Origin of the sequence: Microbacterium pygmaeum (assembly GCF_900100885.1) — a bacterium.
Taxonomy (GTDB): domain Bacteria; phylum Actinomycetota; class Actinomycetes; order Actinomycetales; family Microbacteriaceae; genus Microbacterium; species Microbacterium pygmaeum.
Genome location: NZ_LT629692.1, coordinates 2,389,691 through 3,306,925, shown reverse-complemented (window position 1 = coordinate 3,306,925; position 917,235 = coordinate 2,389,691). Strand labels below are relative to the sequence as shown.

The window sequence follows — 917,235 nt, the reverse complement described above, 5'->3', positions numbered from 1 at the left end:
CGAGACCGACGCGGACAACATCAAGCCGATCGTGTTCGACACGTCGCAGGCGGCATTCCTCGCCGGGTATGCGTCGGCGTCGTACTCGACCGACAAGTCCAAGAAGGTCGGCACGTTCGGCGGCATGAACTTCCCGACCGTCTCGATCTTCATGGACGGCTTCGCCCAGGGCGTGGCGTACTGGAACGAGCAGAAGAGCGACACCGTCGAGGTGCTCGGCTGGGACACCGCCGCTCAGGACGGCGTCTTCACCGGCGCGTTCACGGCCAACCAGGACGCGATCAACGCCGCGCAGGGTCTGGTCGACCAGGGCGTCGACGTGCTGCTGCCCGTCGGCGGTCCGATCTACCAGAGCGCCGCATCGGTGATCCGCGACTCCGGTCGTGACATCGCCCTCGTCGGCGTCGACGCCGACGTCTACGAGACCGACCCGACGGTGGCCGACCTGCTGCTGACCTCGATCCGCAAGGCGATCGACGTCGGTGTGGAGGAAGCCGTCACCGCCGCAGGCCAGGGCGAGTTCGACAACACCCCGTTCGTCGGCACCCTCGAGAACGAAGGCGTCGGGCTCGCACCGTTCCACGACTTCGAGTCGAAGATCTCGCCCGACCTCCAGGGTGAGCTCGACGAGATCCAGGCGGGCATCATCGACGGCTCGATCGTCGTCACGTCCTACCTCGCGGGCTGAGTCCCCTCGGAACGGGGAGGCTGGGGAACCAGCCTCCCCGTTCCTGTTCGTCCGTCCGCCCACTTACTAGGATCTGGAGCATGAAGCTCGAACTCCGCGGTATCACCAAGCGGTTCGGCAGCCTCGTCGCCAACGACCACATCGACCTGGTGGTCGAGCCGGGGGAGATCCACTGCCTCCTGGGTGAGAACGGCGCCGGCAAGTCGACGCTGATGAACGTCCTGTACGGGCTCTACCGAGCCGACGACGGCGTCATCCTGCTCGACGATCAGGTGCAGAACTTCCAGGGCCCCGGCGACGCCATGCGCGCCGGCATCGGCATGGTCCACCAGCACTTCATGCTGATCCCCGTCTTCACGGTCGCCGAGAACGTCATGCTCGGCCACGAGTCGACCAAGGCCGGCGGCATCCTCGATCTGGATGCCGCCCGTACGCGCGTTCGCGAGATCTCCGCGCGCTTCGGGTTCGACGTCGACCCCGACGCGCTCGTCGAGGATCTCCCGGTCGGCGTGCAGCAGCGCGTCGAGATCATCAAGGCGCTCTCGCGGGATGCCCGGGTGCTCGTCTTCGACGAGCCCACCGCGGTCCTGACCCCCCAGGAGACCGACGAGCTGATGGCGATCATGCGCCAGCTCAAGGAATCCGGCACGTCGATCGTATTCATCACCCACAAGCTGCGCGAGGTCCGCGAAGTCGCTGACCGCATCACGGTGATCCGCCTCGGCAAGGTCGTCGGCGAGGCATCGCCCGGAGCCACGAACGCCGAGCTCGCCGAACTCATGGTCGGTCGCGCCGTCGAGCTGACCGTCCACAAGGATGCGCCGACGCTCGGTGAGCGCGCCCTCATCGTCGAGGGACTCACCGTCATCGACGCGAAGGATCAGATCGTCGTCAACGACGTCAGCTTCGACGTGCGCGCGGGCGAAGTCGTCGCGATCGCCGGCGTGCAGGGCAACGGCCAGACGGAGCTCACCGAGGCGCTCGTCGGGCTGGAGCAGCGCGTCCAGGGGTCGGTCCGCCTCGGCGGCGAGGAACTGGTCGGCGCGAGCGTGCGGCGGATCCTCGACGAGGGCGTCGGATTCGTTCCCGAGGACCGCAAGGAGGACGGCCTGGTCGGTCCGATGACGATCGCGGAGAACCTCGTGCTGGACCGGACGGACGGTCCGCCGTTCGTGCGCGGTGGCGGGCTGCGCCTCGGCTACATCGCCGACTTCGCGCGGGAGAAGTTCACCGAGTTCGACGTACGAGCCCCCGGCATCGAGTCGCCAGTCGGGACGCTGTCGGGAGGGAACCAGCAGAAGGTGGTGCTGGCCCGCGAGCTGAGCCGCGATCTGTCGCTGCTCGTCGCCGCGCAGCCGACCCGCGGTGTCGATGTGGGATCGATCGAGTTCATCCACAAGCGCATCATCGAGACGCGTGACTCGGGCATCCCGGTCATCGTGGTCTCCACAGAACTCGACGAGGTCACCGCGCTCGCCGACCGCATCATCGTGATGTACCGCGGCCGCATCATCGGCATCGTGCCCGGCGACACCCCGCGCGGTGTGCTGGGTCTCATGATGGCCGGCGAGACACCCACCGAGGGGGTCGCCGCGTGAGCGAGAACCTGACCGGCGGCGCTGCCATCACCCCGCTGGCCGGCGCCACCACGCCCGCGGCGCCGGTGACGCCCACCCCCGGGGTCCCCGAGAACTCGAAGTGGCACGACACGTTCCTGCGGATCACCCAGGGGAACGCACTCATCTCGGTGCTGGCCGTCGTGCTGGCGCTGATCGTCGGCGGCATCATGATCGCCTTCACCGATGAAGGCGTCCAGCAGGCCGCCGGCTACTTCTTCGCGCGTCCCTGGGACACGATCGTGGCGATCTGGGAGGCGGTCTCCGGCGCCTACATCGCCCTCTTCCGCGGCTCAATCTACAACTTCGGCGCGGACAGCTTCGCGCGCGGCATCCGTCCGCTGACCGAGACGCTCACCTTCGCCACACCCCTGATCGCGGCGGGACTGGGCGTCTCGCTCGCGTTCCGGATCGGCATGTTCAACATCGGCGGCCGCGGTCAGATGCTGATGGCCTCCGCTGCCGCCGGGTGGGTCGCGTTCTCGCTCGATCTGCCGTGGGGCATCCACATGATCGTGGCGCTGATCGCGGGACTGGTCGCCGGCGCGCTGTGGGCCGGCATCGCCGGTGCCCTGAAGGCATGGACCGGCGCGCACGAGGTGATCGTGACGATCATGCTGAACTACATCGCGTTCTACCTCATCTCCTGGATGCTGCGCACGCCAGGCCTGCTGCAGGCGCCCGGGTCGAGCAACCCGAAGACTCCCGCGATGAAGGACACCGCAGTCTTCCCGGAGCTGCTCGGACCCCAGTACAACCTGCACTTCGGCTTTCTCCTGGTGATCCTCGCCACGGTCGTCGTCTGGTGGATCCTGAGCAGATCGAGCCTCGGGTTCAAGTTCCGCGCGGTGGGCGAGAATCCGAAGGCCGCGCGCGTCGCGGGCATCAACGTCAAGAGCATGTACATCATCGGGATGCTGATCGCCGGCGCCCTGGTGGGCCTGGCGGGCGTCAACCAGGTGCTCGGCACGATCACGACCGGGTTCTCCGCCGACATCGACGCCGGGATCGGATTCGATGCGATCACCGTGGCGCTGCTCGGCCGCTCGACGCCGTGGGGCACCTTCGCCGCCGGCATCCTGTTCGGCGCCTTCAAAGCCGGCGGTTTCGGGATGCAGGCGGCGGAAGGGATTCCGATCGAGATCGTCACGGTCGTCCAGGCGCTGATCGTGCTGTTCATCGCGGCTCCGCCGCTGGTGCGCACCATCTTCTTCCTGCCCTCGCCGGAACGCGATCAGCGGCGCCGTGAGAAGGCCAGGCAGAAGGCGCTCAAGGCCGAGGCTGGGACGGTGGCGAAATGACGACTCCCGTGAGTACCGTCGACGGCGCTCTGGCGCCCGAGGCTCCGCTGAAGGCAGAGGTCCGCAGCTGGAAGGCGCCGATCGCGCTCGCCGTGTTCACCGCGCTGTACGCGCTGCTGATCGTCGCCGCGCCGCGCGGCGGCGAGACCACGTTCCGCATCTCGACCGCGGCCGACGCGCTGCAGCTGCCGGAGTGGACGGTCTCGGTCGGCACGTCCACCTGGATCGTCTTCGGGCTGCTGGTGGTGCTGACGCTGGGCGCCGTGGCGTTCGTGCGACAGTTCCGTCAGACTCCGCTGTGGCTGATCGCCGCGTTCATCGTCTTCGCGATCTTCGGCTTCCTCGCGTGGGCAGGTGCCGGAAAGAACATCCCCGTCGCCGGTCTGCTCGCGGGCGCCGTCGGTCTTGCGATACCCCTCATCTACGGCGCGCTCGGCGGCGTGATCGGCGAGCGGGCGGGTGTCGTGAACATCGCCATCGAGGGCCAGCTGCTGGCCGGCGCCTTCACCGCCGCCGTGGTCGCGTCGCTGACCCGCCAACCGATCCTGGGGCTGCTGGCGGCTGCGGTGGCCGGCATGCTGGTCGCCTTCATCCTGGCCGCGTTCGCGATCAAGTACGTCGTCGACCAGGTCATCGTCGGCGTGGTGCTCAACGTGCTCGTGGCGGGTCTGACCAGCTTCCTGTACTCCCAGGTGCTCCAGCCCAACGCCGCGACGCTGAACTCGCCGCCGCGCTTCGACCGCCTGCCGATCCCGTTCCTGAGCGAGATCCCGATCCTCGGGCCGGTGCTGTTCCGGCAGACGATCATCGTGTACCTGATGTACATCGCCGTCGCCCTGGTCTGGTTCGGAATGTTCCGCACCCGCTGGGGTCTTCGCCTGCGCGCCGTCGGCGAGCACCCGCAGGCAGCCGACACCGTCGGCATCAAGGTCAACCCGACCCGGTTCTGGAACCTGCTCCTCGCCGGCGCCATCGCCGGCATCGGGGGCACCGTGTTCACCATCGGCAACGGCATCGCCTTCAACAAGGAGATGACCGCCGGTGCCGGCTTCATCGCACTCGCCGCGGTCATCTTCGGCCAGTGGGATCCGATCAAGGCCACCCTGGCCGCGCTCCTGTTCGGGTTCGCCTCGAGCCTGCAGAACACCCTCAGCGTCATCGGATCACCGGTGCCGAGCGAGTTCATGCTGATGCTGCCGTACCTGGTCACGATCTTCGTGGTGGCCGGGGTCGTCGGCAAGTCTCGAGCGCCCGCCGCCGACGGCCAGCCGTACATCAAGGGATGACCGACGCGCCCGCGTGCAGGCGAGCCGCGGCATCCGTTCTCCCACGACACCTCCCGGAGGATCCACTGTGACCGACATCGACTGGGATGAGCTGCGCGCGGCCGCGACCGCGGCCAAGGAGCTCGCCTATGTTCCCTACTCCCGCTTCAAGGTGGGCGCGGCCGCGCTGGTCTCCGACGGGCGGATCGTGTCCGGCTGCAACATCGAGAACGCGTCGTACGGGGTGACCCTCTGCGCGGAGTGCTCGCTGGTGAGTGACCTGTTCATGTCCGGCGGCGGGAAGCTCGTCGCGTTCGTGTGCGTCGACGGTCAGGGCGCCACCCTGATGCCGTGCGGGCGCTGCCGTCAGCTCCTGTACGAACACGCGATTCCCGGGATGCTGCTGGAGACCGTGTCCGGCATCCGGACGATCGACGAGGTCCTCCCGGACGCGTTCGGGCCCCGCGATCTCGAAGAGGCCGCACGATGAGCACCGGGCAGCCCGAGGCGCACGACGCCGTCGATGTCATCCGCACCAAGCGCGACGGCGGCGAGGTGCCCGAAGAGGCGCTGCGCTGGATGATCGACGCGTATACGCGCGGCTACGTCGCCGACTCGCAGATGGCCGCCTTCGCGATGGCGGTGCTGCTGAACGGCATGACGCGCACCGAGATCCGGGTGATGACCGACGCGATGATCGCCTCGGGGGAGCGGATGAGCTTCTCGGGCCTCGGCAAGCCGACGGTGGACAAGCATTCCACCGGTGGGGTCGGTGACAAGATCACGCTGCCGCTGGCGCCGCTGGTCGCATCGTTCGGCGTGGCCGTCCCGCAGCTTTCCGGCCGCGGTCTCGGCCACACCGGCGGCACGCTCGACAAGCTGGAGTCGATTCCGGGGTGGACGGCGAGCCTGTCCAACGAGGAGCTGCACGAGCAGCTTCGCGACGTCGGCGCGGTCATCTGCGCCGCGGGCTCCGGGCTTGCTCCCGCCGACAAGAAGCTCTACGCGCTGCGCGATGTCACCGGAACGGTCGAGGCGATCCCGCTGATCGCCTCGAGCATCATGTCCAAGAAGATCGCCGAGGGCACCGACTCGCTGGTGCTGGACGTGAAGTTCGGCTCCGGGGCGTTCATGCAGGACATCGACAGGGCCCGCGAACTCGCACGCACGATGGTCGAGCTCGGCACCGATTCGGGGGTGGCCACGACGGCGCTCCTCACCGACATGAATACCCCGCTGGGCCTTGCGATCGGGAACGCCAACGAGGTCCGCGAGTCGGTCGAGGTGCTCGCCGGCGGCGGCCCGGCCGATGTCGTCGAGCTCACCGTCGCGCTGGCTCGCGAGATGCTCACCCTGGCCGGTCAGCCGGACGCCGACATCGAGGCGGCGCTGCGCGACGGCCGTGCGATGGACAGCTGGCGGGCGATGATCCGTGCGCAGGACGGGGATCCGGATGCCGCACTGCCGACGCCCCACGAGACGCACGTCGTGACGGCGGGCGAAGCCGGACACGTCACGCGCATGGACGCCCTGCCGTTCGGCATCGCCGCATGGCGGCTCGGGGCGGGCCGCGCGCGCGCCGAGGACTCGGTGGTGCATTCGGCCGGCATCGACCTGCACGTCAAGCCCGGAGACCGGGTTGCCGCCGGGCAGCCCCTGTTCACGCTGCTCGGTCACGACGAATCGCGATTCCAGCGCGCCCTGGCCGCGCTGGAGGGCGCGTGGGCGATCGGGCAGGATGCCCCGGAGGCGACGTCGCTCGTCCGGGAGCGGATCATCGACTGACCCGGTGCGGCGGATGCCCGTCGCGCGTCGCGCCGCGGCATCCGATTCCCTTCTTCCCGTCTTCTTCTGTCTGCTGATCCCGTCTTCTTCTGTCTGCTGATCTGCGCCAGACTGGAAGCCCACCCCGCCGCTTGAAACCCCGTCCTCGGACGAGTCCTAGGAGAATGACCATGCCCATCGATCAGCACGGTGACACCACGCTCGAAGGCGTCTCGATCCGCGGTCTTCCCAAGGTCTCGCTGCACGACCACCTCGACGGCGGCGTGCGCCCGCAGACCATCATCGAGCTCGGTGACGCGATCGGCCTGGAGGTTCCCGCGGCCGAGGCCGGTGAGCTGGCGGACTGGTTCGCCGAGCGCAGCGACTCCGGCTCGCTCGTCGAGTACCTGAAGACCTTCGATCTGACGACCGCGGTCATGCAGACCGCCGAAGGACTCACGCGCGTCGCGCGCGAATTCGTCGAGGACCTCGCCGCCGACGGCGTGATCTACGGCGAGGTGCGCTGGGCGCCCGAGCAGCACCTCGGTACCGGCCTGTCGCTGGAGGAGGTCGTCGAGGCCGTGCAGTCCGGCATCGAGGAGGGCGAGGAGGCCGCTGAGGAGAACGGGCGCGACATCCGCGTCGGCCAGCTGATCACCGCGATGCGCCATACCGACCGTTCGCTGGAGATCGCCGAACTCGCGGTCGCCTGGCGCGGTCGCGGTGCCGTCGGCTTCGACATCGCCGGCCCCGAGGACGGCTTCCCGCCCTCGCGGCACAAGGTCGCGTTCGACTACCTCGCCTCGGAGTTCTTCCCCGCCACCGTGCACGCCGGCGAGGCCGCGGGACTGGACTCGATCCGCTCCGCGCTGATCGATGGCCGCGCGCTGCGCCTGGGGCACGGGGTGCGCATCGCAGAGGACCTCGATGTCGTCTCGCGCGCCGGCGACGAGGTGCTGGTGGAGTTCGGCGAGCTGGCCCGATGGGTCCGCGACCGCGAGATCCCGCTCGAACTCTCGCCGTCCTCGAACCTGCAGACCGGCGCGATCGAGCGCTGGGGCACCGAGATGGCCGATCACCCGTTCGACCTGCTGTATCAGCTGGGCTTCTCAGTCACAGTGAACGTCGACAACCGGACGATGAGCCGCACCTCGCTGACGCGCGAACTGGCGCTGCTGGCCGAGGTGTTCGAGTACGACCTCGATGACCTCGAGACCTTCCAGCTGAACGCCGCCGCAGGGGCGTTCCTGCCGATCGAGGAGCGCGAGGAGCTCATCGAGCTGATCGCCGAGGGCTTCGAGCGGTAGGCGCTGCGCCGGCACGCTCGCGCAGCGCGCGAGAACAGGAGATCAGGGCGGGACAGGACGATCCGGTCGCCGGGGTCCTGTTCTCGCCGGATCTCCTGTGTCCGCGCGGATGCTGCGCCGCCGGGGGGCCTCCGGCGCCGCCGCGCGCCTGGCGCTCAGCGCCGTGCGACCCCCGGATGCGTGCGGAGATACTCCTCGAACGCCTCGCGACTGGTCCGGGTCGGGGTGTAGCCGAAGTCGCGCTTCAGCGCATCGTCCGGTGAGGTGTCCAGGGCGATCCCGAGCATGATGAGCCCGAGCACGACGTTGAGGATGATGAGCGTGTTCGGGTTGAAGTTCAGGACCACGTCGTCGATGTTCATGCGCGCACCGCCGTGGGCTCACCCGCGCGCAGGGCATCGGTGGCGGCGCGTACCTCGCGACGGTAGGCGTCCTTGTTGACGTAGTACGACATGCGCTCGAGTCCGAGATAGTGGTAGCCGCCCGTGAGGTCGGGCCAGGGCCTGTCCTGCACCCGGCGGCGGAACGCGGCAGCGGCCTGCGGGCGATGCTCGAGTGCGGCGAGGTACTGCGCGATGAGCTCGCCCTGTTCGTAGCGGCCCTGCCATCCGATTCCGGATGCCTCGATCATGCCCATCACGTAGAGCCCGTTGAACGACGGCGGGAAGACGTTGAGATACAGGCTCGGTGCGAAGCCGCGCCAGTTCAGCGCGCCGCGCTCCACGAAGGGATAGTCCAACGTGTACCCGGTGGCCAGCAGCACCAGGTCGTACTCCGCGCTGGACCCGTCGCGGAAGTGCACGGTGCGACCGTCGAACCGGTCGATGTCCGGCCGCATCGTGATGTCGCCCTGGCCGAGATGGTTCAGCACGAGCGTGTTCACGATCGGGTGGGATTCGTAGATCCTGTAGTCGGGTTTCGGGAAGCCGAACCGCACCGGGTCGCCCGTGAACGCCTGCAGCACCCGCGTGTCGATGAACTGCTTGATGCGTGGGGGCAGCGGCCTGCCCTGGTTGAGGGTGTCCGACGGGCGACCGAACAGATAGCGCGGCACGAAGTAGTAGCCGCGGCGCACGCTCAGATCGATGGATGCCGCGTGGTGCACGGCGTCGACGGCGATGTCGCAGCCGGAATTGCCGGCACCGATGATCAGCACGCGTCTGCCGGTGAGCTGCTCGGCCGACTTGTAGGCGCTGGTGTGCAGCAGTTCGCCGGTGAACTCGCCCCGGAACTGCGGGATGTTGGGCTCGGCGAGCGTGCCGTTGGCGAGGATCACTCCCGCGTAGGCGCGTTCCATCGGGCCGTCCGGACTGTCGGCCCGCAGCATCCATCCGCCGCCGTCGGTGGGTGTCAGCGCGGTGACCTTCGTCTCGAATCGGAAGTGCTCGGTGAGCCCGAAGTGATCGGCGAAGTCGCGGAAGTAGCGGATGAGCGTGCGGTGGCTCGGGTAGTCCGCGGTCGTGTCCATCGGGAACTCGGTGAACTCGGTCGTCGTGCGCGACGAGATCAGGTGCGCCGATTCGTACATCGTCGACCGGGGATTCTCGATGTCCCACAGCCCACCGACGCCGCGCGAGGCCTCGTAGCCGTCGAACACGATGCCGGCCTTCTGCAGGGCCCGTGCTGCCGAGAGTCCCGACGGACCCGCGCCGATCACGGCATATCGTTGCTCGCGCATCCTTCTCCCAGACGTCCCGTCGCGAGCACCGATGCTCGGACGACCCCTCGATGTTAGTCGCTGTTAACTGAGATGCCGAAACCCGCGTTCTCAGAAGAAGAGTGCCAGCACCCCACGGATCAGCACCACCGTTGCGCCGGCCCACGCGATGGCGAGCATGGCCAGTCGGGCGACGCGCGGCGGCACGAAGCGGGTCAGCAGCGTGCCGACGATGATGCCTCCTGCGGTCGCAGCGATGAGAAGCCAGATGTCGGATGCCGGTGAGACCGGCAATCCGCGCAGCGCGACCGACATCACACTGAACGTGGCGAAGATCACCTGGACGCTGGCGGCGAACCGCGTCTGGTCCCACTTCGACCCGACGGCGTAGGCGGCCAGAGGCGGTCCGGACAGGCCGCTGGCGACGTGCATGAATCCGGCGGACGCGCCGGCGACGATCGCCCCGGAGCGCCCGGTCAGCGCGGCGCTGAGCGCCGGGATCCATCCGGCGATCAGCGCGAAGTACGCCATCGCGGCGATGAGCAGCAGCAGTGCGGGCTCGGGAAGCACCCGCACCAGGAGCGCGCCGAACGGAGCGGCGAGCAGTCCAGGCCAGATCAGCCACCACGCCCGCCGCCACTGCACGCGACGCCACACCAGCGGGACGGCGGTCAGCGATGCGACCAGCGCCAGCAGCACCCCGATCGTGACGCCCTCGACCGGTCCGTACAGGAGCACGATCGGCCCGATCAGCACGAGGACGAATCCGAGGCCGGTGATGCGCTGGATTCCCGCGGCGACGAACGCGGTGACGCAGGCGAGCGCGACGACCGTCTCCGGCGCGATCATGCGCCGCTCCGAGCCGGGCTGCCCGCGGTCACTGCGACTGCGGGACGGTCTCGAGCAGGAAGGGTCCGAGGACGTCGGTGATCTGGGCGCGGATCTCGGTGTCCGGGATCGTCGCCTCGCCGTCGCCGGCTTGCGGGCCGTACGCGCCGAAGCCGGCGTGGTTGCCGCCCTCGATGACGACGAACTCAGCGTCGGCGGGGAGGAGGTGCTTCGCGTCGTCGATCTTCTGCGGAGTGGACAGGCCGTCCTGGCTGCCCGAGATGCTGAGCGCCGGCAGCTCGGTCCCCGACAGGTCGTTCGCGCAGTAGCTGCCGAACAGGACGAGGCCGTCGGCATCCTCGGCGAGCTGGCATGCCTTGACGCCCCCGAGGGAGTGCCCGCCGACCGACCAGGCGTCGATGCCGGGCACCAGATCGGTGAAGGCCGACAGCGGCCTCAGATCGAAGAACGCCAGGTTCAGCGTCGGCTTCGTGATGACGACCGTCACACCGTCGTCGACCACGCCGGCCAGCGTCGCCGCGTAGGCGAGCGGATCGACCTTCGCTCCCGGGATGAAGACCAGCCCCGTGTCGCCTGCGCCCGCGGTGGGTGCCATCACCCAGGCGCCGCCTGCGTCGGTCAGGCTGATCGACGGATCGGCCCGCACGGCCGCGAGGTCATCGGGATCGGCCGCCATCACGCCGATATTCGCGTACAGCAGGAATCCGACGACCGCGAGGAGGATCAGCGCGCCGAGCGAGCCGAACACCCAGGCGAGGATGCGGCGGAGTCTGCGCCGCTTCGGAGGTGCGACGGGTGCGGCATCCGCTCGCTCGCCGTCTGATGCTGCGCGGTCACTCACCCCGCAAGGCTATGCGAGCTCGGCCTGCCTCGCGCGCACGATCGCCTCGACCCGCGGGAAGAGCGGATGCTCCGGCTCCAGCCCGGTCACCGAGGCGGTGAAGGATGCCGCGTCCTGCTCGCGCAGCAGCCGCTGCAGGTCGACCGACTGCGCGTCCTCCTGGTCGTCGAACTCCAGCGCTGCGCCCATGGCACCGACCAGTCCGTCCACGGCGAGCCCCTGTTCGGCGGCTTCGGCGGCAGGGCCGACGAAGCGCTCGTGCCGCGAGAGCTTGCGCAGAGGCTGACGGCCGACGCGCCAGACGGTGTCGGGCAGCGCAGGGTTGCGGAATCGGCGGAGGATCGTCTCGCGGTATTGCGTCAGCTCGTCGGCATCCAGCCCGTGCTTGGCCACGAGCAGGGCGGAGGTCTCCTCGAGTGCAGCGGCGACATGGGCTGCGATGTCGTCGTCGGCCAGTGCATCGGAGATCCTCTCGACGCCCGCGCGGGCGCCGAGATATGCGGTCGCGGCGTGGCCGGTGTTGACCGTGAAGAGCTTCCGCTCGATGTACGGCGCGAGGTCGTCGACGAAGTGCGCACCGGGGATCGAGGGCGGGTCGTCCCCGAACGGGGGGCGCTCGATGGCCCACTCGTAGAACGGCTCGACGGTCACGTCGACACCCGCGCCCTCGGGCTGGCCGGGCACGATCCGGTCGACGGCGGTGTTCGCGAACACCGCACGAGCGGCCAGGGCGTCCCACGCGTCGCCGGCGAGCTGCTGGACCTCGTCGCGCAGCAGGTCGGTGGCGTTGATCGCGTTCTCGCACGCCATGATCTGCAGCGGGGGGGAGGCGGGGTCGCGCAGGGCGAGGCCCGCGACGATGTGCGGTGCGACGAACTTGAGGATCGTGGGGCCGACCGCGGTCGTGACGACGTTGGCGCCGGCGATCTCCTCGATGACCTCGTCGGGGTGCGTGGCGCTGTTGATCGCGCGGAAGCCGGTCACGACGGTATCCCCGCCGCCCTCGCCGACCGCGTGCACGGTGTATTCGTGCACGGCGTTGATCGCGTCGACGAGCGGGGCCGCGACGTCGGAGAAGACCAGCTCGTAGCCCCCCTCGTGCAGGAGCAGGCCCACGAACCCACGTCCGATGTTGCCGGCGCCGAAGTGGACGGCCTTCATCACACGCCCGCGGCCGAGACGAGCGCGTACAGCTCTTCCGGGGTCTGCGCCTTCTTCAGCTTCGCGACGTCGTCCTCGTCGGAGAAGAGGATCGCGATCTGCGAGAGGATCTCGAGGTGCTCATCGCCCTTGCCGGCGATGCCGACGACGAAGGTCACCGGCTCGCCGCCCCAGTCCACGCCGCCGTCGTAGCGGACGACCGAGAGGGCGGAGTCCAGGATCGTGTGCTTGGTCTCATTGGTGCCGTGCGGAATCGCCAGCTCGTTGCCCATGTACGTCGAGACGGTCTCCTCGCGCTGCTGCATCGCGTCGAAGTAGGCGCTGGTGACCGCGCCGGCCGATTCGAGGATGTCGGCGGCCTCTTTCATGGCCTCCTCGCGGGTCGCGCTGCCGGAGTGGATGCGGACCTGGCCGACGCTCAGTACGTCACGGGACATGGTGTGCTCTTTCTCTTGGGGACTGCAGGGTTCACGCCGCGGACGCGGAGAGCCGTGGGGCCGGGGGCATCGCGCCACCCGTCCCCACGGCGATCTCAGCGCCTAGACACCATCCTGATGCTGGTCGCGCACCAGGTCCACGACTTCCTCGTACTTCGGCGAGTTCATGAAGTTGTCTACCGACACGTGCACCGCGTTGGGCGCCTGCTGGCGCGCCCGGGCGGTCAGCTGGTTCTGCGTGATGATCAGGTCGGCCGAGCCGTCGAGGTTCGCGATCGCCTTGTTGACGACCGTCACATCCTCGATGCCCGCCTTCTTGATCTTGTTGCGCAGGACGCTCGCGCCCATCGCGGAGGAGCCCATGCCGGCGTCGCAGGCGAACACGATGTTCTTGATCTCACGCTCGGTCATCACGGCCGGCTCGATGCCGCCGCCGGCCGAGGTCGCCGCCCCGCCGCGCAGGTTGCTCAGCGCATCGGAGGACTTGCCCTTGGCGGCCTCGGTCTGGGTGATGGCCGCACCGAACGCGTCATCGGTGGCCGCCATCGTCTCCAGGTCTCGCTTGCGCGAGGCCCGCAGGATGATCGCCGCGATGACGAACGTCACGCCCGCCGAGAGGATCACCGAGAGAATCACCGCGAAGTACGACCCGCTGGCCGTCTGGGCGAGCACCGCGATGATGCTGCCCGGGGCAGCGGGTGCTCGCAGCGCTCCGCCCAGGAGCATGTTCGTCGTGACGCCCGTCATGCCGCCGCCGATCAGGGCGAGGATGACCATCGGCTTCATCAGCGCGTACGGGAAGTACACCTCGTGGATGCCGCCGACGAACTGGATCAGGGCCGCGCCGGGAGCCGAGGCGCGTGCGGCGCCCAGGCCGAAGAACGCGAAGGCCAGCAGCAGACCCAGGCCGGGTCCGGGGTTGGCCTCCAGCAGGAAGAGGATCGAGGATCCGTCCTCGGTCGCCTGCTGGATGCCCAGGGGCGTCAGCACACCGTGGTTGATGGCGTTGTTCAGGAACAGGACCTTCGCCGGTTCGATGATGATGCTCGTCAGGGGCAGCAGGTTCGCCGAGACGAGCCAGTCCACCGCGTTGCTGAGGATCTGCATGAGACCGTTGACCAGCCATGCGATCGGGTAGAACCCGACGACGGCCATCACGAAGCCCCAGATGCCGGCCGAGAACATGTTCACGAGCATCTCGAAGCCGGCCTTGATCTTGCCGTCCCACAGCGAGTCGAGCCACTTCATCGTGTAGGCCGCCAGCGGGGCCATGATCATCGCGCCGATGAACATGTGCACCTGCCCGAGCTGCGAAGCGCCCTCTGGCAGGGCGGCGTTGAAGTCGGCGATCAGCTTGTCGGAGCCGGCGATCGCGCCCATCACCGCGATCGAGGCGACGACGCCGCCGCGGACACCGTAGACGATCGTGCCGCCCGTGTAGGCGATGATGATCGGCAGCAGGTAGTGGATGAACGGCCCGACGATCGTCGCCAGGTCGGCGTTGGGGGTCCAGCCGACCTCGATGAAGAACGCGGTGAAGATTCCCCACGCGATGAGCGCGGGGATGTTCGGCATGATCATGCCGGACAGATACGTGCCGAAGCGCTGGACTCCGACTCGGACGGAACTGGTGCCCTTGGGGGGCGCTGACGCCGTTGTCATGGCTGTGTCTCCTTCATTTCGGGTGCGGCGGCTCGCGCCGCGTCTCGGGCGGATGCCGCGTCATTGGCGGCGAGGGCGGCGGCGGCGATGGCTCGCGCGTCGTCGATGGTGTACTGCAGGAGCGATGCTCGGACATCGGCGAGGGCCGTCGGAGCCATCGACAGGCTGGTGGCGCCGAGGCCCACCAGGACCACGGCCAGCAGCGGGTCGGCCGCCGCCTCGCCGCAGATGCCGACCGGTTTGCCGAGCGTGCGCCCGGCGTCACCGACTTCGCGGATCAGGCGCAGCACGGCCGGATGCCACGGGTCCTGGAACGCCGCGACCGAGCCGAGGAGCCGGTCGGCGGCCAGGGTGTACTGCGTCAGGTCGTTCGTGCCGATCGAGGCGAAGTCCGCGTCGATGAGGATCCGGTCCGCCAGGAGCGCCGAAGAGGGCACCTCGACCATGACGCCCGCGGTCTTGATGCCGTAATCGCGGGCGAGTGCGGTGAAGTACGCGGTCTCCTCGACCGTCGCCACCATGGGCGCCATCACCCACAGGTCGGCGTCGGTCGCGGCATCCGCTTCGGCGAGTGCCGTCAGCTGCTCGCGCAGGATGTCCTCGCTCGCGCGGAGGGCGCGGATGCCGCGCAGCCCGAGCGCCGGATTCTCCTCGTGCGCGTCGTTGAGGAAGGCCAGGGGCTTGTCGGCACCGGCATCGAGCACGCGGACGACGACCTTCTTGCCCGGGAAGGCTGCCAGCAGCTGCGTGTACGACTCGCGCTGCTGCTCGACGGTCGGGGCCTGGCTGGAGCTCAGGAACAGGAACTCGGTGCGGAACAGTCCGACCCCCTCGGCCCCCAGCGTGACGGCCTCGGCCGCTCCCTCGGGCTTGCCGAGATTGGCCAGCAGCGGCACCGGGGTGCCGTCCGCGAGCGCCCCGTCGGTGATGGGCGCCGAGGCCGCCGACGCGCGGGCATCGGCGCGGTGCTGGGCCTGCTCGAGCTCGTCGGCGGTCGGCTGGGTCGTCACGACGCCCTTGGCGGCATCGACGATCACGGTCTCACCGTCTGTGAGGGAGCCGGCATCGACCGCGCCGACCACGGCGACGATCGACTTCTCGCGCGCCAGGATCGCCGTGTGCGAGGTCGGGCCGCCCTCGGTCGTGATCAGCGCGAGGACCTTGTCGAGGTCCAGGAGCGCCGTGTCGGCGGGAGCGAGATCCTTCGCGACCAGGACGAACGGATGCCCGGGATCGGGCACGCCCGGCGCGGGGACACCCCGCAGGTTGGCGATGACCCGCTGGGCGACGTCGTCGAGGTCTGCGGCGCGCTCGCCGAGATAGCCGCCCATGGCCGTCAGCGTGTCGCGGAACGACGCGAACGCATCGAAGACGGCCCACTCGCCGGTCTTGCCGTCGGCCAGCCGTGTCTGGATCTCATCGGCCAGGCTCGGATCCTCGGCCATCATGGCCTGCGCCTCGAGCACGTCGCGGGCAGCGCCGCCGGCCTGTGCGCCGCGCTCCTCGAGTTCGCGCGCGACGGCGGCGACGGAGGCGGTGACCCTGGCATGCTCCTCGTCGGCGCTGCGCTCGCTCGGGGAGTCCGCTGGGGCGGGCAGGGGCTCTGCCATGCGCGCGATCGGGCCCTGGGCGATGCCGAGTCCGATCCCTACTCCGCGAAGTTCGGTCATGAGATGTGCTCCGTGGTCATGGTCTACTCCGCGTCGTGGTCGGTGGTGAGCAGTTCGCTCAGCGTGTCGATGGTCGCCTCGGCGTTCTCGCCGTCGGCGATCAGCGTGACGTAGTCGCCCTGCTCGATGCCCAGCGCGATCACGCCCAGGATGCTCGCGGCGTTGACGGGCTTGCCGGACCCCTTGGTGATCGTGATTGCCAGACCGGAGTCCTTCGCCGCCTGCGCGAACATCTTCGCCGGCCGCGCGTGCAGGCCGTGGGCGGACCCGATCCGCACTGTTCGGGTGATGCTGGGCATCTCAGTTCCTCTCCAGAGTTCGTTCCTCGGCCGGTCCGACCGCCTCGCGGACCAGGGCCAGCGTCCGGCTGCCGTCCAGATCCGTGAAGATGTCGGCGGGCAGCAGCACCACGGTCGTGCCGCGGGCTGCGGCGTCCCGCTGAATGCGGTCCATCGCATGGGCGAGGTGTGGTCCCACCAGCACGACGTCCGCGGCATCGAGGTCGATCGGGAGCGACAGCTCGGTACCGGCGAAGGCGGAATACGGCAGACCCGCATCGTGCGCCGCATGGCGCACACGCTGAGCGACGAAGGTGCTGGACGCACCGGCACCGCACACTACGAGGATCTGCATCGACCCGCCTCCATGAGCCCATTCTTGTGAGAATGCTGGGAGCCGACAACCAGTGATCTTTCCGCGGGGGCGGAAAGGGGTTCGGGCACCGGCATCGGGTTCTTCGCGCGTGGTTGACTGAAGCACACACGTTCGCGAAGGAGCCCCCAGTGACCAGAGCGAGGCAGGATCGCCTCCTCGCGCTCCTGACGCGCGACGGGGAGTGGGTGACCGCAGGCGCACTGGCCGACAGCCTGGGTGTCACGCCGCGCAGCATCCGCTCGTATGTCACCGCCCTCAACGGGCGTGTGCCGACCGGGTCGGCCGTCGATTCGGGCCCGCAGGGATACCGGGCGGGTACCGAGGCCTCGGCAGCGCTGAAGGCGAACGGGGGAGCGGATGCGGCGACCCCCCGGGACCGGCTGCACACGCTCGTGCGCTCGCTGCTGGCCGCGGACGACGGAATCGACGTGTTCGAGACCGCCGACACGCTGCACGTGAGTCCGGCGACCCTGGATGCCGACCTCGCCCGGGTGCGCAGTCTCCTGGGCGGCACGGAGCTCACCCTGGAGCGCTCGGCGGCGCGGGCCCGGCTGCGCGGAACCGAGATGGCCCAGCGACGCCTGCTGAGCAAGCTCGCTCATGACGAGATGGATGCCGGTTCGTTCGACCTCGTCGCCCTCCGGCGCACGCTCGGCGAGGGGTCGGTCGGCGCCGCGGCGTTCGGGCCCTTCAAGACCGACCTGGTCGCCGAACTCGGCGCCCTGGGTTACTTCGTCAACGAGTACGGCATCGCCGACGTCGTGATGCACATCGCCATCGCCGCCGACCGCGTCGCGCACGATCGCGGGCTGGACGGGGCGGGCGGCGAGGTACGGCCGGCGCAGGTCGAGGTCGCCGCGATCCTCGAGCGCCTCGCCGAGAAGCACCTCGGCGTTCGCCTGGGCACCGGCGACCTGCAGCACCTGTCGACGCTGGTCCTCACACGCGTGGTGGCCCCGGGCACCGCCGCGCCGGGCGAGCACGCTCGGTCACGGCTGGACCCGGCGGTCGAGGGCGCCGTGCGACAGGTCGTCGAGACCGCCGCGGCGGAGTTCCTCGTCGACATCGCGCACGAGGACTTCGTGCTGCGCCTGGCGCTGCACGTGCAGAACCTGCTGCACCGCTCGAAGGAGCAGGCGTGGTCGCGCAACCCGCTGACCAAGTCGCTGAAGTCGAGCTACCCGATGATCTTCGAGGTCGCGGTCTTCATCGCGAGCGGCCTGCAGCAGCGTCTGGGCATCCCGCTGCTGGACGATGAGATCGCCTACATCGCCATGCACGTCGGCGGGCGTCTGGAGCGCAGCAGGCGGTCGGATCAGCTGCTGACCGCGACGATCGTGTGCCCCGGCTATTACGAGCTGCACGAGCTGCTGCGCTCATCGGTGGACCGCTCGCTCGGCCAGGCCATCGAGGTCGTCGGAGTGGAGACGCGGGTGGACCCGGACTGGGCATCGATCGACACCGATCTCGTGCTCACCACGATCGACCCGGCGATCGCGGGGGATCGGATCGTGCGCATCCAGCCATTCCTCACCGACGCCGACGTCGATCGCGTGCAGACCGCGGCGGCGCGGATCCGGCGGGCGAGGCGGCTCGCACGCCTGCGCACCGAGATCGAGGGGTACTTCATGCCCGCCGCGTTCGTGCGGGGCTTGGACGGCGAGGCCGGAGAAGCGGCGGTGATCCGCACCCTCGGCGGACCCCTCGTCGCGGACGGCGTCATCGAGGAGGACTATCTGGAGCGTGCGATCCAGCGCGAGCAGCTTTCCTCGACAGCGTTCACCGACGCCCTGGCGGTGCCGCACGCGATGGGCATGACCGCGACGCGGACGGCGATCGCGATCGGGATCGCGGACCCCTCGATCCCGTGGGGCGAGGGCCGGGTGCAGGTCGTCGCACTCGTGGCGTTCTCCGAGACCGACCGCGAGGCGTTCCAGACGGTGTTCGAGCAGTTCGTCGAGGTGTTCTCCGAGCGCGAGAGCGTGCAGCGGATCGTGCGCCGCGGCACTGATTTCCCGTCGTTCCTGGACGAGCTCGTCGCGGTGATCGACGGCTGAGCCGCGGCATCCGCTCTTCGTCGTCAGTTTGGGCTCGGTTCGACCGTCTTCCCGCGTCTGGGGCGCTTTTCGACCGTCTTCCCGCGTCTGGGGCGCTTTTCGACCGTTAAGTCGACGTTCGGGGCGTGCGTTTTCGTTTGGGGCGCATATCGTGCGCCCCGACAACACAATGGCGCCCCGAACCAGCCATTACTGGACGGATGCCGCACACCGACGTGGTCAGTGGAGCGCGAATCGCGGTCGGGCGATACCGACGGCCCGCAGATGTCACTCGGATGGTCGGATGCCGAAAGCGGCGAGCCGCTCGGCAAGAGCAGCGGGCGTGCGCACGTGCGGCCACCCCCACCGGACGTACCGCCACTGCGTCGTTCCGCGTATCCAGTCCTCGCGCTGCTTCTCGCGGTCGAAGAGCTCCGCGCTGGTCCGGCCGTCCACGAGCCGGCCGTCGACGTACTTGATCTGGCCGTCGAACTCGCCGAAGGCGCGCTCCGCGACGAGGCCGAAATCCACGTAGTAGTCGCTGTTTCGCGGACCGGCGACGTGCACCTGGAGGTCGACATCGCGGAAGCGCAACTCGTACAACCGGACACGGCTCACGCTCTCTCCGGGCAACTGAGCGCGGCCATCTGCGAACTCGAGAGCGCGCATGGCGCGCGTCTTGCCGTGCGCCGAGCGCGCGGCGATCGCGCGAGCAGATTCGATGAACTCCGCGGCGCGGTCAGCGAGGTACGTGCCGTTCCGCGGCACGGCTACGCGGCGCAGCGCTGCATCCGCGACCGTCACAGACTGTTCGAATGCTGCGGTGCGGGAGATGTCTGCAACGGTGCGTTCAAGACTCGTGCACAGCATGCCGTCGACCTCGACGACGTCCTCGAGATCGAGAACGCCGCGGTGACGGACGACACCGACGGCAGCGCCGGGCCGCTCGGGTGCGACGATCACATGGACGCGATCCTGTGCTGCTCGAAGCAGCGGCAGACCGTGTCGGGCGGCGGCGGTCTCGTGCGAGAAGATCGGCCGGGTCGTCGATGCCTGCATGAGCGCGTTCGCCTGCGCCAGGATCCGCGCCTCAGCTTTGGCGGCTGCCCACGATTCACCGCGAGCGTAGTACCCGGGACGGACTCGAACCAATGTGCCGCTGGCCAGTGCTGTCCTCACGCGGCGCCCCGAATAGCCCGCGGCGAGAAGATCGTCGAGTCGATGAATCGGGATCGCATCCATGTCGCCACGATCGCGTCGTTGCGCGTTCGTTCGGGGCGCATCCGGCCGGTTCGGGGATACTCGATCATGCGCTGCCGGATGTGGAGGGATCGACGGTCCGCGGCGGGCGGGTCTGCCTCCGCCCGTCACGGCGAGTGTTCGACATTCCGTTCCGGGGCGAGTTTCATCCGTCGGGGCGCTTTTTCTGCGCCCCGGAGAGACGAACACGCCCCAACCCCGCGCCGGCTCTGCGAAAACGATGGAGCCTCGGCGAGGAGCGCAGAGGGATCGGGGTCACCCGCGCCGCAGGCGCTCCTCGAGCCCCAGCCGCACGGCGGGCCACTCCGAGTGGATGATCGAGAAGACGACGGTGTCGCGGAGCGTCCCGTCCGGCCCGACCCGGTGATTGCGCAGCACGCCGTCCTGCTTGGCGCCCAGTCGCGCGATCGCCGCGCGCGACTGCCGGTTGTGCCAGTGCGTCCGGAACTCGACCGCGATGGCGTCGCACCGCTCGAACGCGTGGCCGAGGAGGAGGAGCTTGGATGCCGTGTTCACAGCGCTGCGCTGCGCCTCGACCCCGATCCAGGTGTACCCGATCTCGACGTGCCGATTCGGCTGATCGATGTTGCAGAACGTCGTCAGCCCCACGACGCGACCCGTATCCAGCCGGCGCACCGACCAAGGGTTCATCACGCCCTGATCGCGCCAGGCGAGCCGTTGCGCGATGTCGGCGGGCACCCCCTCGGCCATCGGCACCGACGTGTACCAGGCGTGCTCGAGCCCGATGGTCGCGGCTGCGAGATCATCGGCGTGATCGGCCGACAGCGGCTCCAGCCGGACGAACGCGTTCTCGAGGGTGACCGGGTCGCGCAGCAGCATGCCCCGAGCCTAATCAGTGCGCGTCCTCAGCCGATCTCCTCCAGCAGCCGGCGTGCGCCCTCGCCGATGTTCTCCACGCGCCGCTTCGCGTCGTCCGCGCTGTCGCCGCGCACGTCGAGGTAGATCTTCAGCTTCGGCTCCGTTCCGCTGGGCCGCACGATCATGCGCGATCCATCCGACAGCCAGAGGCGCAGCACGTCGCCGGGCGGCAGGTCGTCGACGCCCTGGAGGAGGTCGTCGATCCGCTCGACGGCGATGCCGCCGATGGATGCCGGTGGGCGCTGGCGCATCGCGGCCATGATGTGCGCGATCTTGGAGACGTCGCTGACGCGCACCGAGATCTGGTCGCTCGCGAAGAATCCGAAGGTCGCGTCGAACTCCGCCGAGAGTCGGGCGAGGCTCATGCCGCGTCCGCGCGCCTCGGCCACCATGCCGAGCATCGCGATCGCGGCCGAGATGCCGTCCTTGTCCCGCACGATGTCGGGGTTCACGAGGTAGCCGAGCGCCTCCTCGAACCCGAAGACGATGCCCGGCGCGCGCGAGATCCACTTGAAGCCCGTCAGCGTGTTGTGGAAGTCGAGCCCGTAGTGATCGGCCACCGATTTCAGCCCGGGCGACGAGACGAGGGAACAGGCGAGCGAGGCTCCCGGCTCGAAGCCGGCGTCGCTGACCGCCTGGGCGGCGCGCCAGCCCAGCAGCAACCCGATCTGATTGCCGGTCAGCCGGCGCCACCCGCCGTGGGCATGCGGGTCCGGGACTGCGACGGCGAGGCGGTCGGCATCGGGATCGTTCGCGATCACCAGGTCGGCGTTCGCGTTGCGGGCGGTCTCGAAGGCGAGATCCATCGCCCCCGGTTCCTCGGGGTTCGGGAACGCGACCGTCGGGAACGACCCGTCCGGATGGATCTGCTGCTCGACGGCGATGGGACGCGGGTAGCCCGCGGCATCCAGGATCCGGGCGAAGGTCTCCCAGCCCACCCCGTGCATGGCCGTGTACACCCAGCGCAGCCCCGCCGAGCCCTCCGGCGCCGGGGCGATCGCGGCCGTCGCCTCGACATAGGCGTCCACGACGGATTCCGGCGCGATCTCGTAACCGAGCGAGCGCGGCAGCGCTCCGACGGATCCGCCGTCGGCGACCCGCTGGATGTGCGCCGCGATCTCGGTATCGGCGGGCGAGACGATCTGCGCGCCCTGATCTGCGCCCCCGAGATACACCTTGTATCCGTTGTCGTTGGGCGGGTTGTGGCTGGCGGTGACCATGACGCCGGCGGATGCCGCGAGGTGGCGCACCGCGAAGGCCAGCACCGGTGTCGGCAGCAGGCGGGGGAGCAGGATCGCCCGCAGGCCAGCGCCGGCGAAGATCTCGGCCGAGTCGCGCGCGAAGACATCCGAGTTGCGCCGCCCGTCGTAGCCGATCACCACGCTGGGGGTGCCGGCGTCGGCCGACCGCTCGAGCAGGAACGCCGCGAGCCCGGCGGCTGCCTGGGCCACCAGCACCCGGTTCATCCGGTTGCTGCCCGCGCCCAGCTCACCGCGCAGGCCGGCGGTGCCGAACGCGAGACGCGAACCGAATCGGTCGTCGAGCTGAGCGAGGGCGCCGGGGTCTGCGGCATCCGCCCCCTCGATCAGATCGCGCAGCTCCGCGCGGGTCTGCCCGTCGGGATCCTGCGCGAGCCACGCTCGCGCCGCCTCGAGAGGCCCGCTCACATCGCCCCGATCACGCGTGCCAGCAGGGACGAGATCACGGGCTCGGCCTCGCGACCCGCCTCGATGACCTCCTGGTGGCTGAGCGGGGTGGTCTGGATGCCTGCGGCCATGTTCGTGATGAGGGACATGCCCAGCACCTCCATGCCCGCCTGGCGGGCGGCGATCGCCTCGAGGGCGGTCGACATGCCGACGATGTGGCCGCCGATGATCTTCGCCATCTGCACCTCGGCGGGCGTCTCGTACTGCGGGCCGCGGAACTGGCAGTAGACGCCCTCATCCAGCGACGGGTCGATCGAGCGCGCAAGATCGCGCAGGCGCATCGAGTACAGATCGGTCAGGTCGATGAAGGTCGCGCCCTCGAGCGGCGACGCGCCGGTGAGGTTGATGTGGTCGCTGATCAGCACCGGCGTGCCGGGCTTCCACGTGTGCCGGATGCCGCCGGCCCCGTTGGTCAGCACCATGGTGCGCGCACCCGTCGCCGCGGCGGTGCGGACGCTGTGCACGACGCGGCGCGGTCCGTGGCCTTCGTAGAAGTGCGTGCGCGCGCCGATCACCAGCACGCGCTTGCCGCGCGGTGTCAGCACGCTGCGAAGCGTGCCGACGTGGCCCTCCAGGGCCGGCGCGCTGAACCCGGTGACCTCCGTCGCAGGGAATGACGCGGTCGTCTCGCCCACGAGCTCCGCGGACTTGCCCCAGCCGCTGCCCAGCGTCAGCGCGATGTCGTGCCGGGGCACGCCGGTCAGCCGCGCGATGTCGTCCGCGGCCTGCGCGGCGATCTCGAACGGGTCTGCAGCGGGGTCGTCCAGGGGGTTGATGGCGTGTGACATGCCCCCACTCTAGGAACCCGGCGGTGCCGGGGCCAGACGGCCCCGGATGGACGTGTCGTGTCGGGCCGCGCGTGCTGGGAGGATGGAGGCATGTCCTTGAGCTTCGAGAACACCCAGCGCGTCGCGATCATCGGTGGCGGCCCCGGAGGCTACGAGGCTGCGCTCGCAGCCGCCCAGCTCGGGGCGGAGGTCACCGTCGTCGAGCGCGCCGGCATCGGCGGTTCGGCGGTCATCACCGACGTTGTTCCCTCGAAGACACTGATCGCCACCGCGGACGCCGCCGTGGCGATCTCGCAGGCGGGCGATCTGGGCGTGCAGCTGTTCGCGCGCGGCAAGGACGGCAAACCGCTCAAGCCCGAGATCGCGATCAACATGGCGGCCGTGAACAAGCGGCTGCTCTCGCTCGCGCGGCAGCAGTCGGATGACATGCGCGCCTCGCTCGTCGACGCCGGCGTGCGCATCATCGCCGGTCACGGACGCCTCGACAGCGACAACGCGGTCGTCGTCTCGACCGGACCCGGCGGGACGGACTTCGACCGGGTCGAGGCCGACACGCTGCTGATCTCGGTGGGCGCATCGCCGCGCGAGCTGCCGAGCGCGAAGCCGGACGGGCAGCGGATCCTCACCTGGACCCAGCTCTACGACATGGCGGCGCTGCCTGAGCACCTCATCGTCGTCGGCTCCGGCGTCACCGGCGCCGAGTTCGCCTCGGCGTACATGAACCTCGGCGCCAAGGTGACACTGATCTCCAGCCGCGATCAGGTCCTGCCGGGGGAGGACACGGATGCCGCAGCCGTGCTGGAGAAGGTCTTCAAGCGCGGCGGCATGACGGTGCTCTCCAAGTCGCGCGCCGACAAGGTCGTGCGCGACGGCGACGGTGTCGTGGTCACCCTGTCCGACGGCCGCACCGTCGAGGGCAGCCACTGCCTGCTCGCCGTCGGATCGATCCCGAACACCGCCGGCATGGGGCTGGAGGAGGCGGGCGTGCAGATGACCGAGTCCGGCCACATCCAGGTAAACCGCGTCGCGCGCACCTCCGTGCCGAACATCTACGCAGCGGGCGACTGCACGACGTTCGTTCCGCTGGCCTCCGTCGCCTCGATGCAGGGCCGGACCGCCGTCTTCCACGCCCTCGGCGACGTCGTGATCCCGCTGGAACGACGCCGGATCACCTCGAACATCTTCACCGCTCCCGAGATCGCGACCGTCGGGTGGCAGGAGAAGGACATCACCGACGGGCTCATCAACGGCGTCGTGAAGAAGCTGCCGCTGGCCTCGAACCCCCGCGCGAAGATGATGGGCATCAAGGACGGCTTCGTCAAGCTGATCGCCCGTCAGGGCAGCGGAACCGTGATCGGCGGCGTGATCGTCGGCCCTCGGGCATCCGAGCTGATCTATCCGATCGCGATCGCGGTCGAGCGTCGACTGACCGTCGACCAGGTCTCGCGCGTGTTCGCGGTCTACCCGTCGTTGTCGGGGAGCATCACGGATGCCGCGCGGGCGATGCACGTCGTGGACCACACGGTCTACGGGGCGTAGCGCGGCGAGTGACCCGGGCGGCCACGGGTGTGGGGGCGCTGGGGCGCCGGCGTGAGGCGCGATTCTGCGTTCGGGTCGCCGACCTGACGGGTTTGGGGCGCCGTGCTGCGTTTGGGGCGTGCGAATCACGCCCCAACGGAACAATCGCGCCCCAAACCCCTTGAGGGTTTCGACGCTTCGAGGTTCCGGGTTCCGCCCGGCGGCTCAGCTGATCAGCAGCAGCTGGTGACCCGCGGGGACCGTGGTCCCGGCATCCGCATTGATCGACCCGATGACGCCGTCCTTGTGCGCCTGGATGGGCTGCTCCATCTTCATCGCCTCGAGCACGACCACCAGGTCGCCCTTGACGACGGACTGCCCCTCCTCCACCGCGATCTTGACGATGGTCGCCTGCATCGGAGACTTGACCGCGTCTCCGGATGCTCCGGCCATCGCGGTCGAGGCGTGCGAGCGCCGCGAGGGCGGCACCGCTGCGGGCCTGCCGGCGGACCCCGGTGAGCTCACGATGCGATCGGGCAGGCTCACCTCGAGGCGCTTGCCGCTGACCTCGACGACGACGGTGTGGCGAGCCTCATCGGGGCGCGGGGCCTCCAGTTCGCCGTCCCACGGCGGGATGTCATTGACGAACTCGGTCTCGATCCAGCGCGTGTACGCGCCGAAGACGCCGTCCTCGGCGGTGAAGGCCGGATCGCGCACCACCTTGCGGTGGAACGGGAGGACCGTCGGGAGGCCGGCGACCTCGAACTCGTCCAGGGCGCGACGCGCGCGCTCGAGCGCCTCGGCGCGGTCGCGGCCGGTGACGATGATCTTCCCGAGGAGGGAGTCGAACGCCCCGCTGACCGTATCGCCCGCGGTGACACCCGAATCCAGTCGGATGCCGGGGCCGCCGAACGTCTTGAAGACGTGGATGGGTCCGGGCTGGGGGAGGAATCCGCGACCGGGGTCCTCCCCGTTGACGCGGAACTCGATCGAGTGGCCGACCGGCGCCGGATCGGCGTAGTCGATGAGCCCGCCTTCGGCGATGCGCAGCTGTTCGCGCACGAGATCGATCCCGGTCACCTCTTCGGAGACCGGATGCTCCACCTGCAGGCGCGTGTTGACCTCGAGGAACGAGATCGTGCCGTCGGCGCCGATCAGGAACTCGCACGTCCCGGCGCCGATGTAGCCGACCTCGCGGAGGATCGCCTTGGACGCCTCGTAGAGGGTGCGGTTCTGCTCCTCGCTGAGGAAGGGCGCCGGTGCCTCTTCGACCAGCTTCTGGTGACGACGCTGCAGCGAGCAGTCGCGCGTGGAGATGACCACGACGTTGCCGGCCGAATCGGCCAGGCACTGCGTCTCGACATGGCGCGGCTTGTCGAGGTACTTCTCGACGAAGCACTCGCCCCGGCCGAACGCGCTGACCGCTTCGCGGGTGGCGGACTCGAACAGCTCGGGGATCTCGTCGAACTCGCGGGCGACCTTCAGGCCGCGGCCGCCGCCGCCGTAGGCGGCCTTGATCGCGATCGGCAGGCCGAACTCGCGGGCGAAGGCGACGACCTCGTCGGCGCCGTCGACCGGGCCAGGCGTGCCCGGAGCAAGCGGAGCGCCGACCTTCTCGGCCACGTGACGTGCGGTGACCTTATCGCCGAGGGCTTCGATCGCCTCGGGGGTCGGACCGATCCAGATCAGGCCCGCCTCGATCACTGCGCGCGCGAAGGCGGCGTTTTCGGCGAGGAATCCGTAGCCCGGATGCACGGCGTCGGCGCCGGAGCGGCGGGCGACGGAGAGGATCTTGTCGATCGAGAGGTAGGTGTCGGCGCTGGTGGTGCCCTCCAGCGCGTAGGCCTCGTCGGCGAGGCGCGCGTGCATCGCGTCGCGGTCCTGGTCGGCGTAGACGGCGACCGACAGTTTGCCGGCGTCGCGAGCGGCGCGGATGACTCGTACGGCGATCTCGCCGCGATTGGCGATCAGAACTTTCGCGATATGAGGCATGAGTGCCAGCCTATCGACGGCTCCATCCTCGCCTTTGGGTGCACCGCACAAGAAAGGCCCGGGATCGTGTGGGGGAGTCTACGAGACCTGCCGCGCGACTCGAAGACCCGCCGCGCGGATGCGCGGACGTCCACACACCCGAATCAGGCGCGGTTCCACAGGTCGGTCCAGGCGACGCCCAGTTCGCCGGCCAGGCGACGCACCGTGGACAGCGACATCCCCACCACCGTCGACGGGTCGCCCTCGACCCGGTCGATGAACGCGCCGCCGAGGCTGTCGATCGTGAATGCTCCCGCCACTTCCAGCGGCTCCCCGGATGCCACGTACGCGTCGATCTCCGCGTCCGTCACGTCGGCGGCGAAGCGGACGGATGCCTCGGCCACCGCGAACCGTTCGTCCACGACGCAGCCGGAGCGGACGAGGAACACGCTGTGCCCGGAGTGCAGCACACCCGTGCGGCCGCGCATGTCCCGCCAGCGCGCGATCGCCGCGTCCGGGGTGTGGGGCTTGCCCAGGATCCGGCCGTTCAGTTCGAACATCGAGTCTCCGCCGACGACGAGACCAGCGAAGTCCGGATCGGTCCCGGCGATCCGTTGCGCGACGTCGGCGGCCTTGCGTCGGGCGAGCAGCAGGACATGCTCGTCGGCGCTCAGCGTGCGAGCCTCGACCCGCTCGACCTCGGCGATCACGGCCTCCTCGTCGACGTCCGGCGATCGGGTCACCGGCTCGATGCCGGCCTGGCGCAGCAGCATCAGGCGTGCGGGAGAGGTGGAGGCGAGGCAGACCTGCATGCGCTCCACGCTAGCTGCGGCGGAGCGCCTCGGCTGTGGAATGCTCGCAGGATGGATGCTTCGACACGCTCAGCAACCGGTGGCTCCGGCTCAGCAACCGGGGGCTCCGGTTCAGCGGCACCGGAACCGGGCGCCGAGATCGACCTCGACATCACGACCGTCGCGCACGGCGGCGTCTTCGTCGGCCGTCACGGCGCGCCGGCCGTCGACGGTCGTGGGGGCAGGGTCGTGTTCGTCCCCGTTGCGATCCCCGGCGAGCGGGTGCGGGTGCGCCTGAGCGATGTGGGCAAGACGTCGTTCTGGCGCGGCGAGGTGCTCGAGGTCCTCGACCAGTCTCCGCACCGTCAGCCGCACGTGTGGCGACAGGCGGACGTGGGCGTCGCACCCGAGCGGCGACCCGGAGGCGCGGACTTCGGCCACATCCGCCTCGCGCACCAGCGCGAGCTGAAGCTGCAGGTCCTCGGCGAGGCGCTGCAGCGATTCGGCGGCATCCAGCTGCCCCTGGACATCGCGGCGGCGGGTCCCGATGAGACAGACGACGGCACCGGCTGGCGCACGCGTGTCGGACTGCACGTCGACGCCGACGGCCGGGTCGGTCCGTTCGCGGCCCGCAGCCACACGGTGATCGAGGTCGAGGACTACCCGCTGTCCACGGACGCCGTCGCGCAGGCGAGTCTCCGCGCCGGCGGTGCAGGGCCGGGCCGGATCGATCTCGTACAGGCCGCCGACGGCGGGGTGCGGGTGATCGCGCGCTCCGACTCGGCCAAGACCGCCCCGCCGGAGGCACGCGAAGTGATCCGCGAGCGTGTCGGCGAGCGCGAGTTCCGCGTCGACGCGGGCGGCTTCTGGCAGGTCCACCGCCTCGCCGCGACCGCCCTGGACGCCGCCGTGCGCGGCGCGATCGCCGGCCTCGGCGAGACCGGCACGCCCCTGGATGCCGATGCCTGGCACCTGGACCTCTACGGCGGAGTGGGGCTCTTCGCCGCCGCGATCGCCGATCTCGGCGGGGTCCGGGTCACCACCGTCGAGTCCGATCCGCGAGCCACCGAGCACGCGGGCGAGAACCTCGCCGAATGGGTGGGCGCCCGCGCCGAGACCAGCCGCGTCGACCGCTACCTCACCCGGCTGAACGCCGAAGCCACGCCCCGCGAGCGCGACCGACTCGCCCAGGGGCTGGTCGTGCTGGATCCGCCGCGGGCGGGCGCCGGCGCCGACGTGGTGCGCGGGGTCGCCGCTCTCGGCCCATCGGCGGTCGTCTACGTCGCCTGCGATCCGGTCGCCCTGGCCCGTGACGTGGGCACGTTCCGGGAGGAGGGGTACGAGCTGCGGACGGTACGCGCCCTGGACCTGTTCCCCAACTCGCATCACGTCGAAGCCGTCGCGACCTTCGTCCGATGACCGGATGCCGCATCGGGGCGCGCCCCGCCCGGTTAGGCTGAGCACCATGACACGGGTGGCGCTGATCGATGATCACGAGTCCGTGCGTCTCGGGCTGGAAGCGGCGTGCGCGCGTGCGCGCAAAGACGTCGTCTTCTCCGGGAGCAACGTCGCCGCCTATGTGAACTGGCGCATCGCGAGCAATGCGGCGCCCGCCGACGTCGTCGTGCTGGATCTCACCCTCGGCGACGGCACCACCGTCACTGAGAACGTCCGGCGCATCGTGCTGGATGGCTCCAGCGTGATCATCCACAGCGTCGCCGATCGGCCGGCCGCCGTCCGCGAAGCGCTGTCGGCCGGTGCTGCCGGAGTGGTGAGCAAGGCCTCGCGCATCGACGACGTCATCGTCGCCATCCGCACCGTCGCCAATGGAGAGCCGCTCAACAACGTCGAATGGGCCAGCGCAGTCGAGGGCGACCGCGCCTTCGCCGACGCGCAGCTGTCGGCCCGTGAGCGGGACGTGCTGCGCCTGTACGCCGCGGGACTTCCGCTGAAGGTCGTCGCCGACCGACTCGGCGTCGCCTATTCGACGGCCAAGGAGAACATCACCAGGGTGCGCGTCAAGTACGTCGAGGTGGGCAGACCCGCGCCGACCAAGGTCGACCTGCTGCGCCGCGCGATGGAGGACGGCATCCTCGCCCGCCCGGCGACGGAAGTGGATGCCGGTGGTAACGGCGCCTGAGAGCACGCGGGTCGTCCTCGACCGCGCGTGGGGCCACATCCCCCAGACCGGCGAGACCACCGCCGGACTCGGCTCGTTCACGCGGCTGCGCATCGAGCGCATCATCTCGCTGGTGGTCGGCTCCGGAAGCCTGGTCCTCGGTGCGCAGGCGTTCCTGACCGCGATCGGTCAGGACCAGGAGAACCCCGGCTGGCATCTTCCGCTCATGGTCCTGGTGTTCGCGCCCCTGCTGGCGATGATCATCGCCTGCGGCATCGGCCGTCTCTACGGCATCCTCGCCGGCGTTTTCGCCCTGTCGTACCTGGCGGCGCTGATCCTCTGGCCCTTCGCGACCGCCGGACTGGACGCCGACCCGGCGAGCTCGCCGTGGATCTGGTACCTGGTCTCGGTCGCCACCGTGGCCAGCGTCCTGTCCTTCCCCCTGCCCCTCCAAGTCGCCTGGACGGCTGCGATCCCCGTGATCTACGGCGTGGTCCGGCTGATCCAGGGGGGCTGGGGCAGCGAATTCTGGTTCTCCGTCGCCCTCGAGGTGTCCTTCGCCCTCATCCTCGGCGGGATCGTCGTGACCCTCGGGTGGGTGTTCCGTGCGGCAGCAGCCAACGTCGATGAGACGCGGGCGCGTGCGGTCGACTCGTACGCCCGGGCGGCGGCGGCCGACGCCGCGGAGCAGGAGCGCATCGCCGTGGCCGCGCTCATGCACGACAGCGTGCTGGCCGCGCTGATCGCCGCCGAACGCGCCGATTCGCCCCGCGAGCGGACGCTCGCCGTGGCGATGGCACGCGAGGCGCTCACCCGCCTGGCCAACACCGAGCAGGGTGCCGAGGAGGGCAGCGACGAACCGCGCGAACCCGGTGAGATCGCCGACGAGATCGAGCGCGCGGCTCTCGAGCTCGGCGTCACCGTGATCGTCGAGCGCACGATCGACCCGGAGGCGCCGGCCATTCCGGGCCGGGTCGCCCGCGCGCTGGTGCTCGCGGCCACGCAGGCCATCGCCAACGCGGCCCAGCACGCCGCCGGCGCCGGCCTCGAGGTCAGCGTCCACGGCAGCGTCACGCCGCCGGTACTGAGGATCGCCGTACGCGACGCGGGCGCCGGGTTCGACATCGACCGGGTCCCGCACGATCGCCTCGGCATCCGCGCCTCGATCTTCGCCCGCGTCGCGGCGGTCGGGGGCACGAGTGTGATCGACTCCGACCACGATGGCACGACCGTGCGCCTCGAGTGGACGGCGGCGACGTGAGGATCAGCGTCCGCACCATCCTGGTCGCGCTCGGCGTGGCGTTCACGGTGTACATGGTCGCGCGCGGATTCGCCTGGACGTCGCCGGTGCCGCAGCCGCTGATCGTGGTCGCCGGTATCGTCTTCTACTTCCTGACGACGATGATCTGCATCTTCTGGGAGCCGCGGCGCAGTCCCGACGCGCCCGGCGAGGCCGACGGCGAGCACCCGCACGGCGGCGTCGACGATCTGCTCGCCGTGCGCACCACCGAGCCCGATCGCCTGCCGGTGTGGGCCGGCGTCCTCGCGCTCGCCACCGCCGTCATCGTCCCGAGTGCGATCGCCGTCGCGGTCGGTCCCGAGTCGTGGACCGCCCCGTTCGCGACCTGGTACCTGGGCGGCATCGGCCTGCTGATGCTGGTCGTCGTCGTGCGCCGGCGCCCCTGGGTGGCCTGGAGCGGCATCGCCGCCCTCACGATCGCGTCCATGGTGTGGATGGGCCCGATGAACGCCCTGGCGCTCGGCCTGGTCGGATCCATCGTCTGGGTCGCTGTGGGGCAGCTCACGCTGGTGGCGATGGACCGGGCGGCACGCGACACCGCCGAACTGGCCCAGCTGCAGCGCGCCGCGTCGGTGTGGCAGGCTTCGCAGACCGGGCGGCAGCGCGAGCGGCGCATCCAGGTGCAGCGGGCACTGACGGTCGCAGGCCCCGTGCTCTCGCGAACCGTCGCCAGTGGCGGCATGCTCACGGCGGACGAGAAGCTGCAGGCTCGTCTGGCCGAAGGGCGCCTCCGTGACGAGATGCGCGGTCCGCGTCTGCTGGATGACGATGTCCGCTCGGAACTGGAGCGCGCGCGTCGGCGCGGAGCGACCGTCACCGTGCTCGACGAGGGCGGACTGGAGGGAACCGACGACGAGTCGCTCTCGATCATCCGTCGTGAGCTGGCCGCGACGCTGCGCACCGCCGGCTCGGACCGTCTCTACATCCGTACGTCGCCGCACGATCGGGTCGCGGTCACCGTGGTGGGCAGATCGGGCTCCGAGCCCGGGCTGTCCGAAGAAGACGCCGTGGACCTCTGGCGCGAGATCACCCACCCCGGTACGGACTGACCACCGCGGCACAGCATCCGTTCTCCGGATGCACCGCATCACACGCGTGCTGAGGAGATTTTCGCTCCCCGGCCCGGCGGGGGAGGGTTGCCGGGACCGGGAAGCGAAGAAGATGGAGGCGAGGGGCGGCGAAGCCGCCCGCCCCTCGCCGGCGGACAGTTACCCGAAAACCGTCCGCGTGGCCGAACCTGAGCTCTCCACGAATGGTGAGCAGGACGGCCGAACGCATGAAAGCGTTCCAGCCCTCCAAGTATGAGAGGCCATGAGGGAGGTGTATGTAGGTATTTCGGGGGACACGCATTCAGAAGGATACAATCCTGGAATCGTGGAAACCGGCTCGGATCAGCCGAACCGGCCCCACCCGATGTCGCGGCGGAGAGGCTGTCGGAGCGCACGCTGCGACACCGACCATGCCGAGCGTCCCGATGTCTCATCGACCGTCGCCTGAGCGCTCTCGTCGGCGTACGCCTCGGTGACGACGGCGATCAGCGCGGCGAGTTCCTCCGCAATGGGCGTCCCGCGCTGCACGTCGACGGTGAGGTCGACGGTGTGCTCGTCCGCTGCCCCGCCGCTCATCGCGTCGTGCTCACAGTGGGATGTTCCCGTGCTTCTTCGGCGGCAGGCTGGCCCGCTTGCCGCGCAGCGCCCGCAGGGCCTTCGCGATCGAGACGCGGGTCTGGGCCGGCTCGATGATGCCGTCCAGTTCGCCGCGCTCGGCCGCCAGGAAGGGGGATGCCACGTCGTAGGTGTACTCGTTCGCCAGGCGCGTCCGCACGGCGGCCACGTCTTCGCCGGCCTCTTCGGCCTTCTTGATCTCGCCCCGGTACAGGATGTTCACGGCGCCCTGGCCGCCCATGACCGCGATCTCTGCGGTCGGCCACGCGAGGTTCACGTCGGCCCCGAGCTGTTTGGAGCCCATCACGATGTACGCGCCGCCGTAGGCCTTGCGCAGGATCACCGTGACCAGGGGAACGGTGGCCTCGGCGTAGGCGTACAGGAGCTTGGCGCCGCGGCGGATGACGCCCTCCCATTCCTGGTCCGTGCCGGGCAGGTAGCCCGGCACGTCGACCAGGGTGAGGATCGGCACCGAGAACGCGTCGCAGAACCGCACGAAGCGACTGGCCTTCTCGCCGGCCTGGATGTTCAGCGTTCCGGCCATCTGCGAGGGCTGGTTCGCGATGATGCCGACGGTGCGGCCCTCGACGCGGCCGAACCCGATGACGATGTTCGGCGCGAACAGCGGCTGGACTTCGAGGAAGTCTCCGGCGTCGACGATGTGGGAGATGACCTGATGGATGTCGTAGGGCTGGTTGGGCGAGTCGGGGACAACGGTGTTGAGGAACCGGTCGGCATCGGTGGTCTCGAACTCGAACCCGGTCTCGTACACCGGCAGTTCCGCCATGTTGTTGTCCGGGAGGAATCCGAGCAGCGTCCGGGCGTAGTCGATCGCGTCGTCCTCGTCTTCGGCGAGGTAGTGGGCGACCCCGGAGCGGGTGTTGTGCGTGTACGCGCCGCCGAGCTCCTCCATGCCGACGTCCTCGCCGGTGACGGTCTTGATGACGTCGGGCCCGGTGACGAACATCTGGCTGGTCTTGTCGACCATGATGACGAAGTCGGTGAGCGCGGGAGAGTAGACGGCGCCACCTGCGGCCGGTCCCATGATGATCGAGATCTGCGGGATCACGCCCGAGGCCTGCGTGTTCAGCCGGAAGATCTCGCCGTACTTGCCGAGGGCGACCACACCCTCCTGGATGCGGGCGCCGCCCGAATCGAGGATGCCGATGCACGGCATCCCGCCGCGCAGTGCGAACTCCATGATCTTGATGATCTTCTCGCCGGCCACTTCGCCCAGCGATCCGCCGAAGGTCGAGAAGTCCTGCGAGTACACGGCGACCGTCCGCCCGTGGATCGTGCCGACGCCCGTGACGACCGAGTCGCCGTAGGGCCGCGAGCGATCCATGCCGAACGCGGTGGTGCGGTGACGGACGTACTCGTCGAATTCCACGAAGCTGCCGGGGTCGACCAGCAGCTCGATGCGCTCGCGCGCCGTGCCCTTGCCCTTCGCGTGCTGCTTGTCCTGGGCGGTCTTCTCGGCGTCGAGCACGGCCTCCTGGTAGCGCGCGCGCAGATCGGTGATCTTGCCTGCGGTGGTGGAGAGGTCGGGCTGATCGGTCACGCGTTCCACCTTATCGGCGGGCATCGGGGAACCGTTGGAGGGTTCGCACAACGGCGTGCGGCATCCGCTGTTCTCTTGAGCGGATGTCGGGGCTCATCCGCCCTCGCGACCGCGTATGTCTCATCGTCAGGCGAGGACTTTCCGCCCAGACGAGGAAGCTTTCTGCGCAATTGTCCTCGCCTGGGCCGGGAGTCCTCGTCTCACCGTCCGTCACCTGAGAAGGTGAAGACCCTGCGCGATCGCGGCACGGATCTCGGCCTCCACCCGCGGCCAGGCGAACATGACGTCCTCGTACGAATACCGGAGCACCGTATAGCCCAGCAGTCGCAGAGCCCGGTCGTGCGCGATGTCAGCTCGCCGCTGCCTGCGATCACTGTGGTGTTCGAACCCGTCGATCTGGATGACCAGACGCGATCCGATGAGGCCGTCCACACGGCGCCCGGCCACGACCGCCTGCTGCTGCACGATGATGCCGATCCGGCGCAGTCGGCCGACGTAGTAGGTTTCGAGCCCCGAGTCGGACAGCATCCCGACTTCGACCGCGAGTCGGCGCATCATCGGGCTCTTCCACTGCACAGCGCGCAAATGCTCCACTGTCACGAACCCCTTGCGAACCGCCGACTCCCAGGTTGTGAGGGCATCGGCCGCATCGAGGCATCGCGCGACGTTCGCGAGCACATTCTCCAACGGGTCGATCAGCGTGCGCGGGTCGCAGGCCGTGACGCCGATGGTTCGGTGCACGCGGGCATCCCGGCATCCGGCGCTCGAATGCGGCGGGAGCGAGATGTGCGCGCAGCCATCGGGCTCCGACACCCAGATGCCGAGCGCTCGAGCGGCGGTCACGCAGGTGACTCGGCCACCCGCTGCGGCCGCGATCTTCACCGCACCCTGGGCGTCCGCACGCACGATCCACGTTCGTCGAAAGAGAAGAAGACCTTCGTTTCGGACCGCGGTTCGGATCGCGTCAGGGCTCCACCGGCGCTCCACCAGATCGTGACGGTGGATGTAGCCGTGCGGGTGCAGCAATGGGCCGATGAACATCGACCCAGCATTTCTCCGACGGGCGGGTGAGCGGCCCTGCGGTGAGCGACACGTGGAGTTCGCCGCTGCCGAGCACGCTGGGGAGGAGCGGGCGCCCCGCCTGTGCCGCGTTGCACCGAGGACAATCCGTCGATACGAGGAGCTTCCCCGGCGGAAGGTGCTCGTGCGGGCCGATTCTCCTCGGGTGAGCACGCGAGGGCGCCGCATGTGGCTCCGGTCGGGACGGAAGCGGGAAGGTGAGGGTTGCACGCACGGAGAGCGGATGCCGGTGCTCATCGTGCCTGGAGAACGGGCCGCGCGCCCGCGTAGGGTGAGCGCATGCCGATCCCGATCGAGGGCTATCCTCTCGCCGCCGCCGTTTCTCCGCGCCTGCAGGTGGTGGAGTCCACGGACTCCACCAATGCCGATCTCGTCCGCTCCGTCGAGGGCGCTCCCGAGGCGTGGCCGCACCTGTCCGTGCTGCTCACCACGGATCAGCGAGCGGGTCGGGGCCGGCTCGATCGCAGCTGGACGACGCCGCCCGGTACCGCGCTCGCCGTCTCGACGGTCATCGACGCGCAGGCCGTGCCGCCGGCCTCGCGCGGGTGGATCCCTCTGGTTGCGGGTGTCGCGATGACCCGCGCCGTGCTCGAGCAGCTGCGCGGCTCGGGCCACAGCGCGACGCTGAAGTGGCCGAACGACGTGCTGCTGGACGGCGCGAAGCTCTGCGGGATCTTGGCGGAGGTCGTGCCGGGGCATCCGGACCTGGTCGTCGTGGGCGCCGGCGTGAACACCCGCATGACCCGCGCCGACCTGCCGATCGAGACGGCCACCTCCTTCGCCGCGGTGGGCCGCGACGTCGATGACGACCGCCTCCTGGCCGACTACCTCCGCGCGCTCGACGAGCAGGTGCGTGCGCTCGGCGGGGCAGGAGGGGATGCCGCGGCCGCCGGCATCGTCGGCGAGATCGAGGCCCTCTGCTCCACGCTCGGAAGCGACGTCGTCGTCTCATTGCCCGACGGCCGCAGGCTCGAGGGTCGCGCGCAGCGCATCGATCCGGATGGCCGGCTCGTCGTGGTGGCCGGGGACGGCGAGACCGCGGTGTCGGCCGGCGACGTCGTGCACGTCCGCTGAGTCGCGCAGCGTCACACACGGGGTGTCCACGCCTGTCCTGTCGGCCGGGACCCTCACAATGGAGGCATGACCCAGCCGACGACGTACGGGGGCAGGCCGCAGATGCCGGCTCCCGGAGCGCCGACGCCCGAGCTGCGCGTGGCTCGCTTCCGGGCGCATGCCCGTCGATTGAGCTGGTCGGTGCTGGTGCTGGTCGCGGTGGCTGCCGCCGTCGGATTCTTCTACGGGAATCTGCCCGCGCCGTTCGAGAACTGGATGCTGCTGACCGCCGCGGGCGTGTTGGTGCTGTTCCTCGTGGTGCTGCCCTACGCGGCGTGGTGGGCGCATGTCTATACGATCACCACTCGGCGCGTCATCGAGCGGTCAGGCCTGTTCGCTCCCCGCCGCCAGGAGCTCGGTCACATGCGCGGCTACACGATCCAGATGCGCCGCGGGATCCTCCAGCGGATGTGGGGTGCGGGGACACTGGTGCTCTCGGACGGCATCGACCAGCCCATGCGGCTGACCAACATCCCGCGCGCCGCGCTCGTGCACGAAGTGCTCGTGGACCAGGTCGAGGTCAACCAGATCCTCGCCCATCGTGATGCGCAGTCGTTCCCCGGCGCACCGCCGGAGGGTCCGCCGGCTCTGCCCGCGAGCTGAGCCATCCGCTTCGGGCCGATCCTGCCGACGCGGGTGCGCGAAGATGGGAGGACGGCCACAGAAGGAGCGAGCATGGTGTTGCGTGTCGGAGTCGTCGGCGGAGGACAGCTGGCGCGGATGATGATCGCGCCGGCGACGGAGATCGGCGTCGAGATCCGCGTGCTCGCCGAAGACGAGGGGATGTCCGCGGCGCTGGCCGCCACCGCCGTCGGCGACTACCACGATGCCGAGACCGTCCTGGCGTTCGCGCGCGACGTCGATGTCATCACGTTCGACCACGAGCACGTGCCCCAGGATGTGCTCCGCGCGCTCGTCGGTGCAGGGATCGCCGTGCACCCCGGGCCTGATGCGCTGCTGTTCGCGCAGGACAAGCTGCAGATGCGGGCTCGGCTGCAGGAGCTCGGGATGCCGCAGCCGGAGTGGGCGGCCGTCAGCGACGTCACGGAGCTGCAGGACTTCATCGACGCGCACGGCGGCCGCGCCGTTGTGAAGACCCCGCGCGGGGGATACGACGGCAAGGGCGTCCGCGTGGTGTCCTCCGGTGTCGAAGCAGAGGACTGGTTCTCCTCGCTCGCCGAAGACGCCCGCGGCGGCGCCCTCCTGGCCGAAGAGCTCGTGGACTTCTCGCGCGAGCTCGCGCAGCAGGTCGCGCGCCGGCCGTCCGGCGAGGTGCGGGCGTATCCGGTCGTGGAGACCGTGCAGCGCGACGGCGTCTGCGCCGAGGTGATCGCGCCGGCACCGCACACCGGTGACCGATTGCAGACCGTCGCCGCGCAGATCGGCGTCGGCATCGCCGAGGGGCTGGGCGTGACCGGGATGCTCGCCGTCGAGCTGTTCGAGACGACCGATGAACGCGTCTTGGTGAACGAACTCGCCATGCGGCCGCACAACAGCGGTCATTGGAGTCAGGACGGCGCGGTCACGAGCCAGTTCGAGCAGCACCTGCGGGCGGTGCTGGACCTCCCGCTCGGCGACGCCGAGCCGACCGCGCCATGGTCGGTGATGATCAACATCCTCGGCGGACCCGCCGAGGGCGGTCTCGACGAGCGGTTCGCGAACGCCATGGCGCAGCATCCGTCCGCGAAGATCCACACGTACGGCAAGGCTCCGCGGCCCGGCCGGAAGGTCGGTCACGTGAACGTCGTGGGTGAGGATCTCGACGAGGTCGCCTACCAGGCGCGTGCCGCGGCGGGGCTGTTCGGCGGCTGACCCGCGCGTGCCGTTGCGGGGTTCTTCCAGACTCCCGGCCTAGCCTGGACGGGTGACTGTGCCCGCCTCGAGTTCTGTGCCGCTGCACTCCTCCGACGAGCCGGTGGTCGGCGTCGTCATGGGCTCCGATTCGGACTGGCGGGTGCTCAGCGACGCCTCGCAGGTGCTCACCGATTTCGGCGTCCCGCACGAGGTCGAGGTCGTCTCGGCACACCGCACACCCGACAAGCTCCTTCGCTACGGCCGTGAAGCGCGCGGCCGCGGCCTGCGTGCGATCATCGCAGGCGCCGGGGGTGCGGCCCACCTGCCCGGCATGCTCGCCTCGCTCACCGGCCTCCCGGTCATCGGCGTCCCGGTGCAGCTGGCCACGCTCGACGGACTCGACTCGCTGCTGAGCATCGTCCAGATGCCCGCAGGAATCCCCGTGGCCACCGTCTCGATCAACGGCGCCAAGAACGCCGGCCTGCTCGCCGTGCGCATCCTCGGGGCAGCCGATCCGCAGCTCGCCGCACAGCTCGACGACTTCGCGAAGGACCTCGAATCGCAGGTCGAGGAGAAGAACCGCCGTCTGAAGGACTCCCTGTGAGCGTCGCGAGTCCGCCGCGTTCGGCGCCGGCGCGATCGACCCCCCGAGGGGTCGTCGAAGACCGCCCGATGCGCTACCCGGACACCTCCTCGCGTGCGGTCATGACCAGGCGCGGCTGGTGGCTGGTCCTGCTCAACTTCCTCATCCCCGGTTCGGCGCAGGCCGTGGCCGGCAGCCGCCGACTCGCCCGCGTCGGGCTCGGTGCGACACTCGTGATGTGGGCGCTCGTCGTGCTCGGCATCCTGGTCGCCCTCCTCTGGCCCACGGCCGCGTTCTCGCTGGTGACCGGCGCCTGGCTGCCCGACTGGCTGGCTCTGCTGCGGCCGGTCCCGCTCCTGCTGATCCAGGGACTCCTGCTGGCGTACGCCGTCCTGTGGATCGTGCTCACCATCGACACGCTGCGCCTGATCCGCCTGGTCAGAACCGGCGGAGGCGCGCGCTTCGGCATCGCGGCCGCCGCCGTCGCGCTCCTCGTCGTCGCCAGCGGAACCGCGGCGTACGCCGCCAACGTCGCAGGATCGGCTCGGAGCACGCTCGGCGACATCTTCGTCGCGACGGGACCGGCGATCCCCCCGTCGGACGGGTACTACAACATCCTGCTGCTCGGCGCCGACAGCGGCGAGGGCCGAGACTCGATGCGGTTCGACAGCATCTCGGTCGTGTCGGTCAACGCCGAGACCGGCGCGACGACCATCACCGGCATCCCTCGCGACATGCCCAACTTCCCCTTCGCGCCGGGTCCCATGCAGGACCGGTATCCCAACGGCCACGAGGGCTACGCCGATGACACGTGCGGGTGGGGGAGCGGCGTCAACCAGCTGCGCACCGAGGTCGAGGTCTGCCAGGACGGCAATCTGCTCTATCCCGACGCCGTCGCCAACAGCTCGGAGCCGGGCATCGAGGCGACCAAGGACGCCGCAGAAGGCATTCTCGGCATCGACATCCCGTACTACGTCTTCGTCGACATGCACGGCTTCGCCTCGCTCATCGATGCGCTCGGTGGCGTGGACATCACCGTCGCGGAGCGGCTGCCCAAGGGCGGCGGGCCGCAGTACGACGGCCAACCCGCCGAGGAATGGGCGATCGGCTGGATCGAGGCCGGGCCCCAGCACATGGACGGCGACACCGCCCAGTGGTACGCCCGCTCGCGGTACACCACCAGCGATTTCGACCGCATGGAGCGCCAGCGCCAGCTGCAGCAGGCGATCCTCGCGCAGTTCACACCGCAGACCGTGCTGACCAGGTTCCAGGATGTCGCGTCGGCCGGTGCCGACCTCATCCAGACCGATCTGCCGCAGTCGCTGCTGCCGTATCTGGCCGACCTCGCGCTCAAGGCCAAGGAGCAGCCGGTGACGACCATCGAGCTGACGCCGGCAAACGGCATCGACGAGTGGGAGCCGGACTACGCCTACATCCAGCAGCTCGTGAACACCACGCTGCATCCGCCCACACCGACGCCCACCCCGGAAGGCTGAGCCATGACGGCTACGCTGCGGGTGATGCTCGATCAGCTCGTCGCACCGAGCGAGCCCGATCTGGCCGAGGCGACGAGGGAACTGACCAGAGGCCTCATCGCCGCCACCCCGGCCGGTTGCGAGGTCGAGGGCATCGCGCCTGCCGGGCCCGCGGATCGCTCGCCGGAGGTCCCGGGCCTGGCGGGACTCCGGCGCACTGCGCTGGCCCGTCGTGAGCTGGCCGCTGCGCTGCAGCTCGGCGTGGCCACAGGAATCGGCGGCGGGATGATCCACTCGCCGACCCTGCTCGCTCCGCTCGTCCGCCATGACCGGGTGCACGATCACGACCAGACCGTCGTCACGGTCTGGGACCTGAGCCCCTGGGAGTCGCCCGGCGAATGGCCGAAGTCGGTGGTCGCGTGGCACAAGGCGATGCTTAAGCGCGCCGCCAAACACGCGGATGCCGTCGTCGTCCCCACGCACTCGCTCGCCGTGCGTCTCGGGGAGATCGCGCCGCGCCTCGGCGAGCGGATCCGCGTGATCGCCGGAGCGGCGCCGTCAGGCCTGACCATCCCGTCCGACGAGGTCGGCCGCCGTCGTCATCTCGACCTTCCCGAGGGATACGTGCTGCTGGCAGGGCGGACCGCGCCCACCGACGGCCTCGCGGTCGGCTTGTCGGCCGTGGCGCGCTCGGGGGTCGACCTACCGGTCGTGGTCATCGACGCAGGCGAGGGAGAAGAGCCGGCCATCGCAGATCTGGCCGCGGCTGCGGGAGTGCCGGAGCGGATGCTGCACGTGCGCGGCACGCTCGACATCGCCGATCGCGCGGCAGTGTTCGGGGGCGCGGTCACATTCGTGGCGCCGGCGCAGCGGATGTCGTTCCCCTGGCGGGTGCTGGACGCGCTGGCGCTGGGCGTGCCTGTGGTAGCGGCTTCGTCGCGCGTTCACGATGAGGTGATCGTCGACGGCGGGATGCTGGTGAACGGTGATCCAGAGGGTCTGGCGGCGGCTCTCGACGAGGCGCTCGGATCGGCTGCCGGCGTCGAGCGACTCGGCGTTCTCGCCGCCGATCGTGGACGGGCCTTCTCGTGGCGTGAGGCCGGCGACCGGATCTGGCAGCTGCACGCGGAGTTGTGAAGCCCGCGTTGGATCTTCCTGCGTGATCCCGATGACGGGCGTGTCGCAGCCGGATCTCCTTCGATTCACACACCACATCGGCAACACTGGTCACATGATGGCCGCCCCCACGTTCGGTGTACGAACGCGCCGTGCGCGCTTCATCGTCCTCTCTGCAGTGTTCGCCCTCGTTCTCGGGCTGATCAGCGCCACCCCTACGGCGACCCCTCCGGCGGATGCCGCGACTGGCGCGGTTGCTGCGGGTGTGGGGGACCAGATCAAGACGGCCGACCTGTCCCAGTTCCAGGCGGGCAACATCATGTCCGACGCAGTGTTCTTCAACAGCGGCACGATGAGCGCGGCGCAGATCCAGTCGTTCCTCGAGGCCCGCGTTCCGCGCTGCGATGCGGGCTACACCTGCCTGAAGGACTGGTACGACACCTCGCGGACGGTTGCAGCCGACGCCATGTGCGGGGCCTACTCCGGCGGAGTGCGCGAGCGGGCGTCGACCATCATCTACAAGGTGGCCCAAGCCTGCGGCATCAACCCGCAGGTCATCCTCGCCACGCTCGAGAAGGAGCAGGGCCTGGTCACCCACGTGTGGCCGAGCGACTGGCGCTATGAACGCGCGATGGGGCAGGGGTGCCCCGACACGGCCGAGTGCGATACCCGTTACTTGGGCTTCTTCAACCAGGTCTACGGGGCTGCCTGGCAGTTCAAGCGCTACGCGAACCCGGCAGGCACCAGCCAGTACTTCACTTGGTACGCCCCAGGTCAGACGTGGAACGTGCGCTACCACCCGGACGCCTCATGCGGCTCGTCGCCGGTGTACATCCAGAACCAGGCGACCGCGAACCTGTACTACTACACGCCGTATCAGCCGAACGGTGCGTCGCTGCGTGCCGGGTACGGCGAGGGCGACGGCTGTTCGAGTTACGGCAACCGGAACTTCTATCAGCGGTTCACCGACTGGTTCGGCTCCACGCAGGTTCCCGCGAACGCGAACAATCCATTCGGCAATATCGAAGTGGTCCGCGCCGCGCCCGGTGAGTTCGAAGTCGGCGGGTGGGTCATCGATCCTGACACGTCCGCGCCGATTTCGGTCCACGTCTACGTCGGAGCGCAGGGGACCGCAGTCGGGGCTGAGATCGAGCGGCCTGATGTCGCGGCGGCGTATCCGAAATCGGGGAGTAAGCACGGCTTCTCGGCCAAGGTGCCCGCGATCGGCAGCGGTCCAACGGATGTTTGCATCTATGCGATCAATTCGGGTCCGGGAGCCAACGTCCTCCTCGGGTGCCGGACGATAGCCGGGATGAGCGGCTCGCCGTTCGGCTACCTGGAATCGGTGACTCCTAGCGCGACTGGTCTGGCGGTTTCGGGCTGGGCGATCGATCCTGACTCCGTCTCTCCGACGGCGGTGCATGTCTATGTCGATGGAACCGGAGTGGCGGTTCTGGCGGATGGAGCCCGTCCCGACCTGCAGCCTCACTACCCCCAATACGGGACCGCCCATGGTTTCAGTACGACTGTGACCGCCGGACCGGGAGCGCACACCGTGTGTGCGTATGCGATCAATATCGCCGCCGGAGGGAACGTGCAGTTGGGATGTTCAGAGGTGGTCGTTCCCAGCTCAACCGATCTTGCTCGTCCGCCGATCGGCAACTTCGAGGCGCTGAGCGTCACGGGCAGCACTGCGACGGCGGCGGGGTGGGCCATCGATCCGGATACGACAGCTTCGATCCCGGTCCATATCTACGTCGGTGCGACGGGGGGAGCATACACGGCGGACAAAGATCGCCCAGATGTCGCTCGCGCCTATCCCGCCAGCGGGGCTGCCCACGGATTCGCCGAACAATTGACGCTGCCCGTGGGCAGAAGTGAAATTTGCGTATATGCCATCAACACGGGCGCGGGTGGCCACACGCTGCTCGGCTGCCGGACCGCGAACGTGGTCGCGCCGGCATCCGACCCGGGCCGCGCACCGATCGGGAACTTCGAGGGCGTGGCAGCCGGCCCGGGCGGTGCGTCCGTCACCGGCTGGGCGCTAGATCCAGATACCGCTGACCCCATCTCGATCCACATCTACGTCGACCAGTCCAGCGCGGCGTACACGGCGGACGACGGCCGAGCGGATGTCGCCGGCGCGTACGGGCTCGGCGACCGGCACGGCTTCAATGAGTTCGTGGCGATGTCTCCGGGTTCCCACCAGGTGTGCGTGTACGCGATCAACAATGCAGCCGGCGGGCATGTGCTGCTCGGATGCCGCACCGCGCTGGTTCCCTAGCCGCGGCGACCGCTCCACCGTTCAACGTCCGATTGCGGGATCCGTGTCACGGCGCCTGCGGTCGGCCAAGCGCCTCGCCACCAGCCGCGCGAGCCGGTGAGTGGCCCGTTCGACGATCAGATAGAAGACCCATCCGGCCGCCAGCGACAGCGGGATGCCGACGACCGGCGCGATCCAGGACATGTCGCCCGGTGCGATGACAGCGAGCGTCACCAGGATCGGCTCGTGAACGAGATATAGGCTGAACGAGATCATGCCGGCCGCGCGGAGTGCGCGGGAGGTGAGCAGTCGTTGAGCGCGCGGAAGGCAGACTGCGACGAGGACGAGGAGCACGGCGCCGAGGGCGACCGCGACACTGCCTGCTGGCTTGACCGCGGGCGAAAGGATCGAGCCCGGCCACCACTGGAATATCAGCAGCAGGACAGCGCCGGCCGCGATCGCGAGCTGAGCGAGCAGACTCCCGCCCGACTGATCGAAGCGAGCCGAGACGGAACGAAGTCGGTCGAGGTTGACGGCGATGAGTGCGCCGAGACCGAAGAAGGGGAGGAAGCGCAGCGCGGTGACGCCTGTCGTCTCCCCGATCAGGATGAGGGCGAGCATGATGCCGCCGATGATCTGCCACTGCCGACGGCCCAATCGGAGCGCGAGCCACAGGTAGAGGGGCAGTAGCAGGGAGAACAGCACCTCCCACTGCAGGGACCAGAGCGGACTGTTGAGCCACGTGGTGCCGTTCAAAAGGAACGCATTCTTCGCAGCGTTCGCGAGCGTGGGCGCCTCATTGTGCATCTGGATCCATGGGCTGTCTGCGGAATCGGTCCTCCTCGGCCATACCCGGGCGAGCAGAAGCGCGAACCCGACGGCGAAGACCACCGGCAGATACAGACGGATAAGGCGACTCGGGTAGTACGCGCGCCACGGCAGAGCTCTGCCTCGCACGGCAGGCAGGGTCAGCACGACGCCGCTCAACACGAAGAACACCAACACCGCCTCGGGCCCGGCCCAGACCGCGTGCAGCGGCGTGAATGCAAAGGCTGCGACGTAGGCGGGGAATGGTTCCGCCCAGTAGACAGCTGCGAAACCGGACATCGTCAACAGCGCATGGTGCAGGAGTACGACCAGCGCGGCGGCGCCGCGCAGACCATCGAGACTCGATATCCGCGATCCTGTCGCGGGCGTGCTCACGTCGGCGTACTCACATAGCGCGCCAGCTCATCCAACGCTGGAACAGTCACAAACCCGGTGGCGGTGATCTTCGCGAGATCCAGCACGCTGTTGGCAGGGCGCGGTGCGACCGGCCCGGACGCGGCGCCGAAGTAGTCAGCTGTGGAAACGCCGCGGACACGCGAGGGGTCATGCGAGCTGAGCCGGAAGACCTCCCTTGCGACCTCGGCCCAGGATGTCGCTGGTCCCGCGCCTGTGAGGTTGTACGTCCCGTATGGCGACCGCGATTCGAGCAGATGACGGATTCCTCGGGCGATGCTCTCCGTGAAAGTGAGCCGCCCGATCTGGTCGTCAACGACGTTCGGATTCACCCCGCGCTGGGCGAGGGACGCCATCGTACGAACGAAATTCGTCCCATCTCCGATGACCCATGACGTCCGCACGACGTAGTGTCTGGAAACCGAAGCGACGATGGCATCGGCCGCTGCCTTGGTCTGCCCATACACCCCCAGGGGTGAAAAAACGTCGTCCTCGCGATAGGGACGGTCCAGGGCGCCGTCGAAGACGTAATCGCTGGAGACGTGGACAAGCACGATGCCGTGCTCGGAACAAATCCTGGCGAGCGCTGATACGGCTAGCACGTTGGACGCCCATGCATCGGGCCGGCCGGCCGGAGTCTCGGCCAGATCCACTGCGGTGTACGCCGCCGCGTTGATGACGGCGCCATAGTCCCGCCACCGACGTTTCGAAGCGAGATCGTCTGCGGTCAGATCGAAGTCTTCTCGTGTCGCGTACTCGATCGCGGCAGACTCGCCCCACTCGGCGCGCAGCGCGCGTCCCAACTGGCCGGCGGCGCCCAATACCAGCGTCTTGCGGGGTGGCATCGGCTCGACATCGGAAAGGCGAGGGTGCGCGAGGTCCTTCGGTGATATCTCCACGGAGTCCAGAGATATGGGCCAGTCGATCGCCGCCGTCTCATCCGCCAGATTCAGAAATGTGTACGTCGCTTCGGGGGACCAGTGGTCGTTGACCAGGTATGTGTAAGCCGTGTCGGGATCGAGGGTCTGATAGGAGTTGCCAACCCCGCGCGGAACGAAGATCGCGCGCGACGGATCGATCTCCGCGGTGAAGACCCTGCCGAACGTGGCGCCCTCCCGCAGATCGACCCACGCGCCGAAGATTCGGCCGGTCGCGACCGACACCCATTTGTCCCAGGGTTCGGCGTGGATGCCACGCGTCGTGCCCACGGCGTCGTTGAATGACACATTGTTCTGCACAGGTCCGAAGTCCGGCAATCCTGCGGCCGTCATCTTGTCCCGCTGCCAGTTCTCTTTGAACCAGCCACGGCTGTCGCCGTGCACCGGCAACTCCCAAAGAACCAATCCCGGGATCGCAGTCTCGGTGAGAGCCAGGGGCTTGCCGAAGTCCGTCACTACTGGCCTTTCGACGCGTAGAACGCTTCGACGCCGTCTTTGGCCGGAGCCCACCATGGCTCGTTGTCGCGATACCAGCGGATCGTATCTGCCAGGCCCGCCTCGAAGTCCCGGAAGCGCGGGCTCCAGCCGAGCTCGTTGCGCAGTCTCGCGGAATCGATCGCATAGCGCAGATCGTGCCCGGCCCTGTCCGTGACGAGGTCGTAGGAATCAGGTCGAAGTCCGAACTGCTCGAGTATCAGCTCGACGACGGTCCGATTATTCTTCTCCCCGTCTGCGCCGATCAGGTACGTCTCGCCTATCCGGCCCTTCTCCAGAATCGTGAGAACCGCGGAGGAGTGATCGTCGGCGTGGATCCAGTCGCGAACGTTCTCCCCCGTGCCGTAGAGCTTCGGACGAATGCCTCGGATGACGTTCGTGATCTGCCTGGGGATGAATTTCTCGACGTGCTGAAAGGGACCGTAGTTGTTTGAGCAGTTCGAGATCGTCGCCTGCACGCCGAACGAGCGGACCCACGCCCGGACGAGCAGGTCGCTGCCTGCCTTAGTCGAGGAGTACGGGCTTGAAGGGTTGTAAGGAGTATCTTCGGTGAACCGCTGAGGGTCGTCGAGTTCGAGGTCGCCGTACACTTCATCCGTCGAGATGTGGTGAAGTCGCGTCCCGTGCTTGCGCGCCGCCTCGAGAAGAGTGAAGGTCCCCAGGACGTTGGTGTCCAAGAATGGTCGCGGATCATTCAGTGAATTGTCGTTATGTGACTCAGCGGCGTAATGGACCACCGCGTCGGCATCGGCGAACAGACGGTCGACGAGTTCTGCGTCCACGATGTCGCCCTGCACGAAATCGACGCGTTCTGGAGGCAGTCCATCGAGAGATGCGCGGTTTCCTGCGTATGTGAGCTTGTCCAAGACCGTGATGTGGTCGTCGGTGTTCTGCACGACATGATGGACGAAGTTGGAGCCGATGAAGCCGGCACCTCCGGTGACGACAAGTCTGCGCATCGCTCCAGAATAGTGGTCGGCGAGGGCCGCTCCAATTTGTCGCTTCCGACGGCATGCCCGAGACTGAGGGCTATGCGCGGCATCATTCTGGCGGGGGGCACCGGTTCCCGGTTGCATCCGATCACCCTCGGGATCTCGAAGCAGTTGGTGCCGGTTTATGACAAGCCGATGATCTACTACCCACTGTCGACGCTGATTCTTGCCGGCATCCGCGACATTCTGATCATCACAACGCCTCAGGACTCGTCGCAGTTCCAGAGACTACTGGGCGACGGATCGCGATTCGGAATTTCGCTGACGTATAGGTCGCAGCCCTCGCCCGACGGCCTCGCTCAGGCATTCATTCTGGGCGAGGAGCACATCGGGTCGGATTCGGTGGCACTCGTCCTCGGTGACAACATCTTCTACGGTCAGGGCATGGGCACCCGCCTGCGCCGGTACACCCAACTCCAGGGCGGCGTCGTCTTCGGCTATTGGGTGGACGATCCGACGGCGTACGGCGTCGTCGAATTCGACCCCGAAGGCAGGGTCGTCTCACTGGAGGAGAAGCCCACCGCACCGAAGAGCAATTACGCGGTGCCCGGGCTGTACTTCTATGACAACGACGTGATCGATATCGCCAAGAACCTGCGTCCCTCTCCGCGAGGCGAGTTGGAGATCACTGACGTGAATCGCGAGTACCTCTCGCGTGGCGCGCTCCAAGTGGAGCTTCTTCCGCGGGGCACCGCATGGCTGGACACCGGAACCTTCGACTCGTTGAGCGAGGCCACCGACTTCATCCGAACGGTGGAGAAGCGACAGGGACTCTCCATCGGCTGTCCCGAAGAAGTGGCGTGGAGGATGGGGTTCCTCAGCGACGAGGAGCTGCGCGAGCGAGCCGAACCGCTCGTCAAGAGCGGTTACGGCGCCTACCTCCTCAAAGCGCTCGCCCAGGGATCGCACACTCCCGCGCTCTAGAATCGACCCAGCCGCGACGAGCGATCGCGCCGTGCCGAGTAGTGAACGACGGTGGAGAGTACTCAGCGATGACAGGCGTCCTGGAAAGCCCGGCTCATGCGATGCCGCCAGCAGCGTTCCCATCTGACGGACGGCGGCTGGTGGTCTACGTCGTCTTCGATCGACGCGGTGAGGTCGACGACTACATCCCGGTCGCCCTCGCCGGGTTGCGTGATGGCGCGACCCGTGTCCTGGTGGTAATCAACGGGCCGTTGAGCAATGCCGGCCGGGCCGCACTCGAGCCGTTCTCGGACGAGATCCTCGTTCGCGAGAATGTCGGATTCGACATCTGGGCTCACAAAGAGGCGCTCGATCATATAGGGGAGGGGATCTCAGAGTTCGACGAGGTCGTGCTGACCAACGACACCTGGTTCGGTCCAGTAAGACCGTTCGGTCCCGTGCTCGCCAGAATGGGCGATCGGGCGGTCCATTTCTGGGGACTCACCGATCACGCACGCGAGGAGCCCAATCCCTTCACCGGCGACGGCGTGCTTCACTATCACCTTCAGTCTTTCTGGATCGCCGTTCGCCGCGAGATGTTCCTGTCGGATGCGTGGACAGCGTATTGGCGGGACCTGCCCTCGATGCCGTCGTATTTCGATGCGGTGCTGAAGCACGAAGCGATGTTCACCAATCACTTCACCGAGCTTGGCTACTCAGTGGATGTCGCGTTCCCCTCGGCCGAGTACCCGACGGATCATCCCGCCCTGTTCAACCCGGACCTCCTGCTCGAGGACGGCTGCCCCGTCGTGAAGCGTCGGCCATTTTTCCACTACCCCCCGTTCTTGGACCGCCATGCGGTGATCGGCCGACAGATCCTCCGTCGCATCTCGGGTTCCGGCTTTCCGATGGCCGTGATCTGGCAGAACCTCGCGCGCAACGTGGCTCCGAGGATCCTCAACGCGGACGCCGGCATGCTCGAGGTGCTGCCGGACGTGGATGTCGGGTACGATTCGGCTCGCCCGTTCCGTATTCTCGTCATCGCCCACATAACCAGGATCGACGCACTTCCCGGCATCTTCGATCGGATGTCTCATCTGCCGGCACCGTATGACGTGGTGCTCACGGCCGTCGCTCCGATCGCTGAACTTCTGCGGGATGCAGTTGTCCAAGCGCGGCCCTCTGGAGCGGCAGTAATCGAGGTGCGGGAAGGCGGCAGTGACGGAGGCTCTGACATGAGTGCGTTCCTGACGGCTTGCCACAACGTGTTCGAGCCCCCCCGCTACGACCTCGTCGTCAAGGTGCACACGCGTCTCCCCGGGGACCGGACCGGCAACGAGCGCAGATACTTCGAGCGGTGGGAGCTCGACAATGTCCTCGGAAGCCCGGGATACGCGCGCAACGCCCTTGCGCTCTTCCAGCGCGAGAGCGGACTGGGCATGGTCTTTCCGCCAACCATTCATATCGGCTACGGGAATATGGGAGGCGCGTGGGAGGGGCTGCGCGATTCCGCAGTCTGGGCCAACGAACGCATGGGCGTCAAGGTGCCCATGGACGGCGCGTCTCCTCTCGCCCCCTTCGGAGGCATGTTCATCGCGCGTCCCGATGCGCTTCGCCTGATGCTGGCACAGGACTGGGCTGCCATTGCGGCGAAGCGATCCATGCCACCGGGAGATCTCGCGCGTCTTCAGGAGCGTCTGTTCGTCGGAGCCGCCGGCGAACGCGGGTATCACGTGCGCACCATTATCGGCGCCGAGCATGCCGGGATCAGTCACAACTCGCTGGAGTACAAGATCGATCAAATGGCCTCTACGACGCCCGGATACCCAGTGGAGCAGATCCAGTTCCTTCATAGCATGGGCAACGTGGGCCGAGGGCGCGCCATCGACTACCTATGGATGTATCTGCGCCGAAACCGACCACGTGCTGTGCGTCTGCTTCATCCGGTGGGGCGGATCATCGCAGGAGTGCGTCGCAGGTTCCGCGCCTTACGCGGCCGGCACGCCACTGAGGGATCACGTCGATGACGGCGACATCGTCGGGAATGGTGTTTCCGTCCGCTGGTAAGCGGCTGCTCATCTATGTCGTGTGGGATCGACGCGGTCAGGTCGACGATTTCATTCCGGTTGCTCTGGCGGGTCTGCGCCAGCATGCGGAGACGGTGCTGGTGGTGGTGAACGGCGCGTTGTCGGCGGAAGGGCGAGCCAAGCTGGCGCCAGTGTCTGATGAGATCCTGGTCCGCACCAACACGGGGTTCGACATCGGCGCTCACCGTGATGCTCTGCGACATGTCGGCGAGCGGATCGCGCAGTTCGACGAGGTGGTCCTCACCAACGACACCTGGTTCGGGCCGATCCGGCCTTGGTCGCCTGTGCTGGCACGGATGAATTCGCGGGCGGTCCACTTCTGGGGACTGACGGACCACGCGAGAGAGTCTCCTAATCCCTTCACAGGCGAGGGGATCCTGCCCTATCACCTGCAGTCGTACTGGATCGCGGTACGTCGCGAGATGTTCTTATCGGAGGCGTGGCGGGACTACTGGCGCGATCTGCCCGCGATGGACGGCTATTTCGACGCCGTACTCAAACACGAGGTCGTGTTCACCGAGCACTTCGCCGAACTCGGCTTCACTCACGCTGCGGCCTTCCCACTGAGCGATTACGACACCGAGAATCCGTCGTTGTTCAATGCCGAGCAGCTGATCGACGACGGCTGCCCCATACTCAAGCGACGTCCGTTCTTCCACTGGCCACCGTTCTTGGACGTCCACGCTGTCGTCGGTCGCTGGACGCTCGCAAAGGTCGCGTCGCACGGATTCCCGATGGAGGTGATCTGGCAGAATCTCGCGCGCAACGTGCCACCGAAGATCCTCAATGCGGATGCCGGCATGTTGGAGGTGCTTCCCGACGTCGATGTCGCCTACGACCAGAATCGTCCGATGAGCATCGTGGTCATCGCGCACATCTTCTATGACGAGATGACCGACGAGATCCTCGACCGCGCAGACGGTCTGCCGGGACCGTACGACCTCGTCGTGACCACGCCGGACCCGGAGCGCGCCGCTCGCATCGAAGCGATCATCGCGCGTCGCCGCGGAGCGAGCGACGGACGAAGCGAGGTGCGAATCGTCGAATCGAATGACGGGCGCGATCAGAGCGCCTTCCTGATCGGTTGCCGCGATCTGCTGCTCGGCCATGCGTACGATCTGGTCGTGAAGCTCCACTCGAAAAAGACACCGCAGGACGGGTTCAACGTCGGTCGTCACTTCAAGGAACAGCAATTCGACAATCTCCTGCGAAATCCGGGCTACATCGCAAACCTGATGGCCCTTTTCCAGCGAGAGGAAGGTCTGGGCATCGTCTACCCGCCGATGATCCACATCGGTTATCCGACTCTGGGGCGGGCGTGGTGGGCGAACAAGCCGAATTTTGAGCGCGTGGCCGACGAATTGGGGATTCGGGTGCCGCTGGACGACGTCTCGCCGCTCGCGCCGTACGGATCGATGTTCATCGCGCGACCTCAGGCGCTGCGGCTGCTCGCGCAGCATCCCTGGACCTACGAACAGTTCGGCGGCGAGGATGCGTATCGTGACGGCGGCCTTGCCCACGTTCTGGAGCGCATGCCCTCGTACGCCGCCGGTGAATCGGGCTACCACACGCGTACCGTCTCGACGTTCGACTACATGTCGATCAGTCACACCGCGCTGGAGTTCAAGCTGGACGAGATGTCCTTCACCATACCCGGCAACGCATACGAGAAGATCGACTTCCTCCGCCACTCCGGCTGGGTCGGAACAGGATCGGCGCGCGACATCTGGCGGATGTACCGGCGGCGCAACAACCCGGCGATCGTGGAGAGAGCAGTCGCTGTAGTAGAACCGCTCCGCCGTATCGCCCGACGCCTGCGCGGAATGCTCCGCCGCGACTGACCGTACGGCGGGCGCGCAGGCTCGCCCCGGTATAGTTTGATGGTTCTTCGGAAGAGTGAGGGTTTTGGGAACTTCGGCACGATTCGCACGGCTGGCAGCCGAGCCCTTCTCGACCATCGACAGCAGAGGTCTGCGCACGCGCGGGCGAGCCGGCAAGATCGGTGAGATCTTCGACCGTCGGCACCTGCTCGACCTCCTGATCCGGCGAGACCTCCAGGCCCGCTATCGCGACAGCTTTCTCGGATTCCTGTGGACCGTGATCCGTCCGTTGATCCAGTTCCTCATGTATTTCATCGTGCTCGGACAGTTTCTGCGCGCCGCTGAGGGAATCGATGATTTCGCGATCTACCTGTTCTCCGGACTCACCCTCTTCACGTTCTTCAACGACATGGTCTCCGGCTCGACGAGTTCGCTGATCTTGAACAGCGGGCTCGTGAAGAAGATCTATCTGCCGCGCGAGATCTTCCCGCTAGCCAGCATCGGGGGCGCCGCGTTCATGTTCGCTGTGCAGCTGATCGTGCTTTTTGTCGCTGCATTGATCTTCCAGGCGCTGCCCGGTCCCGCCATGATGCTCTGGTTCTTCCCCTCCGTGCTCCTTATGCTCATCTACGGGATCGCATTCGGTCTCCTCCTCTCGGCGGTGAACGTCTACCTGCGCGACATTCAGTACCTCACCGAGGTCGTGCTGATGCTCGCCATGTGGGGGTCCCCGATCGTGTACTCGTGGGGAATGGTCGTCGACGTGTTCTACCGCTTCGACCTGCCTGCGTGGCTGCTCGAGGTCTACGCGGCGAACCCGCTCACCCTGGCGGTCCTGGGTTTCCATAAGGCCTTTTGGGGAGCCGGCACCCCCGCTGACTATCCGCCGGACCTCGGCCTCCGCATGGCGATCGCCGGAGCGGTCGGTTTGGTGATCCTCTGGATCTCGCACCGGGTGTTCACGCGCCTCCAGGGCAACTTCGCGCAGGAGCTGTGATGCAGAGGCATGAGACCACAGGCCCGGAGATCGTCCGGCTCGACGCAGTGACCAAGGTGTTCACCATCCGGCGGGACAACAGTCTGAAAGACCGCATCGTGCACTTTGGCCGACTCGGTCAGGCTTATCGGCAGGAGTTCGTCGCGGTTGACGACGCGTCGCTGTCCATCACTGCCGGAACGACGGTCGGTCTGCTCGGGGCGAATGGATCGGGGAAAAGCACTCTACTCAAACTCATCGGCGGCATTCTGGCGCCCACGAAAGGCACCGTTCACACGCGAGGGCGGATGGCTGCTTTGCTTGAGCTGGGCGCCGGGTTCCATCCCGACCTCAGCGGCCGCGAGAATGTCCACCTCAACGCCTCAATCCTCGGCCTCTCGCGCAGCGAGATCGAGGCGCAGTTCGACGCGATCGTCGAGTTCAGCGGCGTCGGCGAGTTCATCGAGACGGCCGTCAAGTTCTACTCGTCGGGCATGTACGTCCGGCTTGCGTTCGCGGTGGCTGTACACACCGATCCAGACATCCTCCTCGTGGACGAGGTGCTCGCCGTCGGCGATGAGGCGTTCCAGCGCAAGTGCATGGATCGCATCCAGCAATTCCGCGCGGAAGGCCGCACCATTATTCTCGTAAGTCACTCTGCGCAGCAGGTGGCAGAGCTCTGCGATCGAGGAATCGTTCTAGAGGACGGAAAAGTCGTCTATGACGGCGAGACCAACGGCGCGATCAGCGCACTGCGTGACGCGCTCGATGGGAGACGTGTCGGTGAGCCGCGCGGCGATGAGACAGTGCACCCGATCCAGGTGAAGTCCATCGAGCTGCTCAGCCGGGACGGGGTGGCCACGACCGAGTACGTCGTGGGGGATCCGCTCACCATTCGGATCAACGTCGATGCGCTCCGACCCATGGAACGCTGGGCGGTCGGCTTCAGCATCGATACACCCCTGGGGCACATGGTGCTGGCCTCTAATACGGATCTGCTCGAACACAGGCTGGAGCCGATTTCGGAGCCCACGAGCGTCGACCTGACTATCGCTGCCCTCAATCTCGGCGCCGGGCAGTACTACGTGAACGCCAATGCGGCGGGCATCAGCGAGCCCAGTAGTCATGGCTTGCAACAGGGTGCTCGCTTCACGGTTGTGAACGATGAGCACACGGTCGGCACTGTGGCGGCACGGGTCTCTGTCGCAGAGTCACCCGACCGAAGTTGACGGATCGACCCCTCGAAGGGCTGCATCAAGCAGCGTTCGGGCACGCGCATCGAAGGAGTGGTCGGTGCGAATCCGATCGGAGATCGTGCGCAGTTCGGCCTCATCAGGGAACAGTGCATCGAGGTCACCCTGCATAAGCTCGACGAGTTCACCTACCGACCCGTAGGTGCGCACCGCTCCGCCGAAGGTCTCGGCGATCCCTTCGACGTGATCGCTGATGGCTCGCCCGCCGGCAGCAACGACGTCGTACAGGCGATTCGATATGAAGCCCGCATCCCGCATGGCCGGCCAGTGATCGTTCAACACGACCGCCGCTGACCCGTAGAGCTCCGGGAGTTCGCTGTTGGCGATTCCGGTCGCGATGATCGAGCGGGCAGGTATCCAGCCTCGCCAATCCGGTCCGTAGACGCGCACCGGGATGCCCGCGGCGATCGGCTCCAAAACGGAGGGTCGTGGAATCCCGCGCGCGGTCCCGACGAATACGATGTCCTTCGTTCGCCTTCCGGTTAACGGGCGGAACCGATGCGCATCGGTGCATTGCAAGAGCGTTTCGATGGGACGACTGAATCGGTGGCTGGCCGATCGCGCCCACTCGTGCGATCCCGCGTAGACGACATCGAAGTTCCGGACCTCGTCCGCCGTGATCTGGTCGGGATGACTGATGATCCAGAGGATCGAAAATGCGTTCGGTTGGGGCGAGAACGGCTCCGGGCCTCTGAGAGCCACGACGACGTCGTCGAGGTAGACGGTCGGGCGTTGTCGGGCGTCGTAGGCGTCGATAACCACCTCCTGCCCGAGTCGTCTCAGCGCGTCGGCGAGTCCACGCGCGAAATGCGTGTCCCCCCACGCCTCGCCGACGCGCCCCGGCGGTGCCACGATCTTCAGCGCCCAGCGCAGCGAAGACACCTCGGAGCCGTCGGGAAGCCGCACTAAGGACCGCCGACGGCTCAGCGTCGGACGGCGCCCGTCCCATCCGAGCACATCGAAGCCGAGCGGGGACAGGATCCCGGCCAGATCCGTGTCGGGCGCATCCGTCGGCTCCGGTTCGGACTTGTGCGCAGGGGCACGAGATATCAGATCGAGCCGTGTGGTGGACGGTGCGGTCGACGACGTCACCGGTCTTGCGAACGTCGTTCCCGCCGTGCCGATCACCTCGATGGAGGAGCCGAGGCGACCCGCGTCCTCGATGGGATGACCGGCGAGAAGATGCGCAGTCCGGGATCCGTGCGCGATGATCCCGGCGGAGGCGATCGTCCCGTCCAACGCGACCCACAGCGGGGCGACCTGCCCATGGACAGCTGATTCCGCAAGATCGATAAGGGTCTGTGCGGATACATCGGCGCGTTCGCCCCGCACGACGACCACAGCGCTTGCGGGTGCACGTGCTGCCACGCGGTCGACGATGTCCTCCGTGTCGAGGACTACCTGGAAGCGAGGGAGTCGCAAGGACATCAGGGAGGCGGCGACCCACGCATCCGTCGCTTCATCGGCGACAGCGATGACGACGTCTGCTTCGGCGAGGTGTGACATCTCCATCGCTGCGACGAGCGGGCGCCCCGGCTCTTCATCGCGAGCGATCCGACTCAGCAGGACAATGTTCGCGATCGCCGGATGCAGATCTGCCCGATCTGGTCGGCTCGACCGCTCCGCTGCGGAGATTGCTACCCGATGCACCTCAGCCCACCTGTGTATTTCGGGGTGATCGGTAGTACCGAGGTCGATCCGACCGCTCGCTCGCGCACCGCGCCACGCATGTCCTAATGGGCCTCCGCGTGCATCGACGGAATCCGGGAATGCGCGCGCGTACGCGACCGAGTCCCAGATGACGCTCGTAACGATTCGATCGACATCGCCGACGGCGTACGCATACAGCGCGGGCACCCGATCGGCGTCGGCGAGCTGTGTCGAGACGAGTTCCTCCATGAAGAGCGGATTCAGGCTCATGCCAGTACGGAAGCCGCCGCGGACGTACGCCTGCACTGCCGCTCGAGCGGTGAGTCGGGTGCCCTGAGCCGCGACGAAATCCACATCGACGATGTGGGCGCGCAGGATGGCACGAGCCCACCAACATCGATCGACGAAGTCGAGGAGGGGGCGCAGGCGCGGGGATTCGCGTGCCTTTCGCCAGAGGGCGCGGACGCGGCGGAGCACCCTTAAGATTGTAGGCGGGCGCGGGGTTGACCCGCTGAATGATAGGTTCGGGCCCCAGTGCTTCTGGAGGAGGAACCGCGTGCCAGAGAGCCTTGCTCGCGTCGGAATCGTCGTCCGCACAAAGAACCGGCCCGGGCTGTTGACCCGTGCCCTGGACGACATCGCTGCTCAGGACTACGCCGATTGGGCCGTCCTCATCGTGAACGACGGTGGCGACGGTGGGACTGTGGATGCTGCCGTCGCCGCCCTCGCACCGGAGGTGCGCGGGCGGATCCAGGTGAATCACAATCCGACGTCGCTCGGGAGGTCAGCCGCGGCCAACCAAGGTGTGACCGGGCTTGGCACGGAATTCGTCGTACTCCACGACGATGACGACCTCTGGCATCCGGCGTTTCTCGCGCGCACTGTCGGGTGGCTGGACGCACACCCGGCGGACATCGGCGTCGCAGCGAGAACCGAGATCGTCTACGAAGAGCAGCGGGCGGACGGAGGATTTGCCGAGGTCGGGCGGGCACCCTTCTGGTCGGATGTGCACGAGATCCTGTACTCGGACCTTCTCGCCGTCAACCGATTCGTGCCGATCGCGTACCTCTATCGTCGCAAGCTGCACGATGAAGTCGGTCTCTACCGAGAGGACATCCATGCAGCTGAGGACTGGGAGTTCAACCTCCGAACGGCCATCGGCCACAGTATCGGGTTCCTGGACGGGCCACCCCTGGCGTTCTGGATGCAGCGCATCGGCGTTGACGGAGCACTCGGCAACAGCATGTTCACCCTGGCGCACGACCACGTCGCTTTCGATCGGCTGATTCGCGACGAGGCGCTCCGCGAGTACGCTGCGGCCCACGGACCAGGTCTCGCGCTCTACCTGACCGACTACATCGACGGCGCTGTCCGCGACGCAGTACGCGACGTGCTTCGTGAGGAATTGGGCCGCGAGCTGGACAAGCGTCCCTCAGACCTGCAGCGGATCGCTCGGCGGCTTCGCGGGTGGGTTCCGCGACGCCGCACCGCCGGTTCCTGACCGCAGGTTCTCAGTCGGTGGGGTCGGCGAACCGCCCCGGCCCCGTTCAACCGAATCGTCGGAGGAAATGTCAGCGCCCCCTGCATCCCGCGCACCGGCCGTCACGCCGGCTCGCCAACTGACGAAGCACAACAATGCCAGCGCGCCAGCAAAAGAGATGGAACCGACAACCCACACGACTCCGGCCGGCGGGATGTTGGTCCACCACCACTCAGACTGATAACCCGGGTCGATGGCCATGTCGTCGAGGCCAGTCGTGTACCGACGGATATTCGTGTGCAACGCGACCGAGCCCGCCACTGCGAGCAACGCCGCGGCGATTGCCAGTCGAGGACCACGCCACCACCGCCAGCCTCCGTCAGCAGCTGAAACCGCCGCGAGGAAGAGAACGAGAAGCGGAAGGATGTAGCGCGGCTGGATCTGCTCGCCGACGACCGCATTCGAGCGCGCGAGAAGAACGAACGGCACGAGCCACAGCGCCCCGCCCGCGATCCCGATGGCGAGCCATCGACGGAGGCTCACGGATCGGGTGCCCACGAAGATGACGCCTCCGGCGACGACGAGCGAGAAGAACTCGACCACGGACGGCAACGGCGTGTCCAGCCAGCCGAGTGACCATCCGCCCAGAGCGCCGCTCCACAGGGAAGGAATGTTGAGAAGGTTCGCGACGAGGTCGCCGACGGTGAGCGGCTCGGTGATGCCCGGGAGACCGGAGATGAGCGCGCCACCCTGACTCGCCGAAAGGTACAGGACGAGCGAGAGCACACAGATCAGGACTGCGGTCACCGCCGGGATCAAGAGTCGTCTCTGCAGACGAGCGCCCATCACCGCGACGACGAGAATCGCCAGCACGGTGTATGCAGCGGCATCCGCTCGGGCGCCTGCACCGATCAGCGCGCCTGCAAGCGCCAGCGCAGAGAGAACCCAGCGCCGGCGGCCTGTGGATTCAACGGCGCCCAGGAGAGAGGCGAATACCGTCACCGCGGAGAGGAATGCCCACGACGATGGGTTCACCGACGGAATGATGAACAGTCCGAGGGGTACGCTCGCTCCCAGCGCAGCCGCGACGGGCACCGCCCGAAGGCGTCGCGGGAGGGCCCAGAACACCGCGGTGATCACTCCAACCGCAAGAGCGGAGTTGAAGATGCGCATCAGGAGCACAGAGGTCTGCACGTCGTTTGACGCGAACAGACCCATTGTCGCGTAGAAGACCGCCGGATATTGACCGGTGTTCAGACGTTCGGTTTCCACGAGGCTCACCAGCGACGGATCCCAGCAGTCAGCGCTCTGGTCCGGGTGGAAAGCGAAGCAGCTCGCGTTTGTGAGCGATGCCGGGACGACACGTGTCAACGGATCGTCCGTCAACTCGCACATCCCGGGCTTCTCGCCCAGACCGCACCAGATCGACGGCATGTGGAAATCGTCGTCGGGACTCGCCCCCAACGGCGACGCGAATGCCCAAGCGACGAGTGTGAGCAGGAGCAGGAACGGAACGGCGATCCAGGCGATCCGGTGGCCGACGGCGGTCTTCCGGGTGGTCATCCCTGAATCCTAATCGGCGGCTCTCGCTGGCTCTGCATCGCCGACTGCGCGTCGATCGAGCGCGGTCACAGCCGGTCGACGACGCGTGCCGTGACGGGGCCTGCGCACGTGCACGGTAGCCTGGACGAATGCCCGCCGTCGATGCCGAAAGGATTCTCGTGATCGTTCCCGCATGGAACGAGGCGGCGAACGTCGGGACCACCATCCGCGAAATTCTTGCATGCGACGAGCCGTACGACGTGGTCGTTGTCGATGACGGCTCGACCGATCAGACCGGCGCGCAGGCGCGCGCTGCAGGTGCCCGAGTTCTGCCGCTCGCATTCAACATCGGCGTCGGCGGAGCGATGCGGACCGGCTTCACGTATGCGCAGCGGCACGGCTACCAATACGCGATACAGGTCGACGCGGATGGTCAGCACAATCCCGAGGACATCGCCAGAGTGCTGGACGGTCTCGCGACCGCAGACATCTCGATCGGTGCGCGGTTCGCCGACGTCGGAGACTACGCGGTCGGCGGACCTCGCAGGTGGGCGATGATCTTCCTCGCGAGCGTGGTGAGTCGTGTGGCCAGGACGAGGCTCACAGATGTGACGAGCGGCTTCCGCGCGGCGAACCGTCGAGCCATCGATCAGTATGTCCGTTACTACCCCGCTGAGTATCTCGGCGATACGGTCGATTCCCTGGTGAGTGCCCTGCACGCGGGCCTCACCGTCGTGCAAGTGCCGGTGGCGATGCGAGAACGGGTCCATGGCAAGCCGAGTCAGAACCCTCTCGGCGCGAGCGTCTATCTGCTCCGTTCGGTTTTCGCACTCTCCCTGGCTCTCTTGCGCGGAACTCGTCGGGCGAACGAGGCCTCCGCATGATCGTCGCCGCGGGCATCATCTTCGCCCTCCTGGTCCTGGCCCTCATCGTGGGCCTTCTCCTGCGGCGGAGCCTGCGCGAGAAGTATGCGGTGCTGTGGATCGTCATCGGACTGGCGATCCTGATCCTCGCTCTTTTCCCTTCACTCCTGGTCGGGCTTTCAAACCTCTTTGGCGTCGCCGTTCCGTCCAATCTCATCTTCGCGCTCGCGATCGTGCTGCTGGTCGGGGTAGCACTACACCTGTCGTGGGAGTTGTCGCACGCTGAGGACGAAGTGCGTCGGCTCGCGGAAGACGTCGCGATTCTGCGCGCGGACCTGGAGGACATCCGAGCGGCCGCGGCCGCATCGGGAGTTGGCCCAGAGCACGGATCTACGGAAGAGGAACGGGGCGCAGTCGCGGATGACGAGCGCGACTGAGTCCGCCAAGCGAGGTCTCGTAGCGGTCCTCCTGGCGACAGCGGTCGCCGGTGTGGTCGGTTACGCCATCCAGCTTCTCGCCCCTCGGATGTTGCCCACGGCAGACTCGTACGTCGCGTTCTCGGTCTACTGGGCGACGCTGTACCTCTGCGGCTCGGCGCTGACCGGAATCCAGCAGGAAGTGACGCGAGCTGCGCACCCGGCGGAGCCCGCGCATCGGCCACCTGCGTTGCGGAACGCCACCGTCGTCTTCGCCGGCATCCTGGCTGTCGCCGCAGTCGTGATCGGGATCGTTTTCTCGTCGCAGCTGACTACCGTACCGATGCTCAGCCTCGTCGGGAGCCTGACGATCGGCCTGATCGGATACCTCTTCATGGTGGTGCTATCCGGCGTGATGTACGGCCTTCAAGTGTGGCGAGGCGTAGCCATGATCACCATCGTGGACGCGCTGGTTCGAGCGGTTCTGGTGGTCACCGGGTTCGCGCTACACCTGTCACCTGGCTGGATCGTTCTGCTGGTCTCTGCGCCATTCATCATCGCGTTCGGCGCGACGTGGCTCACGGTTCGCCGGCGCATCGTCGGCAGGTTCCAGCTCGATGTAGGGTATCAGGACCTGGCGTTCAACACTCTGCGCACGATGGGTGCGGCAGCGGCGACCGGCCTGCTCGTATCAGGACTGCCCGTCCTGCTCAAGGTGACTTCACCGGCCGTTCCGGCGCCGGAACTCGCCGCTCACGTTCTGGCAATCACAATCACCCGAGCGCCCATCGTCATCCCGCTCCTGGCCCTCCAGAGCTACATGATCTCGGTCTTGCGCCACGCTGGAGACACGCTCCTGCGTCGCCTCGCGATTCTCGTGGCGGTGGCCGCGGCCGTGGTCGGCGTGCTGTCGCTCGTCGCGCTCTGGATCGGGCCCCCTCTCATCGCGGCGATCTCCGACGGCCGCTATACCATCACCGCCGGAATGGCTGGGGCTATCGTGGCGAGTGCGGGTCTGGTCGGGCTGATGAGTGTCGCAGGGCCAGCCCTGCTCGTGCGCTCGCATCACGGCTTCTACGCCGCGGGGTGGATCATCGCCGCAATCGTCACAGTCCTACTGCTTCTTCTACCGCTTCCCTTCGATCAGCGTCTGACGACAGCGCTCTTGGGCGGCCCCCTTGCCGGTCTCGCGGTACAGACTTACGGTTTGCTCACGCGTGTGCGCGCGGATACGCGCGGCGCACAATCCTGAAGACCTGCTCGTTCGGCGGCGGCCTCAGTCGTCGATCGTGTCGGCGATCGTCTGCGAAAACGGGATCCGCGGCGCCCAGCCGAGGTCGTCGCGCAGACGGGTCGCGTCGCCGACGATTCGCGCCGGATCGGCGGCGCGGATCCGGCTAGCGTCGACTTCGAGCGGCGGTACGGGAATGCCGACGGCGTCGCAAAGCTTCGATAAGAGCTCTCGTCCCGTGCGGGCAACTCCCGACGCGACGTTGTAGAGAGTGTGCGGGAGATGGTCGGCTGCCGCCAGCGCGAGGTATGCACGCGCCACATCCCGGACATCCGTGTAGTCGCGGGCCGTAGACAGGTTGCCGACGTGGAGCGGCTGACCTGACCCGAGGTCACGGAGTTGCCGAAGCAGGTCGGGAACGAGGAATCCCGGTCCCTGACCAGGTCCAATGTGATTGAAGGGACGGGCGATCACGCTGTTCAGCCCGCGCGCTCGGTAGTAGGCGAACTGATTCTCGACGAGGACTTTGCTCACGACGTACGGCGAGCTGAAGGCGACGTCGTCGTTCTCGCTCGTCGCGACACGCTGGCCGTCGTTGGCATACACCGCCCCCGTGCTGACTCCCACGACCCGACCGGTTGCTCGCTGCGCAAGCCGGGCCTCGCACATCGTCGTGATCATCGCGCTATTGCCCGCGAGGTAGTCCTGAGGGCGGTCGAAGGATGCTCCCACTGCAGCGAGACCCGCGAGATGTACGACGACAGCATCGCTTGGGGCATCCGCGGGCCATCGCTCACGCAGATCGGCGCTCGCATACCCGCTCAGGTTCGCGCCGAGTGATCTGTCGGGAGACTTCGTTCGCGAGACGCCGAAGACTTCAAAGCCGGCGTCGGCGCCGAGCCGCGCGAGGTGGCGACCGACGAAGCCGTCGACGCCGGTGACGATCAGTCGACGTGTCATGCGGACGCGCGCTGGGCCTCCGCCAGGCGCAGATCGTGGGCAACCATGCGCCTCACCAGTCCGGGGAAGTCGACCGCGCGCCTCCACCCGAGGACATCCTCCGCCTTGGTGGGATCACCGAGCAGGATGTCGACTTCTGCCGGACGCATGTAGGCGGGGTTCTGAACGACGTACGGGCGCCAGTCGTCGATGCCGATCTCGGCGAAGGCGAGCGTGAGGAACTCTTCGATGGAGTGCGTCTCACCGGTGGCGAGCACGAAATCGTCCGGCACGTCGTGCTGCAGCATCCGCCACATACCCTCGACGAAATCTCCCGCGTACCCCCAGTCTCGCTTGGGCCACAGATCACCCAGCTCGATATTGGACTGCATTCCCAACTTGATGCGGGCGACCGCGTGGGTGATTTTGCGGGTGACGAACTCTACGCCGCGGCGTTCGCCTTCATGATTGAAAAGGATGCCGCACGAGACGAACATGCCGTAGCTTTCGCGATAGTTCTTGGCGATCCAGTGGCCGTAAAGCTTTGCCACGCCGTACGGGCTGCGCGGATGGAAGAGCGAGTTCTCGTTGTAGCCGGCTCCGGGACGGTTGTAGTCCAAACCCCCGAACATCTCAGACGTAGACGCCTGGTACACCTTCGTCGACTCCGAGCGACCGGTGATGCGGACGGCTTCGAGGACGTTGAGTACGCCCTTCGCGGTGACGTCGGCCGTCAGCGTCGGATTCTTGAAGGAATACCCCACATGGCTGATCGCGGCCAGGTTGTACAGCTCGTGGGGATCGGATGTCTCCACGGCGCGTACGAGGGACGTGGGATCGATCAGATCGCCCTCGATGAGACGCACGTACGGCATCTCGCTCTCGACCTCGACGCGGCGAGGGTTGTTCTGCCCACGCATGAGCCCGTACACCTCGTACCCTTTGCCATGGAGCAGTTCGGCGAGATGTCCGCCGTCCTGGCCCGTGATGCCGGTGATCAGTGCGCGTCGCGCGTCAGTCATAGTGCCTCCAGTCAGTGCCCTGAACATCCTAGTCGGCGCTGTCCGGGAGCCCCGGAGAGCGCCGAGCGCCGGTGTCAGGGCGCGATGGGCGCGGCGGCATCCAGCCGCCGCATCGCTTCGACGCAACGACGGATCAGCAGAACGGTGGCCGCCCCCTCGGTCAGCGCATAGCCGGTCGCGGCTCCGATTGGTCCGAGGACGATTCCGAGACCGATCATCGCCGGTACCCCGATTGCCGTGGCCACGAGTGTGGCTCGCAGCACAGCCCGCGATTCGCCGGCCGGGAACAGCACATGCCGGGTCATCGAAGTCCGCAACGAGAACAGTGCGAACGTGACTCCGAGGGCGATGAGCACCCCGGTGGTGGCCTGGGCCTGGGCGCCGAACAGAATCAGGCTCGCCCACGAGCCGAAGACCGCGAGCAGAATTCCGCCGAGCAGCCCGAACCCTCCGTGCGCGGCGAGCGCCTGTCTCATCCTGCGCCGGCGATGGGGTCCGTGGGCCTCGCCGATCCATGCCTGCAGCGCGTTCGCCAGAGTCATCGGAAGGAACTGCCCGAGCTTGAGCATCTTGTCGGCGGATGCGAATCCCGCCGCTTCGATCGGAGTCGCCGTGACGTTCACGAGCGGCGCAGGCACGCTCGAGTACGCGCTGAGAGCAACGTCGTTGAGAGCGACGGGGAACCCCGCGCGAAACATTCGGGACAACTCGCGAGCTCGCGGCCACGGAGCGGGGTAACGCGCGAGCACGCGTACCGTGAACAGGCCGGTTCCGATGAGTGTGACCGCGATACCCGCCATCGGGTACAGCTCGACGATCCCGATGTGGGCGATCACGAAAGCCGCGACGATCGTGACCAAAAGGCGCGGAAGCGCATCGAAGAAGATGATCGAGCGGGGGTCTCCCGTTCCTGCGGCGAACCAGGCGAAGGATAGGGCGATGAGCGCGCCTTGAAGTCCCATCAGAACCGAGAGCCACTCAGAACCAGGGGAGGCGATCAGCCAGCAGATGACGCCCATGATCGGCAGTGCAGCCAAGGCGATCGTGAGTCGCACCACGATCGATTCTCGGTAGATCGACCCGCGGTGCGCATCGTCCTTCGCGATCGATACCAATGCCGGGCCGATTGAGGCCCAGCCGTAGCCGATGGTGATCGCCGCCACCGTCCCCACGGCTTCCCCGGCGATCGCGCTCGACCAGCCCGAGGGACCTGCGGTACGCGAAACGATCGGCAGAACGAGCAGCGGAGAGATCGCGGCGATGGCGGGCACCAGCGTGAACCCCGCCAGGCGCTTCCACAACGGCGACGGGTCAGGCACGACGGCGCTCCGTGAGCGCTGCGGCCTGGGTGAGAACCGCAGCCGTGCGACGTGCGGACTCTTCCCACGTGAAGCGCTCCGACCAGTCGCGACCTTGAGCGCGACGGTCCGCATCGGGCGCCGCATCGAGTGCTTCCGTGATCGCTCGCCCGAATGCGGCAGGCGACGCCGCATCCGCGTAGCGCGCTGCGGTTCCCCCGACCTCGCGCAAGACCGGGACGTCGTTGGCGAGCACGACGCAGCCGCGCCGCATCGCGTCGACCACTGGCAGGCCGAAACCCTCGGACAGCGACGGGCATGTATAGAGATCTGCGACGGCGTACAGCGACTCCAGTTGATCCGCGCTCACCCACCCGGGCAGGCGCACGTCGTCGGTGAGGCGAAGGTCGCGAGTCAGCGGTACGAGCGGATCGTCGCGCCGACCGCCGGTGATCACCAGAAGGGGGCGCCGCTCGGGTCGGATCGTCGCTAGCGCCCGCACGAGGCCATCGAAATTCTTATGGGGGAGTCTGTTTCCGGTGCTGAGTACCAGGGGCCGTCCCGGAGCGATCCCGAGCGGCGCGAGTTGCGCCCAAGGGGCCTCCGGCGCGACGCCGTTTCGAGTGCCGTGCGGGATCACAGACATCGCGCTCGCCGGCACGCCGATGTGCGACTCCAACGCGGCTGCCGCAGCGTGCGAGCCGGTGATGACGGCGTCGGCGGTCCTGACCGACCGTTCCATCAACATCGAGCTCGGCCACGCGAGGATGCCGGCAAGGCCCGAGCCGCGAGCTTCGTGATAGATCACATCATGAGCCGTGATCACCCTCGCAGCCGGTGCCCGGCTGATCGGACCGAAGTTCGCGGGCGACCAGATCACATCGATGTCGAGTGCGCGTGCGGCTCTGTTCACCGCGACGAGCTCACCCGCCGCCCACGTCACGCGATCAGCGCCCACCCACCTGACAGCACGAACCTCGCCTGGAAAGAAGCCGCCGACCCGCTCCAGAGCCGTCCGATTCGCCAGCGCGACGAATTGCGCATCGGGGAGGAACTTTGGGAGACGTGTGACGATCTCCCGGGTGTACGTCTCGGTGCCGCCCCTCGCGCCGGTGAACCCGAGCAGATCGACGAGGACTCTCGGCGGCATGCGTCAGCTCTCGATGACTGCGCTTGCGCGCGTATCTCGCCGCGGTATGGTCAGCACGCCCGAGAAGAAGCTCATCATCATCGTCTGGAATCCGAGCATGATCGCCAGCGCGCTCGGCAGCGCGATCCGGACAGCCTCTGCGGCGTTCTGTTGCCCGAAATCGATGTTGCCCCATCGGAACACCTGCACGATGGCGATGACGATACCCAACACGAACAGTCCCAGGCCGATGAGCAGACCACGTTCGGCGGTCCACTTCGCGACGATGGACCGGAAGCGCGGGCTCGTCGGCAGGAATCCTTCCTGCGTTGCATAGAGCTTCGTCAACCAGAAGAACAGCAGTGATTGGTAGCCGATGACGCAAAGCGCGCTCGCGTAGACCATCGTCGTCACGTCGAAGCCGACGACGCCGATCTGGATCCCGCCGAACGCCAGCACGGCCACGGCGACCGAGCCCAGCAGGAACGCGACAAGTCCGGGATACACGAACAACCAGCGTGGCGCGAAGAGGAAGAGGAACCTGAGATGGCGCCAGCCGTCATGCCAGCTGCGGAGATGCGGTGGACGCGAGCGGCCGTCCTTCTTCAGGGTCGTCGGCACCTCTTCGATCCGGTATCGAGCCAGGGACGCCTTCACCACCATCTCCGAGGCGAACTCCATGCCCGTCGTCTGCAGGTCGAGCTCGCGCATGCGGGCCGCGTTGAAGCCCCGGAGCCCACAGTGGAAGTCGCGCACATTCGGTCGGAAGAACAACTGGCCGATCGTTGAGAGCACTGGGTTTCCGAGGTACTTGTGCAGCGGTGGCATGGCGCCGGGTGCGATGCCACCCTTGAATCGGTTGCCCATCACCAGGTCAGCTCCGGCACGCAGCCGCTCGACGAATGGCTCGAGGTTCTCGAAATCGTAGCTGTCGTCGGCGTCGGCCATGATGATGTACGTGCCGCGGGCGGTTTCGATGCCGTTGATGAGCGCGGCGCCGTAACCGCGCTGGGGCGCATGGGAGACCCTCGCGCCGAGGCTCGTCGCGATCTCCCGAGAACCGTCGGTGCTGCCATTGTCGGAGACGAGCACTTCACCGGTGACTCCCGAGCGCGCGAGGAAGCCCTGCGCCTTGGTGATGCACACGGCGAGCGTCTCGGCCTCGTTCAGGCAGGGCATGAGGATCGTCAGCTCGACGGTACGGTCGGGTTCTGGATTGTTCACGAGGGACTTTCTTCTTCGATGCCGCCGCGAGCACGCGGGTCGGGCGAGTGCGGTGTCGTTTCGTCGAGCGATGCGAGTATGGCACTCACGGTGCGATCCACCGTTCGCGTGCGCACGGCTTCTTCGTACCACTGGCGCGTCGTGTCTCGCAGCGGATCGCCGCCGCCCACTGCGCGGACGATCGCATCTCCCAGGGCAGGGGTGCCAGCATCGGGCGCGAGGAAACCGTTGACCCCGGGCGCGATCAGTTCGGTGGCGGCGTTCCCGCTCCCTTCGACCAGAACGACGGGGGTGCCATGTGCAGACGCTTCGACGACGACCAGGCCGTATCCTTCGCGCCGCGACGGGTTGACCAGACACGCGGCATTGGCCATCAGTTCCTCCAGTCGCTCCTCGGAGACGAAGCCGGGCAGGTCGGCCCAGCTCGTGCCGTCGGCGCGCGCGACAGCGTCACGAACAGCGTCGGACGTCGGACCCGTCCCCAGAATCACCAGACGAAGATCCGGCAAGGATCGGCGGGCGTGCGCCACGGCCGCCGGCAGCTTGTCGACCTGCTTGTCTGGAATGTGCCGCCCGGCGTAGAGAACGTATGGGGGGGCGCCGGGAGATGGGACGAACTCCGCACATGCGGAATCCTCGATCAGCCCGGGGCTGATGAGGAGCTCACCGCGGTAGCGTTCCGTGCGCAGCTGACGGGCGGTCAGTTGGGAATGGCATGTCGCTGTATCCGTGAGGGCGATTGCGGCCCGTTGGAGGAGCCAGGCGACGGTTCCCGTCAGCGGACCTGCGTACTCCGCCCACTGGTTTCGTCCCCAGACCTCGAGGTAGTCCACGACGACGCGAACACCCGAGCGCGCGAGCGCTGCCCGAACCGCGAACACATTGAGCACGGGAAGGCCACTGACGATGACCGCGTCATACTCCTTCCGCCGTCGGCGCAGGCTCTTGAACAGAGCCCAGGCGAAGGCGAGAGCAGCGGCGGTCCGCCGCACGCCGTTCGGACCGTACAGTCGAAGGCGGCCCGTCACCGGCACCACATGGAACGGCTCGCCCACCGGTCGGTCATCCCATTGAACCGTGGTCAGGTAGTCGACGGATCTGCCTGATCGCTGCAATCGCTCGGCGTACGCCCGATAGAGTCGTTCACCGCCACCCGTCGTGTAGGGGTAGAGACAGTCGTATGCGACCGCGATGCGCTGGACGGCGGGCACGGTCAGCAGCCTTCGACGCGGAACAACCTTGCGGCCGGACCCTCGGAATCGACGAGGACGAGCGAGCGCGAGGGGACGAGGTCGTTGAGTCCGGTGTGATCGAGGCCGGAGTCGGGGCTGTTGAAGACGTTCTGCGTTCCGAAGTCCAGGACGTAATCCACACCGAGGCGACTGAGAGCGGCGCACACCCGCGGGTCGTCCTCGATCTCGCGAAGGTGCTCGTCCAAGAAGACCTCATCGTCACTGCGGGTGCCGAAGATATGGCGCTCGACCACATTCCGATCGGACAGGGCGTATGCGAGCGAGGTACCGGTCCACGGATTGCCCAGGATCACGGCACTCTGGGGTGTGTTGGTGTCCAGTCGCGCGAGCAAGGCGGCTTCGTCGCTGGTCACGAGCGCGGAGCTCGGCGTGTACGCGTAGGAACCCCGGGCATCCTGCGCGGTGCGGGTGACGTTCGGGCCGACACCGACGCCGAAGAGTGCGAGCGCGGCGATCGTCGCGATCAGGCCCGACACGAGCCGCGGAGTGGACCAACGACGCAGCACACCTCGCACGAAGTCGACAAGGACGACCGCTCCGAAGGTCGCGACGGGGATCGCGGCGAAGGGGAGGAGGGCGGCCAACCGGAACGAATCGTTGTACCAGGGGTTGGTGACGAGCTCGCGGAGGGGATTCTCCGTTCCGGCGCCGGAAGCCAGCACGAACATGAAGGCGGCGACGGCGAAGGGGATGCCGATGATCAGACGGACGGGACGTCGAGCCAGCGTGAGGATGCCGAGCAGAAGCAGTACCGAAATGGCGATCGTGATCGGATATCCGCGCGGGCTCGCGAGAATGGCTTCACCGAAGGCTTGCGCGGTGCTCTGCCACGGGCCCCAGCGTGACATCTCGAATCCGGTGCGTGAGTACTGCCAAAGTCCCGCCCCGACGGCGACCACCCCGACTGCGACGGCGGCGCCGGTCACCCAGACACGGCGTGCGCGCTCGATCAGCGCCGTACGCAAGACGGCATACAGCGTGATGACGGCGCCGATGGCGAAGAGCGCCAGGAACGCGTTCGGATGTCCAAGGCCGATTGCGGCGCACACGACCAGAAGGAGGACCGCCTCGCGGACGCGAGCAGCGGCTGTTCGCGCGCGGAGCAGCAGCACGAGCGCCGCCACCCCGGCGCCGAGGTTGGCGTAGCCCATAGCGTTCGGGTACAGCACGCCGAAGTAGAAAAGCAGGATGGGGAAAGCCCCGAACCCGGTCGAGAGGGCAGCCGATGCCGCGAGGGCCGCAGCTCGCTCCCGGAACAGGACTGCTGCCAGCGCCATGGCGGACGCAGGCCACACGAGTGCGCCGACCGCGATGTTCGTCGCATTGACCGCGGTGGGGATGTCGACCCCGGTGAGACTCGCGCTCAGCGTCACGAAGCTCTGCCACGCGTTCGGGTAGAAGCCGATATCCGAGGTGGCGCCGATCGTGAGCGCAGACGAACTGCCGGCGTCGAGCGCGAAGCGGATCGAGTTCAGATGGATGATGCTGTCGAAGGTCTGCGAGATGGTGTCGGGTCCACCGAACACGTAGATCAGCTGCAGCGCCACGACCGTGCCAGCCAGCAGCAGCCCGCCGGCGGCCGCGATGATCCGGCGGGGGTGCGGACGATCGACCGGGTCGGGACCGACCCAGCGGCGCAGACCGAAAGCCGCACCGGCGGCCAGGAGAGTCACGAGCGCTACCGGAAGCAGCGTCCACGGGAGTCGGAGGACCGGCGCCGCGTTGGCCGCCACGGCCACGATGGCGGTCGAGATCGCCGGCGCCAACAAGTATGGCGTGATCGCGCGAACGTTCCATCCGACGAGTCGGACGATCAAGCCCGGAACGATGAAAAGAAGTGCGGAGACGGCGAATGGCGCAACAGCGACCAGCCAGTCCGCGCTCATACACACTCTCTTTCTTCGGGGCAGCAGTCAGCAATCGTATCCGAGGCGCCTGGGGGCTCCCCGAGCCCCGCACCCTCCGCCTTCCAGTTCGCTTACACCTGCCCGGCCGGTGCACGCGGATACCATGGCCCGGTGACTGTGGTGATCAACGGGAGGTTCCTGCTCAACTCCTTCGGCGGCGCCCGCCGATTCGCGATCGAACTCGCGGAGGGGCTCTCCCGACTCCGAGGGGATGTCGTACTGGTGACCCCGTCCCTTCCGGACGATGTGCGTGTTCCGGACGTCCCGCATGAAAGCATCGGGCGACTCAGCGGTCCGGCATGGGAGCAGATCGAACTTCCGTCGTGGCTTCACCGGCGCGGCGTCCCGCTGTTGGTGAATCCGGCCACCATCGCGCCGATCCTCTATCGAAGACAGATCACCGTTCTGCACGACATCGCCCCTGCGCTCCGCCCGAAGGATTTCGCGACCCTCTTCCGTGCGCAGTGGCAACTTGCGGTGCGGTTCGGGATGCTGCGCAAAGGGCAACGGGTCGTCACGATTAGTGAAGCCTCCCGGCGAGAGATCGCGGAGCAGTTCCGCGTCGATCCCGCGAGGATCGACGTCGTCTATCCCGGAGCGGACAGTTTCGATCGCGACGACCTCGTGACAGCCCCGTTGTCGTCGGCGAACACGGGCTTTCTGGTCTTCGGCCGCCACGGTGCGGGCAAGAACATCAGGACCGTGATCGATGCGGTCGGACAAATGTCCGAGGGGAGCGGCTCGACCGTGCAGATGATCGGGCAGCTCGACCCCGCCCTGCGGCCGTACGCGCAGGAGCGGAAGGTCCCGGCCGATAGAATCCAGTGGCGTGGGCCGCTCTCGGACGAACAGCTCGCGGAAGCGTATCGGTCGGCGACCGCGTTCATCTGGCCGTCGCTGCACGAGGGGTTCGGGTTGCCGCCCGTGGAGGCGCAGAGCCTCGGCCTGCCTGTCATCGCGTCGGATGTCCCTGTCAATCGCGAGGTGCTCGGCGATGCGGCACTGTACTTCTCCGCGACAGACGCAGGTGCGCTCGCCACGGCAATGACCGCGCTTGCAGCCGATCCCGATGCCCGGGCGGCCCTGGCCGACCTCGGTCGGCAGAACGCCGCACGGTACACCTGGGAGCGGACCGTGTCAGGGTGGAATCGCCTGATCGAGCTCAGCGGAGGGTGACTCGCGGGGTGCGGCCGTCGCGACACGCAGCGAACCGACCATAGAGGAGAATCGTTCTCGTGCATCTTGGACTCGTCGTCACGACACTGGGGCGGATCGACCCGCTGCGATCTCTCTTGGATTCCTTGACAGGGCAACTCGAGGGGGGCGACCACGTCGTCCTGGTAGCCCAGGGACGACAGGAAGAGGTCCGAGCGCTGGTGGAGGAGTTCGCCTCTCGTGGCGTGCCTGTGACGACCACGGAATCGGCTCGAGGCGCCTCGCTCGGGCGGAACACGGGTGTGGCTGCATTGCCCACCGGTGATCTCGTCGTCAATTTCCCCAACGACACGTCGGTGTTCCCGCCGGGAATGCTGGCACGCATCCGCGCCGGCGTCGATGCGCCTGGCTTCCTCGCGGGCGGCTTCGCGTCCTGGGACGAGCGAGGGCCGAAGACGCAGATGCCCCCCGCAGGAACCACCTTGGACCGGTGGAACGTTTGGTCTGTCATCGAGATGGGGATTCTCCTGCGCCGGTCGATCTTCGAGGAGGTCGGCGGTTTCGACGAGTCGATCGGGCCGGGCAGCAGCACGCCCTGGCAGGTGGCCGAGGGCACCGACCTGCTGCTTCGCATCATCCACCGGCGTCCCGAGGTCGCCGAGCGGTTCACGTGGTTCCCCGCCGACGTGCATGTCGAGGGCATCTCAACTGCTTTCGGCCTGACCAGCACGGAACGCCGTCGGAAGATGCGCGCGTACGGCCGCGGGACTGGTCATGCCATGGTGACGCACCGCTACCCGCTGTGGTGGCGTGCGGCCTTCACACTCGCCGGCCTGTTCTACGGGGTGCGAAACCCGAAACCGATCACGCTCGCCGATGGCTGGCCGATGTTCCTCGGGCGTTTCGAGGGCGCGATCGGACGCACTTTGGGTCAGCGCCGGATGGTATCCGCGACACGCTGAGACCGCCGCGTCGGTCGTTGCGCGCACCCATCCGAACAGCCGTGGCGGCGCGCACCCCGATGTTAGGCTGATCGGATGTCGTCAAGGATCCTCATCACCGGCGGCGCCGGGTTCATCGGCTCCCATCTATCGGAGAGGCTCCTGGCAGAAGGCAACGAGGTCATCTGCGTCGACAACTTCTTCACCGGTGCCCGGGCGAACATCGAGCACCTTTTCGGCAATCCGCGCTTCGAGGTGCTCCGTCACGACGTGACCTTCCCGTTGTACGTGGAGGTGGACCAGATCTACAACCTGGCCTGCCCGGCCTCTCCTGTGCACTACCAGCACGACCCGGTGCAGACCACGAAGACGAGCGTGGTCGGTGCCATCAACATGCTGGGGCTGGCGAAGCGCCTTCGCGTGCCGATCCTGCAGGCCTCGACATCGGAGGTCTACGGCGACCCGGCCGTGCACCCGCAGACCGAAGAGTACTGGGGCAATGTGAATCCCATCGGCCCGCGCTCGTGCTACGACGAGGGCAAGCGCGCCGCGGAGACGCTCTTCTTCGACTATCGCCGCCAGCACGATCTGGACATCAAGGTGATCCGGATCTTCAACACCTATGGTCCGCGAATGCATCCCAACGACGGACGCGTCGTCTCCAACTTCATCGTGCAGGCGCTTCGCGGCGAGCCCATCACGATGTACGGCGACGGCTCTCAGACCCGATCGTTCTGCTACGTCGACGACCTGGTCGACGGCATGGTCCGACTGATGGGCACCGGTCACGACGTGACAGGGCCGATCAACGTCGGCAACCCCGGTGAGTTCACCATGCTCGAGCTGGCGCAGGCGGTCTTGGAGATCACCGGCAGTCGGTCGTCGATCGAATACCGTCCGCTGCCGCAGGACGATCCGAGGCAGCGGCAGCCCGACATCACTCGAGCGCGCCGCGAACTCGGGTGGGAGCCGACCGTCGCCCTCGCCAGCGGGCTCCAGTCGACTGTGGACTATTTCCGTCACGCTCTGGCAGCCTGACACCGCCGTCCTCACGAAAGCACGGATATGGATCTTCTCATCGTCGGCTCCGGGTTCTTCGGCCTCACGATCGCGGAGCGAGCGGCGTCCTCGGGGCGCAAGGTCGTCGTCATCGATCGCCGCCACCACATCGGCGGGAACGCGTACAGCGAAGACGAGCCGGAGACCGGCATCGAAGTGCATCGATACGGCGCGCATCTGTTCCACACGTCGAATCCGACGGTGTGGGAGTACGTGAACCGATTCACGACCTTCACCGGCTACCAGCATCGGGTGTACACCAATCACCGGGGAGTGGTGTTCCCGCTGCCGATCAACCTCGGCACCATCAATCAGTTCTTCGCGGCCGCCTATTCGCCAGACGAGGCGAAAGTGCTCATCCACGAGCTTGCCGGCGAATTCGACGTGAAGAGTGCTGTCAACCTCGAAGAGAAGGCGATCGCCCTCATCGGTCGTCCACTCTACGAGGCGTTCATCCGCGACTACACCGCGAAACAATGGCAGACGGACCCGAAGAACCTCCCCGCCGAGGTGATCAGTCGTCTCCCGGTGCGATACAACTACGACAACCGATACTTCAACGACACCTGGGAAGGCCTTCCCACGCAGGGTTACACGGCGTGGATCGAGCGGATGGCAGATCATCCCAACATCGACGTGTGCCTGGGAACCGACTTCTTCGACGAATCGCAGCCACTTCACAAAGCGGCGACTGTCGGGGAGGTGCCCATCGTCTACACCGGACCGATCGACCGATACTTCGACGACAGCGAAGGTGCGCTCGCGTGGCGAACCCTCGACTTCGACCAGGAGATCCTCCCAGTCGGAGATTTCCAGGGGACGCCCGTGATGAACTACGCCGACGCGGATGTCCCGTTCACTCGCATTCACGAGTTCAAGCATTTCCACCCCGAACGCGCCGATCGCTACCCGACCGACAAGACCGTGATCATGCGTGAGTTCTCGCGCTTCGCCGAGCACGAGGACGAGCCCTACTACCCGGTGAACACCGCCGACGATCGGGCCCGGCTGCTCGCGTACCGCGAGCTCGCAAAGGGTGAGAAGGACGTTCTGTTCGGGGGGCGTCTCGGCACGTATCAATACCTCGACATGCACATGGCGATCGGCTCCGCGCTGTCCATGTGGAACAATCAGATCGCCTGAATGCGTCGTGGAGTCAGGCCGACGAGCCGGCTCTGGTCGCGCCATCCAGCATCGGCAGGATGCCCTGCACAGTCTTCTCGATCGTCCGCGTGCGGACTGCTTCCTCGTACCACTCGCGAGTCCGGTGACGGAGTTCCTCACCGCCCTGCAGAACTGACATGATGGCGGCGCCGAGAGCGCCCGGCGCCGTGGAGGCAGCGACGAATCCGTTGACGCCCTCCGCGATCAGCTCGGTCGACGCATTATTCTCGTCGGAGACCAACACGACCGGTGTGCCCCAGGCTGCTGCTTCGACGACCACGAGACCGTAGCCCTCTCTGCGCGATGGATTCGCCAAGCACGCGGCTGTCGAGAACAGGTGGCGGAGTTCCTCCTCGTCCACGAATCCGGGCAGGCTCACCCAATCGCGATCCCCGACTGCCTCGAGGATCGTGTCAGTGTGCGATCCCCGGCCGAGGATGACAAGTTCCAGATCGGGAATGGTGCGTCGCACCTCTTCCACCGCAGCGGGGAGGAACTCGATCTGCTTGTCGGCGATGTGGCGCCCCGCGTACAACACGAACGGCGGCCGACTCGCGGCCGTTAAGGCTCCCGGGTTGCCGATTCCGTCGATGAGGCCGGGGCTGATGGCGAGAGGTCCACGGTAACCCTCCCCCCGAAGTCGGCGAGCTGTGAGCTGTGCGTGGCACGTTGCCGCGGGAGTGATCCATATCGCTGCACGCTGGAGCAACCACGCGATGAAACCTGTGATGCGGCCGGCGTACTCGATCCATTTCGGGCGGTCCCAGACTTCCAGGTAGTCGACGACCACGCGGGTTCCGGACCCGAGGAGCGCGGCTCTCGCCGCGAAGACATTCAGAACGGGGGTCGAACTCACGATGACCGATCCATAGCTACGGCGACTGCGCACCAACGTTCGGAACAGCCCCCACGTGTAATGGACGGCGGCCTGCCACCGCCGCACTCCAGCCTCATCGTAGAGACGGAGCGGAGCAGACACGGCCACGAGACGGATGTTCTGCGGCTCCGCCTCGCTGCTCGGCTGATCTGATGTCAGGTAATCGACGTCCCGACCTGTCCGGGCGAGCTCTTCAGCCAACCCGCGGTAGTACCGTTCGCCTCCGCCCTTTGATTGGGGGTAGACCAGATCGAATGCGACGGCCACCGTCTTGGACCGAGTTCGATGAGATGACTGCACGTGCGATCCCTCCTCCGGACACCAGCCCACCATGCTAGCCGACGATTTCGGCGCGTTTCTGCGCCGGCATCTTTCCGCGCGACGTGATGCGTCGTGCGCGGATCGGCTGAGGCTGGGGCATCATCGAAGCATGACGATCAGCAACGAGGCCGACGACGGTGTTGGCTCCTATGTCGCATGGAAGGGGTGGGGTGAGAAGTTCGGAACCCTGTCGCGCGGGGATGCGATCTATTTCCAGCGGGAGCTGCGTGAGGCGGTCCGCGGCCGCGCGGTCAGGCGTGTGCTCGAAGTCGGATACGGCAACGGTGTCTTCCTCGGATTCGCGAGGTCTCAGGGCTGGTCCGTGACCGGAACGGAGTTGCAGCCGGAGCTGATCGAGGTCGCCCTGGCGGCGGGTTTTGACGCACGCCCCGCGGGCGACCTGGATGCGCTCGCCGACGGTGAGTACGATCTGATCGTCGCTTTCGACGTCTTCGAGCACATTCCCCCTGACGTCAGCATCGAGTTCCTGCGCGGCTTGACACGGAAACTGCGCGACGGGGGACGCATCCTTCTTCGTTTTCCGAATGCCGATTCGTGGATCGGGAACCCGTTCCAGAACGGCGATGTGACGCATGTCAATGCGATCGGCGGATACAAGATGGGGCAATACGCCGTCGAATGTGGACTCGATGTCGTGCGCTTTCGTGCAGAGACGCGTCGCGGGTTCGAAACCTCCTTCGCTCACGGTGTCTACAAGTACACGGGCGGGGTCTTGGCCAAGGTCGTCGGAGGCGCCCTGAAGGCTCTCTACTTTCCGACGATGCCCGTGGTGATGTCGACATCCAACGTGGTTTGCGTGCTTCGGCGATCGGCTGATGCTGCGTGAATGGCCGCGAAGGAACGACGCGGAGTCCGTACGCGGGTCGCGCCATTAGGCTCGATCCGTGACAACAGCGGCCGTCGGCGCCCTCGGCTCGCCGCAGCGTTATGTGCACTCGCTCTGGCTGCTGTCGTCGCGTGATCTGCGCGTGCGCTACGCCACCAGCGCCCTAGGGTACCTGTGGTCGGTTCTCGACCCGTTGGTGATGAGCCTCATCTATTGGTTTGTATTCACGCAGGTTTTCCAGCGGACCGTCGGCCACGAGCCGTACATCGTCTTTCTGATCACGGCGTTGCTGCCGTGGGTGTGGTTCAATGCGGCAGTCTCGGACTTCACTCGAGCATTCAGCAAAGATGCGCGACTAATCAGATCGACGGCGATTCCACGATCCATCTGGGTGAATCGCATCGTTCTGAGCAAGGGGATCGAGTTCCTGTGTTCGATTCCGGTCCTGATCGGGTTCGCAATCGTCGCCGGTGCCCCGGTGGGTTGGGGGCTGCTGTGGTTTCCAGTTGCCGTGCTCCTTCAGACCGTTCTCCTCGTCGGTCTCGGACTGCTCGTGGCGCCGCTATGCGTGCTGTACACAGATCTGGAGCGGACTACCAAGCTCATCCTTCGAGTGCTCTTCTACGCCTCGCCGATCATCTACAGCGTGAGTGATCTACCAGGCGCATTCGAGCAGCTTGCCGCCTTCAATCCGCTGTCGGGGATATTCACCCTTTACCGCATCGGCTTCTTCCCCGAAGTGTGGGATACGCTCAGCGTGGTACTCGCTGCGGTGATGAGCTTCGCCTTCTTGGCCTTGGGGGCGTTCGTCTTCCGCCGTCTTGAGCGGCCCGTCCTGAAAGAGCTGTGATGGCTGACTTTGCGATCGCGGTCCGCGGCCTCGGAGTTCGGTTCCGCCGCAACCGACGGGGAAGGCGAAGCTTCAAGGACCTCTTCAGTGGATCCTCTCGGCGATCCCGTCCCGACGAATTCTGGGCATTGCGCGACGTATCCTTCGATGTTCGGCCCGGGGAGTCGATCGGCGTCGTGGGCCGCAACGGGCAGGGTAAATCGACGTTGCTCAAGCTTGTCGCCCGAGTCCTGCTCGCTGATGAGGGAGTTGTCGAAGTGCGCGGCGGCGTGGCTCCACTCATCGAGATCACCGGCGGCTTCGTCGGTGATCTGACGGTTCGAGAGAACGTCCGTCTCACCGCGGGTCTGCACGGCATGTCCAAGAGCGAGGTCGCTCGTCGATTCGACGGGATCATCGATTTCGCAGAACTGAATAGCTTCGTCGACACTCCGTACAAGCATCTCTCGAACGGGATGAAGGTGAGGCTGGCGTTCGCGGTCGTGTCCCAGCTGGAGGAGCCGATCCTTCTGGTCGATGAGGTCCTCGCGGTGGGCGACAAGGCGTTCCGGGACAAGTGCTACCGGAGAATCGATGAGTTGCTGGCTGCGGGACGGACGCTGTTCTTCGTGAGTCACAGCGAGAAGGACCTGCGCCGCTTCTGCACCCGGGGGTTGTATCTGGACGGAGGGCGCCTGGCGATGGACGGTTCGATCGGCGATGTGCTCGATCGATACAACGCGGACTACAACGCGGGTGACGGATCGTGACCGCGCCGTTCTGGCTCACCCCGGCGGCCTATCTCATCCCAGCTCATTTTCCGACATCTGCCTGGTGGACCCATGCACCGTTCGCATCATGGTTGGTCGACGCGCTCCGACCGATGGTCGTTGTCGAGTTGGGCACCCACTACGGGTACTCCGCGTTCGCCTTTGCTGAAGCCGGGAAGCGTCTGGACGTCCCGATGACGGTGTACGCGCTGGACACCTGGCGAGGCGACGATCACGCCGGCTTTTATGAAGACGACGTGTTCGACTACGTCCGGACGACGGCGCGGGAGGACTACGCAGATCGGGTTCAACTGTTCCGCGGCTACTTCAGCGAATCGCGGGCCCGATTCGCGAAGTCATCCGTAGACCTGCTGCACATCGATGGTCGACACGCGTACGAGGATGTCCTCGAGGATTTCACCGAATGGGTGGACACGGTGCGCGACGGCGGCATCGTCCTCTTCCACGACATAGCCGAGCGCGACAACGGCTTCGGAGTGTGGCGGTTGTGGGAGGAGGTGTCCGTTCCGGGGCGATCGTTCGCATTCGATCACGGTCATGGTCTCGGGGTGCTGAGCATCGGAAAGCCGCAGCCAGCCCTTCGTGCGCTCTTCGAGGCGGATGCGGCGACCGCAGCGGGCATCCGCGCCGATTTCGCGCATCTCGGCGACGTGTGCGCCAAGCAGGGCTGGCTTCTCTCTCTGCCGGTGGAACTCGAACAGGTCCGCGAGGTTGTTCGGGCGCAGGCGGAGAACGGTCAGCGCCAGCATGACCTGATTGAAGATCTGCATGCGCGACTCGGCCTTGAAACGGAGCATGTCGCGGCGCTTATGACGAGCACGAGTTGGCGCGTCACCGGCCCGCTGCGCACGCTCGGCAGGTTGTTGCGGCGCGGCTGACTGCACCTGGAGTCAGCCGCCGACACCCTCCAGCGCCGGCATCGGCCGCCACGAGGCATCGCGAGCGATCTTGCCGCCGTCGCGCAGCCCGCGCAACAGGTTGGAGGTCCCACGGACGGTCCGCTCCACGAAGAAGAGCCTGATCAGCTCTTTGCCGAATGTCAGTGCGGTGCCCGCGCCGAACAGGACCGGGTTGTACACATGCAGCGCCCGGTAGTAGTTCTTGATGTGCGCGCGGTTGCGCATGATGTAGTAGCGATACGCGTTGCTAGAGGCGTTCATGTGGCGGATGCCCATGTCCCATTGCTTGATCTCGCGGGTTCGTCGAAGCACGAACTCGTCGACGATGACCGAGGTCGTCTTGCGTGACGCCAACCAGCCGTACAACTGATCGTCCCAGTAGATGAAGAAGCGGGGATCGGGCAGCCCGATCTGACCGACGATGTCGCGGTGGATGAACATCCCCTCGAAGCACCCGGAGTTCATCGGCTTGAAACCCGATTCGTCGAAGCCTGCCGGCGCGAACGGGATAGGAATGGCAAGAGGTTCGGCGACGCGGTACTGCCAGTAGAACTCGCTGCCGTCGAAGTCGTAGCGGCGGCCTTGGATGCTCTTGAACCGTGGCGTCCAGTGACCCATCCGCTCCAGGCCATCGGGGATGATCTCGACGTCGTCGTCCATCAGCCAGATCCAGGTGGATCCGAGCTCATATGCGACCTTCATACCCTCGCTGAATCCGCCGGAGCCGCCGGTGTTCGTTTCGAGTCGACGATAGACGAGCTGGGTGCCCAGCTTCTCGCGGTACGACTCGACGAGTTCGGTGGTGTCGTCCGTCGAGGCGTTGTCGACGATCACCACGTGCCCGGGCTTGGGATCCATGAGCGCGATGCTCTCGAGCAGTCGGGTCAGGAGACCGGAGCGGTTGAACGTCACGATTGCGATCGTCGCGGTCGACGGATCGAATGTGCTGGGCCGGGCATCTGCGGGGCTCCGCGTAGGACTCATCGGTTCGCCTCGAAGGTCTTCTCCCACGCTTCCAACGACGTCAGGTCGGCGTGAGCACTTCGGTAGCGGCGCGCCAGCTTCGACCAGTCTCGGCGGAGTCGGCGGTGCAGGATCACGCTGTCCCGAAGCAGTCGACGGTATTTCGCCCGGTCTCGCGTATAGATGTTCTTCCCCGAGCCGTCGGCCGCGCTGACCAGAGCGGAGTCGAACAGGGGGACGCGCCACCAGTGCGCGTCGTTCTTCCCGAATTCGACTTCGGGTCGAGCGACGTTCTCCGCCTTCGGCGCGTGCAGCCAGTGCGCGATGAGCGTGGTGAAGGTGAACAACCGCAGGCGCAGGCCCGTCGGGCTGTCCAGTGCGTGGGGGGAGAGCCGCTTGAAGACCTGACGCCCATGCCGCGATCGCAACGGCACGCCGGTGTCCTTCTGGACCCGCGTCTCCGGGTAGTCCTTCGCCATCGCGCGCGCAGCAGGCATGGCCGTGGCCAAGTTCGCGCGCATGTGAGACGGCCCGGAGAGGATGTCCCGAAGCGCTTTGTGTCGCAGCGCCACCGGGTAGTACTGCATCATCATGAGGTGCTTCAGGTCGACCCTGCGGCTGTGTCGCAGCAGGGTGCCGCCGTCGGGGATCGACGAGTGCAGAAGAGCGGCCACGATGCGGTTGCGAGCGTGGAAGTACGCCTGCCAGTCGATCGAATCGTCTTTCCCCACCCAGGACACATGCCAGAGTGCGACCCCAGGCATCGAGACCGTGGGGAATCCCGCTTCCCGCGCGCGGATGCAGAATTCCGCATCGTCCCATTTGATGAAGGCGGGAAGTGCGAGACCGACTTCACGGATCACGTCGAGGGGGATGAGGCACATCCACCAGCCGTTGTAGTCAGCGTCCAGCCGCATGTGCAGCATGGGCGATTGGCGCAGATTCGCGACGCTGAAGTCGTGCGGCAGCTTCTCCTGATAGAGGGCGCGCCACATGAAAGGCGACTCGTCGATGACTTCCGCCCACGCGTGCAGCTTCGGTCGATCGAGGAGGTCGAACATGTGTGCTCCGACGATTGTGGGCACCGTGGCGTATCGTCCGAACACGATCGACCTGCGTACGGATTCCGGCTCCAGCCGTACGTCATCATCCAGCAGTTGCACGAAGTCGCTCTCCGGTCGTGCGAGGGATTCCGTCATGGCGCGGGCGAAACCCCCTGAGCCGCCGAAGTTCGGCTGGGTGATGATCTGGAGCGTGTCACCGAGGGACTCGGCGACCTGGTCGAACTCCGGCTGGGCGTCGACGCGCCGATCCCCCTGATCGATGAGGAAGATGCGATCGATCAGCTCCAGGACATCCGCCGAGTCGGCGAGGCTCATCAGAGTCCAGATGCAGTAGTCCGGCTTGTTGTAGGTGGTGATCCCGATCGAGGCCTTGCCGTCGCGGACGGGCTCCTGCTCGGTCGTCCACTCTGCGCCGTCGAACTGCGCCGTCTGCTCGTCGGCGACGATATCGAACCAGATGAACCCGCCGTCGCTGTACTGGTCGAGCGTGAGCGCGAACTGCGAGACGGCGCTGCCGTCGACCTCTCGCGTCTCGATCCGCTGGCGGACGCCGGAGCCGTTCGACCGATAAACGAGGATGGTCGCCGCGCCGGTGGTGCGCACTGTGAGCATCACCTCGCGGACACGAGTCCAGTGCTGCCAATAGGAGGCGGGGAAGGCGTTGAAGTAGGTTCCGAACGAGACCCGACGACCGGCGATGATGCGCGCTGTGTTGCGACCGAGGATGTTGCTCAGTTGTGCGCGATTGGACACACGCACCGGTTCGTCGTCGATGACCGACCAGGTCTCGGGATCCACGTACAGCGGAAGCAGATCGGGGTCGCGGTCGGTGGGGAAGACGACGTTCTGGAGGATATGGGGCACGAGGAGACTTCCGTAGACGGGCGGGCGCCGAGGCGTCGGGCCGAGAAGGAAAGTCTACCGTGGCCCGCCCGGCTCTTCCTGGGCGCGCGGCAGGTCGGGCTCGACATCGATCGCGTCGATCCGCTCTCGCCATGACCGGGAGTGGCCGGCGCGCACGGCGCACAGCACGAGCAGCATCCAGCCGAAGCCGAACAGCGAGAAGCTCTCGAACATCGAGTCGATGAGCAGGGTGACCAGGATCAGGGGGGTCCACGCGTAGATCACCGAGCGTCGCTCGCTGGCATCCACCCACGACCGCACGAGTGCGACGCCGGCCAGCCCCAGGAACAGCAGGAGGCCGATCCAGCCCAGCTGCAGCAGCACGTCGAAGTACGAGTTCAGGCCGGTCGCATGAGTCGTCTTCAGCGCGTAGTTGATCGCGCTGAAGGGGAACTCGCCGGTGTTCCACGGACCGAACCAGCCCCAGCCCTGCACGGGCCGGGAGCGCAGATACTCGGTCATCTCGTTCCACAGGTTCACGCGCATCGAGAAATCGGTGCCGGCACCGAGGAAGGCGATGATCGGATGCCGCGCGAGCGAGCCCACCAGGACGCCGACGACCACCACGCCGCCGAGCACGTACTGCAGCGCGGTGCGCCGCTCAGGGCGTGCATGCCGCACCAGCGCGAGGGCGCCGACCGCGGCGCCGACCCCGATCGCCAGGACGACGACGGTGGGGGAGTCGCTGAGGGCCGCAAGTCCTCCGGCGAGGATGACCGAGAATACCGACAGCCCCGGGCGCACCGACTGCGTCCGGTATTCGATGAGGAACGTGATCAACGCGATCACCGCGACGAAGCCCAGCATGTTGCGGGTGCCGAAGATGCCCTGGATCGGGCCGAACTGGGCGATGTTCGCCTGGATGCCCAGGAAGCGGAGCGGGGTGTCCAGGACGATGCCGGCGAGGACCTCGAGGCCGAGTGAGATCGACAGCAGCCATCGCAGCACGTCCGCCAGTGCCCGAACGGTCTGCAGCGTGTCGCGGATGTGGCCGAGGGTGACGGCGAGGAAGGCGAGCGCGGCGGTGGAGACCCAGCTCCACACCGAGCCGGACGGGTCGAGACTCCAGAAGGCGCTCGCCAGGGCCCACCCGACGAACAGCACCAGCGAGGTCGGCACGAGCCGGACCAGCGAGATCTCGCGCCGCCGGGCGACCAGGATCGCCAGGCCGATCAGGCACAGGCCGACGATGATCGAGACGTACGTGACCCGGCCGGTCATGCGCTCGATCGCGAACCCGGACAGCACCGCGCCGAGCACGGTCAAGCTGTACGCACGCGCCAGGGCGGCGGAGGAGAGCAGGATCATCGCGCGCGAGCGGTGCACACCGCCGGAGGCGTCGGTCACGGCCCCGGCGGCGGCGTCTCGCCGCGCTCGATGGCGATGCGCTGCTCGGCCGCGCCCTCGCCGACGTGCGGGGACTGCTTGATCTTGAACGCCAGGAGGACCACGAACAGCCAGCCCCACAGCAGCAGCGGGTTCGATTCGGCCAGCCCCTGGACGAGAAGGATCGCCCCGACGAGCGTCGGCAGCAGCGTCAGCGGAGAGTAGGGGCGGTCGTCGCGAAGATCCCAGCGCGGGCGGTCGACGGCGAAGAACCAGGACCGCCAGATGAACGCGAAGTACACGCCCGCCATCAGGATGACGCCGATGATCCCCAGCTGCAGATACACGTCGAACCACATGTTGTGCGCCTGCATGACGGTCTGGCCGTGGTCGATGATCCAGCCGTCGAAGGCCGGGTCGGTCGTGATCCAGGGCGTGGAGAAGCCCCAGCCCACGACCGGGTGCTCGGCGGCCCGCGCGAGGACCTGCTCCCAGATGGCCTCGCGGCCGGTGAGGTCGGCGCTGCGACCGAGCGCCGTGAAGATCGCGCCGCGGGCCAGCCACACGGCGAGCGCTCCGCCGATCCCGACGACGGCATAGGCGATGTAGTACCTGGTCCGGGCTCCGGGTCGTCGCGCGCGGCGCATCATCAGGACCGTGCCGAGTACCAGCAGGACCGCCACCGCCGCGACGTATGCCGTCGCCGACGCTGCGCGGTAGAACAGGTAGGCCGCCAGGACGATCCACGCCCCGAGCAGGAACCGGTTGGAGGAGCGTGCGACGAAGCGGATCGCGAAGACGACGATCGCCAGCAGCGCGATCGGGCCGAGCAGATTGGCGTTGCCGAGGATGCCCTGGATGCGGCCGCCGTCGAAGAGGTTGTCGCGCGACCAATAGACGATCGGGTCCATCTTCTCGGTCGGTCGGACGAAGCCCGGCAGGATCGGTCCCTGCACGAAGACGGAGACCCACAGTTCGAAGACGAGCGAGAGCCCGATGACCCACTTGAGGGCGGATGCGATCGTGCGCACGATCTCGCGCCAGCTGAGCACGCTGCCGATGAAGAGCGCCTGCACGGTCGTGATGACCAGGAGCAGCAGGGTGAGCGCCGTCGCCTCCCGCCAGGCCGACCACAGGAACGACGCGGCCGCCCAGGCGACGTAGGCGAAGGTGAACCAGGGGAGACGGCGCCACTGCACCGGCGGGCGAACCGCGAACCAGAGCCCCACCGACAGCACGCCGCCGGCGATCGTGATGACGGCTGTCACGGTGTTGCCGAAGGCGTTGATCCACGCGGTGCCCGACAGGGCCATGAACAGCACGAAGATGCACCAGCCGCGCAGGAGCAGATGGCCGGTCTTCTCGCGGACCGGTGCTGCCGGCGGAGCCGACGCCGGGTGCTTGGTGTGGACGGCCATCGTGAACTCAGAGTACCGGGCGCGCCCTGCCTAGACTGAGGCCATGCTGGTGGCCCTCTCCAATGTTCCGCGGGATTACGACTGGGGGTCAGCGACATTGCTGCCCGAACTCCAGGGCCGGGCCCCGTCGGGCGCGCCGGAGGCGGAGGTGTGGTTCGGCGATCACCCCGGCAGCCCCGCGATGACCTCGGACGGTCGTCCGCTGAACGTCTGGCTCGAGGATGAGGCGGCGGGCTTCGGCATCCCCCCTCGGCTGCCCTACCTGCTCAAGCTGCTCGCGGCCGGTTCATCGCTGTCGATCCAGTCGCACCCCTCGCGTGCCGAAGCGGCGGCCGGCTTCGCCCGCGAAGAAGCGGCAGGGATCGATCGGGATGCCGCGGACCGCACGTACCGCGACGAGAACCACAAACCCGAGCTCATCGTCGCGGTGAGCGACACCTTCACGGCGCTCGCCGGCCTCCGGGATCTCGCCGCGACCCGCCGCCTCCTCGGGACACTCGGTGCCGCCGGCGCCGCGGTCGCGGCTCGGCTTCCTCAGGAGGACGAGGACCCGGGGGCGCAGGGCGATGCGATGCGCGAGACGATCGCCTGGCTGCTGTCGGGGGACGCCGGGGCCGAGATCGACGCGATCGTGGCCGCGGGGGAGGCGGCGGAATCCGACGAGTTCGCGGCGGAGCTCGCGCTGCTGCGCACCTTGGGCAAGGCGTACCCCGACGACCCGGGAGTGGTCATCGCATTGCTGATGAACCTCATCGTCCTGACGCGCGGCGAGGGACTGTTCGTCCCGGCCGGCGTGCTGCACGCCTATCAGGCCGGGCTCGGCGTGGAGATCATGGCCGCCAGTGACAACGTGCTGCGCGGAGGGCTCACTCCCAAGCACATCAACGTCGGTGAGCTGGTCCGCCTGCTCGATCCCGCTCCGGGCCTGCCGCCCGTCCTGCGGCCGTCGCCGCAGGACGGTGCCGCCGCGTTCGAGGTGGATGTGCCGGACTTCGCGCTGACGCATGCGATCGTTCCGGCGGGGCGCCCCGTGAGCGTGGCCGTCGGCGGCCCGGCGATCGTCCTCGGGACCGCGGGCGCGGTCACCGTCCGTGGCGCCGAAACCGGGGAGTCGATCACGTTGGAGCCCGGCGAAGCAGTCTTCGTCACCCCGGACGAGCACGCAGTCCGCCTCGATGGCCACGGCGAGGCGTTCGTGGCGGAGCCCGGCGCCGAGGCGTGACCGCGTCAGCATCGCGTTCGTGACGTTGTCGTGATCGACCGCGACACGCCGACGGCGCGTCTAAACGTTCAAGCGCGGGGTGAGGCTTTACGATCTGCGACTTGACCTCGGCGAACTACACCGGTGTAATTACTCGTACACGCGAACCGGCGTGGGGGGTTGTTTCAAGGGGTGGGAGAACGAGATGACGGGTTACCGTTCCGGCGTTCCCGACAATTGGTTCGTCGATCCGGTTCAGCTGGGTGTGCCGGGGGTGCGTCGTCCGCTCGAAGGCGACGACGGCAACCCGCTCGGCTGGCAGACCGACGCGCTGTGCGCGCAGACCGATCCGGAAGCCTTCTTCCCGGAAAAGGGCGGCTCCACGCGCGACGCGAAGCGCATCTGCACCACGTGCGACGTGCGCGACCAGTGCCTGGAATACGCGCTGCAGAACGACGAGCGCTTCGGCATCTGGGGCGGCCTCAGCGAGCGCGAACGCCGCAAGCTGAAGCGACGCGCGGGCTGATCCGCCAGCGCGCCGGAATCTCGCGGGTTCCGCCGCCGACGGCGCGTACGCCCGGGTGCCGCGCGACCCGCGTTTAGGCTGAACGCCTATGCCCGCCAGAGTTCACGCCATCCTCGTGGTGCGCCCCGACGGGCGCACACCGGCGGCGCACCATCTGCGGCGCACGCTCGCCGCGCTGGCCGAGCAGTCCCAGCCGCTGGATGCCCTCACGATCGTCACGTGCGGCGAGGACTCCGGTGTGACCGAGGTCGCCCGCTCGTCCACGGCGGAATCCGTCATCGCCGCCCCGGCCGGCACCTCGTACGCGGCGGCGACCGCCATGGCGACCCTGCGCCTGACCGGCGATGCGGTGTGGCTCCTCGCGCAGGACACTGCGCCCGAACCCGAGGCTCTGGCCCGCCTGGTCGGCGCGCTGGAACTGGCGCCCTCGGTGGCGTTCGTCGCGCCGAAGCTCGTCCGCTGGGCCGACCGGACCGAGATCGTCTCGCTGGGGGTGAGCATGACCGGCTTCGGCCGCTCGGTGGGCCTGGCCGACGACGAGCTCGACCAGGGTCAGCACGACGCGCAGGAAGACGTACTGGGATCGGATGTGCGCGGCATCCTGGTCCGAGCGGATGCCTGGCGGACCCTGTCCGGAATCGACCGAGGCCTCTCGGGTGCCGACGAAGGACTCGACCTCGGCGTGCGCGCCCGCCTCGCCGGGTCGCGGGTGCTGCTCGCCCCGACCGCGCTGATCGCTGTGTCCGGCGACGGCGTCGCCGGGCTGCCCGCGCCGCTCACGCCCGCTCGGCGTCGTCGCCGCGGTTTCGCGTCCCGCCGCGCGCAGCTGCACCGCTGGCTGTCCTACGCCCCCGCCTTCGCCGTTCCCCTGCATTGGCTCTCGATCCTGCCGATCGCCGTCTGGCGGACCCTGCTGCAGATCGTCCGCAAGCAGCCCGGCCTGGTCGGGCCCGAGTGGGGCGCAGCCGCGGTCGGGCTGGTGAGCCTCGGCGCCGTGGCGCGCACGCGCCGTGGCATCCGCTCCTCCCGCTCCGCGCCGTGGTCGCTGATCTCCCCGCTGCGTGTGTCGGCGCGGGAGATGCGCGAACGGCTCGATGACGATGCGGATGCCACGGCGGCGCCGCGCCGCGGGGAGCTGAAGTTCTTCATCGGCGGCGGAGCCTGGCTCGTCCTGGGTGCCGCAGTCGTCTCGGTCGCCGCGTTCCCCGCGCTGACCGCCTGGTCGGTCCTCGGCGGCGGCGCCCTGCAGCCGCTCTCCACGAGCCTCGGGCAGCTGTGGTCCAACGCCCTGTACGGACTGCGCACGGTCGGACTCGAGAGCATCGGCCCGGCGGATCCGTTCTCGAGCCTGCTCGCCGTGATCGGCAGTCTCTCACCCGCCGAGCCGTCACGGGCGCTGGTCGTGCTGTGGCTCCTGGCACTTCCGCTGGCCGCACTGGGTGGGTGGTTCGCCGCCACCCGCGTGACCGATCGCCCCCTGCTGCGCATCGCCGGGGGAGTCGTGTGGGCTCTGGCCCCGACCCTGCTGGTCGCGCTCACCGCGGGGCGGCCGGCGGCCGTGATGCTCCACCTGCTGCTGCCCTGGCTGTTCTACGCCGGATCAGTGGCGCGCAGGTCGTGGGTGGCAGCGGGCGCGGCATCCCTGCTCCTGGTCGCAGTCCTGGCATGCGCGCCCTCGCTGGCTCCTGCGCTCGCGTTGATCTGGGTCGGCATGGTCGTGCTCGTCCTGTCGATGCGTGCGGGACGCGGGCTCTCCCACCTGATCTGGCTGATCATCCCGTCCGCCCTGTTGGCGGCGCCCCTGGTCTGGTACCAGGTGCGGGCCGGGAACGTGTGGGGGCTGCTCGCGGATCCGGGAGCGGTGTGGGCGGGACCGCAGGTGGCGGCGGATGCCGCGGGTCGTGCGCTGCTGGCAGCGGGCTTCCCGACCGCCGACCTCGCGGGCTGGGTGGGATTCGTCCCCGGCCTGCCGACATGGTGGGTGCCGCTCCTGGCCGCACCCGTCGCATTGCTCGCGCTGGTCGCCCCGCTGACGCAGCGATGGGCGTCCGGAATCGCGCTGCTGGTGATCGCCGCCCTCGGCATCGCCACCGCGTTCGGCGCCGTCGGGTTCGCGGTCGTCTTCACGCAGTCGCAGGCCGTGGCGATCTGGCCCGGGACGGGTTTGAGTCTGGCCTGGCTCGGTGCCCTCGGCGGAGCCCTCGCCGCCCTCGACGCGGGATTGGCGCCGCGGATGGCCGCGGTGCGGAGTCTCGCGACGGTCGTCGTGCTCCTCGCCGTCGTCGTGCTGTCCGTGCCGGCGCTCACCGCGACGGCACGCCACGCGGACGTGCTCACGAACGGTCCAGTGAGCACGCTGCCCGCGTACGTGGCCGCGGAGGGGAAGGATGATCCCGAGGTCGGGACGATCGTGCTCACGCCGCAGAACGAGGGCGGCGTGTCGGCGCGCGTCGTGTGGGGCGGCAGCGAAACATTGGACGGCCAGGCGACGATGCTGACCACGCGCATCACCGCGTCGGCGCAGGACGAGCAGGTGGCGATGCTCGCGGCGGACCTCGTCACCTCCGCCGCCGAGGACGTCGTCGCGGAACTGGCCGAGAACGGACTGAGCTTCGTCCTGCTCGCGCCGTCGGGCGAGCCGGAGACCGACAACGCCCGGGCCTTCCGGCTGGCGGCGGCCACCGCGCTGGATCAGCGCTCCGGGCTGGATGCGGTGGGGGAGACCGCCAAGGGCGAGCTGTGGCGCGTCACCCAGGAGGTCCAGGCTCGGCCGGCCGAGCCGAAGGCCGCGCACGACCTGGGCCGCGGGCTCGCGCTTGCCCAGCTCGTTGCCGTCGGGATCGCGCTGCTGCTGGCGGTTCCGACCGCAGCCTCGCGGCGTCAGGCCCGGCGCACCTCGCGCGTGGTCGGTCCGTACTGGCAGGAGGGCCGATGAGCGATCGCCGACTCTTCCGATGGGCCACGACCAGCGCGCGGCTGCTGGCCGGCACCCTCGTGCTGATCCTGTTCGTGGTCGGCGTCGTGACCGCGGTCTCGGTTCCGTGGCCGGGCGTGGTCCACGCGCCGGTTGCGATCGCCGCGACGCCGGCGCCCTCCGACAGCGTCGTCGTGTGCGACGGCGGACTGCTCGCAGTCGGTCGCGAACTCGATTCCACCGGTCGACTGGTGACGGCGGCCGCCCAGACCGTCACCGGCGGCGTGCCGGCCGGCCGCGCGGAGCCGATCTCGGAGACGCTCGGCACCGTCATCGTCGATGGGCTGTCGGCCCCGCAGGCGCTGATCGCGCAGCCGCAGGATCGAACGAGGACGGATGTCGCCGCATCGGGCTCCACGACGGTCGTCGCCGACGACCTCGGCGGCTTCGCGGCATCGGCCTGCCGTCCGCCTCTGATGGAGTCATGGCTGGTCGGCGGGTCGGCGGCGACAGGGGCGGCCGACCTCGTGGTGCTGGCCAACCCGGGTGACGTGCCGGCGACCGTGCAGCTCACGGTCTACGGATCGGGGGAACCGCAGGTTCCGGCCGGCGGCACCGATCTGGTCGTCCCCGCACGAGGGCAGATCATCGTGCCCCTGGCCGGGCTCATCCTCGGCGAGGAGAGCCCCGTGGTGCGTGTCACGGCCACCGGCGCACCGGTGCAGGCGTCGTTGCAGACGAGCATCACGCGCACCCTGGTGCCCGGCGGCGTTGACCAGGTCGGTGCCATCGCGATGCCCGGCTTCGAGCAGATCATCCCCGGGGTCGCGGTCACCGAGATCCCGGCCACGGCGGGGACCACGCAGACCACGACCGTGCTGCGGATGCTCGCACCCGCGTCGCCCGGCACGGCGACGGTCACAGTCACCCCGGTCGGTGCGAGCGCTCCGATCACCACGACGTCGGTGCCGCTGGCCGCGGGCGCCCCGACCGAGGTCGAACTGACCGGCCTGCCGACCGGCAGCTACACCGTCGCGGTGACCGCGGAGGCCGCGATCGTCGCAGCCGTGTGGCAGACGACCGGGTTCGCCGAAGGCGCGGACTTCGCCTGGTACACCTCGGCCCCGTCGGTGGACGTGCCGAGCCTGTTCGCCGCGCCGACCGGCCCCGCCCCGGTGCTCACCCTGGCCAATCCGACCGGAGAAGCGCTCGCCGTCACGGTGACCTCCACCGATGGGGCGACCTCCGAAGCGGTGACCGTCCCCGCGGGTACCAGCACCGCGGTCCGGCTGTCAGCCGGTGCGGTGTACTCGCTCGAGCCGGCCGGCCCGGGCATCCGCGCATCCCTCTCGCTCACCGGAGACGGCGCGCTCGCCGGCTTCCCGGTGTGGTCGGCCGACGCGGTCGCGGCCGAGATCACCGTCTATCCCTGAGGCGACTTCAGAACCGGAAGCGTTCGGGACCGAGGTCCCAGGGATCGCGCCCCAGGTACTCGGCGGCCGCTCGGAAGACGCAGCTCTCGATCATCATGCGCCGATGCAGTTCATCGTTGCGGTGCAGGTGACTCAGCCGTTCGATGGGCAGGCGGTACAGGATGATGCGCTTCTCAGCGGCCAGCGTCGTCCAGCGGGGGATGCCGTCCTCGTCGCTGGCTGCGGGCATGTCGCCGACCTCGAAGCTCACATCGCGAAGCTCCGGCCACGCCGAGCGAAGGAACTCGGCGGCGGTGCCCACCGCGAGATCGAACCGCTCGGCGCGGGTCTCCAGCGGCGGCAGCGGCGGGCGCACCACCGGGCTTCGGCCTTCCCGACCATGGCGGCCGTGCCGGGCAGGGCGGCGCGTGGGGGTCGAGGTCTGCCTGCTCTTGCGCCACGCCATGCGCTCATCCTAGGCGCGCGAGGGTCTGGTCGCGGGTGCTCGCGGCGCGGCATCCGCTCGGTGTCCGCTGCGGTGGATAGCGTGGCATCGATGCAAGACAGACTCTGCTCCAAAGTGGCATGCGCGCGTGAAGCGGTGTCGACCCTGACGTACGACTACGGCGACCAGATGGCGGCGATCGGCCCGCTCGGTGCCGCCGGTGATCGTCATGCGCACGATCTGTGCGCGATCCACACCGACCGCCTGTCGGTTCCGCGCGGGTGGGTCGTCGTCCGTCACGAGACGATCTCGCCGCGCTGAGCACGCGATCGGTGCCGATCGGTGAGAGAATCGCCTAATGAGCTCTGACGTCAGCGCACCCGCCCGCCTCGAGTATTCCGTCGCCGACCTGTCCCTCGCAGAAGCCGGTCGACACCAGATCCGCCTCGCCGAGAACGAGATGCCCGGCCTGATGTCGCTGCGCGAGGAGTTCGGCCCCACCCAGCCGCTGCGCGGCGCCCGCATCGCCGGCTCGCTGCACATGACCGTGCAGACCGCCGTCCTCATCGAGACGCTGGTCGCCCTCGGCGCACAGGTGCGCTGGGCCAGCTGCAACATCTTCTCCACCCAGGACGAGGCGGCCGCCGCGATCGCCGTCGGCCCGACCGGCACCGTCGAGAACCCTTCGGGCGTGCCCGTGTTCGCCTGGAAGGGCGAGACGCTCGAGGAGTACTGGGCGTGCGCCGATCGCATCTTCGACTGGTCGGCCGAAGGCTTCGACGGTCCGAACCTGATCCTGGACGACGGCGGCGATGCGACACTGCTGGTGCACAAGGGCGTCGAATTCGAGCTCGCGGGCGCCGTGCCCGACGCCTCGGAGAGCGACTCCGCGGAGTACCGCGTCATCCTCGACCTCCTCCGCGGAAGCCTCGCCCGCGACCCGCAGCGGTTCACGCGCATGGCCGCGGAGCTGATCGGCGTGACCGAGGAGACCACGACGGGCGTCCACCGCCTGTACGAACTCGCAGCCGCCGGCAAGCTGCTCTTCCCCGGCATCAACGTCAACGACTCGGTCACCAAGTCGAAGTTCGACAACACCTACGGCATCCGTCACTCGCTCCCCGACGGCCTGAACCGCGCCACCGACGTGCTGATCGGCGGCAAGGTCGCCTTCGTCGTCGGCTACGGCGATGTCGGCAAGGGGTCGGCCGAGGCGCTGCGGGGCCAGGGCGCGCGTGTCATCGTGAGCGAGATCGATCCGATCAACGCGCTCCAGGCGGCCATGGACGGCTTCCAGGTGACCACCCTGGAGTCCGTGCTCGACCAGGTCGACATCCTGATCACCGGCACCGGCAACACCCGGGTCGTGACCCTCGATCACCTGATGGGCCTGAAGCACCTGGCGATCGTGGGCAACGTCGGCCACTTCGACGACGAGATCGACATGGCCGCGCTCGAGTCGCTGCCGGGCGCCGAGCGCGTGGAGATCAAGCCGCAGGTGCACGAATGGCGCCTGCCGAACGGCCGCAGCATCCTGGTCCTCAGTGAAGGCCGCTTGATGAACCTCGGCAACGCGACCGGACACCCGTCGTTCGTGATGAGCGCCTCCTTCACCAACCAGGTGCTCGCGCAGATCGAGCTGTTCACGAAGCGCGACCAATACCCGACCGGCGTGTACGTGCTGCCCAAGGCGCTCGACGAGAAGGTCGCCCGCCTGCACCTGGACGCGCTCGGCGTGAAGCTGACCGTGCTCTCCGACGAGCAGGCCGCCTACCTCGGCGTGCCGGTCGAGGGTCCGTACAAGCTCGACCACTACCGCTACTGATCGGCCGTCGGTCCGCCGACCCGCTCAGCGGGTCGGGAGACCGTGCCGGCCGGCGGTGGTGTCCGTGAGTGCGCGGACGCGCTGATCCTCCTGTTGCAGCGCGCGCAGCTCGCGGTCCCGGCGCACTGCGACGACACCGAGCAGGAACAGTTCCGGATCGACCCGGGGGACCGGGAAGACGTGAGCTGAGGCTTCGCCGGCGAGGGATGCCGCGACCCGCGCCCTCGCGGCCGGCTGCATGCCCGCCGCGGTCTGCGTGAACTGCGCCAGCCGGCGCGACAGCCGGTCGGGCAGCCGCGCGACGTCGGCGACGGCGGCCCATTCTGCCAGCGGAGGGGGAACGCCCGGACTCAGCGGTGGCAGGGCAGGTGTGCGGGTGCGTTCCGAGTAGGTGCCGGCCATCAGGTCGCCCAGCCGCTGCGATCGCGGAGTGAAGGCCCCGACCAGAGCGGCGACGGCGCCGACGGTGAACCAGATCTCGAAGACGCCGACGAGCGCGCGGATGAAGGCCTGGCGGAATCCGGATGCCCCGCCGTCGGCGCGCACGATCCGGCCCCCGACCGCCAGCTTGCCGAGACTGCGGCCGTGCGTGAGGGTCTCCACAGCGGTGGGCAGGACCACCATCACCGTCACCAGGACGACGATCGTCAGGATCGGCAGGGTCAGGACATCGAGGAGGCTCTGACCGATCAGCCACGAGGCGACCAGCGCGAACAGGAAGAACACGGCGATGCCCACGAGCACGTCGATGAACACGCCGAGGGCGCGCAGGAAGAAGCCGATCGGCTGCACGTCGAGCGCGACCGCCTCGCCGGTCAGCACCTCGTCCTGATGGATCTCGACCAGCCGCGGCTGTGCACCGGGGCCGGCGGCGGGGTTGCCGGAAAGGACCATGGGTACAGTTAATCAAATGGACCTCGATGCCCTGGCCGCCGCTCGGCGCCAGGAGTGGGCGCGGCTGGACGAGCTGAGCCGCACGCGGCGCCCGAACGGCGAACAGGTCGACGAACTGGTGACGCGCTACCGCGCGGCATCCGCGGACCTCGCCGAGATCAAGACGTCGGCCGGGCGCACCACGCAGGGCGATCACGTGTCGACGATCCTCGCTCGCGCGCGGCTCAAGCTCACCGGTGCTCCGGAGAACGTCGCCCGGCTCATCCCGCGCTTCTTCGCCTTGCAGCTGCCCGCCGCCTTGTACCGCGTCCGGTGGACCACCCTCGTGATCGCCGTCGTCTTCATCGCGATCGTGGCGGTGGTGGGGTTCTGGGTGTCCGGCGACCCGGCGCTGGTCGCCTCGCTCGGTGATCAGGCGCAGCTGGAGTCGTACGCGCAGGACGAGTTCACCGACTACTACAGCGAGAACCCGGCCGCCGTCTTCGCCGGAACGGTGTGGACCAACAATGCGTGGATCGCCGCGCAATGCGTGCTGTTCGGCATCACCGGCATCTGGCCGGTGATGGTGCTCGTCCAGAACGCCGTGGGCCTGGGCACCGCTGCTGCGGTCATGCTGGCCTTCGGGCGCGGTGACGTCTTCGTGCTCTACATCCTTCCGCACGGCCTCCTGGAGATGACGAGCATCTTCGTGGCGGGGGCTGCCGGGCTGCACATCTTCTGGGCGTGGGTGGCTCCGGGAGCGCGGTCGCGCGGCGAGGCGCTCGCCTCGGCGGGCCGCAGTCTCGCCACGGTCGCTGTCGGCCTCATCCTCGCGCTCGCGCTCTCCGGCGTGATCGAGGGCTTCGTGACCGCGCAACCCTGGCCGTGGCCGGTCAAGATCGGCATCGGTGCCGCCGCGCTCGCGGCCTTCCTCGTCTACATGATCGTGGTCGGCGGGCGCGCGTACCGTCGCGGCGAGACCGGCGACCTCACCGAGTACGAGGCCGGGACGCCCACCCTCGTGGCCGGCTGAGTCGCGGCATCCGGTCGCTGTCCCCGCTCCGCGTTCCCGTCCCCGCGCTCGGCGTCAAGCCGGGGCATCTCGTCGAGACCGGGGTTCGCGAACCCCGGTCTCGACGGGACTCCCCGGTCTCGGCGAGCCTCCCCGATCTCGGCGAGCCTCCCCGATCTCGGCGAGACTCCGCGGTCTCGGCGGGACTCCGCGGTCTCGGCGGGACTCCGCGGTCTCGGCGGGACTCCGCGGTCTCGGCGGGACTCCGCGGTCTCGGCGGGCCTCCGCGGTCTCGACGAGGTCCGGTGGTCCGGTGAATCCGCGAGCCGCGCATCGGCGCCTCAGCGAGGCCGGGACACAAGGAAGGGGCCGGCCGCCGCGGCGACCGACCCCTCCCGCAACGCGTGCGCTACCGCTTCTTGGCCGTTCCGTCGAACAGCGCACGGTACGAGAAGCCGGCGATCAATCCACCGACGATCGGGAACACCAGGAACACCCACAGCTGGCTGAGGGCGAGTCCGCCGCCGTAGACCGCCGTGGCGATCGAGCGCGCCGGGTTCACCGAGGCGTTGTCGATCGGGATGATCGCGAGGTGGATCAGCACCAGCGTCAGACCGATCGCCAGTCCGGCGAAGTTCGAGCCTCGGGTCGCGTGGGTGACGCCCAGGATCACGAGCACGAACAGCGCCGTGAACAGTACCTCGACGATGATCGCCGCGCCGAGACCGAAGCCGCCGGGCGAAGCCTCGCCGAAGCCGTTGCTGGCGAAGCCGCCGTCCTGCGCGTCGCCGAGCCACCCGTCCGGACCGAACAGGCCGATCAGCACGATGAGGGTCGTGGCGATCAGGCCGCCGACGATCTGGGCGATGATGTACGGCAGCACGCCCTTCCAGGGGAAGCGTCCGGCTGCGGCCAGGCCCAGGGTCACGGCCGGGTTGAAGTGGCCGCCCGAGATCGGACCGAACGCGTACGCGCCGGCGATGACGGTGATGCCGACGGCCAGCGAGACGCCGACGAAGCCCACGCCGAGCGAGGTTCCGTTGTCGCTCGTGCCGAAGTTGGCGGCGAACAGGGCGGTGCTGATGACGCCGAGGACCAGCAGCAGCGTGCCGAAGGCCTCGGCGACGAGGGTGGCCGCGGTCGACGGACCGTCCGGCTCCTGCGGCGGGGTGTGGTCGAGGTCGGTCGGCTCGACGGGCTTGTCAGGACGCGGGTCGCTCATGACCGAGTCTCCTTCGCGGTTGGGGGCGGCGGGATGGCCGTCGTCGCCGAGCATAGGGCATGTACAGACAGTTCCCAGGTAAGGGATGCGGCCCGCCGACACGCCGGGTAATCCGCCGTTCTGCGACGCAGAACTCAGAGGCGCCCGGCGGCCTTCAGCGCGAGGTAGCGATCCGCGATGCGGGGCGGCAGCTGTTCGGCGGAGTCCGCGAGCGCCTCCGCGCCGGCACGACTGATGGCGGCGGCGACCTGGGCGGCATCGAGGGCATCCCGCTCCAGAGCGGCTTCGCGGTACACCTCGGCGGCCGTCGGGCGTTGCCCGTTTCCGATGCGGTCGGCAGGGTCGGCAGTCTCGGCGTCGGTGACGGTGCCCACCAGCACGTGAGCCCGGTGGGTGAGCGCCGGCAGCGAGCCGAGGAAGCCGCGCGCCGCCTCGGTCGCATCCTGCGCGGTCAGCAGCACCACCAGCGACGGGCGCGATGTGAGTCGGCGGACCTCGGCGAACGCGGCGTCCCAGTCGGTGTCGATGAGCTGCGGCTGCACCGGAGCCATCGCGTCCACGAGCGCGGGAAGCAGCGCGGGCCCGTCGATCCGGGTCACCCGCGCACGGGTCACCCGGTCGAACATCAGCAGGTGCGTGTGGTCGCCGGCACGCGTGGCCAGCGCGGCCAGCAGCAGCGCCGCCTCCATCGCCGCGTCCAGCCGAACGCCGTCGCCGACGCGCGCCGCGGCGGTGCGTCCGGTGTCGATGACGATCACGACGTGCCGGTCGCGTTCCGGTCGCCAGGTGCGCAGCATCGTCGTATTCGCCCGGGCGGTCGCCCGCCAGTCGATCGATCGCACGTCGTCGCCCCGCACGTACTCCCTGAGGCTGTCGAACTCGGTGCCCTGTCCGCGCATCTGCACGCTGGTGTTGCCGTCCAATTCGCGCAGTCGCGCCAGGCGCGAGGGCAGGTGACGGCGGGCGGCGAACGGAGGCAGCACGCGGACCGCGCCGGATGCCTCGACGCGACGCTGCCGGCCCGCGAGACCGATCGGGCCGGCCGAGCGAACGACGACGAACTCGGAGCGCAGCTCGCCGCGGCGACGGGGAAGGAGCGAGGTCACGAGCGTGCGAGCTTCGCCCGCGGGGATGTCGATCGCCGGGCGCGCCGCCGGTGCACCGGCGGTCGGCTGCCATGCGTCGCGCACGAAGCCGCGGATCCGCCGGTCGGATGCGTTTCGCAGCGTCAGCGACCCCTGCACCGGCTCGCCCAGCCGGCTGCGCGCCGGCAGCAGCCGGCGGACGGCGATGCCCCGCGGGTCCGGCGCGAGCGCGGCATCGGCGAGCGCGGCGATCAGGCACAGCACGATCCAGCCCCCGGCGATCAGCCACGCGTCGATGCCCGCGATGGCGAGCAGGACCACGGGCAGCGCGCCGACGGCGACGAGCAGCGGGAGCCGGCCGGTGACGTACACGACTAGATGGGTACGCGGGTCTGCTGCAGCACCGAACCGAGGACCGCATCCACCGAGACGCCCTCCAGCTCCGCGTCGGGCCGCAGCCGGATGCGGTGGCGCCATGTCGGGATGAGCATCGTCTGCACGTGGTCCGGGGTGATCGCCGGCGATCCGCCGAGCCACGCCCACGCCTTGGCTGCGGCCAGGAGGGCGGTGCTCGCGCGCGGACTCACACCCAGCTGCACCGAGGGACTCCGCCGGGTCGCCTGCGCGAGATCCACGACGTAGCCCAGCACATCGTCGGCGACGGTGACGGATGCCGCGGCGCGTTGCGCCGCGCGGATCTCTTCCGCGCTGGCCGCTCGCTGCACGCCGGCGGCGGCGAGGTCACGGGGGTCGAAGCCGTTCGCGTGACGGCGCAGGACCGCCAGTTCCGCATCACGGGGCGGAATGTCCACGATCAGCTTGAGGAGGAAGCGGTCCAGCTGTGCCTCCGGGAGCGTGTACGTGCCCTCGTGCTCGATCGGATTCTGCGTCGCGGCCACGAGGAACGGATCGGGCAACGGGCGCGTGACGCCGTCGGTGGAGACCTGCCGCTCCTCCATCGCCTCCAGCAGTGCCGATTGCGTCTTGGGCGGCGTGCGATTGATCTCGTCGGCGAGGACGACGTTGGTGAAGACCGGTCCCTCCCGGAACTCGAACTCGCCGGTGCGCGCGTCGTACACGAGCGAGCCGGAGACGTCGCCGGGCATGAGGTCGGGCGTGAACTGGATGCGCTTGGTGTCCAGGCCCAGAGCGGTGCTGAAGGTGCGGACCAGGAGCGTCTTGGCGACGCCCGGCACGCCCTCCAGCAGCACGTGGCCGCCGGCCAGGAGCGCGATCAGCAGGCCGGTGACGGTGCCGTCCTGACCGACGACGGCTTTGCCGACCTCGATGCGGACGCGGTTCATGGCCTCGCGCAGCGCGGCGTCGGTCGAGCCTTCGGGGCCGGGGCCGGGGGAGCGGCCGGGGTCGGGCATGCTCGGATCGGTCATTCGGGAGTCCTTTCGGGTCGTACCGCGGCGCGGACCGCGTTCTCGAGTGCGCGCAGGCGGGAGCTGAGAGAGAGCAGGTCGGCGTCGGTGCTGGGCAGCTCGGTGATCAGCACGCCGTGCACGGTGCCGCGGTCGGCGCCTGATCGGGATGCCGCAGCATCCGCGATCTCGTCCGCAGACGCGGCCGCGCCGAGGCCGAGCAGGCGGGCCAGCCGGCCGAGCGCGCCGATGCGCAACTGGTCGGCGGCATGCAGCGGGTCTCGGGCCTCGGCGTAAAGGCGCGCCCGGCCCTCGGCCGTCTCGGAGCCGCGGACCGTCACGGGCAGCCGCTCGCTGACCAGCGGACCGAACCGGCGGCCGCGCCAGATCGCCGCAGCCAGGGCCGCGACCAGCAGCAGGACGATCACGGGGCTGACCCACGGCGGGGTCAGCTCGCCCAGCGTCCGATCCCCGGCGGCCAGATCGCTGTCAGCCAGCCCCGGCATGTACCAGACGAGGGTCGGGCTGCCGCCGAGGAGATTCACCGCGAGGGCGGCGTTGCCGTTGCGCGCGAGGTTCCCATTCGTGAACAGCTCGCGCGCATCGACGGCCACCGCCGTTCCCGAACCGTGTGGGGCCGACAGCAGCCCCCAGCCGTCGTCGACCGGGTAGCACGCCTGCATGCCCTCCTCAGGGGAGAACAGCGCACCCGGCGCGACACTCCCGGCACGCACGGCGGCGCGCACGTCGCAGTCCGGCCTCGCCGCGCCCCCGGTATTGAATCCCTGGGCGATGCCGCCACCCAGGACGACGCGGAGGGTCCGTGATCGCGGATCGAGCACAACCACGTCTGCGGCAGCGTCCGTCACCGTCTCCAGCGCCTCGTCCGACAGTGCCGGGGCGTCGGTGAGGGCCAGTGTCGCCGGACCACCGGCGAGGGCGTTCTCGGCGGCTGCGCGGTCACGCACGACGACGACATCGATGCCGTGCTCGCCGAGGATCTGCACGAGCGCCCTGGAACCGTTCGCGCCCGCCGACTCGGGATCGAGCACATCGCGCTGGGTCCACTGCCCGATCCCCGCGAGCAACGAGCCGGCCGTGCCGACGCCGATCAGCACGAGGGCGATCGCGATCCATGCGGCGATCCGGCGGCGGCGATCCGGCCGCGGTGTCGACGTGTCGCCGGAGTGCACGCCGACCGCCTCGGAGGTGGTGCTCACGACGTCGCCTCCGCTGGGGCTGACGCGCGCGGACGGGCGGCGACCGCTGCGTCGTCGACGCCGGCGACCGTCGCGTAGAGCGCGGCCGTCCCGGGCCGTCGCAGGTAGCGCACATCGTCGAAGGCGGCTGCGGCCGACTCGAGCCGATCCGCGATCGCGGGCATCGCGGCGGCGGCCGCCCGCGCGAAGGCGTGGACGGTGGCGCCGGGGGGAGTCTCGACGATCCCGCGCTCGTCGAGCCCTCGCGCCAGCGCCCGGAAGCGCAGGATGATCGCGGCATCCCACTCGCCCGATGCTGCACGGGATGCCGCATCACAGCGCAGTTCGGCGGCAGTGCGCTGTTCGGCAGCGCCGAAGACGATGGCGCTCTCTCGCGCCCGGCGGGTCACCTGGGGCCGGCCCCAGATCAGGAACGCCGCGACGATGACCAGAACGATCACGACGGCGGCGATGACCGCGACCCACGGCCCCCATCCGCCGGAGAGCTCGGTGCCGAACAGCCGACCGAGGAAGTCGCCGATCGCCTGCGCGATGCGGTCGATCGGCGTGGGCTGCGCTTCCGCGTAGGCGGGCTTGCTCAATTCGCGCTCGGCCCACTCGCGCGCCTCATCGCCGTCCGGCGTCAGGGGCGGGACGGCGTCGGCGAGGAGCGCGACCCACGCGCCGCGTGCGGCTAGGACCACGGCGAGTCGGGATCGACGGGTTCGGCGGGCGTCCCCGGGGCGGTCCAGTGCTCGGACGAGGGTTGCTCGTCCGCCGGCGGCGTCGCGGCGGCGGGTGCCGTCACGGGCCGTGTCGGGGCCGGCGGCTGCGGCGCGGCGAAGGGCGGCGCGTCGCGGTATCCCGAAGGAGGGGCGTCCTGCGGCGCGGGGTACCGCGGCGCGGGATACTGCTGCGCCGGGTACGGCGCCGTCGCTGGGTGTTGCGGCGGCGGGCCGGAGGGACCGGGCGCGTACGGCGGGTATCCGGGTGGGGGGTAGCCATACGCGGGCGCGGGAGCCCGCGGGGCGATCGTGCGACCGATGTTCTGGCGGTACGGGTCAGGGAGCCCGACGGCACCGTCGTCGCGGCGCTCGACGTAGCCGAGCAGGTCGAGATCCAGCCCCTCGCGCCGCATGCGGCAGTCGATGTAGATCAGCGCGGTGGCCGTGGCCTGCACCACCACCGCGACCGACTGGATGAGCAGGGTCACGATCTGGGTGAGCACGACCGCGATGAGGATTCCGATGATGGCGGCCGGCTCCGGATCGCCGGTCGGGCTGATGATCGTGGTCAGCCCCGAGGTGAGGAACGAGAACGGGATGCTGATGACCTGGCTGATCCCGCCGAACACCAGCGAGATCAGCACGATGACCCCGAGCGCCGCCCAGAAGCGCCCGCGGATGAGCGTCCACGACCGGACGATCGCGCCGCGGATGGTGGCGTGCTCCAGGATGATCGTGGAGCCGACCAGCAGCAGCTTGGTCGACAGCCACAGCCACAGCGGAATCGCCGCCAGGATCACGAAGACGGTCAGGCCGATCGCCAGCGGGAGTGCGGCGACGCCGATCACGAACAGGACTGCGGCCACGATGGCGATCGCCAGCAGCGCCGCGAACGACAGCAGGAACGCGTACCCGATCAATCGCCAGGCGACCGGCTTGACCTGCTGCCACAACGCGCGCAGTGTCAGCTTCTCGGCGACCGCGGCATGGGCCACCTCAGTGACCACGACGGCCTGCACGATCACTCCGAGGGCGCCGGCGGCAAGACCCAGCACGAGACCGGTGATCGCCGTGATCGCGATCGATCCCGCCATCACGGCTTCGAACTCGTCGGTTCCCGGTCGCAGGGTGTCCAGACGCGTGAAAGAGGCGATGGCCGCGCCGCCGACGGCCAGGAGCACGAGCACGTACGCGGCCGTCTGCACGCCGAGCGCGAAGCCGAGGAGCACCCGCGGGTTGTGACGAAGAGCCGAGAACGAGCGGCCGAGGATCGTGCCGAACGTCAACGGGTGCAGGGGGATGATCCCGGGCCGGGATGCCGGCGTCCAGGCCGGATAGGCGGTCACGGATGCCCCTCCTCGTGCGGTCGTCGGGCAGGTCGGGCTGTTCCCATCGTGTCATACCCCTCATGCGCGCCGGCGGCACGGACAGCCGCCGCACTGGGGACGTTAGGCCTGCGCACAGCCGCCGTCGACTACTCTGTGGGGAGCACTGGGGTCGGCGCGCGAACGGCCATGCCCCGGCACGAACACGGAGGACGAAACGCGCGAGATGACATCACGCATCCTGGTGGTCGACGACGACACCGCTCTGGCCGAGATGATCGGCATCGTGCTGCGCACCGAGGGATTCGAGACGGTGTTCTGTGCGGACGGAGTGAAGGCTGTCGATGTCTGGCGCGCGGAGCGGCCCGACCTGATCCTGCTCGACCTGATGCTCCCCGGCATGGACGGCATCGAGATCTGCAACCAGGTGCGCGCCGAATCGGGCGTCCCCATCATCATGCTGACCGCGCGCACCGACACCGCGGACGTGGTCAAGGGTCTGGAATCAGGTGCCGACGACTACATCGTCAAACCCTTCAACCCGAAGGAGCTCGTCGCCCGCATCCGCACCCGCCTCCGCCCGGCCTCGCAGCCGGCCGGTGACGTGCTGCGCATCGGCGACCTCACCGTCGACGTGGCCGCGCACGAGGTGCGCCGCGACGAGGAGCCCATCGCCCTGACGCCGCTGGAGTTCGAGTTGCTCGTGGCACTGGCCTCCAAACCGCAGCAGGTGTTCTCGCGCGAGATGCTGCTCGAGCAGGTGTGGGGCTACCACTACAAGGCCGACACGCGTCTCGTGAACGTGCACGTGCAGCGCCTGCGCGCCAAGGTCGAGCTCGATCCCGACAACCCCAAGATCGTCACCACGGTGCGCGGCGTCGGCTACCGCGCCGGCGCGGTCGTCTAGGTCGACCCATGGCGCCGGCCAGCGCGCCGACCGCGGCAACCCGCGTCGCACTGCACACGCTGCGAGACTGGCGCTCGTGGCCGGACAGTCTGGCGAGCCTCTGGCGCCGTTCGCTGCGATTCCGCACCATCCTGATCACGCTGGCCCTCACCGCCCTCGCGATCGTCGTCGCCTGCATCTGGATGGCGCTGGCGATCCAGAACGACCTCTTCCAGGCGCGCAAGGACCAGGTGCTCGCCGACTCGCAGCGTGCAACCGAAGCAGCCCAGGGCATCCTGGACGCCGCAGCCCCGCAGGGCGACAGCGCCCGTCTGCAGAGCCTCATGAACCTGGTCGGCACGGAGCTGACCCAGCAGTCCACGAGCGACCTCATCCGCACGTTCCGTATCGACCGGTCCACGTCGCAGATCGCTCCGCAGGACATCACCACAGGTCTGGGCGAGGACATCATCTCCGACGAGCTGCGCGACACGGTGCGCGCCGACGACACGCGCCAGTGGTGGCAGTCGGTGTCGCTGCCCACTGAGGACGGCGATGTACCAGGGATCGTGGTGGGCCAGCAGCTGAACGTCCCCGACGTCGGCGGCTACGAGCTGTACCTCGCCTACGACCTGGACAGCGCGTCGCAGACCCTCGGCTTCGTCCACACGACCCTGTGGGTCGTGGGCATCGGGCTCGTACTGCTGATCGGAGCGATCTCGTGGTTCGTGCTGCGCTCGGTCACCACCCCGATCGGCGAGGCGGCCGACACCAGCGCGAAGCTCGCCGCGGGCGAGCTCGGCGTCCGACTGCCGGTGCGCGGAGAGGATGAACTGGCGACGCTCGGCCGCTCGTTCAATGCGATGGCCGACAGCATCGAATCGCAGATCAAGGAGCTCGCCGACCTCTCGCTCGTGCAGCAGCGATTCGTCTCGGACGTCTCGCACGAGCTGCGCACGCCGCTGACGACGATCCGGCTGGCCGCCGACATGATCAACGATCAGCGCGCCGACTTCGACCCGTCGACCGCCCGCGCAGCAGAGTTGCTGAACGCCCAGGTGCAGCGGTTCGAGACGCTGCTGACCGACCTGCTCGAGATCAGCCGGTACGACGCCGGTTCGGTGCAGCTCGAACTCGAGCCGACCAGTCTCGCTCACCTCGCCGCCGACGTCATCGGCTCGATGCAGCAGCTGGCCGAGCAGCACGGCACCGACGTGCGGCTGGTGGCTCCCGGCGGCTACTCGCCCGTCGAGATGGACCCGCGACGCATCCGGCGCATCGTCCGCAACCTGCTCGGCAACGCCATCGAGCACGGCGAAGGCCGCCCGATCGTCGTGACCGTCGACAGCGACCAGCAGGCTGTCGCCCTCGGCGTGCGCGACTACGGCCTGGGGATCAAGCCGGACGACCTGGAGCGGGTCTTCGACCGGTTCTGGCGCGCGGACCCCTCGCGGACCCGCACGATCGGCGGCACCGGGCTGGGGCTGTCGATCGCCCTCGGCGACGCACGACTGCACGGCGGTGAGCTCGCGCTCTGGTCCGAGGTCGGCCGCGGATCGCATTTCGTGCTCACCCTGCCGCGCGATCTCGCGTCCGAGCGGACCGGGACGCGGCTGACCGCGCCGTCGCCGATTCCCGCCGACCCCGGCGATGACGCGGTCGCAGCAATCGATGCGCTCGGTCTCACCCAGCCCATCGAGGTGATCGACGTCGCCGCCGCGCGTGCCGCGAGCCGCGATGCCGAGCGAGCGGGAGGCGGCTCGTGAGCGCTCGCCGCGGCATCCTCTCCTCAATCCTCGTCGTGGCCGCCCTCGTCCTCAGCGCCTGTGCCGGGCTGCCGACGGGCGGTCCGGTCAACGAGGGACGCGAAGCGGGGACGGATGCCGGCACACCCGACTTCTCGTTCGTGCCCGACCGCCCTCAGCCCGGCTCGTCACCGGAGCAGATCGTCGAGGGCTTCATACGGGCCGGTTCCGGCCCCGGCCCCGGCGCCGACTGGGAGACCGCACGGCTGTTCCTCGCACCCTCCATCCGCGAGACCTGGCTGCCCGAGGCGAGCGTCACGGTCGACCTGCTGGGCGACCGGCAGTATGCCGCGCCGACCACGGGCGCGGTCTCGCTGTCGCTCGTCAGCGTCGCCACGATCGATGCCGCCGGATCCTACGAGCCCTCCGACGCCGTCGAGACCACGCTCGGGTTCGAGCTGGCCCAGCAGGACGACGGCGAATGGCGCATCACCGAGGCGCCGGATGGCATCGTGCTGGATCGCGACAACTTCGCGAGGGTCTTCCACCGCTACTCGCTGATGTACTTCGATCCGACCTGGCAGTACCTCGTGCCCGACGTGCGCTGGTTCGCCGCGACGAACTCCGCAGCCCGCATCACCGCCGCGCTGGTGGACGGCTCGCCCAGCAGCTGGCTGGCTGAATCCGTGCTCAACGCCTTCCCGGAGAGCGTCGAGGCCCAGCCCTCAGTGCCGATCGAATCCGGGATCGCCCAGGTCCAGCTCAGCGCCAACGCCCTGAACCTCGATCAGGCCACGCTGAACCGCATGCAGACGCAGCTGACGGCGAGCCTGGCCACCGCCTCCGTCGCCGGCGCGCAGATGTCGGTGGCCTCCGCGCCGCTGACCGCCGAACCGGTCTCGACGCGCTCGACGCGCGTCACGGGGCCGCCGCTGGTGGAGACGACCGACGGCTTCGGGTTCCTCTCCGGTGACGAGCTCACCCCGATCGCCGGTCTCAGCGACACGATGACCAGCCTCGCGCCGCGTCCCGTCTCGATTCAGGTGTCGGCGCAGCGCGACCTCGCCGCGGTGCGCCTCGCCGACGGATCGGTGGCACGGGTCACGGCGGACGGCGATGTCACGATCGTCGACGCCCGCCCTGGTCTGGTGGATCCCAGCGTCGACGCACAGGGATTCGTCTGGAGCGTTCCGCGCGACCGGCCGACCGACGTCGAGGTGTTCTCCGGAACGGACCGCCTCCTTGTCGCGGCGGCGTGGCCCGGCGCGACGCAGATCACGGCGATGGCGGTCTCCCGCGACGGCACCCGTGTGGCCGCGCTCGTGCAGTCGGGGGGAACCCCCTCCGTCTGGATCGCGGGGATCGTCCGCGACGCGGAGAACCAGCCCCTGCGACTGGGCGCGCCGATCGTGCTCGGCGCCGTCGCGGAGACCGGAACGGGCATCGCGTGGGTCGATGACACCACCGTCGCGGTGCTCTCGGTCACTCCGGAGAACTCGATGGTGACCGAGCAGCTCGTCGGCGGGCCGTCCACGTCGACGGACGCGCCAGGGGCGGTCGCGATCGCGGGCGCCACCTCGGTCTCGACGGTGCGGTTGCGCGCCGACGACGGGTCGCTGTACGTCAAGCGCGGATCCAACTGGGCGCGGACGGCCATCGGCATCCTGGTCCTGTCCACGCAGCAGGGCTCGCCGGGGTGATCGGGCGCAGTTCCCTCCCCAGCCCGCCGGCTGCCGCGTCGATAAACGGATGCCGGGACTCGGCGCCGCCGCTGTGCGCGAGCGCGCCACGGTGGGCGGTATGGATGACGGCGCGTGGCTTCGCTCGACGATCCGCGGTGCGCTCTACGAGGCGCTGGCGCTGGTGTTCCCCGTCTGGTGCGCGGGGTGCGACGAACCGGATGTCGTGCTCTGCGAGACCTGCGTCGCGGCGCTGCGACCGGTGCCCACACGGCGCATGCCGACGATCGAGGGCGTGCCGGTCTGGAGCGGCCTGCGCTTCGACGGCGTCACGGCACGGGTGATCCGCGCGGTGAAGGAGGAGGGGCGCACAGCGCTCGCGCGGAATCTGGCGCCGGCGCTGCGCGCCGCCGTCGAGGCGGCCGGCTCCGCGGCATCCGCTCGCCCTTCCGACCGCATCACGATCGTTCCCCTGCCGACCTCGCGCGCCGCCTACCGACGCCGCGGGTACCGGGTCGTCGAGCTCATCGCCGCCCGTGCCGGGCTCGAGTGCCGACGCCTTCTCGTGCCGGCCCGAGGGACCGCCGATCAGCGGGGTCTGGGCATCGCGCAGCGGCGGGACAATGTCGCTTCCGCCCTGCGGTCCAGGGACGCCACGGGGCTGCGGATCCTCGTCATCGACGACGTCGTGACGACCGGGGCGACCCTCGCCGAGGCCGCGCGCGCCCTGCGGGCGGCGGGCGCCGAGGTGGTCGGGGCGGCGACCGTCGCGGCCACGCCCCGCTATCTCAACGAGAGGTGAACCATTCGAAACTCACAGGTGACAGGGTCGGTGTCGCGGGATAGCGTGGGGACGACAAGGCGACTCATGGTCCGCCCTTGACCGGGTGGACCGGAACAAGGAGGCAGGGATGGAAACCAGCATCGTCGGCGTCGGAGTGGGAATCACAGATCGGTTCCGCTCAGTGGTCGAAGACAAGGCTGCTCGCATCGATAACCTCGCCCCACGCGCGCAACGCGTGGATGTCAAGGTGACCCATCGTGCCTATCACAACGGCCGCGTCGAAGACGAGACCGTCGAGCTCACGCTCACCGGCAAAGGACCGCTCGTGCGGGCCGAGGCGACCGACGGCGACAAGTTCGCTGCGCTCGACATGGCCGTCGACAAGCTGTGCGAACAGCTCCGGCGCGCGAAGGACAAGCGCGTCGACGCGCGCAACCACCCCCGCGGTGCGAAGTTCGAGAAGGAGAGCGGGGAGATCTCCGGGATCGATGTGCAGCCGGCATCCGAAGAGGTGATGCGGGCCGTCGCCACCGGCGAGATCCCGATCATCACCGGCAACGAGGACGAAGCGGACTACACGCCGGTCGTCATCCGGACGAAGGAGTTCGACCCGGAGTGGATGTCCGTCGAGGAGGCCGTGGATCGGATGGAGCTCGTCGGACACGACTTCTTCCTCTTCATCGACGCGCGCACCGACCACCCGAGCGTCGTGTACCGGCGCAAGGGCTGGGACTACGGTGTCATCTCGCTGACCACGCAGAACGCGCCCGTCGTGGTGGCCTGACCTGCAACGTCGAAGGCGCGGCTCCCCGAGGGGGACCGCGCCTTCGGCGTTCGTGCGTCAGCTAGTCGAACATGTCGCCGAGCAGGCCGCCGATGACCAGGCCGCCGAGGATGCCGCCCATCGCGTCGCCCATCCCGCCACCGCGCCGGCCGCCGCCCTGCGGACCGCCCCAGCCCGGATCCTGCGGGCGTGACGAGTCGATGTCGCGCTGCGCCAGCTGCAGCGCCTCGCTGGCGAGCGCACCGGCGCGGCGGGCGAGGCCCATCGCCTCTTCGCGGGTGTCCTCGTCGGCGACCATGGGCTCGGCATCGGTCCGGGTCCGCTCGGCTTCGGCCAGGCGGGTACGTGCATCGGCGCCGATCCAGCCGCGGTGTCCGGCGATCACGTTGCGGGCGACGGCGATCTGGCGGTCGGCATCGTCAAGGGAGTGCCGTACGTGCGGGATCGAGGGGATGGGGCGCGCCTCGCGTTCGCGGGCGACCGCGATCGCGGCATCCAGCCCGCTATTGGCCTCGCGCAGCTGCGAGAGCTCCGCGAACGGATCCGCCTTCGCGCCGGCGGGCGAGAGCGCGCGAAGCGCAGCCTCCAGAACGGTCACCGCGGAGGCGACGGCAGGCACGGCGGGTGCCTGGCGGGCCGCGACGAGGTCGCCGCGCGAGTCGGCGATCACATCGGCCAGCGTGGATTCGGCGCGAAGCGCCTCGATCTCGAAGTCCTCGATGCCGTCGATGATCGCCCCGGCGCGGCGCACGGCCTCGGTCGCCGTCTCGAGCGCGAGGTTGGCCTCTTCGGCGCGTTTGGCCTCGCGCCTGCGCGTCGAGACGTCGGCGCTGTGCGTGGCGAAGACGAGCAGCTGCTCCGCCTCATCGGCACCGGAGGCGACCTGGCGCACGGCCTCCTCGCTGTAGCGCTGCGAGAGCCGCTCCAGCGTGCTGCGGGCATGGGGGAGCCGTTCGCCGAGGGTCACCGTGTCTGCCCGCACCTGCTCGAGGATCTCCGGCGCGCGCCGGACACGCTCGATGTCCTTCTCGAGCGTCGCGGTGCGATCATCCAGCAGGTCATCGGCCCACTCGCACAGCTGGAGGATGCGGGTGTTGCGGGTGCGCAGCTCTTCGGGGGTGTCCGGGATCTCGTCGTGGTTCAGCTGGTGCAGCTGGAACGCCTCGCCGAGGTGATGGCGGACGGCGGCCAGTGCCGTGCGCAGCTCGGTCGTCGGTCCCTCGCCGAGTTCGGCGATCGCGAACTCCAGCTCGTCGGTGGTGGTGCGCACCCGCTCGTCCACCGACACGAGTGCGCGCTGCGCCTCCCGTGCGAGGTCGGCGTCCTGCGCATCCTGTGCCGCCTGCTCTTCGCGCTTCCGTCTGCCCCACAGTCCAGCCATGCTTCGATCCTAGGTTCGCGCGGCTGACCGTTCGCTCGGGTTCGCGGCCAGCGGAGCGGGTTGGGCCGCTCCGCCGTCGCGAATCGTCCGTCGCGAGCTCCTGGTCGGCCGGTTGGCGACAGGGGAGCGGGCCGGCCGGGGGAGGAGAGCGGATGCCGCTGGTCAGCTGTCGTACGAGCCCTTGTGCCGGGGCTTTCGGGGCGGACGGTCGTCGGAGGAACGCCGGGCGGGGCCGCCTGAGTCGGGCCGCAGCTCGATGAGCTTGCCCGAGATGCGGGTATCGGCCAAGCGCTCCAGGGTGCCTGCGGGCAGATCCGCCGGGAGCTCGACGAGCGAGAAATCGGGACGGATCTGGATCGCCCCGAAGTCGCCCCGGCTGAGGCCGCCCTCGTTGGCGAGGGCGCCGACGATCTGACGGGGCTCGACGCGGTGGCGCTTGCCGACGGCGATCCGGTAGGTCGTCAGGCGTCCGTTGTTCGGGCGCTGACGGCGCGCCGGGCGCTCGCCGCGTTCGTCGCGATCGAACCGGCCCGGACGATCGCCGCGATCGGGGCGGTCTTCGAACTCGCGCTTGGGGCGGACCGGCTCCGGCTCCAGAAGCAGCGGCGACTCGCCCTGGGCGACGACGGCCAGGGCGGCGGCGACGTCGACCTCGGGCACGTCGTGGTTGCGCACGTAGTGGGCGATGACGTCGCGGAACCCGTCGATGCGCTCGGTCTGCCCGAGCGCGGCGGTGATGCGGTCATCGAATCGCGCGAGGCGCGTGACATTCACATCGTCGGCGGTCGGCAGCTGCATGAGGGTGAGCGGCTGACGCGTGGCGCGCTCGATCGCGTTGACGAGACCGCGCTCGCGCGGGGTGACGAAGCTGATCGCGTCGCCGGAGCGTCCCGCGCGCCCGGTGCGGCCGATGCGGTGCACGTACGACTCGGTGTCGGTCGGGATGTCGAAATTGACCACGTGCGAGATGCGCTCGACGTCCAGGCCGCGGGCTGCGACGTCGGTGGCGACGAGGATGTCGAGTTTGCCGGACTTGAGCTGGTGGACGGTGCGCTCGCGTTGCACCTGTGCGATGTCGCCGTTGATCGCCGCAGCCGAGTAGCCCCGGGCCCGCAGCTTCTCCGCGATCTCCTCAGTGGCGCTCTTGGTGCGGGCGAAGACGATCATCCCCTCGAAGTTCTCCACCTCGAGGATCCGGGTCAGGGCGTCGATCTTCTGCTGGTACGACACGATCAGGTAGCGCTGCGAGATCGTCGCCGAGGTCGTGGTCTTGGTCTTGACCGTGATCTCTTCCGGGTCGTGCAGGTACTGCTGCGAGATGCGCCGGATCGCCGCGGGCATCGTCGCCGAGAACAGCGCGACCTGCTTCGTGGAGGGCGTGTCCTTGAGGATCGTCTCGACGTCTTCGGCGAAGCCCATCTTCAGCATCTCGTCGGCTTCATCCAGGACGAGGTATTTGAGCTCCGACAGGTCCAGCGTGCCCTTGTCGAGGTGGTCCATGATGCGACCGGGAGTCCCGACGATGACGTGCACGCCGCGACGGAGCGCCGACAGCTGCACGCCGTAGCCCTGACCGCCGTAGACGGGCAGCACATGGACGCCCTTGACGTGCGACGCGTACTTCTCGAACGCTTCGCACACCTGCAGCGCGAGCTCGCGGGTCGGTGCCAGCACGAGCGCCTGCGGGGTCTTCTGCGAGACGTCCAGACGGTCCAGGATCGGCAGCGCGAAGGCCGCCGTCTTCCCGGTGCCGGTCTGGGCGAGACCCACGACGTCGCGGCCGGCCAACAGCGTCGGAATCGTCGCCGCCTGGATGGCGGAGGGGGTCTCGTAGCCGACATCGCTGAGTGCCTTGAGCACTGCGTCGCCCAGCCCCAGGTCGGAGAACGTCATCGGGGCGGGCTCGGCGGGAGCCTCGACCTCGACGGAGACATCGTCAGTGGACACAGTTCAGGGTAGTCCTCGTCACCGGATCTCGTGACGGGCGGAGGCGGTGCCGACGGGGCGCGGTGGCCGGCCGCGCTTGGGCCGCTCGGCGGTCGGCTCCAGTTCCAATGCATGATCCGGATGCTGCGCCAGCACGCTCTCGGCATGTTCGAGCCACCTCACCTCGGCCTCGGCCGCGAAGACGAGCGAGTCGGCCACGAGGACGGATGCCACGGCCTCCGCGCTCCCGGGCGCGCCCGCCTCGTCGCGGGCGCGTCGCGCCTGCGCGAGGCGAGCGGCCGAGGCGTCGCGTTGCGCGCGCACCAGCGCCCGGCCGTCCACCCCTGGAAGGGTCGCCGCCACCGCGATCTTGATCGCGAGTTCGTCCCGTGGCGGAGCGGAACGCAGGACCGGGTGCTCCAGCCAGCCGGCGAGGTCGGCGCGACCGGCATCCGTGATCTCGTAATAGACGTGCCCCTGCGCATCGCTTTCGCCCTTCGCGACGAGCCCGTCGCGCTCGAGCCGGTCCAGGGTGCTGTAGATCTGGCCGACATTCAGCGGCCACGTCCCGCCGGTGCGCCGGTCGAACTCCGTTCGCAGCTGATAGCCGTAGCAGGCGCCCCGGCTGAGGATCGCCAGCAGGCTCTGTCGCACCGACATCGTGAGCTCCTCGCATCCATACCGGGTATTGATTACCGAGTATGGCATCCATGCATCCAGCCCACTCCAAGGTCACAGACCGGTAACATGAGCGGGTATGCCTGTGCGCCGTTGTGCCGGGCGGCACCGGCGCCGGCGGCGCCGCACCCGACAGATGGAGATCTTCCGTGGCCAACGCTCTCGAGAAACTGCTTCGCGCCGGAGAGGGACGCATCCTCCGCCGGCTGCAGCAGGTCGTGAAGGCGGTCAATGCCCTCGAAGAGGACTACTCGCACCTCACCGATGAGGAACTGCGCAACGAGACCGCCGAGCTGCGCGCCCGCTTCGAGGCCGGCGCCACGCTCGACCAGCTGATGCCCGAGGCGTTCGCCGCCGTCCGCGAGGCCGCCAAGCGCACCCTCGGTCAGCGCGCCTACGACGTCCAGATCATGGGCGGCGCGGCCCTGCACCTGGGCAACATCGCCGAGATGAAGACCGGTGAGGGCAAGACCCTGACCGGTGCATTCCCGGTCTACCTGAACGCGATCGCCGGCAAGGGCGTGCACGTGATCACCGTGAACGACTACCTGGCCTCGTACCAGTCCGAGCTGATGGGCCGCATCTTCCGCGCGCTGGGCATGACGACGGGCACGATCGTCGCCGGGCAGACCCCCGAGATCCGCCGCCAGCAGTACGAGGCCGACCTCACCTACGGTACGAACAACGAGTTCGGGTTCGACTACCTGCGCGACAACATGGCCTGGCGCAAGGAGGATCTCGTCCAGCGCGGTCACTTCTTCGCGATCGTCGACGAGGTCGACTCGATCCTCATCGACGAGGCGCGCACGCCGCTGATCATCTCCGGACCGTCCTCGGGCGAGGCGAACCGCTGGTTCGTCGAATTCGCCAAGATCGCAAAGACCCTCGACGCGGGCGTGGACTACGAGGTCGACGAGAAGAAGCGCACCATCGGCGTGCTCGAGCCCGGCATAGAAAAGGTCGAGGACTACCTCGGCATCGACAACCTGTACGAGTCGGCGAACACACCGCTCATCTCGTTCCTGAACAATTCGATCAAGGCGCTGGCGCTGTTCAAGCGCGACACCGACTACGTCGTCATGAACGACGAGGTCATGATCGTCGACGAGCACACCGGGCGCATCCTGGTCGGCCGCCGCTACAACGAGGGCATCCACCAGGCCATCGAGGCGAAGGAGGCCGTGCCGGTCAAGGCCGAGAACCAGACGCTGGCCACCGTCACGCTGCAGAACTACTTCCGCCTCTACGAGAAGCTCGCCGGCATGACCGGTACCGCCGAGACCGAGGCGGCCGAGTTCATGTCCACCTATCAGCTGGGTGTCGTTCCGATCCCGACGAACAAGCCGATGATCCGCAAGGACCAGTCCGACCTCGTCTACAAGAACGAGCAGGCCAAGTTCGATCAGGTCGTGGAAGACATCGCCAAGCGGCACGCGACCGGGCAGCCCGTGCTGGTCGGCACCGTCAGCGTCGAGAAGAGCGAGTACCTCTCCCGGCTCCTGGCCAAGAAGGGCATCAAGCACGAGGTCCTCAACGCGAAGAACCACGCGCGCGAGGCCGAGATCGTCGCCCGTGCCGGCCGGCTCGGCTCGGTCACCGTCGCGACGAACATGGCCGGCCGCGGCACCGACATCATGCTCGGCGGCAACGCGGAGTTCCTCGCCGTCTCGGAGATGAAGGCCAAGGGCCTCGACCCGGTGGAGACGCCGGACGAGTACGAGGCCGAGTGGGATGCCGTGTACGAAGGCACCCGCGACACGGTCGCCGAAGAGGCGGGCAAGGTCGTCGCCGCCGGGGGGCTCTACGTCCTCGGCACCGAGCGGCACGAGTCTCGTCGCATCGACAACCAGCTGCGCGGACGCTCCGGCAGGCAGGGCGACCCGGGCGAGAGCCGCTTCTACCTCTCGCTGACCGATGACCTCATGCGCCTGTTCCAGTCCGGCGCAGCCGAGGCGATCCTGGCCCGCACGAACTTCCCCGACGACGTCGCGATCGAATCGACGATGGTCAGCCGCGCGATCAAGAGCGCGCAGTCGCAGGTCGAGGCGCGCAACGCCGAGATCCGCAAGAACGTCCTCAAGTACGACGATGTCCTGAACCGTCAGCGCGAGGCGATCTACTCCGATCGCCGCCACATCCTGCAGGGCGATGACATCGCGGACCGCGTGCAGCACTTCATCGAAGACGCCATCAACGCCGTCATCGACGACCACACCTCGACCGGTCACACCGAGAGCTGGGACTTCGACGCCCTCTGGACCGAGCTGAAGACGCTCTACCCGGTGTCGGTCACGATCGACGAGGTCGTCGCCGAGGCGGGTACCAGGGGCCGCATCACTCCGGACGGTCTCAAGCGCGAGATCCGGTCGGACGCGATGATCGCCTACGGCGCGCGCGAGGAGACGCTCGGGGCCGCGGCCACGCGCGAGCTCGAGCGCCGCGTCGTCCTGCAGGTGCTCGACCGCCGCTGGCGCGACCACCTGTACGAGATGGACTACCTCAAGGACGGCATCGGCCTGCGCGCGATGGCCCAGCGCGACCCGCTGATCGAATACCAGCGCGAGGGCTTCCAGATGTTCCAGTCGATGATGGGGCAGATCAAGGAGGAGTCGGTCGGCTACCTCTACAACCTCGAGGTGGAGGTCCGTCGCCCTGCCGAAGGCGAGGGCGAAGTCGTCGCCGAGGTCGAGGCGAAGGGTCTGGGCGCGGCACCGGTCGAGGGTCAGCGTCTCCAGTATTCGGCGGCCAACGACGCCGGCGAGGTCGAGGTGCGCAACGACCGCGGGCAGGTGCAGCAGGCGGCGACCAGTCGCGTGCGGCAGGCTGCGGCGGCAGCATCCGCCGCGTCTGCACCGGCCGCTCCCGTGGCCGAAGCTCCGCGCGGAGCGTTCGGACAGCGGACCGACGCCGCGGCACCGGCTCCGCAGAACCGCGCCGAGCGCCGCGCCGCCGACAAGCGCAAGTAGCCCGACCCCCGGCCGCCCGGCCACAGGGCCAGCGGAGGTCGATTGGCTCGCTTCGGCCGGGGATATCCTGAACCGATGAGTCCCCTCCGTCACCTCGACCAGTCGAGCAAGCTCCGAGACGTCCTCTACGAGATCCGCGGCCAGGCGCTCGTGGAGGCGGACCGCCTCGAGAACGAGGGTCACACGATCCTCAAGCTCAACACGGGCAACCCCGCAGTCTTCGGCTTCGAGGCCCCCTTCCAGATCGTGCGCGACATGATCGAGGCGATTCCGCACGCGCATGGCTACAGCGACAGCCGCGGCATCATCTCGGCCCGCCGGGCCGTCGTCTACCGCTACGAGCAGGACCCCACCTTCCCGCCGTTCGGCCCCGACGACGTGTACCTCGGCAACGGGGTCTCCGAGCTGATCACGATGACGATGCAGGCGCTGCTGGACGAAGGCGACGAAGTCCTGATCCCCGCTCCGGACTATCCGCTGTGGACTGCCATGACCAGCCTCGGCGGCGGAACACCGCTGCACTATCGCTGCGACGAGTTGAACGGCTGGCAGCCCGACCTCGAGGACATCCGCGCGCAGATCACTCCGCGCACGAAGGCGATCGTCGTGATCAACCCGAACAACCCCACGGGCGCCGTCTACCCCCGTGAGGTGCTCGAGGGGATCGCCCAGATCGCCCGCGAGCACTCGCTGCTGATCCTCGCCGACGAGATCTACGACCGTATCCTCTTCGACGACGCCGTCCACGTGCCGATGGCTTCGGTCGCACCGGACCTGCTGTGCCTCACCTTCAACGGGCTGTCCAAGACCTATCGGGTCGCGGGCTACCGATCGGGGTGGATGGTCATCACCGGTCCGAAGGATCATGCCCGCGGCTTCCTGGAGGGAATCCAGCTGCTCGCCTCCACCCGCCTGTGCCCGAACGTCCCCGCCCAGCACGCCGTCCAGGCCGCGCTGTCGGGCGTGCAGTCGATCGACGCGCTGATCGGTCCGGCCGGCAGGCTGCTCGAGCAGCGGGATGCCGCGTGGCAGAGCCTCGAGGCGATCCCCGGCGTCAGCTGCGTCAAGCCCGAGGGTGCGCTCTATGCGTTCCCGCGCCTGGATCCCGACGTCTACGAGATCCACGACGACGCGAAGCTCGTCTACGACTTCCTGGTCGCCGAGCATGTGCTCCTGGTGCAGGGCACCGGCTTCAACTGGCCGACGCCCGACCATCTGAGGATCGTCACCCTGCCCGAGGCTCGCGTGCTCACCGAAGCTGTGGAACGCCTGGGCAATTTCCTCTCGTCCTACCGCCAGTAGCGGCTCGTCAAGCCCCTTCAGCACCGGCGGGCGCCGATCGTACGGTGAGCGCATGGCTATCGAACTGAATCAGCCCGCGCTCACGCATGCGCGGGCGCTGGTGCGCGAAGGCAAGGTCGTCACCGACGACCGCGACGACTGGTCGGAGGCCGCTCCGACCGCCGACGAGGAGAACGCGTTCATCGAACGCGAAGGGTGGACCGCCTACTCGCACTGGCATATGGGCATCGACAAGTCCGAGAACGCGGAGACGAAGGGACGCTACTCGTTCCCGTTCGGCGACTTCCGCAGGGTGCATCGCGCGGGCGTCATCGCGGGTGAGAGCAGGGCGGGTCAGTTCGACCACATCGAGATCCGCGACGCACTGAAGAAGCTGCTGGAGCTGATCGACGGCGAGTGACGCCTCGCCAGTGCCTCTGCGGCCGTGGTCGGCGAAGGCTCAGAGCAGGGCGAGGAAGGTGGTGCGCCACCGTCCGTCGAGGCCCTCCAGGCGCATCGTGACGGCGCGGGTGCGCGATGGCGTCTCGACGATGGACACCGCTTCCACGACGCCGTCGGCAGGGAACGAGCAGCGCACCGATCGGATCACGTGGACGGGGCGACGAGCGGGGACGCCGCGTGCGCTGCGGGCGCGCGTGGCGAGATTCGCCCGGGCCAGCAGACCTCGGTACGCGTCTTCGGTGAGCCAGCGCGCGACCTGCTCCGGTTCGCGGACGCCGGCGAAGATCTCCAGGACACCACGGGTGATGTTGCGTACGAACACATCGGGATCGGGCAGGTCGGCCGAAGGAGTGCGCTGCGGAGCGAAGAACTCCGAGAGTTCGCTGGCGTCGTGGGGAGACATGTTCGCCGATCGTCGTGGTGCTGAATCTTGGCGAGAAGTACAGCACACGGCGAACTCACAGGAAAGGTCGCGCAGGCGGCTGTGGATAACTTCTCATCGATTCATCATGTTCGGCCTAACCTCGCCGGATGCGCTGGGACAGGTTCTTCGACGACCTCGAGGATCAGCTCGCTTCGGAGTGGGAGGCCGAGCGCGCCGCGCTGGACACGGAGGCCGAGCGCCTGCGACTTTCGCGAGTCGCGCTGCGCGATCGGCTGCACGCCCTCATCGCGCGGGACCGCGATGCGCCGACCCCGTCGTTCGAATTCTCCGACGGCACGAGGCTCGCCGCAGAGGTCACCGGGGTGGGCGCCGACTGGGTGGCCGTGGAGACCCCGGCCGCCCGCGGCGGTGCGCTTCTGGTACCGCTCGGCGCGATCGTGGAGATCGGGATGCCGCACGCCGACGTGCTGCGCACCGCACGCCCCGGACCTGCGCCCTCGAGCCTCGTCGATCGGATGACGCTCGGCTTCCTGGTGCGCGACCTCGTCCGGCGCCGCGTCGCGGTCGCGATCGCGCTGAGAACCGGTCGGGTGCTCTCCGGCACGATCGACCGCGCCGGGGCGGACCACCTCGACATCGCCCTGCACGATCCCGGCACGCCACGACGGGCGGATCTGGTCACCGGGCACCGCGTGGTGCCGTTCGGCTCCATCTCCTGGATCCGCCTCGAAGCCGGCGTCGCGATCGGCTGAGGCCGACTCGTCCCGAGCGGAGCTCTCAGTCCGCCTGGGGGAGGACGCCGGTGCCCCACAGTTCGGGGAAGCTCGCCTCGTTCGACTGCCGCCACAGGGCGATGCGCCGGGCTTCTTCGGCCTGCTCGTCGAGGTACTCGGCGATGCTCGCCTCCTCGACCCTCCACCGCGCCGGCGAACCGACGCGCAGGCCCCGCAGCCGGCGATGCTCGACCAGGCTCATCACCTCGTCCACGGTGACGCCGAGGATCTCGGCGACCTGGGCGGGAGCCAGCAGGCGCACGTCGGACGTCGGGGAGTCGGGCATGGCCCCATTATCGCCACGGACCATCGGACCGCCTGCATCCGCGTGGGCGCTGTGGATAACCTCCGAGGCATTTTCGTGCGCTGCGTCACGATGGTCTCATGACAGCTCTTGAGCCGGTCCGCGCACGACCGCGCGCGTTCTGGGCGGACATGCGGTTCTTCCTCGGAATCGTCCTGGTGGCGGCATCGGTGGCGGGCGTCTGGTTCGTGGTCTCGGCATCCCGCCAGACCGTCCCGGTCTTCGCCGCCGCACGCACCATCGTTCCCGGCGAGGCCGTCTCCGGGGACGACGTGCGCGTCGTCGATGTCGCACTCGGCCAGGTCGGCGGTGCCTACCTCGATGCCGACGCGCTGACCGACGGTCTGGTCGCGGTGCGCACGATCGAATCGGGGGAGCTCGTGCCGCAGAGCGCGGTCGGCGACGCCGCGGCCGCCCATACCACCAGCGTTGTGCTGCGCAGCGCGGTCGACGTGCCGGGCTCGGTCGAGGCCGGCACCGTGGTCGAGGTCTGGGCGGCACCCCAGATCGAGGGCGGATACGACGAGCCGCGGATCCTGGTCGCCGATGCCACGGTGGTCTCGGTCACCCGGGACGATTCGATGATCGGCGCCGGCTCGGCCGCCCTCGAGCTGGTGATCGCGCGATCGGAGGTGGCCGCGATGCTCGCCGCGATGGCGGACGAGGCGGCACTTTCGGTCGTTCCCACTACGGGAGCGACCAGGTGAACGTGCTCGTCGCCGTCGATGCACCCGTCGGTGACGATCTCGCGGCGGGGCTGCGGCGCGAGGGCATCGCGGTGGTCGGCGTCGTCGAGGCATCCGCTCTGCTCCTCCTGGCCGACGACGGCGCCCTCGGCGAGGAGGCGGAGCGCATCGCCGCCGCGCTCACCTCAGCCGACACCGTCGTCCTCGGCACCACCAGACGCACCCTCACTGCGTCGGTCGTCGCGCTGTGCGACCGCTCCGCAGTGCGGATCATCGCGCTGTGCGAACGCAGCGAGGACGAGCGGATCGCAGCCGCCTTCGGCGTGGACCCGGCGCTCGCGCTCGATGTCCAGCCGTGGCGGCTCGCCGAGGTGATCGCCTCGCCGGGCAGAGACGGCGTGCCGTCGAGCCGAGCGGATGCCGGTGCGCCCCCGACGCCGGCTGCCGCCGTCGCGTCATCGCCGAAGGTGATCGCAGTGTGGGGGCCCGGCGGTGCGCCTGGCCGCTCCACGATCGCCATCGAGCTCGCCGTGGAACTCGCGCGGGGCGGGCGCCACGTCGGTCTGGTCGATGCGGACTCGCACGCGCCCTCGATCGCGCTGCTGCTGGGCATGGCCGACGAGGCTCCTGGCTTCGCCGCGGCATGCCGGCAGGCGGAGCTCGGCGGCCTCGACGCGCGTGAGCTGACGCGCATCAGCGCGCCGCTCTCCCGAACCGGCGTCGACGTCCTCACCGGGATCAACCGGCCCTCACGATGGCCGGAACTCACCGCGGCACGCGTGGCCGCGGCGCTCACGTCCTGCCGGGACTGGGCCGACTACACCGTGGTCGACGTGGCGGCCCCGCTGGAGCGCGACGAGGAGATCGTCAGCGACCTGGACGGACCGCGCCGCAACGCCGCCACGCTGGCCGCCCTGCAGACGGCCGATCTCGTCGTCGCGGTGGCGGGCGCGGATCCGCTCGGTGTGTCGCGTTTTCTGCGCGCATACCCGGAACTGCGGGCGACGATCGGTGCGACGCCGGTGGCGGTGCTGGCCAACCGGCTCCGGCCCGGGGCGCTGGGCATCGACGCCCGCGGTCAGGTGCGGCGCACCCTGGACCGCTTCGGCGGAATCGATGCCGTGTCGTTCGTGCCGTCCGATCCGCGGAGTGCGGATGCCGCACTGCTGGCCGCCCGCCCGATCGCCGAGGTCTCGCCGCGGTCCCCGATCGCCCTGGGGGTGCGGCGCTTCGTCGGAGAGTCCGTCGCGCCGACCGTCGAACTGCGCACCCGCTCGCGGCGTGCCCTTCGTGTCGGGCGCACCGCCGCCTGACGACGTCGCGCGGACGCGCCGGAGCCGGCGTGCGGGGCCGGCGTGCGAGAGGACGACGTGCACGAGGAGGGCGTCGTCGACCCTACGCTTGGAGGGTGTCGACGCTCTCCGATCTCGTGTACGCCCAGGGCCGCTCCAGCGAAGCCGAGGTGGAATGGCTGCACCGTCTCGCCGGCGACGGCCAGCTGCTGGCAGACCTGGCGTTCGCCGACATCGTGATCTGGGTGCCCACCGACGATGACACGTTCATCGCGGTCGCCCACACCCGGCCCGGCGGCGCGGCGACCCTCTTCTACCGCGACATCGTCGGCGACCGCGTGCGTCCGCAGTGGCGGACGCAGGTTCGCGAGGCGTTCCAGTCCGGCCGGATCGTCGACTCCGCCTCGCCGGACTGGTTCGAGGAGACCCCGACTCGGGTCCGGGCCGTCCCGATCGTCCGGACGCACGGCCAGGATCCGGCGATGACGATCGGCGTGCTGACCCGCCACACCAATCTCGGAGAGACGCGCACCCCCTCGCGTCAGCAGATCACCTTCAACGACTGCGCCGACGATCTGTTCGGGATGGTGGCGTCAGGGGAGTTCCCCAATCTGGACGCTCCCACTGCACCGCGTCGTGGCGCGCCCCGCGCCTCTGACGGCCTGATCCGTCTCGACGTCAACGGCGTCACGACCTTCGCCAGCCCGAACGCGCTGTCCGCCTTCAACCGGATGGGCTTCGATGACGAGTTGGAGGGCGAGTCCCTCGTCGAGGTGACCACGCGCATTCTTCCCGAGAAGCGGCAGTTCGACGAGTCGCTGCCGCTCGTGGTGAGCGGTCGGGCGCCGTGGCGCGCCGACATCGAGGCGCGCGGGGTCTCCGTGTCGCTTCGGACGATCCCGCTCCGCGATCACGGCACCCGCATCGGTGCGATCGTGCTGTGCCGCGACGTGACCGAGATCCGCCACCAGGAGCAGGAGCTCATCACCAAGGACGCGACGATCCGCGAGATCCACCATCGGGTGAAGAACAACCTGCAGACCGTGGCGTCCCTGTTGCGCATCCAGGCGCGCCGATCGCACTCCGACGAGGCGCGCGATGCGCTCACCCAGGCGATGCGACGGGTGGCCGCGATCGCCGTGGTCCACGACACCCTGTCCGAAGGACTCGCGCAGAACGTCGACTTCGACAACGTGTTCGACAGGGTGCTCAAGCTCGTCGCCGAGGTGGCGGCCGCGCCGAACACCCGCGCCCGTACCCACTCCACAGGAACCTTCGGCACCCTGCCGAGCGAGTACGCCACGCCGTTGGCGCTCGCGCTGACCGAACTGGTCACCAACGCGGTGGAGCACGGGCTGGCGGGGCAGGAGGGCGACGTCGAGATCATCGCCGAGCGCAGCGAAGACCGGCTCGAGGTGCGCGTGCGCGACACCGGAACCGGTCTGCCGGAGGGTCAGGTCGGTCGCGGACTGGGCACGCAGATCGTCCGCACCCTGATCCAGGGCGAATTGGGCGGCACCATCGACTGGCACACGATCATGGGCAGCGGCACCGAAGTCACGATCGACATCCCGATGCGCTACATCGAGCGCGCGCCGAACTGAGGTCGTCCTCCGACTTTCCGCGTCCTGTGTGAGGCGGCCTCGCTCGTCGCCGCTACGAGGCTCGTCGGGCGCGGGCGGCGCGGCGCTTCAGCGCACGACGCTCGTCCTCGGACAATCCGCCCCACACGCCCGAGTCCTGGCCGGTCTCGAGGGCATACTGCAGGCAGACTTCGGTCACGGTGCAGCGAGCGCAGACCGACTTGGCCTTCTCGATCTGCTCGACAGCGGGTCCGGTGTTCCCCACGGGGAAGAACAGTTCGGGATCGACTGTCAGGCATGCTGACTTGTCGCGCCAGTCCATGGTGGTGCTCCTTGATGCGGTTCGGGGATGCGGGGCCGGGATACGGGTCCGATACCCTGTGGGAGATGCGAGATTGCTCGCCCCACCTCGCTGTGGGAGCACACGGCTTTGTTAATGGTCCCATAGCGCAGGGTGAACATCAAGGGTTCAGCCGCGGGTTGTGTGCGCCATTGCTGGGCATTCCCCGTGTGGGCTGGAGGATTCGCACAATGAAAACCGTGCAGCGTAAGGAATTCTGAGCAATGCAGACAGTACCGATCGATGCATCCGACGCTGGGCGTCCTTCTGCTATGGCCATCGTCGCCGCGATCCTGGTCGGTCTCGAGGGTCTCGGCATCGTCGCTCTGACGATCTGGCAGATCGGCGCGCTTCTGGCCGGCGACACCGAGTCGCTGACGAGCGCACTGGCGCTGTTGGTGCTGAGCGGTCTGGGCGCCACGGCCGTGCTCGCGTTCGCGGTCGCGATCTGGCGCGGCCAGTCGTGGGGCCGGTCCGGTGGTGTGGTGACGCAGCTGCTGATCCTGGCGGTCGCGATCGGTGCGGTCACCGGTGCGTACGCCCACCCGGCGACCGGGGTGGCCCTGGCCGTACCCGCGCTCGTCGCCCTCGTGCTACTGATCCTCGCGATCCGGTCGGCCGGCGGGGCGGCACGGACCGGCAGCGAGGCTCCGCCGGAGTGAGCTCGCCCGGTCTCAGACGCCGATCAGCTGGCGCACGCGCGCCACGTGACCGGTGGCCTTCACGTTGTACAGCGCCTGCTCGATGACGCCGTCGGCGTCGATCACGAACGTCGATCGCAGCACGCCCTCGACGGCCTTGCCGTAGTTCATCTTCTCGCCCCAGGCGCCGTACGCGTCATGGACGGCGTGGTCCGGATCGCTCAGGAGGTCGTAGGTCAGCCCGTCGCGCTCGCGGAAGCGGCGGAGCTTCTCGGGCGCGTCCCGCGAGATGCCGAGGATCGTGTATCCGGCCGCCTGCAGCGGCGCGAGGCTGTCGCGGAAGTCGCACGCCTCGGTCGTGCATCCGGGAGTCATCGCCTCGGGATAGAAGAACAGGACGACACCACCGCCGCGCAGGTCGGAGAGGGTGACCTCGCGGTCGTCCTGGTCGACGAGGGTGAAATCGGGTGCGGGGGAGCCGGGCTCGAGTCGCGCGTCAGTCATTGCTCCAGCGTACGGCTCGCGATCAGTCGAACTGATGCGCGCTCTTGTCCGCGAAGGTCTGCAGCAGCCGCTGGAGCGAGTCGAGCCGTTCGGCACCCCGCTCGCCGAGGCGTCCTTCGGCGGCGGCCTCGATGATCGCGCAGTCCGGTGCATCCGCCAGGTGGGTGCAGCCGCGCGGACAGTCTTCGGCGATCAGGGCGAGTTCGGTGAAGGCGCCGAGGATGTTGGCCGGATCCACGTGGCCGAGCCCGAAGGAGCGCACGCCCGGGGTGTCGATGACCCAGCCGCTGCCGCCCTCGCCGGTGTAGCGGTACGAGATCGTCGAGGACGACGTGTGGCGTCCGCGTCCGGTGACGACGTTCACGTGCCCGGTGGCGCGCATCGCGCTCGGCACCAGGGCGTTCACCAGCGTGGACTTGCCCACCCCGGAGTGTCCGACGAACACCGTCGAGTGCCCGATCAGTGCTGCACCGATGCGCTCCACGGGCATCTCGGCCTGCGCGGAGGTGAACACCTCCAGATCGAGACCCTCGAAATGACGGAGGAACTCGGACGGATCGGCGAGGTCGGTCTTGGTCACGACCAGAAGCGGACGGATGCCGGCATCCAGCGCCGCCACCAGGTAGCGGTCGACGAGCCTGGCGCGGGGCTCCGGATCGGCAGCGGCGACGACGACCAGCATCTGATCGGCGTTGGCGACGATGACCCGTTCGACCTGGTCGGTGTCATCCGCGCTGCGGCGCAGGAGCGAGGTGCGCTCCTCGATGCCGACGATGCGGGCGAGCGTCCCCTCGTCGCCGGAGGTGTCGCCCACGATCCGCGCCCGGTCGCCGGTGACGATCGGCACCTTCCGCAGTTCGCGCGCACGCGTCGCGAGCACCCGATGCTCGTCGGGGAGGTCTTCGTCGACGAGGGCCGTGTAACGGCCGCGGTCGACGCCCAGGACGCGGGCGATCTCCGCGTCAGCGTGCGCGGGGCGTCGCTTGGTCCGCGGGCGGTTGGCCTTCGGGTTGGGGCGCGACCGGACCTCGATGTCATCGAAGTCGTCGTCGTCATCGTCGTCTGCGTCGAGCCAGCTCACCGTGGGGTCACCGGTCGGATTCAGGATGCCACGTCGTGCAGCGGCTGCGAGTGCGCACCGTCATCGCCGGGGCCGTCGCCACCGAGCATCGCGTGCCACAGTTCGGGGAACTGCGGCATCGTCTTGGCGGTCGTGCCGATGTCGTCGATCTCGACGTCGGGGACGCGCAGACCGATGAGCGCGCCCGTGGTGGCCATCCGGTGGTCGTGGTGTGCGTGCCAGGTGCCGCCGTGCAGGTCGCGCGGAACGATCCGGATGCCGTCGGCCAGTTCATGAGCCTCGCCGCCGAGCCCCCGCAGTTCGCCGATCAGCGCGGCGATGCGATCGGTCTCGTGGCCGCGGATGTGCCCGATGCCGTACAGGGTCGTGGGGGCGTCGGCGAACGCCGCCAGCGCGAAGATCGTCGGGGTCAGTTCTCCCGCCGCAGACAGGTCGAGGTCGACGCCGGCGATGGACGCGCCGGCGGTGACGGTGAGCGCGCCGCCGCGGCGCACGACGCGGGCGCCCATCAAGGACAGGATGTCGGTGAGCATCGCGCCCGGCTGGGTCGAGTGCGCCGGCCAGCCGGTCACCGAGACCGATCCGCCCGCGATCATCGCCGCCCCGAGGAACGGTGCGGCGTTGGAGAGGTCCGGCTCGATCGCCACGTCCTTGGCCCGCACACCGCCGGCGGGCACCACCCACTCGCCCGGTGCGGGTCGCTCGACGTGCACCCCGCGGTGGGCGAGCGACTCGATCGTCATGTCGATGTGCGGCATGCTCGGCAGCCGTTCGCCCGCGTGGATGAGGTGCAGCCCCACATCGAAGCGGGGGGCTGCCAGCAGCAGGCCCGAGACGAACTGGCTCGACGCGCTGGCATCGACGACCACTTCGCCACCGCGCACGTGGCCGTGTCCGCGGACGATGAAGGGAAGCGCCCACGTGCCGCCGTCGTCGATGTCGACGCCGACGTCGCGGAGCGCCTTGATCATCGCGCCCATCGGCCGATGCAGGGCGCTCTCGTGGGCGGTGAGGGTGACATCGCCACGCACGAATCCGGCGATGCCGGCCACGAACCGCATGACGGTGCCCGCTTGTCCGCAGTCGACCCTGGTCCCGCCCTGCAGCGGCCACACCGGCGTGATCAGGAGGTCGTCGCCGTAGGCGCCCGAGCCCGGCTCCGTCTCGATGCCCACCCCGAGCGCCTGCAGGGCCTCGATCATCCGGGCGGAGTCCTCGGAGTGCAGCGGCGCGGTCAGCCGGCCGGGTCCGTCGGCGATCGCCGCCAGGATCAGCTCGCGGTTCGTCAGCGATTTCGACCCCGGGACGGTGACGGTGGCCCGCAGCGCGCCCTCGGCGACGGGCGCACGCCAACGGCCGCGCGTGGTCGGCGCAGAATCGCGGGAATACCGATCGGCAGTCATCGGGTTCTACCCTACTGAACCCCTCAGAACACGCAGCAGAACGGAGCCGGATGATCGCCACCTTGGATCGACCGCAGGTGGGCGTTCTCGCCGACGGCCGGGTCGTTGCGCACGAGCGCCGCGAGGCCGTGGCGTGGGACCCCGCCGAAGTAGACTGGCGCGTGATGAACGATCAGGCGGATGCCGGGGCCGACGCTCGCGACCAATTCGAGACGCAGGCGCTGCCCTTCATGGACCAGCTGTACGCGGCGGCCATGCGGATGACGCGCAATCCGGCGGATGCCGCCGACCTCGTGCAGGAGACGTTCGTCAAGGCGTTCGCATCGTGGGCGAGCTTCACGCAGGGCACGAACCTCAAGGCCTGGCTGTATCGCATCCTGACGAACACCTACATCAACATCTATCGCAAGAAGCAGCGCGAGCCCTACCAGGGCACGATCGACGAGCTGGAGGACTGGCAGCTCGGCGGCGCGGAATCGACCACGGCGACGAGCAGTCGTTCGGCCGAAGCCGAGGCCATCGATCACATGCCGGCATCCGTCGTCAAAGACGCGTTGCAGGCGATACCGGAGGATTTCCGGTTGGCCGTCTACCTCGCAGACGTCGAGGGATTCGCCTACCAGGAGATCGCAGACATCATGAAGACACCCATCGGCACGGTCATGAGCCGTCTGCATCGCGGCAGACGGATGCTTCGTGAACTGCTGGCGGACTATGCGGCCGAGCGCGGGATCAGCGCTGCCGCCACAAGGAGCAACACATGACCGACTGCGGCTGTGAGAAGGCGCAACGCGACCTCGAAGAGTACCTGCGGAACGAGGTGTGCAAGACGTCGCAGACCGACATCGCCGAGCACCTCGCGACCTGCGCGACCTGTCAGGACGAGGCGCACGTCGCCCGTACCCTGACCGAGGTGGTCGCGCGGGCGTGCAAGGAGTCGGCTCCCGAGGAGCTGCGCGACCAGGTGCTCGAGCGCCTGCGGGCGGTCCAGGCCACGCACTGACCGCGTCCCGCCTCGATCAGCGGGCCGGTGGCGCGAACAGCGTCAGCGCTCCCCGGGCGACGTCGATCTCCAGGGGGAGGGCGCCGATCGGGTCGCCGTCGGCATAGGCGGTGACATCGGGCGCCGCGAGGCGGATGCGGCGCACGCGGTAGGTCGACACCTCGTCGATGCTCGTGTGCGTGCCCCGGTACACACGGGGGAGCAGTCGCAGCAGCCGGATCCGCCCGGCCGGCCGGACGAGCGTGACATCCAGGACGCCGTCGCCGGGATCGGCATCAGGGCAGATGGGGATGCCGCCGCCGTACGTGCCGCCGTTGCCGACCGTCGCCATCACGAGGTCGCCGGCGATGCGCTCCGGCGAGCCGTCCTCCCGCACGAGGTCGATCTCGTACGGGATGCCCCGCAGCCGCAGGAACTCGATCAGGATGGCGATGTTGTAGCGCGAGCCGCCCCGAGGCCAGCGCATGGCATTGGCGCGGTCGTTGACGCGTGAGTCGAAGCCGCTGGCCAGCACGCTGCCGAAGTACTCCGTCGTCCCGTCGGTCCGCGTGACGCGCGCCAGGTCGATCGCGCGGGTGCCGCCGTCGGCGATCGCATCGGCGGCCGCGGCCACATCGAGCTCCTTCAGCCCGACCGCGGCGGCCAGATCGTTGCCTGTCCCGGCCGGGATGATGCCGAGGGGGATGCCGGTCCCGGCGAGCTCCTGGATCGCGAGGTGGACCGTGCCGTCGCCGCCGGCGACCACAACCGCGTCCGTACCGAGGTCGATCGCCGTGCGCAGCAGGTCGGTCGATTCGGCCGCGCTGCCGCCGCTGAGGATCGTGGTGCGGATGCCTCGTGACCGCAGCCGCTCGGCCGCTTCCGGTGCCGCGCGGGTGTGCGCTCCGGCGCGCGCTGCCGGGTTCGTCAGAACTGTGACGTTCACGAATCCTCCCGGGCGCGGATGAGCGCGCCCGGGTTCATGATGCCCTGTGGATCCAGCGTGATCTTGACGGCGCGCAGGACCGCGATGCCGAGCGGGCCGATCTCGGTCTCCAGGTACGGCTGGTGGTCGCGCCCGACGGCATGGTGGTGGGTGATCGTCGCGCCCGCGTCCAGCATCGCGCGCGAGGCGGCGGCCTTGGCCCCCGCCCACTGTCCGGCAGGGTCGTCGGTGAGCGCCGCGATGACGGTGAAGTACAGCGATGCGCCGGCGGGGTAGACGTGCGAGATGTGGCACATGACGATGGGCTTCGTCCCGCCCGCGCTGAGGGTGTCGACCAGCGCCGAGGTGACGGCCGCCTTGACCTCGGGCAGCGCCGCCCACGTGGCGGCGGTCTCCAGCGTCTCGGCGAGGACGCCGGCGTCCAGCAGCGTGTCGCGCAGAGCGGGGGAGGCGAACCGGCCGCGCTCCCACGACTGCGCTGGATCCTCGCCTCGCGATTTCGCGCCGTGCGCGCGGAAGATCTCATCGGTACGGCTCCGGGTGTGGTCGGCTTCGCCGGCATCCGCCCCCTCGAACGTGCCCACGGCCAGCGCGCCGCGCATCCGGGTCAGGTGACCGCCCATGGCCGCGTTCACTCGGGTCTCGGATTCGTCGCTCAGCCGGAGGACGGTGGGACGGATGCCGCGTTGCGTCAGTGCTCGCAGCGCCGCCGCGCCGGCGGCGAAGTCTGGGAAGCTCCACGCGCCGTACGCGGTCGAGGCGGGGAGGGGCCGGATGCGCACCGTGACCTCGGTGAGGACGCCGAACGCGCCCTCCGAGCCGAGGAACAGCTCGCGCAGGTCGGGTCCCGCGGCGCTCGCCGGCGCACGACCCAGGTCGAGCTCGCCGACCGGAGTCGCGACGCGCAGGGCATGGACGAGCTCGTCGAATCGTCCGTACCCGCGGGAGGCCTGGCCGCTGGACCGCGTCGCGGCGTAGCCGCCGAGCGAGGCGAATTCGAAGCTCTGCGGGAAGTGGCCCAGGGTGAATCCGCGTGCCCCGAGCAGCTCTTCGGCCTGCGGGCCGGTCGTCCCCGCGCCGAACCTCGCCAGCAGCGAGGTCTCGTCCAGGCTCCACAGCGCGGCCGTGCGGACGAGATCGAGCGAGATCACGGCGCGGTGGGTGCCGGCATCCGGCTCCACGCCGCCGACGACGCTGGTGCCGCCGCCGAACGGCACGACGGCGATGCCACGGGCGCTGCACAGCGACAGGACCGCGACGATCTCGTCGTGCGTTGCGGGGGTGACGATGGCGTCGGGAGCGGCCTGGATGTCCTCCAGTCGCCGCTCGAGCAGGTCCGGGGTGCTCTTTCCGCCGAGGTGCAGGGCTCGCTCGGCGTCTTCGCGCGTCACGTGTCCGGCGCCGACGACTCCGGCCAGCGCCTCCGTGTCATCGTCGGACAGCCGAGACGGCGTGAGGGAAGCCGATGACACCGGCCGGCGCGGCACCGGATGAGTTTTGCCCTGCAGGAGCGTGGTCACGAGCGTCCTGGCGCCCGCGGGCAGCCGGGCATCCCGGGTGCCGTCGCCCCAGGCATCCCACTCCATCCTCGGGCGCACGGTCGGGCGGGCGAGGGGCTCCGGCGCAGGCATGGCGACAGTATGACACATTCTGTATGGTTGTCACATGACGGAATCCGCTCGTTCCGCGTCTGTTCCGGCGCCTCCGCTGACCGACACCGCGCATGCCATCCTCGACGCAGCGTTCGCGGAAGTGCTGGCGCACGGCATCCGCCGCACGAGCATCTCCGACATCGCGCGGCGGTGTGGCATCGCCCGTCAGACCCTGTACCGCTACTGGCCGGATGCGCAGGCCGTCTTCGCCGCGCTCGTGACCCGCGAACTGGTCGCCGCCCTGCCCGCCGAGACCGCCGCGCCCCGGTCGCTGACGGAGCTGGCCGCAACACTGGTCGGCACCGCCGACCGCATCCGTCGTATGCCGCTGATCGTGCGGCTGCGCGACACCGATCCCGAACTGCTGTCGCGATATCTCCTGGACCGGCTCGGCACGAGCCAGTACGTCGTGCACGCCGAGCTCGCCCGGCTGGTCGCCGGAGGGCAGAGCGCGGGCTTCGTCCGGCCCGGCGAGCCCACGCGCCTCGCGGCGATGCTGCTGCTGATCACGCAGTCCGCCGTGGTGTCCGCACCGCTCGTGGACGAGTGGCTGGACGATTCCGACTGGGCGGACGAGCTCGGCTCGGCGCTGTCCGGCTACCTGCGTCCGGATCCTTCATGACCGTGACGATCGTCGGGCGGACGCCCTGCTCATCCGCGCTGTCGGCCGCCCGCCGCAGCCGGGATCTCGCCGCACTCGGCGACCGACCCGACATCGACCTGCTCGTGGTCGGCGGCGGAGTGACCGGCGCGGGCATCGCGCTGGATGCCGCGGCCCGGGGACTCCGCACCGTCCTGGTGGAGCGTCACGACCTCGCATTCGGCACGAGCAGGTGGAGCTCGAAGCTGGCTCACGGCGGCCTGCGCTACCTCGCATCCGGCCAGTTCGCCATCGCCCACGAGAGCGCCGCCGAGCGCCATCTGCTGCTCACGAGAATCGCTCCGCACCTCACCCGCCCCCTCGCGCAGGTCATGCCGCTGTACGCTCCAGGACACATGGCACGAGGGGCATATGTCGGGCTGGGATACGGGCTCGGCGATGGCTTGCGCAGATTCGTCGGGACGCCCGACGCCGTCCTGTCCGCACCGAGTGCGATCGGCTCCGCCACGACGAGACAGTTCGTCCCGGCCGTCCGCACCGAATCGCTGCGCGGGGGTCTGCGCGGCTGGGACGGGCAGCTGATCGACGATGCGCGCCTGGTCATCGCGATCGCCCGCACGGCGGCGGGATACGGCGCGTCGATCCTGACCCGGGTGGAGGCCCTCGACCTCGCCGGCGACGCGGCCACGCTGCGCGACACGCTGACCGGCGAGACCCTCGCCGTCCGCTCGAGGGTCGTCCTCAACGCCACCGGCGTCTGGGCGAGCGATCTCGCTGCGGACGTCCACCTGCGCCCGAGCCGCGGCACGCACCTCGTGGTCGACACCGACCGGCTCGGCGGCTCCGATGTGTCGCTCACGGTGCCGGTGGAAGGCTCCACGAGTCGCTTCGTCTTCACCGTCCCGTCGATGCACGGGCGCACCTACATCGGCCTGACCGACGTGCCGGCGGACGGAGCCATCCCCGACGTTCCTTACGCCACGGATGCCGAGATCGACATGCTCCTGGCGACGATGAACACGGTCCTCGCCGAACCTCTCCGGCAGGCCGACGTCCTCGCGACGTTCGCGGGCCTGCGGCCGCTGCTGACGGACGCGGGAGGCGCGCAGGATGCCACGAGCGACGTGTCCCGCCGGCATGCGATCCTCGAGTCAGCCACCGGCGTGCTGACGGTGGTCGGCGGCAAGCTGACGACCTACCGGCGGATGGCCCAGGACGGAGTGGATGAAGCCGTGCGTCGACGCCTCGGTCCCGGCATCCCTCCGAGCTCCACCCGTACGCTGCCGCTGGTGGGTGCATGGCCCCGGCATCGGATCGCGGAGATCCCCGCCTCGCCTCGATACGTGCGGCGGTACGGCGCCGAGGCGCCGTTCGTCGCAGCCCTTCCGGGAGGGATGAGGGCCGCGAGGGGCGTCACAGCGCAGGAGCTGCGGTGGGGAGTGCTCGTGGAGGGCGCGCTCACCGTCGGCGATCTGCTGGACCGGCGCACCCGTCTGGGCCTCGTGGACGCCGACCGTGCCGAGTCGGTGGAGGCCGCAGCATCCGCCTTCGGCGAGTCCGGACCGGTCGCTAGCCTGGAGTGATGTCGACGCATTCCTGGATCACCCTCCCGCTCGATGCGACCTCGCGGGAGAGCCTCGCCGCCAGCGGGCTCGAGTACCGCGGCGTGGAGGTCGGGAGCGCGGAGTTCGTCCCGTTCATCCGGGCCATCGCTCGAGGCTTCCTCGATGAGGATCCGACCGACGAGCAGGTGGAAGGGTCGCGCGAGCGCGTCATCGATCGGCGCCTGACCGGCGTCTACGACCCGCGAGCGGCCGACCCTGCAGTGCCGGTCGCGACCATCGACTCGTGGGAGACGCCGCTGAGCCTCCCGGGGCGCCGCACGATCCCGATGTGGGCGATCAGCGGCGTCACGGTGTCGCCGACCCGGCGCCGCCGGGGCATCGCCACGGCGATGCTCGAGGGCGAGCTGCGCACAGCGTCCGCCGCCGGCTACGCCATCGCCGGCCTGACCGTCACCGAGGCGACGATCTACGGGCGGTTCGGCTTCGCTCCGGCGGTGTACTCCACCGACTGGTCGATCGACACCCGCCGTGCGCGCTGGATCGGTCCGTCCGGGTCGGGCCGGCTGGACGCGGTGGATCGAGAGCGCCTCCTGGCCGAGCTCGCGGCCGTGCACGAGCGGGTGCGGTCGGCCAACCCCGGCGACGTCGCCGGCTGGACCGGCCTGTGGCGGCGGATCGCGGGCCTCGCGCCCGGCGGAGAGCAGCGCAAGATCCGCGGTGTGATCCACTCCGATGACGACGGGACGGTGCGCGGCGTGATGGCGTACTCGATCAAGGAGGGCGAGCACGACTTCACGCGAGGCGAGCTCACCGTCTCGCTGCTCGTCGCCGACGGGCCCGACGCCTATCGTGCGCTCTGGCGCTTCGCGCTCGAGCACGACCTGATCGCGACGGTGCACGCGCCGCTGCGGTCGACCGACGAGCCGCTGCGGTGGATGATCGCCGATCAGCGCGGCGCGACGGTGACCACCCGCGAACACGGCTGGCTGCGGATCCTCGATGTGCCGGCGGTGCTCGCGGCGCGCGAGTACTCCGCGCCCGCGTCCCTCGTCCTGCGGGTCACCGACCCGCTGGGGTTCGCCGACGGGAGCTGGCGGCTCGAGGTCGGATCCGACGGCGCCGCAGAGGTGGCGCCGGTGGCGGACGCCGCGCCCGAGGTCACGCTCAGCGTGCAGGATCTCAGCGCGATCGTGCTGGGGGGCGTGCGGGTGTCGACGCTCGCCGCCGCCGGCCGCGTGCAGGCATCCGCTTCGGCGCTGCGCGTGCTCGAGCGGAGCTTCGCGTCGGCCGACACCCCGTTCCTCAGCCTCTGGTACTGACGCTGTCGTCGCTGTCGGCGCTGTCGGCGCTGGCAGTTGCCCGACGGCATCTGGCCGTCGCAGCGGGCGCGGATGTCATCGCCGGTGGGCAGACTGCCACCGTGAGCATCAACGCCGAGGCGGTCGCCGCGGAGACCGACGGACACCGTGGAACGATCGGGGTCGTGCAGGGCACCGCCCTGTACATCGCCGCGGTCCTGGGGACCGGACTCCTGGTGCTCCCGGGGATCGCCGCCGAGGCCGCCGGACCCGCCTCGATCGTCTCGGTCCTGATCGTCCTGGTGCTCTCGATTCCGCTCGCGGGCACGTTCGGTGCGCTCGCGGCCCGATACCCCGACCCCGGCGGCGTGGCCAGTTACGTGCGGCGTGCGCTCGGGCCGACCGCGTCGCGCATGACCGGGTACTGGTTCTTCTTCGGCGTCTGCGCCGGCGGCCCGGTGGTGGCCGTCCTGGGCGCCGAGTACATCGCCGCCGTGGCCGGGATCGCCCGGGCCGGCATCCCGATCCTCGCCCTGACCATCCTCGCGCTCGGGCTGACCGCCAATCTGTTCGGCGTCCGCATCGCCGGGTGGGTGCAGTTCGTGCTGACCGGGCTGCTGCTGGCCGTCGTCGTCGGGGTCGTGGCGTTCGCCCTGCCCGCGGTGCGAACCGAGAACTTCACGCCGTTCCTGCCCTCCGGCTGGGGCGGTGTCGGCACCGCGGTGCTGCTGTTCGTCTGGGCCTTCGCGGGGTGGGAGGTGGGGACGCACATCTCGGGGGAGTTTCGCGAACCGCGCCGCGTCATCCCGATCGCGACGGCGATCGCGCTCGTGCTCACCGGCGCGTCCTACCAGCTGCTCCAGATCGCGACCGTCGGGGTCGTCGGCGCGACCGCCGGAGACGACGCGGTGCCGCTGCTGACCCTCGCCTCGGCGGTCGCGCCGGGGATCGGCCCGGTCGCCGTGGCGATCGTCGCCGGCATCGTGTCGCTCGGCGTCCTGAACGCCTACCTCGCGGCGTTCGGGAAGCTCGGTGCGTCTCTGGGCCGCAACGGCGATCTGCCGCGGTGGTTCCAGCGGGGCGCGGACCCGGGGACGGTGCCGCGACGCGCGCTGCTGCTCACGCTCGCGGTGATCCTGGTCTACTTCGCCTTCATGGTGTGGACGGACTTCGACCTGCAACCGTTCATCCTCATCCATACCAGCAACATGGTCGCGATCTACGCCGCGGGCATGCTCGCGGCGGTGATGATCCTGCCACGACGGACGACTGGCTGGTGGATGGCGATCGTGGCCGCCGTGCTCTCGGCGGGTCTGCTGATCCTGGCAGGAAGCAACCTGCTGCCGAGCCTGATCCTCGCCGCCATCGCGGTCGGGGTGACCGGATGGCGGCGTTGGCGGATGCGGCGCGCGCGATCTAGAGGGTGAGCGCCTTCTTGAGTATCTCGGCCTGCTCCTTGGCGTGCACCTTCGGCGAACCGGTCGCCGTCGAGGCGGCCGCGGAGCGCGAGATGCGGCGGATGGTCCGGCCGTGCAGGTGCTTGACGACCTCGAGGGCGATGAAGGGCCAGGCGCCCTGGTTCTCCGGCTCGTCCTGCACGAAGCACAGCTCGGCATCAGGGTAGCTGTCCAGCACCGCGTTGAGCTGCTCGATGGGCGCAGGGTAGAACTGCTCCAGCCGGACCAGGGCGATCTGGTCGGTGGGGTTCTTCTCCATCTCGGCCTTCAGGTCCCAGTGGATCTTGCCGGCGTGCAGGAGGACCCGCTTGACGGCGCTCTTGTCGAGGCTGCGGCCGTCATCGAGCACGGGCTCGAAGGTGCCCGTGAGGAAATCGTCGACCGGAGAGGTCGCACCACGCAGGCGCAGCATGGCCTTGGGCGTGAACACGATCATCGGGCGGCGCGGGCGCGCGTATGCCTGACGGCGCAGCAGGTGGAAGTACGACGCGGGCGTGGAGGGACGCGCCACGATCATGTTGTCCTGCGCGCACATCTGCAGGTAGCGCTCCATGCGTGCCGACGAGTGGTCCGGCCCCTGGCCTTCGTAGCCGTGGGGGAGCAGAAGCACGACGCTGGACTGCTGCGCCCACTTCTGCTCGGCCGAGGAGATGAACTCGTCGATGACCGACTGGGCGCCGTTGGCGAAGTCGCCGAACTGGGCCTCCCACAGGACGAGGGCGTCCGGCCGCTCGAACGAGTAGCCGTACTCGAACGCCATCGCGGCGTATTCGCTCAAGAGCGAGTCGTACACCCAGAAGCGTCCCTGGTTCTGCCCCAGGTTCGCCAGCGGGATCCACTCCTGGCCGTTCGCGCGGTCGTGCAGCACGGAGTGGCGCTGCACGAACGTGCCGCGCCGGGAGTCCTGACCGGCCAGGCGCACGGGCGTGCCTTCGACCAGCAGTGAGCCGAAGGCGAGCAGCTCGGCGAAGGCCCAGTCGATGCTGCCGTTGCGGCTCATGTCGAGGCGCTTCTCGAGCAGCTGCTGCAGCTTCGTGTGCACCGTGAAGCCCTCGGGCTTGTTCACGAACGCGTCGCCGATCAGGTGGACGACCTCGCGGGAGACGCCCGTGGTCTCGGGGGATCCGACGGCCGGTTCGACCTCGGCATCCGTCACCACCGGCGTCGTGCCCGTCTCGGCCGCGTGCGTCTCCGCGAACGCGACCTCGAGACCATCCTGGAAGTCGCGCTTGGCCTGCTCGTACTCCTCCTCGGTGATGTCGCCACGGCCGACGAGGGCTTCGACGTACAGGCGTCGCACGGAGCGCTTCGCCTCGATGAGGTTGGTCATGAGGGGCTGGGTCATCGAGGGGTCATCGCCCTCGTTGTGCCCGCGCCGGCGGTAGCAGACGAGGTCGATGACGACGTCGCGGTGCCAGCGCTCGCGGTACGCGAACGCGAGCTGCGAGACGCGGACGACGGCCTCGGGGTCATCGCCGTTCACGTGGAAGACCGGCGCCTGGATGGTCTTGGCGACATCGGTCGCGTAGACCGACGTGCGCGCATCACCCGGAACGGTCGTGAAGCCGACCTGGTTGTTGACGACCACGTGGATCGTGCCGCCGGTGCGGTAGCCCCGCAGCTGCGACATCTGGAGCGTCTCGACGACCACGCCCTGTCCGGCGAACGCCGCGTCGCCGTGGATCAGGATCGGCAGCCACGAGTACGTCCCGATCGGCTTGCGGTCCTGCTTGGCGCGCACGATGCCCTCGAGGACACCGTCGACGGTCTCCAGGTGCGAGGGGTTGGCCGCGAGGTAGACCGGCAGCTCCTCGCCGCGGTCGTCGACGAAGGTGCCCTCGGTCCCGAGGTGGTACTTGACGTCACCCGAGCCGCTCTTGCTGCCGATGGCGATCGAGCCCTCGAACTCGCGGAACACCTGGCCGTAGGTCTTGCCGCCGATGTTGGTGAGCACGTTCAGCCGGCCGCGGTGGGCCATGCCGATCGCGGCGCCGTCGAGATTGGCCTCGGCCGCGCCCTGCAGGATCTCATCCAGCAGCGGGATGAGCGACTCGCCGCCCTCCAGGCTGAAGCGCTTCTGCCCGACGTACTTGGTCTGCAGGAATGTCTCGAACGCCTCCGCCTCGTTCAGCTTGCTGAGGATGCGCAGCTGCTCGTCGTGGCCGGGCTTCTGGTACTTCAGCTCGACGTGCTCCTGGAACCACTTGCGCTGCTCGGGATCCTGGATGTGCATGTACTCGATGCCGATCGTGCGGCAGTACGAGTCGCGGAGCACGCCGAGGATGTCGCGCAGCTTCATGGTGCGCTTGCCCCCGAACCCGCCGGTGACGAACTCGCGGTCGAGGTCCCAGAAGGTCAGCCCGTGGTTCTCGATCTCCAGGTCGGGGTGCGTGCGCTGCACGTACTCGAGGGGGTCGATGTCGGCCATCAGGTGACCGCGGACGCGGAACGAGTTGATGAGCTCCTGGACGCGCGCCTGCTTGTCCACGCGCTCGGCGAGGTCGACGTTGATGTCGGCGGCCCAGTGGATGGGCGCGTACGGGATGCGCAGGCCCGCGAAGATGTCGTCGTAGAACCCGCGCTGTCCGATGAGCAGCTCGTGCACCTTCTTGAGGAACTCGCCCGAGCCTGCGCCCTGGATGACGCGGTGGTCATAGGTGCTGGTGAGGGTGATCGTCTTGCCGATCGCCAACTCGTTGAGGGTCTTCTCGCTGGAGCCCTGGAACTCGGCCGGGTACTCGAGGGCGCCGGCGCCGACGATGCAGCCCTGCCCCTTCATCAGACGGGGCACCGAGTGCACGGTGCCGATGCCGCCCGGGTTGGTGAGCGAGATCGTGGTGCCCTGGAAGTCGTCGGCGGTCAGCTTGTTGGCACGAGCGCGCACGACGAGGTCCTCGTAGGAGACGAGGTACTCGCTGAAGGTCAGGGTGTCGGCGCGCTTGATGCTGGGCACCATCAGCGCGCGGGTGCCGTCGGGCTTGGGCAGGTCGATCGCGATGCCCAGGTTGATGTGGGCGGGGGCGACGACCGACGGCTTGCCGTCGATCTCGGCGTAGAAGACGTTCTGGCTCGGGAACTCCTTCAGCGCCTGGATCAGCGCCCACCCGATCAGGTGCGTGAAGCTGATCTTGCCGCCGCGGGTGCGCGACATGTGGTTGTTGATGACGATGCGGTTGTCGATCATCAGCTTCGCCGGGATCGTGCGCACGCTCGTCGCAGTGGGCACCGTCAGAGAGGCATCCATGTTCGCGGCGAGCGACTTGGTCATGCCCTTGAGGACGGTGACCTTATCGGCCTCGGGGTTGGGAGCGCCGGCCGAGGGCGCAGCCTTCGGCGCCTGTGCCGGGATCGGCTGCGGCGCGGCCGGCTTGGTGGTCGTGCGGGCGACCGGCTGCGCGCCGATCACCGGGATCGGCGCGGTCAGCGTCGGAGGCTCGGATGCCGCGACCTTCGGCGCGGCGGCTTCCGAGGTCTGCGCTGCCGGCGGGGCTGCGGCCGGGGGAGCTGTGGGGGCGGCTGCTGCCGGAGCTGGTGCTGCTGCCGGAGCTGGTGCTGCTGCCGAAGCTGCGTCCGCGGGAGCCGGCGTGGCTGCCGCAGGCGGTGTGGAATCGGCCGGCGCTGCGTCGGGACTCACGCCCTCTTCGGTGTTGACGGGGTGGTAGGCCTCGAGAATCGGCCACCACGCCTTGTCGACCGAGTTGCGGTCTGCTTTGAATTGCTCGAAGAGTTCATCGACGAGCCATTCGTTGGCTCCGAACTCCCCTTCGCTCGAAACCCCGACGCCCGTGACCTGGCTCGACACGCTCGATCGCCTGCTTTCATCAAGACTGCGGAAACGTGCGGGGCATCCTGGCCCACACGCACGACTGTTAAGCCTAACCCCAGTCTGCCCGCCCGATCTCTGAGAACCAAAGGCGAGGACGACTCGTTTGCGCATCGATTCGCGCTCAGGAACAGTCACTACCCTTTCGGATATGGAGTTCTACGGAGATCAGCCCGACGTCGACCTGACCTATTCGGATGTCTTCCTCGTGCCGCGGCGCTCCGAGATCACCAGCCGGCTGGACGTCGACCTGTCTCCCGGTGACGGCACGACGGCGACGATCCCGCTCGTCTCGGCGAACATGAACTCCGTCACCGGCGCGCGACTGGCCGCCACGCTGGCGCGCCGCGGCGGGCTCGGCGTACTGCCGCAGGACATGCCGCTGCAGGAGCTGGATGCCGCGATCCGCTGGGTCAAGGACCAGCCCGTGCGATGGGACACGCCCATCGTCCTGCCGCCGTCGGCGACGGTGGCCGAGGCCGCCCGCCTGCTGCCGGCGACCGAGGGCCACGGGATCGTGGTGTCGGATGCCGCGCCCTCGGCGCTCGCGATCGACGACGTGCTCGGAGTGGTGCCCGCCACGCGATTGGGCACGGCGCTGCCGGATGCCCGTCTCGGCGACCTCGCCCGAGGCCGCACGGCATCGATCGATGCGGACGACGTGGACAGCGCCCGGCATGCCTTCGACCTGATCGTGGGTGCCGACGCCGAAACGGTGTGCGTCCTGCACCACGGATTCGTCGTGGGCACCCTGTCCCGACGGAGCGCGCTGCGCAGCACCCTGTACCGTCCGGCGGTCGATGCGTCCGGACGGCTGAGCGTTGCTGCGGCCGTGGGCATCAACGGCGATGTCGCCGCGAAGGCGCGTGCGCTGGCCGCCGCGGGCGTCGATGTGCTCGTCGTGGACACAGCCCACGGCCACCAGGGGGGGATGCTGCGGGCACTGCGCACCGTGTCCGAGCTCGGGCTCGGGATTCCGATCGCCGCGGGCAACATCGTCACCGCCGACGGCGTCCACGACCTGGTCACCGCCGGCGCGACGATCCTCAAGGTCGGGGTCGGACCCGGCGCGATGTGCACCACACGAATGATGACCGCGGTCGGCCGCCCGCAGTTCTCCGCCGTCCTCGAGACGGCCGAGGCGGCCCGCCTCATGGGCGCGCACGTCTGGGCGGACGGTGGCGTGCGCTACCCCCGGGACGTCGCCCTCGCCCTGGCGGCGGGCGCGGCATCCGTCATGATCGGCTCCTGGTTCGCCGGGACGATCGAGGCACCCGGCGAACTCGAGGTCGATGCATCCGGCCGGCTGTACAAGGAGTCGTGGGGGATGGCCTCGACCAAGGCCGTCCACGACCGCTTCGGCCGGCTGGAGCCCTACGAGCTGGCCCGCAAGGAGCTGTTCGCCGAGGGCATCTCGTCGTCGAAGATCTACCTCGACCCGCTGCGCCCCGGGCTCGAGGATCTGATCGACATGATCACGTCCGGCGTGCGGTCCTCGTTCACCTACGCGGGGGCGACCTCGGTCGCGGAGTTCCAGGATCGCGCGCGCGTGGGACTGCAGTCGGCGGCGGGGTATGAGGAGGGCAAGGCGCTCCCGGTCAGCTGGTGAGCGCGGGGGCGCCGTGCGCGCCGCGGCGCGGCATCCGCCCCCCTCAACCCCGTCTGCGCGGCATCCGCCCCCCTCAACCCCGTCTGCGCGGCACTTTCCTGTTGCCGCGCCACAGATCTGCGCCGCTGAAACAGGAAACAGCAGCGTCGACGTAGTTCTCACGGCCAGGCGGCGTCCTCTGCACAGGGGGCGGTGGGACGCCCGCTGTCCACCGAACCCGCGGATCAGCGGCGCCGTGCGTCACCAGCGCTCAATCTGGGCGGATGGTTCCGCGCACCGAGCACCCCGTGATCGTCCATCGTCGACGCGAGAGGGAGGGCGAGCCGGTCAACGACCGTCGCCTCCGCCGGCTCGTCGATGAGGGAAGCGTCGTGCGCATCGTCGCGGGCTCGTACGTCCACCGGCAGGATTGGGAGGCGCTGAAGCCCCGGGACCGGCACTACCTGCGCGTCCTCGAAGCGACCGCTCGCGCCCGCGGTCAGCTGATCGTCAGCCACCACGCGGCAGCCGCAGTGTGGGGGATCGACACCCTGGGACCCTGGCCGACACTGGTGGAAGTCCGAACCGACCGCGCGCGCGGCGGCAGGTCCTCCGGAGCGTTTCGTCGCCGAGCGCTCGGCACGAAGGACGTCGAACTCGTGCCGTGGCGGTCGCACTGGATCACCAGCCCGGCACAGACGGCCATCGACCTGGCGGCCGACCTGCCCTTCACAGAGGGCGTCGTCGTCTTCGACCAGGCGCTCTGGGCGAAGCGAGTGGGAGGTCCACTGACTCGGCTCGATGCGATCAGGACGCTGACGTCGAGCACGTCGATCACGCGCGGTGGGGCGAAGGTCGCCCGGGCGACGGCGTTCGCGACAGCGCTCTCCGATTCGGTGCGCGAGAGCCACAGTCGAGTCCTGATCGATCGGCTCGGGTTTCCGACGCCGGTGCTGCAGCAGCGCTTCGATCTGCCCAGCGGACGAATCGCGTACCCGGATTTCTTCTTCGCCGAGCACGATCACGCGGCCGAGTACGACGGCGTCGGCAAGTATCTGGACCCGCGGATCCTGCGGGGCCGGACGCCTCAGGAAGCGCTCCTCGAGGAGAAGGATCGCGCTGATGAACTCCTGCGGATCGTCAGCCGTCTGTCCCGGTGGCGCACACCCGCACTGCACGACCCGCGCCTGCTGTACGACATCCTGTCGGCCGCCGGACTGCCGAGCAGCCGCCCGAGGCCGCGGCTGGGGCAGTTCCGCGTCTGAGGAGGCGGCGCGGCTGGGGCAGTTCCGCGTCTGAGGAGGCGGCGCTGCTGTTTCCTGCCCGCGCTGCAGCGATTCGCGGCGCGTAAGCAGGAAACAACCGCGCGAGCGAGCGTGGTGGGGAGGACCAGGGGGAGTGGTAGGGACAGGGAGCGGATGCTGCGGCGCGCCGCGCGCGGTGAGGCCGAGGCCCCGGAGCCGCGGCCCAGCCGGCCTGCCGTAGACTTGCCGGCACGATGGACGACCCCCCCAGTAGACCCAGGCCCCACCGACCCGCACCCGCCGCCGCACTCGATGCACAGGCTGGGGGTGATGCCTGATGGACTACATCTTGCTGGGCGTGGGGCTCCTGCTCACAGTCGGGACCGGCCTGTTCGTCGCGAGCGAGTTCGCGCTCGTCAACCTCGACCGCGCCGACCTCGAAGCGCGCCGCGACGCGGGCGAAAGCCGCCTGTCGATGACGATCAGCGCACTGCGGATCACCTCGACGCACCTCTCGAGCGCGCAACTCGGCATCACGCTGACTACGCTGCTCACCGGGTACGCGATGGAACCGGCGATCTCGAACCTGCTGCGTCCCGTCTTCACGGCGTGGGGGTGGCCCGATGGCGTCGTGACGCCGCTGGCCACCATCATCGCGGTGACGCTGGCGACGATCCTGTCGATGATCCTCGGCGAGCTGATCCCGAAGAACTTCGCGCTCGCCGTACCTCGGCAGACCGCCAAGCTCGTGATCCCGTTCCAGACCGCGTTCACGACGGTCTTCAAGCCGGCGATCATCGTGCTCAACGGCAGCGCGAACGGCGTGCTTCGCCTGATCGGCATCGAGCCGAAGGAGGAGCTCTCCGGCGCCCGCACCGCGGAGGAGCTCTCCAGTCTCGTGCGCCGCTCGGCGATCGCGGGCGTACTCGAAGAGGACACCGCGTCGCTGCTGGATCGCAGCCTCACCTTCGCCCGCCTGAGCGCGGCCGATGTGATGACGCCGCGTCCCAGCATCCACGCCCTCGCCGCAGACGACTCGGCCGAAGAGGTCATCCAGCTCGCCCGTCGCACCGGCCACAGCCGCTTCCCGGTCTACGAGGACTCGATGGACGACATCATCGGCATCGTGCACCTCAAGGCCGCCGTCGGCGTGCCCCGCGACCGTCGTGAGGACGTCCCCGCCGCCGCACTCGCGACCGAGCCGCTGCGCGTCCCCGAGGCCGTGCACCTGGACACCCTCATGTCCGAGCTGCGGGCACGCGGCTACCAGATGGCCGTGGTCGTCGACGAGTACGGCGGAACAGCCGGCGTCGTCACCCTCGAAGACCTCGTCGAGGAGATCGTGGGCGAGGTGCTCGACGAGCACGACCGGCGCCGCGCCGGCATCGTGCGCTCCGATGAGGCGATCGTCTTCCCCGGCGAACTGCGCCCCGACGAGCTGCGCGATCGCACCGGCATCCGCATTCCGGAAGGCGACGTGTACGACACCATCGGCGGCTACATCATGAGCGTGCTCGAGCGCATCCCGGCATCCGGCGACACCCTCGACATCGAGGACGGCACCCTCGAGGTGCTGCGCATGGACGGACGACGCGTCGACCGCGTCCGGTTCGTGCACACCCCGATGCCCGACGAAGCGCAGGACGCGACCGCGGGAGGTGAGCGGCGATGAGCGACTGGGCAGGAATCGCATGGCTGGTCGTGCTGCTGGCCTTCAATGCCTTCTTCGTCGGCGCCGAGTTCGCCGTCATCTCCGCGCGCCGATCGCAGATCGAGCCGCTCGCCGAGCGCGGGTCGCGCTCAGCGAAGACGGCCCTCTATGCGATGGAGCACGCGACGCTCATGCTCGCCACGAGTCAGCTCGGCATCACGATCTGCTCGTTGCTGATCCTGAACGTCTCCGAGCCGGCGATCCACCACCTGCTCGCCGGGCCGCTCGGCCTGACCGGGCTCGAAGAGGGCACGGTGGACATCATCGCGTTCGTGGTGGCGCTGCTGCTGGTCTCGTACCTGCACGTCGTGTTCGGCGAGATGGTCCCCAAGAACCTCGCGTTCTCGGTTCCCGACCGCGCGGTGCTGATGCTCGCCACGCCGCTGGTGTGGGTCTCGAAGCTCTTCCACCCGGTGATCGTCACCCTGAACTGGATCGCCAACCACGCGGTCCGGCTGTTCGGCGTCGAGCCGAAGGATGAGGCGGCCTCGACCTTCACCCTCGAAGAGGTCACGACGATCGTCAACCAGTCGCGCATCGAGGGCGTCCTGGACGACGCGGCCGGCACGGTGTCCGCCGCGCTGGAATTCACCGACAAGAAGGCCAAGGACATCGCTGTGCCGCTCTCGCAGCTGGTGACCCTTCCGGAGTCGGTGACCCCGCACAAGATCGAGCGCTCCGTCGCCAAGCACGGCTTCTCCCGATACGTGATCGTGGACGACGCGGGCGTGCCGCTGGGCTACGTGCATCTCAAGGACATCCTGCGGGCGGCGGAGGGTCCGGATGCTGCGGCCGACGTGGTCCAGCCGATTCCGGCCAAGCGCATCCACCAGATGGTCCCGGTGCTGGAGAGCACCGACCTCGAGGACGCGCTGGCGCTGATGCGCCGGGCGGGCCGCCACCTCGCGCGCGTGCGCAACGAGGCTGGGGAGACGACTGCGGTGCTCTTCCTCGAGGACATCATCGAAGAGCTGATCGGCGAAGTGCAGGACGCGACGCGCCGCCGCGGCTGATCCGCGCCGCGTCCGGCCCGAGGAGGGTCAGGCCGGACGCGCGCGGACGTACTGCTTCGGCCAGTAGTCGATGTCGGCGCCCAGCTCGCCGGAGGCGCGGAGCGCGAAGTGCGGGTCACGGAGCCACTCCCTGCCCGCCATGATCGCGTCCGCGTCGCCGGAGGCGAGGATCGCCTCGGCCTGCGCCGCATCCGTGATCAGTCCGACGGCGCTGACCGGCACGCCGGCGCCGCGGCGCACCTGCGCGGCGAAGTCGACCTGGTACCCCGGGCCGACGACGATCTGCTGCGAGGCCACGAGACCACCGCTGGAGATGTCCACAAGATCGGCCCCCCGCGCGGCGACCTCGCGGGCGATCATGGTCGTCTCCTCGAGGTCCCAGCCGCCCGGCGCCCAGTCCGATGCCGAGAAGCGCACCAGGAGCGGCGCATCGGGTGCGGCATCCCTCACCGCGTCGACGACGCGCAGCAGCAGTCGGGCGCGGTTCTCCAGGGATCCGCCGTACTCGTCGTCGCGGGAGTTCGACAGCGGCGAGAGGAACTGGTGCAGGAGGTAGCCGTGCGCGGCATGGATCTCGAGGACCTCGAAGCCGGCCTCGATCGCACGCCCGGCGGCTGCGGCGAAATCCGCGACGAGGCGGTCGATGGCCGACGCGTCCATGGCGACGGGCTCGGCGAACCCGTCGAACGCGATCGCCGATGGTGCGACGGGCTGCCATCCGCCCTCGTCCGACGGGACCGACCCCCGGCGCCCGGAGAACGGCGACCACGTCGAGGCCTTTCGCCCCGCGTGGGCCAGCTGCACGCCCGCGAGCGCTCCGCGGGCCCGGATCGCCGCCGTGATCGGCGCCCACGCGTCGCGCTGCGCGTCGTTGTAGAGCCCGGTGTCCTCGGGCGAGATGCGCCCCTCGGACGAGACCGCCGTCGCCTCCGCGATCACGATGCCCGCACCGCCGGAGGCGAACTGCGCGAGGTGGGTGTGATGCCACTCCTGGGGGACCCCGTCGACGGCGCTGTACTGGCACATCGGGGCGACCCACAGCCGGTTCCGCGCGGTCAGTCGGCCAAGGGCGAGGGGAGAGAAGAGGAGGGACAAGGAGGAACTCCAACGCGGGTAGGGTGTCGCCATGGCGGGCGAGCGGGGAGACGACGAGGTCGAAACGTGGACGGCGCAGGACGCGGCTCGCGCACTCCGGATCCCAACGGACGCCGACGACAAGTATTCCCGTGGGGTCGTCGGGCTGCGAACCGGATCGGAAGCGTTCCCGGGTGCCGCGGTCCTCGGCGTCGAGGCCGCCTGGCGAGCAGGAGCGGGGATGGTCCGCTATCTGGGGCCGGAGCGGCCTCGCGATCTGGTGCTGCAGCGGCGACCCGAAACGGTGACAGCGGACGGACGGGTGCAGACCTGGGTGATCGGCTCGGGGACATCCGCTGCGGATCGGTCCGCCGATGAGACGACGGCGCTGCGGGCACTGCTCGCGGGGGACGTGCCGGTCGTCGTCGACGCCGGCGCCCTCGATCTGGCTGCCGGCGCGCGGGCGCCGCTGGTCGTGACGCCGCACGCCGGGGAGTTCGCCCGCCTGCGGGAGCAACTCGGACTTGCTCCGATCGACCTGAAGGACACGAGCACGGATGCCGCTGCCGCCGTCGCCGAGACGTCGGCGGGCCTCGGCGGCGTGGTGCTGCTCAAGGGCGCCCGCACGCTCGTCGCGACCCCGACGGGGCAGGTCCGCGCCGTGTCGGAGGGGACTCCCTGGCTGGCCGCTGCCGGCACCGGCGACGTGCTCGCGGGCGCGCTGGGCGCTCTCGTGGCCGCACGCGCCGCCGACGGCGCCGTCACCCTCGACGCGCTCGCCGAGCTGGCCGCGACCGCGGCATGGCTCCATGGCGCCGCAGCGCGGGTCGCCACCGGGCAGTCGAGCCCTGGCGAGACCGCATCGGGTGCGAAGCTCGACGGTCCCGGTCGGCCGATCGTCGCGCTGGAGGTCGCGCACGCGCTGCCGGTCGTGCTCGGCGCTCTGCTCGCGCTGCGCTGAGGCGTGCGCGCTGGGCGCTGAGCCGCCTGGCAAACCGGCCGGCCGGCTGCGCAGCAGACCGCTGCGCACGGAACGGGACGCCCACCGGCGCGCCGTAGACTCGACGGGTGTCGAGACGGGGCTTGCTGTGGATCGCGTTCGTCGTCGTGCACGTCCTCGTGGCGATCCTGGGATTCGTCCTCCCCAACGGTCCGATGGGCGATGTCACCAACGTCTACGACCCCTGGTCCAGGGCCGCGCTGGCCGGGCACGGGATCGTCGGCATCACCGAGACCTGGGTGTATCCGCAGCTCGCGCTCGTGCCGATGGTCCTAGCCCAGACGTTCACCTTCATCGCCGGCTACGAGGTGGCCTGGGCCATCTTCATCACGATCTGCGACGCACTGGTCTTCGCGATGCTGGTCGGCCGCGCCCGCTCGACCGGACGATGGACTGCGGCGTGGTTCTGGCTGGCCTTCACGGCGCTGCTCGGACCCGTCGGCATGTACCGGCTCGACGGACTCACCGCGGCGATCGCGATCGCGGGCTGCCTGTGGCTGGTCGGACGCCCCCTGCTCGGCTCGATCCTGCTGGCCGTCGCGACGTGGATCAAGGTCTGGCCCGCGGCCATGATCGGGGCGGCGGTCATCGCCCTGCGGCGCCGGCTCACCGTGCTCGGGGGCGCGCTGATCGTCTCGGCGGCGACGCTCGCGGTCGTCTTCGCCGCCGGAGGCGCCCGCCACGCGTTCGGCTTCATCACCGACCAGGCCGACCGCGGGCTCCAGGTCGAAGCGCCGGTGAGCACCTTCTACCTGTGGGGCGCGGTGCTGGGCATCCCCGGCTCACGGATCGTCTACAACGAGGACCTCCTCACCTTCGAGGTGGTGGGCCCGCACGTGCAGACCGTGATCGACGTCATGACGCCCGTCCTCGTGATCGCGGTGGCCGCGATCGCCGGACTCGGCGCGTACCGCGCCTGGCGCGGAGCCCGGTTCGTGACACTCTTCCCGCCGCTCGCGCTCGCGCTGGTGCTCGCCCTGATCGTCTTCAACAAGGTGGGCTCGCCCCAATACGTCAGCTGGATCATCGCCCCGCTCGTGGTCGGGCTGGTGATCGACCGGCACCGATGGTGGGGGCCCGCCTCGCTGGCGCTGGGCATCGCGCTGCTCACGCAGCTCGTGTATCCGATCACCTACTACCTGATGCTCGCAGCGTGGCCGGTGCCCTCTGCGCTGCTGACCCTGCGCAACATCCTCTTCGTCGTCCTGCTCGTGTGGGTCGTCATCCGCCTGGCGCGGGTGCCCGCGCACGCGCGCACCGCCGTCCCGGCCGAGCGCGTCGCCGCGCCCGCCTGAGCGCACATCCAGAACCGAGGTCCGCATGCTCGTCGCCTTCTCCGTCGCTCCGAGCGGCACACCGCAGTCCGGCATCGATGCTGCGGCGGACGGTTCGGTCCACGATGCGGTCGCGGCAGCCGTACGCGTCGTCCGCGAGTCCGGCCTTCCGCATCGCACCACCTCGATGTTCACCGAGATCGAGGGGGAGTGGGATGAGGTCTTCGACGTCGTCAAGCGTGCGACCGAGGCCGTCCTGCCGTTCGGGTCGCGAGTCTCACTCGTACTGAAGGCCGACATCCGGCCCGGCCGCACCGGCGAGTTGGACGGCAAGATCGAGCGCCTGGAGCAGGCTCTGGGCGAGACGCCGGACGACCCGATCGACGTCTTCTGAGGTGGGGGCACGTCCGCCACGCGGGCGTCCCGATTCCGCTTCGAATCGATTCGACAGGATGCTGTCGCGCGCGCTACCATGACGGCGTGACCTCCTCGACTCTGACGAGGGGTGCGGCGATGGGGGCGCTCCTTTCTCTCGCCATCGGCAGCTTCGGCATCGGCATGACCGAGTTCGTCGTCATGGGCCTGCTCCCGAACATCGCGCAGGATCTGATGCCGGCCCAGTGGGCGACCAACCCCGAGGGCGCGATCGCGCAGGCGGGGACGCTCATCAGCCTCTACGCGCTGGGCGTCGTCGTGGGCGCGCCGACGATCGCAGCATCCGTCGCCCGGTTCCCACGCCACCGGGTCATGATCGTGCTCGCCCTCGCGCTGACCCTGTTTAACGCCCTCACCTTCGTCGCGCCGACCTTCGAGCTGGTCGCCGCCTCCCGGTTCCTGGCCGGCCTCCCGCACGGAGCGTACTTCGGCATCGGCGCGCTGGTGGCCGCCGACGTCCTCGGACCAGGCAAGCGCGCCAAGGGCGTCGCATTCGTGCTGACCGGCCTGACGATCGCGAACGTCGTCGGCGTCCCGTTGGGAACCCTCCTCGGACAGCAGCTCGGGTGGCGCGCCGCCTTCGTCGTCGTGGCCGCGATCTTCGCCGCCGCGACGATCTGCATCGGCTTCTTCGTGCCGCAGCACCCGGGCGATCCGGTCCGCACCCTCCGGGCCGAACTCGCGGTCTTCCGGATCGGGCAGGTGTGGCTGACCCTCGGCGTCGGCGCGATCGGCTTCGGCGGATTCTTCGCGGTCTACAGCTACGTCGCGCCGATGATCACCGAGATCACCGGCTCGCCGGAGTGGGTGGTGCCGATCATCCTCATCCTGATGGGGCTCGGCATGACCGTCGGCAACATCGTCGGCGGCTACCTCGCCGATCTCGACCTGAAGCGGACGATGGTCTACGGGCTGATCGCGCTCGCCGTGGTGCTGGGTGCCCTGGCGTTGACGGTGCAATGGCTGCTCGTGCTCGGGTTCTTCGTCTTCGCCACGGGCCTCGTCTCATCGGCGCTGAGTCCGGCGATCCAGACGCGGCTCATGGACGTCGCCGGCGACAACCAGTCGATCGCCGCCGCGCTGAACCACTCGTCCCTGAACCTCGGCAACAGCCTCGGTGCGTTCCTGGGCGGTGCGGTCATCGCGCTCGGCTGGGGGTTCGTGGCACCAGCCTGGGCCGGCGTGGCACTGGCGCTGGGCGGGCTCGCGATCGCCCTGATCAGCTTCCGGATCGAGCGTCGCTCGACGCCGGCCCGTGAGCTGGTCACCGCGTCCTGACCCGGGCCTAGAGTGAGCGGGTGACCGACGACGCTCGCCCACTGGAGCCCGAGACGATCGCTGCCCGCACCCAACGGCAATTCGTGAGCGCCGCCGCGCGGTATCGGCCGCGCACCCCGGCCGACGCGACCGATCCCGCGGTTCCCGTGGCAGCGACCGTGGTGCTGGTGCGGGACGGTGCCGACGGACCCGAGGTGCTGCTGCTCGAGCGCCCCGACCGAGGATCGTTCGCCGGCGCGTGGGTCTTCCCCGGAGGCAAGCTCGAGGCATCCGACGGCGCGGATCTCGGCGCCGATGCGACCGAGGAGGATCGGGCGCGGTATGCCGCGGTGCGCGAGACGTCCGAGGAGACCGGACTGGAACTGACGGTCGCCGGCCTGCAGAGCCTCTCTCGATGGGATCCGCCGCCCGGCATCGCGCTGCGGATCCGAACGTGGTTCTTCCTCGCGTCCGCGCCGGCCGGGGCGCTGGCCCTGCAGCCCGACGAGGCGGTCGACGCGATGTGGACGCGACCGGCGGATGCGCTCTCCCGGCACGGCGATGGAGCGCTGGCGCTGTATCCGCCGACGTGGGTCACTCTGGCCGAGCTGGCCGGTCATCGCGACGTCGAGTCGCTGCTGGCAGCGGTGCGCCTGCGCGGAACGCAGAGCTTCGAGTCCGTCCTGCGAACCGCCCCGAACGGCCCGGTCTTCCTCTGGGAGGGGGACGCCGAATGGGCGGAGGGCGCCGACGGCGACGCATCCGCTCGGCACCGCCTCGAGATCGGCGCGCTGCCCTGGGTCTACATCCGCAGCAGCTGAGCGGTCAGGATGCCAGCAGGCGGCGAAGGTGCTTTCCGACCGCCGGGGTCTCGATGAGGAACCCGTCGTGGCCGAAGTCGCTGGAGAGGACCACGGCCCCGTCGTCGATCGTGGTGCGGATGCCGCGGGCGATCCGGTGCTGCCCGTCCACCGGGAACAGGCGGTCGCTGTCGATGCCGAGCACGAGGGCCCGGGCGGTGACCAGGCCCAGCGCGTCCTCGATGCCGCCGCGGTCGCGACCGACGTCGTGGGAGTTCATCGCCTCGACGAGGGTCAGATAGCTGTTGGCGTCGAAACGGCGGGTGAACCGGTTGCCGTGGAAGTCGATGTAGGACTCGACCGCGAACCGCCCGCCGTGCCCGAGTGGGCTCACCCCCGACTGCCAGGAACGCTGGAACCGCTGGTTCAACTCGGTGGGGGATCGGTAGTTCAGCAGCGCCATGCGCCGTGCCAGCGCGAGGCCGCGGTGCGGACCGTCGCCGTCGCCCGCGTCGTAGTAGTCGCCGCCGTGGAAGCGGGGGTCGATCTGGATCGCCTCGAGCTGGACCGAGTTCAGCGCGATCTGGTCGGCGGTGTTCGCGGGGGGCGCCGACAGGACGGCCACCCGCTCGAGGCGCTCCGGGTGGCCGACCGCCCACTCCAGGGCGTGCATGCCCCCCATCGACCCGCCGACCACGGCCGCCCAGACGTCGATGCCGAGCGCGTCGGCCAGGCGCACCTGCGCGGCGACCTGGTCGCGGATCGTCAGATACGGGAACCGCGATGCCCACTCGTACCCGTCGGGGCCGATGCTCGCGGGGCCGGTCGAGCCCTGGCATCCGCCCAGCATGTTGGGGGCGACCACGAACCACTCGTCGGTGTCGATGGCGGCACCGGGCCCGACGATGTCACCCCACCAGCCCTCGGTGGCGTGCCCCGGGCCGGCGGTGCCTCGCACGTGGCTGTCGCCGGTCAGGGCGTGCAGGACCAGGATCGCGTTGTCCCGCGCGGGCGACAGCTCGCCCCACGTCTCGTAGGCGAGGCGGTAGGCCGGAAGTTCCCTGCCCCCCTCGGTGCGGAACGCGCCGAAGGCTGCGAAGTGGCGCTCGCCCAGCGGATCGCCGTCGCGCCAGGCGCCGGTGGCGGGCGGGCGTCCGAGCAGCAGGCGCGCGTCGGCCTCCGTGATCGGCGCGCTGGGCACCGTGTCTTCGGAGGTCTGCCAGTCCATGCGTCTCATTCTCCCGTGCCGATGCGGGCCGGAACGGCGTGTTACGGGACCGGCGCGTGCACAACGCAGGAGAAACCGGCGGTTCGGCCCGCTGAGAGCCCGGAAGACGGCGATGTTCCTGAGTTCGGCACGCCGGTCAGCGCCGGAAGGGCGTCACCTCGTAGAGCGCGCCGTGCTGACCGGCGAAGGCGACGGCGCGGCCGTCGACCGTCTGCACGAAGCGGTGCGAGCTGTCGGCCCCGGATGGCACCTGGGCGTCGATCTCCGGGAGCGTGCCCTTCGTCTCGTTCGAGAGCCACACCACGGTCCGACCGATCTCCCGTGGGAGCGCCGCGATGAGATCGGCGAACCGCCGGCGCTGTCCGTCGTCGAGGTACAGGAGCACCGCACTGTGGAAGATCACGAGGGTCGCGTCTCGGGGCGCGTCGGCTGCGACGTCCGCAAGCCGCTCCAGCAGGTCGCCGCGCACGATCTCGGGCGGGTCCTCGGCGACGATCGCGGCGGCCGCCCGTAGACGTGAAACCCTCGCGTCGTGTGCGCTCCCCGGCCAGATGAGTGTCTCCAGCCAGCCGATCTGATCCGGGTCGGACGCGTCGATGGGGTTCAGGTCGATCCCGCGGCGCCAGAGGACCTCTGGCATGCGGACGGGGGCGGATGCGGCATCGTCGAGCGCACATGCGAGGGTGACGGTGCTGGCCCCGGCATCCGGGTCCACCCTGATGTCGGCGCCCGGCGCGGAGTAGTCGACGCTGTACCGATCGGGATACAGGCACAGCCCTGCGGCGGTCCCCACCTCCAGCAGCGCCACCGGACCCTCGACGCGAGAGAGGACCGGCAGCAGCGTGGCGCAGCGGCCCGGTTCGTTGGTCTGCGTGGTGCGTGCCAGCGCCGTGGCGAGGACGCGCTCGCGGTGCTGCAGCAGCCAGGTGCGCCACGTCTCATACGGCGCGAGTGGAGCACCCTCCCACCGGGCGGCGGCGAAGATCAGGTTGGGCTGCTGCTTGGCACGAGGGAGCGGATGCAGGATCTCGAGAACCTCGGGATCCCCGGCGATCCCCGTCGCCCAGTCCTCGTACAGCGGCGAGGTGTCATGCGCCCACCGGCGGCCGAAGTCGTCGTACACCGCCGCGATGCTCTGCTCCACAGGCTCACCATACGTCGCTGCGCAACGCGGTGTCGGCCGGTCGCCGTACACTCGCGCGCATGGACGTCACCGCGTATCTGCTCGACTCCGATCCCGCCATCCGCTGGCAGGTGATGCGCGATCTGACGGATGCCGATGCCGACGTCGTCGCCGCCGAGCGCGCCCGGGTCGCGACGGAGGGCTGGGGGGCGCGGCTCCTGGCCGAGCAGGCCGAAGACGGGCGATGGGACGCGGGCACGTATCGCCCTGGCTGGGTGGATGACGAGAAGCCGTTCTACGACGCATGGACGGCGACCCACCCGTCACTCGAACTGCTGCGCGCCCTCGGTCCGGATCCGGCGGCCCCCGAGGTGGTCAGGGCGATCGATCGCGTGCGCGAGCACGTCCGCTGGGACCACGCCGGACAGCCGTACTTCGACGGCGAGGTCGAGCCGTGCATCAACGGCGGCGCTCTCGCGGTCGCGGCCTTCTTCGGCCAGGACGCCGCGCCGATCGTCGAGACGCTGCTGGCCGGTCAGCTGAGCGACGGCGGCTGGAACTGCTGGGACGAGGACGGCACGAGCCGCTCGTCGTTCCACTCGACGCTCAGCGCCCTGGAGGGGCTGCTCGAATGGGAGCGCGCCGGGCAGGCGTCCGAGCGGGTGCGCGCGGCGCGCCTGCGCGGCGAGGAGTACTTGCTGGAGCGCCGGCTCCTGTGGCGCCGCTCCGACGGGGAGATCGTCGATCCGCGGTTCGCGATGCCGTCGTTCCCGACGCGCTGGTACTACGACGTGCTGCGGGCGCTGGACTACTTCCGCATCGCCCGCCCCGCGGGCGACGCGCGGTGCGCGGACGCCGTGGAGCTGCTGCGCGGCAAGATGCTGCCGTTCGGCATGTGGAAGCTCGAGCTGAGTCACCAGGGGGCGACCCACTTCGAGTTCGAGGGCGAAGGCGAGGGGTTCCCGAGCAGGTGGATCACCCTCCGGGCCCTCCGGGTCCTCCGCTGGGCGGACGCGGCGCAAATCTGATCGCGCGCCGCGGAGGGTGTGCAGAGCGGATGCCCCGGCCCGCGCACCCGAGGGTGCGTCGGATCGGGGCATCCGGACCGCTGCACCGGATCAGGCGCGGGCAGCCTCGCTGACGCGACGCGCCGCGGCCAGCGCCTGCTCGAGATCTGCCTTGAGGTCGTCGATGTTCTCCAGGCCCAGTGAGAGGCGCACGAGGCCCGGCGTGACACCAGTGGTGAGCTGCTGCTCGGGGGTCAGCTGCGAGTGCGTCGTCGAGGCCGGGTGGATGACCAGCGACCGCACGTCGCCGATGTTGGCCAGGTGGCTGAACAGCCTCAGCGTGTTGACGAACTCGCGGCCGGCCTCCACACCGCCCTTGAGCTCGAATGACAGCACCGCACCGACGCCCTTGGGCGCGTACTTGTTGGCGGTTGCGTACCAGGGACTCGTGGGCAGGCCCGAGTAGTTGACCGACGCGACGTCGGACTGGTTCTCGAGCCACTCGGCGATCTCCTGCGCGTTCTGCACATGACGCTCGATGCGCAGCGACAGGGTCTCGATCCCCTGGATGAGCAGCCAGGCGCTCTGCGGCGCGATCGCGGCACCCAGGTCGCGCAGCAGCTGCACGCGCGCCTTGATGATGTAGGCGAGCGGGTCGCCGACCGCTGCCGTGTACGAAGCACCGTGGTAGGACGGGTCGGGAACGGTCAGGCCCGGGAACTTGTCGACGTTCTTGGACCACTCGAACGTGCCGCCGTCGACGATGACGCCGCCGATCACGGTGCCGTGGCCGCCGAGGAACTTCGTGGCCGAGTGGACGACGATGTCGGCGCCGAATTCGAACGGCTTGATCAGATAGGGCGTGGCGATCGTGTTGTCCACGATCAGCGGGATGCCGTTGGCGTGGGCCACGCCTGCGACCAGCTCGATGTCGAGGATGTTGATCTTCGGGTTGCCGATGGTCTCGGCGAAGAACAGCTTCGTGTTGGGGCGGACAGCGGCGGCCCACTCCTCGGCGTCGTCCTGGTTCTCGACGAAGGTCACGTCGATGCCGAGCTTCTTCAGCGTGTACTTGAAGAGGTTGTACGTTCCGCCGTAGATCGAGCTCGACGAGACGATGTGATCGCCTGCCTCGGCGATGTTCAGCACCGCGAACGTCTCGGCTGCCTGACCGCTGGCCACCAGGAGGGCGCCGGTGCCCCCTTCGAGCGCGGCGACGCGCTCTTCGACGACGGCCTGGGTCGGGTTCTGGATGCGGGTGTAGATGTTGCCGAACTCAGCCAGCGCGAAGAGATTCGCGGCGTGGTCGGTGTTGTCGAAGACGTATGAGGTCGTCTGGTAGATCGGCGTGGCGCGGGCCTTCGTCACCGGGTCCGGCGCGGCGCCGGAGTGGATCTGCTTGGTCTCGAAGCGCCAGTTCTCGGGTGCGGACATGTGCGTACTCCTGCGGGTGGGAAGTCGGGTCGTGTGGTTCCGACACTAGGCAGGGGGTGATCCGTCGACAACGGATGGGACATGTGACGTAATACGCGGGGGAGCGGTCTCGGGCCGTCGCAGCTGCGCGAGGTGGGTAGCGTTGAGACATGGGAACACGACGCGCTGTGGTGACGGGAGCAAGTTCGGGAATCGGTGAGGCGTCGGTCCGGGCGCTGCGCGCGACCGGCTGGGACGTGGTCGGCGTCGCCCGCCGCGCCGATCGGCTGGAGACGCTCGAGAAGGAGACCGGCGCCGTGGCGTTCGCCGCCGACCTCACCCGGCAGGAGGACGTCGACGCGCTCGCCGAGTATCTCGCGGAGACCGGCGACGTGCACGCGCTCATCCAGGTCGCCGGCGGAGCCCGTGGCACCGATCGCATCGAGGACGGGGACCCCGCCGACTGGCAGTGGATGTTCGACATCAACGTCCTCTCGGCCCAGCGCCTGGTCGCCGCGCTCCTGCCGCAGCTGCGGCAGGCGGCGACCGCTGACGGCCACGCCGATCTGCTGTTCGTGACCTCCACCGCTGCAGACACGCCGTATCCCGGCGGCGGCGGATACAACGCCGCGAAGGCCGGCGAGGCGATGATCGCGCACGTGCTCCGGCTCGAGCTGAACGGCGAGCCGATCCGGGTCATCGAGGTCGCGCCGGGGATGGTCCAGACCGAGGAGTTCACCCTCAACCGTCTCGGCGGCGACCGCGATGCGGCGGACCGCGTCTACGAGGGTGTCCAAGACCCGCTGACGGCCGGCGATGTCGCCGATGTCGTCGCGTATTCGCTCAATCTGCCCGGCCACGTCAACCTCGACCTGATCACGATGCGACCGGTCGCGCAGTCGGCACAGCATCTGCTCGCCCGCGGTCCCCTGCGCGTCCGGGGAGGCCTGCAGTGAGCGCCGAGACGGACGCCGAGACGGCCGGGAATCCCGAGCGCGAACACCTGACTTGGGAGCAGTTCGGCGAAGCCTCCCGCGATCTCGCCCGCGCCGTGCTGGCCGACGGGTTCGAGCCCGACGTGGTCGTCGCGATCGCGCGGGGCGGCCTGCTGCCGGCCGGCGCGATCGCGTACGCGCTCGGCGTGAAGAGCTGCGGGGCGCTGAACGTCGAGTTCTACACCGGCGTCGGCACGGTGCTGGACGCGCCGGAGGTGCTGCCGCCCGCGCTGGACATCGACTACCTGGGCGGCAGGCGCATCCTGCTGGTGGACGACGTGGCCGACAGCGGGCGCACGCTCGCGCTCGCCGTCGCACTGCTCCAGGCGCGCGCGGTCGACGTGCGCTCGGTCACGATCTACACCAAGCCGGGCTCGATCGCGCTGCCCGACTACTCATGGCGCGAGACCTCGCTGTGGATCGACTTCCCCTGGTCCTGGCAGGGCCCGGTGGGGCTCGAGGATGCGGCGGAGCGGCCGGCGGGACGTGACTGAGCGGTGGCGCTCACACTCGACGAGATGGCCGCCGCGGGCCTGATCGATCCGGGCTGGGCGGCAGCCCTCGCGCCGGTCGCACCGGATATCGCCGCGCTGGGCGAGCGTCTGCGGACCGAAGTCGCCGAAGGTCGCTCCTACCTGCCGGCAGGCGACCGGGTGCTGCGTGCATTCCAGCGACCGATCGGCGAGGTCAAGGTGCTGATCGTCGGCCAGGACCCGTACCCGACGCCCGGGCATCCGATCGGTCTGTCCTTCGCCGTCGAACGGCACGTGCGTCCGCTCCCTCGGAGCCTGGCCAACATATACCGCGAGCTCGACGCCGATCTGGGCATCGCACCGGCGCCGCACGGCGACCTGTCGGCGTGGAGCGATCAGGGCGTGCTGCTGCTGAACCGTGTGCTCACCGTCCGGCCGGGAGCACCCGCCTCCCACCGGGGGTGGGGCTGGGAGAAGGTCACCGAGCACGCCATCCGCGAACTGGTCGCGCGCGAGCAGCCGCTCGTCGCGATCCTCTGGGGGAAGGATGCCGCGGGCCTGAAGCCCCTCCTCGGGCGAACGCCGATCGTCGAATCGGTGCATCCCTCGCCCCTGTCGGCCAGCCGCGGATTCTTCGGGTCGCGCCCGTTCTCGCGGGCCGACGACCTGCTGGCGAAGCAGGGGGCGACCCCGATCGACTGGCGCCTCGACGGCTGAGCGCACGCGAGCCGTAGGGTTGGAGCATGCTGGAGGAGGAGTACGACCGCGACCGGAGGCGTCTGCCGCGGCACCTGCGCAAGGCACCCCCACCGGAGCCCGCGTTCTCGTACGAGATCCGGCCCGTGCAGGCCGCCGACATCCCGGACATCCGAGAGATCTACAACTACTACGTGACCAACTCCGTGGTCACCTTCGACGAGAAGAAGTGGACGATCGCGCAATGGCGTGACAAGGCGGCCTTCCTCGAGAAGCGCAAGCTGCCGTTCCTGGTCGCGCAGTCACCGTCGGGGCAGATCCTCGGCTACGCACTGGTGCAGCCGATGTCCAGCAAGTCGGCGTATCGGTTCAGTGTCGAGAACTCGATCTATCTGGGTCACGCCGCTGCGGGCAAAGGACTCGGCCGTGCCCTCCTGGAGGCGCTCATCGCGGCGTGCGAGCAGGCGGGGATCCGCGAGATCGTCGCCGTCGTGAGCGACAAGGGCGCAGAGGCCTCGGTCGCACTCCACGAGAAGCTCGGGTTCGTCGAGGTGGGCCGCATGGGAAGGGTCGGATTCAAGTTCGGCCGCTGGCTGGGCACGATCTACCTGCAGAAGCACCTCAAGCCGGTCAAGAAGTCCCGACTCTTCGGCCGTTGACCGACCGGACCGCGTCGATCAACTCGCGCCATGGTCCCTGCACCTCCGGGTCGGCCAGTGCGGCCTCGCGCTCGTCGTCGCCCAGGCGCGCGTCCACGTGCCACATGTAGCGGTCCGCGCCGGTCGGAGCGATCGGCCGCGTCGGATCGGCGGCGTCCCACGGACACTCGTCGATGAGGGCGATCCAGTGCGGGGCGTCGGAGCTCTCCGGCTGCGCGCGCCATGTGCGCTTGAGCCCGGCGATGCCCCCGGTGCGTGTCACCGTGATCGCCACCGCGAGCACCACCCGTCGCCGATCCTGCTGCTCGGATCCGGCGTCGGGGTTCGTCGGGTCAGGTCGAGAATCGTCCATCCGCGTCCACGCCGACGTTCGTCCAGCCCTTCCGGACGGCGTCGACCTCCTCAGATCCTTCACCGTACTCCGCCTCCGCCGCCGCGAGGGTGGCGCGAGCGAACGCGGCGAAGTCCGAGGTGGGGCTGAGCGTCCCCGAGGTGAGCGTGCGGTACCAGATGAGTCCCGCGCGCTCCCACGCGCTGCCGCCCAGTTCGGTCGCGATCAGGTAGAAGGCGTGATTCGGGATGCCGGAGTTGATGTGCACCCCGCCGTTGTCGTCGCTGGTCTGGACGTAGCGGTCCATGTGCGCGGGCTGCGGATCGCGACCGAGCACGTCGTCGTCGTAGGCGGTTCCCGGCGCTTTCATCGAGCGCAGCGCCTCGCCCTGGACCTCGGCGGTGAAGATGCCTTCGCCGATGAGCCAGCTGGCCTCGCTGGCGCCCTGCCCTCGGGAGTGCTGGTCGGCGAGGGCACCGAACACATCGGAGAGCGACTCGTTGAGCGCGCCGGACTGACCCTGGTACACCAGGCCCCCCTCGTGCTCGGTCACCCCGTGCGCGAGTTCATGCGCGATGACGCTCAGCGATCCGGTGAACCCCGCGAAGATCTCGCCGTCGCCATCGCCGAAGACCATGCGCTCGCCGTTCCAGAACGCGTTGTCGTAGTCGCGGCCGTAGTGCACGGTGGCCAGCAGCGGACCACCCGCGCCGTCGATGCCGCTGCGGCCGAAGGCGTCCCAGAAGAACTCGAACGTGGCGCCCAGCCCGTCGAAGGCTTCGTCGACCGCGTCGTCTCCGGTGGCCGGATCGTCTTCGGCGCGCACCAGGACTCCGGGGAGCTCTTCTCCGCCCTGCGCGTCTGAGATCGCGCGATCCGGCGCCGGCGCCGATTCGACGACGAGCGTTCCCGGCTCTTCGACCGACAGGCGCAGGCGCGTGCGCGGCTCCTGATGCTCCCGCGGCGCCGCGAGCGTCGCGCGGGCGGCGTCTGCGGCTTTGGCCCAGGTTGGCTCTTGCACCGCCGCGATCCGTGCCAGCAGGTAGGGGGGAACGATCGCGTGCGTCATGATCCGAGGCTAACCCCGCCCCACGACAGTCGCGCCGCCCATCACGGTCTGGTCGGCGGATGCTCGATGACCGGGATCGAGGCGAGCAGCCGCCGGGTGTAGGCGGCCTGCGGCTGCAGGAGCACCTTCTCGGTCGGCCCCTCCTCGACGATGCGTCCGTCCTTCATCACGAGCACCTCGTCGCAGAGGTTCTGCACCACGCCGATGTCGTGCGAAACCAGGACGAGGGTCAGCTCGTCCTTCTGCCGGAGTTCGGCCAGCAGTTCGAGGATCTGCGCGCGCACGGTCACATCCAGCGCCGACAGCGGCTCGTCGCCGACCAGGAGCCGTGGGCGATGCACGACCGCGCGCGCGATCGCGATGCGCTGTCGCTGACCGCCGGAGAACTCGTGCGGGAAGCGGCTCGCCATCTCGGGTTCCAGACCCACGTCCTGGAGCACCTCGCGGACGCGGGCTCGACGATCACCCTCTGTCCCGAGCGCCCAGAGGGGCTCGCCGATCACCCGCCCGACGCTCATCCGCGGGTCCAGCGACGCGTATGGGTCCTGGAAGACGATCCCGGTCCGGCGGCGCAGCCAGTGCAGGGAGCGCGCCGATGCCCGTGGATCCACCGGGCGGCCGTCGAACTCGATGGTTCCCGCCGTCGGGGTGTCCAGTGCGAGCAGGAGGCGCACCAGGGTCGACTTGCCGGACCCCGATTCACCGATGATGCCGACGGCCGAGCCTGCCCGCACGTCGAGGTCGGCATCCTCCAGGGCCGTCGTGAACGGCCGGCGCTGGAACAGACCGGTCCGGGGCGCGGGGTAGCGGCGGGTCAGCCCACGGGCGCGCAGGAGGACTGGAGCATCGGCCGGCCGTTGTCGGTTCACGACATGCCTCCGATCTGCGATGCGGGTCCTGGGCGCCAGAGCGTGGCTGTGGCATCCCGCAGCAGCCCCTGGGTGACCGGCGACCGCGGTGCCGACAGGAGCTCTGCGACGGGTGCGCTCTCGACGACGTGCCCGTCTTCGAGCACCACGGCGTGCGTGGCGATCTGCGACAGGACGGCAAGATCGTGGGTGATGAACACCAGCGACATCCCGTCGCTTTCCACGAGCGAGCGCATCAGCTCCAGGATCTCGGCCTGGATCGTCACGTCCAGGGCGGTGGTCGGCTCATCGGCGATCAGCAGGTGCGGCCGGCACGCGAGAGCCATGGCGATCGCGGCCCGCTGCCGCTGACCCCCGGAGAGCTGGTGCGGGTAGCGGCGCACGATCTTCTCGGGTTCGGGCAACGCGACGCGCGTCGCCTCGGCGATCGCGCGCTGCCGCGCCTGCTCGCGCGAGACCGGCTCGTGGATCCGGATGGATTCGGCGATCTGCCGCCCGATCGTGCGGATCGGGTTGAGCGCCGTCCGCGGCTCCTGGAAGACGATGCCGATCTCATCACCGCGCAGTCGGGCGAGCTCCCGATCTGGGAGGCCGATGAGCTCTCGGCCGTTCCAGCGCACGCTGCCTCCGGCATCCGCCTCCTCGGGGAGAAGTCCCAGGATCGCGAGCGCCGTCAGCGACTTGCCGGATCCGGATTCTCCGATCAGCCCCACACGGGCGCCGTCGGGCACGGTGAACGTGACGCCGTCCACGACCCGGCGGCCGGCGATGTCGACGGTCAGATCCGCCACCTCGAGGCTCACGAGACCACCTCCGGCACGTGCCGGATCGCGCCTCGCGGCGGATGCAGCGGGTCACGGCCGCGCGACAGCGTCGGGTCCGTCGCCTCACGGAGGGCATCGCCCAGCAGGTTCAGACCGAGCACCGTGAAGGTGATCGCGAGCCCCGGCCAGACGACCGACAGCGGGTAGACCGTGAGGTACTGCTGCAGCTGGGCCAGAAGCAGGCCCCAGGACGGCTCCGTGACGGGGGCGCCGAGCCCCAGATAGGACAATCCCGCCTCCGCCAGAACAGCGACAGCCATGCCCCACGACAACTGCACGATGAACACCGGCGCGACGTTGGGCAGCAGATGCCGCCACAGGTTCTGCAGGGGGGACAGACCTGCTGCCTTGCCGGCGAGCACGAAGTCGCTCTGCAGCACCCGGCGCAGCTCCGGCCGCGTGACGCGCGCGATGTTGACCCCGAAGCCGATCCCCACCGCCCAGATCACCACCCACAGCGACCCGCCCCAGACCGCGCTGATCATCATCGCGATGATCAGGACCGGGAAGGCGATGAGGATGTCCACGAGCACCGCCACCGATTCGCGCAGCCACCGTGCCGTCAGCGCTCCGAGGGCCGCGAGGGCGACGCCGATCACGGTCGCGATCGCCCCGGCGCCGATCGCGACCAGCACGGTCGTGCGGGAACCGGCGATGAGCAGACTCAGGATGTCGCGACCCGACCCGTCGGTGCCGAGTACGTGCGGCCAGCCCGGTGACGCCCACCGGCCGGGGATGTCGGTCTGCTGCGGATCGAACGGCGTCCACAGCAGCGAGACGATCGCCGTGAGCAGCACGACCGCGACGACGATCAGGCCGAACCGCCCGGTCGAAAGGCGCCATAGCCGGCTGAGCCAGGATCCGCGCGCGCTCATGCCGCCTCCCGCTGCCGGGGATCCACAAGCCGGTGCACGAGGTCGACCAGGAAGCCGACGACCAGGACGAAGCCGGTCAGGACCAGCAGCTCGCCCTGCACCATGGGCAGATCGCGACCTCGCACGTCCTCCACCAGCATCCGTCCGATCCCCGGCAGGGTGAACAGCTGCTCGATGACGACCGCGCCGACGATGATGCCGGCGATCTGCAGGCCCAGCACCGTGATCACCGACAGTGCGACGTTGGGCAGACCGTGCCGAAGGAGCGCTGCGTTGCGAGTGAGGCCCTTCGCGGCGGCGGTGCGGACGTAGTCCTGCCCGATCGCCTGCATGGTGGCGCTGCGGACGAAGCGCATGAGCATCGCGCCCTCGACGATCCCGATCGTCAGTGCGGGCAGCAGGAGCGACCGCAGCGCCGCGGCGGGGTCCTGCCAGCCCGACCGCGGGAAGCCCTGCGCGGGGAGCCAGCCGAGCCAGATCGCGAAGACGACCACCAGCATCATCCCCGCCCACACCACCGGCACGGCGGCGAGCGTCTGCGATCCGACGCTGAGCGCCGTTCCGCCTGCGCGGCCTCGGCGCATCGCCGACAGGACGCCGAAGGGGATGCTGAACAGCAGCGCGATCGACAGGGAGAGGATCCCCAGTGGCACCGTGACCTGCGCCTTCTCGGCCAGCTCGCTCGCCACGGTCGAGCCCGTCAGGAGCGAGGAGCCGAGGTCGCCGCGGAACACCCCGCCGATCCAGTCGAGATACTGCACGGGCAGCGGCTGGTCGAGCCCCAGCCGCGCACGGATCGCCGCGATCTGCTCCGGCGTGCTGTTGGTGCCGGCGATCAGCTGGGCGATGTCGCCGGGCAGCACCCGGAGGGTGAGGAAGATCAGCACGCTGGCTACGAGCAGCCCCAGCAGAAGCAGGGCGAACCGGGTCAGCGTGTAGCGGATCACCCGTCGCTCTTGGCCAGCTCGGCGAGGTTGAGGCGCTCGTTGACGTTGATCGAGGGCATACCCGTGATGTTAGTGCCGACCGCCACGACGGAGGCGCCGTTGTACAGCCAGTCACCGCCGGCGTCCTCGGAGACGATGCGCGCCGCCTGGGCGAGCAGATCCGCGGCCTCGGCCTCGTCGGTGGCCGCGAGCGACTCAGCGTACAGGCGCTGCACCTCCGGGTTGTCGTAGGTGAAGTAGTAGTCGGGGTTCGCCCAGTTCTCGAAATCGTGCGCCTCAGTGTGCAGGACGAAGCTCAGGTCGTAGTCCTTGTTCACGTAGACGTCGTTGAGCCACGTCGGGAAGTCGACCGAGTTGACCTGCAGAGTGATGCCGACCTCGTTGAGGTCGGAGACCAGGATCTGCGGGATCGTGGTGTCGTAGAAGCTCGGGATCGTGAGGGTCAGGGTGAGGTCCTCGACGCCCGCCTGCGCCAGCAGCGCCTGAGCCGCCTCGGGGTCGTACGGAGCGACGTCCGACAGGTCCTCGTAGCCGGGGTCCAGTGACGGGATCGGGCCGTACAGCGTCTCGCCCGAGGCGAGGGCCTCGACGAATGCGTCGTGGTCGATCGACTGGCGGATCGCCTGCCGCACGCGCTGGTCCGCCAGAGGACCCGAGGCCTGGTTGAAGGCCAGCGTGCCCTTGTCCGTGGACTGGCCGAGCACGAGCGCGAAGTCGCCGGTCGCCTCGACCTGCTCCTTCAGGTTCGCGTCGAAGCCGGTGACCGCATCGACTTCGCCCGCCAGGGCGGCGTTGAGGGCGGCCTGGTTGTCGGGGATGTAGTCGAAGACGACCTCGGCGACCTTCGCCTCGTCTCCCCAGTAGGCGTCGTTGCGGGCGAACGTGATCGAATCGCCCTGGCGCCATGAGGACAGCGTGAACGGTCCGGTGCCGTTGGTCTTGGTCTTGTAGTCGACCGTGTCGTCCTGCTTGAGGATCAGACCCGCACGACCCGTGAGGTTCCACAGGAAGCTGGAGTCGGGCTGGGTGAGGGTGAGGGTGATGTCCTGCCCGTCCGCCGTGATCGAGGCGACGTTGGCGAGCCGGGCGGAGTCCGCCCACTCCGGGGTGTCCTTCCGCGTCTGCAGCGACCACACGACATCCTGCGGGGTGAGTTCCTGACCGTCGTGGAAGGTGACGCCCTCGCGGAGGGTGAACGTGTAGGTGAGGCCGTCATCGGATACCGTCCAGTCCTCGGCGAGGGCCGGGACGATGTCCTGCTCGGGAGTGCGCGAGACCAGTCCCTGGTAGATGTTGTCGACCAGGATCTGATCGAGGGCGGCGCCTGCCGTCTCGCGGATGTCGAGGTTGCCCGGCTCCAGGACCAGGCGGATCACCGCCGACGCGTCCGCGTCCGGTGCTGCCGTGGTGGTCGGAGCGGGCGCGGAGCCGCCGGTGCAGGCGGTGAGCAGCAGTGCTCCCGCGGCGAGCAGAGCGGTGGCGGCCAGGGTGGTGCGGCGGAACATGGAGGTCCTTTCGGCGAAGCATCCGTTGCTGACCGGACGCCACAGGCGACGGGGCGGGACTCAGGTCGGTCCGAGAGACCAGCCTAGATAACTCGACGACCGGGAACGGCCGGTACTACTCGGAACGAAACACAAGCGTTAATCGTTTCCGGCTCGCTCGCGAAGCAGATCCGCCAGCTCGACCGGCGATTCCTCCTGCACGTTGTGACCGGAGGGGACCACGAGGACGGATGCCGCTGGCAGGCGTTCTTGGAACTGCGCGGCGTTCTCGTCGGTCACATAGCCGGACTCGCCGCGGATCAGCGTGAGTGGCGCGAGGACGGCGGCGAGGTCGTCCCAGCCGGTCTCGGACAGCACGGCCGAGACCGGGTCCGCGTCGGAGGGGACGGCCGCCACAGGAGCGGTGGCGTTCGCCATGGCGGCGGCCAGGTGGGCGAAGTGGTGCTTCCACTCGACCCGCCCGTCCGGCCGGACCCGGGAGTTCAGGTACACCCCGCGCTCGGCCGCGGCCCGTGTGCCGCCCAGGCCGAACGCGAGTGCGCGATCGACCAGTTCGTCGCGGCTCGACCAATCGGTGGGCCCGGCGAAGAACTCGCGGATCTGGGTCGGGCCCGCATTCGGGTCGACACCTGGCGTGATGTCGATCACGACGAGCTCGCGCACGAGATCCGGACGCGAGGCGGCCACCGCCGCCGCGGTGAGCCCGCCCAGCGACTGGCCGACCAGTAGCTGGGGCCGGTCGGTCCAGGCATCCATCCCCGCCGCGACGTCCGGCGCGAGCACGCGCGCGACGTACGCGAGATCGTCGCGCCAGGACGAGTCGCCGTGCCCGGGAAGGTCGATCGCCAGCGCCGGCAGTCCGAGCGCGAGGATCGTCGTGTCCCACGTGTGCGCGTTCAGGCCGGCGCCGTGCAGGAACGTCACCGCCGGCCCTCCGGTCCCCGAGCCGCTCCCTCCGTGCCCCGGGCCTGTCGGGGGGTCGTACCGCAGCGCGCTGAGCGAGCGGCCATCCGCCAGCGTCAGGGTCAACCGCTCACCCAGGGGGAGCGGCCCTGCGATGCCGGCGTCCGCGGCCTGGGCGGGGAGGAAGGAGAATTCGTCGAAGGGGTCGCTCACCCTGCCATTGTGCCGTCCGCCGGATCTTCGGCGGCGTGCGATCGGTAGCATGACGACATGAGCGAAGAACGCCGGGTGCACCTGTCGAAGTCGGCGCCGGAGGCCTATAAGGCCCTCGCCGCGTTCTCCAAGTCGGTCGGCGCGATCGCCGTCGCCAACGGCATCGATGACCGCCTCAAGGAGCTCGTGCAGATCCACACGTCGCAGCTCAACGGCTGCGCGTACTGCGTGCGCGTCCACGTGGAGCGCGCCGCGAAGGCAGGGATCTCCGCGGACACGATCGCGCAGCTGCCGGTGTGGCGCGAATCAGGGGTGTTCTCCGAACGCGAGCGCGCCGGCCTCGAACTGGCCGAGGCCTTCACGTACATCCACGAGGGCGGCATCGCGCAGGAGGTCTACGAGGAGGTCGGCGGCATCCTCAGTGAGGACGAATACGTGGGTCTGAGCTGGATCCTCGTGGCGATCAACGCCTTCAACCGGGTCGCGATCGCCGGTCGGTACAGCGTGCCGCCGCGTGACGACCTTGCGAACGAGGATCAGGACGCCGCATCCGGTGCGGCCTGGTGAGTGCCCACTGACAGGTTCTGCCAAGGTTAGGCAACCCTTCGCCGGGGTATAGTGGGATCGTCATGAGCACCTCCCAGATCCCGGCTGCACCCCGCGTCGAGCACAACGACTCCGCGTGTCGCGCGAGCCGTCACACCCGCGTGCAGCATCTGATCACCGCCGACGAGTCGTCGTTGCCCGACCTGCAGGCGCTGCTCGCGACGCTGCCGATCTGCTCCACCGGCCGGGTGTTCGTCGAGGTCCCGGACGCGTCGTGGTTCGCACCCGAGCAGGAGCTCGTGACCGTGCCGGCTCGTATGGTGCTCACCTGGCTCGATCGTTCGGCGCGCAGCGGAGAGCCCGGAAGCGGTCGAAGCTGCGCCCCCGGCCAAGCACTCTCCCGCGCCGTCTCGGCGTGGGCCGACGAGATGCTCTGCGAGCAGGAGGACCACACGCGCATCTTCCTCCTCGGCGGCTACCTCGGAACCGCAGACATCGTCGACCACTTGACGACGCGCAACGGTGTCGCCGCGACTGAGATCCACACGCCAGCCGCGTACAACCTCGCCACCGCGAACTGACACCGGCGCCACGCGCGTCGCTGCGGGCGACCGCCGCGGCGTCGCTACACTCGCGGCATGTCGAGTGCACAGGAGGCCGCCGTGCGGTCGCTCGTCCATCCGCGCGACCTGCGGATGCCGACGTGGGTGATCGTATGGCTCACGATCTCGGCGATCATCCAGACCTACGACGCCTGCTACGTGCTGCTGGGTCCGCTCTCGCACGCGGGCGGGCCGCTGTCAGGCATGTGGCCGGGACACGTGTTCTACGGCACGTTCGACCACCGCTACGCGGACTTCGACTCGTTCGGAAGCGCGCAGAGCTGGGCGAACCTGCTGGAGGTCGTGGTCATCGTGTGGGCGCTCGCCCACGCGAAACGATGGTCCGGCGTCGTCGTCGGCCTGATCGTCACCGTCGCGACATTCTGGAAGACCGTGATCTACTTCCTCGTCGAGATCTCCAGCGGTCTGGAGATGACGCGGCAGTCGCTCGAGCGCGGCGACCTGCTGGGCTTCCTCATGGTCGCGGTGCTGCCGAATCTGTTCTGGATCGGCTTCCCGATCGCGGTCGTGATCACCCTCGGGCGCCAGGTGATGCGGGTCGGGCGAGCGGCCGGATCGGGCGAGCTGCGCCCGCCCGCGGCATCCGTCTGACTCAGCGCGCCCCGCGCGGGACGTAATTGCCGTCTTCGAGCCCGGCCTCGATCTCGAAGCGATTACGCAGCGGGTCCCGGCCCGACAGCGCGTACAGCAGCGGCATGAGCAGGCCGTACCGGCGCCACTGGCGAGCGTGTACGGCCTCGTGCCGCAGCACGCGGTCGGTCACGGGCGCGTCGCCCGTCAGATAGCAGTCGCCGACGCACACACCGCCGCGGGAGAACGCCCACCCGGGCAGACCGCGGAACACCCAGAGGCCCTCGCGATGCTCGACGGCGCCGGTGCTCCAGATCGAGCCCCAGACCCAGCCGACCGTCCGGCCGTACCAGAAGCCGACGCGGCTGACCGGCGAATCCAGCAGGATGCCGGGGATGAATCGGTCGATGCGCCGCCCGCGGGTGACGGAGCGGTCCGCCCGCTCCCGCCATCCCGCCGGAGGGGTGGGGATCGGGCTCACGCGAGTGCTCCGACGACCCGCAGGATCGCGCCGAGGTCGTCGACGGCGGCCTCGGCCGATGCTGGGGAGAACTCGGTGAGCGAGGCTCCTGCCAGCGGCAGTCTGCCCCGGACGGCACGGATCGCGGCGACCAGCTCGGCCGGAGTGAGACCGAAGGGCACCGGATGCGTCAGCGCGCCGATCTCGCCCGGGTCCAGGACATCGAGGTCGACGTGGATGTAGACCCGCGCAGCACCGGTCGCCGCCACCGCCTCGGCGAGCACTTCCGGATCGGCGAGCTCGGCCGGCGGCAGGACGCGGATGCCGGTGGCGCTGATGTACAGCTCCTCTTCGAGGTCCAGTTCACGGGTTCCGGCCAGGATGAGGCGATCGGCGCTGACTCGGCCGGTCGGAACGACCATGCCGTCCACCCCGTCGCCCAGGATCGCGCGCAGCACCATGCCGTGGAACGCGCCGGACGGCGAGGTGTCGGTCGTGTTCAGGTCGGCGTGCGCGTCGAACCAGACCACCGCCAGATCCTCGGCCGCGACGGCGGCCACGCCTGCCAGGGCGACACCGCAGTCTCCGCCCACCACGATCGCCGGGTCATCGCCGAGGCCGATGGCCTCTTCGATGGCGGCGCGCACCCGCGTCAGGGAGCTCAGGCGGCGGATGCCGGAGCCGAGGCTCTCGCCGGCTTCGGCGGGCACGTCGAGGATCGTGGTGGCCGACCGCGGCAGGTCTCCCGCGATCGCGAGCGCGCCGTCGATCAGCTGCATCGCGCGCGAGGACGATGATCCCTGCCATTGGGGGGCGACGACGAAGCGGGTCATGCGCCCATCCTGCCGCACCGGACACCCGCCGCACGGCGGGAGGGCCCCGCGTCCGCTGAACGCGGAATCGGGCGCTGCTCCGGCAGGAGCAGCGCCCGATCCGAGGGGAGGTGCCGACTACGGCGTGTACGGCGCCGTCGAGGCGTCGATCGCCGCCTGCGGTGTCGTGGAGCCGGTCTTCAGCGCAGCCAGGCGCGCCTCGACCTCGGTCAGCTCGCCGAGGTCCTCGAGGCTGTTGAACTGCGCATCCAGGCTCGACGCGGCAAGCTCCTGCTTGCCGGCGGCGAGAGCCTCCTGGCGGCGGATCTTGTCCTCGAAACGACCGAGCTCGCTGGTCGGATCCATCACGTCGATCGACTTCACCGCGTCGACGACCTTGTTCTGCGCTTCGGCCGTCTTCGCGCGGGCCAGCAGCTCCGCGCGCTTGGTCTTCAGCTGCTCGAGCTTGGTCTTCATGCCGTTGAGGCCGTCTTTGAGCTGGTCGACGACCTGCGTCTGGGCGGCGATCTGCGGCGCGGTGGCCTTCGCCTGGCTCTCCTCGCTGATCTGACGCTGCAGCGCGATCTTGGCCAGGTTGTCGAACTTGTCGGCGTCCGGGGTGTTGCCCGCCTTGCGCAGCTCGTCGGCCTTGCGGCTGGCTGCGAGGGCCTTGTTGCCCCATTCGTTGGCGGCCTGGACGTCCTCGGCGTGGTCGCGCTCGAGCAGGCGCAGGTTGCCGATCGTCTCGGCGATCGCCGATTCGGCGTCGGCGATGTTGTTCGAGAAGTCGCGCACGAGCTGGTCGAGCATCTTCTCCGGGTCCTCTGCCGAGTCGAGCATCGCGTTGACGTTCGCCTTGAGCAGCGTGGAGATACGACCGAAGATGGACTGCTTTGCCATCGGTGTTTCCTTCCTATCGATGGGTATTGAACGTACCGGTGTGGTCTAAGAATGCGCCTGGGAAGTGGACGGGAGGTTGACCCGGATCAGAATCGACCACCCCCTCGACGCGCGCGTGTGCCGCCGCCGCCGAAGCTGCCGGGGCTGATCCGCCCGCCGCCTGAGGACCTGCTGCCGCCGCCGCCGAACATGCCGCCGAAGCCGCCGGACGAACCCCCCGAGGACCTGCCGCCGCCGCCGAGCATGGAGTTGATCACGATTCCGCCGAGCACTGCGCCCAGCATCCCGCCGCCGTTGTTCCCGCCGCCACTGCTGCCGCCGCCGAACATGCCACCCATCCCGCCGCCGCCGGAGAAGGCGCCGACGTCGTTCTGGGCGTACTGGATCGCCTGTGCGGCCAGCTGGTTGGCGCGCTGAGCATACTGCAGCGCCTGCTCGGGGTTGACGGTCTGCAGCTGCTGGGCCTGGACGAGCGAGGCGCCCGCTTCGGCCAGACGGGTCCGCGCCTCGGCGCCGATCGCGCCGCGGCGCGCGGTCACGTAGTCCTCGGCGGCGGAAACCTGCGCCTGGGCCTGCATCATCTGCTGACCGAGCATCTGCTGTGCGCGCTGCGCCTGGGCCGCGGCATCCCGCACCCCGGCGACGACGCCGTCGATCTGCGCGTTGGCCGCCTCCAGCGCCTGCAGAGTGACCAGCGGGCGCTTCGTGGACCCGGCGAGGTTCGCCTTGGCCGCGTCGACCTGGGTGCGCGCGCCCGCGATCGCCGCGGCGACGGTGCCCTGCGGGTCGGGAAGAGCGGATGCCGCGGCGATGTCACCCTCGAGTTCGGTGATCAGGGCGGCGGCGCTGCGTTCGCCTTCGGCCAGATCGGCACCGAGCTTGTCGATCGCGTCCTCGAGGAGGGTCGCCTGTCCCACGGCCTCCTCCGCGGCGCGGATGCTGACGGCCGCCTCGCCGACGTTGCCCGCGGCGATCGCGGCGGAGGCGGCGCTCAGCTGCTCGTCGGCGAACGCGATGCGCTGGCGCGCCTGCTGAGGATTGTCGGCCACGGTCGCGAGGGCTTCGGAGGCGTACCTGGTCGAGAGCGTCTGCAGCGATGCCGTGGCCGCATCGATGGATGCCGCGGCCTCGCCGCGCCGCTGCTGGATCCGCGCCAGTGACTCGGGCGCGTTCTGTTCGAGCTTGCGCAGCTCGTCGAAGTCGGCGGCCTTCTCGTCCAGGCCGGCGTTGGCCTCTTCGCAGAGCCGGATGATCTGCGCGTTCCAGGAGCGCGTCTGCTGCTCGCTGTCGGGCACCGAGTCATCGAGCTGCTGCTTGAGGGTGAAGGCCTGATTGAGGTTCTCGCGCGCCGTCTGCAGCGCCGTCTCGAATTCGACGGTCACCGCATCGCCGAATTGCGCGTTCGCGAATCCGAGTTCCTGCTCGCTGGTCTTGACCGCGTCGTCGGTCTGGATCAGCGCGGTGGATGCCCTGCGGGCGAGCTCTTCGGTGCTGAGCTGCTCGACCGCCGGACCCTGCGCGGACCCGCCGCCGGCGCTCGCCCGCTTCCTGCGTCGGGAGCGGACGATGAGCCAGATGACGATGCCGGCGATCGCGGCGATCACGAGGAAGACGATGAGCCCCGGAACGAACCCGCCCCCGCCACCGCCGCCGTCTCCTCCGACGGTGCCGCCGCCCAGCGCGGTCTGGAACCCATCGGCCGCGGCGGTCACCGCGCCCGCGTAGTCGCCGTCGCGCAGCGGCGGCACCAGCGTCGCTTCGATGTCGGCGACCTGCTGCTCGGTCAACGGTCCCGCCGAATCGGCCGAGATGTAGTACTGGCGGGACTCTGTGGCTACGGCCAGCACGTACTGCGAGACCCCGAGTCCGTTGTCCTCCGCGACGGTGTTGGCCCACTGCTCGCTGCTGGACGGATTCGTGAACTCGTCGACGGAGACCACGAACAGATCCACGCCCGTCGACTCGTACAGGTCGGTGAGCCGCTGCTCGGCGGCCGAGATGTCGCCGCTGGAGAGCACGCCGGCGTCATCGACGACGTAGCCGGATCCGAGGTCCACCGGATCCGTGGCCGATGCCGCGGTCGCCACGCCTCCGAAGAGGACGGCGAGGGTCGCCGTGAGCGCCACTGCCCATCGCGCACGCATCGTGTTCCCCCCTCGCGGTCCGAACTCGGGCCGCGAACCTCGAGTCTATTCACGCGCGGGTATGCGGCGGTAGTCCGCGGCATACGTGCCGGCCGGGCGGGTCCTGCCGGCGGCGACGGACGGCGCCGGTAACGTATCGGACTCGGAGGAACATGGACGATCGGTATTCGGCGGACGTGCTGGCGGCGGGCTGGCGCGAGCGCGGTTCGCGAGCGCTCCCGCGCGTGGCCGCTGAGCGCGACCTCGTGGTCGAGGTCGCCGCGGACGGCTTCTGCGGGGCCGTCATCGCCGTCACCTCCGGCATGGTGGAGCTCGAAGACCGACACGAGCGCCGGCGGCTGTTCCCGTTGGGTCCGGGGTTCCTCGTGGACGGAGCCGATGTCGTCCTCATCGCCCCCGCTGCGGCGGTCGCGGCCGCCCCCAAGCGGACCGCGTCGGGATCCTTCGCGGCGCCGGACTCGCGTGCCCGGGTCGCGCGGGCCAGCCGCATCCTCGTCGAAGGCCGACACGACGCCGAACTCGTGGAGAAGGTCTGGGGCGATGACCTCCGGGCGGAGGGCGTGGTCGTCGAGTACCTCAAGGGTGTCGATCTGCTGCCGGCGATGCTCGACGAGGAGCCGCCGTCGGCACAGCGACGCTACGGGGTGCTCGTGGACCACCTCGTTCCCGGGTCCAAGGAGTCCCGGCTCGCCGAGCAGGTGATGCGCGGCCCGCACGGCGCGCACCTGAAGATCGTCGGGCATCCGTACGTCGATGTCTGGCAGTGCGTCACGCCGCGCGCCATGGGCATCGCGAGCTGGCCGGTCGTCCCGCGTGGGATCGACATCAAGGTCGGCATCTGTCGCGCGTTCGGCTGGCCGGCCGAGAGCCAGACCGACATCGCGCGTGCGTGGCAGCGGATCCTCGCCCGCGTGCACTCGTACCGCGACCTCGAGCCGTCGCTCCTCGGTCGGGTGGAGGAGCTCATCGATTGGGTGACGTGAGGCTCGTTACCCTGAGAGGGTGACCGAGTCTCCCGCCTACCGCGACCGTCCCGTGTCCTTCGTCCGCCGCAGCGGCCGGATGACCGACGGCCAGGAGCGCGCCTGGAGCCAGCTCGCGTCCAGGTATGTGATCGATGTCCCGAGGGGGGCCGCGATCACCAGCATCCGCCCCGATTCCGCCATCGACCCCGAGACGGTGTGGGGGCGCTCCGCGCCGCTGTATGTCGAGATCGGCTCCGGCCAGGGGCACGCGATCGTGCACGCCGCGGCATCCCGTCCGGAGATCGACTTCCTGGCCGTCGAGGTGTTCCGGGCGGGCCTGGCGCGCACGATGCTCGACGCCGAGAAGGGCGCGATCGACAACCTGCGGCTGGCCGAGGCCAACGCCCCCGAGGTCCTCCAGCATCTGCTGCCCGAGGCATCCGTCGACGAGCTGTGGATCTTCTTCCCCGATCCGTGGCACAAGTCCAAGCACACCAAACGGCGCCTCGTCACCGACGAGTTCGCGACGCTCGCTGCGGCCGTCCTGCGTGACGGCGGCGTGCTGCGGCTCGCGACCGACTGGGAGCACTACGCACGCCAGATGCGCGAGGTGCTCGACGGCGCGGGCCAGTTCGAGCGCGACTTCGCTGGGGAGTGGGCCGAGCGCTACGACGGGCGCACGCTGACCGCCTTCGAACGCAAGGGGTCGCGGGCCGGCCGCGAGATCCGCGACCTGTCGTACCGTCGCCGAGAACGCCCATGAGTTCGAGCGGCGACGGGTCCCCCTCGCCTGAGCCGGCGGGGGAGCCAGCGGCGCCGGAACCCAGTGCTGCCACACCCGTCGACCGCGACCGCTGGCGGGTGCTGCGGCCGCTCGCGCACCGCGATTTCCGCGTGCTGTTCCTCGCCGTCGTGCTCTCGATCTTCGCCGCGGGAATGTGGGCCGTCGTCATGGTCTACGCGGTGATCGCCGCCGGCGGCGGTCCGCTGCAGCTCTCGGTCGTCGCGGCTGCGAACGCCGTCGGGCTCCTGCTCTGGGCGATCCCGGGCGGCATCGTGGCCGACCGCGTCTCGCGCCGCATGATCGTGCGGGTCGTCGCGCTCAGCGACTGCCTCGCCGTCACCTCGGTCGTCGTGGTCGGCGCGTTCACCACGGTCGGCATTCCGCAGCTGACGATCGTCGCCTTCGTGCTCGGATCCAGCGCCGGGTTCTTCTTCCCCGCGTACAGCGCGATCCTGCCGCGACTGCTCCCACCGGGGCAGCTGCTCGCGGCCAACGGGCTGGAGGGGGCGATCCGTCCCGCGCTCCAGCAGGCGGCCGGCCCCGCGGTCGCCGGCCTGCTGCTGGCCGCGATCCTCCCGGCCCAGGCCGCGATCCTGATCGCCCTCGCCTACGGAGCCGCGTTCGTCCTGCTGCTGTTCCTGGGCCCGGAGCCCGCCGCGCCGAGTTCCGAAGAGGTCGGGGAGGGCGAGGATCCTGCCGGTGAGCACGGTGCCAAGAGCGTGCTGAAGGATCTGCGCGAAGCGGTCGCATTCACGGTGCGAACGCCGTGGCTCCTGTGGACGCTGCTGTACGCGACGCTGTGGGTGCTCGTCGCCGTCGGACCGGAAGAGGTGCTTCTGCCGTTCCTGATCCGTGACCGGATCGGCGAGGACCCGCGGCTGTTCGGCTTCCTGCTGGCCGTCTACGGCCTCGGCGGTGTGCTCGGTTCGATCTTCGTATCCTCGCGCAGGCTTCCACGCCGGTATCTGACGACCATGAACCTCGTGTGGGGCCTCAGCACCCTGCCGTTCATCGTCGTCGGCTTCACCGACCAGTACTGGGCGCTGCTGGTCTCGCTCTTCCTGATCGGCTTCGGCTTCAGCTACGGGAACGTCATCTGGGGCACCCTGCTGCAGCGACGAGTGCCGCGCCACATGCTGGGGCGCATCTCGAGCCTGGACTTCTTCGTCTCCCTCGCCCTGATGCCCCTGTCGATGGCCCTCGCCGGGCCGCTGGCCGAGATCCTGTCGCTGCAGGTCATCTTCACCGCAGCAGGCGTGCTCACCCTCGCGTTCGGGATCATCGCGATCTTCGCTGCCCGGATGCCGCAGGACGAGATCGCCCATCCCCTGGACGGCTGAGCATCTCCTCGCGGTGTCACTTCGTGCAGCATCCTCGCCCGCGAGGGCGCGTCGGCTGCCACCTCGTGGCGCCGGCTTGCCAGCGGGGTGGCAGTTCGTGCGGCATCCCCGAGGCTGAGCACGCAGCAACTGCCACCCGGCTGCGGCAGGATGACAGGATGCCCTCCCATCCAGCCCTCGTCCTGGGCGCCCGCCCGACCGTGTCGCTCGGGCTGATCCCCGCGGCGCTGATCTGCCTGGCCGCACCGGCGTTCTTCGTCGTGCGGATCCCGTGGCTGGGATGGGCGCTGCTCGCGGCGGGAATGGTCGTGGCGTGGCTGGTGCGGGGGAGTGTGGATGCTGCGGCCGCACGCGCGCGGGCGCTCGACACCGCAGCATCCGACCCAGGACGACGCGTCCCGAGTCTGGTCCGCGACCTGTCCCTGATCGCGATCGGAATGCTCATCGTGAGCGCGATCCCGCTCAAGGCCGAGCTGGACAACCTGGCGTTCGTGCGCTTCGGACTCGCACTGGGCGGTGCCGTGGCCGTGCCGTACGTCCTGTCGCGCTTCGTGTACCGCGATTACGCGATCCGCTTCCCGTGGCGAGGGGGCGGACGGTGGACCCGCTTCCAGTGGACCTGGCTGATCGCCGTGCTGGCGCTGGGCTGGCTGATCCTGCCGTTCTACTTCATCACCTCGGGCGTCTACACGAACTGGCCGGTCGTGGACACCCCGGACATGATCGCGCGCCTGTTCGTGGGCGTGGGCTCGGTGGGGATCTGGGACGAGCTGTTCTTCATCTGCGTCGTGTTCACCCTGCTGCGCCGTCACTTCCCCGACTGGCAGGCGAACCTGCTGCAGACGATCGTGTTCGTCTCGTTCCTGTGGGAGCTGGGCTACCAGGCATGGGGCCCGCTGCTGACGATCCCGTTCGCGCTCGTCCAGGCGTACATCTTCAAGCGCACGCGCTCGCTGACCTACGTCGTGACCGTCCACCTGCTCTTCGACGCCGTCGTCTTCCTGGTCCTGGTGCACGCGCACAACCCCGGGATCCTGGACGGCATCTTCCTCGTCTGAGCCGGCTGCCCAGGCGCTGCACAGCCCGCTCCGGTATCGTGGAACGCGGATCCCGAACCGGATCCCCGGACGACGGATCAGTACCCGGTGAGCGACAAGACTGGCCATGGAGGCGAGTCCCATGTCGTGGGTCATCCTGGTTGCATCCGGAATCCTCGAGGCCGTCTGGGCCACTGCGCTCGGCAAGTCCGAGGGGTTCACGAAGCTCTGGCCGAGCGTGATCTTCGGTGCCGCGCTGCTGTTGAGCATGGGCGGGCTCGCCTGGGCCATGCGCGACATCTCGACCGGTACGGCGTACGCCGTCTGGGTCGGGATCGGTGCAGCCCTGACCGTGGCGTACGCGATGGTCACCGGCGCCGAGCCGTTCTCGATCGTGCGGATGCTGCTGATCCTGGGACTGGTCGGATGCGTCGTCGGGCTCAAGCTCGTCGGACACGAGTAGCGGTTCGGGATGCCGCATCCCTCACGTTCAGGCTGAGCCTGAGGTGACGTGCCGGTGAACTCTTGACGACGATCAGGTGCTGAGTATCTTTGGTCTCGCAAGGGAAAACGGAGACAGGACGAACCCGAAAGGGATCGGGAAACAGAAACCGAACATGCACCGATGATCGCCCCGAGGCTCCGGCCCCGGGGCGATCTTCATCGGTGGTCCGCAGCCCGACGCGGCGGACGGCGGCGCAAGTTACGCTCGCCCCATGCCCGCGCAGTTCGCCACCGTCGCACAGTTCCTCGACGCCCAGCCGCCCGAGCGTCGCGCCGGCGTCGAGTGGCTGCGCGCGCTGGTGCTCGAGGCCGAACCGGGGCTGGTCGAGATCGTCAAGTGGAACTCGCCCGACTACACGCTGGACGGCGTCGACCGCCTCACGATCCTCGCAGCCGGCAGGGGCCTGGCGCGACTCATCCTGCACTTCGGGACCGACCGTGCGGAGGTCAAGAGCGCCGCGCCGACGTTCGCGTCCGATCCCGAGGGACTGCTGACCTGGCATTCCGATATCCGCGCCAGCCTGGCGGTGCCGCCTCTCGAGCAGCGCGGCAGGTCGCGGGACGCGATCATCGCGGTCATCCGCGCGTGGCTCGTCCAGCCGTGATCGCGGCGGGCAGCAGGCCGGTCCGACCTACCAGATGGTGCCGCCGCCGACGGAGATGCCGCCCCAGGTGAGCGCGATGAAGATGGCGGCGAACACGACCGGCGCGATGCCCTTGCCGCTGCGCGCGAGGCCCTTGAGCAGTGCGATGACGGCGAAGATCGCGGCGACGATCGACAGGCCGCCGCCCAGGATCAGCCCGATGAACAGCGGAATGGGCATCAGCACGAGTCCGGCCAGACCGAACCAGAACGCGGCCCAGGCAGTCGGATTGGAGCGACGCTCGACAGAGGAGGACATGCGTCGATTATCTCGTGCCGGAAGGCGGCGGCCATCACCCCTTGGGGAAGTGCCGCCAGACGCCTTCTGTGACCACACGCACCTCGCCGTCGGCCACCCGGATGGCCGTCTGGTCATCGATCGCGTACGCCGGGTGGTCCAAGGCCGCCGCCCATTGCTCAGCTGCGGCGAGGGAGTTGCCCGGTGCGCCGTCGAGCGTGAGGTGCGGGCAGATCGAGAAGTCGACGACTCCCAGCGCGCGGTCATCGCCCGAAGGCGCCGTCCACCCGACGAACTCCGCTCCGATCTGCGGCGTCATCACCATGCTGCCCGCGCTCATCCCCACCCACACCGTGTCCGCCAGCGCCGGGAGCATGGCGGCGAGCCCCGATTCACGCATCCAGTGACCGAGGTAGAGCGCATCCCCGCCCGCGGCAAGCAGCACATCGGTCTCGCCTACCAGTGGCTTCCACCGCTCGTCGTCGATGCTCGGGAGTGCGGTCAGCTCCAGTACTCCCACCGATCTCCATCCCAGATCGACCATCGGGTGCTCCGACCTCCCGCTGATGAATTCCCATGCTGACGTACCGGGTCCGAGCCAGGGGTGACCGTACTGGGCGGTCGGGATGCACAGCGCGTCGGCCTCGCCGATCGGCTTGCCGAGGAGGTCTTCAAGCGAACGCCGGATGGTGGCGTTGCTGATGCCCGCCGACGTGAGGAGCAGCTTCATCGCGACTTTCCCGCGGCGGCCCGTACCCCCGCGATTCCTCGACCACCGTACGCCGTGCGCGTTCGGGGGCGCGCAGGCGCGGTCGGCGGGCATATGCTCCCGCCATGAACAGGCAGATCATCCGCACGGACAACGCGCCGAGCTCCCCGCTCTACAGCCAGGGTGTCCGGGCGGGCTCGACGATCTACGTATCGGGAACGGTGGGGATCGATCCGGCGACCGGCGCATTGGCCGGGTCGTCGATTCAGGATCAGACTCGGCAGGCGTTGCGCAACTGCGAAGCGATCCTGCATGCCGGCGACGCAACGCTGGCCGATGTGGCCTTGGTCACCGTCCTGCTCGCGCACCCGGATGACTTCGCCGGAATGAACGAAGCGTACGCGGAGGTCTTCGGCCAGATCCTCCCTGCTCGCGCGGTCGCCCGGCTCGGGCCCGACCTGGGCGGCATCCGAGTGTCGGTGATGATGACGGCGCATACGGACGGCTGACCGGGACACGCGATCGCGCAGCGTCCTACGCCGCCTTGCGCAGGCCGAGCATCTCGGCGTGGGTCTGCTGAACCGTCAGTCTCTTGAGCACGTGGGTCAGATTGCGTGCCGTCAGATCGGAGGGTGGCGTCAGCGGGATGCCTTGGGCAGGATGGTTCGTGACCGGACTCGCCGCTTGATCGGACCCCACATGAATCACAAGCCCGCCTCCCCTTCGATCGAAGCCCAGCACGCCGCTGCGTATGACTCGCTGCCATTCGGCGACACCCGCGACTTCGACGACACGGAACGGGGCCTCATTGCTGAGCTGACCCCGAACGTGGTGACCAACGGGGCCGGCACGGTCGTCTGGGACAACGACAGTTACGCGTTCCTGCAGGGTGACGCACCGACCACGGTCCACCCCAGCCTGTGGCGGCAGTCGCAACTGTCGGCCCGCGCTGGTCTGTTCAAGGTCGTGGAGGGCATCTACCAGCTCCGCGGTATCGACCTGTCGAACATGACGATCGTCGAGGGCGACACGGGCATCATCGTCATCGACACACTGCTGTCCGCCGAGACCGCCGCCGCGGCCCTGGCGCTGTACCGGGAGCACCGTGGTGACCGGAAGGTGCATGCAGTCATCCACACGCACAGTCACGCCGACCATTTCGGAGGCATCTTCGGCGTCACCTCGCAAGCAGAGGTCGACGCCGGGGATGTGCAGATCATCGCCCCGTCCGGGTTCGTCGAGCACGCCGTGTCCGAGAACGTGTACGCCGGCACGGCGATGAACCGCCGCGCAGCCTACATGTACGGTGCCGCTCTGGAGCGCGGACCGCAGGGGCAGGTCGGTGCCGGGCTGGGGCAGACGATCTCCACCGGCGAAGTGGGGCTGATCGCCCCCACCCTCACGATCAAGACGACCGGTGAGATGCACACCATCGACGGCATCGACATCGAATTCCAGATGGCACCGGGTACGGAGGCGCCATCGGAGATGCACTTCTACTTCCCGAAGTACCGGGCGCTGTGCATGGCCGAGAATGCCACCCACAACCTGCACAATCTGCTCACCCTCCGCGGCGCGGTGGTCCGCGATCCGCACGAGTGGGCGCAATACCTCACCGAAGCGATCGCCCGCTTCGGAGACCGCACCGACGCGGTGTTCGCCTCTCACCATTGGCCGACCTGGGGGCAGGAGCGGATCGTCGAATTCCTCTCTCAGCAGCGCGACATGTACGCGTACCTGCACGACCAGACCCTCCGGTTCGTGAACCGCGGATACACCGCGGCGGAAGCGGCCGAAGCGTTCGTCATGCCTCCCGCGCTGGAACAGGCATGGAACACCCGCGGCTACTACGGGTCCGTCAACCACAACGTCAAGGCGATCGTGCAGCGCTACCTCGGCTGGTTCGACGGAAACCCGGCACGGTTGTGGCCGCACCCGCCGGCCGAACTCGCGCAGCGGTACGTCGACCTCGCCGGCGGCATAGACAACGTCGTCACCGCCGCCCAGACAGCGTTCGATGCAGGAGATTTCCGGTGGGCGGCGACATTGCTCGACCACGCTGTCTTCGTCGACGAACACCATCACGCCGCGCGGGCGCTGTACGCAGACACCCTCGAACAACTCGCGTACGGATCGGAGAACGGTACCTGGCGGGACTTCTTCCTCTCCGGCGCAACCGAACTGCGCGGCGCGAACTTCGGCACCCCGACCAAGACGAACGCACCCTCTGTTCTCGCGCAGCTCACGCCGGAGATGGTGCTGGACGCGATCGCGATCAAGATCGACGGACCCAACGCGTGGGACCTGGATCTTGCGTTCGCGATCGACCTCACCGACCTGGACCGTCGCTTCCGGGTCACCCTGCGCAACGGGGTCCTGGTGTACCTCGAAGACGGGGAGGGCGAGGTCGATCTGACCCTGTCGCTGACGAAGCTGCGGCTTCTCGCGCTCATCGGCGGCGACAGCACCTCGGAGGGTGTGAACATGACAGGCGATGAGAGCGTGCTGCAGAAGCTGGTCTCGGTCATCGACCCCGGCGACGACTCCTTCGCGATCGTCACTCCCTGAGCCGCATCATGTCGCGTACCCAGTGCAGAGGGAGAAGGTTTGTCGCGGCGGCCACCGCCACTCTCTTGATCGGGGCGGGCGCGGTCGCGGTGGATGTGTCGCTCGCGTAACCCGCACACGCCGCCTACCCGGACACGTTCGACCCGTTCGCCATGAACGGAGGGTTCACCGTGTACGCGCGCGAAAACGCGCTCCTGCTGAATCAGGAGACCGAGGGAAGCATCGCCGTCGGCGACACGGCGACCGTCCAAGGATCCAGCGGAACGTACACGATCATTCACGTCGCGGCCGGGCCCGGGGACTACACACTTCCCGCCGAGCCGCCCGCCGGAGGAACCGGCAACGGCAGCATCAGGTGAGCTACACGACCGAGCGCTCCGGGCGACACTCGCAGACGGCGCAGGTTCCGTCGGTGACGAGCTCATGACCGCCGATCGAGCAGTCCCAGCCGAGGCCGGGAACCGTGCTCTGGCGGGCCTCCGGTGCCACTCTGGCGCGCGCATGCGCCGCAGGGTTCCTCGGTGCCCGGTTGGGTGTTTGCGGCAGAGGGGGGAGTCCGCGTCATGCATGACGTCTGGCGTGATCTTCGACCCGTGGGCAGAAGAGTGGGATGGAGCGGACTCCGTGGCACAGACAAGCGCGATTCGGATGTTGTCACGAGAAAGGGACCGCAAGGTCTGAAAGACCCGCGATCCCTTGTCCCGATTGGTGCCCCCGACTGGAATCGAACCAGCGACCTTTGGTACCGGAAACCAACGCTCTATCCCCTGAGCTACGGAGGCGTACCGGTCGAGATTACACCAGGCGAGGGATCCTCCTCGCCCGGTCAGGGTCCTGTGAGGTCTGATTCGGCTGGGGCGTCGGCGGCGACCTGCGTGCCGTCCGCGCCGTCCGTCATCGCATCCAGGGACTCCGCCAGGCGCGTCGCCAGGTACTGGTGGCCGACCGTCGACGGGTGGTCGCGGCCGATACCGGTGTCGATGACCTGGGCGTAGTTGTCCGCGTCGATCCACCCTTCGGCGATCGGCGAGATGTACCACCAGCCGCGCTCGGCGGCGAGGGACGAGAGGTCGGCGTCGATGCGGGCGGTCGCCTCCTCGACGGGGAGGATCTGCGGCGCCGGGCCCAGGATGACGATGGCGGCGTTCGGGTAAAGGGCGGCCAGCTGATCCCAGGCGGCAGTCACGGCGGCGCGATAGCCGTCCGCCGGCAGCCGGCGGTCGTTGATCGACCCCTCGACGATGATCAGATCGGGATCCAGCGCCGGGTCCAGCGCGGCGATGCGCTCGCCGTACGAGCCGCCGTCCAACCCCGGTTTGAGGTAGCCGCTGCCGCGCACACCGTCGACGATCGCGTTCCAGCCCAGCCGATCGCCGATCACGTAGGCGTAGCCCAGCGTGGGCAGCGAGGCCGCTGAGCCGTAGGTCCACGAGTCGCCGAAGATCAGCACCGTCGGGTCCTCGGGTATCGCCAACGACACCGGGGCGATCACGGCGGGAGCGGCATCGGCTGCGGCGGCGACCGGGGCGGCGGGCACCGGCATCCACATCCGCACTCCGACGACGCCGGCGACCGCAAGCACGGCGAGCGCGACAGCCGCGAAAAGCCACGTCCGGCCTGCGCGCCGAGCGCGCGCGGGCAGCGGCTCGGGGTGTGCGTGCGGCGAGGTCACAGGGCGAGGATAAGCGAAGAAATCGCGTCCGCCGAATGCACGTGCACGAGGGGTCATTCCGGCGTGCGAGGATACTTCGGTGCAACGCGTCGTGACCGCAGAATTGGACCTCGAACTGGGGTCGTCCGTCGACCTCATCTTCCAGGTCACGGCCGCTCAGCAGGTGCCCGTGGTGAGCGAGCAATTGACCTTCACGCAGGGCGAGCGCGTCTACACGCCGACCGAGATCGTCGACCAGTCCGGCAGCCGCCTGCACCGCCTCACGGGCGAGGCCGGCCGGCTCGAGGTGCGCTACGAGGCGACCGTCGAGGGGCAGACCGCCCTGAGCCGCACGAGCGACCTCGAGGCGATCACGTATCTGCGTCCGAGCCGGTACTGCCAGTCCGACGAGGTGTTCTCGCAGGCGCGGCGTCAGTTCCGCGGCCTGAGCGGTCACGACCTGATCGCGGCGGTTTCGGAGTTCGTCGCCACGAGCACGACCTACACGCCCGGCCTCAGCCAGGGCACCGACAGCGCCGTCACCACGTTGATGACCGGTCAGGGCGTCTGCCGCGACTACGCCCACGTCGTGATCGCGCTCCTTCGGGCGATGGACATGCCCGCGCGCTATGCCGCGTGCTTCGCGCCGGGCCTGCAGCCGATGGATTTCCACGCTGTCGCCGAGGCCTATCACGACGGCGCCTGGTACGTCATCGACGCGACGCGCCTGGCCAACCGCCGGTCGCTGGTGCGCATCGCGACGGGGCGGGATGCCGCGGACTGCGCGTTCCTCAGCTACCACGGCGGCCACGTGAGCCTTTCGCACATGCGCGTGGATGCCTGGGTCATGCCCGAGGCCGCCTCCGAAGCCGGCTTCGAGGGCGACGGCCGCGTCGAAGCGCTGTGGGATGCGGCATCCGATCCCGCCGACCCGACCGCGGATGACTTCACCTCCCTCATCCAGCTCGGCTGAGCCGATCAGACGGCGGAGCAGTCCAGGGAGCGTCCGGGCGGCGACCGTAGACTGGTGCGGTTATGAATCCTGACGCCCTCTCCGAAGCCCTGCTCGCCGTGATCACCCCGCTGGCCGAGGCTCGACGTGCGGGCTCGACCGGGGGCCTGACGGCGGCCGACCTGGTGCTTGACCGTCCGAAGAACCGCGACCACGGCGACTGGGCCTCCAACGCGGCGCTCAAGCTCGGCAAGGCGGTCGGCGCGAACCCCCGGGAGTTCGCCGCCGAGATCGCCGAGGCGCTGGCCGCGACACCGGGCATCGCGAACGTCGAGGTCGCCGGACCGGGCTTCATCAACATCCGATTGGATGCTGCGGCCGCCGGCGCGCTCGCTCGGACGATCGTCGAAGCCGGCGCCGCCTTCGGCACGAACGACTCGCAGCGCGGCAACACCATCAACGTGGAGTTCGTCAGCGCCAACCCCACCGGCCCGCTGCACATCGGACACACCCGGTGGGCTGCCCTCGGCGACTCCATCGCCCGGCTCCTGGCAGCCAGCGGCGCGACCGTCGCCCGGGAGTTCTACATCAACGACGCGGGCGCGCAGATGGAGCGGTTCGGCCGGTCTGTCGTCGCGGCGATGCACGGCGAGCCGACGCCGGACGACGGGTACGGCGGGTCGTACATCCAGGCGCTCGCGTCGCGCGTCATCGCCGAGCGGCCCGGCATCGTCTCGCTGGATCGCGACGAGCAGACCCGGATCGCCACCGACCTCGCCTACGGCTTCCAGCTCGGCGAGCTGCAGGCGTCACTGGTCGCGTTCCGGGTGAACTTCGACGTGTGGTTCTCCGAGCGCACGCTGCACGCCGCCGGCGCCGACGGCACGCCGAGCCTGGTCGACGAGGCCGTGGAACGCCTGCGGGCCCAGGGTCATGTCTTCGACGAGGGCGATGCGGTGTGGGTGCGCACGACCGACTTCGGTGACGACAAGGATCGCGTGATCCGTCGCTCCAACGGCGAATACACCTACTTCGCTGCCGACGCCGCTTACTACCTGAACAAGGGCGACCGGGGCTTCGCGCACAAGATCTACCTGCTCGGAGCCGACCACCATGGCTACGTGCACCGGCTGAAGGCGCTCGCCGGCGCCGCGGGCGATGATCCCGAGAAGGACATCGAGGTGCTGATCGGACAGCTCGTCTCGATCAACGGCGCCCGGCTGTCCAAGCGCGCCGGCAACATCATCGAGATGGACGACCTGCGCGAGTGGCTGGGCACGGACGCGCTGAGGTACTCGCTCGCCCGGTATCCGGCGGATTCGCCCCTCACGCTGGACCCCGAGCTGTTGCGCAAGCGCACCAACGACAACCCGGTGTTCTACGTCCAGTACGCGCACGCGCGCACCCACAACGTGGCGCGCAACGCCGCGGCATCCGGCGTCGACCGCTCCGCATTCGCGCCCGAGCTGCTCGATCATGAGACGGAATCGGCGCTCCTGGGGGCGCTGCAGGAGTTCCCGCGCATCGTCGGGTTCGCCGCCGAGGTGCGCGAGCCGCACCGCGTCGCCCGCTACCTCGAGGAGCTCGCAGGTCTCTACCACCGCTGGTACGACAGCTGCCGGGTGATCCCGCTCGGCGACGGGCCCATCGAGGCGGTGCACCGGACACGGCTGTGGCTCAACGACGCCACAGGCCAGGTGCTGCGCAACGGCCTGGACCTGCTGGGCGTCGACGCACCAAAACGGATGTAGGAGCGCCATGACCACGGCAGACGCCCAGCCCACCCAGCCGCTTCCGGACTGGCAGCGGCCTGCCGAGCCGCAACGGCGTCGGCGCCGCGTGTGGCCGTGGATCGTGGCCCTCGTGATCGTAGTGGGTCTCGCGGTGGCCGCCTGGTTCGCCGGCGAGGCGGTCGCCCGGAACGTCGTCGAGACGACGATCCGCCAGCAGGTGATCACGCAGCTGTCGCTGCCCGCCGACCAGGATGTGGCGGTCACCGTCGAAGGCGCGGTGCTGCCGCAGCTGATCGGCGGCGCGCTGCGGGATGTCACGGTCGCCTCGGACGACGTCGTGCTCGGTGAACTGTCCGGAGATGTGACCGTGCACGCCACCGGCATCCCGATCCGCGGCGACGCAGCCGCAGAATCGGCCACCGCGTCCGTGCGTCTGGACGAGGCACAGCTGCGCGCCCTCCTGGCGACCGTCGACGGGCTGCCCGCCGAGACCGTCGGCATCGCCGCTCCCGACATCACCGCTGATCTGGACCTGGAGATCTTCGGCGCCCAGATCCCGGTCGGCGTCGCGCTGACTCCCACCGCTGTGGACGGCGACATCGTGCTGACGCCCGCATCCCTTCAGCTGGCCGGTGCGACGATCACAGCCGACGAGCTGCGGGACCGCTTCGGCCGCGTCGCCGACCTGGTCGTGAAGGACTACACGGTCTGCATCGCGCAGTACATCCCCGCCGGGGTCACGCTGACCGGACTCACCGTGCAGGGCGGTGAGGTGGTGGCCGACCTCGACGTCGACGGCGCGATCATCACCGACCCGACCCTGCAGGCCAACGGCACCTGCGCCTGAGCCCCTCTTCGGCGTGCCCTAGACTTCACACACTGCCCGGCACGTGAGTTCCCGGCCGCGGCATCGCACTTCGGGCTCCGACCCGAAGCCGTCGCGCCGAAGCCTCCACCGATTGGTTCCACCTGTGTCCGCCGCCCCGACCGCCCGCACCCTCATCCCCTCGTGGCTGAGCGTCCCGGCTGACGCGAACGAGCTCGTCGCCGGCGTGTGGCCCGTCTCCGCAGAGCGCGACGCGCAGGGCGTGCTGGCCGTCGGGGGAGTCGCCGCGACAGAACTCCAGGAGCGCTTCGGCACCCCGCTCTACGTCCTGGACGAGAACGAGGTGCGCACGCACGCGCGTCGCACGCTCGAGGCCTTCCGCGCCGCCGCCACGCAGCACGGCGTCCAGGCGCGGGTGTACTACGCCGGCAAGGCGCTCCTGTGCACCGAGGTCGTCCGCTGGGTCACCGAGGAGGGACTGGCCGTCGACGTGTGCTCGGGCGGCGAGCTCGCCGTCGCGCTGGCCGCCGGCGCGGATCCTGCCCGCCTCGGCTTCCACGGCAACAACAAGAGCGTCGCCGAGCTCGAGCGCGCCGTCGAGATCGGCATCGGGTCGATCGTCCTGGACAGCTGGAACGAGCTCGACCGTCTCGCCCGCATCGTCGCGGGCCGCCCGCAGCCGCAGGCCGTGCTGGTGCGCGTGAACAGCGGCGTGCACGCCGAGACGCACGACTTCCTGGCGACGGCGCACGAAGACCAGAAGTTCGGATTCCCGCTGGAGGATGCCGCGGCCGTCGTCGCGCGCATCCGCGAGATCCCCGAGCTGCTGTTCACCGGCCTGCACTGCCACATCGGCTCGCAGATCTTCGGCACGGCAGGCTTCGAAGAATCGGCGGCGCGTCTGGTCGAGGTGCACGCCGGGCTGCGAGCCGGAGGCGAAGTCCCGGTGCTGAACCTCGGCGGCGGCTTCGGCATCGCCTACACGAGTGTCGACGACCCGACGCCGATCGAGCAGCTCGCCGCCGGCATCGCGGCCGCCGTGGCGCGCGAGTGCTCGGCGCGCGGCATCCCGATGCCTCACCTCGCCTTCGAACCCGGTCGCGCCATCGTGGGGCAGGCGGGCATCACCCTGTACGAAGTCGGCACGACCAAGCAGGTCTCGGCCGGCGAGGGCGTGGAGCGCCGGTACGTCAGCGTCGACGGCGGCATGAACGACAACGTCAGGCCCGCCCTCTACGGCGCCCAGTACACCGCGCGCATCGCCTCGCGCACCAGCACCGCGGACCCGGCCCTCGTCCGCGTGGTCGGCAAGCACTGCGAATCCGGTGACATCGTGGTGGATGCCGACTATCTGCCCGGCGACGTGCGGCCAGGTGACCTGCTGGCCGTTCCGGCGACCGGCGCCTACTGCTTCTCGCTGGCGAGCAACTACAACTACCTGACCCGCCCGCCCCTGGTCGCCGTCTGCGACGGACGGGCTCGCGTGATCGTGCGCGGCGAGACCATCGACGACCTCCTCGCGCGCGACATCGGAGCCGACAGCGCCGCGCGACCCGAACACACGGAAAGAGCCGACATGCCAGCACTGACCCAGCGGAGCGAGTCGAAGTGATCGATCACCGCCGATTGAGAGTCGCCCTCCTGGGCGCAGGGGCCGTGGGCTCACAGGTCGCCGCGCTGCTGCGCAAGCACGGCGACGAGCTCGCCGACCGCGCAGGCGCCTCGCTCGAGCTCGTCGGGATCGCGGTGCGCGACCTCGACGCACCGCGCGAGACCGATCTGCCCAAAGAGCTGTTCACCACCGACGCCGAGCAGCTCATCCTGGGCGCCGACATCGTGATCGAGCTCATGGGCGGCATCGAGCCCGCCAAGACGTACGTGCTGCAGGCGATCAACTCCGGCGCCGACGTCGTCACCGCGAACAAGGCGCTGCTGGCCACGCACGGCCCGGAGATCTTCGATGCGGCCGATCAGGTGGGCGCGCAGGTGTACTACGAGGCGGCCGCCGCCGGTGCGATCCCGATCATCCGACCGCTGCGCGACTCGCTCGCCGGCGACCGCATCCGGCGGATCATGGGCATCGTCAACGGCACCACGAACTACATCCTCGACCGGATGGACACCGAGGGCGCGGACTTCGGCGAGGTGCTCGCCGACGCGCAGCGACTCGGATACGCCGAGGCCGACCCCACCGCCGACGTGGAAGGCTACGACGCCGCACAGAAGGCGGCCATCCTGGCGAGCCTCGCCTTCCATACGACGGTTCCGCTGGATGCCGTGCACCGGGAGGGCATCACCGCGATCGACAAGGCGATGATCGATTCGGCCCGTCACGCCGGCTACGTCATCAAGCTGCTCGCCGTCTGCGAGCGACTCACCGATGACCCCCAGGAGTCGATCTCGGTGCGCGTCTACCCGGCGCTGATCAGCCGCGAACACCCGCTCGCCAGCGTCCACGGCGCGAACAACGCCGTGTTCGTCGAGGCTGAAGCCGCGGGCAACCTGATGTTCTACGGCGCCGGCGCCGGGGGAGTGCAGACCGCCTCGGCGGTCCTCGGCGATGTGGTCTCGGCCGCTCGCCGGCACGTCGCCGGCGGCGTGGGGGTTGGCGAGTCGACCCTCGCGAATCTCCCGGTCGTCCCGGTCGGGCGGGTCACGACGCGGTACCAGATCACGCTGGAAGTCGATGACCAGCCGGGCGTGCTGGCCACGGTGGCCGGGATCCTCAGCGACGGCCGCGTCTCGATCGCGACCGTGGAGCAGACCGTCATCCCCGGCGCATCGACCGGCTCCGAATCCGAAACCATCGCGGTGGCGCGCCTCGTCATCGGAACACACAGAGCACGAGAGCAGGACCTCAGCGAGACCGTCGATCGGCTCGCCGCGAGCGGCGTCGTCGAACGCGTCGTCTCGGTCCTGCGCGTGGAAGGAGACTGACATGGCACACGTCTGGCGCGGAGTCCTGCGCGAGTATGCGGATCGACTCGGAGTGACGGATGCCTCCACCGTCGTCACCCTCGGCGAGGGCGGCACACCACTGCTGCCGGCCCCATCGCTGTCACGGCGCACCGGCGCCGAGGTCTGGGTGAAGTTCGAGGGCATGAACCCCACCGGCTCCTTCAAGGACCGCGGCATGACCGTCGCGCTCTCGCGCGCGGTCGAGCACGGTGCGAAGGCGGTCATCTGCGCATCGACCGGCAACACCTCGGCATCCGCCGCCGCGTATGCCGCGCACGCCGGCATCACCGCCGCCGTCCTCGTCCCCGAGGGCAAGATCGCGATGGGCAAGCTCAGCCAGGCCGTCATCCACAACGGCCAGCTCATCCAGATCCGCGGCAACTTCGACGACTGCCTCGAGATCGCCCGCGAACTCGCCGACTCGTACCCGGTGCACCTCGTGAACTCGGTGAACCCCGACCGCATCGAGGGTCAGAAGACGGCGGCGTACGAGGTCGTCGAGGTGCTCGGCGACGCTCCCGACTTCCACTTCATCCCGGTGGGCAACGCCGGCAACTACACGGCGTACTCGCGGGGCTACCGCGAAGAGGCCGAGCGCGGCGTCGCCACCCGGGTGCCGCGCATGTTCGGCTTCCAGGCCGAGGGCTCCGCACCGCTCGTACGCGGCGAGATCGTCAAGAACCCCGAGACGGTGGCCAGCGCCATCCGCATCGGCAACCCGGCATCGTGGGAGCTCGCACTCGAGGCGCGCGACGCCACGGACGGCTGGTTCGGCGCCATCGACGACGAGCGGATCCTCGCCGCGCAGAAGCTGCTCGCCGGTGAGGTGGGCATCTTCGTCGAGCCCGCATCTGCGATCAGCGTCGCAGGGCTCCTCGACCGCGCGGAGGCCGGGATCATCCCCGCAGGTTCCCGCGTCGTGCTCACGGTCACCGGCCACGGCCTGAAGGACCCGCAGTGGGCACTGCGCAACGCCGACGGCTCCACGGTCGAGCCGACCGTGGTGGACGCGACCACGTCGGAGGTCGCCTCCGTGCTCGGTCTGCAGCCCTCGGCATGATCGGCCGGTCGGTCGCCGTCCGCGTTCCCGCGACGAGCGCGAACCTCGGCCCGGGCTTCGACACCCTCGGCCTCGCGCTCAGCGTGTACGACGAGCTGACGGTGACCGCACTGCCGGAGGGCGAGCTGGAGATCCTCGTCAGCGGCGAGGGGGCCGAGGCCGTTCCGCGCGATGCGAGCAACCTCGTCGTGCGCGCGATCGCCTACGCCTTCGCCGCGGTCGAACGCCCGCTTCCCGGTCTGCGGCTGGAGGCGCGCAACGTCATCCCGCACGGGCGAGGCCTCGGTTCCTCCGGCGCCGCGGTCGTCTCCGGCCTGCTCGCGGCGAAGGGACTGCTCGAGGGCGAGGCCGACTTCTCCGCCGATGCGCTGCTCCGCCTCGCGACCGAGATGGAGGGGCACCCGGACAACGTCGCGCCCGCGCTGTTCGGTGGACTCACGATCGCCTGGGTCGATGAGACCGGCCCGCAGCACAAGAAGCTCCTCGTGCACCGTGGCGTGTCCCCGTTGGTGTTCGTGCCCGAATTCACGATGTCCACGAGCGTCGCGCGCAGCCTGCAGCCGCTGCAGGTGCCGCGAGAGGACGCGGTCTTCAACGTGTCCCGCTCGGCGCTGTTGATCGCCGCGCTGATGCAGAGCCCGGAGCTGCTCCTGGCGGCGACCGAGGACAAGCTCCACCAGAACTATCGCGCGCAGGCCATGCCGGAGACCGACGCGCTGGTGCGAGCGCTGCGCGCGCAGGGCTTCGCCGCGGTCGTCTCCGGAGCGGGGCCGAGCGTGCTCGTGCTGGCGGACGGGCCGGGAAGGCGCCTGGAGGCCGCGGAGCTGGTCGCACAGGCGACGGACACTCCGTGGGAGTCGCTGATGCTGGCCGTCGACTTCAAGGGTGGTACAGTGAGAGGCACTGGAGGGTTCCACGTAATGACGTGAATCTGGCCTCCGATCGCAATCTGCGAAACCCTGCACGACCCCCCGCACCCCGGTCAGAATGACGACCGGATCCTGAGCTTGTCGAAGGGCGGCGTGGTCCGACGTCCGTTGTGGCGTGCGTCGCGTGCAGTGAGAATCATCCACACGTTTACAAGGGAGAACTCGTGGAGTCCATCTCCGAGATCCAGACCACCGACGCCGAGACCGAAGAGCGCACCGAAGCGCCCGACGGCACGGAGAACGTCACCGCCACGGCTGAGAACGCCGACAACGAGCCGAGCGCGACCGTGAGCGACGCTCCGGTCGCGCAGGAGGCGCCCGTCGCCGAGGAGCAGGCCGCCGAAGCCCCCGTCGTCGAGCAGACTGCAGCCGACGCTCCGGTCGCGGAGGAGGCTGCCGCCGAGGCGACCGCCGACGCTCCGGTCGCGGAGGAGGCCGCCGCCGAGGCGCCCGCCGACGCTCCGGTCGACGCGACACCCGCGGCCGAGGCCGCCCCCGTGGAGGCGGCACCCGCGACAGCACCGCGCAAGCGCGCGCCGCGACGAGCCAAGAGCACGGATGCTGCGGCCAAGGCCGCTGCGGCGCCTGCCGTTGAGGCATCCGCCGATGCGCCCGCCGCCGAGTCGACCGAAACCCCCGACGCCGCGAAGGTCGAGACGCCCGCCGCATCGGCGCCCACCGATGCTGCGCCCACCGACGCTGCGCCCACTGATGCTGCGCCCACCGACGCTGCGCCCACTGATGCTGCGCCCACCGCTCCCGAGCCGGCTGCCGACGCTGCGTCGTCCGAGAGCGCGTCGTCCGAGGCGTCCGACTCCGCTGAGTCGACCGAGTCCGGCGAACAGGGCGAGGGCGACCAAGCCGAGGGCGCCACCGACGAATCGCCGTCGCGCAGCAGCCGCAGCCGCAGCCGCAGTCGCAGCCGCAACCGCAACGCGGGCGGCCAGAACAACCAGGCCGGTCAGGGCAACTCGAACAGCCAGGGCGGCCAGAACCAGCCGGCAGCCGGCAACCAGGGGCAGAACGCCCAGGCGCAGCCGCAGGCCGCCGAGACCGACGACGAGTCGGGTTCGAACAACCGCAACCGCCAGCGCAACAAGCGTCGCGGTCCGGTGGGCGCCGACGAGTTCGACACCGAGATCGGCGACGACGACATCCTCATCCCGATCGCGGGCATCCTCGACGTCTTGGACAACTACGCGTTCGTCCGCACCACCGGCTACCTGCCCGGCACCAGCGATGTGTACGTGTCGCTCGGCCAGGTCAAGAAGTACAACCTCCGCAAGGGCGACGCCGTGGTCGGCGCGATCAAGCAGCCGCGCGAGGGCGAGCAGTCCAGCCGCCAGAAGTACAACGCGCTCGTGAAGGTCGACTCGGTCAACGGCCTGTCCGTCGAGGACGCCGCGGACCGCGTCGAGTTCGGCAAGCTGACGCCGCTGTACCCGCAGGAGCGCCTCCGTCTCGAGACGGCTCCGGAGAAGCTGACCCAGCGCATCATCGACCTGGTCGCCCCGATCGGCAAGGGCCAGCGCGGCCTCATCGTCGCGCCGCCCAAGGCCGGCAAGACGATCGTGCTGCAGCAGATCGCCAACGCGATCGCGACGAACAACCCCGAGGTCCACCTCATGGTCGTGCTCGTCGACGAGCGCCCGGAAGAAGTCACCGACATGCAGCGGACGGTCAAGGGCGAGGTCATCGCGTCGACCTTCGACCGCCCCGCCGAGGACCACACGACGGTCGCCGAGCTCGCCATCGAGCGCGCCAAGCGTCTGGTGGAGCTCGGCCGCGATGTCGTCGTCCTGCTGGATTCGATCACCCGCCTCGGCCGTGCGTACAACATCACCGCCCCCACATCGGGTCGCGTGCTCACCGGCGGCGTCGACGCTTCCGCGCTGTACCCGCCGAAGCGATTCTTCGGCGCCGCGCGCAACATCGAGAACGGCGGATCGCTCACGATCCTCGCCACCGCGCTCGTGGAGACCGGATCCAAGATGGACGAGGTCATCTTCGAGGAGTTCAAGGGCACCGGCAACAGCGAACTGCGCCTGTCGCGTCAGCTCGCCGACAAGCGCATCTTCCCGGCTGTCGACGTGAACGCGTCGAGCACCCGCCGTGAGGAGATGCTGCTGTCGGCCGACGAGGTCAAGATCACCTGGAAGCTGCGTCGCGCCCTCGCGGGGCTCGACCCGCAGCAGGCCCTGGAGGTCGTCCTCGGCAAGCTCAAGGAGACCTCGTCCAACGTCGAGTTCCTCGTGCAGATGCAGAAGTCGATCCCGACGCCCACCGGCGGCGGACACAGCCACGGGCACGAGAACAGCATCCGCTGACCGAGCCGTTCGGAGCATCCATGTTCGAATCGGTCAAGACCCTTCTCGAAGAGCACAAAGCCGTCCAGGAGGAGCTCTCCGATCCGGCGGTGCATGCCGACGCCGGCCGCGCGAGACGCGTCAACCGCCGGTACGCCGAGTTGTCGCGGATCGTCGCGGCCTACGACACGTGGGTCGCGGCATCCGATGATCTGGAGGCCGCCCGCGAACTGGCCAAGGAGGACGACGCGTTCGCCGAGGAGGTGCCCGCCCTCGAGGCGCGGGTGGCCGAGACGCAGGAGAAGCTGCGGCGCCTGCTGATCCCGCGCGACCCGGATGACGCGCGCGACGTGATCATGGAGATCAAGGGCGGCGAGGGCGGTGCGGAGAGTGCGCTGTTCGCCGCGGACCTGCTGCGCATGTACCTGCAGTACGCCGCCTCGAAGGGCTGGAAGACCGAGCTGCTCGAGCGCAACGAGTCCGACCTCGGCGGATACAAGGACGTCCAGGTCGCGATCAAGGGGTCATCCACCGATCCCGCGCAAGGCGTCTGGGCGCACCTCAAGTACGAGGGCGGTGTGCACCGCGTCCAGCGAGTGCCGGCGACCGAATCGCAGGGCCGCATCCACACCTCGACGACCGGCGTGCTGGTCTTCCCCGAGGTGGACGAGCCCGACGAGGTGCAGATCAACCCGAACGACCTGAAGATCGACGTCTTCCGCTCATCCGGACCGGGCGGCCAGTCGGTGAACACGACCGACTCGGCGGTGCGCATCACGCACCTGCCGACCGGCATCGTCGTCTCGATGCAGAACGAGAAGTCGCAGCTGCAGAACCGCGAGGCCGGCATGCGGGTGCTGCGTGCGCGGATCCTCGCCAAGCAGCAGGAAGAGCTGGATGCCGCGTCCTCCGCGGCTCGCAAGTCGCAGATCCGCGGCATGGACCGCTCCGAGCGGATCCGCACGTACAACTTCCCGGAGAACCGGATCGCCGATCACCGCACCGGCTACAAGGCGTACAACCTCGACCAGGTGATGGACGGCGCCCTGGAGCCCATCATCGAGTCGTGCATCGCCGCAGACGAGGAGGAGCGCCTGGCTTCTCTCGGCGCCGACTCCTGACGCACCGCGCTGCCGCTGCCGCCACCGCCGGGCCCGGAAGGCAGCGGCGGGGCGTTACGATGACGGGCATGGCCGAGATCACCGACGATCGGGGAACTCGGATCGATTACGTCGTCGAGGGCGCCGGGGTGCCGGCGCTGGTCCTCCACGGGGCGTACTCGACGCGCGATGAGATCATGCCGGTGACCGGGCCGATCCTCGAAGGCCGCGGCATGCGCGGCGTCTACCCCGACCTGCCGGGGATGGGGGAGTCGGCCGGCTCCTCGGCCCGCACGAGCGACGAGGTGCTGGACGCGCTCGACGCGGTCATCGCCGCCGAGATCCGCGACGAGCCGTTCGTCGTGATCGGGCATTCGTTCGGCGGCCATCTCGCCAGAGGCGTCGCTGCGCGGCATCCGGATCGGGTGCGCGGACTCGCGCTCCTCTCGCCGTTCGTCGACGACTTCGAGCCGGCACCGGCCCGCGTCGTCGAGGACGACGGCGGGATCGATGCGCTCGACGAGTCCGTGCGCGCCGACTACCTCGGCTACTTCGTGGTGCGCACGGCAGCCACCCGCGATCGATTCGAACGGTTCGTGCGATCCTCGCTCGGCCGATACGACGGCGATGTGGTCGACCGGATCATGAACGCGTCGACCCTGACACCCGACCCTGACCACGCGCCGTTCGCCGGCCCCGCCGTGGTCGCCGTGGGCCGCGACGACGGCCTGATCGGGTGGCGCGCGCAGCGGCGGCTGGGCGACATCCACCCTCGGGCGACGTTCGTCGTCGTCGACGGTGCAGGGCACGCGCTCGTCCACGAGCGCCCGCACCTGGTGCGCACCGTGCTGAACGACTGGCTCGACCGGGTCGAACGCGTTGAAACCGTCGACCGGGTCGGAGAGCGCCACGGCGAGCACCTCAGGGCCGAGCGCCCCCGCCGCTAGGCTCCAGACGTGATCACGTTCCTCATCCGCGCCGCCATCTTCGTCTTCTCGGCGGCCCTCGGCCTGATCGTGGCCGACTGGATCCTGCCCGGCTTCCACATCGACTGGAGCGACTGGTGGGGCTTCGTCCTGGCGGTGGTGATCTTCGCCGTCATCCAGAGCGTGCTGGCACCGTGGGTGTTCAAGCTGACGCGGCGACACGCAGCACCGCTCCTGGGCGGCATCGGCATCATCTCGACGTTCGTCGCCATCCTGGTCGTCGTGCTCATCCCGAACGCGGGGATCGGCATCTCGAACGTGCTCGCATGGGTGCTCGCGCCCGTGATCGTCTGGATCATCACGGCGCTGGCGACCTGGCTGCTGCCGATGGTCTTCCTCAAGAAGGACGTCGCGCAGCGCCGCGCCGGCTGAGTCGTCTCAGGCGATCAGATCGAGTAGTCCGGCAGCGAGTAATCGGGGACGCTCAGCAGCGCCCGGGTGTCCTCGCCCGCGCCGCGCGTGCGCGCCTTCGCGGGAACCCCGACGAGGATGCTGTCGGGTGCGGCATCCTTCGTGACCACCGCGTTCGCGCCGATGACCGAGCCCGCGCCGATCGTGATCGGTCCGAGGACCTTCGCGCCGGCCCCGACGGCGACACCGTCGCCGAGCGTGGGGTGCCGCTTGCCGCCCTCCCGCTGCCGGCCGCCCAGCGTGACGCCGTGGTAGAGCATCACGTCGTCGCCGACCTCCGCGGTCTCGCCGATCACGACACCCATCCCGTGGTCGATGAAGAACCGCCGGCCGATGGTGGCTCCGGGGTGGATCTCGATGCCGGTGAGCCAGCGGGTCAGCTGCGAACCGGCCCTTGCAGCCAGGCGGAACCCGCGCTGCCACAGCCAATGGTCGACGCGGTGCGCCCAGATGGCGTGCAGCCCCGGATACAGCAGCGCGATCTCGACGCCGTTGCGCGCCGCCGGATCACGCAAACGAGCAGCTGAGACATCCTCGCGGATCCGTCCCCACATCCCCACGCTCACTCCTCGCGGAGGTGTTCGTACAGCGCGGTGCTCAGGTAGCGCTCGCCTGCAGAGGGCACGATGACGACGATCGTCTTCCCGGCGTTCTCCGGGCGGGCGGCGACCTGCAGCGCGGCCCAGATGGCGGCCCCGCTGGACATCCCCACCAGGATGCCCTCGGTCGTCGCGGTCTCGCGGCCGACACGGATCGCATCGTCGAACTCCACCGGGATGACCTCGTCGATCACGCTGCGGTCCAGGATCGCCGGCACGAAGTTGGGTCCGATGCCCTGGATCTTGTGGGGGCCGGGGTGGCCCTCGCTCAGGACCGGGGAGTCCTTCGGTTCGACGGCGATGATCTGCACGTCGGGGTTGCGTTCCTTCAGCACCTGTCCCACGCCGGTGATGGTGCCGCCGGTACCGACGCCCGCGATGAAGATGTCGACCTTGCCGTCGGTGTCCCGCCAGATCTCCTCGGCGGTCGTCTTGCGGTGGATCGCCGGGTTCGCCTCGTTCTCGAACTGACGCGCCCAGATGGCACCCGGAGTGTCTGCGACGATCTGCTTCGCGATGTTGACCGCCTCCGCCATGCCCTTCGTCGGATCGGTCAGGACGAGCTCGGCGCCGAAGGCCTTGAGCAGGATGCGCCGTTCCTTCGACATCGAGGCCGGCATCGTGAGGATCACCCGGTACCCTCGCGCGGCGCCGACCATGGCCAGGGCGATGCCGGTGTTGCCACTGGTGGACTCGACGATGGTGCCGCCGGGCTGCAGTTCGCCGGATGCCTCGGCCGCGTCGACGATCGCGATGCCCAGACGGTCTTTGACGCTGGAGACGGGGTTGTAGAACTCGAGCTTGACCAGCACGTCGGCGCCGAGTCCCTCGGTCAGCCGGTTCAAGCGCACCAGCGGAGTGTTGCCGAATGCGGACGTGATGTCGGAGTGGATGCCGGACATGCGGGAGGCCTTTCGCGCGGGCGGTCGGGACGGGCACAAGCCTAAAGGAGTCGATCCTGTGTCGGCGCCCTGTGACGACGGCCGTAGGCTGAGTGCCGCGATGCCTGAGACTCCCCCCGCTCCACTGCTGCTCGCCGACGCTCTCCGCCGTGCCGTCGAGGTGCTGGCGCGCGCCGGCGTGCCGGATGCCGACGTCGACGCCGAGCTGCTCGCCGCGCACGTCGTGGGCGGCGGGAGGGGATCGGTGCAGGCGGCGGCGATCCGCGGAGCGGAGATCACCGAGGCGGATGCCGCGGCCTTCGACGCCCTCGTCGCACGTCGCGTCACCCGCGAGCCGCTGCAGCACCTCACCGGCCTCGCGCCGTTCCGTCACCTCGAGCTTCGGGTCGGCCCCGGCGTGTTCGTCCCCCGTCCCGAGACGGAGATGGTGGCGCAGCTGGCCATCGACGCGCTCGCCGCCGCGGCATCCCCCGCTCCGATCGGCGTGGACCTGGGCACCGGATCCGGCGCGATTGCACTGGCCATGGCGACCGAGGTCCCGCACGCGCGTGTGTTCGCCGCGGAGAACTCCGTCGAGGCCTTCGTGTGGACGAAGGAGAACTTCGAGCGTCTCGCGCCGGAGAGCGCCCGGCTGGCGTTCATCGATCTGGCGCACGCCTTCCCCGAGCTGGAGGGCACCGTGTCGGTGGTCGTCTCCAACCCGCCGTACGTTCCGGATGCCGCGATCCCGCGCGACCCGGAGGTCCGGTTCTTCGACCCGCCGGTCGCGCTGTACGGGGGAGCGGACGGGCTGGATGTCGTGCGGGTACTGAGCGCAGTTGCGCTTCGGCTCGCGCATCCCGGCGGGACCCTCGTTCTCGAGCACGGCGAGTGGCAGGGCGCCGCGATCCGTGACCTGCTCACGGCCGACGGCTGGCGGGCGGCCTCCACGCATCCCGATCTGACGATGCGCGATCGCGCGACCACGGCGATCCGGCCCTGAGCCCGCCGCGCCGCGACGCGCCGGTGTGTCGCGACGCGCGGGCGGCACAGGACGCTCGGAGGCGCCCGGCCTAGAATGAGCGGGACATGTCCTCCCTCTTCGACTGCCGAGACGAGGCGCAGCTGCTTCCCGGCATGCGTCAGGCGCGCCAGGCCATCGGCCGCGGTGAGCTCGTCGTGCTCCCCACCGACACGGTCTACGGCGTGGCCGCGGACGCGTTCAGCGCGAGCGCCGTGCAGCGGCTCCTCGATGCGAAGGGACGCGGACGACAGTCCCCGCCACCGGTCCTGGTCGCCGGGATCACGACGCTTCGTGCCCTCGTGGCCGAGGTCCCCGAGCCCGTCGAAAGGCTGGTGGAGGCGTTCTGGCCGGGCGGGCTGACCATCGTGCTGCCGTCCCAGCCCTCGCTCTCCTGGGATCTGGGCGAGACCCACGGCACGGTCGCGGTGCGCATGCCGGCGCACCGGATCGCCCTCGAACTGCTGGAGGAGACCGGCCCACTGGCGGTCTCCAGTGCGAACCTGACCGGTCACGCCGCGGCGATCCGCGCATGGGAGGCCAAGGACATGCTCGGCGACAGCGTGTCGGTCTACCTCGACGGCGGTCCCTCGGACACGGGCATCGCCTCGACCATCGTCGATGCGACGAGCCTGGTGGGCGGTACCGATCCGCTGGTCCGGGTCCTCCGGGAGGGCGCCGTCGATCGGGCGCGCCTGCGCGAGGTGCTCGGCGACCTGCTCGAGCCGGATCCGGATCGCGACCAGGTGGGCGCCGACGGGGCTGCATGAAGCAGTATCTGTTCACCGTCCTGTTCACCGCCGCGATCACCCTCGCCCTGTCGTGGGGGGTGTGGCGCCTCAGCCTCAAGTACAAGCTGTACCCCGGCATCCGGGAACGCGATGTGCACAAGACCCCGACGCCGCGTCTGGGGGGGATCGCGATGTTCCTCGGCGTGGTCGCCGCCTTCGCCGTCTCGTCCCAGAACCCGTACTTCGCGATCTTCTGGGTCGATCCCGCGCCGGTCTACGCGATCCTCGCGGCGACGCTGCTGATCGTCATCGTCGGCGTCGCCGATGACCTGTGGGACCTCGACTGGATGATCAAGCTCGGCGCGCAGTTCCTCGCCGCGGGCATCATCGCGTGGTTCGGCCAGCTGCAGATCTTCGCGCTGCCGATCGGAGGCCTGTCGATCTGGTCCAGCTGGGTGAGCTTCACGCTGACCGTGTTCTCGATCGTCGTGGTGATGAACGCCGTCAACTTCATCGACGGCCTGGACGGACTCGTCGCCGGCGTGTGCCTGATCGCCAACGGCGTGTTCTTCGCGTACTCGTACATCCTCGTGCGCGACACCGGGTCGAGCACCTACTTCAACCTGGCATCCTTCATCGCCGCGGTGCTGATCGGCGCGTGCATCGGCTTCCTGCCGTTGAACTGGAGCCCCGCGAAGCTGTTCATGGGGGATTCCGGCGCGCTGATGCTGGGCCTGCTGATGGCGTGCTCGGCGATCGCCATCACCGGCCAGCTCAACCCCGCGGTCCTCAACCCCGACGAGTTCGGCCGGTCGCAGCTGCTGGGTGCCTTCATCCCGATCCTTCTGCCGATCGTGGTGGTCCTGCTGCCCCTGCTGGACTTCGGGCTCGCGGTGGTTCGTCGTATGGGGGCGGGCAAGTCGCCCTTCTCGCCGGACCGCAAGCACCTGCATCACCGGATGCTGGACATGGGCCACACGGACCGCGACGCCGTCCTCATCTTCTACGCGTGGACGGCCGTGGTGAGCCTGGCAGTCCTGCTGATGTACGTCGGCACGCAGGAGGAGTGGCCGGGAGACTATCTCCTCGGCGTCGCCTTCGGCGGCGTCGGCATCATCGCCTGCCTGGTCCTGACCTTCCTCCCGCTGCGGCGACGCGGCGGGTCCACCCCGACCACCCCTGTCCTGGAGGACGCCCGATGAACGCCCAGCCCATCTCGAGCACCCCGATCCTGCGGACCACGCTGATCTGGTCGGGTGCCGTCACGGCAGTCCTCGCGGTGGCGGGAGCGGTCATCGGCTTCCTCGTCGATGGCGGTACCGGACTGGTCAGCGCGCTGATCGGCGTGCTCATCGCCGCGGTGTTCCTGGCGATCACCGGAGCCAGCATCCTGATCGCCAACCGCTGGTACGCAGACCCGCTGTACGTCCCGGTGTTCTTCGGGATCGTCCTGGGCGGCTGGATCCTCAAGCTCGTCGTCTTCATCGTCGCCCTGCTGGTGCTGCGCGGCCAGCCGTGGATCGACTCCACGATCTTCTTCGTCGCCGTCGTCGTCAGCGTGCTGGCCTCACTGGTCGTGGATGTCGTCGTGCTGCTGCGGATGCGCGTGCCGCACGTCAGCGACGCATCGCTGCCCAGCGAAGTGCTCGAGGACGAGGCCCCGGTCTCTCGACGTCGAGACATCGGCGGTTCCTGAACGGATTTCAGGAGCCCCCGAGTTTGCTAGGGTAGACATGCGCCCGCCCGCTCACTCGTGAGCGCTTGCGGAGTGACTCTCACCGACCATCGTCGCGACGACTCGTCTCGTTGCCCCGAAGCTGGAGCCAGCGCTGTTTATTGAAGCCGCGAGCCTGATCGCCATTGCCGCCGAATCGGACGATAGCGGATTCCACCCGCCCTCGATCGAGGAATTCTTCCCCGACCCCGTCCTCTTCGAGGGGACGATGTTCGCGATCACGCGCATCAACCTGATCCAGATGCTGGCGACGGTCGTGCTCATCGTGATCTTCATCATCGGAACGCGCCGGATGAAGCTGGTGCCCAGCCGCGGTCAGAGCATCGTCGAGATGGGACTGGACTTCGTCCGGGTCAACATCGCGCACGACCTGCTCGGCAAGAAGGACGGCAACCGCTTCCTGCCCATCCTGACGACGATGTTCTTCATGATCCTGTTCATGAACCTGACGGGCATCATCCCCGGGCTGAACATCGCCGGTACGAGTGTGATCGCCGTTCCGCTCCTGCTGGCGGTGGTGGCATATGTCACCTTCATCTACGCCGGCATCAAGAAGAGCCCAGCGAACTTCTTCAAGAACTCGCTGATGCCTCCGGGCCTGCCCTGGTTCCTGTACATCCTGATCATCCCGCTCGAGTTCCTCTCGACCTTCATCATCCGCCCGGTCACACTCACGCTCCGACTGCTGATGAACATGATCGTCGGCCACCTCATGCTGGTGCTGTTCTTCGCAGCCACGCAGTTCTTCATCTTCGGCCTCGGCGGCTGGTGGTCGCTGCTGGGCGTCGGGACGCTCGCGTTCGGTTTCGTCTTCACCCTGTTCGAACTCCTGGTGGCCTTCCTCCAGGCGTATGTCTTCGCAATCCTGACGGCGGTCTACATCCAGCTCGCCATCGCAGAAGAGCACTAGCGGGCCGGCGCCAGCCGCCCACAACGAAAGGAAAAAACCCGTGGATGCAACTACGGTTCTCGCCGAAGTCACCGGAAGCATTGCGACGGTCGGCTACGGCCTCGCCGCCATCGGCCCGGCCATCGGCGTCGGCATCGTCGTCGGCAAGACCATCGAGGGCGTGGCGCGTCAGCCCGAGCTCGCCGGTCGACTGCAGGTTCTGATGTTCATCGGTATCGCCTTCACCGAGGCGCTGGCGTTCATCGGCATCGCCACCGGCTTCATCTTCGGCTTCTAGCCATCCGCTCACGAGGTAAGGAGACAGGATGCTGAGCGCTCTTGTCACATACGCCGCCGAGGAGGCGGAGGCCGCGTCGAACCCGCTGCTGCCTGCGATCTACGACATCGTCTGGTCGGCTGTCTGCTTCATCGTGATCCTCCTGGTGTTCTGGAAGGTCGTGCTGCCCAAGATGCAGACGCTCCTCGACCAGCGCGCTGCCGCGATCGAGGGCAACATCGCCAAGGCCGACGAGGCCCAGCGCAAGGCCGAGGCCGCGCTGGAGGAGTACACGGCCCAGCTCGCCGAGGCTCGCAAGGAAGCCGGCGAGATCCGTGAGGCCGCCCGCGAGGACGGCAAGAAGATCGTCGCCGAGGCCAAGGACTCCGCTTCCTCGGAGGCGGCCCGCATCACGGCGACCGCGCACTCGCAGATCGAGGCGGAGCGTCAGACGGCGTTCGTCTCGCTGCGTTCCGAGGTCGGCACGCTGGCGCTCGACCTCGCCGGTGGAGTGATCGGCGAGACCCTCTCCGACGACGCGAAGGCCCAGGCGGTCGTGGACCGCTTCCTCGCCGAGCTCGAGGCGTCCGAGGCGCAGGCTCCGAAGGCGTCCAAGTAATGGGCAGCGCAACCACTCAGGCCACTGCGGCGGTCACGACGGCGCTGGCCGCCGTGACTTCGATCGACATCGACACCGCACGCGAGCTGTTCGCAGCGTCCCGCGCCGTCGGCGACTCGTCGCAGCTGAGCGGTGCGCTGGCCGATTCGTCCGCGCCCGACCAGGCTCGCGCCGATGTCGTGACGGCGATCTTCGGGGGGTCGTTCCAGCCTGCGACGGTGTCGCTCCTGTCGACGATCGTCGCGCAGCGCTGGTCGTCGGCTGACGACCTGGTGGACGCCATCGAGGAGCTCGCGATCCGGGCGGCGGCCATCGCCGAGCCCGACGCCGATGTGGAAGGCGACCTGTTCGGGTTCTCCCGGCTCGTCGCCGACAACCCCGAGTTGGAGCTCGCCCTCGGCAGTCGCCTCGGCGACGAGTCCGCCAAGGGTGCGCTGGTGATCTCGCTCCTTCAGGGTCGCGCGAGCGAATCGGCGATCCTGATCGCCTCGTCGCTCGTGCAGCAGCAGCGCGAGCGGCGCGCCCGTCAGCTGGTCATCCGCGCGATGGACCTCGTCGCCGATCAGCGTGGCCGGACGGTCGCCACCGTCGTCAGCGCGACGGTGCTCAGCCAGGCCCAGCTGCAGCGACTCGCCGGCGTGCTGTCGGCGCGCTACGGCACCACGGTGTCGCTGAACACGGTTGTGGACCCCACGGTCGTCGGCGGACTGCGTGTGCAGATCGCGGACGACGTGATCGACGCCAGCGTGTCCGCGCGATTGGCCGATCTCCGCCAGCGATTGGCTGGCTGACAGATTTCCCGCGCCGTCCCGATCCCGGGACGGCACGGAGACTCGGGACCGCGGTCCCACCGAGATGTATTGAAAGCAAAGGGAAGACCATGGCAGAACTCACAATCAGCCCTGACGCCATCCGCGACGCGCTGAAGGATTTCGTCGCGGCTTACGAGCCCACCGGCGCGGCGGCGACCGAGGTCGGCACCGTCATCGATGCCGCGGACGGCATCGCGCACGTCGAGGGCCTCCCCGGCGTGATGGCGAACGAGCTCGTCCTCTTCGCGGACGGCACGCAGGGCCTGGCACTGAACCTCGACGAGCACGAGATCGGTGTCGTCGTGCTCGGCGAGTTCTCGGGCATCGAGGCCGGCCAGCGCGTCACCCGCACCGGCGAGGTGCTCTCGGTCGCCGTCGGCGACGGCTACCTCGGTCGCGTCGTGGACCCGCTCGGCAACCCGATCGACGGCCTCGGCGAGGTCGCGACCACCGGCCGCCGCGCCCTCGAGCTGCAGGCGCCCGGCGTCATGCAGCGCAAGTCGGTCCACGAACCGCTGCAGACCGGCATCAAGGCCATCGACGCGATGATCCCCGTCGGCCGCGGCCAGCGTCAGCTGATCATCGGCGACCGCCAGACCGGCAAGACGGCGATCGCGATCGACACGATCATCAACCAGAAGGCCAACTGGGACTCCGGCGACACGAACAAGCAGGTCCGCTGCATCTATGTCGCCATCGGTCAGAAGGGCTCCACGATCGCCGCCGTCAAGGGCGCGCTCGAGGACGCCGGTGCCATGGAGTACACGACGATCGTCGCGGCTCCGGCATCCGACCCCGCCGGCTTCAAGTACCTCGCCCCGTACACCGGCTCGGCCATCGGCCAGCACTGGATGTACGACGGCAAGCACGTCCTGATCATCTTCGACGACCTCACCAAGCAGGCCGAGGCCTACCGCGCCGTGTCGCTCCTGCTGCGCCGCCCGCCGGGCCGCGAGGCATACCCGGGTGACGTCTTCTACCTGCACTCGCGTCTGCTGGAGCGCTGCGCCAAGCTCTCCGACGAGCTCGGTGCGGGTTCGATGACGGGTCTGCCGATCATCGAGACGAAGGCCAACGACGTCTCCGCCTACATCCCGACCAACGTGATCTCGATCACCGACGGTCAGATCTTCCTCCAGTCCGACCTGTTCAACGCCAACCAGCGTCCAGCCGTCGACGTGGGCATCTCGGTCTCGCGAGTCGGCGGTGACGCACAGGTGAAGTCGATCAAGAAGGTCTCCGGAACGTTGAAGCTGGAGCTGGCGCAGTACCGCTCGCTCGAGGCGTTCGCGATGTTCGCGAGCGACCTGGATGCGGCATCCCGCCGTCAGCTCTCCCGCGGCGCGCGCCTGACCGAGCTGCTCAAGCAGCCCCAGTACTCGCCGTACCCCGTCGAGGAGCAGGTCGTCTCGATCTGGGCCGGAACGAACGGCAAGCTGGACTCGATCGAGGTCGAGGACGTGCTGTCCTTCGAGCGCGAGCTGCTGGACTACCTCCGTCGCAACACGACGATCCTCGACACGCTGCGAGACACGAACGTCCTGGACGATGCGACCGCCGCCGAGCTCGGCAAGGTCACCGACGACTTCATCCTCGAGTTCCGCTCGGGCAAGGGTCAGTCGATCGGCAAGCCGGGCCACGAGGAGGTCGCCGCGGCGGCCGCCGAGGACGTCAACCAGGAGAAGATCGTCAAGGGTCGCCGCTAAGCGGTTCCCCGACCTCTGATACCGGACAAGGACAATGGGCGCACAACTACGGGTCTACAAGCAGAAGATCAACACTGCTCAGACGACCAAGAAGATCACGAAGGCGATGGAGCTCATCGCGGCTTCGCGCATCCAGAAGGCGATGGCGCGTGTGCGTGCGGCGTCGCCCTTCGCGCGCGCCGTCACCCGCGCCGTCTCCGCCGTCTCGACGCACTCCAACGTCGAGCACCCGCTCACGAAGGAGCGCGAGGTCATCAGCCGCTCGGCTGTCGTGATCTTCGCCTCCGACCGCGGGCTGGCGGGTGCCTTCAACTCGCAGATCCTGCGTGAAGGCGTCGAGCTGGCCGAGCTGCTGCGGCAGCAGGGCAAGGAGCCGGTGTTCTACCTCGTCGGTCGCAAGGCGGTGGGGTACTTCCAGTTCCGTCGTATCGCGAGCGCGGCCGAGTGGACGGGTGACACCGACACCCCGCACTTCCACACTGCCGAGGAGATCGCGACCGTCCTCCTGGACGCCTACGACCGCGGCGGCCAGGACGGCGGAGTGGATGAGATCAACCTCGTCTACAACCGCTTCGTCAGCATGATGACCCAGAGCCCGGAGACCGTGCGTCTGCTGCCGCTCGAGGTCGTCGAGGCGTCCGAGTCCACCGGCCCCGCGCAGGTGTATCCGCTGTACGAGTTCGAGCCCGATGCGGGTGTCGTGCTGGACGCGCTGCTGCCGGTGTACATCCAGAGCCGCGTGTTCAACGCGCTCCTGCAGTCCTCGGCGGCCAAGCACGCGGCCACCCAGAAGGCGATGAAGTCGGCCAGCGACAACGCCGACAAGCTCATCACCACCTACACACGCCTGCGCAACAACGCGCGTCAGGCCGAGATCACGCAGCAGATCGCCGAGATCGTCGGCGGCGCCGACGCCCTGTCGTCGACCAAGTAGACCTGAGATCGAAAGAGACAAGATCATGACAATCACCGCCAGCCCCGCGGACACCGCAGCGACGACGGAGAAGCTCAGCGTCGGTCGCGTCGCCCGCGTCACCGGGCCCGTCGTCGACATCGAGTTCCCCCACGACGCACTGCCCGACATCTACAACGCGCTCAAGACCACCATCACCATCGATGGCGAGTCGACCGAGATCACGCTCGAGGTCGCGCAGCACCTCGGCGACGACCTCGTCCGTGCCATCGCGCTCAAGCCCACCGACGGCGTCGTGCGCGGCCAGGAGGTGCGCGACACCGGAGACCAGATCACCGTTCCGGTCGGCGATGTCACCAAGGGCAAGGTCTTCAACGTGATCGGCGAGGTACTCAACGCCACGCCGGGTGAGACCGTCGAGATCACCGAGCGCTGGCCCATCCACCGCAAGGCCCCGAACTTCGATCAGCTGGAGTCCAAGACCCAGATGTTCGAGACCGGCATCAAGGTCATCGACCTGCTCACCCCGTATGTGCTGGGTGGGAAGATCGGCCTGTTCGGCGGCGCCGGTGTCGGCAAGACCGTGCTCATCCAGGAGATGATCCAGCGCGTCGCGCAGGACCACGGCGGTGTGTCGGTGTTCGCCGGTGTCGGCGAGCGCACCCGTGAGGGCAACGACCTCATCCACGAGATGGAAGAGGCGGGCGTCTTCGACAAGACCGCGCTCGTGTTCGGCCAGATGGACGAGCCGCCCGGAACGCGTCTTCGCGTCGCACTCTCGGCCCTGACCATGGCCGAGTACTTCCGCGACGTGCAGAAGCAGGACGTGCTGCTGTTCATCGACAACATCTTCCGCTTCACGCAGGCCGGCTCCGAGGTCTCCACGCTGCTGGGCCGCATGCCGTCCGCGGTGGGCTACCAGCCGAACCTCGCCGACGAGATGGGCGTGCTCCAGGAGCGCATCACCTCGACGCGCGGTCACTCGATCACCTCCCTGCAGGCGATCTACGTCCCCGCCGACGACTACACCGACCCTGCTCCGGCCACGACGTTCGCCCACCTGGACGCCACCACCGAGCTGAGCCGCGAGATCGCGTCGAAGGGCCTCTACCCGGCCGTCGACCCGCTGACCTCGACCAGCCGCATCCTGGACCCCCGCTACATCGGCGAGGACCACTACCGTGTGGCGACGGCTGTCAAGCAGATCCTCCAGAAGAACAAGGAACTGCAGGAGATCATCGCCATCCTCGGTGTCGACGAACTCTCCGAAGAGGACAAGATCGTCGTGTCGCGTGCACGGCGCATCCAGCAGTTCCTCTCGCAGAACACCTATATGGCCAAGAAGTTCACCGGCGTCGAGGGCTCCACCGTCCCGATCAAGGAGACGATCGAGTCGTTCGACGCGATCGTCAAGGGCGACTACGACCATGTGGCAGAGCAGGCGTTCTTCAACGTCGGCGGCATCAACGACGTCGAAGAGCGCTGGGCGCAGATCCAGAAGGAGAACGGCTGACATGCCGCTCAAGGTGAGTCTCGTCTCCGCAGACGCGGAGATCTGGTCGGGTGAGGCGTCGCTGGTCATCGCCAAGACCGTCGAGGGCGAGATCGGCTTCATGCCCGGGCACGAGCCGGTGCTCGCGATCCTCGCCGAGGGCCAGGTGCGCATCACCCAGACGAGCGGAACCAAGATCCTCGCCAACGCGCAGGACGGCTTCCTCTCGATGGAGAGCGACGAGCTGACCATCGTCGCGGGTAACGCCGCGCTGATCGCCTAGCGAAACACCCGCCGAATGCACCGTGGATCCGTTCCACGGTGCATTCGCACGTCAGGACGGAGTGACCCGGATGCTGGTCCTTCTGCCGCCCTCGGAGACGAAGCGTGCCGGCGGGCGCCGCACGCCCTTGGCCGTCGACGCGCTCTGCCTCCCCGGCCTCACCGCCTCGCGGGAGCGGGTGATCGACGCGCTGGTGGCACTGTCGGCCGATGAGGAGCAGGCGGCTCGCGTGCTCAAGCTCAGCGTCGCGCAACGGGGCCAGATCGCCGTCAACGCCGCTCTCCGCGACGGCCCCACCCTCCCGGCGATCGACCGCTACACCGGTGTGCTGTACGACGCGCTGGATGCGGCATCCCTCTCCGCGGCCGCTCGCCGGTGGCTGGGCGGCTCCGTCCTCATCCACTCCGCGCCCTTCGGTCCGGTCGGTGCACTGGACCGCATCCCGGAGTACCGACTGGGAGCGGGCGTCTCCCTCCCCGGGCTGGCGTCACTGCGGACCATGTGGGCGGATGCCGTCACGTCGGCGATCGCTGCGACAGGACCGTCTTTCGTGCTCGACCTGCGCTCGGAGGCGTACGTGGCGCTGGGACCGCTGCCGAGCGGGATCCCCGCCACCTATGTGCGTGTGGTGAGTGAAGGGGCCGACGGTGCTGTCCGCGCACTCAATCATTTCAACAAGCACGCCAAGGGCACGCTGGTTCGCCGGCTCGCGGAGACCCGTCCGCGGATCGGTTCGCTCCGGTCGCTGCGGGCGTGGGCCGATGCCGAAGCGATGACGCTCCGACCGGGAGCGGCGGGCGAGCTGGACCTCGTCGTCTAGCGCCGCGTGTTCTCCGCGGTTCGCTCGGTGTTCTCGGCGATCGCGATCAGTGCGACGACCGCCTCGATGACGAAGCGCAGGATGACGATCGCGAGGAACGTCACGATCGGCACGATGATGACGGTGGCCACCAGCAGGGCGATGCCGCCCCCCGGGTTCCAGAACAGCAGGGAGATCGCGTTGACCAGACCCGTGACGAAGTACACGATGAATCCGATCGCGATCGCGATGAGCCCGACCAGGTAGAACACGCTCGCGAGGCGCCGGGTGATGAAGGTGCGGAACGAGAGGTCGAACAGCGCGCGGAAGAAGCCGCGGCCGACGTCGTCTATCTCTCCGCCCAGCGAGGTCGGGACACCGGTGTTGTCCGGATCCGTCGAGGGGTTGTATGGCGCGCCGCCGCCGCCGGCCGGCTGTGCCCCACGGGCCGCCTCATCGGCCGGAAGCGTGGGCAGTGGCGGGGGCGATGCGGGGGGAGTGGTGGGGGGAATCGGGTCGCTCATCGGGGTCCTTCCGCACGGCCGGGGGTCTTCGGCAACACTATCGATCGGCGACGCGCCCGGCGAGTATGTCGGAATCGACTGACACGCGACCGTGCCGTCGATAGCATGTGCAACGTGAGGCAGGTGTCTCGCCGGTGCTCGCGTGCCGCTCGTTCGTTCTGTGGGAAGGACGTACATGTCTGACTACTCCGATTACGGAACCGGCTACGCGTTGGCGTGGCTGTTCGTGATCCTTCCGGTTGTGCTGATCTTCGCCGTCATCGGCTATGTGCTGACGTCGTGGTTCCTCATGAAGATCTTCGAAAAGGCCGGCGTGCAGGGAAAGTGGCGCGCGTGGGTGCCGATCTACAACACCCTGATCTTCGTCAAGCTGGGAGATCTGAACCCGTGGTGGCTCCTGATCCTCTGGGTTGCCGGCGGTGTCCTGTCGTGGGTGCCGGTGCTGGGCAACCTGATCCTCCTGGCGGCATTCGTCTACACGTTGCTGGCGGCATGGCGGGTCGGGCTGAAGCTGCAGAAGGAAGCCGTCTGGCTGATCCTGTACTTCTTCCTGAGCATCGTCTGGCTCGGCATCAACGCATTCGACAAGTCGCGGTGGAACACGGCCGTCCCGGCAGCGCCATGGGCGGGCAACTTCCTGGCCGACAACACCGTGTGGAGCGGCATCCCGGCCCAGGCCCCGTCAGGCGGGTACCCGGCCAACCCGGTGACGCAGCCTCCGGCAGGTGGCTACCCGCCCCCGGCGGGTTACCAGCCGCCGGCCCCTCCCGCCGGTTACGAGCCGCCGGCACCGCCCGCGGGCTACACCCCTCCGCCGGCACCGCCGGCCGCTGCCCCGCCCGTCCCTCCGGCTGCAACGCCGCCGGCACCGCCCGCGGCGGCTCCGTCCGCTCCTGAGCCTCCGGCACCGCCGGCAGCCCCCGAGCCGCCGACCGCACCGCCGACCGCCCCTCCCGCCGCTCCCGACGAGCCGCGGCCGTAGTCAGCATTCGACGAGCCCCCACCCGAACCGGGTGGGGGCTCGTTGCCGTTAGCGTGGAGGGGTGACCATCACCGACAGCAATGTCCCCATCCGTCGCGTCGGAGCATCCGGCCTGCTCGTCTCGGCCGTCGGCCTCGGCTGCAACAACTTCGGGCGCACGGACACCCGGACACAGACGCAATCGGGGACGAACGATGTGATCGACGCCGCGCTCGATGCGGGGGTCACGTTCCTCGACACCGCCGACATGTACGGTGCGGAGCCCGGTCTGAGCGAGACGCTGATGGGCGTGGCGTTGCAGGGCCGGCGCGAGCGTGTCGTGCTGGCGACGAAGTTCGGCCACCCCGGTCGTGACATGGGATATCCCGTCTCCGCGTCGAAGGGGTCGCGTGCGTACATCCGCGTCGCCGTGGAGGCGTCGCTGCGGCGGCTGCAGACAGAGTGGATCGACCTCTACCAGCTGCACGTCCCCGACCCGGCGACGCCCATCGAGGAGACGATGGCGACGCTCGATGACCTCGTCACCGAAGGCAAGATCCGCTATTACGGACACTCGAACCTGGCCGGATGGCAGATCGCCGAGGCGGAGCTGCTCGCCGGTGGACGGGGTGTACGGTTCATCTCCGCGCAGAACCATTACAGCCTGCTGGCGCGCGCCGCCGAGCGCGAGGTGCTGCCCGCCGTCGAGCGCTTCGGTCTCGGCTTCTTCCCGTTCTTCCCGCTGCACAACGGTCTGCTCACCGGCAAATTCACCCGTGAAGGGGGCCCGGAGGGAAGCCGCATCATGACCGCGCGCCCGCACGTGTGGCGGGATGCCCCCTGGGACGCCATCGAGCGCTTCCAGTCGTTCTGCGATGAGCGTGAGATCTCGATGCTGGAGGCGACGTTCGGATGGCTGCTGTCCAGGCCCGCACTCTCCAGTGTCATCGCCGGTGCCACCAGCCCAGAGCAGATCCGCAGCAACGCTGCCGCCGCTGCGGCATGGACGCCGACGGCAGAGGACCTGGCGACGATCGACGAGATGTTCCCGCTCGTGGAGGACCCGGCATCGCGCGTCTGAGCGCACGTTCGCTCTGAGCGAACAACCGCTCGGACCGTCAGTCACGTCGCCTCGCGTACCGTCGGCCCGAGGAGCGGCGGGCGATTCCACTAGTATGTGAGCACGTCGACGAGACCAGCCGGTCGCCTCGGCGCCGCAACGGCCGACGGGGAGGACAGGGCGTGCCCGACGGATCGACCCACTCGCATGCCCTCTCTGTCGCGGGTCAGGACATCTCACTGACCTGGTCCGGATCGACCCACACCGGCCGTCGCCGCGAGGTCAACCAGGACGCATTCCTGACGATCTTCCCGCTGTTCGTGGTGGCCGACGGGATGGGTGGTCACATCGGCGGCGAGATCGCCAGCGCGAGCACCGTCGATCGGCTCCGCATCGTCGCGGACGGCGGGTCGGTGAGCGCGAAGACGATCGAGAAGGCGCTCTCGCGCGCCGTGAAGGACATCGCCGGCCACGTGGACACCACCGATGACGGGACGGGGACCACGCTGACCGGCGTCTACCTGGAGACCACCGGCGGCACACCCCATTGGGTCACCCTGAACATCGGCGACTCCCGCGTCTACCTCTCCCGGGACGGCGCGATCGCGCAGATCACGACCGATCATTCGGTGGTGCAGGAGCTGATCGCCTCGGGCAGGCTCAGCCCTGAAGAGGCCGAGAACCATCCGTACGGCAATGTGATCACTCGCGCCGTGGGCCCGAGCGAAAGCGTCTCGCCCGACTACGTCCGCCTCGACGTGGTGGATGGCGACCGGTTCGTCATCTGCTCCGACGGGCTGACCAAGGAACTCACCGACTACGGCATCCAGCACTTCCTCACCGAGAACGACGATCCGGCCGACGCGGTCGAGGCGATGATGGAGGCGGCGCTCGAGAACGGCGGCCGCGACAACATCACGATCATCGTCCTGGACGTCGCCGTCGACTCCTCCCCAGCCGCCGGCTGACACGCGGCATCCACCGCCCGCGGATCCGAGCGGCACGCGCGCCCTGCGCGGCGCTGAACTGGACACGTGACAGCACGCTCTCCCGGCCCGTCGGCCCCGGCATCCGCACGTCTGCTCCCCGACTTGCGAGCGGACGCCCCGCTCGAATTGCCGCCCGCCTGGACGCCGCCCGCGCGGCAGGGAGTTCCGCTGCTCGCTTCGGTCGTGCCGGTGCTGGGAGCGGTCGCCTTGTGGGCCGTCACCGGCTCGGTGCTGTCGCTCTGGCTGGCGGCGCTGGGCCCGCTGATCGCCGTGGCCACCATGGCGGATGCGGCGCGTGCCGCGCGTCGCGATCGGCGGCGCGCCGACCGGACCGCCTTCCTCGCCCGCGAGCGGGTGGTGCGCGCGATCGATGACCGGCACGCCGAGGAGCGGGATCGTCGCTGGTCGCGGCATCCCGACGTCGCCGGCTTCCTCGCCCGGGAGGGCGAGATCTGGCGCGCCGTACCGGACCGGGCCGACGCGCTGGTGGTGGGCTCCGGCTCGCAGCCGAGCGGTCTGCGCGTGACCGGCGGTGGAGACGAGCCCGCGTCCGTCGAGGTCCGCGATCGCGCGGCGACGCTGGAGCGCGCACCGGCGATCGTCTCGCCCTCGGCCGGCGTCGCGGTGGTGGGGGATGCCGTGCTCGGGTCGGCGGTGGTGCGAGCACTCGTCCTGCAGGTGTGTCTCGCCCGCCCACCGGGAGCGATCACGATCACGGGCGCGCTGCGCGGCGAGAACGCGTGGGCGGAGCGGCTGCCCCACCGCGCTCGCAGTCGGAGCAGCGCGGGGGTGGCGAGCACCGTCCTGGTTCTCGTCGGTCCGGACGAAGAGGTGCCCGACCGGGCCGACATCGCGATCGTGCGCGTCGACCCGGGCACCCCGCCCCCGGCGCGTTGCCGCGTCGTGCTGACCGTCCGCTCGCCCGCGCGTGCGGTGCTGGACGTCGACGGCGACATCAGCGAACTCAGCATCGAGGCCGTCGGTGCGGGTCAGGCAGCCGCGATCGCCGACGAGCTCGCCGAGCGCGCCGGCCGCACGGTCGTATCGCGGCGCAGCGACGAGCCGGTCGATCTGTCGAGCCTGCTCGACAGCGCCCCGGCACCCGCTCGCGGCGCTCTGCCGGCCGTGATCGGCACCGAATCCGGTGAGCCGCGCGTCGTCGACCTCGTCGGCGACGGACCGCACGCGATCGTGGCCGGGGTCACCGGCTCGGGCAAGAGCGAACTGCTCATCTCCTGGGTGCTCAGCCTGTGTGCCGGCCATTCCACCCGCCAGGTCAGCTTCCTGCTCGCGGATTTCAAGGGCGGGACGGCCTTCGACTCGCTGGCCACGCTGCCGAACGTCACGGGCGTGCTCACCGACCTCGACGGCGCGGGGGCCCGCCGCGCCATCGAGAGCCTGCGGGCCGAGGTGCGCTGGCGGGAGGCAGAACTCGCGCGCTGCGGCGCCCGTGACATCCTCGATCCGCGGGTGGAACTGCCGCGACTGGTCATCGTCGTGGACGAGTTCGCCGCCCTCCTCGGCGACCACCCGGAACTGCACGCGGTGTTCTCGGACGTCGCCGCCCGCGGTCGTGCGCTCGGCGTGCATCTCGTGCTGGGTACGCAGAGACCGTCGGGCGTCATGCGCGAGAGCCTGCTGGCCAACTGCCCGCTGCGCATCAGTCTCCGGGTGAATGATCCCGCCGACAGTCGCGTGGTCCTCGGTACGTCCGAGGCGGCGGAGCTGCCAGGTGGCGCGGACGGTCGAGGTGTCGCCCTGATGCGCACCGCCGCCGACGTCATCCCGCGCCGGGTGCGCATCGCACTGTCGCATCGTGACGACATCGAACGCATCGTGCAGCGAGCCGGCGGTCCGCCGCCGCGCCGGCCGTGGTTGCCGGAGCTGCCGACGCGCGTGCACCTCGAGGAGCTGATCCCTTCCCCGACTGCGTCGGAGGCGGAGGCCCTCGTGCTCGGGCTCGCCGACGAGCCGGAGAATCAGCGGCAGCTGCCCGCCGTCGTGCGGATCGAGGATCGAGGGCTGCTGGTGATCGGCGGCGCGGGCAGCGGCAGATCGACCGCGCTGCGAACCCTCGCCGCACAGGCGCCGAGTGGTGCGGTGTGGATCCCCGCCGACGGCGAGGGCGCGTGGGACGCGGTCGCGGACCTGGTCCGCAACCCGCCCGCGCGAGGGAGCGTCGTGCTGATCGACGACCTCGATGCGCTGATGGCACGGATGCCGCATGACTACGCGCTGGAGCTGGCCGACCGGCTCGACCGGGTGATGCGCACGACCGGGGAGGCGGGCTACCTCGTGGTCGCCGCTGTCCAGCGGCTCAGCGGCAGCGCTGCGCGCCTGGCCGACCTGCTCCCGCGCCGGCTGGTGCTCGCCGCGGCATCCCGCGCCGACTACATCGCCGCCGGAGGCGACCCCCATCACCACGTGCCGGGTGACGGCGCCGGGAGGGGGCGCCTGGCCGGCCGAGCGGTGCAGGTGGCGATCAGCGACGACCTGCCTCTCGTGGGTCCGCCGCCCTCGAGCGCGTGGGTTCCGCTTCGACCCCTGAGCGGGTTCGTCGCACGACGTTCGCCGACGACCCGGGCGAGCCTGGCCGACTGGGAGGCGCACGGTGTTCGTGTGCTTTCGGTGGACGACTTCGTCGCGCAGGCGGGCTGGCCGGACGACGATCGCGTCGTCGTGTTCGGCGACCCGGAGGAGTGGCAGCGCTCCTGGCGGGCGCTGACGAGCGTGCGCACCGAGACCGATCTCGTCATCGATGCCGCCTGCGCGCCCGAATGGCGCATGCTCAGCGGCGAACGGAGCCTGCCGCCGTACTGCGAGCCGGGGCGGGCACGCGCCTGGCTGATCAGCGCCGGCGCATCCCCGGAGCGGATCCAGTTGCCGACCGGCACTGCCCCCTCGGCCTCGCGCGCTTGACCGTATGTCGTCCGTCACCGTACGTTCAGCATGTGGCAACCACTCCGATAGACCTTGCCCGACCCGACGGAAAAGGTCTCGCAGCCGGCACGCTCGGTCTGTGGGGCTCGACGGTGATCGGCCTCGCCTCCACCGCACCGGTGTATTCGCTCGTCGCGACCCTCGGGTTCGTCGTGCTGGCCGTGGGGGCCCAGGCGCCGATCGCATTCGTCATCGCGTTCATCCCGATGCTGTTCATCGCGTTCGCCTACCGCGAGCTGAACACCGCGGTGCCCGACTGCGGCACGACGTTCACGTGGGGGACCAAGGCCTTCGGCCCCTGGGTCGGCTGGTTGGGTGGCTGGGGTGTCGCCGTGGCCGGCATGGTGGTTCTCGCCAACCTCGCCCAGATCGCAGGCATCTACTTCTGGGCGCTGATCGACGGCATCATCAGGTCCTCGGAAGACGCACTGCTCTCGGACAACGTCCCCCTCGTGACGGCCACGGGCGTGTTCTTCATCGCCCTGATGACCTGGGTCAGCTGGCGCGGGGTGGAGATCGGCGAGCGGATCCAGAACATCCTGCTCGGCATCCAGTACCTCGCACTGGCCATCTTCGTGGTGGCCGCGCTCTGGCAGTTCTTCGCCGGGACCGCGCCGAACCCGACCCCGTTCGACTGGTCGTGGTTCAACCCGCTGGCCTTCACCGATTGGGGTGGCTTCACCCAGGCGATCCTGCTCGCCCTGTTCATCTACTGGGGCTGGGACACGTGCCTCGCCTTGAACGAGGAGACGCGCGGCCCGAAGCGCATCCCTGGACGCGCAGCACTGCTGACCACGGTCATCCTGCTGGTCACCTACGTCGGCGTCACCGTTGCGGCGATGATGTACGCCGGCCTCGGCGACACCGGCACCGGGCTGGGCAACGAGGCCAACGCCGACGACTTCTTCCTCGCCATCAAAGACGGGCTCCTCGGCCCGATCGGCTGGGTGCTGGTCGTCTCGGTGATGATCTCGGCCATCTCCTCCACGCAGACCACCATCCTCCCGACGGCACGCGGAACCCTCGCGATGGCCGCATACAAGGCGCTTCCCCGGCGCTTCGCCACCGTCCACCCGCGCTACAAGACGCCGTCGTTCTCCACTCTCGTCATGGGGATAGTCGCCTCGGTGTACTACGTCGGCATGACGCTCATCAGCGACAACATCCTGCAAGACTCGATCCTCTCGCTGGGGCTCGCCATCGCGTTCTACTACGGCATCACCGGCTACGCGTGCGTCTGGTATTTCCGTAAGGAACTGTTCAACTCGACGCGCAACTTCTTCTACCGGTTCCTGCTCCCGCTGCTGGGCGCTCTGATGCTCACGTACGCGTTCGTGCAGTCGGCGATCGACATGTACGACGTCGACTACGGCTACACGGTGCTGCTGGGCATCGGCGGAACATTCGTGCTGGGCATCGGATCGCTCGCGTTCGGCGTGCTGCTGATGTTCCTGTGGTTCTTCTTCCCACGGGCGAAGCCATTCTTCCGCGGCGAGAGCCTCAACCGCGACACCGAGGTCCTCGTGCCGGATGAGCCTGCCGAGTACAGCCGCTCGATCGACGGCGGGCTCAGCTGAGAAGAGCCTCCGCGAGCGGCGCGGCCGCCAGGCCGTGCGCGGTGGCGACGCCGGCGTTGATCACCGATCCGCCATGGGTGTTCAGACCCGCCGCCAGCGCGGCATCCGCTCCGAGCGCATCCCGCCAGCCGCGGCGGGAGATCTGGCGGATGTAGGGGAGTGTCGCGTTGGTGAGCGCCGACGTGGAGGTGTTCGGAACGGCGCCGGGCATGTTCGCGACGCAGTAGAAGACGCTGCCGTGCACGAGGAACGTCGGATCGGCGTGTGTGGTCGGGTGCGTGTCCTCGAAGCACCCGCCCTGATCGACGGCGATGTCCACGAGCACGCTGCCGGGGCGCATCCGTGACACCATCTCGTTCGTGACGAGCTTCGGGGCCTTGGCGCCCGGGATCAGCACCGAGCCGATGACGAGGTCGGAGTCCACCACCGCGCGATCGAGGTCGAGGGGATTGGATGCCGCGGTCTTGACGCGTCCCTGGAAGTGGTCGTCGAGGAAACGCAGTCGCTGGATGTTCGTGTCGAAGATCGTGACGTCCGCGCCCATGCCCGCGGCGATCACGGCCGAGTTTGCTCCGGCGACCCCCCCGCCGATCACCGTCACGCGCGCGGGCCGCGTCCCGGGGACCCCTGACATCAGGAGGCCCAGGCCGCCGGCGGAGCGCATCAGCGTCGATGCTCCGACGATCGGCGCCAGGCGCCCGGCGACCTCGCTCATCGGAGCGAGCAGTGGCAGTCCGCCACCGGCGAGCTGCACGGTCTCGTACGCGATCGCGGTCACGCGATCGGCGACGAGGCGATCGGTGAGCGGCCGGTCGGCGGCCAGGTGCAGGTAGGTGAACAGGACGAGATCGTCACGGAAGAACGGGTACTCGCTCGCGATCGGCTCCTTGACCTTGAGCAGCAGTTCGGCGCGTGCCCAGACCTCGGCCGCGTCGGCGAGCATCATCGCACCGGCCGCCTCGTACTCCGCGTCGGGCATCGACGAGCCGGTGCCCGCGCCGCGCTGCACGAACACCTCGTGCCCGGCGGCGACCAGATCGTGCACCCCCGCGGGGGTCAACGCCACGCGGTACTCGTTGTTCTTCACTTCCGTGGGGACGCTGATCCTCATCGATCGATCCTTTCCGCTCCTTGTGGGAGCTGCTTAGAAGGCGGGGCGGATCGCCCCGACCACCTGCCCGCCGCCGGATATCGACAGCGGAAGCTTCGAGACCGCGTCGGCCACGTCGGCAGAAGCCAGCGCGTTCGCGCGTTCGAGCAGGCGCAGCGCGACGACAGTGGCCGCGCGTCCGCTCCCGTCGAGCATCTTGAGCGCGACCGTCGTTCCATCCGGGGCGACCATCACCATGACGCCTTCGGCGCCGCCTTTCGCGAAGACGCCGAGTCGCTCGATCACGACAGTGTCGGGCCTGCCGGGGCCGTCAATGGTCCACGGGTGCTCGCGCACCGCGCGCACCAGTGTCCCGGCCGAGCGGTGCAACGCGAAGGGGGACCGCTCCGACGCGGTGCCGACCCGATGGATCGCCTTGGCGAGGCCGGCCAGACTCATCGCGTAGACGGGGGCGCCGCACCCGTCCACCGCAGTGTCGGTGAATCGCTCGCCGACCAGTCGCTCGGCCACTTCGCGGATGTGCAGCTGCAGCGGATGCTGCGGGTCGAGGTAGCCGGCCGGATCCCAGGCGTTGGTGACGCACGTGAGGAGCATCGCGGCGTGCTTTCCGGAGCAGTTCATCCGGATGCGGGCGGGCTGTGCGCCGTCGCGGACCATCTCGTCGCGGGTCGGCTGGTCGCCCGCCCATGCGGCCGGGCATCCGAGCGCGTCTTCGCCGACACCCGCGGTGCCGAGGATGTCGCGAACGACCGCGACGTGGCGATCCGTGCCCGAGTGGCTCGCGGTGGCCAGCGCGAGCCGTTCGCCATCGAGCGGGGCGCCCGCCGAAAGGCAGGCGAGCGCCTGCAGCGGCTTCAGGCTCGATCGCGGCAGGATCGGCGATCCGGTGTCGCCGAGCGTCGCCGTGATGATGCCGTCCGGGGCGAGGACGATTGCCGCGCCGGCGTGCCGTGACTCCACGAACCCGCTTCGCTCGACGACGGCCAGCTCCACGGCATCGGCGACGGGGAAGGTCTGCGGCACCTCGACAGCCTACCGCCGGAGGACCGCCGGGCCGTCGGCCGTGCGTGCCAGACTGGGCGGATGATCGGCGAGCACACCTACCGGCTGCACGCCTCCTGGACCGGGGACCGCGGCACCGGGACGAGCGGCTACCGTGATTACGACCGGGCGGTCACGATCCGGATCGACGGCAAACCCGACCTTCACGCATCGTCCGACAAGCCGTTCCGAGGCGATCCGACGCGCTGGAACCCCGAGGATCTCCTCCTGGCCGCGCTCAGCGAATGCCACCTGCTGTCGTATCTGCATGCCTGCGTGCAGGCGGGCGTGGTGGTGACCTCCTACGACGACGACGCGACGGGGGTGATGGTCGAAGACGGGCGGGGCGGCGGAGCCTTCCGCGAGGTCGTGCTGCACCCGGTGGTGACCGTGGCCGAGACCTCGATGCTCGAGGCAGCAGCCGCAGCCCACGCGCAGGCCCACGAGTGGTGCTTCATCGCGAACTCGGTCAACTTCCCGGTGCGCCACGAGCCGACGATCAGCGTCGCTCGTGCGGCAGCACCTGCCTGATCCGTTCGATCGGCGTCGCGGCGGGGACCTCGTTGTACGTGCCGGCCAGCTCCTGACCGGACAGCGCGTGAATCGCCGCCATGATGTCGTCGGTGGCGAGCCGCCGTGCTCGGCCGGACTCGGCCGGGCCGTGCGCTGACACGTCCAGCGGTTCGCCGAACTTCACGGTGACGCGGTGCTTCATCGACGGCATCCGCGCTCCCACCGGCATCACTTCGGCCGTGCCCAGGAGTCCGACCGGAACGACCGGCGCCCCGGTCTGCAGGGCGAGGAATGCCGCACCGGTCCGGCCCTTGTACAGCCGGCCGTCCAGCGACCTCGTGCCTTCGGGATACAGCGCGACCGCACTGCCCTCGTCCAGGAGCCGGCGCTGCTGATCGAGGGCATCCAGCGCAGCCTGTCCAGCTCCGCGCTGGACGGGAATGGCGCCGATCGCCGTGAAGAACTCGCGGGACATCCAGCCGGAGAACCCCTCGCCGTCGAAGTAGCTCGACTTCGCGAGGAAATGCACCGGCCGGGGGGCGGCTACCGGGATGGCGATGGAGTCGATGAACGACAGGTGGTTGCTCGCGAAGATCACCGGGCCGGTGGTGGGCACGTGCGCGCGTCCCTCGATGTGCGGGCGGTAGATCATCCGCGCCAGTGGCGTGATCACGAAACGCCCGAGGGCATAGGTCGCGCCCATCCGGCGGACCTCGGGTTCGCCGGGGATGACCTCGTCCGCCGGCGTGTCGGGTCGCTCCTCGGATGTCACCCGTCGAGGGTACTCCCGAATCCATGCGCCTCCCGGCATGCCCCGGATCCACCGCTGTGCACGTTCTCAGCCGGAACAAAGGCTGCGTGCGAGAAGATGGAGGGTCCCGTCCGTTGACTTTGAGGTTTCCCGTGCGCATTCGCCCGATCGCCGTCCTGTCCGCCGCTGCCGTGTCGGCGGTCCTTCTCGCGGGCTGCTCCGGCGGCGCCGCCCCGGACGCCTCTCCGACCTCGACCACTCCCGTCGTCGACCTGTGCAGCGCGGCAGCCCCGAGCGGAGCCGCCTCGGACGCGGTCACGGTCGAAGGGGAGTTCGGCACGGAGTCCACCGCGACCTTCACCACGCCGCTGGAGATTCCCGAACTGCAGACGACCGTCATCACCGAGGGCAGCGGGGATCCGGTCGAGGCCGGCCAGCTGGTCACCTACGCGCTGACCGCGTTCAGCGCCGACACCGGCGAGAAGCTCGGGTCGCTCGGCTACGGTGACAACCCCGTGCTGCCGGCCCAGATCTCGCCCGACAACCCCATCGGACAGGTGCTCGGCTGCGCGACACCCGGCACCCGCGTCGTGGCGACCTTCCCGCCGAGCGATCCGAACGCCGGCGAGGTGTACATCTTCGATCTCATCGACGTCGTGCCCGACGCCGCCTGGGGCGAGCCGCAGGAGCCGGTGGACGGCATGCCGGCCGTGACCCTCGCCGACGACGGCGCCCCGACCATCGAGCTGCCGGGCGGCGACGCGCCGACCGCGGTCCAGCTGGAGACCCTGAAGAAGGGCGACGGCCCGACGGTCGCCGCCGGCGACACCGTGCTCGTCCAGTACACGGGCGTGAAGTGGTCCGACGGCAGTGTCTTCGACTCCAGCTGGGAGAAGGGCACGCCCGCGTCGTTCCAGACCACCGGCGTCGTCGACGGTTTCCGTCAGGCGCTGGAGGGCCAGACCGTCGGCTCGCAGGTCGTCGTGGTGATCCCCCCCGAGTTCGGGTACGGCGAGGGTGAGATCAACGACGCCGATCTGAAGGGCGAGACCCTCGTCTTCGTCGTGGACATCCTCGGCGTCCAGCACGCAGCCGTTCAGTAGCCCGCACGCGCATCCTCCACGCGCCGCACCCGCCGCTAGGCTGACGGGATGCGGCGCGTGGTGATTCTGGGCTCGACCGGTTCGATCGGCACGCAGGCGCTGGAGGTCATCCGCGCCAACCCCCGCCGGTTCGACGTCGTCGGTCTCGCCGCTGGGACCGACCGCGCGACGCTCGCCGAGCAGGCCGCGGCGTTCCAGGTCGAGCACACCGCGCTCGGTGCCATCGAGGCCGAACACCTCGTCCGCGATGTCGAGGCCGACGTCGTCCTGAACGGCATCACCGGATCCGTCGGTCTCGGGCCGACGCTTGCCGCCCTGGAGTGCGGACGAACCCTCGCGCTCGCCAACAAGGAATCGCTCATCGTCGGAGGCGACCTCGTCACCGCGATCGCACGGCCCGGTCAGATCGTGCCGGTCGACTCCGAGCATTCGGCCATCGCCCAGGCGCTGCGCGCGGGTGAGCGCACCGAGGTGCGGCGGCTGGTGCTCACCGCGTCCGGCGGGCCGTTCCGGGGGCGCTCCCGTGCATCGCTGGCCGAGGTCACCCCAGCCGAGGCGCTGGCTCACCCGACGTGGGACATGGGCCGTGTCGTCACCACCAACTCCGCGACCCTGGTCAACAAGGGCCTCGAAGTCATCGAGGCACACCTCCTGTTCGACGTGGCCTACGCCGACATCGACGTCGTCGTGCACCCGCAGTCGGTCGTGCACTCCATGGTCGAGTTCGTCGACGGGTCGACGATCGCACAGGCATCACCGCCCGACATGCGCCTGCCCATCTCGCTCGGACTGGACTGGCCGAACCGGGTGGGAGGCGTGGGCACGCCTCTCGATTGGACGGTTGCGGCATCCTGGACCTTCGAACCACTCGATGACGACGCCTTCCCCGCAATGCGATTGGCCAAGCGCGTCGGTCGCGCCGGAGGCACCTACCCGGCGGTGTTCAACGCCGCCAACGAGCAGGCTGTGGACGCCTTCCACGACGGACGCCTGCCCTTCACCGGGATCGTCGACCTGATCGAGCGCGTCGTCGACGCGCACGAGCCGCCGCAGGCGCTGACGCGCGAGTCGCTGGCCGAGACGGAAGGCTGGGCTCGGGATGCTGCGGACCGCGCGATCGCGCAGGTCTGATGTGCGGCGGCGTTCGGGCCGATAGGCCGGATTAGTCCGGATAGGGCACTGGCCAGTGCGGCTCGGGCACGGGCCAGCCGGCGTCACGGAGCGCGCGCCGGGCCAGTTCGCGCGCGGAGTACGGCGTGCGTACGCCACGGATGTCGCGATAGTCCTGATGACCCGGCCCCGCCCAGAGGATCGCGTCGCCGTCTCCGACAAGCGCGACCGCCTCCACGATCGCCCGTTCCGGCGGCGAGTACTCGTGGATCTCCGCGTCCGGACGTGCTCTGCGGGCTCCCTCGATGAGCGTGGCGCGGATGGAGGCGATGTCCTCGAAACGAGGATGATGATCGGTGACGACCAGGATGTCGCTGCCCTCGACGGCGGTGCGGCCCATGTCGTGTCGCTTCGTCGCGTCGCGGTCGCCGTCGGCGCCGAACAGCATCAGCACCCGGCCCGGTGTCACACGGCGGATCGCAGCGAGCGTCTTCTCGAATGCATCGGGGGAGTGACCGAAATCTACGTACACGGCGGGGCCACGGTCGCCGGAGACCAGCTGTGTCCGGCCGGGCAGGTAGGCATCGATGCGGCCGCCGTCCAGCGCGGCGACCAGTGCGTCCCACGCGTATCCGCCCTCGAGGATCATCACGATCGCAAGGCCGGCGTTCGCCGCCATGTGACGCCCGATCACCGGAACCACCGTCGTGAGCGATCGTCCGTCGCGCGCGATGAGGCGGAATTCGGTGCCTCCAGGCCGCTCGTCGAGGATCTCCACGATCCAGTCCGCCTGGCCCGCACTCGCCGGATCCGCCGCGATGGCGGGCGTTCCGATGGTCACGGAGGGCACTTCGCAGCGCTGCACGACCTCCGGGGCGAAGGACGAGTCGAGGCAGATGACCGCACGGCGCGCCCGGTCGGGTCTGAACAGCGGCAGCTTCGCCTCGAAGTACTCGCGCATGTCGGCGTAGTCGTCGAGGTGGTCGTGGGAGAGGTTCGTGAAGCCGGCGACATCGAACACGATGCCGTCCACGCGCCGCCGGCTGAGCGCCTGCGCGCTCACCTCCACAGCAACGGCCTCGACGCCCCGTTCCCGCATGAGTGCGAGCAGCGCGTGCATCTCGTACGCCTCGGGCGTGGTGAGGCGCGACACGATGGTGTGCCCCGCGATGTGGCGCTCCGCAGTCGAGGACAGACCGGTGACCGCGCCGAGCTGACCGAGGATCCCTTCCAGCAGGTGGGAGACGCTGGTCTTGCCGTTCGTGCCGGTGGTGCCGAACAGGATCGGCAGGGAATCGTCGCGGCCGGTGCTGTAGACCCACGCCGAGAGCTCGCCGAGGATGCCGCGCGGGTCATCGACGACGAGCACCGGCAGTCCGGTCGATTCGGCGACATCGGCGCCGGCGGCATCGGTGACCACCGCGACCGCACCTTTCTCCGCCGCGGTCGCGGCGAATTCCGCGCCGTGCCGGTTCACGCCCTGGACGGCGACGAACACGTCGCCCGGGAGCAGATCGGCTGTGGCCAGCGTGATCCCGGTGAGCTCGGTTCCGGTCAGCTGTCCGCGGGTCTCCCGCGCGAACCGCGCCGCGAGCGCCTCCAGTGAGTGCGCCGGCGGTGAGTCCGGTCGCAGCACGGGGGGCAGGTTGGGTGAGGGGTCGATCGCCATGGCGCATCCATCTTCTCATCCGGTCCCGGCGGCGCCGCGTACGCGGCCCGACCGCGCGGATGGTGCGTCGACACCATCCGCGCGATCGGCTCGGGTCAGTTCCGGGGGAGCATCCGGGACCGTGTGCGGCGCAGCGCGATGATCGCGACAGCGAGCGCGGCGACGCCGAGCGCGAGCCCGGCCGCGCCCAGGACGATCGGGGTCGGATCGGCGGCGGATGCGTCGACGGTCGCCGCCTGGCCGGCGGTGTCATCCGCGGACTCGTCGTGAGCGGCCGGCGCCCCGCCGCGATGGTCCCCCATCGTCGAGGCGGCGACGAGGACGGTCGGCGCAGGGGCATCCAGATCGTGCGGATCCTCACCCTCCTCGGCGATCTGCGTCCATTCCGTCTTCCCGTCCACGCACGTCTGGACGACCGGGAACGCGACCGTGTCGCCTGCGACGTCCTCGCTGAAGTTCACCTGGATGGTGACGGTCGCCCGCAGGCCGGATTCGACGGGAGCGTCGGCGGTGAAGACGATCTGATCAGGGATCCCCTCATTGCCTCCCAGGCGTTGGATCGACCACCCGGGCTCGATCTGCGGCGCGATCGAGGCGACGCCGTCGGGCACGTCGATGGTGAGCGAGCTCGTCGGCGACTGTTCACAGCCGTGGCTGAAGGCGAACGTGAGGACCGCGGAGTCGCCCGCGGACGCCTCGTCGGGGCTGACGGTCACATGGGCGGAGGCGGCCAGGGGCGCGGCCAGCACGAGGCCGGCGGCCAGGGCGAGGCCGGCGCTGACGGTGCCGGTGCGCCTCGCGCGGCGGGCAGGGGTTGTTTCAGTGGTGGTCATGTCTCATCTCTCGTTCGGCCGGCGCGCTGCGGACGCAGCGCGCGACGGCATACGCACCGGCGATGGCCGGGTGCGCGCAGAAGCGCCGGCGCGGATGCGCGGGCGCTAGGAGGTCGCGAGAGAGACGGGTGGTCCGCGCCGGAGGATGACTTCGGACAGCCGCGTCAGCGGCACGCGAACCGGAACGGATGCCGCGGGCCGAGGCATCCCCATGCCTTCGGGCGGCACGATCTCGCGCGTGCGCGCCGCGAGGACGTCGACGACGAGACGCAGCAGCGTCCGCGCGGCGCGCTCGCCGCGATGGAGGATCACGATCGATACGATCGCGGCGATCACGTGGGCCAGGAGCATGAGCGGGCCCACGGTCGCGCCCATCGACGGGGCCGCCGACGACAGAGCCGACTGCGTATGGTCGTGCGCCATCGATGTGACCGAGCCGGTCGGCGACATGCCGGCCACGACGCTGAACGCGGCGTGGAAGGCGATCTGGCTCAGCGCCACCGCGATGGCCAATCGCCAGCGGGCGAGTCTGGTTCCGACGATCGCGGTGGCCATGGGAGCAGCGAGCAGGACGACGGCGGCGATGACAGGGAACGACGGGGCGGTTCCGCCGCCGAGGGTGTGGGAGACGGCGGCAAGAAACGTCGCGACAGCCGCTGCGGTGACGCCGCGGACGGCGCGCAGCGATCGAGCGGTCACGGGTCCTCCGGGTCGGGCGCGGGCAGTCCGTCCAGCCTATCCGCCGCCGTGTCCGAGGGCTGTGGGAGTGTTGCGACGTGGGGGAGCAGGAGACGAGACCGCGACCGACGGAGGTCGCCGATGAGCGCACGCTGCGCCGCTGGTACTGGCTGAAGTCTGAGCTCACGACGATGGCCCGTGCGGCGGGATTGCCCACCGGCGGCGGCAAGATCGAGCTGCGAGAGCGGATCGCGGCGCACCTGGCCGGGCGCGGACGTCAGCCGGTGCAGCGGATCGCCCGGAAGGACGCGCTGCCTGCCCACCTCGCCGGCAGCACCCTCCTCGAGCCGGGTCAGCGGTGCACGCAGTCCCTGCGACTCTGGCTGCGGGGTCGGATCGGTCCGTCGTTCCGATTCGATGCGACGATGCGCGATGCCGTCGCCGCGGGCGGGATCACGCTGGATCAGCTGGCGGGGCTGTGGGGTGAGCCGCGGCGCTCGGACGCCGAGCCGGCCGAGCAGTTCGAGCTCAATCGCTTCTCGCGGCGCTGGCACGCCGACCACCCGGGTGGCGCGCACGTCGACATGCTCCGCGCCTGGAGGGCGCATCGGGCGCTGCCGCGCGACTGAGCGGCACGCGATCAGTCGGTCGGCGGCCGGCGCAGCTGCTTGAGGTCGGTACGGCGACGCTTTGCTTCGAGCCGTCGCTTCTTCGCGCCGCGGCTCGGCGCGGTCGGTCGCCGGACAGGAGCCGGCGGTCTGAGCGCGTCGGCCACGATGGCGGCAAGACGCGCTCGCGCCGCGTCGCGGTTGCGCAGCTGAGAGCGATGCTCGGATGCTGCGATCACGATGACGCCGTCCACGAGGCGCCCGCGCAGACGATCGAGGAGACGCTCGCGCTGCGACGGGGAGAGGATGTTCGAGCCCGCGGCATCCCACAGCAGTTCCACTCGGGAGTCGGCGGTGTTGACCCCCTGGCCGCCCGGACCGGACGATCGTGAGAACCGCCAGGACAGCTCCGCCTCGGGGATGATGATCCCCGGCGCGACCCGGAGACCCGGGCGGTGCGGAGCGGCCATGTGCCCCATTCTGCTCTTCCCGCTCTCGGCAGTGCGTTCCCGGCGTGCTGCCCCCAGCACTCCGGGCTGATTCAAAGCACGGCGGGGGTAGCGTGTGCGTGTGAGCGTTCTCGCATTCGTCATCGGCGTCGTCCTGCTGGTCGTAGGACTCGCCGTCTCGATCGCGCTCCACGAGCTCGGGCACCTCGTCCCCGCCAAGAAGTTCGGCGTCCGTGTCGGCCAGTACATGATCGGCTTCGGGCCGACGATCTGGTCGCGTCGCATCGGCTCGACCGAATACGGCTTCAAGGCGATCCCGCTCGGCGGCTACATCTCGATGGCGGGGATGTACCCGCCGTCACCGAAGGACACCGCGCGTGCCGTGCCCGGGCGGCAGCGCGCCGGGCGGGCCGGCGGCGGCTTCTTCGCCACGATGGTGCAGGATGCGCGTGCCGCCAACGACGAGACGCTGCTGACCGACGAGGACGAGCACGTCTTCTACAAGCTCCCGGTCTTCAAGCGCGTCGTGATCATGCTCGGCGGACCGGTGATGAATCTGCTGTTCGCGATCGTGCTGTTCGCGATCCTGCTCTCCGGCATCGGCGTGCAGACGGCGACCACCACCGTCTCCAGCGTCAGCGAGTGCATCATCCCGGCGGATGCAGGGCGCACCGAGTGCGGCGCCGACGACCCGGTCGCCCCGGCCGCAGCCGCGGGCATGCAGCCGGGCGATGTCGTCGTCGCGGTGAACGGTCGGCCCGTCGAGACGTTCGCCGAGGTGTTCGAGGTCATCCAGAACTCACCCGCCCAGCAGATCAGCCTCGTCGTGGAACGCGACGGCTCGCCGCGAACACTGACCATGACGCCCATCGCGGTTCCCCGCGCGGTCACCGATGATGCCGGGCGCGTGGTCACCGACGCCAACGGCGCGCCAGTGACCGAGCAGGTCGGAATCGTCGGGATGCGTCAGGAGGTCGAGTATCTCCGGCAGCCGATCTGGGCCGGTCCCGCCGCGGCGATCGAGAATGTCGGCGCGGTGAGTGGGATCATCTGGCAGCTCCCGGTCAAGGTCTACGAGACCGGCGTCAGCCTGTTCACCGGCGGCGAGCGCGACCCGAACGGACCGCTCAGCGTCGTGGGCGCGGGCCGCCTGTCCGGCGAGGTCGCAGCATCCGATGCCCCCATCCTCAATCGCGTCGCGGGCTTCCTCGGACTGCTCGCCTCCCTCAATGTCGCCCTGTTCGTGTTCAACCTCGTCCCGCTGCTGCCGCTGGACGGCGGTCACATCGTGGTCGCGCTGTGGGACGGCATCAAGCGGACCTGGGCGAAGGTCTTCCGCCGCCCGCCTCCGAAGCCTGTCGATGCGACGAAGCTGGTGCCCGTGACGTTCGTGGTGGTGATCGCGCTCATCGGAATGGGCGCGATCCTGATCCTCGCCGACATCTTCAATCCGCTGACGATCCTCTGAATCCGAGGAATTCCCGCCGGTCGTGTCGAAAACGGGCTTGTCCGTTCGCTGCAGGGATGAAACGGTTCCCCTGACGAAAGGACTCGCCGTGAAGTACGTCATCATGTTCGCCAGTACGCCAGAGCTGGATTCCGCCGTGCCGCCCGAACGCGCGGAGGAGGTCTACCGCCAGGTCTACGTCTGGTTCGAGGAGCACGGCGACAAGTTCGCCGACTCGGGCGCTGAACTGCAGCCGGTCACCACGGCCACCACCGTCAAGAACGCCGGCGCCGCGCCGGTCGTCGTCGACGGCCCGTTCTCCGAGGCGAAGGAGGTCATCGGCGGCTTCAGCGTCCTGGATGTCGCCGACCTCGATGAGGCCATCGCGGTGGTGAAGACGTGGCCGATGCTGCAGCTGCCCGGCAACTCGGTCGAGATCCGGCCGATGGTCGTGGACTACAGCCAGTTCGAGGCGTGAACGAGGCGGATGCCGCGGCCGAGCCGCACCGGGAAGCCGGCCGGTCGCCGGCCGCGGCATCCGATCTGCTCCTCAGCCGCGTCGTGCGTGAGGAGTACGCGCGCATCGTCGCCGCGCTCACCGCGTGGATCGGCGACCTCGACATCGCCGAAGACGCGGTCGCCGGTGCGGTGGAGGAGGCGCTGCGCACCTGGCGGGTGCGCGGTCTTCCGCCGAATCCCGGTGCCTGGCTCACCGTGGCCGCCCGCCACGATGCTCTGGACCGACTGCGGCGGGAAGCACGCTTCCGCTCGAAGCTGGCGCTCCTGGCCGAGCCTGCGACGATCCAGCCTCCCGACGAGCCGTCGGAGCCGGACGAGCGGATCGCCATGCTCTTCGGCTGCTGCCACCCGGCGCTCTCACCCGAGGCGCAGCTCGCGCTGACGCTCCGTGTGATCTGCGGTCTGACGACGGCGCAGATCGCGCGCGCGACGCTGAGCACCGACGCGGCCGTTGCCCAGCGGATCGTCCGTGCCAAGCGCAAGGTCGGCGCAGCCGGCATCCCGATCCGCATCCCCGAGCCCGCCGAGCGCGCTCCGCGCCTGGACATCGTGCTGACCGTGGTCTCGGTCATGTACACCGAGGCGCAGCTGCCCATCGGAGGAGGTGCCGCCGCCGACCGCGACCTCGCAGACGACGCGCTCTGGCTCGCCCGAGTGCTGGCGCGCGCCCTGCCGCGCGAGGCGGAGGCGCAGGGAATGCTCGCGCTCCTCCTGCTGCACCGAGCTCGGGAGACCGCTCGGGCGGTCGGCGGCGAACTCGTGCTGCTGGCCGATCAGGACCGCCGGAAGTGGGACGCCGCCCTCGTCGCTGAGGGCAGGGCAGCGCTCGATGCCGCGGCGGCGCTGCGCAGGCCAGGGCGCTGGCAGCTGCAGGCGGCGATCGCCGCCTGCCATGCGGATGCCGCGAGACCGGACGACACCGATTGGCTGCAGGTGCTGACCCTGTACGACCTGCTGCTGACCTACGACCGCTCGCCCATCGTGCGACTGAACCGGGCGGTCGCGCTCGCCGAGATCGAAGGTCCTGGCGCTGCGCTCACCGAGGTCGACGCGCTGGCAGCGGAGCTGTCCGCCTATCACCTCTTCCACGCGGTGCGCGGACACCTGCTCGGCAGGCTCGGACGGGAGGGGGAAGCGATGGATGCCGCCACGCGCGCGCGGGAGCTGACCGCGAACGACGCCGAGCGTCGACTCCTCGCGGCTCGTGAGCGCCGCTGAGTCGTCGCGCCGGCCGAGTGGGCCGCCGTCTCAGGCGTCGACCGGAGCCAATGCGAGCCAGACCAGCCGCTCGAGCGTCGTCATCCCGTCGCGCGACAGGATCGATTCCAGGTGCCCCTGCACCGACGCGAACCCGGGCCCTCGCAGAGCGTAGACGTCGCCCGAGAGCTGGTCGGCGGCGACCTCAGCCTCGCCGACCGCGGTCGTGCCCGGCTCGACCCGCGCGGTGAAGGTGTTGTAGAAGCCGATGGATGCCGGCGTGCCGAAGACGTCCACGGTCTTCTGAAGTCCCTGATGGGGTGCATCCAGCGGTGCCAGGGCGATCCCGAACGAGTCGGCGAGGATCTGGTGGCTCAGGCACACTGCCAGCAGCGGCCGGCCGGTGGCTCGCCGACGCGCGACGACATCGCGCATCCGACGGAGCCTCGCGCTGCCCGGCTCCCGCGGATCGCCCGGTCCGGGCCCGGAGACGACGAGGTCGGCCTCGACGAGCTGGTCGTCGGTCACGGCGCTCCAGTGCACGATCTGCGCGTCCAGCCCGAGGTGGCGCAGCTGGTGGGCGAGCATCGTTGTGAAGCGATCCTCCGCATCGACGACGATCGCGGAGCGACCGGCGAAGGGCCCCTCTCCGGCGGTGGCCTGCGGGTTGAGCCAGAATGCGGCGAGCCGGGCGTTGCGGGAGGAGAGCAGAGCCGCGATGTCGGGATCGTCTCCGAGCGAGACCGGGATCGCCGGGGCGTCCGGGTCCGGTGCGGGAGCGTCGCGGGGGATGGCGCCGATCGCCCCGAGTACGCCCGCCGCCTTGCCGTGCGTCTCGTTGACCTCGCCCATCGGGTCGGAGTGACGCACCAGGGTGGCCCCGACCGGCACCCGCAGCGTGCCGTCGACCAGATACGCGGTGCGGATCAGGATCGGTGCGTCCAGATCGTGCGTCACGCCGTCGGCCGATGTCGTCTCAGCACCGGCCTGAGACCGCGGCGTGAACAGCGCGGCGACACCGGAGTAGTAGCCGCGCGGAGCCTGCTCGTGCCGGGCGATCACCGTGCAGGCGTTCTGCATCGGCGATCCGGTGACGGTCGGTGCGAACATCGTCTCGCGGAGGATGTCGCGCGGGTCGAGTCTGCTGCGACCGCGCAGCACGTATTCGGTGTGCGTGAGGCGCGACATCTCCTTCAGGTGCGGGCCGGTGATGCGTCCGCCGTCCGAGCAGACGGCGCTCATCATCTTCAGCTCCTCGTCGACGACCATGAACAGCTCTTCGGTCTCCTTGGTCGACCGCAGGAACTCGGTGAGGGTCTGCGCGGTGGCGCCACCGGCGGGATGGCGGAAGGTGCCCGAGATCGGGTTCATCGTCACGACGCCGTCGCAGGCGCTCACGTGGGCCTCCGGGCTCGCGCCCACGGCGATGTGTCCCGGGGTGACGACGGCGAACGTCCAGTAGGCGCCGCGCTCGTGCTCGAGGAGTGCCCGGAACCAGGTCAGCGCCGCGGTGACCCCTGGCGCCTCGACGGTGGCGGTGAAGTCGCGGCGGATCACGAAGTTCGCTCCCTCGCCACGCCCGATCTCGTCGGCGATGACGCGGCGCACGATGTCGGCGTAGTCCTCGTCGGCGATGTCGAAACCGGCGTCCTGCAGCGGCACCGGGCTCGCCGGGAGCGCGGCGAGCACCTCGGCGCGCGGGAGCGCGATGTGATCGGTCACCACCAGGCAGCGCAGGGGAGCGCCGTCGTCGTGGCACACGAAACCGCGCTCGCGCACCTGCCGGTACGGGACGAGGGCGAGAACCTCGCGGGGGGCGCCCGAGGCATCCGTCAGCGGAATGTCCGCGAGGAGGTCGACGTCCACGACCTCACCCGTGAGCAGCTCGACGGTGCTGGGGTCGCGGGCGATCAGCGCGAACGGCACGTCGCCGTCCAGCACGGCGCCGAGGGGTGAGGATGACGGGGTCATCGCCGGCCTTTCATCGGGTCAGGCGGTCGCTCAATGCAGAAAGACCGCCCTCGGGCGGTCTTTCGAGTTTCAGGGAACGCGAACACACCGCCTCAACGGGCGGGCCACCAGCTGCGGTTCGCGTGCATGCCGTGACGTTACCACACGGCCGGAATGCCCTCCGGCGTCGAAAATGCTCGAGCCCGCCGCTGGGGTTCAGTAGTCTGACGCCCATGAGCGACGACCAACTCCGTGACCGCGCCCTGCACAGCCTCAAGGCCAAACGAGGCTTCTACTCCCTGTTGATCACCTGGGTGGTGCTCTCGGCACTGTTCACCGTGATCTGGCTTCTGACCGGCGGACCCTCCTCCGGAGGCTTCTGGCCGGTCTGGCCCATCGCCGGAATCGGCATCGCGGTCGTCTTCTCCGCCGTGAGCGCGTTCGGCGGCGGATCGGGCACTCCCAGCGAGGCGCAGATCCAGAGCGAGATGGATCGCCTCAAGGGTTCCTGAACGACGGTCTCCCGTCGCGCCCGCGCTCAGGTGCGCGGCGTAGGCTGGATCACGTGCCAGCTGTGAATCTCGGGATGCCCAAGGTCCCCGAAACCCTCGCTCCCCGCCGCAAGTCCCGGCAGATCAAAGTGGGCAAGGTGCTCGTCGGCGGCAACGCCCCGATCAGCGTGCAGTCGATGTGCACGACGCCGACCACGAACATCAACGCGACGCTGCAGCAGATCGCCGAGCTCACGGCGTCCGGTTGCGAGATCGTGCGCGTCGCCGTGCCCTCGCAGGACGATGCGGACGTGCTGCACATCATCGCCAAGAAGAGCCAGATCCCGGTGATCGCCGACATACATTTCCAGCCGAAGTACGTCTTCCAGGCCATCGACGCCGGTTGCGCCGCGGTCCGCGTGAACCCCGGCAACATCCGCAAGTTCGACGATCAGGTCGGCGCGATCGCAAGAGCCGCCTCGGATGCCGGTGTCTCGCTGCGCATCGGAGTCAACGCGGGCTCGCTCGACCCGCGTCTGCTGGAGAAGTACGGCAAGGCCACTCCCGAGGCGCTCGCCGAGAGCGCCCGCTGGGAGGCGAGTCTGTTCGAGGAGCATGACTTCCACGACTTCAAGATCTCCGTCAAGCACAACGACCCGGTGATCATGGTGAAGGCCTACCGCCTTCTCGCCGAGATGGGGGATTGGCCGCTGCACCTCGGCGTGACCGAGGCCGGCCCCGCCTTCCAGGGCACCATCAAGAGCGCGACGGCGTTCGGCATCCTGCTCGGCGAGGGGATCGGCGACACCATCCGAGTCTCCCTGTCGGCCCCGCCGGCCGAAGAGGTCAAGGTCGGCCACCAGATCCTGCAGTCGCTGAACCTCCGCGAACGCAAGCTCGAGATCGTGTCGTGCCCGTCGTGCGGCCGCGCGCAGGTGGATGTCTACACGCTGGCCGACAACGTGACCGAGGGGCTCAAGGACGTGACCGTCCCACTCCGGGTCGCCGTCATGGGTTGCGTCGTCAACGGCCCCGGCGAGGCGCGCGAAGCCGATCTCGGGGTCGCATCCGGTAACGGCAAGGGGCAGATCTTCGTGAAGGGCCAGGTCGTCAAGACCGTTCCCGAGTCCGAGATCGTGGCGACCCTCATCGAGGAGGCGCGCCGGATCGCCGACGAGATGGGTCCCGAGGCCACGATCGGGACGGCGCAGGTCGTCACGAGCTGACGCGCGCCGGGCGCGGCATCCGCTCGCCTCGCGCTGACATGCGTCCAGCGGCGGCATCCGTCACGCCTCGCGCCGGCGTCGCGTCGCCCCCGCGACGCTCCGCTGTGGCGTGAACGCCTCCGATGTTCGGAGGATTTCGCGTGCGTAGGAGGATTCCGAGCGAATCATCCGACGTTCGTCACATCCTCCGACGCACGTGCCTCGGCGGGGACGCGTACTGCGCTCGGCTCAGCGCGAAATGCAATATCCAAAATATTGAGATAGCGTGACGGCGAACCCGCAGCCGCGACGATGAAGGAACCTCCATGCCGATCACCGACTTCGAGCGCTACCCGCTCACCTTCGGACCGAGCCCGATCCACCACCTGCCGCGTCTGACGCAGCACCTCGGCGGCGCGCAGATCTGGGCCAAGCGCGAAGACGTGAACAGCGGTCTCGCCTTCGGCGGCAACAAGACCCGCAAGCTCGAGTACCTCATCCCGGAGGCGCTCGCCCAGGGCGCCGACACCCTCGTCTCGATCGGCGGATACCAGTCCAACCACACCCGTCAGGTCGCTGCGGTCGCGGCGAAGCTGGGGCTCAAGGCACGCCTCGTCCAGGAGAACTGGGTCGAATGGCCGGACCCGCTGAGCGACCGAGTGGGCAACATCCAGCTCTCGCGGATCATGGGTGCGAAGGTCACCCTCGACTCCGCGGGCTTCGACATCGGCATCCGCTCCAGCTGGCAGCAGGCGATCGACGAGGTGATCGCGGACGGCGGCACGCCCTACGCCATCCCGGCCGGTGCCTCCGATCACCGCCTGGGCGGACTCGGCTTCGCCAACTGGACGTACGAGGTGCAGCAGCAGGAGCGCGAGCTCGGCGTCTTCTTCGACACGATCATCGTCTGCACCGTCACCGGCTCGACGCACGCCGGCATGATCGCCGGCTTCGCCGGCCAGGACCGCCCCCGCCGGGTCATCGGCATCGACGCATCGGCGACGATCGACAAGACCCGCGCCCAGGTCGAGCGCATCGCCCGCAACACCGCCGAGCTGATCGGCCTCGGGCGCGACCTGCGCGAGGACGAGATCACGATCCTCGAGGGCTGGGCGGGCGACCTGTACGGCATCCCGGTCGAATCCACGCTCGATGCGATCCGCCTGGGCGGCTCACTCGAGGCGATGATCACCGACCCCGTCTACGAGGGCAAGTCACTGGCCGGCCTCATCGATCTGGTGACCTCCAGAGAGATCCCCGCGACGAGCAACGTCCTGTACGCGCACCTCGGCGGTCAGCTCGCACTCAACGCGTACAGCGGGCTGTTCCGCTGACCCGCGCCGTCAGGAGATCGTTCCGCCCGCGATCCGCGCATGGTGCGTCGAGCGGATGCTGGTGAGCAGCGCGATCTCGATCGCCATGACGATCGCATCCAGAGGAAGGGACGGCGCGCCGCCGGGCGCGTGCTCGCTCGACCACGGCACGTGCACGAATCCGGCGCGCACCTCCGGCGTCGCGGCGGTCGCGGCCATCGCCGCGTAGAAGACCTGGTTGCACACGAAGCTCCCCGCCGAATGCGACAGCTCGGCGGGGATGCCGGCCGTGCGGATGTCCCGCGCGATCGCCTTCACCGGCAGGGTCGAGAAGTAGGCCGCCGGGCCGCCGCGCAGCACCGGCTCGTCGATCGGCCGCCGGTCCGCGTTGTCGGGGATCCGCGCGTCGACGAGGTTCACGGCGACGCGCTCGGGTGTGACCGCGGAGCGGTCGCCGGCCAGACCGGTCGCGATCACGAGATCGGGCTGATGCTCCTCGAGGAGGGAGCGCAGGGCTGCAGGGGCGTCCGCGAACGTGACCGGAAGCACGGCGGTGATCAGCTCGCCCGGGCCGCGCCACCTCGCGGCAACCCGCCGTACGGCCAGGCCAGAAGGGTTCACCGCGTCCGTGCCGAACGGTTCGAATCCGGTCAGGAGTGCTCTGGTCACCGGCCCAGGCTACGTGCGTATCCTCGGAGGGGGCTCAGCATCCTGGACGAGCACACCGTGGCGTGGCTCTATCTCACCGGCAGCGGCGTGGAGACCATCGCGCACCTCACCGAGAACGGTCGGGTGTGCCTGATGTTCTGCTCGTTCGATGCGCGGCCGCGCATCGTGCGGCTGCACGGCTCGGGCCGGGTGCTCATGCAGGGCGACGAGCTGTTCGAGCGCGTCGCCGCCGAGCATCCGGGCCACCTCGGCGCCAGAGCGGTGATCGTGGTGGATGTGGACCGCGTCGCCGACGCCTGCGGCTGGGGCGTCCCTGTGATGGAGTTCGTCGCCGACCGCGACATCATGCGGCCGTGGGCGCAGGAGAAGGGTGCGGACGGGCTCGATCGATACCGGGCGCAGAAGAACTCGGCATCGATCGACTGGCTGCCAGCTCTGGCGACGGCCGGGCCGCGGCATCCGTAAGCTTGATCCTCGTGGTCACACGTCTCTCTACGTTCTTCCTCCGCACCCTTCGCGAAGACCCGGCTGATGCCGAGGTCGCGTCGCATCGGTGGCTCGTCCGCGCCGGTTACATCCGCCGCCAGGCACCGGGGATCTTCGCGTGGCTGCCGCTGGGTCTGCGGGTGAAGGCGAAGATCGAGGCGATCATCCGCGAAGAGATGGCAGGCGCCGGGGCGTACGAGGTGCACTTCCCCGCGCTGGTGCCCCGCGACCCGTATGAGCAATCCGGCCGCTGGGAGACCTATGGCAACGGCATCTTCCGCCTGAAGGACCGGAAGGACGCCGACTACCTGCTCGCGCCGACGCACGAGGAGCTCTTCACGCTCCTCGTGAAGGATCTCTACTCGTCGTACAAAGATCTGCCGCTGGCGATCTATCAGATCCAGGACAAGTACCGCGACGAAGCCCGCCCGCGAGCGGGGCTGCTGCGCGGCCGCGAGTTCACGATGAAGGACGCGTACTCGTTCGACTCCACGGATGAGGGGCTGGATGCCTCATATCAGGCGCAGCGCGACGCGTACGAGCGCATCTTCACGCGGCTCGGTCTCGAATACGTCATCGTCGCCGCCGACAACGGTCTCATGGGCGGGGCGCGCAGCGAGGAGTTCCTGCACCCGACGCCGATCGGCGAAGACACCTTCGTGCGCTCATCCGGCGGCTTCGCCGCGAACGTCGAGGCCTTCACGACCGTCGTGCCCGACGCGATCCCGTTCGATGGACTCCCTGCACCCGTGGTCTTCGACTCACCGAACACGCCGACGATCGCCACACTCGTCGATCACGCGAACGCTTCGCTCGATGCTCCCGCCGACGGCGAGTGGACTGCTGCGCACACGCTGAAGAACGTCGTGCTCGCGCTCACCCACGTCGACGGCACGCGTGAGCTGGTCATCGTCGGCATCCCCGGTGACCGCGACATCGACGACAAGCGCGCCGAGGTCGCCTTTGCGCCCGCTGCCGTGGAGGCGGCGACCGCCGAGGACTTCGAGCGCAACCCACTGCTGGTCAAGGGCTACATCGGCCCCTGGTCGGAGACCGGCGCGATCCTCGGGGAGGAGTCGGCCACCGGCATCCGCTTCCTGCTGGATCCTCGCGTCGTCGACGGCACGTCGTGGATCACCGGCGCGAACATCGATCAGAAGCACGTGCACTCGCTCGTCGCCGGTCGTGACTTCTCGACCGACGGCTACGTCGAGGTCGCAAACGTGCGCGCAGGCGACCCCGCTCCGGACGGCTCGGGGCCTGTCGAGCTCGCCCGCGGCATGGAGATCGGGCACGTCTTCCAGCTCGGGCGCTTCTTCGCCGAGACGCTGGGACTGAAGGTCCTCGACGAGAACGGCAAGCTCGTCACCGTGACGATGGGCTCGTACGGCATCGGCGTGACCCGGATCCTGGCGATCATCGCGGAGCTGAACAACGACGCGAAGGGTCTCATGTGGCCCCCCTCCGTCGCGCCGTTCGACGTGCACGTGGTGGCTGCCGGTAAGGACGCCACCGTGTTCGAGGTCGCCGAGAAGCTGGCGGCTGATCTCGAGGCGGCCGGTGTCGACGTGCTCTACGACGATCGGCCCAAGGTCTCGCCGGGCGTCAAGTTCGGCGATGCGGAGATCATCGGAGTCCCGAAGATCGTCATCGTGGGCCGCGGTGCTGTGGACGGACAGGTAGAGCTGTGGGACCGCCGTACCGGCGACCGGGAGACGGTTCCGATCGCCGACGCGCTCGCGCAGTTGACCGCGCGCTGAGCGGAGCCCTCAGCAGGACACGCGGCCGTGGCGCATCATGTCGTCGGGCGTGTCCTTGGTGATGAGCGCCTTGAGCATGCCTGCGGCGGCGACGATCTTGCCGTGCCGCGGCTCCCAGAACTCGCACACCTTCGGCGTGACCTTCAACAGGACGACGCCGGGTGTGTCCAAGCCGTCCTCGAACCAGATGTCGAGATCGGTCGTGTAGAGCTCCTTCATCTTCGCCTCGTCCCGCACAACGCTGCCGCGGCCGGCGATCGAGACGAAGCGGTATCCCTTGGCGTCGAGGTAGGACAGACCCACGTCGTGGTCGGGGTCGGCCTGCGCTTCGGCGACCTTCTTGGTGTCTTCCAGCGTGAAGAACCAGATGTCGCCGTCGTCGTCCATCTGGCGCGTGCTCATCGGGCGGCTGACGAGGTTCCCGGCCGCGTCCTGGGTGGTCATCATCGTGAAGTCGATGTCTTCGACGAGCTCCTTCACGCGCGCGATCGCCTCGGTGCCGGTCACTTCTTCGGGGGTGGTTTCAGTCATGACCCGAGCCTGCTCGCCGCGATGCGGGCGCACCAGGGCATTGACAGGGCGGATGCTGCGGCTTAGCGGATCCGAGGCCTGCTCAGAGCCGGGCGAACCGCGCACGGAAGAAGCAGAACACGCCGTAGGCGATGAGCCCGACACCCACAGCCCCGGCCAGCCACGGACCGTACGGGAGGGCCAGCAGTGCGGTCATCGCCCCGTCCAGACCGCCGGCCGCGGCGGGATCGACCTTGACGGAGGCGACCAGCAGCAGGATGCCCACGATCACCAGCGCGATGCCCTTCGCGATGAAGCCGACGATGCCGAGCGTCTTGACGGCCGGGCCGATGCCCCCGGCCGGGATGGACATCTTCTTCTCGAAGCTGCGCAGGAACCCCATCACGATGAAGGACACGCCGCCGATGCCGACGCCGAGCCCGATCAGGCCCAGCACGATCGGCCCGCCGGGAATCGACAGGACGCCGCGGCTGACATCCTCGGTCGACTGCTCGCTGTCCACACGCGCGCCGAGGGCGACGACCGCTGCGATCAGGCCCAGCGCGACGAAGACGACCGCCTGACCCCACTCCGATATGCGCCTGCCCCACTTGGATCCCTGCCGCTTGGCCGTCTCCACGGTGCCGTCCGACGACGTCGAAGCCGGGGCGCTGACCAGGACGCCTTCGAAGAGGTGCCAGAGGCCCAGCGCCCACAGTGCGATGGCGAGCACCCAGAGCAGCACGAACCCGAACGGCGCAGCCGCGATGGCATTGAGCGCCCCGGCCTGGTCGCTCTCCCCGTCGCCGCCGAACGCGAGCACCAGCGTGATCACACCGATGAGGATGTGCACGAGGCCGTTCGCGGCGTAGCCGGCGCGGGCCACCGCCCGCAACGGCGTGCTCGACTCGGCCTTCCGGGCGACCTTCTTGACGTCACTGGACACGGACAGAGCCTAGGGCCGCCTCTCGACGCGCGGAACGGTCTTGACGCCCGCCCGGGGCGCAGCAGTTCCCAGCATCTGCGGAAGCGGCATCCGGTACCTTGGAAGGATGCCTGCGCGGGACGCGCCGGCGACACATCTGAATAGGGAGAACACAGTGGACATCGATCTGTCACTGCTGCGCACGATCGAGCGCGAGAAGGAGATCCCCTTCGACGAACTCGTGCGGATCATCGAGCAGGCGATTCTGACCGCCTACGCCAAGCACACCACCGCGACCGGCGAGCTGCCCGAGGGCGCTCGCGCTCACCTGGATCGCAAGACCGGTCACGTGGCGATCTTCCTCCCGATGCGCGATGACGAAGGCGCGATCATCGGCGAGGAGGAGACGACTCCCGACGACTTCGGCCGCATCGCGGCCTTCGCCGCCAAACAGGTCATCAGCCAGCGCCTGCGCGACATCGCCGACGACGCCGTGCTGGGGGAGTTCCGCGGGAAAGAGGGCGACATCGTCGCCGGCGTCGTGCAACAGGGTCCCAACCCGCGCATGGTCCACGTCGACCTCGGCTCGGTCGAGGCCATCCTTCCGCCGGAGGAGCAGGTGGCCGGGGAGAGCTACCCCCACGGCTCGCGTCTGCGGGTCTACGTGACCTCGGTCTCCAAGGGCACGAAGGGTCCGCAGATCACCGTCTCGCGCACCCACCCGGGCCTGGTACGGAAGCTGTTCGCGCTCGAGGTCCCCGAGATCCAGTCCGGACTCGTCGAGATCGTCTCCCTCGCCCGCGAGGCCGGTCACCGCACGAAGATCGCGGTGAAGGCCAACGACCCGACGATCAACGCGAAGGGCGCCTGCATCGGCGAACTCGGCCGGCGCGTCCGCGCGGTCACCGAGGAGCTCAGCGGCGAGAAGATCGACATCGTTGACTACGACCCGGAGCTGGCCAGGTTCGTCGCGAACGCGCTGTCGCCCGCCAAGGTGACCTCGAGCTTCATCCTGGACGCGTCCATCAAGGCCGTCCGCGCGCTGGTGCCCGACTACCAGTTGTCGCTGGCGATCGGCAAAGAGGGGCAGAACGCCCGACTGGCGGCGAAGCTGACCGGCGCGAAGATCGACATCCAGCCGGACAGTGTCCTCGAGGGCTGAGTCCGCAGGACACCGCACCGCAGGCGGACACCCAGCGCGGAGGTGTAAGATCGTTCCTGTACGAACGTGTGTCGGATGCCGCACGCGTGCCCCCCGGTCCTCACTCCTGCGAGTGGTGGCCGTCGGATCTTCGCTCGTCGCAGACGAGCGGGCTTCGATGCCGGGACGGGGCGCGTGGGTGCACGAGACGCATGCATGCGTGGATGCCGCACTCCGGCGTCGCGCTTTCGTGCGGGCATTGCGTGTGTCAGGTCCTCTGGATACGCAGACCTTCGAGAAACGGCTGAACGGCTATGGAAACAAAGTGAACGGCTCGAAATGAGACCCGTCCGCGACTGAGGTCTGCCCTGCCTGGGTAGACCAACCCAGACAGGAGAATTGTGGCTGCCAAACCACGCGTACACGAGATCGCATCCGAACTCGGTGTAGACAGCAAGATCGCTCTTGCAAAGCTCAAGGAGCTCGGCGAATTCGTCAAGAGCCCCTCATCGACCATCGAGCCCCCGGTGGCTCGGAAGCTGCGCGCCGCCCTCGAGGCGGATGGCGCAGGCAAGGCCGCGGCTGCTTCGGCTCCCGCGGCGTCCGCCGCCAAGGCACCGGCACGTGCCGGTGCTGCACGCCCCGGAGCCGCCCGTCCGGGCGCGCCGCGCCCGAGTGCGCCGTCCGCGACCCCTGCGGCACCGGCTCCGGCCCCGGCCGCGGCGCCCGCCCCCGCGGCATCCGCTCCCGCCACCCCGGCACCGACGGCTCCGGCCGCTCCGGCATCGTCCACCCCGGCTCCCGCAGCCCCGGCCGCGCCTTCGGCTGATGCCGCTCCCGCGGCTCGTCCGGCCGCGCCCGGCGGCCCGCGCCCAGGCAACAACCCGTTCTCGAGCGCGCAGGGCATGGGACAGCGTCCCGCCGGCCCGCGCCCGGGCAACAACCCGTTCGCCAGCGCGCAGGGCATGGGTCAGCGCCCGAGCCCGACTCCCGGCAACATCCCCCGTCCCCAGGCTCCGCGCCCCGGCGCGCCGCGTCCGGGTGCTCCCGGTGCGCGTCCCGGCGGTCCGGGGCGTCCCGGCGGCGCCGGTCGGCCGGGCGCCCCGTTCCAGCAGCGTCCCGGCGGTCCCGGTCGTCCGGGCGGTGCAGGTGGCGGCTTCCAGCGCCCCGGTGGCGCTCCCGGCGGTGCACCCGGTGGCGGCTTCGCCGCGCGTCCTGGTGGAGCCGGCGGTCGTGGCCGTGGCCCGGGCGGCGGCACCGCGGGTGCCTTCGGCAAGGGCGGCGGCAAGTCCAAGCAGCGCAAGTCGCGTCGGGCGAAGCGTCAAGAGTTCGAGATGAGGGATGCGCCGGTCGTCGGTGGCGTCAACGTCTCGCGCGGAAACGGCGAGATCATCCGCATGCGCCGCGGCGCGTCGATCTCGGACTTCGCCGACAAGATCGAGACGCTGACCGGCTACACCGTGCAGCCCGGAACGCTCGTGACCATCCTGTTCAACCTGGGCGAGATGGCCACAGCGACCGAGTCGCTGGACGAGGCCACCTTCGAGGTGCTGGGCGCCGAGCTCGGCTACAAGATCCAGATGGTCTCGCCCGAGGACGAGGACAAGGAGCTCCTGGAGGGCTTCGGTCTCGACCTCGGCGCGGAACTGGAGAACGAGAACGAGGAAGACCTCGAGATCCGTCCGCCGGTCGTGACCGTCATGGGCCACGTCGACCACGGTAAGACCCGACTGCTGGATGCCATCCGCCAGACCAACGTGGTCGCAGGCGAAGCCGGCGGTATCACGCAGCACATCGGTGCGTACCAGGTCTGGACCGAGCACGAGGGCATCGAGCGCGCGATCACCTTCATCGACACCCCGGGTCACGAGGCGTTCACCGCCATGCGTGCTCGCGGTGCGCAGGTGACCGACATCGCGATCCTGGTGGTCGCCGCCGACGACGGCATCATGCCGCAGACGGTGGAGGCGCTCAACCACGCCCAGGCGGCCGGTGTGCCGATCGTGGTCGCGGTGAACAAGGTCGACAAGCCCGACGCCAACCCGGCCAAGGTCCGTCAGCAGCTGACCGAATACGGTCTGGTCGCCGAGGAGTACGGCGGAGACGTCCAGTTCGTGGACGTGTCGGCTCGTGCCGGCACGAACATCCAGGAGCTGCTGGATGCCGTCCTGCTGACCGCCGACGCGGGCCTGGACCTCACGGCCAACCCGAACAAGGCTGCCCGTGGTGTCGCGATCGAGGCCAAGCTCGACAAGGGCCGCGGATCGGTGGCCACCGTGCTCATCCAGTCCGGAACGCTCCGGGTCGGAGATGCGATCGTCGCCGGAACGGCGTACGGCCGTGTCCGTGCGATGGCGGACGAGAACGGCGACGCCGTGCTCGAGGCCTACCCGTCGCGTCCCGTCCAGGTGCAGGGACTCAACTCGGTGCCGCGTGCCGGTGACACCTTCATCGTCACCGAGGAGGACCGTCTCGCCCGTCAGATCGCCGAGAAGCGTGAAGCGGCGGAGCGCAACGCGCAGCTGGCCAAGGCCCGCAAGCGCATCTCGCTCGAGGACTTCACCCGTGCGCTCGAAGAGGGCAAGGTCGAATCCCTCAACCTCATCATCAAGGGCGACGTGTCCGGTGCCGTCGAGGCGCTGGAGGAGTCGCTCCTCAAGATCGAGGTCGACGATTCGGTGCAGCTGCGGATCATCCACCGCGGTGTCGGTGCGATCACCGAGTCCGACGTGAACCTGGCGACGATCGACAACGCGATCATCATCGGCTTCAACGTCCGCCCCGACACGAAGGCGCGCGAGCGCGCCTCCCGCGAAGGTGTGGACACCCGGTTCTACTCGGTCATCTACAACGCGATCGACGACGTCGAGCAGTCTCTCAAGGGCATGCTCAAGCCGGAGTTCGAAGAGGTGCAGTCGGGTGTGGCCGAGATCCGCGAGGTGTTCCGCTCCTCGAAGTTCGGCAACATCGCCGGTGTCATCGTCCGCTCGGGCACGATCACTCGAAACGCCAAGGCGCGGGTCATCCGCGACGGCGTCGTGGTCGCCGACGGCCTGGCCATCGAGTCGCTGCGTCGGTTCAAGGACGACGTCACCGAGGTGCGCACGGACTACGAAGCCGGTATCGGCCTCGGCAAGTTCAACGACATCCAGATCGGCGACGAGATCGAGACCATCGAGATGGTCGAGAAGCCTCGAGGCTGATCACCTGCGGGGGGCGCCTTCGGGCGTCCCCCGCACCAGTACCACCAGGGAGAGAACATGGCCGGCGAACGGCAAGCCCGCGTCGCGGATCGCATCCGCGTCGTCCTCGCGGAACGTCTCGAGAAGGGCCTGCGCGACCCGCGGCTCGGCTTCGTGACGATCACCGACGTCAAGGTGACCGGCGATCTGCAGCACGCGTCGGTGTTCTACACGGTCATGGGCGATGAGGCGCTTCGCGCCGACACCGCCGCCGCCCTCAAGTCGGCGACCGGCATGCTGCGCAGTGAGGTCGGCAAGAACCTCAACACCCGGCTCACCCCGACGCTGGAGTTCTTCCTGGACGCCATCCCGGAGAACGCCGATCACATCGCGGCGCTTCTTCGCGAAGCGCGCGAGCGCGATGAGGCCGTCGCGGGCCTGGCGGCATCGGCGCAGTACGCCGGGGACGCCGACCCGTACGTGAAGCCCCGCGACCTCGATGAGGCCGACGCCGACGACGAGGGCACCGACGAGGCTGACGCCGACGACGAGGACACCGACGAGGCTGATGCCGACGAGGCCCCCCGCGCCGGTTAGTTCCGTCGGAGGATTTCACGAGTGTCGGAGGATTCGCCGCGGATCCTCCGACATTCGTGCGTTCCTCCGACGAAGCGGAAGGCTCACGCGCGGGGGAGTCGGACAAACGCGCCGTCGAGGTCGATGAGACCGTCGTCGGCGAGGGTCGCGAGCGCGCGGTCGCGCTGATGACTGTCCGGCCAGTCCGGCAGGACGGTGTCCGTCCGGATGCCGTCGGCCCCGGCATCCCGCAGTCGTCTCAGCACCGCACCCCGCGCCTGCCGGTCGCTGCCCTCGTACCGCGCCTGCCTGCGTCGGTCATCACCGGTGTCGGGGTAGCCGGCAGCCCGCCAGGCGCACGCATGCGCGATCGGGCATGCGTCGCATTTCGGCGCTCGTGCAGTGCACACCGTCGCGCCGAGTTCCATCGTGGCCGCGTTCAGCACCGCCGCCTCTGCGTCGTCCGGGGGCAGGAGCGCGTCCATCGCGGCCAGGTCCCGGCGACCCGGGGGGCCGGGCTGGGCGCGTCCGGCCACGGCGCGCGCGATCACCCGGCGCGTGTTCGTGTCGACCACGGGATGCCGGTCGCCGTAGGCGAACACGGCGACCGCTCGCGCGGTGTAGTCGCCGATCCCGCTCAGCGCGAGCAGCGCCTCGACGTCCCTGGGCACGACCCCGTCGTGCCGGTCGCGGATCTGGGCCGCCGCGCGGTGCAACCAGATCGCGCGCCGGGGGTAGCCCAGGTTCGCCCACAGGCGCACGGCCTCGGCAGGGGAGTCGGCCGCGAGCGCGGCCGGATCCGGCCACCGCCTGAGCCACTCGTCCAGGCGCGGGATGACGCGACTCACCTGCGTCTGCTGGAGCATGAACTCGCTGACGAGGACTCCCCACGCGCCGAATCCCGGATGCCGCCACGGCAGGTCTCGGGCATTCGTGCGGTACCACCCGATCAACGGAGTCGCGAGATCGGGCATGCGGATCAGCCTATGCGGGCGACCGTAGGCTAGGACGGTGCGACTGCCCACGACCCCCGCCACCTCTCTGCTGCGCGACCTGCGTTCCGAGGTCCGGCAGAACAACCGCGGCGGGCGCGTGATCCTCGCCGTGGACGGTGTCGACGGCGCGGGCAAGTCGACCTTCGCCGACGCGTTCGCAGAGGTGGTCGCCGAGGACGGCTCCGCGGTGTACCGCGCTTCGCTCGATGACTTCCACCGTCCGCGCGCCGAGCGATACGCCCGCGGCCGCCGCTCGCCCGAGGGCTTCTATCTCGATTCCTACGACTACGCGACCTTCCGGCGCGTGCTGATCGACCCGTTCCGCGACGGCGCGCAGACCGGCGGGGCCACCGGATTCCAGCTGGCCGCGTTCGACCTGCAGCGCGATTCCCCAGTCGAAGCGGCGTGGGTGACCGCTCCGCGCGACGCGGTGCTGATTGTGGACGGCATCTTCGCGAACCGTCCAGAGCTGCGGGGCGTCTGGAACTGGTCGGTCTGGCTCGAGGTCCCCGAGGAGATCGCGTTCGCGCGGATGGCGCTGCGCGACGGCACCGATCCGGATCCGGCTGCCGAGACGAACGCCCGGTACCGCGACGGCCAGGCGCTGTACTTCCGGGAGGCCAGGCCTCGCGCCGAGGCATCCGTCATCGTCGACAACGCCGACCTCGCGCACCCTCGCCGCGTCTTCCTGGACTACTGCTGATGACGGCCGGAGTGCTGCTGGTCGACAAGCCGAGTGGGATGACCAGCCACGACGTCGTGGCGCGCGCGCGACGGGCGCTGGGGACGCGCAAGATCGGTCACGCCGGCACGCTGGACCCGATGGCGACCGGCCTGCTCGTGCTCGGCGTGGACGGCGCGACGCGGCTCCTGACATATGTGGTGGGCCTGGACAAGACGTACGAGGCGACGATCCGGCTCGGAGCGATCACCGACACCGACGACGCCGACGGAGAGATCCAGACGAGGACGGATGCTGCGGCCGTGAGCCTCGCGGCTGTGGCCGCTCGGATCTCCGAGCTCACCGGCACCATCTCGCAGGTGCCCAGCCGCGTGTCGGCGATCAAGGTCGCCGGCAGGCGCGCGTACGATCTGGCCCGGGCAGGCGAAGAGGTCGAGCTCGCGGCACGCGAGGTCACCGTCTCGCGATTCGACGTGCGGGGGCATCGCCGCCCGTCGGCAGGTTCAGGGACCGGGTCTGACGGATCAGGGACCGGGGAGCCTCTCGCGGAGTTCCTCGACCTGGACGTCGTGGTCGACTGCACCAGCGGCACCTACATCCGCGCGCTGGCGCGCGATCTCGGCGCCGCGTTGGGTGTCGGCGGCCATCTGACCGCCCTGCGCCGTACGCGGATCGGGCCGTTCGCCGTCGCCGGTGCGGCGACTCTGGAGGACCTGGCGACCCATCCGCTGCTGTCGCCGGGTGAGGCGGCATCGGCGGTGCTGGGTGTCGTCTCCGTCTCCGCCGACGAGGCGCGCGACCTCCGGCACGGCAAGCGTCTGGCGGGGGCCGCTGCGCGGTTGGATCCGGATCAGCGGAACCGGCCGGCCGCCGCCATCGATGCCGACGGTGTCCTGGTCGGCATCGTCGAGCGGCGCGGCGAGGACATCAAGAGCGCCATGAACATGCCGCAGGAGGTCGCTTCGTGATCCTGTGGTTCACGCTTGTGCAGGTGATCGTCGCCGCAGCGGCGGGCCTGCTGTGCATCATCCTCGGACTCGCCGGCCGTCGCCCCAGCGATCTCAGCGTGGGCGGCCTGGCGCTGCTCGAACTGCTGCTGATCGCGCAGATCGTCGTGGCCGTCGTCGCGCCGCTCGTCGGCAACCCGCCGACGGGAAGTCTGCTGGAGTTCTGGGTCTACCTCGTCTCGGCCGCCCTGCTTCCGCCGGCCTCGGTCGCCTGGGCGCTGCTGGAACGCAGTCGCTGGAGCACCGTGATCATGGGCATCGCCGCGCTCGCGGTGGCCATCATGGTCTGGCGGATGTTCGCGATCTGGACCGTCCAGATCGCCTGAGTCCCACGCTCGGGACGGGGGCGGTCCGGGCTCGGCGGCGCCGCGGGGGCGCGGCATCCGGCCTATCATTGACGAGCTATGTCGACTCCTTCCCGCACACGGATGACCGGTATCGGACGTGTCCTCGTCGTCGTCTACGCGATCATGGCCCTGGCCGCCACCGGGCGCTCGTTCGTGCAGATCGCGCAGCGGTTCGACGAGGCTCCCCTGGCCTACACGCTCTCCGCGCTGAGCGCCGTGGTGTACATCATCGCCACGCTCGCCCTCGTCTTCGCCGGGTCGAAGGGCTGGTACCTCACGGCCTGGATCGCGATCTGCTTCGAACTGGCCGGCGTGCTGATCATCGGGACACTGAGCCTGGTCCTGCCCGACCTGTTCGCCCACCCGACCGTCTGGTCGTGGTTCGGCATGGGGTACCTGTTCGTTCCGCTCGTCCTGCCGTTCTTCGGCATCTGGTGGCTGATGACCCACCGGCCAGCCGATGCGGGTGCGGGAACCACCGCCGTGCGGGCCGAGAGAACCGTGGCCCCGTGATCGTCTTCCGCGACCCCGCGGAGATCCCCGCCGGGTTCGGGCCCTCGGTCGTGGCCATCGGCAAGTTCGACGGCGTGCATTCCGGTCACCGGGCCGTCATCGACCGCGCCCGTGTCGAGGCTGCGACGGGCCGAGCGCGCGTCGTCGCCGTCACGTTCGACCGCAACCCCCTCGCTGTCCTCCGCCCCGAGATCTGCCCGGTGAGCCTGATCGGCGTGACCCAGAAGCTGCAGCTGCTCGCCGAGACGGGCATCGACGCGACGCTGATGCTCCACTTCGACGAAGCGCTCGCCGATCTGACCGCGCGGGAATTCGTCCAGCACGTCCTGGTCGAAGCGCTCGGTGCGCGCATCGTGCTGGTCGGCGGCGATTTCCGGTTCGGCCGCGGCGGCGCAGGCAACCCGGAGGTCCTGCGCGAGCTGGGTACGGAATTCGGCTTCGACGTGGACGTCATCGATGATGTCCGTGCGATCGAGGCGGGTCGCCGGGTGTCCTCCACCTGGATCAGAGAACTGCTCACCGCGGGCGATGTGAGCGCGGCGGCGAAACTCCTCGGCCGACCCGCCTCCGTGTGGGGCGAGGTCGTGCACGGACTCAAGCGCGGCCGCGAGCTGGGCTTCCCAACGGCGAACCTCTCACCCCAGCTCGAGGGCTTCGTCCCCGCCGACGGCGTCTACGCCGGCTGGCTCATCGACGAGGGATCCGCCGACGGACTGCGCTCGGGGGTGCGATACTCGGCGGCCATCTCGGTCGGCCTGAATCCCACGTTCGACGACATCGAGGTGCGCCAGGTGGAGGCGTACGTCCTGGACGAGACCGATCTCGACCTGTACGGGCACCGCGTCGAGATCCAGTTCGTGGACCGCATCCGCGGGATGGTCGCCTTCGAGGGCGTCGAGCGGCTGATCGAGCAGATGTCCGACGACGTGCGCAGCGTGCGGAGGGCCCTCACATGACGACCGAGCGGACGGCGCCGAGGCGACCGGTGCGGATGTTCCGACGCGTGGTGGTCACCGTCATCATCGCCTCGTTCGGGTTGGCGGCGCTGGGCGGCATCATCGTGCTGCTGGGCGGCTCGCTCGGCCCTGAGGCCGGACGAGTGGTGGGAACCACGGCCGTCGTCGGGGCGTTCAGCGTCGCGGTCCTGTGCTGCGCGGCGCTGGTCGGGAGGCGGGCGCAGATCTTCGGGATGATCGGCGCGGCGATCGCCGTCCTCGCGGCCATCGGCGTGGTCTGGATGACCTGGTACGACGGCGACTACGGGGATCTGTGGGTCGCCCTCTCGCGTCTCGTGTGGACGGGCGTCGCGCTGTCGGCGGCGTTCGCATTCGCCTCGCTTCTGCTGCTCCTGGCGGATCGGCAACAGGCCGTCGTGCGGATCGGACTCGGGGTCACGCTGCTGCTGTTCGCGGTCGTCCTGGCCATGACCGTGTACGTCATCTGGTGGTCCGACACGATCGAGGGCGACGCGTTCGGACGATTCCTCGGAGTCTTCGCGATCCTCGCCGCGCTCGGCGCGGTCATCGTGCCGGTGATCTCGCTGCTGCTTCGCGCTCCTCGGCCGCGAGCGAGCCTGTCGGACGCCTCAAGCGCGCGCCTGGAGGCCGAAGCCGCCCGCCGAGGGATGACGCCCGACGCATTCGTGGAGCTCCTGCTGGCGCCTCGCGGTACGCCCGTCACCGGGAACGATCCCGTAGACCCTGCGTGAGGCAGCGCCTACGATCGAGGCGTGGATGCCGCATCGCTGATCCTCCTCGCCGACGCCGCGGTGTCGGCCAAGCCGGTGAACCTCTGGGGTGCGCTGGGCTGCGCGGTCGCCTACTCCGCGGCGCTCCTCGCGACCCTCGACGCGTTCGCCGACCTCATCCTTGCCAGGGACGACGCCCCTGCCGGTGGGCTGACCCCCGGGGTAGGCTTGAAGTTCGGATCGAAGCTGGCCGCCGCCGCGATCGCGGTGATCTCGGCGGGCCTCGTGCTGGCGCTGGACTCGAACTGGTTCGCGTTCACCGCCTTGACGATCGCCTTCGCGGTGGTCGTCGGAATCGGCGTGATCGTGCTCCTGCGCCACCAGCGGATGGCCGAGCGAAGGAATCCACGCGCGAGCGAGTGAGCTTCCGGCTCACCCGATCCACACATCGAAGCAGAGAGGGAGAGCGATGAGCCGAACCGAGGTGCAGACGCTGCCCGAACGCGCCGTCGAGCTGCTGGGCGGGCAGCCCGACGACACCACCCTGCGGCGCTACCTGCACGGGCTGCCCGGCGTGGACGCCGTCGGCCTCGAGCAGCGGGCAGCGGCGCTCGGCACGCGTTCGATCAAGACCACCTCCAAGGCCTGGGCCCTGGACAAGATCATCGAACTCATCGACCTCACGACGCTGGAGGGCGCGGACACCCCGGGGAAGGTGCGCTCGCTGGTTGCCAAGGCGCTGATCCCGGATGCCGCCGACCCGACCTGCCCACGGGTGGCGGCGGTCTGCGTGTACGGCGACATGGTGCCCTTCGCGGTCCTGGCCCTCGGCGACGCGCACGGCGACCCGGATGCCGGGCTCGTCTCCGTCGCGGCGGTGGCCACCGCCTTCCCGAGCGGCCGCGCGTCGCTGGAGATCAAGCTGGCCGACACCGCGGAGGCGGTCGCTGCAGGTGCCGACGAGATCGACATGGTGATCGACCGCGGCGCCTTCCTGGCCGGCCGGTACGGGCTGGTGTTCGACCAGATCGCCCGCGTCAAGCAGGCGTGCCGTCGGGCGGACGGGACCTCCGCCTCGCTCAAGGTGATCCTGGAGACCGGCGAGCTGACCACGTACGACAACATCAAACGGGCGTCATGGCTCGCGATCCTCGCCGGCGGCGACTTCATCAAGACCTCGACCGGCAAGGTGCAGCCTGCGGCAACCCTGCCGACGACGCTGCTGATGCTCGAGGTGGTCCGGGACTGGTACCGCGCGACCGGCGAGAAGATCGGGGTAAAGCCGGCCGGTGGCATCCGCACCTCGAAGGATGCGATCAAGTATCTCGTCACCGTCGCCGAGACGGTGGGCGAGGAGTGGCTGCAGCCCCACCTGTTCCGCTACGGCGCATCGAGCCTGCTGAACGACGTGCTGCTGCAGCGGCAGAAGCTGCGCTCGGGTCATTACTCCGGCGCCGACTACGTGACCATTGACTGATGCTTCGACAGGCTCAGCAACCGAAGGAGCACAGATGAGCTTTCTCGAATACGCACCCGCGCCCGAGTCGCGGAGCATCCTGCGTCTGCGGGACTCGTACGGACTGTTCATCGACGGCGACTTCGTCGAGGGCACCGGTGAGAGCTTCGCCACGATCTCTCCCGCCGACGAGTCGCACATCGCGACCATCTCCGCCGCGAGCGAGGCCGATGTCGACCGCGCCGTGACTGCGGCTCGCCGCGCCTACGATCGCAGCTGGTCGCGGATGTCCGGCCGCGATCGCGGCAAGTACCTGTTCCGCATCGCGCGCCTCGTTCAGGAACGCGCCCGCGAACTGGCGGTCGCCGAGAGCCTCGACAACGGCAAGCCCATCAAGGAGAGCCGCGACGTGGACGTGCCGCTGGTGGCCGCCTGGTTCTTCTACTACGCCGGCTGGGCGGACAAGCTCGACTACGCCGGCCTCGGCGCCGCACCGCGTGCCCTCGGCGTCGCCGGGCAGGTCATCCCGTGGAACTTCCCCCTGCTCATGCTGGCCTGGAAGATCGCACCCGCCCTCGCGGCGGGCAACACGGTGGTTCTCAAGCCGGCCGAGACCACGCCCCTGTCCGCTCTCATCTTCGCCGAGATCCTGCAGCAGGCCGACCTCCCACCCGGGGTGGTCAACATCGTCACCGGCGCGGGGCCGACCGGCGCCGCCCTCGTCTCGCACCCCGGCATCGACAAGGTCGCCTTCACCGGATCGACGGGGGTCGGTCGTGCGATCGCGAAGGAGGTCGCGGGTTCCGGGAAGAAGCTGACCCTGGAGCTCGGCGGCAAGGCCGCCAACATCGTGTTCGATGACGCGCCGATCGATCAGGCGATCGAGGGCATCGTCAACGGCATCTTCTTCAACCAGGGGCACGTGTGCTGCGCAGGCAGCCGGTTGCTGGTGCAGGAGAACATCCACGACGAGGTCGTCGACCGCCTCAAGGAACGTCTCTCCACGTTGCGGCTGGGCGACCCGCTCGACAAGAACAGCGACATCGGCGCGATCAACTCCCGGGCCCAGCTGGACCGCATCCGCGCGCTGTCGAAGATCGGGGAGGAAGAGGGGGCCGAGCGCTGGAGCGCCGACTGCGTCATCCCCGAGAACGGCTTCTGGTTCGCGCCCACGATCTTCACGAACGTGCAGGCCAGTCACCGCATCGCGAGGGACGAGATCTTCGGCCCGGTGCTGTCGGTGCTCACCTTCCGCACCCCGGCCGAAGCGATCGCCAAGGCGAACAACACCCCCTACGGGCTCTCCGCCGGCATCTGGAGCGACAAGGGCAGCCGCATCCTCGCTGTCGCGGACAAGCTGCGGGCGGGCGTGGTCTGGGCGAACACGTTCAACCGGTTCGACCCGGCCTCGCCGTTCGGCGGGTACAAGGAATCCGGCTACGGCCGTGAGGGCGGCCGCCACGGGCTGGCGGCGTACCTGGCATCCGCCGCATCCGCTCCGGCTCTGTCCGCGCGCACTCCGCGCGCCTCGCGAAAGGCGGTGGCGAAGTGACCCGCCTCGCAGTCCCCAAGACGTACAAGCTCTACATCGGCGGTGCGTTCCCGCGCAGCGAGTCCGGACGCACGTATGAGGTGTCGGCCGTCAAGGGCGGTTTCGTCGCGAACGTCGCCCAGGCCTCCCGCAAGGACGCCCGCGATGCCGTCGTCGCGGCGCGCGGTGCGGTGAAGGGGTGGTCCGCGGCGACGGCGTACAACCGCGGTCAGGTCCTCTACCGGATCGCCGAGCTGCTGGAAGGACGCCGAGCTCAGTTCATCGAGGAGATCACCACCCTCGAGGGTGCGAGCGCGGCGGTCGCCGGTGCGCAGGTCGACGAGGCCATCGACCGATGGATCTGGTACGCGGGCTGGACGGACAAGCACGCGCAGGTCGCCGGCAATGCCAACCCCGTGGCCGGCCCCTACTTCAACATCTCGGTGCCCGAGCCGACCGGCGTCGTGGCGGTGATCGCACCGCAGGACTCGTCACTGCTGGGACTCGTCTCGGCGATCGCGCCGCCACTGGTCACCGGGAACACGGTGGTGGTCGTCGCCAGCCAGTCCCTGCCCCTCTCCGCGATCAGCCTCGCCGAGGTGCTGGCCACCTCGGACGTGCCGGGGGGAGTCGTCAACGTCTTGACCGGCTCGCCTGCGGAGATCGCACCGTGGCTCGCCTCGCACGCCGACGTGAACGCGCTGGACCTCGTCGGAGCGAGCGGACTGGACTGGATCGATCTGCAGATCGCCGCGGCCGACACCCTCAAGCGCGTGCTGCCGCCGGAGGAGGGTGCGGATGCCGCGGCTCCGTCGCTCGAGCGGATCAGCGCGTTCACCGAGACCAAGACGGTGTGGCACACCAAGAGCATGATCTGACACCGCGCGGTTCGGTAACGAATGCGTAACGGCGCATGTATGGTGGATCCACACGTCGAGGACGACGTGGGTTTCCCGGAGGACATGCCCGATGCCCGACCCCTCGCCGGCCGATCGCTCGCCCGATCGGCTGCATGCGCTGCTGATCGTCTGCGTGCTCGCCGCGGCGAGCATCGTCATCGCCTTCGTGGGTGCCACGCCCGCGCGGGTGAGCGCGACCGAGCTGTGGGGCCAGACCCGCACGCCGGGTGACGAGGCGTTCATCGCCAGCCACCGTGGCGGCGGCGCGACGGCGCCGGAGAACACGCTGCCGGCGATCTCTGCGGCACTGGCGTCCGGATTCGACTACGTCGAGGTCGATGTCGCACTCACGCTCGACCGTCAGCCGGTCCTGATGCACGACACGACCGTCGATCGCACGACGGACGGCCACGGTCGGCTCGCAGAGCTCACGCTGGCCGAGGTCGCAGCGCTCGATGCCGGGGCGTGGTTCGACCCGTCGTTCGCGGGCACCCGGGTGCCGACGTTCGCGGAGTTCCTGGAGGTACTGGCCGATTCGGGGCATCGCGCGATCGTTGAGCTCAAGGGCCTCTGGGACGAGCCGGCGGTGGCGGCGCTCGTGGCGGACGTGACCTCGCGCGATCTGGAGCGCAGCGTCGCGATGGCCAGCTTCGATGCGCGCACGCTCGCCCTGGCGCGCTCTGCCTCGCCGGTGGTGTCCCGTCTCGTGATCGTCCGGCATCTGCCCGTCGATGTCGTGCGGGCGCTGCGCGAGACGGACGTCCGCGGCATCATCGTCGACCGCCGGGCGGTGCTGGAGCGGCCGGACGTCGTCTCCGAGTTGCACGCCGCGGGCATCAGGGTGGTCGTCCACACCCTCAACAGCGACAAGCAGTGGGACGAGGTGACCGCCCTCGGGGTGGACGGGATCGTCACCGACGATCCCGCCACGCTGTCCGAGTGGCAGCGTTCCGTCGCGGGCGAGAGGTAGGTTCGGGAGGTATCGATCCCGACCTCGGAGGTGTCGTGGCACCGGCATCCTTGCCCGTTCTCGTTCGCACGCGCGCAGCGGCGACGCTCGCCGCGCTGGCACTGCTGACCGTCGGCATCGTCGGCTGCCAACCCGAGCCGTCGGCGACCCCGTCGCCCACCGCGTCCGCCACCTCGACGCCGGGTCCGTCGACGGCGTCGCCGTCGCCGATCGAGAGCGAACTGCCCGACGCCTCGTTCTCACTGCCGACCTCGTGCGAGCAGCTCTACTCGCCGGCGATGCTGGCCTCGCTGAACGCGCAGAACCCGCCGATGAACGATCCCGGCGTGACCATGACCGCGTCGCAGAACGTCGCCGCCCTCGAACTGCTCGCCTCCGGCATCCCCACCATCCGATGCTCGTGGGGGCAGCCCAGCGAGACCGGACTCGCCACGAACGTCTCGGTGATCGACGCCGCCCAGTCGCAGGCGCTGCTGGACGCGCTCGCCGTGGCCGGCTTCGCCTGCGAGCCGCTCGCCGACGGCACCGTGTGCCGGACGGAGCAGACGGTCATCGATCAGGACGACGAGATGGTGACGATCGGCGAGGTGCACTACGTCCGCGGCGACGGGTGGGTGTCCACCGCCACGATCGATTTCTCGCCCGACGGCTATACCGAAGACATCGTCGCGACCCTCTGGGGCTGAGACGGGCCTTATTCGGCTAGACTGAACGGGAGGATCGTCATCGACATCGTCGCCGCAGCTCGCTGAAGCGAGTACCCGCTGCCGGAGAAGAAGACATCCGTTCCGCGCTCGTGACGGCCGCAAGCCGCCCGCGGAAGCACGCCCACCGCACCGGTCCGCCGGTACCCGCCGGAACACCCGGCACACACGCTCAGGAGGAGCATGCCGACCACGGCATCGACAGCGCAACGGCGCCGGAAGCCGTCCTCGTCGCGCCGCGACGACGAAGCGCCGATCATCCCCATCCTCGCCCGCAAGGTGCGCGAGGTGGAGGCCAAGGCCCAACGCGGGAAGCTCGGGCCGACGAACCGCGTCAAGTTCCAGGTGATCGCCTTCCTGGTGCGCGAAGAGCGCGCCCGTGTGAAGGCCGACAACGCGGTCACCGACGCCGCCCGTGCAGAGCTGCTCAAACGGCTCGACGGCGTCGCCACGATCCTCGCCAAGACCGCTGCGCGCGACACGTCGCTGATCCAGCTGCTCGAGGTCGATCAGGCCGCGTCTCCGGTCGCTCGGCGCATGCGTCGCGACTGGCTGCTCGAATCGGGCGCGGAGCTCGCCCCCGATGAGCTGATCATCACGGACACGAAGCCCACCGCCGCCACGGTGGTGCCGGCAGCGTTGGCCGAACGACAGGTGGTCCCGCCCACGATCGAGGCGCGGCAGATGGCCAACCCGTTCCTGGCTCCCGACCTGGCAGCGCACGCCCCGAAGGAGACGCCGCGGCGTCGCCTGGACGGCTGGGAGCTCATGGGCCCGCTGTACAAGGCCTTCGAGACCGGTGCCGGCGGCGCCAGCGCCTCGATGGACCTGCCGCCCGTGCCCGAGTTCGACCGTCTCTCGCCCAAGGGGCTGGAGATCATGGTGCACCAGTCCCGGTTCCTGGAAGCGGTTCGCGAGGGCCACCGCACGTTCCTCCTGGCCGATGAGCCGGGCCTGGGCAAGACGGCGGAGTCTGTGCTCGCGGCATCCGTCGCCGATGCCTACCCGTTGCTGGCCGTGGTGCCCAACGTCGTCAAGATGAACTGGGCACGCGAGGTCGAGCGGTGGACTCCGCAGCGGCGCGCGACCGTGATCTCGGGCGACGGTGAGGATGTCGACGCCTTCGCGGACGTCTTCATCGTCAACTACGAGATCCTCGACCGGCACCTGTCCTGGCTCAGCTCGATCGGGCTGAAGGGCATCGTCGTCGACGAGGCGCACTTCATCAAGAACCTCTCCTCGCAGCGCTCGCAGAACGTGCTGGCGCTCGGAGCGCGTATCCGCGAGCAGGTCCGCAACCCTCTGCTGCTCGCCCTGACCGGAACTCCGCTGATCAACGACGTCGAGGATTTCGACGCCATCTGGCGCTTCCTCGGCTGGACGACGGGCGAGAAGCCCGCCGCCGACCTCATGTCGCGCCTGGACGCGACCGGACTGACGCCGGCCGACAAGGCGTTCTACCCCGAGGCGCGGGACGCGGTGATCTCGATGGGGATCGTCCGCCGCAAGAAGAAGGACGTCGCCGCCGACCTGCCCGACAAGCTGATCGCCGATCTGCCCGTCGAGCTGGACGACGAGTTCGGCCGTTCGATCCGCGCCGCCGAGCGCGAGTTGGGATCGCGCCTGGCCGATCGCTACCGCCGCATCATCGACGCGCGCGGCGACCGTGGTCTCGCACCCGGCGAGGTGGACGCCGACATCGTCCGGCTGGTCGCGCAGAACGAGCTCGAAGAGTCCAAGGCCGCAGGCACCGGCTCGGAGAACGTCTTCACGATGGTCCGCAGGATCGGTCAGGCCAAGGCGCTGCTGGCCGCCGACTACGCCGTGCAGCTGCAGCGCTCGGTCGGCAAGGTCGTCTTCTTCGCGAAGCACATCGACGTGATGGATGCGGCGGAGGCCCACTTCGCCTCCGCCGGCCTCCGGACGGTGTCGCTGCGCGGCGATCAGACCACGACCGCCCGTCAGCAGGCGATCGACGACTTCAACAACGATCCGGGCGTCGGCATCGCGGTGTGCTCGCTCACGGCGGCGGGCGTCGGCGTGAACATGCAGGCCGCCTCCAACGTGGTGCTCGCCGAGCTGTCGTGGACGGCCGCCGAGCAGACGCAGGCGATCGACCGCGTGCACCGCATCGGCCAGGACGAGCCGGTCACCGCCTGGCGCATCATCGCCGCGCACACGATCGACACGAAGATCGCGGAGCTCATCGACTCGAAGCAGGGACTCGCCGCGCGGGCCTTGGACGGCGAGGCCGTCGACCCCCAGTCCAGCGATTCGGTGCAGCTCTCCGCGCTCATGCATCTGGTGCGTCAGGCGCTCGGCGCGGACTGACCCGGCGCGCTTCCGGGCCGGGTCGCTCGCGGGGTTCGGCGGCGGTAGTGTCGGATGCGGCACCGTCGCCGGCCCGAGTTCCCGACAGCAAGGACCACAGCATGAAGATCGGAATCCTCACCAGCGGCGGCGACTGCCCGGGTCTGAACGCCGTGATCCGAGGCGTCGTGCTGAAGGGCACGACGACGTACGATCTGGAATTCGTCGGCATCCGCGACGGCTGGCGCGGGGTCGTCGACGCCGACTTCTTCCCGCTGACCCGCCATGAGGTCAAGGGCCTGTCGAAGGTGGGCGGCACGATCCTCGGCACCTCGCGCACCAACCCGTACGAGGGACCCCGCGGCGGCGCGGAGAACATCTCCAAGACGCTCTACGGCCACCGCATCGACGGGATCGTCGCGATCGGCGGCGAGGGAACGCTGGCTGCTGCCGACCGGCTGGCCAAAGACGGCATCAACGTCATCGGCGTCCCCAAGACGATCGACAACGACCTGCGCGCCACCGACTACTCGTTCGGCTTCGACACCGCCGTGAACATCGCCACCGACGCGATGGATCGCCTCCGCACGACGGGCGACTCCCACCAGCGCTGCATGGTCGCCGAGGTCATGGGGCGCCACGTCGGGTGGATCGCCCTCCACGCCGGCATCGCCGCGGGCGCCCACGTGATCTGCATCCCCGAGGTGCCGCTCTCGATCGACGAGATCTGCGACCAGGTCACCCGTGCGCACGACCGGGGCCGCGCCCCGCTGGTGGTCGTCTCCGAGGGCTTCACCCTGACCGGCATGGACGAGGCCTTCAGCGACAAGGGTCTGGACGCCTTCAACCGCCCGCGCCTCGGCGGCATCAGCGAGGTGCTCGCACCCGAGATCGAGCGCCGCACCGGTATCGAGACCCGCGCCACCGTCCTCGGCCACATCCAGCGCGGCGGTTCGCCGTCCGCGTTCGACCGGGTGCTGGCCACCCGCCTCGGCCTGCACACCGCCGACGCGATCGTCGAGGGCGCCTGGGGCCAGATGGTCTCGCTCAAGGGCACCGACATCGTGCGGGTGCCCTTCGCCGAGGCGCTGGGCGAGCTCAACACCGTCCCGCTCTATCGCTACGAAGAGGCCGCCGCGCTCTTCGGCTGACGCGCGCGCCGGGCGCGGCATCCGCTTGTGTCCTGCTGTGCGCACAGGAGAACGCGCCGCGACAGGACGATCGCGCCGGAATTGTCCTGTCCTCGCCCGATCGCCTGCAGCGGCGTGGCGGGCGAGCCGATCCTCCACACGCGGTCGTCCGCCCGAGCTCTCCCCACTCCACGGATCCGATCGACCGCGGGCCGCGCGGCTCAGGCACCGTGGTGGCATGCGGACGGTTGATGATCTCATCGGATGGCTGGGATCCAGCGGCGGCATCGCCCGAACGGCGGATGCCATCGCCGCGGGCTTCACTCCGCACGCGATGCGCTCCGCTGTCGATCGCGGGTCGGTCGAACGCGTGCGGCGATCGTGGCTGGCCCTGCCGGGCTGCGCTCCGGATCTTCGCCGCGCGGCGGAGGCGGGCGGTCGGCTGACGTGCCTGACGCAGGCGCGGCGCCTTGGACTGTGGACACCCGAACACGCCGAACTGCATCTCGCAGTCGCCTCGACAGCGTCGCGTAACGCGGCTGAGGGGGTGCGACTGCACTGGTCGCAGGGTCCGTCACCGATCGCAGTGGGAGTGCTCGAGGATCCGATCGTGAACGTGCTCTCCCACGTCGCGCGCTGCGTCGCCGTTGACGAGGCGCTTCCCGTGTGGGAGTCGGCGATCCGCAGGAAGCTCGTGGCGGCTGAGGTCCTCGAGCGAGTCGAGTGGAAGAGCACGCCGGCGCGACGACTGGCGGAGATGGCCTCGACGCAGTCGGACTCCGGCATCGAGACGAGATTCCTGCTGCTGATGCGTTCGATCGGCGTCGCGGTCCGTCAGCAGGTCTGGATCGACGGGCACCCCGTCGACGGGCTGATCGGGGAGTGTCTCGCGGTGCAGCTGGACGGCTTCGAACATCACCGCGCGAAGGACCGACGTCGCGACCTGCGGGCGGATGCGCGGCTCGTTCTGCGCGGGTACAGCGTTCTGCGGTTCGACTACGTGCAGGTCATGTTCCAGCCGGACTCCGTGATCGGCATCATCTCGGCCGCGATCGCGCAGGGGCAACATCGGCGGCACGGCGGCAGGCGCCGCGCCTGAACGCAGGAGATCGCGCCGGGACAGGACGTTTTCACGAGGATGGTCCTGTTCCCGCCCGATCTCCTGTCCTGCGGTGGTGGGCTGCGGCGGGCCGAGCCAGGCGCCCGGCGCGCGGGGGCGGCGCGGCGGCGGGTCAGACCTCGGCCACGCCCAGCACGTCGAGCAGCCACGCCAGCTCGAAGGCGCGCTCGCGCCACGCGTTGTAGCGCCCGCTGACCCCGCCGTGCCCGGCGACCATCTCGCACTTCAGCAGTGCATCGGCGCCGACCTCGCGCAGGCGCGCGACCCACTTCGCCGGCTCGACGTACAGCACGCGAGTGTCGTTGAGCGAGGTGACGGCGAGGATCTTCGGGTACGGAGCATCCGTCCGCACGTTCTCGTAGGGCGAGTACGACTTCATGTAGGCGTAGACGTCGGCGTTGTGCAGCGGGTCGCCCCACTCGTCCCACTCGATGACGGTGAGCGGCAGCGACGGGTCGAGGATCGTGGTCAGCGCATCGACGAAGGGCACATCGGCCAGGATGCCGGCGAACAGCTCGGGGGCGAGGTTCGCCACGGCGCCCATGAGCAGCCCGCCCGCCGAACCGCCCTCGGCGACCATCCGGTCGGCGGTCGTGTACCCGGAGTCGATCAGGTGCAGCGCGCAGTCGACGAAGTCCGTGAACGTGTTGCGCTTGTGCAGCAGCTTCCCGTCCTCGTACCACTGCCTGCCCATCTCGCCGCCGCCGCGCACGTGGGCCACCGCGAAGATCACGCCGCGATCCAGCGCCGAGAGGCGCGCCACCGAGAAGCCCGGCTCGATCGAGTGCTCGTAGGAGCCGTAGCCGTACAGGTGCACCGGTCGCGGTGCGGCGCCGGCGTCGCCGAACGAGCGCTTCCAGACCAGCGAGATCGGGATCTGCGTTCCGTCCTGCGCGGTCGCCCAGACGCGTTCCTGCGCGTACTCCGACGGCTCGTAGCCGCCCAGCACGGGCTGCCGCTTGCGCAGGTGCAGCTCGGACGTGGCGACCTCGTAGTCGTAGACCGTGCCCGGGGTGACGAACGACCCGTAGCCGACGCGGATCAGCGGAGGCGCCCACTCCGGGTTGCCGCCGGCGCCGACCGAATACAGCGGCTCGTCGAATTCGAGCTCGCGGATCGTCCCATCGGCGTAGTCGAGCATCCCGAGACGCGCGAGGCCGCCGCTGCGGTAGCCGACGACGCCCCAGTCGCGGAAGGTCGAGACGCCGAGCAGTCGTTCGCCGGGCCGGTGCGGGAGCACGACCTCCCGAGGCCCGGAGGGGTCGGATGCCGCGACCCGCACGAGCTCGAAATCGAGGGCACCGTCGTTGTGCAGGATGTAGAGGACGTCCTCGCCGTCGATGACGGCGTGGTCCGAGTCGTATTCGATCCCTTCGGTGCGAGGCCACACGACGCGCGGCGTGGAGCGCAGGTCCGCGGCATCCACGATCCACTCCTCGGACGTGATCGATGACCCGACGCCGATCATCAGGTACTTGTCGCTGCGCGTGAAGCCCGCGCCGACCCAGAACCGCTCATCGGGCTCGTGGAACAGCCTCTCGTCAGCGCTGACGGCCGTGCCCAGCTCGTGCAGCCAGACGGTGTCGGGTCGCCAGGCGTCGTCGACGGTCGTGTACACGATGAACCGGCCGTCGGGGGAGAAGCCGGCACCGGCGAAGGTGTCCGGGATCTCGTCCGGCAGCGTCTCGCCCGTGACGAGATCGCGGACGCGGATCGTGTAGCGCTCGTCGCCGGCGACGTCGATGCCGAACAGCATCCGGTTGCCGTCATTGCTCACCTCGAAGCTGCCCAGCGAGAAGAACTCGTGCCCTTCGGCTTCGACGTTCCCGTCGAGCAGGATCTGCTCGCCGATCACATCCGCCGCGACCGACAGATCGGGCGGCGTCCAGTCGTCGGGCGAGGCCAGCGGTGCGCGGCACTGGATGCCGTACTGCTGCCCCTCGACGGTGCGGCCGTAGTACCACCAGTCGCCGCGGCGGGTCGGCACCGACAGGTCGGTCTCGAGCGTGCGGTCCTTGATCTCGGTGAAGATCTTCTCGCGAAGTCCGGCGAGGTGCGCGGTGCGCTGCTCGGTGTAGGCGTTCTCCGCCTCGAGGTGGGCCACGACGGCGGCATCCTCTTTGGCGCGGAACCACTCGTAGCCGTCCTCGACGTCGTCGCCGTGATGACTGCGGACGATGGGGGTCCGGGTGGCGACGGGAGGGGTGCGGGGTGCGGCGTCGGTACTCACCGTTCCACGGTAGTCGACCTCGTCGGGCGCGAGCCCCGACCGCTCAGCCCGGCGGCGCCGGACTGCGGGAGCTGTCGGGCTGGGCGGTCGGCAGCCGGTCGGGGATGCCGCGGGAGAGCATCAGCGACAGCAGTGCCAGCGCGATCAGCGCGAACAGCGCCGTCCGCAGGGACGAGAGCTGCGACTCGGTGTACGCCGCCTGAAGGGTGGCCGCCTCCGTGTCGCTGAGGCCCGCCTCGAGGGCGAGCTCGGGCACGCTCGCGGCCGGGATGATGGCGACTCCGCCCTGCGTGGCTTCGCTGACGGCGATGCGCGCCTTGTCGGACAGGTCCGCGGTGGCGATGCCGGAGGCGAATGACGTCGCCAGCGCCCCGATCAGGACCGAGCCGATCAGCGCCGTGCCCAGGGACGAGCCGAGGTTCTGGAACACACCCTGCAGGCCGCCCACTTCGCTGGTGTCATCGGCCGTGACCGCGGACATGTTCACGTTGCCCAGCTGCGACGCCAGAAGTCCCAGTGCCGCACCGGCGGAGAACATGCCCGCGCCGAACGCGATGCCGGTCAGCTCGGGGTCGATGGCGGCTAGCAGGACCACCGAGCCGGCGACGAGGATCCACTGACCCGTCAGCACGATCCGCCGGGGCGACCAGCGGCGGGACAGCCGTGTGCCGACGATGGAGAACAGGATCAGCGAGATGGAGAGCGGGAAGATGCGGATGCCGGTCTGCAGGGCGTCCAGCCCGAGCGTCATCTGCAGGTACACCGGGATCATGAAGAACAACCCGGCGGTGATCGCGTACTGTCCGCCGAGCACGCTCAGCCCGCTGCGCAGCTGTCGGATCGAGAGCAGCTCCACATGCACGAGGGGCTCGCGCCCCCGTGCGACCAGTCGGCGCTGCCGGGCGAAGAAGAGCCACAGCAACGCCGCGCCGGCGACCATGAGCCACGCGGACAGCGACACCCCGAGCGGCGCGATCGGTGTGCCGAACAGCTCGGGGGAGTGCAGCGGCACGATCCACCCCCAGGTCTTGCTCTGCAGCATGCCCGAAACGAGGGCGACGAGGCCGGCTGCCGAGAACACAACGCTGAGCAGGTCGATCCGGATGCTGCGGCGAGCCGAGGTCTCGCCGATCAGGCGTGCCGTGAGCACCACGCCGATCATGATGACGACCTCGCCGACGAAGACGTACCGCCAGCTGAGGTAGGTCGTCATGAAGCCGCCGATGAGGGGGCCGGCTGCCACGGCTGCGCCGGAGACGGCGCCGATGATCGCGAATGCCGTGATGCGGTCTCGGCCCGTGTAGTTGTCGGCGATGAGCGCGGCCACCGCGGGGATGACCAGCACCGCGCCCACACCCTCGATGACCGACCACCCGAGGAACAGGACGCCCATGTTCGGGCTGAGCGCCGTGATCAGCGAGCCCAGGCCGTAGACGAGCGACCCGATCACGAGCGCGCGCCGGCGCCCCCAGATGTCGCCGAGCTTCGCGCCCAGCAGCATGAACGCGGCCATCGTGAGCGTGTAGAACGTTATGGCCGTCTGCATCGCCGTGACGCTGCTGTCCAGATCGTCCACCACCGTCGAGATGGAGACGTTCATGACCGTGCCGTCCAGCACCATCACGAACTGGGCGGCGCCCAGGATGATCACGACGAGCCACTTCTTCATATCCACCTCGGATCGGTCGGCGGGCGTGCGCGCTCAGTCAATCCCCGAGCGCGCCGCTTCCGCGTCACCCTCGCAGGTCGAGATCGTCCTCGAGTTCGGCGGAGTTGACCGCGCGCGGAGGCGGTGTAAGGATTCTTTCTGGCCGGTTGCCGGTGCCTGAACAGTCAGTGAACTCTTCGTTCACGCGCCGATCCCGTCGGCACCTCCATTTCTTTCACTCCACACGGAAAGCAAAAGGTGGAAGCCGCAACCCTCATCGTCGTGCTGATCATCGTGCTGTCGCTGTTCTTCGATTTCACGAACGGGTTCCACGACACCGCCAACGCCATGGCCACCCCGATCGCGACGGGTGCACTCAAGCCGAAGGTGGCGGTGCTGCTGGCGGCGGTGCTGAATCTCTTCGGCGCGTTCCTGTCGACGGAGGTCTCCAAGACCATCTCGCACGGCATCATCCGCGAGGACCAGATCACGCCGCAGGTGTTCCTGCCGCTGATCTTCGCCGGTCTGATCGGCGCGATCACCTGGAACATGCTCACCTGGCTGCTCGGGCTGCCCTCGAGCTCCTCGCACGCGCTGTTCGGCGGGCTGATCGGCGCGACGATCGTCGGCGCGGGGTGGATGGCGATCGACTACGGCGTCGTGATCGGAAAGGTCATCCTGCCCGCAGTGCTGGCCCCGCTCACCGCGGGGATCATCGCGTTCGCGGCGACCAGGCTCGCATACGCGATGACACGCCGGTACGACGCCAAGCCCGACGGCCGTGCGGGGTTCCGGTGGGGGCAGATCTTCACCTCTTCGCTGGTCGCGCTCGCCCACGGCACCAACGACGCGCAGAAGACGATGGGCGTGATCACGCTGACCCTCATCGTGGCGGGCGTGCAGACCAGCGCGCACACCGAGCCGCAGCTCTGGGTGATCTTCGCCTGCGCCATCACCATCGCCCTCGGCACGTACATGGGCGGCTGGCGCATCATCCGCACCCTCGGCAAGGGTCTGACCGATGTGAAGCCCGCGCAGGGATTCTCGGCGGAGACCTCGACCGCCTCGACGATCCTCGCCTCCAGCGCGCTCGGCTTCGCGCTGTCCACCACTCAGGTGGCATCCGGCTCGGTGATCGGCTCGGGACTCGGTCGCCGCGGAGCGACGGTGCGCTGGAACACCGTCGGGCGCATCATGATCGGCTGGCTTCTGACACTGCCCGCTTCCGGCGCCGTCGGTGCGCTCGCCGCCGTGATGGTCGCCTGGCTCGGCGGCTGGGGCATCGTGGTGGACACCATCGTCGCGGTGGCCGTCATCCTCACCATCTTCCTGCTCTCCCGGCGCGATTCCGTCACAGCGGCCAATGCGATGAGCGAGGTCGCCGAGTCGGGCACGGCGGTGAAGGTGAAGCGCAATCCGCCTCCCACGCGGCGCCAGCGTGCACTGGCCCGCGCCGAGGAACGCCGACAGAAGGAGGAGTCGAAATGACACTCGACATCGACTGGCTCGCCTTCCTCCAGGTGTTCCTCGCCGCACTCGTGGCCTCGGTCCTGGTCGTGGGGTTCTACTCCCTCGGTCTGCGCCTTCTGGTCCGGGCGGGCCGGGTTCCGGTGGTCGCCCCGGCGGAGTTCACCGACGCGATCACCGTCATCTCCGCCAAGGACTCCCAGCGCGCCGCCAAAGCTGCGGCGAAATCGGCGAAGAAGAGTCCGCTGACCGCCGGTCAGCGCCAGGTGGCGGCGATCGGCGCGTACATCTCGTTCGGGATGTGCGGGCTCGCCGTCCTGGGGGGCCTCCTGCTGATCGTGCTCGGCTGAGCCGCGTCCGCGACCCTCGCTAGGGTGGAGGCATGGTCCCCGGATCCGTGCAGTTCGGCCAATACGCGCCGGCTCGGCGAACGATCGTGCACCTCAGCGACACCCACCTGCTGGCCGGCGACGTCCAGCTCGGCGGACGCTACGACACGGCGGCGAACCTGCGAAGGACGCTCGAGTCCGTCGAGGATCTCGGCATCCGGCCCGACGCGCTGGTGTTCACCGGTGACCTGACGGATCTCGGGGAGCCGGACGCGTACTCGTCACTCCGCGCGGCCGTCGAACCCGTCGCCGAGCGCCTGGGCGCGCCGATCGTCTGGGTCGCAGGCAATCACGACGAGCGGCCGGCCCTGCGTCGCGACCTGCTCGGGCTCGATGCCACCGAGGAGCCTGTCACGGGCGTATGGGATCTCGGCGGCCTTCGCATGATCGCGCTGGACACGACGGTTCCGGGCTGGCACCACGGCGATTTCGACGCCGGTCAGCTGCTGTGGCTGCGCGGCATCCTCGCCACCCCCGCTCCACTCGGGACCATCCTCGCGATGCACCACCCGCCGCTGCCGTCGCACCTGCCGCTGTTCGACATCCTGGAACTGCGCGACCAGGGGCGGCTGGCGGAGATCCTGGCGGGCAGCGACGTGCGCGCGATCCTCGCCGGCCATCTGCACTATTCCACGAGCGGCACCTTCGCCGGAATCCCCGTCAGCGTCTCGGCGGCGACCTGCTACACGATGGATCTGGCCCGTCCACCGGCCGAGGTCAACGGGATGGATGCCGGGCAGTCGTTCCACCTCGTGCACGTCTACGACGGCACTGTGACCTCCTCGGTGGTGCCGGTGGTCGATGCGGCCACCGGCGACTACTTCTCCGCAGCGTGGGTCGCCAGGATGGCCGCGCTCAGCCCGACCGAGCGTCTGGAGGCGTTCTCCCGCAAGCCCGGTCGGTGAAATCTGCGGATCGTTTGACTTCGAGCGCGCTCGAAGTCCTACCGTGGGCTCATGACCCTCATCTCCGTCGGCGTCGCCATCTCCGAGGCTGCAGCCGCCACCGGACTGTCCACCCACACCCTGCGCTACTACGAGCGCGCGGGCTTGATGCTCGATCCGATCGATCGGGCATCCTCGACCCACCGCCGCTACACCGAATCCGACATCGGGTGGGTGCAGTTCCTCACCCGCCTCCGCTCCACCGGCATGCCCATCGCGACCGTCCGCGAATACACCGATCTGGTCCGTCGTGGTGACGAGACGATCGACGCGCGCCGCGAGCTGCTGGTCCGCCACCGCATCGCGGTGCTCCGTCGGCTCGAGGAGACCACCGCGAGCCTGGCTGCCATCGACATCAAGATCGCCCTTTACGAGCAGAAAGCCACCTCAGCATGAAGCACATCACTCTCGGCGCCGCCGGACCCGTCATCGGCCGCATCGGCCTCGGACTCATGGGAATGAGCGCGTTCTACACCGGCGCCGCCCAGGACGACGAAGGCTCGATCCGAACGATCCACCGCGCGCTCGAACTCGGCGTCACCTTCCTGGACACCGCAGAGTTCTACGGCCCGTATCTGAACGAGGAGCTCCTCGCTCGCGCGATCGCGGGTCGGCGCGACGAAGTGGTGATCGCCACGAAGTTCGGCACGATCCTGCACCGCGGCGACGGGGAGCGCGGATTGGACGGCAGCCCGGCGAACGTGCGGCTCTCCGTCGAGGGGTCGCTCCAGCGCCTCGGAACCGACTACATCGACCTGTACTACCAGCACCGGATGGACCCGGGGACTCCGATCGAGGAGACGGTCGGCGCGCTCGCCGAGCTCATCGCCGAGGGGAAGATCCGGCACTACGGACTGTCGGAGGCGGCTCCCGCGACCATCCGCCGCGCCCACGCGGTGCACCCGGTGACCGCGGTGCAGACCGAGTACTCGCTCTGGAGCCGCGATCCCGAAGCGCAGATCCTGCCGACGGTCCGCGAACTGGGCATCGGGTTCGTGCCGTACTCGCCGCTCGGGCGCGGTTTCCTCACGGGAGCGATCCGTTCGCTCGATCAGCTGGACGACTCGGATTTCCGCAAGGCCAACCCGCGCTTCGCCGACGGCAACCTCGATGCGAATCTGGCGATCGTCGACCAGGTGACCGCTGTCGCCCGAGAGGTCGAGGCGACACCCGCGCAGGTCGCCCTCGCCTGGCTGCTGGCGCAGGGCGATGACATCGCCCCCATCCCGGGGACGCGCCGGATCGTCGCGTTGGAGGAGAACGTCGGCGCCGATGCTGTCCAGCTCACCGCGGACCAGCTCGCGACGCTGGACACGCTCGAGCCGGCAGCGGGCGATCGCTACGCCGACATGACGCCCCTCAACCGCTGATCTGGTGAGTCGCGGACTGTGCGCCACGGCGTACAGTCCGCGACTCGGGTTTGTCCACGGTGGAGGGATGCCGCGGGAGGACGCGCGAGTAGTGTCGAGGGATCCCCTCACCTCGCCGTGACCGACCCACAAGGACTCCCACATGGCTCTGGACGCAATGACGCGCACACGCACCGAAACCGATTCACTCGGATCCCTGGAGATCCCGGCCGACGCGTACTGGGGGATCCACACCGCCCGCGCGCTGGAGAACTTCCCGGTCAGCAAGCGGCCCATCTCGGTCTACAAGGACCTGGTTCGCGCGCTCGCGATGGTCAAGCAGGCATCGGCCCGTGCGAATCGGGAGATCGGCGCCCTGTCGGCCGAAAAGGCCGAGCTCATCGATCGCGCCTCGCAGCTGGTCATCGACGGCGAGTACCACGATCAGTTCATCGTCGGCGTCGTGCAGGGCGGCGCCGGCACCTCGACCAACATGAACGCGAACGAGGTCATCACCAACATCGCGCTCGAACTCGCCGGGCGCCCCAAGGGCGATTACGCGTTCCTCTCGCCCATCGACGACACCAACCGGAGCCAGTCGACCAACGACGTCTACCCGACCGCGGTCAAGGTCGGCCTGAGCCTGGACCTGTTGACCCTTCTGGACGAGCTCGACCTGCTGCGCAAGTCGTTCCTCGCGAAGGCGGTGGAGTTCCACGACATCCTCAAGGTGGGTCGAACCCAGCTGCAGGATGCCGTGCCCATGACGCTCGGCCAGGAATTCCATGGATTCGCCACGACGCTGGGCTACGACCATCAGCGCCTCACCGAGAACGCCTACCTGCTGTACGAGATCAACATGGGCGCGACGGCGATCGGCACCGGGATCACCGCTCACCCCACCTACGGTGCCGCGGTCCTGCGGCACCTGCGGGAGATCACGGGACTGGATCTCGCGATGGCCGACGATCTGGTCGAAGCGACCAGCGACACCGGGTCGTTCATGTCGTTCTCCTCGTCGCTCAAGCGCAACGCGATCAAGCTGTCGAAGATCTGCAACGACCTGCGCCTGCTCTCCTCCGGTCCGCAGGCGGGGTTCGGCGAGATCAACCTGCCGCCGCGGCAGGCAGGGTCCAGCATCATGCCCGGCAAGGTCAACCCCGTGATCCCCGAGGTGGTCAACCAGGTCGCCTTCGCCGTCGCCGGGGCCGACCTGACGGTCACCATGGCGGTGGAGGCCGGCCAGCTCCAGCTGAACGCGTTCGAGCCGATCATCGCCCACTCGATCTTCCAGTCGATCACCTGGATGCGCCGCGGGATGCACACGCTGCGCGTGAACTGCATCGACGGCATCACCGCCAACCGGGAGCGGCTCGGCGCGATGGTCGGCGCATCGGTGGGCGTCGTCACGGCGCTCACCCCGTTCATCGGCTACGCCGAATCCGCGGCCCTGGCCAAGACCGCCCTGTTGACCGGTCGCAACGTGGCGGACCTGGTCGTCGAGGCCGGGCTGATGTCGCGCGACGAGGTCCTCAAGCAGCTCTCACCGGCGCGCCTGTCCGGGCTGGAGGCGATCACGGCCGCGATCCCCATCGTGCAGGCGGCCGAGAACCTGGTCGTCGCCCGCGAGGACACCGACGACATCTGAGGCGGTTCCCGTTGCCGCCGGTCGCCGGTGGCCGCTAGCGTCGTGATCACGCCCTGACGAGAGGACTGATCGTGACCGATCCCCAGAACCCCGCCGCACCCGTACCGCCGCCCGCCTCGGGCGCACCCGTGCCGCCGCCCGCGTACGACGCTCCGCCCGCCGCGCCCGAGGCCTATCCGTCCGCGCCGCCGGCGCCCTACGGCGCCCCGGCCGCTCCCACGATCCCGGGCAAGACACTGGGCATCGTGGCCCTGATCGTCGCGATCTTCGCGAACGTGATCGGCCTGATCCTCGGCATCGTCGCCCTCGTGCAGAGCAAGAAGGCGGGCTACAAGAACGGCCCCGCCGTCGCCGCGATCATCGTCGGCGCCGTGCTGTTCGTGATCGGCATCATCGTCACGATCATCGTGGTCGGTGCGCTCGTGGCAGCCGGCGGATTCGCGAGCGAAGCCCTGCGCGCCTGCGAGGCTGTGGACTTCTCCGGCGTGGTCACCGTGCAGGGCGTCTCCGTGGACTGCTCGACGATCCAGACCACCCCCTGATCTGATCGACGTCGATGCGTGCCTCGCCGCCTCCGCGGCGAGGCACGCGTCGTTCGTGGCGGCTCAGCCGAGGATCCGGCAGTGCGTGGTGAGCGCGCCGATGCCGTCGATGCCGACCGTGACCGTCGAGCGGTCCCGCAGGAAGATCTGCGGATCGCGCGAATAGCCGGCGCCACCGGGGCTCCCGGTGGAGATCAGCGTGCCCGGCAGCAAGGTCGCCGCTCGCGACAGATGCGCGATCAGTGTCGCCACCGGACGCACCATCTGCGCGGTGGAGGCGTCCTGCAGCGTGTGGCCGTCCAGGACGGTCCAGATGTGCAGATGCTGCGGGTCGGGGATCTCGTCGGCGGTGACGACGAACGGGCCTGTCGGAGTGAAGCCGTCGAACGACTTGCACCGCGACCACTGCGCCTCGGAGTACTGGATGTCGCGCGCGGTGATGTCGTTGACCACGGTGTAGCCCCACACATGATCGAGCGCGTCTTCGGGGGAGACGTCCTTCGCCGGTGTGCCGATGATCACGCCGAGCTCCGCCTCGTAGTCGATGGACTCGCTGAGCGCGCGCGGCCACGATGTCGTCGCCTCGTGGGCGCTGAGCGAGTTGGGCCACAGGACGAAGACCGTCGGCGTGGAGTCGGTCTTCAGACCCAGCTCGCTCGAGTGCGCGGCGTAGTTCAGCCCGATCGCCAGGATGACGGGAGGAGTCAGCACGGCCGAGGCGAAAAAGAAGTCCGAGAGCGGATGCCACGACCGGGCGGCGTCGGACGTGTCGGAGGCATCCCGGACCCGCTGCAGGAGATCGTCGCCACCGGCGATCAGCTGTTCGAGCACGCGCGGAGCTCCGGCGAACAGCTCGTCGACGAACAGGGCGGACTCGTCGCGGACGAGGACCAGACGCGGCTCATCCGACCTCGCAGAGGTCACGTGGGCGAAGCGCATCCCTTCACGCTACCCGGATGCGGCGTTCCGTGCGTCGCGCGCCCCTAGGCTGTGCGCATGACGAGTGATCCCGGGTTCGCGTCGGCCCTCGCACAGCCTCGCCAGGCCCAGGGAGCGCCGATCGCCGCCGCGGCGGCGTCGCCGGCTCCGCTGCCGGTGCCTCCACGTGCCGGCCGCACCGCACCCATCTGGATGGCAGGCGTCCTGGTCCTGGTCCTGGTCGGCCTGGTGGGCTACTTCCTGAACGCCATCGGGCCGGGCGCCTCGATCATCGGCATGGTGCTCGCGCTGATCCCGCTGGCGGGCGTGCTGATCGCGGTCGGCATCGTCGACCGCTGGGAACCGGAACCGCGAAGCCTGCTCATCATCGCCGTCGCGTGGGGGGCGATCGCCGCCGTCGGCATCGCCCTGGGCGTCGACCTCGCCATCGCGATCGCGTTCGGGGTGGACGACTCGCCGATGCGCGACGCGTTCACCGCGGTGGTGCAGGCGCCGATCGTCGAGGAGTTCGCCAAGGGACTCGGGGTCTATCTGATCTTCCTGACCGCCCGCCGCGCGTTCGACGGGCCGATCGACGGCATCGTGTACGGCGCCCTCGTCGGTGCGGGGTTCGCCTTCACCGAGAACATCCAGTACTTCGCGATCAGCTTCCTGGAAGGCGGGATCGCCGACACCTCCGCGACGTTCTTCGTGCGCGGCATCCTCTCGCCGTTCGCCCACGTCATGTTCACGAGCGTGACCGGCTTCGCCCTCGGCCTCGCCGCGCGACGGGGAGCCTCGGCGGGGCGCGCGGTCGGACCATGGCTGCTCGGCATGGTCGGGGCGATCGCACTCCACGCGATCTGGAACGGGTCGGCGGTCTTCGGCGACTTCTTCGGGCTCTACCTGGTGCTCCAGGTGCCGCTGTTCGTCGGCTTCATCCTCGGCATCATCGCGCTGCGGCGCGAGGAGGCGCGGGTCACTCGTGCACGCCTGGCGGACTACGCGGCGGCGGGGTGGTTCACGCCACAGGAGGTGGACATGCTGGCCACACCGGCGGGGCGGAGAGCCGGCCTGCGTTGGGCGCGCAGCGTCGGGGGCGATCGCACCGACGTGATGAAGAGGTTCATCACCGACGCCACCGCTCTGGCCGCCGCCCGGCAGCGTGCGATCACCGGCCGCGACCCCAAGGCGCGCGAGGACGAGGCGGTCCTGCTGACGCGGACCACGGCGGCGCGAGCAGAGATCTTCGCCGGTTGAGAACTCAGCGCCCGGAGTCGCGGCAATGCCTGCGTAGCTTCCGGGCGCTGAGTCGGCCTGTCCCCAGGATGCCCAGGGCGGTGCGGTGTGTCAAGCCTCGACCGCCTCGGGAGGGCTCGCGTTGACCCGGCACGCCGCCTCGGGTTGGATGGACTCATGACTGAGAACCGCACGAAGCCCGAGTTCGACGCTCCGCAGGGTCCGGCTCCCACCGAGCTCGTCATCCGCGACCTGATCGTCGGAGACGGTGATGAGGCGAAGCCCGGCGACACCGTGACCGTGCACTACGCCGGTGTCGAGTACGAGAGCGGCGAGGAGTTCGATTCCTCCTGGGGCCGCGGGGAGAGCATCCAGTTCCCGCTGCGCGGCCTCATCCAGGGCTGGCAGGATGGCATCCCCGGTATGAAGGTCGGCGGTCGCCGCGAACTCGTGATCCCGCCCGCGCTGGCGTACGGCCCTCCCGGCGGACACTTCCTCGGCGGCAAGACGCTCATCTTCATCATCGACCTGCTGAAGGTCGGCTGAGTCCTCCCGTCACTCGGAGAAGGGGCGGATGCTGCGGCATCCGCCCCTTCTCTTGTGCCGTCCATCCATCGTTCTGGGGGATTTTTCCTATTCATGGGAATAGATCGTCACGGCGTTCGCGTTGGACACCGAGAACCCGCCGCTCCGCCGGCCCCCTCACACGAAGGATCACCATGACTGACACGACCACGATCGACGTTCCCGGCTACAAGGCCGGCACCTGGGTGCTCGACCCCGCGCACAGCGAGGTGGGCTTCGTCGTGCGCCACATGATGATCTCGAAGGTCCGCGGACACTTCGACATCAAGAGCGCGACGCTCACCGCTCCGGAGAACCCGCTGGAGGCGAGCCTGACGGCACAGGTCGACGCGACCTCGCTGTCCACCAAGGACGAGGGCCGCGACGCCCACCTGCGCTCGGCCGACTTCTTCGACGTCGAGAACTACCCGACGATCGACTTCGTCTCCACCGGCGTGCGCATCGAGAAGGGCGAATTCCTCGTCGACGGCGATCTCACGATCCACGGCACCACCAAGCCGGTCACGTTCGACGTCGACTTCGGCGGCTTCGGTTCCGACCCGTGGGGCAACTACAAGGCCGGCGCGACCGCCAAGACGGTCATCAACCGCGAAGACTTCGGCCTCACCTGGAACGCCGCGCTCGAGACCGGCGGCGTGCTCGTCGGCAAGGACGTCACCATCGAGCTCGACCTGCAGGGTGCGCACCAGGCCTGAGCGCGCCGAGACGAAGAGGGGGCGGATGCTGCGGCATCCGCCCCCTCGTCGTCTCAGGGCGCCGCGACCGGGGCCCGGCGGCGCAACCGGATGCGGTTCTGCGCGAGCAGGATCCCGAGGAACACCACGAGCGCTCCGACCGGCTCGTTCCAGCTGAGGGCCTCGCCGAGGATGATGGTGCCCAGCGCCACGCCGACGACCGGCGTGATGTAGGTGACCGTCGAGGCCCGCGTCGGGCCCCACGCACGAAGCGCGTTCTGGTTCCAGATATAGGCGACGCCGGTACCGAGGCAGCCCAGCAGCAGGACGCTGCCGACGATCCACGGATCCAGGATGACGGGCTGGAGGACGAGCACGGGAGTGAGGACGATCATGATGGCCGCGGCGATCCCGATGTTCAGGAACGAGAACACCAGCGCGCTCATGCCGGTGTTCGAGACGAACCTGCGCATGTACGCGAGGCTGAAGCCGTAGCAGGCCGTCGCGCCGAGGATCGCGAACTGGGCGACCAGGCTCTGGCTGAGATCCAGCCCCTGCCAGGGGGCGATGATCACCATCACGCCGAGGATCCCGACGAGGATGCCGGCGATCTGCACCGGCCTGAGCTTCTCGACGCGGAAGAACACCCCTGCCATCACGGCCGTCATGATCGGCGTCGTGGCGTTGTAGATGCTGGTAAGGCCCGAGGTCACGTGCTGCTGCGCCCACGAGAACAGCAGGAACGGCACGACGCAGAACGTCACGGCGAGCACCGTCATGTGCAGCCAGATCTTCAGCCGGCGGGGGAGGACGTCTCGGCGTACCAGCACGAAGAGCCCGAGCGTGAGCCCGCCGAGCACCAGACGGGACCAGGCGACCTGCCCCGGCGAGATCCCACCCAGGGCGACCTTCATGAACAGGAAGCTCGAGCCCCAGATCACTCCGCACAGGACGAACTGGATGGTGACCGAGACCGACGACGGTACGCGATCGATCGCGGCGGGCGGTGAGGTCTGGGGCACGCGGCGACTCTAGTCGCGGGTGCGGGCCCGCTGAGGTGATCTGCGATGCCGCGTCCGAAATCCGCCGATGCTCGTCGGTCCGACTGCGCCGATCACGGCTCGGGGAACTCCGAATCGTACGCGCGGAACCGTGGGCTCAGGCGCACCAGCACCCCGACCAGTCCGATGATCAGGAAGCCGCCCAGCAGCGGCGGGAACCACAGGGCGGTGAGTGTTGCGAGGGTGCCGACGTAGAGGGCGCCGAGGCGTGGTCCGCCGGCCACGACGACGATGAACACGCCCTGGAGGCGCCCGCGGATCGCGTCGGGCACGGCGGCCTGCATCATCGTGTTGCGGAAGATCGAGCTGATGTTGTCTGCGGCTCCGGAGACGGCGAGCATCAGCGCGGCGACGACGATGAGGGGGATGTTCGGTGTCACCTCGTCCACGGTCGCCGGCGCGAACCACCCGAGTGCGGCGGCGGCCAGCACGAGCCCGAACGCGGCGATCGCAGCGCCGTAGAGGAGGATGGCCCGCTCGATGGCCAGTCCGTGCCGACGGACGCGACCGGTCGGCCCCGAGAACAGGCTCGAGAAGAAGGCGCCGACGGCGACCGATGCGGTGAGGATGCCGGTGGTGATGGGTCCTCCGCCGAGGAGTACCGCTCCGACGGCGGGCAGCAGCGCCAGCGGCTGGCCGAAGGTCATCGCGATGATGTCGAGGATGAACTGGAGGCGGATGTTCGAGGCCCGCTTCAGGAACCGCCAGCCGTCGCGGAGGGACTCCAGGCCCGGGCGCACGATCACGCCCTCTGGCTTGATGCTCGGGAGCGTCCAGAGCCCGAGGAACAGCGAGGTCATCAGGACCACGTCGACGGAGTAGGTCCAGGCGTACCCGGCCACTGCGACCAGCACCCCGGCCAGCGCCGGACCGACCATCACCATGATCCCGAAAGTGATGCCGTTGAGGGCCGACGCGGCGGGCAGCAGTTCGCGGGGGATGAGGCGGGGCACGATCGCCTGGCGGGTGGCCAGGACCACGGTGTTCGCGGCGGAGTTGACGATGCTGAGGGCGTACAGCCACCACACCGTCTCCAACTGGCCCCAGGCCAGGGCGGCGAGCAGGACCGTGGATGCGAAGGTGATCGTCGCGGCGATGAGCGCGACCCGGCGGCGATCGAACGCGTCGGCGAGCATTCCTCCGTAGAGCCCGGCGAAGACCATCGGCAGCAGACCGGCCACGGCGATCATCGACACCGCGAAGGTCGAGCGGGTCAGGTCGTACATGTGCAGCATGATGGCGACGAGGGTCAGCTGGCCACCGAGGCCGGCCAACGTCGAGCCTATCCACATGCGCGTGAACGCCGGGGATGCCCGGAACGGGCTCAGGTCGATGAAGTGATCGCGCCTGAGGCGCGCCATCACGAGCGGTACCGCTGGAGGAGCATCCTCCGAGGCTATCTCCCGGCAGGAGCCGATTATCCGCAGCGGAAGGCTGCTGGTAGACTCTTCAGGTTGCCGTTCGATCGGCCGCGGATAAAGAGAGCTCGCACATCAGGTGCCGGGCGCCGCGCAATGACCAGGAAGGGGATCCCATCTATGCCACTCGAATCTGACGCGAAGAAGGCGATCATCGAAGAGTACGCGACGCACCCCGGTGACACCGGATCCCCCGAGGTGCAGGTCGCGATGCTGACGCAGCGCATCAAGGACCTCACAGAGCACCTGAAGGAGCACAAGCACGACCACCACTCGCGTCGTGGTCTGTTCCTGATGGTCGGTCAGCGCCGTCGTCTGCTCGGCTACCTCCAGGACATCGACATCAACCGTTACCGGTCGTTGATCGAGCGTCTGGGGCTCCGCCGCTGAGGCACCGCCACCCGGCGTATATCGCACTTCTCGAAGGCCGTCCCACGGTGTGGGGCGGCCTTCGACGTGCCGGGCGCGGCCGGGAGGATCAGGCGGATGCCGCGCGTGCCGCGACCAGGTCGGCGTGGTGGATCGCGGCCACGTCCGGGTGGGCGCGCAGCCGCGACTTCAGCGCATTCTCGCCGTACAGCGCGTGGATCGGGTTCCCCGGATCCTGTGTGACGCCCTTCGCCTCGGCGGCGAGATCCGCGGGCAACTCGATCAGCGGCAGGCGCTTGTCCAGCGCGGGATTGAAGAAGAACGGGACCGAGATGCGGTCATCGGGGAACTTCGGCGAGATCACGCGGTGGTTCGTCGCGATCAGATAGCCCTGGGTTGCGTACTCGAGCAGTTCGCCGATGTTCACCACGAAGGCGCCGGGTACCGGGGGAGCATCGACCCACTCTCCGTCGCGCTGCACCTGGAGGCCGCCCTTGCCCGGCTCGACCCAGAGCAGCGTGAGCACGCCGGAATCCTTGTGCGCGCCGACGCCCTGCTGCGGGGTCGGGTCCTCCTTGCCCGGATACCGGACGATCTTGATGAGCGTGGACGGTTCGCCGAAGTGCTCGTCGAAGTAGTTCTCCGGCGCTCCGAGCGACAGCGCCCAGGCGCGCAGCAGCTTGCGGGCCACACCGGAGAGGTGGTCGTGCCACTCGGCGACGACGTCCTGCAGCTCCGGCTGGGCCTGCGGCCACAGGTTGGGCCCGATGAGCCGGAAGAAGTCGGCGGCTTCCGGGTCGTCGATCGCCGCGCGCTCGGGCCCGATGTCGATCTGCTCCCGCCAGTCGACCTTGCCCTGCGTGCGCTCGCCCCCGACCCGCGTGTACCCGCGGAAGTGCGGGCTGTTCACGTTCTCGATGGCGAGCTTGTCCGCTTCGGGCAGCGCGAAGAAGTCGCGCGCGGCGCGATGCAGGCGCGTCTCCAGCTCCGGCGAGATGCCGGTGCCGGTGAGGTAGAAGAATCCGACGTCGTGGGTGGCCGCACGCAGCTGGTCGCGGAAGTCCGCGGCCGCCTCCGGCCCGTCGTCGAGCAGCGAGAGATCCAGGATCGGCAGGTTGAGGTCGCTCATTCGGCGAGCCTAGGCAGTGCCGTGGCATCCGCCGCCTTTGTTGCACTGGATTACCGCACCGGTCGCAGCACTCGATTTTCGACGCCCGGGAACAGGAGGTAAGGTGAGGCTTAGTGAGGTTCGCCTAACCATCGGCCCGATGTCGCGGCGAGGCAGTCGGCACCGGCCTCGCTCCTCCCGACCCGAATCGAACCGTGCTCGCTACTTTCCTCATCGGCCTGCGTGAAGGCCTCGAAGCCGCGCTTGTCGTCGGCATCCTGATCGCTTACCTCACGCGCGTCGGTCGTCGCGACGTCCTCCCGCGACTGTGGAGCGGTGTGGGGCTGGCAGCGGGGCTTGCGCTCGTCATCGGCGCGGTGCTCACGTTCGGCGCGTACAGCCTCACCTTCGAGGCGCAGGAGCTGATCGGCGGCGGGCTCTCGGTGCTCGCGGTCGCGATGGTGACGTGGATGATCTTCTGGATGCAGAAGGCCGGCCGCACGCTGAAGAAGTCGCTCGAGGGCGAGGTCGATCGCGCGCTGGCCGCCGGGACGCTGTGGGGCATCGTCCTCATCGGGTTCGTGTCCGTGGCCCGCGAGGGCATCGAGACCACCCTGCTGCTGTGGTCGATGGTGCAGTCCTTCGGCGACGCGCCCGGCGCACTCCTGGGCGCGCTGCTCGGACTGGTCACCGCGGTGGCGCTCGGCTGGCTGCTGGCACGGGGGATGCTGCGGCTCGACCTGCGCGTCTTCTTCACCTGGACGGGAGCGCTGCTGATCATCGTCGCAGCGGGCGTCCTGGCCTACGGCATCCACGACCTGCAGGAGGCCGGCGCGCTGCCCGGCCCCTTCGCCTCGCTCGCGCCGGTCGACCCGGTCACGGGGGCCGTCGCCATCGGGATCGGCGCCTTCCCGTTCGGCTGGGCCTTCGACCTGAGCGCCTCGATCCCGCCCGGCAGTCCACTCGCCGCGATCCTGCAGGCGACCGTCGGCTTCATGCCGCAGATGTCGTGGCTGCAGGTCATCGGATGGGCGCTGTACGTCGCGATCGTCGGCGGCATCTTCGCCGCGAAGGCGCTGCGCCACCGGCCGCCGCGGCCGGCACCCGCTCCGGCGGTCTCCCCCAGCACAGATCACGGCACATCTCCCTCTCCAATCACCTCCCAAGGAGCACCATGACCACCAAGCGGATCCTCGCCGCCCTCGCCACGGCATCCGCCGCTGCGCTCGTCCTGAGCGGGTGCGTCGCCAAGACCGACGTCGCCGCTTCCGATGCGCTGGCCGTCACCTCCACCGACGGCACGTGCGAGGTCTCCTCGGGCACGGCGACCAGCGGGACGCTGGCCTTCGATGTGACCAACGAGGGTGCCGACGTGACCGAGTTCTACCTCCTCGCCGAAGACGGCCTGCGGATCGTCGGCGAAGTCGAGAACATCGCACCCGGCGCTTCGCGCACCCTGACCGTCGTCGCCCAGCCGGGTGAGTACTTCACCCTCTGCAAGCCCGGCATGCTGGGCGAAGGCGTCGGTCGCACGGCGTTCACGGTGAACGGCGACGCCGTCGCCATCGACGGGGAGGACGCCGAGCTCAAGCAGCAGGCGGTCTACCTCTACGCGGCGTTCGTCAAGGACCAGGTCGAGAACCTCGTGCCGCAGGTCGACGCGCTCGTCACCGCCTACGAATCCGGGGACGACGCGGCGGCGCAGGCGCTGTTCCCGCAGGTGCGCGCGTACTACGAGCGCATCGAGCCGGTGGCCGAGGCGCTGGGCGACCTCGACCCGAAGATCGACTACCGCGAGGTCGACGCCGTCGCCGAGGGCCTGGACTGGACCGGCTTCCACCGCATCGAGAAGGATCTGTGGGTTCCCGCGCAGGACGCGCTGAACGCCGACGGCGAGACGCCCGCATGGCGGGAGTGGACGCCATCGACGCCGGACGAGCGCGCCGCCTTCGGTGATCAGCTGATCTCGGATGTCGCCGAGCTCGACGAGTACGTGCACTCCGACGAGTTCCAGGCGGCCCTCGACGAGCAGGGTGTCGCGGGTCTGTCCAACGGCGCGATCGCGCTGCTGGACGAGGTCGCCACGGGCAAGATCACCGGCGAGGAGGACTGGTGGTCGGGAACCGACCTCTGGGACTTCGCAGCCAACGTCGAAGGATCGAAGATGGCGTTCTCCCTGGTCCGGGACTTCGCGGAGTCCAAGGGCGAGGACGGCGCCGCGCTGGTCGAGGAGATCGACGCCGGCTACGCGGCACTGGACGAGTCGCTTGCCACCCACGGCTCGCTGGCGGACGGGTTCATCTTCTACCCTGAGCTCACCGACGCCGACAAGCGCGAGCTCACCGATCTCATCAACGCACTGGCCGAGCCGCTGTCCCAGCTCACGGTGACCGTTCTGGAGTGAGATGACCGACCCTTCTGAGGCGTCCGAGGGCGTTTCGCGCCGCGGGCTGCTCGGCCTCGCGCTCGGCGCCGGTGCCGCCGGCATCGCGCTCGGAGCGGGGGCGGGCGCGGCAGCCGGCGTCGCCGTCGGGCGCTCGCGGGAGCGTGAGGGCGCGGCATCCGCCTACGCCTTCTTCGGGGAGCACCAGGCCGGCATCACCACCCCGGTGCAGCAGCACCTGCACTTCGCGTCGTTCGACATGATGGCGCGCACCGACCGCGACGACCTGATCTCCCTGCTGCAGGACTGGTCGTATGCCGCGTCGCGGATGACCCAGGGCCTCGAGGTGAGCGCGACCGGCGCCGTGCTCGGTTCGCCGCAGGCGCCGCCGGATGACACGGGCGAGGCGCTCGGATTGCCGGCAGCGGGACTCACGATCACGATCGGCTTCGGACCGACGCTCTTCGAACTCGACGGGACCGATCGCTACGGAATCGCGGCGCAGCGCCCGGATGGCCTGCGGAAGCTGCCCGCCTTCCTCGGCGACGACCTCGACCCTGGCGCGAGCAACGGGGATCTGTGCATCCAGGCGTGCGCGGATGACCCGCAGGTTGCGGTCCACGCCATCCGCAATCTGAGCCGCATCGCGTTCGGCCGGGCCACGATCCGCTGGTCCCAGCTCGGTTTCGGCCGGACGTCGAAGACGACGGCCGCCCAAGCCACGCCCCGGAACCTGTTCGGGTTCAAGGACGGCACGGCGAACATCCTCTCCGATGATGCGGCCGCCCTCGACGAGTACGTGTGGGCCGCGGCATCCGATTCCCCGGCCTGGCTCGCCGGCGGTTCGTACCTGGTCGCGCGCAAGATCGGCATGATCATCGAGTCTTGGGATCGCGTGCGACTCGCGGAGCAGGACGCGATCATCGGCCGGGACAAGGGCGAGGGCGCGCCGCTCTCCGGCGGGGACGAATTCACCGAGCCCGATTTCGCCAGGACGGATGCAGCGGGCACGCCCCTCATCTCCGCCACGAGCCACGTGCGGCTGGCGCATCCGGAGTTCAACGGCGGCATCCGGATCCTCCGTCGCGGCTACAACTTCGTCGACGGCAACACCGACCTCGGTCGGCTCGATGCCGGCCTCTTCTTCCTGTCGTACCAGCGCTCGCCCGAGCAGTTCGTCACGCTCCAGCGCGCGCTGTCGACCGACACGATGAACGAGTACATCCGGCACATCGGGTCGGGGATCTGGGCGATCCCGCCGGGGGCGATCGCCGGCTCGTTCGTCGGCGCAGGGCTGTTCGCCTGATCCTCCGACGATCGGATCGCGGAGAGCGCGCGGAAGGCTCAGCCGTTCTGCCGCGGATCGGCGTGCGCGCGCGGCGGACGCGGAACCTCGCGCGGGCGTCGCGACCCGGTGGGGTCGGATCGCCTGCCCTCGCGTCCGGCGAGCGTCGGGTCGGCGAACAGCCATCCCGGCCGCGGCTCGACCAGGGGCCGGAACACGCGGCGCACCGGCGTGGTCGCCAGGCCGAGCGCGATCAGCACCGACGCGACGATCACCACCGGCAGCCACAGCCACGTCGGCTCGGCATCGCGCAGGATCCCGGTCTCGCGGAACGGGTACAGCACGAAGGAATGCAGGAGGTAGACGTACATCGTGTACTGGCCGAAGTGCGTCCACCAGTGGGTGCGGCGAGGCAGCAGTGCGAAGAACGCGAAGCTCAGGACGAGCGCGACCGCGATCAGCGCGAGCCGCACGCTCCCGGCCCACCACTCCGTGCCGCCGAGCGAGGAGTAGTTCTCGTCGTAGAACAGCCACTCGCGCAGGTTCATCGCGCGCCAGTCGTCCACGAAGAACCAGGCTGCCCAGCCGGCGATCCCGAGCAGGGCGACCGAGACGACGGGCACCCACCACGCGCGAGAGCGCAGCAGTCGCAGCCGGTCGACGATGTCGTGCTCCCGCAGCCACCAGCCGAGGGTGAAGAACGGCAGCAGCCCCAGGGTGCGCGACAGGGACAGCGTGGAGTCGATGTTGGCCACGTACCCGGCGCCGATCGAGATCAGCACCGTCCACAGCAGCGGCCACCTCAGCAGCGCCAGGTAGGGCAGCACCAGCCGGAAGATCCCAAGGGCCAGCAGGAACCACAGCGTCCAGGACGGCTCAGTGAGGTTCGGATTCGCGCTGCCCTCGACGATCCACTTGGTGAGGGTCCACAGACCCTCGAAGATGAGATAGGGCAGCAGGATGTCGGTCACCACGCGGGCCATCTGGCGCCGGCTCGGTGCGTCCGACTTGGAGAAGTATCCGGAGATGATCGCGAACGCGGGCATGTGGAACGCGTAGATCACCAGGTACAGCGCGAGGGCGATGTCGGAGTCGTACGTGAGCCGCTGGACGGCATGGCCCAGCACCACGAGCACGATGCACGCGAAGCGGGCGTTGTCCCAGAAAGGCACTCTGGCCTTGGTGCGTGCCGCCTTGACGGACCCGGTCGGCGTGCGAGCGCCCCGGTCGGAGGCGGCAGGGATGGCGGATGCCGCGGGGCTGGCGTGATCGGTCATGATGGCGAACGCCACCCTATCCTGGGGAGCGCGCGATGATGCGCTCCGAGGAGACCCGAATGCCCGACGCCCCCGCTGTTTCCGTCTCCACCGGCGCCCTGCGCGGATCACGCAGCGACGGGGTCGATCGCTACCTCGGCATCCCGTATGCGGCGCCGCCCTTCGGCCCGCGGCGATTCGAGATCCCGCAACCCCCGGATCCGTGGGAGCACGAGCGCGATGCGACCCGGTTCGGGCCGACCGCGCCGCAGGCGCCCTACGCGAGAGCGCTGCGCCGGTACCTGCCGAGCGTGGAGATCGCGGGGGAGGACATCCTCACGGTGAACGTCTGGACCCCCGCAGACCGGTCGGCCGAGGACCGACTGCCGGTGCTGGTGTTCGTCCACGGCGGCGCGCTCACCCGCGGCGCGGCGGCGCTGCCGTCCTACGACGGCACGACGTTCGCCCGGCACGGGATCGTGTTCGTGTCGGTCCAGTACCGCCTCGGGCAGGAGGGCTTCGCCGTGCTGGAGGACGTGCCGCACAATCTCGGTGTGCTCGATCAGCAGGCGGCGCTGCGGTGGGTGCGGCGTGAGATCCGCGCCTTCGGCGGCGACGCGCGTCAGGTGACCGTGATGGGCCACTCCGCGGGCGCGGCAACGCTGGCCGCCCTCCTCGCGCTCCCGCACGCGGGCGAGCTCTTCGACCGTGCGATCCTGCAGAGCGGTCCGCTCAGCGCGCAGGCGCCGGCCAAGGCCGCCAGGATGACGCGCGCGATCGCTCGCCGCCTCGGGCTGGCGGCAACGCGCGCGGGGTTCGCGTCGGCGAGCCCGGCCGGACTGGCCGAGGCCCAGGCGCAGGTCTCGGCGTCCGGCTCGCTGCCCGGGTGCCGGTCCGGATCGTCCGTGCGCACCGCGCCAGGCGGCCCGAGGCGACTCCTGGTGAGGTGCTCGGCGAGGTCATGTCCGACATGCTGCTGCGGGGTCCGCTCACCCGGTTCGCGGACAGCCGAGCGGATGCGGCGGCGCCGACGTTCGTGTACGAGTTCCGCTGGCAGAGCCCCGTGGACGGCCTCGGAGCCGCGCACGGCATGGAACTGGGCTTCGTCTTCGACAGGCTGGGTTCGCCCGACGCGCTGGCGATGGGAGGCCCCGACGCACCGCAGGCCCTCGCCGATGCGATGCACTCCGCCTGGGTGGGATTCGTCCGCACCGGCGATCCAGGATGGCCGCGCTGGTCGACCAACCGGCCGGTCCAGGCGTTCGACGGCGACGGAGGCCGCATCGACTACGCGCCGCGGGCCGACGAGCTGGTCGGGCTGCGATCGCGGTAGTGTCGGCGTCGCGATGACGACGATGGACGAAGCGCTGCAGCGGGATCAGGCGATCCTCGACGTCGATTGGCACGTGTTTCCGGAGGGGACCGAGCGCGATCTGTTCGCGGCGCCGAGCGGCCTCTTGGCACGCGTGCGACTCGGGGATCCGGACGCACCTCGGGTGGTGCTCGTCTCGGGGGTCGCGGGCTCCAAAGAGGACTTCGTGCGCCTGTTCCCGCTCTTCCGCGACGCGGGCTACCGGGTCGAGTCGTACGACCTGGCAGGGCATTACGAGTCCGTCGACGCAGGACCGCAGAATCTGGATCCGCCCGGTGAGCACTACGACTACCGGCTCTTCGTCGACGACCTGATCGCGATCCTTGAAGACGGCAGCGCGCCGGTGCATGTGCTCGGATACAGCTTCGCCGGCCTGGTGGCCGAATTGGCCATGGTGCAGCGGCCTGAGCTGTTCGCCAGCCTCACGCTGATGGCCGCGCCGCCGGCGACCGGCCAGGTCTTCCGCGGTGTGAAGCACATCGGCCCGATCTCCGATATGCCGCCGCACCGCGCGGCCGGACTGATCCTGTGGGGGATCCGCTACAACCTGAACCGTACGCCGCCGCAGCGGATCGCCTTCGTGCGCGAGCGCCTCGCGGTGACGCTCCGCCCCGCGATCGATGACGTCGTCGGTCTCATGATGACGATGCCCGACATCGCCGACGACATCGCCGGCCTCGGCATCCCGATCCTCATCGCCGTCGGCGAGCAGGACCTGTGGCCGACCGCGCAGCACCGGGATTACGCACAGCGCATCGGCGCTCGGGTGGCGGTGTACGCGACGGGTCACGCACCGTGCGAGACCGCCCCGCACCAGCTCGCGCGCGACATGCTGCGGATGTTCGGGGGTCGCTGATCGGGGTGGGTGAGCGATGAGCGCGACCGGGAATAGATTGGCGCTGCACGTGTTCTACAGATTACATTCATCTGAATAGAACTGGATGCTCAGGCATCCCGAAGCGGAGAACGATCGTGGACGAGACCAACACCTGGACCGGAATGCAGTTCGGCATCTTCACGGTGAGCGACATCACCGAGGATCCGACGACCGGTCGGACCCTGAGTGAAGCGGAGAAGATCCGCAACACCATCACGATGGCCAAGCACGCCGAAGAGGTCGGCCTCGACGTCTTCGCGCTCGGCGAGCACCACAACCCGCCGTTCTGGTCGTCCTCACCGACCACCACCCTCGCGTTCATCGCAGCCCAGACCGAGCGACTGCTGCTCTCGACCGCGACGACGCTCATCACGACGAACGACCCGGTGAAGATCGCCGAGGACTTCGCCATGCTGCAGCATGTGTCGGACGGCCGCACCGACCTCATGCTCGGCCGCGGCAACACCGGACCCGTGTACCCGTGGTTCGGTCAGGACATCCGGCAGGGGCTGCCGCTCGCCATCGAGCACTACAACCTGCTGCACCGCCTGTGGCGCGAGGACGTCGTGGACTGGGAGGGCAAGTTCCGCACCCCGCTGCAGGGCTTCACCTCGACGCCGCGGCCGCTTGATGACGTGCCGCCGTTCGTGTGGCACGGCTCGATCCGCACGCCCGAGGTGGCCGAGCAGGCCGCGTACTACGGCGACGGGTTCTTCGCGAACAACATCTTCTGGCCCTCCGAGCACTACCAGCGCCTGATCACGCTGTACCGCCAGCGCTTCGCGCACTACGGCCACGGCACCCCCGAGCAGGCGATCGTGGGTCTGGGCGGCCAGGTGTTCATGCGCGCCAATTCTCAGGACGCCGTCCGCGAGTTCCGTCCGTACTTCGACAACGCCCCCGTCTACGGGCACGGGCCGTCGCTGGAGGACTTCAGCCAGATGACCCCGCTCACCGTCGGCTCGCCGCAGGAGGTCATCGACCGCTATGCCGGCATGCGCGACATCTTCGGCGACTACCAGCGGCAGCTGTTCCTGATGGATCACGCCGGCCTTCCGCTGAAGACCGTCCTCGAGCAGCTGGACATCCTGGGCGGCGAGGTCGTCCCGGTGCTGCGCAAGGAGCTCGCGAAGAACCGTCCGGCCGACGTACCGGATGCTCCGACGCACGCCAACCTCGTCGCCGCCAAGTACGGCGATCAGGCTCCGCGCCAGAGCGTTCCCAACCCGAACCGTGGTGACAACCTCACGGGCACCTCGCCCTACGTCGACACCCCCGCCAAGGCCGGTTCGGCGTTCGGTGCCGCAGCGACCCGGACGGGAGTCTGAGATGACCGCACGTCGCATCGCCGTGATCTCGGCCGGACTCTCCAACCCGTCCTCCACCCGGCTGCTGGCCGACCGGCTCAGCAGCGCCACGGTGACCGCCCTTCGCCAGGCTCAGGGTCCGTTGGAGGCCGGGAAGGAGACCGACACCGAGGTGGACGTGTTCGAGCTGCGCGACTACGCGCACGACATCACGAACAACCTCCTCACCGGATTCGCCCCGCCCGCCCTGGAGACGATGATCAACGCCGTCGTCTCGGCCGACGCCGTGATCGCCGTCACGCCGATCTTCTCCACGAGCTACTCGGGGCTGTTCAAGTCATTCATCGACATCCTCGACCCCGATGCGCTGGCTGGAAAGCCCGTGCTCATCGGGGCGAACGCCGGGACGGCGCGCCACTCGTTGGCGATCGACTACGCGATCCGGCCCCTGTTCACGTATCTGCACGCCGAGCCGGTCTCGACGGGAGTCTTCGCGGCATCCAGTGACTGGGGCGCCTCCGGTGACCAGGTCGCGCCGCTCGGCGAGCGGATCGAGCGCGGCGCGCGGGAACTGGCGGAGGCCATGTCGCGACGTGCGCCCGTGCAGACCGACGACCCGTTCGATCCGGCGAACTACCTGGGCGAGGGCCGCTCGTTCGGCCACCTCCTCGGCGGTCTCGCGGGGGAGTAGCCCGCCGGCGCTGATAGCGTCGGATGCACGGAGCCCGTTCGGCCCCCGCGACGGGAAGAAGACGGCATGTCCTCGCAGGCTCCACTGACCTTGGGCGTGCTCGGCGCCTCGCTCAAGCCGGCGGAGCGCCGAGTCCCGATCCATCCCGGGCATCTCGAGCGGATCCCCGACGATCTGCGCAGGTCGATCCTGCTCGAGACCGGGTATGCGCTGCGCTTCGGCATCTCCGACGACGAGCTGCGCCCGCTGGTCGGCGGGGTCCTGGACCGGGGCGCAGTCATCGCGGCGGCCGATGTGCTGCTGCTGCCCAAACCCCAGCATCAGGACCTCCGCGCGATGCGCGACGGGCAGGTGCTGTGGGGGTGGCCGCATCTCGTGCAGGACGAGGTGATGACCCAGTTCGCCCTGGACAAGCGCCTGTCGGTCATCGCCTTCGAGGCGATGAACCACTGGGGCAGCGACGGCACGTTCGGGCTCCACGTCTTCCACAAGAACAACGAGATCGCCGGCTACTGCTCGGTGATGCACGCGCTGCAACTGTGCGGCTCCACCGGCGACTACGGCCGACGGCTCACCGCCGTGGTGATCGGCTTCGGCGCGACGGCGCGCGGCGCGGTGACCGCGCTGCGCGCGCACGGCGTGCACGAGGTGCGCGTGCTCACCAACCGCGACACGGCATCGGTGGCCGCCCCCATCCATGCCACGCAGATGTTCCAGTTCGACCACGACGGCCCGTACGTGAGCGAGGTGATCACCGAGGACGGCCGCGTTCCGCTCGCGCCGTTCCTGGCCGAGAGCGACATCGTCGTGAACTGCACGCTGCAGGATCCGAACAATCCGCTGGTGTACCTCAAGTCGTCCGATCTCGAGGCGTTCCGGCCCGGCAGCCTCATCGTGGACGTCTCCTGCGACGAGGGGATGGGCTTCGAGTGGGCGGTCCCGACGAGCTTCGCGGATCCGATGTTCACCGTCGGCGGCAGCATCAACTACTACGCCGTCGATCACAGTCCGTCCTACCTGTGGAACTCGGCGAGCTGGGAGATCAGCGATGCGCTGCTCAGCTTCCTGCCCACCGTGCTGGCCGGCCCCACGGCGTGGACGCAGAACGAGACGATCGCCCGTGCGATCGAGGTGAGCGACGGGATCGTCCGCAACCCCGCCATCCTCCAGTTCCAGAACCGGAGCGCCGAACCGCCGTACGCCGCGGTCTAAAGGCGGATCTCGGCTGCCACGGTCAGCTCGCGCCATTCCCGCGCGCGGGCCGCAGCCGGCAGGACATCGGCGGCCACCAGCGGGCCGAGGTCCACGCCGGCAAGCGCCGCGATGTCGGCGATCGGCGCCTGGAACGTGCGGAAACCGCCCAGCACCGGAGACAGCGTCGCCGTCGCGCTCGCCGCGTCGATCAGCGCGGACTGATCCAGGACGAAACCGGCGGCCGCGAGGATCTCGTCGTCGGTGGACACCCACGCGGCGACCTTCCAGAACCGACCCGGGATGCGGATGCCGCGGTACGGCGGATCGGCCTGGTCCAGCACCGGCGCGGTGAACACGCTGATGCGCACGTCCTCGGCATCCGCGAATCGAAGGACGTGATCCTCCAATCCCAGCCACAGGTCCTTCGACTGGTTGAACGCCGCCGCCTGCGGTGCCGCGTTGGGGTAGAAGAACGTCGCCTCCGTAGCCGCCCGCGCCTGCGCCGTGGTGCCCCAACCCGGATCCCTGCGGCGCACCAGGTGGCCCCGGTCCAGATCGTTCTTCGCGTAGACGTCCGGTCCGGCCTGCACCGTCACCGGGATCCGGGGGTCCAGTTCCCAGTCACCGGTGCGGGCCAGATCCACCAGGGTTGCGCCGTCGATGTTCACGCCGGTCGAGACGGCGAGGCGCCGCGACGTGTCCAGCAGCACGGAGAAGTGCGGATACGTCAGCAGCGCGGTGGGGCGGGCATCCCCGGCACGCGGCAGCGGAACGTGCAGCCCGAGGAACGCTTCGTCGTATCCGTCCATGTACCCAGCCTTTCAGTCCCGGACGACATCCCGCTCCGCCGGCGGGCGCGGGCGTCGCCAGCGCCGGGCCAGGACGGCATCGAGGAGCAGCCCTGCGAGCAGGGCGACGACGATCGAGACGACGACGGCCAGCAGCGGCGAGCCGGGAAGCAGATGGGCCACGACCGCGCCGATGAAGGCCTGATAGAGCGCCCAGACCACGGCCGCTCCGGCCGCGAAGAGGACGTAGCGCGGGGCCGGCACGCGACTCGCCCCTGCCGTCAGGTTGACAGCGAGACGCCCGAACGGAATGAACCGCGCGCTGAAGAGCACCGCGGCGGTGCTGCGATCCAGCCGCGTGCGCGCCCAGCCGAACGCCGCGACCACCCGCGGCCGGCGCATCCACGCCCAGCGGTCCAATCCGGTGCGGCGTCCGATCAGATAGCAGATCACGTCTCCGCTGAGAGCAGCGGCGGCTGCGACGGCGACCACTCCGACCAGCGACGGCTGTCCCTGAGCGACGGAAAGCGCCGCGAACGCGGTCACGGCCGTCTCGCCGGGGATGATGACCAGGAACGCGTCGCCCAGCACCAGCAGGAACAGCACGGGCAGCGCCCACACGCTGCTCGCGAGCTGGGCCAGCATCTCCTCCACCACCCGTCCTGGGTAGCATCCGTGGATGAACGGCGACGAAACGGCGCACGTCCGGTGACGCGGGCGGGTGCATCCGGTGAACTCTGGACGAAGGGCGCCCTTCCGCGGCATCCGCTCGTCGCTGGACCCTCACCCTGGGAACGTGAGAGTCGCGTTGCTTGCAGAATCGTTCCTCCCGCACATGAACGGCGTGACGGGATCGGTGCTCCACGTGCTCCGGCATCTGGAGCGACAAGGCCACCAGACGCTGGTGATCGCCCCCAAGGCCGGCGAGGTGACCGCCGACCTGCACGGAGCGCGCACCGCGCTCCTGCGCTCGGTCCCGCTGCCCTCCTACCCGCAGGTGCGCGTCGTCTTCGCGCGTGTCGCCCGCCTGGCCACGCTGCTGCGAGCGTTCGATGCGGACGTGCTGCACCTCGCGTCGCCGTTCGTCCTGGGCTGGCAGGGCGTCGTCGTGGCCGATGCGCTGTGCATCCCGTCGGTCGCCGTGTACCAGACCGACGTGATCGCCTACGCGCAGAAATACGGCATTCCGCAGGCGAGCGCGTTCGCGGCATCGCACACCGCGCGCCTGCACCGCCGCGCCACCCTCACCCTGGCTCCCTCGACGTCGGCGATCCAGCAGCTCGAAGGCCTCGGCGTCGACCGCCTCCGTCGCTGGGGTCGCGGCGTGGACGCCGAACGGTTCCGCCCGGAGCGACGCAGCGAGCACTGGAGGGGTCGGGTCGCCGCCGGCGGCGAGACCATCGTCGGCTACGTCGGACGCCTCGCCCCCGAGAAGCAGGTCGAGGATCTGATCGCGCTGCGCGACCTGCCGGGCGTGCGCCTCGTGATCGTGGGCGACGGCCCGTCCCGAAGCGCGCTCGAGAGGGCGCTTCCCGGCGCCGTCTTCACCGGTCACCTGTCCGGGACGGAACTGGCGGAGACGCTGGCGAGCTTCGACGTGTTCGTCCATCCCGGCGAGAGCGAGACGTTCGGCCAGACGATCCAGGAGGCGCTGGCAAGCGGCGTCCCGGTGGTGGCCACCGGGCGAGGCGGCCCGGTCGACCTCGTCCGCAGCAGCGTCGACGGCTGGCTCTACCGACCGGGCGACGTCGCGGACCTCCGCGCTCGGGTGTCCGACCTGGTGGGCGACCCGTCCAAGCGGCGCGCGTTCTCCGCCGCCGCCCGGGCTTCCGTGAAGGACCGCACGTGGGAGGCGCTGGGCGACCAGCTCGTGGGCCATTACGAGGAGGCGCGGATGCTGCGGCCCATCGACGACGCGATGCTCGCGCGCTCGGTCACCCGACCGGCGGCCCCCTCGATCGCCGAGGCCGGCCCGGCACCTCGATGGAAGCGCTTCGTGGCGCTGGGGGACTCGCTGACCGAAGGGCTCTCCGACAGTTCGCGCATGCCGGCGGGGGAGTACCGCGGCTGGGCCGATCGTCTCGCGCAGCTGCTGGCCCACGGCAACGGCGGCAGCTCGCCGTTCCGGTACGCGAACCTCGCCATCCGCAGCAAGCGGATCCATCACCTGCTCACCGAGCAGCTGCCGGCTGCGCTGCAGATGCGGCCGGATCTCGTCTCGGTGTTCATGGGCGCCAACGACCTCGTCGGGCGTGGCGCCGATCCCCGGGCGCTCGCGCGAGAGCTCGAGGTGGGAGTGCGCAGCCTCCGGGATGCCGGCTGCGACGTCCTGCTGGTCACGCCGTTCCTCCCGCGTCGTCGTGCGGCGGTGCTGTTCGCGCGCACGTTCGCCGAGTTCAACTCGGAGCTGCGCCGCGTCGCGGCGGACACCGGCGCGCGCCTGCTCGATCTGGAGGCTCACCCGGAGATCGGCCACATCGACATGTGGGGCGCCGATCGCGTGCATCTGCGCTCCCGCGGGCATCGGTTCCTGGCTTACCGTGCGGCCGAAGCCCTCGGCGTGCCGCACGCCGAGGCGCTGGCCGATCTGGACGCGACGCTGCACATCGACGACGACGAGGCCGCAGGACCCGGCTGGCTGCGCGAGCACGCGGTGCCCTGGGTGTGGCGCCGCCTGCACGGGCGCACCGCCGGTGACGGGCGTTCCGCGAAGCACGCGGACTACGTGCTCATCGAACGCCCCGGCTCGACGCGCTCGGTTCCGGCGCCGAGCTGATTCAGAGCGCCCGCCAGCGGTACTCGGTCTCGGGTCTGCCCGGCGTCCCGTAGCGGGGCGCCCGCAGCACCAGCCCGGTCTCCGCGAGATGCTCCAGGTAGCGCCGGACCGCGACCCGCGACATCCCGAGCTCCTCCGCCGCCTCGGCCGCCGACAGCGCGCCCGCTGCGCGGACGCCCTCGCTCACACGATCGAGGGTCTCCGCCGACAGTCCTTTGGGCAACGGAGCGGATGCCGCGGGCCGCAGCGCGCCGAACATCGCATCGATCTCGGACTGAGTGGCAGGACCCGACGCCTCCCGCGCGCGCCGCCGATAGGCCTCGTACTGCATCAGTCGCTCACGGAACACCGCGAACGGAAACGGCTTGACCAGATACTGCGCGACCCCGAGGCCCACCATCTGACGGACGACGTCGGCGTCCCGTACCCCGGTCACCGCGATCACGTCGACGTCGGCGGCGCGGGCGCGCACGTGCCGCAGGACATCCAGGCCGGACCCGTCGGGCATCGTGACATCGAGCAGCACGAGGTCGATGCCGCCCGCGGGCGGGCGCTCGAGGATCGCCGAGACCGCCGCTCGGGCCCCGGTGCATTCGGCCGTCACCCGGAAGCCCTCGAGGCGCTCGATGTAGTTGCGGTGCAGCTCGAGGGTGAGCGCATCGTCGTCGACCAGCAGGACGGAGATCATCCGCGCCGCCCCGGCAGGATCGCTCGGAAGGTCGTCGGATCGGGGGAGTGGTCGATCGACCCGCCCGCGTCCTCGACGATTCCCCGCACGAGGGCCAGACCGACGCCGCGGCCGTCGGCTCCCGCCGGCTTCGTCGAGAATCCGTGCTCGAAGATGCGCTCGTGAAGTTCCAGGGGAACGCCCTCCCCCGAGTCGGACACCGTCACCGCCAGCGCGCCGCCCGATGCGGATGTGAAGATCACACGGACCCAGCGCGGCTCCGCGCCCGCGGCGGCCGCATCGACAGCGTTGTCGATCAGGTTGCCGACCACCGAGACCGCGTCGACCGGGCTCAGCGTGCTGCGCGGCGCGGCCGGATCGATCTCGGCGGTCCACTGCACGCCCCGCTCCCGCGCCTGGGCCGCTTTGCCCAGCAGCAGCGCCCCAACCGTGGGGTCGCCGTCGCGCCGCGCGGCCACCTGATCGACCAGCACCTGACTCTGACGCGATGTCTCGGTCAGGATCCCGATCGCCTCGGCCGTGCGACCGAGCTCGAGGAGTGCCACCGCCGTGTGCATGCGATTGCCGTGCTCATGGGTCTGCGCGCGCAGCGCCTCGCCGAGCGTGCGCACCGACTCGTACGACGACACCGCGTCGCGCACGGCGCTCGCCGGGAGGTCGCCGGCGATCCGACGGGTGAATCGTCCCGCGAACCACGCCGCGGCGATGCCGAACGCGGCGAGGGCGATCGCCACGGCGATCACGAACGGCAGCTGACCGACGACGCCGGAGCCGACGCTGCCGAGGGTGATCCCGGCGGAGACCAATGCCACCACGGCGCCGTCGGAGGTGACCGGCACCACCGAGCGCAGCGACGGTCCGAGCGTCCCGATCGCCTCCTCCGTCAGTTCCCGGCCCGCCAGCCCCGGTTCGATCGTGCCGAGGTAGGGCCTGCCGATCTGTGCAGGATCGGCATGGGTGAGGCGGATCCCGTCCGTCGTCATGATGGTCACGAAGTCGATCGGGGTCTGGGCCATGATCCGCTCGGCGACCGGCTGCAGCAGCGCTGTGGCCGCAGCATCCGATCCGGCCGTCACGGCCGTGACCACCTCGGGCATCTCGGCGATCGTGCGCGCGACGGCGAGCGTCACCGTCTCGGCCTCGGCGCGCTCGGTGGCCTGGGCCTGGAACGCCAGCAGCGCCGCGAGCAGGCAGGTGATGACCACGACGGCACCGAGGAAGGCGAGGAAGACGCGCGAGGCCGCACTCCCACCACCGCTGCCGGCCATCCGCTCCTCGCCTTCGATCCGCGTCGAGACCAATACGACCACAACCCCGGCCGCCCGGCACCCGTCGCCCACAGTAATCCCAGGACGGTCCGCGACCTGCGGTCCGAGAACAGCGAAGTTTCGATCCCTTCGGAGGCGATGATGGCTCAGATCCCCAGAACACAATCGTTCGCACTGCCCGGCTTCAACTGGCGGCGCGGCAAGACGTCGTGGGACAGGCACACCTGGCTCTACATCGCGGTGATCATCGCGGTGGTCGCCGGAGCCACGATCGGCCTGATCTGGCCGGATTTCGCCGTGGCACTGGAGCCGATCGGAAAGGGATTCGTCGCCCTGATCAAGATGATGATCGCTCCGATCATCTTCTGCACGATCGTCGTCGGGGTGGGATCGATCGCCAAGGCAGCCACGGTCGGCAAGATCGGCGGGCTCGCGCTGCTGTACTTCATGATCATGACCACCTTCGCGCTGGCGATCGGGCTTGTCGTGGGCAACCTCATCCACCCCGGTGAGGGCCTCAACATGACGAACTCGACCTACGACGCCGGCGCGACGGAGGCCAAGACGACGCAGGAGTTCATCCTCGGCATCATCCCGACGACCTTCTTCTCGGCGTTCACGGGTGAGAGCGTCCTGCAGGTGCTGTTCATCGCGCTCCTGGTCGGCTTCGCGCTGCAGAAGATGGGAGCCAAGGGCGAGCCCATCATGAACGCGGTGAAGCATCTGCAGGCGCTGGTCTTCCGCATCCTGGGCATGATCCTGTGGCTCGCGCCGCTCGGCGCGTTCGGGGCGATCGCCGCGGTGGTTGGCAAGACCGGGTTCGCGGCCATCGTGAGTCTTGGCGTGCTGATGATCGCGTTCTACATCACCTGCGCGCTGTTCGTCTTCGGGATCCTCGGCACGCTCCTGTACGCCGTCGCGCGGGTCAACATCTTCAGCCTCATGAAGTACCTGGCCCGCGAGTACCTGCTCATCGTGGGCACCTCGTCCTCCGAGTCGGCGCTGCCGCGCCTGATCGCCAAGATGGAGCACCTCGGCGTCTCCAAGCCGGTGGTGGGCATCACAGTGCCGACCGGCTACTCGTTCAACCTCGACGGCACGGCGATCTACCTCACGATGGCCTCGCTGTTCATCGCGGCCGGGATGGGCATGCCGATGTCGATCGGCGAGCAGATCGGACTGCTGCTGTTCATGGTCATCGCCTCCAAGGGAGCCGCGGGCGTCACCGGCGCGGGCCTTGCGACCCTCGCCGGCGGACTGCAGGCCTACCGCCCGGACCTCGTCGACGGAGTCGGCGTCATCGTCGGGATCGACCGCTTCATGTCCGAGGGGCGGGCCGTGACCAACTTCACCGGCAACGCGGTCGCGACGATCCTCATCGGCACCTGGACGAAGGAGATCGACAAGACGCAGGTGAACCGCGTCCTGGCCGGAGGCGACCCCTTCGACGAGTCGACGCTGTCGGGTGACGGCCACGACGGGATGTCCTCGGCGAAGGATGCCGTCGGGACGCAGGGCCTCGAAGAGGCCGTCGTCGCCGAGGAGCAGGCTGCGCGGGACCGCTCGCGCGAACGAGCGGGCGCCCTCAGCTCCTGACGTCCCCGGACAGCACGAAGCCCGCCTGCAGCGCAGGCGGGCTTCGTGGCGTCGTGGCTACTCAGCGCCCTCGGGCGGCAGATCGTCGGCCTCGACGTCTGCCCCGAGGGGCTCGGCGTCCGCGTCGGATCCGTCCAGGTCGGGCAGCTCGTCCGCCTCCTGGGAGATCTCCTGAAACGTGGGATCGAAGACCATCTCGGCTCCTCTCAGCCGCTCTTGCGACGGAACTCGCGCTTGGTCTGCGCGGCACCGTGCGCACCGTGGATCGACGAATCGCCGTCGAGGTGCGCCTCGCCCTCGCGGTGTTTCGCGTTCTTCTTGTCGAGCGCCTCTTTGAACTTGCGCTTCATGTCATCGGACGCTGCGGCGTCCGCTTCGTCATCGGTGCTCATGCCTCCACCCTAGATCCGGCGCGACCGCCCGGTACAGGCGGGACGGGGGACAGGGCGGATGCACGGATCACCCTGGTAGGCTCTGAAAGGTTGCCCCTGTGGCATCCGCTCAATTCAAAACTGAGCTCACGGAGCAGGCCGGCAGGAAGCTGGTCCCCTGTGGTGGTCTCCTCGTCGCATCGGCGCCGGGTGGGTTTCTACTGGTGGCCAGCGCTGGCAACATCCGCGCGATACGTTCGCGCGCGCCGATACCTGCCTGTTCCTGCTCCTTCGCACGCTCGCGCGTCACACGGACTCGCGAGCATAAACAAAGAAGGAGAGACCTCTTGGAAGGTCCTGAAATCACCGCAGCGGAAGCCGTTCTCGACAACGGCCGCTTCGGCACCCGCACCATCCGCTTCGAAACCGGCCGTCTCGCGCAGCAGGCGCAGGGCGCCGTCGCCGCCTACCTCGACGAGGAGACGATGCTCCTCTCGGCCACCAGCGCCGGGAAGCACCCGCGTGAAGGCTTCGACTTCTTCCCGCTGACCGTCGACGTGGAAGAGCGCTCGTACGCCGCAGGCAAGATCCCCGGCTCGTTCTTCCGCCGCGAGGGTCGCCCCTCGACCGAGGCGATCCTGGTGTGCCGTCTGATCGACCGCCCCCTGCGCCCGTCGTTCGTCGACGGCCTCCGCAACGAGGTCCAGATCGTCGTCACCGTCCTCTCGATCGCACCCGGCGAGTTCTACGACGCGCTGGCCATCAACGCCGCGTCGCTTTCGACCCAGATCTCCGGCCTGCCGTTCTCCGGCCCGATCGCCGGCGTCCGCCTCGCGCTCATCCCCGGCCACGGCGAGAACGCCGACCAGTGGATCGCGTTCCCGACTGTCACGCAGCTCGAAGAGGCCGTGTTCGACCTCATCGTCGCCGGTCGCGTCATCACGGATGCCGCAGGCAACGAAGACGTCGCGATCATGATGGTCGAGGCCGAGGCCACCGAAGGCTCCTGGAACCTGATCAAGGGCGGCGCCGTCAAGCCGAACGAGCAGGTCGTCGCCGAAGGCCTCGAGGCCTCGAAGCCCTTCATCAAGCAGCTGGTCGCCGCGCAGAACGTCGTCGCGAACACCGCGGCGAAGGAGATCAAGGAATTCCCGGTCTTCCTGCCCTACAGCCAGCAGACCTACGACTTCGTCGCCGGCCGCGCCTACGACAAGCTCGTCCCGATCTACCAGATCGCCGACAAGCAGGAGCGTCAGAACGCCGATGACGAGCTGAAGGACGCCGTCAAGGCGGAGCTGCTCGCCGCCGTCGAGTCGGGCGAACTGCCCGCCGTCGCCACGCTGGAGTTCTCGGCCGCCTACAAGTCGGTCACCAAGGTGATCGTCCGCGGTCGCATCCTCTCCGAGGGCGTCCGCATGGACGGCCGGGGCCTGGCCGACATCCGACCGCTCGACGCCGAGGTGCAGGTCATCCCGCGCGTCCACGGCTCGGCGATCTTCCAGCGCGGCGAGACCCAGATCCTGGGTGTCACCACGCTGAACATGCTCAAGATGGAGCAGCAGATCGACTCGCTGTCGCCGGTCACGCACAAGCGCTACATGCACCACTACAACTTCCCGCCGTATTCGACCGGTGAGACCGGCCGCGTCGGCAGCCCGAAGCGTCGCGAGATCGGCCACGGCTTCCTGGCCGAGCGCGCGCTCGTGCCGGTGCTGCCCAGCCGCGAGGAGTTCCCGTACGCGATCCGTCAGGTGTCCGAGGCGCTCGGCTCCAACGGCTCGACGTCGATGGGCTCGGTGTGCGCGTCGACCCTGTCACTGCTGAACGCGGGTGTGCCGCTGCGCGCGCCCGTCGCCGGTATCGCGATGGGTCTGGTCTCGGACGAGGTCGACGGCCAGACGCGCTACGCCGCACTGACCGACATCCTGGGCGCCGAGGACGCGCTCGGCGACATGGACTTCAAGGTCGCCGGGACGAGCGAGTTCGTCACCGCCATCCAGCTCGACACGAAGCTCGACGGCATCCCGTCGTCCGTGCTCACCGCCGCGCTGCAGCAGGCCCATGAGGCCCGCCTGACGATCCTCGGCGTGCTCAACGCCGCGATCGACAGCCCGGACGAGATGGCTCCGACCGCGCCCCGCGTGATCAGCGTCCAGATCCCGGTCGACAAGATCGGCGAGCTGATCGGCCCCAAGGGCAAGACGATCAACGCCATCCAGGACGAGACCGGCGCGCAGATCTCGATCGAGGAGGACGGCACCGTCTACATCGGCGCGACCGACGGCCCCTCGGCAGAGGCAGCCCGTGCCCAGGTCAACGCGATCGCCAACCCCACCAACCCGGAGGTCGGCGAGCAGTTCCTCGGCACCGTGGTGAAGCTGGCGACCTTCGGTGCCTTCATCTCGCTGCTGCCCGGCAAGGACGGACTGCTGCACGTCAGCGAGGTCCGCAAGCTCGCCGGTGGCAAGCGCGTGGAGAACGTCGAGGACGTGCTCAACGTGGGTCAGAAGATCCTCGTGAAGATCACGAAGATCGATGACCGCGGCAAGCTGTCGCTCGAGCCGGTCCTCGAGGAGCCCGCCGACCAGGAGGGCCGCGCCGCGGCCAGCCCCGGTCCTCAGGACCCCGCAGAGGGCCCGGTCGAAGGCTGATCTCCGTCTGATCGTGCGGCGCGCGCCCGCGCGCGGCGCAATCCGGATGCCCGCTTCCTCGTCGAGGGAGCGGGCATTCGTGCGTGACGCGGGCCGACCATCGCGTGGGGCGCCGCGTCGGGGTGGCACTCGTCGTGGGCTGCGGGCTGCGGAGGCGGCGTGTTGTGTCACCTCGGGCGCGGGGCGCCGCCTGCAGGTGTCAGTTGTGGTGGCTTGCGACCCGCGGATCCCGCAGTTGCTGCCACCTCGGTCGCGCAGCGGCGCGCAGAGGCGTCAGTCGTGATGCAAGCGTTATGGAATATTTACCGACAGGTCGCCTGAATGACCGGGCGCGTCGGCGGCCTGGCTTACCCTTTGAGTACACGCCGGGGGGCGTGCATACGAGTTCACGGGGCGTGGCGACACGTCGGCGTGAGGGGGTGGGACATGGCTGTTTTCGGCGTACGCTCGGCCGTCTCCTCGGAGAGCCTGCCTCCCGTCCCGCTCGCCGGTGACGTCCACCCGTCGGCGCCGATCCCCGTGCAGGGTCCGTCTGTCGGCTCGAACGTCCGCGTCGATCTCGGTGAGAGCGGCTCGAAGGTCTTCCCGCTCATCCTCGGCGGCGCCGAGTTCGGGTGGAACGTCGACCTCGAATCCAGCCACGAGATCCTCGACGCGTACGTCGAACGTGGCGGAAACGCGGTGCACACCGCGGACAGCTTCGCGGGCGGGCGCAGCGAGCACATCATCGGCCAGTGGCTGCACTCCCGCGGCCTGCGCGATGACGTGACCCTCGCCGTCCGCGTGGGCGGCCACCCCGACAACCCCGGCCTGGGGCCGGTCAACCTGGTCCGCGCGGTGGAGGCCTCGCTCACGCGCCTGCGCACCGATCGCATCGATGTGCTGTATCTGGATGCCGCGGGCCGCGGTGCTCCCGAGCTGGAGGACACGCTGGCCACCGCCGAGTGGCTGGTCGAATCCGGCAAGGCCCGTGCGCTGGGGGCTGCGGGCTTCACGGCGGCGCAACTCGTCGAGGCCCGCATCCTGGCCTCGGCCGGCTACCCGCGGATCACCGTCCTGGACGTGCCGTTCAACGTCCTGCGCCGGCACGAATTCGATTCCGATCTGCGACTGGTCGCCGGCGCGCAGGCCATGGCCGTCACGCCGTCGCACGCGCTCGAGCACGGGTTCCTCGCCGGACGACAGCGGACCCGCAGTCGCGGTGGGCTGTCGGTGCGGGGGGCCCAGATCGCGGCGAACCTCAACCGGCGCGGCAGCCGCACGCTTCGGGCCCTCGATGCCGTCGGCACCGAACTCGGCGTTCCGGATGCGGCAGTCGCGGTCGCCTGGCTGCTCGCACAGAAGCTCGTCACCGCGCCGATCATCAACGCGTTCGCGCCGCAGCACGTGGAAGAGCTCGTCCAGGGCGTCGGCGTGCGACTCAGCCGCAGCCAGCTCGCCGACATCGCCCGAGCGGCGGAGTAGATCACGACGACGGCAGGCTCCGGCATGCCGCGACGGGTGTGACGTAGGGTTGAACCGTGCCTCGAGCACGTGATTTCCTCCGACGAAGTGAGCTGGCGTGACGCACTACATCTACCTCGTGCGGCACGGAGAACATCAGGACGCCGAGCACGGTCTGGTCGATGGTCCGCTCTCGCCTCGAGGTCGTCGCCAGGCCGCCCTGCTGGCCGATCGGCTGTCGGGGGTGCCCTTCGACGCCGTTTGGCACTCGCCGCTCGAGCGCGCCAGCCAGACGGCTCGCGCGGTCGCGGAACGGATGCCGTCGGTCACGCCGATCCCCTCGGCGCTGCTGTTCGACTGCGTGCCGACCGGCATGACCGAGGAGACGCCGGCGGTGTACGAGCCGTTCTTCGGAAGCATCACAGAGGCTGAGATCGAGGCCGGTCGCGCGCAGATGGCCGATGCGGTCAGTGAGCACCTCGTGCGCAAGAGCGGAGACGTGCACGAACTGCTGATCACCCACAACTTCGTCATCAGCTGGTTCGTACGCGAGGTCATGGGCGCACCTGAGTGGCGCTGGATGACGCTCAATCAGGCCCACTGCGGCCTGACGGTGATCTCGCAGCGGCAGGGGCGTCCGTGGACGCTGCTGGCCCACAACGACCTCGCGCATCTGCCGGTCGAGCTGCGGACCGGGCTGCCCGAGATCTACCCCGTCTGAACAGGGCGCCGGCTCAACCGGCGACGAGGGGTTTGCGATACCAGCGCGTCGCGTTCGGGTTGTCGTTGTAGGGTTCGGTCGCCGAGAACCCGGATGCCGCGTACAGGCCACCCGCCGCCTCCAGGCTGTGATGGGTGTCCAGGACGAGCTCGACGGCGCCGAACGCACGCGCCCGTCGCTCGAGGTCATCCAGCAGCAGACGACCCCACCCGCGCCCGCGGGTCTCCGGGCGCAGGTACAGGTGCTTGACCTCGTAGCGCACGCCGTCCGGCCCGTCGGCGACCCGCCTGATGCCCCCGCAGCCCACCGCCGTCGCCTCGTCGTCCAGCAGCAGGAGGAAGACGCCTGCCGGCGGCACGAACGACGCCGGGTCGGGGAAGGTGATCGCGTACGGCCGATTGAGGTGCGCGAAGCCGATCTCGCGAAGCGCGAAGTACTCGGTCAGGAGCGCATGCGCTTCGGGGGAGTCGACGGGCTCCGGACGCAGGATGACCATCCGACCAGCCTACGATGGGGGCATGACGACACGCGTGGCCCTCGTCGGCGGGACCGGCAAACTGGGCGGCATCATCCGCGACGTCGTCGACGCGGACGACGAGTTCGAGCTCGTCGCGGTGCTCTCCTCCTCTTCGTCGCTGACCGATCTCGACGGCGCAGACCTCGTCGTCGACGCGTCCACTCCCGCCGTCTCGATCGATGTCGTGCGCGCCGCCGTGGAGCGGGGAATCAACGTCCTGGTCGGCACGTCGGGGTGGTCCGCGGAGCGGATCGCGCTGATCCGGCCCCTCCTGCAGGCCGCCGGGACGGGTGCGGTCTTCATCCCCAACTTCTCCCTCGGATCGGTGATCGGCACTGCCCTCGCCGCGGCCGCCGCCCCGTACTTCCCGTCGATCGAGATCGTCGAGGCTCACCGCGAGACGAAGGTCGACTCGCCCAGCGGCACCGCCGTGCGCACCGCGGAGGTCATCGCGGCCGCTCGAGCGGAGGTCGGTCCCGTCGAATCGCCGCACGTCGATCAGCGCGCGCGGGGGCAGCAGGTCGCGAGCGTGCCGATCCACTCGCTTCGCCGCCCCGGCGTCATCGCCCGCCAGGACGTGGTCCTCTCCGGCGCTGGGGAGTCGCTCACGATCACCCACGACACGATCGAGCCCGCCCTGGCGTACGGCCCCGGCATCCGTCTCGCGCTCCGCGCGGCACGCGACGCGACCGGTCTCGTCATCGGCCTGGACAGCTTCGTCGACATCGGCATCCGTCATCGCCGTGCGACGGACGCGGACCGCCGGGTCGACGAGGGCGGGGTTCCCAGTCAGGTCGCACGCGTCACCGGAGCATGAGCTCCCGCATCCTCGTCGTCGTGATGGCGGCGGTCCTGGCGCTGTACATCGCGCTCGTCGCGCAGCGCGCCTTCCTCCTGCTGGTCTCAGGGGAGCCGGTGCTCATCGCCATGGGCGCGGCGCTGGTCGTGCTGCCGCTCATCGCCGGATGGGCGCTCGGGCGCGAGCTGTGGTTCGGCTTCCGCGCCGAGCGCATCGCGCGTTGCCTCGAGATCGAGGGCGGACTTCCCGAGGAGGTCGTCACGGTGCGACCGAGCGGACGGGTGATGCGCGAGGACGGGGACGCGGTCTTCCCGGCCTTCCGCGCGGACGTCGAGCAGCACCCCGACGACTGGCGCGCCTGGTACCGCCTGGCGCTCGCCTACGACGCGGCCGGCGACCGGCGTCGCGCGCGGTCGTCGGTCCGGCAGTCGATCCGGCTCGAGGCCGCCGAGCGACGCGGTCGCCGCGGCGCGCCGCCCCGCGGCTAGGGCGCCGACGGTTCCTCGAGCGCCGTGACCGCGGCATCCACCGCCTGCTCGACCGTGGTGTGCTGGAAACGGAAGCCGGTGGATTCCAGCACGTTCGGCAGCACCGCCGCGTCCGTGGTCAACAGGCCCTCAGTGGCGTCCGGGCCGAGCACCAGCTTCAGCGCGAACACCGGTGCGCGCAGCAGATATGGGCGGTTCATCCGCACTGCGAGCGCGAACCCGAGGTCGTTCGCACTGGCGACGACCGGTCCCGAGAGGTTCACCGGGCCGGCGATCTCCGAGTCGATGACGTGCCGGATGGCGCGCACCTCGTCTTCCAGCGAGATCCAAGGCCACTTCTGCGTGCCGGATCCGATCGGCCCGCTGACCCCGAATCGCGTCAGCAGCAGAAGCGGTTTGAGTACGCCGTCCGGGTGCACGATCGGTGCCGTCCGCAGCAGCGCGACACGCGCGCGCTCACCCGCCGCTGAAGCCGCCCGTTCCCACTCGCCGCAGAGGTCGGCCAGGAACGTGTCGCCCTGCGGCGCGGTCTCGTCCAGCAGCGCACCCGGCGCCGAACCGTAGTAGCCGACCGCCGACGCGGAGACGAACGCAGGCGCATCGTCGCCGAGTTCGCGCACGGCGGTGGCCAGCGCACGCGTCGGTGCGATCCGCGACCGGAGCAGCGTGTTCTTGTACCGCGGCGTCCACGGGAATCGACCGATCGAAGCGCCGTTGAGTCCGACCACCGCGTCGGCGCCGGCGAGCACGCCGGGGTCGAGCGCACGCGAATCCGCGAGCCACTGCACCTCGTCCGGCGTCTCGGGCGGGCGCCGGACCAGTGTCGTGACCGCGACGCCGTCGGCGCGCAGGCTGGCGGCGAGCGCGATGCCGATCAGGCCCGATGCGCCGGCGAGGACGACCCTTCGGCCGGCCGCCGAAGCCGTCTCGGGGGAATCAGGCAAGCGTGGCCTCGAGCGTGATCTCGATGCCGGCGAGCGCCTTCGAGACCGGGCAGTTCGCCTTCGCATCGGCGGCGATGCGGTCGAAGTCGTCGCTGTCCAGGCCCGGGACCGTTGCGTTGACGTTCAGGTGGCTGCCGCTGATCCCGGTGCCGGGCGTGAAGGTGACCGATGCCGTGGTCTCGATCGACTCCGGAGGTGTGCCGTTCTCGCCCAGGGCGTGCGAGAGGGCCATGCTGAAGCATGACGCGTGCGCGGCGGCGATGAGCTCCTCCGGTGTCGTCACGGAGGTCGAGCCTTCGCTGCGGGCCTTCCAGTCGATCGGGAATGTGCCGATGCCCGACGAGCGGAATGCGACCGTCCCCGAGCCGTCGGCGAGGGCGCCCTTCCACTCGGTGGTGGCTTCACTGGTGACGCTCATTCGGGGCCTCCCGTTCGACGAGGCCCGCGGGTCGGGCCTCTCGCGGTCAGCCTATCCGCGGGCAGAAGCGATCGCGACGGGTTGACAGGTCGCTCGGAACCCGCGATCAGGCGGCGGCCGGGCGGCCTCGGCCGACGATCCCGGCGCGCTGGAGCACGAGGTACAGCTGGCAGCCCAGGCACAGGCCGAACACGGCGTTCAGGAACGCGGCGATGAACGCGGCGGCGGCGGCGATCGGCAGCGCCCACGGCACGCCGGTCAGCTGCAGGAGGAGGCCGATGCTGACCACGACGAGGCCGACGCCCTGGGCGAAACGCGGCGGGCGCGGATCCTCCAGGTCGGAGGGCGGGCCCAACCGCGGCTGGATCAGCTTCCGGTACAGGACTCCCCACGGCGCGCTCCGCGGGGACAGGACGCTCCACAGGAACAGCGCCCAGATGATCACCAGCAAGAGGAACGCGGGGTCGAGGATGCGCTGGGCGATCGTGGTGGCGGGCAGGACGAAGCCGGCTCCACCGGTGACGGAGCCCGCGCCGTCCTCCGGGACGACGCCGATGCGTCCGAGCGATGCCCAGCGTGCCGTGGAGAGGCCGGCGAGGCCGAGGAAGACGTCGATCAGGAGCAGCAGCGCGGTGATCCCGGCGGCGAACCGCGGTCCGCGCGGATCGATGCCCCGTGGCCGGGCTGCGGCATCGGCTCGCTCAGACAACCGCGGTCTCCGCGCTCAGTCGGTTCAGCTCGAGCTCGAGCACCTCGCGATTGGGGATGCCGCCGAACCGGGTCTGGATCGCGCCGTCGCTGTCCAGCACCAGCGTGGTCGGCGTCTGGAGGATGTGGAAGTGCTTCGCGATGTCCGGACGATTGGTGAGGTCGACATCCAGGTGCCGGACGCCCTCGTGGGAGTCGGCCACCTCGGCGAGCGTTCGGTGGACGCCGGGACAGCGCGCACACAGCTCAGTGCTGAACTGCAGGAGCGTCGCGGTCTCGCCGAGCGAGTCGGCACCGAGCCGCGTGGGCTCGACGACTTCGTGCGGGATGTGACGACGTGGGCGGCCCTGACGCCACTGGAGGAAGACGCCCAGGCCCACGGTGACCGCGAGAAGCACGGCCAGGCCGATGCATGCGTTCAGAAGCGTCACAACAGATGAGCGTAACTGCTTGCGCCTGAATGCAGGCGGGATGCCGTCATATGACGCGCGGATGAGGCATCCGGCGCGCGTCGGCCACCGGCATCCGATCCGGCGATACGATCGGTGCGATGTCTGCGACCCTTCCGACGCCCTACGAAGACCTGCTGCGCGACGTGCTCGAACACGGTGCGGTCAAGACCGACCGGACCGGCACGGGAACACGCAGCGTCTTCGGCCGCCAGCTCCGGTTCGATCTGTCGCAGGGTTTCCCGCTCGTGACGACGAAGCGCGTGCACCTCAAGTCGATCGTGTACGAGCTGCTGTGGTTCCTGCGCGGCGAATCCAACGTCGCGTGGCTGCAGGAGCACGGCGTGACCATCTGGGACGAATGGGCCGACGCCGAGGGCGAACTCGGACCCGTCTACGGCGTGCAGTGGCGCTCCTGGCCGACGCCGTCGGGGGAGACCATCGACCAGATCGCCGGCGTGATCGACGAGATCCGCCGGAATCCGGACTCGCGCCGGCTGATCGTCTCCGCATGGAACCCCGCCGACATCCCGGATATGGCGCTCGCCCCGTGTCACGCGCTCTTCCAGTTCTATGTGGCTGACGGCAGGCTGTCCTGTCAGCTCTACCAGCGCAGCGCCGACCTCTTCCTCGGTGTGCCGTTCAACATCGCCTCCTACGCGCTGCTGACCCACATGGTCGCGCAGCAGACCGGCCTCGATGTCGGCGACTTCGTCTGGACCGGCGGCGACTGCCACATCTACGACAACCACCTCGAACAGGTCGCCACGCAGCTCGAGCGCGAGCCCTTCGCGCCGCCGAGGCTGCGCATCGCGCGCACGCCCGATTCGATCTTCGACTACGAGTTCGACGACTTCGTGATCGAGGACTACCAGCATCACCCCGCGATCCGCGGCGCAGTCGCGGTATGACCCGGTCGCCGATCGACGCGCGGATCGGTCTGATCTGGGCGCAGGCCGAGGGCGGCGTGATCGGGCGCGACGGCGGCATGCCCTGGCACGTGCCCGAAGACCTCGCGCACTTCAAGGCGATCACCCTCGGCTCGCCGGTGGTCATGGGGCGCGCGACCTGGGACTCGCTCGGTGCCGAGTATCGTCCGCTGCCGGGCAGGCGCAACATCGTCGTCACCCGGCAGGCCGATTGGTCGGCACCCGGTGCCGAGGCCACGCACTCGATCGAGCAGGCCCTCCTGCTGGCTGCGCGCGACCGGCCGGAGACCATCTGGGTCATCGGCGGAGGTGCGATCTTCGGCGAGGTCCTCGATCGTGCGGACGTCCTGGAGGTGACACAGCTGCAGCACCCCGGAGGCTTCGCCGCAGAAGACGGCGACGTGCGCGCACCGCGGATCGATCCGGCCGTCTTCGCGTCGAGCCCGATGGAGCCCGGCGACGGGTGGGACACGTCGCGTTCCGGCATCCGCTACCGGTTCGTGCGATACGAGCGGATGCCGCCCGCCTAGGCTCGTCGGCATGGCCAGAACCGCAGTGATCACCGGAGCCAGCTCCGGACTCGGAGCCGAGTACGCCCGTCAGCTGGCGGCGCGCGGGACCGATCTCGTGCTCGTCGCCCGCGATAAGGACGCGCTGGAGATGCTCGCCCGCTCGATCCAGGATCGGTGGCGCGTGGACGTCGAGGTCCTCACGGCGGATCTGCTCGCCCGACGGACCCTCGAAAAGGTCGTGCGACGCCTGACCGATCCCGATCGGCCGATCGACATGCTCGTCAACAACGCCGGTTTCGGGCTGGCGCTCGAGTTCGAGCGGAACGACATCGAGGACGAGGTGCGCCACCTCGATCTGCACATTGAAGTGCCGATGCGGCTCACCCACGCGGTGCTCGAGCCGATGCTGCGCCGGGGCAGCGGCCGGATCGTGAACGTGGCCTCGGTCGCGGGCTTCATTCCGAGATCGACGTACGGCGCCTGCAAAGGATGGCTGATCAGCTTCAGCCGGTGGGCGAACGGGCGCTACGCGCCGCGCGGCGTCACGGTGACGGCGGTCTGCCCGGGCTTCACGCACACGAACTTCCACGAGCGGATGGGGCTGGCGCCGGGTCAGGAAGGCGTGCCCGACTGGATGTGGCTGCAGGCCCGCGACGTCGTCTCCGATTCGCTGCGCGACATCGCGCGCGGCAAGGCGGTCTCGGTCCCGTCGCTCCGGTACCGCCTGATCGTCGCCCTCATCCGATTCGTGCCTGCCGGGATCCTGGCCGGCGTCGGCACGCGCGGTCGCTGACCGGCGGCGTCCGCGCCGAGCCGATAGCCTGAGAGCATGACGCACACGGGCAACCCCTTCGGCCAGGTTCTGGTCGCGCTCGTCACCCCGATGACGGCCGACGGCGAGGTCGATTGGCCCGCGGTCGAGAAGCACATCGACGACGTCATCACCGACGGAGCCGACGGCATCGTGGTCACGGGCACCACCGGTGAGACCAGCACCCTGACCGACGCGGAGAAGATCCGCCTCGTCGAGGTCGGCAAGGACGTGGCGGCAGCGCGCGCCAAGATCATCACCGGCGGCGGATCCAACGAGACCGCGCACGCGATCGAGCTCTACAAGGCCAGTGAGAAGGTCGGCGCCGACGGCATCATGATCGTCACGCCGTACTACAACAAGCCGACCCAGGCCGGGGTCCTCACGCACTTCCGCCTCGTCGCCGATGCGACCGATCTGCCGGTCATCCTCTACGACATTCCAGGGCGCACCGGCGTGCCGATCCAGTACGAGACGATCCTGCGCATCGCCAAGCACCCCAACGTGCTGGCGATCAAGGACGCGAAGGGCGACTTCAGCGAAGTCAGCCGGGTCCTCAATCAGACCGACCTGATGTACTTCTCGGGCGACGACGCGAACGTGCTGCCGCACCTCTCGATCGGCGCAACGGGCCTGATCGGGGTGACCGCGAACATCGCTGCGCAGCCGTACCGCGTGATCGTCGATGCCGTGAACCGGGGCGATCTGACCGCCGCGACCACCGCGCACCGGCAGCTCGAGCCGCTCGTACGCGCCGTCATGACCCACGTGCCGGGCACCGTCTCGGCCAAGTACATCCTCCACGGGCTCGGGCGCATCGGCAGCCCTCGGGTGCGCCTGCCCCTCGTGGGCCCGGAGGAGTGGGAAGCGGCCAAGATCGAGGACGAGCTCGCGCTGGTGCGCGACGTGCCCGGCGTGGACTTCTCCAACTTCCGTCCCGACCGCAACGCCGCCGCTGGCGGCGCCCTCCCCAAGGTCTCAGGAACGACACGATGATGCGGCGCGCCCGCCACTGAGCGGAGCGCGCGCGAATGCGGATGCCGAGGCATCCGGAGGAAGGTGACTGATGTCCAGCACCGTGTACGACGCGCCCACGCTCGAGCCCGGCACCCTGCGGGTGACACCCCTGGGTGGTCTCGGTGAGGTCGGCCGCAACATGACCGTCTTCGAGTACGACGGGAAGCTCCTGATCGTCGACTGCGGCGTGCTCTTCCCCGAGGAGCACCAGCCCGGTGTCGACCTGATCCTGCCGGACTTCGAGCCGATCAAGAACCGGCTCGACGACGTGGTCGGCATCGTGCTCACGCACGGCCACGAGGACCACATCGGTGCCGTGCCCTACCTGCTCAAGCTCAAGCAGGACATCCCCCTGATCGGCTCCGGGCTGACCCTCGCGCTCATCGAGGCGAAGCTCAAAGAGCACCGCATCAAGGCGTACACGCTGACGGTCGCCGAAGGGCAGCACGAGAAGCTCGGCCCGTTCGACCTCGAATTCATCGCGGTGAACCACTCCATCCCCGACGCGCTCGCCGTCGCGATCCGCACGCCCGCCGGCCTCGTGCTCGCGACCGGCGACTTCAAGATGGATCAGCTGCCGCTAGATGGCCGCCTCACCGACCTGCGCGCCTTCGCGCGACTGGGTGAAGAGGGCGTGGACCTGTTCCTCGTCGACTCCACGAACGCGGACGTCCCCGGATTCACCCCGCTCGAGCGCAGCATCGGGCCCGTGCTCGACCAGGTGATCGGCAAAGCTCCGCGGCGCGTGATCGTCGCGAGCTTCTCCAGCCACGTGCACCGGGTGCAGCAGGTGCTGGATGCTGCGGCGGCGCACGGTCGCCGTGTCGCCCTGCTCGGGCGCAGCATGGTCCGAAACATGACGATCGCCGAGGACCTCGGCTACCTGCATGTTCCGGACGGCGTGCTCATCGACTACAAGAAGGCCCAGAACCTCCCGGACGACCAGATCGTCTACATGTCGACCGGCTCGCAGGGCGAGCCCATGGCGGTGCTTTCCCGCATGGCCAACCACGAGCACGCGATCGAGGTGGGGGAGGGCGACACGGTGATCCTCGCCTCGAGCCTGATCCCGGGCAACGAGAACGCCGTGTACCGCGTCATCGACGGGCTCACCAAGCTCGGCGCGACCGTGGTCCACAAGGGCAACGCGAAGGTCCACGTCTCGGGACACGCCGCCGCGGGCGAGCTGCTCTACTGCTACAACATCCTCAAGCCGAAGAACGTGCTGCCGGTCCACGGCGAGTACCGGCATCTGATCGCCAACGCGAAGCTCGCCCAGGACACCGGCGTCCCCGAGGGGAACACGATCATCGGGGAGAACGGCACCATCATCGACCTGAAGAACGGCGTCGCGAGCGTGGTGGGTCAGCTCGACCTCGGGTTCGTCTACGTCGACGGCTCCACGGTGGGCGAGATCACCGAAGCCGACCTGAAGGATCGACGGATCCTCGGCGAGGAGGGCTTCATCTCGGTGATCGTCGTCGTGGACGCCGCGACCGGCCGGATCATCACCGGCCCGGAGATCCACGCCCGCGGCTTCGCCGAGGACGACACGGTCTTCGACAGTGTGAAGCCCAAGATCGCCGCCGCGCTCGCGGAGTCCGCCCAGGCGGGAGTCCGCGACACGCACGCGCTGTCGCAGGTCGTCCGACGCGTGATCGGACGCTGGGTCAACCAGCAGCTGCGCCGCCGCCCGATGATCGTCCCGCTGGTCATCGAGGCCTAGCTGTATTTCCCCGTGACGTTGTGAACGGGTGAGGTAGGCGAAGACCTCCGGGAAGGATGTGGGTTACCACACTCGCATCCTGACCACGGAGGTCTTCGTGACTCACGCTAACGCGCCCTTGACGCCGATGGGGCGTCGTCGTTTGGTTGTTCTCGTCGTGGATCGGGGCTGGTCGTTGCGGCGGGCGGCGGAGCGGTTCCAGTGCTCGCCGGCGACGGCGAAGCGATGGGTGGACCGGTATCGGGCCGGTCTGCCGTTGACGGATCGCAGCTCGCGCCCCACGTCGTCGCCGAACCGGTTGCCGCGGAAGACGGAGCGGCGGATCGTGTCGTTACGGTTCACCCGCCGCTGGGGTCCGCACCGGATCGCGTATCACCTGCGACTGCACCGCTCGACGGTCGGCCGGGTGCTCGACCGGTATCGGATGCCGAAGCTCGTGACCGTCGACCAAGCCATCGGCCTCTCCGTCCGCAAGCCACCGCCGAAACGCTACGAGGTGGCAGCACCGGGCCAGCTGGTGCACGTGGACGTGAAGAAGCAGGGCCGGATCCCTGACGGCGGCGGGTGGCGGGCCCACGGGCGTGGATCAACGCAAGACCGCCACGCCGGGGTCGCGAGAGATCGTGCCGCTCGCCAAGGCGCTGCGGGCTCCCGCGGTTACCGATACTTGCACCACGCCGTCGACGACCACTCGAGGGTCGCGTACTCGGAGATCCTCGACGACGAACGCAAGGAGACCGCCGCCGCGTTCTGGATCCGTGCGAACGCGTTCTTCGCCGACCTCGGCGTGACCGTCACCGCCGTGATGACAGACAACGGCGCCTGCTACCGATCGCACGCGTTCGCGGCCGCGCTGGGCGCGAACGTGAAACATAAGTGGACCAAGCCCTATCGGCCGCAGACCAACGGGAAAGTCGAGCGCTTCAACCGCACCCTCGCCACCGAATGGGCCTACGCGAAGCCCTATACCGGCGAGACCGAACGAGAAGCCGCTTACGAGACCTGGCTGCATCACTACAATCACCACAGACCCCACACCGGCATCGGCGGAAAGACCCCCTCAGAACGCGTTCACAACGTCACGGGGAAATACACCTAGCACCCGCCCGGTAAAATCCGGGCATGGCAACCTTTCGCATCCGCCCGGCCGCACAGGCCGACGGAGCCTTCCTCGGCGACATGGTCGTCGAGGCCGCGAACTGGGGGCCTGGCGCCTACCGCCCGAAGCATCAGGTCCTGACCGCCTCGGAGCACAGCCGGTACGTCGCGGGCTGGATGCGTCCGAGCGACGCCGGCCACGTCGCGCTGGATGCGGCCGGTGAGCCGATCGGCGCCGCCTGGTACCGCCTCCTTCCGCGCAGCGACCCGGGCTTCGGCTACGTCGGCACCGGCGTGCCCGAACTCATCATCGGCGTCCGACCGATCTGGCGTGCCCACGGCGTCGGCAGAGCGCTGCTGCAGGCGCTCGCCCAGCAGGCGCGGACCGAGGGCTACGCACGGCTGAGCCTGAGCGTCGAACGCGGCAACTTCGCCGCGACGCTCTACCGCAGCGAGGGATTCGCCGTGACCCAGAGCGGAATCGGCCGCGACACCATGGTCAAGCGCCTCCGCTGAGATCGTCAGGGGCGGATGCCTCGGCCGCGTCGCTCCGGTGCATTCGGCGCGATCCGACGTAGCGTAAAGGCATGGCCAGGAGCTCAAGCCCGACCAAGAATGGTCGCGCGCCCGCGAACGCGTCATCTTCGCGCGCCAAGAAGCCCGCCCCCACCCCGAAGCGATACGTCGGCGAGGACGAGAAGCCGCCCCTGATCGTGCGGGCCTGGATGGGGCTGGCCCACGGCACCGGCGGGCTCTTCCGGGCCTTCGGTCCCGAGACGCTCGAGAAGGACCAGCGTCGTGACGGGCTGCCGTTCCTGATCGTGCTGCTGGCGATCGCCGGCGCGGTCAATGAGTGGTTCTTCATCGGCAACGAGGTCGCGCAGAACATCAGCGCGTACACCGCCGGCGGCCTCGTCGGCCGCGTGGCATTCGTGCTGCCCGTCCTCCTGCTGCTGCTGGCCGGATGGCTCTTCCGCCACCCGGCATCGGTCCACGACAACGGACGCATCGGGATCGGCTTCACCCTGTTCATCCTGGCCATCGCGGGATACTGCCACATCGGCGGCGGTCGGCCGCAGCCGAACGAGGGGCTTCCCGCGCTCAGCGATGCCGGGGGCGTCTTCGGCTGGATGATCGGCGAACCGCTCGCGCTGCTGATCACCGACGTCGGCGCGGGCGTGGTGCTGGGCCTGCTGAGCATCCTGAGCGTCCTGATCCTGACCAAGACGCCCCCGAACCGCATCGGCCGTCGCCTCGGCGACCTGTACGCGTGGATGTTCGACGCCGAGCGACCGCAGCGGCCGGAGCCCGCCGCCGGGGCGGATGACACCGATGACGCGGACGCCGATCCGTCACTGCCCTGGTGGCGACGGAACAAGACCGGCCGTGAGAAGGACGTCGACGACGGCATCGGCTCGCAGGATCTCACCGAGCTGCTCACGCCGGGCTCCTCCCATGGCGGGTTCGAACAGGCCATCGAGCCGCTTCAGCCCGTCCCCCCGCGACCCGCGCCGCCGGTGCCCGTCGCGCCCAGCCCCGACGCGCTCACCGAGGTCTTCGATCCGCAGTTGCTCGCCGGGCGACCGGGTGGCAGGTCGGACACGGGACTCCGCGACGATGACACCGGACCCGTGGATGACGGCGTGCTGCCGGGTCTGTCCGGGCTCGGCGGCGACGGTGCTCGCAGCACACCGAGCACGCCGTATCGTCTGCCGTCGGTGAATGCGCTCGCCGCAGGCACACCGCACAAGGCCCGCTCGGAGGCCAACGACAGCGTCGTGGCGGCGATCACGAGCGTGCTGCAGCAGTTCCAGGTCGACGCCCGCGTCACCGGCTTCTCCCGCGGCCCGACGGTCACGCAGTACGAGATCGAGGTCGGCCACGGTGTCAAGGTCGAGCGCATCACCGCTTTGACCAACAACATCGCCTATGCCGTGGCATCCAACGAAGTGCGCATCCTCGCCCCCATCCCGGGAAAGAGCGCGATCGGCGTCGAGATCCCGAATGCAGACCGTGAGATCGTCACGCTCGGCGATGTGCTGCGCTCGCCCGCTGCGCAGGCCGCGACGCACCCGATGACCATCGGCGTCGGCAAGGACGTCGGCGGCGGCTACGTCATCGCCAACCTCGCGAAGATGCCGCACCTGCTGGTGGCGGGCTCGACCGGCTCGGGCAAGTCCAGCTTCGTGAACTCCATGATCACGAGCCTGCTCATGCAGGCCAAGCCCGCCGATGTGCGGATGGTCCTGATCGACCCGAAGCGCGTCGAGCTGACTTCCTACGCGGGCGTGCCGCACCTGATCACTCCCATCATCACGAACCCCAAGAAGGCGGCGGAAGCGCTGCAGTGGGTCGTGAAGGAGATGGACATGCGGTACGACGACCTCGCGTCGTTCGGCTATCGCCACATCGACGACTTCAACCGCGCGGTCGTCGCGGGCGAGGTCGTCCTGCCCCCCGGCAGTGAACGGGTGCTCAAGCCCTACCCCTACCTCCTGGTCGTCGTCGACGAGCTCGCCGACCTCATGATGGTCGCACCGCGCGACGTCGAGGACTCGATCGTGCGCATCACGCAGCTCGCGCGAGCCAGCGGCATCCACCTGGTTCTTGCCACCCAGCGACCGAGCGTCGACGTCGTCACCGGCCTGATCAAGGCCAACGTCCCCTCGCGGCTCGCGTTCGCCGTGACGAGCGTCACCGACTCGCGGGTCATCCTCGACCAGCCCGGCGCCGACCGCCTGATCGGCCAGGGTGACGGCCTGTTCCTGCCGATGGGCACCTCCAAGGCGATCCGCGTCCAGGGCGCATGGGTCAGCGAGGAGGAGATCGAGCGCGTCGTCAAGCACGTCACCGCCCAGGCGCGTCCCGAGTACCGCGAGGTCGCCGTCGCCGCCGAGAAGAAGGAAGTCGACGCCGACATCGGCGATGACCTCGAACTGCTGCTGGCGGCGGCCGAGCAGATCGTCTCGACGCAGTTCGGCTCGACCTCCATGCTCCAGCGGAAGCTGCGCGTCGGCTTCGCGAAGGCCGGCCGCCTGATGGATCTCCTCGAGTCGCGCGAGATCGTCGGGCCCTCCGAGGGCTCGAAGGCACGCGATGTGCTGGTCACCGTCGAGCAGCTTCCCGATGTGCTCGCGCGTCTGCGCGGCGGCGATGCACCCGCGGCGGCACCGGACCCGATCGACCAGCAGTTCGAGGGATATCCCGTCGTGGAGGCCGATGACGCGCCCGATGAGGACGCCTGGGGCCTGACGGGGCGCGACTGATGGCGGTTCCGCGGCAGCTGCCCAACACGATCACGATCGTGCGCATCCTGTGCGCGCCGGTCTTCCTGTGGATGCTGCTGGCCGACGGCGGGGCCGACGGCGCACTGCGATGGTGGGCCGCCGTGCTCTTCATCGTCGCGATCGCGACGGACGGCATCGACGGCTGGATCGCCCGGAGGTACGAGATCGTCACCGAGCTCGGCAAGCTGCTCGATCCGATCGCGGACAAGGTGCTCACCGGCTTCGCCTTCATCGGCCTGTCGATCCTCGGCGAGCTGCCCTGGTGGATCACGATCATCGTCCTGATCCGCGAGGTCGGCATCACGGTCCACCGGCTGGTGGTGGCAAGCGATCACGTGGTGGCGGCCGCCTGGATGGGAAAGCTCAAGACGCTCGCCCAGGCCGTCGCGCTGTCGCTGGCGCTGCTGCCGCTGTGGACGCTGGTCGGCGACTGGATCTTCTGGGTCAACGGCGTGACGATGACGATCGCTGTGGCGCTGACGATCGCGAGCGGCATCGACTACGTGATCACCGAGGTGCGCGGAGCGCGCCGGGCGAAGCCGGCGCAGTGACGGATGCCGCCGACACCGCAGCCCGCACCCTGCTGGCGCTGCTGTCCGAGCGGGGCGAGACGCTCGCCGTAGCCGAGTCTCTCACCGGTGGCCAGGTGCTCTCGACGCTGGTGGCCGTGCCCGGGGCTTCGGCCGTCCTGCGCGGCGGTGTGGTGGCGTACGCGACCGCACTGAAGCAGAGCGTGCTCGGGGTGGATGCCGAGCTGCTGGCGTTGCACGGAGCGGTGCATCCGGATGTCGCGCGCCAGATGGCGGACGGCGTGCGCGTGCTCGCCGGCGCCGACGTCGGGATCGCCACGACCGGCGTCGCCGGTCCTGAACCACAGGACGGAAGAGCGGTGGGCACTGTCTTCATCGGCATCTCGGCGGGGTCGGTCGTGCACGTCGAAGCGCTCTGTCTTCGCGGCTCGCGCGGCGAGATCCGCACCGAATCGACCCGGCGCGCCCTCGAGTCGGCGCTCGCGGTCGTCGCGGACGAGTCGTCGCGACGGTGATCCTCAGGGGCCGGAATAGGCGGTGTTTCGTGTCGGTTACATTCGGCGATTCCCACCCATTCCCCAGCCCACGGGATTAGATTGACCACATCCGGTGTTGTACTGTTATCCACCCCGGACAAGCGGAATCAGAAGTGAGGAGGGGGCCCACATGATCCTGGTACGTCAAGAAATCGGCGAAGTCCTTCGTGACTTCCGGCAGCAGAAGGGCCGCACCCTCCGACAGGTCGCCAGCCGCGCGAGCGTCGCGCTGGGGTACCTGAGCGAGGTCGAACGCGGTCAGAAGGAGGCCTCGAGCGAGATCCTCGCATCGGTGGCCGAGGCGCTCGATGTGCCCATTTCGACGATCATGCGCGAGGTCGGCGACCGCATCTCGGTGCTCGAGGGCATCCAGACCTTCCCCGATGTCGTTCCCGACGACCTGATGGCGTCGGTCGACGCCGAGCTCTCGCTTCGCTGACGCGCCCTCGTCTCTGGATCCATGCGTCGCAGTGAGCTCGAACGCGCCATCTCGGACGAGTTCGGCGCGCGCGCGGAGTCGCTGACGGTCGACCTGGTGTTGTCGTCGCTCGGTGAGCGGACGGTCGCGCAGGCGATGGATGCGGGCATCGCGCCGCGCGAGATCTGGCTCGCGCTGTGCGCGGCGACGGACGTGCCCGAAGACCGGCGCTACGGCGTCGGACGGCTCGAATCGAAGCGCCGGTGAGCGGCGTGTCATCGAACGTGCGTTCGATTCCCGCATAGGCTCCTGCACAGAGGTGTCGACAGCCTGTCTGTCCACGGGAACGGGAGAAGCACCGGCCGATGTCGGAGCCCATCCCTAGCGTGAACAGCGTCGAACGACACCACACGCCTTGTCGCAGTGTCCCCACCATCCGGCGCGGAGCGCGACAGCCTACAGGCGACGGAACGCGAGTATAAGGAGCACGTCATGCCCTCACCCGAGAACCGCGAGAAGGCCCTCGAATCGGCCCTCGCCCAGATCGACCGGCAGTTCGGAAAGGGCTCGGTGATGCGACTGGGCAGCGACGAGCGCGCGCCCGTCGAGGTCATTCCGACGGGCTCCATCGCGCTGGATGTCGCCCTCGGCATCGGCGGTCTGCCGCGCGGTCGTATCGTCGAGATCTACGGTCCGGAATCCTCCGGTAAGACCACGCTCACCCTCCACGCGATCGCCAACGCCCAGAAGCAGGGTGGTATCGCCGCGTTCATCGACGCCGAGCACGCGCTCGACCCCGACTACGCCGCCAAGCTCGGCGTCGACATCGACCAGCTCCTCGTCTCGCAGCCCGACACCGGGGAGCAGGCCCTCGAGATCGCCGACATGCTCATCCGCTCGGGCTCGATCGATCTGATCGTCATCGACTCGGTCGCAGCGCTGGTGCCCAAGGCCGAGATCGAGGGCGAGATGGGTGATTCGCACGTCGGCCTGCAGGCCCGCCTCATGTCGCAGGCGCTGCGCAAGCTCACCGGTGGCCTGAACACCACCAACACGACGATGATCTTCATCAACCAGCTGCGCGAGAAGATCGGCGTGTTCTTCGGCTCACCCGAGACCACCGCCGGCGGCAAGGCACTGAAGTTCTACGCCTCGGTGCGTTTGGACATCCGCCGCATCGAGACGATGAAGGACGGTACCGACGCGGTCGGAAACCGCACCCGGGTCAAGGTCGTCAAGAACAAGATGGCGCCGCCGTTCAAGCAGGCCGAGTTCGACATCCTGTACGGCACCGGCATCTCGCGCGAGGGCAGCCTGATCGACTTCGGCGTCGAGCATGAGATCGTCAAGAAGTCCGGCTCCTGGTACACCTACGACGGGGAGCAGCTGGGACAGGGGAAGGAGAACGCCCGCGCCTTCCTGATCAAGAACACCGACGTCGCGGCCGAGATCGAATCGAAGATCAAATCGAAGCTCGGCATCGGCGCACCGAAGCTGGCTGCGATCGAGGGCGACGAGCTCGCCGCGAAGCGGCCGGCATAACGATGCCGCCTCGTGAGGACGACGGGGGCGGGCGCGACTCGGGTCTCGCCCCCGTCATCCCCCTCTTCGGCGGCGCAGCCCCCGTAGAGCCCGCGGTTGTTGCGCCGGCGTGGAACGCCACATGGGCAGACGACGCGGGCGGCGATGACGCCCACGACGGCGTCGATGCAGCCGACGAGGCGGGCGCCGAAGACGGCGCCGCGGTCGAGCGCGAGATCGCAGAACGCCATCTGCTGCGGAAGCTGCGAACCCGGTCGCTTTCGATCCGTGAGGCGCGCGTCGTCGTCTCGGATCGCGCTCTCACCCCGGATGACGTCGAGGCGGTGCTCGAGGACTTCGTCCGACGCGGGTACCTGGATGACAAGGCTCTGGCCGAGCAGCTCGTCCACTCCGGTGTCGACCGGAAGGGTCAGGGTCGTCAGGTGATCGCGCAGACGCTCGCGAAACGCGGCGTCCCGCGTGATGTCGCCGATGCCGTGATCGCGGAACTCCCCGACGACGACGCCGAACGGGCGCTCGAATTCGCGCGGACGAAAGCGCGGTCGATGGCCGGTCTCGATTCCGAGACGGCTCTGCGTCGCCTGGCGGGTCAACTCGCGCGACGGGGGTACGGCGGCTCCACCGCGTTCACCGCCGCGCGCGCGGCACTCGGGGAGGTGTCGCGCGGGTCGGGCGGACGCGCGCCGGCGTCGAAGGTCACGTTCCGGGACAGTTGAACTCCTTCCGCCCAAGCGCGTCTGGAGGCCGAACGTCGTGACAGACTCTGTGAACCGAGCACACGGAGTTCTATGGCGATCGACGTCGAGGGTCTGACCAAGCGCTACCGCGCCGTGACGGCCGTCGACGACCTCAGTTTCAGCGTGCCGGACGGTGTCGCGTTCGCTTTCCTGGGCGCTAACGGCGCCGGCAAGTCCACCACGATCAACTGCCTGACCACCGTGCTGCCGTTCGACGCGGGGTCCGTGCGCGTCGCCGGGCATGACGTGATCCGGGACGGCGAGCGCGTGCGCGGACGCATCGGCGTCGTCTTCCAGGACTCGGTCCTCGACCCGATGCTGACGGTCCGCGAGAACCTGAGGCTGCGTGCCACGATCGCGCGGGTGTCGAGGAAGCGCGCCGACACCCGTATCGCAGAGCTCGCGGAGATGATCTCGCTCGGCGCTTTCCTGGACCGGCGATACGGCAAGCTCTCCGGTGGGCAGCGTCGGCGGGTCGACATCGCCCGCGCGCTGGTCCACGAGCCGGACATCATCTTCCTCGACGAGCCCACCGCGGGCCTGGATCCCGCGAGCCGGGCCGTGGTGTGGAGCACCATCCACGGCCTGCGCGAGCAGACGGGACTCACCGTCTTCCTGACCACCCACTACATGGAGGAGACCGAAGAGGTCGACCGGGTGTGCATCATCGATCGAGGACGAATCGTCGCAGATGGAACGCCGGCCGATCTGCGCGCCGCCCACAGCACCAGCGTGCTCACCATCACCTCAGCGGACCCCGCTGCTCTGCTCCGCCTCGCTCAGCGGCTCGGCGGCTCCGCCCGCACCGCCGGTGAGCAGGTCGTCATCGACGTGGGTGACGCCGAGCTCGCCCGCCTGATCCTCGCGGAGCATGGCACCCTCGTCCGGGACTTCGAGTTCCGTCACGGCCGCATGGACGATGTGTTCCTGGCACTCACCGGCAGATCGGGTGAGGATGCCACCGCGGCAGAAGGCGAGCGGGTGGGGCCGTGAACGTGGTCGGGTCGATCGTCCGCCGCAATCTGCGGCTGTTCTTCCGCGACCGGATGAACGTCTTCTTCTCGTTGCTGGGCGCCATCATCCTGTTCGTCCTCTACACGCTGTTCCTCGCCCGACTCCAGATCGACGGCCTCTCCGACACGTTCCCGGACGCGACGGAGGCGCAGATCCGTGCGTTCGTGGACACCTGGATGTTCGCCGGCATCGTGATGCTCTCCACGATCACCACGGGGCTGGGTGCGCTGGCCACTCTCGTCGACGACGGCGAGAGCGGTCGGTTCCGCGACTTCCTGGTCTCTCCGATCGCGCGCTGGCAGCTCGTGCTGGGCTACCTCACGGCTGCCGTCATCGTCGCCGTCGTGATGTCGATGATCGTCCTGGTGATCAGCATCCTGTATCTGGGGATCGTCGACGGCACCTGGCTGAGTGCGACCACGATCGTGCAGATCGCCGGGATCACCGTGCTGTGCTGTGCGGGCTTCACGGCGCTCTCGGCGCTGGTGGTGTCGTTCATCCGCACCAACGCGGCCTTCTCCGGGTTCGCCACCGTGATCGGGACCGTTCTCGGATTCGTGGCCGGCGCGTACATCCCGGTGGGATCCCTCCCCGTCGCGGTGGCCAGCACGATCAACGCCCTGCCGTTCGCGCAGGGCGCGATGCTGCTGCGCCGCGAGTTCACCGCCGGAACCCTCGCCGAGATGGTCGGCACGAACGCCGACGCGGCGCAGGCGATCCGCGAGTTCTACGGCATCGACGCGTATATCGGCGACCTCATCGTTCCGGCGAGCATCGCATTCGGCGTCCTGCTCGCGATGGCGGTCGGTTTCACCCTTCTCTCGGCGGGACGCATCCGCGCGCGGATCCGCTGATCCGCGGCGTCCGCGCTCAGCCGGTCATCGAGCGGCGGCTCGTAGAATGGCGTCATCATGACCACCACCCCCTCCGCCGCGCCGACGCTCATCGCACCGTCTCCGGCCGCCCGCACCGCCGACGGTCGCGTACGCACGTATGAAGTGCGCACCTTCGGCTGCCAGATGAACGTCCACGATTCCGAGCGGCTCTCCGGATCGCTGGAGAGCGCGGGCTACGTGCCGGCCGCTGCGGACCAGGACGCCGATGTCATCGTCATCAACACCTGCGCGGTGCGCGACAACGCCGCCGGCAAGCTCTACGGCACCCTGGGGCACCTGAAGTCCCGCAAGGACGTCCACGACGGCATGCAGATCGCCGTCGGCGGCTGCATGGCGCAGATGGACAAGCAGGCGGTACTGGACAAGGCGCCGTGGGTGGACGTCGTCTTCGGCACCCACAACATGGGCTCGCTTCCGAGCATGCTCGAGCGTGCACGCCACAACGGCGAGGCGGAGCTGGAGATCCTCGAGGCGCTGGAGATCTTTCCTTCCACGCTTCCGACGAAACGGGACGCGGTCTACAGCGGATGGGTGTCGATCTCGGTCGGTTGCAACAACACCTGCACGTTCTGCATCGTGCCGAGCCTGCGCGGCAAGGAGAAGGACCGCCGACCGGGCGACATCCTCAACGAGATCCGGCTGCTGGTGGACGACGGCGCGATCGAGGTGACGCTGCTCGGACAGAACGTGAATTCCTACGGCGTCGAGTTCGGCGATCGTCAGGCCTTCGGCAAGCTGCTGCGGGCGGCGGGTGAGATCGACGGACTGGAGCGCATCCGCTTCACCAGTCCGCACCCGGCTGCCTTCACCGACGATGTCATCGACGCGATGGCCGAGACCCCCGCCGTCATGCCGCAGCTGCACATGCCGCTGCAGTCCGGCAGCGACCGGATCCTGAAGGCGATGCGCCGTTCGTACCGGAGCGAGCGATTCCTCGGCATTCTGGACCGCGTTCGCGCTCGCATCCCGAACGCCGCGATCACCACCGACATCATCGTCGGATTCCCCGGCGAGACCGAGGAGGACTTCGAGGACACGATGCGCGTCGTCGAGCAGGCACGGTTCGCGAGCGCCTTCACCTTCCAGTACTCCGTGCGCGAGGGAACCCCGGCGGCCACCATGGGCGACCAGGTGCCCAAGGCGGTCGTGCAGGAGCGCTACAACCGCCTCATCGCGCTCCAGGAGCGCATCTCCTTGGCGGAGAACCAGGCACAGGTGGGTCGTGAGGTGCAACTGCTCGTCTCGATGGGTGAAGGCAAGAAGGATGCCGCCACCCACCGACTCACCGGCCGTGCCGAAGACAACCGGCTGGTGCATTTCGAGCTTCCGGCGGAGTCGGGCCGTCCGCGTCCCGGGGACGTGGTGACGGTCACGATCACCCACGCGGCGCCGTTCCACCTCCTCGCGGACGACCCGACCGGCGCGCCGCTGCGCATCCGTCGCACCCGCGCGGGCGACGCGTGGGAGCGATCGCTGGCCGACTCGTGCGCCGTGCCGGCTCCGGCAGGCGAGGCGGGCGCGCCGCGCGCGGTGTCGCTGGGACTTCCCAGCCTGCGCGTCGGAGTGTGAGCTCGCCACGACAGACCGGTCCGCGACTGTTCGCGGTGATCGGGGCCACCGGCACCGGCAAGACCGACTTCGCGCTCGACCTCGCTCAAGCCCTTGTCAGGCGCGGAGAGCGAGCCGAGATCGTCAACGCCGACGCGATGCAGTTCTATCGCGGCATGGACATCGGGACGGCCAAGCTGCCTGCGGCTGAGCGGCGCGGCATCCCGCACCATCTGCTCGACGAACTGGAGGCGAGCCAGGACGCCACGGTCGCCTGGTACCAGCCCGTCGCTCGCGCCGCGATCACCGACATCCTGAGCCGGGGAGCGCACGCGATCCTGGTCGGCGGATCCGGGCTGTACGTCTCGAGCGTGCTGTACGACTTCCGGTTCCCGCCGCGCGACACCGCAGTGCGGAAGCGGCTGGAGGCCGAGCTCGAACAGGTCGGCCCCGGCGTCCTCTACGAGCGACTTCGGAACGCCGATCCCGCCACGGCAGCACGTGTCGATCCTCGCAACGGGCGGCGCGTCGTGCGTGCCCTGGAGATCCTCGAGATGGGCGAGGCGACCCACGGCGCCGCCCTTCCCGACGAGCCGGTTCTCTGGCGGGAGGCGACCATCATCGGTCTCGCCGTGGACCGCGCGGATCTCATCCCACGGCTCGACGCGCGAGTGGAGCGGATGTGGGCGGACGGGCTCGTCGCGGAAGTGGACGACCTGCGCACGAATGGGGGCGCGCTCGGGGCGACCGCGCGACGCGCAATCGGTTACGCCCAGGCGCTCGCTCAGCTGGAAGGGCAGCTCACCGAGGCGGAGGCCGTCGCGCAGACGCAGGCGCTCACCCGACGGTACGCGCGTCGTCAGGTGTCGTGGTTCCGTCGCTATCCGGACGTGATCTGGGTGGCCGGTGAGCACGAGGACGCGATCCATCGGATACTGGGTACGTGACCAGCATCCGTGCCTTCGCCCTCCGCGACACCGAATCCGTCATCGCCCTGTGGCAGTCCACCGGCCTCACCCGCTCGTGGAACAACCCGCATCTGGACATCCAGCGCAAGCTCACCGTTCAGCCCGAGCTGTTCCTGGTGGCCGTGGACGCGGATGACATCGTCGGCACCGTGATGGCCGGGTACGACGGTCACCGCGGATGGCTGTACTACCTGGCATCCGATCCCGCCCGACGCGGACAGGGGATCGGGCGCATGCTCGTGACGGCGGCAGAGAATGCGCTGCTGGAGCTCGGATGCCCGAAGGTGCAGCTGATGGTCCGGCCCGACAACGAGGACGTGCTCGGCTTCTACGACAGCCTCGGCTACGAACGCTTCCAGACCACCGCGACCGGCAAGCGGCTGATCTCGGACTGATCTGCTGGCCTCTAGGCTGGATGCATGCCGCAGACCATCGCCTTCACGAAGGGTCACGGCACCGGCAACGACTTCGTCGTGATCGCCGACCCCGATGGGGAGCTCGACCTTTCGGACGACCAGATCGCCGTGCTGTGCGACCGCCGGTTCGGCATCGGTGCCGACGGTGTGCTCCGGGTGGTGCGCTCGGCCGCGATCGGCGAGGGGGTCACAGCCGCCGCCGGCGCCGAATGGTTCATGGACTACCGCAATGCCGACGGGTCGAAGGCCGAGATGTGCGGCAACGGCATCCGTGTCTTCGCGAGGTATCTGACCGAGACCGGTCTGGCGGTTCTCGAGACGGACGGCTCACTCCCGATCGGCACGCGCGCCGGGATCAAGACCCTCACCCGTGACGCGCGCGGTTTCGAGGTCGACCTGGGCTCGTGGCTGGTCGAACCGGACGACGTGCTCGTCCGTGCGCGCGGACTCGAGGTGCCGCGCCCGGGGCTCGGCATCGACGTCGGCAACCCGCACGTGGTGGTCGCCCTGTCGGGCACTGACGAGCTCGACGGGCTCGACCTCGCGGTGCGTCCGCAGATGCACCCCGAACCTGCGGCGGGCGCCAACATCGAGTTCGTCGTGCCCCGCGATCCGCTGGTGCTGGACGGCGTCGGCGGCATCCGCATGCGCGTGTTCGAGCGCGGTGTGGGCGAGACGCTCAGCTGCGGGACGGGTGTCGCCGCGGCGGCGCTGGCGGTGCGGCACTGGGCTGGCCCCGCCGCGCCGGACTCCTGGACGGTCGACGTTCCGGGCGGAACGCTCGGCGTCCGCGTCCAGCGCGTGGGGGACGAGCCGCATGTGCTGCTGTCCGGCCCGGCGACGCTCGTCTACTCCGGCGAGGTCGCGCTGGCCTGACCGCTCCGGCGCACACCGGTCGCGTGCTCAGAGCGTGGCGACCGGCTCGGTCGGCGGAGAACCGTGCTTGCGGACCTTCAGCACGCGGAACCCGCGGCCGGTCGCAGCCCGATGCACGCTGTAGCCGTGCGGGAACGATGCAGCGAGCCAGCGCTGCAGCGAGTCCGACCCGAGATTGCGCTGGACGACCAGCCAGGCGTCGCTTCGCTCGCCCAGCCGCGGAATCCACCGCTCGAGCAATCCGTGCAGTTCGTGCTTGCCGACGCGGATGGGCGGGTTCGAGCGGATCGTGCGGAACGTGATGTCGTCGGGAACATCATCGGGCAGCGCGGCGTTGACATTGGTGAGGCCGAGCGCATCGCTGTTGCGCCGCACGAGGTCCAGCGCACGTTCGTTCACATCCACCGCCCAGACGGTGGCATGCGGAGCGGCGGTCGCCAATGACAACGCGATCGGGCCCCAGCCCGATCCCAGATCGAGCAGATGCCCGCCAGGCGGCGGCGGGGGAGTGTTGGCCAGCAGGACTGCCGTTCCCGAGTCGATGTGGTCGGGGCTGAACACGCCGCCGGCCGTCGTCACCTCGACATCGCGACCGCTGAGTGACACGCGGATGCGGCGCAGATTCTCCGGACTTGCCGGCGACGCACTGAAGTAGTGGTCGCTCCCCATGGGAGCGAGCGTAGCGGAGGAGCGCTTCGGCGGGGGAGGCTAGAGTTTACGGATGCTTCGCCGGGGCGCGTGAAACCCCCTGACGAAGCTCGAAGCAAAGGAAGACATGACCGACACCACCACACCGATCAGCACCGACGAGACACCGGTCGACCCGGTGGACCGGGTGCTCTCGCGCGCCGACGCGCACTCCGGTGTGCGCGTGTTCGGCGCGGCCCAGGCGCTCCAGGACGAGGCCACCGCCTTCGGCGGGTCCACGGACGGCGAGCAGTGGGACCGCGAAGAGCGGGCCGCGTTGCGCCGTGTTCCCGGGCTGTCCACCGAACTCGAGGACGTCACCGAGGTCGAGTACCGGCAGCTGCGCCTCGAGAACGTGATCCTCGTCGGCGTGCACCCCCAGGGCGAGCAGTCCGACGCCGAGAACTCGCTGCGTGAACTCGCAGCGCTCGCCGAGACGGCGGGCGCTGTCGTCCTGGACGGCGTGCTGCAGCGGCGCCCGCACCCGGACCCGGCGACCTACCTCGGTCGCGGAAAGGCGCAGGAGCTCAAGGACCTCGTCGCGGCGCTCGGCGCCGACACCGTGATCGCCGACACCGAGCTGGCGCCCAGCCAGCGGCGCGCCCTCGAAGACGTGGTCAAGGTCAAGGTCATCGACCGGACCACCGTGATCCTGGACATCTTCAGCCAGCACGCCAAGAGTCGCGAGGGCAAGGCGCAGGTCGAGCTTGCGCAGCTCGAGTACCTCCTGCCGCGCCTGCGTGGCTGGGGCGACTCGATGAGCCGCCAGGCCGGTGGCCAGGTCGGCGCCGGCGGGGCCGGAATGGGTTCGCGCGGTCCCGGTGAGACCAAGATCGAGCTCGATCGCCGGCGCATCCGCACGAAGATGGCGATCCTGCGTCGCCAGATCCGCGATTTCGCACCCGCGCGCGACGCCAAGCGCGCCGAGCGCAAGCGGAACACGATCCCCTCCGTTGCGATCGCCGGCTACACCAACGCCGGCAAGTCGAGCCTGCTCAACCGCCTCACCAGCGCGGGCGTGCTCGTCGAGAACGCGCTGTTCGCAACGCTGGATGCCACGGTGCGCCGTGCCGAGGCATCCGATGGTCGCATCTATACGCTCACCGACACGGTCGGATTCGTCCGCAACCTGCCCCACCAGCTCGTCGAGGCGTTCCGCTCGACTCTCGAAGAGGTCGGCGACTCGGACGTCATCCTGCACGTCGTGGACGCCGCGCACCCGGATCCCGCGTCCCAGCTGCAGACCGTTCGCGATGTGATCGGCGATGTCGGTGCGCGCGACATCACCGAGATCGTCGTGTTCAACAAGGCCGACCTGGTCGACGAGGACACGCGGATGGTGCTGCGCGGACTCGAGCCCAGGGCGCTGTTCGCCTCGTCACGCACCGGCGAGGGCATCGAAGAGCTCCGCTCGGCGCTGGAGGCGGCGCTGCCTCTTCCGGCGGTCGAGGTGCACGCCGTGGTGCCGTACGACCGCGGCGACCTCGTCTCGGCCGTGCACGAGACCGGGCACATCATCTCCGAGGCGCATGAAGAGGACGGCACCGCGTTGCACGCCCACGTGTCCGAGCGTCTCGCTGCCGAGCTGGCGCCGTTCGTCAGCTGAGGTCGATGGGGGCGACTCCCGGCGTCGGGAAGCCGAACACCGCACCGAGGAAGGCCAGCTCGCTCTCCAGCGCGTGCACGATGTTCTCCGCTCGTCGGAAACCGTGCCCCTCGCCGGCGTAGACGATGTAGGCGTGCGGGATGCCGCGATCGACCAGCGCGTCGCGGATCGCCTCGGACTGCGCGGGAGGCACCACCGGATCGTCTGCGCCCTGCAGCAGCAGCAGCGGCACGCGGAAGCGCTCCGGGTGTGTCAAGGGGGATCGCTCGCGATACAGCGCCTCCGCCTCTGGGAGCGGTCCGATGAGACCGTCGAGGTAGTGCGCCTCGAAGTCGTGCGTGTCCGCCGCCAGCGCGCGGGCGTCGCCCACGCCGTACCGCGAGATGCCGGCGGCGAAGACGTCGGTGTTCGCAAGCGCCGCCAGCACGGTCCAGCCGCCCGCAGAACCGCCGGCGACGGTCATCCGCGCCGGATCGGCAAGACCTTCGGCGGCGATCCCGGCGGCGGCGGCGGCGACGTCTTCGACGTCGACGATGCCCCACTGACCGCGAAGACGCTCGCGGTAGGCCCGGCCGTACCCGCTGGATCCGCCGTAATTGACATCGAGGACGCCGATGCCGCGGCTGGTGAAGTAGGCGATCCGAGCGGATGCCGCGCCGCCGCGATGCGTCGTCGGCCCCCCGTGCACGTACACGAGGTAGGGCGGAAGCTCGCCGTGCGGCGGGTGGGCCGTCGGGTTGGTCGGGGGGAAGTCGAACGCGTGAACCGGTCCGCGAGGGCCGTCCACGACGACGGGGCGGGCGGAGGGCAACCACTCCGGCCCCCAGGGCGATGTGCCCCCACGGACGGTCCGAACGTCGGCGGCACCGGCCAGGTCGATCTCCCAGAGCCCCGCAGGCGCGTCTGCGGGCGCGCCTGAGATGAGCACCCGAGAGCCCGAGGCATCCTCGATGAGCAGTTCCGACACGGGAGGCACGGGCAGCACGTGAGCGCCTTGCGCGTCCAGACGCACCAGGGCGTCGTCGCCCTGGGTGCGCACGGCGACGATCGTGTCGTCCTCCAGCAGCGCGAACCAGCGTGATCCGAGCACCCAGACCGGACCGCCGGTGTCCGCCTGGGCGGGCGCGATCGGCTCCGCGGGCGCGATCGGCTTCGCGTCGGCATCGACGCGCCGTCGCCAGAGATTCCATCGTCCGCTGACATCGTCGGCGAACACGAGGCTGCTCGCGTCGGCCCACACCGGCTGCACCGGCGAGGATCCCGCGCCCGCGATCACTTCCCACTCCGACACCGTGCCGTCGTGAATCCGGCCCACGCGAAGCTCAGAACGATCCCAAGGCATGTCGGGATGGTTCCACGCGATCCATGCCAGCATCGTCCCGTCGGGCGAGAGGGCGGGATGGGCGAGGAAGTCGCTGCCTCCGACCAGCGAGGTGATGCCGGCGCCGTCCAGCGCGATCGAGACGATGTCCCGCAGCGGCGTCGTGCCCTCGGCGTCCGTCTCGCGGATCGCGAGGACCCGGCCGTACTGTGCGCTCAAGCCACCGAACCGCATCCGGCCATCGCCCGGCGTCAGGGGAGTCGGCGTCCTGTCAGGGGAGAGGCTCCAGATGCGCTGATCGGTCTTCTCGACGAACAGCAGGTCGCCCGCATCGGTCGCCGTCCACGATCCGCCGCCGTACTCGTTCACGCGGGACCGCGCGCTCCATGGGTTCGGCAGCACCTCATGAACGGTGCCGTCAGCCGCGCACCGGCGCACTGTGGTGCGGCCGCCCTCGTCGGGGACGCCCTCGCCCCACCAGATCTCGTCGCCGACGTAGCGCGCGCCGTCGATGCGCGGCGAAGCGGCCGAGACCTCCGCAGCCGTCAACGGTGAAGGCCAGGAGCCGAAGGGAATGGAGTCGGTCATGACTCCACCGTAGATCGCGGTGTCAGGTCCTCGCTGTGGCGATCTCCGTGCGAAGGATCTCCGCGCCCGCGCTGAGTGCGCTCAGCTTGCCCAGCGCGACCTCCCTGGACAGCGGCGCCATCCCGCAGTTCGTACTCGGGACGAGCTTGTCCGCGTCGACGAACTGCAGGGCGTTGCGGAGCGTGTCCGCGACTTCCTCCGGGGTCTCGATCTCGTCGCTGGCCACATCGATCGCCCCGAGCATCACCTTCTTGCCACGGATGAGTTCGATCAGCTCGAGGGGGACATGAGAATGATGGGACTCCAGCGAGACGATGTCGATGCTCGATCGCTGCAGGAGCGGAAACGTCTTCTCGTACTGCCGCCACTCCGACCCGAGGGTCGCCTTCCAGTCGGTATTGGCTTTGATGCCGTAGCCGTAGCAGATGTGCACGACGGTCTCGGCGCGCAGTCCTTCGGCCGCTCTCTCCAACGCGGCCACGCCCCAGTCCTGCACCTCATCGAAGAAGACGTTGAACGCGGGCTCGTCGAACTGGATGATGTCCACCCCGGCCGCCTCGAGCTCTCTCGCCTCCTGGTTGAGGATCGTCGCGAACTCCCACGCGAGCTTCTCGCGACTTCTGTAGTGGCGGTCCGAAAGCGTGTCGATCATCGTCATGGGTCCGGGCAGCGCCCACTTGATCGGCTGATCGGTCTGCTGGCGCAGGAATCTCGCATCCTCGACGAACACGGACTTCTCGCGGCTCACGGCCCCGACCACGGTCGGCACGCTCGCGTCGTATCGATCTCGGATCCGAATGGTCTCGCGCTGGTCGAAATCGACGCCGGTGAGGTGCTCGATGAACGTCGTGACGAAGTGCTGGCGGGACTGCTCACCGTCGCTGACGATGTCGATGCCGCGGCGGCCCTGCTCCTGGACGGCGATTCGCAATGCGTCCTGCTTGCCCTCGATCAGCGCATCGCCCTGCAGCTTCCACGGAGACCAGAGGGTTTCCGGCTCTGCGAGCCATGACGGCTTCGGCAGGCTGCCGACGATGGCGGTCGGCAGGAGGGTGACGGTCGACGATCCTGCGCGGGTCATCCGACGAGGACCGGGTACTCGGCGGCCCACCGCTGCAGCAGCTCACCGTGCGGCTTCACGAAGTGCTCCTCCGTGTACTTGCCCTGCTTCGCTGCGAGCTGATTGCGCTCGACGCGGTCGTAGGCGATCTGCGTGCGCGAGAAGTCCTGCTGCTCGAGGCTCGGCCGGTAGATGCTCGCGGCCGCGGAATTCGCGTTGTAGATCTCCGGGCGATAGATCTTCTGGAACGTCTCCATGGTGCTGATCGTGCCGATGAGCTGCAGGTTGGTGTAATCGCCGAGCAGATCGCCGCGGAAATAGAAGGCGAGCGGCGCCAGGCTGCCCGGCGGCATGAAGTACCGAACCTGCAACCCCATCTTGCCGAAGTACTCATCGGTCAGGGAATAGTCGTCCTGCTGATACTCGACGCCGAGGATCGGGTGGTGGTTCGCGGTGCGACGATACTCCTTGCTCGTCGAGACGCTGATGCAGATCACGGGCGACGTCGAGAACCGCTCCCGGTAGGCGCCAGAGTCAAGGAAGTGCTGAAACAGCTTGCCGTGCAGACTGCCGAAGTCATCGGGCACGGTGAACGTTCCTGCTGCCTCGGTGGCCGCGGGGAGCAGCACGCTGAAGTCGAAATCGCGGAGGTACGACGAGAAGTTGTTCCCCACGATCCCGTGGTGACGTGTCTCGGTCCGCTGGTCGAGGACCTGGATGTCGAGCACCTCGAGCAGCGGGAACTCCTGGTCCTCGCCGCCCGCGGCGAACTGCAGTTCGACCGTGACGATCTCCAGCTCGACGCTGTACCGGTCCCGGTTCGGGTTGTCCCAGTGCGCGAGGCCGTTGAATCGGTTGTCGATCATCGTCAGCGCGTTGCGAAGATTCTCCCGGCGGTGTTCGCCTCGGGCCAGATTGGCGAAGTTCGTGGTGATGCGGGAACTGTCCGACGGCGAGTAGTCCTCGTCGAAGGGTGTGGTGGTGATGCTGAACGTGAAATCGTTCGCCATGAGCGGCCTATCCGAGAGTCGGTCGGCCGGGCTCGGCCTTGCGGAATGCAGTAGAACCATCGTGCCGGGATCGGATGATCATCAACAAACTCGGGCCGACTATGCATCGCTATAGGCTCAGCCTATGGGCAGGCGACCGAGCGCGATCACACTCCAGCAGCTCCACTACTTCATCGAGGTCGCTGCCGAGGGCTCCATCAGCGCCGCCGCCGACCTGCTCTACGTCGCGCAGCCGACCATGTCCGCGGCGATGAAGGACCTCGAGGTGCGGGTGGGCCGTGCCCTCCTCGTCCGCTCTGCGCGGGGGGTGACGCTCACGGACGAGGGTGCGGAGTTCCTCGGGTATGCCAGGCAGGTCACCGAGCAGGTCGCGCTCCTCGAGCAGCGTTACCTCGGCCGGCCGCCGTCACGCCGCCTTCTCGGCGTCTCGGCACAGCACTACTCGTTCGTCGTCGACGCGTTCGTCCGGATGGTCAGAGGCAGTGAGGCCGCCGAGTACGAGTTCTCCCTGCGTGAGACGCGCACCTGGGACATCATCGAGGATGTCCGGACGCTTCGCAGCGAGATCGGCATCCTCTACCGGAACGACTTCAACAGGAACGTCATCGACAAACTGCTCCGCGACTTCGGGCTCGCGTTCCGCCCGCTCTTCCTCGCCGAGCCGCACATCTTCATCTCCCGGAAGAACCCGCTCGCCTCTCGGGATCGCGTCACGCTCGCCGATCTCGCCGACCTGCCGCGGTTCACCTTCGACCAGGGAGCGAACAACTCGTTCTACTTCGCCGAGGAGATCCTCTCGACCCTCTCGAGCAGGCGGGAGATCCGGGTCTCCGACCGCGCCACCATCTTCAACCTCATGATCGGCCTCGACGGCTACACGATCTCGACGGGCATCATCAGCGACGACCTGGACCCGGAGATCGTCGCCATCCCGCTCGAGGCCGACGAACGCATCGAGATCGGCTGGATCGGCCACTCGGGGATCCCGCTCACCCAGCAGGCGCAGCGGTACCTCGACGAGCTCCGGGCCGTCGTGGCGGAGTTCGGCGTGGAGCTGCTCGGCTAGCTATCCCTTCGAGATCTGCGGACCGGATGCCACGGTCTGCTCGGTCTCGGCATCGACGACGATTCCCACGTCCTCCTCGGAGACGGCCTCGTCCTCGCGGATCTGCAGCACTTCGAGGATCCATCCGACCAGCAGTGCGACGACGAGCACGAGCGCGACGTCGCCGATGGACAGCGGACGCAGGGCGAACAGCCACACCACCGCCGCCACGCCGATGAGCACGCGCACCAGCAGTCGATGCCGGCCGAGCCAGGCGCCGAACGCACCCGTGTCCAGTCCGCGCGAGCGCAGCTGCGTTCGCGCCGATGCGTTCAGACCGTCGGTGGCGGTGCGGATGCCGCGTGCCGGGCGAGAGCGCCCTATCAGCCATCCGATGACGGCGACGACGATCCCCAGGACGAGCAGGACGAGCGCCGTCTGCGTCATCGCACCGACGATCTGCCCGTAGATGACCTCCAGCGCTGCGGGCGACAGATCGAGATTCCCCGCGACGACGCCGATCGCCGCCGAGCCGATCGTGGTCGAGGTCGCCAACAGCGCGGCGCCGATCGCCAGACCGAGGCCGGCGCCGAGGACCGCGCTGCTGCGTCGCCGCGCGATGAGGATGCCGAGCCCGAACAGCGCCAGCGTGATCACCGGCAACCACCAGCCCATCGTCGCGGCGACCGCGTAGCCGGTGCGGATCATCGCGAGGTTCTCACCCTCGCCGATGATGACGACGCGGTCGACAGTCGGGATCAGCTGGGCGACGCCGAGTCCCCGATCGGTGAGATTCTGCTTGACGCGCTCGACGATCGCGCCCACTTGGATTCCCACCCCGTCGGGCGTGCGCACGATCAGCCCGCCGCCGTCCGAGGTCGCGGCGGCGGTGAGCGCGCGGTGGGCCGCCCGCGTGGTCGTGGCCCACACGTCGGAGAAGGCGTCGGAGACCACAACCCGCGTGACGGTTCCCTCCACGAGGTTCTGGAGGCCGTTCGCGGCCGGCGCCTCGAGCAGGGTCAGCGCGTCCGCCGCTCGCGGCGGCAGGCCCAGGTCTGCGATGCCGTCGAACACGTTCGAGGTCAGCTGCTGGAAATCAACCTGCTCGGTGATCGCGCTCATCGCCTCGTCGACGATCATGCCCTGCACTGCCGGGTCGTCCACCAGCGGGGCCATGGTGCTCACGAAGGCGTCCTCGTCGACCAGCTCGACGCGCGCCCACGCGGCGACGATGGAGACCGGCACCAGGACCGTGGCGATCACGATCACCACGGCGGACAGGAGCGACCGCCACCACCCGCGACGTGACGTCGGAACCGCCTTCGCCTCGACCGGCGCCTGGACACCGGTGGTTCTCAACGCCTCATTCTCGGCGCGCAGCGCAGCAAGCTCAGCCCGCAGCCCGTCGGTGTCGGTGTCGGCCATGACGCATCCCCTTCGAACGGATGATCCTCATCATGGCCCAGAGGGCGTTCCCGCATCCCACCCCGATCGGGTGATCTTGCGGGTGACCGTTCTCAGACGGCTCGCAGCACCGCCACGACTTTGCCGAGCACCACGGCGTCGTCGCCGAGGATCGGTTCGAACGCCGAGTTGCGGGGGAGCAGCCAGGTGTGACCGTCGCGCTGACGGAAGGTCTTGACCGTCGCCTCCTCGTCGAGCATGGCCGCGACGATGTCGCCGTTCTCCGCGGTCTGCTGCTGGCGCACGACCACCCAGTCGCCGTCGCAGATGGCCGCATCGATCATCGACTCGCCGGACACCTTCAGCATGAACAGGTCGCCCTTGCCCACAAGTTGGCGCGGAAGCGGGAAGATCTCCTCCACGTGCTGCTCGGCGGTGATCGGCACGCCCGCGGCGATGCGGCCGACCAGAGGCACCATCGCCGCGTCCCCGACTGCCGGAGCGCTGTCCGCCGGGTTCTCCGTCGACGTGCCGGGAAGGTCGATCAGCACCTCCATCGCGCGGGTCTTGCCGGGATCGCGGCGCAGGTACCCGCTCAGCTCGAGCTGGTTGAGCTGATGGGTGACGCTGGAGAGCGACTTGAGGTCCACGGCGTCGCCGATCTCGCGCATGCTCGGCGGATAGCCGTGCCGGGCGATGGAGCGCTGGATGACTTCGAGGATGGCCAGCTGCTTGTCGCTGAGGCTCTTGCGCCGACGCGTCTGCGGCTTGTCCCGACCGGTCGTGTCGGTCATGGTGCCGGCTCCTATCCGCCCTCGCATGGGCATCGGTCTTCGAATGTCGGAGGCCCGTGATGTGGTGTTCCTATCGAAACCGTATCCGGTTTCGGTCGGTGTTCCCGGGAGTCCGCGCGCGTGTCGCCTTCGAAACATCCGCTCCGAAACCCTCGGTTGACAACCGAGAATATCGAATATAGCTTCGGAAGAGAGATTCGCATCCGCCGCTCCCGGCCGAGCGAAGGATGCGAATCTCTCCCCGCACAAGGAGGACGACATGACCGCCATCACGACCGACGCGTTCACCCGCTCGCCGTCGACTCGTCTGCGTCTGACCATTCGTGGGCGTCGTACGCTGGCGACCCTCGCCGCCCTCCCCGCCGTCATCGCGCTCGGCATCGCCGTCGTCAGCGGCGGCGCCGCGCTGGCATCTCGCGACGAGGCCGCGCCCGCCGGTCAGTTCAGCTCAGTCGTGGTCGGTGCCGGCGATTCGCTCTGGTCGATCGCCGAGGACGTGGCTCCCGCTGCCGACCCGCGCGACGTCGTCGACGCGATCGTCCGCCTGAATGCACTGCAGGGCGCCGAGATCTCGGCCGGCCAGGTACTGGCCGTTCCCGGCGAGTACGCCACCCCGTAGCAGCGCGGCGGCCGTTGAGACGAGGCGCCGCGCCCGCCGTCTACCATGGGGGAGGTGAGTGCGAGCCTCGACGACCTGCCCATCCGTGACGATCTTCGGGGGATGACGCCCTATGGCGCCCCGCAGGCGATGCTGCCGATCACGCTGAATGTCAACGAGAACACTCACCCGGTTCCCCAAGAGGTCGCAGACGACATCCTCGACGCAGTTGCGCTCGCCCTGCGGGATGTCAACCGCTACCCGGATCGTGAGTTCACCGCCCTTCGCGAGGGATTCGCCGAGTACCTCGGCTACGGCTTGACCCGCGATCAGCTCTGGGCTGCCAACGGCTCCAACGAGGTGCTGCAGCATGTGCTGCAGGCCTTCGGCGGACCGGGGCGCTCGGCGTTCGGCTTTTCGCCGACCTACTCGATGTATCCCTTGCTCGCGCGCGCCACCGGCGCGAGCTGGATCGCCGGCCACCGGGACCAGGACTTCAGCGTCGACGCCGACAGCGCAGCCGCGCAAGTCGAAGCAGCCGATCCCGATGTCGTGTTCCTGTGCGCGCCGAACAATCCCACCGGAACCCCGATGTCCATCGACGTGATCGAAGCCGTCTACGACGCGGCATCCGGCATCGTCGTCGTCGACGAGGCGTACCAGGAGTTCGCGCCGCGCGATGAGGGATCTGCCCTCATGCTGCTGCCGGGACGGGAACGCCTGGTCGTGTCTCGAACCATGAGCAAGGCCTTCGCTTTCGCCGGAGCGCGCGTGGGGTACCTCGCCGCCGACCCGGCAGTCATCGACGCGCTGCGCCTCGTGCGCCTCCCGTACCACCTGAGCGCGCTCACCCAGGCGGCCGCGACCGCGGCGCTGACCCACGCCGACACCATGCTCCGGATGGTCGATGAGATCGTCGCGCAGCGCGATCGCATCTCCGCCACGGTGGAAGCACTCGGGTACGACGCGTACGAGTCCTGGACGAATTTCGTGCTGTTCGGCGGGGTCGAGGACTCGGCTCGGACCTGGCAGGCCCTGTACGACGCGGGTGTCCTCATCCGCGATGTCGGAATACCGCACCACTTGCGCGTGACCGCGGGCACGGAGGCTGAGACGACCGCCTTCCTGGACGCGCTCGCGTCGATAGGATCGGGCTCATGACCCGCTCCGACGCCGCCCGCACCGCCTCGCTGCGTCGCTCCACGAGCGAGTCCACGGTGGAACTCGAACTCGACCTCGACGGCACCGGTCGCAGTCACATCGACACCACCGTCCCGTTCTTCGATCACCTGCTGACCGCGTTCGCCAAGCATTCGCTCACCGACCTCACCGTTCGGGCATCCGGTGACACGGAGATCGACGCGCACCACACCGTGGAGGATGTCGCGATCGTGCTCGGGCAGGCGATCCGCGAGGCGCTCGGCGACAAGGCCGGGATCTCGCGGTACGGCGATGCCCTCGTCCCGCTGGACGAGGCGCTTGCGCAGGCGGTGGTCGACATCAGCGGGCGTCCGTACCTCGTGCACGGCGGCGAGCCCGCCGGATACGAGTTCCACCTCATCGGCGGACACTTCACCGGCTCCCTCGTGCGCCACACATTCGAGGCGATCTCCTTCCACGCGGGGATGACGGTCCACGTGACCGTTCTCGCCGGGCGCGACCCGCACCACATCGCCGAGGCCGAGTACAAGGCGTTCGCACGCGCGTTCCGGCAGGCGAAGGCTCTGGATGCGCTGGTGGAGGGCGTGCCGAGTACGAAGGGCGCGCTGTGACGCACGCCGACATCGACGACGGCACCACCCCCGACACCAATGCCGGCTTCGAAACCGGCGACCGGCCGCTCGTCGCCGTCCTGGACTACGGGTCCGGCAACGTCCACTCCGCGGTGAAGGCGCTCATCGCCGCCGGCGCGGATGCCAGGCTCACTTCTGATCGAGGACTCGTCGCCGACGCCGACGGGCTCGTCGTTCCGGGGGTCGGCGCCTTCCGGGCGGTCATGGACGCGTTGCGCGAGAGCCGCGGAGACCAGCTCATCGAGCGGCGGCTGGCGGGCGGCCGGCCGGTGCTGGGGATCTGCGTGGGCATGCAGGTGCTCTTCGAGCGCGGGGTGGAACGCGGCGTGGACACCGAGGGGCTCGGGGAATGGCCGGGCGTCGTGACCGAACTGGATGCCCCGGTGCTGCCGCACATGGGATGGGACACCGTCTCTGCTCCGCCGGAGTCGCGTCTGTTCCGCGGACTGGAGGCGGAGCGCTTCTACTTCGTGCACTCGTTCGCCGCGCAGAACTGGCTGCTGGACGTGCAGCCGCCGTTTCCCGACGCGCAGCTGACCTGGTGCGACTACGGCGGCCCGTTCTTGGCGGCCGTGGAGAACGGCCCGCTCTCGGCGACGCAGTTCCACCCGGAGAAGTCCGGGGATGCCGGCATCCGGCTGCTGTCCAATTGGATCGGCGGGCTCGGTCGGGCTAACCTCTGAACTCGTGCCATCCGCCGCAGCCCACTGCTCCGGCCGCGTCTCGCACGAGGAGCCATGAACGATTTCGCGTCCACGCCTGAGCTGATCCTGCTGCCCGCCGTCGATGTCGCGGGGGGCAAGGCCGTGCGTCTGACCCAGGGCGAGGCCGGAACGGAGACCAACTACGGCGACCCCGTGGATGCGGCTCTGGAATGGACCCGTCAGGGCGCGGACTGGATCCACCTCGTGGACCTCGACGCCGCATTCGGCCGCGGGAACAACGCGGCGATCCTGCGCAAGGTGATCAAGCAGGTCAAGGGCGTCCAGGTCGAACTCTCCGGCGGCATCCGCGACGACCGCACGCTCGAGGACGCGCTGGAGAGCGGCGCGACGCGGATCAACCTCGGCACGGCTGCCCTGGAGAACCCCGAGTGGGCGGCGGATGTCATCGGACGATACGGCGATGCGATCGCCGTGGGCCTGGACGTTCGCGGCACGACCCTCGCCGCGCGCGGCTGGACGCGCGACGGCGGGGACCTGTGGACCGTGCTGGAGCGGCTGGAGGACGCCGGCTGCAGCCGCTACGTCGTCACCGACGTCACGAAGGACGGCACGCTCAAGGGGCCGAACGTCGAGCTGCTGCGCGAGCTCACCTCCCGCACGACGAAGCCCGTGGTCGCCTCGGGTGGCGTGTCGAGTCTGGATGACATCGCCGCGTTGCGAGACCTCGTCCCGCTTGGCGTCGAGGGCGCGATCGTCGGCAAGGCGCTCTATGCGGGCGCGTTCACGCTCGCAGAGGCCCTGGATGTCGCCGGACACTGATCCGCACGATCCGCACGGCGTCCACTCGGACGCCGATGCCATCCACACCCCGTCCGCAGACTCCGCCGGCGTGCCGTGGGAGGGGCGGCGATTCGAACCGAACCCCCACTCCGGAGACGACGGGTCGGCCGATCCAGCGCTGCTCGCCGCGCTCACCGCCTTCCGCTCCGGTTCCGGGGATCCGGTCGAGGTCATCGATGCGTACCGTGCGGCGCGGCTCCTGATCCCGCTGGTCGCGGAAAAGGGCCAGGAGGGCGTTTCGGCCTCCGGCCTGCGCGTCGACAAGACGCAGGAACTCTCGATCGTGACCGTCGCCGCTCCCGACGGGCGACGGGTGCTGCCGGTGTTCACCTCCATGGCGGCGATGACGCAGTGGGATGCCACGGCTCGCCCGGTCCCCGCCGACGGCGTGCGCACCGCGGTCGCGGCGGCAGCCGATGACACCGACCTCATCGTGGTCGATCCGGGCTCAGAAACCGAGTTCGTCGTGCGGCGACCCGCCGTCTGGGCGATCGCGCAGCAGCAGCGCTGGGAGCCGAGCTTCCGATCTCCCGAGGTCTTCACCGGCCTGCAGGAGAGCATCGGCGGCGAACTGGCCGTGCTCGACCTCGCGGTCGAGGCGGGTGACCCGCAGTCCCGCGGCCGCGGACCCGAACTCATCGTCCGCTTGGAGCTCATCCACGGCCTGGAGCAGTCCGAGCTGGACGCGGTCCTCGCGCGACTGGCCCGCAAGTGGGCTGCCGATGACCGGATCGCGGTCCTGGTCGACTCGCTCACCGTGAAGCTGATCCGCTCCGCCTGAGCGCCGAGCGCGTTGCGCTGAGCCTCGCGGAGGCGGAGGATCGTGGCGTCCGGTTCGGTCGGATCGCGGAGGTGGCGCATGGCGGAGGACGAATACCGCGACGTGCTGGATGCCGCGCATCGGCGCGCGCAGTCGTGGCTGGACACCGTCGCCGAGCGCCCGATCCATCCACAGCTCGATGTGGACGGCATCCTCGACCGCATCGACCGGGGATGGAGTCGGACCGGCGTCGATGCGACGGCGGTCGTCGATGAACTGGCGGACATCGTCGAACCGGGGCTGATGGCGCTGGCATCGCCCCGCTTCTACGGATTCGTCATCGGCGGCGTGTATCCCGCATCGCTCGGGGCGGACTGGCTCGTCTCCGCATGGGATCAGAACACCGGGTCGCGGCAGCCGACGCCGGGGACGGCTGCCGTCGAGGAGGTCGCGGCCGAATGGCTGCTCGAGGCGCTCGGCCTTCCGGCGGGCAGCGGGGTCGGGTTCGTCACCGGGGCCACGAGCGCCAACATGTCCTGCCTCGTCGCCGCCCGCGACGCGGTGCTGCGGGTGCGCGGCCATGACCCGGTCGCCGGCCTGCAGGCTGCGCCGACGATCCGGTTTCTGGCCGGCGACGGCGTGCACACCTCGGTCGTGCTGGCCGGACGCATGGTGGGACTCGGAACCCCGACGACCGTCGGCGGCGACAGCGAGGGACGCATCGACGTGGATGGTCTCGAGCGCGCGCTCGCCGGGCACGATGGACCCGCCATCGTGGCGCTGCAGGCGGGCGACGTGCACTCCGGGGCCTTCGACGACTTCGCCGCCGCCATCGACGTCGCCCGAGCGGCGGATGCGTGGGTGCACGTCGACGGCGCCTTCGGCCTGTGGGCGGCCGCCAGCTCGAAGCTGCGGCACCTCGTGACGGGAATGGACCGCGCCGACTCGTGGGCCACCGATGCGCACAAGACGCTCAATGTCCCGTATGACTGCGGCGTGGCGATCGTCCGCGACGAGGGTGCGATGGCGGCCGCACTCGGCGCGCACGCTGCGTACCTGCCCGCCGTCGCGGAGGTGTCCGACCCCTACGACCACACTCCCGAGCTTTCGCGCCGGGCGCGCGGCGTGCCGGTGTGGGCGGCACTCCGTTCTCTCGGGCGCGACGGTGTCGTCGAGCTGGTGGACGGGCTCGTCGACGCCGCCGCCGGCCTCGCCGCAGGATTCCGCCGAGTTCCCGGGCTGGCGGTGGTGAACGACGTCGTCTTCACACAGGTGTGCGTCACGGCGGGGGATGGCGCGCTCACCGCAGCCCTGGGGGACTGGCTGCGTGCCGAGGGCACTGCGTGGGCGTCGTCATCGACGTGGCGCGGACGCACCGTCATCCGATTCGCGGTCAGCAACCGGGGGACCGACGCGGAGGCGGTCCGGCGCACGGTCGATGCCGTCCGCCGCGGAGCGGCGGCGCTGGGCATCAGTGGCTAGGTGACAGGTCCCGTCCATTTTTCGCCCGGACCGGAACCGATGGGGTCCTCGATGACGGAGGCCTCGCGGAACGCCAGTTGCAGCGAGCGCAGGCCGTCGCGGAGCGAGCGGGCGTGCATATCGCTGATCTCCGGCGCGGCGGCCGTGATGAGCCCGGCCAGGGCGTTGATGAGCTTGCGCGCCTCGTCGAGGTCGAGCTCGGTGTCCGGATCGTCGGCCAAGCCCACCTTCACGGCGGCGGCACTCATCAGATGCACGGCGGCGGTGGTGATCACCTCGACGGCCGGCACATCCGCGATGTCGCGGCTCGCCGCTGCGGCCGCGCGCTCCTGCGCCTCCCAGCGCGCCTGACGATCGGCATCCGCGGCCAGCTGCCCGGCTCGCAGGTCATCGTCGCCGTCTCGAATCGTGTCCACGTGTCACTCTCTGCTAGACTGTGCCGGGCTCCGAAGCGTCGTGCTTCGGAACGAAAGAGGATCACATCCCACCCGCGCTTGCCGCTCCAGGCTACCGGGTAACGCACTCCGCCCCGACCGCTTGCGGTCTGGGGTAGCCATCGGCGGAACGCATGCGTGCAGACTCCGACGGATACCGGGTGAACAGCCGGCGCTCGGGCGCCGTGCGGGTGGAATCGAGTCTCTCTTCCGCCCGCGATGCATCCCGCTTCGCGGTGGCCGACACCCGCACGAAGAGGAGTTCCGCATCAGCGATCCCCGCACCAATGACCGCATCCGTGTGCCCGAGGTCCGCCTCGTCGGCCCGAACGGAGAGCAGGTCGGCGTCGTACGCATCGAGGTTGCCTTGCGTCTGGCGCAGGATGCCGATCTCGACCTTGTCGAGGTGGCTCCGAACTCGAAGCCGCCCGTCGTCAAGATCATGGACTACGGGAAGTTCAAGTACGAAGCAGCGCAGAAGGCCAAGGAGGCCCGGCGCAATCAGGCGAACACCATCCTCAAAGAGGTGCGTTTCCGCCTGAAGATCGAAGCACACGACTACACCACCAAGCTCAAGCGCGCCGAGGGCTTCCTCAAGGCCGGAGACAAGGTCAAGGCCATGATCCTGTTCCGCGGTCGCGAGCAGTCCCGTCCCGAACAGGGCGTGCGCCTGCTCCGCAAGTTCGCCGAGGATGTCGCCGAATTCGGCACCGTGGAATCCAACCCCACGATCGATGGACGGAACATGGTCATGGTGGTCGCCCCCCACAAGAACAAGTCCGAGGTCAAGACCGAGCAGAACGCCCAGCGCGCTGCGAACAAGGAAGCGGCTCGCTCCGCGACCCACGGCGGACCGGAATCCGCGGACGAGCCTGCCACGGCCGACGCCGAGTAGGTCCCACGAACTCCCGCCACGCGGGAATCCCACCACGAAGCCCGCAAGGGCGACACACCGAAGGAACGAGAGATGCCGAAGCAGAAGACCCATTCGGGTGCCAAGAAGCGGTTCAAGATCACCGGCAGCGGAAAGCTGATGAAGCAGCAGGCCGGCATGCGCCACAACCTGGAGGGCAAGGCGAGCAAGCGCACGCGTCGCCTCAACCAGGACCAGGTCCTGTCCAAGGCTGACACCAAGCAGGCGAAGAAGCTTCTCGGCCGCTGAGCGCGCGTCGAATCACGTTAGGAAACATGAGAAATGGCTAGAGTCAAGCGGGCCGTAAACGCCCACAAGAAGCGTCGCGTCATCCTGGAGCGTGCCTCCGGTTACCGCGGACAGCGTTCGCGTCTGTACCGCAAGGCCAAGGAGCAGGTCACCCACTCCCTCGTCTACGCGTACCGCGACCGTCGCAAGCGCAAGGGCGATTTCCGCCGTCTGTGGATCCAGCGCATCAACGCCGCGAGCCGTCAGAACGGCCTCACGTACAACCGCCTGATCCAGGGCCTCGGCCTCGCCGGTGTCCAGGTCGACCGTCGCATGCTCGCCGAGCTCGCGGTCAACGAGCCGGCGACGTTCGCGTCACTGGTGGCGACGGCGAAGGCGGCGCTGCCCAGCGACGTCAACGCGCCGAAGTCCGCCTGATCGGTCCGCAGGCAGCGCGCGAGAGCGCGTCGAGACAGAGCGTCCTCCTTCGGGAGGGCGCTCTGTCGTTTCATGCACCGCGGTGCATGCGTCGCGCCTCTACACTGATCGTGTGCTCGAGAACCCGCGTTCGCCGCGCGTGCGCGCCGTCGCGAAGCTGACCAAGCGCAGCGCGCGTCAGGAAACCGGACTCTTCCTGCTGGAAGGTCCGCAGGCGGCGCGGGAAGCCCTGCTCTATCGGGCCGACACGGTCGTGGAGATCTTCGCGACGCCGACGGCCATCGAGCGGCACACGGACCTGCGCGACCTCGCGCGGGATGCCGGGCTGGAGGTGATCTTCACCACCGAGGCCGTTCTGGACGCGATGGCCGACACCGTCACACCGCAGGGCATCGTCGCCGTCGCGCGCCAGACCCCGGCATCCATCCGCGATGTCTTCTCCGGGTCCCCACGACTCATCGCGATCTGCGAGGAGGTTCGCGACCCCGGCAACCTCGGCACCATCATCCGCGCCGCCGACGCGACCGGCGCCGATGCGGTGATCCTCACCGGTCGCACGGTCGACCCGTACAACCCGAAGGTCGTACGCGCCACGACCGGATCACTGTTCCACCTCCCCATCGTCGTCGGGGTCGAGCTCGCCGCCGTCGTCGAGCGTGCCAGGGCCGGCGGCATCCGCGTCGTCGCCGCCGATGTCGCCGGGGACGACTTCCTGGCCTCCCGTGCGCTGCTGGCCGAGCCCACCGCATGGCTCTTCGGCAACGAGGCGCGAGGCCTGGAGCAAGAGGCCATCGCGCTCGCAGATGTATCGCTGCGCCTGCCCATCTACGGCAGTGCGGAGTCGCTGAACCTCGCCACGGCGGCCAGCGTCTGCCTGTACGAGACAGCCTTCGCGCAACGCTCGGAGCGCTCGATCTGATCGATTCCGGTCCTGTTACAGTCCGGTAAAGGTCGCGCGCCACACCTCCCGGCCGCACATCGCGTCGCCCTAGTGTGGGGGCATGGCGACACCGGAGACACCTGCAACGACGCCGCGGACATCGAACATCGACGTCCGTCGGGGTGATCCACTCGTCGTGATCACCGACGTCCAGAAGCACTACGGCGAGTTCCAGGCCCTGAAGGACATCGACCTCACCGTGCATCGCGGCGAGGTCGTGGTCGTGATCGGTCCGTCAGGCTCCGGCAAGTCCACGCTGTGTCGGACGATCAACCGCCTCGAGACCATCACGTCCGGCACGATCACGATCGACGGCAAGGAGCTGCCCAAGGAGGGCAAGGGTCTTGCCGAGCTCCGCGCCGACGTCGGCATGGTCTTCCAGTCGTTCAACCTCTTCGCCCACCTCACGATCCTCGAGAACGTCACGCTCGGCCCGATCAAGGTCCGCAAGATGAAGAAGGCGGATGCCGAGCGCGAGGCCAAAGTGCTGCTCGATCGCGTCGGCGTCGGCCACCAGGCGGCGAAGCTTCCGGCACAACTGAGCGGCGGCCAGCAGCAGCGCGTCGCGATCGCCCGCGCACTGGCGATGAACCCCAAGGTGATGCTCTTCGACGAGCCGACATCGGCGCTGGACCCCGAGATGATCAACGAGGTCCTCGATGTGATGATCGGCCTCGCGCAGGACGGCATGACGATGATCGTCGTCACGCATGAGATGGGCTTCGCGCGAAAGGCCGCAGACCGGGTCGTCTTCATGGCCGACGGCGAGATCCTCGAAGACCAGAAGCCGGACGACTTCTTCACCAACCCCACGACCGACCGGGCGAAGGACTTCCTCTCGAAGCTCATCACCCACTGATCCGAAAGACACAGCCCACACAGCAGCAGCACGCATCAACCACTCCGAACGACCCGAACGTCGGATACGAAACGCACCTGAATACACGCAACACAAGGAGAATCACATGCGAAAGTCACGAATTCTCGCGGGAGCCGCCTTGGCGGCCGCCGCCATCCTCACCCTCTCGGCTTGCAACAGCGGGACACCCGGCGCCGCGCCGAGCGCGTCCAGCGGCGAAGAGGAGGGCACCTGGTTCGAGGTGGCCACTGACACCACGCTCGAAGGCAGCCCGACGTTCGACACGATCACCGAGAACGGCAAAGTCCGTATCGGTGTGAAGGAGGACCAGCCGGGTCTCGGGTACCTCGACCAGGCCACGGGTGAGCGCTCCGGCTTCGACGTCGACATCTCCCGCTGGATCGCCGCTTCGCTCGGATACGACGAGGAGGACATCGAGTTCGTCGCGATCCCGTCGGCGAACCGCGAGCAGGCGATCGTGAACGGCGACATCGACTACTACGTCGGCACGTATTCGATCACGGACAAGCGCAAGGAGCAGATCGACTTCGCCGGCCCGTACTTCATCACCGGTCAGGGTCTGCTGGTAGCCGCCGACAACGAGGACATCACGGACGTCGACACGCTCGACGGCGCGGTCGTCTGCTCGGCAACCGGTTCGACCTCGATCCAGCGAATCAAGGACGAGCATCCCGAAGCGACCACGACCGAGTTCGACACGTACTCGCAGTGCGTCGAGCAGCTCAAGTCGGGCCAGGTGGACGCGATCACGACCGACCAGGCGATCCTGATCGGCTACGCAGCGCAGGATCCCGACAACCTGAAGGTCGTCGGCGACGTCTTCAGCGAAGAGCGCTACGGCGTCGGCATTCAGAAGGGCGACACGGTTTTCGTCGACTACGTGAACGCACTGTTCACCGACGGTGGCGACATCTGGACGGCCATCTTCGAGAAGAACCTCGGTGCCTCGGGCATCGAGGTCGAGCAGCCCACGGTCGACTGACCCGGTTCCGGGGCGGCGTGCGCAGTGCACGCCGCCCCGGCGCCTCCACCGCACGCGAACCGAGGAGCAACCGGGCGTGAACGTTCTGACCGACTACCCCGACCTGTGGGGTGAGGCACTGCTCGGCACGCTCGTGCTGTTCTTCGGCGGTGGCCTCATCGCCATCGTGCTCGGCCTGATCATCGGTGCGATGCGAGTCTCGCCGATTCCGATTGCCCGCGCGGTGGGAACGGTCTACGTCAACACGATCCGAAACACCCCGCTCACCCTGATCTTCTTCTTCTTCGCGTTCGGCATCCCGCTCCTGGTCGATTTCCGCGTCAACTTCCTGGTGCTCGCGGTCTGGGCGCTTGGGATCTATACGGCCACCTACGTCGCCGAGACGATTCGATCCGGCATCAACACGGTCCCTGTCGGTCAGGCCGAAGCGGCGAGAGCCCTCGGTTTGACGTTCGGACAAGTCATGGGCTCGGTCGTGCTCCCGCAGGCGGCCCGGTCGGTCATCCCGCCGATGATGAGCGTGTTCATCGCCCTCCTGAAGAACACCACCGTCGCGGCAGGGTTCTCGGTGGTCAACCTGGGCAACATCCGCGCCGAGATGAGCGAGAACGGCGAGAACCAGCTCGTCGTGCTCCTGTGGGTCATGGCGGTGTTCGTCGCCATGGTGCTGCTGCTCGCATGGCTGCAGCGCGGCATCGAGAACAAGTGGAGGGTTGCGCGATGACCTCGGTGCTGTACGACGTCCCTGGCCCGCGCGCGATCACCCGCAACCGCATCCTCGGTGTGATCACCGTCCTGGTGGTCGCCGGCGTGCTCGGCTTCATCATCTGGCGCTTCGCCGTCACGGGTCAGTTCTCCGCGTCGAAGTGGCAGGCCTTCAGCTACACACTGGTCTGGCAGAATTTCGCGTTGGCGACCTTGCGGACCCTCGCCGCTTTCGCCGCTGCGGCCGTCGGCGCCTTGATCCTCGGCTTCGTGCTCGCCATCGGTCGGCTCTCCGATCACGCCTGGGTGCGGATCCCGGTGACCGCGATCATCGAGGTGTTCCGCGCGGTCCCCGTCCTGATCCTGATGCTGCTCTTGTACTACGGTCTGCCCGTGGTCGGCATCAAGCTCGGCACCTACCTCTCCGTCGTGATCGCGTTGATCGTCTACAACGGGTCGGTGCTGGCTGAGGTCATCCGGGCCGGCGTGGAGTCTCTGCCGAAGGGGCAGCGCGAAGCCGGTTACGCCATCGGGCTGCGCAAGTCGGGCGTGATGCAGCTGATCCTGCTTCCGCAGGCGATCCGCGCCATGATGCCGGTGATCATCGCCCAGCTGGTGGTGACGCTGAAGGACACGGCACTCGGGTTCATCATCACCTATCCGGAACTGCTCGACTACGCCAAGGATCTCGGTTCATCCGCGACCCTCGATTCCCCGCTGATCCAGGCCGGCATCGTCGCGGGCGCGATCTACATCAGCCTGTGCCTGCTGCTCTCGCTGCTCGCGAGCCGCATCGAAGCCCGCACGCGCCGGTCACCGAAGGTGCTCGCGCCAGCCGGCGCCCAGCCGCTCCAGGACGGCGTCACCGACACCGAGCTCATCGTGGCTCAGCGCGACGAGGGCTAACCGGTCGTCCGAGGTCACCAGTGGCGCTCGGTAGACTCGTCTCTCGTGTCTGACAGTCCCGAAATCACGCCCGAATCGGTCGAGTCCGCCGTCGCGGCGGCGCTCGAGGCGATCGCCTCGGCATCCGGCACGGCCGAGCTGAAGGCGGCTCGTTCCGCGCACTCCGCCGAAGGCTCGCCCCTGGCGACGTTGAACGCGCAGCTGCGAAACGTGGCTCCGGAGAAGAAGGCCGAATTCGGCAAGCTCGTCGGGCAGGCGCGCGGGCGGGTGAACCAGGCGCTCACCGCACGCGAGGCAGCGCTCGTCGAGGCCGAGACGGCGGCCAGACTCGAGGCGGAGCGCATCGACATCACCGCGCTGGCGACCCGCGCGCGGGTCGGGGCGCGGCATCCGATCTCGCTCCTTCAGGAGCAGATCGCCGACATCTTCGTCGGCATGGGCTGGGAGATCGCGGAAGGCCCCGAGCTCGAGCACGAATGGTTCAACTTCGACGCGCTGAACTTCGACGTCGACCACCCTGCGCGCCAGATGCAGGACACGTTCTTCGTCGATCCGGTCGACCGGCACCTCGTCCTGCGCACACACACGAGCCCCGTGCAGGTTCGATCGATGCTGGAGCGCGACCTGCCGATCTACGTGCTGTGCCCCGGGCGGGTGTACCGCACCGACGAGTTCGACGCCACGCACCTCCCGGTCTTCACGCAGTTCGAGGGTCTCGTCATCGACAAGGGCATCACGATGGCCCACCTGAAGGGCACGCTCGACCACGCTGCGCGCGTCCTGTTCGGTCCCGAGGCCAAGACGCGATTCCGCGCGAACTTCTTCCCCTTCACGGAGCCCTCCGCGGAGCTGGACCTCTGGCACCCGACCTTCAAGGGCGGCGCTCGGTGGATCGAATGGGGCGGCTGCGGAATGGTGAACCCGAACGTTCTGCGTGCCGCGGGCATCGATCCGGAGCAGTATTCGGGCTTCGCGTTCGGGATGGGCATCGAGCGCACGCTGATGTTCCGCAGCGATGTGCAGGACATGCGCGACATGGCTGAGGGCGATGTCCGCTTCAGCGAGCAGTTCGGGATGGTGGTCTGATGCGGGTTCCGCTGTCGTGGTTGCGCGAGTACGTAGACGTGCCGACGGATGCCACGCCCGAAGACGTCCTGGCGGCTCTGGTGCGAGTGGGCTTCGAGGAGGAGGACGTCTTCCGCTTCGAGCTGACCGGCCCGATCGTGGTGGGCGAGGTCCTCGAGTTCGTCGAGGAGCCGCAGTCCAACGGCAAGACCATCCGCTGGTGCCAGGTGCGGGTCGCCCCCGACGGCGAGCCGGCGGCCGACGGCGGCCCCGCGGTGCACGGGATCGTGTGCGGGGCGGGCAACTTCTTCGCCGGTGACAAGGTCGTCGTGACGCTGCCCGGATCGGTCCTGCCCGGACCGTTCCCGATCGCCGCGCGCAAGACCTATGGGCACGTCTCGGACGGCATGATCGCCTCCGCGAAGGAGCTCGGCCTGGGGGAGGAGCACAACGGCATCCTCCGGTTGGTCGAGCTCGGCATCGACGCGCCTGTCGGGACCGATGCGATCGCCCTGCTCGGCCTGGACGACGTGGCCGTCGACATCAACGTCACGCCCGACCGCGGCTACGCGCTGTCGATCCGGGGCGTCGCGCGCGAGTACTCCCACGCGACCGGCGCGCGGTTCCGCGACCCCGCCGCGAAGGCGTGGGGCGAAGTCAACCTGCACGACTCGGACGCCTTCCGGGTGTCGGTCGCCGACGCGGCGCCCATCCGCGGTCGCGTCGGAGCCAGCGAGTTCGTCGCCCGCATCGTCCGCGACGTCGATCCGACTCGGCCGACCCCGTCCTGGATGGTGGCGCGGTTGACGCTTGCGGGGATCCGCTCGCTCGGCATCCTCATCGACATCACCAACTACGTCATGCTCGAGCTCGGCCAGCCCATCCACGGCTACGATCTGGACGCCCTGAAGGGCGCCATCACGGTCCGCCGCGCCGCGGCCGGTGAGAAGCTCGAGACCCTCGACGGCAAGGTGCGCACGCTCGACCCTGAGGATCTGCTGATCACCGACGAGTCCGGTCCGATCGGCCTGGCCGGCGTCATGGGCGGCGGCACGACCGAGATGTCGGCGTCGACCCGCAATGTGCTGATCGAGGCGGCGACGTTCGATCCGGTCTCGATCGCGCGCACGGCGCGCCGGCACAAGCTGCCGTCCGAGGCGTCCCGCCGGTTCGAGCGCGGTGTCGACCCGGCGATCCCGTTCGTCGCTGCGGCCCGGGTCGCCGATCTCCTGGTCCAGTACGCCGGCGGCACCGACACGCGCTCCGGCGGCGCGCTCCTGCAGCCGTTCAGCACGCCGGGCATCGACCTGCCGAAGGCGTTCGTCCCCGCGCTCATCGGCGTCGCGTACACGGAGGGCGAGATCGTCGCGGCGCTCGAGATGATCGGATGCCTCGTCTCGGCCCGCGAGGCCGACTGGGCGGTCTCTCCGCCGACGTGGCGCCCGGACCTGATCGACAAGTGGACGCTCGCCGAGGAGGTCGCCCGGATCGAGGGGTACGACCGCATCCCCTCCCTGCTGCCCACCCCTCCGTCGGGGCGCGGGCTCACCCCCGCCCAGCAGGGGCGCCGGCGCGTTGCGAACGCGCTCGCCGCGGCGGGTCTGGTCGAGACGCCGTCCTTCCCGTTCACCACCGAAGAGCAGAACGCGCTGCACGGCTCGGCATCGGGAGATCCGCTCCCCAGCGTTCACCTCGCGAATCCGCTCGACGGTCAGTCGCCGTTCCTGCGGCGTTCTCTCCTGCCCGGACTGCTCCAGGTCGCGCATCGCAACGTGGCGCGCGGCATGACCGACCTGGCGCTGTTCGAGACCGGCGCCGTCTTCCTTCCCGCGCCCGGGGTGCGGTACGGAACGTCCTTCGTGCCGCCGCTGGCGGTCCGTCCGGATGCCGCGACCCTGGCCGAGCTGGATGACTCGATCCCTCCGCAGCATCGTCATGTGGCTGTGCTGTTCGGCGGGAACCTCGTCCCGAAGCAGCCGGGCGAAACTGCGGTGGCAGCCGATCTGACCGCCGTGCTGGACGCCGTCCGCACGATCGCGTCGGCCGCCGGCGTCGTCATCGACATCGAGCAGACCCAGCGTGCTGCGCTGCACCCCGGTCGAGCCGGCAGACTCACCGTCGGCGACATCGAGGTGGGATACGTCGGCGAGCTCCTGCCGGCTGTGGCCGAGGCATCCGATCTTCCCGGTCGCATCGTCGTCGCGGAGCTCGACCTCGACCTCTTGCTGCGCTCGGCCGGCGAGAAGGTCGTCGCCGCGTCGCTGTCCGGGTATCCCGCCGCCACGCAGGACGTCTCTCTGGTCGTCAGCGCCGATGTGCCGGCCGCCGCGGTGCGCGCCGCGCTCGTGGATGGCGCAGGCGAACTGCTGGAGTCGCTGCGGATGGTCGACGACTATCGCGGCGCGGGCGTGCCCGAGGGGTCCAAGAGCCTGACGTTCGCCCTGCGGTTCCGCGCGCCGGACCGGACGCTGACGGCGGGCGAGGCGAGCGATGCGAAGCTGACCGGCGTCGCGGTCGCGGCCGAGCGCTTCGGCGCGACGCTGCGCGAGTAGCCTGCGGCCCGGTCATCCTCGGCCAGTCCCTGATCCGGTGGAAGGATCGTGTCAGCGCGAGCCCCACTGCCACATCGGGCGATCCAGCATGCCCTGATCGGCGATGCGCGTGCCCGCTGGAGTCGACTCCAGACGATGGCTCAGCGCGCCCGCCCGATCCAGCGCTGCCGCCAACGCGACCGAGTGCGTGACCACCAGCACCTGAGTGGCTTCGGATGCTGCGGCGATCAGCTCCCCGAGCGGCCCGATGAGGTCGGGGTGCAGGCTCGACTCCGGCTCGTTCAGGACGATGAGCGGACCCGGTTCGGCCGGAAGGAGCGCAGCGCACAGCAGCAGGTACCGCAGGGTGCCGTCCGAGAGCTCGGTCGCCTCGAGTGGTCGCAGCATCCCCGGCTGATGCATCGTCAGCCGCAGCTGGTTGTCGGAGCCGATGACCTCGACGCGCGACCCGGGGAACGCCCGATCGACCTCGCGGGAAAGCGGCGCTCCACGTCCGGACTCCGAGATCGTCGCCCACGTCGCCGCGAGTGTCGTGCCCTCGTGATCGAGGACCGGCGTGCGGGTGCCCACCTGCGGCGATCGCAGGGGAGCGGCATGGTCGGTGCGGAAGTGATCGTAGAACCGCCAGCCGGACAGCGTCCGCCGAAGCGCCAGCAACTCCGGTCCGGTGTCACCCTCGGCGAGGTCGGTCAGGATCGTCTCGTACGCCATGAGGGGCTGGGACAGGACGCGCCACGAGGTGTCCCGCACGCGCGCGACGCCGCGCATCCGGTCCAGAAGCAGGGTCGACGGCTTGGCGAACGGTCCTGCGAAGATCTGTTCGCGTTTGATCTCCGGATCGCGCGCGAAGAGCGTCGGCTGGACGACCTGCGGCTGACCGAGATCGATCAGGTAGCCCAGCTCGTCGCTCGCGAAGCCGAGCAGCAGCGCGTGCGGGTTCTTCCGCACAGTGCCCTGCACGACGGCCTCACCCGTCGGCGACTCCGGCCCCGCCCACAGCACGGACGGAAGCCCTCCTTCGCGAGCGACCGCCTCGACGATCGCGCCGCGCGCGGTCGACGCCAGCAACCGCAGCGCACGGTACAGATTCGACTTGCCAGAGCCGTTGTGGCCGGTCACGACCGTCAGCGCGCCGAGCGGCACCGCGACGTCGCGCAGCGACCGGTAGCCGGCAACGGCGACGGTGGTGAGCATCGTCCCATCCTTTCAGGCTCCGGCGATCCGCCGAGGGCGGAACGGATGCTGCGGCCGGGCGGATCTGATGGGATGACAGTCATGACCCACGTCCTGATCCTCGGCGGAACGGGCTGGGTCAGCGGCCGCATCGCACGAGGCGTTCCGCGCTGCCGGCGGACAGCTACGTCCGATCGACGAGACGCTGAGCCGGGTCATGGCTGACGAGCGCACGCGTGGGCTCGATCGCGAACGCGCGAACGGGCTGACCCGCGACGAGGAGATCCGGCTTCTCCGAGACTTCCTCTGAGCAGCGTCCGACCCGCCACGATTTGCGGCCCTCCTGCGCCAGGAGCTATCGTCGGCGCATGCCTTCGACCGTGCTCCCGCGTTCCCCGCGGTTCTCGAGCCCGTCGAGGACCGTGTCGGGAGTCGTTCCCGCGCGCCGACGCCACCTCCGTCTGAACACCAGCGACCGCCGACGCTAGGCGACGCCGCGCACCTGCCGAGCAGGGGAGCCGTGGACGTCGCCGTCCTCGGCCCACGACCCCAGACTCTAAGGTGGAATCCATGACATATTCGGTCGCCGTCTCCGGCGCATCCGGCTATGCGGGCGGTGAGATCCTCCGGATCCTCGCCGCACATCCCGACGTCGAGATCCGCACCGTCACCGCGCACTCCAACGCGGGACAGCCGCTCATCCAGCATCAGCCGCACCTCCGGTCGCTTCGCCACCTCACCCTGCGCGAGACGACGCCCGAGGTCCTCGCCGGTCACGACATCGTGTTCCTCGCCCTGCCGCACGGGCAGTCCGGGCAGTTCACCGATGCGCTCGCCGGCACACCGCTGGTCATCGACGCCGGCGCCGACCACCGGCTCGAATCGGTCACCGATTGGAATCGGTTCTACGGGGGCGAATTCCACGATCCGTGGGCCTACGGCGTGCCCGAGCTGCTCGTCGACGGCGTGAAGCAGCGGGCCCGGCTCGTCGGGGCGACCCGCATCGCCGCGCCCGGCTGCAATGCCAGCACGGTCAGTCTGAGCCTCGCGCCAGGGGTCGCCGCGGGTGTGATCGACGCCGGCGATATCGTCACGGTGCTCGCCGTGGGGCCGAGCGGTGCGGGCAAGAGCCTGAAGACGAACCTGCTTGCGAGCGAGATCCTCGGCAGTGCGAACCCCTATGCGGTGGGCGGAACGCACCGTCACATCCCCGAGATCAGGCAGGCGCTGACCGCCGCGGGGGCCGGTGACGGCATCCGCATCTCGTTCACTCCGGTCCTGGTCCCCATGGCGCGCGGCATCCTCGCCACGAGCACGGCTCCCATCGCGCGCGGTGCGACGGACGCGCAGATCCGGGCCGCGTGGGAGGACGCCTACGGCGACGAGACGTTCGTCCAGCTGCTCGCGCCGGGGGAGTTCCCGCGCACCGCCGACGTCCTCGGCGCCAACACCGCCCTGATGGGGCTCGCCATCGACCGCGACGCCGATCGGGTGGTCGTCGTCACCGCCGTCGACAACCTCGTCAAGGGGACCGCGGGCGCGGCGGTCCAATCCATGAACATCGCGCTGGGCCTGCCGGAAGGCACAGCGCTGAGCACCGACGGAGTCTCTCCATGAGCGTGACTGCAGCACGGGGATTCGACGCGGCCGGCGTCGCGGCCGGCCTCAAATCCAGTGGGAATCCCGACGTCGCGGTCGTCGTCAACCGCGGCCCCCTGAAGGTCGGCGCTGCGGTGTTCACCTCGAACCGTGCCAAGGCGAATCCCATCCTCTGGTCGCAGCAGGCGATCCAGGACGGCGTCGTCGAGGCGATCGTCCTCAACTCCGGGGGAGCGAACTGCTTCACAGGGAGCTTCGGTTTCCAGACGACGCATCAGACCGCCGAGCGGGCCGCGGAACTGCTCGGGGTGAGCGCGGGCGACGTGCTGGTGTGCTCGACCGGGCTGATCGGCACCGGCGACGAGGTGTTCCGCGGCAAGGTGCTGGCGGGCACCGAACAGGGGATCGGCGCGCTCTCGCCGGACGGTGGCGAGGCTGCATCCCTCGCCATCATGACGACCGATTCCCGCCCGAAGCGGTCCGTGATCTCCCGAAACGGGTGGAGCATCGGCGGCATGGCGAAGGGCGCCGGGATGCTGGCACCGGGCCTGGCCACGATGCTGGTCGTCCTCACCACGGACGCCGTCCTCGATGCCCGGCAGGCTGATGTCGCGCTGCGCTCCGCGACGCGGGTGAGCTTCGATCGCCTCGACTCGGACGGATGCATGTCGACCAACGATCAGGTGACCCTGATGGTCAGTGGGGCGTCGGGGGTGACTCCGGCCCCGGACGACTTCGCCGCTGCGCTCGCCGAGGTGTGCAGCGACCTCGCGCGTCAGCTCCAGGGTGACGCCGAAGGCGCCAGCCACGACATCACGATCGAGGTCGTGCACGCGGCATCCGAGTCGGACGCGGTCGACGTTGGCCGCTCGGTCGCCCGCAACAATCTCTTCAAAGCCGCCATCTTCGGCAACGACCCCAACTGGGGACGCGTGCTCGCCGCGATCGGGACGACCGACGCGGAGTTCGACCCGTACGACGTCGACGTCTGGATGAACGGCGTGCGGGTGTGCAGCCAGGGCGGGCCCGATGCATCTCGCGACGACGTCGACCTCACCCCGCGTGCCACCCACCTGGTCATCGACCTTCGCGTCGGAGATGCCGCGGCGTCCATCCTCACCAACGACCTCACCCACGACTACGTCCACGAGAACAGCGCATACGCGACATGAACATCGACCTGCAGGACACCGACCCCGCCGAGGCGAGCGGGAAAGCGGCGACGCTCGTCGAATCGCTGCCGTGGCTGCGACGCTTCAGCGAGCAGATCGTCGTCGTCAAGTACGGCGGGAACGCGATGGTCAGCGACGAGCTGCAGGATGCCTTCGCCGCCGACATCGCCTATCTGCGCTACGTCGGCGTCAAGCCGGTCGTGGTGCACGGCGGAGGTCCGCAGATCTCGTCGATGCTCGATCGTCTCGACATCCCGAGCGAGTTCAAGGGCGGCTACCGGGTCACCAGCACCGAGGCGATCTCGGTCGTGCGGATGGTGCTCACGGGCCAGATAAATCCGCAGCTCGTCGCCAAGATCAATGCCCACGGCCCGCACGCCGCCGGTCTCTCCGGTGAGGATGCGGGACTCTTCGGCGGCCGCCGGCGCGGTGTCGTCGTGAACGGCGTGGAGCACGACCTCGGCCGGGTCGGCGATGTCGTCGAGGTCGATCCGCAGCCCGTGCTGGATCAGCTGGCAGCCGGCCGCATCCCCGTCGTCTCGAGCATCGCGCCGGACCTGGATCACCCGGGGCACTCCCTCAACGTCAACGCCGATGCCGCCGCAGCAGCGCTCGCGGTGGCCCTCGGCGCGGCCAAACTCGTCGTGCTGACGGACGTCCCCGGTCTGTACGCCGACTGGCCCAACCGCGACTCCCTCGTCTCGCACCTGACCGCCCCAGAGCTGCGCGCGATGCTGCCGCGGCTCGAGTCGGGGATGATCCCGAAGATGCAGGCATGTCTGGACGCCGTTGAGGGCGGCGTCCAGACGGCCGCGATCATCGACGGGCGCGTGCCGCACTCGGTCCTCGTGGAGATCTTCACCAGCAACGGAATCGGAACAGAGGTGGTGCTCGGATGAGTTGGCAGGACGACGCGAGCCGTGATCTCGTGCGCAGCTTCGGCGACCGGATGGCGATGTTCGTCCGCGGCGAAGGGGCCTATCTGTGGGATGCCGACGGGCGCCGCTACCTCGATTTCCTCGCGGGTATCGCGGTGAACTCGCTGGGGCATGCCCACCCGGTCTTCGTCGAGGCGATCGCGACCCAGGCTGCGACCCTGGCGCACGTCTCCAATTACTTCGCCACGCCGCCGCAGCTCGCACTCGCCTCGCGGCTGAAGCGTCTCGCCGGCACCGGCGACGAGGGGCGCGTGTATTTCGGCAACTCGGGAGCCGAGGCGAACGAGGCTGCGTTCAAGCTCGCCCGGCTGCACGGCGCCGCGGGCGACGGCGTCGCCGCTCGTCCCCGCATCCTCGCACTGCGGGACGCGTTCCACGGCCGCACGATGGGCACGCTCGCACTCACCGGCAAGCCGTATATGCAGGAGCCCTTCCTCCCGATGGTTCCCGGTGTCGAGTTCATCGACTCCACGATCGATGCCCTCGAGGCTGCGCTGGACGATCGCGTCGCCGCGCTGTTCGTCGAGCCGATCAAGGGCGAGGCCGGAGTGATCGATCTCCCCGAGGGATACCTGACAGCCGCGCGCGAGCTCACCCGGAAACGCGGCGCTCTGCTGATCATCGACGAGATCCAGACCGGCGCGGGTCGCACCGGTGAGTGGTTCGCCTTCCAGCACGCGGGCATCGCACCGGATGCGATCACGGTGGCCAAGGGGATCGGCGGCGGCTTCCCGATCGGCGCACTGATCACCTTCGGCTCGGCGAGCAACCTGTTCTACCCGGGCACGCACGGCTCGACGTTCGGCGGCAACGCGCTCGGCACGGCTGTGGCAGGTGCCGTCCTGGAGGAGATCGAGAGCGCAGGTCTCGTCGCCAACGCGGCCGAGCGCGGCCGGCAGCTGCGTGCCGCGATCGATGGACTGGACTCGCCGTTGGTGAGCGGATGCCGCGGCCAGGGCCTTCTCGTCGGCGTCGGCCTGCATCATCCGGTCGCCAAAGCGGTCGTCGCCGCCGCGCAGGAGCACGGACTCATCATCAACGCGCCCAACGACGAGACCATCCGGCTCGTCCCCGCGCTCACCATCGGCGACGTCGAGATCGACGAGTTCGTCGAGCTGTTCGGCGCGGCGCTGCGCACCGTCGAGGACGCGCTCGTTCTCGACCCTTCTGAGGAGATCTCCGCATGACCCGTCACCTGCTGCGCGATGACGACCTGACCGCCGCCGAGCAGTCCGAGATCCTCGACCTGGCCGTGGTCCTGAAGAAGGACCGCTGGGGGGACAAGTCGCTGGCCGGGCCGCAGACCGTGGCGGTGATCTTCGACAAGTCTTCGACGCGGACCCGGGTCTCGTTCGCGGTGGGCATCGCCGACCTGGGGGGCACGCCGCTGATCATCTCGACGGCGAACAGCCAGCTCGGCGGCAAGGAGACGCCCTCCGACACGGCCCGCGTGCTCGAGCGCCAGGTTGCGGCGATCGTCTGGCGCACCTACGCGCAGGCGGGCCTCGAGGAGATGGCGGCAGGCACGCGGGTGCCCGTCGTCAATGCGCTCAGCGACGACTTCCACCCGTGCCAGCTGCTCGCGGACCTGCTGACGATCCGCGAGCACAAGGGCGAGCTGAAGGGCCTCACCCTCGCCTTCTTCGGCGACGGGCGCTCCAACATGGCGCACTCGTACATGCTCGCCGGGGTGACGGCCGGCATGCACGTGCGCGTCGCCGCACCCGAGTCGTACTCGCCGCGCGAAGACGTCGTCGCCGATGCCGACCGCCGTGCCGCAGAGACCGGCGGCTCGCTGACGCTCTACACGGACGCCAACGAAGCCGCGGCCGGTGCCGACGTGATCGTCACGGACACCTGGGTGTCGATGGGCAAGGAGGAGGAGAAGCTGGCACGGCTGCGCGACCTCGGCGAGTACAAGGTGACCCGCGAACTCATGAGCCTCGCCCGGCCTGACGCGATCTTCATCCACTGCCTGCCCGCCGACCGCGGCTACGAGGTGGAGGCCGAAGTCATCGACGGTCCGCAGAGCGTCGTGTGGGATGAGGCGGAGAACCGTCTCCACGCCCAGAAGGCGCTCCTGGTGTGGCTGCTGCGCCAGGAGTGACGGCCGGCTGGCTGCCCACCCGGTGGGACCGGCTGAACGGCCCGCAACGGATCGCGGGCGTCGATCTCGCGCGCGGGATGGCGGTGATCGGCATGCTGGCCGCCCATCTGCTGTGGATCGGCGACTTCTCGTTCGCCGACCCCGGATCTTGGGTGGCCGTCGTGGACGGCCGATCGTCGATCCTCTTCGCGACGCTCGCCGGTGTCTCGATCGGGCTGGTGACCGGCGGTCGCACTCCGCTTCCGCCGGCGCAGCGCAGGACGGCACGTCTCCGCCTGGCAGTGCGGGCGGCACTGCTGTGGGTGCTGGGTCTTCTGCTCATCGCGACGGGTGTGCCGGTGTACGTGATCCTGCCTGCCTACGCGATCCTGTTCCTGCTGGCCACCCTGCTCATCTCGCTGCCCGCTCGCACGCTGCTGATCCTCGCCGCGGCACTGGCGCTGGTCATGCCATTCGTGCAGGTGCTGCTGGACGAGCTCCCGATCTGGCAAGCGCCGCTGTCGCCACTGCTGGGCTACGCGGTGGGCTGGCACTACCCGTTCCCGGTCTGGATCGCGTTCCTCGCCGCCGGTCTCGGTGTCGCACGAGCCGGCATCCGGCGCACCGATGTGCAGGTGCGGATGCTGGCTGCCGGCGCCGGCCTCGCCGTCCTCGCCTACGGCGCCGAAGCCCTGACGGGCGCCGGCCCTCAAGGCGAGTCGGCCTCCTTCTGGGGTGCGGTGTGGACCGCTCGTCCGCATTCGAGCGGGGTCCTGGAGGTCATCGGCTCCGGGGGCTTCGCCCTCGCGGTGATCGCGCTGTGCCTGCTCGTGTGCCGCACAGCTGTGCGGTGGGTGGTGCTCCCGTTGCGGGCTGTCGGTGCGATGCCGCTGACCGCCTACACCGCGCAGCTCCTCGTCTGGGCGATCGCGGCGATCGTCCTGTTCGGCCAGACCGGCGATCTGGCAGCATTCCGCGACATCGAGCCGTTCTGGCCGATCACGCTCGGCATCGTCATCGGTGCGACGGCATGGGCGCTGCTGGTCGGGCGGGGGCCGCTCGAGTGGATCGTCGAGCGCGCCTCCACGCTCGCGGTGCCGGCTGTGCCGCCCGCGGGCACCCGTCCGCCTGCTCGCTAGGCTTGTCTGGTGAGCGATCAGAAACCGTCCGGTACCAACGAGGGCGCGCTGTGGGGCGCCCGATTCGCCTCGGGTCCGTCGCCGGAACTGGCCGCGTTGAGCCGCTCGACGCACTTCGATTGGCAGCTGGCGCTGTACGACATCGCCGGTTCGCACGCGCACGCCAAGGCACTCGCCTCAGCGGGCTACCTCTCCGGCGACGAGGCCGCGGCCATGCACGCCGGGCTGGATGAACTGGCCGCACGCATCGCGGAGGGCACGCTCGTGGCCGCCGAAGGCGACGAAGATGTCCACGGAGCATTGGAGAGCGCCCTCATCGGCGTGCTCGGAGCGGAGCTGGGCGGCAAACTGCGCGCCGGCCGCAGCCGCAACGACCAGATCGCGACGCTGGTGCGGATGTATCTGCTCGATCACGCGCGCACCATCGCGCGCGACCTCCTCCGGGTCATCGACGCCCTCGTCGCGCAGGCCGAGGCCCACCCGGACGCGATCATGCCGGGACGCACCCACCTCCAGCATGCGCAACCCGTCCTACTCGCCCATCACCTGCAGGCGCACGGCTGGCCGCTCGTGCGCGATCTGGAGCGGTTGCGTGACTGGTCGGTGCGGGCATCCGTCTCGCCATACGGCGGGGGAGCCCTCGCCGGTTCGACGCTCGGACTCGATCCGCAGCTCGTCGCGAGCGAACTGGGGCTCGCTCGCCCGTCGGAGAACTCGCTCGACGGGACCGCCGCCCGAGACGTGGTCGCGGAGTTCGCGTTCATCGCGGCGTTGATCGGCATCGATCTCTCCCGCTTCGCCGAGGAGATCATCATCTGGAACACCCGGGAGTTCGGCTTCGTCACCCTCGACGACGGCTATTCGACGGGCTCGAGCATCATGCCGCAGAAGAAGAATCCCGACATCGCCGAACTCGCCCGAGGCAAGGCCGGGCGGTTGATCGGCAATCTGACCGGGCTGCTCGCGACGCTCAAAGGCCTCCCGCTCGCCTACAACCGCGACCTGCAGGAGGACAAGGAGCCGGTCTTCGATTCGGTCCAGACGCTCGAAGTCGTCCTGCCGGCCTTCGCCGGGATGATCGCGACGCTGCGCTTCGACACCGAGCGGATGGCGGCACTCGCGCCGCAGGGATTCAGCCTCGCGACCGACGTCGCGGAGTGGCTGGTCAAGCAGGGGGTCCCGTTCCGCGACGCCCATGAGATCTCCGGAGCCCTGGTCACGCTGTGCGAGCAGCGCGGCATCGAACTGTCCGATGTCAGCGACGAGATGCTCGCCGGTGTCTCGGACGAGCTCACGCCGGATGTGCGCGAGGTGCTCTCGATCGAGGGGTCGGTCGCATCGCGTGACGGCGTCGGTGGGACCGCTCCGACGCGCGTCCTCGAGCAGCGGAGCGAGCTGATCACCCGTGCCCAGGCAGCGGCACATGCGCTCGGGCTGTAAGCACGAGCTTATGAATCGAAAGTATAAGCAATACACTTATTTTCTGGATTTATAAGCTAGACTCTCGGCATGACGATCGCCGTGATCTCGGACATCGTCGGCTCGCGCCGACTCGTCGACCGAAGCGCGTCGCAGCGCGTGCTGGATGACACGATCGCGCGCATCGAGGCGGATCTGCCGCTTGCCGCGCGGCCCTTCCACCCCACGGTCGCGGATGAGGAACAGGCGGCGTACGACGACCTGCCTGCCGCGCTGGCGTCGCTGCTCCTGCTTCAACTCGCCCTGCCCGACGGCATCGAATGCCGGTTCGGCATCGGCATCGGCGAAGTGCGCGCCGTCACGACCGGCACCGGAACGATCGAGGACGGCTCCGGATGGTGGGCGGCGCGGGCGGCGATCGACACCGTGCACGCGAAGCAGCAGCGCGCCGCGCCGAGCGCACGCACCTGGGTTGTCGCCGCCGAAGGGGAGGATGCCGGTATGCACAGCGCCGCGCTTCTGGCCAACGCCTACCTTCTGGCCCGCGACGAACTGGTCGGCGCGATGAACGAGCGCACGCGACGACTGGCCTACGGACGCTGCCTCGGGGTCACGCAGCGCGAACTCGCCGACGGTGAAGGCATCACACAACCCGCGGTCTCGCAAGCGTTGACCGGCGCAGGCGCCGGAGCTGTCGTCGAAGGCTTTGTCGCGCTGCGGACGGCGGTGCGGAGGTGATCGTCGCGGGGCTCATCCTGCTCAGTGTGGGCTCGGCCGACCTCATCCGTCAGTTCGTCCCGCCCGCGCGGCGATGGATCGGTCTGCTCGTCGCAGCCGTGGCGATCCTCGCGCTCGGAGCATTCTCGGACGCGATCCTCGCCGCGCTGCTGAGCGTAGGACTCGCGGCGGCGTGGATGTGGCTGATGCCTTCCGGCGCGCCGGCACGTGCCGCGTTCTGGCCGGCGGCCGCCCTGGCTGCGCTCTGCGCCGGACTGGTCGCGCTGCTCGGTGCGCGTACGGCGCCCGGTCTGATCGGCGGGGTGTGGCACCTCCCCTCGCCGATCGGCGACGTTCCCTTCGACCTCGCCGTCCTCGCGGTCGGCACCGTCGCGCTGCTGCTCGAATCGGCCAACGTCATCGTGCGCGCGGCGCTGGACGTGGAGATGCCGGCGCCGTTCGCGAGGACGACTGCGCCTGCGCCGCCCACCGACGCGGCGGATGCCGACTCCGGGGGGGATGACGGTGACGATGCCGGCCGACGAGACGCGGTGCCGCTCGCGATCGAACCCGAGCTGAAGGGCGGCCGGCTCATCGGGCCACTGGAGCGGGTGATCGTCTTCGCGATGATGCTCTCCGGTGCGTACGTCCTGGTGGCAGCCGTCTTCGCCGCGAAAGGCATCGTCCGCTTCCCCGAGATCTCGCGTGACGACGGCAGCGGCAGCCGCGCCGAGTATTTCCTGGTCGGCAGCATGGTCAGCTGGGGACTCGCCCTGGCCGGCGCGCTGCTGGTGTGGTGGGCCGCAGCGGCCTGACATCGTGAATGCCCCTTGCCCAGGCATCCGCGCCCTGCCAGCGTTGACGCATGGCGAAAATGGAGCATTTCGAGATCCCGGTCGACGACATCGCGCGGGCGCAGGCGTTCTACTCGACGGTCCTCGGCTACGCGTACGAACCGTGGGGCGACGAGATGGGCATGCTCAAACAGCCCGACGACGAAGGCGTGAACGGCGACCTGCACATCCGCGGACCGGTGCCGCATCCCACCGTCGTGTTCACCGTCGAGCGCATCGAGGATGTCGTGGCGCTGGCGCAGGCCAACGGCGGCGGCCTGATCGGCCAGATCGAGCCGATGGGCGAAACCGCCCGGTATGCGTACATCAAGGACTCCGAGGGCAACATCATCGGCGTCTACGACGAGATCGCGGCGGCCTGAGCGGCCCCGGCACCGGGGGCATCCTTGCCCGCTGGTAGCCTGGAACGCGTGTCATCCCCCGCCGTGAGCGCGACCGCGCCCGCCAACGATCCGACGTTCGAGAACGTCTGGGACGAGATCGTCTGGCGTGGCCTCGTGCATGTATCCACCGACCAGGAGGCGCTGCGCGCGCTGCTCGCAGGGGCTCCGATCACGTACTACTGCGGCTTCGATCCGACCGCTCCGAGTCTGCATCTGGGCAACCTCGTGCAGCTGCTCCTCATGCGCCGACTGCAACTGGCCGGTCACAAGCCGCTGGGTCTGGTGGGCGGATCGACCGGACTGATCGGCGACCCGCGCCCTACCGCCGAGCGCACGCTCAACACCCGCGAGACGGTCGCTGAGTGGGTGGGCTCCCTTCGTGCGCAGGTGGAGCGCTTCCTCAGTTTCGACGGGGAGAACGCGGCGCGCATGGTCAACAACCTCGACTGGACCGCGCCGATGAGCGCGATCGACTTCCTGCGCGAGATCGGCAAGCACTACCGCGTCGGGACGATGCTGAAGAAGGACGCGGTCAGCGCGCGCCTGAACTCCGAAGAGGGCATCAGCTACACCGAGTTCAGCTACCAGATCCTCCAAGGGCTGGACTACCGCGAGCTGTTCCTGCAGTACGGCTGCGTGCTGCAGACCGGCGGCAGCGATCAGTGGGGCAACCTCACCAGCGGCGTGGACCTGATCCACAAGTCCGAAGGCGCGGCGGTCCACGCGATCGGAACACCGCTGATCACCAACAGCGATGGCTCGAAATTCGGCAAGAGCGAGGGCAACGCCATCTGGCTGGACCCCGCAATGTGCAGTCCGTACGCGTTCTACCAGTTCTGGCTCAACAGCGACGACGCGGATGTCGTACAGCGGCTGAGGGTGTTCACCTTCCTCACGCGCGATGAGATCGACGAGTACGAGCGACTCGTCGCGGCGGAGCCGTTCCGTCGTGAGGCTCAGAAGAGGCTGGCGCGCGAGGTGACGACGTTCGTGCACGGGACGGATGCCACGGCCGCCGTGATCGCCGCATCCGAGGCGCTGTTCGGCCAGGGTGATCTGCTGTCGCTCGATGCGGAGACCCTCGCCAGCGCGCTGCGGGAGCTGCCCCACGCGGAACTGCCGATCGGCACGAGCGTCACCCAGGCGCTCGTCGAGACGGGCCTGGTCACCAGTCTCAGCGAGGCGCGACGAGCGATCGGCCAGGGCGGGGTCTCGCTGGACGGCGTCAAGGTCCACGACGAAGCGGTGGTCATCGACGGTGCGCTGCCCGGTCGCGTGTCGGTGCTCCGCCGCGGCAAGAAGACCCTGGCCGGACTCTTCGTCCGCTGAGCGGGTCGCGTGCCGTTCACCCCCAGCCATGCGGTGGTCGCGCTGCCGTTCCTGCGCACGCCGTTGGTGCCGGCGGCGATAGCGATCGGCGCGATGACACCTGATCTGCCGCTGTTCGTGCGGTTCGGCGTCCCGCCCTATGCGGTGACGCATGACCTCGTCGCCCTGCCGCTGACACTCGCCCTCGCTCTGCTGCTGCTGTCGGTGTGGCGCTGCATGCTGCGACCGGCCGCTCGAGAACTCGCGCCGGTCGGCCTCGCGCGAAGGCTGCCGGTCGCGTGGGACGGCGGGCCGCGCGCGAATCTGCGCGAGACGTTCCCTTCGATGGCGGGCGTGCTCCTGCTGCTCGCCTCGCTGGCGATCGGCGTCGCGTCGCACATCCTGTGGGATCTGTTCACGCACGAAGACCGATGGGGGAGCGAGGCTCTGCCGATCCTCGCCGAGAAGTGGGGGCCTCTCCCCGGCTTCAGGTGGCTGCAGCACGGCTCGAGCCTGATCGGCCTCGTCGTCCTCGGGGTGTGGGCGATCGTCTGGCTGCGTGATCGGGCGGACGTTGGATCCGTCGACCGGATCCTTCCGGGGTGGGCGCGGTGGTCGTGGTGGGCATCGCTGCCGCTGATCCTCATCGGTGGGTGGGTCTACGGCCTGGTCGCGTACGGCGCGCTGGACGCGGACTGGACTGCCGCGCATCTCGCCTACCGGGTGCTGCCGAGGGCGTGCACGATCTGGGGCATCCTGACGCTGTGTCTTTGCCTCGCCGTGCAGGTCATGCGCGTCGCGCGACGCCGCGCATGACTGTGCTCAGCCGTCTTTCCGCGGAAATCCGGCGCGACACGCCCGGGCGACGGGCCGGATTTGCCCAACTGCCAGATGGCACGTAACTTATTACTTGTTCGCCCCACAGGGAAGCGGAGAGGCCGAGAGCCTTACCCCCCTCAAGCGGAGAACCACCCCCCATCTGAAGAACACTCATTGAGTGTTCGCGACCTTCGGGTCTACGATGGAGGTTCCCACTCCTCGAACCTGTCGAAGAGTGCTGTTCACAGACGCTTGATCGTCACGAACAGCCGATTTGACAGGCTGACGGAGAGGGAATAAGATAGAGAAGTTGCCTAGCGAGCCGGCTGAAATGCCGAGACGCAGGGCCGCCGATCTAGCTTCGTGAGATGCCGTCACTGACAGCTGCACTCGTCATCATGTCGAGAAACGCCGATTTGACAGCTGCAACACGATGCATAAGATAGAGAAGTTGCCCTGCCGGGCCGGCTGAGAAGCTGGAAGCAGGAGCATCCGATCCTTGAGAACTCAACAGCGTGCACTTGTCAAATGCCAAAAAACCTCGCGGTCAGCTCTGCTGATCGATGAGATTCTTTTGAGATTAAACGGATATGTCAGTAATGACATCCGATCGTCAGATCAAACTCGCTCGGCCGAACCCATTCCGGTTCTATCGCAGCAAAATTCTTTTACGGAGAGTTTGATCCTGGCTCAGGATGAACGCTGGCGGCGTGCTTAACACATGCAAGTCGAACGGTGAAAGAGAGCTTGCTCTCTAGATCAGTGGCGAACGGGTGAGTAACACGTGAGCAATCTGCCCTTGACTCTGGGATAAGCGTTGGAAACGACGTCTAATACCGGATACGAGCTGTGAAGGCATCTTCAACAGCTGGAAAGAACTTCGGTCAAGGATGAGCTCGCGGCCTATCAGCTAGTTGGTGAGGTAATGGCTCACCAAGGCGTCGACGGGTAGCCGGCCTGAGAGGGTGACCGGCCACACTGGGACTGAGACACGGCCCAGACTCCTACGGGAGGCAGCAGTGGGGAATATTGCACAATGGGCGCAAGCCTGATGCAGCAACGCCGCGTGAGGGACGACGGCCTTCGGGTTGTAAACCTCTTTTAGCAGGGAAGAAGCGAAAGTGACGGTACCTGCAGAAAAAGCACCGGCTAACTACGTGCCAGCAGCCGCGGTAATACGTAGGGTGCAAGCGTTATCCGGAATTATTGGGCGTAAAGAGCTCGTAGGCGGTTTGTCGCGTCTGCTGTGAAACCCCGAGGCTCAACCTCGGGCCTGCAGTGGGTACGGGCAGACTAGAGTGCGGTAGGGGAGATTGGAATTCCTGGTGTAGCGGTGGAATGCGCAGATATCAGGAGGAACACCGATGGCGAAGGCAGATCTCTGGGCCGTAACTGACGCTGAGGAGCGAAAGGGTGGGGAGCAAACAGGCTTAGATACCCTGGTAGTCCACCCCGTAAACGTTGGGAACTAGTTGTGGGGTCCATTCCACGGATTCCGTGACGCAGCTAACGCATTAAGTTCCCCGCCTGGGGAGTACGGCCGCAAGGCTAAAACTCAAAGGAATTGACGGGGACCCGCACAAGCGGCGGAGCATGCGGATTAATTCGATGCAACGCGAAGAACCTTACCAAGGCTTGACATATACGAGAACGGGCCAGAAATGGTCAACTCTTTGGACACTCGTAAACAGGTGGTGCATGGTTGTCGTCAGCTCGTGTCGTGAGATGTTGGGTTAAGTCCCGCAACGAGCGCAACCCTCGTTCTATGTTGCCAGCACGTAATGGTGGGAACTCATGGGATACTGCCGGGGTCAACTCGGAGGAAGGTGGGGATGACGTCAAATCATCATGCCCCTTATGTCTTGGGCTTCACGCATGCTACAATGGCCGGTACAAAGGGCTGCAATACCGTAAGGTGGAGCGAATCCCAAAAAGCCGGTCCCAGTTCGGATTGAGGTCTGCAACTCGACCTCATGAAGTCGGAGTCGCTAGTAATCGCAGATCAGCAACGCTGCGGTGAATACGTTCCCGGGTCTTGTACACACCGCCCGTCAAGTCATGAAAGTCGGTAACACCTGAAGCCGGTGGCCCAACCCTTGTGGAGGGAGCCGTCGAAGGTGGGATCGGTAATTAGGACTAAGTCGTAACAAGGTAGCCGTACCGGAAGGTGCGGCTGGATCACCTCCTTTCTAAGGAGCATCTGGCACTCTTCGGAGTGTCCAGGCGCCGGATTCGAGACACACGTTCTCGACCGGTAGCTCATGGGTGGAACATTAGACAAGGTGCGAAGGAAGAAGTTCCTCACTGAGTACGCTGCTTGCAGCTGGAAACGTGGAGTTCGTCGGAGAACGCACATGCACGCTGTTGGGTCCTGAGGGACCGGATGCGCTTTTGGGCGCGACCAACCTCAGGACCTTTTCCTATGCCGGCAGCGCCGGTTGCGGGGAAGGTACCGCCCGTACTTTGAGAACTACACAGTGGACGCGAGCATCTTCGAGACGATCTTCGATCGTCTCGTAATAGATGATCTTAAAGATCATTAGTCAATTTCATGTGGACGAAAGTCCATGTCGATTCTGATAAAACTCATGTGATTTCAAGTCTTTAAGAGCAAACGGTGAATGCCTTGGCATCTGGAGCCGAAGAAGGACGTAGCAATCTGCGATAAGCCTCGGGGAGTGGATAAGCACACTTTGATCCGAGGGTGTCCGAATGGGGAAACCCCGCTGGGCGGCGTGCCGACCCAGTGACTCCCGCCTGAATATATAGGGCGGGTAGAGGGAACGTGGGGAAGTGAAACATCTCAGTACCCACAGGAAGAGAAAGCAACCGCGATTCCGTTAGTAGTGGCGAGCGAAACCGGAACAGGCTAAACCGAGTACGTGTGATATCCGGCAGGAGTTGCGTATTCGGGGTTGTGGGACTTTTCAGGCTGCTCTGCCGAGCAGCCGGCGTTACAAGAGGGTATAGACGAATGGCTTTGAACGGCCAGTCATAGAGGGTGCGAACCCCGTAGTCGAAATGCCCCCCTTGGCGCGAAGAGTATCCCAAGTAGCACGGGGCCCGAGAAATCCCGTGTGAATCTGTCAGGACCACCTGATAAGCCTAAATACTCCCAGATGACCGATAGCGGACAAGTACCGTGAGGGAAAGGTGAAAAGTACCCCGGGAGGGGAGTGAAATAGTACCTGAAACCGTTTGCTTACAAACCGTTGGAGCCTCCTTAGTAGGGGTGACAGCGTGCCTTTTGAAGAATGAGCCTGCGAGTTAGCGATATGTGGCGAGGTTAACCCGAGTGGGGTAGCCGTAGCGAAAGCGAGTCTGAATAGGGCGATTCAGTCGCATGTCCTAGACCCGAAGCGAAGTGATCTATCCATGGCCAGGTTGAAGCGAAGGTAAGACTTCGTGGAGGACCGAACCCACTTAGGTTGAAAACTGAGGGGATGAGCTGTGGATAGGGGTGAAAGGCCAATCAAACTTCGTGATAGCTGGTTCTCTCCGAAATGCATTTAGGTGCAGCGTTGCGTGTTTCTTGCCGGAGGTAGAGCTACTGGATGGCCGATGGGCCCTACAAGGTTACTGACGTCAGCCAAACTCCGAATGCCGGTAAGTGAGAGCGCAGCAGTGAGACTGTGGGGGATAAGCTTCATAGTCGAGAGGGAAACAACCCAGACCACCAACTAAGGTCCCAAAGCGCGTGCTAAGTGGGAAAGGATGTGGAGTTGCCTTGACAACCAGGAGGTTGGCTTAGAAGCAGCCACCCTTGAAAGAGTGCGTAATAGCTCACTGGTCAAGTGATTCCGCGCCGACAATGTAACGGGGCTCAAGCACGCCACCGAAGTTGTGGCATTGACATTATTGGTAGGCCTTCGTGGTCCAGCCGTGTTGATGGGTAGGAGAGCGTCGTGTGGCCAGCGAAGCGGCGGTGTGAACCAGCCGTGGAGGCTACACGAGTGAGAATGCAGGCATGAGTAGCGAAAGACGTGTGAGAAACACGTCCTCCGAAAGACCAAGGGTTCCAGGGTCAAGCTAATCTTCCCTGGGTAAGTCGGGACCTAAGGCGAGGCCGACAGGCGTAGTCGATGGACAACGGGTTGATATTCCCGTACCGGCGAAGAACCGCCCAAACCAATCCAGTAATGCTAAGTGTCTGAATCCCACTGACGGATCCCTTCGGGGTGAAGCGTTGGGCCTAGCACACGACCCTATGCTGAGGCGGTTAGCGTATTAACAGGTGTGACGCAGGAAGGTAGCCCAAGCCAGGCGATGGTTGTCCTGGTGCAAGTGCGTAGGCCGAGTGATAGGCAAATCCGTCACTCATACAGGCTGAGACACGATGCGGATAAAAAGTGGGTGATCCTATGCTGCCAAGAAAAGCATCGACGCGAGGTTCTAGCTGCCCGTACCCCAAACCGACTCAGGTGGTCAGGTAGAGAATACCAAGGAGATCGAGAGAATCGTGGTTAAGGAACTCGGCAAAATGCCCCCGTAACTTCGGGAGAAGGGGGGCCTTCGGCGTATAGGGATTTACTCCCAAAAGCGTTTGGAGGCCGCAGAGACTAGTGGGTAGCGACTGTTTACTAAAAACACAGGTCCGTGCCAAGTCGCAAGACGATGTATACGGACTGACGCCTGCCCGGTGCTGGAAGGTTAAGAGGACCGGTTAGCCGCAAGGCGAAGCTGAGAATTTAAGCCCCAGTAAACGGCGGTGGTAACTATAACCATCCTAAGGTAGCGAAATTCCTTGTCGGGTAAGTTCCGACCTGCACGAATGGCGTAACGACTTCCCAACTGTCTCAACCGCGAACTCGGCGAAATTGCATTACGAGTAAAGATGCTCGTTACGCGCAGCAGGACGGAAAGACCCCGTGACCTTTACTATAGTTTGGTATTGGTGTTCGGTGTGGCTTGTGTAGGATAGGTGGGAGACTTTGAAGCATGGACGCCAGTTCATGTGGAGTCATTGTTGAAATACCACTCTGGTCACTCTGGATATCTAACTTAGAACCGTAATCCGGTTCAGGGACAGTGCCTGATGGGTAGTTTAACTGGGGCGGTTGCCTCCCAAAAAGTAACGGAGGCGCCCAAAGGTTCCCTCAACCTGGTTGGCAATCAGGTGGCGAGTGTAAGTGCACAAGGGAGCTTGACTGTGAGACTGACAGGTCGAGCAGGGACGAAAGTCGGGACTAGTGATCCGGCAGTGGCTTGTGGAAGCGCTGTCGCTCAACGGATAAAAGGTACCTCGGGGATAACAGGCTGATCTTGCCCAAGAGTCCATATCGACGGCATGGTTTGGCACCTCGATGTCGGCTCGTCGCATCCTGGGGCTGGAGTAGGTCCCAAGGGTTGGGCTGTTCGCCCATTAAAGCGGTACGCGAGCTGGGTTTAGAACGTCGTGAGACAGTTCGGTCCCTATCCGCTGCGCGCGCAGGAAATTTGAGAGGATCTGACCCTAGTACGAGAGGACCGGGTTGGACGAACCTCTGGTGTGTCAGTTGTTCCGCCAGGAGCACCGCTGATTAGCTACGTTCGGGATGGATAACCGCTGAAAGCATCTAAGCGGGAAGCCGGCCTCAAGATGAGATTTCCATGCCTTCGGGCGAGAGGCTCCCAGCCAGATTACTGGGTTGATAGGCGAGATGTGGAAGCGTGGCAACACGTGCAGCTGACTCGTACTAATAAGCCGATGACTTGATAACACACCGTTTTTGGTGCTTGCGTCCACTGAGTGGTTCTCGATGTACGGTCGAGAACCGCATGAACTGTCCAACGAGGCAGTCGCTGTTTAGAACAGCATTCATGCTTTTGAACGATGAAACATCAATAGTGTTTCGGCGGCCATAGCGTGAGGGAAACGCCCGGTTACATTCCGAACCCGGAAGCTAAGCCTCACAGCGCCGATGGTACTGCAGGGGGGACCCTGTGGGAGAGTAGGACACCGCCGGACTTCTTTCGTGAAATGGCCACCCATTGCTGGGTGGCCATTTCTCGTTAACGAACACCAGAACAGAGACTGCCGAGAGGACCGACATGGCTGATGACGACCAGCGCGACGACAAAGCGCGGGATTCGCGTCCGAAGCGTGACGGAGATCGGCGGCAGCCTCCGCCGCGTGATGGTGAGCGGAGAAGCTCCCCGCCTCGCGACGGGGCGAAGAAGCCATATGTGCCGCGTGATGGTGAGCGGAAGTCGTACCCGCCCCGCGACGGCGCGAAGAGGCCGTATGCGCCGCGTGAAGGTGAGCGGAAAAGCTATCCACCGCGTGATGGTGAGCGGAAGTCGTACCCGCCCCGCGATGGCTCGAAGAGGCCGTATGCGCCGCGCGAAGGTGAGCGGAAAAGCTTTCCGCCTCGCGACGGTGCGAAGAAGCCGTACGCGCCGCGTGATGGTGAGCGGAAGCCGTACCCGCCCCGCGATGGCTCGAAGAGGCCGTATGCGCCGCGCGAAGGTGAGCGGAAGAGCTATCCACCGCGCGACGGCGAGCGGAGGCCGTTTCAGCCCCGCGAAGGCAGCAATCGGCCGCAGCGTGCCGGCGCGGGGCGTGAAGACCGCTCCGACCGGCAGTCGCGTCCTGAGGAGCTGCGCTCGGTCCGTCCGCAGTTCGACGAGCCGTTCGTGCCCGAGGAAGTGGTGGCGAGCGATCTGCATCCCGCCGCACGCAACCAGCTGAAGACCCTGAGTAAAGAGAACGCCGACGCGGTCGCTCGTCACCTGGCGATGGCAGCCGAGGTCATCGACGAGGACCCGCAGTTGGCTCACCGCCATGCGCTTGCGGCCGCACGTCGCGCCGGGCGCATCGCCGTGGTCCGCGAGACGGCGGCGATCACCGCATACGCGATCGGCGACTACGCTCTCGCGCTCCGCGAACTGCGTACGTATCGACGCATCTCCGGCAGCGACGACCAGATCGCGCTGATGGTGGACAGCGAACGTGGTGTCGGGCGGCCCGACCGCGCGCTCGAGGTCGGCCGCGGGGTCGATCGGGCATCGTTGACGCCCGGAGTCCGCGCCGAGCTGGCCATCGCCATGTCCGGCGCCCGTCTGGACCTCGGCGAGACGGAGCGGGCGCTGCAGGAGCTGGAGATCCCCGAGATGGACCCGGACCGCGCGTTCGAGTGGAGCCCTTCGCTGTTCGCAGCGCGTGCCACCGTTTTGGACGAGCTTGGCCGGGAAGACGAGGCCCGTCAGTGGCGCGAGCGGGCGGACATCGCCGCGGACGCGCTGGATGCCGCGCAAGGCGGCGACGATCTCGAGGTCATCATGGTCGAAGAAGTGCTCGAGCAGTATGTGGCCGAGGATCCAGCGGCGACAGACGAGGCGAAGCCCGACGAGGCGGCGGATTCCGAGGACCACGCCTGATGGCGCTGTTCGGCCGCCGGGGCGCTGAGCCGACCCCGCTCGAGGGTGTCGACGTCGTCCTCGCGGATCTCGACGGCGTCGTCTATGCCGGCGCCGGTGCCCTTCCGCACGCGGTGGAGAGTCTGCTGCGCGCACGGAACGGCCGTCGCCTCGGCTACATCACCAACAACGCGTCGCGTACGGATGCTTCCGTCGCCGGGCACCTCAGCGAGCTGGGCCTGCCCGCCGCGGCATCCGATGTCGTCACGAGCCCCCAGGCGGCCATGCGGCTGCTGAGCGCACGGTTGACCCGCGGCGCGACGGTGCTCGTCGTCGGCGGAGAGGGACTGGTCAGCGAGGTCGAGAAGGCCGGCTTCGTCGTGACCAGGAGCGCGGATGACCATCCCGATGCGGTCGTCCAGGGCTTCGCGCCGGAGGTCGGCTGGTCGCAGCTGGCCGAAGCCGCATACGCGCTGAAGCTGCCGGAGGATGAGGGGGGGATCCCCTGGATCGCCACCAACACGGACTGGACGATCCCGCAGGCCCGTGGCATCGCCCCGGGCAACGGAACACTGGTGTCCGCGGTGCACACCGCCGTCGGTCGCCTCGCGACGGTCGCAGGCAAGCCGGAGGTGCCGATCTTCGAAGAAGCCGTGGCCAGGTTCGGGGCGGTGCGTCCGCTGTTCCTCGGCGACCGCCTGGACACCGACATCCTCGGCGCGAATCGTGCCGGCATCCCCTCGGCCCTCGTGCTGACCGGAATCGACCGACCGAAGCACGTCCTCGCCGCTCCGTCGGGATCCCAGCCGACCTTCATCCTCGGCGATCTGCGCGAGTTGCACGAGCCCTATCCTGAGGCGCGGGTCCAGGACGGCGTCGTCTCGGTCGGCGACGCTCGCGTGCGGATCGACGGGCCGGACGTGCAGATCCTGGCGGAGGGAGATCGTCCGATCGATCTCGTCCGGGCCGGGGCGACGGCGATCTGGAACTCCGGCCGCGCCATCTTCGGGTTCCGAGTTCCCGAGCGCCTCTACGCCGATCCGTTCTTCCGGCCCTGACGCTCCGGGGCGATCCGCGCTCCGCCACGTATCCTGAGGGAATGGACCAGCACGCGCCGGAGGAGCAGGAGCAGGACGACCTGCTCTCGACGCTCGAGGTGATCGAAGACCAGCCGCTGAGCACCCGCGCGGCGGCCTACGAGTCGTTGCACGACACCCTCGCCCGTCGACTGGAGTCCGCCCCCACGGGTTCTGCAACGCGTCCATGACCATGCGCCTCGACGCAGCCGTGGCGATCCGCGGGCTGGCCAGGTCGCGGACGCATGCGGCATCCCTGATCTCCGAGGGCCTCGTGAGCGTCAACGGCCGCCCCGTCGTGAAAGCATCGGCCCAGGTGGGCGACGACGCGCAGATCGAGGTCTCGGCGACGGACCACTACGTCAGTCGGGCGGCCCATAAGCTGATCACCGGCCTGGACGCGTTCGGCGTGGAAGTGGGCGGACGGATCGCGTTGGACATCGGTGCCTCCACGGGCGGGTTCACACAGGTCCTGCGAGAGCGCGGCGCCGAGCCGGTGATCGCGGTCGATGTCGGCCACGGACAACTCGCGCCTGCGGTCGCCCTGGACCGCGGCGTGATCTCGATCGAGGGCTTCAACGTCCGCTACATGACCCCCGAGTCGCTCGGCGAAGCGAGCGGCATCCGCGCTGCGCCCCAGATCGTGACCGGTGACCTCTCGTTCATCTCTCTCACGCACGTGCTGCCCGCAGTGCGTGCGGTCGTCTCCGACGACGCGGATCTGGTCCTGCTGGTCAAGCCGCAGTTCGAAGTTGGCCGCACCGCCGTCAAGGGCGGACTCGTGACCGATGACGCCGCTCGTGCCGACGCCGTCGCCGGCGTCCTCTGGTCGGCGTGGGATCTGGGGCTCGGCACCCTCGGCGTCATCGAATCGCCCATCGCCGGCATGCACGGCAATCGGGAGTTCGTCGCCCACCTGGCGCCGGGCCGTGGCAGCAATCCGACAGAATGGATGAGCACCGTGAACCGACTGGCGGGGAGCACATGACCGACACGCAGCGCAGCATCCTCGTCGTCGTGCACGCCCGCCGCGATGACACCGTCGCTGCCGCACGCCGGGTCGTGACCGCGCTTCGCGGTGCCGGCGCGCGACCGGTGCTGTCGGTGGACGACCGCGACGAGCTCGGTGAAGCACTCGAGCAGCTCGGCGAGGTCGGCATCCTCGGAGTCGACGTCGCTGTCGACGAGATCGAGCTGGCCATCGTCCTCGGCGGCGATGGCACGATCCTGCGCGCGGCGGAGCTGGTGCGTGAAGGAACCGCGGCGGTCCTCGGCATCAACATGGGGCACGTGGGCTTCCTCGCCGAGATCGAGCGCGACGACATGGACGAGGCGGTTCGCCGCGCGATCGCCCACGACTATGTCGTCGAGGAGCGTCTCGCGCTGCAGGTGAGGGTGAAGGATGCCTCGGACGAGGTGATCTTCGACACGTGGGCGCTGAACGAGGCGACCGTCGAGAAGGCCAGCCGCGAGAAGATGCTGGAGGTCGTCATCGAGATCGACGGCCGTCCGCTCTCGTCGTTCGGCTGCGACGGCGTGGTCGTCTCCACCCCGACCGGCTCCACCGCCTACAACTTCTCAGCCGGCGGCCCCGTGATCTGGCCGACGGTCCAGGCGATCGCGGTGGTGCCGCTGTCTGCGCACGCCCTCTTCGCCAAGCCGCTCGTCGTCGGCCCCGAGCATGCCGTGGCGATCGAGGTGCTGGAGCGCACGAACGGCACCGGCATCCTCTGGTGCGACGGGCGTCGGTCGCACGAGCTCCCCCCGGGAGCGCGCGTGGTCGTGCGCCGCTCCGAACGCCCCGTGCGCCTCGCGCGCCTGCACCCTGCCGCGTTCACCGACCGCCTTGTGCGCAAGTTCCGCCTTCCCGTCGAGGGGTGGCGGGGTCCGGCGCAGACCGTGACGGGCACCATCGGGCCGCTCGCGTGATCGAGGAGATGCGGCTGCGCGATCTCGGTGTCATCGCGGAGGCAACCCTCACGATCGGTCCGGGCTTCACCGCGATCACCGGCGAAACCGGTGCCGGAAAGACGATGGTGGTGACCGGCCTCGGACTCCTCCTCGGCCAACGAGCGGATTCCGGCGCGGTGCGAGCGGGCGCCCCGCAGGCCTCGGTCGACGGCGTCTGGATCGTTCCGGAGTCGGGTCCGGTCGTCGAGCGCGTGCACGAGGCGGGCGGCGACGTCGAACCACTGGGCGACGGCCGCGCGGAGCTCCTGGTCGGGCGCTCCGTCACCAGCGAGGGGCGCAGCCGGGCCAGCGTCGGCGGACGTGCGGCTCCGGCCGGGGTCCTGGCCGACCTCGCCGACCAGCTGGTCGTCGTGCACGGGCAGTCCGACCAGCTCCGACTGCGCTCTGGGGCGGCGCAGCGCGACGCGCTGGATCGGTCCGGCGGCGCGTCGATCGCGGCGGCATCCACTGCGTATCAGGACGCGTATGCCCGCGCGCGATCGGTCGCGCGGGAACTCGACGTGCTCACCGGCGATCGCGATGTCCGCGCCGCCGAAGCCGAACACCTGCGATCGGCGATCGCCGAGATCGAGCAGGTTGCGCCGACACCCGGTGAGGACGCCGAGCTGTCGCAGCGCGCCGAGCGCCTCGCCAACGCGGAGGACCTGCGCAGTGCGGCGGCAATCGCTCACACCGCGCTCTCCGGCGACGGCGATGAACCGGATGTCGGCGTGCTGCTGGCGGAAACCCGCCGCGCGCTGGAGCGGGTGCATGATCCGGCGCTGGAAGCACTGGCGGCGGAGACGGCGGACCTCGGCTATCGGGTCGCCGATCTCGCGCAGAGCCTCGCCACCTACCTCGCGGACCTGGACGAGACCGGGCCGCACGAACTGGCGGCCGTCGAAGAGCGCCGCGCCGCGCTGGGTGATCTGGCGCGCACGCACGGCTCGCTCGAGGCGGCCCTCGCGCTCCTGGAGACGGGATCTGCACGGCTGGCAGAACTCGAGGACGACGACGACCGGATCACCCGGCTCGCGGCAGAGCGGGATGCCGCGGCATCCGCCCTCGATTCCGCCGCCGCGGCGCTCACCGCTGCCCGGACGACCGAAGCCGAGCGACTCGGCGCTGCGGTGACCGAAGAGCTGCGCGCGCTCGCGATGCCCGACGCCCGCGTCGTCATCCAGGTGACGCCGGGGACCGAGTCGGCCGCGGGGCGCGACGACGTCGCGATCCTGCTGGCGCCGCATCCGGGTTCCGAACCTCGCGCGGTCGCCAAAGGTGCGTCCGGCGGTGAGCTCAGTCGCGTCATGCTCGCGATCGAGGTGGTGATCGCCGCGACGGATCCCGTTCCCACCTTCGTCTTCGACGAGGTGGACGCCGGTATCGGCGGCGCCGCGGCGATCGAGGTCGGCCGCCGCCTGGCCCGCCTGGCCCGGTCATCGCAGGTGATCGCGGTCACCCACCTGGCCCAGGTCGCCGCGTTCGCCGGCAATCACCTCTCCGTCGTGAAGGCCAGCGACGGGTCGGTCACCGCGTCCGACGTGCGTGTGCTGGAAGGCGCCGACCGCGAAGCCGAGATGGCTCGACTCCTGTCCGGCATGCCGGATTCGGAAGCCGCGCTCACCCATGCCCGAGAGCTGCTGGGCCTTCGGACCCAGCCGGACTGATAGGATAAAAGCCCGTGGCGGAAACTCATACGGCAGGTATTTCGGACGGCTCGACTTCCAACGGCATCACCAAGCACATCTTCGTGACGGGTGGTGTCGTTTCGTCATTGGGGAAGGGCCTGACCGCCGCGAGCCTGGGCAATCTGCTCACGGCCCGGGGGCTTCGGGTGGTGATGCAGAAGCTCGACCCGTACCTCAACGTCGACCCGGGCACGATGAACCCGTTCCAGCACGGCGAAGTCTTCGTCACCGACGACGGAGCCGAGACGGATCTCGACATCGGCCACTACGAGCGCTTCCTCGATATCGATCTGAGTCAGGCGGCCAACGTCACGACCGGCCAGATCTACTCGCAGGTCATCGCCCGCGAGCGCCGAGGCGAGTACCTGGGCGACACCGTGCAGGTCATCCCGCACATCACCGACGAGATCAAGCGCCGGATGCGCCTGCAGGCCAGCGAGGAACCGCGTCCCGACGTCATCATCACCGAGATCGGCGGCACCGTCGGCGACATCGAGTCGCAGCCGTTCATCGAGTCCGCACGTCAGATCCGCCACGAGTTGGGACGAGCGAACGTCTTCTTCGTGCACGTTTCGCTCGTGCCGTTCATGGGCGCCTCGGGGGAGCAGAAGACCAAGCCCACCCAGCACTCGGTGGCCACGCTCCGCTCGATCGGCATCCAGCCCGACGCACTCGTGCTGCGCAGCGACCGGCCCGTCACCGAGTCCAACAAGCGCAAGATCGCCCTCATGTGCGACGTCGATGAGGCTGCGGTCGTCAACGCCGTGGATGTGCCCAGCATCTACGACATCCCGACGATGCTGCACGAGCAGGGTCTGGACGAGTACATCGTCCGAACCCTGGGCCTCGCGCAGGCGGCCGATGTCGACTGGTCGCGCTGGGATCGTGTGCTGCAGGCGGTCCACAACCCGAAGCACGAGGTCAGCATCGGCCTCGTCGGCAAGTACATCGATCTGCCCGACGCGTACCTGTCGGTGACCGAGGCCCTCAAGGCGGGTGGCTTCGCCCACGAGACCCACCTGACCATCACCTGGATCCCGTCCGATCTGTGCGAGACACCGGACGGTGCGGCCAAAGCGCTCGGCGGCCTGGACGGCATCGTTGTGCCCGGTGGCTTCGGCATCCGCGGGATCGAGGGGAAGCTCGGAGCACTGAGGTTCGCCCGCGAGCAGGGGATCCCGACGCTGGGACTGTGTCTGGGACTGCAGTGCATGGTGATCGAGTACGCCCGCCACGTCGCGGGCATCGAGGACGCGTCTTCGAGCGAGTTCGATCCCGACACCGCCAACCCGGTCATCGCGACGATGGCCGAGCAGGTCGACATCCTCGCCGGAGGCGACCTCGGCGGCACGATGCGCCTCGGGCTGTACCCGGCCGACCTGGCCGAGGGCTCCATCGCTGCAGAGGTGTACGGATCGACGCGCGCCGTGGAGCGGCACCGTCACCGCTATGAGGTCAACAACCGGTACCGGGAGCAGATCGCGGACGCCGGGCTCGTCTTCTCCGGACTCTCACCCGACCGCAACCTGGTCGAATACGTCGAACTGCCGCGCGACGTGCATCCGTACTACATCGCCACGCAGGCGCATCCGGAACTGCGATCCCGGCCCACCGACCCGCACCCGCTGTTCCGCGGCCTCGTGGGCGCGGCCCTGGAGCGCCATCGCGCCAGCGAACTGTTCGATGACGTCGAGAATGACTGACCTGCGCGACGAACCCGTCGCCTTCGAGGTCCTGGACAGCGAGCTCGTCTACCGGGGGCGGGTGTGGGACGTCCGCAGCGACACCGTCCGCTATCGCGACGGCGAGATCGTCCGTCAGTACGTCGACCACCCGGGTGCGGCGGCGATCGTCGCGATGGACGAGGACGAACGGGTGCTCCTGATCCAGCAGTACCGGCATCCGATCCGCCACCGTGACTGGGAGATCCCCGCGGGTCTGCTCGATGTCGCCGAGGAGAGCCCGCTGGAGACGGCGCGTCGCGAACTCGCGGAGGAGGTCGACCTGGAGGCCGCGGACTGGATGCCGCTGGTCAGCATCTTCACGACGCCCGGCGGGAACGATGAGGTGGTCCACTTGTTCCTCGCGCGCGGGCTGTCACCACGCGCCGACGTGCACGCCCGGTCCGAGGAGGAGGCCGACATCCGGATCGAATGGGTGGCGCTGACGGATGCCGTCACCGGCGTCATGGAGGGCCGGCTGCGCAACGGCATCCTGGCCACCGGCGTGCTTGCCGCCGCGGAGCATCTGCGCCGATCCCGCGCCTGACATGCGGCTGGATCGAGCGGTCGACGCATACCTGCGGCACATCTCGGTCGAACGCGGCCTGTCCGCTCACACGGTCTCGGCGTACCGACGCGACCTGGACGGCTACGTGCAGTGGCTTCGCGCGCAGGGGATCCAGGACACCACCGAGATCACGGTGGAACTGGTCACCGGATTCGCGGCCGAGCGGGCATCCGCCGAGCCGCCGCCCGCGGCATCCAGCCTCGCGCGTCTGCAGTCATCCGTCCGCGGACTGCATCGCTTCCTCACGCGTGAGGGGATCGAGACCGAGGATCCCTCCGGCCGCCTTCGTCCGCCGAAGGCCCCCCAGCGACTGCCGAAGGCGCTGACGATCACGCAGGTCGAGCAGCTGCTGGATTCGTCAGGACCACCGCCGGGGACGGATGCGCCCACCGAGCTCATCGGGCTCCGCGACCGGGCCCTGCTCGAGCTGCTGTACGCCACCGGCGCACGCGTTTCAGAGGTCGTCCAGCTCGATGTCGACGACCTCGCGCACGGCGACGTCGTGCGTGTGCGCGGCAAAGGCTCCAAGGAGCGCATCATCCCGGTGGGGTCATTCGCCCGCATCGCGCTGGAGGCGTACCTCACCCGCGCGCGCCCGCAGCTGTCCCGCCGCGGGCGCGCGACGCCCCGTCTGTTCCTCGGCGCGCGCGGCGCACCCCTGTCCCGCCAGAGCGCGTGGCTGATCATCCAGCAGGCCGCCGAACGGGCGCAGCTCAGCGCCCACGTCTCTCCGCACACGCTGCGTCACTCCTTCGCCACCCATCTGCTTCAGGGCGGGGCAGACGTCCGCGTGGTGCAGGAGCTGCTGGGCCATGCCTCCGTCGCCACGACCCAGATCTACACCCACGTCTCGGTGGACGCCCTCCGCGACGTCTACGCCACGTCGCATCCGCGAGCGCGCTGAGCGCTTACCGGGCTCGCGGTTGCGCCGTGACTAGAATCGGTGCACAGCATGGGAAAGTCAGGAGTGTCGGTGGCGGGCAGCAAGCGGGGCGCGACGAAGACCTCTGACGACGGCACCGTCCTGGGTCCGACGGGGCGTCCGTACCACGGCTTCCCTACGCCGCCGCCGCTGGACGGTCACGGGCCGGCGCGCATCATCTCGCTCTGCAACCAGAAGGGCGGCGTCGGCAAGACGACGACGACCATCAACCTCGCCGCCGCGCTCGCCGTCTACGGCCGGAAGGTCCTTGCGGTCGATTTCGACCCGCAGGGCGCGCTCTCCGCGGGTCTGGGCATCCAGACCCACGATGTGCCCACGATCTACGACCTCCTCCTGGACACCAAGCGCGATCCGAAGGAGGTCATCGTCTCCACCTCCGTGGAGGGGCTGGACATCCTGCCGGCGAACATCGATCTCTCAGCCGCCGAGGTGCATCTGGTCAACGAGGTCGCCCGCGAGACGATCCTCGCCCGGGTGCTCCGGAAGGTCGCCCCCGATTACGACGTCATCCTGATCGACTGCCAGCCGTCGCTGGGGCTGCTGACCGTCAACGCGCTCACCGCCAGCCACGGCGTGGTGATTCCGCTGGAATGCGAGTTCTTCGCGCTGCGGGGCGTCGCGCTGCTGATCGAGACGATCGACAAGGTCCGCGATCGGCTCAACCCCACCATCGAATTGGACGGGGTGCTGGCCACGATGTACGACCCGCGCACCCTGCACTCGCGCGAGGTGCTCGAGCGCGTCGTCGAGGCGTTCGGGGACGATGTGCTCGAGACGGTGATCGGCCGGACGGTGAAGTTCCCGGACGCGTCGGTCTCGGGCATGCCCATCACGGAATTCGCGCCCGAGCACGCGGCCGCGCAGGCATATCTGCGACTGGCGCGAGAGCTGGTCGCTCGTGGTGCCGTCGCCTGAGCCGTCCCAGGATCCGTTCCGCGTCTCGCTCGGCGTCTTCGACGGACCGTTCGATCTGCTGCTGACACTGCTGTCCAAGCACGAGCTGGACATCACCGAGGTCTCCCTCAGCGCGGTGACACAAGAGTTCATCGCGTACCTGCGCGAACTCGATCCGGACGAGGAGATGGAGCAGGCTTCCGAGTTCCTGGTGGTGGCCGCCACCCTGCTGGACATGAAGGTCGCCGGGCTCCTCCCGCAGGGCGAGCTGGTGGATGCGGAATCCGTCGCGCTGCTCGAGGCCCGCGACCTGCTCTTCGCGCGCCTGCTGCAGTATCGCGCCTTCAAAGAGGTGTCCGCCTGGTTCGCACGGGGACTCCAGGCCGAAGACCGCCGGCACGCGCGGTCGGTGCGGCTCGACGAGCGTTACCGCCAGGCCGTCCCCGAACTGGTGTGGACGCTCTCACTCGACGACTTCGCCGCGCTCGCGATCCTCGCGATGACACCGCGGGAGGTTCCGCACGTGGGCCTGGATCACCTGCACGCGCCGCTCGTGAGCATCCGCGAGCAGGCGGCGATCGTCGTCACGATGCTGCGGGGCGCGGGATCCCTCAGCTTCCGGGAGCTCGTCGCCGGCGCGACCCAACCCGGTGTCGTGGTCGCGCGGTTCCTGTCGGTGCTGGAGCTGTACCGCCACGCGGCGCTGTCGTTCGAGCAGCTCGAGCCGCTCGGTGAACTGACGCTGCGCTGGACCGCCCACCGGTGGTCTGATGAGAATCTCGCGAGTTTGGGAGCCGACTATGACCGATGATGTGGCCAGACGGCTGGAGGCGATCCTGTTGATCGTCGAAGAGCCCCAGAGCCTGGTGAGCCTGGCGACGGCGGTCGGCGCACCCGTGGCAGCGGTGCGGCAGGCGATCGAAGGCTTGGTGGATGACTATGACGGGCGGAGTGGGGGACCCCGTCGCGGGTTCGAGTTGCGCGAGGTCGGCGGAGGCTGGCGGCTCTACGTGCGTGCCGAGCACGACGACGTGGTCACCGAGTTCGTGAACACGCAGGCGCCGTCACGGCTCTCCCAGGCTGCGCTGGAGACGCTGGCCGTCATCGCCTACAAGCAGCCGGTGACGCGTGGCCAGGTGGCGGCCATCCGCGCGGTCAACGTCGATTCCGTCGTTCGGACGCTGCTGGCCCGTGGCCTCATCACCGAAGCCTTCACGGACGCTGAGACCGGCGCCATCAACTACGCCACCACCGACGCCCTGCTGGTCAACCTGGGGATCAACTCGCTGGATGAGCTGCCGCACATCTCGCCGCTGCTGGATGACGGCGCCGACGGTTTCGAGGAGGTGCTGCGCGGATGAGCCCCTCCACGAACGCACAGGACGGCTGGGGCGGGCAGCGACCGGCGGACGGGGTGCGCCTGCAGAAGGTGCTCGCCGCAGCCGGGGTGGCCTCGCGCCGCGTCGTCGAGGACATGATCGTCGCCGGCCGCATCCGCGTGAACGGTGAGGTGGTCACGGAGCTGGGGACGCGGATCGACCCCGAGCGCGACCTCGTCGACGTCGACGGCACCGCCGTCCAGCTCGATGCCTCGAAACGGTACGTGGTCCTCAACAAGCCGCGTGGTGTCGTCAGCTCGATGCGCGATGAGCACGGCCGGCCCGATCTTCGCGAGTTCACCGACGCGTGGGAGGAGCGGCTCTACAACGTCGGGCGATTGGATGCCGACACCAGCGGCCTGCTCGTGCTGACCAACGACGGGGAGCTCGCCCACGTGCTGGCGCACCCCTCGTTCGGCGTGACCAAGGTCTACGTCGCCAAGGTGGAGGGGCGCGTGTCGGCCCAGACCATCGCGACGCTCACCCGCGGCGTCGAGCTGGAGGACGGGGTCATCGCGGCGGACAAGGCGCGGCTGCTCTCCTCCTCGGACGGCGGGGGAGGGTCGCTGGTGGAGCTGACCCTGCACTCCGGGCGCAACCGCATCGTGCGGCGCATGATGGCGGCGGTCGGACATCCTGTGATCGAGCTCGTCCGTCGGCAATTCGGCCCGCTGCACCTGGGAACCCTCCCAGTGGGGCGGGCTCGCGAGTTGACTAAGGTGGAGCGAGGCGATCTGCTGACTCTCGCGCGCGGCGCGACGGACGAGTCACCGCCCGCGACCGATCCCGGTCTTTTCCCGCAGGAGAACGAGTGAGCGAATCCACCGACACGCGCGCGCGTCCGGCGAACCCGCTCGCCGCACGCGTGCACGGTCCGGTGCGCATCGTCGGCGCCGGGCTCCTCGGATCCAGCGTCGGTCACGCGTTGAGCGCCCGGGGCATCGACGTCATCCTCGATGACAGCTCGCCGTCGCAGCTGCGGCTGGCCATCGACTACGGCGCTGGTCGTGCAGCGCGCTCCGACGACGCGCCGGCACTCGTGGTCGTCGCCGTGCCGCCGGACGTGACCGCCGACGTCGTCGAGCGCGAACTTGCGATGTACCCGGACGCGGTCGTCACCGATGTGGCCAGCGTGAAGCTCGAGCCGTTGCGGACCCTGCGGGAACGCGGCATCGACCTGACGCACTACATCGGCTCGCATCCGATGGCAGGTCGCGAACGCGGCGGCGCGATCTCCGCGCGTGCGGACATCTTCGTCGGGCGGCCGTGGGTGGTCTGCCGCGACGAGGAGACCTCTGCGGCGGACCTGGCGCTGGTCGAGGCGCTCGCCCTGGACGTGGGTGCCACACCGATCGAGATGACACCGGAGGACCACGACCGCTCCGTCGCCCTCGTCTCGCACGTGCCGCAGCTGGTGGCGAGCCTGCTGGCCGGTCGCTTCCTCGACGCCCAGGACGCCTCGCTGCGCCTGGCCGGTCAAGGGGTGCGAGACACGACGCGCATCGCGGCATCCGCTCCGGAACTGTGGGTCCAGATCCTCGGTGCGAACGCCGAACCCGTCGTCGACGTGCTCGACGCGCTCGCGGTCGATCTGAGCGCCGTCGCCGACGCTCTGCGCGCACCCGAGGCGCCAGGGTCGCGTCGGGCGGTTGCCGATACCATCCGCCGCGGGAACGACGGTGTCGAGCGTCTGCCCGGCAAGCACGGGCAGAATCGTCGATTCGACCAGTTCGTCGTCATGGTGGATGACACTCCCGGCCAGCTCGGGCGTCTGTTCGGCGACTTCGGCGAACTCGAGGTGAACGTCGAAGATCTGCGACTCGAGCACTCTCCGGGCGCGCAGTTCGGCCTCGCTGAGGTCAGCGTCGACCCCACTGCGCTCCGCCGAGCCGTCGAGGGACTCCAGGAACGCGGCTGGAAGATTGCGAGCACCACCAATGACTAGCGATTCGACGGAAGCCGGAAGCGGGATGCCGCGACGCGACGTGACCGTGGTGGCCATCGACGGCCCCGCCGGCAGCGGCAAGTCCAGCGTCGCCACCCAGGTCGCGCGCCGGCTCGGTTTCGGTTACCTCGACACCGGTGCCGCCTACCGCGCGCTCGCCTGGCATGCCCTGGACCACGGTATCGACACATCGGATTCGACTGCAGTGCTCGATGTCAGCGGCGACTTCGACTACACGATCTCGTTGGACCCCGACGACAATCGGGTGCGCGTCGGGGATGTCGATGTCACCGCGGCGATCCGCGAGCCGCGCGTGACCGACGCCGTGAGCGGCATCGCCCGGGTGCCGGCCGTGCGCCAAACACTCACCGCGCTGTTCCGCTCGCTGGTCTCGGAGTCCGACCGACCTGGCGTCGTCGTCGAGGGCCGCGACATCACCACCGTCGTCGCGCCGGACGCGCCGGTGCGCATCCTGCTGACCGCCGACCCGGCCGTGCGGGCGGCGCGGCGCAGTTCCGAACTCGTCGACCAGGACGCCTCAGTGGTGGCCGCCGCGCTGCACCGCCGCGACGCATCCGATTCCTCGGTCGTGGACTTCCTCACCGCCGCACCCGGCGTCACGGTCGTCGATTCGACCGACCTCGATTTCACACAGACCGTCGATGCCGTCCTGGACGTCGTCCGAACGGCTCTTTCCACACAGACAGGAGCGCATCATGGGCGCTGAAGACGAGTACGAGGGCGGCGACGACAACATCGCCGAGAACCTCGCCAACCTCGACGAGGAACTGGCCGAGCAGCGCGCTGCGACCCTGCGCGCCAGCCTCGCCGACTACGAGCTCGATGAGGAAGACGCGGATCTGCTCGAGGGACTCACGCTCGGCGAGGACGGCATCGAGTACTTCCCCGCGCTGCCGGTCGTCGCGATCGTGGGGCGTCCGAACGTCGGCAAGTCCGCACTCGTGAACCGCATCCTCGGCCGGCGCGAGGCAGTCGTCGAGGACACGCCGGGCGTGACCCGCGACCGCGTCACGTACAAGGCAGAGTGGATGGATCGCCGCTTCACGGTCGTCGACACGGGCGGGTGGGAGCCTGATGCCCGCGGTATCGACGCCTCGGTCGCCGCCCAGGCGGAGATCGCGATCGACCTGTGCGATGTCGTGCTGTTCGTCGTCGACGCGATGGTGGGGGCGACCTCCACCGACGAGCACGTCGTTCGCCTGCTGCGCAAGAGCGGCAAGCCGGTCTTCCTCGTCGCCAACAAGATCGACGACGCCCGCCACGAACCCGAAGCCGCCGCGCTGTGGAGCCTGGGTCTGGGCAATCCGTACCCGGTCTCAGCGATCCACGGTCGCGGAGTCGCCGACCTCCTCGACGAGGTCATGAAAGTCCTCCCGGAGATCTCCGCCGTCGCAGGACACGAGGTCGGCGGTCCGCGACGGGTCGCCATCCTCGGCCGCCCGAACGTCGGCAAGTCCTCGCTGCTGAACAAGGCCGCCGGCGAGGAGCGCGTCGTCGTCAACGATCTGGCAGGCACCACACGCGACCCGGTCGACGAACTGGTCGAGCTGGGCGGCAGACTGTGGCGATTCGTCGACACCGCCGGCATCCGCCGTCGGGTCCACCTGCAGCAGGGTGCCGACTTCTACGCGAGCCTTCGCACATCGGCCGCGCTGGAGAAGGCGGAGGTGGCTGTCGTCGTCCTCGACGTCAGCGAGTCGCTGAGCGAGCAGGACGTGCGGATCATCGACCTGGTGATCGAATCCGGTCGCGCGCTCGTCCTCGCCTTCAACAAATGGGACCGCCTCAACGACGTCGATCTCGAGAACGCCGACCGCCGTCGCTACCTCGAGCGCGAGATCGAGCAGGACCTCGCCCACGTCGCATGGGCGCCGCGCGTCAACATCTCCGCGCGCACCGGCCGTCACCTCGATCGGCTGGTCCCCGCGCTGGAGACCGCACTCGAGTCGTGGGACACCCGCATCCCGACGGGGAAGTTCAACGCGTTCCTGGCCGAGCTGGTCGCCGAGCACCCGCATCCGCTGCGGGGCGGTAAGCAGCCGCGCATCCTGTTCGGAACGCAGGCCTCCACGCGTCCGCCGACGTTCGTGCTGTTCACGACCGGGTTCCTCGACCCGGGCTACCGCCGCTTCATCCAGCGTCGCCTGCGGGAGATCTGGGGCTTCGAAGGAACCCCGATCATCACGAACATGCGCGTGCGCGAGAAGCGCCAGCGCGCCTAGCCGATCGCCGGCTTGGCGGGCGGCCGCACCATTGCGGTGTGATCGGGCGCGGCGAAACCGAACTGCTCGTACAGGCCGTGCGCGTCTGCGGTGAAGAGCACCCAGCGGAAATCCCGACCGGGACCGTCATCGATCATGAGCGACATAAGCCGCTTGCCGAGGCTGTGCCCCCGGTGCGCGTCGAGGACGAACACGTCCGCGAGATAGGCGAAGCCGACCCCGTCCGAGGTGGCCCTCGCGAACCCCACCTGTTCGCCTGTGTCGGACCGGTATGCCCCCACGATGCGCCACGACGAGTCGATCTGCGCATCGATATCGGCGCGGGAGCGCCAGCGACCCCAGTAGGCATCCGTGGACAGCCATCCCCAGATGACGTCGCGTTGCAGGCGCGCGGGAGCGTCGTCGAGCTCGCAATCCATTCCGTCATTCTGCGGGAATCCGGCGAGATCGCGGGGTCCGGCGGGCATGCCGATCGCACATGCGTGGCTGCGGCACCACGCCGGTGTGACAGGCTGGCAGGGTGACGATCGAGCCCCCCGCACCAGGTGAGTCGCGCCGCCCGAGCGGGCCGCGCGACCCCGGTGACGCCTGGGTGGTCGCACCGGGCGGGGAGCGGTACTGGGGGCGCTTCGGCGCCGCGGGGCTGCTCGCCCTCGACCCCGAGCGCGGCGTGCTGCTGCAGCATCGCGTGTCGTGGTCGCACTTCGGCGACACGTGGGCGCTGCCCGGCGGAGCGCGGCACGAGGGCGAGTCGGCAACGGCGGGCGCGCTGCGCGAAGCGGCGGAGGAGGCGGGAGTTCCGGATGCCGCGGTCCGACCGCGTCTGATGAGTGTCCTCGACCTCGGCTACTGGTCCTATGCCACCCTCGTCGCCGACGTGATCCGCCCGTTCGAGCCCACCATCAGCGATCCCGAGAGCCGCGAGCTGGCATGGGTGCCGATCGACGAGGTCGAGTCCAAGCCGCTGCATCCGGGCTTCGCCGCGTCGTGGGCTCAGCTCCGCTCCACGCTGGGGCTCCGGCCGGCGATCGTCGTTGACGCGGCGAACGTGGTCGGCTCGGTCCCCGACGGATGGTGGAAGGACCGCGCCGGCGCGGCGGCGAGCCTCGTCGGGAGGATCACGGCGCTGGCGGCGATCGGCGTGCCGGGAGAGCTGCTCGGGCTCGGCGAGGACACGTGGTTCCCGGAGTGGATCGTCGTGGTCGAAGGCGGCGCGCGAGGCGTCGCCTCCACCGCCGGTGTGCAGGTCGCGGATGCACCGGGGTCCGGCGACGACACGATCGTGACCGAGGTCCGGCGGCTCGTCACAGGCGACCGGCGGGTCTGCGTCGTCTCCAGCGACCGGGAGCTCGGCCGCCGGGTCACCGAGGCGGGCGCAACCGTGCACGGCACCCGGTGGCTGCGGGATCAGCTGTCCTGATCGCGGCCGCGCAGCTTCTCGAGGTCGCGGCGCTCCCGCTTGGTGGGGCGGCCGGCACCCCGGTCGCGGAACGGCACCATCGCCCGTTCCTCGCGCGGCGGTGGAGGCGGCGTCTGGTCATCGACAGCCGCCGCGGCCGGGACCGCGCCGACGCGCTTGGAGATCGTCTGGCGTACCACGAGGATCCGGTCGAATCCGGCGATCCGCACGCGCAGCTCGTCGCCGATCCGCACCGGCTGGGCGGCCTTCGCGCGCTCGCCGTTGACCCGCACATGGCCGGCCCGACACGCCGTGGTCGCAGCGGAGCGGGTCTTGTAGACCCGGACCGCCCACAGCCACGCATCGACACGCACCGCAGCATCCGTCATCGCCTCGTCCCTCCCTCCCGCACCGTCATAATCGTCCCATGACCGATGTGCTCTCCCGCCTGGGCCTGCGACGCATGCAACCGCGCGATCTGGCCGAGCGCCATCGCGTCGCGACCCCGCTGGAGCTGTTGTTCGACCTCGTCTTCGTCGTCGCCGTCTCGCAGGCCTCGCAGAACCTGCACCACCTGATCAGCGAGGATCACGTCGGGCAGGGGGTGCTCGCCTATCTGATGGTCTTCTTCGCGATCTGGTGGGCGTGGATGAACTTCACGTGGTTCGCCTCAGCGTTCGACACGGACGATTGGCTGTACCGTCTGCTGACGATCGTGCAGATGGCGGGCGTGCTGGTGCTGGCGGCCGGCATCCACGCGGCGATGGTGGAGTTCGACTTCCTCGTCGTCACGTGGGGGTATGTGATCATGCGGCTCGCCATGGTGGCGCAGTGGTTGCGGGCTGCGGCATCCGATCGGGCCGCTCGGTCCACCGCGCTGCGCTTCGCGATCGGCATCGCCCTCGTGCAGGTCCTGTGGGTGGCGCGCCTGTACCTGCTCGACGGCTCCGCCGCGTTCTGGACGTTCTTCGTCCTCGTCGCAGCGGAGCTCGCCGTGCCGGTGTGGGCGGAGTCCGGCGGCCGGACGCCCTGGCATCCGCACCACATCGCGGAGAGGTTCGGGCTGTTCACCCTGCTGCTGCTCGGCGAGAGTCTGCTCGCGTCGGCCAACGCGATGTTCGATGCGCTCGCCGAGGGTGAGCACGTTCCCGAGCTGCTGGGTCTTTCCGCCTCTGGTCTGGCGGTGACCGCCGGGATCTGGTGGCTGTACTTCGCCCGAGAGCAGCACGGACGCCTCGGAAGTCTCACCTCGGGATTCCGCTTCGGCTATCTGCACTACGTCATCTTCGCCGCGGCCGGCGCGGTGTCGGCGGGAGTCGAGGTCGAGATCGACGAGATCACCGGACACACGGAGGTCTCGCACGCGATCGCCGGTCTCGCGCTCACCCTGCCGATCGCCCTGTTCGCACTCAGCGCCTGGGCGATCCTGCTGCGGCCGAGCGTCGCCCGATGGACCTCCGCTGCGGTGGTGGCGGGCGCGGTGCTGATCGGGCTCGCGGGACTTCTGCCCGCGGGGGAGTATGTGGTCGCCGCCGTCCTGCTTGCGGCGATGGTGATCGTCATCGAGGTCGACGCCTCGCGAGCCGACCGGCCTGAATCAGCGCGCCCGGAAGTCTGAGCGGTTCACGTCGATCGCGACGACGACGCGGTCGGGCTTGGGTCGCGCGACTTCGCGGAAGCCATGCCGCTCGAAGGTCGACAGCACGCCGTGGTAGAGATCGTTGGACGGATGCTTGCCCACCGAGGTGTCGATGGGGTATCCCTCGATCGACCGGGCGCCGTGCTCGCGTGCGAACGAGATCGCGGCATCGAGGAGCTCGCCCTGCACTCCCTGTCCGCGGTACTCGCGGCGGGTGACGAAACAGGTGATGGCCCAGACATCCGGATCCTCGAACTCGCCCTGCATGCCGGGTGCGATCGCCTGCGTCCGGGCGAGCCGCGGCTGGGTCGATCTGGGTCCGACCCGGACCCAGCCGGCCGGGACGCCGTCGACATACGCGATGAGGGCGGGCGCCGGCGCCCGGCGGACCTCGTCCTGCAGCCGTTCGCGCCGTTCCTCCGTGCTGAGGCCCTGGAACTCGGCGTTCGGCATCATCCACCACTGGCACTGACAGCTCGCGCCGTCGCCGCCGCCGGTCAGCGCGTGCTCGGCGTCATCGAAGCGATCTGCAGCCGCGGGGGCGATGGTGATCTGGGTCATCCGTCGACGGTACCCGCGGGTTCGGACGCGCGGAAGGGGAGCGGGTGCCGGCGGCATCCGTTCGCGGTGGCATCCGTTCGCGGTCGCATCCGTTCGGGGTGGCATCCGTTCGCGGTGGCATCCGTTCGCGGTGGTTCCGGCGAGCGGGTAGGATAGGGGAGTTGTCCGCTCGCGGGCAGCGGGATGTGGCGCAGCTTGGTAGCGCACCTGACTGGGGGTCAGGGGGTCGCAGGTTCAAATCCTGTCATCCCGACAAGAACAAGAAGGTCTCGGAAACTTGCGGGTTTCCGAGGCCTTTTGCACCGAAGACATCCATAGCGCTCACGCGATCCCAGGCGATCAGCGCAATCAGGTCGTAGACGGTGATCGACACCGCACTCCCGATCCGCAGTTGTGCGGGCAGCACCCGATGTCGACCACCCTAAGCAAAGGCACCCAGTGGCGCGCCGAAGATGAGCGCCAGTTGAAGGAGAGTCAACAGCGCGAGCAGAACGGTGAGCGCAAGGGCGAAGGGCACGCAACCCAAGGTATCCCGCCGCCAGGACGGTCCCAATGCGCCCTGGAGTGCCGCAGAGGGTGGGTCGCCGTGAGGGCGTGGCGCCATCGGTGTGAGCCCGTGCCGTCTCCCATTGGTCTCTCGTGACCGCGTATTCCACGGCGCCGAGTTCGCTGCCGTCGCGGCCGTCGTCATCGTCGTACAAGGTCCGGACGTACTGGAGTCCGGCTGAGGCCATCGTTGCCCGGGAACGTGCGTTCGCCATCATGGTGAGCAAAAGCGCGTTGGATGTCGAGTTCCCGAAAGGAGTGACGCACCATCTCGCGTGCGCCCTCTGTGGCCAGCTCTTTCCCCAGATGTCGCCGCAGCAGCCGGTACCCCAGCTCGGCCTGCCCGGGAAGGAGGTCTTTCCTCGCCCCAAGCCGTCAGGCTGCAACAACGCATCGCGTCGAGGATCCAGGTGCGGGACGCGGTGTTGGCGAGCAAACGCGCCGACCAAGCAATTGCGGACTCGAAGGCCCCCGACGACGAAAGCACTTCCGGATGCTGATCGCCCCGCTGCTGCATGACACCCGACCCGATTGCAGTCGTGGTGCAGGATCGCTCACCGAACCGCTGATCGTCCTTCCGCTCGTGCGTCGGCTAATTGGTGAGGAAGAGAACGCTGATGAGCATGGCGATGATGAAGGTGCTGAACGCGAAACCGATGTAGGTCTGCCCGGTGACGACCGAGCGTGCGCGGGTGGTCAGGATGTTGACGTCTGAGGAGGAGAAGGTCGTGGCGAGTTGGGCCGCGAGGTAATAGTAGTCGGCGAAGACGGGCTGGTCGCCGTGCTCGCCAGGAAATTCGAGGGACTTTTCTTGAGTGTTCAGGCGTGCGTAGTGCACCGCATACGCGGTCACGGTGACGAGCCAGGCGGTGATCACGACGGCGAAGCTGAGTGTGTTCGCGAGTGGGCTGTCCAGCAGTCCGGGGAGCACGAGGACGAGGGTGACGGCAATGACGGCGAGGACGGCCCATTGGGCCGCGGTGGCGGGGATCGCGAGACTACGGCTTGGTGAGTTCGTTGCGGCGAGCCAGCTGCGGAGGGTTTCGGAGTCCACCCTGCCGAACGTGGCCTGGGTGAGGATCAGGAACCCGAGGGAGTAGGCGATCCAGAATACGAAGGCGGTGAGGGCGACGGTATCGGCCGTGAATCGGAGCGTCGCGAAAACCGCATACCCGACGAGCGCGAGCACGGACACGACGGCAGCGATGGCGAGGGCGACAAGATTGCGTGCTCCCTCGCTACTGAGGCGCGGTGCGGGACGGGCATCTGACATGACGGAATCGTAGTAGTAGGCCGCCTCCCATCACGCGTCAGCATGCGGGCAGCAGGCTGTTGTGCAGGAGCGCCCGGAAACTCCGGCTGCCTGCCGAGGGCGGTCGTCAGGTGGTTGATCCTCTGCGCCGTCGGGCCAGCAGCACAATCAGCAGGATGGTCGCGGCGACCAGCAGAACTCCGTCGACGATGACGAGGATCACCATCGGGGACACGCCGTCTGCGACATCCGGGAACGCGACTGTCGCTGACTTGTCGGGCACATCGGCGGCAGCAGAGCTCTCTCCGACTGCGATGGTCACCGTGCCCTCCGCCAGCCCCGTGTAGGTTGCGGTCGCCGTTGCACCCGGAGGGGGAGCGGTGTAGTTGGCACTCCGCTCAGCCGGCGGGTGCCTTCCAGATGAATCCGTCAGGGTCGGCGAAGTCGCCGGCGGTGCTGCCGATCGAGAGCCGGTGCGATCCGTTGCCGTCCGCGGGGATGCCAGCGGTCTTGGCAAGCGCGGCACGGTTGTTGAGGGTGAGCGCCACGGTGCCGGTCTCGAGCTCGACGTACTTCCGGCCGTAGCTCTTGCTGACCGTGAACCCGCGGTCAGCGTAGAACTGTCTGCTCGCGGTGACGTCGGTGACGCCGAGTTGCAGCACGAACTCGTCAATCTCGCGTGTGGCAGGCCCGGCGACCTTCTTCGATGACGATGCGACCGTCCAGATCGTGCCGTCCGGGGCTTGAACGATCCCGCCGTAGCCCCAGAGCGATTTCGCGGGTGATTTCAGCACCGTTGCTCCCGCGACCGTGGCGCTGTCGATCACGTTGCGGACAGTGGCGGGCTGAGACACCACCAGCGAGAGCGTGAACTGCCGGAATCCAGAGCTCGGCTCCTGAGCGCCCCGCACCCGCACCCGGTCGCTCACGTCGAATGCCGCAGCGTAGAACGCCTCAGCCTCAGCGACGTCATCGACCTCTATGGTGACGAACTCGATCGTGTGCATGGCCACATTTTAGAAAGGTTCGACGGCGGTCGACTCTCGAGTCTTGATCGATCGATCGTGGCAGCCATCCTGACCCGAACATCCCAGCATACCGATATATCGGCGGCAGCTGCAGGCAGAACGGCAGTTGCGCAGATGAATGGCGCCGCCCCCGACGTAAACTGTCCCGCGCTATGACCGCTGAAGAGTCGCCCGAACCGCGCGCAGAACACTTCGCTCCCGTGAATGCACGAGGAGCCGTGCTGGGTGACGAGGTGTACTCGATACTCGGTCGTGCGATCCTCGACGGGACGCTCCAGCCGGGCGAGCGGCTGCGCGACGTCGATCTCGCAGAACGACTCCAGGTGTCGCGGACTCCGGTCCGGGAAGCGCTCCAGCGCCTGGAGCGGTTCGGGCTCGTGGAGGTGTCGGCAAACCGATGGACGCGGGTCGCCACTCCCAGCGAGAACGCGCTGCGCGACACCACCGAGTTCATGGCGTTCGTGGTCGGCGGCGCGTTCCGCACAGCGCTCTCGCGGTGCTCCGAAGAGCAACTCTCGCTGATCCTTGAAGCTGCGGACGCCGTCATCGCCGCATCTGATGCCCAAGACGCTCCCGGCATCATGGCCGGCACCGTGATGTTCTTTCAGCAGGTCATTCGCGCCACCGGCAATACTGTGTTCATCTCGATCATGCGGGAGTCAGGTCTCGCCCTGCAGCGCAACCTGAGGGGCTGGACTCCCGACATCGAAGACGCCGCCAGTCGAAGCAACTCGTACCGCCGCCTGCGCGAAGCTGTAGCAGCACGCGATGGCGCTGCCGCGCAGCACGAACTTCTCGCGATCAATCTCCTCGGCTGAGCCGGGCCACGGGCACGCTGAGACAGGACGAATCGCGGGTGGTGAGAAGAATCGTGGACACGCAGGTGTTGATCGTCGGGGCCGGCCCGACAGGACTGGCTTTGGCCGGCGAGCTGCGACGGCGGGGTGTCGACTGCGCGCTGATCGATTCGCTCGATGCCGCGCTTTCGTGGGACCGCGCAACCATCGTCCACCCGCGCCCATTCCGGAGCCTTGGGCTGTGCTCGACACGACGCTGTCTGGCTGGCCGCACGGGCACGACGCGAACTTCGCCTTCCTGGACAGGGACTCGGTGATCCTCACGCCGCTGCCCGGGGACCGGTGGCGGGCGTACATCCGGCCGACCTCGGAAGACTCCGATTTGGTCGCGGATGCGACTCGCATCGTGGAGCGGTACGCGCCGGGGGTATCGCTTGTCGGTGTCGACAACCCGACCCGGTTCCATTGCCACACGAAGGTGGCGGCTCGCTATCGCGAAGGACGGGCGCTCCTGGCCGGCGACGCCGCATGTCTGTTCGCCGTCGCAGGGCCACGGCATGAATACCGGCATCCGTGATTCGTTCAACCTTGCCTGGAAGCTCGCGATGGTTTGCAAGGGCGACGCCGACGCGCGTCTCCTGGACAGTTACGAGGCGGAACGTCGGCCGGTGGCTTTGATGGTCACCGCTTCCGGCGATGACTTCGATACGATGCAGACGCTGATCGCGGACGAAGACCGGGCGGAGAGGGATGCCGCGATCCGTGCTACCTTCGCGGATCCAGACGGCCGGCGCAACGAGATCCTGGCAGAGGCGGAACTCAACATCTCGTACGAGAACTCGGTGATCGTTACGGGGCCTTCCTCTGGGCTCCGTGCTGGTCAGCGACTGCCGGCTGAGGTCGGCCTCGCGCACATGACCGAGCGGAGCACCCGACACATTCTGCTCGTGCTCGGCCGCTCCGCCGATCGGGTCTCCGAGGTCCGCGACGCAATCGCGAAGACCTACCCGGGTGCTTTCGACTCTGTCGTCACAGTCACCACCGACCACGATGCGTTGATGACCGGCGTCTTGCGCCCCGATGCCACCGAGCCGATTACCGCGGAGGACGTGACCATCCTGGTCGTAAGACCAGACGGTTACATCGGCCACCGTTCCGACGGCTCCGACATCGGACAGGTCGGCGAGTATCTTGAGCTGATCCGTTCTGGTGGGCCGCGCCCGCACACGTGAGCGCGACGCGATCGCCAGACGGGTCCCCATCATCCTGCTCACTTGCGTCCCCACAGCGTCAGGGCGACTCGGTGGCACCTATTCAGTGCTGTCGAGGATGAGTCGAGCTGCTTCGCGCGGCACGTCCCATTGCGGAAAGTGACCGCACCGCTCGAACCAGTGCAGTACGGCGTCGGGGAACAGCTCTATTGCGCGAGCGGCCTGTTTCGGTACGGTCACCAAGTCGCGCCGTCCCCACCCGATCGTGACCCGGCCGGGCGGTGTGCCGGCCGGGGCGCCTTGTTGGGTGGGTCCTTTCGTGAGGGCGTCCATCGCGGCCCCGGTCGCTGGGGAATCGGCCAGTCCGCGCACGTCCGGCAACACGGTCTCTTTCGAGAGCGCCCAGGGGCGGGCCGACAACTGCGCCAGCAGCAGCGTCCTTCCGACGGGGCTGCTCAGCAGGGCCGGCAGCATCCCTCGCAGTGCTCGGACCAGAGCGATCGAAGGCCGCAGCGTGGCACCGAAGACGACGAGCTCGCGGTGGCTCCAGAAGCCGCCCGGGTCCAGCGCCACGGTGTCGCCGCCGACTCCCCGTCGCGCGAGCTCGAGCACGATTCGGCCACCCATGGACTGGCCGACGGTCGAGACCCCGTCCAGCCCCTGATCGCGGATGAAGTCCGCGACGGAGTCGGTCAGTGCGGCGATCGATACCTCGCCGCTCAACGGTGGTGTCTCACCGAACCCTGGGAGGTCGACAGCGATGACCTCGCGGCGCTCGGCCAGTCCGTCCAGGATCGGGGCCCAGGATCGCCACCCTGCGCCCAGACCGTGTACGAGCAGGAGGGGCCTGCCACTTCCGCGTCGAATATGGGTGAGCGTCACCCCGGCAACGCTAACCCACGCAGGTACTGGCAGAGGTTGATCGCCGCAAGCGGCTATAGTGACGCCGTTTCACGCGTGACTCGGGGCGGTGCCGCCGCTGAGCAGTACGGTGTGCACATGTTCGCGTCAGACGGTCGTGTCGATCACTGGTTGCGCCGCGGCGTCAACATCGGCGGTGTCTTTGATGACCGGAACTCCGAGCCGGCTGTATGGAGCCAGCGTGATCATGAACTCACGGCGATCGCCTCGGTGGGGTTCACCCACGTGCGTGTACCGGTGAGATGGTGGGGACACGCTGGCAGCACGCCGCCCTACCGAATCGATCCCATCTTCGCCACGGAAGTGGACCGCACGATTGATCGGGCGCTGCACTCTGGGCTGGGTGTCGTGCTGTCCATGCATCACGCCGACGGGGTGATGTCGGCCGAGCCTGCGCAGGTGGCCCGCGTCCTCGCGCTCTGGGCGCAGGTCGCTGCGCGCTACGCGGACCGGCGACCAGGGCTGGCGTTCGATCTGCTGAACGAACCTCGCGACGCGCTGACACCCGATCGATGGAACGACATCCTGCCACTGATTCTGGGCGCGGTGCGCGAGATCGATCGGACTCGCCTGGTCATCATCGGTGGCGCGCAGATGGGAACCCTTGCAGGACTCGTCGGCATTGAGCCGCCGGCTGATGACGCGCTGGTCCTGAGCCTGCACTACTACGAGCCCTTCGCGTTCACACACCAGGCGGCCCCCTGGGAGTCCGAATCAGCGGGATGGGCCGGCACGCGGTGGGGGACGGCGTCCGACCGGCAGGCGGTCACCGCCGATCTCGAAGCCGCTGCCCGGCGAGCTCGCGACCTTGAACTGCCGCTTTACGTCGGTGAGTTCGGGACATTCCACGCCGCTGACGAGCACGACCGGGGGGCATGGACAGCCTGGGTGCGTCACGAGCTGGAGCGGCTGAACCTCCCGTGGGCGTACTGGGACTTCGCCACCGATTTCGGCCTCTACGACCGCGAACGTCAGCACTGGCGTTCTCATCTCCTTCAGTCATTGATCGGGCCGCAGCGTCGTCCCACGGGCGAGGATCTCTGCGGACTTGGTTAGGGAATCCATGAGCGCAGCCATCGGGTCACCACAGCTCGGTCAGCCAGACGGAGCCGATGGAGCTCAACGCGACGATGCCCGGACTCTGGTTGCCATAACGCTTCACCACGCCACAGCGGCGCTTATCGTGCGCGCATGGACGATCCCGACCCCTGACGATCCTCCTCCGCCGCCACGTTCGACTGCCTCACTCGGCCGTGGTGGTCTCGGTTCGGCGTACTGGGACGCGTCGGCTCGGGACGATCAGTGTTCGACCTCCACCCACTCACTGATGCAGGGGGCCGCAGAGTAACCGCCGTTGAACTCTGCCTGTGCGATGCGACCGCCCCCGACCTGCTCACGGAATTCGAGTCCGAACTGTCCGTCGCGCACCTCGCCCGTGAACACTCCGAGGTCGGCGCCGTCCTTGTCGTCCCGGATGGAGACGACAACCGACCCCCATGGCCCTTCGCCGGTCTCTTCGACCTCCACGCGGCCGCGCGCGTACCCGTGTCCGACGGTCAGGTCGACGAAACGCGTGCGTCGGCCCGCGACGACATCGACATTCGCTCCGCCGGTGGTGTCGCCGTGGCATCCTTCGCCCGTATCCGCCACTCCGGTGAGTCGCAGCCGGTTCGGTGTCTCCCACGAGATCGACCGCCGCTCCTTCGTGATCGTGGCCACGGACGGATCCCCGATCATCGACTCCGTCCAGAACCGCACATCGCGCTCCTCGCCGGGCTGCAGCACGACCCAGGCGTGCTCGAGGTACGTGCGTGCCAGGCGGTCGGTCTGGCGCACCACCACGCGGCATCGGGCCTCGACCGGATGCGGATTGGTGACCTTGACGACACCGGTCTCGCGCGTGGACGGCGATCCTGACGCCGAGACCATGCGGGTGTGATTGGACTGCGCTTCGTTGTTGTCGCGGGTGATCTCATCCGGCAGTGCCGTCACACGCGCGAAGACGCAGTAGTGGGGTCGAACCGTGAGGAACGGGATGAGCGACAGCGCGGGCGGTCGCCACACATCGGGTGAGGTGACGTCGATCTGGGCGCCGGCGGCGAGGCTCGCGACCGTCACCGACCCGAGCGGTCGCTCGGCCCCTCCGCCGAGCGTGAAGTCCTTGACGCCGAACGTGATCTCGATGTTGTTCGCCGTGTCGCGACCTTTGTTGTGCAGCGTTGCGACGAGCCAATTGTCATGGCCCTCCCATGGCACGTCCCGAAGTGCCGCATCCTGCAGGTTGCGGAAGTTCTCCACGCGCAGATCGGGACTCTTCCAGCCGGTGCTCTGCCCCCACGGACTGAAGGCGGGGTCGGGTTTGGCGTCGGCGTATCGCAGGTGCACCCGTGCCATGTCGTTCCCGGCCTGCGTGACCTCGAGACGGAAGTCGTTCGGGTACGCCGGGTCGGAGGTGTCGCGTTCCTCGTAGTCGTCGTTCAGGGCGAATGTTCCGGCGTCGGCATCCGCGTCGTCGCGTAGGAGCGTGAGCGGCCGACGATTGGTGGGTGGCGTATCGCCCGAGACGTAGTCGGTGCCCACGACGACGAAGTCCTCCGCGATCGTCTGGTCGCTCATGGCGCCCGCGTTGCGCCGCCGGTACTCGAAGTAGTAGTTGCGCCCGTCGGCGATCCTCAGCTCGACGGCCTGGCGACGACCGGCCGGCGCAGGACCGCCGCGTCCGGCGGGGTGCAGGTCGATCGATTCGTCCACGTATCCGGTGACGCCTACCGACAGGGTCCTCACTTCGGCTGCGGGCACCCACCCCAGCTGCATGCGCTCGGCCGGGGAGAGTTCCGGCGACCCGCCTTCGTTCCCCATGAGGTCCCAGCCGCCCGGGTCGCGGGTCTGGAACTGCGCGTCGTGTGCGGCCGCGTCGAAGTACGCATCGTGCAGGCCGAAATTGTGGCCGAGCTCGTGCGCGACCGTCTCGGCGATCGTGCGGCCATTGCTGATCGCCGTCCATGTGGTCGGCATCGTGAGCGCCTGGATCGTGCGGCTGCGCGGGATGGCTATCGAGAACCCGAGGAAGGGGTAGACGTCCTCCCCGACGACGTAGCTCAGCTGGTAGCCGCCGGGACGAGTCCCGTAGGGCCACTGGTGCCGGCCGGGGAAGCCGGACATCACGTTGGCGGGGATCGAGCGCAGCACGAAGACGATCGAGTCGACCGCGTCGAGATCCAGCAGCAGCGGCTGCCCGGCTGCCGCGAGGTCGCGGTTCTGCCGCACGATCTCCGCGACCGCGGCCCGGCTGAAGTTCGGCAGGCCGTCGCCCTGGGTTCTCCCCGTGGTCATGTCCGGCGTGACATAGGTGTCCCAGGCGTTCGGCAGGCGGATCGGAGTCAGGATGCCTGCTTCCACGAGGTTCAGCTTGTTGCTCGAGGTCGCTGCGTAGTACAGGCGGGTCGATTCGACCACGCCGCCTCGGACGACACCGGTGAAGACCTCGTCGCGGAGCGATTGGGTCAGCGTTGCCGCATCCGTGGCCGAGAGCGTCGTCTGGTCGCTGGTTTCCACGACCACGATCGCGACGCGCCAGTTGCCGACACGCGGTCGCACGTTCATGTTCTGCGGCACGTACGGGTCGCCGCCTCCCCACGCCGCATCGGGTGCCTCGTTGTCCGACGGCCCGACCAGCGACAGTGCCGGACCATCCGGCCCCGCCCAGGTGTCGACGACGGCGAACGGCTGCGTGCCCAGCACATCTCCTGTGTTCGCATCGAGCGCCAACAGGGTGAAGTCGCCGACCGTGCCACCGAGCGCCATGACAACGTGCGGGGCGTCAGGATCGAACGAAGCATCCCGGGATGCCGAGACCAGGCCCCCATGCGGGGGATCCACCACGAACGCGAGGTCGTCGAACGCGACAGGGCCCCGCGGCTTCACGTCCACCCGCGTCCACGAGGCGAGGTAGTGCTCGGCGGCGAGGGACAGCTCGACACCGGAAGCCTCGACGACGGGCACCACGTCGATGTCGCTGCCGAAGCCTGCGATGAGCCCGGCGGCGCCCGAGGCCAACCCCCATACGGGTGCGGGAAGGGTCGCGAGCGTCTGACCGACGGCGGGAGCTGCCGGGTTCCGGAGCTCGATCCGACCGTCGGCGAAGCCGATCGCGATGCGAGGGTTTCCTGGTGCGACGCTCGACAGTCGCGTCGCGCCGGGGAGTGTAGCCAGCGACTGCGGTGGAACGCCGGGGCGGAGCACCGACAAGCGCCTGGAGCCGATGGGGCCTGCGAGCACGAGGGTTGCGATCTCGCTTGGGTGCGCGATCGCGTCGACGGTCGCGGCCGGTGCGCTGCCTTCGTCCGCCGCCGCTCCCGAGGCCGGATCGATCGACCACAACCTCGCTCGTCGACCACCGGTGACGGCCTTGACGGAGCCGGTCGCGGAGGTCGTTGCGACCGTCGCCCCGGCGACCGAGGCGAGCGGATCCACGGCTCCTGCGGAGAAGACTTCAAGCCTGTCAGCTGTGGAGACCAGCACGATGCCGGACGCGTCGGACGGATGCGGCGTGATGTCGGTCACGCTTCGTCGGCGTTTCACATCCGCCAGGCGCGTGCCGTCGGCCGCGCTGCGGACGACCGTCCACCCGCGGATGCCGGATCGCTCCAGGTGTGCGAGGGAGCCGTCGCCGAGAACCGCGAGGGCGAGACCACTGCTGATGCCGGTGATGAGTGCCATGTACCGAGGAGGCCTGCTGCGGGTCGGTGATACAGGGGAGCCAGCCCGGCACCAATCCCGCTCCTCGCAGGGAAACAGTCGGTCGCGCTGGGACCTGGTGAGTCGTCTCCGCGATCACGCCTGGTCGTGGACGTCGCCCCACGCCGCGATGTCCACACCGTGGTTGTCCGGTGACGCGAACGTCCACCAATCCGGTGCGTTGGCGTCGTCAGCGAGCCGCCCGCCCGCACGGAGAACTGCGGCCACACGCTCTTGCGCACGATCATTCGGCACGGCCACGTCGATGTGGGTGCGTCCGCGTCCTGGCGCGGCGATTTCATCGAACCACATTCGCGGTCCGCGGCGGAGCGGGTCGACGATGAATCCGCCGAGCGATTCGTACCCGAGCGCCGCAGCCCAGAAGTCCCGGGTGCTGACGCCCTCCGCTTGAGCGATGGCTATCTGGATCGTGTGCAGGTGAGACGGGTCGGGTGCGAGCCCGAGTTCTGCCGCGATGTCGGAGACGCGCCGCGCGAGCTCGACATCGGCGGTGTCCAGTCGCCCGCGCGGTGTTGACGCGGTGCGAACGACCACGGCTTCGGGTCGTAAGTCGATGTCCGGCTCGCGACCGAGCGAGGCCGCCGCGACCGCAATGCGTCGGATGAACTCCACGCCTGTTGCGAACGAGTTGGTGGGAAAGACGGTCTGCGCACCTCCGTAGAGGACGTGCCAGCCGGCTGTTCCCGCTTCGGCGTGAAACTGCTTTGCGCTGATCGGTTCGGCCATGAGTTTCCTCCATCCACCATCCTGCGGACCACGTCACATCGCTGACGCGAATCACAGTAGCGACCGGTTGCGACATGCGTTCGTGACCAGGTCTCCTCGGCGGCCTGCCTCTCGGCGCAACCGGTGGCGATGTCGTCGGCGACGGCTGACGGACCCCTGACGCGACGAGACGCTCAGTCGATGAGACGTCTTTCGGGCCTACTCCGGGCGAGATCGCTGAATTCCAACCGCCCCACACGCTGGTCTATCACTGGTGGGACGCTGCCAAGTCAGGAAAGCTGAAACTCGAGGGCTGGCCGGCGTACCGGCTCGAAACGGGTGACGGTGAGCTTACACACGTGCATCACCATGCCGAACTGCCGACGTGAACTGGAGATCGCAGCGCCTCTCGCTGACGGGCGCCGGGGGCAATGGACGCCGATCTGGGTCGTGGTGTCGGCCGGTGCTGTCTTCGTCCGCACGTGGTTGCGTCGGGACACGGGCTGGTACGGGCGGTCGGTCGCTTCGAGGCGTGCGTTCGTTCGGATGTCAGCATCCACCCTCCGTCTCGAGCGACTCTTCACCTGAGGCGGTCTGCCGCGCTGACCGACGCGTCCCGGGTCCGCACAATCGACTCTGGTGAGGCGAAAAGCCGTCCGATCCTCGGCGGAGTATCGTGATCCCGTGACCCTCCAGCCGCGCGTCACGGTCGTCATCCCGTGCCGAGACGATGCGGATTTCCTCGTCCACTGCCTCGCGGCGCTCGCCGCCCAGGAGCGACCTGCCGACCGGGTCATCGTGGTCGACAACGGCAGCAGCGACGCCTCCGTCGACATCGCCCGCCGATTCGGCGCGACCGTCGTCACCGAGCGCGTCATCGGCATCTGGCCAGCCGCGGCGCGCGGTTACGACGAAGCCCTCGAGGACGCCGATATCATCGCGCGCCTCGACGCAGACTCGCGTCCCCACCCGGACTGGATCGCCCGCCTCACCCGCGCCTTCGTCGCCGAGCCGACGCTCGGCGTTCTCACCGGCGGTGCCGAGTTCTACGGATCGAGCCCGCTGGTGAACTATCTCGGCGAACGCTGGTACATCGGCGGCGGTCACTACTGGATCAAGAAGTTCCTCGGCATCCCGCTCGTCTACGGGTCGAACTTCGCCATGCGAGCGGCGGTGTGGCGGCGAGTGCGCACCCGGGTCGATCGCACGAATGCCGGCATCCACGACGATCTCGATCTCACCATCCGGCTGCGCCCGTCGGACGGCGTGCGCTACGACGAAGAGTTGCGGATGCCGGTCTCCGCACGGCCTCTGGTGACCCAGCGGGGTCTGTGGCGGCGCGTCTGGCGGGTCGTGCCGACCTTCGCCGCCAGCTGGCCCGAGGGCGCGGCATGGCGGCGGCGCGACGACGACCAGGCGACCCGGCGGGACGAGTGGATCCCGGAGGGCGACGACCTCACGCCCGGCGACCTCGCTCCCGGATACGGGAACTGAGCGATCCAGTCCGACTTGCGGCGCGACGCGCCTCACCGGACGATGGGGGAGTGATGACCGACGGGGAGGTCAGCGGCGCGCCGAGGTCAGGCACCCGCGCCTCGCGCACGCGGCGTGCGGTCTGGATCACGCTCGCGGTCGTCGTGCTCGTGACGGCGGGGATCGTGACCGCGCTGCTGCTGCGACCGGCCGTTCCCGCGGCATCCGAGCCCACTCCGTCGCCCTCTCGCAGCGCGGGTCCCACGCCTCCGCCGACACCGACACCCACCCCGACGCCGACCGGGTTCCCCGCCAACAGCACCGTCTACGATCTCGCCGCGCTCTCGCAGATCGACGTGTTCGCCGTGAACGCGGGGCTCCCGATCGATGACGACCCGTTCGGGGCCTTGACCGGGGAAGCCGCCACGTCGATCGGTGACGGGGCTCCGGTCTTCGGCGATCCGGTCGGCCAACCGGTCGGCTTCCTTCCCCGCGAGTACACGTTCGGCGGGACGACGGCCCCGATCATCGAGCGCCAGGAGCACTGGGTGAAGGTGCTGCTGGTGGGTCGGCAGTCCGTCCCTTCGCAGGGGAATCCGGCCCAGGTCATGGGATGGCTGCGCACGAAGGACGTGGCGATCGCGCCGCTGGATGCGCTCGTCGAGGTCGATCTCACTGCGCGCACGATAGACATCGTCCGCGCAGGCGTCCCCGAACGGATCGCGACTGATTTCGCGTCCGGGACCTCGGACACCCCCACGCCCCTCGGCCGCACGTACGTGATGACCACGCTCGTGGAACCGTCGTTCGGCTACACCCGCGGCTACCCGCTCGTCTATCTCGCAGTGCAGTCGCCCACCCTCGACGGGTTCGGCGGTGCCGACGTCGCCGTCACCGCATTCCACTACCACGACGAGCGATCCGGCTCGATCTCCAACGGCTGTCTCCGCGTGGACCCCGCGGCGATCGAGGCGCTCGCCGCCCTGCCGGCGGGGACGCCGGTGATCGTCCGGCCGTAGGTCACTGTGGGGCGGTCGGCAACCCCCGGCGTGCGGCCTGGGATCGATGTCATGCTGGATCGCGGCCGAACGCCGGCCGTTTCGGAGGGATGAATCATGCAGCAGCGACCGCTCGGACACACCGGACGCGAAGTCTCGGCGATCGGCCTCGGCACGTGGCAGCTCGGCGCCGACTGGGGTGCGGTCAGCGAGGATGACGCGATCGCCGTGCTCGCGGCATCGGCCGACCGCGGCGTCACGCTCTTCGACACTGCCGACGTCTACGGCGACGGTCGCAGTGAGCGCCTCATCGGACGTTTCCTGAAGGATCGGTCCGGCGCCGCGATCACGGTGGCGACCAAGATGGGGCGGCGGATGGAGCAGGTCGCCGCCAACTACACGCCTGAGAACTTCCGGGCGTGGACCGAACGGTCCCGCCGCAACCTCGGTGTCGACACGCTCGACCTCGTCCAACTGCACTGCCCGCCCTCCGGCGTGATCGAAGACGATGCCACCTACGACGCGCTCGACGAGCTCGTCGCGGATGGTGCGATCGCCGCGTACGGCGTCTCCGTGGAGACGTGCGATCAGGCGCTCGCCGCCATCTCCCACCCCCACGTCACGAACGTGCAGATCATCTTCAACCCCTTCCGCCTCAAGCCGCTGGACGAGGTGCTGCCCGCCGCCGAGGCGGCCGGGGTCGCGATCTTCGCGCGCGTGCCGCTGGCGTCGGGGATGCTGTCCGGGAAGTACACCACCGCGACCACCTTCGCCGCCGACGACCACCGATCGTTCAACCGACACGGTGAGGCGTTCGACAAGGGGGAGACCTTCTCCGGCGTGGACTACCAGGTCGGCCTCGCCGCCGCCGCCGAGCTGAGTGCCGCGCTCCCGAGCGGAGTCTCACTCCCCGCAGCGACCCTGGCCTGGATCGCGTCGCGGGCGGGTGTGACGACCGTCATCCCAGGGGCGCGCAACGTCGCTCAGGCGGAGTCCAACGCGGATGCTGCGGAGCTGCTGAACGCCGGGCTCGACCTGGACGCGTTCGACGCCGTCGTCCGCGACGTCTACGACTCGCGCCTGCGCGCGGCCATCCACCCGCAGTGGTGACCACGGGCTCATGATCCTCGAGTTCGACAGCGAGGTGTTCCGCTGGGACGCCCGGCCGGACGCCGTCTGGTTCCTCACCTCGGTGCCGCTGGAACTGAGTGGTGACATCCGCGAGATCCCGAGACCGCATCGCGGATTCGGGGCGGTGCGCGTGCGGGTGAGCGTCGGCGGTTCGGAGTGGTCGACCTCGATCTTCCCGTCGTCGGACGGCACGTACGCGCTCCCGCTCAAGAAGGCGGTGATGAAGGCCGAATCGCTGGACGAAGGCGGTCCGGTCCATGTGCGTCTGCACATCCTGGACGGCTGAGCAGGCGGTTATCCACAGATCATCCAGGAACGGATGCCACCGCCCGCGCCGCGCGTAGGCTCGGGCGTCATGTCGGCCGTCGAAACTGCATCGTCGGCCCTCGCCGTGCTGGCCTTCCTCTATCTGGCCGTGATCAGCGTCGTCCTCTGGGTCATCGACGCGGGCACGCATCGACTGCCCAACCGCATCGTGCTGCCCGGCTATGCCGTGGGCGTCGGACTGCTCGGCATCGCGACGGCGCTCGGCGGCGATCCGCAGCGACTCGGCCGAGCCCTGCTCGGCATGGGTGCGCTGTTCGCCGGGTACTTCATCCTGCGGATGGCCAGCCCGACCTCGATCGGCGGCGGCGACGTCAAACTCGCGGGGCTCCTCGGTCTCTACCTCGGATGGCTCGGCTGGAGCGGCCTGGTGATCGCGACGGCGGCGGCCTTCCTCATCGGAGGTGTGCACGCGCTCGTGCTGCTGGCGCGCCGCCGTGCCACCCGCAGCACCCGCATCCCGTTCGGTCCCGCGATGATCGGTGGAGCCTGGCTCGCGATCGTCCTGAGCGTGCTGCCCCTCGGCTCGTTGACGGTCGTGTCGGCGTAGCGTCCATCTGTGCCGGAGAGACTGTCAAGTCCCTCGGCCGGAAACACGGGCCGGATACTCTGGCGCCATGGCAGACCTCATCGCGCGCGTCATCGCGTGGACGCTGGCCCGCAGACCCGTCCGCGCGTTCCTGCTCTACAGCGAGCACCGCGGACCGATGCTCGCCGACAGTGTGACGTATCGCACGCTGTTCAGTGTCTTCGCCGGCGTGCTGCTCGGTTTCTCGATCGCCGGACTGTTCCTGGCCGGGAACCCCGCCGCCCTGCAAGCGCTGGTCGATGCCGTCGACTCCGCGATCCCAGGCTTGTTCTCCCAGAACGGCGAGGGCGGAATCATCGATCCCGCCTCCATCCAGGCGCCGGCCGGTCTCACGGTCGCCACCGTCCTGTCCCTCGTGGGTCTGCTGGGTGCGGCGATCGGGGCGATCGGCTCCCTGCGGGCGGCGTTCCGGGTCATCGGCGACCGCGTGCACGACGATGTCTTCTTCCTCTGGGTTCTGCTGCGCAACCTCCTGATCGCCCTCGCGATCGGCGCGGCGTTCGTGGCATCCGCCGCCATCACCTTCCTGGCCAACGCGGGTATCGGCGCGCTCAGGGACGTGCTCGGCTTCTCGGACCGCGACCTGTTTCCGGTGATCGGCGCGCGTCTCGTCTCCGTCGTCATCGTGTTCGCGCTCGACGCGCTCGCGATCGCGCTTCTGTTCCGGACGCTGTCCGGCGTGCGTGCCTCCGCCCGGGCGCTGTGGACCGGCTCCCTCCTCGGCGCGGTCGGCCTGATCGCGCTGCAACAGCTGTCCAGCCTGTTCGTCTCGGGCGCCGGGTCGAACCCGCTCCTGGCCTCGTTCGCCTCCCTGATCGCGCTGCTGCTGTGGATCAACCTCTCGGCGCAGGTGATCCTGATCGCCGGCGCATACATCATCACCTCGGTGGACGAGGAGTCCGACCGAGTGCGGGCGCGTCACGGAGCCTCGACGTTCGCGCAGCGCCGGGTGCAGCGCGCCGAAGATGGCGTCCGAGTGGCCACTGAAGAGCTGACCCACGCTCGGGCCGACGAGGAGAAGGAGCGCTCGGCAGCGCTGAAAAGATGACGGTGCTGTAAACGATCGGTTCCAGAGTGCGGCCCGATGTGCGGATCGGCACCGCCGGTAGGTAGTTTCGTTGCATGCCCCTGGAGCACACCCCCACGACCGCAGCACCTGCATCCGCCGCGCCCGTCGCGACGCATCCGTTGGCGGTCGCGCCCGTCACCGGGCCGCCGTCCTCGGTGGACGGCTTCGTGCGCGAGTTCCTCAACAACCTGAACTACGAGCAGGGTGTGGCGCTGTCCAGTTCCAGCCCGAACGATCGCTACCTGGCGCTGGCGTACACGGTGCGCGACTACCTCATGGCTCGGTGGCTCGAGGATCAGCGCCGTCAGCGCGAAGTGCAGGCGAAGGGCGTCTGCTATCTCTCGGCTGAATACCTTCTCGGTCGTCAGCTGGACAACAACCTGCTGGCCGCCCGGCTGACCGACATCGCGACCGAGGCGATGGCCGCATGCGGCATCGACATCGACGATCTGCGCCAGCTCGAGGTCGAGCCCGGCCTCGGCAACGGCGGCCTCGGACGTCTGGCGGCATGCTTCATCGATTCGCTCGCGACGATGAGCGTCCCCAGCACCGGCTACGGACTGCGCTACGAATACGGCATCTTCCGGCAGACCTTCGTCGACGGCGAGCAGATCGAGCAGCCCGATGCGTGGCTCACCCTCGGATCGCCCTGGGAGTTCCCCCACCCCGAGGCGGCGCAGACGATCGGGTTCGGCGGGTACACCGAGAAGTACGACGACGAGGGCGTGGCGCGCTCGCGGTGGGTGCCGGGCTGGACGGTCCAGGCGGTGCCCTACAACTACATGGTGCCCGGGTACCACAACGGCCGCGTCAACACGTTGCGGCTGTGGAGCGCGGTCGCCTCCAGCGCGTTCGATCTGCGCATCTTCAACGCCGGCGACTACGCCGAGGCTGTGCGGGCGCAGACCTTCGCCGAGAACATCTCCAAAGTGCTCTACCCCGAGGACTCCACCCCCCAGGGCAAGGAGCTTCGCCTGCAGCAGCAGTACTTCTTCGTCGCGGCATCCATCCACGACTTCCTCGAGCACTCGCTCTCGCCCGACTTCGATCTGGCGAATCTTCCCGACCGCGTCATCTTCCAGCTCAACGACACGCATCCGGTGATCGCCGTTCCCGAGCTCATGCGTGTCCTGGTCGATGAGAAGGGCATGAAGTGGGATGCCGCGTGGGCGATCACCCAGCAGTGCTTCGCGTACACCTGCCACACGCTGCTGCCGGAAGCGCTGGAGATGTGGTCGGTCGACCTGCTCGGTCGTCTGCTGCCCCGCCACCTCGAGATCATCTATCGCATCAACGACGAGTTCCTCGCGGCCGTGCGCGAGCGCTTCGGCGACGATGAGATGCGCATCCGCAACATGTCGATCATCGCCGACTTCCCGGAGCGGTCGGTGCGGATGGCGTTCCTGGCGACAGTGGCCGGCGCGAAGGTCAACGGCGTCGCCGAACTGCACTCGCAGCTGCTGCGCGAGAAGGTCCTGCCCGATTTCGACGAGTTCTATCCCGGCAAGTTCACCAACGTCACCAACGGCGTGACGCCGCGTCGCTTCGTCCGCCTCGCCAATCCGGGGCTTGCCTCACTCATCACCGAAGCGCTCGGTGCCGGATGGACCGTCGATCTGGAACGACTCCGCGGACTGGAGGCCTTCGCGGAGGACCCGGAGTTCCGGGCGAAGTTCGCCGAGGTCAAGGCGGCCAACAAGCGCCGGCTGAGCGACGTGCTGCGCACCCGCGACGGGTTCGAGGTCAGCGACGGCCACATGCTGGATGTGATGGTCAAGCGGCTGCACGAGTACAAGCGGCAGATGCTGAAGGTGCTGCACATCGTGACGCTGTACGAAGGCATCGCGTCCGGTCGCGTCGCCGCAGCGGATGTACAGCCGAGGACCTTCATCTTCGGCGCCAAGGCCGCGCCGGGCTACGTGATGGCCAAGCGCATCATCCACCTCATCAACGCGGTCGGCTCGGTCGTCAACGCGGACCCTCGGGTCGAGGGCCGGCTGCAGGTGCTGTTCCCGCCGAACTACAACGTCACACTGGCCGAGCGCGTCATCCCCGCTGCTGACCTGTCCGAGCAGATCTCGCTGGCCGGCAAGGAGGCTTCCGGTACGGGCAACATGAAATTCGCCCTGAGCGGTGCGCTCACCATCGGCACCGACGACGGTGCCAACGTCGAGATCCGCCAGCTCGTCGGCGACGACAACTTCTTCCTGTTCGGCATGACCGAGCCCGAGGTCGAGGCGCTCTGGGCGAAGGGCTACAAGCCGAGCGACTTCTACCAGGCCGACGAGGGGCTGCGTCGTGCGATCGACCTGATCGCCTCCGGCGCGTTCTCGGGCGGCGACCGGTCCACGTTCGAGCCGATCGTGTCGAATCTGCTCTACGACGACCGCTTCATGGTGCTGGCCGACTACGCGTCGTACATCGCCGCACAGGCTCGCGTCGACGCGGCATACGCCGATCAGGATGCCTGGACCCGGTCGTCCATCCTCAACGTCGCCCGGTCGGGATTCTTCTCCTCGGACCGATCGATCCGCGACTACATCGACCGGATCTGGCACACGCCGCCGGTCCTGTAGGCCGGGCTCGGCCGGTCAGCGGGCGTAGCGTTCCACGAATGTCCGGAGGATCCGGCTCGGGTGCGAGACCGCAGCGCTGCGGACCGCCGCCAGCGTCAGATCCAGCTCGTCGGCCGCGAAGTAGCCGTGCTCGGCGTACGCGTGGATGCGCGTGGTGATGCCGTCGACGTCGAGCTCCGGGTGGAACTGCGTGGCGTAGACGTTCCGGCGGACGCGGAACATCTGCACAGGGCAGGTCGGCGACGATGCCAGGAGCGTCGCAGTGGGCGGCAGCGTGGTGATCGCCTCCTTGTGACCGACGAACGCGCCGAAGGTATGCGGGAGGCCTGCCAGCAGGGGATCCGCCGCACCCTCGTCGGTGAGCGTGACCGGCACGACGCTGATCGGCTCGGAGTGGGTGCGGTCGATGAGCGCGCCGAGGTAGGTCCCCACCGTCCCGACGCCGTAGCAGGCGCCCAGGAACGGAAAGTCGCGATGCACGACGTCGCGCAGCAGTGCGGCGAACTCCGCCTCGACGCGATGCTGCACCGTCGACTTCCGCTCGGCCGGATCCGAGGCGTTGAAGGGTCCGCCGCCCACGAAGATGCCGGACAGGTCCTCGAGGAGGAGCGCCGGCATCGGGCCCGCTTCGAGGCGGACGCGGATCAGCTCGTCCTCGGTGAGACCGGTGTAGCGCAGGAACAGCGCGTACTCCTCGTCGGCGGGCTGATCTTCGGCGCGCGTCGCGAGCAGGACGAAAGGCTTCACCCGTTCACGATACCCGCGTGCGGAGCCCCCTCCGCGGCGGCGATCTGCGGCAGGATCGGTGCATGACCGACATCCGCTCGCGCACCTTCGACTGGTCCGATCCCGCCGCCGCCCTCGAACAGGCGCGCAGTGCCGGGACGGGGCTGGAGGCCCTCCAGGCCATGATCGACGGCGAGATCCCGCCACCGCCGATCGCGAACCTGATGGGGTTCACGCTCATCGAGGTCAGCGAGGGCGTGGCGGTCTTCGAGTGCGAGCCGGCCGAATTCCACTACAACCCGATCGGCGCCGTGCACGGCGGGCTGGCCTGCACCCTGCTGGATTCGGCGCTCGGCTGTGCTGGCCACACGACCCTGCCGGCGGGAGTCGGCTACACGTCGGTGGACCTGAGCGTGCGATACCTGCGGCCCATCACCCATGCCTCCGGTGTGCTCCGGGCCACCGGCAGGGTGGTCAAGCCAGGTAGACGCGTCATCTTCACCGACGGGGAGCTCACGGATGCCGCGGGCCGAGTCGTCGCGACTGCAACCAGTTCTCTGCTGGTCCTCGCCCCTCCTGCCTCGCCTTCGGAACGTTCGTCCCGCCCGGGACTAGGCTGAGAGCATGGCTATTGCACGTCTGCACGGCGGTCCGCTCGACGGACAGCTCCTCCCGCTCGAAGACTCCGAACTGGATCGACTGATCGTTCCTTATAGCGAGACGCAGGTGGTCTACGAGCGCAAGGGCGACCTCGAGAAGACCGGTGAGAATGACGGACCCACCGAGGCCGAGTTCTGGTTCGTCGAGTCCGAAGACGACATCGACCCCAACCCCGACGGTCGAGACGACTGACCCTCGTGGCCGCCGGCGCTGACTCATCGCGCTCGGTCGAGGTCGAGCGGAAGTTCGACGCGGACGATGGGACGCCGCTGCCGGACTGGTCTGCGGTGCCCGGAGTGGCGCGCACTGATGCCGCGGAGATCCGCGAACTCGACGCGGCGTATCTCGACACCGGCGAGCTGCACCTGGCGCGCGCCGGGTACGCGCTTCGCAGGCGGACCGGTGGGCCCGACGAAGGATGGCACCTGAAGGGTCCGCGCGTCGGCGACGGCCGCGTCGAGCTCGGCTGGCCGCTCGGCGAGAAGGATCGGGTGCCCGACGGCGCCCTCGCGGAGATTGCAGCGGTGACGGATGCCGGGCTCGCCCCGCTCGCCCGCATCGAGAATCTCCGCACGGCGTATGCGCTGCGCTCCGCTGACGGCACGCTGGTCGCCGAGTTCGTCGACGATCGCGTGCGGGCCACCGATGCGCGCAGCGGTATCGTCCGCACATGGCGCGAATGGGAGATCGAACTCGGACCCGCCGGCCCGGCGGGCGCCGACCGAGCGGAGTTCTTCCGCGCGATCGAGGCCGCCGTGGTGTCGGCGGGCGGCCGACCCGCGGCATCCGATTCGAAACTGGCGCGCGCGCTCGGCTACTGAGGGCGCTGCGCTCGCGTGATCCCTACAGGTTGATCATGTGACCGGCGAGGCCGTGGAAGGCCTCCTGCACGGCTTCGGACAGCGTCGGGTGCGTGTGCACATTGCGTGCCGCCTCGAGCGCGGTCAGGTCCCACTTCTGCGCCAGCGTGAGCTCCGGCAGCAGTTCGGAGACGTCGGGGCCGATCAGGTGGCCGCCGAGCAGTTCGAGGTGCTCGCCGTCGGCGATGAGCTTGACGAAGCCGATCGGCTCGCCCAGGCCGTTCGCCTTGCCGTTGGCGCTGAACGGGAACTTCGCGACCTTCACGTCGTGACCCGCGTCGCGAGCCTGCTGCTCGGTGAGCCCGAATGATGCGACCTGCGGCGAGCAGAACGTTGCGCGCGGCATCATCCGGTAATCGCCCAGCGTCATCGTCTCGGCCTTGGCGATGGTCTCGGCGGCGACGACCCCCTGCGCCTCGGCCACATGCGCGAGCTGCAGCTTCGCGGTGACGTCGCCGATCGCATAGATGTGCGGCACGTTCGTGCGCATGTGGTCGTCGATGTCGATCGCACCGCGCTCGGTGAGCTTCACGCCGGTGGTCTCCAGACCGAAGCCCTCGACATTCGCGGCGAAGCCGATCGACATCAGCACCTTGTCGGCCTCGATGGAGGCCTGCGCGCCGTCCTTGGGCGTGTAGGTGACGGTGACCTTCTCGCCGTTGTCGACGACCGTGTCCACCTTGGTGGAGGTGAGGATGTCGACGCCGTACTTCTTGTACTGCCGCGCGATCTCCTTCGAGACATCCGCATCCTCGTTGGGCAGCGCGCGATCGAGGAACTCGATGATCGTGACCTTCACGCCGTAGTTGGTCATGATGAAGCCGAACTCCATGCCGATCGCGCCGGCACCGACGATGACGATCGACTCGGGCAGGCCGCGGGTCATGATCTGCTCTTCGTAAGTGACGACGTTCTCGCTGAGGGTCACGCCCGGCAGGAGCCGCACCTTCGAACCGGTGGCGATGATCGAGTTGTCGAACGTCACCTCTTCGGTCGAGCCGTCCGACTTGGTCACGGTGATGGCGTTGGGGCCCGTGAACGTGCCGCGCCCCTCGTACTCGGTGACCTTGTTCTTCTTCATGAGGTAGTGGATGCCCTTGACATGCGTCTCGGACACCTTCCGGCTCCGATCCCAGGCCACGCCGAAGTCGAAGGACACCTCACCCGAGATGCCGAAGAGGTCGGCCTGATCGTGGAAGACGTGCGCCAGGTCGGCGTTGCGCAGCAGCGCCTTCGAGGGGATGCAGCCCACGTTGAGGCACACACCGCCCCAGTACTTTTCTTCGATGATCGCCACCGACAGTCCGAGCTGAGCTCCGCGAACCGCCGCGACATAACCGCCGGGCCCGGCACCGAGAATGACGAGATCGTAATGAGGCATGCCTCAAGCCTATCGCTCGGTCGGAGGCTCGGAACCGCTCCGGGAACCGCTCCCGGTGGCGTCCGGCGTGCCCGTCGGACGGCTGGTTCCGGCCGGGTCGCCGAGGGCGTTCGCGCGGTTCTCGGCGAGGGCGCGCTGCTGTCGTGCGCGTGAGACGAGCAGGTAGACGATGCCGCCGGCGACCGCGACCAGCACGATGCCGCCCACCACCCACGGCCAGGCCTGCGCGGTGGTCGTGTCCTCAGCCGGCACCGGGGCGACCGGGGGAGCGGTCGAGGCCTGTTCACTCGGAGTGCTCACCGGCGCTGGCGATGCGGTGGGCGTCTCGGTCGGCGTCGGCGTCGGGGTCGCGGCGCCGGACACCGTGAAGGAGTACTGCCCCGAGATGGGGTGCCCGTCGCTGGAGACGACTTTCCACAGCACGGTGATCGCTCCGGATGCCTCGCCCGTCAGCGCCTGCGTGAGCACATTGCTCTGCGCGACGGGCGCGCCGTCGGCGAGCGTCGTGCCCGCGGCATCCGTCACCTGCACTTCGGAAGCACCGGCATCGGTGGCGATCTCGCCGCTGAAGGTCAGCGTGAGCTGGGTGGGCAGCGCGTCCAGCGTCGCGTCCGCCGCCGGATCGGCGGAGACGAGCTCGTCGTGCGCGCTGGCGGGGGAGGCGACGAGGAGGCCGCCCGCCGAAAGGAGCAGCGCCGCCACCGCGGCCGCGGCGGCACGCGCGAACGGGCGTCGGGGAGAAGTCGTTGTCGTAGGCATCCTTCCCAGGCTACGCCCGCCGACGGGGAGTGACGTGGGGGGTCGCGCGGAGTAGCGTCGCAGACGGCGGCACGAACGCCGCTGCCGAATCGATCGAGATCTCAAGGAGCGGAACGTGGACGCGATGATGATGAAGGACATGATGTCCCGGACATCGATGCCCGGGATGGACACGATGGACATGTCGCTGATGCAGGCGTGCCTGGATGCCTGTTCCGCCTGCGAACAGGCCTGCACCGTGTGTGCGACGCAGATGATGGACTGTTCGCCGGCGTGCATGACCTGCGCAGACATGTGCAACACCATGATGCGGACGATGCTGCGGATGCAGGGCACGACGCCTGCGGCGATGATGGCGATGCTCGACGCGTGCATCGCGATGTGTCAGGTGTGCATGGACGAATGCATGGAGCACGCGGACATGAGCGAGGTCTGCAAGATGTGCGCTCAGTCGTGCCAGGCCTGCGTGGACGCCTGCATGGCGATGAGGAACAGCATGATGGCCGCCTGACGCCTCGACGGGCCCGGACGCGTCAGTCGGCGAGGACGTTGAACCGCCGGGCGCCGACAGCCAGGACGTGATAGCGCGCGTGGACAGCGACAGGCGTGCCCGCGGCGAGGTCTTCGGCCGCACCCGCGCCGCTCCACAGTTCCTGACGCACGTCGCCCAGGACGGACCGGACGACGACGGTGCCGGTCCGCGGATCGGCGGACTCGACGATCGCATCGACCCAGTCTGACGGGGTCGCGGCCGCCAGCCGCGTCTGGATCAGATGCAGGGCGTGCCCGGGAGCGAAGGACGAGCAGACAGCACCGTGCACGCACATGCACGCCGAACGCTCACGCACCTGGAGGGGCGGAAGGTGGCGGTGCGGGGTCGACACGATGGTCTCCTGTCAGTAGGTTCGATACCCGCCAGGCTAGGCGTGCGCGGTCGGCGGGTCATCCCGAGTGACACACGCAGAAACATTGCGCAATGCCCCGACGAGGTCGGGATGCGTCCTCTCGAGGACTCGCCGATCGGATACGCTGGGCAACGAAGGAGGAACACCGTGGACGACGATCGCCGACCCGAGCCGGACGAGATCCGGCGGGCATCCGGTGCGAATGCCGACGCGGGGAACGAATTCGGTTCCTCCGACACGACGCAGACGTTCGGCCACGACTCCGACCTCTCCTTCGTCCCCTTCGGAAGCGACCTGAGCGAGGCCGAACTCGATGCGATCGAGGCGCTTCCGTCCGGAGCCGCACTGCTCATCGTCCGCTCCGGACCGACCGCGGGTGCCCGCTACCTCCTGGACACGGATGTGACGACGGTGGGCCGTCACCCCGAAGCCGACATCTTCTTCGACGACGTGACCGTGTCGCGCCGTCACGCCGAGATCACCCGTGCCGATGCGGCGTTCGAACTGGTCGACCAGCGCTCGCTCAACGGCACGTACGTCAACGGCGAGCGGGTCGATCGCTCCGCGCTGACCAACGGCTCCGAGGTCCGGGTGGGCAAGTTCCGCCTCAACTTCTTCGTCTCTCCTGCCGACCTGTCGCAGGCGGCGGGCGGCTGATGCCGGCAACGTCGGCCCGCGAACGTTCATCGTCCGCGGGACTCCTCAGCATTGGTCAGGTCCTCGCGCGGCTCTCGCCGGAGTTCCCGAACCTGACCTCCAGCAAGCTGCGCTTCCTCGAGGTGCAGGGCATCGTCACGCCGACGCGCACCGAGTCCGGGTACCGCAAATTCTCGCCCACCGACCTCGAACGGCTGCGCCTGGCCCTCACGCTGCAGCGCGATCACTACCTGCCCCTCGTCGTCATCCGCGAATACCTCTCCGACGTGGACGCGGGGCGCGATCCTGCTCCGCCGACCGCCGTCCCGCCGCCGTCGATCGTGCCGGCTCCGCGCCGCTACCGCCGCGAGGAGCTGCTGTCCGCCTCCGGCGCAGCGCCGCAGCTTCTCAACGACGCCATCAGCACCGGGGTCCTGGCCGGTTCCGACGCCTACAACGACCAGGCCGTCGCCATCCTGCGCGCCCTCGTCGCCCTCGATCGACACGGGATCGAGCCGCGTCACGTGCGCAGTCTCCGCCAGAGCGCGGAACGCGACGTCGCGCTGATCGAGTCTGCACTGTCCTCGCTCCTGCGCCGCACCGACACCGCCTCGCGTGCGAGGGCGAGTGAGCTCGCTCCGGAACTGGCCAAGCGCCTCGACGAGGTGCGGGCACTGTTCGCCCGGGCGGCGATGGACCGCATGCTCTCCTGAGCGCGACACGCCGAGCCCGGCGAAGCGGATGTCGTTGCCCGATGCCTCGGGCTCATCTAGCGTTGAGATATCCGAGACCCGAAGGAGGATGCGCATGACCGGCCATGACGCGACCGATACCCCCGGGTTCCAGAACGACCTGCTGTTCACCGACGGGCTGCCTCAGATGGATGACGAGGTCGGCTATCGCGGCGCGGTGGCCGCACGCGCTGCCGGGATCACCTACCGACAGCTGGACTACTGGGCGCGCACTGAGCTGGTCGAGCCCACGGTGCGCGGCGCCAGCGGATCCGGATCCCAGCGTCTGTACGGGTTCCGCGACATCCTCGTGCTGAAGCTGGTCAAACGACTGCTGGACACCGGCATCTCCCTGCAGCAGATCCGCACCGCTGTGGAGCAGCTGCGGGCATCCGGCATCCGCGACCTCGCCGGCACCACCCTGATGAGCGACGGCGCATCGGTCTACCTCTGCACGTCCAACGATGAAGTGATCGACCTCGTCAGCCGCGGCCAGGGCGTCTTCGGGATCGCGGTCGGCAAGGTGCTGCATGAGGTGGAGTCGACCCTCGTCGACTTCGACGCGCAGGCGCCGGACACCCTGGACGAGCTGTCGGCTCGCCGCGCCGCGCGCACCGCCTGAACCGACACCGCCTGAATCGGCACGCGTGCACTGCTGCGGTTGAACCGCAGCGCGGATCAACCGGTGGTCGTGGTGCTGGTCGGAATGCGGCCTGTCCGCATGACCCGGTCCAGGAGCGCGTCGAAGTCGGCGGCCAGCTCCTGCGCCGAATCGCCCGGCCAGATGTGCAGCGGCTTGGCCGCACCCTGCGCCTGCTGCAGCGACGTGCGCTCGGGCAGCTGTGGCGAGAGCACCAAGGGGCCGAACATGTCACGGAGCTCCTTGATGCGGAACTGGTGCTCGATCGACTGCGGGCGGACGCGGTTGACGACGATACCGAGGGGCTGCAGGCGTGGAGACAGACCGCGACGGATCTCTTCGATGGCGCGCAGCGCCCGGTCGGCGGCGGCCACCGAGAACAGGCCGGGCTCGGTCACCACGATGACGCGATCGGAGGCCGCCCACGCGGTGCGGGTGAGGGCGTTGAGGGACGGCGCGCAGTCGATCAGCACGAGGTCGTAGTCGGCCTCGATGGTGGCGAGGGCCTCTTCCATCTTCCAGACGTCGCGCACGCTCGGGTGCGGTCCGTCGAAGTTGATCGCGGACGGGCTGCCGATCATCACATCGATGGTGCCCGGGTGCACCTTCGCCCAGCCGCTGGAGGTGATCGCCTGACGGACCACCTTCTCCTTGGGGTTGGCCAGGACGTCGGCGACGTTGAGCCGCCCCGCGACCTGGATGTCCATGCCGGTGGAGACGTCGGACTGCGGGTCGAGATCCACCACGAGAGTCCGAACTCCCCGCGCAAATGCAGCGGAGGCGAGTCCCAGAGTCACGGTTGTCTTGCCGACCCCGCCCTTGAGCGAGCTGACGGAGAGTACGTGCACAAGCGACTACGTTACCGTCCCCTAGGCTGAGAGCACACTCAGCCCGAATCTTGGCAGCCGCAGTGAGGTGTGCATGTTCCGAAAGATCCTGGTCGCCAACAGAGGCGAAATCGCCATCCGCGCGTTCCGCGCGGCGTACGAACTCGGGGCGCGCACGGTCGCGGTGTACCCGTTCGAGGACCGCGGTTCGATCCATCGTCAGAAGGCCGACGAGTCGTACGTGATCGGCGAGCAGGGCCATCCCGTCCGCGCCTACCTCGACGTCGATGAGATCATCCGCGTGGCGCTGGCTTCCGGCGCGGATGCGATCTACCCCGGCTACGGCTTCCTGTCCGAGAACCCCGAACTGGCTGCGAAGGCGGCGGAGAACGGCATCACCTTCATCGGCCCCCCGTCGCGAGCGCTGGAGATGGCCGGCAACAAGGTGACTGCCAAGCACCACGCTGTCGCCGCTGGCGTGCCGGTGCTGCGCTCCACCGAGGCGTCCGAGGACGTCGACGAGCTCGTCGCGCAGGCCGCCGACATCGGATTCCCGATCTTCGTCAAGGCGGTCGCCGGCGGCGGCGGCCGCGGCATGCGCCGCGTGGAGGAGCCGGCGGCGCTGCCGCCCGCCATCGCTGAGGCCATGCGCGAAGCCGGTGCGGCCTTCGGCGACGCCCGCGTCTTCCTGGAGCAGGCGGTGGTGCGTCCTCGGCACATCGAGGTCCAGATCCTCGCCGATGCGACCGGTCACACGGTTCATCTGTTCGAGCGCGACTGTTCGGTGCAGCGCCGGCACCAGAAGGTCATCGAGATCGCCCCGGCGCCGAACATCTCCGACGAGCTGCGGACCGCTCTGCATCGCGACGCGGTCGCCTTCGCCGAGTCGATCGGCTACGTCAACGCCGGCACTGTCGAGTTCCTGGTCGACACCGCCGGCGATCGCGCCGGCGAGCACGTCTTCATCGAGATGAACCCGCGCATCCAGGTGGAGCACACCGTGACCGAGGAGGTCACGGACGTCGATCTCGTCCAGTCGCAGATCCGCATCGCGGCGGGCGAGTCCCTTGCCGACCTCGGGCTCCAGCAGGAGAACATCGTGCTGCGGGGCGCTGCCCTGCAGTGCCGCATCACGACGGAGGACCCGTCGCAGGGATTCCGGCCCGACACCGGGCGCATCACCACCTATCGGTCGCCCGGCGGAGCAGGCATCCGACTCGACGGCGGCACCACCGCCGCGGGCTCGCAGATCAGCCCGCATTTCGACTCGATGCTCGCCAAGCTCACCTGCCGCGCACGCGACTTCCCGTCGGCCGTCGCCCGCGCCAAGCGCGCCCTCGCGGAATTCCGCATCCGCGGCGTCGCGACCAATATCCCGTTCCTGCGCGCCGTGCTGGATGACCCGGCGTTCGTCGAGGGCGATCTGAGCACCGCATTCATCGAAGAGCGTCCGCAGCTGCTGACGGTGAACGCATCGCGCGACCGGGCGACGAAGCTTCTGAACTGGCTGGGTGATGTCACCGTCAACCGCCCGTACGGCGAGAAGCCCGTGTCGGTCTCGCCCGGAAGCAAGCTGCCCGCGATCGATCTGTCGGTCCCACCGCCGGCGGGAAATCTGCAGCGACTGCGCGATCTCGGCCCGGCCGGCTTCGCCCGGTCCCTGCGCGAGCAGGTCCCGCTCGCCGTGACCGAGACCACGTACCGCGACGCCCACCAGTCGCTGCTGGCCACCCGCGTGCGCACCCGCGACCTCGTCCGCGTCGGACCCCACGTGGCGCGGATGACCCCCGGCCTGCTCTCCGTCGAAGCGTGGGGCGGGGCGACCTACGACGTCGCACTGCGCTTCCTCGCCGAGGATCCGTGGGAGCGGCTGGCTGCGGTCCGGGAGGCGATCCCGAACATTCCGATCCAGATGCTGCTGCGCGGGCGCAACACCGTCGGCTACACACCCCGGCCGGACGCGGTCGCGCACGCCTTCGTGCGCGAGGCGGCGTCGACGGGCGTCGACATCTTCCGCATCTTCGACGCCCTCAACGACGTCTCCCAGATGCGCACGGCGATCGACGCGGTCCTGGAGACGGGGACGGCCGTGGCCGAAGTGGCCGTCTGCTACACCGCGGACCTGCTCGACCCCGCCGAGACGCTGTACACGCTGGACTACTACCTCCGGCTGGCCGACCAGATCGTCGACGCGGGAGCGCACGTCCTCGCCATCAAGGACATGGCGGGTCTCCTGCGTCCGGCGGCTGCCGCGAAGCTCGTCACCGCCCTCCGCGAGCGTTTCGACCTGCCCGTCCATCTGCACACGCACGACACCGCGGGCGGCCAGCTGGCGACGCTGCTCGCCGCGAGCGCGGCTAAGGTGGATGCGGTGGATGCCGCGGCTGCGCCGCTCTCCGGCACGACCAGTCAGCCGTCGCTGTCGGCACTGATCGCGGCGCTGGCCCACACCGACCGGGACACCGGCATCAGCCTCGATGCGGTCAGCGACCTGGAGCCGTACTGGGAGGGTGTGCGTCACCTGTACAGCCCGTTCGAGTCCGGTCTGCCGGGCCCCACGGGCCGCGTGTACCACCACGAGATCCCCGGCGGTCAGCTCTCCAACCTTCGCCAGCAGGCGATCGCCCTCGGGATGGCCGACGAGTTCGAGCGCATCGAGGACATGTACGCCGCGGCCGACCGGATCCTCGGGCGCATCCCGAAGGTCACGCCGTCCTCGAAGGTGGTCGGCGACCTCGCGCTCGCCCTTGTCGCCGCGAACGCCGACCCGGCCGATTTCGCCGAGAACCCGCAGAACTACGACATCCCGGATTCGGTCGTCGGCTTCATGGCGGGCGAACTGGGCGATCTGCCCGGAGGCTGGCCCGAGCCGTTCCGGACGAAGGTCCTCGCCGGACGCCAGATCTCGATCGAGGTCCCGGCGCTGACCGCCGAGGAGCAGGACGGTCTGGCAGGCGACGCGGCCACCCGTCGCCGGACCCTGAACCGCCTGCTGTTCCCGGGACCGGCCAAGGACTTCGAGAGCAACCGCGAAGCCTACGGCGACCTGTCGGCGCTCGGCACCCCCGACTACCTCTACGGTTTGCAGCCCGGCGAGGAGCACATCGCCGAGATCGACCCGGGAGTCCAGCTGTACGTCGGACTCGAGGCGATCGGTGAGGCCGACGCCAAGGGGATCCGCACCGTCATGACGACGCTGAACGGGCAGCTCCGACCGGTCTACGTCCGCGATCGCAGTATCAAGGTCGACACGCGCCAGGCCGAGCGCGCCGACACCTCCAAACCCGGTCAGATCGCCGCGCCGTTCTCCGGCGTGGTCACCCTGAAGGCGGCCCTCGGCGACACCGTCACGGCGGGCCAGCCGGTCGCCTCCATCGAGGCGATGAAGATGGAGGCGGCCATCACCGCCCCCGTCGACGGGGTCGTCGAGCGCCTCGCGATCGGAGCCACCCAGCAGGTCGATGCCGGTGACCTTTTGGTCGTGATCCGCCCGGCGCGTTAGCCTGGAGGGTGCGCGGACGCCGCGTGAGCCTCGAAACGTCTTGGAGATACCCGCAGTGACGCCCGATCGGACCGACCAGACGACACCCGACGACCCGGAGAACGTCGATCTCGGCGTGCTCTCCGACAGCGGGAGTCTCGACACGTCGGGCATCGGAATCCTCGGCGGTCAGACCGAGCAGGTCAGTGTGTCGCTGCCCGGCGGCAACGACGAGGACTTCGACGATGACGACGTCATCGGCGATGAGGTCGCGTTCGAGGCCGTCGAGATCGAAGCCGTCGCCGGCTCCGTGGATGACGGCGCGGACGTCGCCGTGCTCGAGGAATGGAACGTCGAGGACGAGCCGCTCGACGCGACGACCGCCGATGACGCCGACGCCCGCAGCCTGGATGTCGAGCCCATCACCGCGGACATCTTGATCGAGGCGGACGCCGCCATCGACGATGCCGCTCGAGCCGAGGCATCCGTCGTCGATGCCCTCCCCGTCGAACCGATCGCCGCCGAAGCGCCGCTGCCCGATGCATCCGTCCCCGCAACAGCTGCCGTCGCCACCGCCGCCGCGGTGCCCATCACCGGCTCGACCCCCACCACGCGGCGCGCAGCGCAGCACGCCGAGGGAGCCGATCGTCCCGATCGCGCGCGCGCGGTCGAGCGCGTCGTGCCCCGCTCGGACGTCACCATGACCTCCAAGCGGCTCGGCGAGTTCGAGGGTGGACGCGAAACCGCCGACCTGCTCACGGCGGACCGTCTGCTCGATCCGCACCAGATCGTCCGCCCCGAGCCCGAGGGAGCGTGGCAGCACTTCGTCTACTCGATCTCCGGGCGACGGATCAACCTCGGCGACGGCAAACGCGCCAAGGCACGCAAAGAACTCGACCGCCGGATCGCGGCACCGCTGAACGGCGGCGCCCGCTTCGTGCCGGTGCTCTCGCGCAAGGGCGGCGTGGGCAAGACGACGATCACGACGCTCCTCGGCATGGCGCTGGCCGACGCCCGGGACGACCGCATCATCGCGGTCGATGCGAACCCCGACCGCGGCACCCTCGCCGAGCGCATCGCCCGCTCCAGCGGGAAGACCGTCCGCGACCTGGTGAAGGTGCGCGCCGAGGTCACCGGCTACAACGACATCTCGGACATCGTCGCTCGCGACGAGACGCGCCTGGATGTGCTGGCATCGGACACCGACCCGCGGGTGTCCGAGGCGTTCAACGACCGCGACTACCACGACGTCGCGAGTCTGGCCGCGCACTACTATTCGATCGTGCTCACCGACACCGGCACGGGCATCGTCCACTCCGTCATGGGTGCGACCCTCGACCTGGCCGATCAGATCGTCATCGTCGCCGGGCTCAGCGTCGACGAGGCGCGGCTCGCCTCCGAGACGCTGACGTGGCTGGAGACGAACGGCTACGCAACGCAGGTCCGCAACGCCGTCATCGTCCTGAACACGGCCCGACCCGGCACCCCGCTCGTGCAGCTGGACGAGCTCGAGTCGCACTTCCGTTCGCGGGCGCGCTCCGTCGTGCGCATGCCGTACGACCCGCACATCGCCGCAGGAAGCGCCATCTCGTTCCGCGAGCTGCAGCCGGCGACCCGGCAGGCGGCGCGGGAACTGGCAGCGACCGTCGTCGAGGGGCTTCGCAGCCTCGCCTCGGCTGCGTAGCCGCCCGCCATGAGCGTCCGCGCGATTCGTGTGTTCGGAGACCCAGTGCTGCGCGCCAAGAGTGCGCCGATCGACGAGATCGACGACGGCGTCCGCGCCCTCGTCCGCGATCTCGTCGAGACCGTCGAGCTGCCCGGCCGTGCCGGCGTCGCGGCGCCGCAGATCGGCGTCGGGCTGCGCGCCTTCAGCTACAACGTCGACGGCGAGATCGGGTATGTGCTCAACCCCGAGCTCGTCGAGGTGTCCGGCGAACCCGAGCTGGTCGGGGAGGGATGCCTCTCCGTGCCCGGTCTGTGGCATGACGCGCTGCGGTATCCGCACGCCGTGGTCGTCGGCATCGACGTCGACGGCAACGAGGTGCGGCTCGAGGGCGACGGCCTGATGGCGCAGGCGCTGCAGCACGAGACGGATCATCTCGACGGGAAGCTGTACCTGGACAGGCTTCCCGCCGAGACGAGACGGATCGCGATGCGCGAGATCCGCGAATCCGCGTGGTTCTAGGCGCTACTTCAGCGACACGTTGGTGGTGCTGACCGGCACTTCGTAGATCGCGGTGACCTCGTCGGAGAAGTCGTCCATGATCACGTTGCGCTTGATGCTCATCTTCGGCGTCAGGTGACCGCTCGCCTCGGTCCATTCGATCGGCAGGATCGTGAACTTGCGGATGGACTCCGCCCGCGAGACGTGCTTGTTGGCGATGTCGACCGCCCGCTGGACTTCGGCGTGCACCGCGGGATTCTTGGCGGCGTCGGCCAGTGACATGTCGGCGGACAGCCCGTTGTTCGCGAGCCACGTCGGCAGCATCTCGCTGTCCAGGGTGATGAGCGCACCGATGAACGGCCTCTGATCGCCGACGACGACGACCTGGCCGACGATCGGGTTGGCCCGGATCGGATCTTCCAGGGTCGCGGGTGCGACGTTCTTGCCGCCCGCCGTGACGAGGATCTCCTTCTTGCGCCCCGTGATCGTGAGGAAGCCCTCGGAGTCGAACGTGCCGATGTCGCCGGTCTTGAACCAGTCGCCGTCGAAGGTGGCAGCGGTCGCCTCGGGGTTGCGCCAGTACTCCTTGAACACGTTGACGCCGCGCACCTGGATCTCGCCGTCGTCGGCGAGGCGGATGCCGACACCCGGCAGCGCCGGGCCCACGGTGCCGATCTTCGACTTGGTCGCGAGGTTCACCGTCGCCGGGGCGGTCGTCTCCGTCAGGCCGTAGCCCTCGAGGATCGTGACGCCCAGGCTGTGGAAGAAGTGGCCGAGTCGCGGGCCGAGGGGAGCGGAGCCCGAGACGGCGTAGACCACGTTGCCGCCCATCGCGGTGCGCAGCTTGCTGTAGACGAGACGGTCGAACAGTGCGAATTTGATCTTCATGCCGAACGGGATCTTCCCGCCGTCCTGCAGGAGCTTCGAGTGCTCGATGGCGGTGTGCGCGGCGGCCCGGAAGATCTTCCCCTTGCCGCCCGCTTCGGCCTTCTGCTCGGCCGAGTTGTAGACCTTCTCGAAGACGCGCGGCACGGCAAGCAGGAACGTCGGCTTGAAGGAGCCGAGAGCGGGGAGCAGCTGCTTGGTGTCCGGCTGGTGTCCGGTCTTCACCCCGGCGTGGATGTCGAGGATCGAGATGAACCGAGCGAAGATGTGCGCAGTCGTGATGAACAGGAGCGTGGACGCGCCCGGCGTCTCGACGACCTCGCGCAGCGCCTTCGAGGAGTTGCGGATCAGCTCCACGAAGTTGCTGTGCGTCAGCACGCATCCCTTCGGACGACCGGTCGAGCCCGAGGTGTAGATGAGCGTCGCGATGTCGGCACCGTTGGCGAGATTGCGGCGCCGCTCGATCTCCTCGTCCGAGACGTCCTTGCCCTGGGCGACCAGCTTGTCGAGGTCGCCGCGGTGCATGTCCCAGACGGAGCGGATCAGCGGCAGCTCGGAGCGGACCTCATCCAGTCGCGCGGAGTGGTCGGGCAGTTCCGAGATCACGGCGATCGCGCCGGAGTCGGTGATGTTCCACGCGATCTGGGCGGGGGAACTGGTCTCGTAGATGGGGACCATCACGGCGCCGGCGAAGAAGATCGCGAAATCCACGAGCGTCCAGTCGTAGGTCGTGCGGGCGATGAAGCCGACCTTGTCGCCGGGTTCGATCCCGGCGGCGACCAGGCCCTTGGCAAGAGCGATCACCTGCCGGTGGAATTCGGCGGCGGTGATGTCGCGCCAGCCGTCGCCGTCCGGGACGGCGAACAGGGCGAGTTGCGGGGTCGCCTTGACGCGCTCGACGAGCAGGTCGGTGACATTCGCCTGCGGGTCGGCGGGGACGATGGCGGGGACTTCGAATTGAACCACGGCAGCTCCTTCGGTACCGGTTGCATTCTCGGGTGGAATCCCTTCGAGTGTATCCGAGGCGGTCTGGGGCCTTTCCGGCGCCCGCCACCGCTCGGCAGGGGAGCGGACCCGCGCCGTGGATAGACTGCAAGACGCCGTCGCCCGAGCGCCGGCCGGGAAGGGGATGCGGTGCTGAACGTCGGTATCGACATCGGGGGCACGAAGATCGCCGGTGGCGTCGTCGATGCCGAAGGGCGCATCGTCGAGAAGCTCCGGGTGGACACGCCCACCGACACCCGCGCGCTGGCGGACGCGGTCATCGACATGACGCGGCACCTGAGCGCCGCGCACGACGTCGCCGGAGTCGGCGTGGCCGCTGCCGGATTCATCGACCGTGAACGGGCGTCCGTCATCCACGCACCGAACATCGCGTGGCGCAACGAGCCGCTCAAGGCGAGCCTCGAGGCCGGCATCGACATGCCGGTGATCATCGAGAACGACGCGAACGCGGCGGGCTGGGCGGAATTCCGCTTCGGCGCCGGCCGCGGGGTCGATGACATGGTCATGCTCACGATGGGCACCGGTGTCGGCGGGGCTGTGATCGCGAACGGCCTGCTGTATCGAGGCGGGCACGGCATCGCGGCCGAACTCGGTCATCTGCGCTTCATCCGCGACGGGATCCCGTGCGGATGCGGCCAGAGCGGATGCCTCGAGCAGTACGCCTCCGGACGCGCGCTGCAACGCGAGGCCAACGCGATCGCCGACGGCGAGGCCGACGGCATCGGTGCCGGCCTGGCGGCGGTGCGCACGCAGAAGGGCACGTTGTCCGGCCCGGCGATCTCACGGCTGGTGCTTGCCGGCGACCCCGGCGCCACCGAGGCGCTGCTGCGCGTCGCGACTGCGCTCGGCGAAGCATGCGGCGGCTTCCAGGCGGTTCTCGACCCCGAGCTGTTCGTCATCGGCGGGGGAGTCGCACAGCTCGGCGAGGATCTGCTCGGCCCCGTCCGGATCGCCTACGAGACCTCGTTGCCCGGCTACGGCGATCGTCCGGTCGCGCAATTCGCCATCGCCCAGCTGGGCAACGATGCCGGGCTCATCGGCGCGGCCGATCTGGCGACGGTGCGGCCGGGTGGGGAGTACTGACGGATGTTCTACTGGCTGATGAAATACATCGTGATCGGTCCGATCGTGAAGGCGATCTTCCGCCCGTGGATCGTCGGTCGCAAGAACGTCCCCGCCGACGGTGCCGCGATCCTCGCGAGCAATCACCTGTCGGTCTCGGACTCGGTGTTCCTGCCGCTGATGATAGACCGGCCGATGTCCTTCCTCGCCAAGAGCGACTACTTCACCGGCAAGGGGCTCAAGGGCTGGGCCACCCGGATGTTCATGAAGGCGACCGGTCAGATCCCGATCGACCGCACCGGCGGAAAGGCCTCGGAAGCATCGCTGAACACCGGCCTGCAGGTGCTCGGCCGGGGCGACCTGCTCGGCATCTACCCCGAGGGCACCCGCAGCCCGGACGGCAACCTGTACCGCGGCCGCACCGGAATCGCGCGCATGGCGCTCGAGGCGCACGTGCCGGTGATCCCGGTGGTGATGGTGGACACCGATGCCATCATGCCGATCGGCCGCAGCATCCCTCGCGTCGGCCGGGTCGGCATGGTCATCGGCGAGCCTCTGGACTTCTCCCGCTTCGCCGGCATGGAGGGCGACCGCTACATTCTGCGCTCGGTCACCGACGAGATCATGGTCGCGCTGCAGCGCCTCGGCGAGCAGCGCTACGACGACGTCTACGCGTCCACGGTCAAGAACCGGGCAGCGTCCGCCGCCGCATCGGCCGCGCCGATCGAAGCCGTCGGCGCCGCGCCGGTCACCCCGCCGGCGGCCTGACACACGCGACGGGGGTACGCGCCGCGCGGCTAGACTGAGCGGATGCCTCAGCAGCCGGACACCCTCGACCACTGGCGTACCCTCCCCATCAAGCAGCAGCCCACCTGGTACGACGCCGAGGCGGTCGCCGAGGTCTCCGCCGAGATCGCGACGCTGCCGCCGCTGGTCTTCGCGGGCGAGGTCGACAATCTTCGCGAGAGGCTCGCGCGCGCGGCATCCGGCAACGCCTTCCTCCTGCAGGGCGGCGACTGCGCCGAGACCTTCGCCGGTGCCACCGCCGAGCAGATCCGCAACCGCATCAAGACCGTGCTGCAGATGGCGGTCGTCCTGACCTACGGCGCTTCGATGCCGGTCGTGAAGATGGGCCGCATGGCGGGGCAGTTCGCCAAACCCCGCTCCTCGGACACCGAGACACGCGGCGACGTGACGCTCCCGGCCTACCGCGGCGACATCGTCAACGGATTCGATTTCACCGAGGCCTCGCGTCGCGCCGACCCGGCGCGACTGCTCAAGGGCTACCACACGGCCGCGTCGACGATCAATCTCATCCGCGCGTTCACCCAGGGCGGCTTCGCCGACCTGCGCGAGGTGCACAGCTGGAATCAGGGCTTTGCCAAGAACCCGGCCAACCAGGCGTACGAGCGTCTCGCCGGTGAGATCGACCGCGCCATCAAGTTCATGGAGGCCGCCGGAGCGAACTTCGACGAACTGCGCGGTGTGGAGTTCTACACCGGCCACGAGGGTCTGCTCATGGACTACGAGCGTCCGATGACCCGCATCGACTCACGCACCGGCACGCCGTACAACACCTCGGCGCATTTTCTGTGGATCGGGGAGCGCACGCGCGAACTCGACGGGGCGCACGTGGACTACTTCTCCAAGATCCGCAACCCGATCGGTGTGAAGCTCGGCCCGTCGACGACCCCGGACGACGCACTCGCCCTGATCGACAAGCTCGACCCGGAGCGCGAGCCCGGGCGCCTGACGTTCATCACGCGGATGGGAGCGGGCAAGATCCGCGACGCACTGCCGCCCCTGCTGGCCGCCGTCCGCGACTCCGGGGCGACGCCCCTGTGGGTGACCGACCCGATGCACGGCAACGGGATCACGACGCCCACCGGCTACAAGACGCGTCGGTTCGACGACGTCGTGGACGAGGTCCGCGGATTCTTCGACGCGCACCGCGCGGTCGGCACGCATCCCGGCGGCATCCACGTCGAACTCACCGGCGATGACGTCACCGAGTGCCTCGGCGGCTCGGAGATGATCGACGAGGCCACCCTCGCGACCCGCTACGAGAGCCTGTGCGACCCGCGCCTGAACCACATGCAGAGCCTGGAGCTGGCGTTCCTGGTGGCCGAGGAGCTCGAGAAGCGCTGACCGCGCCGGGTCCGGCATCCGGACCCCGCGGGCGCTGTCGTACCCCGCTCGCGCCGCCTTCGTACGCGAGGCGCCACCGCCCGCCCGTCGCGCGCGACGCGCCTCGCGCCCGCGACGCGCCTCCGCGCACCGGCGAGGCGTCTCGCGCCCGCGAGACCTCGCAAATGTCTCGATCGGCGACGCGTTTCGCGTCGTTCGTAAAGTCTCGCGGGCCGGCGGGCGAGCGCTGTGGAAAGATCCGCCGCGGGCGCCGGGGAACCGCGATCATCGGGTCGTGGCCCGTCGTCCGCTTCCGCACTCTCTCACCGTCGGCCCGTTCCGGGCCGCCGAGGCGGCGGAGGCGGGCATCTCACGGCGCAGGCTCCGCGCCGACGACGTCGGGCACCCCCACCACGGCCTCTACCTGCCGTATGCCGAGGACGCGGACCTGCGTTCGCGGTGCGAGACCTTCGCGCAGCTTCTCGGTCCTGATCGCTGGTTCAGCCACCTGACGGCTGCGCGCATCTGGGGGATTCCATTGCCGACGCGCTGGAGCGCGAGCGAACCTCTCCACGTCATCGCGATCCGCGAGGCGGCGCCGACGCGGCGCCCGAACGTCGTGGGCTGGGAGACGAGGCGCACCGACATCGATCGGACGGTGCTCGGGCTGATCCCGCTCATCGCGCCGGCCGAGGTGTGGTGCCAACTCGCCGTGCCCGGCGCCACCGGCACGGATGCCGAGACCGGCCGCAAACGCAATCTGAGTCTGCCGCGGCTCGTGGCTGCCGCCGACTTCCTGCTGACCGGTCCGTATGTCCGCCGCGCGCGCCTGCCGCTGTGCACTCGTGAGGATCTGCAGAGCGCACTGCGCTGCAATCGCGGAGCCCGCGGCACGAAGGCCCTGACGATCGCGCTCGAGCTCGCCCGCGCGGGAGCGCATTCGCCGAAAGAGACTGCACTGCGTCTCGGGCTGATGGCGTGCGGTCTGCCCGAGCCGGACGTGCAGGTCCCGGTCATGACCGCGTCGGGGCTTCGCCACGCCGACCTCGGCTACCCCGACGCGAGGGTCGTGCTGGAGTACCAGGGCGATCATCATCGGTCGGATCGGAAGCAGTGGCTGGACGATCTGCATCGGGTGCAGTTGATGCAGGATGCCGGATACCACGTCATCCAAGTGGGTGCACACGATCTCGTGCCGGACTGTTCGGACCTCGCCGCCCGCGTTCGGCGAGCGCTCGCGGGCCAGTACTTCAGGCTCGAGTCTCGGTGAGCCCGCGAGACTTCACGATTGTGCGATTCGAGCCCGCAGAACGTGACATCTGCGAAGTCTCGCGGGAGGGCGGAAGGGCGGGAGGGAGGTGGAGGGCGTGAGGGAGGGCGGGAGGCAGGGCGGCGAGCCGGAAGGGCGTGAGGGCGGCGAGCCGGGAGGGCGGCGAGCCGGCCTTCGAGCAGGGCGAGGGCTCAGAAGGTCGACGTGATCGTCAGAGCGATCGTCGCTCCGGCGGGCGCCATGTCGCCCGGCTTCGGGCTCGTGTCCGTGACGCGGGTCAGGGCATCGACGATGGCGTTCCAGAACGGGCTGTACGAGATCGTGAACCCAGCGGCCTCGAGCGTCTGGCGGGCCTCCGCGAGCGTTCCGCCGACGACATCGGGGACTTCAAACAGCTCGGGACCCTGCGACACGATGAGCTGCACGGTGTCACCCGGACGCCACGCCCCACCGCCGTCGCGTTCCGCGATCCCGAGGACGCGGCCCTCGGGAACGTCGTCGTCGAAGACGAAGTTGCTGTCCGGGTTCACACTCAGATCCCTGTCATTCAGGGCGCCGGTGGCGTCTGACTCACTCAAACCGGCGACGTCGGGCACGCTGCCGACAGAGACGACCAGCGTCAGGGTGTCACCCTGGAGGATGCTGCAGCCGGCGCTGCAGTCGACCGCGTCGCCCCCAGCACGCGGCGCCGCTGTCGCGGCGATCACCGTATCGGCCGAGACCTCGTCGGAGAACTCCGGTACGTCCTCGGCGACCGTGATCTGCGACGCCTCGGCGATGCCGCGTGCGTCCGCCGCCCCGCGGCCGGCGAGGGATTCCAACTGCACCGGCTGCGGACCCTGCGAGACCATCACCCGCACGGCTGCGTCCTTGTCCAGTCGTCCGCCCGGGCCGGGATCGGTCTCCACGACGAGTCCCGGCTGCACGTCGAGGCTGTACGTCGGCACCTCTTCGGCGAGGAGCGACCGCTCGGCGAGCAGCTGCTGGGCCTCGGCGAAGGTGCGGCCGGCCAGCTCGGGCACGGCCACCTGCGAACCCGGACCCGACCCGAACCACCATCCCGCGCCGCCGGCCAGCGCCGTCAGCAGCAGGACGAGGCCCACCAGCCACGCCCCTCGTGCGGTGCGCTTCTTGGTCACCGCGCGCAAGCGCGTCGCATTGTCAGTGTCGTCGACGGCCGCCGTCGGACCGGTGAGCGCCGCCGGCAGCACCTGGGTCAGATCGCCGGAAGCGCCCTTGCCCTGCTCGTCGCGGATGATGCTCGTGGAGACCGTCCGTGCGACCTGCGGCGCGATGCCGAGTTCGTGTTCGATCTCGCGCAGCCGGTCGAGCATCTGGCGGGCATCGAGGGGCCGGTCGTCGGGGTTCTTCTCGGTCGCCCACAGCACGAGCTCGTCCAGCGGCTCGGGCACACCCGGGTTCTTCACGCTGGGTCGGGGCACCGAATCCGTCGCGTGCTGGAACGCGATCTGCATCGGCTGTTCGCCCTTATACGGCTGCTCGCCGGTGAGCATCTCGTAGAGCATGATGCCCAGGGCGTAGATGTCGCTGCGGGCGTCGGCGGTTCCGCGCGTCACGAGTTCCGGAGCCAGATAGGCGATCGTGCCCAGCAGCTGCGCGCCCGTCGCCGTGTTGGCGGTGGTGGCACGCGCCAGGCCGAAGTCGCCGATCTTGATTCGTCCGTCCTCGGCGAGCAGCACGTTCTCGGGCTTGACGTCGCGGTGGACGATACCGGCACGGTGCGCGGCGGCGAGGCCAGAGAGGATCGCGTCCATGATCGTGATGGTCTGGGGGATCGTCAGCCGCCGCTGCTCGCGCATGAGCTCGCGGAGCGTGATCCCCGGCAGGTACTCCATCACCATGTAGGCCATGTCGCCGTCCTGGCCCTGGTCGAACACGTTGACCACGTGTGGATCGGCCAGTCGGGCGGCGGCGCGAGCCTCCTGGATGAACCGGCTCTGGAACACGGTGTCATCGCTCAGGTGCCCGTGCATGACCTTGAGCGCGATGCGGCGCTCCAGACGCAGGTCGGTGGCGACGTACACGGTCGCCATGCCGCCGCGCGCGATGCGCGCGCGGACCCGGTATCGGCCGTCGACGAGACGGCCGATCAGCGGGTCGGCCTGCTGACTCGTGCTCACGATCCGAGTCTAGGTTCGTGTGCCTGTGAGGCCGGGGAGCGCCTCACCGGCGTGCGGATCAGCCGTGCGCGGCGAGCCACGCGTACGCGGGCTGTTCCCACGCGGCATACCGGTCCGGGTACGCCGAGATCTGCACCGCCTGGGCCGCATCGGCGAACGACATGCTCTCCCAGCCCGGGATATCCAGCAGGCCGAGTGTGCTGTAGCCGTTGGGGTCGGACGCCCCGCCGAAGAACGCACGCGTCGAGCGGATCGGGTCGCGCACCTCTTCCTCAGTGCCCCAGCCCGTGCTCGGTCGCTGCTGGAACAGGCCGAGCGAGTCGCGGTCGCCCCAGTCGAGGTTGCGCAGCCATGACTCCTGCATCGCGGTGCCCAGAGCGATCGCGATCCCGCGGTCCGGCACGCCCAGTTCGCGTCCGACCGCGATGATGAGCTGCGCGTTGCCGATCTGTTCGGCATCGAGGGGATCGGATGCCGGGGGTGCCGGCGCCTGACTGGCGGCGAGCTCGAAGCTCGGAGCCCCCGGGATCGTCAGGACTTCGCCCGGATAGATGATCGAGGACCAGTTGAGCGCGTTCGCCGTCAGGACCGCGTCGACGCTCTGGCCGCACGCGGCCGCGATCGAGCTGATCGTGTCACCGGCGCTCACGGTGTGCGATCCGCCGGCGGTGACCGGTAGTGCGACCTCCGCCGGCGGGGCGGCCGGGGCGGTGATGGCCTCTGCCGGCGCGCTCGCTCCCGGGATGGCGATCGTCTGCCCCGGGTAGATGATCGAGGACCAGCTCAGTCCGTTCGCCGCGAACACGGCATCGACGGTCGTCCCGTGTGCGGCGGCGATCGAGGTGATCGTGTCGCCGGCGACGACGGTGTAGCCGGACGATGCCTCGGTCGGCACCCGGAGGGCGACGGCGCGCGGACCGAGGACCGCGGGGGATGGATCGACCGACGCCGGAACGCGCAGCATCCGCTCGCCGATCGCATCGTGGGTGCCTGCCACCGAGGCTTGGCCCGCATGCGCGGGAGTAGCGCTCAGCAGCAGCGTCAGCGAGCCGGCGACGGCTGCGGGGATGCTGCCGGCCAGGGCGCGGCGATAGGCGGTGGCGCCTCGGTCAGGACTCGTTCGCAAGAGATTTCCCCCCTCTTCAGACCCCGCTACCGTGTCACGGAAGTGCACAGGTGTCAACGCAAGTGACTGGTGTGACCAATGTGAACGCCGTGAAACCATCGCGCTGACCGCTCCGCGACGCAAGTGTCGGAGAGCGGGCATGAGGTGGGATAGTTGCTGATGTGACTGCAGACGATGCGACCACTGACGGCTCCCGCACCGAGACCGACTGGCTGACCCTTCCGGAACTGGCCGAGGTGCTGCACGAACCTCTCGGCCGCGTGCGGCGCCTGCTGGATGACTCCCACCTCGTCGGCTCGCGCAGGGATGGCACCTTTAAGGTCCCTGCGATCTTCCTCGTCGACGACGAACCGCTGGTGTCGCTGCGGGGCACGCTGATCGTGTTGCACGACGCCGGCTTCTCCGCAGACGAGTCCATCGACTGGCTGCTCGGGCACGAAGACCTGATCGGCGGCCCGCCCATCGAGGCGCTGCGCGCCGGCCGCAAGAGCGAAGTCCGACGGGTGGCGCAGGCTCTGGCCTGACCCTCAGGTGGCGCGGACCGTCGCCGCGCGAGCGAGATCGCGCAGTTCGCCGACAGCGGCGTTGCCCAAGCGTGCGCCCGAGAGTGAGCGCTCTGCACGACGCGAGTAGTCCTGGATCAGCTCCTCGACGCGCTCCAGCGCTCCGGTGTCGATGATGGCGCGCTGCAGGGAGGCGATCTGCGAGGGTTCGAGCTCCGGGTCGCCGATCAGCTCGTCGACGGTGCGGCGCGCTCCGCGGTCGAGACGCTCGCGGGTGAAGGCGACCAGCACGGTCCGCTTGCCCTCGCGCAGATCGTCGCCCGAGGGCTTGCCGGTGACCGCCTCGTCGCCGAAGACGCCGAGGACGTCGTCGCGCAGTTGGAAGGCCATTCCCACGTGGTGTCCGAATTCGGTCAACGCGTTCAGTTGAGCGTCGTCGGCCCCCGCCAGTGCGGCGCCGATCAACAGCGGCTGCTGGATGCTGTAGCGCGCCGATTTCAGTGAAGCCACGCGCAGCGCGCGTTCGGCGTGCGTGTCATCCGGCTGGGTGGAGAACGCCGACTCCTCGGCGATGTCCAGGAACTGGCCGATCGTCACCTCGCGGCGCATGGTCGCGTACTGCAGACGGGCGGCGCGGGCGCGAGCGGGGGATGCTGCATCCAGACCGTCTTCGAGAAGGTCGTCGCTCCACGCGACGAGTAGGTCGCCGAGGAGGATCGCGCCGGAGCGACCGAACGCCGAGGCGTCACCGGTCCACCGGCTCTCCACGTGTGCGGCCTCCATCCCGCGGTGCGCGGCCGGGCGGCCGCGCCGCGTGTCGGAGTTGTCGATCACGTCGTCATGGACGAGGGCCGCGGCGTGGAAGATCTCCAGCGCGGCGGAGGCGGCGACCACGGCGGCCGGCGGTTCGCCGGCGGACCCGACAGCTTCCTCCACTGCCCTCCACCCCGCGACGCAGAAACGTGCGCGGAGGCGCTTGCCGCCGCCGACTGCCTCGATCCCGGACTGCGTGAACAGCTCTGCTTCGGCGCCGAATTCAGCGGCGGCATCACGCTGAGCAGAAAGGAACATGTCCAGTCGCTGAGAAACCGCCAATACGGCACCCTCGGACTGTGACACGGGCCTAGCCTAGTGATCTACGGCACGCGTAGAATCATGTGATCCGAGCAAGCAGAGGGGGATGCATGCCACTGTCCGAACAGGAGCAGCGTCTGCTCGATGAGATGGAACGCCATCTCATGCGCAATGACGCCGATGTGGTGAGCGCGCCGACCGATGGTCGAACGCTGAGCTATCGAAACATCGTGTACGGCACCGTCCTCGTCCTCGTCGGCCTCGGCGGCCTCATCGTCGGCGTGTCGACACAGCTGATCGTCGTCGGCGTCCTCGGCTTCGTCGTCATGCTGGGCGGCGTAGTCCTGGCAGTGACGCCCACACGCGGTATTCCCCGTACGCCCGTCGACACCGGCAGGCCGGCACCGAAGACCGCGTCCAGTCCGTCGTTCATGGATCGCATGAACGACCGCTGGGATCGGAGGCAGGAGGGGCCCTAAGCGTCCCGCCCGCCGTACCAGAGCACCGACCTTCGGGTCGGTGCTTTTTTATGTCCCGGGGCGCTCGCGGGTTACGAAGTGGAGGAAAGTGGAGTAAAGTGGCGGCTATCCCGTCGGGGGCCGGACGAAGGGGGTGGTGGCCGATGCTGCTGGGCACGCACACTCCCAAGCTCGATGACAAAGGCCGCGTCATCCTCCCCGCCAAGTTCCGCGATGATCTGGGCGACGGCATCGTCATCACCCGTGGCCAGGAGCGATGCCTGTACGTCTTCAGCGCCGACGAGTTCGAGCGCATCCACGAGCGGATCCGCGAGACCCCGCTGAGCAACAAGCAGGCACGCGACTTCCTGCGCATGTTCCTCTCGGGTGCGAGCGCCGAGACGCCCGACAGCCAGAACCGGATCACCATCCCGCCGACGCTGCGCACCTATGCCGGCCTCGAGAAGGAACTCGTCGTCACCGGTGTCGGCGCCCACGCCGAGATCTGGAACGCCGACGCGTGGAGCGCCTACGCCGAGGGCAACGAGGAAAGCTACGCCGAGCTCGAGCAGGAGGTGATCCCGGGCCTGTTCTGAGCCCCCGACCCTGACTCCCAGCCGCTCACCCCTGGCGCACTTCCCCGGTGCCAGGTAGGAGCGGATGGGGATCAGGATCTGGGGACACCGCCCGCACATCATGAGCCTCGGCGATATCCACACCCCGGTTCTGCTCGAGCGCTGCGTCGAGCTCCTCGCCCCTGCGCTCACGCGCGAAGGAGCGGTCCTCGTCGATGCGACGCTCGGGATGGGCGGCCACTCCGAGGCGCTTCTGAAGCGCTTCCCGGAGGTGAACCTCGTCGGCCTCGATCGCGACCAGGACGCGCTGCGCATCGCGGGCGAACGGCTGGCCGGCTTCGGTGATCGCGTGCACCTCGTCCACACGGTCTACGACGGCATCGACGCGGCGCTCAAGGAGAGCGGGTTCGACGCGGCCGACGGCATCCTGTTCGATCTCGGCGTCTCGTCGCTGCAGCTGGATGTCGCAGACCGGGGATTCGCGTACTCGCAGGATGCGCCGCTGGACATGCGCATGGATCAGACGACCGGCCCGATGGCCTCCTATGTGCTGGCCACGTACAGCGAAGGCGAGCTTCGCCGCATCTTCGAACGATATGGCGAAGAGAAGCTCTCCGGGCGGTATGCGCGGGCGATCATCCGGTCACGTGACGAAGTGCCGATCGAGCGCTCCGGCCAGCTCGTGGACATCCTGGTCGCTGCCACGCCGTACGCCGCGCAGCGTGCGGGGCACCCGGCCAAGCGCGTCTTCCAGGCACTGCGCATCGAAGTCAACGGCGAGCTCAGCGTGCTCGAGCGGGCCATCCCGGCGGCGCTGGAGAGGCTGCCGGTCGGCGGACGCATCGTCGTGATGTCATACCAGTCGCTGGAGGACCGGATCGTCAAGCGCGAACTCGCCCGCGCGACCGCGTCCACTTCCCCCGCGGGACTCCCGGTCGAACTGCCGGAGCACGCACCGCGCTTCCGGCTGCTGGTCAAAGGCGCCGAACTCGCCTCAGACGAGGAACGCGCGCGCAACCCGCGCGCCACACCGGTGCGACTGCGCGCCGCCGAGCGAGTGAGGGATGCCGCGTGAGCACACTGAGTACGGCTGCCGCGTCGAGCGTCGGCGCGCCGATTCGCCGGGAGGTGACCGGGCGTCGCCTCCGCGTCGTCGAGGAGCCCGCCCGACGTCGCCGGCCGCGTCTGATGTACGGCATCGTGGCGCTCTTGGGAGCCCTGCTGATCGGTGCCGCGCAGATGGCCCTGTCGATCGTCACGACACAGGGCTCGTACGAGCTGTCGACGCTGACGCAGCAGCAGCGGGAGCTCTCATGGCAGAAGCAGATCCTGTACGACGAGGTCGCCGGCCTCAGCTCACCGCAATACCTCGCCGCCAACGCGTCGGCACTGGGCATGGTGATCGAGGAATCGCCGAGCTACCTCCGCCTCAGCGACGGCGCGCTGCTGGGCCCGGGCTCGGCCGCAGCCGGTGCGTCGTCGGTCGACGCGATCGGACGCTCGACGGTCCCGAACGCGCTCATCACCGACACTCCGCTGGTCACCGCGCCGAAGGCGACCATCGAAGGCGCGCCGGTGCAGACGCCGGCCGGAGCAACGGGCGACGGAGTCGCGAACACACCGCCGCCGCTCACCGACGGACTGCCCACCCCGAGCACACACTGATCACATGACCACGAGAAGCACCCGAAGCCCTCGCCGTCGTACCGTCGTCGCCCTCGCCGTCGTGCTCGCGGTGCTCGCCGGCTTCATCGTGCGGCTCGTGGACATCCAGGTCGTCAACGCCGACGAGCACATCGCCGATTCGATGGAGGTCGCCCTCGGCGACGGCCGCACGCTGTACGGCACCCGCGGCACGATCGTCGACGAGACAGGCCAGACCCTCGCGGGCAGCGTCCTGCAGTACGACTGCCAGCTCGACCCGCTCCTGATCACGCAGATCGACGCGGACATCATCGCCGAGAAGTCCACCGCAGAGCCGTGGTCCACCGTGTCGCCGAAGATCGCCGCGATCACCGGCCAGGCCGTCCAGGAGGTGCAGAAGATCGTCGGTGACGCACTGGCGACCGACTCGGGATCGCGGTACGCCATGCTGGCGCGCGGACTGACCACTGAGCAGTATCGCGCCCTGGCGGACCTCGACCATCCGTACCTGGTCTGCGTGCAGCATCCGGCACGCACGTACCCCGACGGCGCGGTCGGCGGCAACCTCGTCGGATTCATGGGCGTCGACGGCGAACCGCTCGCCGGACTCGAGGAGAGTCAGAACGACTGCCTCACCTCGACGAACGGATCGATGACCTTCGAGAAGGGCCGCGACGGCGTCATCATCCCGGGCACCGAGGTGAACACGCCGGCGGTGGACGGTGGCACGCTGCAGCTGACCATCAACCGCGACCTGCAGTGGTACCTGCAGCAGCTCATCGGCGAGCAGGTCCAGGACACGGCCGCCCAGCGCGGCACGATCACGGTCGTCGAGGTCAAGACGGGCAAGATCCGAGCCGCGGCCGAGTATCCCTCCGTCGACCCCAACAACGTGGATGCCTCGGAGCCGCAGAACCGGTGGAGCCACATCTTCGCCGACACCTTCGAGCCCGGCTCGACCTTCAAGGGCCTGACGGCCGCGAGCGTGATCGATGCGGGCGGGCAGAGCCCGTCGTCCACGGTCATCGCCTCCGGCGACGAGACCTTCCCCAACGGGGCTCGGGTCACCGACTCGTTCCCGCACGACCTGTACGAGTACACACTGGCCGGCGTCCTCATCGACTCCTCGAACGCAGGCATCTCGAAGTTCAGCGAGCGGATCAGCGCCCAGACGCGCTACGACTACCTCAAGAAGTTCGGCATCGGCACCGGCAGCGCCGTGGGGCTGACCGGCGAGTCTCAGGGGTACCTCGTCGATTCGTCGGAGTGGGACAACCAGCAGCTGTACAACACCTCGTTCGGCCAGGGCCTGACCACCACCGTGCCTGAACTGGTCGGCGCCTACGACGCGATCGCCAACGGCGGGGTCAAGATGCCCCTGTCCATCGTCGAGTCGTGCACGAAAGCCGACGGCACGGTGGTCACCCCGACGCTGCCCGAACCGGCCCAGGTCATCAGTGCGCAGACCTCGGCGCAGATGCGCGAGATGCTGGAGAACGTGGCCCTGCAGGCCAGCTACGCAGACGACGTCGCCGTCCCCGGCTACCGCATCGCGACCAAGACCGGAACCGGTGAGAAGACCGACGGCGCGGGCGGCTACAAGGCGGGCGTGTACTTCACGACGCTGATCGGCTTCGCGCCGGCGGACGACCCGCAGTACATCGTTGCCGTGACCCTCGACGAGCCGACTACGGTAACCTCGTCCTCGGCCAACGTGCCGGCATTCCAGAAGGCGATGACCCAGGTCCTGAAGACCTACCGGGTCATGCCCGCGACGACGGCTCCGGTGCTGCTCCCGAAGTTCGGCTGAGCCCGCCGGTCGGAATCCGAGCACCTCGACTCAGAGCCAGAACCAGTGCCAGCGCCAGATCCGGCCGGAGAACCCGATGATCGCCCTTTCCCTTGCTCAGATCACCCATGTGCTGGGCGGTCGGCTGCACACCGCCGGCGACGACACCGATGAAACCGTCGTCTCCGGCACGGTCGACACCGATTCGCGCCTGATCGGCCCGGGCGACATCTTCGTCGCCAAGCCGGGCGAGGAGACCGACGGTCACCTCTTCGTGGATGCGGCCGTCGCATCCGGAGCCGCGCTGGCGATCGTGGAACGCGAAGTACCGGCATCCGTCAGTCAGATCGTCGTGGCCGATGCCGTCGCCGCCCTCGCCGATCTTGCTCGCGAGGTGGTGGGCACGGTGCGGGGTGCCGGCGCGTTGCGCATCGTGGGGATCACCGGTTCCAACGGAAAGACGACGACGAAGAACCTGGTCGCCCGCATCCTGGAAGCCGAGGGCGAGACGGTGGCGCCGCGCGCGTCGTTCAACAACGCCGTCGGCGCGCCGTTGACGATGCTCCGCGTCACCGAGGGGAGCCGCTACCTGGTGAGCGAGTTCGGCGCGAGCGCCCCGGGCGAGATCGCCCGCCTCGCCGGCCTGGTCGAGCCCGACCTGGGCGTGGTGCTCATGGTCGGCATGGCGCACGCCGGCGGCTTCGGCGGGATCGAAGCCACCTTCGCCGCGAAGTCCGAGCTCGTGCGCGCACTCCGGACGGGCGGCACCGCGGTGCTCAACATCGATGACCCCCGCGTGGCGGCGATGGCACCGATCGCGGCCGAGCGCGGTGTGGATGTCATGTGGTTCGGCCGTGGTCCCGACGCCCAGGTGCGCGCCGACGACGTGGCGGTGACGGCCTCCGGCACCCGCTGCATCGTCAGCGTGGGCGGCGAATCGCTGCCGATGCACCTGCAGGTCCTGGGCGAGCACCACGTCATGAACGCGCTCGCGGCGATCGCGGTCGCGGTGCGCCTCGGCGTGCCGCTCGCGGCGTGCGTCGAGCGGCTGGAGTCCGTCGAACTCGCCGAACGCTGGCGGATGCAGCCGCTCGGCTCGGACCGGGTGCGGATCATCAACGACGCCTACAACGCGAGCCCCGACTCCATGGCGGCGGCGCTGCGGACACTCGCGCAGATCACCGGCCCAGGGGAGCGCACCGTCGCCGTGCTCGGCGCGATGAGCGAACTGGGCGAGTACGCCGATGAGGAGCACGATCGGGTCGGACTGCTCGCGGTCCGCCTGGGCATCCAGCGCATCGTGGTGATCGGGGCACCCGCCCGCCGGATGTTCCTGGAGGCCATGGCGCAGGGCTCGTGGGACAACGAGGCGATCTTCTTCGAGACGGCGGACGAGGCCTTCGACTACCTGGTGGGTGAACTGCGCGACGGTGACCGCGTGCTGGTCAAATCGTCCAACTCCGCGGGTCTGCGGTTCCTCGGCGATCGTCTGGGAGAATCGTTCTCGTGAGATCACTCCTGACGGCGGCGGCGATCTCCCTGGCATTCACGCTGTTCCTCACGCCGGTCTTCCTGCGGCTGTTCCGCAGATGGGGATGGGGGCAGGTGATCCGCACCCCCGAGGACGTGCACAACCCGAGTCACGAAGCCAAGCGCGGCACGCCGACCATGGGCGGCACGATCTTCATCCTCGGGACGATCGTCGGCTACCTCGTCGGCTGCTACACCGGGAACAATCCGCCGACGATCTCGGGCTGGCTGGTCATCTGGATGATGGTCGGCTTCGGCGCCGTCGGCTTCATCGACGACTTCATGAAGGTGCGCAGTCAGCGCAGCCTCGGTCTGAGCGGCTGGCGCAAGATCGTCGGGCAGATCATCGTGGTGGTGCCCTTCGCGACGGTGGCACTCAGCTTCCCCAACGCGTGGGGGCAGACCCCGGCATCGGCGTACATCTCCGTCTTCCGCGATGTGCCCTGGCTGTGGCTGTTCGCGCTCGGTCCGATCATCGGCTGGCTCGTCTACATCGCCTGGGTCACCTTCATCGGCGTCGCCTGGTCCAACAGCACGAACGTGACCGACGGGCTCGACGGCCTGGCCGCGGGCGTCGGGATCTTCGTGACCGGCGCGTACAGCCTCGTGGTGTTCTGGCAGTTCAACCAGAGCTGTCAGGCGCCGGACATCCTCGCCGACACACCGCTGGCCTGTTACCCCACCCGCGATCCCTTCGACCTCGCGATCGTCTCGGCGGCTTTTGCGGCAGCGCTGGTCGGATTCCTCTGGTGGAATGCGCCCAAGGCGAATGTGTTCATGGGCGACGTGGGCTCGATGGCGATCGGCGGCGTGATCGCCGCGATGTCGATCCTCTCGCGCACCGAGATCCTCGGCGTCCTCATCGCCGGCGCGTTCATCATCGGCCCGGGCTCGGTCATCCTGCAGCGCATGTACTTCAAGGTGACCCGTGGCAAACGGCTGTTCCTGATGAGCCCGTTCCATCACCATCTGGAGATGCGCGGCTGGTCGGAGATCTCGATCGTCGTGCGCATGTGGATCATCGCCGGCCTGCTCGCCGTCACCGGTGTCGGGCTGTTCTACGTCGAATGGCTCTCCCGGGCATGAGCGGCGAGCGCCTGGATTCGCTGACCAGCTGGTACGCCGACTGGAAGGGCCTGCGCGTGGCCGTGCTCGGGCTGTCGGTCACCGGATTCTCCGTCGCGGACACGCTCGCCGAACTCGGCGCCGACGTGCTCGTCCTCTCCGAATCGGCAGACCCCGAGTACGCCCGGCTGCTGCCGGTGATCGGGGTCCGCTCCTGGATCGGGCCCCTCGATGTGGTCCCGTCCGAACTGAGCGACTTCGCACCTGCGGTGGTCATCGCCTCGCCGGGGTTCTCACCGCGGCATCCGATCATCGACTGGACGCTCCGAAGCCGCATCGCCCTGTGGGGAGATGTGGAGCTGGCGTGGCGTGTGCGGGACAAGATCGTCCGCTCGGACGGCTCGCCGGCCGAGTGGATGCTGGTGACCGGCACGAACGGCAAGACCACGACGACCCGCTTGACGGCGACGATGCTCGTCGCGGGCGGCCTGCGTGCGGCTCCGGTCGGCAACATCGGCGTCCCGATTCTGGACGCGGTTCGCGATCCGGCCGGTTTCGACGCGCTCGTGGTGGAGCTCTCGAGCCACCAGCTCTGGTACCTGGGACAGCAGACCGGCCCGCAGCCGGTCTCGCCGTACGCCAGCGTGTGCCTGAACCTCGCGGACGACCACCTCGAATGGCACGGATCGTTCGAGGCGTATCGCGACGCCAAGGCGCACGTCTACGACCGCACCCGGATCGCCTGCGTCTACAACAAGGCGGACGCGGCGACCCGCGCGATGGTCGAGGACGCCGAGGTCGTCGAGGGGGCGCGCGCCATCGGGTTCGACCTGGGCGTGCCCGGACCCAGCGATCTCGGAGTGGTGGACGGGATCCTCGTCGACCGCGCGTTCCTTGAGGACCGCGCCACGACCGCCCTCGAACTGACGACGGTCGACCGGCTGGCCGAACGTGGGCTCGCCGCCCCGCACATGGTCGCCAACGTGCTCGCGGCGTCCGCGCTCGCGCGGTCGCTCGGCGTGGACCCGGCGGCCGTCGGCACCGCGATCCGGACGTTCCGGCTGGACCCGCACCGCATCGAGGTCGTCGAGGTCGTGGAGGGCGTCACGTGGGTCGATGACTCGAAGGCGACGAACCCTCACGCCGCGGCATCCTCCCTCGCCGCCTACCCCGGTGCGGTCTGGATCGTCGGCGGCCTGCTGAAGGGCGTGGACATCTCCGACCTCGTCTCGGGGCGCGGGTCCGGCGCGAAGGCGGCCATCGTCATCGGCCTCGAGCGCGACCACGTCGTCTCGGCGTTCTCACGACACGCGCCGCAGGTCCCGGTCTTCGAGGTCGACGCCGATGAGACTGAAGAGGTCATGGCGCTGGTGGTCGAACTGGCCGCCGGGATCGCACGTGACGGGGACGTCGTACTGCTCGCCCCCGCCGCCGCATCCTTCGATCAGTTCACCTCCTACGCCGACCGCGGCAGGCGATTCGCCGATGCGGTGCGGAAGCGGATCGTGAGGGGGACCGGTGCCGAGCACGACCCAGACTCCGAGTCGTCCGGCCGCGAACCCGCCTGATTCCGCCGGCGGCCGCGGCCTTGCTGCGCGCGTCTCGCTCGGCCGAGTCTTCGCGCCGGTACCGAGCGAGTTCCTGCTCATCGCCTCCACGGCGCTGCTGCTGACCGGATTCGGTCTGGTGATGGTCCTGTCCGCGACCTCTGCCACGGCGACCGCCGCCGGGGAGGCGCCGTACGACGCGGCGATCAAGCAGGCGGTGTTCGCTGTGCTCGGCATCCCGCTGATGTTCGTCGCCAGCCGCATGCCGATCTCGCTCTGGAAACGGCTCGCGTGGCCGGCGCTCATCGTGGCCGTCCTCCTCCAGCTGCTCGTCTTCGTCCCCGGACTGGGTGTGGAAGCCCACGGCAACCGGAACTGGATCCTCATCGCGGGCATCCAGTTCCAGCCCGCCGAGTTCCTCAAGCTCGGTCTCGCGCTGTGGATGGGCTACGTGCTCTACCGCAAGCAGACGCTGCTGGGTCTGTGGCGCCACGTGTTCATCCCGGTCGTCCCCGTCGGCATCCTGGTGATCGGCACCGTGCTGGCCGGCCGCGACCTGGGAACGACGATGATCCTGGTCCTGGTGATCCTCGGCGCCCTGTTCTTCTCGGGCGTCAAGCTGCGGATCTTCATCCTGCCGGCCCTCGGCGCGGTGGTTGCGATGTTCCTGTTCGCCGTCACCAGCCCGGACCGGATGCGCCGCATCATGAGCTTCCTGGACGCGGACTGTCTCGCCGACTACGTCAACAGCTGCTACCAGCCGCTGCACGGCATGTGGGCGCTGGCCGGCGGCGGCATCTTCGGTCTGGGGCTGGGCAACTCCAAGGAGAAGTACGACTGGCTCCCCGCTGCGCCCAACGACTACATCTTCGCGATCGTGGGGGAGGAGCTCGGCCTGATCGGCTGCGCCGTCGTCCTCGCCCTGTTCGCGCTGTTCGCCGTGGGCGCCTTCCATGTGATCCGCAAGACCGACGACCCGTTCGTGCGCATCGTCTCGGGCGCCATCACGATCTGGATCGTCGGGCAGGCGCTCATCAACATCGGCGTCGTGCTGCGGCTGTTCCCGGTGCTGGGCGTTCCGCTGCCGTTCATGTCGCAGGGCGGCACGTCGCTGCTGTCGGTGCTGCTCGCCTCGGGTGTGCTGCTGTCGTTCGCCCGATCGTTGCCGGTCAAGACCGCCATGATGCCGAGTGCGAAGGGTCGCAGTACCGCCCGTTAGGGTCGAGGAGTGACGACCTACCTCCTCGCCGGCGGCGGCACGGCCGGCCATGTCAACCCGCTGCTCGCGGTGGCTGACGCGTTGCGCGCCCGGAATCCCGACGCGGAGATCCTGGTCCTGGGCACGCGCGAGGGGCTGGAGGCGCGGCTGGTGCCGGAGCGCGGCTACGAGCTGCTGTTCGTCGACAAGGTGCCCTTCCCGCGGCGTCCCGATCGGGCGGCCGCGACATTCCCTGCGCGGTTCCGGCGCGCGGTCGCGCAGGTGCGCGCACACCTCCGCGAACGCGCCGTGGATGTCGTGGTGGGCTTCGGCGGATACGCATCCGCGCCCGCCTACATCGCCGCGCGGCGCGCGCGGGTGCCCGTCGTCGTGCACGAGGCCAATGCGAAGCCGGGGATGGCCAACGCCCTCGGCGCACGTCGTGCCGCGCAGGTCGGGGTGGCGTTCGCGGGCACGCGGCTGAAGGGCTCGCAGGTGGTGGGGATGCCACTCCGGCGGGAGATCGTCGATCTCGAGCCCGGTACCTTGCGCGCCGCGGCTGCGGAGCATTTCGGACTCGACGCCGGCACGCCCACGCTGCTGGTCTTCGGCGGGTCGCTCGGCGCGCAGCGACTGAACGAGGCGTTCGGCGGTGCGTGGCGCGACATCCTGGCGGCAGGCTGGCAGCTGCTGCACGTGACCGGCGAGCGGTCCGATCTTCCTGATCCGGGCGTTGCGGGGTACGCCGTGCTGCGGTACGTCGACCGGATGGATCTGGCCTTCGCGCTCGCGGATCTCATCGTCTCCCGCGCCGGTGCGGCCACCGTCAGCGAGATCAGCGCCCTGGGGATCCCCGCGGTCTACGTCCCATATGCCGTCGGCAATGGAGAGCAGGCCCTCAACGCAGCGTCGGCCATTCGTGCGGGGGCCGCGATCCTGATTCCGGATGCCGCGTTCACCGCCGATCGCGTGCGCGCCGAGGTGGTCCCGCTGCTGAACGACGCGGAGCGGCGGATCTCGATGCGACAGGCCGCGGCATCCGCCGGCACTCGCAATGGAACCGAGAACGTCGTCGCGATGATCGACGCCGCGCTGGCGTCGCGCGGATAGACAGCACGGGCGCGCCGGGTCTGCGGCATCCTTCGTCCAACTTAGGATGAACGGGTCATGATCAGACCCGACCTGAGCCTTCCCATCCCCGCGACGATCGAGTCGGCGCACTTCATCGGCATCGGCGGATCCGGCATGTCGGGCCTGGCTCGGATGTTCCTCGAGCGGGGCATCCGCGTGTCCGGCTCCGATCGCGCTGACAGCCCGTCCTTGCGGGCGCTGGCCGATGCCGGCGCCACCGTGTACGTCGGCCATGACGCCGCACATCTGGGCGACGCAGACACCGTAGTGCACACCGGTGCCATCTGGCCGGAGAACCCCGAGTTCGTGCTGGCCAAGGAGCGCGGACTGGCGGTCATCCACCGGTCGCAGGCGCTGTTCTGGCTGATCGGCGGCCGCCGACTGGTCTCCGTGGCCGGGGCCCACGGCAAGACGACCTCGACGGGGATGATCGTCACCGCCCTGCAGGCCATGGATGCGCATCCGACGTTCGTCAACGGCGGCGTGATCGCTCAGCTCGGCGTCTCCAGCGGCACCGGCGATGACGAGCTGTTCGTCATCGAAGCTGACGAGTCGGACGGCACCTTCCTGCTCTACGACACCTCCATCGCCCTCATCACGAATGTCGACCCCGATCATCTGGACCACTACGGGTCCCGCGATGCCTTCGACGATGCATTCGCCCGCTTCGCGAACGAGGCGCGTGAGGCCGTCGTGATCTCCTCCGACGATGCCGGCGCCCGCGCGGTGCGCGAGCGGATCTCGCATCCGAACGTCGTCACATTCGGTGAGGCCGCCGAGGCCGACCTGCGGGTCTCGGGCGTGCGCACGGACGGCGCCGTCGAATTCTCGCTCACCCACGGCGGGAGCACCGTCCGGGTGCGCCTGGCGGTGCCCGGCCACCACAACGCGATCAATGCCGCCGGCGCCGTGGCCGTGCTGCTCGCCCTCGGACACGGATTCGAGGATGCCGCTCGCGCCGTGGCGGGCTTCGAGGGGACCGTGCGCCGATTCGAGCTGCACGGGGTCCGGCGCGGTGTCAGCGTCTACGACGACTATGCGCACCACCCCACCGAGGTGGCGGCGGCGCTCACCGCCGCGCGCACGGTGGTCGGGACCGGTCGGATCATCGCGATCCAGCAGCCGCACACCTACTCGCGCACTCAGCTGATGTACCGCGAATTCGCTGACGTGCTCGAGACGCTGGCCGATCACACGGTGATGCTCGACGTGTACGGCGCACGGGAGGACCCGGTCCCCGGCGTCACGGGCGAACTGGTCAGCTCCGCATTCGCCGACCCGTCGCACGTGCATTTCGTCGCCGACTGGCAGGAGGCCGCCGACTACACCGCGACGGTCGCCAGGGACGGCGACTTCGTCATCACCCTCGGCTGCGGGAACGTGAACCTCCTCATCCCGCAGGTCCTCGACGCGCTCGCCGGCACGCCCGACGAACCCGCTGCGGGAGCGTAGCGCCGGATGCGTCGTCCGCCGCCTCTGCCGCCGGCTGCGCCACCGGCCGCGCAGCCGACCTCAGGCGCGCCGTCGCGGACCCGAGCCTCCGACCTGCCGGACCAGGAGCAGGCGTCGTCTCCGATCGCGCCGGTGATCCCGTTGTCTGCGACACCGGGATCGGATGCCTCGAACCGGCCCATCGCAGGCGAGCCGTTCCCTCCGGCCGACGACAATCCGGTGCGCCTCCGGGAGGTCTGGTCGGCCGCCCGGGCGCGACGCAAGGCGCTGCGCGCCGAGATGCGCCGGTTCACGGGCCGCCAGCGGCGCCGCCGCGCGCTCTGGCTCGGCGCAGTGACCGCCGTCGTGCTGCTCGTGCTGGGGACGCTGGGCGCCGCGTACAGTCCGCTGTTCGCCGTCGAAGACGTCCGCATCATCGGCGCGCAGCAGCTGGACACCGGCGCCGTGCAGGAGGCGCTGGCCGGCCAGGTCGGCACGCCGTTGCCACTGGTCGACGAGAGTGAGGTCAAGGCTGCGCTCGTCGCCTTCCCGCTCATCGAGTCGTACTCGCTCGAGGCGCGCCCGCCCCACGAGCTGATCGTCAGGATCGTCGAGCGCACGCCGGTCGGCGTGATCCAGACAGCGGCCGGCTTCAGCCTCGTCGATGCCGCGGGGGTCGTGCTCTCCACGACGCAGACGCCTGCGGCGGGCAGACCGCTGCTGAGCGTCGAGGGCGGCACGGGCTCACGCGCATTCGAGTCCGTCGGGCGGGTGATCCGCTCGCTCCCGGAGTCGATCCTCACCCAGGTGACCGCCGTGACCGCGACCACTCCCGACGATGTCACGCTGAGTCTTGGCGGCTCGAACGCCTCGATCGTATGGGGGAGCGCCGAGGATTCCGCGTACAAGGCCGTGGTGCTCGCCACCGCGATGGCTGCCCGGCCCCCGGCATCCGTCAGCGTGTACGACGTCTCCTCGCCCAACGCCATCGTCGTCCGCTGAGGCGAGTTCGACGGGGGATGTCGCGACACGCCCACCGGCATCCGTTCGGCGGCCTCGCCTCCGCTTACTTTCAGTGGAGGAAATGCATACCGGGCAATTGTTTTAACTTCTAGTTGAAGTTGAAACTTCGCTCCCGGTTCGCAGAGCCCCTTTTCGACAGGTGCAGCACATACGGAGGCCGGCATGAGCCAGAACCAGAACTACCTCGCGGTGATCAAGGTCGTCGGCGTCGGCGGGGGCGGCGTCAACGCCGTCAACCGCATGATCGACCTCGGTCTGCGAGGCGTGGAATTCATCGCGATCAACACCGACGCCCAAGCGCTGCTGATGAGCGACGCCGACGTCAAGCTCGACGTCGGACGCGAGCTCACCCGCGGACTCGGCGCAGGCGCCGACCCCGAGGTCGGCCGCCGCGCCGCAGAGGACCACGCGGAGGAGATCGAAGAGGCGCTCCGCGGCGCCGACATGGTGTTCGTCACCGCCGGCGAGGGCGGCGGCACCGGCACCGGTGGCGCGCCCGTCGTCGCGAAGATCGCGAAGTCGATCGGCGCCCTGACCATCGGTGTGGTGACCAAGCCGTTCTCATTCGAGGGTCGTCGTCGCCAGAGCCAGGCAGAGACCGGCGTGCAGAAGCTGAAGGAAGAAGTCGACACGCTCATCGTCGTGCCGAACGACCGCCTGCTGGAGATCAGCGACCGCGGTATCTCGATGATCGAGGCGTTCGCCACGGCCGACCAGGTGCTCCTGGCCGGTGTGCAGGGCATCACCGACCTGATCACGACCCCCGGCCTCATCAACCTCGACTTCGCCGACGTGAAGTCGGTGATGCAGGGTGCCGGCTCCGCGCTCATGGGCATCGGGTCCGCGCGCGGCGCCGATCGAGCCATTAAGGCGGCTGAGCTCGCGGTGGAATCGCCCCTCCTCGAGGCGAGCATCGAAGGTGCCCACGGCGTGCTGCTGTCGATTCAGGGCGGCTCCAACCTCGGCATCTTCGAGATCAACGACGCCGCGCAGCTGGTGAAGGAGGCCGCGCATCCCGAGGCCAACATCATCTTCGGAACGGTGATCGACGACACGCTCGGCGATGAGGTCCGCGTCACGGTCATCGCAGCCGGCTTCGACAACGGCGAACCCACGCTCCGGCTGGACCCGGTCACGGCCTCGCGCGTCCTTCCTGCAGCCCCCGTCGTTCCCGCGACATCCGCCGAGGACGCCGCCAAAGAAGAGCCGGTGCGCGAGAGCGCGCCGGTCCCGGTGGGTGCCGCCGTCCCGGATTCGAGCTACGACTCGGCCTTCGGCGACGACGACCTCGATATCCCCGACTTCCTCAAGTAGGCCCATCGCGGCTGCAGCACCACCGGAGGATCGTGGAGCTCGAAGATCGACTCGCGGGTGTCGACGCGCGGATCGCGGATGCCGCCCGCGCGGCAGGACGCGACCCGCAGGAGATCACCCGGATCGTGGTGACGAAGTTCCACCCGGCCCGGCTGGTGGAGGATCTCTACCGACTGGGCGTGCGCGACGTGGGTGAGAACCGGCAGCAGGAGCTCAGCGAGAAGTCCCTCACGATCGGAGATCGCGAGGGACTTCGCTGGCATTTCATCGGCCAGGCGCAGACGAATAAGGCCAAAGCGATCCGCGCAGCGGCTGCGGCCGTGCATTCCGTGGACCGACCCAAGATCGCCGACGCCCTGGATGCCGCGGGCGGATCGGACGACCCGCCGCTGGATGTCCTGCTGCAGGTCAACCTGACCGCGGACCCCGGACGCGGGGGAGTGGCGGAGCGCGAACTGGAAGGGCTGGCAACGCACGTCGCCGGATGCCGCACGCTGCGCATGCGGGGCGTGATGGCGGTCGCGCCCCTGGACGAAGACCCCGCGGCGGCGTTCGAGCGCCTGGCCGCGTGTGCCGCGGTCGTGCGCTCGGTGGATCCGGCGGCGACGTGGATCTCAGCGGGGATGACGGCCGACTTCCCCCAAGCCATCGCCGCAGGCGCGACACACCTGCGGATCGGCTCGGCAATCACGGGGCAGAGGCCCCCGCACGGTTAACCTCGGAACAGACGAGCACAGACGGAGGATGCGATGTCGAACCCGCTGAAGAAGACCATGGTGTACCTGGGCCTCGCCGACGAGGAAGAGGTCTACGAGGAGCCCGCGCCACAGCCGCGCGGCCGTAAGACGGAGGCAACCATCGAAAAGGCAGCACCCATCACGCCGATCCACCGGCCCGCCATCGTGCGTCAGCCGGCAGCGGGAGCGATCAGCGAGATCCTCACTGTGCACCCGAAGCAGTACCGCGACGCACAGGTGATCGCGGAGAACTTCCGCGACGGCATCCCGGTGATCATCAACCTCTCGCAGATGAGCGATGCGGACGCCCGTCGCCTCGTCGACTTCGCCAGCGGTCTGTCGCTCGGCCTGTACGGACGCATCGAGCGGGTGACCAGCAAGGTCTTCCTGCTCTCGCCCGAGAACGTCGCCGTCTCCGGCGATGGCGCTGTGGCGCACGCGGACCCGGAGTCCGTGCCGTTCGCACAGTCGTGATGCCGTAGCGTTTCCTTTGTGAATATCGTCGGCACCATTGCCGCGATCCTCAACGCACTCATCCTTCTCTTCGTCCTGGTGCTGCTCGTGCGCCTGGTGCTGGACTGGATACCGTTCTTCAATCGCGAGTGGCGGCCGAAGGGTGCGGGGTTGGTCGCCGCAGAACTCGTGTACACCGTGACGGATCCCCCGATCCGGCTCTTCCGTCGCCTGATCCCGCCGTTGCGAGTGGGCGGCATCGCCATCGACTTCGGGTTCACGCTGACGATGCTGGTCTGCTTCGTCCTGCTCGCCATCACGCGAACCCTCGCCGGCTGACCCTTGCCGACACACTCGCCACCGCCTTCGACACGCTCGACGGCCGCGGCTATGCTTGCCTGGTACGACCGTCGGTAATCGGCGGCGCGGCCCCCGAGATCGGCCAGCGACCAGACGCTCGAAAGAGGAACCACCATGGCATTGACCCCCGATGACGTCGTCACGAAGCAGTTCCAGCACGTCCGCTTCAAGGAGGGTTTCGACCCGGACGAGGTCGATGACTTCCTCGACGAGGTCGTGGTCGCCTGGCGCGCGACGATCGCAGAATCCGACGAGCTGAAGGCGAAGCTCGCGGCGTACGAGTCCGGCTCGACACCGGCGCCCGCAGCGGCCGAGACCAGCGAAGAGCCCGTTGCCGCGGCTCCGGCTCCCGCGCCCGTTTCGACCCCCGCTCCCGAGTCCGGCGCTGCACCGGTTGCTGCCAGTGCCGGCATCATCGAGCTCGCTCAGCGCGTGCACGACGAGCACGTCGCAGAGGGCATCGCCCAGCGCGACAAGCTCGTCTCGGAAGCGCAGACGCAGGCTGCGTCCATCGTCGCCGAAGCCGAGGCCAAGGGGCGCGACGAGATCGCGCGCCTGGACAAGGAGCGCGCGACGCTGGAGAACCGCATCACGGAACTGCGTCAGTTCGAGCGCGACTACCGCTCACAGCTGCGCGGGTACATCGAGGGTCAGCTGCGCGACCTCGAGACCTCGGCCACGGCATCCGGTTCGACACCGGTGTCGGCCATCGGCCTCTAGGCCGGCCCTTTGCCAGGCCGAGCCCCCCTTCCCAAGGCGGCGGCCGGCATCACCATCGCGATCCTCGCGCTGGTGGTGCTGGCCGCCGACCAGTTCTCCAAGTACCTCGCGCTGGAGAACCTGCCGTTGCAGGAGACGGTGCCGGTCCTCGGCGACTTCCTGAGTCTGTACCTCGTGAAGAACCCTGGCGCCGCGTTCTCGTTCGGCGCCGGAGCGACGTGGATCTTCACGATCGCCCTCGCGCTCGTCGCGTGCGTCATCGTCTGGCTGGCCGCGACCAGAGTGCGGTCCCGCCTCTGGGCGGTCGTGCTGGGGCTGCTGCTCGGCGGCGTCCTGGGCAATCTGACGGACCGGCTCCTCCGCGAACCCGGCTTCGGGGTCGGCCACGTGATCGACTTCATCAACACGCCGTGGATGTGGTTCTGGACCAGCCCGGCCATCTACAACGTGGCCGACATCTTCATCGTCTGCGACATGATCCTCGTCGCGCTGCTGGTCCTGATCGGAGTTCACATGGACGGAACACGCGAACCACGTCGCGCTCGCGACGAGGATGAGACGCTCCTCGGCGCGGGCGACGAGGTTCCTCCCGGAGGGCCCGTGGCCGGATTCGGGAGCGAGTTCCCGACCGCGGACCCCAGCGCCGGCATCCCTGTCGACGAGCGCGGACTGCCCCCGCTCTCGGAGAGCCAGCAGCGCGCAGTCGAGCGCGAAGCCGATCTCGAAGCGGACCAGCGCCGCCACGACTCCTGACATGCCCTCGCGGCTGCTGCCGGTCCCTGAAGGGCTCGAGGGCTCGCGGATCGATCAGGCTCTGGCGAAGATGCTCGGATTCTCGAGGACCTTCGCGGCGGAGGTCGCCGAAGCAGGCGGCGTCATCGTCGACGGTCGACCGGTGGGCAAGTCTGACCGCGTGACGGCCGGGTCGATCCTGGACATCACCTGGACCGACAAGCAGGAGCCGACGATCGTGCCGATCGAGGTGCCGGGCCTGGGAATCGTCTACGACGACGACGACATCATCGTGGTCGACAAGCCCGCCGGCGTCGCCGCCCACCCGTCTCTCGGCTGGGAGGGACCAACCGTGCTGGGCGCATTGGCGGCGGGCGGGTTCCGGGTCGCGACCACGGGCGCCGCCGAACGGCAGGGCATCGTGCATCGACTCGACGTGGGCACGAGCGGTCTCATGGTCGTCGCCAAGAGCGAGCGAGCGTACACGGCGCTGAAGTCGGCGTTCAAGGAGCGCGAGGTGGAGAAGATCTATCACGCCGTGGTGCAGGGACACCCCGATCCGCTCAACGGCACCATCGATGCACCGATCGGCAGGCATCCTTCGCACTCGTGGAAGTTCGCCGTGACGCCTGACGGCAAGGATTCGGTCACGCACTACGAGACGCTCGAAGCGTTTCCTCGGGCCGCGCTGCTGGAGATCCATCTGGAGACCGGTCGAACGCATCAGATCCGCGTGCACATGGCAGCCCACCGGCATCCGTGCGTGGGCGATCCCCTCTACGGCGCCGACCCGACGCTGTCGGCGCGACTCGGCCTGACCCGGCAGTGGCTGCACGCGCGCCGGCTCTCCTTCGCGCATCCGGGCAGCGGCGACCGGGTGACGTTCACTTCGGAGTACCCCGAAGACCTCGCGCACGCCCTTGAGCTCCTCCGCACCTCCTAGCGCCGTGTCCGTCGCCGATGGCACAGTATCGGCATGGACATCGAGGTGAGACCTGCCACCACCTTCGCCGACGTCAAGACGATGGTCGGCCCGAAGAAACCGGACTCCGATGTCTGCTGGTGTCTGAGCTACCGTCTCCCGTCGAAGGAGAACCTCGCGCTGCATCGCCAGGCACGCGGGCGCAAGGTGTCCGCGCTCATGAGGAAAGGGCCGCCGGGCGTCCTGGCATACGACGGCGACGACGAGGTCGTCGGCTGGGCCGGAGTACATCCCCGAGCCGACACGTCCTTCGCGACCAACCGCCGGATCCCGCACGTCGATGACCTGGACGTATGGTCGGTGTGGTGCATCCGTGTGCGTCCCGGGCATCGCGGCAAAGGCATCTCGCGCGCGCTCCTGATGGCGCCGTGCAGTTCGCCCGCGACAACCACGCGCCGGCGATCGAGGGGTATCCCGTCGACAACGGCGGCGCGAGAGTCGATCTCACGATGGCGTACGTCGGCACGCGCCGGCTGTTCGAGAAGGCGGGCTTCACGAAGGCCTCCGACACGGATTCGGTGCTGAGCGGGTTCCCGCGCGTGCTGATGCGGCTCGACCTGCGCTGATCGCTACCTGTCGCCGCCCTCGAAGGCGGACGGCCCGTCGGCCAGTGCGCGGCGGATGCGGCTGCGCATGTCGGCTTCTATTTCGAGATCGTCGAGCGCGTCCAACTCCACCCAGGCGAGGTCGGTCATCTCACCGTCCACCGGAATCGGCTCTCCGGAGACCCAGGTGCAGCGGAACGTGAAATCCAGATAGTCGGTCTGGTCGCCGTTGTCGTAGGTGATGCGGGGGATGACGTGGATCCACGCGAGGCGATCCACCCGGATCACGATGCCGGCCTCTTCGAGCGCCTCCCGCGCCGCGGCGTCGGCCGGCTCCTCTCGGGGATCGATGATGCCGGTGATCGGGGTGAGCGCCCCGTTGTCGGATCGCCTCCCGAGCAGGATCCGCCCCTCGCGGAGGATGACGGCGGTGGTGCCCATCAGCCACAGCGGCGCGTGGCCGACGGCGCGACGAAGCTCCAGGACGAAGTCGGGGGTCGGCATGATCCGAGCCTATGCGCGATCCTGCACAGCCTTCGTCGGGGGCCGAACGTAGACTCTTCTGGTGGCAGCCGACTCCTTCGTTCACCTTCACGTACACAGTGAATATTCGATGCTGGACGGGGCGGCACGGGTCAAGCCGCTGATCGAGGAGGCTGCATCGCAGGGGATGCCGGCGATCGCCGTCACCGACCACGGGAACACGTTCGGGGCGTTCGACTTCTACAAGACGGCCACCGACGCAGGGCTCAAGCCGATCATCGGCATGGAGGCCTACGTCACGCCGGGCACTCATCGAGCCGACAAAGCCCGGGTGCGCTGGGGGAGTCCCGACCAGAACGACGACGACGTCTCGGGCTCGGGCGCGTACACGCACATGACGCTGCTCGCCGAGAGCAACGAAGGACTGCACAACCTCTTCCGGATGTCCTCGTACGCCTCGCTGGAGGGCTACTACTTCAAGCCGCGTCTCGATCGGGAACTCCTGCAGACCTATTCGAAGGGGGTCATCGCCACGACCGGCTGCGTCGGCGGCGAGGTGCAGACCCGACTGCGACTGGGCCAGTACGACGCGGCGAAAGCGGCCGCGGCGGAGTTCCGCGACATCTTCGGCAAAGACAACTTCTACGCCGAGGTCATGGATCACGGCATCGACATCGAACGTCGCACGATGAACGACCTGATGCGGTTGGCGAAGGAGCTCGATCTGCCGCTGGTCGCCACCAACGATCTGCATTACACGCATCAGCACGACGCGAAGAGCCACGCGGCGCTGCTGTGCGTGCAGTCGGGCTCGACGCTGGACGATCCGAAGCGATTCAAGTTCGAGGGCGAGGAGTTCTACCTCAAGACCCCCGCCCAGATGCGCCACATCTTCCGCGACAATCCGGAGGCGTGCGACAACACGCTCGCGATCGCCGAGCGCGTCGACATCCGCTTCGACACCAGCGCGAATTACATGCCGCGCTATCCCGTGCCGGCCGGCGAGACCGAGCAGAGCTGGTTCGTCCAGGAGGTGGAGCGCGGGCTGCAGGTGCGGTACCCGGCCGGCATCCCCGACGAGGTCCGCGCGCGGGCGAACTACGAGACCGACGTCATCGTCCAGATGGGATTCCCCGGCTACTTCCTCGTCGTCGCGGACTTCATCAACTGGGCCAAGGAGAACGGCATCCGCGTCGGCCCGGGGCGCGGTTCGGGTGCGGGGTCCATGGCAGCGTACGCGATGCGGATCACCGACCTCGACCCGCTGCAGCACGGACTCCTCTTCGAGCGCTTCCTGAACCCCGACCGCGTCTCGATGCCCGACTTCGACATCGACTTCGACGACCGGCGCCGCGGTGAGGTCATCCAGTACGTGACGCAGAAGTACGGCGACGAGCGAGTGGCGCAGATCGTCACGTACGGCACGATCAAGGCCAAGCAGGCACTGAAGGATGCCGGCCGGGTGCTCGGTTTCCCGTTCAGCATGGGGGAGAAGCTCACCAAGGCGATGCCGCCCGCCGTCATGGGCAAGGACATGCCGCTGGAGGGCATGTTCGACAAGGACCACCCGCGCTTCAAGGAGGCATCCGAGTTCCGCGCGCTCATCGAGACCGATCCCGAGGCCAAGACCGTCTTCGACACCGCCGTCGGGCTGGAGAACCTCAAGCGCCAGTGGGGCGTCCACGCCGCCGGCGTCATCATGTCCAGCGAGCCGCTGATCGACATCATCCCGATCATGAAGCGCGAGCAGGACGGGCAGATCGTCACGCAGTTCGACTATCCCGCGTGCGAGTCGCTCGGCCTCATCAAGATGGACTTCCTGGGGCTGCGCAACCTCACGATCATCGACGATGCGCTGGACAACATCGCCGCGAACCGCGACGAGAAGCTGGTGCTCGAAGACCTCGCCCTTGACGACATCGCCTCGTACGAGCTGCTCGCCCGAGGTGACACGCTGGGCGTCTTCCAACTCGACGGCGGGCCGATGCGGAGTCTGCTGCGGCTGATGAAGCCCGATAACTTCGAAGACATCTCGGCCGTCCTGGCCCTCTACCGCCCAGGCCCGATGGGCGTGAACTCGCATACGAACTATGCGCTGCGAAAGAACGGCCTGCAGCCGATCGACCCGATCCACCCCGAGCTGGCCGAGCCGCTCTCGGACGTCCTGGACACCACCTACGGCCTGATCGTCTATCAGGAGCAGGTGATGGCCGCCGCCCAGAAGCTGGCCGGCTTCTCCCTCGGCCAGGCAGACATCCTCCGCCGCGCCATGGGCAAGAAGAAGAAGTCCGAGCTGGACAAGCAGCAGGCGGACTTCTTCGGCGGCATGACCGCCAACGGCTACAGCCCGCAGGCCCAGGAGGCGCTGTGGAAGGTTCTGGAGTCCTTCGCCGACTACGCCTTCAACAAAGCGCACACGGCGGCCTACGGTCTGATCGCGTACTGGACGGCGTACCTGAAGGCGCATTATCCGGCCGAGTACATGGCCGCGCTGCTGACCAGCGTCGGCGACTCGAAGGACAAGATGGCCGTCTACCTCAACGAGTGCCGCCGGATGGGCATCAGGGTCCTCCCGCCCGACGTCGGTGAGTCGATCCGCTACTTCGCCGCCGTCGGCGAAGACATCCGTTTCGGCCTGGGAGCGGTGCGCAATGTCGGCGCGAACGTCGTCGACGGCATCGTGACCTCGCGAAGCGAAGCGCCGTTCGAGTCCTTCCACGACTTCCTGGGCAAGGTGCCGCTGCATGTGGCCAACAAGCGCACCGTCGAGTCGCTGATCAAGGCCGGCGCCTTCGACTCCCTGGGGTCGACCCGTCGCGCGCTCATCGAGATCCACGAAGATGCGACCGAGGCGGCCGTCGAGACCAAGCGCAAGGCCGCCACCGGCGCGATCGGCTTCGACTTCGACAGCCTGTACGACCAGGCCGAGGAGGTCATGCCGGCGAAGGTGCCCGATCGCCCCGAGTGGACCAAGAAGGACAAGCTGGCGTTCGAGCGCGAGATGCTCGGCCTCTACGTGTCCGACCACCCACTCGCCGGGCTCGAGATCGCCCTGGCGAAGCACGCATCCATCTCGATCCACGACCTCCTCGCCTCGGAAGACCTTGCGGACGGCGATCAGGTGACGGTCGCGGGCCTGGTGACCAGCGTCCAGCACCGGGTCGCGAAATCCAGCGGCAACCCGTACGGCATGATCACCGTCGAGGACTTCAACGGCGAGGTCACCGTGATGTTCATGGGCAAGACGTACACCGAGTTCCAGTCGAGCCTGCAGGCCGACTCGATCCTGGTCGTGCGCGGTCGCATCTCGCGCCGCGACGACGGGATGAATCTGCACGCGGTCTCGGCGCTGACGCCCGACCTCGGGTCGATCGACGCATCGGGTCCGCTCGTCCTCGTGCTGCCGGAGCGGCGGGCCAGCCAGGCCACCGTCGAAGAGCTGCTGCAGACCCTGCACCGGCACAAGGGCGAGACGGAGGTCACGGTGAAGCTGCACAGCGGCTCCGTGGCGAAGGTGTTCGAAGTGCCGCATCCGGTCCGGGTGACCGCCGATCTGTACGGCGAATTGAAGGGCCTCCTCGGCCCGCAGTGTCTCGGCTGAGGCATCCCTCCATCTCATCGCCATCTCATGACCCGCCGGTAGTATCGGCACGACGTGCGCCGCGGATCGCGGCAGGAAAGGAACATCGTGACCGACAACGTGAACGAGACCTCATCGATCGATCGCGACGCACCGGAAGAGGTGGCAGCGGACGAGTTCTCGGCCGCAGAGCCCGTCGAGACGGCCGCGCACGACGGTGAGCCGGCGCAGTACGGCGTCGGCCCGTTCTCGATTCGCGAGGTCATCCTCGGCGGGGTGTGGCTGGTCGCATTCGTCGTCTCCTTCTTCTCGGTCGCCAGCCAGCAGGCGATGGCGCAGCTGCTGTTCGGCGGGTCCGTCTGGACCAACGGTCTGGATTGGATCCTCACGATCGGCGTGCCCACGATCGCCGTGTTCCTGATCGTGCTGCGCCGGTTCTCTCCCGACGGCATCCGCAGGGTCGGCTCGCTCGGCATCGACCAGTTCGCCTCCGTGGCCTTCTCGGTCTCCGCGGTGGTCTGGCTGACGCTCCTGTGGCGCAACGTCGCCGTCGCGATCGAGTCGAACGTCTGGATCTACGGCTGGGTGGTGTGGCTGGAGTTCTTCCTCATGCTGGCCGGCGTCGTGCTGACCGTCTTCGCTCCCGTGATCCCCGGCCTCGCCGAGGACTTCAGCGGCCGGCGCGAGGTCGTCGCGCACCGCAGCGCCCGGCCCATCCGCGCCGTGGCGGCACGTCCGCCGCGCGAACCTCGGCCGGCCGCGGCTGCCGCCGCAGCGGCGTCGGAGGAGTACCCGACGGATGCCTACGCGACGAACGCATACGCTGCCGACTCGGGCTGGGCGCAGCACCAGGACGCCGTGCCCGCCTCCGCGTCGCAGGATGCCTGGGCGCCGACGGAGTCGGTCGGGGTCGTCGACGATGAGCCCGTGACGGAGTCGCGCCATCAGGCGTTCTGGGCGCTCGTTCCCGAGGAGCGCGACATCGTCGACGATCGCGATGTGCCGATCTTCCGCATCGGTCCCTCCGCCTGGGCCCTCGTGCTCGAGGACCGCGGCGAGGTCTTCGTCGTCCGCCACGAAGACGGCCGGATCGGCTACCTGCACGATGTCTCCGGAGTCACGCGCGGCTGAGCGCGCCGCGCCCGCGATAGCGTAGACGGATGCTCCGCACGATCGATCTGCGTGGTCGCGCGCTGACCCCCGCCGAACTGCTGTCCGCGGTCCCGCGCGCCACGGCCGCACGCGAGGAAGCCCTGGCGACCGCCGAACGGCTCGTCGACGACGTCGCCACGCGTGGCGAGGGCGCTCTTCGCGAACAGGCTGCGCAGTTCGACGGCGCCTCGGAGCACGACATCCGTGTTCCGCGCGAGCACCTCGACGACGCCGTCGCCCAGCTCGACCCCGCCGTACGCGCCGCATTGCTGGAGGCGATCTCCCGCGTCCGCGAAGCCTCTGCGGCGCAGGTTCCGCCGGCGATCGTCACCAGGCTCGCTCCCGGTGCGATCGTGCGTCAGCGCTGGCAGCCGGTCCGTCGTGTCGGCCTGTACGTGCCGGGTGGCAAGGCCGTGTACCCGTCGAGCGTGGTGATGAACGTGGTCCCGGCGCAGGTCGCCGGCGTCGGTGAGATCGCTCTGGCATCACCCCCGCAACGACAGTTCGGCGGCCGGGTGCACCCCGTAATCCTCGCCGCGGCGAGTCTGCTGGGCATCCATGAGGTCTACGCGATGGGCGGCGCCGGCGCGATCGGCGCGCTCGCGCACGGGGTGCCGTCCATCGGGCTCGCACCCGTGGATGTCGTCACCGGGCCGGGGAACAACTTCGTCGCGGCAGCCAAGCGTGTCGTCGGGGGACTGGTCGGAACGGATTCCGAAGCCGGCGCGACAGAGATCCTCATCGTCGCCGACGAGAGCGCCGACGCCGATCTCGTCGCGGCTGACCTGATCAGCCAGGCCGAGCACGACGAGCAGGCCTCCGCGGTCCTGGTGACGACCTCGGCCGACCTGGCGGATCGGGTGCGCGAGCGCCTTGCGCCGCGAGCCGCCCAGACCCACCACGCCGCGCGCGTCGCCGCTGCGCTGTCGGGGACGCAGTCGGCCATCGTGCTGGTGGACGACCTTCCGACGGCGACCGCGTTCAGCAACGCCTACGCGCCCGAGCACCTCGAGCTGCATCTGGTCGACCCGAATCCCGATGCCTTCGTGCACGCCGGCGCGATCTTCGTCGGAGCGGACTCGCCGGTCAGCCTCGGCGACTACCTCGCCGGGAGCAATCACGTGCTGCCGACCGGGGGGCAGGCGCGCTATGCCGCAGGGCTGTCCGCGGCGACCTTCCTGCGCCCGCAGCAGATCATCGAGTACGACCGGTCGGCGCTGGCCGAGGTCCGCGATGCGATCGTGACGCTCGCCGACGCCGAGGCGCTGCCGGCTCACGGCGAAGCGGTGCTCGCCCGCTTCGCTGCGGAGCAGGCTCCACAGCCGACCGACGCCGACGCCGACGTCGTGGCGTAGTCTTTCCTCGCCATGCATTGCCCGTTCTGCCGTCACCCCGACTCACGCGTGATCGATTCGCGGACCAGTGACGACGGTCTCAGCATCCGCCGGCGTCGTCAGTGTCCTCAGTGCGGCGGGCGGTTCACAACGGTGGAGACGGCGAGCCTGAACGTCATCAAGCGATCGGGCGTGATCGAGCCGTTCAGCCGCGAGAAGGTCATGTCCGGCGTGCGCAAGGCCTGCCAGGGTCGCCCGGTGACCGAAGGCGACCTCGCCGTCCTCGCGCAGAAGGTCGAAGAAGCAGTGCGGCAGACCGGGTCGTCGCAGGTGGACACGAACGAGATCGGGCTCGCGATCCTCGGACCGCTCCGCGACCTGGACGAGGTCGCGTATCTGCGATTCGCGAGCGTCTACCAGGCGTTCGACTCGCTCGAGGATTTCGAATCGGCGATCGGGCAGCTGCGCGTGGACCACGGCCACGGGCCGCGAACGGACTGATCGAGCCGATACCCTGGACGGAATGTATCCGCTCATGTTCCGCACCGTGCTCGCGCGCATGGACCCCGAGACCGCCCACCACGCGGCGATGGTGGTCATCCGGATGCTGGGGTTCGCGCCGCTGGCGGCGATCGCACGCTCGGTGACCAGGCCCGATCCGGCGCTTCGCACCGAGGCGCTCGGCCTCACGTTCGACTCGCCGTTCGGGGTCGCGGCAGGCTTCGACAAGAACGTCTCCGGTGCGCAGGGACTCTGGGCGCTGGGATTCGGGCATGTCGAGGTCGGAACGGTCACCGCGATCGCGCAGAACGGCAACCCGCGGCCACGGCTGTTCCGCCTGGTGCCGGATCGCGCGGTGATCAACCGCATGGGATTCAACAACGCCGGTGCGCAGGCCGCCGCGAAGCGGCTGCAGAAGCTCCGTCGCCGTCACCGTCGCGCCGTCCTCGGCGTGAACATCGGCAAGTCGCGGGTGATCGACGTCGCCGATGCGACCGCCGACTACGTCCGGAGCGCGAAGCTCCTCGCCCCGCTGGCGGATTATCTCGTCGTGAACGTCTCATCCCCGAACACGCCTGGGCTGCGCGGCCTGCAGGCTGTGGAGACGCTCCGCCCCCTGCTCGAGGCGGTGCGGGATGCCGCGGGCGCGACGCCCGCGCTGGTGAAGATCGCCCCGGACCTGCCGGACGACGAGATCGAGGCGATCGCCCGCCTCGCCGTGGAGCTGGGACTGTCCGGACTCCTCGCCACGAACACGACGATCTCGCGCGACGGCCTGCGCACGGCACCGCCCGTCATCGCGGCCGCCGGCGACGGGGGACTCTCCGGTGCGCCGCTGGCTGCCCGCGCGCTGGAGGTGCTGCGGATCGTGCGCGCCGCGGTCCCCGCGGATTTCGTCGTGATCTCGGTCGGCGGTGTGGAGACCGCGGCGGACGTGCGAGCACGCTTGGACGCGGGCGCGACCCTCGTGCAGGGATACACGGCGTTCCTCTACCGCGGCCCGCTCTGGGCGCGCCAGATCAACCGAGGGCTGGCGCAGGGGCGTTAGGCGGGGTGTTGCCCGCGCTTTACCTGCGGCTTCGGGAGCCGCATGAAGCGCATCTGGATGATCCGCATCGCGCCGTACCAGCCGAGACCCTTCTCGACCCTGTCCTCGCCGAACTTCTTCTTCGCCGCCTGCTTGATGCGGATCGCCGAGATGATCATGTCGCCGATGACGAACAGGATGAAGATCCACAGCCCGATGAACGAGTAGTACTGGATCGCGGGGAGCGGCACGAAGGTCGCGAGGATCACCAGCACCATCGCAGGCATCACGGCCTCGCCCAGGTGCCAGCCCGAGTCGATGAAATCGCGGACGAACTTGCGCTGCGGACCCTTGTCGCGGACGGGAAGGTACTTGTCCTCGCCCGCCGCCATGCCCAGGCGCGCCTTCTCGCGCTGCGCGGCCAGTTCCGACTTGTTGCGCGCCTTCGCCTCCTTGGTGTCGGCGACCAGGGGCCGACGTCGAGCAGCCTCCTGCTCGGCCCTGGTGGGGGTCGGGCGACCCTTCGTGGGCGGGGTGAGCGGCACGCCGTTCAGCACCGTTCCCTCGGAAGGAGCATCGTTGGATGCGGGAGCTGCAGGAGTCTTGGCCACGGGAGGTCCTCGGAGTTTCAATCGGGAAGCACCTTAAGATTACCCGCATGACCTCTGAGCTGACCCGAAAGGATGCCGTGCGCGAAGCCGCGGCATCCGGCATCCCCGCCGCCCTGGCCGATCTGGGCGCCCTCGTCCGCATCCCCTCGATCGCGTTCCCCGGGTTCGACGGTGCCGAAGTCCAGCGCAGCGCCGAAGCCGTCGCCGCCCTCGTCGAGGGTCTGGAACTGTTCGACAGCGTGCAGATCACCCGCGCGGACATCCCCGGAACCGACGAGGCCGGCCAGCCGGCGGTGCTGGCCGCACGCGCTGCGCGCAACGGTCGACCGACGATCCTGCTCTACGCGCACCATGACGTGCAGCCGGCCGGCGATGAATCGCTCTGGGAGTCTGCGCCGTTCGAGCCCACCGTCCGCGACGGCCGACTGTACGGTCGCGGCGCTGCCGATGACAAGGCCGGCGTCATGGCGCACATCGGCGCGCTCCGGACGATCAAGGAGGCGCTGGGCGCGGACTTCGACCTCGGGGTCACGCTCTTCATCGAGGGTGAGGAGGAGGCCGGTTCGCGCTCGTTCGCGCAGTTCCTCGCCGACAACGCCGAGGCCTTGCGTGCGGATGTGATCGTCGTCGCCGACTCCGGCAACTGGGACGCCCGCACCCCCGCCCTCACGGTCTCACTTCGTGGCAACACGCGCTTCACGGTGAAGATCCGCACACTCGATCATGCATCGCACTCCGGCATGTTCGGGGGAGCGGTGCCGGACGCCCTGATGGCGACGGTGAAGCTGCTCGCAACGCTGTGGGACGAGGACGGCGCGGTCGCGGTCGCAGGACTGACCGAGCGGGATGCCGCGACGCCGGAGTACTCCGAGGAGACACTGCGCGACGAGGCCGGCCTCCCTTCCGGCGTCAGCCCGATCGGACGGGGCGCGATCCTCAGCCGGATCTGGAACAAGCCGTCGATCACCGTGACCGGCATCGATGCGCCGAGCGTCGCGAACGCGTCGAACACGCTCAGCCCCGAGATCACCGTGGTCATCAGCGCTCGCGTCGCACCGGGTCAGCCCGCTCGCGAAGCGTACGCGGCCATCGAAGGGCATCTGCGCGCGCACGCACCGTTCGGTGCCGAGCTGACCTTCCTCGATCAGGACTACGGCGACGCGTTCCTCGTCGACACCGGCGGCTGGGCGGTGGGAACCGCACTGGAGGCGATGCACGAGGGATACGGCGTGGAGCCGGTCCAGATCGGCGTCGGCGGGTCGATCCCGTTCATCGCGGACCTGGTACGCGATTTCCCCTCCGCGCAGATCCTGGTGACCGGCGTTGAGGATCCGCACTCGCGCGCTCACAGCCCGAACGAGTCCCTGCATCTGGACACCTTCCGACACGCCGTGCTCACCGAGGCGCTGCTGCTGGAGAAGCTGGACGCACGCACGACCGACTCCTGATCGCGGGAAGGACGCCCCGCGCCGTTCCGAGCCGTCTCCAAGCCGGCAGGCGTAGAATCGAGCCATCACGCCGCGTCCGCGGCCCGTACCGAGGAGTGCCATGACCGACACTGCACTGTCGAGCGACCTGTCCGTTCGCGCCCACGGCGTGGAACTGACCGATGCCGCCGCGCTGAAGGTGAAGACCCTGCTCGGGCAGGAGGGCCGCGACGATCTGCGTCTGCGCGTCGCCGTCCAGCCCGGTGGATGCAGCGGCCTGATCTACCAGCTCTACTTCGATGAGCGCTTCCTCGACGGTGACAAGGCGGTGGATTTCGACGGCGTCGAGGTCATCGTCGACGACATGAGCGTTCCGTATCTGGACGGCGCGAAGATCGACTTCAAGGACACGATCTCCGAGCAGGGGTTCACGATCGACAACCCCAACGCCGCCGGCAGCTGCGCTTGTGGAGACAGCTTCCACTGAGCGCTCAGCGCGCGTTCCGACGAAATCTTTTCTGCCGGGTCCGGCCCGCTCACCGAGCGGCCGGGCCCGGTTTTTTCGCGCCGATTTCCGGTCCTGATCCTGAGCGGTTGGCCTGAATCCCTAGGGAGGTTGCCCTAGACTGAGGATGTCTGAATCACGTCCGGAAAGGTGCATTGTGCCCTCGAATCGAGTGCCCTCGAAACGCCGCCTCCGTTGGGCAGCACTGCCGCTCGGGGCCGCTGCGGCCGTCGCGCTCGCGAGCTGCTCTTCGACGGAGCTGCACGGCTTCCTCCCCGGCTTCGAGGACGCTGACGCCGTCCCCGCGACCAACCACACCGACATGATCGCAGGGCTCTGGGTCAACTCCTGGATCGTCCTGCTCGCGGTCGGCGTCATCACGTGGGGTCTCATGCTGTGGGCCGCCATTGCCTACCGCCGCCGCAAGGGCCAGTCGGGACTCCCGGTTCAGCTGCGCTACAACATGCCGATCGAGATCTTCTACACGATCGTGCCGCTGATCCTGGTGATCGGGTTCTTCGCCTTCACCGCACGCGACCAGACGATCCTCGAGACGCAGTACGACGACCCGGACGTGTCGATCGTGGCGATCGGCAAGCAGTGGGCGTGGGACTTCCAGTACGACGGCGAGGACGAGGACAACGCCGACGCCGTGTGGACGATGGGCGTCCAGGCGCAGCCGGGCGAGAACGGCGATGTCGACCAGGCGAAGCTGCCCACCCTGTATCTGCCCGTCGACAAGACGGTCAAGATCAAGCTGCAATCGCGCGATGTCATCCACTCGTTCTGGATCATCGACTTCCTTTACAAGAAGGACATGTACATCGGCAAGGACAACTTCTGGTCCTTCACGCCGACCCGCGAGGGCACGTACGCCGGCAAGTGCGCCGAGTTGTGCGGCGAGTACCACTCCGCGATGCTCTTCAACGTCAAGGTCGTCAGCGACGCCGAGTACGAGGACTACCTCGACACGCTCCGCGATGCCGGTCAGACCGGTGACATCAACGACGCATACGACCGGCTGGGCAACTACCCGGGCACCGGCGCTCAAGAGCGCCAGGAAGGCGACTGACCATGGCGACCACACTTCCTCTGCAGGAGACCTCGCCCGGTCGTCCGACGACTCTCCCGCCCCGTCAGGCCGCGCTGCTGAGCTCTTCGCGCGTCGAGCAGAAGGGCAACATCGTCGTCAAGTGGATCACCTCCACTGACCACAAGACGATCGGGTACATGTACCTGATCGCGTCGGTGATCTTCTTCATGCTCGGCGGCGTGATGGCCCTCATCATCCGGGCCGAGCTGTTCGAGCCGGGCATGCAGATCATCCCGACCAAGGAGCAGTACAACCAGCTGTTCACGATGCACGGCACGATCATGCTGCTGATGTTCGCGACGCCGCTGTTCGCCGGATTCGCCAACGTGATCATGCCGCTGCAGATCGGCGCGCCGGACGTCGCGTTCCCGCGGCTCAACGCCTTCGCCTTCTGGCTGTTCCTCTTCGGCTCGACGATCGCGGTCGCCGGCTTCCTCACCCCGCAGGGTGCCGCCGCCTTCGGCTGGTTCGCCTACCAACCGTTGGCCAACGCGAGCTTCTCGCCGGGTATCGGCGGGAACATGTGGATGCTCGGCCTCGGCATGAGTGGTTTCGGCACGATCCTCGGTGCCGTCAACTTCATCACGACGATCATCACGATGCGCGCCCCGGGTATGACCATGTGGCGGATGTCGATCTTCTCCTGGAACACGCTGATCACCAGCATCCTGGTCCTGATGGCCTTCCCGGTGCTCGCCGCCGCCATTCTCGCCGCCGCGGCCGACCGTGTCCTCGGTGCGCACATCTACGACCCGGCCAACGGCGGCGTGCTTCTCTGGCAGCACCTGTTCTGGTTCTTCGGGCACCCGGAGGTCTACATCATCGCGCTGCCGTTCTTCGGCATCGTCTCCGAGATCTTCCCGGTCTTCAGCCGGAAGCCGATCTTCGGATACAAGACCCTCGTGTACGCGACGATCGCCATCGCGGCGCTGTCGGTCGCGGTGTGGGCGCACCACATGTACGTGACCGGCGCGGTCCTGCTGCCGTTCTTCGCCCTGATGACGATGCTCATCGCGGTGCCCACCGGCGTGAAGATCTTCAACTGGATCGGCACGCTCTGGCGAGGCTCGGTGACGTTCGAGACCCCGATGATGTTCGCCCTCGGCTTCCTGGTGTCCTTCGTCTTCGGCGGTCTGACCGGCGTGATCCTGGCATCCCCGCCGCTGGACTTCGCGTTGTCCGACTCGTACTTCGTCGTCGCGCACTTCCACTACGTCGTGTTCGGCACCGTCGTGTTCGCGATGTTCGCGGGCTTCTACTTCTGGTGGCCGAAGTTCACCGGCCGCATGCTGAACGAGCGGCTGGGCTACGTCCACTTCTGGATGCTGTTCATCGGCTTCCACATGACCTTCCTGATCCAGCACTGGCTTGGCGTGGACGGCATGGTTCGCCGCTACGCCGACTACTCGGCTGCGGACGGCTGGACCTGGCAGAACCAGGTGTCCACGATCGGTGCCATGATCCTGGGCGCGTCGATGATCCCGTTCCTGTTCAACGTGTGGATCACGGCACGCAAGGCGCCGAAGGTCACGGTCAACGACCCGTGGGGTTACGGGGCATCGCTGGAGTGGGCGACCTCCTGCCCGCCGCCGCGCCACAACTTCACGTCGATCCCGCGGATCCGCAGCGAGCGACCCGCCTTCGACCTGAACCACCCGGAAGCCGGCATCCCGGTCGGCGTGGGTCCTGCGAAGGACGCCCCCGACGCGCCTGTCGTGGACGCCGAGACGGCGGAGGTCAAGTAGATGCGCGCCAACACCGGACTGTGGTGGCTGCTCACCGGGTTCTTCTTCCTGATGTTTCTCGTCTACACGACCTGGAACCTCGTCTCCCACTGGGACACGAACGCCACCGGTGGTCAGCAGCTGTCGGAGACGATCGTGCTGTCGATCGAATGGGTCGGCTCCGTCGCGCTGCTGTTCACCGCCCTGATGGGTGCCCTGATCGCGTTCTACATCGGTCGTGTGCACAAGGCGCAGGGCGGCGAACTGCCCGAGGACATCCTGACCTCCGACATCGACGACGGTGACCCCGAGCTCGGCGAGTTCAGCCCGTGGTCGTGGTGGCCGATCGTGCTCGCCGCCTCGGCGGCGGTGGCGATGATGGGCCTCGCCATCGGGACGTGGATGCTCCCCATCGGTATCGCCATCTTCGCCGTCGCCATCGTCGGCTGGGTGTACGAGTACTACCGGGGCTACTTCGCCCGCTGATCGGGCGGTCGGGATGACCCCTCCGCTCCGGCTCCACGGCGCTGCCGTCTGGGCCGTCGGCGAGCATCGGCTCGTCAACCAGGACGCCGCCTTCACGGCGACCTGGGGTGCCGCGGTAGCCGACGGCGTCGGCGGCGGGCCCTCGGGAGATCTGGCGTCGGCCACGCTCATCCACCGGCTGGTCGCGGGGCGTGGGGCGATGCCGGATGCCGCGAGCCTGGCCGTCCGGATCCGCGAGGCGAACTGGGACCTGCGCGCTCACACGGAGCGCGACAGCTCGCTGGTGGGAATGGCGACCACCTTCACCGGAATCTTCGTCTCCGATGCCGGCGGGCTGCTGCTCGCGCACACCGGTGACTCGCGAGGATATCTGCTTCGTGCGGGCCGGCTCACCCGGGAAACACGCGACGACTCATACGTGCAGGCCCTGATCGATCACGGCCTTCTCGCGCCGGAAGCGGCGGCATCCCACCCCCGCCGCAACATCATCACGGCGTCGCTGTCCGGCCGGGAGCAGGATGCGGTATCCGTCGTCGACCGCGTCGCGGTCGACGGTGATCGTTGGCTCCTGTGCAGCGATGGGCTGACGGACTACCTTCCCGAGGGCGAGATCGCGGCGCTGCTGGCCGCAGCGGCCGGCCCGGAGGTGGCGGCGGCCTCGCTGGTCGGTCTGGCCCTCCAGGCGGGTACGCGGGACAACGTCACCGCGGTGGTCTGCGATGTGCGCTCCGCCGGTGCGGAGACCGCGATCTCGCAGCGAGCGAGCTTCTACGGTGCCGCAGCGACCCGCTTCTGCGAAGAGCTGGAGACTGCGTGATCAGCCTGCGACGGCAGCGCGCACGACCATGACCTGCGGGTCGAATGTGCGCTCAGCGGCGCCCTCGTCCGACTCGGTGGGCTGTCCTTCACGGATCCAGTACTCGTATCCGCCGATCATCTCCTTGACCGCGTAGCCCAGCTTTGCGAACTCGAGGGCACCTCGGGCGCCCCCGTTGCAGCCCGGACTCCAGCAGTAGACGACGACGGGGGTGGAGGGGTCGAGCTCTTGCGGTGCACGCTCCGCGATCTGCTGGTGCGGCATGTGGATCGCCCCGCTGATGCGGCCCTGAGCCCAGGCCTCGTCGCCGCGGACGTCGACCAGTACGAACGCCTCTCCGCCCTTCTGAGCGGCGTAGACATCGGAGGCGTCGGTCTCGTGGGCGAGCTTGGCGGAGAAGTAGGCGAGCGCGTCGGTCATTCCTCCACGCTACGACGAACGCCCGGCCTCCCTCCTGCGAGGAAGCGCCAGGCGCCGTCGGAATACTGCCGAGTCAGCTCGAGGGCTTGTCGTCCTTACCGGTCCTGCCGGACTCCGGGATGATCACGTTCGAGGGACGCACCGCCGTCTCCGAGCTGTGTCCGTCATCGAGTGGGACGTGGGGCGCATCGGGCACGCCCGCGCGCTCGTGTGCTCCCTGCAGCTCCGCGTCCTCTTCGGTGGCGATGTGCTCCAGCTCGTGGTGCTGGTGTGCGAGCGCCGCATCGAGTTCGGGCTGCGTGACAGGGGAGAGGCGATCCTCGAAGAACCACCGCGAGATCGACGCGCGGATGTTCTCGTGCCATGGGATGCGACCGCGCGAGTTCGGGCGAACGACCAGCGGCTCGTAGTTCTCGTTGTCGACCAGCTTCCACCGCTCGTACTCGTCGACGGGCTGGTGGACCTCGATGTACTCGCCGCCGGGGAGGCGGACGATACGGCCCGACTCGTAGCCGTGCAGAGCGATCTCACGGTCCTTCTTCTGCAGCGCGATGCAGATGCGCTTGGTGACGAAGTACGCGATGACCGGGCCGAGGATCAGCAGCGCCTGGAGCGTGTGGATGACACCCTCCATCGTCACGTAGAAGTGCGTGGCGATGATGTCGGAGGATGCCGCGGCCCACAGCACGGCGTAGAAGGTGACACCGGCCGCGCCGATCGCGGTTCGGGTCGCGGCGTTTCGGGGGCGCTGCGCGATGTGGTGCTCGCGCTTGTCTCCGGTGACCCACGCTTCGATGAAGGGGTAGATCAGGACGAGGACGATGAACAGGCCGAGGCCGCCGAGCGGGATCAGGATGTTCCACGACCAGGTGTGGCCGAGGAACACGCTCTCCAGGTGGGGCGGCACCAGGCGGAGGGCGCCGTCGGCGAAGCCGATGTACCAGTCCGGCTGCGTACCGGCCGAGACCGGCGACGGGTCGTAGGGCCCGTAGTTCCAGATCGGGTTGATCGTGAACAGCGAGGCGATGAGCACGATCACACCGAAGGTGATGAACAGGAAGCCGCCCATCTTCGACATGTAGACCGGCATCATCGGGTAGCCGACGACGTTGCTGTTCTTGCGGCCCGGGCCGGCGAACTGCGTGTGCTTGTTGATCACCATCAGCATGAGGTGCAGCACCAGCAGGGCGACAAGGATCGCGGGGAGCAGGAGGATGTGCAGCGTGTAGAGGCGTCCGACGATCGCGGTCCCAGGGAATTCTCCACCGAACAGCAGGAATGAGATCCAGGTGCCGATCACCGGGATGCCCTTGACCATGCCGTCGATGATGCGCAGGCCGTTGCCGGAGAGCAGGTCGTCGGGGAGGGAGTAGCCGGTGAATCCTTCACCCATCGCGAGGATGAACAGGATGAAGCCGATCACCCAGTTCAGCTCACGGGGCTTGCGGAACGCACCGGTGAAGAAGATACGCAGCATGTGCACGCCGATGCCGGCGATGAACACGAGGGCGGCCCAGTGGTGGATCTGGCGGACGAGGAGCCCACCGCGGATGTCGAACGACAGCCGGAGGGACGAATCCAGCGCGGCCGACATCTCCACACCGCGCATCGGGATGAACGCGCCGGTGTAGTGGGTCGGAACCATCGAGGCCTGGAAGAAGAACGTCAGGAACGTTCCCGAGAGCAGGACGACGACGAAGCTCCACAGCGCGATCTCACCGAGCATGAACGACCAGTGGTCCGGGAAGATCTTCCGGCCGAGCTCTTTGACCATGCCGGAGAGGCTGGTGCGCTCGTCGATGTAGTTCGCCGTCGCGCCGAGGAAGCGGCCGCCCAGGGGGTTGCCGTTCTTGCCCGCCGGGATGGTGACCAGGTCCTCCTTGACGGCGGGTTCCTGGGTGAGGTTTTCAGTGGGGTGAGTCGAGGTGCTCAATGGCGCTCCCAGAAGCTCGGACCGACGGGCTCGGTGAAGTCGCTGCGCGCGATGAGGTAGCCCTCGTCGTCGATCGTGATCGGAAGCTGCGGCAGCGGACGGGCGGCGGGGCCGAAGATGACGGCGGCGCCGTTTGCCACGTCGAACTGCGACTGGTGGCATGGGCAGAGCAGGTGGTGCGTCTGCTGCTCGTACAGAGCGACAGGGCAGCCGACGTGCGTGCAGACCTTGGAGTAGGCGACGATGCCGTCGTACGACCAGTCGGCGCGCTCGGGCGTCTCGGTGATCTGCTCGGGCAGCATCCGCATCAGCAGGACGATCGCCTTGGCCTTCTCCTCGAGGTACCCCTCCTCGTGACCGAGTTCGGCCAGGGCGGCGGGGATCACGTGCACGGCCGAGCCGAGGGTGACATCCGCAGCGCGGATGGGCGTTCCCTCGGGGTCGTGGGCCAGGCGCATCCCCTCTTCCCACATCGTGTGGCTGAGGAGGAAGACCGGGTTTCCGGCGTTGGGGCGCTCGGGGGTGTCCTGCGGCGCGAGACCGCGGAACAGCACGATCCCCGGGGCGACCGAGGCGATGACGGCGGCGATCAGTGAGTTGCGGATCATCACGCGGCGGCCGAAGCCGGACTCCTCGTTCGCGTCGGCGAACGCCTGCACCGCGGAGGCGCGGGTCGTGTCACGACCGCGCGTGGCGTGACGGGGCTCGCTGAACTCCTTGTCGGACATCACGGCCTTGGACCAGTGGATGGCGCCGATGCCGATCGCCAGCAGTGCCAGGCCGATGCCGAGCCCGATGAAGAGGTTGTTGTTGCGGATGTCGACGATCTGGCCGCTCTCGATCGGGAAGATCATGTAGGCCGCGATGGCCCAGATGCTCGCGGCGACCGAGAGGTAGAACAGCGTGTACACCGTGCGGACCGCGCGCTTCATGACCGCGGGGTCCTTGTCCGTCATGCGCTGACGGTGCGGCGGGAGCTCCGGGGTCAGCACCGGGTCCGGGACCGCGACGGCGAGCCCGGGCGAGGGCTTCCAGGAAGCCCTTTCATGCTCGAGCGGGTCGTCCTCGTGTGCCATGGGGTGCTCCTCGTGCGTGTCTGTGCTCGTGCGTGGGGGGATCAGTTGGACTTCGCCGTGATCCACACGGTGAGTCCGATGAGGGAGCCGATCCCGAAGATCCAGATGAAGAGGCCCTCGGAGACGGGGCCGAGCGAGCCGAGCGAGAATCCGCCCGGTGACTCGTTCTGCTGCAGATACAGCAGCGACGAGATGATGTCGCGCTTGTCCTCGGCCGTGAGGGTCAGGTTGTTGAAGACCGGCATGTTCTGCGGGCCGGTGACCATGGCCGCGTACATGTGCAGGGCGCTCGTGCCGCCCAGCGACGGGGCGTACTTGCCTTCGGTGAGGGCGCCGCCGGCAGCGGCGACGTTGTGGCACATGGCGCAGTTGATGCGGAACAGCTCGGCGCCCCGGGCGACATCGCCTTCTCCGTCGAGGATCTCCTCGTCGGGGTAGGTCGGGCCGGGCGCCATCGACTGCACGTACGAGGCCATCGCCTTGATCTGGTCCTCGGTGAACTGCACCGGCTTCTGCGGGGCCTGCGGGGCCTGCGCCTGCAGGGGCATGCGGCCGGTGGCGACCTGGAACTCGACGGACAGCTCGCCCACGCCGTACAGCGAGGGGCCGGTGTCGCTGCCTTGGAGGTCGAGTCCGTGACAGGTCGCGCAGTTGGCCTGGAACAGCTTCTTGCCGTCTTCGACGGTGAGCGCCGAGGCGACGGTGTCGTCGGAGCCCGCCGCCATCGCGGCGGAGGCGCCGGCGTATACGCCGCCTGTGATCAGGAGGCCGATGCCGATGAGGGCGGCCGCTGCCCAGGGGCTACGGCGTCCGGATGAGCGGCGCTTGGTCTCGCGTGCCATTTCGGGTTCAGCTCCGCTTCTATTTCAGGAAGTAGATGACGAGGAACAGGGCGATCCAGACGACGTCCACGAAGTGCCAGTAGTACGACACGACGATCGAGGTGGTCATCTCCTTGCGCCCGAAGTTCTTGACGGCATAGGCGCGTCCGATCACGAGCAGGAAGGCGATCAGGCCTCCGGTCACGTGCAGGGCGTGGAAGCCGGTGGTGAGGTAGAACGCCGATGCGTAGGAGTTCGCATTGATCGGCATGCCCTCGGCGACCAGCTGGGCGTACTCCCACACCTGGCCGGAGACGAAGATCGCGCCCAGCGCGAAGGTCAGGAAGAACCACTCGACCATGCCCCAGCGCTGCCAGAACGAGTTCGACTTGACCGTGTACGGCTGGAACCGCTCGGCGGCGAAGACGCCCATCTGGCACGTGACGGAGGACAGCACGAGGATGATCGTGTTGACCGTCGCGTAGGGGATGTTCAGGAGCGAAGACTCCTGTGCCCACAGTTCGGGGGAGGTGCTGCGAAGGGTGAAGTAGATCGCGAACAGACCCGCGAAGAACATCACCTCGCTGCCCAGCCACACGATCGTTCCGACAGCGACCGGATCGGGACGCTTGACGGAGCGCATGGCCTGAGAGTAGGTCGCTGGCGTGGTCGTCACGCTCCCCATTATGGCCGATCTTTGGGCAGGGAGTTTCGCATCCGGGACAGCGATTCGGCAACGATTCGACTTAGGTCCGCCTAAGAGGAAGCCCCGAGTCTGCTGAGAGCTGCCGCCTCCCGCAAGTAGGCTCGACGGCATGGCAGAGCTCTCCACCTGGCCCGATGTGCTGACCACGCTGCTGGAGCGTCGTGACCTGAGCGTGTCGGAGTCCACGTGGGCCATGCGCCAGATCATGGCGGGGTCGGCGACGCCCTCTCAGCTGGCCGGATTCCTGGTCGCGCTCCGGGCCAAAGGCGAGACCGTGGATGAGATCGTGGGCTTCCGCGACGCCATCCTGGAGGCCGCGCTCCCGCTCCCGGTGGATGCCAACGTGCTCGACATCGTCGGCACCGGCGGCGATCGGTTCGGCACGGTGAACGTGTCCACCATGGCGGCCGTGGTGGCCGCGGCATCCGGGATCCCCGTCGTCAAGCACGGCAACAAGGCGGCCAGCTCCGCGTCGGGATCCTCCGACGTGCTCTCGGCGCTGGGGCTGGACCTGACGATCACTCCCGACCAGGTCGCCGAGACGCTCTCCCGGGCCGGGATCACGTTCGCCTTCGCCTCGGCCTTCCACCCCGGGTTCCGCCATGCCGGCCCGACCAGAGCCGAACTCGGCGTGCCGACGGTCTTCAATTTCCTCGGACCGCTGTGCAATCCCGCCCGCGCCGAGGCCAACGCGGTCGGCGTCGCGCACCTGGACCGCGTTCCCCTCATCACCGGCGTGTTCCGCACGCGCGGTGCGACGGCGCTGGTCTTCCGCGGCGACGACGGGCTGGACGAGCTGACCACCACCGGGCACAGCCGGGTGTGGGAGGTCAGCCGCGGCGACATCCACGAGCACGACCTCGATCCCCGGGACCTCGGCATCCCGCTCGCCGACATCGACGACCTTCTGGGTGGTGCCCCGGACCACAACGCAGCGATCGTGCACCGGGTGCTGAGCGGCGAAGCGGGCCCCGTCCGGGACATCGTGCTGCTCAACGCCGCGGCCGGCATCGTCTCGTTCCGGCTGTCGCAGGACGCCGGCCAGGTGCAGCGGCCGATCCTGGAGCGCCTGGCCGAGGGGAAGGATGCCGCGGCCGCGGCGATCGACAGCGGTGCTGCCGCCCGCAAGCTCGAGGACTGGGTCCAGACCACCCGATCGTTCGGATGAGCGTCCTTTCCACGGCCGTCGTGCGGCGATAGCGTGAAGCCCATGGGCTGCGGCACGGTGACGAGGTGAACCCGCACGACGCGCTCACCGAGATCGCGACGCTCCTCGAACGCGAACGGTCCTCGCGGTACAAGTCGAAGGCGTTCCGGACCGCAGCGGACACCATCGAAGGGCTCAGCGACGCACAGCTGCGCGACACCGCCGCGCTGAAGCGGCGCAAGGGCATCGGCGACTCGACGTTCGCCGTCATCCAGGAGGCGCTGGCGGGAGGGGTTCCGTCGTATCTCGTCGATCTTCGTGAACGCGCAGGCGTGCAGCGCGAGTCGACGCTGCGGGGGCTCCTGCGCGGCGATCTGCACAGCCACAGTGAGTGGTCTGATGGGCTGACCTCGATCGATCTCATGGTCGAGGCAGCCCGGAATCTGAAGCACGAATACCTGGCGCTGACCGACCATTCGCCCCGGCTCCGAGTGGCCAACGGCCTGTCGCCGGAGCGGCTGCGCGAGCAGCTGTCGATCGTTGCAGACCTCAGCGGCGACGGCTTCACGCTGCTGTCGGGCATCGAGGTCGACATCCTCGAGGACGGCACGCTGGATCAGGAGCCGGATCTCCTCGACGAGCTGGACGTGGTGGTGGCCTCGGCGCATTCCAAACTGCGCATGGAGCACGGCCCGATGACGCGCCGGCTGGTGCGGGCGGTCTCCGACCGCCGCGTGGACGTCCTCGGCCACGTGACCGGCCGGCTCGTCGAGGGCTCGCGCGGGACCCGCCCGCAGTCGAGCTTCGACCCGCGCGCCGTGTTCGCCGCGTGTGCGGACGCGGGAGTGGCGGTGGAGATCAATTCCCGCCCCGAACGGCAGGACCCGCCCGACGAGCTGATCGCGATCGCCCTGGAACTCGGATGCCTGTTCTCGATCGATTCGGACGCGCATGCGCCCGGCCAGCTCTCGTTGATCGACTACGGGGCCGAGCGGGCCGAGCGCTCCGGCGTGCCGCCGGAGCGCATCGTCACCACCTGGCCGCTGGAGCGGCTGCGGGAGTGGACCGGGCGCCGCTCAGGCTCCTGAGGCACCGGCCGCGTTCGCACGCAGGACTTCGAGCCGGGCCCGGTACTCGACCTCGTCGATGTCGCCCTTGGCGAACCGCTCGGCGAGCGTCGTCTCGGCCTGACGGGCGGGAGCCGTCCGCCCGTACGGTCCGTAGCCGTTCTGCGCCGCCGAGCGCCGCCACCGGCGTCCGAAGATGGCGAACAGCGTTCCGAACAGCAGGACCCAGAACAAGGGGATCAGCAGGAACCACCACCCGAAGCCCGGACCCCACGGGCCGAAGTGGGTCGGGGCGTGTGCGGCCGCCGCTGCGGTGAGGGCGGAGATGGTCGTGGACATGTGCTTCCTCTCGGTTCCCCGTCGCCGCGCAGCCCGCGGCGGATCGGATGCTCCGAGTCCACACGTGGCGGGGCGTCGGCGAATCCGACCGGCGGACGAACCCGGCTGCTCCCGCCGGAGTACCGCGGTGATCGGCGCTACTGCCAGCCGGGAGCGACCAGTCCGGACTCGTACGCGGTCACGACCAGCTGCACGCGGTCGCGGGCGTGCAGCTTCTGCATGATGCGCGAGACGTGCGTCTTGGCGGTGAGCGGCGAGAGGAACAGCTGCGCGCCGATCTCGTCGTTCGTGAGCCCGTGACCCACCAGCCGCAGGACCTCGGTCTCGCGCTCGGTGAGCCCAGCCATGCGGGCCGGGTCGTGCTCGTCGCGAAGGCCTGCGGCCGCGCGCTCGAGGAGGCGCCGCGTGATCCCCGGGGAGAGCAGGGCATCGCCGGCGGCGACCACGCGCACCGCGCGGATCAGCTCGACGGGTTCGGTGTCCTTCACGAGGAATCCGCTCGCGCCGGCCCGGATCGCCCGCGCGACGTATTCGTCCAGCTCGAAGGTCGTGACGATGATGACCCGCACATCCCGGAGGGAGGGGTCGGCCGCGATCTGCTCGGTCGTCCAGAGTCCGTCGCCGTCCGGCGTCCGGATGTCCAGCAGCGCCACATCCACGTTCTTCCGCCGGATCGCCTCCAGCAGCGCCTGCCCGCCGGAGGCCTCGGCCACGACGTCGATGTCGGGCTCGGAGGCCAGCAGCGCACGGAATCCGGCGCGCACCAGCTGGTGGTCGTCGGCGATGGCGACGCGGATCACGCGGCGCCGGCCCACGGCAGTCGAGCGATGACCGTCGTTCCACCGGTGGTACCGGAGGACAGCGAGACCTCGCCGCCGGCGAGCTGTGCACGCTCGCGCATGCCGCGGATGCCCGCACCCTCGAAGCCGCCCGACGCGGTGCCGGTGCCGTCGTCGTCGACGGTGACCACGAGCGCATCGTCCTCGCCCTCGGCGCGCCGCTCGAGCGTCACCGCTGCTCTGGTCGCACCGGAATGGCGGACCACGTTCGTGAGCGACTCCTGGGCGATGCGGTACGCCGCGGTCTGCACCGCGCTCGGAGGCAGTGCCCCCGCGAGTCGGTCGTGAAGGGTCACCGTCAGCCCGAGTGCCGACCGCTGGTCGACGAGCCGGCCGAGATCGGCCAGCTGCGGCTGCGGGGTGAGCGGCGCGGTGCGCGGGGAGGCGTCGTCGCCGCGGAGGAATGAGAGCACACCGCGGACCTCGTCCAGTCCGGTCGCGCTGAGGCCGCGGATGCTGGCGAGTGCCTCGCGCGCGCGCTCCGGCTCGCGGTCGAACAGGTGCAGTCCAACGCCGGACTGCACGGCGATCTGGCTGAGGGAGTGGGCCAGCACGTCGTGCAGTTCGCGCGCGATCCGGGCGCGCTCGTCCTGTTCGGCGGCCCGCCGGCGCTCGACGAGTTGCGCGCGATGCGCTCTGCCACGCTCGAGGCGTCGTCGCACGCCCTCGCCGACCGCGAAGCACAGCGCGAGCGCGAGCGTGGTCAGGGCGACCCGCAGGGGGTGCACGCGGACATCGAGCACGCCGGCGGTCACGATCGCGGCCAGCCAGGCCGAGCCGACCGAGACGAGCGCCCAGGCGCGGGCGCCGCGGATGATCGCGCCGACGATGGCGAACGCCAGAGCGAGGAACGGCGGGCTCGCGTCGGGCGGCACGAACAGATCCGCGAGGGTCAGGGCGGACACGACGGCGACGGTCGGACCGGGCCAGCGGCGCGCGCCGAGAAGGGCGAAAGCGGATGCCGCGGCCAGCGCGACACTGCCCGCGGCGAACCGCGGTGGCACGCCCTGCCACGCGCAGATCGCGATGGTCCCGACGACCTGGACCAGCAGCGCGAGGAAGACCGGAACGAGGAGGGTCACCGCGGGCGGTGGCCGGAAACGCGACCCGGATTCTTCCCAGAGCTCTCCCGGCATGCGCTCGATCGTACGCCGGGCACCCTGGGCGTTTCGTCCGCCCGGGGGAGTGGGCGGAGCGCTCGGATACTCCCTTGGGAGTATGCCGGTCAGCGGGCGCCTGCCGCTCCCAGCGCGTCGATGATGCGCGTCATCGCCGTCCCCAGCGCCCACCGGTCGGCCAGGGCCGCGGCATCCGCTCGGGTCTTGTCGTCGGGTGCTCGGACGCGGGAGTCGACCTCGCCGAGGTCGAGGTCCTTCGCGACGGCCACCACGGTCGGTGCAACCTCGAGGTAGGGCAGTGCGGTGGTGATCTTGGACTGCAGACCCGCCGACATCCCCTCGCCGGCTTCGGCGGCCGCGATGATGCCGGCCAGGTCGCCATGCGCCGCCAGGAGCGTCGCTGCGGTCTTCTCGCCGATGCCGGCGACGCCGGGCAATCCGTCCGACGCGTCGCCGCGCAGGGTGGCGAAGTCGGCGTACTGCGTGGGCAGCACCCCGTACTTGCCGACGACGGTCGCGTCGGTGACCACTTCGAGGTTGCTCATCCCTCGGGCGGTGTAGACGATCCGCACGTCGCGGGAGTCATCGACCAGCTGGAACAGGTCACGATCTCCGGTGACGACGTCCACGGGGAGGGTCGCGAGGGTGGCGAGCGTGCCGATCACGTCGTCGGCCTCATGCTCGGCGGCGCCGATGATCGGGATGCGCAGCGCGTCGAGCGTCTGCCGGATGATCGGCACCTGCACTTCCAGCGGGTCGGGGACGACCTCGACGTCGGGACCGGCGGCCACGACTTCGGCGACGCGATGCGTCTTGTAGGTCGGGATCAGATCGACGCGCCACTGCGGACGCCAGTCGTCATCCCAGCAGGCGATCAGGTGGGTCGGCTCGTACATCGTCACGAGCTTGGTGATGATGTCCAGGAAGCCGCGGACGGCGTTGACCGGTGTGCCGTCGGGGGCGCGCACCGTGTCCGGTACGCCATAGAACGCGCGGAAGTACAGCGAAGCGCTGTCCAGGAGCATCAGTCGATCGGCCATGACGCCAGAGTATCGACAGCGCGCGACGCGATGCGGGTGGTCGGTGCCAGACTCGGCGCATGACCTTCGCGAACATCGGCAGTCTGGGCACCGTTCCGGGAAAGCGAGACGAGTTGGTGACGCTGCTCACGCGGCCGAGCGCGGAACTGGCCGCGATCGGATGCCTGCTCTACGAGGTCGGCGTCTCCGACGATGAGCCGGACACGGTCTTCGTGGCCGAGCTGTGGGAATCGGCCGATGCGCATCGCGCGTCGCTGGATCTGCCGTCGGTGCAGGCGGCGATCGCCGAGGCGCGACCCCTGCTGTCCGGCGTGATGGGCGGCACGCGGTTCGAGGTCGTCGGCTCGCCGTTGCGCTGAGCCCGGTTCAGCAGCCTGGACCTGTTGGATACTCGATGCAGGTCTTGTCCACGAGCGCAGTGCGCACCTCGACGACCCGGACGTCGTAGCCGCCCGTCGTGGACTCGACGAAGCCCGCGACCGGGCGCCAGCCGGTTCCGAAGTCGACCGCGGCGCTGTAGAGCACGGTCACCGCGACGACGTAGGTTCCCCGCGCGGCGTAGGCGTGACTCGTCGAAGTCGGCGTGAACTGCGCCTGACCGAGGTCTGCCCAGGACGCACCGCCGCTCGGCGCCTGTTGCGACGTGCCGTCGCCGTAGTCGAAGCGGAACGCGACGGGGGTGAAACCGACGACGACGTCGTGATCGAGCAGGCGGCCGGGGATGGACTGTGCGGATGCCGCGGCCACGACATTCGTCGGCATGCCGACCACTCCCACGCCGGCGGGCTCACCGCGGAGCGTCGGGCGTGCGGGGACGAACGACACGAGGTCGGCCAACGTGACGTCGGGAAGACCCACCACCGTGTAGTCGAGGTCGCAGCGGTCGAAGAAGCAGTCTTCTTGAGGCGCTGGTGCGCTGACGTCGTCGGCGCCCTCGTTCTGGTCGTCGCTGAACTCGCTGCCGGGATTGGTGATGCCGGCGCCGATGTCGATCTGGGAGCCGGAGTTCCCTACTTCGCACTGAGTCCAAGCAGACTCGAGACCGCAGCCGTTGGCGGCTACTGCTGACGGGACAAGGCCAGCAACTGCGAGCACGACGGCGAAGATCAACCGCACGTTGAGTCGTCCTTTGCCTCGCTGGAGGCGATCGCCAGTCCGCTCGGCGTGGCGCTGGTATTGAAGGTCACTATTGCCGCCTGGCGATCCTTCCGAGTTGATGGAACGACGGATTGTCCGTCAGCGTCCGTGACCATCACAGCCGTTACATCGAGACATAGCTCGGCCGTTACGGTCGCCGCCGCTTTGCTCGGAGAGAAGTCGGTTGGAGTGAAGTTGTCGAATTCGCTCACGCCCGTGACTGTCCACTGGTCCGCGTGCATCTGTGTGAACGTCTTGCGCGCGCCGGCGTTCGCCTCGCCCGTCGTCCAGGCGTAGACGGGCTCGAACGTCTCGGGATCACTCAGGTCCACCTGGTTCAGCGCGTCGACATAGGCGCGATACGTCTCCTCGGCGGCCGCGAACGCCTCGTCCTCAGTCGCGAAGCCAGCGGGCGTGGGCGTCGGCGCGGGCTGAGGCGTGCATCCGCTCAGCGCAGCCGATGCCAGCACCAGCGCCACGGTCAACGGGAGCAGCCGGGGAATCACGCCACAACGGTAGCCGTGAACACGCGGTGTCCGCCGAACTTATCCACACCGTTCGAGGCGGCGCTGTCATACTGTCCGCGTGAAAACCTCGAAGCTCCTCGTCGCCTCTGCCGTCTTCGCGCTCTCCGCCGGGCTCAGTCTCGGCTTGGGCGGCTGCGCCCAGGGCGATACGCCCGTGATCGCGCCCGTCACGATGGACGCCAACGACCTGCAGGGGGCGACCGTCGACCTCGTCGTCGGCCAGGTCCTGAACATCAACACCGGCGACCTGGCAGTGGACAGCTACACCGGCGAGGTCGAAGACGGCTCGGTCGCCGAGTTCGTCGCCGGCCGCGAGGAGGGCGGTACGACGTACAACCCGGGCGTGACCGCGCTCGCCGAAGGCTCCACCACCGTCGTGATGACCAACTCCGACGGCGGCATCCAGCCGCTCGAGTTCACCGTCGAGGTCTCGGCGAAGTAGTCCCGCTACGCCGGCTCGCGGAGCGCCTCGTGGATGCGGCGGAGGTCCTCCAGCAGCGAGCCGATCAGGACCCAGTGGTCCGCCGACGGTGCGTGGATCGCCAACGGTGCAGTCAGGGCGGGAGGCTCGGGGTCCAGCGGCTGGCTGGCGGCCGCGGCATCCGCTCGGTGCACACCCAACCGCACGTCGTGCGCGGCCCGTCGAAGCTGCTCGGCGATCGCGCGCACCGCGGGTTCCTGCGGGATGGTCGCGTCGTAGTGGTCGTACAGCGCACGGGTCATGCCGATCGTCTGGGTCACGATGGGTCCGATTCGATCCAGCAGCCCTTGCGTCGCCTCGAGGCGTTCGCGATGCGCGCGACTGCGCGGATTGAGCATGAGGGACTCGGTGGCCACGTCGATCGCCGCGTCCGCGGCATCCCGCATCGGCCTCATCAGGCGCGCCTGCACCATCAGTTCCTCCAGCTGTCCACTCGACTGGGGCGTCTGCAGTGCCGTCGCGAGCCTCTCCAGTGAATCGGCCAGCTCGTCGCCGAGCGCCAGGGCGGACGTCCGCGCCGGTGTCACCGACACCGGCGGAACCAGTGCGAGGTTGATCAGGATGCCGATGACGGCGCCGATGAGGGTCTCGAGCACCCGGTCCAGCGCATACGACGGGGTCGCCGTTCCGAGCGAGAGAACCAGAAGGGCGCTGATCGCGACCTGGTTCGAGGTCCCCGGCGTCATCCGCAACGCCCATGCGATCAGCAGCGCGATCACTGTCGCGACCAGGATCACCCAGGTGGATCCGCCAAGCGCGATCCCCAGGAGCGAGGCGATGACGACGCCCATGATGACGCCGACCGTGCGCTCGAACGCCTTGGTGAGCGTCTGGTTCAGGCTCGGCTGCACGATCAGCAGCGCGGCGATCGCGGCGAACACGGGCGGAGGCCCGGGAATCAGCCAGCCCGCGACCAGCCACGCGGCGACCGTCGCGATCGCCGACTTCGCCACCTGCAGAAGCGGCGCGCGCTGCGCGGACCGGACGCCTGTGCTCACTCGCATGTTCCGAGCGTAGGCCGACCTCCCGCAGGCCCCGCTAGCGTTGAACCATGACCACTCAGATCGAAAAGGCACAGACCCTGGCCGCCCTGCACGCGGCTCCCGAGATCCTCAGCGTCGTCAACGTCTGGGACGTCGTCTCGGCCAAGACCATCGCCGCCCTTCCGGGGACGAAGGCCCTTGCCACGGCCGGCCACTCCATCGCGGCGACCTTCGGATACGAGGACGGCGAGAACATCCCGCTCGAGCTGATGCTGGACATGGTGCGACGCATCGCCGAGTCCACCGACCTGCCCGTCTCGGCCGATCTCGATTCCGGTTTCGGAAACCCCGGCGAGACGGCACGCAAGGCGATCGCCGCCGGCGCAGTCGGCGCCAACATGGAGGACCGACTGCGTCCGCTCTCGGACTCGGTCGCCGCCGTGGCAGCGGTCATCGCCGCCGGTGAGGCCGAAGGCGTTCCCTTCGTCCTCAACGCCCGCACGGATGCGTTCGTCCGTGCCGGGGACCGCCCGCTGGAGGAATCGATCGCCGACGCCATCACCCGCGGACGCGCCTACCTCGACGCCGGCGCGGACATCGTGTTCGTTCCGGGGATCCTTGATGCCGATGTCACCCGGCAGCTGGTCGAGGGCATCGGCGAGCGCAAGATCAGCGTCATCGGCCTGCCCGGGTCGCTCTCGTCACGCGAATACCAGGACCTCGGCGTGGCACGCATGTCCTACGGGCCGATGACGCAGCGTGTCGCGCTCACCGCGCTGCAGGACGTGGCATCCGAGCTGTACGGCGGCGGCGTCATCCCCGCGTCGACACGCGCGCTCAACTGAGCCGAAGGGAATCGGCCCGCTCGGCACGGTGTTGACACGCGCGTGGAGCCCGTACCCGTCGACGTCGCGGTGATCGGCGCTGGCCAGGCGGGCCTGTCGGCCGGCTATCACCTGCAGCGTCGGGGATACGTGCCGCTCGCGCGTGCAGCCGCCGGGGAGCCGGCGTTCGTCGTCCTCGATGCGAACGCCGGCCCGGGCGGTGCATGGCAGCACCGCTGGCGTTCGCTGCGCATGGCGACGGTGAACGGCATCCACGAGCTGCCCGGCTTCGCCGTGCCGCCGGCGGATCCGGACGCGTCGAGCCGCGATGTGCTGCCGCCGTACTTCGCGGCGTACGAGCAGCGCTTCGACCTGGACGTGCGCAGGCCGGTGAAGGTGAGCGCGGTGCGCCGCGCCGATGACGACCCGCGCGGACGCCTGATCGTCCAGAGCGATGCCGGCAGCTGGGCCGCCCGGTACGTGATCAACGCCACCGGCACCTGGACGCGGCCGTTCTGGCCGCATTATCCGGGGCAGCAGCGGTTCCGCGGTCGTCAGCTCCACGTCGCCGACTACGTCTCGGCCGACGAGTTCGCCGGCGAGCGGGTCGTGATCGTCGGCGCGGGGATCTCGGCGATCCAGCTGCTCGATGAGATCTCCCGGGTCGCCCGGACCTTCTGGGTGACCCGTCGCGAGCCGGACTGGTCGGACGAGGCATTCGACATCCCCGCGCGCGTCGCGGCGATCGCCGGTGTCGAGGAACGGGTCCGGCGTGGCCTGCCGCCCGGCAGCGTGATCGCGGTCACCGGCATGCACTGGACGCCCTGGGCGCGCGCGGCGCAGGAGCGCGGAGTGCTGGTGCGGCATCCGATGTTCACGGCGATCGAAGAGGACGGCGTGCGGATGCCGGACGGTTCGTTCGTGCCGGCGGATGCCATCCTGTGGGCCACCGGCTTCCGGGCGGCCGTGGACCACCTCGCCCCGTTGCGGCTGCGGACCCGCGAGGGCGGGTACCGGGTGTCGGACGGGCGGTCGATCGACGAGCCGCGCCTGTTCCTCATCGGCTACGGGCCGTCCCAGTCCACGATCGGCGCCAATCGCGCCGGCCGGGCTGCGGTCGCCGCAATCGTGGCCGAGCGGACCCCTGTGGTTGTCTGAGTGACGTGACGTGACGTTCGGATCGGCAGCTTCCTCCGGCGCGCGCGCCGACGACCGCTGCCCCTGCGGGAGCGGGGCGCTGTTCAGCGGATGCTGCGCGCCGGTTCTCGCCGGCGGCGCTGCGACGACGCCCGAACAGCTGATGCGGTCGCGGTACACGGCGTTCGTGCTGGGGGACGCCGATCACCTCGAACGCACCTGGCATCCGCGCACCCGCCCCGAGCGCGTGCAGATCGATCCGGGTCTGACGTGGACCGGCTTGCAGATCGACCGCTCGACGGGCGGGGCCGCTGGGAGGCGGCCGGCACGGTCGAGTTCCGCGCGTCGTGGGTGACGCGCTCGGGGGAGCGCGGCGTCCTGCGCGAGACCAGCCGGTTCGAACGGCGCGGCGGTCGCTGGCTCTACCTCGACGGCGAGGTCTTCTGACCGCCCTGAGACCGGCGATCGCGCGTAGCGTGGACGCATGTCGCGACCACAGCCCGATCCCGTCGCCCCCGGCCAGGAGTCGGTCTGGGACTACCCGCGACCGCCGCGGATCGAGCGGGTGGACCGCACCGTGGCGATCGACCTCGGCGGAGTGCGCATCGTCGAGACCGGTGATGTCGTCCGGGTCCTGGAGACGAGCCACCCGCCCGTCTACTACCTGCGGATCTCCGACTTCCGCGCGGGTTCCCTCACTGCCGCTTCCGGCAGCTCGTTCTGCGAGTTCAAGGGGTCTGCCCGCTACCTCGATGTGCACGGCGGCGATCAGACCGCTCCCGGTGCCGCGTGGAATTACCCGAATCCCTCGCACGGCTACGGTCTGCTGGCCGATCGGGTGGCGGTCTATGCCGCCCGGATGCAGCAGTGCAGCGTGGACGGTGAGATCGTCGCGCCGCAGCCCGGCGGCTTCTACGGCGGATGGGTGACGGCCGACCTCGCCGGCCCCTTCAAGGGCGTGCCGGGTTCGATGGGGTGGTGAGCGCAGGCTCAGCGGGGCGGTGAGTCTGTTCCGGATGCCGCATCCGGGTCGGTCTCGTCGGGCTCCTCATCGTCCGGTCCGTCGTCCTCGGCCGCCTCGGCATCCTCCAGCAGCTGACCGAGCGCGGCGTCGAACTCATCGCCGCGCGGCACCGCCGTCAACGCGGGCTCGGCGGCCAGCGTGAGGTCGATCAGCTCGCGCAGCAGCCCGCCGAGGCTCGTCGATGCGAGGAGGTGCAGCTGGTCCAGTTCGCCCAGGGGAGCGATCGCCGAGAGCTGCCAGCTGGATTCCAGCGGATCGTCGGAGAGTTCGATGTCGGGGTCCCAGCGGACATCGGAGAATTCCGCTGCGCGCGAGAGCACCCGCCGCACGATGCGCTCCGCCTCGTCGCGCAGGGGAGTCAGGGCGTCGTCCCAGACGAGCGGCGGCAGCTCGCGCACCGCCGCCGTCGGATACGGCTCGTCGTCGAGCCACTCGCGCACCTCCACCCGCGTCCCGCCGACGGCGATCACGTGGATGTCGCTCTCGCCGGCCATCACGTTGGTGATGCGCGCCATCGTGCCGATTCCGAAGCGCTGGTCGCCGCCGCCGGCCTCGCTGCCGCGTTCGATCAGCACCACGGCGAACTGCGGGTCCTCGTCGTCCAGCAGTCGGCCGAGCATGATCAGGTAACGCTCTTCGAAGATCCGCAGCGCCAGTGGCGTATGCGGGAAGAGCACGGTACCGAGGGGGAACATCGCGACGTCCGCCATGCCTCCAGTCAACCAGCGATCGACCGGCGGAGGGTCTGCGGGACGGATGTCGGACACCGCCGTTACCGATCGGGTCGAGGCGATCCCGTCCCTCGCGGAGTTGGAGGCCGTCTGCCGCGAGCTGGACGGCCTGGGAGCTCGCGCATGGATCAGCGTCACGGTCGCGGGCGGCGCGCTGCGGACCGGGGAGTCGCTGCGGGACGCCTTCGCGATCGCGGCATCCGTCCCCGAGGTGCTGGCGGTCGGGGTCGACTGCTGTGCGGTCTCGGAGATCACCGACATCGCCGGCAGGCTGGCGGCGACCCGGGGCGCCTCGCCGGCCCCTAGCCTGGACTGACGAACCAAGGAGCACCCATGTCACGGATTCTGATCATCGGCGGTCACGGAAAGATCGCGCTGCTGCTGGCGCCACTGCTCGTGGAACGCGGCGATGACGTGTCCTCGGTGATCCGCAACCCCGATCACACTGCGGATGTCGCCGCGACGGGCGCGACCCCCATCGTGGCCGATGTGCAACAGCTCGACGAGGCAGGGCTCGCAGACGTCATCGCCGGTCACGACACCGTGATCTGGTCGGCGGGGGCAGGTGGCGGCAGCCCGGAGCGGACGTACGCCGTCGACCGCGACGCCGCGATCCGATCGATGGATGCCGCCGCGACGGCGGGTGCACGGCGCTACGTGATGGTGTCCTACTTCGGGGCCGGACGCGACCACGGCGTCCCGCCCGAGAATCCCTTCTTCGCATACGCCGAGGCGAAGGCGGCCGCCGACGAGCATCTGGAAGCGACCGCGCTGGAGTGGACCATCCTGGCCCCCAGCACCCTGACGCTGGATCCGCCGACCGGCCGGATCGATGTGGCGGCGCTCGAGTCCGAGTCGGTGGGACGTGCCGACGTCGCCCTGGTCATCGCTGCCGCGCTCAACACCTCCGCGACCGTCGGGCGCACCATCCGCTTCAACTCCGGCGACGTCTCGATCGCCGACGCCCTCGCGTGAGCATCGACCCCGCCCGCGGGATCACCCTCCGCGCCGCGGAGCTGAACGCCCGCCTGCGGTCGCTCGAGGAGCAGCTCGCCGCGATCCGGAACGCGCGCAGCGACGCGACGGCCGACGACGAGCACGATCCGGAGGGGTCGACGCTGTCCTCCGAGTGGTCCGGCGTCGAGGGGCAGCGCGCCGACGTCGCGCGAGAGCTTGCGGGCCTGGGCACGGCGCTGGAGAGAGTGGCCGCGGGCACCTACGGGATCTGCGCGTCGTGCGGTCGGCCGATTCCGCCCGCGCGGCTGGAGCTGCTGCCGGGCGCCACGCTCTGCGTGCCGTGTGCGAGCGGTCGCTGAGCCGCAGGCTCGTTCCGTCCGGAGCACGGTCCGTCAGGGGAACGCGAGCACGTCATCGCCCCAGCCGGCGCGCAGCGCCGCGTCCAGGTCCGCGGCGACGCGATCCTCGGTCTCGATGACGAGGGTCTCGCGCGCCGCCGGCTCGTAGGGGGGCCAGGGCGGTGCATCCGCGGCATCAGGTGCTCGTCCGTGCGCGAATGCCGTCCATCGCGTGCGCACGCGCGCGGAGATCCGCTCCGCGGTGCGCCGCCCGCCCAGCCAGAACGTCGGGTCCTTGCGTGCCGTGGAGAAGTTGCCCCACACGTAGGGCAGCTCGGCGCCGTGCGTGGCGCCCAGCCCGATCAGATCGAGGGAGCGGGTCGCGTGGTCGAAGCGGTAAAGCCAGACCGGCGCCGCCGCGGAATGACCCTCGGCGATCCACAGCGACGGGAGGCGGAAGGCGATGTCGCGCGCGATGCCGAGGCCGAGCAGCCTCTGACGCACGCCCTCATAGCCGGCCAGCACGTCGTCGCGGGCGGGCAGCTGCACGTCGGGATTCTCCGCGCGCATATCCGCGAACATGCGCTCGATGTCGGCCCGGGTGACGGGCATCAGCGGACTCTTCATGTACCGGAAGAACGACGCCTCGTCGCGGTTCGTGCCGATCATCAGCGGCACCGGCAGACCGCGTCCCGACTTCAGCACGGTGACCGGCGCCTCGGGGACCAGGTCGCCGTCGACGATCGGGGCGAATGCGAGCGTGCCCGGCGCCTCGGTGGGGACCGCGGAGTACACGGCCATGCCGGCCCGGACGATATCGGAGATGGATAGGTCACGGACGGATGCCGCGTCCGTGCCCGCCTCGCGGAGGAACTGCTCTGCGACCTGCCGGGATCTCGCCGTCCCGTACATGCTGGTCGCCGGCGAGGATTCGGCGATCGCGCGGGAGAACAGGCCGTCCGCGCTCGGGGTCGCCAGCAGCGTCGTCACCAGCCCGCCCCCTGCAGACTCGCCGAACACGGTGACCCGGTCGGGATCGCCGCCGAAACCGGCGATGTGCGCCTGGACCCACCGCAGCGACAGCAGGATGTCCTTCAGCGCGAGGTTGCCGTCGAACCGACGTTCCGGCGTGCTGAAGGACGACAGGTCGAGGAAGCCCAGCGCGCCGATCCGATAGTTGACCGTGACGACGACGACATCGCCGTCGGTCACGAGCCGGCGGGCGTCGTACATCGGCTGGCTCGACGAGCCGAACGTGTACGCGCCCCCGTGCACCCACACCATGACCGGGCGCTGCCCGTCGACGCCGGCGGGACGCCAGACGTTCAGGAACAGGCAGTCCTCGTCCTGAACCGCGTCGGGGCCGAGGTTCAGCGCGGGGTTGGTCAGCTGCGGCGCCACCGGTCCGAAGCGCGTGGCGTCCACCGGGCCGGCGCCGTCTTCGGCCGGCAACGGATCGCGCCAGCGACGCTCGCCCACGGGCGGCTCGGCGTAGCGGATGCCGCGGAACACGTCCACACCGTCCAGCGATGTTCCATGCACCGTCGCCGCGCCGAGCGGGGCGGTGGGGGAGGCCTCGGTCATGGTCTCAGCGTAGGGCCGGGCATAATGCACTCGCCCCGCGCGTTCTGGTACCCTTGAACGTCACTCGTGTGGCTCTACAGCCATGCCCGCATGACTCGCAATCAATCCACCCGCTTCGGTTCGGAGCATCCGTTCGCCCTCGTGCGGCCGGCCGGACCTGGCCCGACACCAATCCAACAAGGACAACCCACTACATGACTATCGCAACGGCCGCCCCGGCCACCAAGCAGGTCGCGATCAACGACATCGGATCTGCTGAAGACATCCTTGCGGCGATCGAACTGACGCTCAAGTCCTTCAACGACGGAGACCTCATCGAGGGTGTCGTCGTGAAGATCGATCGCGACGAGGTGCTCCTCGACGTGGGCTACAAGACCGAGGGCGTCATCCCCTCGCGCGAGCTCTCCATCAAGCACGACGTCGACCCCAATGAGGTCGTCAAGGTCGGCGATGAGGTCGAAGCCCTCGTTCTCCAGAAGGAGGACAAGGAAGGTCGCCTCATCCTGTCCAAGAAGCGCGCACAGTACGAGCGCGCCTGGGGCGATGTGGAGAAGATCAAGGAGACCGACGGCGTCGTCACCGGCTCCGTCATCGAGGTCGTCAAGGGTGGACTCATCGTCGACATCGGCCTGCGCGGCTTCCTGCCCGCGTCGCTGATCGAACTGCGTCGCGTCCGCGACCTGACCCCGTACCTCGGCCAGGAGATCGAGGCGAAGATCCTCGAGCTGGACAAGAACCGCAACAACGTCGTGCTCTCGCGCCGCGCACTGCTAGAGCAGACGCAGTCCGAGTCGCGCACCACGTTCCTGAACAACCTGCACAAGGGTCAGGTCCGCAAGGGAACGGTCTCCTCGATCGTCAACTTCGGTGCGTTCGTGGACCTGGGCGGCGTGGACGGCCTCGTGCACGTCTCCGAGCTATCCTGGAAGCACATCGAGCACGCGTCCGAGGTCGTGGAGGTCGGCCAGGAGGTCACCGTCGAGATCCTCGAGGTCGACCTCGACCGCGAGCGCGTCTCGCTCTCGCTCAAGGCGACGCAGGAGGACCCGTGGCAGGTCTTCGCCCGGACCCACGCCATCGGCCAGGTCACCCCGGGTAAGGTCACCAAGCTCGTCCCGTTCGGCGCGTTCGTGCGCGTCGCGGACGGCATCGAGGGCCTCGTGCACATCTCGGAGCTCTCCGGCAAGCACGTCGAGCTCGCCGAGCAGGTCGTCTCGGTCGGCGAAGAAGTGTTCGTCAAGGTCATCGACATCGACCTGGAGCGTCGTCGCATCTCGCTGTCGCTCAAGCAGGCCAACGAGTCGGTCGACCCCAACGGCACCGAGTTCGACCCGGCGCTGTACGGCATGGTCACGGAGTACGACGAGAACGGCGAGTACAAGTACCCCGAGGGCTTCGACGTCGAGACGCAGGCGTGGACCGAGGGCTCGGATGCTCAGCGCGAAGCGTGGGAGCAGGAGTACGCCGCTGCTCAGGCTCGCTGGGAGCAGCACAAGGCTGCCGTCGCCAAGGCCCTCGAGGCCGAGGCGAACGCACCGACCGAGACGAGCTCGGCTTCGAGCTCGTTCACCTCGGACAACAGCTCGATCGGCACCCTCGCCGACGACGAGGCGCTCGCCGCGCTTCGCGAGAAGCTGTCGGGTCGCTGATCTGAAGATCTGAAACCGTCGAACGGGCCGTCACCTCCGGGTGGCGGCCCGTTCGCTTCGCGTTCCGAGCGATGCTCGGAGCGGGGCCGCGCGTCGGCCTCCGGCATCCGTTAGCGTCACGGTATGGCAGTCCCTGACGCGCGCGCGGCAGAATCGGCTCGCGCGCCGCGGGCGAGCGCGCCATGGGCGCTGGAGCGCCGCGGCGACCGCACGCGCGAGCGCGCCGCGATCCTCAACCAGGTGCTCCTGTGCGCCGTTGTCTTCGTCCTCTTCATCCTGGTCGGCGTCGGACCCTTCTCCGGTGACGTGCTGCTGTTCCTTGCCGGAGTGGTGCTCATCTTCCTCATCACCGGGGCCACCTTCGTCATCCCGTGGAACCGCCTCGCGGTGGGCTGGCTGGCCCTCATACCGCTGCTGGACATGCTGGCGATCGGCGTGATGCGCCTCGCAACGCCCGGCGGCGCGGTGGGGCTACTGTGGATCTTCCCGACGATGTGGCTGGCGGCGGGGTTCGGGATGCTGGGCTTGTCGGCCGTCGTCGTGGTCGTCGGCGTCGATCTCCTCACCGCGCAGCAGTTCACCGACGGGATGCTGCTCCTGACGGTCGTGCTGATCGCGGTCGGCGTCACGAGCTATCTGAGCGCCGGCCGTGCCGCCGCCCAGCGCACCCTGCTCGGCAAGCAGGCGTTTCTGCTGCGCCGGGTCATCGAGCGCACTCGCCGGCAGGAGCAGGAGGTCACCGAAGTGCTGGACGCGGTGGACTTCGGCGTGATCCGCATCGCTGCGGACGGAGACATCGCGGTCACCAACGATGCGCACGGTCGGCTGCAGCGTGCGCGGCGGAGCGCCGAGGACGCGGATGCCGAGACCACCGCCTTCCGGGACGACGGCGTCACCCCGCTTCCCGATGACGAGCTGCCGCTCCAGCGCGCGCTGCGCGGCGAGGCCTTCGAGGGGCAGGTCGTCTGGTTCGGTGCGGAACCGGGACCGCGTCAGGCACTCAGCGTCACTGTGCGCCGGCTGACCGATCCCTCGGGCACGGACGCGGGGGCGGTGCTGGTCTCCCGCGACGTGACGGCGGAGCTGAGCGCGCTCCGCGCCCGCGACGAGCTCGTGGCCTCGGTCACGCACGAGCTGCGCACGCCCCTGACCTCCATCCTCGGCTATCTTGATCTCGCGATCGAGGACCCGGAGACGACCGAGCAGGTCCGCGCCAATCTCGACATCGCCGAGCGCAACGCCGAGCGGCTGCTGGCGATCGTCGGCGACATCCTCGCCGCATCCAGTGCGGCCTCCGTCGTGCAGGCGTCGCTGGAGCCGGGGATCCTGGACGCGCGCGATGTGGTCCTGGCCGCCGCGGAGGCGCTGGCCCCTCGAGCGGCAGCGCGGGCGATCTCCGTCGACACGTCGGCGCTTCAATCTGCGCCCGTGTGGGCGGACGCGCTGCGTCTTCGTCAGGTCGTGGACAACCTGGCCTCCAACGCGGTCGCCTACAACCGGGACGGCGGCACGGTGTTCTTGGAATCGCGCACCGATGGCCTCTCGAGCTGGATCGTGGTGCGCGACACGGGCGTCGGGATGAACGACGACGAGCTCGCCGGGCTGTTCCAGCGCTTCTACCGCGCGAACCCCGCGCGCCGGGCCGGAACCGGCCTCGGCCTCGCGATCAGTCGCGACATCGTCCGCGCTCACGGCGGGGAGATCACCGTGGACAGCTCGCCGGGGATCGGATCGACGTTCACCGTCAAACTCCCCACGACCTCGACCGGAAGGCCGCCGTCATGATCCTCGATGTCCTGAGCGTGCAGGCGATCACCGCGCTGGTGGTCAATGTGAGCGGCATCCTGTTTATCACCGAGACGCTGCTGCGCCGCGACGAAGGCGCCGGACGCGTCTGGTCACTGGGCTTCCTCGCCGCGATGCTCACGACACTCGCCTACGTGGTGTGGGCGCAGTACCCCGATGCATGGTGGCCGATCGCGATCGGCAACGCCACCTTCGTGGCGGGCACCGGCTGCATGTGGCTCGGATGCCGTCGGTTCAACGGCCGTCGCATGCTCTGGTCATCGGTGTTGGTCGCCGCCGCGGCGCTGGCGGCCTTCGGGGCCGTTTGGGGCGCCGGAGCCGATGGCGGTGATTGGGCGGGCGCACTGTGGATGTTCGTCCCGCTCGTCGCCTTCTCCGGCGCCGGCGCATTCGAGTGCATGCGCGGATCGATGCGCATCTCCGGCACAGCCTGGGTCCTCGGGGGAGTGCTCGCCCTCGAGTCCGTCTTCTTCGTGGTCCGCACGGCGATCTTCCTGGCCGCCGGAGCCGACAGTGAGGTGTTCGGGGCGCTGGTGGGCACGATCCCGACGAGCTTTCTGACGGTGATCCTGACGATCGTGGCGGTCGTGGCCACCTCGGTGCTGCGGGCAACGCGGACGCCCGTCCGCGGATATCTGCGCACGCCCGGCTTCGGGCCGGAGCCGGAGGGGTTCCTGGAGCGTGGCAGCTTCGACGCAGCGCTCACCGCGCTGTGCGGGCGTGCCGAGCGCCGCTCGGAGCTCGTCGCGGTGACGGCCGTGCGGATCGACGACCTCGACCAGATCTCCGGCGCGTTCGGCAGCGACGTCGCCCGTGATATCTCCGACACCTGGCGCACCGGAGTCCGCCTCCACGCGCCGTCCAACGCGTTCATCGCGGAGGACGGGCCGACCGGCCTGCTCCTGGCCACATTGACCACGTCGGCCAGCGAGGCGCGGCGCCAGGCCGCGGTCATCTACCGCGGACTGTTCGATGACCTCGGTCTCGTGGACGGCGGCGTGATCCCGGTCCTCGGGATCGGCGTCGCGCTCAGTGACGTGACCGGCTACGAGGCGTCGAGGCTCTCGCGCGTGGCTCGGGATGCCGCTATGCGGGCGGCCGTCAGCATCGAGAGCTCGGTGCTGATCGGCGGTGCCGACTAGCGGCATCCGATCTCAGGCCGCCGTCAGACGGTAGCCGACCCCGCGTACGGTCTCGATCCAGCGCGGGCTGGTGGGCGACTCGCCGAGCTTGCGACGCAGGTTCGCGACGTGCACCTCGATCGCACGGGCATCGCTGTCGCTGACGTACTCCGTCCCGGTATACACCTCGCCGCGCAGCATCATGGCCAGATCCGACTTCGCCCGCACACGTCGGCCCGACCGGAGCAGGTCGGCCAGGATGTCGAACTCGCTCCGCGTGAGCTCGAGATCGGCGCCGTCGACGGTGACCATCCGCATCTCGGGATTGAGCCGCACGCCCTGGTGGGCGAGCCAGACCTCAGCATCAGCAGGAGTCCCGTCGGGCTCGTCGCGTACCGGAGCGGCGTCGATGTGGTGCCGCGGTCGCCGCAGCATCGCGTCGATGCGTGCGCGCAGCTCCCTGGGGCGGAATGGTTTGGCGACGTAGTCGTCGGCACCCGACTCCAGTCCCTGCAGGGCGTCGATCTCCTCGGTGCGGGCGCTGAGCATGATGATGTAGGTCGTGCTGACCGTGCGGATCCGCTTGGCGGTCTCGAAACCGTCCATGCCGGGCATGTTCACGTCGAGTGTGGTGACCAGCGGCTGATGCTCGCGCACCAGTTCCAGGCCGTCTTCGCCGGTACCCGCCCCGTGGACGGTGAAGCCGGCCTGGGCGAGCACGGCGGACAGCAGCGAACGGATGTCCGCCTCGTCTTCGATGACGACCGCGACGCGCTCCTCTTCCACCGATTCACCCTCCGCGCCGGGCTCGACGCTCGCCGCCGCCTGGACGTCGGTCAGGATATCCCACAACGAGTCGGGGTTCGGGAGATCGGGGTCTGTCACCGAGGACCGGCCGGGGGCAGCGCGCGCGAGCGCGGAGGTGGTGCCGAGGTGACGAGCGCCCCCACGCTCGTCACCTCGCCGGTCCGGGAGCGAGCCTCGGCACCGCGCGGATCCACGCGATGCCACCGGCGGCAGGCGACGTGACCGATGGACGACGAGTATTCGCGTCCACCCACCATCGCAGTCCTCCCCAGGTGCCGCCCGAGTGGTCTCACTCCCTTTCGGGTGAATCCGACGCTACCCGGGCACCCGCAAGCGATCCGCAAAGGATCCTCAGGATGACCTCAGGTTCTCAGCCGGAATGACCCCCGATCGTGACGACGAGAGGACCCGGCTCTGGCATCCTCGGTGTATGCCCCTGATCGCTCTCACCGGAGGAATCGCGTCCGGCAAGTCCACGATCGCCCGGCGCCTCGCCGAACACGGCGCCGTGATCGTCGACGCCGACCAGATCGTCCGCGACGTGCAGGGTCCGGGTTCGCCGGTCCTCGCCGCGATCGCCGCGGAGTTCGGGGGCGACGTCATCCTCGCGGACGGCTCGCTGGATCGCGCCGGTCTCGGGTCACGCGTGTTCGGCGACGCCGACGCAGTGAAGCGCCTCAATGCGATCGTGCATCCGGCCGTCCGCGAAGAATCGAAGCGACGGTTCGAGGCGGCCGCCGGAGCCGACCCCGATGCGATCGTCGTGTACGACGTTCCGCTGCTGGCAGAGGCGCGCCTCGCGGACCCGTGGGAGCTCATCGTGGTCGCGCACGCGCCTGCAGAGGTGCGGATGCAGCGTCTCGTCGCGCTGCGCGGCCTGAGCCATGACGACGCCGCCGCGCGGATCGCGTCCCAGGTTCCCGACGAGCGTCGTCTGGCGCTGGCCGATGTCGTCGTCGACACCGGCGGCGCGCTGCAGGACACGCTCCGGCAGGCCGACGAGCTCTGGCGTGCCCTGCCGCGGCTGATCGCCGAGCGCCGCTCGCGCTGATCGGTGAACCCCTGGTCGGGGGTCCGTCTCCGGCGTACCCTGGTTGCCCACCGTGGGAGATGCGAGATGGACAAGTTCTCGGGGCAGAGGATCCGGGGCGCGCGCTCGTGAATACGAGCAGATCGCCCACTACATCTATCTGCTGGACGTGCTGCCGAGCAGCATCGTCGAGGCGGCGCACATCACGGTGTTCGGCGGCCTTGCGGCCGCGCAGTGCGAGGACCTGCTGGAGCAGCTTCGGCCCTTCCTCCCCGACGACGAGCGCGAGTCGGCCTCGGCAGAGCCCGACGTGCTCGCCGGATTCATCCGGAGCGCGGAGGTGCGCCGCACCGCGGCGGATGCTGCACCGGTCGCGGACCCGCGTGCCGCGATGACCCGCGCGGGTGTGCTCGGCCCCGTCGCATCCGCCTTCCTGACCGTCGACGGCGTGCGGTCGTACTTCTCGGTCGGAGTCGGATCTGTCGCGATCGACGAACAGCCGTTGTGGGTGCAGGAGCTGGTCGGTCACTAGTCGGCGCCGCTCGACGCGGGACGCATGCATCAGCGCCCGGGTGCGGGATCAGCAGGCATCTGGCCCTAGGCATGAGGTGATCCGCCGGCGGCGAACGACGGCCCGCGGTGTCGGTGGCCCCGCCTAACCTGGACTGATGCAGACGACACGTTCCGTGCGGCCGTTCGAGGTCGTCAGCGAATACGTCCCCTCGGGTGACCAGCCGCAGGCGATCGCCGATCTCGCCGCACGCATCAACGCGGGCGAGACCGATGTCGTCCTGCTCGGCGCGACCGGAACCGGCAAGTCGGCGACGACCGCGTGGCTGATCGAGCAGGTCCAGCGGCCCACCCTCGTCCTCGCGCACAACAAGACGCTCGCCGCCCAGCTGGCCAACGAGTTCCGCGATCTCATGCCGAACAACGCAGTCGAGTACTTCGTCTCGTATTACGACTACTACCAGCCCGAGGCCTACGTCCCTCAGACGGACACGTTCATCGAGAAGGACTCCTCGGTCAACGCCGAGGTCGAGCGGCTCCGCCACTCCACGACCAATTCGCTGCTGTCGCGCCGCGACGTGATCGTGGTGAGCACGGTCTCGTGCATCTACGGCCTCGGCTCGCCGGAGGAGTACCTCCGCGCGATGGTGGCGCTGCAGGTGGGGGAGCGGTACGACCGCGATGCGCTGATCCGCAAGTTCATCGCCATGCAGTACAACCGCAACGACGTCGACTTCTCGCGCGGCAACTTCAGGGTCCGCGGCGACACGATCGAGATCATCCCGGTGTACGAGGAGTACGCGATCCGCATCGAGCTGTTCGGCGACGAGATCGAGGCGCTGTACATGCTGCATCCGCTCACCGGCGACGTGGTCCAGCGCCTCGAATCGGTGCCGATCTTCCCGGCGACGCATTACGCGGCCGGCACCGAGACCGTGCAGCGGGCGATCGGCACGATCGAGCACGAACTGGGGGAACGGCTCAAGGAGCTCGAGTCCCAGAACAAACTGCTCGAAGCGCAGCGGCTGCGGATGCGCACGACCTTCGATCTCGAGATGCTGCAGCAGCTCGGCTTCTGCTCGGGGATCGAGAACTATTCGCGTCACCTCGACGGCCGCATGCCAGGTGAGGCCCCGCACTGCCTGCTGGACTTCTTCCCCGACGACTTCCTCGTCGTGATCGACGAGTCCCACGCGACCGTGCCGCAGATCGGGGCGATGTACGAGGGGGATGCCTCGCGCAAGCGCACCCTCGTCGAGCACGGGTTCCGGCTGCCCAGCGCCATGGACAATCGCCCGCTGCGGTGGGACGAGTTCAAGAACCGCGTCGGGCAGACCGTGTACCTGTCGGCGACGCCCGGGCGGTACGAGATGGGCATCGCCGACGGTGTCGTCGAGCAGATCATCCGTCCCACGGGCCTGGTCGACCCGCAGATCGTGGTCAAGCCGTCGAAAGGCCAGATCGACGATCTCCTCGAAGAGATCAGGGTTCGCGCCGAGCGGGACGAGCGCGTGCTGGTCACGACACTCACGAAGAAGATGGCCGAGGAGCTCACCGACTTCCTCGGCGAGCACGGCGTGCGCGTCCGCTACCTGCACTCCGATGTCGACACGCTCCGGCGCGTCGAGCTGCTGACCGAGCTGCGCGCCGGCGTCTACGACGTGCTCGTCGGAATCAACCTTCTGCGCGAGGGTCTCGACCTCCCCGAGGTGTCGCTGGTCGCCATCCTCGACGCCGACAAGGAAGGCTTCCTCCGCTCGGGCACGTCGCTGATCCAGACGATCGGGCGAGCGGCGCGAAACGTCTCGGGCGAGGTGCACATGTACGCCGACACGATCACGGACTCGATGAAGGCCGCGATCGGCGAGACCGACCGCCGACGCGAGAAGCAGGTCGCGTACAACCTCGAGAACGGCATCGACCCGACCCCGCTGCGCAAGAAGATCGCCGACATCACCGACGCGCTGGCCCGCGAGGGCGCCGACACGGCGGCGATGATGTCCAAGCGCGACGCCGCGAAGCTGAAGTCCGGCAAGGGGAAGTCGCCGACGCCCCGGCTGCGTCGGGAGGGGATCGCCGCCGAGGGAGCCGAGCAGCTCGAGTCCACCATCGCCGATCTCACCGATCAGATGCTGGCGGCCGCCGCAGAGCTCAAGTTCGAGTTGGCAGGACGCCTGCGCGATGAGGTGCAGGACATGAAGAAGGAGCTGCGGGCGATGGAGCGGGCAGGGCACGCCTGAGCGCGGCGCCCGGCGGGGCGTCACCTCGCGACGCCGTGACGTGCCTGCCAGGCCGCCTGGGTGGCCGGGCGGCTATGGGCAGTGCATGAGCGGCTTCGGGCCGGTCCGGTCGAAGGTGTGGGCCGTCATCGCAGCGCCGCACAGCGGGCACGCCCGCGCGGCACGCTCCTGGACCGTCGGCGGGGGAGTCGTCTCGTAGGGTCCGACCGCCGCGGGTCCGGCTGCGCGGATGAGCTTCGCGTTGATCCACTGGTACCACCCGCCGGCGGCGCGCACGCGATCGCGGAGCGTCGTGCCATCCTTCGTCATGATTCTTAGTGTACTAACAATTCGTGTAGGTAGGATCTTCTCGTGACCGCTCGTGACCAGGATCTGCTCGCCCTCGAGAATCAGCTCTGCTTCGCGGTCGTGACCGCCGCGCGCAACGTGGTCTCGATCTACCGTCCGGTGCTCGAACCGCTCGGGCTGACGCATCCGCAATATCTCGTGATGCTCGCGCTGTGGGAACGTGCCCCGCGATCCCTGGGCGAGTTGGCGGATCAGCTGGCCATGGAGCCCGCGACGCTCTCGCCGCTCGTGAAGCGGCTGGAGAGTGCCGGGAGGGTCAGTCGCCGGCGAAGCGCGGAGGACGAGCGGGTACTCGACATCGACCTCACACCGGCCGGCCGCGACCTGCGCGAGCGGGCGGAGGAGGTGCCGGGGCAGATCATGGAACGGGTGGGCATGGATGCCTCGGAGGTTGCGGGGCTCCGCGACGCGCTGGTTCGGTTCACGCACGTTCGATGAACACTTTCTCATCTTCGTTGCGCGTTCTCGGCTGACTCATAGGCTCGGATGCGACGGGACGTCGCCGATGGTGGCGCGCCCCTCGGCGTTGCATCCCCCTTCGGTCCGCACTACAGAGGAAGCCCCATGCGCTCTCGCTCCGATGAACTCCCGTCCCGTTCCATCCGCTCCGCGCGATGGCGTCGCCTCGGCGTCGTGGCTGCGACGATCGCCGCCCTCGGCGCCAGCGTCCTGGTCGCGCCGGCCGCGCAGGCGGAGCCGACGAAGATCCAGATCCTCGCGACCAACGACTTCCACGGCCGCATCCTCGCCGATGGAACGCAGGCGGGCGCAGCGGTGCTCTCCGGCGCCGTCAAGCAGCTGCGGGGCGAGACGCCGAACACGGTGTTCGCCGCCGCGGGCGACCTGATCGGCGCATCGACGTTCGAATCGTTCATCCAGTCCGACAAGCCGACGATCGACGCGCTCAACGAGGCGGGGCTCGAGGTGTCGGCGGTGGGCAACCACGAGCTGGATCAGGGATACGACGATCTCGTGAACCGCGTGATGGCGCCGTACGATGCGACGACCAACCCGTACGGCGGTGCGCAGTGGCAGTACATCGCGGCGAACCTGAAGCTGACGGGGACGCAGGATCCCGCCGTTCCGCCGACCTGGATCAAGGAGTTCGGCGACGTGAAGGTCGGCTTCGTGGGAGCGGTGACCGAGGAGCTTCCCTCTCTCGTGAGCCCCGGTGGCATCACCGAGATCGATGTCGCCGGCATCGTGCAGTCGGTCAACACCGAAGCGGCGGCGCTCGTGGACCAGGGCGCCGACCTCGTCGTGATGCTCGTCCACGAAGGTGCGCCGTCGACCGACTGCGCGACCATGGACGATTCCGGCAAGTGGGCCGACATCGTCAACAACGTCTCGCCCGACGTGGACGCGATCGTCTCCGGTCACACCCACCTGGCGTACGACTGCTCCTTCCCGGTCGACGAGTGGGCGACGGAGGGCCGAGCCATCACGGAGCGACCGGTCGTCTCGGCCGGTCAGTACGGGACCAACCTCAACCAGCTGATCTTCGAGGTCGACGGCGCGACCGGAGCGGTGACATCCTCGTCCCACAAGATCCTCGCCCTCGCCGGGAACTACCCGGCGGATCCCGCGGTGACCCCCATCGTCACGAAGGCGGCAGCCGAAGCCGATGTGCTCGGCGCTGTGCCGCTCGGCGAGGTCGCCGGCGCGTTCAACCGTGCCCGGCTGAGCAGCGGAGCGGAGAACCGCGGCGGGGAATCCACCCTGGGCAACAAGGTCGCCGAGGTCCAGCGCTGGGCGACGTCGGCCCCCGAGTCCGGCGGAGCGCAGATCGCGTTCATGAACCCGGGCGGCCTGCGACAGGACATGGTGGGCACCGATCCGGGCGATGGCTCGTACCCCCGGACGCTGACGTACAAGCAGGCGGCCGTCGTGCAGCCGTTCGCCAACACCCTCGTGAACCTGCAGCTCACCGGTGCGCAGATCAAGACCGTGCTCGAGCAGCAGTGGCAGCGCGACACGTTCAATTCGCTGCCGACGCGTCCGTTCCTGCGCCTCGGTGTCTCGGACGGGTTCGAGTACACCTATACGCAGAAGATCGTGACGGAACAGGCGGCAGACAACCCGAGCACGCCGGCCGACGAGTCCGCGACGCCGTACCAGGCGCCGGAGGGCACGATCACCGGCATGTGGCTGAACGGCGAGCCGATCGACGAGGCGGCCATCTACTCGGTGACGGTCAACTCGTTCCTCTCCACCGGAGGCGACAACTTCCGCGAGTTGGCGAACGGGGCGAACAAGCGCGACACGGGCAAGATCGACCTCGCCGCGATGGTGGACTACATGGACGAGTTCGCCTCGACCGCACCGCTTCCGGTCGACTACTCGCAGCACGCCGTGGAGGTCACCTTCCCCGACCCGGCCCCCACGGCCTACGAGCCCTCGGGCACGGTCGCATTCGGCGTGAAGTCGTGGGCGATGTCCACCGCGGCGGACGTGAAGGACACGGAGATCTCCGTCTCGCTCGGCGGACAGGTGCTGGGCACGTTCCCGGTGGACAACACCATCGGCACCGCGGTGTACGACGACTACGGCACGGCGGCGATCTCGGTCGCGCTGCCGGCGGACGTGCCCTCGGGCGCTGCCGAGCTGGTGCTCACCGGCGCCGCCACGGGCACCGAGGTAACCGTGCCGATCACGGTCTTCGAAAAGGAGAAGTCATACACGATCGGCTTCCCGAGCAAGCTGCTGGCCCGCCAGAGCGCGACGATCCAGTACACCGTCGTCGTCGCGTCGGCTGCCGGTGCGGGCTCGGGCGAGGTCACCGTGTTCGACGGCGCGACCGCCATCGCGACGACGACGGTGACGAACGGGACCGCGAAGGTGACGCTGCCCCCGCTCGGGAAGGGCGTGCACCGGCTGTGGGCGTCCTTCGCCGGCAACGATCAGCTGAAGCCCTCGGACAGCCCGAAGATCCCGGTGCTGATCTGGTAGCAGACTGACGAACGAACGGATGCCGCGGGGCGACGCCCCGCGGCATCCGTCGTTCACGCTCGTGGCGAAACCGGGGCCCGTGCGGTCACCGACCCAGCCTCGTGTCGGAGGCCCCACGTACACTTGAGAGGTGCCCATCGTTCCTGTCGCCGCGCCCGGAAACACCAGTGGAACGCTGAGCGTTCGGGGCGCTCGCGTCCACAATCTGAAGAACGTCGATCTCGACATCCCCCGTGATTCCCTGGTGGTCTTCACCGGTCTGTCCGGGTCGGGGAAGTCCAGTCTCGCGTTCGACACGATCTTCGCGGAGGGCCAGCGCCGCTACGTCGAGTCGCTCAGCGCGTACGCGCGGCAATTCCTCGGGCAGGTGGATCGTCCCGACGTCGACTTCATCGAAGGGCTCAGCCCCGCGGTCTCCATCGACCAGAAGTCGACCAACCGAAACCCGCGGTCCACGGTCGGCACCATCACCGAGATCTACGACTACATGCGTCTGCTGTGGGCGCGCATCGGCGTGCCGCATTGCCCGGTGTGCGGCGAGATCATCCAGCGCCAGACGGTGCAGCAGATCGCCGACCAGCTCGTGGAGTTGCCGGAGCGGACCCGCTATCAGATCGTCGCGCCCGTCGTCTCGCAGAAGAAGGGCGAGTTCGTCGACCTCTTCAAGGAGCTCTCGGCGAAGGGGTACGCGCGTGCCGTCGTCGACGGCGAACTGATCCAGCTCGCCGAGCCCCCGGTCCTGAAGAAGAGCTACAAGCACGACATCGCCGTCGTCGTCGACCGGCTGGTGGCCGGACCCGACACGCTCGGGCGCGTCACCGACTCCGTCGAGACCGCGCTGGGGCTCGCCGACGGCATCATGCAGATCAACTTCGTCGATGAGGAGGGCGACGCGGCGTGGCAGTCCTTCTCGGAGAAGCTCGCCTGCCCCAACGGGCATCCGCTTCAGCTGACCGAGATCGAGCCGCGGACCTTCTCGTTCAACGCACCGTTCGGCGCGTGCCCGGCGTGCTCGGGACTGGGCACGCGTATGTCGGTGGACGTCGACCTGATGCTGGGCGACGAGGACCTGTCGATCCGCGAGGGCGTCCTGATCCCGTGGACGACGCAGGGCAAGGGACTCTTCCAGTACTACGAGCGGCTCCTCGAGGGCCTCGCCGCCGACCTGAAGTTCTCTCTCGACACGCCGTGGCGCGATCTCCGGCTCGATGTGCAGGAGGCGGTGCTCCGCGGCGAGAACTACAAGGTCACCGTGAAGTGGAAGAACCGGTACGGGCGCGAGATGCGCTACTCGTCCGGCTTCGAAGGCGTCGTGCCCTACATCGAGCGGCAGTACATGCAGGCCGAGTCCGACACGCAGCGGGTGCGCTGGTCGGACTACCTCCGCGAGGTGCCGTGCCCGGTGTGCCACGGGGATCGCCTCAAGCCCGAGGTGCTCGCCGTCATGGTGCACGGACACTCGATCGCCGAGGCGGCGAAGCTCAGCCTGGGCGACGCGCGCGCGTACTTCGCACAGCTGACCCTCACCGACCGCGAGGCCACGATCGCGGCGCAGGTGCTGCGCGAGATCCGGGTACGCCTGGACTTCCTCATCCAGGTCGGTCTGAACTATCTGAGTCTCAGCAGGGCGGCCGCGACCCTCTCCGGTGGCGAGGCGCAGCGCATCCGGCTGGCGACGCAGATCGGCTCGGGCCTGACAGGTGTCCTCTACGTCCTCGACGAGCCGTCGATCGGCCTGCACCAGCGCGACAACCGGCGTCTGATCCAGACGCTGGTCACCCTCCGCGATCTGGGCAACACGCTGATCGTCGTCGAACACGACGAGGAGACGATCCACGCGGCCGACTGGGTCGTCGACATCGGCCCCGGTGCCGGGGTCAACGGAGGGTCGGTCGTGCACTCCGGGCCCCTGGCGTCCCTCCTCGAGGACACATCTTCGCTCACCGCCGACTACCTGTCGGGTCGTCGCGAGATCGAGACGCCCCGCAAGCGGCGGAAGATCGATCGGTCGCGGATGATCTCGGTCGTTGGTGCGCGCGAGAACAACCTGCGCAACGTGACGGCCGACTTCCCACTCGGGGTGCTGACAGCCGTGACCGGGGTCAGCGGCTCGGGCAAGTCGTCGCTGGTGAACGGCATCCTCTATCAGGTGCTCGCGACCAGGCTCAACGGCGCGCGTCGCGTCGCGGGCAAGCACACGCGCGTGACCGGGCTGGACAACCTCGACAAGGTCGTCCACGTCGACCAGGCGCCGATCGGCCGGACGCCTCGCTCGAACCCCGCCACCTACACGGGCGTGTTCGACCGCATCCGCACGCTCTTCAGCGAGACCCCGGAGGCGAAGGTCCGCGGCTATCAGCCCGGCCGGTTCAGCTTCAACGTCAAGGGCGGCCGGTGCGAGGCCTGTTCCGGCGACGGCACGATCAAGATCGAGATGAACTTCCTGCCGGATGTCTACGTGGACTGCGAGGTGTGCCACGGCAAGCGCTACAACCGCGACACCCTCGCCGTGCACTACAAGGGCAAGAACATCGCCGAGGTGCTCGAGCTGCCGATCTCCGAAGCCGCCGACTTCTTCGAACCCATCCAGGCGATCCACCGGTATCTGAAGACACTGGTCGATGTGGGACTGGGCTACGTGCGACTCGGCCAGTCGGCCACGACGCTCTCCGGCGGCGAGGCGCAGCGGGTGAAGCTCGCGACGGAGCTGCAGCGCCGGAGCAACGGCCGCAGCATCTACGTGCTCGACGAGCCGACGACCGGTCTGCACTTCGAGGACGTCAGCAAGCTGCTCGAGGTCCTGAACGGTCTGGTGGACAAGGGCAACACGGTGATCGTCATCGAGCACAACCTCGATGTGATCAAGTCCGCGGACTGGATCATCGACCTCGGCCCGGAAGGCGGGTCCGGCGGCGGCGAAATCGTGGCCGTCGGGACGCCCGAGCAGGTCGCCCGGTCGGAGAAGAGCTTCACCGGCGCCTTCCTCGCCGAGGTCCTGGAGAGCCCGGCCCAGCGCCGCAAGGCCGGCTGAAGGCCGGCCGTACAGCGTCATGGCCCAGCAGCTCTCCTACAAGCCGCGGGCGGGTGAGATCCCGACCAACCCCGGCGTCTACCGCTTCCGCGACGCCGCGGGACGGGTCCTCTACGTGGGCAAGGCGAAGAACCTGCGCGCGCGGCTTTCGAACTACTTCGCGCCCCTGCACACGCTGCACGAGCGCACGCGCCGGATGGTGACCACGGCCGCATCGGTCGAATGGACCGTCGTGGCCAGCGACGTCGACTCCCTCCAGCTGGAGTACATGTGGATCAAGGAGTTCGATCCGCCGTTCAACGTCCGCTACAAGGACGACAAGTCCTACCCGTTCATGGCGATCACGCTCGGCGACGAAGCGCCTCGAGTGATCGTCACGCGCAACCGGCGGATCCCCGGGGCGAAGTACTTCGGCCCGTACCCCAAGGTGTGGGCCGTGCACGACACGATCGATCTGATGATCAAGGTCTTCCCGATCCGCACGTGCAGCGACGCTTCGTACCGCAAGGCGATGGTGACGGGGCGGCCGTGCTTCCCCGGGCAGATCGGCCGCTGCGGTGGCCCCTGCTCGATGCGGGTGACGATCGAGGAGCACCGAGCCATCGTCGACGACTTCGTCGCGTTCATGGCCGGCGGTGACCAGCGGTTCGCCAAGGAGCTGAACGCACGGATGCGCGAGGCATCCGCGGCGATGGACTACGAGTCCGCGGCGGTGTACCGCGACCGCCTGGTCTCGATCGACGCCGTCTTGTCCAAGAGCGCACTGGTGCTGGCTCCGGACACCGACGCCGACCTGTTCGGCATCGCGGAAGACGAACTGGCCGCGACCGTCCAGCACTTCGTGATCCGCGGTGGCCGGGTGCGCGGTGTCCGCGCCACCACCATCGAGAAGGAGCTCGACATCACCGGCGGCGACCTCGTCGATCAGGTGCTCCAGCGCGCGTACGGCGATGCTCCCGTCGCGGATATCCCGCGCCAGGTGCTGGTGCCCGAACTCCCCGACGATGCGGCAGACCTCGAGGAATGGCTCCGGGATCGCCGTGGCAAGCAGGTGACGATCCAGGTCGCGCAGCGTGGTCGCAAGGCCGAGCTGATGAAGACGGCGTCCCTCAACGCACAGCAGGCGCTCATCGTGCACAAGACGCGTCGCACCAGCGACTACGTCGCACGCACGCAGGCGCTCACGGATCTGCAGGAAGCGCTGGGCCTGGCCGAAGCGCCGCTGCGGATCGAGTGCTACGACGTGTCGCACCTCGGGGGCACCAACGTGGTCGCTTCGATGGTCGTCTTCGAGGACGGTCTGCCGCGCAAAGACCAGTACCGCTCGTTCGGCGTCGCCGAGACCACGGACGACACCGACTCGCTGCACCAGGTCCTGATGCGTCGCCTCGCGTACCTCGACCGCCCGGAGGAGCAGGACGAACCCGTGCCTGATCCCACCGACGACGCAACGGTGGCGACGACCCGCAAGCGGCCTCGGTTCGCATACCCGCCGCAGCTCCTGGTCGTCGACGGCGGCAAGCCGCAGGTCGCCGCCGCCGCACGAGCGCTCGCGGACGCCGGCCACGAGGAGATCGCGCTGTGCGGCATCGCGAAGCGGCTGGAGGAGGTGTGGCTGCCGGGGGAGGAGTACCCCGTGATCCTGCCGCGCACCAGCGAGGCGCTCTACCTCCTGCAGCGACTGCGCGACGAGGCGCACCGCTTCGCGATCACGCATCAGCGCCGTCGTCGACGGCGCGACATCTCGAGCGTGCTCGCTGAGGTCCCCGGCCTCGGACAGGCACGCATCCGTGCACTCCTGCGGCACTTCGGCTCCGTCGCCGCGCTCAAGAAGGCGAGCCAGGAGGAGATCTCAGAGCTGCCGGGCATCGGGCCGAAGCTGGCGGCCGCGGTCTACGCCCATCTCTCGGATGACTAGGCTGAAACCCGGACGACGGGGGTGGTCATGACCGACGCTGAGGACAGCGCTGCGGCGACGAGCGATCCCACCGGTGAGGTGCTGATCGTCACCGGGATGTCCGGTGCCGGCCGCTCGACCGCGGCCGACGCGCTCGAAGATCTCGGCTGGTACGTGGTGGACAACCTGCCGCCGCAGATGCTGCGCCCCCTCCTGGACCTGACCGCACTGGCGGCCAGCGCGCTCCCGCGGGTGGCGGTCGTGGTCGACGTCCGCGGACGCGATCTGTTCGCCGAGCTGCCGGAGATCACGCGCGCGCTCCGCCGTGGCCGGCCGGTGCGGGTGATGTTCCTCGACGCATCCGACGAGGTCCTCGTGCGCCGATTCGAGGCGGTCCGACGCCCGCATCCGCTGCAGGGCGACGGGACGATCCTGGACGGGATACGGCTCGAGCGCGACCGTCTGGCGGTCGTGCGCGAGAGCGCCGATGTCATCGTCGACACATCGAACTTCAACATCCACCAGCTCGCCTCGCAGGTGGTCGAGATGTTCTCCGCGGAGAACGCCGCCAAGCACACGGTCACGTTGATGAGCTTCGGCTTCAAGTACGGACTTCCCCCGGACGCCGATTCAGTGGCCGACATGCGGTTCCTCCCCAACCCGTTCTGGAACGACGAGCTGCGCGCTCTGACCGGCGAGGACCCGGCGGTTCGCGAGTACGTGCTCGCCCAACAGGGCGCTGCGGAATTCATCGACGCGTACGCGGCGGCGCTCACGCCGGTTCTGGACGGCTACCAGCGCGAGAACAAGCGACATTCGGTGATCGCCGTCGGCTGCACCGGCGGCAAGCACCGCTCGGTCGTGATGGCCCGGGAACTGGCCGATCGGCTCTCGAGCCTTCCCGGCGTCGCCGTCCGTGTGAAACATCGCGATCTGGGTCGCGAGTAGGCTGGACCCTCGTTCCCCTCGCCGGGGATTCGTTCCGCAGGTCGACTGCAGAACGCACGAAACACGCAAGGAGATCCGTGTCGCTGACCGCCGACGTGAAGGCCGAACTGACCTCCGTACGCGACCCGAGTCCCACAGCTCGGGTGGCGGAGCTGACGGCGTTGCTGCGGTTCTCGGGAGGTCTGCACTCGATCGCCAACCGGGTCGCCGTCGAGGCGGAACTGGACTCGGACATCCTGGCCCGACGCGTCGCCCGCGACGTGATGGAGATCTACGGGGTCCGCCCGGAACTGGTGCACGTGCAGGGCTCGGGCGCCCGGAACGGCAGCCACTACGCCGTCCGGATCATCGACGGCGGCGAGACCCTCGCACGTCAGACGGGTCTGCTCGATCAGCGTCGTCGTCCGGTGCGCGGTCTGCCGAACAAGCTCACCACCGGCTCACGCTCCGACCTGGCAGCGATCTGGCGTGGCGCATTCCTGGCCGCAGGCACGCTCAGCGAGCCCGGTCGATCCGCGGCGCTGGAGATCACCTGCCCCGCGCCCGAGGCGGCGATGGCGCTGGTCGGCGCCGCGCACCGTCTCGGCATCCCGGCCAAGGCCCGGGAGGTTCGTGGGGTCCCGCGGGTGGTCGTCCGCGAGGGCGAGGCGATCCGCGCCGCCCTGGCCCAGATGGGCGCACAGCGAGCAGCTGGGGAATGGGACCAGCTGCGTCAACGTCGCGAAGTCCGCGCCGGCGTGAACCGCCTGGTGAACTTCGACGACGCCAACCTCCGTCGCTCGGCGCAGGCCGCTGTGGCCGCGTGCGCGCGAGTGGAGCGGGCACTGGAGATCCTGGGCGAGGACGTTCCCGAACATCTGCGCGAAGCGGGCGAACTGCGTCTGGCCCACCGCGATGCGAGCCTGGACGAACTCGGCCACCACGCCGACCCTCCGCTGACCAAGGATGCCGTCGCAGGGCGCATCCGTCGGCTGCTGGCGATGGCCGACAAGAAGGCCGAGGTGGAGGGCATCCCCGACACCGAAGCGGCCGTTCCGGTGGGCGCCGAAGACTGATCCATCGGGAAGCAACCCCGTGCTGGCGGTGTTGCTCGTCGATAGGATGAAAAGGTCATTCTCGCTGCCCGAGAACCTCGGCGCAGCGCCGACAGGAAGAAGAGAATATGGCGATCTACACGCTCCCCGACCTCCCGTACGACTACGCGGCACTCGAGCCGCACATCAGCGGCAAGATCATGCAGCTGCACCATGACAAGCACCACCAGGCGTACGTGACGGGGGCGAACACGGCGCTCGAGCAGCTCGCCGAGGCCCGCGACAGCGGCAACCTGGCGAATGTGAACAAGCTGGAGAAGGACCTCGCGTTCAACCTCGGCGGCCACGTCAACCACTCCATCTTCTGGACCAACCTGTCGCCGGAGGGCGGGGGTGCGCCCGAGGGCGAGCTGGCTGCGGCGATCGACGAGTTCTTCGGCAGCTTCGAGAAGTTCCAGGCCCACTTCACGGCCGCCGCGACCGGCATCCAGGGCTCCGGATGGGCGGTGCTCAGCTGGGACCCGATCGGCTCGCAGCTGCTCATCCAGCAGCTGTTCGATCAGCAGTCCAACACCGCGCAGGGCACGGTGCCGATCTTCCAGCTCGACATGTGGGAGCACGCCTTCTACCTGGACTACCTGAACGTCAAGGCCGACTACGTCAAGGCAGTCTGGAACATCGCGAACTGGGAGAACGTTCAGAGCCGCTTCACCACGGCCCGCGAGAAGACGACGGGCCTGCTGGTACTGTCGTAACAAGCGTGGGCGTCCCGGCGGACAGCTCCGCCGGGACGCCGTTGTCCATCTCTGCACCGCAACAATCGCGCACTCGCGCACGACACATCTCAGGAGAAAATCCGTGGCTGTCAAGATCGGAATCAACGGCTTCGGCCGCATCGGACGCAACTACCTCCGCGCGGCTCTCGCGCAGGGTGCGGACCTCGACATCGTGGCGGTGAACGACCTCACCGACAACAAGACCCTCGCTCACCTGCTCAAGTACGACTCGGTCGGCGGTCCGCTGGCCGAAGAGGTCACCTACGACGAGGACTCGATCACCGTCGGCGGCAAGAAGATCAAGGTCTTCGAAGAGCGCGACCCCGCGAACCTCCCCTGGGGCGAGCTCGGTGTCGACATCGTCATCGAGTCGACCGGCCGCTTCACCAAGGCCGAGGATGCCAAGAAGCACGTCGCCGGCGGCGCCAAGAAGGTCCTGATCTCGGCTCCGGCCACCGGTGACGACGTGACCGTCGTCATGGGCGTGAACGAGGGCGACTACAACCCCGAGACCGACGTCATCATCTCCAACGCGTCGTGCACCACGAACTGCCTCGCCCCGCTGGCCAAGGTCTTCAACGACGCGTTCGGCATCGAGCGCGGCTTCATGATGACCGCACACGCGTACACGGCCGACCAGAATCTGCAGGACGGCCCGCACAGCGATCTGCGCCGCGCCCGTGCAGCCGCGATCAACATCGTTCCGGCCTCGACCGGAGCTGCGAAGGCGATCGGCCACGTGCTGCCAGAACTGAACGGCAAGCTCAGCGGCTCCTCGTACCGCGTCCCGGTTCCCACCGGCTCCATCGTCGACCTCACCATCGTGACGCCCACCGAGGGACTCACGGTCGACCAGGTCAACGCGGCCTACCAGGCTGCGGCTGCGGACGGGCGTCTGGCCGGCTACCTCCAGTACACGGAGGACCCGATCGTCTCCAGCGACATCCAGGGAAACCCGCACTCGTCGATCTTCGACTCGGAGCTGACCAACGTCAGCGGCAACCTGGTCAAGGTCTCCGCCTGGTACGACAACGAGTGGGGCTACTCCAACCGTCTGGTCGATCTCACCGAGTACGTGGCTGAGAGCCTGTAGAGGCCCTCGGCGGTCATCATGGCTCTGCGCACCCTCGAATCGCTGGGGTCGCTCGCAGGCAAGCGCGTCATCGTCCGCTGTGATCTGAACGTCCCCCTGAAGGACGGTCAGATCACGGACGACGGCCGCGTGCGTGCGTCGCTGCCCACCCTCAACGCCCTCATCCAGCAGGGCGCCCGCGTGGTCGTCTGCTCGCACCTCGGCCGCCCCGACGGTGCGCCGGATCCGAAGTACAGCCTCGCCCCGGTCGCACAGCGCCTGTCCGAGCTGCTCGGCACTCCGGTCGCGTTCGCCCGTGACACGGTGGGGGAGTCCGCCGCCGAGGCGGTCGCATCCCTGGAAGACGGGGACGTCGCGGTGATCGAGAACCTGCGCTTCAACCCGGGCGAGACCTCGAAGGACGACGCGGAGCGCGCTGCGTTCGCCGCACAGCTCGCCGAGCTCGGCGACGTCCTCGTCTCCGACGGCTTCGGTGTCGTGCACCGCAAACAGGCGAGCGTGTACGACCTCGCCGAGATCCTGCCGTCCGCGGCCGGACTGCTGATCGAGGCCGAGCTGGACGTCCTGGACCGTCTGACCGAGAAACCCGAGCGTCCGTACACGGTCGTCCTCGGCGGCTCGAAGGTCAGCGACAAGCTCGGCGTGATCTCCCACCTGCTGCCGCGCGTGGATCGTCTGCTGGTCGGCGGCGGCATGCTCTTCACGTTCCTCGCGGCCGAGGGCGACAAGGTCGGCGCGAGTCTCCTCGAGGCCGACCAGCTGGACACCGTTCGCGAATACATCCAGCGGGCCAAGGACTCGGGCGTGGAGATCGTCCTGCCCACCGACGTCGTCGTGGCCTCGAAGTTCGGCGCGGACGCGGAGCACCTGGTGACCCCCGCCGACGCCATCGAAGAGACGCCGTTCGGCGCGTCGGGTCTGGGCCTGGACATCGGACCGGACACCGCGGCGCGGTTCGCCGAGGTGATCCGCAGCAGCAAGACCGTGTTCTGGAACGGCCCCATGGGCGTGTTCGAACTCGCACCTTTCGCGGCCGGAACGAAGGCCGTCGCGCAGGCCCTCACCGAGGTCGACGGACTCAGCGTCGTCGGCGGCGGCGACTCGGCGGCAGCGGTGCGTCAACTCGGCTTCAGCGACGATCGGTTCGGACACATCTCGACGGGCGGCGGAGCAAGCCTGGAGTTCCTCGAGGGCAAGAAGCTCCCCGGACTGGAGGTCCTCGGATGGTCGTAGGCAGGGTTCCGCTGATCGCGGGCAACTGGAAGATGAACCTGGACCACCTCCAGGCGGTGGCGTTCGTGCAGAAGCTGCACTGGGCGCTGAAGGACGCCAAGCACGAGGTCGGCTCGGTCGAGGTCGCCGTGTTCCCGCCGTTCACCGACATCCGCACGGTTCAGACGCTGATCGATGCGGACAAGATCGCGTTCTCACTCGGCGCCCAGGACCTGTCCACGCACGACGCAGGCGCGTACACCGGCGAGATCTCGGGCGCGTTCCTGTCCAAGCTGAACTGCGGCTACGTGATCATCGGTCACTCCGAGCGCCGCGAGTACCACGATGAAACTGACGAGGTCGTCGCCGCGAAGGTCCAGGCGGCGCTGCGTCACGAGCTGGTGCCCGTGATCTGCGTCGGCGAGACGCTGGAGCAGCGCGAGGAGTCCGGACCCACCGCCGTCTCCGTCGGCCAACTCGAAGTCGCCCTGGAGGGCGTGCCGTCCGGCGCCGACATCGTCGTGGCCTACGAGCCGGTGTGGGCGATCGGCACCGGTCAGGTGGCCTCGCCCGAGCAGGCGCAGGAGGTGTGCGCCGCGTTGCGCACCGTCATCGCCGAGAAGCTGGGACAGGATGCCGCGGACCGCACGCGCGTCCTCTACGGCGGCTCCGTGAAATCGGGCAACGTCGCGAGCTTCATGCGCGAGCCCGACGTCGACGGCGCACTGGTGGGTGGTGCGAGCCTCGTCGTCGACGAGTTCGCGGCGATCATCCGCTATCAGAAGCATGTCGGCGTCTGACCGCGCTTATACTGGGAGATCGTGCGCCCCTCCGGCGCGGTGAAAGGCGTAGATCTGTGCAGATCCTCGAGTTCGTCCTGCAGGTGCTCCTGGGCATCACCAGCCTGCTGCTGACCCTCCTCATCCTGCTCCACAAAGGCCGCGGTGGGGGCCTGTCCGACATGTTCGGTGGCGGCATGACCTCCGCACTCGGCTCGTCCGGGCTCGCAGAGCGCAACCTCAACCGGTTCACGGTGATCCTCGCGCTCGCCTGGTTCGTGTCGATCGTCGCGCTCGGCCTGATCACGAAGTTCCAGGGTCTCTGATGGCAACCGGAGGCAACGCGATCCGCGGCACTCGTGTCGGTGCCGGGCCGATGGGCGAGCAGGACCACGGATTCCACGCCGAGCGCATCGCAGTCTCGTACTGGGATGCGTTGGGCAACGAGACGGTGCGCTACTTCGCCGCGGGCATCCCCGACGAGGAGATCCCCGACACGATCGATTCACCGCACTCCGGGCTCCCAGCCGGGCGCGACCAGCAGAACCCGCCTGCGCTGGCCAAGGCCGAGCCGTACAAGACCCACCTCGCGTACGTGAAGGAACGGCGCACTGAGGAAGAGGCCGAGACCCTGCTGGACGACGCCCTCAAGCAGCTGCGGGAGCGCCGCGGGCTCGAGTGACCGAGAACTGAGAAAAGCGGATGCCGCGGCATCCGCTTTTCCCGTTCGTAGCCGCGATCTCGTTGCGCGCCCGAACGGCTCAGTATTCCCCGTCGATGAGCTCCGGCGGGACCTGCGCCGCGGCCGCATCGTCGACGAAGAAGACGGTGCGCTTGCGACCCTTCGCGCCGGCTGCCGGCACTGTCGCGTAGCTGGCGCCCGCGAGGGCGAGCCCGAGGGGCGCCGCCTTGTCGGCGCCGGCCAGCACGAGCCAGACCCGCTTCGACCCGTTGATCACGGGCCGCGTCAGTGTGATGCGATCCGGCGGTGGCTTCGGTGAGTCGCGCACGGCGACCGCCGCGCGATCGGTGACCAGGATCTCGGGTCGGTCCGGGAAGAGCGAGGCGATGTGGCCATCCGGCCCGACGCCGAGGAAGCAGATGTCGAACGAGGGCCACGGCGTGCCGTCGACCTGTGGATGCTGCGCCAACTCGGCCGCGTACCGCGCGGCCGCGGCATCCAGATCGATCCCGTCATCGCTGGCCGCGATGGCGTGCGTGTGCGCACCCGGGAGGGCATCCAGCAGTGCCTCGCGCGCCTGCTTCTCGTTGCGCTCCGCGTCGCCGCGTGCGACGAACCGGTCATCACTCCACCAGAAGTGCACGCGTGACCAGTCGACGCGGTCGCGGCGGGGGTGCGCGGCGATCGCGGCGAGCACCGCCGCGGCCATCCACCCACCGGTGAGGGAGACGTGCATGTCATTGCCCGCAGCGGTTCGCTTGGCGACCCTGTGCAGAAACCGAACGGCGACCGAGTCCGCCAGAGCAGCGGGATCCGAACTGATCACGACCCGCTTCTCGATGGTGAACTCAGCCATGCGTCTCCTGCGTCGCCGGTGGGCCCAAGAGCTCCCAGCCCTCGGTGATCACTCGACCATACAGGACGTCCGGATCGAGTCGCCGGAGCTCCTCCGCGAGGCATTCGCGCAGGGTGCGGCGCGGGAATGCGAGGTCGTGGACGGGCTGGCCGGGCTGGGTCAGCACCGCGACCGCAGGACTCGGACGCTCCAGGCGCACCTCTCCGCTGTCGCGGACGAGCGTCACGGACTTGATGCCGTGCGGCCACTCCTCAGCGTCCAGGTAGCCCCAGTCCACGGGGACGTCCAGGGCGAGGCGCAGCCACGCCGCCAGCAGCGCCGTCGACGGGGAGTCGGAGGCGCCGCGGACGCGGACGGAGCGGACTGGCTCGTAGGGCGGCTGGTCGAGGATCGCGGCGAGCTGCTCGCGCCAGCGCGTCAGCCGCGTCCAGGCCAGATCGGTGTCACCGGGGGAGTACTGGTCGCCGAGCCCCGCGACCCACGCGGAGGGGTCGGCCTTGGTCGCCGCGTCGGTGATCCGCCGCTGGGCGATCTTGCCGATCGAGGTCTTCGCAGGGTTCTTCGGCGTCTTGTTCGGCCACCACACCACGACGGGAGCGTCGGGCAGCAGCAGCCCGGTGACCAGGCTCTCGAGATTCGAGTCGCCCGCCTGACCGTAGACGCGCAGCGTGACGACCTCACTGGCACCCGCGTCGCCGCCGACGCGGATCTGCGCGTCCAGCCGGGCATCCTCGGTGTCCTTCGTGTCGAGCATCACGACGATGACGCGCATCGGGTGCTCGCGCGAGGCGTCGTTCGCCGCTTCGATGACCTCTTCCATGGCGCCTTCGCGCGTCAGGATGATCAGGGTGAGCACACGGCCGAGCGCGACCGCGCCGCCTTCTTCGCGCACGCTGACCAGCGCGCGCGAGATCTTGCTGACGTTCGTGTCGGGCAGATCGACGATCATGGACGCCTCCAGGTGCGGCCGTCGCGGGCGAGCATCTCGTCCGCCGACGCCGGGCCCCACGACCCGGGTGAATACTGTTCCAGGGGTCCGCCCTGCTGCGTCCAGAACTCCTCGATCGGATCGAGGATCTTCCAGGAGAGCTCGACCTCCTCATGCCGGGGGAACAGGGGCGGGTCGCCGAGGAGCACGTCCAGGATGAGGCGTTCGTAGGCCTCGGGGCTGGCCTCGGTGAAGGCGTGGCCGTAGCCGAAGTCCATCGTGACGTCCCGCACCTGCGCGCCGGCACCGGGCACCTTCGAGCCGAAGCGGATCGTGACACCCTCATCCGGCTGCACGCGGATCACGAGGGCGTTCTGGCCCTGACCCGAAGTCTGGTTCCGCGAGAACAGCAGCTCGGGTGCCCGCTTGAACACGACGGCGATCTCGGTGACGCGGCGGCCGAGGCGCTTCCCGGTGCGCAGATAGAACGGAACGCCCGCCCAGCGGCGGGTGTTGATCTCGAGCGTGATGGCCGCATACGTCTCAGTCGTGGACTTCGGGTTCATCCCGTCCTCCTCGAGGAAGCCGAGGACTTTCTCGCCGCCCTGCCATCCGCCGGCGTACTGACCTCGCGCGGTCGAGCGCGCGAGGTCCTCAGGGAGGGTGACGGCGGCCAGGACCTTCTCCTTCTCCGCCCGGAGGTTGGCCGCATCGAACGAGATCGGCTCTTCCATCGCGGTGAGGGCGAGCAGCTGCAAGAGGTGGTTCTGGATGACGTCGCGCGCCGCACCGATGCCGTCGTAGTAGCCGGCACGACCGCCGACGCCGATGTCCTCAGCCATCGTGATCTGCACGTGATCGACGTAATTGCGGTTCCAGATCGGCTCGTACAGCTCGTTGGCGAAGCGCAGCGCCAGGATGTTCTGCACCGTCTCCTTGCCGAGGTAGTGATCGATGCGGAAGATCGAATCCGTCGGGAACGCCGAGCGCAGCGCGTCGTTGAGTTCCCGGGCCGAGTCGAGGTCGTGGCCGAAGGGCTTCTCGATCACCACGCGCCGCCAGCGATCGGGCTGATCGGCCGTCTCATCCACCAGACCGGAGTTCTTCAGCTGCTCCGCGACGATCGCGAAGTCCTTCGGCGGGATCGACAGGTAGTACGCATGGTTGCCCATGGTCCCGCGTTCGACGTCGAGCTTCTCCACGGTCTCGCGGAGTCGCTTGAACGCGTCGAGGTCGCCGAACTCGCCGGAGACGAAGCGGATGCCCTGCAGCAGCTGCTGCCAGGTCTCGTCGCGGAACTCCGTCCGGGAGTGCTGCTGGACGGCCTCCTTGACGACCTCGGCGAAATCCTGATCCTCCCAGTCGCGGCGTGCGAATCCGACCAGCGCGAATCCGGGCGGCAACAGGCCGCGGTTGGCCAAGTCGTAGACGGCGGGCATGAGCTTCTTGCGGGAGAGGTCTCCCGTGACACCGAAGATGACCAGGGCGCTCGGACCGGCGATGCGGTTGAGGCGGTGATCCTCCGGGTCGCGCAGCGGATTGTGCCCCCGCGAGATCTCGACGGTCATATGATGGCGGCTCCTATTGGGCGGCTTCGAAGAGCGTGAGCACCTCGGCCTGGGGATCGGTGAGCGTGAGGGTGACCACGGGGCGTCCGTGCCCGTCCGCGAGGACGGCGGCATCGCCGGCGGCCTGCGCGTCGATGAGCTGCCCGAAGGTGAACGGTCGACCGGGGATCTCGAGGTCGATGTCGGTGCGCTCGAGGATCTGCAGGAAGACGCCCACTGCCGGGCCGCCCTTATGGAACTGTCCTGTCGAGTGGAGGAAGCGCGGACCCCACCCGAACGTGGCGGGGCGTCCCGAATCGGCGGCGACGAGCTCGCGCAGGCCCTGCAGCTGCGGCAGGCGCAGCCGGTCGACGTACGCCTGGACCGACACGTACCCGTCGGCGGGAAGCCGCGACCACAGTGCGTCCAGGACCCCGGCGACCGTGCCGTCGGCGGCCAGTGCCGGATCCGACACGCGCACCTCGACGCCGTCGAGGACGAACGCCGGCGCGGTGGGCTCCGGACGCGCCTCGAGCAGACCGCGCGTGGCGACCTTCGCCGATTCGACGTCGGGCTGGTCGAATGGGTCGATCCCCAGCATCCGCCCCGCGATGGCCGTCGCATACTCCCACACCACCAGCTGGGCGCCGAGCGAGCCGCTGATCAGCACCTCGCCCTCGTGGTGCTCGAAGAGGTGGAAACGGGCGGCCTCGTCGACCAGGCGCACGATCTGCAGATCAGCCGGCTTGGTCTCCAGCTCGGGGGAGACGGGCAGGAGGACGACGGGCAGGATGCCGGTGCCGTCCTTGCCGGTGGACTCGGCGACGAGCTGCTCGATCCAGTCGGGCAGCCCGATGATGTGCGTGCCGTCGGTGACCAGGCCGAGCTTGTCGCGGCGCGGTGCGCCGCCGGCGATCGCCGCCGCCAGCACCAGCGCCGGGTTCTCCGGGCTGTCGATCGCCACTTCGAGCAGGGTCGCGTCGGCTTCGTCGAGGAGTTCCGAGATGTCGACGCCGGCCAGGCCCGTGGGAACCAGGCCGAAGGCCGTGAGGGCGGAATAGCGGCCGCCGACCGTCGGGTCGGCGTTGAACACCCGGTATCCGTCCGCCCGGGCCGAGGCATCCAGCGGCGAGCCCGGGTCGGTGACGACGACGATGCGCTCAGCGGGGTCGATGCCGAGGTCCCGGAAAGCGGCCTCGAAGGCGCGCTTGGCCGAGTCGGTCTCGACCGTGGAACCGGACTTCGACGAGACCACCAGGACGGTCTGCTCGAGGCCGCCGGCCTCGGGGTCGCCGTCCAATGCCGCCAGCACCTGACCTGGTGCGGTCGAATCGAGGATCACGAGGGGAATACCGGAGGTCTGCGCGATCACCTCCGGGGCGAGCGAGGAACCGCCCATGCCCGCCAGGACGATGCGGGTCAGACCCCGGGCGACGAGATCGGCGCGCAGCGCCTCGATCTCGGGGACCAGTGGGCGCGACACCGACACCGCCTGCACCCAGCCCAGCCGCTGCGCGGCCTCCGCCTCTGCCGCCTCGCCCCACAGGGACGAGTCGCCGGCCGTGATGCCGGATGCCACGAGGTCGGCGATCAGGCCGGGAAGCGTCTCGTGGACCACCGCCTTCACGTGGCCGGTGAGATGGATGTCGAAGCTCATCGAGCGCTCTCCGCTGCCTTCGCAGCCTCGAGCGCGTTGGCCACGGTCTCCTGCAGCTCGTGCCAGGACGCGATGAACTTCTCCACGCCTTCGTCCTCGAGCACCTGGGTGACATCGGCGAAGTCGACGCCCGCGTCGCGCAGGCTGTCGAAGTACGCGTGCGCCTCGGCGTACCGGCCGGTGACCTGGTCGCCCTCGACGACGGCGTGGTCGAAGGTGGCCTCGAGCGTCTTCTCGGGCATCGTGTTCACAGTGCCGGGCGCGTCGAGCTCGGTCACGTAGAGCGTGTCCGGCAGCGCCGGATCCTTGACGCCGGTCGAGGCCCACAGCGGGCGCTGCACGTTCGCGCCCTTGGCGACGAGGTCCTGGGCGCGCTGTTCGGCGAACTTCTGCTCGAACAGCTCGTAGGCCAGGCGGGCGTTCTCCACGCCGGAGCGGCTCTTGAGCTTCTCCGCGTCGCCGCCGAGCACGGTCAGGCGCTTGTCGACCTCGGTGTCCACGCGGGAGACGAAGAACGAGGCGACCGAGTGGATGTCGGCGAGGTCGTGGCCTGCCGCGGCCGCCTGCTCGAGGCCGGCGAGGTACGCGTCGATGACCTCGGCGTAGCGCTCCAGACTGAAGATGAGAGTCACGTTCACCGAGATGCCGGAGCCGATGACCTCGGTGATCGCGGGGAGCCCGGCCTTGGTGGCGGGGATCTTGATCAACACGTTGGGGCGGTCCACGCGAGCGGCGAGGTCCTTCGCCTGCGCGATGGTGGCCTCGGTGTCGTGCGCGAGATCGGGCGAGACCTCGATCGACACACGGCCGTCCACGCCCTTCGTCTCGTCGTAGACGGGGCGGAACACGTCGGATGCCGCGCGGACGTCGTCGGTGGTGATCTCGAAGATCGCCTCGTCGGCCGTGGCGCCCTTGCCGGCGAGGACCGCGACCTGACCCTCGTACGCTTCGCCCTTGCTGAGCGCGCCGGCGAAGATCGTCGGGTTGGTCGTGACGCCGCTGACGTTGCGCGTCGCGATCAGGTCGGCGAGGTTCCCGGAGATGATGCGCTGGCGGGAGAGGTCGTCCAGCCAGATGCTGACGCCGTCGGCGACCAGCTGTGCGGTGGGGGTGCTCATGCGTTGTTCTCCTTGATCGTCGCGTGTGCGGCCTCGACGACGGCCTCGGCGGTGATGCCGAACTTCTCGAACAGGGTCTTGTAGTCGGCCGATGCACCGAAGTGCTCGATCGAGACGGTGCGGCCCTTGCCGCCGACCAGGTGCAGCCACGGCATCGCGATGCCGGCTTCGACCGACACGCGGGCGGTGACGGATGCCGGCAGCACCGACTCGCGGTACGCCGCGTCCTGCTGGTCGAACCACTCGAGGCTCGGCGCGGACACCACGCGTGCTCCGATGCCGTCCGCGGCGAGCGTCTCGCGCGCGGCGACGGCCAGCTGCACCTCGGAGCCGGTGGCGATCAGGATCACGTCGGTGGTGCCGGTCGGCGACTCCGCGAGCACGTACGCACCGCGGGCTGCGAGGTCCGCCGAGGCGAACGCCTCACCGGATGCTTCGCCGTTCCCGCGCTCGAACACGGGGATGTTCTGCCGGGTCAACGCGATGCCGGACGGGCCGGCATGCCGGCGGAGCATCTCCAGCCACACCACGGCCGTCTCGGCGGCGTCACCGGGACGGACCACGGTGAAGTTGGGGATGGCCCGGAGCGTGGCCAGCTGCTCGATCGGCTGGTGTGTGGGGCCGTCTTCTCCAAGCGCGACCGAGTCGTGGGTCCACACGAAGATCGACGGGATGTTCATGAGGGCCGCGAGGCGCACCGGCGGGCGCATGTAGTCGCTGAAGATCAGGAACGTCCCGCCGAAGGGCCGGGTGGGTCCGTGCAGCTTGATGCCGTTGACGATCGCGCCCATCGCGTGCTCGCGGATGCCGAAGTGCAGGACGCGCCCGTACGGGTCACCAGACCATTCGTGGGTGGACCACTCGGCTGGGATGAACGACTTCGCGTCCTTGATGGTGGTCAGGTTCGACTCGGCGAGGTCGGCGGAACCGCCCCAGAGTTCGGGCAGCTCGGCCGCGAGCGCATTGATGACGGTGCCGGATGCCGCGCGCGTGGAGACGTCCTTGCCCGCTTCGAAGACCGGAAGCGCATCGGCGATGCCCTCGGGGAGCTCCTTGGCCTCGAGCCGGTCCAGAAGCGCCTTGCGGTCCGGGTTGGCCGTAGCCCATGCATCGAAGTCCTTCTGCCAGGCCGCGTGCGCCTCTGCGCCGCGCTGGACGAGCTCGCGCGTGCGGGTCAGGACGTTCTCATCGACCACGAAGGTCTGCTCGGGGTCGAATCCCAGCACTTCCTTTGTGGCCTTGAGCTCATCGGCGCCGAGCGCTGATCCGTGGATCTTCCCGGTGTTCTGCTTGCCGGGGGAGGGCCAGCCGATGATCGTCTTGAGGATGATGATCGACGGCTTCCAGGTCTCACCCTGCGCTGCCTCGATGGCTGCGTGCAGCTCGGCCACGTCCTCGACGTACTGACCGGTCTTCTTCCAGTCGACGGTCTGCACGTGCCAGCCGTAGGCCTCGTAGCGCTTGGCGACGTCCTCGGTGAAGGCGACGTTCGTGTCGTCCTCGATGGAGATCTGGTTGGAATCGTAGAAGGCGATGAGGTTGCCCAGTTCCTGGTGGCCTGCGAGGGAGGACGCCTCGGAGGTCACACCCTCCTGCAGGTCGCCGTCACCGGCGATCACGTAGATGCGGTGATCGAACGGGGATGTACCGGGCGCGGCATCCGGATCGAAGAGTCCGCGCTCGTAGCGGGCCGCATAGGCGAAGCCCACCGCGGAGGCGAGGCCCTGACCGAGCGGCCCCGTGGTGATCTCCACGCCGTCGGTGTGGCCGTACTCCGGGTGACCGGGCGTCTTGGAGCCCCACGTGCGCAGCGCCTTGAGGTCGTCCAGCTCGAGGCCGAAGCCGCCCAGGTACAGCTGCACGTACTGCGTGAGCGACGAGTGGCCGGCGGAGAGGATGAACCTGTCCCGGCCCAGCCAATGGGTGTCCGAAGGATCGTGGCGCAGCACCCGCTGGTAGAGCAGGTAGGCCAGCGGAGCGAGGCTCATCGCCGTACCGGGATGGCCGTTGCCGACCTTCTCCACCGCATCCGCCGCGAGCACCCGCGCGGTGTCCACCGCGCGCCGATCGATTTCATCCCAACGCAGATCCGACACCGGGCCGCCTTTCTCAGAGGGAGTGCACCCGAAGACATGGACCGCGTCACCGTTCGGGAGCAGTCCGCGCAGGGCGCGCGTGTCCTCTCAGCATAGCGAAGCCGTCCTCTTCGCCGACCATGGTTGACCTCGTATGACGGTGCGTGGATGATCACCCCGGACCCCTCCGGCGAACCGGGAGAGCCGGCCCGATGCCATAGACTCGGAAGGCTGTCGGAATGCTGAAACGGGGGGCGATGGACACCACGATGAGCTCGGGGGTCGGCTCGCTCGCGGCAGACGCGACACGACCGCGTTCGCTCGGCCGGACGATCCGCGCCTACGTCGCGCTGACCAAGCCGCGCGTGCTGGAGCTGCTGCTGGTCACGACGGTGCCGGTGATGATCCTGGCGCAGGGCGGCTTCCCGAACGTCTGGCTGGTCTTGGCGACCGTCGTCGGCGGCTCCCTCAGCGCCGGCTCCGCCGCGGCGTTCAACATGTACCTCGACCGCGACATCGACGCGCACATGCAGCGGACCGTGAACCGGCCGCTGGTGACCGGCGAGGTCTCACCGCGCGGCGCGCTTCTCTTCGCGTGGACGCTCGCCGCAGCATCCACCATCTGGCTGGCCCTGACCACCAACTGGCTCGCCGCGGCCCTCTCCGCCGGCGCCATCTTCTTCTACGTCGTGATCTACACGATGATCCTCAAGCGTCGCACCGAGCAGAACATCGTCTGGGGCGGCATCGCGGGATGCTTCCCGGTGCTGATCGGCTGGACGGCCGTGACGGGTTCGCTCGCCTGGCCGCCGGTCATCCTGTTCGCGCTGGTGTTCCTGTGGACGCCGCCGCACTACTGGCCGCTGTCGATGAAGTACAAGGACCAGTACGAGGAAGTGCACGTGCCGATGCTGGGCGCGACGCGCAACGGCTCGCAGGTCGGCCTGCAGGTCATCCTGTACGCGTGGGCGACCGTGGCGTGCTCGCTGCTGCTCATCCCGGTGGCCGGCATGGGGCTGGTGTACTCGGTCTCGGCGATCGTGTTCGGCGGCTGGTTCATCTACGAATCGCACCGGCTGTACACGCGGGCGGTACGCGGCACCGAACCGCGTCCGATGCGCGTGTTCCACGCTTCGATCACCTACCTCACGCTCCTGTTCGTCGCGATCGCGGTGGACCCCCTGCTTCCCTTCTGACCGGAGCGGCAGTCCTCCGCACGCTCAGTCGGGCCGTGGGAACTGCGCCCGCAGCGCCGTCTCCTCGGCGTCGATCGCCTGCAGCGCGGCGACGATGGCGGGTTCCTGGAAGCGTCCCTCGATCCGTGCTCGCAGCACCGCGGCGCGCTCGGCCTCCAGCATGGCGCTGCGCAGCCGCAGCTTGGCCTCCAGCTGGGGGATCGACGCATCGGGGCCGTACTCGTCCAGCGTCTCGCCGAGGAAGCCGGCGTCGCCGCGCAGCAGGTCGGCGACATGCTGCTCGTCGGGGGTGACCTCCTCCTCGTCGAGGCGGTCGATACCCGCCTGCCGCGCCTCGACCATGAGCAGCCGGCGCTCGGTGAGCTCTTGCGTGAAGCTCGGTGCCGGGAGCTTGAGGCGGCGGATGATCCACGGCAGGGCGAGGCCGCCGACGAGGCTCGCGACGACCACCACGAATGCCAGGAACTGCAGATAACTGCGCGAGGGGGTCTCCGGCGGGAGCAGGAAGACGGCGGCGAGCGTGACGACTCCGCGGACACCCGCTGAGGCGACCGCGACGCCGCTACCCCACGCCCAGCCGCGCTCCCGCAGCCGGGCGGGCCCCTTGCGGTAGAGCAGGGTGGTCGCCATGACCCAGGCGAACCGGGACGCGACAAGCGCGAGCAGGATGCCGGCGCAGATCACCACCGTCTGCCACAGCCCTGGACCCGTGGTCATCGCGCCCGCCAGGATGCCGCGCAGGTTGAGGCCGATGAACAGGAACACCGCGTTCTCGAGGAGGAACTGGATGGTGCGCCAGTTCAGCCGTTCCGCGACACGCGCCTCCGCCGAAGCGACCCACGGCGCCCTGAAGCCGAGGTAGAGACCGGCGATGACGACCGCCAGCACACCGGAGCCGTGCAGGAACTGCCCGATGAGGAACGCGGCGAACGGGGTGACCAGCGTCAGGGAGGTGTCCAGCACGGCGGAATGCAGGCGCGACCGGACCAGCGAGACGACCCACCCGACCGCGAGGCCGACCGCCATGCCGACCACGACCGCGAGGACGAAGTCGAGGGCGACTTCGGTGGGTTCGACGACGCTGATGATCGCCGCGATGGCCGCGTTGAGGGCGACCAGCGCCGTCGCATCGTTCAGCAGGCTCTCGCCCTCGAGGATCGTCACCACGCGCCGGGGCAGCTTCAGGCGCCCCGCGATGGCGGTGACGGCGATCGCGTCGGTCGGTGCGATCACCGCCGCGAAGGCGAAGGCTGCGGCGACGGTGATCGCCGGGACGAGCAGAAGCGTGGCGAATCCGACGGTGACCACGGTGAAGGCGACGAGCCCGACCGACAGCAGAAGGATGCTATCGCGCCGGGCGCGGATGTCCACGAGGGAGGTGCGGATCGCCGCCGCGAACAGGAGCGGGGGCAGGATGCCGTACAGGATCAGGTCGGGTTCGACCTGGATCTGCGGCACGGCGGGGACGAAGGAGACCGCCCCGCCGACGATGACCAGCGCCACCGGCGCCGACCAGCCGATGCGACCCACCAGACCGGTGACGACGACGGTCGTGAGCACGAACGCCACGATCCAGCTGATCGTCGCAACGGCATCCACGCAGTCAGTATCCCGGCTGAGGGCGGGCACGGCCACTCAGGTGGCCGGCCCGCCCCCGGGGGCCCGGATCGTTCGCGGGGGAGGCTCAGCGCTGCGGCGCAGCCTCCGAGTCGGCGGCGGCGGTCCGCGCGGTGGAGGTCGGCTCGGCGGGAACCGGCTCGGCGGCGGTCTGCTCGGCGGCGGTCGGCTCGGCGGGAGCCGGCTCGGCGAAGGCGACGACGGGCTCGGCCGCGGCTGCGGGCTCGACGGCGACGGGTTCGGACACGATGTCGTCGTGGGCGGTGTCGTTCGCGTCGCTCCAGGCGATGGTCTCGACGACCGCGACGCCGGGGGCGGGCAGCAGCGAGCGGACAGCGCCCAGCACGAGCGCGAGGGCGAGCCCGATCAGACCCGTCGCCATCAGGATGCCGCCGACGATCGCCCAGACCTGACCGACGTAGACCTCCAGGCCGGTGGCGGTGCCGTCGGTGAGCGTGGCGCTCATGACGCCGAGCTTGTCGGTGGTCAGCCACAGGCCGAATCCGATCGCGGCGAGCGATCCGGCGATCAGGATCCAGAACGGGATGCTGCGGACGAGACTGGGGCGTGCGGACATGGAGGGCTCCTCAGAGGGGGGACGGGGATTCGGGCACGACGGCGCGAGATGGGATTCAGCTTGTCCGACGAGACCGAGCCCGTCGTGTGCGGTTGCAATGAGTTGGCTATGAGTCGGTTGGCGTCTTCAGATGCAGCACGACCGCGGTCATCGCCGCCACCAGGAGCACGGCCAGCACCATATGGATGTTCACCAGCACGATCGGCAGGCCGGTGCGCGCCTGCCAGAGCCCGACCGCGACCTGCGCGACTTCGACAGCCAGCAGCAGCCCGGTCCACAACGGCAGCCGCAACGCCGCAGGCATCCGCCAAGAGGCCGCGAACAGGACCAGCGTGACCGCGAGCAGCGCGTACGCCGGCCAGGAGTGGACGTGCTGCATGAATTCCGGGTTCAGCCCGTTCCGCTTCGCGCCGCCGTCACCGGCGTGCGGGCCCGACCCCGTCACCAGGATGCCGACCACGACCGTGATCGTCACCAGGAGCGTCGTCAGGTGCGTCGAGACGGCGTACCAGACCGGCACTGCCCGCTTCCGGGGTCCTGGTACGGCGTACGCGCGGAAGACGAGGACGGCCGAGAGGGCGACCAGCACGACCGAGGCGAAGTAGTGCAGGCCGACGACGTACGGGTTGAGATTCGTCAGGACCGTGATGCCGCCGATGATGGCCTGCAGCGGGACATAGAGGCCGATTGCGAGGGCGAGCCAGAACAGATCGCGTCGCTGCCGCCGCATCCGCACCACGAACAGGAAGGTGACGATCGCCACGATCACGAGGACGAACGTGAGCAGGCGGTTGCCGAATTCGATGACGCCGTGGATGCCCATCTCAGGCGTGTTCACCAGAGATCCGGGCGTGCATGTGGGCCAGGTCGGGCATCCGAGACCCGAGCCGGTCAGACGGACCAGGCCGCCGGTGCCGACGATCCCGATCTGCACGACCAGGGTCGCCCATGCGGCCGCGATCACCCGACGGTCCACGCTCGACGGCAGCTGACGCCACGCCCAGCGGAACCACCCCAGGAGCGCGTTCCACAACCGCTGGAGCGCGCCGGGGCGCAGGTCGGTACGGGGGTCCGCGGACATCGCGTCTCGCCTCCTGGGAATGACCTCCGGGGACGTGCCCGGAGGGGGTCCACGCTCCCCGGGACGGGGCGGAACCTGTAGAATCAAGGGGTTCGGTATGCGGCGCAGTCGCGCTATTCGCATCACTGACAGTGTAGGCGCGCAGGACGGCGCCACTTGAGAGGGCCCACCAGCGACGTTCCCCCCCTAGTGTTTTCACGCATGAACGCATGAACGCACGACGGGATCCGGAATGCCGGGGCGGATGACACCGTTGCGGTCCTAGAGGAGAGTGTGACCATGTCTGATGTGCTCATCGATCGACCCGAACTCGAAAGCCTCGGCCAGTACGAATTCGGCTGGCACGACGAGGACGCTGCCGGCGCCACGGCGCAGCGCGGCCTGAGTGAGGCCGTCGTCCGGGGGATCTCGACGCTCAAGAGCGAACCCGAGTGGATGCTCAAGGCGCGTCTGAAGGGCCTGCAGCTGTTCGAGCGCAAGCCGATGCCCACATGGGGTGCCGACCTGAGCGAGATCGACTTCGACAACATCAAGTACTTCGTACGCTCCACCGAGAAGCAGGCTGGTTCCTGGGAGGAGCTTCCCGAGGAGATCCGCAACACCTACGAGCGCCTGGGCATCCCGGAGGCGGAGCGTCAGCGTCTGGTCTCCGGTGTGGCCGCGCAGTACGAGTCCGAGGTCGTCTACCACCAGATCAACGAGCAGCTCGAGGCGCAGGGTGTCATCTTCATGGACACCGACACCGCGCTGCGGGAACACCCCGAATTCTTCACGGAGTACTTCGGCACCGTCATCCCGTCCGGCGACAACAAGTTCGCGGCGCTAAACACGGCGGTGTGGTCCGGTGGGTCGTTCGTCTACGTGCCGCCCGGCGTCCATGTGGAGATCCCGCTACAGGCCTACTTCCGCATCAACACCGAGAACATGGGTCAGTTCGAGCGGACGCTGATCATCGCCGACGAGGGCTCGTACGTGCACTACATCGAGGGCTGCACGGCGCCGATCTACAAGAGCGATTCGCTGCACTCGGCCGTGGTCGAGATCATCGTCAAGAAGAACGCACGCGTCCGGTACACGACGATTCAGAACTGGTCGAACAACGTCTACAACCTCGTCACCAAGCGGGCCATCGCCCACGAGGGCGCGACGATGGAGTGGATCGACGGCAACATCGGCTCGAAGGTCACGATGAAGTATCCGTCGATCTTCCTGGTCGGCGAGCACGCCAAGGGCGAGACGCTCTCCGTCGCATTCGCCGGTCCCGGTCAGCACCAGGACGCCGGCGCCAAGATGATCCACATGGCGCCCTACACGCAGTCCTCGATCGTGTCGAAGTCGATCGCTCGCGGCGGTGGCCGCGCCGGCTATCGCGGTGAAGTCCGGGTCGAGGCGAACGCGCACCACTCGGCCAACACCGTTCGGTGCGATGCGCTGCTGGTGGACTCGATCTCACGATCGGACACCTACCCGTCGATCGACATCCGGGTTGATGACGTCCAGCTCGGCCACGAGGCGACGGTCTCGAAGGTCAGCGAGGAGCAGCTGTTCTACCTGATGAGCCGTGGCATGCCCGAGGACGAGGCGATGGCGATGATCGTGCGCGGATTCATCGAGCCGATCGCGCGGGAACTTCCCATGGAGTACGCCATGGAGCTCAACAAGCTCATCGAGATGGGCATGGAAGGATCGGTCGGCTAGATGACGGCGACCACTCAGGCACCCGCAACGGTGCCCTCTACGAACGTGCCTCCCACGAACGTCCCGGGTTCGACGCCGCACAGCGACGGCGGCTGGGCCCCCATCCAGACCCGCTCGGAGCGGTTGACCTCGTACGACCCGACGGCATTCGCCGTTCCCACCGGCCGCGAGGTCAACTGGAAGCACACCCCGATGGACCGGATCGCAGCGCTGCTGCGCAACGAGGCCGGACCGCACGGGGTCATCGAGGTTTCCGTCGATGCACCGGCCGAGGTCGAGCAGCTGTTCCTGCGCGCAGGCGATGCCCCGCGCGGCGAGGTGTTCGCACCCGAAGACCTGCCGGCCGCGATCGCCTGGGTGCAGGAGGACGAAGCCCCCCTGCTGCGCATCCCGCAGGACGTCGAACTCGACGAGCCGGTCATCATCCACCTGGACGGCACCGGTGGCCTCGCCCATGCGCACGTCATCCTCGAGGCCATGCCGAACTCGCGCGCGACCGTCGTGCTGCGTCACGCAGGCTCGGCGCAGCACTCGCAGAACGTCGAGATCATCGTCCGCGACGGCGCTCGACTGACCGTCGTCTCGGTGCAGCGCTGGGACGACGACGCCGTGCACCTGTCCTCCCATCAGGCCCGGGTCGACCGGGACGCGCTGCTGACCCACGTCGTCGTCAGCCTCGGCGGAGGCGTCGTGCGGGTGAACCCGTCCGTCGAGCTCGCCGGTGCCGGCGCCGAAGGCCGCCTCCTCGGACTGTCGTTCTCCGATGCCGGCCAGCACCTGGAGAGCCAGGTCTACCTCCACCACAAGGGGCCGGAGACCCGCGGCGACGTGCTCTACAAGGGCGCGCTGCAAGGTGTGGGCGCGCGCAGCGTCTGGATCGGCGATGTGCTGATCGGCCCGGATGCCGTGGGTACCGACTCCTACGAAGCCAACCGCAATCTCGTCCTGACGGACGGCGCGCGGGCTGAGTCGATCCCGAACCTCGAGATCGAGACCGGAGACATCCGAGGTGCCGGCCACGCCAGCGCGACCGGACGCTTCGACGACGAGCAGCTGTTCTATTTGCAGTCCCGCGGCATCAGCGAGGAAGAGGCGCGCCGTCTCGTCGTGATCGGATTCCTCAGCGACATCGTCCAGCGGATCGGCATCCCCTCGCTTGAGGCCGAGCTGCACACCGCCATCGAGGCGGAGCTGCTGGAAGGATCCGTGCAGTGACCGCGACCCGCGTGTGCGCACTGAGCGAGCTCGAGCAGGATTCCGCCATCCGTGTGGAGGTGGAGGGCGTCGCTATGGCTGTCGTCCTCGACTCCGCGGGCGAGGTCCACGCCATCGGCGACGTCTGCACGCACGGCGACATCTCCCTCGCCGAGGGATTCGTCGACGGCGACACCCTCGAGTGCTGGGCGCACGGCTCCGCGTTCTCCCTGCGCACCGGCCAGCCACTCAATCTCCCCGCGTACGAGCCGGTCCCGGTCTTCGCGGTCACCATCGACGGCGACGATGTGCTCATCGACCCCGCCGTGAAAAAAGCAGTCTGACGAAAGAAGCCACCATGTCTGTCCTCGAGATCCGCGACCTGCACGTGACGGTCGAGACGGATGCCGGCACCACACCGATCCTCAACGGTGTGACCCTGACCATCCGCAAGGGTGAGACCCACGCCATCATGGGTCCCAACGGCTCCGGCAAGTCCACCCTCGCCTACACGATCGCCGGTCACCCCAAGTACACCGTCACCGGCGGCACCATCACGCTGGACGGCGAAGACGTGCTCGCCATGACCGTGGACGAGCGCGCGCGCGCCGGCCTGTTCCTCGCGATGCAGTACCCGGTGGAGATCCCCGGCGTGACGGTGACGAACTTCCTGCGCACCGCCAAGACCGCGATCGACGGCGAAGCGCCCGCGATCCGCTCCTGGACCAAGGACGTCAAGCACTCCATGAAGAACCTCCGCATGGACCCCAAGTTCGCCCAGCGCAATGTCAACGAGGGATTCTCCGGCGGTGAGAAGAAGCGGCACGAGATCCTCCAGCTCGAGCTGCTCAAGCCGCAGATCGCCGTGCTCGACGAGACCGACTCGGGTCTGGACGTCGACGCGCTGAAGATCGTCTCGGAGGGCGTGAACCGCGCAAAGGCCGACACCGATCTCGGGGTGCTGCTGATCACCCACTACACGCGCATCCTGCGCTACATCCACCCCGACTTCGTGCACGTCATGGTCGCGGGCAAGATCGTCGAAGAGGGCGGACCCGAACTGTCAGTCCGCCTCGAGGACGAGGGGTACGACCGGTTCCTGGACGCGTCGACGAGCTCCGAGGCCGACATCGAAGTGGACGCGTAGGATCACCCTATGACCGCGACGCTCGCACCCGAGAAGTACGACGAGGTCCAAGAAGCCCTGAAGGACGTCATGGACCCCGAACTGGGGATCAACGTCGTCGACCTCGGACTGATCTACGATCTGGGCTGGGACGACGAGAACGACGCCCTGGTGATCCACATGACGCTGACCAGCGCAGGATGCCCTCTGACCGACGTGCTGGAGGAGCAGACCGCCCAGGCGCTGGACGAGGTCGTGGAACGATTCCGCATCAACTGGGTGTGGATGCCGCCGTGGGGTCCGGAGCGGATCACCGACGACGGTCGCGACATGATGCGCGCTCTCGGCTTCGCCATCTGAGCCGGACTACCCCGCATGACGGGCGCAATGAGATCTCCGCGGCCCGTCGATAGGCTCGTCCGATGAGCGTCACCCCCCTGCAGGCACTGCCCCTCGAACTGCTGCGACAGCGCTCCAGCACGAAATGGCGCAAGTACCCGGAAGAGGTGCTGCCGTTCTTCGTCGCTGAGACCGACTACGAGCTGGCGCCCCCGATCACCGAGGCCCTGACACGTGCCGTCCGTCTGGGCGACACCGGGTACACGCCGCCGGATCCGGGCGTCCGCGAGGCGTTCGCGGGCTTCGCAGCGCGCCGATTCGGGTGGGATGTCGACCCGGCACACATCTTCTGGACCGGCGACGTCATGATGGGTGTCGTCGAGATCCTGCGCCGGGTGATCGAGCCCGGCGAGCGCGTCGTGGTGATGACTCCCGTGTACCCGCCGTTCTTCGACACCGTCGAGGAGGCCGGCGGGGTCATCGAGCGCGTCCCGCTCGCTCGCACCGATCGCGGCTGGGGGATCGATCTGACCGGTGTCGAGGCCGCGCTCCGTGCCGGCGCGCGAGCGGTGCTGTTGTGCAATCCGCACAATCCGACCGGAACCGTGCACGCGCGCGAGAGTCTCGCCGCACTGGCGCTTCTCGTCGAGCGGTTCGATGCGATGGTGATCAGCGACGAGATCCACGGGCCGCTGACCTATGCGCCGGGGGGCTTCACGCCCTACCTCACCGCCTCGGCCGCAGCGGCGGCGCGCGGCTACGCGGTGACCAGCGCCAGCAAGACCTTCAACCTGGCGGGGCTGAAGTGCGCGGTCATGATCGCGGGCGGCGCGACGCAAGCGCGAGTGCTCAAGGCCCTGCCGGCCGAGGTGGAATGGCGGACCGGGCTCTTCGGCGCGCTCGCCAACGTGGCGGCCTACTCTGCGGACAGCGATGCGTGGCTGGACAGCCTGATGGCCGCGCTCGCACAGAACCGCGCGCTGCTGGGGGAGCTGTTGCGCGAGCACCTGCCGCTCGCGCGATACCGGGCTCCGGATGCCGGATTCCTGGCGTGGGTGGACGTGTCCGCGTACGGATGGGGCGACAACCCAGCGCCCCATCTGCGGCGCGAGGCGAAGGTCGCGCTGCACCACGGCCCGCTGTTCGGCGTCGAGGGCAAAGGTCACGTCCGCATCAACTTCGGCTGCGCACCCGAGGTCCTCCGCGAGGGGATCGAGCGCATCGGCGCGCTCGTGTCGTGAGCGGAGCGTCCACGCCGGCCCCTCCTTCGCAGAGCGTCTGGGGGCCGCAGTACGTGTGGGTGACCGTCGGTGCTGTGGCGCTCATCTTCCTCGCTGCGATCCAGTCCCTCGCCGTGACCACTGTGATGCCGATCGTGAGCGCCGATATGGACGGCGAGGCCCTCTACGCCGTCGCGTTCGCCGGGACCCTGGCCACGAGCGTGATCGGAATGGTCGCCGTCGGGGCGTGGAGCGATCGGTCCGGACCCAAGGCGCCGTTGTACGCGGCAGTCGGCCTGTTCGTGGTCGGCCTCCTCGTGGCCGGATTCGCCACGACCATGCCGACCCTCGTCGTCGGGCGGCTGATCCAGGGCCTCGGGACCGGCGGGCAGACCGTGGCCCTCTACGTGGTGGTCGCGCGCGTCTACCCGTCGGCGATCCACGGCCGGGTGTTCGCAGCGTTCTCCGCCGCGTGGGTGATCCCCTCGCTGATCGGGCCGTTCCTCGCGGGGGCGGTCACCGAGTATCTGCACTGGCGGTGGGTCTTCCTCGGCGTCGCGGTGCTCAGCCTGGCGGCATTCGCGATGGTCGCGCTGCGTCTGCACGGCCTCCCGCTGCACACCGAAGCGCCACTGCGCGGACGCGTCGCGGGGCGCCTGCTGTGCGCGGTCGCCGTGGCGGCAGGCGCGCTCGCGCTGAGCCTCGCCGGCGAGCTCGGCGGCTTCGCCTGGGCCGTGGTCGCGGCATCCGCACTCGTCATCGGCCTGGCCGCGCGTCCGCTGCTCCCGCCGCGGACCCTGCTCGCCGCGCGCGGACTCGCCAGCGTGGTCCTGATGCGCGCGCTCATCGCCGGAGCGCTGTTCGGTGCCGAGATCTACGTCCCCTACCTGCTCATCGAGGACTACGGGTTCTCGCCCACGTGGGCAGGACTCGGGCTCACCGCCGCCGCACTCGCGTGGGCTGCCGCCGCCGAGGTCCAGGGACGCGTCGGGGAGCGGCTGGGGAACGTCCGGATCACCCTGATCGGGCTCGCGCAGCTGCTGTTGGCCGTGACCGTCGCGGCGGCGACGGCGGCGTGGCACCTGCCCGCTGCGGTGCTCATCCTGGGGTGGATGTTCGCCGGGAGCGGGATGGGGCTGATGTACCCTCGGCTCACGGTGCTGACCCTGGCGTACTCGACGCCGCAGAACCAGGGCTTCAATTCATCAGCGCTGTCGATCTCGGACTCGATCGGCGCGGCGACCACCATCGCGGTGATGGGGCTCGTGTTCACGACGCTGCAGGGGACGGATGCGGCATTCCCTGCGGTCTTCGCGATCGCCGGCGTCCTCTCGCTGCTGGCGCTGATCCCCGGTCTGCGGCTGGGCGCCGCGCGCTCACGTCGAATTGGAGCCTGAGCAAGGGCAGGCTACCCTAATCTGCATGACCTCGACCGAGACCGTCGTCCGGCCCGCATACCGCCCGTACCGCGTCGGCGTGTCGCATGTGCAGCAGCTGACGCCCCACTTCGTGCGCGTCACCTTCACCGGCGATGAGCTCGTCCACTTCGGCACTGCCGGCCTGGATCAGCGGATCAAAGTCGTCCTCCCGCATGACGACGGATCGTTCACCGACTTCGGTCAGGACGAAGCGGCCGGCGACTGGTACGACCGCTGGCGCGCTCTGCCCACCGAGGAGCGCAACGTCTTCCGCACCTACACCGTGCGGCGGGTCGATGCCGGAGCGGGCCGGGTCACCGTCGACTTCGTCGTCCATCACGACGCTGGACCCGCCGGCGAGTGGGCCGCTGCAGTGACGGTCGGCGATGAGCTGATCCTCGTGGGCCCCGACAGCAGGAGCGAACACTCCGCGGGCGGCATCGACTGGCACCCCGGTGACGCCGACCGTCTGCTCCTGGTCGGCGATGAGACGGCCGCGCCGGCCATCTGCGCAATCCTCGAGTCGCTGGACGCCGGTCTCGATGTCGACGCGTTCATCGAGGTGCCCACCGCGGCCGATACGCTCGACCCGGCGGCGCCGGAGTCCTTCCGGGTGCGCTGGCTCGCCCGCGACGACGCCCCGCACGGATCCCGCCTGATCGAGGCGGTGACCCGGTGGTCCGAGCAGCACGCGAGCGTCCTCGAACGGGCCGCGGCGCCCAGGCCACAGGAACTGGAGGAGATCGACGTCGACCGCGAACTGCTCTGGGACAGCCCTGACACGGGCGAGGGCGAGTTCTACGCATGGATGGCGGGCGAATCCGCGACCATCAAGCAGCTCCGACGACTGCTGGTCAGCGTCTGCGGTGTCGATCGCAAGCGCGTGGCGTTCATGGGGTACTGGCGGCTGGGTCAGTCCGAGCGCACCGAATGACCCGATCGTCGCGTCTGCGGTTCGGACTCGTCCTGATCGGGATGCTGGCGCTGCTCGTGATCACCGTGGCCCTCAGCCTCGGTGTGGGCGCACGGCCGGTCGCGCCGGCTGTCGTGATCGACGCGCTGCTGCGGCCGGACCCGGACAACGCCGATCACATCGTCGTGCTCACCCAGCGGGTGCCGCGAACGGTGATCGGCATCGTCGCCGGCGGCGCGCTGGCGCTGGCCGGAACCGTTATGCAGGGGCTCACCCGCAATCCGCTCGCGGATCCGGGTCTGCTCGGTGTGAATGCCGGTGCGTCTGTCGCGGTGCTGGGCGCGATCACGCTGCTGGGCATCGCCAGCCCGCGCGGCTTCATCTGGTTCGCGTTCGCCGGTGCGGCCGTCGCCGCGGTCGTGGTCGCGTTGATCGGGGCTCGTGGGCCGGACGGCGGGAATCCGGCGAAGCTCGCACTGACCGGCGCGGCCGTGACCGCCGGGCTCACCGCTGTCACGACGCTCATCCTGACGACCCAGACTGTCGCGCTGGATGTCTACCGGTACTGGGCAGTCGGCGGGCTCGCCGCGCGGGGCCTCGACTCGGTGGCGACGGTGGGCATCCCTGTGCTCATCGGCGTGCTCCTCGCGCTGCTGTGCGGCCGAGGCCTGGACCTGATCGCGCTCGGAGAGGACACGGCCAGCGGCCTGGGTCACGACGTCGGCCGCACACGGGCGGTGGGGATCCTCGCGACCGTGCTGCTGTGCGGCGGTGCGACCGCGATCGCCGGACCGATCGTGTTCCTCGGCCTCCTCGTCCCGCATGCACTGCGCGCCGTCGTCGGCAGCGACTACCGACGCCTCCTGGTCCTGGCCGTCCCGGCCGGGGCGAGCGTGCTGCTGCTCGCGGATGTCCTCGGACGCGTCATCGCGCTGCCCGGCGAAGTGCAGGCCGGAATCGTCGTCGCCTTCGTCGGTGCGCCGGTGCTCATCGGACTGGTGTCCCGTCGACGGCAGATGGTGCTGTGAGCGTCGTGGAGCTGGTCGCGCTCGCGTCCGTCCCGCCCGCCGTCGACGCCGTGCGACGTCGGGCCCGGCGCCGCAAGACGATCGTGCTCTCCTGTGCGATCGCGGTCGCTGTAGTGCTCGCGGTGCTCGCGCTGTCGCTCGGCGACTACCCGCTCTCGCCCGCCCAGCTGTGGCAGACGATGTGGGGCGGCGGGTCGCGCGCGGAGAGCTACGTGCTGTTCCAGGTGAGGATGCCGCGGCTGATGATGGCGCTGGTGGCCGGCGCTGCGCTCGGCGTCGCCGGTGCGCTGCTGCAGGGGCTGCTCGGCAATCCGCTGGCCAGCCCCGATCTGCTGGGCATATCGGGCGGCAGCGGCGTGGCGGCCGTTTTCGCGCTCGTCGTGATCGGGACCACCGGACCCCTGCTCGCCGTCGCGGCGTTCGCCGGCGGCATGGCAGTTGCGGCGCTCCTGCTGCTGGCCGGGCGCGCGCAGCTGGACGCCGGCTACCGGCTGATCCTCGCGGGTGTCGGCCTGTCCTTCCTGTGCATCGCCGTGATCGACTTCCTGATGGTGCGCGCGAAGATCGAGCAGACCGAGATGGCGCTGCTCTGGCTCACCGGCAGCCTGTCATCGACGCCGTGGTGGCAGGTCGCCACAGTGGCGGCAGTGCTGCTTCTGGTCACGCCCGCTCTCGTCGCGTCCGCACGGTGGCTGCCCCTCATCCAGCTCGGGTCGCCTGCAGCCACTGGCCTGGGGGTTCGGCCCGTGCGCGTCCGCGTGATCGTCGTCCTGTCAGCGGTGCTCCTCACCGCGGTGACGTGCGCGTTCGTCGGGCCGATCTCCTTCATCGCGCTGTGCGCGCCGGCGATCGCCCGCCCGCTGCTGGGCGGCGCCGCGATCGGTCTGGGCACCAGCGCGGTGATCGGCGCGTCCCTGCTGGCTGCCAGCGACCTGGTCGCACAGTTCGCCATTCCGGGCCTCCAACTCCCGGTCGGCGTCGTGACCGGCGCTGTCGGCGCGGTGTTCCTGCTCTGGCTCCTGGCCTCATCGAAAGGACGTCACCTGTGACCGTCGATTCCGCACTGCGCACGCTCCCGCGCCTGAGCGCACGGAAGCTGCATGCCGGCTATCCGGGCCGCCGAGTCATCGAGGACCTCGATCTGGAGATCACTCCCGGCCGGATCACGATGATCATCGGCGCCAACGCCTGCGGGAAATCGACGCTGCTCGGAGTGCTCGCGCGCCTGCGCGCGCCACTTGGCGGCACGGTGGAGCTCGATGACGTGGACGTCTCGACCATCGCCCGCCGCCGGTTCGCGCGGACGGTGGGGTTGCTGCCGCAGCATCCGACCGCTCCGGACGGACTCTCCGTCGCCGACCTCGTCTCGCGAGGCAGGCATCCGCATCGAGGCGTCTTTCAGCGCTGGAACGCGGCCGACGCCGCTCACGTCGACGAGGCGATGGCGTGGACGGGCGTCACCGAATTGGCCGACCGGCCCGTCGGCGACCTGTCCGGAGGGCAGCGCCAGCGAGTCTGGATCGCGATGGCGCTGGCGCAGGATCCGCAGATCCTGCTGCTGGACGAGCCGACGACGTTCCTGGACCTGAGCCACCAGATCGAGGTGCTCGATCTGCTGCGCGAGCTGAATCGCAGCCGAGGCACCACGATCGTGGTCGTCCTACACGATCTCAATCTGGCGGCGCGGTACGCCGACGAGCTCGTGGTGATGTCGCAGGGGCGCATCGTCACCCAGGGCGCGCCACGAGATGTGCTGACCTCGCAGGTCGTCGCCGAGGCGTTCGCGCTCGAGGCGCTCGTGATGCCCGACCCGCTGACCCAGACCCCGCTGGTCATCCCGGTACCCGGCGGCGCGCACGCGGCGGCCGACCGGGGCTGAAGCACCGAGCCCATTCACCCACCGACCCCACCACCTGTTCATCACCTGGAGAAAGGACCCACAGACATGATCCGCACGCACACGAGGTTGCTCCTGGCCCTGGCCGCCACCGGGGTCGCAGCGCTGTCCCTTGCCGGCTGCGCCGGCACCGGCACCCCGACATCGACGGCCAGCGCGGGAGGGGACGCGGCGGCGTTCCCCGTGACGATCGCATCGGCGCTCGGCGATACGGTGATCGAGTCGGCGCCGGAACGCATCGCAACCTGGGGGTGGGGTGCCACCGATGCCGTACTGGCCCTGGGCGTGGCGCCGGTGGCCATCCCGTCCGACGACTACTCCGGCGGCGATGACCGGATGCCGCCGTGGATCTCCGATGCCATCGAGGAGCTCGGCGGCGATGCACCGGTCATCCTCGACTCATCGGCGGCCGAGATCTCTGTGGAAGAACTGCTGGCGGCTGATCCGGATGTGCTGCTGGCACCCTACTCGGGTATCACCCAGGACGAGTACGACGCGGTCACCGCGGCGGGCATCCCGGTCGTCGCCTACCCTGACGCTCCGTGGACGACGCCGTGGCGCGACGTCATCTCGATCACCGGCGAGTCGCTCGGCCTGGTCGATGAGGCCGACGCGCTGCTGGACGAGCTGGATCAGACCGTCGCCGAGGCCGCTGCCGCGCACCCGGAGTTCGCCGGCACGTCGATCGCCTACATCGACGACGACGTGGACACCTTCTACATGTACCTGCCGGCCGATTCCCGTGTCGAGATCCTCGAAGACCTCGGCTTCGCCACGCCCGAGAGCGTCACCGCCCTCGACGCCGGTGAGGGGACCTTCTACACGACCGTCAGCTACGAGAACCTCGACAAGATCGATGCCGATGTGATCCTCACGCAGGCCGAGGAACAGGCTACCCTCGACGAGTTCCTCGGCTCCGACCGGGGCCAGCTGATCCCTGCCGTGAAGAAGGGCGCCGTGGCTGACGTGGTCGGCGCCGAGAACGCGAGCGCCGTCTCGCCCACCGCCCTCACACTGCCCTGGCTGCTGCCGACGCTGGTCGACAAGCTCGCCGCGGCGACCGCGGTCGCGCAGGGCTGAGACCCGGACCCGCAGCGGATTGCGCTGCACCGAGAACGCCCCGACCGGCCGGTCGGGGCGTTCTCGGTGCGGCGCTCAGTTCTTGTGTGCGTCCGCGCGGCGCACGAGCGCCCAGGTGGCGGGCACCAGCATCGCCGCGAAGGCCGCCTTGATGATTCCGGGGACGATGAACGGCAGCACCCCGGCCGCCAGCACGGAGGCCACCGTGACGTCCTGCCCGAGCACCGCGGACAGGATGAACGCCATGTAGGGCACGCCGATCACGAAAGGGATGATGCTCGCGGCCACGAAGCCGATGAAGGCCAGGGCGGGCTTGCGGTCCCAGGCGCGCTGGGCGAACCACCCGGCGACGAACGCCGCCGGGATGAAGCCGAGGATGAATCCGAAGGACGGCGACAGGACGTAGAGGGGACCGGCGATCGGGCCCGCGAAGATCGGAAGACCGGCCAGACCCAGCAGCAGGTAGGTCGTCAGGCTCGCTGCGCCGCGCGCCGCGCCCAGTGCCGCGCCGACCACGATGACGCCGAGGGTCTGCCCCGTGATCGGGATCGGGCCGATGAAGAACGACACCTTCGCCAGGAGCGCCACGACCGCCACCCCAGCCAGCACCAGCGCCGCATCGACGGCGAAGGCGCGTGCCCGCGTGGACGGGCGGGCGATCAGGTCGGCCAGGACTCGGCGGCCGGGAACGGGAAGGGCAGGACTCGGGGCGGCGGTGAGGGACATGGATCTCCTTCGGCGAGCGGCCCGCGGGAAGGGAGGGTGGGCCTCCCGACTTATACTAGGAGGCTTGGGCAGTCGCCCACTCTCACCTTCTCCACCGACGAAACGGACATTCGCTGTGCTCGCCGTGCACGACCTCGAGATCCGCGTGGGTGCCCGCGTACTCATGGCGGACGTCTCGTTCCGCGTCTCACCGGGTGACAAGGTGGGGCTCGTCGGCCGCAATGGTGCCGGCAAGACCACGCTCACCAAGGTGCTCGCCGGTGATCTGCTGCCGGCTCACGGGCGCGTCGACACGAGCGGAGAGCTCGGCTACCTGCCGCAGGACCCGCGCTCGGGCGATCCGTCGATGCTCGCGCGCACACGCATCCTCGATGCTCGTGGTCTCGGCACGCTCGCGATCGAGATGAACGACGCCGCGCAGGCGATGGGTGACGGCGACGAGAAGATCGCGGCGAAGGCGATGAAGCGCTACGCGCACCTCACGGAACGCTTCGAGGCGCTCGGCGGCTACACCGCCGAGGCGGAGGCGGCGACGATCTCGCACAACCTCTCGCTGCCCGATCGACTCCTCGATCAGCCTCTCAGCACATTGTCCGGTGGTCAGCGGCGGCGCATCGAGCTCGCCCGCATCCTGTTCAGCGACGCCGACTCGATGATCCTCGACGAGCCGACCAACCACCTGGACGCCGACAGCGTCGTGTGGCTGCGCGAATTCCTGAAGAACTACAAGGGCGGGCTGATCGTGATCAGCCACGACGTCGAGCTCGTCGGCGAAACCGTCAATCGCGTGTTCTACCTCGATGCGAACCGCCAGGTCATCGACGTCTACAACATGAACTGGAAGAACTACCTGCGCCAGCGGGTGGCCGACGAGGAGCGCCGCAAGAAGGAGCGCGTCAACGTCGAGAAGAAGGCCACCCAACTGCAGCTGCAGGCCGCCCGCTTCGGTGCCAAGGCATCCAAGGCCGCCGCGGCGCATCAGATGGTCGCGCGTGCCGAGAAGATGCTGTCCGGTCTCGACGATGTGCGGCAGGAGGAGCGCGTCGCCAAGCTGCGCTTCCCGAAGCCGGCGCCGTGCGGGAAGACGCCGCTCATGGCGACCGGGCTGTCGAAGTCGTACGGGTCGCTGGAGATCTTCACGGACGTCGACCTGGCGATCGACCGGGGATCGAAGGTCGTGATCCTCGGATTCAACGGCGCGGGCAAGACCACGCTGCTGCGGATCCTCGCGGGCGTCGACGACCCCGATACGGGTCAGCTCGAACCCGGTCACGGACTCAAGATCGGCTACTACGCGCAGGAGCACGAGAACCTCGACGTCAACCGCTCCGTCCTGGAGAACATGATGTCCGCCGCGCCGGACATCACCGCCACCGAGGCGCGCAAGGTGCTCGGCTCGTTCCTGTTCACCGGCGATGACGTGCTCAAGCCGGCGGGCGTCCTCTCCGGCGGCGAGAAGACCCGTCTGTCCCTGGCGACGCTGGTGGTCTCCAGCGCGAACATGCTGCTGCTGGACGAGCCGACCAACAACCTGGATCCCGCTTCGCGCGAAGAGATCCTCGGCGCGCTCGCGCACTACGAGGGCGCCGTCGTCCTCGTCTCCCATGATGAGGGCGCTGTCATGGCGCTCAACCCGGAGCGGGTGCTGATCCTGCCGGACGGCGTCGAGGACATCTGGAACCGCGAATACCAGGACTTGATCACGCTCGCGTGACCAGCCTCGCTCAGCGGCCGGCGTTGTCGAGGATCGCGTCCTCGTCGCTCATGTCGCGATCGCGCGGGCGCGGCGGTCTGCGCAGCGACCGCGGAACATCGTCGGATGACGGGGGCGGAGGACCGGCCTCATCGCGCTCCAGCGCGTCCTCCCGATCCTCCCGGCGGTACTTCAGCTCGGTGCGGATGATGTAGCCGATGAAGACGAAGCCCATGATGGCGAACAGGATCCACTGGATCGCGTAGGAGAGGTGTGGTCCCGGGTCCTCGGAGGGAGACTCCAGGGCGGTCGGCCTGGCGGTCGGCGCGGGATCCTCGGAGACCAGGATCCCGAAGGCGCTCTGCTCGAGACGCTCCCCGGCTGCCGGTTCGATGACATCGGCGATGAGCGGCAGGTTGATGGAGGGCACCTGCCCGTCGTCGGCTGAGCGACCGGATGAGGGCAGCTGTTCACCGGGCCGCACGCGTGCGATCACGGTGACCTGACCGTCCGGGGCGCCGGGGATGGCATCCGGAGCTCGCTGCTGCTCGCCCGGCGCGACCCAGCCTCGGTCGATCAGCAGCACGCGACCGTCGTCGAGCTGGAACGGCACGAGGACCTCGAACGCCGCGGTCCCGCCGTGCGCGCGGTTGCGCACGAGCAGCTGTTGGTCATTCAGGTATCGACCGGAGACTTCGACGGGCTGCCACTGATCGGCGGGGGTGAGCGTGGAGCCGGGTGGAATCAGATCATCCAGCGCCATGGGCGCGGCGTCGTAGTTGGCCTCGACCAGGGCGAGCTGTTCGGAGCGCTCCGCGTTGCGGGTGAACTGCCAGTTCGACAGGAACCCGCAGGCGATCGCGAACACGACGGCCACCGCTGCATACGCCGTCCAGCGCACCGCCGCCGGCGCCGCTGCGCGACTCACGACGGCTCCGGTGTGGGATGGAGCGGCGCGACCGACACGGGGAACTCGCGCGCGGCCAGGTAGTCGCGCAGGAATTCGCGGTGTTCATCGCACGCGGCCCACACCTTCCGCCGATCCTCTGCGTGGATGCGCGGATTGCGCCACTCGATCCGCCAGTGCGCCTCCGCGCGGCAGCCGGCGCGGGAGCACTTCGCATCGAGGTCGACCCCGGTCACCGCACATCCTCGTCGGAGCCCGGCGGATTCGTCTGATCGGGAGTGCGGGGGATCGAGCGGGTCTCCTGGATCTGGATGACCGGCGGTGTCCGATCCGGTGCTCGCTCGGCGGCGACCGGACCGGCGGTCAGTGCCCGCTCCGGGTTCTCGGCGTCCTTGCGGTGCACGTCCTCCCCGACGTTCGCGAGCACGACGGCGACGTACGGCAGCACGATCGCCCCCGCCGCGAAGAGCCAGGTGTACCAGCCGTACGGGGTGATGAGGACCATCAGCACGAAGCACGCGATGCGGATCGCCATCATGATCAGATAGCGCCTCGATCGAGCCCCCGCGTCGTCCTGCGGCGCGCGTGGGAGCGATGTCGCGGACGGTGGGATCGACGAACTCTTCACGGTGCATCAAGCGTACGCCGGGTCTGGTGGGCGCGACCCGTTTCCAGCCGTTGCGTCAGCTGCTGTAGCGAGCGCCCTGCGAGGCCGCGTACGCGACGAACGAGAAGAACACGATGGCGCCGACGACGAACAACGCCAGGCCCACGTAGCCGACGATCAGACCGGCCAGTGCCATGCCCCGTCCCTTCTCGCCACTCGTGGCGAGTTGGCGCAGCGAGATGTGCCCCATGATCACGCCGGCGAGGGATCCGATGAACGGCAGGATCCAGATGAAGCCGACGATCGAGGCGACCATCGAGACGACCGCGAGCACGTTCGTCTTCGGTCCGGCGTACGCGCCGTAGTACGCCGGAGCGGCGCCGTAGGGCTGCTGGGGCGCGCCGTATGGCTGCTGCGGGCTGCCAGAGGACCGGGGAGCGGCTCCGTACGGCTGCGGTGCGCCGACGGGTTGCGCGGGTGCGCCGTAGGCGGGCGGAGCGCCATAGGGCGCAGGCGTCGGCGTGGACGACGGGGCGCCCGGGTAGCCTGCCGGCGGTGCACCGTAGGGCGGTGCGGGAGTGTCGGTCGGGGTGGCGTCCGGATTGGTGTCGCTCACGGGGGATCCTTTCGTGGAACTGACTTCAGCGTCCCAGTGGCCGCGAGGCGTGTCAAACCGCCGCGCGGGGCTCCTCGGGGCCGCCGCTAGGGTGGGATCGATCATCGAACGAGCAGGAGTGCACCATGTCCACCGATCGCGTCGTCCTCGTCACCGGCGGAAACCGCGGCATCGGCCGTGCCATCGCCGAGCGCTTCGTGGCGCTGGGATACCGGGTGGCGGTCACCGCGCGCTCGGGAGAGGGCCCCGAGGGCACGCTCACCGTGCGAGCGGACGTCACGGATGCCGCGGCCGTCGACACCGCCTTCAGCCAGGTGGAGGCGGAGCTGGGTCCGGTCGGGATCGTCGTGGCGAACGCCGGCATCACGAAGGACACGCTCCTGCTGCGGATGAGCGAAGAGGACTTCGACAGCGTGATCGCCACCAACCTCGGCGGTGCGTTCCGCGTCGTCAAGCGTGCATCGAAGGGCATGCTCAAGGCGCGGTGGGGACGGGTCATCCTCATCTCCAGCGTGGTGGGGCTGTACGGTTCGGCCGGGCAGATCAATTACGCCGCCTCCAAGAGCGGGCTCGTCGGCTTCGCCCGATCGCTCACCCGCGAGCTCGGAGCGCGTGGGATCACTGCGAACGTCGTGGCGCCTGGCTTCATCGAGACGGATATGACCTCCGACCTGCCGGCCGATCTGCAGGCGGATTACAAGCGGAACATCCCCGCCGGCAGGTTCGCGACGACCGACGAAGTTGCGGGTGTCGTGGCCTGGATGGCCTCCGACGACGCCGCCTACATCTCAGGCGCGGTCATCCCGGTAGACGGTGGCCTCGGCATGGGGCACTGACCGGCCGACAGGTTCAGGCGCCGGCGCGCTCCGCCGCGGCGAGGATGCCCGCTGCCACGTCGTCGGGCACGGAGAACTGCGGCCAATGGCCGGAGGTGAGCTCCTGGATCTCCAGGTGCTGGAGCGCAGCCAGCTCCGCGGCCCAATCCGGCGCCGCCGAGATGATGCGGCGGATCTCGTCCGCGGGGACCGTGCCGGTCAGCATCGTCGCCGGAACCTCGCGCCGCCGATCGTCGGTCAGACGAATGGGATCGGTGGGCACTCTGGCCGGCACCGACAGGGTGCGTGCGCCCCGCGCGGCTCGCGTGGCCTCGTCGAGATCGCCCACCTCGGCGTCCTCGAAGGAATCCCAGCCTGGGAACGGCACCACACCGTCGACGACCGGGAACTCCCAGATCGATCCACCGGCGCCGGGAGGGAACGTGTCGACGAACACCACACCGGCGACCCGCTCGGGTCTGGCATCCACCGCGCCGTAGGCGACATTGCCACCGCCGCTGTGACCGACCACCAGGACGGGTCCGGAGGTTCGATCGATCTCCGCCACCGCCGCGGCGACCCAGTCGGCGATGCCGATCTCGGCGGATTCCGGAGCGGGGACGCCGACGCCCGGCATCGTCAGCGGATGCACCGAGTGGCCTGCAGCTTCGAGGGCGGGGACCACCGCGTCCCATGACGCCGCGTCGAGCCAGAGACCGGGGATCAGGATGATGTTCATGCCGCGAGGCTACCCGGGGCCGCAGACACCGTCCGCCTCCGCATCAGGGAAGCAGCGCACGCACCTCGCGAAGGTCCACCCGACCGATGACCAGATCGGCATGTTCCCGCACCGTCGGCTTGGCGTTGAAGGCCAGGCCGAGCCCGGCGACGGCCATCATGCGCAGGTCGTTTGCGCCGTCGCCGATCGCGATGGTCCGAGACATCGGCAGCGCGAGCTCGTCCGCCCACTCCCTGAGCGCTGCGGCCTTGCCGTCGGCGTCGACGATGGCACCCTCGACCGTGCCGGCCAGGGCGTCGCCCTCGACGGCGAGACGGTTCGCCCGCCACACGTCCACGCCGAGGTCGGGGGCCACGGTGTCGAGGATCTCGTGGAATCCGCCGGAGACGACTGCGACCCTGCCACCGCGTTCGTGCACCGCTGCGGTGAGCTCCCTGACGCCCGGCGTCGGCTCCACATGAGCACGCACGCGCGCCAGCGCAGCGACCGGCACACCCCGCAGCGCGGCCACGCGCGAGCGCAGACTCGTCGCGAAGTCGACCTCGCCGCGCATGGCGGCCTCGGTCGCCGCCGCCACCTCCGCCCCGCGGCCGGCTTCGTCGGCCATCAGCTCGATGACCTCGTTGCGGATCAGGGTGGAATCGGCGTCGAGGACGACGAGGAAGCGCGCGACCGGCTCAGGCATCCCTCAACGCTAGCGGCGCAGCATCCGCTTCCCGCATTCGCGAAGGCGCTCAGCCGTCGACGTGGATTCCCTTTCCGACGACCGTGATGCCGGTCTCGGTCACGGTGAAGCCGCGTGCGAGGTCGCGATCGCGGTCGACGCCCACGGTGGCCCCGTCCGAGAGGACGACGTTCTTGTCCAGGATCGCTCGATGGATGCGGGCGCCCTGACCCACGCGGACGTGGTCGAAGATCACCGAATCCGTGATCGTCGAGCCCCCGCCGGCAAGTGCCCAGGGTCCGATGACGCTCCGCTCGAGGTGCGTCCCGGACAGCACGGATCCGAGCGAGACGATCGAGTCGATCGAGTTGCCGATGCGGCCGACCGAGTCGCGCACGAACTTCGCGGGCGGCGAGTTGACCGCCTGGGAGTGGATGGGCCAATCCATGTTGTAGAGGTTGAAGATCGGCAGCGTCGAGATCAGGTCCATGTGCGCGTCGAAGAACGACTCGATCGTGCCGACGTCCCGCCAATACGAACGGTCGCGATCGGTGGAACCAGGGACGTCGTTGCGCTTCATGTCGTAGACGCCCGCCTCACCCCGATTCACGAAATACGGCACGATGTCGCCACCCATGTCGTGGTTCGAGGTAGCCAGCTCGCCGTCGGATTCGACCGCCTCGATGAGGGCGTCGGCGTCGAAGATGTAGTTGCCCATCGAGGCGAGCACTTCGCCCGGCGAGTCGGTCAGACCCGTGGGGGATTGGGGCTTCTCCAGGAACTGGTTGATGCGCGACGGGTCCTTCGTGTCGACGTCGATGACGCCGAACTGATTGGCCAGCGAGATCGGCTGGCGGATGCCGGCGACCGTCGCCCGGGCACCGGATTCGATGTGCGCATCCAGCATCTGCCGGAAGTCCATCCGGTAGACGTGGTCGGCGCCGATCACGACGACGATATCGGGCTTCTCGTCGCTGATGAGGTTGAGGCTCTGCAGGATGGCGTCGGCCGAACCCGAGAACCACCGCTTGCCGAGTCGCTGCTGAGCGGGGACCGACGCCACGTAGGAATCCAGCAGCGGCGACATGCGCCACGTCTGCGAGATGTGACGGTCGAGGCTGTGCGACTTGTACTGCGTCAGCACCACCAGCTGTCTGAGGCCGGAATTGATCAGGTTCGAAATCGCGAAGTCGATCAGTCGGTACTGCCCCCCGAAGGGGACGGCGGGCTTGGCTCGGTCCGCGGTGAGGGGCATGAGGCGCTTGCCCTCCCCACCGGCGAGGATGATTCCGAACACCTTCGGCGCTGCTGGCATGGCACCACCCTAGGCCGCACCGGCACCGGGGACTAGCGTATTGACATGCGCGTCGACATCATCACGAAGGAGTATCCGCCCGAGGTCTACGGCGGTGCAGGAGTCCACGTGACGGAGTTGGTCAAGGCGCTGCGCGAATCGATCGAGGTGCGTGTCCGCGCCTTCGGCGCAGAGCGCGACCAGGACGCCACGACCTCCTACGGCGTGCCGGTCGAGCTGGCCGGCGCGAACGGCGCGATCCAGACCCTCGGGACCGACCTGGAGATCGTTGCGGACGTCGCGGGCGCCGACGTCGTGCACAGTCACACCTGGTACGCGAACTTCGCGGGCCACCTCGCGTCCCTCCTGCACGGCATCCCGCACATCGTCACCGCGCACAGCCTGGAGCCCCTCCGGCCCTGGAAGGCCGAACAGCTCGGCGGTGGATACGCGGTCTCCAGCTACATCGAGAAGACCGCGTACGAGGGTGCTGCCGCGATCGTCGCCGTGAGCGGCGGCATGCGCGCAGACATCCTCCGCTCCTACCCGGACCTGGATCCCGCCAAGGTGCGGGTCATCTACAACGGCATCGACGTGGAGGCGTGGCATCCGGTCGACGATCCGGCCGTGCTGTCCGAATACGGCATCGACCCCGCGCGCCCGTCGGTGGTCTTCGTCGGGCGCATCACACGACAGAAAGGGCTGCCGTATCTGCTGCGCGCGGTCGCGAAGCTGCCGCCGGAGGTGCAGATCGTGCTCTGCGCGGGGGCGCCGGACACCCCGCAGATCCTGGCCGAGGTCGAGGGTCTCGTCCGCGACCTGCAGCGCACCCGCGACGGCGTCGTCTGGATCGACAAGCTGCTGCCGCGGCACGAACTGTGCGCGATCCTCTCCGCTGCGACCACCTTCGTCTGCCCATCTGTGTACGAGCCGCTCGGCATCGTGAACCTCGAGGCGATGGCCTGTGGCGCGGCCGTCGTCGGCACCGCCACCGGGGGGATCCCCGAGGTGGTCGCGGACGGCGTGACCGGCCGGCTCGTGCCGATCGAGCAGGCGCAGGACGGGACCGGCACCCCAGTCGATCCGGAGCGCTTCGTCGATGATCTCGCACGGGTACTGACCGAGGTGGTCGGCGATCGCGAGCGCGCCGCCGCCTACGGCGCGGCCGGGCGCGAGCGCGCGCGGAACGATTTCAGCTGGAGCGCGATCGCCGACGCCACGACCGCGCTCTACGCGGAGGTCTCGGGTATCGGCCGATAGGCTGGATCCATGCCGCAGGTGCTCGAATTCTCCGACGTCGTCGTCCGCCGAAACGCCCGAGACATCGTCGACCACCTCGACTGGTCGGTCGATGACGACGAGCGCTGGGTGATCCTGGGCCCCAACGGCGCCGGCAAGACGACGCTCCTGCAGCTTGCCGACACGCTGCTGCACCCGACCTCCGGCACGGTGACGATCCTGGGCGAGCGCCTCGGACGCACCGACGTGTTCGAGCTGCGGCCGCGCATCGGCTTCGCGTCCTCGGCGATGGCCAAGCGGGTCCCGGCGGATGAGACCGTGCTCAACGTCGTGCTGACCGCGGCGTTCTCGGTGCTCGGGCGCTGGAACGAGGACTACGAGGACATCGACGAGCGCCGCGCACTGCGGGTCCTGGCCGAGTGGCGTCTGGATCATCTGGCCGACCGCACGTTCGGCACCCTCTCGGACGGTGAGCAGAAGCGCGTCCAGATCGCCCGCGCCGTGATGACGGATCCCGAGCTGCTGCTGCTGGACGAGCCGACCGCGAGCCTCGATCTCGGCGCGCGGGAAGAGCTGCTGACGCTGCTGGGCGGGTACGCCCGGGTGACGACGACACCGGCGATGATCATGGTGACCCATCACGTCGAGGAGATCCCGGTCGGATTCACCCACGTGCTGCTCATCCGCGACGGCGCGATCGTGGCCGCCGGGCCGATCGGCGAGACCCTGACGGCCGAGGCGCTGACCGAGACGTTCGGGGTGCAGATCGCCCTTTCCGAGGAGGCGGGGCGCTACGCCGCCCGCGCCGCTTCGTAACCGCCCATCGTCTGGTAATATCGATCCTTGGTGCCTCGGCGCCCTCAGACTTTGACGCCCTGGCAAAATCCAGGGCACCTTCTCTCAAAGGACTTCCCATGAAGACTGACATCCACCCGACGTATCAGGCCGTCGTATTCCGCGACCTCGGTTCGGGCGAGACCTTCCTCACCCGTTCGACCGTGACCTCCGACAAGACCGTCGAACTCGACGGCGTCGAGTACCCCGTCATCGATGTGGAGATCTCGTCGGCGTCGCACCCGTTCTACACCGGCAAGCAGCGCATCATGGACTCGGCCGGACGCGTCGAGAAGTTCAACCAGCGCTTCAAGGGCTTCGGCGGCTCCGGCAGCTGATCTGATCGCATCGAAAGGCCCCGCTCCGGCGGGGCCTTTCGCGTTGCGGGGCGGAGCCTGCGTCCCCCGCGGGTCAGCGCACCGGCCAGCCGCCGTCCAGCCGCTCCTCGGGATCGAGCCTGCCGATGCGGATGAAGTATTCGGTCAAGGACGCCGCCTGCGCCCGCGCCCACGCGATCTGGCGGGTGTGGAGTTCGTCCACACGGGGTGGAAGCATGCCGGCGAACCGCTGAGCGAGCGCCTGGGCGACACGCCCCGCCGCCACCGCATCGGCAGAGGCGTGGTGCGCGTCGTCCAATCGGACGGCGTAATGCTCGGCGACCGCCGCCAGGGTCCGCTTGCCGCGACGGTATCGGTCATAGGTCTTATCGAGGATCAGCGGATCGATGACCGGTGACGGTGCGCGCAGCGGCGCGATGCCGTGACGCTGCGCCTCGCAGGAGAGCAGCGAGAAGTCGTAGGCGGCGTTGTACGCCACGATCGGGATGCCGGCATCCAAGAGTGACCTCAGCACGTCGACGATCTGCTCCACGACGTCGGCGGCGGGTTCTCCGACCGCACGCGCGTGTTCGGTCGTGATGCCGTGGATGGCCGCGGCCGAATCGGGGATCTCGACCCCCGGGTCGGCGACCCAATCCCGCGCGAGGATGACGGACCCCTTCGCGTCCAGAAGACCGACGTGCGCCGTCACGATGCGGTCGGAGGTCACATCCACCCCCGTCGTCTCCAGGTCGAAGACGCCGATCACCCGCGTCCACCCCGGCGGACCTGGAGGCGCGTCATCGGCGGGGGCGGGGGAGTCGGTGGCCTGCATGCGGTTCACGGTATGCACCGGTTCCGACATCGCCCTCAGCGAAGGCGCCAGCGCCGACTCGTAGACTTCAGGGGTGCCCGTTCCCCACCCGACCGCCCCCGTCGCCGCACTGCGGCCCGTGCGGCGCGAGGCCGCCGTCGCCGGCGGGACGACGGTGTTCTGGGAATACGGGCCCGCGGACGCGCCCGAGACGATCGTCGCGGTGCACGGCTTCCGCGGTGACCACCACGGCCTCGAGCCGGTCGTGGCGCTGCTGCCGGGCATCCGGATCATCTCGCCCGACCTGCCCGGCTTCGGCGAGACCGCGCCCCTGCCCGGCCGCGCCCATGATCTGGAGGCCTACGCGTCATGGCTGACGGAGTTCGTCTCCGTCGTGACTCCAGGCGCCATCGTCCTCGGGCACTCGTTCGGGTCGATCGTCTCCGCCGCCGCGGTGGCCGGCGGCCTGCAGACGCCGCGACTCGTACTGGTCAATCCGATCGGTGCTCCGGCGCTGGAGGGTCCGCGCGGCATCATGACGCGACTCGCGATCTTCTACTACTGGGCAGGTGCCCGTCTGCCGGACAAGCTCGGCACCGCCGTGCTCCGAAACGGCCTGGTGGTGCGCGTGATGAGCGTCACGATGGCCAAGACCGGCGACAAGGCGCTGCGCCGATTCATCCATGACCAGCACGACACGTACTTCGCGGGCTTCGCCGATCGCGACGTGCTGCACGACGCGTTCGTGACCAGCGTCTCGCACGACGTGAGCGAGTACGCCGCGTCGATTCGGGTCCCGACCCTGCTGATCGCCGCCGACAAGGACGACATCACCCCGATCGAGGCCGAGCGCCGCCTGGCGCGGCTGTTCCCGGAGGCGCGCCTCGTCGAGATCGCGGATGTGGGCCACCTGATCCACTACGAGAAGCCGGCCGAGGCGGCTGCGGCGATCACGCGCTTTCTCGAGCCTTCCGCAACCGATACGCATTGACGTTCATGCGGTTGCCGCAGTTGCCGGTGTCGCAGTAGCGCTTGGAGCCGTTCTTCGAGTAGTCGATGTAGACCGACTCGCAGTCATCGGCCGAGCACACGCGCACCCGGTCGTACTCGTCGGCGCGGATCACGTCGACGAACGCCATGGCCGCTTCGACGAGGATGCGCGTGGAGAGCGGCGCGTCGTCCGAGGTGGCGTGGATGTGCCAGTCGTACCCGTCGTGGATGACCAGGCGGGGGAGGGCGGAGCCGTCGCGGAGCATCTCGTTCACCAGCGGCACCGCGCCGACCCGATCGACGTCCCACAGCTGCCTGAGGCGGGATCGGATGCCGCGTACGGCTGCGACCTCGTCCGCATCGCGCTTCATCACCCCCGTGTAGGGGTTGACGACGAGGTAGTCATCGAGGTCGGCGGGCGTCTGCAGCGTGTCCTGCCCATCGAAACCCGGAAGGGTGTTGACCAGGTGGATGGCGGCATCCAGTGCCTGCTTCGTGTCATGAATGAAGACCATGTTGACTCCTGACCGGCCGAGGGCCTATCGTCACTAGTGTACGCACGTTTGACTCCTGACAGTCTGGTCCCGCCATGGCCGCTCCCACCGCCTCGATCCCGCTCGTCCTCTCGCCGGCGAGGCGTCGGGTGAGCACGTCCGGGCTGATTCTCGCAGTGGCATCCGCGCTGGCGTTCTCCTCGAGCGGTCCGTTCGTGAAGCCGCTGCTGGAGGCCGGCTGGTCGCTCGGCGCAGCGCTCCTGGTGCGGATGGGCGTCGCGGGGCTCCTCCTGTCGCCGGCGTTCTTCCTGGCGCTGCGTCGGCAGCCGGGTTTCGTGCGCCGGCATTGGAGGCTGCTGCTGGGGTTCGGCCTCATGCCGGTGCTCGGCTGCCAGCTCTTCTTCTTCTCGGCCATGCAGCGGATGCCGGTGGCCGTCGCGCTGCTGATCCAGTACCTCGCTCCCGTGCTGCTCGTGGTCTTCGTCTGGCTGCGCACCCGCAGACGGCCCTCGGCGCTGGTGCTGTGGGGCTCGGCGGTGGCCATGGTGGGACTCGTCCTGGTCGTGGACATCTCCGGCGCATCGTTCGATCTCCTGGGAACGGTCGTGGCCCTGTGCGCGGCGCTGTGCGTGTGCGCGTATTTCGTGATCTCCGAGCGGGCCGGCGATGACCTGCCGCCGCTCGCCCTGGCGGCGGGCGGGCTGCTCATCGGAGCGACGGCGATGGGCATCCTGTGCCTCACCGGCATCATGCCCTTCGTCGCCCCCGATGTCTCGGTCGTGCTCGCCGGCGTCGAGGTGCCCTGGTTCGTGCCGATGCTGTGGGTGGCCGCGATCGCGACGACACTCGGATACGCCTTCGGAGTGATGGCGGTGCCGCGCATCGGGTCGAGGGTCGCCTCGTTCGTCGGGTTGTCCGAAGTGCTCTTCGCCCTGGGGTTCGCGTGGATGTTCCTGGCCGAGGTCCCCGCGCCGATCCAGTTCGCCGGCGGCGCGCTGATCCTCGTGGGCGTCATCCTGGTGCGCGCCGATGCGCGGTCCGACGTCGAGGACGCGGTCAGTCCCGCCGCGCCAGTGCCATGAGCGGCGCGACGCGGTAGCCGATCACCTCGCCCATCACCAACGAGGTCTCGGTGCGCTCCACGCCCTCGATCGCCAGGATGCGGGCATCGGTGTCGAACAGGTGCCGGGTGTCGCGGCACGCCACGCGGACGAGCAGATCCACCTGACCGCTCAGGCCGTGCGCCTGGACGATCTCCGGCACGAGCTCGAGTTCGGCGGTGATGCGCGGAATGTCGGCCTGACGCACCATCACGCTGATGAAGGCTTCGATCGGGAAGCCCAGGGCGGTCGAGGAGATCGCCCGTTCGTAGGAGAGGAAGACGCCGGAGCGCTCCAGCCGCGCCATGCGCGCCTGCACCGTGTTGCGCGACAGGCCGAGCCGCTCGGCCAGCGCCACCACCGTCGCCCTCGGGTCGGCGGCGAGCGCGGCGAGGAGCTCGAGGTCGACGTGATCGAGGGTGCTCATAGTGCGAAAGAATAGCACGCGTCATTGCACCCCACCTTGTCAACATGCTCAAGAGAACTTCGCTTACTTGAGCTAGGTGCAAGACGGACGTAGTGTCGGCAGCGTCCGGCGGAGTTGCCGGCGTTTCCGGCGGAGCATCCCACGAAGATCCCGTCGAGAAGGGATGACGACGATGCACACCCTGAGCCCGACCACAGAGCCGGCAACCGACATCGATGATGTCGCCCGCCTCATCAGCCCGGACGGCGTCCGGATCGCCGACGCCGACCTCGATCCGTGGATCGCCGACATCGATGCCGGGAAGCTGCGCGGCCTGTACCGCGACATGACGATCGTCCGTCGCATCGACACCGAGGGCGTCGCACTGCAGCGCCAGGGGCAGCTCGGGCTGTGGGCTCCGTGCCAGGGCCAGGAGGCCACGCAGGTCGGCACCGCACGAGCGTTCCGCTCCGACGACTTCGTCTTCCCGAGTTACCGCGAGATCGGTGTGAGCTTCGTGCGCGGCGCGGCGCCGGCGGATTTCGTGCTGGCGTGGCGCGGTGAATCCCATTCCACCTACGATCCCTATCAACTGGGCCTCGCCACCCCGCAGATCATCATCGGCGCCCAGGCGCTCCACGCCGTCGGCTACGCGATGGGCATCCAGCGTGACGGGCAGGACGAGGTGGCCGCCGCATACTTCGGCGACGGCGCCACAAGCCAGGGCGATGTCAACGAGGCGCTGGTCTTCGCGTCGTCCTTCCGGGCCCCGGTCGTCTTCGTGTGCACGAACAATCAGTGGGCGATCTCGGAGCCGGTCACGGTGCAGGCCAGGTTTCCGATCGCGGGCCGCGCGCCGGGCTTCGGCATTCCGAGCATGCGCGTCGACGGCAACGATGTCCTCGCGTGCCTCGCGGCCATGCGGTGGGCCGTCGACCACGCACGTTCCGGCCGAGGGCCGGCCTTCCTCGAGGCGGTGACCTATCGCATGGGGCCGCACACCACCTCCGATGATCCCACGCGGTACCGGAACGCGGATGAACTCGCACGGTGGCGCGAACGCGACCCGCTGACACGGGTCGAGGCCCTGCTCCGGTCGCGCGACGAGTTCCCCGACGAGTTCGCGAAGGACGTCGCCGTCGAGGCCGACCGCTGGGGCGCCGAGGTCCGCTCGGCGACGCTCTCGGCAGTGTCGCGACCGCCGATCGAGGTCTTCGATCACGTCTACGCCGAACCGCACACGAGCCTCGACCGGCAGCGGGCCGATTACGCCGCCTACCTCGAGGGCTTCGCGGGCGAGGTGGCGCGATGACGCAGCTCACGATGGGCAGAGCGCTCAACGAGGGGCTCCGCCGGGCGATGGCCGACGACCCGCGGGTGCTGCTGATGGGGGAGGACATCGGAAAGCTCGGTGGCGTCTTCCGCATCACCGACGGTCTCCTGGACGAGTTCGGCGCCGCCCGGGTGATCGACACCCCCCTCGCCGAGTCGGGCATCGTGGGCACCGCGGTCGGACTCGCCTTCCGCGGCTTCCGGCCGGTGGTCGAGATCCAGTTCGACGGGTTCGTGTACCCGGCGTTCGATCAGATCGTGTGCCAAGTGGCGAAGCTGCACTACCGCACCCGCGGCAACGTCACCATGCCGATCACGATCCGCATCCCGTGGGCGGGTGGCGTCGGCGCCGCCGAGCATCATTCCGAGTCGCCCGAGGCCTATTTCGTGCACACATCCGGCCTGCGTGTGGTCGCCGTCTCCAATCCTCAGGACGCCTTCGTCCTGCTGCGTCAGGCGATCGCCTCCGACGACCCCGTCGTCTTCTTCGAGCCGAAGCGGCTGTACCACCAGAAGGGCGAGGTCGATCTGAACGCTGATCTGGCGGATGCCCCGCCGATGGGTGTCGCGCGGGTCGCCCGCGAGGGCAGCGACGTGACGCTGCTCACCTACGGCGCGCAGGTGACGACCGCCCTGGATGCCGCGATCGCGGCGGAGGACGAGGGCATCTCGATCGAGGTCATCGACCTGCGGTCGCTGTCGCCCGTGGACTACCGTACGGTCGCGGCATCCGTCCGGAAGACGGGCAGGGTCGTGGTGACCCATGAGGCCGCGCGCGAGGCGGGCGTCGGCGCCGAACTGGTCGCGAGCGTGACCGAGCAGTGCTTCCACTTCCTCGAGTCGCCGCCGGTCCGCGTCACCGGACACGACATCCCCTACCCGCCGGCGAAGCTGGAGAAGCACCACCTGCCGGACCTGGATCGGATCCTCGACGCAGTGGATCGCGTGCTGGACCGGCCGAACTCGCTGTCGGAGGTGCAGGCATGATCGAGGATTTCCGACTGCCCGACCTGGGTGAAGGTCTGCCCGAGGCCGAGCTGGTGCAATGGCTGGTCGCTGAGGGCGACACGGTCGCGCTCAATCAGACCATCGCCGAGGTCGAGACCGCCAAGGCCGTCGTCGAGCTGCCGTCGCCGCACGCCGGCATCGTGCGCACTCTGCACGCGGCGGCCGGTGACGTGGTCGCCGTGGGCGCCGTCCTCATCTCCTACGAACTCGCCGGCGACGTCGCGCCTGCTGCCGCGCCGAAGGCGAGCGTCGCGGTCGAGGTCGTCGACGACGGCGCGGAGAAGGAGCCGCCCAACCTGGTCGGGTACGGCGCCGGACCGCGGTCATCGGGCCGCCCGCAGCGCCGCGCACGGGTCGGCGCGGGCGCGCGCTCGGCCGCGGGTGAGGTCGCCGTCCTCGACAGCCTCGTGATCGACGATGCCCCGCACGACGCGAACCCCTCCGCTGAACCCGCAGACGTGCTGCTCGAGCGGCCGCGATCGACACCACCGGTGCGCAAACTCGCGAAAGAGCTCGGCGTGGATCTCGCCCTCGTGTCGCCGTCAGGTCCCACGGGGCTGATCACGCGTGCCGACGTCGAAGGCTACGCGCAGCGGATCGGCGGCGCCGACGCCGGTCTCCCCGGAACCCCTGATCCGCGAAATCCGCCCGTGACTGCCCCGATCGAGGCGGACGGACGCGGGCGTGAGACGCGGACCCCGATCCGCGGTGTCCGCAAGCACACCGCGGACGCGATGGTGCGCAGCGCCTTCACCGCGCCGCATGTGACGACCTTCCTCACCGTCGATGTGACTGCGACGAGCGAGCTCATCGCCTCGCTCCGCGCCGACCGTGCGCTCGCCGATCACCGCATCGGCGTGATGGCGGTCGCCGCCAAAGCCGTCTGCCTCGCGCTCGGAGCCAACCCGAGCCTGAATTCGCGATGGGATGCCGAGGCCGCCGAGATCGTGCAGTACTCCTTCGTCAACCTGGGCGTCGCGGCTGCCACCGAGCGTGGTCTGGTGGTGCCGAACATCCGCGACGCGCAGGAGCTCACCCTGCTCGAACTGGCCGACGCGATCGGCCTCCTCGCCACGACGGCACGGTCGGGCAGGACCTCGCCGGCCGAGATGAGCGGCGGGACGTTCTCGATCACGAACGTCGGCGTGTTCGGTGTGGACGCCGGAACCCCGATCCTCAATCCCGGCGAAGCCGGCATCCTCGCGCTCGGCGCGGTCCGCAGGCAACCCTGGGAGCACCTCGGTCAGATCGCGCTTCGCGATGTGATGACGCTGAGTCTGTCGTTCGATCATCGGCTCGTGGACGGCGAGCAGGGAGCGCGCTTCCTCCGGGATGTCGCCGACGTGCTGCGCGAGCCAGGGAGGGCGATGCTCCTGCGCTGACGCCGCCGTGGGCGGCCTCCGGCGCAGACGGGTCAAGCCTTCTTCGGATAGAAGAGGCCGAGCCCGTGCTTGTGCAGCTGCGTGTACGCCTCCTTGAACGTCAGCGGCTCGGGATCGTTCGCCTCGCCGTACTTGGCCAGCAGCAGACCGACCAGACCTCGCCCCGGCGGACTCAGCTGCTTGTCCTTGTGCGGGTGCGCGTTGATGTCGATCTCCTCGTCGGCCTGCGGATTCGACGGCACGTACATCGGGTGCACGACCGGCCATGTGCGCGGGTCGCGCGGCTTCTGCAGGTTGACCACGGGGAAGAGGTCGTTGGCCCCGGCGTCGCGACGCGTCAGCGGCCGCAGTCCATGGAGGCGGGAGAGCGTCGCGATGACCGAGCCGTGATGCATCTCGTCGTGGATGATGGTGCCCGCCCGCGTGTACGCGGACACTGCGATCGCCGGCACGCGAAGCCCCAGTCGGTCGAAGGCGAATCCCATCTCTCCGGGCCGGGCATCCGCGGTCGGCGGGGTCGCCGACGGGGGAGCGACGTGATCGTAGGTGCCGCCGTGCTCATCGAAGGTGATCAGCAGGAGCGTGTTCATCGCGTTGGAGCCGTCTGGCTTGTCGCTCAGCTTGATCGCCTCGTACACGCTCGCGACGAGACGCTCGCCCGCGCGGACGTCGGAGACCGCCGAGTCGGTGATGACCTGCCCGTCCACCGTGCTGGTGCGGAACGTGCCGAACGGCGGATGGAAGTCGTTGTGGTTGTAGACCATCCGCGGCTCGATGAACGCATACGCGGGGAGCTTCCCGGCACGGGCGTCCTCGTAGAACTCCGACATGTGCCCGAAGTGCTCGGTGCGCCAGTACTTCTCCAGGGACGGCGCCATCTGGACTCCGGTGAGGGAGACCAGCTGCAGTTCGTCGAAGTAGACCTTCCACGAGATGCCCGCCTCCTCGAGACGGTTGAAGATCGTCGGGACGGCGTCGGCGTCCAGCCACTTGTCGTAGCCGCCCCCGTGCTTGTTCGTCACGAACCCGTGCGAGGTGGACGCGTGGAAGAACGCGCGGTTGCAGTAGGTCTGCGACGGCACCGCGGCGAACCACGCGTCGAAGACCGCGAACTCCTTCGCGAGCGTGGACAGGACAGGCAGCTGCTCGGGGGAGAAGCCGCCCATGATCTGGGACGCCTCGGCGAGCGTCGGTCCTTCGGACGGATTCTCGCGGACGATGTTGTTGACGTAGTCCAGGACGAACCCGTCGTTGGTGGGGTCGGTTCCCGCGGCGGGCGCGTTGTAGGGCTCGGCCATGTTGCCGGTCTGCCTGCTCGCATTCGTGGCGGGCAGCACCGTGCCGAACAGCTGCGTGTTGACGTGGGGGAACTCCTCACCCGGGTCCGGGTTGGGCTGTCCCATCACCACGTCGGTCGGGCCTTCGTAGACGTGCGCCGCGATCCGCTCGCCGGTGGGCGCCACATTCGAGTAGTCGCCGAAGGCCAGGCCGTCGAAGGTCTCGCCGTCGGGGATGTTCTCCGGGGTGTACAACCAGCCGAGCAGGTTGTCGAACGAGCGGTTCTCGCCCATCAGCACGACGACGTGGTCGAATCCTGGAACCGAGCGCGGGTTCAGCGCACCGTAATCCTGCGCGCCCTCGTTGTAGCCGAGCGTGTGCCCGATCGACGAGCCGGCCGCGGCACCGACACCGCCGCCCACCACGAGTCCGGCCGCGGCCAGGCCGCCGACCTTGAGGAAATCGCGCCGCGAGCTGCGCGCATCCGCGTCGGGAATCGGATCGATGGGCGGGGAGGCGGGCTCGGCGCGCTCCGAGTCTTTCGCGCCGCCCCCTGAGGCATTCTTCGACATGATCGCTCAGCCTAGAACAGCGGGGATCCTCAGGCGCGGAGGGCGGCCAGCGCCATCGATTCCAGGATGCCGCGCACGGCGCTCTCCAGCGGCGCCGCGCGCAGCGCCCGCACGCTGTGCGGCGTGGAGTTGATCAGGCCGAAGCAGGCGTGTGCGCGCACGCGCAGCTCCGACTCCGTTCGTTCGGCGTGCAGGTCCGCCAGGACCTCCAGCCACAGTTCGACGTACTCGCGCTGCAGGCGCCGCACGGTGTGCCGGTCCGAGTCGTTGAGACTGGCGAGGTCGCGGTCCTGCACGCGGATCACATCGGCGTCGGTGAGCGCGAAATCGACGTGGAAGCGCACCAGGCCGGCGAGCCGCCCGTCGGCCGTGCTGTTCTCGGCGAGGACCGCGCGCCCTCCGGAGAGGAGCTTCTCGCTGACCCGCACGAGGATCGCGCCCAGCAGCGCCTGCTTGTTCGCGAAGTGACGGTAGACGGCGGGGCCGCTGACACCGACGGCGGCCCCGATCTCCTCCAGACTCACGCCGCTGAACCCGCGTTCGGCGAACAGACGCGCCGCCTCGCGCAGGATCGCCGATTGGCGGTCGGCCTTCGCGCGCTCGCGGTCCGTGACGCCGCTTGTCATTTCAGTTAATCCTCGCTAACCTGAAGTCTCAGTTAGTGAACACTAACCAATCCCATCGCGGCGGGACAACCGACGTGATCCGATCGTGACGTCGACGGAGATGACATGCCCGCTGCGACCGAGTTCCGTGCCCGAGCGCTGCAGTCGCAGTGGGGATCCGGCGCGACCAGTGCCACGCACGACGGACAGTCGGCGCTCGCGGCCGAACTGCGATCCCGTTTGGCCGAAGCCGCGCGAGGCGGCCCTGCTTCCAGTCGTGAGCGCCATATCTCGCGGGGCAAGCTCCTGCCCCGCGAGCGCATCACCCGTCTGCTGGACGAGGGAAGTCCGTTCCTGGAGATCGCGCCGCTCGCGGCGGAGGGACTGTATGGAGGAGAGGCCCCGGGTGCCGGCGTCATCGCGGGGATCGGGATGGTGGACGGGCGTCACGTGATGGTGGTCTGCAACGACGCCACCGTGAAGGGCGGCACATACTTCCCGCTGACGGTGAAGAAGCACCTGCGCGCTCAGGAGATCGCGATGGAGAACCGGCTGCCCTGCATATACCTCGTCGACTCGGGCGGCGCGTTCCTGCCGATGCAGGACGAGGTGTTCCCGGACCGCGACCACTTCGGGCGGATCTTCTTCAACCAGGCGCGGATGTCGGCCGAGCGCATCCCCCAGATCGCCGCCGTACTCGGCTCCTGCACGGCCGGCGGAGCCTACGTGCCGGCGATGAGCGATGAGACGGTCATCGTCCGCAATCAGGGCACGATCTTCCTCGGCGGACCACCCCTGGTGAAGGCGGCCATCGGCGAGATCGTCACCGCTGAGGAGCTCGGCGGAGGCGAGCTGCACGCAACCCGGTCCGGCGTCGTGGACCACCTCGCCGAGGACGACGAGCACGCTCTCGAGATCGTGCGCGACATCGTCTCGACCCTGCCGCCGTCGGCGCCGCCGGTTTGGGACGTCCGGGAGTCGGTTCCTCCCGCCGTCGACCCCGCCGACCTGTACGGCGTCGTCCCGATCGACGTGAACCAGCCGTACGATGTCCGCGAGGTGATCGCCCGGCTCGTGGACGCCAGCGAGTTCCACGAGTTCAAGCGCGATTTCGGCGAGACCCTGGTCACCGGCTTCTCGCGCATCCATGGTCACCCGGTGGGCATCGTCGCCAACAACGGCGTCCTGTTCAGCGAATCCGCCCAGAAGGGCGCCCACTTCATCGAGCTGTGCGATCAGCGCGGCATCCCGCTCCTGTTCCTCCAGAACATCTCGGGATTCATGGTGGGCAGGGATGCCGAGGCCGGCGGCATCGCGAAGGACGGCGCCAAGATGGTGACCGCCGTCGCGACCACTCGGGTGCCCAAGCTCACGGTCGTGATCGGTGGATCCTTCGGCGCCGGAAACTACTCCATGTGCGGGCGCGCCTACTCGCCCCGGTTCCTGTGGACCTGGCCGGCGAGCCGCATCTCGGTGATGGGCGGTCCGCAGGCGGCCTCGGTGCTCTCGACCGTGAAGCGGGATCAGCTGGAGGCGAGGGACGAGGAATGGTCCGCCGCCGATCAGGCCGCATTCGAAGCGCCGATCCGAGCACAGTACGAGGAGCAGGGCGACCCCTACTACGCCACCGCGCGACTGTGGGACGACGGCATCCTCGACCCCGCCGACACGCGGAACGTGCTGGGACTCGCACTCGACGTCGTCTCCCGCGTTCCGCTCCCCGAACCGCGCTTCGGCGTCTTCCGGATGTGATCCGCGTGGACTCGCCCCTCTTCGATACCGTCCTGGTCGCCAACCGCGGTGAGATCGCACGCCGTGTCATCCGGACGCTGCGAGCACGCGGCATCCGCTCGATCGCGGTGTACAGCGATGCAGATGCGGCCGCGCCGCACGTGCGGGAGGCGGACGCCGCATATCGCATCGGTCCCGCGCCGGTGGCGGAGTCGTATCTGAACGCCGACGCGATCCTCGCCGCGGCGCGCCACAGCAGCGCGCAGGCGATCCACCCCGGCTACGGATTCCTCTCCGAGAACACCGCCTTCGCCCGTGCGTGCGCCGCTGCGGGGATCGTCTTCATCGGCCCAGGGGAACGGGCGCTGGAGATCATGGGCGACAAGATACGCTCCAAGGCCCACGTGGCCGCGTACGGGGTGCCGACCGTGCCGGGCATCGACGCGACGGGGATGACCGACGCCGACGTGGCCGCTGCGGCGTCAGGCGTCGGCTATCCGCTCCTGATCAAGCCGTCGGCCGGCGGCGGTGGCAAGGGAATGCAGATCGTGCGTGCCGTGGAGGACCTCGTCCCGGCCCTGGCCACCGCCCGGCGCATCGCGAGCGCCGCATTCGGCGATGACACACTGCTGCTCGAGCGCCTCATCGAGCGCCCTCGGCACATCGAAGTCCAGGTGATGGGCGGCGTCGACGGCACGGTCATCCACCTCGGTGAGCGCGAGTGCACACTGCAGCGCCGCCATCAGAAGGTGATCGAGGAGGCGCCGTCGCCGATCGTCGACGCCGTCGCACGGGAGCGCCTCGGCGCCGCCGCCTGCGCCGCGGCCGCCAGTGTCGATTACCGCGGGGCGGGCACCGTCGAATTCCTCGTCGCGGCCGACCGGCCGGACGAGTTCTTCTTCATCGAGATGAACACGCGGCTGCAGGTGGAGCACCCGGTCACCGAACTGGTGACCGGGCTGGACCTGGTCGAGCTGCAGCTGCGCGTCGCCGCGGGACGGCCGCTCGGGCTCACCCAGCGCGATGTGACGCTGCGCGGCTCGGCCATCGAGGCCCGGGTGTACGCCGAGACGCCGGCACGCGGCTTCCTCCCGGCCACCGGCGAGGTGCTCGAGTGGCGCGCACCCGAAGACGTGCGGGTGGATGCCGCCGTCGAAACCGGATCGGCAGTCACGGCGGACTACGACCCGATGATCGGCAAGGTCATCGCATGGGGTGCCGATCGCGCGGAGGCGCTCGCCCGGCTGGATGCCGCGCTCGGTGCAACGATCCTGCTGGGCGTGGACACCAACATCGGCTTCCTGCGCGAACTCCTTTCTGCGCCGGACGTGCGCGCGGGCGACCTGGACACGGGCCTGATCGACCGGATGCCGCCGTTCGGCGCACCGGTGCCCACCGACGCTGCGCTGCGCGCCGCGGCATCCGCCCGGACGAACCACCGTCGCGACGAGATTCCCCGTGACCCGGCCGGAGCCGGTGCACCGAGCGCGCTGTGGCGCTCTGGAGCAGGGTGGCGCGCCGGCGGCGCGCCGGTACCCCCGAGTGCACGCTTCGAGACCGACGACGGTGCGGTGCTCGCGACGGCGGAGGCGCCGAGCGCTCCCGGCGACGCGCTCACCGCGATCGACGCCGACGGGTTCGTCTGGGTCCACGCCGACGGCGCCACCCACCGGCTGCGACCCCTCACCCGCCGTGCCGCGATGGAACGGCGCCTCGCTGCCCGCGGGGCTCGGCTCGCGGCGACGGACCCGGTGCTGCGCGCCTCGATGCCCGGCGCTGTGGTCGCCGTCCACGTGCCGCCGGGAGCCGCGGTGTCGGCGGGGGAGCGGATCCTGACGATCGAGGCAATGAAGATGGAGCACCCGGTGGTCGCGCCGCACGACGGCATCGTCACGCTGGAGGTCGCCGTCGGCGACCAGGTCCGCCGCGACCAGCCGGTCGCCCACGTCACACCGTCCCACGAGGAGGAATCATGACCGGAGATCTCAGCTACGACCTGAGCGACGACGAGCAGGAGCTTGCCGCGCTGGTGCGCCAGTTCGCCGACGAAGTGGTCGCGCCCGGATCGTACGAGGCCGATCGCACGAAGACCCTGCCGCTGGATGTCGTCGCGCAGATGGGCGAGATGGGGCTGTTCGGGCTGCCCTTCCCCGAGGAGCTCGGAGGTCAGGGCGGCGACTATTTCGCGCTGTGCCTCGCGATCGAGGCGCTCGGGCGCGTGGACCAGTCGATCGCGATCACGCTCGAGGCCGGGGTGAGCCTCGGCGCGATGCCGGTCTTCCGCTTCGGCACCGACGCGCAGAAGGCGCAGCTGCTCCCGGACCTGCTGGCCGGCCGTGCCCTGGCCGGCTTCGGATTGACCGAGCCCGAGGCCGGCTCGGATGCCGGAGCCACCCGCACCACTGCCCGCCTCGAGGACGCTGAGTGGGTGGTCAACGGCGCCAAGCAGTTCATCACCAACTCCGGCACCGACATCACCAGGTTCGTCACCGTCACTGCCGTCACCGGCGAGCGGGACGGACGCAAGGAGATCTCCACGATCATCGTCCCGAACGGCACGCCGGGCTTCACGGTCGAGCCGGCGTACGACAAGGTCGGCTGGCACGCCTCGGACACGCATCCGCTCACGTTCCAGGACGCGCGGGTGCCCGAGGCGAACCTGCTCGGTGAGCGCGGTCGTGGGTTCGCGAACTTCCTGCACATCCTCGACGAGGGCAGGATCGCCATCGCGGCGCTGTCGACGGGCGCGGCGGAGGGATGCCTGGAGGCCGCGATCGACTACGCCGGAACGCGCACCGTGTTCGGCGAGCACCTCTCGAGCCGGCAGAGCATCCAGTTCATGATCGCCCGCATGCAGCTGCGCGTGCACAACGCCCGGCTGGCCTGGCACCACGCGGCGCGCCTGCGCGATGCCGGCAGGCCCTTCAAGGTCGAGGCGGCGATCGCCAAGCTCACGGCCAGCGACGCCGCCATGGACAACGCGCGCGACGCGACGCAGATCTTCGGCGGCAACGGCTTCATGAACGAGTATCCGGTGGCGCGCCACTACCGCGACTCGAAGATCCTCGAGATCGGCGAGGGCACCAGCGAGGTGCAGCTGCTGGTGATCTCCCGAGCGCTCGGGGTAGCGTGAGCGCCGTGGCGGACATCGTGCAGCGCGGGCTCTACGCCGACGAACTGGTCGTCGGCGCCCGCTATGCCCACCGGCCGGGCCGCACCGCGACCGAGGCCGACAACGTCGTGTTCTCGTCGATCACGATGAACACGCAGGCACTGCACCTGGACGCCGCGTTCTCGGCCACCCAGCCGTTCGGTCAGCGCCTGATGAATTCGATGTGGACGCTCGCGACGATGGTCGGCGCTTCGGTGACCCAGATCACCCAGGGCACCCTGGTCGCCCAGCTCGGACTGACGGACGTCTCGTTCCCGGCACCGCTGTTCCACGGGGACACGCTCTACACCGACACCGAGATCCTCGAGGTGCGCCGGTCCGGCTCGCGTCCTGGTCAGGGGGTGGTGACCATGCGGCACACCGGTCGGAACCAGGACGAGGTGGTCGTGGCCACCGCGACCCGCGTTGCACTGATGTGGATGCGGCCGGAGGAGGAGTCATGAGCGCGTTCGACCTGGGCCCCGCGATCCTGTTCTGCCCCGCCGACCGCCCGGAGCGCTTCGCCAAGGCCTTGGAGCGCGCGGACGCGGTGATCCTCGATCTGGAGGACGCGGTCTCCTCCTCCGGCAAGACCGCGGCCCGCGGCGCGGTGATCGAATCCGAGCTCGACCCCGATCGGGTCATCGTGCGCGTGAACGCGCCGGGAACCGAGGCCTTCGTCTCGGACCTCGCGACACTGTCGCAGACGGACTACCGCACGGTCATGGTGGCCAAGGCCGAGAGCGCCAAGTCGTTGAAGGCGATCGACCGCCGGTTCCGCATCGTCCCGCTGTGCGAGACGGCGCGCGGCGTGGCCGCGGCCGAGAAGCTCGCGGGGCACGCGCAGGTGATCGCGCTGATGTGGGGGGCCGAGGATCTCGTCGCGAGCCTGGGTGGCACCTCCAGCCGCAAGCCGAACGGACGCTATCGCGATGTCGCCCGCGTCGCGCGGTCACGCGTCCTGCTGGCCGCCGGCGCGCACGGCAAAGCCGCGATCGACGCCGTCCACCTCGACATCCACGACACGAAGCGTCTGGCGATCGAGGCTGCCGATGCAGCTGCATCCGGCTTCTCCGCCACCGCCTGCATCCACCCCGGCCAGGTGGCCGTCATCCGCGACGCGTATCGTCCGCAGCCCGCAGCCGTGTCGTGGGCGAGGTCGGTGCTGGCGACGGCGGCCTACGAGCGAGGCGTGTTCACGTTCGAAGGCCGGATGGTCGACGAGCCGGTGCTGCGCCATGCCCGTGCGCTGCTGCGCAGGGCCGACGCCTGAGACTCACTCCGTGGTCGCGTCTCGCTCGGCGACGATCGCCTCGGTGATCCTGCCGATCAGCTCGTAGGGGATCGGCCCGGAGTGCGGGAAGACGACAGAGTCCTTCTCCGCGCGATAGGGAGCGACCTCGCCTTCCAGGGGATCCGGCAGCGTCGGAACCGGATACAGCCCGATGTGCTTCTTCCACCCGGCGAAGTGCAGCGCGTATCGGCCGCCGAGCATCACGGCCGGCATGCCGTATCGGATCCGCTCTTCGGCCGAATCCGATCCGTGGGCATGCCGGACGGCCGTTTCGATGACCTCCCGGATCCGGGTGAGCCGCTCGGCGATGTCCGGCGGGAACCCCGCGATGTATTCGTCGATGCTCGTCGGCGCTGCCATGACGCCGAGCCTAGGCGGTGGCGCCGGCGTACGACAGGAGCTGGAGGCGCTCGCGCTCGAAGAGCATCGAGTGCGCGGAGCCGTTCGCCAGACGGGCGCCCACCGGCGGCAGCTCGCCGGCGGTGGCGTGCCGGATCAGCTCGCGGATGAGCGCGCCGTGCGTGACGACGAGAACGGATGCCGCGCCCGGCGCGGTATCTCGACGGGCATCGCGCACCACCTCGGTCAGGGCGGCCAGCCCGCGTGCGCGCAGCGCCGGCCAGGCTTCGGCGCCCGGAACCTCGGCGGTGTGCCAGTCGCCCCACCGGCGGAAGAACTCCGCCGAATCGAGGCCCTCGGCTTCGCCGTATGAACGCTCGCGGAGTCCCGGATACCGCCGCGGTGCAGGCAGATCCAGTTCCGCGGCGATGATTCCGGCGGTCTCTGAGGCCCGCACGAGATCACTGGAGACGATGATCACGGGGGAGGAGGGATCGAGCTGGTCGCGCAGCGTCGCGGCCGTCTCGCGCGCCTGCGCCCGGCCCGTGTCGTTGAGCGGGATGTCGGTGGATCCCTGGATCCGTCGATCCCGGTTCCAGTCGGTCTCGCCGTGGCGGATCAGCGTCAGGATCGTCATGCTTCGAGCGTACGGGGCCGATGCAGAGGCACCGCTCAGCGCAGGTCGTCGGCGAAGGCCTGCAGCACGTCGCTGGCGCCGGCGTCGATCTTCACGCTGGCGCGCGCATCGCCGCGGGTCTGTCCGCGATTGATGATGACGATCGGGAGCCTGCGTCGGCGGGCGCGTTCGAGAAGGCGGATGCCGGAATTGACCACCAGCGAGGACCCGGCGATCACCAGCGCGTCGCTGGTCCGCACCAGCTGCTCGGCTTCGCGGAACTTCTCGGCCGGGATGAACTCGCCGAAGAAGACGACGTCGGGTTTGAGCATCCCACCGCACACCGTGCACTCCGGGATCACGAAACCGGTCGTGCTCTCGGGCCGCACGTCGCCGTCCGGCCCCAGCGGCACGTTCTCCGGCACGGTGATCCACGGGTTCGCCGCCTCGACGCGCGCCGCGAGGTCGCGGCGGTCGAAGACCTGGCCGCAATGCATGCAGAAGACCCGGCGCATCGTGCCGTGCAGTTCCACCACGCGGCGGCTGCCGGCGCGGACGTGCAGACCGTCCACGTTCTGGGTGATGACGCCGGACGCGGTTCCGCGTGCCTCCATCGCGGCCAACGCGCGGTGGCCCGCGTTCGGCTCGGCCGCGGCGAACGCCTTCCAGCCGAGGTGGCTGCCGACCCAGTATCGGCGGCGCGCGTCATCGCTGGCGAGGAACTGCTCGACGGTCATCGGCGTGCGCACCGGGGCGCCCTTGCCGCGGTAATCGGGGATGCCGGAGTCGGTGGACACCCCGGCGCCGGTGAGGATCGCCAGCCGCCGCCCGCGGAGGGCGGACAGTGCGGCGGCGATCGCGTCGGCCGTCGCGGCATCGAGGTCGGTCACGGTCGTCATGCGATCACCCCCTCGCGGTCGAGCCGAAGGCGCGTCCCGCTCAGAGTGTAAGCCGCGCGCTTTACCAGGATGTTACGACCGCCTCGACCTGCGAGAGTGGACGGCGACCATCCGGTCGGCACTGGAGGTGCGGTGGACGTTCTCGAGATCGGCGATCCGGCGGATCCGCGCCTGGCGGACTACCGCGACCTGACCGACGTGGCGCTGCGGCGCATCCTGGAGCCGGCGGGCGGCCTCTACATCGCCGAGTCCGCAAAGGTGATCGCGCGTGCGCTCGCCGCCGGTCACACTCCGCGTTCCGTGCTCGTCCAGTCCAAGTGGCTGGGCGAGGTCGAGGCTGTGCTGGGCGGCCGCGAGACTGTCGTCTACGTCGTCGATGCGGACATCGCCGAATCGCTCACCGGGTTCGCCGTCCACCGCGGAGCGCTGGCAGCCATGCACCGACCCGTTCTGCCCACGGTGCAGGAGGTGATCCAGCGGGCTCGGCTCGTGATGATCCTCGAGGACATCATGGATCACACGAACGTCGGTGCGGTCTTCCGCAGCGCTGCCGCCCTCGGCGTGGACGCGGTGCTGATCTCGCCGCGCTGCGCCGACCCGCTGTACCGCCGGAGCGTGCGGGTGAGCATGGGCACTGTCTTCCAGGTGCCGTGGACCCGGCTGCCGGAATGGCGCGAGGCGAGCGGCATCCTCCACGACGCGCACTTCCACCTCGCGGCGCTGGCGCTGACCGAGGACGCCGTTCCGCTGGACGTGTTCGCCGCGCGCCGTCCCGAGCGGGTCGCACTGCTGCTCGGCGCCGAAGGCGACGGGCTGAGCCGTCGTGCGCTCGCCGCGGCGGACACGGTGGTGACCATCCCGATGGCGGGCGGGGTCGACTCACTCAACGTCGCCGCGGCCAGCGCTGTGGCGATCTGGGCCCTGCGCTCGGGCGCAGCCGCGTGACCTAGACGCCCTCACCGCGCGGTGCCGCGGCATCCCTCCCCGGCGCCAGCGTGATCACCGGCAGCGGTTCGGGGCGCTTCGCGGTGACCTTGTCGCCGGAGGACTCGTGGCGCACGCGGCGAAGCACCCACGGCACGAAGTGCGAGCGGGCCCAGACGAAGTCGCCGGCACGCGCGGTGCGCCAGGTCGTCGTCGGCAGCGGATCGGGCTGCATCGCCTGCAGATCGTTTGGGACGTTGAGCGTGCGCAGCACCATCCGGGCCACCTCGTGGTGGCCGAGGGAGTTGTAGTGCAGTCGGTCCACGTCGAAGAACCGCATGTCCTGCACTTCCTTCAGCGCCCACTGGTCGGCGACGATGCAGTCGTAGCGTTCGGCGATCGCGCGGATGTTCTCGTTGTAGATCGCGACTTTGCCGCGGAACGGCCGGAACACCGGGGTGAAGTTCGTGTCGATGCCGGTGAAGACGACGATCGTCGCCCCCGAGCCGGTCAGGCGCACCACGGCGTCCTCGAAGCGGCTCGCGATCTCGTCCGGATCGGTGCCGGGGCGGATGACGTCGTTCCCGCCCGCCGAGAAGGTGATCAGGTCGGGCTTGAGAGCCAGTGCCGGTTCGATCTGATCGGCGATGATCTGGGCGATCAGCTTGCCGCGCACCGCCAGGTTGGCATACGCGAAGTCATCGACCTGCTGGGAGAGCACCTCGGCGACGCGATCGGCCCAGCCGCGATGACCGCCGGGCGACCCGGGCTCGGGGTCGCCGATGCCCTCGGTGAAGGAGTCGCCGAGGGCGACATAGCGCCGCCACGGGTGCGGACCGATGTTCGTGGTGGCGGCGGGGGACTCGTCGTAGTCGGGCATGGCATCTTCCTTGCATCGAAACATCCCGAGGCTATCGCGCCGCGATGTCGCATCGCTCGTCTATCGTTGGTCCTCGTTGTGCGTACGGCGGAGGGGGTGGGATGAACGACGAGATCGTGATGGATTCCGCCTCGCAGGGCACCGCCTCCCCGGACATCGCCTCGCAGGAGCCGCACATCGGCAGCTTCGCCGCGGAGCACCTCTCGCCGTCCTACCCGGCACGCGCGCCGTGGGGAACCGCGCAGCGCCTGCGCGCGTGGCAGGCCGATGCCCTGGATCTCTACTTCGGCATGGACGGGCCCGACGGGGTCGGCGGCGGGCCGCGCGACTTCCTGGCCGCGGCGACGCCGGGCGCCGGCAAGACGACCTTCGCGCTGCGACTGGCCAGTGAGCTCATGCGGCGGCGGATCATCACGCGCATCGTCGTGGTCGCCCCGACCGAGCACCTGAAGACCCAGTGGGCCGACGCCGCGGCACGCGTCTCGATCCGTCTGGATCCCGAGTTCAGCAATCGGCACGGGATGCCCGCACGCCAGTACCACGGCGTCGCGGTGACCTACGCGCAAGTGGCGGTCAAGGCATCCGTCCATCAGCGCCTCATCATGGACGCCCGCACGCTCGTGATCCTCGACGAGGTGCATCACGGCGGTGACGCGCTGAGCTGGGGCGACGCGCTCCGCGAGGCGTATGCGCGGGCGACGCGTCGCCTGCTGCTGTCGGGGACGCCGTTCCGCAGCGACACCGCTCCGATCCCGTTCGTCGAATACCACCCCGACGAGCACGGGATCCGCCTTTCGCGCACCGACTACAACTACAGCTACCGGCGGGCACTGGAAGACGGTGTCGTGCGCCCCGTGATGTTCCTGGTGTACGCGGGGCAGATGCGCTGGCGCACCAAGACCGGCGACGAGATGGAAGCCCAGCTCGGGCAGGACAACACGAAGGACGTCACGTCGCAGGCCTGGCGCACCGCGCTGGATCCCGAGGGGAACTGGATCCCCGCGGTGCTGCGCTCGGCCGATCGGCGGCTGACCGAGGTGCGCGAGCAGGTGCCGGACGCGGGCGGCCTCGTGATCGCCACCGATCAGACGGCGGCGCGGGCGTACGCCGCGATCCTCCACGATCTCACGGGCGAGGCGCCCACCGTCGTCCTGTCCGACGAGGCGGAATCGTCCTCGCGCATCGAGGCATTCTCCAGCGGCACCGGCCGGTGGATGGTCGCCGTGCGCATGGTGTCCGAGGGTGTGGACGTTCCGCGGCTGGTGGTGGGCGTCTACGCGACCTCGGCCTCGACGCCGCTGTTCTTCGCGCAGGCCATCGGCCGATTCGTGCGCGCCCGGCGACGCGGTGAGACCGCGAGCGTGTTCCTCCCGAACGTCCCGCAGCTGCTCGCGCTCGCGCACGAGCTGGAGCGGCAGCGCGATCACGCGCTGGACCGCGAGAGCGACGGCGACGAGTGGAACGCCGAAGAGGATCTCATCGATGCCGCGGAGCGGGAGGACAAGGCATTCGACGCGCTCACGCAGGAATTCACCTATCAGGCGCTCGGCTCGGTCGCCCACTTCGACCGGGTGCTGTTCGACGGCCAGGAGTTCGGACAGCTCGCCGTTCCCGGCACACCCGAGGAGGAGGAGTTCCTCGGCCTGCCCGGCCTCCTCGAGCCGGAGCACGTGCACGAGCTCCTCATGCAGCGTCAGGTCAAGCAGAGCCGGCACCGGACTGCGCGCGAGACTCGGGAGGCCCAGAACGCGACCGGAGACGTCGAACCGGCGCTGCCGCAGGCGCTGCACCGCACCCTCAAGGAGCAGCGTCAGCTGCTGAACAGCCTGGTCGGGCTCTACGCGCGCCAGACCGGTGAGGCGCACGGGCTCGTGCACGCCGAGCTGCGGCGCATCTGCGGCGGTCCTGCGGTCTCGCACGCGACCGTCGCCCAGCTGCAGTCCCGCATCGACGTGCTGCGCGCGCGGGTGCGTTCCTAGGTCGGCGCAGCCCTCCGTCCTCAAGCGGCGCTCCGTCGCTCGGACCGGAGGGTGCGGTTCGGAGGCCCGAAATGCTGACAATCCCGAGCCCGGGCGGCGTGCCCGCGGCGCGCCGCGGATACCGTTGACGGGTTCCGCATCGACGTCCTGGAGGCACGCGTGACCGCGCCCGCACAGCCCACCGCCCGCGACCGGCGACGCTGGGAGCGATACCTGGTCAACGAGCGCGCCGAGGCGCGCGTCTACCGGCAGCTCGCCGCCCGCCGCGAGGGGGAGGAGCGGGAGATCCTGACCGCGCTCGCCGACGCGGAAGGCCGCCACGAGGCGCACTGGCTGCATCTGCTCGGCGGCGAGCCCGCGCGGCTTCCCCGACCGGACGCCGGCACCGTGGTGCTGGCGTGGATGGCGCGCCGCTTCGGCTCGATCTTCGTCCTGGCGCTCGCGCAGAACGCCGAGGCGCGCTCGCCCTACGAGAGCGATCCCTTCGCGACGCCCGCCATGGCCGCCGACGAGAAGATCCACCACGAGGTCGTCCGCGGGCTGGCCGCGCGCGGTCGCCGGCGACTGTCCGGCACCTTCCGGGCGGCGGTCTTCGGCGCCAATGACGGGCTGGTGTCGAACCTGGCCCTCATCCTGGGCATCGGCGCGACCGGCGTGGCGCCGCAGTTCGTCCTCTTCAGCGGGATCGCGGGGCTGCTGGCCGGCGCCCTGTCGATGGGCGCCGGAGAATTCGTCTCGGTCCGCTCGCAGCGCGAGCTGCTGGAGGCGACCGAGCCCAACGACTACGCGGACGATGCCCTGCCGCACCTCGATCTCGATGCCAACGAACTCGCCCTCGTGTATCGGACGAGAGGGATGCCCCAGCCCGAGGCCCTCGAACGCGCACGGCTCGTCGTGACCGCCGCGCAGGGCGGGGCGGCGCCGGTCCCGCGCAGCGCCGATCGCGCCGCCGAGGACGACGTCGTGGGCAGCGCGTGGAGCGCAGCCCTCTCGAGCTTCCTGTTCTTCGCGTCGGGTGCGATAATCCCCGTCCTGCCCTGGATCTTCGGGCTCTCCGGGCTCGCGGCGGTGGTGACGGCGCTCCTCCTCGTGGGCATGGCGCTCATGGCCACCGGCGCGATGGTGGGCCTGCTCTCCGGCGGTCCGCCGCTTCGTCGGGCGCTGCGTCAGCTGCTGATCGGCTACGGCGCAGCCGCGGTCACCTACGTGCTCGGATGGGTGTTCGGCGTCTCGGTCGGGTAGTCGCCACGATTCTGTGCGAGGCGGTGAACGTGATAATGTCGATCTTCGGTTGGCGACAACCCACACCCATGCGCGGGTGGCGGAATAGGTAGACGCGCTAGCTTGAGGTGCTAGTGCCCGTATAGGGCGTGGGGGTTCAAGTCCCCCCTCGCGCACACAGAGACGAAGGGTCCCGAAAGGGGCCCTTTCGTCGTTCCAGGGACCACCCCGTGAAACGAAACGGCAACCTCGGCCGGGTAGGTTTGAGGAATGCCCTCGCACGATTCAGAGCTGCCGGAAGTCGTCCGGATCGCCCGTGATCTGATCCGGTTCGACACCTCGAACTTCGGCGGCGGCGACGCCCGCGGCGAGCGGGAGGCCGCCGAGTACGTCGCGGACTACCTCCGCGAACTGGGGCTCGAGCCGGAGTTCTACGAGCCGATCCCGCGCCGGACCAACGTCATGGCGCGCGTTGCGGGACGCAACGCCGACAAGCCCGCACTGGTCCTGCACGGACACCTGGATGTGGTTCCGGCGATGGCGCAGGACTGGTCGGTCGATCCGTTCGCGGGTGAGATCAGGGACGGGATGCTGTGGGGCCGCGGTGCCGTGGATATGAAGGACATGGACGCCATGATCCTGACCTCCGTCGCGGAGATCCTCCGCGCCGGTGAGCGACCCGAGCGCGACCTCATCCTGGTGTTCTTCGCCGACGAGGAGAACGGCGGTGTGGAGGGCTCGCACCTCGTGGTGCAGGATCGTCCGGAGTGGTTCGCGGGTGCGACCGAGGCGATCAGCGAGGTCGGCGGATATTCGATCGTGGTCGGCGACCGCCGCGCATACCTGCTGCAGGTGGGGGAGAAGGCGCTGATCTGGATCCGGCTGCGCGCACGGGGCCGTGCCGGGCACGGCAGCCGCGTGCACCCCGACAACGCGGTGACCCGCCTGGCCGAGGCGGTCGCGGCGCTGGGACGCACCGAGTGGCCGATCCGGCTGACCGCGACCACTGAGGCGATGCTCGCCGGACTGGCCGAGCTCAGCGGCTCCGACGCCGATCCCGACGATCTGGCGCGGACGACGGGTCCCGCCGAGGGCTTCATCCGCTCGACGCTGCGGACCACCTCCAATCCCACCGGGCTGACCGCCGGCTACAAGCACAACGTGATCCCGGATGCAGCGGAGGCGCTCATCGACGTGCGCACGCTCCCGGGCGCCGAGGACGCCGCGCTCGAGGACATCCGCCGGATCATCGGCGACGACGTCGAGATCGAGATCGTCGTCCGCGACATCGGCCTGGAGGTGCCCTTCGAGGGGGATCTCGTGGACGCGATGGTCGCCGCACTCGATCGCGAGGACCCCGGCGTCCCGGTGATCCCGTACCTGATGGGCGGGGGGACCGACAACAAGGCCCTCGCCGGGCTGGGCATCACCGGCTACGGCTTCGCGCCACTTCGCCTGCCGGAGGACCTGGACTTCACGGGCATGTTCCACGGCGTCGACGAGCGCGTACCGGTGGAGGCCCTGGTCTTCGGCCAGCGCGTGCTCACCGACCTGCTTCGCACCTACTGACCTCGTTTCCCCACGCTACGAAAGGCCCCCATGCTCTTCCTGGAGGCGATCTTCCTCGGATTCATCCAGGGACTCACCGAGTTCCTGCCGATCTCATCCAGCGCGCACCTGCGTATCGTCGGCGAGTTCCTGCCCAGTGCCCAGGATCCGGGTGCCGCGTTCACCGCGATCACCCAGATCGGGACCGAGGCGGCGGTGGTGGTCTTCTTCTGGCGGGACATCGTCCGCATCATCTCCCGCTGGTTCCAGGCGCTGGTGGGCAGGATCCCGCGCAACGACCCGGACGCGAAGATGGGCTGGCTGATCATCATCGGCAGCATCCCGATCGTGGTGCTGGGGCTGCTGTTCCAGGACCAGATCGAGACGACGTTCCGCTCGCTGTGGCTGATCGCCGGCATGCTCATCCTCTTCGGAGTCCTGCTGGGCATCGCCGATCACGTCGGAGCGAAGAAGCGCAAGCTCAACGACATCAACGTCCCGCAGGGCATCGTCTACGGGCTCGCGCAGTCGCTCGCGCTGATCCCCGGCGTCTCACGCTCCGGCGGCACGATCACCGCGGGGCTGTTCATGGGCTTCGAACGCGCCGCCGCGGCCCGCTACGCCTTCCTCCTCGCGATTCCTGCGGTCTTCGGCAGCGGCTTCTACCAGCTGTTCAAGAGCTGGAACGAGCCGGCCCTGTTCGGCCTCGCGGAAACGGCGGTCGCGACGGTGGTCGCGTTCGGCGTCGCGCTGGCGGTGATCGCGTTCTTCATGAGCTGGATCTCCAAGCACAGCTTCCTGCCGTTCGTGGTGTACCGCGTCGCGCTGGGTTCGCTGCTGCTGGTGCTGCTGAGCGCCGGCGTCATCCAGGCGTACTGATCGGCTACGAGCGGCGCGGGTCGTCGCGGCCGGGCTTGCTCGGCCCGTCGCCGCCGCGGCGGAGATACCGTTCGAACTCCTGGGCGATCGCGTCCCCGGACGCCTCGGGCGAGTCCCAGGTGTCGCGGGTGCGCTCAAGCTGCTTGATGTACTCCGTCATCTCCTCGTCGTCGGCCGCGGCCGCGTCGATGGAGGCCTCCCAGGCGACGGCCTCCGTGCCGAGTTCGCCGCGGGGCACGTCGGCGCCGGTGAGCTCCGCCAGCCGGTCCAGGAGCGCCAGGGTCGCCTTCGGCGACGGGGTGTGCCCGGCGACGTAGTGCGGAACGCTGGCCCAGAGGCCCGCGGAGGGGATGCCCGCCGTCTCGATCGCGTGCGAGAGCACGCTCAGGATGCCGACCGGTCCTTCGTAGGTGCTGCGCTCGAGATCGAGCGTCGTCCGCAGGTGCTCGCTGTCGCTCCCGGCGAACACCGAGATCGGCCGGGTGTGCGGCACGTCCGACATCATCGACCCGAGCGAGACGAATCCCGAGATGTCCTCGCGGAGAGCCACGTCGACCAGTTCGGACGAGAAGGCCTGCCAGGCGCGCGCGGGTTCCACTCCGGTCAGCAGCCACAGCTGCGTGTCGCCGATCGGAGCGGCGGGCTTGAGGATCGTCGCCTCCGGCCAGCGCAGCGAGCGCCGCCCGTCGGCATCGGCCACCATCTGGGGGCGCGTGTACTGGTAATCGAAGTACAGTTCGGGGTCGACGGAGAAGACCGGTTCGTACGACCCCGCCTCGCGCAGATGCGACACGGCGGCGGATGCGGCCTCGCCGGCGTCATTCCATCCGTCGAACGCTGCCACGAGCACCTTGCGACCCAGTCCGTCCACACGACCCCCTCTGCCCGCGGTGCGGGCTGCATCCAGAATATGCTCCGTGCGCTGCGGCCGGGTCCCGTCCACGACGGCGAGCCCCGAACCCCGCGACTAGGCTGGGTCAGTGAGTTCGAGCAGCCTGGCGGCGGTCCTGTGGGACATGGACGGAACGCTCGTGGACACCGAACCGTACTGGATGGCGGCCGAGACGCCGCTGGTGGAGCGCTTCGGCGGTACGTGGTCGCACGAACAGGCGCTGAGCCTGGTCGGCCGGGGTCTGGAGGACTCGGCGCGCATCTTCCAGCAGGCAGGCGTGCAGATGGCGATCCACGACATCGTCGACCATCTCACCGACGCGGTGATGGGCCAGCTCGCCACTGACGGGGTGCCCTTCCGGCCGGGTGCCCGTGACCTGCTGCGCTCGCTGCGAGACGCCGGGATCAAGACCGGCCTGGTGACCATGTCGCTGCGCCGGATGGCCGACACCGTGGTGGATCTCATCGACTTCGACGCGTTCGACGTGGTGATCGCCGGCGACGACGCCACGCGACCGAAGCCCTTCCCGGACCCCTACCTGCAGGCGTGTGCCGCGCTCGGGGTCGCGGCGCAGGACACGGTCGCGATCGAGGACTCACCGACCGGGGTCCGCTCGGCCGTGGCATCCGGCGCCGCCGTCATCGGCGTCCCGCTGATGGTCTCGATCGCGGGCGCTGGCGCCCATGCCGTCTGGCCGACGCTGGAGGGCACATCGGCCGCCGATCTGCGGGCGTTCCATTCGACCCACCGTGCCGCGGCGCATCCGTCGCGAGAGAGCCGAGCATGAATTCATCACGCCCGAGCGGTCCGTTCCGGATCGGCGATCGCGTGCAGCTGACCGGACCCAAGGGCCGGCTGCACACCATCACGCTGCGCGAGGACGGCGAGCTGCACACCCATCACGGAGTGCTGCGACACACCGCACTGATCGGGCAGCCGGACGGCATCGTCGTGGCCAACAGCGGTGGTCACGAATACCTCGCGCTGCGTCCTCTGCTGCGCGACTTCGTCATGTCGATGCCGCGCGGCGCGGCAATCATCTATCCGAAGGACGCCGCGCAGATCATCGCGCAGGCCGATGTCTTCCCGGGAGCCGTCGTGGTCGAGGCGGGCGTCGGCTCCGGCGCCCTGGCGATGTGGCTGCTCCGTGCGATCGGCGAGCACGGACGCCTCATCTCATTCGAGCGACGGGCCGAGTTCGCCGATGTCGCGCGTGCCAACGTGGAGACGTTCCTCGGCGAGACGCCGGCCAACTGGGACGTGGTCGTCGGCGACCTCGTGGAGGAGCTGCCGTCGGCCGTGGCCCCGGCATCCGTCGATCGGGTCGTTCTGGACATGCTCGCCCCGTGGGAGTGCATCGACGCGGTCGCCGATGCCCTCACTCCCGGCGGCGTCGTGCTGTGCTACATCGCCACGGCCACGCAGCTCAGCCGTGTCGCCGAGTTCATCCGCGGCACGGGGCTGTTCACCGATCCGGATGCCAGCGAGACGATGGTCCGCGGGTGGCACGTCGAAGGGCTCGCCGTCCGGCCGGATCATCGCATGGTCGCCCACACCGGATTCCTCCTCACGGCGAGGCGGCTCGCCCCCGGTGCGGTGCTCCCGGAGCTCAAGCGCCGCGCATCCAAGTCCAGCTACGGCGACGAGGACGTCGAGCTGTGGACTCCGGGCGCCGTCGGCGACCGACAGATCACCGACAAGAACCTCCGCAAGCGCGTACGCGAGGCCGAGCGCGCGGCCGATGGCGCACGCCGGGCTGCGCACGGGTCAAGCGCCGAGGGCGACACCGCCTAAACTGTTGCGGTGCGCAAGATCCCCGCTTCATTCGCGGTCCTCGGCCTCCTGGGACTCGCCCTCGTCGGCTGCTCCTCGGCCGGCGGAACCGCCGCCGACTGCCCGCGGCCCGCGGCGTCCGCCTCCACCGCGCTCGGCGCGGTAGAGGTCACCGGAGCCACCGACGAACTGCCCGACGTGCAGATCCGCACCCCGTTCCACGTCACAGCCGCCTCCTTCCAGGACCTCGCCGCAGGCGAAGGCCCCGCGATCGTCACCGACGACCAGCTCGTCGTCCTCGACATCGCCGTGCTCAGCGGCGCGACAGGGGATGAGCTCGTCGCAACGCCGTACGACGGCGACCTGTCCCGGGTCTTCCCGGTCTCGACCTGGCTGCAGACCTTCCCCGGCATCGACGGCGTCCTGGACTGCGCAGCGGCCGGCTCCCGGATCGTCGTCGCCCTCGCACCGGAGGACATCGACACCGCGACCGCCGCCAGCATCGGCCTGGCCGAGGACGACTCGGCGGTCGCCGTCATCGACGTCCGCAAGGTCTACCTGCCCGCCGCCGACGGCGCGCCGCAGTTCAACAGCGGCGCCGGGCTCCCCACCGTGGTGCGGGCACCCGACGGCCGTCCCGGCATCATCGTCCCCGATGCGGATCCGCCGAAGGACGTGGCCGTGCAGACCCTGCTCAAGGGCGACGGCCCCGAGGTGACCGGCGAGGATCCGGTACGCGTGCACTACACCGGCCTCACCTGGGCGGACCGCACCGTGTTCGACACCACCTGGGACGGCGAGCCGGCATCCCTCACCCTCGATGCCGTTGTTCCCGGCTTCGCCGAGGCGCTGCAGGGGCAGACCGTCGGGTCGCAGGTGCTCGTCGTCGTCCCGCCGGACCAGGGCTACGGGAGCGAAGGCTCCGGGTCCGTTCCGCCGGATTCGACCCTGGTGTTCGTCGTGGACATCCTTGGGATCGACCAGGCACCGGCGCAGTAGTCGACCCGGTCCGCGTCGCGCCGTGGCCGCCGGATCCGCCGCCTAGGATAAAGGGCGTGCCCGCGAACACTTCTGCGAAGAACGCTCCCGAGGAGCGGCTCGTCAACCTGGTCGTCGCGCTCATCGCGACCGACCAGGGGCTGACGAAGGACACCATCCTCGGCTCGGTCGCGGGCTATCGCGAGCAGAGCGAGAGCGGCGCATCCAAGGACGCGCTCGAGAAGATGTTCGAACGCGACAAGGAGAGCCTGCGGCGCCTGGGCGTGCCCATCGAGACCATCGGCGACTGGGCCGACCCCGACGACCTGCGCGAGGCCCGCTACCGGATCCCGATGGCCGAATACGCGCTGCCCGCGGACATCAGCTTCACGCCGGCCGAACTCGCGCTGCTCAATCTCGCCGGAGGCGTCTGGAGCGAGAGCTCGATGTCGACCGAGGCCCGCAGCGGGCTGCGGAAGATCCGGGCCCTCGGCATCCCGGTCGACGAGCCGATCATCGGCTACTCGCCCCGGATCAGCCTGCGCGAGGCATCCTTCCCGCAGATCCAGCAGGCCATCGAGTCGTCGCGGATCGTCAGCTTCCTCTACCTGAAGCCGGGTGAGGATGCACCGCGGGAGCGGCGGATCCGGCCGCTCGCACTCGTCGAGTACGAGGGGCGCTGGCACGTCTTCGGCATCGACGTGAAGGCGCAGGCCGAGCGCACGTTCCTGCTCACGCGCATCGTCGGCGACGTCCAGGTGACGCGGGAATCGTTCGACGCGTCACTGCGCGATGGTGCGGGGGAGCGGGCACTGGCGGGCTTGGATGCCGTCGCCGCCGGCAATCGCGCACTCCTGGAGGTCAATCCCGGCACTGAGGCCGCGCTGCGACTCAGCCGGCGCGCCAGCCCCGCAGAACAGGGGATCCATGTCCCGTTCGTCGACATCCACGTGTTCGCCGACGAACTCGCCTCGTACGGGCCCGAAGTGCGCGTGGTGGAGCCTGGCGAGCTTCGCGAACAGGTGATCGAACGTCTGCAGCGAGTGCGGGACGCGCACGGGGTCGCGGTATGAGCGCCGCGCGCAAGCCCCTCGTGGCCACCGACCGGGCAGCCCTCATGCTCCAGCTCGTGCCCTACCTGATCGGCAAGGGCGAGGTCTCCATCGCCGAGGCGGCCGATGAATTCGACGTGACGGCCGATCAGATGCGCGCCATGGTCGAGACCCTGACGGTGATCGGCCTGCCCGGAGACGGCGGGTACTGGCAGATGGCGAACGATCTCTTCGACATCGACTGGGACCTGCTCGATGAGCGCGACATCATCGTGATCACCAACTCGGTCGCCCTCGAGCGCGCCCCCAAGCTCACGGCGCGCGAGGCCGCCGCCCTGCTCACCGGTCTGCAGATGGCGCGCGCGATCCCCGGAGTCGGCGACACCGACCTGTTCGCGGGACTGCTGGCCAAACTCTCCCGCGGCGCGTCGAGCACGCCGGCCGACGTCATCCTGGCGCCGGTCTCGGTCGATCGCGTCCGCGACGTCGTCGCCGATGCCCTGCGTCGCCGCGTCGCGGTGTCGTTCACCTACAAGGCTCCGGATGCCGCGCCCACGACGCGCACCGTGGACCCGGTGAAGGTTCAGATCGCCACCGGCGAGTGGTACCTGCAGGGCTGGTGCCACCTGCGGGAGGCGATGCGCACGTTCCACCTCGATCGGGTGAGCGACATCGAGCTGACCGAGATCCCCATCGAGCACGGAGAGGATCGCGTGCCGGGGTGGTTCGAATCGGACGGTGGCGAGATCGTGACCCGCATCCGCCTCCCGGAGGCGGTCGTGCCGCTGCTGGGCGACTACCTGGATCGCGCGACGACCGAGGTCGTCGATGGGCAGGTGATCGCCTCGATGCGCGTCGCCGACGAGTTCAGCGTGCGACGGCTCGCTGCGCGGCGCGGTGGCGCCGTCGAGGTGCTCGAGCCTGACGCGGCCCGCGCGGCGACGGCGGCCTGGGCCGAAGCAGGACTCGCGCAGTACCGCTGAGCGAATTCTGGGCGAACCGCTCGGTGCGAGTCAGACTCACGCCGCAGGCTCGGGTTACACTGAACGTACGAACCGGAAGGACTCGACATGCTGCAAGGTCTCACAGGATGGCATTTCCTGATCATCCTCGCGGTCATCCTTTTGCTGTTCGGTGCAGCGAAGCTGCCCGCACTCGCCAAGAGCATGGGCCAGTCCGCCCGTGTCTTCAAGGGTGAGATGAAGGCGATGAAGGACGAAGACACGACCGCGGGGAAGACGGACGCGGTGGAGGCTCCCGCAAGCGGGGCGACGGTCAGTTCGAACGTCGCCGACGCGAGCAGGACCGCTGATCCCAAACCCTGACGCGCGCGTGGCGACAGCAGGATCGACGCGCGTCGACGGCTCCAGCGCGCCTCGCCCCGAGAAGCGGATGTCGCTCGGCCAGCATCTGGTCGAGCTGCGCAAACGCCTCATATGGGCGGCGCTGGCGCTGATCGTCGGCATGGTGGTGGCCTTCTTCATCACCGACTGGGTCATCTGGCTCATCACCGGACCGATCCGTCAGATCGCCGAAGCCGAAGGTGACGCGGCCAAGGTCGAGCTGATGTTCAGCACCGTCACCGGTGCGTTCGACCTGCGTCTGCGGATGTCGTTCGCCATCGGTCTGATGATCTCGGCGCCGGTCTGGCTGTGGCAGATCTGGGCATTCGTGATGCCCGGTCTCACCCGCAAGGAGATCCGCTACACCGTCGGCTTCGTCGCCGCCGCCGTGCCGCTCTTCTTCGCCGGCTGCTATGTCGGACTGCTGGTCATGCCGCACGTCATCGAGATCATGAACTCCTTCGTCCCCGACGGCGGCGCGTCCTTCTTCGACGCGAGCTACTACTACGACTTCGTCTTCAAGCTCCTGATCGTCGTCGGCGTCTCGTTCGTGCTCCCGGTCTTCCTCGTCGCGCTCAATCTGGCGGGGGTCATGAGCGGCAAGGCGATCCTGAAGGGCTGGCGGGTCGCGGTGATCGTCGCGGTGGTCTTCTCGGCGCTGGCGACGCCCGCCGCCGACATCGTGAGCATGCTGATGCTGGCCGGGATGCTGATCGTGCTGTTCTTCGCGGCGGCCGGCCTGTCCCTGCTCTTCGATCGGCGACGGGCCAAGCGCAACGCCGACATCCTGCCGCCGGGAGCCGTCGCGTGAGCGCGGCCCGCGGGTGAGCGGGGCGAGCCCGGCAGAGCGCTACGCGCGGGCATCGCAGGATCGCAGCCACCCTCTCACGACCGACTTCGCGGCATCGCAGCGGTTCGAGCTGGATCCGTTCCAGATCGCCGGATGTCACGCGCTCGAAGAGGATCGCAGCGTCCTGGTCGCCGCGCCCACCGGCGCCGGCAAGACGATCGTCGGAGAGTTCGCCATCCATCTGGCGATGCGCGAGACGGGTGACAAGGCGTTCTATACGACGCCGATCAAGGCGCTGTCGAACCAGAAGTTCCGCGAGCTGCAAAACGTCTACGGCCCTGAGAACGTCGGGCTGCTCACCGGCGACACGACCATCAACGGCAACGCGCGCATCGTCGTGATGACGACCGAAGTGCTCCGCAACATGCTCTACGCCGACTCGGCGGCCCTGCGCGGTCTGCGATTCGTCGTGATGGACGAGGTGCACTACCTCGCCGACCGGTTCCGCGGCGCCGTGTGGGAGGAGATCATCATCCACCTCCCGCAGAGCGTGCGGCTGGTCTCGCTGAGCGCGACCGTCTCCAACGCTGAGGAGTTCGGCGATTGGCTGGACACGGTGCGCGGCGACACCGAGGTGATCGTCTCGGAGATCCGGCCCGTCCCGCTGGAACAGCACGTCCTGGTGCGCGGCGACCTGCTGCCGCTGTTCGACGACCGCGCCGGTATCGCCACCGCGCAGGTGAACCAGGAGCTCATGCGCATCCGGTCGTTCAAAGGCCCCGCGTTCGAGAACAACCGCCGAGCGCAGTCGATGCGCAGCGCGTCGGCCCAGAACGGCGGGCGGTACGAGGCGGGCGGCCGGTACCAGGGGTTCGGGCGACGACCGAACAAGGGCGGCCAGCGGCCGGTGCGATCGGCCAACGTGCACAAGATCGAGCGGATGGACCGGCCCGATGTCGTCACGCTCCTCGAGCGCTCCAACCTGCTGCCGGCCATCTTCTTCATCTTCAGCCGCGTGGGCTGCGATGCGGCCGTTCAGCAGGTGCGGCGTTCCGGGGTGCGGCTGACTTCGCCCGAGGAGCGCGCCGAGATCCGTGCGATCGTCGATGAGCGCACGCGGACGCTCCGGGACGAGGATCTCGCGGTCCTCGGATACTACGAATGGGTCGACAACCTGGAGCGGGGCGTCGCGTCGCATCACGCAGGGCTCCTGCCGGCCTTCAAGGAGGTCGTCGAAGACCTCTTCAAACGCAAGCTCGTCAAGGTCGTCTTCGCGACCGAGACGCTCGCGCTCGGCATCAACATGCCAGCCCGGACGGTCGTGCTGGAGAAGCTCGAGAAGTTCAACGGCGAGGCCCGCGTGGCGATCACGTCGGGGGAGTACACCCAGTTGACCGGCCGCGCGGGCCGTCGCGGAATCGACGTCGAAGGTCACGCCGTGATCCAGTGGACCGAGGGACTGGACCCGCAGCAGGTCGCTGCGCTCGCCTCGCGGCGCACATACCCCCTGAACTCGAGCTTCCGGCCGACCTACAACATGGCCGTCAACCTGATCGATCAGTTCGGGCGCCCCCGGTCGCGCGAGATCCTGGAATCCTCGTTCGCGCAGTTCCAGGCCGATCGCGCGGTCGTGGGCATCGCCCGTCAGGTGCGCGAGGCGGAGGAGTCCCTCGCGGGGTATGCGAAGGCGATGACCTGCGACCGCGGCGACTTCACGGAGTACTCCGAGATCCGGCGTGACCTCAGCGATGCCGAGAAGCTCAACCGGAAGGACGCCACGGCGTCGCGCGCGATCCGCGACGCACGGCAGCGCGAGATCGGCGGGCTCCGTCGGCGGATGCAGCGGCATCCGTGCCACACGTGTCCTGACCGTGAACAGCATGCCCGCTGGGCCGAGCGGTACTGGAAGCTCAAGCGCACCGTCGACAAGATGCGCTCGTCGATCCAGGCCCGCACCGGCACGGTCGCGCGCATCTTCGACCGGGTGGTGGATGTCCTCACCGAACTGGACTACGTCGCCGTCGACGAGGAGGGCACCACCACGCTGACGCCGGCCGGCCGGCGCATGCGGCGGATCTACGGCGAACGCGATCTGCTGGTCGCGGAGGCGCTGCGTCGCGGATTGTGGAATGACCTGGATGCCGCCTCTCTGGCCGCTCTCACATGCAGCCTCGTCTACGAACCGCGCAGGGACGAGGGGCAGAACGAGCACGGGATGCCGCGCGGTGCGTTCCGCACCGCCCTCAGCGAGACCCAGACACTCTGGCAGCGCCTCGACGACCTCGAGCACGACAACCATCTGCCCGGCACCGAGCCCGTGGCGATCGGACTCGCGCAGGCGATGCACTCCTGGGCGCGCGGCGTCGCGCTGGACCGGGTCCTGATCGAAGCCGACATGGCGGCCGGTGACTTCGTCCGGGTGGCCAAGCAGACGATCGACCTCCTCGATCAGCTCTCGATCGTGGCCGACAATCCGCTTGCGACGACGGCGCGCAAGGCGCTGGACGCGGTGCGTCGCGGCATCGTCGCATACAGCTCGGTCTGATTCCCGCCGCCTAGGCTGGTCTGATGCCCCTCGCCGCTGCTCCGCGACCGCTGCTGCCGCTGTGGGCAGCGGCGGCGACCTCGATCGCCGGCGGACTGATCCTCACGCTGGCCTTCCCCGCGCTCGGCTGGTGGCCCATGGCGTTCCCCGCCGTCGTCTTGGCCCTTCTCGGGCTGATCGGACGCGGGATCTGGGCATCGGTGCTCGTCGGGTTCGCCTTCGGCGCGTCGTTCTTCTTCGTCAACCTGTTCTTCACCGCGCGATATCTGGGGCCGGTGCCGTGGGTGGCGCTCTCGATGCTGGAGGCGCTGCTGACCGCGGTGGGCGCGATCCTGCTGACGCTCGCCTACCGGTGGGTGCCGCGCGTGCTGCCCGGCCTCTGGTGGCGGCTCCTGCTGCTTCCCGCGCTGGTGGCGGGACTGTGGACCCTTCGAGAGCAGGTCGTCGGCTCCTGGCCCTACGGCGGCTTTCCGTGGGGGCGGATCGGCATCACGCAGGCGGCCGGCCCCCTCGCGCATCTCGCCTCGTGGGTCGGTGTATCGGGGCTCACATTCCTCATGGTGTTCGTCTGCGCGGCGGCCATCGAGTACGTGCGGGCCGGCAGCTTCCGCGTCTGGGTCTCTGCGGTCCCCACTGTCGTCGCAGCACTGCTGCTCGTCGCGGTCCCGCAGTTCCCGACGACCCAGGGCGGCTCCATCCGGGTCGGGTCCGTCCAGGGGAACGGGCCGGCAGGCTACTTCGACGAGCGCACGCAGAACGCGGTCCTGGAGGCTCAGCTCGCCGCGACCGAGCCGTTGTTCGGGGAGAGAATGGACGTGCTCCTCTGGCCCGAGGGCGGGGTGGACTCAGACCCGACGGACAACGATGCGACCGCGGCGGTCCTGGATGTGGTCGCCGAGCGCGTGGACGCGCCGCTGCTGGTGGCCGCCGTGACCGCTCGCGCCGACGAGTACTTCAACTCCGCGCTGCTGTGGCAGGACGGCGGCGTCTCGCAGAGCTACGACAAGCGGCATCCGGTCCCGTTCGGCGAATACGTGCCCGACCGCGCATTCTGGGAGCCTTTCGCCCCGGATCTGATCGGCCTGATCGGGCGCGAGTACACGCCGGGGACGACGGTGCCGTACTTCGACCTCGATGGTGTGGGCGTCGGGCTCGCGATCTGCTTCGATGTGATCTACGACGACGTCATCTGGGACGGCGCCGACGCCGGCGCACAGGTGTACATGTTCCAGACCAACAACGCCGACTTCCGCGGCACCGATGAGAACCTCCAGCAGCTGGCCTTCGCGCGGATGCGCGCGATCGAGACCGGTCGCTCGGTCGTGAACCTCTCCACTGTGGGCACGAGCCAGGTCATCGCGGCGGACGGCACGACGATCGACGGGCTGCCGGCCGACGTCGCCGGTCACATGCTGACCGACGTGCCGCTGCACACCGGGCTGACCCCGGCCGTCATCGCCGGCCCGTGGATCAAGGCGATCCTGGGATGGGGGGGGTCTTCTCGCGCTCGTCGGGCTGGGCGTCACCGTGGTGCTGCGTCGCCCTCGGCACACGAAGATGCCGGCCCCTGATGGGACCGGCATCGAGGTGTAGGGCTCAGGCGCTGAGCTTGCCGACCACCACGTCCTCGCCCGCGCCGCGGCGCGAACGGACGTAGGCGAGACGCTCCTCCAGGAGCTCTTCGAGCTCGGGAAGCGTGCGGCGCTCCAGGAGCATGTCCCAGTGCGTGCGCGGGATCTTGTCCTCGCTGTGGTCGACGGTCGCCGTGCCGTCGCCGATCCGCAGCAGAGCCTCGGCGCCGCAGGTACGGCATTCCCAGGCCTCGGGGATCTCGGCGTCAGCCGCGAATGTCATAGTGGTGTCGCGAGCACATGCGGTACACCGGTAGGTGTGCTGGGCACGCTCGTGGAAAACGACGCCCTCTTCGCTCTGTAGGCTCTGGGCACCGAGTCGAATGCCGCGCAAGCTGCGGTCTGCCATTGTGTGGTCCTCTCGTCGCTGTACAGGTATAGCGCTGGGACCTGTGCGGATCATCCGAACGGCGGCCCGTCCGGCCTCATTCACAGACGATGCTCAGCGGCGCTGTCCACCGCTCAAAGCGCGTTCACGAACCGGGAGCGCGCCCGCCGAGCACCCCGAGGGCAACGTCCGCGCGGTCGGTGACGATGCCGTCGACGCCCAGGCCGACGAGGCGCTCCATGTCCGGGGGGTCGTTGACGGTCCACACATGCACCTCGACCCGGGTGCGGTGCGCGGCGCTGATCAGGCGAGGGGTCACGACCCTCAGCCGGCCCTGCCGCTCGGGTACCTGCAGCGCATCGATCCCGTCGAGCACCCGCCGGACGAGCGGCGCCGAGCGAACTGCGAGGGCGCCGAGCAGTCGTCCGATGGTGCCGCTTCCTGCCGACGTGGCGGGCCGGATGGCGGCCCCCGCAGCGAGTGCCGCCGAGAGGGCGGCGCGCCGGCGGGCATCGGAGAAGCTGGTCACCAGCACCCGGTGCGCGTGCGGAGCGACCAGGCGGCCGACATCGTCAGCTGCTCCCGCGGCTTTCACATCGAGGTTGAAGCGGGTCTCCGGAAACGAGTCCAGTGCCTGCGCGAGGGTGATCAGACCCCCGCGCTCGGCCATGAGCAGCTCCAGCTCCCGCGTGGCCACCTCCGACACAAGACGGCGGTCACCCGTCACGCGGGACAGGTCAGGATCGTGGAAGAGCACCACCGTGCCGTCGGCAGTGAGGTGGCAGTCCGATTCGACGTACACCGCGCCGGCCGCGTGGGCAGCCGACACCGCGGCGAAGGAATTCTCTGCGATGCCGTGCGCGTCGTCGTGCGGCGTCACCAGTCCACGATGGGCGAGGACCCGCGGCGTCGGCGTGCCCTCGAACCAGGGATGCGTCACGCCTGGGGCGGCTCGGCCGGCGTCTGCGCCGGAGCGACCGGGACAGGCGCATGGGCGACCCGCGACGCAGGAGCCTCGGGTTCGGTCGTCCGGTTCGCCAGATCGCCGACACTGCCCGCGAACGCGGTGCTCATGCCCTTCAGCGCCTCGGTGAATTCGCTCGGGATGATCCACAGCTTGCTCGAGGCGCTGTCGGCGATCTTCGGGAGGGTCTGCAGATACTGGTACGCCAGCAGCTTGTCATCGGGATTGCCGAGATGGATGGCACTGAAGACCGTCTGGATGGCCTCGGCCTCACCCTGTGCGCGGAGCACGGCCGCGGCTTTGTCGCCCTCGGCACGCAGGATCTCCGCCTGGCGAGCGCCCTCGGCGGTGAGGATCGCGGACTGCTTGGTGCCCTCGGCCGTCAGGATGAGGGCACGGCGGTCCCGCTCGGCCCTCATCTGCTTCTCCATGGAGTCCTGGATGCTCACCGGCGGATCGATGGCCTTCAGCTCGACCCGCCCGACGCGGATGCCCCACTTGCCGGTCGCCTCGTCCAGGACGATGCGCAGCTGGCCGTTGATCTCGTCGCGGCTGGTCAGCGCCTCTTCGAGGTTGAGACCACCGACGACGTTTCGGAGAGTCGTCGTGGTCAGTTGCTCCACAGCGCCGAGGTAGTTGCGGATCTCGTACGTGGCGGCCCGCGGGTCGGTGACCTGGAAGTAGATGACGGTGTCGATCGAGACGACCAGGTTGTCCTCGGTGATCACCGGCTGCGGCGGGAACGACACGACCTGCTCGCGCATGTCGATGAGCGGGCGGACCCGGTCGATGAACGGCACCAGCAGGTTCAGGCCCGGCATCAGCGTCTTGTGATAGCGGCCGAGGCGCTCGACGACGCCCGCCGTGGCCTGCGGGATGATGCGGATGGACCGGATGATCACGACCAGCACGAAGATGAAGACGGCGGCGGCCAGCAGCCACCCGATCGCGGTGGGGATGAAGCTTTCGGGGGTCATGCGCGTGGACCTTCCAGGTCTGCGGGGCGGACGTAGGCGGTGGCGCCGTCGATGCGGCTCACCCGGATGACGGTGCCGGGTTCGAGCTCGTCCGCCGCGTCGCCGCGCGCGGTCCAGGTGTCGCCGTTGGACAGCTTCACCTCGCCGGCGTGCGCAGACACGGTGGACAGCACGCGTCCGCTCAGGCCGATCAGGGCGGCGACGTTGGTCGGGGTAGGATCCTCGCCGCGTCTGAGCCGCGCAAGCAGCGGCGGCCGCAGGAACAGGACGAGGACGGCCGCGACGGCGGCGGCGATGATGATCTGGAGCCAGATCGGCGCGCCGATCAGATCGGACCCGAGGCCGGCGAGCCCGCCGATGCTGAGCATCAGGAAGGTGAAATCGAGGCTGAGCATCTCGATCACCAGGAAGACCAGGATCAGCACCAGCCATCCGATCCATGCGAATTGTTCGATCGTCTGGATGAGCTCCACAGTGTGCCTCCTGTCCTTCCAACGTAACACGCGGGCAACCGGGTGGATCCGGACGGCAGGGTCCCCCGGACGCTCGATTGATAGTGTCGGGAGATGCCCTCGCGACCCGCGCAGGAGGCCCCCCGCATCACCAGGAGTTCCCAGTGACCGAACATCTCACCCCGCTCCCCGCCGGCTCTCTGAGCGGCCGCACCGCCCTGGTGACGGGCTCATCGCGCGGCATCGGCGCCGACACGGTGCGATACTTCGCCCAGGCCGGCGCGAACGTCGTGATCAACTTCCGCAACAAAGCGCCGCGGGCCGAGAAGCTGGCCTCCGAGCTGCGCGGGCTCGGCGTCGATGTGCTGGTGGTGGGCGCCGATCTGACCGACCCCGAGTCGGTCCAGGCGATGTTCTCCGAGGTCGAGCGCACGTTCGGCTCGCTGGATGTGCTCGTGCTGAACGCCTCCGGCGGCATGGAGTCGGGGATGGGCGAGGAGTACGCGCTGCAGCTCAATCGCGACGCGCAGGTCAGCGTGCTGCAGACCGCCGTTCCGCTCCTGGGCGCCGGCAGTCGTGTCGTGTTCGTCACGAGCCACCAGGCCCACTTCATCCGGACCACCCCGACGATGCCCGAGTACGAACCGGTCGCGCGTTCCAAACGCGCCGGGGAGGACGCGCTGCGCGAGCTGATCCCGTCACTGGAGGAGCAGGGGATCGGCTTCGTCGTGGTCTCCGGCGACATGATCGAGGGGACGATCACCGCGACCCTGCTCGAACGCGCGAATCCGGGCGCCATCGCCTCGCGGCGTGAAGAGGCGGGAAGGCTCTACAACGTCGGCGAGTTCGCAGCCGAGGTCGCTCGCGCGGCCGTGGACGACGTTCCTGCCGACAACACCCGCCTGGTGGGCGACACCGGATCCTTCGCGGGGGAGTGAGCATGGGTCCTCGCGACATCGAGAAGCTTGTCTCGGTCGGCCGGCCGGTCATCGCCTCTGACGGATCCTTCGCCGTCTACGCGACCTCCCGGCCGGACCTGATCGCAAACCGCAACGTCGGGCAGCTCTGGCGGGTCGAACTGCCGGGCGGCACGCCGCGGCGGCTGACGCGAGGAGCGGCGGATGCCGCACCCCGGCTGGATCCCGAGGGTTCCACGGTCGCCTTCCTCCGCCAGGACGCCAAGGGCAAGGCGCAGGTGTTCGTCGTCGCCGCCGGCGGCGGCGAGCCGGTGCAGGTCACGGACGCGCCGCTGGGCGTGTCGGAGTTCGCGTGGTCACCAGACGGCCGCACCCTTGCCTACACCGCCCGGATCCCCGAGCCCGGCCGGTACGGCAGCATCGAGAAGCTGGACGCCGCAGCCGAGGCGCCGCGGCACATCACCGGCATCCGCTGGCACTCCAACGGACTCGGCTACCTCGGCGACCGGCCCGCGCAGCTGTTCACCGTCCCGGTGCCCGCCACGGATGCCGAGCCGTTCTACGAGCCGGCCGCGGCGGTTCCGGCCGACGGTGAGACCCCACCGGCACCGCGGCTCGTGCATGCCGATGCGGTCGCGCTGACGGACGGCACCGCGTCGCACTTCGGCGTCGAGTTCGCCGGTGACGAGGTGCTCGCCGTCGCGGAGGACATCGAGTCCGATCGCCGCGACCTGCGCTCCGTCCTCCGCGGGTTCCGCACGGACGGCTCCGGTGCCCGCGAGGTCCTCGGCCGGTCGGCGGGTCTTTCCATCGTCGAGGTGGCCGTCGCGGACGACGGCACGATCGCGCTGCTGGCCAGCGACGTCGGCGCGGGAGGCGTGGACTTCGTCGCCGGCAATCCCGCGCTGTGGATCCTGGAGCCGGGCGCTGAGCGGCCGCGCCGACTCACCGATCCGGAGTCCATCGACCTCGGCGAGGTCGGCAGCCACATCACCCCGGTCGAGACGGACTTCCTGGTGCAGGACCGCACGCGCGGCCGCGTCCGGCTGTTGCGGGTCTCCCGATCCGGCAGCGTCGAGGAGGTCCTCGGCGGCGATGTGGAGGTCACCGGGCACGCCGCCGCGGGCGGGATCGTCGTGGCGGCCATCGCCACCGCGGCGTCCGCCGGCGAGTTCTCCGTCGTCGAGTCCGGCACAGCGCGCACACTGACGGCCTTCGCATCGGACGTGGGCCGGATCGCTCCCGCGCGGGAGCTGACGATCGCGGGGCGCGACGGCTATCCCGTGCACGGCTGGGTCGCCAGACCTGCCGGCGATGGGCCGTTCCCCGCTATCCTGCAGATCCACGGGGGGCCGTATGCCAGCTACGGCATACATCTGTTCGACGAGACGCAGGTGCTCGTGGATGCGGGGTACGCCGTGGTCTACGCGAACCCGCGCGGTTCAGCGGGATACGGTCGCGAACACGGCCGGAGCATCCGCGGCGCGATGGGCACCGTCGACTTCCACGACGTGATCGACTTCCTGGAGGGCGCGATCGCGGCCGACGCCGCGTTGGACGGCGAGCGCGTGGGCATCATGGGCGGATCGTACGGCGGGTACCTGACGGCGTGGGTGATCGCGCACGACCACCGGTTCGCCGGCGCGATCGTGGAACGCGGCTTCCTCGACCCGATCTCGTTCCAGGGCACCAGTGACATCGGCTCGTTCTTCGGCGATGAATACGTCGGGATCGACCCGGCGGCGATGGCGGCCCAGAGTCCGCTGGCGGTCGTCGGCGATGTGACGACGCCGACCTTCGTGATCCACTCGGAGCTCGATTTCCGATGCCCGCTCGAGCAGGCGACGCGCTACTACTCGGCGCTCAAGCGGCAGGGGACCGAGGCCGAGCTGCTGATCTTCCCGGGCGAGGACCACGAACTGACTCGCTCCGGCCAGCCACGGCATCGAGTGCAGCGCTTCGATGCGGTGCTCGACTGGTGGGATCGACACCTGCCGGTCCGCTGAGCGGACGCGCGAAGGCGCCCCGATTCCTCGGGGCGCCTTCGTGCGTGGGCGGGCTAGAGGTCGTTCTTGCCGAAGCTGAAGGCCCGGACGATCTGGATGATGCCCAGGACGATGATGCCGATGCCGATCAGCCACCACAGCACTGCGGCACCCCAGATCGGGGAGAACAGCAGCACGATGCCGGCGATGATACTGATGATCGCGAAGATGACCGTCCAGGTCTTGGAGGCCGCCGAGCCGAGCGTGGACAGCGACACGATGCCTTCCACGATCCACATGATGCCCACGAGGATCCCCAGGAACAGGGCCAGCCATGCGGTGGTGGCACCGAGGTTCAAGAACGCCACGATGCCGGCGATGATGAAGAGGATGCCGAGCGCGATGTGACCGACGCGCGACCAGCCGCCCTTGGTCTTGGAGAAGATGCCCAGGGCCGCGTAGACCAGTCCGGCGGCGATCGCGTAGATCGCGATGATGGCGGTGACGACCATGGCCGTCTTGCCGGGCCAGACCAGGATGAGGATTCCGACGATGACGGCGAGCACGCCGCCGATGCCGAGGGCCGTGCGGATCCCGTTGACGGCGGATTTATCCGCCGCTGCGTATTCGGTAGACATGAGGGGTTCCCTTCCTGGGAGTTACCTGAGAGGTGCGCTCACATTGTAGACCCGCCACGGCGGGGTGCGAGGGGAGGGGAGTGGCCGTGTCGTGGCATCCGATTCTGCGTTCGCACGTCCCTTCACCCAAGCAGGATCGTGGCCAGCAGCAGGATCGGAACGCATCCGAGCGTCGTGAGGAAGACCGTGTCGCGCGAGACGGTCTCACCGATGCCGTAGCGCTGCGAGTAGTTGAAGACGTTCTGCGCCGTCGGCAGTGCCGCCAGCACCACGACGATGAGCACCTCGTGCGCGGAGAGCCCGAAGACGAACTGCGCCAGCACCCAGGCCAGAACGGGCATGACGATCAGCTTCAGTCCGGAAGCCAGCAGGATGTCCCTGCGCCGGCCGGATGGCCCGAGGACCCGCTGACCGTGCAGCGAGATGCCGTAGCTGATGAGCATGACGGGCACGCACGCGTTTGCGATCAGCTGCGCCGGATCCGCGATGATCGGCGGCAGCTCCCATCCGCTGACCGACACCAGGGTTCCCAGCACCGATCCGATCACGATCGGGTTGGAGATCGCCCGCCCGATCGAGCGCCAGACCGAGGTCTGCCCTGACGTCGCCGCCTCGAGGATCGTCATCGAGATCGGGGTGAAGATCAGCAGCTGCATCAGGATCACGGGCGCAGGGTACGCGGCGCTGCCCAGCAGATACAGGGACAGCGGGATGCCGATGTTGTTCGAGTTGACCTGCCCCGCCGAGAGCGCGCCGATCGTCGTCTCCCCGAGCGAGCGGCGCCACACGACGCGTGCGAACACGGCATAGATCAGAAACACGGTGAGCGCAGCGATCGCCGAAACGGGCAGCAGAGCGGAGAAGAGGGTTCGCACGTCAGCCTGGCTGAGTACGACGAACAGCAGGAAGGGAGAGAGCACGAAGAACGTCAGGCGCGCGAGCACCGGGCGTGCGTGGACGCCCAGCAGGTCGATACGACCCAGGATGTAGCCGACGAGGATGGCGATTCCGACCACCGCGAAGCCGGTCAGCGCATCGAGCATCCTCCGAGCCTATCGACGGCATCACCCGCGACGAGTCATACGGCTCTCGTCGTCGTCGTCGTCGCCGCAGCGGCAGAGCGGATGCCTTGATCTCATGTGACCGGTCGCCTTCTTGCCGATAATGCACATTATGTCAGATCACTCTTGAGTAGGCCATCCGAATCGAGGACGCGAACTGACCGCATCCACTCCTACGCTCCCCTGAGAGCCATCGACACAAGGAGCGAACCATGACCGATGTTCCCGCACCCGCCACCCTGTACGCCCAGATCCCGTACCGCGATGCGTCCGCTGCGCTGCGCTGGCTGGAACGCGCATTCGGTGTCGTCACCGTCGCGGAATGGCCGGACGATCTCGGCGGCATCCAGCATGCGGAGATCAGACTCGGCGACGCGTGTGCCACGGTGTTCACCGATCGCGCCGGATACGCACGTCCGGAGCCGCGAGGCGAGTCGGTCGGTTTCGGTCTCGTGCTCACCTTGGCGTCACCGGCGCAGGTCGACGAGATCTTCCGTTCGGCGGTGGCGGCCGGCGCGGGCGTCGTCTTCGAACCGGCAGACACCGAATGGGGCAACTACCGCTTCAGGGTCCGCGATCTCGAGGGTTACGAGTGGACCTTCGGGACCTACCGTCCGGGGGAAGCTCAGCAGTGGTGACCGGGGGTCGTCATCGCGCGCGGGCTGCGAGCATCTCCCGCTGCCCTTCGTCGATGAAACGCACCCAATCCCATCCCGCTTCAGGAGCGCTCAGTCGCGGATCGTCGCTGTCCGTGCCGTCACGCAGCGTGAGGACGTAGGCGCGATCGCGGTCGATCCGCTCGCGCAGCTCGTCGAGGCGACCGATCGAACCGTGACCCGGCACGACGACATCGACCTGCTCGGCGATGCCGTCCAACAGCGTCAGCGCGGCGAGATAGTCCTCGATGGGGTCCGCGCCCCGCGGGTCGAGCATCGGCACCAGGACGTCGGAGAGCATGTCGCCGGCGACGAGGACCCGCCGATCCTCGATCAGGAGCGCCGCGTGTCCGGGTGCGTGCGCCCGATGCTCGATGATCCGCACGGCCGGCCCGGCCCACGGAACCCGATCAGCGTCGTCGGGAAGCCCGGTGATCTCCCCCAGCATGTCCATCGGGATGTCATCCGCGAACTCCGGCGGCAGACCCTCGGCCACCTCCTCCTCCCAATCCGGACGTGCCAGGACGGCTCGGATGGATGCCGCACACCGCGCGGTGCCGTACCGGGGCGCGCTCCCGAGATCGGTGTGCCAGAGCACGTGGTCCCAATCCGGGTGCGTGGAGAAGCCGATGACGATCGACGTGCGTTCATCGTGCAGCGTTCGAGCGATGTCCGCCATCTCGCTTCGGGTGATGCCTGCATCGATGAGCAGCGCACCAGCCACGCCGTCGACGATGACCGCATTGCTGCGGATGCATTCGCTCTCGTGCACGCGCACGCCCGGCGCGATCCGGGTGAGCATCCTCAGGCCGCCTTCGCGTCGTGGATGGCGTAGCGATGCAGGGTGACCCCGCGCTCGAACGCGCGCTGTTCGAGCAGCTCGAGGTCGATCTGTCGGTCGTGATCGTCGAAAAGCGGTCTGCCGAAGCCGAGGATGGCAGGGTGCGTGACAAGGAGCAGCTCGTCCAGCAGCCCGGCTCGCAGGAGCTGTGTCGCCAGCGTCGCTCCCCCGACGCCGAGCACGCCGTCCGTCTCGGCGCGCAGCGCCGCCAGCTCCTCGAGCGCGTCGTCGCCGCCGATCACGCGCGTATTGTGATCGGCGCTCGTGCGTGTGCGCGAGACGAGCACCTTCGGCTTCGACGTCCAGATCTCGCCGTACTCGCGGATGAAGTCCGGCGCCGAGCGGTCATCCCCGGCGCGGGGCCAGTACTCCTCCATGATCTCGTAGAAGATCCGCCCGTGCACGATCACCGCCGTCTCGAGCGCCTGAGCGTTGAACGCGCGGTGCAGCTCCTCGCCGATGCGCATCCACTCCCCTGCGCCGTTGTCGCCGGGAACCTGCTCGATCATGAGATCGAGCGAGACGTTCATCGAGTACACGAACCGACCCACGGCGCATCCTTCCGTCGATAGTGCTTGCGGTTTGCAACCACTATAGTGAGTGGGTCGCACGTGTCAAGGGAGGAATCGTGGAGCCGATCGATCCAGATCCGATCAGCGCCGCCGTCGATGTGCTCGGCGACCGATGGACGCTGCTGGTGCTCAGAGACATCGCCCTCTCGGATCGCCGGCATTTCCGTGCGCTGCTGACGGGATCGGCCGAGGGCATCGCCTCGAACATCCTCGCCGATCGGCTCAAACGGCTGCTCGATGCCGGTCTCCTCGCGCGCGGCGGCACGGTGGTCCGCGGGCAGCGCGCACGGTTCCACCTGACGGAGGCGGGCATCCAGACGGTGCCGATCCTGCTGGCACTGGGACGGTGGGGTGACCAGTGGCGACCCGGCCCCTCCGCACACGCCGCGCAACCGGAACCCGATGATCCGGGTGGCGAGCGGCGTATGGCCCAGCTGCGGATCCGCCACCGGGAGGACGCCGGAGGCGCGTCTGACACACTGGGCGGATGATCCCGCCCGACCCGCTCTGGCATGAGGTGCGAGCCGGTGCGGTGCGGATGCTGGTCAGCGACCGGCATCCGGTCGCCGTCCTGCAGCGGACCGGTTCCCCGGATCTGATGGTCTCCTGGCCGGACCTCGACGTGGGTCTGCGCCAGCCCGGAACGACGGTGTTCCGAGCGCCGACCGGCGCCTGGGTGCTCTACCGCCCACGCGAGGCGCAGGACGAGCAGATCGCACCGGGGCGGAACGCCGCGCTGCACATCGCCGCGGACGGGGCCGTGACCCGATTCGACGACATCGAGGACACGCTGCCCGCCGGCGTCACATCGCACGGCCTCTGGCTGCATGCGTCCGGCGGTTCACCCGACCCGCGGGACGGTGCCGCCTGGCTGGCGCCGGACGACGTCGTCGTCCTGCGTCCGGACGGCACCCGGGGCGCCGTCCGGGTGGAGCGTCGCATCGCCTTCCTCTTCGAGGATGACGAGGGCCGGATGCTCCTGGTGCACACGGCTCCGCCGGCCGCAGTCCGGCGGTTCGGCGGCACGTCGTACACGTACGAGTACGCGAGCGTTCCGCTGCCCCCTGGCCCGCTGCCGCCGCGGATCGTGGTCGACGCTGCCGACGCCTCGGCTGTCCCCGATGACGAACTGATGGCGAGGATCCGCCCACTGATCAATCGCGAGGTCCGCGGGATTCTTGGGGACGCGTCGGTGGATCTCCACGAGGACCTCGCGACGATCGCGCTCCCGCCCGTGGACGCCGCGCGCGACGGCATTCTGGACGTCTGAGTCGTCACGGGAGCGCGGCTAGGCTGGGGGAACCCCTGCCCGCCGACCCGGATACCCGTGACCGCTCCCGTCCTGCACTCACCGCCGTGGCGTGCGTGGACCATCTGGGGGGTCGGGGTCGCCGCCTATGTCCTCGCGGTGACGAACCGGACGTCCCTCGCGGCCGTCGGGGTCGACACCGCCGACCGGTTCCAGGTCGACGCGTCGACGCTGTCGATGTTCGCCGTGCTGCAGCTCGGCGTCTACGGGTTCATGCAGATACCCGTCGGCGTCTGGCTCGATCGCGTCGGTGCGCGGCCGATCATCACGATCGGCATGGTGCTGATGGCGGCCGGTCAGCTGGTGATCGCCTTCTCCCCCAATGTGGGCGTCGCAATCGCCGCCCGCATGCTTCTGGGTGCGGGCGATGCGATGGTCTTCCCGAGCGTGCTGCGCCTGATCGCCACCTGGTTCCCCGCGCAGCGCGGGCCGGTCATGGTGCAGTTCACCGGGATCTTCGGCCAGCTCGGCCAGATCGTCGCGATCATCCCGGTGGCGGCACTCCTGCACGCGACCACGTGGTCGATCACCTTCGGCAGCATCGCCGGGCTCGGCGTGCTGTTCGCCGTGCTGGTCTTCGCGGTGATCCGCAATCACCCGCCGGAGCGGACGACCGATGTGAGCGTCGACACGCAGACGGGTGCGATCCGCGTCGTCACCTCGGCGGTCGACAACCGCGTCGGCATCCGGGCCGCGTGGTCGCATCCGGGCACCCGGCTGGCCTTCTGGTCGCATTTCACGACGCCGTTCGCGGGCACGGCGTTCATCATGCTGTGGGGCATCCCCTTCCTCACGGCCGGAGAGGGTCGCACGCAGGCCGAGGCCGCGGTGATCACGACGCTGCTCGTCCTCTCCGGGATCGTGCTCGGCCCCATCATCGGCATGCTGTCATCGCGGTTGCCCCATCTGCGTTCGCGCGCGCTGGTGCTCCCGACGGTGGCGGTGCAGATGGTCGCGTGGCTGATCGTCATCGCGTGGCCGGGCCCGGCGCCCCTGTGGCTCTTGATCGTGCTCGTGGTCGCGCTCGCGACCGGCGGGCCCGCGTCGATGATCGCCTTCGACCACGCGCGTACCCACAACCCCAGTCACCGGCTCAGCACGGCGACCGGCATCACGAACGCGGGCGGGTTCATCGCCGGGCTTCTCGCGATCTTCTTCATCGGTCTCGCGCTGGACCTGCAGGGCGCCGGAACGCCGGACACGTTCAGTCTCGAGGCATTCCGGCTCGCCTTCCTCACCCAGATCCCGCTGTGGCTGGTGGGCGGGACGTTCATCGTGATCGAGCGCAAGCGCACACGGATCCGGCTCGGGCTGGACCAGCCGCGTCGTCCCCGCGGAACGTGATCGGGATGCGGCGGCTCACGCTGAAGTCGGCGCGGTCCTGGCTGATCGTCGATTCGGTCCCGGATGTGGTCTCGACCAGGTCGAAGAGGACGGGCGATCCGGCATACGCGTCGGGGTTGTCGGTGAGGGTCATCGCCAGACGGCGCGTCGGGTCGACCTCCGTGTACTCCCCCGCCCAGTGGATCCGGTTCCCGTCGGGCAGCACCATGACCGCACGGAAGTCGCCGTCCACGCATCCCCCGCTGCCAGCGTCGGAGGTCGAGGCTACCGTGACGGCATGACACGTCTGATCTATCTGACGGCGACCACGCTCGACGGCTATCTCGCCGATGACGATGACTCGCTGTCGTGGCTGTTCGTCGTCCCCGGCGCAGATGACGCCGAAACCGGCGTCTCGGCGTTCCTCGAGGGGGTCGGGGCCCTCATCATGGGCTCGACCACGTACGAGTGGATCCTCGAGCACGAGAAGCTCCTCGAACATCCCGAGAAATGGTTCTATCCGGACCAGGCGAGCTTTGTGATGAGCTCGCGGACGCTGCCGGAGGTGCCGGGCGCCGACATCCGATTCCGCGACGGAGAGGTGACAGCTGTCTGGGACGAGCTCCGCGCGGCGGCCGGCGAGGGCGACATCTGGGTCGTGGGCGGGGGCGACCTGGTCGGACAGTTCGCCGACGCCGGGCTGCTGGATGAGATCCGGGTCTCCGTGGCCCCGGTCACCCTCGGCTCCGGTCGGCCGCTGCTGCCGCGTCGCATCGAATCGGACCGCCTGCACCTGGAGCACGTGCGGCAATCGGGTCAGTTCGCCGAGCTCGTCTACTCGGTCGACTGAGGGGCGACCGCGCTCCACTCCGCGAACTTCGGCTCGCGTCCGTCTCCGGAGGACGTGCCCGTCAGTCGACGCTTCACCCACGGTCCGAGGTGCTCCTGGTAGTAGGTGGACGCGCGCATGCGAGCGGCCTCCGGCAGGAGCGGGAGCGACCACCAGGCGGCGGGCGGTTCCATCCCGAGCGCGGTCAGGACGCGGGCGGCGACACGGTGATGGCCGCGCGAGTTCATGTGCAGCCGGTCCTCAGCCCAGTAGGTGGGAGTCGACAGCTCGCGATCCGGCCAATTGAAGGCGCGGATGATGTCGGGGCGATCGGCGATGCGCGCTGACACCGCCGCCGAGAGCAGATCGCCGCGCCGTTGCACGAGGCGACTGAGCGGCAGCTGCGCCGACGGGTTCGCGCCGGAGAGCAGGATCAGCTGCACGCCCTCGGCATCGCAGCGCTGGATCACCCGGTCGAACGCTGCGACCACCGACGAGATCGACGTGCGCGGCCGGATCATGTCGTTGCCGCCGCCGTTGAACGACAGATGCGTGGGTCCGAGGGCGAGCGCCTTCTCGAGCTGCTCGTCGACGATGGGCCAGGCGAGCTTGCCGCGGATGGCGAGGTTCGCGTACTCGACCCTGTCGCCCGAGGCGTCCGACCAGCCTTGCGCGACCAGATCCGCCCACCCGCGCACGTGGCCATCGGGAAGCTCGTCGCCGACCCCCTCGGTGAAGGAATCGCCGATCGCGACGTAACGGACGGTGCTCACTCCCCCACCCTACGATCCTCAGCGATCGTCCAACGCCCGCCCGCGACGGTCTGCCAGCCCCCAGGCGGCGACTGCAGCGACGGCGAAGAACGCGGCGAAGACGATGAACAGCACCGGTGCTCCGCCTGCGGCGAGCAGGACGGGCACGGTCAGCGGCGCGACGATGGATGCGATGCGTCCGACACCGGCAGCCCAGCCCGATCCGGTCGCGCGAAGCGAGGTCGGGTACATCTCCGGCGTGACGGCGTAGAGGGCGCCCCACGCTCCGAGATTGAAGAACGACAGCGCCATGCCGGTGGCGATCACCATGGTCTCGCCGGTGGAGGTGCCGAAGAGCACGGCCGAGACGGCTGAGCCGGCGAGGAAGACCGACAAGGTCACCCGCCGACCCCACACCTCGATCAGCCACGCTGCTGCCGCGTAGCCCGGGAGCTGCGCGAGCGTGATGATCAGCGTGAAGCCGAAGGATCGGACGAGGTCGTACCCCTGCGAGACGAGGATCGACGGGATCCAGATGAACGCGCCGTAATACGAGAAGTTCACGCAGAACCAGACCAGCCATAGACACGCCGTCCGGAGCCGGAATTCCGCCGACCACAGGGCGCGCAGCCGATCACGGACGCTCATCGCGACGGGCGGCGGCACGTCGGTCGTCGCCACGGCGGCGGGAGGCTCGGCGACCCCCGCCGCACGCTCGAACGATCGTACGACCGCATCGGCCTCGTCATTGCGCCCGCGGCGAGCCAGCCAGCGCGCGGACTCCGGCAGTCCCCAGCGCACGATCAGGGCGTAGGCGGCCGGTATGGCCCCGAGCGCGAACGCCCACCGCCAGCCGTCGGAGGAGCTCGGGATCACGAGGTAGCCGATCAGCGCGGCAGCAGTCCAGCCGATCGCCCAGAACGCCTCCAGGATCACGATGAGTCGACCGCGCATCCGCGCCGGCGCGAACTCGCTCACGTAGGTCGAGGCGACCGGCAGCTCGGCGCCGAGCCCGAGTCCGACGAGGAATCGGAGCACCAGCAGCGCGGCGAGCCCGCCGACCAGCGCGCTGGCACCCGTGGCGACGCCGTAGACGAGCAGCGTGACGGCGAACACCTGTCGGCGGCCGAATCGGTCTGCGAGCAGTCCGCCGACGCTGGCCCCGATCGCCATCCCGACGAAGCCGATGGATGCGATCCAAGCCGTCTGCCCGGGCTCCAGACTCCACTGCTGGGCGAGGACCGCGATCACGAACGAGATCAGCCCGACGTCCATGGCATCCAGCGCCCAGCCCAAGCCTGAGCCGGTCAGGACACGCAGGTGCCGGCGGGTGAACGGCAGGTCGTCGAGGCGTGCGCCCAACGATGAAGCGCGGGTTGCGGCATCCGTCATGGGGTCATCGTACGGTCGCTCACGAGAGCATGTCGCGCACGAGCGGCTGCACCTGCGTGCCGTACAGCTCGATGGAGCGCATCATCTTCTCGTGCGAGAGCGTGCCTGTCGAGAACTTCATGTCGAAGCGCGAGACCCCCAGCGTCCGCACCGTGTCGGCGATCTTCCGGGCAACGGTCTCGGGCGACCCGGCGTAGATCGCGCCCTCCGGTCCGACGTCGTGCTGGAACCGCATGCGCGAGTACGGCGGCCACCCGCGCTCCCGGCCGATCGTGTTGTTCATGGTCTCGAACCCTGCGTACGCCTCCTCCCACGCCTGCTGGTCCGTGTCGGCGATATGACCCGGCGAGTGGACGCCCACCGGGAGGTCGGAGCGCCCGAACGAATCCAGCGACCGATGGTACAGGTCGACGAACGGACGGAATCGTCCGGCCGGACCGCCGATGATCGCGAGCATGAGCCCGTACCCGTACCTCGCCGCGCGGACGACGGACTCCGGGGTCCCACCGACGCCGACCCACGCCTGCAACCCGTTCGCGGTCTTCGGATACACGTCCGCGGCGTCCAGCGGCGCCCGCAGCGTGCCGTTCCAGGTGACCGGCTTCTCGAGCAGCAGCTGTGAGAACAGGTCGAGCTTCTCCTCGAACAGGGTCTCGTAGTCGCGCAGGTCGTAGCCGAAGAGCGGGAACGACTCGATGAATGACCCGCGGACGAGAATCACCTCGGCCCGGCCGTTCGAGACCGCGTCCAGCGTCGCGAAGCGCTCGTAGACGCGGACCGGGTCGTCGGAGGACAGCACGGTGACGGCAGTCCCCAGATGGATGCCGGTGGTGCGCGCTGCAGCGGCGGCAAGGACGATCTCGGGACTCGAGATCGCGAATTCCGGCCGGTGGTGCTCCCCCACCCCGAAGAACGCGAGTCCGACCTCGTCGGCCAGCACTGCTTCATCGACGACGTTGCGGATCGTCTCCGCATCGCTGAGCCGGCGCCCCTCCGAGTCGAGGGTGATGTCGCCGAACGTGTCGAGACCGAAGCCGACGGTGTTGTGGGTCGCAGAGGTCATCGCGAGTCCTTTCCATTCACATGCATATGAACCCGGGAGGACCGCCCGGCATTCCGTCGACGAGCGCGAGACCAGTGACGGGGAGGTTGCGCGACTGCTGTCGCGCAACCTCCCCGATGACACCTGAGCCGTCGGAGGTCAGCGCGTGAGCGCCGTCCGCAGCGTGTCCAGGCCGACTCCGCCCATGTCCAGCGCCCGCTTGTGGAACCGCTTGATGTCGAAGCCCTCGCCCTCGGCGGCTTTGACGTCGTCGCGCACCTGCTCCCAGATCCGCTGACCGACCTTGTACGCCGGTGCTTGACCGGGCCAGCCGAGGTAGCGGTTCACCTCGAACTGGACGAATTCGTCGGACATGTTGACGTTGCGCCGCATGAACTCCAGCGCGTAGTCGGCGTCCCACGTGCCCTGTCCGTCGGGCCGGGGCTTCTCCAGGTGCACGCCGATGTCCAGCACGACGCGCGCGGCGCGCATGCGCTGACCGTCGAGCATCCCGAGCCGGTCCGCCGGGTCGTCGAGGTAGCCGAGCTGCTCCATCAGCCGCTCCGCGTAGAGCGCCCACCCCTCGGCGTGGCCGGATGTGCCCGCCAGGAGGCGGCGCCACGAGTTGAGCTCGCGACGGTTGTACACGGCTTGACCGATCTGCAGGTGATGACCCGGCACGCCCTCGTGGTAGACGGTGGTGAGCTCCCGCCACGTGTCGAACTCGGTCACGCCCTCGGGCACCGACCACCACATGCGGCCGGGTCGCGAGAAGTCATCGGTCGGCCCGGTGTAGTAGATGCCGCCTTCCTTCGTCGGTGCGATCATGCACTGCAGGCGGCGGATGGGCTCGGGGATGTCGAAGTGGGATCGCCCGAGCTCCTCGACGGCGCGGTCGCTGGTCTCCTGCATCCAGCGCTGGAGCGCATCCGTGCCGTGCAGCTTGCGCGACGGATCCTCCTCCAAGAACGCGATGGCCTCCTCGACCGACGCACCGGGCCGGATCTGGTCGGCGATCGACTCCTGCTCGGCGACCATGCGCGCGAGCTCTTCGACGCCCCACTCGTAGGTCTCGTCGAGATCGATCGTCGCCCCGAGGAACCGGCGTGACTGCAGCGCGTACAGCTCGCGACCGACCGCGTCCTTGTCGCCGGCCAGCGGTGCCAACTCGGCACCCAGGAACTGTGCGAGCTCGTCATAGGCCACTCGGGCGGCATTCGCGTTGTCGGCGAGATCGCGTGCCAGCGATGCGGGCAGCTGACCCTCCTCGGGCGCCGCATCGCCGGCGAACGTCGCGAAGAAGCCGCCGTCACTCGTGTACCGAGCGATCTGGGTGATGACTTCGCGCACCTGCCGGTCGGCCGGGAGCAGACCCTTGTCCGCGCCCGCGCGCAGTGTCGCGATATACCCGTCCACAGCGCCGGAGACGGCCTTCAGGCGAGTCGAGATGACGCTCCAGTCCTCGGCGGTATCGGTCGGCATGAGGTCGAAGACCGAGCGGATCTCCTGAGCGGGAGAGGCGATGACGTTCAGGTCGCGAAGGTGCCACTGCGCCTCGTGCAGATCCAGCTCGAGCCGCAGCTCGCGACTGAGGTCTTCCTGCGTGACGACGTCGACGTCGTCGACGGGGGTGGCCGCCTCGAGCGCACTCAGCGTGCTGCGCGCTTCGTCGATGAGCCGATCGCGGCCCTCGGGTGAGAAGTCCTCGAACCTGTCGTTGAATTCGGATCGGCCGATGTAGGTCGCCAGTGTCGGCAGGTTCTCGGCAAGGGTGTCGACCCAGGCATCAGCGATCGTGTCGATCTGCGTGGGTGTGCGTGCTGCTTCTGTCATGCCCTCGAGCCTAGGCACCGCGGCCCGCGACGGCCACCCGGCTCAGTGCGCTGCTTCGTCCCAATCGCCGCCGCGGCCGATCTGGACATCCAGCGGAACGGAGAGCGCCGCGGCATCCCCCATCCGCTCCCGGACGATGCGCTCGGCGGCGTCCCATTCGCCGTCGGCGACCTCCACGACGAGTTCGTCGTGGATCTGCATGAGCACGCGCGAATGCAGCTGCTCGGCCGCGAACTCGCGATGGATCCGGAACAGCGCGATCTTCATGATGTCGGCCGCGCTGCCCTGGATGGGCGCGTTGAGCGCGGCGCGCTCCGCATTCTCGCGGAGCACCCGATTCGGGCTCGTGAGGTCCGGGAACGGGCGCCGCCGTCCGAAGATCGTCGCGGTGTATCCGTCGATCCGCGCCTGCTCGACGGAGGACCGCAGGTAGTCGCGCACCGCCCCGAACCTGTTGAAGTACTCCATCATCAGCTGCTTTGCCTCGGCCTGCTCGATCCGCAGCTGCTTGGAGAGGCCGAACGCGGAAAGACCGTAGACCAGGCCGTAGGACATCGCCTTCACCTTCGTGCGCATCGCGTTGGTGACGTCGGCGGGGTCGACGCCGAACACACGCGCTCCGACGAAGCGGTGCAGGTCCTCCCCCGAGTTGAACGCCTCGATCAGCCCCGGATCCTCGGACAGGTGCGCCATGATGCGCATCTCGATCTGCGAGTAGTCGGCCGTCAGCAGCGTGTCGTAACCGGCCCCGACCTCGAAGGCCGCGCGGATGCGACGGCTCTCCTGCGTGCGCACCGGGATGTTCTGCAGGTTGGGATCGGTGCTGGAGAGGCGGCCGGTCTGGCTGCCGGTCTGCACGTAGGTGGTGTGCACGCGCTCGTCCGCGTCGATCGCGGTGTCGAGGGATTCGATGATCTGCCGCAGCTTGGTGGCCTCGCGATGCTGGAGCAGCTGGTCCAGGAACGGGTGCGGCGCCTGCTCCTGCAGATCGGCCAGCACCGCGGCATCCGTGGAGTATCCAGTCTTGGTCTTGCGGGTCTTCGGAAGCTGCAGCTCCTCGAACAGCACCTCCTGCAGCTGCTTCGGGGATCCGAGGTTGACCTCACGGCCGATCGTCGCGTACGCCTCCTGCGCGATGCCGTCGGCACGCTCGGCCAGCTCGACGGAGAACGCCGAGAGCTTGGCGTGCGAGACCGTGACACCCGCGAGCTCCATCTCGGCGAGGGTGACCAGCGTGGGCAGTTCAATGTCGAGCAGGACCGCGGAGACGGCCGGCTCCATCTCGCCGCGGAGCGCCTCGGTGACCCGCAGCGTGTACCAGGAGAGCTGGCCGGGAGTCGCACCCTCGGTCTCCGGGACGAGCTGGGTCGGATCGGCCTCGGGCAGCTTCTCATCCAGGAAGCGGTCGACGAGGTCGGCGAGCGTCTTGTCCGGAAAGCTCGGGCGCAGCAGCCATCCGGCGACGATCGTGTCGAACGCGAGACCGCCGACCGTCGCCCCCGCGCGTGCAAGGGCTTTGAGCTGGGGCTTGGCATCGCTGAAGATCTTGGGCGCATCGCCGGACAGCCATGGCTGGATGGATGCTGCGGTCTCCGCGCTCCAGTCCGATTCCACAGCCGCGGCCGCAGTGGCCAGTCCGATCCGACGAGGCAGACCGCCCTCGATCGTGATGGTCACCCCGACTTCACCGGACGACCTCTCCAGCCACGACGCCAGGTCGGCGGGCGCGAGTTCGGCGGCGACGGGCGCGTCGACGGCGGCGGCGGAGGCGACGGCCGCCATCTGCTGCTCGATGCCGGCCAGTTCCGCCACACGCGGGATGAGGGTCTTGAACTCGAGGCGCGAGAAGATGTCGCGGACGCCCTGGGCGTCCATCGGCTGGACCTCCAGATCGTCGATCGTCAGGGGCAGCTCCACGTCGCGCAGCAGCCGGTTCAGGGTCCGGTTGCGCCGCACGTCGTCGAGGTGCTCCCGCAGGTTGTTGCCGACGACGCCGGTCACCTTGTCGGCGTTCTCCAGCAGAGCGTCCAGGGATCCGAACTGCGTGATCCACTTCACCGCGGTCTTCTCGCCGACCTTCGGCACCCCGGGCAGGTTGTCGCTGGTCTCGCCGACGAGCGCGGCGATGTCGGGGTACTGCTCCGGCGGCACCCCGTAGCGGTCGATCACCGCCTGGCGGTCGTAGCGCTTCAGCTGGGAGACGCCCTGCACATTCGGATACAGCAGTGTGATGTCCTCGTTCACGAGCTGGATCGTGTCGCGGTCGCCCGAGCAGACCAGGACGTCGAACCCCTGCTCGGCCCCCTGGGTGGCAAGGGTCGCGAGGATGTCGTCGGCCTCGAAGTCCTCCTTCTGCAGGACCTGGATGCTCATGGCGGCGAGGCAGTCCTGCAGGAGCGGGATCTGGCCCTTGAACTCGGAGGGTGACTCGGACCGATTCGCCTTGTACTCGGTGTACTCGCGGGTGCGGAATGACTGGCGGGAGGTGTCGAACGCGACGGCGAGGTGCGTCGGCTTCTCGGCCTTGATGAGGTTGATGAGCATCGAGAGGAACCCGTAGATGCCGTTCGTGTGCTGCCCGTCCTTCGTGGAGAAGTTGTCGACGGGGAGGGCGAAGAACGCACGGTACGCGAGCGAATGGCCGTCGACGACGAGGAGGGTAGGCTTTGCGGAGTCCGTCACCCTGCCACTTTAGTCAGGCCTTCCGACAGCCGAGAGCGAGTCCGATGAGCGCGTCCTCCCCCGCCGAGATCAACGGATTGGACTGGGCCAGCGCTCGTGGAATGGGCGCCCTCGCCGAGAAGATGGGGATGCAGTTCCTCGAATTCTCGGTGCAACGCTGCGTCGCCACTCTTCCGGTGGAGGGGAACACACAGCCGGTGGGTCTGATGCACGGCGGCGCGTACGTCGTCCTCGGCGAGTCGCTCGGATCGATGGCCGCGAACCTGCATGCGGGCCCTGGGCGCCTCGCGGTCGGCGTCGACATCAATGCCACCCACACCCGGTCGGCCACATCCGGGATCGTCACCGGTGTGTGCACTCCGGTGCACCTCGGTCGCAGCATGACCGTGCACGAGATCGCGGTATCCGACGATCAGGGCAGACGGCTCTCCACCATCCGGATCACCAACATGATCAAGGATGTCCCCGCCGCGTCGTGACGCGAGGGACGCGGGTCGGACCGTGTCAGGACTTCTTGGGCGCCAGCTGCTCGATGATCGCCTTGGCGACGTCCTGCATCGTGAGGCGACGGTCCATCGATGCCTTCTGGATCCAGCGGAAGGCTTCGGGCTCGCTGAGCCCCATCTTCTCGTTGAGCAGGCCCTTGGCCCGATCGACGAGCTTGCGGGTCTCGAATCGCTCGACCATGTCGGCGACCTCGGCCTCGAGCGTGATGATCTGCTCGTAGCGCGCGAGGGCGATCTCGATCGCCGGCAGCAGGTCGTTCGGGGTGAAGGGCTTGACGACGTACGCGAGCGCGCCCGCCTCGCTCGCGCGCTCCACGAGCTCCTTCTGGCTGAATGCGGTGAGCAGGACGACCGGGGCGATGTGGTTCTTGCTCAGCTTCTCGGCCGCGGAGATGCCGTCGAGCTGGGGCATCTTGACGTCCATGATGACCAGGTCGGGGCGGAGATCGGTCGCCAACTGGACAGCGGTCTCACCGTCACCCGCCTCGCCGACGACATCGAAGCCGTTGTCGCGCAGGATCTCGACGATGTCGAGTCGGATCAGCGACTCGTCCTCGGCGACGACCACGCGTCGGGGTGTTGTCGCCGGGACACCGGCCGCCTGCTCTTGCTCAGTCACCCTTGAATCCTACGGGATCGCCGGCGCTTCGCCCGCAGTCGGCCGGATCGGTGGATAGCCGCGCGGTCGCAGGAGGACCGCTTGATCCTGCGGTATGGTCGTTCGCGGACGTGCCGGGCCGGTGTGGCGGAATGGCAGACGCGGAGCACTCAAAATGCTTTGTCCGAAAGGGCGTGTGGGTTCGAGTCCCACCACCGGCACCTGCGAAGGGCCGTCCCGCCAGGGGCGGCCCTTCCTCATGTCGCCGGCTCGCTCGTCTACGCGCCGAAGTACTGGTTTCCGAGCGCCTTGCTCTTGAGCGCGTCGAACTCCCCCTGGCTGATGGTCCCGGCATCCAACAGCTCCTTGGCGCGGGCGATGTCCTCGGAGGGGCTGGCCGACGCGGCGGGGTGGTAGTCGTCGGCCTCGGCGACGATGCCCCGGCGGGAGGAGGCACGCTCGGCCATTCCCTTATGACGGGCGATCACGTAGACGATCGCCGTCAGGAACGGCACGAAGACCAGGAAGATCACCCACACGGCCTTCAGCCAGCCGCTCAGCTGATGGTCGCGGAACAGGTCGCTGATGATCAGCACCACGACGAAGATGTACGCCGTGAAGGAGAAGATCCACAGCAGGAACCAGAAGAAGTCGGCGAAGCCCATAGGGCTCAACCTACTCGCGCGACTGGTAGATCGGTGCCTTGCCGTGCACCGCGTCGCCGATCTTGTGGATGCGGATGTCATTGGTGGATCCGATGATCCCAGGAGGGGACCCGGAGATGACCACGACCTTGTCGCCGACCTTGGCCAGATCGTTCGCGAGGAAGAAGTCGTCGACCTGGATGAACATGCGGTCCGTGTGGGCGACGTGCTCGACGAGCGTGGACTGCACTCCCCAGGTCAGCGCCATCCGGCGGCGGATCGCCGGCTCGGGCGTGAAGCCGATCATGGGGATGCGCGGACGCAGTCGGGACATGCGGCGCGCGGTGTCACCGGACTCGGTGAAGATGCAGAGGAACTTCGCGTCGACGAACTCCGCGACCTCGAGCGCGGCGAGGGTGATCGCGCCACCCTGCGTGCGGGGTTTGGTGGTCAGCGGCTGGATGCGCTCCAGGCCGTGCTCCTCGGTCGAATCGACGATGCGGGCCATGGTCTCCACGACGACGACCGGGTACTTTCCGACGCTCGTCTCGCCCGAGAGCATCACCGCGTCCGCCCCGTCGAGGACGGCGTTGGCGACGTCGCTGGTCTCGGCGCGGGTCGGAACGGGGTTCTCGATCATGGACTCGAGCATCTGCGTGGCGACGATGACCGGCTTTGCCATGCGGCGGCACAGCTCGACGGCGCGCTTCTGGACGATCGGCACGGCCTCCAGCGGCAGTTCGACGCCGAGGTCGCCGCGCGCGACCATGATGCCGTCGAACGCGTCGATGATCTCCTCGAGATTCTCGACCGCCTGCGGCTTCTCGATCTTCGCGATGACCGGGACGCGGCGGCCTTCCTCGGCCATGATCACGTGCACGCGCTGCACGTCCTTCGCGCTGCGCACGAACGAGAGCGCGATGATGTCTGCGCCGATCTGCAGGCCCCAGCGGAGGTCGGCCTCGTCCTTCTCGGACAGGGCAGGGACGTTCACGGCCACGCCGGGGAGGTTGATGCCCTTGTTGTTGGAGACGGCGCCGGCCACGATGACCTTCGTGGTGACGACGTTGCCGGAGACCTCGGTGACCTGCACGCGGACCTTGCCGTCGTCGATCAGGAGGTAGTCGCCGGGGTTCACGTCCGCGGGCAGCCCCTTGAACGTCGTGGAGACGATCTCCTTCGTGCCCTGGATGTCATCGGTGGTGATCTTGAAGATGTCGTCGACCGCGAGCTCGTGCGGTCCGTCGGCGAACTTGCCCAGCCGGATCTTCGGACCCTGGAGGTCGACCAGGACGGCCACGGGACGACCGGCGTCGTCGGCTGCCTTGCGCACATTCGCGAAATTGGCCTCGTGCACGCTGTAATCGCCGTGGCTGAGGTTCATGCGGGCGACATCGACACCCGCATCGATGATCGCGCGGACCATCTCGTAGGAGGAAGTTGCGGGGCCCAGCGTGGCAACGATTTTGGCGCGTCTCATCCGTGTGTACTCCGGGTTGATGGGGGGTGTTCGGCTGGCAGAGAGCCGGGGCAAGCCTACGCGGGCAACAGCCCGATCGCGACATCGGAGGGACGCACCGGCGCAGGCAGTGCGGTCTCGCCCATGAGGTATTCGTCGACCTTCGCGGCCGCCGCACGGCCCTCGGCGATGGCCCAGACGATGAGGGACTGGCCGCGTCCGGCGTCGCCGGCCACGAACACCCCCTGAGCGGTGGACTGGTAGTCCTCTTCGCGCTCGACGTTGCCACGACCGGTGAACTGCGCCCCCAGCTGCTCCTCCAGGAGCGTCCGCTCGGGTCCCGTGAAGCCCATGGCGATCAGCACCAGGTCGGCGGGGATCTCGCGTTCGGTGCCGCTTCTGGGCACGCGCCGGCCGTCGAGGAACTCGGTCTCGGCCACCCGCAGTGCACGAACCTCTCCCCCGCCGTTCCCCAGGAATTCGACCGTGGAGGCGAGGTAGGAGCGCTCTCCGCCCTCTTCGTGGGCGGAGGCGATCTCGAACACCGTCGGCGACATCGGCCACGGCTGGTGCTCGGGGCGCTCGCCCGGAGGCTGCTTGCCGATCGCGAGGTTGGTCACGCTCAAGGCGCCCTGGCGGTGCGCGGTGCCGATGCAGTCGGCGCCGGTGTCACCGCCTCCGATGACGACGACGTGCTTGCCCTCGGCGGTGATCTGATTGGGCACCGCGTCGCCGGCTGTCGCCTTGTTGGATTCGACCAGGTACTCCATCGCGAAGTGGACGCCGTCCAGATCACGACCGGGGATCGGCAGCTCGCGCGGGACGGTCGCTCCGGTGGCGACGACCACGGCGTCATAGCGCGCCCGCAGGTCGCTCCACGTGATGTCCTTGCCGATCTCGACGCCGGCGCGGAAGCGCGTGCCTTCATCCTGCATCTGACGGAGCCGGTACTCGATGTGGCGCTTCTCCATCTTGAAATCGGGGATGCCGTAGCGCAGAAGCCCGCCGATGCGGTCATCCCGCTCGTACACGGCGACGGTGTGGCCGGCGCGGGTGAGCTGCTGTGCGGCGGCGAGGCCTGCGGGACCGGACCCGACGACGGCGACGGTCTTACCGGTCAGGCGCCCCGGCGGCTCAGGTTCGACCCAGCCGTTGCCGAAAGCCTCGTCGATGATCGAGACCTCGATCTGCTTGATCGTGACAGCCGGCTGGTTGATCCCCAGGACGCACGAGCTCTCGCACGGCGCTGGGCACAGCCGCCCGGTGAACTCCGGGAAGTTGTTGGTCGCGTGCAGTCTCTCGATGGCCGAGCGGCCCTCGCCGCGCCAGGTGAGGTCGTTCCACTCCGGGATGAGGTTGCCCAGCGGGCAGCCTTTGTGGCAGAACGGGATGCCGCAGTCCATGCAGCGGCCCGCCTGCCGGCGGAGCACGGCGGTGTCGCCGGGCTCGTAGACCTCTTTCCAGTCCATGATCCGGACCGGGACGGGGCGACGAGCCGGCAGCTCGCGCTCCGTCACCTTCAGGAAGCCCTTCGGGTCAGCCACCGGTCACCTCCAGGATGCGGGTCCAGACGACATCGCCGTCGGGGTCCAGGCCGTCCGCGACCGCCTCCTGGCGGGTCAGCAGGACGGCGGCGTAGTCGCGCGGCATGACCCGCACGAAGTTGTCCAGTTCGTCGTCGAAGTGCTTCAGAAGGGATGCCGCGAGCGTGGATCCGGTCTGCTCCCGGTGCTCGGTGAGCAGATCGCGCAGCATCTCGGCATCGCCGGCGCCGAGGGCACCGAGTTCCAGTTCGCCCGAGGCGAGGGCTTCACGGTTGACCAGCGCGTGATCCAGCTTGTAGATGTAGGCGCTGCCGCCGGACATGCCGGCGCCGAGGTTGCGTCCGGTGGCGCCGAGGATGACGGCGAGGCCGCCGGTCATGTACTCCAGCGCGTGATCTCCCACACCTTCCACGACCGCGGTGGCACCCGAGTTGCGCACGAAGAACCGCTCCCCCACCACCCCGCGCAGGAACATCGTGCCCTGCGTCGCGCCGTAGCCGATGACGTTCCCGGCGATCACGTTCTGCGACGCGTCGAAGGAGGCGTCGCGCGGCGGCCGGATCACGATCTGACCTCCGGAGAGCCCCTTGCCGACGTAGTCGTTCGAATCGCCCTCGAGGCGCAGCGTGATGCCGGCGGGCACGAAGGCACCGAAGGACTGGCCGGCCGAGCCGGTCAGGTTGATCACGACCGATCCGGACGGGAGGCCGTTCTCGCCGCGGGCGAGCGTGACGTGGTGCCCGAGCATCGTGCCGACCGCGCGCTCGGTGTTGCGGATCGGCAGGTCGAAGCTGATCGACCCGCCGTGCGCGATGACGTCGCGAGCGGCCTCGATGATCGGCACGTCGAAGTGGTGCTCCAGTTCGTGCTCCTGCGGGCGCATGTTGCGTCGCGCCTCGTCCTCGGCGAACACGGGCCCTTCCAGGATCGGCGCGAGGTCGAGTCCCGAGGCCTTCCAGTGGTCGACCGCGCCGTTGATGTCGAGGAATTCGGCACGGCCGATCGCCTCGTCCAACGAGCGGAATCCGAGTTCGGCGAGGTACTCGCGCACCTCTTCGGCGATGAACTCCATGAAGTTGACGACGAACTCTGGCTTGCCCGCGAAGCGCTCACGCAACGCCGGGTTCTGCGTCGCGACGCCCACCGGGCAGGTGTCGAGGTGGCACACCCGCATCATGATGCAGCCCGAGACGACCAGCGGCGCGGTCGCGAAGCCGAACTCCTCGGCGCCCAGCAGCGCGCCGATGACCACGTCGCGCCCGGTCTTGAGCTGGCCGTCGACCTGCACGACCACCCGGTCGCGCATGCCGTTGAGCATGAGGGTCTGCTGCGTCTCGGCCAGGCCCAGCTCCCACGGGGTGCCGGCGTGCTTGAGCGAGTTGAGCGGGCTCGCGCCGGTGCCGCCGTCGTGGCCGGAGACCAGGATGACGTCGGCCAGGGCCTTCGCCGTGCCCGCGGCGACCGCGCCGATGCCTGACTGGCTCACGAGCTTGGCGTGCACCCGGGCACTCGGGTTGGCGCGCTTGAGGTCGAAGATGAGCTGCTTGAGGTCTTCGATCGAGTAGATGTCGTGGTGCGGCGGCGGCGAGATGAGACCGACACCGGCCGTGGCGTGGCGCGTGCGCGCGATCCACGGATACACCTTCGTCTTCATCAGCTGGCCGCCCTCGCCGGGCTTGGCGCCCTGGGCGAGCTTGATCTGGATGTCGTCGGCCTGCGTCAGGTACAGGCTCGTGACGCCGAAGCGGCCCGAGGCGACCTGCTTGATCGCGCTGCGCCGCTCGGGGTCGAGGAGCCGGTCGACGTCCTCGCCGCCCTCGCCGGTGTTGGACTTGCCGCCGATGCGGTTCATCGCGATCGCCAGTGTCTCGTGCGCCTCCTTGGAGATGGAGCCGTAGCTCATCGCCCCCGTGGAGAACCGCTTGACGATCGATGCCACCGATTCGACTTCGTCGAGGGGCACGGGCTTGCGCAGGCCCGCGCGCAGACCGAACAGCCCGCGCAGCGTCTTCAGCTCGGCGGCCTGGTCGTCCACGAGCTTCGTGTACTCGCGGAAGATGTCGTAGCGGCGCGTGCGCGTGGCGTGCTGGAGCCGGAACACGGTGTCGGGATTGAACAGGTGCGGGGAGCCGTCCCGCCGCCACTGGTACTCGCCGCCGGTCCACAGGCGCTCGTGGGCGCGGGCTGCGGCATCCTCCGGATACGCGTACTCGTGCCGGGCGGCGTTCTCGGCGGTGATGACATCGATGCCGATGCCGCCGAGCTTGGTCTCGGTACCGGTGAAGTAGGCATCGACGAACGACTGCGAGAGGCCGATCGCCTCGAACACCTGCGCCCCGGCGTACGAGGACACCGTCGAGATGCCCATCTTCGACATGATCTTCAGCACGCCCTTGCCGAGCGCGTAGATCAGGTTCTTGACGGCCTTCTGCGGCGTGATGCCAGTGATGTACCCGGCGCGGACGAGGTACTCGACGGTCTCCATCGCCAGGTACGGGTTGACCGCCGACGCGCCGTAGCCGATCAGCGTCGCGACGTGGTGCACTTCGCGGACGTCGCCCGCCTCGACGACCAGACCGACCTTCATGCGGGTTTCCCGCCGGATGAGGTGGTGGTGCACGGCGGCCAACATCAGCAGCGACGGGATGGGAGCGAGGTCCTTGTTGGAGTCGCGGTCGCTGAGCACGATGAACTCGGCGCCGTCCTCGATCGCCTCGTCCACCTCGGTGCACATCTGGGCGATGCGCTTCTGCATGCCCTTGTGGCCCGCTTCGACCCGGTACAGGCCGCGGATCGTCACCGATGAGCGCCCTGGAAGGGCGGTGTCGATGTGCTGGATCTTGGCGAGCTCGTCGTTGTCGATGACCGGGAAGTCCAGCGTGACCGTGCGCGTGTGGTCGATGCCGGTCGACAGGAGGTTGCGCTCCGGCCCGAGCCCGAGCGCGAGCGAGGTGACGACCTCCTCGCGGATGGAATCCAGCGGCGGGTTGGTCACCTGCGCGAACTGCTGGGTGAAGTAGTCGAACAGCAGTCGTGGTCGGTCGCTGAGGACCGCGACGGGCGTGTCACTGCCCATGGCACCCAGCGGCTCGGCGCCGTTCTGGCCCATCGGGGTCAGCAGGATGCGCACTTCCTCCTCGGTGTACCCGAAGGTGCGCTGGCGGCGGGTGATCGACGCGATGGGATGGACGATGTGCTCGCGTTCGGGGAGATCCGCGAGGCGCACGCGCCCGGCATCCAGCCATTCCTGCCACGGCTCCATGCCGGCCAGGGATGCCTTGATCTCCTCGTCCTCGACGATGCGACGCTCCGCGGTGTCGACCAGGAACATCCGACCGGGCCGGAGGCGGCCGCGGCGCTTGATGCGCTCGGGCGCGAAGTCCAGCACGCCGGTCTCACTGCCGATGACCACGAGGCCGTCGGTGGTCTCCGTCCACCGGCCGGGGCGCAGCCCGTTGCGGTCGAGGGTGGCCCCGACGAGCGTGCCATCGGTGAAGATCAGGGCGGCCGGACCGTCCCAGGGCTCCATCTGGATGGAGTGGTAGTCGTAGAAGGCGCGGAGGTCCGGCGCGATGTCGGCCTGCTTCTCGTAGGCCTCCGGGACCATCATCATGATCGCGTGGGGCAGGCTCCGGCCGGTGAGCGTGAGCAGCTCCAGCACCTCGTCGAAGGAAGCCGAGTCGCTGGCGCCTTCGGTGCAGATCGGCAGCAGCGGCCGGATGTCGCCGAGCAGCTCGGACTCCAGCTGCGACTGGCGCGCGCGCATCCAGTTGCGGTTGCCGTTGACGGTGTTGATCTCGCCGTTGTGCGCGAGCATCCGAAGGGGCTGCGCCAGCGGCCAGGACGGGAACGTGTTCGTCGAGTATCGCGAGTGCACGACTGCCAGTTCGGAGGCGAAGCGCTCGTCCTGCAGATCGGGGTAGAACGGCTCGAGCTGGAGGGTGGTGACCATCCCCTTGTAGCCGAGCGTGCGCGAGGACAGGGAGACGACGTACGCGTCCAGCTCGGTGCGCGCGCGCTTGCGCAACCGGTAGACGCGGCGGTCCAGTGCGATGCCGGACAGCGCAGGCGCGTCTCCGACGGCGGGCCGCGACACGAAGACCTGCTCGAAGACGGGCCGTGCGTTGAACGCGAGCTTTCCGAGATGCTCGTCGACGGTGGGGACCTCACGCCATCCCAGGACGACGAGGTTCTCACTCGCGGCGATCTCGGCGATCCCCGCCTTCTGCGCGGCGCGCTGCTCGTCGTCGCGGGGCAGGAAGACCATGCCGGCGGCGTACTCCCCGACCGGCGGCAGATCGAACTCGACGACGGCGCGCAGGAACGCATCGGGCATCTGCGTGAGGATGCCGGCGCCGTCGCCGGTGCCCGCATCGGAGCCGATCGCACCGCGGTGCTCGAGGTTTCGCAGCGCCGTCAGCGCCAGGTCGATGATGTCGTGCCCGGCCTCGCCGCGGAGTGTGGCGACCATCGCCAGGCCGCACGCGTCCTTCTCGAAGGCAGGGTTGTACATCCCCTGCTTCGGGGGAAGGGCGCCCGGCTCGTATCGGGGCCCGCTGCGGCGGGGGCTCGCTGCCATTCCAACCGTCCTCACTCTGATGCTCAAGATGGGACGACGTCGGCCCTGAAGTGCAGAAGTTCGCGCCTCCGCTCGGGGGCGGATGCTACTTCGTGGTGGCGACTGTGCTTGTGGCGGTGTCTTCGGCGACTTCGTCCGTCGGTGGTTCGCTGACGTCGACGTAGTCGTGCTCCTGCGATTGTACCGTGCCCTTCGGCGTCCACTCGCGGCCGGGCTGGTACGGCGACGGTTCGATCCCCGGGTGGCGGCGCTTCTGCACGAAGAAGATCACGAGTCCGAGCACGACGCCGAAGATCGCCGCCCAGACGTTGCTGCGCAGACCCAGGATCACTTCGCTCGGATCGATCCGGATCGACTCCCACACGATGCGGCCGGCGCTGTACCAGATGAGGTAGATGGCGAAGAGACGTCCCCACTGCAGCAGGAAGCGACGGCTGAGCCACAGCAGGACGATCACGCCCGCCGTGTTCCAGATCACTTCGTACAGGAACGTCGGGTGGAACAGCGTGTCCGGTGCCAGGCCCGGAGGGAACGCGGAGTTGTCGCTGTCGATCTCCAGACCCCACGGCAGATCGGTCGGCAGACCGAACAGCTCCTGGTTGAACCAGTTGCCGAACCGCCCCATCGCCTGAGCGAGGAGGAGTCCGGGTGCGAGGGCGTCGGCGAAGGTCCAGAAGCGGATGCCGGTCCATCGGCAGCCCAGGTAGGCGCCGATCGCCCCGCCGATGAGGGCGCCGTAGATGGCGATCCCGCCCTCCCAGATGCGGAAGATCGCCCAGATGTCGGTGCCCGGACCGAAGTAGAAGCCGGGGTGGGTGACCACGTGATAGATGCGCGCGCCGATGATGGCGAGCGGAACGGCGATCAGGGCGATGTCGATGACGACCCACGGCTCGGCACCGCGCCTGTTGAGGCGGTTGTTGGTCAGCAGCGTGGCGGCGATGATCCCGGCGATGATGCACAGCGCATAGAAGTGGATGCGCAGCGGCCCGATGTCGAAGTAGCTGACCGTCGGGCTGGGGATGCTGGCGAGCACGCCGTTCAGCGCGCTCGGAAGGGCGAACGTCATGCGTACGAGTCTAGGCGCGCGTGTGCGTGCCGTCGGACAGTGTCCGCGCGGTCTCTGCCAGTCCCTGCGGGCCACCGTCCCGCAGGGCGCGCACCAGCGCCGTGCCCACGATCGCGCCGTCGGCGTATTCGAGGACGCCCGCGACCTGGCCGGCCGTGGAGATCCCGATTCCCACGCACGCGCGGAGGTCCTCGGCGCCGGGGCGGGACCGCATGCGCTCGACGAGGCGGCGCGCCGCGGCATCCAGCTCCGTGCGCTCCCCGGTGATGCCCATCGTGGAGACCGTGTAGACGAAGCCCGTCGAGGCGCCGATGATCATGTCCAGGCGCTCGTCGGTCGAGGTCGGCGCCGCGAGGAAGACGCGGTCCAGGCCCGTGCGCTCGCTGGCCGCGATCCACTCGGTGGCCGAGTCGGGCGTGATGTCGGGAGTGATCAGACCCGCGCCCCCTGCAGCCAGCAGATCGTCGGCGAACCGGTCGACGCCGTACTGCAGTACCGGGTTCCAGTACGTCATCACCAGCACCGGCACCTCGACGCGCCGGGTGATCTCGCGGACGGCCGGGAAGATGTCGCGCAGGCGGAACCCGGCAGCCAGCGCCGTCTGCGTCGCCTCCTGGATCACGGTGCCGTCCATGACCGGATCCGAGTACGGGGGTCCGAGTTCGAGGATGTCGGCGCCGTTCTCGGCCAGTGCGACCGCCGCCTCGATGCTCGACTGCAGGTCGGGGAACCCGAGCGGCAGGTAGCCGACGAACGCACCGCGTCCGGCCGCCTTGGCGGCATCGATCGCCGCGGCGACCCGGGAGCCGGTCGGTGCGCTCACAGCTCGGTCCCCTCGCCCTTGGCCTCGTCGGCCGGTGCGGGCACGAGGACCGGGGATCCGTCGGCGACGGCTCCCTCGTCGTAGAGCTCGAAGTAGCGTGCCGCGGTGTCCATGTCCTTGTCGCCGCGCCCCGACAGGCACACCGCGAGGATCGCGTCGGGACCGAGCTCCCGGCCGATCCGCAGCGCGCCGGCCAGCGCGTGCGCGGATTCGATCGCGGGGATGATGCCCTCGGTGCGCGAGAGCAGACGCAACGCCTGCATCGCCTCGTCGTCGGTGGCCGGAATGTACTCGGCGCGGCCGATCGAGGCCAGCCAGGAGTGCTCCGGACCGACGCCCGGGTAGTCCAGACCGGCGGAGATCGAGTGCGATTCGATGGTCTGGCCGTCCTCGTCCTGCAGCACGTAGGTCTTGGCCCCGTGCAGCACGCCGGGTCGGCCGCGCTCGATGGATGCCGCGTGGCGCTCGGTGTCGACGCCGTCGCCGGCCGCCTCCACGCCGTACAGACGGACGCCCGCGTCGTCGAGGAAGGCGTCGAACATGCCGATCGCGTTCGAACCGCCGCCGACGCAGGCCAGGACCGCGTCGGGGAGTCGCCCCGCGACCTCCAGCAGCTGGGCGCGAGCCTCCTCGCCGATGATCTTCTGGAAGTCGCGCACCATGGCGGGGAACGGATGGGGACCCGCCGCCGTGCCGAAGATGTAGTTGGTGGTCTCGACGCTGGCCACCCAGTCGCGGTACGCCTCGTTGATGGCGTCCTTCAGGGTGCGGGAGCCGGTCGTGACCGGGATCACTTCGGCACCCAGCAGCCGCATCCGTGCGACGTTCAGGGCCTGGCGTTCGGTGTCGACCTCGCCCATGTAGATCGTGCAGTCCAGGCCGAACAGCGCCGCGGCCGTCGCCGTCGCGACGCCGTGCTGACCGGCCCCGGTCTCGGCGATGACGCGGGTCTTGCCCAGGCGCGTGGTCAGCAGCGCCTGGCCCAGCACGTTGTTGATCTTGTGCGACCCGGTGTGGTTGAGGTCTTCGCGTTTGAGGAAGACCCGCGCCCCCCCGGCGTGCTCGGCGAAACGAGGCACCTCGGTGATCGCGGACGGGCGTCCGGCGTACGAGTGCAGGAGCGCTGCGAGCTCGGACTGGAAGGCGGGGTCTGCGATCGCCTCCTCGTAGACGGCGGTGAGCTCGTCGATGGCGGCGATGAGCGATTCGGGCATGTACCGACCGCCGAATTCGCCGAAGTAGGGACCGGGCTGCTCGCGCAGGCTCATCTCGTCGTGCTCCCCTTGCTCGATGCAGGCATGGAACCGGCCTCCAGGAATGCGGTCAGGGTGGCGACCGGGTCGCCCGTGACCAGTGCTTCGCCGATCAGGACCACATCGGCCCCTGCGGCACGGTAGTGCGCGACGTCGGCGGGTTCCAGAACGGCCGACTCGGCGACCTTGACGACGCCGGCGGGGATGCGATCGGACAGCCGTCCGAACAGGTCCCGATCCAGCGCGAACGTCGAGAGGTCGCGGGCGTTCACCCCGATCAGGCGGGCGTCGATCCCCAGCGCACGATCGACCTCGGCCGCCGAGTGCGTCTCGACGAGCGGTGTCATCCCGAGCTCGCGCGTGAGGGTGTGCAGCCGGTCGAGCACGTCCTGTTCGAGCGCGGCGACGATGAGAAGGACGAGGTCCGCACCGGCGGCGCGCGCCTCGAGCACCTGGTACTCCGTCGCGATGAAGTCCTTGCGCAGCACCGGAACGCCGACCTCGGTGCGAACGGCCTCGAGATCGGCGAGGCTTCCCTTGAAACGCCGTCCCTCGGTGAGTACCGAGATCGCCGACGCGCCGCCCTGCTCGTACAGGCGCGCCTGCAGCGCCGGATCGGGGATGTCGGCCAGGTCACCGCGCGACGGGCTCGCGCGCTTCACTTCGGCGATGATCTTCACACGATCGGCGGGCGCGAGGGCGACCAGCGCATCGCGGGCGGCGGGTCGGACGAGCGCTGCCTTCTCGACAGCCGCCAGATCCCGTACCGCCTCGCGCGCCTGCGCATCCTCCACCGCGCCGGCCGTCAGGTCGGCGAGCATGCTCAATGCTCTTTCGGCGTGTACTTCGTGCCGTTGACGCCGTATCCCGCCCTGGACATGCCCCAGCCCACGAGCGCGCCGACCAGGACCAGTCCCGCGGAGGCCCACACCAGCCAGGGCACGTCGAACCAGTACGCGAGGGTGCCGATCGTGAACGCTGCCAGCATGATCACGACAGCAGTCCATGCGGCCGGGGAATGTCCGTGTCCGGGGTCGCCTGCGGTGTTGCTCATGAATTTCCTCCGGGATTGCGCGGGTGCGCCAAGTCTAGCGGGGTCCGGCGGACGGATCCGCTGTCGGGTCCGCACCGCGGGAGAGGTCGTCCCACGAGTCGACGGCGTCGAACCGCCGGGAACCCGATGCGGCGGCATCCGTCTGCGTCCGGCCGGCGGATGTCGCCCTGGCGCCGTCGGGCGTATCGGACTCGTACTTGCGGCCGCTCCCCCGCCACGTCGCCGCGGTGGCGAGCGTGAAGATCCCCGCGGCGACCAGCAGCACGCATGCCAGCAGCGTGATGAACGGCCACGGTGTCGTCGTGATGGACAGCACCAGGTCGGCGACGGCGTCGGCTCCGGTGATGCCCGTGGCCGTCGTGACGCGGGAGGCCACCGCTGCGACCGGGGCGGTGAAGGCGACGACCGCTGTGAGATAGCCGAGCAGTGCGCCGACCAGGACGGTCAGGACGCCGAAGGCGAACCGGAGGATGGGCCCGACGATCGACAGTGCCGCGCCGAGCGCGAGGACGGCGAGGCTGAGGGGCGCGAGGATCGGGACGGCGTCGGCGCCGGCGACGAGGAGCAGGTGGTCGGCTCCGTCGTCCAGGACGACGTCGAGCCAGGTCTGCGTCGAGGAGATCACGCCGAGGGCGCCCGCGACCAGGATCGCCAGGACCGCGAGCAGTCGCGCCCGCGCTCTCATCCGCGGACGATCTCGTCGTCGCCGACGACCGGGTCGAGATCGTCCGCGTCGAAGCACGTCCGCGTGCCGGTGTGGCAGGCCGGCCCGGTCTGGTGGACCTGGACGAGGATCGCGTCACCGTCGCAGTCCAGTCGCGCGGCGTGCACCTGCTGGATGTTGCCGGACGTGTCGCCCTTGCGCCAGTACTCCTGCCGCGAGCGCGACCAGAAGGTGACGCGACCGCTGGTCAGGGTGCGACGCAGCGCCTCAGCGTCCATCCACCCGAGCATCAGGACCTCGCGAGTGTCCCACTGCTGGATGATCGCGGCGACGAGTCCGTCCGCGTTGAACGCCACGCGTGCGATGCGCTCGGTGATCGTCTGGTTCGTCATGTCCGCACCGGTATCCCATCGGCTTCCATGGCCGCTTTGACCGCGCCGATCGTCAGGGAACCGGAGTGGAAGACGCTCGCGGCCAGCACGGCGTCGGCGCCCGCCGCCACCGCGGGGGCGAAGTGCGCGGCGCTGCCGGCCCCGCCGGAGGCGATCACCGGAACGCTGGAGATCTCCCGCATCAAGGCGATCAGCTCCAGATCGAATCCCGCCTTGGTGCCGTCGGCGTCGATCGAGTTGACCAGGAGCTCACCGGCTCCGCGCTCGATCGCCTCGCGCGCCCAGTCCAGCGCGTCGAGTGTCGTCTCGGTCCGGCCGCCGTGCGTGGTCACCACGAAACCCGAGTGCGAAGCCGACCGTTTGACATCGAGCGAGAGCACCAGCACCTGGGCGCCGAAGCGATCGGCGATCTCGTCGATCAGGGCGGGGCGGGCGATCGCGGCCGAGTTGACGCCGACCTTGTCCGCTCCCACCCCCTGGAGGCGTGCGACATCCTCCGCCGAGCGGATGCCGCCGCCGACCGTGAGGGGGATGAACACCTGCTCCGCCGTGCGCTGGACCACGTCATACGTCGTCGAGCGTTCGTCGACCGTCGCGGTGACGTCGAGGAAGGTGAGCTCGTCCGCGCCCTGGGCGAAGTACTCGCGCGCGAGTTCCACTGGGTCGCCCATGTCACGGAGGTTCTCGAAGTTGACGCCCTTCACGACCCGGCCGGCGGCCACATCCAGGCACGGGATCACCCTGCACACGAGCGCCATCTCAGAGCCTGGCGTTGTGGATCGCCGTGACCAGGATCGCCCGTGCGCCGATGGCGTACAGCGCATCCATGACCTGGTTGACGCCGGCGCGGGCCACCATCACCCGGACGGCCACCCAGTCCGGGTCCCGCAGCGGCGAGATCGTCGGTGATTCGATGCCGCCCGCGATCGCGACGGCCTCATCGACCAGGTTCGCCGGCAGGTCGTAGTCGACCATCACGTATCGCCGGGCGACCATGACCCCGCGCAGGCGACGAAGCAGCGTCTCGGCGCCGTCCGCGTCGCCCGGACCGGTGATCAGCACGGCCTCGGACTGCAGGATGACGGGCCCGAAGACCTCCAGGCCGGCCTGCTTCAGCGTCGTCCCGGTCTCGACCACGTCTGCGACGGCGTCGGCGACGCCCAGGCGCACCGCGGATTCGACCGCACCGTCCAGTGGGACCAGGTCCACCGCGATGCCGTGCTGGTCCAGGAACCCGTCCACCAGGCCCGGGTAGGACGTGGCGATGCGGACGCCTTCCAGGTCGGCGAGCTCCGTGAAGCTGCCGGCCGGGGCGGCGAAGCGGAACGTCGAGCCGGCGAAGCCGAGCGCCTCGATCTCACGAGCCCCCGGCATCCGGGCATCCAGCAGCAGGTCGCGGCCGGTGATGCCGACATCGAGAGCACCGGAGCCGACGTAGGTGGCGATGTCCTTCGGGCGCAGGTAGAAGAACTCGACCTCGTTGGCCGGGTCGATGACGTGCAGGTCCTTGGGGTCGCGGCGGCCGATGTAGCCGGCCTCGGAGAGCATGTCCTGGGCGGTCTCGGCGAGCGAGCCCTTATTCGGCACGGCGATTCGCAGCATGGGTGCGGGGCTTTCGGTATCGGAGCGGGAAGAGGGTGACGGCTCAGAGATGTCGGTAGACATCCTCGAGCGTGAGCCCTTTCGCGAGCATCAGCACCTGCAGGTGGTACAGCAGCTGCGAGATCTCCTCGGCCGCGGCATCCGTCGACTCGTACTCGGCCGCCATCCAGACCTCGGCGGCCTCCTCGACGATCTTCTTCCCGATCGCGTGGACGCCGGCATCCAGCTGCGCCACGGTGCCCGACCCCTCGGGTCGCTCGGTCGCCTTGGCGGCCAGCTCGGCGTACAGGGTGTCGAACGTCTTCACGGATCCAGGTTACCGCCCGCAGGCGAGGCTCCCGGTCAGTGCACGAGGATGCTCAAGCCGATCACGAGCGAGCCGAGCAGCGTCGTGGAGATCACGCCGGCGACCCGCCACGGCCACGTGCTGCCGTTGCGCGCCGCGTTCAGGTAGCCGATGAGGGCGAGCATCAGGATGCCGCTGCCCAGCGCCAAGTAGTACGCCGTGTACTCCTCGACCCATCCGAGGACGGCGGTGCCCAGCAGCGCCGCGGGGATCAGCATGGCGATGAGCATCCCGGACGCGTGCTGCATGGCAGTGCGGATCGCCCGGCCGAGCGGTTCGCGCTGGACGGCGCCGCGACTGGCCACGACACCGGCGTAGATGTGCGCGAGCCAGAACACCACGACGGTGCCGAGCAGGAAGATCAGCACATCCAGATCGGTCTCGTCGTTCCAGCCGACGGCGATCACGGCGGTGACCAGCACGATGCCGTACACCCCGTGCTCGCCGTTGTAGGCACCCAGGGCGCGGCGCGCTCCGGCGCCGCCGACCGCGCGGATGCGGCCGGTGGCGGTGGAAAGGGGCGGTTTCAGCGAGGTCACGACGGCTCCCGACCTATCGGTGCGAATGACGGAGTGCGCTGGCGCGCAGCCCCTCGATCGCGGAGCCGGGATCCGCGGCGCCGAACACCGCGGAGCCTGCGACGAACGTGTCGGCCCCGGACTCGGCGGCGAGCGCGATCGTGGACTCGCCGATGCCGCCATCGACCTGGAGCCACACCTGGGATCCGCGCCGGTGCGCCTCGTCGGCGAGACGGCGCAGCTTCGGCATCGTCTCGGGCATGAACGACTGACCGCCGAATCCCGGCTCGACGGTCATCACGAGGATCTGATCGAACTCGTCGAGGACCTCGAACAGGTTCTCAACCGCGGTCGCGGGCTTGATGGCGATCCCCGCTCGCGCCCCGATCGCCCGCAGGCGGCGTGCCAGTGCGACCGGTTCCGTCGCCGCCTCGAGGTGGAACGTGACCGATGCCGCCCCGAACTCGGCGTACTCCGGCGCCCAGCGCTCCGGCTCGTCGATCATGAGGTGCACATCCAGCGGCACGGGACTGGTCGCCTGGATGCGCTCGGCCATCTGCGGACCGAAGGTCAGGTTGGGCACGAAGTGGTTGTCCATCACGTCGACGTGCACGAAATCGGCGTTGCCGATCCGCGCGAGCTCGGCCTGCATGTTGGCGAAGTCGGCGGCCAGCACGCTCGGGTTGATCCGCACCGTGCGCTGCTCGGTTCCGGTGGGGTCGGCGAGGTACTCCTGAGGGGTGGGCACAGCTCATTATCGTGCAGGGCGCCCCCGGTCATCGAAATGGATATCGTCGAGCCGTGGACCCCATCACGATGCTGCTCGAGGCGGCCCTGGACGACATCCGACCGCGGACGTCCGGGGCTCCGGCCGGCTATATCCCCGAACTGGCCGATGCCGATCCGGACCGGCTCGCGCTCGCCGTCGTCGGACCCCGTGGACGCGTCATCACCGCCGGCGACGATCACGTCGAGTTCACGATCCAGTCGATGTCCAAGCCGTTCGTGCTGGCTCTCGCCCTTCAGACGATGGGCCGCGACTCGGTCTTCGGCAGGGTCGGCGCCGAGCCGAGCGGCGAGCCGTTCAACGCGATCAGTCTCGAGCCGGGGACCGGGCGGCCGGCCAATCCGATGGTCAACGCCGGCGCGATCGCGACGACGGCGCTCATCGCCGGCGAGGACATCGATCAGCGGACCGCCCGCGTGATCGAGATGATGTCGGCCTTCGCCGGCCGCTCGCTCTGGGTCGACGAGGCCGTCTACCGCTCGAAGTCGGCCACCGGCGACCGCAACCGCGCCCTCGCCCACCTGCTGAAGTCGTACGGCCACATCGCCGGCCGGGTGGACGATGTCGTCGAGAGCTACTTCCGGCAGTGCTCGGTGCTGGTGACGGTGCGCGATCTGGCGGTGATGGCGGCCACCCTCGCGTTCGGCGGCCGCAACCCGGTCACCGGCGACCGCGTGGTCGATGAGCGGGTGGCCCGCGACGTGACTTCGATCATGGCCAGCTGCGGGATGTACGACTTCTCCGGCGAATGGCTGCTGCGCGTCGGGCTCCCGGCCAAGAGCGGGGTCAGCGGCGGGGTGCTGGCCGTTGCGCCATCGCAGTTCGGCGTCGCCGCCTTCAGCCCGCGACTGGACGAGCACGGCAACTCTGTCAGGGCCAGTGCCGTCGTCGAGATGCTTTCGGAGCGGTTCGGGATGCATCTCCTCGAGCCGCACGAGAGCATCGCCGAACCCGGCGTGGTGATCGAGGCATCGCCTGGCGGACCGATCGTGCGGCTCAGCGGCGAACTGGGCTTCGCTGGCGCGGAGCGGGCGCTCTCCCTCCTCAAGGAGATCGCCGCATCGGTGCCGGACGGGGCGGAGGTGGTGGTGGATGCCACGGCCCTCGCGCGCACGCATCCGGCGGCGATCACCGTGATGCGCGACGAATTCGCGCAACTCGCTCCGAGGTTCCGCCTGCTCGAGTAGCGCTCAGCGCCTGCGCAGGAGGGAGATCGACATGGCGTCGGTGTTGTGCCGGTGCGGCCAGAGCTGCGCCCGGCCGGAGCCGTCGGACTGCACGGGCAGGTCCGGGTCGGCGACGGACAGTCCGCTCACCACGCCGCGCGCGTCGAGCTCTTCCAGCGCATCGCCGAACTCGCGCCGCACCTCGTTGAGGACCCCCGTGGTCTCGGCCAGGTGCGGCGAGCACGTCACGTAGGCCACGATGCCCCCGGGACGCAGGCCCCGGATGGCCGAGCCCAGCAGCTCGCCCTGCAACTGGGTGAGCTCCGGCACATCGGCCGGTGATTTGCGCCAGCGCGCCTCGGGACGACGACGCAGCGCTCCCAGTCCGGTGCACGGCGCGTCCACGAGGATGCGGTCGTACTGCGCGACCCCCGGACGGACGCGGCCGTCCTCCTCGGACACGGGGACATCGAGCGGAACGCCCGCGATCGCCCGCCGCACGAGTCCGGCCCGAGCCGGTGACACCTCGTTCGCCTCGAGCCGCGCGCCGGACTCGAGTGCTTCGGCTGCCAGGATCGCGGTCTTGCCGCCGGGTCCGGCGCACAGGTCGAGCCAGCGCTCGCCCTCGCGGATCGACACCGCGCGCGTCAGTGCGAGAGCGGCCAGCTGCGAGCCCTCGTCCTGGACGCGCAGCGTGCCGCCGGACTCGCGGACCAGGCGCTCCGGGTCGCCGCCGCCGAGCCGGAAGCCGACGGGCGAGTAGGGCGTTCGGCGCGCGTCCTCCGGCGCGTGGGCGATGCCGGGCAGGGCGGCCATGGTGACGCGCGGCGATGCGTTGTCGGCCGTCAGCAGCGCCTCCAGTTCGGCGGCACGGCCCTCGGCGGCCAGCGCCCGCCGGAAGGCCCGCACGACCCACACCGGGTGCGAGAAGACCAGGCCGAGCCGCTCATCGTCCGATCGCGCGCTCTCGGCGACACGGGTCATCCACTCCCCCGGAGTGTCGCGGGAGACACGGCGAAGCACGGCGTTCGCGAAACCCGCCGCGCCGCGGCTGCCGACGCTGCGCGCCAGCTCGACCGACTCGTTGACGGCGGCGTGCGAGGCGACGCGGGTGGACAGCAGCTGGTGCACGCCCAGGCGCAGCGCATCCAGGACGCCGGGATCGATCTCGGCGACAGGGCGATCTGCGGCCAGGGCGATGATCGCATCGTAGGTCCCCTGTCGGCGCAGCGTCCCATAGGTCAGTTCGGTTGCCAGTCCCGCGTCGGCGGTGTCCAGACCGGCGCGCGAGATCGCCGTCGGCAGGAGCAGGTTGGCGTAGGCGTCCGACTCGTTGACGGCTCGGATCGTCTCGAAGGCGACGCGTCGCGAGTCCTGCGCGACGCTCATGCCTGAGCCCGCGTCGGAGCTGCGGTCGGTTCGTCGCCGCCCGCCGGCAGCGCAGGGACGCGGCGCCCGCGCCACCAGTCGGCGGCCCGCATCGCGCCCTTGCCCGCCGGCTGCACGGTCTCCAGGACGATCGGCTCGCTCGCGGTCCCCACCAGCACCTGCTTCCCGTGCAGTGCGAGGCGTCCGGGATCCACGCGCGGCGCATCCGCCGGCGGCAGGGCGATCCCGACGATCTTCACGCGCTGCCCGTCGAAGACGGTGTGCGCTCCGGGCTCCGGCGTGACGCCCCGGACCCGGTCCACGACGGCGCGCTGCAGGGCGTTCCACGTGAGGAGCCCATCGGCGTCGGTGAGCTTCGGGGCGAGGGTGGCCTCCCCGACCTGCGGGGCGGCCGTGGCGGTGCCGGCCGCGAGCGCATCGACGACCTCGGCGAGCAGCTGGGCGCCCTCGTCGGCCAGCGCCTGGAGGACCTCACCCGCGGTGGCCGCTCGCGGCACGACGTACTCGCGCTGCGCGTACACATCGCCGGCATCCAGCTCCGCGACGAGCTGGAAGACGCTCGCGCCGGTGACCCGGTCCCCCGCGATCAGTGCGTGCTGCACCGGGGCCGCGCCGCGCCAGCGGGGCAGGAGCGAGAAATGCAGGTTGATCCACCCGAGCGCGGGCGTCGAGAGCAGCGGCTCCCGCACCAGCCCCCCGTAGGCGACGATCACGCCGAGGTCGGGACGCAGTGCGGCGATGCGCTCGGTCGCGTCGGCGTTGAGTCGATTGGTCTTGATCGCCTCGAGACCGAGCTCTTCGGCGGCCATGGCGACCGGCGAGGGCGTCAGGACCCGCTTGCGCCCGATCGGCGCATCCGTGCGGGTGAGGACCGCGGCGATCTGATGAGCGGATGCCGCCAGCAGGCGCAACGAGGGGACAGCCGGTTCGGGCGTTCCGGCGAAGACGAGTCGCATGACGTTCCTCACAGGTCGAGGTCGGGCACGTCCACCCGCACTCTGAGTGTATTGCGGACAGGGGGCGGACGACCTTTGACGTTCTTGCGCGCGCGCAGCGCGTCGGCGATGAGGGCGGCGCGCAGGTGCTCGGCGACCGAGGCACCGAGTCCGTAGTCGAAGCGGAGCAGGGCGCGCGAGGTGCTCTCGGTGGTCGTGGGGCCCAGGACCGCCAGATCATCCAGCGCCGGGACGGCGTCGCGGACGCTCGCCAGCGCGAGGTTCACCGCGCCGAGGCTTCCCTCGAGGGCCGCGACCCGCACGGTCGGCGGCATCCGCAGCGGCGCGCGGTCGGCGAGCTCGGCGCGTGCGTAGGCCGGCTGCGTCCACGTGGCCAGCGCGCGGGCGACCGGACCGGTCACTCCGACGAGGTGCACCGGAGCGCCGGGGGCCGCCAATGCGGCGGCGTTGGACCACCAGCGCAGGCAGGACTCACCGATGCGCAGATCCTCGGCCAGCAGCATCCGATCTCCGTCCAGGAGCACCACGGCCCGATAGCCGCTCTCGGCGATCGGCTCGGCGCCCCGCGTGGCGACGACGAGCGCCGGCCGATCGTCGACGGTCGCGACCGGATGCTCGCCGTCGGCGACGATGATGCGCACGCCGGGGAACGCGCGGCCCAGTTCGTCGGCGGTGCGCTCGGTGCCGGACGACGCCATCCGGAGGCGTTCCGAGGTGCACCGCGGGCACGTCCATCCGGTGGCGGCACGGCCGCACCACGCGCAGGTCGGCACGGCGCCGCGTCGTGTCGCGTGCAGCGGCCCGCCGCAGTGCGCGCACCGCGCGGGCGCCCGGCAATCCGCGCACACCAGCACCGGTGCGTAGCCGGGTCGCGCGACCTGCACGAGCACCGGCCCTGCTCGCAGTGCTTCACGGGCTGCGGCGAAGGCGGCGGAGGGGACGCGGGCGCCGCGGCTCTCCCCCTCCTTGGTCGCGCTGAGCACGACGCGCGGCGAGACGCGCTTGGCTGCGGAGACGTCGTGCACCCAGCCGATGCCGACCAGACGCTCCACATCGGTGGTCCGGGTGTGCCCGGCGAAGATCAGCGCGCATCCGTCGAGCTCCTGCCGCAGCAGTGCGGCATCGCGCGCGTGCACCCCGGGACTCAGGGGCTCGGCCAGCAGCGGGTCGCCGTCGTCCCAGACGGCCAGGAGCGCGGGATCGTGCACCGGCGCGTACACCGCGGAGCGGTTCCCGAGGACGATGCACGGCGCCGGGGCGAGCATGCGCAGGTAGGCCGAGTAGCGGGCGGGCGAACTCTGCCGGGCATCCACCCGGATGACCGCGTCCGCAGGTGCGCGAGCGTCCAGCGCGGCCTCGAGCTGCGACTGATCCCGGTGGTCTGGCACGACCAGGATCGTGCTTCGACCGGCAGCCAGGGTGCGCACCGCCGCTGCGGCGAGCAGCACCGCCCAGGCGCCCACCGTCGAGCCGTTCTCGAGCCGGATCGTCCGCGGCGGCGCATCGAAGGCACCCCTGCCGGCGGCGTCGATGCAATGGGTCAGCCCCTCGTCGCCGGCCAGCATCGATGCCGCCCACGCGGCATGCTCGGCCCCGACCTGCGGCGCCTCGAGGACCGGGCGCGCCAGCCAGGTCTTCTCGGCGCGCACCATCCGCTTCGGGATCGCCAGGCGGAGGATGTCGGTCGCCGAGCCCGCGGCACGGTCGGCGGCGCGCCGCGCGAGTGCGTACAGCTTCGGTGTCAGCACGCGGATCGGCGAGCTGACCGCGTCGATCTCCGAGAGCGGCCGGTCGCCGGCATCCGCCTCGTCCGTCTCGACGACGTACGCGTCGAGCATGCGGCCCGCGCTGCGCAGCGGCACGCGGACGCGGATGCCGGGAACGATCTCATCGGCGAGCGCGTCGGGGATCGCGTAGTCGAAGAGACGATCCAGTTGTGGCAGTGGCGAGTCGATCAGCACCCGCGCGATCCGTCGTACGCTCACCTCGATAGGCGGCGCCGACCGATCACAGCCCGGCAGCTGCGCGCAGGTCGTCGACGCGGTCGGTGCGCTCCCACGTGAAGTCGGGCAGCTCGCGGCCGAAGTGCCCGTATGCGGCCGTCTGCGCGTAGATCGGACGCAGCAGGTCGAGCTGATCGATGATCGCCTTCGGGCGCAGATCGAACACGTCGAGCAGGGCGCGGGTGATCACCTCGTCCGAGACGTGCCCGGTGCCGAAGGACTCCACGTAGAGTCCGACCGGCTGTGCGCGGCCGATGGCGTACGCGACCTGCACCTCGAGTCGGTCGGCGAGACCGGCGGCCACGGCGTTCTTGGCCACCCAGCGCATCGCGTACGCGGCCGAGCGGTCGACCTTCGACGGGTCCTTGCCACTGAATGCGCCGCCGCCGTGGCGTGAGGCACCGCCGTAGGTGTCGATGATGATCTTGCGGCCGGTCAGGCCGGCGTCGCCCTTCGGGCCGCCGATCACGAACGGCCCTGCCGGATTGATGATCGAGCGCGCGTCGCCGATCTCGAGTCCGGTCTCGGCGAGGATCGGGGCGATGACCTCGGCATCGACGGCTGCGCGCAGCGCTGCCAGCGAGATGTCGGGGTCGTGCTGCGTGGAGAGCACCACCGTCTCGATGGTCCGCGGGACGGTGCCGTCGTAGCCGATGGTGACCTGGGTCTTGCCGTCGGGACGCAGGAACGGAAGCGCGCCGCTGCGACGCGCCTCGGTCAGTCGCTCCGCGATGCGGTGGGCGGTCCAGATCGCGATCGGCATGAGCTGCGGTGTCTCGTTCGTCGCGTACCCGAACATGATGCCCTGGTCGCCTGCGCCCTGGGCATCCAGCGGGTCGACCGAGCCCTCTTCGCGGTGCTCGAGCGCGGTGTCCACGCCGGTGGCGATGTCGCTGGACTGTTCGCCGATGGAGACGCTCACGCCGCAGGAGTCGCCGTCGAATCCGGTGTCGCTGGAGGTGTAGCCGATGCGGTTGACCACCTGGCGCACCGTGGTGGGGATGTCCACGTAGCCCTCGGTGCGCACCTCGCCGGCAACGTGCACCAGGCCGGTCGTGACCAACGTCTCGACCGCCACCCGGCTGTTCTTGTCGACTGCGAGCAGCGCATCGAGGATGCTGTCCGAGATCTGATCGCAGATCTTGTCGGGGTGACCCTCGGTCACGGACTCAGAGGTGAACAGACGCAGTTCGGTCATCGATGCTCCAGGTGGATGCCCCATCGGTGCCGGGGATGGCCCTCGGGTGCGAGTCGGTACAAGTATGCCGCCGGCGACCGACACGGTCGCCGGCGGCGTCTCACAGTGTCACGTCAGGACGCAGACGGTCGTCTCCGGCCTGATGCGGTCACGATTCGAGCGAGCGCAGACGCAGCTTGTCCTCGTGGATCTCGTGCATCGCGATCGTGAGGGGCTTGTCCTCGACGGTCGAATCCACCAGCGGTCCGACGTTGTCGAAGAGGTTCCCCTCGTGCAGGTCGGAGTAGTAGTCGTTGATCTGACGCGCCCGCTTGGATGCGTAGATGACCAGCTGGTACTTCGAGTCGACTTTGCCGAGCAGGCTGTCGATGGGGGGATCGATGATTCCGTTGTTCGTTCCGGCCATGCGAAACCTCCTGGTTTGTCGTGCGACGGATGTCGGTGGAAAGGATCGGCGCCGCCGGGCGCGCGAATGTCAGCGCGAAGGCACCTGCACCGATTCTACGACCTCGCGGGCGGCGGAGGCGACGTCCTCGTTCACGACGCGGAAATCGAACTCGTGCTGGGCGGCCAATTCGCGCTTCGCGGTGCGAAGTCGCCGTGCCCGTTCCTCGGCTCCCTCGGTGCCGCGGCCGACGAGTCGCTGGACGAGTTCGTCCCAGCTCGGCGGCAGGAGGAAGACCAGCGTCGCGGACGGTTCGGCCGCCCGCACTTGGCGGGCACCCTGCAGATCGATCTCGAGCAGGACGGTTCGACCGGCCTGCAGCGCCGCCTCGATGGGCCCGCGAGGGGTGCCGTAACGGTACTTGTTGTGCACCGTCGCGTGCTCCAGCAGCTGGTCGGTCTCGATCAGCCGGTCGAACTCCGCATCGTCCACGAAGTAGTAGTGCTCGCCGTCGATCTCGCCCGGCCGCGCGGGACGGGTCGTCGCCGAGACCGACAGCAGGATCTCCGGATGATGCTCCTTGATGTAGCCGGCGACCGTGCCCTTGCCCACCGCGGTCGGCCCCGCCAGCACGACGAGTCTGCTGCGTCCGCCGCGCGCGCGCTGCGGGGGGAATCGCGCATCGAGGAAGCGCCGCAGGACGGCGCGCTGGCGCGCGCCGAGTCCGCCGAGGCGTTTGACCGGGGAGATCGAGAGCTCCTCGAGGATCCGGTCGCGCTTCCCCTCGCCGATCGCCGGCAGGCTGGTCAGGAACTCGGGCACCCGCATCGTGCCGGCCGGCGACGTCGGGTCGGCCAGGGCGCGCTCGAACAGCTGCTGCGGCTCGATGACGCGCATGGAGACGTCGCGCTTGAGGGATGCGCGTGCCCGGCGCGCGGCGACCGCTTTGCGCGAGGCCGCCACGCGGTCGACCTCCGGCGGGGTGCGTGCCGGCGAACCGGCGGCGCCGGGCGGAGTTTCCTCTGGCGCGTCCGCGTGCTCAGCCATCGAGGCTCTCCCGGTACAGATCCGCGCGTTGCCGGATGCGTGCGGCGATGTCCCCGGGGCCGGCGGAGAGGATGCTGCGGCTCTCGCTGGCCACCACATTGGCGGCGACGTAGCCGAAGCGCCGTTTCAGATCTGCGGGAGCCGCGCCCTGCGCGCCGAATCCCGGAGCCAGGATCGGGGTGCCCGCCAGCACGATGTCGCTGAGTCCGAACGCGGCACGATCGACCGTCGCGCCCACGACCACGCCGATGGACCCGAGTGCGCCGGGCAGGCCCACGTTGTACCAGCCGGCATCGCGGGCGACCCGCTCCGCGACCCGCTGACCCTCGTCGGCGGCGGCATCCACGGTGAGTGCGGTCTGCACCGGCAGCGCCTCGGGGTTGCTCGTCGCCGCCAGGATGAAGGCGCCCTTGTCCAGGCGCAGCGCGGTGGTGAGCGTCTTCTGCAGGGAGTCCGGCCCGAGGTAGGGGCTCAAGGTGACCGCGTCCGCTTCCAACGGCGAGCCTGGGTGCAGCCAGGCTGCGGTGTACCCCTCCATGGTGGTGCCGATGTCGCCGCGCTTCGCGTCGGCGATCACGACGAGACCGGCGGCGCGCGCGGCGGACAGCACGTCCTCGAGGGCCGCGAACCCTGCGGACCCGAAGCGCTCGAAGAACGACACCTGGGGCTTGACGACGCCAACACGGCCCGCAGCGGCCTCGACGACCCGCAGGCCGAACTCGCGGGTGCCTGCGGCCCCGGCATCCAGTCCCCATGCCTCGAGCAGACTCGCGTGCGGATCGATCCCGACGCACAGCGGGCCGTGCTCCGCGAGCGCATCGCGCAGGCGCTGACCGAACGTCGTCACAGGCGCGCCTTCCGCTCGATGGCGTACTCCTGCAGGCTCTTCACGTCGTACCCGGCGCGGACCGCGTCCATCGCGCTGACGGCGGCGCCCAGGACGGCGATGGTGGTGAACAGCGCCTTGTCCGCGGCGACCGCCGCCGCCCGGATCTCGTACCCGTCCGCACGCGCCGACCGGCCGCTCGGCGTGTTCACGACGATGTCGATCTCGCCCGCGTTGATCAGGTCGACGATGTTGGTCGCACCGGATTCCTGCGTCGCGCTGTACTTGTTGACGATCTGCACGGCGATGCCGTTGCGCGCGAGGATCTCCGCGGTGCCCTCGGTCGCCACGAGGGTGAAGCCCAGCTCCTGCAGGCGGTGCGCCGGGAGGATGACGGCCCGCTTGTCGCTGTCGGCCACGGAGATGAACACCGTGCCGGACAGCGGCATGCCGCCGTAGGCGGCCTCCTGGCTCTTGGCGAACGCACGCGGGAAGTCGCGGTCGATGCCCATCACCTCGCCGGTGGAGCGCATCTCGGGCCCCAGGACCGAATCGACCGTCTGACCGTCCTTGGTGCGGAACCGCTTGAAGGGCAGGACGGCCTCCTTCACCGAGACCGGGGAGTCCAGCGGGACGCGCGAGCCGTCGACGAGCGGGAGGAGTCCCTCGTCCTTGAGCTCGGCGATGGTCGAGCCGGCCATGATGCGGGCCGCGGCCTTGGCCAGCGGGATGCCGAGGGCCTTCGACACGAACGGCACCGTGCGGCTGGCGCGCGGGTTCGCCTCGATGACATGGAGTACTCCGGCGCTGATCGCGAACTGCACGTTGATGAGCCCCTGCACCCCGACCCCCTCGGCGATCGCCAGGGTCGCGTCGCGGACGCGGTCGATCTCGGAACGGCCGAGCGAGATCGGCGGCAGGGTGCACGCCGAGTCGCCGGAGTGGATGCCGGCCTCCTCGATGTGCTCCATGACGCCGCCGATGTACAGCTCGGATCCGTCGTACAGCGCGTCGACGTCGAGTTCGACGGCATCGTCCAGGAAGCGGTCGACCAAGAGCGGCATACCGGGTCCGATGATCACCTCGCCGGCGGTGCGGACGAAGTACTCGCGCAGACTGGCGGTGTCGTAGACGATCTCCATGCCGCGACCGCCGAGGACGAAGCTGGGGCGCACCAGCACCGGGTAGCCGATGTCCTCGGCCACCACGACCGCACCGTCCGCGTCGATCGCGGTGCCGTGGCGGGGGGCGATCAGGCCCGCGGCGTCGAGGATGTCGCTGAACAGCTGCCGCTCCTCGGCCAGGTCGATCGCCTCGGGGCTCGTGCCCAGAATGCGGTAGCCCGCCTCCTGGATTCCCTTGGCCAGCCCCAGCGGCGTCTGCCCGCCGAGCTGGCAGATCACGCCGAGGATCTGCCCCGACTGCGCCTCGGCGTGCAGGACCTCCAGGACGTCCTCCAGCGTGAGCGGCTCGAAGTACAGCCGGTCGCTGGTGTCGTAGTCGGTCGAGACGGTCTCTGGATTGCAGTTGACCATGACGGTCTCGTAGCCGGCCGCGGACAGGGCGAACGAGGCGTGCACGCACGAGTAGTCGAATTCGACCCCCTGGCCGATGCGGTTGGGGCCGGAGCCGATGATGACGATCTTCGTCCGCTCCGACGGCGCGACCTCGGTTTCGAAGTCGTAGCTGGAGTAGTGGTACGGCGTCAGAGCGGGGAATTCACCGGCGCACGTGTCGACCGTCTTGTAGACCGGGCGGAGCCCGAACGCGTGGCGGATCGCGCGCACCTCGGTTTCGGGGATGCCGCGCAGCTGCCCCAGCTGCACGTCGCTGAAGCCGTGCTCCTTCGCGAGACGCAGCGTCGCGGCATCCAGCTCCTGAGCGGTCCGCACGAGCTCGGCGACCTCGTTGATCAGCACGATCTGGTCGAGGAACCACGGGTCGATCCCGGTCGCCTCGAACGCCTCCGGGACGGTGGCGCCGGCGCGCAGCGCCTGCTGCACGACGACGATGCGCCCGTCGGTGGGGACGGCGGCGATCTCCAGCAGCTCGTGGACCGAGCGCGCTTCAGGACCCCAGTGGAAGCTCGACCCGCGCTTCTCCAGCGAGCGCAGCGCCTTCTGCAGCGCGGTGGAGTAGTTGCGCCCGATCGCCATCGCCTCGCCCACCGACTTCATGGTGGTCGTGAGCGTCGTGTCGGCGGCCGGGAACTTCTCGAAGTTGAAGCGGGGCACCTTGACCACGACGTAGTCCAGGGTCGGCTCGAAGCTGGCCGGGGTCACCTTCGTGATGTCGTTGGGGATCTCGTCGAGGCGATAGCCGATCGCGAGCTTGGCGGCGATCTTGGCGATCGGGAAGCCGGTGGCCTTGCTGGCCAGAGCCGAGGAGCGCGAGACGCGCGGGTTCATCTCGATGACGATGATGCGACCGGTCGCCGGGTCGACGGCGAACTGGATGTTGCAGCCGCCGGTGTCCACGCCGACGGCGCGGATGATGTCGATGCCGATGTCGCGGAGCTTCTGGTACTCGCGGTCGGTCAGCGTGAGGGCGGGTGCGACGGTGATCGAGTCGCCGGTGTGGACCCCGACCGGGTCCACGTTCTCGATGGAGCAGACGACGACGGTGTTGTCGGCCGTGTCGCGCATCAGCTCGAGCTCGTACTCCTTCCAGCCGAGGATCGACTCCTCCAGGAGCACCTCGGTGGTGGGCGAATCGCGCAGCCCCGCCCCGGCGATGCGGCGCAGGTCGCGCTCGTCGTACGCGAAGCCGGAGCCGAGTCCGCCCATCGTGAAGCTCGGACGCACGACGAGCGGATAGCCGAGCTCGTCGGCGGCGGCCAGGCATTCCTCGATCGTGTGGGCGATGCGGGATGCCGCGACATCGGCCCCCGCGTCCAGGACGAGCTGCTTGAAGATCTGCCGGTCCTCGCCCTTGTTGATCGCCTCGAAGTTGGCGCCGATCAGCTCGATGTCGTACTTCTCGAGGATCCCGTGGTTGTGCAGGTCGATGGCGGCGTTCAGCGCCGTCTGACCGCCCAGGGTCGGCAGGATCGCGTCGGGTCGCTCCTTGGCGATGATGGTCTCGATGACCTGCCAGGTGATCGGCTCGATGTACGTCGCGTCGGCGAAGTCCGGATCGGTCATGATCGTCGCGGGGTTCGAGTTCACGAGGATGACGCGCACGCCTTCCTCGCGCAGCACCCGGCACGCCTGGGTTCCGGAGTAGTCGAACTCGCAGGCCTGGCCGATGACGATCGGGCCGGAGCCGATGACCAGGACGCTGGTGATGTCGTCGCGCTTAGGCATTCTTACGGTTCTCCTGGGTGGCGATGACCATGTCGCGGAATCGGTCGAACAGGTAGTTGGCGTCGTGGGGTCCGGCGGCGGCCTCGGGGTGGTACTGCACGGAGAAGGCCGGGATGTCCAGGGCGCGCAGGCCCTCCACGACATCGTCGTTGAGGCCGACGTGGCTCACCTCGATGCGGCCGTAACCGTTCGGGCTGTCGAACTCGCCCTCCAGAGGCGCCTCGACGGCGAAGCCGTGGTTGTGCGCCGTGATCTCCACCCGACCGGTGGTCTTGTCCAGCACCGGCTGGTTGATGCCGCGGTGCCCGAACGGGAGCTTGTAGGTGCCCAGCCCCAGCGCGCGGCCGAGCAGCTGGTTGCCGAAGCAGATGCCGAAGAAGGGCAGGCCGCCATCGAGGACGCCGCGCAGCAGCTGGACGTGATCTCCGGATGCCGCGGGGTCGCCGGGGCCGTTGGAGTAGAAGACCGCGACCGGGTCGATGGCGCGCAGCTGCTCGATCGTGACATCCTGCGGGAGCACGTGGACATCGAAGCCGCGGGCGGCGAGGTTGTCGATCGTGGCCTGCTTCACGCCGAGGTCGAGCACGGCGAGGTTCCCGATGCGCTCGCCGGCGGCAGCGGCTGCCGGGGTGACCTCGGTCGCTGCCACCGACACCTCGGCGGACAGGTTCAGCCCGGACATCTGGGGCGCCTGCTGCACGATCGCCAGCTGCTGGTCGGGGCTCAGGTCCGCGGCCTCCCCGGAGAAGATCCCGCCCCGCATGCTGCCCGCCGAGCGGATGTGCCGCGTGACCGAGCGCGTGTCGATGCCGCTGATGCCGATGATCCCGTCGCTGACCAGCGCGTCATCGAGTGATTCGTCGGCCCGCCAGTTCGAGACCACGCGGGACGGGTCGCGCACGATGTAGCCCGCCACCCAGATGCGACGCGACTCGGGGTCCTCGTCGTTCATCCCGGTGTTGCCGATGTGCGGTGCAGTCTGCAGGACGATCTGGCCGGCGTAGGAGGGATCCGTCAGGGTCTCCTGGTAGCCGGTCATACCGGTGGCGAAGACCACCTCGCCCAGCGTGGTGCCCAGGGCGCCGTATGCGCGCCCGACATGGCGGGTGCCGTCCTCGAGCACGAGGACCGCGGGTTCGGGAGTGTGCAGGGCAGTCATGCGTCCGTTCCTGTCGAAGGCGTGAGGATGATGCCGATCGCGTCGGCGAGCGAGCGGGACGACCCGGTCTGCGCTCGAAAGTAGGTATCGACGACCGTGCTGTCGTCGGGACGCCACGAGAGCTTGACGAGCCCGTCGCGCTCGACCACGCGGTCGATGGCGACGGTCGCCAGGCCGACGCTCTGGATGCGGTCCCGCGCGATGAGCATCCGTGGCTGGCCGGTCAGATCGAGCGCGACCCCGGCGGTGGTGACGCTGATCCCGACGCGGGAGCGGAACCCGAGGCCGCGCATCGCGAGGCGCTCGAGCGGCTGGCCGTGCCGGGTCGTGGCCACGTACAGCGCATCCCACGTGCTGAGCACCTCGGTGTCCGGGGGAAGCTCCGCGTACGGTGCGGGCAGGCCGGCATCGCGCCGGGTCCGTCGCAGCCACGCCCAGACGGCGAGTGCGATGAGGGCGACGACGATGGCGATCATGATCGCGAGCAGCATCTCGCGCGTCATGTCGTCTCCCCGCGCTCCAAGAGGCGGCCGTCCGCGACCGTGGGCCGGCCGCGATGGATCGTCCAGACGACGCGCCCGGGCAGTTCGGTGCCCAGGTACGGCGAGTTCGCGCTGCGCCCGTGCAGGTCCTCGCGTCCGAAGACGCTCGACGCGGTCGGATCGTAGAGCGTGAGCTCTGCCGGCTGCCCCGCCTCCAGTGGCGTGCCGTGGCCGCTCAGCCGGCCGATCTCGGCCGGCGTACGCGAGAGCACGCGGGCGACATCGGCCCAGGTCAGCATGCCGGTGTCCACGACCGCCTTCTGGACGACGTGGACGGCACTCTCCAGGCCCACCATGCCGTTGGCTGCCGCGGGCCATTCGCAAGTCTTGTTCTCGGACGGGTGGGGTGCGTGGTCGGTCGCGACGATGTCGATGGTGCCGTCGGCGAGTCCCTCGCGGACGGCCAGAACGTCCTCTTCCCGACGCAGCGGCGGATTCACCTTGTACCGGGCGTCGTACCCGCGCACGAGCTCTTCGGTCAGGAGCAGATGGTGCGGGGTCACCTCCGCCGTGACGGCGATCCCGCGCTTCTTCGCCCAGCGGATGATGTCGACGGATCCCGCCGTGGACAGGTGGCAGACGTGCAGGCGTGAGCCGACGTGCTGCGCGAGAAGCACGTCGCGGGCGATGATCGACTCCTCGGCGACGGCGGGCCAGCCCGCGAGACCGAGTTCCGCCGAGACGGCCCCCTCGTTCATCTGGGCGCCCTCGGTCAGACGCGGATCCTGCGCATGCTGGGCGATGACGCCGTCGAACGCCTTGACGTACTCCAGCGCCCGGCGCATGATCAGCGGATCCCAGACGCAGAAGCCGTCGTCGCTGAACACGCGGACCTTCGCCCGGGATGAGGCCATCGCCCCGAGCTCCGCGAGACGCTCGCCCTTCTGGCCGATGGTGACCGCGCCGATGGGCTGCACCGTCGCGTAGCCGGCCGCCTCGCCGAGCGCGAGCTCCTGCTCCACCACGCCGGCGGTGTCGGCGACCGGCGAGGTGTTGGGCATCGCGAACACGGCGGTGAATCCGCCTGCGGCCGCGGCGCGGGTTCCGGTGAGGACCGTCTCGGACACCTCGTAGCCCGGCTCGCGCAGATGCGTGTGCAGGTCGACGAGGCCGGGCAGAGCGACCAGCCCGTCGGCGTCGATGCGCGTCGCACCCGAGCGCGACAGGGCGGTGCCGACTTCCGTGATGCGGCCGCCCTCGACGACCAGATCGGCGGCCGTGCCGCCTTCGATGCGGGCTCCGGTGATCAGGAGGACCTGGTTCATCGTGCTCCTCCTTCGTCGCTGCCCGTGGTGGCCTGTTCGCTCTGCTCCCCTGCCAGCAGCAGGTACAGCACGGCCATACGCACCGACACGCCATTGGCCACCTGCTCGAGGACGGTCGAGCGGGCCGAGTCGGCCGCCTCCGATGAGATCTCGAGTCCGCGATTCATCGGCCCGGGGTGCATGACCATCGTATCGGCGGAGAGCCGCCTCAACCGCTCGGGGTCCAGCCCCCAACGGCGGGCGTACTCGCGCTCGCTCGGGAAGTAGGCGGCGCCCATGCGCTCCAGCTGGATGCGCAGCATCATGAGGGCGTCCGGATCCGCGGCGATCGCCTCGTCGAGGTCGTACAGCACTCGCACCGGCCAGCCCGTGACGTTCTGCGGGACCAGGGTGGGCGGAGCGACGAGGGTGACGTCGGCGCCGAGGGTGTTCAGGAGCCAGACGTTCGAGCGGGCGACCCGCGAGTGCAGCACGTCGCCGACGATGGTCACGCGGAGCCCGTCCAGGTCCTTCCCGCGGCTGGCGGCCCCGTGCCGCCGACGGCGCATCGTGAAGGCGTCCAGCAGGGCCTGGGTGGGATGTTCGTGCGTTCCGTCGCCGGCGTTGATCACGCCCGCGGAGATCCATCCGCTCGAGGCGAGCGTCCGCGGGGCGCCGGAGGCGCCGTGACGGATCACGACGGCGTCCGCTCCCATCGCCTGGAGGGTCTGCGCAGTGTCCTGGAGGCTCTCGCCCTTGGAGACGCTCGAGCCCTTCGCAGCGAAGTTGATGACGTCCGCGCTCAGCCGCTTGGCCGCCGCTTCGAATGAGATGCGCGTACGGGTGGAGTCCTCGAAGAAGAGGTTCACGACCGTCCGGCCGCGCAGCGTGGGCAGCTTCTTGATCTCGCGGGACTGGGTGTCCGCCATGTCCTCCGCGACATCGAGGATCTCGATCGCGTCGCTGCGCGAGAGGGTCTTGGTCTCGAGCAGGTGCCTCACGAGTCGGTCCCTCCGATCGTGACGAACTCCTCGCCGTCGACCTCTGCGAGGCGCACGTTCACCCGCTCGTCGGCGGCGCTGGGCAGGTTCTTGCCGACGAAGTCCGGGCGGATCGGGAGCTCGCGGTGACCCCGGTCGATGAGGGTCGCCAGCCGCACGATCGCGGGGCGCCCGATGTCCTGCAGCGCGTCCAGCGCAGCACGGATGCTGCGTCCGGAGAACAGCACGTCGTCGACGAGGATGACCACTTTCCCGTCGATGCCGCCTGCGGGGATGCTGGTGCGCTGGGGCGCTCGGGTGGGGTTGCGGTGCAGGTCGTCGCGGTACATCGTCACGTCGATGGACCCCACCGGCACCGACGTGCCGCTGAACTCGCCGATCAGGCTCGCGATGCGCCGGCCGAGGGTGACGCCACGGGTCGGGATGCCGAGGAGGACCAGGTTCTCGGGACCTTTGTTGGACTCCAGGATCTCGTGGGAGATCCGAGTCAGGGCCCGGGCGATGTCGGCCTCATGCAGCACGGTCCGCGTGCTCATCCGCCGCTCCCTTCTCCGCCTCACAGGACGGGATTAAAGGTTGCTTGGTGCTCTCAGTCTAGACGGGCGCGACGGCCTCGCGGAAAAGCGCGTCCTCGATGTGGTGGGAGCGGATCGGGTGGCCCTGGGTCGTCAGGCACTTGCCGGAGGCGAGATCCCACTTCCAGTCGTGCAGGCTGCAGGTCAGGACGCCGTCCTCGATCTTGCCGGTCTTGGTCAGGTCGGCGCGCAGGTGCGGGCAGCGGCGCTGGACGACCCACTCGCCCAGCTGCGCGTCCTCGGTCTGGTCGGACTGCTCGGCGTACCAGTTCTCGACGTATTCGATCCGGTCGCGCGAGAGGCACTTCAGGAACGTCGTGAGGAACTCGTTGAACTTGCCGCTGCGCCCCACCTCGAACTGCATCGAGAGGAAGATCGAGTTCGACCAGTCGATCTCGTGGTCGGCGATGTTGGTGGAGACGAGGTCGGCGGGGATCGTGTACCAGTAGATGCACTCCTCCCCCGTGTACTCGCGGACCTTCGCCTTCGGGAAGTCGACCACCATGTCCAGCTCGCCGATCCGGAACCGCACATTGCCTCCGACGCCGTTGCGGATCGTACGGGCGCGTCGCAGCAGCGGCTCCCACCACTCCCTGATCGCCTCGAGCATCTCGGCCGGCGGCAGCACCGCGGCGCGGGTCGCCTCTTCCGTGACGATCTCGTCCTGGCGGGAATCGCGCTGCTCGGCGAGGTAGGTCCACTTGTCGTCGTACATCCGGTCGATCTCGGCCTCGGTGTACAGGGACTGCGTCACGCTGAGCTGGCCGCGGGCGATCTCCACCACGGTCCCCGCGACGAATTCGTAGCCCTTCTGATCGGGTCGCTCCTGCGCCATGTGCGCGAGGAACTGCCGCGAGTCGGTGAAGATCGAATCGTCCTCGAGGCCGAAACCGTTGTAGCGGAACAGCTCTTCGCGAAGGAACATCGGCGGACCCGCCATGGGGAAGACGTGCTCCGCGTCGACCTTCTCGATGTAGTACATCGCGCGCTTGTTCTGCGCGTCGCGCTTGAGCTTGGCGAAGTTCTGCTTTGCCGCGTGCGGCAGGTCGTACACCATGGGCCACCAGATCGCCCCGGATGTCTGCGTGAAGTACGCCTCCGGCTTGGAGAACCCGAGGAGCTTCTCGAGGTCGAGGGGGTGGGAGTCGTTCTGGTTCAGGATGCTGGCGGTGCCGTCGTCGACGCTGAGCGAGGAGTCGCCGATGGGTCCGTCGCTCGGCGCGCGCAGCGGCGTGATCATCAGCTTCAGGTCGCCGAATTCGAGGGGAACTCCCGCCTGGGTGTGGATGATGTTGTCGTAGCCGATTCGCCGCAGGTCCTGCTCGAGGTCGTCCGTCGGGTACTCGGGCAGCAGGACCCGGATGTCCTTGGGTACGTGACGCTGCATCAGTGCGGGATCGAAGTGATCGCGATGGCGGTGCGAGACGTACAGGAAGTCGGCGTTGCCGAAGCGCTCCCAGTCCAGGCCGCGGTTGTCGGGGAAGGGGAACCACGAGCCGAAGAAGGACGGCCCGATCACGGGGTCGCACAGGATGCTGCCGCCGAGGGTCTCGATGAACATGCCGGCATGGCCCAATCCAGTGATGCGCATGGTGCTCCCTTCCCTTCCGAGTTTACGTGAGGGGTGGCGGCGACTCGGTCGGACGAGCCGGACTCAGCCGTCCAGCAGTGCGCGGATGTCCTCGGCGGTGAGCGTCCCCGCGAATGCGCCGCCGTCATCCAGCACGGCCTGGAAGAGCCGGGACTTGCGCTGCTGCAGCGCCATGACCTTCTCCTCGATGGTGCCGGTGGCGATCATCCGGTAGACCATCACCGCCCGCGTCTGTCCGATGCGGTGCGCGCGGTCGACCGCCTGCGCTTCGGCAGCCGGGTTCCACCACGGGTCGAGCAGGAACACATAGTCCGCCTCGGTCAGGGTCAGCCCGAACCCGCCCGCCTTCAAGCTGATCAGGAAGACCGGAGCCTCGCCGCCTCGGAAGCCGTCGATGACGCGCTGCCTGTGACGGGTCGACCCGTCCAGCAAGACGTGGGCGAGTCCTTCGCGCTCGAGCCGGGCGCCGACCTGGCCCAGGAACGACGTGAACTGGCTGAACACCAGGGCACGGTGGCCTTCGGCGGCCACTTCCCGAAGATGCTCGACCAGGGCATCGAGCTTGCTCGAGGCGATGTCGGCGTGGTCCGGATCGACCAGTGCCGGCGAGAGGCTCAGCATGCGAAGCAGCGTGAGGGAGCGGAAGACGATGAACCGGTTGCGGTCCAGGTCATCCAGCAGGCCCAGCACCTTCTGCCGTTCGCGCTGCAGGACCGCGTCGTAGAGCGCACGATGGGCGGGCTGCATTTCGATGTGCAGCAGCTGCTCCTGCTTGGCGGGGAGGTCGGCCGCCACGCTCTCCTTGGTGCGGCGCAGGACGAGCGGCCGGATGCGACTGCGCAGCCGTTCGAGCCGTTTCGCCCGGAACGGGCCGCCCTCCTCGTTCTCGGGGACCTTTCCCTTCTCGATCGGACCGACGTACTCCTCGCGGAAGCGGCGCGCGGAGGCGAAGAGCCCGGGCGCGGTCAGCGACAGCAACGACCAGAGATCGGTGAGGCTGTTCTCAAGAGGGGTCCCGGTGATCGCGTACGTCACGTCTGCGCGGACGGCACGGGCGGCGCGATGCAGCTTGGTCTGCGCGTTCTTGACGAACTGCGCTTCATCCAGCACCAGGCCGGCCCACTCCACGTCTGCGAATTCGCCCTCAGCCAGCCGCAGCAGCGCGTAGGAGGTCACGACGAGGTCGGCTGTCCCGGCGATGTCTGCGACGGACGCGTCGCGCTTCGCGCGGGTGGCGTCGATTCCGGCGACACGCAGGCCGGGAACGAACCGCGCCGACTCCTCCGCCCATGTGCCGGTGACCGAGGTGGGCGCGATGACCAGGAACGGGCGGCGCTCGCCGTTGTCGCGGGCGTGGGCGATCAGCGCCAGCATCTGCAGGGTCTTGCCGAGGCCCATGTCGTCGGCGAGGATGCCGCCGAGCCGGTGCCGCCAGAGGAACGCGAGCCAGTCGAACCCGCTCTGCTGGTAGGGGCGCAGTTCAGCCCCGAGGCCCGCAGGTGGCGGTGTCGGATCGATGCGCTCGACATCGCGCAGCCCCTCGGCGGTGGTCCGCCAGGTCACCGCCGGCAGCGCTTCGTCTGCGAGGTCCTCGAAATCGGACCACAGTGCGCTCTGGTAGCGGCTGATCCGAGGACCGGTCTCCCACTCGGTCAGCTCGGCGGCCTCCGAGACGAGCTCGCGAAGGCGGTCCAGCGCGGGGTGGGCGAGTGAGAAATAGGCGCCGTCCGAGAGCAGGATCTTCTTCCGGCCGCGGCTGAGTGCGGTGAACAGCGGCGTGAACGGGATCCTGCGACCGTCGATGGTCACCAGGACGCCGAGGTCGAACCAGTCCGGATCCGTGCTCTCCACGGTCGAGACGGTGATCTCGGGGATGCCGGTGAGTTCGCGGTACCGCGGGCGGGTGCCGACCGTCTCCAGGCGCACTCCGTGCCGCTGCAGTGCCGGGATCACCCGCGCCGAGAACTCGGCGGCGGCGACGTCGCGGAGGATGCCGCGCTGCGCCGGCACCGCCTCGCCCGTTCGCGGCCAGACGGCCTCGATCCGCGTCCATTCGGCGGCCTCCGCAGCCAGGTCGCGCTCCGGCGGCGCATCGGCGACGTCGTCTGCCTCGAACCCCGCAGCGCCTGCGTAGTCCCACCGGAAGACGTACTCGACCCCGGCGCCCGGGCGGAATTCGACGGACAGCACCGGCACAGGCGGAACCGCCGACGGGATCTCAATGCCGCCCGTCGTGTTCACCTCGCTCTGACGAGCGATCGCCGATGGGATGGTGCGCAGGAACTCTCCGGCGTCGGCGGCGGGGACCTCGATGCGCCCGCGCGCGCGGAGCAGCGCGAGAACGGGCGAGCTCACCTCGAGCGGCGCGAGTGTCAGATCGATCCGATCCCCCACGATGGCGAAGGCGTAGATGCCGGACCTCGAGATCGGGCGGACGGATGCCGCATCCACGGTCTCTGCGTCGACGCGCACCACCGCCGAGACCCGGAGGCCCCCGGCATCCGTCTCCTCGTCGGCGCGGCCGATCTGCACACTGGCCGCCGCGTGCTGCGCGAGACGCAGGCTCAGGAAGTCCTGCGTCGGAACGAGTGGGATGCCGACCGATCCGGCGGCGCGCAGATGCGGCCAGAGGAGGCCCGATGCGACGGTGTCGAGGGTGAGCCATTCGCCGGTGTCGACGAACGCGCCGAGCGCGAAGACGTCGCGCGCGATGCTGTGGAACTCGGCGAACCACCTGACCTGCTCCGGGGGGAAGGCCTCTCCCGACCGGCGCACGGCGTCCCACGACGCGTGTCCTTTGATCCACTTCCCGGTCTGCGGGCTGCGCATCAGCGGACGCATCCCGATCGAGAGGTCATCCTGCGTGCCGTTCAAAGACTGCGGTGTCACGGCGAACGTGCGCCGCGTCTCCCATCGGACGGCGGCAGCGGACTGCCGCTGACGCAGCTCGAAGCCGAGCGCCAGGGCGCCGCTCGAGTGCTCCCTGCTCGGTTGCGACTCGACGAGCGACCGCCATGCCGGCGCCGTCGGTCGGGCGGAGCTGTGCGATCGCGTTGCGGCGTCACCGGCAGTCAGCACGGACCTGGACCGGGTTTCCGATTCCGCGACCGCATGGCACGCCAGGAGGCTGGCGACCACATGCTTGCAGCCGGTGCGCATCGGGCAGCTGCAGGTGGTGAGCAGAATCGGCTGGGCCGTGCGTGCGAGGTCGAGCCGGATGGAGCAGGTGTAGCTGTGCGCGTCGCTTCCGCTGACCCGGCCGAGGATCTCGCTGCGCTCGGGTTCCCAGCGCACCGCCTGCACGGCACCGCGGCGGAAGTACGCCAGGCCGCGCTCGAAGCCGCCACCGTCCGCGGCGCGGCGGATGGCGTCCACATTCACATGCGGCGTCACCATCGCATCCATCCTTGCCGAGCGCGAACCCTCCGGGTGATTCGACCGGCGCGCCGGCGCCGTGCGATCAGGACGAGCGCGCGATGCGCCCGAGCACGCCGTTGACGAACGCTCCGGAGTCGTCGGTGGAGAATTCCTTGGCGAGCTCGACGGCCTCGTCGATCGCGACGCCGGTCGGGACCTCGTCATTGTAGAGGATCTCCCAGACGGCCATCCGCAGCAGGGCGCGATCGACGGCGGGCATCCGTGCCAGCGACCAGTCCTTCGCGAACGTCGTGATCTGCTCGTCGATCTCGTCGCGGTTGTCGATGACGCCGTCGACGATCTCGCGCGCATAGAGCCACGAGGTTTCGCGGGAGGGTTCCGCGGCGGCCCGCTTCGCTTCGGCAGCGAGCGTGGTGCCCAGGTCGTCGCCGCGGATGTCGGACTGGAAGAGGATGTCGAGCGCGCGTTTGCGCGCCTTCGTGCGAGCGCTCAAAGGTCAGTTCACGCGACCGAGGTAGTCGCCCGTGCGGGTGTCGACCTTGACCTTCGTGCCGGTCTCGAGGAACAGCGGCACCTGGATCTCGTAGCCGGTCTCCACTGTGGCGGGCTTGGTGCCCGCCGATGAGCGATCCCCCTGCAGGCCGGGCTCGGTGTAGGTGATCTCCAGCACGACCGATGCGGGCAGTTCGACGTACAGCGGATTGCCGTTGTTGAGGGCGATCTGGACCTGCTGGTTCTCCAGGAGGAAGTTGGCGGCCTCGCCGACGACGGTGGCGGGGACGGTCAGCTGGTCGTAGTCGGCGACGTCCATGAAGACGAAGCCTTCACCGTCGTTGTAAAGGTAGGTGAAGTCGCGGCGGTCGACGTTCTCGATCTCGATCTTCGCGCCCGCATTGTAGGTGCGATCCACGGTCTTGCCGGAGACCACGTTCTTCAGCTTGGTGCGCACGAAGGCGCCGCCCTTGCCGGGCTTGACGTGCTGGAACTCGATGACGTTCCACAGCTGGCCGTCGATGCTGAGGACGACGCCGTTGCGGATGTCTGCGGTGGATGCCATGGCTGGAGAGTCCGTTTCGTGAGGAAGACTGCGGGGCGTTGCGCGGCCCGACGTTCGATTCTACGGGATGCCTCGCGCGCGGCCCGGATCTCAGCCCTCCGCGCGCCCGGTGATGACCTCCAGAAGGCGGATCACCGCGGTGCGATAGCCGCTCACGCCCTCGCCGATCACGTGCACGACGGCGATGTCCTTGACGTACGAGAGGTGCCGGAACTCCTCGCGCGCGAGCACGTCGGAGATGTGCACCTCCGCCACGGGCAGTGCGACGCCGGACAGCGCATCGCGCAGGACGACGGAGGTGTGCGTCAGCCCGCCGGGGTTGATCACGATGCCCGCGCAGTCCTCGCGGGCGGCGTGGATGGCATCCAGCAGCACGCCCTCGTGATTGCTCTGGACGCTGCGCACCTCGAAGCCGAACTCGGCCGCCGTCCGCGCGGTGAGCGCCTCGACGTCGTGCAGCGTCTGCGAACCGTAGATCTCCGGCTCCCGCGTGCCGAGCAGATTGAGGTTCGGACCGTTCACGAGGAGCAGGCGGCGGGGTGTCGTCACGCTCGGCACCATACCAGCGAGCTCAGCCGGCCACTTCCTGGTACGCGGCGAACAGGAGCGACTCGTCGGGCGCCTGCAGCACGGTGGGTCGCGCCAGGTCATCGAGGACGATGAAGCGCAGCATCCCGCCACGGCTCTTCTTGTCGCGCTGCATGGTCGCCAGCAGCTGCGGCCACCCGCCCGGCCGATAGGTCGTGGGCAGTCCGAGGAGCTCGAGGATGCCGCGGTGGCGCTGGGCCACGGCATCCGGAAGGCGCCCGGCCAGGCGGGACAGCTCGGCGGCGAACACCATGCCGACCGAGATGGCGGCGCCGTGACGCCAGCGGTATCGCTCGGCGTGCTCGATCGCGTGGCCGAGGGTGTGCCCGTAGTTCAGCACTTCGCGCAGGCCCGCTTCGCGCAGGTCCTCTCCCACCACCCGCGCCTTCATCTCGATGGCCAGCTCGATGCACCGGCGGAACGCGTCCGTCCTCGGATCGGTCGCCGCCACCGGATCGGCCTCGATCAGGTCGAGGATCTCCGGATACCAGATGAAGCCGGCCTTGACCACTTCGGCGAAGCCGGCGACCCGCTCGTTGGGCGACAGGGTCTCCAGCGTGTCCAGGTCGCAGACGACCGCGCGCGGCGGCCAGAACGCGCCCACGAGGTTCTTGCCCTCGGCGGTGTTGATGCCGGTCTTGCCGCCCACGGCCGCATCCACCATCCCGAGGACGGTGGTGGGGACCTGGACCAGCTGAACGCCGCGCAGCCAGGTCGCTGCGACGAAGCCGGCGAGGTCGGTGACCGCTCCCCCGCCGAAGCCGACGACCGCATCGGTACGGGTGAAGTCGGCTTGACCCATGACCTGCCAGCAGAACGCGGCGACCTCGACGCGCTTGCCCTGTTCGGCGTCGGGGATCTCTGCAAGCAGCACCTCGCGGGTCCCGTCGGCCATCAGGAGAGCGCGCAGCGCGCCGGCCTCGGTCGCCAGCGTGGGCGGGTGCACCACGAGGACCTTGCGCACCGAGGGCGCCAGGGCATCGCCGACGTGGGGAAGGATGCCGCGACCCACCGTGATGTCGTAGGGCGAATCGCCCGCCACCGAGATGATCGTGTGCTCGCTCACGCGCTGGCCTCCGGAGTAGGTCGGGAATCGGTCGTGACGTCGTTCTCGCGCGCCCAGCGCGCGATGGCGGCCGCCACCGCCGAGACGTGGCCGATCGAGGAATCGAAGGTGATGTCGGCGACTTCGTCGTACAGTGCTCGGCGCTGGGCGTAGATCTGCTCCCAGCGCGCGACCGCGTCGCCGCCGGACAGCAGCGGACGGTTGGCGCCGCCGATGCGCGCCTTGACGATCTCGGGCGCGACGGTCAGCAGCACCACCCGGTGGTGCGCGAGGTCGGCACGCGTGTGCGGATCCAGTACCGCGCCGCCGCCGAGGGCGACCACGCCGCCTGCGGCCAGCGCGGCGACCACGGCGGATCGCTCGAGGGAGCGGAAATGCTCCTCGCCCTGCGCGGCGAACAGGGCCGGGATCGGTCCGTGCTCGCGGACGATCATCGTGTCCGTGTCGGTGAACGCGACTCCGAGCTCGCGCGCGACCTTTCTGCCGATGCTGCTCTTGCCCGCCCCCATCGGGCCGACGAAGACCAGTGCCGCCCGATCAGGCGAGGTCATGGGACAGCAGCGCCGCCTCGGATGCGGGTGCGGTGCGCAGCGTGTCCGGGATCTGCTCCAGGTAGGACGTGAGGTTGCGGCGCGTCTCGCCGATGCTGTCGCCGCCGAACTTCTCCAGCATCGAGTTCGCCAGGACGATCGCCACCATCGCCTCGGCGACGACCCCGGCTGCGGGGACGGCGCACACGTCGGAGCGCTGGTGGTGCGCCGATGCGGTGTCGCCGGTGGCGACGTCGACGGTGCGCAGCGAATGCGGGACGGTGGCGATCGGCTTCATACCCGCCCGCACGCGAAGGGCGGTCCCCGTGGACATGCCGCCCTCGGTTCCGCCTGCACGGTCGCTGCCGCGCGTGATGCCGTCGTCGGTGGCGAACAGCTCGTCGTGCGCCGCGGAACCGCGGCGCCGGGTGGTCTCGAAGCCGTCGCCGACCTCGACGCCCTTGATGGCCTGGATGCTCATCAGCGCCTGCGCCAGCTGTCCGTCCAGACGCCGGTCCCAGTGCACGTGCGAGCCGAGCCCAGGCGGCAGGCCGTACGCCAGGACCTCGACGATGCCGCCGAGGGTGTCGCCGTCCCGGCGTGCTGCATCCACCTCGTCGACCATGCGCGCCGAGGTGGCCGCATCGAAGCAGCGCAGCGGATCCGCATCCAGCGCGTCGACGTCATCGGGGGTCGGCAGTGCGGCTCCGTCCGGAACGCGGACCGGCCCGATCGAGAGCGTGTGGCTGACCAGACGGATGCCGAGTTCACCGAGGAACGCGCGCGCGAGGGCGCCGAGCGCGACGCGGGCGGCGGTCTCGCGCGCGCTGGCGCGCTCCAGAATCGGGCGCGACTCGTCGAACGCGTACTTCTGCATGCCGACCAGGTCGGCGTGCCCGGGGCGCGGACGGGTGAGCGCGGCACCGCGGCCGCGGGACTTCTCGGTGAGTTCGACGGGCTCGGGGCTCATCACCTCGACCCATTTGGGCCACTCGGTGTTGCCGATGCGCAGGGCGATGGGGCTGCCCATCGACAGACCGTGGCGCACACCGCCCGAGATCGCGAGGTCGTCCTCCTCGAACTTCATCCGTGATCCGCGCCCGTAGCCGAGCTTGCGGCGGGCGAGGTCGGCACGGATGCCGCCGAGGGAGATGGGGACGCCGGAGGGCAGGCCCTCCATGATGGCGACGAGTTCGGGGCCGTGCGATTCGCCGGCCGTGAGCACGCGGAGCATTCCCCTAGTCTCCCATGACGGTTCGGCGCATCGCGGCGACCACCGCTTCCTCATCCGGCAGCGCCTGGTCGGGGTCGCCTGCCACGAAGACGCGGATCTGACGGACGGCCTGGTGCAGCAGCATCCCGACTCCCGGCACCGACGGGCCGGCGACCCGTTCCCAGGCCGCGCCGATCAACGTGGCCCCGTGCCCGTAGACCACGTCCAGCAGCACGCCGCCGTCCACCGCCAGAGCGTCGGCGGTGCCGGCGAGGGTGTCGGCGTCAGCGGGGAGGGTGCAGATCGTCGCATCCACCGCGTCGTACCGGGTTCCGGCGAACTGCTCCTGGCGCACGGACACGCCGAGCGTCCGGCCGAGCTCGGTGAGTGGGAGGACGGCCTCGCGGCGCCGCGCGAGCACGCCGACCTCACGGGCGCCGAGGTCGGCCAGCGCCACCAGGGCCGAGGTCGCCGTCGCCCCCGCGCCCAGGATGCGCGCGCGGGAGATCGCGTGCACTCCGCCGTCGCGCAGCACGTCGACGATGCCGCCGACGTCGGTGTTGAACCCGTGAGGCCCGTCCTCGGTCAGCAGCAGCGTGTTCACGGCGCCGGTCGCCTCGGCCGCGGCATCCTTCGTCATCGACGCGGCGAACGCGACTGGCTTCAGGGGCATCGTCAGCGAGAGTCCTCGCCACTGCTCCCCCAGGCTCGCCAGCGCCGAGGCGAACCCCGCGGCGCCGACCTGGCGGCGTCCGTAGGTCCAGTCCAGTCCGAGCACGCCGTACGCCGCGGCGTGCAGCTGCGGCGAGCGACTGTGGGCGATCGGGTCGCCCCACACCTCAAGTCGGGTTCCGGGCGAGATCAGCATCCGGCGTCGGGGTTGTCGGTGCACCACGCCTGCCACTGCGCGACGGCCGCGTTGTGGTCGTCGATGTTCGTCGTGAAGACCGTCTCACCGGTGTTCAGGTTCACCGTGACGAAGTAGAGCCAGTCGCCGTCGGCCGGATGCATGGCCGCATCGATCGCCAGGTCGCCCGGATTGGCGATCGGCCCGATGGGCAGCCCGGTGTTGTAGTACGTGTTCCACGGGTTCGGATCATCCAGCGCCTCCTGCGAGGTGCTGACCGTGCCGTCGTGCATCTCGCCGTAGCCGTACTGGGCGGTGGAATCCATCTGCAGCTTGCCGAAGGTCTCCTGGTTCTCGGGGTCGAGGCGGTTCTCGATCACCCGCGACACCTTGTAGAAGTCATCCTCGAAGCGGGCTTCGCGCTGGATGATCGAGGCGACGGTCAGGATGCGCTCCCGGTCCTCGACGGGGACGCCTGCGGTGTCGAGGGACTGCACCGTGCGATCGACCATGGTCTGGATCATCTGCGTTGGAGTCACGCCGGGGTCGAACGTGTACGTCGCCGGGAAGAGCCACCCCTCCAGCGTCGAGGCGGGAACCCCGTACGCCGCCGGGTCCGCGACGGCGGACTGGAACTCCTCGAGGGGGATGCCGGTGCCCTCGGCGAGCCGCTCGAGTGTCCCGTCGACGGTGAAGCCCTCGGGGATCTGCGCGGTGTTCTCCCGTTTGTTCGCCGGATTCAGCAGCGCTTCGAGCGCGGCCTCCGAGGTCATCTGGTACTGCAGTGCGTAGGCGCCCGGCTGGAAGGTCGGGTTCTGACCGGTGTCGATCAGGTAGTCGTAGAACGCATCGGATGTCTTGGTGACACCGGAGTCGTAGAGCCGCTGCGAGATGGGCGAGCCGGTGTCGCCGTCCTCGATCGTGACGAGGACCTCGCCATTGGCCATACCGGCTTCGAAATCCTTCGGCTCCTCCCAGCCCATGAACTCCCGGATCTTGTCCTCGTAGGTGTTCCACACCCACAGTCCCCCTGCAGCCATGCCGCCCAGGAGCACGAGCACGACGGCCAGCGCGATCCACCCGCCGATCCGGCGCTTGCGCCGGTCGGGCGGTGGCGGAAGTTCACCGAGGTGGTCGGTGGTCTGAGCCCCGGTGAACAAATCGTCGAGCGTCGCCGTGGCGACGGACCGGGCCGGGGTGCGCAGCGGCTCAGGCGCAGCCGCGCCGGTCGGGAAGGCGACCTGCGGCGGTGCCGACGCGCGGGGTGCGGCGACCGGGGCGGGATCGGACGGTGCCGCGGAAGCGGCGGCAGCTTCCCGGGCGGCGCGGCGCGACAGCGGCGTGGCCGAGCCGGACGACGCCTGGCCCTCGTCTACGGGTCGTCGTTCCCGGGCACGCGGATCGGGGAGCTTGCCGAACAGATCCGCGAACGGATCATCGAACGGCGACGGCGAATCGGGCATGTCAGGCGGGCTCCTGGGCCGGGGGGACGGGGATTCCGGGCGGTCGGCCGGTGTTCTTCTCGACATCGAGCGCCTGCTGAAGCAGGACCACCGCGGCGACCTGGTCAACAATGCTACGAGAGGAACGCTGTGTTCTGCCCGAATCGCGCAGAGCGGCATGTGCGGAGACCGTGCTCAGACGCTCGTCGACGAGACGGACGGGGACGGCGGATGCCGCGGCGACGGCTGCCGCGAAGGCCCGCGCGTCGGTCGTGGAGGCCGTGTCCTCGCCTCGCATGTTCAGCGGGAGTCCGACGAGGATCTCGGTCGGGTCGTACTCCACGCACAGCTCGAGAATCCGCGCCACGGCATGCTCGTTGCGGGCGACCGTCTCCACGGGAGTCGCCAGCAGACCGTCGGGATCGCATTTCGCGACGCCCACGCGCGCCGCGCCGACATCGATCCCGAGGCGCACGCCTCGACGGAATCCACTCACGCGGAGAGCGCATCCTTCACCGCGGCCAGCGCGCTCGGCAGCGCCGACGCATCCGTCCCGCCGCCCTGTGCCACATCGTCGCGTCCGCCGCCGCCGCCGCCGAGCACGCCCGCGGCGATCTTGGCGAGCGCACCGGCCTTCGCGCCTGCGGACCGCGCGGCCTCGTTCGTCGCGACGATCACGACCGCACGTCCGCCGACGTCCGCGCCGAGCGCCACGACGCCCGCGTCGCCGCCGAGTCGGTCGCGTACCTGCAGCGCGAGCGTGCGGACGTCGTCGGCGGATGCCGCCGACCCGAGCGATTCGGCCACGACCCGCTGCCGGCCGACCGTCGTGGCAGCGGCAAGGAGCGCAGGGGCACGGTCGCCGAGTGCTTTCGACTCGAACGCCGCGATCTTCTTCTCGGCGGCCTTGAGGTTGGCGGTCAGCTCCGCGATCCGCGCGGGCAGCTGGTCGCGCGGCGTCTTCAGCGTCGAGGTGAGCTGCGAGACGATCGCACGCTCGGCGGCAAGCGAGCGGAACGCGTCCAACCCGACGAGTGCCTCCACGCGTCGGTTGGACGCGCCGACGGAGGACTCGCCGACGAGGTTGATCAACCCGATCTCGGCACTGCGTCCGACATGCGTCCCGCCGCAGAGCTCGCGCGACCAGGGGCCGCCGATGTCGACCATCCGCACGACCTCGCCGTACTTCTCACCGAACAGGGCCTGCGCACCGAGGGCTTTGGCCTCATCCAGCGCGAGGACGCGGGTGGTGACCTCGAGGTTGTCGCGGATCGCGTTGTTGGAGATCTCCTCGATCTCGCTCTTGGTCGCCTCGGAGAGCGCCTGACCCCACGAGAAGTCGAAGCGCATGTAGCCGGCACGGTTGAGCGAGCCGGCCTGGGTCGCGGAGGAGCCGAGCGTGTCGCGGAGCGCCGCGTGGATCAGGTGCGTCGCCGAGTGCGCCTGCTGCGCGGCGCGGCGGTTCACGGCGTCCACGACGGTGGTCGCGGGCGCATCGACCGAGACCTCGCCCGTGGTCACCTCGACGGTGTGGCTGATCAGTCCGGCGACCGGCTTCTGCACGTCCAGGACATCCAGTTCATAGCCCGGGCCGACGATGACGCCCTTGTCGGCGACCTGACCGCCGGACTCGGCGTACAGCGCCGTCTCCGCGAGGATGACCTCGGCGATCTGCCCAGCGGTCGCGCGGTCCACCGGCACCCCGTCGACGAGGATCCCGAGGATCGTGGATTCGGTCTCCAGGTCGGTGTATCCCGTGAACACCGTCTCGCCCTTGGCGCGCAGGTCGCGATAGACGCTGGTGTCGGCGAGCTGGCGCTTCCGCGAGCGGGCGTCGGCCTTGGCACGCGTGCGCTGCTCGAGCATGAGGGTGTCGAACGCGGCGCGGTCCACGGTCAGACCCGCCTCTTCGGCGATCTCCAGTGTGAGCTCGATCGGGAAGCCGTACGTGTCGTGCAGCAGGAACACCTCGTTACCGGGCAGCGTCGTGCCGCCGGCGTCCTTCGTGCTGGCCAGCGAGTCATCCAGGAGCGCGGAGCCAGCCGCCAGGGTGCGCAGGAACGTCGCCTCCTCGGCGAGGGCGTACTGCTCGATGCGCGGGTAGTCCGCCTCCACGACCGGGTACGCCGACTTCATCGCGTCGCGGGATGCGGCGAACAGCTGGCCGAACGTGGGTCCGTCGACGCCCAGCAGGCGCATCGAGCGGATGGCGCGGCGCATCAGACGGCGCAGGATGTAGCCGCGGCCGTCGTTGGCAGGGGTCACCCCGTCGGCGAGCAGCATGAGCGAAGAGCGCACGTGGTCGGCGATGACCCGGAAGCGGATGTCGTCCTCGTGGTCGGCGCCGTACGTGCGGCCGGAGAGCTCGACGGCCTTGTCGAGCACTGGGCGCACCTGATCGGTCTCGTACATGTTGTCGACGCCCTGCTTGATGAACGCGATGCGCTCGAGGCCCATGCCGGTGTCGATGTTCTTGTGGGGCAGCTCGCCGACGATGTCGAAGTCGTACTTCGAGGTGACGTTCGTGATCTCGTACTGCATGAAGACGAGATTCCAGATCTCGACGTAACGATCGTCATCGGTCGCCGGTCCGCCGTCGATGCCGTACGCGGGCCCGCGGTCGAAGAAGATCTCGCTGCAGGGACCCGCCGGCCCGGGAAGGCCAGTGCTCCAGTAGTTGGTGTCCTTGCCGAGTCGCTGGATGCGATCCTCGGGGAGCGTCGTGAGCTTCAGCCAGAGGTCGTGCGCCTCGTCGTCTTCCTCGTAGACCGTGACCCACAGGTCCTTCGGGTCGAATCCGAGGCCGCCGTCCTCATACGGAGTGGTCAGCAGCTCCCAGGCGAAGCCGATCGCGCCCTCTTTGAAGTAGTCGCCGAAGGACCAGTTGCCCAGCATCTGGAAGAACGTGCCGTGGCGCGGGGTGTGCCCGACCTCTTCGATGTCGTTGGTGCGGATGCACTTCTGCACGTCCGCTGCGCGTGCGTACGGAGCGGGCACGTCGCCGCTGAGGTACGGGATGAACGGCACCATCCCGGCCACCGTGAACAGGAGGGCCGGGTCATCGGTCACGAGCGATGCGGATGGCACGATCACGTGGCCGCGCTTCTCGAAAAAGTCCAGGTAGCGCTGCGCGATCTCTGCGGTCTTCATGCGTTTGTCCTCGGGTGAGCAGGCGAGCACACCCGCACTCGGCGGGTGCCCGGCGGGCTGGGTCAGTCGGTGAGCTTCTTCGCAGCGGTCGCGGCGGAATCGACCGCGTCGGAGACGGCGTCCGTCGCCTTGCCGGCGACCGCGGATGCCGCATCCACCGCACCGGAGGCCGTGCTCTTGAGGCTGTCGACGGCGTCGCCGGCAGCATCCTTGGCCGTGCCGTAGGCGTCGCCTGCGGCATCCTTCACTCCGTCGACGATGCCGGAGATGCGCGCTTCCTGCTCGCGGTATGCATCGCCGATGCGGTCCGTGAATTCGGTGATGCGGGCGTCGACCTCTGCCAGGACCTCATGGCCACGGGGATCCTTGTTCATCAGGTGCGCCGCGACGAAGCCGCCGATCACGCCGAACAGGAACCACAGCAGATTTCTCATGTCACCACTCCTCGTCCGCACGGCGCGGCCCCGTCCATCGTAGGGCTTAACACCGAAGGGCGCCGGGTTGCCCCGGCGCCCTTCTGAGAGGTGATCGTTCTTGCGCGGTGTCTCGATTCGGCGCTGACGCGCCTCCTCGACAACCGCCTGCGGCGCGCTATCGCGCGGCGTAGTACTCGACGACGAGCTGGACGTCACCGGTGACCGGGACCTCAGCGCGCTTCGGGCGACGCACGAGACGTGCGTGCAGCTTGTCGAGCTCGACCTCGAGGTAGCCGGGAACGGGGGGCAGCACCTCGGCGTGACCGCCGGCGGCTGCGACCTGGAAGGGCTCGGTGCCCTCGCTCTTGGCCTTGACATGGATGAGCTGACCCGGCTTCACGCGGAACGACGGGCGGTCGACGGTCTGACCGTCCACCAGGATGTGGCGGTGCACGACGAGCTGACGTGCCTGTGCGGTCGTGCGGGCGAAGCCGGCGCGCAGGACGAGCGCGTCCAGACGCATCTCGAGCAGCTCGACCAGGTTCTCACCGGTCAGGCCCTGGGTGCGGCGGGCTTCGTTGAACGTGTTGCGCATCTGCTTCTCGCGGATGCCGTACTGCTCGCGCAGACGCTGCTTCTCACGGAGGCGGACCGCGTAGTCGCTGTCCTGCTTGCGCTTGGTGCGGCCGTGCTCGCCCGGAGCGTACGGACGCTTCTCGAGGTACTTCGCGGCCTTCGGCGTCAGCGGGATGCCGAGCGCGCGGGAGAGGCGGACCTTGCGGCGGTCCTGGGACTTCGTGGGCACTGGTGTGTCCTTCCAAAACGACATGGCCGCGTCTTTCGCGGCTCATGGACGTATCTCCGGCCCTTCCTGATCGGCGCGCACGTCGGGGCGCACCGGAGGTGTGATGGGGGAAGGAGATACCCGAAAACGATGTTTCGAGCCGATCTAGCTTAGCAGGTCGGCGTCCGGAGTCCGTCCGGGCGAGGGCGCCCGATCCAGCGCCTCCGCGAGATCGATCATCCCGACCGGGTAGAAGGGCGGCTTCTGCGCCCGCAGATCGGCCAGGGGAACCCAGCGCGCGATCGTGTGGTTGTCCAGCACCGGCAGCCCCCCACTCAGCGCAAGCGCATCGAGCGCGGCGCTGCGCACCAGGAAGACGTGGACGACTTCGTGGCCCTTGGCCCAGCCGGAATCGAAGATGTTCTCCGTGACGGCCAGCGGCACGGCCTCATCGACTTCGATTCCCAGCTCCTCCAGGAACTCCCGGCGCACGGCGGCAGCCGCGGTCTCGCCGAACTCCACGCCGCCGCCGAGCGCCCGGGCGAACGGTTCGTGCCGCTCGGTCGCCGGATAGATCTCGACCAGGGCGTGGCCCTCGCGCACGACGAGGCCCACGGCGATGTTGCGGATCCGATCGACAGGCGGCATCGGCTCAACGCCCCCCGAGGATGCGTCGGATCTTGTCCAGGCGAGCCTGCACGTCGCGCTCGGCGCCGTGATTGGTGGGCTCGTAGTAGCGCCTGCCGACCAGATCGTCAGGCAGGTACTGCTGCGCCGACACGCCGATGTCGGAGTCGTGCGGGTAGATGTAGCCCTTGCCGTGGCCGAGCCGTTTGGCGCCCGGGTAATGCGCGTCGCGCAGGTGCGCCGGCACGCGCCCGAAGCCACCCGCCCGCACATCGGCGATGGCCTTGTCGATCGCGAGATAGGCCGCATTGGATTTCGCGGTGGTGGCGAGGTAGGCGGTGGCCTCGGCCAGAGGGATGCGTCCCTCGGGCATGCCGATGAAGGCGACGGCGTCCGCGGCGGCGACGGCGATGACGAGCGCCTGGGGGTCGGCGAGCCCGATGTCCTCCGCAGCCGAGATCACGAGCCGACGGGCGATGAACCGCGGATCCTCCCCCGCCTCGACCATGCGGGCCAGATAGTGCAGCGATGCATCCACGTCCGAGCCGCGGATCGATTTGATGAAGGCGCTGATGACGTCGTAGTGCTCGTCGCCCTGACGGTCGTAGCGCAGCAGCGCCCGATCGACCGCGTTCGCGACGTCGTCCGCAGTGATGGTGGGCGCGTCGACCGCCTCGTCGGCGTCCGCTGCGGGCTCGGCCAGTGATGCGGCGGCCTCCAGTGCGGTCAGCGCGCGACGCGCATCGCCGGAGGCGAGTCGGACGAGCGCCGCGCGCGCATCGGCATCGAGCGTGACCGAGCCCCCGAGTCCGCGGGAGTCCGCGACGGCTCGGTCGATCAGGAGCCCGAGGTCGTCATCGGTCAGCGACTGGAGGGTGAGCAGCAGCGACCGCGAGAGCAGCGGCGAGATGACCGAGAACGACGGATTCTCGGTGGTCGCCGCGATCAGCACGATCCAGCCGTTTTCCACCCCGGGCAGCAGCGCGTCCTGCTGGGCTTTGGTGAACCGGTGGATCTCGTCCAGGAAGAGGATCGTGGAGTGATCGTAGAGATCGCGTTGGGTCAGCGCCTCCTGCATGACCTCGCGGACGTCCTTGACACCGGCGGTGACTGCGGACAGCTCCACGAAGCGGCGACCGGAGGATCGTGCGATGGCCTGCGCGAGAGTGGTCTTTCCCGTGCCGGGCGGACCCCACAGGATGACGGAGGTCGCGGCGCCGGTGGAGACGTCGGGACGGGCGAGCAGGACCAGGGGGGAACCCGGGCGAAGCAGGTGCGATTGGCCGGCGACCTCGTCGAGCGACGTGGGTCGCATGCGCACTGCGAGCGGCGTCTGCCCCTGGAACAGTGCGGTCGGAGTCACGGATCCAGGCTACCCGCGGCCCCGGACGCGGCGGCCCGTCAGGCGAGGTCCGCGCTCGCCCCGCATTTGGGTGGCCCCCGGAGCGCACCGTAAGATCGACCAGCCCCGGCAGCGACCGGGCATCGAGGAGGCCCGGTGGCCAGCGGCGGCAAGCAGCGCGATACGGCGCAGGCGCGGGAACGTGCTCGGGTCTACCAAGCCCGGCAGGCCTTCCACGACGGTGTGGCCCGGCGACGCACGCGGGACAACCTCATCGCGGGCATCGGCGGCGGGCTGCTGATCCTCGCCGTGATCGGTGGACAGACCGCCTACTTCCTCGCCGGTCCTGGCGCACCTGCGCCGAGCCCCACGAGCTCGGTCAGCCCCGCCCCGACGTCCACACCGGTCCCGACCGAGACCCCGGCACCGTCGCCGACCCCCACCGCGACGCAGTGAGGCGGCGGGCGCGAACTCCCGCCCGTTGCCCGGACCGCGCCGCATACTAGGCTTGGGAGCCGTCCATTCCCCCGCAGGCGGCTCAGCCGCGATGAGGTGCATCCCGTGACTGCAGCAGCAGACTCCACTCCCGAAACCCCCGCCGACGACACCGCGCAGAGCGCGGCCGAGACCGAGCCGGCGGCTGCGCCGGCATCCGCTCCGGTTCCCGCGCCGTCCGCGATCGCGCGCCCCGTCCCGCGTCCGATGCCGCGCCCCGCGGCTGTCGCGCCGGTCGCTCCGCGCTCAGCCGAGCCCGTGCATCCGGCACCCGCTGCTGCCGGCGAGCCGTGGGGTCGGGTCACCGAGGACGGCACCGTCTCGGTGCGCGAAGCCGACGGGTGGCGTGAAGTCGGCCAGTACCCAGACGGGACCCCGGACGAGGCGCTCGCCTACTTCGAGCGCAAGTACGCCGATCTGGCCAGCGAGGTCGCACTCCTGGAGGCGCGGCACCGCCGGGGCGGCGCGCCCGCTGCAGATCTGCGTTCGACGGCACGCGCGCTGTCCGACAAGCTGCAGGGGGCTGCCGCCGTCGGCGACCTCGCGAGCCTGGAGGCTCGCGTGAGTGCACTGACCGAGGAGCTCTCCGCAGCGACCGAGACCGAAGCCGCCGCCGCCCGCGAGGCAGTCGACGCGGCCGTGGTCGCGCGCACCGCCCTCGTCGAACAGGCCGAAGCCCTCGCCGCGAAGGACCCCCGCTCCGTTCAGTGGAAGCAGGCATCCGCCGATCTGGCTTCGCTGTTCGACCAGTGGCAGGCCCAGCAGCAGAGCGGACCCCGTCTGCCGAAGGCGACAGGGCAGAAGCTCTGGAAGCGCTTCCGCGACGCGCGCGCGACCGTCGACAAGCACCGCCGCGAGTTCTACTCGGAACTCGACGAAGCGCACAAGGCCGTCCGCGACCAGAAATCGCGGCTCGTGGAGCGCGCAGAGGCGCTCGCCCCGAGGGGTGAGGAGGGGATCGGCGCGTACCGTGAGCTCCTCGACCAGTGGAAGACCGCCGGCCGGGCCGGCAAGAAGGCCGACGACGCACTCTGGGCGCGTTTCAAAGCTGCCGGAGACGCCCTGTACTCAGCCCGCGGAGAGCGCGAGGCGGCGGACGCCGAGGAATCGCGCGAGAAGATCGTGGCCAAGCGCGAGCTTCTCGTCGAGGCGCGCACGATCGGCGACGAGCCGGACATCGCCAAGGCCCGCGCAGCACTGACGAACATCCAGCGTCAGTGGGACGACATCGGACGCATCTTCCCCCGCGATCAGGAGCGGACCCTCGACGACGAACTGCGCAAGATCGAGCAGGCGCTGCGCGGTCGCGAGGAGACCGACTGGAAGCGCAACAACCCGGAGACCAAGGCGCGCGCCAACGACATGACGCGGCAGCTGATGGACGCGATCCAGAAGCTCGAGGACGAACTGGCTGCAGCGACGAAGTCGGGCAATGCGTCGGCCATCGCCAAGGCCACCGAGGCGCTGGACGCGCGTCGCGCCTGGCTGAACGCCCTCGGCGGGTCCTGATCCTCGGTCGCTCGTCGCCGGATTCTCCACAGAATCCGGCGACGAGCCCGCATCGCCGACACGCTGCGGCACAGTGGCTGGCATGTCGTCTCCGTTCCTGTACTTCGCCGGTGCACGGCTCTCTCAGGCCGAGCTCAGCGCGGCGCGCCTGGACGGACACGTGGTCGAACTCGGCGAGGCGTACATCCCCGCCGACGCGGTCGAGACGCGCGAACTGCGGGCCGGCTCGCTTCGAGAGCTGCTCGGGGAGAAGTTGGCCGCCACGCACCTGAGCGCCGCGTGGGTGCACGGTGCGCTGCACGATCCTCCGCAGCGCCACACCGTGCAGCGTGCCGTCGCCCGGCGCCTGCACCATGTGATGGGACAGCGCCTGCTCTACCGTGACGGCGCCGTCGAGCCGAGCGACCTGGTCGTCATCGGGAGCGTTCTGGTCACCACGCCGGTGCGCACGATGGCCGACCTGTCACGTGTCGATGACGTCGAGCATGCCCATGCCGCTCGGCAGCTCGCATCGAGCATGCCGGGCTGCGCTCTCGAGGCGATCCGGTGGCTGGAGGATCGTGGGGCCGTGCCGTACAAGCGGCCTGCCGTGCGATTCCTGCGGGGGCTGATCTGAGCTCGGTCGTCAGGACGAGGTGACCCGGTAGACGTCGTAGACGGCGTCGATCCGGCGTACCGCGTTGAGGACGCGCTCGAGGTGGACGATGTCGCCCATCTCGAACACGAAGCGGCTCAGGGCCAGCCGGTCATTCGTGGTCGAGACCGTCGCGGAGAGGATGTTGACGTGATGTTCGCTGAGCACGCGCGTGACATCGCTGAGCAGCCCCGAGCGATCCAGCGCCTCGATCTGGATCTGCACGAGGAAGATGCTCTTGGTGGTCGGTGCCCACTCGACCTCGATGAGTCGTTCGGCATCGTCCATCAGCGACTTCACGTTCGTGCAGTCCGTGCGGTGCACCGACACGCCGCTGCCCCGCGTGACGAAGCCGACGATGTCATCTCCCGGCACCGGTGTGCAGCATTTCGCGAGCTTCACCAGGATGTCCGGCGCGCCGCGCACGAGCACACCCGAATCCCCGTCGCGGGGCCTGCGGGAGCGTCCGACCTGCGGCAGATCGATCGGCCCGGTCGAGGTGTCGTTGGCCGCAACGAGCGCGGTGACCTTCTCGATAACGGACTGCGTCGAGACGTGGCCTTCACCGACCGCGGCGTACAGCGCGGAGACGTCCTCGTACTTGAGCTGCTGGGCCACGTCGGTGAACGAGTCCTGGCTCATCAGACGCTGCAGCGGCAGGTTCTGACGGCGCATCGCGCGCGCGATCGCCTCCTTCCCCTGCTCCACGGCCTCTTCGCGGCGCTCCTTCGTGAACCACCCGCGGATCTTGCTGCGCGCCCGCGTGCTGGCCACGAAGGTGAGCCAGTCCTGGCTGGGTCCGGCATCCGGATTCTTCGAGGTGAACACTTCCACGACGTCGCCGCTGGTGAGCACGGTCTCCAACGGCACCAGCCGGCCGTTCACCTTCGAGCCCATCGTGCGGTGGCCCACCTCGGTGTGCACGGCGTAGGCGAAATCGACCGGCGTAGCGCCGGTGGGCAGCCCGATGACACGGCCCTTCGGCGTGAACACGTAGACCTCTTTGGCGCCGATCTCGAAGCGCAGCGAATCCAGGAACTCGCCGGGGTCGGCGGTCTCCGCCTGCCAGTCGGAGATGTGCGCGAGCCAGGCCATGTCGGCGTCCACGGACTTCGGGTCGGCCTTGCCACCGGCCATCCGCTCCTTGTACTTCCAGTGCGCGGCCACACCGTACTCGGCCTGCTGGTGCATCTCGTTCGTGCGGATCTGGATCTCGACGGTGCGTCCGCCTGGACCGATCACCGTGGTGTGCAGCGACTGGTAGAGGTTGAACTTGGGCGTCGCGATGTAGTCCTTGAACCGGCCAGGAATCGGCGTCCACCGTGCGTGGATGGCGCCGAGGACCGCATAGCAGTCGCGGACGCTCCCCACGAGGATCCGGATGCCGATGAGGTCGTAGATGTCGTCGAACTCACGGCCGCGCACGACCATCTTCTGGTACACGGAGTACAGCTGCTTCGGGCGGCCGAGCACCCGGCCGCGGATGCGCAGGTCGCGCAGATCCCCGTCGACGGCGTCGATGACGTTGTGCACGTACTGCTCGCGCTGCGGGGTGCGCTGCTTGACCAGGCTCTCGATCTCGACGTACAGCTTCGGATGCAGCACCGCGAAGGAGAGGTCCTCGAGCTCCGACTTGATGGTCTGGATGCCGAGTCGGTGCGCGAGCGGGGCGTAGATCTCGAGCGTCTCGGTCGCCTTCTTCTGCGCCTTCTCGGGCGGCACGAACCCCCAGGTTCGCGCGTTGTGCAGGCGGTCGGCGAGTTTGATCAGGAGGACGCGGATGTCGCGCGACATCGCCACGATCATCTTGCGGACGGTCTCGGCCTGCGCGCTCTCGCCGTACTTGACCTTGTCGAGCTTGGTGACGCCGTCCACCAGCATGGCCACTTCGTCGCCGAACGCCGCCGTGAGGGTGTCGAGCGGGTATCCGGTGTCCTCGACGGTGTCGTGCAGCAGCGCTGCCGCGATCGCCTTGGGCCCGAGCCCCAGATCGGCGAGGATCTGCGCCACCGCGAGCGGATGCGTGATGTACGGCTCACCGCTCTGGCGCGTCTGGCCGTCGTGGGCTTCGGAGGCGACGGTGTAGGCCCGCTCGATGATCGAGAGGTCGCCCTTGGGGTGATGCGTGCGCACCGTCCGCAGCAGCTGCTCGACATCGTCGCGCCGCGCGGAACGCGAGAAGATGCGCGGGACGAGCCTGCGCAGAGACGATGACTGCGCGGGGGGCGCGGTTTCGGTCATCCCGGTCCTCCCCCTCAGCTGGATCCGTTCATCTTACGCCCGCGGCGACGGCCCTCCCGCCGCTGGGAGTGCCGTCGCCGTCGGACGGTGCGGCGATCGCCGAGCGCTACGCGGGCACTCCCGCGCGCTCCCGCGCAGTGAGGACGCGCGCGTCGCGCGCCTTGATGCCGGACTCGTTCTCGCGCAGCAGCGAGTACAGCGGCGAGGCGACGAACAGGGTCGAGTACGCCGCCACGATCGTTCCGACGAAGATCGACAGGGAGAGGTCGGTGAGGGTCTGCGCGCCCACCCACACGAGTCCGATGAACAGGATCGCGCCGGTCGGCAGCACCGCGACGACGGTCGTGTTGATCGAGCGGATGAGGGTCTGGTTCACGGCGAGGTTGACGGATTCGCCGAACGTGCGCCCTGAGACCTCGCCGTCCTCATGCGTGTTCTCCCGGATCTTGTCGAAGACCACCGTGGTGTCGTACAGCGCGTACGACAGGATCGTCAGGAAACCGATCACGGCAGCAGGTGAGATCTCGAAGCCGCACAGCGCGTACACCCCGATGGTGATCACCAGGACATCGACCAGGCCGATGATCGCCGAGACGGACATCTTCCAGGTGCGGAAGTACAGCGCCAGGATCAGGAAGGTCAGCGCGAGGAAGATCGCGAGTCCCCACAGCGACTGGCGCGTCACATCCTCGCCCCAGCTGGGCCCGATGAACGAGGAGGTGACCTCGCTCGCCGGGACGCCGTACGCCTCCGCGAGGGCGGCGCTGACGGCCTGCGTCTCGTCGGTGGTGAGCTGATCGGTCTGCACCCGAACGGCGGTCGTGCCCACGGTGCTGATCTTCGTCGTCGCATCCGGGACCACCGACTGGACGGCGTCGGTGGCGACGAGCTGGTCCGGGTCGGTCACCCCCGACACCACGAACTGGGATCCGCCGGTGAACTCGATCGAGAACTGGATCGGGCGGAACAGCGGCACCAGGGCGGCGGCGATCACGAAGATCGCGGCGATGATGAACCACAAGCGCCGACGGCCCACGAAGGGGAAGGACGTCTTGCCGGAGTAGAGGTCGTTGCCGAACTGGCTCATGCGGCCCATCAGCGGGTCCCCTCCGTGTCGTCCGCAGACGGTTCGGCTCCTGCGGAGCCGCCGCTGGTCTTCTTCGCGGCCGCGAGCTCGGCCTGCTTGCGCTCGGCGATGGTCTGCCGTCGCTCCGCCTCACCGCGGGACTTCGCCGTGCGCCGCCCCGCCGCCGTCGCAGTGGTGATCGCCGGAGCGCGGAACTGCGCGCGACCGCGATACACGGCGCCGAGCGCATCCGGATCCAGTCCGGAGAGCGGATGCCCCGATCCGAAGAACTTCGTGCGCGCGAGCAGCTGCATCACCGGGTGGGTGAACAGGATGAAGATGAGCACGTCGATCGCCGTGGTGAGCCCCAGCGTGAAGGCGAAGCCCTTCACGGTGGCGTCGGCGAGGATGTACAGGACGATCGCGGCGAGGATGTTGATCGACTTCGAGATGTAGATCGTGCGCTTGGCACGACCCCAGCCGTCCTCGACGGCTCCGGTGATCGACTTGCCGTCTCGCAGCTCGTCTCGAATCCGCTCGAAGTACACGATGAACGAGTCCGCCGTAAATCCGATGGTCACGATCAGGCCCGCGACGCCGGCGAGTGACAGGCGGAAGCCCATGCGCCAGGCCAGGATGCACAGCGTGATGTAGGTGAGCACGCCCATCACCGCCAGCGAGGCGATGATCACGAAGCCGAGCGCGCGGTACACGATCAGCGAGTAGATCGCCACGAGCGCCAGACCGATCAGGCCCGCGATGAGGCCGATCTGCAGCTGCTGGGACCCGAGGGTCGCCGAGATCGTGTCGGAGCTGACGACCTGGAAGCTGAGCGGCAGTGCGCCGTACTTGAGCTGATCGGCGAGGGCCTTGGCGGTGTCCTGCGTGAAGCTGCCGGTGATGCTCGGATCGCCCCCGAGGATCACCGCGTTCATCGACGGTGCCGAAAGGACCGAGCCGTCCAGCACGAAGGCGAACTGGTTCAGCGGCGGGTCTGCGCCGAACAGGCGCTGGCTGATCTCGCCGAACGTCTTCGTCCCGGCGTCGTCGAACTTGAGGTTGACCGACCACTGACCGTTGGTCTGCTGGAGGCCGAACGTCGCGTCGTCGATCGACGTGCCGTCCAGCTCGACCGGCCCGAGGATGTACTTGGCCGATCCGTCGGCCTCGCAGGTGATGAGCGGCTGATCCTTCGGCGCGTTCGCCGGGTCGTTCGCCGGGTCGGCGCAGTCGTAGACCGAGAACTGCGCGAGCAGCGCCGGCGTGATCCAGGACGGGTCGCTGCCGTTGGTCGGCGAGGCAGTCGGGGTCGACGGGAGCGACGGGTCGGGCGTCGGGTACGGGGTCTGCTTGCCGTCATCGCCCACGTAGGACGTTGCCGGGTTGCCGGTGTAGAGCACGGCGCGCAGCTGGAGCTGCGCCGAGGCCTCGATCCGCTGACGGGTGGCCTCGTCGGCCTGCCCCGGGATCTGCACGACGATGTTCTTGCCACCCTCGGTGGTCACATCCGCCTCGCCGACACCGGAGGCGTCGACACGCTGGCGGATGATCGTGACCGCCTGGTTCATCTGATCGGTGGTCGGATCCGCGCCGTCCGAGGTCTGCGCCTCGAGGATGATCTGCGTCCCGCCCTGCAGGTCGAGGGCGAGCTCGGGGCTCCACGAGCTTCCTTTGAACACGTAGACGCCGAGGGCGTTGATACCGAACAGGAGGGCGGTGATGACCAGCAGGCCGGTCAGCGCTCGCCAGGCATGCCGGACGGGGGTGGATGTCGCCACGAGGGGTCAGCTTTCTGGAACGCCCGGAGAGGGCGGGCGGTTCAGGCCTGGGGCTTTGAGCCGGTGTCGGAGTCGGGTTCGGTCGCCGACTTCTTCTGCTCTTCCGCACGAGCGTGGTCGTCGCTGATGGAGGAGATGTACCCGCCGGCCACGCCCTCGACGTACTCTTCGTGGCTCTCCTCGGCCTCGATGAACTCGTCTTCGGTGACGGTCCCCTCGGTCGGGTTGACGACCCGCAGGATCGCCTGGCTGTGCACGCGGATCTCCACGCCCGGAGCGATCTCGACGACGGCCGGCTGGTCGAGGTTGTCCGGGTCGAACTCAACGATGGTGCCGTACAGGCCCCCCTGCATCAGGACCTCCGCGCCGGGGATGGTCTGTCGGGCCTTCGACTCCTGCTCCGCCTTCTGCTTCTGCATGCGACGGCGCGAGCTCCAGAACATGAAGATCAGCAGCACGACGAGCAGGATGATGAGGCCGTAGTTGGCGAAGAACGACGCGAAGTCCATGGAGGTGAGATCACCTTTCAGATGTGGCACGTCGTGGCGACGCTGCCGTGCAAGAGGGAGTGAGGCGAGAGCCTTCAGCGATTATAGGTCATCGAATCTGAGCGCCGACTCGGCGTGGGCGACGCCCAGATGCGCGTATGCCTCGGGCATCGCGATGCGACCTCGCGGGGTCCGGCCCATGAATCCGATCCGCACCAGATAGGGCTCGACGACCGATTCGATGGTCTCGGGCTCCTCGCCGACGGCGACGGCGAGTGTGCTCAGCCCGACCGGTCCCCCGCGGAATCTGCGGACCAGTGCATCCAGGACGGCGCGGTCGAGGCGGTCCAAGCCGATCGAGTCGACATCGTACAGGTCCAGCGCGGCATCCACCGTTGCGGTGTCGCCGTCGCCGCCGCGCACGATGATGAAATCGCGCACTCGGCGTAGGAGACGATTGGCGATGCGCGGGGTGCCTCGTGAGCGGCGCGCGATCTCCGCCCGGGACGGCCGGGGCAGGTCGACGCCGAGCATGATCGCCGAGCGCTCGATGACGCGTTCCAGCTCCTCGGGTTCGTAGTACTCGAGGTGCGCCGTGAAGCCGAACCGGTCGCGGAGCGGGTTGGGCAGCAGCCCCGAGCGGGTGGTCGCGCCCACCAGGGTGAACGGGGCGAGATCCAGCGGGATGCTCGTGGCGCCCGCGCCCTTGCCGACCATGATGTCGATGCGGAAGTCCTCCATCGCGAGGTAGAGCATCTCCTCGGCCGAGCGCGCCATCCGGTGCACCTCGTCGATGAACAGCACTTCACCGGAGGTCAGGCTCGACAGGAGGGCGGCCAGGTCGCCGGCGTGCTGGATCGCGGGACCGCTGGACAGACGCAGCGGGCGGCCGCTCTCGTGGGCGACGATCATCGCCAGCGTGGTCTTGCCCAGGCCCGGCGGGCCGGAGAGCAGGATGTGATCTGCCGGCCGCTGCTGGATCCGCGCGGCATCCAGCAGCAGCTGCAGTTGGCCGCGGACCTTCTGCTGGCCGACGAACTCCGCGAGCGAGGTGGGGCGCAGGGCGCCCTCGATCGCGAGTTCGGTGTCGTCGACCGGTTCGTCGGCGTCCCGGATCTCATCCACCGGCATGCTCCTTGCGAGCAGGTCCGAGCGCTGCCAGCGTCAGCCGCAGCAGCGAGGGGACGGAGGAACGGTCTGCGTCGGATGCGTCTTCGAGCACGGATGCCACGGCCTCGGTCGCTGCACGGTCGTTCCATCCGAGGCCGACGAGGGCCTGTGCGACCTGGGTGGCCACGTCCGGCGCGACACCGGCGCGCGGTCTCCCGGGCGAAGCGGGGGGCGCCAGTTTGCCGGTGAGCTGCACGACGATCAGCTTCGCGGTCTTCGGCCCGATGCCGCTCACGCGGCGGAACGGCGCGTCATCGTCGGCGGCGACGGCCTGGGCGATCTGGGAGACGCCGAGTGAGGAGAGCACACCCAGGGCGGATTTGGGTCCGACGCCGGTGACGCCGAGGAGCTGGGTGAACACCACCAGCTCCTCTCTGGTCTCGAACCCGAACAGCGACAGGGCGTCCTCGCGGACGATGAGGTGCGTGTGCAGGAAGACCTGCTCGTCGGGGTCGGTCGCTGCGGCGAGGTGCGGTGCGACCGCGACGGCGAGCCCGACACCGCCGACCTCGACCACGATCTGATCGCCGTCGACATGCAGTGCGCGACCGCGCAGTGAAGAGATCATGAGCCGAGCCTAGAACTGCGTTCGCAGTTTTGTTCGATCGACACGCTCCGGCGGGCGCACTGCAGGCGCCTATCGGCGGGCGAGGCGCTCCGCATCGGCCCAGGCGCGCTGCGCCGGGGTCAGGGCACCAGCGGCCGGCGATACCGCGGCTCCCCCGCGCCAGGCGTGGCAGAGGGCCAGCGCGAGCGCGTCGGCCGCATCGGCGGGTTGTGGAAGCGCGTCGAGGCGCAGGATGCGCGCGACCATCGTCTGCACCTGTCGCTTGTCGGCGGCGCCGTAGCCGGTGACCGCCGCCTTGACCTCGGTGGGCGTGTGCGTGCTGGCCGCCAGCCCGCGCTCGCCCGCGATCAGCAGCGCGATGCCGCTGGCCTGCGCAGTGCCCATGACCGACTGCCGGTTGTGCTGGGAGAAGACCCGCTCGACCGCGACGACGCTGGGCTCGTGCTCGTCGATCACGGCACGGATGCCGGCCGCGATCGTGGCCAGACGACGTTCGATGGGCTCGCCCGGATCGGAGCGGATCACGCCGACGTGCACGAGCGTGGCCGATCGGTTGGACGCGACGTCCACGACGCCGACGCCGCACCGGGTCAGGCCGGGGTCGATTCCGAGAACGCGCAACGCAGCTGCCACTCCCCCACGGTAGGCGTCACCGCCGCCGCGAGAGCGTGCGGCGCGCCCTCGCGGGCGACACCGGCGACGAGCTCGCGTCAGTCCTCGTTCTCCTCGAGCTCGGCCTGGACCTCGGCGGTCAGGTCGAAGTTGCTGTAGACGTTCTGCACGTCGTCGCTGTCCTCGAGCGCGTCGATCAGCCGGAAGACCTTGCGCGCGGTGTCCGCGTCGACTTCGACCTTGAGCCCCGGGACGAACTCGACATCGGCCGACTCGTAGTCGATGCCGGCATCCTGCAGCGCCGAGCGGACCGAGACGAGGTCGCTGGCCTCGGTGATCACGCCGAAGCCGTCGCCGTGCGGCTCGATCTCCTCGGCACCGGCTTCGAGGACGGCGAGCATCACGTCATCCTCTGATGCGCTCTCGCCCGAGACGACGATCACGCCCTTGCGATGGAAGTTGTACGAGACGCTGCCCGGGTCGGCCATCGTGCCGCCGTTGCGCGTCATGGCCGTTCGCACCTCGGCTGCGGCGCGGTTCTTGTTGTCGGTGAGGCACTCGATCAGCAGGGCGACGCCGTTCGGGCCGTAGCCCTCGTACATGATCGTCTGGTAATCGACGGACTCGCCTGTGAGTCCCGCGCCGCGCTTGACCGCACGGTCGATGTTGTCGTTGGGGACCGAGGTCTTCTTGGCCTTCTGGATGGCATCGACCAGGGTCGGGTTCCCCGAGAGGTCGGCGCCGCCGATCTTGGCCGCGACTTCGATGTTCTTGATGAGCTTGGCGAACGACTTGGCGCGGCGGGAGTCGATGACCGCCTTCTTGTGCTTCGTCGTCGCCCACTTGGAGTGGCCGGACATGCGCTCCAGTTTACGCGGGGAGCGGCGGCGCGCTCACATCCATGTCAGCTCACGATCTTCTGGAGCGTCCGCAGATTGCGGTTGGTCGTGGACTCCCGGTACGTCTTCTTGGACAGGAGCCGCCCGAACGGCGTGTCGACCGTCGTGCCCTTGACCGGATGCCAGTACACGACGCCGGTCCCGCGAGCCACCGGATCCGCGTCTGGATCGAGTTCGGGTGCCGCGGCGAGGATCTCGATGAGGACCGCCTCGTCGGATGCGAACACCACGTAGGGCTGTCTCGAGGCATCCGCGGCGTCGAACGGGAACGCCTCGACCGCCTGAGCGACCGCCGCCCTGGTCACCAGCACGATCCACGCGTCGTAGCCGAACCGATCTCGCAGCGCCTTCTCGATCTTCGTCTTGAGCGCAGGCGCGGCGGCGGTACTGGAGAAGACCACGTTGCCGCTGGCCAGGACCGTGCGCACGTCCGTGAATCCCAGCTGGTCGAAGAGGTCGCGCAGATCGGCGGAGCGAACGGTGATGCCGTTCACGTTCACGCCGCGAAGCAGCGCAACCCACGTCGTCATGGCGCCATGGAATCAGACCGCGCGCACCATGTCGAGGAACAACTCGTGGAAGCGGCGCTCGCCGGTGACCTCCGGGTGGAACGACGTGCCCAGCATCCGGGCGGTGCGCACCGCGACGACTCGCCCGTCGTCCAGGCTCGCGAGCGCCTCGACACCCTCGCCCACATCACGCACGAGCGGTGCCCGGATGAAGATCGCGTGGACGGGCGGTGCGCCGAGGGCGGGCACGTGCAGATCGGTCTCGAACGAATCGACCTGGCTGCCGAAGGCGTTCCGCTGCACCGTCACGTCCAGGCCGCCGAACGTCTGCTGACCTTCGATGCCGTCGGTGATCCGGTCGGCGAGCAGGATCAGCCCGGCGCAGGTGCCGTACACGGGCAGGCCGGACTCGATGGCGCCGCGGATCGGCCGCTGCATCCCGAACGCGCGCGAGAGTTTGTCGATGACGCTGGATTCTCCGCCCGGCAGGACGAGGCCGTCCACCTGGTCGAGTTCCTCGGGGCGTCGGACGAGGACGACGTCGGCACCGAGGTCGCGCAGCACCGAGGCGTGCTCGCGGACGTCGCCCTGCAGGGCGAGCACTCCGACCCGAGGGCTACCAGCCACGCTCGGCGAGGCGGTGCGGGGCGGGCAGGTCGCTCACGTTGATGCCGACCATCGCCTCGCCGAGCCCGCGCGAGACCTGGGCGATCACGGCGGCGTCGTCGAAGAATGTCGTGGCCTTCACGATCGCGGCGGCGCGCTCAGCCGGGTTGCCGGACTTGAAGATCCCCGAGCCCACGAACACGCCGTCGGCACCGAGCTGCATCATCATCGCGGCATCGGCCGGAGTGGCGACGCCGCCTGCGACGAACAGCACCACCGGCAGCTTCCCGGTCTCGGCGATCTCGGCGACCAGGTCGTAGGGGGCCTGCAGCTCTTTGGCCGCGACGTACAGCTCGTCCTTGGTCATCGAGCGCAGCACGTTGATCTCGCTGGAGATCTTGCGGATGTGCTTGGTGGCCTCAGAGACATCTCCGGTGCCGGCCTCGCCTTTGGACCGGATCATCGCGGCGCCCTCGTTGATGCGCCGGAGCGCCTCGCCGAGATTGGTCGCGCCGCAGACGAAGGGGACGGTGAAGCCCCACTTGTCGATGTGGTTGACGTAGTCGGCGGGTGAGAGCACTTCGGACTCGTCGATGTAGTCGACACCGAGCTCCTGCAGCACCTGCGCCTCGACGAAGTGCCCGATCCTGGCCTTGGCCATCACCGGGATCGAGACGGCCTCGATGATGCCGTCGATCATGTCGGGGTCGCTCATGCGCGACACCCCGCCCTGCGCGCGGATGTCTGCGGGGACGCGCTCGAGTGCCATCACCGCGACGGCGCCGGCGTCCTCGGCGATCTTGGCCTGCTCGACGGTGACGACGTCCATGATGACGCCGCCCTTGAGCATCTCTGCCAGGCCGCGCTTGACGCGACCGGTTCCGGTGTCCACTGTGCTCACGAGAGGCTTCCTTCCAACGACGTCTTTTGACCTAGGCCAAACGCTAGCATGTACCACCATAGGCTCGAGGGCGGGAGCGTCAGGCATGGAGCTGGAGATCAGCGGTCGCTCCGCGGCGGAGATCGCGAGCAGTCTGCGAACGCTCGTCGAGCGCGGGATGCTGCCGCCGGGCGGATCCCTGCCCTCCGTGCGCGCCCTCGCCGACCGGCTCGGCGTGAATCGGAACACGGTCGTGGCCGCCTACGGCGAACTGGCGCGTGCGGGGGTGGTGGAAAGCCGCGGTCGCGGCGGCACCCGGGTCCTCGATCGCGCGGAGGTCGCCCAGGAGGGCTTCGCGGCAGACACGGTGTTGCGCGACGTCGGGACCGGAAACCCCGACCCCGATCTGATCCCGGGTTTCCTCCCCGCACTCACCGCGATGGCCGGGCGCCCCGTGCTCTACGGCGAGCCTGTGATCGATCCGGGGCTGGAGCGGTGGGCGACCGCGTGGATGAGCGAGGACCTCGCCCCCTCGGCACCGGCTAGGCTCACGATCACCAGCGGCGCGGGAGACGCGGTCGAGCGCCTGTTCGCGGATGTCCTCACCCGTGGCGACGCCGTCGCGCTGGAAGACCCGTGCTTCCTGACGAGCATCCACACGGTGCGTCTGGGCGGGTACCGGCCGGTGCCGGTCCCGGTCGACGATCAGGGGATGACCGTCGACGGGCTCAGAGCCGCGCTCCAGCAGGGGGTGCGGGCCGTCCTGTGCACGCCGCGCGCGCAGAACCCCACGGGGGCGAGCCTGTCCGCGGATCGCGCCGAAGCCCTCCGCGACCTGCTGCGCGAGCATCCGTACGTGCTGGTCATCGAAGACGACCACTTCTCGATGCTCTCGCGCGCTCCCTTGCACTCCCTGATCGGGCCGGAGCACCGCCGCTGGGCGCTCATCCGGTCGGTCTCGAAGTTCCTCGGACCCGACATGTGCCTGGCGGTCACCGCATCCGATCCCGACACGGCCGACCGCCTCGCGACGCGGCTGACACCCGGCACCACGTGGGTGAGCCATCTGCTGCAGCGGCTGACGCACACCCTGGTGGCCGACCCGGCGGTGACCGAGGGCATCGCCCGCGCATCCGCCCATTACGCCGAGCGCAATGCCTCCTTCGCCGACCGACTCACCGCGCACGGCGTCCCCACGCGCGCTGGTGACGGGTTGAACCTCTGGGTGGCGCTGCCCGTGCCGGCGCGCGCGGTGACGCAGCAGCTCATGCGTCGGGGGTGGCTGGCGCGCAGCGGCGATGAGTTCGTGCTCTCGGACGCGTCTTCGGCTCGGCGGCTTCGTCTGACCGTGCACGATCTCGACGATACTGAGGCCGAGCAGCTCGCAGCCGACATCGCAGCCGCGGTGCGGGCTGTGCGCGGCCGGCCCGTGCGGGCCGAGGTGGGATGATCGAGCGGTGAAGATCCTCTCCATCCAGTCCGCGGTCGCCTACGGCCATGTCGGCAACTCCGCAGCGGTGTTCCCGCTGCAGCGGATCGGCGTGGAGGTGCTGCCGGTGTACACGGTCAACTTCTCCAACCACACCGGCTACGGCGCCTGGCGTGGCCCGATGATCAGTCCGGACGACGTGCGCGACGTGATCACCGGCATCGGCGAGCGCGGCGTCTTCCCCGAGATCGACGTGGTGCTCTCCGGCTATCAGGGCGGCGAGGGGATCGCCCAGGTGATCCTGGAGGCGGTGGCGCAGGTGAAGGCCGCGAATCCGGCCGCCGTGTACGCCTGCGATCCGGTGATGGGCAATGCGAAATCCGGATGCTTCGTCGCGCCGGCGATCCCGGTGCTGCTGCGGGATCGGGTCATTCCCGCCGCCGACATCATCACACCGAACCAGTTCGAGCTGGGCTATCTCACCGGCACCGAGCCGGACACGCTCGAATCCACGCTCGCCTCGGCCGACGCCGCGCGTGCGATGGGACCGAGCACGGTCCTGGTGACCAGCGTCGAGCGTCCGGATCGCGAAGCGGGCACCATCGAGATGCTCGTGGTCACAGGTGAGGGCGCGTGGATCGTGCAGACCCCCCTGCTGCCGATGAAGGCCAATGGGTCCGGCGACGTGACCGCGGCGCTGTTCACCGCCCACTTCGTCTCCAGCGGCGACGCGGCCGATGCGCTGGCGCGCACCGTGTCGAGCGTCTACGACCTGCTGGAGCTCACCTACGAGTCGGGTGAGCGCGAACTGCAGCTCGTCGAGGCGCAGGAGTCCTACGCGCGACCGCGCATGCAGTTCGCCCCGCGGCGCGTGCGCTGAACTCAGGCGGGCCAGGCGTCCGCGATCGCGATCCGGACGTCCCCCAGCAGCTGCGGCAGCGCCTTGGTCTTGGCGATGATCGGGAAGAAGTTCGCGTCCGATGCCCACCGCGGCACGATGTGCTGGTGCAGGTGTCCGTCGACGCCGGCTCCGGCGATGGCGCCCTGGTTCATGCCGATGTTGAATCCGTCGCACCGCGACACCGTGCGCAGCACCCGCATCGCGGTCTGGGTGAGCGCGCCGATCTCGGCGACCTCCTCCGCGGTTGCTTCGTCGTACGTCGAGATGTGGCGGTACGGGCACACCAGCAGGTGTCCGGAGTTGTACGGGAACAGGTTCAGCAGCACATAGGCGCTCCGACCGCGCGCAACGATCAGGCCGTCTTCGTCGGACTTGTCCGGCGCCGCGCAGAACGGGCAGACATCGCGCAGCGGTTGCGGACCTGCCGCGATGTACGCCATCCGGTGCGGGGTCCACAGACGCTGGAACTCGTCGGGCACGCCCGGGAGGGTCGCGGCGTCCTCGAGCGGCCGGTCCGCGGCATCCGTCACGCGAAGTCCTCCGCCGTGCTCACCAGCGCATGCGAATCGATGGCGGAACGGATGCGGCGCACGGCGTCCGCGATCGGCACGCCGTTCTCCTGGCTTCCGTCACGGAATCGGAACGAGACCGTGCCGGCCGCGCGGTCCTGCTCCCCCACGATCAGGATGAGCGGCACCTTGCCGGTCGTATGGGTGCGGATCTTCTTCTGCATGCGCTCGTCCGAGTGATCGACCTCGGCGCGCACCTCCTCGGCGCGCAGCGCCTGGATGACCTCGTCGAGGTAGTCGCCGTACTGCTCCGCCACCGGCACACCCACGACCTGCACCGGCGAGAGCCACACCGGGAAGTCGCCGGCATAGTGCTCCAGGAGGATGGCGAAGAAACGCTCGATCGAACCCATCAGGGCACGGTGGATCATGACGGGGCGCTTCTTCTGGCCGTCGCGATCGGTGAACTCCAGGTCGAACCGTTCGGGCAGGTTGAAATCCAGCTGCACGGTCGACAGCTGCCACGTGCGGCCGATCGCGTCCTTCACCTTGAGATCGATCTTCGGTCCGTAGAAGGCGGCCTCACCAGGCACTTCGGTGAGCTTCAGTCCGCTGGCCAGCGCCACTCGACGCAGGGCATCGGTCGCCTCGGCCCAGTGCTCCTCGTCGCCGATCCACTTCGACTTCTCGTCGTCGCGCATCGACAGTTCCAACTCGAAGTCGCTGAGCCCGAAGTCGCGCAGCAGGGACAGCACGAACTCCAACACCTCGGAGACTTCGCCCTCCAGCTGCTCGGGGGTCACGAACAGGTGCGCGTCGTCCTGGGTGAACCCGCGCACGCGGGTGAGTCCGTGCAGGGCTCCGGAAAGCTCGTTGCGGTAGACGGTGCCGTTCTCGGCCAGCCGCATCGGCAGATCGCGGTAGCTGCGGGCGCGCTCGCGGTAGATCAGGATGTGCATCGGGCAGTTCATCGGCTTGAGGTAGTAGTCGACGCCCTGCTTGGTGATCTCGCCGCTCTCGTCGCGCTCCTCGTCCATGCGGATCGGCGGGAACATGCCCTCGGCGTAGGTGACGAGGTGATTCGACTCGATGAACAGGTCGCGCTTGGTGATATGCGGGGTGTACACGTAGGTGTAGCCGGCGGCGCGGTGACGGCGCAGCGCATGCTGCTCCATCTCCTGGCGCACGATCCCGCCGCGCGGGTGCCAGACCGACAGGCCGGAGCCGATCTCCTCCGGGAACGAGAACAGATCCAGCTCCTTGCCCAGACGCCGGTGGTCGCGTTTGGCCGCCTCGGCAAGGCGCTCCTGGTACGCGCGCAACGCATCCTTCGAGGGCCACGCGGTGCCGTAGATGCGCTGCAGCTGCGGATTCTTCTCACTCCCCCGCCAGTACGCGGCGGCGATGCGGGTGAGGTCCCATCCGTTGCCGATCAGCCGGGTGCTCGGCAGGTGCGGCCCGCGGCAGAGGTCCTTCCAGACCGTCTCGCCGTCACGGTTCACGTTGTCGTAGATCGTGAGCTCTCCCGCGCCGACCTCGACGGAAGCGCCCTCCGCCGCTTCTTTCGAACCGCCCTTCAGCCCGATGAGCTCGAGCTTGAACGGCTCCGCTGCCAGCTCGGCCCGCGCCTCTTCGTCTGTCACTACGCGGCGGACGAACCGCTGACCCTCGCGGATGATGCGCTGCATCTCCTTGTCGATGGCCTTGAGGTCCTCCGGGGTGAACGACTCCTCCACCGCGAAGTCGTAGTAGAAGCCGTCGGTGATGGGCGGACCGATGCCGAGGTTGGCCTGCGGGTTGATGCGCTGCACGGCCTGGGCGAGCACGTGTGCGGCGGAGTGGCGCAGGATCTGCAGGCCGTCGTCGCTGTCGATGGTGACCGGCTCGACGACATCGGACTCATCGACGGTCGTCGCGAGGTCTTTCAGCTCGCCGTTCACACGGAGGGCGACGACGCTGCGGTCGGGGAAGAGGCGGAAACCGTCGGCGGGGTAGGACGCGTCCGACGGGAGGGTGACGTCAGTCAAGGAACTCTCCAGAAGATGGCTCGGATGGGAGGCTGCTCAGCTTCGGGCGCATGCGCACCCTGCCCGCTCAGGCGCCGAGCGTTCGCGTGGCTGTCACCGCGACGGCGGTCGCGGTCGACGGCAGGCGTGGTTCCATGCCGCCAGTCTAGTTCGCGGTCGGCGCTCGCCGCGTGGAGGCTGCGCCTCGCAACGCCCCGGTGGGCGGCGCACGATGATGGATGCTGTGAAGCTCGCGGTCATCGGCGTGGTCCTGCTCGTCGCCGGGGGCGTCGCGGTCACCACCGGCGCGCTGCCCGTCGCAGAGGCCGCGGGGATCATCGAGCGCGTCTGGCCCATCCTGCTGTTCGTCGTCGCGGTCACGATCACCGCCGAGCTGGCATCCACGGCCGGCGTGTTCGACGTCGCAGCATCCGCCCTCGCCCGCTTCGGTCGGGGACGGACGTGGTCGCTGTGGCTGCTGGTGGTCCTGCTGGCCGTCCTCGCCACGGCGTTCCTGTCGCTGGATACGACCGCCGTCCTGCTGACCCCCGTCGTGGTCGTCGTCGCTCGGGCCCATCGCCTCGACCCGCTGCCGTTCGCCTTCACCACCGTCTGGCTGGCCAACACGGCCTCGCTCGTGCTGCCGGTGTCGAATCTGACCAATCTGCTCGCGGTGCATCGGCTCGGCGGTGCCGACACGGCGTTCTTCGTCGCCCTGCTCGGGCCCTCCGCGCTCGTCGCGATCCTCGTTCCCGTCGGGATCCTCGGGCTCGTGCACAGACGCGCCCTGCGCGGTCGCTACGAGGCGGCGCCGCCCCCGCGGGTCGAGGATCGAGTCCTGCTGGTCGCGGCGTCGGTGATCGTCCTCGCGCTCCTGCCGCTCCTGGTGTCGGGCGTCGCCGTGTGGATCCCCGCCGTGGTCGCATCCGTCGTGCTGGGCGGATTCTTCGTCTGGCGGTCGCCGCGCACCCTTCGGTTCGCGCTCGTGCCCTGGCAGCTGCTGGTGTTCGCGTCCGGGCTCTTCCTCGCGGTCGGAGCCGTCCAAGCGCTCGGCTCCGGCGCGATCCTCGACGTGGTGGCCGGCCGCGGCGAGGACCTGATCTCCCTCTGGCAGCTCGCCGCGGCGGGCATGGTCGGCGCGAACGCGATCGACAACCTCCCCGCCTATCTCGCTCTGGAACCGACCGCCGAGACTCCCCTGCGCCTGGCAGCGCTGCTGATCGGCGTGAACGCCGGGTCGCTGATCACGCCGTGGGCGTCCCTGGCGACGCTGCTGTGGCACCAGAGGCTCGTGTCGGTCGGTGTCGAGGTGCCGTGGCGGCGCTCCATGCTGCTGGGTGTGATCGCCGCTCCCGCCACGGTGGGCCTGGCGGTTCTGCCGCTCGCGATGCGCTGAGCCGGATGCGCCCGGTCACAGGTGCTTGAGGGCCTCGCGGCGGCTCAGGGGACTCAGCGGATGACTGTCGGCGTAGGCGAGCACCCAGTCGGGATCCACCCGTGCATATTCGCGCAGTGCCCAGCCGATCGCCTTGCGCAGGAAGAACTCCGGGTCCGCGATGCTGGGCTCGATCAGCTCCGCGAGGAGCGCGGCGTCCACGCGGTCGCGACGGCCGAGCTGGGACAGGATCGCTATCCGCCGCACCCAGAGATCGTCGTCCGCACTCCATACGCGCACGATCGCGGCGGCCTCGGCCGGAAATCGATCGTGCAGGTCGGCCATGCGATGCGCCAGCTCATCGGTGTAGTCCCACCACTGCCCCGTGCGGACCATGTGCACGATGAGCCCGACCGCGTCCGGATCGGCGGATGCCGGCGCCAGCCCCAGGAGCGCCATCGCCGCGTACCGCTCCTCGCGGTACTCGGCTGCGTCCCAGAGCTTGCGCGCGGCGGCGCGCAGGATGGCGGCTTCCGTCGTGGTGCTCGCCGCCGTCCGGGCGATCCGGCGGGCCTGCGGAACCGGCACGCCCAAGAAGGGCATCTCGGACTTCATGTACGCCTGCTGACCGGGAGCACGCGCGTCGTCAGCCCGGGCCCGGAGTCCTGCTCGGACAGCCGCGGTGAGCTCCCTCGTGCGCTTGTCCCCCATGCGTATCACGCTACTGCGCGACGGCTCGGGCATAGTGGGCGCATGCGAGAACTCTCCGCCGCCGACCTCGGCATGCTGCTGTCGGTGTTCGCCGTGCTGCTGATCGCGTTCGGGATCGATTTCCACGTGTCCAGGCGCTCGGCCCGCCAGCACCGTGGACGCGCCCTGTTCTTCGTCGGTGTCAGCCTGGTCGGCGAGGCGATGACGGCGCTGGCACTGGTGCTGACGTGGATCGCACTGTGGAGCCCCGCAGCGTGGGAGCAGATCGATGACCTCCTCGTCTTCATCCCCGGGTCGATCGCGGTGTTGTGTGCCGTGGTCCTGACCGGCGAGAAGACGGTCGGTCGTGTGCTGGCGGTCCGCGGCCACGGCGATGGGTCGACTTCCGACCGTTGAGACGTCCGGCCTCTGTCGGGCCCGCGCGAACGGGTGGACAATGTCGCACATGATCGAGGCGTCGCCTCCTGTCCCACCGGAGCCGGCGGATCAGCCGCTGTCCGGTGATCCGTCCGCCACCGATGCCGTCCTCGCCCGGCGCGCGCAGATCCTCGCGACCGAGCATTGGGGGCTGCTGGCTGCCCGCAGCACAGCGCAGAGCGAGGTGCTGACCCGCATCACGATCTTCCTCACCCTCGTCTCGGCGGGACTCGTCACGATCGGCCTTCTCGGCCAGGCATCGGGATTCCGCGACTGGTTCACCCCGGCCGTCCTCGGGATCCTCGCGTTCCTGTGCCTGATCGGCTTCATGACCGTCGTCCGGGTGATGAATGTCGGCGAGGAGGACATGATGTACGTCGTCGCGATGAACCGGCTGCGCGGCGCCTACGTCGACCTCGACCCGGCGATCGAGCGCTACTTCCTGGCATCCGTCACCGATGACGAAGAGGGCATGATGCGCACCTACTCGTTCCTGCGCCGCCGGGGCAGCAGCGTCTTCATCGGCAGTTCGGTGATGCTGCTGTTCGTGGTCGACGCCTGCGTCTTCGGCTTCTTCACCGGCGCCGTGGTCGCTGCGCTCGGCGGATCGATCGGATGGGCGGTGATCGCCGGGGTCGTCATCGGCCTGGGGTTGATCGCGGGGCTCGGGTGGTACGCGCTGGCGACCTTCGCAGGCACATGGCGGCGCTACATCCCGCTCAGGGCATCGACCGGACCGCCCGCGTTCTGGCGACCGTGATGCGATTCAGCGCGCGTGCGGCGTGCTCACGAGTGCGCGCGGGGGTGCGGACGACGCATCGGCAGGCGGTACATCACGGCGCCGACCGCGAGAGCGATCACGAGGATCGCCTGCTCGCCGACCCATGCTCCGGCGGTGCGCGCTGTGGTGGCTGCTGAATTCGTCATCGACATCACTCTCGAGTCTGCGGAGGTCGCCGAGGTGTCGACCTGATCCGTCACAGGGGGTTCGGAGAGCGGGCGTCATCGGATTGCACGATGACAGAGCGATCGCAACGTGCGTGGAAACGCAGAAAACCCCCGGGATTCCGGGGGTTTCAGTGTGCGCGATACTGGGATCGAACCAGTGACCTCTTCCGTGTCAGGGAAGCGCGCTACCGCTGCGCCAATCGCGCCCGTTCGGGCTATTCAGTTATGCAGGCGAGGTGGCGACGGGATTCGAACCCGTGTAAACGGCTTTGCAGGCCGGTGCCTAGCCGCTCGGCCACGCCACCGTGTGGATTGACCCCACGTGCTGGACTCCTCCGGAAAGGAACTCTGCACTCGAGCGGATGACGAGACTCGAACTCGCGACCCCAACCTTGGCAAGGTTGTGCGCTACCAACTGCGCTACATCCGCGTTCCCGGATCGCCCCGGGCACTCGTACGACTTTAGCCGATGATTTCGGACTCGCCAAACCAACACGGCCCGCGCGTGTCACGCCCGCGCCGGTTCGCTGGAACATCCGCCATCCGGTAACATCGGAACCCGGCCCGACAGGGTCATGGGCGATTGGCGCAGTTGGTAGCGCGCTTCCTTCACACGGAAGAGGTCGTCGGTTCGAGTCCGGCATCGCCCACCCCGCAGCTCCTCCTCAGCGTCAAAGCCAGCCCTGTTCCTCGGCCATCAGGGTCGCCTGCTGGCGCGTGCGGACGGCGAGTTTCGCGAGGATCGCCGAGACGTGATTTCGCACCGTTCCCGGCGCGAGCGAGAGGGTCCGCGCGATCTGGCCGGTCGTCTCCCCCCGGCGGCCCGCGCGCAGAACATCCAGTTCGCGATCCGTCAGCGGGCTGCGCCGGTCACTGAGCGCATCGGCTGCCACCTCCGGGTCGACGTACCGGGCGCCGGAGGCCACGCGACGGATCACGGCGGCCACCTCGTCGGCGCCGCGGGATTTCGGCAGGAACCCCGCGACTCCTGACGCGAGCGCCCTCCGCAGCACTCCTGGGCGCGCATGGCGTGTCACGACGACGCATCGGGTGGGGAGCACCCTTCGCAGTCGCTCGGCGACTTCGACGCCGTCCAAGCCCGGCATCTCGAGGTCGAGCAGGCAGACATCCGGCTTGACGCGCAGGGCCTCTGCGACAGCCGCCTCGCCGTCTGTGCATTCCGCGACGACCTCGATGTCCTCCTCCATCGCGAGGAGCGCGGCCAGCGCCGAGCGGATCATCACCTCGTCGTCGGCGATCAGCACCCGGATCACGGCGCGTCCTCCGGTCCCAGCGGAATCGTCATAACGACGGTGAACTCCTGCTTGTCCGAACGCACGTCCAGCACTCCACCGGCATCGGCGGCGCGACGGCGGAGGCCGTCCAGTCCCGAGCCGCCCTGGTCTGCGGGATGCTCGCCGCCGGCGTCGTTGGAGATCGCATACCGCCACCCTTCCGCCGTGCGGGTCAGGGACAGACGGGCCCAGGTGCCCGCGCCGTGTCGCAGCACGTTCGTGGTCGTCTCTCGGATGACCGGACCGAGAACGGATGCCGGTGCCTTCGCGGCATCCGGATCCACGGTCAATTCGGCCGACGTCCCGGCCGCCCGCAGCAGATCCACGGCGTTGGCCAGCTCGTCACCGAGCGGCACCGAGCGGAAGCGCAGCACCAGGTCCCGGGTGCCCTGCCGCGCCTCGTCGACACTGATCCGGCTCGCCCGCAGCTGCTCCAGTGCGGCCGGTGGATCCCGTTCCATCAGACGTTCGGCGAGCTCGAGCTGCAGGGCGATCACCTGGAGATGATGGCCCTGCAGGTCGTGGACGTCGGTGGCCACGCGCAGACGCTCCTGGGTGGCGGCCAGACGCGCCTCCGAAGCACGCGCACGGTCCAGGGTCAGCAGCACATCCCACCACCAGAGCGAGACGACGGTCATCGCCGGCAACAGTGCGGTGTACGCCGCCGGGAACCACCAGTTCGGCGCATCCGGATCGATGCTCAAGGCGATCGCGCCCATGCGCCCGTCGATGAAAGCGAGCAGGCCCAGCACCACGGTGACCGCCAGGACGATCCGCAGTCGCACCCCCGGCTGCCAGTTCAGCAGCACGAGCGACTGGAGCACCGGCAGGACCGCGATGACCCAGACCCCGGTGACCACCCCCGCTGCGACGCCGTACGCGACGGCGACCAGGAGCGGCGCGATCAGTCGCCGCCAGTGGGCCAGCGCGGCGGTTCCCTCGACCCGATGCCGGTAGTCCAGGAGGAGGGGCACGGTTGAGGCCGACCACACGAGCCCGCCGACCGTGACGACGGCGAGGGTCGCATCGCGACGGTCGACCTCGAGGAGAGCGGCGGCCCACAGCCCGACGATGACCACCTCGAAGAAGAGGATGGCCGTCACCGTGTACCACCAGGTCGCCGAGACCCCCCGATCGAGACGACGAGTCCCCCGCCTGGCGGCAGAGTCCTGCCCGGCAGGATCGGGAGCACGAGGAGTCACCCGTCCACCATATGGCGGTGACAATTGTCACCTTTCGGACGTGCGAACCGCCCGCACCGCGATGACACCGGACACTTCCGGTGCGGGATGCCGGCCGATGAACTGGATGCATCGCGAGCGGCTCCCACATCCGGTGGCCGTCGCTGATCCCCAGGAGGAAGACATGACCCCCGTCGAATGGTTCCAGAGCGTCGTCGCACAGGTGCCGGAGCTGGTGCAGCCGTTGATCGTCGCGCTCGCCGGCGCGGTGCCCTTCATCGAGGGGGAGGGTGCGGTGGCCATCGGCATCATCGGCGGCATCAACCCGATCGTGGCTGCCGGCGCGGCGATGGCCGGAAACTTCCTCTGCGTCGCGGTCCTCGTGCTGCTCAGCTCGCGGGCGCGCACGGCGGTGGTCTCGCGGACGCGTCAGCGCTCCGCGGTGCCGGCAACTGGCGGGCCGTCCATGGAATCGGGTGAGGGACCGGCCGCCGACCGGCTCGCGGGTGCGCCGGATGCTGCCGCCTCACCGCGTTCGCAGAAGTTCCAGCGCGCCTTCGAGCGGTATGGAGTCCCCGGGGTCAGCCTGCTCGGCCCGCTCCTGCTTCCCACCCAGTTCACCGCGACGATGCTGGCCGCCGCGGGCATCGGCAGGGCTCGCATCCTGGTATGGCAGGCTGTCGCGATCATCGGCTGGACCACCCTGGTCGCACTGCTGATCTCGGGCGTGCTCAACGCCGTCGGCTGACCGGTACGGGCGGCCGGGTCGGGGGGTCTGGCCCTGCGATCCGGCCGCCGCAGGCGCGGACGCGTCAGTTCCCGACGGCCCAGCCGTACCGCCGATGCAGCGCGTCCGCGACGCGTACGAATCGGTCCGGATCCAGAGCGGACGCCTCGCGCCGCATGCCCTTGGCATGCACGCTGTACACCTGTTCGATGTCGACCCAGGAGGGTCGCCCTTGCGCGTCCCACGGCCCGCTCCCGATCGCGAGGAAGTCGCGCTGTCCGTCGTGCGCCTTGCTGGTCAGCCGGACCGCGAACACCCGGGAGTCATCCTGCCGGCCGACGACGAGCACCGGCCGGTCCTTGCCGCGTCCGTCGTTCTCCGCGTAGGGGACCCACGTCCAGACGATCTCGCCGGCGTCCGGATCGCCGTCCGGATGCGGCGCGTACGAGAGCCGCAGGCCGTCGCGTCGCGGTGGAGCGATCTCCACCGTCGCGGTGTCGCCGCCCCGCGCCGGAGCCGTCTGATCGGACGGCGGGCGTGCGGGCGCGACAGTTGCGGCGGTGCTCGCGCCGGCGCCACTGGAGAACAGTCGCGCGATCGCGCCCAGGAATCCGGATGTTCGGGTCACATCAGCGACCCTAGCGAACGGGCCCGCCATGCAGCGCGGAAGGGGCGCCGCGACCGAAGTCGCGACGCCCCTTCCGAGGACCGATTGCTGAGATCAGGCCTTGACGTCGGCGAGGACGTAGCCCTCTTCGCCGTGCACGACGGTGTCGATGCCGGCGATCTCGTCTTCGTTCTTCACGCGGAAGCCGATCGTCTTCTCGATCGCGAAGCCGATGACGTAGGCCAGCACGAAGGAGTAGACCAGGACCGAGACGGCGGCGATCGCCTGGACGAGCAGCTGCGTGCCGTCGCCCGAGAAGAACAGGCCGGTGCCGTTGGCCAGGAACCCGAGGTACAGGGTTCCGATCAGACCGCCGACGAGGTGGATGCCCACGACGTCCAGCGAGTCGTCGAAGCCGAGCTTGAACTTCAGCTCGATCGCCAGGGCGCAGACCGCGCCGGCGATGATGCCGAGCACGATGGCCCAGAACGGGGTCAGCGAACCACAGGCCGGGGTGATCGCGACAAGACCCGCGACGGCACCGGACGCGGCGCCGACCGAGGTGGGCTTGCCGTCCTTGATCTTCTCGACGACCAGCCAGGCGAGCAGCGCCGCGGCGGGAGCGGCGATCGTGTTGACGAAGGCGATGGCCGCGGTGTTGTCGGCCGCGAGCTCCGACCCGGCGTTGAAGCCGAACCAGCCGAACCACAGCAGACCGGCACCGAGGAGCACGAACGGCGGGTTGTGAGGGACGTGGACGCCCTTCTGGAAGCCCACGCGACGGCCGAGCACCAGAGCCAGGGCGAGCGCTGCCGCACCGGCGTTGATGTGCACGGCCGTGCCACCGGCGAAGTCGATCGCACCCACGCCGAAGAACTCCTGCATGCCGTAGGTGATCCAGCCGCCGTAGGCGAAGCTGCCGTCCTCGGCCAGGCCGAAGTTGAAGACCCAGCTGGCGACCGGGAAGTAGACGATCGTCGCCCAGATGCCGGCGAAGATCATCCACGAGCCGAACTTGGCGCGGTCGGCGATGGCGCCGGACACGAGTGCGACCGTGATGATCGCGAAGGTGGCCTGGAAGGCGACGAAGGCCAGCGGCGGGTAGGCCGCGCCCTCGGGCGTCTCGAGCAGGCTCTGGAGCCCCAGTGCCGACCAGTCGATCGCCCATGGGAAGACGACGCCATCAGACGAGGGGAAAGCGATCGCGTAGCCGTAGAGAACCCACAGCACGCCGATGAGACCCATGGCGCCGAAGCTGAGCATCATCATGCTGATGACGCTCTTGGCCTTCACGAGTCCGCCGTAGAAGAACGCGAGTCCGGGGGTCATCAGCAGCACGAGCGCCGCGGCTATCAGGATGAATGCGGTGTTGCCTTGATCCATCTCGGGAGAAACCTCTCTGCAGGGACGCAGGTGTAGCGTCGGGTGGTCCCAGTGTCGCCACAGTGGGTTTCCACCGGCCTGCATCCTGCGTTTCGCGGATGTTACGGACCGCGCCGGCAGGTAAACATCAGGTTTCGCGCAGACCTGATTCAGCCGCGAGTCGGATGTCGATCAGTCGAGAGTCGACGCGACCAGCCGCGAGATCGCCCTCAGATACTTCTTGCGATATCCGCCGGCGAGCATCTCCTCGGGGAAGACCAGGTCCAGGGTGGCGCCCGTCGCTCGGATCGGCAGCTGCGCGTCGTACACCCGGTCGATGAAGGCGACGAACCGCAGTGCGGCGGACTGATCGGTCAACGGGGCGACGTCGCGGAGCCCGACGAGCGAGAGGCCTTCGATCAGCCGGATGTATCGCGACGGGTGCACGCTCGCGAGGTGGGTGACGAGGGTACTGAAGTCGTCGTCCGAGACGAGACCCGTGGTCGCGGCATCCGTCACCGTCCGCTCGTACTCGGCGGGCGCCAGCACTGCCGCGTGACCGTCCAGCGCACGATGCCGGTAGTCGGTGCCGTCGATGCGCAGGGTCTGGAAGCTCGCGGACATCGCGTGGATCTCGCGGAGGAAGTCCTGGGCCGCGAAACGGCCCTCGCCGAGGGCATTCGGAGGCGTGTTGGAGGTCGCCGCCAACCGGGTGCCGGATGCCACCAGCTCCCCCAACAGCCTGGTCATCACCATGGTGTCGCCCGGATCGTCGAGCTCGAACTCGTCGATGCACAGCAGATCCGCGCCACGGAACAGTGCGACGGTGTTCTGGTAGCCGAGGGCGCCCACGAGGGCGGTGTACTCGATGAACGAGCCGAAGTACTTCCGCCGGGCCGGGAGCGCGTGGTAGACGGAGGCGAGCAGGTGGGTCTTGCCGACGCCGAAGCCGCCGTCGAGGTACACGCCCGGCTTCATCTCCGGGGCCTTCTTCGCTCGCCGGAACAGCCCGCCGCGTGCTGCCGGCGCACCGACGCCGCAGAACGCCATGAGCGTGTCCTTCGCCTCCTGCTGCGACGGGTACGCGGCATCCGCCCGATACGACTCGAACGTCGCGTCGGCGAACTGCGGGGGCGGAACGAGCGAGGCGACAATGTCCGCACCGGAGATCTGCGGGGTGCGCTCGCTCAGGTGGACGATTCCCGTGCGGGTCGCAGTCGATGTCATGCGTTCGATCCTGTGTCGGCGTCTTACGGAATGGATGCGCGTCCCCACGCGGGAATCTAGGGTCGGGGAGACGGGTTCAACCCTACGCCCGTCCACAGTCCGCCCCGACCCGAGGAGCATCCGGTGCCCGTCGACAACGACACGTCATCTTCCAAGTTCGCCGACTACGCCCAGCCCGGTCGACTCGTCACCGGCGAATGGCTGCAGACGCACCTCGGTTCCCCCGGCCTGGTCGTCGTCGAATCAGACGAGGACGTGCTGCTGTACGAGACCGGCCACATCCCGGGTGCCGTGAAAGTCGACTGGCACACCGAGCTGAACGACCCCGTGGTCCGCGACTACGTCGACGGTGCGGGCTTCGCCGCACTGCTGAGTGCCAAAGGCATCTCGCGCGATGACACGGTCATCATCTACGGCGACAAGAACAACTGGTGGGCCGCCTACGCGCTATGGGTGTTCTCGCTGTTCGGCCACGAGGACGTGCGTCTGCTCGATGGCGGCCGGGACAAGTGGATCGCCGAGGGGCGTCCCCTGACGACGGATGCCTCGAACCGCCCCGCTTCGGCCTACCCGGTGATCGAGCGCGACGACAGCACGCTGCGCGCGTACAAGGAGGACGTCCTCGCACATCTGGGCAAGCCGCTGATCGATGTCCGCTCCCCCGAGGAGTACAACGGCTCGCGCACCACCGCGCCCGCGTATCCCGAAGAGGGCGCGCTGCGCGCAGGGCACATTCCCACCGCGTCGAACGTGCCCTGGGCCAAGGCCGTTGCGGAGGACGGCGGATTCAAGCCGCGCGCCGAGCTCGAAGCCATCTACCGCGACGAGGTGGGACTGAAGGACGGCGACGACATCGTCGCGTACTGCCGGATCGGCGAACGCTCCAGCCACACCTGGTTCGTCCTGCAGCACCTGCTGGGCTTCTCGAACGTGCGCAACTATGACGGCTCGTGGACAGAGTGGGGCAGCGCGGTGCGCGTCCCGATCGTGACCGGTGCCGAGCCAGGAGACGTGCCCGCCTGATCCGGGGACATCGTGGCGTGGGAGGATTGCAGTGATGACCGACGACACCCTTCCCGCGACGCTGGCCGAGATCCGCGACGAGTTCCTCGAGCTGTCGGAGCCCGAGCGACTCCAGCTGCTGCTGGAGTTCTCCAACGAACTGCCGGCCATTCCGGCGGCGTACGACGGGCATCCCGAACTGTGCGAACGTGTGGTGGAGTGCCAGTCGCCGGTCTACATCGTCGTCGACGTGGATGCCGAGGGCATCGTCGCGATGCACGCGACCGCGCCGAAGGAAGCGCCCACGACCCGTGGGTTCGCCAGCATCCTGGTGCAGGGCCTGAGCGGCCTGACCGCCGACGAGGTCTTGGCGATCCCGGACGACTACCCGCAGAGCATCGGCCTCACCCGCGCCGTGTCCCCGCTGCGGATCGCGGGCATGACGGGCATGCTCGGCCGAGCCAAGCGGCAGGTGCGCGCGAAGCGCTGATCAGTCGGCGTCAGCCGCCTCTGGCGAGGGCAGCACATTCTGCAGCACCCACTGTCGGATGCTCTGGCTCCAGCGCTCCTGGTCGTAGTTCCAGAGCTTCGTGTGACGTGCGACGTCGAACACCTGCAGCTCGACGAGGTCGGGGCGCGCCACGACCAGATCGTGCGACGCGTCGGACGGCACGAATCCGTCGTCGTCGCTGTGCAGGATGAGGATAGGATGCCGCAGCTCCGCCGCCCTGGCGACGACGTCGAGCCTGTCGAAGGGGATCGCCGCTCCCGCTCCGGTGACCGGGGTGGCCCATTCGGACTGCAGCGCGCCGATCGCAAGCCCGGTGACGGGCGCAGGCAGGTGCAGCAGCTTGGCCTGATAGGCCAGCACGATGCGCCAATCCACGACCGGCGACTCCAGCACCAGCCCCACGATCGCATCACGGTGCGCCGAGGTGAGCTCCAGTTGCAGCGCGATCGCCCCGCCCATCGACCAGCCCATCAGGATCACGCGCCCGGCTCCGCGGCGCCGCGCGAATCCGACCGCGGCGTCGACGTCGCGCCATTCGGTGGCGCCCAGCGCGTACGTGCCGCTTCTGCTGCGCGGTGCCTCGCCGTCGTTGCGGTACGACACCACCAGGCTCGTGATGCCGAGCCCGTGGAAGACCGGGACCGCCCGCAGCGTCTCGGCCCGGGTCGTACCTCGGCCGTGGACCTGGATGACCCACACGTCGCTCCCCTCGGCTGGGAACAGCCACGCCGGGCAAGGCCCGACACTGGAGCCGATCAGTTCCGAGGTGAACGGAAGATGCAGCTGCTCGGGACGATCGAAGTACCACCCGCTGAAGGCCGCCTCGGGGGCCAGCCGCGCGTTGCCGTCGACCTCGGTGAGCAGCTTGCGCTTCACACTCGTGGCGTCCTCGGCCAGGACCGAGCCGAGCTTGAGGTAGCTCTCCGAGCCGCTGGTGAACAGGCCGTATCGGCCGGGGAGGCGGGTGTCGGGAGTGCTCTCGAGCGTGATGGTCTGCGCCGCGGTGTCCAACGAGAGGATGCGCGTATCGGCGACCCGGGCCGCGGGCGTGACCACGCGCCGAGCCATCCGGACCGACACGAATGCCATCGCCGAGGTCGCCAGCGTCAGGCCCGTGCCGAGCATGACGAGCGCGGTTCGGATACCGGTGACCAGAGCGGGAGATGCGCTGCCCATCGCGGCGCGCCTGGAGAGGACCATCGAGGCCCCACTCTAGTCTTTCCGCGTGGCTGACCTTCGTCCCCCGACTTCGCCGCCGTCGTTCGACCGCGCAGCGGCGGACATCCGAGCGGCCGGGTTCCGAGCCGACCTCTCGGTGCGGGAGATCCCCGCGCCGGCGGGTCTCGCTCCGGAATCGATCGCGCTCGCGGGTGACGTGCGACCCGAGTTCGAGGGCGTCGACTCCCCGTTCGGCACCGGACGGTTCATTCTCCTGCACGACGCCGACGAACCGGACTCCTGGGGCGGAGCCTGGCGGATCGTCTGCTTCGCCCAAGCCCCGCTGGAGCCGGACATCGGCGTGGACCCGCTCCTGGCCGACGTGGCCTGGTCGTGGCTGGTCGATGCCCTCGATTCCCGCCGTGCCGGCTACCACGCGGCATCCGGCACTGCCACCAAGACCCTCTCCAAAGGATTCGGATCGCTCGCCGCCGAGGGCGACGGCGCCCAGATCGAACTGCGCGCCTCCTGGTCTCCGGCAGGCGCGATCGGTGCGCATGTGCAAGCCTGGGCTGAGTTGGTGTGCATGCTCGCCGGGCTGCCACCCGGCTCAGAGGAGATAGCGGTGTTCGGTTCACGCAGGTCAGCACGTGGTTGAGTCCACTTCTCCCGAGTCTTCTCCCGCCCCGCTCCAGGAGTATCTGGTCATCACGGATGCCGCCGGGCTCGCCCACGCCGTCGACCTGCTCGTCGCCGGCACCGGACCGATCGCCGTCGACGTCGAGCGCGCGTCGGGCTTCCGATACTCGCAGCGCGCGTACCTGATTCAGATCTCCCGTCGCGAGTCCGGCGTGTTCCTGTTCGACCCGCCCGCCGTCGGCGACTTCGCGTCCCTGCAGGAGGCGATCGGCGGCGAGGAGTGGGTGCTCCACGCCGCCAGCCAGGACCTTCCGTCGCTGCGTGAACTCGGGCTCGAGCCGACGAGCATGTTCGACACCGAGCTGGCGGCGCGCCTGCTCGGGCACGAGCGCGTGGGGCTGGGCGCCGTCGTCGAGGACACGCTGGGCGTCACCCTCGCCAAGGCGCATTCGGCATCGGACTGGTCGACCCGTCCGCTGCCGCAGTCCTGGCTCGAGTACGCCGCGCTGGATGTCGAATACCTCGTCGAAGTCCGCGACGTGCTCGCCGCCGAACTCATCGCGCAGGGCAAGACCGAGTTCGCGGACGAGGAGTTCCGCGCCGTCCTGGAGCGTCAGCCCAAGCCGGCGCGCGAGGAGCCGTGGCGGCGCCTCAGCGGCCTGCACACCGTCCGCGGCCGGAAGTCGCTGGCGATCGCCCGCGCGCTGTGGACGGCGCGCGAGGACTTCGCACGCGCCGAGGACGTCTCGCCGGGGCGGCTCGTTCCCGATCGTGCCCTGGTCGCTGCGGTGCTGGCCGATCCCAAGAGCAAGCAGGAGCTCGCCGCTGTCAAGGAGTTCAACGGGCGGGCCAGCAGGAGCCAGCTTGATCGCTGGTGGGCCGCGTTCGAGGCCGGACGCGCGGCGACCGAGCTCCCCCTGGAACGTGCGCCCGGCGGCGACTCGATCCCGCCGGCCCGCGCGTGGCCGGACCGCAACCCGGAGGCCGATGCACGGCTCAAGGCCGCGCGACCGCTGGTGGAGGCGCGCGCGCAGGAGCTGACGATGCCGACGGAGAACCTCCTCACTCCCGAGCTGCTTCGCCGGGTCGCCTGGACGCCTCCGCAGCCGGCCACGGCCGAGACGATCGGCTCGGCGCTGGCGGAACTCGGAGCGCGCGACTGGCAGATTGCGCAAACTGCACAGCTGATCGCCAATGCCTTTGTGCATTCCGTGCAAAGCGAGGACGACGCGCCCGACACTGCTTCGTAGGTTCGACCTAAGCGATTCTCGGGCCTCCGAGCCCGCTCCTAGGCTGGGCTCATACCCAACCTTGGAGGCAGAGTGGCCGAGCATTCGGACGTCTTCTTCGTCGATGGCATGCGCACCCCGTTCGGGCGCGCCGGCGAAAAAGGCCAGTACTGGAACACCCGATCCGATGACCTCGCGGTCAAGGCGACGATCGGTCTCATGGAGCGGAACCCGAAGGTGCCCGCCGACCGGATCGATGACTACGCACTTGCGGCGACATCGCAGACCGGCGATCAGGGGCTGACCCTCGGGCGCTCCGTCGCCCTCCTGTCCGGGCTGCCGCAGACCGTCCCGGGCTTCGCGATCGACCGCATGTGCGCGGGGGCGATGACCAGCGTCACCACCATGGCGAGCGCCATCGGCATCGGCATGTACGACCTCGCGCTCGCCGGCGGGGTGGAGCACATGGGCCGCCACCCGCTGGACGGCAGCAACGTCGACCCGAACCCCCGGTTCGTCTCGGAGAAGCTCGTCAGCGCAGACGCCCTGAACATGGGGCTGACGGCGGAGCGCATCCACGACCGCTTCCCCGAGCTGACGAAGGAGCGCGCCGACCGCTACGGCATGCTCAGCCAGCACAAGGCGCAGGCGGCGTACGACGCCGGGCGCTTCCAGCCCGACCTGGTGCCGGTCGCCATCAAGGGCGCCGACGGCGACTGGGGCCTGGCGACCGAAGACGAGGGCCGCCGGCCTGAGACCACCATGGAGGGTCTGGCGACGCTCAAGACGCCGTTCCGTCCGCACGGGCGCGTGACGGCCGGCACCTCCTCGCCGCTAACGGACGGCGCGACGGTCAGCCTGCTGGCCGGCTCGGGCGCGGTCAAGGAGTTCGGACTCGCGCCGAAGATGAAGCTCGTCTCGTTCGCCTTCGCCGGCGTGCAGCCCGAGATCATGGGGATCGGCCCGATCCCTTCGACGGAGAAGGCGCTCCGCAAGGCCGGTCTCACGATCGCCGACATCGGGCTGTTCGAGCTCAACGAGGCCTTCGCAATCCAGGTCATCTCGCTGCTGGATCACTTCGGCATCGCCGATGACGACCCACGCGTCAACCAGTGGGGCGGCGCGATCGCGCTCGGACACCCGCTGGCGGCATCCGGTGTGCGCCTGATGATCCAGCTCGCCGCGCAGTTCGCCGAGCGCCCTGACGTCCGCTACGGTCTGACCGCCATGTGCGTCGGCCTCGGCCAGGGCGGCTCGGTCATCTGGGAGAACCCGCACTACAACGGAAAGAAGTAGGACTCCTCGATGACGAACTACGAACAGGTCGACTTCTCCCCCATCCTCGCCGAGACCTTCGGCGAGGTGGTCACGCACTCCCCAGTGCGTGATGTCCGCCTCGCATCCGGGAAAGTGCTCGCACTGGTCACGCTCGACAACGGTCGCGATCACACCCGCCCGAACACGCTCGGACCGGCGACCCTCCAGGAGCTGAACACCACGCTCGACACGTTGAAGGCCCGCGCAGCCGCCGGCGAGATCCAGGCCGTCGGCATCACGGGAAAGCAGTACATCCTCGCCGCCGGCGCCGACCTCAGCGACATCAGCAAAGTCGGTTCGAAGCAGAACGCGAAGCTGGTGGCCCAGTTCGGCCACCACGTTCTGGGCAAGCTGGGCGAGCTGGGCGTGCCGTCGTTCACATTCGTCAACGGGCTGGCGCTCGGCGGCGGCCTCGAGATCGCGCTGAACTCGACGTACCGGACGGTCGATGCCTCGGCGGCCGCGATCGCCCTGCCGGAGGTGTTCCTCGGCCTGATCCCCGGGTGGGGCGGCGCGTACCTGCTGCCGAACCTCATCGGCATCGAGAACGCGCTCGAGGTCGTCATCTCGAATCCGCTGAAGCAGAACCGGATGCTCAGGCCCCAGCAGGCGTTCGACTACGGCATCGTCGACGCGATCTTCCCGGCCTCGACGTTTCTGGAGAACTCTCTGGCGTGGGCGGACGCGGTCCTGGGCGGCAGGAAGGTCGACCGGAAGAACGAGCCGGGCAAGATCGAGCGACTCACGAAGTGGCCCATCGCCGTCAAGATGGCCCGCGGCATGCTCGAAAGCCGCATCGGCACCGTCCCGAAGTCGCCGTACGCGGCGCTGGACCTGCTCGACAAGGCGAAGGGCGGCACGAAGGCCGAGGGCTTCGCGCGTGAGGACGAGGCGCTGGCCGACCTCGTCACGGGCGACCAGTTCGCAGCATCCATGTACGCCTTCGATCTCGTCCAGAAGCGCGCGAAGCGCCCCGTCGGCGCCCCCGACAAGTCGCTCGCCCGCAAGGTGACGAAGGTCGGGATCATCGGCGCGGGCCTCATGGCGAGCCAGTTCGCGCTGCTGTTCGTGCGCAAGCTGCAGGTGCCCGTCCTGATCACCGATCTCGACCAGGCGCGCGTGGACAAGGGCGTGGCGCACATCCACGAGGAGATCGGCAAGCTGGAGGCCAAGGGCCGCCTGGATGGGGACGCGGCCAACCGCCTGCGTGCGCTCATCCATGGCACCACCGACAAGAGCGCGTACGCCGACTGCGACTTCGTCATCGAGGCCGTCTTCGAAGAGGTTGGCGTCAAGCAGCAGGTGTTCGGCGAGATCGAGAAGTTCATCGCGGAGGATGCCATCCTCGCCACGAACACGTCCTCGCTGTCGGTCGAGGAGATCGGCGCGAAGCTCGCGCACCCCGAGCGCCTCGTGGGCTTCCACTTCTTCAACCCGGTGGCGGTCATGCCGCTGATCGAGATCGTGAAGACGCCTTCGACGACGGACGCCGCGCTCTCGACCGCCTTCGTGGTCGCCCGCGGTCTCGGCAAGAACGCGGTGCTCACCGCGGACGCGCCCGGATTCGTCGTCAACCGGCTGCTGGCGAAGGTGATGGGTGAAGCTGCGCGCGCAGTGTACGAGGGCACTCCGCTGCTCACCGTCGAAAAGGCGTTCGCTCCGCTCGGGCTGCCCATGTCGCCGTTCCAGCTGATCGATCTGGTCGGATGGAAGGTCGCCGCACACGTGCAGGACACGATGGCAACGGCGTTCCCGGACCGCTTCTACGCGTCCGAGAACTTCCACCAGCTGGCCGAACTCGACCAGGTCGTCGAGAAGGACAAGGGGGGCCGGGTCACCGGCTGGACCAAGTCCGCCGAGAAGGTGCTCAAGGGCGCCGTCGGCACGGACGCCGCCACGGAGGCGGAGATCCTCCGCCGTGTGCAGGACGGACTCGCCCATGAGATCCAGCTCATGCTGGACCAGGGCGTCGTCCCCGAGGTGGAGGACATCGACCTGTGCCTCATCCTCGGCGCAGGATGGCCGTTCATCGACGGCGGCGCCTCGCCGTACCTCGATCGCGAGGGAGCCTCGGAGCGCGTGTTCGGCGGCACGTTCCACGATCCGCTGATCCGGGGCATCGCCGGCTGACGCGATTCGACCCGCGTGACCGCAACAGGTGATCCCGCCGATGCAGGACGATTTCGCAGGAAATCTCCTGTGCCGGCGGGATCACCTGTTCTCGTAGACCCGGGAGCGTCTAGGAGCGCCGCTCGTCGGCCCATTCGGTGATCGACGGCAGCTCACTGCTCGCGGCGCCGCGCGCCACAGGGATTCGCGTGCCCAGCACCTGCGAGACGATGTCCTGCGCGATCTTGGCGGGCGTCAGTCCGGCGTCTTCGAGGATCTGCTCGCGCGTCGCATGGTCGATGAACGCGTCCGGCAGGCCCAGCTCGTCCACGGCGGTGTCCACGCCCGCCTCGCGCAGCACCTGGCGCACGCGCGTGCCGATCCCCCCGACGCGGATGCCGTCCTCGATCGTGATGACGAGGCGGTGGGATGCCGCGAGCTCGACGATCGACGGCTGCACAGGCACCACCCAGCGAGGGTCAACGACGGTCGCCCCGATCCCCTGTGCGCGCAGTCGATCGGCCACGTCGACCGCGATGTGCGCCATCGGCCCGATCCCGAGGATCAGCACGTCCGAGGCGCCGGAGCGCACCAGCACGTCCACGCCGTCGCGCAGGCGCTCGATCGCCGGGAGATCCGGCGAGACCGCGCCTTTCGGGAATCGCAGCACGGTCGGCGCATCATCGACGGCGACCGCTTCGCGCAGCTCCTCCCGAAGACGCTCCCCGTCTCGCGGAACCGCGATCCGGATGTTCGGGACGAGCTGGAGCATGGCCAGATCCCAGATGCCATGATGACTCGGCCCATCGGGGCCGGTGACGCCTGCCCGATCGAGCACGAAGGTGACGCCGGCGCGGTGCAGGGCGACATCCATCATGACCTGATCGAAGGCCCGGTTCATGAACGTCGCGTAGATCGCCACCACCGGGTGCAGGCCGCCGAAGGCGAGGCCCGCCGCCGAGGCCACGGCGTGCTGCTCGGCGATGCCGACGTCGTAGACGCGGTCCGGGAAGCGCTGCGCGAACGGCAGGAGGCCGGTCGGGCGCAGCATGGCGGCGGTGATGCCGATGATGTCCTCGCGCGCCTCGCCGATCGCCAGCAGTTCGGCCGCGAAGGCGTCGGTCCACGCCAGAGAGGTCGAACTGGAGACCGGGTGACCCGAGATCGGATCGATGCGGCCGACCGCATGGAACTGGTCGGCTTCGTCATCCAGGGCGGGCTGATAACCGCGGCCCTTCTCCGTGATCGCGTGCACGATCACGGGTGCGCCGAAGCCCTTGGCCAGTTCCAGCGTCTCGATCAGCACCGGCAGGTCGTGGCCGTCCACCGGACCGAGGTATTTGATGTCGAGGTTGGAATACAGCGCCGCGTTGTTGGTGAAGCGGGAGAGGAACCCGTGCGTGCCCCCGCGCACGCCGCGGTACAGCGCGCGGGCGGCGGGTCCGAGCCTGCGGAAGAGGGTGTCGGAGCCCTCGTGGAGGTTGCGGTACGCGTCGGCGGTGCGCACCCGGTTCAGGTAGCGGGCCATGCCGCCGATCGTGGGCGCGTACGAGCGTCCGTTGTCGTTGACGATGATGACCAGGTTGCGGTCGTTGTCGTCGGAGATGTTGTTCAGCGCCTCCCACGTCATACCGCCGGTGAGTGATCCGTCGCCCACCACGGCGACGACGTGACGATCCTTGCGGCCCGTGCGGGTGAGCGCGCGCGAGACGCCGTCCGCCCAGCTCAGCGAACTGGACGCATGGGAGGACTCCACCACGTCGTGCGGGCTCTCGGAGCGCTGCGGATAGCCGGCGAGCCCGCCTCGGGAACGCAGTCCCGAGAAGTCCTGGCGGCCGGTGAGCAGCTTGTGGACGTAGGACTGATGGCCGGTGTCGAAGATCATCGGGTCGTTCGGCGAGTCGAACACCCGGTGCATGGCCAGCGTCAGCTCCACCACTCCCAGATTGGGTCCGAGGTGGCCGCCGGTGCGCGAGACGTTCTCGATGAGGAATGCACGGATCTCATCGGCCAGTTCGACCAGTTGCTCCTGGGACAGGGCGTCGAGATCGCGCGGTCCTGAAATGGACGACAGCAACGACATTCCGCCTCCTTCTCGGGCCCGGACGAGCGGATCCAGTCTACCCGTGGGTGGTACGACGGAGGGGTCGGGCACGGGCCCGACCCCTCGGGCGATGCGCTCAGACGAGGGAACGCAGCACGTACTGCAGAATGCCGCCGTTGCGGTAGTAGTCCGCCTCACCCGGCGTGTCGATGCGCACGATCGCGTCGAACTCCACCGTCTGCTTGCCCTCGGCGGAGAACTCGCTCGGCTCGGCGGTGACCCGGACCGTCTTGGGCGTCACGCCCTCATTGAGCGCCTCGAGGCCGCTGATCGAGACGATCTCGGTGCCGTCCAGTCCGAGCGAACCCCAGCTCTCGCCCGTGGGGAACTGCAGCGGGACGACGCCCATGCCGATCAGGTTGGAGCGGTGGATCCGCTCGAAGCTCTCGGTGATGACCGCCTTCACGCCGAGCAGGCTGGTGCCCTTGGCCGCCCAGTCGCGCGATGACCCGGAGCCGTACTCCTTGCCGCCGAAGATGACGAGGGGCACGCCCTGCTCCTGGTAGTTCATGGATGCGTCGTAGATGAAGGACTGCGGGCCGCCCTCCTGCGTGAAGTCGCGGGTCAAACCGCCCTCGACCTCGGCGCCGTCGTTGACGGAGCGGACCAGCTGGTTCTTCAGCCGGATGTTCGCGAACGTGCCGCGGATCATGACCTCGTGGTTGCCGCGGCGTGAGCCGTAGGAGTTGAAGTCCTTGCGGTCGACGCCGTGGTCGGCGAGATACTGGCCGGCGGGGCTGTCCGCCTTGATGTTGCCGGCCGGGCTGATGTGATCGGTGGTGACCGAGTCCAGCAGCGTCGCCATCACGCGGGCCCCGACGATGTCGGTCACCGGAGTGAGCTCCATCGTCATGCCGTCGAAGTACGGGGGCTTGCGCACGTAGGTGGAGTCCTCGTCCCACTCGAACACATCGCCGGTCGGCGTCGGGAGCGTCTTCCAACGCTCGTCACCCTCGAAGACGCTCGCATACTGGTGCGTGAACATCTCCTTGTTGATCGACGAGTCGATCGTGGACTGCACCTCCGCAGCATCCGGCCAGATGTCCCGGAGGAAGACGTCGTTCCCCTCGCGGTCCTTTCCGAGGGCGTCCGTCTCGAAATCGAAGTTCATCGAGCCGGCGAGCGAGTAGGCGATCACCAGCGGCGGGCTGGCCAGGTAGTTCATCTTCACGTCGGGGTTGATGCGCCCCTCGAAGTTGCGGTTTCCCGAGAGCACCGCGGTCACGGCCAGATCGTTCTCGTTGATCGCAGCCGAGACCTCCTCGATGAGGGGGCCGGAGTTTCCGATGCAGGTCGTGCAGCCGTAGCCGACCGTGTAGAAGCCGAGGTCCTCCAGGTCCTGGGTGAGACCGGCCTTCTCGTAGTAGTCGGTGACCACCTTCGAGCCGGGCGCGAGGGTGGTCTTGACCCACGGCTTGGCCTTCAGACCCTTCTTGACCGCGTTCCGGGCGAGCAGGCCGGCGGCCAGCATGACCGAGGGGTTGGAGGTGTTCGTGCACGACGTGATCGCCGCGATCGTGACGGCCCCGTGGTCCAGGGTGAACGCCGCGCCGTCCGCGAGGGTCACGGGAGTCGGCTTGGACACGCGCTGCGGCGGGTGGGAGTGGTGGACGTGGAAGTGCTCGCTCGAGTCGGACTCCGGTGTGTTCGCCGGCGGATCGGATGCCGGGAAGGACTCGGCGATCTCGAGGTCGACCAGGTCGTGCTCGACATCGGCGTAGTTCATCAGGTCGGCCTCGAACTGCTCCTTCGAGCGGGACAGTTCGATGCGGTCCTGCGGGCGCTTGGGACCGGCGATCGAGGGGACGACCGTGGAGAGGTCGAGCTCCATGTACTCGCTGAAGACCGGCTCGACGGATGCGTCGTGCCACAGCTTCTGCTCCTTCGCGTACGCCTCGACCAGGGCGAGCTGCTGCTCGTCACGGCCGGTGAGGCGCAGGTAGTCGACCGTGACGCTGTCGATCGGGAACATGGCCGCGGTGGAGCCGAACTCCGGGCTCATGTTGCCGATCGTGGCACGGTTCGCGAGCGGGACGGACGCGACGCCCTCTCCGTAGAACTCGACGAACTTGCCCACCACGCCGTGCTTGCGCAGCATGTCGGTGATCGTCAGCACGACATCGGTCGCGGTGACGCCGGTCGGGATCGCACCGGAGAGCTTGAAGCCGACGACCTTCGGGATCAGCATCGAGACCGGCTGGCCGAGCATCGCGGCCTCGGCCTCGATGCCGCCCACACCCCAGCCCAGGACGCCCAGGCCGTTGACCATCGTGGTGTGCGAGTCGGTGCCGACGCAGGTGTCGGGGTAGGCGCGAAGCACTCCGCCGACGGAGCGGTCGTAGATGACCTTCGCGAGGTGCTCGATGTTGACCTGGTGGACGATGCCGGTTCCCGGCGGGACGACCTTGAAGTCATCGAACGCCGTCTGGCCCCAACGCAGGAACTGGTACCGCTCGCCGTTGCGCTCGTACTCGATCTCGACGTTGCGCTCGAGGGCGTTCTCGGTGCCGAACAGGTCGGCGATCACGGAGTGGTCGATGACCATCTCGGCGGGCGAGAGGGGGTTGATCTTCTTCGCGTCGCCGCCGAGGGCTGCGACCGCCTCGCGCATCGTGGCGAGGTCGACGATGCACGGCACTCCGGTGAAGTCCTGCATCACGACGCGTGCGGGGGTGAACTGGATTTCGGTGTCCGGCTCGGCCGCGGCATCCCACGATCCGAGCGCCTCGATCTGCGCCTTCGTGACGTTCGCACCGTCTTCGGTGCGAAGCAGGTTCTCGAGCAGGACCTTGAGGCTGAACGGCAGCTTCTCGTATCCGGGCACCGTGTCGATGCGGAAGATCTCGTAGTCGGTGCTGCCGACCGTCAGGGTGCTCTTGGCACCGAAGCTGTCAACCGTGGACACGCGTGTCTCCTTCGTCGGCGGCGGAGCGGGCTGCACGCCCGTCACTCCCCATCTTCCCCGTCACCGGCCGCAGTGGCTAGTGAGGTCAGCCTTACCGTTTCGGCGGCCGAATTTATCTTGATGTCAAGATAAATGTATCACTCCGACGGCGGCTCGGCGGCCTTCGTCTGCGGCGGGTACAGCGCGCGGACGGCGAGCCAGGTGACGGCGACCAGCGGCGCGAACAGCGGCAGGCCCATCACGAGTTTGAGCGTTCCGAGTGCGGTGACGTCGCCTGCGAAGTACAGCGGCAGCTGCACGATCAGGCGGGCGGCGAACAACGCCGCCCAGGCGATCGCGAGCCAGAAGAAGACGCGCCGCTTGCGCCTGTCGCGCCGCCACGCCGTGCCCTCCCCCATCAGGAATCCGACGGTCAGGCCGATCAGCGACCAGCCGATCAGTGCGGAGACGAGGAAGGCCGAGCCGTAGGCGATGTTGGTGATGAAGCCGGGGATGAAGTTGTTGCTGGCGTCTCCGGTGAACGCGGCGAACGCGGCAGCCACGGCCGCGGCGATCAGACCGCCGAGGGCGGCATTGACCGGCTGGCGCGCGATCAGCCTCGCGATGGTGAAGATCGCAGCGATCCCGAGTGAGAGGCCCAGCGACAGCCAGAGATCGCCATCGCCGGTCGCCGGGTCGATCGTGACCGTATAGACGACGATGAAGATCAGCCCGGGCAGGACCGACTCCAGGATGCCTCGCCAGCCGCCCATCGCGTGCCAGACGACGTGACCGGTCGACTGCCCCGACGACGGGTCGAGGCCCGCGCGCTTGGCCGCACTGCCGAGGGCCGCTCCGACGAGTTCCGATGCCGACGGCGGGGTGAGCTCCGGTCTCGGCGAGTCGTTCTGCGGCGGGTCGGGCTCGGCGGGCGCGGGCCCGGTCACGCGGTGCCCGGGGTCGCGGGCATCTTCAGCGGAATGAGGTCGCGCGGGGGCATCGGGGTGCCGCCGCGGACGACGACGATCGAGCGGAACAGATCCTCGACCTGTGCCGCGGCCTCGACGTCTCCTGTGGCCGCGCCGCCGATCACGCCGCGCAGGAACCAGCGCGGCCCGTCGACGCCGACGAAGCGGGCGAGTCGCTTGCCCGCAGCGCCGTCCGCGCCGGCGATGACCGGGACCTCGGCGAGCAGCTCCGGCCCCAGCGGCCCCTCGCGCTCTTCGACACGGCCGCCCTGCTGGCGGATCTGCGCGCGGATCTGGTCGCGGGTCTCCGCCCACAGGCCTGTCGTGCGCGGAGCGGCGAACGGCTGCACCTGCAGCGTCGAGTCCGCGTAGTCCAGGCCGACCGCCACGATGCGCTTGGTCTGCTCCTCCACCTCGAGGCGCAGATTCAGCCCCTCGCGCGGCAGGATCTTGATGCCGCCCAGGTCGATGTAGGGGCGCACCGGGTTGGCTTCGGTCTCATCGAAGGGGCCGGTCGTGGCCCGATCGCCGACCGCGGAGCCGCCGTCTGCGGCCGCACTGCTCGACGCGTCCGCGCCCGTGGTGTCGGTCATGCCTGAACTCCGTCCTTCTGGTACCCCGTAGAGCCGAATCCGCCTTCACCGCGGACGCTGTCCGGCAGCTCGTCCACCGGGATGAAGTTCGCCCGCGGCACGGGCAGCACGATGAGTTGCGCGATCCGGTCGCCGATGCCGATCTCGTAGGCGTGGTCGCGGTCGGTGTTCAGCAGTGTCACCTTGATCTCGCCCCGATACCCGGCATCGACGGTGCCCGGCGCGTTGACGACGGTGATGCCGTGCTTGGTCGCCAGCCCGCTGCGGGGAACCACGAATCCGAGGTGCCCGTCGGGCAGCGCGATGCGCACTCCCGTTCCGACGAGCGCCCGCTGGCCCGGCTCGAGCCGGATCGCCTCGGCCGAGACGAGGTCGGCGCCCGCATCACCCGGGTGCGCGTACACCGGGACATCGGGCGCGATAATGAGGACGTCCACGGTTTCAGCCACGCAACGAGGGTAATGCAGAACACGTGATGAAGAGCATCGAGCGCAGCCGCCCCGGTACCGACGCGGTCTTGTACCGCGAACGCCTCGCGCCCTCGCTGTGGGTGATCGTCGGCGCGGCCGTCGTGGCGCCGATGGCCGCGCTCGTGTTCGCGCCCCTGGACACCACGCTCGCCCTGCTGGTGGGCATCGTGGTGGGGATCGCCTTCGTCGGACTGCTGATCGCCGCGTCGCCGCTCGTGCAGATCCGCGACGGGATGTTCATCGCCGGCCGCGCCCACATCCCGGTCCAGCTGCTGGGAGAGGCGGAGCCGCTCGTCGGCGACGAAGCGCGCCACGCGCGCGGGGCAGGTCTGCACCCGCGGTCGTGGCACCTCATCCGAGGCGGGATCGACGGCGCCGTGATCGTGCCGGTGCTGGATCCGGAGGATCCGACGCCCACGTGGGTCATCTCGACCCGGACGCCGGATCGGCTGAGCGCGGCTCTGCGCCGCGCCAGGACTCAGGCCGCGCACTCCTTGCAGATCGGCCCCGCCGCGTCCTCGTGATCCAGCTGCGAGCGGTGCTTCACCAGGAAGCAGCTGACGCAGGTGAATTCGTCCTCCTGAGCGGGCAGTACGACGACGTCCAGCTCCAGGTCGGAAAGGTCCGCACCCGGCAGCTCGAACCCCGAGGGGTTGTCCGCGTCCTCCACGTCGACCGAGCCGGACAGCTTGTCGGGAACGCGTTCCTTCAGCGCCTCGATCGACTCGCTGTCGTCTTCGGTCTTGCGGGGGGCGTCGTAATCCGTGGCCATGCGTAAACGTCTCAACTTCCGGGGAATCACACTGATGTGTCGGCCCTGTCGGGCGGCGATAGTTTGCACGACCCCGCCTCTTTTCGCAAATGCGTCGTCGGCTGTCGGTGCGTGCGTTCCGCTGAAACTCGCGGCACGCCCTGGATATTCCCGCGCATGGCCGGACGCTGTGTAACCATGGGCGCACACCGCAGGATCGGAGGGGCGTTTCGCATGGAACAGCTCAAAGTCATCGGGACCGAAGACGACGTGCTCGTTCTGGCGACCGAATCGGGTGAGCGCTTCTCGCTCGCCGTCAACGACGTGCTGCGTATCGAGCTCCGCAAGGCTCGGCGGGAGCGCGACGGGGATGCCGATGCGGCACGCCCGTCACCGCGCGAGATCCAATCGCACATCCGCGCCGGGCTGTCCGCGCAGGAGGTCGCCGAACTGCTCGGCGCCCGCGTCGAGGACGTCGCGCGGTTCGAGGGTCCGGTGCTGGCCGAGCGGGAGCACATCGTCGGCCAGGCCCTGGCGGTACCGGTGCTCCTCGGAGCCGAACTCGACCACGATGTGCACCCGACCTTCGGTGGTGCCGTCCGCGCGAAGCTCGCCGAGGCGGGCGCATCGGGCGAGCGGTGGACGAGCTGGAAGGAAGCCACGGGCTGGGTCATCAAGCTCGAGTTCGCGTCGAAAGACGTCGACCACGACGCCCGCTGGGGCTTCGATCCGCGACGCAGCACCTTGTCGCCGCTGAACGCCGACGCCATTCAGCTCTCACGCCAGGGATCCCTCCCGGAGGGTCTGATCCCCCGCCTGCGCGCCCTCGACGTCGCACCGGCCAAGGACGACACCCGCTTCGACAGCGGCGCGTTCGGACCTCGTCGCCTGCCGGAGGCGGACCTCGACGCTCCTGAACTGCACGAACCGGTGGCGCCGGCCGTGCAGCAGGCGGCGATCAAGCGCGCGGACCCGGCGACGGTGACCTCGTCTGAGACGGCCGACCTGCTCGAGGCGCTGCGGCGCCGTCGCGGTCAGCGTGAGCCGCTGCCCGGCGCCGATGAGGTCGCAGCATCGCGGTCCCACGCGCCGGTCGCCCTGTTCGACGCGCTCGAACCCGGCTATGACGAGACCGCGCCCGCGGAGGACAGCAGGCAGGAGGCCGAGCAGTCGGCGGTCGCGGAGGCCGCCGGTCGCCGGAAGGGCCGGACCTCGATGCCGTCGTGGGACGAGATCGTGTTCGGAGCCCGCACCGAGGATTGAACCTCAGGCGAACGCGCCGAGGCGGATGAGTGGCACGATGCGCTCCTGATCCGTCAGCGATCCGTGCTGGCCGACCATCCGCTGGGCGCCCTTGTCCTCGAGCCGATCGTCGTAGTACGCGATGCCGCTGCGTGCCGCCACCACGACATCGCCGATCCGCTCGCGCACCTCCGGATCGACCGGACCGAACAGGTCGGCCGCGATCGCCTCGTCGCGAGCGAGCACCCATGCGCGCCCGGACTCCGATTCGCGCCAGCGCTCCAGCGTTCTGTGCGCCTGCCCCGGTTCGCTGTAGAGGTGCAGCATGCGAGGTTCGCCGCCGAGGAGTCGCACACCCTCGAGGAGGTCGCCGCCGCCGCGCAGCAGCACATGCCGGTGCCGGGGGATGTCGATCATCCCGTGATCGGCCGTGACGACGGCGCCGGTACCAGGCGCCAGACGATCCGAGAGCGTGCGCGCGGCAGCATCCACCCGTTCCAGGGCTGCCACCCATTCGTCCGACTCCCATCCGCGCTTGTGGCCGATCGCGTCGAGGTCGGGCGTGTACACGTAGATGAACGAACCCGGATGCCGCGCCGCGACGTCCGCCGCGATCTCCACGCGCTCGGAGATGTCCGCGGCCGCGATGAATTCGGCGCCGCGCATCGTCGCATCGGTGAACCCGGTGCCGGCGTATTCGGCCTTGGAGACGACGAAGGACCGTCGACCCTCGGCGGCCAGGCGCTGCGTCCAGGGCTGCGCGCGCTGCCACCCGGCCGGCAGCTCGCCGGCATCCCACCCGCGGAGCTGATTGACGACGTCATCAGTGCCGGGAACGCGCGCGCGATAGCCGACGATGCCGCTGCGGCCGGGCGCTTCGCCGGTCAGTAGAGCGGTGAGGGCCGAGGCAGTCGTGGAGGGGAACACCGTCCGCACCACGTCGCGCTTGGACCCCGCAGCCGACAGGAACCGCGCATGACCCGCGCGGGCGCGGAGGTTCATCGCGCCGAGGCTGTCGACCACCAGGACGATCGCACTGGATGCCGGGGCGAACCAGTCCGAGGTGCCGTCCAGGGCCGCGATCATCTGCGCCGCGACACCGGTGAGGCTCCGGGCCTGCGGCGGGTCCGCGGGTAGGCTGAGGGTCATCGGGGCAGTCTCGCATATCGGCGGACGCCCCTCGCCGATCGCCAGTCGCCGTTCCCGAGGCCAGAGACCAGACCGTCATGCCCGCATCCCGCACCGAGCCCCCCGCACCCGACGCGCCGGAGCGCATCGAAGACGTCGACGTCTCCTCCGAGATGCAGGGGTCCTTCCTCGAGTACGCCTACTCGGTGATCTACTCGCGGGCCCTTCCCGACGCCCGGGACGGCATGAAGCCGGTGCAGCGGCGCATCCTGTACACGATGGCCGACATGGGCCTTCGGCCGGACCGCGGTCATGTCAAGAGCGCCCGCGTCGTCGGCGAGGTGATGGGCAAGCTGCACCCGCACGGCGACGCGCCAATCTACGACGCCCTCGTGCGGCTCGCCCAGGCGTTCTCGCTGCGCGTGCCGCTGGTGGACGGGCACGGCAACTTCGGCTCGCTCGATGACGGCCCGGCCGCCCCGCGGTACACCGAGGCCCGCCTCGCGCCCGCCGCGCTGGCGCTGACGGAGAACCTCGACGAGGACGTCGTCGACTTCATCCCCAACTACGACGGACAGTTCCAGCAGCCCGCCGTCCTGCCGGCCGCCTATCCGAACCTGCTCGTCAACGGCGCCACCGGCATCGCGGTGGGCATGGCCACCAACATGGCGCCGCACAACCTGATCGAGGTCGTCTCGGCCGCCGTGCATCTGCTGGCCCACCAGGATGCCACCGCGGAAGAGCTGATGGACTTCGTGCCCGGCCCGGACTTCCCGACCGGGGGCATCGTGCTCGGCCTCGAAGGAGTCAAGGACGCGTACACAAAGGGTCGCGGAGCGTTCAAGATCCGCGGCAAGGTCGCGGTCGAAGCGCTCGGTCCCCGGCGGACCGGCCTCGTGGTCACCGAGCTGCCGTACCAGGTCGGGCCCGAGCGGGTCATCGAGAAGATCAAGGACGCCGTCCAGTCCAAGAAGCTCACCGGCATCGCCGACGTGACCGATCTCACCGACCGCAACCACGGGCTGCGCCTCGTGATCGGGATCAAGACGGGCTTCGACCCGCAGGCCGTCCTCGAACAGCTCTACCGCCTCACCCCGCTCGAGGACTCGTTCAGCATCAACAACGTCGCCCTCGTCGACGGGCAGCCCCAGACCCTCGGCCTGAAAGAGCTGCTGCAGGTCTACCTCGACCACCGCATCCAGGTCGTCACGCGCCGCAGCCGCTTCCGGCTGGCCCGCCGCGAGGAGCGCCTCCACCTCGTACAGGGTCTGCTGATCGCCATCCTCGACATCGACGAGGTCATTCAGGTCATCCGCACCTCCGAGGACAGCGAGCAGGCGCGCGCGCGGCTGCGGGACGTCTTCGACCTCAGCGAGGTGCAGGCGGAGTACATCCTCGAGCTGCGGCTGCGGCGGCTGACGAAGTTCTCGCGCATCGAGCTCGAATCCGAGCGCGATGCGCTGCTGGCCGAGATCGCAGCGCTGCGCGAACTCCTCGGCAGCGAGGCGCTCATCCGGGCGCAGGTCGCGCGGGAGCTCGAGGCCGCCTCGGACGCGTACGGGACACCGCGGCGCACGATGCTCATGAACGGCAAGCCCGCGGCCCCGCGACCGACGCGCGGGGCGCCCGCCCCGGATCTGCAGATCGCGGACGCACCGACCGTCGTCGTGCTCTCCACGACGGGTCGCGCGGTGCGCGTCGACCTCGCCGAGGGACAGGAGCTGACCGCTCCCCCGCGCCGGAGCAAGCACGACGCGATCCTCGCCACTGCTGTCTCGACGGCCCGTGGCGACCTGGGCGCGCTGACCAGCGCCGGCCGTGTGGTGCGCTTCTCCCCGGTCGACCTGCCCTCGGTGCCGCCGGCCTCAGTTCAGCTGGCCGCCGGGGTGCCGCTTCGCGATTACCTCGGCATCACCGACAAGAAGGAGCGCGTGCTCGCGCTCGTCCGGTTCGACGACGACACACCCGTCGCGCTCGGCACCCGCCAGGGGGTCGTGAAGCGGATCGTGCCGACCGCACTGGCCACACGGCCGGAGGTCGAGGCGATCGGCCTGAAACCCGGCGATGAGGTGGTGGGGGCAGCATCCGCCCCCGACGAGACCGAACTCGTCTTCGTCACCAGCGATGCCCAGCTGCTGCGTTTCGCCGCCTCCTCGGTTCGTCCGCAGGGCGGCCCAGCCGGCGGGATGGCGGGAATCAACGTGTCGGCGGGGGCTGCCGTCATCTTCTTCGGGGTCGTCTCCGACGCCGACGCGGTCGCGATCAGCATCTCGGGAGCCGAGGGCGTCCTGCCCGGAACCGATGCCGGGCGGATCAAGGCGTCGCGGTTCGACGAGTTCCCGGCCAAGGGTCGCGCGACCGGCGGCGTGCGATCGCACGCCTTCCTCAAGGGCGAAGACCGGCTGAGCGTGGCATGGGTCGGCCCTCGCGGCGCACTGGCGGTCGGGCCGGACGGCTCGGTCCGCGCGCTGCCGGAGGCGACGGCGAAGCGGGATGCCTCGGGCCAGCCGCTCGACGCGGTCATCGGCTCGATCGGGCGCACTCTGGCGTGAGCCGCGCCGCCCTCAGGCGTCGATGGACTCGCGCGAGAGGCGATCCGACGAGTCGACGATGAATTCGCGACGCGGGGCAACCTCGTTGCCCATCAGCAGCTCGAAGACCGCGCCGGCGGCCTCGGCATCCTCGAGGCGGACACGTCGCAGCAGCCGGCCGGAGCGGTCCATCGTGGTCTCGGCCAGCTGATCGGCATCCATCTCGCCGAGCCCCTTGTACCGCTGGACCGGCTCCTGCCACCGCCTGCCGGTCTTCGTGAGCTTGGACAGGAGTGCGTGCAGTTCCTGTTCGCTGTAGGTGTACACCGTCTCGTTCGGCTTCGTGCCGGGGTTCATGACGATGACCCGGTGCAGCGGCGGAACGGCGGCGAACACCCGGCCCTCCTCGATGAGCGGCCTCATGTAGCGGAAGAACAGGGTGAGCAGCAGCGTACGGATGTGCGCGCCGTCGACGTCGGCGTCGCTCATGATGATGACCTTGCCGTACCGCGCCTGCGTGATGTCGAACGTTCGCCCCGAGCCGGAGCCGATGGTCTGGATGATCGAGGCGCACTCGGCGTTGGAGAGCATGTCGGAGACCGACGATTTCTGCACGTTCAGGATCTTGCCGCGGATCGGCAGCAGTGCCTGATACTCGCTGTTGCGCGCGTCCTTCGCGGTGCCCAGCGCAGAGTTGCCCTCGACGATGAACAGCTCGGACTGCTCCACGTCGGACGAGCGGCAGTCCACCAGCTTCACAGGGAGCGACGAGGACTCCAGCGCGTTCTTGCGTCGCTGAGTCTCCTTGTGGGTGCGCGCGGAGATGCGGGCCTTCATCTCGGAGACGACCTTGTCCAGAAGGAGCGACGTCTGCGCTTTGTCGTCTCGCTTCGACGAGGTGAAACGAGCCGTCAGCTCGCGCGTGAGCACGTTCGCGACGATCTGCCGCACTGCCGGCGTGCCGAGGATCTCCTTCGTCTGCCCTTCGAACTGCGGCTCGGCGACGCGGACCGTCAGCACCGCGGTGAGCCCGGCGAGGATGTCGTCCTTCTCGAGCTTGTCGCTGCCCATCTTGAGCCTGCGGGCGTTCTGGTCGGCCTGGGAGCGCAGCACCTTCATCAGCCCCTGCTCGAACCCCTGCTGGTGGGTGCCGCCCTTGGGCGTGGCGATGATGTTGACATACGAGCGCATCACCGTGTCGTAGCCGGTCCCCCAGCGCAGGGCCACGTCGACGAAGCACTCGCGCTGCACGTCGGTGGGGACCATCGCGCCCGTCGGCTGCAGTACCGGCACCGTCTCCGTGAACGTCCCCGTACCGGACAGCCGCCACGTGTCGGTGATCCCCTCGTCGGGCGCCAGGAAGTCGGCGTACTCCGAGATGCCGCCGTCGTAGCGATAGCTCGTCTCGACCGGTGCGCCGGAGGCGTTGACGGTCGAAGGACGCTCGTCGCGGATGACGATCTCCAGACCCGGGACCAGGAACGCGGTCTGCCGGGCTCGCTGTTCCAGCTCGTCGAGGTGGAACGTGGCGTCCTTCGTGAAGATCTGCCGGTCGGCCCAATACCGGATGCGCGTGCCGGTCACGCCCTTCGCGGCGCGGCCGACGACCCTCAGTTCCGAGCTCTTGTCGAAGGGAGTGAAGGCGGCGTCGATGCTCGGGCCGGAGAACACGCCGGGCTCACCACGGTGGAAGGACATTGCCCACGTCTTGCCGCCGCGGTCGACTTCGACGTCGAGTCGCTCGGAGAGCGCGTTGACCACCGAGGCGCCCACGCCGTGCAGACCGCCGGATGCCGCGTAGGATCCGCCGCCGAACTTCCCGCCGGCGTGGAGCTTGGTGAAGACGACCTCCACGCCGGACAGACCGGTGCGCGGTTCGATGTCGACGGGGATCCCGCGCGCGCGGTCTCGTACCTCGACGCTGCCGTCAGGATGCAGGATGATGTCGATCCGCGACCCGTGGCCGCCCAGCGCCTCGTCGACGGAGTTGTCGATGATTTCCCACAGGCAGTGCATCACGCCGCGGGAGTCGGTCGAGCCGATGTACATGCCCGGTCGTTTGCGGACCGCTTCGAGGCCTTCGAGCACCTGAAGGTGGTGGGCGGAATACTCGGCGGTCACAATCCTCAAGAGTATCCGCCGTGCTGCGGGCGCCCAGGCACAGACACGGCGCGTTCGGGCCGCGTACGCGCTGAGCGAAATGTGACCGCTTCGCGGCATTCTCGAAACATTCGCGTGGTTGTATGTGATGCACCGGCAAGCCGGGGATTCGAAACTCGAGCGACGCACACGAGGAGGCACCGTCATGACCACGACAACGACACCTACCGAGCCGGCCGCCGTCCTCGAGTACCGCCTCACGGCGATCGATCGCTGCGATTCCTGCGGCGCTCAGGCGTACATCGCCGCCGAGGTGAACGGCAGCGAGCTGCTGTTCTGCGCGCATCACGGTCGCAAGTACGAGGCGAAGCTCCGCTCGATCGCCAGCAGCTGGCACGACGAGACCGCACGCTTGCTCGAATCGGTCTGACCCGCTCAGCCGCGTCAGCCGCCGAGGTACGTCCTCGGGATGAGGGGCGAGACCCGCACCAGGATCTCCTCGCCGACGGTGCCGATCGCCTCGGCGAGGTCGGTCGCCGAGCGCCCTCCGGCTCCGAAGACGACGATCTCCTCACCCGCCGCGCTGCCCGCCCACGCCGTCACCGTCGAGTGCGCCTCGTCGATCCGATCGATCGGCAGCGCGTCCGTCGCGTGGCGCAGGCTCGCGCGGCGCGCGAGCGAGGACGGGAGGCCGTGCAGCGACCCGACGCCGATCACCGCGCGGGCATCGTCGACCCGGGTCACGGGCGCGATCAGCGAGCCGACCGGACGAACGCCGAGGGCGGTCTCCGACTCGCCGTGCGCTGAGCGCACGCCATAGCAGAACGCTCCGACGCGAACCAGGTCATAGCGGAACTGGGCTCTGGCGAACGACGCGGCGCTGGCGGCGAGATGTCTGACCTCGATCGCGAATCCGGCCCTCTCGGCGGCTGAGACCGCCTCCTCGAAGACCGCACGGGCCTCGTCGTCGGTCTCGTCACTGGCCTCCGCGATGTGGCTCCACACTCCGACGACGCGGATGGCACCCTCGGCCTGCAGTTCGACGGATCGTTCGAGGACCGACGGCCACTGCTCGGGCCGGATGCCGTTGCGATGCAGTCCCGTGTCGATCTTGAGGTGTACACGCGCGACCGCGCCGACCGTCCGCGCGACCGACGCGATGTCCTCCAGGAAGCCTGCGTCGCCGACACCCAGATCCACGTGCGCGTCCAGGGCGGCCGCGATCTCCTCGCGTCCGACGGTGAGCCATGAGAAGATGCGGGCGCCCTCCCCGACGACACCTCTGGTGACCAGCGCGTCGTGCACGTCGAAGGCGCCGAACCATCGGACGCCCTCGGCCGAGGCGCGGGAGACGACGGCTTCGAGGCCGTGCCCGTAGGCGTCGTCCTTGACGATGAGCATCATCTCGGCGGGCGCCACCCGCGCGCGCACCGCGGCGATGTTCGCCGCCAGGACGCCCAGGTCGACCTCGAGCCGAAGACCGGTCACGACACGTACTCCCGTTCTGCGCGCTGCCCGACCGCGGTCACCAGTTCAGCCGGTGTCAGCCCGCTGGCGCGGGCCCACTCGGTCACCCGCGGTTCGTCATCGCCGCCGCCGAAGAACACCGCCGCCTCACCCGCGACGACCGCGGCGGCGCGGGGTGCGGATCCGACATCCACGACGCACACGTCCATCGCGACGCGTCCGACGATCGGATGCCGGCGCCCACCGATCGACACGCTCGCACTGTTCCCGAGCGAACGGAGGACCCCCTGCGCATAGCCGCCGGTCACCAGTGCGACATCGGTGTCGTGCGCCGCGCGGTGCGTGTACCCGTAGGAGACGCCCTCCCCCGCCAGCAGCGGCTTGATGCTCAGCACGCGGCCGCGAAGGCTCATCACCGGCGTGAAGCCCGTGGAGATGCCGTACACGGCGTCCGGCGCGTCGGCAGTGCCGGCCTGCACGAGCGATGACGCGGGGACCGAGCGTTCGAGCGCCGCGCCGCCGCCCTCATCGACCAGGAGCGCCGTCGCGCCGGCATCCAGTGCGAGTGGAGCCACCCGCGCGATGCCGTGGCCCCAGGCATCCGCTCGGACGTCGATGATCCCGGTCGCGCCGGTGGAGAGCACGGCGCGCAGGTTCAGGCGGAGGGCGGCGAGGTCGATGCGCGCGATCGGCGCTGTGCGCGGGATGGGCGGCCCGGACGCGGTGCGTCGAGGGATGCCGGAGGTCACGCCATCTAGACTATCCGGGGTCCTTCATCCCCCATCCCGGAGCGTTCATGCCTTCTCGCGGCCTCGGCCTCGCCCCTCGTCTGCACTATCTCGCCGACCGGGCGCGACGCATCAACGTCGGCTCCGTGCTCGAGCGTGCGAAGGAGACGGCGGCACAGCACGGGCGCTCCACGCCGGTGATCGTGGCCGACATGCTGTGGTCCGCGGGGTTTCGTCAGGTCGGATTCCAGGACTACGTCGACTACGACTTCGCGATCCTGAACCGCGCCGAACGAGCCACCTACATGACGCATCCGGTCTCGAACGAGCTGTCGCAGAAGTACGACCACCCCGACTTCCGCCACCTGTTCCAGGACAAGGTCGAGTTCGACCGCGTGTTCAGCGACTTCCTGTGCCGCGAGTGGATGGTCGTGGAGCCGGGCAACGCGGACGCCGTCCGCGAGTTCACGGTGCGACAGGGCACGATCGTGACCAAGGAGCCGGTCGGTCAGGCCGGTACGGGCGTGCACCGCTACCATGCGGCCGACATCGCCGACTGGGACGAGTTCCACCGTGGACTGCTCGCCCGCGGCGAGCTGCTGATCGAAGAGGTCATCGTCCAGCACGAGGACCTCGCGGCCGTCTGCCCGGGTACCGTCAACACGACCCGCGTGACGGCGTTCTTCGACGGCGAGAAGACGCACATCCTCGCCATAGCGCAGAAGTTCGGGCGCGGCGCGGTCAGCGACCAGATGACTTTCGGCGGTTTCTACACGATGCTCGACGACGACGGCCACGCCGTCGGTCCCGGGTACGATTCGCACAGTCACGTGCACGTGCGGCACCCGGATTCCGGATTCGTGATCGCCGACTTCCAGCTGCCGATGATCGATCAGGTCAAGGAGTTCGTCGATCGGGTCGCACGCGTCGTGCCACAGGTCCAGTACGTCGGCTGGGACATCGTGGTCACCCCGGACGGCCCGGTTCTCGTCGAGGGCAACTGGGGCGCCGGGGTCTACGAGAACAAGCCGAGCGTCACCGGCGTCCGCACGGGACACAAGCCGCGCTATCGCGCGGCGATCGGGTTCTAAGCCGACCGCACCACTCCCAGCGGCGTCGACTCGTGGCCCTGGCCGAGCGGGTTGTCCTTCAGGATCGCGACGAGCTGCTTCTCGCGAGCCCGGTCGACCGTCGAGCCCAGGATGTTGCCCCCGAGGTCGTTGATGTCCACGACCGCCACTTCCGCGATGCCGCCGAGCAGCTGCTTCAGATGCCGCGCGACCTCACGAGGGCGCTCCGGGCCGAGCACGACCGCCTTGTTGTAGGGCGGAATGGTGCCGTCGGTCGGCCCGTCGATCGCGCGGGCCTTGTCGCCGGCGATCCGGTAGAAATCGCCCTTGCGTCCCAACGCCTTCGTCACGGCCGAGACGGCGGCGGCGAAGAGGATACGCGGCGTGCCGCATTCGCGCAGCGCCATCTCCATCGTCTCGGGCATGCCGAGTCCGATGCCGTGCGGCGTGCGGGTGACGTACTTCGACAGGAACAGCGCGAGCCGGCGCGGGGTGATCTCCTCGACGAGGTACGACCGGCCCTGCGTGATCGCGACGATCTTCTCCGTCACGAAAAAGAGGTCACCCGGTTGCACGACATCGCTCGCGTACTCGCGGATGAAGGCGTCGAGGTCGTCGCCCGGCAGCACCACCCGCGTACGGATGGGGATGCGCGAGTACGATGCCCCGTCGATCTGAACGGTCAGCGCCTTGCCGGCGTTGGCCTCTGCCATCACAGGAGCCCTGTCTTCACTCGAGGTAGTCGCGCAGCGACTGCGAGCGGGACGGGTGGCGCAGCTTGGCCATGGTCTTGGACTCGATCTGACGGATCCGCTCGCGCGTGACGCCGAACGTGTCGCCGATCTGGTCGAGCGTCTTGGGCTGCCCGTCGCCGAGGCCGAAGCGCATGCGGATCACGCCCGCCTCACGCTCTGACAGCGAGTCCAGCAGCGACTCGAGCTGACGCTGCAGCATCGTGAAGCCGACGGCGTCGGCCGGCACGACCGCCTCGGTGTCCTCGATGAGGTCGCCGAACTCGCTGTCGCCGTCCTCGCCGAGCGGGGTGTGGAGCGAGATCGGCTCGCGGCCGTACTTCTGGACCTCGATGACCTTCTCGGGCGTCATGTCCAGCTCGCGGCTGAGCTCCTCGGGCGTGGGCTCGCGGCCCAGGTCCTGCAGCATCTGGCGCTGGACGCGCGCGAGCTTGTTGATGACCTCGACCATGTGGACCGGGATGCGGATCGTGCGGGCCTGGTCGGCCATGGCGCGGGTGATGGCCTGACGGATCCACCACGTGGCGTACGTCGAGAACTTGAAGCCCTTCGTGTAGTCGAACTTCTCGACGGCACGGATGAGGCCCAGATTGCCCTCCTGGATGAGATCCAGGAACTGCATGCCGCGGCCGGTGTAGCGCTTGGCGAGTGAGACCACCAGGCGGAGGTTGGCACCGAGGAGGTGCGACTTGGCACGCTGACCGTCGCGGGCGACCCACTGCAGGTCCAGTCCCATCTGGTTCGACTTCTCCGCCGGCGACATGTGCGAGAGCTTCTCTTCGGCGAACAGACCCGCCTCGATGCGCATCGCGAGCTCGACCTCTTCGGCCGCGTTCAGCAGCGGCACTTTGCCGATCTGCTTCAGGTAGTCCTTGACCGGGTCGGCCGTGGCACCCGTGATCATCGTCGAGTAGACCGGGACATCGTCCTCATCGGAGGACGAGATCACGATGGCGCCGGTCGGCAGCGGCTCGGAGAACGCCGGCTTGGTCTCGGCCTCCTCCTCGTCGTCGTCCTCGGAGTCGGATGCCTCTGCGTCGGCCTCGCCGGCGGTGGCGGTCTTGGCCGCGCCGCGCTTGGTGGTGGCCGGCTTCTCCTCCGTGTCGGTGTCGTCGTCCAGCTCGACGACATCATCGATCTCCACGACGTCATCCTCGAGGTCGGCGTCATCCCCCGGCTCGTCGTCCTTCGCGGTCGCCTTGCTCGCCTTGGACGTCGTCGCCTTCGCGGCGGCAGGCTTCTTGGCTGCGGGAGCCTTCGGCGCCGCAGCGCGCTTGGCTGCGGTGGTCTTGGGGGCAGCGGTCTTGGAGGCCGACTTCGTCGTCGCCTTCTCGGCTGTGTTCGTCGGGAGCGAGACGGCCTCGGTGACCTTCTCGCTGCTCGCGGTCTTCGCGCCTGGAGTCACGGTTCGCCTTTCACCGGCGGACGCGTGTCTGACGTTCCCCGGTCGATTTCGGACACTAGTAAGACCCTTGTCAAGTCCGTACTCCGCGAAGAACGTTCACGGATCCGGTTGACAACGGGTCAGGTCATCTATTGTCGCACACTTGCCGGAGGGATCCGACTCGCACGATCGACACGTTCTTGTCAACAGCGAAATGGCGCAGGTCATTCCGACCGGTCAGGAACCGCGCTTGTCGTCGTCGCTCGTCGGCCCGGTCGCAAGGAATCGTTCGAGCTCGGCGGCGAGCTCGTCGGCACTGGGCAGGTCACCGGTGTGGACCATCGCCGTCGCGGAGGTGGAACCGGCCATATAGGAGTCGTAACGCTCCTCCAGCCCTTGCAGCATCCGCGACAATTCGTCGCTGCCGGAGACCTGGTCGTCGACCTTCAGGATGTATTCGCGGTTCTCGTCACGCAGCACGTCACCGGCGAAGACGAGTCCGGTGGCAGCGCTCAGGCTGTCCAGCCCCGCCAGCGCCGCTGCCGGATACTCCGTGTCACCCAGGTAATGCGGGACCAGCAGAACGAAGCCGGCCACGCGGGCGCCCACCTCGGCGAACCGGTACTCGAGCAGGTGGCCGGCGGTCGCCGGGACCTGGGTGTGAGGCTGCCAGACGGAATGCGCCTCGGTGAGGTCGTGCCGGGTACCGCTGACGGTCGTGCCGATCGGCCGGGTGTGCGGCACCGGCATCGGGATGGCGTGCACCCAGGTCACGGAATCCACGTCGTACGCGGCGGCGAAATCGAGGACCGCGGCGGTGAACGCGTCCCACGCGAAGTCGGGTTCGTACCCGGCGAGCAGGACGAACGGCTGCCCGAGCGAGTCGTGCGCCAGCGAGAGCTCCAGCCGCGGAGGGCGGTACGCGGTGAGGTGATCCTGGTCGAAGGAGATGAGCGGCCGACGGGCACGGTAATCCAACAGGACGTCGTTGGAGAAGATCGCCAGCGGCACGGGGTCCAGATCGTCGCGGAAGTACTCGACGAGACGGCTCACCGCATTGCCGGCGTCGGTGAATCCCGTCAGCGCGATGACCATCGGCAGCCCGCGCGGGACCGGCGGCGCGGAGACCGCTCGTTCGTACAGCGGGGCGAAGGAAGCCATACCTCCATCGTACGAGCAGGCATGATCTCGCAGGCCCTCCGGCCGCGCGTCCGCGTCCCGCTGACAGCGAACGCGTCCGCGGCGCCCGAACCTAGGATGGAGGGCATGTCGTTTCCCGACCTTCAGTTCAGCACCGCACCGATCCGAGAATCCGACGCCGACGCCATCCTGCTCGCGGTCCCCGCGCTGGATCGCGACGATTCGCCCGCATTGGCGGACTGGCCGGGATTGCGCGAAGCCCTCCTCGGGGTCGGGTTCACCGGATCGCCGGCGTCGTTCCAGCGGATCTTCGCGCCCGAGAGCACCGCACTGCCGCTGGCCGTCGTCGGCCTCGGCAGCGACCCGAGCGCGTCGGTAGTGCGGGAGGCTGTGGGCACCGGCATCCGCTCGCTCACCGGATTCGAGACCGTGGCCGTCGCGGTGCTCGGCGACGCCGACTTCTCGCGGCCGGCCGCGGAGGGCGCCACACTCGGCGGGTACCGCTTCGACGGGTACAAGACCGAGCAGCCCAAGCCGCGCGCCTCGCGCGTCGTGATCCATGCCGGCGACGCACCGGATGACGCCGACGTCGCAGCCGTGCGCGCCGAGGCCGCTGCCGTCGCGCTGGTCAAGGACCTCGTCACGATTCCGGCGGAGTGGCTCGGACCCGCCGACTTCGCCGATCGCGCGCGGGAAGCCGTCGACGGTCTGGCCGTGACCGTGGAGATCCTCGACGAAGAGCAGCTCGCCGCCGGCGGGTACGGAGGAATCGTCGGGGTCGGGCAGGGCTCCGACCGCCCGCCGCGACTCGTGCGCCTGGACTACGCGCCGGAGGGCGCCGCGCGTCACGTCGCCCTGGTGGGCAAGGGCATCACCTTCGACACCGGCGGACTCTCGCTGAAGCCGGCCGCCGGCATGGTCGGCATGAAGTACGACATGTGCGGAGCCGCCACAGCTCTCGCGGTCCTGCGGGCCATCGCGACGCTCGGGCTGCCGGTACGGGTCACGGCGTTCCTCTGCGTGGCGGACAACATGCCGTCGGGTCGCGCCACCCGGCCAGGCGATGTCCTGCGGATGCTGGACGGGACGACCGTGGAAGTCCTCAACACCGACGCCGAAGGCCGCCTGGTGCTCGCCGACGGCCTCGTCGCCGCCAGTCGCGAGCAGCCGGATGTCATCGTCGATGTCGCGACGCTCACCGGCGCCATCACGATCGCACTCGGCACCCGGCACACCGGCGTCATGGGCGATGACACCGCAGTCGCCGACTACCTGACCGCGGCATCCGACGTCGGCGAACTCGCCTGGCAGCTGCCGCTCCCGGCGCACATGGTCGACGAACTCGACTCCCCCATCGCCGACCTGCAGAACGCGAAGATCGGCGATCCGGCGGGCGGTTCGATGTTCGCGGGGCTGTTCCTGCGCCACTTCGTCGGCCGCACAGGCGACGGGGCGGACGCCCCCCGCATCCCCTGGGTGCACCTGGACATCGCCGGTGTCGGCATGAACAAGGGCGGCGGCTACGGCTTCACCGACAAAGGGGCGACGGGCGCGACCGTCCGGTCGCTGATCCGATTCGTCGGCGCCGGACAGGAGGAGACCCGATGACCGAGGTCCGGTTCGACGTGGTCGTGCTCGGTGGAGGCAGCGGCGGATATGCCGCCGCGCTGCGCGCCGCAGAGCTCGGCAAGACCGTCGCCATCATCGAGAAGGACAAGGTCGGCGGAACCTGCCTGCACCGCGGCTGCATCCCCACCAAGGCGCTGCTGCACGCCGCGGAAGTCGCCGATTCTGCGCGCGACGCCTCGTCGATCGGTGTCCGGGCGACGCTGGAGGGAATCGACCCCGACGGGGTGCGGGCCTACCGCGAAGGAATCGTCGCCAAGAAGTACAAAGGGCTGGAGGGCCTGATCAAGGCGCGCGGCATCACCGTCATCTCCGGCACCGGCCGTCTGGAGGCGGGGCCGGCCGTGCGCGTGGGCGAGGACCTCTACCGCGGCACGGATGTGATCCTCGCCACCGGCTCGTACAGCCGGTCGCTGCCGGGACTGGAGATCGGCGGGCGGGTCCTGACCAGCGAGCACGCGCTCGAGCTCGCCGAGATCCCGTCGTCGGTCGTGATCCTCGGGGGCGGAGTGATCGGCGTGGAATTCGCCAGCGTCTGGCGCTCCTTCGGGGCCGACGTCACCATCGTCGAGGCGCTCGATCATCTCGTCCCGAACGAGGACCTCTCCTCGAGCAAGACCCTCGAGCGGGCATTCCGCAAGCGCGGCATCGCCTTCTCCCTGGGTGTGCGGTTCGCATCCGTCGATCAGACAGCGGACGGCGTCACTGTGACCCTGGAGGACGGGAAGACCTTCGCAGCGGAGTACCTGCTGGTCGCCGTCGGCCGCGGTCCGGTGACCGAGGGTCTGGGATACGAGGAGAGCGGGATCGCGCTGGAGCGGGGCTTCGTCCCCACCGATGAGCGGCTTCGCACGACTGCCGAGCACGTCTGGGCGGTCGGCGACATCGTGCCCGGACTGCAGCTGGCCCACCGCGGCTTCCAGCAGGGCATCTTCGTCGCCGAGGAGATCGCCGGGCGTTCTCCGGTGCTGGTCCCCGACGCCCAGATCCCCAAGGTGACCTACAGCCACCCAGAGGTGGCATCCGTGGGTATCACCGAAGCGCAGGCGATCCAGGCCCACGGGGCCGAAGCCGTCGTCTCGTACGAGTACAACCTCGCCGGCAACGGCAAGAGCGAGATCCTCGGCACGTCCGGCATCGTCAAGGTGGTCCGCAGCAAGAACGGCCCGGTGCTGGGCGTCCACATGGTCGGCGACCGGGTCGGCGAACTCATCACCGAGGGTCAGCTGGCGGTCGGATGGGAAGCGCATCCGGAAGACATCGCGCCATTCATCCACGCACACCCCACGCAGAGCGAAGCGCTCGGCGAGGCATTCCTGGCGCTCGCGGGCAAGCCGCTGCACGCGCTCTGATACACGCCGCGCGGGCGACACCGCCGCCGCGCGGCATCACTAAGCTAGAAACGACATCGGCATCTTGAAGGAGTCATGCACATGAGCACTTCCGTCGTCCTCCCCGCGCTCGGCGAGAGCGTCACCGAGGGAACGGTCACCCGCTGGCTCAAGCAGGTGGGCGACAGCATCGAGGCCGATGAGGGACTGCTGGAGATCTCGACCGACAAGGTCGACACCGAGATCCCCTCCCCGATCAGCGGGGTGCTCGAAGAGATCCTGGTCCAGGAAGACGAGACCGTCGAGGTCGGCGCCGTCCTCGCCAAGATCGGGGACGGCAGCAGCGCACCCGCGGGCGGCGAAGCGCCTGCCGCCGAGCCGGCCGCCGCTGAGGCGGCTCCCGCCGCTGAGCCCGCTCCCGCCGCTGAGCCCGCACCGGCCGAGCCCGCACCCGCCGCTGAAGCCGAGCCGGCGCCCGCCGTCCAGGCGGCTCCCGCTTCGAGCGAGGGCAAGGACGTCGTCCTCCCCGAGCTGGGAGAGAGCGTGACCGAGGGTACGGTCACCCGCTGGCTCAAGAGCCTCGGCGACACGGTCGCCGTGGATGACGCCCTCCTGGAGATCTCGACCGACAAGGTCGACACCGAGATCCCCTCGCCGTTCGCCGGCACGCTGCAGCAGATCTTCGTGCAGGAGGATGAGACCGTCGCCGTCGGCTCGCCGCTTGCCCGCATCGGCGAGGGTGCTGCTCCCGCTGCCGAGCCCGCTCCAGCTGCTCCCGAGCCCGCCGCCGAAGCGGCTCCGGCCGAGGCTGCACCCGCAGCCGCTCCGGCTCCTGCAGCCGTTGCCGCGCCCGCCCCGGCTGCCGCGCCCGCGCCTGCCCCGGCTGCCGCGCCCGCTCCGGCTGCAGCGCCCGCCGCGGCTGCAGCGCCCGCCCCGGCTCCGACTCCGGCCGCCCCGGCGCCTGGGCTCTCGTCCGACGACTCGGACGGCGTCTCCTACGTCACCCCCTTGGTCCGCCGGCTCGCCCAGCAGCAGGGTGTCGACCTTGCGAGCGTCACCGGCACCGGTGTCGGCGGCCGCATCCGCAAGGAAGATGTCCTCAAGGCCGCTGAGGCCGCGTCGGCGCCCGCCCCCGCGTCGGCTCCGGCGGAAGCCGCCGCGCCGGCAGCAGTGGAGATCTCGCCCCTGCGCGGGACGACGCAGCCGATGTCGCGTCTGCGCAAGGTGCTCGCAGAGCGCGCGGTGGCATCGATGCAGGCCACGGCGCAGCTCACCACGGTCGTCGAGGTGGACGTGACGAAGCTCGCGTCGTACCGTGATGCCGTCAAGGGCGACTTCCAGGCGAAGACCGGCGACAAGCTCTCGTTCCTGCCCTTCTTCGCGCTGGCTGCGGCCGAGGCGCTCCAGTCGAACCCGGTGATCAACTCCACGGTCGACGGCACGAACATCGTCTACCCGGCGTCGGAGAACCTCTCCATCGCCGTGGACACCGAGCGCGGGCTGCTCACTCCGGTCCTGCGCGATGCGGCATCGAAGAACATCGCCGAGATCGCCCATGAGATCGCCGACCTGGCCGCACGGACGCGCGACAACAAGCTCAAGCCGGACGAGCTCGGCGGAGGAACGTTCACTCTGACCAACACCGGCTCGCGCGGTGCGCTGTTCGACACGCCCGTCGTCTTCCTGCCGCAGTCCGCGATCCTGGGCACCGGCGTGGTCGTCAAGCGCCCTGGGCTGGTCTCGGTCGACGGCAAGGACGCGATCGCGATCCGCTCGTACGTGTACCTCGCGCTCTCGTACGACCACCGGGTGATCGACGGTGCTGACGCCGCCCGTTTCCTCGGCTCGGTCAAGAAGCGTCTCGAGGACGCCGCCTTCTCGGGACAGCTCGGTATCTGAGCCTCACTGCTGCGCGACGTCGTGGACGTCGCGCAGCAGCCAGCGCTCTTCGATCCGCACGACAACGACGAGTTGTGGCGGGCTCGCGGGCTCGACGGCGTCCGCCCGCAACACCGCGACTCCCCCGAACTCGTCCAGCAAGGTCAGCGTGCGCTCCGCCGCAGACAGGTCGATCGTTCCCGGCGCCAGCGTCCGGTCGGGCGACTCCTGCACGTCGGCCAAGCACGCAGCATCCGCCCCGCATCCGCTCCGCCTGACCAGCAGACGGTCGGTGACCGCGACCAGGTCGGCCGCGTCGGAAACCTCAGGAACCGGCGCGGCGCTGGACTCGCCCTTCGAAGTTCCCGTCGCCGGATCGTCGACCGCAGTCGCACTGTCAGCCGCTGTTGGGGACGGGACGATGGATGCCCCGTCGGCCGTGGCCGGACCGTCGCCGCCCGTGGGCCAGAGCAGGCCACCCACCAGGACGACGGCGGCGACCGCCGCCGCGGCGATCCACGGGGTGCGGCGCCCGCCCGGCCGCTTGCTGCGCAGCGCGCGCCATGCGCTCGTGGTCGCCCGCGACACGATGTCGGCCCACTCGGCGTCGACGTGTCGAGCGAGTCCGGTCGCCCAGTGCGCGCGGGGCGCGGGCTCGACCGGCAGTGCAGGGTCCTCCCGGTATGCCGCGACAGACCGCGCCGCGCGCGACCCGAACACCGTCGTGCCCAGGGGGCGCGGGTTCTCGGCGGCGAAGAAGCCGGCCTCCAGCCGGTCGGCCTCTCGGCCGAGTGCGTCGGTAGCGAGCGCATCCACGGCCTGCGCGACGGCGTCGGCGAGCACGGGGACGGCATCGGCGATCGAGTTCAGCAGTGCCGCAGTCGCCTCGACGGCACGCTCGTCGGAGGCCTCGACGGCCAGCATCGGGCGACCCGCGTCGGTGAGCCACCACGCGCCGCGGAGGTCGCCGGGCTCGCAGACGGCGAGGGCCTCCGTCGCACCGCGCAGGAGGCTCACCGCGAGGTTGACCGCCTCGCCAGGTGTCAGCGCGGAGCCGCCGCGTCGCCGTCGCGCCAGGAAGTCCGCGACGCGCTCCGGCATCACCGGCAGCAGGAGGTCGTGGCCGGCGGTCTTGCGGATGACATCGAGCGGACGCACCACGTGGCCCGACTCGCTCGCCTTCCAGCCGACCCAGTCCGAGCTGAGCGCCGCCGCATCGACGATGACGCCGGTCGTCTGGTCGGCCGTGGCGACGAGGAGTCCCGGCCATGGCGACTCAGCTGCCCCCGCGACACGTCGGATCACGCGATAGCCGCTGCGCCGCCCGTCGTCGCTGTTCACGCCTCCACTCTCCGCCGCTCGCCGCCGATCGCTCGATGTCGATGCTTGCCTGTGCACAGTTCCCGTATTGGAACGGTTGGGGAGGAACAGATGCCGCGGGCGCGGAAAGGTAGGCTGGATGCATGGCAGCACGCAGTACCGCGCCCGAGAAGCGTCCGGGCTTCTTCTCGCAGATCCGCACCCTCTTCACGTTCACCCGCAAGGCGTACCCGTGGCTGCCCTGGCTGCTGGTCGGCATCTTCGTCGTGGGTATCGGCCTCGGCGTCGGCTTCGGTCTCCTGATTCCGCCGTTCGCGATCTGGAGCCTCGTGCTCTGGGGCATCACGGGCCTCATGCTCGGCATCCTCGCCTCGTTGATGACGATGACGCGTCTGTCGACGAAGGCGATGTACAAGCAGATCGATGGGATGCCGGGGGCCGCCGGACATGTGATGTCGACATCCCTCGGTCGCAACTGGCAGTCCAGCGAGATGCCGGTCGGGGTGAACCCGAAGACGCAGGAGGCGGTGTACCGCGCCATCGGCCGCGGCGGGATCGTCATCGTCGGCGAGGGCGCTCGCGGGCGGCTGACCCGTCTGGTCAACGACGAGCGGTCGAAGGCGCAGCGGGTCGCGACCGGTGTGCCGGTCCACGTCATCTACGTCGGCCACGGCGAGGACGAGGTCCCGATCGGGAAGCTCGCATCCACGGTCAAGTCCTTCCCGAAGAAGATCGACCGCGCCACGATGGCGGCCGTCATCAAGCGCCTCGATTCCGTGTCGCAGTCCCTGGCATCCCTGCCGATCCCCAAGGGCATCGATCCCACGAAGGCGCGCGCGCCCCGACCTCGCTGAGGTCAGGACCGGATGAGGACCGTCCCGGCGGCCTTGTCGTGGACGCCTCGGTTGTCCGCATCCCAGATGACGGCTGGGATGACCAGCGCCAGCAGCACGCTGCGCACGATCGGGCGCCACAGGCCTGTCCACCCGCCGGTCACCCGCTGGACGCGCATGCCCAGGAGTCGATGACCGGGGCTGCCGCCGATCGTCGGGATGAACAGCGACTGCACGATCACGAAGATCAACGTCGTCGCCAGCGCGTCGTACGAGAAGAACGCAATCGAGATCAGCACCGCGCAAGCCCAGTCGATGATGATCGCCCAGACGCGTCGACCGATCGGGGCGAGACTTCCCGGGCCGGTCTGCGGCAACCCGAGCCGTTCTCCGGGGTAGGCGCCGGGGGCGAGCTCATCTGGCATGTCTCCAGCCTAACCAGCGGCGCGTAACATGCCGGAAACAAAGGTGTCACTGCCGGGCAATGCCCTCCGGCTAGCGTTGCAGGCAAGCCTGTGCAACGGGCGGCAGTTCCCGAATGCCCTACCTCTGGAGCCTCAATGTTCAAAGATTCATCCGAGGTGCTGAAGTTCATCAAGGACGAGGACGTGAAGTTCCTCGACATCCGGTTCACGGATCTCCCTGGTGTCCAGCAGCATTTCAACATCCCCGCATCGACCGTCGACGAAGAGTTCTTCACCGTCGGTCAGCTCTTCGACGGCTCCTCCATCCGAGGCTTCGCGAACATCCACGAGTCCGACATGCAGCTCATCCCGGATGTCACCACCGCGTACCTGGATCAGTTCCGCGAGGCGAAGACGCTCATCATGATCTTCGACATCTACAACCCGCGCAACGGCGAGATCTACCACAAGGACCCGCGTCAGGTCGCCAAGAAGGCCGAGAAGTATCTCGCCTCCACCGGCATCGCCGACACCGCGTTCTTCGCCCCAGAGGCCGAGTTCTACATCTTCGACGATGTGCGCTACTCGGTCACCCAGAACTCCAGCTTCTACAGCGTCGACTCCGAAGAGGGCGCATGGAACACCGGCCGCGAGGAAGAAGGCGGGAACCTCGCCAACAAGACCCCGTACAAGGGCGGCTACTTCCCGGTCAGCCCGGTAGACAAGACTGCGGACCTGCGCGATGACATCACCCTCAAGCTGATCGAGGCGGGCTTCACGCTCGAGCGCTCCCATCACGAGGTGGGCACCGGCGGTCAGCAGGAGATCAACTACCGCTTCGACACGATGGTGCACTCGGCGGATGACATCCTGAAGTTCAAGTACATCGTCAAGAACACCGCCGAGCAGTGGGGCAAGGTCGCGACCTTCATGCCCAAGCCGCTGTTCGGCGACAACGGCTCCGGCATGCACACGCACCAGTCGCTGTGGCTCGACGGCTCGCCGCTCTTCTACGACGAGAAGGGCTACGGCGGTCTGTCCGACACGGCGCGCTGGTACATCGGCGGCCTGCTCGCCCACGCTCCGGCGGTGCTCGCGTTCACCAACCCGACGATCAACTCGTACAAGCGCCTGGTCAAGGGCTACGAGGCGCCGGTCAACCTGGTGTACTCGGCCGGCAACCGCTCGGCTGCCATCCGCATCCCGATCACGGGTTCCAACCCGAAGGCGAAGCGGATAGAGTTCCGCGCGCCGGATGCCTCGGGCAACCCGTATCTCGCGTTCGCCGCGCAGATGATGGCGGGTCTGGACGGCATCCTGAACCGCATCGAGCCGCACGAGCCCGTCGACAAGGACCTGTACGAGCTTCCCCCCGAGGAGGCCAAGAACATCCCCCAGGTTCCCAACTCGCTGCTGGACTCGCTTGAGGCGCTGCGCGCCGACAACGAGTTCCTGACGCGCGGGAACGTGTTCACGCCCGAGCTCATCGAGACGTGGATCGAGTACAAGATCGAGAACGAGATCAAGCCGATCGCTGCGCGCCCGCACCCGTTCGAGTACGAGCTGTACTTCGGCGTCTAGGCGTCAGAACAGACGAAGGGTCCTCCGCGTTCTCGCGGAGGACCCTTCGTTCGTGACGGGCAGGTGGCTCAACCCTGCTGATGGATCATCCGTCCGACGAGAACGCTGACGGGGAGCGAGAGCAAGGTCCACGCGGCGACGACCGCCGAGACCAGGATGACGATGTCCATTGGGGACACTCCTTCGAGCCGCAGGGGGCGCCGATGCACCCTGGTGCGCGCAATCGTATGGCCGCAGCGACCCGGACGACCGCGCTTTTGCGGCCGACACGATGAGAATGTCCTCATGTGGGCCGAACGTGTTCGGCCGCGAGCACGTCGTCAGCCGTAGAAGAGCTTCTCGAAGATTCGTCGCGCTCGTCGGGTCGTCCCGAGATAGTCCTCTTCCACGGCGGTGGCAGAGCGCGGCGGATAGTCCAGGAGCCGTCCGATGCCGTCAAGCTGTCGACGATCGGTCGGCAGGACGTCGCTGGTGTGACCGGACAGCAGGGTGTTGGCCGATCGCAGCCGGCTGGCCAGGCGCCAGGCGGCGCAGAGGCGCTCGCTCTCGAGGTCTGTCACGTACCCGGCTGCCTGCGCGGCCTCGAGCGCGCGCATGGTCGAGGTCGTCCGCATGCCCTCCACGGAGCGGCCGTGCTCGAGCTGGAGGACCTGTACGAGCCATTCGACGTCGCTGAGCGAGCCGGGCCCCAGCTTGAGGTGCCGTGTGCGATCCACCCCCTGCGGCAGGCGTTCGTTCTCGACCCGTGCCTTGATCCGCTTGATCTCGCGGAGGCCCTGCGGGTCGACGGTCGCCGGGAAGCGGACGTCGTCGGCCAGCGCCATGAATGCTTTGATGAGTTTGACGCTGCCCGCGACCCCGCGTGCGCGCAGGAGCGCCTGAGCCTCCCAGGACAGCGACCAGCGACGGTAGTACTCGGCGTAGGCGTCGAGCGATCGGGCGAGCGGCCCGTTGCGGCCCTCAGGTCGCAGATCGGCATCGAGATCCAGCGGGAGTCGATGGTCCTCGGAGTGTCGGCGCAGTTCGGAGACGACCCGCAGGGACAGTTCATGCGCGCGCTGCGGCTCGACGCCGTTCGGGTTGTAGACGTACATCACGTCCGCGTCGGAGCCGAACCCGAGCTCGGCACCGCCGAATCGGCCCATCGCGATGACGGCGAAATCCAGCGCGCTGTCCTCAGGCGGCACGACATCGCGCCAGACGGCCCGCAGGGTCGCCTGAATCGTGACCTCGGTGATCGTGGTGAGGGCGCCGGCGACCTCCTCGATGCTCAGCACGCCCAGCACGGCCCCCATGGCAGTGCGAAGCAGCTCACGGCGGCGCAGCGCCCGCACCGACCGCATGGCGTCCTCGATGGTGTCGTGGCGCGTCTGGATCGCCCGCGCCTCCTCCTGCATGGCGCGTCCGGTCCGCGGTCGCAGCTGCTCGTCCGAATCCAGCCAGACAGCGGATTCCGGGATCCACTCCATCAGCTCGCCGATGTAGCGCGATCCGGACAGGACGCGGGTGAGGCTCTCGGCCGCCGCGGACGAATCGCGCAGCATCCGCAGGAACCAGGGGCTGTTGCCGAGCCGCTCGCTGATGCGTCGGAACGCGAGCAGCCCGTAGTCGGGATCGACCCCGTCCGCGAACCAGCGGATCATGATCGGCATCAGGTGCCGCTGGATCGTCGCCTTCCGGCTGAGGCCGCTCGTGAGTGCGGCGATATGCCGGAGAGCGCCGGCGGGATCCCGGAACCCGATCGCCGCCAGTCGGTCATGGGCCTGGGCCTGGGAGAGGACGCGCTCCTCTTCGGGAAGGGCGGCCACCGCCGAAAGCAGCGGCCGGTAGAACAGTCGAACGTGGATGTCGCGCACTTCGCGCTTCACGCTCTCCCACAGCTCCCAGATGCCGTCGGCGGTGTCGGCGAGGCGCGATGCCCGTGCGAGCACGCGCAGCCCTTCGGGGGTCCGCGGCATCAGGTGCGTGCGAGCCAGTCCCTCCAGCTGCAGGCGATGCTCCAGCAGTCGCAGGATGCGGTAGTCACGCGCGAACGCCGCGGCGTCCGTGCGGCCGATGTAGCCGGCCGCGACGAGCGCGTCCAGCGCGTCGAGCGTGCTGCGCTGACGGATCCCGTCATCGGTGAGGCCGTGCACGAGCTGCAGCAGCTGGACGGTGAATTCGATGTCCCGGATGCCGCCAGGGCCGAGCTTGAGCTGGTAGGCGACGTCACCGGATGGAATGTGCTCGGTGACCCGCTCGCGCATGCGCTGGACGCTGTCGACGAAATTCTCGCGAGCGGCGCTCGTCCAGATCTTCGGCTGCACCGCATCGACGTACGCCTCGCCGAGGGCCGCGTCGCCTGCGATGGGTCGCGCCTTCAGCAGCGCCTGGAACTCCCAGCTCTTGGCCCACCGGTCGTAGTAGGCCAAGTGCGAGTCCAGCGAGCGGACCAGCGCTCCCTGCTTGCCCTCGGGCCGGAGGTTCGCATCGACCTCCCACAGCGGCGGCTCGATCTCCACCCCCGAGATGCCCCGCATCATCTGCACGGCCAGGCGAGTCGCGATGTCGATGACGCGGCTCTCCCCCAGCTGCCCGAGAACGTCCTCGTCCGCACCGCCGACGAAGATCACGTCGACGTCGCTGACATAGTTCAGTTCGCGGGCGCCGGTCTTGCCCATGCCGATCACGGCCAGCTTCGTCGCGGCGACCGAGTCCCGAGGGAAGAGCCCCGCTCCGGCGATTCCCGTCGAGATGCGTGTGCGCGCGACCGCGAGTGAGGCCTCCAGCGCGGCGCCGGCGGCATCGGCCAGACGCGCCGACACGGCGCGCACCGCCTCGACGGGATCGGCGCTCAGCAGGTCGTAGGCGGCGATCTGCGCGACGTACCGCCGGTACCGCACGCGCAGTGCCACCCAGGCCGACTCATCGCCGCGGTCGGCGAAACCGTCCACCGCGCCTACGGCGTCCAGGAGCCCGTCGGTCAGCTCGCCGGAGGACGGCAGGCCGGAGCCGACGCTCTGCAGGTGAACGAGCTCTTCCGGATGCCGGAAGAAGAAGTCCGCCAGCCCGCTCGATGCGCCGAAGATGCCCCAGGCTGCGCGCCGGCCCTGCTCGTGCTCGAGGACGGACCGCATCGCATCCGCATTGCGCCGCGCGACGCGGACGATCCCGGTCAGGGCCGCATCCGGATCCGCGGCGATCCCCGCCTGCGCGGTCAGGACCTCCCGATCGATGCCGACCGCGATCTCCAGCTCCGCCAGCTCGGTCTCGGCTTCGGCGAGCCGGCCGAAGCCGAGCCGCGCGAGCTCGGTGAGGGCCGAGGACCGTTCGCTGGTGGACATGCGCGAGCGGGTCAGAGCATCTCGAGGTTGCTCTTCAGCTCGAACGGCGTGACCTGGGAGCGGTATTCCTGCCATTCGCGGCGCTTGTTCAGGAGCACGTAGTTGAAGACCTGCTCACCGAGCGTCTCGGCGACGAGTTCGGACTCCTCCATGTACTCCAGGGCGTGGTCCAGGCTCGCCGGAAGCGGCGCGTATCCGAGCGCGCGCCGCTCGCTGTCGGTGAGCGACCAGACGTTGTCCTCGGCCTCGGGAGGCAGCTCGTAGCCCTCTTCGATTCCCTTCAGCCCGGCGGCCAGCATCAGCGCGTAGGCGAGATACGGGTTGGCGGCGGAATCCAGCGCGCGGTACTCGACCCGTGAGGACTGCCCCTTGTTGGGCTTGTACAGCGGAACGCGCACGAGCGCTGAGCGGTTGTTGTGTCCCCAGGTGATGAAGCTGGGCGCCTCATCTCCACCCCACAGGCGCTTGTACGAGTTGACGAACTGGTTGGTGACGGCCGAGATCTCGCCCGCGTGACGCAGCAGACCGGCGATGAACTGCCGGCCGACCTTGGAGAGCTGGTAGGTCGCGCCCTCCTCGTAGAAGGCGTTCGTGTCGCCCTCGAACAGCGACATGTGCGTGTGCATACCGCTGCCGGGCTTTCCGCTGAGGGGCTTGGGCATGAAGGTCGCGTAGACGCCCTGCTCGATCGCGACCTCTTTGATGACGGTGCGGAACGTCATGATGTTGTCGGCAGTGGCCAGCGCGTCGGCGTAGCGCAGATCGATCTCGTTCTGCCCTGGGCCGCCCTCGTGGTGGCTGTACTCGACCGAGATGCCCAGATCTTCCAGCATCCGCACCGACCGACGTCGGAAATCATGTGCCGTGCCGCCCGGAACGTTGTCGAAGTACCCCGCCGAGTCCACCGGCTCCGGGCCATCGGCGCCGAAGGAGGAGGATTTCAGGAGGTAGAACTCGATCTCGGGGTGCGTGTAGAACGTGAAGCCGGCATCGGCCGCCTTGGCCAGGGCGCGCTTGAGCACGTGGCGCGGGTCGGCGACGGCAGGCTGGCCGTCCGGGGTGGTGATGTCGCAGAACATGCGGGCGGTGGGGTCGATCTCCCCGCGCCACGGCAGGATCTGGAAGGTCGTCGGGTCGGGGTGGGCCAGCAGATCCGACTCGTACGAGCGGGTGAGGCCCTCGATGGCGGAGCCGTCGAATCCGAGGCCCTCTGCGAAGGCGCCCTCCACCTCGGCCGGCGCGATCGCCACCGACTTCAGCGTGCCGACCACGTCCGTGAACCAGAGGCGGACGAACTTGACACCCCGCTCCTCGATCGTGCGCAGTACGAAGTCACGCTGCTTGTCCATCGAATCCCCTCAGATGCCGGCTGCGGAAGCCGGGCTAGTTGTCGCCGTCGGTGCCGTCTGCGGAGCTCTTCGGCTTCGAACTGCTCCAGTCGTCGTCGCGCGACTCCTCCTCAGCCCACGCCTTGGAGCGCTCACGCAGCAGTGCGGGGGCCTTGGCCGCCTCCTCCGCCGTCTCGAACGGCCCGGCGCGATCGATCGCCGGAGACTCGAATCCCTTCTCCACCTCACCGGTGGACAGGTTGTACCAGTACTTCTCGCTGTCCTTCGTCACGCGCACTCCTCGCACCTCGAGCTCATTCCGGCCTGCGCTCTCGATCCTACTGATCGCTCGCGATGTCCTGGATAGGCTGGGCGCATGGCAACGGAGATCACACGTGCCGTCGGTGTGGACATCGGCGGCACCGGCATCAAGGCAGCGATCGTCGATCTGGCGGAGGGAACCCTGCTCAGCGACCGGATCAAGGTCGCCACCCCTGCAGGAGCGCAGCCGAAAGACGTCCTGGCAGCGGTGCAGGAAGTGCTCGGCCGGCTCGAGATCGACGATGCCAGCGTGCCGCTGGGGGTGGCATTCCCGGCGATCGTCAAGGACGGCCGCACGCTGTCGGCCGCCAACGTCTCCGACAAGTGGATCGGCTTCGAGGCGGAGAAGTTCTTCGAGAAGGGTCTCGGCCGCGACATCCATTTCGCCAACGACGCCGATGTCGCCGGCATCGCGGAGGTCCGCTTCGGTGCGGCCAAGGACGTCAACGGCCTCACGATCCTCACGACGCTTGGCACCGGCATCGGCTCGGCACTGATCTACAACGGTGTGCTCGTGCCCAATTCCGAGCTCGGGCACGTCCAGCGCGCCAAGCACGGCAAGGATGCCGAGGCCTTCGCCGCCTACTCGGCGATGGAGCGCGAGAGCCTCAGCTGGGAGGACTGGGCGGCACGGCTGCAGTGGTACTACAGCTACATCGAGTTCCTGTTCAGCCCTGACCTGTTCGTCGTGGGCGGCGGCGTGTCCAAGCACTCCGACAAGTTCCTGCACCTGCTGGATCTGCGCACGCCCATCGTTCCCGCAGTGCACCGCAACAACGCGGGCATCATCGGGGCCGCGGCGCTCGCGCTCGGCTAGCTCTCGAGAAAGGGCGAATGGGCCGGCCTGTACGCCGGGTTCTGTCCGGGGGCGCGAGCCCCGTGGACGGTCATCTCTCTCGGCGACACGTTGCCGTGCCGCTCCAGCGGCCTACCCGAGGACTCGGCGAGCCGCGTCAGCATCCTCTGTCTGGCCTTGCTCCGGGCGAGGTTTACCTTGCGAATCGTGTCACCACGATCCCGGTGGTCTCTTACACCGCCGTTTCACCCTTACCGCGGCCGACCCTTCGACAAGCTCGGGGTCCGTCGCGGCGGTCTGTTCTCTGTGGCACTGTCTCGCGGATCACTCCGGGTGGGTGTTACCCACCGCCCTGCCCTATGGAGCCCGGACGTTCCTCGGCGCGAAGCGGAGAACCGCTCGCGACGCGACCGTCCAGCCGACCCATTCGCGCTGCCCACTCTAGCCGCGCGCGCTGAGGGTCCGCCGGACGCTCAGCCCTTGTCCGCGATCCGGGAGACCCGAAGATCGAGGGGGAAGTCGATCGGGAAGTCGCCGAAGAGCAGGCGGCCGGCCGTCGCGGCGGCATCCCGCACCGCGTCGGCGGCGCGCTCCGCGTGCGCCGCCGGAACGTGCACGATCACCTCGTCGTGGAGGAAGAACGCCAGATGAGGTCGTGTCGCGAACACCGGGCCGGAGCGGGATGCTGCATCGGCTGCCCCGACCTCCGGCAACGCAGCCAAGCGCCCGCGCAGGTCGGCCATCCAGGCCAGCGCCCATTCGGCGGCGGTGCCCTGGACGATGAAATTGCGCGTGAAGCGACCGCGATCGCGCGCCCAGCGCCGGGCTCTCGTCTCGTCGGCGGCGGCGGCATCCGGCTCGCTTGCGCGTGCCTGCACTGCCTGCCACTCCGGCGGCGGCGGGGGACTCCGGCGGCCGAGCCACGTGCTGACGACGCCCCCTCCCTCGCCCGTCGCGGCGGCGGCATCCACGAGCCCCATCGCCCGCGGGAACGTGCGCCGCAGCCGTGGGACCAGGCGCCCGCTGTCGCCGGTCGTCGCACCGTACATCGCGCCGAGCATCGCGATCTTGGCGTCAGCGCGGGACGGGACGGCTCCGGTCTCGACGATGCCGGCGTAGAGGTCGCGTCCGCGCGCCGCGGCGGCCAGGGCGGTGTCGGCGGACATCGCGGCGAGCACCCGCGGTTCCAGCTGCGCCACGTCGGCGGTCACGAGCAGCCAGCCGGGATCGGCGCGCACCGCGCCGCGCAGCTGACGCGGCAGCTGCAGCGCCCCGCCGCCTGATGACGCCCAGCGACCGGTGACGACACCGCCCGGCATATACACCGGGCGGAAGCGCCCGTCGTGCACCCATTCGTCCAGCCACGCCCAGCCGTTGGCCGATTGCAGTCGGGAGAGCTTCTTGTACTCCAGGAGAGGCTCGATGACCGGATGCCGGTGCTCCGACAGCTCCCACTTGCTCGTGGAATCGACCATCACCCCGACGCGGTGGAGGGCCCTGAGCAGCTTCGGCGGAGAATCCAGACTGGCGCTCGGATCGGACAGCGCGATCCGCACGCGTCGGGCTGCGTCTTCGAGCTTGGCCGGCACCCCGTCGGCGTCTCTCTCGCCGAGGACGTCGGTGAGGATCTCGTCGTGGGCGGCCTCGTCCCACGGCAGGCCGGCCGCACGCAGTTCTGCGGCGACCAGGGCCCCCGCGGACTCCGCGGCGACCAGGAGCCTGATCGCCCCCGGATTCTCGGCGGCCTCGACGGCGGCGCGCTGGCGGCGGAACTCCGTCAGGACATCCTCGATGTCCTCCGGCAGCGACGGACGGGTCGCAGCCGCCTCGATCTCGAAGAGGGCCGGCGCCGTCGCCGGGACCTCCACGGCCGCGGCATCCCACGCCCGCGACATGCTCGGGTCACCCGGGGCACCGTCGCCGCCCGGAGTGCGCAGGATCGCATGGCACAACCGGAGGTCGTGGCAGCGTGCGACCCGGACGCCCTCGGCGAGCAGATCTGCGTACCAGGTCGGTGTGTCGCTCCACACCCACCGGAGCGAGGGCGACTCACGGCGCCGCACCCACGCGGCCACCTCGGGCGGAGCGAGATCGACACGCGTCGTCTCGTCTGCCTTCGCATCGAGGGCGACAGCGACGATCCGGTCGCCGAGACGCCCGAGCGCGATCCAGTGTGCCGGGTCAGTCGCGCCGGGCTGCGAGATCTCGGACGAAGCTCTCACGGCGATCCATCGATTCGTTGGCCGCGGCATCCGCCCTCGCGTTGGCGAGCCGCGGAACCCACTCGAAGGTGACCGCGCGCCCCGCGATGAGGGCGGCGGCCCGGTCGGCGAGCACGCGCATGTCGGGATGCTTGATCTTCCAGCGCCCGGACATCTGCTCCACGACCAGCTTGGAGTCCATGCGGACGCGCACCGCCGCGCCGGGGTCGAGGTTCAGCGCGTGCGTCAAGCCGGCGAGCATCCCGCGATACTCCGCGACATTGTTCGTGGCGGTCCCGACGTATTCGCCGATCTCGGCGAGGACGGCACCCGTCCCGGCATCGAGCACCACGGCTCCCCCGGCGGCGACCCCCGGGTTTCCACGCGAGCCGCCGTCCGCCTCGACGATCAGCTCGGAGGTCACAGACCGGACTCCTCCGTGCGGACCAGGATGCAACCGCACTCGGCGCAGGTGACCACGGCGTCCTCTGCTGCGAGACGGATCGCCTGCAGATCGGTACCGGCCAGCACCATGCGGCAGCCTTCGCAGGTGCCGCGGCGGAGCAGAGCCGCGCCGGAGCTGCGCTGCGCGACCCGGTCGTAGAGGGCGAGCAGGTCTGCCGGCACGCGCGCCGCGACGGCGACCCGGTCGCGCGTGGCCGCCTCGAACGCCGCGCTCGCCTCGGCGACCACGCGCTTGGCTTCCGCGCTCAGCGTGGAACCCTCGCCGTTGGTCTCTTCGATGACCGCCTGCTGTGCGGCGACGGCCGAATCCGCCTCCTCGAGCTGCTCCATGATGGCAAGCTCGGCGTCCTCGAGGTCGCTCTTGCGTCGTGCGAGCGAGCCGAGCTCGCTCTCGAGACCCTGGGCCTCCTTGACGTTGCTGGTGTGCGCGAGGCGCTCCGCGTCGCGCTCCCGCCGGGCGTCGACGACGGCGACGTCGGACTCGATGCGGGACAGATCCGCCTTGAGGTCGTCCCTCGTGCCGAGCAGACCGGTCAGCGCGGCGCTGAGCTCCTGACGACGGGCGATCAGCTGCTGCACCCGCGCAGCCTGCGGAGGGTTGCGGCGGAGCGTGTCGGAGGCACGGATGCGGGTGTCGAGTTCAGCGACATCCAGGAGCAGGCGCTGATCGGAGGGGCTGGCATTCACGTGGGCCCTGCCGGGATCGAACCGACGACATCCACGGTGTAAACGTGGCGCTCTACCAGCTGAGCTAAAGGCCCTTCGCGCTCAGTCTACGATCTGCCGTGACGCATCTCACCCGACGGCGGACTCGCTAGGCTGGAGGGCGGTGCGTTGTGCTCGGCGAACAAAGCCCACATCGTTTCATACGCGAATCCCTGGCACGATCTGCCAGACGACGAAAGGTCTCCCGTGACTGTCCACGATCAGGATCCGTACTCCCAGGGCACCACCGACAGTGATCCCGACGAGACCTCGGAGTGGCAGGAATCGCTCGAGCAGCTCGTCGCCGCGAAGGGTCACGGCCGCGGCCGCGAGATCATGCTCAGCCTCCTGAAGCGCTCGAAGGACCTGCACCTGAACGTGCCGATGGTCCCGACGACCGACTACATCAACACCATCGCACCCGAGAACGAGCCCGATTTCCCCGGTGACGAGGAGATCGAGCGCCGCTACCGGGCCTGGATCCGCTGGAACGCGGCCGTCACCGTGCACCGCGCACAGCGACCGGGCATCGGCGTCGGCGGACACATCTCCACGTACGCGTCATCGGCGGCGCTGTACGAGGTCGGGTTCAACCACTTCTTCCGAGGCCGCGACTCCGCCTCCGGCGGCGACCAGATCTTCGTACAGGGGCACGCATCGCCCGGCACCTACGCCCGTGCGTTCCTCGAGGGACGCCTGACCGAGGCGCAGCTGGATGGATTCCGCCAGGAGAAGTCCGCTGCGCCGAACGGCATCCCCTCCTACCCGCACCCTCGGCTGATGCCGGAGTTCTGGCAGTTCCCGACCGTGTCGATGGGTCTGGGCCCGATCAACGCCATCTACCAGGCGATGACCAACAAGTACCTCACCAACCGGGGCATCAAGGACGTCGCGGACTCGCACGTCTGGGCGTTCCTCGGCGACGGCGAGATGGACGAGGTCGAAAGCCGCGGGCAGCTCCAGGTGGCCGCCAATGAGGGCCTGGACAACCTCACCTTCGTCATCAACGCGAACCTTCAGCGCCTCGACGGCCCGGTCCGCGGAAACGGCAAGATCATCCAGGAGCTGGAGAGCTTCTTCCGCGGCGCCGGCTGGAACGTCATCAAGGTCGTTTGGGGCCGGGAGTGGGATGATCTGCTCGCCCGCGACACCGATGGTGCGCTCCTGAACCTCATGAACGTGACGCCGGACGGCGATTACCAGACGTTCAAGACCGAGAACGGCGCCTACGTCCGCGAGAACTTCTTCGGCCGCGACGAGCGCACCCTCGCGCTGGTCAAGGACTACAGCGACGACAAGATCTGGGGTCTCAAGCGCGGCGGACACGACTACCGCAAGGTCTACGCGGCCTACAAGGCGGCCATCGAGCACAAGGGCCAGCCCACCGTCATCATCGCCAAGACGATCAAGGGCTACGGCCTCGGCCCGCACTTCGAGGGTCGTAACGCCACGCACCAGATGAAGAAGATGACCCTGGATGACCTGAAGGCCTTCCGCGACGTGATGCACATCCCCATCACGGACGGGCAGCTGGAGGAGAACCCGTACCTGCCGCCGTACTACAACCCGGGCCAGCAGGACGAGACGATCCAGTACCTCATGGAGCGCCGTCGCGCCCTCGGCGGCTTCGTCCCCGAGCGCCGGTCGACCCACGTCGGCCTGACGCTGCCCGACGACTCGGCCTACTCGCAGCCGAAGAAGGGCTCGGGCACGCAGGAGATCGCCACGACCATGGCGTTCGTCCGCCTCCTGAAGGACCTGCTGCGAGCCAAGGACTTCGGTCACCGGATCGTGCCGATCATCCCGGACGAGGCGCGGACGTTCGGTATGGACGCGTTCTTCCCGACCGCGAAGATCTACAACCCCAACGGGCAGCATTACACATCGGTCGACCGCGAACTGCTGCTGGCGTACAAGGAGAGCCCGCAGGGCCAGATCCTGCACGTCGGCATCAATGAGGCCGGCGCCCTCGCCGCATTCACCGGCGTCGGGACGGCCTACTCGACGCACGGCGAACCGCTCATCCCGGTCTACATCTTCTACTCGATGTTCGGCTTCCAGCGCACCGGAGACGCGCAGTGGGCGGCAGGCGACCAGATGGCGCGCGGATTCATCATCGGTGCGACCGCCGGCCGTACCACGCTCACCGGTGAGGGGCTGCAGCACGCCGATGGCCACTCGCACCTCCTCGCATCCACGAACCCGGCGACGGTGTCGTACGACCCGGCGTTCGGGTACGAGATCGCGCACATCGTGCGGGCTGGTCTGGACCGCATGTACGGCGGGCAGCACCCGGACCCGAACGTCATGTACTACCTCACGGTGTACAACGAGCCCCTGGTCCAGCCGGCCGAGCCGGCCGGTGTCGACGTCGACGGCATCGTCCGCGGCATCCATCACATCTCGGCGGATTCCAGCGGCGGGCCGCGCGCCCAGCTGCTCGCGTCGGGGGTCGGGGTGCCGTGGGCGCTCGAGGCGCAGAAGCTCCTCCGCGAGGATTGGGGTGTGAGCGCCGACGTGTGGTCGGTGACGTCCTGGACCGAGTTGCGCCGCGACGGTCTGGAGACCGACGAGCACAACTTCCTGCACCCGAACGAGGAGCCCCGCACGGCGTACCTGTCTCAGAAGCTGCAGGCGGCAGAGGGCCCGGTCATCGCGGTGAGCGACTACATGCATGCCGTTCAGGATCAGATCCGTCCGTGGGTCCCGCAGCGGTTCGCGACGCTCGGCGCAGACGGGTTCGGCTTCTCGGACACCCGCGCCGCAGCGCGTCGGTTCTTCAAGATCGACGGTCCGTCGATGGTCGTGCGCACGCTCCAGGCGCTGGCCGAAGAGGGGGCGGTGGACCGCTCGCTGGCCGCGCAGGCCATCGAGAAGTACCGCCTGCACGATGTCAGCGCCGGTACGAGCGGCAATGCGGGCGGCGAGAGCTGATCCGAGGCATGACCGGTCGTCCCTCCTCGATGGACAAGACGGAGACGCTCACCTGGCTGCGACGCATCTCGGGTGATCTGGCGACCGCGACGATCAAGCGGCTCGAGGACTCGCTCCCCTGGTATGCCGAGATGCCACCGGCCCGCCGCTCCGCGGTCGGCCTGGTGGCGCAGGCCGGCATCTCGTCGTTCATCCAGTGGTACGACGATCCGAAATCCACGCCGTGGATCGCGGCCGACATCTTCGCCGCCGCGCCACGCGAGCTGCTGCGCAGCGTCAGCCTCACCCAGACGCTCCAGCTGATCCGGGTGACCGTCGAGGTGACGGAGGAGCGCGTCGCAGGCAAGGGCGACGACCTCCGCGAGGGCATCCTGCTGTACTCGCGGGAAGTCGCGTTCGCCGCGGCGGACGTCTACGCCCGTGCGGCGGAGGCCAGAGGGCTGTGGGATGCCCGCCTCGAAGCGCTGGTAGTGGACTCGATCCTCACCGGCGAGACCGATGAGGAGCTTCCGAGCCGGATCGCCGCGCTCGGCTGGCACGGTCACGGCGAGGTGGCGGTGCTGGTGGGCACCACCCCTCCGCAGCTGGATGTGGATCAGCTCCGCCGGACGGCTCGGAAGCTCGGCGTGGACGTGCTCATCGGCGTCCAGGGTTCGCGCCTGGTGCTGGTGCTCGGCCGCGCCGAGCTGCCCGGCCGCGCCGACGACGACCCGGAACTGCCCTTCCCCGAGATCGCCAGAAGGCTGGAGCCGGGTTTCGGCGCCGGCCTCCTCGTGCTCGGGCCGGCCGTGCCTGCCCTGGTCGATGCCAGCCAGAGCGCTCGCGCGTCCCTCGCAGGCTTCGCCGTCGCGAAGGCGTGGCGTGGCGCGCCGCGCCCCGTCGAGGCCGACGATCTGCTGCCCGAGCGGGCGCTGGCCGGCGATCCGCTCGCCAAGCAGACGCTCGTCGAGCGGATCTACCGCCCGCTGCAGGCCCACAGCGCCGACCTGGTGACAACGCTGTGGAGCTATCTCGACAACGGACGCTCGCTCGAGGCCACCGCGCGCGAGCTCTTCGTGCACCCGAATACCGTGCGCTACCGGTTGAAGCGGGTCTCGGACGTCATCGGCTGGGACGCGACCGGCCCCCGCGAGGCGCTCATCCTCCAGACCGCGCTGATCCTCGGTTCCATCGGCACCGACACGACGCGGCGTCGCCCGCCGGCGCTGCGCCGTCCGTGAGGCGGTTCCGCGGATCGGGTGCCCTGTGCGCCTCGCACAAAGGTTCCCGGAATTCTTGTGACAGGATCGCCAGGGGCTCCCGTCGGTTCCTTGACAGGATGGAACGGTGATGATCGCCGTCTTCCCCGGGCAGGGCTCGCAGTCCCCCGGGTTCCTCTCCCCCTGGCTCGAGCTCGACGGCGCGCGTGAGGCGATGGGTCGGTACTCCGACTGGGCCGGCGTCGACCTGGTCGCTGCGGGCACCGAATGGGACGCCGAGCGGATCCGCGATACGCAGGTCGCACAGCCGCTGATCGTCGCGGCCAGCCTCCTCTCCTGGAACGCGCTGGCCGGCCGTGACGGCATCGACGGCTTCGCGGGGCACTCCGTCGGCGAGTTCGCCGCCGCCGCGGCATCCGGCATCCTCTCCGAGCAGGACGCGCTCACCCTGGTCGGACTCCGCGGACGCGCGATGGCCGAGGCCGCCGCCGCGGAGCAGACCGGGATGAGCGCGATCATCGGCGGCGATCAGGACGCGGTGGTCGACGCGCTCTCCGCGCTCGATCTCACCCCCGCCAACTACAACGGCGGTGGTCAACTGGTCGCGGCCGGCGCGCTTCCGGCCTTGGCGAAGCTGGCCGCGGAGCCCCCGGCCGGCACGCGTGTGATCCCGCTGCAGGTCGCCGGCGCCTTCCACACCCGCTACATGACTCCCGCCGTCGCCGCGCTCCGCGACGCCGCCGGTTCGGTGTCCGTCCAGGACCCGCAGCGGACCGTGTGGACCAACCGCGACGGCTCGGTCGTCGATTCCGGTGCGCGCTACCTGGACCTGCTCGTGGACCAGGTCGCCTCGCCGGTGCGATGGGACCTGTGCATGCAGAGCTTCGCGGCGGCCGACGTCACGGGTATCGTCGAGTTCTCCCCCGCGGGGACCCTGACCGGGCTCGCCAAGCGCGCGCTCCGGGGCACCCCGACGGTGGCAGTGAAGACACCGGACGACCTCGCGGCGGCCACCGCGCTGCTTCGCAGCGTCGAAGCCGCAGACGCGGCCGCCGCAACGACAGGAGACGACGCATGAGCCCCCAGCTCGTCCAGCCCACCGGGCCCGCGCACACACGCATCTACTCCTACGGCGCAGCCCGCGGAGAGATCGCCGTCCCCAACTCGGATCTCATCGAGGCGATCGACTCCAGCGACGAGTGGATCCGCCAGCGCACCGGGATCATCACGCGGACGCGCGCGGTCGAGGAGACCACCGTCATCGAGCTGTCGACGGATGCGGCGGCCGAGGCGATCGCGAAGTCCGGCCTGACGCCGGACCAGATCGACGTCGTCATCGTCGCGACGATCAGCAATCCGAAGCAGACGCCGTCGGTCTCGGCGATCGTCGCAGACCGCATCGGCGCGAACCCGGCCGCCGCATTCGACCTGAATGCGGCGTGCGCAGGCTTCTCGTATGCCGTCGCGCAGGCCGATGCCCTGATCCGCGGTGGCGCAGCGCACTATGCGGTCGTGGTGGGCGCCGAGAAGCTCAGCGATGTCGTGGACCCCACCGACCGGAGCATCTCGTTCCTGCTCGGCGACGGCGCCGGCGCCGTCGTGATCGGACCCAGCGACACGCCCGGCATCGGACCGACGATCTGGGGCTCCGACGGCTCCAAGGCCGATGCGGTCGGGATGAACGCGACCCTGAACGACTTCCGGTACGGACGCGCGGCATGGCCGACGCTCCGCCAGGAAGGACCGGCCGTCTTCCGCTGGGCGGTGTGGGAGATGGTCAAGGTTGCTCGTCAGGCGCTCGAGGCCGCCGGCGTCGAGGCATCCGATCTGGCCGCCTTCGTCCCGCACCAGGCCAACATGCGCATCATCGACGAGTTCGCCAAGCAGCTCGGCCTCCCCGACACGGTGATCATCGGGCGCGACATCGAGACCACCGGCAACACGTCGGCCGCGTCCATCCCGCTGGCGACACACCGACTGCTCGCGGAGCACCCGGAGCTGAGCGGCGGCCTCGCGCTGCAGATCGGTTTCGGCGCGGGCCTCGTCTTCGGCGCGCAGGTCGTCGTCCTTCCCTGACCCGTCGGGTCGCCGACTCTAGACTGAAGTCGGTCCCGCATCCGGGGCCGGCGAACCCAGAAAAACAAGGAGAACCCCATGGCATTCACGAACGAAGAGGTCCTTGCCGGACTCGCCGAGCTGATCACGGACGAGACCGGGATCTCGGCCGATGAGGTGGCACTGGAGAAGTCGTTCACCGACGACCTCGACATCGACTCGATCTCGATGATGACGATCGTCGTCAACGCCGAGGAGAAGTTCGGCGTCACCATCCCCGACGACGAAGTGAAGAACCTGAAGACCGTCGGCGACGCCGTCACCTTCATCACGTCGAACCAGGCCTGACCACCTGACGGGGCCCGGCCCCGATCCCGCGGCCTGCTGACGAACGTCACGGTGGGGGCGCGAGCCCCCACCGGCAACTTGATCGAGGACCACCACATGAGTACCCCACGCATCGTCGTCACCGGAATCGGGGCGTCGTCGCCGATCGGTGCCACGGCACCCGAGAGCTGGACGGCCCTGCTGGAAGGCGTCTCCGGCGCCCGCACGCTGGAGCACGACTGGGTCTCCAAGTACGAACTGCCAGTGACCTTCGCGGCCGAGGCGCTGGCCCGGCCGGACACGGTGCTGGAGCGACCCGAGGCCAAACGCCTCGACCCGGCGTCCCAGTTCGCCCTCGTGGCTGCGCGGGAGGCGTGGGCGGATGCGGGGACTCCCGACGTCGCCCCGGAGCGGCTCGGCGTCGACTTCGCGACCGGCATCGGCGGCGTGTGGACGCTGCTGGATGCCTGGGACACGCTGCGCGAGAAGGGTCCGCGGCGCGTCATGCCGATGACCGTCCCGATGCTGATGCCCAACGCGGCCGCGGCGGCGGTCTCGATGCACCTCGGCGCACGCGCGTACGCACGCACCGTGGCATCCGCCTGCGCCTCCAGCACCGAAGCGATCGTGAACGCGCTGGAGCACCTGCGCCTCGGCTTGGCCGACGTCGTCATCGCCGGCGGCACCGAGTCCGCGATCCACCCGATCACCGTCGCCTCGTTCGCCTCTATGCAGGCGCTGTCACGCCGCAATGACGACCCGAGCCACGCCTCCCGGCCATACAGCGTCGATCGCGACGGCTTCGTGATGGGCGAGGGCGCTGCGGCGCTCGTGCTCGAGACCGAGGAGCACGCGCTCGCGCGCGGCGCCACGATCTACGCGGTCGTGGCAGGCGGCGGAGTGACGGCCGATTCGTACCACATCACCGCTCCGGAGCCCGAGGGCCTCGGCGCCTCGCGGGCAGTGCGTCTCGCGCTGGAGCAGGCCGGCGCGTCGGTCGACGACGTGACGCACATCAATGCGCACGCCACCTCGACCCCGACCGGTGACATCGCGGAGTACCGCGCGCTGCTGAGCGTGTTCGGCGATCGCATCCACGACATCCCCGTGTCGGCGACCAAGGGCTCCACCGGTCACCTGCTGGGCGGCACCGGTGCGCTGGAGGCGATCTTCACGATCCTCGCCCTCCGCGACCGTCAGGCGCCGCCGACGATCAACCTCACCACCCAGGACCCCGACATTCCGTTGCGGATCTCGGGCGAGCCGATCGCCCTCGGAGACGGACCTCAGCTCGCGATCAGCAACTCGTTCGGCTTCGGCGGGCACAACGCCGTCGTCGCGTTCGCCTCCGCCTAGCCGCTCCTGGACACGAAGATGCCCCCGGGAGATCCCGGGGGCATCTGTCGGTCGGACTGATTCGCGTTCGCGGTATCCGGGTTGCCTCACCGACGACCGGTAATGACGCCTCAGCCCACGCTGTCCTCACCCGACCTTGTGGAGCCAGACCACGGTCGCGTCGTCGCTGGCGTGACGGAAGGGCTCGAGCTCCTCGTCCCACGCTCCGCCCAGAGCGACCTGCAGTTCGTGATGGAGTTCGACCGCATCGCCGGCCGCCAGTTCCATGGCGTAGCGGATGCGGTCCTCACCGATGACGATGTTGCCGGCGGAGTCGGTCTGCGCGTAGTGGATGCCCAGGCCCGGCGTGTGCAGCCAGCGGCCGCCGTCGCTGCGCGGAGTCGGATCCTCGCTGACTTCGAACCTGAGGTGCTCCCAGCCGCGGATGGCGGTGGCCAGCGCCGCGCCGGTGCCGGCGGGACCCTCCCAGTAGTATTCCGCGCGCCGACTGCCGGCCAGGACCGGCTGTTCCGTCCACTCGAAATTCACTGCACGCCCCAGGGCGCGCCCGACCGCCCACTCGAGGTGCGGGCAGAGTGCTCGTGGCGCGGAGTGGATGAAGATCACTCCACGCGCTTGTGGCGTCGCCATCAGTTCTCCGTTTCGTCAGGTGCGTCTTCCCCTACGACCTGATGCGGATTGCTGCGGCGATGTTCGGTTGTGTGGCAATTATCGCCCACTCCGGGTGCGAATGACAAGCGTGTGATTCAGCGAACCCGGAATGCACGACCTGAGTAGGGCGGGTGGGACTTGAACCCACGATCGTCGGGTTATGAGCCCGCTGCCTTGACCAGCTTGGCCACCGCCCCTCGTGCTTCGAGCCTACCGTCCGGCAGCGCGCGATCCGAGCGCGAGAGGGGCGCTTGTGCGTCGCGCATCAGGCGTCGGGATCGGTGCGGTCCGGCTTGCCCTGGCGCGAGGGCCGGGTGGGCGGATCGGGCCACACCTTCGAGACGGCCTCGGTGATCCGGATGGATCCGGTGCTGGGCGTGGCGGTGGTGGACTCGGCGCCGGCGGCTCCGTCACTCCCCCGCGGGATCGGCAGCTCCTGGCTGTCGCTGAGAATCTGCGGGTGGTACCGGGCCAGCTGGAAGACGCCCCACACGGCGACCGCGCCGACGGCTGCGAAGGCGATGTAGACCCAGAGGGGCGCCCCCGCGGCCTCGTTGAGGACGATGAGCCCGATCAGGATCGCCACGATCGGATCGATGACGGTCAAACCCGCGATGACGAGGTCCGGCGGGCCGGACGAGTACGCCGTCTGGACGAAGTACGCGCCGAAGGCGGCGCTCAACAGGAGCCCCACAAGGCACAGCACGGTCAGCCAATCGAAGTCGCCGGTCTGCACACGTGTGATGACGACCTTGGCGAGGGTGGCGACGAAGCCGTAGATCACTCCGGCGGCGGTGATGTAGAACAGCGCTCCCATGCGCTGACGTCGCCAGAACCAGAGGCCGCCGAAGAGGATCAGGACGACGGCGAGCAGGATCACGATCGTGATCAGCTGTCCGTTCGAGACGGGGGTGTCCGTGGCGAACAGCGCCGCGATCGTGACGAAGACGAAGATGCCGCCCACGCACGCGCCGATCGCGATGAGCGAGCGCTTCGTCGGCTTGTGACCGCTGATGCGGGCGTTGAGCAGCGTCGTGATGACCAGCGCGATCGCGCCGAGCGGCTGCACGACGATCAGCGGTGCGAACGCCAGTGCACCCAGCTGGCAGATGATCGCCAGGGCCAGCATCACAGTGCCGATCACCCACGACGGCCGCCGCAGCAGCTGCCACAGCTGACCGCCGGTGAGGCCGCCCGAACCGCCGCCCCCGCTGAGCTTCTCGACCTTCGTCACGCCGCGATGCTGGTACTGCGCGCCGAAGGACATGAAGATGGCGCCCAGCAGCGCGAGCGGTATGCCGATCAGCAAGCCGGGGTTCTGAAACACGCCGACGAGCGTGTCCCCGACGTCTTCGATCTCATTCGCGCTGAACAACACGTACCGACACTAACCGCCGCATGGGGTGGATAGGCTCAAGGCGTGGCCGTTCTGCCGATACGCATCATGGGTGACCCGGTGCTGCATGCTCCCGCCGCCCGCGTGGACGAGATCACCGACGAGATCCGCACTCTGGTGGCGGACATGTTCGAGACGATGGACACCGCACCGGGCGTCGGGCTGGCGGGACCCCAGGTCGGGGTCGCGCTCCGCCTCTACACGTACAGCTACCAGGACGATGACGGATCGCCGTGGCGCGGCGTCATCATTAACCCCGAGCTGTGGATGCACCCGCTGGTCCCCGGCGATCCCGATCCGGATGATGAGTCGGAAGGGTGCCTCTCCTTTCCCGGGGAGCGGTTCCCCCTGCGTCGCTCCGAGCGTGTGATCGTCACCGGCACCGACCTCGACGGCGGCGATGTCCGGATCGAGGTCGACGGCTGGCGTGCGCGGATCATGCAGCACGAGTTCGACCACCTCGACGGCATCCTGTACGTCGACCGGCTGCCCGACGGCGACTGGAAGACCGTGCAGAAGATCGCGCGCAAACGCGGCTGGGGTCGGCCGGGTGCGTCATGGATGCCGGGCGTGGACGACATCGACGCGTGAGGTCGCAGCATCCGCCGTGCGATCCGGGGGAATGAAGAAGGGCCCCGGAGTGGAGTCCAGGGCCCTTCGCTCCCCGGCTTGGACTCGAACCAAGAACCTGCCGGTTAACAGCCGGCTGCTCTGCCAATTGAGCTACCGAGGAAAACGTGCCCGCCGGAGCGGGCAACCCGAACAGCTTAGCAAAGAGCGCGGGGTGCTCGTGACCTCAGGAGGCAATCAATCGGTGATCCGCCTCGACGCCCGGAGTCCACAGCAGATCGCTCGTGCCGTGCCCGTAGGCGATCGCGTGCCCGCTGCGCATCACCAGCACATCGGCGCCCAGATCGCGAACGACCTCGGGCTCGTTGGTGACGACGAGGCTCGACATCCCGTACTCCTCGCGACGCCGCGAGATGGCGGCGCGGGCTGCCCGGCGAACTTCCACGTCCATGTTCGAGAACGGCTCGTCGGCGATGAAGATGCGCGGCTGGAGCACGAGGGCACGGGCGAAGGCGACACGCTGGCGCATCCCCGCGCTCAGTTCGTAGGGGTACTTCGCCGCCGCGCCCAGCGGCAGCATGAGTTCGTCCAGCAGCGTCGCGACCCGCACCGAGAGCGCCCGCTGGTTCACACGGCGGTCGCGACTGGTGATCGGCTGCCCGATCACCTCCGACACGGTCATGCGGGCGGGCAGGGTCGCTCCGGCCGACTGCGGCAGGTGGCCGGTCAGATAGGTGTGGGTGCGGTGCGCTCGCCCTGGTCGTCGGACCGGGATCCCCTCGACGTGTGCGGCGCCGCCCACGACCGCGAGCCCCGGTTCGTCGGCGCCGGCCAGGATCGCCAGCAGGCTCGACTTCCCGGCCCCGGTCGGGCCCATGATCGCCAGCGTCGCGCCGTGTCCGAGGACGAACGACACGCCGTCGACGACGCGGGCATCCGGCCCTCCTCGCGCCGCCCGGCCGATCGACAGGTCGTCGCAGCGGATGGCGACATCGGCCTCTCGTCGGCGTGACATGTGCTCATCCTGCCGTGTCGATGCCCGCGACACCAGTTCGGCTCACTGATCGTCGATGAGCCGGCGCCGCTGCACCTCGAGATCGCGCATGCGCACGTTCAGCGCTCGGGCCTCTTCCGACTCGGGTCGCACGCGCTGGATCGCGCCGCGCAGCTCCGCCTTCTCGCGGTCGAGCTCGCGCGTCACGATCCGTCGGGCGAGATCGGTGGAGGATGCCACGGCGTGCACGTCATCGCGTGCCGGGAAATCGCCGGTGAGCAGTTCCGCGGCGAGCGAGCGGTACGGCTCGCGGACCGCGTTGACCGCATCGGTGGACCAGCCCGGCCTGCTCATGTCGGCGCCGACGATACTCTGGCGGACCGCCTCGAGGGCCGGGTGGCGCAGCGGGATGGCCACCGCGCGTGCGACCAGCTCCGGGTCGAGGCGATGCGCGAACTGGAGGAAGCCCATCAGCGCCTGACGTTCCATGTCCGAGGATCTCGGCAGCGAGGCGATGCTGACCCGCGCCGGCGCCTCGTGGGACGCCTGGTCGGCAGACCCTGGAGCGGGTTCGCGGGCAGCGGGGGTGTTCGCACCGCTGCGCACCGCCCGCTCGACGGCCGCGTGGACCTCGGGGAGGTCGAGGCCGAGCCGGCGCGCGAGCACGCGCTCGTAGCCCGGGCGCAGCGCCGGATCCCGGATGTCGGCGACGATCGGCGCCGCCGAGCGGAGTCCTCCGGCGCGCCCCTCGACCGTGGACAGGTCGAAGCCGGCCAGCCGCTGGTCGATGACGAACTCGAACATCGGGACCTTGGTCTCCATCAGCGCCCGGACGGCGCCGTCGCCGCGCTGCAGCCGCAGATCGCACGGATCGAGCCCGCCGGGCGCCACCGCGACATACGTCTGCGCCGCGAACCGCTTCTCGTCGGCGAAGGCCCGCAGGGCCGCCTTCTGCCCCGCGGCATCCGGATCGAACGTGAACACCACTTCGCCCGCTGCCGAGTCATCGCCCATCACGCGCCGCAGGACCGTGATGTGATCGGAGCCGAAGGCCGTTCCGCAGCTGGCGATCGCGGTCGTGATGCCCGCGAGGTGACAGGCCATCACGTCGGTGTAGCCCTCCACGACCACCACCCGGTGATCGCGGGAGATGTCGCGCTTGGCGAGGTCGAGACCGTAGAGCACCTGCGCCTTGCGGTAGATCGGCGTCTCGGGGGTGTTGAGGTACTTCGGACCCTGGTCGTCGTCGTGGAGCTTGCGCGCCCCGAAGCCGATCACCTGACCGGTGACGTCGCGGATCGGCCACACCGCGCGCCCCCGGAAGCGGTCGTAGACACCGCGCTGGCCCTGAGAGACCAGCCCAGCGGCGCTCAGATCCTCATCGCTGAAGCCCTGCGACTTCAGCGCATCCCGCATGTTCGACCAGCCCTTGGGGGCGTAGCCGACACCGAAGTTGGCGGCTGCGCCGGCGTCGAACCCGCGTTCACCGAGGAACCGCCGCGCGATGTCGGCCTCGGCGCTGGCCAGCTGCCCGCGGAAGTACTCCGCGGCGGCGGCGTTCGCCGCATACAGACGCGTGCGCCCGCTGGTCTCCGGGGCCGCTCCCCCGTCTTCGTAGTGCAGCGCGTAGCCGATGCGTCCGGCGAGCCGTTCGACCGCCTCGGTGAACGAGACGTGATCCATCGCGCGCAGGAACGAGTACACGTCGCCGGATTCGCCGCAGCCGAAGCAGTGGTAGAAGCCGACCTGCGGGCGCACATGGAAGCTCGGGCTGCGTTCGTCGTGGAAGGGGCACAGCCCCTTCAACGAGCCGACGCCGGCGGACTTCAAGGCCACCCGTTCGCCGATGATGTCGCCGATGTTGGTCCGCGCCTTCACCTCGTCGACATCGGCCTGCAGGATCTTCGGCATCAGGATCCCGCCTTCGCCGCCGGCGCCGGCGTTCCGGGTGCCCAGACGCCGAGCGAGGCCGCATCGACCTCCCCGACCAGTCGGCCGTGCCACGCGATCGCGTACTGGTCGGTGAGGCTGGCCACCTGATCCACGACGGCGCGGCGGCGTGCGGCATCCGTCGTCGCGGTGGCGAAGTCCTGCCCGTACATCGCGTCCAGGTGCTCCGGTCGTTCGGCGAGCGCCGACGCGAGCCGAGCGAGCACGCGCCGCTGCTCCTTGTAGATGCTCTTGCGCCCGTCGATCGAGACGACGACCGCGCCGATGATGCCCTTGAGCACCGCCATCTCGGCCTCCACGACGCGGGGCACGACGACGTGCGCGCGGTAGCGGGTGAGGACCTCGGCGCTGTACGCCTCACGCGTCGCGGCGGTCGCCGCCCGCGCGAAGCGGCCGATCAGGTCGGACGTGAGGTTCTTCAGGCGCGCGTGCGCGGCGCGCGTGCCGTCGAACGAGTCGATCCATTCCGGCAGCCGCATGAGCCGGAACAGGGCGTCCTCGAGCTCATCGCGCGAGTAGTCGAATCCGACCCAGGACTGGATGGCGCTCAGCAGCGACGAGTGCTCGGCGGTCGCGGCCAGCCGAGCCGGATCCAGGTAGCCGTTGACGATCGCATCCTCGAAATCGTGCACGGAGTAGGCGATGTCGTCGGAGAGGTCCATGACCTCCGCCTCGATGCACCGCACGCGTCCCGGCGCTGCATCCCGCATCCACCGGAACACGTCCTCGTCACCGGGGTAGACGCCGAACTTGAGCCGGCCTCCGGGGTCGGGGAGCGGCTGCTCGGCCGTCCACGGGTACTTGCATGTCGCGTCGAGGCTGGCCCGGGTGAGGTTCAGACCGAAGCTCCGGTCGTCCTCGTCGATCACCTTCGGCTCGAGTCTGGTGAGGATGCGCAGCGTCTGCGCGTTCCCTTCGAAGCCGCCGATGTCGGCGGCCCAGTCGTTGAGCGCGCGTTCGCCGTTGTGCCCGAACGGCGGATGCCCGAGGTCATGGCTGAGGCATGCCGTGTCCACGACGTCGGGAGACAGCCGGAGCGCCGTTGCGAGCTCGCGTCCGACCTGGGCGACCTCGAGCGAGTGCGTCAGCCGGTTCCGGGCGAAATCGGCCGGGCTCGCGGGTGAGAGCACCTGCGTCTTGGCGGCGAGTCGGCGCAGCGCCGCGGAATGCAGCACACGGGCGCGGTCCCGCGCGAAGTCGTCCCGCGCCGAGCCGTGCCGCTCACCGGAGAAGCGCGCGGCATCGATGTCGTCGTACCCTTCGGGCCGCTCGGAGGTGGCCTGCAGCGCTCCGTCAGCCGCCACTGTGGTCGAGTTCCGCGTCGGCGAGGGTGAGGGATGCCTCGGCACCCAGATCGCGGGTCTGCAGCCATCCGTCGGGCAGCGCGGGGCGCTTCGGCGTGCCGGCGCGCCCGCGCTGGCCTTCGGCCGCGGCGCCGGGGTAGGCGGCGTCGAGTTCGAGCGTGGACAGCAGATCGTCGATTTCGGCGAGGCTCGAGACGGTCGCCAGTGCGGCGCGCGTCTCGCCCCCGACCGGGTAGCCCTTGAAGTACCAGGCGACGTGCTTGCGGATGTCGCGGCAGCCGCGGCCCTCGTCTTCGAAGAACTCCACGAGCAGCTGCGCGTGCCGGCGGAACGCCGCCGCGACGAAGCCGAGGGTGGCATCGACCGGATCGCCCGCGACGGCTGCCGGGGTGCCGAGCTCCCGCGCCAGATCACCGAACAGCCAGGGCCGCCCGAGGCATCCGCGTCCGACGACGACGCCGTCGCAGCCGGTCTCTGCCATCATGCGCCGCGCGTCCTCCGCCGACCAGATGTCACCGTTGCCGAGCACCGGCACACTCGTCACGGCCTCTTTGAGCGCGGCGATCGCCGACCAGTCGGCCTGGCCCGAGTAGAACTCGGCGGCCGTGCGGGCGTGCAGCGCGACGGCGGCGACGCCGGCATCCTCCGCGATGCGCCCGGCATCAAGGTACGTGAGGTGGTCGCCGTCGATGCCCTTGCGCATCTTCACCGTGAGCGGCACATGCTCTGCAGCGCGCGCCGCGCGCGAGACGATGTCGCGGAACAGGCCGAGCTTCCACGGAAGCGCGGCGCCGCCGCCCTTGCGCGTGACCTTCGGGACCGGGCAGCCGAAGTTGAGGTCGATGTGATCCGCGCGGTCCTCCTGCACGAGGACGCGCACGGCGTTCTCGACGGTCGCAGGATCCACGCCGTACAGCTGGATCGAGCGCGGCGTCTCGGACTCGTGGTGGGTGATCAGACGCATCGTGGTGGCGTTGCGCTCGACCAGCGCCCGCGAGGTGATCATCTCGCTGACATAGAGCCCCGCCCCGTATTCGCGACAGAGGCGGCGGAACGCCGTGTTCGTGATGCCCGCCATGGGCGCGAGCACGACGGGTGCATCGAGCGTGAGGGGTCCGATGCGCAGGGTGGGCGCAGGGGCGATGGCGGAGGTCACGGTTCCATTCTCCCAGACCGTCGGCCGCGGCCGTCCTGTTCCGGCATAACCTGTGGGTATGACCGACGCGCAGACCGAATCCCCCAATGTCCGCGACATCCCGTTCACGACGGCGGAGGGCGCGCAGGCGACGATCGCCGACTACGGCGACAAGGTCGTCCTGGTCGTCAACGTCGCCTCACGCTGCGGTCTGGCCCCGCAGTACGAGCAGCTCGAGGAGCTGAAGAAGACTTACGGCGACCGCGGCTTCGACGTCCTCGCGTTCCCGAGCAATCAGTTCCTCCAGGAGCTGTCGAAGATGGACGACATCCTCGAATACTGCTCGACCACCTGGGGGGTCACCTTCCCTGTACTGGAGAAGGTGCGCGTCAACGGCAAGAAGGCAGCGCCCCTGTATCAGGAGCTCACCAAGGCGGCGGACGCCAACGGCAAGGCCGGTCGCGTCGAGTGGAACTTCGAGAAGTTCCTCGTACTGCCCGACGGCGAGGTGAAGCGGTTCCGGCCCAAGACCAAGCCGGACGATCCGGAGATCGTGGCCCTCATCGAGCAGAACCTGCCCGCCTGAGGTTCAGACCTCGGCTGGTGCGGCCTCGCGGTGCTCGGCCCACACCTGGCGGACGATCTGCGCGAACGCGTCTGCGGGCTGGGCGCCCGAGACGCCGTACTTGCCGTCGATCACGAAGAACGGCACGCCGTTGATCCCGTACGCCTGAGCCTGCGCCTGATCGGCGCGGACCGCGTCGAGGTAGCGCTCCGACCGCAGCGCCTCGCGGGCGTCGTCGACGTCGAGGCCGGCCTCCTCCGCGAGCGAGACCAGCTCGTCCTCGCGACCGAGGTGACGGCCCTCGGTGAAGTAGGCGGACATCAGACGCTCGGCCAGCTCGGCCTGCCTCCCGTGCGCCTTGGCGTAGTGCAGCAGCTCGTGGGCCTTGACGGTGTTGGTGTGCTTCAGCAGATCGAAGCGGTACTCCAGCCCAGCCCCTCTGGCGACGCCGGTGACGTTGTCGAGCATCTGGCGCACCTGCGCGCGCTCCATGCCCTTATGGGTGGCCAGGAAATCCAGCTCGTCGCCCTCGAAGTCGACGGGTGTGTCCGGTGAGAGTTCGAACGAGTGGAAGGTCACCTCGACCGTCGGTGCGTCCTCGTCCTCGGATGCCGCGGACAGACCGCTCTCCAGGTTCCGCTTGCCGATGTAGCACCAGGGGCAGGCGATGTCACTCCACACGTCGATCTTGATCGCATCCGTCATATCGCCTGCAACGGGCCGGAGGCGGCCGGTATTCCTCGCTGCGCCTCAGAGCGCGGGGAGTTCGGGCGTGTCCACCGCTCCCCCGAATCGGCGGTCGCGATCGAGGTAGAGGCGGATCGCCTGCCAGAGATCCCGGCGGGTGAAATCCGGCCACAGCGTGTCGAGGAAGACGAATTCGGCGTACGCCGACTCCCACAGCAGGAAGTTCGAGGAGCGCTGCTCTCCGCTGGAGCGCACGAACAGGTCGACGTCGGGCATGTCCGGCTGGTAGAGCCGCCGGCGGATCAGCTTCTCCGACACCGCGGAGGGCCTGACCCGCCCGGCGGCGATGTCCTCCCCGATTGAGCGCATCGCATCCACCAGCTCGACGCGCCCGCCGTAGTTGACGCACATCGTGAGGGTGAGGACGTCGTTGCCGGCCGTGAGCTGCTCGGCGTACTGCAGCTCCTTGATGACCGAGCCCCAGAGGCGGGGCTTGCGCCCCGACCACCGCACACGGACACCCCACTCGTTCAGCTGATCGCGCCGTCGGTGCAGCACGTCGCGGTTGAATCCCATCAGGAAGCGCACCTCGTCGGGGGACCTCGACCAGTTCTCGGTCGAGAACGCGTAGACGCTCAGGTGCGTGACGCCGGCCTGGATGGCACCGGCGACGACATCCAGCAGCGCCGCCTCGCCGGCCTTGTGCCCTTCGACCCGCGACAGCCCGCGCTTGTTCGCCCAGCGGCCGTTCCCGTCCATCACGATCGCGACGTGGGCGGGGACGGAGCCTCGGGGGAACGCGGGCGGGTACAGCCCGGTCCAGTCGATCGGCCGATAGGCCACTGCGTCGCGGTGCGTGAACGGCTTGGGACTCACGTGGCCGCCTCGACGTGCTGGAGGGAGCGGATGCCGCGCTCCAGATGCCACTGCGCGTATGCGGCGATCAGCCCGGAGGCGGATCCTCGGGTCGCCGCCGAGGCGACGTCGGCGAACTGCCAGTCGCCCTCCATCAACGCGGTCAGCATGCCGGCGGTCGCCTGATCGACGCGGGCGGCGCCGACGGGCGCGCAGTCGCGGCAGATCATGCCGCCCAGCTGTGCGACGAACGTGTCGTGCGGACCCGCGGCACCGCAGCGTGCGCAGTCGGCGAGTCCCGGCGCCCAGCCGGAGAGGGCCATCGCGCGCAGGAGATAGGAATCCAGGATGCTGCGGGGCACGTGCTCACCGCGAGCCAGCGCCCGCAGGCCGCCGACCAGCAGCAGATACTGTTGCGGCGTGGCCTCGGCCTCATTCAGCCGGTCGGCCGCCTCGACCATGGCGTTCGCGGACGTGTACCGGTCGTAGTGCACCGCGATGTCCGCACCGTAGGCGCCGAGCGACTCGGCCTGCTGCACGATGTCGAGCGAGCGCCCCTGGTACAGCAGCACGTCCGCGACCATGAACGGCTCCAGCCGGGCGCCGAATCGGGAGGAGGTGCGCCGGACGCCCTTGGCCACGGCGCGCACCTTGCCGTGCGTGCGGCTCAGCATGGTGACGATCCGATCCGCCTCGCCCAGCTTGTGGGTGCGCAGGATCACGACCTCGTCGCGGTAGGTGGGCACTCCCCAATTATGGACGCCCGGGTCGCTGCCGGCTCCGTGCCGTGCCGCACCCGACAATGAGAGCGTGGACCAGTCAGCCTTCGTCATCCCGCTCTGGGCGGACCTCACCGCCGTCGGACTCGGCGGCGTGCAGGGTGCGCTGTTCGCCTCCGGCTTCCAGGGGCAGCGACGTCTCGACCTGCTCGGCGTGGCGATCATCGGCATCGTCGTGGGAATGGGCGGCGGGATCATCCGCGACATGCTGCTGAACCAGCCGCTGGGGACCCTGCAGAGCAACTGGTACCTGATCACCGCGACCGGCGCCGCGCTCCTCGGGATGCTCCTGGCTGCGCCGCTGAGAAGGCTGAACGGTCTCATCGTCGGCCTCGATGCGATCGTGATCGGGCTGTTCGGTGCGTTCGGGACGAGCAAGGCGCTCGCGATTGGTCTGCCGCTCGTGCCTGCCGTGTTCGTCGGCGTGTGCTCGGCGGTGGGCGGCGGCATCCTGCGCGACGTGTTCATGGGCCTGCCGGTCGCGATCATGCACGTGGGCTCGCTCTACGCCGTGGCGGCCGCAGGCGGATGCCTGGTCCTGGCGAGTCTCAACGCGTTCGGCGTGCCGCTGGTGCTCGCAGCGATCATCGGGGTGGTCGTGACTGCGGTGATCCGTGTGCTCGCCGTGGTCTTCGATCTATCGCTGCCGGAACAGCGGATGCTGTACCGGCGCCGGGTCGCCGCCGAGACGGGCGCGATGCCGATCGTGAGGCCCTGAGCATCCCGAAGGGACTCAGTGCGCGAACGCGTGCGTGAGACCCTCCGTCGGCATGGGCGATTCCAGCGCGTCGAGGTAGGCGACCGCATCCTGGATGTCCAGCACCAGGCTCTCGGCGAGGTTGCGGCTCAGGCCGTTGCGCACGACGATGCGCTGCACCACCACATCCGTCAGGTTGTCGGGCATCGGGTACGCGGGGATGAGCCAGCCCTTCAGCCGCAGCCGCTCGGAGAGGTGGTAGAGGTTCCACTTGTCGGTGTGGCCTTTGGTCAGCTGCCATGCGAAGACGGGGATGTCGGTGCCGTCGTTCCAGAGGTCGAATGCCGGCATCCGCCCGATCTCCCCGGCCAGATACACCGCGACGTCCTGAGAGGCCTTCTGCACCTTGTAGTACCCGTCCCATCCGAGCCGCAGGAACAGGTAGTACTGCAGCAGCACCTGCGCCCCCGGGCGGGAGAAGTTCAGGGCGAAGCTCGGCATGTGACCGCCGAGGTAGGTCACGTCGAAGACGAGCTCCTTCGGCAGGTCCGACACGGTGCGCCAGACCACCCAGCCGAGTCCCGGGTACACGAGACCGTACTTGTGCGCCGAGGTGCTGATCGAGGCGACACGCTCCACGCGGAAGTCCCACGGCAGGTCGGGCTGCAGGAACGGGGCGATCATGCCGCCGGAGGCGCCGTCGACGTGGATGGGGATGTCCAGGCCCGTCTCGGCCTGGATGCGATCCAGGGCGGCGGCGATCTCGGCGACCGGCTCGTACACGCCGGTGTAGGTCACGCCCATGATGGCCACCACCCCGATCGTGTTCTCGTCGACGTAGTTCTCCAGTTCGAAGCCGTCGAGGCACTTGTGCTCGTCGGTGATCGGCACATAGCGCGGTTCGACGTCCCAGTAGTTGCAGAACTTCTCCCAGCACACCTGCACCGCGCTGGAGAGGATCAGGTTGGGCTTCTCGGTCGACTTCCCCGCGGCACGCCTGGCCAGCTGCCAGCGGCGCTTGAGTGCGAGTCCGCCGAGCATGCAGGCCTCGGACGAGCCGATCGTCGAGGTCCCGATCGCCAGCTCGGCATCGGGAGCGTTCCACAGCGTTGCGATCATCTTCCAGCAGCGCGTCTCGATCGCCGCCGTCTGCGGGTACTCGTCCTTGTCCACCATGTTCTTGTCGGCCGTCTCGGCGTACAGTCGGTCGGCGTGCGGGTCCATCCACGTGCCCACGAAGGTCGCGAGGTTCAGGCGCGAGTTGCCGTCGAGCATGGCCTCGTCGTGCACCACCTGGTACGCCGTCTCGGGGAGCGACTCCCCCGCAGGCAGGGCGTTGAGCGGGAAGTCCGTCGCCTCGCCCTCGCGCGCGAACAGCGGATTGAGCTGATTCTGGTCGCCGATGCCGGTGAAAGCGTGTCGACGTTCGCTGCGGCGGATGTGCTCGTCGGGGGTGGTCATGGCCTCATGGTAGGGGCCTCGTCGACGCCGGACTTCATACTCCGTGGGTGAGGTTGCCTCCGTGCACGCCCGTATCCTCGGAGCATGGCGCCGTCCCGCAGCATCCGGCTCCGACGCGAGGCGTGGGGATTCGCCGTCGGATCGCTGTTCTTCGCCACGGGGGCGATCCCGTTCTACGCGCAGGCCGCCGGTGGCGTCGTGACGAACCTCACCTTCTTCGTGGGCGCGATCTTCTTCACGCTCGCCGCATTCATCCAACTCGCGCTCAGCGGACGCCGCCCGCCGCGGTCGGACACGAATCGCGCCGATCGCGCGGACTGGTGGGCCTCGGCCGTGCAATTCGCCGGCACGATCTTCTTCAACATCAGCACGACCGAGGCGCTGATCACCGCAGCGAACGATCAGACCCGGGTCGGAGACGGATGGCGACCCGATGCGTTCGGGTCCATCTGCTTCCTGGTGGCCAGCGCATTCGCGGTCGTCGCGACCACCGAGCGGGACGGCCTGTGGGATCCGAGCGCGCGCAGCTGGCGCTGCACCTGGCTGAACATGGCGGGCTCGGTGTTCTTCGGCATCTCGGCCGTCGGCGCGTACACGATCCCGGAGAGCGGCAGCCTGATCAGCCTGTTCTGGGCGAATCTCGGGACGCTCCTGGGCGCGCTGTGCTTCCTGACGGCCGCGCTGCTCAGCCGGCGCGACATCCCTGCGGACGCCGCGCCGGCCGGCACGCGGCACACGATCGGCTAGACCCCGGCCAGCTCGGCAGCGGTCTGCCGGGTGCGGATCGCCCGGTTCACACACGACACGATCGCCTTGAGCGAGGCTGTGGAGATGTCACCGTCGATGCCGACGCCCCACAGTCGCTCGCCCTCGACATTGAGCTCGACGTAGGCGGCCGCCTGCGCGTCGCCACCGGCGCTGAGCGTGTGCTCGACGTAGTCGTAGAGCTGCACCTCGAAGCCGCGTTCGCTCATGATGCTCAGGAACGCCGCGATCGGGCCGTTGCCATGACCGGATGCCTCGACCCGCTCGTCTCCGTCGCGCAGCGACACCTCGAGTGCGACGTCACCGGCCAGATCGCTCTGCGTACGGGTGGAGAACAGTTCGAACCGGCCCCATCGCTCTTCGGCCACCGCGGCGGGCAGGTACTCGTCGGTGAAGATGCGCCAGATCTGGTCGCTGGTGACCTCGCCGCCTTCGGCGTCGGTCTTGGCCTGCACCACCCCCGAGAACTCGATCTGGAGCTTGCGCGGGAGATCCAGGGCGTGGTCGCTCTTGAGCAGGTAGGCGACGCCGCCCTTGCCGGACTGCGAGTTCACCCGGATCACCGCTTCGTAGGAGCGCCCCAGGTCCTTCGGGTCGATCGGGAGGTACGGCACGGCCCACTCGAGCTCGTCGACCGACACGCCTTCTTCGGCGGCGCGGTCATCCATCGCCTCGAAGCCCTTCTTGATCGCGTCCTGATGCGAGCCGCTGAAGGCGGTGAAGACGAGGTCGCCGGCCCAGGGGCTGCGCTCGTGCACCGGCAGCTGGTTGCAGTACTCGGCGGTGCGCTTGACCTGATCGATGTCGCTGAAATCGATCTGCGGGTCGATCCCCTGCGTGAGCAGGTTGATGCCGAGCGCCACGATGTCCACGTTGCCGGTGCGCTCGCCGTTGCCGAAGAGGCAGCCCTCGATGCGGTCGGCCCCGGCCATGTAGCCGAGTTCGGCGGCCGCGATGGCGGTGCCGCGGTCGTTGTGCGGGTGCAGGGACAGGATGATGTTCTCGCGGTGCGCGAGGCGTCTGCTCATCCACTCGATCGAGTCGGCGTACACGTTGGGTGTTGCCATCTCGACGGTCGCCGGCAGGTTGATGATCACCTTGCGCTCCGGCGTCGGCTCGAAGATCTCGATGACCTGGTTGCAGATGTCCACCGCGAATTCGAGCTCGGTCCCGGTGTAGCTCTCCGGCGAGTACTCGTAGTAGACGGTCGTCTGCGGGATGCGCTGCTCGAACTTCCGGCAGAGGCGTGCGCCCTCCAGGGCGATGTCGATGATGCCCTGCCTGTCGGTGCGGAACACGACCTCGCGCTGCAGGATGCTCGTGGAGTTGTAGAGGTGCACGATCGCCTGCTTGGCGCCGGCGATCGACTCGTACGTCCGCTCGATCAGGTGCTCGCGCGCCTGCGTCAGGACCTGGATCGTGACGTCGTCGGGGATGAGGTCGTCCTCGATGAGCTGGCGGACGAAGTCGAAGTCGGTCTGGCTCGCGCTCGGGAAGCCGACCTCGATCTCCTTGTAGCCCATGCCGACGAGCAGTTCGAACATGATGCGCTTGCGCTCGGGGCTCATCGGGTCGATGAGGGCCTGGTTGCCGTCGCGGAGATCGACCGCGCACCATCTGGGAGCGGCCGTGATCCGGGCATCCGGCCACGTGCGGTCCGGCAGATGCACGGCGATCTGCTCGGAGTACGGCCGGTACTTGTGGACCGGCATGCCTGAGGTCTTCTGGGTGTTCTTCATGATGTCGCTTGTCTCTCGTCAGATGAGGGGGGCCGACACGAAGCTCCGCGACGAGGAGGGCCCTAGATCGAGGACTCGTCGCGGCGGCTAAGAAGGAGCCGGCCGAAGCGCATGGAGCCAGGTTACACCCGTGCCCGCGACCGCGCGAACCGGCCTCAGAAGCCCAGGCGGCCCAGCTGCTTCGGATCCCGCTGCCATTCCTTGGCCACGCGCACGTGCAGTTTCAGGAAGACGTTCGTGCCGACCAGCGGCTCGATGCCGGCGCGGGCGCGACGCCCGACGTCGGCGAGCCTCGAGCCCTTGTGACCGATGATGATCGCTTTCTGGCTGTCGCGCTCCACCACGATGTTGGCGTGGATGTCGGTCATCGAACCGGTCTCGCGCGTGGCCATGTCCTCGATCGTGACAGCGATCGAGTGCGGGAGTTCGTCTCTCACGCCCTCCAGCGCCGCCTCGCGGATGATCTCGGCGATGCGGTCCTCGAGCGACTCGTCGGTGACCACGCCCTCCTCGTACAGCGCGGGACCGGTCGGCATCAGGCTCAGCAGCTCGGACGTGAGGACGTCCAGCTGCTCGTGGGTCAGCGCAGACAGCGGAATCACGGCGTCCCAGTCCTCGCGGAGCGCGTCGACTTCCAGCAGCCGTTCGGTGACCTGCTCGCGGGATGCCGCGTCCGTCTTCGTCACGATGGCGACCTTCTTCGCGCGACGGTAGCCGTCCAGCGATTCCGCGATCCGCCGGTCGCCGGGGCCGACCTTCTCGGTGGCCGGCACGCAGAGTCCGATGACATCGACATCGCCGAGCACCTGCTCGACGAGATGGTTCAGACGCTCTCCGAGGAGGGTGCGCGGGCGATGGATGCCCGGTGTGTCCACGATCACCAGCTGGCCTTCGGGACGGTTCAGGATGCCGCGGATCGCGCGCCTGGTCGTCTGCGGCTTGTCGCTGGTGATCGCGACCTTCTCGCCGACGAGCGCGTTCGTGAGCGTCGACTTGCCGACGTTGGGCCTGCCGACGAAGGTGACGAAGCCGGATCGATGCTCCGGGGACTCGGTGGGCATCAGTCGCCTCTCCTGGAGCCGCTCCTGGCGACTCGGATCTCACCCGTGCGCGGTGCGCGGGTGGTCGTCGCTTCCTCGGTCTGCGGCGCGGCATCGCTTCGCTCGACGAACACCGTCGCCAGGCCACGGCCCCGGCCGCGAGAGGCACCACCGGTCATCACCAGGCCCTCGTACTCGGCGGTCGATCCCGGCTGCGGCACGCGACCCAGCGCCTTGCCGAGGAGTCCGCCGACCGAATCGACGTCCTCGTCCTCGAGTTCGAGGCCGAAGAGGTCGCCGACCTCGTCCAGACCGAGCCGTGCGCTGACACGGAAGCGTCCGGGCTCGAGCTCCACGACCTCGTCGGCGCGGGGATCGTACTCATCGGCGATCTCGCCGACTAGCTCCTCGATCAGGTCCTCGAGGGTGATCAGACCGGACACCCCGCCGTACTCGTCGATGACGAGGCAGACGTGCACGGCGTCGCGCTTCATCTGCTGGAGCAGCGTCTCCGCCTTCATCGATTCGGGCACGAACACCGCCGGCCGCGCGATGCGGGTGATCGGCGCGTCGCGCCAGCCGTCCTCGTCGCGGAAGCCGAACTGCACGAGGTCCTTCAGGTAGAGCACCCCGACGACGTCGTCGGCGTCATCGTCGACGATCGGGATCCGCGAGACGCCGTTGTCGAGGAAGATCGACATCGCGGCGCGCGTCGACGACGAGGCATCCACCGTCACCATGTCGGTCCGCGGCACCATCACCGCCCGCACGAACGTATCCGTGAAGTCGAACACCGAGTGGATCAGCTCACGATCGTCCTCTTCGATGAGCTCGTTCTCGGCGGCCTCGTCGATGATGCTGAGCAGCTGCTCCTCGGAGGCGAAGGACGACCCGCGTGCCACGCCGGGGGTGACGCGGTTGCCGAGTGCCACCAGGCCGTGCGCCAGCGGGCCGAGGAAGATCCGGACACCTCGGATGACCGGAGCCGCCCCGCGCAGCAGCCCCTTCGCGTGCTGGCGTCCGACGGTGCGGGGGCTCGCGCCGACCACGACGAACGAGATCCCGGTCATCAGGACCGCGGCGGCCAGCATCGCCCACCAGATGCTGTCGAACAGGATGGTGAAGGCGACGGTGACCAGCACCGCGGCCGCCGTTTCGGCGAGGATGCGGATGAACACGACCGCGTTCGCATGCGCTTCGGGATCGTCGGCGATCTTGCGCAGCGACGCGGCGTTGCGCCCGCCCATCGCGAGATCGGCGAGGTCGCCGCGCGAGGTGACGCCCAGCGCCGCGTCGATCGCAGCCATCAGGCCGCCGAAGGCGATCAGCAGGACCGCGGCGACCAGGAGCAGCGCCGCGGTCATGCGCGATTTCGACGGCGTTCGGCCACGTGGAAGCTCATGATGAGCTCGGTCTGCAGACCGAACATCTCGCGCTTCTCCTCCGGTTCGGCGTGGTCGAAGCCGAGGAGATGCAGGAGGCCGTGCGTGGTGAGCAGGATCAGCTCGTCCATCGTCGAGTGCTTGGCGGCGACGGCCTGGGTCTCGGCGACCTGCGGGCACAGCACGATGTCGCCGAGCAGACCCGCGGGGGTCGGCATGTCCTCGGTGCCCGGGCGGAGCTCGTCCATCGGAAAGCTGAGCACGTCCGTCGGGCCCGGCTCGTCCATCCACTGCACGTGCAGGGCCTCCATCGCGCCCTCGTCCACGAGCAGGATCGCCACATCGGCGTCCGCGCTCACGTGCAGCTCGGCGAGGTTGTGCTCCATCAGGCGGAGCAGGACGGTCTCGTCCGCCGCGAACCCGGACTCATTGCTGATCTCGATCGTCATGAGCGTCCTCGTTTCGGCAGATGATCACGGGGATTCTGCGGCCGTGACGCGCCTCGCCGATCTGCGCGATTGGCGAACTCGGCCGCCTCGTCGCGCTCGCGCCGGCCGGCCAGGCGTCGCTCGTCGAACTCCGTGTAGGCATCGACGATGCGCCCGACGAGCGTGTGGCGCACGACGTCCTCGCTGGTCAGGTAGGCGAAATGGATGTCCTCGATGTTGCCGAGGACACGCGTCACGAGGCGGAGTCCCGACGCGCCCTGGGGCAGGTCGATCTGGGTGATGTCGCCGGTGACCACCATGCGCGTCCCGAAGCCCAGCCGGGTCAGGAACATCTTCATCTGCTCGGGGGTGGTGTTCTGCGCCTCATCGAGCACGACGAACGAGTCGTTGAGGGTGCGGCCGCGCATGTACGCCAGGGGCGCGACTTCGATCGTGCCGCTGGCCATCAGCTTGGGGACCAGCTCGGGATCCATCATCTCGTTGAGGGCGTCGTACAGTGGGCGCAGGTACGGATCGATCTTGTCGGTGAGGGTTCCCGGAAGGAAGCCGAGCCGTTCACCGGCCTCCACCGCCGGGCGGGTCAGGATGATGCGGCTGACCTCCTTGCGCTGCAGCGCCTGGACGGCCTTGGCCATCGCGAGGTACGTCTTGCCGGTGCCGGCCGGTCCGATGCCGAACACGATCGTGTTCTCCTCGATCGCATCGACGTACGCCTTCTGTCCGAGCGTCTTCGGGCGGATGACTTTGCCTCGCGAGGAGAGGATGGCCTCGCCGAGCACCTCGGAGGGCCGCGGACCGCCCTCGCTGCGCAGGATCTTGTTGGAGGAGGACACGTCGGACGGGCCGAGATTCTGGCCCGCCTTCGTCATCGCCAGCAGCTCGTCGACGAGCACCCGGGCGGCGGCGACGTCGGCCGCGCTCCCGGAGAGGGTGATCTCGTTCCCCCGGACGTGGACGTCCACGCCGGGATGCTCCTTCTCGACCACGCGCAGCAGACGGTCCTGCGGACCGAGCAGCTGCACCATGGCGACGCCGTCGGCGTACACGCGTTCGACGACGGCGCCGCCTGGGGCGGAAGAGGGATCGGATGCCGCGGAGGCGCCGGGTCGCTCAGGCACCGAGGCTCGCCTCCGTCAGCTCGCCGGCGAGGACGTGGGCGTGCACGTGGAAGACCGTCTGCCCGGCACCGGCGCCGGTGTTGAAGACGAGTCGGAAGTCCCCGTCCGCGTGTTCCGCCGCGACGGTGTTCGCGAGCCCGACGACCTCGGCCAGCAGGCTCGGGTCGCCGGCGGCGAGTTCGACCACGTTGCGGTACTCCCCCGTCTTGGGGATCACGAGCAGATGCACCGGCGCCTTGGGCGCGATGTCGCGGATGGCGAAGACGTTCTCGGTCTCGGCGATGATCTCCGAGGGGATCTCGCCGTCCAGGATGCGGGTGAAGATCGAGGGCTCGCTCATCGGGCCAGTCTATCGACGAGCGCTCACCAGCGGCCCAGGGCGGCGCTGGCGATCGCCACCGCCGCGGGACCGGCGGTGGAGGTGCGAAGCACGGTGTCGCCGAGTCGGGCCGCGGTGGCACCGGCGCCGGCGAGCGCCGCGAGCTCGTCCGGCGTGATCCCGCCCTCCGGGCCGATCACCAGGACGACCTCTTCGGCTGCGGTCAGATCGAGTGCGGTGAGGGCCTCGGTCGCCGTGGGCTCCAGGACGAGCATCCGGGATGCGGCGGCCCGTGCGGTCAGCGCTTTCGTGGACACCAGTGGTGACACGTCCGGCAGCCACGCCCGGTGGGCCTGCTTGGCGGCCTCGCGCACGATGCCCGCCCACCGCGCTCGGCCCTTGTCGGCTTTGGCCGCGTCCCAGCGGGAGACGCTGCGCGCAGCCTGCCACGGGATGATCTCATCGACGCCGAGTTCGGTCGCGGCCTGGACGGCCAACTCGTCCCGATCGCCCTTGGCGAGGGCCTGCACCAGCACGAGCCGAGGAGACGGTGGCGGAACGTCGGCCCTGCCGGTGACGCGGACCACGACCTCGCGCGGGCCGACCGCCGTGCACTCGCCGGTCAGCCAGGTGCCCCGCCCGTCCCCCACGGTGACCTCCTCGCCGACGCGCACGCGACGCACGGTCGCCGCGTGGTGCGCCTCCGTCCCGGTGAGCACGACATCGTCGCCGACGCTCGCCGATGCCGGGTGGTCCAGGAGGAAGTGCAGGGGCATCTCAGCTGTTCCGGAAGCGGTCCCGCAGCTTCGCGAACAGTCCCTGGTGGAACTCCGCGAGGCGCGGCGCGGGGGCCTTCGTGCGCTTGGCGAAGTCTTCGATGAGCGCACGCTCCCGAGCATCCAGCCGGGTCGGGGTGACCACGTGCACGCCGACGCGGAGGTCTCCGCGCTGCGTGCCGCGCAGCGGCGTGATGCCGCGGTTCTTGATGGTCAGCACATCACCGCCCTGCACGCCGGCGCGCAGTTCGAGGTCGACGGGGCCGTCCAGTGACTCGATCGTCGTGGTCGTGCCGAGGATCGCGTCCGACATCGATACCTCGAGGGTCGCCAGGAGATCGTCGCCGTCGCGGCTGAACTCCTCGTGCGGCGACACGGTGACCTCGATGTAGAGGTCGCCGTTCGGTCCGCCGGCCGGTCCGACCTCGCCGGAACCGGGCAGCTGCAGGCGCAGGCCGGTCTCGACGCCGGCCGGGATGTCGATCGAGACGGTGCGGCGAGCGCGCACGCGCCCCTGCCCCTGGCAGGTCGCGCACGGGTACGGGATCGTGGTGCCGTAGCCCTGGCACGAACCGCACGGCTGGCTGGTGACGACGTTGCCCAGGAGGCTGCGCACCGTCCGCTGGACGTTTCCGGCGCCGTGGCAGATGTCGCAGGTGACCGGCGAGGTGCCCGGCTGGCAGCACGATCCCTGACACGTCTCGCACAGCACGGCCGTGTCGACGTCGAGGTCCCGATGGACGCCGAACACGACGTCCTTGAGATCGAGGGTGACGCGCACGAGCGCGTCCTGTCCGCGCTCGCGCCGCGACCGCGGGCGTCCCGCCCGTTGTCCGCCGGCGGCGCCGAAGAACGTCTCGAAGATGTCGCCGAAGCCGCCGAAGCCGCCCTGCCCGCCGGCCCCGCCGAACGGGGAATCGCCGCCCATGTCGTAGCGGGCGCGCTGATCCGGATCGCTCAGGACGTCGTACGCGTGCGTGACGAGCTTGAAGCGCTCCGAGGCATCCTCACCGGGATTGACATCCGGGTGCAGTTGACGCGCGAGACGTCGATACGCCTTCTTGATCTCTTCGGAACTCGCGTCGCGAGCGACGCCGAGGACCTCGTAGTGGTCAGCCACAAATCGCCTTCCTGCCCGCGTCGAGCGCGGGATCGTGTGAACACGGATGCCGCGTCAGCGGGCACTCTCGTCGTCGTCGAGCATCCGGGTGAGATAGCGCGCGACGGCACGGACCGCCGCGAAGTTGGTGGGATAGTCCATCCGGGTGGGGCCGAGCAGCCCAACGCGCGCCCGCGAGCCCGTCGCGTCGTAGTCGCTGGCCAGAACCGTTGCCTCGCCGAGCCCGAAGGCGTCGTTCTCGCGCCCGATGCTGGAGGCGAGTCCTTGATCGTCGGCGACCATCTCGCCCATGAGCTTGAGCAGGGTGACCTGCTCCTCGATGGCCTCCAGCAGCGGGTAGATGCTGCCGCGGAAGTCCGATTCGCGGCGGGCGAGGTTGGCCGATCCCGCCATGACGAGGCGGTCCTGACGGAACTCCTCGAGCTCTTCGGCCACGATCCGAGCGATGATCGCCGTGGCCGCCTCGCGCGCCGACGGCGTGCGCTCCTCGGAGCCGAGGTGCTCCTGGACGCGCTGCACCCCCTCGCGGACGGGCAGGCCGACCAGCAGCGCGGCGATGTCGGCGCGCATCCGCGCCAGGTCGTCCTCGTCGAACTCCTCGCGGACGATCGCCAGGCGCTGGGAGACGCGTCCGGTGTCGGTGACGACGATCACCAGCATCCGGCCGCCGCCCAGTTGGACGAGCTCGACGTGGGAGACGTTCGCGCGCGCGAACGACGGGTACTGCACGATCGCGACCTGGCCGGTCAGCTGGGTCAGGGCCCGCACGGTGCGGGCCAGGACGTCGTCCAGATCGGAGGGACCGTCCAGGAACGCCGCGATCGCCGTGCGCTGGGCGGGTGAGAGCGGCCGGACCTCGGCGAGGTGGTCGACGAACACGCGATACCCCTTGTCGGTGGGCACGCGACCCGACGAGGTGTGCGGCGCGGCGATCAGCTCTTCATCCTCGAGGAGTGCCATGTCGTTGCGGATCGTGGCGGCGGAGACCCCGAACGCGTGGCGTTCGACGATCGCCTTGCTGCCGACCGGCTCGCGCGTGTCGACGAAGTCCTGCACGATCGCCCGCAGGACCTGCAGACCCCGATCGGTGACCATCTCGCCTCCTCCGCGCATCGAACCGTTGGCACTCTCACGAACTGAGTGCCAATTCTACCGGATCGGCTCGGACACGGCCGGAGGACGCTCAGTCGGTGAGTGCCCGCACGACCGCATCGGCGAGGAGTCGTCCGCGGAGCGTCAGGACGACGCGACCGCGAACCGCCTCGGCGCCCTCGATCAACCCGTCGGCGATGAGCGCTGCGACCGCGTGCCGCCCTGACCCGAGGAGTTCCGCGGTGGGCAGCCCCTCGCGAATCCGTGTGCGCAGCAGCACGCTCTCGAGCGTGCGCGCGGCCTGGTCGGGCCGCTCGCGCGCGGCACCGGGCGACTCGCCGGCGGCGAGCCGCTGCGCGTAGGCGGCGGGGTGCTTGACGTTCCAGAAGCGCAAGCCGGCGATGTGGCTGTGCGCTCCGGGGCCGTACCCCCACCAGTCGCTGCCCTGCCAGTAGGCGAGGTTGTGCTGCGATCGCTGCGCGGGCGTGCGCGCCCAGTTCGACACCTCATACCAGTCGTAGCCGGCCTCCCCGAGGAGCCCGTCGGCCAGCTCGTACATGTCGGCCTGCAGGTCGTCGTCGGGTGCGGGCACCTCCCCCCGCGAGATCTGGCGGGCGAGCCTCGTGCCCTGCTCGATGATCAGCGCGTAGGCGGAGACGTGATCCGGCGCGAGGCTGATCGCCGTCTCCAGCGATGCTCGCCAGTCGTCGAGGGACTCCCCCGGCGCTCCGTAGATCAGATCGAGGCTCACATCCAGGCCCGCAGTCCGCGCCGCGGCCACCGCGGTGCGGACGTTCGCGGGATCGTGGGTGCGATCCAGGGCCGCCAGGACGTGCGGCACTGCCGACTGCATGCCGATCGACAGGCGGGTGACGCCGGATGCCGCGAGCTCGGCCGCCACCTCATCGGTGACGGTGTCCGGGTTCGCCTCGACGGTGATCTCCGCGCCGACCGCGATCCCGAAGGTCGAGCGGATCCCCTCGAGCATGCGGGCGAGGTCGCCGGCCGGCAGCAGCGTCGGGGTTCCGCCGCCGAAGAACACCGTCCGTGCCGGTCGAAGCGGGCCCGCGACCGACAGGACCCTCCGTGAGAGAGCCACCTCCTGGAGGAGAGTGTCGGCGTACTGGTCCTGTCTGGTGCCACGCAACTCGGTCGCCGTGTACGTGTTGAAGTCGCAGTATCCGCATCGCACGCGGCAGAACGGCACGTGCAGGTAGACGCCGAAGGGTGTCGCCTGGTCGACGGCCACGTCGAGGGAACCGTCGGCCGGTGCGGGCTCGCCGAGCGGGAGTGCGGAGCCCATCAGCGCGTGCTCAAGCCGGCGTCGTGTACAGCGGCGAGATGGCGCGCAGGTAGCGGGTGAACAGCTCTCGTCTGCGTCGACGGACCAGGCCCGGGAAGACGCGGTAGAGAAATGCGGTCGGCGCGTCGAAGGCGCGGACGGTGAACCAGACCTCGTCGTTCTCGTACCACTCGATCATGAACGACTCCTCCCCGCTGACCACGGACCCGCCGACGGTGCCGAGGGCGAAGCCGATGCGACGCGGCTCCTCGACGGCGAAGATCACCCGCAATTCGGCATCAGCCCGCAGTCCTCGCACTCGCCCGGCGACGTGCACCGTGGTTCCCGCTCCGACGTACGGGGTGCCGTCGGAATCGAATCGCTGATCGGCCTCGAGCTTGCTCGGTGCGAGCGGATTGCCCTCCGCGTCGAAGCTGACGCCGGAGTACATCGGACCCGATGCCGGGCGCACGTCGCTGAGCTCCAGTCCCGCGCCGCGCAGGGCGGACCACGACAGCAGTGCGTCTCCAGCCGTGCGGAATCGCGACTCGCCGCTGCCCAGACGCCAGGATTCCTGAGCCGGCAGGCTGCGCTCCGGCGGGTACTGCATCAGATCGGGCGCCTGCGTCGCTCCGACAGCGGCGTAGTCGACCGTCTCGTCCCTGAACGTCCCGCGGCGCATGAGAACCAGCCTACTTGGCGTCCTTTTTCTCGGTATCCCCGGACAGCGCGGCGATGAACGCCTCCTGGGGCACTTCCACGCGGCCGACCATCTTCATGCGCTTCTTGCCCTCCTTCTGCTTCTCCAGCAGCTTGCGCTTGCGGGTGATGTCGCCGCCGTAGCATTTGGCCAAGACGTCCTTGCGCATCGCGCGGATCGACTCGCGCGCGATGATCCGGGCACCGATGGCAGCCTGGATCGGCACCTCGAACTGCTGCCGCGGAATCAGCTTCTTGAGGCGCTCCGTCATGAGCACCCCGTAGGCGTAGGCCTTATCGCGGTGCACGATCGCGCTGAACGCATCGACCGGCTCGCCCTGCAGCAGGATGTCGACCTTGACGAGATCGGCCTCCTGGTCGCCGCTGGGCTCGTAGTCCAGCGATGCGTAGCCGGCGGTCTTGGACTTCAGGTTGTCGAAGAAGTCGAAGACGATCTCGCCGAGCGGCATCGTGTAGCGGATCTCGACCCGGTCCTCGCCGAGATACTCCATCCCCAGCAGGGTGCCGCGCCGGGACTGGCACAGCTCCATGATCGTGCCGACGTAGTCCTTGGGCGCGAGGATCGCGGCCTTGACCATCGGCTCGGTGACGCTGGCGATCTTCGTCCCGGAGGGGAACTCACTCGGATTGGTCACCGTGAAGCTCTTGCGGTCGTCGGTCGTGACCTCGTACGTCACCGACGGCGCGGTCGAGATGAGGTCCAGGCCGAACTCGCGCTCCAGACGCTCCGTCACGATCTCCAGGTGCAGCAGACCGAGGAACCCGCAGCGGAAGCCGAACCCGAGCGCCACCGAGGTCTCCGGCTCGTAGTTCAGTGAGGCATCCGACAGCTTGAGCTTGTCCAGCGCCTCGCGCAGCACCGGGTAGTCGCTGCCGTCGATGGGATACAGACCCGAGAACACCATCGGCTTCGGATCGGTGTAGCCGGGCAGCGCCTCCTTCGAGGGCTTCGCGGCACTGGTGACCGTATCGCCGACCTTGGACTGGCGGACGTCCTTCACGCCGGTGATGAGGTAGCCGACCTCGCCGACGCCGAGGCCCTTGGTCGGTGTGGGCTCCGGCGAGGAGACGCCGATCTCGAGCAGGTCGTGCACGGCGCGGGTGGACATCATCTGGATCCGCTCGCGCGGGCTGAGGGTGCCGTCGATCATGCGGACGTACGTGATGACCCCGCGGTAGGAGTCGTAGACCGAGTCGAAGATCATCGCCCGCGTGGGCGCGGCAGGGTCGCCCTGCGGCGGAGGGATCTGCGCCACGACCTGGTCGAGGAGCTCTTCGACGCCCATGCCGGTCTTGCCGCTGACCCGCAGCACGTCCTCCGGCTTGCCGCCGATGAGGCTCGCGAGTTCGCGGCTGTACTTGTCGGGGTCGGCGGCCGGCAGGTCGATCTTGTTCAGCACGGGGATGATGTGCAGATCGTTCTCGAGCGCCAGGTAGAGGTTGGCCAGGGTCTGCGCCTCGATGCCCTGCGCGGCATCCACCAGCAGGATCGCGCCTTCGCACGCAGCGAGCGACCTGCTCACCTCGTAGGTGAAGTCGACGTGGCCGGGCGTGTCGATCATGTTCAGCGCGTAGGTGTTCGCCGTCCCTGCGCTCACCGAAGGGCCCGCCCACGGCATCCGCACCGCCTGGCTCTTGATCGTGATGCCCCGCTCGCGCTCGATGTCCATGCGATCCAGGTACTGCGCGCGCATATCGCGGTCGGAGACGACGCCGGTGATCTGCAGCATGCGGTCGGCCAGGGTCGACTTGCCGTGGTCGATGTGGGCGATGATGCAGAAGTTGCGGATCTGCTCGGGCGGTGTCGCGGACGGCTCGAGGGGCGTGAGGGCGCGGGGTGACATATCCGGTCGATTCTACGGGCCATATCCTGGGCGAATGGTCGTGCAGGTGGTCATGGTGCACGGCATCCGGACGTCCGCGAGCATGTGGCGCGCGCAGGTCGAGTATCTGCGTGCACGCGGAGCCGGAGTCGTCGCCGTCGATCTGCCCGGGCACGGCAGCCGGATGCGCGAGACATTCACGCTCGCCTCGGCGTTGCAGACGATCGATGAGGCGGTGCGGGATGCCGCGACCCGAGGGCCCGTGGTTCTGGCCGGCCATTCCATGGGCGGGCTCCTGTGCATCGAGTACGCCGGTGGTCGGGAGCCTCCGCCGGTGGACGCGTTCATCGCGGCATCCTGCACATCGATCCCGCGCGGCGCCGGGCTGCACGCCTACCGCGCGCTCACGCGCGGATTCGACGCCCTCCCCGATCGCGGCATGTGGCTCACGGATCGGATGCTCGACCGCATCCTCCCCGACGAGACGCGTCCGGACTTCGGGGCGGGCGGCTACGCCCTGGACGCGCAGCACGTCGCCCTGCGCAGCCTCTCCGCCCTCGACCTGCTCACCGCGCTGCGCCGCATCGAGGTGCCGCTGTGGTTCGTGAACGGGCAATTCGACCAGCTGCGGGTCAACGAGCGCCTCTTCCTCCGGGTGGCCCGGCATGCCGAGCTGATCGTGGTGCCCCGGACCACGCACCACGTGACCGTGATGCGCCCTCGCGTCTTCAACGCGGTCCTCGGCGTGGCACTGGCGACCGTGGGCGGCCGCCAGGCGGGGCAGCCGCGCGATTCCTGATAGACTCGGTGATTGGCTTGCGTGTGGATCGCCTCCGCACGACCGCCGGATGACAGCCCTCTTCTGTTCGCCGGCACTTCATATCAACCACTCCGAACGAAAGACCGACGACAACCGTGGCAAACATCAAGTCGCAGATCAAGCGCAACAAGACCAACGAGAAGGCCAACGAGCGGAACAAGGCCGTCAAGAGCGAGCTGCGCACCGAGGTGCGTCGCACCCGCGAGGCCATCGCCGCGGGCGACAAGGCCGCTGCGGAGGCGTCGCTCGCGAAGGCGACCAAGAAGCTCGACAAGGCCGTCAGCAAGGGCGTCATCCACGAGAACCAGGCCGCGAACCGCAAGTCGGCCATCGCGAAGCAGGTCGCGGCGCTCTGAGCACCGACGCTTCGGAAGCCCGTCCCGAAAGGGACGGGCTTTCGTGTTTCCTAGCCGCCGAACGGCGCTTTGGTGGCGATCACGGTGATCAGTCGCTCGAGCGCGAACACGCTGTCGCGCGAACCGCCCTTCACATCGACGTCCGCTCGCGCAGCCGCCTGGATCGCCATCCCCAGCGTCGCGTCCGACCACCCGACCAGATCTCGGCGCGCACGGTCGACCTGCCAGTCCTTGAGCCCGAGGCGGGCCGCGAGCGCGCCGGAGGACTCCCGATGCCCGGCCACCCGGGCCATGGTGCGCAGCTTCGATGCGATTGCGGCCACCAGCGGCACCGGGTCGGCACCCGAGGAGAGCGCGTGGCGCAGCGCGATCAGCGCATCGCCGTAGCGCCCCGCGATCGCGGTGTCGGCCACAGTGAACGCCGAGGTCTCGACCCGACCGCCGTAATACCGCTCCACCGTCTGCTCGCCGATGTCGCCGGGCACGTCGGAGATCAGCTGCTGGCAGGCCGCCGCGAGTTCGGTCAGATCGTCGGCGAAGGCGGAGACGAGCGTGCGCAGCGCGGCCGGTGCGATGCGCTTGCGTGCGGTGGAGAACTCCCCCGCGGCGAAGTCGAAGCGATCGGAATCGCGCTTGATGGCGGGGCAGGCGATCTCGACTCCCCCGCCCTCCCCTGCGCGGATCGCGTCGAGGAGCTTCTTGCCGCGCACACTCGCGCCGGTATGGCGCAGCACCACGGTGGCACCCTCCTGCGGGTGCGAGAGGTAGGACACCGCCTCGGTCAGGAACGTGTCGGAGCACTTCTCGACGCCACTGACCCGCACGAGCCGCGGCTCGCCGAACAATGACGGCGCCGTGACGCCCAAGAGGGTGCCGGCGGCATAGTCGTCGGCTCGGACGTCGGAGACTTCGAGGCTGGGGTCCTCGGCACGCAAGTACTCGCGCAGGCCCGCGGTCGCGCGCTCGGCGCAGACTTCCTCCGGGCCCGAGATCAGCACGATCGGCGCCGGCTGCGGCGCGCGCCAGGACAGCTGTGGAATCGCGGAGCGCGTCTTGGCGGGCGTGCGTCGCGCGGTCGTGGCCATCCCGTCAGCCTATCGATCGCCTCCGACCCGATCGTCCGCAGCACCCTGCTCGGACTGCTCCGTCGAGACGTTCTCCCGTTCGCGCCAGAGGGCGACGCCGTCGGCGGCGCGCCACACCGCGATCATGCCCTCGCGGTCCGTCCGTGCGATGCGGGCGCCCGCTGCCGACAGCAGCGCGAGTGTTTCGTCCCGAGGGTGCCCGTAGTCGTTGTCGGTGCCGACGGTGATCAGCGCGATCGAGGGATCGATGTCCTGGTAGAACCGTGGATCCTGATCCGCACTGCCGTGATGCGCGACCTTGACGAGGTCGTATGACGGCTCGAGGATCGCGGCGGCACCGAGTGCGCGCTGGGGTGAGGCGGACAGGTCGCCGAGGAAGAGTGATGACGGGATGCCGCCTCCGCCGACCTCGACGATCACACTGGCATCGTTCCCGGCGGGGAAGGCCCCGCTGCGGGGCGGCGGCCACACCACCCGCCAGCGCGCGGTGCCCACGGTGCCGCGCAACCCGCTGGATGCTGCCCGCACCTCGGCTCCGGCTGTCGTGAACGCGTGCAGGAGGGATCCGGCGGCGTCGTCGGGCGCTGGGCCGTGCAGCACCGCATCGGCGCGGCCGATGACAGCGGCGGCTCCCCCGACGTGGTCCAGATCGAAGTGGGTGAGCACCAGCAGGTCTATCCGCTCGATGCCGGCGCGCGCCAGACACGCGGACAGCACCGCGGGATCGGGTCCGGTGTCGATCAGCGCGACCGCCCCTGAGGAACGCAGGAGCACGGCGTCGCCCTGGCCGACATCGCACGCCAGGATCGCCCACTCCGGCGGCAGCGTCCAGCGGCCGGCCACCGACGAGAGCGCCGCACCGCCCAGACCGCCACCGACGACGACGGCGACGATCGTGCCGGCGGTGAGGCGCAGCATCCGTTTCCGCCCGCGGCCGCCCGCCGGCAGCACCAGCAGGATGCCGACCGCGCCGCCGAGACCGGCCAGCGCGATGGCGCCGGCGGGTCCCTCCAGCCAAGCGAGCTGCGCGCCGGGCAGTGCGTTGAAGGTCGCGGCGGTCCCCGCGATCCACGCGGCGGGCAGCCACGCGATCGCCGTCAACCCGGACTGCAGCCACGGCAGCGGTGCGGCCAGGCACGCCGCCAATCCCAGAACGGTGGCGAGCGGCGCCGCAGGTGCGGCCAGGAGGTTGGCCAGGACGCCGTACACGGGCACGGACGGAGTCAGCAGGATCAGGAGCGGTCCGCAGGCCAGTTGCGCGGCGATCGGCACGGCCAGGGCCACCGCGAGCGCGCGCGGCATGCGCCTGGTCATCCCGTCGGCAAGCGGGCGCGCGAGCAGCAGGAGCGATGCGGTCGCGACCGTCGACAGGGCGAAGCCGAGGGAGCCGGACAGCCAGGGGTCGAAGACCAGGAGTGCTGCCACGGCGAGCGCCAGGATCGCCATGCCCACCCCGGTGCGTCCGAGCAGCACACCGAGCATCGCCACGCCGGCCATCGCAGCGGCGCGCACGACACTGGGCTCCGGTGTGACGAGGACGACGAACCCCGCGAGCGCCCCGAGCCCGACCATCACCCGCAGACGACGCGAGGCGCCCAGAACGGCCGCTGCGGCGAATGCCAGGCCGACCACGAGCGCGCAGTTCGCACCGGAGACCGCCGTCAGATGCGACAGCGACGCGTTCTTCATCGAAGCGTCGAGCTCCGCGGTCACCGCCGATGTGTCGCCGACCGCGAGTCCAGGGATGAGTCCCGCTCCGGGCGAGGGCAGGCCGGCGGTGGAGGCGACCAGCCGATCCCGCAGCGCGCCTGCAACAGCCAGGACGCCGAAGGCGGGTTCCTGGACCTGCAGGCCGCGAGCGGCCGATACGGACAGCACGGCTCGATTCCCGGCGGGCGCTGCACGTGCGGTGCCGTCGGCTGTCACGACCGCTCCCACCTCCAGCCGATCCCAGTGATCGACGTCCTCGCGCTGAACGCGGACGACGGTCTCGAGGCGGACGTCCTCGCCGACGGTGCCCGTCGCGATGCGGGTCGCAAGGGCGTCGAACGCGTAGTCGCCGCTCATCCGCCGCTCGACCTTGCCGGTCACGATCGCCGTGACGGTGACCGCGCGACCGCCCTCGAGCGCGAGCGATGCGGCCTCGGTGCGGCCGGGCTCGGCCAGCGCGACGTGCGAGGCGGACGCCGCGGCCGCCAGCAGGCCGAGGATCAGCACGACCCGCCACGTCGACCTTCGCCGGCGGCGGCGCCTGTATGCGCCGAACGCGGACGCCACGATCGCCACCAGCCCGGCGGTCCACAGCGTGGCGGCGATCGGGACCGCGAGGACCGGAGCCGAGGTCACGGGAAGCGCCACCGCCCAGCACGCGCCGGCGACCGGGATCAGCCGCAGTCGGAGGTGGCGCGGAGCTGACATCGCTGCTCAGATGCTGACGAGGTCGCGGAGCGATTCGAGCATCTTGTCGCCGATACCCGGAACAGCCAGGAGGTCTTCGACGCTGGTGAAACGGCCGTTGGCCTCGCGCCAGTCGATGATGCGCTGCGCGAGCGCGGGACCGATGCGGGGCAGCGTATCGAGCGCGCCGGCGTCTGCCGTGTTCAGATTCACGCGGCCGTCGCCCGCGGCCGGGGCGGCGGCCGGCCCTCCCACCGGCTCCTGACCGATCAGCGGGACGACCAGCTGCTCCCCGTCGCTGAGGATCCGGGCGAGATTCACCGCCTGCTCATCCGCTCCCGGCGCGAAGCCGCCCGCCGCGGCGACGGCGTCGACGACCCGATCACCCTCGTGCAGCAGGTACAGCCCGGGGCCGGTCACCGCACCCGACACATGGACGTACAGGCCGGTCCGTGTCGCGTCGCGGCCTCCACCGTCGGCATCGTCCACAGTGGAATCGGATGAGTGCGAAGTCGTCACCGTCTCCATCGGAGCGGCTGTCCCGCGGAGGATGCCGATGCCCACGGTGACGGTGAGCGCCAGGATCGCAACCACGATCGCAGCGCCCAGGCCGATCCGAGCGCGGGGGCTCGCCTCCGCGACAGATCCGTCGCTTGCTCCTCCGGCACGCGCAGTCACACGCCGACGCTAAGCGTCACCGCGCGCGGCGCGAGCGCTGCCGTGGGAAGGCGTGGACGCGCTCGTGGCCCGGTGGCCTGGGGAGGAGGCCCCATGGGGGCGATCAGTGCGTGCTGAAGCTGACGACCTTCGGAGGCCGTACGACCACGCGCGTGACGGCCCGGTCGCCGAGAGCCCGTTGCACACGCACGTCGGCGCGGGCCAGAGCCTCGAGCTCGGCCGAGTCGATCCGCGCGGACACCTCGAGGGTCGCCCGCACCTTCCCGTCGATCTGCACCACGGTCGTGACGGTGTCCTCGATCAGCAGCGTCGGGTCGGGCTGACGCCATGGGACCAGACCCACGAATCCGTCGTAGCCGAGCACCTCCCACATCTCCTCGGCGGTGTGCGGCGCGAACAGATCCAGGATCATCGCCGTCGCCTCAGCGGCCTCGCGCACCGCCGGGTCGCTGCGTCCGGCGCCGGAGTCGATGCTCTTGCGCGTCGCGTTGACCAGCTCCATGAGCCGCGCCACCACGACGTTGAACTTGGTCTGCTCCACGAGTCCGGGGGCATCGGCCAGCAGCCGGTGCGTCACACGGCGCAGCGCCGGATCGCCCTCGGCCCAGACGACGTCCGGCGAGCTGTCCACGTCCTTCGCGACGCGCCACGCGCGGGCGAGGAACTTCTGGGCGCCGGTGGTGGACACATCCTCCCAGTTGATGTCGTCCTCGACGGGGCCGGCGAAGACCATGCCGGTGCGCACCGCGTCCGCGCCGGGGTCCAGCATGCTGGCGGAGAACTCCACCAGGTTGCCCTTGCTCTTGGACATCTTGGATCCGCCGAGCAGGACCATGCCCTGGTTGATCAGGCTCGAGAAGGGCTCGGTGAAATCGATCAGTCCCGCGTCGAAGAGGACCTTCGTGATGAACCGTGCGTACAGGAGGTGGAGGATCGCATGCTCGACCCCGCCGATGTAGGAGTCCACCGGCGCCCACTTGCCGGCTTCTCGACCGGAGAACGCCTGGGTGGGGTCGCCCGGAGCGAGGAAGCGGAGGAAGTACCACGAACTGTCCACGAACGTGTCCATCGTGTCGGGGTCGCGAAGCGCCGGCTCACCCGTCTCGGGGTCGACCGTCTGCATCCACTCGGTCGCCCCGCCGAGGGGCGAGGTGCCCTTGGGCGCGAGGTCCAGCCCCTGCGCATCAGGCAGCGTCAACGGCAGCTGGTCCTCCGGCACCAGGACGGTCCGGCCGTCCTCGGTGTGGATCACGGGGATCGGCGTTCCCCAGAAGCGCTGGCGGGAGATCAGCCAGTCGCGCAGCCGATACGACTTCGTCGCCCGGCCCGCACCCAGCGCCTCGAGCTGCTCGACCATGCGCGTGATCGCATTGCGCTTGGACAGCCCGTCCAGAGCGCCGGAGTTGATCATCCGGCCCTCGCCGGTGAGGGCGATGCCGGTGGCGGCCGGGTCGAGCTCGTTCACCGAGGAATCGTCGGTGCCGGGGTCGATCGGCACGCCGTGCTCGTCGAGTTCGATGATGGGGATGGCGCCGGTGACCGGCGCAGTGGTGTCGACGACGATCTTGACGGGAAGATCGAAGGCGCGGGCGAAATCGAGGTCGCGCTGGTCGTGGGCGGGAACGGCCATGACCGCGCCGTGCCCGTAGTCGGCCAGCACGTAGTCGGCCGCCCAGATCGGCAGTCGCTCCCCGTTGATGGGATTGATCGCGTAGCGCTCCAGGAACACGCCGGTCTTGGGCCGGTCCGTGGTCTGCCGCTCGATGTCGGTCTCGCGCTGGACCCTCTCCAGGTAGTCCTGGAATCGCATGCGCACGTCGGGTGTCGAGCCCGCCGCCAGTTCGGCAGCCAGGTCGCTGTCGGGGGCGACCACGAAGAAGGTCGCGCCATGGAGGGTGTCGGGGCGCGTGGAGAACACCGTCACGGTGCCCTCGCGTCCCTCGATCTCGAAGTCGATGTCGGCGCCGACGGAGCGGCCGATCCAGTTGCGCTGCATGCGGATGACCTTCGACGGCCAGAAGCCCTCGAGCTGGTTCAGGTCATCGAGCAGCCGGTCGGCGTAGTCGGTGATCTTGAAGTACCACTGCGTGAGCTTCTTCTTGACGACCTCGGCTCCGCACCGCTCGCAGTGCCCGTCGACGACCTGCTCGTTGGCGAGGACGGTCAGATCGTTCGGGCACCAGTTGACCGGGCTCTCCTTGCGGTAGGCGAGGCCGCGTTCGTACAGCAGCTGGAACAGCCACTGGTTCCAGCGGTAGTACTCGGGATCGCTCGTGTGCAGGATGCGCGACCAGTCGTACGAGGACCCGTACTCGCGGAAGCTGCGCTTGTGCTGGTCGATGTTCGCGTAGGTCCACTCGCGGGGATCCGCCCCGCGCTGGATCGCGGCGTTCTCCGCCGGCAGACCGAACGAGTCCCACCCGATCGGGTTGAGGACGTTGTATCCGCGGTGCCGCCAGAAGCGGGCGACGACATCGACGTACGCGTAGTTCTCCGCGTGACCCATGTGGAGGTCCCCGGAGGGATACGGGAACATGCCGAGCACGTACTTGCGCGGTCGCTTGTCCTCATCGCCCCCCGCGCGGAAGGGATCCGACTCCGCCCAGCGTGCCTGCCACTTCTGCTGGATCGCATACGCGTCGTAGCCGCCGTCGCCGGGCGCTGCGGTTTCGGGCGGAGATGTCTGACTCACGAGGGGGTACCAATCCTGGGGTTCGGGCGCGCAGAACGCGCCCTCCAGGTTACCCGACCGGCGTCGGCGTCAGCCGGGCGTGCGCTCGCGGTCACCGCCAGTCCGGCGGGAGTGTCGCGCCGATCGCCGCGAGCGGCCCCTGCGCCTTGATCGCCACCTCCGCGACTTCGGCCGCGGCATCCGATCTCCAGGTGATGCCGCCGCCGGCGCCGACGTAGGTTCCGCCCGGATGCGTGACGATCGAGCGGATCACCATCGCGAGGTCCAGATCGCCGTTGCTGCCCACCCAGCCGAAGCATCCGGCGAAGATCCCCCGTGGTCCGCGCTCCAGATCGTGCAGGATCGTCATCGCGGAGAGCTTGGGCGCACCGGTCATGCTCCCGGCGGGGAAGGTCACATCCAGCAGATCGCCCACCGTCGTGCCCGGACGGAGCAGACCCGACACGGTGCTGACCAGCTGGTGCACGGCGGGATAGGACTCGATCTCGAGCAGGCGGTCGACCCCGACCGAGCCCGGCTCGCAGACGCGGGAGAGGTCGTTGCGCATCAGGTCGACGATCATGACGTTCTCGGCGCGCTCCTTCTCGCTCCCCAGCAGTTGCGCGGCCTGCTCGGCATCGGCAGCCGGATCCTCGCCGCGCGGGCGGGTCCCCTTGATGGGTTTCGTGCGCACCGTCCCGCCCGTGACGGTGAGGAACTGCTCGGGGCTGGCACTGATGAGCGCGAGATCGCCCGTGCGGAGAAGGCCGCCGTGATGTGCGGGAGTGGTCGCGCGAAGTCGCTCGTGCGCGCGGAGCGGATCGATGGATGCTCCGGTCCCGAAGCGCGTCGTCAGGCACAGCTGGTACGCGTCGCCGTCGCGGATCGCCTCGCGACAGCGTTCGATGAGCGCGGCGTATTCCTCGGCCGAGTGTCGTGCGGTGACCTCGAGGTGGACCGGCGGCGGATCGATCGGATCCGGGTCGCGGAAGGGCGCCGACTCGGCCCCGGTGACGATCGAGGCGGTGAACGCCCGATGGCGGGTGGCAGGTGCGATGATCCAGACCCGGCGCGCGGCGTGATCGAACGCGGCGAACTCCTCGACGCGCAGCCACCGCTCGAGCGCGGGCTCGTCCTCGGTCTCAGCGGTCGGCGCCCCCGCCCGCGCAGCGCCGACCTCGTATCCGCTCCAGCCCACCCAGCCGCCGCGGAACGGGCCAGCCTCCCACCCTCGATCGTCGTCGGCGGCGGCTGCGCCCGTGCGGACACCGCGGACGCCGGCGGAAACCTCGACGGTGCCGACCCCGACCCAGCTCCAGCCGGCCGCCGCGTCGGGACCGGCATCCAACCAGAACACGTCCGCATGATCGGCCGCGAGCGCGGCGAAGACGGATGCCGGATCGAGCCAGCGCTCCACCGGCTCGGCGATAAGGGGCATGGTCACAGGCTAGGGCGGCGAGGCGGATCTAGGCTCGTGCTGTGAACGAGTTGCTCACGTGGATCCTCGACGCCGTGCAGGGCGTCGACCCCGTGCTGCGCACGATCCTGGCCGGCGTCGCGATCCTGCTCGAGACGAGCGTCCTGGTGGGTCTGGTGGTCCCAGGGGACACCGTCGTGATCATCGCCGGCACGGCCGTCGACTCCGTCTGGGAGGGCGTCATCCTGGGCACTGCGGTCGTCGTCGGCGCTCTGGTGGGCGAGAGCATCGGATTCTGGCTCGGCCGCTACCTGGGGCCGAAGATCCGCCACTCCCGTCTCGGACGCCGCATCGGCGAGGAGAATTGGATGCGCTCGGAGCGGTATCTGCGCCGGCGGGGCGGGCCGGCGATCTTCGTATCGAGATTCCTGCCCGTCCTGCATTCGCTCGTGCCGCTGACCGTCGGCATGAGCGGCTACTCCTATCGCCGATTCCTGGCATGGACCCTGCCGGCGTGCGTCGTCTGGGCTGGGCTCTACGTGAGCGTCGCCGCCGCGGCCGCGGGAACCTACCGCGAGCTGGCGGACAGCCTGCACTTCGCGGGGTACATCTTCGTGGCGATCATCGTGGTCTTCCTCGTCCTGGTCTTCGTCACGAAGAAGATCATCGAGCGTGTCGAGCGCAAGCATCTGGACGACGATGACCACCTGCCCGCGGATCCTGCCGGGGCAGACGTGAAAGACTGAGAGGATGCCCGAGAATGCCGGCGACCCCGATCGCCCGAAAGTGCTCTGGTTCGCCCGGCTCGAGTACCGTTTCCACTCTTGGCGCGAACGTCGTGCTCGCGCGCGCGGGCTCCGGCCCGCAGTCACGCCGTTCCCGGGCTACGGCGGTGTCGACTGGGTGCGCGTCCTCGGTCGGGTGCTCATCGTGCCGCCGGTTCGGACGACCTCATCCGGCGAGTTCGAGAAGGTCCGCGGCTGGCGCAGCTTCCTTGCGGTGCCCGTCGGCTACGCCCAGGTCCGCATTCAGATCGCCGGGGTCGTCCACGAGGTCGTCGCCGATCGTGGCGGGGTGATCGACACCGTCGTCCCCGCCGCGCTGGAGCCCGGATGGCAGACGCTGACGATGACCGTCGAGAACGGCGAGCCCGCGGAGACGCGTGTGTTCATCGTCGGCCCCGACGTCCGCACGGGTGTCGTCTCGGACGTCGATGACACCGTCATGGTCACCGCCCTGCCGCGACCGCTGCTCGCCGCGTGGAACTCGTTCGTCGTGAACGAGCATGCCCGCCAGCCCGTCCCGGGGATGGCCGTGCTCATGGAACGCCTCGTCCGTGACCGACCCGGCACCCCCGTGATCTACCTCTCCACCGGAGCGTGGAACGTCGCCCCGACGCTCATCCGCTTCCTGCGCCGCCATCTCTTCCCGCCCGGGTCCGTGCTGCTGACCGATTGGGGGCCGACGCACGACCGCTGGTTCCGCAGCGGCATGAACCACAAGCTCACGAACCTCCGCCGCCTCGCAGTGGAATTCCCCGGCGTGAAGTGGCTCCTCATCGGCGACGACGGTCAGCACGACGACGAGATCTACACCACGTTCACCGGCGAGTACCCCGGGAACGTCTCGGCCGTCGCCATCCGCCGCCTGTCCCCCGCTGAGGCGGTGCTGGCCGGCGGCCGCACCGCCGTCGACGACCACTCCGCGGCCACGGTGCCCTGGGTCACCGGCCCCGACGGCGCCGGTCTGGTCGACCGGCTCGAAGAAGTCGGCGTGATCGAGACCTGATCGGTCGGCTGCGGCATCCGCTCGCGTGCGACTGTCGGCGCTCGGCCGTAGGCTTGCGCGCATGTGCGGGCGTTTCGTCGTGGCGAGTGTGGGTTCTGAGCTGGTGGGCGTGCTGCGCGTCGATCTGGAGGGCGATGATCTTCCCGAGCCCTCGTACAACGTCGCCCCGACCGCCCCGGTGGCGATCGTGCTCGATTCGGCCAAGACCGAGCCGCCGACCCGTCGCCTCGAGACCGCCCGGTGGGGGCTGGTGCCGTCCTGGGCGAAGGACGTGTCGATCGGTGCTCGGGCGTTCAACGCGCGCTCCGAGGAACTCGAGGACAAGCCGATGTTCCGGAAGGCGCTCGAGAAGCGGCGCGCGATCGTGCCCGCCACCGGCTACTACGAGTGGAAGAACGTCGACGGGACGAAGATCCCGCACTACATCCACCCCGCCGACGGGTCGCCGCTGTTCATGGCGGGCTTGTACGAGTGGTGGAAGGACCCGCAGATCGAGGACGAGGCGGATCCGGCACGGTGGGTGCTGAGCTTCACGATCCTCACGCGCGATTCGATCGGCCACCTCGGGTCGATCCACGACCGGATGCCCCTGTTCGTCGACCCTGATCACGCTGACGCCTGGCTGGATCCGACGACCGACAATGTCCGCGACGTGCTCGACGCGGCGATCGACGCCGCCCCCGCGGTGGCGCGGACCCTCGACGACCACGTCGTGGCCAAGGCGGTCGGCAACGTGCGCAACAACTCCCCCGAGCTCATCGATCCCGTCGACTGACCGAACCTTCCCTAACAGGAGTCCTCATGCCGAACATCCGTGTCGAACTGCTCGCAGGGCGGAGCCTTGATCAGCGACGCGCTTTCGCCCAGGAGGTCACCCGGGCCGCAGTCGATGTCCTGGGCGCGAGGGCGCAGGACGTGCGGATCCTCTTCGAGGAGATCTCGCCCGATGCGGTCGCCAACGGCGGCGTGCTTGCCAGCGAAGACGCCGACCGCGCCGGCGTGCTGGGCGCGCTCCGCCCGGCCGCGGACGCGACGGGCGGCTGAGCCGCAGCGATCCGACCTCAGTCGACCGGACCGCAGTCCGCGCAGGGCAGCATGGCGCGACCGGATGCCGCGAGCCCGATGCGCGCCGTCGCCACGCGCACTGCTGCCTCATCGATACGGGACTCGGCCAGGGCGCCCGCCTCGACAGCTGCGACGAGGCCGTCGACGATGCGCGCCGCGGACTCCGGTGTCGAGTACGCCACGGCCAGCACCATGTCGTTGCCTGCGGCGATCGCCGCGACGGCGTTCGCCACCGGGTCGGCATATGCCGGGATGCCAGAACCCTGGAGCATTCCCAGGTCGTCGGTGATCGCGATCCCGTCGAAGCCGAGATCCTCGCGGGCGATGCGGTGCCACTCGGCGGACAGTGTCGCCGGCTGCGCGTCGATGGAGGTGTAGGCGAGATGCCCGAACATCAGGATCGGCGCGGCCTGATCGATACCCGCGGCGAACGGTGCAGCATCAGCGGCGTCCCACTCGGATCGGGTTTTGGGGGTGGTCGGGATCCCGCCGTGGGAATCCCCCGGTGCCGCGCCGTGCCCCGGGAAGTGCTTGAGCGTGCTCATCACTGCTGTCCCCTCGCCGGCGACGGCCGCCGCGACCCGCTCGGAGGAGGCTGCGGGGGTGGTGCCCAGCTCCCGGCGGTAGATGAACATCGCCGGGTCGGGAGTCACGTCAGCGACCACGCCGAAGTTGACACCGATTCCGGCCCGCTCGAGCAGCGCAGCGCGGCCGGCGAACGCGTCCCGGGTGGCGTCGGCCGGAGCATCCTTCAAGGTCAGCGCACTCGGGAATGCGTCCCACGCGAGCCTGGCGACGTCGCCGCCTTCCTGGTCCACGGCGATCAAGGGTGGGAGGGAGCCGCTGTCCGTGAGGGCATCGGTGAGCGCGCGGAGCTCCGCCTCGGTCGGCGGGATGTTCGCGCCCATCAGGATGAACCCGCCGATCCCGTCCTGCGCCATGTAGGCGGTCAGGGTCGCACGGTCGGTGGTGGGGATGTGCCCCATCACCAGGCTCGCCGCCTTCTCGCGCAGTGACATTGCTGCGACGAGGTCGCCGGCCTCCGCGTCGGCATCCGCTCCGGCGAGGACGGTCACGGTCCCGGTCTCCGGTTCGGCCGCAGGATCGGCGGGACTCGCCGAGGCCGACGCGGGCGCGATCGCACCGGCGAGGAGGGCCGCGGCGACACCGCAGGCGAGGACGGAACGGGATGGACGAGGCATGTGCTCAGTGGCGCGCGACGACGGCCGCAGCATCCGTCCCCCTGGGCAGCACCCCGTAGCTGGCCGCGCGATCCTCGCCCAGGCGTGCCCCGATGAACGCCTCGGCGTGGAGGCTCGGCGCATGGCGGAGCATGAGCGAACCCTGCAAGGCGAGCGCGAGGCTCTCGGACAAGCGCCTCGCCTGCGCCTGAGCGTGATCCGGGCCCGCAGCCGCGACGTCGTCGAGCAGCCGCAGTGTGCGGGCCACGTGGGCATCCAGCGCGCGGGAAACGCCGGCCGTGGTCTCCAGCTCGGCGGCGAAGGCCGCGCCGGACTCGGTGTCGCGGCTCAGCGCCCGCAGGACGTCGAGGGCGATCACGTTCCCCGAGCCTTCCCAGATCGACAGCACCGGCTGCTCGCGGTAGCGCCGTGCGAGCGGGAAGGACTCGGTGTAGCCGTTGCCACCGAGGCACTCCATCGCCTCGTAGGCGTGCTGGGGTCCGCGTTTGGTGACCCAGTACTTCGCCACCGGTGTCGCGAGCCGGCGCAGCGCCAGATCGTGGTCGTGCGCATCGGCCTCGTACATCTGGGCCAGGCGCAGCCCGGTGAGCGTCGCCGCTTCGGTCTCGAGGGCGAGGTCCGCCAGGACCGAGGTCATCGCGGGAAGGTCGACCAGCTTGGACCCGAACGCGGATCGCCCGCGGGCGTGCCAGACGGCCTCGGCGACGGATTGCCGCATCCCGGCGGCCGCGCCCAGGACGCAGTCCAGTCGGGTCCGCTGGACCATCTCGATGATCGTGCGGACACCGCGTCCGGGCTCTCCGACGACGAGCCCGACGGTGCCGTCGAACTCCACCTCGGCCGATGCGTTCGACCGATTGCCGAGCTTGTCCTTCAGCCGCTGGATCCGGAAGACGTTGCGCATGCCCCGCGGCAGCAGCCGTGGAACGAACAGGCAGCTCAGACCCTCGTCCTCGTTCCCGCGTCGGGTCTGCGCCAGCACGAGGAAGCCGTCCGACATCGGTGCGGAGCAGAACCACTTGTGCCCGGTGATCTGGTAGGAGTGTCCGCCCATGGAGGTGGCGACCGTCGTGCTGGCGCGCACGTCCGATCCGCCCTGCTTCTCGGTCATGGCCATGCCGATCAGCGCGCTGGATTTCTCCTCGTTCGGAACCAGCCGTGGCTCGTAGCTGCGCGAGTACATCCGTGGCAGCCAGTCGTCGGCCACCCAGGGAGAATCCCGGATCGACGCCACCGCCGCGTGTGTCATCGACACCGGGCAGGAGTGTCCGGGCTCCACCTGGGCGAAGAGCATGAACATCGCCGCGCGCGCCACGGCAGCGCCCGGTCTCGGGTCCGCCCACGCCGAGGTGTGCGCGCCGCGCGCGACCGCGTCGGAGAGGATCCGATGGTAGGACGGGTCGTATTCGACCTCATCCAGCCGGAAGCCCCATCGATCGTGAGCGGATGCGACCGGACCGTGCACGTTGGCGAGCGTGGCGTCGCGTTGGAACGATGAGGACCCGACGAGGACCCCCGCCTCGTGGAGGTCGTCGTTCGCCCAGCCGCCGCCGAACGCCTCGACGGCTTCCCGGAGCGGCAGGTTGAGCTCGAACTCGTCCAGACCGGTGCGCACCGGAGGCTGGTTCTCGACGTAGTGCGTCGCCGAGCCGATCACGCGCTGACCGCGAGCCACCGAGGTCATGCGCGTTCCTCATCCTGGGGGAAGGCCAGCACCATCTGCTGTTCGAGCGTGAGCGGCGCCCGCGTGACGAGGTCGTGCATGAAGCCCAGCTTGGTGCGCACGGCCGGCACCATCTCGAACGGGTACAGATCGCCGAAACCCATGGATCGGTTGATGCGGTTGAAGGACTGCGACATCCACTCCCAATCCGAGAGCAGCTGCTGGACGGGTTCGTCCTGGTAGGACTCGAGCGGGACGACGTCCGTGTCCCGCATGCTGGTCACGGTCGCGTCCAGCTTCATGCCGACCGCCGCCGCCGTCTGCAGCGTCCCGGTGATGTGCAGGTAGTGGGCGAAGGTCTCGGCGAAGTCCTCCCACGGGTGCATCGTCGCATACTCGGAGATGAAGGATTCGCGCCAGTCGTCGGGGGCGCCGTACCGGTAGTGACGCGCGATGGCGTCCTTATAGCTCGAGCGCTCGTCGCCGAACAGCTCGCGCGAGCGCGCCCACGCGGCGTCGTCGGTGAGTAGCACGTTCTGGTAGTAGTGGCCCACCTCGTGACGCAGGTGACGGAGGATCGTGCGGTACACCTCCCCGAGGCGCACGCGCAGCGCTTCGCGGCGGTCATCCAGGCTCTCGGCGAGGTCGATCGTGATGATGCCGTTCGCGTGCCCGATCATCACCGGGTGCCCGAGCGACAGGCTCGAGAGCAGATCGAAGCCGAGTCCGCCTTCCTGCACGTCCCAGCCGACGATCGGCAGCCCCAGCGCGCCGAGCTGGAGGATGAGGCGGCGCTTGGATTCCTCGACGCTGGCCAGCTTCGACAGCGCCACGGTGTCATCCGACGGTGGCCTCGTGCGTGTCAGCCGGCAGGAGAAGCAGCGTCCGGCCGGCGCGTCCTCCCGCACCAGCCAGTTGCACTCCCAATCGCGGTTCGAGCACGTGTACCAGACGTGCTCGCCGATCTGCGCGCGGTTGTTGCGGATGCCGTAGAACTGGCGGCTCAGCATGTGGAACCCGAGCTCGGCGTCGCAGTTGGGGCACGTCAGGCGCTTCAGGTACAGGAAGTGGCGACAGTGTGGACAGCGGGGCTGGGTGCTCACGACTTCACCGTAACGCCAGATGCGCCGTTGCAGCGGTCTCCGGGGTTCTCGACGATCCCGCCGCGCGTCGGTTGTCGTCGCCGAGCCGGGGTGTCGCGGCCGAGCCGGGGTGTGTCGAGTGCACGACACACCCCGGCTCGGCCGGAACGTCGCGGCTCGCCGGCACCACGAAACCTCTCCCGACCCGATGGGGCCAGGCAGATACGAAGAGCGACCCTGGAAACGCCGGAAGCCGCGATCTCTCGCGGCTTGTTCGGTGGACCTGAGGGTGCCTGAGTTCATGACATAGGTCCCAGGTGATACGACGCTGGTGTCTCGGGTCATGAGTCACAGTTCGGTGCATGTCGAAGCACCGGGTTGTGGTCCTGAAGATCGTCGCTGGGCAGCTCACCGTGACCGAAGCGGCCGAGCAGTACGGGCTGTCGCGGAGACAGCTGCACCGGTTGCTCGCACGCTACCGCGAGCACGGTCTCGACGCCGTCGATCCTCAGTCCCGGCGGCCGAGAAGCAATCCGAGATCCACGCCGCGCGAAGTCGTCGACCGAATCGTCGCACTCCGCACGGATCTCACCGCTCGAGGATTGGATGCCGGACCGGTCACGATCCGATGGCACCTCGAGCGTGAAGGCCTGCACGTCCCGTCGCCGGCGACGATCCACCGCATCCTGACCCGCGCCGGACTCATAACCCCGGAACCCCGCAAACGCCCCCGCTCCTCGTACATCCGCTTCGAAGCAGCCCAACCCAACGAGACCTGGCAGTCGGACTTCACTCACTGGCGCCTCACCGACGGCACCGACGTCGAGATCCTGAACTGGCTCGATGATCACTCCCGCAAGCTACTCTCCTGCACCGTCCACACCCCCGTCACCGGGGACGACGTCGTCACCACATTCCTCACCACCACTGAGGAATACGGGGTTCCCGCCTCGACCCTGACCGACAACGGCCGGGTTTACACCGCCCGACACGGCGGCGGCCGTAACGCCTTCGAACACCTCCTGCCCGTGCTCGGAGTGAAACAGAAGAACGGCAAACCGAACCACCCGCAAACTCAAGGCAAGATCGAACGCTTCCATCAAACCCAGAAACGCTGGCTCGCCCAGCAACCCACCGCCACCACGGTCCTCGAGCTGCAAACCCAACTCGACCGGCTCCGCATCGAATACAACGAGCACCGCCCACACCGTGCTCTGGACCGCAAGACCCCCTCAGAGGCCTACCTGGCGACGCCCAAAGCACTCCCCGGAGCAGGACGACTCCCAGACCGCTACCGGCTCCGCTACGACCGCATCGACACCGACGGTCACGTCAGCATCCGCCGAGCCGGCCGCATGCACCACCTCGGAATCGGCCGCGACCACACCGGAAAACGCATCCTCGCGATCACCGACGAAACCACCGTCACCGTCGTCCACCTCGACACCGGCGAAGTCCTCAGCGAACACACCATCGACCCCGCCCGCGGCTACTGGCGAAACATCCTCAAACCAGCCGGCCGATGGCCCCAGAAACGACAGATGTCTCGCGACATATGAGACATATGTCGCGAGACATCACACGGTGGACCTGAGGGGACTCGAACCCCTGACCCCCTGCATGCCATGCAGGTGCGCTACCAGCTGCGCCACAGGCCCGGATGGTCTCGCGGATGTCCAAAACCCCCGGAATCTTGCCCTTCGGCTTCACTCCGGTGGTGGTAGCTGCCAGCATACGCGACTGGGCTTCGATGGATCTGGAGGCCCTTGGAGAGATCTCGAGGTATCTGAACTGTCGAGTACGTGTCTACATCTCAAGTCCAGGCAACCGGGGCACAGTCGGTATGTCTACGAGCCAGCGCCGAGATCCAGTCGTTGGTGTACGCGACCTCCTCCTCAGATAGGTCCCCGCGCGCAGCGCGCCTCGCGGGCGGAAGTGTTCGGTGCTGGAGAGAAGGCGCGCACCTTCCCCGTTGAGAAGGGAGATCGAAATGAGCAGCACCACCCCCGCGTGGTCCGATTCAATGGCACCACCGGTCGAACAGCGCTGGATGGGCATCGTCTTCATGCAGGGCGAGGAAGCCAACGCCGTGCTCGACATGACCGACAAGGACGGACCCGGAACCGCAATCCAGCACCTGTCGCAGTGGGACTTCGGCGACGAGACAAGGGATGCCGCGCTGGTCAATGGCTACGTCTACGAAAAGGTCCCCTGGAGCCCGACGGACCGTGTCGTCCACGACAAGTCTTCCGAGTACGCACTCATCTACAACCATCAGTTCGGATACGTGTCGCTTCTCCGCCGCTTCGATCCAGTCTTCGAGGACGTACTAGAGTCCGTGGCACCAACGCCGCGGTTCGGATTCGAAAAGCAACGACCCGCGCGTCGCGCGAACGGGCTGCGACTATGAGCCTCATCAAGGATTCCCTCGGCCGCGGGGATCCGCTTGTGCGACGCAGGCCGACAGTCGTATCTTCGCACGCCGTTCATTTCGGCTCGGTACGGTGGGCGCATGGACGAAGATCGTCGAAACCTGATGTTGCGCATCGAGATCATCAGCGCTTACCTCAAAGCCCTCGAAGACCCCGAAAAGCTCATGCGGGTATGCGCCGATTGAGCGGGCGATGACGCCGACGCAACGTCAGCTGTTGCCGCAGCATTCGAGGTCCGCGACGTTGCGGCCGATGCGATCCTCGCTTTGCAAGTCAAGCGCTTCACGCCGAAGGCGATCGAGCAGATGAAGTGTGAGTTGGCCGACGCCGACCGCCTTCTCCGTGACCTCGATCGATCGTAGGCGGATCGTCATACGCGACAGCGGGAGGCTCTGGCTCCGTCGCGCATCTTCCAGCACCGAATCGTGTCGTAGCGGTGATCCCGCCAAATCTCGCTGAGGTGTGGATCGCACAGATGATTGGCCGGTTTTCGTTGGTGTTATGTGGCCGCGTGGTTTCCTGATCCGGGGATGGATTTCGACTTCATGGTCTCGCGGTTCTGGGCGTCGTCGAGGTGTGAGCGGCTTTCGGTGATGGTGTGAAGAAAACGGGTGGTGTCGGCTGTGGGGTCGCTGTTCCAGATAGCGGTCAGCGGTCGTTTCAGGTCGAGTCCGTCGACGTGGATGCGTACGAGTCGGCCTGCTTGGATGTCGTCGTTCACGGTGAGGGCGCTGAGAACGGCGGGGGCGTATCCCGCGGCCGCGGTGGTGCGGATGCCGAGGGCTGACGGTATGACGGCCGCGGGTGGAGCGATGGAGTGGAATTCTGCGGCTGCAAGTGCGCGCTCGAGTGTCCTTCGTGTGCCGCTTCCTTCTTCTCGGGCGAGAAGTGGGGTCGCGGCGAGTTGTTCCGGTGTCACCGTGTGCTTCTTGGTCCAGGGGTGGGTGGGGGCGGTTACGACCAGGAGCTGGTCGTGAGCGACGGGCGCGGAGTTCAGCCCGGTCGGGATGTCGGGGGTCTCGATGAATCCGAGGTCGACGTCGCCGCGTCGGACGAGATCGATGACGGCGCTGCTGTTGGCGGCGGTGAGCTGAACGATCGGCCTTTCGGAGCTGGCGTGCCAGCGGGTGAGCCAGCGGGGGACGAGGTGTTCGGCGATGGTGAGGCTGGCGGCGACTCGGAATTCGCGCTTCCGTTCGTGCTGGAGGGCGTTCACGGCGGCTGTGAACATGTCAGAGGCTGAGAGCAAGGCGGCCGCCCACTCGATGATCAGGTTGCCGACCGGAGTGGTGGTCGACCCGCGGGAGGACCGGACGATGAGGGTAAGTCCCATGGACTTCTCGAGGCTCCGGATTCGCTGCGACACTGCCTGCTGCGTCATCTGGAGTCGAGCTCCGGCCGCCGTGAGGCTTCCAACGTCTGCGACGACTGTGAGTACTCGAAGTGACTCCAGGTCCGGAAAATCGTTGGCACCTATCACGCCACAAGGTTAGCTTGTGACGCCCCAATTGGGTTCACCTTCCCGAAGCAATCCGGAGAGGTAATCCTGGATATATGACTTCTCGTCTCGACGTGCATGCCGATCCCGCTCGGGGGCGGTACTTGTTCCGAGATGTCGGAGACCGAGGCCTTCTGGTGTCCAACATCACCCCGAACTGGTTCGCGTCGGTGATGGGCACGGGGATCGTCGCGAACGCGGCGGCCACCCTGCCGTTGCAGTTCCCGGGGCTGCGGCCGGCGGCGACTCTGGTGTGGGCGGCCGCAACCCTGCTGCTGGTGGTGCTGTCGGTCGCGACGGTGGTGCATTGGGTCAGGTTCCGGCAGACCGCCCGCGGCCATCACAGCCATGCGGTGATGGCGCACTTCTATGGCGCCCCGCCGATGGCGCTGCTCACGGTCGGCGCGGGCACCCTGCTGCTGGGCAAGGACGTGATCGGTGAGCCTGCAGCGGTGACTGTGGACGCGGCGCTGTGGACGGTGGGCACGGTGCTCGGACTGTTGTCGGCGGTCGCGATCCCGTATCTGACGTTCACCCGGCATGAGGTGTCGGAGGACAGCGCATTCGGGGGTTGGCTGATGCCCGTGGTGCCTCCGATGGTGTCGGCCGCGACCGGTGCGCTGCTGCTGCCGTTCATTCCCGAAGGGCAGGCTCGGCTGACGATGATGCTCGCCTGTTACGGGATGTTCGGATTGAGCCTGGTGGCTTCGCTGATCATCATCACTCTGATCTGGTCGAGGTTGGCCCGGCACAAGATCGGCGCGGTCGCCATGGTGCCGACGCTGTGGATTGTTCTGGGACCGCTGGGGCAGTCCATCACGGCGGTGAACCTTCTCGGTGGCAACGCCCATCTCGTCGTGGACCCCTCGTGGGCGCACGCCTTGGAACTGTTCGGCGTCATCTACGGGGTTCCCGTTCTCGGGTTCGCTCTGCTCTGGGGTGCGCTGGCTGTCGCGATCACCGTGCGGACCGCCCGGCAGGGACTGCCGTTCGCGTTGACCTGGTGGTCGTTCACCTTCCCGGTCGGCACCTGCGTCACCGGCGTGACGGGGCTCGCCCTCCACACCGGTGCCATCGCGCTCGATGCCCTCGCGGTCGTGCTTTATGTCGGTTTGGTTGCGGCGTGGGGGATCGTCGCGGTGCGTACGTTTCACGGGGCGATCATCCGGGGCACCCTCCTGGCCCCACCGCAACCGGCTTAGGCTCTCAACGAGCACGGAAGGGTGGCCGCGTCATGGTGACGGAACTGATCCTCCTCGGCACCGCCGGGGGCCCTGCGCCGGTTTCCGGGAGGGCCGGGATCGCGTCGGCCATCCGCGTCGACGGGCGGGTCTTCCTGGTCGATGCGGGCCGCGGCACCCCGTCCCGGTTCGTTGACGAGGGCTTTGACTTTGCCGCCCTCGAAGCGGTCTTCATTACCCACCTGCATGCCGACCACACCGCAGACCTCCCCGGTGTGCTGCTGTACCCATGGGGCCTGCGGAAAGGTGACGACGGACCGTTGCCTCCCCTTGGGGTGTTCGGTCCGGCGGCTCCCGCCACGGTTCCGGCCGCGCACGAGGCGGAAGCGACCGGCGGATTCGAGCGCGTCGCGCTGGTGAGTCCGGATCGGCCGGTGCCCGGCATCGTCGAACTCGTCGGTCACATACTCGATGGCTGGGCTTATCACTTGAATGTGATGCCTCTGGACTCCGTCATGCCCGATCCGGCGCAGCTCGTGCGCACCACTGCTGCTCCGCCTGCGCCGCTGCCGGTCGTGGTGTATGACGTCGACGGTGTGCGGGTCACGGCGGTCGAGGTACTGCACGGGCACGCGCATCCGGCGCTCGCCTACCGGTTCGACACTCCCGACGGCTCGATCGTGTTCTCCGGCGACACCCGGGTTAGCGATGCCCTCGTCGCGCTGGCGGAGGGCGCAGACGTGCTCGTGCACGAAGTCGTCGATCTTGACTTCCTTGAGAAGCACGGCACCACCGGGCTGGCGCTTGAGCGGATGCACGCCCTGCACACCGACGTCACCGAGATCGGCGCCGTCGCACGCCGCGCCGGCGCCGGCACTCTCGTTCTCACCCACTACCTGCCGGCTGATCCCACTGCGGTGTCCATCACCTACTGGCGCGAGCGGGCAGCCGCCGGGTTCACCGGGAAGACGGTGGCTGGAGAGGACGGCTTCCGGATGTGCATACCCTCATGAGTAAGCTCGACCGTCTCGACGCCCCGCATGTCGAACCCTTGAACCGACTCGTGCGTTCCTGGCGCAACGAACGGGCGAACCGGTTCGTGCCCTGGTTCGATCCGGACGACGCAGGCACCTGCGCCCGGGTGCTCGTTCTTCTGGAGAAACCGGCACCCTCGACCGCGAGTCTCGGAGAAGCGGCGTTCAGCAGCGAGGACAACGGCAACCCGAGCTCACGAGCTCTGCGGGTCGCTCGCATCGAATCCGGTCTGCAGCGCAGCCAATACGTTCGATGTAACGCGATTCCCTGGATCGACCCCGAACAGCCCCGGCAGGCCGGTGACACGGCCATCGATTCGGCACGAGAAGCGCTGCACTCGTTGCTGACGGCGTTGCCCCGGCTGCGGGTCATCGTCCCGCTCGGCACGGTGGCCTTGAATGCGACAATGCGCTACTTCACCTTGACCGATGCTCCGCTGATCGTGCCCGTGATCGGCGCACCGCATCCCTCCCCAGCGAACGGCGCTCACCGGCACGAACAGCATCAACGCATGACGAATGCCTTCCGCCACGCCGCGCGGATCGCGTCGGAAGGTGAGGGATGCGGCCGCCGCCCGAGCACAGAAAACGGTCACTTATTGCTGTAAATCACACGCTGAGGCGCGGTCATCTGACACGGTGGGGGTTGTCTCATATCCCTTGCCTTTTGAGGCGTCTCAGCCGCCGCGGCGTCGGGGGTTACGGTGGCGCGCAACCTTGCAAGTGTCTGGTTCTCATAAGTACGCATCGCAACCGATACCTCCCCTTGAGGCTTCAAGATGCGTAGTGAGACGAGTGAGCGCGAGAGTTCAAGCGCCATGGGCATTATCCAGTGTGCCGGGTGTGTCAGATGGGGATCCACTTACGGGCATTGCCCGATAGTGGAGGGTCGCGGGCGGGTCTGCGCGGTTCCATCGCTACAGGAGTACCTCCGTGATCGGACCGCCGGCGACTCCGGGCTCGAGGGTGATCGCTGGCCGGTAGCGAGGGCCGTTGATCGTGTCGCCGTCCCATTCGTAGGCGATGGTGCGGAGCGTATTCAGGTACCGCCCGACGAGCACGGCCATGGGGAAGGGGCCGTGGAGGGCGAGATGTACTTCGGCCCGCCCGTGATCGGCGGACAGGCGCTTGATGTGCTGGGCGACGGCTCGGCTGAGGCGGCCCGCATCCTGCGGATCGATCCGACTGGAACTCGCGACGGAGACGATGTCTGCGTTGGCGAAGCCCTCTGCGGATTCGCGCACGAGGCGCTCGAACGCGCTGAGGTCTGGGTCTGCGGTGAGCGTCACGAAGACCGCGACTCTTTTCGCAGCGTTGCTCGGCCGGGTGACCTCGGTTGGGAGCGCCTCGACGTTGAGTTCGGTGACGCCCGGATCGTTGCTCGTTGGTGTGGAATCCCAGGCGTTGTTCTGCACGTCGAGGACCGCGACGTTGCCGATCTTGGTTTCGGGCAATGCTGCCCCAAGTGCGAGTCCGATCGAGAGGTGTGCGCCGCCGGAGATCTGCACGCGCTTCGCGCCTGCCGCGAACACGGCATCACCGGTGAGCGGGAGCGTCCGCCGTAGGAGTTCGAGGCCGTCGGGCGACGGGAGCCGGCCTTCGATGGCCTCCTTGATCCGCATGTGAAGGTCGTCGTCGTCGGCATCTACGGCGAACGGGGCGGGGCGGCTTTGAACGCGAATGGTGAGGCCCCGGTCCGCTGCGCGGATCTCAGGTCGGCGTTGTTCTATACGGTGCATGAGGAGGTCGCGAACGATCTCGAGCTCGCCTCCACGGTCGAGCACGTTGGCTTGCTTCTTGTCGGCGAGCGTTCGAGCCGGTGATAGTCGCAGGAGTCGGTCGGGGGCGTCGTAGTCGCATTTCGACTCGCTTCCCGGTCGTGCGATCCTGTTGGCGATGCACAGGCTGAACGCGGGGTCCTCGTCGAGCTGGAGCAGTCGGGGGAGTTCGCGTTCACGGACGATGTCGCTGTCGATGATGTCGGGCGTCACGACGAGCACGCCTGCCGAAAGCCCCTCGGTGAGCGCCTGCTCGAGGCGGTCGGTGGTCGTCCCTGGTCGCAGATCGACGCGGTCTCTCCACACGACGAGACCCGCAGCTCTGAGCAAGTTCTCCAATGACCCCGCTTGCTGTGTCCCGTCGGACTGGCGGTAGGAGATGAACACGGGCCCATCACCGCGAACTGCGCCATCGGGAAGCGGGTCGAGCTGACCGAATCGTGGCGGGGGGATGGTCACGTGCGCATCCCGCGTTACGACTCGGCCGAGTCGCTGACGTGCGATCAGGCCGAAGTACGCGGCAGTGTCGCCGGGCGTCAGTATGAGGAGCGCGACGGGGCCGTCAGCGGCTTTGGCGGCGGCGCGCATCGCGTTGCGGTCGATTGTGCTCGGGCCGGACGGTGCGGGATGGCTGTGCCACTCTCCGACGTAGCCGATTGGGTCGTCCTCTGCCCTATCCGAGAGGAACTCTGCGAGCCGCTCGTTCGCCCGAACGTCGTCGCGGACGTATCGGTCCTCTGTCGCGCGACCGCCATCAACCACAACGGCGTGAGTGATCACGACGTTGTCGATCTCGCGGTACCCGAGGAGGATGCCGCCGGTTTCGAGGGGTAGCCGTTTCGCTGTCTCGGATGCGATCGTCTCGTGGGCGTCCGCACGCACGTCGATGCTCGGAGCGGATCGAGTCATTGGGCAGTCCTCGCTGGGTCGACGAGGTTCCGTACTTCCCCTGAAAGGTGGACGGGACGTTCGATGAGGAGACCGATGACGTGACGGACGGTCGCGGATGCCGCCTCGACCGCCACGTGGGGTGGTGTTGGCGAGATCGGGCTGCCGCACCCGGCTTCGAACACCGCGGGCGGCTGCTCATCGACGTCGGCCCTCGAGCTCGGCAGCGGGTCGGCGCCCTCGGGTGGCGGGAGTAGGTCGACGCGGTAGGCGGCGCCGTCGTTCTGGATCGAGGCAGAGATGATCTGCTTCCGCGCGGACCCTGCCGAGACATGCAGGAGCGCGGTCGTCGCGAAGTCGGCGCTGGTATCCACGACGAGATCGTGACTCGCCAGAAGCTCCATAGCGAAGTCACCGGACGAGACAGCTTCGCCGAGCTCCTCGATGTCGTCTGCGGCGATCTCATGCCGGGCGACCAGATGTCGTTTGACCGCGGTGACCTTCGGCAACCCCACCATCTCCGGTCCGACAAGGTGGCGGATGAGGTTGCCGGGCATGACGATATCGTCGTCGACGAGCGTCAGGTGTCGGATGCCGGCACGCACGAGCAGGTCGGCCGTGAAGGAGCCAAGCGCGCCGACGCCAACGATCGCGACCCGAGCTCCGTGGAGCAGAGGCGCAACCACACCTGCGCGGGCCGTCTTCGCCGCTGTGGTGTCGGCCGCCGCACGGAGGCGCCGAACGGCAGTACCCCCGTCTTCCGTCGGCCATACCTCGAGGACGATCGCACCGTCATGGATGCCGCGACGGTAGATGAGCACCACGATGTCGACGAGATAGTTTCGGATCCGGCGGTCCAAGTCCACATCGGGGGCGATGCGGACCGCGACGTCCTGCCAGGATCTCGGTGGAACGTCTATGTCGCCGAGATCGGCGACATAGCCAAAGCGGTCCTTGCTGTGCTTTGACGCCTTCGGCGGACGCGTGCCGCTCCCGATCCGCATCGTGTTGTTGCTACTCGGTCGAAATCGCACGAAGCCGTTTGGGTAGCCAGCGAGGTCGTCGTAGAGATAGAGACGCTGGTCTTCGGACGGGTGGAAGTATCGCTCGAGATCCAGATCGGGCCGATCGTTGGGCCACCCGGCATCCGCCTGCTCAAACCATGCGGTCACGTGCTCCAGGAAGGCCGACGCTTCTGTCCACCACAGGTCGTCGTGGTCGTCTTCCGCGACCAAACAGAGCGCGCCGTCCAGTTCTCGATGCCAGGACCACACGACGCTGTCCGGGTCGATGGGAACGACGCGTGGCGGCTGGAACGGAAAACGGGCCCGAAACGAGATCACGACGTCTGTCGCCCCGCCCGGATGCGCGATCGTGCCTCTCCACCCGGTGTCACCTTCGATGTAGCCGGCGCGGATCAGGCCTTCTTCGAAATGCTGACGGGAGTATGCGACGTACTCGTCGTACTCGGCGGTCGTCAACCGAAGGTCCTGGCGCCCGCCGGCACGACCCGTTCACCAGCGGAGATCGCAAATTCCCGCTTCGACCCGTCGTCGTTGAAGCCCGGCGGCATCGGGAAGACGGTGTCGTCGTCGCCGTTCTTGCCGAGCAGCTTTTGGAACGCCAGCGCAGCCTTGCCCTCGTCCTCTTCCTCGAGCGCGTCTCGCGCGTCGGCGGCGGCGTTGATGAAACGACTCCGAGCCGCCTCCAGCTCGTCTTCGGACGCGCGGATGCCGATGGTGTGGCCGGGGAGTGTGGGGTCGCTGACCGCGATGCCGTAGGTGACGAAGTTCTCGACGATCTTGCTCACCTCATCGAGCGCCGAGGCGTAGTACTCCGCGTGATCACTCCCCGCTACCAGACCCGAGGCGAAGGCCTGGTACGTCGCGACCTCGAAGAAGAAGCCACCCGGCTTCTTCTTACCGAGAATCGCGCGCCGGGTTTGGCGGAGGAGCTTCACCGTCGGGACGTAGAAGCCGTCGTGCGCGGTGTTCATCGCGGTCGACAACGACGTCAACGATTCGGGGTTGGTGCGCACCCACTGGTTATCGTCGCCCTTCTGCGGGATCTCCCACGTCTCGCCGTCCCAATGTGGTCGAGCGGGAACGGCATCGACGTAGAGGTCGTAGTCGGGGAACGAGACCTGCAGACTTCGATCCTGTCGCTTGGTCCGCTGATGCCCGTCGTCATCACGCCCGAACTCGGCATGGAGGACGGTGAAGAATCGGTCGAGAATTTCCTTCGACGTGACGCCGCTCGGCAGATCGGGGAGACGGACGAACACGTCAACGTCTTTGACCCGCTTGATCGACACGCTTCGCTTGTAGGAACCGATCAACACCGGGTTGACCCCGTACTCGGCGAGCTTGGCGTCAGCAGCGAGAGCTTCGCGGACTAACCGATGCGCCTCCGGTGCATTGGCTTTGTCGTCGCCGGGTTCGATGGAGCTCAACGCATCCTTGAACTGCTGTTTCAGGTGAGCCATCGGGGCGTACTCCGCTTTCGGTCGGGCTGGTCTATCGAGTCTAGGAAGGGGGTCCGACATTGCGGTCCGGTGCTCGGGTACGCCGGCTTCGTCGAGCTTGCGTCCCCGTGCAGTGGGCGCCCATTCAAAGGCCGATTGACTTGGCAGTCAGTTCAACCGTGTTGTTCGACGCGACCGCCCAGATCGAGCCACTTGCGGGCATTGGCCGCGACCGGGACCTGTTTGTGCTCCCGGGATCCGCTTCTGCGCTCCGGATGAGTTTGTGCCATGTTCCGTGGGCCGTGAGCCCGCTCCGTCGGTAGGAGCGATTGGCGAGCCGCTAGAGTTTGCCGATGCTTGCAAGTCTTCTACCCGGACTGCGTGACTTGCGCGTGCCTCTTGCTACCGGCTTCCTATGGGCCGTCGTCGCTTGGCTGTTGTTATATCCGGCGATCCCAAGTCAAGACGATGCGACAGGGCTCGCCGCGGAGATCTATAAAGTTCTTGGCGCGTTCGGCTCAGCGGCTTTGATTACGGTCGTGACGTTTGTGGCCTACCTCCTCGGAATAGTCCTCGTGCGCCCCGGAACGACTGTTATCAATGCGATCCTGCGCGGATTTGGTTTTCGGGGGTTGGGGTTGTCAGCGTCGTCGGTGGTTGAGGCTGAGCAGTTGGCCGGGCGCACCGCGGCGGCAATGAAGCAGGCCGGCGTTCAACTCGCCGATGCGCCTGACGTTTCCGACCGCGAAGGAATCGCCCGGTTGCTTTCTGAGCGCATGGTTGACGAGGTTCCGCTCGTGGCGACGCGACTTCTGGCAGACAATCGCGACCTCTTCGATCGTTACGATCGGGCCGATGCGGAGGCAGCGTTTCGGTTTGCAGTGGTTCTACCCCTGAACGTGATCTGCGTGGCGAGCGCGTGGCGCATGGAACTTGAGTGGTGGGGCTACCTTGTGGCCGCTGGCGTCGGCCTGCTCCTCTCCGCTGTCCTGTTGCTCGAGGGTGCCAGAAAGCGCATGGAGAGCAACGACGCTATATACCAGGCGGTGTTCGCCGGGAAGGCAAGCTTCCCGTCGGTCGAGACGGCTGAGGCGATGGTCGCCGAAGAGCGGGCGCGCCATCAGAAACAAAGAGAAGAGCACGAAAGGGAAAGTGCAGCTCAAGAGGCGGCCGAAAGTGCGGCACGTCGTTCCAAGGAGGAGGCACAAGCCTCCGCCGAAGCCGAAGCCAGGCATGTCACGATCGGTCTCAGGGGAGGCGCAGCGCAGGGCTCGCCGGGAGAGCAGCAGCTGACGACGCTGTTTGTCGACCTGGCGAACGACTCAGATCGCGCGGTCGTCATAGGCGGCTTTCAGGTCGACCCTCCGCTGTCGGCGAAGCGATATCCATCTTTCCCCATCAGGCTGCCCGCCCATGACGCGCGGACGGAGAGCATCGAAGTGGAACTCATCGACATCGAGCCGGGCGAGCTCAGCGGCGGTCCGTTGGTGAGATTCACGGCGAACATGGCATATCGGCTCGGAGGAGATGCCTGGACTCGTAGCTCGGCGGAAGGCTCCGTCCCTGTAGTGGCCACGGAGCCTGCCGACTGACTCCCTGAAGCAGGTACCGATGATCCTCCAGCGGCCGCTGGACGTACGCGGCACCTCTGCAGAAGCGCTTAGGCGAGGAAGCGTTGTCCCTGCGGCACCCTTGAGGCATAGTGCCTGAGGAGAAGCCGTCCGAGAGCTGCGGCGGCAGGGTCCTTCTTGACGGCTCGTCCCACCGCCTTCGCTAGGGCGCGCCGAGCAGGCTCCCGTTCGAGTACGGTCCAGAGATCTACTGAGACCACGAGCTGGGACTCTCCCAGCATGCGGGGGTCAGCGCTTCTGATTTCCTCGAGGAGCAGGATGCCTTCGGGAACTTGCTCAACCACCTGCCCAAGTTCTGTGGCCAAAGCGTCGATGCTGCTCTGGCCGCTGCGGAGGGCAGGCTTGACGTAGGTGCGCCCCTCCGTGAGAGTCGTGCGAGACTGCTTCGCGAGGTCGCTCATGCCGCTCTTGTTCTCGCTCAGCACGAGGGTCGCGAGCGATGACGAATTCTCGCGACTGAGCTCATGTAGCGCTTCAAGCACGATCGTGACTTCTTTGGTCGGCTGTCTTAGCGCAATGCTCAGGAGCTCTGAGAGGCTGCGGGGCACGGACAACGTGGTGTCGGCGAATTGGGTTACTGCACTCTCAAGCAAGCGTCGTCTGATCCCAGGAAACTCGATGGCCAAGTTGTCGACGTAGAGATCGCCCGCTAGCCCGGCACCGATCAGTGCGAGTGGGGTATCCGCTCTCTTTGAGTCGTATGTGGCGACCAGGTCGATGAGCTTGTCGATCAAATGTTCTTGGCGTTTGAGCACTCGACCGGCTGCAAGCAGCCAGGTGTTCCGCCAGTGGCTGGAGGGTACGAGGGCAAGCAGGTTGTCTAGGACGGTTTGTTCGTCGCCCTCAGTGAGCGCCCGAGCGGCCATGTACTCCTGTAGAGAGCGGACTTCGAACTGATACTTGGGGGCCCTGCGTGAAACGAGCATCACGAGCCGCTCGGTCGACAGCTTCATGAGGGTATCCGCTAGCGAGTCAGACTCGCCTTCGTCGTACCCTGCAGTCCTGTTGAGCCGACGGCGGAGGATGCGGGCGATCTCGTTCTTTGTGAGCGCTGCGTCGGAGTTGCCGGCCTTCTCAGACCTGGCTTGCAACTTCAGGCCCGCCTGTTCGTGAAGATGATCGACGTGCGGACGAAGGGACTTCAGCTCGGCGAACGCCTCGCTCTTCGCTACTTCTCGGTCATAAATGACCCGGTAATAACGGTCGAACAGCTCGAACCTGTCCGATGGCAGGTCAACTGCTTCCTCTGCCAGCGCAGTCATGATGGTGACCTGCAGCGGCGTCGTCATCAGTCTCTGCGTGACCCGCGCATGGACGGCCTCGATCAGGCGTTCAGAAACCTGCTGGGCCAAGTCAGGGTCATCGGCAGAACGCAAGCGAGTGAGCGCGTCGGAGTAGTTGAGAGCCTCCTCCTCCGTGAAGTCCAGCAAGTCCAGCTGGGTGCACGGGATGGCTTCGCGGAACTCTCCTCGGTAGCCCTGTGGTCTCGTGGTCGCCACGACGAACAGGTCCACACCCGCCGCGTTGAGGTCGCTTACGAGCGTCCTGACCGCGTCCATCAGCCTTGTGCGATCACGAGCATTCGGGATTTCGTCCAGGCCGTCCAGCACGAGACAGACCGGCCAGCTTCGCATCCACTCCAATAGCGCCGCAGGTTCGGCCGAGCGCCCAGCGACGATGATCGACTCGGCGATGTAGCTGAGCAGCGAGAACGGTGCGTTCGTGGTCGCGATGGAAGTCCCGGCTTTGGCGAGCTCTACAACGAAGGGCCAGCGGCGGCGCTCAGGGGTGGGTATCCCGGCATCCTTCAGTCTCGCGGCGAGATCTTCGTAGGCTCGAACGGCGGTCGCTCCGTGGCGGCTCACGTCCGTGTCGGCGAGAAACGCGACACGGTAGCCGTGGGCGATGACCTGCGAGATCGTGCTCTTGCCCTGACCGGGGCCACCAACGACCACGGCAGCTTTCGCTCCACCACCCATTCCGTTTGACAGATTGTCGTCGCCCATCCGGATCACGCTCTCCGCGGTCATGGTGCGATCACGATCAGTCGGGTCGCCTTCTGCCCACTCAACGTCGCAGGGAAGGTCGATTGCGATGTCGGCGAGGCGCACTTTCGATGAGTCTTTGTAGCCAGAATCGCCGGTGCGTACCCACTGGCGGTTGACGAGTTCGGACACCGCGTGACCGACGAGGTGCTCTATCTCCAAGGCGGTTGCGGCGGAGAAGAACTCGTCGAGCTTGAGCAGAAAGTCACCAGTGACGATCAGCTCGAAGTAGCGCTGGCGGATCGCGGTGTGCTGGTCGAGCATCGTGCGGATCTCGTCGTAGTCCCAGACGTACCAGCCGTCGAGCTCGAGTTCAGTAGCAGCTGACTCCATGTATCGGTCGAACTGATCCCTGCCGCCGGTGCTCTTCGTGCCGCTGAGTACGACATTGGTCGCGAAAAGCAGGTACTTCGGGGTCCTGTCGCCGACACGCTTCTTAGCAAGCCAGCCGCGCACCTCTTTGCGTGCTTCTTCGAGGAACCAGTGCCAGCCCTCGGTCGTCGACGCGACTTTGTGCTTGTACTTCATCTGGATGACGCCGTAGCCGTTCCACTTGGGGCCGGAACCGCGCGGGAAGTTCACGGCACCATTGAAGGTGGCGTCCCGCTGACCGTCACGACCAGCGCCAAACGGGCGCACGCCGTTGCCGAGTTCTGCCTTCGCTAAGGCTTGCAGCATGTGCTCGAACTGCTGCCAGCCCATTCTGCTCAGGTCGTAGTCGCCCATGTGGATCCTCGCCTCGGATGTCGCCGGCCCCGAGCTCCCATTGTGGGTCACCGCCGCCTCATGGCCCTGCGCAGTGAGTGTGTCATGCCCGCGAGGGGCCACTGGGCAACGTGCCAGGAGCAAACGGGTGACGCGGTCTTTCGGCAGGGGTTGGCTTGCCTGTTTGCGGAAGGTTCACCCGCTCGCCCGCGCCCACTCGCTCGCAAGTCGGTCCTTGACCGCGCTGTATCGCCACCCGCGAGCACGGCGCTGCCGAACCGGACCCGAAGGAAACGAACCTGACTTCCTACGAGAAGGCCACGAACTGGCCGTCTCGGTAGACGTACAGAGCCACGCCTGCCTGTTCAGCGAAGGCCAACGCGTCGACAGTGAAGCCGTTGAGCGTAACGACCATAGCGGCCTTTCCACGTGCAGTTGCGACACCGAATATCTGTCTCACGGCCTCCGCTCCAACACGGCCTCCCCAGTGCTTCACCTGGACAACCCATCGCGACGTCTCCACATCGACGCCGCCATCATGCGTTCCCCGTCCGACGACGATTTGCTGCTCGTTGTGAAGCCGGAGCCAATCTGCAACGGCATTCTCGGCCTCCCGCCACGTCCACGTTGACGGGTCTCCTGTTGCGGACTGCGGCCGCGCCTTAGCGGCCGCGTTAGCGCGGAGCTCTGCGATCCGGCGGGCACGATAATCACGATCGTAGATGTCACCGTTCGTCATCGATCGCGTCGGGCCCTTCGCGATCCGAGGCCGCGGCCGCGGCAGACGCTTGGGTTTGAACGAGGCGGAGCACAGGCCTACCGTAGCGAGAGGTGATAATCGCGCAAGCACCGGTCTAGTTCGAGGTGTGCCCGAAAGCCGGTGGATTGCCACCCCCATGCCGGTCGGGCCGCGGCTGGTCCCGCGGTCGACGAGGCAAGTTGGTGTTGGGGGAGTGTTCGACCTGGCTCGATCGTCTCTGACCAACTACCACTGCGAATGCGTCAGCCGGTCTCGTGATAGGTCCAGCCGCTCTCACGTCGCCAGCGCATGATGTATCCGGTTCCGCCGTCCAACCACAGATCGGTCAGACCTTCGGGGGCGGCAAAGTCACCGTCGGTGAACCAGCTTGGTGAGGTGGGAAGGAGGTTGCCCCAGCGGCCGGCCGCAGCGACAAGGAGGTACAGATGTCGCCGCCGCGCGCCCAGCGCGATCGACTCGCGGTGCAGCTTCTCGAGGTGGTGGACCGGGCGTTCCTCGGTCGCGAGGTACGCGGATAGCCGTTGGAGGTAGGGCACGTCACCGGAGTCGATCGCGGCGGCGTTCCATGACACAAGCGCAAAGCCCGACTTCCCCGGTTCTGCGATTGGAATCCCGAACTCGATCCCGGGAAAGACTGCTTGTATAGCGGCTGCTGCCTCGTCGCTAACCAAGCCTGCTCGCGCCTCTCGACGCACACGCTCGACAGCTTCTCGCCACCGGTCTCCCGTATCGCGCGCCTTCCGTCCTTTGGTGCGCGGCGGCTCCCACCCGCGTTCCAGGTGCACTGCAACGTAGCGTTCCAGCGGCTCACTTCCATTCAGCTCGGCTACGAGAGCTACCGCGCGGGGAACGGCGGCCTGATAGTTCCAGTCAATTGTCGCGAGAATCTCGACGGGCTCAGGCGGCGCCTCGGTGGGACGAAGCACGAGATCAACCAGTCCGTCGCCCGCTCCCTTCACGTCGCGGCGGGAGGGCGTTGCTCCAGTGAGAAACCACACGTTCATCGCGGCACGGATATCGTCACTGGGGGCGCTTCGGAACTCGTCCGACTCCCACCAAGCTTCGTCGGGCGCGTATAGTGCGGCTGCCGCTTCAGGAATCGACGGACCTCGATCGCACCATCCTTCGGTGAGGAGCCTCATGGCCCGACCGTAGCCCATGAGCGCGATCACGATCCGTCACCCGCCCGCAACCCGGTCCTCGCGCGTACTGACGCGATGCACCTACCGCTTCGGATCGTGCGCGTGCCAATGACGCACGTATGACCAGTGCAGTGACACGAACGGTGAGCGGACGGCTAACGAAGCCGCGATCCGGGCTGACTCTGTCGCACTGGGTTCAGCCGACCGGTATGGTCGCGCGCGACGCGACGCCCGCGTCGCGGTAGCGACGCTCGATCGCCCGCACGCGCACCAGCCGAACGAGCGTCACCGGCCCGTTCACCACGAACTTCAGGACGTTCCATAGGCATACCAGCACGAGCAGATTGATCCAACCGGGTGCACCGCTGGCAACCCACTGTGCGAGCGAGGCGGCGATCACGACGTAGACGACAGCGAGAAGCATCGCCGGCGCGCCCCACTTCAGGCCGCGGCGCGTGTGCGTGGCGCGGATGATCATGTTCGTCGGCATGGTCCGCTGGAAGAACGTGTAGATGCGGCCGACGAAGGCGATGAGCAGTTGGAACATGGGCCAGGCCTCTCCTTCAGGCGTGGATCCTGCGGTTGCGCACAGGCTACGCCCGCCCTTCCGACGTCGATAGGACCATCCGCTACAGGCTGCGGACGGCGCCCGTTCGCGCACGTGCCGCCTGCGGCTGTGTAGGAGCCTCCGCCCGCGACAGCCAGATCGCGCGATCCCGCGCCGCGCCTGCGGCCGCGGCATCCATTCGCTGGTTCGGTGACGTAGCGGGAACGCCGAGCTCGTCATCCTCGAACACGCCGTACCTGTCACGGTACGCGGCAACGATGCGCGCCTGATGCCGCCACGCACGTGCTCGCGCCGGGTCGACGGGAGCGCGCCCAAGCAAAGCGACCCACCTCTCGCCCGAGACCACCGCAGAGTCGACGAGAGCCGCCGCGCGCTCCTCGATGAGCTGTGCACGTTCTTCGAGGGCACGCCTCATCTCGGCATCCATCTCCCCCATCGCCGCCGGGATGAGGCCGGCAATCAGCCTTTGCCTACTCCCCCGCGAACTTCCGCTCGATGGCTGGGTGAGGACCCGCTCAAGCCGCTCGTGGAGGACAGCCGCGGCATCCTGAGCGTCTTCGAACCCACGAACGGTGGCGATGCGCGGCAGGAGTGTCTCGACGATGTGGCCAAGCGCCTCGGCACGTCGAAGGCCCGCAGTCAGCGCACCGAAGGCATCCGAAGCGATTGCTGTTGCGGCCAGCTCTGCAGGCAGCCCGCACGCATGGATGAGGTCCGTCCACCGTGGACGCTGAGCGGAAGCCGCGATCGTGTCGTACTCGGCAGCGAGCTGCGCGATCGATCCCCAGCTCTCCTGCTCAGCGGCAATCGTCTCGTGTGCCGACAACTCGGCACCGATGTGTCCGAGCACACCTGCGAGGATGTCGCGGGCCGTGGCATCCGTTCGCTCACCGGGGTGCCGAGCGGAGTGGTTGTCGTCGGGACGCGACACGACCACATACGCGATGTTCGAAGCTCTCCCCCGCGTCATCGCGACATACAGGTTCTCGCGCGTCGTTCCTGGCTCGACGACGGCGTGCGCGGTGTCGGTCGTGATCCCTTGCGCGCGGTAGGCGGTCACTGCGTATCCGAGATCGACGTTCTTCGCCACGTACTCGGCAGGCAGGGACAGCGGTCGAGCGCCTGCGCGGTCGGCGTTCTGCACCCGCAGTGAGCCGTCGCGACGAACGGCGACAACCTGCCACCGCGCGCCGTTGCGCACCCAGTCGCGTCCCGAGCGCAGGCGGCGGTCGTTCTTCCGGGTGATGACGACATCACCGACGGATGCTGCGGACTCATCCCGCAGGGATGCTTCGGCTGTGGCATCCACAACGCCAGAGAGGATCAGCTCGGCGCGGGCCCGCCTGTTGAGCGTGGCGACCCCGTCACCGGTATCGGCGACAAGAATGGACGACACACCCGACGCGATGTCTCGGAGCCACGCGCTGTACGCGGCATCCGCCATCGCGTCGGCGTCACCACCGAAGATCCTGTCGTGTGCGCCGTAGGCATCGAGGGCGTGAAGCTCCCCGTTGCGGAGGTTGAGAGATGCTTCCTTCTCCCACGCATTGCGGAAGCGGTGCACATCGGCGAGTTCAGGAGCATCAGGGCGGGCTTCGACAAGCATCCGGAACGCACCGCCAGCGTCGACCGACTGCAGTTGCGCCCAGTCCCCCACCAGGAGCACCTTCGCGCCCGCCTGCGTCGCCAGCGTGCTGATGCGATCGAGAGTGAGGGTGCCGGCGAGGGAAGCTTCGTCGATGATGACGAGCTGACCTGCACGGACCGCCGTGCGGCCATGGCCGTGCTCGTGCAACCACTTGGCGGTGTTCTCGGTGGCGATGCCGAGGTCATCGGCGAGTTCACGCGCGGCCGCCGCTGACGGTGCGAGACCGATGACCGAGCTGCGGCCGTGCTCGTGTTCCCACGCCAGGCGCAACGCGTGCATCGCGGTGGTCTTGCCAGCGCCGGCCGGGCCGATAAGTACATCCAAAGAGCGTGCGGAGGTCGCGACCGAGTGGAGCGCCGTGCGCTGATCCTCGCCGAGGACGATCCCGTGATTGCGGCGCGCACGCTCCGCGCGTTCGAGGGTTGCAGCGCTGACCACCGGCGCATTAGTCGAGTGCGAAGCGCTGAGTAGTCGCTCTTCCGCGTCCAGCAAAGCAATCGATGAGTATCGCGTGGAGTTGCGCGGGCGGAAGACGCTTGTCTCATCGGCACGTCGGAACTCCGCCGGCGAGACTGCGAGCTCTGGTGGCGTGAGGCGCGCGGACCGCCGCTCCGCGGCATCCGTGATCATGCCGACGATCACCTCGCGATCTTCTATCGCGGCGAAGCGCCACCCCATCGTCTGGCGTGCAGCCTCGGCGTAAAGGTTCCATCGGGTCCATGTCGAGCGGTGGTCGCTGGTGGCTTCGACGACTCGCGTTGCGAGTTGGTTCACAGTGCCGGTCTCTATCTCTTCGGCATGCAACGGCTTCTCGGCGTCAGCGTGATCCACCGCCGTACGTGACCAGGCGGTCGCGTCGAGGCCGAGCAGTCGGCCGGCCCGGGTCCGCCACTCGTGTGTGAGATCGGCGAGGGACCGGAGCTGCTTCGCGGGACGCGTCGCAAGCGTCGCCTGCTGACGGAGTCGGATGACCGTCACCTTCGACGGCGCACGCCCGTGTGAGGCGATGTAATCGTCGATGAGCCGGTCCTTCTCGATGTCTATGTGACGCGAGCGGGACGAGAACTCGGTGACGAGTTCCTCGGGTACGGTAGCGACCGCCCAAACCGGGTTGCGGTCGGCGTCGCGTTCGCGCCGTTCCCATTGGACCCCGAGCGCACGCGACAGGTGGTCGGCGAACACCGCGGCGTGCAATTCCGAGAGCGCAACTGTCGCCGCGTGTAGCGGGCGTCCGTCGAGCGAGCGCCATTTGCCATCGAACACAGTGCGCACCTTATTGCTCACCACAACGTGCGTGTGCAATTGCGGATCACCGGCGCGCGAGTCGAAATGATCGAATGCTGCGGCGACAAGACCCGTCACCTCCACCTGCGCGACAGCGCCGTCCCGGCCCGCTTCGCCGGCTCGGGTCGCGGCGAGCTCACGCTCCATGAATGCGAGGACGTCGTCGATCGCCCAGTGATGCGCGGCGGCGATCGTGGCCTGAGTATTGGCATCGGCGATGGCCCAGAGAACGGAGGCCGACTTCGGCAGGGAGAAGGTGAAGTCGTAGCCGGCCACCGCGCGGCGGTGGGCATGCTGCGAGGCGTTCGACTCCGGTGAGGTAACGCGATCCGGCCCGGATTCGGACGCCCCGTAGTCGGGATACGCCCGCCCGAGAGGTTCACCGGTGCCGGGGTCTCGACCCATACTCATCAGCAGCTCGAGCTGGGCCTCCGAGACGCGCGACCCCGAAGCGATATGCCCGTCGGCAAGGCCTGGCAGGCCGCTCCCGAGCCACCGCCCAGGTGGTGTCCCCGCCTCCGCGTAGTAGCGGGTAAGCGGGGTGGACAGCTTCCGTTCCCCGTCAGCCGCGGCAACCGTGCGGAGGAGATACTTGTAGCCCTGCCCAGCGCTCATCACCCGCATCGACACCGACACCCCGGCACCCCCTCTGCCAGAGAGGTGCGCCGCCGTGCCCGCGTCAGCGGGCGCGGTCCTCGATCTGCAAGACGTGTGGTCCCTATGTGTTGGAGACCTGTGGCTGTCCGGACCGATGCTTAAGACCGTCGGCCTCTTGTCGAGGGTCGCCTACAGGTCGCTCAGGCAAGCATCGGGCGCGGAGCCCGTTGCGTTGGGGCCCGTCATGTCGACGGCAGCGATCACTGCGGTGGCTTGCCTCGTAGTCGAAGCTGTACAGCTCCCGATTTCGTGCCCGCGTTGCGCCTCACCGACTAGCATTCGGCGCTGCAGCCAGCAGACTGCGCATGATCATTGGCGCCATTGAGCCGCGCCGCGCCGACAATACGTGGGCCTCCGCCGCACGCGAGCGGGGGCGACATATCGAGCGCAACTCTGGATTCCACGCGGTACGGTGACCGCGTGGATCTTCAACTGCGGGAAAGAGTCATCCTGGTCGTAGGCGGTCACGGCCTCATTGGAAGCGCGGTCGTCGCGCGGTTACGCGATGAGGGAGCGATCGCTGTGCCCGCGTCTCGCAATGCACCGGACGGCATCACGATGGATGCTGCGGACGACGAGTCGGTCTCGCGCGGTCTCCGTCAAATCGACGACGACTACGGCCGGCTCGACGGGCTCGTCGTCGCAGCTGCTCCGAGCGCCCGCACGCTTGACCCTGCGCACAATGCAGACCCAATCCAGGTGCTGGCGGCCGTGGATGCAAAGGCGATGACGTTCTTGCGAGTTGCCAATGCCGTAATTCCTGACATGCGGGACGCGGGATACGGTCGCATTGTCGGCGTGAGCGGCCAGAACGCCTTTCTCACCGGCAACATCACCGGTTCGGTGCGCAACGCCGCGCTCATCATCGTGGCGAAGAATCTCGCTGATTCCCTCGTCGGCTCGGGAGTTTCTGTGAACGCGATCAGCCCGAGCATCGTGTCCGAGTCGCCATCCTTGGCGGTCGAGGTAGGCAAGAGCGGACAATCGCGTCCGACCGACATCGCCGCGCTCATCGCGCTGCTTGTGTCTCCAATCGGCGGGGCGATTTCGGGTGAGAGGGCGGAGACCTGGGAGGCGGCAGCCCAACCCAGGACGGCCCCGTCCTCGCTCGTAGCGACCAGGCGTGCGTCGGTGATCTTGCCGGTGTCGAACTGCTCCCAGGTGGGGGTGGCGGTCTCGAAGGTGGCTTCACCGGGCGGCCTACCAGGGGGTGATCGAGCACTCCGTTTACGTGCACCCCGAGGCGCGTGGGGAAGGCATCGGACGGTTGCTGCTAGACGCGTTCATCACCGCGGCCGACGACGGCGGCTATTGGACGATCCAATCCAGCATCTTCCCCGAGAACACCGCCAGTCTCCGTCTGCACAAGGCCGCGGGGTTCCGGGTCATCGGCACCCGGGAGCGGGTTGCCCGGTCGCAGCACGGCCCGCACGCCGGCCGCTGGCGGGACACGGTTCTGATCGAACGCCGCTCCACCCGTAACGGGGTCGACGAGTCATCGAACTAGCCGCGGCGGGCTGGGATCAGGCGCGGGATGACACGCACGTAGATGGTCATCCCGATCAGTTCCACGAGGGTCTGCGCGACCACGACCGCGGGAACGAGCGCCAGCTCGGCAGGCAGCGCAAGCGCCAAGGGCAGCACCACCAGGGAGTTGCGGGTCGCGCCGGAGAACGTCACCGCCCGGGCGCTTTTGACATCGAGTCGGGCGATCCGGCTGGTCCCGGCCCCGACAAAGGCCATCACGATCAGGAACACGACATAAATCGGGATGACCGTCGCGAGGCCGGGGAGATTGGCCAGGACGAGCCCTGCCTGGGAGGCGACCACGACGAACAGGGTGATCATCATCAGCGGCACCATCACCCCGACCGCTCCCAGTTCGACCGCGGCAACCCACCGCACTCTGGGGGCTACCCACTGGGTGAGCGCAGCCAACAGCAACGGGATCACGATGAGGAACACGAACGCTTCCAGGAACGGGGCGATCTCCATGCCCTCCAGCACGCCTGGCCCGGCGAGGACCGTGAGATAGACGGGGAGCAGCAGCAGTTGAGCGATCATCAGCAGCGGTGCTGCGGCGATGAGTTTGTCGTGCGCGCCGCCGGCGATGCCAGTGAATACGATCACATAGTCGATACACGGGGTCAGCAGCACCAGCAGCACCCCGACCAGCAACGCTGCCTCTCCCGCGACCAACCGGGACAGGGCCAACACGATCACCGGGACGATCACGAAGTTCAGCAAGAGCAGCGTGGTCAGGAACCTGGCGTCGCGGAACGCGTCGGCGAGGCGCGTGAACGGCACTCCGAGGAATGTCACATACAGCAGCACCCCGATCGCCGGGCTAATCGCCACCTCCAGCTCGTGCGCAGCCGGGATCAGCGCCCCAACGATCAGGCCTACGGCGATCGCGACGAGATACAGGACGATCTGGTGACGCTCCGCCCACAATTGCGCGCGAGGAGCGCCGGTCACGCCGGGACCAGGGAAAGCCCAGTCAGGTCCTGCAGCAGCGGGAGGGCATCGTCGGGGCAGCGAATGGTCAGCGTGAACGACTCACCGCGGAGGATCATCTCAAACCCGAAGAACGGGCAGCAGGCCTGCTCCGCGGCAGCCAGCACGGCAGCCTCCGAGAGACGGCCGATGGGCAGCACGCACCGCACCCCACCCGCCGTGCGCTCCACCTGCCCGTCGGATAACAGCGTCCGCCACGCGGTGATCTGCTCAGCCTGGCCGTCACCCAGGCTGCACGCCACCACCGGGCCAGGTTCGGTCAGCAGAAATGCGCAGGACGGATCGCAACGCTCCTCCCGGTCGGGCAGCTCATCCAGGTGGGCCCTCGCCGCCCAGAGCGCGTCGCGCAGCCCGGACCGGCCCGCAATGGTCTCCTCAACTCGCTCGAGATGCTCATCAAGGCTCGGTCGCAGTCGGGCTTTCACCGACGCGCACGCGTCGGATTCCCACGGCCGCAGCAACTCTCCGATCTCGGATAGCGGCAGATCCAGCCGGCGGGCCGCGTCGATGAACCGCAACCGGTCCAGCACATCCTCTGGATACGCCCGATACCCGTTGCCCTCGCGACCGGTGGGCACCAGGCCGATCTGGTCGTAATAGCGCAACGTCGAGGCCGGCACCCCACTGCGCTGGGACACTTCCGCGATCCTCAAAGACATGCCCCGACCATAAACCTTCAACCCCACTCGAAGGTCAACCGGGGAGATCAGGTGAGGGCGAGCATCCTCGGCGCCAACCGGGTCACCCGTGCGGCCAGGTCAGCGAAGGCGGCCTCGAATGCCGCATCTGTTGACGCCGGCAGCGGATCCGGCACCGACCAATGCACCGCCCCGACCGGGAATTCTTCATGCGCCCGGTCGCAGACCGTGATCACGAAGTCCGTGTCTCGCAGGAGACCGGCGACCTGCTTCGGCACGACCTCGGTCAGGTCCAGCCCATGACGAGCAGCCGCCGCGACAGCGCCGGCTGCGACGCGATCAGCGGGATGCGTGCCGGCACTGATCGCCGGAATCTCGCTCACGTCGTTCCACAGCGCTTGCGCGAGCTGCGAGCGGGCGGAGTTCGCGGAGCAGACGAACACGACACGCTCTGCTCCCGCCGTCGCGAAGGATCCCAGCTCGAGCAAAGCGCCAGGGTTGAGGCGGACATACGTCCGCCGCCCGTCGCCCTCAGACCGGCCGCGAGAGACGATCCCTTCCCGCTCGAGCACGTTCAGGTGATGCGCGAGCAGGTTCGAGGTCATCCCGGCAAGCTCCGCCTGCAGCTCCGTGGGCGACAGGTCTCCGAACGTGAGCAGGTCCAGCATCCGCAGCCGGGCAGGGTCAGCCAGAGCCGCATGCTTCGCGGCCCGCACTTCCAGAGACGTTCGCTCATCGTTCATTGCCTCAATTTTGACTGAGCTATAGTCGGTTCGTCAAGATGAGGACCCCATGAACATGATCACCGTGCTGCGCCGCGCCGGCGCTGAGCTGCTCGGCACCGGTCTGCTGGTGACGGTCGTGGTCGGTTCCGGCATCGCCGCTTCCCGGCTCTCCACCGACCCGGGACTGCAGCTGCTGGAGAACTCGATCGCCACCGCCCTCGGCTTGGGTGTGCTGATCCTGCTCCTCGGTCCGGTCTCCGGGGCGCACTTCAACCCCGTCGTCTCCCTCGCCGACACCATCCTCGGGCGCCGACACGGCACCGGCCTCCCGCTCACGCTGCTGGGTCTCTACGTCGTCGCGCAGGTCGTCGGCGGGATCGGCGGCTCGGTGCTCGCCAACGCCATGTTCGCCACCCCGATCGCGATCTCCACCACCAACCGGGCCACCCCGGAGACGTTCCTGGCGGAGATCGTCGCGACGGCGGGGCTGGTGCTGCTGATCATCGGGCTGGCCCGTGCGCATCGCAGCACCCCGGTGATCGCCGCCGCGGTCGGCTCCTACATCGGCGCCGCGTACTGGTTCACCAGCTCCACTTCGTTCGCCAACCCGGCCGTGACCATCGGACGTGTCTTCACCGACACGTTCGCCGGCATCGCACCCGCCTCCGTCCTCCCGTTCCTGGCCGCCCAATTCCTCGGCGCCGTCATCGGGATTTTCCTGGCTTTGCTGCTGTTCCCGCACGCCGCCACCTCGGCGGATGACCTGACCGTTTCCCACACCCTCACCGACTCTGAGAAGGACTCCTCATGACGCATCTTGTTGCTATCGGCGGCAGCGACGCCGGCATCTCCGCCGCCCTCCGCGCCCGCGAGCTCGACCCTTCGGTCGAGGTCACCGTGGTCGTCGCCGATGCCTACCCGAACTACTCCATCTGCGGCATCCCGTACTTCTTCTCCGGCGACGTGAAGCCCTGGCAGTCCCTCGCGCACCGCACCCACGCCGACCTCGAAGCCACCGGCATGCGCCTTCGACTCGACACGCTCGCCACCTCGATCGACGTCGCCGGGCAGCGCCTCACCGTCCGCGACAGCGCCGGCATCGAGTCGCAGATCGCCTACGACGAACTGGTCGTCGGCACCGGCGCCCTACCCGCCTTTGCCGGGATCGCAGGCTTGGAGCAGCTCACCCCTGAGGATGGGGTCCACGTGATCCACTCGATGGGCGACACGTTCGCGTTGGAGGAGCACCTCACCGAACGCGACCCGAAGACGGCGATCATCATCGGAGCCGGCTACGTCGGCCTCGAGATGGCCGAAGGATTCACCGGCCGCGGCATCCAGGTCACGCAGCTGCAACGTGGCCCCGAAGTCCTCTCCACCCTCGACCCTGAGCTCGCCTCGATCGTGCACGCCGAACTGGTCGAGCACGGCGTCACCGTCCACACCCACACCACCGTCCGCGGCGTCGAGAAGACCCCCACCGGGCTGGTCGTGCACGCGGAGCACGACGGGCAGCCCGTCACCCACACCGCCGATCTCGTCCTCGCGGTCGTCGGCGTCCGCCCCAACACCAGCCTCCTCGAGCAGGCCGGCGCGACCCTCGGCGCAGGACGGGCGGTCGTGGTCGACGAGCAGATGCGCACCGGTCTCCCGCACGTCTTCGCCGCCGGCGACGGGGTCACCACCCACCACCGCCTGCTCGGCCTCACCTACCTGCCGCTGGGCACCACCGCGCACAAGCAGGGTCGCGTTGCCGGGGAGAACGCGCTCGGCGGGACCGCCCGGTTCGCCGGATCCGTCGGCACCCAGGTCGTGAAAGTCTTCGACGTCGTCGCCGCCCGCACCGGCCTCCGTGAACACGAAGCCATCGCCGCCGGTTACCACCCCGCCACCACGCAGACCGCGGCGGATGACCACAAGCGCTACTACCCGGGCGCCCAGCCGATCGGCATCCGGATCACCGGCGACACCGACACCGGGCTGCTGCTCGGCGCGCAGCTCGTCGGGCGGCTCGGCACCGAGACCGCGAAACGGGTCGACACCTATTCCACCGCCTTGTTTGCCGGGCTCACCGTCGAGCAGATCTCGGACCTCGACCTGTCCTACACGCCGCCGCTTGGATCGCCGTGGGATGCCGTCCAGGTCGCGACCCAAGCCTGGTCCCGCGCCCTCGCGCCTGCGGGAATCCTCGCATGAGCACCCCACCGACCGTGCTGTTCATTTGCCAGCACAACGCCGGCCGCTCCCAACTCGGCGCACACCTCCTCGAGCACGTCGCCCCAGGGCGCGTCAACGCGACCAGCGGCGGACTCTCACCCGCGGAGCACATCAACCCGGTAATCGCCGAAGCGCTCGGGGAGTTGGGCATCGACACCAGCGCAGCCGTCCCGCGCGCCGTCACCACGGCAGACCTGGCCGCGGCGGACATCGTCGTCACCATGAAGCCCCGCCTCACTCTCCCCGGGCCGGTGACCGGACGACTCGTCGAATGGGAATTCCCCGACCCCGACAACTGGGACATCTCCGGGGTCCGGGAGCTTCGAGACCTCGTGCTGCAGCACGTCACGACACTCGTTTGATCGCACCGAAGGAAGGTTCCTGCCGTCAGAGTTACCGTAAGTCTCTCTCGGTTGCGAAGTTGCAGTTGGGTCTGTCAAACGCATCAGCAGGCGCTGGCCATCAGGCCCGCCCAGACCGCGGCCATCTCCGAATTGTTCATGTGTAATCGCGTGCACAAGTCTCGCGCGGATGCATAACGGCAAGGGACTCCACCACTGAGCTGTGTCGTCGCTATCGGGTAGCTTTCGGTGTCAGTTCTGACGACGACCTCAGGGAGCGAGATGCTCGCCACTTCGAACCAGAGCGGGTGCGCATATTGCACACGCGAGCATCGCAATGTACCGGCAAGATAGGCCGCGCAAAATTTCTCTGAGTCGTGCCCTGAGGCTCGGACCGCGGATGCGGACTGGTCGGGGCTGCGGAAATTGCGTTCGCCTGTTACCGCAAATGCTGAGCGGTGTCGCTGTCGATTGATTGGGAGGGGCTCACGTCCCCGCGGAGTGAGACAGGGGCGCTGCGGCTTCCCAGGGACGGCGAGGGTTCTGGGGTGGGGTGGCGGATGGTCTGGATGACAAAGAGTGCGACCCCAATGAGGGCGACGACGATCGATGCCCAGATATTGGCGGGGATGCCGAGGGGCGCGTCGCTGCTGGGGTCGATGCGGATCGCTTCGAGTCCGCTGCGGCCGATGCCGTACCAGATCAGGTAGATCGCCAGGCTTCGCCCCCAGCCGAGAGTGAAGCGGCGCTCCAGAAGGACGATGACGGCAGCGCCGATCAAGTTCCAGATCATCTCGTAGAGGAACAGCGGGTGGAACAGGGTCCCGGCGGGCAGGCCATCGGGGAACATCGGGGCCGAGGGGAGGATCTCAAGCCCCCAGGGCAAGGTGGTGGGGTTTCCGAAGAGTTCTTGGTTGACGTAGTTCCCGAGCCGGCCGATGGCTTGTGCGACGAGGAGCGCGGGGGCGAGGGCGTCGGCGAAGGTCCAGAAGCGGAGCCCGGCGCGGCGGCATCCGATGTAGGCGCCGATCGCACCGCCGATCAGAGAGCCGTAGATGGCGTTGCCGCCGTCCCAGATCGCGAACACGTTCCACAGATTCGCGCCGGGGTAGAAGTAGTCCGAGACGTGGGTGAACACGTGATAGAACCGGGCGGCGATGATGCCGAGGGGGACCACCCACAGGACGACGTCGATGACGGTCCAGGGTGCGACGCCGCGCCGCCGGAGCCTGCGGTCGGTGATCAGGACGGCAGCGATGATGCCGGCGATGATGCAGAGCGCGTAGGTGTGGATGGTGAGCGGGCCGAGCTGGAAGCTCGCCCATGCCGGGTCCGGGCTGGGGATGCTCGCGGGATGAATGCTCATGGGTGTGCTCCTTGGACCGTCATGGGGAACGCTACGCCGTGGGGCTGTGTACGCCCGCCGCACGCCCGGTGGGTGGTTAGCGCTTGGATCGTGGCAGTGTGAGGGTGATGCTGGTGCCGGCCGGTGAGGTGTTACTGACGGTCGCTGTTCCGCCGTAGCGGGTGATGGTGTCGTGGACGAGGGCCAGGCCGATGCCGAAGCCGGTGCGTGCAGTGCCGCCTCCGTCGACGGCGTCGGAGGAGCGTGCGAACCGGTCGAAGACCCGCTGCGGATCGATCCCGCGGATCCCGGGCCCCTGGTCGGAGACGGTGATAGTCACGGTAGTGCGCGTCGCCGATGTGGTGACGGTCACAACGGAGGGTGGCGAGTGTTTGATCGCATTGTCGAGCAGCGCCACTAGGGTGCGGTGGAGGCTGGCCTCCGGGATCGCGACGGCGACATCGGTTGGGGTGGGGGTTGCGGCGATGTCGACGCTGCGGTCCCGGGCGAGCATCCTCATCGCGGTGACCGCAGCCTGAACGGACCCGTCCACCTGGACTGGTACTGGGGTTTCCCCCGCAGTGGCGTCAATTGAGTCCAGCAGGTCGGTGACGACAGCGCCTAGTGCGTGGGAGTCGCCGCGGAGTTGCGCGATGAGCTCCGCGTTCGGGTCGTCTGCGTTGGTCGCCCGTTGCAGCACTTGGAGGCGTGCGTCGAGGATCGCCAGGGGTGTGCGGAGTTCGTGGGAGGCGTCGGCGACGAAACGACGTTGACGGCGCAGAGCGTCCACGAGGGGCGCGACAGCGCGTCGGGTGACCAGCAGCGCGATTGTGCCGGCGAGGGCGATAGCGCCGACGCCGACGAGGATCGCGCCGATGACGATGTCGACGCCTTCGATGTCGACAGTCGTTTCGTGCCGCCCGGGGCGGAACAGCTGGGACGGCGGGATCTGGCTGAACACGACCAGGAGCGTGGCAACGAGAACCGCCAGGACCAACACAGAGACGGCGATAGTGATCCAGATCCCGACTCTGCGGGACGCTGCCCGGACGAGCTGCGCGTCAGGATCACGGGTCTTGGGCGCCCGGGTCACAGCTGTCCTAGCCGGTAGCCGCGGCCGCGGACGGTGGTGATGATGTCGGCATCGGTTTTGCGGCGCAGGTAGTGCACGTATGTGTCGACGGTGCCGGGGGTGTCGCCGGTAGTGAACACGGTGCGGAGGATCTCGTCTCTGGTGAAGGTTTTGTCGGGGTGGACAGCGAGGAGTTTCAGCAGCTCACTTTCTCGATCGGTCAGTATTGTGCGCCCGTCGTACGGGGAGTAGATGGCGCGGGAGTCGGGGTAGAACTCCCATTCGCCGACGCGAACGAACGGGCCTTCTCCGTTGCTGACCCGGCGGATCGCGCGGAGTCGGGCGAAGAGCTCATCGAACTCGAACGGTTTCACGAGGTAGTCGTTGGCGCCGGCATCCAGCCCGCGCACCTTATCTTGGATGCTGCCCAGAGCGGTGAGGATCAGCATCGGGGTGTGCACGCCGCTGCGGCGAAGGGTTTCCACAATCGAGATTCCGTCCACAGTCGGTAAGCGGCGGTCCACGATCATTACCTCGAACCGGCCGTCCTGGGCGGCGTCGAGCGCCACCCCGCCATCGCTGTGGAGGGTGACGTCGTACACCTCCTCGAGGACGCGCACCATCAGTGGACCCAGCTGCGGGTCATCTTCTACCAGCAGGAGCCGCGGCCTCGTTGTCGTCTCTGTCGTACTCACGCGCGTCCGCTCCCTTCTCTGCCCGCCCTCACGAGCATCCTCCATGATCAGGTCGACAAACCCGTCAGACTCAGCGACCTGACCCCGGCTGTTGCGCCACAGCGGGCACGTCGCGGGCGGGGGCAAACAGTGGCATCCGTGCCATCAGGAACGCGACGCCGAAGGTCAGGACGGGGGCCAGCAGGAGGGAGGCAAGCACATCGGTCGGATAGTGCGCGCCCAGGTACACCCGAGACCAGCCGGTGAGAATCATGACGACCAGCGCCCCGGCGACGACCACGCCCCGGAAACGCCAACCGGACAGAACCACCACCAGCGCGAGCACCCACGCGGCAGCGAACGCGGTGTGACCGCTCGGATAGCTGAACGTGACCGGTTCCACCCCCGTCGGATAGCTCAGCAGTGATGAATCCGGTCGTGCGCGACCGGCGATGACCTTGACCAGATCCGTGACCGCCCACGGGATCGCGATCAGCACCAACACTCGCACCGCCGCCACCCAGGACCGCGCTAACACCGTGACGACAACAACTGTGCTTGCCGTCACCACGAGAGCGAATGTGGGTCCGAACACCAGGTTGATCGAGTGGGCAACCGCGTCGAAAACGATGTTGTGAACGCTGTTTACGGCGATGACGAGCTGCATCTCCCCGGCACTCCACGCCGGTGATCCGGCAATGAAAAGACCGGCGACAACGACCGCGGCGAACGTCGCCAACATCGACACACTGACGACGGAAGGCGACAACGAGCGGGGGCTTTTCATCGTGACAGGCTCCCCACCTGGCACTAAGAATCCGCACAGAAACCCCACTCCGCGTTGCGGAGACGAATTCTTGGTGGCTTCTTACAGCGCCTGCGGGATGATTCCTTCCCCAGTAACACCAACAGGAAGGAACGGAACCATGCGCTCCAAGAAGATCATGATCGGTAGCGGGGTGGGGGTGGCAGCTCTCGCGATAGCTGCGGGAGGGCTCGTGATGAGCCTGCCCGCGCAAGCCGCCGCCATCCCTACCGCCCCGAGCGTTTCCGCCTCTACGTCCGCGGACACCGATGTCGAGACCAACGACGACACGCCGGGCGCGGCGGACACCGACGTCGAAACCAACGACGACGGGGCCGCTGACACGGACGCGGAGACGAACGACGACACCCCGGGCGCGGCGGACACCGATGTCGAGACCAACGACGACGCAGGAGCGTCGACCGGCAACTGACGCTGCCCCTCACGACGGCCGGACACTTCTCCAAATGTCCGGCCGCCACTCCGTCTGCCACGAGCAGCGCTCGTTCGTCTCAGAGGTGGGTGCTGTCACGATGATCGTTGTGGACACACTGCGGCGGGTCCTACTCGTCGTTGCACTGCTCAACTTGGGGTACTTCTTCGTCGAGTTCAGCGTCGCCCTGTCCATCGGATCGGTGTCTCTTTTCGCGGACAGTGTCGACTTCCTCGAGGATGCTCTGATCAACCTCCTCATCTTTACGGCGCTGATGTGGACGGCAAGCCCACGCCGCGCGGTCGGATCCTTCTTGGCTTTCGTGATTTTGATCCCGGCGATCGCGACGATCTGGGCCGCCATCGCCAAGGCGTTCGACCCTTACCCGCCCGACCCGCTGCCGTTGACGATGACCGCTCTGGGTGCGCTGGCTGTCAACCTGACGGCGGCACTCCTGCTGGTCCGGCATCGCCACCACAGCGGCGGCCTCACCAAGGCCGCGTGGCTGTCCGCCCGCAACGACGCCCTCGCGAACGTCGCAATCATCATTGTGGGGGTGCTGACCTTCCGGTTCGCCACCGGGTGGTTGGACATCATCGTCGGTGTCGGCATCGGACTCCTCAACGCCGACGCCGCCCGCGCGGTGTGGAAAGCAGCACGCCGGGAAACGGGCGCCCCCGCCTGACCTCGCGGCTAGGTAACCCGGGCGTCGAGAAGAGACTCGTCGTCCGCGATCGCCGCGAGCACCTCGATTAACAGGTACACGGCTGCCAGGAGTAGCCCGGCGCAGGTTGCGATGGTGGCGGAGCTGGTGATGGGGGTGCGTTCCCGGCATCGGCCCGACGGCCTGCGGCCGGATGGGCGGGGCGTCAATGCGCTCATTTGAGGGTGTCCAGCAGGGTGGTGAGCGACTGAGTTTCCGCGGCAGTGTCGGGGGCGCTCGCTCGTAGTGTGGTGAGGACGGTATCGATCTGCCCGTCGATGAACGTCCACCCCGTGTCATCCAGCGGCTGCAGGGCCGGCTGTGCGTCGTCCCACGTCTTCTCCAGATCTGCGATCCGTGCCGTTGCTCCCGCCTCGTCCCCGGCCTGGATCATCGCCAGTGCGTCCGCGGTAATTGTCCGAAACGTTGTCACATCGGAGGCCGGGAACTTCGCGGTGGCCGATGTTCCCGGAACCAAGGTGACCGTCGTGGCTGGGCCTTCACCCTCGCTGGCGGCCGCGACCGAGTGAGGCTGCGCGGATGCCCACACCAGCAACGCAACCGTGACTGCCGCGACGATCCCGTAAAAGACGAGCACCCGTCGCTCGCGCTTCTTACTGGTCACCGGCGCTGCTGTGGTGCTGTTGCTGGCAGTGATGGTGTCGGCGCGGGAGACGCTGAGGTAGATGACCGTGCCGAGGATCGCGGTCAGGAAGATGATGCTGGTTACGGCAACCCCCAAGCCCAGACCCTGCTGGTCAGTGGGGAATCCGAGCCAGTCGCCAAGACTGGCGCCTAAGGGTCTGGTGAGGATGTAGGCGAGCCAGAACGCTAGGACCGCGTTGCCGCCCATCCGCCACCCGGCGAACACGGCGACGATCAGCCCGGCCGGGAGCAGGACGGAGATGCCGGGGCTCCACCCAGTGAGTTCGAGAATCCAGTCGCCGGACGCGGTGCCCAGCGCGAAGGTGACCAGGATGGCCAGCCAGTAGAACAGCTCACGCGGGGTGGTTTTGATGCTGTGGATCGACAGGGTCCGTTGGCTGGCCCACCAGATCCCGAACACAACGGCGAGGGTGCCGGCGAACACGGTGGTGCTGACAGCAAGGGGCACCCCCAGGTTGTCGGTGAGGATATCCGTGTACAGGGTGCCGGTGACGCTGAGCACCACGACCGTGAGCCAGTACACGAACGGAACGTACCGGCGCAGTGACAGCTGCACCGCGAGAACGACGACGAGCACCACGGTGAAGATCAGCGAGGTCAGCTCGAGACCCACACCCAACGTCATGTTGATCCAGTCCGCGAAACTCTCACCCACTGTTGTGCAAAGGATTTTGATGATCCAAAACCACACCGTGATCTCTGGAACCTTGCTCAACATGGTGCGCCCCGCGGCGACTCTGGCCGACTTCACTGTTTCCGTCACAGCACGGACGCTAGAAAGACGCGACTAAGACACCTCTGAGAGTTGCCAATCTGCCCCGGCCACTTCAAGCTCGCGACGAACCGCACCAATCAACGCCCGCGACGTCGCGGGTCAATGAGGAGGGTGCGTGTCCGAGGCACTATGTGTGCTGACGAGGAACTCGTCCACATTGGGAAGGTGAGCGCGAACGTTGCGGTTCGCGTCGGCGCTGATCGCGTCAAGCTGTTCACGCGAGGCGGTGGCATCGACGGTGAGTATCGCGTCTCCCTCAAGGCGGTGCCCGTTCCAGCGCAAACGGATCCGGTCGACTCGGTCAATGCCGTCGACGTGGTCGAGGGCGTGCGCAACTTTGTCGACCAGCTCGGGTTCTACGCCGTCGAGCAGGCGGCGGCCCACGCTTCGGACGGTGCCGATGAGGAGGACGAAGATCGCGGCAGAAATGATCAACCCGACGATCGGGTCAGCCAGCGGGACGCCGAGCAGCACACCCACCCCACCGGCAACGACGGCCAGGGACGTGAATCCGTCCGTGCGGGCGTGGATGCCGTCCGCGACGAGCGCGGCGGAGCCGATGCGCTGGCCGACGCGGATCCGGTATACGGCTACGATTTCGTTGCCGAGGAAGCCGATGATTGCGACGGCTATCACCCAACCGATGTTGCCGATCTGCTGCGGGTGAATGATGCGGTCGATGGACTGCCAGGCGGCGATAATCGCGGACAGCGCGACGACGAACACGATGAACAAGCCCGCGAGATCTTCCGCGCGGCCCAGCCCGTAGGTATAGCGGCGGGATGCGGCGCGCCGGCTGAGGATGAACGCCACCCAGAGGGGTACAGCGGTGAGTGCATCGGAGAAGTTGTGGATGGTGTCGGCGAGCAACGCGACGGAACCGCTGAAGATGACGACCGCCGCCTGGAGGATGGTCGTTGCCAGCAGGATGAGGAGGCTGATCTTCAACACGCGGATACCGGAGCTATTCGCTTCCATCGCGTCATCGATCGAGTCCGCGGCATCATGCGAGTGCGGCACGAACAGGCCGTACACGAACCCCTTCAGACCAGTCGGATGACTGTGATCGCCGCCATGATCGTGATCCCCCTGCAGGTGGTAGTGATCGTGGTGCGGGTCCTTGTGGTCGCGTTCGTGGCCGGTTGTCATTCGCTGACTCGGTCCGCGTGGTGGTGGCGGGGGGTGCCACCGAGCGAGTGTTCGGCTTGGAAGATGGCGTCGGCGACCAGCCGGGAAGCGTGCTCGTTCTCCAAGCGGTAGAACACTTTCTGCCCTTCCTGACGGGTCGCAACGATGCGGGCCAGCCGCAGCTTGGCTAGATGCTGCGACACCCCGGCCGGCGACTTGTCGACCGCCTCCGCGATGCTGTTCACCGACAGCTCCTGCGCATTTTGTAGAGCGAGGATGATCCGCACGCGGGTGGCGTCTGCCAGCATTCCGAACACCTCCACGGCGAGCTCCACATAGGAACTATCCGGACAATACCCGCATGATTGCTTATCTACGCTCATACGCAGATACGACTATGTCAAAGGCAGGTGTCCGTCAACTTCGCGATGGAATACACAGTTCGGAGGCTCGTTGCATACCCTAGGGGGGTACGGTATGTACGTGAACGGTTACGACAGCAACAAGGACGACCTGCAGCAGCGGCTGCGGCGCATCGAGGGTCAGGTGCGCGGCATCTCGCGGATGGTCGATGAGGACAAGTACTGCATCGACATCCTCACGCAGGTCTCGGCCGCGACGAAGGCGCTCGAGACGGTCGCGTTGTCCCTGCTCGGCGATCACCTTCGCCACTGCGTCGCCGAGGCATCCGCTGAGGGCGGCCAGGTCGCTGCAGAGAAGATCCGTGAAGCCAACGACGCGATCGCGCGTCTGGTCCGCTCCTAAACCACCCACCCCCGTATCGGAGAACACACCATGACTGACCGCATCGACCTCGGCCTGAAAGACACCAGCAGCGCTGGTTGCTCCTGCTGCGCCACAACGACCTCTGCCCCCGCCGATCTCCCTGCCAACGCGACGCCAGCAGTGACCGAAGACGTGCTGGTGTCAGGAATGACGTGCGCGCACTGCGTATCCAGCGTCACCGAAGAGATCACCGGTATCGAGGGCGTGCAGAACGTCACCGTCGAACTACACCCCGGCGGCGCATCACGCGTCACGATCAACAGCTCGACCCCGATCAGCAGCTCTGCGGTGAAAGCAGCCGTGCAAGAGGCCGGCTACACCCTGGCCGCCACCTCGGTCTAACACTTCGACGCCACGCAACGAAGGAGGCTCTGATGACCCAGCACGATCACTCTTCCCACCCTGTGAACCACAGCGATCACGCCGCTGCGACTGCCACCGCGCACGACCACGCCGCGATGGGCCATGCCGGTCACGATGACGCCCAGGCGCCGGCAGCGGGGCACTCCGATCACGGGCACGCCGACCACGGGGGCCACGGTGACCATGTGGCCCGGTTCCGGCGGCTGTTTTGGATCATGCTGATCCTCGCTGTCCCGGTCGTCGGGTTCTCGATGATGTTCTCGATGCTGCTCGGGTACCAGCTGCCGGATGCCGCATGGGTCGGGTGGGTCTCCCCGGTGCTGGGCACGGTGATGTACGTGTGGGGTGGCGCCCCGTTCCTCACCGGCGCGGTCAGTGAGCTCCGCGCCCGCAAGCCCGGGATGATGCTGCTGATCGCCCTGGCGATCACGGTCGCGTTCGTCGCGTCCTGGGGTGCGAGCCTCGGCGTGCTGGACCACGAGCTGGACTTCTGGTGGGAGCTGGCGCTGCTGATCGTCATCATGCTCCTGGGCCACTGGATCGAAATGCGCTCCCTCGCCCAAACCACCTCCGCCCTCGACTCCCTCGCCGCACTCCTCCCCGACGAGGCCGAGAAGGTCGACGGCGACACCACCGTGAACGTCGCTCCCGCGGATCTGCTCGTCGGGGACGTGGTCGTGGTCCGCCCCGGCGGGCGAGTACCGGCGGATGGACGGATCGTGCAGGGCTCGGCAAGCATGGATGAGTCGATGATCACCGGAGAGTCCCGCCCGGTGCGTCGGAGCGACGGCGACCCGGTAATCGCCGGGACCGTGGCCACCGACTCCGGGGTGCGGGTGGAGATCACCGCGGTCGGTGCCGACACCGCTCTCGCCGGGATCCAGAAGCTGGTCACCGAGGCGCAGAACTCCTCCTCCCGTGCGCAGCGCCTCGCGGACCGTGCCGCCGGGTGGCTGTTCTGGTTCGCCCTCGGCGCTGCCGCGATGACCGCGATCGCCTGGACGCTGCTGGGCTTCCCGGATGATGCTGTCGTTCGCACCATCACGGTGCTGGTAATCGCGTGCCCCCACGCCCTCGGGCTGGCAATCCCGCTGGTGGTCTCCATCGCCACCGAACGCGCCGCCAAGGCAGGTGTGCTGGTCAAGGACCGGCTGGCGTTGGAGAGCATGCGCACCGTCAACACGGTCCTGTTCGACAAGACCGGCACCCTCACCAAGGGCACCCCCGCCGTCACCGCCATCGACCCCGCGGCGGGCATCAACCCCGACGAGCTCCTCTCCCTGGCAGCCGCCGCCGAAACGGACTCCGAGCACCCCCTGGCCCGCGCGATCGTCAACGCCGCGAAAGAGCGCCAGCTCACCGTCCCGCGTTCCAGCGACTTCGCGTCCTCACCCGCGGTCGGTGTTCGGGCGCTGGTCGACGGGCGCACCGTGCAGGTCGGTGGCCCGTACCTCCTCGAGCAAGAAGGGGCGAGCGAGCTGCCCATCGCCGACGAGTGGCGGGGGGAAGGCGCGATCATCTTGCACGTCCTCGTTGACGGAGCCGTGGCGGGTGCGTTGCGGCTTGCGGATGAGATCCGCCCCGAATCCCGAGAGGCCGTAACCGCGCTGCAAGGCCGCGGCGTGCAGGTGGTCATGATCACCGGTGACGCGGAAGCCGTCGCCGCGTCCGTAGCCACAGAGCTGGGCATCGACCGGTACTTCGCTGGAGTCCGCCCGGAGGACAAGGCCTCCAAGGTGAAGCAACTGCAGGGCGAGGGACGTAAGGTCGCGATGGTCGGCGACGGGGTGAACGATGCGCCCGCCCTTGCCCAGGCGGACGTCGGTATCGCGATCGGCGCCGGCACCGATGTCGCGATCGCTTCTGCCGGGGTGATCCTCGCGAGCGACGACCCCCGGTCGGTGGTGTCAGTGATCGAGCTTTCTCGGGCGAGCTACCGGAAGATGACACAGAACCTGTGGTGGGCAGCCGGCTACAACCTCCTTTCCGTGCCGCTGGCTGCAGGGGTGCTCGCTCCCATCGGGTTCGTGCTGCCCATGTCGGTGGGCGCGATCCTGATGTCGCTGTCCACCATCGTGGTCGCCCTCAACGCCCAACTGCTGCGGCGACTGGACCTCAGCCCGGAGTCCGTCATTCGCCGCAACTGAGCGGGGTGTCGTACCGTGGAACGACGAGGGAGGTGACATGTCGCTGATCGCACTGACAGAACAACTGCGGGCCGGCCGCTCTATGGCCCGCACGCTGCTGCTGCTGATCGCTCTCACCGGCGCGGTCATCGTCGGCCTGCTGGCCATGCACTCCCTCAACACCCACACCGCCGCGGAAACCGGCCACCACGCCACCATGGCCGCCGACCCCGCCGATATGAGCACCGACTCTCACGCTGCGGCGACCACCGCGGTGGATGACGGGTGCGCGGACTGCGGATCAGACCACTCGAGCATGTTCGCGATGGCGTGCGTCCTCGCACTACTGGCGACGGTGCTGCTCTTGGCCCGCCCGGCCGCGGTCCGCCAGTGGCTCGCGCTTCTTCCTCGACCGGGACCGCCCGTAGTCTCGCCGCCCGGCATCCCGGGTCTTCGCCCTCCTTCTCTCACCGCTCTCTGCATCAGTCGTACGTGACGTGTCCGAGCCTCGGCCACCCTGCCGCAGGCTCACTCTGACGCACGCCGGTCTCCCTGACCAGGCGCACCCTTTCACGTACCCCTTTTGGAGAACCCTGATGAGAATTCGTACCGCGGCGACTGCCGCACTGGCCCTGGCCACCGCCCTCACCCTTGCCGGCTGTGCCGGCAACACCGCCGATTCCGGCTCCATGCCGGGCATGGACCACGGCAGCAGCAGCAGCGCCTCACCGTCCGTGGTGATGGCGGAGTTCAACGACGCGGATGTGATGTTCGCGCAGATGATGATCCCGCACCACCAGCAGGCCGTCGAGATGGCCGACATGATCCTCGCCAAAGACGGCATCGACGCCGGAGTGATCACGCTCGCGGAGCAGATCAAAGCCGCCCAGCAGCCCGAGATCGAACAGCTGCAGGGATGGCTGGACGAGTGGGGAGCCGACAGTGACATGGGCGGTATGGGCGGCATGGATCACGGTGACGGGATGATGAGCGACGAGGACATGAAAACCCTCGACGCCGCCACCGGCACCGAGGCGTCCCGCCTATTCCTCGAGGAGATGACGATGCACCACGAGGGCGCCATCACCATGGCGCAGAATGAGGTCGACAACGGCCAGAACACGGACGCGATCGGGATGGCTCAGACCATCATCGACACGCAGACCGCGGAGATCGCCACCATGCAGGAGCTGCTCGGACAGCTGTGACGCACCCCCGGTGAGGGGCACCCGCAACAGGTGTCCCTCACCCCGGACTCGAAAAGGGTGCGTATGCGCATTCCCCTGCGCGCGACAGCAAGCCTCGTCGCGCTTCTCACTTTGACCCTCACCGGGTGCGCGGCCGGCACGCCACCCACTACCGGCACCGACCACGCGGACACAATGCCGCACGTGCACGCGATCGTGCCCTCCCCGGACGGTGACGGGTTCTTGCTCGGCACACACGACGGCCTCTACACCGCCACCGCGGACGGGAAACTCGGCACCAGCATCGGCAGCGACAACCTCGACGCCATGGGCCTGACCGCCCTGGGCGGAGACCTCATCGCTTCCGGTCACCCCGGCACCCGCACACCCACCGACCTCGGCGACCACAACCTCGGCGTCATCCGCAGCAGGGACGGCGGCACCACCTGGGACCCGGTCGCGTACACCGGGGAGAAAGACTTCCACGCCCTCACCGCCGCCCCGGACGGCACCCCTTACGCCCAAGCAACCGACAACAACGTGCTGATGGCAAGCACCGACCGTGGGGTCAGCTGGACCCCGACCGGCAGCAGGCTGCAAGTCTTCGCGATCGCCGTGGACACCACCGGCCGCATCATCGCCACCACCTCCGATGGGCTGCACGTCAGCACCGACCGCGGATCAACATTTGCACCGTTGCCGGATGCACCGAACCTGTATCCGCTGGCCGCGTCGCCTGACTATCAGCGGCTCGTGGGCGTGGACAGCAAAGAGACCATCTGGACCAGCAGCGCCAGTGATCCGACCTGGCGAAACGTCGGAACCGTTCACGGCTCCGCCCAAGCAATCGCCATCACCGACGCCGGAGACATCCTCGTCGTCGACGACAGCGGACTCACCCTGCTCCCTCCTCCCGCAGCCAACTAATCGGCTCACCCGAAAGAGACCACGCTTGCTCACTCATCCACCCACCACCGACCAGACACCCGTGCGTTCCCGGAGAAAACCATCGACTGGCGCCGAAGCGCCCCTCGCGCCCGCAGCGACCACACAGCCCGAGGCCGTCCTCACCCGACGGCAAGCCCGCACCCGCGCATACGCCTCCGAGGAAACCAGGCAAGATCCCGCGGGCCGTGCACACACCCCCACGGGACCCCCGCTAGATGCCTTTGAGGCCGCGGCCCGCCTGTTCTCGTTCGCGCCACAACAGGCTGCGCAGTCCGGGTCCGCTTCTGCGCTCTCATTCGCGTCCAACACGGACCGCGCACTGAGCCCGGCCCATCCCCAACCGCACTCTCGGGCGCGGGCGCTGTTCTTGTCTGTGAACTTCCTCGGCCTCGTGGCGCTGCTGACCATCGGGATGACCGTAGACGCCGAAGCACTCCCCCACGAGCACGCGGAACCGGCAACCGCCCCGGTGGACAGTTCGCGGTCCGAAGACATCCAGGCGTACGTCACACCCGGCCAGACGCAGGCCGCTCCCGTCATCACCCGCGACGGCTACTCCACCGCCACCCTCGTGGATCTGGCCGGAACCGCGGGCATCATGAACTACTCCAGCGCGGTGTTCACCAACAACCCCGACTGCGCCATCCAATGGCCGTACGCGGTCGGTGTTCCGATGACCTACGGGTTCGGCATGCGCGACGGCAAGATGCATGAGGGCACCGACTTCGTTCCCGGCGTCGGGGCTCACATCCAAGCCATCGCCGAGGGAGTCGTCGCCACCTCTACCGACAACGGCGGAGCCTACGGAGTCACCATCGTTATCGATCACCGCGTCGATGGACAGCTCGTCTCGACCCGCTACGCCCATATGGAATACGACTCCCGACAAGTCGAGGTTGGCGACACCGTCGACGTCGGTCAATACATTGGCCGCACCGGAGACACCGGCCGCTCCTTTGGAGCCCACCTGCACTTCGAAGTGCTTCTCAATGGAACCACCGCCACCGATCCACTCCCCTGGCTGGAGGACTACGCCACCTGCTGAACATGTCGGCACTCACCGGTAGCTTCCGGGAGTTCGACCAGTTCGAGGGGAATGGAATGCACGACGCTATACGGACGTCCGTACGCGCACATTGCACACACGAACATCGCAATGTACCGACACGCAGGCGCTGATGCTCGCCCACGTCGACGTGAACTCGGCGTACGCATCCTTCGAACGCATCTTCCGCCCCGACCTGGCCACGGTCCCCCTCGTCGTCCTGTCCAACAATGACGGGATGGTGGTCGCGGCCAGTAGGGATGCGAAAGCGATGGGCCTGGACCTCGGGGAGCCGTGGTTCAAGATCCGCCCGTACGCGCAGCGGCTCGGCGTGATCGCGGTCAGCTCGAACTACGAGCTGTACGGATCGATGAGCGCCAAAGTCATGCAAGTTCTGTCTCGCTACACCGCCGACCTCGACATCTACTCCATCGACGAAGCATTCCTCACCGTCCCCCCGCACATCGTCCGGGAACCCGGGGCGATGCAGACCTGGGCGCGCGAGATCAAAGACACCCTCGCGAAACTCGTCGGCGTCCCCGTCTGCGTCGGAGTGGCGAACACCCGCACCACCGCGAAACTCGCGAACAAATGGGCCAAGAAGGCGGCCCCATTCGACGGGGTTTGCGTATGGCCGGACATTGCGACAGAGGATCGGCACCAGCTGATGGCACGGCTCCCGGTCTCCGAACTCTGGGGCATCGCCTCCCGGCTCGAGAAGCGACTGAATGCGATCGGCGTTCGCTCGATCGCGCACCTGGCCGCGGCGGACCCGACCATCGTGCGAAAGAACACATCAGTGGTGACGATGCGCACCGCGCTCGAGGTCCGCGGCGTGCCCTGCATCGACGCCGAACCCAACCACGACGGCAAGAAACAGCAGCTGATCGTGTCCCGCTCGTTCGGGGAGAAGATCACCACGGTCGCGGAGATGCGGCAGGTCTTGTCCATCTACGCTCAACGCGCCGCCACCCGACTCGTCCGGCACGGGCAGGTCGCGAAACTGCTCACCGCGTTCGCTTCCGTCTCCCCATTCGACAACTCCGACCGGGCAGAAAGCGGCGGTGGGCGACGCAGCCTTTTCCCGCAGACCGTCGCGCGGCTGCCGACGCCGACCGCGGACCCGGTGCAGCTGACCAAAGCCGCCCACGCGCTCCTCCCCCACCTCTCCGACGGGGTCCGGTATGCGAAAGCCGGGATGATGCTCACCGACCTCCGCAAGGCCGACGAACACCAAACCCTCGACATGTTCCGCCACGCCCACGAAGAGCATCACATCGCCGACCTCATGGCACGCATCCAACGCAAGACCGGCCACGACACCCTCGGGCTCGGCTACGCGGGATTGCGACCGGGCCCGAAATGGCAGATGAAACGGGAAATGCTCACCAAACGGGCGACCACGCACTGGGACGAACTGGTCACTGTGCGTGCATGACCCAGCGAAAGGTCCGGGTGTGGGCGACCCGGATTGGCTGCTCAAGGAGCGCTCCGTGAGCACCGCCGCGCTTGTTCGTGCCGGAAGGTATTGACCAGCGTTGACTGCGCGCGGATTCGTCACGGACTTTCGACGTTGCGGTGCGCCGCGCCAACAAGCCACGACAGGACGGCGGACCGGAACAGATCGGGGTCCACATTGGCTTCCCAACCGTGGGGAGCAGGAGCAGTCTTCACGAGTGTGACGCGCGGGTGTGCAGCAAGGAAGCGAGTCGTGAGAGCGATGGGGATCTCTTGATCCCCATCCGAGTGGACCAGTATCGTCGGCACGCCGAGCGCGAGGTTATGCACCCAGTTGAGGGTATTGAAGTCGAGCGCCTCGGGCATCCCGACCAGTCGGCTGATGACGCGAGAGCCGAGCGCCCACATCACCAGCGATGCTGCGGTGGCGGGTAGGCCCGCACGATGCACGCCATGTTGAATGATCGGCCGCCACTGGGTGGCGGGCGAGATCAGAGCCAGACGGTCGATCGCCGCGGGCTCGCGGCGAAGAAGTTCCAACGAGAGCCCAGCACCCATCGACCAGGCCACGACGTACACGGCCGTCGCGCCATGCGAGCGCGCATAGGCGATCGCGTCGGCAAGGTCGCTCCACTCGCGCTGCCCGAGGGTTGAGGCGGAGACCGGCGGCCCGTCCCCCGAGCCTCGATATGTGATCACCATCGAAGTCAGGCCAGCCTGATGCGCAACCTCAACAGAACGCAGAGTCACGAGTCTCGAGGTGCGGATGCCTTGGACGTGGATCACCCAAGCCTTGTCGACCGCCGTTCCTCTGAAGAGCCAGGCCGGTGCCGATTCGCCGTCACGAAGCGGCACAACAACGTCCTCCCAGTTGGGATCGATCTCGCAGGGTCCGCTCATCGTGTGGCCGGTCCATTTGGCTGCAAACGGCTCTGAACTCATGGGCACAGTCGTCTCAAGCAGACGACGAATCACGCGTCGCCCGTCCGACGAGAGAACTGGACCGATGAGCGCGTGCTGGGCAAAGCGCTCTCCGAACCATAGGCCGTAACTCCCCTCGGCAAGCGTGAGATCTGTCTGCGTCAACTCGATATCGTCGCCGACGCGTCGCACAATGAGGGTCTGGCGTCTCGGACGGACGCCGACGATGCGTCGCGCCAGCATCGTTATGATCCCGACCGCGACCGCGCCCAGTGCAGCCAAGCCGCCGATCGCAGTGGCCATCACCTTCAAGATGTCGTCACCTCCTCCGCTGAACTCGACATCCGCACCACAGCGGGCGCTCGCATCTGTCGATCGAGCATCCCAGTAGCTGCGCGCAGCAGAACGCGTTCGCGCTTGGTCAACTCCTGGCTGTTGGCTATGTCCGTCAGGCGAACAGCGAGCCGGTATGTCTCGTGCACGGGGTCCTCGTCCGGAATAGGCCTCACGATCATCCCGCGGTCGAGGTTCGCCTTCGCGAGGAGCCTTCCAAGCGTCGCGTTCATCGATCTCCTGCCAGCGCGGACGGCGGCGAACAAGATGATCCCACCGCAAACCAGGACGACACCGCTGTAGAACGGAATCGTGAACAGAGCGCCGACAAATTCAACTGGCTCCGTCCGCCCTAGACCCGCGACGCGGAGCGTGAGGTAGACGATCTCGATGAGGCTCGCCGCAAGAATCGCCCACGCGCCAATGCGGATGAGAATGTACGGGCGCGGCTTCCGGCCGTATATTCCGCGAAGCATTCGGACCATGATCAGGACGACGCAACCCATGTAGATCGACGCGTACGCCCACAGGCCAAGCTGATCCGCGGTCGCTTTGATGAATTCGTCCGTCGTCGATCCTCGATCTGCGATCAATAGGAAGGGAATGGTGAAGGCGAGGACCATGGCGGGCAGCTCCCAGAGACTGCGCGGATTGAACCGGCTCCCGTCCAAGGTGAGCGCAGCCCGCATGACGAACCAGAAAGCCGTGGTCGCGAGGATGTTCTGGATGAGGTTTGCGACGTTCGTTGCGCCGATCCACCCGTCGACTGTCGGCAGCGGAACGACGACCCCGACCATGAAGACGGCTGCGAGCCCGGTGATGGTGGCGATCCAGGTGAGTCGGCTCGACGGCTGGCGGATCGCAGATGGCAACCGGATCAACGTCAGTATCAACAACGCGAGGAATGCGACAGTCTCGATGCGGAGCAGCATCAGCCGAACACTGCCTCATCGTCGCCATGGCGTGGTCGAAGAAGGAGCCGCGACAGAAGCTGCGACAACTTCTCGGCTTCGGCTTCGACCACGAGTTCCGCGTCATCGAAGTCCAGATCGATCTCGAAGTCCGGAGTGACGATCCCCCGCGCGAGGACCGACTGTCCGGCCCGCACGTGATGAACTCCCGGGTGTTTGACGGGCAATGTCGTACACCCCGAGTGGTCAAACAGAACGTGCGACAACTCGTGAAGCACAGTGTGAAATTGGTACCAGCGCGGGTCGGATTTACGCACCAGGATCTTGGCTGAGTCGGTTGTGAGCAGAACGAGCCCGGTGACGTTTTCCCAGTCGCGATCACCGACTGGCTCGATGTCAATCCTTCTGCCAGTCGCGACCGCAACCCGCCTGACGATGTCTTCGAGCTCTACGTCGGCGGGGAGGGCGAGGCGCTCCAGTTGCGTCTCCGCACGGGCACGCAGCTCGGTATGGTCTCGAGACGCGCGGTGGCTCATACGCCCGACCTCCGATCACGATCTCACAGCGATCGCTCGAATGGCTCCACTGTACGCCGATACGCAGTAGAGGTCAGGTAGGTCCTTTAGTGCGCAGAAATCGACCTGAGGGTCTGCGCAATCGCGCGCAGCGCGGCGGGCGAGATCTCGCCGACGGCTCGGGCTGACACAGAGTCAGCGCCGGACTCCTTCAGCGCCTCGCGGAACTCGAAATTCGCTTCCGCAGCCTCCACGGCGGCAGCGTCATCCAGTTCGAGCAGGTACGCCGTTGGGACGCCGGCATACGCTCCGACGCCCTCAAGCATCCTCACGCGAATAGGTGTGCTCGACTCACCCGTAAGCAGGGTTGACCACTCATCGGGGTCCAGCGCTACCCCACGATCCGCGAGCGCGCTCACCAGACCGTCGACATCGAACGCGGATCCGTCGAGCCGGGGCGCCCGCGATACCGCAGTCAGCCGGCGACCCAACTCTTTCGCATCGGTGTCGAGGATGGGCTCGATCTCTCGCGCGTCTCCGATGGATGCTGCGACACGGGAGATCTCATGCGGATGAATTCCGAGCGCCTGAGCGAGCCTCTCGATGTCGTTCGCGTCGAAGGGTGCGGCGCCCCGCAGCCGGCCGTAGAAGTAGCTCGCCGACATTTCGGAGCGGTCGATCAGCTCCTGATTCGTCATCCCGGCCGAATCACGAAGCGTCGAAATCGCTCGCACGAGGTCCATTGACCACGCGCCGGCCTCCCCCTGGGAACGTCTACCCACGCCCACAGGTTATCGCTACCCATAGTGTCATTGTCCGGTATCTATTTCAGCACATCGGGCGTATGTTGCACCTATGTACGCACATCGATCATGCGCACTCCCCCGCTTACCGCCGACACTCCATTCACCTCGACGGTAAGCGAGACGCACCTCTGCTGTTGAAGCCGCAACACGCGGCTGCGACAGGAGAGGGCGTGCCATGGCTCCCCAGCTATCCCGCGACGATGTCACAGCGGCAAAGCTCGACCGGCTGCACGCTCAGCTCGCTGATGCGGTAGCCGACCTCGTGACCGGCGACGACTGGAACCGCGCTCTCGCGTTTGCGGCCCGATTCCGATCTCGGTCGTTCAACAACACGCTGCTCATCTGGATTCAGCATGCGGCGGCGTTCGAACAGGGCAGAGTCTCCGCCCCCACGCCGACATACGTCGCCGGCTTCCGGCAGTGGCTGACGCTGGGGCGATCCGTTGATCGCGGCCAGCGCGGCTACATGATCTTCGCGCCGGTCCTCGGACGATTCGCTTCGCGCACTCCACAAATCGCCCAGTCGTGGCGTCGGCTCGCGCCCCGCGAGGCTCCTCCGGGTGGCGAGGCGGTGCAGTCGCGCTTGGTGGGTGTGCGCCCGGCGTACGTCTGGGATGCCTCCCAAACCAGCGGTGCACCTATACCGGAGGAACCCCGGCCACAGCTGCTGGAGGGCGAGGCACCCCAGGGGATGTGGGACGGCCTCGCAATGCTCTTGCGCGCGAAGGGCTACTCGTTGCGCCTTGTCGACAGTAATCGGGATCTGGGAGGAGCGAACGGCATGACCGACTACCTCACGCGGAGCGTCGCAGTCCGTGGCGACATTGATCCAGCAGCGCGCGCGAAGACGCTCGCGCACGAACTCGCTCACGTGGAGCTCCACGGCCCGGATCATCCCGAGTCATCCCTCCATCGGGGAATCGGCGAGGTCGAGGCCGAATCCGTCGCGCTGATGGTCGGCGCGGCGCACGGGCTCGATACGTCGAGCTATACGGTCCCGTACGTTTCGACGTGGGCGTCCTCCGTCGACGGGAAGACGCCGGTCGAGGTTGTGCAAGCCACGGGTGAACGCGTGCGTTTGACCGCGGTCGCAATTCTCTCGCAGTTGCATACGGCGCAGGTGGGAGCGGGCAATCCTCCGGGTCTGTCGAGAGAGTCGGCGATTGGGCGAGGTGCGGAACGACCCCACTACGCCGGCCATACGGGCTCACCAGCGCGACCCGTCTCCCGCTCCGCGACTGCTGGACCGGTGCTCTAATGGACACCGCAGCGCTGCTTGCATCCGTACTGGGGGCTCCGCCCGGTGAGGGAGCCGCACGATTCGCAGACGCAGGGGTGCCGGTGTTTCCGTGCAAGACCGCTGGGAAGCGCCCGCTGACGCACCACGGCTTCCGCGACGCCACCGCCGACATCGAGCAGATCAGACGGTGGTGGGCGCGATGGCCCGACGCGAACATCGGGATGCCGACCGGCTCCCGCTCCGGACTCGAGGTCGTCGACATCGATGTGCACGGTCTGGTGCGGGGATTCGGAGCTTTCGAGCTCGCTCGCCGGGAAGGTCTCGTGGACCGCTGGCAGGTGCTGGTGAAGACAGCATCCGGGGGGATGCACGCGTACTACCCCGCCGATCTGCAGAGACCGCAGCCGTCATGGCAAGCGGCGAGGTGTGGCATCGACTTCCGCGGCGAGGGCGGCTACGTGATCGTCCCACCGTCGCGGGTGATGTTCGAAGGCAACAGGTCGAGCTACGAGTTGATCGGCGTGGGTCGCCCAGGCGCGGTGCCGCTCGACGCGGTCGCCCTTCGGCAGTTCCTCGACCCCCGGCCGGCTCCCTCAACCAACTCCGCCACCACCTCCGACCGAGAAGTCGACGCGGAGCGGATCGCTGGCTGGCTGGCCACACGCGTCGAGGGCGAACGAAACCGCGCGCTCTACTGGGCGGCTTGCCGCCTGGCCGAGAACGGCGTGTCCGATGACAACGCTCGAGCTGTTCTCGGCCCGGCCGCGGTGCGCGTTGGGCTTCACGAGGCCGAGATCATCACAACCATCCGATCCGCGTACCGAACGGCGGTGGGCTCGACACCCTCTCGCGCCCGCACAATCAGTCCATCGATGAAAGGACGCGTGATCTCTTGATCTCCGAACCTGCGCAGATGCGATCGGGGCGCATTGCCGTGTGGACGGCAGTAGCGGGCACGGTCTTCATTGCGATCGGTGCCTTCTGGTTGTCGTTCACAGCCCTCGCCGATCTTGCACATCGGTCGGGGATAGACGCCAACCAAGCCTGGGCGTGGCCCCTCATCGTCGACGGGATCATCGTCGTGGGGACCGTCTCTGTGGTCGCACTCGCGGGTGGACGAGAGGCCTGGTATCCGTGGATGCTCCTGGTGGCGGGCGCGGCTGTCTCTGTCGCCGCGAATGCGATTCATGCCGTCGTCGCCGCAGACGCCGACGTACCGCCGGTGCTCGCTGCGTCCCTGGCGGCAGTGCCGCCGCTTGTCCTGCTCGCGATCACGCACCTCACCGTTGTGCTCGTGCAGCGGTTCCGAGTTCAACTCTCCTCCACAGCATTGGCCGTTCGAGCGCCGTCCACAGAAGTCGTGCGCCTCCACCAATACCCGGACATTCCGGAGAAGGGTGCCCGTAGAGACATTGCGGCCCTGATGCGTCAGCGAGGCATGTCGAACAAGGAAATTGCAAGCGCCACGGGAGTCCACCCTTCAACAGTCGGCCGATGGTTCGCGGGGACGCTCGGCACACCTGACCTTCAGAAAGGGGCCACGTCATGAACGAGTACGACTGGGATGACCAGCACGAGGTTCGTTTCCGTACATCGGGAGACCATCCAGCCCGCTCCGCCCGGTCTGCCGCCGACGAGGTCTCCGAGATCGCGCGGCACGGCGACCCTTCGCTCGAGCGGCTCCCCCTCAGCCTGTCGGGATCCGAGCGGGTCCGGAGCGAGGTGGTATGGATGCGGCCGACGGAGCTCGTGCCGGTTGTCACCGGCCGTATCGCGGGGCAGGGTATCGACCTAGAGTCGTCGATTGCGCGTCGCGCCCGCGCCCTGCCGACGCAAGGGATTGCGGTGACACGAGGCGCCATTCGCGACCGCGCGATTCACCTACCGCCCGTTACTGCGTTCGGCAGTGGTCGCCATATTCACAACGCAGTTCGGCGCTCCGGGATCGGCCGGTAGTGGGTTGCCATGACCAGCCGGCGTTCATGGACAGCTGCAGGGCCATCGTCGTCGCTCGCGGACGACGGCGACGAGCCGACCCGCGAGCGAAACGAGTTCGAGGGCTCGGAGGGTCTTCGCGCGCTCCTGGAACGCCTCGCCGCGCAGGATCACGGCGCGTGGCGCCACGACCGGGAAGCTGCGGCACTGATGGCGCACGTGGTGAAGCGGTACGCGAAGCTGGCACGCAAGCATGGACTCGACCCTTGGGATGCAGGATCCGCCGCGTTCGATGCGATGCGATCGGCCGCAGTCCGGAACGCGGATGATCCGTGGGCGGTCGTGACGCGTGCCGTTCAGGTGACGATGATCGCCGAGGAACGGGCGAACGGTCTGCTGTGCTCGGTCTATCAGGCGCGTCGCCCCGAGTTCTCGACGTTCCACGACCCCGAGCGTTTCAGCGATCGGGAGAACCCCTTGAGTGACTACCATCCGGCGCTGCGGGTGGAGCCGATCGGGGAGGGTGGCGATGCGGAAGACGTGCACGAAGGAACCGGCATCGTCGAGGCTGTCGAGAGCGCGATCGCGTTCCTCACGCTCCTTGGCTGGCCACGCACACCTGCACGCACCGCACTGGAGTACATATGCGCGCGCCTGAGCGAGGTGTCCTCCCGCGCGACCGCATGGGAGTCACTCCGGCGCGACATCCACGGCAGGACCCTCCTGGACCTCTCCTCGACGTCGTGGAATGGACTACTTCGCGCCGTTCTCGGAAACCCTGAGCCCGAGGTCGCCCGCACGACTGCGGGCCGCGGCATCCTGCTCCGGTTGCTCATCGGCGAACCCCTCCGGTCGCTTCTGACGGATGATGATCTCGTCCTCGCGGTCAGTCTCTCCGCCCCTGCCGAGAAGGCGAGGCGTTGACCGTGAGCGCGAGAATCGGCCACATCGAGCTCGAACGATCGATCGCATCGATCCTCGTCGGGAATCGGCACCGCCGGGAGTATGGCGACATCGACGAGCTTGCCGCCTCGATCACCCGCGACGGACTCCTGCAGCCGGTCACGGTGACGCCCGAGGGCGTCCTAGTCTGCGGCGCACGACGACTCGAGGCTCTGAAGTTGCTCGGAGAGAAGACCATCAAGGTTTGGGTGAGATCCGGGGTCTCCGATCGGCTTGCGGAGCTACTCGCCGAGCAAGCGGAGAACGTGCTCCACAAGCCGCTCACCCCCACGGAGGCGACGACGCTCTACACCGAGTTGAAGGAGTACATCACCGAGGATGCGCAGCGACGCCAGTCCGCGACTCAGTTCAGCCGGGCCGGCGATCGCGTCGGAAACTACGGCGGTGCCACCGTGGCACCACCGCAGTTCAAGCCCGGGAAGAGCCGCACCCAGGCGGCTCTGATGGTAACCGGCAAGGCTTCCTACACGACGCTCGATCGCATCGCAGAGCTCCAGGGGCTCGCGGCAAGCCCCGTCACAGACCCCGCGTTGAGGGAGATGGCGATCGAAGAGTTGCGGCTCATCGACGACGGCGGCAGCGTCACCGCCGCCCACGCACGGATACGAGAAGTCATTCGTCCGACGCCGCGAACGATCGAGGACTTCGAAGCGCCTGAGGATTTCGACCCTCCCGACGAACTCGAGCAGTTGGCGAGCGCGGCGCTCGCAAGAGTGAAAGAAGCCAAGCGAGGCCGCAACGCCCGCAGGGCACGCCAGTCGTCGGCGCATGTCTTCCCGGTGCGCGCCTTCGTGCGCGTGTGGGAGGACCTCGACCAGTGGTGGACCCACTTCGACGTCGCCGCGGTCGCCACGGAGCTGACCGACGAGCAGCTCGCACTGTTCGAGGGGACCCTCGCATCCACGGTCGAGTTCTTCACCCAATTGCGGAGCGCGCGCGCGCAGCTCGGACGGGAGATCGCATGATGACGACCACACACCGTCCACATCGTCGACGCCTCGTTGTCCTGCTCGCGGTGACCCTTGGCGTGGTCGCTGCAATGATCGGGGTCGGCCTTTACGGCCTTGTTCTCGCCCCGTCCCCTGATGCCGTGACGCCGACGAACGAGCCGACAACTCCGGTGTCCGCACCTGACCTGCCGACACCCACCCCCTCTGACAGCACACTCCCCGCGATTGTCGCCACGACGGATGCTGAAGCATTCGCTCGTGACGCCGCCGAGGCGCTGATCACCTGGGACACGACCGAGTTCGAGCTGACCGACTACGCACAGGTCATTGTCGACGCGGGCGATCCGTCCGGCTTCGAGACAGCCGCGCTCGCTTCGGACGTGCGCTCCTACTTCCCGACGACGGACGCCTGGGCGCAGCTGCGCATCTACGGAACGCATCAGTGGCTGACGATCAACGACCTCGTCATCCCGGCAGCCTGGAACAACGCCCTCGACCAAGCCGCCGAGGGCGATCTACTGCCTGGCACGATCAGCTACACGGTCTCGGGGACGCGTCATCGGGCAGGCGTCGTCGGTACCGAACGGCAGGAGACCTCCCGGCCGATCGCGTTCACGCTCTTCATCGCCTGCGAGCCCAGCTTCGATGAATGCCATCTGCTCCGGCTCTCCGAGCTCGACAACCCCCTTCGGTAGCGGCGCCGAACATGAAGAAGCTCCTCATCTGCGTGGCGTTTGCGCTGCTTGTGCTTCCCTTCGCGGGAATCTTTGCCGTCCCGGTCTTCCTCTCCCCCGCCCTCGCCGCGTGTCAGACCTCCGGCCAGCTCGTCGTTTCCGAGGTGCCGGACCAGCTCACCGCGGTCACGAGCGACGGCGTGTCGGTGACCCTCCGCCGCGCGCAGCTCACGCACGCAGCGACGATCATCACCGTCGGCAGCGGAATCGACGGCGTCGGTAGACAGGGCGTACTCATCGCACTGATGGCGGCGCTGACGGAGTCAACGTTGAGGATGTTGGCGAACGCCGCGCATCCCGCATCTCTCGACATGCCCAACGATGGCGTCGGGAGCGACCACGACTCCCTCGGACTCTTCCAGATGCGGCCCACCTCAGGGTGGGGAACGGTCGCGGAGCTGATGGACGCGAGGTACCAGGTGCGCGCGTTCTTCGGTGGCCCCGACGGCCCCAACTACCCGTCGCCGGCGGGACTCCTCGACATTGCGGGGTGGCAGACAGCAGACCCCGGGACGGCTGCACAAGCGGTCGAACGATCGGCATACCCCGACCGCTATCAGAACTACCAGCCCGTCGCGGAATCCATCATCGCCGCGCTGACCAAGCCTGCTCTGCCCGGAAACCCGAATGCTGCGCCGCTCGACAACGTCCTCGAGACAACGAGCGTCGTCTTCCCCCTGCCGACCGGAACCTGGGTGCGAGCCAGTGGATACGGGTGGCGCGACGACACGATGACCGGAGGTCGGGCATTCCACGCGGGCACCGACTACGGCGCTGCCGACGGCACGCCCATCCTCGCGGTCGCAGACGGTGTCGTCACATGGGCAGGCCCCTACGGGCTCTACGGACAACTGATCGTCGTCGAGCACACGGTCGACGGCAGCCGCGTGGCGTCCGCCTACGCGCACATGTGGGAGTCCGGCGTGCGCGTGTCCGTCGGCGAGCGTGTGACCGCGGGTCAGCACATCGGCGACGTCGGTGCTTCGGGGAAGTCGCAGGGCGCGCATCTGCACTTCGAGATCCGACCGGGTGGGTCGTTCGAGCCGTCGGTGGACGCTGAGGGGTGGCTCGCCGAGCACGGCGCGGCGGGGGTGGATGCTGCGACGTCCGGCACGTCCGCATGCCTCTCGAGCGCGGCGGGATGAGCGGATGGACATCTTTCCGGACTTCGGCGCCGTTGGAGGCGCGGATGACCTCCGCGCGATAGTGGGCGCGCTCCTCACGTACGTGCTGATCTTCGCCGTGCTCGCCATCCTGATCTGCGCGGTGACGTGGGCGATTTCCTCATCGAGCGGCAACTACCAGTCGTCGATACGGTCGCGCGCTGGCGTCCTAGTCGCAGTCGGCGCGGCGGTTCTTGCCGGCGCGGGTGTGGCGTGGATGAACTTCCTCATCGGAGTCGGTCAACAGCTGTAGCCATGCCTTTGCGCTGGGGCTGCTGTCGCGCGACCCCTTCGCGGGGATGCCGCACGCACCTTGCACGCAGGTTCGTTTCTGCCCAGACAAGGAGCATGACCGTGATTGACATCGCACCCAACGGTTCGGGACTTCCCGGCATCGAGCAGCTCCGCGTCATCGTCGGCGCCGTGATGACTGTCGGACTCATTCTCGCCGTCCTCGCCCTCATCATCGCCGCCGTGGCGTGGGGGTACGGCGCCAATTCGTCGAACCCGCATCTCGCCTCTCGGGGCAAGCTGGGCGTGCTCGTCGCATGCAGTGCGGCAGTCATCTGCGGCGCGTCGGTCACGCTCGTGAACTTCTTCTGGGGCGTCGGCCAGTCCGTGTGAGCTGGCTGGTGCATCGAGGGGCGCGAGCGTGGGCGGCGTATGTGACATCCCGGCCATCGCCGAGGTCTGCCAGACCGTCGGCTCGGGTGTTGTGTCGCTCGTCGCGGCACCCTTCGACTGGCTCGCCCACACGCTGGGCGCAGCCGCTGCATGGTTCTTCCAAGCGGTGTGGGCGGTCTTCGACACGACGACCCTCGTCGACGTGACCGGCGGACAATACGTCCAGGTGTACAACCTCCTCTTCGGCGTCGCCCTCTTCGTCATGCTCGTGTTCTTCTGCCTCCAGCTGATCACGGGCCTGGCGCACCGCGATCCGACGGCACTCTCACGCGCCGCGATCGGTCTGGGCAAATCCGTCCTCGGCTCGTTCGTTGCGATCACGCTGACCGCGACGCTCCTGGAGATCACCGATCGGCTGGCGATCGGCATCGTTCAGGCCACCGGGAACACAATGCAAGGGATGGGCGACCGGATCGCCCTGATGGCGACGGGCCTGGTGGCGATCAACATCACCAGCCCCGGCGTGGGCGCGATCATGACGATCTTCCTCGCCGGACTCGCGATCGCGGCAGCCGCCATCGTCTGGTTCTCGCTCCTGATCCGAAAAGCGCTCCTCCTCGTCGCAATCGTGTTCGCCCCGATCGCGTTGGCGGGATTCTCGTGGGATGCCGCGCGAGGCTGGTTCGGCAAATGGGTGTCGTTCGTCGTCGCACTCGTGTTCTCGAAGCTCGTCCTCGTTGTACTGTTCCTCGTCGCCGTCAACCAGACCGCCTCGCCGATCGATCTTGACCTCGCCTCCATCAGCGATCCGATCGCCGGAGTCGTCCTGATGCTCGTGGCCGCCTTCGCCCCGTACATGACCTACAAATTCATATCGTTTGTGGGCGTCGACATGTACCACGCGATGTCCACGGAACAAGAGGCGAAGGGCGCAATGAACCGTCCCGTTCCGGTGCCGGTGACACCGGCGACGGGGAGGGCGGCGAAGTCGGTCGTGGACGGGGCGGGCGCATCGAAAGGTGCGGGTTCGGGGGCTACGGCCGCCGCACCCGGCGCCGGCGGCGCGGCTGCCAGCGCGGGCACCTCGGGCACCGCCGGTGCCGGGGCGCCCGGGGTCGGATCGGTAGGCGCCGGCGGAGTGGGTGCGGCTGCGGCCGCCGGCCCGGCCGCAGCCGTTGTCATCGGCGGTCAGGTAGTCAGCAAGGCTGCGACTGCCGGCCCGAAGCTCGGAGTTGCCGCCGGACACACCGCATCAGGACACGCCGAGGGCGCCGTCCCGACTGAGTTGCCGGCATCGGCTGGTGCTCCGGCTAGCGCGGCACCGGCGCCACAGCCGAAGCCCGCGACTGCTCCGCCGCGTCCGCTTCCCACTCTGCGCGAGAGGACCCCAGCATGACCGCCACGAATTCTCACCGCGCCAACCAGCTCCGCTCGGTTCAGTTCTCGCGGCTGCCCAAGCGGGGCGTGCTGCTCGGGCTGTCGCTTGCTCAGCTCGTGACGCTCACCATCGGTCTCATCGCGTTCACAGCTGCGGTGTACATGGGTGGCGGCATCCTGTTCGGTCTCACGTCACCGATTTGGGCGACCAGCCTGGTGCTCTCGTTCGTCCCCGTCGGCGGTCGCAAGATCATCGAGTGGGTGCCGATCACGCTCCGCTGGGTGTGGCGAAGCATCGGGGGCCAACTCAGGTTCCGAGCGAACGTCGTTCGGCCTCGCCCCGCCGGGACGCTCGCCCTCCCCGGAGACGCCGCGGCCTTGCGCGAATGGGTGGATCCGGAAACCGGCGCCGCGATGATCCAGGACCCTCACGCCCAGACGTTGACCGCGGTCGTCGGCATCACCCATCCCGCGTTTGTCCTTCTCGACAGTGGCGAGCAGGAACGGCGAGTAGCGGGCTGGGGTCGGGTACTGGCAACCGTGTGCCGATCCGGCCGCATCGCCCGCGTTCAGGTCTCTGAACGCACGGTCCCCAGCTCGGGAAGCGGCCTCGCCGAATGGTGGGCCCGGCACGGCATCGACGACAACAGTTGGCCGGCAGTGACATACAAAGAACTCATCGAACGCGCCGGCCCCGCCGGTGAACGGCACGCAACCACGATCTCGCTCGCACTGGACCTGCGCGTCGCTGCTCGACAGATTCGGGCCGCCGGCGGAGGGATGAAAGGCGCGGCGAGCGTTCTCCGGCAAGAGATGACCACCTTCGCGACTGCGTTGCGTGCCGCCGATCTGACACCCACCGAATGGCTCACGCCGGGGGATGTGGCCGTCGCGCTCCGTTCCGCGTACGACCCCGCGGTAGCCCCGGTTCTCGAACGCCACGGCGACCTCGGCAGGTCCCTTGCGACGGCCGGTCCGGTCGCCGTCATCGAGTCCTGGGATCGGCTTCGCACTGACTCCGCACACCATGCGGTTCTTTGGATTTCGGAATGGCCGCGATCGCAGGTGTTCCCGGGCTTTCTCTCCCCGTTGCTGCTGACCTCGGGCATCCAGCGCACCTTCACCCTCATCTGCACTCCGGTCCGCGCCGATGTCGCCGCGCGGGACATCCGGAGGAAGAAGGTGGGACTCCTCTCGGATGCCGCGCAGCGGGCGAAGATCGGTCAAATCGAGGATGCCGCGCGCACGGCCGAGTACAACGACGTCATCCAGCAGGAGTCAGACCTGACCGCTGGGCACGGCGTGCTGCGCTACACCGGCCTTGTCGCGGTATCTGCTCCGTCAGCCGACGAGCTCGACGCTGCGATCGCCGCGATCGAGCAAGCTGCTGTGCAGGCCGCCTGCGAGACACGCCGCCTTGTCGGACAGCAGGCGCAATCGTTCGCCGCCGCCGCGCTGCCCCTCTGCCGAACGATCTGACAGACCGCTTAAGCCGCATCTACACCCGGGGACCCCACACGCACCTCCTCAGAGACTTCGTTGCAAGGGAAGCGAAATGCCTACATTCCAAGATCCCGTCGTGGATGGCGAGGAAGCGTGCCAGGCACTGCGAGCACTCGCGCATGCAACCCGATCCTTCGACCAGCCAACCGAAACCTACGTCGTGGTCGGAGACGTGCTCGGCGGCCTCAGATCGCTGGGGCAGGTGCTCGATCAGCTTGCCTCAGCCCACACGAGCGAGAACGCGATCCCCCGCGCCGAGGGCGGCGATCACGGGGCGGGCATCGAGGAAGCCTACGCGGCCGCGACCGCTCTCCGCCGGGCCGCGGCCCTGGTTGCACGAGCGGAACTTGCGGTGGATCGGGCATCGCGACATTCCGGCCGGATCGTCTGGGGCCCCGCAACCTCGAACGCATTGCTACCTCTCACGGAACGGATCGCGCCGCGCATCAATGCAGACGACTCCTTCCTGCGCACCTCACCCTTCTGCTCCCCCGGCTCGAGATCCTCGAGACGTCGACGCAACGGGATGTCGCTATGAGCGGGCGCGAAGACCAGCGACTTCATACCGCCGTCCTGGTGGACCCCGCCGGCGAACGGCGAAAGGATCGCCGCGCCAGGCGAACAGCATCCCACAGACTCACCGCCGACTCCCGAGCGGCCGCGACCGCAGCTCAGCGCGCCGAATTCGAGGCGCTGCGCGCCGACCAAAAAGCAACCACCTACCTGCCCGCATCTGGCGAAGCTCGCTCTGCGGCGTTGCGCACGCCCGGACCTCTCCGTCTCCCGCGCCACCAGGACACCAGCGCGACGCTCGCGGGCGCCTACCCGTTCCTCGCGGAGGGCGGACTCGGCTCCCAAGGTGTATTCGTCGGGCAGGACCTCTACTCGGGTGCGTCGTTCGTCTACGACCCCTGGGTGCTTTACTCCCGCGGGATGATCACCGCCCCCAACATCGTGCTCGCTGGGATTGTCGGCTCAGGCAAGTCCTCCCTCGTCAAGAGTCTCTACACGAGATCGATCCCCTTCGGCCGGCGCGTCTACGTACCCGGTGACCCGAAGGGCGAGCACACCGCCGTCGCCGAGGCTGTGGGCGGGCAGGCGATCGTGCTCGGGCACGGTATGGCGAATCGCCTCAATCCGCTAGACGAGGGGCACCGGCCTTCCGGCCTCACCGATGAGAGTTGGGCCGGCCAAGTCGCCTCCCGGCGCCGCGACCTCATCGGAGCACTCACCGAGACTGTGCTCGAGCGACCGTTGAGCCCACTGGAGCACACCGCAATCGACCTGGCGCTCGCAGACGCCGTCCGTTCGTGCGAGACGCCGATCCTCCCGATGGTCGTCGAGCGGATCCTCTCGCCCGACGAGCCTCACCAAGCCGACCATCGCCTTGTCGAAGACGGCAGGGTCGTCGGTCACGCGCTCCGCCGGCTCGTCGCCGGTGACCTCGCTGGCCTTTTTGACGGGCCGAGCACTGTGACGTTCGATCCGAGTCTCCCGATGATCTCGCTCGACCTTTCGAGAGTCGCCGAGAACGCGACGCTCGTCTCCGTCCTCATGACGTGCTCGTCGGCGTGGATGGAGTCCGCGCTGCTCGACCCACACGGCGGGCAACGATGGGTCATCTACGACGAAGCCTGGCGCCTCATGTCCCATCCGGCGCTCTTGCGACGGATGGATGCCCAGTGGCGACTCGCGCGCCACTACGGGATCGCAAACCTGCTGGTATTCCACAAGCTTTCCGACCTCGACAACGTCGGCGACCAGGGCTCCGCAATGCGGGCGATCGCGTCATCCCTGCTCGCGAACGCAGAGACACGCATCATCTACCGGCAGGAAGCAGATCAGCTCGGTGCAACCGCGAGTGCGCTGGGCCTCACCGGCACGGAACAGAGTCTGCTCCCTGGCCTCGGCACGGGGCAGGGACTCTGGCGAATCAAGGACCGCAGCTTCGTCGTCCAGCACCAGCTGCACCCGGCAGAGCTCGCAGCTTTCGACACCACCACCCGGATGACGGAGGGCGTGAAATGAGCACGATCCATGCGGCACGACCCGCGATCGATGCGATCACCGTACCGGCGGTCCTTCCCGTGATCGCGATGACGATCGCCGCCGACGGCACGATGACCGTCGCGGTCGACGAAGTTCCGTACGAGCCACCTCGATTTGGGCCGCCGTGGGTGCGGTCATCCTTCGCGACCGTCATCGACTCGGTGCTGGAGGAACGCGGCTCGCCGGTGCGGGTCCTCGTCTACGAAGCAGACGGTACTGTCTTCACCGACCTCGTCACCAGGCCCCTGCAGACCACGCTCGACCCGTACGCGGAGCCGGCGCATCGGGAAGAGGTGGTCGAGACCCCCGTCGCCCAGGGTCTCGTCGATGCCGCACCGTTCGTTGCGCCGCCGCGTGTCGTGTTCGGTGAGGACGGGTTCATCCCCGGGGAGGAGGTCGCCGTCGCGATCATCGTCCGACACACGAAGGCATCCACGGACGGCTCTGCGCGGGCGCTGCTAGAACCGGGCATCTGCCGGGTTAGCGCCGACGGCGAGGTCGTCCTCGTCGGGCGCATCTCCGGAACCTGCGTGGTGACGGGACTGACATGACGGCCAGCAACGGCCTCGATGTCTCCGGACACGACGCACTGACCAACCTTGCCCTGCTCGCCCTCGGTGGAATTGTCGCGATCGCAGGCTTGCTCCGCATAGCCGGCAACGTCGCCGCGTTCGTGACAGGAGCAGAACAGCCGACAGGTGGTCTCGCCGCCGGAATCGGCGTCTTCGGCTCACCGGGCGACCCCGGGGCCGCCCTCGGCTCCGCCGGGCTCAACCCCAATGCCTATTGGGCCGCCGTCACCGTCCTCGTCGCGCTGATCGCGACACCCGCCTGGTGGGTCTGGCGACTCATCCGCAATCTCACGCACCACACCCGCTCGGATCCCAACCGCATCGCTGGCATCGCGACATCCGCTGACGTACGCTGCGCAGCCTCGGACCGCGCCCTGCTATTGAGAGCGGCGCACCTGCGAGCATCCGTCACCAAGCCCCAGTCCAGCGACGTGGGATATCTCGTTGGGAAGGCACACGGGACGGAAGTGTGGACATCGGTCGAGGACTCGATCCTCGTGATCGGACCACCCCGGTCGGGCAAGGGCGCACACATCGTCATCAACTCGATCCTCGACGCACCCGGCTCAGTCGTGACCACCTCCACCCGGCCCGACAACCTCACCGCTACCATTCGCTCACGAATGAGGCGCGGGCCCGTTGCCGTTTTCGACCCGCAGCAGCTCGCGCCGGGCGTCCCTGCCGGCTTGCGGTGGTCACCTGTGCGCGGGTGCGAGAGTCCCCTCACCGCGATGATTCGGGCCGCGGGACTCGCGGCCGGCACCGGCCTGTCGAGCGTCGGCGTCGAGAACGGCGGGTTCTGGGAAGGTAAGACACGGACCGCGCTCCAGGCACTCCTGCACGCGGCCGCGCTCGACGGCCGGTCGCCCGCTGAACTGTATCGGTGGACCCTCGACCCTGCGGCGGCACAGGATGCGGTCGCGATCCTCACCACGACCCCCGGCGCAGCGACCGGCTGGGCCGAGTCGCTCGAGGCGATGATCGACGCCGACCCTCGAACGCGGGACTCGATCTGGCAAGGAGTCTCGCTCGCGCTCTCGGCCCTGGCCGACCCGCGCGTCCTGGACGCCGTCAGCCCCGGCGAAGACGAGCATTTCGATCCGGAAGCCTTCCTCCGCCACAACGGCACCCTCTACCTCCTGGCAACGGGGGCGGGCGCCGGCGCCTCCTCGTCCCTGGTGGCGGCACTCGTTGAGGACCTCGTCGAAACAGCGCGGCGCGTCGCCGCACGCGCCCCTGGTGCACGCCTCGACCCACCCCTCCTCCTCGCGCTCGATGAGATCGGGAACCTCGCGCCTCTGCCCTCGTTGCCGGTGTTGATGGCGGAGGGCGGCGGCACCGGGATCACCACGATGCCGGTGCTCCAGTCGCTCGCGCAGGCCCGGCAGCGATGGGGCGACAACGCAGCGACAGCGATCTGGGACGCGAGCATCGCCAAGATCGTGCTCGGTGGGGCATCCGGATCCCGCGACCTCCAAGACATCTCGACACTGATTGGCGACCGCGACGAGGTCACCGACTCCATCACCGTCGGCGAACGCGGACTGCGCTCCAACCAGCGCTCGACACGCCGCGTCCCGATCATGCCGCCCGACGTGATCCGCACGCTCCCGTATGGCACCGCTCTGCTCATGCTGAGGGCTGCTCCCCCGATTGTCACGCAGCTGCGCGAGTGGACCTCACGTCCCGACGCGCCCAGGCTGCGCGAGGACCGTGCGCGAGTTGAAGAGCAACTGAGGCGGGGATAGCGGGCGCACCTACTTGGTGATGGCCGACCCGCGGCCGACTCGGATGGAGCACCCGATGATGATCCAGACCCAGCAGTCCCTCTCCGGCTTTGTCGCGTCGGAGCCCCAGCTCGCGTTCAACGCCAAGGGCGAGGCTCGCTTCTGGGTGCGCATCGGACAGGAGCACTTCGAACGCAACGAAGACGGCACCTTCACTCAGATGGAGACGACGTACCACGACCTGGTCATGTTCCGTCGCAACGCCGAACGCGCCTACGCGATGTTCAACAAGGGCGACGCCTTCATCGCCGAGGGCTACACCCACAAAACGTCGCGGCAGCGCGATGGCGAAACAATCGAGGTTGAAGAGTTCGTCGCCAAACGTCTCGGTCACGATTCCGCTCGGACGAACTACACCCTGCAACGCCGCCGCACGGTGCCACCGCTGGCGCCGGCGACACCGTCGAACTCAAAGCCGGCTGTCCGGCCCGTTTCCATCTGAAGATCCGTCCAATGCCTTCCGACGGGCCCCTCCACATCCCCGGCTATCAGTTCGACCCGCCGCCGGCGGACCGGCCGGATGTCGAGCCCGACGGTCTCCCCTCGGTTCCACGCCCGGTGAACTGGAACATTCTCACTTCAGACCAGGCCGCATTCGAGTGGGTCGAGCTCGACCGATGGATCAATTGGCTCCGCCGCACCTACGGCCTGGGGCCGTCAATCATCCCGCCACTCTGGCACCGACACCCCGAGCTCGTCTGGGAACTCTCCGCCCTCCACCTCCACTGGCTCTGCGCCTACGACGAACAGCAGAACGGCTCCGCCCCACTCGGCTGGCACCAAGACTTCGCCGAGGCGCGCGAACGCCTCCACGACTGGGTCGCCGCCTGCGGGGCTCGCCTCGACCGCGACCGCGCTACCCGACAGACTGCCTGGCCCGGCGAAGACCCCGCGCCCACGGCCGCCGAAGCGCCAGTACACAATCGAGCCGCCGACTTCCGCATCTTCGTCGTCGAGGACGTCGCCCGCCGTCGGGCCATCGAGGATGCGTACATCGCAGCCGGTGAAGGCCAGCCTGAGTAAGCGTCCTGGCGCCTCGATGCGCCAGCTCTCAGAGCGTGATGTCAGGTCCCCGCTTGGCCCGATCGGTCGCGAGCCAACGAAAGACCGTCAGCGACGATGTCGGCGACGCCACGTGTGCGCGAAGGTAGCCGCGGCTCGCGAACTCCAGCGCGCGGCGGCGAGGCTCAGTGTAGACGTCGAGGGGTAGCAGCCCGTCCCGGAAACGTGCTCGGGATACCTCCGCGACTCGTGCCCGCAACTCGACCTCGTGCTCGGCGAAGTACTCCTCGGCGATCGCGAGGATCTCGCGGACCACGCGGCGGTTCTCCGAACGCTCCCGCATCGCATGCACCAGGTCCGAAGGGGTCTGCTCGTCCTGATCTCTGATTCGAGCAACGTCCTCACCGGTGCGCTTCTGCGCGAAGAAGGCGTCTGCTGCCGCGTCGTTGTGACGTCGCTCCGGTGCGAGTACACGGTGCAGTTGACGCTCGGGCAACCCGGCCCGTGCCCGGCGCCGCGCCAGCCGCCTCGCGTCGCTCTCACGCTGCCGATACGACGCGCGCTGATCAGGAGTCGGCGACCACACCGAATCGCGGCCGGCCTCTTGAGCACGCTCGACCGCGCGGCGTCGCGCCACGTACGCCTTTTCGGGGTCGGCAGCTTCGCGAGCGCGGCGGCGCTCAGCGATCGCCTCACGATTCCGGTGGTAGTAGTCGCGCTGAGCCTGCTTGTACGTCTCCGGATGCTTCTGCTTGTACCGCTCGCGCGCTTGCTGGCGCGCCTCAGGATGCTTCTCTGCCCACGCCTTGGCGCGATCGATCCCCTTCTGGCGCCGTTCCTTCTCATCGCGCTCGCGCTGAGCCTGATCGCGCATGTACTCACGGTTCTTGCGGCGGATCTCCTCACGGTTCCGGTCACGATACTCGGCGTAGTACGTCGGGTGTGCGTCGTTCCATGCCTTCCGCTGCGCGGCCAGCCGCGCCGCTCGCTCATCATCGCGATTCTGCGCGTCACTCATGGCCATCCGCCGTGAGCACGCCGTCGAGCTCCGCAAGCGCGGTGAACAGCTCCGCGCGCGTCGCCGTGGGGTCGGTGATCGCTCGCGCGAAGAGTCCGCCCATCCGTTCGCGTTCTACGTCAGATACGTCACCGAGCCGTACAAGGCACCATTCGATGTCCTCTGCGAGGCTGTAGCTCGGATCATGTAACTCGATGCCGGGGTAGTACAGAAACGCGAGCACAGCCACGTGCTCCAGGACAGCGTCAGCGCGCTCACGATCGCTCATGGCAGAAAGGTGCGCATCGCGCGCCCAACAACCGCTCGGCGATGCCCGAGGCGACGTCTACGCTCGTCCGTGTTCAGCCGGATGTAAAACGCCGATGGTCGAACGGAGCAGATGGCACCCCTTCTTGCAGCGCAGGAAGGTCCGACGAGCACGCGGAGCTTGCTCGACGTGTTCGACCGCATCTATGGCACCTTCGCCCTGCGTCGCGTGAGGGCCACCGAGCTCCGTTACCGCTCAGCTTCGGCGGCAGGTCAAGGCCCTCCAGGTCGCATGTGAGCGGGTCCACGCAGAGTTCCTCCGCAACCACGACCCAAACGGCGGACCGATCGCGAGCCGGGGCGCGAGCAAACGAGTTTGATCGGTCGAGGGCGTTACGCTGCTTCGATGTCTTCCTCGTCGAGGAAGTCGAGCGCCGGATCCTCGACCGCGCCGTCGTTGTTGTTCGAAAGCAACGAGGTATCCGGGCTTCCGCGGCGCAGGGTCTTTTCGAGAATGCCTGCCGGCCCTCGATCGACGGTGCGGTCAGGTTCGATGTAGTGCCCCTCCGTGATCGCGGTCGATCCGTGGCCGAGGAAGGTGGCTGCAGCATCGGCGCTCGCCCCGCGCGCGATGACTGTTGCACCGGTTCGCCGGTACCAGCGAAGTGTGATCCCCTCCCCCGCAAGGTCCGCCAACTCAAGGAACGCGCGGAAGGTCCGTCGTACGTTAAACGGGCTGAGAGGCTTGCCCGCGCGATTGGCGAAGATTGTCTTGTGCGGATCGCCTATCGGGATGCCGGCAACCCGTGCTCGAAGCACGGCAGCTGCGAAGTCGGGGACCGCGATGCGGCGGATGGAGTGCTCGGTCTTGGGGTGGTCTTGCCGGACCGCGCCGCTACCGGTGCGCAGCACGACCGTTCCTGTCACAGAGATCGTCATCCCTCCTGGACCGTCATCGACATCGCACACGCGAAGAGCAAGGCATTCTCCGATGCGCAGCGCGGTGCCGAGGAGCACTTCGATGATGTCGCGCACCTGGCCATCGGGCTTGGGACCCTTGACGTCGGGACCGGTCCGCCAGCAGCTGGCGGCGTCGCGAATAGCACGGATCTGTTCGACGTTCAGCGCTTGCCGCTCGCCTTTCGGGCGCCGCAACGGACTCGTCCCCTGCACGGGATTCCGCGGGATCGCATCGTGTCGGAGCGCGAACGCGAAGAGCTGGTTGAGGACGGTTCGCGAGTGGTGCGCGCGAGAAAAGGACACTGCGCTCTCTGATCTGAGAAACCACTCGACACGGCCCGTGGTGATCTCTCCGAGCGAGAAGTGCTCGAACTGCGGCCTCACGCGGAGCCGGAGATCGTCGCGATAGTTCTTCTTCGTCCCGTCCGACAGCTCGCGCAGCTCCAGATCCTCGAGCCAGAGGTCTGCGAGATCTCGGAACGAGCTGCTGAGGTCGAGGAGGCCGCCGGCTCCAAACCCGGGTCTGTCGAGGAGACGCTCCTTTAGACGGGCTCGAGCCGCCGATTCGGTGCGAGCAGCACCGGTGACTCTGCGCAGGCGCCCGTCGGCGTCGCGGATGCGGGCGAGAGCGACGTAGGAGCTGCCGCGCCTGGTGACACTGATGGTCCCATAGGAACCGATCAGGGTGCGTGGCCGACCGCCGTTCATGCTGCGCCGCCGGCGTGACGTTGCTCGTCAGCCCGCTCCATGCGCTCGACCCACGCATCGATCTCGCTCTTCCGAAACCGCAACTGCGTTCCCACGCGGAACCCACGGGGTCCACGGCCTTTGCTCCGCAGGTCGTAGATCGTCTGGACGGAAACCTTCAGCTCGTCGGCAAGCTCAGTCAGCGAGACGTAGTTCCCGTGTCCCGACTCTGAGGTGCCGATACCGTCCATATAGCGAAGGTGCGCGGGCCTTGCCGCGTACCTTCCAGATACTTCGAGAAGGTCCGAGAGCGCACTGCGGCGCCTCGGCGAAGTGTCCAGAAAACGACTACCAAACATTCATGCTCCCTGATGAGGGAGTGAAAATTCAGCGCTTTACCGGGAGTTTTGGTGGACCTGAGGGGACTCGAACCCCTGACCCCCTGCATGCCATGCAGGTGCGCTACCAGCTGCGCCACAGGCCCAGACGCTGCATCCGCTTCCACGGGGCAACCCCCCTAGATTACTACATCCGAGCGGATGCCTCGAACCAGTGCACGCGTCGGAACGCCGTCCTATGGTGGCGTCGTCGGAAGGATTCCTCATGGCCGTACTCGGCAACATCACCTTCTACGCGGACGACCCGCGTGCCCTCGCGCACTTCTGGTCGGGGGTGTTCGGGTATCCGGCCCTGGAGTGGGAGTCGCCGGTGAAAGACGATCTGCTCGCCGCCGGGCTGACCGAGCAGGACCTCGATGCGCGGGCCCTGGCCGAAGACCCGGACGGGATCGGTCCGCGACTGTTCTTCCATCACGCCGACAGTCGCAAACACGGACGCAACCGACTCCACCTCGATGTCTCCGCCGTCCCGACGGGTGCGCCGACCCGCGAACAGCTCGAGGCTGAGAAGGATCGCCTGGTGGCGCTCGGAGCACACGTCGTGCGTCTCGTGGACCAGGACTGGGGCCCGTGGCCCGAACTGTACTACCAGCTGCGCGATCCCGAAGGGAATGAGTTCTGCCTGCAGTGAGGATCAGTCCGCGGCTGTCGCGGCGGGAACCTCGATCGGAACGACCGGGCAGTCCTTCCACAGGCGCTCGAGGCCGTAGTACATCCGCTCCTGCTCGTGGAACACGTGCACGACGAGGTCGCCGAAATCCAGCAGCACCCAGCGGGCCTCCTGTCGTCCCTCGCGTCGAAGCCGACGGTGACCCGCCTCGAGGAGCTTGTCCTCGATCTCGTCGGCGATGGCGGCGACGTTGCGTTCGTTGCGGCCGGTGACCAGCAGGAAGATGTCGACCAGCGGGAGCGGCCCCGACACGTCGAGCGCGACCAGATCCTCGCCGCTCTTGGCATCGGCGGCGGCGGCCGCGATCTGGAGCATCTCGCGCGCCTGCGCGGTGGCTGTCATCAGAAGACCCCTGTCACGAACGCGAGGATGAGAACGCCGACCAGTGCCACCGCGAGCACCCCTGCGGTGATGGCGAGGGTCATCATCAACCGGCCGCCCTTTTCAGGGGTCGGCGGGGTGATCACGTCCCCGGCCGTTTTCGCGGTGCTGATGGCGGCGCTGGCCGCGATGGGTGTGGGCGACGAGTGCGCCGGAAGCTCGCCGTCGACCAGGACCGCGTCGACGTCCTTGCCGTCTGCGGTGCCGGCGGCATGGCCTGTGGAGCCCAGGCCTTCAGGAAGATCGAAGCTGCCGGTGATGAGGACTTCGCCGGTCGCGGTGACCGGCGCCGACAGCGGCGGCGCGGACGGCGTCTGGGAGAGGATGAGCGCATTGCCGGTGGTGATCGCGCCGGTGACGGATCGCGAGATCAGCTGGTCGAACGAGGGCGGCAGCGCGACCTCGATCGGCTCTCCGGCAAGCAGATCGGCGCCGAGCTGCGGACTGACGATCGCTCGCTCCTCCTCGGATCGGAGGTCCTGCTCGACGTCCGCGGCGCCGGCCTCATCGTCGTCGGTGTTCGCAGCATCCGCCACCTCGGCATCGAACGTCTCGACCTCGACGAGGGTCTCGACCTTGTCGCCGTTCTCGCCGTCGGGCACGGCGTCGATGATGTCGGGGGCGGGAGCCGAGGGTGTTGCGGCGTGCGCGGCGGCGATGTCCGGCGTGATGACGGGGACGGATGCGGTGCGGATCCGCTCCTGCTGACGCGCCTGACGACGGGTGAGCGGTGTCACTCCCAGGTCGACGCTGGCATCCGCGATCGGCGCGTCGCCGACGGCAGGAGGGATCGCGGCGCGGGGCAGCGGCGCCGCGGTGATCGCAGGCGCCGCGTCGATGGTCTCCGGTGCCGCATCGGGCGCGGGGGCCGCCTCATCGACAGGGGTGTCGGTGGAAGGCGCGTCGCCGGAGACGATGGGGGTCGAGCCGGTGTTGCGGATCTCCCTCATCTGCTTGCGGGTGAGGGCGGGCGCGTCCGGCTGCTCGGGTGTGCTCATTCCTTGCTCCGGTAGAGGTCGTGCTTCGCGATGTACTGGACTACCCCGTCGGGAACGAGGTACCACACGGGATTGCCCTGTTCGACGCGATCTCGGCAGTCCGTGGACGAGATCGCCAGGGCCGGGATCTCGAGCTGACTGACGTCTTCGCTCGGAAGGCCGGCAGTGCTCAGGTCGTGGCCGGGTCGGGACACGGCGACGAAGTGGGCGAGGTCCCACAACTCATCATGGTCCCTCCAACTGAGAATTTGCGCCACGGCGTCCGCGCCCGAGATGAAGAACAGATCCGCGTCCGGTCGCTGGGTCTTCAGATCACGCAGGGTGTCGATCGTGTAGGTCGGGCCTTCACGGTCGATGTCGACGCGGCTGACGGTGAAGCGAGGGTTGGATGCTGTGGCGATGACGGTCATCAGGTACCGGTGCTCGCTGGGCGAGACGGCCTCCTTGTGCCACGGCCGACCGGTCGGAACGAAGATCACTTCATCCAGACCGAAGGACTGCGCGACTTCGCTGGCCGCGACGAGGTGTCCATGGTGGATGGGATCGAACGTCCCGCCCATGACCCCGATCCTCGGGGTGCGCGCCACCGACATGCAGTCGGCCTAGTGGCCGTGCCCCACTTGCTGTACGTCGTTCGCGTGCGCTCGCGCGTACGCATCGGCCTTGTGCGCGTGACGGTTGGCGACGTTGCGGTAGGAGAGGGTCACGAGTCCGAGGAGGGCGAAGACGGCAAGGGCCGTGATGCCGAAACCGACCGTCTCCAGCGCGACGTTCCCGTGGTGCTCTGCTTCTTCGGCCGCCAGGGCGACCATCGTGGCAAGGGTCATTCGTGCTCCAATTCGGGTTTCGCGTACTGCCGTACCCCTTCGAACAGTTTAGGCGGTCACGGCCGGACTTGTCCGGCGCCCCGCACGAGCCACTTCGAACTCGTCAGTTCACTCAGGCCCATCGGGCCGCGAGCGTGCAGCTTCTGCGTGGAGATGCCCACCTCGGCGCCGAAGCCGAACGCTCCGCCGTCCGTGAAGCGCGTCGAGGCGTTGGCCATCACCACTGCGGAATCCACTTCGGCGAGGAAGCGTTCCGCGCTGACGTCGTCTTCGGTGATGATCGACTCGGTGTGGTGCGTCGAATAGCGCCGGATGTGCTCCAGCGCGCCGTCGAGGTCATCGACGACCCGCATCGACACGTCCAGCGTCAGGTACTCGGTCGACCAGTCATCCTCGGTGGCCGGAACGATCGAATCGGCGAGGGCCGCCACCGCGGGGTCGCCGTGCACGGTGACCCCGCGCTCCTGCAGCGCGGCCGTCACCGCGGGGATCAGGCGCTCCGCCGCGCCCCGGTGGACCAGGACGGTCTCGACGGAGTTGCAGACGCTCGGTCGCTGCACCTTGGCGTTGACGACGATCTCTCGCGCCCACTCGAGCGGTGCGGACTCGTCCAGCACGATGTGCACGACACCGGCGCCGGTCTCGATGACCGGGACGGTCGACTGCGTGACCACGGTCTCGATCAGCTCGGCACTGCCGCGCGGCACGAGGACATCGACGATGCCCCGTGCGTTCATCAGCGCATGCGCACCGGCGCGTCCGAACTCGTCCACGGTCTGGATCGCTTCGGGATCCACGCCCTGCGCGGCCAGCGCCGCACGCATCGCGGCGACGAGGGCGGCGTTGGTCTGCTCGGCGGCCGTGCCGCCGCGCAGGACCACGGCGTTGCCCGAACGCAGGGCGAGGGCCGCGATGTCCACAGTGACGTTGGGGCGGGCTTCGTAGATGGTTCCGACCACACCGAAGGGGACGGTCACCTTGGTGAGGGCCACGCCGTTGGCCAGGGTGCGCTGATCGAGGGTGCGACCCACCGGATCCGGGAGATCCGCGATCTCGCGGACCGCGCCGGACAGGGCGCCGATGCGCGCAGCGTCGAGCCGGAGGCGATCCTGGAGTCCCTCGGCGAGGCCGTTGACGCGCCCGCGATCGAGGTCCGCGCTGTTGGCCGCGACGATCGCGTCGGCGTCGGCATCGATCGCATCGGCGATCGCCAGCAGGAGCCGCCGCTTCCGATCGTCGTCGAGGAGCCCGATCTGCCGTGATGCGGTCTGCGCCGCCAGCATCCGCTCCTGCGCGGTCATGGCCGGTGCGGTGGGCAGAACTGAGGTCATTCCGCCAGTGTATCGAGGGCACGCGCGGGCACGACGCGGCGCAGCGGGCCGGTGGCGGGGGTGCTCGTCGGCTCAGGGTTCGGGTCGAACCACGTGCCGATGTCCTCACCGCGCAGGGCACTGTCGACGAGGTCGGCGCTGGTGACCAGGACGCCGACACCGGATGCGGCAGCCACACGTGCCGCGGAGACCTTGGTGGCCGCTCCCCCGGTTCCGACGCTGTTGACCACGACCGAGCCGAACTCGAACCCGTGCAGGTCGTCGCCGTACTCGACGCGATGGATCGGGCGGGCGCCCGGCTCGTCCGGTGGGCGGGTGTACAGGCACTCGATGTCGCTGAGCAGCACCAGTGCGTCCGCACCGATCAGCTGGGCGACCAGCGCCGCGAGCCGGTCGTTGTCGCCGAAGCGGATCTCGTGTGTGGCAACAGTGTCGTTCTCGTTGACGATCGGCAGGATGCGAAGCCCGAGCAGCCGCTCCATCGCCCGCCGGGCGTTGGAGCGCGGCGTGGCGTTCTCCAGATCGCCGGCGGTCAGCAGCACCTGGCCGGCGACGATCCGGAATGGCCGGAGGGCCTCCTGGTACCGATAGATCAGCACGTTCTGCCCGACGGCGGCGGCGGCCTGCTGGGTGGCCAGATCGCTGGGTCGCTCGCCCAGCAGCAGGTAGGGCATGCCGGTCGCGATCGCGCCGGACGAGACCAGCACGACCTCGGTCCCGCGTGCGTGCGCTGCCGCCAGCGCCTCCACGATCGGTGCGATCTTGGCGGAGTTCTCGCCGCTGATCGACGAGGAGCCGACCTTCACGACCACACGGCGCGCGGTGGCGATCTCGGGGCGCGTGCGTGCTGTCACTCCTGCTCCTGGTCCTCGCCGCCGATCGGCACGGACTTCGCGGCGATGCGCTCGGCCTCCAGCTCGGCACGTGCCTCGGCTTTGGCGTCCATGGACGCGTAGTACCGCTCGCGGCGCTGGGAGGTCGTGCGACGCGGGTTCATGTCCAGACGCGGGTCGGTGCCACGGGGTGCCGTCATCAGCTCGGCGACCGAACCCAGTGAGGGCTGCCAGTCGAAGACGACCCCGTCGCCTTCGCCGATGACGACCGTCGATCCAGGCTGTGCGCCGACCTTGAACAGCTCGTCCTCGACGCCCAGCTTCTCGAGGCGATCCGCGAGGTATCCCACGGCCTCCTCGTTCTGGAAGTCGGTCTGCTGCACCCACCGCAACGGCTTCACGCCGAGGATGCGGTAGATGTCGCCGTAGGTGCCACCCTCCACGCGGATGGTGAAGTCCCGCTCGGAACCCTGCGGCCGGATGATGATCTTCTCCAGCGCAGGCTTGGCGGCCTCGGCGATCCGGTGCTCGGCCACGATGTCGCCCAGCGCGAAGGTGAGCTGACGCAGCCCGTCGTGACTGACGGTCGAGATCTCGAAGACGCGGAAGCCGCGGGCCTCGAGTTCCGGCCGGACGAGCTGGGCGAGGTCGCGCGCCTCCGGCACGTCGACCTTGTTGAGGGCGATCAGCTGTGGACGATCGAGCAGCGGAATCTGGCCCTCGGGCACCGGGTAGGCCGCGAGCTCGGCGAGGATTACGTCCAGATCGCTGATGGGGTCGCGGCCGGGCTCGAGCGTCGCACAGTCCAGGACGTGCACGAGCGCGGTGCAGCGCTCGACGTGGCGGAGGAACTCCAGTCCGAGCCCGCGGCCCTCGCTGGCGCCTTCGATGAGCCCAGGCACGTCGGCGACCGTGTAGCGCACGTCACCGGCCTGGACGACGCCGAGGTTCGGGTGCAGCGTCGTGAACGGATAGTCCGCGATCTTGGGCCGCGCTGCGGAGATCGCCGCGATGAGGCTCGATTTGCCGGCGGACGGATACCCGACCAGTGCGACGTCGGCCACGGTCTTCAGCTCGAGCAGGACATCGCCCTCCCAGCCGGGCGTGCCCAGGAGTGCGAACCCGGGGGCTTTCCGCTTCGGGTTGGCCAGGACCGCATTGCCGAGGCCCCCGATTCCGCCGGGAGCGACGATGAAGCGCATCCCCGGTTCGAGCATGTCCACCAGCGTGTCCCCGGAAGGGTCCTTCACGACGGTTCCCACCGGCACCGGCAGTTCGAGCGGCTCGCCCGCTGCGCCGGAGCGGTGGTCGCCCATGCCGAAGCCGCCGTTGCCGGCGGAGCGGTGCGGCGAGTGGTGGTAGGACAGCAGCGTGGTCACCTGCGGGTCGGCGACCAGGACGATGTCGCCACCGTGCCCGCCGCTGCCACCGTCGGGCCCCGCCAGCGGCTTGAACTTCTCGCGCTTCACCGAGACGCAGCCGTTCCCGCCTTTTCCGGCGGACAGGTGCAGCGTGACTCGGTCGACGAATGTGACCATGCGCTTCCCCTTTGCGGTCGTGTCTGGAATGGAAATGCAGAGAAGGGGCGAGCCGAAGCCCGCCCCTTCCACAAGAACATCTGTGTTCGGCGAACTACTCCGCCGGGACCACGATGTTGACGACCTTGCGGCCGCCCTTGGCGCCGAACTCGACCGCACCGGCCTCGAGGGCGAACAGCGTGTCATCGCCACCGCGGCCGACGTTGGCGCCGGGGTGGAAATGGGTGCCGCGCTGACGGACGATGATCTCGCCGGCGAGGACCTTCTGGCCGCCGAAGCGCTTCACGCCGAGGCGCTGTGCGTTGGAGTCACGACCGTTGCGGGTGGAGCTTGCGCCCTTTTTGTGTGCCATGTCCTGAGTCTCCTCGGTGCTTACTTGATGCCGATGACCTTGACGCGCGTGAGGTCCTGACGGTGCCCCTGACGCTTCTTGTAACCGGTCTTGTTCTTGAACTTCTGGATGATGATCTTGGGGCCGCGCTCCTCGCCGAGGACCTCGGCGGTCACGACGACCTTCGCAAGCGTGTCAGCGTCAGTCGTCACGGCGTCGCCGTCGACGAAGAGCACTGCGGGGAGTTCGATCGAGTCGCCGATCTTGGCGGACTGACGGTCGAGGACGACGATCGTGCCGACCTCCACCTTCTCCTGCCGGCCACCGGCGCGCACAACTGCGTAGACCACTTCATACCTGTTTCTTCGGGGAGCGCGCGGCTCCGGATGCCTGAGCAAGATTCGGTGCGGAAGCAAAACTGTCGTCGACGCACCAAAGGAATACTTTACCGGATGCGGGGGCGACAAGCAAAAGCAGGCGACCGCGTGTCGAATCCGGCCGGACTGATCCCTTCGGGTGGAAGGATCGGTCCGTGACCATCCTGATCGACGATCCGATGTGGCCAGCACACGGGCGGCTCTGGTCGCATCTGATCAGCGACTCCGACCTGGACGAACTGCACGCCTTCGCGGCGACCCACGGCATTCCGCGCCGCGGTTTCGACCGCGATCACTACGACGTGCCCGATGAAGCCCACCAGCGACTGGTCGACGGCGGCGCGGTGCCGGTGGACGGTCACACGCTCGTGCGCGCGCTGATCGCCTCGGGCCTGCGCGTGACCGAACGGGAGCGGCGCGGGCTCTGAATCCGAGCCCGTGCCGCTGCGCTCTCGATCGCGCGCCGGTCAGTCCTCGGGTGCGTGCGAGACGGGCGTTCCGGAGAGGGCCGCGGTGGTCACACGGCGGCGACCGCGACCCTGGCCGGGCGCCTTCGGCTCGGGCAGGGCGCTGAGCACCGAATCCAGCAGCAGGTCCTTCTCGGTCCGCGGTGATCCCCCCTCGGTGCGCGGCTGCGTCACATCCGCGCGCGGCGTCTTGGCCGGAGCATCCGATCGCTTCTTCCGCTGCTTCTTGGGGCGCTCGACGGGCGGCGCCTCGGCCACCGGCGCAGCCTCGACGACCTCTTCGTCGTGGTGCGAGTGGATCGTGGATGCCGCGATCTGCGCCAGCGCCGACTTCACGCCCTCGGTGATCACGTGCGTGCCGCCTGCCGCACCGTTCGAGGTCGGCGCGGGGGTTCGCGGGCGGCGTCCCGGAGGCTGACCGTTGCCGATCGGCGCGCGGTGCTTGACGACGGGATCGTGGTGGACGACGACCCCCCGGCCGGCGCAGACCTCGCACGGCTCGCTAAAGGTCTCCAGCAGGCCCAGGCCCAGCTTCTTGCGTGTCATCTGCACGAGCCCGAGCGAGGTGACCTCGGCCACCTGGTGCTTGGTGCGATCGCGGCTCAGGCATTCGACGAGTCGTCGCAGGACCAGGTCGCGATTGGACTCGAGCACCATGTCGATGAAGTCGACGACGATGATGCCGCCGATGTCGCGCAGACGCAGCTGACGCACGATCTCTTCGGCGGCCTCGAGGTTGTTCTTGGTGACGGTCTCCTCGAGGTTTCCGCCGGAGCCGACGAACTTGCCCGTGTTCACGTCGACGACCGTCATCGCCTCGGTGCGGTCGATGACCAGCGAGCCGCCGGAGGGCAGCCACACCTTGCGATCCAGCGCCTTCTCGATCTGCTCGGATACCCGGAAGTCCTCGAACGGATCGCCGTCGCCCTCATAGGCCACGACGCGTTCGACCAGGTCGGGCGCGACGCTCTCGAGATAGTTCGTGATGGTCTGCAGGGCATCCTCGCCCTGAATGAGCATCTTCGTGAAGTCCTCATTGAAGACGTCGCGCACGATCTTCACGAGCAGGTCGGGCTCGGAGTGCAGGAGCGCGGGTGCCTGGATCGATTCGACCTGGCGGCTGACGTGCTCCCACTGGCTGGTCAGACGCTGCACGTCGAGGGTGAGCTGCTCCTCGGTGGCGCCTTCGGCGGCGGTGCGGACGATGACGCCCGCCGATTCGGGAAGGACCTCTTTGAGGATCTTCTTCAGTCGCGCCCGCTCGGTGTCGGGAAGCTTGCGCGAGATGCCGTTCATCGCGCCGCCGGGCACGTAGACGAGGTAGCGTCCGGGCAGCGAGATCTGGCTGGTCAGGCGCGCACCCTTGTGTCCGACGGGGTCCTTCGTGACCTGCACGAGAACCCGGTCGCCGCTCTTGAGCGCCAGCTCGATGCGGCGCGGCTGATTGCCGGTCTCGACGGCGTCCCAGTCGACTTCGCCGGAATACAGCACGGCGTTGCGACCGCGACCGATGTCGACGAAAGCGGCCTCCATGCTCGGCAGCACGTTCTGCACGCGGCCGATGTAGACGTTTCCGATCAGGGATGCGTCCTGGTTGCGCGCGACGTAGTGCTCGACCAGCACGTTGTCCTCGAGGACCGCGATCTGGATGCGGCCGTTCTTCGAGCGGACGATCATCTCCCGGTCGACCGCCTCGCGCCTGGCGAGGAACTCCGCCTCGGTCACGACGGTCCGGCGGCGGCCGGCCTCGCGTCCGTCCCGGCGGCGCTGCTTCTTCGCCTCGAGGCGGGTCGAGCCCTTGATGCGCTGCGGCTCGGTGATCAGCTCGACGGCGCGCTGGCGCGGGGGCTGCTGCTGCTTGGGCTGGCGCTGTTGCGGCTCGACGGCCGCGGCGGGCTCTTCGCGTCCCTCTCCGGTCCTGCGCCGGTTGCGGCGGCGCGCGCTCGTCGACGAGGCGTCGAGATTGGCGTCGAAATCGTCTTCCGGAAGGGGCGGCAGCGCAGCGATCTCGGGTGCGTAGAACACCAGCTGCGTGGAAACGGCAGAGACGAAGACCTCGGGCAGGAGGCCCAGGTCGACGGCCGTCTTCGGCCGATCGTCCGCGGGATCTTCTGCCGCGGCAACGGGCTCCTCCGTCGGAGCGGATTCTGCAGCAACGGGCTCCTCCGCGGCGGGGTGCTCGGCCGCGGGTACCTCGACTGCGGGCGTTTCCGCCGCGTCAGGCTCGTGCGGTGCCGACTCCGCGGAGCCGTCGCCCGCTGCGGCTACGGACGACGAATCTCCCTCAGCCGGTGCGGCTGCGTCATCGTCGAGGTGGGGCTGTGCATCGGTTCCATCGGCCATCACTGGTCGTACTCCCTGCGAACGACACCGCGCGTCGTCCGGCGAAATCTCGTGCGGTGCCGCACCTGCGGTGCCGCTTACTCACTCGGTCTGCAGCCGGCCCGTGGCTCGTGCTGCGAAGGGCGTTCATCGCCCGAAGTCATCTGGGGTGATGCATGTGGCGGCGCGGCCGCGACTCATCGCCACCATTATCGCACTTTCCCGACGCGATTGCGCGGACCGACGTCAGCCGATCCCTATCGGAGCCTTGATGCGGAGTTCCTCCACAGCGCGCGATGTCATAATCCGAGGCATGCCCGAGACCCGCCACAGCCGCCCCGTCGCCCTCGCCGTCTGGCTGATCATCGCCGGCGTCGTCGGATGGTGGGCGGCATTCTCGCTGACACTGGAGCGCCTGCACCTTCTGATGGACCCCGATGCCGCGGCATCCTGCGATTTCAGCATCCTGGTGCAGTGCACGGCGAATCTGCAGTCCTGGCAGGGCAGCGTCTTCGGTTTCCCGAATCCCCTGCTTGGTCTGAGCGGATGGATCGCGCCGATCGTGGTCGGCGTCGCCATCCTCGCGGGAGCGCGGTTCGCGGCGTGGTTCTGGTGGTGCTTCTGGGCGGGACTGGCCTTCGCGTTCGGATTCGTCCTCTGGCTGATCGGTCAGAGCGTCTTCGTGCTCGGCACGCTGTGCCCGTGGTGCATGGTGACGTGGGTGGTCACGATCCCGTCGTTCTACGCCGTCACCTTGCACGTGCTGCGCAACGGCGCGGTGCCGGTCTCCGCCCGCATCCGGCGCGGCGCCGACCGCCTCATGGTGTGGGTGCCGTTGATGGCCTTCGTCAGCTACGCGATCATCCTGCTGCTGGCCCAGGTCCGCCTGAACGCCATCCCGAACATCCTCGACACGATCCTCGGGTGAGAAGGGGGCGGCGTCTCGAGGCCCGCCGGGTCAGCTGAACCAGATACCCAATTCGCGGGCCGCTGACTCCGGGCTGTCGGAACCGTGCACCAGGTTCTGCTGGACCTTCAGGCCCCAGTCGCGGCCGAAGTCGCCACGGATCGTGCCCGGCGCAGCCGTCGTGGGGTCCGTGGTCCCGGCGAGCGAGCGGAATCCTTCGATGACCCGGTTGCCGGCGAGCCGGATCGCGACGGACGGTCCGGACAGCATGAATTCCAGGAGCGGCTCGTAGAAGGGCTTCCCCTCGTGCTCCGCGTAGTGCTGCTCCAGCGTCTCGCGGTCGGGCTCCACGAGCCGGATGTCGACGAGCGAATACCCCTTGGCCTCGATGCGGGCCAGGATCGCGCCGGTGAGGCCGCGGGCGACGCCGTCGGGTTTGACGAGGACGAGTGTCTCTTCGGTGGCCATTTCAGTCTCCGTTCGGGATGTCTGCTTGTGAGGCGAGCCGCGCGTTTCGCGCATCCAGCGACGCCCCCTTGATCGTCGCATACGCCCACATGCCACCGAAAACCAGCGCGACCAGCGTGATCGTCGGCACGAGGAATCCGGCGAGAGCCAGCACGACCTGCAGGACCCATCCCAGGACGATCCCCCACCGGTACCGCACGACCCCGGAGGCCAGCAGCATCGCCACTGCCAGCACCACGCCGCCGACGATGCCCCACCACGGCTCGATCGGTGCGGGAAGCGCCTTCAACCCGAAGACGACCAGCCCGCACAGGAACACGATCAGCGACTCGGAGGCCAGGACGATCGATCCGAGCGACTCCTGCGCGCCGCGCACCCGGCGCACGCGGGGCGCGCGTTCCCGGCGACTCATCGCTGCCACCCGCTCTTCCAGTCCTCGACGTCTGCGAGCGTGACCGTCTCGCCGGCAAGAAGCACCGAGCCGGCGATCACGACGGCGCGACGCTCGGCATTTGCAGCCCACTCCCGGGCGGCATCGGCAGCCTCCGCCAGGGTGGCGTGCACGGTGACGGGCAGACCGGCCGCTTCGGCGAGGTCGGCGATGGCGTCGGCGTCCGCGGCACGTTCGGATTCGGGCGCGGTGGCGAAGACATGCGCGGCGAGCGGCGCGATCTGGGCCACGATGCCCGCGGCGTCCTTGTCGGCCAGGACCCCGAGCACGACACCCCATTCGTCGAAGTCGAACGACTCGCGCAGGGCCGAGACCAGCGCGTGAGCGCCGTGCGGGTTGTGCGCGGCATCCACCAGAACCGTGGGATCGATGCCGACCAGCTGCAGTCGCCCGGGCGAGGTCACCTGAGCCAGGCCCTCGGTGAGGATGTCGCCCGTGATCACCTGCGCGCCGCCGCCGATCAGCGATTCGACGGCCGCGATCGCGAGGGCGGCGTTTCGCGCCTGATGGGCGCCGTACAGCGGAAGGTATTCGTCGTCGTACGTGCCGGCGATTCCGCGCACGGAGATGAGCTGGCCGCCGACGGCGAGACGGTCCTCGGTGAGGGCGAAGTCGGTCCCCTCGAAGGCGATGCTCGCGCCGCGTTCGGTCGCGGCCGCCTGGAGGACCGCCTGCGCCGCGGCATCCTGCCGTGCCGAGACCACCGCGGCGCCGTCCTTGATGATTCCGGCCTTCACGATCGCGATCTCCCGGATCGTCTCCCCAAGGCGGTCGGCGTGGTCGATGTCGATCGGCGCGAAGACCGCGACGTCACCGTCCGCGGTGTTCGTCGAGTCCCAGGCGCCGCCCATGCCCACCTCGAGGACCAGCACGTCGATCGGCGCGTCCGCGAAGGCGACGAAGGCAAGCACCGTCAGCAGCTCGAAGAAGGTGAGCGCGGCGTCGCCCGCCGCGGACAGCTCGGCATCGACGAGGTCGATGAACGGCGTGATCTCGTCCCAGGCGTCGGCCACGGCGGCGTCGGCGATCGGTGCCCCGTCGATCATGATGCGCTCGGTGAACCGCTCGAGGTGCGGGCTCGTGAACAGGCCGGTGCGAAGACCGTGCGCGCGAACCAGGCTCTCGATGATGCGGCTGGTGGAGGTCTTCCCGTTCGTCCCCGTGACGTGGACCACCCGGTAGGTGCGCTGCGGGTCATCAAGCAGCTCGAGCACACGGCGGGTGCGCTCCACCCGCGGCTGCACCCACTGCTCGCCCTGACGTTCCAGGAGCGCGGCGTAGACCGCGTCCGCGCGGCTTCGATCGCTCATGCGCCGACCTCCGTCCGTGCCACCGACACTGTGAAGGCGCCCTGGTTCGCGTATGTTCCAGCCTCGATGATCGCCTCGTACTCGACCTCGTCCGTCTCCGTGATGGGACCGTCGGCCAGGAGCACCTCGGTGCTCGTCCGCACCGCATGCGCGACCGCCAGCGTCTCGCCGGCGACGTCGGCGAGCTGGAACGCGGCCGCGACCGCCGCGGCATCTGCGGAATCCTCGAACTGCAGCTGGAGCCGGATGCGATCGCTGACATCGAAGCCGGCTGCACGGCGGGTGTCCTGCACCGCACGGATGACGTCGCGCGCGAGCCCCTCGGCCTCGAGCTCCGGCGTTGTGCGGGTGTCCAGCAGGACGAAGCCTCCGGCGGGCAGCAGCGCGAGCGCTTCTCCCTCCGGCCGGCCGGTGGTCTCCAGAGCGAGCTCGTACTCCGCCGGCTCGAGCGCGATGCCGCCGGCGGTCACCACGCCGTCGGTCTCCGACCAGTCCCCGGATCGGGCGGCCTGGATGACGGTCTGGACGCTCTTGCCGAGGCGTGGTCCGGCGGCGCGCGCGTTCACCGACAGGCGGTGGGTGATGCCGTACTCCGCAGCGGTACCGGTGCCGAGTTCGACCAGCTGCACCGCCTTGACGTTCAATTCGTCGCGCAGGATGTCTTCGAATTGCGCCAGCGTTCCGGCATCCGCTCGTACGACCGTGAGGCTCGCCAGCGGCAGGCGCACACGTCGACCGCTCTTCTTGCGCAGCGCATTCGTGACCGAGGAGATGTCGCGCACCGCATCCATCGCGGGACGGATGTCCGCGTGCGCCGGGAAGGCGTCGGCGTCCGGCCAATCCGTGAGGTGCACGCTGCGGCCGCCGGTGAGTCCCTGCCAGATGCGCTCCGAGATGAGCGGGATGAGGGGCGCCGCGACCCGCGTGAGCGTCTCGAGGACGGTGTACAGCGTGTCGAAGGCCTCGGTGGTGGTCGGGTCGTCGTCCGAGACGCCGACCCAGAACCGGTCGCGCGAGCGGCGGATGAACCAGTTCGTCAGCGCCTCGGCGAATTCCCGCAGCACCGTGGCGGCTGCGGGCGAGTCCAGATTCTCCAAGCCCGCCCGAACATCGCGGACCAGATCGCCTGTCAGCGCCAGGATGTAGCGGTCGAGCACGTCGGTGGAGTCGGTGCGCCATGTCGCCTCGTACCCCGCACCTCCGTCGGCGCGGGCGGCGTTGGCGTACGTGGCGAAGAAGTACCACGAATTCCACAGCGGCAGCAGGAACTCCCGCACACCCGCGCGCAGGCCGTCGGCCGTGACGACGAAATTACCGCCGCGCAGCACCGGGCTGGACATGAGGTACCAGCGTGTCGCATCCGACCCGTCGCTTTCGTACGTCTCGTAGACGTCCGGGTAGTTGCGCAGCGACTTGGACGCCTTCTGCCCGTCGTTGCCCAGGATGATGCCGTGGCTGATCACGCCCTTGAACGCGGGGCGATCGAACAGCGCGCCCGAGAGTACGTGCATGACGTAGAACCAGCCGCGCGTCTGGCCGATGTACTCCACGATGAAGTCGGCCGGGGCGTGCGAGTCGAACCACTCGTGGTGCTCGAACGGATAGTGCACCTGCGCGAACGGCATCGAAGCCGAATCGAACCAGACATCCAGCACGTCCTCGATGCGCCGCATGGTGCTTGCGCCGGTCGGGTCGTCCGGGTTCGGGCGCGTCAGATCGTCGATGTACGGCCGGTGCAGATCGACGTCACCGGCGGCGTTGCGCGGGAGGCGTCCGAAGTCGCGCTCCAGCTCTTCCAGCGAGCCGTACGCGTCGACACGGGGGTACTCGGGGTCATCGCTCTTCCAGATCGGGATCGGCGAGCCCCAGTAGCGGTTGCGGCTGATCGACCAGTCGCGTGCGCCCTGCACCCACTTGCCGAACTGGCCGTGCTTGACGTTTTCCGGCACCCAGGTGATCTGCTCGTTCAGCTCCTCCAGGCGGTCGCGGAACTCGGTGACCCGCACGAACCAGCTGGAGACGGCCTTGTAGATCAGAGGGTTCCGGCAGCGCCAGCAGTGCGGGTACGAGTGCTCGTAACTGGCCAGACGCAGCAGGCGCCCGTCCTGGCGCAGCAGACGCACGAGCGGCGTGTTCGCGTCCATCCACAGTTCACCGGCGACGTCGGTGACCGCAGGCAGGAAGCGGCCGCCGTCGTCCAGGGAGAGGATCGTGGGGATGCCGGCAGCCTCGCCGACCCGCTGGTCGTCCTCGCCGTAGGCGGGCGCCTGGTGGACGATGCCCGTGCCGTCCGCAGTCGTGACGTAGTCGTCGACCAGGATGCGCCAGGCATCCGCGGTGCCCCACATCTCGGCATCCGCGTAGTAGTCGAAGAGCCGATCGTAGGTCACGTCCGCGAGTTCTGCGCCGAGGATCGTGGCATGCACGGCCGCCTGGGCGGCCGCGGCGTCCTCGTAGCCGAGGTCCTTCGCGTAGTTGCCGAGCAGCTCCTGCGCGAGCAGGTACCGGTGCGCGGCCGCCTCGATCGGGTCGTGCTCGTTGCCTACGGTGCCCGGGCCCGTCGAAGGATCGTGGTGCACATCGGCCGCGCCGTTCGGGCCGGCGGGCAGCACGACGTACTTGATGTCGGGACCCACCGCGAGGGCGAAGTTCGTGGGCAGCGTCCAGGGTGTGGTCGTCCATGCCAGCGCGCGAACGCCGGTCAGACCGAGCGATTCGGCCTTCGCGCCCGTCAACGGGAAGGTCACGGTCACCGACGGGTCCTGACGCATCTTGTAGACGTCGTCGTCCATGCGCAGCTCGTGCGCGCTCAGCGGAGTCTCGTCGCGCCAGCAGTACGGCAGGACGCGATACCCCTCGTACGCGAGCCCCTTGTCGTAGAGCGTTTTGAAGGCCCACAGGACGCTCTCCATGTAGGTGGTGTCGAGCGTCTTGTAGCCGCGCTCGAAATCGACCCACCGCGCCTGGCGGTTGACGTACTCTTCCCACTCGCGCGTGTACGTCAGGACCGACTCGCGCGCCCGATCGTTGAACGTGGAGATGCCCATCGCCTCGATCTCGGACTTCTCTGTGATTCCGAGCTGCTTCATCGCCTCCAGTTCGGCCGGAAGACCGTGCGTGTCCCAGCCGAACACGCGGTCGACCTTCTTGCCGATCATCGTCTGGAACCGCGGGAAGACGTCCTTCGCGTAGCCGGTGAGCAGGTGGCCGTAGTGCGGCAGCCCGTTCGCGAACGGCGGACCGTCGTAGAAGACCCACTCCTCAGCGCCCTCACGCTGGGCGATGGAGGCCTGGAACGTCCCGTCCTGGCGCCAGAAGTCCAGAACCTCGAGTTCGATCTCCGGGAAGCGCGGGCTGGATGAGACCGGCACGGCGGCAGGGCCGAACGAGCTGCCAGGGGTTGTGGTCGGACGAGGGTAGGTCATGTCACTCCAGCAGGTTGCGATGCTTCCTGCGAGGACGACCCGTGCGGATCGCGGTACCACCCCGCTTGCCCGGATCCGCGAACTGCGGGACCGGACCGCTCATACGACGGCTGTGACGGGCCTGCCCCGCTCGGTTCTACTGAGGACCGGCGTCCTGTTCTTCCGAGAGCTCCCCGGTGATGGCCGGATCGATGCTGCTGTCACAATTCTACCCGGCCCAGGCAACCGCGGCGGCGCAGTGCCGCGCGTCGGTGGGCGTACCGTGGATGGATGGCCCGATCGTCCTCCCCGCTCGCGCCGCGCATCTCGGCGCCGGACCTGCCAACGCACCTCGAGGACGGTGAACGACCGCGCCGTGGCGGCGATCACTTCCAGCTCGCGTGGAGCGAGTGGGCGCAGACCACGGATGCCTCGCACGCGACGTTCACCGAATGCGCGCTCCGCGGCGTGTCGGTCGACCACCTGGATCTGACCGGCGCCGTGCTCGTTGATGTCGACATCGCGCAGCTGCGCGCGACGACCATCACGGGCAGAGGATCCCGCCTCCGGCGCGTGCGCATCTCCGGCGGTCGCATCGGAACCCTCGATCTCGGGGGCGCCGATGTGGACGAGGTCGAGCTGCGCGGCATCCGCATCGACTATCTGGCCCTCGCGGGCTCTCGCGTGACGGATCTGCTCGTTTCGGGTTGCACGATCGGAACCCTCGACCTGCCGCAGGCGACGTTGTCGCGGATCGCCTTCGCCGACTCGCGCGCCGACGACGTCGACACCAGGGCGATGCGGGCGAAGGACGTCGATCTGCGGGGGCTGGAGGCGCTGTCGTACCTCGATCCGGCAGCGCTTCGCGACGCGACGCTCTCGGCGCGTCAGGTGGAGCACCTCGCGCCAGCGTTGGCTGCTGCCCTCGGCATCCGCGTCCTCGGCTGATCGGATCTGCGGTCCCGGCGGATTCTGAGGCGAGTTCCGACCGGATGCGACCGCAGAATCGGCCGCGCCCTCACTTCTGCGCCGTTCACCTCGCGAGGTGCAGACCCTGCGCCACTGCGCGGCTCACCATCTCCTGCACACGCGGCCAGTGGTCGATGACGTCTCGGTAGCCCACCCGGAACACTGAGTACCCCATCAGCAGAAGCTGCGCATCGTGGGCGATGTCCTGGCTCCTCTGCTCATCGACGTGCGTGCCGCCATCGATCTGGAAGACCAGTCGGTCGCCGATGAGGACGTCGACGTGGTGCCCTGCGATCCACAGCTGCGCAGTGATCGGCACGCGCAACCACCGCAATCGCACGATGAACAGCGTCTCCAGGCCCGAGTCGGCGGATGGCCGAGCGAGTTCCAGCAGGTGCCGGGCGCGGGCCGGCAGCGGAAGCCGCCGGAGGGCGAGGGGGTCGACGATCTGCTTCCGCAGTGCCGACTCCCAGATCGTGAGTGCCGACTCCAGCGGCTGACAGGCGGCGACCAGGAGGAGGACGTTCTCGATGGGGTCGATGAGGTGGTGCGGATGCCGCGGCACGGCGGGCTTCATCCAGTGGACCGTGGCCAGTGCGCGACCGTCCCCGGATCGGGCGATGCGCACACCTCCCGCGTGCGAGGCCGCGGCGACGTGCGTGCGATCGTGTTCGAGCACCCAGAGCCCGAGCCTTCTCGCCTGTGTCACGCAGCTGAGCACCACGCCGTCCCGGGCGGCGGCGATGAGGTGCGGGTCCGCGTCGGGCACAGCGAGCCAGCCGCCACGCGGGCGAACCAGCATGCCCGAGCGAACGAGCTGCGTGAGTGCGCGACTCGAGCAGCCGCGCTCCCGCAGGGTCTGTGCGCGGACGATGCCGCCCCCCGCTCGTACCGCGTCGAGAATCTGCATTCGCCGATGGTGGAGCCTCGTGCGCTCTCACGGGCGGTCGCAGGTCTCGTTGGGGAGGAATCCGCGGAACACGCGCCTGGGGACGGAAGGACGTGCGGGACGGACTGAGGGCGTGGCCGGAAGTGAGGATGCCGCGGGGTGGTATGGACCTCGGATCCGGCCAGGACCTCAGCTTCGTGCATCGCACGCGGCGACCTGCACGGCTTGGCGGCGGCGCACGCTGGGCACCGGAACGAGATGGGCGCAGGCGGTAGAATCGCAGGACATCCCACACTCAGGCACGTACACACCGTGCCGCACATATCGCCAGGAGACCTGATGTCCGACGCGCACATTCCCGACAAGCCCGCCCTCGAAGGTCTCGAATCGAAGTGGGATGCCGCCTGGTCGGCCCAGGGGACATACCTGTTCGACCGCGCCGGGGCTGCCCAGCGCGGCCGCGGAGGGGTCTTCAGCGTGGACACTCCCCCGCCCACCGCCTCCGGCTCGCTGCACATCGGGCACGTGTTCTCCTACACGCACACCGACCTGAAGGTGCGGTTCGAGCGCATGCGCGGGAAGTCGGTGTTCTACCCGATGGGCTGGGACGACAACGGCCTGCCGACCGAGCGCCGCGTGCAGAACTACTACGGCGTGCGCTGCGACCCCTCGCTGCCGTACGACCCCGACTTCACGCCCCCATTCTCGGGCGGCGACAACAAGTCCAGCAAGGCCGCGGATCAGATCCCGATCAGTCGACGGAACTTCATCCAGCTCTGCGAGTCGCTCACGCTCGAGGACGAGAAGCAGTTCGAGGCCCTCTTCCGCCAGCTCGGACTCAGTGTGGACTGGACGCAGACGTACCGGACGATCTCGGACGAGACCATCCGCACGAGCCAGCTCGCGTTCCTGCGCAACCTCCAGCGCGGCGAGGCCTACCAGGCGCTGGCACCGACGCTGTGGGACATCGACTTCCGCTCGGCGATCGCGCAGGCCGAGCTCGAAGACCGCGATCAGCCCGCGGCGTACCACCGGATCGCCTTCCACCAGAGCGACGGCTCGGGTGACGTGTTCATCGAGACGACCCGGCCCGAGCTGCTGCCGGCCTGCGTGGCACTGGTCGCGCATCCCGACGACGAGCGCTATCAGCCGCTGTTCGGCTCCACTGTGCGCACGCCGCTGTTCGATGTCGAGGTGCCCGTTCTGGCGCACCCGCTCGCCCAGAAGGACAAGGGCTCCGGCATCGCCATGATCTGCACCTTCGGCGATGTCACCGACATCGTCTGGTGGCGTGAGCTCGACCTCCCCAACCGCACGATCCTGGGCAAGGACGGTCGCATCCTCGCCGAGGCTCCCGACGTGATCCGCACGCCCGACGGGAAGACCGCGTACGCGGAGCTCGCCGGCAAGACGGTGTTCAGCGCGAAGAAGGCGATCGTCGACCTGCTGCGCGAATCGGGCGAGCTGATCGGCGATCCGAAGCCGTTCACCCACGCCGTCAAGTTCTTCGAGAAGGGCGATCGGCCGCTGGAGATCGTCTCGACGCGGCAGTGGTACCTGAGAAACGGCGCCCGCGACGGCGAGCTGCGCGACACCCTCATCGCACTCGGCGCCGGCATGTCGTGGCATCCGGACTTCATGCGGGTGCGGTACGAGAACTGGACCAACGGCCTCACCGGCGACTGGCTCGTTTCGCGGCAGCGCTTCTTCGGGGTGCCGATCCCCGTCTGGTACGGCCTCGACGAGAACGGTGAGCGCGACTACGACCGCGTGCTCACACCCGACCTCGCGCGCCTGCCCGTCGATCCGACGACCGACCTCCCGGAGGGGTTCACCGAGGCCCAGCGCGGCGTCGCCGGCGGCTTCGATGCGGAGAAGGACATCTTCGACACCTGGGCGACCTCGTCCCTGACCCCGCAGCTGGCGGGCGGCTGGGAGCGCGACACCGAGCTGTGGAGCCTCGTCGCACCGTTCGACCTGCGTCCTCAGGGCCAGGACATCATCCGCACCTGGCTGTTCTCCACCATGCTGCGCAGTGCCCTCGAGGATGACCGGGCGCCGTGGACGGACGCTGCGATCTCCGGCTTCATCGTCGACCCCGACCGCAAGAAGATGTCCAAGTCCAAGGGCAACGTGGTCACACCTGCCGACATCCTCGACCAGCACGGCACCGACGCGGTGCGCTACTGGGCGGCATCAAGCCGGCTCGGCGCGGATGCCGCGTTCGACCCGCAGAATCCGACCCAGGTCAAGATCGGCCGGCGTCTGGCGATCAAGGTGCTCAACGCGGCCAAGTTCGTGCTCTCGTTCCCCGTGCCCGAGGGTGCGGAGGTCACGCATGCGCTGGATGCCTCGATGCTGACCACCCTCGATCAGGTGGTCCGCGATGCGACCCGAGCCTATGAGGAGTACGACCACGCGCGCGCGCTGGAGCTGACCGAGTCGTTCTTCTGGACCTTCTGCGACGACTACCTGGAGCTGGTCAAGGAGCGCGCGTACGACCGCGGCGACGTCGGCCAGGCATCCGCCGCGCTGGCGCTGCGCACCGCCCTGTCCACGCTGCTGCGACTCTTCGCTCCGGTGCTGGCGTTCGCCGCCGAAGAGTCGTGGTCGTGGTTCAACGAGGGATCGGTGCACAGCGCGACCTGGCCCGAGCCGATCGGCATCGAGGGCGACCCGGCGGTGCTGGGGGCCGTCAGCGAGGCGCTGACCGCGATCCGGCGTGCCAAGACGGAGGCGAAGGCGTCGCAGAAGTCCGCGGTCGATCACCTCACCATCGCCGCACCGGCGCACGTGCGCGCGGCGATCCAGCTCGCCGAAGGTGATCTGAAGGCTGTCGGTCGCATCGGTGAGATCTCGTACGCGGATGCCGAGACCAGCAGTGTGCTGGACATCGAGCTCGCCGCACAGGAGGCCTGACATGCAGCTCGGAACCCGTTGGACCTCCGGCGACGAGCCGCCCGCGGCTGTGCCCGCCGAGCTGCGCGATGCGATCGCGGCGGTCGACGAGTCGATGCCGGTCGATCAGCTCGGCCAGCCGCGACCGCGCTGGACGCTGACCTGGCTGGAGCGGCGACCCGTTGCCGAACTCGACACGGGTGTCATCGTCGAGCTCAACGCGGACGGCGAGGCCGTCGTCCGCCACGACGCGGGCGACGAGTTCGCCTGATCGCTGCGGCCGGCGACTCAGTCCTTCGTGGCGCCGGCTTCCGCGCCGGCCCGACGCGTACCTGTGATGAGCAGGCGCGCTCCGGCGAGCGCGGCGAGCACCGTGATCGCACCGGCGAGGACGAACGGCAGCCGGAGGGTGGTCTCCGAGGAAACCCATCCTCCGAGGAGGGTGGCGATCGGGAAGACTCCCCAGGTGAGCATCCGGATGATGCCGAGCACTCGGCCGAAGAGCTTCGGTGGAACGATCTGCTGGCGGAGCGCCCCCCAGGGCACGTTCCACAGCGAGATCGAGAAGGCCGACAGCGAGTAGGCGGCCACCGCCGAATACACCTCGGGAGCCAATCCGGTCAGCGCGAGCCCGACCCCGGCGCCGAGGTTGGCGGCGAACATCACCCGACCGCGACCGAATCTGTCCACGAATCGCGAGGCGACCAGAGAGCCGGCGAGCGCGCCGATGCCGACCCCGGCCGTCACGAACCCGATCGCCCATTCCGGAACGTCCAGATCATCGAGGAAGTACAGGATCGTGGCGGCCTGGGCGAAGGACAGGCAGCTGCCGACGAGCGCGACGAACAGCACCATGAGTCGGAGATAGCGGTGCCCCCACAGATAGCTGATCGCCTCACGTGCGGTCGTCGTGTGCAGAGCCGCTCCGGCGGGGACGGGCTCTGCTGTCATACCCCCGGCGACCACGGCGGGCGCATCGGGATCCGGCGCTGGGGCGGCGCGGAACGGACGAGCCGCGGACAGCGGCAGCAGGAGTGCAAGGACGATCGGAACCAGGTAGCCGATCGAGCCGATCCACAGCGGCAGTGCGAGTGAGACCGCGAACAGCACGCCCGCGATGGGCTGCGCGATGAACATGTCGATCGTCACCTGGGCCGCCTGCATCCGCCCGTTCGCCCTGTCCAGCTGCGCGCGCTCGACGACTCCGGGAATCACCGCGTTGGTGGCGTTGTCGAAGAGCGTCTCGCCCAGGCCGAAGACCAGCGTGCCGGCGAACAGGCTCCAGATGCTCAGGGTGCCGGTGACCGTCAGGATCGCGAGGGCCAGCGCGGTGGCGCCGCGGAGCGTGTTCGCGATCGCCATGATCCACCGACGGTCGAACCGGTCGACGATCATGCCCGCCGGCAGCCCGAAGATCAGCCACGGCAGGAAGGCCAGGGCGGCGATCGCGGAGATCGCGAGCGGGTCGCGGGTCAGCGTGGTCGCGATCAGCGGGACGGCGGTGCGACCGAGCCCATCGGCCAGATTGCTGAACGTCGCGGCGCTCCACAGCTTCGCGAAGTCTCGACCGAGCGGGGTCTTCGGTTTCCGAGCCGGATGCTCGGATGACGTCGCGGCCAGGACGGCCCGTCCTCTCATCGCGGAAGGATGCCGATCGCGCCACGCGCCTGCGCGGCCGCACGCGACGCGACGGCGTCGTGCTGTGCGATCGACGCGAGTCGATGCTCCGCGCCTGCGCGGCGGGTGAGGCGCATCGTGACATACGCGTCCAATGTGGCAGCGGTGCGCAGCAGCGCGCGCTCGAAGCTCGTGGTGGTGGAGGCGACGGGCGCCGTCAGGGTGGTCATGATGCTTCTCCCAGTTCGGGCAGCGGGAACAGGTCGGCCCGGATGGTGACGGGCCGGACGTCCTCGCCGGTCTGATCGCGGAATCTGTCGACGGCGTCATCGATCAACGCCATGATCTTGTGCGAGAGCTCTTTGCTCTGCTCCGGTGTGAGGCGCGCTGTCGCGGTGGAGATCATCGCCCCTTCACGCCACGGACTCGGGTCGTTGGTGAGCAGTCCCCGGTTGACGAACTCCATCAGCTGCTCCTGACGGTTGCGAAGCACCTCGTTCATCACGATCTGCGTGGCTGAACGGCCAGCGGGGGTCTTGACCGCATCCTCGTTGGCGAAGGACACACCTCCGGTAGGCCGCTCCCACCAGCGCTCGCGGCCGGTCCCCCGGTCCGCGCATTCGCGGATCAGGTCGTGCTTGGCGAGGGCCCGCAAGTGGTAGCTGGTGGAACCACTGGATTCGTCGAGCAGCGCCGCGAGCGAACTCGCCGTCTGCGGGCCGTATTGACTGAGGATGTCGTACATCCGCACCCGCAGCGGGTGCGCGAGCGCCCGCAGGGCCCCGGTGTCGAGCACCCGGTCGCTCTGGTGCCGCTGCTCCGATGCGATCTCGGGTGCGTCGCGGTCCGCGGCATCCGCCTGCTCGTTCTCCATACCCTCACGATAGCGATGCAAAGAAGCCTTTGCAAGCATTTCTTTGCAATGAATGGTTTGCAAAGGTTCGTCGGCACCCGACCCGACGCGGACTAGGCTTTCGACATGGTGAACGACAATCCTCTTCTGGTGCCCACCGTGCTGCCGTACGGCCTCCCCGACTATGCAGCCATCCACCCGGAGCACTACCTGCCCGCGTTCGAGCAGGCGTTCGCCGCCCATGCCGCGGAGATCTCCGCCATCACCCGCGTGCGCTCGATGCCCACGTTCGAGAACACGATGGTGAGGCTCGAGGAGAGCGGCAAGCTCCTCGGCGACGTCTCACGGACGTTCTACACGGTCTCGTCTGCGGACGCGACGACCGAGATCCAGGAGATCGAGGAGCAGCTGGCGCCGCTGATGTCCGCTCACCACGACTCGATCGAACTCGATTCCGCGCTGTTCTGGCGGGTCAAGACGCTGCACGATCAGCTGGACGATCTCGGACTCGAGCCCGAGCAGCGCTATCTCGTCGAGCGCCACTTCCGGGAGATGACGCACGCGGGCGCCGGTCTGGACGACGACGCCAAGGAGCGCCTGACGACGCTCAACCAACGGCTCTCGACGCTGACGACCACGTTCGAGAAGAACCTGCTGGCGGACACCAATGACCTGGCGATCGTGTTCGAGGACGAGGCCGAACTCGACGGACTGACGGAGGGAGAACTCTCCGCCGCCGCACAGGCCGCCGCCGATCGCGGACTCGAGGGGAAGTTCGTGGTGACGCTCACGCTGTTCACCGGGCACCCGTACCTGTCCACCCTCACTGATCGCGAGAGCCGCCGCCGGATCCTCGAGGCGTCGCGTTCCCGCGCATCGCGGGGCAACGCCAACGACAACCGCGATGTCCTTCAAGAGATCGTCCGCCTGCGTGCCGAACGCGCCGCGCTCCTGGGCTACGACTCGCACGCCGCCTACATCACCTCCGATGAGACGGCCGGTTCGCCGGAGGCGGTGCACGAACTGCTCCGGCGACTGGCGGTTCCGGCCGCCCGCAACGCCGCCCGCGAGCAGGCCGCGCTGCAGGCGATCATCGACGCCGAGCCGCAGCCCTTCGCCCTCGAGGCGCACGACTGGGCGTTCTACACCGAGAAGGTGCGCGCAGCGGAGTACGACCTGGACCGCACGGCACTGCGGCCCTGGTTCGAAGCCGAGCGGGTGCTCCAGGACGGGGTCTTCCGCGCCGCCACCGAGCTGTACGGGATCACCTTCACCGAGCGGCACGACCTGAGGGGCTATCACCCCGATGTGCGCGTGTTCGAGGTCAACGACCCCGACGGCGGTTCCCTCGGTCTCTTCCTGCTCGACCTGTACACGCGCGATGCGAAACGGGGTGGCGCATGGATGAACTCCATCGTCCTGCAGTCGCGGCTGCGCGGCACGCAGCCGATCGTCGTCAACAACCTGAACGTCCCCAAGCCCGCGGCGGGCAGACCGACGCTGCTGACGCTCGATGAGGTGACGACCCTGTTCCACGAGTTCGGCCACGCGCTGCACGGGCTGTTCGCGACGGTGACCTACCCGCACTTCGCCGGGACGAACGTCTTCCGCGACTTCGTCGAGTTCCCGAGCCAGGTCAACGAGATGTGGATCTTCTGGCCGGAGATCCTCGATGCGTATGCGCGCCACGTCGACACCGGCGAGCCACTCCCCCACGACGTCGTCGACAAGCTGTCCGCCTCGGAGGCGTTCAACCAGGGCTTCGCCACCAGCGAGTACCTCGGCGCGTCCTGGATCGACCAGGCGTGGCATTCCCTGAGCGCCGAGGAGGCTGCCGCGGACATCGATGTGGTCGCGTTCGAGGCATCCGCTCTGGCAGAGGTCGGACTGGACAACCCCGTCGTGCCCACCCGGTACTCGTCGACCTACTTCGCGCACGTGTTCTCGGGCGGCTACAGCGCCGGTTACTACTCCTACATCTGGAGCGAGGTCCTCGATGCCGACACCGTCGAATGGTTCCGCGAGAACGGCGGGCTCACGCGCGAGAACGGCCAGCGGTTCCGCGAGCGGCTTCTCGGCGTCGGCGGTTCGAAGGATCCGCTCGAGGCCTACCGCGACTTCCGCGGACGCGCCGCTGAGATCGAGCCCCTGCTGAAGCGGCGCGGCCTCGAAAGCTGAGCGCACGTCGCAGCAGGCCGAGTGCACGTCACAGCAGGCCGAGCGCATCCGCGAACGCGCGGGTGCGTTCGGCCATCTGCTCGGGCACCTCGCCGACGGCGAAGTGCCCGCCCGCAGGCAACCGCTCGAAAACGCGCAGGTCCCGGTAGTAGTCGCGGGCGAGCGATTCTAGGTAGTCGCCTTCGTGCTTTTGGATGTGCACCGCTGCCGGCACCTCGACCGGCGCAATCGCGTCCGGCGTGTCCGCGCCCTCGTAGTAGGGGCGGAACGAGGTGCCGATGCTCTGGGTGACCCAGTAGATCATCGCCTCGGTGAGGATGCGTTCTCGGGAGATGGCCTGCTCGAGCTGCACCGGGTCGTGCGAGGCGGTGTCGCTCCACTCCACCAGCTTCTCCGTGAGCCAGGCCAGCAGACCGGCCGGCGAGTCGTTCAGTGCCGCGGCGAGGGTGTCGGGCCGGGTCGCCTGGACATGTCCATATGCACCGTCGGTGGAATGGGCCTCGGCGAGGCGGGCGAAGAACGCGCGTTCGTCCGCGGCGGTGAGCGCGACGCGCTCCTGCGCAGTCGGGAAGTGGGAGTGAGTGACGAGGATGCCGGAGACGGAGCCCGGGTACGTCGCGGCGATCAGGTCGTTGACGTTCGCCGAGACGTCTTCGCCGTATGTCAGATACCGGTCGTAGCCGAGCGCGTCCGTCATCAGCGCGTGCATCGTCGCCGCCAGGCGGCGCTCGGTGATCGGACCGGTGGCGTACGGCGTCGAGAAGGCGAACCCGGGGAGACTGGCGACCACGACGTGGAAATCCGGCAGCAGGTCGGCGAAGTCGAGCTGCAGCGCGAACGTGTGCGGCCAGCCGTGCATCACGAGCAGGGCCGGTGCGGCGTCATCGGCGCTGCGCAGGTGGGCGAAATGCACGGTCGTGTCTTCGACATCGGCGAGGAACTGCGGATGCCGGTTGAGCCAGCGCTCACGCGTGCGCCAGTCGAACTCCTGCCAGGCGTGCACGAGCTGCCGCAAGTAGGACGAGGTCATCCCGGATGCCGGCTTGCGTGGCGAATCCGGCAGCAGGCGCGTGCGCCGCAGACGGTCGCGCAGGTCGTCGAGGACGGCCTCGGGCACGGCGATCGTGAACGGTCGGACGGAGGTCATACCGAAACGGTACGACTCCCCACCGACAGGATGCGACGGGTCAGGCGCTCTTGCGGGTGCGGCGCTGGACGAACGTCGGCGCCGCGCCGGTGTCGACGGCCTCGCGCGTCACGATGACCTTCTCCACCTCGTCGTTGGAGGGGATGTCGAACATGATCGGACCCAGGACGTCTTCCAGGATCGCACGCAGACCGCGTGCGCCCGTCTTGCGCTCGACGGCGAGATCGGCGATGGCCTCCAGCGCCTCGGTCTCGAACTCGAGGGCGACCCCGTCCAGCTCGAACATGCGCTGGTACTGCTTGACCAGCGCGTTCTTCGGCTCGGTGAGGATCTCCATCAGGGCTGACTGGTCCAGCGGCGTCACCGAGGCGACGACGGGCAGGCGGCCGATGAACTCGGGGATCAGCCCGAACTTGTGCAGGTCCTCCGGGCGGACCTCGCTGAACAGGCTCAGATCGTCACCCTTGTTGTGCAGCGGGGCGCCGAAGCCGATGCCGTGCTTGCCGACCCGGCTGGAGATGATGTCCTCCAGGCCGGCGAATGCTCCCGCGACGATGAACAGCACGTTCGTCGTGTCGATCTGGATGAACTCCTGATGCGGGTGCTTGCGGCCGCCCTGCGGCGGCACGGACGCCACCGTCCCCTCGAGGATCTTCAGCAGCGCCTGCTGCACGCCCTCGCCCGAGACGTCGCGCGTGATCGAGGGGTTCTCGGCCTTGCGCGCGATCTTGTCGACCTCGTCGATGTAGATGATGCCGGTCTCGGCGCGCTTCGTGTCGAAGTCGGCGGCCTGGATGAGCTTGAGGAGGATGTTCTCGACATCCTCGCCGACGTAGCCCGCCTCGGTCAGCGCAGTCGCATCGGCGACGGCGAACGGCACGTTCAGCCGCTTCGCGAGTGTCTGGGCGAGATAGGTCTTCCCACAGCCCGTCGGGCCGATCAGGAGGATGTTGCTCTTGGCGATCTCGACCTCGTCGGCGCGCTGCTCGGCGGACTGGATCGTGCCGTGCGCGCGGATGCGCTTGTAGTGGTTGTACACCGCGACGGACAGCGCCTTCTTGGCCGCCTCCTGCCCGACGACGTACTCCTCGAGGAAGGCGAAGATCTCGCGGGGCTTGGGCAGGTCGAATTCGGAGACGACGCCGGTCGAGGACTCGGCCATGCGCTCTTCGATGATCTCGTTGCACAGCTCGACGCACTCGTCGCAGATGTAGACGCCGGGGCCGGCGATCAGCTGCTGCACCTGCTTCTGACTCTTTCCGCAGAAGGAGCACTTGAACAGGTCGGCACTCTCACCGATGCGCGCCATCAGGCCTCTCCTCATTGCGTGTGGGGTTGTCCCCCGATGCGCCGGGACGTGTCCCGACCGTCCGAGCCTAACCTCTGAGGCCGACATCCGGCGGGATTGCGACGGCCATTGTGGATGCCGGGAGTGTCATCCGCCGTCAGCAGAACGGCGCGCCTCCCGCAACGACGGATGCCCCGTCCCCCCTGCGAACAGGGCGACGGGGCATCCGGGAACACTCCTAGGAGGTGAGGGCTGCCGGCACGCGCTTGCGCGTGGTCAGTACCTGGTCCACCAGGCCGTACTCGACGGCCTGCGTGCCGTCGAGGATCTTGTCGCGGTCGATGTCGCGGTTGACCTCTTCGATGCTGCGGTTCGTGTGCTTGGCGAGCGTGGATTCGAGCCACGTGCGCATGCGCAGGATCTCGGCCGCCTGGATCTCGATGTCCGACGCCTGGCCGTGGCCGGCCTCGCCCATCGCAGGCTGGTGGATGAGCACGCGGGCGTTGGGCAGTGCCAGCCGCTTGCCGGGCGCGCCGGCCGCCAGCAGGACGGCAGCGGCCGAGGCCGCCTGCCCGAGGACCACGGTCTGGATCTGGGGGGAGATGTACTGCATCGTGTCGTAGATCGCCGTCATCGCGGTGAACGAGCCACCGGGCGAGTTGATGTACATGATGATGTCGCGGTCGGGGTCCTGGCTCTCCAGGACGAGCAGCTGGGCCATGACGTCGTCAGCGGATGCGTCATCGACCTGCACGCCCAGGAAGATCACGCGGTCTTCGAAGAGCTTGTTGTAGGGGTCCTGGCGCTTGTAGCCATAGGCCGTGCGCTCTTCGAACTGGGGCAGGATGTAGCGGCTGGAGGGCATGGCGAGCCCGCGATTCGCCGTGCCGCCGAAGGTGGGGATGCTCATATCTGGTCGTTCCTTCTCATTCGCCTTCGGTCAGTCCTGGTCTGTTCCGCCGCCGCCGACGACGTCGCCGAGGTGTGCACGGATGTGATCGACGAAGCCGTATTCGAGCGCCTCGTCCGCGGTGAACCACCGGTCGCGGTCGCCGTCCTCGTTGATCTGCTCGACCGACTTCCCGGTCTGGGCGGCGGTGATCTCGGCGAGACGGTTCTTCATCGAGACGATGAGCTGCGCCTGCGTCTGGATGTCGCTCGAGGTGCCGCCGAAGCCGCCGTGCGGCTGGTGCAGCAGGACGCGGGCGTTCGGGGTGATATAGCGCTTCCCCTTCGTTCCGCTGGTCAGCAGCAGCTGTCCCATCGAGGCGGCCATGCCGATGCCGACGGTGACGATGTCGTTCGGCACGAACTGCATCGTGTCGTAGATCGCCATGCCGGCGGTGATCGAGCCGCCCGGGGAATTCACGTAGAGGAAGATGTCCTTCTCGGGGTCCTCAGCGGCGAGGAGGAGGATCTTCGCGCAGATCTCGTTCGCGTTGTCGTCACGCACCTCCGACCCGAGCCAGATGATGCGGTCTTTCAGCAGCCTGTCGAAGACGCTCGTCGCGACAAGGGGTTCGGCCATGTGTGTCAACTCCTGATTCGGTGGTCGTGGCTACGAATCTACCGGCGCGTCCGGGCCGTCCTGCCCGTGTTCGCCCTGGGCAGAGCGCCGCGTCGGATTCCCCCCTCCGGCGGTGCATGTGCATCGCCGGCGGTCACGGCGACGAAGGAGGGGGACGGATGCCGAGGCATCCGTCCCCCTCCTTCTTCCCGGTACGGGATTACTCCTTGGGCGCAGCCTTCTTGCGCGGCGCGGCCTTCTTCTTGGCGGGAGCGGCCTCAGCGGCGGGCGCCTCCTCGGCCTCGATGATCGCGTCGGCGTCGGACGCGGCATCCGCGATCTCCTGAGCCTCCTCGACGACCTCGTCCTCAGCGGTCTCCTCGTCCTCTACTGCGACGAACCCGGTCAGGTCGACGGGCTTGCCGGCGGAGTCGATGACCGACACCTTGCCGAGCGCGACCGCGAGGGCCTTGTTGCGCGCGACCTCGCCGACGATGGCCGGCAGCTGGTTGTTCTGCTGCAGTGCCTCGACGAACTCCTGCGGAGCCATGCCGTACTGGGCGGAGGACTGCACCAGGTACTGGGTCAGCTCATCCTGCGACACCTGCACGTTCAGCTTCTCGGCGATCGAGTCCAGCAGCATCTGGGTGCGGAACTGCTTCTGGCTGGCCTCGGTGACCTCGGCGCGGTGCACGTCGTCCTCGAGGCGACCCTCGCCCTCCAGGTGGGTGTGCACCTCGTCCTCGATGAGCGCCGGCGGAACCGGGATCTCGACCTTCTCGAGCAGCTGCTCGATGAGCTTGTCGCGAGCGGCGGAGCCCTGCGTGAAGACGGACTGCTGCGACACGCGCTCGCTGAGGCTGTCGCGCAGTTCGGCGATCGTGTCGAACTCGCTGGCGATCTGTGCGAAGTCGTCGTCGGCCTCGGGGAGCTCGCGCTCCTTCACGGCGGTGACGGTGACGGCCACCTCGGCCTCCTCGCCGGCGTGGTCGCCGCCGATGAGGGTCGAGCGGAACGTGGTGTCCTCGCCGGCGGTCAACGAGTCGATGGCCTCGTCGATGCCCTGCAGAAGCTCTCCGGAGCCGACCTCGTACGAGACGCCCTGCGCGCGGTCGATCTCTGCACCGTCGATCGTGGCGACCAGGTCGAGCTCGACGAAGTCGCCGGTGGCGGCGGGGCGGTCCACCGTGATGAGCGTGCCGAAGCGCGCACGGAGGCGATCCAGCTCCTCGTCGATGGCCGCCTGGTCGACCTCGACCGCGTCGACCTCGATCGTGGTGCCCTCGAACTCGGGCAGGTCGAACTCGGGACGCACGTCGACCTCGACCTCGACCTTGAGGTCGCCGGAGAAGTCCTTCTCGTTCGGCCATTCGACGACGTCGGCGCTGGGTCGACCGAGCACGCGCAGTTCGTTGGCCTCCACGGCCTGCCGGTAGTAGGTGTCCAGGCCCTCGCTGACCGCGTGCTCGAGCACGGCCGTGCGCCCGACGCGCTGGTCGATGATGGGCGCGGGCACCTTGCCCTTGCGGAAGCCGGGGATCTGCACGTCCTGCGCGATGTGCTCGTACGCGTGCGCGATGGACGGCTTGAGCTCATCGGGTGAGACGGTGATGTGCAGCTTCACCCGCGTCGGTGTGAGCTTCTCGACGGTGCTGTTGACCATGTGTCTGTTCGTTCTCCTCGTGAAGGCCGCGCAACAGCGCGGCAGCTGAAGGTCTGGGTATGTGGGGGCCGGAATGTCGGGGCGACAGGATTTGAACCTGCGGCCTCCCGCTCCCAAAGCGGGCGCTCTACCAAGCTGAGCTACGCCCCGGGCGGGTGCGCACGCGTGAACGTGCTGATCGGCCCCGAGAAGTCTAGCCGACGGCCCGCCCGGCACAGTCCCGGTGCGGATATGCCATAGAATCGGACCACCGACGCGTGCGAGTCCGGAAGGCTCGTGATTCGGGGCTGTAGCTTAGTGGTAAAGCCTCTGTCTTCCAAACAGATGATGCGAGTTCGATTCTCGTCAGCCCCTCCACCCCTCCTCTGTTCACTTCCTCGCGAACGTCCGCGGCGCCGTCGTGTCGTCGGCCGCGGGGATGATGCGGAATTCGGGTACCCGCGAGACCAGCAGCCACGCCGGCAGCATGATGATGCACAGGATCGGCAGCAGGGCGATCTCGCCCGGCACCGCGACGGCCACGAAGAGTGCGAGCCACCCGTCGCGGGCGACCACGAGCATCATCCCAAGGACGGCCGAGGCGACGACGAGGCTCATGGGCAGTGACGGGAACAGCGCGCTGACGGCCAGTCCGAGCGCGACGCCGATGAAGACCGCGGGGAAGACGCGACCACCGCGGAAGAGGGCGGATGCCGAGATCAGCAGCGCGAGGATCTTGATGCCCGCCATGATGGCGAGTTGCCCGGCGTCGTACTGCGTCGGGTCCTTCAGCAGCTCGCCTATCTGCTCCAGACCCTTGAACATCGTGATCGGGCCGCCGATGAAGCCGAGGATGCCGAGGAGCAGACCACCCGCCGTGGTGATGAGGATCGGGTGGCGCAGCGCGTGCAGGGCGCGGTACACGACCGGGAACAGCACCAGGGCGACCAGCCCGATCCCGATCACGGAGCAGGTGATGAGCGCGCCGGTCAGCAGGTCGATCGCCTGCGGCGGACCGTAGGCGGGCATCGTGAAGGCGAACGGCGGTGCGCCCAGCAGATGCATGGTGATCGACGCGGACCCGGCCGCAGCGAGCGGCAGGAACAGCTTGTCCCACAGCGAGCCGCCGGTCTTGACGGCGGCGACGATGCCGGTGAAGACCAGGGCGGCCGCCACCGGCGTCCCGAACAGCGCGCCGATGGTCGCCGAGGCTCCGAGCATGAGGGCGACCTGCGCGGGCACCCGCGGAATGAACCGCGCGAAGACCGCGACCACCAGCGCGGAGTTGATCGCGATGATCGGATTCTCGGGTCCCAGGCTCACACCGCCCGCGAGGCTCAGCAGCGTGACCAGGGCAAGTCCTGGCAGGACCCGGAGCGGCAGGGGCTCGGCCACGAGCTCGGTTGTCGCAGAGTCCGGTCCGCCGTGCCCGGGAAGAAGTTGGAGGGCGACGCCGACCGCCAGGCCGGTCACGGTGAGGACGACGATGATCCACCATCCGGACGGATCGATGCCCAGCGCGTCCGGAACGATGTCCCACAGCACGCCGCTGAGCGCATCGGCGGCACGCTCCAGTCCCCACAGGACCAGTGCCGCGAGCGCGCCGATCACGATGGTCGGGATCGCCAGGAGAGCGAGTCGTCCGAGGCTCGTGTCGGAGCCGGATTCAGTGCGTGCGAGGCTCATGCGAGGGGCCCTCTCCTGCTGGTGCACGGCGTTGCATGGTGCTCGGAAAGTACCACGCGATCACCCTCTGAGGTGGATGCCGGCCTGCGGCGCACGGAGTAGCTTGAGGCGCATGCCGACGAATGCGCAGAAGGCCTCCTACCAGCACCGCGGCCGGCGGCATCCCCGCCGGCCCGCCTCGACGCTGACCGACAAATGGACCTCGATCGACGGCGTGGACGTCTTCTATCGCGAGTCGCCCGACGCGCCGGCCGATGCGCGCGTGATGACGCACCTCCACGGATTCGGCCTGTCCGGCCGGTACCTGCTGCCCACCGCCGAGCTGCTCGCCGACGAGTTCCACACCTTCGTCCCCGACCTGCCCGGCTTCGGTCGCAGCGGGAAGCCGAAGGACCCGCTCGATGTCCCCGACCTGGCGCATGCCGCAGCACGATTCCTCGAGGACCGGGGTGTGGACAGGACGACGCTCGTCGGCAACTCCATGGGATGCCCGGTCATCTGCGAGTTCGCCTATCACTACCCGGAGCGCCTTGAACGGGCCGTCCTGGTCTCACCAGCCGGAGGCGTGATCAACCAGCCGCTGCGTCGCGCGGTCGGCCAGCTCGCCAGAGACGGCGGGCGCGAGCCGCGCAAGATGATCACGGTGGCCACGCCCGACTACCTGCGCTTCGGCGTGCCCAGCACGTTCCGCATGTTCAAGGCGCTCACGCAGTACCCCTCACTCGAGCGGCTCCTGGCGCTGAAGATCCCCACGCTCGTCGTGATCGGCGACCGCGATCCTCTCCTGCCCGGCCCCGACCGCATCAAGGAGGTCGCGAGTCAGACCGACTCGCACGTGCTCCTGGTGCTCATCCAGGGCGCCGCGCACGCGATCAACTTCAGCCACCCCGGCGAGCTCGCCCACGCGATACGCCTGTTCATGGACGACCGGCCCATCGTGGACGATCCCGACTCCCCCGGCACGGCGAGCGTGTTCGAGATCCATCGGGGCGTGTTCCACCCCGCCGCGGATGCGTCCCCGACGGAGCCGCCCGCGCGCGACTAGCACTGCGGCACGGCCTCGAGGCGGCGCTCGCTCCGTGCGCCCAGCGCATTGCCCGCCCAGCGCACGAGAAGGGCCAGCGCCAGCAGCCCGACAAGCATCGCGATGCAATAGAGGGCCACCCTCGGGTAGCCGCCGACGACACCGGGGTGGAAGAACGGGTAGGGATAGAAGCCGGTCACCGCTCCGCGCACCAGGCTCCCGACGGTGTACACCGCCGGGAAGACCAGCCACCACAGCGCGGTGGACAGCGCGATGCGCCGAAGAGGCGGCCAGACGAGCCAATCCACGACACCGGCGATGGGCATGACGAAGTGGCAGACGACGTTGACCCACGGGGTCAGACCGCCCAGCTGCGCATCACCGAGCAGCGCGCTGTACACGATGCCGATGAAGACGATGTACACCACCGCCGCGCCTCGGACCGCCGCATCCGCCGTGCTCGCCTCCGTCCGCCCGCGGGCCAGACGGACCGCGCCGATCAGGAAGACCACGCCCAGCAGGACGTTGCCGAGGTTGGTGAAGTAGCTGAAGAAGTCCACGACGCTCTGGCCGCCGGGGAGGTGGATCGCGAACAGCTGCCAGCCGACCGCACCCAGCGACAGCGCGGCGAAGAACAGTCGGAACACGATGGACGCGATCCTGCTGATCACCGGCTCACTCCCCGGGTTCTGCAGGCTGCGCGTGCGCCGCGTCGAGGTGACGCTGCGTGTGGGCGCGGTAGAGCTGCGCATTGCCGCGGATCCCGCGGCGCTCTTGGTCGCTCAGCTCGCGACGCACCTTCGCAGGGACGCCTGCCACGAGTGAACCATCCGGGATGACGGTGCCCTCCAGCACCACCGCGCCGCCGGCCACGAGGCATCCGGCGCCGATGACCGCGCCGGAGAGGATCACGCTGCCCATCCCGATCAGGGTGCCGTCGCCGATCGTGCAGCCGTGCACGACGGCGTTGTGGCCGACGGACACGTCGGCGCCGATGAGGGTCGGATGCCCCGCATCGACGTGCACCGACACGTTGTCCTGGACGTTGCTGCCGGCCCCGATCACGATCCGGTCGCTGTCCGCGCGCAGCACGGCGTTGTACCAGATGCTGGTGCCCTCGCTCAGGGTCACGGCGCCGATGATGCGAGCGCCGGCGGCGACGAAGGCGTCCGGCGCCAGAGCGGGCTCAGCTCCCGCCAGGGCGAGGACTGTGGCCTCGGGTGCGATCGTCATGATCCGGTTCTCCTCATCGTGCGTCGAGCGCGGCTTGGATCGCCGCCGTGTATCGCGGTGCGAGCGTGTCGACGAACGTCACGGTCAGGTGGTCTTGATCACGGTAGAGGTTCGCCCCGCCCACCACCGGTGAACACGTCTTCTGCCCGCAGAAGACCTCGGTGAAATCGAGGAGGGTGACGCCGTCGAGGCCGGTCGCCGCCGCGCGCAGCGGGTCGTCCTCGACGAGCAGGTCGGTGCGCTGCCCGTCGCATTCGGTCAGGTCGCGTGTGCGCAGACACTTGTTCGGATCGGTCTCCCAGACCGGGTTGTCCACGACCGTGATCACCGGGATGCCGCGATCCAGCACCTCACCCCACGCCTCCCGGTACCCTGCCACGGCGGCGTCCTGCACCGAGTCGTAACCCGCGGAGTCGTACGGCGTGGTCGCGATGGCAGAGGTGAACACCGCGTCGATGTCGCGCTCGGCCAGCTGCGCACGAACCCCGTCCCGCCACTGCGTGCACGCGGCGCCGAATGCGCCTGGTGTGGAGAGCGGTGTCGTGTTCCACGGGCATGCGCCCTTGAAGTAGGTGATCAGCTGCCAGCCGTTCGCGTCGGCCATAGCCTGGAACGTCGGCAGCAATTGGTACGCATGACTGTCGCCGATGAGGGCGACGACCGGGGCATCTCCGTCCTCGGATCCGAACTCGCACGAGACCGGACGTGCGTCGTTCAACTGCACGAAGCACTGCGCATCGAGGGGTCGGTCGGCACCGGCGAAGCCGGGGGCGGGCAGGATCGTGTCGCCCCACTCGGCGCTGCCGCAGCCGGCATCCAGCACGAACGCGGCGCCGAAGCACTCGGGCGGGTCCTCGCGCAGCGCGGCGATCGCCTTCACACCGTCGTTGTAGGCCGTGGCGTTGACCGCCCACGCTGCGCCGGCCGTCCCGGCCACGACCAGCATGGCCGCCAGCGAGCTCCACAGCGTCACACGGGCCGGCCGCGAGGTGAGCACCTTCCATCCGCGTGCCGGATCCTCTACGAATCGCTTCGTGAGCCAGGCGAGGACGAAGCAGATGCCCAGCAGTGCGACGCGGTGGTAGATCGTCAGGCCCCAGAAGGGAACCGACGGGGCGATGATGATCAGCGGCCAGTGCCACAGGTACAGGGAGTAGGAGATGTTCCCCACGAACTGCGCGGGCCGGATCGCGAGGATCCGGGTGGGGTACCACCAGCGCTGCGTGTTCGAGGCGGCGATGATGGCCGCCGCGCCGAGGGTGGGCAGGGCGGCGGCGTATCCGGGGAACGACGTCTGCGCGTCGAAGGTGAAGATCACGAACAGCAGGATCAGGATCCCGCCCCAGCCGAGGAGGAGGCTGCCGACGGCGTGGCGAATCCGCAGCGCCGGGATCAAGGCGACCATCGCTCCCACGCCGAACTGCCACATGCGCCCGAACGTGACGAAGTAGGCCGGGGCGGGGTCGGTCATCGTGAAGATGACGCAGAACACGAAGGATGCCGCGCTGACCACGCCCAGCGCGAGGATGATCGCTCGGCGACGCGACCCCCGGAAGTACTTCACGCCGATCCATGCCGCCAGCAGCATGATCAGCGGCCACATGAGGTAGAACTGCTCTTCCAGCGACAGCGACCAGTAGTGCTGAACCGTGGTGGGGTCGCCGGAGTGGTTCAGGTAGTCGGCGGAGTTCAGCGCGAGATACCAGTTCTCCACGTAGAAGGTCGAGGCGACGATCTCGCGGATCTCGTTGGGCAGCGCCGATGTCGGCGTCAGATACGGCGACATCGCCACCAGCGCGCAGAACAGCAGGACCAGGAGGGATGCCGGCAGCAGGCGCCGAGCCCGTCGCGCCCAGAACTGACCGAGGCTGACGGTGCCGGTCGCGGTGACTTCGCGCATCAGGTGCGCGGTGATGAGGAAGCCGGAGATCACGAAGAAGACGTCGACGCCGACATAGCCGCCCGAGAAGCGCGCGGGCCAGAAGTGATACAGGACGACCGCGAGCACGGCGATCGCCCGCAGGCCCTGCACGTGCGGGATGAAGCGCGACGGCTCGGCGTGTTCGGGGGATCGATCGCGGGGTTCGCGGCGCACCGGGCGGGCAGGTTCGCTCAGATTCTGCGGGCCCAGGTCGTGGTCGGCGGATGGCACCCCTCGACGCTAGCCGGTGGCATCCGGCAACCGTGCATTTCCGCGTGATTCCGCGGAGATAAGCCCAGCCTCAGCTTGCTTGCGGAATGCCGTGGGCTGAGTAGCGTTGGGGTCAAGGTCACGTACAGACGAGCCACGGAGGCACCTCATGAGCAAGATCCAGACAGTTTCCCAGACCGCCAGCAACGCAGACGCCGTGACCTCGACCGCGCAGTTCCTCTCGCCCGTCGTGCTGGGGCTGCAGGCCCTCACCATCAACGGCAAGCAGGCGCACTGGCACGTCCGCGGCGCCAACTTCATCGGCGTCCACGAGCTCCTGGACACCGTGGTCGCGCACGCCGGCGAGTGGGCCGACCTCGCCGCGGAGCGGATCGTCGCGCTCGGTCTTCCGATCGACGCGCGACTGGCCACCGTCGCCGCCAAGGTTCCGGCGACGTCGGTGCCGGCCGGATTCGTGACCTCGGATGCCGTCGTGCGCGACGTCATCACCGACATCGATGCGATCCTCGCCGATGTGAAGGCGGCCATCGACGGCCTGGACGAGTTCGACCAGTCCAGCCAGGACATCGCTATCGAGATCATGCGCGGCCTGGAGAAGGACCGCTGGTTCCTCTTCGCGCACGTCGCGGAGTAGCACCTCGCACGCGAACGCCCCGGTCCCGCCGGGGCGTTCGTCGTCTCATCCGCGCTGCAGGAAGGCGATCACCGCCAGAACGCGTCGGTGCTCCGTTCCGGACTCCTCGAGGCCGAGCTTGGCGAAGATCCCGCTGATGTTCTTCTCGACGGCCCCGACGCCGATGAACAGTCGAGCGGCGATGCTGGCGTTGCTCCGCCCCTCTGCCATCAGCTCGAGCACGTCCCTCTCACGTGGGGTCAAGCTCGCCAGCGGGTCCGAGCGGGCGGCCAGAAGCTCGCGCACCACCAGAGGGTCCAGGACCGTCCCGCGCTCGGACACACGGCGCACCGCATCGGTGAACTCGTCCAGTGATGTGATGCGGTCCTTCAGCAGGTACCCGACCCCGCCCTCGCCCGCCGCGAGCAGTTCGCGCGCGTAGACGCCCTCCACGTACTGACTGAGCACCAGGATGCCCACACCCGGCGTCCTGGTGCGAAGCTCCAGCGCAGCCCGGATCCCCTCGTCGCGGAATGTGGGCGGCAGTCTCACGTCGAGGATGACGACGTCGGCACGGGCGGCGGCGACGCGTTCCACGATGTCTTCGGCGTCGCCGAACGCGGCAGCGGCGACGTAGCCGGCCTCGCCGAACAGTCGCACGATGCCCTCGCGCAGCAGCACGGAGTCCTCGACGAGCACGATGCGCAGCGGGTCGGCCATCGACCCAGGATAGGGCGAGGCTAGGCGAGCGGCACGTGCGCGCCGATCGTGGTCGGTCCGTCGGTCGGACTGCTGACGATGAGCCCGCCCCGCAGTCCGCGAAGCCGCTCCTGGAGCCCCGCCAAGCCGTGTCCCTGCATCGGCGCGGCGCCGCCGCGACCGTTGTCGACCACCCACACATCGAGAGTGGGGGCAGCAGGCGCCGGGCGAAGGGCGACCTTCAGCGTCGCGGCGGTCGCGCCGGAATGCCTGACCGCGTTGGTGAGAAGCTCCGCCACGACGAAGTACACCGCCCTGGCGACCTCCGGGCTGGTCGTGGCATCCACACGCGGGTCGATGTCGACCGCCACCGGCAGTGCGCACCCGGCCGCCACACCGGCCAGAGCCGCAGCGAGCCCTCGGTCCTGCAGGAGCGGCGGCGCCACCCCGCTGGAGAGCGCACGCAGTTCGTCCAGTGCCGCCTTCGCGTGCCCCTGCGCCTCGCGCGCGAGTTCCGCCGCTGCCGCCGAGTCCCCGGCGTCCACCCTGCGCTCCAACGCTGCCAGGTCCAGCTGGAGACGCACCAGACGCTGCTGCGGGCCGTCATGGATGTCCCGTTCGAGTCGGCGCAGACCGGTGCTCTCAGCCTGCACCGCCGCCGCCCGCGCTTGGGATTCGGCGCGCGCCTCGGCGGCGAGGTCGTCGCTCGGCCAACGGCCGAGCAGGCCCCGTGCGATGCCGTGGTGGACCCGTGCCAGACCGCTCATCGCCCACGGCAGTGTGAGAGTGAACAGGATGCCCGCCACCAGGTACAGGACCACCTCGACGGCCCAGGCAGACCAGGAGCCGAACAGCCACGGCATCGCGTCCGCGACGAAATGACCCCACTGGCCACCGTCGCCCCGAGGGAGGAATCCACCCCAGATCCAGTAGGTCAGCCCGCCCAGGCTCAGGCTGAGCCAGAGCACCGTCAGAGCGAACGAGATCGTGCTCACGATGGGGCTGACGATCATGCCGTGCACCAGCGAGGTCCAGTAGTGCCCGTTGGTGACGGGTCGCAGCATCGTCGCCCAGAATCCGCGAGCGGCCGGTTCGCGGTTCCACTCCGGCTCGGCGATCTCGGGCAGACCTGTCAGCTGCAGGAGGAACCGATCGGCGACACCGAAGCCGCGGGCCACCAGCAGGGACAGCACGACCAGCGGGACGCCCACGACCAGGATCAGCAGTCCGATGCCCGTCCAGAAGAGTCCAGCCAAGACCCCGACCGCGGTCATCGCGAGCACGAACACCACCAGCAGGTACAGCGCTCGGCCCGGTACCTGTTTCCAGGACTGGCCGTAGGTGGCGCGGGCGGGCGCCCGCTGGGCCGGGGTGACGGTCATGATGATCCTCTGCGTTCGCTGTCGATCGTGCCCTCTCAGCCTCGTGCGCGACGTCGGCGAGCGGCATCCGACCCGCTCCCCCGGCGTTTCGGGGGTTATCCCCCGAACGCACGCTGCGAGCAGGGTCGGCTCATGCGATCCAGGTCAGGCGGCCGGCCAACAGTGTGCCGATCACGGCCATACCGCGCAGGTCGTCCGCCGCGGCTGTGAGCGGGTCATGCGCGCACAGCGCGAGGTCGGCGACGGCGCCCGGTTCGATGCGGGCGCCATCGACGGACCCGCCGCGCGTGGAGGCGGCGAGCGCCACGGCGGCCTCGATTCCTTCCTCCGGCCGCCACGCCGGACGCCCCGCCCGGGTGCGGTAGACGGCAGCGGCCATCGCCGCCCACGGGTCCAGCGGGGAGACCGGCGCGTCCGAGCCGAACAGGAGGTTCGCCCCGGTCGCGGCAAGGCTGCGCAGCGGATACGGCAGCGCGGTCTGCCCAGCCCAGATCGTGTCGGTCAGGTCGCGGTCATCGACGGCGTGCTCGGGCTGCACGCTCGCCCCGACGCCCAGCCGCGCGAAGCGCGGGATGTCGGCGTGTGCGACCAGTTGCGCATGCTCGATCGTCCCCTGAGCCCCGCTCAGTGCGAACGCATCGAGGGCCTGCGAATTCGCGGTGTCGCCGATCGCGTGGATCGCGCAGTCCAGGCCGGCGCCGGTCGCCCTCGTCATGAGCTCGACCAGGGTCTGGGGGTCGACGCTCAGCTGGCCGTGGTTGTGCGGGTCTCCGGGATACGCGTGCGAGCACGCTGCCGTGCGCGTGCCGAGCGAGCCGTCAGTGATGACCTTGAGCGACCCGACACGGGCAAGACCCGAAGCATCGCCGCGCACCGGATCGCCGGTTCGCAGCCCTTCCGCCAGAGCCCGGTCGAGGAACTCGGGATAGATGCCGAATGACACGCGCAGCGTGTCGAATCCGTCCGCGAGCCGCCGCTGCCAGGCGCTCTCGTTCCACGCCATGTCCAGGTCGACGATGCCGACGATGCCGCGGGCCGCAGCATCCCGCGCCATCGTGGCGACCATCTGGTCGCCGGAATGCGGATCCACCTCGTTGAGCCGTCGTGAGATCTCGAAGGCGGGCGCCTCCCGGAGGAATCCGACGCCGTCCGGCTCGTGCCCTTCGCGGCGCAGCGCGGCGGTGTTCAACCAGACGCTGTGCACATCGGCGTTGATCAGATAGGTCGGGATGCCGCCGGTGGCAGCATCCAGCCTCTCGAGGCTCGGGCGGTCCGCCCAGAACGCATCGCGGAACCCCGTGCCGACCCGCCGGCCGTCGGCGAGCACCGGGGCGCTGCCCATGAGCCGGGCCGCGTGCGCGGCCGACTCGGCGGAACCCAGCGGCACGCGCTGGGCCGCGAGGGCCCACTGGAGGACGTGGACATGGTGATCCCACAGGCCCGGGATCAGCCACGTGCCGGCTGCATCGAGGACCTCCCCGCGGGCTCGCATCGCCCCCGCCGGCGCGATGTCCTCGATGACCCCGTCGACGACGAAGACGTCCATCGGGCCGTCGAAGGGCAGCAGCTCGCGACCGGCGCCGGCGATGCGCGCACCGGTGATGGTGCCGATCTGCGCGCCGAGCGCACTCACGGGCGCACTCGCGCGTCCGCGGCGCGGCGCATCTCGGCAGCCAGCGCCGGATCGGCGTACGGACCGTCGCCGGACAGCTCGGCGATGATGGTCTCGACCACGTCCGATGTCTTGTTCTGACTGAGCTTGCGCTTGGCGACGACTCTGGTGGGCCTCAGCCGGAACCCGACGGTGCCGCGCTCGAGACGTTCGACGTAGGCCGGATCGTTGGGCCGCTCCCACATCCGCCGCGGCTCGGGCATCCGGCGCTCGAATCGCTCGACGAGTCGGTCGAGCACCTTCAGATTCTCCTGTGGCGTGAGCACCTCGGGAATGCCGCTCAGATGGGCCGAGACGAAGTTCCAGGTCGGGACGCTCTGCACGTCGCCGTACCAGCCGGGCGAGATGTAGCCGTGCGGTCCTTGGACCACGAGCAGGAGCTCGCGATCCCCCAGCCCATGGAGGAGGTCGTCGGGCTTGCCGACGTGGCCGACGACCGTCAGGTCGTCGGAATCCTCATCCAGCAGCACTGCGTAGTGCGACGCGACGAGGCCGTCGGGCGTGCTGCTGACGAGCGTCATCCACGGGTGCCGGTCGATCAGGCGACGCAGTTCCGCGACATCGGTCATCGCGAACGAGGGGTTCTGGCGCATGCCTTCAGCCTAAGACGCCGTCCGAGCCTGCTCCCCTGTCGCCATGCGGCCGCGCCGGCGCCGTGTGAGGACGGTTGGCGACGGCGGAGCGGTCCCGGCGGGCGTCACGCCTGGCAGCGCGGGCACCAGTAGAGCTTGCGCGTCGCCATCTCCTCGACCAGGATCGCGGTCCCGCAGATCCGGCACGGCAGACCCGCCCGGTGATACACCCAGTGCCGATCGTCGCGACTGGCCATGGCGGCCCGGTAGGCGTCCGGGTCCAGGTCGTCCATGGTCATCATCTGACCGGTCTCGACGCCGATCGCCAGCAGACGCACCCAGTCGCGCCAGATGTCGCGGACGACCTCCTCGCGGACGTCGCGCCCCGGTGTGTGCGGGTTCTGACGCGCGCGGAACAGCAGCTCGGCCCGGTAGACGTTGCCGATGCCGCTGACGACCGACTGATCCATCAGCAGCTGCCCGATCGCGGTCGGCTTGCGGGCGACGACGGCGGTGAACTGCTCCTCGCCGGCCGCGATGTCGTCCACCAGCGGGTCCGGGCCGAGCTTGGCGATGGTCGCAGCGACCTCATCGGGGGTCTGGATCTGGCACGCGGTGGGTCCGCGCAGATCGGCGCAGGTGATGTCGGTGAGCAGGCGCAGCCGCACCTGGCCGACGACCGGTGGCGGCCACTGGTCGTCCTCCGCTCCGAGTCCGGTGGTCTGCTCGGACATCCGCACGCGGACGCGCGCGCGTCGCGGCGCGCCGATGGAGGTGAGCGAGTTCTCGCCGGCGCTGTCCAGGATCGGCGCATCGAGATCGGTGCCGCGCTGGTTCGTCTGACCCATCCGGCCGTTGGCCGAGGCGATCGTGGGATCGGCGATGATCTCGCCCGCGAAGTCCCACGCGCCGTACATGCCCAGATGCACGCGCAGCCAGAGGTCGTCGTCGAACTCGAGGAACATCTGCTTGCCCACCGCGCGCACCGCCGTGGCGGTGCGTCCGTCCAGCATCGCGGCACCTTCTGCGAAGCGGCCCTGGGGACTGGATGCCGCGACCCGGCGACCCACGTAGTTGCGCTCGAACTGCCGCGCGATGCGATGGACGGAATGGCCCTCGGGCATCGGGCCTCAGCCGGCCTCGGGGTCGAACGCGTCCACGTCCTCGCCGCCGGACGGTGCTGCGGCGCGAGGATCCGGTGCAAGCGATCCGTCGGCCTCGAAGGCCGCGATCTGGGCGATGCGCCGGACGTGACGCTCCTCGTTCGAGAACGGCGTCGCGATGAAGCGGTCGATGAAGGCGGCAGCCTCGTCGAAGGTGTGCTGGCGGGCGCCGATGGCGATCACGTTCGCATCGTTGTGCTCGCGGGCGAGCTCCGCGGTCGCGATGCTCCACACCAGCGCGGCGCGCACGCCCGGCACCTTGTTCGCCGAGATCTGCTCGCCGTTGCCCGAGCCGCCGAAGACGACGCCGAGCGTCTCGATGCCGGCAGCCTGGTCGCGAACGACCGCCTGAGCTGCCCGGATGCAGAAGGCCGGGTAGTCATCCAACGGCTCGTAGTCGATCGGACCGTGATCGACGATCTCATGGCCGGCGCCGGCGAGATGGTGCTGCAGCTGGGTGGAGAATTCGAGGCCGGCGTGATCGGTCGCGATGTGGATGCGCATGGCCACAGTTTACGGAGCGATGCCGGCGGCGGCGGGCTTGAACCCCGCGCGGACGTTCTCGCAGCAGGCGGGACGACACACGTCGAACCACGGCCCGAGTCCGGTCGCGTGCGGCCGGTCCGCGGCGGGTGCGCCGCGCAGTCGCTCCTCGACGAGATCGATCAGACCGGACACGAAGACGGGGTCGATGCCCGGAGTAGGGGTCCGGACCGAACGGATGCCCGCTTCGGCGGCGGCATCGGTCGCCTCGGTGTCGAGGTCCCAGAGCACTTCCATGTGATCGCTCATGAATCCGAGCGGCACGATCGCGACGGCCTCGATGCCCCGGGCGGGAAGCTGTGCGATCACGTCGTTCACATCCGGCTCCAGCCACGGCTGACTCGGCGGGCCGGAACGGGACTGGTAGACCAGCTCCCAGCCGATCCCTGCTGCGGCGGGCACATCCGCGACGACCGCGGCCATCACCACGTCGGCGACGGCGAGGTGCTGAGCCGCGTAGGCGCCGCCTTCGCCGAAGTCGACGTCCCGTGGGCCCGATCGATCGGCGTCGGCGGTGGGAATGCTGTGCGTGGAGAAGAGCACCCGGATCGCCGACGGAGCGATGCCGTCGGAGAGGAACCCGGCCACCGCGCTGCGAACCCCGTCGACGAACGGCTGCACGAATCCGGGATGGTCGAAGAACTGACGCACCTTGTCGATCGTGACCGACTCACCCAGGCCCGTGTCGGTCAGCACGCGGGCGAAATCCTCGCGGTACTGGCGACAGCTGGAGAAGGAGGAGTAGGCGCTGGTGGCCAGTGCCAGCAGGGTGGTGTGATCGGATGCCGCGGCATCCGATACCGCCTCCTCCAGGTACGGGGCCCAGTTCCGGTTGCCCCAGTACACCGGAAGGTCGATGCCGCGCTGCGCGAGCTCGACCTCCAGTGCGGCCTTCAGCGCGCGGTTCTGCGCATTGATCGGGCTGATCCCGTCGAAGTGTCTGTAGTGGTGCGCGACCTCTTCGAGTCGCTCGTCGGGGATGCCCCGGCCGCGCGTCACATTGCGCAGGAAGGGGATGACGTCGTCCTGGCCCTCTGGGCCTCCGAATCCGGCGAGCAGGATGGCATCGTATGCGACGGGCACCTCGATGTGCGGATCCCCCGATGCGGCCGCGGCCGAGGCGAACGGCACCGCCGCAGCATCCGTCGCCTGCGTACTGATGGATGCGTCCCGCACGTCGCTCTCGCTCACCGTTCCATCCTTTCATCAGCGATCGGGCTCAGGGGCGGCTGAGAGCGGGTCCGTGCGCTGTCGTAGGCTGGGACGGTTGTCGCCGGCGCCAGCAGCGCCTGTCCGCGACATCCCACCCTCACCAACGGGAGCAACGCAGTGCCTGGAGAGAACCTCACTCGAATCGAGGCGCAGCAGCGCCGCGCGATCATCGATCCGTCCACCGGCACAGGGCCCGGGATCTCGTACGAGGTCCTCCTGGACCTGACCCGAGGCGCGGACGTCTTCGGGTCGCGCACCGTCATCCGCTTCCCCGCGACCGACGGCGCCGACTCGTTCATCGATCTGATCGCGCGCGAGGTGCGCGAGATCACGCTCAATGGTCGGGAGGTGCCGCTGTCGGACTTCGCCGACTCCCGCATCACTCTGCGCGGGCTCGAGCGCGAGAACGAGCTCATCGTCGAGGCGGACTGCCTGTACACGAACACGGGCGAGGGTCTGCACCGCTTCGTCGACCCCGTCGACGGCGAGGTCTACCTCTACTCGCAGTTCGAGGTGCCCGACTCGCGTCGTGTGTTCGCCGTCTTCGAGCAGCCGGATCTGAAGGCGACGTTCCAGTTCACGGTGACCGCCCCGGAGCCGTGGAAGGTCATCTCCAACTCCCCCACGCCCGAGCCGAAGAAGCACGGAGACGGCAGCGCGACGTGGCGTTTCGAGCCGACGCCCCCGATCTCGTCGTACATCACGGCGATCATCGCCGGCCCATACGAAGAGACCTTCTCCGAGCTGACCAGTGCCTCAGGACGCGTGATCCCGCTGGGGGTCTACGGCCGCAAGAGCCTGTGGCAGCACCTCGATGCCGATTACATCTTCGACAAGACGCGCGAGGGGTTCGCCTACTACGAGGAGAAGTTCGACTACCCCTATCCCTTCGCCAAGTACGACCAGCTGTTCGTGCCCGAGTTCAACGCGGGCGCGATGGAGAACGCCGGAGCAGTGACCTTCACGGAGACCTACGTCTTCCGAAGCAAGGTCACCGATGCGGTCAAGGAACGCCGGGTCGTGACGATCCTGCACGAGCTGGCGCACATGTGGTTCGGCGATCTGGTGACCATGAAGTGGTGGAACGACCTGTGGCTGAACGAGTCGTTCGCAGAGTGGGCCTCCACGATCGCCACCGCCGAGGCGACGGAGTGGACCGAGGCGTGGACCACCTTCAACGCCATGGAGAAGACCTGGGCCTACCGCCAGGATCAGCTGCCCTCGACCCACCCCGTCGTGGCCGAGATCAACGATCTTGAAGACGTGCAGGTCAACTTCGACGGCATCACCTACGCGAAGGGCGGCTCGGTTCTCAAACAGCTGGCCGCCTGGGTGGGCATCGAGCAGTTCTTCGCCGGTGTGGCCGCCTACTTCGCCAAGCACGAGTGGGGCAACACCGAGGTCGGCGACCTGCTCGCCGAGCTCGAGCAGACCAGCGGCCGGGAGCTGGGCACCTGGTCGAAGAAGTGGCTCGAGACCGCCGGCGTCAACACGCTTGCGCCGGTGATCGTCGAGGGGGCCGACGGGATCATCAGCCGGTTCGCGATCACCCAGACCGCACCGGCGGACTATCCCACGATCCGGCCGCACCGTCTGGGCGTCGGCTTCTACAACGTGACCGACGGCCGTCTCGAGCGAGTGCACTCGGTCGAGCTCGACGTCGACGGCGACCTGACCGAGGTGCCGGAGTTGAAGGGCCACACGCGCCCCGACCTGGTCCTGCTCAACGACGAGGATCTCGCTTACGCGAAGATCCGTCTCGACGAGCGGTCGCTGCTGACCGCGATCGAGCACCTCGGCGGCATCGCCGATCCGCTGGCACGCTCGCTCGTGTGGGGCGCTGCATGGGACCAGACGCGCGACGCCGAGGCATCCCCCAGCGATTACGTCGACCTGGTGCTGCGCAACATCGGCAGCGAGAGCGAATCGACCACGGTCCGCACCACGCTCGCGCAGCTGCAGCTGGCAGCGAACTCCTATGTCGCGCCGGAGAAGCGCGAGGCGACGAGGCAGAAGGTCGCCGACGGTCTGTGGGCCTTGGCGCAGGCAGCCGAGCCCGGCAGCGACTCGCAGCTGCAGTTCGTCACGGCCTTCGCCACCTCCGCCTCGACTCCCGCCCACTGGGAGAGCGTCCGCGGCATCCGTGACGGGAAGGTCGTGCTGGACGGTCTCGACATCGACACCGACCTGTCCTGGCAGCTGCTGGTCTCGCTCGCCGCGGGTGGCGTCGCCGACGCGGCAGCGATCGATGAGGCCCTTGCGGCGGACAACACGGCCAAGGGCGGCGAGTTCGCTGCGCAGGCGAAGGCGTCGATTCCGGATGCCGCGGCCAAGCGCACCGCGTGGGACTCGCTAATCCAGAACGACGACCAGCCGAACACGATCGTCCGCTCGACTGCCCTCGGGTTCCAGCACCCGGCCGGCGTCGCCCAGCTGTCGGCGTTCGTCGCCCCGTACTTCGACATGCTGCTGCCGATCTGGGAGTCGCGGACCTACCAGATCGCCCAGTACCTGATCGTCGGGCTCTACCCGGCTGCACTGGCCAACCTCGAGCTGCGCGATGCCACGCGCGCGTGGCTCGCTGCCAACCGGGATGCGGCGCCGGCGCTTCGCCGTCTGGTCGATGAGAACCTCGCCGGTGTGGAGCGCGCGCTGGCCGTTCAGGATCGCGACGCCCAGTAGCGGCGCCACGACCCGCCCGCTGAGAAGACCCTCCCCCGGCTGCTGCGCCGGCGGAGGGTCTTCTCGCGCGGGATCGCGTCCACGCCGCGATCGCGCGCACCACCACGCACTCGCGTGCTGAGCCCCGGCGATGCACTCAGGTGTCGCAGAGGCGCGCGTCAGTAGGATCGGAACGATGATTCGGACACCCTCGGACACCGCACCGCCCGCGTTCCTGGACCCCGCATTCTGGGCTTCAGTCGGCGCATTCTTCGCCCAGGCGGGATGGAACCTGCTGACGGTGCTCGGCATCGTGTTGGGCGCGATCCTCATCGGCTGGGTGCTGAAGCTCGTCATCCGCAGGGTTGTGCGCCGCATCGTCAACGGGGCCAAGAACAAGGCGAACGTCGATGACACGCAGGCGCTGGATCGTTCGCCGCTCGCGTCCGTGCGGCTCGTGCAGCGGACGCGGACGCTCGGCTCCATCATGCAGAACATCGTCAACGTCACGATCGTGATCGTGTCGCTGCTGTTGGTCATCAATGTCCTCGCCCCGAACGCGCTCGCCTCGCTCACCCTCCTGACCGCGGCGATCGGCGCAGGTCTGGGGTTCGGTGCGCAGAACATCGTCAAGGACGTGCTCAACGGCATCTTCATCGTCGCCGAGGACCAGGTCGGCATCGGCGATGTCGTCGACCTGGGACTGGCGACGGGCATCGTGGAATACGTGAGCGTGCGCATCACCCACGTGCGCGACGTGAACGGCACCCTCTGGTACGTGCGCAACGGCGAGATCACGCGCATCGGCAACATGTCGATGGGGTGGTCGCGCGTGATCATCGACCTCGCCGTCCCGGTCGACGCCGACATCGCCGAGGTCGAGCAGACGATGCTGCACGCGGCGAAGGACCTGGCCGAGGACAAGAAGTGGCGAACCCGGGTGATCGAGAAGCCCGAGGTCTGGGGACTGGAATCGGTCTCCGGCGACGCGCTGGTGATCCGGCTCGTCATGAAGACGCGCGCCGGAGCGAAGGACGACGTCGCACGCGAGCTCCGCATGCGCCTCAAGCATGCGATCGACGAACTCGGCCTGACGCTCCCGCAACTGTCCTCCATCACCCTGTCGGGGCTCGAGGGGGCCCAGCGGGTGAAGGGTGCGAATCCGCCGAAGACCAAGCCGACACCGGTCACTCCTGCTGCCGTCGACCCCGCACGCACGGGCCGTGCCGGGAAGGCCCCGGCTGCGGACCGGCCGGTGTGGAAGCCCAAGAAGACCGCGGGAGTGGATCCGGCGCCCGACGAGGCGGAGACGCCGAAGGGATCGAGCGAACCGTGACCTTCTACGACGAGATCGGCGGCCACGACACGTTCGTCCGCCTGGTCGACGCCTTCTACCGCGGCGTCGCCGAGGACGAGGTGCTCCGGCCCATGTACCCCGAGGAGCACCTCGGCCCCGCCAGGGAGCGCCTCACGCTGTTCCTCGAGCAGTACTGGGGCGGGCCGACCACGTACAGCGACACGCGCGGACACCCACGACTGCGGATGCGCCACAACGCGTTCCACGTCAACCCGGATGCCCGCGACCGCTGGCTCGCGCACATGCGCACCGCCGTCGACGAGCTCGATCTTCCACCGCTGCAGGAGGCCACCCTGTGGGACTACCTGCAGCGCGCGGCACATGCCATGGTGAACACATTCGAGCCGACGGGGATCGGCCCCGCAGCAGACGGCCGGGACGCGGCATCCTTCCCCGTCCACCCTGCACCGCCCGGCGACTGACCCCGCTCGTAACCCCGTTCACCCGCCGACGAAGGAGTCGCCCATGTCCCCGGATCCTGCCCGCCTGACCACCGACGTCCTGATCGTCGGATGGGGCCTGGCCGGCCTCGTCGCCGCCGGGGAGGCGGCCGCCGCCGGCAAGCGCGTGACGATCGTCGATCAAGAGCCGCGCACCAACCTCGGCGGGCAGGCGTGGTGGTCCTTCGGCGGCCTGTTCTTCATCGACTCCCCGGAGCAGCGCCGTCTCGGCATCCACGACTCGTTCGAGCTCGCGCATCAGGACTGGTTCGGCAACGCCGGATTCGACCGCGAAGAGGACACCTGGCCGAGGCGGTGGGCCGAGGCGTATCTGCAGTTCGCGCACCGCGAGAAGCGGGCATGGCTCCGTGAGAAGGGCGTCGGGTTCTTCCCGGTCGTCGGTTGGGCCGAGCGCGGGGGCTACACGGCGTTGGGGCCTGGGAACTCCGTCCCACGATTCCACATCACCTGGGGGACCGGTCCCGGCATCGTGGCGTCGTTCCGCCGCGCAGTGGAGGATGCGGAAGCGCGCGGACTGGTCACGATCCTGCCGCGCCGCCGGGTCACCCGGCTGCTGGTGCAGGACGGTGCCGTCGTCGGAGCGGCCGGCGACGTCCTCGCGCCGTCGGGAGCTGCCCGCGGTGTGGCGACCTCGCGCGAGATCGTCGGCGCCTTCGAGATCTCCGCCGCAGCGACGATCGTCTCCTCCGGAGGGATCGGCGGAAACCACGAGCTGGTCCGCCGGCAGTGGCCGGCGCGTCTGGGCACTCCCCCTGAGACGATGATCAGCGGCGTCCCCGCATACGTCGACGGCTCGATGCTGGAGGTGACCGAGCACGGCGGGGCACGGCTGATCAACGGCGACCGGATGTGGCACTACGTCGAGGGCATTCAGAACTGGGATCCGGTGTGGCCCGATCACGGCATCCGGATCCTCCCCGGCCCCTCGTCGATCTGGCTCGACGCAACCGGCAAACGCCTGCCCGTGCCGCTGTTCCCGGGCTACGACACGCTCGGCACGCTGGCACACCTGCGGGCGACAGGGTACGACCACTCATGGTTCGTGCTCTCACGCCAGATCATCGAGAAGGAGTTCACCCTCTCCGGCAGCGAACAGAACCCGGACCTGACCGGCAAGGACGTGCAGCTGCTGCTGAAGTCGCGGCTCGGCAAAGGTGCGGCGGGCCCCGTGCAGGCGTTCATGGATCGTGGCGCTGATTTCGTGGTCCGCGACAGCATTGACGACCTCATCGCCGGCATGCGGGCGCTGCCGGGCGGAGACGTCTTGGATGCGGAGCGCGTGCGCCGCGAGGTCGAAGCCCGTGACCGCGAGATCGACAACGACTTCACCAAGGACGCGCAGATCGCGATGCTGCGCTCGGCCCGCGCGTTCCGCGGCGACCGGCTGATCCGCACGGCAGCCCCGCACCGGATCCTGGACCCGAAAGCCGGGCCGCTGATCGCCGTCAAGCTGCACGTGCTGACGCGCAAGTCGCTCGGTGGCATCGAGACCGATCTGGATGCCCGTGCGCTCGCCCCGGGCGGTGCGCCGGTGCCGGGCCTGTACGCCGCCGGTGAGGCGAGCGGATTCGGTGGCGGAGGCGTGCACGGCTACCGGGCGCTGGAGGGCACATTCCTCGGCGGATGCCTGTTCTCCGGGCGCATCGCCGGACGATCGGCGGCGGCCGCGGTCTGACCTACGACGAGGCGGCCGTCGAGCCGGTGGCGCGGACGTCGGTCAGACCGCTGCGGACCGGTCCGCGCACGAGCACGTGGCCGCGGTCCAGCGTCAGGCGTGTCCAGGCACCCGACGTGAAGCACCTCGCCGACTCCTCCCCTGCGATGAATCCCATCGCGAAGGCGGCGAACGCCGCGCCGCGCGGCAGCCCGCCCAGACCGGCATCCGATGCTCCCCAGACGCTTGCCCGCACCGCGCGCACGGCATCCTCGCCGGCATCGATGGGGACGACCTCCGCGACGGCCGCGATACCCCACTGCGCACTGCCCGCCAGCTGCGCGGCTGCGATCGTCTCCCCCGGCGCCCAGTTCGACCGAGGCGGTGCGATTCCCGCCCACGCGGGTGAGAGCGCGGTCGCCGGCAGCACGAGCGCGGTCGGGTCCTCGGGATCTCGTGCGAGGGCGGATGCCTCGACCACGATGTCGCACACCAGTTCAGGGTCGATGGCGTGGGCCCGCATCACCAGGACCGTCGGCGTCGAATCCAGCAGCCCTCGAGGCGCGAGGGGCGCTGCCGTGATCGCGAGCGTGCCGGCGGAGCCCTGCAGCCGGACGGCCCCGTCGCCGAGGCGCGCAGCACGGCCGGCGAAGGTGAGGACGTCCGCCGCGGCGTGCGCGTCGGCGAAAAGGAGGCGCTCGGGCATCCGCCTAAACTACCAATCGATGCCGTGACGACCGCCGCGGCCGACGCGAGGAGACCCTGTGACCGGCGCCGATCCGATTCCGACCGACGACGACGCTGGGGCGATCGACGCCGTCGCCGCAATGCTCGCGGTGCTGGATCTCGCCGCCTCGGATGCGCGCACCTCGGAGGACATCTTCACCGGAGTATCGCAGGCGATGCCCCTCGGCCGCGTGTACGGCGGCCAGGTGCTGGCCCAGTCGATCGTCGCCGCGTCGCGGACGCTGCCGGCCGATCGCGTGCCCCACTCGATGCACGGCTACTTCCTGCGTCCGGGCGACGCGGCCAAAGGCATCACGTTCTCGGTGGATCGGATCCACGACGGCCGATCCTTCTCGACGCGGCGTACCCAGGCCTTCCAGGAGGGGGTTCCGATCTTCTCGATGATCGCCTCCTTCCAGGATGAGGATCCGGGCATCGAGCACCAGGCCGCCATGCCCGACGGGATTCCCGATCCGGAGACCCTGCCCGACTTCGAGGCCCGTCTGGAGGGTCTGCATCCGATGACCAAGCGGATGTTCCTGGAACGCCCGGTCGATCTGCGCCATGTGCCCTCGCCGATCTACCTGAGCGTGGACGGGGCGGCGCAGCCGCACCAGGCCGTGTGGATGCGTACCCGCCGTGAGCTACCCGATGATCCCGCCGTGCATCGCGCCGCGCTGGCCTATCTGAGCGATCTCACCATCCAGGAGTCGATCCTGCGCGCGCACGGGATCGCATGGGCGCGACCGGGGCTGAAGGTGGCGAGCCTGGATCACGCGATGTGGTGGCATCGGTTCGGCCGGGTGGATGAGTGGTTCCTCTACGTGCAGGAGTCCCCCAGCGCCCGAGGCGGGCGCGGTCTCGCGACGGGACGCATCTACTCGCGGGACGGGTTGCTGCTGGCGAGCGTCGCTCAGGAGATCATGGTGCGCGTGCCCGACGAATCGGGGCGCTGACGCCGGATCAGCGTCGCTTCGCGAACGCGATCGGGTCGTCGAGGAACGGCGTCCACGCGGCGCGTTCCTCCTGGCCCCAGCGGGTCGGTCGGCCGGTCGCGGTGTCGACCAGGACCACGACAGCCGATGCGCGGGCGTAGCGCACCTGCTCTCCGGCGTCGGCGGGGCTGAACACGTCGTAGCAGACCTCGACGCTGGAACCGCCGATCCGTCCGACCCACAGCTGCACGTCCAGCGGACGCTGACCGTACGGCACCGGCCGCAGGTATTCGATCTCCTGGCGGGCGACGAGGGTCGCCCGGGTCCCGCCTCCCTCGAGCACGGACATGTCGAACACCGCCGTGGGTGCGGCATCGCTGCCGTCATCAGGGCGCCAGAAGGCTCGCAGCCGCGCTTCTTCCAGCAGTTTCAGCATCGACGTGTTGTTGACGTGACCCAACGCGTCCAGGTCGCCCCACCGCAGATGGATCGGCACGTGAACGCGCCGGACGGGCTGGTCAGTCACGGGTGAGCTTGCGATACGTGGAGCTGTGCGGCTTGGCGGCATCGGGCCCGAGCCGCTCGATCTTGTTCTCCTCGTACGCTTCGAAGTTGCCCTCGAACCAGTACCACTTGTCCGGATCCTCTTCGGTGCCCTCGTAGGCGAGGATGTGCGTCGCGATGCGGTCGAGGAACCACCGATCGTGGGTGATGACCACGGCGCAGCCGGGGAATTCCAGCAGTGCGTTCTCGAGGCTTCCGAGTGTCTCGACGTCGAGGTCGTTGGTCGGCTCATCGAGCAGGAGCAGGTTGCCGCCCTGCTTGAGCGTGAGCGCGAGGTTCAGGCGGTTGCGCTCACCGCCGGAGAGCACGCCGGCCTTCTTCTGCTGGTCCGGTCCCTTGAAGCCGAACTGCGAGACGTAGGCCCGCGAGGGGATCTCGACCTTGCCGACCTGGATCCAATCCAGGCCGTCACTGACGACCTCCCACAGTGTCTTGTTCGGGTCGATGCCGCCACGGGACTGGTCCACGTAGGAGATCTCGACCGTTTCGCCGACCTTGAGGTCGCCGCCGTCAAGGGGCTCGAGGCCGACGATCGTCTTGAACAGCGTCGTCTTTCCGACGCCGTTCGGGCCGATGATGCCCACGATCCCGTTGCGCGGGAGCGAGAAGGTCAGCCCGTCGATGAGGCTGCGTCCGTCGAAGCCCTTCTGCAGCTTCTTGGCCTCCAGGACGAGCGAGCCCAGACGCGGCCCCGGCGGGATCACGATCTCGTCGAAGTCCAGCTTCCTGGTCCGATCCGCCTCTGCAGCCATCTCCTCGTATCGCGCGAGGCGCGACTTCGACTTGGTCTGGCGGCCCTTGGCGTTGCTGCGGACCCACTCCAACTCACTGGCCAGACGCTTCGCGAGCTTCGCGTCCTTCTTGCCCTGCACCTGCAGGCGCTCCTGCTTCTTCTCGAGATAGGTCGAGTAGTTGCCCTCGTAGGGGTACAGGCGACCGCGGTCGACCTCGCAGATCCACTCCGCGACGTGGTCGAGGAAGTAGCGGTCGTGGGTGACGGCCAGAACCGCGCCGGGGTACTTCGCGAGATGCTGCTCCAGCCACTGCACGCTTTCGGCATCCAGGTGGTTGGTCGGCTCGTCCAGCAGCAGCAGGTCCGGCTTCTGCAGGAGCAGCTTGCACAGCGCCACACGGCGCTTCTCCCCACCGGACAGGTTGGAGACGATCGCTTCGGAAGGCGGGGTGCGCAGCGCGTCCATGGCCTGCTCGAGCTGCGAGTCGAGATCCCAGGCATCTGCGGCGTCGATGGCCTCCTGCAGCACGCCCATCTCGGCCAGCAGCGCATCGAAATCGGCGTCCGGGTCGGCCATCAGGCCGGAGATCTCGTTGAAGCGATCGAGCTTCTGCTTGATGGGCCCGACGCCCTGCTCGACGTTCTCCAGGACGGTCTTGTCCTCGTCCAGCTCGGGTTCCTGCATCAGGATGCCGACGCTGTAGCCCGGGCTCAGCTTCGCCTCGCCGTTGCTGGGCGTGTCCAGCCCCGCCATGATCTTCAGGATCGTGGACTTCCCCGCACCGTTGGGTCCCACCACGCCGATCTTCGCGCCGGGGAGGAACGCCATCGTGACGTCGTCCAGGATCACCTTGTCGCCGACCGCTTTGCGGGCGCGAACCATCGAGTAGATGTAATCAGCCATATCCGCTCCAGTCTACGGGCGGGTCGTTCCCGCTCGCGCCGGGCGGACGCGGCTCACCAGTCGATCGGGCGTGTGGATCCCACCAGGCAGGCTCCGCCGGCAAGCTCCGGAACCACGACGGCCACGGGCGCTCCAGTCGCGGGGCCGACCTGCCCGACGAGGCACTCCTGCTGCCACTGCACCGAGAACTGGATGCTCTCGGCTGGGTTTCCGACCGTGGTCTCGTCATAGGTGACCTGCATCGCAGTTTTGTCGAACCCTGCCGCCGCCAGTGCATCGATGTACGCGCGACCGCTGACGTTTTCTGGCCCGGCCCACACTGCGTTCGTGACGGCGGTGAAGAGCGGAAGGTTGTCCGCTGCGGAGCCGGCCGGGACGAGAACCGGTTCGGCCGGAACCGAGGGCGTGGCGGACGGTGTCCGGGTTTCGGGTGCGCTGGCGGCCGATGCCGATGCCGAGGGCGCGGGATCGGGTGTCGAGGTGCACCCGGTCACCGCCAGCGTGCCGATCAGGAAGCAGACCGCGACGCCCCGCGCGAGCGCTGAGGCACTGCGGAATTCGGGGCGGCGGGACACGGATCGAGTCTATGGCGCGCCGCCGCGGCGGCCTGCCGCACGGTCAGAACGGCGTCTCGGTGCCGGAGAGGACCAGCTCCTCCTCGGTCGAGGCCTCCGCCTCGGACGCGGCGATCTCCGACTGATCCGCCCCGATGGCTGCGACAGCCCAGTCGTCGCGCTGCTCGTCCTGAGCTGGTTCGGCAGGTTTGCGATACTTCTCGAATCGAGTGGTGCCGAACTGCAGGTCCGGACCGAGCGAGTCGGCCTCGATCTCGGCGGCCCAGCCCTTGCTGGTCGCGGTCTCCCACTCCTTCAGGCGCAGCCTGCCGGTCACGATGACGCGTTCTCCCTTGTGCAGGGAGTAGAACGCGTTCTCGGCCAGCGCACGGAACGCCGAGACCGAGAAGTAGTTCGGCTCCCCATCGATCCAGGACTCGGTGCGCTTGTCGAATCTGCGGTCGTTCGTGGCGAGGCGGAACGATGTGATCACCAGGCCGGTCGCGGTGATCTTGCGCTCCGGCGGTGTCGCGATGTTGCCGATGAGAGTGATGGTGTCAGACATGTCGCTTCCTTTCTGAGGCCGAGGGCGGTCCTCGGTCTGCGCCGGTGCCCGTGTGCCCGTCGGACACCGGCGCCCGACCAGCATGTCGGCGTGCCGATGGCTGCCGGCCTGGCCGAGTGGATGCCGTGGAGAACGAGTCCGAAGGCACCGCTGGGGAGGAGAGCGCGGATGTCGGAGGTCGAAGATATCTTCGAAGCGGAAAGGATCCCGTATGAATGGAACCACTTGGCTTTCCGGCGCGAACGCCGATAGTCCCCGCGTCTCGCCCGTCCACCGCGTGCGACTGGCGCCGGCCGCAGCGCGGCTGTGGCGCGTGGTCGCGCCGGACGGGCGTGTGATCGGACACCTGCAGGCGCTCGGCGACGGGCCGAGCGTCAGGTGGGTGGCCAAGCGCTTCCACGTCGCGAGCCGCGCGTTCCGCGAGCTCGGCGAGTTCTGGTCTGCCGACGACGCCGTGCAGTCCCTCCTCTTCGCGCGCTGAGCTGCCCGGGCTGCGTGACTCGTCGCGTTGCGCGTCTGCGCTCAGATGACCGAGTCGAGAAGCGTCATCGCCGAGACCGGGGCTCCCGCGCGAACACGTGGCCACGCCTCCGCGAGGATCCCGACGGCCCGTTCGACCTCGTCGGGGGTCGCGGTGAACGGAATCCGCAGATGGCGGTCATGGCCGCCATCGACCGAGAACCGCGGGCCCGCCGACAGCAGCAGTCCGCGGGGTCGGACATCCATCACCAGCGCGGCACTGAGTGGCGCGTCGAGTTCGATCCACAGCGACACTCCTCCGTGAACGTCGGGGACCGACCATGACGGCAGCACTGCGCGGACCGCGCGGACCGCGGCATCCCGTCCTGCGCGAAGCAGGTGCGATCGCTGGGCTGCCACCTCCGCGAATCGCGGGAAGATCTCCGCACCGACCGCCTGCTCGAATTCGGGCGTACCCAGGTCGTGAGCGGGACGCGCCGCGACGAGCCGACGGACCAGATCCGTTTCCGCACGAACCCACCCGACGCGCAGACCGCCCCACACCGTCTTGCCGAGCGAGCCGATGCGCACGATTCCCGCCGGGTCGGCGTCGACGAAGCCGGCGGGGATGGGCGGTCGGTCGATGTCCAGATCCGCCGTGGTCTCATCCAGCACCAGTGTCGTTCCGGCCCGCTCCGCGGCCCGCAGGAATGCCGAGCGCTCCTGCGGATCCATCGAGCGTCCGGTCGGATTCTGAAAGTCCGGCATCAGATAGGCCAGGACCGGCAGTGTCCGGGCGAAGGCCTGCTCGGCGCGATCCAGATCCCATCCGTCGGCAGTGGTGACGGGCACGCCGACCAGCCGAGCCCCGGAGCGACGCAGCGCGTCCGCCGCGTGCGGGTACGTCGGCGTCTCGATCAGCACGCGATCGCCCCGGCTGAGCATCACCGACGCGATGAGGTGGATCGCGCTCTGCGCACCGGTGGTCACCAGGATCTGAGCCGGCGTCGTGGGGATGCCGCGTCTGTCGTAGTGTGCCGCGATCGCCCGGCGCAGTTCGATCCTGCCGAACATGTCGTAGCCGCTACGAGCCACGAGTGCTGCCGAGGACTGCGCGACCTCCAGGAACACTCCGGCCAGTCCCGGCCACGCCGGAGGGCTCGCCTGCTGCAGGTCGATCGACCCGTCCGTCGACTCGGCGCCACCGGGGTCGCGCCTGCGCAAGGGCAGTGTGACACTGCCGCTGCCGCGCAGGCTGGAGATGTGTCCGCTGTCGCGCAGGCTGCGGTAGGAGGCGGCCACGGTGCTGCGACTCACGCCAAGTGCGTGCGAGAGCTCGCGCTCCGCAGGCAGGGCGGTACCCGGGGCGAGCCGGTTGTCCAGACAGAGCAGCCGGATCCCGTCGGCGAGGGCCTCGTAGACGGGTTCGCGGGTGCGCCACCCACCGAGCACCGCCTCGAGGGCGCGGGCGGAGATACGAGAGTCCATGCGGCCAGAATAGCCGGATTGGACTGGTGCCTAAGTGCCAATTATGAGATTGGATGGTCCAATGACACGACGGGTGACTCAGCTGCTCATCGGCCTGGTGCTCTACGGCGCCGGCTGCGCGCTGACGGTGGAGGCGGGACTCGGCGTCGACCCCTGGACGGTGTTCGCGCAGGGCATCTCGGTGCACACCGGGATCGGCGTCGGCTGGGTGACCAACATCGTCGGCTTCCTCGTCCTGCTGCTGTGGATCCCGCTGCGTCAGAAGCCGGGCGTCGGGACGATCGCCAACATCCTGCTGGTCGGGACGAGCATGCAAGCGGTGCTGTGGCTGATGGCGCCGGTGCATGGCCTCGCCGCGCAGATCGCCGTGCTGCTCGGCGGCATCCTGCTCGTCGCGATCGCCTCCGGACTCTACATCGGCGCGCGATTCGGGCCCGGACCCCGCGACGGGCTCATGACCGGCCTGCATGCGCGCCTGGGCTGGCCCATCTGGGTGAGCAGAGCGACCGTCGAGGTGACCGTTCTGCTGATCGGGTGGCTGCTGGGGGGCACCGTCGGCGTCGGCACCGTGCTGTTCGCGGCGCTCATCGGCCCCCTGGTGCACCTCGCGCTTCCGCTGCTGGACACCGCAGCCGGGTCGCGCCGAGGCCTCGCGATCAGTGCTCGCGGAATTCGGGCCAGTCCGAGCCCGGACGCAGGTTCGCGTGGAGCGCGTCCTTCGCGATCTGCATCGACGGGTACACCCCGAGATGCTGATCGGCCCCTGCGATCGTGACCGTGTAGCCGTCGTCGTCCTTGCGGATCGTGCCGACCACGCCGTTGGTGCCGTACGCGACCCACAGCGCGTGATGCGTCGTCGTCTCGCTCATGGAAACTCCTTCCGACACCTCGACGGTACGCCCGCATCGAGGGGGATGCCAGGGGTTTCGCCGCGTTTCATCGGGGCCGTGCCCCCGGCTGGACTCGAACCAGCAACCGTCGGATTAGAAGGCCGATGCTCTATCCATTGAGCTACGGAGGCGTGCGCATCAAGGCTATCGCGTCACCTCGGCGACGCCCTGTCCGAGCGCGTCAGTAGGATGGTCGGCATGGTGGGGGCTTCTGAGAACGACCGGCTGGTGTGGATCGACTGCGAGATGACCGGTCTCGATCTCGATGTCGACGAACTCGTCGAGATCGCCGTCATCGTGACCGACTTCGAGCTGCGCCCGCTCGACCCGGGGTTCCAGGTCGTGATCAAGCCCGACGACACGGCTCTCGCGCACATGAACGATTTCGTCACCAAGATGCACGAGAAGTCCGGTCTGATCGACGAGATCCCGAACGGCGTGAGCGTCGCCGAGGCCGAATTCGATGTGCTGGAGTACATCCAGCGCTTCGTGCCGCTCGAGGGCAAGGCGCCGCTCGCGGGCAACACGATCGGCACCGACCGGATGTTCCTCGCGAAGTACATGCCTCGCGTGGACCGCTGGCTGCACTATCGCAACGTCGACGTCTCCAGCGTCAAAGAGCTCAGCCGCCGCTGGTACCCGCGCGCCTACATCCACGCTCCGGCCAAAGGCGGCGGCCACCGTGCACTCGCTGACATCCGCGAATCCATCGTCGAACTGGCCTACTACCGTCAGGCGGTTTTCATCCCCGAGCCCGGCCCGACCAGTGACGATGCGAAGACGGCGGCGGTGGCGGCCGTTTCGTCGTTCGCGCCCGAAGTGTGAGAGAATCTTCGGGTTGCCCGCGCGTTCGGGAGACATGGTGGGTATAGCTCAGTTGGTAGAGCGCGGCCTTGTGGTGGCCGATGTCGCGGGTTCGAGCCCCGTTACTCACCCCAATGTTTGAGATGGCTGCGGCCGCATTCGAGGAGCTCGTCGTCGATGAACTCGACCGGCTGCCGGATGACATGATCGACGGCCTGGAGAACGTCGTCTTCGTCGTCGAAGACCGCCCGGAGGACGGCAGCCTCGACCTGCTCGGACTGTACGACGGGTGGGCGCTGACCGAACGGGATCGCTACGGCGTCGGCGAGCTGCCCGACCGCATCATCGTCTACCGCGAGCCCCACCTCGCCGTCTGCGAGGACGAACGCGAGCTGCGCGATGAGATCCACACCACTCTCGTCCATGAGATCGCGCACTTCTACGGCATCGACGATGATCGCCTGCACGAACTGGGGTGGGCGTGAACATCGCCACCGCCGAACCGGGCGTCGACGAGCGCATCGAGCTGCGTCAGTCGGAGCAGCGCGCGCGCCCGTGGCAGACCGTCGTCTGGAACGATCCGGTCAATCTGATGAGCTACGTCACCCACGTCTTCCGCGAGTACTTCGGCTACCCCCGCGCGAAGGCAGAACGCCTCATGATGGCCGTGCACCACGACGGACACGCCGTCGTGGCGGAGGGCGCCAGGGAGCAGATGGAACTGCACGCGCAAGCCATGCACGACTACGGACTGTGGGCGACCGTCCGAAAGGCACCCGAATGACCGACCGCATCATCGTCCTCGAACTCTCACGGATTGAGGCCGCGCATCTTGCCGGGCTCGTCGGCCAATTCGCCGACCTGCTCGCCGACGGGCAGGCATCCGCTGACCCGGCGATCGGGCGCCTGGTCCCCGACGCGTACCCGGACGACGAGGACGCCGCGCGCGAATTCCGCGAGGTCACCGAGCGCGAACTCCTCGAACGACGTGGAGACGACGCGGGAACGGTGCTGCGTACGCTGGCGCCGGTGCTGCCTGAAGGCGCCGATGCCGCTCTTGACGACGTCGCTGACCGGGACGTCCTTGCGCAGGACGTCGTGGAGATTCCTCTCGCCGCAGACGACCTGCAGGCGTGGCTGCGCTGCCTGGCCGCGCTCCGCCTCGTCCTGGCCGTTCGACTGGGGATACGCGACGAGACCGACGGGTCGCAGGATGACCCACGGTTCGGGATCTACGAGTGGCTGGGCTACCGCCTGGACGGACTCGTCCAGGCGGCATCGCCCGACGAGTGAGATCTCAGGGGATGGCGAAGACCAGGGTCGCATGACGTTCGGGGTCATCGCGATCCAGATGCCGCTCCTCCTGCTCGGCCCAGTTCGACCAGTGCGGACGATACGTGTCTCCGTCGCGGTCCAGAGCGCGGCGCTTGCGCGACTGCACGGGTGACTCCAGCCACACCCGCACATCGCTCAGTCGCGCGGTCACCGGAGTCAGGATCCCCGATCCCTCGACGATCAACGGCAGCGAGGGGTCCACGGCGTGGGCCTCTGCGTACTCGGACTCGTCCCAGTCCCATCGTCGCCAGATGCCGACCAGACCCCGGGCATGCGGGTTGAGGACCAGTTCTCGTGCGGTCTCCACGCCGTCGGCCAGTCCGTCCCAGCCGGGATAGACGGCATCGAGCGCGACGAGCTGGACGGGTCCGCGCAACGGCCAGTGCGCCACCAACCGCCTGGCGAGGGAGGTCTTGCCTGACCCGCTGCGGCCATCGATCAGCACGACGGGGTTGCTTGCCGCGACGGCCAGGACCGCCTGCTCGACGTGCGATGCGGCCCGCTCCAGAGCCGCCGAGACCGGATCGGGACTAGCGCTTGAGCGCGCGGATGACACGGCTGAGCGCGCGGCCGGCGACCCACACGAACGGGATCGCCACTGCGAGGAAGGAGACGACGTTCGGCTCGAACTGCAGACCGTCGCCGCGGCGGACATACGCTCCGAGCGGGATCGAGTACCCACCGCCGCCGCCACCGCCGTTGCCCGCGTCGTCCGAACCGCCGCCGAATCCGGACCACGTGATGGCGACCGGGACGATGCGGACGCCGTCGACGTCCTGCTGTTCGCCGTAGGCGCTCTTCACGCCGAATGTCGCGGACTGTTTTCCGAGCTCGAGTGCGATGTTGGGCATGTCCCCACGGTACCGCCGATTCCGCCTGCGGGCGATGTCCGGATCAGCCTCCGGTCACCGGCCGCTCGGGGCGCGGATGGGATGGAGGTGCGGAGCCGCCGCGGGATCCGCCGATCAGCGTCGCCCGCGTGACCGCTCCCCGGCCGAACCGCGCCGTCGCGTCGTCGAGCGCGCCTTCGACCCGACGCCATTCCTCATCGTCGTCCCACAGCGCCAGTGCACCGTCTCCGCTCGGCTGCAGCTTCTCGGCGCGCACGCCGATCAGGCGCACCGGCAGAAGCCTTTCCAGCCCTGCGAAGAGCTCGATCGCAGCTTCACCGATTCGCTGCCCGACTGCGGAGGGTTCGGCGAGGGTCTGCGAGCGACCGACGGTGCTGAAGTCCGAGAATCGCACCTTGATGGCGATCGTCCTCGCCTCCCAGCCGTTCGCGCGCAGGCGTGCGCCGACGCGGTCGGCGAGCCGGCGGAACTCGGTGCGCAGGATGCCGCCGTCCCCGATGTCCTCGTCGAAGGTCTCCTCGTGACCGATGCTCTTCTCGATGCGTGTCGTATCCACCTCTCGCGGGTCGATGCCGCGAGAGAGATGCCAGATGCGCTCGCCCATCGCGGCACCGAGGGCGCGCTCGAGCGTGGAACGCGGAGTGTCCAGAACGTCGGCGATGGTGCGGATGCCGCGCCGCTCCAGTGCCTCGGCGGACTTGGGACCGACACCCCAGAGCGCGCGGACGGAGCGGGGGGCGAGGAAGGCGGCGGTGTCGGCCTCTGCGACGATGAGCAGCCCGTCGGGTTTGCTGATCGTTGAGGCCATCTTCGCGACGTGCTTGGTCGCGGCCACGCCGATGCTGCAGGTGAGTCCGGTCTGCTCGAGGACGCGGGCCCGGAGCGTCCGTGCGATCTCGCCCGGACTCCCCCACAGGCGCCGGGCACCCCGCACATCCAGGAACGCCTCATCGATGGACAGCGGTTCGACCAGCGGCGTGACCTCGGAGAAGATGCGCATCACCTCGGCCGACAGCGCGAGATATCGATCGAAGTGGGGCGGGACGACGATGGCCGTGGGGCACAGTCGCAGTGCCTGGCCCACCGGCATGGCCGAGCGGACCCCGAATCGGCGCGCTTCGTACGATGCGCTGGAGACCACCGATCTGCTTTCGGGCGCGCCGATGATGATGGGCTTGCCTTTCAGCGACGGATCATCGAGCACTTCGACGGCCGCGTAGAAGGCATCCATGTCCACGTGCAGGATGCCGGTGCCGGTGTCGTCGGCACCGTCGGCGGAGACGAGTCGCCCCGTTCCGTCGCCACGTCCCATGAGTCGATTCTTCCCGGTGCCGCCGACACCCGGCGCTACTGCGTCGCGCGCTCCAGAACGAGTTCCCGAACCCGCGCGGCATCCGCCTGCCCACGCATGGCCTTCATGACCGCACCGATCACCGCGCCCGCCGCCTGCACTTTGCCGTCGCGGATCTTCTCCAGGACGTCCGGCTGCGCCGCGAGTGCGTCATCGATCGCCGCGATCAGCGCACCGTCGTCTGAGACGACCGCCAGTCCTCGCGCGTCGATGACCTGCTGAGGGGTGCCCTCGCCCGCGATCACGCCCTCCAGCACCTGTCGAGCGAGCTTGTCGGTGAGCGTCCCGGCGTCGACGAGTCCCTGCAGCGCCGCGACGTCGGAGGGTGTCACCAGCGCACCCGCCTCACGCCCCTCGACGTTGGCCACGCGGGCGATCTCGCCGGTCCACCACTTGCGGGCGGCAGCCGGTGTCGCGCCGGCGGCGACCGTGGCGGCCACCTCGCTCAGGAGTCCGCTGTTGGCGACGTCCTGGAATTCCAGATCGGTGAACCCCCACTCCGTCTTGAGCCGGCGACGCAGCTCGGCCGGCGCTTCGGGGAGGGCGGCCCTGAGCTGCTCGATCAGCTCCGGCGCCGGCACCACCGGAAGCAGATCCGGCTCCGGGAAGTACCGGTAGTCGTCCGCGTCGGACTTCGGGCGACCGGGCGAGGTCCTCCCGGTGTCCTCGTGCCAATGGCGGGTCTCCTGGATGATCGTGCCCCCGGCGGCGAGGATCGCCGCCTGCCGCTGGATCTCGTAGCGCACGGCGCGCTCGACGGAGCGCATCGAGTTCACGTTCTTGGTCTCGGTCCGTGTGCCGAGCGGCGCAGCCGGCTCACCGGCTGCCGCCCGCGGGCGCAGGGATACGTTCGCGTCGCAGCGGAGGTTTCCGCGCTCCATCCGAGCCTCGGAGATGCCCAGGCCCAGAACGATGTCGCGGATCGTCTGCACGTAGGCCTTCGCGATCTCCGGAGCGCGGTGCTCCGCACCGTAGATCGGCTTGGTGACGATCTCCACGAGCGGGACACCGGCGCGGTTGTAGTCCACCAGGGAGTACTCGGCGCCCTGGATGCGGCCGGTGGAGCCTCCGACGTGCGTGAGCTTGCCGGCATCCTCCTCCATGTGCGCCCGCTCGATCGGCACGGTCACGAGCGTGCCGTCCTCGAGTTCGACCTCGATCGAGCCCTCGAAGGCGATCGGCTCGTCGTACTGGGAGATCTGGTAGTTCTTGCCGAGGTCGGGATAGAAGTAGTTCTTGCGGGCGAATCGGCTCGACGGGGCGATCGAGCAGCCGAGCGCGAGGCCGAGGCTGATCGAATACCGGACCGCTTCGGCGTTGACCACCGGCAGCGAGCCGGGCAGGCCCATGTCCACGGGGGCCACGAGCGAGTTGGGCGTCGCGTCATGGTTGTCGGAGTGCGCCGGGTTGGGCGCCGCCGAGAACATCTTGGTCTTCGTGTTCAGCTCGACGTGCACCTCGAAGCCGAGCACCGGCTCGAACAGCTCGAGCGCTTCATCGAAGTCCATCAGTGCTGCCTTGGCCATCAGCGTGCCTCTCCGAGAATCGGTGCCCGGTCCAGCAGAGGTCCACCCCAGCGATCGACCAGCAGCGCCTCCAGGGCGGCGCCGACGCGGTACAGGCGGGCGTCCTGGCGTGCGGGAGCGAGGAACTGGATGCCGACCGGCAGGCCGTCTTCCTCTGCGAGGCCGGACGGGATCGAGATACCCGGCACGCCGGCGAGGTTCGCCGGGATGGTGGTCACATCGTTGAGGTACATCTGCATCGGATCGTCGATCTTCTCACCAAGCTTGAACGCGGTGGTCGGCGCCGACGGCGTAGCGATCACGTCGACCTGGGCGAACGCGTCGTCGAAGTCGCGCTGGATGAGGGTCCGGACCTTCTGGGCCGATCCGTAGTACGCGTCGTAGTACCCTGCGCTCAGCGCGTACGTGCCGAGGATGATGCGCCGCTTCACTTCGTCGCCGAAGCCCGCGTCGCGCGTGCGCGCCATGACGTCCTCGACGGTTCCACCCGGAACTTCCAGCCGCATGCCGAAGCGCACGCTGTCGAATTTGGCGAGGTTGCTGGATGCTTCGGCCGGCAGGATCAGGTAGTACGCGGCGACTCCGTACTCGAAGTGCGGCGCGCTGATCTCGACGATCTCGGCGCCCTGGGACTCCAAGACGGCGAGGGCCGCTCGGAAGGATGCGGACACGCCGGCCTGGAAGCCTGCGTCGGGCAGCTCGCGGATCACGCCCACCTTGAGGCCCTTCAGCACGTCGCCGCGGGCACCCTCGCGGGCGGCCTCGGCGAAGGAGGGCCAGGACTGGTCGAGCGATGTCGAATCGTGCGGGTCGTGGCCGCCGATCACGTCGTGCAGGAGACCGGCGTCCAGGACGCTCCGGGTGACCGGCCCGACCTGGTCGAGGCTGGAGGCAAGGGCGATCGCCCCGTACCGGCTGACTCCGCCGTAGGTCGGCTTCAGCCCGACCGTACCGGTGACGTGCGCCGGCTGACGGATGGATCCTCCGGTGTCGGATCCGAGCGCCAGGGGTGCCTCGAATGCGGCCACGGCTGCAGCCGATCCGCCGCCCGAGCCGCCGGGGATCCGCTCCAGGTCCCACGGGTTGTGGGTGGGCCCGTACGCGGAATGCTCTGTGGAGGAGCCCATCGCGAACTCGTCCATGTTGGTCTTGCCGAGCGGAATGAGGCCCGCGGCCCTGGCACGGGCGACCACCGTCGCGTCGTACGGCGAGAGGTAGCCCTCGAGGATGCGGGATCCGCTCGTGGAGGGCATGTCGGTCGTGACCAGCACGTCCTTGACGGCCAGCGGCACGCCGGCGACAGGCCCCAGGTCTTCCCCGGCGGCGCGGCGACGGTCGATCTGCGCTGCCGCGGACAGGGCGGAATCGCTCACGTGCAGGAAGGCGTGGATGTCACCGTCCACGGCGGCGATGCGGTCCAGGTGCGCCTGGGTCGCCTCGACGCTGGAGATCTCGCGCGAGGCGAGCTTGCCCGCCAGTTCCGCCGCGGGAAGACGGATCAGCTCGCCGCTCACTGCTCTTCTCCGAGGATGGCGGTGACGCGGAAGCGGTCATCCGCGGCATCCGGAGCGTTCTGCAGTGCCTGCGCGACCGTCAGCACCTCGCCGACCTCATCCGCGCGGAACACGTTCTGCAACGGGATCGGGTGGCTCGTCGCAGACACGTCGGGGGTGGCGACGGAGGAGACCTTGGCGATGTTGTCGACGATGACATCGAGCTGGCCGGTGAGGCGCTCGACCTCTTCGTCGCTCAGCTGGATCCGGGCGAGCACACCGAGATGGCGCACGAGATCAGGGGTGATTTCAGACACCACACAAGTCTAGGCGGTGCGGCTCTCCTCCCCCGCGGCCGCTCGCCGGGGCCGGGGAGGGGCGGGCGTAGGCTGTGCGGGTGACGATGTACGACCCGCCTCGCCCGTGGATCGCCAGCTATGCCGAGGGGGTGCCGGAGGATCTGCCACCGGTCACCGGCAGCCTCGTCGACATCCTGCAGACCTCGGCGGCGGAGTTCCCCGACGCCGTGGCGCTGGAGTTCTTCGGGGCGGAGACGACCTATCGCGAGCTGCTCGCGCAGGTGGAGCGGGCGGCGGCCGGCCTCCGCGCGAGAGGCGTCGGTCCCGGCGACCCGGTGGCGATCGTGCTGCCCAACTGCCCGCAGCACATCGTCGCGTTCTACGCGATCCTGCGCCTGGGCGCGGTCGTGGTGGAGCACAATCCCCTGTACACCCCCCGGGAGCTGCGCAAGCAGTTCGAGGACCACGGCGCGAAGACCGCGATCGTGTGGTCGAAGGTCGTCGCCACCGTTCAAGCGTTCCCGGCCGATCTCGCGGTGACGACGCTCGTCGCCGTGGACGTGACGCGAGCGATGCCGTTCAGCATGCGGGTCAAGCTCCGTCTCCCCATCGCGCGGGCACGCCAGGCGCGCGACGCCCTCACCGCGCCGGTGAGCGGCGCAGTCGAGTGGGAGCGCCTCAGCGCCGCGACGGCCCTTCCCGCGGGAGTCCCGCTGCCGACGACTGAGGATCTCGCGATCATCCAGTACACCAGCGGCACGACGGGAGCCCCCAAGGGCGCCGCCCTGACGCATCGCAACCTGCTCGCCAATGCCGCGCAGGCGCGTGCCTGGGTCCCGCAGATCACCAGGGGTCCGGGCTGCGTCGTCTACGCCGTGCTGCCGATGTTCCACGCATACGGCCTCACGCTGTGCCTCACCTTCGCGATGTCGATGGGTGCTCGTCTGGTCCTGTTCCCCCGGTTCGAACCGGACCTGGTGCTCGAGGTCCTGCAGAAGCGCCCGCCGACGTTCCTGCCGCTGGTTCCGCCCATCGCCGACCGGCTGTTGAGGGCGGCTCGCGAGAAGGGGGTCTTGCTGCGGGGCACGCAGGTGGCCATCTCCGGAGCGATGGCGCTCCCGCACGAACTGGTGGTGCCCTTCGAGGCGGCCTCGGGCGGCTACCTCGTCGAGGGATACGGGCTCAGTGAATGCTCCCCGGTGCTCATGGCGAATCCCGTCGCCGACAATCGCGTCCCCGGCACCGTCGGGCTCCCGCTGCCCGGCACCGAACTGCGCGTGGTCGATCCGGATGACCCGTCGAGGGATGTCCCCGCCGGTGAGCGGGGCGAGCTCGTGGTGCGCGGCCCGCAGGTCTTCCAGGGCTACTACGGGAAGCCCGAAGAGACCGACAAGGTGTTCGCCGACGGGTGGTTCCGCACCGGCGACATCGTGACGGTGGACGAGGACGGCTTCGTGCGGATCGTCGACCGCATCAAGGAGCTGATCATCACCGGTGGCTTCAACGTCGCGCCCACCGAGGTCGAGATCGCGCTGCGGCAGCATCCGCAGGTCGAGGACGCAGCGGTGGTCGGCCTGCCGAGCGATCACTCCGGCGAGGAGGTCGTCGCCGCCATCGTGGTGGCGTCAGGCGCCGGGGTGGATGTCGAGGCCATCCGGGAGTTCGCCCGGGGCATCCTCACTCCGTACAAGGTGCCGCGCAGGATCTTCGTCGTCGACGAACTTCCGAAGTCGCTCATCGGCAAGGTGCTGCGACGTCAGGTCCGCGATTCGCTGCTCCAGCTGACGACCGGGTGTTGACTCCGCCGCGCCTCAGTCCTCAAGCCCGTCGCGAGCGATCGCGACGGCGTAGGGGTAGAGCGTCGCCCGCAGGACTCCGCTGGCCACAGCGGGGTCGGTCTGCATCACGGCCCGAGCGGATTCCTCGTCGGGCGCCTCGAAGATCGTGATCCCCCAGGCCCCTTCGTCCACCTGCGTGCGGCCGGCGAGAATCAGGATCCCCGCGGTTTTGAGCGCCTGCAGGAACCCGAAATGCTCTTCGATGACGGCCATCTCCTCATCGGTGGCCGCGGCCACCATCTCGGGCCTGGTCGGCTCGATGCGATAGATCCATTGCGCCACAGGGTCACCCCGCATCCGGGGAGAGGGCCTCCAGCGCAGCTGGCCCCTCGGTGACGAGGATGCGGAACTGTGCCGCGTCGATGATGCGGACGCCGAGCTCCTCGGCTTTGCCCAGTTTCGAGCCTGCGCCCGGTCCGGCGGCGACGAAGTCGGTCTTCTTCGACACGCTGCTCGCCGCTTTCCCGCCGGCCTCGAGGATCGCCTGCTGAGCGCCCTCGCGCGAGTAGCCTTCGAGCGACCCCGTCGCGACGACGGTGAGGCCCTCGAGCACTCCGCCGGTGACGGACGCGGCTCCCGGGCCGGGATGGCCGGGCGTCGCCAGCCGAGCGCCGGAGGCCTCCCACCGCTGGACGATCTCGCGGTGCCAGTCCACCCCGAACCAGTCGGTGAGGGAGTCCGCGATGATCCCGCCGACGCCCTCCACCCCGGCCAGCTCGTCGCGCGAGGCGGCGCGGATCGCGGCGACGGATCCGAACCACTGCGCCAAGGCGCGCGCGGCGACGGGTCCGACGTGACGGATGTTCAGGGCGACCAGGAATCGCCAGAGCTCCTTCTCCTTGGCCTTCTGCAGCTCTTCGAGCAGCCGCGTCGCCTGCGCCGAAGGCTGCACACCGGTGAGTCCGGCCTTCTTCTCTTCGGACGACGGGTTTCGGCGGAAGGGCGCACGGCGCACAGGGTTCCCGGTGCGCTCGTCGATGCGCGGTTCTCCGGTCTCGGCATCGCGCACCACGACCTCGATCGGGATGAGCTGGTCCAGGGTCAGATCGAACAACCCGGCCTCGGTCTGAAGCGGCGGGGTCTGCGGCACCGACGGCTGGGTCAGCGCGGCGGCGGTCACCTCGCCGAGCGCCTCGATGTCGAGCGCACCGCGCGATCCGATGTGCTCGACCCGGCCGCGCACCTGCGCAGGGCACGATCTCGAATTCGGGCACCGCAGATCGATGTCGCCCTCCTTGGCGGGAGCCAGTGCGAACCCGCACTCGGGACACTCGGCGGGCATCACGAACTCGCGCTCGCTCCCGTCGCGAAGCTCGACCACCGGACCCAGGACCTCCGGGATCACGTCGCCCGCTTTGCGCAGCACGACGGTGTCGCCGATGAGCACCCCCTTGGCGCGCACCACGTCCTGATTGTGGAGGGTGGCCTGCCGGACGACGCTGCCGGCGACGCGCGCGGGCGCCATCACCGCGAACGGAGTGGCCCGCCCGGTGCGCCCCACCGAGACCACGATGTCCAGCAGCTTCGTGTTCACCTGCTCGGGCGGGTACTTGTATGCGATCGCCCAGCGCGGCGCGCGGCTGGTGGCGCCGAGCTCGTCGTGGAGCGCGAGCTCGTCGACTTTGACCACGACGCCGTCGATCTCGTGCTCGACGTCATGTCGGTGCTCGCCGTAGTGCGCGACGAAATCCAGCACGCCGTCGATATCCATCGAGGTGCGGTAGTACGGGCTGGCTGGGAGTCCCCAATCGGCCAGCAGCGCGTAGACCTCGCTCTGCGACGACACCGGCGGGTCCTCCCACGCGCCGATCCCGTGGACGAACAGCCGCAGCGAGTCCAGCCGGGCCCGCCCGGCTTCGCGCTCGAGGCCGTCCTTCTTGTCGAGCTGCTGACGCAATCCGCCGCTGGCCGCGTTGCGCGGATTGGCGAAGGACGGGAATCGCCGCTCGGCGCTGAGCCGCGCCTTGTCCTCGTCGAACGCACGCGCGCGTGCGCGAGTCTCCTCGACGGCGCGTCCGCGCATGCGCGCCTGCAGCTCGTTGAGCGCGTCGAACTCGGCCACCGGGATGAAGACCTCTCCGCGGACTTCGACGAGGGCGGGATGCCCCGATCCCGACAGGCGCTCGGGTATGCCCGTCACCCGCACGGCGTTGACCGTCACGTCCTCGCCGACTCGCCCGTCTCCGCGGGTCGCGGCCGATGTCAGCACACCGTGCTCGTAACGGAGACTGATCGCCAGGCCGTCGATCTTGAGTTCGGTGAGCCAGCGCACTGCCCGCCCGGCGCCCGCCTGCGCCTTCGCGCACCATTCCGCCAGCTCTTCCGGCGTGAACACGTTGTCCAGACTCAGCATCCGCTCGGCATGCGTGATGGGGGCGAACATCGACGCCTGCGCGGCGCCCACCGTCTGCGTGGGCGAATCCTGGCTCTGCAGCTCGGGGTGCGAGCGCTCCAGCCCCTCGAGCCGCCGCATCCATCGGTCGTACGTCGCATCGTCGACGAGTTCGGCGTCGGCGCCGTAGTAGGCGTCCCTGGCACCGATGATCTTCTCGACGAGTCCGGTGG

The 917,235-nt window shown here is 68.8% G+C and carries 870 protein-coding genes, 17 tRNA genes, 3 rRNA genes, 1 other RNA gene, 4 pseudogenes and 1 riboswitch (1 of these 896 running past the window's edge); of the genes and pseudogenes, 494 read left to right on the top strand and 401 right to left on the bottom strand.

Annotated elements, in window-relative coordinates; genetic code table 11:
* The 7 genes from BLT19_RS15860 to BLT19_RS15830 form a co-directional block, all read left to right on the top strand.
* Positions 1-688, top strand: partial view of a BMP family lipoprotein gene (locus BLT19_RS15860; RefSeq protein ID WP_091492266.1) — the 3' portion only. It extends 428 nt beyond the left edge of the window; only the last 688 of its 1,116 coding nucleotides appear in the window; the start codon falls outside the window, past its left edge; its stop codon occupies positions 686-688.
* 80 nt (positions 689-768) lie between these two features.
* Positions 769-2,286, top strand: a complete 1,518-nt coding sequence (locus tag BLT19_RS15855; RefSeq protein WP_091492263.1) for an ABC transporter ATP-binding protein — start codon at positions 769-771, stop codon at positions 2,284-2,286.
* Between the two features lie 35 nt (positions 2,287-2,321).
* Positions 2,322-3,605: an ABC transporter permease gene (locus BLT19_RS15850; protein ID WP_407939834.1), complete on the top strand. Its 1,284-nt coding sequence runs from the start codon at positions 2,322-2,324 to the stop codon at positions 3,603-3,605.
* The gene (locus BLT19_RS15845) at positions 3,602-4,891 is read left to right on the top strand and encodes an ABC transporter permease (protein ID WP_091492260.1); all 1,290 of its coding nucleotides are present in this window, start codon (positions 3,602-3,604) and stop codon (positions 4,889-4,891) included. The genes BLT19_RS15850 and BLT19_RS15845 overlap by 4 nt, the downstream gene beginning before the upstream one ends.
* A gap of 67 nt (positions 4,892-4,958) precedes the next feature.
* Positions 4,959-5,360 carry a cytidine deaminase gene (locus tag BLT19_RS15840; RefSeq protein ID WP_091492257.1) on the top strand — a complete coding sequence of 134 codons (402 nt, stop codon included), beginning with the start codon at positions 4,959-4,961 and terminating at the stop codon, positions 5,358-5,360.
* Complete coding sequence (locus BLT19_RS15835; protein ID WP_091492254.1) at positions 5,357-6,655, top strand: thymidine phosphorylase; 1,299 nt, start codon at positions 5,357-5,359, stop codon at positions 6,653-6,655. The genes BLT19_RS15840 and BLT19_RS15835 overlap by 4 nt, the downstream gene beginning before the upstream one ends.
* A gap of 170 nt (positions 6,656-6,825) precedes the next feature.
* Positions 6,826-7,941: an adenosine deaminase gene (locus tag BLT19_RS15830; protein ID WP_091494212.1), complete on the top strand. Its 1,116-nt coding sequence runs from the start codon at positions 6,826-6,828 to the stop codon at positions 7,939-7,941.
* A gap of 155 nt (positions 7,942-8,096) precedes the next feature.
* Here BLT19_RS15830 and BLT19_RS18040 read toward each other — a convergent pair whose 3' ends face one another.
* From BLT19_RS18040 to BLT19_RS15780, 10 genes are all read right to left on the bottom strand, one after another.
* Entirely contained in the window at positions 8,097-8,303 is a 207-nt protein-coding gene (locus BLT19_RS18040) for a hypothetical protein (RefSeq protein WP_091492252.1), read from the bottom strand.
* Positions 8,300-9,619 carry a flavin-containing monooxygenase gene (locus tag BLT19_RS15820; RefSeq protein ID WP_091492251.1) on the bottom strand — a complete coding sequence of 440 codons (1,320 nt, stop codon included), beginning with the start codon at positions 9,617-9,619 and terminating at the stop codon, positions 8,300-8,302. The genes BLT19_RS18040 and BLT19_RS15820 overlap by 4 nt, the downstream gene beginning before the upstream one ends.
* A gap of 90 nt (positions 9,620-9,709) precedes the next feature.
* Positions 9,710-10,447, bottom strand: coding sequence for a sulfite exporter TauE/SafE family protein (locus BLT19_RS15815; RefSeq protein WP_091492249.1), 738 nt, complete (start codon positions 10,445-10,447; stop codon positions 9,710-9,712).
* 28 nt (positions 10,448-10,475) lie between these two features.
* Positions 10,476-11,288, bottom strand: coding sequence for an alpha/beta hydrolase (locus BLT19_RS15810; protein ID WP_231917689.1), 813 nt, complete (start codon positions 11,286-11,288; stop codon positions 10,476-10,478).
* A gap of 9 nt (positions 11,289-11,297) precedes the next feature.
* On the bottom strand, positions 11,298-12,449 hold the full coding sequence (locus tag BLT19_RS15805) for a mannitol-1-phosphate 5-dehydrogenase (protein ID WP_091494205.1): 1,152 nt from the start codon (positions 12,447-12,449) through the stop codon (positions 11,298-11,300).
* Positions 12,449-12,886 (bottom strand): PTS sugar transporter subunit IIA, encoded by a 438-nt coding sequence (locus BLT19_RS15800; RefSeq protein WP_091492246.1) that lies wholly within the window; start codon positions 12,884-12,886, stop codon positions 12,449-12,451. Before BLT19_RS15800 ends, BLT19_RS15805 begins: the two co-directional genes overlap by 1 nt.
* Before the next feature lie 102 nt (positions 12,887-12,988).
* Complete coding sequence (locus tag BLT19_RS15795) at positions 12,989-14,548, bottom strand: PTS mannitol transporter subunit IICB (RefSeq protein ID WP_091492243.1); 1,560 nt, start codon at positions 14,546-14,548, stop codon at positions 12,989-12,991.
* Positions 14,545-16,218: a phosphoenolpyruvate--protein phosphotransferase gene (gene ptsP, locus BLT19_RS15790; RefSeq protein ID WP_091492240.1), complete on the bottom strand. Its 1,674-nt coding sequence runs from the start codon at positions 16,216-16,218 to the stop codon at positions 14,545-14,547. Before ptsP ends, BLT19_RS15795 begins: the two co-directional genes overlap by 4 nt.
* Before the next feature lie 23 nt (positions 16,219-16,241).
* Positions 16,242-16,517 (bottom strand): HPr family phosphocarrier protein, encoded by a 276-nt coding sequence (locus BLT19_RS15785; protein WP_091492237.1) that lies wholly within the window; start codon positions 16,515-16,517, stop codon positions 16,242-16,244.
* Position 16,518: 1 nt separating this feature from the next.
* Positions 16,519-16,851, bottom strand: a complete 333-nt coding sequence (locus BLT19_RS15780; protein WP_091492234.1) for a PTS sugar transporter subunit IIB — start codon at positions 16,849-16,851, stop codon at positions 16,519-16,521.
* Positions 16,852-17,000: 149 nt separating this feature from the next.
* On the opposite strand from BLT19_RS15780, the gene BLT19_RS15775 reads away from it, so the two are divergent.
* On the top strand, positions 17,001-18,929 hold the full coding sequence (locus tag BLT19_RS15775) for a BglG family transcription antiterminator (RefSeq protein WP_091492232.1): 1,929 nt from the start codon (positions 17,001-17,003) through the stop codon (positions 18,927-18,929).
* 267 nt (positions 18,930-19,196) lie between these two features.
* Here the strand turns inward: BLT19_RS15775 and BLT19_RS15770 are convergent, their stop codons facing one another.
* From BLT19_RS15770 to BLT19_RS15755, 4 genes are all read right to left on the bottom strand, one after another.
* Positions 19,197-20,150: a type IV toxin-antitoxin system AbiEi family antitoxin domain-containing protein gene (locus tag BLT19_RS15770; RefSeq protein WP_091492229.1), complete on the bottom strand. Its 954-nt coding sequence runs from the start codon at positions 20,148-20,150 to the stop codon at positions 19,197-19,199.
* Between the two features lie 273 nt (positions 20,151-20,423).
* A complete protein-coding gene (locus BLT19_RS15765) occupies positions 20,424-21,008 on the bottom strand; it encodes a GNAT family N-acetyltransferase (protein WP_091492226.1) in 585 nt (194 codons plus the stop codon).
* A gap of 26 nt (positions 21,009-21,034) precedes the next feature.
* On the bottom strand, positions 21,035-22,714 hold the full coding sequence (locus tag BLT19_RS15760) for a phospho-sugar mutase (protein WP_091492223.1): 1,680 nt from the start codon (positions 22,712-22,714) through the stop codon (positions 21,035-21,037).
* The gene (locus BLT19_RS15755) at positions 22,711-23,541 is read right to left on the bottom strand and encodes a purine-nucleoside phosphorylase (RefSeq protein ID WP_091492220.1); all 831 of its coding nucleotides are present in this window, start codon (positions 23,539-23,541) and stop codon (positions 22,711-22,713) included. The genes BLT19_RS15760 and BLT19_RS15755 overlap by 4 nt, the downstream gene beginning before the upstream one ends.
* 90 nt (positions 23,542-23,631) lie before the next feature.
* Here BLT19_RS15755 and BLT19_RS15750 point away from each other — a divergent pair, with 90 nt between their 5' ends.
* Positions 23,632-25,080, top strand: coding sequence for an NAD(P)H-quinone dehydrogenase (locus BLT19_RS15750; protein ID WP_091492217.1), 1,449 nt, complete (start codon positions 23,632-23,634; stop codon positions 25,078-25,080).
* Between the two features lie 204 nt (positions 25,081-25,284).
* Here the strand turns inward: BLT19_RS15750 and BLT19_RS15745 are convergent, their stop codons facing one another.
* Both BLT19_RS15745 and BLT19_RS15740 read right to left on the bottom strand, forming a co-directional pair.
* Positions 25,285-27,051 carry an acetyl/propionyl/methylcrotonyl-CoA carboxylase subunit alpha gene (locus BLT19_RS15745; protein WP_091492214.1) on the bottom strand — a complete coding sequence of 589 codons (1,767 nt, stop codon included), beginning with the start codon at positions 27,049-27,051 and terminating at the stop codon, positions 25,285-25,287.
* Between the two features lie 143 nt (positions 27,052-27,194).
* Positions 27,195-27,842 carry a Maf family protein gene (locus BLT19_RS15740; protein WP_091492211.1) on the bottom strand — a complete coding sequence of 216 codons (648 nt, stop codon included), beginning with the start codon at positions 27,840-27,842 and terminating at the stop codon, positions 27,195-27,197.
* Between the two features lie 51 nt (positions 27,843-27,893).
* On the opposite strand from BLT19_RS15740, the gene BLT19_RS15735 reads away from it, so the two are divergent.
* Genes BLT19_RS15735 through BLT19_RS15720 form a run of 4 tightly spaced genes read left to right on the top strand, consistent with a single transcriptional unit; the run spans position 27,894 to position 32,289 of the window.
* A complete protein-coding gene (locus BLT19_RS15735) occupies positions 27,894-29,240 on the top strand; it encodes a class I SAM-dependent RNA methyltransferase (RefSeq protein ID WP_157681882.1) in 1,347 nt (448 codons plus the stop codon).
* A gap of 46 nt (positions 29,241-29,286) precedes the next feature.
* Entirely contained in the window at positions 29,287-29,961 is a 675-nt protein-coding gene (locus tag BLT19_RS15730; RefSeq protein ID WP_091492209.1) for a response regulator transcription factor, read from the top strand.
* Entirely contained in the window at positions 29,939-31,201 is a 1,263-nt protein-coding gene (locus BLT19_RS15725) for a sensor histidine kinase (RefSeq protein ID WP_172825653.1), read from the top strand. Before BLT19_RS15730 ends, BLT19_RS15725 begins: the two co-directional genes overlap by 23 nt.
* Positions 31,198-32,289 carry a hypothetical protein gene (locus BLT19_RS15720; protein WP_091494195.1) on the top strand — a complete coding sequence of 364 codons (1,092 nt, stop codon included), beginning with the start codon at positions 31,198-31,200 and terminating at the stop codon, positions 32,287-32,289. Before BLT19_RS15725 ends, BLT19_RS15720 begins: the two co-directional genes overlap by 4 nt.
* 342 nt (positions 32,290-32,631) lie before the next feature.
* Here the strand turns inward: BLT19_RS15720 and BLT19_RS15715 are convergent, their stop codons facing one another.
* From BLT19_RS15715 to BLT19_RS15705, 3 genes are all read right to left on the bottom strand, one after another.
* Positions 32,632-32,865, bottom strand: coding sequence for an acyl-CoA carboxylase subunit epsilon (locus BLT19_RS15715; RefSeq protein ID WP_091492206.1), 234 nt, complete (start codon positions 32,863-32,865; stop codon positions 32,632-32,634).
* 10 nt (positions 32,866-32,875) lie between these two features.
* Positions 32,876-34,489: an acyl-CoA carboxylase subunit beta gene (locus BLT19_RS15710; RefSeq protein ID WP_091492203.1), complete on the bottom strand. Its 1,614-nt coding sequence runs from the start codon at positions 34,487-34,489 to the stop codon at positions 32,876-32,878.
* 186 nt (positions 34,490-34,675) lie between these two features.
* Positions 34,676-35,506 (bottom strand): endonuclease domain-containing protein, encoded by an 831-nt coding sequence (locus tag BLT19_RS15705; protein WP_157681881.1) that lies wholly within the window; start codon positions 35,504-35,506, stop codon positions 34,676-34,678.
* 318 nt (positions 35,507-35,824) lie between these two features.
* Here BLT19_RS15705 and BLT19_RS15700 point away from each other — a divergent pair, with 318 nt between their 5' ends.
* The 7 genes from BLT19_RS15700 (at position 35,825) to BLT19_RS15670 (ending at position 43,910) form a co-directional block, all read left to right on the top strand.
* On the top strand, positions 35,825-36,619 hold the full coding sequence (locus BLT19_RS15700) for a biotin--[acetyl-CoA-carboxylase] ligase (RefSeq protein ID WP_091492198.1): 795 nt from the start codon (positions 35,825-35,827) through the stop codon (positions 36,617-36,619).
* A 66-nt stretch (positions 36,620-36,685) separates the two neighbouring features.
* Positions 36,686-37,261, top strand: coding sequence for a PH domain-containing protein (locus BLT19_RS15695; RefSeq protein WP_091492196.1), 576 nt, complete (start codon positions 36,686-36,688; stop codon positions 37,259-37,261).
* Between the two features lie 72 nt (positions 37,262-37,333).
* Entirely contained in the window at positions 37,334-38,470 is a 1,137-nt protein-coding gene (locus tag BLT19_RS15690; RefSeq protein WP_091492193.1) for a 5-(carboxyamino)imidazole ribonucleotide synthase, read from the top strand.
* Positions 38,471-38,588: 118 nt separating this feature from the next.
* Positions 38,589-39,056, top strand: a complete 468-nt coding sequence (gene purE / locus BLT19_RS15685) for a 5-(carboxyamino)imidazole ribonucleotide mutase (RefSeq protein WP_091494191.1) — start codon at positions 38,589-38,591, stop codon at positions 39,054-39,056.
* Complete coding sequence (locus tag BLT19_RS15680; RefSeq protein WP_091492190.1) at positions 39,053-40,531, top strand: LCP family protein; 1,479 nt, start codon at positions 39,053-39,055, stop codon at positions 40,529-40,531. The genes purE and BLT19_RS15680 overlap by 4 nt, the downstream gene beginning before the upstream one ends.
* Before the next feature lie 3 nt (positions 40,532-40,534).
* Positions 40,535-41,647, top strand: coding sequence for a glycosyltransferase (locus tag BLT19_RS15675; protein WP_091492187.1), 1,113 nt, complete (start codon positions 40,535-40,537; stop codon positions 41,645-41,647).
* Between the two features lie 94 nt (positions 41,648-41,741).
* Positions 41,742-43,910, top strand: coding sequence for a hypothetical protein (locus BLT19_RS15670; protein ID WP_157681880.1), 2,169 nt, complete (start codon positions 41,742-41,744; stop codon positions 43,908-43,910).
* A 21-nt stretch (positions 43,911-43,931) separates the two neighbouring features.
* On the opposite strand, the gene BLT19_RS15665 is transcribed toward BLT19_RS15670, so the two are convergent.
* From BLT19_RS15665 to rfbB, 3 genes are read right to left on the bottom strand one after another with little or no spacing between them, the layout of a single operon-like run.
* The gene (locus BLT19_RS15665; protein ID WP_091492181.1) at positions 43,932-45,092 is read right to left on the bottom strand and encodes an acyltransferase family protein; all 1,161 of its coding nucleotides are present in this window, start codon (positions 45,090-45,092) and stop codon (positions 43,932-43,934) included.
* Positions 45,089-46,504, bottom strand: coding sequence for a sugar nucleotide-binding protein (locus tag BLT19_RS15660; RefSeq protein ID WP_407939797.1), 1,416 nt, complete (start codon positions 46,502-46,504; stop codon positions 45,089-45,091). Before BLT19_RS15660 ends, BLT19_RS15665 begins: the two co-directional genes overlap by 4 nt.
* Positions 46,504-47,502 carry a dTDP-glucose 4,6-dehydratase gene (gene rfbB / locus BLT19_RS15655; protein ID WP_091492176.1) on the bottom strand — a complete coding sequence of 333 codons (999 nt, stop codon included), beginning with the start codon at positions 47,500-47,502 and terminating at the stop codon, positions 46,504-46,506. Before rfbB ends, BLT19_RS15660 begins: the two co-directional genes overlap by 1 nt.
* Positions 47,503-47,574: 72 nt before the next feature.
* Here rfbB and rfbA point away from each other — a divergent pair, with 72 nt between their 5' ends.
* The 5 genes from rfbA (at position 47,575) to BLT19_RS15630 (ending at position 54,550) form a co-directional block, all read left to right on the top strand.
* Positions 47,575-48,459, top strand: a complete 885-nt coding sequence (gene rfbA, locus BLT19_RS15650) for a glucose-1-phosphate thymidylyltransferase RfbA (RefSeq protein WP_091492173.1) — start codon at positions 47,575-47,577, stop codon at positions 48,457-48,459.
* Between the two features lie 68 nt (positions 48,460-48,527).
* Positions 48,528-50,465: a rhamnan synthesis F family protein gene (locus BLT19_RS15645; RefSeq protein ID WP_091492170.1), complete on the top strand. Its 1,938-nt coding sequence runs from the start codon at positions 48,528-48,530 to the stop codon at positions 50,463-50,465.
* Positions 50,462-52,366, top strand: coding sequence for a rhamnan synthesis F family protein (locus BLT19_RS15640; RefSeq protein WP_091492168.1), 1,905 nt, complete (start codon positions 50,462-50,464; stop codon positions 52,364-52,366). The genes BLT19_RS15645 and BLT19_RS15640 overlap by 4 nt, the downstream gene beginning before the upstream one ends.
* 64 nt (positions 52,367-52,430) lie before the next feature.
* A complete protein-coding gene (locus BLT19_RS15635) occupies positions 52,431-53,342 on the top strand; it encodes an ABC transporter permease (protein ID WP_172825652.1) in 912 nt (303 codons plus the stop codon).
* A complete protein-coding gene (locus BLT19_RS15630) occupies positions 53,342-54,550 on the top strand; it encodes an ABC transporter ATP-binding protein (RefSeq protein ID WP_091492165.1) in 1,209 nt (402 codons plus the stop codon). The genes BLT19_RS15635 and BLT19_RS15630 overlap by 1 nt, the downstream gene beginning before the upstream one ends.
* Here the strand turns inward: BLT19_RS15630 and BLT19_RS15625 are convergent.
* A complete protein-coding gene (locus BLT19_RS15625) occupies positions 54,533-56,701 on the bottom strand; it encodes a glycosyltransferase family protein (RefSeq protein WP_157681879.1) in 2,169 nt (722 codons plus the stop codon). The genes BLT19_RS15630 and BLT19_RS15625 overlap by 18 nt on opposite strands.
* A gap of 79 nt (positions 56,702-56,780) precedes the next feature.
* Between BLT19_RS15625 and BLT19_RS15620 the strand changes: the two genes are divergently transcribed.
* Positions 56,781-57,725: a glycosyltransferase family 2 protein gene (locus BLT19_RS15620; protein WP_157681878.1), complete on the top strand. Its 945-nt coding sequence runs from the start codon at positions 56,781-56,783 to the stop codon at positions 57,723-57,725.
* On the opposite strand, the gene BLT19_RS15615 is transcribed toward BLT19_RS15620, so the two are convergent.
* Positions 57,657-59,267, bottom strand: a complete 1,611-nt coding sequence (locus tag BLT19_RS15615) for a DUF2142 domain-containing protein (RefSeq protein ID WP_091492159.1) — start codon at positions 59,265-59,267, stop codon at positions 57,657-57,659. The genes BLT19_RS15620 and BLT19_RS15615 overlap by 69 nt on opposite strands.
* Before the next feature lie 128 nt (positions 59,268-59,395).
* On the opposite strand from BLT19_RS15615, the gene BLT19_RS15610 reads away from it, so the two are divergent.
* From BLT19_RS15610 to BLT19_RS15600, 3 genes are read left to right on the top strand one after another with little or no spacing between them, the layout of a single operon-like run.
* Complete coding sequence (locus tag BLT19_RS15610) at positions 59,396-60,130, top strand: glycosyltransferase family 2 protein (protein WP_091492156.1); 735 nt, start codon at positions 59,396-59,398, stop codon at positions 60,128-60,130.
* Positions 60,127-60,546 (top strand): DUF2304 domain-containing protein, encoded by a 420-nt coding sequence (locus BLT19_RS15605; RefSeq protein ID WP_091492153.1) that lies wholly within the window; start codon positions 60,127-60,129, stop codon positions 60,544-60,546. The genes BLT19_RS15610 and BLT19_RS15605 overlap by 4 nt, the downstream gene beginning before the upstream one ends.
* 52 nt (positions 60,547-60,598) lie before the next feature.
* Positions 60,599-61,777, top strand: coding sequence for a hypothetical protein (locus BLT19_RS15600; protein WP_157681877.1), 1,179 nt, complete (start codon positions 60,599-60,601; stop codon positions 61,775-61,777).
* A gap of 24 nt (positions 61,778-61,801) precedes the next feature.
* On the opposite strand, the gene BLT19_RS15595 is transcribed toward BLT19_RS15600, so the two are convergent.
* From BLT19_RS15595 to BLT19_RS17800, 7 genes are read right to left on the bottom strand one after another with little or no spacing between them, the layout of a single operon-like run.
* Positions 61,802-62,716 (bottom strand): NAD-dependent epimerase/dehydratase family protein, encoded by a 915-nt coding sequence (locus BLT19_RS15595; RefSeq protein WP_091492146.1) that lies wholly within the window; start codon positions 62,714-62,716, stop codon positions 61,802-61,804.
* Positions 62,713-63,744, bottom strand: a complete 1,032-nt coding sequence (locus BLT19_RS15590; protein ID WP_231917688.1) for a GDP-mannose 4,6-dehydratase — start codon at positions 63,742-63,744, stop codon at positions 62,713-62,715. The genes BLT19_RS15595 and BLT19_RS15590 overlap by 4 nt, the downstream gene beginning before the upstream one ends.
* A gap of 47 nt (positions 63,745-63,791) precedes the next feature.
* Positions 63,792-65,036, bottom strand: coding sequence for a lipopolysaccharide biosynthesis protein (locus tag BLT19_RS15585; protein WP_091492141.1), 1,245 nt, complete (start codon positions 65,034-65,036; stop codon positions 63,792-63,794).
* A complete protein-coding gene (locus tag BLT19_RS15580; RefSeq protein ID WP_091492138.1) occupies positions 65,029-66,165 on the bottom strand; it encodes a glycosyltransferase family 4 protein in 1,137 nt (378 codons plus the stop codon). The genes BLT19_RS15585 and BLT19_RS15580 overlap by 8 nt, the downstream gene beginning before the upstream one ends.
* Before the next feature lie 3 nt (positions 66,166-66,168).
* Complete coding sequence (locus BLT19_RS15575) at positions 66,169-67,323, bottom strand: glycosyltransferase family 2 protein (protein WP_091494178.1); 1,155 nt, start codon at positions 67,321-67,323, stop codon at positions 66,169-66,171.
* A 41-nt stretch (positions 67,324-67,364) separates the two neighbouring features.
* Positions 67,365-68,579 carry a glycosyltransferase family 4 protein gene (locus BLT19_RS15570; RefSeq protein ID WP_172825651.1) on the bottom strand — a complete coding sequence of 405 codons (1,215 nt, stop codon included), beginning with the start codon at positions 68,577-68,579 and terminating at the stop codon, positions 67,365-67,367.
* Between the two features lie 2 nt (positions 68,580-68,581).
* Positions 68,582-70,507: a DUF6541 family protein gene (locus BLT19_RS17800; RefSeq protein ID WP_172825650.1), complete on the bottom strand. Its 1,926-nt coding sequence runs from the start codon at positions 70,505-70,507 to the stop codon at positions 68,582-68,584.
* Between the two features lie 132 nt (positions 70,508-70,639).
* Between BLT19_RS17800 and BLT19_RS17795 the strand changes: the two genes are divergently transcribed.
* From BLT19_RS17795 to glf, 4 genes are all read left to right on the top strand, one after another.
* Positions 70,640-71,704, top strand: coding sequence for a glycosyltransferase family 4 protein (locus BLT19_RS17795; protein WP_172825649.1), 1,065 nt, complete (start codon positions 70,640-70,642; stop codon positions 71,702-71,704).
* Between the two features lie 59 nt (positions 71,705-71,763).
* Entirely contained in the window at positions 71,764-72,645 is an 882-nt protein-coding gene (locus tag BLT19_RS15560) for a glycosyltransferase family 2 protein (protein ID WP_157681876.1), read from the top strand.
* A gap of 75 nt (positions 72,646-72,720) precedes the next feature.
* Positions 72,721-73,662 carry a UDP-glucuronic acid decarboxylase family protein gene (locus BLT19_RS15555; protein WP_091492126.1) on the top strand — a complete coding sequence of 314 codons (942 nt, stop codon included), beginning with the start codon at positions 72,721-72,723 and terminating at the stop codon, positions 73,660-73,662.
* 27 nt (positions 73,663-73,689) lie between these two features.
* Complete coding sequence (gene glf / locus BLT19_RS15550; RefSeq protein ID WP_091492123.1) at positions 73,690-74,826, top strand: UDP-galactopyranose mutase; 1,137 nt, start codon at positions 73,690-73,692, stop codon at positions 74,824-74,826.
* Between the two features lie 13 nt (positions 74,827-74,839).
* On the opposite strand, the gene BLT19_RS15545 is transcribed toward glf, so the two are convergent.
* A complete protein-coding gene (locus BLT19_RS15545; protein WP_091492121.1) occupies positions 74,840-76,057 on the bottom strand; it encodes a glycosyltransferase family 4 protein in 1,218 nt (405 codons plus the stop codon).
* Between BLT19_RS15545 and BLT19_RS15540 the strand changes: the two genes are divergently transcribed.
* Genes BLT19_RS15540 through BLT19_RS15525 form a run of 4 tightly spaced genes read left to right on the top strand, consistent with a single transcriptional unit; the run spans position 76,056 to position 79,390 of the window.
* Entirely contained in the window at positions 76,056-76,892 is an 837-nt protein-coding gene (locus BLT19_RS15540) for a class I SAM-dependent methyltransferase (RefSeq protein WP_091492119.1), read from the top strand. The genes BLT19_RS15545 and BLT19_RS15540 overlap by 2 nt on opposite strands.
* A gap of 58 nt (positions 76,893-76,950) precedes the next feature.
* Positions 76,951-77,742, top strand: coding sequence for an ABC transporter permease (locus BLT19_RS15535; protein WP_091492117.1), 792 nt, complete (start codon positions 76,951-76,953; stop codon positions 77,740-77,742).
* Positions 77,742-78,491 (top strand): ABC transporter ATP-binding protein, encoded by a 750-nt coding sequence (locus tag BLT19_RS15530; protein ID WP_091492113.1) that lies wholly within the window; start codon positions 77,742-77,744, stop codon positions 78,489-78,491. The genes BLT19_RS15535 and BLT19_RS15530 overlap by 1 nt, the downstream gene beginning before the upstream one ends.
* A complete protein-coding gene (locus BLT19_RS15525) occupies positions 78,488-79,390 on the top strand; it encodes a class I SAM-dependent methyltransferase (protein WP_231917686.1) in 903 nt (300 codons plus the stop codon). Before BLT19_RS15530 ends, BLT19_RS15525 begins: the two co-directional genes overlap by 4 nt.
* A 12-nt stretch (positions 79,391-79,402) precedes the next feature.
* Here BLT19_RS15525 and BLT19_RS15520 read toward each other — a convergent pair whose 3' ends face one another.
* Genes BLT19_RS15520 through BLT19_RS15505 form a run of 4 tightly spaced genes read right to left on the bottom strand, consistent with a single transcriptional unit; the run spans position 79,403 to position 85,085 of the window.
* A complete protein-coding gene (locus BLT19_RS15520; protein ID WP_091492110.1) occupies positions 79,403-80,395 on the bottom strand; it encodes a glycosyltransferase in 993 nt (330 codons plus the stop codon).
* Entirely contained in the window at positions 80,392-82,302 is a 1,911-nt protein-coding gene (locus tag BLT19_RS15515; protein WP_091492107.1) for a glycosyltransferase, read from the bottom strand. Before BLT19_RS15515 ends, BLT19_RS15520 begins: the two co-directional genes overlap by 4 nt.
* 54 nt (positions 82,303-82,356) lie before the next feature.
* Entirely contained in the window at positions 82,357-83,688 is a 1,332-nt protein-coding gene (locus tag BLT19_RS15510; protein WP_231917685.1) for an O-antigen ligase family protein, read from the bottom strand.
* Positions 83,685-85,085 carry an O-antigen ligase family protein gene (locus BLT19_RS15505; protein ID WP_091492104.1) on the bottom strand — a complete coding sequence of 467 codons (1,401 nt, stop codon included), beginning with the start codon at positions 85,083-85,085 and terminating at the stop codon, positions 83,685-83,687. The genes BLT19_RS15510 and BLT19_RS15505 overlap by 4 nt, the downstream gene beginning before the upstream one ends.
* Positions 85,086-85,128: 43 nt before the next feature.
* Here BLT19_RS15505 and manA point away from each other — a divergent pair, with 43 nt between their 5' ends.
* From manA to BLT19_RS15485, 4 genes are all read left to right on the top strand, one after another.
* On the top strand, positions 85,129-86,307 hold the full coding sequence (gene manA / locus BLT19_RS15500) for a mannose-6-phosphate isomerase, class I (RefSeq protein ID WP_091492102.1): 1,179 nt from the start codon (positions 85,129-85,131) through the stop codon (positions 86,305-86,307).
* A 184-nt stretch (positions 86,308-86,491) separates the two neighbouring features.
* Positions 86,492-86,812, top strand: a complete 321-nt coding sequence (locus tag BLT19_RS15495; RefSeq protein ID WP_091492100.1) for a WhiB family transcriptional regulator — start codon at positions 86,492-86,494, stop codon at positions 86,810-86,812.
* Between the two features lie 88 nt (positions 86,813-86,900).
* Positions 86,901-89,747 carry a glycosyltransferase gene (locus tag BLT19_RS15490; RefSeq protein WP_091492097.1) on the top strand — a complete coding sequence of 949 codons (2,847 nt, stop codon included), beginning with the start codon at positions 86,901-86,903 and terminating at the stop codon, positions 89,745-89,747.
* Entirely contained in the window at positions 89,744-91,159 is a 1,416-nt protein-coding gene (locus tag BLT19_RS15485; protein WP_091492095.1) for a DUF5719 family protein, read from the top strand. The genes BLT19_RS15490 and BLT19_RS15485 overlap by 4 nt, the downstream gene beginning before the upstream one ends.
* 7 nt (positions 91,160-91,166) lie before the next feature.
* Here the strand turns inward: BLT19_RS15485 and BLT19_RS15480 are convergent, their stop codons facing one another.
* Entirely contained in the window at positions 91,167-91,604 is a 438-nt protein-coding gene (locus BLT19_RS15480) for a metallopeptidase family protein (RefSeq protein ID WP_172825647.1), read from the bottom strand.
* Positions 91,605-91,694: 90 nt separating this feature from the next.
* Between BLT19_RS15480 and BLT19_RS15475 the strand changes: the two genes are divergently transcribed.
* Together BLT19_RS15475 and ahcY are read left to right on the top strand one after the other, a co-directional pair.
* Positions 91,695-91,904 carry a DUF3499 family protein gene (locus BLT19_RS15475; protein WP_091494168.1) on the top strand — a complete coding sequence of 70 codons (210 nt, stop codon included), beginning with the start codon at positions 91,695-91,697 and terminating at the stop codon, positions 91,902-91,904.
* Positions 91,905-91,941: 37 nt separating this feature from the next.
* Positions 91,942-93,408 (top strand): adenosylhomocysteinase, encoded by a 1,467-nt coding sequence (gene ahcY / locus BLT19_RS15470; protein WP_091492089.1) that lies wholly within the window; start codon positions 91,942-91,944, stop codon positions 93,406-93,408.
* Positions 93,409-93,432: 24 nt separating this feature from the next.
* Here ahcY and BLT19_RS15465 read toward each other — a convergent pair whose 3' ends face one another.
* On the bottom strand, positions 93,433-94,302 hold the full coding sequence (locus tag BLT19_RS15465) for an RDD family protein (protein ID WP_091492087.1): 870 nt from the start codon (positions 94,300-94,302) through the stop codon (positions 93,433-93,435).
* 16 nt (positions 94,303-94,318) lie between these two features.
* Here BLT19_RS15465 and BLT19_RS15460 point away from each other — a divergent pair, with 16 nt between their 5' ends.
* Complete coding sequence (locus BLT19_RS15460) at positions 94,319-95,314, top strand: stage II sporulation protein M (RefSeq protein WP_091492085.1); 996 nt, start codon at positions 94,319-94,321, stop codon at positions 95,312-95,314.
* Positions 95,315-95,702: 388 nt separating this feature from the next.
* Here BLT19_RS15460 and BLT19_RS15455 read toward each other — a convergent pair whose 3' ends face one another.
* The 6 genes from BLT19_RS15455 to BLT19_RS15430 form a co-directional block, all read right to left on the bottom strand.
* The gene (locus BLT19_RS15455; RefSeq protein WP_091494165.1) at positions 95,703-96,515 is read right to left on the bottom strand and encodes an aquaporin; all 813 of its coding nucleotides are present in this window, start codon (positions 96,513-96,515) and stop codon (positions 95,703-95,705) included.
* A gap of 134 nt (positions 96,516-96,649) precedes the next feature.
* The gene (locus tag BLT19_RS15450; protein ID WP_091492082.1) at positions 96,650-97,972 is read right to left on the bottom strand and encodes a DUF58 domain-containing protein; all 1,323 of its coding nucleotides are present in this window, start codon (positions 97,970-97,972) and stop codon (positions 96,650-96,652) included.
* A gap of 2 nt (positions 97,973-97,974) precedes the next feature.
* Positions 97,975-98,973 (bottom strand): AAA family ATPase, encoded by a 999-nt coding sequence (locus tag BLT19_RS15445; protein ID WP_091494161.1) that lies wholly within the window; start codon positions 98,971-98,973, stop codon positions 97,975-97,977.
* A gap of 11 nt (positions 98,974-98,984) precedes the next feature.
* Entirely contained in the window at positions 98,985-100,187 is a 1,203-nt protein-coding gene (locus tag BLT19_RS15440) for a DUF4350 domain-containing protein (RefSeq protein ID WP_231917684.1), read from the bottom strand.
* On the bottom strand, positions 100,184-100,870 hold the full coding sequence (locus BLT19_RS15435) for a DUF4129 domain-containing protein (protein WP_157681875.1): 687 nt from the start codon (positions 100,868-100,870) through the stop codon (positions 100,184-100,186). The genes BLT19_RS15440 and BLT19_RS15435 overlap by 4 nt, the downstream gene beginning before the upstream one ends.
* Positions 100,861-102,237 carry a glycerophosphoryl diester phosphodiesterase membrane domain-containing protein gene (locus BLT19_RS15430; protein ID WP_091492077.1) on the bottom strand — a complete coding sequence of 459 codons (1,377 nt, stop codon included), beginning with the start codon at positions 102,235-102,237 and terminating at the stop codon, positions 100,861-100,863. The genes BLT19_RS15435 and BLT19_RS15430 overlap by 10 nt, the downstream gene beginning before the upstream one ends.
* Before the next feature lie 205 nt (positions 102,238-102,442).
* Between BLT19_RS15430 and mtrA the strand changes: the two genes are divergently transcribed.
* The 5 genes from mtrA to hpf all read left to right on the top strand — a co-directional run bounded on the left by mtrA (position 102,443) and on the right by hpf (position 108,094).
* Positions 102,443-103,123, top strand: a complete 681-nt coding sequence (gene mtrA, locus BLT19_RS15425) for an MtrAB system response regulator MtrA (RefSeq protein ID WP_091492074.1) — start codon at positions 102,443-102,445, stop codon at positions 103,121-103,123.
* A gap of 8 nt (positions 103,124-103,131) precedes the next feature.
* Positions 103,132-104,868 carry an MtrAB system histidine kinase MtrB gene (mtrB, locus tag BLT19_RS15420; RefSeq protein ID WP_091492071.1) on the top strand — a complete coding sequence of 579 codons (1,737 nt, stop codon included), beginning with the start codon at positions 103,132-103,134 and terminating at the stop codon, positions 104,866-104,868.
* A complete protein-coding gene (locus BLT19_RS15415) occupies positions 104,865-106,547 on the top strand; it encodes an LpqB family beta-propeller domain-containing protein (protein ID WP_091492068.1) in 1,683 nt (560 codons plus the stop codon). Before mtrB ends, BLT19_RS15415 begins: the two co-directional genes overlap by 4 nt.
* A gap of 49 nt (positions 106,548-106,596) precedes the next feature.
* Positions 106,597-107,328, top strand: coding sequence for a ComF family protein (locus BLT19_RS15410; protein ID WP_231917683.1), 732 nt, complete (start codon positions 106,597-106,599; stop codon positions 107,326-107,328).
* A 109-nt stretch (positions 107,329-107,437) separates the two neighbouring features.
* The gene (gene hpf / locus BLT19_RS15405; RefSeq protein ID WP_091492066.1) at positions 107,438-108,094 is read left to right on the top strand and encodes a ribosome hibernation-promoting factor, HPF/YfiA family; all 657 of its coding nucleotides are present in this window, start codon (positions 107,438-107,440) and stop codon (positions 108,092-108,094) included.
* A gap of 61 nt (positions 108,095-108,155) precedes the next feature.
* On the opposite strand, the gene BLT19_RS15400 is transcribed toward hpf, so the two are convergent.
* From BLT19_RS15400 to BLT19_RS15390, 3 genes are all read right to left on the bottom strand, one after another.
* Positions 108,156-109,475 carry a coiled-coil domain-containing protein gene (locus BLT19_RS15400; protein ID WP_091492063.1) on the bottom strand — a complete coding sequence of 440 codons (1,320 nt, stop codon included), beginning with the start codon at positions 109,473-109,475 and terminating at the stop codon, positions 108,156-108,158.
* Between the two features lie 162 nt (positions 109,476-109,637).
* On the bottom strand, positions 109,638-111,368 hold the full coding sequence (locus tag BLT19_RS15395; protein WP_172825706.1) for a DEAD/DEAH box helicase: 1,731 nt from the start codon (positions 111,366-111,368) through the stop codon (positions 109,638-109,640).
* Between the two features lie 72 nt (positions 111,369-111,440).
* On the bottom strand, positions 111,441-112,061 hold the full coding sequence (locus BLT19_RS15390; protein ID WP_091492058.1) for a PadR family transcriptional regulator: 621 nt from the start codon (positions 112,059-112,061) through the stop codon (positions 111,441-111,443).
* A gap of 167 nt (positions 112,062-112,228) precedes the next feature.
* Between BLT19_RS15390 and secA the strand changes: the two genes are divergently transcribed.
* From secA to BLT19_RS15375, 3 genes are all read left to right on the top strand, one after another.
* Entirely contained in the window at positions 112,229-115,045 is a 2,817-nt protein-coding gene (gene secA, locus BLT19_RS15385; RefSeq protein ID WP_091492056.1) for a preprotein translocase subunit SecA, read from the top strand.
* Positions 115,046-115,120: 75 nt separating this feature from the next.
* Positions 115,121-116,347, top strand: coding sequence for a pyridoxal phosphate-dependent aminotransferase (locus tag BLT19_RS15380; RefSeq protein ID WP_091492054.1), 1,227 nt, complete (start codon positions 115,121-115,123; stop codon positions 116,345-116,347).
* Positions 116,348-116,399: 52 nt separating this feature from the next.
* The gene (locus BLT19_RS15375; protein ID WP_091492052.1) at positions 116,400-116,747 is read left to right on the top strand and encodes a hypothetical protein; all 348 of its coding nucleotides are present in this window, start codon (positions 116,400-116,402) and stop codon (positions 116,745-116,747) included.
* Between the two features lie 39 nt (positions 116,748-116,786).
* Here the strand turns inward: BLT19_RS15375 and BLT19_RS15370 are convergent, their stop codons facing one another.
* Complete coding sequence (locus tag BLT19_RS15370; protein ID WP_091492050.1) at positions 116,787-117,191, bottom strand: Rv3235 family protein; 405 nt, start codon at positions 117,189-117,191, stop codon at positions 116,787-116,789.
* Between the two features lie 128 nt (positions 117,192-117,319).
* Here BLT19_RS15370 and BLT19_RS15365 point away from each other — a divergent pair, with 128 nt between their 5' ends.
* Complete coding sequence (locus tag BLT19_RS15365; RefSeq protein ID WP_091492047.1) at positions 117,320-117,925, top strand: hypothetical protein; 606 nt, start codon at positions 117,320-117,322, stop codon at positions 117,923-117,925.
* A gap of 25 nt (positions 117,926-117,950) precedes the next feature.
* Here the strand turns inward: BLT19_RS15365 and BLT19_RS15360 are convergent, their stop codons facing one another.
* Positions 117,951-118,232 carry a helix-turn-helix domain-containing protein gene (locus BLT19_RS15360; protein WP_091492044.1) on the bottom strand — a complete coding sequence of 94 codons (282 nt, stop codon included), beginning with the start codon at positions 118,230-118,232 and terminating at the stop codon, positions 117,951-117,953.
* Positions 118,233-118,330: 98 nt separating this feature from the next.
* Here BLT19_RS15360 and BLT19_RS15355 point away from each other — a divergent pair, with 98 nt between their 5' ends.
* The 3 genes from BLT19_RS15355 (at position 118,331) to BLT19_RS15345 (ending at position 121,832) form a co-directional block, all read left to right on the top strand.
* Positions 118,331-118,957 carry an SAF domain-containing protein gene (locus BLT19_RS15355; protein WP_091492041.1) on the top strand — a complete coding sequence of 209 codons (627 nt, stop codon included), beginning with the start codon at positions 118,331-118,333 and terminating at the stop codon, positions 118,955-118,957.
* Positions 118,954-120,249 (top strand): AAA family ATPase, encoded by a 1,296-nt coding sequence (locus BLT19_RS15350; RefSeq protein ID WP_091492039.1) that lies wholly within the window; start codon positions 118,954-118,956, stop codon positions 120,247-120,249. Before BLT19_RS15355 ends, BLT19_RS15350 begins: the two co-directional genes overlap by 4 nt.
* 95 nt (positions 120,250-120,344) lie before the next feature.
* Positions 120,345-121,832, top strand: coding sequence for a sensor histidine kinase (locus BLT19_RS15345; protein ID WP_091492036.1), 1,488 nt, complete (start codon positions 120,345-120,347; stop codon positions 121,830-121,832).
* Positions 121,833-121,884: 52 nt separating this feature from the next.
* Here BLT19_RS15345 and BLT19_RS15340 read toward each other — a convergent pair whose 3' ends face one another.
* Complete coding sequence (locus BLT19_RS15340) at positions 121,885-122,133, bottom strand: WhiB family transcriptional regulator (RefSeq protein ID WP_091492034.1); 249 nt, start codon at positions 122,131-122,133, stop codon at positions 121,885-121,887.
* A 290-nt stretch (positions 122,134-122,423) separates the two neighbouring features.
* On the opposite strand from BLT19_RS15340, the gene BLT19_RS15335 reads away from it, so the two are divergent.
* Complete coding sequence (locus BLT19_RS15335) at positions 122,424-122,813, top strand: histidine kinase (RefSeq protein WP_091492031.1); 390 nt, start codon at positions 122,424-122,426, stop codon at positions 122,811-122,813.
* 12 nt (positions 122,814-122,825) lie between these two features.
* Here BLT19_RS15335 and bcp read toward each other — a convergent pair whose 3' ends face one another.
* The 3 genes from bcp to aroA are packed head-to-tail and all read right to left on the bottom strand — an operon-like array spanning position 122,826 to position 125,780.
* On the bottom strand, positions 122,826-123,296 hold the full coding sequence (bcp, locus tag BLT19_RS15330; protein ID WP_091492028.1) for a thioredoxin-dependent thiol peroxidase: 471 nt from the start codon (positions 123,294-123,296) through the stop codon (positions 122,826-122,828).
* Between the two features lie 22 nt (positions 123,297-123,318).
* Positions 123,319-124,377, bottom strand: a complete 1,059-nt coding sequence (rsgA, locus tag BLT19_RS15325) for a ribosome small subunit-dependent GTPase A (protein ID WP_091492026.1) — start codon at positions 124,375-124,377, stop codon at positions 123,319-123,321.
* A gap of 20 nt (positions 124,378-124,397) precedes the next feature.
* A complete protein-coding gene (gene aroA, locus BLT19_RS15320) occupies positions 124,398-125,780 on the bottom strand; it encodes a 3-phosphoshikimate 1-carboxyvinyltransferase (protein ID WP_091492023.1) in 1,383 nt (460 codons plus the stop codon).
* Between the two features lie 164 nt (positions 125,781-125,944).
* Between aroA and BLT19_RS15315 the strand changes: the two genes are divergently transcribed.
* A complete protein-coding gene (locus BLT19_RS15315) occupies positions 125,945-126,544 on the top strand; it encodes a sigma-70 family RNA polymerase sigma factor (protein WP_091494150.1) in 600 nt (199 codons plus the stop codon).
* Positions 126,541-126,783, top strand: coding sequence for a zf-HC2 domain-containing protein (locus BLT19_RS15310; protein WP_091492021.1), 243 nt, complete (start codon positions 126,541-126,543; stop codon positions 126,781-126,783). The genes BLT19_RS15315 and BLT19_RS15310 overlap by 4 nt, the downstream gene beginning before the upstream one ends.
* Before the next feature lie 16 nt (positions 126,784-126,799).
* Here BLT19_RS15310 and BLT19_RS15305 read toward each other — a convergent pair whose 3' ends face one another.
* Together BLT19_RS15305 and BLT19_RS15300 are read right to left on the bottom strand one after the other, a co-directional pair.
* Complete coding sequence (locus BLT19_RS15305; RefSeq protein WP_091492018.1) at positions 126,800-127,708, bottom strand: diacylglycerol kinase; 909 nt, start codon at positions 127,706-127,708, stop codon at positions 126,800-126,802.
* The gene (locus BLT19_RS15300; protein ID WP_091492015.1) at positions 127,705-129,339 is read right to left on the bottom strand and encodes an FAD-binding oxidoreductase; all 1,635 of its coding nucleotides are present in this window, start codon (positions 129,337-129,339) and stop codon (positions 127,705-127,707) included. Before BLT19_RS15300 ends, BLT19_RS15305 begins: the two co-directional genes overlap by 4 nt.
* Before the next feature lie 34 nt (positions 129,340-129,373).
* Here BLT19_RS15300 and BLT19_RS15295 point away from each other — a divergent pair, with 34 nt between their 5' ends.
* From BLT19_RS15295 to BLT19_RS15280, 4 genes are all read left to right on the top strand, one after another.
* Complete coding sequence (locus BLT19_RS15295; RefSeq protein WP_091492013.1) at positions 129,374-129,982, top strand: TetR/AcrR family transcriptional regulator; 609 nt, start codon at positions 129,374-129,376, stop codon at positions 129,980-129,982.
* Complete coding sequence (locus BLT19_RS15290; RefSeq protein ID WP_091492010.1) at positions 129,979-131,544, top strand: glycerol-3-phosphate dehydrogenase/oxidase; 1,566 nt, start codon at positions 129,979-129,981, stop codon at positions 131,542-131,544. Before BLT19_RS15295 ends, BLT19_RS15290 begins: the two co-directional genes overlap by 4 nt.
* Positions 131,544-132,845, top strand: coding sequence for a GNAT family N-acetyltransferase (locus tag BLT19_RS15285; RefSeq protein ID WP_091492007.1), 1,302 nt, complete (start codon positions 131,544-131,546; stop codon positions 132,843-132,845). The genes BLT19_RS15290 and BLT19_RS15285 overlap by 1 nt, the downstream gene beginning before the upstream one ends.
* A gap of 101 nt (positions 132,846-132,946) precedes the next feature.
* Positions 132,947-134,251 carry an APC family permease gene (locus tag BLT19_RS15280; RefSeq protein ID WP_157681874.1) on the top strand — a complete coding sequence of 435 codons (1,305 nt, stop codon included), beginning with the start codon at positions 132,947-132,949 and terminating at the stop codon, positions 134,249-134,251.
* Here the strand turns inward: BLT19_RS15280 and BLT19_RS15275 are convergent.
* Positions 134,241-138,083 carry a multifunctional oxoglutarate decarboxylase/oxoglutarate dehydrogenase thiamine pyrophosphate-binding subunit/dihydrolipoyllysine-residue succinyltransferase subunit gene (locus BLT19_RS15275; RefSeq protein ID WP_197672979.1) on the bottom strand — a complete coding sequence of 1,281 codons (3,843 nt, stop codon included), beginning with the start codon at positions 138,081-138,083 and terminating at the stop codon, positions 134,241-134,243. The two genes, BLT19_RS15280 and BLT19_RS15275, sit on opposite strands and share 11 nt — an antisense overlap.
* 172 nt (positions 138,084-138,255) lie before the next feature.
* Here BLT19_RS15275 and guaB1 point away from each other — a divergent pair, with 172 nt between their 5' ends.
* From guaB1 to BLT19_RS15255, 4 genes are all read left to right on the top strand, one after another.
* The gene (guaB1, locus tag BLT19_RS15270) at positions 138,256-139,713 is read left to right on the top strand and encodes a GMP reductase (protein WP_091492003.1); all 1,458 of its coding nucleotides are present in this window, start codon (positions 138,256-138,258) and stop codon (positions 139,711-139,713) included.
* 263 nt (positions 139,714-139,976) lie between these two features.
* Complete coding sequence (locus BLT19_RS15265) at positions 139,977-140,957, top strand: hypothetical protein (protein WP_157681873.1); 981 nt, start codon at positions 139,977-139,979, stop codon at positions 140,955-140,957.
* A 316-nt stretch (positions 140,958-141,273) separates the two neighbouring features.
* The gene (locus tag BLT19_RS15260; protein WP_091491997.1) at positions 141,274-142,608 is read left to right on the top strand and encodes a hemolysin family protein; all 1,335 of its coding nucleotides are present in this window, start codon (positions 141,274-141,276) and stop codon (positions 142,606-142,608) included.
* Complete coding sequence (locus tag BLT19_RS15255) at positions 142,605-143,660, top strand: hemolysin family protein (protein WP_091491994.1); 1,056 nt, start codon at positions 142,605-142,607, stop codon at positions 143,658-143,660. The genes BLT19_RS15260 and BLT19_RS15255 overlap by 4 nt, the downstream gene beginning before the upstream one ends.
* Positions 143,661-143,687: 27 nt before the next feature.
* Here BLT19_RS15255 and BLT19_RS15250 read toward each other — a convergent pair whose 3' ends face one another.
* On the bottom strand, positions 143,688-144,755 hold the full coding sequence (locus BLT19_RS15250; RefSeq protein ID WP_091491992.1) for an NADH:flavin oxidoreductase/NADH oxidase: 1,068 nt from the start codon (positions 144,753-144,755) through the stop codon (positions 143,688-143,690).
* 31 nt (positions 144,756-144,786) lie between these two features.
* Here BLT19_RS15250 and BLT19_RS15245 point away from each other — a divergent pair, with 31 nt between their 5' ends.
* The 5 genes from BLT19_RS15245 to BLT19_RS15225 all read left to right on the top strand — a co-directional run bounded on the left by BLT19_RS15245 (position 144,787) and on the right by BLT19_RS15225 (position 149,521).
* Positions 144,787-145,695 carry an ADP-dependent NAD(P)H-hydrate dehydratase gene (locus tag BLT19_RS15245; protein WP_091491990.1) on the top strand — a complete coding sequence of 303 codons (909 nt, stop codon included), beginning with the start codon at positions 144,787-144,789 and terminating at the stop codon, positions 145,693-145,695.
* Positions 145,696-145,802: 107 nt separating this feature from the next.
* On the top strand, positions 145,803-147,029 hold the full coding sequence (locus BLT19_RS15240; protein ID WP_172825645.1) for a glycosyltransferase family 87 protein: 1,227 nt from the start codon (positions 145,803-145,805) through the stop codon (positions 147,027-147,029).
* 25 nt (positions 147,030-147,054) lie between these two features.
* A complete protein-coding gene (locus BLT19_RS15235; protein WP_091491987.1) occupies positions 147,055-147,402 on the top strand; it encodes a thiamine-binding protein in 348 nt (115 codons plus the stop codon).
* Between the two features lie 119 nt (positions 147,403-147,521).
* Positions 147,522-148,721 (top strand): MFS transporter, encoded by a 1,200-nt coding sequence (locus BLT19_RS15230; RefSeq protein ID WP_172825705.1) that lies wholly within the window; start codon positions 147,522-147,524, stop codon positions 148,719-148,721.
* Between the two features lie 20 nt (positions 148,722-148,741).
* On the top strand, positions 148,742-149,521 hold the full coding sequence (locus BLT19_RS15225; protein WP_231917682.1) for an NUDIX hydrolase: 780 nt from the start codon (positions 148,742-148,744) through the stop codon (positions 149,519-149,521).
* A 4-nt stretch (positions 149,522-149,525) separates the two neighbouring features.
* Here BLT19_RS15225 and metX read toward each other — a convergent pair whose 3' ends face one another.
* Positions 149,526-150,728, bottom strand: coding sequence for a homoserine O-acetyltransferase MetX (gene metX, locus BLT19_RS15220; protein WP_091491983.1), 1,203 nt, complete (start codon positions 150,726-150,728; stop codon positions 149,526-149,528).
* A 136-nt stretch (positions 150,729-150,864) separates the two neighbouring features.
* Positions 150,865-151,872, bottom strand: a complete 1,008-nt coding sequence (locus BLT19_RS15215; protein WP_231917681.1) for a DUF2332 domain-containing protein — start codon at positions 151,870-151,872, stop codon at positions 150,865-150,867.
* A gap of 59 nt (positions 151,873-151,931) precedes the next feature.
* Between BLT19_RS15215 and BLT19_RS15210 the strand changes: the two genes are divergently transcribed.
* On the top strand, positions 151,932-152,879 hold the full coding sequence (locus tag BLT19_RS15210; protein WP_091491979.1) for a hypothetical protein: 948 nt from the start codon (positions 151,932-151,934) through the stop codon (positions 152,877-152,879).
* Positions 152,880-152,969: 90 nt separating this feature from the next.
* Here BLT19_RS15210 and BLT19_RS15205 read toward each other — a convergent pair whose 3' ends face one another.
* Positions 152,970-154,292: a bifunctional o-acetylhomoserine/o-acetylserine sulfhydrylase gene (locus BLT19_RS15205; protein WP_091491976.1), complete on the bottom strand. Its 1,323-nt coding sequence runs from the start codon at positions 154,290-154,292 to the stop codon at positions 152,970-152,972.
* Between the two features lie 149 nt (positions 154,293-154,441).
* On the opposite strand from BLT19_RS15205, the gene BLT19_RS15200 reads away from it, so the two are divergent.
* Genes BLT19_RS15200 through BLT19_RS15185 form a run of 4 tightly spaced genes read left to right on the top strand, consistent with a single transcriptional unit; the run spans position 154,442 to position 157,094 of the window.
* Complete coding sequence (locus BLT19_RS15200) at positions 154,442-155,227, top strand: SDR family oxidoreductase (protein ID WP_172825644.1); 786 nt, start codon at positions 154,442-154,444, stop codon at positions 155,225-155,227.
* Positions 155,224-155,760 (top strand): phosphoribosyltransferase, encoded by a 537-nt coding sequence (locus BLT19_RS15195; RefSeq protein ID WP_091491970.1) that lies wholly within the window; start codon positions 155,224-155,226, stop codon positions 155,758-155,760. Before BLT19_RS15200 ends, BLT19_RS15195 begins: the two co-directional genes overlap by 4 nt.
* A gap of 3 nt (positions 155,761-155,763) precedes the next feature.
* Entirely contained in the window at positions 155,764-156,456 is a 693-nt protein-coding gene (locus tag BLT19_RS15190) for a uracil-DNA glycosylase (protein ID WP_091491967.1), read from the top strand.
* Between the two features lie 26 nt (positions 156,457-156,482).
* On the top strand, positions 156,483-157,094 hold the full coding sequence (locus BLT19_RS15185; RefSeq protein ID WP_091491964.1) for a GNAT family N-acetyltransferase: 612 nt from the start codon (positions 156,483-156,485) through the stop codon (positions 157,092-157,094).
* Here BLT19_RS15185 and BLT19_RS15180 read toward each other — a convergent pair.
* The 8 genes from BLT19_RS15180 to BLT19_RS15145 form a co-directional block, all read right to left on the bottom strand.
* On the bottom strand, positions 157,066-157,446 hold the full coding sequence (locus BLT19_RS15180) for a protealysin inhibitor emfourin (RefSeq protein ID WP_231917680.1): 381 nt from the start codon (positions 157,444-157,446) through the stop codon (positions 157,066-157,068). The two genes, BLT19_RS15185 and BLT19_RS15180, sit on opposite strands and share 29 nt — an antisense overlap.
* Positions 157,427-158,494, bottom strand: a complete 1,068-nt coding sequence (locus BLT19_RS15175) for a M4 family metallopeptidase (protein ID WP_091491962.1) — start codon at positions 158,492-158,494, stop codon at positions 157,427-157,429. Before BLT19_RS15175 ends, BLT19_RS15180 begins: the two co-directional genes overlap by 20 nt.
* A 41-nt stretch (positions 158,495-158,535) precedes the next feature.
* Positions 158,536-159,363: an ATP-binding cassette domain-containing protein gene (locus tag BLT19_RS15170; protein ID WP_091491960.1), complete on the bottom strand. Its 828-nt coding sequence runs from the start codon at positions 159,361-159,363 to the stop codon at positions 158,536-158,538.
* Complete coding sequence (locus BLT19_RS15165; RefSeq protein ID WP_091491958.1) at positions 159,360-160,166, bottom strand: ABC transporter ATP-binding protein; 807 nt, start codon at positions 160,164-160,166, stop codon at positions 159,360-159,362. The genes BLT19_RS15170 and BLT19_RS15165 overlap by 4 nt, the downstream gene beginning before the upstream one ends.
* A complete protein-coding gene (locus tag BLT19_RS15160) occupies positions 160,163-161,062 on the bottom strand; it encodes an ABC transporter permease (protein ID WP_091491955.1) in 900 nt (299 codons plus the stop codon). The genes BLT19_RS15165 and BLT19_RS15160 overlap by 4 nt, the downstream gene beginning before the upstream one ends.
* Entirely contained in the window at positions 161,059-162,009 is a 951-nt protein-coding gene (locus BLT19_RS15155) for an ABC transporter permease (RefSeq protein WP_091491953.1), read from the bottom strand. Before BLT19_RS15155 ends, BLT19_RS15160 begins: the two co-directional genes overlap by 4 nt.
* The gene (locus BLT19_RS15150; RefSeq protein ID WP_091491950.1) at positions 162,006-163,514 is read right to left on the bottom strand and encodes an ABC transporter substrate-binding protein; all 1,509 of its coding nucleotides are present in this window, start codon (positions 163,512-163,514) and stop codon (positions 162,006-162,008) included. The genes BLT19_RS15155 and BLT19_RS15150 overlap by 4 nt, the downstream gene beginning before the upstream one ends.
* Positions 163,515-163,652: 138 nt before the next feature.
* A complete protein-coding gene (locus tag BLT19_RS15145; RefSeq protein WP_231917679.1) occupies positions 163,653-164,630 on the bottom strand; it encodes an alpha/beta fold hydrolase in 978 nt (325 codons plus the stop codon).
* Between the two features lie 57 nt (positions 164,631-164,687).
* Here BLT19_RS15145 and BLT19_RS15140 point away from each other — a divergent pair, with 57 nt between their 5' ends.
* The 3 genes from BLT19_RS15140 to BLT19_RS15130 all read left to right on the top strand — a co-directional run bounded on the left by BLT19_RS15140 (position 164,688) and on the right by BLT19_RS15130 (position 166,390).
* Positions 164,688-165,197 carry a carboxymuconolactone decarboxylase family protein gene (locus tag BLT19_RS15140; RefSeq protein WP_091491948.1) on the top strand — a complete coding sequence of 170 codons (510 nt, stop codon included), beginning with the start codon at positions 164,688-164,690 and terminating at the stop codon, positions 165,195-165,197.
* A 62-nt stretch (positions 165,198-165,259) separates the two neighbouring features.
* Complete coding sequence (locus tag BLT19_RS15135; RefSeq protein WP_091491945.1) at positions 165,260-165,757, top strand: SIP domain-containing protein; 498 nt, start codon at positions 165,260-165,262, stop codon at positions 165,755-165,757.
* 57 nt (positions 165,758-165,814) lie between these two features.
* Entirely contained in the window at positions 165,815-166,390 is a 576-nt protein-coding gene (locus BLT19_RS15130) for a hypothetical protein (protein ID WP_091491942.1), read from the top strand.
* A 1-nt stretch (position 166,391) separates the two neighbouring features.
* Here BLT19_RS15130 and BLT19_RS15125 read toward each other — a convergent pair whose 3' ends face one another.
* From BLT19_RS15125 to BLT19_RS18160, 4 genes are all read right to left on the bottom strand, one after another.
* Positions 166,392-166,850 carry a Fe-S oxidoreductase gene (locus BLT19_RS15125; protein ID WP_091491939.1) on the bottom strand — a complete coding sequence of 153 codons (459 nt, stop codon included), beginning with the start codon at positions 166,848-166,850 and terminating at the stop codon, positions 166,392-166,394.
* Positions 166,847-167,662 carry an arginase family protein gene (locus tag BLT19_RS15120; protein ID WP_091491936.1) on the bottom strand — a complete coding sequence of 272 codons (816 nt, stop codon included), beginning with the start codon at positions 167,660-167,662 and terminating at the stop codon, positions 166,847-166,849. The genes BLT19_RS15125 and BLT19_RS15120 overlap by 4 nt, the downstream gene beginning before the upstream one ends.
* Before the next feature lie 117 nt (positions 167,663-167,779).
* The gene (locus tag BLT19_RS15115) at positions 167,780-168,541 is read right to left on the bottom strand and encodes a PspA/IM30 family protein (protein ID WP_091491933.1); all 762 of its coding nucleotides are present in this window, start codon (positions 168,539-168,541) and stop codon (positions 167,780-167,782) included.
* Positions 168,542-168,627: 86 nt separating this feature from the next.
* Positions 168,628-170,685: a TPM domain-containing protein gene (locus BLT19_RS18160; RefSeq protein ID WP_091491931.1), complete on the bottom strand. Its 2,058-nt coding sequence runs from the start codon at positions 170,683-170,685 to the stop codon at positions 168,628-168,630.
* Positions 170,686-170,837: 152 nt separating this feature from the next.
* On the opposite strand from BLT19_RS18160, the gene BLT19_RS15105 reads away from it, so the two are divergent.
* The 6 genes from BLT19_RS15105 (at position 170,838) to BLT19_RS15080 (ending at position 175,920) form a co-directional block, all read left to right on the top strand.
* Positions 170,838-171,668: a DUF3097 domain-containing protein gene (locus tag BLT19_RS15105; protein WP_091491928.1), complete on the top strand. Its 831-nt coding sequence runs from the start codon at positions 170,838-170,840 to the stop codon at positions 171,666-171,668.
* Positions 171,669-171,747: 79 nt separating this feature from the next.
* On the top strand, positions 171,748-172,413 hold the full coding sequence (trmB, locus tag BLT19_RS15100) for a tRNA (guanosine(46)-N7)-methyltransferase TrmB (RefSeq protein ID WP_231917899.1): 666 nt from the start codon (positions 171,748-171,750) through the stop codon (positions 172,411-172,413).
* Positions 172,410-173,774, top strand: coding sequence for an MFS transporter (locus BLT19_RS15095; RefSeq protein WP_091491922.1), 1,365 nt, complete (start codon positions 172,410-172,412; stop codon positions 173,772-173,774). The genes trmB and BLT19_RS15095 overlap by 4 nt, the downstream gene beginning before the upstream one ends.
* A 158-nt stretch (positions 173,775-173,932) precedes the next feature.
* Positions 173,933-174,832, top strand: a complete 900-nt coding sequence (locus BLT19_RS15090; RefSeq protein ID WP_091491919.1) for a CPBP family intramembrane glutamic endopeptidase — start codon at positions 173,933-173,935, stop codon at positions 174,830-174,832.
* Positions 174,833-174,875: 43 nt separating this feature from the next.
* Positions 174,876-174,941: riboswitch (guanidine-III (ykkC-III) riboswitch) on the top strand.
* Between the two features lie 12 nt (positions 174,942-174,953).
* Positions 174,954-175,274: a DMT family transporter gene (locus tag BLT19_RS15085; protein WP_091491917.1), complete on the top strand. Its 321-nt coding sequence runs from the start codon at positions 174,954-174,956 to the stop codon at positions 175,272-175,274.
* A 253-nt stretch (positions 175,275-175,527) separates the two neighbouring features.
* Entirely contained in the window at positions 175,528-175,920 is a 393-nt protein-coding gene (locus BLT19_RS15080; protein WP_091491914.1) for a DUF1801 domain-containing protein, read from the top strand.
* Positions 175,921-175,947: 27 nt separating this feature from the next.
* Here the strand turns inward: BLT19_RS15080 and BLT19_RS15075 are convergent, their stop codons facing one another.
* Both BLT19_RS15075 and BLT19_RS15070 read right to left on the bottom strand, forming a co-directional pair.
* Entirely contained in the window at positions 175,948-176,217 is a 270-nt protein-coding gene (locus tag BLT19_RS15075) for a hypothetical protein (protein WP_091491911.1), read from the bottom strand.
* Between the two features lie 34 nt (positions 176,218-176,251).
* Positions 176,252-176,926: a Type 1 glutamine amidotransferase-like domain-containing protein gene (locus BLT19_RS15070; protein ID WP_091491908.1), complete on the bottom strand. Its 675-nt coding sequence runs from the start codon at positions 176,924-176,926 to the stop codon at positions 176,252-176,254.
* Between the two features lie 104 nt (positions 176,927-177,030).
* On the opposite strand from BLT19_RS15070, the gene BLT19_RS15065 reads away from it, so the two are divergent.
* The 3 genes from BLT19_RS15065 to BLT19_RS15055 all read left to right on the top strand — a co-directional run bounded on the left by BLT19_RS15065 (position 177,031) and on the right by BLT19_RS15055 (position 179,832).
* The gene (locus BLT19_RS15065; RefSeq protein WP_091491905.1) at positions 177,031-177,414 is read left to right on the top strand and encodes a RidA family protein; all 384 of its coding nucleotides are present in this window, start codon (positions 177,031-177,033) and stop codon (positions 177,412-177,414) included.
* A gap of 190 nt (positions 177,415-177,604) precedes the next feature.
* Positions 177,605-179,473 (top strand): alkyl/aryl-sulfatase, encoded by a 1,869-nt coding sequence (locus BLT19_RS15060; protein ID WP_091491902.1) that lies wholly within the window; start codon positions 177,605-177,607, stop codon positions 179,471-179,473.
* 152 nt (positions 179,474-179,625) lie between these two features.
* Positions 179,626-179,832: a collagen-binding domain-containing protein gene (locus BLT19_RS15055; protein ID WP_091491900.1), complete on the top strand. Its 207-nt coding sequence runs from the start codon at positions 179,626-179,628 to the stop codon at positions 179,830-179,832.
* Positions 179,833-180,179: 347 nt separating this feature from the next.
* Here the strand turns inward: BLT19_RS15055 and BLT19_RS15050 are convergent.
* Positions 180,180-180,255: transfer RNA gene (locus BLT19_RS15050), tRNA-Arg, on the bottom strand.
* 44 nt (positions 180,256-180,299) lie between these two features.
* On the bottom strand, positions 180,300-181,145 hold the full coding sequence (locus BLT19_RS15045; protein ID WP_231917678.1) for an SGNH/GDSL hydrolase family protein: 846 nt from the start codon (positions 181,143-181,145) through the stop codon (positions 180,300-180,302).
* Positions 181,146-181,224: 79 nt separating this feature from the next.
* Here BLT19_RS15045 and BLT19_RS15040 point away from each other — a divergent pair, with 79 nt between their 5' ends.
* From BLT19_RS15040 to BLT19_RS14990, 11 genes are all read left to right on the top strand, one after another.
* Entirely contained in the window at positions 181,225-182,097 is an 873-nt protein-coding gene (locus BLT19_RS15040; RefSeq protein ID WP_091491895.1) for a transglutaminase-like domain-containing protein, read from the top strand.
* Positions 182,098-182,159: 62 nt separating this feature from the next.
* Entirely contained in the window at positions 182,160-183,827 is a 1,668-nt protein-coding gene (argS, locus tag BLT19_RS15035; RefSeq protein WP_091491892.1) for an arginine--tRNA ligase, read from the top strand.
* Between the two features lie 7 nt (positions 183,828-183,834).
* Positions 183,835-184,656, top strand: a complete 822-nt coding sequence (locus tag BLT19_RS15030) for an LmeA family phospholipid-binding protein (protein ID WP_091491890.1) — start codon at positions 183,835-183,837, stop codon at positions 184,654-184,656.
* A 124-nt stretch (positions 184,657-184,780) separates the two neighbouring features.
* On the top strand, positions 184,781-186,247 hold the full coding sequence (gene lysA / locus BLT19_RS15025) for a diaminopimelate decarboxylase (RefSeq protein WP_172825643.1): 1,467 nt from the start codon (positions 184,781-184,783) through the stop codon (positions 186,245-186,247).
* Complete coding sequence (locus BLT19_RS15020; RefSeq protein ID WP_091491885.1) at positions 186,244-187,572, top strand: homoserine dehydrogenase; 1,329 nt, start codon at positions 186,244-186,246, stop codon at positions 187,570-187,572. Before lysA ends, BLT19_RS15020 begins: the two co-directional genes overlap by 4 nt.
* Position 187,573: 1 nt before the next feature.
* Positions 187,574-188,653, top strand: coding sequence for a threonine synthase (gene thrC / locus BLT19_RS15015; protein ID WP_091491882.1), 1,080 nt, complete (start codon positions 187,574-187,576; stop codon positions 188,651-188,653).
* A complete protein-coding gene (thrB, locus tag BLT19_RS15010; protein ID WP_091491879.1) occupies positions 188,650-189,582 on the top strand; it encodes a homoserine kinase in 933 nt (310 codons plus the stop codon). The genes thrC and thrB overlap by 4 nt, the downstream gene beginning before the upstream one ends.
* A gap of 164 nt (positions 189,583-189,746) precedes the next feature.
* A complete protein-coding gene (gene rho / locus BLT19_RS15005) occupies positions 189,747-191,909 on the top strand; it encodes a transcription termination factor Rho (RefSeq protein WP_231917677.1) in 2,163 nt (720 codons plus the stop codon).
* Positions 191,910-191,929: 20 nt separating this feature from the next.
* Positions 191,930-193,009, top strand: coding sequence for a peptide chain release factor 1 (prfA, locus tag BLT19_RS15000; protein WP_091491874.1), 1,080 nt, complete (start codon positions 191,930-191,932; stop codon positions 193,007-193,009).
* A gap of 68 nt (positions 193,010-193,077) precedes the next feature.
* Positions 193,078-193,935, top strand: coding sequence for an alpha/beta fold hydrolase (locus BLT19_RS14995; RefSeq protein WP_157681871.1), 858 nt, complete (start codon positions 193,078-193,080; stop codon positions 193,933-193,935).
* 9 nt (positions 193,936-193,944) lie between these two features.
* Positions 193,945-194,346, top strand: a complete 402-nt coding sequence (locus tag BLT19_RS14990) for a phage holin family protein (RefSeq protein WP_091491869.1) — start codon at positions 193,945-193,947, stop codon at positions 194,344-194,346.
* Between the two features lie 14 nt (positions 194,347-194,360).
* Here BLT19_RS14990 and epsC read toward each other — a convergent pair whose 3' ends face one another.
* Together epsC and cysK are read right to left on the bottom strand one after the other, a co-directional pair.
* On the bottom strand, positions 194,361-194,945 hold the full coding sequence (gene epsC, locus BLT19_RS14985) for a serine O-acetyltransferase EpsC (RefSeq protein WP_091491867.1): 585 nt from the start codon (positions 194,943-194,945) through the stop codon (positions 194,361-194,363).
* A 2-nt stretch (positions 194,946-194,947) separates the two neighbouring features.
* Complete coding sequence (gene cysK, locus BLT19_RS14980; protein WP_091491864.1) at positions 194,948-195,886, bottom strand: cysteine synthase A; 939 nt, start codon at positions 195,884-195,886, stop codon at positions 194,948-194,950.
* Positions 195,887-195,986: 100 nt separating this feature from the next.
* Between cysK and prmC the strand changes: the two genes are divergently transcribed.
* The 13 genes from prmC to BLT19_RS14910 all read left to right on the top strand — a co-directional run bounded on the left by prmC (position 195,987) and on the right by BLT19_RS14910 (position 207,163).
* The gene (gene prmC / locus BLT19_RS14975; protein ID WP_091491862.1) at positions 195,987-196,868 is read left to right on the top strand and encodes a peptide chain release factor N(5)-glutamine methyltransferase; all 882 of its coding nucleotides are present in this window, start codon (positions 195,987-195,989) and stop codon (positions 196,866-196,868) included.
* An 86-nt stretch (positions 196,869-196,954) separates the two neighbouring features.
* On the top strand, positions 196,955-197,656 hold the full coding sequence (locus tag BLT19_RS14970; protein ID WP_091491859.1) for an L-threonylcarbamoyladenylate synthase: 702 nt from the start codon (positions 196,955-196,957) through the stop codon (positions 197,654-197,656).
* Entirely contained in the window at positions 197,653-198,819 is a 1,167-nt protein-coding gene (locus BLT19_RS14965) for an MraY family glycosyltransferase (protein WP_091491857.1), read from the top strand. Before BLT19_RS14970 ends, BLT19_RS14965 begins: the two co-directional genes overlap by 4 nt.
* Positions 198,816-199,313 carry a hypothetical protein gene (locus BLT19_RS14960; RefSeq protein WP_091491854.1) on the top strand — a complete coding sequence of 166 codons (498 nt, stop codon included), beginning with the start codon at positions 198,816-198,818 and terminating at the stop codon, positions 199,311-199,313. Before BLT19_RS14965 ends, BLT19_RS14960 begins: the two co-directional genes overlap by 4 nt.
* Before the next feature lie 247 nt (positions 199,314-199,560).
* A complete protein-coding gene (gene atpB / locus BLT19_RS14950; RefSeq protein WP_091491851.1) occupies positions 199,561-200,262 on the top strand; it encodes a F0F1 ATP synthase subunit A in 702 nt (233 codons plus the stop codon).
* 40 nt (positions 200,263-200,302) lie between these two features.
* Entirely contained in the window at positions 200,303-200,539 is a 237-nt protein-coding gene (atpE, locus tag BLT19_RS14945; protein WP_091491849.1) for a F0F1 ATP synthase subunit C, read from the top strand.
* A gap of 28 nt (positions 200,540-200,567) precedes the next feature.
* Complete coding sequence (locus BLT19_RS14940; protein ID WP_091491846.1) at positions 200,568-201,137, top strand: F0F1 ATP synthase subunit B; 570 nt, start codon at positions 200,568-200,570, stop codon at positions 201,135-201,137.
* Entirely contained in the window at positions 201,137-201,928 is a 792-nt protein-coding gene (locus BLT19_RS14935) for a F0F1 ATP synthase subunit delta (protein WP_091491844.1), read from the top strand. Before BLT19_RS14940 ends, BLT19_RS14935 begins: the two co-directional genes overlap by 1 nt.
* 89 nt (positions 201,929-202,017) lie before the next feature.
* On the top strand, positions 202,018-203,655 hold the full coding sequence (atpA, locus tag BLT19_RS14930; RefSeq protein ID WP_091491841.1) for a F0F1 ATP synthase subunit alpha: 1,638 nt from the start codon (positions 202,018-202,020) through the stop codon (positions 203,653-203,655).
* 34 nt (positions 203,656-203,689) lie between these two features.
* Positions 203,690-204,589 carry a F0F1 ATP synthase subunit gamma gene (locus tag BLT19_RS14925; protein WP_091491838.1) on the top strand — a complete coding sequence of 300 codons (900 nt, stop codon included), beginning with the start codon at positions 203,690-203,692 and terminating at the stop codon, positions 204,587-204,589.
* A 25-nt stretch (positions 204,590-204,614) separates the two neighbouring features.
* A complete protein-coding gene (gene atpD, locus BLT19_RS14920) occupies positions 204,615-206,081 on the top strand; it encodes a F0F1 ATP synthase subunit beta (RefSeq protein ID WP_091491834.1) in 1,467 nt (488 codons plus the stop codon).
* A gap of 1 nt (position 206,082) precedes the next feature.
* Entirely contained in the window at positions 206,083-206,343 is a 261-nt protein-coding gene (locus BLT19_RS14915; protein WP_091491832.1) for a F0F1 ATP synthase subunit epsilon, read from the top strand.
* Positions 206,344-206,413: 70 nt separating this feature from the next.
* Complete coding sequence (locus BLT19_RS14910) at positions 206,414-207,163, top strand: YaaA family protein (RefSeq protein ID WP_091494122.1); 750 nt, start codon at positions 206,414-206,416, stop codon at positions 207,161-207,163.
* Here BLT19_RS14910 and BLT19_RS14905 read toward each other — a convergent pair.
* Positions 207,160-207,666 (bottom strand): DUF4282 domain-containing protein, encoded by a 507-nt coding sequence (locus BLT19_RS14905; protein WP_091491829.1) that lies wholly within the window; start codon positions 207,664-207,666, stop codon positions 207,160-207,162. The genes BLT19_RS14910 and BLT19_RS14905 overlap by 4 nt on opposite strands.
* Before the next feature lie 175 nt (positions 207,667-207,841).
* Here BLT19_RS14905 and BLT19_RS14900 point away from each other — a divergent pair, with 175 nt between their 5' ends.
* From BLT19_RS14900 to BLT19_RS14880, 5 genes are all read left to right on the top strand, one after another.
* Positions 207,842-208,648, top strand: coding sequence for a DUF5684 domain-containing protein (locus BLT19_RS14900; protein WP_091491827.1), 807 nt, complete (start codon positions 207,842-207,844; stop codon positions 208,646-208,648).
* Positions 208,649-208,715: 67 nt separating this feature from the next.
* Entirely contained in the window at positions 208,716-209,708 is a 993-nt protein-coding gene (locus BLT19_RS14895) for an aldo/keto reductase (RefSeq protein WP_091494118.1), read from the top strand.
* A gap of 161 nt (positions 209,709-209,869) precedes the next feature.
* Entirely contained in the window at positions 209,870-210,655 is a 786-nt protein-coding gene (locus BLT19_RS14890; protein ID WP_091491824.1) for a PP2C family protein-serine/threonine phosphatase, read from the top strand.
* 66 nt (positions 210,656-210,721) lie between these two features.
* Complete coding sequence (locus tag BLT19_RS14885; RefSeq protein WP_157681870.1) at positions 210,722-213,595, top strand: FtsK/SpoIIIE domain-containing protein; 2,874 nt, start codon at positions 210,722-210,724, stop codon at positions 213,593-213,595.
* Positions 213,596-213,627: 32 nt separating this feature from the next.
* Positions 213,628-215,193 (top strand): APC family permease, encoded by a 1,566-nt coding sequence (locus tag BLT19_RS14880; RefSeq protein ID WP_091491819.1) that lies wholly within the window; start codon positions 213,628-213,630, stop codon positions 215,191-215,193.
* Here BLT19_RS14880 and ald read toward each other — a convergent pair.
* The gene (gene ald / locus BLT19_RS14875) at positions 215,186-216,304 is read right to left on the bottom strand and encodes an alanine dehydrogenase (RefSeq protein ID WP_091491816.1); all 1,119 of its coding nucleotides are present in this window, start codon (positions 216,302-216,304) and stop codon (positions 215,186-215,188) included. The genes BLT19_RS14880 and ald overlap by 8 nt on opposite strands.
* 33 nt (positions 216,305-216,337) lie before the next feature.
* The gene (locus BLT19_RS14870) at positions 216,338-217,327 is read right to left on the bottom strand and encodes an asparaginase (RefSeq protein WP_091491813.1); all 990 of its coding nucleotides are present in this window, start codon (positions 217,325-217,327) and stop codon (positions 216,338-216,340) included.
* 60 nt (positions 217,328-217,387) lie between these two features.
* On the opposite strand from BLT19_RS14870, the gene BLT19_RS14865 reads away from it, so the two are divergent.
* Positions 217,388-217,876: an OsmC family protein gene (locus BLT19_RS14865; protein ID WP_091491810.1), complete on the top strand. Its 489-nt coding sequence runs from the start codon at positions 217,388-217,390 to the stop codon at positions 217,874-217,876.
* On the opposite strand, the gene BLT19_RS14860 is transcribed toward BLT19_RS14865, so the two are convergent.
* A complete protein-coding gene (locus tag BLT19_RS14860) occupies positions 217,845-218,630 on the bottom strand; it encodes a lysophospholipid acyltransferase family protein (protein WP_231917676.1) in 786 nt (261 codons plus the stop codon). The two genes, BLT19_RS14865 and BLT19_RS14860, sit on opposite strands and share 32 nt — an antisense overlap.
* Before the next feature lie 131 nt (positions 218,631-218,761).
* Here BLT19_RS14860 and BLT19_RS14855 point away from each other — a divergent pair, with 131 nt between their 5' ends.
* Positions 218,762-219,712, top strand: coding sequence for an FKBP-type peptidyl-prolyl cis-trans isomerase (locus BLT19_RS14855; RefSeq protein WP_091491805.1), 951 nt, complete (start codon positions 218,762-218,764; stop codon positions 219,710-219,712).
* 48 nt (positions 219,713-219,760) lie between these two features.
* On the top strand, positions 219,761-220,843 hold the full coding sequence (dxr, locus tag BLT19_RS14850; protein ID WP_091491803.1) for a 1-deoxy-D-xylulose-5-phosphate reductoisomerase: 1,083 nt from the start codon (positions 219,761-219,763) through the stop codon (positions 220,841-220,843).
* A 31-nt stretch (positions 220,844-220,874) separates the two neighbouring features.
* On the opposite strand, the gene BLT19_RS14845 is transcribed toward dxr, so the two are convergent.
* The 3 genes from BLT19_RS14845 to BLT19_RS14835 form a co-directional block, all read right to left on the bottom strand.
* Positions 220,875-222,491 carry a Mur ligase family protein gene (locus tag BLT19_RS14845; RefSeq protein ID WP_172825642.1) on the bottom strand — a complete coding sequence of 539 codons (1,617 nt, stop codon included), beginning with the start codon at positions 222,489-222,491 and terminating at the stop codon, positions 220,875-220,877.
* A gap of 95 nt (positions 222,492-222,586) precedes the next feature.
* A complete protein-coding gene (locus tag BLT19_RS14840; RefSeq protein ID WP_091491801.1) occupies positions 222,587-223,324 on the bottom strand; it encodes a DUF1775 domain-containing protein in 738 nt (245 codons plus the stop codon).
* 105 nt (positions 223,325-223,429) lie between these two features.
* Positions 223,430-224,023, bottom strand: coding sequence for a hypothetical protein (locus BLT19_RS14835; protein WP_091491798.1), 594 nt, complete (start codon positions 224,021-224,023; stop codon positions 223,430-223,432).
* A 77-nt stretch (positions 224,024-224,100) separates the two neighbouring features.
* Here BLT19_RS14835 and BLT19_RS14830 point away from each other — a divergent pair, with 77 nt between their 5' ends.
* Positions 224,101-224,631 carry an SAP domain-containing protein gene (locus tag BLT19_RS14830; RefSeq protein ID WP_091491796.1) on the top strand — a complete coding sequence of 177 codons (531 nt, stop codon included), beginning with the start codon at positions 224,101-224,103 and terminating at the stop codon, positions 224,629-224,631.
* Positions 224,632-224,642: 11 nt separating this feature from the next.
* Here BLT19_RS14830 and arfB read toward each other — a convergent pair whose 3' ends face one another.
* Positions 224,643-225,080: an alternative ribosome rescue aminoacyl-tRNA hydrolase ArfB gene (gene arfB / locus BLT19_RS14825; protein WP_091491793.1), complete on the bottom strand. Its 438-nt coding sequence runs from the start codon at positions 225,078-225,080 to the stop codon at positions 224,643-224,645.
* Between the two features lie 100 nt (positions 225,081-225,180).
* Here arfB and BLT19_RS14820 point away from each other — a divergent pair, with 100 nt between their 5' ends.
* The 3 genes from BLT19_RS14820 to BLT19_RS14810 all read left to right on the top strand — a co-directional run bounded on the left by BLT19_RS14820 (position 225,181) and on the right by BLT19_RS14810 (position 228,243).
* Positions 225,181-226,527, top strand: a complete 1,347-nt coding sequence (locus tag BLT19_RS14820; RefSeq protein ID WP_091491791.1) for a M50 family metallopeptidase — start codon at positions 225,181-225,183, stop codon at positions 226,525-226,527.
* Between the two features lie 88 nt (positions 226,528-226,615).
* Positions 226,616-226,984, top strand: a complete 369-nt coding sequence (locus tag BLT19_RS14815; RefSeq protein WP_091491788.1) for a YciI family protein — start codon at positions 226,616-226,618, stop codon at positions 226,982-226,984.
* The gene (locus BLT19_RS14810; RefSeq protein WP_091491785.1) at positions 226,981-228,243 is read left to right on the top strand and encodes an RNA polymerase sigma factor; all 1,263 of its coding nucleotides are present in this window, start codon (positions 226,981-226,983) and stop codon (positions 228,241-228,243) included. The genes BLT19_RS14815 and BLT19_RS14810 overlap by 4 nt, the downstream gene beginning before the upstream one ends.
* 30 nt (positions 228,244-228,273) lie before the next feature.
* Here the strand turns inward: BLT19_RS14810 and BLT19_RS14805 are convergent, their stop codons facing one another.
* Positions 228,274-230,193, bottom strand: a complete 1,920-nt coding sequence (locus tag BLT19_RS14805) for an anthranilate synthase family protein (RefSeq protein ID WP_091491782.1) — start codon at positions 230,191-230,193, stop codon at positions 228,274-228,276.
* A gap of 212 nt (positions 230,194-230,405) precedes the next feature.
* Here BLT19_RS14805 and BLT19_RS17710 point away from each other — a divergent pair, with 212 nt between their 5' ends.
* The 3 genes from BLT19_RS17710 (at position 230,406) to BLT19_RS14790 (ending at position 233,202) form a co-directional block, all read left to right on the top strand.
* Positions 230,406-230,684: a 2TM domain-containing protein gene (locus BLT19_RS17710; RefSeq protein WP_157681869.1), complete on the top strand. Its 279-nt coding sequence runs from the start codon at positions 230,406-230,408 to the stop codon at positions 230,682-230,684.
* Between the two features lie 53 nt (positions 230,685-230,737).
* Entirely contained in the window at positions 230,738-231,889 is a 1,152-nt protein-coding gene (gene ispG / locus BLT19_RS14795) for a flavodoxin-dependent (E)-4-hydroxy-3-methylbut-2-enyl-diphosphate synthase (protein WP_172825641.1), read from the top strand.
* A 305-nt stretch (positions 231,890-232,194) separates the two neighbouring features.
* Positions 232,195-233,202 carry a 1-aminocyclopropane-1-carboxylate deaminase gene (locus tag BLT19_RS14790; protein ID WP_091491774.1) on the top strand — a complete coding sequence of 336 codons (1,008 nt, stop codon included), beginning with the start codon at positions 232,195-232,197 and terminating at the stop codon, positions 233,200-233,202.
* 9 nt (positions 233,203-233,211) lie between these two features.
* Here BLT19_RS14790 and pcp read toward each other — a convergent pair whose 3' ends face one another.
* On the bottom strand, positions 233,212-233,850 hold the full coding sequence (pcp, locus tag BLT19_RS14785) for a pyroglutamyl-peptidase I (protein WP_091491771.1): 639 nt from the start codon (positions 233,848-233,850) through the stop codon (positions 233,212-233,214).
* Positions 233,851-233,907: 57 nt separating this feature from the next.
* On the opposite strand from pcp, the gene BLT19_RS14780 reads away from it, so the two are divergent.
* Complete coding sequence (locus BLT19_RS14780) at positions 233,908-234,315, top strand: pyridoxamine 5'-phosphate oxidase family protein (protein ID WP_091491769.1); 408 nt, start codon at positions 233,908-233,910, stop codon at positions 234,313-234,315.
* 11 nt (positions 234,316-234,326) lie between these two features.
* Positions 234,327-236,096, top strand: a complete 1,770-nt coding sequence (locus BLT19_RS14775; RefSeq protein ID WP_091491766.1) for a proline--tRNA ligase — start codon at positions 234,327-234,329, stop codon at positions 236,094-236,096.
* Positions 236,097-236,105: 9 nt separating this feature from the next.
* Here BLT19_RS14775 and BLT19_RS14770 read toward each other — a convergent pair whose 3' ends face one another.
* Positions 236,106-236,627, bottom strand: coding sequence for a pyridoxamine 5'-phosphate oxidase family protein (locus BLT19_RS14770; RefSeq protein ID WP_091491764.1), 522 nt, complete (start codon positions 236,625-236,627; stop codon positions 236,106-236,108).
* 82 nt (positions 236,628-236,709) lie between these two features.
* On the bottom strand, positions 236,710-237,552 hold the full coding sequence (locus BLT19_RS14765) for a DUF1206 domain-containing protein (protein WP_091491762.1): 843 nt from the start codon (positions 237,550-237,552) through the stop codon (positions 236,710-236,712).
* A gap of 154 nt (positions 237,553-237,706) precedes the next feature.
* On the opposite strand from BLT19_RS14765, the gene nusA reads away from it, so the two are divergent.
* The 4 genes from nusA to rbfA are packed head-to-tail and all read left to right on the top strand — an operon-like array spanning position 237,707 to position 242,451.
* Positions 237,707-238,693 (top strand): transcription termination factor NusA, encoded by a 987-nt coding sequence (gene nusA, locus BLT19_RS14760; protein ID WP_091491759.1) that lies wholly within the window; start codon positions 237,707-237,709, stop codon positions 238,691-238,693.
* Positions 238,677-239,015, top strand: a complete 339-nt coding sequence (locus tag BLT19_RS18155; RefSeq protein WP_269457415.1) for a YlxR family protein — start codon at positions 238,677-238,679, stop codon at positions 239,013-239,015. Before nusA ends, BLT19_RS18155 begins: the two co-directional genes overlap by 17 nt.
* A gap of 58 nt (positions 239,016-239,073) precedes the next feature.
* Positions 239,074-241,875: a translation initiation factor IF-2 gene (gene infB, locus BLT19_RS14750; RefSeq protein WP_091491757.1), complete on the top strand. Its 2,802-nt coding sequence runs from the start codon at positions 239,074-239,076 to the stop codon at positions 241,873-241,875.
* A 57-nt stretch (positions 241,876-241,932) separates the two neighbouring features.
* The gene (rbfA, locus tag BLT19_RS14745) at positions 241,933-242,451 is read left to right on the top strand and encodes a 30S ribosome-binding factor RbfA (RefSeq protein WP_091491755.1); all 519 of its coding nucleotides are present in this window, start codon (positions 241,933-241,935) and stop codon (positions 242,449-242,451) included.
* Between the two features lie 83 nt (positions 242,452-242,534).
* On the opposite strand, the gene BLT19_RS14740 is transcribed toward rbfA, so the two are convergent.
* Positions 242,535-243,404 (bottom strand): HhH-GPD family protein, encoded by an 870-nt coding sequence (locus tag BLT19_RS14740; RefSeq protein ID WP_091491753.1) that lies wholly within the window; start codon positions 243,402-243,404, stop codon positions 242,535-242,537.
* Between the two features lie 37 nt (positions 243,405-243,441).
* On the opposite strand from BLT19_RS14740, the gene BLT19_RS14735 reads away from it, so the two are divergent.
* The 15 genes from BLT19_RS14735 (at position 243,442) to BLT19_RS14660 (ending at position 257,760) form a co-directional block, all read left to right on the top strand.
* Positions 243,442-244,128 (top strand): nucleoside/nucleotide kinase family protein, encoded by a 687-nt coding sequence (locus tag BLT19_RS14735; protein ID WP_091491751.1) that lies wholly within the window; start codon positions 243,442-243,444, stop codon positions 244,126-244,128.
* On the top strand, positions 244,128-245,075 hold the full coding sequence (gene truB / locus BLT19_RS14730; RefSeq protein ID WP_091491748.1) for a tRNA pseudouridine(55) synthase TruB: 948 nt from the start codon (positions 244,128-244,130) through the stop codon (positions 245,073-245,075). Before BLT19_RS14735 ends, truB begins: the two co-directional genes overlap by 1 nt.
* Entirely contained in the window at positions 245,072-245,440 is a 369-nt protein-coding gene (locus BLT19_RS14725; protein WP_091491745.1) for a hypothetical protein, read from the top strand. Before truB ends, BLT19_RS14725 begins: the two co-directional genes overlap by 4 nt.
* Positions 245,441-245,518: 78 nt before the next feature.
* Positions 245,519-245,974 (top strand): hypothetical protein, encoded by a 456-nt coding sequence (locus BLT19_RS14720; RefSeq protein WP_091491743.1) that lies wholly within the window; start codon positions 245,519-245,521, stop codon positions 245,972-245,974.
* On the top strand, positions 245,971-246,930 hold the full coding sequence (locus BLT19_RS14715) for a bifunctional riboflavin kinase/FAD synthetase (protein ID WP_091491741.1): 960 nt from the start codon (positions 245,971-245,973) through the stop codon (positions 246,928-246,930). Before BLT19_RS14720 ends, BLT19_RS14715 begins: the two co-directional genes overlap by 4 nt.
* A complete protein-coding gene (locus BLT19_RS14710) occupies positions 246,927-247,682 on the top strand; it encodes a hypothetical protein (protein WP_091491739.1) in 756 nt (251 codons plus the stop codon). Before BLT19_RS14715 ends, BLT19_RS14710 begins: the two co-directional genes overlap by 4 nt.
* 21 nt (positions 247,683-247,703) lie before the next feature.
* Positions 247,704-248,084: a hypothetical protein gene (locus tag BLT19_RS14705; protein ID WP_091491737.1), complete on the top strand. Its 381-nt coding sequence runs from the start codon at positions 247,704-247,706 to the stop codon at positions 248,082-248,084.
* Positions 248,085-248,130: 46 nt separating this feature from the next.
* Positions 248,131-249,138, top strand: coding sequence for a deoxyribose-phosphate aldolase (gene deoC / locus BLT19_RS14700; RefSeq protein ID WP_091491735.1), 1,008 nt, complete (start codon positions 248,131-248,133; stop codon positions 249,136-249,138).
* Between the two features lie 34 nt (positions 249,139-249,172).
* Positions 249,173-250,669, top strand: coding sequence for an aldehyde dehydrogenase family protein (locus BLT19_RS14695; protein ID WP_091491732.1), 1,497 nt, complete (start codon positions 249,173-249,175; stop codon positions 250,667-250,669).
* Positions 250,666-251,526 (top strand): aldehyde dehydrogenase family protein, encoded by an 861-nt coding sequence (locus BLT19_RS14690; RefSeq protein WP_091491730.1) that lies wholly within the window; start codon positions 250,666-250,668, stop codon positions 251,524-251,526. Before BLT19_RS14695 ends, BLT19_RS14690 begins: the two co-directional genes overlap by 4 nt.
* A 91-nt stretch (positions 251,527-251,617) precedes the next feature.
* On the top strand, positions 251,618-252,517 hold the full coding sequence (locus BLT19_RS14685) for a glycerophosphodiester phosphodiesterase (protein WP_091491727.1): 900 nt from the start codon (positions 251,618-251,620) through the stop codon (positions 252,515-252,517).
* Positions 252,518-252,552: 35 nt separating this feature from the next.
* Positions 252,553-253,203, top strand: coding sequence for a hypothetical protein (locus BLT19_RS14680; RefSeq protein ID WP_157681868.1), 651 nt, complete (start codon positions 252,553-252,555; stop codon positions 253,201-253,203).
* A 201-nt stretch (positions 253,204-253,404) separates the two neighbouring features.
* A complete protein-coding gene (locus tag BLT19_RS14670; protein ID WP_091491721.1) occupies positions 253,405-255,552 on the top strand; it encodes a DEAD/DEAH box helicase in 2,148 nt (715 codons plus the stop codon).
* Positions 255,553-255,653: 101 nt separating this feature from the next.
* Positions 255,654-256,682 carry a 6-phosphofructokinase gene (locus tag BLT19_RS14665; RefSeq protein WP_091491718.1) on the top strand — a complete coding sequence of 343 codons (1,029 nt, stop codon included), beginning with the start codon at positions 255,654-255,656 and terminating at the stop codon, positions 256,680-256,682.
* Between the two features lie 217 nt (positions 256,683-256,899).
* Positions 256,900-257,760 carry a type IV toxin-antitoxin system AbiEi family antitoxin domain-containing protein gene (locus BLT19_RS14660; protein WP_091491716.1) on the top strand — a complete coding sequence of 287 codons (861 nt, stop codon included), beginning with the start codon at positions 256,900-256,902 and terminating at the stop codon, positions 257,758-257,760.
* 133 nt (positions 257,761-257,893) lie between these two features.
* On the opposite strand, the gene BLT19_RS14655 is transcribed toward BLT19_RS14660, so the two are convergent.
* Positions 257,894-260,011 carry a S9 family peptidase gene (locus BLT19_RS14655; RefSeq protein WP_091491714.1) on the bottom strand — a complete coding sequence of 706 codons (2,118 nt, stop codon included), beginning with the start codon at positions 260,009-260,011 and terminating at the stop codon, positions 257,894-257,896.
* Between the two features lie 43 nt (positions 260,012-260,054).
* Entirely contained in the window at positions 260,055-261,680 is a 1,626-nt protein-coding gene (locus tag BLT19_RS14650; protein ID WP_091491713.1) for an MFS transporter, read from the bottom strand.
* A gap of 237 nt (positions 261,681-261,917) precedes the next feature.
* On the opposite strand from BLT19_RS14650, the gene BLT19_RS14645 reads away from it, so the two are divergent.
* From BLT19_RS14645 to BLT19_RS14615, 7 genes are all read left to right on the top strand, one after another.
* On the top strand, positions 261,918-263,147 hold the full coding sequence (locus BLT19_RS14645; RefSeq protein ID WP_091491712.1) for an inorganic phosphate transporter: 1,230 nt from the start codon (positions 261,918-261,920) through the stop codon (positions 263,145-263,147).
* A complete protein-coding gene (locus BLT19_RS14640) occupies positions 263,144-263,476 on the top strand; it encodes a peptidase (protein WP_091491711.1) in 333 nt (110 codons plus the stop codon). Before BLT19_RS14645 ends, BLT19_RS14640 begins: the two co-directional genes overlap by 4 nt.
* A 32-nt stretch (positions 263,477-263,508) precedes the next feature.
* Positions 263,509-264,420 carry a phosphodiesterase gene (locus tag BLT19_RS14635; RefSeq protein ID WP_091491710.1) on the top strand — a complete coding sequence of 304 codons (912 nt, stop codon included), beginning with the start codon at positions 263,509-263,511 and terminating at the stop codon, positions 264,418-264,420.
* A 51-nt stretch (positions 264,421-264,471) separates the two neighbouring features.
* Positions 264,472-264,855, top strand: a complete 384-nt coding sequence (locus BLT19_RS14630; protein ID WP_091491709.1) for a MerR family transcriptional regulator — start codon at positions 264,472-264,474, stop codon at positions 264,853-264,855.
* Positions 264,852-265,829 carry an aldo/keto reductase gene (locus BLT19_RS14625; protein WP_091491708.1) on the top strand — a complete coding sequence of 326 codons (978 nt, stop codon included), beginning with the start codon at positions 264,852-264,854 and terminating at the stop codon, positions 265,827-265,829. The genes BLT19_RS14630 and BLT19_RS14625 overlap by 4 nt, the downstream gene beginning before the upstream one ends.
* A 142-nt stretch (positions 265,830-265,971) precedes the next feature.
* Entirely contained in the window at positions 265,972-267,456 is a 1,485-nt protein-coding gene (locus tag BLT19_RS14620) for an aspartate ammonia-lyase (RefSeq protein WP_091491707.1), read from the top strand.
* 71 nt (positions 267,457-267,527) lie between these two features.
* On the top strand, positions 267,528-267,998 hold the full coding sequence (locus BLT19_RS14615; RefSeq protein WP_091491705.1) for a hypothetical protein: 471 nt from the start codon (positions 267,528-267,530) through the stop codon (positions 267,996-267,998).
* Between the two features lie 63 nt (positions 267,999-268,061).
* On the opposite strand, the gene BLT19_RS14610 is transcribed toward BLT19_RS14615, so the two are convergent.
* Positions 268,062-268,937, bottom strand: a complete 876-nt coding sequence (locus tag BLT19_RS14610; protein ID WP_091491703.1) for a fumarylacetoacetate hydrolase family protein — start codon at positions 268,935-268,937, stop codon at positions 268,062-268,064.
* A 57-nt stretch (positions 268,938-268,994) separates the two neighbouring features.
* Between BLT19_RS14610 and BLT19_RS14605 the strand changes: the two genes are divergently transcribed.
* The 3 genes from BLT19_RS14605 (at position 268,995) to BLT19_RS14595 (ending at position 271,435) form a co-directional block, all read left to right on the top strand.
* The gene (locus tag BLT19_RS14605; protein WP_091491700.1) at positions 268,995-270,176 is read left to right on the top strand and encodes a PrsW family intramembrane metalloprotease; all 1,182 of its coding nucleotides are present in this window, start codon (positions 268,995-268,997) and stop codon (positions 270,174-270,176) included.
* Between the two features lie 156 nt (positions 270,177-270,332).
* Complete coding sequence (locus tag BLT19_RS14600) at positions 270,333-270,701, top strand: FKBP-type peptidyl-prolyl cis-trans isomerase (RefSeq protein WP_091491697.1); 369 nt, start codon at positions 270,333-270,335, stop codon at positions 270,699-270,701.
* Positions 270,702-270,874: 173 nt separating this feature from the next.
* Positions 270,875-271,435, top strand: a complete 561-nt coding sequence (locus BLT19_RS14595) for a YceI family protein (protein ID WP_091491694.1) — start codon at positions 270,875-270,877, stop codon at positions 271,433-271,435.
* 53 nt (positions 271,436-271,488) lie between these two features.
* On the opposite strand, the gene BLT19_RS14590 is transcribed toward BLT19_RS14595, so the two are convergent.
* Positions 271,489-272,436, bottom strand: a complete 948-nt coding sequence (locus BLT19_RS14590) for a DMT family transporter (protein WP_091491691.1) — start codon at positions 272,434-272,436, stop codon at positions 271,489-271,491.
* A 92-nt stretch (positions 272,437-272,528) separates the two neighbouring features.
* Positions 272,529-273,836 (bottom strand): MFS transporter, encoded by a 1,308-nt coding sequence (locus tag BLT19_RS14585; protein WP_091491688.1) that lies wholly within the window; start codon positions 273,834-273,836, stop codon positions 272,529-272,531.
* Between the two features lie 177 nt (positions 273,837-274,013).
* Here BLT19_RS14585 and rpsO point away from each other — a divergent pair, with 177 nt between their 5' ends.
* Positions 274,014-274,283 carry a 30S ribosomal protein S15 gene (gene rpsO / locus BLT19_RS14580; protein ID WP_056121136.1) on the top strand — a complete coding sequence of 90 codons (270 nt, stop codon included), beginning with the start codon at positions 274,014-274,016 and terminating at the stop codon, positions 274,281-274,283.
* Positions 274,284-274,371: 88 nt separating this feature from the next.
* On the opposite strand, the gene BLT19_RS14575 is transcribed toward rpsO, so the two are convergent.
* Positions 274,372-275,391 carry an isopenicillin N synthase family dioxygenase gene (locus tag BLT19_RS14575; RefSeq protein ID WP_091491686.1) on the bottom strand — a complete coding sequence of 340 codons (1,020 nt, stop codon included), beginning with the start codon at positions 275,389-275,391 and terminating at the stop codon, positions 274,372-274,374.
* A gap of 194 nt (positions 275,392-275,585) precedes the next feature.
* Here BLT19_RS14575 and efeU point away from each other — a divergent pair, with 194 nt between their 5' ends.
* From efeU to efeB, 3 genes are read left to right on the top strand one after another with little or no spacing between them, the layout of a single operon-like run.
* On the top strand, positions 275,586-276,548 hold the full coding sequence (gene efeU / locus BLT19_RS14570; RefSeq protein ID WP_091491684.1) for an iron uptake transporter permease EfeU: 963 nt from the start codon (positions 275,586-275,588) through the stop codon (positions 276,546-276,548).
* On the top strand, positions 276,545-277,774 hold the full coding sequence (gene efeO, locus BLT19_RS14565; protein ID WP_091491682.1) for an iron uptake system protein EfeO: 1,230 nt from the start codon (positions 276,545-276,547) through the stop codon (positions 277,772-277,774). Before efeU ends, efeO begins: the two co-directional genes overlap by 4 nt.
* 1 nt (position 277,775) lies before the next feature.
* On the top strand, positions 277,776-279,059 hold the full coding sequence (gene efeB, locus BLT19_RS14560; protein WP_091491679.1) for an iron uptake transporter deferrochelatase/peroxidase subunit: 1,284 nt from the start codon (positions 277,776-277,778) through the stop codon (positions 279,057-279,059).
* A 38-nt stretch (positions 279,060-279,097) separates the two neighbouring features.
* On the opposite strand, the gene BLT19_RS14555 is transcribed toward efeB, so the two are convergent.
* Positions 279,098-280,315, bottom strand: coding sequence for an acyltransferase family protein (locus BLT19_RS14555; RefSeq protein WP_091494105.1), 1,218 nt, complete (start codon positions 280,313-280,315; stop codon positions 279,098-279,100).
* 35 nt (positions 280,316-280,350) lie between these two features.
* On the opposite strand from BLT19_RS14555, the pseudogene BLT19_RS18025 reads away from it, so the two are divergent.
* The 6 genes and pseudogenes from BLT19_RS18025 to BLT19_RS14530 form a co-directional block, all read left to right on the top strand.
* A pseudogene (locus tag BLT19_RS18025) lies at positions 280,351-281,037 on the top strand (carboxylesterase family protein); the annotation flags it as partial.
* A 218-nt stretch (positions 281,038-281,255) separates the two neighbouring features.
* Positions 281,256-281,627 carry a carboxylesterase family protein gene (locus BLT19_RS18020; RefSeq protein WP_331710714.1) on the top strand — a complete coding sequence of 124 codons (372 nt, stop codon included), beginning with the start codon at positions 281,256-281,258 and terminating at the stop codon, positions 281,625-281,627.
* A 13-nt stretch (positions 281,628-281,640) separates the two neighbouring features.
* The gene (locus BLT19_RS14545; protein WP_091491676.1) at positions 281,641-282,522 is read left to right on the top strand and encodes an alpha/beta fold hydrolase; all 882 of its coding nucleotides are present in this window, start codon (positions 281,641-281,643) and stop codon (positions 282,520-282,522) included.
* A gap of 143 nt (positions 282,523-282,665) precedes the next feature.
* Positions 282,666-283,871 (top strand): LLM class flavin-dependent oxidoreductase, encoded by a 1,206-nt coding sequence (locus BLT19_RS14540; protein ID WP_091494100.1) that lies wholly within the window; start codon positions 282,666-282,668, stop codon positions 283,869-283,871.
* A 1-nt stretch (position 283,872) separates the two neighbouring features.
* Entirely contained in the window at positions 283,873-284,541 is a 669-nt protein-coding gene (locus BLT19_RS14535) for an FMN reductase (RefSeq protein WP_091491673.1), read from the top strand.
* A gap of 66 nt (positions 284,542-284,607) precedes the next feature.
* On the top strand, positions 284,608-285,753 hold the full coding sequence (locus BLT19_RS14530; protein ID WP_091491671.1) for a N(5)-(carboxyethyl)ornithine synthase: 1,146 nt from the start codon (positions 284,608-284,610) through the stop codon (positions 285,751-285,753).
* Here the strand turns inward: BLT19_RS14530 and BLT19_RS14525 are convergent.
* Positions 285,750-286,544, bottom strand: a complete 795-nt coding sequence (locus BLT19_RS14525) for a DNA/RNA non-specific endonuclease (RefSeq protein WP_091491668.1) — start codon at positions 286,542-286,544, stop codon at positions 285,750-285,752. The genes BLT19_RS14530 and BLT19_RS14525 overlap by 4 nt on opposite strands.
* A 12-nt stretch (positions 286,545-286,556) precedes the next feature.
* Positions 286,557-287,180: a DedA family protein gene (locus BLT19_RS14520; protein WP_091491665.1), complete on the bottom strand. Its 624-nt coding sequence runs from the start codon at positions 287,178-287,180 to the stop codon at positions 286,557-286,559.
* Positions 287,181-287,319: 139 nt separating this feature from the next.
* On the opposite strand from BLT19_RS14520, the gene BLT19_RS14515 reads away from it, so the two are divergent.
* Entirely contained in the window at positions 287,320-289,299 is a 1,980-nt protein-coding gene (locus tag BLT19_RS14515; protein ID WP_091491661.1) for a glycosyltransferase, read from the top strand.
* Position 289,300: 1 nt separating this feature from the next.
* Here BLT19_RS14515 and BLT19_RS14510 read toward each other — a convergent pair whose 3' ends face one another.
* Complete coding sequence (locus tag BLT19_RS14510; RefSeq protein WP_091491658.1) at positions 289,301-289,987, bottom strand: response regulator; 687 nt, start codon at positions 289,985-289,987, stop codon at positions 289,301-289,303.
* A complete protein-coding gene (locus BLT19_RS14505; RefSeq protein WP_091494096.1) occupies positions 289,984-291,255 on the bottom strand; it encodes a sensor histidine kinase in 1,272 nt (423 codons plus the stop codon). The genes BLT19_RS14510 and BLT19_RS14505 overlap by 4 nt, the downstream gene beginning before the upstream one ends.
* 141 nt (positions 291,256-291,396) lie before the next feature.
* Here BLT19_RS14505 and BLT19_RS14500 point away from each other — a divergent pair, with 141 nt between their 5' ends.
* Positions 291,397-292,851, top strand: coding sequence for a cation:dicarboxylate symporter family transporter (locus BLT19_RS14500; RefSeq protein WP_172825639.1), 1,455 nt, complete (start codon positions 291,397-291,399; stop codon positions 292,849-292,851).
* A gap of 57 nt (positions 292,852-292,908) precedes the next feature.
* Here BLT19_RS14500 and BLT19_RS17705 read toward each other — a convergent pair whose 3' ends face one another.
* Positions 292,909-293,046 carry a hypothetical protein gene (locus BLT19_RS17705; RefSeq protein ID WP_157681867.1) on the bottom strand — a complete coding sequence of 46 codons (138 nt, stop codon included), beginning with the start codon at positions 293,044-293,046 and terminating at the stop codon, positions 292,909-292,911.
* An 11-nt stretch (positions 293,047-293,057) separates the two neighbouring features.
* Entirely contained in the window at positions 293,058-293,243 is a 186-nt protein-coding gene (locus BLT19_RS14495) for a DUF5302 domain-containing protein (protein WP_091491655.1), read from the bottom strand.
* A gap of 326 nt (positions 293,244-293,569) precedes the next feature.
* Here BLT19_RS14495 and BLT19_RS14490 point away from each other — a divergent pair, with 326 nt between their 5' ends.
* The 3 genes from BLT19_RS14490 (at position 293,570) to BLT19_RS14480 (ending at position 298,037) form a co-directional block, all read left to right on the top strand.
* Positions 293,570-295,873: a polyribonucleotide nucleotidyltransferase gene (locus BLT19_RS14490; protein WP_091491652.1), complete on the top strand. Its 2,304-nt coding sequence runs from the start codon at positions 293,570-293,572 to the stop codon at positions 295,871-295,873.
* Between the two features lie 426 nt (positions 295,874-296,299).
* On the top strand, positions 296,300-297,337 hold the full coding sequence (locus tag BLT19_RS14485; RefSeq protein ID WP_091491649.1) for an aldo/keto reductase: 1,038 nt from the start codon (positions 296,300-296,302) through the stop codon (positions 297,335-297,337).
* 97 nt (positions 297,338-297,434) lie between these two features.
* The gene (locus tag BLT19_RS14480; protein WP_091491646.1) at positions 297,435-298,037 is read left to right on the top strand and encodes a histidine phosphatase family protein; all 603 of its coding nucleotides are present in this window, start codon (positions 297,435-297,437) and stop codon (positions 298,035-298,037) included.
* A 13-nt stretch (positions 298,038-298,050) separates the two neighbouring features.
* On the opposite strand, the gene BLT19_RS14475 is transcribed toward BLT19_RS14480, so the two are convergent.
* Entirely contained in the window at positions 298,051-298,533 is a 483-nt protein-coding gene (locus BLT19_RS14475; protein ID WP_091491643.1) for a GNAT family N-acetyltransferase, read from the bottom strand.
* A gap of 22 nt (positions 298,534-298,555) precedes the next feature.
* On the opposite strand from BLT19_RS14475, the gene dapB reads away from it, so the two are divergent.
* Both dapB and BLT19_RS14465 read left to right on the top strand, forming a co-directional pair.
* The gene (gene dapB, locus BLT19_RS14470; protein WP_091491641.1) at positions 298,556-299,371 is read left to right on the top strand and encodes a 4-hydroxy-tetrahydrodipicolinate reductase; all 816 of its coding nucleotides are present in this window, start codon (positions 298,556-298,558) and stop codon (positions 299,369-299,371) included.
* A complete protein-coding gene (locus tag BLT19_RS14465) occupies positions 299,368-299,841 on the top strand; it encodes a tetratricopeptide repeat protein (RefSeq protein ID WP_091491638.1) in 474 nt (157 codons plus the stop codon). Before dapB ends, BLT19_RS14465 begins: the two co-directional genes overlap by 4 nt.
* On the opposite strand, the gene BLT19_RS14460 is transcribed toward BLT19_RS14465, so the two are convergent.
* The 4 genes from BLT19_RS14460 to BLT19_RS14445 all read right to left on the bottom strand — a co-directional run bounded on the left by BLT19_RS14460 (position 299,838) and on the right by BLT19_RS14445 (position 302,342).
* Positions 299,838-300,785 carry a TIGR01777 family oxidoreductase gene (locus BLT19_RS14460; protein ID WP_231917674.1) on the bottom strand — a complete coding sequence of 316 codons (948 nt, stop codon included), beginning with the start codon at positions 300,783-300,785 and terminating at the stop codon, positions 299,838-299,840. The genes BLT19_RS14465 and BLT19_RS14460 overlap by 4 nt on opposite strands.
* Positions 300,778-301,203 carry an OsmC family peroxiredoxin gene (locus tag BLT19_RS14455; RefSeq protein WP_091491631.1) on the bottom strand — a complete coding sequence of 142 codons (426 nt, stop codon included), beginning with the start codon at positions 301,201-301,203 and terminating at the stop codon, positions 300,778-300,780. Before BLT19_RS14455 ends, BLT19_RS14460 begins: the two co-directional genes overlap by 8 nt.
* Positions 301,204-301,309: 106 nt before the next feature.
* A complete protein-coding gene (locus BLT19_RS14450; RefSeq protein WP_091491629.1) occupies positions 301,310-301,912 on the bottom strand; it encodes a DUF4395 domain-containing protein in 603 nt (200 codons plus the stop codon).
* Positions 301,905-302,342, bottom strand: a complete 438-nt coding sequence (locus BLT19_RS14445) for a TlpA family protein disulfide reductase (RefSeq protein WP_091491627.1) — start codon at positions 302,340-302,342, stop codon at positions 301,905-301,907. The genes BLT19_RS14450 and BLT19_RS14445 overlap by 8 nt, the downstream gene beginning before the upstream one ends.
* A 119-nt stretch (positions 302,343-302,461) precedes the next feature.
* Between BLT19_RS14445 and BLT19_RS14440 the strand changes: the two genes are divergently transcribed.
* From BLT19_RS14440 to dapF, 20 genes are all read left to right on the top strand, one after another.
* Positions 302,462-303,271, top strand: a complete 810-nt coding sequence (locus BLT19_RS14440; RefSeq protein WP_091491625.1) for a thymidylate synthase — start codon at positions 302,462-302,464, stop codon at positions 303,269-303,271.
* Entirely contained in the window at positions 303,268-303,819 is a 552-nt protein-coding gene (locus BLT19_RS14435; protein WP_091491622.1) for a dihydrofolate reductase, read from the top strand. Before BLT19_RS14440 ends, BLT19_RS14435 begins: the two co-directional genes overlap by 4 nt.
* Before the next feature lie 10 nt (positions 303,820-303,829).
* Entirely contained in the window at positions 303,830-304,594 is a 765-nt protein-coding gene (locus BLT19_RS14430) for an SDR family NAD(P)-dependent oxidoreductase (protein WP_091491618.1), read from the top strand.
* Between the two features lie 36 nt (positions 304,595-304,630).
* Entirely contained in the window at positions 304,631-305,608 is a 978-nt protein-coding gene (gene dapA / locus BLT19_RS14425) for a 4-hydroxy-tetrahydrodipicolinate synthase (protein ID WP_091491615.1), read from the top strand.
* 70 nt (positions 305,609-305,678) lie between these two features.
* Positions 305,679-307,355, top strand: a complete 1,677-nt coding sequence (locus tag BLT19_RS14420) for a ribonuclease J (protein WP_091491613.1) — start codon at positions 305,679-305,681, stop codon at positions 307,353-307,355.
* A gap of 97 nt (positions 307,356-307,452) precedes the next feature.
* Positions 307,453-308,454, top strand: a complete 1,002-nt coding sequence (locus BLT19_RS14415; RefSeq protein ID WP_157681866.1) for an IS481 family transposase — start codon at positions 307,453-307,455, stop codon at positions 308,452-308,454.
* Between the two features lie 23 nt (positions 308,455-308,477).
* Positions 308,478-308,969 carry a GNAT family N-acetyltransferase gene (locus BLT19_RS14410; protein ID WP_091491607.1) on the top strand — a complete coding sequence of 164 codons (492 nt, stop codon included), beginning with the start codon at positions 308,478-308,480 and terminating at the stop codon, positions 308,967-308,969.
* 71 nt (positions 308,970-309,040) lie between these two features.
* Positions 309,041-311,719, top strand: a complete 2,679-nt coding sequence (locus tag BLT19_RS14405; protein WP_091491604.1) for a DNA translocase FtsK — start codon at positions 309,041-309,043, stop codon at positions 311,717-311,719.
* On the top strand, positions 311,719-312,291 hold the full coding sequence (pgsA, locus tag BLT19_RS14400; protein ID WP_091491603.1) for a CDP-diacylglycerol--glycerol-3-phosphate 3-phosphatidyltransferase: 573 nt from the start codon (positions 311,719-311,721) through the stop codon (positions 312,289-312,291). Before BLT19_RS14405 ends, pgsA begins: the two co-directional genes overlap by 1 nt.
* Positions 312,288-312,785, top strand: a complete 498-nt coding sequence (locus tag BLT19_RS14395) for a CinA family protein (RefSeq protein WP_197672972.1) — start codon at positions 312,288-312,290, stop codon at positions 312,783-312,785. The genes pgsA and BLT19_RS14395 overlap by 4 nt, the downstream gene beginning before the upstream one ends.
* Positions 312,786-312,936: 151 nt before the next feature.
* Positions 312,937-313,245 (top strand): helix-turn-helix domain-containing protein, encoded by a 309-nt coding sequence (locus BLT19_RS14390; protein WP_091491600.1) that lies wholly within the window; start codon positions 312,937-312,939, stop codon positions 313,243-313,245.
* A gap of 21 nt (positions 313,246-313,266) precedes the next feature.
* Positions 313,267-313,491: a DUF3046 domain-containing protein gene (locus BLT19_RS14385; protein ID WP_091491598.1), complete on the top strand. Its 225-nt coding sequence runs from the start codon at positions 313,267-313,269 to the stop codon at positions 313,489-313,491.
* A 225-nt stretch (positions 313,492-313,716) separates the two neighbouring features.
* The gene (gene recA, locus BLT19_RS14380; protein WP_091491596.1) at positions 313,717-314,766 is read left to right on the top strand and encodes a recombinase RecA; all 1,050 of its coding nucleotides are present in this window, start codon (positions 313,717-313,719) and stop codon (positions 314,764-314,766) included.
* A 2-nt stretch (positions 314,767-314,768) separates the two neighbouring features.
* On the top strand, positions 314,769-315,482 hold the full coding sequence (locus BLT19_RS14375; RefSeq protein WP_091491594.1) for a regulatory protein RecX: 714 nt from the start codon (positions 314,769-314,771) through the stop codon (positions 315,480-315,482).
* Between the two features lie 72 nt (positions 315,483-315,554).
* Positions 315,555-316,496, top strand: a complete 942-nt coding sequence (locus BLT19_RS14370) for an ABC transporter ATP-binding protein (protein ID WP_091491591.1) — start codon at positions 315,555-315,557, stop codon at positions 316,494-316,496.
* Complete coding sequence (locus tag BLT19_RS14365; RefSeq protein ID WP_091491588.1) at positions 316,493-317,371, top strand: ABC transporter permease; 879 nt, start codon at positions 316,493-316,495, stop codon at positions 317,369-317,371. The genes BLT19_RS14370 and BLT19_RS14365 overlap by 4 nt, the downstream gene beginning before the upstream one ends.
* Positions 317,372-317,428: 57 nt before the next feature.
* Entirely contained in the window at positions 317,429-318,982 is a 1,554-nt protein-coding gene (gene miaB / locus BLT19_RS14360) for a tRNA (N6-isopentenyl adenosine(37)-C2)-methylthiotransferase MiaB (RefSeq protein WP_091491585.1), read from the top strand.
* Positions 318,979-319,908, top strand: a complete 930-nt coding sequence (gene miaA / locus BLT19_RS14355; RefSeq protein ID WP_091491582.1) for a tRNA (adenosine(37)-N6)-dimethylallyltransferase MiaA — start codon at positions 318,979-318,981, stop codon at positions 319,906-319,908. The genes miaB and miaA overlap by 4 nt, the downstream gene beginning before the upstream one ends.
* Positions 319,905-320,324, top strand: a complete 420-nt coding sequence (locus BLT19_RS14350; RefSeq protein WP_091491579.1) for a GNAT family acetyltransferase — start codon at positions 319,905-319,907, stop codon at positions 320,322-320,324. Before miaA ends, BLT19_RS14350 begins: the two co-directional genes overlap by 4 nt.
* Before the next feature lie 24 nt (positions 320,325-320,348).
* Positions 320,349-321,221 (top strand): diaminopimelate epimerase, encoded by an 873-nt coding sequence (dapF, locus tag BLT19_RS14345; protein WP_091491577.1) that lies wholly within the window; start codon positions 320,349-320,351, stop codon positions 321,219-321,221.
* 27 nt (positions 321,222-321,248) lie between these two features.
* Here the strand turns inward: dapF and BLT19_RS14340 are convergent, their stop codons facing one another.
* Positions 321,249-321,890, bottom strand: coding sequence for a class I SAM-dependent methyltransferase (locus BLT19_RS14340; protein WP_091491576.1), 642 nt, complete (start codon positions 321,888-321,890; stop codon positions 321,249-321,251).
* A 106-nt stretch (positions 321,891-321,996) separates the two neighbouring features.
* Here BLT19_RS14340 and hflX point away from each other — a divergent pair, with 106 nt between their 5' ends.
* Complete coding sequence (gene hflX / locus BLT19_RS14335) at positions 321,997-323,514, top strand: GTPase HflX (protein WP_091491575.1); 1,518 nt, start codon at positions 321,997-321,999, stop codon at positions 323,512-323,514.
* Here hflX and BLT19_RS14330 read toward each other — a convergent pair.
* The 3 genes from BLT19_RS14330 to BLT19_RS14320 are packed head-to-tail and all read right to left on the bottom strand — an operon-like array spanning position 323,507 to position 327,493.
* The gene (locus BLT19_RS14330; protein WP_091491572.1) at positions 323,507-325,423 is read right to left on the bottom strand and encodes a dipeptidyl-peptidase 5; all 1,917 of its coding nucleotides are present in this window, start codon (positions 325,421-325,423) and stop codon (positions 323,507-323,509) included. The genes hflX and BLT19_RS14330 overlap by 8 nt on opposite strands.
* 22 nt (positions 325,424-325,445) lie before the next feature.
* A complete protein-coding gene (locus BLT19_RS14325; protein WP_091491570.1) occupies positions 325,446-326,504 on the bottom strand; it encodes a methionine synthase in 1,059 nt (352 codons plus the stop codon).
* Positions 326,501-327,493: a DUF1852 domain-containing protein gene (locus tag BLT19_RS14320; RefSeq protein WP_091491567.1), complete on the bottom strand. Its 993-nt coding sequence runs from the start codon at positions 327,491-327,493 to the stop codon at positions 326,501-326,503. Before BLT19_RS14320 ends, BLT19_RS14325 begins: the two co-directional genes overlap by 4 nt.
* A 124-nt stretch (positions 327,494-327,617) precedes the next feature.
* On the opposite strand from BLT19_RS14320, the gene BLT19_RS14315 reads away from it, so the two are divergent.
* Positions 327,618-328,559, top strand: a complete 942-nt coding sequence (locus BLT19_RS14315; RefSeq protein ID WP_091491565.1) for a LysR family transcriptional regulator — start codon at positions 327,618-327,620, stop codon at positions 328,557-328,559.
* On the opposite strand, the gene BLT19_RS14310 is transcribed toward BLT19_RS14315, so the two are convergent.
* Together BLT19_RS14310 and lexA are read right to left on the bottom strand one after the other, a co-directional pair.
* Positions 328,560-329,963 (bottom strand): hypothetical protein, encoded by a 1,404-nt coding sequence (locus BLT19_RS14310; protein WP_091491562.1) that lies wholly within the window; start codon positions 329,961-329,963, stop codon positions 328,560-328,562.
* Between the two features lie 92 nt (positions 329,964-330,055).
* Entirely contained in the window at positions 330,056-330,736 is a 681-nt protein-coding gene (lexA, locus tag BLT19_RS14305; protein WP_091491559.1) for a transcriptional repressor LexA, read from the bottom strand.
* A gap of 259 nt (positions 330,737-330,995) precedes the next feature.
* Here lexA and BLT19_RS14300 point away from each other — a divergent pair, with 259 nt between their 5' ends.
* The 7 genes from BLT19_RS14300 to BLT19_RS14270 all read left to right on the top strand — a co-directional run bounded on the left by BLT19_RS14300 (position 330,996) and on the right by BLT19_RS14270 (position 336,874).
* The gene (locus BLT19_RS14300; protein WP_091491557.1) at positions 330,996-331,355 is read left to right on the top strand and encodes a LysM peptidoglycan-binding domain-containing protein; all 360 of its coding nucleotides are present in this window, start codon (positions 330,996-330,998) and stop codon (positions 331,353-331,355) included.
* Between the two features lie 45 nt (positions 331,356-331,400).
* Positions 331,401-332,495 carry a histidinol-phosphate transaminase gene (locus tag BLT19_RS14295; protein WP_172825638.1) on the top strand — a complete coding sequence of 365 codons (1,095 nt, stop codon included), beginning with the start codon at positions 331,401-331,403 and terminating at the stop codon, positions 332,493-332,495.
* Complete coding sequence (gene hisB, locus BLT19_RS14290) at positions 332,492-333,106, top strand: imidazoleglycerol-phosphate dehydratase HisB (protein WP_091491554.1); 615 nt, start codon at positions 332,492-332,494, stop codon at positions 333,104-333,106. Before BLT19_RS14295 ends, hisB begins: the two co-directional genes overlap by 4 nt.
* Positions 333,107-333,117: 11 nt before the next feature.
* Positions 333,118-333,810 (top strand): imidazole glycerol phosphate synthase subunit HisH, encoded by a 693-nt coding sequence (gene hisH / locus BLT19_RS14285; RefSeq protein ID WP_091494081.1) that lies wholly within the window; start codon positions 333,118-333,120, stop codon positions 333,808-333,810.
* 54 nt (positions 333,811-333,864) lie between these two features.
* Positions 333,865-334,611: a bifunctional 1-(5-phosphoribosyl)-5-((5-phosphoribosylamino)methylideneamino)imidazole-4-carboxamide isomerase/phosphoribosylanthranilate isomerase PriA gene (priA, locus tag BLT19_RS14280; RefSeq protein WP_091491551.1), complete on the top strand. Its 747-nt coding sequence runs from the start codon at positions 333,865-333,867 to the stop codon at positions 334,609-334,611.
* The gene (locus BLT19_RS14275; RefSeq protein WP_091491549.1) at positions 334,595-335,413 is read left to right on the top strand and encodes an SseB family protein; all 819 of its coding nucleotides are present in this window, start codon (positions 334,595-334,597) and stop codon (positions 335,411-335,413) included. Before priA ends, BLT19_RS14275 begins: the two co-directional genes overlap by 17 nt.
* 78 nt (positions 335,414-335,491) lie before the next feature.
* Complete coding sequence (locus BLT19_RS14270) at positions 335,492-336,874, top strand: pyridoxal phosphate-dependent decarboxylase family protein (RefSeq protein ID WP_091491546.1); 1,383 nt, start codon at positions 335,492-335,494, stop codon at positions 336,872-336,874.
* Here BLT19_RS14270 and BLT19_RS14265 read toward each other — a convergent pair.
* Positions 336,871-337,245 (bottom strand): DUF1844 domain-containing protein, encoded by a 375-nt coding sequence (locus BLT19_RS14265; RefSeq protein ID WP_091494078.1) that lies wholly within the window; start codon positions 337,243-337,245, stop codon positions 336,871-336,873. The two genes, BLT19_RS14270 and BLT19_RS14265, sit on opposite strands and share 4 nt — an antisense overlap.
* A gap of 364 nt (positions 337,246-337,609) precedes the next feature.
* Here BLT19_RS14265 and infC point away from each other — a divergent pair, with 364 nt between their 5' ends.
* The 10 genes from infC to pheT all read left to right on the top strand — a co-directional run bounded on the left by infC (position 337,610) and on the right by pheT (position 346,917).
* Complete coding sequence (infC, locus tag BLT19_RS14260) at positions 337,610-338,203, top strand: translation initiation factor IF-3 (RefSeq protein WP_231917673.1); 594 nt, start codon at positions 337,610-337,612, stop codon at positions 338,201-338,203.
* A 72-nt stretch (positions 338,204-338,275) separates the two neighbouring features.
* Complete coding sequence (gene rpmI / locus BLT19_RS14255; protein WP_091491544.1) at positions 338,276-338,470, top strand: 50S ribosomal protein L35; 195 nt, start codon at positions 338,276-338,278, stop codon at positions 338,468-338,470.
* A 33-nt stretch (positions 338,471-338,503) separates the two neighbouring features.
* The gene (gene rplT, locus BLT19_RS14250; RefSeq protein WP_091491542.1) at positions 338,504-338,887 is read left to right on the top strand and encodes a 50S ribosomal protein L20; all 384 of its coding nucleotides are present in this window, start codon (positions 338,504-338,506) and stop codon (positions 338,885-338,887) included.
* A gap of 112 nt (positions 338,888-338,999) precedes the next feature.
* Entirely contained in the window at positions 339,000-339,806 is an 807-nt protein-coding gene (locus BLT19_RS14245) for a TrmH family RNA methyltransferase (protein WP_091491539.1), read from the top strand.
* Positions 339,807-339,888: 82 nt separating this feature from the next.
* Complete coding sequence (locus BLT19_RS14240) at positions 339,889-340,686, top strand: amino acid ABC transporter ATP-binding protein (RefSeq protein WP_091491536.1); 798 nt, start codon at positions 339,889-339,891, stop codon at positions 340,684-340,686.
* A gap of 106 nt (positions 340,687-340,792) precedes the next feature.
* A complete protein-coding gene (locus BLT19_RS14235) occupies positions 340,793-341,689 on the top strand; it encodes a glutamate ABC transporter substrate-binding protein (protein WP_091491533.1) in 897 nt (298 codons plus the stop codon).
* 76 nt (positions 341,690-341,765) lie between these two features.
* Positions 341,766-342,413: an amino acid ABC transporter permease gene (locus tag BLT19_RS14230; protein WP_091491530.1), complete on the top strand. Its 648-nt coding sequence runs from the start codon at positions 341,766-341,768 to the stop codon at positions 342,411-342,413.
* Positions 342,410-343,300 (top strand): amino acid ABC transporter permease, encoded by an 891-nt coding sequence (locus BLT19_RS14225; RefSeq protein WP_091491528.1) that lies wholly within the window; start codon positions 342,410-342,412, stop codon positions 343,298-343,300. Before BLT19_RS14230 ends, BLT19_RS14225 begins: the two co-directional genes overlap by 4 nt.
* Before the next feature lie 45 nt (positions 343,301-343,345).
* A complete protein-coding gene (gene pheS, locus BLT19_RS14220; RefSeq protein ID WP_091491526.1) occupies positions 343,346-344,386 on the top strand; it encodes a phenylalanine--tRNA ligase subunit alpha in 1,041 nt (346 codons plus the stop codon).
* Complete coding sequence (gene pheT / locus BLT19_RS14215) at positions 344,386-346,917, top strand: phenylalanine--tRNA ligase subunit beta (RefSeq protein ID WP_091491523.1); 2,532 nt, start codon at positions 344,386-344,388, stop codon at positions 346,915-346,917. Before pheS ends, pheT begins: the two co-directional genes overlap by 1 nt.
* Before the next feature lie 51 nt (positions 346,918-346,968).
* Here the strand turns inward: pheT and BLT19_RS14210 are convergent, their stop codons facing one another.
* Positions 346,969-348,111: an AAA family ATPase gene (locus BLT19_RS14210; protein ID WP_091491520.1), complete on the bottom strand. Its 1,143-nt coding sequence runs from the start codon at positions 348,109-348,111 to the stop codon at positions 346,969-346,971.
* Positions 348,112-348,660: 549 nt separating this feature from the next.
* Here BLT19_RS14210 and argC point away from each other — a divergent pair.
* The 31 genes from argC (at position 348,661) to der (ending at position 382,269) form a co-directional block, all read left to right on the top strand.
* Positions 348,661-349,707, top strand: a complete 1,047-nt coding sequence (gene argC / locus BLT19_RS14205) for an N-acetyl-gamma-glutamyl-phosphate reductase (RefSeq protein WP_091491517.1) — start codon at positions 348,661-348,663, stop codon at positions 349,705-349,707.
* The gene (argJ, locus tag BLT19_RS14200) at positions 349,704-350,861 is read left to right on the top strand and encodes a bifunctional glutamate N-acetyltransferase/amino-acid acetyltransferase ArgJ (protein WP_091491514.1); all 1,158 of its coding nucleotides are present in this window, start codon (positions 349,704-349,706) and stop codon (positions 350,859-350,861) included. Before argC ends, argJ begins: the two co-directional genes overlap by 4 nt.
* A complete protein-coding gene (gene argB / locus BLT19_RS14195) occupies positions 350,858-351,760 on the top strand; it encodes an acetylglutamate kinase (protein WP_091491511.1) in 903 nt (300 codons plus the stop codon). Before argJ ends, argB begins: the two co-directional genes overlap by 4 nt.
* Positions 351,757-352,986 (top strand): acetylornithine transaminase, encoded by a 1,230-nt coding sequence (locus BLT19_RS14190; protein WP_091491508.1) that lies wholly within the window; start codon positions 351,757-351,759, stop codon positions 352,984-352,986. Before argB ends, BLT19_RS14190 begins: the two co-directional genes overlap by 4 nt.
* Positions 352,983-353,906 carry an ornithine carbamoyltransferase gene (argF, locus tag BLT19_RS14185; protein ID WP_091491505.1) on the top strand — a complete coding sequence of 308 codons (924 nt, stop codon included), beginning with the start codon at positions 352,983-352,985 and terminating at the stop codon, positions 353,904-353,906. Before BLT19_RS14190 ends, argF begins: the two co-directional genes overlap by 4 nt.
* Positions 353,885-355,024, top strand: a complete 1,140-nt coding sequence (locus BLT19_RS14180; protein WP_091491502.1) for a heparan-alpha-glucosaminide N-acetyltransferase domain-containing protein — start codon at positions 353,885-353,887, stop codon at positions 355,022-355,024. Before argF ends, BLT19_RS14180 begins: the two co-directional genes overlap by 22 nt.
* 9 nt (positions 355,025-355,033) lie before the next feature.
* A complete protein-coding gene (argH, locus tag BLT19_RS14175) occupies positions 355,034-356,464 on the top strand; it encodes an argininosuccinate lyase (protein WP_091491499.1) in 1,431 nt (476 codons plus the stop codon).
* Between the two features lie 69 nt (positions 356,465-356,533).
* Positions 356,534-357,181: a SatD family protein gene (locus BLT19_RS14170; RefSeq protein WP_091491497.1), complete on the top strand. Its 648-nt coding sequence runs from the start codon at positions 356,534-356,536 to the stop codon at positions 357,179-357,181.
* Positions 357,178-357,975, top strand: a complete 798-nt coding sequence (locus tag BLT19_RS14165; RefSeq protein ID WP_091491494.1) for a hypothetical protein — start codon at positions 357,178-357,180, stop codon at positions 357,973-357,975. The genes BLT19_RS14170 and BLT19_RS14165 overlap by 4 nt, the downstream gene beginning before the upstream one ends.
* A gap of 50 nt (positions 357,976-358,025) precedes the next feature.
* The gene (locus tag BLT19_RS14160; protein ID WP_231917672.1) at positions 358,026-358,376 is read left to right on the top strand and encodes a VOC family protein; all 351 of its coding nucleotides are present in this window, start codon (positions 358,026-358,028) and stop codon (positions 358,374-358,376) included.
* A 48-nt stretch (positions 358,377-358,424) separates the two neighbouring features.
* Positions 358,425-359,726 carry a tyrosine--tRNA ligase gene (gene tyrS, locus BLT19_RS14155; protein WP_231917671.1) on the top strand — a complete coding sequence of 434 codons (1,302 nt, stop codon included), beginning with the start codon at positions 358,425-358,427 and terminating at the stop codon, positions 359,724-359,726.
* A gap of 9 nt (positions 359,727-359,735) precedes the next feature.
* On the top strand, positions 359,736-360,521 hold the full coding sequence (locus BLT19_RS14150) for a DUF4184 family protein (RefSeq protein WP_091491489.1): 786 nt from the start codon (positions 359,736-359,738) through the stop codon (positions 360,519-360,521).
* Positions 360,522-361,191: 670 nt separating this feature from the next.
* Positions 361,192-362,713, top strand: a 16S ribosomal RNA gene (locus BLT19_RS14145).
* A 405-nt stretch (positions 362,714-363,118) separates the two neighbouring features.
* Positions 363,119-366,223, top strand: a 23S ribosomal RNA gene (locus BLT19_RS14140).
* 131 nt (positions 366,224-366,354) lie between these two features.
* Positions 366,355-366,471, top strand: a 5S ribosomal RNA gene (gene rrf / locus BLT19_RS14135).
* Together the 16S, 23S and 5S rRNA genes form the textbook arrangement of a ribosomal RNA operon.
* 23 nt (positions 366,472-366,494) lie before the next feature.
* Positions 366,495-367,883, top strand: a complete 1,389-nt coding sequence (locus tag BLT19_RS18015) for a primosomal protein (protein WP_231917670.1) — start codon at positions 366,495-366,497, stop codon at positions 367,881-367,883.
* A complete protein-coding gene (locus tag BLT19_RS14125; RefSeq protein WP_091491487.1) occupies positions 367,883-368,920 on the top strand; it encodes an HAD-IIA family hydrolase in 1,038 nt (345 codons plus the stop codon). Before BLT19_RS18015 ends, BLT19_RS14125 begins: the two co-directional genes overlap by 1 nt.
* A gap of 41 nt (positions 368,921-368,961) precedes the next feature.
* The gene (locus BLT19_RS17790) at positions 368,962-369,129 is read left to right on the top strand and encodes a hypothetical protein (RefSeq protein ID WP_172825637.1); all 168 of its coding nucleotides are present in this window, start codon (positions 368,962-368,964) and stop codon (positions 369,127-369,129) included.
* Entirely contained in the window at positions 369,126-369,926 is an 801-nt protein-coding gene (locus BLT19_RS14120) for a TlyA family RNA methyltransferase (RefSeq protein ID WP_091491484.1), read from the top strand. The genes BLT19_RS17790 and BLT19_RS14120 overlap by 4 nt, the downstream gene beginning before the upstream one ends.
* Complete coding sequence (locus tag BLT19_RS14115) at positions 369,923-370,867, top strand: NAD kinase (RefSeq protein ID WP_091491482.1); 945 nt, start codon at positions 369,923-369,925, stop codon at positions 370,865-370,867. Before BLT19_RS14120 ends, BLT19_RS14115 begins: the two co-directional genes overlap by 4 nt.
* On the top strand, positions 370,864-372,555 hold the full coding sequence (gene recN, locus BLT19_RS14110) for a DNA repair protein RecN (RefSeq protein ID WP_091494066.1): 1,692 nt from the start codon (positions 370,864-370,866) through the stop codon (positions 372,553-372,555). Before BLT19_RS14115 ends, recN begins: the two co-directional genes overlap by 4 nt.
* Before the next feature lie 14 nt (positions 372,556-372,569).
* Positions 372,570-374,279, top strand: a complete 1,710-nt coding sequence (locus BLT19_RS14105; protein WP_091491479.1) for a CTP synthase — start codon at positions 372,570-372,572, stop codon at positions 374,277-374,279.
* Positions 374,272-374,844: an NUDIX domain-containing protein gene (locus tag BLT19_RS14100; protein WP_091491477.1), complete on the top strand. Its 573-nt coding sequence runs from the start codon at positions 374,272-374,274 to the stop codon at positions 374,842-374,844. Before BLT19_RS14105 ends, BLT19_RS14100 begins: the two co-directional genes overlap by 8 nt.
* A gap of 1 nt (position 374,845) precedes the next feature.
* Entirely contained in the window at positions 374,846-375,769 is a 924-nt protein-coding gene (xerD, locus tag BLT19_RS14095) for a site-specific tyrosine recombinase XerD (protein WP_091491475.1), read from the top strand.
* A gap of 48 nt (positions 375,770-375,817) precedes the next feature.
* Complete coding sequence (locus BLT19_RS14090) at positions 375,818-376,723, top strand: ParA family protein (protein ID WP_231917669.1); 906 nt, start codon at positions 375,818-375,820, stop codon at positions 376,721-376,723.
* Complete coding sequence (locus tag BLT19_RS14085) at positions 376,707-377,513, top strand: segregation and condensation protein A (protein WP_172825636.1); 807 nt, start codon at positions 376,707-376,709, stop codon at positions 377,511-377,513. Before BLT19_RS14090 ends, BLT19_RS14085 begins: the two co-directional genes overlap by 17 nt.
* Positions 377,503-378,063 (top strand): SMC-Scp complex subunit ScpB, encoded by a 561-nt coding sequence (scpB, locus tag BLT19_RS14080; protein ID WP_172825635.1) that lies wholly within the window; start codon positions 377,503-377,505, stop codon positions 378,061-378,063. Before BLT19_RS14085 ends, scpB begins: the two co-directional genes overlap by 11 nt.
* Positions 378,060-378,896 (top strand): pseudouridine synthase, encoded by an 837-nt coding sequence (locus BLT19_RS14075; protein ID WP_091491466.1) that lies wholly within the window; start codon positions 378,060-378,062, stop codon positions 378,894-378,896. The genes scpB and BLT19_RS14075 overlap by 4 nt, the downstream gene beginning before the upstream one ends.
* Complete coding sequence (locus BLT19_RS14070; RefSeq protein ID WP_091491463.1) at positions 378,893-380,026, top strand: prephenate dehydrogenase; 1,134 nt, start codon at positions 378,893-378,895, stop codon at positions 380,024-380,026. The genes BLT19_RS14075 and BLT19_RS14070 overlap by 4 nt, the downstream gene beginning before the upstream one ends.
* A gap of 25 nt (positions 380,027-380,051) precedes the next feature.
* Positions 380,052-380,753 carry a (d)CMP kinase gene (gene cmk / locus BLT19_RS14065; protein ID WP_091491461.1) on the top strand — a complete coding sequence of 234 codons (702 nt, stop codon included), beginning with the start codon at positions 380,052-380,054 and terminating at the stop codon, positions 380,751-380,753.
* Positions 380,743-382,269, top strand: coding sequence for a ribosome biogenesis GTPase Der (gene der / locus BLT19_RS14060; RefSeq protein WP_091491458.1), 1,527 nt, complete (start codon positions 380,743-380,745; stop codon positions 382,267-382,269). Before cmk ends, der begins: the two co-directional genes overlap by 11 nt.
* Here der and BLT19_RS14055 read toward each other — a convergent pair.
* Entirely contained in the window at positions 382,266-382,688 is a 423-nt protein-coding gene (locus tag BLT19_RS14055; protein ID WP_091494062.1) for a GNAT family N-acetyltransferase, read from the bottom strand. The genes der and BLT19_RS14055 overlap by 4 nt on opposite strands.
* Positions 382,689-382,789: 101 nt before the next feature.
* Between BLT19_RS14055 and BLT19_RS14050 the strand changes: the two genes are divergently transcribed.
* Positions 382,790-383,689 carry an NUDIX domain-containing protein gene (locus tag BLT19_RS14050; protein ID WP_091491455.1) on the top strand — a complete coding sequence of 300 codons (900 nt, stop codon included), beginning with the start codon at positions 382,790-382,792 and terminating at the stop codon, positions 383,687-383,689.
* Here the strand turns inward: BLT19_RS14050 and BLT19_RS14045 are convergent.
* Positions 383,677-384,057: an RNA-binding S4 domain-containing protein gene (locus tag BLT19_RS14045; protein ID WP_091491452.1), complete on the bottom strand. Its 381-nt coding sequence runs from the start codon at positions 384,055-384,057 to the stop codon at positions 383,677-383,679. The genes BLT19_RS14050 and BLT19_RS14045 overlap by 13 nt on opposite strands.
* A 38-nt stretch (positions 384,058-384,095) precedes the next feature.
* Here BLT19_RS14045 and BLT19_RS14040 point away from each other — a divergent pair, with 38 nt between their 5' ends.
* Positions 384,096-385,286, top strand: coding sequence for a low temperature requirement protein A (locus BLT19_RS14040; protein WP_172825634.1), 1,191 nt, complete (start codon positions 384,096-384,098; stop codon positions 385,284-385,286).
* On the opposite strand, the gene BLT19_RS14035 is transcribed toward BLT19_RS14040, so the two are convergent.
* Positions 385,266-385,868: a GNAT family N-acetyltransferase gene (locus tag BLT19_RS14035; RefSeq protein ID WP_091491449.1), complete on the bottom strand. Its 603-nt coding sequence runs from the start codon at positions 385,866-385,868 to the stop codon at positions 385,266-385,268. The two genes, BLT19_RS14040 and BLT19_RS14035, sit on opposite strands and share 21 nt — an antisense overlap.
* 179 nt (positions 385,869-386,047) lie before the next feature.
* Here BLT19_RS14035 and BLT19_RS14030 point away from each other — a divergent pair.
* A tRNA-Pro gene (locus tag BLT19_RS14030) sits at positions 386,048-386,121 on the top strand.
* Here BLT19_RS14030 and BLT19_RS18150 read toward each other — a convergent pair.
* From BLT19_RS18150 to BLT19_RS14015, 5 genes and pseudogenes are all read right to left on the bottom strand, one after another.
* A complete protein-coding gene (locus BLT19_RS18150; protein ID WP_269457414.1) occupies positions 386,113-386,241 on the bottom strand; it encodes a hypothetical protein in 129 nt (42 codons plus the stop codon). The genes BLT19_RS14030 and BLT19_RS18150 overlap by 9 nt on opposite strands.
* Before the next feature lie 314 nt (positions 386,242-386,555).
* A pseudogene (locus tag BLT19_RS18290) lies at positions 386,556-386,750 on the bottom strand (GNAT family N-acetyltransferase); the annotation flags it as partial.
* Positions 386,751-387,006: 256 nt separating this feature from the next.
* Positions 387,007-387,687 (bottom strand): DUF1345 domain-containing protein, encoded by a 681-nt coding sequence (locus tag BLT19_RS14025; protein ID WP_091491447.1) that lies wholly within the window; start codon positions 387,685-387,687, stop codon positions 387,007-387,009.
* Between the two features lie 106 nt (positions 387,688-387,793).
* On the bottom strand, positions 387,794-387,988 hold the full coding sequence (locus tag BLT19_RS14020) for a hypothetical protein (protein ID WP_091491444.1): 195 nt from the start codon (positions 387,986-387,988) through the stop codon (positions 387,794-387,796).
* Positions 387,989-388,064: 76 nt separating this feature from the next.
* Positions 388,065-388,673, bottom strand: coding sequence for a VOC family protein (locus tag BLT19_RS14015; RefSeq protein WP_091491441.1), 609 nt, complete (start codon positions 388,671-388,673; stop codon positions 388,065-388,067).
* A gap of 221 nt (positions 388,674-388,894) precedes the next feature.
* Between BLT19_RS14015 and BLT19_RS14010 the strand changes: the two genes are divergently transcribed.
* From BLT19_RS14010 to BLT19_RS18140, 4 genes are read left to right on the top strand one after another with little or no spacing between them, the layout of a single operon-like run.
* Complete coding sequence (locus BLT19_RS14010) at positions 388,895-389,512, top strand: GntR family transcriptional regulator (RefSeq protein ID WP_231917668.1); 618 nt, start codon at positions 388,895-388,897, stop codon at positions 389,510-389,512.
* Positions 389,513-389,550: 38 nt separating this feature from the next.
* Complete coding sequence (locus BLT19_RS18285; protein WP_407939796.1) at positions 389,551-389,808, top strand: FAD-dependent monooxygenase; 258 nt, start codon at positions 389,551-389,553, stop codon at positions 389,806-389,808.
* Positions 389,733-390,068 (top strand): FAD-dependent monooxygenase, encoded by a 336-nt coding sequence (locus BLT19_RS18145; RefSeq protein ID WP_197673109.1) that lies wholly within the window; start codon positions 389,733-389,735, stop codon positions 390,066-390,068. Before BLT19_RS18285 ends, BLT19_RS18145 begins: the two co-directional genes overlap by 76 nt.
* Entirely contained in the window at positions 390,049-390,723 is a 675-nt protein-coding gene (locus tag BLT19_RS18140) for an FAD-dependent monooxygenase (RefSeq protein ID WP_197673107.1), read from the top strand. The genes BLT19_RS18145 and BLT19_RS18140 overlap by 20 nt, the downstream gene beginning before the upstream one ends.
* Positions 390,724-390,801: 78 nt before the next feature.
* Here BLT19_RS18140 and BLT19_RS13995 read toward each other — a convergent pair whose 3' ends face one another.
* The gene (locus tag BLT19_RS13995; RefSeq protein ID WP_091491433.1) at positions 390,802-391,584 is read right to left on the bottom strand and encodes an alpha/beta fold hydrolase; all 783 of its coding nucleotides are present in this window, start codon (positions 391,582-391,584) and stop codon (positions 390,802-390,804) included.
* Positions 391,585-391,701: 117 nt separating this feature from the next.
* On the opposite strand from BLT19_RS13995, the gene BLT19_RS13990 reads away from it, so the two are divergent.
* Entirely contained in the window at positions 391,702-392,679 is a 978-nt protein-coding gene (locus BLT19_RS13990; RefSeq protein ID WP_157681865.1) for a glycoside hydrolase family 5 protein, read from the top strand.
* A gap of 243 nt (positions 392,680-392,922) precedes the next feature.
* On the opposite strand, the gene BLT19_RS13985 is transcribed toward BLT19_RS13990, so the two are convergent.
* Together BLT19_RS13985 and BLT19_RS13980 are read right to left on the bottom strand one after the other, a co-directional pair.
* Entirely contained in the window at positions 392,923-396,342 is a 3,420-nt protein-coding gene (locus BLT19_RS13985) for a hypothetical protein (protein ID WP_091491428.1), read from the bottom strand.
* Positions 396,343-396,456: 114 nt separating this feature from the next.
* Positions 396,457-397,107: a VOC family protein gene (locus BLT19_RS13980; protein WP_091491425.1), complete on the bottom strand. Its 651-nt coding sequence runs from the start codon at positions 397,105-397,107 to the stop codon at positions 396,457-396,459.
* A 348-nt stretch (positions 397,108-397,455) separates the two neighbouring features.
* On the opposite strand from BLT19_RS13980, the gene BLT19_RS18280 reads away from it, so the two are divergent.
* The 8 genes from BLT19_RS18280 (at position 397,456) to BLT19_RS13940 (ending at position 405,246) form a co-directional block, all read left to right on the top strand.
* Positions 397,456-397,674 carry a DUF2255 family protein gene (locus BLT19_RS18280; RefSeq protein ID WP_091491422.1) on the top strand — a complete coding sequence of 73 codons (219 nt, stop codon included), beginning with the start codon at positions 397,456-397,458 and terminating at the stop codon, positions 397,672-397,674.
* 96 nt (positions 397,675-397,770) lie between these two features.
* Positions 397,771-398,580, top strand: a complete 810-nt coding sequence (locus tag BLT19_RS13970) for a glycosyltransferase family 2 protein (protein WP_091491419.1) — start codon at positions 397,771-397,773, stop codon at positions 398,578-398,580.
* A gap of 53 nt (positions 398,581-398,633) precedes the next feature.
* Entirely contained in the window at positions 398,634-399,578 is a 945-nt protein-coding gene (locus BLT19_RS13965) for a L,D-transpeptidase (RefSeq protein WP_091491416.1), read from the top strand.
* A gap of 96 nt (positions 399,579-399,674) precedes the next feature.
* Positions 399,675-400,667, top strand: a complete 993-nt coding sequence (locus BLT19_RS13960; protein ID WP_091491413.1) for an aldo/keto reductase — start codon at positions 399,675-399,677, stop codon at positions 400,665-400,667.
* A 10-nt stretch (positions 400,668-400,677) separates the two neighbouring features.
* Positions 400,678-400,974, top strand: coding sequence for a DUF1905 domain-containing protein (locus BLT19_RS13955; RefSeq protein ID WP_091491411.1), 297 nt, complete (start codon positions 400,678-400,680; stop codon positions 400,972-400,974).
* Between the two features lie 69 nt (positions 400,975-401,043).
* On the top strand, positions 401,044-401,562 hold the full coding sequence (locus BLT19_RS13950; protein ID WP_091491409.1) for a prepilin peptidase: 519 nt from the start codon (positions 401,044-401,046) through the stop codon (positions 401,560-401,562).
* 67 nt (positions 401,563-401,629) lie between these two features.
* Complete coding sequence (locus BLT19_RS13945) at positions 401,630-402,649, top strand: YihY/virulence factor BrkB family protein (RefSeq protein ID WP_091491407.1); 1,020 nt, start codon at positions 401,630-401,632, stop codon at positions 402,647-402,649.
* A 74-nt stretch (positions 402,650-402,723) separates the two neighbouring features.
* Complete coding sequence (locus BLT19_RS13940) at positions 402,724-405,246, top strand: glycogen/starch/alpha-glucan phosphorylase (protein WP_091491405.1); 2,523 nt, start codon at positions 402,724-402,726, stop codon at positions 405,244-405,246.
* A 15-nt stretch (positions 405,247-405,261) separates the two neighbouring features.
* Here BLT19_RS13940 and BLT19_RS13935 read toward each other — a convergent pair whose 3' ends face one another.
* Entirely contained in the window at positions 405,262-405,993 is a 732-nt protein-coding gene (locus tag BLT19_RS13935; protein WP_091491403.1) for a glutamine amidotransferase, read from the bottom strand.
* Between the two features lie 62 nt (positions 405,994-406,055).
* Here BLT19_RS13935 and BLT19_RS13930 point away from each other — a divergent pair, with 62 nt between their 5' ends.
* From BLT19_RS13930 to BLT19_RS13920, 3 genes are read left to right on the top strand one after another with little or no spacing between them, the layout of a single operon-like run.
* Entirely contained in the window at positions 406,056-406,592 is a 537-nt protein-coding gene (locus tag BLT19_RS13930; RefSeq protein WP_091491401.1) for a PaaI family thioesterase, read from the top strand.
* Between the two features lie 4 nt (positions 406,593-406,596).
* Complete coding sequence (locus tag BLT19_RS13925; RefSeq protein WP_091491399.1) at positions 406,597-406,824, top strand: response regulator; 228 nt, start codon at positions 406,597-406,599, stop codon at positions 406,822-406,824.
* Positions 406,825-406,829: 5 nt separating this feature from the next.
* Positions 406,830-407,453, top strand: a complete 624-nt coding sequence (locus BLT19_RS13920) for a CYTH domain-containing protein (RefSeq protein WP_091491397.1) — start codon at positions 406,830-406,832, stop codon at positions 407,451-407,453.
* 22 nt (positions 407,454-407,475) lie between these two features.
* Here the strand turns inward: BLT19_RS13920 and lpdA (BLT19_RS13915) are convergent, their stop codons facing one another.
* Positions 407,476-408,873 (bottom strand): dihydrolipoyl dehydrogenase, encoded by a 1,398-nt coding sequence (gene lpdA, locus BLT19_RS13915; RefSeq protein ID WP_091491395.1) that lies wholly within the window; start codon positions 408,871-408,873, stop codon positions 407,476-407,478.
* A 9-nt stretch (positions 408,874-408,882) separates the two neighbouring features.
* On the bottom strand, positions 408,883-409,632 hold the full coding sequence (locus tag BLT19_RS13910; protein WP_091491393.1) for a copper resistance CopC family protein: 750 nt from the start codon (positions 409,630-409,632) through the stop codon (positions 408,883-408,885).
* Between the two features lie 124 nt (positions 409,633-409,756).
* Here BLT19_RS13910 and BLT19_RS13905 point away from each other — a divergent pair, with 124 nt between their 5' ends.
* Positions 409,757-410,143 (top strand): hypothetical protein, encoded by a 387-nt coding sequence (locus BLT19_RS13905; RefSeq protein WP_231917894.1) that lies wholly within the window; start codon positions 409,757-409,759, stop codon positions 410,141-410,143.
* Positions 410,144-410,165: 22 nt separating this feature from the next.
* On the opposite strand, the gene BLT19_RS13900 is transcribed toward BLT19_RS13905, so the two are convergent.
* Positions 410,166-410,516, bottom strand: a complete 351-nt coding sequence (locus BLT19_RS13900; protein WP_172825633.1) for a hypothetical protein — start codon at positions 410,514-410,516, stop codon at positions 410,166-410,168.
* A 168-nt stretch (positions 410,517-410,684) separates the two neighbouring features.
* On the opposite strand from BLT19_RS13900, the gene BLT19_RS13895 reads away from it, so the two are divergent.
* The 3 genes from BLT19_RS13895 (at position 410,685) to BLT19_RS13885 (ending at position 412,526) form a co-directional block, all read left to right on the top strand.
* Entirely contained in the window at positions 410,685-411,194 is a 510-nt protein-coding gene (locus BLT19_RS13895; RefSeq protein ID WP_231917667.1) for an FHA domain-containing protein, read from the top strand.
* A complete protein-coding gene (gene ftsR, locus BLT19_RS13890) occupies positions 411,194-411,886 on the top strand; it encodes a transcriptional regulator FtsR (protein WP_091491386.1) in 693 nt (230 codons plus the stop codon). Before BLT19_RS13895 ends, ftsR begins: the two co-directional genes overlap by 1 nt.
* Positions 411,887-411,980: 94 nt before the next feature.
* Positions 411,981-412,526, top strand: a complete 546-nt coding sequence (locus BLT19_RS13885; protein WP_091491383.1) for a MerR family transcriptional regulator — start codon at positions 411,981-411,983, stop codon at positions 412,524-412,526.
* A 56-nt stretch (positions 412,527-412,582) separates the two neighbouring features.
* Here BLT19_RS13885 and BLT19_RS13880 read toward each other — a convergent pair whose 3' ends face one another.
* Complete coding sequence (locus tag BLT19_RS13880; protein WP_091491380.1) at positions 412,583-413,392, bottom strand: ParA family protein; 810 nt, start codon at positions 413,390-413,392, stop codon at positions 412,583-412,585.
* 73 nt (positions 413,393-413,465) lie between these two features.
* On the opposite strand from BLT19_RS13880, the gene BLT19_RS13875 reads away from it, so the two are divergent.
* From BLT19_RS13875 to BLT19_RS13865, 3 genes are read left to right on the top strand one after another with little or no spacing between them, the layout of a single operon-like run.
* Positions 413,466-416,873 (top strand): pyruvate carboxylase, encoded by a 3,408-nt coding sequence (locus BLT19_RS13875; RefSeq protein ID WP_091491377.1) that lies wholly within the window; start codon positions 413,466-413,468, stop codon positions 416,871-416,873.
* 55 nt (positions 416,874-416,928) lie between these two features.
* On the top strand, positions 416,929-418,536 hold the full coding sequence (locus BLT19_RS17785) for a MinD/ParA family ATP-binding protein (RefSeq protein ID WP_172825632.1): 1,608 nt from the start codon (positions 416,929-416,931) through the stop codon (positions 418,534-418,536).
* 9 nt (positions 418,537-418,545) lie between these two features.
* A complete protein-coding gene (locus tag BLT19_RS13865; protein WP_091491374.1) occupies positions 418,546-419,037 on the top strand; it encodes a peptide deformylase in 492 nt (163 codons plus the stop codon).
* A gap of 3 nt (positions 419,038-419,040) precedes the next feature.
* Here the strand turns inward: BLT19_RS13865 and BLT19_RS13860 are convergent, their stop codons facing one another.
* Entirely contained in the window at positions 419,041-420,867 is a 1,827-nt protein-coding gene (locus BLT19_RS13860; RefSeq protein ID WP_091491371.1) for an AMP-dependent synthetase/ligase, read from the bottom strand.
* 168 nt (positions 420,868-421,035) lie between these two features.
* On the opposite strand from BLT19_RS13860, the gene BLT19_RS13855 reads away from it, so the two are divergent.
* From BLT19_RS13855 to BLT19_RS13840, 4 genes are all read left to right on the top strand, one after another.
* The gene (locus BLT19_RS13855; protein WP_091491368.1) at positions 421,036-421,989 is read left to right on the top strand and encodes an ROK family glucokinase; all 954 of its coding nucleotides are present in this window, start codon (positions 421,036-421,038) and stop codon (positions 421,987-421,989) included.
* A gap of 3 nt (positions 421,990-421,992) precedes the next feature.
* Entirely contained in the window at positions 421,993-422,736 is a 744-nt protein-coding gene (locus tag BLT19_RS13850; protein WP_091491365.1) for a lysophospholipid acyltransferase family protein, read from the top strand.
* Between the two features lie 42 nt (positions 422,737-422,778).
* Positions 422,779-424,116 carry a class II 3-deoxy-7-phosphoheptulonate synthase gene (locus BLT19_RS13845; protein ID WP_091491362.1) on the top strand — a complete coding sequence of 446 codons (1,338 nt, stop codon included), beginning with the start codon at positions 422,779-422,781 and terminating at the stop codon, positions 424,114-424,116.
* Positions 424,117-424,390: 274 nt separating this feature from the next.
* Positions 424,391-425,365, top strand: a complete 975-nt coding sequence (locus BLT19_RS13840; protein WP_091491360.1) for a hypothetical protein — start codon at positions 424,391-424,393, stop codon at positions 425,363-425,365.
* Positions 425,366-425,556: 191 nt separating this feature from the next.
* Here BLT19_RS13840 and pknB read toward each other — a convergent pair whose 3' ends face one another.
* Entirely contained in the window at positions 425,557-427,506 is a 1,950-nt protein-coding gene (gene pknB, locus BLT19_RS13835) for a Stk1 family PASTA domain-containing Ser/Thr kinase (protein WP_091491357.1), read from the bottom strand.
* Positions 427,507-427,564: 58 nt separating this feature from the next.
* Positions 427,565-428,632, bottom strand: coding sequence for a LysM peptidoglycan-binding domain-containing protein (locus BLT19_RS13830; RefSeq protein ID WP_231917666.1), 1,068 nt, complete (start codon positions 428,630-428,632; stop codon positions 427,565-427,567).
* 161 nt (positions 428,633-428,793) lie between these two features.
* Here BLT19_RS13830 and BLT19_RS13825 point away from each other — a divergent pair, with 161 nt between their 5' ends.
* A complete protein-coding gene (locus BLT19_RS13825; RefSeq protein ID WP_091491352.1) occupies positions 428,794-429,156 on the top strand; it encodes an Rv2175c family DNA-binding protein in 363 nt (120 codons plus the stop codon).
* 3 nt (positions 429,157-429,159) lie between these two features.
* Here the strand turns inward: BLT19_RS13825 and BLT19_RS13820 are convergent, their stop codons facing one another.
* The gene (locus tag BLT19_RS13820; protein ID WP_407939795.1) at positions 429,160-430,254 is read right to left on the bottom strand and encodes a polyprenyl synthetase family protein; all 1,095 of its coding nucleotides are present in this window, start codon (positions 430,252-430,254) and stop codon (positions 429,160-429,162) included.
* Between the two features lie 65 nt (positions 430,255-430,319).
* Between BLT19_RS13820 and BLT19_RS13815 the strand changes: the two genes are divergently transcribed.
* The 20 genes and pseudogenes from BLT19_RS13815 (at position 430,320) to BLT19_RS13720 (ending at position 449,464) form a co-directional block, all read left to right on the top strand.
* Positions 430,320-430,688: a DUF3040 domain-containing protein gene (locus BLT19_RS13815; protein WP_091491346.1), complete on the top strand. Its 369-nt coding sequence runs from the start codon at positions 430,320-430,322 to the stop codon at positions 430,686-430,688.
* A gap of 143 nt (positions 430,689-430,831) precedes the next feature.
* A complete protein-coding gene (mraZ, locus tag BLT19_RS13810) occupies positions 430,832-431,263 on the top strand; it encodes a division/cell wall cluster transcriptional repressor MraZ (protein ID WP_091491344.1) in 432 nt (143 codons plus the stop codon).
* Positions 431,264-431,363: 100 nt separating this feature from the next.
* Entirely contained in the window at positions 431,364-432,317 is a 954-nt protein-coding gene (gene rsmH, locus BLT19_RS13805) for a 16S rRNA (cytosine(1402)-N(4))-methyltransferase RsmH (RefSeq protein ID WP_172825699.1), read from the top strand.
* The gene (locus tag BLT19_RS13800) at positions 432,314-432,907 is read left to right on the top strand and encodes a hypothetical protein (protein WP_231917665.1); all 594 of its coding nucleotides are present in this window, start codon (positions 432,314-432,316) and stop codon (positions 432,905-432,907) included. The genes rsmH and BLT19_RS13800 overlap by 4 nt, the downstream gene beginning before the upstream one ends.
* A 4-nt stretch (positions 432,908-432,911) precedes the next feature.
* Positions 432,912-434,696, top strand: a complete 1,785-nt coding sequence (locus tag BLT19_RS13795; protein WP_091491338.1) for a peptidoglycan D,D-transpeptidase FtsI family protein — start codon at positions 432,912-432,914, stop codon at positions 434,694-434,696.
* Between the two features lie 76 nt (positions 434,697-434,772).
* Complete coding sequence (locus BLT19_RS13790; protein ID WP_091491336.1) at positions 434,773-436,185, top strand: UDP-N-acetylmuramoyl-tripeptide--D-alanyl-D-alanine ligase; 1,413 nt, start codon at positions 434,773-434,775, stop codon at positions 436,183-436,185.
* Positions 436,182-437,291 (top strand): phospho-N-acetylmuramoyl-pentapeptide-transferase, encoded by a 1,110-nt coding sequence (gene mraY / locus BLT19_RS13785; protein WP_091491332.1) that lies wholly within the window; start codon positions 436,182-436,184, stop codon positions 437,289-437,291. Before BLT19_RS13790 ends, mraY begins: the two co-directional genes overlap by 4 nt.
* Positions 437,288-438,838, top strand: a complete 1,551-nt coding sequence (gene murD, locus BLT19_RS13780) for a UDP-N-acetylmuramoyl-L-alanine--D-glutamate ligase (protein ID WP_091491330.1) — start codon at positions 437,288-437,290, stop codon at positions 438,836-438,838. The genes mraY and murD overlap by 4 nt, the downstream gene beginning before the upstream one ends.
* Positions 438,789-440,036, top strand: a complete 1,248-nt coding sequence (gene ftsW / locus BLT19_RS13775) for a putative lipid II flippase FtsW (protein ID WP_091491327.1) — start codon at positions 438,789-438,791, stop codon at positions 440,034-440,036. Before murD ends, ftsW begins: the two co-directional genes overlap by 50 nt.
* Before the next feature lie 9 nt (positions 440,037-440,045).
* Complete coding sequence (locus tag BLT19_RS13770) at positions 440,046-441,125, top strand: UDP-N-acetylglucosamine--N-acetylmuramyl-(pentapeptide) pyrophosphoryl-undecaprenol N-acetylglucosamine transferase (protein WP_091491324.1); 1,080 nt, start codon at positions 440,046-440,048, stop codon at positions 441,123-441,125.
* A 57-nt stretch (positions 441,126-441,182) separates the two neighbouring features.
* The gene (gene murC, locus BLT19_RS13765; protein ID WP_091491322.1) at positions 441,183-442,598 is read left to right on the top strand and encodes a UDP-N-acetylmuramate--L-alanine ligase; all 1,416 of its coding nucleotides are present in this window, start codon (positions 441,183-441,185) and stop codon (positions 442,596-442,598) included.
* A gap of 132 nt (positions 442,599-442,730) precedes the next feature.
* Complete coding sequence (locus BLT19_RS13760) at positions 442,731-443,579, top strand: FtsQ-type POTRA domain-containing protein (RefSeq protein WP_407939794.1); 849 nt, start codon at positions 442,731-442,733, stop codon at positions 443,577-443,579.
* 183 nt (positions 443,580-443,762) lie between these two features.
* Positions 443,763-444,914, top strand: coding sequence for a cell division protein FtsZ (ftsZ, locus tag BLT19_RS13755; protein WP_091491318.1), 1,152 nt, complete (start codon positions 443,763-443,765; stop codon positions 444,912-444,914).
* A 32-nt stretch (positions 444,915-444,946) separates the two neighbouring features.
* Positions 444,947-445,630, top strand: a complete 684-nt coding sequence (locus BLT19_RS13750) for a YggS family pyridoxal phosphate-dependent enzyme (protein ID WP_091491316.1) — start codon at positions 444,947-444,949, stop codon at positions 445,628-445,630.
* A 33-nt stretch (positions 445,631-445,663) separates the two neighbouring features.
* Entirely contained in the window at positions 445,664-446,125 is a 462-nt protein-coding gene (locus BLT19_RS13745) for a cell division protein SepF (protein ID WP_091491314.1), read from the top strand.
* Between the two features lie 18 nt (positions 446,126-446,143).
* The gene (locus BLT19_RS13740) at positions 446,144-446,443 is read left to right on the top strand and encodes a YggT family protein (protein WP_091491311.1); all 300 of its coding nucleotides are present in this window, start codon (positions 446,144-446,146) and stop codon (positions 446,441-446,443) included.
* 135 nt (positions 446,444-446,578) lie between these two features.
* Positions 446,579-447,184: a DivIVA domain-containing protein gene (locus tag BLT19_RS13735; protein WP_091491309.1), complete on the top strand. Its 606-nt coding sequence runs from the start codon at positions 446,579-446,581 to the stop codon at positions 447,182-447,184.
* Between the two features lie 9 nt (positions 447,185-447,193).
* Complete coding sequence (gene lspA, locus BLT19_RS13730) at positions 447,194-447,937, top strand: signal peptidase II (RefSeq protein ID WP_231917664.1); 744 nt, start codon at positions 447,194-447,196, stop codon at positions 447,935-447,937.
* Between the two features lies 1 nt (position 447,938).
* Positions 447,939-448,859 (top strand): RluA family pseudouridine synthase, encoded by a 921-nt coding sequence (locus BLT19_RS13725; protein ID WP_091491306.1) that lies wholly within the window; start codon positions 447,939-447,941, stop codon positions 448,857-448,859.
* 33 nt (positions 448,860-448,892) lie between these two features.
* Positions 448,893-449,464, top strand: a pseudogene (locus BLT19_RS13720) (GNAT family N-acetyltransferase).
* A 3-nt stretch (positions 449,465-449,467) separates the two neighbouring features.
* On the opposite strand, the gene BLT19_RS13715 reads toward BLT19_RS13720, so the two are convergent.
* Complete coding sequence (locus BLT19_RS13715; protein ID WP_091491304.1) at positions 449,468-449,947, bottom strand: NUDIX hydrolase; 480 nt, start codon at positions 449,945-449,947, stop codon at positions 449,468-449,470.
* Positions 449,948-450,008: 61 nt separating this feature from the next.
* On the opposite strand from BLT19_RS13715, the gene dnaE reads away from it, so the two are divergent.
* From dnaE to BLT19_RS13690, 5 genes are all read left to right on the top strand, one after another.
* Positions 450,009-453,527, top strand: a complete 3,519-nt coding sequence (gene dnaE / locus BLT19_RS13710) for a DNA polymerase III subunit alpha (protein ID WP_091491302.1) — start codon at positions 450,009-450,011, stop codon at positions 453,525-453,527.
* An 87-nt stretch (positions 453,528-453,614) separates the two neighbouring features.
* Positions 453,615-454,637: a hypothetical protein gene (locus BLT19_RS13705; protein WP_091491299.1), complete on the top strand. Its 1,023-nt coding sequence runs from the start codon at positions 453,615-453,617 to the stop codon at positions 454,635-454,637.
* A 29-nt stretch (positions 454,638-454,666) separates the two neighbouring features.
* Positions 454,667-456,013 carry a histidinol dehydrogenase gene (gene hisD, locus BLT19_RS13700; RefSeq protein ID WP_091491296.1) on the top strand — a complete coding sequence of 449 codons (1,347 nt, stop codon included), beginning with the start codon at positions 454,667-454,669 and terminating at the stop codon, positions 456,011-456,013.
* A 12-nt stretch (positions 456,014-456,025) separates the two neighbouring features.
* Positions 456,026-456,493 carry a transcriptional regulator NrdR gene (nrdR, locus tag BLT19_RS13695; protein WP_091491294.1) on the top strand — a complete coding sequence of 156 codons (468 nt, stop codon included), beginning with the start codon at positions 456,026-456,028 and terminating at the stop codon, positions 456,491-456,493.
* Between the two features lie 22 nt (positions 456,494-456,515).
* Positions 456,516-457,541, top strand: coding sequence for a quinone-dependent dihydroorotate dehydrogenase (locus tag BLT19_RS13690; RefSeq protein ID WP_091491292.1), 1,026 nt, complete (start codon positions 456,516-456,518; stop codon positions 457,539-457,541).
* Here the strand turns inward: BLT19_RS13690 and BLT19_RS13685 are convergent.
* Positions 457,538-458,131 carry a DUF3043 domain-containing protein gene (locus BLT19_RS13685; protein ID WP_091491289.1) on the bottom strand — a complete coding sequence of 198 codons (594 nt, stop codon included), beginning with the start codon at positions 458,129-458,131 and terminating at the stop codon, positions 457,538-457,540. The two genes, BLT19_RS13690 and BLT19_RS13685, sit on opposite strands and share 4 nt — an antisense overlap.
* A gap of 47 nt (positions 458,132-458,178) precedes the next feature.
* On the opposite strand from BLT19_RS13685, the gene BLT19_RS13680 reads away from it, so the two are divergent.
* The 6 genes from BLT19_RS13680 (at position 458,179) to BLT19_RS13655 (ending at position 464,183) form a co-directional block, all read left to right on the top strand.
* Entirely contained in the window at positions 458,179-459,579 is a 1,401-nt protein-coding gene (locus BLT19_RS13680; RefSeq protein WP_091491287.1) for a dipeptidase, read from the top strand.
* Between the two features lie 100 nt (positions 459,580-459,679).
* Entirely contained in the window at positions 459,680-460,045 is a 366-nt protein-coding gene (locus BLT19_RS13675) for a HesB/IscA family protein (RefSeq protein ID WP_091491285.1), read from the top strand.
* 190 nt (positions 460,046-460,235) lie between these two features.
* Positions 460,236-461,135, top strand: a complete 900-nt coding sequence (gene ctaC, locus BLT19_RS13670) for an aa3-type cytochrome oxidase subunit II (RefSeq protein ID WP_091491282.1) — start codon at positions 460,236-460,238, stop codon at positions 461,133-461,135.
* A gap of 2 nt (positions 461,136-461,137) precedes the next feature.
* Positions 461,138-462,901: an aa3-type cytochrome oxidase subunit I gene (ctaD, locus tag BLT19_RS13665; RefSeq protein ID WP_091491279.1), complete on the top strand. Its 1,764-nt coding sequence runs from the start codon at positions 461,138-461,140 to the stop codon at positions 462,899-462,901.
* Positions 462,902-463,366 carry a cytochrome c oxidase subunit 4 gene (locus BLT19_RS13660; protein ID WP_091491276.1) on the top strand — a complete coding sequence of 155 codons (465 nt, stop codon included), beginning with the start codon at positions 462,902-462,904 and terminating at the stop codon, positions 463,364-463,366.
* Between the two features lie 13 nt (positions 463,367-463,379).
* The gene (locus tag BLT19_RS13655; RefSeq protein WP_091491273.1) at positions 463,380-464,183 is read left to right on the top strand and encodes a PP2C family protein-serine/threonine phosphatase; all 804 of its coding nucleotides are present in this window, start codon (positions 463,380-463,382) and stop codon (positions 464,181-464,183) included.
* Here the strand turns inward: BLT19_RS13655 and BLT19_RS13650 are convergent, their stop codons facing one another.
* The 5 genes from BLT19_RS13650 to ctaE all read right to left on the bottom strand — a co-directional run bounded on the left by BLT19_RS13650 (position 464,184) and on the right by ctaE (position 469,118).
* A complete protein-coding gene (locus BLT19_RS13650) occupies positions 464,184-464,603 on the bottom strand; it encodes a rhodanese-like domain-containing protein (RefSeq protein ID WP_091491270.1) in 420 nt (139 codons plus the stop codon). It lies immediately after the preceding gene.
* Between the two features lie 73 nt (positions 464,604-464,676).
* Complete coding sequence (qcrB, locus tag BLT19_RS13645) at positions 464,677-466,476, bottom strand: cytochrome bc1 complex cytochrome b subunit (protein WP_091494038.1); 1,800 nt, start codon at positions 466,474-466,476, stop codon at positions 464,677-464,679.
* Positions 466,477-466,532: 56 nt separating this feature from the next.
* Complete coding sequence (qcrA, locus tag BLT19_RS13640; protein ID WP_091491267.1) at positions 466,533-467,612, bottom strand: cytochrome bc1 complex Rieske iron-sulfur subunit; 1,080 nt, start codon at positions 467,610-467,612, stop codon at positions 466,533-466,535.
* Positions 467,613-467,653: 41 nt separating this feature from the next.
* On the bottom strand, positions 467,654-468,454 hold the full coding sequence (gene qcrC, locus BLT19_RS13635) for a cytochrome bc1 complex diheme cytochrome c subunit (RefSeq protein ID WP_091491265.1): 801 nt from the start codon (positions 468,452-468,454) through the stop codon (positions 467,654-467,656).
* Positions 468,455-468,473: 19 nt separating this feature from the next.
* A complete protein-coding gene (gene ctaE, locus BLT19_RS13630; protein WP_091491263.1) occupies positions 468,474-469,118 on the bottom strand; it encodes an aa3-type cytochrome oxidase subunit III in 645 nt (214 codons plus the stop codon).
* A gap of 130 nt (positions 469,119-469,248) precedes the next feature.
* Between ctaE and trpD the strand changes: the two genes are divergently transcribed.
* Together trpD and BLT19_RS13620 are read left to right on the top strand one after the other, a co-directional pair.
* Positions 469,249-470,307: an anthranilate phosphoribosyltransferase gene (trpD, locus tag BLT19_RS13625; protein ID WP_091491261.1), complete on the top strand. Its 1,059-nt coding sequence runs from the start codon at positions 469,249-469,251 to the stop codon at positions 470,305-470,307.
* 65 nt (positions 470,308-470,372) lie between these two features.
* Positions 470,373-471,374, top strand: coding sequence for a PHP domain-containing protein (locus BLT19_RS13620; RefSeq protein WP_091491258.1), 1,002 nt, complete (start codon positions 470,373-470,375; stop codon positions 471,372-471,374).
* On the opposite strand, the gene BLT19_RS13615 is transcribed toward BLT19_RS13620, so the two are convergent.
* The 4 genes from BLT19_RS13615 to BLT19_RS13600 form a co-directional block, all read right to left on the bottom strand.
* Entirely contained in the window at positions 471,363-471,692 is a 330-nt protein-coding gene (locus tag BLT19_RS13615) for an SHOCT domain-containing protein (RefSeq protein WP_091491255.1), read from the bottom strand. The two genes, BLT19_RS13620 and BLT19_RS13615, sit on opposite strands and share 12 nt — an antisense overlap.
* A gap of 137 nt (positions 471,693-471,829) precedes the next feature.
* Positions 471,830-472,492: a response regulator gene (locus BLT19_RS13610; protein ID WP_091494035.1), complete on the bottom strand. Its 663-nt coding sequence runs from the start codon at positions 472,490-472,492 to the stop codon at positions 471,830-471,832.
* Positions 472,489-473,667, bottom strand: coding sequence for a sensor histidine kinase (locus BLT19_RS13605; RefSeq protein ID WP_091491253.1), 1,179 nt, complete (start codon positions 473,665-473,667; stop codon positions 472,489-472,491). Before BLT19_RS13605 ends, BLT19_RS13610 begins: the two co-directional genes overlap by 4 nt.
* Before the next feature lie 89 nt (positions 473,668-473,756).
* A complete protein-coding gene (locus BLT19_RS13600) occupies positions 473,757-474,689 on the bottom strand; it encodes a 5'-3' exonuclease (RefSeq protein WP_091491251.1) in 933 nt (310 codons plus the stop codon).
* A gap of 59 nt (positions 474,690-474,748) precedes the next feature.
* On the opposite strand from BLT19_RS13600, the gene BLT19_RS13595 reads away from it, so the two are divergent.
* Positions 474,749-475,048 (top strand): putative quinol monooxygenase, encoded by a 300-nt coding sequence (locus tag BLT19_RS13595; RefSeq protein ID WP_091491248.1) that lies wholly within the window; start codon positions 474,749-474,751, stop codon positions 475,046-475,048.
* 7 nt (positions 475,049-475,055) lie between these two features.
* Here the strand turns inward: BLT19_RS13595 and BLT19_RS13590 are convergent, their stop codons facing one another.
* The gene (locus tag BLT19_RS13590) at positions 475,056-475,805 is read right to left on the bottom strand and encodes a hypothetical protein (protein WP_091491245.1); all 750 of its coding nucleotides are present in this window, start codon (positions 475,803-475,805) and stop codon (positions 475,056-475,058) included.
* Positions 475,796-476,332: a hypothetical protein gene (locus BLT19_RS13585; RefSeq protein WP_091491242.1), complete on the bottom strand. Its 537-nt coding sequence runs from the start codon at positions 476,330-476,332 to the stop codon at positions 475,796-475,798. The genes BLT19_RS13590 and BLT19_RS13585 overlap by 10 nt, the downstream gene beginning before the upstream one ends.
* A 79-nt stretch (positions 476,333-476,411) precedes the next feature.
* Between BLT19_RS13585 and BLT19_RS13580 the strand changes: the two genes are divergently transcribed.
* A complete protein-coding gene (locus BLT19_RS13580; RefSeq protein ID WP_091491238.1) occupies positions 476,412-476,795 on the top strand; it encodes a hypothetical protein in 384 nt (127 codons plus the stop codon).
* Between the two features lie 5 nt (positions 476,796-476,800).
* Here BLT19_RS13580 and BLT19_RS13575 read toward each other — a convergent pair whose 3' ends face one another.
* Positions 476,801-477,838 (bottom strand): FUSC family protein, encoded by a 1,038-nt coding sequence (locus BLT19_RS13575; protein ID WP_091491235.1) that lies wholly within the window; start codon positions 477,836-477,838, stop codon positions 476,801-476,803.
* A gap of 47 nt (positions 477,839-477,885) precedes the next feature.
* On the opposite strand from BLT19_RS13575, the gene BLT19_RS13570 reads away from it, so the two are divergent.
* From BLT19_RS13570 to BLT19_RS13555, 5 genes are all read left to right on the top strand, one after another.
* Positions 477,886-478,662 carry an isocitrate lyase/PEP mutase family protein gene (locus BLT19_RS13570; RefSeq protein WP_091491233.1) on the top strand — a complete coding sequence of 259 codons (777 nt, stop codon included), beginning with the start codon at positions 477,886-477,888 and terminating at the stop codon, positions 478,660-478,662.
* 42 nt (positions 478,663-478,704) lie between these two features.
* Positions 478,705-479,799 (top strand): NAD(P)-binding domain-containing protein, encoded by a 1,095-nt coding sequence (locus BLT19_RS13565; protein ID WP_091491230.1) that lies wholly within the window; start codon positions 478,705-478,707, stop codon positions 479,797-479,799.
* Between the two features lie 142 nt (positions 479,800-479,941).
* Positions 479,942-480,133, top strand: a complete 192-nt coding sequence (locus BLT19_RS18205; RefSeq protein WP_331710712.1) for a YchJ family metal-binding protein — start codon at positions 479,942-479,944, stop codon at positions 480,131-480,133.
* A complete protein-coding gene (locus BLT19_RS18200; RefSeq protein ID WP_331710694.1) occupies positions 480,049-480,225 on the top strand; it encodes a YchJ family metal-binding protein in 177 nt (58 codons plus the stop codon). Before BLT19_RS18205 ends, BLT19_RS18200 begins: the two co-directional genes overlap by 85 nt.
* Positions 480,226-480,262: 37 nt before the next feature.
* The gene (locus BLT19_RS13555) at positions 480,263-480,760 is read left to right on the top strand and encodes a DUF427 domain-containing protein (protein WP_091491227.1); all 498 of its coding nucleotides are present in this window, start codon (positions 480,263-480,265) and stop codon (positions 480,758-480,760) included.
* 8 nt (positions 480,761-480,768) lie between these two features.
* On the opposite strand, the gene BLT19_RS13550 is transcribed toward BLT19_RS13555, so the two are convergent.
* Complete coding sequence (locus BLT19_RS13550; protein ID WP_091491224.1) at positions 480,769-481,512, bottom strand: LON peptidase substrate-binding domain-containing protein; 744 nt, start codon at positions 481,510-481,512, stop codon at positions 480,769-480,771.
* A gap of 46 nt (positions 481,513-481,558) precedes the next feature.
* Here BLT19_RS13550 and BLT19_RS13545 point away from each other — a divergent pair, with 46 nt between their 5' ends.
* Genes BLT19_RS13545 through BLT19_RS13535 form a run of 3 tightly spaced genes read left to right on the top strand, consistent with a single transcriptional unit; the run spans position 481,559 to position 482,849 of the window.
* A complete protein-coding gene (locus BLT19_RS13545; protein ID WP_157681864.1) occupies positions 481,559-481,849 on the top strand; it encodes a homocysteine S-methyltransferase family protein in 291 nt (96 codons plus the stop codon).
* Between the two features lie 17 nt (positions 481,850-481,866).
* Positions 481,867-482,508, top strand: coding sequence for an SDR family oxidoreductase (locus tag BLT19_RS13540; protein WP_091491219.1), 642 nt, complete (start codon positions 481,867-481,869; stop codon positions 482,506-482,508).
* A complete protein-coding gene (locus BLT19_RS13535; protein WP_231917663.1) occupies positions 482,505-482,849 on the top strand; it encodes a TraR/DksA family transcriptional regulator in 345 nt (114 codons plus the stop codon). The genes BLT19_RS13540 and BLT19_RS13535 overlap by 4 nt, the downstream gene beginning before the upstream one ends.
* A gap of 33 nt (positions 482,850-482,882) precedes the next feature.
* Here BLT19_RS13535 and BLT19_RS13530 read toward each other — a convergent pair whose 3' ends face one another.
* Positions 482,883-484,412 (bottom strand): carboxylesterase/lipase family protein, encoded by a 1,530-nt coding sequence (locus tag BLT19_RS13530; protein WP_091491216.1) that lies wholly within the window; start codon positions 484,410-484,412, stop codon positions 482,883-482,885.
* A 194-nt stretch (positions 484,413-484,606) separates the two neighbouring features.
* On the opposite strand from BLT19_RS13530, the gene rpsA reads away from it, so the two are divergent.
* From rpsA to BLT19_RS13515, 3 genes are all read left to right on the top strand, one after another.
* Complete coding sequence (rpsA, locus tag BLT19_RS13525; RefSeq protein WP_091491213.1) at positions 484,607-486,061, top strand: 30S ribosomal protein S1; 1,455 nt, start codon at positions 484,607-484,609, stop codon at positions 486,059-486,061.
* Positions 486,062-486,184: 123 nt separating this feature from the next.
* On the top strand, positions 486,185-487,846 hold the full coding sequence (locus BLT19_RS13520) for a PAS domain-containing sensor histidine kinase (protein ID WP_091491211.1): 1,662 nt from the start codon (positions 486,185-486,187) through the stop codon (positions 487,844-487,846).
* A complete protein-coding gene (locus BLT19_RS13515) occupies positions 487,843-489,009 on the top strand; it encodes a hypothetical protein (protein WP_091491208.1) in 1,167 nt (388 codons plus the stop codon). The genes BLT19_RS13520 and BLT19_RS13515 overlap by 4 nt, the downstream gene beginning before the upstream one ends.
* A gap of 12 nt (positions 489,010-489,021) precedes the next feature.
* Here the strand turns inward: BLT19_RS13515 and BLT19_RS13510 are convergent, their stop codons facing one another.
* The gene (locus tag BLT19_RS13510; protein ID WP_407939793.1) at positions 489,022-489,873 is read right to left on the bottom strand and encodes a response regulator transcription factor; all 852 of its coding nucleotides are present in this window, start codon (positions 489,871-489,873) and stop codon (positions 489,022-489,024) included.
* A 352-nt stretch (positions 489,874-490,225) separates the two neighbouring features.
* Here BLT19_RS13510 and coaE point away from each other — a divergent pair, with 352 nt between their 5' ends.
* From coaE to uvrB, 3 genes are all read left to right on the top strand, one after another.
* Positions 490,226-490,846, top strand: coding sequence for a dephospho-CoA kinase (coaE, locus tag BLT19_RS13505; protein WP_091491205.1), 621 nt, complete (start codon positions 490,226-490,228; stop codon positions 490,844-490,846).
* Between the two features lie 52 nt (positions 490,847-490,898).
* On the top strand, positions 490,899-491,357 hold the full coding sequence (locus tag BLT19_RS13500) for a hypothetical protein (RefSeq protein WP_157681863.1): 459 nt from the start codon (positions 490,899-490,901) through the stop codon (positions 491,355-491,357).
* A 136-nt stretch (positions 491,358-491,493) separates the two neighbouring features.
* Positions 491,494-493,575 (top strand): excinuclease ABC subunit UvrB, encoded by a 2,082-nt coding sequence (uvrB, locus tag BLT19_RS13495; RefSeq protein ID WP_091491200.1) that lies wholly within the window; start codon positions 491,494-491,496, stop codon positions 493,573-493,575.
* Positions 493,576-493,647: 72 nt separating this feature from the next.
* Here uvrB and BLT19_RS13490 read toward each other — a convergent pair whose 3' ends face one another.
* Positions 493,648-493,884 (bottom strand): hypothetical protein, encoded by a 237-nt coding sequence (locus tag BLT19_RS13490; protein ID WP_091491197.1) that lies wholly within the window; start codon positions 493,882-493,884, stop codon positions 493,648-493,650.
* 42 nt (positions 493,885-493,926) lie between these two features.
* On the opposite strand from BLT19_RS13490, the gene BLT19_RS13485 reads away from it, so the two are divergent.
* From BLT19_RS13485 to BLT19_RS13430, 12 genes are all read left to right on the top strand, one after another.
* On the top strand, positions 493,927-494,361 hold the full coding sequence (locus tag BLT19_RS13485; RefSeq protein ID WP_091491195.1) for a MarR family winged helix-turn-helix transcriptional regulator: 435 nt from the start codon (positions 493,927-493,929) through the stop codon (positions 494,359-494,361).
* A 126-nt stretch (positions 494,362-494,487) separates the two neighbouring features.
* A complete protein-coding gene (locus BLT19_RS13480; RefSeq protein WP_091491193.1) occupies positions 494,488-496,872 on the top strand; it encodes a 5'-nucleotidase C-terminal domain-containing protein in 2,385 nt (794 codons plus the stop codon).
* 130 nt (positions 496,873-497,002) lie between these two features.
* Positions 497,003-499,903 (top strand): excinuclease ABC subunit UvrA, encoded by a 2,901-nt coding sequence (gene uvrA / locus BLT19_RS13475; protein WP_091491190.1) that lies wholly within the window; start codon positions 497,003-497,005, stop codon positions 499,901-499,903.
* Between the two features lie 19 nt (positions 499,904-499,922).
* Positions 499,923-501,821, top strand: coding sequence for an excinuclease ABC subunit UvrC (uvrC, locus tag BLT19_RS13470; protein WP_091491187.1), 1,899 nt, complete (start codon positions 499,923-499,925; stop codon positions 501,819-501,821).
* A 27-nt stretch (positions 501,822-501,848) separates the two neighbouring features.
* Positions 501,849-502,748, top strand: coding sequence for an RNase adapter RapZ (gene rapZ / locus BLT19_RS13465; RefSeq protein ID WP_091491185.1), 900 nt, complete (start codon positions 501,849-501,851; stop codon positions 502,746-502,748).
* 77 nt (positions 502,749-502,825) lie between these two features.
* A complete protein-coding gene (gene whiA / locus BLT19_RS13460; RefSeq protein WP_091491183.1) occupies positions 502,826-503,803 on the top strand; it encodes a DNA-binding protein WhiA in 978 nt (325 codons plus the stop codon).
* 107 nt (positions 503,804-503,910) lie between these two features.
* A complete protein-coding gene (locus tag BLT19_RS13455) occupies positions 503,911-504,537 on the top strand; it encodes a superoxide dismutase (protein ID WP_091491180.1) in 627 nt (208 codons plus the stop codon).
* 103 nt (positions 504,538-504,640) lie between these two features.
* Complete coding sequence (gene gap / locus BLT19_RS13450; protein WP_091491176.1) at positions 504,641-505,651, top strand: type I glyceraldehyde-3-phosphate dehydrogenase; 1,011 nt, start codon at positions 504,641-504,643, stop codon at positions 505,649-505,651.
* 18 nt (positions 505,652-505,669) lie between these two features.
* Positions 505,670-506,884, top strand: coding sequence for a phosphoglycerate kinase (locus tag BLT19_RS13445; RefSeq protein ID WP_091491174.1), 1,215 nt, complete (start codon positions 505,670-505,672; stop codon positions 506,882-506,884).
* Complete coding sequence (gene tpiA, locus BLT19_RS13440; RefSeq protein ID WP_091491171.1) at positions 506,875-507,663, top strand: triose-phosphate isomerase; 789 nt, start codon at positions 506,875-506,877, stop codon at positions 507,661-507,663. The genes BLT19_RS13445 and tpiA overlap by 10 nt, the downstream gene beginning before the upstream one ends.
* Positions 507,664-507,719: 56 nt before the next feature.
* Positions 507,720-507,968: a preprotein translocase subunit SecG gene (gene secG / locus BLT19_RS13435; RefSeq protein ID WP_091491169.1), complete on the top strand. Its 249-nt coding sequence runs from the start codon at positions 507,720-507,722 to the stop codon at positions 507,966-507,968.
* Entirely contained in the window at positions 507,968-508,324 is a 357-nt protein-coding gene (locus BLT19_RS13430) for an RNA polymerase-binding protein RbpA (protein WP_091491166.1), read from the top strand. Before secG ends, BLT19_RS13430 begins: the two co-directional genes overlap by 1 nt.
* 79 nt (positions 508,325-508,403) lie before the next feature.
* On the opposite strand, the gene pgl is transcribed toward BLT19_RS13430, so the two are convergent.
* From pgl to tkt, 6 genes are read right to left on the bottom strand one after another with little or no spacing between them, the layout of a single operon-like run.
* On the bottom strand, positions 508,404-509,180 hold the full coding sequence (pgl, locus tag BLT19_RS13425) for a 6-phosphogluconolactonase (RefSeq protein WP_091491163.1): 777 nt from the start codon (positions 509,178-509,180) through the stop codon (positions 508,404-508,406).
* Positions 509,173-510,129: a glucose-6-phosphate dehydrogenase assembly protein OpcA gene (locus BLT19_RS13420; RefSeq protein ID WP_091494025.1), complete on the bottom strand. Its 957-nt coding sequence runs from the start codon at positions 510,127-510,129 to the stop codon at positions 509,173-509,175. Before BLT19_RS13420 ends, pgl begins: the two co-directional genes overlap by 8 nt.
* Positions 510,126-511,676 (bottom strand): glucose-6-phosphate dehydrogenase, encoded by a 1,551-nt coding sequence (gene zwf, locus BLT19_RS13415; RefSeq protein ID WP_091491160.1) that lies wholly within the window; start codon positions 511,674-511,676, stop codon positions 510,126-510,128. Before zwf ends, BLT19_RS13420 begins: the two co-directional genes overlap by 4 nt.
* A gap of 13 nt (positions 511,677-511,689) precedes the next feature.
* On the bottom strand, positions 511,690-513,312 hold the full coding sequence (locus BLT19_RS13410) for a glucose-6-phosphate isomerase (protein WP_091491156.1): 1,623 nt from the start codon (positions 513,310-513,312) through the stop codon (positions 511,690-511,692).
* Complete coding sequence (tal, locus tag BLT19_RS13405; RefSeq protein WP_091491152.1) at positions 513,309-514,430, bottom strand: transaldolase; 1,122 nt, start codon at positions 514,428-514,430, stop codon at positions 513,309-513,311. The genes BLT19_RS13410 and tal overlap by 4 nt, the downstream gene beginning before the upstream one ends.
* The gene (gene tkt, locus BLT19_RS13400; RefSeq protein WP_091491149.1) at positions 514,427-516,526 is read right to left on the bottom strand and encodes a transketolase; all 2,100 of its coding nucleotides are present in this window, start codon (positions 516,524-516,526) and stop codon (positions 514,427-514,429) included. The genes tal and tkt overlap by 4 nt, the downstream gene beginning before the upstream one ends.
* A gap of 236 nt (positions 516,527-516,762) precedes the next feature.
* Here tkt and BLT19_RS13395 point away from each other — a divergent pair, with 236 nt between their 5' ends.
* A complete protein-coding gene (locus BLT19_RS13395; protein WP_091491147.1) occupies positions 516,763-517,701 on the top strand; it encodes a heme o synthase in 939 nt (312 codons plus the stop codon).
* Between the two features lie 24 nt (positions 517,702-517,725).
* Here BLT19_RS13395 and BLT19_RS13390 read toward each other — a convergent pair whose 3' ends face one another.
* The 3 genes from BLT19_RS13390 to BLT19_RS13380 all read right to left on the bottom strand — a co-directional run bounded on the left by BLT19_RS13390 (position 517,726) and on the right by BLT19_RS13380 (position 520,976).
* Complete coding sequence (locus tag BLT19_RS13390; protein WP_091491145.1) at positions 517,726-519,300, bottom strand: cation:proton antiporter; 1,575 nt, start codon at positions 519,298-519,300, stop codon at positions 517,726-517,728.
* An 85-nt stretch (positions 519,301-519,385) separates the two neighbouring features.
* Positions 519,386-519,895, bottom strand: coding sequence for a tetraspanin family protein (locus BLT19_RS13385; RefSeq protein ID WP_091491142.1), 510 nt, complete (start codon positions 519,893-519,895; stop codon positions 519,386-519,388).
* Positions 519,896-520,001: 106 nt separating this feature from the next.
* Positions 520,002-520,976 carry a COX15/CtaA family protein gene (locus tag BLT19_RS13380; RefSeq protein ID WP_091491138.1) on the bottom strand — a complete coding sequence of 325 codons (975 nt, stop codon included), beginning with the start codon at positions 520,974-520,976 and terminating at the stop codon, positions 520,002-520,004.
* A gap of 279 nt (positions 520,977-521,255) precedes the next feature.
* Here BLT19_RS13380 and sufB point away from each other — a divergent pair, with 279 nt between their 5' ends.
* The 12 genes from sufB to BLT19_RS13320 all read left to right on the top strand — a co-directional run bounded on the left by sufB (position 521,256) and on the right by BLT19_RS13320 (position 532,889).
* Positions 521,256-522,674 carry a Fe-S cluster assembly protein SufB gene (sufB, locus tag BLT19_RS13375; RefSeq protein ID WP_091491136.1) on the top strand — a complete coding sequence of 473 codons (1,419 nt, stop codon included), beginning with the start codon at positions 521,256-521,258 and terminating at the stop codon, positions 522,672-522,674.
* A complete protein-coding gene (sufD, locus tag BLT19_RS13370; RefSeq protein ID WP_091491134.1) occupies positions 522,675-523,889 on the top strand; it encodes a Fe-S cluster assembly protein SufD in 1,215 nt (404 codons plus the stop codon).
* On the top strand, positions 523,886-524,212 hold the full coding sequence (locus BLT19_RS13365; RefSeq protein ID WP_091491131.1) for a non-heme iron oxygenase ferredoxin subunit: 327 nt from the start codon (positions 523,886-523,888) through the stop codon (positions 524,210-524,212). Before sufD ends, BLT19_RS13365 begins: the two co-directional genes overlap by 4 nt.
* A gap of 14 nt (positions 524,213-524,226) precedes the next feature.
* Positions 524,227-525,015 carry a Fe-S cluster assembly ATPase SufC gene (sufC, locus tag BLT19_RS13360; protein ID WP_091491129.1) on the top strand — a complete coding sequence of 263 codons (789 nt, stop codon included), beginning with the start codon at positions 524,227-524,229 and terminating at the stop codon, positions 525,013-525,015.
* Positions 525,016-525,024: 9 nt separating this feature from the next.
* Positions 525,025-525,354, top strand: coding sequence for a metal-sulfur cluster assembly factor (locus tag BLT19_RS13355; protein WP_091491127.1), 330 nt, complete (start codon positions 525,025-525,027; stop codon positions 525,352-525,354).
* Between the two features lie 62 nt (positions 525,355-525,416).
* Positions 525,417-526,574 carry a MalY/PatB family protein gene (locus BLT19_RS13350; protein WP_091491124.1) on the top strand — a complete coding sequence of 386 codons (1,158 nt, stop codon included), beginning with the start codon at positions 525,417-525,419 and terminating at the stop codon, positions 526,572-526,574.
* Positions 526,571-527,950 carry an MFS transporter gene (locus BLT19_RS13345; RefSeq protein WP_231917662.1) on the top strand — a complete coding sequence of 460 codons (1,380 nt, stop codon included), beginning with the start codon at positions 526,571-526,573 and terminating at the stop codon, positions 527,948-527,950. The genes BLT19_RS13350 and BLT19_RS13345 overlap by 4 nt, the downstream gene beginning before the upstream one ends.
* A 25-nt stretch (positions 527,951-527,975) precedes the next feature.
* Positions 527,976-528,905: a siderophore-interacting protein gene (locus tag BLT19_RS13340; RefSeq protein ID WP_091491121.1), complete on the top strand. Its 930-nt coding sequence runs from the start codon at positions 527,976-527,978 to the stop codon at positions 528,903-528,905.
* The gene (locus tag BLT19_RS13335; protein WP_091491119.1) at positions 528,902-529,912 is read left to right on the top strand and encodes a FecCD family ABC transporter permease; all 1,011 of its coding nucleotides are present in this window, start codon (positions 528,902-528,904) and stop codon (positions 529,910-529,912) included. The genes BLT19_RS13340 and BLT19_RS13335 overlap by 4 nt, the downstream gene beginning before the upstream one ends.
* Positions 529,909-530,961, top strand: coding sequence for a FecCD family ABC transporter permease (locus BLT19_RS17865; RefSeq protein ID WP_231917661.1), 1,053 nt, complete (start codon positions 529,909-529,911; stop codon positions 530,959-530,961). Before BLT19_RS13335 ends, BLT19_RS17865 begins: the two co-directional genes overlap by 4 nt.
* Entirely contained in the window at positions 530,958-531,791 is an 834-nt protein-coding gene (locus tag BLT19_RS17860; protein WP_269457413.1) for an ABC transporter ATP-binding protein, read from the top strand. The genes BLT19_RS17865 and BLT19_RS17860 overlap by 4 nt, the downstream gene beginning before the upstream one ends.
* 66 nt (positions 531,792-531,857) lie before the next feature.
* The gene (locus BLT19_RS13320; protein ID WP_091491117.1) at positions 531,858-532,889 is read left to right on the top strand and encodes an ABC transporter substrate-binding protein; all 1,032 of its coding nucleotides are present in this window, start codon (positions 531,858-531,860) and stop codon (positions 532,887-532,889) included.
* 75 nt (positions 532,890-532,964) lie between these two features.
* On the opposite strand, the gene BLT19_RS13315 is transcribed toward BLT19_RS13320, so the two are convergent.
* A complete protein-coding gene (locus BLT19_RS13315; protein ID WP_091491114.1) occupies positions 532,965-533,615 on the bottom strand; it encodes a biotin transporter BioY in 651 nt (216 codons plus the stop codon).
* A 115-nt stretch (positions 533,616-533,730) separates the two neighbouring features.
* Between BLT19_RS13315 and BLT19_RS13310 the strand changes: the two genes are divergently transcribed.
* Positions 533,731-535,329, top strand: coding sequence for an ABC-F family ATP-binding cassette domain-containing protein (locus BLT19_RS13310; RefSeq protein WP_091491111.1), 1,599 nt, complete (start codon positions 533,731-533,733; stop codon positions 535,327-535,329).
* A 10-nt stretch (positions 535,330-535,339) separates the two neighbouring features.
* Here the strand turns inward: BLT19_RS13310 and BLT19_RS13305 are convergent, their stop codons facing one another.
* From BLT19_RS13305 to BLT19_RS13290, 4 genes are read right to left on the bottom strand one after another with little or no spacing between them, the layout of a single operon-like run.
* A complete protein-coding gene (locus BLT19_RS13305) occupies positions 535,340-536,236 on the bottom strand; it encodes an SURF1 family cytochrome oxidase biogenesis protein (protein ID WP_091491109.1) in 897 nt (298 codons plus the stop codon).
* Positions 536,233-536,451, bottom strand: coding sequence for a hypothetical protein (locus BLT19_RS13300; RefSeq protein WP_091491106.1), 219 nt, complete (start codon positions 536,449-536,451; stop codon positions 536,233-536,235). Before BLT19_RS13300 ends, BLT19_RS13305 begins: the two co-directional genes overlap by 4 nt.
* Positions 536,448-536,843, bottom strand: coding sequence for a DUF3099 domain-containing protein (locus tag BLT19_RS13295; protein ID WP_091491104.1), 396 nt, complete (start codon positions 536,841-536,843; stop codon positions 536,448-536,450). Before BLT19_RS13295 ends, BLT19_RS13300 begins: the two co-directional genes overlap by 4 nt.
* Before the next feature lie 55 nt (positions 536,844-536,898).
* Entirely contained in the window at positions 536,899-537,438 is a 540-nt protein-coding gene (locus BLT19_RS13290) for a DUF4190 domain-containing protein (protein ID WP_231917659.1), read from the bottom strand.
* A 125-nt stretch (positions 537,439-537,563) separates the two neighbouring features.
* On the opposite strand from BLT19_RS13290, the gene fabG reads away from it, so the two are divergent.
* The gene (fabG, locus tag BLT19_RS13285) at positions 537,564-538,274 is read left to right on the top strand and encodes a 3-oxoacyl-ACP reductase FabG (RefSeq protein WP_091491099.1); all 711 of its coding nucleotides are present in this window, start codon (positions 537,564-537,566) and stop codon (positions 538,272-538,274) included.
* Positions 538,275-538,287: 13 nt separating this feature from the next.
* Here the strand turns inward: fabG and BLT19_RS13280 are convergent, their stop codons facing one another.
* The 3 genes from BLT19_RS13280 to glgC are packed head-to-tail and all read right to left on the bottom strand — an operon-like array spanning position 538,288 to position 540,971.
* On the bottom strand, positions 538,288-538,992 hold the full coding sequence (locus BLT19_RS13280; RefSeq protein WP_091491097.1) for an alpha/beta fold hydrolase: 705 nt from the start codon (positions 538,990-538,992) through the stop codon (positions 538,288-538,290).
* Between the two features lie 43 nt (positions 538,993-539,035).
* Complete coding sequence (gene serB / locus BLT19_RS13275; RefSeq protein WP_091491095.1) at positions 539,036-539,677, bottom strand: phosphoserine phosphatase SerB; 642 nt, start codon at positions 539,675-539,677, stop codon at positions 539,036-539,038.
* Positions 539,678-539,726: 49 nt separating this feature from the next.
* The gene (gene glgC / locus BLT19_RS13270) at positions 539,727-540,971 is read right to left on the bottom strand and encodes a glucose-1-phosphate adenylyltransferase (RefSeq protein ID WP_091491092.1); all 1,245 of its coding nucleotides are present in this window, start codon (positions 540,969-540,971) and stop codon (positions 539,727-539,729) included.
* A 45-nt stretch (positions 540,972-541,016) separates the two neighbouring features.
* On the opposite strand from glgC, the gene glgA reads away from it, so the two are divergent.
* The 3 genes from glgA (at position 541,017) to BLT19_RS13255 (ending at position 543,361) form a co-directional block, all read left to right on the top strand.
* Positions 541,017-542,210, top strand: coding sequence for a glycogen synthase (gene glgA, locus BLT19_RS13265; RefSeq protein ID WP_091491089.1), 1,194 nt, complete (start codon positions 541,017-541,019; stop codon positions 542,208-542,210).
* Positions 542,211-542,219: 9 nt separating this feature from the next.
* Positions 542,220-543,005, top strand: a complete 786-nt coding sequence (locus tag BLT19_RS13260) for an ABC transporter ATP-binding protein (protein ID WP_091491086.1) — start codon at positions 542,220-542,222, stop codon at positions 543,003-543,005.
* A gap of 98 nt (positions 543,006-543,103) precedes the next feature.
* A complete protein-coding gene (locus tag BLT19_RS13255) occupies positions 543,104-543,361 on the top strand; it encodes a type B 50S ribosomal protein L31 (protein ID WP_091491083.1) in 258 nt (85 codons plus the stop codon).
* A 73-nt stretch (positions 543,362-543,434) separates the two neighbouring features.
* On the opposite strand, the gene BLT19_RS13250 is transcribed toward BLT19_RS13255, so the two are convergent.
* The gene (locus BLT19_RS13250; RefSeq protein ID WP_231917658.1) at positions 543,435-544,175 is read right to left on the bottom strand and encodes an exonuclease domain-containing protein; all 741 of its coding nucleotides are present in this window, start codon (positions 544,173-544,175) and stop codon (positions 543,435-543,437) included.
* A gap of 73 nt (positions 544,176-544,248) precedes the next feature.
* On the opposite strand from BLT19_RS13250, the gene BLT19_RS13245 reads away from it, so the two are divergent.
* On the top strand, positions 544,249-545,145 hold the full coding sequence (locus BLT19_RS13245; protein ID WP_091491078.1) for an alpha/beta fold hydrolase: 897 nt from the start codon (positions 544,249-544,251) through the stop codon (positions 545,143-545,145).
* On the opposite strand, the gene BLT19_RS13240 is transcribed toward BLT19_RS13245, so the two are convergent.
* Positions 545,105-545,659 (bottom strand): CGNR zinc finger domain-containing protein, encoded by a 555-nt coding sequence (locus tag BLT19_RS13240; protein WP_091491075.1) that lies wholly within the window; start codon positions 545,657-545,659, stop codon positions 545,105-545,107. The genes BLT19_RS13245 and BLT19_RS13240 overlap by 41 nt on opposite strands.
* 74 nt (positions 545,660-545,733) lie before the next feature.
* On the opposite strand from BLT19_RS13240, the gene BLT19_RS13235 reads away from it, so the two are divergent.
* Entirely contained in the window at positions 545,734-546,720 is a 987-nt protein-coding gene (locus BLT19_RS13235; RefSeq protein ID WP_091491073.1) for an EamA family transporter, read from the top strand.
* On the opposite strand, the gene BLT19_RS13230 is transcribed toward BLT19_RS13235, so the two are convergent.
* Positions 546,695-547,165 (bottom strand): Lrp/AsnC family transcriptional regulator, encoded by a 471-nt coding sequence (locus BLT19_RS13230; protein ID WP_091491070.1) that lies wholly within the window; start codon positions 547,163-547,165, stop codon positions 546,695-546,697. The two genes, BLT19_RS13235 and BLT19_RS13230, sit on opposite strands and share 26 nt — an antisense overlap.
* A 172-nt stretch (positions 547,166-547,337) precedes the next feature.
* Here BLT19_RS13230 and pdhA point away from each other — a divergent pair, with 172 nt between their 5' ends.
* Genes pdhA through BLT19_RS13215 form a run of 3 tightly spaced genes read left to right on the top strand, consistent with a single transcriptional unit; the run spans position 547,338 to position 550,866 of the window.
* Positions 547,338-548,456 (top strand): pyruvate dehydrogenase (acetyl-transferring) E1 component subunit alpha, encoded by a 1,119-nt coding sequence (gene pdhA / locus BLT19_RS13225; protein WP_231917657.1) that lies wholly within the window; start codon positions 547,338-547,340, stop codon positions 548,454-548,456.
* The gene (locus BLT19_RS13220) at positions 548,453-549,463 is read left to right on the top strand and encodes an alpha-ketoacid dehydrogenase subunit beta (protein ID WP_091491066.1); all 1,011 of its coding nucleotides are present in this window, start codon (positions 548,453-548,455) and stop codon (positions 549,461-549,463) included. The genes pdhA and BLT19_RS13220 overlap by 4 nt, the downstream gene beginning before the upstream one ends.
* Positions 549,460-550,866, top strand: coding sequence for a dihydrolipoamide acetyltransferase family protein (locus BLT19_RS13215; protein WP_091491063.1), 1,407 nt, complete (start codon positions 549,460-549,462; stop codon positions 550,864-550,866). Before BLT19_RS13220 ends, BLT19_RS13215 begins: the two co-directional genes overlap by 4 nt.
* A 32-nt stretch (positions 550,867-550,898) precedes the next feature.
* On the opposite strand, the gene BLT19_RS13210 is transcribed toward BLT19_RS13215, so the two are convergent.
* Both BLT19_RS13210 and BLT19_RS13205 read right to left on the bottom strand, forming a co-directional pair.
* On the bottom strand, positions 550,899-552,716 hold the full coding sequence (locus BLT19_RS13210) for an alkaline phosphatase family protein (RefSeq protein WP_091491060.1): 1,818 nt from the start codon (positions 552,714-552,716) through the stop codon (positions 550,899-550,901).
* Between the two features lie 29 nt (positions 552,717-552,745).
* Entirely contained in the window at positions 552,746-553,342 is a 597-nt protein-coding gene (locus BLT19_RS13205; RefSeq protein ID WP_091491057.1) for an SACE_7040 family transcriptional regulator, read from the bottom strand.
* 105 nt (positions 553,343-553,447) lie between these two features.
* Between BLT19_RS13205 and BLT19_RS13200 the strand changes: the two genes are divergently transcribed.
* The 5 genes from BLT19_RS13200 to BLT19_RS13180 are packed head-to-tail and all read left to right on the top strand — an operon-like array spanning position 553,448 to position 559,476.
* Positions 553,448-555,073, top strand: a complete 1,626-nt coding sequence (locus BLT19_RS13200; protein ID WP_091491054.1) for a carboxyl transferase domain-containing protein — start codon at positions 553,448-553,450, stop codon at positions 555,071-555,073.
* A 5-nt stretch (positions 555,074-555,078) separates the two neighbouring features.
* Positions 555,079-557,028, top strand: coding sequence for an ATP-binding protein (locus tag BLT19_RS13195; protein WP_091494008.1), 1,950 nt, complete (start codon positions 555,079-555,081; stop codon positions 557,026-557,028).
* The gene (locus BLT19_RS13190) at positions 557,025-558,185 is read left to right on the top strand and encodes an acyl-CoA dehydrogenase family protein (protein WP_091491052.1); all 1,161 of its coding nucleotides are present in this window, start codon (positions 557,025-557,027) and stop codon (positions 558,183-558,185) included. Before BLT19_RS13195 ends, BLT19_RS13190 begins: the two co-directional genes overlap by 4 nt.
* 5 nt (positions 558,186-558,190) lie before the next feature.
* Positions 558,191-558,667, top strand: a complete 477-nt coding sequence (locus BLT19_RS13185; protein ID WP_231917656.1) for a MaoC family dehydratase — start codon at positions 558,191-558,193, stop codon at positions 558,665-558,667.
* Positions 558,664-559,476, top strand: coding sequence for an HpcH/HpaI aldolase/citrate lyase family protein (locus BLT19_RS13180; protein ID WP_091491047.1), 813 nt, complete (start codon positions 558,664-558,666; stop codon positions 559,474-559,476). Before BLT19_RS13185 ends, BLT19_RS13180 begins: the two co-directional genes overlap by 4 nt.
* 3 nt (positions 559,477-559,479) lie before the next feature.
* Here the strand turns inward: BLT19_RS13180 and BLT19_RS13175 are convergent, their stop codons facing one another.
* Genes BLT19_RS13175 through BLT19_RS13165 form a run of 3 tightly spaced genes read right to left on the bottom strand, consistent with a single transcriptional unit; the run spans position 559,480 to position 561,351 of the window.
* Complete coding sequence (locus BLT19_RS13175) at positions 559,480-559,857, bottom strand: iron chaperone (protein ID WP_091491044.1); 378 nt, start codon at positions 559,855-559,857, stop codon at positions 559,480-559,482.
* 10 nt (positions 559,858-559,867) lie between these two features.
* Entirely contained in the window at positions 559,868-560,473 is a 606-nt protein-coding gene (locus BLT19_RS13170; RefSeq protein WP_091491041.1) for a histidine phosphatase family protein, read from the bottom strand.
* A 35-nt stretch (positions 560,474-560,508) separates the two neighbouring features.
* On the bottom strand, positions 560,509-561,351 hold the full coding sequence (locus BLT19_RS13165) for a Sir2 family NAD-dependent protein deacetylase (protein WP_091491039.1): 843 nt from the start codon (positions 561,349-561,351) through the stop codon (positions 560,509-560,511).
* Between the two features lie 132 nt (positions 561,352-561,483).
* Between BLT19_RS13165 and BLT19_RS13160 the strand changes: the two genes are divergently transcribed.
* Positions 561,484-562,296 (top strand): TrmH family RNA methyltransferase, encoded by an 813-nt coding sequence (locus BLT19_RS13160; RefSeq protein WP_091494005.1) that lies wholly within the window; start codon positions 561,484-561,486, stop codon positions 562,294-562,296.
* A gap of 1 nt (position 562,297) precedes the next feature.
* On the opposite strand, the gene BLT19_RS13155 is transcribed toward BLT19_RS13160, so the two are convergent.
* Positions 562,298-563,155 (bottom strand): SGNH/GDSL hydrolase family protein, encoded by an 858-nt coding sequence (locus tag BLT19_RS13155; RefSeq protein WP_091491033.1) that lies wholly within the window; start codon positions 563,153-563,155, stop codon positions 562,298-562,300.
* A 119-nt stretch (positions 563,156-563,274) separates the two neighbouring features.
* Between BLT19_RS13155 and BLT19_RS13150 the strand changes: the two genes are divergently transcribed.
* The 5 genes from BLT19_RS13150 to BLT19_RS13130 all read left to right on the top strand — a co-directional run bounded on the left by BLT19_RS13150 (position 563,275) and on the right by BLT19_RS13130 (position 568,782).
* The gene (locus BLT19_RS13150; RefSeq protein WP_091494001.1) at positions 563,275-565,134 is read left to right on the top strand and encodes a DEAD/DEAH box helicase; all 1,860 of its coding nucleotides are present in this window, start codon (positions 563,275-563,277) and stop codon (positions 565,132-565,134) included.
* A 159-nt stretch (positions 565,135-565,293) separates the two neighbouring features.
* Positions 565,294-566,376, top strand: coding sequence for a VIT1/CCC1 transporter family protein (locus BLT19_RS13145; protein WP_091491030.1), 1,083 nt, complete (start codon positions 565,294-565,296; stop codon positions 566,374-566,376).
* Positions 566,377-566,446: 70 nt separating this feature from the next.
* A tRNA-Leu gene (locus tag BLT19_RS13140) sits at positions 566,447-566,531 on the top strand.
* 94 nt (positions 566,532-566,625) lie between these two features.
* Complete coding sequence (locus BLT19_RS13135) at positions 566,626-567,924, top strand: M20/M25/M40 family metallo-hydrolase (protein ID WP_091491028.1); 1,299 nt, start codon at positions 566,626-566,628, stop codon at positions 567,922-567,924.
* A 30-nt stretch (positions 567,925-567,954) separates the two neighbouring features.
* Positions 567,955-568,782 carry an undecaprenyl-diphosphate phosphatase gene (locus tag BLT19_RS13130; RefSeq protein ID WP_091491026.1) on the top strand — a complete coding sequence of 276 codons (828 nt, stop codon included), beginning with the start codon at positions 567,955-567,957 and terminating at the stop codon, positions 568,780-568,782.
* 4 nt (positions 568,783-568,786) lie between these two features.
* Here BLT19_RS13130 and BLT19_RS13125 read toward each other — a convergent pair whose 3' ends face one another.
* Positions 568,787-569,653: a PAC2 family protein gene (locus BLT19_RS13125; protein ID WP_091491023.1), complete on the bottom strand. Its 867-nt coding sequence runs from the start codon at positions 569,651-569,653 to the stop codon at positions 568,787-568,789.
* 109 nt (positions 569,654-569,762) lie between these two features.
* Here BLT19_RS13125 and BLT19_RS13120 point away from each other — a divergent pair, with 109 nt between their 5' ends.
* The 9 genes from BLT19_RS13120 (at position 569,763) to lnt (ending at position 579,726) form a co-directional block, all read left to right on the top strand.
* Entirely contained in the window at positions 569,763-570,461 is a 699-nt protein-coding gene (locus BLT19_RS13120) for an HAD family hydrolase (RefSeq protein ID WP_172825630.1), read from the top strand.
* Positions 570,458-571,468: a tRNA (adenine-N1)-methyltransferase gene (locus BLT19_RS13115; RefSeq protein ID WP_091491021.1), complete on the top strand. Its 1,011-nt coding sequence runs from the start codon at positions 570,458-570,460 to the stop codon at positions 571,466-571,468. The genes BLT19_RS13120 and BLT19_RS13115 overlap by 4 nt, the downstream gene beginning before the upstream one ends.
* A 9-nt stretch (positions 571,469-571,477) precedes the next feature.
* On the top strand, positions 571,478-572,446 hold the full coding sequence (locus BLT19_RS13110) for an FKBP-type peptidyl-prolyl cis-trans isomerase (RefSeq protein ID WP_091491019.1): 969 nt from the start codon (positions 571,478-571,480) through the stop codon (positions 572,444-572,446).
* A 56-nt stretch (positions 572,447-572,502) separates the two neighbouring features.
* Positions 572,503-573,498: a helix-turn-helix transcriptional regulator gene (locus BLT19_RS13105; protein ID WP_091491018.1), complete on the top strand. Its 996-nt coding sequence runs from the start codon at positions 572,503-572,505 to the stop codon at positions 573,496-573,498.
* Positions 573,495-574,460: a helix-turn-helix transcriptional regulator gene (locus tag BLT19_RS13100; RefSeq protein ID WP_091491016.1), complete on the top strand. Its 966-nt coding sequence runs from the start codon at positions 573,495-573,497 to the stop codon at positions 574,458-574,460. The genes BLT19_RS13105 and BLT19_RS13100 overlap by 4 nt, the downstream gene beginning before the upstream one ends.
* Before the next feature lie 87 nt (positions 574,461-574,547).
* Positions 574,548-574,802 carry a twin-arginine translocase TatA/TatE family subunit gene (gene tatA, locus BLT19_RS13095; RefSeq protein ID WP_091491015.1) on the top strand — a complete coding sequence of 85 codons (255 nt, stop codon included), beginning with the start codon at positions 574,548-574,550 and terminating at the stop codon, positions 574,800-574,802.
* Positions 574,803-574,869: 67 nt separating this feature from the next.
* A complete protein-coding gene (gene tatC, locus BLT19_RS13090) occupies positions 574,870-575,631 on the top strand; it encodes a twin-arginine translocase subunit TatC (protein WP_091491014.1) in 762 nt (253 codons plus the stop codon).
* A 13-nt stretch (positions 575,632-575,644) separates the two neighbouring features.
* Positions 575,645-578,155: a DEAD/DEAH box helicase gene (locus BLT19_RS13085; RefSeq protein WP_091491013.1), complete on the top strand. Its 2,511-nt coding sequence runs from the start codon at positions 575,645-575,647 to the stop codon at positions 578,153-578,155.
* A gap of 23 nt (positions 578,156-578,178) precedes the next feature.
* The gene (gene lnt, locus BLT19_RS13080; RefSeq protein ID WP_091491012.1) at positions 578,179-579,726 is read left to right on the top strand and encodes an apolipoprotein N-acyltransferase; all 1,548 of its coding nucleotides are present in this window, start codon (positions 578,179-578,181) and stop codon (positions 579,724-579,726) included.
* A gap of 25 nt (positions 579,727-579,751) precedes the next feature.
* Here lnt and BLT19_RS13075 read toward each other — a convergent pair whose 3' ends face one another.
* From BLT19_RS13075 to BLT19_RS13060, 4 genes are all read right to left on the bottom strand, one after another.
* Positions 579,752-580,135, bottom strand: a complete 384-nt coding sequence (locus tag BLT19_RS13075) for an RNA polymerase-binding protein RbpA (RefSeq protein ID WP_091491011.1) — start codon at positions 580,133-580,135, stop codon at positions 579,752-579,754.
* A gap of 124 nt (positions 580,136-580,259) precedes the next feature.
* On the bottom strand, positions 580,260-581,054 hold the full coding sequence (locus BLT19_RS13070; protein WP_091491010.1) for a glycerophosphodiester phosphodiesterase family protein: 795 nt from the start codon (positions 581,052-581,054) through the stop codon (positions 580,260-580,262).
* Complete coding sequence (locus BLT19_RS13065) at positions 581,051-582,055, bottom strand: SPFH domain-containing protein (RefSeq protein ID WP_231917654.1); 1,005 nt, start codon at positions 582,053-582,055, stop codon at positions 581,051-581,053. Before BLT19_RS13065 ends, BLT19_RS13070 begins: the two co-directional genes overlap by 4 nt.
* Positions 582,052-582,528: an NfeD family protein gene (locus BLT19_RS13060; protein WP_091491009.1), complete on the bottom strand. Its 477-nt coding sequence runs from the start codon at positions 582,526-582,528 to the stop codon at positions 582,052-582,054. Before BLT19_RS13060 ends, BLT19_RS13065 begins: the two co-directional genes overlap by 4 nt.
* Positions 582,529-582,671: 143 nt before the next feature.
* Here BLT19_RS13060 and BLT19_RS13055 point away from each other — a divergent pair, with 143 nt between their 5' ends.
* Together BLT19_RS13055 and BLT19_RS13050 are read left to right on the top strand one after the other, a co-directional pair.
* Positions 582,672-583,445 (top strand): SDR family oxidoreductase, encoded by a 774-nt coding sequence (locus BLT19_RS13055; RefSeq protein ID WP_091491007.1) that lies wholly within the window; start codon positions 582,672-582,674, stop codon positions 583,443-583,445.
* Positions 583,446-583,447: 2 nt separating this feature from the next.
* Positions 583,448-585,430, top strand: coding sequence for a S9 family peptidase (locus BLT19_RS13050; protein ID WP_091491005.1), 1,983 nt, complete (start codon positions 583,448-583,450; stop codon positions 585,428-585,430).
* Between the two features lie 53 nt (positions 585,431-585,483).
* Here BLT19_RS13050 and BLT19_RS13045 read toward each other — a convergent pair whose 3' ends face one another.
* Positions 585,484-586,047: an HdeD family acid-resistance protein gene (locus tag BLT19_RS13045; protein WP_091491003.1), complete on the bottom strand. Its 564-nt coding sequence runs from the start codon at positions 586,045-586,047 to the stop codon at positions 585,484-585,486.
* Between the two features lie 122 nt (positions 586,048-586,169).
* On the bottom strand, positions 586,170-587,090 hold the full coding sequence (locus tag BLT19_RS13040; RefSeq protein WP_091491002.1) for an AEC family transporter: 921 nt from the start codon (positions 587,088-587,090) through the stop codon (positions 586,170-586,172).
* A gap of 230 nt (positions 587,091-587,320) precedes the next feature.
* On the opposite strand from BLT19_RS13040, the gene BLT19_RS13035 reads away from it, so the two are divergent.
* Positions 587,321-587,746, top strand: a complete 426-nt coding sequence (locus BLT19_RS13035; protein ID WP_091491000.1) for a VOC family protein — start codon at positions 587,321-587,323, stop codon at positions 587,744-587,746.
* A 10-nt stretch (positions 587,747-587,756) separates the two neighbouring features.
* Here the strand turns inward: BLT19_RS13035 and BLT19_RS13030 are convergent, their stop codons facing one another.
* Both BLT19_RS13030 and BLT19_RS13025 read right to left on the bottom strand, forming a co-directional pair.
* Entirely contained in the window at positions 587,757-588,566 is an 810-nt protein-coding gene (locus BLT19_RS13030; RefSeq protein WP_091490998.1) for an MBL fold metallo-hydrolase, read from the bottom strand.
* Between the two features lie 2 nt (positions 588,567-588,568).
* Positions 588,569-589,156, bottom strand: coding sequence for a dihydrofolate reductase family protein (locus tag BLT19_RS13025; RefSeq protein ID WP_231917653.1), 588 nt, complete (start codon positions 589,154-589,156; stop codon positions 588,569-588,571).
* Between the two features lie 77 nt (positions 589,157-589,233).
* Between BLT19_RS13025 and BLT19_RS13020 the strand changes: the two genes are divergently transcribed.
* Genes BLT19_RS13020 through BLT19_RS13010 form a run of 3 tightly spaced genes read left to right on the top strand, consistent with a single transcriptional unit; the run spans position 589,234 to position 591,830 of the window.
* Complete coding sequence (locus BLT19_RS13020; RefSeq protein WP_231917652.1) at positions 589,234-589,668, top strand: winged helix-turn-helix transcriptional regulator; 435 nt, start codon at positions 589,234-589,236, stop codon at positions 589,666-589,668.
* On the top strand, positions 589,665-590,447 hold the full coding sequence (locus BLT19_RS13015; protein WP_091490996.1) for a hypothetical protein: 783 nt from the start codon (positions 589,665-589,667) through the stop codon (positions 590,445-590,447). The genes BLT19_RS13020 and BLT19_RS13015 overlap by 4 nt, the downstream gene beginning before the upstream one ends.
* A gap of 57 nt (positions 590,448-590,504) precedes the next feature.
* A complete protein-coding gene (locus BLT19_RS13010) occupies positions 590,505-591,830 on the top strand; it encodes an MFS transporter (protein ID WP_091490995.1) in 1,326 nt (441 codons plus the stop codon).
* Here the strand turns inward: BLT19_RS13010 and BLT19_RS13005 are convergent.
* On the bottom strand, positions 591,757-592,062 hold the full coding sequence (locus BLT19_RS13005; RefSeq protein ID WP_091490993.1) for an SRPBCC family protein: 306 nt from the start codon (positions 592,060-592,062) through the stop codon (positions 591,757-591,759). The genes BLT19_RS13010 and BLT19_RS13005 overlap by 74 nt on opposite strands.
* A gap of 45 nt (positions 592,063-592,107) precedes the next feature.
* On the opposite strand from BLT19_RS13005, the gene BLT19_RS13000 reads away from it, so the two are divergent.
* Positions 592,108-592,659 carry a dihydrofolate reductase family protein gene (locus BLT19_RS13000; protein ID WP_091490991.1) on the top strand — a complete coding sequence of 184 codons (552 nt, stop codon included), beginning with the start codon at positions 592,108-592,110 and terminating at the stop codon, positions 592,657-592,659.
* Here BLT19_RS13000 and BLT19_RS12995 read toward each other — a convergent pair.
* The 5 genes from BLT19_RS12995 to polA all read right to left on the bottom strand — a co-directional run bounded on the left by BLT19_RS12995 (position 592,644) and on the right by polA (position 600,339).
* Complete coding sequence (locus tag BLT19_RS12995) at positions 592,644-593,411, bottom strand: SGNH/GDSL hydrolase family protein (RefSeq protein WP_091490989.1); 768 nt, start codon at positions 593,409-593,411, stop codon at positions 592,644-592,646. The two genes, BLT19_RS13000 and BLT19_RS12995, sit on opposite strands and share 16 nt — an antisense overlap.
* Positions 593,412-593,429: 18 nt before the next feature.
* The gene (locus BLT19_RS12990) at positions 593,430-594,782 is read right to left on the bottom strand and encodes an MFS transporter (RefSeq protein ID WP_091490986.1); all 1,353 of its coding nucleotides are present in this window, start codon (positions 594,780-594,782) and stop codon (positions 593,430-593,432) included.
* Positions 594,783-594,801: 19 nt separating this feature from the next.
* On the bottom strand, positions 594,802-595,845 hold the full coding sequence (locus tag BLT19_RS12985) for an LLM class flavin-dependent oxidoreductase (RefSeq protein WP_091490984.1): 1,044 nt from the start codon (positions 595,843-595,845) through the stop codon (positions 594,802-594,804).
* 138 nt (positions 595,846-595,983) lie between these two features.
* Positions 595,984-597,657: a DUF885 domain-containing protein gene (locus BLT19_RS12980; RefSeq protein ID WP_091490981.1), complete on the bottom strand. Its 1,674-nt coding sequence runs from the start codon at positions 597,655-597,657 to the stop codon at positions 595,984-595,986.
* 42 nt (positions 597,658-597,699) lie between these two features.
* Positions 597,700-600,339: a DNA polymerase I gene (gene polA, locus BLT19_RS12975; protein WP_091490978.1), complete on the bottom strand. Its 2,640-nt coding sequence runs from the start codon at positions 600,337-600,339 to the stop codon at positions 597,700-597,702.
* Between the two features lie 44 nt (positions 600,340-600,383).
* On the opposite strand from polA, the gene BLT19_RS12970 reads away from it, so the two are divergent.
* Positions 600,384-600,818: a hotdog fold thioesterase gene (locus BLT19_RS12970; RefSeq protein ID WP_091490975.1), complete on the top strand. Its 435-nt coding sequence runs from the start codon at positions 600,384-600,386 to the stop codon at positions 600,816-600,818.
* Positions 600,819-600,843: 25 nt separating this feature from the next.
* Here BLT19_RS12970 and BLT19_RS12965 read toward each other — a convergent pair whose 3' ends face one another.
* A complete protein-coding gene (locus BLT19_RS12965) occupies positions 600,844-601,464 on the bottom strand; it encodes an ANTAR domain-containing response regulator (protein WP_091490973.1) in 621 nt (206 codons plus the stop codon).
* 117 nt (positions 601,465-601,581) lie between these two features.
* Between BLT19_RS12965 and BLT19_RS12960 the strand changes: the two genes are divergently transcribed.
* Positions 601,582-601,664: transfer RNA gene (locus BLT19_RS12960), tRNA-Leu, on the top strand.
* Positions 601,665-601,721: 57 nt separating this feature from the next.
* On the opposite strand, the gene BLT19_RS12955 is transcribed toward BLT19_RS12960, so the two are convergent.
* The 16 genes from BLT19_RS12955 to rpe all read right to left on the bottom strand — a co-directional run bounded on the left by BLT19_RS12955 (position 601,722) and on the right by rpe (position 618,138).
* The gene (locus BLT19_RS12955; RefSeq protein WP_091490970.1) at positions 601,722-602,108 is read right to left on the bottom strand and encodes a PLDc N-terminal domain-containing protein; all 387 of its coding nucleotides are present in this window, start codon (positions 602,106-602,108) and stop codon (positions 601,722-601,724) included.
* Between the two features lie 10 nt (positions 602,109-602,118).
* Positions 602,119-603,567, bottom strand: coding sequence for a pyruvate kinase (gene pyk / locus BLT19_RS12950; RefSeq protein ID WP_091490967.1), 1,449 nt, complete (start codon positions 603,565-603,567; stop codon positions 602,119-602,121).
* 56 nt (positions 603,568-603,623) lie between these two features.
* Positions 603,624-605,090 carry a glutamate synthase subunit beta gene (locus BLT19_RS12945; protein ID WP_091490965.1) on the bottom strand — a complete coding sequence of 489 codons (1,467 nt, stop codon included), beginning with the start codon at positions 605,088-605,090 and terminating at the stop codon, positions 603,624-603,626.
* Positions 605,083-609,669 carry a glutamate synthase large subunit gene (gene gltB, locus BLT19_RS12940; protein WP_091490963.1) on the bottom strand — a complete coding sequence of 1,529 codons (4,587 nt, stop codon included), beginning with the start codon at positions 609,667-609,669 and terminating at the stop codon, positions 605,083-605,085. Before gltB ends, BLT19_RS12945 begins: the two co-directional genes overlap by 8 nt.
* 85 nt (positions 609,670-609,754) lie before the next feature.
* On the bottom strand, positions 609,755-610,738 hold the full coding sequence (gene lgt / locus BLT19_RS12935; RefSeq protein WP_091490961.1) for a prolipoprotein diacylglyceryl transferase: 984 nt from the start codon (positions 610,736-610,738) through the stop codon (positions 609,755-609,757).
* A gap of 10 nt (positions 610,739-610,748) precedes the next feature.
* On the bottom strand, positions 610,749-611,561 hold the full coding sequence (gene trpA, locus BLT19_RS12930; RefSeq protein ID WP_091490959.1) for a tryptophan synthase subunit alpha: 813 nt from the start codon (positions 611,559-611,561) through the stop codon (positions 610,749-610,751).
* Positions 611,558-612,829: a tryptophan synthase subunit beta gene (gene trpB / locus BLT19_RS12925; RefSeq protein ID WP_091490956.1), complete on the bottom strand. Its 1,272-nt coding sequence runs from the start codon at positions 612,827-612,829 to the stop codon at positions 611,558-611,560. Before trpB ends, trpA begins: the two co-directional genes overlap by 4 nt.
* Positions 612,826-613,635 carry an indole-3-glycerol phosphate synthase TrpC gene (gene trpC, locus BLT19_RS12920; protein WP_091490953.1) on the bottom strand — a complete coding sequence of 270 codons (810 nt, stop codon included), beginning with the start codon at positions 613,633-613,635 and terminating at the stop codon, positions 612,826-612,828. Before trpC ends, trpB begins: the two co-directional genes overlap by 4 nt.
* Positions 613,636-613,637: 2 nt before the next feature.
* The gene (locus BLT19_RS12915; RefSeq protein WP_091490951.1) at positions 613,638-613,868 is read right to left on the bottom strand and encodes a DUF6704 family protein; all 231 of its coding nucleotides are present in this window, start codon (positions 613,866-613,868) and stop codon (positions 613,638-613,640) included.
* A 34-nt stretch (positions 613,869-613,902) separates the two neighbouring features.
* Positions 613,903-614,553 carry a Trp biosynthesis-associated membrane protein gene (locus BLT19_RS12910; RefSeq protein ID WP_091490949.1) on the bottom strand — a complete coding sequence of 217 codons (651 nt, stop codon included), beginning with the start codon at positions 614,551-614,553 and terminating at the stop codon, positions 613,903-613,905.
* Positions 614,550-614,924 (bottom strand): phosphoribosyl-AMP cyclohydrolase, encoded by a 375-nt coding sequence (hisI, locus tag BLT19_RS12905; RefSeq protein WP_091490946.1) that lies wholly within the window; start codon positions 614,922-614,924, stop codon positions 614,550-614,552. Before hisI ends, BLT19_RS12910 begins: the two co-directional genes overlap by 4 nt.
* Complete coding sequence (gene hisF, locus BLT19_RS12900; RefSeq protein ID WP_091490944.1) at positions 614,921-615,682, bottom strand: imidazole glycerol phosphate synthase subunit HisF; 762 nt, start codon at positions 615,680-615,682, stop codon at positions 614,921-614,923. Before hisF ends, hisI begins: the two co-directional genes overlap by 4 nt.
* 1 nt (position 615,683) lies before the next feature.
* Positions 615,684-616,526, bottom strand: a complete 843-nt coding sequence (gene hisG / locus BLT19_RS12895; protein WP_091490941.1) for an ATP phosphoribosyltransferase — start codon at positions 616,524-616,526, stop codon at positions 615,684-615,686.
* Positions 616,527-616,569: 43 nt separating this feature from the next.
* Complete coding sequence (locus tag BLT19_RS12890) at positions 616,570-616,833, bottom strand: phosphoribosyl-ATP diphosphatase (protein WP_091490939.1); 264 nt, start codon at positions 616,831-616,833, stop codon at positions 616,570-616,572.
* 35 nt (positions 616,834-616,868) lie between these two features.
* A complete protein-coding gene (locus BLT19_RS12885; RefSeq protein WP_091490937.1) occupies positions 616,869-617,411 on the bottom strand; it encodes a hypothetical protein in 543 nt (180 codons plus the stop codon).
* 13 nt (positions 617,412-617,424) lie between these two features.
* The gene (rpe, locus tag BLT19_RS12880; protein ID WP_269457412.1) at positions 617,425-618,138 is read right to left on the bottom strand and encodes a ribulose-phosphate 3-epimerase; all 714 of its coding nucleotides are present in this window, start codon (positions 618,136-618,138) and stop codon (positions 617,425-617,427) included.
* Between the two features lie 53 nt (positions 618,139-618,191).
* Between rpe and glsA the strand changes: the two genes are divergently transcribed.
* Entirely contained in the window at positions 618,192-619,364 is a 1,173-nt protein-coding gene (gene glsA, locus BLT19_RS12875; RefSeq protein ID WP_197672961.1) for a glutaminase A, read from the top strand.
* 3 nt (positions 619,365-619,367) lie between these two features.
* Here the strand turns inward: glsA and BLT19_RS12870 are convergent, their stop codons facing one another.
* The 29 genes from BLT19_RS12870 to BLT19_RS12730 all read right to left on the bottom strand — a co-directional run bounded on the left by BLT19_RS12870 (position 619,368) and on the right by BLT19_RS12730 (position 652,977).
* Positions 619,368-620,732 (bottom strand): RsmB/NOP family class I SAM-dependent RNA methyltransferase, encoded by a 1,365-nt coding sequence (locus tag BLT19_RS12870; protein ID WP_091490935.1) that lies wholly within the window; start codon positions 620,730-620,732, stop codon positions 619,368-619,370.
* A complete protein-coding gene (gene fmt, locus BLT19_RS12865) occupies positions 620,729-621,688 on the bottom strand; it encodes a methionyl-tRNA formyltransferase (RefSeq protein ID WP_091490932.1) in 960 nt (319 codons plus the stop codon). Before fmt ends, BLT19_RS12870 begins: the two co-directional genes overlap by 4 nt.
* 8 nt (positions 621,689-621,696) lie before the next feature.
* On the bottom strand, positions 621,697-623,673 hold the full coding sequence (locus BLT19_RS12860) for a primosomal protein N' family DNA-binding protein (protein WP_091490929.1): 1,977 nt from the start codon (positions 623,671-623,673) through the stop codon (positions 621,697-621,699).
* A gap of 22 nt (positions 623,674-623,695) precedes the next feature.
* Positions 623,696-624,889 carry a methionine adenosyltransferase gene (gene metK / locus BLT19_RS12855; RefSeq protein ID WP_091490927.1) on the bottom strand — a complete coding sequence of 398 codons (1,194 nt, stop codon included), beginning with the start codon at positions 624,887-624,889 and terminating at the stop codon, positions 623,696-623,698.
* A gap of 148 nt (positions 624,890-625,037) precedes the next feature.
* Positions 625,038-625,295 carry a DNA-directed RNA polymerase subunit omega gene (gene rpoZ, locus BLT19_RS12850; protein ID WP_091490925.1) on the bottom strand — a complete coding sequence of 86 codons (258 nt, stop codon included), beginning with the start codon at positions 625,293-625,295 and terminating at the stop codon, positions 625,038-625,040.
* 69 nt (positions 625,296-625,364) lie between these two features.
* Positions 625,365-626,321, bottom strand: a complete 957-nt coding sequence (gmk, locus tag BLT19_RS12845; protein ID WP_091490922.1) for a guanylate kinase — start codon at positions 626,319-626,321, stop codon at positions 625,365-625,367.
* Positions 626,314-627,168 carry an orotidine-5'-phosphate decarboxylase gene (pyrF, locus tag BLT19_RS12840; RefSeq protein ID WP_091490919.1) on the bottom strand — a complete coding sequence of 285 codons (855 nt, stop codon included), beginning with the start codon at positions 627,166-627,168 and terminating at the stop codon, positions 626,314-626,316. The genes gmk and pyrF overlap by 8 nt, the downstream gene beginning before the upstream one ends.
* A complete protein-coding gene (gene carB / locus BLT19_RS12835; protein ID WP_091490918.1) occupies positions 627,165-630,452 on the bottom strand; it encodes a carbamoyl-phosphate synthase large subunit in 3,288 nt (1,095 codons plus the stop codon). Before carB ends, pyrF begins: the two co-directional genes overlap by 4 nt.
* A complete protein-coding gene (carA, locus tag BLT19_RS12830; protein ID WP_091490915.1) occupies positions 630,445-631,611 on the bottom strand; it encodes a glutamine-hydrolyzing carbamoyl-phosphate synthase small subunit in 1,167 nt (388 codons plus the stop codon). Before carA ends, carB begins: the two co-directional genes overlap by 8 nt.
* Positions 631,608-632,114, bottom strand: coding sequence for a PH-like domain-containing protein (locus BLT19_RS12825; protein WP_091490912.1), 507 nt, complete (start codon positions 632,112-632,114; stop codon positions 631,608-631,610). The genes carA and BLT19_RS12825 overlap by 4 nt, the downstream gene beginning before the upstream one ends.
* Positions 632,111-633,418, bottom strand: a complete 1,308-nt coding sequence (locus BLT19_RS12820) for a dihydroorotase (protein WP_091490910.1) — start codon at positions 633,416-633,418, stop codon at positions 632,111-632,113. The genes BLT19_RS12825 and BLT19_RS12820 overlap by 4 nt, the downstream gene beginning before the upstream one ends.
* Complete coding sequence (locus BLT19_RS12815; protein WP_091490908.1) at positions 633,415-634,398, bottom strand: aspartate carbamoyltransferase catalytic subunit; 984 nt, start codon at positions 634,396-634,398, stop codon at positions 633,415-633,417. The genes BLT19_RS12820 and BLT19_RS12815 overlap by 4 nt, the downstream gene beginning before the upstream one ends.
* Positions 634,395-634,934 carry a bifunctional pyr operon transcriptional regulator/uracil phosphoribosyltransferase PyrR gene (pyrR, locus tag BLT19_RS12810; protein WP_091490905.1) on the bottom strand — a complete coding sequence of 180 codons (540 nt, stop codon included), beginning with the start codon at positions 634,932-634,934 and terminating at the stop codon, positions 634,395-634,397. The genes BLT19_RS12815 and pyrR overlap by 4 nt, the downstream gene beginning before the upstream one ends.
* Before the next feature lie 58 nt (positions 634,935-634,992).
* On the bottom strand, positions 634,993-636,564 hold the full coding sequence (locus BLT19_RS12805) for a Rieske 2Fe-2S domain-containing protein (RefSeq protein ID WP_091490903.1): 1,572 nt from the start codon (positions 636,562-636,564) through the stop codon (positions 634,993-634,995).
* Positions 636,565-636,627: 63 nt separating this feature from the next.
* Positions 636,628-639,960 (bottom strand): DEAD/DEAH box helicase, encoded by a 3,333-nt coding sequence (locus tag BLT19_RS12800; protein ID WP_091490901.1) that lies wholly within the window; start codon positions 639,958-639,960, stop codon positions 636,628-636,630.
* 64 nt (positions 639,961-640,024) lie between these two features.
* Positions 640,025-640,435 carry a transcription antitermination factor NusB gene (gene nusB / locus BLT19_RS12795; RefSeq protein ID WP_091490899.1) on the bottom strand — a complete coding sequence of 137 codons (411 nt, stop codon included), beginning with the start codon at positions 640,433-640,435 and terminating at the stop codon, positions 640,025-640,027.
* 3 nt (positions 640,436-640,438) lie between these two features.
* Positions 640,439-640,999: an elongation factor P gene (efp, locus tag BLT19_RS12790; RefSeq protein ID WP_091490897.1), complete on the bottom strand. Its 561-nt coding sequence runs from the start codon at positions 640,997-640,999 to the stop codon at positions 640,439-640,441.
* A gap of 90 nt (positions 641,000-641,089) precedes the next feature.
* Positions 641,090-641,548, bottom strand: a complete 459-nt coding sequence (locus tag BLT19_RS12785) for a type II 3-dehydroquinate dehydratase (RefSeq protein WP_091493978.1) — start codon at positions 641,546-641,548, stop codon at positions 641,090-641,092.
* 22 nt (positions 641,549-641,570) lie between these two features.
* Positions 641,571-642,653: a 3-dehydroquinate synthase gene (aroB, locus tag BLT19_RS12780; protein ID WP_091490894.1), complete on the bottom strand. Its 1,083-nt coding sequence runs from the start codon at positions 642,651-642,653 to the stop codon at positions 641,571-641,573.
* Positions 642,650-643,204, bottom strand: coding sequence for a shikimate kinase (locus BLT19_RS12775; RefSeq protein WP_091490892.1), 555 nt, complete (start codon positions 643,202-643,204; stop codon positions 642,650-642,652). The genes aroB and BLT19_RS12775 overlap by 4 nt, the downstream gene beginning before the upstream one ends.
* The gene (aroC, locus tag BLT19_RS12770) at positions 643,191-644,417 is read right to left on the bottom strand and encodes a chorismate synthase (RefSeq protein ID WP_091490890.1); all 1,227 of its coding nucleotides are present in this window, start codon (positions 644,415-644,417) and stop codon (positions 643,191-643,193) included. Before aroC ends, BLT19_RS12775 begins: the two co-directional genes overlap by 14 nt.
* Before the next feature lie 4 nt (positions 644,418-644,421).
* Complete coding sequence (locus tag BLT19_RS12765; protein ID WP_091490888.1) at positions 644,422-645,264, bottom strand: shikimate dehydrogenase family protein; 843 nt, start codon at positions 645,262-645,264, stop codon at positions 644,422-644,424.
* Complete coding sequence (mltG, locus tag BLT19_RS12760) at positions 645,258-646,706, bottom strand: endolytic transglycosylase MltG (RefSeq protein WP_091490886.1); 1,449 nt, start codon at positions 646,704-646,706, stop codon at positions 645,258-645,260. The genes BLT19_RS12765 and mltG overlap by 7 nt, the downstream gene beginning before the upstream one ends.
* A 1-nt stretch (position 646,707) precedes the next feature.
* A complete protein-coding gene (gene ruvX / locus BLT19_RS12755; protein WP_091490884.1) occupies positions 646,708-647,181 on the bottom strand; it encodes a Holliday junction resolvase RuvX in 474 nt (157 codons plus the stop codon).
* Positions 647,178-649,835 (bottom strand): alanine--tRNA ligase, encoded by a 2,658-nt coding sequence (alaS, locus tag BLT19_RS12750; RefSeq protein ID WP_091490882.1) that lies wholly within the window; start codon positions 649,833-649,835, stop codon positions 647,178-647,180. The genes ruvX and alaS overlap by 4 nt, the downstream gene beginning before the upstream one ends.
* Positions 649,836-649,897: 62 nt before the next feature.
* Entirely contained in the window at positions 649,898-650,269 is a 372-nt protein-coding gene (locus tag BLT19_RS18005; protein WP_231917651.1) for an ATPase, read from the bottom strand.
* Positions 650,270-650,426: 157 nt separating this feature from the next.
* Entirely contained in the window at positions 650,427-651,056 is a 630-nt protein-coding gene (gene rpsD / locus BLT19_RS12740) for a 30S ribosomal protein S4 (RefSeq protein WP_091490880.1), read from the bottom strand.
* A gap of 144 nt (positions 651,057-651,200) precedes the next feature.
* The gene (locus BLT19_RS12735) at positions 651,201-651,683 is read right to left on the bottom strand and encodes an NUDIX hydrolase (RefSeq protein WP_091490878.1); all 483 of its coding nucleotides are present in this window, start codon (positions 651,681-651,683) and stop codon (positions 651,201-651,203) included.
* Between the two features lie 4 nt (positions 651,684-651,687).
* A complete protein-coding gene (locus BLT19_RS12730) occupies positions 651,688-652,977 on the bottom strand; it encodes a replication-associated recombination protein A (protein ID WP_091493975.1) in 1,290 nt (429 codons plus the stop codon).
* A 183-nt stretch (positions 652,978-653,160) separates the two neighbouring features.
* Between BLT19_RS12730 and BLT19_RS12725 the strand changes: the two genes are divergently transcribed.
* The 3 genes from BLT19_RS12725 (at position 653,161) to BLT19_RS12715 (ending at position 655,624) form a co-directional block, all read left to right on the top strand.
* Positions 653,161-653,460, top strand: coding sequence for a dioxygenase (locus tag BLT19_RS12725; RefSeq protein ID WP_091490875.1), 300 nt, complete (start codon positions 653,161-653,163; stop codon positions 653,458-653,460).
* A 246-nt stretch (positions 653,461-653,706) separates the two neighbouring features.
* On the top strand, positions 653,707-655,008 hold the full coding sequence (locus BLT19_RS12720; protein WP_091493971.1) for a DUF349 domain-containing protein: 1,302 nt from the start codon (positions 653,707-653,709) through the stop codon (positions 655,006-655,008).
* An 82-nt stretch (positions 655,009-655,090) separates the two neighbouring features.
* Positions 655,091-655,624 (top strand): type IV toxin-antitoxin system AbiEi family antitoxin, encoded by a 534-nt coding sequence (locus tag BLT19_RS12715; protein WP_091490873.1) that lies wholly within the window; start codon positions 655,091-655,093, stop codon positions 655,622-655,624.
* A gap of 9 nt (positions 655,625-655,633) precedes the next feature.
* Here BLT19_RS12715 and BLT19_RS12710 read toward each other — a convergent pair whose 3' ends face one another.
* The 11 genes from BLT19_RS12710 to pdxS form a co-directional block, all read right to left on the bottom strand.
* A complete protein-coding gene (locus tag BLT19_RS12710) occupies positions 655,634-657,883 on the bottom strand; it encodes a RelA/SpoT family protein (RefSeq protein WP_091490870.1) in 2,250 nt (749 codons plus the stop codon).
* Positions 657,884-657,989: 106 nt separating this feature from the next.
* The gene (secF, locus tag BLT19_RS12705; protein WP_091490868.1) at positions 657,990-658,979 is read right to left on the bottom strand and encodes a protein translocase subunit SecF; all 990 of its coding nucleotides are present in this window, start codon (positions 658,977-658,979) and stop codon (positions 657,990-657,992) included.
* Complete coding sequence (gene secD, locus BLT19_RS12700) at positions 658,979-660,727, bottom strand: protein translocase subunit SecD (RefSeq protein WP_091490866.1); 1,749 nt, start codon at positions 660,725-660,727, stop codon at positions 658,979-658,981. Before secD ends, secF begins: the two co-directional genes overlap by 1 nt.
* A 41-nt stretch (positions 660,728-660,768) precedes the next feature.
* Positions 660,769-661,266, bottom strand: coding sequence for a preprotein translocase subunit YajC (locus BLT19_RS12695; RefSeq protein ID WP_331710692.1), 498 nt, complete (start codon positions 661,264-661,266; stop codon positions 660,769-660,771).
* Between the two features lie 51 nt (positions 661,267-661,317).
* Entirely contained in the window at positions 661,318-662,346 is a 1,029-nt protein-coding gene (gene ruvB / locus BLT19_RS12690; RefSeq protein ID WP_091490862.1) for a Holliday junction branch migration DNA helicase RuvB, read from the bottom strand.
* Entirely contained in the window at positions 662,333-662,953 is a 621-nt protein-coding gene (ruvA, locus tag BLT19_RS12685) for a Holliday junction branch migration protein RuvA (RefSeq protein ID WP_091490861.1), read from the bottom strand. The genes ruvB and ruvA overlap by 14 nt, the downstream gene beginning before the upstream one ends.
* 69 nt (positions 662,954-663,022) lie before the next feature.
* Entirely contained in the window at positions 663,023-663,586 is a 564-nt protein-coding gene (gene ruvC, locus BLT19_RS12680) for a crossover junction endodeoxyribonuclease RuvC (protein ID WP_091490859.1), read from the bottom strand.
* 77 nt (positions 663,587-663,663) lie between these two features.
* The gene (locus BLT19_RS12675) at positions 663,664-664,425 is read right to left on the bottom strand and encodes a YebC/PmpR family DNA-binding transcriptional regulator (protein WP_091490856.1); all 762 of its coding nucleotides are present in this window, start codon (positions 664,423-664,425) and stop codon (positions 663,664-663,666) included.
* 44 nt (positions 664,426-664,469) lie between these two features.
* On the bottom strand, positions 664,470-664,994 hold the full coding sequence (locus tag BLT19_RS12670; protein WP_091490854.1) for a DUF1697 domain-containing protein: 525 nt from the start codon (positions 664,992-664,994) through the stop codon (positions 664,470-664,472).
* Positions 664,995-665,006: 12 nt separating this feature from the next.
* Positions 665,007-665,600 (bottom strand): pyridoxal 5'-phosphate synthase glutaminase subunit PdxT, encoded by a 594-nt coding sequence (pdxT, locus tag BLT19_RS12665; protein WP_091490852.1) that lies wholly within the window; start codon positions 665,598-665,600, stop codon positions 665,007-665,009.
* Positions 665,590-666,480: a pyridoxal 5'-phosphate synthase lyase subunit PdxS gene (gene pdxS, locus BLT19_RS12660; RefSeq protein WP_091490850.1), complete on the bottom strand. Its 891-nt coding sequence runs from the start codon at positions 666,478-666,480 to the stop codon at positions 665,590-665,592. Before pdxS ends, pdxT begins: the two co-directional genes overlap by 11 nt.
* 85 nt (positions 666,481-666,565) lie before the next feature.
* Here pdxS and BLT19_RS12655 point away from each other — a divergent pair, with 85 nt between their 5' ends.
* Complete coding sequence (locus BLT19_RS12655; RefSeq protein WP_091490848.1) at positions 666,566-667,909, top strand: aminotransferase class I/II-fold pyridoxal phosphate-dependent enzyme; 1,344 nt, start codon at positions 666,566-666,568, stop codon at positions 667,907-667,909.
* Between the two features lie 7 nt (positions 667,910-667,916).
* On the top strand, positions 667,917-668,768 hold the full coding sequence (pdxY, locus tag BLT19_RS12650; RefSeq protein ID WP_091490846.1) for a pyridoxal kinase PdxY: 852 nt from the start codon (positions 667,917-667,919) through the stop codon (positions 668,766-668,768).
* A gap of 2 nt (positions 668,769-668,770) precedes the next feature.
* Here the strand turns inward: pdxY and BLT19_RS12645 are convergent, their stop codons facing one another.
* Entirely contained in the window at positions 668,771-669,319 is a 549-nt protein-coding gene (locus BLT19_RS12645) for an HIT family protein (protein WP_091490844.1), read from the bottom strand.
* The gene (thrS, locus tag BLT19_RS12640; protein ID WP_091490841.1) at positions 669,316-671,325 is read right to left on the bottom strand and encodes a threonine--tRNA ligase; all 2,010 of its coding nucleotides are present in this window, start codon (positions 671,323-671,325) and stop codon (positions 669,316-669,318) included. The genes BLT19_RS12645 and thrS overlap by 4 nt, the downstream gene beginning before the upstream one ends.
* Positions 671,326-671,536: 211 nt before the next feature.
* On the opposite strand from thrS, the gene BLT19_RS12635 reads away from it, so the two are divergent.
* Positions 671,537-672,700: an SLC13 family permease gene (locus BLT19_RS12635; protein ID WP_091490839.1), complete on the top strand. Its 1,164-nt coding sequence runs from the start codon at positions 671,537-671,539 to the stop codon at positions 672,698-672,700.
* Positions 672,701-672,715: 15 nt separating this feature from the next.
* On the opposite strand, the gene BLT19_RS12630 is transcribed toward BLT19_RS12635, so the two are convergent.
* Complete coding sequence (locus tag BLT19_RS12630; RefSeq protein WP_091490837.1) at positions 672,716-673,390, bottom strand: DNA alkylation repair protein; 675 nt, start codon at positions 673,388-673,390, stop codon at positions 672,716-672,718.
* A 42-nt stretch (positions 673,391-673,432) separates the two neighbouring features.
* Between BLT19_RS12630 and BLT19_RS12625 the strand changes: the two genes are divergently transcribed.
* Both BLT19_RS12625 and BLT19_RS12620 read left to right on the top strand, forming a co-directional pair.
* Positions 673,433-673,786, top strand: a complete 354-nt coding sequence (locus BLT19_RS12625) for a hypothetical protein (protein WP_197672953.1) — start codon at positions 673,433-673,435, stop codon at positions 673,784-673,786.
* Between the two features lie 49 nt (positions 673,787-673,835).
* Entirely contained in the window at positions 673,836-674,567 is a 732-nt protein-coding gene (locus BLT19_RS12620) for a hypothetical protein (RefSeq protein WP_157681862.1), read from the top strand.
* A gap of 26 nt (positions 674,568-674,593) precedes the next feature.
* Here BLT19_RS12620 and BLT19_RS12615 read toward each other — a convergent pair whose 3' ends face one another.
* The 4 genes from BLT19_RS12615 to BLT19_RS12600 all read right to left on the bottom strand — a co-directional run bounded on the left by BLT19_RS12615 (position 674,594) and on the right by BLT19_RS12600 (position 675,185).
* On the bottom strand, positions 674,594-674,734 hold the full coding sequence (locus tag BLT19_RS12615; RefSeq protein ID WP_157681861.1) for a hypothetical protein: 141 nt from the start codon (positions 674,732-674,734) through the stop codon (positions 674,594-674,596).
* A 155-nt stretch (positions 674,735-674,889) separates the two neighbouring features.
* Positions 674,890-674,961, bottom strand: a tRNA-Val gene (locus BLT19_RS12610).
* A 28-nt stretch (positions 674,962-674,989) separates the two neighbouring features.
* Positions 674,990-675,060, bottom strand: a tRNA-Cys gene (locus BLT19_RS12605).
* Between the two features lie 52 nt (positions 675,061-675,112).
* Positions 675,113-675,185: transfer RNA gene (locus BLT19_RS12600), tRNA-Gly, on the bottom strand.
* Between the two features lie 147 nt (positions 675,186-675,332).
* On the opposite strand from BLT19_RS12600, the gene BLT19_RS12595 reads away from it, so the two are divergent.
* Positions 675,333-675,405, top strand: a tRNA-Val gene (locus BLT19_RS12595).
* Between the two features lie 21 nt (positions 675,406-675,426).
* On the opposite strand, the gene BLT19_RS12590 is transcribed toward BLT19_RS12595, so the two are convergent.
* Complete coding sequence (locus BLT19_RS12590; RefSeq protein ID WP_091490829.1) at positions 675,427-676,029, bottom strand: response regulator transcription factor; 603 nt, start codon at positions 676,027-676,029, stop codon at positions 675,427-675,429.
* The gene (locus tag BLT19_RS12585) at positions 676,026-677,252 is read right to left on the bottom strand and encodes a sensor histidine kinase (RefSeq protein WP_091490826.1); all 1,227 of its coding nucleotides are present in this window, start codon (positions 677,250-677,252) and stop codon (positions 676,026-676,028) included. The genes BLT19_RS12590 and BLT19_RS12585 overlap by 4 nt, the downstream gene beginning before the upstream one ends.
* A gap of 163 nt (positions 677,253-677,415) precedes the next feature.
* Between BLT19_RS12585 and BLT19_RS12580 the strand changes: the two genes are divergently transcribed.
* Entirely contained in the window at positions 677,416-677,979 is a 564-nt protein-coding gene (locus tag BLT19_RS12580) for a small multidrug efflux protein (RefSeq protein ID WP_091493968.1), read from the top strand.
* A 64-nt stretch (positions 677,980-678,043) separates the two neighbouring features.
* On the opposite strand, the gene BLT19_RS12575 is transcribed toward BLT19_RS12580, so the two are convergent.
* The 3 genes from BLT19_RS12575 to zapE form a co-directional block, all read right to left on the bottom strand.
* Entirely contained in the window at positions 678,044-678,586 is a 543-nt protein-coding gene (locus BLT19_RS12575) for a type II toxin-antitoxin system PemK/MazF family toxin (RefSeq protein WP_231917648.1), read from the bottom strand.
* A 93-nt stretch (positions 678,587-678,679) separates the two neighbouring features.
* A complete protein-coding gene (locus tag BLT19_RS12570; protein WP_091490821.1) occupies positions 678,680-679,948 on the bottom strand; it encodes an ammonium transporter in 1,269 nt (422 codons plus the stop codon).
* A gap of 171 nt (positions 679,949-680,119) precedes the next feature.
* Positions 680,120-681,154 (bottom strand): cell division protein ZapE, encoded by a 1,035-nt coding sequence (gene zapE, locus BLT19_RS12565; protein ID WP_091490819.1) that lies wholly within the window; start codon positions 681,152-681,154, stop codon positions 680,120-680,122.
* A 123-nt stretch (positions 681,155-681,277) separates the two neighbouring features.
* Between zapE and BLT19_RS12560 the strand changes: the two genes are divergently transcribed.
* On the top strand, positions 681,278-682,177 hold the full coding sequence (locus tag BLT19_RS12560; RefSeq protein ID WP_091490816.1) for a sulfurtransferase: 900 nt from the start codon (positions 681,278-681,280) through the stop codon (positions 682,175-682,177).
* Positions 682,178-682,211: 34 nt separating this feature from the next.
* Positions 682,212-682,646 (top strand): SufE family protein, encoded by a 435-nt coding sequence (locus BLT19_RS12555; protein WP_091490813.1) that lies wholly within the window; start codon positions 682,212-682,214, stop codon positions 682,644-682,646.
* Here the strand turns inward: BLT19_RS12555 and BLT19_RS12550 are convergent, their stop codons facing one another.
* On the bottom strand, positions 682,647-683,867 hold the full coding sequence (locus BLT19_RS12550) for an alpha/beta hydrolase family protein (protein ID WP_091490811.1): 1,221 nt from the start codon (positions 683,865-683,867) through the stop codon (positions 682,647-682,649).
* Positions 683,868-683,892: 25 nt separating this feature from the next.
* Between BLT19_RS12550 and BLT19_RS12545 the strand changes: the two genes are divergently transcribed.
* From BLT19_RS12545 to BLT19_RS12530, 4 genes are all read left to right on the top strand, one after another.
* Positions 683,893-684,483 (top strand): DUF3000 domain-containing protein, encoded by a 591-nt coding sequence (locus tag BLT19_RS12545; RefSeq protein WP_091490809.1) that lies wholly within the window; start codon positions 683,893-683,895, stop codon positions 684,481-684,483.
* Positions 684,476-685,714, top strand: a complete 1,239-nt coding sequence (locus BLT19_RS12540; protein ID WP_407939792.1) for a ribonuclease D — start codon at positions 684,476-684,478, stop codon at positions 685,712-685,714. The genes BLT19_RS12545 and BLT19_RS12540 overlap by 8 nt, the downstream gene beginning before the upstream one ends.
* A 72-nt stretch (positions 685,715-685,786) precedes the next feature.
* Positions 685,787-686,989, top strand: coding sequence for a thiolase family protein (locus tag BLT19_RS12535; protein ID WP_091490807.1), 1,203 nt, complete (start codon positions 685,787-685,789; stop codon positions 686,987-686,989).
* 9 nt (positions 686,990-686,998) lie between these two features.
* Positions 686,999-689,140: a 3-hydroxyacyl-CoA dehydrogenase NAD-binding domain-containing protein gene (locus tag BLT19_RS12530; protein ID WP_091490805.1), complete on the top strand. Its 2,142-nt coding sequence runs from the start codon at positions 686,999-687,001 to the stop codon at positions 689,138-689,140.
* Between the two features lie 109 nt (positions 689,141-689,249).
* On the opposite strand, the gene dxs is transcribed toward BLT19_RS12530, so the two are convergent.
* From dxs to dut, 5 genes are all read right to left on the bottom strand, one after another.
* Positions 689,250-691,202: a 1-deoxy-D-xylulose-5-phosphate synthase gene (gene dxs / locus BLT19_RS12525; protein WP_091490802.1), complete on the bottom strand. Its 1,953-nt coding sequence runs from the start codon at positions 691,200-691,202 to the stop codon at positions 689,250-689,252.
* A 97-nt stretch (positions 691,203-691,299) separates the two neighbouring features.
* Positions 691,300-694,128, bottom strand: a complete 2,829-nt coding sequence (acnA, locus tag BLT19_RS12520) for an aconitate hydratase AcnA (RefSeq protein WP_091490800.1) — start codon at positions 694,126-694,128, stop codon at positions 691,300-691,302.
* A 137-nt stretch (positions 694,129-694,265) separates the two neighbouring features.
* Complete coding sequence (locus BLT19_RS12515) at positions 694,266-695,054, bottom strand: DUF3159 domain-containing protein (protein WP_091490798.1); 789 nt, start codon at positions 695,052-695,054, stop codon at positions 694,266-694,268.
* On the bottom strand, positions 695,051-695,668 hold the full coding sequence (locus BLT19_RS12510; protein ID WP_091490796.1) for a DUF3710 domain-containing protein: 618 nt from the start codon (positions 695,666-695,668) through the stop codon (positions 695,051-695,053). The genes BLT19_RS12515 and BLT19_RS12510 overlap by 4 nt, the downstream gene beginning before the upstream one ends.
* Positions 695,665-696,117 (bottom strand): dUTP diphosphatase, encoded by a 453-nt coding sequence (gene dut, locus BLT19_RS12505; protein WP_172825629.1) that lies wholly within the window; start codon positions 696,115-696,117, stop codon positions 695,665-695,667. The genes BLT19_RS12510 and dut overlap by 4 nt, the downstream gene beginning before the upstream one ends.
* A 26-nt stretch (positions 696,118-696,143) precedes the next feature.
* Here dut and BLT19_RS12500 point away from each other — a divergent pair, with 26 nt between their 5' ends.
* Positions 696,144-696,662 (top strand): DUF3093 domain-containing protein, encoded by a 519-nt coding sequence (locus BLT19_RS12500; RefSeq protein ID WP_091490792.1) that lies wholly within the window; start codon positions 696,144-696,146, stop codon positions 696,660-696,662.
* Here the strand turns inward: BLT19_RS12500 and BLT19_RS12495 are convergent.
* The gene (locus tag BLT19_RS12495; protein ID WP_091490790.1) at positions 696,617-696,910 is read right to left on the bottom strand and encodes a DUF4193 domain-containing protein; all 294 of its coding nucleotides are present in this window, start codon (positions 696,908-696,910) and stop codon (positions 696,617-696,619) included. The genes BLT19_RS12500 and BLT19_RS12495 overlap by 46 nt on opposite strands.
* 213 nt (positions 696,911-697,123) lie before the next feature.
* On the opposite strand from BLT19_RS12495, the gene sepH reads away from it, so the two are divergent.
* Positions 697,124-698,152 carry a septation protein SepH gene (gene sepH / locus BLT19_RS12490; RefSeq protein ID WP_091490788.1) on the top strand — a complete coding sequence of 343 codons (1,029 nt, stop codon included), beginning with the start codon at positions 697,124-697,126 and terminating at the stop codon, positions 698,150-698,152.
* A 3-nt stretch (positions 698,153-698,155) separates the two neighbouring features.
* On the opposite strand, the gene BLT19_RS12485 is transcribed toward sepH, so the two are convergent.
* Positions 698,156-699,280, bottom strand: coding sequence for an alkaline phosphatase family protein (locus BLT19_RS12485; protein ID WP_091490785.1), 1,125 nt, complete (start codon positions 699,278-699,280; stop codon positions 698,156-698,158).
* A gap of 77 nt (positions 699,281-699,357) precedes the next feature.
* Between BLT19_RS12485 and BLT19_RS12480 the strand changes: the two genes are divergently transcribed.
* Complete coding sequence (locus BLT19_RS12480; RefSeq protein WP_091490783.1) at positions 699,358-701,811, top strand: DNA gyrase/topoisomerase IV subunit A; 2,454 nt, start codon at positions 699,358-699,360, stop codon at positions 701,809-701,811.
* A 12-nt stretch (positions 701,812-701,823) separates the two neighbouring features.
* Here the strand turns inward: BLT19_RS12480 and BLT19_RS12475 are convergent, their stop codons facing one another.
* The gene (locus BLT19_RS12475; protein WP_407939791.1) at positions 701,824-703,911 is read right to left on the bottom strand and encodes a DNA gyrase/topoisomerase IV subunit B; all 2,088 of its coding nucleotides are present in this window, start codon (positions 703,909-703,911) and stop codon (positions 701,824-701,826) included.
* A gap of 184 nt (positions 703,912-704,095) precedes the next feature.
* Between BLT19_RS12475 and BLT19_RS12470 the strand changes: the two genes are divergently transcribed.
* A complete protein-coding gene (locus tag BLT19_RS12470) occupies positions 704,096-704,320 on the top strand; it encodes a DUF7455 domain-containing protein (protein ID WP_091490781.1) in 225 nt (74 codons plus the stop codon).
* A gap of 14 nt (positions 704,321-704,334) precedes the next feature.
* On the opposite strand, the gene BLT19_RS12465 is transcribed toward BLT19_RS12470, so the two are convergent.
* On the bottom strand, positions 704,335-705,378 hold the full coding sequence (locus BLT19_RS12465; RefSeq protein WP_091490779.1) for an alanine racemase: 1,044 nt from the start codon (positions 705,376-705,378) through the stop codon (positions 704,335-704,337).
* On the bottom strand, positions 705,375-706,106 hold the full coding sequence (locus BLT19_RS12460; protein ID WP_091490777.1) for an alanine racemase C-terminal domain-containing protein: 732 nt from the start codon (positions 706,104-706,106) through the stop codon (positions 705,375-705,377). Before BLT19_RS12460 ends, BLT19_RS12465 begins: the two co-directional genes overlap by 4 nt.
* A 47-nt stretch (positions 706,107-706,153) precedes the next feature.
* On the opposite strand from BLT19_RS12460, the gene BLT19_RS12455 reads away from it, so the two are divergent.
* Positions 706,154-707,176 carry a sugar-transfer associated ATP-grasp domain-containing protein gene (locus tag BLT19_RS12455; RefSeq protein ID WP_091490774.1) on the top strand — a complete coding sequence of 341 codons (1,023 nt, stop codon included), beginning with the start codon at positions 706,154-706,156 and terminating at the stop codon, positions 707,174-707,176.
* Here the strand turns inward: BLT19_RS12455 and BLT19_RS12450 are convergent.
* From BLT19_RS12450 to BLT19_RS12440, 3 genes are all read right to left on the bottom strand, one after another.
* The gene (locus BLT19_RS12450; RefSeq protein WP_091490772.1) at positions 707,173-707,868 is read right to left on the bottom strand and encodes a coenzyme F420-0:L-glutamate ligase; all 696 of its coding nucleotides are present in this window, start codon (positions 707,866-707,868) and stop codon (positions 707,173-707,175) included. The genes BLT19_RS12455 and BLT19_RS12450 overlap by 4 nt on opposite strands.
* A 16-nt stretch (positions 707,869-707,884) precedes the next feature.
* Positions 707,885-709,312, bottom strand: a complete 1,428-nt coding sequence (locus BLT19_RS12445; protein ID WP_091490769.1) for an RNA polymerase sigma factor — start codon at positions 709,310-709,312, stop codon at positions 707,885-707,887.
* A gap of 216 nt (positions 709,313-709,528) precedes the next feature.
* Positions 709,529-710,452, bottom strand: a complete 924-nt coding sequence (locus tag BLT19_RS12440) for a proteasome assembly chaperone family protein (RefSeq protein WP_091490766.1) — start codon at positions 710,450-710,452, stop codon at positions 709,529-709,531.
* 105 nt (positions 710,453-710,557) lie between these two features.
* Here BLT19_RS12440 and BLT19_RS12435 point away from each other — a divergent pair, with 105 nt between their 5' ends.
* The 3 genes from BLT19_RS12435 to sucB all read left to right on the top strand — a co-directional run bounded on the left by BLT19_RS12435 (position 710,558) and on the right by sucB (position 715,287).
* Positions 710,558-712,039 carry a leucyl aminopeptidase gene (locus tag BLT19_RS12435; RefSeq protein ID WP_091493955.1) on the top strand — a complete coding sequence of 494 codons (1,482 nt, stop codon included), beginning with the start codon at positions 710,558-710,560 and terminating at the stop codon, positions 712,037-712,039.
* Complete coding sequence (lpdA, locus tag BLT19_RS12430) at positions 712,036-713,409, top strand: dihydrolipoyl dehydrogenase (RefSeq protein WP_091490763.1); 1,374 nt, start codon at positions 712,036-712,038, stop codon at positions 713,407-713,409. The genes BLT19_RS12435 and lpdA (BLT19_RS12430) overlap by 4 nt, the downstream gene beginning before the upstream one ends.
* Before the next feature lie 81 nt (positions 713,410-713,490).
* A complete protein-coding gene (sucB, locus tag BLT19_RS12425) occupies positions 713,491-715,287 on the top strand; it encodes a 2-oxoglutarate dehydrogenase, E2 component, dihydrolipoamide succinyltransferase (protein WP_091493952.1) in 1,797 nt (598 codons plus the stop codon).
* A 3-nt stretch (positions 715,288-715,290) separates the two neighbouring features.
* On the opposite strand, the gene BLT19_RS12420 is transcribed toward sucB, so the two are convergent.
* Positions 715,291-716,607, bottom strand: coding sequence for a hypothetical protein (locus BLT19_RS12420; protein WP_091490761.1), 1,317 nt, complete (start codon positions 716,605-716,607; stop codon positions 715,291-715,293).
* Positions 716,608-716,729: 122 nt separating this feature from the next.
* On the opposite strand from BLT19_RS12420, the gene BLT19_RS12415 reads away from it, so the two are divergent.
* Positions 716,730-717,440 carry a DUF4191 domain-containing protein gene (locus tag BLT19_RS12415; RefSeq protein WP_091490757.1) on the top strand — a complete coding sequence of 237 codons (711 nt, stop codon included), beginning with the start codon at positions 716,730-716,732 and terminating at the stop codon, positions 717,438-717,440.
* A gap of 2 nt (positions 717,441-717,442) precedes the next feature.
* Here BLT19_RS12415 and BLT19_RS12410 read toward each other — a convergent pair whose 3' ends face one another.
* On the bottom strand, positions 717,443-717,844 hold the full coding sequence (locus BLT19_RS12410; protein WP_091490755.1) for an RDD family protein: 402 nt from the start codon (positions 717,842-717,844) through the stop codon (positions 717,443-717,445).
* 135 nt (positions 717,845-717,979) lie between these two features.
* Here BLT19_RS12410 and glnA (BLT19_RS12405) point away from each other — a divergent pair, with 135 nt between their 5' ends.
* Positions 717,980-719,404, top strand: a complete 1,425-nt coding sequence (gene glnA, locus BLT19_RS12405; RefSeq protein WP_091490754.1) for a type I glutamate--ammonia ligase — start codon at positions 717,980-717,982, stop codon at positions 719,402-719,404.
* A gap of 320 nt (positions 719,405-719,724) precedes the next feature.
* Here the strand turns inward: glnA (BLT19_RS12405) and BLT19_RS12400 are convergent, their stop codons facing one another.
* From BLT19_RS12400 to BLT19_RS12390, 3 genes are read right to left on the bottom strand one after another with little or no spacing between them, the layout of a single operon-like run.
* On the bottom strand, positions 719,725-722,727 hold the full coding sequence (locus BLT19_RS12400) for a bifunctional [glutamine synthetase] adenylyltransferase/[glutamine synthetase]-adenylyl-L-tyrosine phosphorylase (RefSeq protein WP_091490753.1): 3,003 nt from the start codon (positions 722,725-722,727) through the stop codon (positions 719,725-719,727).
* 11 nt (positions 722,728-722,738) lie between these two features.
* On the bottom strand, positions 722,739-724,076 hold the full coding sequence (gene glnA / locus BLT19_RS12395) for a type I glutamate--ammonia ligase (RefSeq protein WP_091490752.1): 1,338 nt from the start codon (positions 724,074-724,076) through the stop codon (positions 722,739-722,741).
* A gap of 34 nt (positions 724,077-724,110) precedes the next feature.
* Positions 724,111-724,347: a hypothetical protein gene (locus tag BLT19_RS12390; RefSeq protein ID WP_091490751.1), complete on the bottom strand. Its 237-nt coding sequence runs from the start codon at positions 724,345-724,347 to the stop codon at positions 724,111-724,113.
* An 84-nt stretch (positions 724,348-724,431) separates the two neighbouring features.
* Here BLT19_RS12390 and ppgK point away from each other — a divergent pair, with 84 nt between their 5' ends.
* Complete coding sequence (gene ppgK / locus BLT19_RS12385) at positions 724,432-725,193, top strand: polyphosphate--glucose phosphotransferase (protein ID WP_091490750.1); 762 nt, start codon at positions 724,432-724,434, stop codon at positions 725,191-725,193.
* Between the two features lie 14 nt (positions 725,194-725,207).
* On the opposite strand, the gene rnpB is transcribed toward ppgK, so the two are convergent.
* The 5 genes from rnpB to BLT19_RS12360 form a co-directional block, all read right to left on the bottom strand.
* Positions 725,208-725,598: RNase P RNA component class A (gene rnpB / locus BLT19_RS12380), an RNA gene on the bottom strand.
* A gap of 47 nt (positions 725,599-725,645) precedes the next feature.
* Positions 725,646-727,424 (bottom strand): bifunctional 3'-5' exonuclease/DNA polymerase, encoded by a 1,779-nt coding sequence (locus BLT19_RS12375; protein WP_091490749.1) that lies wholly within the window; start codon positions 727,422-727,424, stop codon positions 725,646-725,648.
* Complete coding sequence (locus BLT19_RS12370) at positions 727,354-727,797, bottom strand: reverse transcriptase-like protein (protein ID WP_091490748.1); 444 nt, start codon at positions 727,795-727,797, stop codon at positions 727,354-727,356. The genes BLT19_RS12375 and BLT19_RS12370 overlap by 71 nt, the downstream gene beginning before the upstream one ends.
* Positions 727,794-728,525, bottom strand: coding sequence for a zinc ribbon domain-containing protein (locus BLT19_RS12365; protein ID WP_091490747.1), 732 nt, complete (start codon positions 728,523-728,525; stop codon positions 727,794-727,796). Before BLT19_RS12365 ends, BLT19_RS12370 begins: the two co-directional genes overlap by 4 nt.
* A gap of 1 nt (position 728,526) precedes the next feature.
* Positions 728,527-728,599, bottom strand: a tRNA-Val gene (locus tag BLT19_RS12360).
* A gap of 151 nt (positions 728,600-728,750) precedes the next feature.
* Here BLT19_RS12360 and aceE point away from each other — a divergent pair.
* The 6 genes from aceE to BLT19_RS12330 all read left to right on the top strand — a co-directional run bounded on the left by aceE (position 728,751) and on the right by BLT19_RS12330 (position 736,414).
* Positions 728,751-731,477 (top strand): pyruvate dehydrogenase (acetyl-transferring), homodimeric type, encoded by a 2,727-nt coding sequence (gene aceE / locus BLT19_RS12355; protein ID WP_091490746.1) that lies wholly within the window; start codon positions 728,751-728,753, stop codon positions 731,475-731,477.
* A gap of 8 nt (positions 731,478-731,485) precedes the next feature.
* Positions 731,486-732,697, top strand: coding sequence for a PucR family transcriptional regulator (locus BLT19_RS12350; protein WP_091490745.1), 1,212 nt, complete (start codon positions 731,486-731,488; stop codon positions 732,695-732,697).
* A 106-nt stretch (positions 732,698-732,803) separates the two neighbouring features.
* Entirely contained in the window at positions 732,804-733,754 is a 951-nt protein-coding gene (locus BLT19_RS12345) for an ACP S-malonyltransferase (protein ID WP_091490742.1), read from the top strand.
* Positions 733,751-734,752 (top strand): beta-ketoacyl-ACP synthase III, encoded by a 1,002-nt coding sequence (locus BLT19_RS12340; protein ID WP_091490739.1) that lies wholly within the window; start codon positions 733,751-733,753, stop codon positions 734,750-734,752. The genes BLT19_RS12345 and BLT19_RS12340 overlap by 4 nt, the downstream gene beginning before the upstream one ends.
* A gap of 78 nt (positions 734,753-734,830) precedes the next feature.
* Complete coding sequence (locus BLT19_RS12335) at positions 734,831-735,079, top strand: acyl carrier protein (protein WP_091490737.1); 249 nt, start codon at positions 734,831-734,833, stop codon at positions 735,077-735,079.
* Between the two features lie 96 nt (positions 735,080-735,175).
* Positions 735,176-736,414, top strand: a complete 1,239-nt coding sequence (locus BLT19_RS12330) for a beta-ketoacyl-[acyl-carrier-protein] synthase family protein (protein ID WP_091493948.1) — start codon at positions 735,176-735,178, stop codon at positions 736,412-736,414.
* Positions 736,415-736,540: 126 nt separating this feature from the next.
* On the opposite strand, the gene BLT19_RS12325 is transcribed toward BLT19_RS12330, so the two are convergent.
* From BLT19_RS12325 to BLT19_RS12315, 3 genes are all read right to left on the bottom strand, one after another.
* Entirely contained in the window at positions 736,541-737,044 is a 504-nt protein-coding gene (locus BLT19_RS12325; RefSeq protein WP_091490735.1) for a DUF3145 domain-containing protein, read from the bottom strand.
* A gap of 144 nt (positions 737,045-737,188) precedes the next feature.
* A tRNA-Ile gene (locus BLT19_RS12320) sits at positions 737,189-737,262 on the bottom strand.
* A gap of 68 nt (positions 737,263-737,330) precedes the next feature.
* On the bottom strand, positions 737,331-738,443 hold the full coding sequence (locus BLT19_RS12315) for a DMT family transporter (protein ID WP_091490733.1): 1,113 nt from the start codon (positions 738,441-738,443) through the stop codon (positions 737,331-737,333).
* A gap of 42 nt (positions 738,444-738,485) precedes the next feature.
* Here BLT19_RS12315 and def point away from each other — a divergent pair, with 42 nt between their 5' ends.
* Positions 738,486-739,052 (top strand): peptide deformylase, encoded by a 567-nt coding sequence (gene def / locus BLT19_RS12310; protein ID WP_091490730.1) that lies wholly within the window; start codon positions 738,486-738,488, stop codon positions 739,050-739,052.
* A 69-nt stretch (positions 739,053-739,121) separates the two neighbouring features.
* On the opposite strand, the gene BLT19_RS12305 is transcribed toward def, so the two are convergent.
* The 5 genes from BLT19_RS12305 to dusB form a co-directional block, all read right to left on the bottom strand.
* A tRNA-Asn gene (locus BLT19_RS12305) sits at positions 739,122-739,194 on the bottom strand.
* A 63-nt stretch (positions 739,195-739,257) separates the two neighbouring features.
* Positions 739,258-740,046, bottom strand: coding sequence for an ATP-binding cassette domain-containing protein (locus tag BLT19_RS12300; RefSeq protein WP_091490727.1), 789 nt, complete (start codon positions 740,044-740,046; stop codon positions 739,258-739,260).
* Positions 740,047-740,088: 42 nt separating this feature from the next.
* Complete coding sequence (gene dnaG / locus BLT19_RS12295; RefSeq protein WP_091490624.1) at positions 740,089-741,936, bottom strand: DNA primase; 1,848 nt, start codon at positions 741,934-741,936, stop codon at positions 740,089-740,091.
* Positions 741,936-743,279: a deoxyguanosinetriphosphate triphosphohydrolase gene (locus BLT19_RS12290; protein ID WP_091490621.1), complete on the bottom strand. Its 1,344-nt coding sequence runs from the start codon at positions 743,277-743,279 to the stop codon at positions 741,936-741,938. The genes dnaG and BLT19_RS12290 overlap by 1 nt, the downstream gene beginning before the upstream one ends.
* On the bottom strand, positions 743,269-744,435 hold the full coding sequence (dusB, locus tag BLT19_RS12285; protein ID WP_091490619.1) for a tRNA dihydrouridine synthase DusB: 1,167 nt from the start codon (positions 744,433-744,435) through the stop codon (positions 743,269-743,271). Before dusB ends, BLT19_RS12290 begins: the two co-directional genes overlap by 11 nt.
* 58 nt (positions 744,436-744,493) lie before the next feature.
* Between dusB and BLT19_RS12280 the strand changes: the two genes are divergently transcribed.
* Positions 744,494-745,000, top strand: coding sequence for a glutathione peroxidase (locus tag BLT19_RS12280; protein WP_091490617.1), 507 nt, complete (start codon positions 744,494-744,496; stop codon positions 744,998-745,000).
* 3 nt (positions 745,001-745,003) lie between these two features.
* Here BLT19_RS12280 and BLT19_RS12275 read toward each other — a convergent pair whose 3' ends face one another.
* The 3 genes from BLT19_RS12275 to recO are packed head-to-tail and all read right to left on the bottom strand — an operon-like array spanning position 745,004 to position 747,267.
* On the bottom strand, positions 745,004-745,684 hold the full coding sequence (locus BLT19_RS12275) for a DsbA family oxidoreductase (RefSeq protein WP_091490615.1): 681 nt from the start codon (positions 745,682-745,684) through the stop codon (positions 745,004-745,006).
* Between the two features lie 45 nt (positions 745,685-745,729).
* Positions 745,730-746,542, bottom strand: coding sequence for an isoprenyl transferase (locus tag BLT19_RS12270; RefSeq protein WP_091490612.1), 813 nt, complete (start codon positions 746,540-746,542; stop codon positions 745,730-745,732).
* On the bottom strand, positions 746,539-747,267 hold the full coding sequence (recO, locus tag BLT19_RS12265; protein WP_091490609.1) for a DNA repair protein RecO: 729 nt from the start codon (positions 747,265-747,267) through the stop codon (positions 746,539-746,541). Before recO ends, BLT19_RS12270 begins: the two co-directional genes overlap by 4 nt.
* Before the next feature lie 64 nt (positions 747,268-747,331).
* Here recO and BLT19_RS12260 point away from each other — a divergent pair, with 64 nt between their 5' ends.
* On the top strand, positions 747,332-748,018 hold the full coding sequence (locus BLT19_RS12260) for a trimeric intracellular cation channel family protein (protein WP_091490606.1): 687 nt from the start codon (positions 747,332-747,334) through the stop codon (positions 748,016-748,018).
* Positions 748,019-748,033: 15 nt separating this feature from the next.
* On the opposite strand, the gene BLT19_RS12255 is transcribed toward BLT19_RS12260, so the two are convergent.
* Positions 748,034-749,458, bottom strand: a complete 1,425-nt coding sequence (locus BLT19_RS12255) for a glutamate decarboxylase (RefSeq protein ID WP_091490604.1) — start codon at positions 749,456-749,458, stop codon at positions 748,034-748,036.
* A gap of 84 nt (positions 749,459-749,542) precedes the next feature.
* On the opposite strand from BLT19_RS12255, the gene BLT19_RS12250 reads away from it, so the two are divergent.
* Positions 749,543-750,205: a hypothetical protein gene (locus BLT19_RS12250; RefSeq protein WP_091490602.1), complete on the top strand. Its 663-nt coding sequence runs from the start codon at positions 749,543-749,545 to the stop codon at positions 750,203-750,205.
* Here BLT19_RS12250 and leuA read toward each other — a convergent pair.
* The 12 genes from leuA to lepA form a co-directional block, all read right to left on the bottom strand.
* Positions 750,202-751,962, bottom strand: coding sequence for a 2-isopropylmalate synthase (leuA, locus tag BLT19_RS12245; protein WP_091490600.1), 1,761 nt, complete (start codon positions 751,960-751,962; stop codon positions 750,202-750,204). The two genes, BLT19_RS12250 and leuA, sit on opposite strands and share 4 nt — an antisense overlap.
* A 155-nt stretch (positions 751,963-752,117) precedes the next feature.
* Positions 752,118-753,023, bottom strand: a complete 906-nt coding sequence (gene era / locus BLT19_RS12240) for a GTPase Era (protein ID WP_091490598.1) — start codon at positions 753,021-753,023, stop codon at positions 752,118-752,120.
* Complete coding sequence (locus BLT19_RS12235) at positions 753,023-754,366, bottom strand: hemolysin family protein (RefSeq protein ID WP_091490596.1); 1,344 nt, start codon at positions 754,364-754,366, stop codon at positions 753,023-753,025. Before BLT19_RS12235 ends, era begins: the two co-directional genes overlap by 1 nt.
* Positions 754,363-754,833: an rRNA maturation RNase YbeY gene (ybeY, locus tag BLT19_RS12230; protein WP_091490594.1), complete on the bottom strand. Its 471-nt coding sequence runs from the start codon at positions 754,831-754,833 to the stop codon at positions 754,363-754,365. Before ybeY ends, BLT19_RS12235 begins: the two co-directional genes overlap by 4 nt.
* Complete coding sequence (locus BLT19_RS12225) at positions 754,830-755,858, bottom strand: PhoH family protein (RefSeq protein ID WP_172825693.1); 1,029 nt, start codon at positions 755,856-755,858, stop codon at positions 754,830-754,832. Before BLT19_RS12225 ends, ybeY begins: the two co-directional genes overlap by 4 nt.
* Positions 755,859-755,943: 85 nt before the next feature.
* On the bottom strand, positions 755,944-756,291 hold the full coding sequence (locus BLT19_RS12220; RefSeq protein ID WP_091490591.1) for an HIT domain-containing protein: 348 nt from the start codon (positions 756,289-756,291) through the stop codon (positions 755,944-755,946).
* A 23-nt stretch (positions 756,292-756,314) separates the two neighbouring features.
* A complete protein-coding gene (locus BLT19_RS12215) occupies positions 756,315-757,046 on the bottom strand; it encodes a 16S rRNA (uracil(1498)-N(3))-methyltransferase (RefSeq protein WP_091490590.1) in 732 nt (243 codons plus the stop codon).
* 1 nt (position 757,047) lies between these two features.
* The gene (gene dnaJ / locus BLT19_RS12210; RefSeq protein WP_091490586.1) at positions 757,048-758,166 is read right to left on the bottom strand and encodes a molecular chaperone DnaJ; all 1,119 of its coding nucleotides are present in this window, start codon (positions 758,164-758,166) and stop codon (positions 757,048-757,050) included.
* A 54-nt stretch (positions 758,167-758,220) separates the two neighbouring features.
* Positions 758,221-759,261: a heat-inducible transcriptional repressor HrcA gene (gene hrcA / locus BLT19_RS12205; protein ID WP_091490584.1), complete on the bottom strand. Its 1,041-nt coding sequence runs from the start codon at positions 759,259-759,261 to the stop codon at positions 758,221-758,223.
* A gap of 88 nt (positions 759,262-759,349) precedes the next feature.
* Complete coding sequence (hemW, locus tag BLT19_RS12200; RefSeq protein WP_091490579.1) at positions 759,350-760,561, bottom strand: radical SAM family heme chaperone HemW; 1,212 nt, start codon at positions 760,559-760,561, stop codon at positions 759,350-759,352.
* A gap of 10 nt (positions 760,562-760,571) precedes the next feature.
* Complete coding sequence (locus tag BLT19_RS12195; RefSeq protein WP_091490574.1) at positions 760,572-761,222, bottom strand: DUF1990 family protein; 651 nt, start codon at positions 761,220-761,222, stop codon at positions 760,572-760,574.
* 10 nt (positions 761,223-761,232) lie between these two features.
* Positions 761,233-763,104 carry a translation elongation factor 4 gene (gene lepA / locus BLT19_RS12190; protein ID WP_091490571.1) on the bottom strand — a complete coding sequence of 624 codons (1,872 nt, stop codon included), beginning with the start codon at positions 763,102-763,104 and terminating at the stop codon, positions 761,233-761,235.
* 34 nt (positions 763,105-763,138) lie between these two features.
* Between lepA and BLT19_RS12185 the strand changes: the two genes are divergently transcribed.
* Both BLT19_RS12185 and rpsT read left to right on the top strand, forming a co-directional pair.
* Entirely contained in the window at positions 763,139-763,882 is a 744-nt protein-coding gene (locus tag BLT19_RS12185) for an alpha/beta fold hydrolase (protein WP_091490569.1), read from the top strand.
* 116 nt (positions 763,883-763,998) lie between these two features.
* A complete protein-coding gene (gene rpsT, locus BLT19_RS12180; protein WP_091490567.1) occupies positions 763,999-764,259 on the top strand; it encodes a 30S ribosomal protein S20 in 261 nt (86 codons plus the stop codon).
* 50 nt (positions 764,260-764,309) lie between these two features.
* Here rpsT and holA read toward each other — a convergent pair whose 3' ends face one another.
* The 5 genes from holA to pabB all read right to left on the bottom strand — a co-directional run bounded on the left by holA (position 764,310) and on the right by pabB (position 772,528).
* On the bottom strand, positions 764,310-765,344 hold the full coding sequence (gene holA / locus BLT19_RS12175) for a DNA polymerase III subunit delta (RefSeq protein ID WP_091490564.1): 1,035 nt from the start codon (positions 765,342-765,344) through the stop codon (positions 764,310-764,312).
* A 9-nt stretch (positions 765,345-765,353) separates the two neighbouring features.
* Positions 765,354-767,762, bottom strand: a complete 2,409-nt coding sequence (locus BLT19_RS12170) for a ComEC/Rec2 family competence protein (RefSeq protein WP_091490562.1) — start codon at positions 767,760-767,762, stop codon at positions 765,354-765,356.
* Positions 767,763-767,768: 6 nt separating this feature from the next.
* The gene (locus BLT19_RS12165; protein ID WP_231917646.1) at positions 767,769-768,419 is read right to left on the bottom strand and encodes a ComEA family DNA-binding protein; all 651 of its coding nucleotides are present in this window, start codon (positions 768,417-768,419) and stop codon (positions 767,769-767,771) included.
* 103 nt (positions 768,420-768,522) lie between these two features.
* Positions 768,523-771,111 (bottom strand): leucine--tRNA ligase, encoded by a 2,589-nt coding sequence (gene leuS, locus BLT19_RS12160; RefSeq protein ID WP_091490559.1) that lies wholly within the window; start codon positions 771,109-771,111, stop codon positions 768,523-768,525.
* A 91-nt stretch (positions 771,112-771,202) separates the two neighbouring features.
* Positions 771,203-772,528: an aminodeoxychorismate synthase component I gene (gene pabB / locus BLT19_RS12155; RefSeq protein WP_091493934.1), complete on the bottom strand. Its 1,326-nt coding sequence runs from the start codon at positions 772,526-772,528 to the stop codon at positions 771,203-771,205.
* Between the two features lie 41 nt (positions 772,529-772,569).
* Between pabB and BLT19_RS12150 the strand changes: the two genes are divergently transcribed.
* The 4 genes from BLT19_RS12150 to BLT19_RS12135 all read left to right on the top strand — a co-directional run bounded on the left by BLT19_RS12150 (position 772,570) and on the right by BLT19_RS12135 (position 775,339).
* Positions 772,570-773,253 (top strand): DedA family protein, encoded by a 684-nt coding sequence (locus tag BLT19_RS12150; RefSeq protein WP_091490557.1) that lies wholly within the window; start codon positions 772,570-772,572, stop codon positions 773,251-773,253.
* Positions 773,254-773,257: 4 nt separating this feature from the next.
* Positions 773,258-774,295: an App1 family protein gene (locus BLT19_RS12145; RefSeq protein WP_091490554.1), complete on the top strand. Its 1,038-nt coding sequence runs from the start codon at positions 773,258-773,260 to the stop codon at positions 774,293-774,295.
* A gap of 61 nt (positions 774,296-774,356) precedes the next feature.
* The gene (locus tag BLT19_RS12140) at positions 774,357-775,070 is read left to right on the top strand and encodes an SOS response-associated peptidase (RefSeq protein WP_091490551.1); all 714 of its coding nucleotides are present in this window, start codon (positions 774,357-774,359) and stop codon (positions 775,068-775,070) included.
* Between the two features lie 26 nt (positions 775,071-775,096).
* Positions 775,097-775,339, top strand: a complete 243-nt coding sequence (locus tag BLT19_RS12135; RefSeq protein WP_091490548.1) for a tautomerase family protein — start codon at positions 775,097-775,099, stop codon at positions 775,337-775,339.
* Between the two features lie 17 nt (positions 775,340-775,356).
* Here BLT19_RS12135 and BLT19_RS12130 read toward each other — a convergent pair whose 3' ends face one another.
* The 3 genes from BLT19_RS12130 to BLT19_RS12120 are packed head-to-tail and all read right to left on the bottom strand — an operon-like array spanning position 775,357 to position 779,328.
* Positions 775,357-776,562 (bottom strand): glycoside hydrolase family 3 N-terminal domain-containing protein, encoded by a 1,206-nt coding sequence (locus BLT19_RS12130; protein WP_091490546.1) that lies wholly within the window; start codon positions 776,560-776,562, stop codon positions 775,357-775,359.
* A gap of 4 nt (positions 776,563-776,566) precedes the next feature.
* Complete coding sequence (locus BLT19_RS12125) at positions 776,567-778,246, bottom strand: acyl-CoA dehydrogenase family protein (protein ID WP_091490544.1); 1,680 nt, start codon at positions 778,244-778,246, stop codon at positions 776,567-776,569.
* Positions 778,243-779,328: a zinc-binding metallopeptidase family protein gene (locus BLT19_RS12120; RefSeq protein ID WP_231917645.1), complete on the bottom strand. Its 1,086-nt coding sequence runs from the start codon at positions 779,326-779,328 to the stop codon at positions 778,243-778,245. The genes BLT19_RS12125 and BLT19_RS12120 overlap by 4 nt, the downstream gene beginning before the upstream one ends.
* A 341-nt stretch (positions 779,329-779,669) precedes the next feature.
* Here BLT19_RS12120 and BLT19_RS12115 point away from each other — a divergent pair, with 341 nt between their 5' ends.
* On the top strand, positions 779,670-780,866 hold the full coding sequence (locus BLT19_RS12115; protein WP_091488417.1) for an IS481 family transposase: 1,197 nt from the start codon (positions 779,670-779,672) through the stop codon (positions 780,864-780,866).
* A 26-nt stretch (positions 780,867-780,892) separates the two neighbouring features.
* Here the strand turns inward: BLT19_RS12115 and BLT19_RS12110 are convergent.
* Positions 780,893-780,965: transfer RNA gene (locus BLT19_RS12110), tRNA-Ala, on the bottom strand.
* A gap of 332 nt (positions 780,966-781,297) precedes the next feature.
* Here BLT19_RS12110 and BLT19_RS12105 point away from each other — a divergent pair.
* Positions 781,298-781,717 (top strand): hypothetical protein, encoded by a 420-nt coding sequence (locus tag BLT19_RS12105; protein ID WP_157681860.1) that lies wholly within the window; start codon positions 781,298-781,300, stop codon positions 781,715-781,717.
* Between the two features lie 231 nt (positions 781,718-781,948).
* On the opposite strand, the gene BLT19_RS17695 is transcribed toward BLT19_RS12105, so the two are convergent.
* Complete coding sequence (locus tag BLT19_RS17695) at positions 781,949-782,158, bottom strand: hypothetical protein (RefSeq protein WP_157681859.1); 210 nt, start codon at positions 782,156-782,158, stop codon at positions 781,949-781,951.
* An 80-nt stretch (positions 782,159-782,238) separates the two neighbouring features.
* A complete protein-coding gene (locus BLT19_RS12100) occupies positions 782,239-783,219 on the bottom strand; it encodes a LysR family transcriptional regulator (protein ID WP_091490536.1) in 981 nt (326 codons plus the stop codon).
* A 74-nt stretch (positions 783,220-783,293) separates the two neighbouring features.
* Here BLT19_RS12100 and BLT19_RS12095 point away from each other — a divergent pair, with 74 nt between their 5' ends.
* The 3 genes from BLT19_RS12095 to BLT19_RS12085 are packed head-to-tail and all read left to right on the top strand — an operon-like array spanning position 783,294 to position 786,060.
* Positions 783,294-784,439: a TDT family transporter gene (locus BLT19_RS12095; RefSeq protein ID WP_091490533.1), complete on the top strand. Its 1,146-nt coding sequence runs from the start codon at positions 783,294-783,296 to the stop codon at positions 784,437-784,439.
* 32 nt (positions 784,440-784,471) lie between these two features.
* Complete coding sequence (locus BLT19_RS12090; protein WP_091490531.1) at positions 784,472-785,431, top strand: MBL fold metallo-hydrolase; 960 nt, start codon at positions 784,472-784,474, stop codon at positions 785,429-785,431.
* On the top strand, positions 785,428-786,060 hold the full coding sequence (locus BLT19_RS12085; protein WP_091490529.1) for a uracil-DNA glycosylase family protein: 633 nt from the start codon (positions 785,428-785,430) through the stop codon (positions 786,058-786,060). Before BLT19_RS12090 ends, BLT19_RS12085 begins: the two co-directional genes overlap by 4 nt.
* Positions 786,061-786,369: 309 nt before the next feature.
* Here BLT19_RS12085 and BLT19_RS12080 read toward each other — a convergent pair whose 3' ends face one another.
* From BLT19_RS12080 to BLT19_RS12070, 3 genes are read right to left on the bottom strand one after another with little or no spacing between them, the layout of a single operon-like run.
* Complete coding sequence (locus tag BLT19_RS12080) at positions 786,370-788,139, bottom strand: SAVED domain-containing protein (RefSeq protein ID WP_091490526.1); 1,770 nt, start codon at positions 788,137-788,139, stop codon at positions 786,370-786,372.
* Entirely contained in the window at positions 788,136-789,599 is a 1,464-nt protein-coding gene (locus BLT19_RS12075) for a HesA/MoeB/ThiF family protein (protein WP_091490523.1), read from the bottom strand. Before BLT19_RS12075 ends, BLT19_RS12080 begins: the two co-directional genes overlap by 4 nt.
* Positions 789,596-790,603 carry a nucleotidyltransferase domain-containing protein gene (locus BLT19_RS12070; RefSeq protein ID WP_091490520.1) on the bottom strand — a complete coding sequence of 336 codons (1,008 nt, stop codon included), beginning with the start codon at positions 790,601-790,603 and terminating at the stop codon, positions 789,596-789,598. The genes BLT19_RS12075 and BLT19_RS12070 overlap by 4 nt, the downstream gene beginning before the upstream one ends.
* 332 nt (positions 790,604-790,935) lie before the next feature.
* Between BLT19_RS12070 and BLT19_RS12065 the strand changes: the two genes are divergently transcribed.
* The gene (locus BLT19_RS12065; RefSeq protein ID WP_091490518.1) at positions 790,936-792,174 is read left to right on the top strand and encodes a hypothetical protein; all 1,239 of its coding nucleotides are present in this window, start codon (positions 790,936-790,938) and stop codon (positions 792,172-792,174) included.
* Positions 792,175-792,242: 68 nt separating this feature from the next.
* On the opposite strand, the gene BLT19_RS12060 is transcribed toward BLT19_RS12065, so the two are convergent.
* The 5 genes from BLT19_RS12060 to mobF all read right to left on the bottom strand — a co-directional run bounded on the left by BLT19_RS12060 (position 792,243) and on the right by mobF (position 800,989).
* Positions 792,243-794,984: an NACHT domain-containing protein gene (locus tag BLT19_RS12060; RefSeq protein ID WP_091490515.1), complete on the bottom strand. Its 2,742-nt coding sequence runs from the start codon at positions 794,982-794,984 to the stop codon at positions 792,243-792,245.
* A gap of 286 nt (positions 794,985-795,270) precedes the next feature.
* Positions 795,271-795,702: a restriction endonuclease gene (locus tag BLT19_RS12055; RefSeq protein ID WP_157681858.1), complete on the bottom strand. Its 432-nt coding sequence runs from the start codon at positions 795,700-795,702 to the stop codon at positions 795,271-795,273.
* 263 nt (positions 795,703-795,965) lie between these two features.
* A complete protein-coding gene (locus BLT19_RS17690; protein WP_157681857.1) occupies positions 795,966-796,865 on the bottom strand; it encodes a hypothetical protein in 900 nt (299 codons plus the stop codon).
* A gap of 196 nt (positions 796,866-797,061) precedes the next feature.
* Complete coding sequence (locus BLT19_RS12045; RefSeq protein ID WP_091490505.1) at positions 797,062-797,412, bottom strand: hypothetical protein; 351 nt, start codon at positions 797,410-797,412, stop codon at positions 797,062-797,064.
* Between the two features lie 82 nt (positions 797,413-797,494).
* On the bottom strand, positions 797,495-800,989 hold the full coding sequence (mobF, locus tag BLT19_RS12040; RefSeq protein WP_456237932.1) for a MobF family relaxase: 3,495 nt from the start codon (positions 800,987-800,989) through the stop codon (positions 797,495-797,497).
* Between the two features lie 453 nt (positions 800,990-801,442).
* Between mobF and BLT19_RS18275 the strand changes: the two are divergent.
* A pseudogene (locus BLT19_RS18275) lies at positions 801,443-802,529 on the top strand (SDR family oxidoreductase).
* Here the strand turns inward: BLT19_RS18275 and BLT19_RS12025 are convergent.
* The 3 genes from BLT19_RS12025 to BLT19_RS12015 are packed head-to-tail and all read right to left on the bottom strand — an operon-like array spanning position 802,526 to position 804,920.
* Positions 802,526-803,500, bottom strand: a complete 975-nt coding sequence (locus tag BLT19_RS12025) for an arsenic resistance protein (protein WP_091490500.1) — start codon at positions 803,498-803,500, stop codon at positions 802,526-802,528. The pseudogene BLT19_RS18275 and the gene BLT19_RS12025 overlap by 4 nt on opposite strands.
* On the bottom strand, positions 803,497-804,198 hold the full coding sequence (locus tag BLT19_RS12020; protein ID WP_091490497.1) for a MerR family transcriptional regulator: 702 nt from the start codon (positions 804,196-804,198) through the stop codon (positions 803,497-803,499). Before BLT19_RS12020 ends, BLT19_RS12025 begins: the two co-directional genes overlap by 4 nt.
* Before the next feature lie 47 nt (positions 804,199-804,245).
* Positions 804,246-804,920: an arsenate reductase/protein-tyrosine-phosphatase family protein gene (locus tag BLT19_RS12015; protein ID WP_091490495.1), complete on the bottom strand. Its 675-nt coding sequence runs from the start codon at positions 804,918-804,920 to the stop codon at positions 804,246-804,248.
* 49 nt (positions 804,921-804,969) lie between these two features.
* Here BLT19_RS12015 and BLT19_RS12010 point away from each other — a divergent pair, with 49 nt between their 5' ends.
* Genes BLT19_RS12010 through BLT19_RS12000 form a run of 3 tightly spaced genes read left to right on the top strand, consistent with a single transcriptional unit; the run spans position 804,970 to position 807,481 of the window.
* Entirely contained in the window at positions 804,970-805,713 is a 744-nt protein-coding gene (locus tag BLT19_RS12010) for an aquaporin (protein ID WP_091490493.1), read from the top strand.
* Positions 805,710-807,098, top strand: coding sequence for an FAD-dependent oxidoreductase (locus BLT19_RS12005; RefSeq protein ID WP_091490491.1), 1,389 nt, complete (start codon positions 805,710-805,712; stop codon positions 807,096-807,098). Before BLT19_RS12010 ends, BLT19_RS12005 begins: the two co-directional genes overlap by 4 nt.
* Complete coding sequence (locus BLT19_RS12000) at positions 807,095-807,481, top strand: arsenate-mycothiol transferase ArsC (RefSeq protein WP_091490488.1); 387 nt, start codon at positions 807,095-807,097, stop codon at positions 807,479-807,481. Before BLT19_RS12005 ends, BLT19_RS12000 begins: the two co-directional genes overlap by 4 nt.
* Positions 807,482-807,899: 418 nt before the next feature.
* Here the strand turns inward: BLT19_RS12000 and lgt (BLT19_RS11995) are convergent, their stop codons facing one another.
* The 4 genes from lgt (BLT19_RS11995) to BLT19_RS11980 all read right to left on the bottom strand — a co-directional run bounded on the left by lgt (BLT19_RS11995) (position 807,900) and on the right by BLT19_RS11980 (position 811,338).
* On the bottom strand, positions 807,900-808,826 hold the full coding sequence (lgt, locus tag BLT19_RS11995) for a prolipoprotein diacylglyceryl transferase (RefSeq protein WP_091490485.1): 927 nt from the start codon (positions 808,824-808,826) through the stop codon (positions 807,900-807,902).
* Positions 808,827-808,902: 76 nt separating this feature from the next.
* Complete coding sequence (locus BLT19_RS11990) at positions 808,903-809,898, bottom strand: sensor histidine kinase (protein WP_091490483.1); 996 nt, start codon at positions 809,896-809,898, stop codon at positions 808,903-808,905.
* Positions 809,895-810,617 (bottom strand): response regulator transcription factor, encoded by a 723-nt coding sequence (locus BLT19_RS11985; protein ID WP_091493930.1) that lies wholly within the window; start codon positions 810,615-810,617, stop codon positions 809,895-809,897. The genes BLT19_RS11990 and BLT19_RS11985 overlap by 4 nt, the downstream gene beginning before the upstream one ends.
* A gap of 25 nt (positions 810,618-810,642) precedes the next feature.
* Complete coding sequence (locus BLT19_RS11980) at positions 810,643-811,338, bottom strand: phosphatase PAP2 family protein (RefSeq protein ID WP_091490481.1); 696 nt, start codon at positions 811,336-811,338, stop codon at positions 810,643-810,645.
* Positions 811,339-811,477: 139 nt separating this feature from the next.
* Between BLT19_RS11980 and BLT19_RS11975 the strand changes: the two genes are divergently transcribed.
* Together BLT19_RS11975 and BLT19_RS11970 are read left to right on the top strand one after the other, a co-directional pair.
* Positions 811,478-811,789 carry a hypothetical protein gene (locus BLT19_RS11975; protein ID WP_091490477.1) on the top strand — a complete coding sequence of 104 codons (312 nt, stop codon included), beginning with the start codon at positions 811,478-811,480 and terminating at the stop codon, positions 811,787-811,789.
* Positions 811,790-811,889: 100 nt separating this feature from the next.
* Entirely contained in the window at positions 811,890-812,474 is a 585-nt protein-coding gene (locus BLT19_RS11970; protein ID WP_091493927.1) for a cation transporter, read from the top strand.
* A gap of 193 nt (positions 812,475-812,667) precedes the next feature.
* Here BLT19_RS11970 and BLT19_RS11960 read toward each other — a convergent pair whose 3' ends face one another.
* The 3 genes from BLT19_RS11960 to BLT19_RS11950 form a co-directional block, all read right to left on the bottom strand.
* The gene (locus BLT19_RS11960; protein WP_231917642.1) at positions 812,668-813,921 is read right to left on the bottom strand and encodes a COG4705 family protein; all 1,254 of its coding nucleotides are present in this window, start codon (positions 813,919-813,921) and stop codon (positions 812,668-812,670) included.
* A 111-nt stretch (positions 813,922-814,032) separates the two neighbouring features.
* Positions 814,033-815,082 carry a cation diffusion facilitator family transporter gene (locus tag BLT19_RS11955; RefSeq protein WP_091490471.1) on the bottom strand — a complete coding sequence of 350 codons (1,050 nt, stop codon included), beginning with the start codon at positions 815,080-815,082 and terminating at the stop codon, positions 814,033-814,035.
* Entirely contained in the window at positions 815,079-815,444 is a 366-nt protein-coding gene (locus BLT19_RS11950; RefSeq protein ID WP_172825626.1) for an ArsR/SmtB family transcription factor, read from the bottom strand. Before BLT19_RS11950 ends, BLT19_RS11955 begins: the two co-directional genes overlap by 4 nt.
* Positions 815,445-815,544: 100 nt before the next feature.
* Between BLT19_RS11950 and BLT19_RS11945 the strand changes: the two genes are divergently transcribed.
* From BLT19_RS11945 to BLT19_RS11910, 8 genes are all read left to right on the top strand, one after another.
* Entirely contained in the window at positions 815,545-815,826 is a 282-nt protein-coding gene (locus tag BLT19_RS11945) for a metal-sensitive transcriptional regulator (protein ID WP_091493920.1), read from the top strand.
* 30 nt (positions 815,827-815,856) lie between these two features.
* Positions 815,857-816,189: a heavy-metal-associated domain-containing protein gene (locus tag BLT19_RS11940; RefSeq protein WP_091490466.1), complete on the top strand. Its 333-nt coding sequence runs from the start codon at positions 815,857-815,859 to the stop codon at positions 816,187-816,189.
* 32 nt (positions 816,190-816,221) lie between these two features.
* The gene (locus BLT19_RS11935) at positions 816,222-818,357 is read left to right on the top strand and encodes a heavy metal translocating P-type ATPase (RefSeq protein ID WP_091490463.1); all 2,136 of its coding nucleotides are present in this window, start codon (positions 816,222-816,224) and stop codon (positions 818,355-818,357) included.
* Positions 818,358-818,394: 37 nt separating this feature from the next.
* A complete protein-coding gene (locus tag BLT19_RS11930; RefSeq protein ID WP_091490461.1) occupies positions 818,395-818,832 on the top strand; it encodes a DUF6153 family protein in 438 nt (145 codons plus the stop codon).
* 100 nt (positions 818,833-818,932) lie between these two features.
* A complete protein-coding gene (locus BLT19_RS11925) occupies positions 818,933-819,544 on the top strand; it encodes a DUF305 domain-containing protein (RefSeq protein WP_091490459.1) in 612 nt (203 codons plus the stop codon).
* 30 nt (positions 819,545-819,574) lie between these two features.
* Positions 819,575-820,450, top strand: coding sequence for a F510_1955 family glycosylhydrolase (locus BLT19_RS11920; RefSeq protein WP_231917640.1), 876 nt, complete (start codon positions 819,575-819,577; stop codon positions 820,448-820,450).
* Between the two features lie 394 nt (positions 820,451-820,844).
* Positions 820,845-821,516, top strand: a complete 672-nt coding sequence (locus BLT19_RS11915; RefSeq protein ID WP_231917886.1) for a M23 family metallopeptidase — start codon at positions 820,845-820,847, stop codon at positions 821,514-821,516.
* Between the two features lie 133 nt (positions 821,517-821,649).
* The gene (locus BLT19_RS11910; RefSeq protein WP_091490456.1) at positions 821,650-822,954 is read left to right on the top strand and encodes a Y-family DNA polymerase; all 1,305 of its coding nucleotides are present in this window, start codon (positions 821,650-821,652) and stop codon (positions 822,952-822,954) included.
* A 119-nt stretch (positions 822,955-823,073) separates the two neighbouring features.
* On the opposite strand, the gene BLT19_RS11905 is transcribed toward BLT19_RS11910, so the two are convergent.
* The 4 genes from BLT19_RS11905 to BLT19_RS11890 all read right to left on the bottom strand — a co-directional run bounded on the left by BLT19_RS11905 (position 823,074) and on the right by BLT19_RS11890 (position 826,397).
* Positions 823,074-824,198, bottom strand: coding sequence for an alpha/beta hydrolase family protein (locus tag BLT19_RS11905; protein ID WP_157681855.1), 1,125 nt, complete (start codon positions 824,196-824,198; stop codon positions 823,074-823,076).
* A 5-nt stretch (positions 824,199-824,203) separates the two neighbouring features.
* Entirely contained in the window at positions 824,204-825,160 is a 957-nt protein-coding gene (locus BLT19_RS11900; RefSeq protein ID WP_091490450.1) for a hypothetical protein, read from the bottom strand.
* Positions 825,160-825,675, bottom strand: coding sequence for a hypothetical protein (locus BLT19_RS11895; RefSeq protein WP_091490446.1), 516 nt, complete (start codon positions 825,673-825,675; stop codon positions 825,160-825,162). The genes BLT19_RS11900 and BLT19_RS11895 overlap by 1 nt, the downstream gene beginning before the upstream one ends.
* An 86-nt stretch (positions 825,676-825,761) precedes the next feature.
* The gene (locus tag BLT19_RS11890) at positions 825,762-826,397 is read right to left on the bottom strand and encodes a helix-turn-helix domain-containing protein (protein WP_091490443.1); all 636 of its coding nucleotides are present in this window, start codon (positions 826,395-826,397) and stop codon (positions 825,762-825,764) included.
* Positions 826,398-826,635: 238 nt separating this feature from the next.
* On the opposite strand from BLT19_RS11890, the gene BLT19_RS11885 reads away from it, so the two are divergent.
* The 17 genes from BLT19_RS11885 (at position 826,636) to BLT19_RS11800 (ending at position 842,380) form a co-directional block, all read left to right on the top strand.
* On the top strand, positions 826,636-827,718 hold the full coding sequence (locus BLT19_RS11885; RefSeq protein ID WP_091490439.1) for an ArdC-like ssDNA-binding domain-containing protein: 1,083 nt from the start codon (positions 826,636-826,638) through the stop codon (positions 827,716-827,718).
* Positions 827,718-828,596, top strand: a complete 879-nt coding sequence (locus BLT19_RS11880; RefSeq protein ID WP_091490436.1) for a bifunctional DNA primase/polymerase — start codon at positions 827,718-827,720, stop codon at positions 828,594-828,596. The genes BLT19_RS11885 and BLT19_RS11880 overlap by 1 nt, the downstream gene beginning before the upstream one ends.
* A gap of 17 nt (positions 828,597-828,613) precedes the next feature.
* Positions 828,614-829,249, top strand: a complete 636-nt coding sequence (locus BLT19_RS11875) for a DUF2637 domain-containing protein (RefSeq protein ID WP_091490433.1) — start codon at positions 828,614-828,616, stop codon at positions 829,247-829,249.
* Positions 829,246-829,656 (top strand): hypothetical protein, encoded by a 411-nt coding sequence (locus BLT19_RS11870; protein WP_091490430.1) that lies wholly within the window; start codon positions 829,246-829,248, stop codon positions 829,654-829,656. The genes BLT19_RS11875 and BLT19_RS11870 overlap by 4 nt, the downstream gene beginning before the upstream one ends.
* 9 nt (positions 829,657-829,665) lie before the next feature.
* Entirely contained in the window at positions 829,666-830,559 is an 894-nt protein-coding gene (locus BLT19_RS11865) for a hypothetical protein (RefSeq protein ID WP_231917639.1), read from the top strand.
* A 143-nt stretch (positions 830,560-830,702) separates the two neighbouring features.
* A complete protein-coding gene (locus BLT19_RS11860; protein ID WP_456237920.1) occupies positions 830,703-831,563 on the top strand; it encodes a ParB N-terminal domain-containing protein in 861 nt (286 codons plus the stop codon).
* 125 nt (positions 831,564-831,688) lie between these two features.
* Positions 831,689-832,243: a hypothetical protein gene (locus BLT19_RS11855; protein ID WP_231917638.1), complete on the top strand. Its 555-nt coding sequence runs from the start codon at positions 831,689-831,691 to the stop codon at positions 832,241-832,243.
* Positions 832,244-832,254: 11 nt separating this feature from the next.
* A complete protein-coding gene (locus BLT19_RS11850) occupies positions 832,255-833,427 on the top strand; it encodes a M23 family metallopeptidase (RefSeq protein ID WP_091490422.1) in 1,173 nt (390 codons plus the stop codon).
* 4 nt (positions 833,428-833,431) lie between these two features.
* Positions 833,432-833,698 (top strand): DUF6112 family protein, encoded by a 267-nt coding sequence (locus BLT19_RS11845; RefSeq protein ID WP_091490419.1) that lies wholly within the window; start codon positions 833,432-833,434, stop codon positions 833,696-833,698.
* Positions 833,699-833,793: 95 nt separating this feature from the next.
* On the top strand, positions 833,794-834,069 hold the full coding sequence (locus tag BLT19_RS11840) for a DUF6112 family protein (RefSeq protein ID WP_091490416.1): 276 nt from the start codon (positions 833,794-833,796) through the stop codon (positions 834,067-834,069).
* Between the two features lie 28 nt (positions 834,070-834,097).
* On the top strand, positions 834,098-835,465 hold the full coding sequence (locus tag BLT19_RS11835) for a conjugal transfer protein TrbL (RefSeq protein WP_091490414.1): 1,368 nt from the start codon (positions 834,098-834,100) through the stop codon (positions 835,463-835,465).
* Complete coding sequence (locus BLT19_RS11830; RefSeq protein WP_091490412.1) at positions 835,462-836,925, top strand: SCO6880 family protein; 1,464 nt, start codon at positions 835,462-835,464, stop codon at positions 836,923-836,925. The genes BLT19_RS11835 and BLT19_RS11830 overlap by 4 nt, the downstream gene beginning before the upstream one ends.
* A gap of 558 nt (positions 836,926-837,483) precedes the next feature.
* Positions 837,484-838,977 carry an ATP-binding protein gene (locus BLT19_RS11820; protein ID WP_091490407.1) on the top strand — a complete coding sequence of 498 codons (1,494 nt, stop codon included), beginning with the start codon at positions 837,484-837,486 and terminating at the stop codon, positions 838,975-838,977.
* Entirely contained in the window at positions 838,974-839,549 is a 576-nt protein-coding gene (locus tag BLT19_RS11815; protein ID WP_091490404.1) for a hypothetical protein, read from the top strand. The genes BLT19_RS11820 and BLT19_RS11815 overlap by 4 nt, the downstream gene beginning before the upstream one ends.
* Positions 839,546-841,318 (top strand): TraM recognition domain-containing protein, encoded by a 1,773-nt coding sequence (locus tag BLT19_RS11810; RefSeq protein ID WP_091490402.1) that lies wholly within the window; start codon positions 839,546-839,548, stop codon positions 841,316-841,318. The genes BLT19_RS11815 and BLT19_RS11810 overlap by 4 nt, the downstream gene beginning before the upstream one ends.
* Positions 841,319-841,373: 55 nt before the next feature.
* Positions 841,374-841,799: a single-stranded DNA-binding protein gene (locus tag BLT19_RS11805; RefSeq protein ID WP_091490400.1), complete on the top strand. Its 426-nt coding sequence runs from the start codon at positions 841,374-841,376 to the stop codon at positions 841,797-841,799.
* An 11-nt stretch (positions 841,800-841,810) separates the two neighbouring features.
* Positions 841,811-842,380, top strand: a complete 570-nt coding sequence (locus tag BLT19_RS11800; protein ID WP_091490397.1) for a hypothetical protein — start codon at positions 841,811-841,813, stop codon at positions 842,378-842,380.
* Positions 842,381-842,408: 28 nt separating this feature from the next.
* On the opposite strand, the gene BLT19_RS11795 is transcribed toward BLT19_RS11800, so the two are convergent.
* The 5 genes from BLT19_RS11795 to BLT19_RS11775 all read right to left on the bottom strand — a co-directional run bounded on the left by BLT19_RS11795 (position 842,409) and on the right by BLT19_RS11775 (position 845,754).
* Positions 842,409-843,377: a hypothetical protein gene (locus BLT19_RS11795; protein ID WP_091490395.1), complete on the bottom strand. Its 969-nt coding sequence runs from the start codon at positions 843,375-843,377 to the stop codon at positions 842,409-842,411.
* Positions 843,370-843,645 carry a hypothetical protein gene (locus BLT19_RS11790; protein WP_091490393.1) on the bottom strand — a complete coding sequence of 92 codons (276 nt, stop codon included), beginning with the start codon at positions 843,643-843,645 and terminating at the stop codon, positions 843,370-843,372. Before BLT19_RS11790 ends, BLT19_RS11795 begins: the two co-directional genes overlap by 8 nt.
* A gap of 371 nt (positions 843,646-844,016) precedes the next feature.
* Positions 844,017-845,291: a site-specific integrase gene (locus tag BLT19_RS11785; protein WP_091490391.1), complete on the bottom strand. Its 1,275-nt coding sequence runs from the start codon at positions 845,289-845,291 to the stop codon at positions 844,017-844,019.
* Complete coding sequence (locus BLT19_RS11780; protein ID WP_091490389.1) at positions 845,288-845,521, bottom strand: helix-turn-helix transcriptional regulator; 234 nt, start codon at positions 845,519-845,521, stop codon at positions 845,288-845,290. Before BLT19_RS11780 ends, BLT19_RS11785 begins: the two co-directional genes overlap by 4 nt.
* A gap of 157 nt (positions 845,522-845,678) precedes the next feature.
* Positions 845,679-845,754 (bottom strand) — tRNA-Ala (locus BLT19_RS11775).
* Positions 845,755-845,873: 119 nt separating this feature from the next.
* On the opposite strand from BLT19_RS11775, the gene BLT19_RS11770 reads away from it, so the two are divergent.
* Positions 845,874-846,299 (top strand): VOC family protein, encoded by a 426-nt coding sequence (locus BLT19_RS11770; protein ID WP_091493911.1) that lies wholly within the window; start codon positions 845,874-845,876, stop codon positions 846,297-846,299.
* 3 nt (positions 846,300-846,302) lie between these two features.
* Here the strand turns inward: BLT19_RS11770 and rsfS are convergent, their stop codons facing one another.
* The 9 genes from rsfS to rplU all read right to left on the bottom strand — a co-directional run bounded on the left by rsfS (position 846,303) and on the right by rplU (position 852,927).
* On the bottom strand, positions 846,303-846,680 hold the full coding sequence (gene rsfS / locus BLT19_RS11765; protein ID WP_091490387.1) for a ribosome silencing factor: 378 nt from the start codon (positions 846,678-846,680) through the stop codon (positions 846,303-846,305).
* Positions 846,680-847,717 (bottom strand): hypothetical protein, encoded by a 1,038-nt coding sequence (locus tag BLT19_RS11760; RefSeq protein ID WP_091490385.1) that lies wholly within the window; start codon positions 847,715-847,717, stop codon positions 846,680-846,682. The genes rsfS and BLT19_RS11760 overlap by 1 nt, the downstream gene beginning before the upstream one ends.
* The gene (gene nadD / locus BLT19_RS11755; protein WP_091490382.1) at positions 847,714-848,310 is read right to left on the bottom strand and encodes a nicotinate-nucleotide adenylyltransferase; all 597 of its coding nucleotides are present in this window, start codon (positions 848,308-848,310) and stop codon (positions 847,714-847,716) included. Before nadD ends, BLT19_RS11760 begins: the two co-directional genes overlap by 4 nt.
* 9 nt (positions 848,311-848,319) lie before the next feature.
* Positions 848,320-848,544, bottom strand: coding sequence for a hypothetical protein (locus BLT19_RS11750; protein WP_091490379.1), 225 nt, complete (start codon positions 848,542-848,544; stop codon positions 848,320-848,322).
* A 56-nt stretch (positions 848,545-848,600) separates the two neighbouring features.
* A complete protein-coding gene (locus tag BLT19_RS11745) occupies positions 848,601-849,875 on the bottom strand; it encodes a glutamate-5-semialdehyde dehydrogenase (RefSeq protein WP_091490376.1) in 1,275 nt (424 codons plus the stop codon).
* Entirely contained in the window at positions 849,872-850,729 is an 858-nt protein-coding gene (gene proB / locus BLT19_RS11740; RefSeq protein ID WP_091490373.1) for a glutamate 5-kinase, read from the bottom strand. The genes BLT19_RS11745 and proB overlap by 4 nt, the downstream gene beginning before the upstream one ends.
* Complete coding sequence (gene obgE, locus BLT19_RS11735) at positions 850,726-852,246, bottom strand: GTPase ObgE (protein ID WP_091490371.1); 1,521 nt, start codon at positions 852,244-852,246, stop codon at positions 850,726-850,728. Before obgE ends, proB begins: the two co-directional genes overlap by 4 nt.
* A gap of 94 nt (positions 852,247-852,340) precedes the next feature.
* A complete protein-coding gene (gene rpmA, locus BLT19_RS11730) occupies positions 852,341-852,598 on the bottom strand; it encodes a 50S ribosomal protein L27 (RefSeq protein WP_091490368.1) in 258 nt (85 codons plus the stop codon).
* A 20-nt stretch (positions 852,599-852,618) separates the two neighbouring features.
* Entirely contained in the window at positions 852,619-852,927 is a 309-nt protein-coding gene (gene rplU / locus BLT19_RS11725; RefSeq protein ID WP_172825625.1) for a 50S ribosomal protein L21, read from the bottom strand.
* 182 nt (positions 852,928-853,109) lie between these two features.
* Here rplU and BLT19_RS11720 point away from each other — a divergent pair, with 182 nt between their 5' ends.
* Positions 853,110-853,382 carry a DUF4031 domain-containing protein gene (locus BLT19_RS11720; protein ID WP_091490363.1) on the top strand — a complete coding sequence of 91 codons (273 nt, stop codon included), beginning with the start codon at positions 853,110-853,112 and terminating at the stop codon, positions 853,380-853,382.
* 39 nt (positions 853,383-853,421) lie between these two features.
* Here BLT19_RS11720 and BLT19_RS11715 read toward each other — a convergent pair whose 3' ends face one another.
* Positions 853,422-855,764: an Rne/Rng family ribonuclease gene (locus tag BLT19_RS11715; protein ID WP_091490357.1), complete on the bottom strand. Its 2,343-nt coding sequence runs from the start codon at positions 855,762-855,764 to the stop codon at positions 853,422-853,424.
* 292 nt (positions 855,765-856,056) lie between these two features.
* Here BLT19_RS11715 and BLT19_RS11710 point away from each other — a divergent pair, with 292 nt between their 5' ends.
* Positions 856,057-856,671: a vitamin K epoxide reductase family protein gene (locus BLT19_RS11710; protein ID WP_091490351.1), complete on the top strand. Its 615-nt coding sequence runs from the start codon at positions 856,057-856,059 to the stop codon at positions 856,669-856,671.
* 30 nt (positions 856,672-856,701) lie between these two features.
* Here the strand turns inward: BLT19_RS11710 and ndk are convergent, their stop codons facing one another.
* From ndk to ileS, 4 genes are read right to left on the bottom strand one after another with little or no spacing between them, the layout of a single operon-like run.
* Complete coding sequence (gene ndk, locus BLT19_RS11705; protein WP_091490348.1) at positions 856,702-857,118, bottom strand: nucleoside-diphosphate kinase; 417 nt, start codon at positions 857,116-857,118, stop codon at positions 856,702-856,704.
* A gap of 1 nt (position 857,119) precedes the next feature.
* A complete protein-coding gene (locus tag BLT19_RS11700; RefSeq protein WP_091493906.1) occupies positions 857,120-857,530 on the bottom strand; it encodes a DUF4233 domain-containing protein in 411 nt (136 codons plus the stop codon).
* Complete coding sequence (locus BLT19_RS11695; protein ID WP_091490344.1) at positions 857,527-858,879, bottom strand: bifunctional folylpolyglutamate synthase/dihydrofolate synthase; 1,353 nt, start codon at positions 858,877-858,879, stop codon at positions 857,527-857,529. Before BLT19_RS11695 ends, BLT19_RS11700 begins: the two co-directional genes overlap by 4 nt.
* On the bottom strand, positions 858,876-862,304 hold the full coding sequence (gene ileS, locus BLT19_RS11690; protein WP_091490340.1) for an isoleucine--tRNA ligase: 3,429 nt from the start codon (positions 862,302-862,304) through the stop codon (positions 858,876-858,878). The genes BLT19_RS11695 and ileS overlap by 4 nt, the downstream gene beginning before the upstream one ends.
* Positions 862,305-862,574: 270 nt before the next feature.
* Here ileS and BLT19_RS11685 point away from each other — a divergent pair, with 270 nt between their 5' ends.
* Positions 862,575-863,231: a pentapeptide repeat-containing protein gene (locus BLT19_RS11685; RefSeq protein ID WP_091490337.1), complete on the top strand. Its 657-nt coding sequence runs from the start codon at positions 862,575-862,577 to the stop codon at positions 863,229-863,231.
* A gap of 85 nt (positions 863,232-863,316) precedes the next feature.
* Here the strand turns inward: BLT19_RS11685 and BLT19_RS11680 are convergent, their stop codons facing one another.
* A complete protein-coding gene (locus BLT19_RS11680; protein ID WP_091490333.1) occupies positions 863,317-864,162 on the bottom strand; it encodes a type IV toxin-antitoxin system AbiEi family antitoxin domain-containing protein in 846 nt (281 codons plus the stop codon).
* Positions 864,163-864,480: 318 nt separating this feature from the next.
* Between BLT19_RS11680 and valS the strand changes: the two genes are divergently transcribed.
* The gene (valS, locus tag BLT19_RS11675) at positions 864,481-867,060 is read left to right on the top strand and encodes a valine--tRNA ligase (protein WP_091490329.1); all 2,580 of its coding nucleotides are present in this window, start codon (positions 864,481-864,483) and stop codon (positions 867,058-867,060) included.
* A gap of 1 nt (position 867,061) precedes the next feature.
* Positions 867,062-867,310 (top strand): hypothetical protein, encoded by a 249-nt coding sequence (locus BLT19_RS11670; protein ID WP_091490325.1) that lies wholly within the window; start codon positions 867,062-867,064, stop codon positions 867,308-867,310.
* A 17-nt stretch (positions 867,311-867,327) separates the two neighbouring features.
* On the opposite strand, the gene BLT19_RS11665 is transcribed toward BLT19_RS11670, so the two are convergent.
* The 3 genes from BLT19_RS11665 to BLT19_RS11655 are packed head-to-tail and all read right to left on the bottom strand — an operon-like array spanning position 867,328 to position 869,530.
* Positions 867,328-868,677, bottom strand: a complete 1,350-nt coding sequence (locus BLT19_RS11665; protein ID WP_091490321.1) for an MFS transporter — start codon at positions 868,675-868,677, stop codon at positions 867,328-867,330.
* Positions 868,674-868,886: a hypothetical protein gene (locus BLT19_RS11660; RefSeq protein WP_091490316.1), complete on the bottom strand. Its 213-nt coding sequence runs from the start codon at positions 868,884-868,886 to the stop codon at positions 868,674-868,676. The genes BLT19_RS11665 and BLT19_RS11660 overlap by 4 nt, the downstream gene beginning before the upstream one ends.
* Complete coding sequence (locus BLT19_RS11655; protein ID WP_091490313.1) at positions 868,883-869,530, bottom strand: winged helix-turn-helix domain-containing protein; 648 nt, start codon at positions 869,528-869,530, stop codon at positions 868,883-868,885. The genes BLT19_RS11660 and BLT19_RS11655 overlap by 4 nt, the downstream gene beginning before the upstream one ends.
* 105 nt (positions 869,531-869,635) lie before the next feature.
* Here BLT19_RS11655 and BLT19_RS11650 point away from each other — a divergent pair, with 105 nt between their 5' ends.
* Positions 869,636-871,687: a M3 family metallopeptidase gene (locus tag BLT19_RS11650; RefSeq protein WP_091490310.1), complete on the top strand. Its 2,052-nt coding sequence runs from the start codon at positions 869,636-869,638 to the stop codon at positions 871,685-871,687.
* Between the two features lie 28 nt (positions 871,688-871,715).
* On the opposite strand, the gene BLT19_RS11645 is transcribed toward BLT19_RS11650, so the two are convergent.
* The 6 genes from BLT19_RS11645 to BLT19_RS11620 form a co-directional block, all read right to left on the bottom strand.
* A complete protein-coding gene (locus tag BLT19_RS11645) occupies positions 871,716-872,834 on the bottom strand; it encodes an epoxide hydrolase family protein (RefSeq protein ID WP_091490306.1) in 1,119 nt (372 codons plus the stop codon).
* Positions 872,835-872,874: 40 nt separating this feature from the next.
* The gene (clpX, locus tag BLT19_RS11640) at positions 872,875-874,143 is read right to left on the bottom strand and encodes an ATP-dependent Clp protease ATP-binding subunit ClpX (protein ID WP_091490301.1); all 1,269 of its coding nucleotides are present in this window, start codon (positions 874,141-874,143) and stop codon (positions 872,875-872,877) included.
* 217 nt (positions 874,144-874,360) lie between these two features.
* Positions 874,361-875,032 carry an ATP-dependent Clp protease proteolytic subunit gene (locus BLT19_RS11635; protein WP_091490297.1) on the bottom strand — a complete coding sequence of 224 codons (672 nt, stop codon included), beginning with the start codon at positions 875,030-875,032 and terminating at the stop codon, positions 874,361-874,363.
* A gap of 30 nt (positions 875,033-875,062) precedes the next feature.
* Positions 875,063-875,650, bottom strand: a complete 588-nt coding sequence (locus tag BLT19_RS11630) for an ATP-dependent Clp protease proteolytic subunit (RefSeq protein WP_091490292.1) — start codon at positions 875,648-875,650, stop codon at positions 875,063-875,065.
* 199 nt (positions 875,651-875,849) lie between these two features.
* Positions 875,850-877,292 carry a trigger factor gene (gene tig, locus BLT19_RS11625; protein WP_091490289.1) on the bottom strand — a complete coding sequence of 481 codons (1,443 nt, stop codon included), beginning with the start codon at positions 877,290-877,292 and terminating at the stop codon, positions 875,850-875,852.
* A 76-nt stretch (positions 877,293-877,368) separates the two neighbouring features.
* Positions 877,369-877,442: transfer RNA gene (locus tag BLT19_RS11620), tRNA-Pro, on the bottom strand.
* A gap of 133 nt (positions 877,443-877,575) precedes the next feature.
* Here BLT19_RS11620 and BLT19_RS11615 point away from each other — a divergent pair.
* Positions 877,576-877,649, top strand: a tRNA-Gly gene (locus BLT19_RS11615).
* A 12-nt stretch (positions 877,650-877,661) separates the two neighbouring features.
* Here BLT19_RS11615 and BLT19_RS11610 read toward each other — a convergent pair.
* Entirely contained in the window at positions 877,662-878,957 is a 1,296-nt protein-coding gene (locus BLT19_RS11610) for an ion channel protein (RefSeq protein WP_091490285.1), read from the bottom strand.
* 112 nt (positions 878,958-879,069) lie between these two features.
* Here BLT19_RS11610 and BLT19_RS11605 point away from each other — a divergent pair, with 112 nt between their 5' ends.
* Entirely contained in the window at positions 879,070-880,002 is a 933-nt protein-coding gene (locus BLT19_RS11605) for an alpha/beta fold hydrolase (protein WP_091490280.1), read from the top strand.
* Here the strand turns inward: BLT19_RS11605 and BLT19_RS11600 are convergent.
* The 3 genes from BLT19_RS11600 to BLT19_RS11590 are packed head-to-tail and all read right to left on the bottom strand — an operon-like array spanning position 879,999 to position 883,366.
* A complete protein-coding gene (locus BLT19_RS11600) occupies positions 879,999-880,652 on the bottom strand; it encodes a Pr6Pr family membrane protein (RefSeq protein WP_091490276.1) in 654 nt (217 codons plus the stop codon). The two genes, BLT19_RS11605 and BLT19_RS11600, sit on opposite strands and share 4 nt — an antisense overlap.
* A gap of 4 nt (positions 880,653-880,656) precedes the next feature.
* Positions 880,657-881,214: a gamma carbonic anhydrase family protein gene (locus tag BLT19_RS11595; protein WP_091490272.1), complete on the bottom strand. Its 558-nt coding sequence runs from the start codon at positions 881,212-881,214 to the stop codon at positions 880,657-880,659.
* Positions 881,215-881,227: 13 nt separating this feature from the next.
* The gene (locus BLT19_RS11590) at positions 881,228-883,366 is read right to left on the bottom strand and encodes an acyltransferase family protein (protein ID WP_091490268.1); all 2,139 of its coding nucleotides are present in this window, start codon (positions 883,364-883,366) and stop codon (positions 881,228-881,230) included.
* A 148-nt stretch (positions 883,367-883,514) separates the two neighbouring features.
* Between BLT19_RS11590 and BLT19_RS11585 the strand changes: the two genes are divergently transcribed.
* Complete coding sequence (locus tag BLT19_RS11585) at positions 883,515-884,000, top strand: Dps family protein (RefSeq protein ID WP_091490263.1); 486 nt, start codon at positions 883,515-883,517, stop codon at positions 883,998-884,000.
* Positions 884,001-884,045: 45 nt separating this feature from the next.
* Here BLT19_RS11585 and BLT19_RS11580 read toward each other — a convergent pair whose 3' ends face one another.
* The 7 genes from BLT19_RS11580 to BLT19_RS11550 all read right to left on the bottom strand — a co-directional run bounded on the left by BLT19_RS11580 (position 884,046) and on the right by BLT19_RS11550 (position 891,201).
* A complete protein-coding gene (locus BLT19_RS11580; RefSeq protein WP_091490257.1) occupies positions 884,046-884,699 on the bottom strand; it encodes a response regulator in 654 nt (217 codons plus the stop codon).
* Between the two features lie 20 nt (positions 884,700-884,719).
* On the bottom strand, positions 884,720-886,060 hold the full coding sequence (locus tag BLT19_RS11575; RefSeq protein ID WP_091490253.1) for a sensor histidine kinase: 1,341 nt from the start codon (positions 886,058-886,060) through the stop codon (positions 884,720-884,722).
* A 130-nt stretch (positions 886,061-886,190) separates the two neighbouring features.
* On the bottom strand, positions 886,191-887,606 hold the full coding sequence (locus tag BLT19_RS11570) for an amidohydrolase (RefSeq protein ID WP_172825692.1): 1,416 nt from the start codon (positions 887,604-887,606) through the stop codon (positions 886,191-886,193).
* A gap of 83 nt (positions 887,607-887,689) precedes the next feature.
* Positions 887,690-888,325 (bottom strand): FMN-binding negative transcriptional regulator, encoded by a 636-nt coding sequence (locus tag BLT19_RS11565; protein ID WP_091490247.1) that lies wholly within the window; start codon positions 888,323-888,325, stop codon positions 887,690-887,692.
* 104 nt (positions 888,326-888,429) lie between these two features.
* Positions 888,430-889,428 (bottom strand): Fpg/Nei family DNA glycosylase, encoded by a 999-nt coding sequence (locus BLT19_RS11560; protein ID WP_091490244.1) that lies wholly within the window; start codon positions 889,426-889,428, stop codon positions 888,430-888,432.
* Positions 889,429-889,434: 6 nt separating this feature from the next.
* On the bottom strand, positions 889,435-889,971 hold the full coding sequence (locus BLT19_RS11555; RefSeq protein WP_091490235.1) for a ribose-5-phosphate isomerase: 537 nt from the start codon (positions 889,969-889,971) through the stop codon (positions 889,435-889,437).
* A gap of 9 nt (positions 889,972-889,980) precedes the next feature.
* Complete coding sequence (locus BLT19_RS11550) at positions 889,981-891,201, bottom strand: ferrochelatase (RefSeq protein WP_091490230.1); 1,221 nt, start codon at positions 891,199-891,201, stop codon at positions 889,981-889,983.
* Positions 891,202-891,339: 138 nt separating this feature from the next.
* On the opposite strand from BLT19_RS11550, the gene pepN reads away from it, so the two are divergent.
* The 4 genes from pepN (at position 891,340) to BLT19_RS11530 (ending at position 897,376) form a co-directional block, all read left to right on the top strand.
* Entirely contained in the window at positions 891,340-893,904 is a 2,565-nt protein-coding gene (gene pepN / locus BLT19_RS11545; RefSeq protein ID WP_091490227.1) for an aminopeptidase N, read from the top strand.
* 175 nt (positions 893,905-894,079) lie between these two features.
* Positions 894,080-895,219, top strand: coding sequence for a mechanosensitive ion channel family protein (locus BLT19_RS11540; protein ID WP_091490223.1), 1,140 nt, complete (start codon positions 894,080-894,082; stop codon positions 895,217-895,219).
* Positions 895,216-895,662, top strand: a complete 447-nt coding sequence (locus BLT19_RS11535) for a globin (RefSeq protein WP_269457410.1) — start codon at positions 895,216-895,218, stop codon at positions 895,660-895,662. The genes BLT19_RS11540 and BLT19_RS11535 overlap by 4 nt, the downstream gene beginning before the upstream one ends.
* Before the next feature lie 43 nt (positions 895,663-895,705).
* A complete protein-coding gene (locus BLT19_RS11530) occupies positions 895,706-897,376 on the top strand; it encodes an FAD-binding dehydrogenase (protein WP_091490218.1) in 1,671 nt (556 codons plus the stop codon).
* Between the two features lies 1 nt (position 897,377).
* Here the strand turns inward: BLT19_RS11530 and BLT19_RS11525 are convergent, their stop codons facing one another.
* Positions 897,378-898,061, bottom strand: coding sequence for a hypothetical protein (locus BLT19_RS11525; RefSeq protein ID WP_091490214.1), 684 nt, complete (start codon positions 898,059-898,061; stop codon positions 897,378-897,380).
* A gap of 121 nt (positions 898,062-898,182) precedes the next feature.
* On the opposite strand from BLT19_RS11525, the gene BLT19_RS11520 reads away from it, so the two are divergent.
* Positions 898,183-899,037 carry an acyl-CoA thioesterase gene (locus BLT19_RS11520; protein WP_091493899.1) on the top strand — a complete coding sequence of 285 codons (855 nt, stop codon included), beginning with the start codon at positions 898,183-898,185 and terminating at the stop codon, positions 899,035-899,037.
* A gap of 7 nt (positions 899,038-899,044) precedes the next feature.
* Here the strand turns inward: BLT19_RS11520 and BLT19_RS11515 are convergent, their stop codons facing one another.
* From BLT19_RS11515 to BLT19_RS11500, 4 genes are read right to left on the bottom strand one after another with little or no spacing between them, the layout of a single operon-like run.
* A complete protein-coding gene (locus tag BLT19_RS11515; protein ID WP_091490212.1) occupies positions 899,045-899,542 on the bottom strand; it encodes an acyl-CoA thioesterase in 498 nt (165 codons plus the stop codon).
* A complete protein-coding gene (ettA, locus tag BLT19_RS11510) occupies positions 899,535-901,217 on the bottom strand; it encodes an energy-dependent translational throttle protein EttA (RefSeq protein ID WP_091490208.1) in 1,683 nt (560 codons plus the stop codon). Before ettA ends, BLT19_RS11515 begins: the two co-directional genes overlap by 8 nt.
* 53 nt (positions 901,218-901,270) lie before the next feature.
* Positions 901,271-901,792 (bottom strand): DUF6993 domain-containing protein, encoded by a 522-nt coding sequence (locus tag BLT19_RS17780; protein ID WP_231917637.1) that lies wholly within the window; start codon positions 901,790-901,792, stop codon positions 901,271-901,273.
* A gap of 43 nt (positions 901,793-901,835) precedes the next feature.
* Complete coding sequence (locus BLT19_RS11500; protein WP_157681853.1) at positions 901,836-902,336, bottom strand: single-stranded DNA-binding protein; 501 nt, start codon at positions 902,334-902,336, stop codon at positions 901,836-901,838.
* Positions 902,337-902,547: 211 nt separating this feature from the next.
* Here BLT19_RS11500 and BLT19_RS11495 point away from each other — a divergent pair, with 211 nt between their 5' ends.
* Positions 902,548-902,817, top strand: a complete 270-nt coding sequence (locus BLT19_RS11495; RefSeq protein ID WP_231917635.1) for a hypothetical protein — start codon at positions 902,548-902,550, stop codon at positions 902,815-902,817.
* A gap of 41 nt (positions 902,818-902,858) precedes the next feature.
* On the opposite strand, the gene yczR is transcribed toward BLT19_RS11495, so the two are convergent.
* The gene (yczR, locus tag BLT19_RS11490; RefSeq protein ID WP_091490200.1) at positions 902,859-904,283 is read right to left on the bottom strand and encodes a MocR-like transcription factor YczR; all 1,425 of its coding nucleotides are present in this window, start codon (positions 904,281-904,283) and stop codon (positions 902,859-902,861) included.
* Positions 904,284-904,344: 61 nt separating this feature from the next.
* Here yczR and yczE point away from each other — a divergent pair, with 61 nt between their 5' ends.
* A complete protein-coding gene (gene yczE / locus BLT19_RS11485) occupies positions 904,345-905,058 on the top strand; it encodes a membrane protein YczE (RefSeq protein WP_231917633.1) in 714 nt (237 codons plus the stop codon).
* A 173-nt stretch (positions 905,059-905,231) separates the two neighbouring features.
* Here the strand turns inward: yczE and BLT19_RS11475 are convergent.
* Positions 905,232-905,304, bottom strand: a tRNA-Arg gene (locus BLT19_RS11475).
* A gap of 67 nt (positions 905,305-905,371) precedes the next feature.
* Here BLT19_RS11475 and orn point away from each other — a divergent pair.
* From orn to BLT19_RS11450, 5 genes are all read left to right on the top strand, one after another.
* Positions 905,372-905,998, top strand: coding sequence for an oligoribonuclease (gene orn / locus BLT19_RS11470; RefSeq protein ID WP_091490192.1), 627 nt, complete (start codon positions 905,372-905,374; stop codon positions 905,996-905,998).
* A 37-nt stretch (positions 905,999-906,035) separates the two neighbouring features.
* A tRNA-His gene (locus BLT19_RS11465) sits at positions 906,036-906,111 on the top strand.
* Positions 906,112-906,120: 9 nt separating this feature from the next.
* Positions 906,121-906,462, top strand: a complete 342-nt coding sequence (locus BLT19_RS11460) for a metallopeptidase family protein (protein WP_407939789.1) — start codon at positions 906,121-906,123, stop codon at positions 906,460-906,462.
* A gap of 2 nt (positions 906,463-906,464) precedes the next feature.
* Positions 906,465-906,761, top strand: a complete 297-nt coding sequence (gene clpS / locus BLT19_RS11455) for an ATP-dependent Clp protease adapter ClpS (protein WP_407939833.1) — start codon at positions 906,465-906,467, stop codon at positions 906,759-906,761.
* Positions 906,758-907,270, top strand: coding sequence for a DUF2017 family protein (locus BLT19_RS11450; protein WP_091490183.1), 513 nt, complete (start codon positions 906,758-906,760; stop codon positions 907,268-907,270). The genes clpS and BLT19_RS11450 overlap by 4 nt, the downstream gene beginning before the upstream one ends.
* Positions 907,271-907,274: 4 nt before the next feature.
* Here the strand turns inward: BLT19_RS11450 and BLT19_RS11445 are convergent, their stop codons facing one another.
* Genes BLT19_RS11445 through gatC form a run of 6 tightly spaced genes read right to left on the bottom strand, consistent with a single transcriptional unit; the run spans position 907,275 to position 912,850 of the window.
* A complete protein-coding gene (locus BLT19_RS11445) occupies positions 907,275-907,868 on the bottom strand; it encodes a nucleoside/nucleotide kinase family protein (RefSeq protein WP_231917632.1) in 594 nt (197 codons plus the stop codon).
* Complete coding sequence (locus BLT19_RS18000) at positions 907,843-908,163, bottom strand: hypothetical protein (RefSeq protein ID WP_231917631.1); 321 nt, start codon at positions 908,161-908,163, stop codon at positions 907,843-907,845. Before BLT19_RS18000 ends, BLT19_RS11445 begins: the two co-directional genes overlap by 26 nt.
* Positions 908,164-908,206: 43 nt before the next feature.
* Entirely contained in the window at positions 908,207-909,475 is a 1,269-nt protein-coding gene (dinB, locus tag BLT19_RS11440) for a DNA polymerase IV (protein ID WP_091490175.1), read from the bottom strand.
* 35 nt (positions 909,476-909,510) lie between these two features.
* Positions 909,511-911,040 (bottom strand): Asp-tRNA(Asn)/Glu-tRNA(Gln) amidotransferase subunit GatB, encoded by a 1,530-nt coding sequence (gatB, locus tag BLT19_RS11435; protein ID WP_091490171.1) that lies wholly within the window; start codon positions 911,038-911,040, stop codon positions 909,511-909,513.
* Positions 911,040-912,554, bottom strand: a complete 1,515-nt coding sequence (gene gatA / locus BLT19_RS11430) for an Asp-tRNA(Asn)/Glu-tRNA(Gln) amidotransferase subunit GatA (RefSeq protein ID WP_091490167.1) — start codon at positions 912,552-912,554, stop codon at positions 911,040-911,042. The genes gatB and gatA overlap by 1 nt, the downstream gene beginning before the upstream one ends.
* Entirely contained in the window at positions 912,551-912,850 is a 300-nt protein-coding gene (gene gatC / locus BLT19_RS11425; RefSeq protein WP_091490164.1) for an Asp-tRNA(Asn)/Glu-tRNA(Gln) amidotransferase subunit GatC, read from the bottom strand. Before gatC ends, gatA begins: the two co-directional genes overlap by 4 nt.
* An 86-nt stretch (positions 912,851-912,936) precedes the next feature.
* Between gatC and BLT19_RS11420 the strand changes: the two genes are divergently transcribed.
* A complete protein-coding gene (locus BLT19_RS11420) occupies positions 912,937-914,631 on the top strand; it encodes a long-chain-fatty-acid--CoA ligase (protein ID WP_091493887.1) in 1,695 nt (564 codons plus the stop codon).
* A 12-nt stretch (positions 914,632-914,643) separates the two neighbouring features.
* Here the strand turns inward: BLT19_RS11420 and BLT19_RS11415 are convergent, their stop codons facing one another.
* Positions 914,644-914,952, bottom strand: coding sequence for a YciI family protein (locus BLT19_RS11415; protein ID WP_157681852.1), 309 nt, complete (start codon positions 914,950-914,952; stop codon positions 914,644-914,646).
* Between the two features lie 4 nt (positions 914,953-914,956).
* Entirely contained in the window at positions 914,957-917,143 is a 2,187-nt protein-coding gene (ligA, locus tag BLT19_RS11410; RefSeq protein WP_407939832.1) for an NAD-dependent DNA ligase LigA, read from the bottom strand.
* Between the last annotated feature and the right edge of the window lie 92 nt (positions 917,144-917,235).

Bases quoted from the DNA above. Each gene is read 5' to 3' on its own strand.
- BLT19_RS15855 (WP_091492263.1), top strand. From the start codon at position 769: ATGAAGCTCGAACTCCGCGGTATCACCAAGCGGTTCGGCAGCCTCGTC.
- BLT19_RS15845 (WP_091492260.1), top strand. From the start codon at position 3,602: ATGACGACTCCCGTGAGTACCGTCGACGGCGCTCTGGCGCCCGAGGCT.
- BLT19_RS15835 (WP_091492254.1), top strand. From the start codon at position 5,357: ATGAGCACCGGGCAGCCCGAGGCGCACGACGCCGTCGATGTCATCCGC.
- BLT19_RS15830 (WP_091494212.1), top strand. From the start codon at position 6,826: ATGCCCATCGATCAGCACGGTGACACCACGCTCGAAGGCGTCTCGATC.
- BLT19_RS18040 (WP_091492252.1), bottom strand. From the start codon at position 8,303: ATGAACATCGACGACGTGGTCCTGAACTTCAACCCGAACACGCTCATC.
- BLT19_RS15820 (WP_091492251.1), bottom strand. From the start codon at position 9,619: ATGCGCGAGCAACGATATGCCGTGATCGGCGCGGGTCCGTCGGGACTC.
- BLT19_RS15815 (WP_091492249.1), bottom strand. From the start codon at position 10,447: ATGATCGCGCCGGAGACGGTCGTCGCGCTCGCCTGCGTCACCGCGTTC.
- BLT19_RS15805 (WP_091494205.1), bottom strand. From the start codon at position 12,449: ATGAAGGCCGTCCACTTCGGCGCCGGCAACATCGGACGTGGGTTCGTG.
- BLT19_RS15800 (WP_091492246.1), bottom strand. From the start codon at position 12,886: ATGTCCCGTGACGTACTGAGCGTCGGCCAGGTCCGCATCCACTCCGGC.
- BLT19_RS15795 (WP_091492243.1), bottom strand. From the start codon at position 14,548: ATGACAACGGCGTCAGCGCCCCCCAAGGGCACCAGTTCCGTCCGAGTC.
- ptsP (WP_091492240.1), bottom strand. From the start codon at position 16,218: ATGACCGAACTTCGCGGAGTAGGGATCGGACTCGGCATCGCCCAGGGC.
- BLT19_RS15785 (WP_091492237.1), bottom strand. From the start codon at position 16,517: ATGCCCAGCATCACCCGAACAGTGCGGATCGGGTCCGCCCACGGCCTG.
- BLT19_RS15780 (WP_091492234.1), bottom strand. From the start codon at position 16,851: ATGCAGATCCTCGTAGTGTGCGGTGCCGGTGCGTCCAGCACCTTCGTC.
- BLT19_RS15770 (WP_091492229.1), bottom strand. From the start codon at position 20,150: ATGGATGCGATCCCGATTCATCGACTCGACGATCTTCTCGCCGCGGGC.
- BLT19_RS15765 (WP_091492226.1), bottom strand. From the start codon at position 21,008: ATGCTGCTGCGCGACCCGGTCACCCTCGAGAACGCGTTCGTCCGGCTG.
- BLT19_RS15755 (WP_091492220.1), bottom strand. From the start codon at position 23,541: ATGTCACACGCCATCAACCCCCTGGACGACCCCGCTGCAGACCCGTTC.
- BLT19_RS15750 (WP_091492217.1), top strand. From the start codon at position 23,632: ATGTCCTTGAGCTTCGAGAACACCCAGCGCGTCGCGATCATCGGTGGC.
- BLT19_RS15745 (WP_091492214.1), bottom strand. From the start codon at position 27,051: ATGCCTCATATCGCGAAAGTTCTGATCGCCAATCGCGGCGAGATCGCC.
- BLT19_RS15740 (WP_091492211.1), bottom strand. From the start codon at position 27,842: ATGCAGGTCTGCCTCGCCTCCACCTCTCCCGCACGCCTGATGCTGCTG.
- BLT19_RS15735 (WP_157681882.1), top strand. From the start codon at position 27,894: ATGGATGCTTCGACACGCTCAGCAACCGGTGGCTCCGGCTCAGCAACC.
- BLT19_RS15730 (WP_091492209.1), top strand. From the start codon at position 29,287: ATGACACGGGTGGCGCTGATCGATGATCACGAGTCCGTGCGTCTCGGG.
- BLT19_RS15725 (WP_172825653.1), top strand. From the start codon at position 29,939: ATGCCGGTGGTAACGGCGCCTGAGAGCACGCGGGTCGTCCTCGACCGC.
- BLT19_RS15715 (WP_091492206.1), bottom strand. From the start codon at position 32,865: ATGAGCGGCGGGGCAGCGGACGAGCACACCGTCGACCTCACCGTCGAC.
- BLT19_RS15710 (WP_091492203.1), bottom strand. From the start codon at position 34,489: ATGCCCGCCGATAAGGTGGAACGCGTGACCGATCAGCCCGACCTCTCC.
- BLT19_RS15705 (WP_157681881.1), bottom strand. From the start codon at position 35,506: ATGTTCATCGGCCCATTGCTGCACCCGCACGGCTACATCCACCGTCAC.
- BLT19_RS15700 (WP_091492198.1), top strand. From the start codon at position 35,825: ATGCCGATCCCGATCGAGGGCTATCCTCTCGCCGCCGCCGTTTCTCCG.
- BLT19_RS15695 (WP_091492196.1), top strand. From the start codon at position 36,686: ATGACCCAGCCGACGACGTACGGGGGCAGGCCGCAGATGCCGGCTCCC.
- BLT19_RS15690 (WP_091492193.1), top strand. From the start codon at position 37,334: ATGGTGTTGCGTGTCGGAGTCGTCGGCGGAGGACAGCTGGCGCGGATG.
- purE (WP_091494191.1), top strand. From the start codon at position 38,589: ATGGGCTCCGATTCGGACTGGCGGGTGCTCAGCGACGCCTCGCAGGTG.
- BLT19_RS15675 (WP_091492187.1), top strand. From the start codon at position 40,535: ATGACGGCTACGCTGCGGGTGATGCTCGATCAGCTCGTCGCACCGAGC.
- BLT19_RS15670 (WP_157681880.1), top strand. From the start codon at position 41,742: ATGATGGCCGCCCCCACGTTCGGTGTACGAACGCGCCGTGCGCGCTTC.
- rfbB (WP_091492176.1), bottom strand. From the start codon at position 47,502: ATGCGCAGACTTGTCGTCACCGGAGGTGCCGGCTTCATCGGCTCCAAC.
- rfbA (WP_091492173.1), top strand. From the start codon at position 47,575: ATGCGCGGCATCATTCTGGCGGGGGGCACCGGTTCCCGGTTGCATCCG.
- BLT19_RS15645 (WP_091492170.1), top strand. From the start codon at position 48,528: ATGACAGGCGTCCTGGAAAGCCCGGCTCATGCGATGCCGCCAGCAGCG.
- BLT19_RS15640 (WP_091492168.1), top strand. From the start codon at position 50,462: ATGACGGCGACATCGTCGGGAATGGTGTTTCCGTCCGCTGGTAAGCGG.
- BLT19_RS15630 (WP_091492165.1), top strand. From the start codon at position 53,342: ATGCAGAGGCATGAGACCACAGGCCCGGAGATCGTCCGGCTCGACGCA.
- BLT19_RS15615 (WP_091492159.1), bottom strand. From the start codon at position 59,267: ATGACCACCCGGAAGACCGCCGTCGGCCACCGGATCGCCTGGATCGCC.
- BLT19_RS15610 (WP_091492156.1), top strand. From the start codon at position 59,396: ATGCCCGCCGTCGATGCCGAAAGGATTCTCGTGATCGTTCCCGCATGG.
- BLT19_RS15605 (WP_091492153.1), top strand. From the start codon at position 60,127: ATGATCGTCGCCGCGGGCATCATCTTCGCCCTCCTGGTCCTGGCCCTC.
- BLT19_RS15595 (WP_091492146.1), bottom strand. From the start codon at position 62,716: ATGACACGTCGACTGATCGTCACCGGCGTCGACGGCTTCGTCGGTCGC.
- BLT19_RS15590 (WP_231917688.1), bottom strand. From the start codon at position 63,744: ATGTTCAGGGCACTGACTGGAGGCACTATGACTGACGCGCGACGCGCA.
- BLT19_RS15580 (WP_091492138.1), bottom strand. From the start codon at position 66,165: ATGCCGCCGAGAGTCCTCGTCGATCTGCTCGGGTTCACCGGCGCGAGG.
- BLT19_RS15575 (WP_091494178.1), bottom strand. From the start codon at position 67,323: ATGCCCTGCCTGAACGAGGCCGAGACGCTCGCCGTGTGCATCACCAAG.
- BLT19_RS17800 (WP_172825650.1), bottom strand. From the start codon at position 70,507: ATGAGCGCGGACTGGCTGGTCGCTGTTGCGCCATTCGCCGTCTCCGCA.
- BLT19_RS15555 (WP_091492126.1), top strand. From the start codon at position 72,721: ATGTCGTCAAGGATCCTCATCACCGGCGGCGCCGGGTTCATCGGCTCC.
- glf (WP_091492123.1), top strand. From the start codon at position 73,690: ATGGATCTTCTCATCGTCGGCTCCGGGTTCTTCGGCCTCACGATCGCG.
- BLT19_RS15540 (WP_091492119.1), top strand. From the start codon at position 76,056: ATGCTAGCCGACGATTTCGGCGCGTTTCTGCGCCGGCATCTTTCCGCG.
- BLT19_RS15545 (WP_091492121.1), bottom strand. From the start codon at position 76,057: ATGGTGGGCTGGTGTCCGGAGGAGGGATCGCACGTGCAGTCATCTCAT.
- BLT19_RS15530 (WP_091492113.1), top strand. From the start codon at position 77,742: ATGGCTGACTTTGCGATCGCGGTCCGCGGCCTCGGAGTTCGGTTCCGC.
- BLT19_RS15520 (WP_091492110.1), bottom strand. From the start codon at position 80,395: ATGAGTCCTACGCGGAGCCCCGCAGATGCCCGGCCCAGCACATTCGAT.
- BLT19_RS15505 (WP_091492104.1), bottom strand. From the start codon at position 85,085: ATGGCCGTCCACACCAAGCACCCGGCGTCGGCTCCGCCGGCAGCACCG.
- manA (WP_091492102.1), top strand. From the start codon at position 85,129: ATGCTGGTGGCCCTCTCCAATGTTCCGCGGGATTACGACTGGGGGTCA.
- BLT19_RS15495 (WP_091492100.1), top strand. From the start codon at position 86,492: ATGACGGGTTACCGTTCCGGCGTTCCCGACAATTGGTTCGTCGATCCG.
- BLT19_RS15490 (WP_091492097.1), top strand. From the start codon at position 86,901: ATGCCCGCCAGAGTTCACGCCATCCTCGTGGTGCGCCCCGACGGGCGC.
- BLT19_RS15485 (WP_091492095.1), top strand. From the start codon at position 89,744: ATGAGCGATCGCCGACTCTTCCGATGGGCCACGACCAGCGCGCGGCTG.
- BLT19_RS15480 (WP_172825647.1), bottom strand. From the start codon at position 91,604: ATGGCGTGGCGCAAGAGCAGGCAGACCTCGACCCCCACGCGCCGCCCT.
- BLT19_RS15475 (WP_091494168.1), top strand. From the start codon at position 91,695: ATGCAAGACAGACTCTGCTCCAAAGTGGCATGCGCGCGTGAAGCGGTG.
- ahcY (WP_091492089.1), top strand. From the start codon at position 91,942: ATGAGCTCTGACGTCAGCGCACCCGCCCGCCTCGAGTATTCCGTCGCC.
- BLT19_RS15465 (WP_091492087.1), bottom strand. From the start codon at position 94,302: ATGGTCCTTTCCGGCAACCCCGCCGCCGGCCCCGGTGCACAGCCGCGG.
- BLT19_RS15460 (WP_091492085.1), top strand. From the start codon at position 94,319: ATGGACCTCGATGCCCTGGCCGCCGCTCGGCGCCAGGAGTGGGCGCGG.
- BLT19_RS15455 (WP_091494165.1), bottom strand. From the start codon at position 96,515: ATGAGCGACCCGCGTCCTGACAAGCCCGTCGAGCCGACCGACCTCGAC.
- BLT19_RS15445 (WP_091494161.1), bottom strand. From the start codon at position 98,973: ATGCCCGACCCCGGCCGCTCCCCCGGCCCCGGCCCCGAAGGCTCGACC.
- mtrA (WP_091492074.1), top strand. From the start codon at position 102,443: ATGACATCACGCATCCTGGTGGTCGACGACGACACCGCTCTGGCCGAG.
- mtrB (WP_091492071.1), top strand. From the start codon at position 103,132: ATGGCGCCGGCCAGCGCGCCGACCGCGGCAACCCGCGTCGCACTGCAC.
- BLT19_RS15410 (WP_231917683.1), top strand. From the start codon at position 106,597: ATGCCGGGACTCGGCGCCGCCGCTGTGCGCGAGCGCGCCACGGTGGGC.
- hpf (WP_091492066.1), top strand. From the start codon at position 107,438: ATGGAAACCAGCATCGTCGGCGTCGGAGTGGGAATCACAGATCGGTTC.
- BLT19_RS15400 (WP_091492063.1), bottom strand. From the start codon at position 109,475: ATGGCTGGACTGTGGGGCAGACGGAAGCGCGAAGAGCAGGCGGCACAG.
- BLT19_RS15395 (WP_172825706.1), bottom strand. From the start codon at position 111,368: ATGACGTTCTCCGACCTGGGGCTGGGCGACGCAGTGCTCAAGGCACTC.
- BLT19_RS15390 (WP_091492058.1), bottom strand. From the start codon at position 112,061: ATGTCGGTGCGACAGAGCCTGCTGGCGATCCTCAGCCGGGGCGCCTGC.
- BLT19_RS15380 (WP_091492054.1), top strand. From the start codon at position 115,121: ATGAGTCCCCTCCGTCACCTCGACCAGTCGAGCAAGCTCCGAGACGTC.
- BLT19_RS15375 (WP_091492052.1), top strand. From the start codon at position 116,400: ATGGCTATCGAACTGAATCAGCCCGCGCTCACGCATGCGCGGGCGCTG.
- BLT19_RS15370 (WP_091492050.1), bottom strand. From the start codon at position 117,191: ATGTCTCCCCACGACGCCAGCGAACTCTCGGAGTTCTTCGCTCCGCAG.
- BLT19_RS15365 (WP_091492047.1), top strand. From the start codon at position 117,320: ATGCGCTGGGACAGGTTCTTCGACGACCTCGAGGATCAGCTCGCTTCG.
- BLT19_RS15360 (WP_091492044.1), bottom strand. From the start codon at position 118,232: ATGCCCGACTCCCCGACGTCCGACGTGCGCCTGCTGGCTCCCGCCCAG.
- BLT19_RS15355 (WP_091492041.1), top strand. From the start codon at position 118,331: ATGACAGCTCTTGAGCCGGTCCGCGCACGACCGCGCGCGTTCTGGGCG.
- BLT19_RS15340 (WP_091492034.1), bottom strand. From the start codon at position 122,133: ATGGACTGGCGCGACAAGTCAGCATGCCTGACAGTCGATCCCGAACTG.
- BLT19_RS15335 (WP_091492031.1), top strand. From the start codon at position 122,424: ATGGCCATCGTCGCCGCGATCCTGGTCGGTCTCGAGGGTCTCGGCATC.
- bcp (WP_091492028.1), bottom strand. From the start codon at position 123,296: ATGACTGACGCGCGACTCGAGCCCGGCTCCCCCGCACCCGATTTCACC.
- aroA (WP_091492023.1), bottom strand. From the start codon at position 125,780: ATGACTGCCGATCGGTATTCCCGCGATTCTGCGCCGACCACGCGCGGC.
- BLT19_RS15315 (WP_091494150.1), top strand. From the start codon at position 125,945: ATGAACGATCAGGCGGATGCCGGGGCCGACGCTCGCGACCAATTCGAG.
- BLT19_RS15310 (WP_091492021.1), top strand. From the start codon at position 126,541: ATGACCGACTGCGGCTGTGAGAAGGCGCAACGCGACCTCGAAGAGTAC.
- BLT19_RS15300 (WP_091492015.1), bottom strand. From the start codon at position 129,339: ATGCCTGCGCCGGAGCCCCTCGCCCGCCCGACCGTGCGCCCGAGGATG.
- BLT19_RS15295 (WP_091492013.1), top strand. From the start codon at position 129,374: ATGACGGAATCCGCTCGTTCCGCGTCTGTTCCGGCGCCTCCGCTGACC.
- BLT19_RS15290 (WP_091492010.1), top strand. From the start codon at position 129,979: ATGACCGTGACGATCGTCGGGCGGACGCCCTGCTCATCCGCGCTGTCG.
- BLT19_RS15285 (WP_091492007.1), top strand. From the start codon at position 131,544: ATGTCGACGCATTCCTGGATCACCCTCCCGCTCGATGCGACCTCGCGG.
- guaB1 (WP_091492003.1), top strand. From the start codon at position 138,256: ATGGAGTTCTACGGAGATCAGCCCGACGTCGACCTGACCTATTCGGAT.
- BLT19_RS15265 (WP_157681873.1), top strand. From the start codon at position 139,977: ATGGTTCCGCGCACCGAGCACCCCGTGATCGTCCATCGTCGACGCGAG.
- BLT19_RS15260 (WP_091491997.1), top strand. From the start codon at position 141,274: ATGGACTACATCTTGCTGGGCGTGGGGCTCCTGCTCACAGTCGGGACC.
- BLT19_RS15255 (WP_091491994.1), top strand. From the start codon at position 142,605: ATGAGCGACTGGGCAGGAATCGCATGGCTGGTCGTGCTGCTGGCCTTC.
- BLT19_RS15245 (WP_091491990.1), top strand. From the start codon at position 144,787: ATGGCGGGCGAGCGGGGAGACGACGAGGTCGAAACGTGGACGGCGCAG.
- BLT19_RS15235 (WP_091491987.1), top strand. From the start codon at position 147,055: ATGCTCGTCGCCTTCTCCGTCGCTCCGAGCGGCACACCGCAGTCCGGC.
- BLT19_RS15230 (WP_172825705.1), top strand. From the start codon at position 147,522: ATGGGGGCGCTCCTTTCTCTCGCCATCGGCAGCTTCGGCATCGGCATG.
- metX (WP_091491983.1), bottom strand. From the start codon at position 150,728: ATGGACTGGCAGACCTCCGAAGACACGGTGCCCAGCGCGCCGATCACG.
- BLT19_RS15210 (WP_091491979.1), top strand. From the start codon at position 151,932: ATGGACGTCACCGCGTATCTGCTCGACTCCGATCCCGCCATCCGCTGG.
- BLT19_RS15205 (WP_091491976.1), bottom strand. From the start codon at position 154,292: ATGTCCGCACCCGAGAACTGGCGCTTCGAGACCAAGCAGATCCACTCC.
- BLT19_RS15200 (WP_172825644.1), top strand. From the start codon at position 154,442: ATGGGAACACGACGCGCTGTGGTGACGGGAGCAAGTTCGGGAATCGGT.
- BLT19_RS15185 (WP_091491964.1), top strand. From the start codon at position 156,483: ATGCTGGAGGAGGAGTACGACCGCGACCGGAGGCGTCTGCCGCGGCAC.
- BLT19_RS15180 (WP_231917680.1), bottom strand. From the start codon at position 157,446: ATGGACGATTCTCGACCTGACCCGACGAACCCCGACGCCGGATCCGAG.
- BLT19_RS15175 (WP_091491962.1), bottom strand. From the start codon at position 158,494: ATGACGCACGCGATCGTTCCCCCCTACCTGCTGGCACGGATCGCGGCG.
- BLT19_RS15160 (WP_091491955.1), bottom strand. From the start codon at position 161,062: ATGAGCGCGCGCGGATCCTGGCTCAGCCGGCTATGGCGCCTTTCGACC.
- BLT19_RS15150 (WP_091491950.1), bottom strand. From the start codon at position 163,514: ATGTTCCGCCGCACCACCCTGGCCGCCACCGCTCTGCTCGCCGCGGGA.
- BLT19_RS15140 (WP_091491948.1), top strand. From the start codon at position 164,688: ATGAGCGAAGAACGCCGGGTGCACCTGTCGAAGTCGGCGCCGGAGGCC.
- BLT19_RS15135 (WP_091491945.1), top strand. From the start codon at position 165,260: ATGAGCACCTCCCAGATCCCGGCTGCACCCCGCGTCGAGCACAACGAC.
- BLT19_RS15130 (WP_091491942.1), top strand. From the start codon at position 165,815: ATGTCGAGTGCACAGGAGGCCGCCGTGCGGTCGCTCGTCCATCCGCGC.
- BLT19_RS15120 (WP_091491936.1), bottom strand. From the start codon at position 167,662: ATGACCCGCTTCGTCGTCGCCCCCCAATGGCAGGGATCATCGTCCTCG.
- BLT19_RS15115 (WP_091491933.1), bottom strand. From the start codon at position 168,541: ATGGCAAAGCAGTCCATCTTCGGTCGTATCTCCACGCTGCTCAAGGCG.
- BLT19_RS18160 (WP_091491931.1), bottom strand. From the start codon at position 170,685: ATGCGTGCGCGATGGGCAGTGGCGCTCACGGCGACCCTCGCCGTCCTC.
- BLT19_RS15105 (WP_091491928.1), top strand. From the start codon at position 170,838: ATGGACGATCGGTATTCGGCGGACGTGCTGGCGGCGGGCTGGCGCGAG.
- trmB (WP_231917899.1), top strand. From the start codon at position 171,748: ATGACCGACGGCCAGGAGCGCGCCTGGAGCCAGCTCGCGTCCAGGTAT.
- BLT19_RS15095 (WP_091491922.1), top strand. From the start codon at position 172,410: ATGAGTTCGAGCGGCGACGGGTCCCCCTCGCCTGAGCCGGCGGGGGAG.
- BLT19_RS15090 (WP_091491919.1), top strand. From the start codon at position 173,933: ATGCCCTCCCATCCAGCCCTCGTCCTGGGCGCCCGCCCGACCGTGTCG.
- BLT19_RS15085 (WP_091491917.1), top strand. From the start codon at position 174,954: ATGTCGTGGGTCATCCTGGTTGCATCCGGAATCCTCGAGGCCGTCTGG.
- BLT19_RS15080 (WP_091491914.1), top strand. From the start codon at position 175,528: ATGCCCGCGCAGTTCGCCACCGTCGCACAGTTCCTCGACGCCCAGCCG.
- BLT19_RS15075 (WP_091491911.1), bottom strand. From the start codon at position 176,217: ATGTCCTCCTCTGTCGAGCGTCGCTCCAATCCGACTGCCTGGGCCGCG.
- BLT19_RS15070 (WP_091491908.1), bottom strand. From the start codon at position 176,926: ATGAAGCTGCTCCTCACGTCGGCGGGCATCAGCAACGCCACCATCCGG.
- BLT19_RS15065 (WP_091491905.1), top strand. From the start codon at position 177,031: ATGAACAGGCAGATCATCCGCACGGACAACGCGCCGAGCTCCCCGCTC.
- BLT19_RS15060 (WP_091491902.1), top strand. From the start codon at position 177,605: ATGAATCACAAGCCCGCCTCCCCTTCGATCGAAGCCCAGCACGCCGCT.
- BLT19_RS15055 (WP_091491900.1), top strand. From the start codon at position 179,626: ATGAACGGAGGGTTCACCGTGTACGCGCGCGAAAACGCGCTCCTGCTG.
- argS (WP_091491892.1), top strand. From the start codon at position 182,160: ATGAATCCTGACGCCCTCTCCGAAGCCCTGCTCGCCGTGATCACCCCG.
- BLT19_RS15030 (WP_091491890.1), top strand. From the start codon at position 183,835: ATGACCACGGCAGACGCCCAGCCCACCCAGCCGCTTCCGGACTGGCAG.
- thrC (WP_091491882.1), top strand. From the start codon at position 187,574: ATGGCACACGTCTGGCGCGGAGTCCTGCGCGAGTATGCGGATCGACTC.
- thrB (WP_091491879.1), top strand. From the start codon at position 188,650: ATGATCGGCCGGTCGGTCGCCGTCCGCGTTCCCGCGACGAGCGCGAAC.
- prfA (WP_091491874.1), top strand. From the start codon at position 191,930: ATGTTCGAATCGGTCAAGACCCTTCTCGAAGAGCACAAAGCCGTCCAG.
- BLT19_RS14995 (WP_157681871.1), top strand. From the start codon at position 193,078: ATGGCCGAGATCACCGACGATCGGGGAACTCGGATCGATTACGTCGTC.
- cysK (WP_091491864.1), bottom strand. From the start codon at position 195,886: ATGTCCGGCATCCACTCCGACATCACGTCCGCATTCGGCAACACTCCG.
- prmC (WP_091491862.1), top strand. From the start codon at position 195,987: ATGCCTGAGACTCCCCCCGCTCCACTGCTGCTCGCCGACGCTCTCCGC.
- BLT19_RS14970 (WP_091491859.1), top strand. From the start codon at position 196,955: ATGTCCTCCCTCTTCGACTGCCGAGACGAGGCGCAGCTGCTTCCCGGC.
- BLT19_RS14965 (WP_091491857.1), top strand. From the start codon at position 197,653: ATGAAGCAGTATCTGTTCACCGTCCTGTTCACCGCCGCGATCACCCTC.
- BLT19_RS14960 (WP_091491854.1), top strand. From the start codon at position 198,816: ATGAACGCCCAGCCCATCTCGAGCACCCCGATCCTGCGGACCACGCTG.
- atpB (WP_091491851.1), top strand. From the start codon at position 199,561: ATGTTCGCGATCACGCGCATCAACCTGATCCAGATGCTGGCGACGGTC.
- BLT19_RS14940 (WP_091491846.1), top strand. From the start codon at position 200,568: ATGCTGAGCGCTCTTGTCACATACGCCGCCGAGGAGGCGGAGGCCGCG.
- BLT19_RS14935 (WP_091491844.1), top strand. From the start codon at position 201,137: ATGGGCAGCGCAACCACTCAGGCCACTGCGGCGGTCACGACGGCGCTG.
- atpA (WP_091491841.1), top strand. From the start codon at position 202,018: ATGGCAGAACTCACAATCAGCCCTGACGCCATCCGCGACGCGCTGAAG.
- BLT19_RS14925 (WP_091491838.1), top strand. From the start codon at position 203,690: ATGGGCGCACAACTACGGGTCTACAAGCAGAAGATCAACACTGCTCAG.
- atpD (WP_091491834.1), top strand. From the start codon at position 204,615: ATGACAATCACCGCCAGCCCCGCGGACACCGCAGCGACGACGGAGAAG.
- BLT19_RS14915 (WP_091491832.1), top strand. From the start codon at position 206,083: ATGCCGCTCAAGGTGAGTCTCGTCTCCGCAGACGCGGAGATCTGGTCG.
- BLT19_RS14910 (WP_091494122.1), top strand. From the start codon at position 206,414: ATGCTGGTCCTTCTGCCGCCCTCGGAGACGAAGCGTGCCGGCGGGCGC.
- BLT19_RS14905 (WP_091491829.1), bottom strand. From the start codon at position 207,666: ATGAGCGACCCGATTCCCCCCACCACTCCCCCCGCATCGCCCCCGCCA.
- BLT19_RS14900 (WP_091491827.1), top strand. From the start codon at position 207,842: ATGTCTGACTACTCCGATTACGGAACCGGCTACGCGTTGGCGTGGCTG.
- ald (WP_091491816.1), bottom strand. From the start codon at position 216,304: ATGAGGATCAGCGTCCCCACGGAAGTGAAGAACAACGAGTACCGCGTG.
- BLT19_RS14865 (WP_091491810.1), top strand. From the start codon at position 217,388: ATGATCGGCGAGCACACCTACCGGCTGCACGCCTCCTGGACCGGGGAC.
- dxr (WP_091491803.1), top strand. From the start codon at position 219,761: ATGCGGCGCGTGGTGATTCTGGGCTCGACCGGTTCGATCGGCACGCAG.
- BLT19_RS14845 (WP_172825642.1), bottom strand. From the start codon at position 222,491: ATGGCGATCGACCCCTCACCCAACCTGCCCCCCGTGCTGCGACCGGAC.
- BLT19_RS14840 (WP_091491801.1), bottom strand. From the start codon at position 223,324: ATGACCACCACTGAAACAACCCCTGCCCGCCGCGCGAGGCGCACCGGC.
- arfB (WP_091491793.1), bottom strand. From the start codon at position 225,080: ATGGCCGCTCCGCACCGCCCGGGTCTCCGGGTCGCGCCGGGGATCATC.
- BLT19_RS14805 (WP_091491782.1), bottom strand. From the start codon at position 230,193: ATGACCCCGTCATCCTCACCCCTCGGCGCCGTGCTGGACGGCGACGTG.
- BLT19_RS17710 (WP_157681869.1), top strand. From the start codon at position 230,406: ATGAGCGACGACCAACTCCGTGACCGCGCCCTGCACAGCCTCAAGGCC.
- BLT19_RS14790 (WP_091491774.1), top strand. From the start codon at position 232,195: ATGCCGATCACCGACTTCGAGCGCTACCCGCTCACCTTCGGACCGAGC.
- BLT19_RS14770 (WP_091491764.1), bottom strand. From the start codon at position 236,627: ATGACTGAAACCACCCCCGAAGAAGTGACCGGCACCGAGGCGATCGCG.
- rbfA (WP_091491755.1), top strand. From the start codon at position 241,933: ATGGCCGGCGAACGGCAAGCCCGCGTCGCGGATCGCATCCGCGTCGTC.
- BLT19_RS14740 (WP_091491753.1), bottom strand. From the start codon at position 243,404: ATGCCCGATCTCGCGACTCCGTTGATCGGGTGGTACCGCACGAATGCC.
- truB (WP_091491748.1), top strand. From the start codon at position 244,128: ATGACGGCCGGAGTGCTGCTGGTCGACAAGCCGAGTGGGATGACCAGC.
- BLT19_RS14720 (WP_091491743.1), top strand. From the start codon at position 245,519: ATGTCGACTCCTTCCCGCACACGGATGACCGGTATCGGACGTGTCCTC.
- BLT19_RS14710 (WP_091491739.1), top strand. From the start codon at position 246,927: ATGACGACCGAGCGGACGGCGCCGAGGCGACCGGTGCGGATGTTCCGA.
- deoC (WP_091491735.1), top strand. From the start codon at position 248,131: ATGAGCCGAACCGAGGTGCAGACGCTGCCCGAACGCGCCGTCGAGCTG.
- BLT19_RS14695 (WP_091491732.1), top strand. From the start codon at position 249,173: ATGAGCTTTCTCGAATACGCACCCGCGCCCGAGTCGCGGAGCATCCTG.
- BLT19_RS14685 (WP_091491727.1), top strand. From the start codon at position 251,618: ATGCCCGACCCCTCGCCGGCCGATCGCTCGCCCGATCGGCTGCATGCG.
- BLT19_RS14670 (WP_091491721.1), top strand. From the start codon at position 253,405: ATGCCGACCACGGCATCGACAGCGCAACGGCGCCGGAAGCCGTCCTCG.
- BLT19_RS14665 (WP_091491718.1), top strand. From the start codon at position 255,654: ATGAAGATCGGAATCCTCACCAGCGGCGGCGACTGCCCGGGTCTGAAC.
- BLT19_RS14660 (WP_091491716.1), top strand. From the start codon at position 256,900: ATGCGGACGGTTGATGATCTCATCGGATGGCTGGGATCCAGCGGCGGC.
- BLT19_RS14650 (WP_091491713.1), bottom strand. From the start codon at position 261,680: ATGAAGAAGTGGCTCGTCGTGATCATCCTGGGCGCCGCCCAGTTCGTG.
- BLT19_RS14640 (WP_091491711.1), top strand. From the start codon at position 263,144: ATGACACTCGACATCGACTGGCTCGCCTTCCTCCAGGTGTTCCTCGCC.
- BLT19_RS14635 (WP_091491710.1), top strand. From the start codon at position 263,509: ATGGTCCCCGGATCCGTGCAGTTCGGCCAATACGCGCCGGCTCGGCGA.
- BLT19_RS14630 (WP_091491709.1), top strand. From the start codon at position 264,472: ATGACCCTCATCTCCGTCGGCGTCGCCATCTCCGAGGCTGCAGCCGCC.
- BLT19_RS14625 (WP_091491708.1), top strand. From the start codon at position 264,852: ATGAAGCACATCACTCTCGGCGCCGCCGGACCCGTCATCGGCCGCATC.
- BLT19_RS14620 (WP_091491707.1), top strand. From the start codon at position 265,972: ATGGCTCTGGACGCAATGACGCGCACACGCACCGAAACCGATTCACTC.
- BLT19_RS14610 (WP_091491703.1), bottom strand. From the start codon at position 268,937: ATGCGCTTCGCCCACGTGACCTCTGCGAGGTCGGATGAGCCGCGTCTG.
- BLT19_RS14605 (WP_091491700.1), top strand. From the start codon at position 268,995: ATGACGAGTGATCCCGGGTTCGCGTCGGCCCTCGCACAGCCTCGCCAG.
- BLT19_RS14600 (WP_091491697.1), top strand. From the start codon at position 270,333: ATGACTGAGAACCGCACGAAGCCCGAGTTCGACGCTCCGCAGGGTCCG.
- BLT19_RS14595 (WP_091491694.1), top strand. From the start codon at position 270,875: ATGACTGACACGACCACGATCGACGTTCCCGGCTACAAGGCCGGCACC.
- BLT19_RS14585 (WP_091491688.1), bottom strand. From the start codon at position 273,836: ATGGCGCGCCTCAGGCGCGATCACTTCATCGACCTGAGCCCGTTCCGG.
- rpsO (WP_056121136.1), top strand. From the start codon at position 274,014: ATGCCACTCGAATCTGACGCGAAGAAGGCGATCATCGAAGAGTACGCG.
- BLT19_RS14575 (WP_091491686.1), bottom strand. From the start codon at position 275,391: ATGAGCGACCTCAACCTGCCGATCCTGGATCTCTCGCTGCTCGACGAC.
- efeO (WP_091491682.1), top strand. From the start codon at position 276,545: ATGACCACCAAGCGGATCCTCGCCGCCCTCGCCACGGCATCCGCCGCT.
- efeB (WP_091491679.1), top strand. From the start codon at position 277,776: ATGACCGACCCTTCTGAGGCGTCCGAGGGCGTTTCGCGCCGCGGGCTG.
- BLT19_RS14555 (WP_091494105.1), bottom strand. From the start codon at position 280,315: ATGACCGATCACGCCAGCCCCGCGGCATCCGCCATCCCTGCCGCCTCC.
- BLT19_RS18020 (WP_331710714.1), top strand. From the start codon at position 281,256: ATGTCCGACATGCTGCTGCGGGGTCCGCTCACCCGGTTCGCGGACAGC.
- BLT19_RS14545 (WP_091491676.1), top strand. From the start codon at position 281,641: ATGACGACGATGGACGAAGCGCTGCAGCGGGATCAGGCGATCCTCGAC.
- BLT19_RS14540 (WP_091494100.1), top strand. From the start codon at position 282,666: ATGCAGTTCGGCATCTTCACGGTGAGCGACATCACCGAGGATCCGACG.
- BLT19_RS14535 (WP_091491673.1), top strand. From the start codon at position 283,873: ATGACCGCACGTCGCATCGCCGTGATCTCGGCCGGACTCTCCAACCCG.
- BLT19_RS14530 (WP_091491671.1), top strand. From the start codon at position 284,608: ATGTCCTCGCAGGCTCCACTGACCTTGGGCGTGCTCGGCGCCTCGCTC.
- BLT19_RS14525 (WP_091491668.1), bottom strand. From the start codon at position 286,544: ATGGACGGATACGACGAAGCGTTCCTCGGGCTGCACGTTCCGCTGCCG.
- BLT19_RS14510 (WP_091491658.1), bottom strand. From the start codon at position 289,987: ATGATCTCCGTCCTGCTGGTCGACGACGATGCGCTCACCCTCGAGCTG.
- BLT19_RS14505 (WP_091494096.1), bottom strand. From the start codon at position 291,255: ATGGCCGGCAGCGGTGGTGGGAGTGCGGCCTCGCGCGTCTTCCTCGCC.
- BLT19_RS14500 (WP_172825639.1), top strand. From the start codon at position 291,397: ATGGCTCAGATCCCCAGAACACAATCGTTCGCACTGCCCGGCTTCAAC.
- BLT19_RS17705 (WP_157681867.1), bottom strand. From the start codon at position 293,046: ATGGTCTTCGATCCCACGTTTCAGGAGATCTCCCAGGAGGCGGACGAG.
- BLT19_RS14495 (WP_091491655.1), bottom strand. From the start codon at position 293,243: ATGAGCACCGATGACGAAGCGGACGCCGCAGCGTCCGATGACATGAAG.
- BLT19_RS14485 (WP_091491649.1), top strand. From the start codon at position 296,300: ATGGCTGTTTTCGGCGTACGCTCGGCCGTCTCCTCGGAGAGCCTGCCT.
- BLT19_RS14475 (WP_091491643.1), bottom strand. From the start codon at position 298,533: ATGGTCATCCTGCGTCCGGAGCCCGTCGACTCCCCCGAAGCGCATGCG.
- dapB (WP_091491641.1), top strand. From the start codon at position 298,556: ATGACGACACGCGTGGCCCTCGTCGGCGGGACCGGCAAACTGGGCGGC.
- BLT19_RS14465 (WP_091491638.1), top strand. From the start codon at position 299,368: ATGAGCTCCCGCATCCTCGTCGTCGTGATGGCGGCGGTCCTGGCGCTG.
- BLT19_RS14455 (WP_091491631.1), bottom strand. From the start codon at position 301,203: ATGAGCGTCACCAGTGAAGCCACCACCGAGTGGAAGGGCGCCCTCGCC.
- BLT19_RS14440 (WP_091491625.1), top strand. From the start codon at position 302,462: ATGTCTGCGACCCTTCCGACGCCCTACGAAGACCTGCTGCGCGACGTG.
- BLT19_RS14435 (WP_091491622.1), top strand. From the start codon at position 303,268: ATGACCCGGTCGCCGATCGACGCGCGGATCGGTCTGATCTGGGCGCAG.
- BLT19_RS14430 (WP_091491618.1), top strand. From the start codon at position 303,830: ATGGCCAGAACCGCAGTGATCACCGGAGCCAGCTCCGGACTCGGAGCC.
- dapA (WP_091491615.1), top strand. From the start codon at position 304,631: ATGACGCACACGGGCAACCCCTTCGGCCAGGTTCTGGTCGCGCTCGTC.
- BLT19_RS14420 (WP_091491613.1), top strand. From the start codon at position 305,679: ATGTCCAGCACCGTGTACGACGCGCCCACGCTCGAGCCCGGCACCCTG.
- BLT19_RS14410 (WP_091491607.1), top strand. From the start codon at position 308,478: ATGGCAACCTTTCGCATCCGCCCGGCCGCACAGGCCGACGGAGCCTTC.
- BLT19_RS14405 (WP_091491604.1), top strand. From the start codon at position 309,041: ATGGCCAGGAGCTCAAGCCCGACCAAGAATGGTCGCGCGCCCGCGAAC.
- pgsA (WP_091491603.1), top strand. From the start codon at position 311,719: ATGGCGGTTCCGCGGCAGCTGCCCAACACGATCACGATCGTGCGCATC.
- BLT19_RS14390 (WP_091491600.1), top strand. From the start codon at position 312,937: ATGATCCTGGTACGTCAAGAAATCGGCGAAGTCCTTCGTGACTTCCGG.
- BLT19_RS14385 (WP_091491598.1), top strand. From the start codon at position 313,267: ATGCGTCGCAGTGAGCTCGAACGCGCCATCTCGGACGAGTTCGGCGCG.
- recA (WP_091491596.1), top strand. From the start codon at position 313,717: ATGCCCTCACCCGAGAACCGCGAGAAGGCCCTCGAATCGGCCCTCGCC.
- BLT19_RS14375 (WP_091491594.1), top strand. From the start codon at position 314,769: ATGCCGCCTCGTGAGGACGACGGGGGCGGGCGCGACTCGGGTCTCGCC.
- BLT19_RS14370 (WP_091491591.1), top strand. From the start codon at position 315,555: ATGGCGATCGACGTCGAGGGTCTGACCAAGCGCTACCGCGCCGTGACG.
- miaB (WP_091491585.1), top strand. From the start codon at position 317,429: ATGACCACCACCCCCTCCGCCGCGCCGACGCTCATCGCACCGTCTCCG.
- dapF (WP_091491577.1), top strand. From the start codon at position 320,349: ATGCCGCAGACCATCGCCTTCACGAAGGGTCACGGCACCGGCAACGAC.
- BLT19_RS14340 (WP_091491576.1), bottom strand. From the start codon at position 321,890: ATGGGGAGCGACCACTACTTCAGTGCGTCGCCGGCAAGTCCGGAGAAT.
- hflX (WP_091491575.1), top strand. From the start codon at position 321,997: ATGACCGACACCACCACACCGATCAGCACCGACGAGACACCGGTCGAC.
- BLT19_RS14330 (WP_091491572.1), bottom strand. From the start codon at position 325,423: ATGACCGACTCCATTCCCTTCGGCTCCTGGCCTTCACCGTTGACGGCT.
- BLT19_RS14325 (WP_091491570.1), bottom strand. From the start codon at position 326,504: ATGACCCGCGCAGGATCGTCGACCGTCACCCTCCTGCCGACCGCCATC.
- BLT19_RS14320 (WP_091491567.1), bottom strand. From the start codon at position 327,493: ATGGCGAACGATTTCACGTTCAGCATCACCACCACACCCTTCGACGAG.
- BLT19_RS14315 (WP_091491565.1), top strand. From the start codon at position 327,618: ATGGGCAGGCGACCGAGCGCGATCACACTCCAGCAGCTCCACTACTTC.
- BLT19_RS14310 (WP_091491562.1), bottom strand. From the start codon at position 329,963: ATGGCCGACACCGACACCGACGGGCTGCGGGCTGAGCTTGCTGCGCTG.
- lexA (WP_091491559.1), bottom strand. From the start codon at position 330,736: ATGACCGACACGACCGGTCGGGACAAGCCGCAGACGCGTCGGCGCAAG.
- BLT19_RS14300 (WP_091491557.1), top strand. From the start codon at position 330,996: ATGACCGCCATCACGACCGACGCGTTCACCCGCTCGCCGTCGACTCGT.
- BLT19_RS14295 (WP_172825638.1), top strand. From the start codon at position 331,401: ATGGGGGAGGTGAGTGCGAGCCTCGACGACCTGCCCATCCGTGACGAT.
- hisB (WP_091491554.1), top strand. From the start codon at position 332,492: ATGACCCGCTCCGACGCCGCCCGCACCGCCTCGCTGCGTCGCTCCACG.
- priA (WP_091491551.1), top strand. From the start codon at position 333,865: ATGAACGATTTCGCGTCCACGCCTGAGCTGATCCTGCTGCCCGCCGTC.
- BLT19_RS14275 (WP_091491549.1), top strand. From the start codon at position 334,595: ATGTCGCCGGACACTGATCCGCACGATCCGCACGGCGTCCACTCGGAC.
- BLT19_RS14270 (WP_091491546.1), top strand. From the start codon at position 335,492: ATGGCGGAGGACGAATACCGCGACGTGCTGGATGCCGCGCATCGGCGC.
- rpmI (WP_091491544.1), top strand. From the start codon at position 338,276: ATGCCGAAGCAGAAGACCCATTCGGGTGCCAAGAAGCGGTTCAAGATC.
- rplT (WP_091491542.1), top strand. From the start codon at position 338,504: ATGGCTAGAGTCAAGCGGGCCGTAAACGCCCACAAGAAGCGTCGCGTC.
- BLT19_RS14240 (WP_091491536.1), top strand. From the start codon at position 339,889: ATGGCGACACCGGAGACACCTGCAACGACGCCGCGGACATCGAACATC.
- BLT19_RS14235 (WP_091491533.1), top strand. From the start codon at position 340,793: ATGCGAAAGTCACGAATTCTCGCGGGAGCCGCCTTGGCGGCCGCCGCC.
- BLT19_RS14225 (WP_091491528.1), top strand. From the start codon at position 342,410: ATGACCTCGGTGCTGTACGACGTCCCTGGCCCGCGCGCGATCACCCGC.
- pheT (WP_091491523.1), top strand. From the start codon at position 344,386: ATGCGGGTTCCGCTGTCGTGGTTGCGCGAGTACGTAGACGTGCCGACG.
- BLT19_RS14210 (WP_091491520.1), bottom strand. From the start codon at position 348,111: ATGCTCACCACCGTCGCCGTTGCCGGCTACCGGTCGCTGCGCGACGTC.
- argC (WP_091491517.1), top strand. From the start codon at position 348,661: ATGACATATTCGGTCGCCGTCTCCGGCGCATCCGGCTATGCGGGCGGT.
- argJ (WP_091491514.1), top strand. From the start codon at position 349,704: ATGAGCGTGACTGCAGCACGGGGATTCGACGCGGCCGGCGTCGCGGCC.
- argB (WP_091491511.1), top strand. From the start codon at position 350,858: ATGAACATCGACCTGCAGGACACCGACCCCGCCGAGGCGAGCGGGAAA.
- BLT19_RS14190 (WP_091491508.1), top strand. From the start codon at position 351,757: ATGAGTTGGCAGGACGACGCGAGCCGTGATCTCGTGCGCAGCTTCGGC.
- argF (WP_091491505.1), top strand. From the start codon at position 352,983: ATGACCCGTCACCTGCTGCGCGATGACGACCTGACCGCCGCCGAGCAG.
- BLT19_RS14170 (WP_091491497.1), top strand. From the start codon at position 356,534: ATGACGATCGCCGTGATCTCGGACATCGTCGGCTCGCGCCGACTCGTC.
- BLT19_RS14160 (WP_231917672.1), top strand. From the start codon at position 358,026: ATGGCGAAAATGGAGCATTTCGAGATCCCGGTCGACGACATCGCGCGG.
- BLT19_RS14125 (WP_091491487.1), top strand. From the start codon at position 367,883: ATGGCGCTGTTCGGCCGCCGGGGCGCTGAGCCGACCCCGCTCGAGGGT.
- BLT19_RS17790 (WP_172825637.1), top strand. From the start codon at position 368,962: ATGGACCAGCACGCGCCGGAGGAGCAGGAGCAGGACGACCTGCTCTCG.
- BLT19_RS14120 (WP_091491484.1), top strand. From the start codon at position 369,126: ATGACCATGCGCCTCGACGCAGCCGTGGCGATCCGCGGGCTGGCCAGG.
- BLT19_RS14115 (WP_091491482.1), top strand. From the start codon at position 369,923: ATGACCGACACGCAGCGCAGCATCCTCGTCGTCGTGCACGCCCGCCGC.
- BLT19_RS14100 (WP_091491477.1), top strand. From the start codon at position 374,272: ATGACTGACCTGCGCGACGAACCCGTCGCCTTCGAGGTCCTGGACAGC.
- xerD (WP_091491475.1), top strand. From the start codon at position 374,846: ATGCGGCTGGATCGAGCGGTCGACGCATACCTGCGGCACATCTCGGTC.
- BLT19_RS14090 (WP_231917669.1), top strand. From the start codon at position 375,818: ATGGGAAAGTCAGGAGTGTCGGTGGCGGGCAGCAAGCGGGGCGCGACG.
- scpB (WP_172825635.1), top strand. From the start codon at position 377,503: ATGACCGATGATGTGGCCAGACGGCTGGAGGCGATCCTGTTGATCGTC.
- BLT19_RS14075 (WP_091491466.1), top strand. From the start codon at position 378,060: ATGAGCCCCTCCACGAACGCACAGGACGGCTGGGGCGGGCAGCGACCG.
- cmk (WP_091491461.1), top strand. From the start codon at position 380,052: ATGCCGCGACGCGACGTGACCGTGGTGGCCATCGACGGCCCCGCCGGC.
- der (WP_091491458.1), top strand. From the start codon at position 380,743: ATGGGCGCTGAAGACGAGTACGAGGGCGGCGACGACAACATCGCCGAG.
- BLT19_RS14055 (WP_091494062.1), bottom strand. From the start codon at position 382,688: ATGGATTGCGAGCTCGACGACGCTCCCGCGCGCCTGCAACGCGACGTC.
- BLT19_RS14045 (WP_091491452.1), bottom strand. From the start codon at position 384,057: ATGACGGATGCTGCGGTGCGTGTCGATGCGTGGCTGTGGGCGGTCCGG.
- BLT19_RS14040 (WP_172825634.1), top strand. From the start codon at position 384,096: ATGACCGATGTGCTCTCCCGCCTGGGCCTGCGACGCATGCAACCGCGC.
- BLT19_RS14035 (WP_091491449.1), bottom strand. From the start codon at position 385,868: ATGACCCAGATCACCATCGCCCCCGCGGCTGCAGATCGCTTCGATGAC.
- BLT19_RS14025 (WP_091491447.1), bottom strand. From the start codon at position 387,687: ATGTCAGATGCCCGTCCCGCACCGCGCCTCAGTAGCGAGGGAGCACGC.
- BLT19_RS14015 (WP_091491441.1), bottom strand. From the start codon at position 388,673: ATGCACACGATCGAGTTCGTCACCATAGAGGTCGATGACGTCGCTGAG.
- BLT19_RS18140 (WP_197673107.1), top strand. From the start codon at position 390,049: ATGAATACCGGCATCCGTGATTCGTTCAACCTTGCCTGGAAGCTCGCG.
- BLT19_RS13990 (WP_157681865.1), top strand. From the start codon at position 391,702: ATGTTCGCGTCAGACGGTCGTGTCGATCACTGGTTGCGCCGCGGCGTC.
- BLT19_RS13985 (WP_091491428.1), bottom strand. From the start codon at position 396,342: ATGGCACTCATCACCGGCATCAGCAGTGGTCTCGCCCTCGCGGTTCTC.
- BLT19_RS13980 (WP_091491425.1), bottom strand. From the start codon at position 397,107: ATGGCCGAACCGATCAGCGCAAAGCAGTTTCACGCCGAAGCGGGAACA.
- BLT19_RS18280 (WP_091491422.1), top strand. From the start codon at position 397,456: ATGCCGAACTGCCGACGTGAACTGGAGATCGCAGCGCCTCTCGCTGAC.
- BLT19_RS13965 (WP_091491416.1), top strand. From the start codon at position 398,634: ATGACCGACGGGGAGGTCAGCGGCGCGCCGAGGTCAGGCACCCGCGCC.
- BLT19_RS13960 (WP_091491413.1), top strand. From the start codon at position 399,675: ATGCAGCAGCGACCGCTCGGACACACCGGACGCGAAGTCTCGGCGATC.
- BLT19_RS13955 (WP_091491411.1), top strand. From the start codon at position 400,678: ATGATCCTCGAGTTCGACAGCGAGGTGTTCCGCTGGGACGCCCGGCCG.
- BLT19_RS13950 (WP_091491409.1), top strand. From the start codon at position 401,044: ATGTCGGCCGTCGAAACTGCATCGTCGGCCCTCGCCGTGCTGGCCTTC.
- BLT19_RS13945 (WP_091491407.1), top strand. From the start codon at position 401,630: ATGGCAGACCTCATCGCGCGCGTCATCGCGTGGACGCTGGCCCGCAGA.
- BLT19_RS13940 (WP_091491405.1), top strand. From the start codon at position 402,724: ATGCCCCTGGAGCACACCCCCACGACCGCAGCACCTGCATCCGCCGCG.
- BLT19_RS13930 (WP_091491401.1), top strand. From the start codon at position 406,056: ATGACCGACATCCGCTCGCGCACCTTCGACTGGTCCGATCCCGCCGCC.
- BLT19_RS13925 (WP_091491399.1), top strand. From the start codon at position 406,597: ATGGCTATTGCACGTCTGCACGGCGGTCCGCTCGACGGACAGCTCCTC.
- lpdA (WP_091491395.1), bottom strand. From the start codon at position 408,873: ATGCCTCATTACGATCTCGTCATTCTCGGTGCCGGGCCCGGCGGTTAT.
- BLT19_RS13910 (WP_091491393.1), bottom strand. From the start codon at position 409,632: ATGCCTACGACAACGACTTCTCCCCGACGCCCGTTCGCGCGTGCCGCC.
- BLT19_RS13905 (WP_231917894.1), top strand. From the start codon at position 409,757: ATGATGATGAAGGACATGATGTCCCGGACATCGATGCCCGGGATGGAC.
- ftsR (WP_091491386.1), top strand. From the start codon at position 411,194: ATGCCGGCAACGTCGGCCCGCGAACGTTCATCGTCCGCGGGACTCCTC.
- BLT19_RS13885 (WP_091491383.1), top strand. From the start codon at position 411,981: ATGACCGGCCATGACGCGACCGATACCCCCGGGTTCCAGAACGACCTG.
- BLT19_RS13875 (WP_091491377.1), top strand. From the start codon at position 413,466: ATGTTCCGAAAGATCCTGGTCGCCAACAGAGGCGAAATCGCCATCCGC.
- BLT19_RS13865 (WP_091491374.1), top strand. From the start codon at position 418,546: ATGAGCGTCCGCGCGATTCGTGTGTTCGGAGACCCAGTGCTGCGCGCC.
- BLT19_RS13850 (WP_091491365.1), top strand. From the start codon at position 421,993: ATGTTCTACTGGCTGATGAAATACATCGTGATCGGTCCGATCGTGAAG.
- BLT19_RS13845 (WP_091491362.1), top strand. From the start codon at position 422,779: ATGCCTCAGCAGCCGGACACCCTCGACCACTGGCGTACCCTCCCCATC.
- BLT19_RS13815 (WP_091491346.1), top strand. From the start codon at position 430,320: ATGCCACTGTCCGAACAGGAGCAGCGTCTGCTCGATGAGATGGAACGC.
- mraZ (WP_091491344.1), top strand. From the start codon at position 430,832: ATGCTGCTGGGCACGCACACTCCCAAGCTCGATGACAAAGGCCGCGTC.
- rsmH (WP_172825699.1), top strand. From the start codon at position 431,364: ATGAGCCTCGGCGATATCCACACCCCGGTTCTGCTCGAGCGCTGCGTC.
- BLT19_RS13795 (WP_091491338.1), top strand. From the start codon at position 432,912: ATGACCACGAGAAGCACCCGAAGCCCTCGCCGTCGTACCGTCGTCGCC.
- BLT19_RS13790 (WP_091491336.1), top strand. From the start codon at position 434,773: ATGATCGCCCTTTCCCTTGCTCAGATCACCCATGTGCTGGGCGGTCGG.
- murD (WP_091491330.1), top strand. From the start codon at position 437,288: ATGAGCGGCGAGCGCCTGGATTCGCTGACCAGCTGGTACGCCGACTGG.
- murC (WP_091491322.1), top strand. From the start codon at position 441,183: ATGATCAGACCCGACCTGAGCCTTCCCATCCCCGCGACGATCGAGTCG.
- ftsZ (WP_091491318.1), top strand. From the start codon at position 443,763: ATGAGCCAGAACCAGAACTACCTCGCGGTGATCAAGGTCGTCGGCGTC.
- BLT19_RS13745 (WP_091491314.1), top strand. From the start codon at position 445,664: ATGTCGAACCCGCTGAAGAAGACCATGGTGTACCTGGGCCTCGCCGAC.
- BLT19_RS13735 (WP_091491309.1), top strand. From the start codon at position 446,579: ATGGCATTGACCCCCGATGACGTCGTCACGAAGCAGTTCCAGCACGTC.
- BLT19_RS13725 (WP_091491306.1), top strand. From the start codon at position 447,939: ATGCCCTCGCGGCTGCTGCCGGTCCCTGAAGGGCTCGAGGGCTCGCGG.
- BLT19_RS13715 (WP_091491304.1), bottom strand. From the start codon at position 449,947: ATGCCGACCCCCGACTTCGTCCTGGAGCTTCGTCGCGCCGTCGGCCAC.
- hisD (WP_091491296.1), top strand. From the start codon at position 454,667: ATGCTCCGCACGATCGATCTGCGTGGTCGCGCGCTGACCCCCGCCGAA.
- nrdR (WP_091491294.1), top strand. From the start codon at position 456,026: ATGCATTGCCCGTTCTGCCGTCACCCCGACTCACGCGTGATCGATTCG.
- BLT19_RS13690 (WP_091491292.1), top strand. From the start codon at position 456,516: ATGTATCCGCTCATGTTCCGCACCGTGCTCGCGCGCATGGACCCCGAG.
- BLT19_RS13680 (WP_091491287.1), top strand. From the start codon at position 458,179: ATGACCTCTGAGCTGACCCGAAAGGATGCCGTGCGCGAAGCCGCGGCA.
- BLT19_RS13675 (WP_091491285.1), top strand. From the start codon at position 459,680: ATGACCGACACTGCACTGTCGAGCGACCTGTCCGTTCGCGCCCACGGC.
- ctaD (WP_091491279.1), top strand. From the start codon at position 461,138: ATGGCGACCACACTTCCTCTGCAGGAGACCTCGCCCGGTCGTCCGACG.
- BLT19_RS13660 (WP_091491276.1), top strand. From the start codon at position 462,902: ATGCGCGCCAACACCGGACTGTGGTGGCTGCTCACCGGGTTCTTCTTC.
- BLT19_RS13655 (WP_091491273.1), top strand. From the start codon at position 463,380: ATGACCCCTCCGCTCCGGCTCCACGGCGCTGCCGTCTGGGCCGTCGGC.
- BLT19_RS13650 (WP_091491270.1), bottom strand. From the start codon at position 464,603: ATGACCGACGCGCTCGCCTACTTCTCCGCCAAGCTCGCCCACGAGACC.
- qcrA (WP_091491267.1), bottom strand. From the start codon at position 467,612: ATGGCACACGAGGACGACCCGCTCGAGCATGAAAGGGCTTCCTGGAAG.
- qcrC (WP_091491265.1), bottom strand. From the start codon at position 468,454: ATGGCACGCGAGACCAAGCGCCGCTCATCCGGACGCCGTAGCCCCTGG.
- ctaE (WP_091491263.1), bottom strand. From the start codon at position 469,118: ATGGGGAGCGTGACGACCACGCCAGCGACCTACTCTCAGGCCATGCGC.
- trpD (WP_091491261.1), top strand. From the start codon at position 469,249: ATGGCAGAGCTCTCCACCTGGCCCGATGTGCTGACCACGCTGCTGGAG.
- BLT19_RS13615 (WP_091491255.1), bottom strand. From the start codon at position 471,692: ATGTCCACGACCATCTCCGCCCTCACCGCAGCGGCGGCCGCACACGCC.
- BLT19_RS13605 (WP_091491253.1), bottom strand. From the start codon at position 473,667: ATGCCGGGAGAGCTCTGGGAAGAATCCGGGTCGCGTTTCCGGCCACCG.
- BLT19_RS13600 (WP_091491251.1), bottom strand. From the start codon at position 474,689: ATGGCCGATCGACTGATGCTCCTGGACAGCGCTTCGCTGTACTTCCGC.
- BLT19_RS13595 (WP_091491248.1), top strand. From the start codon at position 474,749: ATGACCTTCGCGAACATCGGCAGTCTGGGCACCGTTCCGGGAAAGCGA.
- BLT19_RS13575 (WP_091491235.1), bottom strand. From the start codon at position 477,838: ATGCGAGTGAGCACAGGCGTCCGGTCCGCGCAGCGCGCGCCGCTTCTG.
- BLT19_RS13570 (WP_091491233.1), top strand. From the start codon at position 477,886: ATGACCACTCAGATCGAAAAGGCACAGACCCTGGCCGCCCTGCACGCG.
- BLT19_RS18205 (WP_331710712.1), top strand. From the start codon at position 479,942: ATGCGGTCGCGGTACACGGCGTTCGTGCTGGGGGACGCCGATCACCTC.
- BLT19_RS13555 (WP_091491227.1), top strand. From the start codon at position 480,263: ATGTCGCGACCACAGCCCGATCCCGTCGCCCCCGGCCAGGAGTCGGTC.
- BLT19_RS13550 (WP_091491224.1), bottom strand. From the start codon at position 481,512: ATGGCGGACGTCGCGATGTTCCCCCTCGGTACCGTGCTCTTCCCGCAT.
- BLT19_RS13545 (WP_157681864.1), top strand. From the start codon at position 481,559: ATGTCGGACACCGCCGTTACCGATCGGGTCGAGGCGATCCCGTCCCTC.
- BLT19_RS13540 (WP_091491219.1), top strand. From the start codon at position 481,867: ATGTCACGGATTCTGATCATCGGCGGTCACGGAAAGATCGCGCTGCTG.
- BLT19_RS13530 (WP_091491216.1), bottom strand. From the start codon at position 484,412: ATGACCGAGGCCTCCCCCACCGCCCCGCTCGGCGCGGCGACGGTGCAT.
- rpsA (WP_091491213.1), top strand. From the start codon at position 484,607: ATGACTATCGCAACGGCCGCCCCGGCCACCAAGCAGGTCGCGATCAAC.
- BLT19_RS13520 (WP_091491211.1), top strand. From the start codon at position 486,185: ATGGCAGTCCCTGACGCGCGCGCGGCAGAATCGGCTCGCGCGCCGCGG.
- BLT19_RS13515 (WP_091491208.1), top strand. From the start codon at position 487,843: ATGATCCTCGATGTCCTGAGCGTGCAGGCGATCACCGCGCTGGTGGTC.
- coaE (WP_091491205.1), top strand. From the start codon at position 490,226: ATGCCCCTGATCGCTCTCACCGGAGGAATCGCGTCCGGCAAGTCCACG.
- uvrB (WP_091491200.1), top strand. From the start codon at position 491,494: ATGCAGACGACACGTTCCGTGCGGCCGTTCGAGGTCGTCAGCGAATAC.
- BLT19_RS13490 (WP_091491197.1), bottom strand. From the start codon at position 493,884: ATGACGAAGGATGGCACGACGCTCCGCGATCGCGTGCGCGCCGCCGGC.
- BLT19_RS13480 (WP_091491193.1), top strand. From the start codon at position 494,488: ATGCGCTCTCGCTCCGATGAACTCCCGTCCCGTTCCATCCGCTCCGCG.
- uvrC (WP_091491187.1), top strand. From the start codon at position 499,923: ATGGCCCAGCAGCTCTCCTACAAGCCGCGGGCGGGTGAGATCCCGACC.
- rapZ (WP_091491185.1), top strand. From the start codon at position 501,849: ATGACCGACGCTGAGGACAGCGCTGCGGCGACGAGCGATCCCACCGGT.
- BLT19_RS13455 (WP_091491180.1), top strand. From the start codon at position 503,911: ATGGCGATCTACACGCTCCCCGACCTCCCGTACGACTACGCGGCACTC.
- BLT19_RS13445 (WP_091491174.1), top strand. From the start codon at position 505,670: ATGGCTCTGCGCACCCTCGAATCGCTGGGGTCGCTCGCAGGCAAGCGC.
- tpiA (WP_091491171.1), top strand. From the start codon at position 506,875: ATGGTCGTAGGCAGGGTTCCGCTGATCGCGGGCAACTGGAAGATGAAC.
- BLT19_RS13430 (WP_091491166.1), top strand. From the start codon at position 507,968: ATGGCAACCGGAGGCAACGCGATCCGCGGCACTCGTGTCGGTGCCGGG.
- pgl (WP_091491163.1), bottom strand. From the start codon at position 509,180: ATGGCTGAGTTCACCATCGAGAAGCGGGTCGTGATCAGTTCGGATCCC.
- BLT19_RS13420 (WP_091494025.1), bottom strand. From the start codon at position 510,129: ATGATCGTCGATCTGCCCGACACGAACGTCAGCAAGATCTCGCGCGCG.
- zwf (WP_091491160.1), bottom strand. From the start codon at position 511,676: ATGACCGTCGAGATCTCGCGGGGGCACAATCCGCTGCGCGACCCGGAG.
- BLT19_RS13410 (WP_091491156.1), bottom strand. From the start codon at position 513,312: ATGAGCTTCGACATCCATCTCACCGGCCACGTGAAGGCGGTGGTCCAC.
- tal (WP_091491152.1), bottom strand. From the start codon at position 514,430: ATGAGCACCCCCACCGCACAGCTGGTCGCCGACGGCGTCAGCATCTGG.
- BLT19_RS13395 (WP_091491147.1), top strand. From the start codon at position 516,763: ATGGACACCACGATGAGCTCGGGGGTCGGCTCGCTCGCGGCAGACGCG.
- BLT19_RS13385 (WP_091491142.1), bottom strand. From the start codon at position 519,895: ATGTCCGCACGCCCCAGTCTCGTCCGCAGCATCCCGTTCTGGATCCTG.
- BLT19_RS13380 (WP_091491138.1), bottom strand. From the start codon at position 520,976: ATGTCCGCGGACCCCCGTACCGACCTGCGCCCCGGCGCGCTCCAGCGG.
- sufB (WP_091491136.1), top strand. From the start codon at position 521,256: ATGTCTGATGTGCTCATCGATCGACCCGAACTCGAAAGCCTCGGCCAG.
- sufD (WP_091491134.1), top strand. From the start codon at position 522,675: ATGACGGCGACCACTCAGGCACCCGCAACGGTGCCCTCTACGAACGTG.
- sufC (WP_091491129.1), top strand. From the start codon at position 524,227: ATGTCTGTCCTCGAGATCCGCGACCTGCACGTGACGGTCGAGACGGAT.
- BLT19_RS13355 (WP_091491127.1), top strand. From the start codon at position 525,025: ATGACCGCGACGCTCGCACCCGAGAAGTACGACGAGGTCCAAGAAGCC.
- BLT19_RS13350 (WP_091491124.1), top strand. From the start codon at position 525,417: ATGAGCGTCACCCCCCTGCAGGCACTGCCCCTCGAACTGCTGCGACAG.
- BLT19_RS13340 (WP_091491121.1), top strand. From the start codon at position 527,976: ATGACCTCGACCGAGACCGTCGTCCGGCCCGCATACCGCCCGTACCGC.
- BLT19_RS13335 (WP_091491119.1), top strand. From the start codon at position 528,902: ATGACCCGATCGTCGCGTCTGCGGTTCGGACTCGTCCTGATCGGGATG.
- BLT19_RS13320 (WP_091491117.1), top strand. From the start codon at position 531,858: ATGATCCGCACGCACACGAGGTTGCTCCTGGCCCTGGCCGCCACCGGG.
- BLT19_RS13315 (WP_091491114.1), bottom strand. From the start codon at position 533,615: ATGTCCCTCACCGCCGCCCCGAGTCCTGCCCTTCCCGTTCCCGGCCGC.
- fabG (WP_091491099.1), top strand. From the start codon at position 537,564: ATGTCCACCGATCGCGTCGTCCTCGTCACCGGCGGAAACCGCGGCATC.
- BLT19_RS13280 (WP_091491097.1), bottom strand. From the start codon at position 538,992: ATGAACATCATCCTGATCCCCGGTCTCTGGCTCGACGCGGCGTCATGG.
- serB (WP_091491095.1), bottom strand. From the start codon at position 539,677: ATGCCTGAGCCGGTCGCGCGCTTCCTCGTCGTCCTCGACGCCGATTCC.
- glgC (WP_091491092.1), bottom strand. From the start codon at position 540,971: ATGCCAGCAGCGCCGAAGGTGTTCGGAATCATCCTCGCCGGTGGGGAG.
- glgA (WP_091491089.1), top strand. From the start codon at position 541,017: ATGCGCGTCGACATCATCACGAAGGAGTATCCGCCCGAGGTCTACGGC.
- BLT19_RS13260 (WP_091491086.1), top strand. From the start codon at position 542,220: ATGCCGCAGGTGCTCGAATTCTCCGACGTCGTCGTCCGCCGAAACGCC.
- BLT19_RS13255 (WP_091491083.1), top strand. From the start codon at position 543,104: ATGAAGACTGACATCCACCCGACGTATCAGGCCGTCGTATTCCGCGAC.
- BLT19_RS13250 (WP_231917658.1), bottom strand. From the start codon at position 544,175: ATGCAGGCCACCGACTCCCCCGCCCCCGCCGATGACGCGCCTCCAGGT.
- BLT19_RS13240 (WP_091491075.1), bottom strand. From the start codon at position 545,659: ATGGTCTTCATTCATGACACGAAGCAGGCACTGGATGCCGCCATCCAC.
- BLT19_RS13235 (WP_091491073.1), top strand. From the start codon at position 545,734: ATGGCCGCTCCCACCGCCTCGATCCCGCTCGTCCTCTCGCCGGCGAGG.
- BLT19_RS13230 (WP_091491070.1), bottom strand. From the start codon at position 547,165: ATGAGCACCCTCGATCACGTCGACCTCGAGCTCCTCGCCGCGCTCGCC.
- pdhA (WP_231917657.1), top strand. From the start codon at position 547,338: ATGCACACCCTGAGCCCGACCACAGAGCCGGCAACCGACATCGATGAT.
- BLT19_RS13220 (WP_091491066.1), top strand. From the start codon at position 548,453: ATGACGCAGCTCACGATGGGCAGAGCGCTCAACGAGGGGCTCCGCCGG.
- BLT19_RS13215 (WP_091491063.1), top strand. From the start codon at position 549,460: ATGATCGAGGATTTCCGACTGCCCGACCTGGGTGAAGGTCTGCCCGAG.
- BLT19_RS13210 (WP_091491060.1), bottom strand. From the start codon at position 552,716: ATGTCGAAGAATGCCTCAGGGGGCGGCGCGAAAGACTCGGAGCGCGCC.
- BLT19_RS13205 (WP_091491057.1), bottom strand. From the start codon at position 553,342: ATGACAAGCGGCGTCACGGACCGCGAGCGCGCGAAGGCCGACCGCCAA.
- BLT19_RS13200 (WP_091491054.1), top strand. From the start codon at position 553,448: ATGCCCGCTGCGACCGAGTTCCGTGCCCGAGCGCTGCAGTCGCAGTGG.
- BLT19_RS13190 (WP_091491052.1), top strand. From the start codon at position 557,025: ATGACCGGAGATCTCAGCTACGACCTGAGCGACGACGAGCAGGAGCTT.
- BLT19_RS13180 (WP_091491047.1), top strand. From the start codon at position 558,664: ATGAGCGCGTTCGACCTGGGCCCCGCGATCCTGTTCTGCCCCGCCGAC.
- BLT19_RS13175 (WP_091491044.1), bottom strand. From the start codon at position 559,857: ATGGCAGCGCCGACGAGCATCGACGAATACATCGCGGGGTTCCCGCCG.
- BLT19_RS13170 (WP_091491041.1), bottom strand. From the start codon at position 560,473: ATGACGATCCTGACGCTGATCCGCCACGGCGAGACCGACTGGAACCGG.
- BLT19_RS13165 (WP_091491039.1), bottom strand. From the start codon at position 561,351: ATGACGACCGTGACCGACCTCGATGCCGCGACGGCCGACGCGATCGCC.
- BLT19_RS13155 (WP_091491033.1), bottom strand. From the start codon at position 563,155: ATGCCCGACTACGACGAGTCCCCCGCCGCCACCACGAACATCGGTCCG.
- BLT19_RS13150 (WP_091494001.1), top strand. From the start codon at position 563,275: ATGGATTCCGCCTCGCAGGGCACCGCCTCCCCGGACATCGCCTCGCAG.
- BLT19_RS13135 (WP_091491028.1), top strand. From the start codon at position 566,626: ATGCCCTCGCACGATTCAGAGCTGCCGGAAGTCGTCCGGATCGCCCGT.
- BLT19_RS13130 (WP_091491026.1), top strand. From the start codon at position 567,955: ATGCTCTTCCTGGAGGCGATCTTCCTCGGATTCATCCAGGGACTCACC.
- BLT19_RS13115 (WP_091491021.1), top strand. From the start codon at position 570,458: ATGAATTCATCACGCCCGAGCGGTCCGTTCCGGATCGGCGATCGCGTG.
- BLT19_RS13100 (WP_091491016.1), top strand. From the start codon at position 573,495: ATGAGCGCCGCGCGCAAGCCCCTCGTGGCCACCGACCGGGCAGCCCTC.
- tatA (WP_091491015.1), top strand. From the start codon at position 574,548: ATGCTGCAAGGTCTCACAGGATGGCATTTCCTGATCATCCTCGCGGTC.
- tatC (WP_091491014.1), top strand. From the start codon at position 574,870: ATGTCGCTCGGCCAGCATCTGGTCGAGCTGCGCAAACGCCTCATATGG.
- lnt (WP_091491012.1), top strand. From the start codon at position 578,179: ATGCCCCTCGCCGCTGCTCCGCGACCGCTGCTGCCGCTGTGGGCAGCG.
- BLT19_RS13075 (WP_091491011.1), bottom strand. From the start codon at position 580,135: ATGGCAGACCGCAGCTTGCGCGGCATTCGACTCGGTGCCCAGAGCCTA.
- BLT19_RS13065 (WP_231917654.1), bottom strand. From the start codon at position 582,055: ATGACCCCCGAAAGCTTCATCCCCACCGCGATCGGGTGGCTGCTGGCC.
- BLT19_RS13050 (WP_091491005.1), top strand. From the start codon at position 583,448: ATGGGTCCTCGCGACATCGAGAAGCTTGTCTCGGTCGGCCGGCCGGTC.
- BLT19_RS13045 (WP_091491003.1), bottom strand. From the start codon at position 586,047: ATGTCTACCGAATACGCAGCGGCGGATAAATCCGCCGTCAACGGGATC.
- BLT19_RS13040 (WP_091491002.1), bottom strand. From the start codon at position 587,090: ATGCTCGATGCGCTGACCGGCTTCGCGGTGGTCGGAATCGCCATCCTC.
- BLT19_RS13035 (WP_091491000.1), top strand. From the start codon at position 587,321: ATGACCGATGTTCCCGCACCCGCCACCCTGTACGCCCAGATCCCGTAC.
- BLT19_RS13030 (WP_091490998.1), bottom strand. From the start codon at position 588,566: ATGCTCACCCGGATCGCGCCGGGCGTGCGCGTGCACGAGAGCGAATGC.
- BLT19_RS13015 (WP_091490996.1), top strand. From the start codon at position 589,665: ATGATCCCGCCCGACCCGCTCTGGCATGAGGTGCGAGCCGGTGCGGTG.
- BLT19_RS13000 (WP_091490991.1), top strand. From the start codon at position 592,108: ATGACACGTCTGATCTATCTGACGGCGACCACGCTCGACGGCTATCTC.
- BLT19_RS12990 (WP_091490986.1), bottom strand. From the start codon at position 594,782: ATGACGGATGCCGCAACCCGCGCTTCATCGTTGGGCGCACGCCTCGAC.
- BLT19_RS12985 (WP_091490984.1), bottom strand. From the start codon at position 595,845: ATGACCTCTGCGACCCACAACACCGTCGGCTTCGGTCTCGACACGTTC.
- BLT19_RS12980 (WP_091490981.1), bottom strand. From the start codon at position 597,657: ATGACAGAAGCAGCACGCACACCCACGCAGATCGACACGATCGCTGAT.
- BLT19_RS12970 (WP_091490975.1), top strand. From the start codon at position 600,384: ATGAGCGCGTCCTCCCCCGCCGAGATCAACGGATTGGACTGGGCCAGC.
- BLT19_RS12955 (WP_091490970.1), bottom strand. From the start codon at position 602,108: ATGGGCTTCGCCGACTTCTTCTGGTTCCTGCTGTGGATCTTCTCCTTC.
- pyk (WP_091490967.1), bottom strand. From the start codon at position 603,567: ATGAGACGCGCCAAAATCGTTGCCACGCTGGGCCCCGCAACTTCCTCC.
- gltB (WP_091490963.1), bottom strand. From the start codon at position 609,669: ATGGCAGCGAGCCCCCGCCGCAGCGGGCCCCGATACGAGCCGGGCGCC.
- lgt (WP_091490961.1), bottom strand. From the start codon at position 610,738: ATGACGTTCGCCCTTCCGAGCGCGCTGAACGGCGTGCTCGCCAGCATC.
- trpB (WP_091490956.1), bottom strand. From the start codon at position 612,829: ATGAGCCTGCGCGAGCAGCCCGGTCCCTACTTCGGCGAATTCGGCGGT.
- trpC (WP_091490953.1), bottom strand. From the start codon at position 613,635: ATGCTCGCCGACCTGACGGCCGGCGCGGTGGAGGATGCGCAGGCGCGC.
- BLT19_RS12915 (WP_091490951.1), bottom strand. From the start codon at position 613,868: ATGAGCAACACCGCAGGCGACCCCGGACACGGACATTCCCCGGCCGCA.
- BLT19_RS12910 (WP_091490949.1), bottom strand. From the start codon at position 614,553: ATGAGAGCGCGGGCGCGACTGCTCGCGGTCCTGGCGATCCTGGTCGCG.
- hisI (WP_091490946.1), bottom strand. From the start codon at position 614,924: ATGACGAACCAGACGATCACCGAGCGCATCGCACGCGTGGCGTTCAAC.
- hisF (WP_091490944.1), bottom strand. From the start codon at position 615,682: ATGGCGCTCGTGTGCAGGGTGATCCCGTGCCTGGATGTGGCCGCCGGC.
- hisG (WP_091490941.1), bottom strand. From the start codon at position 616,526: ATGCTGCGAATCGCCGTGCCGAATAAGGGCTCGCTCGCCGAGACCGCC.
- BLT19_RS12870 (WP_091490935.1), bottom strand. From the start codon at position 620,732: ATGAGCGTCGCGCAGGACTCGCGACGCGTCGCCTTCGAGACGATCCGA.
- fmt (WP_091490932.1), bottom strand. From the start codon at position 621,688: ATGCGACTCGTCTTCGCCGGAACGCCCGAACCGGCTGTCCCCTCGTTG.
- metK (WP_091490927.1), bottom strand. From the start codon at position 624,889: ATGACCGAACTGCGTCTGTTCACCTCTGAGTCCGTGACCGAGGGTCAC.
- rpoZ (WP_091490925.1), bottom strand. From the start codon at position 625,295: ATGGCCGGAACGAACAACGGAATCATCGATCCCCCCATCGACAGCCTG.
- gmk (WP_091490922.1), bottom strand. From the start codon at position 626,321: ATGGCTGAGCACGCGGACGCGCCAGAGGAAACTCCGCCCGGCGCCGCC.
- carB (WP_091490918.1), bottom strand. From the start codon at position 630,452: ATGCCTAAGCGCGACGACATCACCAGCGTCCTGGTCATCGGCTCCGGC.
- carA (WP_091490915.1), bottom strand. From the start codon at position 631,611: ATGACTGCCCTGCACACTCCCGAACCCGCGGTCCTCGTGCTCGAGGAC.
- BLT19_RS12825 (WP_091490912.1), bottom strand. From the start codon at position 632,114: ATGACGCGCGAGATGCTGCTCGCGATCATGATCGCCATCGTCGTCGCC.
- BLT19_RS12820 (WP_091490910.1), bottom strand. From the start codon at position 633,418: ATGAACCAGGTCCTCCTGATCACCGGAGCCCGCATCGAAGGCGGCACG.
- pyrR (WP_091490905.1), bottom strand. From the start codon at position 634,934: ATGAGCACGCGGACCGTGCTGCATGAGGCCGACATCGCCCGGGCCCTG.
- BLT19_RS12805 (WP_091490903.1), bottom strand. From the start codon at position 636,564: ATGCGCATCACTGGATTGGGCCATGCCGGCATGTTCATCGAGACCCTC.
- BLT19_RS12800 (WP_091490901.1), bottom strand. From the start codon at position 639,960: ATGGTGACGCCGCATGTGAATGTGGACGCCATCCGCCGCGCCGCGGAC.
- efp (WP_091490897.1), bottom strand. From the start codon at position 640,999: ATGGCATCCACCGCAGACATCCGCAACGGCGTCGTCCTCAGCATCGAC.
- BLT19_RS12775 (WP_091490892.1), bottom strand. From the start codon at position 643,204: ATGACCTCGCCTGATCGGGCGGCACTGGTCTTCGTCGGCCCGATGGGG.
- aroC (WP_091490890.1), bottom strand. From the start codon at position 644,417: ATGCTCCGCGTGCTCACGGCCGGCGAATCGCACGGCCCCGAACTCGTC.
- BLT19_RS12765 (WP_091490888.1), bottom strand. From the start codon at position 645,264: ATGCTGATCTCGCCCGGAACCCGACTTGAGGTGTGGGGCGACCCGATC.
- mltG (WP_091490886.1), bottom strand. From the start codon at position 646,706: ATGCCCGATTCGCCGTCGCCGTTCGATGATCCGTTCGCGGATCTGTTC.
- alaS (WP_091490882.1), bottom strand. From the start codon at position 649,835: ATGAAGACCGCAGAGATCGCGCAGCGCTACCTGGACTTTTTCGAGAAG.
- BLT19_RS18005 (WP_231917651.1), bottom strand. From the start codon at position 650,269: ATGAGAAATCTGCTGTGGTTCCTGTTCGGCGTGATCGGCGGCTTCGTC.
- BLT19_RS12735 (WP_091490878.1), bottom strand. From the start codon at position 651,683: ATGCCGCCTGTCGATCGGATCCGCAACATCGCCGTGGGCCTCGTCGTG.
- BLT19_RS12730 (WP_091493975.1), bottom strand. From the start codon at position 652,977: ATGCGACCCACGTCGCTCGACGAGGTCGCCGGCCAATCGCACCTGCTT.
- BLT19_RS12720 (WP_091493971.1), top strand. From the start codon at position 653,707: ATGCCGCGCCCCGCGGCTGTCGCGCCGGTCGCTCCGCGCTCAGCCGAG.
- BLT19_RS12715 (WP_091490873.1), top strand. From the start codon at position 655,091: ATGTCGTCTCCGTTCCTGTACTTCGCCGGTGCACGGCTCTCTCAGGCC.
- BLT19_RS12710 (WP_091490870.1), bottom strand. From the start codon at position 657,883: ATGACCGAAACCGCGCCCCCCGCGCAGTCATCGTCTCTGCGCAGGCTC.
- secF (WP_091490868.1), bottom strand. From the start codon at position 658,979: ATGGGCCGCATGAGCCAGTTCGGCAACGACCTCTACTCCGGCAAGACG.
- ruvB (WP_091490862.1), bottom strand. From the start codon at position 662,346: ATGCCGGTGGATGAGATCCGGGACGCCGACGAACCGGTCGACGACACC.
- ruvA (WP_091490861.1), bottom strand. From the start codon at position 662,953: ATGATCTCTTCACTGCGCGGTCGCGCACTGCATGTCGACGGCGATCAG.
- BLT19_RS12675 (WP_091490856.1), bottom strand. From the start codon at position 664,425: ATGTCCGGCCACTCCAAGTGGGCGACGACGAAGCACAAGAAGGCGGTC.
- BLT19_RS12670 (WP_091490854.1), bottom strand. From the start codon at position 664,994: ATGACGACGTGGGTTGCGCTGCTTCGCGGCGTGAACGTGAACGGCATC.
- BLT19_RS12655 (WP_091490848.1), top strand. From the start codon at position 666,566: ATGGAGCTGGAGATCAGCGGTCGCTCCGCGGCGGAGATCGCGAGCAGT.
- BLT19_RS12635 (WP_091490839.1), top strand. From the start codon at position 671,537: ATGATGGATGCTGTGAAGCTCGCGGTCATCGGCGTGGTCCTGCTCGTC.
- BLT19_RS12630 (WP_091490837.1), bottom strand. From the start codon at position 673,390: ATGGGGGACAAGCGCACGAGGGAGCTCACCGCGGCTGTCCGAGCAGGA.
- BLT19_RS12625 (WP_197672953.1), top strand. From the start codon at position 673,433: ATGCGAGAACTCTCCGCCGCCGACCTCGGCATGCTGCTGTCGGTGTTC.
- BLT19_RS12620 (WP_157681862.1), top strand. From the start codon at position 673,836: ATGATCGAGGCGTCGCCTCCTGTCCCACCGGAGCCGGCGGATCAGCCG.
- BLT19_RS12615 (WP_157681861.1), bottom strand. From the start codon at position 674,734: ATGACGAATTCAGCAGCCACCACAGCGCGCACCGCCGGAGCATGGGTC.
- BLT19_RS12580 (WP_091493968.1), top strand. From the start codon at position 677,416: ATGACCCCCGTCGAATGGTTCCAGAGCGTCGTCGCACAGGTGCCGGAG.
- BLT19_RS12570 (WP_091490821.1), bottom strand. From the start codon at position 679,948: ATGGATCAAGGCAACACCGCATTCATCCTGATAGCCGCGGCGCTCGTG.
- zapE (WP_091490819.1), bottom strand. From the start codon at position 681,154: ATGACATCGACTGCGACCCGCACGGGAATCGTCCACCTGAGCGAGCGC.
- BLT19_RS12555 (WP_091490813.1), top strand. From the start codon at position 682,212: ATGACCGACGACACCCTTCCCGCGACGCTGGCCGAGATCCGCGACGAG.
- BLT19_RS12550 (WP_091490811.1), bottom strand. From the start codon at position 683,867: ATGGTCCTCTCCAGGCGCGCCGCGATGGGCAGCGCATCTCCCGCTCTG.
- BLT19_RS12530 (WP_091490805.1), top strand. From the start codon at position 686,999: ATGACGAACTACGAACAGGTCGACTTCTCCCCCATCCTCGCCGAGACC.
- dxs (WP_091490802.1), bottom strand. From the start codon at position 691,202: ATGTCGTTGCTGTCGTCCATTTCAGGACCGCGCGATCTCGACGCCCTG.
- BLT19_RS12510 (WP_091490796.1), bottom strand. From the start codon at position 695,668: ATGACCGACACCACGGGCGCGGACGCGTCGAGCAGTGCGGCCGCAGAC.
- BLT19_RS12500 (WP_091490792.1), top strand. From the start codon at position 696,144: ATGAAGAGCATCGAGCGCAGCCGCCCCGGTACCGACGCGGTCTTGTAC.
- BLT19_RS12495 (WP_091490790.1), bottom strand. From the start codon at position 696,910: ATGGCCACGGATTACGACGCCCCCCGCAAGACCGAAGACGACAGCGAG.
- sepH (WP_091490788.1), top strand. From the start codon at position 697,124: ATGGAACAGCTCAAAGTCATCGGGACCGAAGACGACGTGCTCGTTCTG.
- BLT19_RS12485 (WP_091490785.1), bottom strand. From the start codon at position 699,280: ATGACCCTCAGCCTACCCGCGGACCCGCCGCAGGCCCGGAGCCTCACC.
- BLT19_RS12480 (WP_091490783.1), top strand. From the start codon at position 699,358: ATGCCCGCATCCCGCACCGAGCCCCCCGCACCCGACGCGCCGGAGCGC.
- BLT19_RS12470 (WP_091490781.1), top strand. From the start codon at position 704,096: ATGACCACGACAACGACACCTACCGAGCCGGCCGCCGTCCTCGAGTAC.
- BLT19_RS12455 (WP_091490774.1), top strand. From the start codon at position 706,154: ATGCCTTCTCGCGGCCTCGGCCTCGCCCCTCGTCTGCACTATCTCGCC.
- BLT19_RS12450 (WP_091490772.1), bottom strand. From the start codon at position 707,868: ATGGCAGAGGCCAACGCCGGCAAGGCGCTGACCGTTCAGATCGACGGG.
- BLT19_RS12440 (WP_091490766.1), bottom strand. From the start codon at position 710,452: ATGGCTTCCTTCGCCCCGCTGTACGAACGAGCGGTCTCCGCGCCGCCG.
- BLT19_RS12435 (WP_091493955.1), top strand. From the start codon at position 710,558: ATGTCGTTTCCCGACCTTCAGTTCAGCACCGCACCGATCCGAGAATCC.
- lpdA (WP_091490763.1), top strand. From the start codon at position 712,036: ATGACCGAGGTCCGGTTCGACGTGGTCGTGCTCGGTGGAGGCAGCGGC.
- sucB (WP_091493952.1), top strand. From the start codon at position 713,491: ATGAGCACTTCCGTCGTCCTCCCCGCGCTCGGCGAGAGCGTCACCGAG.
- BLT19_RS12415 (WP_091490757.1), top strand. From the start codon at position 716,730: ATGGCAGCACGCAGTACCGCGCCCGAGAAGCGTCCGGGCTTCTTCTCG.
- BLT19_RS12410 (WP_091490755.1), bottom strand. From the start codon at position 717,844: ATGCCAGATGAGCTCGCCCCCGGCGCCTACCCCGGAGAACGGCTCGGG.
- glnA (WP_091490754.1), top strand. From the start codon at position 717,980: ATGTTCAAAGATTCATCCGAGGTGCTGAAGTTCATCAAGGACGAGGAC.
- BLT19_RS12400 (WP_091490753.1), bottom strand. From the start codon at position 722,727: ATGTCCACCAGCGAACGGTCCTCGGCCCTCACCGAGCTCGCGCGGCTC.
- glnA (WP_091490752.1), bottom strand. From the start codon at position 724,076: ATGGACAAGCAGCGTGACTTCGTACTGCGCACGATCGAGGAGCGGGGT.
- ppgK (WP_091490750.1), top strand. From the start codon at position 724,432: ATGGCAACGGAGATCACACGTGCCGTCGGTGTGGACATCGGCGGCACC.
- BLT19_RS12375 (WP_091490749.1), bottom strand. From the start codon at position 727,424: ATGCCGCGGCCAACGAATCGATGGATCGCCGTGAGAGCTTCGTCCGAG.
- BLT19_RS12350 (WP_091490745.1), top strand. From the start codon at position 731,486: ATGACCGGTCGTCCCTCCTCGATGGACAAGACGGAGACGCTCACCTGG.
- BLT19_RS12340 (WP_091490739.1), top strand. From the start codon at position 733,751: ATGAGCCCCCAGCTCGTCCAGCCCACCGGGCCCGCGCACACACGCATC.
- BLT19_RS12335 (WP_091490737.1), top strand. From the start codon at position 734,831: ATGGCATTCACGAACGAAGAGGTCCTTGCCGGACTCGCCGAGCTGATC.
- BLT19_RS12330 (WP_091493948.1), top strand. From the start codon at position 735,176: ATGAGTACCCCACGCATCGTCGTCACCGGAATCGGGGCGTCGTCGCCG.
- BLT19_RS12325 (WP_091490735.1), bottom strand. From the start codon at position 737,044: ATGGCGACGCCACAAGCGCGTGGAGTGATCTTCATCCACTCCGCGCCA.
- BLT19_RS12300 (WP_091490727.1), bottom strand. From the start codon at position 740,046: ATGTCACGCCGACGAGAGGCCGATGTCGCCATCCGCTGCGACGACCTG.
- dnaG (WP_091490624.1), bottom strand. From the start codon at position 741,936: ATGCCGAAGATCCTGCAGGCCGATGTCGACGAGGTGAAGGCGCGGACC.
- BLT19_RS12280 (WP_091490617.1), top strand. From the start codon at position 744,494: ATGACCGACGCGCAGACCGAATCCCCCAATGTCCGCGACATCCCGTTC.
- BLT19_RS12275 (WP_091490615.1), bottom strand. From the start codon at position 745,684: ATGACGGATGCGATCAAGATCGACGTGTGGAGTGACATCGCCTGCCCC.
- BLT19_RS12255 (WP_091490604.1), bottom strand. From the start codon at position 749,458: ATGACCACCCCCGACGAGCACATCCGCCGCAGCGAACGTCGACACGCT.
- BLT19_RS12250 (WP_091490602.1), top strand. From the start codon at position 749,543: ATGGCGCCGTCCCGCAGCATCCGGCTCCGACGCGAGGCGTGGGGATTC.
- leuA (WP_091490600.1), bottom strand. From the start codon at position 751,962: ATGAAGAACACCCAGAAGACCTCAGGCATGCCGGTCCACAAGTACCGG.
- era (WP_091490598.1), bottom strand. From the start codon at position 753,023: ATGCCCACCGAGTCCCCGGAGCATCGATCCGGCTTCGTCACCTTCGTC.
- BLT19_RS12235 (WP_091490596.1), bottom strand. From the start codon at position 754,366: ATGACCGCGGCGCTGCTCCTGGTCGCCGCGGTCCTGCTGATCGCCTTC.
- ybeY (WP_091490594.1), bottom strand. From the start codon at position 754,833: ATGACGATCGAGATCAGCAATGAGTCCGGGTTCGCGGCGGACGAGACC.
- BLT19_RS12225 (WP_172825693.1), bottom strand. From the start codon at position 755,858: ATGGTGCAGCTGCTCGGTCCGCAGGACCGTCTGCTGCGCGTGGTCGAG.
- BLT19_RS12220 (WP_091490591.1), bottom strand. From the start codon at position 756,291: ATGAGCGAGCCCTCGATCTTCACCCGCATCCTGGACGGCGAGATCCCC.
- BLT19_RS12215 (WP_091490590.1), bottom strand. From the start codon at position 757,046: ATGCCCCTGCACTTCCTCCTGGACCACCCGGCATCGGCGAGCGTCGGC.
- hrcA (WP_091490584.1), bottom strand. From the start codon at position 759,261: ATGGTCACCGATCGGGGTCTGCAGGTCCTGCGGGCGATCGTGCAGGAC.
- hemW (WP_091490579.1), bottom strand. From the start codon at position 760,561: ATGGGCTCCGCACTCCCGCTCGGCGAGCCCGCACCGGCCGACGGTTCC.
- BLT19_RS12195 (WP_091490574.1), bottom strand. From the start codon at position 761,222: ATGCGCCGCGGGACGTTCAGGGACGAGACGGTCGACTACGCCGCTGTC.
- lepA (WP_091490571.1), bottom strand. From the start codon at position 763,104: ATGTCACCCCGCGCCCTCACGCCCCTCGAGCCGTCCGCGACACCGCCC.
- BLT19_RS12185 (WP_091490569.1), top strand. From the start codon at position 763,139: ATGGTCGTGCAGGTGGTCATGGTGCACGGCATCCGGACGTCCGCGAGC.
- holA (WP_091490564.1), bottom strand. From the start codon at position 765,344: ATGGCCACGACCGCGCGACGCACGCCCGCCAAGACGCGCTCCGCGATT.
- BLT19_RS12170 (WP_091490562.1), bottom strand. From the start codon at position 767,762: ATGTCAGCTCCGCGCCACCTCCGACTGCGGCTGATCCCGGTCGCCGGC.
- pabB (WP_091493934.1), bottom strand. From the start codon at position 772,528: ATGCCCCTTATCGCCGAGCCGGTGGAGCGCTGGCTCGATCCGGCATCC.
- BLT19_RS12145 (WP_091490554.1), top strand. From the start codon at position 773,258: ATGCCCGAGAATGCCGGCGACCCCGATCGCCCGAAAGTGCTCTGGTTC.
- BLT19_RS12140 (WP_091490551.1), top strand. From the start codon at position 774,357: ATGTGCGGGCGTTTCGTCGTGGCGAGTGTGGGTTCTGAGCTGGTGGGC.
- BLT19_RS12135 (WP_091490548.1), top strand. From the start codon at position 775,097: ATGCCGAACATCCGTGTCGAACTGCTCGCAGGGCGGAGCCTTGATCAG.
- BLT19_RS12130 (WP_091490546.1), bottom strand. From the start codon at position 776,562: ATGCCTCGTCCATCCCGTTCCGTCCTCGCCTGCGGTGTCGCCGCGGCC.
- BLT19_RS12125 (WP_091490544.1), bottom strand. From the start codon at position 778,246: ATGACCTCGGTGGCTCGCGGTCAGCGCGTGATCGGCTCGGCGACGCAC.
- BLT19_RS12115 (WP_091488417.1), top strand. From the start codon at position 779,670: ATGTCGAAGCACCGGGTTGTGGTCCTGAAGATCGTCGCTGGGCAGCTC.
- BLT19_RS12105 (WP_157681860.1), top strand. From the start codon at position 781,298: ATGAGCAGCACCACCCCCGCGTGGTCCGATTCAATGGCACCACCGGTC.
- BLT19_RS12095 (WP_091490533.1), top strand. From the start codon at position 783,294: ATGACTTCTCGTCTCGACGTGCATGCCGATCCCGCTCGGGGGCGGTAC.
- BLT19_RS12090 (WP_091490531.1), top strand. From the start codon at position 784,472: ATGGTGACGGAACTGATCCTCCTCGGCACCGCCGGGGGCCCTGCGCCG.
- BLT19_RS12085 (WP_091490529.1), top strand. From the start codon at position 785,428: ATGAGTAAGCTCGACCGTCTCGACGCCCCGCATGTCGAACCCTTGAAC.
- BLT19_RS12080 (WP_091490526.1), bottom strand. From the start codon at position 788,139: ATGACTCGATCCGCTCCGAGCATCGACGTGCGTGCGGACGCCCACGAG.
- BLT19_RS12070 (WP_091490520.1), bottom strand. From the start codon at position 790,603: ATGGCTCACCTGAAACAGCAGTTCAAGGATGCGTTGAGCTCCATCGAA.
- BLT19_RS12065 (WP_091490518.1), top strand. From the start codon at position 790,936: ATGCTTGCAAGTCTTCTACCCGGACTGCGTGACTTGCGCGTGCCTCTT.
- BLT19_RS12060 (WP_091490515.1), bottom strand. From the start codon at position 794,984: ATGGGCGACTACGACCTGAGCAGAATGGGCTGGCAGCAGTTCGAGCAC.
- BLT19_RS12055 (WP_157681858.1), bottom strand. From the start codon at position 795,702: ATGACGAACGGTGACATCTACGATCGTGATTATCGTGCCCGCCGGATC.
- BLT19_RS17690 (WP_157681857.1), bottom strand. From the start codon at position 796,865: ATGAGGCTCCTCACCGAAGGATGGTGCGATCGAGGTCCGTCGATTCCT.
- BLT19_RS12045 (WP_091490505.1), bottom strand. From the start codon at position 797,412: ATGTTCCAACTGCTCATCGCCTTCGTCGGCCGCATCTACACGTTCTTC.
- mobF (WP_456237932.1), bottom strand. From the start codon at position 800,989: ATGCGGGTGATGAGCGCTGGGCAGGGCTACAAGTATCTCCTCCGCACG.
- BLT19_RS12020 (WP_091490497.1), bottom strand. From the start codon at position 804,198: ATGTCTTTGAGGATCGCGGAAGTGTCCCAGCGCAGTGGGGTGCCGGCC.
- BLT19_RS12015 (WP_091490495.1), bottom strand. From the start codon at position 804,920: ATGAACGATGAGCGAACGTCTCTGGAAGTGCGGGCCGCGAAGCATGCG.
- BLT19_RS12010 (WP_091490493.1), top strand. From the start codon at position 804,970: ATGAACATGATCACCGTGCTGCGCCGCGCCGGCGCTGAGCTGCTCGGC.
- BLT19_RS12005 (WP_091490491.1), top strand. From the start codon at position 805,710: ATGACGCATCTTGTTGCTATCGGCGGCAGCGACGCCGGCATCTCCGCC.
- BLT19_RS12000 (WP_091490488.1), top strand. From the start codon at position 807,095: ATGAGCACCCCACCGACCGTGCTGTTCATTTGCCAGCACAACGCCGGC.
- lgt (WP_091490485.1), bottom strand. From the start codon at position 808,826: ATGAGCATTCATCCCGCGAGCATCCCCAGCCCGGACCCGGCATGGGCG.
- BLT19_RS11985 (WP_091493930.1), bottom strand. From the start codon at position 810,617: ATGGAGGATGCTCGTGAGGGCGGGCAGAGAAGGGAGCGGACGCGCGTG.
- BLT19_RS11980 (WP_091490481.1), bottom strand. From the start codon at position 811,338: ATGAAAAGCCCCCGCTCGTTGTCGCCTTCCGTCGTCAGTGTGTCGATG.
- BLT19_RS11975 (WP_091490477.1), top strand. From the start codon at position 811,478: ATGCGCTCCAAGAAGATCATGATCGGTAGCGGGGTGGGGGTGGCAGCT.
- BLT19_RS11970 (WP_091493927.1), top strand. From the start codon at position 811,890: ATGATCGTTGTGGACACACTGCGGCGGGTCCTACTCGTCGTTGCACTG.
- BLT19_RS11955 (WP_091490471.1), bottom strand. From the start codon at position 815,082: ATGACAACCGGCCACGAACGCGACCACAAGGACCCGCACCACGATCAC.
- BLT19_RS11950 (WP_172825626.1), bottom strand. From the start codon at position 815,444: ATGAGCGTAGATAAGCAATCATGCGGGTATTGTCCGGATAGTTCCTAT.
- BLT19_RS11940 (WP_091490466.1), top strand. From the start codon at position 815,857: ATGACTGACCGCATCGACCTCGGCCTGAAAGACACCAGCAGCGCTGGT.
- BLT19_RS11935 (WP_091490463.1), top strand. From the start codon at position 816,222: ATGACCCAGCACGATCACTCTTCCCACCCTGTGAACCACAGCGATCAC.
- BLT19_RS11930 (WP_091490461.1), top strand. From the start codon at position 818,395: ATGTCGCTGATCGCACTGACAGAACAACTGCGGGCCGGCCGCTCTATG.
- BLT19_RS11925 (WP_091490459.1), top strand. From the start codon at position 818,933: ATGAGAATTCGTACCGCGGCGACTGCCGCACTGGCCCTGGCCACCGCC.
- BLT19_RS11910 (WP_091490456.1), top strand. From the start codon at position 821,650: ATGCTCGCCCACGTCGACGTGAACTCGGCGTACGCATCCTTCGAACGC.
- BLT19_RS11905 (WP_157681855.1), bottom strand. From the start codon at position 824,198: ATGGCCACTGCGATCGGCGGCTTGGCTGCACTGGGCGCGGTCGCGGTC.
- BLT19_RS11900 (WP_091490450.1), bottom strand. From the start codon at position 825,160: ATGCTGCTCCGCATCGAGACTGTCGCATTCCTCGCGTTGTTGATACTG.
- BLT19_RS11895 (WP_091490446.1), bottom strand. From the start codon at position 825,675: ATGAGCCACCGCGCGTCTCGAGACCATACCGAGCTGCGTGCCCGTGCG.
- BLT19_RS11890 (WP_091490443.1), bottom strand. From the start codon at position 826,397: ATGGACCTCGTGCGAGCGATTTCGACGCTTCGTGATTCGGCCGGGATG.
- BLT19_RS11885 (WP_091490439.1), top strand. From the start codon at position 826,636: ATGGCTCCCCAGCTATCCCGCGACGATGTCACAGCGGCAAAGCTCGAC.
- BLT19_RS11880 (WP_091490436.1), top strand. From the start codon at position 827,718: ATGGACACCGCAGCGCTGCTTGCATCCGTACTGGGGGCTCCGCCCGGT.
- BLT19_RS11875 (WP_091490433.1), top strand. From the start codon at position 828,614: ATGCGATCGGGGCGCATTGCCGTGTGGACGGCAGTAGCGGGCACGGTC.
- BLT19_RS11870 (WP_091490430.1), top strand. From the start codon at position 829,246: ATGAACGAGTACGACTGGGATGACCAGCACGAGGTTCGTTTCCGTACA.
- BLT19_RS11865 (WP_231917639.1), top strand. From the start codon at position 829,666: ATGACCAGCCGGCGTTCATGGACAGCTGCAGGGCCATCGTCGTCGCTC.
- BLT19_RS11850 (WP_091490422.1), top strand. From the start codon at position 832,255: ATGAAGAAGCTCCTCATCTGCGTGGCGTTTGCGCTGCTTGTGCTTCCC.
- BLT19_RS11845 (WP_091490419.1), top strand. From the start codon at position 833,432: ATGGACATCTTTCCGGACTTCGGCGCCGTTGGAGGCGCGGATGACCTC.
- BLT19_RS11840 (WP_091490416.1), top strand. From the start codon at position 833,794: ATGACCGTGATTGACATCGCACCCAACGGTTCGGGACTTCCCGGCATC.
- BLT19_RS11830 (WP_091490412.1), top strand. From the start codon at position 835,462: ATGACCGCCACGAATTCTCACCGCGCCAACCAGCTCCGCTCGGTTCAG.
- BLT19_RS11820 (WP_091490407.1), top strand. From the start codon at position 837,484: ATGAGCGGGCGCGAAGACCAGCGACTTCATACCGCCGTCCTGGTGGAC.
- BLT19_RS11815 (WP_091490404.1), top strand. From the start codon at position 838,974: ATGAGCACGATCCATGCGGCACGACCCGCGATCGATGCGATCACCGTA.
- BLT19_RS11810 (WP_091490402.1), top strand. From the start codon at position 839,546: ATGACGGCCAGCAACGGCCTCGATGTCTCCGGACACGACGCACTGACC.
- BLT19_RS11805 (WP_091490400.1), top strand. From the start codon at position 841,374: ATGATGATCCAGACCCAGCAGTCCCTCTCCGGCTTTGTCGCGTCGGAG.
- BLT19_RS11800 (WP_091490397.1), top strand. From the start codon at position 841,811: ATGCCTTCCGACGGGCCCCTCCACATCCCCGGCTATCAGTTCGACCCG.
- BLT19_RS11795 (WP_091490395.1), bottom strand. From the start codon at position 843,377: ATGAGTGACGCGCAGAATCGCGATGATGAGCGAGCGGCGCGGCTGGCC.
- BLT19_RS11790 (WP_091490393.1), bottom strand. From the start codon at position 843,645: ATGAGCGATCGTGAGCGCGCTGACGCTGTCCTGGAGCACGTGGCTGTG.
- BLT19_RS11785 (WP_091490391.1), bottom strand. From the start codon at position 845,291: ATGAACGGCGGTCGGCCACGCACCCTGATCGGTTCCTATGGGACCATC.
- BLT19_RS11780 (WP_091490389.1), bottom strand. From the start codon at position 845,521: ATGGACGGTATCGGCACCTCAGAGTCGGGACACGGGAACTACGTCTCG.
- BLT19_RS11770 (WP_091493911.1), top strand. From the start codon at position 845,874: ATGGCCGTACTCGGCAACATCACCTTCTACGCGGACGACCCGCGTGCC.
- rsfS (WP_091490387.1), bottom strand. From the start codon at position 846,680: ATGACAGCCACCGCGCAGGCGCGCGAGATGCTCCAGATCGCGGCCGCC.
- BLT19_RS11760 (WP_091490385.1), bottom strand. From the start codon at position 847,717: ATGAGCACACCCGAGCAGCCGGACGCGCCCGCCCTCACCCGCAAGCAG.
- nadD (WP_091490382.1), bottom strand. From the start codon at position 848,310: ATGTCGGTGGCGCGCACCCCGAGGATCGGGGTCATGGGCGGGACGTTC.
- BLT19_RS11750 (WP_091490379.1), bottom strand. From the start codon at position 848,544: ATGACCCTTGCCACGATGGTCGCCCTGGCGGCCGAAGAAGCAGAGCAC.
- BLT19_RS11745 (WP_091490376.1), bottom strand. From the start codon at position 849,875: ATGACCTCAGTTCTGCCCACCGCACCGGCCATGACCGCGCAGGAGCGG.
- obgE (WP_091490371.1), bottom strand. From the start codon at position 852,246: ATGGTCACATTCGTCGACCGAGTCACGCTGCACCTGTCCGCCGGAAAA.
- rpmA (WP_091490368.1), bottom strand. From the start codon at position 852,598: ATGGCACACAAAAAGGGCGCAAGCTCCACCCGCAACGGTCGTGACTCC.
- BLT19_RS11715 (WP_091490357.1), bottom strand. From the start codon at position 855,764: ATGGCCGATGGAACCGATGCACAGCCCCACCTCGACGATGACGCAGCC.
- BLT19_RS11710 (WP_091490351.1), top strand. From the start codon at position 856,057: ATGCCCGAGACCCGCCACAGCCGCCCCGTCGCCCTCGCCGTCTGGCTG.
- ndk (WP_091490348.1), bottom strand. From the start codon at position 857,118: ATGGCCACCGAAGAGACACTCGTCCTCGTCAAACCCGACGGCGTCGCC.
- BLT19_RS11700 (WP_091493906.1), bottom strand. From the start codon at position 857,530: ATGAGTCGCCGGGAACGCGCGCCCCGCGTGCGCCGGGTGCGCGGCGCG.
- BLT19_RS11695 (WP_091490344.1), bottom strand. From the start codon at position 858,879: ATGAGCGATCGAAGCCGCGCGGACGCGGTCTACGCCGCGCTCCTGGAA.
- ileS (WP_091490340.1), bottom strand. From the start codon at position 862,304: ATGACCTACCCTCGTCCGACCACAACCCCTGGCAGCTCGTTCGGCCCT.
- BLT19_RS11685 (WP_091490337.1), top strand. From the start codon at position 862,575: ATGGCCCGATCGTCCTCCCCGCTCGCGCCGCGCATCTCGGCGCCGGAC.
- BLT19_RS11680 (WP_091490333.1), bottom strand. From the start codon at position 864,162: ATGCAGATTCTCGACGCGGTACGAGCGGGGGGCGGCATCGTCCGCGCA.
- valS (WP_091490329.1), top strand. From the start codon at position 864,481: ATGTCCGACGCGCACATTCCCGACAAGCCCGCCCTCGAAGGTCTCGAA.
- BLT19_RS11670 (WP_091490325.1), top strand. From the start codon at position 867,062: ATGCAGCTCGGAACCCGTTGGACCTCCGGCGACGAGCCGCCCGCGGCT.
- BLT19_RS11665 (WP_091490321.1), bottom strand. From the start codon at position 868,677: ATGAGAGGACGGGCCGTCCTGGCCGCGACGTCATCCGAGCATCCGGCT.
- BLT19_RS11660 (WP_091490316.1), bottom strand. From the start codon at position 868,886: ATGACCACCCTGACGGCGCCCGTCGCCTCCACCACCACGAGCTTCGAG.
- BLT19_RS11655 (WP_091490313.1), bottom strand. From the start codon at position 869,530: ATGGAGAACGAGCAGGCGGATGCCGCGGACCGCGACGCACCCGAGATC.
- BLT19_RS11650 (WP_091490310.1), top strand. From the start codon at position 869,636: ATGGTGAACGACAATCCTCTTCTGGTGCCCACCGTGCTGCCGTACGGC.
- BLT19_RS11645 (WP_091490306.1), bottom strand. From the start codon at position 872,834: ATGACCTCCGTCCGACCGTTCACGATCGCCGTGCCCGAGGCCGTCCTC.
- clpX (WP_091490301.1), bottom strand. From the start codon at position 874,143: ATGGCGCGCATCGGTGAGAGTGCCGACCTGTTCAAGTGCTCCTTCTGC.
- BLT19_RS11635 (WP_091490297.1), bottom strand. From the start codon at position 875,032: ATGAGCATCCCCACCTTCGGCGGCACGGCGAATCGCGGGCTCGCCATG.
- BLT19_RS11630 (WP_091490292.1), bottom strand. From the start codon at position 875,650: ATGGCCGAACCCCTTGTCGCGACGAGCGTCTTCGACAGGCTGCTGAAA.
- tig (WP_091490289.1), bottom strand. From the start codon at position 877,292: ATGGTCAACAGCACCGTCGAGAAGCTCACACCGACGCGGGTGAAGCTG.
- BLT19_RS11610 (WP_091490285.1), bottom strand. From the start codon at position 878,957: ATGAGCCTCGCACGCACTGAATCCGGCTCCGACACGAGCCTCGGACGA.
- BLT19_RS11605 (WP_091490280.1), top strand. From the start codon at position 879,070: ATGCCGACGAATGCGCAGAAGGCCTCCTACCAGCACCGCGGCCGGCGG.
- BLT19_RS11595 (WP_091490272.1), bottom strand. From the start codon at position 881,214: ATGACGATCGCACCCGAGGCCACAGTCCTCGCCCTGGCGGGAGCTGAG.
- BLT19_RS11585 (WP_091490263.1), top strand. From the start codon at position 883,515: ATGAGCAAGATCCAGACAGTTTCCCAGACCGCCAGCAACGCAGACGCC.
- BLT19_RS11580 (WP_091490257.1), bottom strand. From the start codon at position 884,699: ATGGCCGACCCGCTGCGCATCGTGCTCGTCGAGGACTCCGTGCTGCTG.
- BLT19_RS11575 (WP_091490253.1), bottom strand. From the start codon at position 886,060: ATGACCGTCACCCCGGCCCAGCGGGCGCCCGCCCGCGCCACCTACGGC.
- BLT19_RS11570 (WP_172825692.1), bottom strand. From the start codon at position 887,606: ATGGACGTCTTCGTCGTCGACGGGGTCATCGAGGACATCGCGCCGGCG.
- BLT19_RS11565 (WP_091490247.1), bottom strand. From the start codon at position 888,325: ATGCGCCAGAACCCCTCGTTCGCGATGACCGATGTCGCGGAACTGCGT.
- BLT19_RS11560 (WP_091490244.1), bottom strand. From the start codon at position 889,428: ATGCCCGAGGGCCATTCCGTCCATCGCATCGCGCGGCAGTTCGAGCGC.
- BLT19_RS11555 (WP_091490235.1), bottom strand. From the start codon at position 889,971: ATGCGCATCCACATCGCGACCGATCACGCCGGCCTCGAATTCTCCACC.
- BLT19_RS11540 (WP_091490223.1), top strand. From the start codon at position 894,080: ATGATTCGGACACCCTCGGACACCGCACCGCCCGCGTTCCTGGACCCC.
- BLT19_RS11530 (WP_091490218.1), top strand. From the start codon at position 895,706: ATGTCCCCGGATCCTGCCCGCCTGACCACCGACGTCCTGATCGTCGGA.
- BLT19_RS11525 (WP_091490214.1), bottom strand. From the start codon at position 898,061: ATGCCCGAGCGCCTCCTTTTCGCCGACGCGCACGCCGCGGCGGACGTC.
- BLT19_RS11520 (WP_091493899.1), top strand. From the start codon at position 898,183: ATGCTCGCGGTGCTGGATCTCGCCGCCTCGGATGCGCGCACCTCGGAG.
- ettA (WP_091490208.1), bottom strand. From the start codon at position 901,217: ATGGCTGATTACATCTACTCGATGGTTCGCGCCCGCAAAGCGGTCGGC.
- BLT19_RS11500 (WP_157681853.1), bottom strand. From the start codon at position 902,336: ATGTCTGACACCATCACTCTCATCGGCAACATCGCGACACCGCCGGAG.
- BLT19_RS11495 (WP_231917635.1), top strand. From the start codon at position 902,548: ATGAATGGAACCACTTGGCTTTCCGGCGCGAACGCCGATAGTCCCCGC.
- yczR (WP_091490200.1), bottom strand. From the start codon at position 904,283: ATGGACTCTCGTATCTCCGCCCGCGCCCTCGAGGCGGTGCTCGGTGGG.
- yczE (WP_231917633.1), top strand. From the start codon at position 904,345: ATGACACGACGGGTGACTCAGCTGCTCATCGGCCTGGTGCTCTACGGC.
- orn (WP_091490192.1), top strand. From the start codon at position 905,372: ATGGTGGGGGCTTCTGAGAACGACCGGCTGGTGTGGATCGACTGCGAG.
- BLT19_RS11460 (WP_407939789.1), top strand. From the start codon at position 906,121: ATGGCTGCGGCCGCATTCGAGGAGCTCGTCGTCGATGAACTCGACCGG.
- BLT19_RS11450 (WP_091490183.1), top strand. From the start codon at position 906,758: ATGACCGACCGCATCATCGTCCTCGAACTCTCACGGATTGAGGCCGCG.
- BLT19_RS18000 (WP_231917631.1), bottom strand. From the start codon at position 908,163: ATGCCCAACATCGCACTCGAGCTCGGAAAACAGTCCGCGACATTCGGC.
- dinB (WP_091490175.1), bottom strand. From the start codon at position 909,475: ATGGGACGTGGCGACGGAACGGGGCGACTCGTCTCCGCCGACGGTGCC.
- gatB (WP_091490171.1), bottom strand. From the start codon at position 911,040: ATGGCCAAGGCAGCACTGATGGACTTCGATGAAGCGCTCGAGCTGTTC.
- BLT19_RS11420 (WP_091493887.1), top strand. From the start codon at position 912,937: ATGTACGACCCGCCTCGCCCGTGGATCGCCAGCTATGCCGAGGGGGTG.
- ligA (WP_407939832.1), bottom strand. From the start codon at position 917,143: ATGCGGCGGCTCGAGGGGCTGGAGCGCTCGCACCCCGAGCTGCAGAGC.